This is a genomic window from Streptococcus sp. NCTC 11567, from assembly GCF_902141215.1.
Lineage (GTDB): Bacteria > Bacillota > Bacilli > Lactobacillales > Streptococcaceae > Streptococcus > Streptococcus dysgalactiae.
Genome location: NZ_LR595857.1, coordinates 57672 through 980417 on the forward strand (window position 1 = coordinate 57672; position 922746 = coordinate 980417).

At 39.7% G+C, this 922746-nt stretch carries 863 protein-coding genes, 24 tRNA genes, 9 rRNA genes, 2 other RNA genes, 38 pseudogenes and 4 riboswitches (2 of these 940 running past the window's edge); of the genes and pseudogenes, 750 read left to right on the forward strand and 186 right to left on the reverse strand.

What is annotated here, in order from left to right; all coding sequences use genetic code 11:
- The 11 genes from purB to FQT67_RS00395 form a co-directional block, all read left to right on the forward strand.
- Positions 1-800, forward strand: partial view of an adenylosuccinate lyase gene (gene purB, locus FQT67_RS00350; RefSeq protein WP_022554088.1) — the 3' portion only. 493 nt of this gene lie to the left of the window's left edge; 800 of the gene's 1293 nt are visible here — the last part of the coding sequence; its start codon lies beyond the left edge, outside the window; the stop codon is at positions 798-800.
- A gap of 141 nt (positions 801-941) precedes the next feature.
- The gene (locus FQT67_RS00355; RefSeq protein ID WP_012766420.1) at positions 942-1853 is read left to right on the forward strand and encodes an XRE family transcriptional regulator; all 912 of its coding nucleotides are present in this window, start codon (positions 942-944) and stop codon (positions 1851-1853) included.
- Positions 1854-1939: 86 nt separating this feature from the next.
- Positions 1940-2035 carry a quorum-sensing system DWW-type pheromone gene (locus FQT67_RS10855; protein ID WP_198455558.1) on the forward strand — a complete coding sequence of 32 codons (96 nt, stop codon included), beginning with the start codon at positions 1940-1942 and terminating at the stop codon, positions 2033-2035.
- Positions 2036-2086: 51 nt separating this feature from the next.
- The gene (gene ruvB, locus FQT67_RS00360; RefSeq protein WP_015057190.1) at positions 2087-3085 is read left to right on the forward strand and encodes a Holliday junction branch migration DNA helicase RuvB; all 999 of its coding nucleotides are present in this window, start codon (positions 2087-2089) and stop codon (positions 3083-3085) included.
- 134 nt (positions 3086-3219) lie between these two features.
- Positions 3220-3651: a low molecular weight protein-tyrosine-phosphatase gene (locus tag FQT67_RS00365; protein WP_003059365.1), complete on the forward strand. Its 432-nt coding sequence runs from the start codon at positions 3220-3222 to the stop codon at positions 3649-3651.
- Between the two features lie 28 nt (positions 3652-3679).
- Positions 3680-4081, forward strand: coding sequence for an MORN repeat-containing protein (locus tag FQT67_RS00370; protein ID WP_003049089.1), 402 nt, complete (start codon positions 3680-3682; stop codon positions 4079-4081).
- Entirely contained in the window at positions 4078-5853 is a 1776-nt protein-coding gene (locus FQT67_RS00375) for an acyltransferase family protein (RefSeq protein WP_003059359.1), read from the forward strand. Before FQT67_RS00370 ends, FQT67_RS00375 begins: the two co-directional genes overlap by 4 nt.
- A gap of 320 nt (positions 5854-6173) precedes the next feature.
- Positions 6174-8816, forward strand: a complete 2643-nt coding sequence (adhE, locus tag FQT67_RS00380; protein ID WP_046166147.1) for a bifunctional acetaldehyde-CoA/alcohol dehydrogenase — start codon at positions 6174-6176, stop codon at positions 8814-8816.
- 292 nt (positions 8817-9108) lie between these two features.
- Complete coding sequence (adhP, locus tag FQT67_RS00385; protein ID WP_003061206.1) at positions 9109-10125, forward strand: alcohol dehydrogenase AdhP; 1017 nt, start codon at positions 9109-9111, stop codon at positions 10123-10125.
- Positions 10126-10316: 191 nt separating this feature from the next.
- Positions 10317-11801: a threonine synthase gene (gene thrC / locus FQT67_RS00390; RefSeq protein ID WP_049519784.1), complete on the forward strand. Its 1485-nt coding sequence runs from the start codon at positions 10317-10319 to the stop codon at positions 11799-11801.
- A 39-nt stretch (positions 11802-11840) separates the two neighbouring features.
- On the forward strand, positions 11841-13130 hold the full coding sequence (locus tag FQT67_RS00395) for an MATE family efflux transporter (RefSeq protein WP_046177506.1): 1290 nt from the start codon (positions 11841-11843) through the stop codon (positions 13128-13130).
- Here FQT67_RS00395 and FQT67_RS00400 read toward each other — a convergent pair.
- Positions 13086-14108: an IS30-like element IS1239 family transposase gene (locus FQT67_RS00400; protein WP_143936355.1), complete on the reverse strand. Its 1023-nt coding sequence runs from the start codon at positions 14106-14108 to the stop codon at positions 13086-13088. The genes FQT67_RS00395 and FQT67_RS00400 overlap by 45 nt on opposite strands.
- A 202-nt stretch (positions 14109-14310) precedes the next feature.
- Here FQT67_RS00400 and FQT67_RS00405 point away from each other — a divergent pair, with 202 nt between their 5' ends.
- The 54 genes from FQT67_RS00405 to cydC all read left to right on the forward strand — a co-directional run bounded on the left by FQT67_RS00405 (position 14311) and on the right by cydC (position 47224).
- Positions 14311-15333, forward strand: a complete 1023-nt coding sequence (locus FQT67_RS00405; protein ID WP_172601554.1) for an IS30 family transposase — start codon at positions 14311-14313, stop codon at positions 15331-15333.
- A gap of 253 nt (positions 15334-15586) precedes the next feature.
- A complete protein-coding gene (gene rpsJ / locus FQT67_RS00410) occupies positions 15587-15895 on the forward strand; it encodes a 30S ribosomal protein S10 (protein WP_003046044.1) in 309 nt (102 codons plus the stop codon).
- A gap of 105 nt (positions 15896-16000) precedes the next feature.
- Positions 16001-16627: a 50S ribosomal protein L3 gene (gene rplC / locus FQT67_RS00415; protein WP_002986659.1), complete on the forward strand. Its 627-nt coding sequence runs from the start codon at positions 16001-16003 to the stop codon at positions 16625-16627.
- A gap of 23 nt (positions 16628-16650) precedes the next feature.
- Positions 16651-17274, forward strand: coding sequence for a 50S ribosomal protein L4 (gene rplD, locus FQT67_RS00420; protein ID WP_002986657.1), 624 nt, complete (start codon positions 16651-16653; stop codon positions 17272-17274).
- Complete coding sequence (locus FQT67_RS00425; protein ID WP_002986656.1) at positions 17274-17570, forward strand: 50S ribosomal protein L23; 297 nt, start codon at positions 17274-17276, stop codon at positions 17568-17570. The genes rplD and FQT67_RS00425 overlap by 1 nt, the downstream gene beginning before the upstream one ends.
- A gap of 17 nt (positions 17571-17587) precedes the next feature.
- A complete protein-coding gene (gene rplB / locus FQT67_RS00430) occupies positions 17588-18421 on the forward strand; it encodes a 50S ribosomal protein L2 (protein WP_002986654.1) in 834 nt (277 codons plus the stop codon).
- A 138-nt stretch (positions 18422-18559) separates the two neighbouring features.
- Positions 18560-18838, forward strand: coding sequence for a 30S ribosomal protein S19 (gene rpsS, locus FQT67_RS00435; protein ID WP_000533765.1), 279 nt, complete (start codon positions 18560-18562; stop codon positions 18836-18838).
- Positions 18839-18853: 15 nt separating this feature from the next.
- Positions 18854-19198 (forward strand): 50S ribosomal protein L22, encoded by a 345-nt coding sequence (rplV, locus tag FQT67_RS00440; RefSeq protein WP_002986651.1) that lies wholly within the window; start codon positions 18854-18856, stop codon positions 19196-19198.
- A gap of 12 nt (positions 19199-19210) precedes the next feature.
- The gene (gene rpsC / locus FQT67_RS00445; protein WP_003046050.1) at positions 19211-19864 is read left to right on the forward strand and encodes a 30S ribosomal protein S3; all 654 of its coding nucleotides are present in this window, start codon (positions 19211-19213) and stop codon (positions 19862-19864) included.
- 3 nt (positions 19865-19867) lie between these two features.
- Positions 19868-20281, forward strand: a complete 414-nt coding sequence (rplP, locus tag FQT67_RS00450; protein ID WP_003049114.1) for a 50S ribosomal protein L16 — start codon at positions 19868-19870, stop codon at positions 20279-20281.
- A 9-nt stretch (positions 20282-20290) separates the two neighbouring features.
- Complete coding sequence (gene rpmC / locus FQT67_RS00455; RefSeq protein ID WP_003046054.1) at positions 20291-20497, forward strand: 50S ribosomal protein L29; 207 nt, start codon at positions 20291-20293, stop codon at positions 20495-20497.
- Positions 20498-20521: 24 nt separating this feature from the next.
- The gene (gene rpsQ, locus FQT67_RS00460; protein WP_196771775.1) at positions 20522-20785 is read left to right on the forward strand and encodes a 30S ribosomal protein S17; all 264 of its coding nucleotides are present in this window, start codon (positions 20522-20524) and stop codon (positions 20783-20785) included.
- Positions 20786-20809: 24 nt separating this feature from the next.
- Positions 20810-21178, forward strand: coding sequence for a 50S ribosomal protein L14 (gene rplN / locus FQT67_RS00465; RefSeq protein ID WP_000615920.1), 369 nt, complete (start codon positions 20810-20812; stop codon positions 21176-21178).
- An 83-nt stretch (positions 21179-21261) separates the two neighbouring features.
- The gene (gene rplX, locus FQT67_RS00470; protein WP_003046059.1) at positions 21262-21567 is read left to right on the forward strand and encodes a 50S ribosomal protein L24; all 306 of its coding nucleotides are present in this window, start codon (positions 21262-21264) and stop codon (positions 21565-21567) included.
- A gap of 23 nt (positions 21568-21590) precedes the next feature.
- Positions 21591-22133 (forward strand): 50S ribosomal protein L5, encoded by a 543-nt coding sequence (gene rplE / locus FQT67_RS00475; protein WP_003046060.1) that lies wholly within the window; start codon positions 21591-21593, stop codon positions 22131-22133.
- 15 nt (positions 22134-22148) lie between these two features.
- Positions 22149-22334 (forward strand): type Z 30S ribosomal protein S14, encoded by a 186-nt coding sequence (locus FQT67_RS00480; protein ID WP_002987746.1) that lies wholly within the window; start codon positions 22149-22151, stop codon positions 22332-22334.
- A gap of 207 nt (positions 22335-22541) precedes the next feature.
- Complete coding sequence (rpsH, locus tag FQT67_RS00485; RefSeq protein ID WP_003049119.1) at positions 22542-22940, forward strand: 30S ribosomal protein S8; 399 nt, start codon at positions 22542-22544, stop codon at positions 22938-22940.
- A gap of 201 nt (positions 22941-23141) precedes the next feature.
- A complete protein-coding gene (gene rplF / locus FQT67_RS00490) occupies positions 23142-23678 on the forward strand; it encodes a 50S ribosomal protein L6 (protein WP_003049121.1) in 537 nt (178 codons plus the stop codon).
- A gap of 104 nt (positions 23679-23782) precedes the next feature.
- Positions 23783-24139: a 50S ribosomal protein L18 gene (rplR, locus tag FQT67_RS00495; protein WP_003046068.1), complete on the forward strand. Its 357-nt coding sequence runs from the start codon at positions 23783-23785 to the stop codon at positions 24137-24139.
- Between the two features lie 18 nt (positions 24140-24157).
- Positions 24158-24652, forward strand: a complete 495-nt coding sequence (gene rpsE, locus FQT67_RS00500; protein WP_003046070.1) for a 30S ribosomal protein S5 — start codon at positions 24158-24160, stop codon at positions 24650-24652.
- A 14-nt stretch (positions 24653-24666) separates the two neighbouring features.
- On the forward strand, positions 24667-24849 hold the full coding sequence (rpmD, locus tag FQT67_RS00505; RefSeq protein ID WP_046177519.1) for a 50S ribosomal protein L30: 183 nt from the start codon (positions 24667-24669) through the stop codon (positions 24847-24849).
- 214 nt (positions 24850-25063) lie between these two features.
- Positions 25064-25504 (forward strand): 50S ribosomal protein L15, encoded by a 441-nt coding sequence (gene rplO, locus FQT67_RS00510; protein ID WP_046177520.1) that lies wholly within the window; start codon positions 25064-25066, stop codon positions 25502-25504.
- A gap of 16 nt (positions 25505-25520) precedes the next feature.
- Positions 25521-26825 (forward strand): preprotein translocase subunit SecY, encoded by a 1305-nt coding sequence (secY, locus tag FQT67_RS00515; RefSeq protein ID WP_041788710.1) that lies wholly within the window; start codon positions 25521-25523, stop codon positions 26823-26825.
- Positions 26826-26971: 146 nt separating this feature from the next.
- Positions 26972-27613: an adenylate kinase gene (locus FQT67_RS00520; RefSeq protein ID WP_046177521.1), complete on the forward strand. Its 642-nt coding sequence runs from the start codon at positions 26972-26974 to the stop codon at positions 27611-27613.
- A 117-nt stretch (positions 27614-27730) separates the two neighbouring features.
- A complete protein-coding gene (infA, locus tag FQT67_RS00525; RefSeq protein WP_001040189.1) occupies positions 27731-27949 on the forward strand; it encodes a translation initiation factor IF-1 in 219 nt (72 codons plus the stop codon).
- Positions 27950-27974: 25 nt separating this feature from the next.
- Positions 27975-28091: a 50S ribosomal protein L36 gene (rpmJ, locus tag FQT67_RS00530; protein WP_000868345.1), complete on the forward strand. Its 117-nt coding sequence runs from the start codon at positions 27975-27977 to the stop codon at positions 28089-28091.
- Between the two features lie 17 nt (positions 28092-28108).
- Complete coding sequence (rpsM, locus tag FQT67_RS00535) at positions 28109-28474, forward strand: 30S ribosomal protein S13 (RefSeq protein ID WP_003046081.1); 366 nt, start codon at positions 28109-28111, stop codon at positions 28472-28474.
- A gap of 17 nt (positions 28475-28491) precedes the next feature.
- Positions 28492-28875, forward strand: a complete 384-nt coding sequence (gene rpsK / locus FQT67_RS00540; RefSeq protein ID WP_001118387.1) for a 30S ribosomal protein S11 — start codon at positions 28492-28494, stop codon at positions 28873-28875.
- A gap of 45 nt (positions 28876-28920) precedes the next feature.
- On the forward strand, positions 28921-29859 hold the full coding sequence (locus tag FQT67_RS00545; RefSeq protein ID WP_003049133.1) for a DNA-directed RNA polymerase subunit alpha: 939 nt from the start codon (positions 28921-28923) through the stop codon (positions 29857-29859).
- Between the two features lie 14 nt (positions 29860-29873).
- Entirely contained in the window at positions 29874-30260 is a 387-nt protein-coding gene (rplQ, locus tag FQT67_RS00550; RefSeq protein WP_002986602.1) for a 50S ribosomal protein L17, read from the forward strand.
- A gap of 615 nt (positions 30261-30875) precedes the next feature.
- Positions 30876-31856 (forward strand): IS30-like element IS1239 family transposase, encoded by a 981-nt coding sequence (locus tag FQT67_RS00555; RefSeq protein WP_143936357.1) that lies wholly within the window; start codon positions 30876-30878, stop codon positions 31854-31856.
- Positions 31857-32162: 306 nt separating this feature from the next.
- Positions 32163-33711 (forward strand): 16S ribosomal RNA (locus FQT67_RS00560).
- A gap of 53 nt (positions 33712-33764) precedes the next feature.
- Positions 33765-33837, forward strand: a tRNA-Ala gene (locus tag FQT67_RS00565).
- 161 nt (positions 33838-33998) lie between these two features.
- A 23S ribosomal RNA gene (locus FQT67_RS00570) occupies positions 33999-36901 on the forward strand.
- 93 nt (positions 36902-36994) lie between these two features.
- Positions 36995-37110: ribosomal RNA gene (gene rrf / locus FQT67_RS00575) — 5S ribosomal RNA — on the forward strand.
- The 16S, 23S and 5S rRNA genes sit together here with 13 tRNA genes alongside, the layout of an rRNA operon.
- 16 nt (positions 37111-37126) lie before the next feature.
- Positions 37127-37199 (forward strand) — tRNA-Val (locus FQT67_RS00580).
- Positions 37200-37204: 5 nt separating this feature from the next.
- A tRNA-Gly gene (locus tag FQT67_RS00585) sits at positions 37205-37275 on the forward strand.
- Between the two features lie 27 nt (positions 37276-37302).
- Positions 37303-37376 (forward strand) — tRNA-Ile (locus FQT67_RS00590).
- Positions 37377-37392: 16 nt separating this feature from the next.
- Positions 37393-37464 (forward strand) — tRNA-Glu (locus tag FQT67_RS00595).
- Positions 37465-37474: 10 nt separating this feature from the next.
- Positions 37475-37564: transfer RNA gene (locus tag FQT67_RS00600), tRNA-Ser, on the forward strand.
- 9 nt (positions 37565-37573) lie between these two features.
- Positions 37574-37647: transfer RNA gene (locus FQT67_RS00605), tRNA-Met, on the forward strand.
- A gap of 17 nt (positions 37648-37664) precedes the next feature.
- A tRNA-Phe gene (locus tag FQT67_RS00610) sits at positions 37665-37737 on the forward strand.
- 19 nt (positions 37738-37756) lie between these two features.
- A tRNA-Tyr gene (locus FQT67_RS00615) sits at positions 37757-37837 on the forward strand.
- A gap of 6 nt (positions 37838-37843) precedes the next feature.
- Positions 37844-37914: transfer RNA gene (locus FQT67_RS00620), tRNA-Trp, on the forward strand.
- A gap of 10 nt (positions 37915-37924) precedes the next feature.
- Positions 37925-37997, forward strand: a tRNA-His gene (locus tag FQT67_RS00625).
- A gap of 8 nt (positions 37998-38005) precedes the next feature.
- Positions 38006-38077 (forward strand) — tRNA-Gln (locus FQT67_RS00630).
- A 19-nt stretch (positions 38078-38096) separates the two neighbouring features.
- Positions 38097-38180, forward strand: a tRNA-Leu gene (locus FQT67_RS00635).
- Between the two features lie 233 nt (positions 38181-38413).
- Entirely contained in the window at positions 38414-38950 is a 537-nt protein-coding gene (locus FQT67_RS00640; RefSeq protein ID WP_003061850.1) for an NUDIX domain-containing protein, read from the forward strand.
- A gap of 134 nt (positions 38951-39084) precedes the next feature.
- Positions 39085-39984, forward strand: a complete 900-nt coding sequence (locus FQT67_RS00645; RefSeq protein WP_003058398.1) for a prenyltransferase — start codon at positions 39085-39087, stop codon at positions 39982-39984.
- 14 nt (positions 39985-39998) lie between these two features.
- Entirely contained in the window at positions 39999-41207 is a 1209-nt protein-coding gene (locus FQT67_RS00650; RefSeq protein WP_003060964.1) for an NAD(P)/FAD-dependent oxidoreductase, read from the forward strand.
- Positions 41208-41316: 109 nt separating this feature from the next.
- Positions 41317-42744 carry a cytochrome ubiquinol oxidase subunit I gene (locus tag FQT67_RS00655; RefSeq protein ID WP_046177408.1) on the forward strand — a complete coding sequence of 476 codons (1428 nt, stop codon included), beginning with the start codon at positions 41317-41319 and terminating at the stop codon, positions 42742-42744.
- Entirely contained in the window at positions 42745-43764 is a 1020-nt protein-coding gene (gene cydB, locus FQT67_RS00660; protein ID WP_003062239.1) for a cytochrome d ubiquinol oxidase subunit II, read from the forward strand. It begins immediately after the preceding gene.
- A complete protein-coding gene (gene cydD, locus FQT67_RS00665) occupies positions 43764-45479 on the forward strand; it encodes a thiol reductant ABC exporter subunit CydD (protein WP_046177409.1) in 1716 nt (571 codons plus the stop codon). Before cydB ends, cydD begins: the two co-directional genes overlap by 1 nt.
- On the forward strand, positions 45476-47224 hold the full coding sequence (gene cydC / locus FQT67_RS00670) for a thiol reductant ABC exporter subunit CydC (protein WP_046177410.1): 1749 nt from the start codon (positions 45476-45478) through the stop codon (positions 47222-47224). The genes cydD and cydC overlap by 4 nt, the downstream gene beginning before the upstream one ends.
- A 64-nt stretch (positions 47225-47288) precedes the next feature.
- Here cydC and FQT67_RS00675 read toward each other — a convergent pair whose 3' ends face one another.
- On the reverse strand, positions 47289-48269 hold the full coding sequence (locus FQT67_RS00675) for a polyprenyl synthetase family protein (protein ID WP_003055296.1): 981 nt from the start codon (positions 48267-48269) through the stop codon (positions 47289-47291).
- Between the two features lie 255 nt (positions 48270-48524).
- On the opposite strand from FQT67_RS00675, the gene ispE reads away from it, so the two are divergent.
- The 4 genes from ispE to FQT67_RS00695 all read left to right on the forward strand — a co-directional run bounded on the left by ispE (position 48525) and on the right by FQT67_RS00695 (position 51416).
- Positions 48525-49376 carry a 4-(cytidine 5'-diphospho)-2-C-methyl-D-erythritol kinase gene (ispE, locus tag FQT67_RS00680; protein WP_003061506.1) on the forward strand — a complete coding sequence of 284 codons (852 nt, stop codon included), beginning with the start codon at positions 48525-48527 and terminating at the stop codon, positions 49374-49376.
- Positions 49377-49444: 68 nt separating this feature from the next.
- Entirely contained in the window at positions 49445-49888 is a 444-nt protein-coding gene (locus FQT67_RS00685; RefSeq protein ID WP_012766439.1) for a zinc-dependent MarR family transcriptional regulator, read from the forward strand.
- A 3-nt stretch (positions 49889-49891) separates the two neighbouring features.
- The gene (locus FQT67_RS00690; RefSeq protein WP_003055271.1) at positions 49892-50611 is read left to right on the forward strand and encodes a metal ABC transporter ATP-binding protein; all 720 of its coding nucleotides are present in this window, start codon (positions 49892-49894) and stop codon (positions 50609-50611) included.
- Positions 50604-51416, forward strand: a complete 813-nt coding sequence (locus FQT67_RS00695; protein ID WP_003055293.1) for a metal ABC transporter permease — start codon at positions 50604-50606, stop codon at positions 51414-51416. The genes FQT67_RS00690 and FQT67_RS00695 overlap by 8 nt, the downstream gene beginning before the upstream one ends.
- 48 nt (positions 51417-51464) lie before the next feature.
- Here FQT67_RS00695 and tyrS read toward each other — a convergent pair whose 3' ends face one another.
- Positions 51465-52721 (reverse strand): tyrosine--tRNA ligase, encoded by a 1257-nt coding sequence (gene tyrS, locus FQT67_RS00700; protein ID WP_046177411.1) that lies wholly within the window; start codon positions 52719-52721, stop codon positions 51465-51467.
- Positions 52722-52824: 103 nt separating this feature from the next.
- Between tyrS and pbp1b the strand changes: the two genes are divergently transcribed.
- The 16 genes from pbp1b (at position 52825) to FQT67_RS00780 (ending at position 71022) form a co-directional block, all read left to right on the forward strand.
- Positions 52825-55125 carry a penicillin-binding protein PBP1B gene (gene pbp1b, locus FQT67_RS00705; RefSeq protein ID WP_046177412.1) on the forward strand — a complete coding sequence of 767 codons (2301 nt, stop codon included), beginning with the start codon at positions 52825-52827 and terminating at the stop codon, positions 55123-55125.
- Positions 55126-55388: 263 nt separating this feature from the next.
- A complete protein-coding gene (gene rpoB, locus FQT67_RS00710) occupies positions 55389-58955 on the forward strand; it encodes a DNA-directed RNA polymerase subunit beta (protein WP_046177413.1) in 3567 nt (1188 codons plus the stop codon).
- 90 nt (positions 58956-59045) lie between these two features.
- Positions 59046-62687, forward strand: coding sequence for a DNA-directed RNA polymerase subunit beta' (rpoC, locus tag FQT67_RS00715; RefSeq protein ID WP_046177414.1), 3642 nt, complete (start codon positions 59046-59048; stop codon positions 62685-62687).
- Between the two features lie 202 nt (positions 62688-62889).
- Positions 62890-63255: a DUF1033 family protein gene (locus FQT67_RS00720; RefSeq protein WP_003055257.1), complete on the forward strand. Its 366-nt coding sequence runs from the start codon at positions 62890-62892 to the stop codon at positions 63253-63255.
- Between the two features lie 80 nt (positions 63256-63335).
- Positions 63336-64277: a competence type IV pilus ATPase ComGA gene (gene comGA / locus FQT67_RS00725; protein ID WP_014611930.1), complete on the forward strand. Its 942-nt coding sequence runs from the start codon at positions 63336-63338 to the stop codon at positions 64275-64277.
- Positions 64213-65244 (forward strand): competence type IV pilus assembly protein ComGB, encoded by a 1032-nt coding sequence (gene comGB / locus FQT67_RS00730; protein ID WP_015057201.1) that lies wholly within the window; start codon positions 64213-64215, stop codon positions 65242-65244. The genes comGA and comGB overlap by 65 nt, the downstream gene beginning before the upstream one ends.
- Position 65245: 1 nt before the next feature.
- A complete protein-coding gene (gene comGC / locus FQT67_RS00735) occupies positions 65246-65572 on the forward strand; it encodes a competence type IV pilus major pilin ComGC (RefSeq protein ID WP_003055259.1) in 327 nt (108 codons plus the stop codon).
- Positions 65547-65975 (forward strand): competence type IV pilus minor pilin ComGD, encoded by a 429-nt coding sequence (gene comGD, locus FQT67_RS00740; RefSeq protein WP_046177415.1) that lies wholly within the window; start codon positions 65547-65549, stop codon positions 65973-65975. The genes comGC and comGD overlap by 26 nt, the downstream gene beginning before the upstream one ends.
- Positions 65976-65982: 7 nt before the next feature.
- Positions 65983-66228, forward strand: a complete 246-nt coding sequence (gene comGE, locus FQT67_RS00745; RefSeq protein WP_003058569.1) for a competence type IV pilus minor pilin ComGE — start codon at positions 65983-65985, stop codon at positions 66226-66228.
- Entirely contained in the window at positions 66209-66649 is a 441-nt protein-coding gene (gene comGF / locus FQT67_RS00750) for a competence type IV pilus minor pilin ComGF (RefSeq protein ID WP_003061780.1), read from the forward strand. The genes comGE and comGF overlap by 20 nt, the downstream gene beginning before the upstream one ends.
- A 28-nt stretch (positions 66650-66677) precedes the next feature.
- Complete coding sequence (gene comGG, locus FQT67_RS00755; protein ID WP_227985720.1) at positions 66678-67001, forward strand: competence type IV pilus minor pilin ComGG; 324 nt, start codon at positions 66678-66680, stop codon at positions 66999-67001.
- A 62-nt stretch (positions 67002-67063) separates the two neighbouring features.
- Positions 67064-68017, forward strand: a complete 954-nt coding sequence (locus tag FQT67_RS00760; RefSeq protein WP_003060701.1) for a class I SAM-dependent methyltransferase — start codon at positions 67064-67066, stop codon at positions 68015-68017.
- Between the two features lie 58 nt (positions 68018-68075).
- A complete protein-coding gene (locus FQT67_RS00765) occupies positions 68076-69272 on the forward strand; it encodes an acetate kinase (protein ID WP_015057203.1) in 1197 nt (398 codons plus the stop codon).
- Positions 69273-69577: 305 nt separating this feature from the next.
- Positions 69578-69784 (forward strand): helix-turn-helix transcriptional regulator, encoded by a 207-nt coding sequence (locus FQT67_RS00770; RefSeq protein WP_003058508.1) that lies wholly within the window; start codon positions 69578-69580, stop codon positions 69782-69784.
- 102 nt (positions 69785-69886) lie between these two features.
- Positions 69887-70567 (forward strand): type II CAAX endopeptidase family protein, encoded by a 681-nt coding sequence (locus FQT67_RS00775; RefSeq protein WP_012766451.1) that lies wholly within the window; start codon positions 69887-69889, stop codon positions 70565-70567.
- A 17-nt stretch (positions 70568-70584) separates the two neighbouring features.
- Positions 70585-71022 carry a hypothetical protein gene (locus tag FQT67_RS00780; RefSeq protein WP_012766452.1) on the forward strand — a complete coding sequence of 146 codons (438 nt, stop codon included), beginning with the start codon at positions 70585-70587 and terminating at the stop codon, positions 71020-71022.
- Positions 71023-71160: 138 nt separating this feature from the next.
- Here FQT67_RS00780 and proC read toward each other — a convergent pair whose 3' ends face one another.
- A complete protein-coding gene (gene proC / locus FQT67_RS00785) occupies positions 71161-71937 on the reverse strand; it encodes a pyrroline-5-carboxylate reductase (protein WP_046177417.1) in 777 nt (258 codons plus the stop codon).
- A 46-nt stretch (positions 71938-71983) separates the two neighbouring features.
- Positions 71984-73051, reverse strand: coding sequence for a glutamyl aminopeptidase (gene pepA, locus FQT67_RS00790; protein ID WP_046166119.1), 1068 nt, complete (start codon positions 73049-73051; stop codon positions 71984-71986).
- Between the two features lie 557 nt (positions 73052-73608).
- Between pepA and FQT67_RS00800 the strand changes: the two genes are divergently transcribed.
- From FQT67_RS00800 to FQT67_RS00815, 4 genes are all read left to right on the forward strand, one after another.
- Entirely contained in the window at positions 73609-73893 is a 285-nt protein-coding gene (locus FQT67_RS00800; RefSeq protein WP_003055815.1) for a DUF4651 domain-containing protein, read from the forward strand.
- Positions 73890-74207, forward strand: a complete 318-nt coding sequence (locus FQT67_RS00805; protein ID WP_003055817.1) for a thioredoxin family protein — start codon at positions 73890-73892, stop codon at positions 74205-74207. Before FQT67_RS00800 ends, FQT67_RS00805 begins: the two co-directional genes overlap by 4 nt.
- 17 nt (positions 74208-74224) lie before the next feature.
- On the forward strand, positions 74225-74851 hold the full coding sequence (ytpR, locus tag FQT67_RS00810) for a YtpR family tRNA-binding protein (RefSeq protein WP_046177418.1): 627 nt from the start codon (positions 74225-74227) through the stop codon (positions 74849-74851).
- A 150-nt stretch (positions 74852-75001) separates the two neighbouring features.
- Positions 75002-75397 carry a single-stranded DNA-binding protein gene (locus FQT67_RS00815; protein WP_046177419.1) on the forward strand — a complete coding sequence of 132 codons (396 nt, stop codon included), beginning with the start codon at positions 75002-75004 and terminating at the stop codon, positions 75395-75397.
- A 259-nt stretch (positions 75398-75656) separates the two neighbouring features.
- On the opposite strand, the gene FQT67_RS00820 is transcribed toward FQT67_RS00815, so the two are convergent.
- The 4 genes from FQT67_RS00820 to rofA all read right to left on the reverse strand — a co-directional run bounded on the left by FQT67_RS00820 (position 75657) and on the right by rofA (position 79794).
- Positions 75657-76298 (reverse strand): deoxynucleoside kinase, encoded by a 642-nt coding sequence (locus FQT67_RS00820; protein WP_046177420.1) that lies wholly within the window; start codon positions 76296-76298, stop codon positions 75657-75659.
- A gap of 19 nt (positions 76299-76317) precedes the next feature.
- Complete coding sequence (gene dusB, locus FQT67_RS00825) at positions 76318-77295, reverse strand: tRNA dihydrouridine synthase DusB (RefSeq protein ID WP_002986502.1); 978 nt, start codon at positions 77293-77295, stop codon at positions 76318-76320.
- Complete coding sequence (gene hslO, locus FQT67_RS00830; protein ID WP_003060359.1) at positions 77282-78154, reverse strand: Hsp33 family molecular chaperone HslO; 873 nt, start codon at positions 78152-78154, stop codon at positions 77282-77284. The genes dusB and hslO overlap by 14 nt, the downstream gene beginning before the upstream one ends.
- Positions 78155-78300: 146 nt before the next feature.
- Positions 78301-79794 (reverse strand): transcriptional regulator RofA, encoded by a 1494-nt coding sequence (gene rofA, locus FQT67_RS00835; protein ID WP_046177421.1) that lies wholly within the window; start codon positions 79792-79794, stop codon positions 78301-78303.
- A 267-nt stretch (positions 79795-80061) separates the two neighbouring features.
- Between rofA and prtF1 the strand changes: the two genes are divergently transcribed.
- The 8 genes and pseudogenes from prtF1 to FQT67_RS00880 all read left to right on the forward strand — a co-directional run bounded on the left by prtF1 (position 80062) and on the right by FQT67_RS00880 (position 92829).
- On the forward strand, positions 80062-81882 hold the full coding sequence (gene prtF1 / locus FQT67_RS00845; RefSeq protein WP_261308889.1) for a fibronectin-binding protein PrtF1/SfbI: 1821 nt from the start codon (positions 80062-80064) through the stop codon (positions 81880-81882).
- A gap of 672 nt (positions 81883-82554) precedes the next feature.
- Positions 82555-82695, forward strand: a pseudogene (locus FQT67_RS00850) (group II intron reverse transcriptase/maturase); the annotation flags it as partial.
- Positions 82696-83038: 343 nt separating this feature from the next.
- Positions 83039-87070, forward strand: a complete 4032-nt coding sequence (locus FQT67_RS00855; protein ID WP_232619984.1) for a SpaA isopeptide-forming pilin-related protein — start codon at positions 83039-83041, stop codon at positions 87068-87070.
- A 120-nt stretch (positions 87071-87190) separates the two neighbouring features.
- Complete coding sequence (locus FQT67_RS00860; protein WP_046177330.1) at positions 87191-89320, forward strand: pilin N-terminal domain-containing protein; 2130 nt, start codon at positions 87191-87193, stop codon at positions 89318-89320.
- Positions 89321-89347: 27 nt separating this feature from the next.
- Positions 89348-90178 (forward strand): prealbumin-like fold domain-containing protein, encoded by an 831-nt coding sequence (locus FQT67_RS00865; RefSeq protein ID WP_261308890.1) that lies wholly within the window; start codon positions 89348-89350, stop codon positions 90176-90178.
- Positions 90179-90259: 81 nt separating this feature from the next.
- On the forward strand, positions 90260-91132 hold the full coding sequence (locus FQT67_RS00870; protein ID WP_046177328.1) for a class C sortase: 873 nt from the start codon (positions 90260-90262) through the stop codon (positions 91130-91132).
- A complete protein-coding gene (locus FQT67_RS00875) occupies positions 91119-91952 on the forward strand; it encodes a class C sortase (protein ID WP_046177327.1) in 834 nt (277 codons plus the stop codon). Before FQT67_RS00870 ends, FQT67_RS00875 begins: the two co-directional genes overlap by 14 nt.
- 19 nt (positions 91953-91971) lie before the next feature.
- On the forward strand, positions 91972-92829 hold the full coding sequence (locus tag FQT67_RS00880; protein WP_172601555.1) for a class C sortase: 858 nt from the start codon (positions 91972-91974) through the stop codon (positions 92827-92829).
- Between the two features lie 298 nt (positions 92830-93127).
- Here the strand turns inward: FQT67_RS00880 and FQT67_RS00885 are convergent.
- Positions 93128-93712: pseudogene (locus tag FQT67_RS00885) on the reverse strand (hypothetical protein); the annotation flags it as partial.
- Between the two features lie 69 nt (positions 93713-93781).
- Here FQT67_RS00885 and FQT67_RS00890 point away from each other — a divergent pair.
- Together FQT67_RS00890 and FQT67_RS00895 are read left to right on the forward strand one after the other, a co-directional pair.
- Positions 93782-94477 (forward strand): annotated as a pseudogene (locus FQT67_RS00890) (integrase core domain-containing protein).
- 42 nt (positions 94478-94519) lie between these two features.
- Positions 94520-94714 (forward strand): annotated as a pseudogene (locus tag FQT67_RS00895) (succinyl-CoA--3-ketoacid-CoA transferase); the annotation flags it as partial.
- A 121-nt stretch (positions 94715-94835) separates the two neighbouring features.
- Here FQT67_RS00895 and FQT67_RS00900 read toward each other — a convergent pair.
- Positions 94836-95516, reverse strand: coding sequence for a PAS domain-containing protein (locus tag FQT67_RS00900; RefSeq protein WP_046177324.1), 681 nt, complete (start codon positions 95514-95516; stop codon positions 94836-94838).
- A 178-nt stretch (positions 95517-95694) separates the two neighbouring features.
- On the opposite strand from FQT67_RS00900, the gene FQT67_RS00905 reads away from it, so the two are divergent.
- Positions 95695-96054, forward strand: a complete 360-nt coding sequence (locus FQT67_RS00905; protein WP_042357815.1) for a RidA family protein — start codon at positions 95695-95697, stop codon at positions 96052-96054.
- A gap of 37 nt (positions 96055-96091) precedes the next feature.
- Complete coding sequence (locus tag FQT67_RS00910; RefSeq protein WP_003060913.1) at positions 96092-97111, forward strand: PTS fructose transporter subunit IIC; 1020 nt, start codon at positions 96092-96094, stop codon at positions 97109-97111.
- Between the two features lie 301 nt (positions 97112-97412).
- Here FQT67_RS00910 and FQT67_RS00915 read toward each other — a convergent pair whose 3' ends face one another.
- Positions 97413-98675, reverse strand: a complete 1263-nt coding sequence (locus FQT67_RS00915; RefSeq protein WP_046177323.1) for a toxic anion resistance protein — start codon at positions 98673-98675, stop codon at positions 97413-97415.
- 12 nt (positions 98676-98687) lie between these two features.
- Positions 98688-99569: a hypothetical protein gene (locus FQT67_RS00920; RefSeq protein WP_003055205.1), complete on the reverse strand. Its 882-nt coding sequence runs from the start codon at positions 99567-99569 to the stop codon at positions 98688-98690.
- Positions 99570-99996: 427 nt separating this feature from the next.
- Between FQT67_RS00920 and FQT67_RS00925 the strand changes: the two genes are divergently transcribed.
- Entirely contained in the window at positions 99997-101289 is a 1293-nt protein-coding gene (locus FQT67_RS00925; protein WP_046177322.1) for an adenylosuccinate synthase, read from the forward strand.
- 325 nt (positions 101290-101614) lie between these two features.
- On the forward strand, positions 101615-102658 hold the full coding sequence (locus FQT67_RS00930) for a BMP family protein (RefSeq protein WP_046177321.1): 1044 nt from the start codon (positions 101615-101617) through the stop codon (positions 102656-102658).
- Positions 102659-102861: 203 nt separating this feature from the next.
- Here FQT67_RS00930 and FQT67_RS00935 read toward each other — a convergent pair whose 3' ends face one another.
- Positions 102862-103635: a glycyl-radical enzyme activating protein gene (locus FQT67_RS00935; protein WP_046177320.1), complete on the reverse strand. Its 774-nt coding sequence runs from the start codon at positions 103633-103635 to the stop codon at positions 102862-102864.
- Positions 103636-103760: 125 nt separating this feature from the next.
- On the opposite strand from FQT67_RS00935, the gene FQT67_RS00940 reads away from it, so the two are divergent.
- The 9 genes from FQT67_RS00940 to FQT67_RS00980 all read left to right on the forward strand — a co-directional run bounded on the left by FQT67_RS00940 (position 103761) and on the right by FQT67_RS00980 (position 112692).
- Positions 103761-104507: a DeoR/GlpR family DNA-binding transcription regulator gene (locus tag FQT67_RS00940; RefSeq protein WP_003062567.1), complete on the forward strand. Its 747-nt coding sequence runs from the start codon at positions 103761-103763 to the stop codon at positions 104505-104507.
- Between the two features lie 15 nt (positions 104508-104522).
- Positions 104523-105503 carry a sugar-binding transcriptional regulator gene (locus FQT67_RS00945; RefSeq protein WP_022554147.1) on the forward strand — a complete coding sequence of 327 codons (981 nt, stop codon included), beginning with the start codon at positions 104523-104525 and terminating at the stop codon, positions 105501-105503.
- 278 nt (positions 105504-105781) lie between these two features.
- Entirely contained in the window at positions 105782-106102 is a 321-nt protein-coding gene (locus FQT67_RS00950) for a PTS lactose/cellobiose transporter subunit IIA (RefSeq protein ID WP_003059636.1), read from the forward strand.
- Between the two features lie 27 nt (positions 106103-106129).
- Positions 106130-106438 (forward strand): PTS sugar transporter subunit IIB, encoded by a 309-nt coding sequence (locus FQT67_RS00955; RefSeq protein WP_003060673.1) that lies wholly within the window; start codon positions 106130-106132, stop codon positions 106436-106438.
- Positions 106439-106447: 9 nt separating this feature from the next.
- Positions 106448-107752 carry a PTS sugar transporter subunit IIC gene (locus FQT67_RS00960; RefSeq protein ID WP_046177319.1) on the forward strand — a complete coding sequence of 435 codons (1305 nt, stop codon included), beginning with the start codon at positions 106448-106450 and terminating at the stop codon, positions 107750-107752.
- Between the two features lie 210 nt (positions 107753-107962).
- Positions 107963-110380, forward strand: a complete 2418-nt coding sequence (locus FQT67_RS00965) for a glycyl radical protein (RefSeq protein WP_015016575.1) — start codon at positions 107963-107965, stop codon at positions 110378-110380.
- A gap of 14 nt (positions 110381-110394) precedes the next feature.
- A complete protein-coding gene (locus FQT67_RS00970; protein ID WP_003059633.1) occupies positions 110395-111063 on the forward strand; it encodes a fructose-6-phosphate aldolase in 669 nt (222 codons plus the stop codon).
- A gap of 41 nt (positions 111064-111104) precedes the next feature.
- Positions 111105-112193, forward strand: a complete 1089-nt coding sequence (locus FQT67_RS00975; protein ID WP_015016577.1) for a glycerol dehydrogenase — start codon at positions 111105-111107, stop codon at positions 112191-112193.
- 199 nt (positions 112194-112392) lie between these two features.
- Entirely contained in the window at positions 112393-112692 is a 300-nt protein-coding gene (locus FQT67_RS00980) for a hypothetical protein (protein ID WP_014611946.1), read from the forward strand.
- Between the two features lie 72 nt (positions 112693-112764).
- Here FQT67_RS00980 and FQT67_RS00985 read toward each other — a convergent pair whose 3' ends face one another.
- Positions 112765-113274, reverse strand: a complete 510-nt coding sequence (locus FQT67_RS00985) for a phosphatidylglycerophosphatase A (RefSeq protein ID WP_003059612.1) — start codon at positions 113272-113274, stop codon at positions 112765-112767.
- Between the two features lie 173 nt (positions 113275-113447).
- Between FQT67_RS00985 and FQT67_RS00990 the strand changes: the two genes are divergently transcribed.
- A complete protein-coding gene (locus FQT67_RS00990; protein ID WP_022554151.1) occupies positions 113448-113999 on the forward strand; it encodes a hypothetical protein in 552 nt (183 codons plus the stop codon).
- Positions 114000-114105: 106 nt separating this feature from the next.
- Positions 114106-115131: a S66 peptidase family protein gene (locus tag FQT67_RS00995; RefSeq protein WP_012766475.1), complete on the forward strand. Its 1026-nt coding sequence runs from the start codon at positions 114106-114108 to the stop codon at positions 115129-115131.
- 139 nt (positions 115132-115270) lie between these two features.
- Here the strand turns inward: FQT67_RS00995 and FQT67_RS01000 are convergent, their stop codons facing one another.
- Positions 115271-116569, reverse strand: coding sequence for a hypothetical protein (locus FQT67_RS01000; RefSeq protein WP_046177318.1), 1299 nt, complete (start codon positions 116567-116569; stop codon positions 115271-115273).
- 196 nt (positions 116570-116765) lie between these two features.
- On the opposite strand from FQT67_RS01000, the gene FQT67_RS01005 reads away from it, so the two are divergent.
- The gene (locus tag FQT67_RS01005; protein WP_003059642.1) at positions 116766-117254 is read left to right on the forward strand and encodes a prolyl-tRNA synthetase associated domain-containing protein; all 489 of its coding nucleotides are present in this window, start codon (positions 116766-116768) and stop codon (positions 117252-117254) included.
- Positions 117255-117392: 138 nt separating this feature from the next.
- Here FQT67_RS01005 and FQT67_RS01010 read toward each other — a convergent pair whose 3' ends face one another.
- From FQT67_RS01010 to FQT67_RS01030, 5 genes are all read right to left on the reverse strand, one after another.
- Positions 117393-117620, reverse strand: coding sequence for a helix-turn-helix transcriptional regulator (locus FQT67_RS01010; RefSeq protein WP_003059606.1), 228 nt, complete (start codon positions 117618-117620; stop codon positions 117393-117395).
- A 1-nt stretch (position 117621) separates the two neighbouring features.
- A complete protein-coding gene (locus FQT67_RS01015; protein WP_014611948.1) occupies positions 117622-118140 on the reverse strand; it encodes a hypothetical protein in 519 nt (172 codons plus the stop codon).
- 107 nt (positions 118141-118247) lie between these two features.
- Complete coding sequence (locus FQT67_RS01020; RefSeq protein ID WP_065355292.1) at positions 118248-119702, reverse strand: FAD/NAD(P)-binding protein; 1455 nt, start codon at positions 119700-119702, stop codon at positions 118248-118250.
- Positions 119703-119817: 115 nt separating this feature from the next.
- On the reverse strand, positions 119818-121329 hold the full coding sequence (locus FQT67_RS01025) for an ATP-binding cassette domain-containing protein (RefSeq protein WP_046177316.1): 1512 nt from the start codon (positions 121327-121329) through the stop codon (positions 119818-119820).
- Positions 121330-121601: 272 nt separating this feature from the next.
- The gene (locus FQT67_RS01030) at positions 121602-122222 is read right to left on the reverse strand and encodes a cyclic nucleotide-binding domain-containing protein (protein ID WP_046177315.1); all 621 of its coding nucleotides are present in this window, start codon (positions 122220-122222) and stop codon (positions 121602-121604) included.
- Between the two features lie 76 nt (positions 122223-122298).
- On the opposite strand from FQT67_RS01030, the pseudogene FQT67_RS01035 reads away from it, so the two are divergent.
- Both FQT67_RS01035 and FQT67_RS01040 read left to right on the forward strand, forming a co-directional pair.
- Positions 122299-122890 (forward strand): annotated as a pseudogene (locus tag FQT67_RS01035) (hypothetical protein).
- Between the two features lie 9 nt (positions 122891-122899).
- Complete coding sequence (locus FQT67_RS01040; RefSeq protein ID WP_046177314.1) at positions 122900-123550, forward strand: Maf family protein; 651 nt, start codon at positions 122900-122902, stop codon at positions 123548-123550.
- A 128-nt stretch (positions 123551-123678) separates the two neighbouring features.
- Here FQT67_RS01040 and FQT67_RS01045 read toward each other — a convergent pair whose 3' ends face one another.
- On the reverse strand, positions 123679-123981 hold the full coding sequence (locus FQT67_RS01045) for a bacteriocin immunity protein (RefSeq protein WP_003059634.1): 303 nt from the start codon (positions 123979-123981) through the stop codon (positions 123679-123681).
- 321 nt (positions 123982-124302) lie between these two features.
- Between FQT67_RS01045 and FQT67_RS01050 the strand changes: the two genes are divergently transcribed.
- Positions 124303-124590, forward strand: a complete 288-nt coding sequence (locus tag FQT67_RS01050) for a hypothetical protein (RefSeq protein WP_014611951.1) — start codon at positions 124303-124305, stop codon at positions 124588-124590.
- A 72-nt stretch (positions 124591-124662) separates the two neighbouring features.
- Positions 124663-125235 (forward strand): annotated as a pseudogene (locus FQT67_RS01055) (histidine phosphatase family protein).
- 51 nt (positions 125236-125286) lie between these two features.
- Here FQT67_RS01055 and FQT67_RS01060 read toward each other — a convergent pair.
- Positions 125287-125793, reverse strand: a complete 507-nt coding sequence (locus tag FQT67_RS01060) for a DNA topology modulation protein (protein WP_046177313.1) — start codon at positions 125791-125793, stop codon at positions 125287-125289.
- A 54-nt stretch (positions 125794-125847) separates the two neighbouring features.
- Positions 125848-126288, reverse strand: coding sequence for a GNAT family N-acetyltransferase (locus tag FQT67_RS01065; protein WP_046177312.1), 441 nt, complete (start codon positions 126286-126288; stop codon positions 125848-125850).
- Positions 126289-126706: 418 nt separating this feature from the next.
- Here FQT67_RS01065 and FQT67_RS01070 point away from each other — a divergent pair, with 418 nt between their 5' ends.
- The 9 genes and pseudogenes from FQT67_RS01070 to FQT67_RS01110 form a co-directional block, all read left to right on the forward strand.
- Entirely contained in the window at positions 126707-127996 is a 1290-nt protein-coding gene (locus FQT67_RS01070) for a radical SAM protein (RefSeq protein ID WP_046177311.1), read from the forward strand.
- A 155-nt stretch (positions 127997-128151) separates the two neighbouring features.
- A complete protein-coding gene (locus FQT67_RS01075; RefSeq protein WP_003059862.1) occupies positions 128152-129729 on the forward strand; it encodes an ABC transporter ATP-binding protein in 1578 nt (525 codons plus the stop codon).
- A gap of 19 nt (positions 129730-129748) precedes the next feature.
- A pseudogene (locus FQT67_RS11035) lies at positions 129749-130088 on the forward strand (hypothetical protein).
- 104 nt (positions 130089-130192) lie between these two features.
- Entirely contained in the window at positions 130193-131047 is an 855-nt protein-coding gene (locus FQT67_RS01085; RefSeq protein WP_012766489.1) for an aminoglycoside 6-adenylyltransferase, read from the forward strand.
- 22 nt (positions 131048-131069) lie between these two features.
- Entirely contained in the window at positions 131070-131630 is a 561-nt protein-coding gene (locus FQT67_RS01090) for a histidine phosphatase family protein (RefSeq protein ID WP_003055053.1), read from the forward strand.
- Positions 131631-131647: 17 nt separating this feature from the next.
- Positions 131648-132259: a GNAT family N-acetyltransferase gene (locus FQT67_RS01095; RefSeq protein ID WP_015057233.1), complete on the forward strand. Its 612-nt coding sequence runs from the start codon at positions 131648-131650 to the stop codon at positions 132257-132259.
- A 473-nt stretch (positions 132260-132732) separates the two neighbouring features.
- Entirely contained in the window at positions 132733-133596 is an 864-nt protein-coding gene (locus tag FQT67_RS01100; RefSeq protein ID WP_046177583.1) for an IS982 family transposase, read from the forward strand.
- 55 nt (positions 133597-133651) lie between these two features.
- Complete coding sequence (locus FQT67_RS01105) at positions 133652-134380, forward strand: hypothetical protein (RefSeq protein WP_003060484.1); 729 nt, start codon at positions 133652-133654, stop codon at positions 134378-134380.
- Between the two features lie 310 nt (positions 134381-134690).
- Positions 134691-134909, forward strand: a pseudogene (locus tag FQT67_RS01110) (hypothetical protein); the annotation flags it as partial.
- 205 nt (positions 134910-135114) lie between these two features.
- Here FQT67_RS01110 and FQT67_RS11040 read toward each other — a convergent pair.
- The gene (locus tag FQT67_RS11040; RefSeq protein WP_080504454.1) at positions 135115-135261 is read right to left on the reverse strand and encodes a putative holin-like toxin; all 147 of its coding nucleotides are present in this window, start codon (positions 135259-135261) and stop codon (positions 135115-135117) included.
- A 139-nt stretch (positions 135262-135400) separates the two neighbouring features.
- Between FQT67_RS11040 and FQT67_RS01120 the strand changes: the two genes are divergently transcribed.
- The 5 genes from FQT67_RS01120 to FQT67_RS01140 all read left to right on the forward strand — a co-directional run bounded on the left by FQT67_RS01120 (position 135401) and on the right by FQT67_RS01140 (position 139555).
- Entirely contained in the window at positions 135401-136753 is a 1353-nt protein-coding gene (locus tag FQT67_RS01120; protein WP_046177227.1) for a phage tail tip lysozyme, read from the forward strand.
- On the forward strand, positions 136753-137307 hold the full coding sequence (locus tag FQT67_RS01125) for a hypothetical protein (RefSeq protein WP_046177226.1): 555 nt from the start codon (positions 136753-136755) through the stop codon (positions 137305-137307). Before FQT67_RS01120 ends, FQT67_RS01125 begins: the two co-directional genes overlap by 1 nt.
- Before the next feature lie 40 nt (positions 137308-137347).
- Positions 137348-138088 (forward strand): LPXTG cell wall anchor domain-containing protein, encoded by a 741-nt coding sequence (locus FQT67_RS01130; protein WP_046177223.1) that lies wholly within the window; start codon positions 137348-137350, stop codon positions 138086-138088.
- Between the two features lie 110 nt (positions 138089-138198).
- Positions 138199-138387 carry a DUF3173 family protein gene (locus tag FQT67_RS01135; protein WP_046177222.1) on the forward strand — a complete coding sequence of 63 codons (189 nt, stop codon included), beginning with the start codon at positions 138199-138201 and terminating at the stop codon, positions 138385-138387.
- Positions 138380-139555, forward strand: a complete 1176-nt coding sequence (locus FQT67_RS01140; protein WP_115256725.1) for a tyrosine-type recombinase/integrase — start codon at positions 138380-138382, stop codon at positions 139553-139555. The genes FQT67_RS01135 and FQT67_RS01140 overlap by 8 nt, the downstream gene beginning before the upstream one ends.
- Positions 139556-139607: 52 nt before the next feature.
- Here FQT67_RS01140 and FQT67_RS01145 read toward each other — a convergent pair.
- From FQT67_RS01145 to FQT67_RS01170, 6 genes are all read right to left on the reverse strand, one after another.
- Positions 139608-139680: transfer RNA gene (locus tag FQT67_RS01145), tRNA-Lys, on the reverse strand.
- A non-coding RNA gene (gene ssrS / locus FQT67_RS01150) (6S RNA) lies at positions 139681-139876 on the reverse strand.
- Positions 139877-139945: 69 nt separating this feature from the next.
- The gene (locus FQT67_RS01155; protein WP_046177221.1) at positions 139946-141235 is read right to left on the reverse strand and encodes a replication-associated recombination protein A; all 1290 of its coding nucleotides are present in this window, start codon (positions 141233-141235) and stop codon (positions 139946-139948) included.
- Between the two features lie 32 nt (positions 141236-141267).
- Complete coding sequence (locus FQT67_RS01160) at positions 141268-141834, reverse strand: aminodeoxychorismate/anthranilate synthase component II (protein ID WP_012766501.1); 567 nt, start codon at positions 141832-141834, stop codon at positions 141268-141270.
- Between the two features lie 32 nt (positions 141835-141866).
- A complete protein-coding gene (pabB, locus tag FQT67_RS01165) occupies positions 141867-143624 on the reverse strand; it encodes an aminodeoxychorismate synthase component I (protein WP_046177220.1) in 1758 nt (585 codons plus the stop codon).
- Positions 143625-143808: 184 nt separating this feature from the next.
- Positions 143809-145782, reverse strand: coding sequence for an amidase family protein (locus tag FQT67_RS01170; protein ID WP_046177219.1), 1974 nt, complete (start codon positions 145780-145782; stop codon positions 143809-143811).
- Between the two features lie 172 nt (positions 145783-145954).
- Here FQT67_RS01170 and FQT67_RS01175 point away from each other — a divergent pair, with 172 nt between their 5' ends.
- The 8 genes from FQT67_RS01175 to FQT67_RS01210 all read left to right on the forward strand — a co-directional run bounded on the left by FQT67_RS01175 (position 145955) and on the right by FQT67_RS01210 (position 153561).
- On the forward strand, positions 145955-146425 hold the full coding sequence (locus FQT67_RS01175; protein ID WP_003061920.1) for a DUF3013 family protein: 471 nt from the start codon (positions 145955-145957) through the stop codon (positions 146423-146425).
- Position 146426: 1 nt separating this feature from the next.
- Positions 146427-146771, forward strand: coding sequence for an ASCH domain-containing protein (locus tag FQT67_RS01180; protein WP_015057241.1), 345 nt, complete (start codon positions 146427-146429; stop codon positions 146769-146771).
- Positions 146772-146782: 11 nt separating this feature from the next.
- Entirely contained in the window at positions 146783-147223 is a 441-nt protein-coding gene (locus tag FQT67_RS01185) for an NUDIX hydrolase (protein WP_046177218.1), read from the forward strand.
- A 94-nt stretch (positions 147224-147317) separates the two neighbouring features.
- Positions 147318-148271: a 50S ribosomal protein L11 methyltransferase gene (prmA, locus tag FQT67_RS01190; RefSeq protein WP_046159561.1), complete on the forward strand. Its 954-nt coding sequence runs from the start codon at positions 147318-147320 to the stop codon at positions 148269-148271.
- Positions 148271-149029, forward strand: coding sequence for a 16S rRNA (uracil(1498)-N(3))-methyltransferase (locus FQT67_RS01195; RefSeq protein WP_003061170.1), 759 nt, complete (start codon positions 148271-148273; stop codon positions 149027-149029). Before prmA ends, FQT67_RS01195 begins: the two co-directional genes overlap by 1 nt.
- A 165-nt stretch (positions 149030-149194) precedes the next feature.
- Entirely contained in the window at positions 149195-150202 is a 1008-nt protein-coding gene (locus tag FQT67_RS01200) for a LacI family DNA-binding transcriptional regulator (RefSeq protein WP_046177217.1), read from the forward strand.
- Positions 150203-150471: 269 nt separating this feature from the next.
- Positions 150472-152658 (forward strand): PTS transporter subunit IIBC, encoded by a 2187-nt coding sequence (locus FQT67_RS01205; protein ID WP_014611967.1) that lies wholly within the window; start codon positions 150472-150474, stop codon positions 152656-152658.
- Positions 152659-152736: 78 nt separating this feature from the next.
- Positions 152737-153561, forward strand: a complete 825-nt coding sequence (locus FQT67_RS01210) for an endonuclease/exonuclease/phosphatase family protein (protein WP_046177216.1) — start codon at positions 152737-152739, stop codon at positions 153559-153561.
- 8 nt (positions 153562-153569) lie between these two features.
- Here FQT67_RS01210 and FQT67_RS01215 read toward each other — a convergent pair whose 3' ends face one another.
- The 5 genes from FQT67_RS01215 to nrdI (FQT67_RS01235) all read right to left on the reverse strand — a co-directional run bounded on the left by FQT67_RS01215 (position 153570) and on the right by nrdI (FQT67_RS01235) (position 157497).
- Positions 153570-154082 (reverse strand): kinase, encoded by a 513-nt coding sequence (locus tag FQT67_RS01215; RefSeq protein WP_015016595.1) that lies wholly within the window; start codon positions 154080-154082, stop codon positions 153570-153572.
- 23 nt (positions 154083-154105) lie between these two features.
- The gene (locus FQT67_RS01220) at positions 154106-155143 is read right to left on the reverse strand and encodes a M42 family metallopeptidase (RefSeq protein WP_046177215.1); all 1038 of its coding nucleotides are present in this window, start codon (positions 155141-155143) and stop codon (positions 154106-154108) included.
- 70 nt (positions 155144-155213) lie between these two features.
- Positions 155214-155765: an ECF transporter S component gene (locus FQT67_RS01225; RefSeq protein WP_046177214.1), complete on the reverse strand. Its 552-nt coding sequence runs from the start codon at positions 155763-155765 to the stop codon at positions 155214-155216.
- Positions 155766-155768: 3 nt separating this feature from the next.
- The gene (locus tag FQT67_RS01230) at positions 155769-156749 is read right to left on the reverse strand and encodes a nucleoside hydrolase (protein ID WP_046177213.1); all 981 of its coding nucleotides are present in this window, start codon (positions 156747-156749) and stop codon (positions 155769-155771) included.
- 181 nt (positions 156750-156930) lie between these two features.
- Positions 156931-156975: riboswitch (PreQ1 riboswitch) on the reverse strand.
- Between the two features lie 54 nt (positions 156976-157029).
- On the reverse strand, positions 157030-157497 hold the full coding sequence (gene nrdI, locus FQT67_RS01235) for a class Ib ribonucleoside-diphosphate reductase assembly flavoprotein NrdI (RefSeq protein ID WP_014611970.1): 468 nt from the start codon (positions 157495-157497) through the stop codon (positions 157030-157032).
- Between the two features lie 487 nt (positions 157498-157984).
- On the opposite strand from nrdI (FQT67_RS01235), the gene FQT67_RS01240 reads away from it, so the two are divergent.
- Both FQT67_RS01240 and FQT67_RS01245 read left to right on the forward strand, forming a co-directional pair.
- Positions 157985-159526: a helix-turn-helix domain-containing protein gene (locus FQT67_RS01240; protein ID WP_003062175.1), complete on the forward strand. Its 1542-nt coding sequence runs from the start codon at positions 157985-157987 to the stop codon at positions 159524-159526.
- Between the two features lie 269 nt (positions 159527-159795).
- Positions 159796-161211: a YSIRK signal domain/LPXTG anchor domain surface protein gene (locus FQT67_RS01245; protein WP_046177212.1), complete on the forward strand. Its 1416-nt coding sequence runs from the start codon at positions 159796-159798 to the stop codon at positions 161209-161211.
- 203 nt (positions 161212-161414) lie between these two features.
- Here FQT67_RS01245 and FQT67_RS01250 read toward each other — a convergent pair whose 3' ends face one another.
- The gene (locus FQT67_RS01250) at positions 161415-163793 is read right to left on the reverse strand and encodes a bifunctional 2',3'-cyclic-nucleotide 2'-phosphodiesterase/3'-nucleotidase (protein WP_046177225.1); all 2379 of its coding nucleotides are present in this window, start codon (positions 163791-163793) and stop codon (positions 161415-161417) included.
- A 255-nt stretch (positions 163794-164048) separates the two neighbouring features.
- On the opposite strand from FQT67_RS01250, the gene FQT67_RS01255 reads away from it, so the two are divergent.
- Both FQT67_RS01255 and dtd read left to right on the forward strand, forming a co-directional pair.
- Entirely contained in the window at positions 164049-166268 is a 2220-nt protein-coding gene (locus FQT67_RS01255) for a bifunctional (p)ppGpp synthetase/guanosine-3',5'-bis(diphosphate) 3'-pyrophosphohydrolase (protein ID WP_046177211.1), read from the forward strand.
- A 14-nt stretch (positions 166269-166282) separates the two neighbouring features.
- A complete protein-coding gene (gene dtd, locus FQT67_RS01260; protein WP_046177210.1) occupies positions 166283-166726 on the forward strand; it encodes a D-aminoacyl-tRNA deacylase in 444 nt (147 codons plus the stop codon).
- Positions 166727-166823: 97 nt separating this feature from the next.
- Here the strand turns inward: dtd and ska are convergent, their stop codons facing one another.
- Complete coding sequence (gene ska, locus FQT67_RS01265) at positions 166824-168146, reverse strand: streptokinase (RefSeq protein ID WP_046177209.1); 1323 nt, start codon at positions 168144-168146, stop codon at positions 166824-166826.
- 328 nt (positions 168147-168474) lie between these two features.
- On the opposite strand from ska, the gene FQT67_RS01270 reads away from it, so the two are divergent.
- The 4 genes from FQT67_RS01270 (at position 168475) to FQT67_RS01285 (ending at position 176238) form a co-directional block, all read left to right on the forward strand.
- Positions 168475-169323 (forward strand): PucR family transcriptional regulator, encoded by an 849-nt coding sequence (locus FQT67_RS01270; RefSeq protein WP_046177224.1) that lies wholly within the window; start codon positions 168475-168477, stop codon positions 169321-169323.
- 297 nt (positions 169324-169620) lie between these two features.
- Complete coding sequence (ugpC, locus tag FQT67_RS01275; protein ID WP_003057915.1) at positions 169621-170754, forward strand: sn-glycerol-3-phosphate ABC transporter ATP-binding protein UgpC; 1134 nt, start codon at positions 169621-169623, stop codon at positions 170752-170754.
- A gap of 81 nt (positions 170755-170835) precedes the next feature.
- The gene (locus tag FQT67_RS01280) at positions 170836-172449 is read left to right on the forward strand and encodes an alpha-glucosidase (protein WP_022554186.1); all 1614 of its coding nucleotides are present in this window, start codon (positions 170836-170838) and stop codon (positions 172447-172449) included.
- Between the two features lie 165 nt (positions 172450-172614).
- Positions 172615-176238: a pullulanase gene (locus tag FQT67_RS01285; protein ID WP_046177208.1), complete on the forward strand. Its 3624-nt coding sequence runs from the start codon at positions 172615-172617 to the stop codon at positions 176236-176238.
- A gap of 152 nt (positions 176239-176390) precedes the next feature.
- Here the strand turns inward: FQT67_RS01285 and FQT67_RS01290 are convergent, their stop codons facing one another.
- On the reverse strand, positions 176391-176681 hold the full coding sequence (locus FQT67_RS01290; RefSeq protein WP_012766514.1) for a hypothetical protein: 291 nt from the start codon (positions 176679-176681) through the stop codon (positions 176391-176393).
- Positions 176682-176699: 18 nt separating this feature from the next.
- Between FQT67_RS01290 and FQT67_RS10885 the strand changes: the two genes are divergently transcribed.
- The 11 genes from FQT67_RS10885 (at position 176700) to FQT67_RS01340 (ending at position 189196) form a co-directional block, all read left to right on the forward strand.
- Positions 176700-176834, forward strand: coding sequence for a hypothetical protein (locus FQT67_RS10885; RefSeq protein WP_261308892.1), 135 nt, complete (start codon positions 176700-176702; stop codon positions 176832-176834).
- Positions 176835-176836: 2 nt separating this feature from the next.
- The gene (locus FQT67_RS01295; protein WP_003057937.1) at positions 176837-177187 is read left to right on the forward strand and encodes a thioredoxin domain-containing protein; all 351 of its coding nucleotides are present in this window, start codon (positions 176837-176839) and stop codon (positions 177185-177187) included.
- Positions 177188-177293: 106 nt separating this feature from the next.
- A complete protein-coding gene (yajC, locus tag FQT67_RS01300) occupies positions 177294-177653 on the forward strand; it encodes a preprotein translocase subunit YajC (RefSeq protein ID WP_003061950.1) in 360 nt (119 codons plus the stop codon).
- Positions 177654-177880: 227 nt separating this feature from the next.
- Positions 177881-178630 carry an isoprenyl transferase gene (locus FQT67_RS01305; protein WP_003057878.1) on the forward strand — a complete coding sequence of 250 codons (750 nt, stop codon included), beginning with the start codon at positions 177881-177883 and terminating at the stop codon, positions 178628-178630.
- Positions 178631-178642: 12 nt separating this feature from the next.
- Entirely contained in the window at positions 178643-179437 is a 795-nt protein-coding gene (locus FQT67_RS01310; protein WP_046177207.1) for a phosphatidate cytidylyltransferase, read from the forward strand.
- Between the two features lie 97 nt (positions 179438-179534).
- Positions 179535-180794: an RIP metalloprotease RseP gene (gene rseP, locus FQT67_RS01315; protein WP_046177206.1), complete on the forward strand. Its 1260-nt coding sequence runs from the start codon at positions 179535-179537 to the stop codon at positions 180792-180794.
- A 190-nt stretch (positions 180795-180984) separates the two neighbouring features.
- Positions 180985-182841, forward strand: a complete 1857-nt coding sequence (locus FQT67_RS01320; protein WP_015016612.1) for a proline--tRNA ligase — start codon at positions 180985-180987, stop codon at positions 182839-182841.
- A 52-nt stretch (positions 182842-182893) separates the two neighbouring features.
- Positions 182894-183451 carry a nucleotidyltransferase family protein gene (locus tag FQT67_RS01325; protein WP_012766519.1) on the forward strand — a complete coding sequence of 186 codons (558 nt, stop codon included), beginning with the start codon at positions 182894-182896 and terminating at the stop codon, positions 183449-183451.
- Between the two features lie 116 nt (positions 183452-183567).
- Positions 183568-187965: a PolC-type DNA polymerase III gene (locus FQT67_RS01330; protein WP_046177205.1), complete on the forward strand. Its 4398-nt coding sequence runs from the start codon at positions 183568-183570 to the stop codon at positions 187963-187965.
- Between the two features lie 165 nt (positions 187966-188130).
- Positions 188131-188559 (forward strand): MarR family transcriptional regulator, encoded by a 429-nt coding sequence (locus FQT67_RS01335; protein WP_003057923.1) that lies wholly within the window; start codon positions 188131-188133, stop codon positions 188557-188559.
- 85 nt (positions 188560-188644) lie between these two features.
- A complete protein-coding gene (locus FQT67_RS01340) occupies positions 188645-189196 on the forward strand; it encodes an NADPH-dependent FMN reductase (RefSeq protein WP_003057874.1) in 552 nt (183 codons plus the stop codon).
- A 67-nt stretch (positions 189197-189263) separates the two neighbouring features.
- On the opposite strand, the gene def is transcribed toward FQT67_RS01340, so the two are convergent.
- A complete protein-coding gene (gene def / locus FQT67_RS01345; protein ID WP_003057870.1) occupies positions 189264-189878 on the reverse strand; it encodes a peptide deformylase in 615 nt (204 codons plus the stop codon).
- A 299-nt stretch (positions 189879-190177) separates the two neighbouring features.
- Positions 190178-190843, reverse strand: a complete 666-nt coding sequence (locus FQT67_RS01350; RefSeq protein WP_015016615.1) for a cyclic nucleotide-binding domain-containing protein — start codon at positions 190841-190843, stop codon at positions 190178-190180.
- Positions 190844-190933: 90 nt separating this feature from the next.
- On the opposite strand from FQT67_RS01350, the gene FQT67_RS01355 reads away from it, so the two are divergent.
- The 21 genes and pseudogenes from FQT67_RS01355 (at position 190934) to FQT67_RS01460 (ending at position 210178) form a co-directional block, all read left to right on the forward strand.
- Entirely contained in the window at positions 190934-192115 is a 1182-nt protein-coding gene (locus FQT67_RS01355) for an MFS transporter (RefSeq protein WP_042357826.1), read from the forward strand.
- A gap of 147 nt (positions 192116-192262) precedes the next feature.
- Positions 192263-192532, forward strand: a complete 270-nt coding sequence (gene rpsO, locus FQT67_RS01360) for a 30S ribosomal protein S15 (RefSeq protein ID WP_003046456.1) — start codon at positions 192263-192265, stop codon at positions 192530-192532.
- Positions 192533-192883: 351 nt separating this feature from the next.
- On the forward strand, positions 192884-194944 hold the full coding sequence (locus FQT67_RS01365) for a BglG family transcription antiterminator (RefSeq protein ID WP_046177204.1): 2061 nt from the start codon (positions 192884-192886) through the stop codon (positions 194942-194944).
- The gene (locus tag FQT67_RS01370) at positions 194937-195221 is read left to right on the forward strand and encodes a PTS sugar transporter subunit IIB (protein WP_002982644.1); all 285 of its coding nucleotides are present in this window, start codon (positions 194937-194939) and stop codon (positions 195219-195221) included. The genes FQT67_RS01365 and FQT67_RS01370 overlap by 8 nt, the downstream gene beginning before the upstream one ends.
- A gap of 26 nt (positions 195222-195247) precedes the next feature.
- Complete coding sequence (locus FQT67_RS01375; protein ID WP_002994557.1) at positions 195248-196627, forward strand: PTS ascorbate transporter subunit IIC; 1380 nt, start codon at positions 195248-195250, stop codon at positions 196625-196627.
- A 9-nt stretch (positions 196628-196636) separates the two neighbouring features.
- Positions 196637-197368: a transaldolase gene (locus FQT67_RS01380; RefSeq protein WP_143936359.1), complete on the forward strand. Its 732-nt coding sequence runs from the start codon at positions 196637-196639 to the stop codon at positions 197366-197368.
- 279 nt (positions 197369-197647) lie between these two features.
- Entirely contained in the window at positions 197648-199780 is a 2133-nt protein-coding gene (gene pnp, locus FQT67_RS01385) for a polyribonucleotide nucleotidyltransferase (protein ID WP_046177202.1), read from the forward strand.
- The gene (locus FQT67_RS01390; protein WP_046177201.1) at positions 199773-200525 is read left to right on the forward strand and encodes an SseB family protein; all 753 of its coding nucleotides are present in this window, start codon (positions 199773-199775) and stop codon (positions 200523-200525) included. The genes pnp and FQT67_RS01390 overlap by 8 nt, the downstream gene beginning before the upstream one ends.
- An 8-nt stretch (positions 200526-200533) precedes the next feature.
- On the forward strand, positions 200534-201118 hold the full coding sequence (gene cysE, locus FQT67_RS01395; protein ID WP_003061544.1) for a serine O-acetyltransferase: 585 nt from the start codon (positions 200534-200536) through the stop codon (positions 201116-201118).
- Between the two features lie 250 nt (positions 201119-201368).
- Positions 201369-201599, forward strand: coding sequence for a hypothetical protein (locus FQT67_RS01400; protein ID WP_003062212.1), 231 nt, complete (start codon positions 201369-201371; stop codon positions 201597-201599).
- A 27-nt stretch (positions 201600-201626) separates the two neighbouring features.
- The gene (gene cysS / locus FQT67_RS01405) at positions 201627-202970 is read left to right on the forward strand and encodes a cysteine--tRNA ligase (protein WP_046177200.1); all 1344 of its coding nucleotides are present in this window, start codon (positions 201627-201629) and stop codon (positions 202968-202970) included.
- A complete protein-coding gene (locus tag FQT67_RS01410) occupies positions 202963-203364 on the forward strand; it encodes a Mini-ribonuclease 3 (RefSeq protein WP_003061211.1) in 402 nt (133 codons plus the stop codon). Before cysS ends, FQT67_RS01410 begins: the two co-directional genes overlap by 8 nt.
- A gap of 116 nt (positions 203365-203480) precedes the next feature.
- Positions 203481-203807 carry a hypothetical protein gene (locus tag FQT67_RS01415; protein WP_022554199.1) on the forward strand — a complete coding sequence of 109 codons (327 nt, stop codon included), beginning with the start codon at positions 203481-203483 and terminating at the stop codon, positions 203805-203807.
- Positions 203807-204511, forward strand: a complete 705-nt coding sequence (locus FQT67_RS01420; RefSeq protein WP_046177199.1) for an FUSC family protein — start codon at positions 203807-203809, stop codon at positions 204509-204511. The genes FQT67_RS01415 and FQT67_RS01420 overlap by 1 nt, the downstream gene beginning before the upstream one ends.
- 410 nt (positions 204512-204921) lie before the next feature.
- On the forward strand, positions 204922-205707 hold the full coding sequence (locus tag FQT67_RS01430; RefSeq protein ID WP_046177198.1) for a hypothetical protein: 786 nt from the start codon (positions 204922-204924) through the stop codon (positions 205705-205707).
- A 47-nt stretch (positions 205708-205754) separates the two neighbouring features.
- Positions 205755-206501, forward strand: a complete 747-nt coding sequence (gene rlmB / locus FQT67_RS01435) for a 23S rRNA (guanosine(2251)-2'-O)-methyltransferase RlmB (protein ID WP_003059560.1) — start codon at positions 205755-205757, stop codon at positions 206499-206501.
- A 3-nt stretch (positions 206502-206504) separates the two neighbouring features.
- Entirely contained in the window at positions 206505-207023 is a 519-nt protein-coding gene (locus FQT67_RS01440; RefSeq protein ID WP_003049554.1) for an NYN domain-containing protein, read from the forward strand.
- A gap of 98 nt (positions 207024-207121) precedes the next feature.
- On the forward strand, positions 207122-207982 hold the full coding sequence (locus tag FQT67_RS01445; protein WP_003059562.1) for a DegV family protein: 861 nt from the start codon (positions 207122-207124) through the stop codon (positions 207980-207982).
- A 134-nt stretch (positions 207983-208116) separates the two neighbouring features.
- Positions 208117-208815, forward strand: a complete 699-nt coding sequence (locus FQT67_RS01450) for a hypothetical protein (protein WP_046177197.1) — start codon at positions 208117-208119, stop codon at positions 208813-208815.
- Entirely contained in the window at positions 208812-209018 is a 207-nt protein-coding gene (locus FQT67_RS01455) for a helix-turn-helix transcriptional regulator (RefSeq protein ID WP_003049560.1), read from the forward strand. The genes FQT67_RS01450 and FQT67_RS01455 overlap by 4 nt, the downstream gene beginning before the upstream one ends.
- Before the next feature lie 137 nt (positions 209019-209155).
- Positions 209156-210178, forward strand: a pseudogene (locus FQT67_RS01460) (IS30 family transposase).
- Between the two features lie 19 nt (positions 210179-210197).
- Here FQT67_RS01460 and FQT67_RS01465 read toward each other — a convergent pair.
- Positions 210198-211205, reverse strand: a complete 1008-nt coding sequence (locus tag FQT67_RS01465) for an IS30 family transposase (RefSeq protein ID WP_143936360.1) — start codon at positions 211203-211205, stop codon at positions 210198-210200.
- A gap of 292 nt (positions 211206-211497) precedes the next feature.
- Here FQT67_RS01465 and rplM point away from each other — a divergent pair, with 292 nt between their 5' ends.
- A complete protein-coding gene (gene rplM, locus FQT67_RS01470; protein WP_002982710.1) occupies positions 211498-211944 on the forward strand; it encodes a 50S ribosomal protein L13 in 447 nt (148 codons plus the stop codon).
- Positions 211945-211964: 20 nt separating this feature from the next.
- Positions 211965-212357, forward strand: a complete 393-nt coding sequence (rpsI, locus tag FQT67_RS01475) for a 30S ribosomal protein S9 (RefSeq protein ID WP_002982716.1) — start codon at positions 211965-211967, stop codon at positions 212355-212357.
- A 127-nt stretch (positions 212358-212484) separates the two neighbouring features.
- On the opposite strand, the gene FQT67_RS01485 is transcribed toward rpsI, so the two are convergent.
- Entirely contained in the window at positions 212485-213639 is a 1155-nt protein-coding gene (locus FQT67_RS01485; protein WP_046177568.1) for a tyrosine-type recombinase/integrase, read from the reverse strand.
- Between the two features lie 65 nt (positions 213640-213704).
- Positions 213705-214325, reverse strand: a complete 621-nt coding sequence (locus FQT67_RS01490; protein WP_001084319.1) for a helix-turn-helix domain-containing protein — start codon at positions 214323-214325, stop codon at positions 213705-213707.
- Between the two features lie 153 nt (positions 214326-214478).
- On the opposite strand from FQT67_RS01490, the gene FQT67_RS01495 reads away from it, so the two are divergent.
- From FQT67_RS01495 to FQT67_RS01540, 9 genes are all read left to right on the forward strand, one after another.
- Positions 214479-214784 carry a hypothetical protein gene (locus tag FQT67_RS01495; protein WP_046177567.1) on the forward strand — a complete coding sequence of 102 codons (306 nt, stop codon included), beginning with the start codon at positions 214479-214481 and terminating at the stop codon, positions 214782-214784.
- A 136-nt stretch (positions 214785-214920) separates the two neighbouring features.
- Complete coding sequence (locus FQT67_RS01500) at positions 214921-215199, forward strand: hypothetical protein (protein WP_000134670.1); 279 nt, start codon at positions 214921-214923, stop codon at positions 215197-215199.
- Between the two features lie 10 nt (positions 215200-215209).
- On the forward strand, positions 215210-215440 hold the full coding sequence (locus FQT67_RS01505; RefSeq protein ID WP_000360142.1) for a hypothetical protein: 231 nt from the start codon (positions 215210-215212) through the stop codon (positions 215438-215440).
- A gap of 12 nt (positions 215441-215452) precedes the next feature.
- Positions 215453-215779: a replication initiator protein A gene (locus FQT67_RS01510; protein ID WP_000384270.1), complete on the forward strand. Its 327-nt coding sequence runs from the start codon at positions 215453-215455 to the stop codon at positions 215777-215779.
- Positions 215780-215782: 3 nt separating this feature from the next.
- Entirely contained in the window at positions 215783-216412 is a 630-nt protein-coding gene (locus FQT67_RS01515; RefSeq protein ID WP_046177566.1) for a hypothetical protein, read from the forward strand.
- Positions 216413-216723: 311 nt separating this feature from the next.
- Positions 216724-217599 (forward strand): hypothetical protein, encoded by an 876-nt coding sequence (locus FQT67_RS01525; protein ID WP_000421240.1) that lies wholly within the window; start codon positions 216724-216726, stop codon positions 217597-217599.
- Between the two features lie 35 nt (positions 217600-217634).
- On the forward strand, positions 217635-218069 hold the full coding sequence (locus FQT67_RS01530) for a hypothetical protein (protein WP_001220479.1): 435 nt from the start codon (positions 217635-217637) through the stop codon (positions 218067-218069).
- Positions 218070-218384: 315 nt separating this feature from the next.
- Complete coding sequence (gene mobV, locus FQT67_RS01535; protein WP_143936361.1) at positions 218385-219641, forward strand: MobV family relaxase; 1257 nt, start codon at positions 218385-218387, stop codon at positions 219639-219641.
- A gap of 167 nt (positions 219642-219808) precedes the next feature.
- Positions 219809-220279, forward strand: coding sequence for a hypothetical protein (locus tag FQT67_RS01540; RefSeq protein WP_000130119.1), 471 nt, complete (start codon positions 219809-219811; stop codon positions 220277-220279).
- A gap of 304 nt (positions 220280-220583) precedes the next feature.
- On the opposite strand, the gene FQT67_RS01545 is transcribed toward FQT67_RS01540, so the two are convergent.
- The 3 genes and pseudogenes from FQT67_RS01545 to FQT67_RS01555 all read right to left on the reverse strand — a co-directional run.
- On the reverse strand, positions 220584-220919 hold the full coding sequence (locus FQT67_RS01545) for a type II toxin-antitoxin system RelE/ParE family toxin (RefSeq protein WP_000384859.1): 336 nt from the start codon (positions 220917-220919) through the stop codon (positions 220584-220586).
- A complete protein-coding gene (locus tag FQT67_RS01550; RefSeq protein ID WP_000259017.1) occupies positions 220909-221196 on the reverse strand; it encodes a hypothetical protein in 288 nt (95 codons plus the stop codon). The genes FQT67_RS01545 and FQT67_RS01550 overlap by 11 nt, the downstream gene beginning before the upstream one ends.
- Before the next feature lie 401 nt (positions 221197-221597).
- Positions 221598-221978: pseudogene (locus tag FQT67_RS01555) on the reverse strand (site-specific integrase); the annotation flags it as partial.
- A 92-nt stretch (positions 221979-222070) separates the two neighbouring features.
- Here FQT67_RS01555 and FQT67_RS01560 point away from each other — a divergent pair.
- From FQT67_RS01560 to FQT67_RS01635, 16 genes and pseudogenes are all read left to right on the forward strand, one after another.
- Entirely contained in the window at positions 222071-223792 is a 1722-nt protein-coding gene (locus tag FQT67_RS01560; RefSeq protein WP_046177550.1) for a PTS sugar transporter subunit IIA, read from the forward strand.
- Position 223793: 1 nt separating this feature from the next.
- A pseudogene (locus tag FQT67_RS01565) lies at positions 223794-224252 on the forward strand (PTS sugar transporter subunit IIA).
- 9 nt (positions 224253-224261) lie between these two features.
- Entirely contained in the window at positions 224262-225602 is a 1341-nt protein-coding gene (locus tag FQT67_RS01570) for a PTS transporter subunit IIC (RefSeq protein WP_046177549.1), read from the forward strand.
- Positions 225599-225883 (forward strand): PTS sugar transporter subunit IIB, encoded by a 285-nt coding sequence (locus tag FQT67_RS01575; protein WP_012766555.1) that lies wholly within the window; start codon positions 225599-225601, stop codon positions 225881-225883. Before FQT67_RS01570 ends, FQT67_RS01575 begins: the two co-directional genes overlap by 4 nt.
- A gap of 1 nt (position 225884) precedes the next feature.
- A complete protein-coding gene (locus tag FQT67_RS01580) occupies positions 225885-226724 on the forward strand; it encodes a class II fructose-bisphosphate aldolase (RefSeq protein ID WP_046177548.1) in 840 nt (279 codons plus the stop codon).
- Complete coding sequence (locus FQT67_RS01585; protein ID WP_003062167.1) at positions 226724-227401, forward strand: triose-phosphate isomerase; 678 nt, start codon at positions 226724-226726, stop codon at positions 227399-227401. The genes FQT67_RS01580 and FQT67_RS01585 overlap by 1 nt, the downstream gene beginning before the upstream one ends.
- A gap of 11 nt (positions 227402-227412) precedes the next feature.
- The gene (locus FQT67_RS01590; protein WP_046177547.1) at positions 227413-227934 is read left to right on the forward strand and encodes a YjbQ family protein; all 522 of its coding nucleotides are present in this window, start codon (positions 227413-227415) and stop codon (positions 227932-227934) included.
- 247 nt (positions 227935-228181) lie between these two features.
- Positions 228182-228997: a Cof-type HAD-IIB family hydrolase gene (locus FQT67_RS01595; RefSeq protein ID WP_046177546.1), complete on the forward strand. Its 816-nt coding sequence runs from the start codon at positions 228182-228184 to the stop codon at positions 228995-228997.
- Between the two features lie 90 nt (positions 228998-229087).
- Positions 229088-230110: pseudogene (locus FQT67_RS01600) on the forward strand (IS30 family transposase).
- Positions 230111-230502: 392 nt separating this feature from the next.
- Positions 230503-232051 (forward strand): 16S ribosomal RNA (locus tag FQT67_RS01605).
- 53 nt (positions 232052-232104) lie between these two features.
- Positions 232105-232177, forward strand: a tRNA-Ala gene (locus FQT67_RS01610).
- Positions 232178-232338: 161 nt separating this feature from the next.
- Positions 232339-235241, forward strand: a 23S ribosomal RNA gene (locus FQT67_RS01615).
- 93 nt (positions 235242-235334) lie between these two features.
- A 5S ribosomal RNA gene (gene rrf / locus FQT67_RS01620) occupies positions 235335-235450 on the forward strand.
- Positions 235451-235455: 5 nt separating this feature from the next.
- Positions 235456-235529 (forward strand) — tRNA-Asn (locus FQT67_RS01625).
- An 83-nt stretch (positions 235530-235612) separates the two neighbouring features.
- A tRNA-Arg gene (locus tag FQT67_RS01630) sits at positions 235613-235686 on the forward strand.
- 91 nt (positions 235687-235777) lie between these two features.
- A complete protein-coding gene (locus FQT67_RS01635; RefSeq protein ID WP_003057148.1) occupies positions 235778-236260 on the forward strand; it encodes a sigma-70 family RNA polymerase sigma factor in 483 nt (160 codons plus the stop codon).
- A 231-nt stretch (positions 236261-236491) separates the two neighbouring features.
- On the opposite strand, the gene FQT67_RS01640 is transcribed toward FQT67_RS01635, so the two are convergent.
- Positions 236492-237841 (reverse strand): aspartate kinase, encoded by a 1350-nt coding sequence (locus FQT67_RS01640; protein ID WP_003061640.1) that lies wholly within the window; start codon positions 237839-237841, stop codon positions 236492-236494.
- Between the two features lie 145 nt (positions 237842-237986).
- Here FQT67_RS01640 and truA point away from each other — a divergent pair, with 145 nt between their 5' ends.
- From truA to FQT67_RS01660, 4 genes are read left to right on the forward strand one after another with little or no spacing between them, the layout of a single operon-like run.
- A complete protein-coding gene (gene truA / locus FQT67_RS01645; protein WP_003054840.1) occupies positions 237987-238736 on the forward strand; it encodes a tRNA pseudouridine(38-40) synthase TruA in 750 nt (249 codons plus the stop codon).
- Positions 238726-239493 carry a bifunctional hydroxymethylpyrimidine kinase/phosphomethylpyrimidine kinase gene (locus FQT67_RS01650; protein WP_046177407.1) on the forward strand — a complete coding sequence of 256 codons (768 nt, stop codon included), beginning with the start codon at positions 238726-238728 and terminating at the stop codon, positions 239491-239493. Before truA ends, FQT67_RS01650 begins: the two co-directional genes overlap by 11 nt.
- On the forward strand, positions 239480-239953 hold the full coding sequence (locus FQT67_RS01655; RefSeq protein WP_003054849.1) for an ECF transporter S component: 474 nt from the start codon (positions 239480-239482) through the stop codon (positions 239951-239953). Before FQT67_RS01650 ends, FQT67_RS01655 begins: the two co-directional genes overlap by 14 nt.
- Positions 239954-239963: 10 nt before the next feature.
- The gene (locus tag FQT67_RS01660) at positions 239964-240527 is read left to right on the forward strand and encodes a TIGR01440 family protein (protein WP_022554238.1); all 564 of its coding nucleotides are present in this window, start codon (positions 239964-239966) and stop codon (positions 240525-240527) included.
- 62 nt (positions 240528-240589) lie between these two features.
- Here FQT67_RS01660 and FQT67_RS01665 read toward each other — a convergent pair whose 3' ends face one another.
- Positions 240590-241435, reverse strand: a complete 846-nt coding sequence (locus tag FQT67_RS01665; protein WP_046177406.1) for a mechanosensitive ion channel family protein — start codon at positions 241433-241435, stop codon at positions 240590-240592.
- A gap of 392 nt (positions 241436-241827) precedes the next feature.
- On the opposite strand from FQT67_RS01665, the gene FQT67_RS01670 reads away from it, so the two are divergent.
- The 16 genes from FQT67_RS01670 (at position 241828) to FQT67_RS01745 (ending at position 259250) form a co-directional block, all read left to right on the forward strand.
- The gene (locus FQT67_RS01670) at positions 241828-243231 is read left to right on the forward strand and encodes an alpha-amylase family glycosyl hydrolase (protein WP_046177405.1); all 1404 of its coding nucleotides are present in this window, start codon (positions 241828-241830) and stop codon (positions 243229-243231) included.
- 255 nt (positions 243232-243486) lie between these two features.
- Positions 243487-244860, forward strand: a complete 1374-nt coding sequence (locus FQT67_RS01675) for an alpha-amylase family glycosyl hydrolase (protein ID WP_003062553.1) — start codon at positions 243487-243489, stop codon at positions 244858-244860.
- Positions 244861-245067: 207 nt separating this feature from the next.
- Entirely contained in the window at positions 245068-246351 is a 1284-nt protein-coding gene (gene tig / locus FQT67_RS01680) for a trigger factor (RefSeq protein ID WP_003054863.1), read from the forward strand.
- Between the two features lie 213 nt (positions 246352-246564).
- Positions 246565-247143, forward strand: coding sequence for a DNA-directed RNA polymerase subunit delta (rpoE, locus tag FQT67_RS01685; protein WP_003054843.1), 579 nt, complete (start codon positions 246565-246567; stop codon positions 247141-247143).
- Positions 247144-247425: 282 nt separating this feature from the next.
- Complete coding sequence (locus FQT67_RS01690; RefSeq protein ID WP_003054816.1) at positions 247426-249030, forward strand: CTP synthase; 1605 nt, start codon at positions 247426-247428, stop codon at positions 249028-249030.
- A 75-nt stretch (positions 249031-249105) separates the two neighbouring features.
- Positions 249106-250866, forward strand: coding sequence for a sensor histidine kinase (locus FQT67_RS01695; RefSeq protein WP_046177404.1), 1761 nt, complete (start codon positions 249106-249108; stop codon positions 250864-250866).
- On the forward strand, positions 250863-251591 hold the full coding sequence (locus tag FQT67_RS01700; protein ID WP_003054874.1) for a LytTR family transcriptional regulator DNA-binding domain-containing protein: 729 nt from the start codon (positions 250863-250865) through the stop codon (positions 251589-251591). The genes FQT67_RS01695 and FQT67_RS01700 overlap by 4 nt, the downstream gene beginning before the upstream one ends.
- Before the next feature lie 131 nt (positions 251592-251722).
- The gene (gene lrgA / locus FQT67_RS01705) at positions 251723-252172 is read left to right on the forward strand and encodes an antiholin-like murein hydrolase modulator LrgA (RefSeq protein WP_046177403.1); all 450 of its coding nucleotides are present in this window, start codon (positions 251723-251725) and stop codon (positions 252170-252172) included.
- A gap of 17 nt (positions 252173-252189) precedes the next feature.
- Positions 252190-252897 (forward strand): antiholin-like protein LrgB, encoded by a 708-nt coding sequence (lrgB, locus tag FQT67_RS01710; RefSeq protein WP_003060147.1) that lies wholly within the window; start codon positions 252190-252192, stop codon positions 252895-252897.
- 159 nt (positions 252898-253056) lie between these two features.
- Positions 253057-253983, forward strand: coding sequence for an alpha/beta hydrolase (locus FQT67_RS01715; RefSeq protein ID WP_065355386.1), 927 nt, complete (start codon positions 253057-253059; stop codon positions 253981-253983).
- A gap of 53 nt (positions 253984-254036) precedes the next feature.
- Positions 254037-254122 (forward strand) — tRNA-Leu (locus FQT67_RS01720).
- 205 nt (positions 254123-254327) lie between these two features.
- Entirely contained in the window at positions 254328-255209 is an 882-nt protein-coding gene (locus FQT67_RS01725; protein ID WP_003046614.1) for a class II fructose-bisphosphate aldolase, read from the forward strand.
- A gap of 543 nt (positions 255210-255752) precedes the next feature.
- Positions 255753-255941 (forward strand): 50S ribosomal protein L28, encoded by a 189-nt coding sequence (gene rpmB, locus FQT67_RS01730; protein WP_002982870.1) that lies wholly within the window; start codon positions 255753-255755, stop codon positions 255939-255941.
- A 153-nt stretch (positions 255942-256094) separates the two neighbouring features.
- On the forward strand, positions 256095-256460 hold the full coding sequence (locus tag FQT67_RS01735) for an Asp23/Gls24 family envelope stress response protein (protein ID WP_003054896.1): 366 nt from the start codon (positions 256095-256097) through the stop codon (positions 256458-256460).
- Positions 256460-258124, forward strand: a complete 1665-nt coding sequence (locus tag FQT67_RS01740; RefSeq protein WP_046177402.1) for a DAK2 domain-containing protein — start codon at positions 256460-256462, stop codon at positions 258122-258124. The genes FQT67_RS01735 and FQT67_RS01740 overlap by 1 nt, the downstream gene beginning before the upstream one ends.
- A 235-nt stretch (positions 258125-258359) precedes the next feature.
- On the forward strand, positions 258360-259250 hold the full coding sequence (locus FQT67_RS01745) for an SPFH domain-containing protein (RefSeq protein WP_003054883.1): 891 nt from the start codon (positions 258360-258362) through the stop codon (positions 259248-259250).
- A gap of 136 nt (positions 259251-259386) precedes the next feature.
- Here FQT67_RS01745 and FQT67_RS01750 read toward each other — a convergent pair whose 3' ends face one another.
- The 3 genes from FQT67_RS01750 to FQT67_RS01760 form a co-directional block, all read right to left on the reverse strand.
- Positions 259387-259503: a putative metal homeostasis protein gene (locus FQT67_RS01750; protein ID WP_000818733.1), complete on the reverse strand. Its 117-nt coding sequence runs from the start codon at positions 259501-259503 to the stop codon at positions 259387-259389.
- Between the two features lie 141 nt (positions 259504-259644).
- A complete protein-coding gene (locus tag FQT67_RS01755; RefSeq protein ID WP_046177401.1) occupies positions 259645-260385 on the reverse strand; it encodes an amino acid ABC transporter ATP-binding protein in 741 nt (246 codons plus the stop codon).
- Positions 260378-261946, reverse strand: a complete 1569-nt coding sequence (locus tag FQT67_RS01760; protein WP_046177400.1) for an ABC transporter substrate-binding protein/permease — start codon at positions 261944-261946, stop codon at positions 260378-260380. The genes FQT67_RS01755 and FQT67_RS01760 overlap by 8 nt, the downstream gene beginning before the upstream one ends.
- Positions 261947-262144: 198 nt before the next feature.
- Here FQT67_RS01760 and FQT67_RS01765 point away from each other — a divergent pair, with 198 nt between their 5' ends.
- From FQT67_RS01765 to sufB, 9 genes are all read left to right on the forward strand, one after another.
- Positions 262145-264070 carry a DUF2207 domain-containing protein gene (locus tag FQT67_RS01765; RefSeq protein WP_046177399.1) on the forward strand — a complete coding sequence of 642 codons (1926 nt, stop codon included), beginning with the start codon at positions 262145-262147 and terminating at the stop codon, positions 264068-264070.
- 65 nt (positions 264071-264135) lie between these two features.
- The gene (locus tag FQT67_RS01770) at positions 264136-264975 is read left to right on the forward strand and encodes an undecaprenyl-diphosphate phosphatase (protein WP_012766572.1); all 840 of its coding nucleotides are present in this window, start codon (positions 264136-264138) and stop codon (positions 264973-264975) included.
- Between the two features lie 143 nt (positions 264976-265118).
- Positions 265119-265880, forward strand: coding sequence for an adaptor protein MecA (gene mecA, locus FQT67_RS01775; RefSeq protein WP_003059809.1), 762 nt, complete (start codon positions 265119-265121; stop codon positions 265878-265880).
- A gap of 6 nt (positions 265881-265886) precedes the next feature.
- Positions 265887-267056 carry an MraY family glycosyltransferase gene (locus tag FQT67_RS01780; protein WP_003054822.1) on the forward strand — a complete coding sequence of 390 codons (1170 nt, stop codon included), beginning with the start codon at positions 265887-265889 and terminating at the stop codon, positions 267054-267056.
- 113 nt (positions 267057-267169) lie between these two features.
- Positions 267170-267940 (forward strand): Fe-S cluster assembly ATPase SufC, encoded by a 771-nt coding sequence (gene sufC / locus FQT67_RS01785; RefSeq protein WP_046177398.1) that lies wholly within the window; start codon positions 267170-267172, stop codon positions 267938-267940.
- Positions 267941-268036: 96 nt separating this feature from the next.
- Complete coding sequence (gene sufD, locus FQT67_RS01790; RefSeq protein ID WP_003054871.1) at positions 268037-269299, forward strand: Fe-S cluster assembly protein SufD; 1263 nt, start codon at positions 268037-268039, stop codon at positions 269297-269299.
- A gap of 30 nt (positions 269300-269329) precedes the next feature.
- The gene (locus FQT67_RS01795; RefSeq protein WP_046177397.1) at positions 269330-270556 is read left to right on the forward strand and encodes a cysteine desulfurase; all 1227 of its coding nucleotides are present in this window, start codon (positions 269330-269332) and stop codon (positions 270554-270556) included.
- Positions 270543-271019 carry a Fe-S cluster assembly sulfur transfer protein SufU gene (gene sufU / locus FQT67_RS01800; RefSeq protein ID WP_046177396.1) on the forward strand — a complete coding sequence of 159 codons (477 nt, stop codon included), beginning with the start codon at positions 270543-270545 and terminating at the stop codon, positions 271017-271019. Before FQT67_RS01795 ends, sufU begins: the two co-directional genes overlap by 14 nt.
- Positions 271012-272430: a Fe-S cluster assembly protein SufB gene (sufB, locus tag FQT67_RS01805; RefSeq protein WP_046177395.1), complete on the forward strand. Its 1419-nt coding sequence runs from the start codon at positions 271012-271014 to the stop codon at positions 272428-272430. The genes sufU and sufB overlap by 8 nt, the downstream gene beginning before the upstream one ends.
- A 175-nt stretch (positions 272431-272605) precedes the next feature.
- Here sufB and FQT67_RS01810 read toward each other — a convergent pair whose 3' ends face one another.
- Together FQT67_RS01810 and pbp3 are read right to left on the reverse strand one after the other, a co-directional pair.
- Complete coding sequence (locus FQT67_RS01810) at positions 272606-273787, reverse strand: serine hydrolase (protein WP_046177394.1); 1182 nt, start codon at positions 273785-273787, stop codon at positions 272606-272608.
- Between the two features lie 143 nt (positions 273788-273930).
- The gene (gene pbp3 / locus FQT67_RS01815; RefSeq protein WP_046177393.1) at positions 273931-275169 is read right to left on the reverse strand and encodes a D-alanyl-D-alanine carboxypeptidase PBP3; all 1239 of its coding nucleotides are present in this window, start codon (positions 275167-275169) and stop codon (positions 273931-273933) included.
- 330 nt (positions 275170-275499) lie between these two features.
- Here pbp3 and FQT67_RS01820 point away from each other — a divergent pair, with 330 nt between their 5' ends.
- From FQT67_RS01820 to FQT67_RS01875, 12 genes are all read left to right on the forward strand, one after another.
- Positions 275500-277470, forward strand: a complete 1971-nt coding sequence (locus FQT67_RS01820) for a peptide ABC transporter substrate-binding protein (RefSeq protein WP_046177392.1) — start codon at positions 275500-275502, stop codon at positions 277468-277470.
- A 65-nt stretch (positions 277471-277535) separates the two neighbouring features.
- On the forward strand, positions 277536-279038 hold the full coding sequence (locus tag FQT67_RS01825; RefSeq protein ID WP_003057826.1) for an ABC transporter permease: 1503 nt from the start codon (positions 277536-277538) through the stop codon (positions 279036-279038).
- The gene (oppC, locus tag FQT67_RS01830; RefSeq protein ID WP_003049687.1) at positions 279038-279964 is read left to right on the forward strand and encodes an oligopeptide ABC transporter permease OppC; all 927 of its coding nucleotides are present in this window, start codon (positions 279038-279040) and stop codon (positions 279962-279964) included. Before FQT67_RS01825 ends, oppC begins: the two co-directional genes overlap by 1 nt.
- An 8-nt stretch (positions 279965-279972) precedes the next feature.
- Positions 279973-281043, forward strand: coding sequence for an ABC transporter ATP-binding protein (locus FQT67_RS01835; RefSeq protein WP_003060269.1), 1071 nt, complete (start codon positions 279973-279975; stop codon positions 281041-281043).
- The gene (locus FQT67_RS01840) at positions 281036-281959 is read left to right on the forward strand and encodes an ABC transporter ATP-binding protein (RefSeq protein ID WP_003057816.1); all 924 of its coding nucleotides are present in this window, start codon (positions 281036-281038) and stop codon (positions 281957-281959) included. The genes FQT67_RS01835 and FQT67_RS01840 overlap by 8 nt, the downstream gene beginning before the upstream one ends.
- 343 nt (positions 281960-282302) lie before the next feature.
- Positions 282303-283851: ribosomal RNA gene (locus tag FQT67_RS01845) — 16S ribosomal RNA — on the forward strand.
- Positions 283852-283904: 53 nt separating this feature from the next.
- A tRNA-Ala gene (locus FQT67_RS01850) sits at positions 283905-283977 on the forward strand.
- A 161-nt stretch (positions 283978-284138) separates the two neighbouring features.
- A 23S ribosomal RNA gene (locus tag FQT67_RS01855) occupies positions 284139-287041 on the forward strand.
- Between the two features lie 93 nt (positions 287042-287134).
- Positions 287135-287250, forward strand: a 5S ribosomal RNA gene (gene rrf / locus FQT67_RS01860).
- 5 nt (positions 287251-287255) lie between these two features.
- A tRNA-Asn gene (locus FQT67_RS01865) sits at positions 287256-287329 on the forward strand.
- 83 nt (positions 287330-287412) lie between these two features.
- A tRNA-Arg gene (locus FQT67_RS01870) sits at positions 287413-287486 on the forward strand.
- Positions 287487-287577: 91 nt separating this feature from the next.
- The gene (locus FQT67_RS01875; RefSeq protein WP_003057148.1) at positions 287578-288060 is read left to right on the forward strand and encodes a sigma-70 family RNA polymerase sigma factor; all 483 of its coding nucleotides are present in this window, start codon (positions 287578-287580) and stop codon (positions 288058-288060) included.
- On the opposite strand, the pseudogene FQT67_RS01880 reads toward FQT67_RS01875, so the two are convergent.
- From FQT67_RS01880 to FQT67_RS01890, 3 genes and pseudogenes are all read right to left on the reverse strand, one after another.
- Positions 287977-288327: pseudogene (locus FQT67_RS01880) on the reverse strand (IS30 family transposase); the annotation flags it as partial. The gene FQT67_RS01875 and the pseudogene FQT67_RS01880 overlap by 84 nt on opposite strands.
- A 25-nt stretch (positions 288328-288352) precedes the next feature.
- Positions 288353-289458 (reverse strand): IS3 family transposase gene (locus FQT67_RS01885; protein ID WP_115256753.1). Its coding sequence is split into 2 segments (ribosomal slippage): positions 288353-289182 and positions 289182-289458, totalling 1107 coding nucleotides; the frame shifts between segments, so codons are not numbered across the junction.
- A 69-nt stretch (positions 289459-289527) separates the two neighbouring features.
- A pseudogene (locus FQT67_RS01890) lies at positions 289528-290409 on the reverse strand (IS30 family transposase); the annotation flags it as partial.
- 201 nt (positions 290410-290610) lie between these two features.
- Between FQT67_RS01890 and FQT67_RS01895 the strand changes: the two are divergent.
- The 20 genes and pseudogenes from FQT67_RS01895 (at position 290611) to FQT67_RS01990 (ending at position 308527) form a co-directional block, all read left to right on the forward strand.
- Entirely contained in the window at positions 290611-291138 is a 528-nt protein-coding gene (locus FQT67_RS01895; protein WP_015057333.1) for a YqeG family HAD IIIA-type phosphatase, read from the forward strand.
- Positions 291138-292256 carry a ribosome biogenesis GTPase YqeH gene (yqeH, locus tag FQT67_RS01900; protein WP_002985994.1) on the forward strand — a complete coding sequence of 373 codons (1119 nt, stop codon included), beginning with the start codon at positions 291138-291140 and terminating at the stop codon, positions 292254-292256. Before FQT67_RS01895 ends, yqeH begins: the two co-directional genes overlap by 1 nt.
- A 25-nt stretch (positions 292257-292281) precedes the next feature.
- Positions 292282-292590, forward strand: a complete 309-nt coding sequence (gene yhbY / locus FQT67_RS01905) for a ribosome assembly RNA-binding protein YhbY (RefSeq protein ID WP_003059820.1) — start codon at positions 292282-292284, stop codon at positions 292588-292590.
- A gap of 68 nt (positions 292591-292658) precedes the next feature.
- Positions 292659-293291, forward strand: a complete 633-nt coding sequence (locus tag FQT67_RS01910; RefSeq protein ID WP_002991091.1) for a nicotinate-nucleotide adenylyltransferase — start codon at positions 292659-292661, stop codon at positions 293289-293291.
- Complete coding sequence (gene yqeK, locus FQT67_RS01915; protein ID WP_003061317.1) at positions 293288-293881, forward strand: bis(5'-nucleosyl)-tetraphosphatase (symmetrical) YqeK; 594 nt, start codon at positions 293288-293290, stop codon at positions 293879-293881. The genes FQT67_RS01910 and yqeK overlap by 4 nt, the downstream gene beginning before the upstream one ends.
- Complete coding sequence (locus FQT67_RS01920; RefSeq protein WP_011528257.1) at positions 293857-294117, forward strand: isochorismatase family protein; 261 nt, start codon at positions 293857-293859, stop codon at positions 294115-294117. The genes yqeK and FQT67_RS01920 overlap by 25 nt, the downstream gene beginning before the upstream one ends.
- Before the next feature lies 1 nt (position 294118).
- Positions 294119-294472 carry a ribosome silencing factor gene (gene rsfS / locus FQT67_RS01925; RefSeq protein WP_003049699.1) on the forward strand — a complete coding sequence of 118 codons (354 nt, stop codon included), beginning with the start codon at positions 294119-294121 and terminating at the stop codon, positions 294470-294472.
- Between the two features lie 47 nt (positions 294473-294519).
- Complete coding sequence (locus FQT67_RS01930) at positions 294520-295263, forward strand: class I SAM-dependent methyltransferase (RefSeq protein WP_046176997.1); 744 nt, start codon at positions 294520-294522, stop codon at positions 295261-295263.
- A gap of 74 nt (positions 295264-295337) precedes the next feature.
- On the forward strand, positions 295338-296435 hold the full coding sequence (locus FQT67_RS01935) for a nucleotidyltransferase (protein WP_003055741.1): 1098 nt from the start codon (positions 295338-295340) through the stop codon (positions 296433-296435).
- A 102-nt stretch (positions 296436-296537) separates the two neighbouring features.
- On the forward strand, positions 296538-297251 hold the full coding sequence (locus FQT67_RS01940) for a MerR family transcriptional regulator (RefSeq protein ID WP_046176996.1): 714 nt from the start codon (positions 296538-296540) through the stop codon (positions 297249-297251).
- 610 nt (positions 297252-297861) lie between these two features.
- Positions 297862-299283 (forward strand): pneumococcal-type histidine triad protein, encoded by a 1422-nt coding sequence (locus FQT67_RS01945; protein WP_046176995.1) that lies wholly within the window; start codon positions 297862-297864, stop codon positions 299281-299283.
- A 76-nt stretch (positions 299284-299359) separates the two neighbouring features.
- Positions 299360-300283, forward strand: coding sequence for a Muscle M-line assembly protein unc-89 (locus tag FQT67_RS01950; protein ID WP_172601557.1), 924 nt, complete (start codon positions 299360-299362; stop codon positions 300281-300283).
- A gap of 163 nt (positions 300284-300446) precedes the next feature.
- Positions 300447-301374, forward strand: a pseudogene (bioB, locus tag FQT67_RS01955) (biotin synthase BioB).
- Between the two features lie 158 nt (positions 301375-301532).
- Positions 301533-302249, forward strand: coding sequence for a YebC/PmpR family DNA-binding transcriptional regulator (locus tag FQT67_RS01960; protein ID WP_003049713.1), 717 nt, complete (start codon positions 301533-301535; stop codon positions 302247-302249).
- Between the two features lie 206 nt (positions 302250-302455).
- On the forward strand, positions 302456-303298 hold the full coding sequence (locus tag FQT67_RS01965) for an amino acid ABC transporter substrate-binding protein (RefSeq protein ID WP_003055743.1): 843 nt from the start codon (positions 302456-302458) through the stop codon (positions 303296-303298).
- A gap of 153 nt (positions 303299-303451) precedes the next feature.
- A pseudogene (locus FQT67_RS01970) lies at positions 303452-304306 on the forward strand (MetQ/NlpA family ABC transporter substrate-binding protein).
- Between the two features lie 177 nt (positions 304307-304483).
- Positions 304484-305329: a MetQ/NlpA family ABC transporter substrate-binding protein gene (locus FQT67_RS01975; protein WP_012766590.1), complete on the forward strand. Its 846-nt coding sequence runs from the start codon at positions 304484-304486 to the stop codon at positions 305327-305329.
- A gap of 74 nt (positions 305330-305403) precedes the next feature.
- The gene (locus tag FQT67_RS01980; RefSeq protein WP_046166073.1) at positions 305404-306777 is read left to right on the forward strand and encodes a M20/M25/M40 family metallo-hydrolase; all 1374 of its coding nucleotides are present in this window, start codon (positions 305404-305406) and stop codon (positions 306775-306777) included.
- Positions 306770-307834: a methionine ABC transporter ATP-binding protein gene (locus tag FQT67_RS01985; protein WP_014612035.1), complete on the forward strand. Its 1065-nt coding sequence runs from the start codon at positions 306770-306772 to the stop codon at positions 307832-307834. Before FQT67_RS01980 ends, FQT67_RS01985 begins: the two co-directional genes overlap by 8 nt.
- A complete protein-coding gene (locus FQT67_RS01990) occupies positions 307835-308527 on the forward strand; it encodes a methionine ABC transporter permease (protein WP_046159297.1) in 693 nt (230 codons plus the stop codon).
- A gap of 53 nt (positions 308528-308580) precedes the next feature.
- Here the strand turns inward: FQT67_RS01990 and brnQ (FQT67_RS01995) are convergent, their stop codons facing one another.
- On the reverse strand, positions 308581-309951 hold the full coding sequence (gene brnQ / locus FQT67_RS01995; protein WP_003058960.1) for a branched-chain amino acid transport system II carrier protein: 1371 nt from the start codon (positions 309949-309951) through the stop codon (positions 308581-308583).
- A 240-nt stretch (positions 309952-310191) separates the two neighbouring features.
- Here brnQ (FQT67_RS01995) and sstT point away from each other — a divergent pair, with 240 nt between their 5' ends.
- Positions 310192-311406, forward strand: coding sequence for a serine/threonine transporter SstT (sstT, locus tag FQT67_RS02000; protein ID WP_014612036.1), 1215 nt, complete (start codon positions 310192-310194; stop codon positions 311404-311406).
- Positions 311407-311463: 57 nt separating this feature from the next.
- On the opposite strand, the gene ktrA is transcribed toward sstT, so the two are convergent.
- The 3 genes from ktrA to rsmG form a co-directional block, all read right to left on the reverse strand.
- Positions 311464-312138, reverse strand: a complete 675-nt coding sequence (gene ktrA / locus FQT67_RS02005) for a potassium uptake transporter gating subunit KtrA (RefSeq protein WP_002991064.1) — start codon at positions 312136-312138, stop codon at positions 311464-311466.
- Positions 312139-312147: 9 nt separating this feature from the next.
- Positions 312148-313524 carry a potassium uptake transporter channel subunit KtrB gene (gene ktrB / locus FQT67_RS02010; RefSeq protein WP_012766594.1) on the reverse strand — a complete coding sequence of 459 codons (1377 nt, stop codon included), beginning with the start codon at positions 313522-313524 and terminating at the stop codon, positions 312148-312150.
- An 83-nt stretch (positions 313525-313607) separates the two neighbouring features.
- On the reverse strand, positions 313608-314321 hold the full coding sequence (gene rsmG / locus FQT67_RS02015) for a 16S rRNA (guanine(527)-N(7))-methyltransferase RsmG (RefSeq protein WP_003058986.1): 714 nt from the start codon (positions 314319-314321) through the stop codon (positions 313608-313610).
- 152 nt (positions 314322-314473) lie between these two features.
- Between rsmG and FQT67_RS02020 the strand changes: the two genes are divergently transcribed.
- From FQT67_RS02020 to greA, 15 genes are all read left to right on the forward strand, one after another.
- Positions 314474-315031 (forward strand): LemA family protein, encoded by a 558-nt coding sequence (locus FQT67_RS02020; protein ID WP_003058947.1) that lies wholly within the window; start codon positions 314474-314476, stop codon positions 315029-315031.
- Positions 315032-315077: 46 nt separating this feature from the next.
- A complete protein-coding gene (gene htpX, locus FQT67_RS02025; RefSeq protein WP_003059035.1) occupies positions 315078-315971 on the forward strand; it encodes a zinc metalloprotease HtpX in 894 nt (297 codons plus the stop codon).
- A gap of 266 nt (positions 315972-316237) precedes the next feature.
- Complete coding sequence (locus FQT67_RS02030) at positions 316238-316771, forward strand: DUF177 domain-containing protein (protein ID WP_014612038.1); 534 nt, start codon at positions 316238-316240, stop codon at positions 316769-316771.
- Between the two features lie 269 nt (positions 316772-317040).
- The gene (gene covR / locus FQT67_RS02035; protein ID WP_003049736.1) at positions 317041-317727 is read left to right on the forward strand and encodes a two-component system response regulator CovR; all 687 of its coding nucleotides are present in this window, start codon (positions 317041-317043) and stop codon (positions 317725-317727) included.
- Between the two features lie 5 nt (positions 317728-317732).
- Positions 317733-319232 carry a HAMP domain-containing histidine kinase gene (locus tag FQT67_RS02040; RefSeq protein WP_046176992.1) on the forward strand — a complete coding sequence of 500 codons (1500 nt, stop codon included), beginning with the start codon at positions 317733-317735 and terminating at the stop codon, positions 319230-319232.
- Positions 319233-319437: 205 nt separating this feature from the next.
- Positions 319438-319932, forward strand: coding sequence for a transcriptional regulator NrdR (nrdR, locus tag FQT67_RS02045; RefSeq protein WP_003049740.1), 495 nt, complete (start codon positions 319438-319440; stop codon positions 319930-319932).
- Positions 319916-321094 carry a DnaD domain protein gene (locus tag FQT67_RS02050; RefSeq protein ID WP_012766597.1) on the forward strand — a complete coding sequence of 393 codons (1179 nt, stop codon included), beginning with the start codon at positions 319916-319918 and terminating at the stop codon, positions 321092-321094. Before nrdR ends, FQT67_RS02050 begins: the two co-directional genes overlap by 17 nt.
- Complete coding sequence (gene dnaI / locus FQT67_RS02055; protein ID WP_003058998.1) at positions 321095-321997, forward strand: primosomal protein DnaI; 903 nt, start codon at positions 321095-321097, stop codon at positions 321995-321997.
- 62 nt (positions 321998-322059) lie between these two features.
- Positions 322060-323370, forward strand: a complete 1311-nt coding sequence (gene der / locus FQT67_RS02060) for a ribosome biogenesis GTPase Der (protein ID WP_003059001.1) — start codon at positions 322060-322062, stop codon at positions 323368-323370.
- Positions 323371-323592: 222 nt separating this feature from the next.
- Positions 323593-326685 (forward strand): DEAD/DEAH box helicase, encoded by a 3093-nt coding sequence (locus FQT67_RS02065; protein ID WP_046176991.1) that lies wholly within the window; start codon positions 323593-323595, stop codon positions 326683-326685.
- Positions 326686-326925: 240 nt separating this feature from the next.
- Complete coding sequence (locus FQT67_RS02070) at positions 326926-327531, forward strand: hypothetical protein (protein WP_003058983.1); 606 nt, start codon at positions 326926-326928, stop codon at positions 327529-327531.
- 43 nt (positions 327532-327574) lie between these two features.
- The gene (gene murC, locus FQT67_RS02075) at positions 327575-328906 is read left to right on the forward strand and encodes a UDP-N-acetylmuramate--L-alanine ligase (protein WP_022554275.1); all 1332 of its coding nucleotides are present in this window, start codon (positions 327575-327577) and stop codon (positions 328904-328906) included.
- Positions 328907-328952: 46 nt separating this feature from the next.
- Positions 328953-329435, forward strand: coding sequence for a GNAT family N-acetyltransferase (locus FQT67_RS02080; RefSeq protein WP_003058991.1), 483 nt, complete (start codon positions 328953-328955; stop codon positions 329433-329435).
- Between the two features lie 111 nt (positions 329436-329546).
- A complete protein-coding gene (mltG, locus tag FQT67_RS02085; RefSeq protein WP_143936363.1) occupies positions 329547-331154 on the forward strand; it encodes an endolytic transglycosylase MltG in 1608 nt (535 codons plus the stop codon).
- A 72-nt stretch (positions 331155-331226) separates the two neighbouring features.
- Positions 331227-331709, forward strand: a complete 483-nt coding sequence (gene greA, locus FQT67_RS02090; protein WP_003046783.1) for a transcription elongation factor GreA — start codon at positions 331227-331229, stop codon at positions 331707-331709.
- A gap of 209 nt (positions 331710-331918) precedes the next feature.
- On the opposite strand, the gene yidC is transcribed toward greA, so the two are convergent.
- Complete coding sequence (yidC, locus tag FQT67_RS02095) at positions 331919-332842, reverse strand: membrane protein insertase YidC (protein ID WP_003062080.1); 924 nt, start codon at positions 332840-332842, stop codon at positions 331919-331921.
- Between the two features lie 82 nt (positions 332843-332924).
- Positions 332925-333203, reverse strand: a complete 279-nt coding sequence (locus FQT67_RS02100; protein ID WP_003058999.1) for an acylphosphatase — start codon at positions 333201-333203, stop codon at positions 332925-332927.
- Between the two features lie 262 nt (positions 333204-333465).
- On the opposite strand from FQT67_RS02100, the gene FQT67_RS02105 reads away from it, so the two are divergent.
- The 22 genes from FQT67_RS02105 (at position 333466) to FQT67_RS02210 (ending at position 350539) form a co-directional block, all read left to right on the forward strand.
- Positions 333466-334203, forward strand: a complete 738-nt coding sequence (locus FQT67_RS02105; protein WP_046176989.1) for an RNA methyltransferase — start codon at positions 333466-333468, stop codon at positions 334201-334203.
- 38 nt (positions 334204-334241) lie between these two features.
- Positions 334242-334742: an HD domain-containing protein gene (locus tag FQT67_RS02110; RefSeq protein ID WP_003061143.1), complete on the forward strand. Its 501-nt coding sequence runs from the start codon at positions 334242-334244 to the stop codon at positions 334740-334742.
- Between the two features lie 14 nt (positions 334743-334756).
- Positions 334757-335446, forward strand: coding sequence for a Bax inhibitor-1/YccA family protein (locus tag FQT67_RS02115; protein ID WP_003059008.1), 690 nt, complete (start codon positions 334757-334759; stop codon positions 335444-335446).
- A 526-nt stretch (positions 335447-335972) separates the two neighbouring features.
- Positions 335973-336215, forward strand: a complete 243-nt coding sequence (locus tag FQT67_RS02120; protein ID WP_003049770.1) for a YneF family protein — start codon at positions 335973-335975, stop codon at positions 336213-336215.
- A gap of 179 nt (positions 336216-336394) precedes the next feature.
- The gene (gene racE, locus FQT67_RS02125; RefSeq protein ID WP_046176988.1) at positions 336395-337189 is read left to right on the forward strand and encodes a glutamate racemase; all 795 of its coding nucleotides are present in this window, start codon (positions 336395-336397) and stop codon (positions 337187-337189) included.
- Complete coding sequence (locus FQT67_RS02130) at positions 337186-338172, forward strand: nucleoside-triphosphate diphosphatase (RefSeq protein ID WP_046176987.1); 987 nt, start codon at positions 337186-337188, stop codon at positions 338170-338172. The genes racE and FQT67_RS02130 overlap by 4 nt, the downstream gene beginning before the upstream one ends.
- The gene (locus FQT67_RS02135; protein WP_003058964.1) at positions 338151-338672 is read left to right on the forward strand and encodes a metallophosphoesterase; all 522 of its coding nucleotides are present in this window, start codon (positions 338151-338153) and stop codon (positions 338670-338672) included. The genes FQT67_RS02130 and FQT67_RS02135 overlap by 22 nt, the downstream gene beginning before the upstream one ends.
- A complete protein-coding gene (gene cbpB / locus FQT67_RS02140) occupies positions 338669-339130 on the forward strand; it encodes a cyclic-di-AMP-binding protein CbpB (RefSeq protein WP_003061373.1) in 462 nt (153 codons plus the stop codon). Before FQT67_RS02135 ends, cbpB begins: the two co-directional genes overlap by 4 nt.
- Positions 339127-339873: a site-specific tyrosine recombinase XerD gene (gene xerD, locus FQT67_RS02145; protein WP_003059018.1), complete on the forward strand. Its 747-nt coding sequence runs from the start codon at positions 339127-339129 to the stop codon at positions 339871-339873. Before cbpB ends, xerD begins: the two co-directional genes overlap by 4 nt.
- Positions 339873-340580 (forward strand): segregation/condensation protein A, encoded by a 708-nt coding sequence (locus FQT67_RS02150; RefSeq protein WP_003059030.1) that lies wholly within the window; start codon positions 339873-339875, stop codon positions 340578-340580. The genes xerD and FQT67_RS02150 overlap by 1 nt, the downstream gene beginning before the upstream one ends.
- Positions 340577-341140, forward strand: coding sequence for an SMC-Scp complex subunit ScpB (gene scpB / locus FQT67_RS02155; protein WP_046176986.1), 564 nt, complete (start codon positions 340577-340579; stop codon positions 341138-341140). The genes FQT67_RS02150 and scpB overlap by 4 nt, the downstream gene beginning before the upstream one ends.
- 108 nt (positions 341141-341248) lie before the next feature.
- Entirely contained in the window at positions 341249-341971 is a 723-nt protein-coding gene (locus FQT67_RS02160) for a pseudouridine synthase (RefSeq protein WP_003058993.1), read from the forward strand.
- Entirely contained in the window at positions 341968-342219 is a 252-nt protein-coding gene (yidD, locus tag FQT67_RS02165; RefSeq protein ID WP_012766605.1) for a membrane protein insertion efficiency factor YidD, read from the forward strand. The genes FQT67_RS02160 and yidD overlap by 4 nt, the downstream gene beginning before the upstream one ends.
- A gap of 191 nt (positions 342220-342410) precedes the next feature.
- Positions 342411-342956, forward strand: coding sequence for a tRNA (cytidine(34)-2'-O)-methyltransferase (locus FQT67_RS02170; RefSeq protein WP_046176985.1), 546 nt, complete (start codon positions 342411-342413; stop codon positions 342954-342956).
- 351 nt (positions 342957-343307) lie between these two features.
- Positions 343308-343432, forward strand: a riboswitch (FMN riboswitch).
- A 78-nt stretch (positions 343433-343510) separates the two neighbouring features.
- A complete protein-coding gene (locus tag FQT67_RS02175) occupies positions 343511-344074 on the forward strand; it encodes an ECF transporter S component (RefSeq protein WP_012766607.1) in 564 nt (187 codons plus the stop codon).
- Between the two features lie 4 nt (positions 344075-344078).
- Positions 344079-344729, forward strand: coding sequence for a phosphatase PAP2 family protein (locus FQT67_RS02180; protein WP_003058958.1), 651 nt, complete (start codon positions 344079-344081; stop codon positions 344727-344729).
- A gap of 176 nt (positions 344730-344905) precedes the next feature.
- The gene (locus tag FQT67_RS02185; protein WP_046176984.1) at positions 344906-345847 is read left to right on the forward strand and encodes a TIGR01212 family radical SAM protein; all 942 of its coding nucleotides are present in this window, start codon (positions 344906-344908) and stop codon (positions 345845-345847) included.
- Between the two features lie 22 nt (positions 345848-345869).
- Positions 345870-346424 (forward strand): class I SAM-dependent methyltransferase, encoded by a 555-nt coding sequence (locus FQT67_RS02190; RefSeq protein ID WP_003059026.1) that lies wholly within the window; start codon positions 345870-345872, stop codon positions 346422-346424.
- Between the two features lie 118 nt (positions 346425-346542).
- The gene (locus FQT67_RS02195; protein ID WP_046176983.1) at positions 346543-347877 is read left to right on the forward strand and encodes a hemolysin family protein; all 1335 of its coding nucleotides are present in this window, start codon (positions 346543-346545) and stop codon (positions 347875-347877) included.
- A gap of 77 nt (positions 347878-347954) precedes the next feature.
- On the forward strand, positions 347955-348746 hold the full coding sequence (gene pflA / locus FQT67_RS02200; protein WP_003054166.1) for a pyruvate formate-lyase-activating protein: 792 nt from the start codon (positions 347955-347957) through the stop codon (positions 348744-348746).
- A gap of 129 nt (positions 348747-348875) precedes the next feature.
- On the forward strand, positions 348876-349811 hold the full coding sequence (locus FQT67_RS02205; RefSeq protein WP_003060977.1) for a manganese-dependent inorganic pyrophosphatase: 936 nt from the start codon (positions 348876-348878) through the stop codon (positions 349809-349811).
- Positions 349812-349885: 74 nt separating this feature from the next.
- Positions 349886-350539: a DUF1803 domain-containing protein gene (locus FQT67_RS02210; protein WP_003054159.1), complete on the forward strand. Its 654-nt coding sequence runs from the start codon at positions 349886-349888 to the stop codon at positions 350537-350539.
- Between the two features lie 44 nt (positions 350540-350583).
- Here FQT67_RS02210 and FQT67_RS02215 read toward each other — a convergent pair whose 3' ends face one another.
- The 5 genes from FQT67_RS02215 to FQT67_RS02235 all read right to left on the reverse strand — a co-directional run bounded on the left by FQT67_RS02215 (position 350584) and on the right by FQT67_RS02235 (position 356057).
- On the reverse strand, positions 350584-351585 hold the full coding sequence (locus tag FQT67_RS02215) for an iron ABC transporter permease (protein WP_003054170.1): 1002 nt from the start codon (positions 351583-351585) through the stop codon (positions 350584-350586).
- Positions 351582-352625 (reverse strand): iron ABC transporter permease, encoded by a 1044-nt coding sequence (locus FQT67_RS02220; RefSeq protein ID WP_015057352.1) that lies wholly within the window; start codon positions 352623-352625, stop codon positions 351582-351584. The genes FQT67_RS02215 and FQT67_RS02220 overlap by 4 nt, the downstream gene beginning before the upstream one ends.
- Entirely contained in the window at positions 352618-353556 is a 939-nt protein-coding gene (locus tag FQT67_RS02225) for an iron-hydroxamate ABC transporter substrate-binding protein (RefSeq protein WP_003061185.1), read from the reverse strand. The genes FQT67_RS02220 and FQT67_RS02225 overlap by 8 nt, the downstream gene beginning before the upstream one ends.
- Positions 353557-353580: 24 nt before the next feature.
- Positions 353581-354363, reverse strand: coding sequence for an ABC transporter ATP-binding protein (locus tag FQT67_RS02230; RefSeq protein WP_003054155.1), 783 nt, complete (start codon positions 354361-354363; stop codon positions 353581-353583).
- A gap of 248 nt (positions 354364-354611) precedes the next feature.
- Positions 354612-356057: a UDP-N-acetylmuramoyl-L-alanyl-D-glutamate--L-lysine ligase gene (locus FQT67_RS02235; protein ID WP_003054161.1), complete on the reverse strand. Its 1446-nt coding sequence runs from the start codon at positions 356055-356057 to the stop codon at positions 354612-354614.
- Between the two features lie 87 nt (positions 356058-356144).
- Between FQT67_RS02235 and FQT67_RS02240 the strand changes: the two genes are divergently transcribed.
- The 18 genes from FQT67_RS02240 (at position 356145) to FQT67_RS02330 (ending at position 370551) form a co-directional block, all read left to right on the forward strand.
- Positions 356145-357779, forward strand: a complete 1635-nt coding sequence (locus FQT67_RS02240; protein WP_015016717.1) for a polysaccharide biosynthesis protein — start codon at positions 356145-356147, stop codon at positions 357777-357779.
- 198 nt (positions 357780-357977) lie between these two features.
- Complete coding sequence (upp, locus tag FQT67_RS02250) at positions 357978-358607, forward strand: uracil phosphoribosyltransferase (protein WP_003058279.1); 630 nt, start codon at positions 357978-357980, stop codon at positions 358605-358607.
- A gap of 221 nt (positions 358608-358828) precedes the next feature.
- Positions 358829-359419 carry an ATP-dependent Clp protease proteolytic subunit gene (locus FQT67_RS02255; RefSeq protein ID WP_002985850.1) on the forward strand — a complete coding sequence of 197 codons (591 nt, stop codon included), beginning with the start codon at positions 358829-358831 and terminating at the stop codon, positions 359417-359419.
- A 396-nt stretch (positions 359420-359815) separates the two neighbouring features.
- Positions 359816-360112 (forward strand): DUF4298 domain-containing protein, encoded by a 297-nt coding sequence (locus FQT67_RS02260; protein ID WP_003058282.1) that lies wholly within the window; start codon positions 359816-359818, stop codon positions 360110-360112.
- Positions 360113-360186: 74 nt separating this feature from the next.
- Positions 360187-360657: a YlbF family regulator gene (locus tag FQT67_RS02265; protein WP_046176982.1), complete on the forward strand. Its 471-nt coding sequence runs from the start codon at positions 360187-360189 to the stop codon at positions 360655-360657.
- On the forward strand, positions 360633-360923 hold the full coding sequence (locus tag FQT67_RS02270) for a YlbG family protein (RefSeq protein WP_003060978.1): 291 nt from the start codon (positions 360633-360635) through the stop codon (positions 360921-360923). Before FQT67_RS02265 ends, FQT67_RS02270 begins: the two co-directional genes overlap by 25 nt.
- Before the next feature lie 248 nt (positions 360924-361171).
- Entirely contained in the window at positions 361172-362344 is a 1173-nt protein-coding gene (locus tag FQT67_RS02275; RefSeq protein ID WP_003058679.1) for an ABC transporter substrate-binding protein, read from the forward strand.
- Positions 362345-362532: 188 nt separating this feature from the next.
- The gene (locus FQT67_RS02280; RefSeq protein ID WP_046176981.1) at positions 362533-363402 is read left to right on the forward strand and encodes a branched-chain amino acid ABC transporter permease; all 870 of its coding nucleotides are present in this window, start codon (positions 362533-362535) and stop codon (positions 363400-363402) included.
- A 3-nt stretch (positions 363403-363405) separates the two neighbouring features.
- On the forward strand, positions 363406-364359 hold the full coding sequence (locus tag FQT67_RS02285) for a branched-chain amino acid ABC transporter permease (RefSeq protein WP_003062562.1): 954 nt from the start codon (positions 363406-363408) through the stop codon (positions 364357-364359).
- On the forward strand, positions 364360-365124 hold the full coding sequence (locus tag FQT67_RS02290) for an ABC transporter ATP-binding protein (protein WP_003058688.1): 765 nt from the start codon (positions 364360-364362) through the stop codon (positions 365122-365124).
- Between the two features lie 5 nt (positions 365125-365129).
- Positions 365130-365834, forward strand: a complete 705-nt coding sequence (locus FQT67_RS02295; protein WP_171841621.1) for an ABC transporter ATP-binding protein — start codon at positions 365130-365132, stop codon at positions 365832-365834.
- Between the two features lie 44 nt (positions 365835-365878).
- Complete coding sequence (locus FQT67_RS02300; RefSeq protein ID WP_003059946.1) at positions 365879-366541, forward strand: CBS domain-containing protein; 663 nt, start codon at positions 365879-365881, stop codon at positions 366539-366541.
- Positions 366542-366627: 86 nt separating this feature from the next.
- Entirely contained in the window at positions 366628-367263 is a 636-nt protein-coding gene (gene tmk, locus FQT67_RS02305; protein WP_003058667.1) for a dTMP kinase, read from the forward strand.
- A gap of 15 nt (positions 367264-367278) precedes the next feature.
- The gene (locus tag FQT67_RS02310; protein WP_003058651.1) at positions 367279-368151 is read left to right on the forward strand and encodes a DNA polymerase III subunit delta'; all 873 of its coding nucleotides are present in this window, start codon (positions 367279-367281) and stop codon (positions 368149-368151) included.
- Entirely contained in the window at positions 368148-368948 is an 801-nt protein-coding gene (ricT, locus tag FQT67_RS02315) for a regulatory iron-sulfur-containing complex subunit RicT (protein ID WP_046176980.1), read from the forward strand. The genes FQT67_RS02310 and ricT overlap by 4 nt, the downstream gene beginning before the upstream one ends.
- Complete coding sequence (yabA, locus tag FQT67_RS02320) at positions 368941-369264, forward strand: DNA replication initiation control protein YabA (protein ID WP_003058686.1); 324 nt, start codon at positions 368941-368943, stop codon at positions 369262-369264. The genes ricT and yabA overlap by 8 nt, the downstream gene beginning before the upstream one ends.
- A 4-nt stretch (positions 369265-369268) precedes the next feature.
- Positions 369269-370132, forward strand: coding sequence for a 16S rRNA (cytidine(1402)-2'-O)-methyltransferase (gene rsmI / locus FQT67_RS02325; RefSeq protein ID WP_046176979.1), 864 nt, complete (start codon positions 369269-369271; stop codon positions 370130-370132).
- A 26-nt stretch (positions 370133-370158) separates the two neighbouring features.
- Complete coding sequence (locus FQT67_RS02330; RefSeq protein WP_003062448.1) at positions 370159-370551, forward strand: DUF5684 domain-containing protein; 393 nt, start codon at positions 370159-370161, stop codon at positions 370549-370551.
- A 46-nt stretch (positions 370552-370597) separates the two neighbouring features.
- Here FQT67_RS02330 and FQT67_RS02335 read toward each other — a convergent pair whose 3' ends face one another.
- On the reverse strand, positions 370598-371227 hold the full coding sequence (locus FQT67_RS02335; RefSeq protein WP_046176978.1) for a copper homeostasis protein CutC: 630 nt from the start codon (positions 371225-371227) through the stop codon (positions 370598-370600).
- Positions 371228-371343: 116 nt separating this feature from the next.
- Here FQT67_RS02335 and serC point away from each other — a divergent pair, with 116 nt between their 5' ends.
- From serC to FQT67_RS02355, 4 genes are read left to right on the forward strand one after another with little or no spacing between them, the layout of a single operon-like run.
- The gene (serC, locus tag FQT67_RS02340) at positions 371344-372435 is read left to right on the forward strand and encodes a 3-phosphoserine/phosphohydroxythreonine transaminase (protein ID WP_003058674.1); all 1092 of its coding nucleotides are present in this window, start codon (positions 371344-371346) and stop codon (positions 372433-372435) included.
- Positions 372436-372460: 25 nt separating this feature from the next.
- Positions 372461-373012, forward strand: a complete 552-nt coding sequence (locus tag FQT67_RS02345) for a GNAT family N-acetyltransferase (protein ID WP_003061315.1) — start codon at positions 372461-372463, stop codon at positions 373010-373012.
- A 60-nt stretch (positions 373013-373072) separates the two neighbouring features.
- Positions 373073-373570, forward strand: coding sequence for a methylated-DNA--[protein]-cysteine S-methyltransferase (locus FQT67_RS02350; RefSeq protein WP_003058665.1), 498 nt, complete (start codon positions 373073-373075; stop codon positions 373568-373570).
- Positions 373567-373923, forward strand: coding sequence for an arsenate reductase family protein (locus FQT67_RS02355; protein WP_022554296.1), 357 nt, complete (start codon positions 373567-373569; stop codon positions 373921-373923). Before FQT67_RS02350 ends, FQT67_RS02355 begins: the two co-directional genes overlap by 4 nt.
- A 50-nt stretch (positions 373924-373973) precedes the next feature.
- On the opposite strand, the gene FQT67_RS02360 is transcribed toward FQT67_RS02355, so the two are convergent.
- The 3 genes from FQT67_RS02360 to FQT67_RS02370 all read right to left on the reverse strand — a co-directional run bounded on the left by FQT67_RS02360 (position 373974) and on the right by FQT67_RS02370 (position 375776).
- Positions 373974-374396, reverse strand: coding sequence for a VOC family protein (locus FQT67_RS02360; protein ID WP_046176977.1), 423 nt, complete (start codon positions 374394-374396; stop codon positions 373974-373976).
- 1 nt (position 374397) lies between these two features.
- A complete protein-coding gene (locus FQT67_RS02365) occupies positions 374398-374787 on the reverse strand; it encodes a VOC family protein (protein WP_046176976.1) in 390 nt (129 codons plus the stop codon).
- Positions 374788-374948: 161 nt separating this feature from the next.
- Entirely contained in the window at positions 374949-375776 is an 828-nt protein-coding gene (locus FQT67_RS02370) for an exodeoxyribonuclease III (RefSeq protein WP_046176975.1), read from the reverse strand.
- A 288-nt stretch (positions 375777-376064) separates the two neighbouring features.
- Between FQT67_RS02370 and FQT67_RS02375 the strand changes: the two genes are divergently transcribed.
- From FQT67_RS02375 to FQT67_RS02490, 22 genes and pseudogenes are all read left to right on the forward strand, one after another.
- Positions 376065-376697, forward strand: coding sequence for an SdpI family protein (locus tag FQT67_RS02375; protein WP_046176974.1), 633 nt, complete (start codon positions 376065-376067; stop codon positions 376695-376697).
- A gap of 307 nt (positions 376698-377004) precedes the next feature.
- Positions 377005-378525: an L-lactate permease gene (locus FQT67_RS02380; RefSeq protein WP_046176973.1), complete on the forward strand. Its 1521-nt coding sequence runs from the start codon at positions 377005-377007 to the stop codon at positions 378523-378525.
- 141 nt (positions 378526-378666) lie between these two features.
- Entirely contained in the window at positions 378667-379848 is a 1182-nt protein-coding gene (lctO, locus tag FQT67_RS02385; protein WP_003055631.1) for an L-lactate oxidase, read from the forward strand.
- Positions 379849-380100: 252 nt separating this feature from the next.
- Positions 380101-384851: pseudogene (locus FQT67_RS10710) on the forward strand (S8 family serine peptidase).
- A gap of 212 nt (positions 384852-385063) precedes the next feature.
- Complete coding sequence (locus FQT67_RS02405) at positions 385064-386731, forward strand: hypothetical protein (protein WP_014612063.1); 1668 nt, start codon at positions 385064-385066, stop codon at positions 386729-386731.
- Between the two features lie 281 nt (positions 386732-387012).
- Complete coding sequence (locus FQT67_RS02410) at positions 387013-387720, forward strand: YoaK family protein (protein WP_003061462.1); 708 nt, start codon at positions 387013-387015, stop codon at positions 387718-387720.
- Between the two features lie 267 nt (positions 387721-387987).
- Complete coding sequence (gene metG / locus FQT67_RS02415; RefSeq protein WP_046176972.1) at positions 387988-389985, forward strand: methionine--tRNA ligase; 1998 nt, start codon at positions 387988-387990, stop codon at positions 389983-389985.
- Between the two features lie 532 nt (positions 389986-390517).
- Positions 390518-391531 carry a class 1b ribonucleoside-diphosphate reductase subunit beta gene (nrdF, locus tag FQT67_RS02420; RefSeq protein WP_003055629.1) on the forward strand — a complete coding sequence of 338 codons (1014 nt, stop codon included), beginning with the start codon at positions 390518-390520 and terminating at the stop codon, positions 391529-391531.
- 3 nt (positions 391532-391534) lie between these two features.
- Positions 391535-392008: a class Ib ribonucleoside-diphosphate reductase assembly flavoprotein NrdI gene (gene nrdI / locus FQT67_RS02425; RefSeq protein ID WP_003055616.1), complete on the forward strand. Its 474-nt coding sequence runs from the start codon at positions 391535-391537 to the stop codon at positions 392006-392008.
- Positions 391992-394178, forward strand: coding sequence for a class 1b ribonucleoside-diphosphate reductase subunit alpha (nrdE, locus tag FQT67_RS02430; RefSeq protein WP_046176971.1), 2187 nt, complete (start codon positions 391992-391994; stop codon positions 394176-394178). Before nrdI (FQT67_RS02425) ends, nrdE (FQT67_RS02430) begins: the two co-directional genes overlap by 17 nt.
- A 297-nt stretch (positions 394179-394475) precedes the next feature.
- The gene (gene brnQ, locus FQT67_RS02435) at positions 394476-395810 is read left to right on the forward strand and encodes a branched-chain amino acid transport system II carrier protein (RefSeq protein ID WP_003055639.1); all 1335 of its coding nucleotides are present in this window, start codon (positions 394476-394478) and stop codon (positions 395808-395810) included.
- Between the two features lie 398 nt (positions 395811-396208).
- On the forward strand, positions 396209-396562 hold the full coding sequence (locus tag FQT67_RS02440; RefSeq protein WP_046176970.1) for a hypothetical protein: 354 nt from the start codon (positions 396209-396211) through the stop codon (positions 396560-396562).
- Between the two features lie 348 nt (positions 396563-396910).
- Positions 396911-397147, forward strand: a complete 237-nt coding sequence (locus FQT67_RS02445; protein WP_003054401.1) for a DUF2829 domain-containing protein — start codon at positions 396911-396913, stop codon at positions 397145-397147.
- Entirely contained in the window at positions 397140-397838 is a 699-nt protein-coding gene (locus FQT67_RS02450; protein WP_003054338.1) for a 3-oxoacyl-ACP reductase, read from the forward strand. The genes FQT67_RS02445 and FQT67_RS02450 overlap by 8 nt, the downstream gene beginning before the upstream one ends.
- Complete coding sequence (locus FQT67_RS02455; RefSeq protein WP_003049859.1) at positions 397835-398077, forward strand: DUF3977 family protein; 243 nt, start codon at positions 397835-397837, stop codon at positions 398075-398077. The genes FQT67_RS02450 and FQT67_RS02455 overlap by 4 nt, the downstream gene beginning before the upstream one ends.
- A gap of 17 nt (positions 398078-398094) precedes the next feature.
- Positions 398095-398544, forward strand: a complete 450-nt coding sequence (locus FQT67_RS02460; RefSeq protein WP_046176969.1) for an ASCH domain-containing protein — start codon at positions 398095-398097, stop codon at positions 398542-398544.
- A gap of 1 nt (position 398545) precedes the next feature.
- Complete coding sequence (locus FQT67_RS02465; protein ID WP_003054341.1) at positions 398546-399505, forward strand: Gfo/Idh/MocA family oxidoreductase; 960 nt, start codon at positions 398546-398548, stop codon at positions 399503-399505.
- 333 nt (positions 399506-399838) lie between these two features.
- Positions 399839-401176: an MFS transporter gene (locus FQT67_RS02470; RefSeq protein WP_046176968.1), complete on the forward strand. Its 1338-nt coding sequence runs from the start codon at positions 399839-399841 to the stop codon at positions 401174-401176.
- A gap of 171 nt (positions 401177-401347) precedes the next feature.
- A complete protein-coding gene (gene glmU / locus FQT67_RS02475) occupies positions 401348-402730 on the forward strand; it encodes a bifunctional UDP-N-acetylglucosamine diphosphorylase/glucosamine-1-phosphate N-acetyltransferase GlmU (RefSeq protein ID WP_003061627.1) in 1383 nt (460 codons plus the stop codon).
- Positions 402731-402760: 30 nt separating this feature from the next.
- Positions 402761-403315, forward strand: coding sequence for an NUDIX hydrolase (locus tag FQT67_RS02480; protein WP_003059987.1), 555 nt, complete (start codon positions 402761-402763; stop codon positions 403313-403315).
- The gene (gene macP, locus FQT67_RS02485; protein WP_003054365.1) at positions 403316-403567 is read left to right on the forward strand and encodes a cell wall synthase accessory phosphoprotein MacP; all 252 of its coding nucleotides are present in this window, start codon (positions 403316-403318) and stop codon (positions 403565-403567) included.
- Between the two features lie 17 nt (positions 403568-403584).
- A complete protein-coding gene (locus FQT67_RS02490) occupies positions 403585-404280 on the forward strand; it encodes a 5'-methylthioadenosine/adenosylhomocysteine nucleosidase (protein WP_003054376.1) in 696 nt (231 codons plus the stop codon).
- A gap of 72 nt (positions 404281-404352) precedes the next feature.
- Here FQT67_RS02490 and FQT67_RS02495 read toward each other — a convergent pair whose 3' ends face one another.
- Positions 404353-405000 carry a metal-dependent transcriptional regulator gene (locus FQT67_RS02495; protein WP_003059888.1) on the reverse strand — a complete coding sequence of 216 codons (648 nt, stop codon included), beginning with the start codon at positions 404998-405000 and terminating at the stop codon, positions 404353-404355.
- A gap of 145 nt (positions 405001-405145) precedes the next feature.
- Between FQT67_RS02495 and FQT67_RS02500 the strand changes: the two genes are divergently transcribed.
- The 3 genes from FQT67_RS02500 (at position 405146) to FQT67_RS02510 (ending at position 407717) form a co-directional block, all read left to right on the forward strand.
- Positions 405146-406078 (forward strand): metal ABC transporter substrate-binding protein, encoded by a 933-nt coding sequence (locus tag FQT67_RS02500; protein ID WP_003062287.1) that lies wholly within the window; start codon positions 405146-405148, stop codon positions 406076-406078.
- Between the two features lie 64 nt (positions 406079-406142).
- On the forward strand, positions 406143-406868 hold the full coding sequence (locus FQT67_RS02505) for a metal ABC transporter ATP-binding protein (RefSeq protein WP_003054363.1): 726 nt from the start codon (positions 406143-406145) through the stop codon (positions 406866-406868).
- Complete coding sequence (locus FQT67_RS02510; RefSeq protein ID WP_003054335.1) at positions 406869-407717, forward strand: metal ABC transporter permease; 849 nt, start codon at positions 406869-406871, stop codon at positions 407715-407717.
- A 130-nt stretch (positions 407718-407847) separates the two neighbouring features.
- On the opposite strand, the gene FQT67_RS02515 is transcribed toward FQT67_RS02510, so the two are convergent.
- Positions 407848-408654: a peptidylprolyl isomerase gene (locus tag FQT67_RS02515; RefSeq protein ID WP_003054349.1), complete on the reverse strand. Its 807-nt coding sequence runs from the start codon at positions 408652-408654 to the stop codon at positions 407848-407850.
- A gap of 217 nt (positions 408655-408871) precedes the next feature.
- On the opposite strand from FQT67_RS02515, the gene FQT67_RS02520 reads away from it, so the two are divergent.
- A complete protein-coding gene (locus tag FQT67_RS02520) occupies positions 408872-411280 on the forward strand; it encodes a DNA translocase FtsK (RefSeq protein WP_037590009.1) in 2409 nt (802 codons plus the stop codon).
- Positions 411281-411348: 68 nt separating this feature from the next.
- Here the strand turns inward: FQT67_RS02520 and FQT67_RS02525 are convergent, their stop codons facing one another.
- Entirely contained in the window at positions 411349-411702 is a 354-nt protein-coding gene (locus FQT67_RS02525; protein ID WP_012766635.1) for a DUF3397 domain-containing protein, read from the reverse strand.
- A gap of 242 nt (positions 411703-411944) precedes the next feature.
- Here FQT67_RS02525 and rplK point away from each other — a divergent pair, with 242 nt between their 5' ends.
- On the forward strand, positions 411945-412370 hold the full coding sequence (gene rplK, locus FQT67_RS02530) for a 50S ribosomal protein L11 (protein ID WP_003049875.1): 426 nt from the start codon (positions 411945-411947) through the stop codon (positions 412368-412370).
- Positions 412371-412475: 105 nt separating this feature from the next.
- The gene (gene rplA, locus FQT67_RS02535; RefSeq protein ID WP_003049876.1) at positions 412476-413165 is read left to right on the forward strand and encodes a 50S ribosomal protein L1; all 690 of its coding nucleotides are present in this window, start codon (positions 412476-412478) and stop codon (positions 413163-413165) included.
- Between the two features lie 274 nt (positions 413166-413439).
- On the opposite strand, the gene FQT67_RS10890 is transcribed toward rplA, so the two are convergent.
- Both FQT67_RS10890 and FQT67_RS10715 read right to left on the reverse strand, forming a co-directional pair.
- Complete coding sequence (locus FQT67_RS10890; protein WP_003054384.1) at positions 413440-413574, reverse strand: hypothetical protein; 135 nt, start codon at positions 413572-413574, stop codon at positions 413440-413442.
- 48 nt (positions 413575-413622) lie between these two features.
- On the reverse strand, positions 413623-413790 hold the full coding sequence (locus FQT67_RS10715; protein ID WP_003054374.1) for a hypothetical protein: 168 nt from the start codon (positions 413788-413790) through the stop codon (positions 413623-413625).
- Between the two features lie 281 nt (positions 413791-414071).
- On the opposite strand from FQT67_RS10715, the gene pyrH reads away from it, so the two are divergent.
- From pyrH to FQT67_RS10860, 13 genes and pseudogenes are all read left to right on the forward strand, one after another.
- On the forward strand, positions 414072-414800 hold the full coding sequence (gene pyrH, locus FQT67_RS02540; protein WP_003049878.1) for a UMP kinase: 729 nt from the start codon (positions 414072-414074) through the stop codon (positions 414798-414800).
- A 28-nt stretch (positions 414801-414828) separates the two neighbouring features.
- Complete coding sequence (frr, locus tag FQT67_RS02545; protein ID WP_003054381.1) at positions 414829-415386, forward strand: ribosome recycling factor; 558 nt, start codon at positions 414829-414831, stop codon at positions 415384-415386.
- Positions 415387-415494: 108 nt separating this feature from the next.
- Entirely contained in the window at positions 415495-416352 is an 858-nt protein-coding gene (cvfB, locus tag FQT67_RS02550; protein WP_046176967.1) for an RNA-binding virulence regulatory protein CvfB, read from the forward strand.
- Positions 416353-416424: 72 nt separating this feature from the next.
- A complete protein-coding gene (gene msrA, locus FQT67_RS02555; protein WP_015057369.1) occupies positions 416425-416934 on the forward strand; it encodes a peptide-methionine (S)-S-oxide reductase MsrA in 510 nt (169 codons plus the stop codon).
- Complete coding sequence (locus FQT67_RS02560) at positions 416931-417146, forward strand: YozE family protein (RefSeq protein WP_003060598.1); 216 nt, start codon at positions 416931-416933, stop codon at positions 417144-417146. Before msrA ends, FQT67_RS02560 begins: the two co-directional genes overlap by 4 nt.
- A gap of 138 nt (positions 417147-417284) precedes the next feature.
- Positions 417285-418505 carry a LysM domain-containing protein gene (locus tag FQT67_RS02565; RefSeq protein WP_046176966.1) on the forward strand — a complete coding sequence of 407 codons (1221 nt, stop codon included), beginning with the start codon at positions 417285-417287 and terminating at the stop codon, positions 418503-418505.
- Between the two features lie 310 nt (positions 418506-418815).
- Positions 418816-420588: an oleate hydratase gene (locus FQT67_RS02570; RefSeq protein WP_046176965.1), complete on the forward strand. Its 1773-nt coding sequence runs from the start codon at positions 418816-418818 to the stop codon at positions 420586-420588.
- A gap of 160 nt (positions 420589-420748) precedes the next feature.
- The gene (locus FQT67_RS02580) at positions 420749-421810 is read left to right on the forward strand and encodes a PhoH family protein (RefSeq protein WP_046159272.1); all 1062 of its coding nucleotides are present in this window, start codon (positions 420749-420751) and stop codon (positions 421808-421810) included.
- 46 nt (positions 421811-421856) lie between these two features.
- Positions 421857-422432 carry a uracil-DNA glycosylase family protein gene (locus tag FQT67_RS02585; protein ID WP_046176964.1) on the forward strand — a complete coding sequence of 192 codons (576 nt, stop codon included), beginning with the start codon at positions 421857-421859 and terminating at the stop codon, positions 422430-422432.
- Between the two features lie 158 nt (positions 422433-422590).
- Complete coding sequence (gene ybeY, locus FQT67_RS02590; protein ID WP_046176963.1) at positions 422591-423088, forward strand: rRNA maturation RNase YbeY; 498 nt, start codon at positions 422591-422593, stop codon at positions 423086-423088.
- Positions 423069-423476, forward strand: coding sequence for a diacylglycerol kinase (locus FQT67_RS02595; protein ID WP_003054389.1), 408 nt, complete (start codon positions 423069-423071; stop codon positions 423474-423476). Before ybeY ends, FQT67_RS02595 begins: the two co-directional genes overlap by 20 nt.
- 109 nt (positions 423477-423585) lie before the next feature.
- Positions 423586-424482: a GTPase Era gene (era, locus tag FQT67_RS02600; protein WP_003047080.1), complete on the forward strand. Its 897-nt coding sequence runs from the start codon at positions 423586-423588 to the stop codon at positions 424480-424482.
- 186 nt (positions 424483-424668) lie between these two features.
- Positions 424669-424974 (forward strand): annotated as a pseudogene (locus FQT67_RS10860) (NUDIX domain-containing protein); the annotation flags it as partial.
- Here the strand turns inward: FQT67_RS10860 and FQT67_RS10865 are convergent.
- Positions 424946-426774 (reverse strand): annotated as a pseudogene (locus FQT67_RS10865) (peptide cleavage/export ABC transporter); the annotation flags it as partial. The pseudogenes FQT67_RS10860 and FQT67_RS10865 sit on opposite strands and share 29 nt — an antisense overlap.
- Positions 426775-427054: 280 nt before the next feature.
- Between FQT67_RS10865 and FQT67_RS02610 the strand changes: the two are divergent.
- The 6 genes and pseudogenes from FQT67_RS02610 to FQT67_RS10895 form a co-directional block, all read left to right on the forward strand.
- On the forward strand, positions 427055-427279 hold the full coding sequence (locus FQT67_RS02610) for a Blp family class II bacteriocin (protein WP_030126106.1): 225 nt from the start codon (positions 427055-427057) through the stop codon (positions 427277-427279).
- Between the two features lie 76 nt (positions 427280-427355).
- Positions 427356-427574 carry a bacteriocin gene (locus FQT67_RS02615; protein ID WP_030126105.1) on the forward strand — a complete coding sequence of 73 codons (219 nt, stop codon included), beginning with the start codon at positions 427356-427358 and terminating at the stop codon, positions 427572-427574.
- Between the two features lie 49 nt (positions 427575-427623).
- A complete protein-coding gene (locus tag FQT67_RS02620) occupies positions 427624-427905 on the forward strand; it encodes a hypothetical protein (protein ID WP_046176962.1) in 282 nt (93 codons plus the stop codon).
- Between the two features lie 193 nt (positions 427906-428098).
- Positions 428099-428509, forward strand: a complete 411-nt coding sequence (locus FQT67_RS02625; RefSeq protein WP_046176961.1) for a hypothetical protein — start codon at positions 428099-428101, stop codon at positions 428507-428509.
- Between the two features lie 246 nt (positions 428510-428755).
- Positions 428756-429003: pseudogene (locus FQT67_RS10850) on the forward strand (hypothetical protein); the annotation flags it as partial.
- A pseudogene (locus FQT67_RS10895) lies at positions 428977-429171 on the forward strand (CPBP family intramembrane glutamic endopeptidase); the annotation flags it as partial. The pseudogenes FQT67_RS10850 and FQT67_RS10895, both read left to right, overlap by 27 nt.
- On the opposite strand, the gene FQT67_RS02635 reads toward FQT67_RS10895, so the two are convergent.
- On the reverse strand, positions 429091-430206 hold the full coding sequence (locus FQT67_RS02635; protein WP_261308893.1) for an IS30 family transposase: 1116 nt from the start codon (positions 430204-430206) through the stop codon (positions 429091-429093). The pseudogene FQT67_RS10895 and the gene FQT67_RS02635 overlap by 81 nt on opposite strands.
- Positions 430207-430424: 218 nt before the next feature.
- Between FQT67_RS02635 and rgg2 the strand changes: the two genes are divergently transcribed.
- The 13 genes from rgg2 to FQT67_RS02700 all read left to right on the forward strand — a co-directional run bounded on the left by rgg2 (position 430425) and on the right by FQT67_RS02700 (position 443956).
- On the forward strand, positions 430425-431279 hold the full coding sequence (gene rgg2, locus FQT67_RS02640; protein ID WP_012766658.1) for a quorum-sensing system transcriptional regulator Rgg2: 855 nt from the start codon (positions 430425-430427) through the stop codon (positions 431277-431279).
- Positions 431280-431460: 181 nt separating this feature from the next.
- A complete protein-coding gene (gene mutM / locus FQT67_RS02645; protein WP_003059995.1) occupies positions 431461-432288 on the forward strand; it encodes a DNA-formamidopyrimidine glycosylase in 828 nt (275 codons plus the stop codon).
- Entirely contained in the window at positions 432267-432878 is a 612-nt protein-coding gene (gene coaE, locus FQT67_RS02650; RefSeq protein ID WP_172449179.1) for a dephospho-CoA kinase, read from the forward strand. Before mutM ends, coaE begins: the two co-directional genes overlap by 22 nt.
- A gap of 461 nt (positions 432879-433339) precedes the next feature.
- Positions 433340-434041: an ABC transporter ATP-binding protein gene (locus FQT67_RS02655; protein ID WP_046177528.1), complete on the forward strand. Its 702-nt coding sequence runs from the start codon at positions 433340-433342 to the stop codon at positions 434039-434041.
- Complete coding sequence (locus FQT67_RS02660; protein WP_046177527.1) at positions 434031-435668, forward strand: hypothetical protein; 1638 nt, start codon at positions 434031-434033, stop codon at positions 435666-435668. The genes FQT67_RS02655 and FQT67_RS02660 overlap by 11 nt, the downstream gene beginning before the upstream one ends.
- A gap of 109 nt (positions 435669-435777) precedes the next feature.
- A complete protein-coding gene (locus FQT67_RS02665; protein WP_046177526.1) occupies positions 435778-437277 on the forward strand; it encodes a helicase HerA-like domain-containing protein in 1500 nt (499 codons plus the stop codon).
- Between the two features lie 163 nt (positions 437278-437440).
- Positions 437441-438658 (forward strand): multidrug efflux MFS transporter, encoded by a 1218-nt coding sequence (locus FQT67_RS02670; RefSeq protein ID WP_223846048.1) that lies wholly within the window; start codon positions 437441-437443, stop codon positions 438656-438658.
- Positions 438655-438801 carry a 50S ribosomal protein L33 gene (rpmG, locus tag FQT67_RS02675; RefSeq protein ID WP_003047126.1) on the forward strand — a complete coding sequence of 49 codons (147 nt, stop codon included), beginning with the start codon at positions 438655-438657 and terminating at the stop codon, positions 438799-438801. The genes FQT67_RS02670 and rpmG overlap by 4 nt, the downstream gene beginning before the upstream one ends.
- A 45-nt stretch (positions 438802-438846) precedes the next feature.
- Positions 438847-439083 (forward strand): preprotein translocase subunit SecG, encoded by a 237-nt coding sequence (secG, locus tag FQT67_RS02680; RefSeq protein ID WP_003047129.1) that lies wholly within the window; start codon positions 438847-438849, stop codon positions 439081-439083.
- A 96-nt stretch (positions 439084-439179) separates the two neighbouring features.
- Positions 439180-441510: a ribonuclease R gene (gene rnr, locus FQT67_RS02685; protein ID WP_046177525.1), complete on the forward strand. Its 2331-nt coding sequence runs from the start codon at positions 439180-439182 to the stop codon at positions 441508-441510.
- A 2-nt stretch (positions 441511-441512) separates the two neighbouring features.
- Entirely contained in the window at positions 441513-441980 is a 468-nt protein-coding gene (gene smpB / locus FQT67_RS02690) for an SsrA-binding protein SmpB (RefSeq protein WP_022554349.1), read from the forward strand.
- Between the two features lie 178 nt (positions 441981-442158).
- A complete protein-coding gene (locus FQT67_RS02695) occupies positions 442159-442515 on the forward strand; it encodes a hypothetical protein (protein WP_037589850.1) in 357 nt (118 codons plus the stop codon).
- 92 nt (positions 442516-442607) lie between these two features.
- Positions 442608-443956 (forward strand): IS3 family transposase gene (locus FQT67_RS02700; RefSeq protein WP_115256712.1). Its coding sequence is split into 2 segments (ribosomal slippage): positions 442608-443049 and positions 443049-443956, totalling 1350 coding nucleotides; the frame shifts between segments, so codons are not numbered across the junction.
- Between the two features lie 53 nt (positions 443957-444009).
- Here the strand turns inward: FQT67_RS02700 and FQT67_RS02705 are convergent.
- The 5 genes and pseudogenes from FQT67_RS02705 to FQT67_RS02725 all read right to left on the reverse strand — a co-directional run bounded on the left by FQT67_RS02705 (position 444010) and on the right by FQT67_RS02725 (position 448773).
- Positions 444010-444936, reverse strand: coding sequence for a glycosyltransferase family 2 protein (locus FQT67_RS02705; RefSeq protein ID WP_003053920.1), 927 nt, complete (start codon positions 444934-444936; stop codon positions 444010-444012).
- A 136-nt stretch (positions 444937-445072) separates the two neighbouring features.
- A pseudogene (locus FQT67_RS02710) lies at positions 445073-446257 on the reverse strand (DNA/RNA non-specific endonuclease).
- Between the two features lie 337 nt (positions 446258-446594).
- Complete coding sequence (locus tag FQT67_RS02715; protein ID WP_046177445.1) at positions 446595-446969, reverse strand: VOC family protein; 375 nt, start codon at positions 446967-446969, stop codon at positions 446595-446597.
- Positions 446970-446978: 9 nt separating this feature from the next.
- Positions 446979-447644: an NAD(P)H-dependent oxidoreductase gene (locus FQT67_RS02720; protein WP_003058626.1), complete on the reverse strand. Its 666-nt coding sequence runs from the start codon at positions 447642-447644 to the stop codon at positions 446979-446981.
- 43 nt (positions 447645-447687) lie between these two features.
- Positions 447688-448773 (reverse strand): Xaa-Pro peptidase family protein, encoded by a 1086-nt coding sequence (locus tag FQT67_RS02725; RefSeq protein ID WP_046177446.1) that lies wholly within the window; start codon positions 448771-448773, stop codon positions 447688-447690.
- A gap of 173 nt (positions 448774-448946) precedes the next feature.
- Here FQT67_RS02725 and ccpA point away from each other — a divergent pair, with 173 nt between their 5' ends.
- The 8 genes from ccpA (at position 448947) to FQT67_RS02765 (ending at position 459072) form a co-directional block, all read left to right on the forward strand.
- On the forward strand, positions 448947-449948 hold the full coding sequence (gene ccpA, locus FQT67_RS02730) for a catabolite control protein A (protein WP_003049927.1): 1002 nt from the start codon (positions 448947-448949) through the stop codon (positions 449946-449948).
- A 153-nt stretch (positions 449949-450101) separates the two neighbouring features.
- Positions 450102-451565 (forward strand): alpha-amylase, encoded by a 1464-nt coding sequence (locus tag FQT67_RS02735; protein ID WP_012766666.1) that lies wholly within the window; start codon positions 450102-450104, stop codon positions 451563-451565.
- Between the two features lie 76 nt (positions 451566-451641).
- Positions 451642-452640: a glycosyltransferase gene (locus FQT67_RS02740; RefSeq protein ID WP_046177444.1), complete on the forward strand. Its 999-nt coding sequence runs from the start codon at positions 451642-451644 to the stop codon at positions 452638-452640.
- A 1-nt stretch (position 452641) separates the two neighbouring features.
- Positions 452642-453976: a glycosyltransferase family 4 protein gene (locus tag FQT67_RS02745; protein WP_046177443.1), complete on the forward strand. Its 1335-nt coding sequence runs from the start codon at positions 452642-452644 to the stop codon at positions 453974-453976.
- A 423-nt stretch (positions 453977-454399) separates the two neighbouring features.
- Positions 454400-456343, forward strand: coding sequence for a threonine--tRNA ligase (gene thrS / locus FQT67_RS02750; RefSeq protein ID WP_003058629.1), 1944 nt, complete (start codon positions 454400-454402; stop codon positions 456341-456343).
- A gap of 129 nt (positions 456344-456472) precedes the next feature.
- Positions 456473-457465 carry an ATP-binding cassette domain-containing protein gene (locus FQT67_RS02755; RefSeq protein ID WP_003061856.1) on the forward strand — a complete coding sequence of 331 codons (993 nt, stop codon included), beginning with the start codon at positions 456473-456475 and terminating at the stop codon, positions 457463-457465.
- A 1-nt stretch (position 457466) separates the two neighbouring features.
- Positions 457467-458285, forward strand: coding sequence for an ABC-2 family transporter protein (locus tag FQT67_RS02760; protein ID WP_003057194.1), 819 nt, complete (start codon positions 457467-457469; stop codon positions 458283-458285).
- 1 nt (position 458286) lies between these two features.
- On the forward strand, positions 458287-459072 hold the full coding sequence (locus tag FQT67_RS02765) for an ABC transporter permease (protein ID WP_046177442.1): 786 nt from the start codon (positions 458287-458289) through the stop codon (positions 459070-459072).
- Positions 459073-459175: 103 nt separating this feature from the next.
- Here FQT67_RS02765 and dhaQ read toward each other — a convergent pair whose 3' ends face one another.
- Together dhaQ and dhaS are read right to left on the reverse strand one after the other, a co-directional pair.
- Positions 459176-460165 (reverse strand): DhaKLM operon coactivator DhaQ, encoded by a 990-nt coding sequence (gene dhaQ, locus FQT67_RS02770; protein WP_012766670.1) that lies wholly within the window; start codon positions 460163-460165, stop codon positions 459176-459178.
- A 14-nt stretch (positions 460166-460179) separates the two neighbouring features.
- Positions 460180-460716: a dihydroxyacetone kinase transcriptional activator DhaS gene (gene dhaS, locus FQT67_RS02775; protein ID WP_046177441.1), complete on the reverse strand. Its 537-nt coding sequence runs from the start codon at positions 460714-460716 to the stop codon at positions 460180-460182.
- A gap of 151 nt (positions 460717-460867) precedes the next feature.
- Here dhaS and dhaK point away from each other — a divergent pair, with 151 nt between their 5' ends.
- The 8 genes from dhaK to FQT67_RS02815 all read left to right on the forward strand — a co-directional run bounded on the left by dhaK (position 460868) and on the right by FQT67_RS02815 (position 467656).
- Complete coding sequence (gene dhaK / locus FQT67_RS02780; RefSeq protein WP_003057185.1) at positions 460868-461857, forward strand: dihydroxyacetone kinase subunit DhaK; 990 nt, start codon at positions 460868-460870, stop codon at positions 461855-461857.
- 10 nt (positions 461858-461867) lie between these two features.
- On the forward strand, positions 461868-462443 hold the full coding sequence (gene dhaL, locus FQT67_RS02785) for a dihydroxyacetone kinase subunit DhaL (protein ID WP_046177440.1): 576 nt from the start codon (positions 461868-461870) through the stop codon (positions 462441-462443).
- Complete coding sequence (gene dhaM, locus FQT67_RS02790; protein WP_046177439.1) at positions 462443-462817, forward strand: dihydroxyacetone kinase phosphoryl donor subunit DhaM; 375 nt, start codon at positions 462443-462445, stop codon at positions 462815-462817. The genes dhaL and dhaM overlap by 1 nt, the downstream gene beginning before the upstream one ends.
- 14 nt (positions 462818-462831) lie before the next feature.
- Positions 462832-463545: an MIP/aquaporin family protein gene (locus FQT67_RS02795; RefSeq protein WP_326845714.1), complete on the forward strand. Its 714-nt coding sequence runs from the start codon at positions 462832-462834 to the stop codon at positions 463543-463545.
- A 133-nt stretch (positions 463546-463678) separates the two neighbouring features.
- Positions 463679-464248 carry a hypothetical protein gene (locus FQT67_RS02800; RefSeq protein WP_046177437.1) on the forward strand — a complete coding sequence of 190 codons (570 nt, stop codon included), beginning with the start codon at positions 463679-463681 and terminating at the stop codon, positions 464246-464248.
- Entirely contained in the window at positions 464217-465332 is a 1116-nt protein-coding gene (locus FQT67_RS02805; RefSeq protein WP_042357863.1) for an acetyl-CoA C-acyltransferase, read from the forward strand. The genes FQT67_RS02800 and FQT67_RS02805 overlap by 32 nt, the downstream gene beginning before the upstream one ends.
- Positions 465322-466566 (forward strand): AMP-binding protein, encoded by a 1245-nt coding sequence (locus FQT67_RS02810; protein ID WP_015016778.1) that lies wholly within the window; start codon positions 465322-465324, stop codon positions 466564-466566. The genes FQT67_RS02805 and FQT67_RS02810 overlap by 11 nt, the downstream gene beginning before the upstream one ends.
- Before the next feature lie 94 nt (positions 466567-466660).
- Positions 466661-467656: a DUF3114 domain-containing protein gene (locus tag FQT67_RS02815; protein WP_042357864.1), complete on the forward strand. Its 996-nt coding sequence runs from the start codon at positions 466661-466663 to the stop codon at positions 467654-467656.
- 95 nt (positions 467657-467751) lie between these two features.
- Here the strand turns inward: FQT67_RS02815 and FQT67_RS02820 are convergent, their stop codons facing one another.
- Genes FQT67_RS02820 through FQT67_RS02835 form a run of 4 tightly spaced genes read right to left on the reverse strand, consistent with a single transcriptional unit; the run spans position 467752 to position 470723 of the window.
- The gene (locus FQT67_RS02820) at positions 467752-468399 is read right to left on the reverse strand and encodes an amino acid ABC transporter permease (RefSeq protein ID WP_046177436.1); all 648 of its coding nucleotides are present in this window, start codon (positions 468397-468399) and stop codon (positions 467752-467754) included.
- 14 nt (positions 468400-468413) lie between these two features.
- Positions 468414-469115, reverse strand: a complete 702-nt coding sequence (locus tag FQT67_RS02825) for an amino acid ABC transporter permease (RefSeq protein WP_003057191.1) — start codon at positions 469113-469115, stop codon at positions 468414-468416.
- A 13-nt stretch (positions 469116-469128) separates the two neighbouring features.
- On the reverse strand, positions 469129-469929 hold the full coding sequence (locus FQT67_RS02830; protein WP_003057243.1) for a transporter substrate-binding domain-containing protein: 801 nt from the start codon (positions 469927-469929) through the stop codon (positions 469129-469131).
- Positions 469929-470723 (reverse strand): amino acid ABC transporter ATP-binding protein, encoded by a 795-nt coding sequence (locus tag FQT67_RS02835; RefSeq protein WP_003057217.1) that lies wholly within the window; start codon positions 470721-470723, stop codon positions 469929-469931. Before FQT67_RS02835 ends, FQT67_RS02830 begins: the two co-directional genes overlap by 1 nt.
- Positions 470724-470981: 258 nt before the next feature.
- Between FQT67_RS02835 and yycF the strand changes: the two genes are divergently transcribed.
- The 3 genes from yycF to FQT67_RS02850 are packed head-to-tail and all read left to right on the forward strand — an operon-like array spanning position 470982 to position 473850.
- Complete coding sequence (yycF, locus tag FQT67_RS02840) at positions 470982-471692, forward strand: response regulator YycF (protein WP_003049952.1); 711 nt, start codon at positions 470982-470984, stop codon at positions 471690-471692.
- Positions 471685-473037, forward strand: a complete 1353-nt coding sequence (gene vicK / locus FQT67_RS02845; protein WP_003060939.1) for a cell wall metabolism sensor histidine kinase VicK — start codon at positions 471685-471687, stop codon at positions 473035-473037. The genes yycF and vicK overlap by 8 nt, the downstream gene beginning before the upstream one ends.
- Positions 473038-473040: 3 nt before the next feature.
- Entirely contained in the window at positions 473041-473850 is an 810-nt protein-coding gene (locus tag FQT67_RS02850) for an MBL fold metallo-hydrolase (protein ID WP_115256786.1), read from the forward strand.
- 80 nt (positions 473851-473930) lie between these two features.
- Here FQT67_RS02850 and FQT67_RS02855 read toward each other — a convergent pair whose 3' ends face one another.
- Both FQT67_RS02855 and FQT67_RS02865 read right to left on the reverse strand, forming a co-directional pair.
- Complete coding sequence (locus FQT67_RS02855; RefSeq protein WP_046177434.1) at positions 473931-474806, reverse strand: helix-turn-helix transcriptional regulator; 876 nt, start codon at positions 474804-474806, stop codon at positions 473931-473933.
- A gap of 684 nt (positions 474807-475490) precedes the next feature.
- Positions 475491-476507: an IS30 family transposase gene (locus FQT67_RS02865; protein WP_143936365.1), complete on the reverse strand. Its 1017-nt coding sequence runs from the start codon at positions 476505-476507 to the stop codon at positions 475491-475493.
- 208 nt (positions 476508-476715) lie between these two features.
- On the opposite strand from FQT67_RS02865, the gene rnc reads away from it, so the two are divergent.
- The 3 genes from rnc (at position 476716) to FQT67_RS02880 (ending at position 481824) form a co-directional block, all read left to right on the forward strand.
- A complete protein-coding gene (gene rnc, locus FQT67_RS02870) occupies positions 476716-477408 on the forward strand; it encodes a ribonuclease III (RefSeq protein ID WP_003057240.1) in 693 nt (230 codons plus the stop codon).
- The gene (gene smc, locus FQT67_RS02875) at positions 477409-480954 is read left to right on the forward strand and encodes a chromosome segregation protein SMC (RefSeq protein ID WP_046177372.1); all 3546 of its coding nucleotides are present in this window, start codon (positions 477409-477411) and stop codon (positions 480952-480954) included.
- Between the two features lie 339 nt (positions 480955-481293).
- The gene (locus FQT67_RS02880) at positions 481294-481824 is read left to right on the forward strand and encodes a YSIRK-type signal peptide-containing protein (protein ID WP_227986138.1); all 531 of its coding nucleotides are present in this window, start codon (positions 481294-481296) and stop codon (positions 481822-481824) included.
- A gap of 158 nt (positions 481825-481982) precedes the next feature.
- Here FQT67_RS02880 and FQT67_RS02885 read toward each other — a convergent pair.
- A pseudogene (locus tag FQT67_RS02885) lies at positions 481983-482171 on the reverse strand (IS3 family transposase); the annotation flags it as partial.
- A 5-nt stretch (positions 482172-482176) separates the two neighbouring features.
- Between FQT67_RS02885 and FQT67_RS02890 the strand changes: the two are divergent.
- The 4 genes from FQT67_RS02890 (at position 482177) to ftsY (ending at position 486434) form a co-directional block, all read left to right on the forward strand.
- Positions 482177-483019, forward strand: coding sequence for an FIVAR domain-containing protein (locus FQT67_RS02890; RefSeq protein WP_046177371.1), 843 nt, complete (start codon positions 482177-482179; stop codon positions 483017-483019).
- Between the two features lie 239 nt (positions 483020-483258).
- The gene (locus tag FQT67_RS02895) at positions 483259-484056 is read left to right on the forward strand and encodes a Cof-type HAD-IIB family hydrolase (RefSeq protein ID WP_003053992.1); all 798 of its coding nucleotides are present in this window, start codon (positions 483259-483261) and stop codon (positions 484054-484056) included.
- Between the two features lie 3 nt (positions 484057-484059).
- Positions 484060-484884: a Cof-type HAD-IIB family hydrolase gene (locus FQT67_RS02900; RefSeq protein WP_046177370.1), complete on the forward strand. Its 825-nt coding sequence runs from the start codon at positions 484060-484062 to the stop codon at positions 484882-484884.
- Positions 484884-486434 carry a signal recognition particle-docking protein FtsY gene (ftsY, locus tag FQT67_RS02905; RefSeq protein WP_046177369.1) on the forward strand — a complete coding sequence of 517 codons (1551 nt, stop codon included), beginning with the start codon at positions 484884-484886 and terminating at the stop codon, positions 486432-486434. Before FQT67_RS02900 ends, ftsY begins: the two co-directional genes overlap by 1 nt.
- A gap of 125 nt (positions 486435-486559) precedes the next feature.
- On the opposite strand, the gene FQT67_RS02910 is transcribed toward ftsY, so the two are convergent.
- The 3 genes from FQT67_RS02910 to FQT67_RS10740 form a co-directional block, all read right to left on the reverse strand.
- Positions 486560-487375, reverse strand: a complete 816-nt coding sequence (locus FQT67_RS02910) for a TIGR03943 family protein (protein ID WP_046177368.1) — start codon at positions 487373-487375, stop codon at positions 486560-486562.
- Positions 487375-488277, reverse strand: a complete 903-nt coding sequence (locus FQT67_RS02915; RefSeq protein WP_012766694.1) for a permease — start codon at positions 488275-488277, stop codon at positions 487375-487377. The genes FQT67_RS02910 and FQT67_RS02915 overlap by 1 nt, the downstream gene beginning before the upstream one ends.
- A gap of 146 nt (positions 488278-488423) precedes the next feature.
- Complete coding sequence (locus FQT67_RS10740; protein ID WP_012766695.1) at positions 488424-488579, reverse strand: SPJ_0845 family protein; 156 nt, start codon at positions 488577-488579, stop codon at positions 488424-488426.
- A gap of 174 nt (positions 488580-488753) precedes the next feature.
- On the opposite strand from FQT67_RS10740, the gene FQT67_RS02925 reads away from it, so the two are divergent.
- The 16 genes from FQT67_RS02925 (at position 488754) to FQT67_RS03000 (ending at position 502269) form a co-directional block, all read left to right on the forward strand.
- Complete coding sequence (locus tag FQT67_RS02925) at positions 488754-489236, forward strand: cupin domain-containing protein (protein WP_003055012.1); 483 nt, start codon at positions 488754-488756, stop codon at positions 489234-489236.
- An 86-nt stretch (positions 489237-489322) separates the two neighbouring features.
- On the forward strand, positions 489323-490030 hold the full coding sequence (locus FQT67_RS02930) for a response regulator transcription factor (protein ID WP_046177366.1): 708 nt from the start codon (positions 489323-489325) through the stop codon (positions 490028-490030).
- Positions 490031-491359 carry an ATP-binding protein gene (locus FQT67_RS02935; protein WP_046177365.1) on the forward strand — a complete coding sequence of 443 codons (1329 nt, stop codon included), beginning with the start codon at positions 490031-490033 and terminating at the stop codon, positions 491357-491359.
- Between the two features lie 166 nt (positions 491360-491525).
- Positions 491526-492401 carry a substrate-binding domain-containing protein gene (locus tag FQT67_RS02940; protein WP_003055008.1) on the forward strand — a complete coding sequence of 292 codons (876 nt, stop codon included), beginning with the start codon at positions 491526-491528 and terminating at the stop codon, positions 492399-492401.
- A gap of 117 nt (positions 492402-492518) precedes the next feature.
- Entirely contained in the window at positions 492519-493382 is an 864-nt protein-coding gene (pstC, locus tag FQT67_RS02945; RefSeq protein ID WP_012766699.1) for a phosphate ABC transporter permease subunit PstC, read from the forward strand.
- Positions 493375-494190, forward strand: a complete 816-nt coding sequence (gene pstA / locus FQT67_RS02950) for a phosphate ABC transporter permease PstA (protein ID WP_003055017.1) — start codon at positions 493375-493377, stop codon at positions 494188-494190. The genes pstC and pstA overlap by 8 nt, the downstream gene beginning before the upstream one ends.
- A gap of 1 nt (position 494191) precedes the next feature.
- Complete coding sequence (gene pstB / locus FQT67_RS02955; protein ID WP_003055005.1) at positions 494192-494944, forward strand: phosphate ABC transporter ATP-binding protein PstB; 753 nt, start codon at positions 494192-494194, stop codon at positions 494942-494944.
- A gap of 17 nt (positions 494945-494961) precedes the next feature.
- Positions 494962-495612 (forward strand): phosphate signaling complex protein PhoU, encoded by a 651-nt coding sequence (gene phoU / locus FQT67_RS02960; RefSeq protein WP_012766700.1) that lies wholly within the window; start codon positions 494962-494964, stop codon positions 495610-495612.
- Between the two features lie 206 nt (positions 495613-495818).
- The gene (locus FQT67_RS02965; protein WP_046177363.1) at positions 495819-496271 is read left to right on the forward strand and encodes a hypothetical protein; all 453 of its coding nucleotides are present in this window, start codon (positions 495819-495821) and stop codon (positions 496269-496271) included.
- Positions 496272-496528: 257 nt separating this feature from the next.
- Positions 496529-498661: a Tex family protein gene (locus FQT67_RS02970; protein WP_046177361.1), complete on the forward strand. Its 2133-nt coding sequence runs from the start codon at positions 496529-496531 to the stop codon at positions 498659-498661.
- A complete protein-coding gene (locus tag FQT67_RS02975; RefSeq protein ID WP_003059409.1) occupies positions 498648-499085 on the forward strand; it encodes a SprT family protein in 438 nt (145 codons plus the stop codon). Before FQT67_RS02970 ends, FQT67_RS02975 begins: the two co-directional genes overlap by 14 nt.
- Before the next feature lie 63 nt (positions 499086-499148).
- The gene (locus tag FQT67_RS02980; protein ID WP_003059402.1) at positions 499149-499421 is read left to right on the forward strand and encodes a PspC domain-containing protein; all 273 of its coding nucleotides are present in this window, start codon (positions 499149-499151) and stop codon (positions 499419-499421) included.
- 279 nt (positions 499422-499700) lie between these two features.
- Positions 499701-500633, forward strand: coding sequence for an HPr(Ser) kinase/phosphatase (gene hprK / locus FQT67_RS02985; protein ID WP_003049984.1), 933 nt, complete (start codon positions 499701-499703; stop codon positions 500631-500633).
- A complete protein-coding gene (gene lgt / locus FQT67_RS02990) occupies positions 500630-501409 on the forward strand; it encodes a prolipoprotein diacylglyceryl transferase (protein WP_046177360.1) in 780 nt (259 codons plus the stop codon). Before hprK ends, lgt begins: the two co-directional genes overlap by 4 nt.
- A 21-nt stretch (positions 501410-501430) precedes the next feature.
- Positions 501431-501835, forward strand: a complete 405-nt coding sequence (locus FQT67_RS02995) for a DUF948 domain-containing protein (RefSeq protein ID WP_003060968.1) — start codon at positions 501431-501433, stop codon at positions 501833-501835.
- Positions 501832-502269, forward strand: coding sequence for a YtxH domain-containing protein (locus FQT67_RS03000; RefSeq protein ID WP_046177359.1), 438 nt, complete (start codon positions 501832-501834; stop codon positions 502267-502269). Before FQT67_RS02995 ends, FQT67_RS03000 begins: the two co-directional genes overlap by 4 nt.
- A 163-nt stretch (positions 502270-502432) precedes the next feature.
- On the opposite strand, the gene FQT67_RS03005 is transcribed toward FQT67_RS03000, so the two are convergent.
- The gene (locus tag FQT67_RS03005) at positions 502433-502717 is read right to left on the reverse strand and encodes a DUF3270 domain-containing protein (protein WP_003049989.1); all 285 of its coding nucleotides are present in this window, start codon (positions 502715-502717) and stop codon (positions 502433-502435) included.
- Positions 502718-502915: 198 nt separating this feature from the next.
- Here FQT67_RS03005 and FQT67_RS03010 point away from each other — a divergent pair, with 198 nt between their 5' ends.
- The 3 genes from FQT67_RS03010 to FQT67_RS03020 all read left to right on the forward strand — a co-directional run bounded on the left by FQT67_RS03010 (position 502916) and on the right by FQT67_RS03020 (position 505647).
- Complete coding sequence (locus FQT67_RS03010; RefSeq protein ID WP_003061378.1) at positions 502916-503842, forward strand: peptidase U32 family protein; 927 nt, start codon at positions 502916-502918, stop codon at positions 503840-503842.
- A gap of 101 nt (positions 503843-503943) precedes the next feature.
- Positions 503944-505230 carry a U32 family peptidase gene (locus FQT67_RS03015; protein ID WP_046177358.1) on the forward strand — a complete coding sequence of 429 codons (1287 nt, stop codon included), beginning with the start codon at positions 503944-503946 and terminating at the stop codon, positions 505228-505230.
- A 204-nt stretch (positions 505231-505434) separates the two neighbouring features.
- Positions 505435-505647: a YdbC family protein gene (locus tag FQT67_RS03020; RefSeq protein ID WP_003049995.1), complete on the forward strand. Its 213-nt coding sequence runs from the start codon at positions 505435-505437 to the stop codon at positions 505645-505647.
- A gap of 102 nt (positions 505648-505749) precedes the next feature.
- Here the strand turns inward: FQT67_RS03020 and FQT67_RS10745 are convergent, their stop codons facing one another.
- Together FQT67_RS10745 and FQT67_RS03025 are read right to left on the reverse strand one after the other, a co-directional pair.
- Positions 505750-505890, reverse strand: a complete 141-nt coding sequence (locus tag FQT67_RS10745; protein ID WP_003049996.1) for a hypothetical protein — start codon at positions 505888-505890, stop codon at positions 505750-505752.
- A 51-nt stretch (positions 505891-505941) separates the two neighbouring features.
- Complete coding sequence (locus FQT67_RS03025) at positions 505942-507069, reverse strand: NAD(P)/FAD-dependent oxidoreductase (RefSeq protein ID WP_003055214.1); 1128 nt, start codon at positions 507067-507069, stop codon at positions 505942-505944.
- Positions 507070-507172: 103 nt separating this feature from the next.
- On the opposite strand from FQT67_RS03025, the gene FQT67_RS03030 reads away from it, so the two are divergent.
- Positions 507173-508210, forward strand: coding sequence for an ammonium transporter (locus FQT67_RS03030; protein WP_046177357.1), 1038 nt, complete (start codon positions 507173-507175; stop codon positions 508208-508210).
- 227 nt (positions 508211-508437) lie between these two features.
- Here the strand turns inward: FQT67_RS03030 and FQT67_RS03035 are convergent, their stop codons facing one another.
- The 20 genes and pseudogenes from FQT67_RS03035 to FQT67_RS03130 form a co-directional block, all read right to left on the reverse strand.
- Complete coding sequence (locus tag FQT67_RS03035; protein WP_014612120.1) at positions 508438-509682, reverse strand: tyrosine-type recombinase/integrase; 1245 nt, start codon at positions 509680-509682, stop codon at positions 508438-508440.
- A 10-nt stretch (positions 509683-509692) separates the two neighbouring features.
- Positions 509693-509890 carry an excisionase gene (locus FQT67_RS03040; RefSeq protein ID WP_003058094.1) on the reverse strand — a complete coding sequence of 66 codons (198 nt, stop codon included), beginning with the start codon at positions 509888-509890 and terminating at the stop codon, positions 509693-509695.
- A 19-nt stretch (positions 509891-509909) separates the two neighbouring features.
- A complete protein-coding gene (locus FQT67_RS03045) occupies positions 509910-511013 on the reverse strand; it encodes a CHAP domain-containing protein (RefSeq protein ID WP_046177356.1) in 1104 nt (367 codons plus the stop codon).
- Positions 511014-511015: 2 nt separating this feature from the next.
- On the reverse strand, positions 511016-512917 hold the full coding sequence (locus FQT67_RS03050) for a hypothetical protein (RefSeq protein WP_003058051.1): 1902 nt from the start codon (positions 512915-512917) through the stop codon (positions 511016-511018).
- Positions 512918-512974: 57 nt separating this feature from the next.
- Positions 512975-513316 (reverse strand): type II toxin-antitoxin system RelE/ParE family toxin, encoded by a 342-nt coding sequence (locus FQT67_RS03055; protein WP_003058081.1) that lies wholly within the window; start codon positions 513314-513316, stop codon positions 512975-512977.
- The gene (locus FQT67_RS03060; protein ID WP_003058067.1) at positions 513306-513593 is read right to left on the reverse strand and encodes a type II toxin-antitoxin system RelB/DinJ family antitoxin; all 288 of its coding nucleotides are present in this window, start codon (positions 513591-513593) and stop codon (positions 513306-513308) included. The genes FQT67_RS03055 and FQT67_RS03060 overlap by 11 nt, the downstream gene beginning before the upstream one ends.
- Before the next feature lie 70 nt (positions 513594-513663).
- Positions 513664-516162 carry an ATP-binding protein gene (locus tag FQT67_RS03065; RefSeq protein ID WP_003058044.1) on the reverse strand — a complete coding sequence of 833 codons (2499 nt, stop codon included), beginning with the start codon at positions 516160-516162 and terminating at the stop codon, positions 513664-513666.
- Positions 516146-516562 (reverse strand): conjugal transfer protein, encoded by a 417-nt coding sequence (locus tag FQT67_RS03070; protein WP_003058056.1) that lies wholly within the window; start codon positions 516560-516562, stop codon positions 516146-516148. Before FQT67_RS03070 ends, FQT67_RS03065 begins: the two co-directional genes overlap by 17 nt.
- An 8-nt stretch (positions 516563-516570) precedes the next feature.
- Complete coding sequence (locus tag FQT67_RS03075) at positions 516571-516789, reverse strand: TcpD family membrane protein (RefSeq protein ID WP_003058071.1); 219 nt, start codon at positions 516787-516789, stop codon at positions 516571-516573.
- Entirely contained in the window at positions 516786-517727 is a 942-nt protein-coding gene (locus tag FQT67_RS03080; RefSeq protein ID WP_003058075.1) for a conjugal transfer protein, read from the reverse strand. The genes FQT67_RS03075 and FQT67_RS03080 overlap by 4 nt, the downstream gene beginning before the upstream one ends.
- 12 nt (positions 517728-517739) lie before the next feature.
- A complete protein-coding gene (locus FQT67_RS03085) occupies positions 517740-518003 on the reverse strand; it encodes a hypothetical protein (protein WP_003058063.1) in 264 nt (87 codons plus the stop codon).
- A 9-nt stretch (positions 518004-518012) separates the two neighbouring features.
- A complete protein-coding gene (locus FQT67_RS03090) occupies positions 518013-518285 on the reverse strand; it encodes a hypothetical protein (RefSeq protein WP_046177355.1) in 273 nt (90 codons plus the stop codon).
- A 12-nt stretch (positions 518286-518297) separates the two neighbouring features.
- A complete protein-coding gene (locus tag FQT67_RS03095; RefSeq protein ID WP_014612123.1) occupies positions 518298-518777 on the reverse strand; it encodes a hypothetical protein in 480 nt (159 codons plus the stop codon).
- On the reverse strand, positions 518774-519010 hold the full coding sequence (locus FQT67_RS03100) for a hypothetical protein (RefSeq protein ID WP_003058102.1): 237 nt from the start codon (positions 519008-519010) through the stop codon (positions 518774-518776). Before FQT67_RS03100 ends, FQT67_RS03095 begins: the two co-directional genes overlap by 4 nt.
- An 11-nt stretch (positions 519011-519021) precedes the next feature.
- Positions 519022-519501: an antirestriction protein ArdA gene (locus FQT67_RS03105; protein WP_046177354.1), complete on the reverse strand. Its 480-nt coding sequence runs from the start codon at positions 519499-519501 to the stop codon at positions 519022-519024.
- Positions 519486-520761: pseudogene (locus FQT67_RS03110) on the reverse strand (replication initiation factor domain-containing protein). Before FQT67_RS03110 ends, FQT67_RS03105 begins: the two are co-directional and overlap by 16 nt.
- 239 nt (positions 520762-521000) lie before the next feature.
- On the reverse strand, positions 521001-522647 hold the full coding sequence (locus FQT67_RS03115; RefSeq protein ID WP_046177353.1) for an FtsK/SpoIIIE domain-containing protein: 1647 nt from the start codon (positions 522645-522647) through the stop codon (positions 521001-521003).
- Positions 522647-523093: a hypothetical protein gene (locus FQT67_RS03120; protein ID WP_046177352.1), complete on the reverse strand. Its 447-nt coding sequence runs from the start codon at positions 523091-523093 to the stop codon at positions 522647-522649. The genes FQT67_RS03115 and FQT67_RS03120 overlap by 1 nt, the downstream gene beginning before the upstream one ends.
- The gene (locus FQT67_RS03125; protein WP_046177351.1) at positions 523075-523416 is read right to left on the reverse strand and encodes a hypothetical protein; all 342 of its coding nucleotides are present in this window, start codon (positions 523414-523416) and stop codon (positions 523075-523077) included. Before FQT67_RS03125 ends, FQT67_RS03120 begins: the two co-directional genes overlap by 19 nt.
- Before the next feature lie 27 nt (positions 523417-523443).
- Positions 523444-523680: a hypothetical protein gene (locus FQT67_RS03130; RefSeq protein WP_003058096.1), complete on the reverse strand. Its 237-nt coding sequence runs from the start codon at positions 523678-523680 to the stop codon at positions 523444-523446.
- 616 nt (positions 523681-524296) lie between these two features.
- On the opposite strand from FQT67_RS03130, the gene FQT67_RS03135 reads away from it, so the two are divergent.
- From FQT67_RS03135 to FQT67_RS03170, 8 genes are all read left to right on the forward strand, one after another.
- A complete protein-coding gene (locus FQT67_RS03135; RefSeq protein WP_014612128.1) occupies positions 524297-524638 on the forward strand; it encodes a helix-turn-helix transcriptional regulator in 342 nt (113 codons plus the stop codon).
- Between the two features lie 175 nt (positions 524639-524813).
- Positions 524814-525395 (forward strand): hypothetical protein, encoded by a 582-nt coding sequence (locus FQT67_RS03140; RefSeq protein ID WP_065355268.1) that lies wholly within the window; start codon positions 524814-524816, stop codon positions 525393-525395.
- A gap of 248 nt (positions 525396-525643) precedes the next feature.
- Entirely contained in the window at positions 525644-526249 is a 606-nt protein-coding gene (locus tag FQT67_RS03145) for a hypothetical protein (RefSeq protein WP_115256792.1), read from the forward strand.
- Positions 526250-526638: 389 nt separating this feature from the next.
- Positions 526639-527196, forward strand: coding sequence for a hypothetical protein (locus FQT67_RS03150; protein ID WP_232619976.1), 558 nt, complete (start codon positions 526639-526641; stop codon positions 527194-527196).
- A gap of 2 nt (positions 527197-527198) precedes the next feature.
- Positions 527199-527882 carry an XRE family transcriptional regulator gene (locus tag FQT67_RS03155; protein ID WP_046177516.1) on the forward strand — a complete coding sequence of 228 codons (684 nt, stop codon included), beginning with the start codon at positions 527199-527201 and terminating at the stop codon, positions 527880-527882.
- 1 nt (position 527883) lies between these two features.
- Positions 527884-529299, forward strand: coding sequence for a Y-family DNA polymerase (locus tag FQT67_RS03160; RefSeq protein WP_046177515.1), 1416 nt, complete (start codon positions 527884-527886; stop codon positions 529297-529299).
- Positions 529296-529673 (forward strand): hypothetical protein, encoded by a 378-nt coding sequence (locus FQT67_RS03165; protein ID WP_046177514.1) that lies wholly within the window; start codon positions 529296-529298, stop codon positions 529671-529673. Before FQT67_RS03160 ends, FQT67_RS03165 begins: the two co-directional genes overlap by 4 nt.
- Entirely contained in the window at positions 529651-529953 is a 303-nt protein-coding gene (locus tag FQT67_RS03170) for a DUF5960 family protein (protein WP_046177513.1), read from the forward strand. Before FQT67_RS03165 ends, FQT67_RS03170 begins: the two co-directional genes overlap by 23 nt.
- A gap of 382 nt (positions 529954-530335) precedes the next feature.
- Here FQT67_RS03170 and FQT67_RS03175 read toward each other — a convergent pair whose 3' ends face one another.
- The 5 genes from FQT67_RS03175 to lysS form a co-directional block, all read right to left on the reverse strand.
- A complete protein-coding gene (locus FQT67_RS03175; protein ID WP_261308894.1) occupies positions 530336-532108 on the reverse strand; it encodes an N-6 DNA methylase in 1773 nt (590 codons plus the stop codon).
- Between the two features lie 7 nt (positions 532109-532115).
- Positions 532116-534197: an N-6 DNA methylase gene (locus FQT67_RS10900; protein WP_348639759.1), complete on the reverse strand. Its 2082-nt coding sequence runs from the start codon at positions 534195-534197 to the stop codon at positions 532116-532118.
- A 63-nt stretch (positions 534198-534260) separates the two neighbouring features.
- Positions 534261-535064 (reverse strand): hypothetical protein, encoded by an 804-nt coding sequence (locus tag FQT67_RS10905; RefSeq protein ID WP_261308895.1) that lies wholly within the window; start codon positions 535062-535064, stop codon positions 534261-534263.
- 573 nt (positions 535065-535637) lie between these two features.
- Complete coding sequence (locus FQT67_RS10750; protein WP_172601559.1) at positions 535638-535781, reverse strand: hypothetical protein; 144 nt, start codon at positions 535779-535781, stop codon at positions 535638-535640.
- 359 nt (positions 535782-536140) lie between these two features.
- Positions 536141-537631: a lysine--tRNA ligase gene (gene lysS / locus FQT67_RS03185; protein ID WP_003055423.1), complete on the reverse strand. Its 1491-nt coding sequence runs from the start codon at positions 537629-537631 to the stop codon at positions 536141-536143.
- A gap of 173 nt (positions 537632-537804) precedes the next feature.
- Here lysS and FQT67_RS03190 point away from each other — a divergent pair, with 173 nt between their 5' ends.
- On the forward strand, positions 537805-538707 hold the full coding sequence (locus FQT67_RS03190; protein ID WP_003055421.1) for an HAD family hydrolase: 903 nt from the start codon (positions 537805-537807) through the stop codon (positions 538705-538707).
- A 183-nt stretch (positions 538708-538890) separates the two neighbouring features.
- On the opposite strand, the gene FQT67_RS03195 is transcribed toward FQT67_RS03190, so the two are convergent.
- The 5 genes from FQT67_RS03195 to FQT67_RS03215 form a co-directional block, all read right to left on the reverse strand.
- Positions 538891-539511 (reverse strand): histidine phosphatase family protein, encoded by a 621-nt coding sequence (locus tag FQT67_RS03195; protein WP_003055428.1) that lies wholly within the window; start codon positions 539509-539511, stop codon positions 538891-538893.
- 12 nt (positions 539512-539523) lie between these two features.
- Positions 539524-539889 carry a YccF domain-containing protein gene (locus FQT67_RS03200; RefSeq protein ID WP_012766708.1) on the reverse strand — a complete coding sequence of 122 codons (366 nt, stop codon included), beginning with the start codon at positions 539887-539889 and terminating at the stop codon, positions 539524-539526.
- Positions 539886-540365, reverse strand: a complete 480-nt coding sequence (locus FQT67_RS03205; protein WP_115283372.1) for an aminoacyl-tRNA deacylase — start codon at positions 540363-540365, stop codon at positions 539886-539888. Before FQT67_RS03205 ends, FQT67_RS03200 begins: the two co-directional genes overlap by 4 nt.
- A gap of 91 nt (positions 540366-540456) precedes the next feature.
- Complete coding sequence (gene thiT, locus FQT67_RS03210; RefSeq protein WP_041788876.1) at positions 540457-541020, reverse strand: energy-coupled thiamine transporter ThiT; 564 nt, start codon at positions 541018-541020, stop codon at positions 540457-540459.
- Between the two features lie 47 nt (positions 541021-541067).
- Positions 541068-541164, reverse strand: a riboswitch (TPP riboswitch).
- Between the two features lie 137 nt (positions 541165-541301).
- Positions 541302-542144 carry a glycoside hydrolase family 25 protein gene (locus FQT67_RS03215; protein ID WP_003060216.1) on the reverse strand — a complete coding sequence of 281 codons (843 nt, stop codon included), beginning with the start codon at positions 542142-542144 and terminating at the stop codon, positions 541302-541304.
- 323 nt (positions 542145-542467) lie between these two features.
- On the opposite strand from FQT67_RS03215, the gene FQT67_RS03220 reads away from it, so the two are divergent.
- Both FQT67_RS03220 and FQT67_RS03225 read left to right on the forward strand, forming a co-directional pair.
- The gene (locus tag FQT67_RS03220; protein WP_003050014.1) at positions 542468-542971 is read left to right on the forward strand and encodes a membrane protein; all 504 of its coding nucleotides are present in this window, start codon (positions 542468-542470) and stop codon (positions 542969-542971) included.
- Positions 542955-543338 (forward strand): DUF4430 domain-containing protein, encoded by a 384-nt coding sequence (locus tag FQT67_RS03225; RefSeq protein WP_046177512.1) that lies wholly within the window; start codon positions 542955-542957, stop codon positions 543336-543338. Before FQT67_RS03220 ends, FQT67_RS03225 begins: the two co-directional genes overlap by 17 nt.
- A gap of 45 nt (positions 543339-543383) precedes the next feature.
- Here FQT67_RS03225 and FQT67_RS03230 read toward each other — a convergent pair whose 3' ends face one another.
- Complete coding sequence (locus tag FQT67_RS03230) at positions 543384-543863, reverse strand: glutathione peroxidase (RefSeq protein ID WP_015057427.1); 480 nt, start codon at positions 543861-543863, stop codon at positions 543384-543386.
- Entirely contained in the window at positions 543856-545655 is a 1800-nt protein-coding gene (pepF, locus tag FQT67_RS03235) for an oligoendopeptidase F (protein ID WP_046177511.1), read from the reverse strand. The genes FQT67_RS03230 and pepF (FQT67_RS03235) overlap by 8 nt, the downstream gene beginning before the upstream one ends.
- A gap of 196 nt (positions 545656-545851) precedes the next feature.
- Here pepF (FQT67_RS03235) and ppc point away from each other — a divergent pair, with 196 nt between their 5' ends.
- The 10 genes from ppc to tpiA all read left to right on the forward strand — a co-directional run bounded on the left by ppc (position 545852) and on the right by tpiA (position 556332).
- The gene (ppc, locus tag FQT67_RS03240) at positions 545852-548617 is read left to right on the forward strand and encodes a phosphoenolpyruvate carboxylase (protein ID WP_046177510.1); all 2766 of its coding nucleotides are present in this window, start codon (positions 545852-545854) and stop codon (positions 548615-548617) included.
- Positions 548618-548834: 217 nt separating this feature from the next.
- Positions 548835-550109, forward strand: a complete 1275-nt coding sequence (locus tag FQT67_RS03245) for an FtsW/RodA/SpoVE family cell cycle protein (RefSeq protein WP_015057430.1) — start codon at positions 548835-548837, stop codon at positions 550107-550109.
- A gap of 109 nt (positions 550110-550218) precedes the next feature.
- Positions 550219-550689 carry an RNA polymerase sigma factor gene (locus FQT67_RS03250; protein ID WP_003054231.1) on the forward strand — a complete coding sequence of 157 codons (471 nt, stop codon included), beginning with the start codon at positions 550219-550221 and terminating at the stop codon, positions 550687-550689.
- A complete protein-coding gene (locus FQT67_RS03255) occupies positions 550673-551752 on the forward strand; it encodes an anti sigma factor C-terminal domain-containing protein (protein WP_014612144.1) in 1080 nt (359 codons plus the stop codon). Before FQT67_RS03250 ends, FQT67_RS03255 begins: the two co-directional genes overlap by 17 nt.
- Before the next feature lie 125 nt (positions 551753-551877).
- Positions 551878-553074, forward strand: coding sequence for an elongation factor Tu (gene tuf, locus FQT67_RS03260; RefSeq protein ID WP_003054233.1), 1197 nt, complete (start codon positions 551878-551880; stop codon positions 553072-553074).
- A gap of 319 nt (positions 553075-553393) precedes the next feature.
- On the forward strand, positions 553394-553816 hold the full coding sequence (locus FQT67_RS03265) for a hypothetical protein (RefSeq protein ID WP_115256795.1): 423 nt from the start codon (positions 553394-553396) through the stop codon (positions 553814-553816).
- A gap of 4 nt (positions 553817-553820) precedes the next feature.
- Complete coding sequence (locus FQT67_RS10755; protein ID WP_014612146.1) at positions 553821-553961, forward strand: hypothetical protein; 141 nt, start codon at positions 553821-553823, stop codon at positions 553959-553961.
- 18 nt (positions 553962-553979) lie between these two features.
- Positions 553980-554207 carry a hypothetical protein gene (locus FQT67_RS03270; protein ID WP_003062388.1) on the forward strand — a complete coding sequence of 76 codons (228 nt, stop codon included), beginning with the start codon at positions 553980-553982 and terminating at the stop codon, positions 554205-554207.
- Entirely contained in the window at positions 554185-555408 is a 1224-nt protein-coding gene (locus FQT67_RS03275) for a glycosyltransferase family 2 protein (protein WP_046159623.1), read from the forward strand. The genes FQT67_RS03270 and FQT67_RS03275 overlap by 23 nt, the downstream gene beginning before the upstream one ends.
- 165 nt (positions 555409-555573) lie before the next feature.
- Positions 555574-556332, forward strand: coding sequence for a triose-phosphate isomerase (tpiA, locus tag FQT67_RS03280; protein WP_046177509.1), 759 nt, complete (start codon positions 555574-555576; stop codon positions 556330-556332).
- Positions 556333-556399: 67 nt separating this feature from the next.
- Here tpiA and FQT67_RS03285 read toward each other — a convergent pair.
- Positions 556400-557748 (reverse strand): IS3 family transposase gene (locus FQT67_RS03285; protein ID WP_115256712.1). Its coding sequence is split into 2 segments (ribosomal slippage): positions 556400-557307 and positions 557307-557748, totalling 1350 coding nucleotides; the frame shifts between segments, so codons are not numbered across the junction.
- A gap of 48 nt (positions 557749-557796) precedes the next feature.
- Between FQT67_RS03285 and FQT67_RS03290 the strand changes: the two are divergent.
- The 4 genes and pseudogenes from FQT67_RS03290 to FQT67_RS03305 all read left to right on the forward strand — a co-directional run.
- Positions 557797-558144 (forward strand): annotated as a pseudogene (locus FQT67_RS03290) (ABC transporter ATP-binding protein); the annotation flags it as partial.
- Between the two features lie 3 nt (positions 558145-558147).
- The gene (locus FQT67_RS03295) at positions 558148-558873 is read left to right on the forward strand and encodes an ABC transporter permease (protein ID WP_046177564.1); all 726 of its coding nucleotides are present in this window, start codon (positions 558148-558150) and stop codon (positions 558871-558873) included.
- Positions 558873-559979 carry a sensor histidine kinase gene (locus FQT67_RS03300; RefSeq protein WP_046177563.1) on the forward strand — a complete coding sequence of 369 codons (1107 nt, stop codon included), beginning with the start codon at positions 558873-558875 and terminating at the stop codon, positions 559977-559979. Before FQT67_RS03295 ends, FQT67_RS03300 begins: the two co-directional genes overlap by 1 nt.
- Positions 559960-560556, forward strand: coding sequence for a response regulator transcription factor (locus tag FQT67_RS03305; RefSeq protein WP_046177562.1), 597 nt, complete (start codon positions 559960-559962; stop codon positions 560554-560556). Before FQT67_RS03300 ends, FQT67_RS03305 begins: the two co-directional genes overlap by 20 nt.
- 42 nt (positions 560557-560598) lie before the next feature.
- On the opposite strand, the gene FQT67_RS03310 is transcribed toward FQT67_RS03305, so the two are convergent.
- Positions 560599-561234: a peptidase gene (locus FQT67_RS03310; protein WP_046177561.1), complete on the reverse strand. Its 636-nt coding sequence runs from the start codon at positions 561232-561234 to the stop codon at positions 560599-560601.
- Positions 561235-561452: 218 nt separating this feature from the next.
- Here FQT67_RS03310 and FQT67_RS03315 point away from each other — a divergent pair, with 218 nt between their 5' ends.
- The 6 genes from FQT67_RS03315 (at position 561453) to FQT67_RS03340 (ending at position 566080) form a co-directional block, all read left to right on the forward strand.
- On the forward strand, positions 561453-561980 hold the full coding sequence (locus FQT67_RS03315; RefSeq protein ID WP_003056105.1) for a Dps family protein: 528 nt from the start codon (positions 561453-561455) through the stop codon (positions 561978-561980).
- Positions 561981-562121: 141 nt separating this feature from the next.
- Positions 562122-562325, forward strand: a complete 204-nt coding sequence (locus tag FQT67_RS03320) for a YqgQ family protein (RefSeq protein WP_002983840.1) — start codon at positions 562122-562124, stop codon at positions 562323-562325.
- Positions 562326-562329: 4 nt separating this feature from the next.
- Positions 562330-563301, forward strand: a complete 972-nt coding sequence (locus FQT67_RS03325; protein ID WP_012767296.1) for an ROK family glucokinase — start codon at positions 562330-562332, stop codon at positions 563299-563301.
- 9 nt (positions 563302-563310) lie between these two features.
- Positions 563311-563700 (forward strand): rhodanese-like domain-containing protein, encoded by a 390-nt coding sequence (locus tag FQT67_RS03330; RefSeq protein ID WP_046177560.1) that lies wholly within the window; start codon positions 563311-563313, stop codon positions 563698-563700.
- Positions 563701-563882: 182 nt separating this feature from the next.
- Positions 563883-565724 (forward strand): translational GTPase TypA, encoded by a 1842-nt coding sequence (gene typA / locus FQT67_RS03335; RefSeq protein WP_003044381.1) that lies wholly within the window; start codon positions 563883-563885, stop codon positions 565722-565724.
- A gap of 104 nt (positions 565725-565828) precedes the next feature.
- Positions 565829-566080 carry a DUF3165 family protein gene (locus FQT67_RS03340; RefSeq protein ID WP_003054124.1) on the forward strand — a complete coding sequence of 84 codons (252 nt, stop codon included), beginning with the start codon at positions 565829-565831 and terminating at the stop codon, positions 566078-566080.
- Positions 566081-566214: 134 nt separating this feature from the next.
- Here FQT67_RS03340 and FQT67_RS03345 read toward each other — a convergent pair.
- Positions 566215-567563, reverse strand: a protein-coding gene (locus tag FQT67_RS03345) for an IS3 family transposase (RefSeq protein ID WP_115256712.1) whose coding sequence is annotated in 2 segments (ribosomal slippage) — positions 566215-567122 and positions 567122-567563 — 1350 coding nt in all. Because the reading frame shifts where the segments join, the coding sequence is not laid out codon by codon here.
- Positions 567564-567780: 217 nt separating this feature from the next.
- On the opposite strand from FQT67_RS03345, the gene FQT67_RS03350 reads away from it, so the two are divergent.
- The 12 genes from FQT67_RS03350 to ileS all read left to right on the forward strand — a co-directional run bounded on the left by FQT67_RS03350 (position 567781) and on the right by ileS (position 582400).
- Positions 567781-569418, forward strand: a complete 1638-nt coding sequence (locus FQT67_RS03350; protein ID WP_143936366.1) for a transglutaminase domain-containing protein — start codon at positions 567781-567783, stop codon at positions 569416-569418.
- A 245-nt stretch (positions 569419-569663) separates the two neighbouring features.
- A complete protein-coding gene (murD, locus tag FQT67_RS03355; protein WP_046176957.1) occupies positions 569664-571022 on the forward strand; it encodes a UDP-N-acetylmuramoyl-L-alanine--D-glutamate ligase in 1359 nt (452 codons plus the stop codon).
- The gene (locus FQT67_RS03360) at positions 571022-572104 is read left to right on the forward strand and encodes a UDP-N-acetylglucosamine--N-acetylmuramyl-(pentapeptide) pyrophosphoryl-undecaprenol N-acetylglucosamine transferase (RefSeq protein ID WP_046176956.1); all 1083 of its coding nucleotides are present in this window, start codon (positions 571022-571024) and stop codon (positions 572102-572104) included. The genes murD and FQT67_RS03360 overlap by 1 nt, the downstream gene beginning before the upstream one ends.
- Positions 572105-573253 carry a cell division protein FtsQ/DivIB gene (locus FQT67_RS03365; RefSeq protein ID WP_143936367.1) on the forward strand — a complete coding sequence of 383 codons (1149 nt, stop codon included), beginning with the start codon at positions 572105-572107 and terminating at the stop codon, positions 573251-573253.
- A gap of 210 nt (positions 573254-573463) precedes the next feature.
- Complete coding sequence (ftsA, locus tag FQT67_RS03370) at positions 573464-574828, forward strand: cell division protein FtsA (protein ID WP_003059854.1); 1365 nt, start codon at positions 573464-573466, stop codon at positions 574826-574828.
- Between the two features lie 23 nt (positions 574829-574851).
- Positions 574852-576171, forward strand: a complete 1320-nt coding sequence (gene ftsZ / locus FQT67_RS03375) for a cell division protein FtsZ (protein ID WP_003056737.1) — start codon at positions 574852-574854, stop codon at positions 576169-576171.
- A gap of 2 nt (positions 576172-576173) precedes the next feature.
- Positions 576174-576845, forward strand: coding sequence for a YggS family pyridoxal phosphate-dependent enzyme (locus FQT67_RS03380; protein WP_046176954.1), 672 nt, complete (start codon positions 576174-576176; stop codon positions 576843-576845).
- A 12-nt stretch (positions 576846-576857) separates the two neighbouring features.
- Positions 576858-577517: a cell division protein SepF gene (locus tag FQT67_RS03385; protein WP_046176953.1), complete on the forward strand. Its 660-nt coding sequence runs from the start codon at positions 576858-576860 to the stop codon at positions 577515-577517.
- Between the two features lie 5 nt (positions 577518-577522).
- Positions 577523-577777, forward strand: coding sequence for a YggT family protein (locus FQT67_RS03390; RefSeq protein WP_003051849.1), 255 nt, complete (start codon positions 577523-577525; stop codon positions 577775-577777).
- The gene (locus FQT67_RS03395) at positions 577777-578568 is read left to right on the forward strand and encodes an RNA-binding protein (RefSeq protein WP_046176952.1); all 792 of its coding nucleotides are present in this window, start codon (positions 577777-577779) and stop codon (positions 578566-578568) included. Before FQT67_RS03390 ends, FQT67_RS03395 begins: the two co-directional genes overlap by 1 nt.
- A gap of 9 nt (positions 578569-578577) precedes the next feature.
- Entirely contained in the window at positions 578578-579333 is a 756-nt protein-coding gene (locus tag FQT67_RS03400; RefSeq protein WP_012767283.1) for a DivIVA domain-containing protein, read from the forward strand.
- Positions 579334-579598: 265 nt separating this feature from the next.
- Complete coding sequence (ileS, locus tag FQT67_RS03405; RefSeq protein WP_046176951.1) at positions 579599-582400, forward strand: isoleucine--tRNA ligase; 2802 nt, start codon at positions 579599-579601, stop codon at positions 582398-582400.
- A gap of 402 nt (positions 582401-582802) precedes the next feature.
- Here ileS and FQT67_RS03410 read toward each other — a convergent pair whose 3' ends face one another.
- The 3 genes from FQT67_RS03410 to FQT67_RS03420 form a co-directional block, all read right to left on the reverse strand.
- Positions 582803-583105 carry a DUF1827 family protein gene (locus FQT67_RS03410; protein WP_046176950.1) on the reverse strand — a complete coding sequence of 101 codons (303 nt, stop codon included), beginning with the start codon at positions 583103-583105 and terminating at the stop codon, positions 582803-582805.
- 49 nt (positions 583106-583154) lie between these two features.
- Positions 583155-583610, reverse strand: coding sequence for an NUDIX hydrolase (locus tag FQT67_RS03415; RefSeq protein ID WP_046176949.1), 456 nt, complete (start codon positions 583608-583610; stop codon positions 583155-583157).
- 117 nt (positions 583611-583727) lie between these two features.
- Entirely contained in the window at positions 583728-586019 is a 2292-nt protein-coding gene (locus tag FQT67_RS03420; RefSeq protein WP_080148002.1) for an ATP-dependent Clp protease ATP-binding subunit, read from the reverse strand.
- Positions 586020-586316: 297 nt separating this feature from the next.
- Here FQT67_RS03420 and FQT67_RS03425 point away from each other — a divergent pair, with 297 nt between their 5' ends.
- From FQT67_RS03425 to FQT67_RS03525, 21 genes are all read left to right on the forward strand, one after another.
- The gene (locus tag FQT67_RS03425) at positions 586317-586547 is read left to right on the forward strand and encodes a DUF1797 family protein (RefSeq protein ID WP_003051836.1); all 231 of its coding nucleotides are present in this window, start codon (positions 586317-586319) and stop codon (positions 586545-586547) included.
- Between the two features lie 127 nt (positions 586548-586674).
- The gene (locus tag FQT67_RS03430) at positions 586675-587361 is read left to right on the forward strand and encodes an amino acid ABC transporter permease (RefSeq protein WP_003051835.1); all 687 of its coding nucleotides are present in this window, start codon (positions 586675-586677) and stop codon (positions 587359-587361) included.
- Positions 587361-588095 (forward strand): amino acid ABC transporter ATP-binding protein, encoded by a 735-nt coding sequence (locus FQT67_RS03435; protein ID WP_003061973.1) that lies wholly within the window; start codon positions 587361-587363, stop codon positions 588093-588095. Before FQT67_RS03430 ends, FQT67_RS03435 begins: the two co-directional genes overlap by 1 nt.
- A gap of 198 nt (positions 588096-588293) precedes the next feature.
- The gene (locus FQT67_RS03440; RefSeq protein WP_003056958.1) at positions 588294-588773 is read left to right on the forward strand and encodes a ferrous iron transport protein A; all 480 of its coding nucleotides are present in this window, start codon (positions 588294-588296) and stop codon (positions 588771-588773) included.
- Positions 588770-590929, forward strand: a complete 2160-nt coding sequence (feoB, locus tag FQT67_RS03445) for a ferrous iron transport protein B (protein ID WP_003056946.1) — start codon at positions 588770-588772, stop codon at positions 590927-590929. Before FQT67_RS03440 ends, feoB begins: the two co-directional genes overlap by 4 nt.
- Entirely contained in the window at positions 590929-591078 is a 150-nt protein-coding gene (locus FQT67_RS03450; protein WP_003056932.1) for a hypothetical protein, read from the forward strand. The genes feoB and FQT67_RS03450 overlap by 1 nt, the downstream gene beginning before the upstream one ends.
- Before the next feature lie 192 nt (positions 591079-591270).
- Complete coding sequence (locus tag FQT67_RS03455) at positions 591271-592695, forward strand: deoxyribodipyrimidine photo-lyase (RefSeq protein WP_046176948.1); 1425 nt, start codon at positions 591271-591273, stop codon at positions 592693-592695.
- 152 nt (positions 592696-592847) lie between these two features.
- Positions 592848-594542, forward strand: coding sequence for a phospho-sugar mutase (locus FQT67_RS03460; RefSeq protein ID WP_003056970.1), 1695 nt, complete (start codon positions 592848-592850; stop codon positions 594540-594542).
- A 172-nt stretch (positions 594543-594714) separates the two neighbouring features.
- The gene (locus FQT67_RS03465; protein ID WP_046176947.1) at positions 594715-595569 is read left to right on the forward strand and encodes a bifunctional methylenetetrahydrofolate dehydrogenase/methenyltetrahydrofolate cyclohydrolase; all 855 of its coding nucleotides are present in this window, start codon (positions 594715-594717) and stop codon (positions 595567-595569) included.
- On the forward strand, positions 595566-596411 hold the full coding sequence (locus FQT67_RS03470; RefSeq protein ID WP_046176946.1) for an NAD(P)H-hydrate dehydratase: 846 nt from the start codon (positions 595566-595568) through the stop codon (positions 596409-596411). Before FQT67_RS03465 ends, FQT67_RS03470 begins: the two co-directional genes overlap by 4 nt.
- Before the next feature lie 150 nt (positions 596412-596561).
- Positions 596562-597902, forward strand: coding sequence for an exodeoxyribonuclease VII large subunit (xseA, locus tag FQT67_RS03475; protein WP_046176945.1), 1341 nt, complete (start codon positions 596562-596564; stop codon positions 597900-597902).
- Positions 597880-598095, forward strand: a complete 216-nt coding sequence (locus FQT67_RS03480; RefSeq protein ID WP_002983901.1) for an exodeoxyribonuclease VII small subunit — start codon at positions 597880-597882, stop codon at positions 598093-598095. The genes xseA and FQT67_RS03480 overlap by 23 nt, the downstream gene beginning before the upstream one ends.
- Positions 598095-598967 (forward strand): polyprenyl synthetase family protein, encoded by an 873-nt coding sequence (locus FQT67_RS03485; protein WP_003056941.1) that lies wholly within the window; start codon positions 598095-598097, stop codon positions 598965-598967. Before FQT67_RS03480 ends, FQT67_RS03485 begins: the two co-directional genes overlap by 1 nt.
- Entirely contained in the window at positions 598960-599787 is an 828-nt protein-coding gene (locus FQT67_RS03490) for a TlyA family RNA methyltransferase (RefSeq protein WP_046176944.1), read from the forward strand. The genes FQT67_RS03485 and FQT67_RS03490 overlap by 8 nt, the downstream gene beginning before the upstream one ends.
- Complete coding sequence (locus FQT67_RS03495) at positions 599774-600244, forward strand: arginine repressor (protein WP_003056949.1); 471 nt, start codon at positions 599774-599776, stop codon at positions 600242-600244. The genes FQT67_RS03490 and FQT67_RS03495 overlap by 14 nt, the downstream gene beginning before the upstream one ends.
- Positions 600245-600262: 18 nt before the next feature.
- Positions 600263-601924 carry a DNA repair protein RecN gene (gene recN, locus FQT67_RS03500; protein ID WP_046176943.1) on the forward strand — a complete coding sequence of 554 codons (1662 nt, stop codon included), beginning with the start codon at positions 600263-600265 and terminating at the stop codon, positions 601922-601924.
- A 206-nt stretch (positions 601925-602130) separates the two neighbouring features.
- Entirely contained in the window at positions 602131-603027 is an 897-nt protein-coding gene (locus FQT67_RS03505; protein ID WP_046159320.1) for an LPXTG cell wall anchor domain-containing protein, read from the forward strand.
- 240 nt (positions 603028-603267) lie between these two features.
- Positions 603268-604107 carry a DegV family protein gene (locus FQT67_RS03510; RefSeq protein ID WP_046176960.1) on the forward strand — a complete coding sequence of 280 codons (840 nt, stop codon included), beginning with the start codon at positions 603268-603270 and terminating at the stop codon, positions 604105-604107.
- Positions 604100-604942, forward strand: coding sequence for an SGNH/GDSL hydrolase family protein (locus FQT67_RS03515; RefSeq protein ID WP_015057871.1), 843 nt, complete (start codon positions 604100-604102; stop codon positions 604940-604942). The genes FQT67_RS03510 and FQT67_RS03515 overlap by 8 nt, the downstream gene beginning before the upstream one ends.
- Entirely contained in the window at positions 604920-605507 is a 588-nt protein-coding gene (locus FQT67_RS03520; protein ID WP_003053329.1) for a YpmS family protein, read from the forward strand. The genes FQT67_RS03515 and FQT67_RS03520 overlap by 23 nt, the downstream gene beginning before the upstream one ends.
- Before the next feature lie 98 nt (positions 605508-605605).
- The gene (locus FQT67_RS03525) at positions 605606-605881 is read left to right on the forward strand and encodes an HU family DNA-binding protein (RefSeq protein WP_003044261.1); all 276 of its coding nucleotides are present in this window, start codon (positions 605606-605608) and stop codon (positions 605879-605881) included.
- A gap of 195 nt (positions 605882-606076) precedes the next feature.
- Here the strand turns inward: FQT67_RS03525 and FQT67_RS03530 are convergent, their stop codons facing one another.
- Both FQT67_RS03530 and FQT67_RS03535 read right to left on the reverse strand, forming a co-directional pair.
- A complete protein-coding gene (locus FQT67_RS03530) occupies positions 606077-607267 on the reverse strand; it encodes an MFS transporter (RefSeq protein ID WP_046176941.1) in 1191 nt (396 codons plus the stop codon).
- Positions 607268-607336: 69 nt separating this feature from the next.
- The gene (locus FQT67_RS03535; protein WP_012767272.1) at positions 607337-608209 is read right to left on the reverse strand and encodes an Rgg/GadR/MutR family transcriptional regulator; all 873 of its coding nucleotides are present in this window, start codon (positions 608207-608209) and stop codon (positions 607337-607339) included.
- 216 nt (positions 608210-608425) lie between these two features.
- On the opposite strand from FQT67_RS03535, the gene FQT67_RS03540 reads away from it, so the two are divergent.
- Both FQT67_RS03540 and FQT67_RS10760 read left to right on the forward strand, forming a co-directional pair.
- Complete coding sequence (locus tag FQT67_RS03540; protein ID WP_046176940.1) at positions 608426-610288, forward strand: heavy metal translocating P-type ATPase; 1863 nt, start codon at positions 608426-608428, stop codon at positions 610286-610288.
- A gap of 70 nt (positions 610289-610358) precedes the next feature.
- Complete coding sequence (locus FQT67_RS10760; RefSeq protein ID WP_014612444.1) at positions 610359-610532, forward strand: hypothetical protein; 174 nt, start codon at positions 610359-610361, stop codon at positions 610530-610532.
- A 57-nt stretch (positions 610533-610589) separates the two neighbouring features.
- Here the strand turns inward: FQT67_RS10760 and FQT67_RS03545 are convergent, their stop codons facing one another.
- On the reverse strand, positions 610590-611525 hold the full coding sequence (locus FQT67_RS03545; RefSeq protein ID WP_015057870.1) for a dihydroorotate oxidase: 936 nt from the start codon (positions 611523-611525) through the stop codon (positions 610590-610592).
- Positions 611526-611763: 238 nt separating this feature from the next.
- On the opposite strand from FQT67_RS03545, the gene FQT67_RS03550 reads away from it, so the two are divergent.
- From FQT67_RS03550 to FQT67_RS03630, 16 genes are all read left to right on the forward strand, one after another.
- Positions 611764-612459, forward strand: a complete 696-nt coding sequence (locus FQT67_RS03550; RefSeq protein WP_003051611.1) for a phosphoglycerate mutase — start codon at positions 611764-611766, stop codon at positions 612457-612459.
- 109 nt (positions 612460-612568) lie between these two features.
- Entirely contained in the window at positions 612569-613090 is a 522-nt protein-coding gene (locus FQT67_RS03555; RefSeq protein ID WP_012767268.1) for a transcription repressor NadR, read from the forward strand.
- A gap of 101 nt (positions 613091-613191) precedes the next feature.
- Positions 613192-613734 carry a hypothetical protein gene (locus FQT67_RS03560; protein ID WP_003053939.1) on the forward strand — a complete coding sequence of 181 codons (543 nt, stop codon included), beginning with the start codon at positions 613192-613194 and terminating at the stop codon, positions 613732-613734.
- Positions 613735-613860: 126 nt separating this feature from the next.
- The gene (locus FQT67_RS03565; protein ID WP_003051604.1) at positions 613861-614631 is read left to right on the forward strand and encodes a formate/nitrite transporter family protein; all 771 of its coding nucleotides are present in this window, start codon (positions 613861-613863) and stop codon (positions 614629-614631) included.
- 106 nt (positions 614632-614737) lie between these two features.
- Positions 614738-616792 carry a penicillin-binding protein PBP2B gene (gene pbp2b / locus FQT67_RS03570; RefSeq protein ID WP_046176938.1) on the forward strand — a complete coding sequence of 685 codons (2055 nt, stop codon included), beginning with the start codon at positions 614738-614740 and terminating at the stop codon, positions 616790-616792.
- A gap of 11 nt (positions 616793-616803) precedes the next feature.
- Positions 616804-617400 carry a recombination mediator RecR gene (gene recR / locus FQT67_RS03575; protein WP_003057983.1) on the forward strand — a complete coding sequence of 199 codons (597 nt, stop codon included), beginning with the start codon at positions 616804-616806 and terminating at the stop codon, positions 617398-617400.
- A gap of 171 nt (positions 617401-617571) precedes the next feature.
- On the forward strand, positions 617572-618618 hold the full coding sequence (locus tag FQT67_RS03580; RefSeq protein ID WP_046176937.1) for a D-alanine--D-alanine ligase: 1047 nt from the start codon (positions 617572-617574) through the stop codon (positions 618616-618618).
- Between the two features lie 205 nt (positions 618619-618823).
- A complete protein-coding gene (gene murF, locus FQT67_RS03585; RefSeq protein WP_012767265.1) occupies positions 618824-620191 on the forward strand; it encodes a UDP-N-acetylmuramoyl-tripeptide--D-alanyl-D-alanine ligase in 1368 nt (455 codons plus the stop codon).
- Between the two features lie 103 nt (positions 620192-620294).
- Positions 620295-620990 carry a TIGR02206 family membrane protein gene (locus FQT67_RS03590; protein ID WP_003057977.1) on the forward strand — a complete coding sequence of 232 codons (696 nt, stop codon included), beginning with the start codon at positions 620295-620297 and terminating at the stop codon, positions 620988-620990.
- Positions 620991-621237: 247 nt separating this feature from the next.
- A complete protein-coding gene (locus tag FQT67_RS03600) occupies positions 621238-622782 on the forward strand; it encodes a peptide chain release factor 3 (RefSeq protein WP_003061948.1) in 1545 nt (514 codons plus the stop codon).
- A 127-nt stretch (positions 622783-622909) separates the two neighbouring features.
- Positions 622910-623293, forward strand: coding sequence for a PH domain-containing protein (locus FQT67_RS03605; protein WP_003058003.1), 384 nt, complete (start codon positions 622910-622912; stop codon positions 623291-623293).
- 207 nt (positions 623294-623500) lie between these two features.
- Positions 623501-624235 (forward strand): ATP-binding cassette domain-containing protein, encoded by a 735-nt coding sequence (locus tag FQT67_RS03610; protein ID WP_003058001.1) that lies wholly within the window; start codon positions 623501-623503, stop codon positions 624233-624235.
- Positions 624228-624890: a methionine ABC transporter permease gene (locus FQT67_RS03615; RefSeq protein ID WP_003057982.1), complete on the forward strand. Its 663-nt coding sequence runs from the start codon at positions 624228-624230 to the stop codon at positions 624888-624890. The genes FQT67_RS03610 and FQT67_RS03615 overlap by 8 nt, the downstream gene beginning before the upstream one ends.
- A gap of 23 nt (positions 624891-624913) precedes the next feature.
- The gene (locus FQT67_RS03620) at positions 624914-625744 is read left to right on the forward strand and encodes a MetQ/NlpA family ABC transporter substrate-binding protein (protein WP_012767262.1); all 831 of its coding nucleotides are present in this window, start codon (positions 624914-624916) and stop codon (positions 625742-625744) included.
- A gap of 228 nt (positions 625745-625972) precedes the next feature.
- Positions 625973-627541 carry a DEAD/DEAH box helicase gene (locus FQT67_RS03625; RefSeq protein ID WP_046176934.1) on the forward strand — a complete coding sequence of 523 codons (1569 nt, stop codon included), beginning with the start codon at positions 625973-625975 and terminating at the stop codon, positions 627539-627541.
- A 126-nt stretch (positions 627542-627667) separates the two neighbouring features.
- The gene (locus FQT67_RS03630; RefSeq protein WP_046176933.1) at positions 627668-629668 is read left to right on the forward strand and encodes a potassium transporter Kup; all 2001 of its coding nucleotides are present in this window, start codon (positions 627668-627670) and stop codon (positions 629666-629668) included.
- Between the two features lie 23 nt (positions 629669-629691).
- Here FQT67_RS03630 and FQT67_RS03635 read toward each other — a convergent pair whose 3' ends face one another.
- Together FQT67_RS03635 and FQT67_RS03640 are read right to left on the reverse strand one after the other, a co-directional pair.
- Positions 629692-629970, reverse strand: a complete 279-nt coding sequence (locus FQT67_RS03635) for a GIY-YIG nuclease family protein (protein ID WP_046176932.1) — start codon at positions 629968-629970, stop codon at positions 629692-629694.
- Entirely contained in the window at positions 629960-630736 is a 777-nt protein-coding gene (locus FQT67_RS03640) for a tRNA1(Val) (adenine(37)-N6)-methyltransferase (protein ID WP_115257098.1), read from the reverse strand. The genes FQT67_RS03635 and FQT67_RS03640 overlap by 11 nt, the downstream gene beginning before the upstream one ends.
- Positions 630737-630853: 117 nt before the next feature.
- On the opposite strand from FQT67_RS03640, the gene FQT67_RS03645 reads away from it, so the two are divergent.
- The 6 genes from FQT67_RS03645 (at position 630854) to FQT67_RS03670 (ending at position 637928) form a co-directional block, all read left to right on the forward strand.
- Entirely contained in the window at positions 630854-631594 is a 741-nt protein-coding gene (locus tag FQT67_RS03645; RefSeq protein WP_022554937.1) for a 1-acyl-sn-glycerol-3-phosphate acyltransferase, read from the forward strand.
- A 396-nt stretch (positions 631595-631990) separates the two neighbouring features.
- Positions 631991-632653 carry a helix-hairpin-helix domain-containing protein gene (locus FQT67_RS03650; RefSeq protein WP_003057999.1) on the forward strand — a complete coding sequence of 221 codons (663 nt, stop codon included), beginning with the start codon at positions 631991-631993 and terminating at the stop codon, positions 632651-632653.
- Positions 632634-634877: a DNA internalization-related competence protein ComEC/Rec2 gene (locus FQT67_RS03655; protein ID WP_046176930.1), complete on the forward strand. Its 2244-nt coding sequence runs from the start codon at positions 632634-632636 to the stop codon at positions 634875-634877. The genes FQT67_RS03650 and FQT67_RS03655 overlap by 20 nt, the downstream gene beginning before the upstream one ends.
- Positions 634878-634957: 80 nt before the next feature.
- The gene (gene holA / locus FQT67_RS03660; protein WP_046176929.1) at positions 634958-635998 is read left to right on the forward strand and encodes a DNA polymerase III subunit delta; all 1041 of its coding nucleotides are present in this window, start codon (positions 634958-634960) and stop codon (positions 635996-635998) included.
- 96 nt (positions 635999-636094) lie between these two features.
- Positions 636095-636700, forward strand: a complete 606-nt coding sequence (gene sodA, locus FQT67_RS03665; protein WP_003054499.1) for a superoxide dismutase SodA — start codon at positions 636095-636097, stop codon at positions 636698-636700.
- Positions 636701-636866: 166 nt separating this feature from the next.
- On the forward strand, positions 636867-637928 hold the full coding sequence (locus tag FQT67_RS03670; protein WP_046176928.1) for a serine hydrolase: 1062 nt from the start codon (positions 636867-636869) through the stop codon (positions 637926-637928).
- A 120-nt stretch (positions 637929-638048) separates the two neighbouring features.
- Here FQT67_RS03670 and FQT67_RS03675 read toward each other — a convergent pair whose 3' ends face one another.
- Together FQT67_RS03675 and queA are read right to left on the reverse strand one after the other, a co-directional pair.
- Positions 638049-639269 (reverse strand): DUF3114 domain-containing protein, encoded by a 1221-nt coding sequence (locus FQT67_RS03675; protein ID WP_015017200.1) that lies wholly within the window; start codon positions 639267-639269, stop codon positions 638049-638051.
- Between the two features lie 4 nt (positions 639270-639273).
- Positions 639274-640302 (reverse strand): tRNA preQ1(34) S-adenosylmethionine ribosyltransferase-isomerase QueA, encoded by a 1029-nt coding sequence (queA, locus tag FQT67_RS03680; RefSeq protein WP_022554929.1) that lies wholly within the window; start codon positions 640300-640302, stop codon positions 639274-639276.
- 197 nt (positions 640303-640499) lie between these two features.
- Between queA and nagB the strand changes: the two genes are divergently transcribed.
- The 17 genes from nagB to FQT67_RS03765 all read left to right on the forward strand — a co-directional run bounded on the left by nagB (position 640500) and on the right by FQT67_RS03765 (position 657849).
- Positions 640500-641213, forward strand: a complete 714-nt coding sequence (nagB, locus tag FQT67_RS03685; RefSeq protein ID WP_003056370.1) for a glucosamine-6-phosphate deaminase — start codon at positions 640500-640502, stop codon at positions 641211-641213.
- A 103-nt stretch (positions 641214-641316) separates the two neighbouring features.
- On the forward strand, positions 641317-642033 hold the full coding sequence (locus FQT67_RS03690) for a pseudouridine synthase (RefSeq protein ID WP_003060776.1): 717 nt from the start codon (positions 641317-641319) through the stop codon (positions 642031-642033).
- A gap of 91 nt (positions 642034-642124) precedes the next feature.
- A complete protein-coding gene (locus tag FQT67_RS03695) occupies positions 642125-643285 on the forward strand; it encodes an MFS transporter (RefSeq protein WP_015017197.1) in 1161 nt (386 codons plus the stop codon).
- A 111-nt stretch (positions 643286-643396) separates the two neighbouring features.
- Positions 643397-644359 (forward strand): competence protein CoiA family protein, encoded by a 963-nt coding sequence (locus FQT67_RS03700; protein WP_003056374.1) that lies wholly within the window; start codon positions 643397-643399, stop codon positions 644357-644359.
- Between the two features lie 10 nt (positions 644360-644369).
- Entirely contained in the window at positions 644370-646172 is a 1803-nt protein-coding gene (pepF, locus tag FQT67_RS03705) for an oligoendopeptidase F (RefSeq protein ID WP_046176927.1), read from the forward strand.
- Positions 646173-646359: 187 nt separating this feature from the next.
- Positions 646360-646908 (forward strand): NADPH-dependent FMN reductase, encoded by a 549-nt coding sequence (locus tag FQT67_RS03710; RefSeq protein WP_046176926.1) that lies wholly within the window; start codon positions 646360-646362, stop codon positions 646906-646908.
- 129 nt (positions 646909-647037) lie between these two features.
- Positions 647038-647580: a GNAT family N-acetyltransferase gene (locus FQT67_RS03715; protein ID WP_046176925.1), complete on the forward strand. Its 543-nt coding sequence runs from the start codon at positions 647038-647040 to the stop codon at positions 647578-647580.
- Positions 647580-648203: an HAD-IA family hydrolase gene (locus tag FQT67_RS03720; protein ID WP_046176924.1), complete on the forward strand. Its 624-nt coding sequence runs from the start codon at positions 647580-647582 to the stop codon at positions 648201-648203. The genes FQT67_RS03715 and FQT67_RS03720 overlap by 1 nt, the downstream gene beginning before the upstream one ends.
- 333 nt (positions 648204-648536) lie before the next feature.
- Entirely contained in the window at positions 648537-649748 is a 1212-nt protein-coding gene (locus FQT67_RS03725) for an OFA family MFS transporter (RefSeq protein ID WP_046176923.1), read from the forward strand.
- Between the two features lie 51 nt (positions 649749-649799).
- Positions 649800-650507: an O-methyltransferase gene (locus tag FQT67_RS03730; RefSeq protein WP_015057801.1), complete on the forward strand. Its 708-nt coding sequence runs from the start codon at positions 649800-649802 to the stop codon at positions 650505-650507.
- Positions 650508-650569: 62 nt separating this feature from the next.
- Positions 650570-651637: a peptidylprolyl isomerase PrsA gene (prsA, locus tag FQT67_RS03735; protein WP_003060949.1), complete on the forward strand. Its 1068-nt coding sequence runs from the start codon at positions 650570-650572 to the stop codon at positions 651635-651637.
- Between the two features lie 237 nt (positions 651638-651874).
- Positions 651875-652363 (forward strand): LURP-one-related family protein, encoded by a 489-nt coding sequence (locus tag FQT67_RS03740; protein WP_046176922.1) that lies wholly within the window; start codon positions 651875-651877, stop codon positions 652361-652363.
- Positions 652364-652829: 466 nt separating this feature from the next.
- Complete coding sequence (alaS, locus tag FQT67_RS03745; protein ID WP_046176921.1) at positions 652830-655448, forward strand: alanine--tRNA ligase; 2619 nt, start codon at positions 652830-652832, stop codon at positions 655446-655448.
- A 159-nt stretch (positions 655449-655607) separates the two neighbouring features.
- Positions 655608-656162 carry a DUF3267 domain-containing protein gene (locus tag FQT67_RS03750; protein WP_046176920.1) on the forward strand — a complete coding sequence of 185 codons (555 nt, stop codon included), beginning with the start codon at positions 655608-655610 and terminating at the stop codon, positions 656160-656162.
- Entirely contained in the window at positions 656162-656377 is a 216-nt protein-coding gene (locus FQT67_RS03755) for a helix-turn-helix transcriptional regulator (protein WP_003054097.1), read from the forward strand. The genes FQT67_RS03750 and FQT67_RS03755 overlap by 1 nt, the downstream gene beginning before the upstream one ends.
- Positions 656374-657135, forward strand: a complete 762-nt coding sequence (locus tag FQT67_RS03760) for a DUF3169 family protein (protein ID WP_012767247.1) — start codon at positions 656374-656376, stop codon at positions 657133-657135. The genes FQT67_RS03755 and FQT67_RS03760 overlap by 4 nt, the downstream gene beginning before the upstream one ends.
- 18 nt (positions 657136-657153) lie before the next feature.
- The gene (locus tag FQT67_RS03765; RefSeq protein WP_022554917.1) at positions 657154-657849 is read left to right on the forward strand and encodes a type II CAAX endopeptidase family protein; all 696 of its coding nucleotides are present in this window, start codon (positions 657154-657156) and stop codon (positions 657847-657849) included.
- 34 nt (positions 657850-657883) lie between these two features.
- Here the strand turns inward: FQT67_RS03765 and FQT67_RS03770 are convergent, their stop codons facing one another.
- The 4 genes from FQT67_RS03770 to FQT67_RS03785 all read right to left on the reverse strand — a co-directional run bounded on the left by FQT67_RS03770 (position 657884) and on the right by FQT67_RS03785 (position 662735).
- A complete protein-coding gene (locus tag FQT67_RS03770; protein WP_046166131.1) occupies positions 657884-659242 on the reverse strand; it encodes a chloride channel protein in 1359 nt (452 codons plus the stop codon).
- Positions 659220-660179: a class 1b ribonucleoside-diphosphate reductase subunit beta gene (nrdF, locus tag FQT67_RS03775; protein WP_003054109.1), complete on the reverse strand. Its 960-nt coding sequence runs from the start codon at positions 660177-660179 to the stop codon at positions 659220-659222. Before nrdF (FQT67_RS03775) ends, FQT67_RS03770 begins: the two co-directional genes overlap by 23 nt.
- Before the next feature lie 158 nt (positions 660180-660337).
- Positions 660338-662497: a class 1b ribonucleoside-diphosphate reductase subunit alpha gene (nrdE, locus tag FQT67_RS03780; protein WP_003054091.1), complete on the reverse strand. Its 2160-nt coding sequence runs from the start codon at positions 662495-662497 to the stop codon at positions 660338-660340.
- Between the two features lie 19 nt (positions 662498-662516).
- On the reverse strand, positions 662517-662735 hold the full coding sequence (locus FQT67_RS03785; protein WP_003051493.1) for a redoxin NrdH: 219 nt from the start codon (positions 662733-662735) through the stop codon (positions 662517-662519).
- 384 nt (positions 662736-663119) lie between these two features.
- Here FQT67_RS03785 and FQT67_RS03790 point away from each other — a divergent pair, with 384 nt between their 5' ends.
- The 4 genes from FQT67_RS03790 to FQT67_RS03805 all read left to right on the forward strand — a co-directional run bounded on the left by FQT67_RS03790 (position 663120) and on the right by FQT67_RS03805 (position 668087).
- Complete coding sequence (locus FQT67_RS03790; RefSeq protein WP_002984031.1) at positions 663120-663383, forward strand: phosphocarrier protein HPr; 264 nt, start codon at positions 663120-663122, stop codon at positions 663381-663383.
- Between the two features lie 4 nt (positions 663384-663387).
- Complete coding sequence (gene ptsP, locus FQT67_RS03795; RefSeq protein WP_003051490.1) at positions 663388-665121, forward strand: phosphoenolpyruvate--protein phosphotransferase; 1734 nt, start codon at positions 663388-663390, stop codon at positions 665119-665121.
- A 166-nt stretch (positions 665122-665287) separates the two neighbouring features.
- Entirely contained in the window at positions 665288-666715 is a 1428-nt protein-coding gene (locus FQT67_RS03800) for an NADP-dependent glyceraldehyde-3-phosphate dehydrogenase (RefSeq protein WP_046176919.1), read from the forward strand.
- Between the two features lie 85 nt (positions 666716-666800).
- Entirely contained in the window at positions 666801-668087 is a 1287-nt protein-coding gene (locus FQT67_RS03805; RefSeq protein WP_046176918.1) for a polysaccharide deacetylase family protein, read from the forward strand.
- A 279-nt stretch (positions 668088-668366) separates the two neighbouring features.
- Here the strand turns inward: FQT67_RS03805 and FQT67_RS03810 are convergent, their stop codons facing one another.
- Positions 668367-669452: a DEAD/DEAH box helicase gene (locus FQT67_RS03810; RefSeq protein ID WP_046176917.1), complete on the reverse strand. Its 1086-nt coding sequence runs from the start codon at positions 669450-669452 to the stop codon at positions 668367-668369.
- A gap of 97 nt (positions 669453-669549) precedes the next feature.
- Here FQT67_RS03810 and udk point away from each other — a divergent pair, with 97 nt between their 5' ends.
- A complete protein-coding gene (gene udk / locus FQT67_RS03815; protein ID WP_003051479.1) occupies positions 669550-670176 on the forward strand; it encodes a uridine kinase in 627 nt (208 codons plus the stop codon).
- Between the two features lie 60 nt (positions 670177-670236).
- Positions 670237-670509 carry a DUF1294 domain-containing protein gene (locus tag FQT67_RS03820; RefSeq protein WP_003062044.1) on the forward strand — a complete coding sequence of 91 codons (273 nt, stop codon included), beginning with the start codon at positions 670237-670239 and terminating at the stop codon, positions 670507-670509.
- 44 nt (positions 670510-670553) lie between these two features.
- Here the strand turns inward: FQT67_RS03820 and FQT67_RS03825 are convergent, their stop codons facing one another.
- Complete coding sequence (locus tag FQT67_RS03825) at positions 670554-671369, reverse strand: PrsW family glutamic-type intramembrane protease (RefSeq protein WP_046176916.1); 816 nt, start codon at positions 671367-671369, stop codon at positions 670554-670556.
- 139 nt (positions 671370-671508) lie between these two features.
- On the opposite strand from FQT67_RS03825, the gene FQT67_RS03830 reads away from it, so the two are divergent.
- From FQT67_RS03830 to FQT67_RS03840, 3 genes are all read left to right on the forward strand, one after another.
- On the forward strand, positions 671509-672006 hold the full coding sequence (locus tag FQT67_RS03830; RefSeq protein WP_046176915.1) for a GAF domain-containing protein: 498 nt from the start codon (positions 671509-671511) through the stop codon (positions 672004-672006).
- A complete protein-coding gene (gene dnaX / locus FQT67_RS03835) occupies positions 672006-673685 on the forward strand; it encodes a DNA polymerase III subunit gamma/tau (protein WP_046176914.1) in 1680 nt (559 codons plus the stop codon). Before FQT67_RS03830 ends, dnaX begins: the two co-directional genes overlap by 1 nt.
- Positions 673686-673902: 217 nt before the next feature.
- Positions 673903-674106 (forward strand): DUF3272 family protein, encoded by a 204-nt coding sequence (locus FQT67_RS03840; RefSeq protein ID WP_080937719.1) that lies wholly within the window; start codon positions 673903-673905, stop codon positions 674104-674106.
- On the opposite strand, the gene birA is transcribed toward FQT67_RS03840, so the two are convergent.
- Entirely contained in the window at positions 674081-675022 is a 942-nt protein-coding gene (gene birA, locus FQT67_RS03845) for a bifunctional biotin--[acetyl-CoA-carboxylase] ligase/biotin operon repressor BirA (RefSeq protein ID WP_046176913.1), read from the reverse strand. The two genes, FQT67_RS03840 and birA, sit on opposite strands and share 26 nt — an antisense overlap.
- Before the next feature lie 175 nt (positions 675023-675197).
- Between birA and FQT67_RS03850 the strand changes: the two genes are divergently transcribed.
- The 25 genes and pseudogenes from FQT67_RS03850 to dcm form a co-directional block, all read left to right on the forward strand.
- Complete coding sequence (locus FQT67_RS03850) at positions 675198-677564, forward strand: leucine-rich repeat domain-containing protein (RefSeq protein ID WP_046176912.1); 2367 nt, start codon at positions 675198-675200, stop codon at positions 677562-677564.
- A 494-nt stretch (positions 677565-678058) separates the two neighbouring features.
- The gene (gene metK / locus FQT67_RS03855; RefSeq protein WP_046176911.1) at positions 678059-679255 is read left to right on the forward strand and encodes a methionine adenosyltransferase; all 1197 of its coding nucleotides are present in this window, start codon (positions 678059-678061) and stop codon (positions 679253-679255) included.
- Between the two features lie 188 nt (positions 679256-679443).
- Positions 679444-680703, forward strand: a complete 1260-nt coding sequence (locus FQT67_RS03860) for a UDP-N-acetylglucosamine 1-carboxyvinyltransferase (RefSeq protein WP_015057793.1) — start codon at positions 679444-679446, stop codon at positions 680701-680703.
- A 343-nt stretch (positions 680704-681046) separates the two neighbouring features.
- Positions 681047-682591, forward strand: coding sequence for an MFS transporter (locus tag FQT67_RS03865; protein ID WP_023079392.1), 1545 nt, complete (start codon positions 681047-681049; stop codon positions 682589-682591).
- A gap of 154 nt (positions 682592-682745) precedes the next feature.
- A pseudogene (locus tag FQT67_RS03870) lies at positions 682746-683773 on the forward strand (sugar kinase).
- 22 nt (positions 683774-683795) lie between these two features.
- Positions 683796-685586 (forward strand): beta-glucuronidase, encoded by a 1791-nt coding sequence (gene uidA, locus FQT67_RS03875; protein WP_143936369.1) that lies wholly within the window; start codon positions 683796-683798, stop codon positions 685584-685586.
- 41 nt (positions 685587-685627) lie between these two features.
- Positions 685628-686299, forward strand: coding sequence for a FadR/GntR family transcriptional regulator (locus tag FQT67_RS03880; protein WP_046176959.1), 672 nt, complete (start codon positions 685628-685630; stop codon positions 686297-686299).
- A 127-nt stretch (positions 686300-686426) separates the two neighbouring features.
- Positions 686427-687044, forward strand: coding sequence for a bifunctional 2-keto-4-hydroxyglutarate aldolase/2-keto-3-deoxy-6-phosphogluconate aldolase (locus FQT67_RS03885; RefSeq protein ID WP_012767198.1), 618 nt, complete (start codon positions 686427-686429; stop codon positions 687042-687044).
- A gap of 29 nt (positions 687045-687073) precedes the next feature.
- Positions 687074-688471: a glucuronate isomerase gene (gene uxaC, locus FQT67_RS03890; RefSeq protein WP_042357950.1), complete on the forward strand. Its 1398-nt coding sequence runs from the start codon at positions 687074-687076 to the stop codon at positions 688469-688471.
- Positions 688472-688565: 94 nt separating this feature from the next.
- A complete protein-coding gene (locus FQT67_RS03895) occupies positions 688566-689660 on the forward strand; it encodes a mannonate dehydratase (protein ID WP_041789044.1) in 1095 nt (364 codons plus the stop codon).
- 14 nt (positions 689661-689674) lie between these two features.
- On the forward strand, positions 689675-690514 hold the full coding sequence (locus tag FQT67_RS03900) for an SDR family oxidoreductase (RefSeq protein ID WP_012767194.1): 840 nt from the start codon (positions 689675-689677) through the stop codon (positions 690512-690514).
- Positions 690515-690781: 267 nt separating this feature from the next.
- On the forward strand, positions 690782-691585 hold the full coding sequence (locus FQT67_RS03905) for an HAD hydrolase-like protein (RefSeq protein WP_042357949.1): 804 nt from the start codon (positions 690782-690784) through the stop codon (positions 691583-691585).
- Positions 691586-691715: 130 nt separating this feature from the next.
- Positions 691716-693506 (forward strand): glycoside hydrolase family 3 N-terminal domain-containing protein, encoded by a 1791-nt coding sequence (locus tag FQT67_RS03910; RefSeq protein ID WP_042357948.1) that lies wholly within the window; start codon positions 691716-691718, stop codon positions 693504-693506.
- A gap of 474 nt (positions 693507-693980) precedes the next feature.
- Positions 693981-695327, forward strand: coding sequence for an albumin-binding GA domain-containing protein (locus FQT67_RS03915; protein WP_046176909.1), 1347 nt, complete (start codon positions 693981-693983; stop codon positions 695325-695327).
- A 248-nt stretch (positions 695328-695575) separates the two neighbouring features.
- Positions 695576-696130 (forward strand): GNAT family N-acetyltransferase, encoded by a 555-nt coding sequence (locus FQT67_RS03920; RefSeq protein WP_003054567.1) that lies wholly within the window; start codon positions 695576-695578, stop codon positions 696128-696130.
- The gene (gene spxR / locus FQT67_RS03925) at positions 696123-697406 is read left to right on the forward strand and encodes a CBS-HotDog domain-containing transcription factor SpxR (protein ID WP_003054575.1); all 1284 of its coding nucleotides are present in this window, start codon (positions 696123-696125) and stop codon (positions 697404-697406) included. The genes FQT67_RS03920 and spxR overlap by 8 nt, the downstream gene beginning before the upstream one ends.
- Positions 697407-697422: 16 nt before the next feature.
- Positions 697423-698283, forward strand: a complete 861-nt coding sequence (locus FQT67_RS03930) for a methionyl aminopeptidase (RefSeq protein WP_012767188.1) — start codon at positions 697423-697425, stop codon at positions 698281-698283.
- 1 nt (position 698284) lies between these two features.
- Positions 698285-699241: a YihY/virulence factor BrkB family protein gene (locus tag FQT67_RS03935; protein ID WP_003054565.1), complete on the forward strand. Its 957-nt coding sequence runs from the start codon at positions 698285-698287 to the stop codon at positions 699239-699241.
- 106 nt (positions 699242-699347) lie between these two features.
- Positions 699348-700631, forward strand: coding sequence for a 3-phosphoshikimate 1-carboxyvinyltransferase (aroA, locus tag FQT67_RS03940; protein ID WP_014612402.1), 1284 nt, complete (start codon positions 699348-699350; stop codon positions 700629-700631).
- Positions 700624-701115, forward strand: coding sequence for a shikimate kinase (locus FQT67_RS03945; protein WP_003054573.1), 492 nt, complete (start codon positions 700624-700626; stop codon positions 701113-701115). The genes aroA and FQT67_RS03945 overlap by 8 nt, the downstream gene beginning before the upstream one ends.
- Before the next feature lie 230 nt (positions 701116-701345).
- Positions 701346-702818: an LCP family protein gene (locus tag FQT67_RS03950; protein ID WP_015017165.1), complete on the forward strand. Its 1473-nt coding sequence runs from the start codon at positions 701346-701348 to the stop codon at positions 702816-702818.
- Positions 702819-702903: 85 nt separating this feature from the next.
- Positions 702904-704265: a 23S rRNA (uracil(1939)-C(5))-methyltransferase RlmD gene (rlmD, locus tag FQT67_RS03955; RefSeq protein WP_046176908.1), complete on the forward strand. Its 1362-nt coding sequence runs from the start codon at positions 702904-702906 to the stop codon at positions 704263-704265.
- Between the two features lie 211 nt (positions 704266-704476).
- Complete coding sequence (locus FQT67_RS03960; protein WP_003054571.1) at positions 704477-704650, forward strand: hypothetical protein; 174 nt, start codon at positions 704477-704479, stop codon at positions 704648-704650.
- Positions 704647-705471, forward strand: a complete 825-nt coding sequence (locus tag FQT67_RS03965) for a replication initiator protein A (RefSeq protein WP_046176907.1) — start codon at positions 704647-704649, stop codon at positions 705469-705471. The genes FQT67_RS03960 and FQT67_RS03965 overlap by 4 nt, the downstream gene beginning before the upstream one ends.
- A gap of 157 nt (positions 705472-705628) precedes the next feature.
- Positions 705629-705935, forward strand: a pseudogene (gene dcm, locus FQT67_RS03970) (DNA (cytosine-5-)-methyltransferase); the annotation flags it as partial.
- A 24-nt stretch (positions 705936-705959) separates the two neighbouring features.
- Here the strand turns inward: dcm and FQT67_RS03975 are convergent.
- A pseudogene (locus FQT67_RS03975) lies at positions 705960-707064 on the reverse strand (IS3 family transposase).
- A gap of 107 nt (positions 707065-707171) precedes the next feature.
- Positions 707172-707822, reverse strand: a pseudogene (locus tag FQT67_RS03980) (transposase).
- A gap of 1036 nt (positions 707823-708858) precedes the next feature.
- On the opposite strand from FQT67_RS03980, the gene FQT67_RS03985 reads away from it, so the two are divergent.
- From FQT67_RS03985 to fetB, 5 genes are all read left to right on the forward strand, one after another.
- The gene (locus tag FQT67_RS03985) at positions 708859-709698 is read left to right on the forward strand and encodes a MetQ/NlpA family ABC transporter substrate-binding protein (RefSeq protein ID WP_003056511.1); all 840 of its coding nucleotides are present in this window, start codon (positions 708859-708861) and stop codon (positions 709696-709698) included.
- 146 nt (positions 709699-709844) lie between these two features.
- Positions 709845-710639 carry a nucleoside phosphorylase gene (locus tag FQT67_RS03990; protein ID WP_003060407.1) on the forward strand — a complete coding sequence of 265 codons (795 nt, stop codon included), beginning with the start codon at positions 709845-709847 and terminating at the stop codon, positions 710637-710639.
- 81 nt (positions 710640-710720) lie between these two features.
- A complete protein-coding gene (locus FQT67_RS03995; RefSeq protein ID WP_003056505.1) occupies positions 710721-711113 on the forward strand; it encodes a PaaI family thioesterase in 393 nt (130 codons plus the stop codon).
- A gap of 202 nt (positions 711114-711315) precedes the next feature.
- Positions 711316-711972 (forward strand): ATP-binding cassette domain-containing protein, encoded by a 657-nt coding sequence (locus FQT67_RS04000; protein WP_046176905.1) that lies wholly within the window; start codon positions 711316-711318, stop codon positions 711970-711972.
- A complete protein-coding gene (gene fetB, locus FQT67_RS04005) occupies positions 711969-712739 on the forward strand; it encodes an iron export ABC transporter permease subunit FetB (RefSeq protein WP_003056508.1) in 771 nt (256 codons plus the stop codon). Before FQT67_RS04000 ends, fetB begins: the two co-directional genes overlap by 4 nt.
- Positions 712740-712815: 76 nt before the next feature.
- On the opposite strand, the gene FQT67_RS04010 is transcribed toward fetB, so the two are convergent.
- Positions 712816-714300, reverse strand: a complete 1485-nt coding sequence (locus FQT67_RS04010) for a DUF1846 domain-containing protein (protein ID WP_003056493.1) — start codon at positions 714298-714300, stop codon at positions 712816-712818.
- Positions 714301-714672: 372 nt separating this feature from the next.
- On the opposite strand from FQT67_RS04010, the gene FQT67_RS04015 reads away from it, so the two are divergent.
- Positions 714673-715893, forward strand: coding sequence for an MFS transporter (locus FQT67_RS04015; protein WP_046176904.1), 1221 nt, complete (start codon positions 714673-714675; stop codon positions 715891-715893).
- Positions 715894-715991: 98 nt separating this feature from the next.
- Here the strand turns inward: FQT67_RS04015 and FQT67_RS04020 are convergent, their stop codons facing one another.
- Positions 715992-716357 carry a thioesterase family protein gene (locus FQT67_RS04020; protein ID WP_003056514.1) on the reverse strand — a complete coding sequence of 122 codons (366 nt, stop codon included), beginning with the start codon at positions 716355-716357 and terminating at the stop codon, positions 715992-715994.
- A 115-nt stretch (positions 716358-716472) separates the two neighbouring features.
- Between FQT67_RS04020 and FQT67_RS04025 the strand changes: the two genes are divergently transcribed.
- Positions 716473-717204, forward strand: coding sequence for a pseudouridine synthase (locus FQT67_RS04025; RefSeq protein ID WP_046159763.1), 732 nt, complete (start codon positions 716473-716475; stop codon positions 717202-717204).
- A 50-nt stretch (positions 717205-717254) separates the two neighbouring features.
- On the opposite strand, the gene FQT67_RS04030 is transcribed toward FQT67_RS04025, so the two are convergent.
- Positions 717255-718172: a CorA family divalent cation transporter gene (locus FQT67_RS04030; protein ID WP_003062591.1), complete on the reverse strand. Its 918-nt coding sequence runs from the start codon at positions 718170-718172 to the stop codon at positions 717255-717257.
- Between the two features lie 60 nt (positions 718173-718232).
- On the reverse strand, positions 718233-719474 hold the full coding sequence (locus tag FQT67_RS04035) for an aminopeptidase (protein ID WP_046176903.1): 1242 nt from the start codon (positions 719472-719474) through the stop codon (positions 718233-718235).
- A gap of 176 nt (positions 719475-719650) precedes the next feature.
- Between FQT67_RS04035 and FQT67_RS04040 the strand changes: the two genes are divergently transcribed.
- The 3 genes from FQT67_RS04040 (at position 719651) to FQT67_RS04050 (ending at position 721374) form a co-directional block, all read left to right on the forward strand.
- Positions 719651-719779 (forward strand): DUF4044 domain-containing protein, encoded by a 129-nt coding sequence (locus FQT67_RS04040; protein ID WP_002989532.1) that lies wholly within the window; start codon positions 719651-719653, stop codon positions 719777-719779.
- 54 nt (positions 719780-719833) lie between these two features.
- The gene (gene obgE, locus FQT67_RS04045; protein WP_046176902.1) at positions 719834-721147 is read left to right on the forward strand and encodes a GTPase ObgE; all 1314 of its coding nucleotides are present in this window, start codon (positions 719834-719836) and stop codon (positions 721145-721147) included.
- Between the two features lie 68 nt (positions 721148-721215).
- Positions 721216-721374, forward strand: a complete 159-nt coding sequence (locus tag FQT67_RS04050) for a hypothetical protein (protein WP_002984154.1) — start codon at positions 721216-721218, stop codon at positions 721372-721374.
- Here FQT67_RS04050 and FQT67_RS04055 read toward each other — a convergent pair.
- Positions 721371-721923, reverse strand: a pseudogene (locus tag FQT67_RS04055) (nicotinamide mononucleotide transporter). The gene FQT67_RS04050 and the pseudogene FQT67_RS04055 sit on opposite strands and share 4 nt — an antisense overlap.
- A gap of 224 nt (positions 721924-722147) precedes the next feature.
- On the opposite strand from FQT67_RS04055, the gene FQT67_RS04060 reads away from it, so the two are divergent.
- The 8 genes from FQT67_RS04060 to FQT67_RS10765 all read left to right on the forward strand — a co-directional run bounded on the left by FQT67_RS04060 (position 722148) and on the right by FQT67_RS10765 (position 729574).
- The gene (locus tag FQT67_RS04060) at positions 722148-723548 is read left to right on the forward strand and encodes a glycoside hydrolase family 1 protein (RefSeq protein WP_011054614.1); all 1401 of its coding nucleotides are present in this window, start codon (positions 722148-722150) and stop codon (positions 723546-723548) included.
- Between the two features lie 8 nt (positions 723549-723556).
- Positions 723557-724651, forward strand: coding sequence for a DUF871 domain-containing protein (locus tag FQT67_RS04065; RefSeq protein WP_046176901.1), 1095 nt, complete (start codon positions 723557-723559; stop codon positions 724649-724651).
- Between the two features lie 104 nt (positions 724652-724755).
- Complete coding sequence (locus FQT67_RS04070) at positions 724756-726750, forward strand: BglG family transcription antiterminator (RefSeq protein WP_003053413.1); 1995 nt, start codon at positions 724756-724758, stop codon at positions 726748-726750.
- 22 nt (positions 726751-726772) lie between these two features.
- Positions 726773-727084 carry a PTS sugar transporter subunit IIB gene (locus FQT67_RS04075; protein ID WP_002984171.1) on the forward strand — a complete coding sequence of 104 codons (312 nt, stop codon included), beginning with the start codon at positions 726773-726775 and terminating at the stop codon, positions 727082-727084.
- A 2-nt stretch (positions 727085-727086) separates the two neighbouring features.
- Positions 727087-727422 carry a PTS lactose/cellobiose transporter subunit IIA gene (locus FQT67_RS04080; protein WP_002992853.1) on the forward strand — a complete coding sequence of 112 codons (336 nt, stop codon included), beginning with the start codon at positions 727087-727089 and terminating at the stop codon, positions 727420-727422.
- Positions 727419-727868 carry a DUF3284 domain-containing protein gene (locus FQT67_RS04085; protein ID WP_046176900.1) on the forward strand — a complete coding sequence of 150 codons (450 nt, stop codon included), beginning with the start codon at positions 727419-727421 and terminating at the stop codon, positions 727866-727868. The genes FQT67_RS04080 and FQT67_RS04085 overlap by 4 nt, the downstream gene beginning before the upstream one ends.
- A 177-nt stretch (positions 727869-728045) precedes the next feature.
- Entirely contained in the window at positions 728046-729425 is a 1380-nt protein-coding gene (locus FQT67_RS04090; protein ID WP_046176899.1) for a PTS transporter subunit EIIC, read from the forward strand.
- Positions 729422-729574, forward strand: coding sequence for a hypothetical protein (locus tag FQT67_RS10765; RefSeq protein WP_003062002.1), 153 nt, complete (start codon positions 729422-729424; stop codon positions 729572-729574). The genes FQT67_RS04090 and FQT67_RS10765 overlap by 4 nt, the downstream gene beginning before the upstream one ends.
- Before the next feature lie 147 nt (positions 729575-729721).
- Here FQT67_RS10765 and FQT67_RS04095 read toward each other — a convergent pair whose 3' ends face one another.
- Both FQT67_RS04095 and FQT67_RS04100 read right to left on the reverse strand, forming a co-directional pair.
- Entirely contained in the window at positions 729722-730462 is a 741-nt protein-coding gene (locus FQT67_RS04095; protein WP_022554860.1) for an amino acid ABC transporter ATP-binding protein, read from the reverse strand.
- On the reverse strand, positions 730462-732639 hold the full coding sequence (locus FQT67_RS04100) for an ABC transporter substrate-binding protein/permease (protein WP_046176898.1): 2178 nt from the start codon (positions 732637-732639) through the stop codon (positions 730462-730464). Before FQT67_RS04100 ends, FQT67_RS04095 begins: the two co-directional genes overlap by 1 nt.
- Before the next feature lie 186 nt (positions 732640-732825).
- Here FQT67_RS04100 and uvrB point away from each other — a divergent pair, with 186 nt between their 5' ends.
- The 12 genes and pseudogenes from uvrB (at position 732826) to FQT67_RS10870 (ending at position 747356) form a co-directional block, all read left to right on the forward strand.
- Entirely contained in the window at positions 732826-734817 is a 1992-nt protein-coding gene (gene uvrB, locus FQT67_RS04105) for an excinuclease ABC subunit UvrB (RefSeq protein ID WP_012767159.1), read from the forward strand.
- A 252-nt stretch (positions 734818-735069) separates the two neighbouring features.
- On the forward strand, positions 735070-735213 hold the full coding sequence (locus tag FQT67_RS04110; RefSeq protein ID WP_012767158.1) for a teichoic acid D-Ala incorporation-associated protein DltX: 144 nt from the start codon (positions 735070-735072) through the stop codon (positions 735211-735213).
- A gap of 11 nt (positions 735214-735224) precedes the next feature.
- Positions 735225-736763 (forward strand): D-alanine--poly(phosphoribitol) ligase subunit DltA, encoded by a 1539-nt coding sequence (gene dltA / locus FQT67_RS04115; RefSeq protein WP_012767157.1) that lies wholly within the window; start codon positions 735225-735227, stop codon positions 736761-736763.
- Positions 736760-738013, forward strand: a complete 1254-nt coding sequence (dltB, locus tag FQT67_RS04120; RefSeq protein WP_046176897.1) for a D-alanyl-lipoteichoic acid biosynthesis protein DltB — start codon at positions 736760-736762, stop codon at positions 738011-738013. The genes dltA and dltB overlap by 4 nt, the downstream gene beginning before the upstream one ends.
- A gap of 17 nt (positions 738014-738030) precedes the next feature.
- Entirely contained in the window at positions 738031-738270 is a 240-nt protein-coding gene (gene dltC, locus FQT67_RS04125) for a D-alanine--poly(phosphoribitol) ligase subunit DltC (protein WP_002984216.1), read from the forward strand.
- Positions 738263-739519, forward strand: a complete 1257-nt coding sequence (dltD, locus tag FQT67_RS04130; RefSeq protein ID WP_046176896.1) for a D-alanyl-lipoteichoic acid biosynthesis protein DltD — start codon at positions 738263-738265, stop codon at positions 739517-739519. Before dltC ends, dltD begins: the two co-directional genes overlap by 8 nt.
- Before the next feature lie 403 nt (positions 739520-739922).
- Entirely contained in the window at positions 739923-741176 is a 1254-nt protein-coding gene (locus tag FQT67_RS04135; RefSeq protein ID WP_012767155.1) for an extracellular solute-binding protein, read from the forward strand.
- A 164-nt stretch (positions 741177-741340) separates the two neighbouring features.
- Entirely contained in the window at positions 741341-743044 is a 1704-nt protein-coding gene (locus tag FQT67_RS04140; RefSeq protein WP_003062376.1) for a glycoside hydrolase family 13 protein, read from the forward strand.
- A gap of 122 nt (positions 743045-743166) precedes the next feature.
- Entirely contained in the window at positions 743167-744471 is a 1305-nt protein-coding gene (locus FQT67_RS04145) for a sugar ABC transporter permease (RefSeq protein ID WP_046176895.1), read from the forward strand.
- A 147-nt stretch (positions 744472-744618) separates the two neighbouring features.
- On the forward strand, positions 744619-745641 hold the full coding sequence (locus FQT67_RS04150; RefSeq protein WP_172601561.1) for an IS30 family transposase: 1023 nt from the start codon (positions 744619-744621) through the stop codon (positions 745639-745641).
- 63 nt (positions 745642-745704) lie between these two features.
- Positions 745705-746507 (forward strand): annotated as a pseudogene (locus FQT67_RS04155) (sugar ABC transporter permease).
- A 21-nt stretch (positions 746508-746528) separates the two neighbouring features.
- Complete coding sequence (locus FQT67_RS10870; protein WP_115256842.1) at positions 746529-747356, forward strand: DUF1189 domain-containing protein; 828 nt, start codon at positions 746529-746531, stop codon at positions 747354-747356.
- A gap of 72 nt (positions 747357-747428) precedes the next feature.
- On the opposite strand, the gene FQT67_RS04165 is transcribed toward FQT67_RS10870, so the two are convergent.
- The 4 genes from FQT67_RS04165 to FQT67_RS04180 form a co-directional block, all read right to left on the reverse strand.
- The gene (locus FQT67_RS04165; RefSeq protein ID WP_003057787.1) at positions 747429-748226 is read right to left on the reverse strand and encodes a LacI family DNA-binding transcriptional regulator; all 798 of its coding nucleotides are present in this window, start codon (positions 748224-748226) and stop codon (positions 747429-747431) included.
- Between the two features lie 172 nt (positions 748227-748398).
- On the reverse strand, positions 748399-749235 hold the full coding sequence (locus FQT67_RS04170) for a sugar ABC transporter permease (RefSeq protein ID WP_003051318.1): 837 nt from the start codon (positions 749233-749235) through the stop codon (positions 748399-748401).
- Positions 749235-750596, reverse strand: coding sequence for a sugar ABC transporter permease (locus tag FQT67_RS04175; protein ID WP_003057790.1), 1362 nt, complete (start codon positions 750594-750596; stop codon positions 749235-749237). The genes FQT67_RS04170 and FQT67_RS04175 overlap by 1 nt, the downstream gene beginning before the upstream one ends.
- 280 nt (positions 750597-750876) lie before the next feature.
- On the reverse strand, positions 750877-752130 hold the full coding sequence (locus FQT67_RS04180) for an extracellular solute-binding protein (RefSeq protein ID WP_003060926.1): 1254 nt from the start codon (positions 752128-752130) through the stop codon (positions 750877-750879).
- 188 nt (positions 752131-752318) lie between these two features.
- On the opposite strand from FQT67_RS04180, the gene FQT67_RS04185 reads away from it, so the two are divergent.
- The 5 genes from FQT67_RS04185 to FQT67_RS04205 all read left to right on the forward strand — a co-directional run bounded on the left by FQT67_RS04185 (position 752319) and on the right by FQT67_RS04205 (position 759272).
- A complete protein-coding gene (locus FQT67_RS04185; RefSeq protein WP_143936370.1) occupies positions 752319-753341 on the forward strand; it encodes an IS30 family transposase in 1023 nt (340 codons plus the stop codon).
- A 210-nt stretch (positions 753342-753551) separates the two neighbouring features.
- Positions 753552-754571 carry a LacI family DNA-binding transcriptional regulator gene (locus tag FQT67_RS04190; protein ID WP_003051308.1) on the forward strand — a complete coding sequence of 340 codons (1020 nt, stop codon included), beginning with the start codon at positions 753552-753554 and terminating at the stop codon, positions 754569-754571.
- A 118-nt stretch (positions 754572-754689) separates the two neighbouring features.
- A complete protein-coding gene (gene malQ, locus FQT67_RS04195) occupies positions 754690-756186 on the forward strand; it encodes a 4-alpha-glucanotransferase (protein WP_046177107.1) in 1497 nt (498 codons plus the stop codon).
- Between the two features lie 30 nt (positions 756187-756216).
- A complete protein-coding gene (gene glgP / locus FQT67_RS04200) occupies positions 756217-758481 on the forward strand; it encodes a glycogen/starch/alpha-glucan family phosphorylase (RefSeq protein WP_143936371.1) in 2265 nt (754 codons plus the stop codon).
- A gap of 236 nt (positions 758482-758717) precedes the next feature.
- Entirely contained in the window at positions 758718-759272 is a 555-nt protein-coding gene (locus FQT67_RS04205; RefSeq protein ID WP_003061082.1) for an NADPH-dependent FMN reductase, read from the forward strand.
- 64 nt (positions 759273-759336) lie between these two features.
- Here the strand turns inward: FQT67_RS04205 and FQT67_RS04210 are convergent, their stop codons facing one another.
- A complete protein-coding gene (locus FQT67_RS04210; protein WP_003057833.1) occupies positions 759337-759639 on the reverse strand; it encodes a hypothetical protein in 303 nt (100 codons plus the stop codon).
- A 194-nt stretch (positions 759640-759833) separates the two neighbouring features.
- Here FQT67_RS04210 and FQT67_RS04215 point away from each other — a divergent pair, with 194 nt between their 5' ends.
- The 4 genes from FQT67_RS04215 to FQT67_RS04230 all read left to right on the forward strand — a co-directional run bounded on the left by FQT67_RS04215 (position 759834) and on the right by FQT67_RS04230 (position 763312).
- Positions 759834-760820, forward strand: coding sequence for a rhodanese-related sulfurtransferase (locus tag FQT67_RS04215; RefSeq protein WP_003057845.1), 987 nt, complete (start codon positions 759834-759836; stop codon positions 760818-760820).
- A 75-nt stretch (positions 760821-760895) separates the two neighbouring features.
- Positions 760896-761525, forward strand: coding sequence for a phosphoribulokinase (locus FQT67_RS04220; protein ID WP_003060008.1), 630 nt, complete (start codon positions 760896-760898; stop codon positions 761523-761525).
- 78 nt (positions 761526-761603) lie between these two features.
- Entirely contained in the window at positions 761604-762212 is a 609-nt protein-coding gene (locus tag FQT67_RS04225; protein WP_046177106.1) for a glutathione S-transferase N-terminal domain-containing protein, read from the forward strand.
- Between the two features lie 182 nt (positions 762213-762394).
- On the forward strand, positions 762395-763312 hold the full coding sequence (locus tag FQT67_RS04230) for a TDT family transporter (RefSeq protein ID WP_046177105.1): 918 nt from the start codon (positions 762395-762397) through the stop codon (positions 763310-763312).
- Between the two features lie 104 nt (positions 763313-763416).
- Here the strand turns inward: FQT67_RS04230 and FQT67_RS04235 are convergent, their stop codons facing one another.
- Positions 763417-763593: a DUF3042 family protein gene (locus FQT67_RS04235; protein WP_003057835.1), complete on the reverse strand. Its 177-nt coding sequence runs from the start codon at positions 763591-763593 to the stop codon at positions 763417-763419.
- Between the two features lie 132 nt (positions 763594-763725).
- Between FQT67_RS04235 and miaA the strand changes: the two genes are divergently transcribed.
- The 18 genes from miaA to FQT67_RS04325 all read left to right on the forward strand — a co-directional run bounded on the left by miaA (position 763726) and on the right by FQT67_RS04325 (position 779889).
- Positions 763726-764610, forward strand: coding sequence for a tRNA (adenosine(37)-N6)-dimethylallyltransferase MiaA (gene miaA, locus FQT67_RS04240; RefSeq protein ID WP_046177104.1), 885 nt, complete (start codon positions 763726-763728; stop codon positions 764608-764610).
- Positions 764611-764697: 87 nt separating this feature from the next.
- Positions 764698-765936, forward strand: a complete 1239-nt coding sequence (gene hflX / locus FQT67_RS04245) for a GTPase HflX (protein ID WP_003057839.1) — start codon at positions 764698-764700, stop codon at positions 765934-765936.
- On the forward strand, positions 765929-766564 hold the full coding sequence (locus FQT67_RS04250) for a cystathionine beta-lyase (protein WP_046177103.1): 636 nt from the start codon (positions 765929-765931) through the stop codon (positions 766562-766564). The genes hflX and FQT67_RS04250 overlap by 8 nt, the downstream gene beginning before the upstream one ends.
- Positions 766565-766578: 14 nt before the next feature.
- Positions 766579-767508, forward strand: a complete 930-nt coding sequence (gene rnz, locus FQT67_RS04255; RefSeq protein ID WP_003054662.1) for a ribonuclease Z — start codon at positions 766579-766581, stop codon at positions 767506-767508.
- Positions 767508-768272 carry an SDR family oxidoreductase gene (locus tag FQT67_RS04260; protein ID WP_046177102.1) on the forward strand — a complete coding sequence of 255 codons (765 nt, stop codon included), beginning with the start codon at positions 767508-767510 and terminating at the stop codon, positions 768270-768272. The genes rnz and FQT67_RS04260 overlap by 1 nt, the downstream gene beginning before the upstream one ends.
- Complete coding sequence (gene recJ, locus FQT67_RS04265) at positions 768269-770476, forward strand: single-stranded-DNA-specific exonuclease RecJ (protein ID WP_046177101.1); 2208 nt, start codon at positions 768269-768271, stop codon at positions 770474-770476. The genes FQT67_RS04260 and recJ overlap by 4 nt, the downstream gene beginning before the upstream one ends.
- A 133-nt stretch (positions 770477-770609) precedes the next feature.
- Positions 770610-771128, forward strand: coding sequence for an adenine phosphoribosyltransferase (locus FQT67_RS04270; RefSeq protein WP_003054649.1), 519 nt, complete (start codon positions 770610-770612; stop codon positions 771126-771128).
- Between the two features lie 217 nt (positions 771129-771345).
- On the forward strand, positions 771346-772029 hold the full coding sequence (locus FQT67_RS04275) for a DnaD domain-containing protein (protein ID WP_022554834.1): 684 nt from the start codon (positions 771346-771348) through the stop codon (positions 772027-772029).
- Positions 772026-772682: an endonuclease III gene (gene nth, locus FQT67_RS04280; protein WP_003054655.1), complete on the forward strand. Its 657-nt coding sequence runs from the start codon at positions 772026-772028 to the stop codon at positions 772680-772682. The genes FQT67_RS04275 and nth overlap by 4 nt, the downstream gene beginning before the upstream one ends.
- An 80-nt stretch (positions 772683-772762) precedes the next feature.
- Positions 772763-773449, forward strand: coding sequence for a tRNA (adenine(22)-N(1))-methyltransferase TrmK (locus tag FQT67_RS04285; protein ID WP_012767134.1), 687 nt, complete (start codon positions 772763-772765; stop codon positions 773447-773449).
- Positions 773439-774227 carry a Nif3-like dinuclear metal center hexameric protein gene (locus tag FQT67_RS04290; RefSeq protein ID WP_046177100.1) on the forward strand — a complete coding sequence of 263 codons (789 nt, stop codon included), beginning with the start codon at positions 773439-773441 and terminating at the stop codon, positions 774225-774227. The genes FQT67_RS04285 and FQT67_RS04290 overlap by 11 nt, the downstream gene beginning before the upstream one ends.
- A gap of 17 nt (positions 774228-774244) precedes the next feature.
- A complete protein-coding gene (locus FQT67_RS04295) occupies positions 774245-775066 on the forward strand; it encodes a ZIP family metal transporter (protein ID WP_012767133.1) in 822 nt (273 codons plus the stop codon).
- Between the two features lie 24 nt (positions 775067-775090).
- Positions 775091-776197, forward strand: a complete 1107-nt coding sequence (locus tag FQT67_RS04300; RefSeq protein ID WP_046177099.1) for an FAD-dependent oxidoreductase — start codon at positions 775091-775093, stop codon at positions 776195-776197.
- Positions 776198-776254: 57 nt separating this feature from the next.
- Positions 776255-777124, forward strand: a complete 870-nt coding sequence (gene rfbA / locus FQT67_RS04305) for a glucose-1-phosphate thymidylyltransferase RfbA (RefSeq protein ID WP_046177098.1) — start codon at positions 776255-776257, stop codon at positions 777122-777124.
- On the forward strand, positions 777124-777717 hold the full coding sequence (locus FQT67_RS04310; protein WP_002990099.1) for a dTDP-4-dehydrorhamnose 3,5-epimerase family protein: 594 nt from the start codon (positions 777124-777126) through the stop codon (positions 777715-777717). Before rfbA ends, FQT67_RS04310 begins: the two co-directional genes overlap by 1 nt.
- Before the next feature lie 243 nt (positions 777718-777960).
- Complete coding sequence (gene rfbB, locus FQT67_RS04315; RefSeq protein WP_046177097.1) at positions 777961-779004, forward strand: dTDP-glucose 4,6-dehydratase; 1044 nt, start codon at positions 777961-777963, stop codon at positions 779002-779004.
- A 188-nt stretch (positions 779005-779192) separates the two neighbouring features.
- A complete protein-coding gene (locus FQT67_RS04320) occupies positions 779193-779558 on the forward strand; it encodes a hypothetical protein (protein ID WP_003060933.1) in 366 nt (121 codons plus the stop codon).
- The gene (locus FQT67_RS04325; RefSeq protein ID WP_227985721.1) at positions 779521-779889 is read left to right on the forward strand and encodes a CPBP family intramembrane glutamic endopeptidase; all 369 of its coding nucleotides are present in this window, start codon (positions 779521-779523) and stop codon (positions 779887-779889) included. The genes FQT67_RS04320 and FQT67_RS04325 overlap by 38 nt, the downstream gene beginning before the upstream one ends.
- Before the next feature lie 87 nt (positions 779890-779976).
- Here FQT67_RS04325 and FQT67_RS04330 read toward each other — a convergent pair whose 3' ends face one another.
- Complete coding sequence (locus FQT67_RS04330) at positions 779977-780168, reverse strand: hypothetical protein (RefSeq protein ID WP_003058922.1); 192 nt, start codon at positions 780166-780168, stop codon at positions 779977-779979.
- Positions 780169-780363: 195 nt separating this feature from the next.
- On the opposite strand from FQT67_RS04330, the gene FQT67_RS04335 reads away from it, so the two are divergent.
- From FQT67_RS04335 to FQT67_RS04345, 3 genes are read left to right on the forward strand one after another with little or no spacing between them, the layout of a single operon-like run.
- A complete protein-coding gene (locus FQT67_RS04335) occupies positions 780364-780843 on the forward strand; it encodes an 8-oxo-dGTP diphosphatase (RefSeq protein ID WP_115256847.1) in 480 nt (159 codons plus the stop codon).
- A 48-nt stretch (positions 780844-780891) separates the two neighbouring features.
- A complete protein-coding gene (locus tag FQT67_RS04340) occupies positions 780892-782073 on the forward strand; it encodes an AI-2E family transporter (protein ID WP_003059678.1) in 1182 nt (393 codons plus the stop codon).
- Positions 782063-783310 carry a CDC27 family protein gene (locus tag FQT67_RS04345; protein ID WP_046177096.1) on the forward strand — a complete coding sequence of 416 codons (1248 nt, stop codon included), beginning with the start codon at positions 782063-782065 and terminating at the stop codon, positions 783308-783310. The genes FQT67_RS04340 and FQT67_RS04345 overlap by 11 nt, the downstream gene beginning before the upstream one ends.
- Positions 783311-783372: 62 nt before the next feature.
- Here FQT67_RS04345 and FQT67_RS04350 read toward each other — a convergent pair whose 3' ends face one another.
- Entirely contained in the window at positions 783373-785025 is a 1653-nt protein-coding gene (locus FQT67_RS04350; protein WP_046177095.1) for an NFACT family protein, read from the reverse strand.
- 177 nt (positions 785026-785202) lie between these two features.
- Between FQT67_RS04350 and FQT67_RS04355 the strand changes: the two genes are divergently transcribed.
- Positions 785203-785544: a hypothetical protein gene (locus FQT67_RS04355; RefSeq protein WP_003054176.1), complete on the forward strand. Its 342-nt coding sequence runs from the start codon at positions 785203-785205 to the stop codon at positions 785542-785544.
- Positions 785545-786232: 688 nt separating this feature from the next.
- Here the strand turns inward: FQT67_RS04355 and FQT67_RS04360 are convergent.
- A protein-coding gene (locus tag FQT67_RS04360; RefSeq protein WP_143936372.1) for an IS3 family transposase occupies positions 786233-787338 on the reverse strand; the annotation gives its coding sequence in 2 pieces (ribosomal slippage) (positions 786233-787062 and positions 787062-787338; 1107 coding nt in all).
- Between the two features lie 65 nt (positions 787339-787403).
- Between FQT67_RS04360 and FQT67_RS04365 the strand changes: the two genes are divergently transcribed.
- On the forward strand, positions 787404-787730 hold the full coding sequence (locus tag FQT67_RS04365) for a helical hairpin domain-containing protein (RefSeq protein ID WP_324291847.1): 327 nt from the start codon (positions 787404-787406) through the stop codon (positions 787728-787730).
- Positions 787731-787849: 119 nt separating this feature from the next.
- Positions 787850-788587: an acid phosphatase AphA gene (gene aphA, locus FQT67_RS04370; RefSeq protein ID WP_003060074.1), complete on the forward strand. Its 738-nt coding sequence runs from the start codon at positions 787850-787852 to the stop codon at positions 788585-788587.
- Between the two features lie 613 nt (positions 788588-789200).
- On the opposite strand, the gene FQT67_RS04375 is transcribed toward aphA, so the two are convergent.
- A complete protein-coding gene (locus FQT67_RS04375) occupies positions 789201-789620 on the reverse strand; it encodes a hypothetical protein (protein ID WP_232619973.1) in 420 nt (139 codons plus the stop codon).
- Between the two features lie 110 nt (positions 789621-789730).
- Positions 789731-790405: a hypothetical protein gene (locus tag FQT67_RS04380; protein WP_046177091.1), complete on the reverse strand. Its 675-nt coding sequence runs from the start codon at positions 790403-790405 to the stop codon at positions 789731-789733.
- A gap of 196 nt (positions 790406-790601) precedes the next feature.
- On the opposite strand from FQT67_RS04380, the gene FQT67_RS04385 reads away from it, so the two are divergent.
- From FQT67_RS04385 to FQT67_RS04460, 15 genes are all read left to right on the forward strand, one after another.
- Positions 790602-791879, forward strand: coding sequence for an ISLre2 family transposase (locus FQT67_RS04385; RefSeq protein ID WP_012767122.1), 1278 nt, complete (start codon positions 790602-790604; stop codon positions 791877-791879).
- 462 nt (positions 791880-792341) lie between these two features.
- Entirely contained in the window at positions 792342-793337 is a 996-nt protein-coding gene (trpX, locus tag FQT67_RS04390; RefSeq protein ID WP_046177090.1) for a tryptophan ABC transporter substrate-binding protein, read from the forward strand.
- Positions 793338-793354: 17 nt separating this feature from the next.
- Entirely contained in the window at positions 793355-794224 is an 870-nt protein-coding gene (locus tag FQT67_RS04395; RefSeq protein WP_012767120.1) for an ABC transporter permease, read from the forward strand.
- Positions 794221-794979 carry an ABC transporter ATP-binding protein gene (locus tag FQT67_RS04400; protein ID WP_046177089.1) on the forward strand — a complete coding sequence of 253 codons (759 nt, stop codon included), beginning with the start codon at positions 794221-794223 and terminating at the stop codon, positions 794977-794979. The genes FQT67_RS04395 and FQT67_RS04400 overlap by 4 nt, the downstream gene beginning before the upstream one ends.
- Positions 794980-795190: 211 nt before the next feature.
- Positions 795191-796852, forward strand: coding sequence for a ribonuclease J (locus tag FQT67_RS04405; protein ID WP_003056218.1), 1662 nt, complete (start codon positions 795191-795193; stop codon positions 796850-796852).
- A 132-nt stretch (positions 796853-796984) separates the two neighbouring features.
- Positions 796985-797770: an alpha/beta hydrolase family protein gene (locus FQT67_RS04410; protein WP_014612346.1), complete on the forward strand. Its 786-nt coding sequence runs from the start codon at positions 796985-796987 to the stop codon at positions 797768-797770.
- A gap of 29 nt (positions 797771-797799) precedes the next feature.
- On the forward strand, positions 797800-798093 hold the full coding sequence (locus tag FQT67_RS04415) for a hypothetical protein (protein WP_003061728.1): 294 nt from the start codon (positions 797800-797802) through the stop codon (positions 798091-798093).
- A 78-nt stretch (positions 798094-798171) separates the two neighbouring features.
- A complete protein-coding gene (locus FQT67_RS04420) occupies positions 798172-800079 on the forward strand; it encodes an ABC-F family ATP-binding cassette domain-containing protein (protein WP_143936373.1) in 1908 nt (635 codons plus the stop codon).
- Between the two features lie 284 nt (positions 800080-800363).
- On the forward strand, positions 800364-801332 hold the full coding sequence (locus tag FQT67_RS04425; RefSeq protein WP_003061731.1) for a thiamine pyrophosphate-dependent dehydrogenase E1 component subunit alpha: 969 nt from the start codon (positions 800364-800366) through the stop codon (positions 801330-801332).
- Between the two features lie 58 nt (positions 801333-801390).
- Complete coding sequence (locus FQT67_RS04430) at positions 801391-802389, forward strand: alpha-ketoacid dehydrogenase subunit beta (protein ID WP_003051182.1); 999 nt, start codon at positions 801391-801393, stop codon at positions 802387-802389.
- 179 nt (positions 802390-802568) lie between these two features.
- Positions 802569-803978 carry a dihydrolipoamide acetyltransferase gene (locus FQT67_RS04435; protein WP_046177088.1) on the forward strand — a complete coding sequence of 470 codons (1410 nt, stop codon included), beginning with the start codon at positions 802569-802571 and terminating at the stop codon, positions 803976-803978.
- Between the two features lie 326 nt (positions 803979-804304).
- Positions 804305-806068, forward strand: a complete 1764-nt coding sequence (gene lpdA, locus FQT67_RS04445; RefSeq protein ID WP_115256851.1) for a dihydrolipoyl dehydrogenase — start codon at positions 804305-804307, stop codon at positions 806066-806068.
- A 230-nt stretch (positions 806069-806298) separates the two neighbouring features.
- Positions 806299-806613 (forward strand): PadR family transcriptional regulator, encoded by a 315-nt coding sequence (locus tag FQT67_RS04450; RefSeq protein WP_003051169.1) that lies wholly within the window; start codon positions 806299-806301, stop codon positions 806611-806613.
- Positions 806610-807722 carry a DUF4097 family beta strand repeat-containing protein gene (locus FQT67_RS04455; protein ID WP_046177087.1) on the forward strand — a complete coding sequence of 371 codons (1113 nt, stop codon included), beginning with the start codon at positions 806610-806612 and terminating at the stop codon, positions 807720-807722. The genes FQT67_RS04450 and FQT67_RS04455 overlap by 4 nt, the downstream gene beginning before the upstream one ends.
- Positions 807723-807804: 82 nt before the next feature.
- Positions 807805-808794, forward strand: coding sequence for a lipoate--protein ligase (locus FQT67_RS04460; protein WP_046177086.1), 990 nt, complete (start codon positions 807805-807807; stop codon positions 808792-808794).
- Positions 808795-808898: 104 nt separating this feature from the next.
- On the opposite strand, the gene gatD is transcribed toward FQT67_RS04460, so the two are convergent.
- On the reverse strand, positions 808899-809690 hold the full coding sequence (gene gatD, locus FQT67_RS04465; RefSeq protein WP_046177085.1) for a lipid II isoglutaminyl synthase subunit GatD: 792 nt from the start codon (positions 809688-809690) through the stop codon (positions 808899-808901).
- Positions 809690-811033: a lipid II isoglutaminyl synthase subunit MurT gene (gene murT, locus FQT67_RS04470; protein ID WP_046177084.1), complete on the reverse strand. Its 1344-nt coding sequence runs from the start codon at positions 811031-811033 to the stop codon at positions 809690-809692. The genes gatD and murT overlap by 1 nt, the downstream gene beginning before the upstream one ends.
- A 103-nt stretch (positions 811034-811136) precedes the next feature.
- Here murT and cdaA point away from each other — a divergent pair, with 103 nt between their 5' ends.
- From cdaA to uvrC, 36 genes and pseudogenes are all read left to right on the forward strand, one after another.
- Complete coding sequence (cdaA, locus tag FQT67_RS04475) at positions 811137-811988, forward strand: diadenylate cyclase CdaA (RefSeq protein ID WP_003056621.1); 852 nt, start codon at positions 811137-811139, stop codon at positions 811986-811988.
- The gene (locus tag FQT67_RS04480) at positions 811985-812941 is read left to right on the forward strand and encodes a YbbR-like domain-containing protein (RefSeq protein ID WP_003056616.1); all 957 of its coding nucleotides are present in this window, start codon (positions 811985-811987) and stop codon (positions 812939-812941) included. Before cdaA ends, FQT67_RS04480 begins: the two co-directional genes overlap by 4 nt.
- A gap of 53 nt (positions 812942-812994) precedes the next feature.
- Positions 812995-814350, forward strand: a complete 1356-nt coding sequence (gene glmM / locus FQT67_RS04485; protein ID WP_046177083.1) for a phosphoglucosamine mutase — start codon at positions 812995-812997, stop codon at positions 814348-814350.
- A 123-nt stretch (positions 814351-814473) separates the two neighbouring features.
- The gene (locus FQT67_RS04490) at positions 814474-815115 is read left to right on the forward strand and encodes a hypothetical protein (protein WP_046177082.1); all 642 of its coding nucleotides are present in this window, start codon (positions 814474-814476) and stop codon (positions 815113-815115) included.
- Positions 815116-815176: 61 nt separating this feature from the next.
- Positions 815177-816307 carry a radical SAM family heme chaperone HemW gene (hemW, locus tag FQT67_RS04495; protein WP_046177081.1) on the forward strand — a complete coding sequence of 377 codons (1131 nt, stop codon included), beginning with the start codon at positions 815177-815179 and terminating at the stop codon, positions 816305-816307.
- 9 nt (positions 816308-816316) lie between these two features.
- Positions 816317-817069, forward strand: coding sequence for an acyl-[acyl-carrier-protein] thioesterase (locus FQT67_RS04500; RefSeq protein ID WP_046177080.1), 753 nt, complete (start codon positions 816317-816319; stop codon positions 817067-817069).
- The gene (locus FQT67_RS04505; protein WP_003054515.1) at positions 817069-817833 is read left to right on the forward strand and encodes a TIGR01457 family HAD-type hydrolase; all 765 of its coding nucleotides are present in this window, start codon (positions 817069-817071) and stop codon (positions 817831-817833) included. The genes FQT67_RS04500 and FQT67_RS04505 overlap by 1 nt, the downstream gene beginning before the upstream one ends.
- Positions 817833-818462 carry a TIGR01906 family membrane protein gene (locus FQT67_RS04510; protein ID WP_041789030.1) on the forward strand — a complete coding sequence of 210 codons (630 nt, stop codon included), beginning with the start codon at positions 817833-817835 and terminating at the stop codon, positions 818460-818462. Before FQT67_RS04505 ends, FQT67_RS04510 begins: the two co-directional genes overlap by 1 nt.
- Positions 818463-818938: 476 nt before the next feature.
- Positions 818939-823054, forward strand: coding sequence for a type II CRISPR RNA-guided endonuclease Cas9 (gene cas9 / locus FQT67_RS04515; protein WP_143936374.1), 4116 nt, complete (start codon positions 818939-818941; stop codon positions 823052-823054).
- Positions 823054-823923, forward strand: coding sequence for a type II CRISPR-associated endonuclease Cas1 (cas1, locus tag FQT67_RS04520; protein WP_046177077.1), 870 nt, complete (start codon positions 823054-823056; stop codon positions 823921-823923). Before cas9 ends, cas1 begins: the two co-directional genes overlap by 1 nt.
- Positions 823920-824251: pseudogene (gene cas2 / locus FQT67_RS04525) on the forward strand (CRISPR-associated endonuclease Cas2). The gene cas1 and the pseudogene cas2 overlap by 4 nt, the downstream one beginning before the upstream one ends.
- Positions 824241-824903, forward strand: coding sequence for a type II-A CRISPR-associated protein Csn2 (csn2, locus tag FQT67_RS04530; protein WP_046177108.1), 663 nt, complete (start codon positions 824241-824243; stop codon positions 824901-824903). The pseudogene cas2 and the gene csn2 overlap by 11 nt, the downstream one beginning before the upstream one ends.
- A 319-nt stretch (positions 824904-825222) precedes the next feature.
- Positions 825223-825681 (forward strand): nucleoside-diphosphate kinase, encoded by a 459-nt coding sequence (ndk, locus tag FQT67_RS04535; RefSeq protein WP_003060137.1) that lies wholly within the window; start codon positions 825223-825225, stop codon positions 825679-825681.
- A gap of 69 nt (positions 825682-825750) precedes the next feature.
- Positions 825751-827583, forward strand: a complete 1833-nt coding sequence (gene lepA / locus FQT67_RS04540) for a translation elongation factor 4 (RefSeq protein ID WP_003058439.1) — start codon at positions 825751-825753, stop codon at positions 827581-827583.
- Between the two features lie 175 nt (positions 827584-827758).
- On the forward strand, positions 827759-828196 hold the full coding sequence (gene msrB / locus FQT67_RS04545; protein ID WP_003062486.1) for a peptide-methionine (R)-S-oxide reductase MsrB: 438 nt from the start codon (positions 827759-827761) through the stop codon (positions 828194-828196).
- 12 nt (positions 828197-828208) lie between these two features.
- A pseudogene (locus FQT67_RS04550) lies at positions 828209-828827 on the forward strand (HD domain-containing protein).
- Between the two features lie 207 nt (positions 828828-829034).
- Positions 829035-829265, forward strand: coding sequence for a leucocin A/sakacin P family class II bacteriocin (locus FQT67_RS04555; RefSeq protein ID WP_003058431.1), 231 nt, complete (start codon positions 829035-829037; stop codon positions 829263-829265).
- Positions 829265-829561 carry a bacteriocin immunity protein gene (locus FQT67_RS04560; protein WP_003058441.1) on the forward strand — a complete coding sequence of 99 codons (297 nt, stop codon included), beginning with the start codon at positions 829265-829267 and terminating at the stop codon, positions 829559-829561. Before FQT67_RS04555 ends, FQT67_RS04560 begins: the two co-directional genes overlap by 1 nt.
- Before the next feature lie 189 nt (positions 829562-829750).
- A complete protein-coding gene (locus FQT67_RS04565; RefSeq protein ID WP_015017090.1) occupies positions 829751-830920 on the forward strand; it encodes an Mbeg1-like protein in 1170 nt (389 codons plus the stop codon).
- Between the two features lie 110 nt (positions 830921-831030).
- Positions 831031-832050: a YeiH family protein gene (locus FQT67_RS04570; protein WP_046177076.1), complete on the forward strand. Its 1020-nt coding sequence runs from the start codon at positions 831031-831033 to the stop codon at positions 832048-832050.
- A gap of 206 nt (positions 832051-832256) precedes the next feature.
- The gene (locus FQT67_RS04575) at positions 832257-832682 is read left to right on the forward strand and encodes a PTS mannose transporter subunit IIA (protein ID WP_003058453.1); all 426 of its coding nucleotides are present in this window, start codon (positions 832257-832259) and stop codon (positions 832680-832682) included.
- A 19-nt stretch (positions 832683-832701) separates the two neighbouring features.
- Positions 832702-833193: a PTS system mannose/fructose/N-acetylgalactosamine-transporter subunit IIB gene (locus tag FQT67_RS04580; protein ID WP_003058434.1), complete on the forward strand. Its 492-nt coding sequence runs from the start codon at positions 832702-832704 to the stop codon at positions 833191-833193.
- 16 nt (positions 833194-833209) lie between these two features.
- On the forward strand, positions 833210-834019 hold the full coding sequence (locus FQT67_RS04585) for a PTS mannose/fructose/sorbose/N-acetylgalactosamine transporter subunit IIC (protein ID WP_046177075.1): 810 nt from the start codon (positions 833210-833212) through the stop codon (positions 834017-834019).
- Positions 834016-834843, forward strand: coding sequence for a PTS system mannose/fructose/sorbose family transporter subunit IID (locus FQT67_RS04590; RefSeq protein WP_046177074.1), 828 nt, complete (start codon positions 834016-834018; stop codon positions 834841-834843). Before FQT67_RS04585 ends, FQT67_RS04590 begins: the two co-directional genes overlap by 4 nt.
- 145 nt (positions 834844-834988) lie before the next feature.
- Positions 834989-836638 carry a sensor histidine kinase gene (locus FQT67_RS04595; protein WP_003062586.1) on the forward strand — a complete coding sequence of 550 codons (1650 nt, stop codon included), beginning with the start codon at positions 834989-834991 and terminating at the stop codon, positions 836636-836638.
- Positions 836639-836641: 3 nt separating this feature from the next.
- The gene (locus FQT67_RS04600; RefSeq protein WP_003061999.1) at positions 836642-837436 is read left to right on the forward strand and encodes an AraC family transcriptional regulator; all 795 of its coding nucleotides are present in this window, start codon (positions 836642-836644) and stop codon (positions 837434-837436) included.
- Positions 837423-838472 carry an extracellular solute-binding protein gene (locus FQT67_RS04605; RefSeq protein ID WP_046177073.1) on the forward strand — a complete coding sequence of 350 codons (1050 nt, stop codon included), beginning with the start codon at positions 837423-837425 and terminating at the stop codon, positions 838470-838472. The genes FQT67_RS04600 and FQT67_RS04605 overlap by 14 nt, the downstream gene beginning before the upstream one ends.
- 95 nt (positions 838473-838567) lie before the next feature.
- Positions 838568-839074: a YkgJ family cysteine cluster protein gene (locus tag FQT67_RS04610; protein WP_003058426.1), complete on the forward strand. Its 507-nt coding sequence runs from the start codon at positions 838568-838570 to the stop codon at positions 839072-839074.
- 69 nt (positions 839075-839143) lie between these two features.
- Entirely contained in the window at positions 839144-839644 is a 501-nt protein-coding gene (locus FQT67_RS04615; RefSeq protein ID WP_046177072.1) for an HAD family hydrolase, read from the forward strand.
- Between the two features lie 15 nt (positions 839645-839659).
- Positions 839660-840226, forward strand: coding sequence for a sugar O-acetyltransferase (locus FQT67_RS04620; RefSeq protein ID WP_046177071.1), 567 nt, complete (start codon positions 839660-839662; stop codon positions 840224-840226).
- A 217-nt stretch (positions 840227-840443) separates the two neighbouring features.
- Complete coding sequence (locus tag FQT67_RS10910) at positions 840444-840848, forward strand: hypothetical protein (protein WP_243408430.1); 405 nt, start codon at positions 840444-840446, stop codon at positions 840846-840848.
- The gene (locus tag FQT67_RS10915; RefSeq protein ID WP_232619972.1) at positions 840749-841114 is read left to right on the forward strand and encodes a DUF1524 domain-containing protein; all 366 of its coding nucleotides are present in this window, start codon (positions 840749-840751) and stop codon (positions 841112-841114) included. The genes FQT67_RS10910 and FQT67_RS10915 overlap by 100 nt, the downstream gene beginning before the upstream one ends.
- A 47-nt stretch (positions 841115-841161) precedes the next feature.
- A complete protein-coding gene (locus FQT67_RS04630) occupies positions 841162-841869 on the forward strand; it encodes a YjjG family noncanonical pyrimidine nucleotidase (RefSeq protein ID WP_015017084.1) in 708 nt (235 codons plus the stop codon).
- Between the two features lie 77 nt (positions 841870-841946).
- Positions 841947-843323, forward strand: coding sequence for an NAD-dependent succinate-semialdehyde dehydrogenase (locus FQT67_RS04635; RefSeq protein WP_046177070.1), 1377 nt, complete (start codon positions 841947-841949; stop codon positions 843321-843323).
- 55 nt (positions 843324-843378) lie between these two features.
- Positions 843379-843528, forward strand: coding sequence for an HAD hydrolase family protein (locus tag FQT67_RS04640; RefSeq protein WP_046177069.1), 150 nt, complete (start codon positions 843379-843381; stop codon positions 843526-843528).
- A 129-nt stretch (positions 843529-843657) separates the two neighbouring features.
- Positions 843658-845442 carry an excinuclease ABC subunit UvrC gene (gene uvrC / locus FQT67_RS04645; RefSeq protein WP_046177068.1) on the forward strand — a complete coding sequence of 595 codons (1785 nt, stop codon included), beginning with the start codon at positions 843658-843660 and terminating at the stop codon, positions 845440-845442.
- Positions 845443-845494: 52 nt separating this feature from the next.
- Here the strand turns inward: uvrC and FQT67_RS10920 are convergent.
- Positions 845495-847090, reverse strand: a pseudogene (locus FQT67_RS10920) (thiamine pyrophosphate-dependent enzyme).
- 312 nt (positions 847091-847402) lie between these two features.
- Between FQT67_RS10920 and FQT67_RS04670 the strand changes: the two are divergent.
- The 3 genes and pseudogenes from FQT67_RS04670 (at position 847403) to FQT67_RS04680 (ending at position 851206) form a co-directional block, all read left to right on the forward strand.
- On the forward strand, positions 847403-848005 hold the full coding sequence (locus FQT67_RS04670; RefSeq protein WP_003054310.1) for a nitroreductase family protein: 603 nt from the start codon (positions 847403-847405) through the stop codon (positions 848003-848005).
- A 177-nt stretch (positions 848006-848182) separates the two neighbouring features.
- On the forward strand, positions 848183-849592 hold the full coding sequence (gene pepV / locus FQT67_RS04675; RefSeq protein WP_046177065.1) for a dipeptidase PepV: 1410 nt from the start codon (positions 848183-848185) through the stop codon (positions 849590-849592).
- Between the two features lie 139 nt (positions 849593-849731).
- Positions 849732-851206, forward strand: a pseudogene (locus FQT67_RS04680) (IS1182 family transposase).
- 16 nt (positions 851207-851222) lie between these two features.
- Here the strand turns inward: FQT67_RS04680 and mnmE are convergent.
- Positions 851223-852599 carry a tRNA uridine-5-carboxymethylaminomethyl(34) synthesis GTPase MnmE gene (gene mnmE / locus FQT67_RS04685; protein ID WP_003053708.1) on the reverse strand — a complete coding sequence of 459 codons (1377 nt, stop codon included), beginning with the start codon at positions 852597-852599 and terminating at the stop codon, positions 851223-851225.
- A 141-nt stretch (positions 852600-852740) separates the two neighbouring features.
- On the opposite strand from mnmE, the gene rpiA reads away from it, so the two are divergent.
- The 6 genes from rpiA to FQT67_RS04715 all read left to right on the forward strand — a co-directional run bounded on the left by rpiA (position 852741) and on the right by FQT67_RS04715 (position 857994).
- Positions 852741-853424 (forward strand): ribose-5-phosphate isomerase RpiA, encoded by a 684-nt coding sequence (gene rpiA, locus FQT67_RS04690; protein WP_003060751.1) that lies wholly within the window; start codon positions 852741-852743, stop codon positions 853422-853424.
- 78 nt (positions 853425-853502) lie between these two features.
- Positions 853503-854714 carry a phosphopentomutase gene (locus FQT67_RS04695; protein WP_046177542.1) on the forward strand — a complete coding sequence of 404 codons (1212 nt, stop codon included), beginning with the start codon at positions 853503-853505 and terminating at the stop codon, positions 854712-854714.
- Between the two features lie 18 nt (positions 854715-854732).
- Positions 854733-855173: an arsenate reductase (glutaredoxin) gene (gene arsC / locus FQT67_RS04700; RefSeq protein ID WP_022554718.1), complete on the forward strand. Its 441-nt coding sequence runs from the start codon at positions 854733-854735 to the stop codon at positions 855171-855173.
- A complete protein-coding gene (locus FQT67_RS04705) occupies positions 855157-855966 on the forward strand; it encodes a purine-nucleoside phosphorylase (RefSeq protein ID WP_003053715.1) in 810 nt (269 codons plus the stop codon). The genes arsC and FQT67_RS04705 overlap by 17 nt, the downstream gene beginning before the upstream one ends.
- A 551-nt stretch (positions 855967-856517) precedes the next feature.
- The gene (gene deoD, locus FQT67_RS04710) at positions 856518-857231 is read left to right on the forward strand and encodes a purine-nucleoside phosphorylase (protein WP_003053699.1); all 714 of its coding nucleotides are present in this window, start codon (positions 856518-856520) and stop codon (positions 857229-857231) included.
- The gene (locus FQT67_RS04715) at positions 857224-857994 is read left to right on the forward strand and encodes a hypothetical protein (RefSeq protein WP_003053701.1); all 771 of its coding nucleotides are present in this window, start codon (positions 857224-857226) and stop codon (positions 857992-857994) included. Before deoD ends, FQT67_RS04715 begins: the two co-directional genes overlap by 8 nt.
- An 81-nt stretch (positions 857995-858075) precedes the next feature.
- Here the strand turns inward: FQT67_RS04715 and FQT67_RS04720 are convergent, their stop codons facing one another.
- Positions 858076-858993 (reverse strand): LysR family transcriptional regulator, encoded by a 918-nt coding sequence (locus FQT67_RS04720; RefSeq protein WP_003053703.1) that lies wholly within the window; start codon positions 858991-858993, stop codon positions 858076-858078.
- 224 nt (positions 858994-859217) lie between these two features.
- Here FQT67_RS04720 and FQT67_RS04725 point away from each other — a divergent pair, with 224 nt between their 5' ends.
- The 10 genes from FQT67_RS04725 to FQT67_RS04770 all read left to right on the forward strand — a co-directional run bounded on the left by FQT67_RS04725 (position 859218) and on the right by FQT67_RS04770 (position 869048).
- On the forward strand, positions 859218-859766 hold the full coding sequence (locus FQT67_RS04725; RefSeq protein ID WP_012767079.1) for a hypothetical protein: 549 nt from the start codon (positions 859218-859220) through the stop codon (positions 859764-859766).
- Positions 859767-859977: 211 nt separating this feature from the next.
- The gene (pyrF, locus tag FQT67_RS04730; RefSeq protein WP_003053723.1) at positions 859978-860670 is read left to right on the forward strand and encodes an orotidine-5'-phosphate decarboxylase; all 693 of its coding nucleotides are present in this window, start codon (positions 859978-859980) and stop codon (positions 860668-860670) included.
- A 60-nt stretch (positions 860671-860730) separates the two neighbouring features.
- Positions 860731-861360: an orotate phosphoribosyltransferase gene (pyrE, locus tag FQT67_RS04735; RefSeq protein WP_003060988.1), complete on the forward strand. Its 630-nt coding sequence runs from the start codon at positions 860731-860733 to the stop codon at positions 861358-861360.
- 40 nt (positions 861361-861400) lie between these two features.
- A complete protein-coding gene (locus tag FQT67_RS04740; RefSeq protein ID WP_046177541.1) occupies positions 861401-862147 on the forward strand; it encodes a GNAT family N-acetyltransferase in 747 nt (248 codons plus the stop codon).
- A gap of 69 nt (positions 862148-862216) precedes the next feature.
- Positions 862217-863565, forward strand: a protein-coding gene (locus tag FQT67_RS04745) for an IS3 family transposase (protein ID WP_115256712.1) whose coding sequence is annotated in 2 segments (ribosomal slippage) — positions 862217-862658 and positions 862658-863565 — 1350 coding nt in all. Because the reading frame shifts where the segments join, the coding sequence is not laid out codon by codon here.
- A gap of 178 nt (positions 863566-863743) precedes the next feature.
- Positions 863744-865198, forward strand: coding sequence for an amidase (locus FQT67_RS04750; protein ID WP_003060129.1), 1455 nt, complete (start codon positions 863744-863746; stop codon positions 865196-865198).
- Between the two features lie 118 nt (positions 865199-865316).
- A complete protein-coding gene (locus FQT67_RS04755; protein ID WP_046177536.1) occupies positions 865317-866180 on the forward strand; it encodes a transporter substrate-binding domain-containing protein in 864 nt (287 codons plus the stop codon).
- A gap of 28 nt (positions 866181-866208) precedes the next feature.
- Positions 866209-866859 carry an amino acid ABC transporter permease gene (locus tag FQT67_RS04760; protein WP_046177537.1) on the forward strand — a complete coding sequence of 217 codons (651 nt, stop codon included), beginning with the start codon at positions 866209-866211 and terminating at the stop codon, positions 866857-866859.
- A 132-nt stretch (positions 866860-866991) separates the two neighbouring features.
- Positions 866992-867645: a uracil-DNA glycosylase gene (locus FQT67_RS04765; protein WP_002994022.1), complete on the forward strand. Its 654-nt coding sequence runs from the start codon at positions 866992-866994 to the stop codon at positions 867643-867645.
- 131 nt (positions 867646-867776) lie between these two features.
- A complete protein-coding gene (locus FQT67_RS04770; RefSeq protein WP_046177538.1) occupies positions 867777-869048 on the forward strand; it encodes a dihydroorotase in 1272 nt (423 codons plus the stop codon).
- Between the two features lie 59 nt (positions 869049-869107).
- On the opposite strand, the gene plsY is transcribed toward FQT67_RS04770, so the two are convergent.
- Positions 869108-869749: a glycerol-3-phosphate 1-O-acyltransferase PlsY gene (plsY, locus tag FQT67_RS04775; RefSeq protein WP_015017071.1), complete on the reverse strand. Its 642-nt coding sequence runs from the start codon at positions 869747-869749 to the stop codon at positions 869108-869110.
- 134 nt (positions 869750-869883) lie between these two features.
- Here plsY and parE point away from each other — a divergent pair, with 134 nt between their 5' ends.
- The 3 genes from parE to parC all read left to right on the forward strand — a co-directional run bounded on the left by parE (position 869884) and on the right by parC (position 875374).
- On the forward strand, positions 869884-871833 hold the full coding sequence (gene parE / locus FQT67_RS04780) for a DNA topoisomerase IV subunit B (protein WP_046177540.1): 1950 nt from the start codon (positions 869884-869886) through the stop codon (positions 871831-871833).
- A 66-nt stretch (positions 871834-871899) separates the two neighbouring features.
- Complete coding sequence (locus tag FQT67_RS04785; RefSeq protein WP_003057638.1) at positions 871900-872718, forward strand: hypothetical protein; 819 nt, start codon at positions 871900-871902, stop codon at positions 872716-872718.
- A gap of 196 nt (positions 872719-872914) precedes the next feature.
- Complete coding sequence (gene parC / locus FQT67_RS04790) at positions 872915-875374, forward strand: DNA topoisomerase IV subunit A (RefSeq protein WP_046177539.1); 2460 nt, start codon at positions 872915-872917, stop codon at positions 875372-875374.
- 18 nt (positions 875375-875392) lie between these two features.
- Here parC and FQT67_RS04795 read toward each other — a convergent pair.
- Positions 875393-876837 (reverse strand): annotated as a pseudogene (locus FQT67_RS04795) (IS1182 family transposase).
- A 218-nt stretch (positions 876838-877055) separates the two neighbouring features.
- On the opposite strand from FQT67_RS04795, the gene FQT67_RS04800 reads away from it, so the two are divergent.
- The 7 genes and pseudogenes from FQT67_RS04800 (at position 877056) to FQT67_RS04830 (ending at position 881743) form a co-directional block, all read left to right on the forward strand.
- Positions 877056-878078, forward strand: coding sequence for a branched-chain amino acid aminotransferase (locus FQT67_RS04800; RefSeq protein WP_015057616.1), 1023 nt, complete (start codon positions 877056-877058; stop codon positions 878076-878078).
- 63 nt (positions 878079-878141) lie between these two features.
- Entirely contained in the window at positions 878142-878372 is a 231-nt protein-coding gene (locus FQT67_RS04805; protein WP_003057631.1) for a DUF2969 domain-containing protein, read from the forward strand.
- Between the two features lie 60 nt (positions 878373-878432).
- Positions 878433-878513: transfer RNA gene (locus FQT67_RS04810), tRNA-Tyr, on the forward strand.
- 49 nt (positions 878514-878562) lie between these two features.
- Positions 878563-878634, forward strand: a tRNA-Gln gene (locus FQT67_RS04815).
- Positions 878635-878760: 126 nt separating this feature from the next.
- The gene (gene rpsA, locus FQT67_RS04820) at positions 878761-879966 is read left to right on the forward strand and encodes a 30S ribosomal protein S1 (RefSeq protein ID WP_046177575.1); all 1206 of its coding nucleotides are present in this window, start codon (positions 878761-878763) and stop codon (positions 879964-879966) included.
- A 101-nt stretch (positions 879967-880067) separates the two neighbouring features.
- Positions 880068-880139 (forward strand) — tRNA-Arg (locus tag FQT67_RS04825).
- 132 nt (positions 880140-880271) lie between these two features.
- Positions 880272-881743, forward strand: a pseudogene (locus FQT67_RS04830) (IS1182 family transposase).
- Between the two features lie 81 nt (positions 881744-881824).
- Here the strand turns inward: FQT67_RS04830 and FQT67_RS04835 are convergent.
- Together FQT67_RS04835 and ssrA are read right to left on the reverse strand one after the other, a co-directional pair.
- Positions 881825-882445, reverse strand: a complete 621-nt coding sequence (locus tag FQT67_RS04835; RefSeq protein ID WP_046177558.1) for a DUF3862 domain-containing protein — start codon at positions 882443-882445, stop codon at positions 881825-881827.
- Positions 882446-882746: 301 nt separating this feature from the next.
- Positions 882747-883094, reverse strand: a transfer-messenger RNA (tmRNA) gene (gene ssrA / locus FQT67_RS04840).
- A gap of 91 nt (positions 883095-883185) precedes the next feature.
- On the opposite strand from ssrA, the gene FQT67_RS04845 reads away from it, so the two are divergent.
- Positions 883186-883800 carry a TVP38/TMEM64 family protein gene (locus FQT67_RS04845; RefSeq protein ID WP_003053567.1) on the forward strand — a complete coding sequence of 205 codons (615 nt, stop codon included), beginning with the start codon at positions 883186-883188 and terminating at the stop codon, positions 883798-883800.
- A gap of 135 nt (positions 883801-883935) precedes the next feature.
- Here FQT67_RS04845 and FQT67_RS04850 read toward each other — a convergent pair whose 3' ends face one another.
- The 3 genes from FQT67_RS04850 to FQT67_RS04860 are packed head-to-tail and all read right to left on the reverse strand — an operon-like array spanning position 883936 to position 885803.
- Complete coding sequence (locus FQT67_RS04850; protein ID WP_046177557.1) at positions 883936-884724, reverse strand: hypothetical protein; 789 nt, start codon at positions 884722-884724, stop codon at positions 883936-883938.
- 9 nt (positions 884725-884733) lie between these two features.
- On the reverse strand, positions 884734-885432 hold the full coding sequence (locus FQT67_RS04855; RefSeq protein WP_003053563.1) for an ABC transporter ATP-binding protein: 699 nt from the start codon (positions 885430-885432) through the stop codon (positions 884734-884736).
- Complete coding sequence (locus FQT67_RS04860) at positions 885432-885803, reverse strand: GntR family transcriptional regulator (protein WP_003053565.1); 372 nt, start codon at positions 885801-885803, stop codon at positions 885432-885434. Before FQT67_RS04860 ends, FQT67_RS04855 begins: the two co-directional genes overlap by 1 nt.
- Positions 885804-885989: 186 nt before the next feature.
- Here FQT67_RS04860 and FQT67_RS04865 point away from each other — a divergent pair, with 186 nt between their 5' ends.
- The 11 genes and pseudogenes from FQT67_RS04865 (at position 885990) to FQT67_RS04915 (ending at position 900269) form a co-directional block, all read left to right on the forward strand.
- Entirely contained in the window at positions 885990-889100 is a 3111-nt protein-coding gene (locus tag FQT67_RS04865) for a DNA polymerase III subunit alpha (protein ID WP_046177556.1), read from the forward strand.
- A gap of 79 nt (positions 889101-889179) precedes the next feature.
- A complete protein-coding gene (pfkA, locus tag FQT67_RS04870; RefSeq protein ID WP_003053569.1) occupies positions 889180-890193 on the forward strand; it encodes a 6-phosphofructokinase in 1014 nt (337 codons plus the stop codon).
- A 62-nt stretch (positions 890194-890255) separates the two neighbouring features.
- Positions 890256-891758, forward strand: a complete 1503-nt coding sequence (pyk, locus tag FQT67_RS04875; protein ID WP_003053551.1) for a pyruvate kinase — start codon at positions 890256-890258, stop codon at positions 891756-891758.
- Between the two features lie 200 nt (positions 891759-891958).
- Positions 891959-893092, forward strand: a complete 1134-nt coding sequence (locus FQT67_RS04880; RefSeq protein WP_115256893.1) for an ISAs1-like element IS1548 family transposase — start codon at positions 891959-891961, stop codon at positions 893090-893092.
- A gap of 157 nt (positions 893093-893249) precedes the next feature.
- Positions 893250-893807: a signal peptidase I gene (lepB, locus tag FQT67_RS04885; RefSeq protein WP_003053555.1), complete on the forward strand. Its 558-nt coding sequence runs from the start codon at positions 893250-893252 to the stop codon at positions 893805-893807.
- 183 nt (positions 893808-893990) lie between these two features.
- Positions 893991-895805, forward strand: a complete 1815-nt coding sequence (gene glmS, locus FQT67_RS04890) for a glutamine--fructose-6-phosphate transaminase (isomerizing) (protein ID WP_046177574.1) — start codon at positions 893991-893993, stop codon at positions 895803-895805.
- A 195-nt stretch (positions 895806-896000) separates the two neighbouring features.
- Positions 896001-896336, forward strand: coding sequence for a zinc ribbon domain-containing protein YjdM (locus tag FQT67_RS04895; protein WP_002989626.1), 336 nt, complete (start codon positions 896001-896003; stop codon positions 896334-896336).
- A 106-nt stretch (positions 896337-896442) separates the two neighbouring features.
- Entirely contained in the window at positions 896443-897084 is a 642-nt protein-coding gene (locus FQT67_RS04900) for an amino acid ABC transporter permease (RefSeq protein WP_002992417.1), read from the forward strand.
- 9 nt (positions 897085-897093) lie between these two features.
- The gene (locus tag FQT67_RS04905; RefSeq protein ID WP_014407625.1) at positions 897094-897723 is read left to right on the forward strand and encodes an amino acid ABC transporter ATP-binding protein; all 630 of its coding nucleotides are present in this window, start codon (positions 897094-897096) and stop codon (positions 897721-897723) included.
- Between the two features lie 12 nt (positions 897724-897735).
- Positions 897736-898578 (forward strand): amino acid ABC transporter substrate-binding protein, encoded by an 843-nt coding sequence (locus FQT67_RS04910; RefSeq protein WP_012767004.1) that lies wholly within the window; start codon positions 897736-897738, stop codon positions 898576-898578.
- Positions 898579-898809: 231 nt separating this feature from the next.
- Positions 898810-900269: pseudogene (locus FQT67_RS04915) on the forward strand (IS1182 family transposase).
- A 19-nt stretch (positions 900270-900288) separates the two neighbouring features.
- Here the strand turns inward: FQT67_RS04915 and FQT67_RS04920 are convergent.
- Positions 900289-901524 carry a cation diffusion facilitator family transporter gene (locus FQT67_RS04920; RefSeq protein WP_003057743.1) on the reverse strand — a complete coding sequence of 412 codons (1236 nt, stop codon included), beginning with the start codon at positions 901522-901524 and terminating at the stop codon, positions 900289-900291.
- A 105-nt stretch (positions 901525-901629) separates the two neighbouring features.
- Positions 901630-902967: a sodium:alanine symporter family protein gene (locus FQT67_RS04925; RefSeq protein ID WP_046177290.1), complete on the reverse strand. Its 1338-nt coding sequence runs from the start codon at positions 902965-902967 to the stop codon at positions 901630-901632.
- Positions 902968-903087: 120 nt separating this feature from the next.
- Positions 903088-903174: riboswitch (glycine riboswitch) on the reverse strand.
- Positions 903175-903487: 313 nt separating this feature from the next.
- Between FQT67_RS04925 and pcrA the strand changes: the two genes are divergently transcribed.
- The 8 genes from pcrA to FQT67_RS04965 all read left to right on the forward strand — a co-directional run bounded on the left by pcrA (position 903488) and on the right by FQT67_RS04965 (position 909383).
- The gene (gene pcrA, locus FQT67_RS04930) at positions 903488-905806 is read left to right on the forward strand and encodes a DNA helicase PcrA (RefSeq protein ID WP_046177289.1); all 2319 of its coding nucleotides are present in this window, start codon (positions 903488-903490) and stop codon (positions 905804-905806) included.
- A gap of 369 nt (positions 905807-906175) precedes the next feature.
- Complete coding sequence (locus FQT67_RS04935) at positions 906176-906424, forward strand: GlsB/YeaQ/YmgE family stress response membrane protein (protein ID WP_003050991.1); 249 nt, start codon at positions 906176-906178, stop codon at positions 906422-906424.
- A 60-nt stretch (positions 906425-906484) separates the two neighbouring features.
- Complete coding sequence (amaP, locus tag FQT67_RS04940; protein WP_046177288.1) at positions 906485-907066, forward strand: alkaline shock response membrane anchor protein AmaP; 582 nt, start codon at positions 906485-906487, stop codon at positions 907064-907066.
- A gap of 10 nt (positions 907067-907076) precedes the next feature.
- Complete coding sequence (locus tag FQT67_RS04945; protein ID WP_003050987.1) at positions 907077-907265, forward strand: DUF2273 domain-containing protein; 189 nt, start codon at positions 907077-907079, stop codon at positions 907263-907265.
- A gap of 23 nt (positions 907266-907288) precedes the next feature.
- The gene (locus FQT67_RS04950; RefSeq protein ID WP_003057774.1) at positions 907289-907828 is read left to right on the forward strand and encodes an Asp23/Gls24 family envelope stress response protein; all 540 of its coding nucleotides are present in this window, start codon (positions 907289-907291) and stop codon (positions 907826-907828) included.
- 40 nt (positions 907829-907868) lie between these two features.
- Positions 907869-908066, forward strand: coding sequence for a CsbD family protein (locus FQT67_RS04955; RefSeq protein ID WP_003050983.1), 198 nt, complete (start codon positions 907869-907871; stop codon positions 908064-908066).
- A gap of 27 nt (positions 908067-908093) precedes the next feature.
- Positions 908094-908582, forward strand: coding sequence for an Asp23/Gls24 family envelope stress response protein (locus FQT67_RS04960; RefSeq protein ID WP_003057762.1), 489 nt, complete (start codon positions 908094-908096; stop codon positions 908580-908582).
- A 159-nt stretch (positions 908583-908741) separates the two neighbouring features.
- Complete coding sequence (locus tag FQT67_RS04965; protein ID WP_003057737.1) at positions 908742-909383, forward strand: TrkA C-terminal domain-containing protein; 642 nt, start codon at positions 908742-908744, stop codon at positions 909381-909383.
- A 116-nt stretch (positions 909384-909499) separates the two neighbouring features.
- On the opposite strand, the gene FQT67_RS04970 is transcribed toward FQT67_RS04965, so the two are convergent.
- Positions 909500-910051, reverse strand: a complete 552-nt coding sequence (locus FQT67_RS04970; protein ID WP_003060276.1) for a TetR/AcrR family transcriptional regulator — start codon at positions 910049-910051, stop codon at positions 909500-909502.
- A gap of 119 nt (positions 910052-910170) precedes the next feature.
- Here FQT67_RS04970 and FQT67_RS04975 point away from each other — a divergent pair, with 119 nt between their 5' ends.
- From FQT67_RS04975 to FQT67_RS05035, 13 genes are all read left to right on the forward strand, one after another.
- Positions 910171-910872, forward strand: coding sequence for an ABC transporter ATP-binding protein (locus FQT67_RS04975; RefSeq protein ID WP_046177287.1), 702 nt, complete (start codon positions 910171-910173; stop codon positions 910870-910872).
- Between the two features lie 12 nt (positions 910873-910884).
- Positions 910885-913527, forward strand: coding sequence for an FtsX-like permease family protein (locus FQT67_RS04980; RefSeq protein ID WP_046177291.1), 2643 nt, complete (start codon positions 910885-910887; stop codon positions 913525-913527).
- A gap of 81 nt (positions 913528-913608) precedes the next feature.
- Positions 913609-914205: a restriction endonuclease subunit S gene (locus FQT67_RS04985; protein ID WP_003057769.1), complete on the forward strand. Its 597-nt coding sequence runs from the start codon at positions 913609-913611 to the stop codon at positions 914203-914205.
- A gap of 10 nt (positions 914206-914215) precedes the next feature.
- Entirely contained in the window at positions 914216-915172 is a 957-nt protein-coding gene (locus FQT67_RS04990; RefSeq protein ID WP_012766997.1) for an aromatic acid exporter family protein, read from the forward strand.
- Positions 915173-915277: 105 nt separating this feature from the next.
- A complete protein-coding gene (locus tag FQT67_RS04995; RefSeq protein WP_046177286.1) occupies positions 915278-916618 on the forward strand; it encodes a DUF2130 domain-containing protein in 1341 nt (446 codons plus the stop codon).
- A 115-nt stretch (positions 916619-916733) separates the two neighbouring features.
- Positions 916734-917618, forward strand: coding sequence for a tRNA pseudouridine(55) synthase TruB (gene truB / locus FQT67_RS05000; protein ID WP_014612307.1), 885 nt, complete (start codon positions 916734-916736; stop codon positions 917616-917618).
- A gap of 94 nt (positions 917619-917712) precedes the next feature.
- Entirely contained in the window at positions 917713-918576 is an 864-nt protein-coding gene (locus FQT67_RS05005; RefSeq protein WP_003060834.1) for an IS982 family transposase, read from the forward strand.
- A gap of 37 nt (positions 918577-918613) precedes the next feature.
- On the forward strand, positions 918614-919546 hold the full coding sequence (locus tag FQT67_RS05010; protein WP_046177285.1) for a bifunctional riboflavin kinase/FAD synthetase: 933 nt from the start codon (positions 918614-918616) through the stop codon (positions 919544-919546).
- A 42-nt stretch (positions 919547-919588) separates the two neighbouring features.
- Complete coding sequence (locus tag FQT67_RS05015) at positions 919589-919993, forward strand: Spx/MgsR family RNA polymerase-binding regulatory protein (protein WP_003050964.1); 405 nt, start codon at positions 919589-919591, stop codon at positions 919991-919993.
- Between the two features lies 1 nt (position 919994).
- Positions 919995-920273 carry a UPF0223 family protein gene (locus tag FQT67_RS05020; protein ID WP_046177284.1) on the forward strand — a complete coding sequence of 93 codons (279 nt, stop codon included), beginning with the start codon at positions 919995-919997 and terminating at the stop codon, positions 920271-920273.
- The gene (locus FQT67_RS05025) at positions 920263-921042 is read left to right on the forward strand and encodes an inositol monophosphatase family protein (protein ID WP_012766992.1); all 780 of its coding nucleotides are present in this window, start codon (positions 920263-920265) and stop codon (positions 921040-921042) included. Before FQT67_RS05020 ends, FQT67_RS05025 begins: the two co-directional genes overlap by 11 nt.
- An 18-nt stretch (positions 921043-921060) precedes the next feature.
- Entirely contained in the window at positions 921061-922368 is a 1308-nt protein-coding gene (locus FQT67_RS05030) for an RsmF rRNA methyltransferase first C-terminal domain-containing protein (RefSeq protein ID WP_280641385.1), read from the forward strand.
- Positions 922369-922507: 139 nt separating this feature from the next.
- Positions 922508-922746 carry the 5' portion of a phosphate ABC transporter substrate-binding protein PstS family protein gene (locus tag FQT67_RS05035; protein ID WP_012766990.1) on the forward strand. It continues 628 nt past the right edge of the window, so only the first 239 of its 867 coding nucleotides appear in the window; it begins with the start codon at positions 922508-922510; its stop codon lies off the right edge, out of view.

Here is a 922746-nt window from a genome sequence, read left to right on the forward strand (position 1 = left end):
AAGAGCGTTTCGAGCGCGCTGCTGCTGGGGTTGAGGCTGGTAAAATCTCTGGCGCGGTAGGCAATTTTGCCAATATCCCTCCATTTGTGGAAGAATATGTTTGCGGTAAGCTTGGCATCCGCCCCCAAGAAATTTCGACACAGGTCCTACCTCGTGATCTACATGCCGAATACTTTGCGGTTCTAGCAAGCATCGCAACTTCTATTGAACGCATGGCGACTGAAATCCGTGGTTTGCAAAAATCTGAACAACGTGAAGTGGAAGAGTTCTTTGCTAAAGGGCAAAAAGGTAGCTCAGCTATGCCACATAAACGTAACCCAATCGGTTCTGAAAACATGACTGGTTTGGCGCGTGTTATCCGTGGTCATATGATTACTGCTTATGAAAATGTTCCTTTATGGCATGAACGTGATATTTCTCATTCTTCCGCAGAACGGATTATTACTCCAGATACAACCATTCTGATTAACTACATGCTTAACCGCTTTGGCAATATCGTTAAAAACTTAACGGTCTTCCCTGAAAATATGATCCGCAACATGGGTTCTACCTTTGGTCTTATTTTCAGCCAACGCGTGATGCTTAAATTGATTGAAAAAGGTATGACCCGTGAAGGTGCCTATGACTTGGTTCAACCAAAAACAGCTTACTCATGGGATAACCAAGTGGACTTTAAACCACTTTTAGAAGCTGATGAAGAAGTGACTTCTCGTCTAACCCAAGAAGAAATTGACGAACTCTTCAACCCTGTTTATTACACACAACGTGTTGATGACATCTTTGAACGATTAGGACTTTAAAAAGAAAATATTAATGAAAGAAGGTCTAAGCCTTCTTTTTTTGTTTAAAAAGCGAACAAAAGTTGCAAAAAACTCATAAAAATTAGTTTTTTATTAAATGATGTGATATAATAAAGAAAATAGCTTTGGAAGAGAGAAAGCATGTTAGAGCATTTTGGTGAAAAAGTGAGAGGATTAAGACTTGAGAAAGGGATTAGTCGAGAGGAATTGTGTGGAGATGAGGCAGAATTGTCTGTTCGCCAGTTGGCGAGGATAGAGCTAGGTCAATCTATACCAAGTTTAGCGAAGGTTATTTTTATTGCGAAAGCCTTAGAGGTCAGTGTCGGTTATTTGACGGATGGCGCTAACCTAGAACTCCCTAAACGATATAAAGAGTTAAAATATCTCATTTTAAGGACTCCGACTTATATGGACGATCGCAAATTACAGGTCCGGGAGTCTCAGTTTGATGAGATATTTGAAAACTATTATGATCAATTGCCCGAGGAGGAACAATTGATTATAGAATGTTTACAGGCTACGCTAGACACTTTATTAAGTGAAAACATCAATTTTGGTGTCGAATTATTGCAGGAATATTTTAAACAAACCAAAGTTAAACTACGTTTTAAACAAAACGACTTGATACTTATTGAACTCTATCTGGCTTATCTCGATATTGAAGGGATGTATGGAGAATATTCTGATAAGGTTTTTTATGATTCTTTGTTAGATAACCTGTTAAAACAATTCGATGACTTTGAATTAGACGAACTGTTCATAGTTAATAAAATTATTATTGATATTTCTTCTTTAAGTATTAAAACTAATAAACTAGATAATCTAGAAAAGACGATTGCTATAAGTCAAAAAATCATGGCAAAAATCCAGGATTGGAATAGAATGCCTATACTAAAATTAATAGAATGGAAGTACTTTTTAATAAAACAAAAGAACAGAAAACAAGCAGAGGAATCATATACAAAGGCGTGTCTGTTTGCGCAAATAACAGGAGACAAGTATTTGGAAGAGCAATTAATCAAAGAATGGGAGAAAGATATTTGTGCTTATTAACAGGACATGAATGTCATTTTTCTAGAAATAGAAGTGAGTTATAATTCTTTCATAACCTAAAAAATTAATTGAAGGAGTTTTGACCTATGTTCAAAAGATATCACTACTATTTTATACTTACTGCTATGTTAGCATTTAAAGCAGCTCAGATGATAAGTCAAGTGGATTGGTGGCGTTTGTAAACCACAATTCTTCCTCACTCCCCCTCTCCTACTTTGTGTTATAATACTATTATGGCTAGAATTTTAGATAATGATGTAATGGGGGATGAAGAACTTGTTGAGCGAACGCTTCGTCCGCAGTATTTACGTGAGTACATTGGGCAAGATAAGGTTAAGGAACAATTAACCATTTTTATTGAAGCGGCTAAGCTCCGTGATGAATCTTTAGATCATGTGTTGTTGTTTGGCCCTCCAGGTTTAGGGAAAACCACAATGGCATTTGTGATTGCTAATGAATTAGGGGTTAACTTGAAGCAAACTTCAGGACCAGCGATTGAGAAGGCTGGTGATTTGGTAGCTATTTTGAATGATCTGGAACCAGGAGATGTGCTCTTTATTGATGAAATTCATCGTCTGCCTATGGCAGTCGAAGAAGTATTGTACAGTGCTATGGAAGATTTTTACATCGACATTATGATTGGTGCTGGGGACACTAGTCGAAGTGTTCATTTGGATTTGCCACCTTTTACATTGATTGGAGCTACAACACGAGCTGGGATGTTATCAAATCCTTTGCGAGCTCGATTTGGCATTACTGGACACATGGAGTATTATCAGGAAGCTGATTTGACTGAAATTGTCGAACGAACAGCCGATATTTTTGACATGGAAATTGTTCACGAAGCGGCTCAAGAGTTAGCTTGCCGTAGTCGGGGAACACCGCGTATTGCTAATAGATTGTTAAAGCGGGTACGTGATTATGCTCAGATTGTTGGAGATGGCGTCATCACGGCTCAGATTACAGACAAAGCCCTAACCATGCTTGATGTTGATCGAGAAGGTCTTGATTATGTAGATCAGAAGATTTTACGCACCATGATTGAAATGTATCAGGGTGGACCTGTTGGGTTAGGCACTTTATCAGTTAATATTGCAGAAGAACGTGATACAGTTGAAGACATGTACGAACCTTATCTGATTCAAAAAGGATTTCTAATGCGTACACGAACTGGTCGTGTGGCGACGGAAAAAGCCTATCGTCATCTTGGTTATCCATATCCGTCTAAGTAATCCGTTTGTATTAAGGAATCATCATCTGAACCTGTTCTTAGTGTTCAGATTTTTTGTGTGAAGGCCTAAAATTATTATCTCTATTTCTCCGATAGAGGTGAGAAATTTGATATAATAGTCCAAAGGAGTTTTTCATGAAAAAAGTATGTTTTGTTTGTCTTGGGAATATTTGTCGAAGCCCTATGGCTGAATTTGTCATGAAAAGTTTGGTGTCATCTGATACTGTTTTCGTGGAGAGTCGAGCGACCTCAAGTTGGGAGCAGGGCAATCCTATTCATCCGGGCACGCAATCCATTTTGAAGGCTTATCAGATTGACTATGACGTGGCAAAACGTGCTCAGCAAATCACAGTAGCTGATTTTGAGGCTTTTGATGTGATTATTGGTATGGATAGCCAAAATGTTAAAGATCTTAGGGATATGTCACACCATCAGTGGGATGCTAAAATTAAACTTTTTAGAGAGGGTGGCGTCCCTGATCCTTGGTACACAGGCGATTTTGAAGAAACCTATCGATTAGTAACCCAAGGTTGTCAGAAGTGGTTAAAGGAATTAGGGGTTGACTAGTAGTCAACTTAGAAAATGAGTAGTAGGAATGACAAATATACAAAGTATGATTAAAAAATGGAATATCACACGAGCCAAGCTTGAAATTTTCTCAGTCATTGTTATTTTGGTTTGTGCCCTTTCGGTTTTTGGAGTGAGGCTAACACATCAAACTAGTCTGACCTACGAACAGGGAAAAATGCGGTATACAGGTTATGTTGTCAACCATAAGATGAATGGCAAAGGTAAGTTGATTTATCCCAATGGGGATACTTATGTTGGGACCTTCAAAAATGGTGTTTTTGAGGGAGAGGGAACTTTTACAGCTAAAACAGGCTGGTCTTATAAAGGTCAGTTTCATAAAGGTCAAGCAGATGGTAAAGGTGTGCTAAAGGCAAAAAATGCGAAGGTTTATAAAGGAACCTTCAAACAGGGGATATTTCAAAAATGAGAATAAAATGGTTTTCGTTTGTTAGGGTAACAGGGCTTTTGCTGGTCTTACTCTATCACTTTTTTAAAAACACATTTCCAGGAGGCTTTATAGGAGTTGATATTTTCTTCACTTTTTCAGGCTATCTAATCACAGCTCTCTTGATAGATGAATACACCAAAAAAGAAAGCATAGATATTATTGGTTTCCTAAGAAGGCGGTTTTATCGTATTGTTCCTCCGCTCGTTTTAATGATTTTATTGACTATCCCTTTTACTTTTTTAGTTAAAAGCGATTTTATTGCTAATTTAGGAAGTCAGATTGCAGCTGTTCTAGGGTTCACAACTAATATTTATGAGATATTAACAGGAAGCAGTTACGAAAGTCAATTTATCCCTCATCTCTTTGTTCACACGTGGAGTTTAGCCATTGAAGTCCATTTTTATTTGATTTGGGGAGTGTTGATTTGGTTGTTAGCTAAGCGTCAGGATAGTCATAAGAAGCTGAGAGGCCTTCTCTTTTTAATATCATCAGGAGTTTTTACAGTCAGCTTTTTGAGCATGTTTATCAGAGCTTTTGTGACTTCTAATGTATCATTGATTTATTTTTCGAGCTTCTCACATAGTTTCCCTTTCTTTTTGGGAGCGATGTTTGCGACGATGACAGGTATCAAGGAAACGACCGTTCGTTTTCAAAAAAATGTTCGGTTGTGGTCGCGTCAGCAAGTGATTGCTGTGATGGTTGGTGCTTTTGCCCTTTTACTCTTATTGACCATTACCTTGAATTTTAATCATATTGTGACTTATTTATTTGGCTTTGCATTAGCTAGTTTATTTGCATCGGTTATGATTTACGCTGCGCGTGTGCTTCACGAACAGACGCCAGACTGGCAAGAGCCTAAAGTAGTAACGTATTTGGCTGATATCAGCTACGGTATTTACCTTTTCCACTGGCCATTTTATATTATTTTTACCCAATTGATGTCAAATGTCTTGGCGGTTATTCTGACCACTTTCTTTTCGGTCTTGTTTGCTACCATGTCTTATTATATTGTGGAACCTTTGATTCAAGGTAAGAAACCTAACTTGCTTGGTTTGGAAATTGATTTGTCTCCCTATTATAAGTGGATTTCAGGAGTATCATTGGCCTTAGCCTTCCTGGCTTTGGGCACCTGTGTTGCAGCTCCAAAAGTGGGCAAATTTGAACGTCAGCTATTGGTAAGTTCTTTGCAACAGGCACAAAATAATATTGAACGAACACATACACTAGCAGCAGGAGATGCAAATGCTTTAAGTGATGTGAGCATTATCGGTGACTCTGTTGCTCTTAGATCCAGTGCGGCTTTCTCAAAACTCATGCCACAGGCTCAGCTAGATGCCGCGGTAAGTCGTAATTTTTCGGAAGCATTTGAGTTATTTACTAATCAAATTAACTCTAACTCTTTATCTAAGACAGTTGTTTTAGCAGTTGGGGTCAATTCACTCGATAACTATGGTCAAGACGTTCAATCGTTTATTGAAGCTTTACCTAAGGGACATCGCTTGGTTTTAGTTTCTCCGTATAATGCTAAAAATGCAGCTCAAGTAGCTGAGGCCAGAGATTATGCTATTAAGCTCCCTAAAAAATATAAGTACGTGACGATAGCAGACTGGTACAAGGTTGCTACCGATAACCCAGATATCTGGTATGGCAGTGATGGTGTGCATTACAGTGAAGACAGTCAAGGGGCTGAGTTATACGTTTCTACTATCCAAAAAGCCATTGAACAAGCTGCTAAAAAAGCCGCTAAATAAAATGCTTGCAGATTATTTTACTAAGAAAAGCCGGAGTTGATTTGCTCTGGCTTTTTGTGAGAATGAAATATTTTTTTGATCTCATAGGGAAGTAGTAACTCAAAGTTGTGCAAGAAAACGCTTTCAGAAATTGTCGTCCTAATTGAGATTTTATTTCTGAAAAAAGCAAGTGTAAAAAAGCGCGCTATCAAAGGGTTTCAGAAAGACTTTGAAAAAAACTTCACAAAAATCTTGTGAAATGATTTACAAATTTTCAAAAAGTGTTATAATAATTTTGTAAATAAAATTGTGAAACTTTTAACAAGATAAAGGAGTCTCAAATGACTGAAGGACATAACACTGTTGAAACAACCTCTGTTTCTGCGACAATTGATACTCTTGTTCAAAAAGGTTTAGCTGCTCTTGAAGAGATGCGTAAGCTTGGCCAAGAACAAGTTGACTATATCGTAGCAAAAGCTTCTGTTGCTGCCTTGGATGCACACGGAGAACTTGCTAAACATGCTTACGAAGAAACAGGTCGTGGTGTCTTTGAAGATAAAGCAACAAAAAATCTATTTGCTTGTGAGCATGTGGTTAATAACATGCGCCATCAAAAAACAGTAGGGATTATTGAAGAAGATGACGTGACAGGTTTGACGTTGATTGCTGAGCCGGTGGGTGTTATCTGTGGGATTACGCCAACAACTAACCCGACTTCAACAGCTATCTTTAAATCTTTGATTTCGTTAAAAACACGTAATCCAATCATTTTTGCTTTCCACCCATCTGCTCAAGAATCATCAGCACATGCCGCTCGGATTGTTAGAGACGCTGCTATCGCCGCTGGTGCTCCTGAGAACTGTGTTCAGTGGGTTGAAACACCATCACTTGAAGCAACAAATGCTTTGATGAATCATGATGGCATTGCAACCATCCTTGCTACAGGTGGAAATGCTATGGTTAAAGCAGCTTACTCATGTGGAAAACCTGCTCTTGGGGTAGGTGCAGGTAATGTTCCAGCCTATGTGGAAAAATCTGCTAACATCCGCCAAGCAGCTCATGATATTGTTATGTCAAAATCATTTGACAACGGTATGGTCTGTGCATCTGAACAAGCTGTTATCGTGGACAAAGAAATCTATGACGATTTTGTTGCAGAGTTCAAATCTTACCATACTTATTTTGTAAATAAAAAAGAAAAAGCCCTTCTTGAAGAATTCTGTTTTGGTGCAAAAGCTAACAGTAAAAACTGTGCTGGCGCTAAATTGAATCCAAACATTGTTGGGAAACCAGCTACTTGGATTGCAGAACAAGCTGGATTTACTGTTCCAGAAGGAACCAATATTCTTGCTGCAGAATGTAAAGAAGTTTCAGAAAATGAACCTTTAACACGTGAAAAATTATCTCCAGTCATTGCTGTCTTGAAATCTGAATCACGTGAAGACGGTGTTGAAAAAGCTCGTCAAATGGTTGAATTTAATGGACTTGGTCACTCAGCTGCCATTCATACAGCAGATGCAGAGTTGGCAAAAGAATTTGGTACTAGAATTCGTGCTATCCGTGTCATCTGGAATTCACCTTCTACATTTGGTGGTATCGGTGATGTTTACAATGCTTTCTTACCATCATTGACCTTAGGATGTGGTTCTTATGGCCGCAACTCAGTTGGTGATAACGTTAGTGCTGTTAATCTCTTGAACATCAAAAAAGTAGGAAGACGTAGAAATAATATGCAATGGTTTAAAGTCCCTTCAAAAACATACTTCGAACGTGATTCAATTCAATACCTTCAAAAATGCCGTGACGTTGAACGCGTGATGATTGTTACTGACCATGCCATGGTTGAACTTGGCTTCTTGGATCGTATCATTGAACAATTGGACCTTCGTCGTAATAAAGTGGTTTACCAAATCTTTGCAGATGTTGAACCAGATCCAGATATTACAACAGTTATGAAAGGTACTGAATTAATGCGTACCTTCAAACCAGATACCATTATTGCCCTTGGGGGTGGTTCTCCAATGGATGCTGCCAAAGTAATGTGGTTATTCTACGAGCAACCAGAAGTTGATTTCCATGACCTTGTCCAAAAATTCATGGATATTCGTAAACGTGCTTTCAAATTCCCAGAACTTGGTAAGAAAACAAAATTCATTGCCATTCCAACTACATCTGGTACAGGTTCAGAGGTAACACCATTTGCTGTTATTTCAGACAAGGCTAACAACCGTAAGTACCCAATTGCTGACTACTCATTGACACCAACTGTGGCAATTGTTGACCCAGCTTTGGTATTGACAGTTCCAGGCTTTATTGCTGCAGATACTGGTATGGACGTTTTGACACACGCCACAGAAGCTTATGTATCTCAAATGGCTAACGACTTTACAGATGGTTTGGCGCTTCAAGCAATTAAGATTGTCTTTGAAACTCTTGAAAAATCTGTTAAAGAAGCTGACTTTGAGTCACGTGAAAAAATGCATAATGCTTCAACAATGGCAGGTATGGCATTTGCCAATGCTTTTCTAGGTATTTCTCACTCAATGGCACATAAGATTGGTGCACAATTCCACACTGTTCATGGTCGTACCAATGCAATCTTGCTTCCATACGTTATCCGTTACAACGGTACACGTCCAGCTAAGACTGCAACATGGCCTAAGTACAATTACTACCGTGCGGATGAAAAATACCAAGACATTGCGAAATTGTTAGGACTTCCAGCTTCAACACCAGAAGAAGCCGTTGAGTCTTATGCGAAAGCTGTTTATGACCTTGGTTGCCGTGTTGGCATTAAGATGAACTTCAAAGATCAAGGAATTGATGAGAACGAGTGGAAAGAACATTCACGTGCCTTGGCTTACCTTGCTTATGAAGACCAATGTTCGCCTGCTAACCCACGCTTACCAATGGTTGACCATATGCAAGAAATCATTGAAGATGCTTACTATGGTTACGCAGAGCGCCCAGGACGCCGTAAATAATCTCTTTTAAAGTGTTGTGATGCAACGACCTCTTATGACTAGAACCATAAGAGGTCGTTTTTTTCGTGTATTTCGTGTATTGAGTTGAATACAACATACCCAAAATCCCCTCTAAAAGGAAGAAAGGATTTTGCTTATAATAATCAAAGAGAGGTTTCAACAACTTAACTAGTTAACTTAATTTTCAGAAAACTTTCGAAAATGAGTTGACAATAATTGTGAAAAGATATACAATTTTAATTGTAAACGGTTACAGAAGTAACAATTAAACATTAAAATATGGAGGACTTATATGAAAGCCGTAGTTGTTAATGAAGCTAGTACAGGTGTTGAAGTTGTTGATCATGAAATGCCATCAATTGGGCACGGAGAAGCACTTGTTAAAGTCGAATACTGTGGTGTTTGCCATACAGATTTGCACGTAGCGCATGGCGATTTTGGACAAGTTCCTGGGCGTATTCTAGGCCATGAAGGCATTGGTATCGTCGAAGAAATTGGTGAAGGTGTAACCTCATTACAAGTTGGTGATCGTGTCTCTATTGCTTGGTTCTTTGAGGGTTGTGGCCATTGTGAATATTGTACGACTGGTCGTGAAACTCTCTGCCGTTCTGTTAAAAATGCAGGTTACAGCGTTGATGGAGGAATGAGCGAATATGCTGTCGTAACAGCTGATTACGCTGTAAAAGTCCCTGAAGGACTTGATCCTGCCCAAGCTTCATCAATCACATGTGCGGGTGTCACTACTTATAAAGCTATCAAAGAAGCGGGTGCTGCTCCAGGTCAATGGATTGTTATTTTTGGTGCTGGGGGTCTTGGAAACCTAGCTGTTCAATACGCTAAGAAAGTCTTTAATGCTCATGTTGTCGCAGTCGATATCAACAATGATAAACTAGAGTTGGCTAAAGAAGTCGGCGCTGATATTGTGGTTAATGGTAAAGAAATTGAAGATGTTCCAGGTTATATTCAGGAAAAAACAGGTGGAGCCCATGGTGTCGTTGTAACAGCTGTTTCCAAAGTTGCCTTTAACCAAGCGATTGATAGCGTCCGTGCAGGAGGAACTGTTGTAGCTGTAGGCCTTCCATCAGAATACATGGAACTGTCTATCGTAAAAACTGTTTTAGATGGTATCAAAGTGGTCGGATCACTTGTAGGGACACGTAAAGACTTGGAAGAAGCCTTTGCCTTTGGTGCAGAAGGTCTGGTTGTTCCGGTTGTCGAAAAAGTTCCAGTTGATACTGCTCCAGATGTCTTTGATGAAATGGAACGTGGCTTGATTCAAGGACGCAAAGTTTTGGATTTTACTCGCTAAGAGACTAAAATATGAAGTATTATCTAGCAATGGCTTCGTTTGCTGGAGTAATTCTTAAATTGTACCATGCAGTAGCATTCTTGAGTAAGAGAGCTTCTCTCTACTTGAGAATGCTTTTTTATTTTTTAGAAGTTTTAAAAATGGAGAATATATTATATAATGGAAAAAATAAAGATAGGTAGGGTAGAGCGATGCCGATGATGTACCAATCAACACGAGATCAAGAGAATAAAGTGACGGCAAGTCAAGCTATTTTGCAAGGTTTAGCTGCAGATGGAGGATTATTTACACCTGTTAGTTTTCCTAAGTTAGCATTGTCATTTAACAAGCTTAAAGATGAAAGTTATCAAGCCATTGCCAAGCTAGTGCTATCCGCTTTTTTTGATGATTTTACTGAAGATGAAATTGAGTACTGTATCAGCTCAGCTTATGGTGATAAATTTGACACCTCTCTTATTGCACCAGTAGTTTCTCTAACAGACTCTCATCACTTGGAATTGTTTCACGGAACAACGATTGCTTTCAAAGATATGGCTCTGTCTATTTTGCCTTATCTTTTGACCACTGCAGCTAAAAAGCAAGGCGTGGAACAGAAAATTGTGATTTTAACAGCTACTTCTGGAGATACAGGTAAAGCTGCTATGGCAGGTTTTGCAGATGTTCCTGGAACAGAAATTATTGTTTTTTATCCTCACGCAGGTGTTAGTAAGATTCAAGAATTACAAATGACAACTCAAGTTGGAGAAAATACTCACGTTGTTGCCATTGAGGGGAATTTTGATGATGCTCAAACAGATGTGAAACGTATGTTTAATGACCCTGACTTGGCTCAGAAATTAGCAGCTCGCGGGATGCAACTCTCATCTGCAAACTCCATGAATATTGGTCGTCTTATTCCACAAGTGGTTTATTATATTTATGCTTATGCTCAATTGGTTAAAGCTGGTCAGATTGAAGCAGGTCAAAACATTAATATTACGGTTCCTACTGGTAATTTTGGGAATATTTTAGCTGCTTATTATGCCAAGAAAATTGGTCTACCTGTAGCAACATTTATTTGTGCTTCTAATGAGAACAGGGTCTTAACGGATTTCTTTACCAGTGGTATCTATGATAAAAAACGGCCCTTCAAAATCACAACAAGTCCTTCTATGGATATTTTGGTATCATCTAATTTAGAACGTCTTGTTTTCCATTTAGTAGGGGATAATGCTGAAAAAACCAAATGTTTAATGGATGCTCTAACAAGAAATGGATCCTACGAATTACAAGATAGTGATGAGGCTATTTTTTCTCAGTTTGTTGCTGGTTTTGCCACAGAAGCAGAAACAGCGGCTGAAATTAAACGAGTATTTGAGTTAGACGATTATGTTATGGATCCTCATACCGCAGTTGCTTCGGCAGTTTATCAAAATTATCGTCACGAGACAGGGGATGACACACCGACACTCATTGCCTCAACAGCCAGTCCTTATAAATTTCCGGGTGTTGTAGTAGAAGCAATTACTGGAGAACCGGTCGCCGATGACTTTGAAGCAGTGAGTCAACTTAAGCAGCTTTCTCACGTGGTACAACCAAAAGCTGTGATAGGATTGCAAAACGCAAGGGTTCGGCACCGTCTGCTTGTGAAAACGGCAGATATGCAGACAGCTGTTGAAAATTATCTTGGTCTGTAAAACGGAGCCGACAAGGCTCCTTTAGTTTGGAAATGATAAATGACATATAATAGAAGAAAATTGCTTTCTTTGGCTTTGCCTTCAATGGCAGAAAATATTTTACAAATGGTAATGGGGATGGTTGATAACTACCTTGTCGCTCAAATTGGCTTAGTGGCAGTTTCAGGTGTTTCCATAGCCAATAATATTATTACTATTTATCAAGCTCTTTATATTGCTCTAGGAGCTGCTATATCTAGCTTGATTGCTCGAAGTATTGGAGAACACAATCAAAACAAACAGTTAAATGATATCGCTGATGCCCTCCGACTAACCTTAGGGGTATCTATCCTTCTTGGGCTTTTCTCAGTCCTTGGTCGCCGACAGATTTTAAAAGTGTTAGGAGCTGATGATAGCCTCACCCTAATTGGAAGCCAGTATTTAGCGATTGTTGGCGGTATGATTGTGAGTTTAGGGCTTTTGACAATTTTAGGAGCTATTGTTCGTGCTCAAGGAAAGCCTCGTATCCCTATGCAAGTTAGTTTTTTAATAAATCTGCTGAATGCTGTTTTCTCTGCTTTATCCATCTACGTTTGGGGCTTCGGACTTGCGGGGGTTGCCTGGGCAACTGTTCTATCTCGTTTAGTAGGTGTACTTTTGCTTTGTCGCTTTGTTCCTATAAAAAGCGTTGTGAGACGATTGGCGAGACCTATAGATAAAACGATTTTTAATCTCTCCTTACCTACTGCCGGTGAACGTTTGATGATGAGGGCAGGAGATGTTCTGATTACGATTATTATTGTACACTTTGGAACAACCGTTTTAGCAGGAAATGCAATTGGAGAAGCACTAACTCAGTTTAATTACATGCCTGGGCTTGCTATGTCAACGGCTACGGTCATTCTAGTCGCTGGTCAATTAGGAAGTGGAAAAGGAGCAGATATTAGATGTACGATTAGAGAATCGTTTCTTTTATCAACTCTGATGATGTTCACCATGGGAATTCTAACCTATTTGCTCGGTCCCCTCTTATTGAATATGTTCACTCAAAATCCTCATGCTCGTGACTCGGCCATGATTGTCCTTCTTTTTTCACTATTAGGAGCTCCTGCAACAGCGGGGACTTTAGTTTACACGGCTGCTTGGCAGGGGATTGGAAGACCTCAACTTCCTTTTTACGCAACCACTATAGGAATGTGGTTGATTCGTATTGTTCTTGGTTATCTTCTTGGAGTTGTCTGCCAAATGGGGTTGATGGGAGTTTGGGTAGCAACTGTTTTAGACAATTCTGCTAGATGGCTGATTTTATCGAGACAATTTAAGAAATACCAGCAGATTGCTTTTCACTAGAAAGGCGCTAAATTTCAAGTTGAAGTTAGCCAGTTTTAACATTTCTACTAGCGACTTGTAGTTGAAGAGTCGTTTAGGATAATGATTGATCCAATGTTCAATAGCAGCGACTTCTTTAGGGGTCGTTGTTTTGGTACCTTTAGGGAGCCATCTGCGAATCAGGCGATTATGGTTTTCGTTAGTGCCTCTCTCCCATGACGCATAGGGATGGGCATAGTAGATGTCACTTGCTGGAAAGACATCTGATAAGCGAGAAAATTCTGTCCCGTTGTCTGCTGTGATAGAGTTGACGGTGTAGTCTTTTAGAATCCCCGTAAGAGCTTTATTGACGGCTTGAGCAGACTTATCCGGTATTAATCGAATCAGCTGATGACGTGTTTTCCTGTCCGTTAGGGTGAGTAAGCATTGATTTTTAGCCCTCGTCAGAATGACTGTATCAATCTCATAATGCCCAGCTTCAAGACGTTGGTTAATGCTATCTGGGCGTTGTTCAATACTCTTTCCTGCGGGTTTAAAATAAGGACTGGCATGTTTTCTAGCCTGCTTAGCCTTTCTCGGATAAAGCATAGCCTCCTTACCAAGACTTAATTTCCCATGATGAATCCAGTAATAGATGGTAGATACAGGGACTTGAACTCCCTTAGCTTTAACTATCATCTCAGGGGAATAGTTCTGACGCATGTAGTGTTCAATAGCCTCCCTATCTTGCTTACGCTGTCTAATGGGTCTAACAGAACGCTTGCGATTTTCTTGATAGACCAACTGAGCATGTTGAGCAGAATAAACGGCTTCAAACTTTCCTTTACGAACCTGTTGCCTAACCAATCCTCGCTTGATTTCATTATGAATGGTCTGGGGAGCCTTACCTAGTAAGCGAGCAATTTCACGATTAGAGCGACCTTCCAGCTTCCAGCGTTGAATTTGCTGACGCTCATGGATTGTCAATTGTTTGCCTTTTGGTGTATAATAATCTTGCATCTTTTTGAGTTTCCTTGTGTTTGTGGTGAACTACAAGTATACCTCTTAGAGGTGCTTTTTTCATACCTAAAAAGTGGCTAAGTTCATTTTAGAAGTTTTCGAAAGAAAAAATAATCCCGCGTTGTAAAATGAAGTGCAACAAAAAAGACATGTTTGTCTGATATACTAGAATTCCCCAATTCAGTATGGAAAGCAGATGAACATGTCTAATATTAATTCTACCAGAAAATCCTCCTATTCTCATCTTTCAGCCACAGAACGGGGTGAAATTGCTGCTTATCCTAAAATGAGAGAGCAACCCGTTGATATTGCTCGACTCCTGGGTTGTCACTGTTCTACAATCTGCCGAGAAATAAAACGTTGTTCAGTAGAACAGGTAAAGGATAAGAATGGAAAACAAACCTTCTTCAACGCCTATTTTGCTGATAGTGGACAACGTGTCTATGAAACCAATCGTCAAAAGAGTTCTTACCTCAAATTGAATGGCTGCTCCACTAGGTTCATTGCACAATTAGAATCTGCCTTGACGGCTAACATTCGTCTCCATAGTGTGGATAGTTTTGTTCAGACTTACAAAGTAAACCATCCTGAAGAAGTCGTCCCCTATACCAAAACGATTTATCGTTATATCAAAGAGGGGTTGTTAGCTATTAAACCAATCGATTTGCCTAAGATGGTTAGTATCAGAAAACGTTCTAAGAAAGTCATGAAGACGAATAAGAAGACTTTAGGTAAATCTATCGAAGAACGTCCAGAATATATTAATGATCGTTCTGAATTTGGGCATTGGGAGATTGATTTGATTCTCGGCAAGAAAACCAAAGGTGAAGCTGTTATGTTGACTTTGGTAGAGCGCCAGACACGCTATGCACTAGGAGTTAAGCTAGAAGACAAGCAGTCCCAAACCATTAACCGCGCTGTCACGCATCTCATCAGTCAGTATCCTATTGCATCCATCACAGCGGATAATGGTTCTGAGTTTAGTTTACTCTCAACCTTAGAAGCTGTTGACGTTTACTTTGCACATCCCTATTCTTCACATGAGAGAGGAACAAACGAGAACTTCAATGGCCTCCTCAGAGAATATGTCCCTAAAGGAATCTCACTTAATCCACTAACCTCTGAAGAACTTGACAATTATCTTACAGTCATCAATGAGCGCCCAAGACGACTTCTTCAATATCAATCCTCAACATTCCTGTTTGAGCTAGCCCGAACAACTTAACCTCTGGAACTCTAGTTATCTATGAACTGGTTGCACTTGACTTGACAACTTGCGAAGGCAATCTTTTTTTAAAAAATATGCCTAAAAAGCTTGCATTGAATGAGTGATTCTGTTATTATATTATGGTGCTGTAAAAATACAGCTTTAGCTATGATACGAGAGGTTGCGACACACTCGGTTGCATTGCCACGCAACAGGTGTCGGTTTTCTCGAGGAGCTAGCCTATTATCGTAAATAGACGAGAGGAGAAAAGATGGCAAACAAAAAAATCCGTATCCGTTTGAAAGCGTACGAACACCGTACACTTGACACAGCGGCAGAAAAAATCGTTGAAACTGCAACACGTACAGGTGCTACTGTAGCTGGACCAGTTCCACTTCCAACAGAACGTAGTCTTTATACAATTATTCGTGCGACTCACAAATACAAAGATTCTCGCGAACAATTTGAAATGCGTACACACAAACGTCTTATCGACATCGTGAACCCAACTCAAAAGACTGTTGACGCTCTTATGAAATTGGATCTTCCAAGTGGTGTTAACGTAGAAATCAAACTTTAATTTGATTTCTGAGCACAAAAAACGCTCGTAAAAAACTTTTTTGAGCATGAAAAACGCTCATAAAAAACTTTTTGAAATATTATTAAGAAAAGGAAATATTTTCTCATGACAAAAGGAATCTTAGGGAAAAAAGTGGGAATGACTCAAATCTTCACTGAATCAGGCGAATTCATCCCTGTTACTGTCATTGAAGCAACTCCAAACGTTGTGCTTCAAGTTAAAACTGTTGAAACAGACGGTTACGAAGCAGTTCAGGTTGGTTTTGATGACAAACGTGAAGTCTTGAGTAACAAACCTGCCAAAGGCCATGTTGCAAAAGCAAACACAGCTCCTAAGCGCTTCATTCGTGAATTCAAAAACATTGAAGGCTTAGAAGTTGGTGCAGAATTATCTGTAGAACAATTTGAAGCTGGTGATGTTGTTGACGTCACAGGGACATCAAAAGGTAAAGGTTTCCAAGGTGTTATCAAACGCCATGGTCAATCACGTGGTCCTATGGCTCACGGTTCTCGTTACCATCGTCGCCCAGGTTCTATGGGACCTGTTGCGCCTAACCGCGTTTTCAAAAACAAACGCTTGGCAGGACGTATGGGTGGTAACCGTGTAACAGTTCAAAACCTTGAAATTGTACAAGTTATCCCAGAAAAGAACGTTATCCTTGTTAAAGGTAACGTACCAGGTGCTAAGAAATCTCTTATCACTATCAAGTCAGCAGTTAAAGCTGCTAAATAATAAGAAAGGAGAAAACAGTTAAAATGGCAAACGTAAAACTATTTGACCAAACTGGTAAAGAAGTTAGCTCAGTTGAATTAAACGACGCTATCTTCGGTATCGAACCAAACGAATCAGTTGTTTTTGATGTTGTAATTAGCCAACGCGCTAGCCTTCGCCAAGGTACTCATGCGGTTAAAAACCGTTCAGCAGTATCAGGTGGTGGACGTAAACCATGGCGTCAAAAAGGAACTGGGCGTGCTCGTCAAGGTTCTATCCGCTCACCACAATGGCGTGGTGGTGGTGTTGTCTTCGGACCAACTCCACGTTCATACGGATACAAACTTCCACAAAAAGTTCGTCGCCTTGCGTTGAAATCAGTTTACTCAGCAAAAGTTGCTGAAGATAAATTTGTAGCTGTAGAAGGCCTTTCATTTGCAGCACCAAAAACTGCTGAATTTGCAAAAGTGCTTTCAGCTCTTAGCATTGATACAAAAGTACTTGTTCTTGTTGAAGAAGGAAATGAATTTGCAGCACTTTCTGCACGTAACCTTCCAAACGTAACTGTTGCAACTGCAGCAACTGCAAGTGTTCTTGATATCGTGAACGCAGACAAACTTCTTGTTACTAAAGAAGCAATCTCTACAATTGAGGAGGTTCTTGCATAATGAATTTGTACGACGTAATCAAAAAACCAGTTATCACTGAGAAGTCAATGATTGCTCTTGAAGCAGGCAAATACACTTTCGAAGTTGATACTCGTGCACACAAACTTTTGATCAAACAAGCTGTTGAAGCTGCCTTTGACGGAGTTAAAGTTGCAAGTGTAAACACTGTTAACGTTAAACCAAAAGCAAAACGCGTTGGTCGTTACACAGGTTTCACTTCAAAAACTAAAAAAGCTATCATCACTCTTACAGCTGATTCTAAAGCAATCGAGTTGTTCGCAGCTGAAGCTGAATAATCTAAGGAGGAAATAACGTGGGTATTAAAGTTTATAAACCAACGACAAATGGCCGTCGTAACATGACTTCTTTGGATTTCGCAGAAATCACAACAAGCACGCCTGAGAAATCATTGCTTGTTTCTCTTAAGAGCAAAGCTGGTCGTAACAACAATGGTCGCATCACAGTTCGTCACCAAGGTGGTGGACACAAACGTCATTATCGTTTGATTGACTTCAAACGTAACAAAGACGGTGTTGAAGCAGTTGTTAAAACAATCGAATACGATCCAAACCGTACTGCAAACATCGCACTTGTACATTATACTGACGGTGTGAAAGCTTACATCATTGCACCTAAAGGTCTTGAAGTAGGTCAACGTATTGTTTCTGGTCCAGATGCGGATATCAAAGTTGGTAACGCACTTCCATTAGCAAACATTCCTGTCGGTACAGTTGTTCACAACATTGAATTGAAACCTGGTAAAGGTGGAGAACTTGTTCGTGCAGCTGGAGCTTCTGCTCAAGTACTTGGTCAAGAAGGTAAATACGTTCTTGTTCGTCTTCAATCAGGCGAAGTTCGTATGATTCTTGGTACATGCCGTGCAACTATCGGTACTGTTGGTAACGAACAACAATCACTTGTTAATATTGGTAAAGCAGGACGTAGCCGTTGGAAAGGTATCCGCCCAACAGTTCGTGGTTCTGTAATGAACCCTAACGATCACCCGCACGGTGGTGGTGAAGGTAAAGCACCAGTTGGACGTAAAGCGCCATCAACTCCATGGGGTAAACCAGCGCTTGGTCTTAAAACTCGTAACAAGAAAGCTAAATCAGACAAACTTATCGTTCGTCGTCGTAACGAAAAATAATTTTAGTAAGTCGCTTAAAACTTGCTGAAATAGCGTTACAATAGCTTTGCTATTCATTCCGCCAACTCGGTAGAGTTTAGAGTCTGGCTCTTGGACTCAAGCCGCTGTGGTACATTATTTAAAGGAGAAAACTACAAAATGGGACGTAGTCTTAAAAAAGGACCTTTCGTCGATGAGCATTTGATGAAAAAAGTTGAAGCTCAAGCAAACGACGAAAAGAAAAAAGTAATCAAAACTTGGTCACGTCGTTCAACGATTTTCCCAAGTTTCATCGGATATACAATCGCAGTTTATGATGGACGTAAACATGTACCTGTTTACATCCAAGAAGACATGGTAGGTCACAAGCTTGGTGAGTTTGCACCAACTCGTACTTACAAAGGTCACGCAGCTGACGACAAGAAAACACGTCGTTAATAGGAGGAGGACACAATGGCAGAAATTACTTCAGCTAAAGCAATGGCTCGTACAGTGCGTGTTTCACCTCGTAAAACACGTTTAGTACTTGATCTTATCCGCGGTAAGAAAGTTGCTGACGCAATCGCAATCTTAAAATTCACTCCAAACAAAGCAGCTCGTGTTATTGAGAAAACTCTTAACTCAGCAATTGCTAACGCAGAAAACAACTTTGGTTTGGAAAAAGCTAACTTGGTAGTATCTGAAACATTCGCTAACGAAGGACCAACAATGAAACGTTTCCGTCCACGTGCGAAAGGTTCAGCTTCACCAATCAACAAACGTACAACTCACGTAACAGTAGTTGTATCAGAAAAATAAGGAGGTAAAATCGTGGGTCAAAAAGTACATCCAATTGGTATGCGTGTCGGTATCATCCGTGACTGGGATGCGAAATGGTATGCTGAAAAAGAATACGCGGATTACCTTCATGAAGATCTTGCAATCCGTAAATTCATTAACAAAGAATTGGCAGAAGCTTCAGTTTCAACAATCGAAATTGAACGCGCTGTAAACAAAGTTATTGTTTCACTTCACACTGCAAAACCAGGTATGGTTATCGGTAAAGGTGGCGCAAACGTTGACGCACTTCGCGCTCAACTTAACAAATTAACTGGAAAACAAGTACACATCAACATCATCGAAATCAAACAACCTGATCTTGATGCTCACCTTGTTGGTGAAAACATTGCTCGTCAACTTGAGCAACGTGTTGCTTTCCGTCGTGCTCAAAAACAAGCAATCCAACGTACAATGCGTGCTGGAGCTAAAGGGATTAAAACTCAAGTTTCAGGTCGTTTGAACGGTGCTGATATCGCTCGTGCAGAAGGTTACTCAGAAGGAACTGTTCCTCTTCATACCCTTCGTGCGGATATCGATTACGCTTGGGAAGAAGCAGACACTACATACGGTAAACTTGGTGTTAAAGTTTGGATCTATCGTGGTGAAGTTCTTCCAGCTCGCAAAAACACTAAAGGAGGCAAATAACAAATGTTAGTACCTAAACGTGTTAAACACCGTCGTGAGTTCCGTGGGAAAATGCGTGGTGAAGCAAAAGGTGGAAAAACTGTAGATTTTGGTGAATATGGTCTACAAGCTGCAACTAGCTCATGGATCACTAACCGTCAAATCGAAGCTGCTCGTATCGCGATGACTCGTTACATGAAACGTGGCGGTAAAGTTTGGATTAAAATTTTCCCTCACAAATCTTACACAGCGAAAGCTATCGGGGTTCGTATGGGTTCTGGTAAAGGGGCACCTGAAGGTTGGGTAGCACCAGTTAAACGTGGTAAAGTAATGTTTGAAATCGCAGGTGTTTCTGAAGAAATCGCTCGCGAAGCACTTCGTCTTGCTAGCCACAAATTACCAGTTAAATGTAAATTCGTAAAACGTGAAGCAGAATAAGGAGAAGACATGAAACTTGAAGAAATCAAAAAGTTTGTTGCTGAGCTTCGTGGCTTGTCTCAAGAAGAGCTTGCTAAAAAAGAAAACGAACTCAAGAAAGAACTTTTCGACCTTCGTTTTCAAGCTGCAGCAGGTCAACTTGATCAAACTGCTCGTTTGAACGAAGTTAAAAAACAAATTGCACGTGTTAAAACTGTGCAATCTGAAATGAAATAATAGATTGGGAAAGGAGAAATTCTAATAATGGAACGTAATCAACGTAAAACCCTTGTTGGACGCGTAGTATCTGACAAGATGGACAAAACAATCACTGTTGTAGTTGAAACAAAACGTAACCACCCAGTCTATGGTAAACGTATCAACTATTCTAAAAAATACAAAGCACATGATGAAAAGAACCTTGCTAAAGAAGGCGATATCGTTCGTATCATGGAAACTCGTCCACTATCAGCTACAAAACGTTTCCGTCTTGTAGAAGTTGTGGAAGAAGCTGTTATTATCTAATCAAACTAAAAGGAGAAAATTGAAATGATTCAACAAGAAACTCGCTTGAAAGTTGCTGATAATAGCGGTGCTCGTGAGATCTTGACTATCAAAGTTCTTGGTGGTTCAGGACGTAAATTCGCTAACATCGGTGACGTAATCGTTGCTTCTGTCAAACAAGCTACTCCTGGTGGAGCGGTTAAAAAAGGTGACGTGGTTAAAGCTGTTATCGTTCGTACAAAAACTGGTGCTCGCCGTCCAGACGGTTCATACATCAAGTTTGACGACAACGCTGCTGTAATCATCCGTGATGACAAAACTCCTCGCGGAACTCGTATCTTCGGCCCTGTTGCACGTGAATTGCGTGAAGGTGGCTACATGAAGATTGTTTCACTTGCACCAGAAGTACTTTAATTTTTAAAATTAAACAAACTAAGTCCCCTAGGCTTACCTAGGGTGCCCATTAGGGCGTAAGAAATTAATAGGAGAAACCCAGAATGTTTGTAAAAAAAGGCGACAAAGTTCGCGTAATTGCTGGTAAGGATAAAGGCACTGAAGCCGTAGTTCTTAAAGCACTTCCAAAAGTTAACAAAGTTGTTGTTGAAGGTGTTGGAATGATCAAAAAACACCAAAAACCAAATACTGAAAACCCTCAAGGTGCTATCGTTGAAAAAGAAGCTCCAATCCATGTATCTAACGTTCAAGTTTTAGATAAAAACGGTGTGGCTGGACGTGTTGGTTATAAAGTTGTTGACGGCAAAAAAGTACGTTACAACAAAAAATCAGGCGAAGTGCTTGATTAATCACGAAGGAAAGGAGAAGCATAATGGCAAATCGTTTAAAAGAAAAATATACTAACGAAGTAATTCCTGCGTTGACAGAGAAATTCAATTACACATCAGTTATGGCTGTGCCAAAAGTTGAGAAAATCGTTCTTAACATGGGTGTTGGTGATGCTGTATCAAACGCAAAAAACCTTGAGAAAGCTGCTGCTGAATTAGCACTTATCTCTGGTCAAAAACCACTTATTACTAAAGCTAAGAAATCAATCGCTGGCTTCCGTCTTCGTGAAGGTGTTGCGATCGGTGCGAAGGTAACTCTTCGTGGCGAACGTATGTACGAGTTCCTAGACAAATTAGTTAGCGTTTCACTTCCTCGTGTTCGTGACTTCCACGGAGTTCCAACAAAATCATTTGACGGACGTGGTAACTACACTCTTGGTGTGAAAGAACAACTTATCTTCCCAGAAATCAACTTCGATGATGTTGATAAAGTGCGTGGTCTTGATATCGTAATCGTCACTACTGCAAATACTGACGAAGAATCACGTGAATTGCTTAAAGGCCTTGGAATGCCTTTTGCAAAATAATAGGGGGTAAATAAATTGGCTAAAAAATCTATGATTGCTAAGAACAAACGTCCTGCAAAACACTCTACACAAGCTTATACTCGCTGTGAAAAATGTGGACGTCCACATTCAGTTTACCGCAAGTTTAAACTTTGCCGTGTTTGCTTCCGTGAATTGGCCTACAAAGGTCAAATTCCAGGTGTTGTTAAAGCTTCTTGGTAAAAAAATGATACAAAGAGCATAGCATACAAAGTGAAAATAGAAAATCTAACAAAGACTGCTTGCATTCTAGGAAAGTTTATCTTTTTCACATAGGTTGCAGCTCGTGTCCAACTAAGCTATTCAGCCTAGTTGGACAACCCGCCCGGTCGGGCACGATTAACTAGCAAGTGATTGATTCAAACTACTAGTAAGAGGAGAAAAGATAAAATGGTTATGACTGACCCAATTGCAGACTTTTTAACACGTATCCGTAACGCTAACCAAGTGAAACACGAAGTGTTAGAAGTACCTGCTTCAAACATCAAAAAAGGGATTGCTGAAATCCTTAAACGTGAAGGTTTTGTAAAAAACGTTGAAGTTATCGAAGATGACAAACAAGGTATCATCCGTGTATTCCTTAAATATGGACAAAACGGTGAGCGCGTTATCACTAACTTGAAACGTGTATCAAAACCAGGTCTTCGTGTTTACGCAAAACGTGAAGATGTTCCTAAAGTTCTTAACGGACTTGGAATCGCAATTATTTCTACATCAGAAGGTCTTTTGACTGACAAAGAAGCTCGTCAAAAGAACGTTGGTGGAGAAGTTATCGCATACGTTTGGTAATTTAAGATACTAAGAGCGTCGTGGACAAAGTGAAAATAGGAAATCTGACGTAGAGTGTTTATACTCAAGGAAGATTTATCTTTTTCACACAGGCCACAGCTCGTGTTCAATTTTGAAATATAAATTGAAGTATATCATTCTATCAAAACCCCGTGAAAACTAGTCGCTTGGCGGCTTGATAATTTAACAGGAGAAAAAATAATGTCACGTATTGGTAATAAAGTTATTACTTTGCCAGCAGGTGTCGAAATCATTAACAATGACAACGTTGTTACTGTAAAAGGCCCTAAAGGTGAACTCACTCGTGAGTTTAACAAAAATATTGAAATCAAAGTTGAAGGAACTGAGATTACTCTTGCACGTCCTAATGACTCAAAAGAAATGAAAACAATCCATGGTACAACTCGTGCTAACTTGAATAACATGGTTGTAGGTGTTTCTGAAGGTTTCAAAAAAGATCTTGAAATGAAGGGTGTCGGTTACCGTGCTCAACTTCAAGGTACTAAACTTGTCCTTTCAGTAGGTAAATCTCACCAAGACGAAGTTGAAGCTCCAGAAGGAATTACCTTTACTGTTGCTAACCCAACTTCAATCTCAGTTGAAGGAATCAACAAAGAAGTTGTTGGTCAAACAGCTGCTTACATCCGTAGCTTGCGTTCACCAGAGCCTTATAAAGGTAAAGGGATCCGTTACGTTGGTGAATACGTACGCCTTAAAGAAGGTAAAACAGGTAAATAATGTTCTTAGTCGGGTATGGGAAGTATTGCATCTTACCATGCTTGATAAGTTCAATCGACAACTTGTCAGTGAGACAAATTGATTAAAATTAAGAGGTGAAAATTGTGATTTCGAAACCAGATAAAAACAAAATCCGCCAAAAACGCCATCGTCGCGTCCGCGGTAAACTCTCTGGAACTGCAGAACGCCCACGTTTGAACGTATTCCGTTCTAATACAGGCATCTACGCTCAAGTTATTGATGACGTAGCGGGTGTAACGCTCGCAAGTGCATCAACTCTTGATAAAGACGTTTCTAAAGGAACAAAAACAGAACAAGCCGTTGTAGTCGGCAAACTTGTTGCTGAACGTGCAGTGGCTAAAGGTATTTCTGAAGTGGTGTTTGACCGCGGTGGATATCTCTATCACGGACGTGTTAAAGCCTTGGCTGATGCAGCTCGTGAAAACGGATTGAAATTCTAATAGGGAGGACACAAAATAATGGCATTTAAAGATAATGCAGTTGAACTTGAAGAACGCGTTGTTGCGATTAACCGCGTTACAAAAGTTGTTAAAGGTGGACGTCGTCTTCGCTTTGCAGCTCTTGTAGTTGTTGGTGATGGAAATGGTCGTGTTGGATTTGGTACTGGTAAAGCTCAAGAAGTTCCAGAAGCTATCCGTAAAGCAGTTGAAGCTGCTAAGAAAAACATGATCGAAGTACCAATGGTTGGTACAACAATCCCTCACGAAGTTTACACTAACTTCGGTGGAGCTAAAGTATTGTTGAAACCAGCTGTAGAAGGTTCTGGAGTTGCTGCTGGTGGCGCAGTTCGTGCCGTCATCGAATTAGCAGGTATTGCTGATATTACTTCAAAATCTCTTGGTTCAAACACTCCAATCAACATTGTTCGTGCAACTGTTGAAGGATTGAAACAACTTAAACGTGCAGAAGAAGTTGCCGCACTTCGTGGCATTTCAGTTTCTGACTTAGCATAAGAAAGGGGATCATCATGGCTCAAATTAAAATTACTTTGGCTAAGTCTCCAATCGGACGTAAGCCAGAACAACGTAAAACTGTTGTTGCTCTTGGACTTGGTAAATTAAACTCCTCAGTAGTCAAAGAAGATAACGCTGCTATCCGTGGTATGGTGACAGCTATTTCTCACTTGGTTACCGTTGAAGACGTTAAATAAGTTATAACTGTGAAATCTCTGATTTCATAATTAAACACAAGCACAAAACCGACTCTTGTAGTTTGCTTTTTTGGCAACAAACAGTAGTCGGTTAGTGCGTATCTGTATTAAGTTATTTTGGATAACTTAATCATCATTAATGTATAGGCGAGTTTCTATGGGGAGTCCTTTCCCCTCATAGAGGCGCTAGCATTTTACAAAAAAAGGAGAAAAAATGAAGCTTCATGAATTAAAAGCTGCTGAAGGCTCACGTAAAGTACGTAACCGTGTTGGTCGCGGAACATCATCAGGTAATGGTAAAACATCTGGTCGCGGTCAAAAAGGTCAAAAAGCTCGTAGCGGTGGCGGCGTACGTTTAGGTTTTGAAGGTGGACAAACACCATTGTTCCGCCGTATTCCAAAACGTGGATTTACAAACATCAACGCTAAAGAATATGCACTTGTTAACCTTGATCAATTGAACGTTTTTGAAGATGGTACAGAAGTAACACCAGTTGTTCTTAAAGAAGCTGGACTCGTTCGTGCTGAAAAATCAGGCGTTAAAGTTCTTGGTAACGGCGAATTGACTAAAAAATTGACTGTAAAAGCAGCTAAATTCTCAAAATCTGCTGAAGCAGCGATTACTGCTAAAGGTGGTTCAATCGAAGTCATCTAATGAGGGGATACTCATTATGTTCTTAAAAATACTTAAAGACGCATTGAAGATAAAGACGGTAAGAAATAAAATTTTCTTTACTATCTTTATCATCCTTGTATTCCGAATAGGGACACACATTACTGTGCCAGGTGTAAATGCAAAAAGCTTAGAGCAACTGAGTGAACTTCCTTTCTTAAATATGTTGAATTTGGTCAGTGGGAATGCCATGAGAAATTTCTCGGTATTCTCTATGGGGGTTAGCCCTTATATCACAGCTTCGATTGTTGTTCAACTGTTACAAATGGATATTTTACCTAAGTTTGTTGAATGGGGTAAACAAGGAGAGGTGGGTCGCCGTAAATTAAATCAAGCGACACGCTATATTTCACTTGTTTTAGCTTTCGCTCAGTCAATTGGTATCACAGCAGGTTTTAACACGCTATCAAGTGTTGCTCTTGTGAAAACACCAGATGTTAAGACTTATTTGCTTATTGGAGCATTGCTCACAACAGGTAGTGTGATTGTGACCTGGCTTGGAGAACAAATCACCGATAAAGGATTTGGTAATGGAGTGTCAATGATTATCTTTGCCGGTATCATTTCCTCAATTCCCAATGCTATTGCAACTATCCGTGAAGATTATTTTGTAAATGTAAAGGCAAGTGATTTACAGTCATCTTATCTCATTGTTGGCATTTTAATCTTAGCTGTTCTTGCTATTGTTTTCTTTACGACTTACGTTCAACAAGCGGAATACAAAATTCCAATCCAATATACAAAATTGATGCAAGGTGCGCCTACAAGTTCATACCTTCCATTAAAAGTAAATCCAGCCGGCGTTATTCCCGTTATCTTTGCCAGCTCGATTACAACTATCCCAAGTACGATTATTCCTTTTGTTCAAAATGGTAGAGATATACCATGGCTAACCCGTTTACAGGAGATTTTCAATTACCAAACTCCAGTCGGAATGATGATTTATGCCGTGTTGATTATCTTGTTCTCATTCTTCTATACCTTTGTACAAGTAAATCCTGAGAAGACAGCAGAAAATCTTCAGAAGAATTCCTCATATATCCCAAGTGTTCGACCTGGACGTGAGACAGAACAATTTATGTCATCATTGCTTAAAAAATTAGCCACAGTAGGTGCTATTTTCCTAGCATTTATCTCTCTAGCTCCTATTGCAGCGCAACAAGCTCTCAACCTTTCTTCTAGTATTGCTCTAGGTGGGACAAGCTTGCTCATTTTGATTTCAACTGGTATCGAAGGCATGAAACAACTTGAAGGATACTTGCTCAAGAGAAAATATGTCGGATTTATGAATACAGCAGAATAGAATACAGGTTGACATTGTCAACCTTCTATTTTGTTTTTAAATGACAATAAGACTTCGTCGCAAAAACATTTCTTATTGCCATTTGAAAACAAAAAACCAAGGAAACTTATTTCCTGTTATCATTTATTTTAAAAGAGGAGAAAAAGATGAATCTTTTAATCATGGGCTTACCAGGAGCTGGTAAAGGAACTCAAGCTGCAAAGATTATTGAAGCCTTTGGACTTATCCATATTTCAACAGGCGATATGTTCCGTGCAGCTATAGCTAACCAAACTGAAATGGGTGTTCTCGCTAAGTCTTATATTGACAAAGGTGATTTGGTACCTGATGAAGTCACAAATGGAATCGTTAAAGAACGTCTGTCACAAGATGATGTTAACGAAAAGGGCTTCTTATTAGATGGTTATCCACGTACCATTGAACAAGCACATGCTTTGGATGCTACGTTAAAAGCATTAGGACTTACTTTGGATGGGGTCATTAATATTGATGTTGATCCTACTGCTCTTGTTGAAAGACTTAGTGGTCGTATCATTAACAAGAAAACGGGCGAAACTTTCCACAAAGTCTTTAACCCACCAGCAGGTGATTATGATGAAAATGATTTTTATCAACGTGAAGATGACAAACCTGAGACTGTTAAACGTCGTTTAGATGTTAACATTGCACAAGGTGAGCCAATTCTTAATCACTATCGTCAAGCAGGAATTGTTCATGATATTGACGGGAATAAAGACATTTCAGAAGTTTTTGTAGATATCGACGAAGTCATTAAGGGTCTAAAATAAATTCAAGAAAATAGCTTGCGCAAGTTGTTAACTCGTGATATAATAGGCTAGTCTGACTTATAATTGTTACCTCTGTGCTCAGAGGACATCAAATCGAAATTTAGGGGGTACTTTTGCGTGGCAAAAGAAGACGTGATTGAAATTGAAGGCAAAGTAGTAGAAACGATGCCAAATGCAATGTTTACTGTTGAATTGGAAAATGGACATCAAATTCTAGCAACTGTATCAGGAAAAATCCGCAAAAATTACATTCGTATTTTAGTGGGTGATCGTGTTACTGTAGAGATGAGTCCATACGACTTGACACGTGGACGTATCACATACCGCTTTAAATAATCGAAATAATTGGAGGGATTAAAACATGAAGGTAAGACCATCGGTTAAACCAATTTGCGAATACTGCAAAGTTATTCGTCGTAACGGTCGTGTTATGGTGATTTGTCCAACAAATCCAAAACACAAACAACGTCAAGGATAAAATAGAAAGGAGAAAAAATGGCTCGTATTGCTGGAGTTGATATTCCAAATGATAAACGCGTAGTAATTTCACTTACTTATGTTTACGGAATTGGTCTTGCAACATCTAAAAAAATCTTAGCAGCTGCTGGTATTTCAGAAGATATCCGTGTTAAAGATTTGACATCAGATCAAGAAGACGCTATCCGTCGTGAAGTAGATGCAATTAAAGTTGAAGGTGACCTTCGTCGTGAAGTTAACTTGAACATCAAACGTTTGATGGAAATCGGTTCATACCGTGGGATCCGTCACCGTCGTGGACTTCCTGTCCGTGGACAAAACACTAAAAACAATGCTCGCACTCGTAAAGGTAAAGCTGTTGCGATTGCAGGTAAGAAAAAATAAAATAGGAGGTAAAAAAATTGGCTAAACCAACACGTAAACGTCGTGTGAAAAAGAACATCGAATCTGGTGTTGCACATATTCACGCTACATTTAATAACACTATTGTTATGATTACAGATGTGCATGGTAATGCTCTTGCATGGTCATCAGCTGGTGCTCTTGGTTTCAAAGGTTCTCGTAAATCTACTCCATTTGCTGCTCAAATGGCTGCAGAAGCTGCTGCAAAATCTGCACAAGAACACGGACTAAAAACTGTTGAAGTTACTGTAAAAGGTCCTGGTTCAGGTCGTGAATCAGCTATTCGTGCCCTAGCAGCTGCTGGTCTAGAAGTAACTGCAATTCGTGATGTGACTCCTGTGCCACATAATGGTGCTCGTCCTCCAAAACGTCGTCGTGTATAATCATATAACAAATAGTACACAAGTTTCGTTTCGAGGGGTGAAAAAATGATTGAGTTTGAAAAACCAATAATAACAAAAATTGATGAAAATAAAGATTACGGTAGATTTGTAATCGAACCACTTGAACGTGGCTACGGAACAACTCTAGGTAATTCTCTTCGTCGTGTACTCTTGTCTTCACTTCCAGGTGCAGCAGTAACATCAATTAAAATTGATGGAGTACTACACGAATTTGATACAATCCCAGGTGTACGTGAAGATGTCATGCAAATTATTCTTAATGTTAAAGGACTTGCTGTGAAATCATACGTCGAAGACGAAAAGATTATCGAACTTGAAGTAGAAGGACCAGCAGAAGTAACAGCTGGTGATATCCTTACTGACAGTGATATCGAACTTGTTAACCCGGATCATTATCTTTTTACAATTGCTGAAGGACATTCTCTACGTGCGACAATGACTGTTGCTAAAAAACGTGGATATGTACCAGCAGAAGGCAACAAAAAAGATGATGCACCTGTGGGTACATTGGCCGTAGATTCAATCTATACGCCAGTTAAAAAAGTTAATTATCAAGTTGAGCCTGCCCGTGTAGGTAGCAATGATGGATTTGATAAATTAACGATTGAAATCATGACAAACGGAACAATTATTCCTGAAGATGCTTTAGGTCTATCTGCTCGAGTTTTAATCGAACACTTAAACTTGTTTACTGATTTAACAGATGTTGCAAAAGCAACTGAAGTAATGAAAGAAACTGAAAAAGTGAACGATGAAAAGGTACTTGACCGCACCATCGAGGAACTTGATTTATCCGTACGCTCATATAACTGTTTGAAACGCGCAGGCATTAACACTGTCTTCGATTTAACAGAAAAATCTGAGCCTGAAATGATGAAAGTCCGTAACCTTGGACGTAAGAGCCTTGAAGAAGTTAAGGTTAAACTTGCTGATTTAGGTCTCGGACTAAAAAACGATAAATAATATAGGAGGACAAAATGGCTTACCGTAAACTAGGACGCACTAGCTCACAACGTAAAGCAATGCTTCGTGATTTGACGACAGATCTTTTGATCAACGAATCAATTGTAACGACAGAAGCACGTGCAAAAGAAATCCGTAAAACAGTCGAAAAAATGATTACTCTTGGTAAACGTGGTGATCTTCATGCTCGTCGCCAAGCAGCTGCATACGTTCGTAACGAAATCGCATCAGAAAATTATGATGAAGCTACTGATAAATACACATCAACTACAGCTCTTCAAAAACTTTTCTCAGAAATTGCACCTCGTTATGCAGAACGTAACGGTGGATACACTCGTATTCTTAAAACAGAACCACGCCGTGGAGATGCTGCTCCAATGGCAATTATCGAATTAGTTTAATTTTTATCAATTTTGTTGAGTGTTATGATGATGGAATAACCATTAGGGATATTCTTAGTCTAGCTCTGGTCTACCGCTAGGATTTTTCCTAGCGGGAACACTCATCATATTGTTAATGTGTAACGCTTGTTTACGAAATGTCTCTAATGTAGTAGAAACTTTTCGTAAGCAGGCGTTTTGTCATTTTATGAATTATTCAACAACACAACTAAAATTTACCTAAAAGCGTCTGTAACATCCTGTGAGACCATTTAAGAGGCTTCTAAGCAATTAGAACAGAAAGCTCCTACAAAGAGTTTCTACGGCCAAATAAGTGCATCAATTAGCTCCTTGTATAAATCACAATCAAAAAACTTTTAAGAAAGTTTGGCTCAGCACTTGTAATAATAAAAATATATTAGTAGTTTCGGTTTAGTTAAGAGTGATACTTGATGCAAATATTTTTCATAATGAGAGAATTAAGCCTGTTTTTTAGCTTAAAAGTCGTTGATTTTAAGCTGTTTTCAATAAAAATGGAAAACTTCTAAAATGAACTTAGCCACTTTTTAGGTATGAAAAAAGCACCTCTAAGAGGTATACTTGTAGTTCACCACAAACACAAGGAAACTCAAAAAGATGCAAGATTATTATACACCAAAAGGCAAACAATTGACAATCCATGAGCGTCAGCAAATTCAACGCTGGAAGCTGGAAGGTCGCTCTAATCGTGAAATTGCTCGCTTACTAGGTAAGGCTCCCCAGACCATTCATAATGAAATCAAGCGAGGATTGGTTAGGCAACAGGTTCGTAAAGGAAAGTTTGAAGCCGTTTATTCTGCTCAACATGCTCAGTTGGTCTATCAAGAAAATCGCAAGCGTTCTGTTAGACCCATTAGACAGCGTAAGCAAGATAGGGAGGCTATTGAACACTACATGCGTCAGAACTATTCCCCTGAGATGATAGTTAAAGCTAAGGGAGTTCAAGTCCCTGTATCTACCATCTATTACTGGATTCATCATGGGAAATTAAGTCTTGGTAAGGAGGCTATGCTTTATCCGAGAAAGGCTAAGCAGGCTAGAAAACATGCCAGTCCTTATTTTAAACCCGCAGGAAAGAGTATTGAACAACGCCCAGATAGCATTAACCAACGTCTTGAAGCTGGGCATTATGAGATTGATACAGTCATTCTGACGAGGGCTAAAAATCAATGCTTACTCACCCTAACGGACAGGAAAACACGTCATCAGCTGATTCGATTAATACCGGATAAGTCTGCTCAAGCCGTCAATAAAGCTCTTACGGGGATTCTAAAAGACTACACCGTCAACTCTATCACAGCAGACAACGGGACAGAATTTTCTCGCTTATCAGATGTCTTTCCAGCAAGTGACATCTACTATGCCCATCCCTATGCGTCATGGGAGAGAGGCACTAACGAAAACCATAATCGCCTGATTCGCAGATGGCTCCCTAAAGGTACCAAAACAACGACCCCTAAAGAAGTCGCTGCTATTGAACATTGGATCAATCATTATCCTAAACGACTCTTCAACTACAAGTCGCCAGTAGAAATGTTAAAACTGGCTAACTTCAACTTGAAATTTAGCTTTCAATAAAAATGTAAAAAAAACGACATAAAAGTGCAAAAAAGAGTTGACATCAGGAGGTTAAATATCGTATACTAATAAAGCTGTCAGCTGAGCAGACGTTGGCGACTGAAGTATTCGAAAAAAAAGAGTAAAAAAGTTGTTGACAAAGTTAGTAAAAGTTGATAGAATAAAATAGTTGTCTCGAAAGAGGACAAGACCTTTGAGAACTGAATAAGACGAACCAAATGTGAGGGTGATATGGAGACATATTACCCGTCAAAAACGAGAAATAAATCTGTCAGCGACAGAAAGAACGAGTAAGTTCAAACACATCTTAATGAGAGTTTGATCCTGGCTCAGGACGAACGCTGGCGGCGTGCCTAATACATGCAAGTAGAACGCTGAGGACTGGTGCTTGCACCGGTCCAAGGAGTTGCGAACGGGTGAGTAACGCGTAGGTAACCTACCTCATAGCGGGGGATAACTATTGGAAACGATAGCTAATACCGCATAAAAGTGTTTAACCCATGTTAAACATTTAAAAGGTGCAACTGCATCACTATGAGATGGACCTGCGTTGTATTAGCTAGTTGGTGAGGTAACGGCTCACCAAGGCGACGATACATAGCCGACCTGAGAGGGTGATCGGCCACACTGGGACTGAGACACGGCCCAGACTCCTACGGGAGGCAGCAGTAGGGAATCTTCGGCAATGGACGGAAGTCTGACCGAGCAACGCCGCGTGAGTGAAGAAGGTTTTCGGATCGTAAAGCTCTGTTGTTAGAGAAGAATGATGGTGGGAGTGGAAAATCCACCATGTGACGGTAACTAACCAGAAAGGGACGGCTAACTACGTGCCAGCAGCCGCGGTAATACGTAGGTCCCGAGCGTTGTCCGGATTTATTGGGCGTAAAGCGAGCGCAGGCGGTTCTTTAAGTCTGAAGTTAAAGGCAGTGGCTCAACCATTGTACGCTTTGGAAACTGGAGAACTTGAGTGCAGAAGGGGAGAGTGGAATTCCATGTGTAGCGGTGAAATGCGTAGATATATGGAGGAACACCGGTGGCGAAAGCGGCTCTCTGGTCTGTAACTGACGCTGAGGCTCGAAAGCGTGGGGAGCAAACAGGATTAGATACCCTGGTAGTCCACGCCGTAAACGATGAGTGCTAGGTGTTAGGCCCTTTCCGGGGCTTAGTGCCGGAGCTAACGCATTAAGCACTCCGCCTGGGGAGTACGACCGCAAGGTTGAAACTCAAAGGAATTGACGGGGGCCCGCACAAGCGGTGGAGCATGTGGTTTAATTCGAAGCAACGCGAAGAACCTTACCAGGTCTTGACATCCTCCTGACCGGTCTAGAGATAGGCTTTCCCTTCGGGGCAGGAGTGACAGGTGGTGCATGGTTGTCGTCAGCTCGTGTCGTGAGATGTTGGGTTAAGTCCCGCAACGAGCGCAACCCCTATTGTTAGTTGCCATCATTAAGTTGGGCACTCTAGCGAGACTGCCGGTAATAAACCGGAGGAAGGTGGGGATGACGTCAAATCATCATGCCCCTTATGACCTGGGCTACACACGTGCTACAATGGTTGGTACAACGAGTCGCAAGCCGGTGACGGCAAGCTAATCTCTTAAAGCCAATCTCAGTTCGGATTGTAGGCTGCAACTCGCCTACATGAAGTCGGAATCGCTAGTAATCGCGGATCAGCACGCCGCGGTGAATACGTTCCCGGGCCTTGTACACACCGCCCGTCACACCACGAGAGTTTGTAACACCCGAAGTCGGTGAGGTAACCTATTAGGAGCCAGCCGCCTAAGGTGGGATAGATGATTGGGGTGAAGTCGTAACAAGGTAGCCGTATCGGAAGGTGCGGCTGGATCACCTCCTTTCTAAGGAAATGGAACACGTTAGGGTCGTCTTATTTAGTTTTGAGAGGTCTTGTGGGGCCTTAGCTCAGCTGGGAGAGCGCCTGCTTTGCACGCAGGAGGTCAGCGGTTCGATCCCGCTAGGCTCCATTAGGATAGAGATATCCTAGAAACTGTCCATTGAAAATTGAATATCTATATCAAATTCCACGATCAAGAAATTGATTGTACGAATAGTAACAAGAAAATAAACCGAAAACGCTGTGAATAATCAAGAGTTTTTCTAGTTAAGATATACTAGTAAAAGATAAGGTTAAGTTAATAAGGGCGCACGGTGGATGCCTTGGCACTAGAAGCCGAAGAAGGACGTGACTAACGACGAAATGCTTTGGGGAGCTGTAAGTAAGCGCTGATCCAGAGATGTCCGAATGGGGGAACCCACTAGCTACTGGCTAGTATCCATAACTGTTAAGGTTATGAGAAGGAAGACGCAGTGAACTGAAACATCTAAGTAGCTGCAGGAAGAGAAAGCAAACGCGATTGCCTTAGTAGCGGCGAGCGAAACGGCAGGAGGGCAAACCGAGAAGTTTACTTCTCGGGGTTGTAGGACTGCGACGTGGGACTTTAAAAGGATAGAAGAATTACCTGGGAAGGTAAGCCAAAGAGAGTAATAGCCTCGTATTTAAAATTCTTTTGAGCCCTAGCAGTATCCTGAGTACGGCGAGACACGCGAAATCTCGTTGGAATCTGGGAGGACCATCTCCCAACCCTAAATACTCTCTAGTGACCGATAGTGAACCAGTACCGTGAGGGAAAGGTGAAAAGCACCCCGTGAGGGGAGTGAAATAGAACCTGAAACCGTGTGCCTACAACAAGTTCGAGCCCGTTAATGGGTGAGAGCGTGCCTTTTGTAGAATGAACCGGCGAGTTACGATATGATGCGAGGTTAAGTTGAAGAGACGGAGCCGCAGGGAAACCGAGTCTTAATAGGGCGACTTAGTATCATGTTGTAGACCCGAAACCATGTGACCTACCCATGAGCAGGTTGAAGGTGCGGTAAGACGCACTGGAGGACCGAACCAGGGCACGTTGAAAAGTGCTTGGATGACTTGTGGGTAGCGGAGAAATTCCAAACGAACTTGGAGATAGCTGGTTCTCTCCGAAATAGCTTTAGGGCTAGCGTCGATGTTAAGTCTCTTGGAGGTAGAGCACTGTTTGGGTGAGGGGTCCATCTCGGATTACCAATCTCAGATAAACTCCGAATGCCAACGAGATATAATCGGCAGTCAGACTGCGAGTGCTAAGATCCGTAGTCGAAAGGGAAACAGCCCAGACCACCAGCTAAGGTCCCAAAATATATGTTAAGTGGAAAAGGATGTGGGGTTGCACAGACAACTAGGATGTTAGCTTAGAAGCAGCTATTCATTCAAAGAGTGCGTAATAGCTCACTAGTCGAGTGACCCTGCGCCGAAAATGTACCGGGGCTAAAACATATTACCGAAGCTGTGGATGACACGTTAGTGTCATGGTAGGAGAGCGTTCTATGTGTGAAGAAGGTGTACCGTGAGGAGCGCTGGAACGCATAGAAGTGAGAATGCCGGTATGAGTAGCGAAAGACAGGTGAGAATCCTGTCCACCGTAAGACTAAGGTTTCCAGGGGAAGGCTCGTCCGCCCTGGGTTAGTCGGGACCTAAGGAGAGACCGAAAGGTGTATCCGATGGCCAACAGGTTGATATTCCTGTACTAGAGTATAAAGTGATGGAGGGACGCAGTAGGCTAACTAAAGCAGGCGATTGGAAGAGCCTGTCTAAGCAGTGAGGTGTAAGATGAGTCAAATGCTTATCTTTATAACATTGAGCTGTGATGGGGAGCGAAGTTAAGTAGCGAAGTTAGTGACGTCACACTGCCAAGAAAAGCTTCTAGCGTTTAATTATACTCTACCCGTACCGCAAACCGACACAGGTAGTCGAGGCGAGTAGCCTCAGGTGATCGAGAGAACTCTCGTTAAGGAACTCGGCAAAATGACCCCGTAACTTCGGGAGAAGGGGTGCTGACTTAGGTCAGCCGCAGTGAATAGGCCCAAGCAACTGTTTATCAAAAACACAGCTCTCTGCTAAATCGTAAGATGATGTATAGGGGGTGACGCCTGCCCGGTGCTGGAAGGTTAAGAGGAGGGTTTAGCGTAAGCGAAGATCTGAATTGAAGCCCCAGTAAACGGCGGCCGTAACTATAACGGTCCTAAGGTAGCGAAATTCCTTGTCGGGTAAGTTCCGACCCGCACGAAAGGCGTAATGATTTGGGCACTGTCTCAACGAGAGACTCGGTGAAATTTTAGTACCTGTGAAGATGCAGGTTACCCGCGACAGGACGGAAAGACCCCATGGAGCTTTACTGCAGTTTGATATTGAGTATCTGTACCACATGTACAGGATAGGTAGGAGCCATTGAAGTCGGGACGCCAGTTTCGACGGAGGCGTTGTTGGGATACTACCCTTGTGTTATGGCTACTCTAACCCGGATAGGTTATCCCTATCGGAGACAGTGTCTGACGGGCAGTTTGACTGGGGCGGTCGCCTCCTAAAAGGTAACGGAGGCGCCCAAAGGTTCCCTCAGATTGGTTGGAAATCAATCGCAGAGTGTAAAGGTATAAGGGAGCTTGACTGCGAGAGCTACAACTCGAGCAGGGACGAAAGTCGGGCTTAGTGATCCGGTGGTTCCGTATGGAAGGGCCATCGCTCAACGGATAAAAGCTACCCTGGGGATAACAGGCTTATCTCCCCCAAGAGTTCACATCGACGGGGAGGTTTGGCACCTCGATGTCGGCTCGTCGCATCCTGGGGCTGTAGTCGGTCCCAAGGGTTGGGCTGTTCGCCCATTAAAGCGGCACGCGAGCTGGGTTCAGAACGTCGTGAGACAGTTCGGTCCCTATCCGTCGCGGGCGTAGGAAATTTGAGAGGATCTGCTCCTAGTACGAGAGGACCAGAGTGGACTTACCGCTGGTGTACCAGTTGTCTTGCCAAAGGCATCGCTGGGTAGCTATGTAGGGAAGGGATAAGCGCTGAAAGCATCTAAGTGCGAAGCCCCCCTCAAGATGAGATTTCCCATGATTTTATATCAGTAAGAGCCCTGAGAGATGATCAGGTAGATAGGTTAGAAGTGGAAGTGTAGTGATACATGAAGCGGACTAATACTAATAGCTCGAGGACTTATCCGAAGAAAGAGATTGACAAGCGTAGAAGGTTCTTGTTAGAATATAGGTATTCAATTTTGAGTGGACAGTCCTTATGAGAATAAGGAGGTTCAAAAGTTAAGTGACGATAGCCTAGGAGATACACCTGTACCCATGCCGAACACAGTAGTTAAGCCCTAGAACGCCTGAAGTAGTTGGGGGTTGCCCCCTGTTAGATACGGTAGTCGCTTAGCTTAGAGGCCACTCAATGGGAGTTTAGCTCAGCTGGGAGAGCATCTGCCTTACAAGCAGAGGGTCAGCGGTTCGATCCCGTTAACTCCCATTTTAGCGGGTGTAGTTTAGTGGTAAAACTACAGCCTTCCAAGCTGTTGTCGCGAGTTCGATTCTCGTCACCCGCTTTATAGTTTTTCCAAGCTTGTTAGCTTGGGCGCGTAGCTCAGGTGGTTAGAGCGCACGCCTGATAAGCGTGAGGTCGGTGGTTCGAGTCCACTCGTGCCCATTATCTATATTATTATGGTCCGTTGGTCAAGGGGTTAAGACACCGCCTTTTCACGGCGGTAACACGGGTTCGAATCCCGTACGGACTATATTATATTTGGAGGATTACCCAAGTCCGGCTGAAGGGAACGGTCTTGAAAACCGTCAGGCGTGTAAAAGCGTGCGTGGGTTCGAATCCCACATCCTCCTTATAACTATCGCGGGATGGAGCAGTTAGGTAGCTCGTCGGGCTCATAACCCGAAGGTCGTAGGTTCAAATCCTGCTCCCGCAATACATATAAATGTAGTTGGCTCGGTAGCTCAGTTGGTAGAGCAATGGATTGAAGCTCCATGTGTCGGCGGTTCGATTCCGTCTCGCGCCATTAAAATTTAATATTTTACGGAAAGATAGCGAAGAGGCTAAACGCGGCGGACTGTAAATCCGCTCCTTCGGGTTCGGGGGTTCGAATCCCTCTCTTTCCATCCTAAACGGGCATAGTTTAAAGGTAGAACTAAGGTCTCCAAAACCTTCAGTGTGGGTTCGATTCCTACTGCCCGTGTTAGAATATGGCGGGTGTGGTGAAGTGGTTAACACATCAGATTGTGGCTCTGACATTCGTGGGTTCGATTCCCATCACTCGCCTATTTTATTGGGGTATAGCCAAGCGGTAAGGCAAGGGACTTTGACTCCCTCATGCGTTGGTTCGAATCCAGCTACCCCAGTTTAAATATTATATTTAAAGCCGGCGTGGCGGAATTGGCAGACGCGCTGGACTCAAAATCCAGTGTCCTCACGGACGTGCCGGTTCGACCCCGGCCGCCGGTATATTTGAAAAGACAAGGTTTAATGACCTTGTTTTTTTGTTTTGTCTCAACTCTCACTTATGTATTATGCCTTATCCTACTGATAGGGCCTGTTTAATGATTTAGCTTTGTGGTATGATAACTATGCATAAGTATTTTTGGGTTGCTACTGCTGTGTGTTGTTACCTCTATTTGGATTGGAAAACTAGTTGTTAATTTGTTTAGGATATTTTGTGAGGTTTGTGGAGGCTTATGATGGGTGAATTTTGGGATATTTATACTGCTAATCGGGTGAAGACGGGCCGGGTGATGGAGCGTGGTTCTTTGTTTAAACAAGGGGATTATCATTTGGTGGTGCATATTTGTTTGTTCAACGATAGGGGTGAGATGCTGATTCAGCAACGCCAAGCAGAGAAAGCTGGATGGCCAGGACTTTGGGATGTAACTGTTGGTGGGAGTGCGCTTGCGGGTGAAACAGCACAACAAGCAGCTATGCGAGAGCTTAAGGAAGAATTGGGACTTTCTTTAGACTTGACTGGAGTGAGACCTCATTTCACTATTAATTTTGGCGAAGGATTTGATGATACGTTTTTAGTGACTGTTCCTTATCTTGTTGATTTGGAAAGTTTGGTTCTTCAGGAAGAAGAAGTTCAGGCAGTTCGTTGGGCTAATCGTCACGAAATTTTACGTATGATTGACGAAGGCTCATTTATCCCTTACCTGAAAGGCAAGATAGATTTGTGTTTTGATATGGTCGGTCAGTATGGGGCCCATCAGTCTCAAAGGAAATGATCCTTTCCATCTTTAATTAAATATTTTATTATTTTTCTATTATTGTGAAACAATTTAATTCAATTTATTTGCAATTGCTTTCTTTTCCTCTATAATAGTAATGTTAGAGATTTTGTGTGACATAGGGGGTTCTCATGACGATTCCTGTTTTCTTGGAATTAGTTGAAATCAAAGCAAAAACGGCTAGTATTCTTCCCTTCCTTATTGGTCTTTGTTTTAGTTACTACTATTACGGAACTATTCATCCTTGGTTGGTGTTCTTGTTTTTTAGTTCCATGCTGTTATTCAACATGTTTGTGGATGTTTGGGATAATTATAATGATTACTTGCATGCACATGATAGTCATTATCAACGAGAAACCAATATTATTGGTAGGGAGAAGCTTTCTTTGACGATTGTCAGGAGGCTGATGCTTGTTTTGTTTGTGGTTTCTGTTGTGATTGGTTTTGCACTAGCTTGGTTGGTGGGATGGCCTTTGCTACTGATGGGTGGTTTTTGCTATGCTGTAGGTATTTTGTATTCTGCAGGGCCAAGACCCCTGTCTAGTTTACCTTTAGGTGAGGTTTTTTCAGGCTTTACTATGGGCTTCATGATTACCTTAATCTGTGTTTATTTGAACACTTATCAACAATTTAGTTGGGATTGGCAGCGCTTAGCTAGTATTTTTTTGGTTTCTCTTCCTAATACTTTATGGATTGCTAACTTGATGTTGGCTAATAACCTCTGTGATAAGGAAGAGGATGAACGTAATCATCGCTTTACTTTAGTCCACTACACGGGAACTAGAGGGGGCTTAATATTATTTTCTCTAAGCAATATTTTGGCTCTTTGTGCGATTGTGTTAGAATTTCTTTTTGGACTTGCTCCAGCTACTATTTTATTGACCTTGTTATTGATTCCTTTTATCTATAAACAGACCAAGCTATTGTGGTTGAAACAAATTAAAAAAGAGACATTTAGCTGTGCGATTCGTATTTTGGCTTTGGGTTCTACTTTACAAGCCTTGACTTACGTTATCGGTATTATTTTATGAGGAGACATGTAACAATGCAAGAAGTTTTAGTTTTAGGCGCAGGCTATGCTGGCTTAAAAGCAGTACGACAATTACAAAAACAAAAAGATGATTTCCATATTACCTTGATTGATCGTAATAGTTATCATTATGAGGCGACAGAACTTCATGAGGTGGCGGCAGGATCCCATTCGAAGGAGAAAATTTCTTATCCGATTTTGGATGTTATTAATCCTGATAAGGTGACTTTTTTACAAGATGAAGTGGTTCAAGTTAATCGTGAGGCTCAGACGGTAACTATGAAGGAAAATGGAACCTTGACTTATGACTATTTGATTGTGTCATTGGGCTTTACATCAGAAACGTTTGGTATTCCTGGGGCACAAGAAAATGCGCTTCAGATGGTTAATATTGAGACGGCTGAAGCTGTTCATGAGCATATTTTAAAAACGATGGCTAGTTACCGTGAGACTAAAGATGAGACATCTCTTCGTCTGTTGATTTGCGGAGCTGGGTTTACAGGAATTGAATTGGCAGGTGCCTTTGTGGATGAACGCCAACGCTATGCAAAACTTGCTGGTGTTGCTCCTGAGCAGATTGAGATTATTTGTGTAGAAGCAGCTAATCGTATTCTACCAATGTTTGATGACGCTCTTGCTCAGCATGGTGTTAATTTATTAAAGAAACTCGGTGTGAAGTTGATGCTTGGCTGCACGATTAAAGAAATTCAACCCGGTCATGTCTTATATGCGGTTGATTCTGAAGATATGGCTTTACAGTCTCTTGCTGCCGGGACAATTGTTTGGACCACAGGTGTGAGTGGTAGTCCAGTAATGGGGCAGTCAGGGTTTAACCAGCGTCGCGGTCGTGTGGTTGTGGGAAATGATTTGCGTGATCCTGAACATGATAATGTTTATGTGATTGGAGATGTATCAGCCTTTATGGACACGTCTTGTAATCGTCCGTTCCCAACAACTGCACAAATTGCAACACGCATGGGAACACATGCAGCCAAAAATGTGCTTCACCAATTAAGAGGGGAAGCGACAGAAGACTTTAGCTATCAACCTTTGGGAACAGTGGCATCGGTAGGGAATACACGTGCCTTTGGTTTGGTCGGTAAATTGCCAGTTAAGTCTTATCCTGCTTCTGTTATCAAAAAGAGTATTATGAACAAATCCCTTTTAGATATTGGAGGCTTAAAGGAGCTATTGGCGAAGGGTCGTTTTGACTTGTATCATTAATAAGATAGTCTGCTCTGCGGCTAGCAATATCCATATGGGGTAGCAATGTAGGTAACAAATTATTAATAGGTTGTGTCGGTCTAAGCCGATTTGAAACTGGAGGAAATTTATGACTATTGAGGCGTTGGCACGTTTTCAATTTGCAATGACAACTATTTTTCACTTTTTCTTTGTTCCTTTTTCTATTGGAATGTGTTTAATTATTGCTATTTTAGAAACGTGTTATGTGGTCACTAAAAATGAAGACTACAAAAAGTTGACAAAATTTTGGGGTAACATGATGCTCTTGAGTTTTGCAGTTGGAGTTGTAACGGGGATTATTCAGGAATTTCAGTTTGGAATGAACTGGTCAGACTACTCACGTTTTGTGGGGGATATTTTTGGTGCTCCCCTTGCAGTCGAAGCGTTATTGGCTTTCTTTATGGAATCAACCTTCTTAGGGTTATGGATGTTTACTTGGGATAATCAAAAAGTCAGTAAGAAAGTCCATTTGAGTTTTATCTGGTTGGTTGTTTTTGGCTCTTTGATGTCTGCGATGTGGATTTTGATTGCTAATAGCTTTATGCAACATCCTGTTGGTTATACCATTGAAAATGGTCGTGCTCAAATGACAGACTTCTTTGCGTTGATTACCAATCCCCAGTTTTTCTATGAGTACAGCCATGTGATTACTGGTGCTATTACCATGGGTGGTATCTTGGTTGCAGGGATGTCAGCTTTCAAATTATTGAAAAAAGAGACGCTAAAAGAAACAACAGTTTCTCTTTACAAGAAATCTATTCGTATTGGGCTAGTTATTTCCCTTTTTGGCTCTTTGGCAGTTATGGGGGCAGGGGACTTGCAAATGAAAGCTTTACTCCATGAGCAACCCATGAAATTTGCTGCTATGGAAGGGGACTATGAAGATTCAGGTGATCCGGCTGCTTGGACAGTGGTTGCCTGGGCTAATGAAGCCGATAAAAAGCAAGTGTTTGGCATTAAAGTGCCTTACATGCTAAGTATTTTATCTTATGGCAAGCCATCAGGTGCAGTTCCTGGAATGAATACCGCTAATAAGGATTTGGTTAAGAAGTACGGGGAACGTAACTATTTCCCTATGGTTAATCTCTTGTTTTACAGCTTTCGATTGATGGCTGGTTTTGGGATGTTGATGCTTGGAGTATCTGTACTTGGTTTATTCTTGACACGAAAGAAAAAGCCAGTGCTTTATCAGCACAAGTGGCTGTTACGCATTATGGCACTGACGACATTTGCGCCATTTATTGCTAATACACTTGGTTGGATTATTACCGAGCAAGGGCGTTATCCTTGGACTGTTTATGGCTTGTTTACGATTAAAGATAGTGTGTCACCTAATGTTTCTGTGGCATCACTCTTAATATCAAATAGTGTTTATTTTGTCTTATTTAGTGGACTTGGTGCGATGATGGTAAGTTTAGTGATTCGAGAATTGCATAAAGGTCCTGAACACGAAGAGGCGCACTTATCCGTAGCCAGTCAATCTTCTATTGATCCATTTGAGAAGGGGGCATATTAAATGACGGCGTTACAATTCTTTTGGTTCTTTCTTATCGGCCTCTTGTTTGCAGGATTTTTCTTCTTAGAAGGTTTTGACTTTGGCGTTGGGATGGCTGTGCAAACCTTAGCCCATAATGAGCATGAAAAAGATCAGATTGTTGAAACTATCGGCCCTGTATGGGATGGTAATGAAGTCTGGTTGTTAACGGCAGGTGGTGCTATGTTTGCCTCATTCCCTTATTGGTATGCCTCATTATTTAGTGGCTATTACCTGGTTCTACTAACCATTTTGTGTGGTTTGATTATTCGCGGAGTTTCCTTTGAATTTAGACACAAGGTTCCAGCGGAGCAAAAAAACATTTGGAATTGGACCTTAACCATTGGGTCAGCCCTTGTTCCCTTCTTCTTTGGGGTTATGTTTATTAGTTTGATTCAGGGTGTACCTCTTGATGCTAAAGGAAATATGATGGCTCACTTTGGGGATTATATTAATCTCTTTTCCCTTGTTGGTGGGGTGGCTGTGTTACTCTTATCTTACTTGCATGGTTTGAATTACATCAGCTTAAAAACGACCGGTCCTGTTAGGGATCGGGCTCGTAATTATGCAGCCTTTTTATACTGGGTCTTGTACCTTGGCTTGCTTGTTTTTGCCCTTCTTTTGTTCCTCAAAACAGATTTCTTTAGCCAACATGCTTTAGGAACACTAGTTTTATTGGTCGTGATTGTGGCTTTGTCCCTTTTTGCGCATGCTAGTGTCTTTAAGCAACATGAAATGTCTGCTTTTATAGCAAGTGGGCTGACCTTTGTTGCTTTGGTCGCGCTCTTATTCCAAGGACTTTTCCCAAGGGTAATGATTAGCTCCATTAGTTCAAAATACGATTTGTTGATTCAAAATGCGTCATCGTCACCTTATACTCTAAAAATCATGTCTATTGTGGCGATTAGCTTAGTGCCATTTGTTTTGGCCTATACTGTTTGGGCTTACTACATTTTTAGAAAACGTATTAGCCTTCCAGTGATTGTGACAGGAGACAAATAATGCTAGATAAAGCGGTGATGCGCTTGTCAGGTATTCATAAGATTATGGGATTGCTTGTGGGGCTGGATGTTCTTCAGGCAATCTTTATTATCGGACAAGCTTATTTTTTAAGTCGTACCATTACGGGTTTGTGGCAGGGGGATACTTTGTCAGTTCAATGGCCTGCAGTTTGTCTATTCTTATTATCGTATATGGGAAGGCACGTCATTACTTATATTAAAGATAATCGTTTGGACCATTTTGCCAGACGAGAATCTAGTCAGTTAAGGAAACAGTTGCTCGGGAAATTATTTGAGCTTGGTCCTCGAATTGTTCAGGAAGAGGGTACTGGAAATGTGATTACTATGGCACTTGATGGTATTGGGTTAGTCGAAAACTACCTCCATCTAATTTTGAGTAAGATGATCAACATGAGTATCATTCCTTGGTTTATTTTGGCAGTTGTTTTTTATTTAGATTGGGAATCTGGCTTGGTCTTGTTGCTAGTCTTTCCTTTGATCATTATTTTTATGATTATTTTAGGATTTGCAGCGCAGGCAAAGGCTGATCGCCAGTATGCTTCTTATCAACGTTTGTCTAATCATTTTTTGGATTCGTTGCGAGGCATTGATACCTTGACATTTTTTGGTATTAGTAAGCGTTATGGCAAAAGCATTTATCGTAGCAGTGAAGCTTTTCGTAAGGCAACCATGAGTAGTTTACGGATTGGGATTTTATCTACTTTTGCCTTGGATTTTTTCTCAACCTTGTCGATTGCCATTGTTGCTGTCCTTTTGGGACTTCGTTTGATTAAAGGAGAAATCTTACTCTTTCCAGCCTTGACGGTGCTGATTTTGTCACCAGAATATTTTTTACCAGTGCGTGATTTTTCTAGTGATTACCATGCGACTTTAGATGGTAAAAATGCTTTTCAGGCTATTCAGAAGATTCTTAATCGTCCAAGTCATCGTAAGGCGCAACTAGAGCTTCCAAGATGGAGTGCCGACAGTCAATTGGTCTTAGATAATATTGCTATTCAGTATGGGGATAAAGGTTTACTTGCAGGAACTTATTTTGCTGTCAGTGGTTTTCAAAAGGTTGGCATTATTGGGATGAGCGGTTCAGGAAAAACGAGTCTGATTAATCTCTTGAGTGGTTTTTTAGAAACGAGTGCTGGTCAAATTCGTTTGGGAGACCAAGTGCTTGATAATCTAGATCAGGAGGCTTGGCGTCAGCAGTTATTGTATATTCCTCAAAATCCATATGTTTTTGAAACCAGTCTGAGAAACAACATAACCTTTTACACACCAGATGCCAGTGATCAGGAAGTCTGGGAAGCTATTCGTGTGGTTGGTTTGGAAGAATTGGTAACAGCATTGCCAGACGGTTTGGACACACGCATCGGAAATGGGGCAAGGCCTCTAAGTGGTGGTCAGGCACAACGGATTGCCCTAGCGCGTGCTTTTTTAGATAAGAATCGTCGCGTTATGATTTTTGATGAACCAACTGCCCACCTTGATATTGAGACAGAACTAGAACTGAAAGAAAAAATGATTCCTTTAATGGAAAATCGTTTAGTCTTTTTTGCAACACATCGGTTGCACTGGCTTAATCAGATGGATGTGATTTTAGTGCTTGAAGACGGTCGCTTGGTTGAAATGGGAGATTATAATAGCCTTATTGCTCAAAAAGGCAAATTGTATCAGTTGACAGCAGCTATGGGAGGTGATGTGTGATGAAAATTCCCTTACGAGATGCCCTGAAACATGATGACTGGGTAAAACCCTATTTGAAACAATACCGAATCCCACTGGTTTTAGCCCTGTTTTTAGGATTTTGTACTTTCTTTTCAGCTGCGGCTTTGATGTTTAACTCTGGCTTTTTAATTAGCAAATCGGCTTCTTTGCCGACTAATATTTTGTTGGTTTACATTCCCATTGTTTTGACCCGTGCCTTTGGAATAGGACGTCCTGTCTTCAGGTATTTGGAACGTTTGACAAGCCATAACTGGGTGTTAAAAATGACCTCTAATCTTCGTTTAAAGCTTTATGAAGCTATTGAACAGGATGCTGTTTTTATGAAGCGTGATTATCGCTTGGGAGATGTGATGGGGTTACTGGCTGAAGACATTAATCACCTTCAGAACCTCTACTTACGAACGATTTTTCCAACCATTATTGCTTGGTTGCTCTATTTTGCTATTATTATTGGACTTGGATTTTTCTCTCCTTTCTTTGCCATTATGATGGTGCTCTATTTTTTAATTATTTTAGTGCTATTTCCTTTGTGGTCTGTGGTGGTTAATGGAGCTAGGCAAAAGCGGGAAAAGGCTTTGAAGAATGCACTGTATACAGACCTAACTGATAATGTCATGGGGATTTCTGATTGGATTTTTAGCCAACGGGGACAGGATTATGTGCAGTTGCATGAGGCTTCTCAAGCAGACTTACAAGCCGTGCAGCAACAAATGCGTCATTTTCATCATGTACGAAGTTTGTTGTTTGAACTGGTATTTGGACTTCTAGTGGTCTTAACCATTATTTGGACCTCAATGACCTTCTCTGGGAATCATGGAGGCCAAGCCAATTGGATTGCGGCGTTTGTCTTATCTGTCTTTCCTTTGGTGGATGCCTTTGCTGGTTTATCGGTAGCAAGTCAAGAGACCAATGTCTACGCTGACTCAATTAGTCGTCTCAATGACCTACCTCACCCGAAAGAAAGCGAAACACAAGCTTTATCACCTCGGGTACCTCTTGATTTTCATATTGAGAATCTGACATTTCGTTATGGGTCAGAGGAGAAAAAAGTCTTGGATCACTTTAGTCTGGACATTAAGACTGGTGAGAAATTAGCTATTCTAGGTCGTAGCGGCTCTGGGAAAAGCACTTTAGCGACCCTTTTACGTGGTGATTTGCTTGCTGAAGAAGGCCAAATCTTGTTAGGAGGTGTTCCTGTGACCCAATTAGGTGATCAGGTTGCTGAATATATTGGTGTTATCCAACAGGCTCCTTATCTCTTCAACACAACACTGCTTAATAACTTGCGTTTGGGAAATGAAGATGCCAGCTTATCTCAGGTTTGGGAGGTTTTAGACCGTGTTGGCCTGCGTAAAATGGTAGAGCAGTTACCAGATGGCTTGAACACTATGGTTGATGAAGCAGGCTTGCGTTTTTCAGGCGGGGAAAGACACCGCTTGGCTTTGGCTCGTATTTTACTGCAAGAAAGCCCAGTTGTTATATTGGATGAACCAACTGTTGGGCTAGATTCCATTACGGAAAAAAACTTGTTAGCCACCTTTATGGAAGCTTTGGAAGGCAAGACCTTAATTTGGATTACCCATCATTTGAAAGGGATTGAACATGCTGATCGTGTGATTTTCTTAGAAGGTGGTAAACTTGAAATGGTAGGAACTCCAAAGCAACTCTATGCTACCAGTGACAGGTATCGTCGCCTGAAAGCCATTGATGATGGCAAGTGGTAATACAATAAAAAAGAAGCCTGAGACAGCGTGTTGTGCTGTTTCAGGCTTCTTTGGGTTTTAAAACTTAGATATGACGTTTAAGCAGGTGATCTGTTAATTGCAGCAGTTGCTTTTGAGCTTTGATTTTTGGTAATTGTTTGATGTCAATGATAGCTTTTTCGGTAAAGCGTCTTGCGAGTTGCCGAGAAGCTTCAATACCACCAAGGTCTATAACTTTTTGGGAGACTAACTGTCGCTCTGCTAGGGTGATTGCTTTGCCTTTGTCAAGGAGAGGTTTGAAACTTGTTGGTTCTTTTTGTAGCGTAAAAAGGAGAGGCAAACTATAAACACCTGTTGTTAGGTCTTCCAAGACAGGTTTGTTAAAGGTATTCTGATCTGCGGTATAGTCTAAAATATCGTCTAAAATCTGAAAGGCCATACCTATATTAAAGCCGATTCTGCCAGCTAAAGCGACAATTTTGCCATCTGCTCCTCCAAAATACGCTCCTTCTTTACTTGCTAGTCTAAAAAGCTCTGCTGTTTTACCAGAAATAGAATGGAGATAGCTACGGATGGTTTGTTCTTGATTAAATTGTAGATGCATTTGGTTAAGCTCACCCATTAAAATTTTCTTCATGGTTTTGGCATTTATCGTCATGTAAGGAGTATTTGCCATGCTTTCTAAAATTAACTCAAAAAAGACGGTGAATAGTAAGTCCCCAGTATAAACAGCGACATCTTTCCCAAATTGACTTTGAATGGTTTCTTGCCCTCGTCTGAGAGGCGAATCATCGATAATATCATCGTGGATGAGGGTTGCCATGTGTAGAATTTCAAGTGAAGTAGCAATTTTAAGCAGTTTGTCTTCATCCACAGATTCTTCTTGTCCAAATTCTGAGAAAAGATAGAAGAAAGCAGGACGGAGGTATTTTCCCCCTGCGGTGCTGAGGTCAACAACAGCAGTTTCGATAGCGGGGTTTCTAACTGCGACTCGTTTGTCAATTAAGGCACAGATTTGGTTAATTTTGGCCTGCATACGAGGGTTTTTGCTCCAAAACGAAGACATAGTGTACTCCTTGGTTACTTTATTTCTTTATTTTAACGTATTTAAGGCACTATTACTAGGATTAGAATTAAGAAATCTTCTGCTTTTTAGAGGGGATTAAGAGAAGTCTATTTTTAGAAGTGATTTTACGAATAGATAGATGAGATCATTTCAAAATACGAGAGGAGGCTTGCTTTAGAAAGAATACATTTATTTGAATTTTTCTCGAGGTTTGTGTATATTTGTTAGTGTAACGACAATAGAGTAAGGAGTATTATGGTGACAATCATTGAGAGAGCTCCTGCAAAAATCAATTTAGGGCTGGATATTCAGGGGAAACGCTCAGATGGGTATCATGATTTGTCCATGGTTATGGTTAGTATTGACTTATGCGACTATGTGACTGTTGATCATTTGGACGAGGACAGGATTGTTTTTTCATCCAATTGTCCTAAAATGCCTACTAATCACAACAATGATGTCTATAAGGCTGCTCAGTTAATGAAAGACCGCTTTCAGATTAAAACAGGAGTGTCACTTTTTTTAGAAAAACGCATTCCAGTTTGTGCTGGCATGGGTGGCGGATCGAGTGATGCAGCAGCAACCATCAGAGCCTTGAATCAATTATGGCACTTAGACCTCAGTCAGAAAGACATGATTGAAATAGGGATGCAGATTGGTAGTGATGTCCCTTATTGTTTAGTTGCAGGATGTGCCCAAGTGACAGGTAAAGGGGAAGTGGTCAGCCAACTTGCTGGTCAATTATCGTCTTGGGTGGTTTTGGTAAAACCAGAATTTGGCATTTCGACACGCACAGTATTTCCGGATATTAATTGTGACACCATTTCAAGAGTGTCTATTGCTAATTTGGTTGCTGCGATTGAAGCGGGTGACTATAATGGCATATTGGCTGAAATGGGCAATTCTCTGGAAGATATTTCCATTGCCAAGCGTCCCTTTATTCAAAAAATAAAGGACAAAATGATGCAATCTGGTGCTGACATTGCCTTGATGACAGGCAGTGGACCTACGGTTTTTGCCCTGTGTCAAACAGAAAAGCAGGCTAACCGAGTGGTCAATAGTTTAAAAGGGTTTTGTAAGGAAGTTTATAAGGTGAGAACTCTGTAAATCCGTGCTGGGTTTGCTTCTTTGGGGGCTTCATGTTATAATTAACTGGTTAATGAAAGAGGGTAGTTATGGGGACTTTAGAAAAAAAACTGGATAGTTTAGTAAACGCGATTTTGATGAAGGCTGAAAATCAGCATGAATTATTGTTTGGGGCCTGTCAAAGCGATGTCAAGCTTACCAATACACAAGAACATATTCTAATGTTGTTATCGCAAGAGCGTCTGACCAATACAGACTTGGCTAGAAAACTAAATATCAGTCAGGCAGCGGTTACCAAAGCTATTAAAAGTTTGGTGAAACAAGACATGTTAGCAGGGACTAAAGATACTGTAGATGCTAGGGTGACTTATTTTGAACTAACAGAATTAGCTAAACCGATTGCTAAAGAACATACCCACCATCATGACGAAACCTTAAATGTTTACAGCCGCTTGTTGAAGAAATTCTCCGCAGAAGAACAAGAGGTGGTTGACAAGTTTTTAACAGTTTTCGCGGAGGAATTAGAAGGGTAGTCCATGAGATACATATCAGTGGAAAATCTCTCCTTTCAATATGAGAGTGAGCCAGTTTTAGAAGGCATCACTTACCATTTAGATAGTGGAGAATTTGTCACCATGACTGGCGAAAATGGTGCCGCAAAGTCAACCTTGATTAAGGCGACCTTAGGCATTCTCAAGCCAAAAGTTGGTCAAGTTACCATTGCCAAGAAAAATAAAGATGGTAAAAAATTAAGAATTGCTTATTTGCCACAACAAGTGGCTAGTTTTAATGCTGGTTTTCCCTCTACCGTTTATGAGTTTGTCAAGTCAGGTCGCTACCCACGCAGTGGTTGGTTTAGACACTTAAACAAACATGACGAGGAACATGTTCAGGCAAGTCTTGAAGCTGTTGGCATGTGGGAAAGTCGCCATAAGAGAATTGGTAGTTTATCAGGTGGTCAAAAACAACGTGTGGTTATTGCTCGTATGTTTGCTTCTGACCCTGATATTTTTGTGCTAGATGAGCCAACGACAGGAATGGACAGTGGGACAACTGATACTTTCTATGAATTGATGCACCACAGTGCGCATAAACATGGCAAATCGGTATTGATGATCACTCATGATCCCGAAGAAGTAAAGTCCTATGCTGATCGCAATATTCATTTGATTAGGAATCAAAAGCTTCCTTGGCGTTGTTTCAACATTCATGATGTTGAAGCGGACGATGATAAAGGAGGTCATGCGCATGCTTGATATTTTGTCCTATGACTTTATGCAACGGGCGGTAATGGCTGTTGTGGCGATCAGTATTTTTGCTCCAATTTTAGGGATTTTTCTCATTTTACGTCGTCAGAGTTTAATGAGTGATACTCTTAGTCACGTTTCTCTAGCTGGGGTAGCTTTTGGGGTGGTTCTTGGGATTTCACCAACTATCACCACTATTATCGTGGTAGTTTTGGCTGCGATTTTACTAGAATACCTGCGTGTTGTTTACAAGCACTATATGGAAATTTCGACGGCTATTTTGATGTCCCTTGGTTTGGCCTTGTCCTTGATTATCATGAGTAAGTCTAACAGTTCTTCCAACATGAGTTTGGAACAGTATCTTTTTGGGTCTATTATCACAATTAGCATGGAGCAAGTCATTGCCTTATTTGCTATCGCGGTGATCATTTTGGTTTTGACCATTCTTTTCATTCGTCCAATGTATATTTTGACCTTTGATGAGGATACTGCTTTTGTAGATGGTCTGCCTGTTCGCTTGATGTCTGTTCTGTTTAATATTGTGACAGGGGTAGCCATCGCCCTGACTATTCCGGCAGCAGGAGCACTCTTAGTTTCAACGATTATGGTTTTGCCAGCAAGTATTGCCATGAGATTGGGTAAAAATTTCAAATCTGTTATCTTTATTGGTATTGCTATCGGTTTTGTTGGGATGCTTTGTGGCATTTTCCTTTCCTACTATTGGGAAACCCCAGCCAGTGCAACTATTACGATGATTTTCATTAGTATCTTCCTTGTGGTGAACCTTTTGGCGTTGATTCGTAAAAAACTATAAAAAATAAGAGCTTAGAACGACTGTTCTGAGCTCTTTAGTTATTGCTGTTTAGTAAGTTAAGACAGCGTATTTTTTCTTACCACGGCGAACCACAGTTAGTTGGTTGTCGATTTTATCGGTGTCAGACAAGGTATAATCCAACTCTTGAACACGCTCGCCATTAATATAGATGGCACCATTTTGCACATCTTCACGCGCTTGGCGTTTTGATGGGGAAATACCTGCGGTGACAAGCATGTCAACAAGGTTAAGGCTGTCTGCTGATTGAACGTGATAATTTGGTACATTGCTCAATCCTTGTTTTAATTCATTTGCAGAAAGATTTTTGATGTTTCCAGCAAATAATTGCTCGGTAATGTTAAGGGCTTGTTTATAAGCTTCTTCACCATGAACTAAGGTAACCACTTCACGGGCTAACGTTTTTTGAGCGAGACGTTCGTGACGGGCAGCGTTAAATTGACTTTCAATGTCTGCAATCTCATCTAAAGATAAGAAAGTGAAGATTTTCAAGAAACGCACCGCATCGTCATCCATGACATTTAACCAGAATTGGTACATTTCGTAAGGAGAAGTCTTATCGGCATCAAGCCAGACTGCATTACCCTCTGATTTCCCGAATTTTTTTCCAGTTGAATCGGTGATGAGTGGTACAGTCATGACATGACCGGTTTGATCAGCTTTTCTGCGCAGCAATTCTGTTCCTGCAGTCATATTGCCCCATTGGTCTGAGCCGCCAATTTGTAAGGTCACGTTATGTTTATTATTGAGTTCGTAAAAGTCGTAGCCTTGCATGATTTGGTAAGCAAACTCAGTGTAAGAAATGCCTGTTTCGATACGCTTTTTAACAGAGTCTTTACTCATCATGTAGTTAACGGTGAAGTATTTCCCAACGTCTCGTAAGAAGTCGATGAAGCTAATCTGAGAGAACCAGTCGTAGTTATTCACGAGCTCTGCTTTATTATCTCCATTTTCGAAATCAAGGAAAGTAGACAACTGCCCTTTAATCTTATCGCTCCATTCGAGGACAGTTTCTTTAGTTTGAAGGCTGCGCTCTGCATCTTTAAAGGAAGGGTCACCAATTAGCCCTGTTGCTCCACCAACCAATGCATAAGGTTTATGCCCGGCTAATTGCAAGCGACGAGATGTTAAGATAGCCACTAGATGGCCCAGATGAAGGCTGTCAGCGGTTGGATCATAACCGGTATAATAGGATACTTGCCCTTCTGTTAATGCTTTGACAAGGGCTTGTTCATCAGTCGTTTGAAAGACCAAGCCACGAGCTTTGAGTTCTTCAAAAATATTCATAGGCTTTCTCCATTTTCATTATAGTTTCGAATCATTATATCAAAAAACGCTACTGCTATGCAAGCTTTATCAAAGTTTGGTATAATAGAGATTGAGGTATTTTATGGTGAAATGGAACACAAAACGAAAAAGAAAAGGTGAGCAAGGGTTAGGTCTCTTAGATTTGGGACCTGTTCTTTTGCGTACCTTGAAACTGATGTCTAACTTTTTTTACATTATCATCTTTCTTTTTGGAATGATGGGAGCTGGTATAGCTTTGGGCTATTTGGCTAGTCAAATTGACTCTGTCAAGGTCCCAAGTAAAGCTAGTTTAGTCAAACAAGTTAAATCCTTAACCATGATTTCACAGATGAACTATTCTGATAATAGCGTGATTGCAACTCTAGATACAGATTTGCTCAGAACACCAGTAGCGAATGAGGCTATTTCAGATAATATTAAAAAGGCTATTGTCTCCACTGAGGATGAGAATTTCCAAGGACACCAGGGTGTTGTGCCAAAAGCTGTTTTTCGAGCAACGTTAGCTTCAGTGCTAGGGTTTGGTGAATCAAGTGGTGGTTCAACCTTGACACAGCAGTTGGTCAAACAGCAGGTATTGGGCGATGACCCAACCTTTAAACGGAAATCTAAGGAAATTATCTATGCACTTGCCTTGGAGCGTTATATGTCCAAGGATGATATTTTGTCTAACTATTTGAATGTTTCTCCTTTTGGGCGTAATAATAAGGGACAAAATATTGCTGGTGTGGAAGAAGCAGCGCGTGGCATTTTTGGAGTGTCAGCCAAGGACTTAACTGTTCCGCAGGCAGCTTTCCTAGCGGGACTTCCACAGAGTCCTATTGTTTATTCTCCTTACATGTCAACGGGTCAAATGAAATCAGAAGAGGACATGTCTTATGGCATCAAGCGTCAGCAAAACGTGTTATACAATATGTATCGGACTGGTGTCCTAACGAAAAAGGAATACGACGATTACAAAGCTTACCCAATTAGTAAGGACTTTATTCAGCCAGGAAGTGTTACCGTTACAAATCACGATTACCTCTATTACACGGTTTTGGCAGATGCTAAAAAGGCTATGTATAGCTATTTAATCAAACGAGACAAGGTCTCTAGTCGTGACTTGAAAAATGATGCAACCAAAGCAGCATATGAAGAAAGAGCATTGACAGAACTGCAACAAGGTGGCTACACGATTACCACAACTATTAATAAGCCGATTTACAATGCTATGCAGACAGCGGCAGCGCAATTTGGTGGCCTTTTAGATGATGGGACAGGCACTGTTCAAATGGGAAATGTCTTGACTGATAATGCAACCGGAGCTATCCTAGGTTTTATTGGTGGTAGAGACTATGCTCTTAACCAAAATAATCATGCATTTGATACGGTTCGTTCTCCAGGATCTAGCATTAAACCAGTTATATCTTACGGCCCTGCTATCGACCAGGGGTTAATGGGAAGCGCTAGCGTTCTATCTAACTACCCAACGACCTACTCGAGTGGCCAAAAGATTATGCACGCTGATAGTGAGGGGACAGCTATGATGCCTCTTCAAGAAGCGATTAACACCTCTTGGAATATTCCTGCCTTTTGGACACAGAAATTATTACGTGAAAAAGGCGTTGATGTTGAAGACTACATGACCAAGATGGGTTATAAGATTGCAGACTATTCTATTGAAAGTCTACCGCTTGGTGGAGGAATCGAAGTGTCTGTTGCTCAACAAACCAATGCCTATCAAATGATTTCAAATAATGGAATGTATCAAAAGCAATACCTTGTGGACAAGATTACTGCCAGTGATGGAACAGTGGTTTACCAGCATGAAAGCAAGCCAGTTCGTGTCTTTTCTGCACCAACAGCCACTATTTTGCAAGATTTATTGCGAGGCCCAGTCTCTTCAGGAGCTACGACAACCTTCAAGAGCCGTTTGGCAGCAATCAATCCTAGTTTGGCTAATGCTGATTGGATTGGTAAGACAGGAACAACCGAGAATTACACTGATGTGTGGCTCGTTCTGGCGACGCCAAGGGCTACTTTAGGAGGTTGGGCAGGCCACGATGATAATACCTCACTGGCACCGATGACAGGTTATAACAATCACTCTAATTACCTTGCTCATTTAGCTAATGCTATTAATCAGGCTGATCCTAATGTTCTTGGTGGCGGGCAACGCTTTGCACTTGATCCAGGAGTTGTCAAAGCTTCAGTCTTGAAGTCAACGGGTCTGCAGCCAGGAACAGTCACGGTCAATGGCCGAGCCTTCTCTGTCGGAGGAGAAATGACGACTAGCTTATGGGCTCAAAAGGGTCCGGGAGCGATGACTTACCGATTTGCTATCGGAGGAACAGATGCTGACTATCAAAAAGCTTGGGCAAGTTTTGGTGGTAAGAAAAATTAAGTTGCATTTTGTCGGAAAATAGTGTATAATATCTGTAACTATTTGTCGTCCAATCTAGCTGAAATATTGTCCAGCTAGGAAGAACAGCAGTTAAATCACACTGATAAAGTCAGATTTAGCTGCTCTTTTTGTGCCTATTTTTAAGAAAAATAGGGTTTGTAACCCATATTTAAAGATTCTAAAAATTCACACCGAGGACAAATAATCATTTAGTTGCGATTTGCTGAAACAGCAAAGCTTAAAAAGAAGAAGGAGCTAAAAACTTGGCAGGACATGAAGTTCGATACGGAAAACACCGTACACGTCGTAGCTTTTCAAGAATCAAAGAAGTTCTTGATTTACCAAATTTGATTGAAATTCAAACTGACTCATTCCAAGATTTCCTTGATTCAGGCTTGAAAGAAGTATTTGAAGATGTACTTCCTATTTCAAACTTTACGGATACTATGGAACTTGAATTTGTTGGTTACGAATTCAAAGAACCAAAATACACCCTTGAAGAGGCTCGTATCCACGATGCAAGTTACTCTGCACCAATCTTTGTTACCTTTCGCTTGGTCAATAAAGAAACTGGTGAAATCAAGACACAAGAAGTTTTCTTCGGTGACTTCCCTATCATGACGGAAATGGGTACTTTTATCATCAATGGTGGTGAACGTATTATCGTTTCTCAGTTGGTTCGTTCTCCTGGTGTTTATTTCAACGATAAGGTTGATAAAAATGGTAAGGTTGGTTACGGATCAACAGTGATTCCTAACCGTGGTGCTTGGTTGGAGTTGGAAACTGACTCAAAAGACATTGCCTATACTCGTATTGACCGTACGCGTAAGATTCCATTCACAACTTTGGTTCGTGCACTTGGATTCTCAGGTGATGATGAAATTGTTGATATTTTTGGAGAAAGTGACCTCGTTCGCAATACCATTGAAAAAGATATCCACAAAAACCCAAGCGATGCTCGTACAGATGAAGCCCTCAAAGAAATTTATGAGCGTCTTCGTCCAGGTGAGCCAAAAACTGCAGATAGCTCTCGTAGCCTATTGATTGCACGTTTCTTTGATGCTCGTCGTTACGATTTGGCTGCTGTTGGTCGCTATAAAGTGAACAAAAAACTTAATATCAAGACTCGTCTCTTGAACCAAATCATTGCTGAAAACCTTGTGGATGCTGAAACTGGCGAAATCTTGGTAGAAGCTGGAACTGAAATGACACGCAGCGTCATTGAATCTATCGAAGAACACCTTGATGGTGATTTGAACAAGTTTGTTTACACTCCGAATGATTATGCGGTGGTTACAGAACCTGTTGTTCTTCAAAAATTCAAGGTTGTGTCACCAATTGACCCTGACCGCGTGGTAACTATTGTTGGTAATGCCAATCCAGATGACAAGGTACGTGCCTTGACACCTGCTGATATTTTGGCAGAAATGTCTTACTTCTTGAACCTTGCTGAAGGTCTTGGAAAAGTTGACGATATTGACCACTTGGGTAACCGTCGTATCCGTGCCGTTGGTGAATTGCTTGCCAACCAGTTCCGCATCGGTCTTGCTCGTATGGAGCGTAACGTGCGTGAGCGTATGTCTGTTCAAGACAACGATGTGTTAACACCACAACAAATCATCAATATCCGTCCTGTCACAGCAGCTGTTAAAGAATTCTTCGGTTCTTCTCAGTTGTCACAGTTCATGGACCAACACAACCCATTGTCAGAGTTGTCTCACAAACGTCGTTTATCTGCCTTAGGACCTGGTGGTTTGACACGTGACCGTGCTGGTTATGAGGTTCGTGACGTGCATTACACGCATTATGGCCGTATGTGTCCGATTGAAACGCCTGAAGGACCAAACATTGGTTTGATTAACAACTTGTCTTCATTTGGACATCTTAATAAATATGGTTTCATCCAAACACCTTACCGTAAGGTTGACCGTGCGACTGGTAGGGTAACTAACGAAATTGTTTGGTTGACTGCTGATGAAGAAGACGAGTACACAGTTGCACAGGCCAATTCGAAATTAAACGAAGATGGCACTTTTGCTGAAGAAATCGTTATGGGTCGTCACCAAGGTAATAACCAAGAATTTTCTGCAAGTGTTGTTGATTTCGTTGACGTTTCTCCAAAACAGGTAGTTGCTGTTGCGACGGCATGTATTCCTTTCTTGGAAAACGATGACTCCAACCGTGCCCTCATGGGTGCCAACATGCAACGTCAGGCTGTGCCATTGATTGATCCAAAAGCACCATATGTTGGTACTGGTATGGAATATCAAGCTGCCCATGACTCTGGTGCTGCGGTTATCGCTCAGCATAATGGTAAAGTTGTCTTTTCTGATGCTGAAAAAGTTGAAGTTCGTCGTGAAGATGGCTCACTTGATGTTTACCACATTACCAAATTCCGTCGTTCAAACTCAGGAACAGCCTATAACCAACGCACCCTTGTTAAAGTAGGAGACATTGTTGAAAAAGGTGATTTCATCGCTGATGGACCTTCTATGGAAAATGGTGAAATGGCCCTTGGACAAAACCCAGTCGTTGCTTACATGACTTGGGAAGGTTACAACTTCGAGGACGCTGTTATCATGAGTGAACGTCTTGTGAAAGAAGATGTCTACACATCTGTTCACTTGGAAGAATTTGAGTCAGAAACACGTGATACAAAGCTTGGGCCTGAAGAAATCACTCGCGAAGTACCAAACGTTGGTGAAGAAGCCCTCAAAGACCTTGATGAAATGGGAATTATCCGTATCGGTGCTGAGGTTAAAGAAGGCGACATCTTAGTAGGTAAAGTCACACCTAAAGGTGAAAAAGACCTCTCTGCTGAAGAGCGTCTCTTGCATGCCATCTTTGGAGATAAATCACGTGAAGTTCGTGATACGTCTCTTCGTGTCCCTCACGGTGGTGATGGTATCGTTCGTGATGTGAAAATCTTTACACGCGCTAACGGCGATGAATTGCAATCGGGTGTTAACATGCTGGTTCGTGTTTACATTGCTCAAAAACGTAAGATTAAAGTCGGAGATAAAATGGCCGGTCGTCACGGAAACAAGGGTGTCGTTTCACGTATTGTACCAGTTGAAGACATGCCATACCTTCCAGATGGAACACCAGTTGATATCATGTTGAACCCTCTTGGGGTGCCATCACGGATGAACATTGGTCAGGTTATGGAGCTTCACCTTGGTATGGCTGCTCGTAACCTTGGTATTCACATTGCAACACCTGTCTTTGATGGGGCTTCATCAGAAGACCTTTGGGACACTGTTCGTGAAGCTGGTATGGATAGCGATGCTAAGACGGTCCTTTATGATGGACGTACTGGTGAACCATTTGACAATCGTGTATCCGTTGGTGTCATGTACATGATTAAACTCCACCACATGGTTGATGATAAACTTCATGCCCGTTCGGTAGGACCATACTCACTTGTTACCCAACAACCACTTGGAGGTAAAGCTCAATTTGGTGGACAACGTTTTGGTGAGATGGAGGTTTGGGCCCTTGAAGCTTACGGTGCATCAAATGTTCTTCAAGAAATCTTGACTTACAAGTCAGATGATGTGACTGGACGTTTGAAAGCTTATGAAGCCATTACTAAAGGTAAGCCAATTCCAAAACCAGGTGTACCAGAATCCTTCCGTGTTCTTGTAAAAGAATTGCAATCGCTTGGTCTTGATATGCGTGTGCTTGACGAGGATGATAATGAAGTGGAACTTCGTGATCTTGATGAAGGTGAAGACGATGATATTATGCATGTTGACGATCTCGAGAAGGCACGTGAAAAACAAGCTCAAGAAACCCAAGAAGTTTCTGAAACAACTGACGAAAAATAAGCAATCAATTCTTATTAAATAATTATTTACTGGTCTGGGGCAAAGGCCCCAGGAACTGGTAAAGTCATCAAAGGCAGAAAGGTAAAACTAGTGGTTGACGTAAATCGTTTTAAAAGTATGCAAATCACATTAGCCTCACCAAGTAAGGTCCGTTCATGGTCTTATGGTGAAGTTAAAAAACCTGAAACAATCAACTACCGTACACTGAAACCAGAACGTGAAGGACTCTTTGACGAAGTCATCTTTGGTCCAACAAAAGACTGGGAATGTGCGTGTGGGAAATACAAACGTATCCGTTATAAAGGAATCGTGTGTGACCGCTGTGGGGTTGAGGTAACTCGTGCTAAAGTACGTCGTGAACGTATGGGTCACATTGAGTTAAAAGCTCCTGTATCACACATCTGGTACTTCAAAGGGATTCCATCACGTATGGGATTGACTCTTGACATGAGCCCTCGTGCCCTTGAAGAAGTTATTTATTTTGCGGCTTATGTGGTCATTGACCCAATGGATACTCCGCTTGAACCAAAATCATTATTAACAGAACGCGAATACCGTGAAAAACTTCAGGAGTATGGACACGGATCATTCATTGCTAAGATGGGTGCTGAAGCCATTCAAGATCTCTTGAAACGTGTTGATTTGGCAGCTGAAATCGCTGAATTAAAAGAAGAATTGAAATCTGCTTCTGGTCAAAAACGGATTAAGGCAGTTCGTCGTTTGGACGTGCTTGATGCCTTCCACAAATCTGGAAATAAACCAGAATGGATGGTTATGAACATCTTGCCAGTTATTCCGCCAGATCTTCGTCCGATGGTTCAATTGGATGGTGGCCGTTTTGCGGCATCAGATTTGAATGACTTGTACCGTCGTGTCATTAACCGTAACAACCGTTTGGCACGTTTGTTAGAACTTAATGCCCCAGGTATTATTGTTCAAAATGAAAAGCGGATGCTTCAAGAGGCGGTAGATGCGCTGATTGATAACGGTCGTCGTGGTCGTCCAATTACTGGACCAGGTAGTCGTCCATTGAAATCATTGAGCCACATGCTTAAAGGTAAACAAGGGCGTTTCCGTCAAAACTTACTTGGTAAACGTGTAGACTTCTCTGGACGTTCCGTTATCGCTGTTGGTCCGACCCTTAAAATGTACCAATGTGGTGTCCCACGTGAAATGGCTATCGAACTCTTTAAACCATTTGTAATGCGCGAGATTGTTGCCAAAGAATATGCTGGTAACGTTAAAGCCGCTAAACGTATGGTTGAACGTGGAGACGAACGCATCTGGGATATCTTAGAAGAAGTTATCAAAGAACACCCAGTTCTTCTTAACCGTGCACCGACCCTCCACAGACTTGGTATTCAAGCTTTTGAACCCGTTCTGATTGACGGTAAGGCACTTCGTCTTCACCCACTTGTGTGTGAGGCCTACAATGCCGACTTCGATGGAGACCAAATGGCCATCCACGTGCCACTTTCAGAAGAAGCACAAGCTGAAGCTCGTCTTTTGATGCTTGCTGCAGAGCACATCTTGAACCCTAAAGATGGTAAACCAGTTGTTACCCCATCTCAGGATATGGTTCTTGGTAACTACTATCTTACGATGGAAGATGCTGGTCGCGAAGGCGAAGGTATGATTTTCAAGGATAAAGACGAAGCTGTGATGGCATATCGTAATGGTTATGCTCATCTTCATAGTCGTGTGGGTATCGCTGTTGACAGCATGCCAAACAAACCTTGGAAAGATAATCAAAGACATAAAATCATGGTGACAACTGTTGGTAAGATTCTCTTTAACGATATCATGCCAGAGGACCTTCCTTACCTCCAAGAGCCAAACAATGCCAACTTGACAGAAGGAACACCTGATAAATACTTCCTTGAACCTGGTCAAGACATCCAAGAAGTGATTGATCGCTTAGACATCAATGTGCCATTTAAGAAGAAAAACCTCGGTAACATCATTGCGGAAACCTTCAAACGTTTCCGTACAACAGAAACATCAGCCTTCCTTGACCGCTTGAAAGACCTTGGTTACTACCATTCAACCCTTGCTGGTTTGACAGTGGGTATCGCTGACATTCCTGTTATTGATAATAAAGCTGAAATCATTGATGCTGCTCACCATCGTGTTGAAGAAATTAACAAAGCCTTCCGTCGTGGTTTGATGACAGATGATGACCGTTATGTTGCCGTTACAACAACATGGCGTGAAGCTAAAGAAGCCCTTGAAAAACGTCTGATTGAAACACAAGATCCTAAGAACCCAATCGTTATGATGATGGACTCAGGAGCTCGTGGTAACATCTCAAACTTCTCACAGCTTGCTGGTATGCGTGGTTTGATGGCTGCTCCTAACGGACGCATCATGGAACTTCCTATCTTGTCAAACTTCCGTGAAGGTTTGAGCGTTTTGGAAATGTTCTTCTCAACCCACGGTGCACGTAAAGGGATGACCGATACGGCCCTTAAAACAGCCGACTCAGGTTACCTTACTCGTCGTTTGGTTGACGTTGCCCAAGATGTTATCATTCGTGAGGACGATTGTGGCACTGATCGTGGTCTTCTTATCCGTGCTATTACCGATGGTAAAGAAGTTACCGAAACGCTTGAAGAGCGTCTTCAAGGTCGTTACACACGTAAATCAGTCAAACACCCTGAAACTGGTGAAGTCTTGATTGGTGCTGACCAATTAATCACTGAAGACATGGCACGTAAGATTGTTGATGCGGGTGTTGAAGAAGTGACCATTCGTTCTGTCTTTACCTGTGCGACTCGTCATGGTGTCTGCCGTCACTGTTATGGTATCAACCTTGCAACTGGTGATGCTGTTGAAGTGGGTGAAGCAGTTGGTACCATCGCTGCCCAATCTATCGGTGAGCCTGGTACTCAGCTTACCATGCGTACCTTCCACACGGGTGGTGTAGCCTCAAATACCGATATCACACAGGGTCTTCCTCGTATTCAAGAAATCTTTGAAGCGCGTAACCCTAAAGGGGAAGCGGTCATTACTGAAGTGAAAGGTAATGTCGTCGAGATTGAAGAAGATGCGTCAACTCGTACCAAGAAAGTCTACGTTCAAGGTAAAACTGGTATGGGTGAATACGTCGTACCATTTACAGCACGTATGAAAGTTGAAGTTGGCGACGAAGTTAATCGCGGAGCTGCTCTTACAGAAGGGTCAATCCAACCGAAACGTCTCCTTGAAGTACGTGATACCTTGTCAGTTGAAACTTATCTTCTTGCAGAAGTGCAAAAAGTTTACCGTAGCCAAGGGGTAGAAATCGGGGATAAACACGTTGAGGTAATGGTTCGCCAAATGCTTCGTAAAGTTCGTGTCATGGATCCAGGTGATACAGACCTCCTTCCAGGAACATTGATGGATATTTCTGATTTCACAGATGCTAATAAAGATATTGTTATCTCTGGTGGTATTCCTGCGACATCTCGTCCAGTTCTTATGGGAATTACGAAAGCTTCCCTTGAAACCAATTCCTTCTTATCAGCTGCATCCTTCCAAGAAACAACTCGTGTTCTTACAGATGCTGCCATCCGTGGTAAAAAAGATCATCTTCTTGGTCTTAAAGAAAATGTTATCATTGGTAAAATCATTCCAGCTGGTACTGGTATGGCGCGCTACCGTAACATTGAACCACAAGCAATCAATGATGTTGAAGTTATTGACAAGCCAGAAGTTTCTGAAGAAACAGTTGCTGCAACTGAAACAGAATAATATTAAAAAGAGTCCTGAGGGGCTCTTTTTGTGATATTGAGAAGCAAGCGAGGAAGACCTGTTGTTATTGCGGTAACTATCACCATAATTGTCCCTCTAGTTATCATAACCCGATGACAAAGGAATAGAAGTCCCCCAATGAGCAGATATTTTTCAAAAACCTTTTAATTTAGCTATAATAAGCATAAGAGGAATAGGTATTATGTATCAAGTAATAAAAATGTATGGTGATTGGGAACCCTGGTGGTTCATCGATGGGTGGCAAGATGATATTTTAGAAGAAAAGAAGTTTGATGAGTGGACAGAAGCTTTTGCCTATTTTGAGGAAGAATGGCAGAACATGAGAAATCATTTTCCAAGTTACCACAGTCAAAAGAATCTCCTGGCCACATTTTGGGAGAAAAAAGATACGAGATGGTGTGAGGATTGTGGTGAAGATTTGCAGCAATATCATTCTATATTACTGTTGAAAAATAGGGATATTGTGCCTAATACACATTATATGCCTGGTTTTGAACAGAGAAATGATTCACCTCAAAATGCATCATTCTGTAAGCTAAATTTATAAACGCGCTCAAAACAGAAGAAAATGTCATTAGTTTGGCATTTTCTTTTTTTGTTTTACGAATAAATCAATGAGGGGGCGTTATGGTACAAGCATTAGCAAGATCTATTTTGAAAGAAGCTGAGCAGATTCAAGCTCAAGATATCTATATTTTGCCAAAGGAAAATCAGTATGAGCTATTGATAAGGGTAGGAGATGAAAGGAGATTGGTGGATGTTTATCGGGGCGATCGGATGGCTCATCTTATTAGTCACTTTAAGTTCGTTGCAGGAATGACCGTTGGTGAGAAACGACGCTGTCAAGTCGGTTCTTGTGATTATGATATCGGTGGAGACACACTTTTGTCTCTACGCCTGTCTAGTGTTGGAAATTACCGTGGACAAGAGAGCCTAGTGATTCGGTTATTACATCATCAACAAAGAAGTTTACATTACTGGTTTGACGGACTGAAAACAGTTGCACGTCAGATTGGAGGCCGAGGACTCTATCTTTTTGCAGGTCCAGTCGGATCAGGCAAAACGACTTTGATGCACCAATTGATTGCTGATTATTATCAAGGAGCACAGGTCATTAGCATAGAAGATCCGGTGGAAATTAAAAATCATCAAGCGCTCCAATTACAAGTTAATGATAGTATTGGTATGACTTACGACAACTTGATCAAACTATCTTTACGGCATCGCCCTGATATTTTAATCATTGGTGAAATTCGAGACAGCCAGACAGCTAGAGCGGTTATTAGAGCAAGTTTAACAGGTGTCTTAGTATTTTCAACAGTTCATGCCAAAAGCATTTCTGGTGTTTATGCCAGATTACTAGAACTAGGAGTGACAAGAGCAGAATTAGACAATTGTTTGGCTTTGGTTGCTTACCAACGATTGCTTAATGGAGGAGCATTGATTGACTCAACTCAAACAGAATTTGAACACTACTCACCAAACCAATGGAATCAGAAAATTGATGACCTTCTTGCAGCGGGACATCTCAGTCCGGAGCAAGCAAGGTTTGAAAAAATTATCCAGTAAGGAACAATACAAACTAATTCAGCTATTAGCTAACCTTTTGTTAACAGGATTTAACTTGGCTGAGATAATAGCTTTCTTAACAAAAAGTCATTTGATTCCCGAGCCCTATGTTCTCCGCATGGAAGAAGCACTCTTAAAAGGTCGAGGGCTGGCAGATATGTTAGCTGGGATAGGTTTTTCGGATGCTATTTTAACTCAAATTAGTTTAGCAGATGGTCACGGAAACATTGAGACGACGCTTGTTAATATTCAGGGCTATCTCAACCAAATGGCTAAACTTAAACGAAAAACCATTGAAGTCGTCACCTATCCGATTATTCTCCTGGTATTTCTTTTTGTGATGATATTAGGGTTAAGGCATTATGTTATGCCTCAATTAGAAGCTCAAAATCAGCTTACTATTTTTCTGACTCATTTTCCAGCTATTTTCTTTGGTATTATCCTTTTTATAGGTGTGCTGTTAGGGGGAATTTGGCTGCATTGGCGATCGCAAAGTCGCCTCAAGCTTTTTACTCACTTCAGTGCTTATCCTGTTTTAGGGAAACTCTTACAACAGTATCTGACGGCTTATTATGCTAGAGAATGGGGAACATTGATTGGACAGGGACTTGAATTACCAGTCATTCTGGATATTATGGCCATGGAGAAATCTTTATTCATGCAAGAATTGGCTGAAGATATTCGAGTTAGTTTATTGGCAGGACAAGCTTTTCATGATAAGGTAGCTACCTATCCTTTCTTTAAAAAAGAGTTAAGTTTGATGATTACTTATGGAGAGATTAAATCCAAGTTAGGAAGTGAACTAGAGATTTATGCTCAAGAGAGTTGGACTCAGTTTTTCAGCCAACTTCATCAAGCAACTCAGTTTATTCAACCGATTATCTTTTTAGTGATTGCTCTGACGATTGTCATGATTTATGCAGCAATTTTATTACCAATTTATCAAAATATGGGAGGCGTTTTATAAAATGAAAAACCAATGGAAACCATTACGGCAATACCAACTACAAGCTTTCACACTTCTAGAAATGTTACTGGTAATTTTAGTCATCAGTGTCTTAATGCTCTTATTTGTACCTAATTTAAGCAAACAAAAAGATAGGGTTACCGAAACAGGAAATGCTGCTGTTGTCAAATTAGTGGAGAATCAAGCAGAGTTGTACGAATTATCGCAAGGATCAAAACCAAGTTTAAGTCAATTAAAGACTGATGGCAGTATTACAGATAAGCAGGTAAAAGCTTACACAGACTATTATGGAAAACACAGAGATGAGACTCAAAAACTGCAACCTTAAAGCTTTCACAATGCTTGAAAGCTTATTAACGCTATCAGTAACAAGTTTTATTGTCTTGGGGTTATCTGTGCCTGTGACAAGTAGTTATCGAAGGGTTCAGGAACAGCTTTTTTTCACTCGTTTTGAGCACTTTTATCGTCACCAACAAAAGTTGGCTATTTTGGAACATGATCAACGGGTTTTGACAATTTCTTCGAAACAAATGCTAGCGGCAGAGGAGTCGTTAATAATACCTGACTTGATAAGGGTTAAGAATAGCCAGCAATTGGTTATTGATCAAATGGGAGGAAATCATTCTTTAGCAAAGATAATATTCGAGACGACTGATCAACGGGTAACTTATCAATTTTATCTAGGGAGTGGAAATTATCAAAAAACAAGTCAAAGCTTACATCGCTCTTGAGAGTGTCATGGCAACAGGACTCCTCGTAGCTATTGTCATACTGGTTCTAACAAGTTTGGAGCAAAGTCAGACAAGGTTGACATATTATCGCAGCCAACAAGAAAAGCTCAACCTAGCTCTGATGGCAGTACAAACTGGTCAAGCGTCTCTCAATATGAATGATTATCGTCTGACGGTTTTACGCACAGAAAAAACACTTATCGTTAGGGATCAGGAAGGAGAAGTTATTAGAATTGAAAAAAAGGACAGGTAGGGTCCAAGCATTTACTTTTTTAGAGGCTTTAATTGCCTTACTGGTGATATCAGGTTCTCTTCTAGTGTATCAAGGATTGACCAAAACACTCCTTAGCCACAGTCGCTACCTTACCAAAAATGATCAAGACCATTGGCTTTTGTTCTCCCAGCAGTTACGAGAAGAGTTAAGTGGAGCGCGATTTCACAAAGTAGAGAACAATAAATTATATATCGAAAAAGGCAAGAAAAAACTAGTTTTAGGACAATTTAAAAGCCATGACTTTCGAAAATCGGCAGGCAATGGACAAGGTTATCAACCCATGCTGTTTGGCCTGTCTCATAGTCATATACAAGCAGAGCAGTCTCGTATTCGTATTACCCTTCACTGGAAAAGTGGACTAGAAAGGACCTTCTACTATGCGTTTCAAGACCAACCTTAAAGCAGGGATACTGTTGTATAGCATGTTTATGGCTTGTGTTTTTATGTTGGTTTTGCAGGTCTATCTTTATCAAGTCTCTTATTGTCATAAAGAATACCAAGCTCAGACAGCCTATGTGAGAGCAAGGTTAATGGCAGAAATGGTTTATCAGACGCAAAATCAAGACCTTGAGCGGGTTGTCTTTGAAGAAGGAGTGGTTACGTCACGTTTTAATAAGCATCAACACGTAATGACTGTCACTCTTGGTCAGAAAAAGCACTACCAATTTTACTACCCGAGAAATACTAAACAGCCATCCAAGGAGAATGCAAGTCAAGCAATCTCGTTACCAGATGGGACTCTTTCTCCATAAACTTAGGGGATTTAAGATTGGGATTCCTTTTCATTTAAGGTGTAATCTGATATGATAGGTATATGAATTTTGAAAAAATTGAAGAAGCCTATCAGTTACTTTTAGAGAATAGTCAACTGATTGAAAATGATCTAAAAACACATATTTATGATGCCATCGTTGAGCAAAACTCTTTTTATTTAGGTGCTGAGGGAGCTAGTCCTCAAGTTGCCCAGAACATTAACAAACTGAAAGCCTTACACCTGACTAAAGAAGAATGGCGGAGAGCTTACCAGTTTATTTTTATTAAGGCAGCTCAGACTGAGCAGCTCCAAGCAAACCATCAGTTCACGCCAGATGCTATTGGTTTCATTCTGCTGTATCTTTTGGAACAATTGAGTGACAAAGATAGCCTAGAAGTCCTTGAAATTGGCAGTGGTACGGGAAATCTAGCACAAACTCTCCTCAATAATACGAGTAAGAAACTTGATTATGTAGGAATTGAACTTGACGACCTCTTAATTGATTTATCAGCAAGTATTGCTGAAGTAATGGACTCTTCAGCTCGTTTTATTCAAGAAGATGCGGTAAGACCGCAATTGTTAAAAGAAAGCGATGTTGTTATCAGTGACTTGCCAGTGGGTTATTATCCTAATGATGACATTGCTAAGCGCTATAAGGTAGCTAGTTCTGAGGAACACACCTATGCTCATCATTTACTCATGGAACAATCTTTAAAGTATTTGAAAAAAGATGGTTTTGCCATTTTCTTGGCACCTGTCAATTTGTTGACAAGCTCTCAGAGCCAATTGTTGAAAAATTGGTTAACTGGCTATGCCCAGGTAGTGGCCTTGATTACTCTACCAGATTCTATATTTGGTCATCCCTCTAATGCTAAGTCCATTATTGTCTTGCAAAAGCAGACAGACCATCCGATGGAAACCTTTGTTTATCCTATTCGAGACTTGAAACTTGCAGAGAATATTCATGACTTTATGCAAAATTTCAAAAAATGGAAACAGGATAATGTCAATTAACTGATTTTTTGTTATAATAAAATAGCATCATAGAAAACGATTTCAAGAGAGGTTAAAAATGTCCAAGACAATTGCAATTAATGCAGGTAGTTCTAGTTTAAAATGGCAACTTTATCAGATGCCAGAAGAAGAAGTGTTAGCACAAGGAATCATTGAGCGTATTGGTCTCAAAGACTCTATCTCAACTGTTAAGTACGATGGTAAAAAAGAAGAGCAAATTCTTGATATTCACGATCATGCCGAAGCCGTTAAAATCTTGTTGAACGATTTGATTCATTTTGGTATTATCGCTGCTTATGATGAAATTACAGGTGTCGGTCACCGCATCGTCGCAGGTGGTGAATACTTTAAAGAATCAGTTGTTGTCGACGATACTGTTGTCGAACAAGTTGAAGAATTATCAGCCTTAGCTCCACTTCACAATCCTGGAGCGGCGGCAGGGATTCGTGCCTTCCGTGATATTTTGCCAGATATTACCAGTGTTTGTGTGTTTGACACATCATTCCACACCAGCATGGCAAAACATACTTACCTTTACCCAATTCCTCAAAAATATTATACGGATTATAAAGTTCGTAAATATGGAGCTCATGGGACAAGTCATAAATATGTGGCAGAAGAAGCTGCAAAAATGCTTGGTCGTCCATTAGAAGAATTAAAATTAATTACTGCTCATATTGGAAATGGTGTCTCAATTACAGCTAATTACCACGGTAAATCAGTTGATACCTCAATGGGATTCACTCCATTAGCTGGTCCTATGATGGGAACACGTTCTGGTGACATTGACCCAGCTATCATTCCTTATTTAATTGAGCAAGACCCAGAGTTAAAAGACGCTACTGACGTTGTTAATATGTTAAACAAAAAATCAGGTCTTGGAGGAGTATCAGGTATTTCTAGCGATATGCGTGATATCGAGGCTGGCCTACAAGAAAACAATCCAGATGCTGTTTTAGCTTACAATATTTTCATTGATCGCATTAAAAAATTCATCGGTCAATACTTTGCTGTTTTGAATGGGGCAGATGCTTTAGTCTTTACAGCTGGTATGGGTGAGAATGCACCATTGATGCGTCAAGACGTTATTGGTGGCTTAACATGGTTCGGAATGGACATTGATCCTGAGAAAAATGTTTTTGGATACCGTGGCGACATTTCAACTCCTGAGTCAAAAGTGAAGGTGCTTGTTATCTCCACAGACGAAGAATTGTGTATTGCGCGTGACGTTGAACGTTTAAAAAATACAAAATAAAAGAGACTAAGTCTCAATAGATTAACCAAGTAAGGTAAAGTCATTGCTTTCCCTACTTGGTTTTTTTGATAGTCTTCAAACGATTTCCACCACTATTATCATCCTGTAAGCAGTGAATCAAAGTATCTAAAAGGGACATTGAGAAGGCAATCTGATAAAAAGAACGACGGTTCCAGACAATTAGAAGTTGATTTCAGTAACACTATTTTAGAATGACAAATAAGTGAGAAAAGTATTGACAAAAAATGTAAAGGAAACTATACTATAAATGTAAAGTTAACTTGACATAATTTTTGGAGGATGAGATGGATAATCGTATTCAGGAACTCCGTAAAGCTAGACATATTAGCCAAGCAGAACTAGCGGATGCTATGAATGTGACAAGGCAGACGATTATTTCCTTGGAAAAAGGAAGATATAATGCCTCTCTTGAGTTGGCTTATAAACTTGCTATTTTTTTTCAATTAAGCATTGAAGAAATTTTCTTGTTTGATCAAGAAGAGAGTGATTAGCGGTGGAACGAAACAACAAGGAGAGTTTGATTAGTTACTATTTTGGGGAGTATTCTCCAGTAGTCTAGCCATTTATTTTAGAAAATGCATAAGGAAATTAGGATGACAACGGGATATATTACTAAGTTAAAAGCAATATTTGCTAGGCTGAGATGGTTTTTGTTAGCTCTGATAGTGATAGTATTGGAACAGCTGCCAACTTTATGGATTAGGAAAGGACAGCCTTTTGGGCAGGTTCTCATCATCACAGGTATTTTGTTACTAATCACAACAGTTGTTTTTTATTTTGGGAAAAGACTTGGTTTGTTAGGCAATAAAAGGGTTCCTGAGGATGAGTATCGTTGGCTATGGATTGGGTTAGGACTTGTTTCCTTATTTGCTGTTCAGATTATCGGTAAAATGATTTTAGTCATTGAGAAAGGCCAACAGGCTGATACAGTGAATCAATCAGCGATTCTTGGGGTGGGAATGCATCCGATTCTTCTGGTAACTTTGGTAGGACTTGTGGCTCCTATTGTGGAGGAAATCGTTTTTCGTGGTCTACTATATGATAAATTATTTGGACCTAAGTCCTATATAGGACTGATGTTTAGCAGTTTCATGTTTGGTCTTATTCATGTGCCCACTGATTTTGGAAGCTGGATTATTTACGGCGGTATGGGGCTTATTTTGGGGCTTGTGTATCGAAAAACACAAAAATTAGAACACGTCATGCTGGTTCACTTTTTGAATAACGGCATAGCCCTGATATTGATTGCTTTTGCGACAAAGATGATTTCTTAAAATAAGGAGATTGAGGTATGAAAAAGGAACCTTCACTTAAACAAAAATGTCAGTACTGGGAAAAGGTCTATACTCGAATTGGCCATGTATTGGTTGCTTTAGGCTTTTTATCCGCGACTTGGGGTATTTGGTTAATGACACGTGGAAATATGAGACAGGGAACTCTGTTCTTTTTCCTTGCCCCCTTGTTTTTGATTGCTTCAACTTTTTTCTTTTATGTGTTTACAGAACCTACTGATTTAAAAAACTATTTGGTGGCTCTACATGATGAGCGTAATCGTGCCATTCGAAAACAGACACAGGTTTACTGCTTTTACGTGATCATTAATCTTTTTATTGTTTTATACTTTTTCTTCCCCCAATTAACTATTCGAGATCTTGTGTCGTATAAATTGCCTTTGATCCTAGCTTATCTTTATTTCTTCCTTAGACATTGGGTTTCTAAAAAAATGTAACCCCATCCTGAACATTTTAAAGACGCGAAAACACCCCTGTTTGAGACTGTTTCAACTTCCTTGTTAGCTGTACTGTCTAACAAGGAGATGAGTTGTCCTTGAACGGGGTGTTTTGCTAAGTGGGGTGCTTGGTAGCACCTATTTTTGTAAATGTTTCGCCTTATCAATGGTTTTGTCAATGGCAGAGCTGACAGTGGCTGTGAGGCCGAGGCGTTCTAATTCCATCAGCCCAGCAATAGTCGTTCCTCCAGGACTGCAGATGGCGTCAATAAACTCATTAGGACTTTGTTGACTGGCCAAAAGGTTATTGGCGCTTGCCAAAACAGTCTGGGTAATAATGTTAAGAGCTTTTAGTTTAGGAAGACCATTGTTAACCCCGGCTTTGGCCAAGGCCTCAATAAAGAGATAAATGTAAGCAGGGCTTGATCCTGCTAGAGCAGTAAAGGTATCAAAATCTTTTTCGTCAATGACAAAAGTGCTGCCAAAACTATCGGTTAGCTCTTGTACGCTTGCTTGTAATTCCTTGGAGACCAGAGCATTTCCAGTAATGGCAGTGCTGCTTTGGAGAATTTGAGCATTCATGTTTGGCATAATACGTAGTAAAGGGAGGTCTTCCCCTACTAAGGTTGCTAGGTCTTGGAGCGAAATGCCAGCGGCCATAGAGATAATAGGCTGTCTAAAATGGAGTGGGTGGAGAACAGCCTTAAATAGCTGAGGTTTAATGCCTAAAATAACGAGGTCCACTTGATCAATAAGCTCTTGATGAGATGAAGCGTAACTAAGTGATAACTGCTCTGCAATCTCTCTAGACCGTTCCAAGGAAGATCCAGAGATAATCAGTTCATGTGGTGTTTTTTTTAAGCCTGTAATCATAGCGCTAGCCATTTTGCCAACACCAATAATACCAATTTTCATGTTGCAACTCCTTGTGAATAGTTGTGATAAACCTGGTCTTCGACTGTTAATAACGTTTGATTAAGTCAACAGTTGAGCGATCAAGTTTTTTGACAATGGCTTGTAAGAAGGTTTGTGCTTCTACGAAATCATCCATAGCGTAGAGGGTTTGGTGAGAGTGAATGTAACGTGCACAGACCCCGATGGTAGTAGATGGAACGCCACTATTTTGAAGATGTGCAGCTCCTGCGTCGGTACCACCTTTACCACAATAGTATTGGAAACTTACACCGGCTTCCTCAGCCGTTGTGAGTAAGAAGTCACGCATATCCTTGAGCATGACATGGCCTGGGTCGTAAAAGCGCAATAAGGTACCATCTCCGATTGTTCCAGGATTGCCATAAATATCACCAGCAGGGGAGCAATCCACCGCAAAGAATAATTCAGGGTCGAACTTGGTGGTTGAGACGTGGGCTCCACGCAGACCAACTTCTTCCTGAACATTTGCTCCTGCAATGAGGGTATTGTTAAGGTCTTGCCCTTTTAGAGCTTCAAGCATTTCCGTTACCATGAGGACGCCATAGCGATTATCCCAAGCTTTTGAAATGATATTTTTTTGATTAGCTGTTAGGATAGTTTCAGATTGAGGGACGATGATATCTCCTGGTGTAATGCCAAAGCTTTCAGCTTCTGCCTTATCCGTAAAACCACCATCAAACACAATATCTTCGATGTTAGGGAGGCTAGCAGAACCATTTGCCCCACGTAAAAAATGAGGAGGTACTGATCCTGAGATTAGTGGGATAGCCTGTCCAGTACGGGTGTAGAGAGTGAACCGTTGTGAACTGACAACAAGTGGGTTCCAGCCACCGATACCAACCACGCGCAGTGTGCCGTCTGCTTTGATGTCACTTACCATAAATCCGACTTCATCCATATGAGCAGCCACTAAAATACGGGGGGCTTTTTCAGCTTTACTATCTCTAATACCAAAAATGCCCCCAAGTCCGTCTGTTTCAACACGGTCAACAAGCGGCGTTATTTTTGTACGGAGATAATCGCGGACACTGTGCTCATAGCCGGCAATGCCATCTAATTCTGTCACTTCTTTGATTTTTGAAAATAAGTCTGTCATCTGTTACTCCATTAATAAGGGTTTAGACAAGTTTATGCTTGTCGTCTATCTTATATTTTACCACTTTTTAGGTAAGAATGGATGATCATTTCAAGGATGAAGACTGGAGAAAAAATACTCAGAAAGCTCACAGTAAGGTGAAATGATGTTAACACTAAGCAAAAATCCTAGAGATTAAAACTCTCTAGGATTTCTATGAAGGGGAGATGCCTTTTTGCCATAAGCTGTTTTTTTAGGAAGCAAGGTGATTATCAAAATGATAAAGCAAAGGCTGGTCAGTAAGAATAGTAGGGCGCTTATGATGCGAAAAGACTCTCCACTGGCGAAAAGTAAGGATAATGGGGTCATAAAGGAACCTTCCATCTTCTATCAATTAATTTTTTGGTATAGTTAATAAATAAATAAACTATACCTAATCATTATAAATTAAGTTTAATTGCTTTTGTATTCTTTGTCAAGTCTTAAAGAGATAAAAACATTATTTTTCCTTGTAGCTTAGCCTCTCTTTTTGAATTTGGGCTAGCCCATTTAAACTATTTTGTGATAAAATGAAAAGTATGAACAAAAAGCAAACAGGTATCCTGTCAGGCCTCTTGGGGGCAGGGCTTGTCCTAGGTCTTGGATTAATGATAAATGACTATTATCAAGAAAAAGAACGTCAGCACATCACAAGGGACTTACGTGCCTTTTTTTCAGACTTGGGACACATTGACGTTTTATATGTAACTCCTAAATTGCCTAGAGTAGTCCAGGTTTCTGGTGGCGTGGTCATGGCAGATGGTAGACACTACACGTACACTTATGATAGAGGCCAGATTAGCATTGAGGAGGAGCGAATATGATTGTGCCAAGTACTTATGAGGAACTAGCAGGATTGATTGAAAATGAAGATAAACTGGTTTTGTTTTTCACAGCTGACTGGTGCCCAGATTGCCAATTTATCTATCCTGTGATGCCAGATATTGAGGCAGAACATACCAATATGACCTTTGTGCGCGTTAACCGAGATCAGTTTATTGAAGTGGCACAAAAGTGGGATATTTTTGGTATTCCTAGTTTTGTCGTGATTGAAAAAGGTCAGGAAGTAGGGCGTCTGGTTAACAAAATGAGAAAGACAAAAACTGAGATTATGCATTTTTTAGCTGCTTATCAATAAGAAAAGAGGAAGAATAAATGATTTTTGCATACAATAAAGAACAAGTTGGCGATGTCTTGATGGTTATCTTACAAGACACCAAAGATATCAAACGTCAAGTAGAACGAAAAGGAAAAGTAGCCCGTGTTTTTGCAGAGGAAAACGGCAAAACCCTTGCTTGGAATATCTTTGAAGCGTCGAGTTTAGTTACCCTTACTGGTAATGGGCAAGTCTTTTTGACTGATGAAGATGTGGCTACTTTAAATGATGAATTGGCTAAAGAAGGATTTTCAGAAAGACTTGAACCGACTGCGGGACCTGTTTTTGTCGTTGGTCAAATCGTGGAGATGGTGGCTCATCCAGATAGCGACCATTTGAATATTTGCCAAGTGGCTATTGGTGAGGATCAAACGGTTCAAATCGTAGCGGGCGCACCAAATGCTGCGCTTGGTTTAAAAACGATTGTTGCCTTACCAGGTGCTATAATGCCAAATGGTAGTCTGATTTTCCCAGGAAAATTGCGTGGTGAAGAAAGTTATGGTATGATGTGCTCTCCTCGTGAGTTAGCCTTGCCAAATGCACCGCAAAAACGTGGCATTATTGAACTTGATGAGTCAGCTGTGGTAGGAGAAGCTTTTGACCCAGCCAAACATTGGAAAGGTTAGAAAAACCAGCTTAAATAGGACTGTATTTAACTAAATGACCAGAAAAAAGGATTAGGAGCCCCTAGTCCTTTTTTCTTATGTTTTCAAAAACGTTTAAAATGAAACTTATTTTACCACAATTTTTACGAATAATAAGGTAAGGAGGTCAGTATGTATAATAAAGTGATAGCAATCGGTCGTTTGGTAGCTAAACCAGAATTGGTAAAAACAGCTACGGATAAGCATGTGGCACGTCTCTCTTTAGCTGTTAATCGAAGATTTAAAAATGCTTCTGGAGAGCGAGAAGCGGATTTTATCTCTGTTGTTGTTTGGGGAAAGTTAGCTGAAACCTTGGTTTCTTATGCTAGCAAAGGTAGTTTGATGTCTATTGATGGCGAACTTAGGACTCGCAAGTATAATAAAGATGGGCAAGTGCATTATGTGACAGAAGTTCTCTGCCAATCATTTCAACTGCTTGAAAGTCGTGCTCAGCGCGCTATGAGAGAAAATAATGTTACTAATGATCTAGTTGATTTAGTCTTAGAAGAAGATACTCTTCCCTTTTGATAGGGGATAATGCCTCTCATCACGGTTCAGCTGATTACTGAAATATATGATGAGGTGATACCCGAGCAACAAAAGTGTGACCAGATACTTCTGATAAAAATAAAAAAACACCTTACGAGTATGAACGAAGTTTCAAGTGCTAGATGTTGGAACTTTGTTCATCATAGGAATAGTAGGGTGTTTTTTAGTGTATTACTTCTTTTTGTTGCTAGTGTTAAGGTTTACTTGCTTACAAACGGTTATCAGGCCACTAGAATTCTTATAATAAATGGAGCTCTTTGAGTTTGGTGTCAATCATTTTTAAGACAGTCGCCAAATCTTGTGGTTTTTGAACGAAGTCAAGGGAATTGCCATCAATTTTCATTTTTGGAGAGACCTTGTAGTCTTCGTACCAGGTTGGGTATTCACCGTGGACTTGATGGTAATATTGCTCAAGACTAGGATTGCCGTCGACCTGCTCAAAACTTCGGCCACGTTTTTCAATGCGCTCAAGCATTTTGTCAAAAGACACATCAATGTAGATGAGAAGATCAGGGCGTTTTTTAGGCATGCCTTCTAGTTCTTCTAACATGTTGGCGAGAAGTTCCTGATAGATGTCAAGTTCTGTCTTAGTGACATTGCCATTTTTGTAGTTAAGTTTTAAAAAGAGTTCGTCTTCAAAAATAGAGCGGTCAAGAATGTTGTTATCGGCTTGATAAGCTTCTTTGATAGACTTAAACCGTTTATTCAAAAAATAAATTTGAAGTAAAAAGGCGTACTTTTTAGGGTCTTGGTAGTAGAGGTCTAGCACGGGGTTATTATCAACAGCTTCGTAAAAAACGTCAGTTCCTAAATGCTCTCCAAGTGCAGCAGCAAGCGAGCTCTTGCCAGCCCCAATTGTTCCAGCTAGTACAATCAACATGCGTCTCCTTCTAATATCATTAGCGTACTGTTTCGAAGATGGCTTCAACCTCAGCTAGAGTCTCAGCGCGTGAAACAGCACCACGAACTTTGGCAGCACCTGCTGTTCCACGAAGATAGTGTGGCGCTAAGCCCCGAAATTCCCGAACAGCAATGGTTTCACCTTTGAGGTTAATCAGGCGTTTGAGGTGGTCTTTGGCGATGTCTAATTTTTTGGCAAAGGGAAGATCTGGCAATTCTTGACCAGTTTCAAAGAAATGATTGATTTGGGTAAAAAGATAAGGATTGTTCATGGCTGCGCGGCCAATCATCACGGCATCTACACCGATTTCTTCAATCATAAATTTGGCGTCTTGCACCGAACGCACGTCCCCATTTCCAATAAAGGGAATCTTAGTGATGGCCTTAGAAACTCGGGCCAATGTCTCATGGTCGCAGGTTCCTGTATACATTTGCTCACGGGTACGGCCATGCATGGCAAGAGCAGATACACCTGCCGACTCAGCGGCAAGGGCATTTTCAACAGCAAGTGAACTATCCGCCCAACCTGTACGCATTTTGACAGTCAGTGGAATATCTAAAACAGACGTGACTTCCTTGACAATGTGGTAAATCTTATCAGGGTCACGGAGCCACTTGGCACCAGCCTCGTTTTTGACAACTTTATTAACAGGGCAGCCCATATTAATATCAACAATATCGGCCTTGGTATTGGTTTGAATGAAATCAGCTGCACGTTTCAACCCTTCTGCGTCACCACCAAATAATTGAATGGACATAGGGTGCTCATTTTCATCAATATGGAGCATGTGAAGGGTCTTTTCGTTGTTGTAGAGCAGCCCTTTTTCGGAAATCATTTCCATAACCACCAAACCAGCACCAAATTCTTTGGCGATGGTACGAAAGGCAGAGTTGGTCACGCCAGCCATGGGAGCAAGGACAGTGCGGTGGGGGATTTCCACATCACCAATCCTAAAGGAAGAATTAAGCTTTGTCATTGATGAGGGCCTCCAAATCACTTTCATTAAATTGGTACTTGGTACCACAAAATTGGCAAACAATCTCAGCACCCTTATCTTCGTCAATCATGGCCTGTAAATCTGCTTTTGGCAAGGTCATTAGGGCTGCTTCAAAACGTTCTCTAGAACAGTCACATTGGAAGCTTAGCGGTTCTTCAGAAAGACGCTTGTAAGGTTCATCTCCATAGATGGCCTCCAACAGAGCATCCACATGATTTTCAGAAGTTAGTAGTTGAGAAATGGCAGGCATTTCTTGTAGGCGTTTTTCATAGCGAGCAATCTCTTCTTCAGAAGCGCCTGGTAGCACCTGCACCATAAAGCCACCAGCAACCTTAACCTTATCATTTTCATCTAAAAGCACATTAAGTCCTATTGCAGATGGTGTTTGCTCTGATTCGGTTAAGTAGTAGGCAAAATCCTCACCAATTTCCCCAGTAATAAGAGGCGTTGTTGAGGTGTAAGGGTTACCTGTGCCATAATCAATAATCGTCACAAAATGACCATTCCCCATAAAAGGCCCAACAAGGACTTCACCTGTTGCGGTCTTTTTAATATCGACACCAGTATTTTGAATGTAACCTTTCACATGTCCTTTGGTATCTGCCACAGAGATAATGTGTCCAAAAGAAGAATCACCAATCACTTTGACGGTGATTTTACTATCGCCTTTTTGATTAGCCGCCAAAATCTGGTTGGCGATCAAGGTACGGCCAAGCGCAACAGTAGACGATGACAGCGTGTTGTGTTTTTCTTGAGCTAATGCAACCGTCTCAGTGCTATCAAGGACATAAGCCCTAAAAGCCCCTGATTGTGCTATTGATTTAATTATTTTATCCATAACTTAAATTATAGCATAAAGTGTAAAACTTGTATTGACAGGATTACTTGAAAAATCAATACAGATAGACAGTAAAAAATCCCAGAGAATGACTCGGGATTAAGTTAAGGTGTGGTCTAAAGTCGCGCAATGTGGTGACATGGCGCTTATGTTAATTGCTTGGTTAAATCAGCTTGGAATTTTTCCTCTTTAACTTGATATATCAATTCTTGGATAGACAGAATCGATTCATCAAAAGATATTTCAGCAACAGCAATTCCTTTTGTAAGCTCATGTTGAACAAAAGGAATCAGTTGACTGTGAGTGATGACCAAATCTGGCTTTAAATCAGGAATTTGATAAACATTATCTTGCAATAAATAATAGGAATGAAAATCAATGCTTTTATCCGAGAAATACCTTGGAAAAGAATCCGTTAGGAGATGAGCATTGATAAAATTACTGGCTACGAAAACAACAACTAAAGGAGGTTGGATATTTCTTAGAATTTGCTCGACATAGTGGCAAAAAAGATGAAAATGCTTATGGTTCAAGTAACGCTTACCAGGAAGTTTGGCCATCCACTCTTCGACAATTAACTTTAAGGACGTATAGAGTTTTTGGTTTCCTTTATAGTACGGAGAAACGAATAAGTTGGTCTCAGGAATAAAATGTTGCAGATTAAACAAGAATGATTTTGAAAAAAACATAAGAGCTTTTACTAAACTAGCCTTTTGCTCTTTTAGGTTAGGTAAAAGAGTGATGATAGGATTTAAAAGCAGGCGAAAAGTATCATTTTCTTCAAAAAGTTGACAACATTGTCTGATATGCTCAGGTGTCCATTGTAAGCTCGCAAAAGAATTATTAGCGGTGATATAAATTAAATAGAGGTAGTCCAAATCTCCTGCTGAAAAGTTTAGTTGGCAGTAAGTTTCGATAATATCACGGCTACTTTTTTTCAAAGAATCGTAGATAAAAAGTTTTTTTAATTGTTGAAAAATTCTGGTTTGGGGAATAGTTACCGAAAATTGATGCCGTTTCCACGATAAAGCCAGTAAAATGTCATAGAAAGAAAACGATTCCGATAACCAAGGAGAAGTTTTAAGGTGGGTGGAACTATGGGATAAAAAGCTATGAATAGTGTTTTTGTCTTGCTGCGTCAAGTCATAAACTTTAATGCCAAACTTACTATATAGCAGAGCGATGAGGTAACGGATGCGATATTCCTCACCGACAATCTTGTTCTTAGAGAGTTTTAATTCAAAGTTTCTTAATAAAGGAATCAGTGCTTCGCGCATCCGATAAGCTGAGGAGTTTGACAAAAAATGTTTTCTCGCAAAATCCGTAAGGGGACGAGAGTGTGAACCATTTTTTATTAAAAAAGCTAGTAATTGTAAGATATTAGATGATGCATAGAGTTGGTAAAGATAAGTTTCTTTAAAAGGATGTGTAAATTGGCAAGATATCATCCTTTTTTGGATAGTCATAGACAGACTACCAGGGAAAAAGGCATTCAGTTCCTCACAATAATGGTTTAGTTGTAAAAAGGTTAAGCCAGTTTTTTCTGCTACTTCAGTTATTGGCAAATAAGATGTCTTAAAAAACAAGACAATTAACTGACATTTTGATTCGATTGATGATTCCAAGTATTTTTCTATCAAGGAAAGGGGGCCTCTCTTCCTACACTTAGAAAGCCAAATAAGTCTTTGATAAGTGTATTCTCCTATTTCAATTCTATCTAAGCTAAAAATAGAAATCAAATCTAATGGTTTTTGGTGAAAAGTCGAAACCTTTTGAAATGGCTTTAAAGCAATATTTTCTCAAAAAATCATTTTCAAAAACACTAATTTGGTGAAATATACAATCAAAAAAATATCTTTCTTGACAATAACATGGTAAGCTCATATATGTTTTTGAGAGGAGAGAAAATGAATAACAAAATATTTTTGAACAAAGAAGCCAGTTTTTTGGCACACACAAAAAGAAAAAGGCGATTTGCTGTCACTTTAGTGGGAGTCTTTTTTATGCTTTTGGCATGCGCGGGTGCTATCGGTTTTGGTCAAGTAGCCTATGCTGCCGATGAGAAGACTGTGCCGAATTATAGTAGTCCAAATCCTGAGTTTCCTTGGTACGGTTATGATGCTTATAGCGGATGGAAACCCTGGTATCATGATCTTAAAGTCAATTTAAAAGGAAGTAAGGAATATCAAGTTTATTGCTTTAACCTAAATAAAAGTTTTCCTTATAGAGTAAATAGTAGTGTCAAAAAATGGTATAAAAGATTAGAGGGAACTGCTGAAACTTTTAAAGTTCATGCTATGGCTCCCAGAGTAGGGGGAGAGGAACTAACTAAAAAATTACGGAGCGTTATGTATAACGGCTACCCTAATGATGCAAATGATATTATGAAAGGGTTGGACACTTTAAATGCTATAAAAGTAACCCAAAGTGCTGTCTGGTATTATTCTGATACCTCAGAGTTTATAGTGGATGAACAGTGGAAGTCTGAATTAAGAGATGGAGAAATTAGCGAAAGTCAAGTAATGTTAATGCGTGATGCATTGAAAAAACTAATTGATCCCAATTTAGAAGCTACTGCAGTTAATAAAATCCCATCAGGCTATCGTTTAAATATCTTTGAGTCTGAAAATAAAGCTTATCAAAATCTTCTAAGTGCTGAGTTTGTACCAGAAAATCCCCCTAAACCTGGTGAAACCCCTGAACATGGACCCAAAACTCCCGAGTTGGATGGCACTCCAATTCCCGAAGGCCCACAACGTCCAAATGAGAGTTTAGAACCTACGCTTCCACCGGTGATGCTAGACGGACAAGAAGTCCCCGAAGTTCCAAGTGAGAGCTTAGAACCTGCGCTTCCCCCATTGATGCCAGAGTTAGATGGTCAAGAAGTCCCTGAAAAACCTAGTATTGACTTACCTATTGAAGTTCCTCGTTATGAGTTTAACAATAAAGACCAATCGCCTCTAGCGGGTGAGTCTGGTGAGACGGAGTATATTACCGAAGTCTATGGAAATCAACAGAACCCTGTTGATATTGATAAAAAACTTCCGAATGAAACAGGTTTTTCAGGAAATATGGTTGAGACAGAAGATACGAAAGAGCCAGAAGTGTTGATGGGAGGCCAAAGTGAGTCTGTTGAATTTACGAAAGACACTCAAACAGGCATGAGTGGCCAAACAACTCCTCAGGTTGAGACAGAAGACACGAAAGAGCCAGGAGTGTTGATGGGAGGTCAAAGTGAGTCTGTTGAATTTACGAAAGACACTCAAACAGGCATGAGTGGTCAAACAACTCCTCAGGTTGAGACAGAAGACACGAAAGAGCCAGGAGTGTTGATGGGAGGTCAAAGTGAGTCTGTTGAATTTACGAAAGATACTCAAACAGGCATGAGTGGTCAAACAACTCCTCAGGTTGAGACAGAAGACACGAAAGAGCCAGGAGTATTGATGGGAGGTCAAAGTGAGTCTGTTGAATTTACGAAAGACACTCAAACAGGCATGAGTGGTTTCAGTGAAACAGCGACTGTTGTTGAAGATACGCGTCCGAAGTTAGTGTTCCATTTTGACAATAATGAGCCCAAAGTGGAAGAGAATCGGGAAAAACCTACAAAAAATATAACACCTATCCTTCCTGCAACAGGAGATATTGAGAATGTTTTGGCCTTTCTTGGAATCCTTATTTTGTCAGTACTTCCTATTTTTAGTCTTTTAAAAAAACAAACAAAACAATAAAGTCTGACGTAGAAGTATTCTATATAGTAGACCTACAACCTACAGGAAATCAAGTTATTGTTAAACGTCGTAAAGCTTAACGCTTTCAAAAGTCGAAATCAATCGAGACTGTCTTTATGCAGTCTCGATTTTTAAGTACGACGGGCATGTCTTACATCTGAGGTGCAAATCCTTCGCGGACACCCGCTACCGGTGAATCCAATAGCGATGCCCAAGTCTGATTATCGTGAGTAGTGGGGAGAGGAAGGGAGAGTGAAATCATGGCTCTACAAACAGAAACGTGATATCAAGGCGTATATAGCAGACGAGGAGGCCTGAAACTCTAAAGTCCAAAAAGGTAGTGGTAACCTATAGGCGTAAATATGAGAGTAAACGAGGAAAGGTGTACACCTTATCCTTTGAGGTCTCATGAGCGTTCTAGACGTAGTAACAACGAATGCTGAGAAGTCAGCCGATGCCATAGTAGCGATGAAATTTCTGTAATGGAAGTAGAGCGAAGGGCTAAACAATTAACCGAAGTATACCTACTTCACTTGTGTCTGTAAAACTAGTGCTCTGATAGAACTGGGTGCGGTCACGTATTGACTAGAGGAAAGTTCACTAATATAAGATGTCCCTCAGACACCAAAATAAGAAAGGAATACGCAAAGAGGGGTGGAAAAGTCGTCCACATCAAGATGGGGCGACCATTATCAATTAGTAGCTCAAAAGTCAGTTCTAAAACAAGCTATATCAAAAACAGTCCTCGCAAAACGGGGACTGTTTTCTTACTTGGATGACTACTTAGAACGACATGCGTTAAAAGTTCATTGAACCGCCGTGTGCCGAACGGCACGCACGGTGGTGTGAGAGGGGCTAGAAATTAGCCCCTACTCGATTTCTATCTAAGCTAAAAATAGAAATCAAATTAAAAGACTAGAAAATAAATTTCAGAGTGCTTGGAAATATCTCCAAATAAACATTTTTCTCAAAAATGAGGTTTTCATATAAGAAATATGGAGAAAAAAATGAGCTTACAATAATCTAAGGTAAATGTAGTTATGATAAGGTAGATATATTAGAAACTGTATTTTTGTAAAGTTTAATGTACAGTAGATTGGAGAGAGAGTTAGTTATAGTGATAAACAGAAAAAAGAAATATAAACTAATTAGACTGATGGTTACCTTAAGTCTTATTTTTTCGCAGTTAGCACCACCTTTTGATGCTTTAATGTCCTTATCAGGACATTTAGGGACAAAAAGCCCTGTCACAGAAGTCAAAGCTGAGAGTGTGAGCACCTCAAAGACAGGAAGTTTTAAGCTCAAAAAATTTGATGAAGACGGAAGGACACCCATTAAGGATGTAAAGTTTCAGTTAACATCGGATACTAGTACATCAAGCTATCAAACTGAACAAACAACTAGTGGTACAGGTGATGCTAAATTTGCTAATATCCCTCCAGGAACTTACCTTTTAAAGGAAGTAGCACCACCAAGTGGCTATCAGGTGATGACTGATTATTATAAGATAACCGTCAGTCCAGACGGGTACACACAGTATACTTATGTCAAAGCAGGAACAACGACTAGTAGCCCAACATCCTCTCTTCCTTCGACAGGTGGCGGAGGAACAGGCGGGACTATCCTCAGGAGTCCAAAAACCTCTGGCGTAGTGACAGTAACTAGCTATAACTTTACAACTAAAAATAAAGCTTCAGGAAATACAGATTATACAAAATTATGGGCGACATCGGGAGAGTTTTTCGATATGTCCTTTAAATTGAAGGTCAACGAAGGGACACAAGCGGGTGATTCTTTTACCATAAAATTAAGCGACTACTTATCTCCAAATGGTATTCGTGAAAAATTCATCTCGGCACCTCCTTTGATGCTCGATCAGAAAGTGGTTGCCACAGGGATTTATGATGAGGCCAGCAATAGCTACATCTATACCTTTAATGATCTCATTAATCATAAACAAAACGCTGAAATAACAGTCAATTACACCTTCAGTCCAGAAGCTAAAAAAGTTGATCGAGACTGGTATGAAAAAAGCTATAGTATTAGCAATATCATTGACGGTCAGAAGCAAGATTCTGGTAACTTTACGATCGACTATGGTGAAGGCCAGTACATGGCTGGAACATTAAATAGAGGCTTAAGGTTAAGGAATAACATTACTTACCTTAATCGGACGACTGGCGAAGTTGAATATACTATTTACTTGAATAATGGAGCACCACCTAAAGATAGTAAATATACAGTATCCGATCCATTGGTGGCGTTACATTATGTAAATGTAGCAGAAAAATCGAGTGTTGTGTCATTCAATAAGGACGATATCACTGTTTATCGGATTCCCTTAAGTCAAAAAACGACTATGATGCCCTACAGTATGTCAGGAGAAACAGATGGTTTGACTACTATTCCTGTTAGCTATGATGGTCAAGGGTTCTCACTACCTAAGGGAAGCTTTCTTGATCCAGAAACTAATAAAAATACTGCGGGTATTTTAATCAAAATAAAAGCTAAGATTAATTCTTCGGCTAGAAATGCAGATGTCTCTTTAAATGCTATTTGGAAATACACACAAGCTGGAGGACAATCCAATGCCAAAGCCAGTGCTTTTGAGCTAGGAAACACATCATCTGGGGTAGCCAATAATATTGAGCCTACTGTAACGATTCGTAATTACAAAACAAAAAAAGGTTCAATCGTCTTTACAAAGCAAGATGTTGAAACTAAGAAAGCTTTGAGTGGCGTTGCCTTTAGATTAGAGAAAAAAGGAGAGACTGACTGGCAAGTTGTCGAGAAATACAAGGATGTCAAGACTGGAACAAATGGCAAGTTAACCCTATCAGACTTAGATGCTGGAGAATATCAGTTAATTGAAACAAAACCTTTAGAGGGTTACCTAGCGGTATCGGGGCCGGCAGCATCCTTTACGATAACAGACCAAGGATTAGAGGCTTCGATCAAGCCATCAGATAAAATCATCCAGAACACGAAGCCAGGCAAACAAAAGATTAAAGTCATCAAAAAAGATGAGCAAAGTACAGTACCATTAGCGGGAGCCAAATTTCAGCTTGAGTCTAATAAGGGTGTGGTACTAACTGGTGAGACAGATGGCAAGGGAGAGTATACTTTTACAAACTTACCATTTGGTGACTACATTTTGACAGAGATTGCCGCGCCAAAAGGATATGTTTTAGATAAAATACCTCGCACTATTACAATAGGAGATACAGCGGATAAAGAGCCGGAATCTACAGTTGCAGCATCCGCTACATCAAGGACCGTTCGATCAGTGAGTCTTTCAGCAACGGCAGTATCTGGCAAAGATGTGTCTAGCAATATTCTAGTCAAAAAAGTTGAGTTTGCTACAACAAATGGACAAGAACCCTTGCATGTTAATCCCAATCATGGTGAAAACCTGCTTGCTCGATCAGAGTTTGAAATTAAGGCAGGGGGGAATATTAATAAGGGAGATTATTTTGCGGTTAAACTCTCAGATAATATAGATCCCTTTGGGGCTTCAACAGGAGAAACAACAACCTTTAACATCATTGGTCCTTATGGCACCCTAGCTGTTGGTAAGTATGATAGCAAGAGCCGAAATATTATTTATACTTTTACAGACTATGTTGAAAAATATGATGTTTCAAATTTTTCAACGATCTTACCATACTTTATAGATCGTTATGCTGTTACTAGAGATGAGGATATTGAGATTTCAACAAGCGTTGGCAGTCAGACAAATACCGCCAAAGTTCGGGTGCTCTATACTCCTTATTACGGCTATACGGATAGCTATTCACCGGTCAATATTGGTTCCATGCTCACTAAGCTGGATTTGAAAAATGGAACCTTTACAAACTATGTCTATATTAACCCGAGGCATGAGAGTATTCGTAATGGCGAATTGTATTTCATGGGATACGGAGCTGCTGTTATCGATTCAACGACTCAGGTAACACTATATCGTTCCTATGAGGCTTCTGATATGCCACCAAGCTGGGGCGTAAGGGATGATACTTTAATAGAAGAAAGAGATATTCCTATTGTTAAGGAAGACGGACGCCTCTATATTAACTTTGAGAATGAACTTGAAAACAGGTCATCATTTGTCATGAAAGTTGTTGGAAGAATCGATTCTTCTTCTGAGGCACCACTCCAAACAAGAGCTCTACTTTCTCAAAATTATTATAATAATTATTGGTATTATACCCCAGAAGGGCGTTTGATACCACAAGGCCCATATTCAGAAGAGGTTACATATGATGCGGGGGTTATTTTAAAGTCGGGTGAAAGCAGTGCCGATGGTGGGATCAGAGTAACCGTGACTAACCGGAAAAATAAAGTTGAGTTTACGAAGACTAATGTTACGGGAGACCCATTAGAAGCGAGCTTTGAGTTACGCAAAGTGAAGCCAGATAAAACATTTACTAATCTAAAAACAGTAAAATCTGATAAAGATACGGGTAAATTTGCTTTTGAAGGTATGGAATCAGGTAACTACGAGGTCTGGGAAACACAAGTACCATCCGGTTATCTGAAGCCAGATAAAGCAGTAGCTACTTTCAAAGTTGATAAGGACGGTACAATTAAAGATTTGACACCTGATAACGGTAAGATTATTAATTATCCTAATACTGCTAAGATTATTTTTACAAAAATGTTGGCTTCTGAAAAAGGGGAATTGTCTCCTGCTACGAAAGAGAAGTCTGCAACGTTTAGTTTATGGCGACGTAAAGATAGTAATGGAAAAGAAATTGATACACCTACACAGGCTTATGATGAGCAATATTATGAACCTGTCTTGATGAATGGTGCTACTCGAACAGCAACTTCAGATGATAAGGGTAATGTCTTGTTTGACAACTTGTCCCCAGGTTTTTATGCCATCAAAGAGGAGTCAGCACCTGATGGTTATGTGAAGCAAAAAGGAATAGTTCGAATCTTCCAAGTAGATGCAACCGGAAAAGTCATTAAATATCGTCTTCTTAACGATAAAATAGTGACTGATAAGCTAGTAGAAATTAAAGAATCAGACGGAGACTTACAGAAAGAATTCAATGAAATCATTAATCACAAGTTTGTCTTCCCTATGACTGGTGGTCAAGGCATTACATTATTTATGGTGGTTGGTGGTGCTATTATGGGGATTGCTTATCTTGGTCATCGTAGAAAACAAAGATTAAATGATTGATGGTTGTTATTTGAATATTGTGGAGACCCTCCTTTTAGAGAGGGAGTTGCCAGTAATTTAACAATCAAAAGAGTCAAAAAAACATTTAGATAAATATTTTTTACAAATAGGAGAGAACAGTTGAAAACGAAGATATTTAGTAGATTGGCAGCAGTATTGCTGGTTTTGGGAAGCCTTTTACCGACAGTTGTAGCTGTGGCAGAAGCAGAATCATCACATAAAACCGATGTTGTTATTCATAAAATTAAAATGACAAGCTTAGTTGGCTGGCCTAAGGAAAAAAATCCGGATGGAACGTACACAGGAGATAATAATCAAAACTATAACGGTGAAAAGATTAATACAATAACAAGCTACTTTGGTGCTGGAGCTGAAGAGCTTGATGGTGTTAGCTTTACTTACTGGAAGGTAGGGAAAAAAGAAGATTATGAGAAGTTAACTAAAAATCCTCAAAACTACGATACAGTACTAAAAGTGCAAGCACTTTTAAAAAATGCGGGGGAGTCTTCGGGGACTACTACTGAAAAGACTGCTAATCAACAGGGTGTCAAAGTTGCGAATCTTACAGATGGTTACTATTGGTTTGTCGAAAACTCGGGTTCCAATATTGCTAATGGTGAGACCTTGTCTTCAGGAGCTGCGGTACCATTTGGCTTGGAGTTACCAGTTTATAAGGCTGATGGCTCAATAATTAAAGATCTGCATGTATATCCTAAAAACACCACAACAAAACCAAAAATTGACAAAAACTTTAGTAACGAGGAAAAAGATGCAAAGCTAGCAGGCGGAGCTAATTATGATCATTATCAAAAAGATAAAGGTCACGTATCGCGGACAATTGGCTCAGAAGTCACTTATCACATAAAAACAGAGATTCCAGCCGGTGCACAGTATCAAGCCCTTCGCTGGGAAGATACGATGACAAAAGGGTTAACTTATAAAAATGGAAGTTTGAATCTTGGAATTACTCATTCAGGTAATAATATCGATAATTTTAAGGTTGGAACAGATTATAGCCTAACTGAAAATCAAAGTGGATTTGTCTTGAAATTCACTGAATCAGGTCTAGAAAAAGTTAAAAAAGCTGTTCAAGCAACTAAGGACGCTAAGGGTCAAGTTACAGCTGATGGTCACCCAATGACAGTGGATATAAGCTATAAAGCGACTGTCAATAGCGATGCCGTCGTTGACCAACCAGACAAGAATACAGTTATCTTTGATTACAGCAACAATCCTAAAGAACATAAAGACCCAAGAGATAAGTCAACAAAGCCAAAAGATAAGTCTATTACAGTTAACAAAACATGGGCTAGCCAACCAGCGCCTTCAGGTGTTGAAGTGACCTACTACCTTTACCAAAAAGGCGCTATGTCAAGTGATGATAAGGTGGTGGATTCGGTCACATTGACTAAAGGGTATAGTCACACCTTTAAAAACTTAGATGATACTAAGGACTATTATATCAAAGAAGGTGTTATTGGTTACACACCAGAGTATACAGTTAGCGAGCAGGGAAAAATTTCTATTACGAATACCAAAGATGAAAAAAATCCAGATCCTCTTAAACCGACTAGTCCAGCAATTGTAACACATGGTAAAAAATTCGTTAAGACAAGTCAAGAAGATGAGCGTCTACAAGGTGCAGCCTTTGTTGTAACTAATCAAAAAACAGGTGGTAAGTATTTAGCCATTAAAGCTGATAATGAACAAAATGCTGAAGAGAAAGCTTATCAGGAGGCTGAGAAAAAGTACCAAGAAGAGATTAAGAAAGCTACTACAGACAAGCCTAATACATTAGAAATTGAAAAGGCTAAGAAAGCGCGTGACGATGCCTTCAAAAAAGCAAGAACTGCTTATGAATGGGTAAGTGATAAACAAAAAGCAATCAAATTCACGTCAAATAGTAAAGGACAGTTTGAGGTAACAGGGCTTGCAGCTGGAACCTATTACTTAGAAGAGGTAGCAGCTCCTACTGGCTTTGCAAAACTTCAAGAAAAGGTTGAGTTTACACTTGGTTTCAACTCTTACAATGGGCATAAAGATCAATCTGGTCAAAGTTTGGAAGGGCATACTCAATATGAAAAAGGAACACCTGATTTTGGTTACGGACAACGGGTGATTAACAAAAAAATCACCATTCCTCAAACTGGTGGTATTGGTACAGTTATCTTTACTGTGGTTGGTTTGGCAATCATGACCGTTACTGGATTGATGATGATCCGTCGTAATAAAAATGATAAATCGGAATAGTTTGTTAGAAAAATGGGAGGTACACAATTGAAAATAGGACGATTGATTCGCTTGATGCTATCGATTTGCGCTTGTTTGTACTTTTTGACGTCTCCTATTTTTGCTTTGCAGAAAACGTCATCCGTGACGATTCATTTTGAGAAGTCTGATAAGGATACACAACTAGCGTTGTGGCAATTGCCCGAGGGACAAACTTTGCCCGAACTGGAAACACTATTTGAGAAGACAGATGCTGAGTTAACCCATCAGTATCCTCAAGTATCAACTGTCACAGTACCAAAAGGTGAGACCAAGCTTGTATTATCAAATCTACCTGTAGGAGCGATTTACTACGTTAGAGAGGCAGAAGAACGCTTAGGTGTTCACTCGCTAGCGCCCTTTATCTTGAAGGTTGATACAGATGATGATCAGGCCGTTTATACAAAGAAAGCAAAGCCTCAAAAACGTGGTTCGTACCCTTTTGTTAAAGTTTCTGCTCAAGGTGGTAGTCTAGAAGGAGCAACTTTTGAGGTTTGGAAACAAACCCAAAAACAGCTACAACCTGTTATTAAAGGTGGCAGTCGGTATCTCCTAACGTCCTCGAAAGATGGTTCTTTTATGGCAAAAGATTTACCATTTGGGTCTTATGTTTTAAAAGAAATCACTGCTCCAAAAGGTTATCTTTTGTCAAAAAAAACTATATCATTTGAAGTAACAGATTATTCAGAAAAACAAGCCCCTGTGAAAGTCGTCAACCAGCCTAAGGTCCCTCCTAGAATTGAAATTCCCTATACAGGTAATGCGATTATGATTTTGGTGGTTTTACTTGGTTTTGCACTATTTACACTAGGTGTCTATCTGGTACGTAAGAACGGTTAATGAAGAGACAAGGCACTAAGATTACTAGAGGTCCCGTAAGGTGCCTCTAGTTTTTTAAATAAAAGGAATAAAGGTGATAGCATGAAACAGCAATCCAAGCGGCATCGCTTAAATCAAAATATTGCTCTGATAGTAGTGTTTTTGATAGGCTTGACTATTTTATTATACCCGCAAATTTCTAGGATATACTACACTATTGAATCAAACAATCAGTCTAAGCAATTTGACCGGGAGAAATCAACGTTGCATCAAGAAGATATTAGTCAGAGGATAGCTCTTGCAAAGGCATTTAATGCCAGTTTGCATGATGTAAACCTCAAAGATCCCTATTCCGATGATGAAAAAACAAAAGGTCGTGCGGAGTATGCACGGATGCTTGAACTTCATGAACAAATAGGACATGTGGAAATCCCTAAGATAAGGGTCGATTTGCCAATTTATGCTGGAACAAGTGATGAAATTATTTCTAAAGGGAGTGGGCATCTAGAGGGAACATCTTTGCCAGTTGGTGGGGAAAACACGCATACGGTGCTGACGTCACATTCAGGTTTGCCCTCTGCGAAACTCTTTTCAGATTTAGCGAAGCTTAGGAAGGGAAATATTTTTTATATCCATAACATTAAAGAAATTCTTGCTTACCAAATAGATCAGATTAAAATAATTGAACCAGATGATTTTTCAGATTTACTGATTGTTCCCGGTAAAGATTACGCTACGCTTCTAACGTGTACCCCAGTTGGGATTAATACGCATCGGTTGATTGTTCGTGGGCATCGTGTTCCATATGTTTCTAATGAGCACAAGAATAATAAACAAAAAGCGTCATCAGGCTACATGTGCTACCTGTTTGTACTTCTTGCTTTACTTGCACTACTTTTCGGTTATTGGTTTTACCGTCAGAAAAAAAAGAAGAGCCAGAAAGTTAAGAGAGAGGAGTTTCATGCTAAAGAATAAGCAATCATTATCGTTAAGGGAACGACTAATTCAAGTCATGTTCCCCTTGTTATTCCTTATGGGATGTCTTATAATGTTGTATCCCTTGGTGTCAAACTATTATTATCGTGTGAAGCAAAACCAAGCAGTAACGTCATTTGAATCAGCTAAAGTCATCGTTAATAAAGATGATATCAAACGACGTATGGCTCTAGCTAGAGCCTACAATGCCACTTTAGATCCAGGAAGGATTAATGATCCTTATACAGATATGGAAAAAAAGGGTGTTGCGGAGTACGCGAGAATGCTAGAACTTAATGAGCAAATTGGTTATGTTGAAGTGCCGCGTTTTGATATTAATCTCCCGATTTACGCTGGAACAAGTGACGACGTTCTCCAAAAAGCCGCAGGGCATCTAGAAGGAACCTCTTTACCAATTGGGGGCGATAGCACCCATACCGTTATTACAGCGCATACTGGACTACCTCAAGCTAAATTGTTCACGAATATTCACAAGATGAAAAAGGGAGATTTATTTTTTATTCATAATATTGACAAGACCCTTGCTTACAAAGTAGACCAGATTTTAGTTGTAGAACCCGATAATTTCACCCCAGTTTTAGTGAAAAATGGTTTTGATTATGCAACATTACTAACCTGTACACCATACGGAATCAATAGTCATCGATTATTAGTACGCGGCTACCGTGTTCCTTATCAAAAAGCGTTTGAAAAAGCTGATGCTCAAAGACCATGGTATACAAAAGCTATTTTTCTTGTAAGTTTTCTACTATTTGTTATACTAGTGATAATTCTTTTAATCAATTGGCATCGCAAGTAATACAGAAAGGAATAGTTTAGTGTCTAAACAAAAATGTGTTGGCTATGTTTTAATGATTTTGGGACTTGGTCTTCCCTTATTTTTCTTAACACTAATGTCCCTTAACCAATTTCAAGAGCAGGTTGCTTATCAAAAGTTTCAAACGGAGAATAGATCGTGGAAAAATTCACAAAAAGAATGGGTTAATCGTCACAATCAAGAACAAGCGTTAACCGACAGAGCCACAACAGACCCGTTTGTAGATGCACAAAACCAGTTGAAGCAGAGCCCTTTTGACGATAATATTATTGGTTATATTATCATTCCAAAGCTTCGCATGGCACAACCGATTCGTGTAGGTGCAAGTGAACGTCATCTTGAAAAGGGAGTAGCGCAGGTTACTGGAACTAGCCTACCCATCGGCGGATTAGGGACGCGATCGGTTATTGCAGGGCACCGTAGCTGGTATGATAATGAACGTTTTCTTAGGATAGCAGAATTATCTATTGGAGATCAGATTGTGATTGATTTAGGTGTTTATCAATTAGAGTATAGTGTTAAGAGTGTTGAGATTATTGATGCCAAAGATTGGCGCCAATTAACGGCTAAAAAAAGCCAAGATTTAATAACGTTACTGACCTGTAATCCTCTTTATCCCCCTTTTAATGAAAGGCTACTAGTAAATGCAGAGAGAGTATTGCCTAGCCTTTCTGATTTACCAACTAAAACGCGAAATAAGACGGATCAATCTCAACTAGAAAGTCCACTGGTGTCTCACAAGACTTCACTTGTCAAATTACCGCTAGTATTACCTTTTGGGATTTGGGTCTGTTTGGGCTGGTTGATAGAAAGTTATTTCATATACCGTCTATTTCGCCAATGCAAAGGTGATAGCTAATACTTCTGACGACGTTCCCTCCCCTCTCCTCTCATTAGTTTAGGTAATATTAGTTACTGCATTGTTTACGTTGAGTCATAACCTATTACAAGCAGATTAAAGGGGTGAAAATGAGTCTATGACAAAAGCTTAGCAGTTTGGTCATATCATTAACTACAAGAGACCAGAGCTGCTTGTTAAGTAGTTCAAAAAGGCAGAGCCTTAAAAGGTTTTCTGCCTTTTTAATCTTGTTGGGCACTTACGAAAGTATTTCGGCCACTTCAAGCATAATAAAAAGATGATGGACTGGCAGCTTCATTTACTCACCGAACTCCCCTTTATAACTTGGGAATGATGCTGCTAATGGGTTGTTTTGTTTAATACCTGCTATAAACGGTAATTTATCCCATTTATCTTTGTAACCTTCTTCAAGCTCAGTTTTAAACTTCCAAACCATTTTATGAGAAAAATAAGTGTGTGATTGACGGCCATAGGTGTCTACTAAAACGTGAGAAAATTTTCCGTCGTTTTTTAGTTTGTAAAATTTATCTAGAGAAGGACTCCAGCCAGTATAACCAGGGAATTTATCAAATTCTTGATTAAAATTTGTTTTTTGGCTTTTCCAATCATAATGCCATTGTGTATTTTGTACTGTTTTTGAATAAATTTTTCCATTTTGCCAATGATCTTGAACAGTTATTTGAGTAGGAGCTTTTACACCCTTAGGAAGAAATACTGAAAAATCAGGATAAGTCCAGTTTTCCAATGCTTTGTTAAAAGCTACTACCCATTCGATACTTTTACCATCATGAGATAAATTTTTAGTATAGTCGACATAGTTATCAACATAGTAATTTCCCTGCCAGTAAAGGTGCACTTTACCTTTCTCATCAATGTTATCATGTGAATCGGTTACACTAAACTAGACAGAATTTATAAAGTGTTCTACACTAAAGAAAACAGGAGAACAGATATGTCTAGAAAAATACGTCGCCACTTCACCGATGATTTTAAGCAACAAATTGTTGACCTCCACAATGCTGGAATGAAACGAAGTGAGCTTATCAAAGAATATGAGTTAACGCCCTCAACCTTCGATAAGTGGGTCAGACAAGCCAAACTAACGGGTTCCTTCAAGTCTGTTGATAATCTGACAGATGAACAGCGGGAGCTAATTGAACTCAGGAAACACAATAAAGAACTCGAAATGCAATTAGATATCCTAAAGCAAGCGGCAGTGATTATGGCACAAAAAGACAAGTAATCACTGCTAATAAGGATAAATACAGCATTTCAGCTATGTGTCGTTGGCTGGCACAAGACTGCGGAGCTCGTTAAACAAGCCATTCAAAGCATCCCTTATGCACTAACCAAGGTCAAGATGTTCCATTCTGATCGTGGCAAGGAGTTTGACAATCAGCTGATTGATGAGATGCTTGAAGCTTTTGGAATCACCCGTTCTCTCAGTCAGGCTGGTTGTCCCTATGACAATGTCGTCGCTGAGAGTACCTATCGTTCCTTCAAACTGGAGTTTATCAACCAAGAAACCTTTCAATCACTAGAAGAATTAGCCCTCAAAACGAAAGATTATGTCCACTGGTGGAACTATCATCGCATTCATGGTAGTCTTAACTACCAAACTCCCATGACCAAACGAATTATCGCTTAAAAAGCACTTTATAAAAATTGTTCAGAAAAGTGTTGCCTTTTCAAAGGAAAGCATAAGCTCCTAAAAGAATGTACCTTACCTTTAACAGCAAAAGGTGTGGTTGACCTTATTATCACAGAAATGGGTGTGTTTAAAGTAACGCCAGATGGTATCCAAGTAATTGAAATCAGTGAAGGGTTTACTTTTGATGAGGTTCAAGCTGCGACAGGTGTCCCTCTAAGCATAGCTGAAGGTTAATGACTAGTAGCCTTTTCTTGCCATAAAGGCATATTGAGTAAAAAAAACGTCAGTCATCAGTATATCAGAGATTGTGATGCTTATCTGAAATACTTTTAACTGGCGTTTTATGGTGATTTGGTTATTGATCGACTTCAATTTTTTTAAGGTAGCGGTAAACGCTTGGTTCAGAGATGCAAAGGATGTCAGCGACTTTTGAGACAGCTCCTTTTAATTGGAAAACGCCTTTTTCAGAAAGCTTGGTCACGATGTCTATTTTAACCTCTTGGCTAAGATGGACATTGTGTCTCAATAAAGAAGGATCAATAATTTCACTGATAATATCTTGAATGTTAGAGGTTAAAATCTCAACCGGTTCTTCTTGAAGGGTAACTGTTGATGTTGTTTCAGGAGCTGTAGGGATGAGTTGTCCTAAGTTAAGATTGGCGAGTTTTAACAAGTCACTAGCCACACCTTGATAAGCTGAGATATCTAAGTTGATGCACAGCATCCCCTCAAGGTTGCCCTCTTTATCTTTTATAAAGAAAGTAGATCCCCGGACCTCTTTGTGTAGAGGACTCACAATAGCTTTGTAATTAGTGACAAAATCTTTTTCCTGATAAACTTTTTGTGTGATGAGGTCAAGGGCAAATTTGGTGAGGGGAGAATTTTTAGAACGTCCACTGATGTGACTGTTCACTAGTTCTCCGATATAAATGTCGTTTTTGTCAATCACATGCAAAATAATTTCGTAGTTGTCTCCTAGGACATCGTGAAGAAATGTAATAACGGTTTTCCAGTAGTTTAGTGTTTCTTTATCCATATTAAATTTCCTGTATTTTCTTGTTTATCAATATAGTAATACATTTTAGCCTAAAAGACAATTGGCAATATTTGCAATTATTTCAATAATAATTTTTTATTAAAATGATAATTTATTATTGACCGTGAATGCGGTTTCCTGTAAAATTTAACTATATTATCAATGAGGAGGTTTGAATATGAACAGCTACCCACAACCGATGGGGCCTTATTCAACATACATGATTGAAGGAAATCTTCTCTACACTGCAGGCCAATTGCCCCTTGACCCAGTAAGTGGTCAGTTGCCGGATGGTTTTGAGGCCCAGTGTCGTCAAGTTTTTGCCAATTTACAAGCTATTTTAGCGGAGCAGAATAGGGAACTGACTCATATCTGCAAGTTAACGGTGTATTTATCAGACTTGGTTTATTTTGACACCTTAAATCAAGTTATGATGGAGTTGTTGGAAGAGCCTTATCCTATACGGACAGCGGTTCAGGTGGAGGCGCTTCCTCTACAAGCATTGGTTGAAATCGAAGCTGTGGCAAGAATAAACTAGTTACAGCACTTTATAATAAGATAGATTGGTGGAAAATATGGATATTCTTTTGGGAACAGGACTGTTGGTTCTTGTTTTAGCAATTTTTAGTTTGTTTAATTATAAGGCTCCTCACGGAGCTAAGGCGATGGGAGCTTTGGCTTCGGCAGCTTGTGCGTCTTTTTTGGTTGAAGCTTTTCAAGATTCGTTTTTTGGACAAGTTTTAGGTTTTCAATTTTTAAGTGAAGTTGGTGGTGCCAATGGAGCACTATCAGGAGTTGCAGCAGCTATTTTGGTAGCTATCGCGATTGGTGTGTCGCCAGGATATGCTGTGTTAATTGGATTGTCTGTTTCAGGAACAGGCATCATCCCAGGTTTTGTGGCAGGATACTTGGTATCCTTCCTAATCAAATGGATGGAGAAAAACATTCCTGGTGGCCTTGATCTGATTGCGATTATTATTGTTGGAGCACCTTTGACACGTTTCTTAGCACAGTTGATTACGCCTGTGATTAATGGCACTTTGTTAACCATTGGTGATATCTTAACATCAAGTGCTAATAGCAATCCGATTATTATGGGTATGATTTTAGGTGGGACTATTGTGGTTGTAGCGACAGCTCCCCTTTCATCAATGGCTTTGACAGCTATGCTTGGCTTGACTGGTATTCCGATGGCTATTGGGGCACTTTCTGTATTTGGTTCTTCTTTTATGAATGGTGTATTGTTCCACAAACTAAAATTAGGGGAACGAAAAGACAACATTGCTTTTGCTATTGAACCGTTGACTCAGGCAGATGTGACCTCTGCTAATCCAATCCCTATTTATCTTACTAACTTCGTGGGTGGTGCAGCTTGTGGCGTCTTAATCGCTTTAATGAAGTTAATCAATGATACCCCAGGAACAGCGACTCCAATTGCCGGTTTCGCCGTGATGTTTGCCTATAATTCTGTCACAAAAGTTTTGATGACAGCGGCTGGTTGTATCATTTTGAGTTTGATAGCTGGCTATATCGGAGGCTCTGTTTTCAAGAACTATCGTTTGGTGACTAAACAAGAATTGCAAGCAAGAAATTAAAAGCCGTTGTTGGTTGAGTTCGTGATAATTTACCCGTCAGTGATGGTTAAGAAAACATAACAATCTCTTAATATCCTTCGTCTATGACGATTGAAGCCCCAGCAGGTTAATCTGTTGGGGCTTTCTAAATGGCTTAGTGACAACATACGGAAATGCTTCTAAAAAGAATGAAAAAAAGTCTATTCAAGCAATGTTAGTAGAATATCTTGAATAAACTGATCTGAAATTATTGAGACGCTTGAAGCTTGTGGCAAGCTGTATTTCTAATGGATAAGTTTTCTGTAGTATTTAGGAAATAAGGCTAATCAGCGGTTTCCTTCTCCACAGTCCTTTGAGTTTCTTTGCCTTCATTTAGGAGGGCTTGGACAATTTTTTGATCACGCAATTTGACCGAATCATTAATGGTTTCAGCCGATTTGACAATGACGCTTTCTAATTGGACCCGTTCTTTTCGACCCTGATCAATCGCCGCAATGATCCCATTATTTTGTGCTACTAAACTTTCTGCCAGACTTGTCACAGATTTCATAGACAAAGTAGGCCTTTGTGCTGATTGTTCCAATGCTGGGATGGCTTCTTTACTTGTTTCTGCTAGCATCTGAAGGGCAGCATTATTAGCATTAATAATGGCATCAGCAGTCATTCCAGATTTAACCGATTGTTGCATCATGCCTAACTGAGCAATAGATAGTTTCATCGTTGGAATGGTATTGCGGCGTAACATGCCTAGTTTTTGACGCATATCCGAAGATACCTTAACTAAATTACGCATTTGAGGGGTTGTTGCCCAAGCAACATATAGACGGCTGAGGTACTCGGTGTGCTGTTGTTCTAGAGTGTTAATGACTTCAGTAGTTCTCGACAAAAGGTCTGTCTGGACTTGATATTCTGGTGTCGCACTATCCAAAGTTGCTAATTTTTGTTGTAAGGTCAGGGCACGTGTAGTAGCTTCCTTCTGACTAGCCTCGATAAAGGCGATGACACCAACCAAATTTTCAATGGATTTGGTATTGTCTTCAATTAATAGCTCTGCTGAGACAATATTGCGAGCTAAGGTGTCTTCTTGTTTGACTACAGCTGCAGCCATACCGTCCATTTTTTGCTCAATATTTTGGGAATCAAAATAAAATTCCTGCAAGGTATCCCGACTTTGTTTGAAAAGTTTCTGAATCAAATTGGGTTTCTTCTCCAAATCAGCAGGAGTAGCATCCTTGTACTTTGCAATAAAACCGTTGAGTTCACGATTGGTTGATTTTAAAAGATCATCCACTTGTGGAATCTGTAATTTTTTTTGCTCTGCCAAGATATGATTAACCGTTGCATTGACCCCTTCAACAGCAGACTGACCAAAATCAAGTAGCGCATTTTGATCTGCTAAAAAGGTATCTACCAATGCCGGGGCTTTGGCAGTAATAGCTGTCTGCTGGTCAGCACTTAGTTTCTCAAAAAAAGAAATCTGTCCAGTGGTGTTAGTTGGTAATTCGGAAATAATATCAGTGGTTTTGTCTGTTTTGACAATAGCGTTGTCAGCAATTTGGTCAATATCAAAATGAAATTCTGCCATGGGAAAACTCCTTTAGTCTTTTTCTTGAGAGGTTGTTGCACGTTTTTGAGCAGCTCCTTGCATCATGCGAAGGCTGATGTCAAAGTCTTTAAGGTCACTTTCGTTAAGCTGACGAAGGGTTTCATCAAGGTCTTCATCGAACTGTTGGATGGCTTGTCGAGCCTGTTCCAAGCGTACATCAGCATTGTAATAATTTTTAGGATTTTCCTTGATTTTTAAGTAGCCAGTCAAAATATCTTGGAAGCGTCGCATGTTAGATTCATGAAGAGCCATCAATTCTTCCTGATTGTCAGCCCCTTGAATTTTGGAGAGAATCGCTTGATGGTCAGTTTGGATATTATCGTAGTATACCTGAAGCTCTGGTGCTTTGTGGATAGGATTGGCAGTAGCTTCTTCTAAAGCTTGCGTTTTCAAACTTGTTGCGATTTGTATTTTTTCCAACTGTAGGCTAACATCGCTTTCTACAGTATTGGCTTTTTTAGTGATGCGACGATAAATAGTAGGGTCCATTTTTTCTTTTAAGGCAATGGCTTGTGCTTTTATCTCACTGAGTTGTGGTAATAATTGCTTGGCAAGAATGGTGTATTGGGCATCGTCCTTGTTCTCTAAATAGCTTTCTAGTAAGTTGACTTTGCGGTCAGCTAACTGAATATTAGCTTTTAAATCTTCTAGCTGTTTGGCAAGAGTAGCTTTTGCTAAACGCTTTTGACGTGATTTGAACCGGTAAATGCCGTAGGCAGCTCCTCCCAAGATGAGGGGAGGAAGAACGTTTTCAATAAACTCAATCAAAGGAGATCCACCCAGAAAACTGGCCATAATGACAAAAAGAATAAGAGGGCCAACCCACTTAAATGGCTTTTTTCGTTTGTCTATAACATCATACTTACTCATCATTCTATACTTCCTCTATACGCTTTTACAGTGGCTCTTTTAGCAAGAGTAACTTATCTCTATTTTACCTTAAATCACTTATTTCTTAAAGAAAAGACCTGATTTCACACCCACTATTTAGATTTTCTCATGAAGCGAGAACAAGCAATTCTATGAAGAAAAAGGAATCTTTATCTCACTAATGTTCGTTATTTCTAATTATTTTGATGATTAAAAAAACATTTTAACTTTTTTTCTGAATATTGACAGGGAAATCTGGCAGGGAAAAACATTTTTTGCTATAATAAAGTGTAAAACATATGCTTGCAGGTGAGATTCCTGCCCTATTCTCTTGGAAAATAAGGTAGCTGTATTCCTCTAAGGGATGATCGGTGAGATTGCCTTATCCAGCTTTTGAGAGAATAAGCGTTTTGGAAAGTTAGGACATGATATGACATCAGTAGTAGTCGTTGGTACCCAGTGGGGTGATGAAGGTAAAGGAAAAATCACTGACTTTTTATCTTCAGATGCAGAAGTGATTGCACGTTATCAAGGTGGTGATAATGCGGGACATACTATCGTTATTGATGGTAAGAAGTTCAAATTGCATTTAATCCCGTCAGGTATTTTCTTCCCAGAGAAAATTTCTGTGATTGGTAATGGTGTTGTGGTTAATCCCAAATCATTGGTAAAAGAGCTAGCATATCTCCATGACGAAGGAGTGACAACAGATAATCTTCGCATTTCAGACCGCGCTCATGTTATTTTGCCTTATCATATTCAGTTGGATCAGTTACAAGAAGAGGCTAAAGGCGACAATAAGATTGGAACAACCATCAAAGGGATTGGACCAGCTTATATGGACAAGGCAGCGCGTGTTGGTATCCGTATTGCAGACTTGTTAGACAAGGATATTTTTGCAGAGCGTTTACGCATTAACTTAGCGGAGAAAAATCGTCTCTTTGAAAAAATGTACGACAGCACACCGCTTGATTTTGATACTATTTTTGAAGAATACTATGCTTATGGTCAAGAAATCAAACAATATGTGACAGATACTTCTGTAATTTTAAATGATGCACTTGATGCTGGGAAACGTGTTCTTTTTGAGGGTGCACAAGGGGTTATGCTTGATATTGACCAAGGAACTTACCCATTTGTAACCTCATCTAACCCAGTTGCTGGTGGTGTCACTATTGGTTCTGGGGTTGGCCCAAGTAAAATCAACAAAGTTGTTGGTGTCTGCAAAGCCTACACTAGCCGTGTTGGTGATGGCCCATTCCCAACAGAGCTTTTTGATGAAGTGGGTGAACGTATCCGTGAAGTTGGTCATGAGTACGGTACGACAACAGGTCGTCCACGTCGTGTGGGTTGGTTTGACTCAGTTGTTATGCGCCATAGTCGTCGTGTATCAGGGATTACTAACCTTTCCCTCAATTCCATTGACGTTCTTTCAGGACTTGATACCGTTAAAATTTGTGTTGCTTACGACTTAGATGGTGAACGTATTGATCACTACCCAGCAAGTCTCGAGCAACTCAAACGTTGCAAACCTATCTACGAAGAATTGCCAGGCTGGCAAGAAGATATTACAGGTGTTCGTAGCCTTGATGAGCTTCCTGAAAATGCCCGCAACTACGTTCGTCGCGTGGGAGAATTGGTTGGCGTTCGCATTTCAACCTTCTCAGTTGGTCCAGGACGTGAACAGACTAACATTCTGGAATCTGTTTGGGCGTCTATTTAATCATTGTGAGTGAAGAGGAGTTGGACAAATTGTCCAGCTCCTTTTAGTATATTTGTATCCTGATATTGGCTTTTCGCTGTTAGCTGTTAGCTGTTTCTGTTGCTTGTGATTTTCAGCTTAAAGACAACATGGTGTTCCCTTGGTACGAGTATAGAGAATTTAATGTTCGGTTTTTGTTGTAAAATCAATATTTTTCGATAAAAATAATAGGATAAAACTGATTTTTTTGATATACTAGGTTTTCCGTTATTAAAAAAACTAAAGGACGTCAACAAAAGAAGCTTTATATTTTAGGAGATTAAACATTTAGGAGGTTCATTTTCACATGAACAAAAAGGTAATGTCGCTTGGACTTGTCTCAACAGCTCTTTTAACACTAGGAGCTTGTGGCAATCGCTCTGCCCAAAAAGAGGCTGATAATTCGTTAAAGGTTGCTATGATCACAAACCAGACTGGGATTGATGACAAATCATTCAACCAATCAGCTTGGGAAGGTTTGCAAGCCTGGGGAAAAGAGAATAAGCTTAGCAAAGGAAAAGGCTATGACTATTTCCAATCAGCAAACGAGTCAGAGTTTACAACGAACTTAGATTCAGCGGTATCAAGTGGCTATAGCCTAGTGTTTGGTATTGGTTTCCCATTGCATGATGCCGTAGAAAAAGCAGCGACAGACAATCCTGATAGCCAATTTGCTATTGTCGATGATGTCATCGAAGGTAAGAAAAATGTCGCCAGCATCACTTTTTCAGACCATGAAGCTGCTTATTTAGCAGGAGTTGCGGCAGCCAAAACCACAAAGACTAAACAAGTTGGTTTCGTTGGTGGCATGGAAGGTGTCGTGGTTAAACGCTTTGAAAAAGGTTTTGAAGCTGGGGTTAAATCTGTGGATGATACCATCAAGGTAAGAGTCTCTTATGCGGGTTCCTTTGCGGACGCGGCTAAAGGGAAAACGATTGCAGCTGCCCAATATGCTGAAGGTGCTGACGTTATTTATCAAGCAGCCGGTGGCACTGGAGCTGGTGTTTTCAATGAAGCCAAATCGCTCAATGAAAAAAGAGATGAAGCAGATAAAGTTTGGGTTATCGGTGTTGACCGCGACCAAAGTGAAGATGGCAAATACACCTCAAAAGATGGCAAATCATCTAATTTTGTTTTGACATCAAGTATTAAAGAAGTTGGTCAGGCACTTGCGAAAGTTGCTACAAAAACTGCTAAAGGCAAATTCCCAGGTGGTCAAGTGACGACATTTGGGTTACAAGAAGCTGGCGTGACGTTGACAACAGACGCTTTATCAGATGAGACGAAAGCTGCTGTTGAAGCGGCCAAAAAAGCTATCATTGAAGGGACCGTTACTGTTCCTGAAAAGTAACAGCCAGATAGCTTGTTTAGACAAAAAAGTCACTCACTTTTTAGCGAGTGGCTTTTTGAGTAAAGAAAAGCTGATAGTAATGCGTCTTTAAGGGGTATTCAAAAGCAGCGCAATAGGTTTTTACGTTGTCAGCTAGCCAGTAGAATGGGATTATTCGGTACGCTTTGAGCAATAGTGATGTCAAAAAGCTATAGGCCCTTCTCTCAGAAGTAACAATGAATATTGTGGTTGAGAAAGACAGCTTGATAGTCTTCCAAGTCCTCAGGGTGATAGGCCTTAACCTCAGCCATCTCATACTCCCTACCTAGAAGTTTGTACTTGTTTTCTCCAAATTGATGGAAAGGTAACAGTTGCACTTGGTCAATCTCAAGCTGATTAAAGAGCTCTGAGAAGGCTTTAGCATCGTCTAGGGAATCATTAAATTGGGGAATAACAGGGATGCGCAAGACGATTTCTTTTCCAGCTTGAAAGGCATAATGAATATTTTTGATAATCAAGTCATTACGAACCCCAGTCACTTTTTGGTGTCTGAGCTGATTATAATGTTTCAAATCGGTATAGATAAAGTCCACGTAGTCAATAAGGGTGACAAATTGCTCGTGTTTGGCAAAGGCGGTGGTTTCAATTGCGGTGTGAAGACCTGCTGCTTTGGCTGCTTTTAACAGGGCTAAGGCAAAGTCAAATTGGGCAAAGATTTCCCCCCCTGACAGGGTCATGCCCCCACCTGACTCTTCGTAGAAATCAAGGTCTTTAAGGACTTCTTCGATCACCTCGTCCACGGTTTTTTCCTCTCCAACTATTTTAGTATTAAGCCCATCACTTGTTAACATCTGCTCAGGTGCTTTTTGTTGGGATTCGGGATTGGCACACCATGGACATCTCAAGGGGCAACCTTTTAAAAAAACGGTTGTCCGAATACCAGGACCGTCATGAATACTAAAATGTTGAATGTTGAAAACAATACCGCGATCAGTCATAAGTGTGAATTCCTTTCGTTGTAAAACCATCATACCAGATAAACGTAAATAAATCAATTACGAATGAAAGTAAATATCCCTTTTCTTTTAAGAAAATAACTGGTACAATGAAAGGGAGGTGAATGATGAATCGATTAGAACGTATTATTCAACTGGTTTCCCAGAAGAAAAAAATAGATGTTAACAGTTTATCAGAACAATTAGACGTTTCGAAAGTAACCATTCGAAAAGACCTTGATAAGCTTGAAAGTAAGGGCTTGTTGCGACGTGAACATGGCTATGCGGTGCTAAACAGTGGCGATGACCTCAATGTACGCTTGTCCTACAATTACAACATTAAGCGACGGATTGCAGAAAAAGCAGCTGAATTGGTGCAAGACAACGATACCATTATGATTGAATCTGGCTCAACCTGTGCCCTTTTGGCAGAAGTGCTTTGCCAGAACAAACGAAATATTAAAATCATTACCAATTCGTGCTTCATTGCCAACTACATTCGTCAATATAGTAGCTGTCAAATCATTTTACTGGGCGGTTATTACCAGCCCAATTCAGAGGTGACTGTTGGTCCTTTATTGAAAGAAATGATATCCCTTTTTCATGTCAATCGTGTCTTTGTTGGAACAGACGGTTTCAACAAAGATCTTGGCTTTATGGGCAAGGACATGATGCGCTCAGAAGGGGTGCGTTACATGGCAGATGCTGCTGAGGAAGTGGTGATTTTGACCGATTCCAGCAAGTTTTCAAAAACCAGTCTGGTACACCAGTTGTCATTAGCTGATGTCAATCGCGTCATTACAGACCAGGCACTAGACAAGCAAACACAAGAGTTATTAAGTGCTAGTGGTCTTGTTCTTGATTTTGTTTCTTAGAAAATAGGTGGCTAGATGAAAGAAGAACGCAGACGGCTCCTTGCCAAGGTGGCTTACTTGCATTATGTTCAAGGCAAGAGCCAAACTGTGATTTCAAAGGAAATGAATATCTACCGAACAACGGTTTGTCGGATGTTAGCAAAAGCCAAGGAAGAAGGCATTGTTCGGATTGAAATTGCCGACTATGATGCTGATTTATTTGCTTTAGAAGAATACGTGCGAAAGCAGTACGGCTTGGAAAAACTAGACCTTGTGCCCAACCAGGTTGAAGATACCCCAATGGATACCTTGACAAATGTTGCTAAAACAGCAGCTGAGGTTTTTAGACATGTTGTTAAAGATGGCGATAAGATCGGTCTGTCCTGGGGAGCGACTCTTTCTTGCTTGATGGATGAGTTAAATCCAAAAGCGATGAAAGATGTGTTTATTTATCCTTTGGCAGGAGGACCTAGCCATATTAATGCCAAATATCATGTCAATACCCTGGTTTACCGCTTGGCTCGTATTTTTCATGGGAATAGTGCTTTTATCAATGCAATGGTGATTCAAGAAGATAAACAATTGACCAAGGGTATTATTCAATCTAAATATTTTGAGAGTATTTTGGCGAGTTGGGACCAGTTAGACCTCGCTTTAGTTGGCATTGGAGGAGAGCCCAACAGCCGTGAGGAAAGTCAGTGGCGTGACTTGTTAACCGATGCCGATTATGCACAACTCAAACAGGAAGAAGCTGTTGGAGAAGTTTGCTGCCGCTTTTTTGATCAAGCGGGTCATCCTGTTTACAAAGGTTTGCAAGATCGGACGATAGGTATTTCGCTGGAACAATTAGGTCGAGTGCGAAAGACCATTGCCGTTGCAACAGGTAAATATAAGGCTAAGGCAATATTGGCAGCCTTAAAAGCAGGTTTTATCAATTATCTAGTGACGGATAAAGAGACCATGCTAGCTGTTTTAGCGTTAGATGAAGATATTGACCTTAATAACGTTCTTCTTTAATCGAAACTCAAAGATACTATGACATTTTTAGAAGCTCGAGATCAAATGGTCAGGGCTTTTTTTGTTGTTTCGTTTATTGATAAAACAGAGATTGCTCAACTGTGCAACGAACATATTAGCACAAAAGTGCATTAATTAAAATATAGCACAAAATATATTGACCCTAGAAACAAACATGATAAAATGAAGTTATCAACAAAAAGAAAACGATTACAAACGTAATTGAATCGTTTTCGTAACAAAGCGATAGCATTTGATTAAGAGGAGAAGAGTTATTTATGGAACTGATTGTACCAGACCAAATCATTATGGGGTTAATTTTAAATGCTGGCGACGCTAAGCAGCATATTTACCAGGCCTTGAAATGTGCCAAGGCTGAAGACTATGACACGAGTGAAAAAGAAATGGCATTAGCAGATGATGCCTTGTTGGAAGCTCACAATTTACAGACCCAGTTTCTTGCCCAAGAAGCTAGTGGTAATAAGTCAGAGATTACAGCTCTTTTTATTCACTCACAGGATCACTTGATGACGACCATTACAGAAATTAATCTCATCAAAGAGATTATTGACCTTCGTAAAGAATTGGCAACCAAATAATATTTCATTCATAAAAAGGAGATTGATATGATTAAGATTGGATTGTTTTGCGCAGCAGGGTTCTCAACAGGCATGTTGGTGAATAATATGAAAGTAGCTGCTGAAAAGAAAGGCATTGACTGCCAGATTGATGCTTATTCCCAAGGAAAGTTGGCTGAGTATGCTCCATTGATTGATGTGGCACTTTTAGGTCCACAGGTTGCCTATACTCTGGATAAATCAGAAGCTATTTGTAAAGAGAATGGCATCCCGATTGCAGTTATCCCAATGGCTGATTATGGAATGTTAGACGGCAACAAGGTGCTTGATTTAGCCCTTAGTCTTGTTAAAGAATAGGAGTCAATCATGGCAAAAATGAATATGCAAAACATCATCATGCCAATCATGAAATTTGTGAATATGCGCGGTATCATCGCCTTAAAAGACGGGATGTTAGCCATTTTACCTTTGACCGTTGTGGGAAGTCTTTTCCTGATTGCTGGTCAGATTCCTTTTCAAGGGATTAATGATGCCATTGCCGGTGTGTTTGGTGCCGACTGGACAGAACCCTTTATGCAGGTTTACCATGGAACGTTTGCTATTATGGGCTTGATTTCCTGCTTTGCGATTGGTTATTCTTATGCTAAAAATTCAGGTGTTGAACCTCTCCCTTCAGGGGTTTTATCCTTATCAGCTTTCTTTATTCTATTGAGATCATCTTATGTTCCAGCAGAAGGCGAACCTATCGGTGATGCTATTAGCAAGGCTTGGTTTGGTGGTCAAGGGATTATTGGTGCTATTTTGATTGGTTTAACGGTAGGTGCTATTTATACAGCATTTATCCGTCGCCACATTGTCATCAAAATGCCAGAGCAAGTGCCACAAGCCATTGCCAAACAGTTTGAAGCTATGATTCCAGCCTTTGTGATTTTTACCTTGTCAATGCTTGTGTACATTATTGCCAAGTCAGTGACAGGTGGTGGCACCTTTATTGAAATGATTTATGATGTCATTCAGGTACCTCTGCAAGGGTTAACGGGTTCTCTTTATGGCGCACTAGGTATTGCCTTCTTTATTTCCTTTCTTTGGTGGTTTGGCGTGCATGGGCAATCTGTGGTCAATGGAATTGTCACTGCTCTTCTCTTATCAAATCTAGATGCCAATAAGGCCTTGATGGCAGCAGGTGAGTTATCCCTAGACAAGGGTGCCCATATTGTAACCCAACAATTTTTAGACTCTTTCTTGATTCTCTCAGGGTCAGGAATTACCTTTGGTTTAGTGGTAGCTATGATCTTTGCGGCTAAATCCAAACAATACAAGGCTTTGGGCAAGGTTGCAGCCTTCCCAGCCCTCTTTAATGTTAATGAACCAGTCGTCTTTGGTTTTCCAATTGTGATGAATCCAGTCATGTTCTTGCCATTTATCTTAGTTCCTGTCTTGGCAGCTCTCACAGTTTATGGCGCCATTGCTATTGGTTTCATGCAGCCCTTTGCAGGAGTGACCCTTCCGTGGTCAACACCAGCCATTATTTCAGGGTTCATGGTTGGTGGCTGGCAAGGAGCTATTGTGCAAATTCTTATACTCATCCTGTCAACGTTGGTGTACTTCCCATTCTTTAAAATCCAAGATAATATGGCTTATCAAAATGAACAAGCTAGTGAAGAGTCATGATTTAGCGTCCACACAAATTCTTGAGACCATCTCCAGTTAGAGGTGGTTTTTTAGAAAAAGGAGAGCGACTTATCAGGCCTATATTGCACAATAGTGCAAAATAAAGTGACTATCTTTTCTTATGGTTAAGGATACGCAAAAGTCTTAATATATGATAAAATAGTTACGAAAGAAACATTTATAATTTCGTAAGAAAGAAGGAGACCTCGCATGACTGAAACAAAAAGCCCTTATTTTGGACATTTAACAGACAGAATGACTCACTATCGTGAAGCTGTGTTAGACAAGAAACCTTATATTGATGCTGAGCGTGCTATTTTAGCCACTGAAGCCTATCAAAAACACCAAAATAAGCCAGCAAACCTCAAACGTGCTTACATGCTTCAAACTATTTTGGAAAACATGACCATCTATATTGAGGATGAAAGCCTCATTGCTGGTAACCAAGCCTCTTCAAACAAGGATGCACCGATTTTCCCTGAATATACTCTGGAATTTGTCCTCAACGAACTTGATCTTTTTGAAAAACGAGATGGGGATGTGTTCTACATTACCGAAGAAACCAAGCAACAGCTCCGAGATATTGCCCCATTCTGGGAAAACAATAACTTACGTGCTCGCTGCGGGGTCTTGCTACCAGAAGAAGTGCAAGTGTACATGGAAACAGGTTTCTTTGGCATGGAAGGCAAGATGAATTCGGGAGATGCCCATTTAGCGGTCAATTACCAAAAACTCTTGGAACACGGCTTGAAGGGATTTGAAGAGCGGGCACGAGCTGCCAAAGCTGCGCTTGATTTGACTATTCCTGAAAATATTGACAAATACCATTTTTACGATTCGGTTTTTATTGTCATTGATGCGGTCAAAACTTATGCTAAACGCTATGCCAAGTTGGCTAGAGAACTAGCAGAAACCGCTAGTCCAGAACGTCAAGCAGAATTGTTAGAAATCGCACGCATTTGTGACAAAGTACCTTATGAACCAGCAGCAACGTTTGCAGAAGCTGTGCAATCCGTCTGGTTCATTCAGTGTATCTTGCAAATTGAATCAAACGGGCATTCCCTATCTTATGGCCGCTTTGACCAGTACATGTATCCTTATGTCAAAGCTGATTTGGAGGCTGGCCGTGAAACAGAAGCCTCAATCGTTGAACGTTTGACCAACCTCTGGATTAAGACCCTGACCATTAACAAAGTGCGGAGCCAAGCCCACACCTTCTCATCAGCAGGTAGTCCACTTTACCAAAACGTGACTATTGGTGGTCAAACACGAGATAAAAAAGACGCGGTCAACCCACTGTCTTACCTTGTCCTAAGGAGTGTGGCTCAAACCAAATTGCCACAACCTAACTTGACTGTTCGTTACCACAAAGGCCTAGACAATACCTTTATGAACGAGTGTATCGAGGTCATGAAACTTGGTTTTGGTATGCCAGCCATGAACAACGATGAAATCATCATTCCATCTTTCATCAAAAAAGGTGTCTCAGAAGAAGACGCTTATGATTACTCAGCCATTGGCTGTGTGGAAACAGCAGTTCCAGGGAAATGGGGCTACCGTTGCACGGGGATGAGTTACATCAACTTCCCTAAAATCTTGCTGATTACCATGAATGACGGGATTGACCCAGCATCAGGGAAGCGCTTTGCCACAGGACACGGTCACTTCAAAGACATGACATCTTATGAAGAATTAAAAGCAGCATGGGATGCCACCCTGCGCGAAATTACCCGCATGAGCGTCATTGTTGAAAATGCCATTGACCTAGGTCTTGAACGTGAAGTACCAGATATTCTTTGCTCAGCCTTGACAGATGATTGTATCGGCAGAGGCAAGACCTTAAAAGAAGGCGGAGCTGTTTACGACTACATCTCAGGCCTTCAAGTCGGTATTGCCAACCTATCTGATTCCTTAGCAGCGCTGAAGAAATTAGTATTTGAAGAAGGTCGATTAACTCCAGAAGAACTCTGGCAGGCTCTTGAAAGTGACTTTGCTGGAGAACGCGGAGAAGACATCCGCCAAATGCTAATCAATGACGCGCCAAAATATGGTAACGATGATGACTACGCAGATAGTCTCGTGGTAGAAGCCTACGATACCTACATTGATGAAATTGCCAAATACCCAAATACCCGTTATGGCCGTGGCCCAATCGGAGGTATCCGCTATTCTGGGACATCATCAATCTCAGCCAATGTCGGACAAGGCAAAGGAACCTTGGCGACACCAGACGGTCGTCATGCAGGCACACCACTAGCAGAAGGTTGTTCACCAGAACACAGCATGGACAAAAAAGGCCCAACATCTGTCCTTAAATCTGTTGCTAAATTACCAACAGATGAGATTGTCGGAGGAGTACTACTCAACCAAAAAGTTAACCCACAAACCCTGGCCAAAGAAGAAGACAAACTGAAATTAATGGCCTTACTTCGTACCTTCTTTAATCGCCTACACGGTTATCATATCCAGTACAATGTCGTGTCACGCGAGACCTTGATTGATGCCCAAAACCATCCTGAAAAACACCGCGACCTCATTGTCCGTGTTGCTGGCTACTCTGCTTTCTTCAATGTCCTCTCAAAAGCAACCCAGGATGACATTATTGAACGTACGGAACACACGCTTTAGAAAGAAGAATACTTATGGAATATATGTTAGACACTCTAGACTTAGACGCTATTAAAAAATGGCATCGTATTTTGCCGCTGGCAGGTGTGACCTCAAACCCTTCTATTGCCAAAAAAGAAGGTGACATTGATTTCTTTGAACGGATTCGAGAAGTTCGTGCCATTATCGGTGATCAGGCTTCTATTCATGTTCAAGTGATTGCCCAAGATTACGAAGGCATCTTAAAAGATGCTGCTGAAATTCGTCAGCAATGTGGGGACAGTGTGTATGTAAAAGTGCCTGTAACCCCAGAAGGGCTAGCGGCCATTAAAACCTTGAAAGCTGAAGGCTATCATATTACCGCGACAGCTATTTACAGCACTTTCCAAGGGTTATTAGCCATTGAAGCTGGCGCTGATTATTTGGCTCCTTATTATAACCGTATGGAAAATCTTAATATTGATCCAGAGGCCGTGATTGGGCAATTGGCAGAAGCTATTGACCGTGAGTGTTCTGACAGTAAACTCTTAGCAGCGAGCTTTAAAAATGTGGCTCAGGTCAATAAATCCTTTGCCTTGGGAGCACAAGCCATTACTGCTGGTCCAGATGTTTTTGAAGCAGGATTTGCGATGCCCTCTATTCAAAAAGCGGTCGACGATTTTGGTAAGGATTGGGAAGCCATTCATCACCGTAAGAGTATTTAAGAAAGTTCGTCATTAGTAATCACAGATAAAGGAGTTCAACGATGAAAGTATTTGCAAGTCCATCTCGTTACATTCAAGGTAAAAATGCCTTGTTTAGCAATGCAGAAACCCTGAAACAACTAGGGGATAACCCCATTTTACTATGTGATGATGTGGTTTATGGTATTGTCGGAAAAACATTTGAAGCTTATTTGGCAGATAACGGCATGACCCCTGTTCACGTAGCCTTTAATGGGGAAGCCTCTGATAATGAAATCAACCGTGTGGTTGCCATTGCCAAAGATAATGGTAGCAATGTCATTATCGGTCTTGGTGGCGGAAAAACCATTGATAGTGCTAAAGCTATTGCGGATGTGTTGACTGTTCCAGTGATTATTGCGCCAACCATTGCCTCAACAGATGCCCCAACCTCAGCCTTATCGGTTATTTATACCGATGAAGGAGCCTTTGAAAAATACATTTTCTATTCAAAGAATCCAGATCTTGTATTGGTTGACACACAAGTAATCTGTCAGGCACCCAAACGATTATTGGCGTCTGGGATTGCAGATGGGTTAGCAACCTGGGTAGAAGCGCGTGCGGTTATGCAAAAAAATGGAGACACCATGGCAGGTGGCAATCAAACGCTGGCAGGAGTTGCCATTGCACAAGCCTGTGAACGAACCTTGTTTGCGGATGGCCTAAAAGCGATGGCTAGTTGTGACAGACAAGTCGTGACTCCAGCCTTGGAAAATGTCATTGAAGCCAATACCCTCCTTAGTGGGCTTGGTTTTGAAAGTGCGGGTCTGGCTGCTGCACACGCCATTCACAATGGCTTTACAGCGTTGACAGGTGATATTCACCATCTTACTCATGGTGAAAAAGTCGCCTATGGCACGTTGACACAACTCTTCTTGGAAAATCGTTCGCGTGAAGAAATTGACCGCTACATCGACTTTTACCAAGCCATTGGCATGCCAACAACCCTCAAAGAAATGCATTTAGACACTGCTAGTCAAGATGATTTCTTAAAAGTTGGCCGCCAAGCAACCATGGCAGGCGAAACCATCCATCAGATGCCATTTGTTATCAGCCCAGAAGATGTGGCTGCAGCTTTGGTTGCTGTTGATGCCTATGTCACTAGTCGATAAGGACGTGCTGCTTTAAAACGATTGCTAACTAGATTTTTCGAATCATCAAAAAAACCGCAAGACCAGTGAGTCCTTGCGGTTTTTACAGGTCAATCAGTCTCTTACTTTGATTGCACAAGAGCTTTTATTTTGCTACTATTTATTTATTAGATGATAAAGAATAGACATTCGGACTCTTAGATAGAAAGTGATTTATGACATGTTTAAAAGACAACAAAAGAGGGCAGAGTTTATGAGCTGTCTTCAATCATTGTATAATGAGAAAGAACTTAACTTAAGTCAATCTTTTAGGGAAAAGTTGATTTGGGCAGCTAAAGGGCTTGATTCTGGAGATAGGCTGAGTTACTTAGCTTACCAACTATATCCCTATCTTATGGAAGAAATGAAAAGAGAAGAGGCTAATCATAACCCTCAGTTCTTAAAAGCTAAAAAGTACCTCGAGAAGATCAGATGGCGATATAATGTGGGCTCTGTATGGGGTTGGCCTTTCTCTAGTTAAAGCTAGCAGTTATTTATAGGAGTTAAAAACCAGTCTAGGGATATATTCCTAGACTGGTTTTGATTATGGTGCTTACTGTTGGTTGGTAATAGCACTTTTAGCGGGGTCATTGTGGGCAATACGGCTGGCAGCTGCTGCCGCAATGGCGCTAACAATATCATCTAAAAAGGTATGGCAGGATTTGCCGTCTTTGTGGTTGAGTTTGTCAACAATCCCTGGTTTTGTCTTGTCCAGATAACCGTAATTGGTAAAGCCGATGGAACCATAGAGGTTAACAATGGATAAGGCCAAGATTTCATCAATCCCATACAGCCCTTGGTCGGTTTTTAAGATAGTAAGGAGCGGCTCAGACAGCTGGTCGGTTTCAGCCAATTTATCCAATTCAACCCCAGTGATAATGGCGTTTTGTACTTCTCGTTTTTCAAGAACCGCTTCAACACTCTCTAAACATTCTGCCATGGTCAAATTGGGGATATAATTATTTTGCAAAAAAAGCACCAGCTCTGCAATAGCTTCTAAAGAAACCCCTCGTTCAGCTAGTAATTGATAAGACACTTCTCGTAATTGATGGTCAGTTGTCATGTGAGACCTCCTTTTTCTTTATTGTAACATAAATGACCTACTAAGTAATCAAAAGGAAGGCTTGTCAGCAATTGAACTTGAGAACCACTTGTAAAACGATTATAATAGGGTTGTATAACGGTCCACAATAACTAGTTGTTTGTCCAAACTTAGGGACTAGAAAAGAGATTGATATGACAAAACGACAGCTCCGCTGGCTTCTTTTAGTGATTTTTGGGTTAATAGTGTTGGTATTCTGGTGGCATAGCAGAGCAGTCACCCCAGACAAGCCTCATCCATCAGCTCTTTCGGCTCATCAGACAATCGTTTTCCCAAAAGAAACGAACGGGTTGCCTGGTCAAGCCCAACTCAAATCAGGCCAATTAGTGGAAAAAGATGGAAAACAATATCGTACCTTGTCTGCGTCATTGCCTCAACAGTCTGGGAAGATTTATTTTTACTGTCAGGTATCAGAAATAGGAGATAAAAAGGGCATCAAAAAGCTTTTGGCGGCAGGTTATCAAGCTGGGAAGAACCATGTGTTTGATGGTCAGTTGCAGTTCTATTTACCTGAAGAGAATCGGATTCATTTCACGGTATCAGGAAGAGTTTTCAGCCAAACCAAGCTTAAGAAGGTAACAGCTCAGTCAAAACCAACTGATGAAGTAGGGGGTTACGAGATTCAAGTTGTCGCTAAAAATGCTTTAATAGATTCCTTGCTAGACCATCAAGATTTGGTCTATTAGTTGGGTAACTGCTAACACCACTTGTGAGAAATTTTGGTTGCTCATCTTCAGTAAAGGGCTTTTGTGTTATAATGAAGCAATCTATTGTGAACAAGGAGGGCTTGTAATGATTCAAAAAGTTGGTATTGTCAGTTTATCAAGTGGCATTTTAGGCGAGGAAATGGTCAAACATGAGTTAGACTTGGGCGTCAAACGGTTGAAAGCCTTAGGACTCGATCCTGTCTTTTTGCCAAATGCTTTAAAAGGTCTAGAGTATGTGAAAGACCATCCAGAAGCTAGGGCTGCTGATCTTCTTGAAGCTTTTGCAGACTCATCTATTGACATGATTTTATGTGCTATCGGCGGGGATGACACCCATCGTCTGTTGCCTTACCTTTTTAGTGATAGACAACTCGAAAAGGTTGCTCGGCAGAAGATCTTTCTTGGCTTTTCAGACACCACCATGAACCATCTCATGCTTCACAAGTTAGGACTTAAAACCTTTTACGGTCAATCTTTCCTGGCAGATATTTGTGAACTGGAAGAGGAGATGTTGCCCTATTCCTTAGCCTATTTTAAGGAATTAATCGAGACAGGCAGTATTGCAGCTATTAGACCAAGTGACGTGTGGTACGACGAGCGGACAGATTTTAGCCAAGCAGCCTTGGGGACTAAACGAGTGGTCCACTCCAATCAAGGATTTAAATTATTGCGAGGTCCAGCTCAATTTAGCGGAGAGATTTTAGGGGGCTGTTTAGAATCCCTTTATCAGCTATTTGATGGGTCACGGTATGCAGACAGTGTGACCCTGTGCCAGCAATATGCGTTATTCCCTTCTCTGGCGGACTGGGAGGGCAAAATTCTCTTACTTGAAACAAGTGAAGAAAAGCCAAGCCCAGAGCTTTATCGTCTTATGCTCGAAACCTTGAAAGAAACCGGCATTTTTGATGTCATTTCAGGTGTTCTGGTCGGTAAGCCTATGGACGAAACCTACGATGACGATTATCAAAACATTCTTTTAGAGGTCATCGATACCGATATTCCTATTTTGGCTAACCTTTCTATTGGGCATGCTACTCCAAGAGCTATTGTGCCATTTGGAGTGAAGGCTTTTGTGGATGCAGACCAGCAGGAGATTTACTTTGATAACTAGCTTATAGGAATATGGCGACATGACGAATGCCGAGGTTAGTATGAGAAGGCAAATTAACCACTCTTAGAGCTATTAAAAATCCCTAACTTGTTTTAACAGGTTAGGGGTTTTTGAACGTTAGAGCTGACTGGAAACAGATTTAACCTTTGAAGAGCGCCTTCGTTTGATCTGTATCAAAGGCTTGGGAGTCTTGACCGTTAGCTTCAATCTGACCAGTGACCTCAAGATGATGAATGAGAGCACCGTCTTCCATGGTCACAGTCGTTACCTTATCGCCATGGGAAATAATATTGCCAGTGACTGTCAAGGATTCTAGTTGGCCACCGTCTTTCATAGAGAGGGCATAAGCTGGCAAGTCAACATTAACCCCTTTGACAAGAGATTGACCTAAACCGCCTTGGGTAACAATGTCACCATCGACAACTAGTTTTCCAACCTTTTTGGAGATTTGAATACCAACAGCTCCATTATTAAAGGTTTGTATACCAGCAAAGTAACCTTCTTTGAGGGTACCATCGTATTGATTATAGGCTCGAGCGCCAGTACCATAGGTGGAAATAGCTTTATTGGCTTTAAAGTGGTTGACAGTACCAAAGTTGACAAAACCAACACCGGATTGACCATACGAGATAACGTCATCATTGACCACCCATTCATCGACCTGTCCCCAAGCATCGAGTACCATATCATTGACACCATAAGTAACTGTTTTGCCATTTTGGATCAAGTGGCTAATATGCGCGCCATAGACCACAAAGACAGCTCCCGTAATGAAATCTGCCACTCCCTGAGGAATAAGACCAGTTGAATAAACATCGCCAAGGGTCATTTGGTCGATGTCAACACGACCGCCTTGGTCGTTGAAACCAGAAATAAAGACACCAGAACCAATAGCAGGATGCCCTTCAGACCCAATAGATAAGTTATCAATAGACGCAGTGATTAGACTGTCTTTATTAGCGTTAAAATTGTAGAGTGTATAGGCCCCTTGAAGCACATTGACCCCATATTTTTGAGGTTGCTCTAAATAAGTTCTGGTATCTGAACTAGCGACGTGAACATTCTTAGTCACCACATGCGCTTTGAGGGTTGGTGTTCTGAAAATCAGAGATATTTGACCGTCAACCGTTAGATTTTCGAGGTGAAGCGTTCCAAATGATTCTGCTACCTGTTGGCTAGTCAGTTGAATAGCTTTCTTATCTTGTAGAGTAACAACTGATAAGTTCTGTAAACGACTGCTACCTGTAAGAATAAACCCATCAGAATGAGAGAAGAAGATGGTCGGTAACACGCCGTTTTCTTGTGGAATAGCAGACAGTTGGATACCGTTAGGCAAATAAATAGGATTGGCAAAGGCCATGCTGCGGGTTATGTCAATCACCGTTTCACCAGACGATAAGGCTTTTGTCATTTCAATAGGATTAGATACATAAACCATAGCATTTTACCTCGATTCCTTAAGTTGACTCCATTATATTACTATATAGTATTAAAATCAAGTATTTCCCATTAAAGTAGTTGATTATTATCTAACGGTTTTGGTGAGAGAGGGAGATTTATGGTATAATAAACTCAAAATGGTAATGGAATAGCTGGAAAACAGCAGCTAAATACACCTAGAAGCGAGGCTACAGATGGACCTGTACACACCAGTCATTGACAAACTGACAGACTTAGGGATTGCATTTGAGGTTGTTGAGCATGAACCTGCCTTGACCACAGAACAAGCAGACAGCTTTATCGAAGGTATTGACGGTGTTCGCACGAAGACCATGTTTTTGACCAATAAAAAGAAAACACAGTATTATTTACTGATTATGGATGATCAAAAACAACTGGATATGGACCGCTTCAAGGAGTTAGCTGGGGCAAATAGAATTCGGATGGCATCAGCAGATAGTCTCTATGATAAAATGCTTCTTCCACCAGGCGTGGTCTCACCGTTTGGACTGTTAAACAATAGAGATAAGGATATCTTGGTCTATATTGACCAAGACATTATGCCAGAAAAACGCATGAGTTTCCATCCAAATACCAATGAGAAAACCATCTTTGTAGAAACACCGGATTTGGTAAGGTTTATAGAGTCATTAGGATATGACGTGCATGTGATCAACTTGTAATAGATTAAGAAAAAAGAAAAGCCTATATCACTAAAATGGAACGTTAGTGATATGGGCTTTTTAGTCGTTTTTACGAGAATGGTGCATAGATTGGATGGTTAAAAACTTTCTTAAATTTAGAAGACTCTTTAACAGTTTTTATAGTGGCTTCTCATCAGTAGGTGGAGTGTATTCTAAAAGATCACCAGGTTGGCAGTCTAGTACTTTGCAAATTTTTGAGAGCGTTCCAAATCGAATTCCTTTAGCTTTTCCTGTTCTCAAAATAGATAAATTAGCTTCTGTAATTCCTATTTTCTCAGCTAATTCTTTTGAAGTTATTCCTTTAGCTTTTAAAAGGCTATCTAAGGTTACGTGGATATCATCCATATTAAATAATACTTTCTGAATCATCTTTTGACAGTTTGCCATTTTTAAAAATCAAATAACCAGAGAAGGCACAAATGGCAATAATAATATTAGTCAAGTAACTTCCATGTGAGAAGTCGAAAAGGCTACTCATATCGTTCAGGTTAAAATAAGTTTGAATAAGATTAATGCTGAGTTGTAGTAGGACGATAAAGATGTTAAAAAGGCAAATTTTTAAACTATTTTGACTATTACTGGTCGTAAAATAAGTATTCTGGCTAAGGTTGGTCATAATATATCGAAAATACTTTGCTGAAAAGCTATGGCATAATAAAATAAGGATGGCTACAACAAGGGTGTATATGGTAAAACCTAGGACTAGAGGCTGATTTAAATCAATTCCTATCTTAAGTTCCGTAATACTATCTTTGAAAGCAATCGTAAAGAAAATGCCTATGAATACAAAAAATGTACAGATAAGAAATAAATACTGTAAAAAAGTAGCACAGATAGCTAAAAAACGAAAGACAGTTTTTTCCATAAGGGCACCTCTATTATTGTTTTACGATAATTTATTTTTCCAAAATTATTATAAAACAATAATTTTTATTTGTAAAGAAGTTTTTAGACAATATATCTGTTTATTTTCTATCCCCTACCTTTAAAGGCACGCTCTGCCATGCGTTGGATTTTTATGGTGGAATTGTTCTGATAGATGACACCGTTTACCAAGGCACCGTGTGCATATAAGTTGGGCATGACGCCGTATTTTGGTGATAGGACTTGCGCTGTTTCTGGTAAAATGGTAAGTCCGCCCTGAGCATCTAGTTGACAAAGGCGCTGATTGATGAGTGATTGGAGAAGAGGTGTTGCTGATGAGAGATTAGCTGGTGTCAAGTGATAACCCGTTGCATTGATGATATGATTGACGAAAAACTTACCCGATTTAGTAATGATGGTAAATCCCTGATCAGTCGACGTGATATCTGAAACATCAGCAATCGTCTTTAGTTTATTTTGCTTGAAAGCTTCTAACAGTAATTTAGCAGAATCATCTGGCATGGGATTGCGTAAGTTGACAATGGCTTTTCCATAAGTGTCTTGATAAGCTTTGCGATCATCTAAGGACATGTAGGGCCACAAATCAGTCAACCAGACCGTTATTCTTGAGGCTAGTTGCTGTAAAAGATAAAGCTCTTTAGGATGTTCAAAGGCTAAAGCAATGCCCTCTTGACCTGGAGCTAAAACCTGTTTAGTTGCCTCTTTACAACTCTTAAAACCCAGTGCTTGTAACTCGCTTGACAACAAGTTGTCAAAGGTAGTCAAAGTAAAGGAATGCTCGGCTTGGTTGAGCAGTTGGTTGAGCGTTTCGTCTGTGAAAAACTGCCAATCAATGACAGGCCCTTCTAAAATACGCACTGTTGGAAAAACGTTTGACCGAGAAAAAGCTTGAATAGAAGCTTTTGTATCACTGACAAGCCATTTAATCACATCAATGGCAGCTAGGCCTGTCCCGATGACAGCAACCGTCTGCCCATCAAACTCATCTCTTGCAAATTGTTTTAGAGGGTAGGGATCAGCATGGTAGCCAAGAGCCCCCTCTAGTTCATAAGGGTCTAACACCGGTAAGGCCCCACAAGCAAGATGAATCTCGTCAAAAAAGACTGGCAAATCGTTAGGAGTTGCTCCTTCTTCCAGCTCTACTTGCCATTGTTGCTGCTGAGGGAAATAATGGATGTCCTCAACTCTAGACGTCACGACCCTAACAGGAAGTTGGTTTAACAGGGATTTTGCTCTCTCAGATAAATACTTTCCGTAAAGAGCTCTTGCGACATAAGATTGGTCAGTACTATAGCCATTTTCTCTTAACCATACCATGAAATCGCTCATGTTGCGATAATCAAACGAAATATCGTCAATAGGAGAATTTATCAAGGCTAAGGCCGCATCTTCTTGAAAAGGAATCCCTTTACCAAAATGATGAGAATCATCAAAACAGAAAATCTCCATAGTTGCTAAAACGTCTTCTGACTGATGAGAAAGGGCCAGCAAAACAGCCAAACCACTCACACCCATGCCTACAATCCCAATTGTTTTTTTCACCAAATCATCCTCCTTACTCTTATCATAGCACAAAAATAGAATTGCCAGCGGATAAAGCCTGATTTTTACTAAAAGTTGTCTCTGTTATCCTCGCTATTAGAAGTGACAAAGACCGTTAACGAATGCGCCTTAATCCATCTTTTTCAAGCTCAAACACCTTTTGACAGACCTCATCTATAAAACACTGGTCATGCGATACACTGATAATGGCACCGGGGTATTCTCTTAGTAGCTGTCGAATCAAAGGTTGACTTGTTGGTGAAAAGTGCCTTGTCGGTTCGTCTAATATCAGGATGGGATACTTGGCTAATACCATTTTGGCAAGGAAAAGTTTACCCTGTTGTCCACCGGATAAGTTTCCAATAGGATGCCCAATTTCCTGCCGCGTGAATTGTAAACTAGCTAGGAGTGTTCTGATTTCTGTCGAAGAAGATGAACTAGCGTGATCAGATAAAAACGTTAGTGCTGTTTGGTCGGGATTGAGATCCTCAGCATAGGTTTGAGGCATAAAGCCAACAGGATACTGACGAGATAAGTCATTTAGGATAATGCTTAGAAGATTACTTTTTCCAATGCCATTTGCTCCTGTGATGACTAGTTTGTCTTGTCCCCAAATCGTTAGGTCAATACTTTGGTGAGTAAAGGGAACAAGTTGTTCTTGCCACTTTAAAATCACTTTGTTTGAGGCGAGTGGGTGAATATCGGAAAAGAAAAGGTTAATATGGTCTGGGTTTTCAGGAATATCGTGAAATCCTTGTCTTTCTTTTTCATACCGTTTTTCCTGTGATAAGACATTTTTAAGTTTTTTAGCTAACAAGCGACCTGCCACATCGTTTTTAGTATGTCGGAGTTGATGCTCAACGCTTTGATGAATACGATGACTTTTTGCTAATTTAGCAGCATGCTCTGAACGTTCCTTGAGGGCTAACTGGGTTTGCCGTTCAAAGGTTTCCTGTCGCCAGGCTTTATAGCTGTCATAACTGCCTTTGAAATAAGTAGCGCGTGGTTTTTGCCGTTTTTTAAGCAATTCTAGATGAAGGATAGCAGTTGCGGTTTGACTGAGAAAATGTTCATCGTGGGAGATGAAAATAACCGTCTGTTGTGTTTTTGCGATAAACTGAGCTAACCAATTTAGCGAGTCCAAATCGAGATTGTTGGAAGGTTCATCTAAAAAGAGGCAGTCAGGTTGATTGGCTAAAAGAGTTAACAGGTAGAGTTTGAGCTGTTGACCGCCAGAGAGGTCCTTGAGATGTAAATTTTCTGTGAGCATAGGCTCAATTGCCAAATGAAACTGCTGGGCTAGCTGGTAAAAAATGTTAAAATCAACGGTATTATTATTAAGATCGGTGTAAATGAAGTCGGCAACCGTCATATCTAATTGGTGTTGTGGAATGACCTGTGGCAGATAAGCTACTCGGTCAAACTCTAACTGAACCTGACCAGACAGAGTGGCATAGTCGTTAATCAGTTCAGGATCAAGGAATGCCTGGAGTAAGGTAGACTTCCCTGTGCCTTCATCGCCGATAATGGCCATTTTATCCCCCGGCCGAACCGTAAACGTTACATCTTTGACCAAGTTCTTTAAATCTTTGTGGTGGGTTAAGGTTACCATTGTGGTTTTCAGCATAATTGCCTCGCTTTCTCTAACAAAAAATCTCCCTACCTTAACAAGTAGAGAGATAGAGAGTTTCTTTATTAGATGTCGCTAAAAAAGGATAATGAATCCTGTTTGTTTAAAAAAGAAGCACACTAAAAACACTAAACTTGATAAGGTTATCAATAGATGTGTTCTTAGTTGTTCATGGCTCCTTAACCTCCGTGTAATGATTACCTTCATTCTAGCACTTGTTAAAAAGGGTGTCAAACGATGACAAACAAGGCGTTTAGGAACTCGCCACTTTAGTGGATATAATAATCTTGTAATTTAGCCTTATTGAGACGATAGGTGGATTGGCCAATTTTTTCAATATAGTTTTCGTCCTGAAAATCCTTAAGGACTTGTAGGAGGTGACGGTAACTCGTTCCAAGATAATCAACCACATTAACGTGTTTCTCGGAGTAGACAGCCTTGTGTGACATGTCAATCATAAAAGTCGCCAGACGATATTTCAAATCATAGCTTTGATTCTTCACAAAATGATGCGTCCTATCCAATAATTTTTTTCCAATAAAACGGTTCAGTTCGATTAAAAACTGCTTATCTGAAAAGAGATGATTTTCCACAAGGTGTTTGGGAATAGCCAGAACACAGGTCTCACCAATAGAAATAACCTGTTTTGTTTCCTCCTCGATTCCTAAAAAGGTGAGTTCACCAATCCAATCATTCGCACTCAGGAAATGAATAAAAATGTCCTTACCATGTTCGGTAGAGTGATAAATTTTCGCGCGCCCATCAGGAATGTAATAAAGATGAGTGAGTGTTTGATTCGCCTTAATAATAGCAGTGTTATGCTGGAAAATCTGAACACAGCTTTTGGCAATAACCTCTTTTGAGACGAGGCTATAGATGGATTCAGTCATATTACCCTCCTAACTATGAGATATCTCATAGTTATTATACGAGAATTTGTCTAAAATAACAGAAAAGGAGGATGAGATGGTAAAAAAAGTTTTCTTATCACTAGGATGTTACCTGTTGATAGCATTTGGTATTAGCTTGACCATAAAAGCAGCTATTGGAGTTAGTAGTTTTAATGCCTTAAATGTTGCCTTGTCAGAATGGAGTCATCTAGAAGTAGGAACAGTGACAGGTTGTTTAAATAGTTTTTTTCTTGTTGTGAGTTATTTGTTGGATGATAAAAAGAGTAAAAAAGAGTACAGCCTGATAATCTTATCTGTCTGCTGCTTGAGTTATCAATCTTTTTGTCTATGGGATGTTACCCTATTTGAAGGTAACATCTTATGGGGTAAAACTCTGCCTTTTTCTCGTAGGGATTTGTCTAGCAGGATACGGCACAGGGAAAATACTCTATTATGGAGTGTTAACTTTTCCAATAGAAAAATGTTGTCAGCTATTGGAATACAGGCTGCAAAAGCCATTTTCTTATTTTAGGTATGGCATTGACATGATTTGTGTCACTTTGTCGCTGTTGATTTCATTGACCGCTCAATTACCCTTATTTGTGAGAGAAGGCACGATTATCAGTTTAGTGTTATTATCTTATGTGATAGGAAAAGCAAAAGAATAAGGAGACATTATGGAAACAGTAGTAACATATGAAAAGCAAGGAATGTTACCAAAGGTTGATAAGTATATTTTGTTATCAACATCACCTCGAAGAAAAGACTTATTAACCTTTTTAAACCCAGAGATCATGTCTGTTGATGTTGATGAAAGGGCCATTCAAGACCACTATATGAAGGTCTTTAACGATGAGCCATTTTTAATGAGAGCTGCGAAATCTTGCTGCGAATTAGCAAAAGCCAAATCACAAACAACCATCGCAAAAGGGACCCTTTACCTGTCAGCAGATACCATTATCGTTTCGGAAGACCGTGTATGTCATAAACCACAAACAACAGCAGAAGCAGTGTCTACCCTACGGTCCTATTTTGGAAAGAGTCATTATGCGGTGACAGGTGTCTGCTTAAAAGCAAAAGACTATCAGGAAGTGTTTTATACATTGGCTAAAATAGATTTTGTGGATTATTATGATGCTTTAGATGAAGCCATAATCACATACGTGTCTCTATATCAGCCCTTTGATAAGGCAGGTGCCTATAGTATCAGAGACATTGACCCTCGATTTATTAAAGGCATAACAGGCGATATGAATACCATCCTTGGTCTTCCGGTTGCAGAATTATCACAGAGACTTTTTGGGAAAACAGGAGAAACGATCAAATAGCAACAGCTAAAAATGCTAAGACCCTAGGGCCTTAGCGTTTGTCTTGGTAGCATACGACTTGGTAATGAGGGATAAAGTTTCAGTTAGCTGACTGATAAAGCGTCCGATCCCATCTTAAAGAAAAAATGTTATCTGTGGATGAGAGAGAGGGCTAGCGACTGTAAAAAGGCTAGTTTTCCTCTTTCTTTATGGGGTTCCTTGGCTATTTGCTGTGCAAAATCAATAACAGGTTGGGGTGCCTCGTACTTGTTCAGCACAAGATACCAAGAAATATCATTGCTTAACCTCGCGAGTGCATCTCGCTCCCCTTCTTCCATTGATGCTCTAGCTTTTAAAAAGATTTTTACTAGGGCATTATTATATCGTATATCATCAGTCGTTAAGATAGTGTCAATCTGTTTTACCCATTCAGTGACTTCCTTATTTTTCAATATAGCAAAGCTCCTCTCCAAAGTCTTTATAGTGGTGTCATCGTCTATCAATCGTTCAACTGTTCATGATTGGCTAGACCGTTTAATGCTATTATATCATAGCAGTAGGTGTAGGTGCTTTTAAGGACCAAAAGTGAGGTGTTTTGGTGACTGGGGTCACTCATTTTACGGCTAGTATGTCCAACCGCATTGTTGTTAACTGGCTTTGGAGAGGTGTTTAACATGATAAAAAAATCCTGGTTATCTCATATTGTTTCCCGAAAAAGATTGCTATATAATGATAGTGTACGATTACGTTTTCAAAACTTAAGGGGGTATCTTATGAAACAAATAAAGAGTATATCGTTACTAAGATTGGTTAAGTTATGTCAGTTAATGTTGCTTATATTAAGTGCATATCTTGCTGCAGCTCACTTTGGGATGTTAATAAGTAGTCTTCCGCTTATTCTGTGTTTCCTATTGGAATTGTTTGTTCCCAGTGATTATAAGTGGGGATTTGCTGGAAGAAAAAATGTTTTTCTAACGAACGTTAGTCCTCATATTGAAAATACTATTTTATTGGTGTTGGTAGTATTATTATCCGCACTTGCTGTTTCCTTTACTTTTTAAATGTGACCTTGTATAAGTCTTTTGAGATATAACAGTAAATTGGGAACCTATACTATCAAGAAGAGAAATGAGATGACAACACTACTTTATTTTATTCGCCATGCTGAGCCAAACTATGACAATCATGATGATGTCACTCGTGAGCTAACTGAGAAGGGCATAGTAGCCAGTTAAGCATTAATTGAAGCATTTGCGTCAATTCCAATTGATAAATGCTACAGTAGTCCTTATAAACGTTCTGTTGACACAATTCTTCCCTTGGCAAATAGTAGAAGCAAAAGTATTACGACACTGACAGATTTGCGAGAACGTAAACTTTCTGATGAATGGGTCAAAGATTTCAATGAAATAGCTCAAAAACAGTGGGAGGATTTCAACTTTAAACTACCAAATGGTGAAAGTTTAAAAGAAGTCCAAGAAAGAAATATTAAAACTCTCGATCATATTTTATCTGAATCCAAAAATCAAACGGTAGTCATTGGTACACATGGGACGGCATTGTCAACCATCATTAATGATTATAAACCAGAATTTAGGTATGAAGCCTTTAATGCTATTAAGCATGTTTTTCCATGGGTGGTGAGATTTGAATTTGAGGGGGAAGCATTAAGGAAATTAGGTATTAGTTTAGGAATAGGGAAATAGATATAAAAAATAGCCCGGGTTACCCGTGGCTATTTTAGTTTTTCACTCTAATTAGTTGATCGTATTCATATAGTGACTGAGCTGCTTTTGATTTGTCAAGACAATGGTTTTATGAGGGTATTTTTGGACAACGGATTGGTATTTTTTTAACTGGTTTCTTGAACGTCCGTCCAATAGAATCCATTTCACAAACGCAACGTCAAATTTTTCCTGACAGTTGTTGGCCATATCAGGACGCGTTTTTCCCCTATAGTTTAAATAGCGCTTAAATGCTCGATAGAGACAATGAAACCGACTGAAATTAACATAGATAATGTGATCAGCCTCACTCATGCGCTCTTCATAGAGACAATTGGCATAATTCCCCTCAATAATCCAATCTTGTTTGAGCAGGCATGTTGATAAATCAGCTATCATGTCATGATCTGACCGTTCTTGCCAGTTCGATGAGAAGTGTAGTTGGTCTAAATGGACCACCTCACAATGGTAATGTTGACCTAAAAATCGTGCTAAGGTTGACTTGCCAGAGCCACTATGTCCAATGATGGCAATTTTCAATGGATACCTCCTAAAAATGACGTATGATATGACTATAAAGGGTAGGAAATGTGTTTAGATTAGTTTCTTGATGAGATGTGTGTCATCATAAAATCGGTAACCATGTTTAGGATAAAACTGATAGGACTCAAACCATTGTTCTTTAGGTTGACCTAAGTGGATACGAACATGACTCTTACCGATTTTCCTTAGATAATCTTCTGCAAACGCCAGAAGTTGACTGCCAATGCCTTGATGTTTTAAGCTTGGTTTGATGAAGAGACGGTGCAAGAAGACCTCATTTGTTTTGGGAATAGAAGAATAAGCGATTGAGCCAATAACACGATTTTCGTCATTGACCGCTAGCCAAAAACAATCTTCTTTTTCCAAATAACTTGTTTCAATTGTCAAAAGATCCGGGTTAATGCTGGGAATTCTCCTTAAGGCATTTTTTGCTTCCAAGACCATAAAAATGAGGTCATCTCTGTAATTTCCTTTGTATTCAATTATTTTCATAACAGTCTCCACCTTAATCTTAAGCCCCTTAATTGGTATCATACCATAAAAAATTACTGCGGGGATAGATGATGGGGAAATTCATCTTTAAATAAGCAAAAAGGTTAGCATTATCAGGGAATTTATCAATTTTTGTTTTTAAAAATTAATATAGAAAGTATAGTATTCTAGAACAAATTTAGAACAAAAATGAAGTTATGAAAAAAGATATACTTCTTTTTTAGAATATTCAATCTATTTGATCATTGTAAAAAAGATGTATACATTTGGAACTCTAGTTATCTATGAACTGATTGCACTTGACTTGAGAACTTGCGAAATTAAATAATATTTCAAAAAATTAAAAATTATCTTGACACTAAAATGAAAGCGGATTATAATGTGGGTGTAATTATTGATGAGACAAAGAGGTGTTGCAATGAAGATGTCACCACGTATTATTAGCTATGATATTAGTGAAGGAACTGTATTTTTTAATACAAAAACCAATGACTCATTTTTAATAACTAATGAACTAATTAAAAAAGTAGATGAAGATGAAGAAACTGAAAAACAATATGAAAGTTATTTAGAACAACATAATTATTTTTTGGAAGAAGATGAAGTCGATAAATATTTAACTCAAATCTCGGAAGCAGATAAAGAAAGATTAGGACTAACAGTTTTAACTCATGGAGATTGTAATTTTAGATGTAAGTATTGCTATGAGCACTTTACCAATATTTCAATGTCTTTGGAAACAGAAAATGCCATTTTTTATTTTGTTGAAGAGAAAATTAAAACAGGACAATTCAAATATTTAACAGTAGCTTGGTTTGGTGGAGAGCCATTGCTAGGTTTTAAAACTATAGTTAGTTTGGGTAAAAGGTTAATTTCTTTATGTAATAAGTATAATGTTAATTATGATTCTTCACTTACGACAAATGGATTCTTGTTAGACAAAAAGAAATTTGTAACTCTAGTTACAGATTTAAGAGTTACTTCTTATCAGATTACTTTAGATGGAAATCAGGAAAGTCATGATCGTCAGAGGATTTCACGAACTGGAAAGGGGACATATGATAGAATTTTAAAAAATCTGATTGATATGAGACAGACGAAATTAGATTTTGAATGCATTATAAGATTCAATATAACTAAAGAAAATTATCCCAATATATGTAGTTTTTTGAAACACGATGGATTGATTTTTAAAGAAGATGAAAGATTTTTACTTTTTTACTGTAATGTAGGAGATTGGGGGAAAGGAGATAGGGTAGGGAATTCTTTGACTTTAGTAAATCGTAGTACTGCTTTTGAACTTTCAAAACGAGCAGTAAAGGAGGGTTACTCTTTATTTGCCTCTAGATATAATACTAGTCATTTTTTTAGTTGTTATGCCAATAAGAAAAATCATTACGCTTTTAATGTTAATGGGATAGTTCAATCTTGTACAGTTGCTTTATATGATAAAAAAAATATTTTTGGTAATATCAATACTGGTTTTGTTAATCAAAATAAGATAGATAAATGGGTTATTAATGTTGATGATTCATGTTCAGACTGTCCATACTTGTTAATATGTAAATCAGGTAATTGTCCGATGGTTAAGCGAATAAATGGTGTTTCTTTCAAGAGGATTTGTGAATCAATGAAAAATACCATATATGAAAATCTAGCACTATTCGCCTTAGACGGACAGTATAATGATATATTAGATGTTGAATGAAAAGAGGTGATAATATATGGTAGTTAAAGAAAACAAAAAGTCTCACTCTAAACGTGACAGAAGTGTAAATGCAAAATGTGAACAAAATAATATTGCATGTCATTAAGAAATTAGGGAGGAGTGCTAGCCTCCTTTTTTATGATTGCGAGGAAACAATGAAATCAATCTTTAACTATCTTGATAAGAAAACTAAATGGCTAGTGATTACAGGAAGTTTAGCTAATAGTTTTGCTGCCTTAGGTCAACCCTTTGTTCTTTCAAAAGCATTGGATTTAAAGGAAAAAATCTTTGATTTTAACGTGATTCTTCAGTTCACGATTTACGGATTTTCAGTCTATATGACCTTGTATGCTTTAATGCTCTTTGCCAATCATACCACAAATGTTTTTCGTAGGGAAATTCATAAAAATATGAGATTGGCGCTCTTTAAAAAGTTACTTGTTAACAAGCGCTTCACAGATGATGAGAAAATCTCTATATTGACTCAAGATATGGAATACCTAGGAGATAATTATCTGATTTGCTTTGTGACTATGCTTACTTGGGGTATTTTATGTTTGGTTACAGCTTCTTATATTATCTTACAAGATTATGTGCTGGGAAGTATGTTTGTCTTGTTTAGTATTATACGTCCAATTCCCCAATTTATTCTAAGCCATAAACTAACAGATAATGGTGAAAAAATGAATACAGATAGGGGGCATCTTTATACTGTGGTGAGCGATAATATTAGAGGAAGTCAGACAATTATTAATAATCAGGTCGTAGGTGAAGCAATAGGTCACTTTCATCAGACCCATACAACTTATCAAGAATCCCTTCAAAAATATGCCTTTACACACAATATTATTTATTTTTTCAATGGCTTTATGCTTTTTTTGAGTCAAGTTGTACCTTTGGCTTTAGGTTTTTACTTTACTCTTCAAGGAAATGTTGTCAGTGTTGCAAAATTAATTGCGATGTATATCGCTTCTAATCAGTTAGTTAATCCGATTCAAACCATTATGTACAATGTTGCATCGATCCAAGGCTCAAAACCATTAGCAGATAAGATATTTAGCATTCTAAATGAAGAAGAAATGGAAGGAACAGCTGTCTCTAAAGCTACCGTAGCTAATATTGAGCAACTTGTGGTAGCGGATGTGACTAAATCTTATGGTAGCAAAACGCTTTTCTCACAATTAAGCTTCACTTGCAAAATGGGTGATAAGGTATTAATTAGGGGAGCCAGTGGATCTGGCAAGTCAACCTTATTTAGAGTCATCTCTCAACTTGACAGTCCTGACAATGGAGAAATTTTTGTTAAGACAAGAGATGGCTTAACCTTTAATAATTTTAGAGGTAATATTAGTCATATTACTCAAAGTCCATTTTTGTTTAATGATACTATCCGCTATAACTTAGCCTTAGGTCAATCTTTCTCAGATGAGGAACTGCTAGAGGTCCTAGAAGCCGTTGGGTTAGTTGATGAAATGGATCATATCTTGGATGTTATGATTGTCGATAACGGGACTAACATTTCAGGTGGTCAGCGCGTTCGACTAGAGATTGCGAGATTTTTACTTAGGAAAAAAGATATCCTATTGGCAGATGAGGTTACAGCTTCTCTTGATGCTACTAATAGTCAAAAAGTCAGAGATATTCTGTTAAGCTTACCTATTTTAGTATTAGAAATTGCCCATTATGTGGATGATGATAGTCGTTACGACAAGACTATCTATTTAACTAAATAAGTTAGTAGGAATACTTTAAATGAATGATATTGAGATATATTCTATTTTAGTTTCTCGTATTGAATATTCTGATGGTACAGGTTTAAAGGTTCGTCCTGCTGTAGTAGTCAAATTTAATGATGAAGTAATAAAAGCTTTAAGATTAACTACTAAATATGAAAATGAGTCTGACTATATAAAAGGCCAGTATTTAGAAGTTATTGATTGGGCAAAAGCAAATTAAAAAAAAGCGTTCTTGGATTGATACAATTCAGTATTATGATTTAGAGGATAAGGGATTCAATATTAAAATTATTGGTAAGTTAAGTGATAGAGATATTGAAAGATTAAAAGATTTTCTTAGAGAAAGAGAAATTTAGGTATGAAAAGGAAATTGTGTTGCGTATATGAAATAAGACAGCACAAAATTATGTAACTGGTTTAAAATAAGAGGTAATATTAAGTAAAGTAGGAGATAGTCATTATGAGGGATGAGCAAGAAATATATAATTTGGTTTTAAACATAGCAAATCGAGATAAAAGAATCGAAGCTGTACTATTGAATGGTTCTCGGGCTAACCCAGATGTACCGAAAGATGATTTTCAAGATTATGATATTGTATTTGTTACTAGTTTTATAGAAGACATTATTTCTGACACTAATTATCATAAAAAATTCGGTGATATTCTTATAATGCAAAAACCAGATGAGGTTAGAAATAAGACGGAATACAATTGCTTTGCTTACTTAATGCAGTTTCAAGATATGACGAGGATTGATTTAAGGCTTATTAAACCAGAATTTTTGGAGGATTATTTAGATGATGCTTTTTCAAAAGTCCTTTTAGATAAAAAGAATAAATATCTTGATTATAGTTTTGAAAGAAGTTCACTGTACGAAACAAAGCAATTATCAGAAGATGAAATCAACAAAATTCTTAATGAAATATATTGGGTTAGTACTTATGTAGTCAAGGGGATAGCAAGAAATGATATTATTTATTCAGAGTTTATGATATCTAATCCTATTAAAAATGCTTTTATCAAACTTCTAAAACAAAAAATATTAATAGAAAGAGAGCTAGATTCATTATCTTTTGGAAAGCTCGACAAGGATATCTTACAATATATTACAGATAAAGATCAACTATTGAAAATTTTTTCAAATAAATCTTTAAAAGACATTGAGACTAACTTGCGATTTTTGTTAGATGAAACAAATCAAATGGCAAAATATATTTCTATTAATAGAAAACTTAATCTGAATCAAGGAGAATACCAATCAGCAATGAAATTCATGAATAACATCTTGTCAAATTCACATCAAGATTTCAACTAAGATTATTGTGTAAAGGAATAATATGAAAACCACATTTTATTTTATACGTCATGCTGAACCTAACTACAATAATCATGATGACGTTTTAAGAGAGTTAACTGAAAAAGGGATAGTTTCAAGCAAAAAATTAGTAAATCAGTTCTCATCAATAACTATAGACAAGTTTTATTCCAGTCCCTACAAACGTTCAATAGACACTATCAAACCATTAGCAGATAGTAAGAATAAACAAATCACAACAATTGAGGGATTAAGAGAGCGAAAACTTTCTGAAGGATGGATTGATAATTTTAATGAAGTGGCACGAAAACAATGGGAAGACTTTAATTATAAGTTGCCAAATGGTGAAAGTCTAAAAGAAGTTCAAGAAAGAAATATTCTTGCTGTAAATACCATTTTAGAAACTTCTAGAAATGAAACAGTTGTAATAGGGACACATGGAACAGCCTTATCAACAATAATTAATTATTATCAAGAAGACTTTAAGTATGAAATGTTTAATAAATATAAACATGAGTTTCCATGGATTGTCAAATTTGAGTTCAATGAGAGTCGAAAGAAAAATATAGAAATCATCATATAATAAAGAGAGGTGCTCAAATGTCAATAGAACTAGTCGAAGTGAATCTTCAATCTAATCAAGATATTATTGATTGTGCTTATGAACTGATAAAGAGCTTTTGGAAGATACATAGCAACTATATTCAAACTGATGAAGAGAGTAAGCAAGACTTCAAGGAATGGCAAAGTGAGGGTAATCTTTTCTATATAGTTAAATTTCAAAACCACTATATTGGTTTCGCAAGATTAGGAAATAGAGGTGCTAAAATTGATTGGTTAGAAGATTTATTTATAGATGAGCAATTTCAAAATAGAGGACTAGGAACACAAGTCATTAATATACTAGAAAATAAAGTAAAACAATATTCGGAATCTTTGTATCTAGAAGTGGCTTCAAGAAATTTGAAAGCAATGAAATTATATAGAGAGTTAGGCTTTGATTGTCTAAACTCAATTACTATTCGTAAAGATTTTCAAAAAGAAAATTTTGAAGTAATTGAACGTCAGAAAATTTCAGATTTTCAATTTGACATCAAAAAATATAATAAATTATTTCGGGGACAAATGGTGGGACAAATCCCCTCCAGACAAGCAAAAAAGCCTTTAATCAAAGGCTTTTTTATGTATAGTTGTATACCCCCTACAGGATAAAACTAAGGTAAGATAAAATGTGATAAGTGATGTTACCAGATATTTAAGGGTGTTCTAAGTCAATAATTAATGTTAAGTAAAGTCATAAAATAAAATTTTGGTGGGCAAAAGGTGGGCAAAATAATAAAAATTCGGGAACATAATTATTAGTAAATAATTGCTATTCTTGTATATTTATAGAGTTTAGATGCTAAAAGAAATTGTAATTAATGGCTTAATAATTCTATACTATTATCTAAATTTAGAATAGTTTTTTGAATAAAATAGGTTACTTAAGTTAAATTATTTTATTGTGAAAATTATGTAGGATTTTCAAACGAAGAGTATATGGAGCTATAAAGAAAGCGCTTCCTTTTAGAGGAGATATGGTGTATAATTATATTAAAACCCGTGGTGCTAGTTGATGTCAAAGTATACTAAAAAGCCCAAAAGAGCTATACTGTAAGTGACGAAACAGACAGGAGGTAGTTCTTTTGAGCCACTTACAGTATACTGCAAAATCCCATCATTTACAATGGAGTATAGCACAATTAACTCAAATATGTTCTCAATGTTATCGTGATTATTGTCCCAAATCAATAAAACATCGTAAAAAGGTTGGCTTATCTAAGGTTTCTGATGTGTCACTTCTTGTTTTATTGTTACTTCAAGCTGAGTTAGGAATAACCTCTCAACGCCGTTTCTATAGAATCTGTCACCTTTTCTTTTGTGGAAACTTACTGGAGAGAAGTCGCTTTAATAGACGGACACGACAGCTTATTGGGGTGGTTCAACTCATTCGTCAAGCGTTGAATAAGCCAATCTCATCAGATACCATTGTGATCATGGACAGTTTTCCTATGCCTTTGTGCCAACCTATTCGCAATCACAAAGCGAAGGTTTTTAAAGGTTTAGCTGATATTGGCTACAATGCCTCTAAACACTTATGGTTCTATGGGTTTAAAGTTCATATGCTGGTCACATTATCGGGTGTTATGTTGAACTATGTTGTGACACCAGCTTCTGTCCATGATATTAAAGTCGTTGATGAACTGCTAGAAGGCTGTAAACAAACTGTTGTCCTTGCGGACTTAGGATATCTCAGTCAAGAGCTAAAAGATAAGTTGGGACATAAAGGTTATCATTTGTGGACGCCCTTGCGTCAAAACATGGTCGGCGCAAAGCAACATAACAACAGGCAGTTGCTAGCATGGAGACGGACAATTGAAACTCGCTTTTCGGAACTTTGTTCTCTATTTGATATTGAGCAGACATTGGCTAGGGGACTATCTGGATTACAATTGAGACTTGAACAATTCATACTAGCTTATAATTTGAAGTATTTTGAAATCAACTAGCACCACGGGTATTAAAGTAATATTTTAATTTTTATTTTGGAGAAGGAGGATAATTATGAAAAAGACAAAAGTTATATTGGCTGCTTGTATAGTTGGGATGAGCTTCTTAGTTACAGAGAATTCAAGTATTCATTCAGTAAACGCTAATGAAGTGGTAAATTCTAACGATAGCTCTCAAACTTCAAATATAGTTATTTCATCCGAAAAAATATCTCCATATGTTATAGAGTTTGTCACTCAACAGGAAACGAATAACATTGCTTCCTATGCACGTTCTTTATCATCTCATAATGATGAAAATTATACTACGGTCAGATTTGACTTTTCGCAAGCAGAATTTTATGATGATAATGGAAATTTGCTTGATAAAGATACTATTATGGAAACTATAAGACCAGAGAAACTTCTTGCTAGATCTGCAGGTACAAGTGGTGGAACATGGTCTTCAGGATCTGGTTACAGTGTATGTAAAGGAATGCTTGTTTCAGGGAATGCAGGATTAGTAGGTTTACAAGCAACTTATTACGTAGATTTTCAGAAGGTTCAAGGTGGGTATGACAGGCTTGATAGAGTATATGGTGCCACAGTTAATGGAGCAGGAAGTTGGGCTTTTTTAGCTAATGGTGTATTTAGAGCTAGTGAGGCACCTGGAGCTTCAGCGTATGGTGGTATAAAAGGTCAATGGACTGTCTCTCCAGGATTAGGACTTCCTTCAGGAACTTCTACAAAACATCTGTATTTCAGAGTTGGTAATGATACTTTTTGGTTGGATACTAATTTTTAATTAGAGATTAGTCAGGAGGTTATTATGGCAGAGTTTATGCTATATTTAGGAATACTATTGAATTTGTTGTACTTAGGACTTGCTATTACGGCAGTAATTTGTCTTATAAAAATATATAAATTACTTGCAAAAAAATAATTAGATTAAAAGAGATTTACTTTTTAAATTAAAATATTACTTTCTGATTTAATGGGCTTGCATTTTCAAAATGCAAGCTTTTTTGTATGCAATCTTAAAATGATATTATTTGTGTTACTTATATAGTATTGGTGTTATAATAAAAATATAGGAAGATATTAGGAGAATTCAAATGAAAAGAAGAATTTTAGTTTCTCTATTACTAGCGCTATCAATTCTCTTTTTGGTAGCATGTTCAAATAATAGTTTAGATGGTGAATATTATTGGATTAATGATGCTAGGAATCAGCATATGGCTACAATTAAAGGTGATAAAGGTTATGTTGAATCAGAAGGTGGTTATTCAATAAAAATTGATTCAGAGTTAAAAATTATTGAAAGTAAATTTGGTTCTGAAAAAATATGGTTATAAAGAAGTAGGAAAAGAATAGTATTTTATTGTGACATTATCAAATAGTTGCTTAATTTGGAGATAAGGGTTATAATGAAAATAGAAAAGGGCAGTTGTTTGAAACAACTACCCAATGCAGAACCGTTTAAGACGGTGGCATGTTTATTGGTTAAGAATAACCGTCAACCGACCAAAGTTGAGACGGTTATTTTTTATTGCTTAGTTTTACGATAATAACAACTAAGCCAATGAGTGAGAGTAGAAAACTACCGAACCCAAGCATGAGTTGCATTGTCTCGTAAACCGACAACAACTCGCTCCTTTCCCTTTGGATTTTAGTACCTACATTCATAAGCACCACCACCTTTCAGAAATAAGAGCCACCGTCTTAACTTTTCTGCTTTTTTATTATAACATATCGTATCTCTGATTGACCAGTTTAAGAAGGAGGGAATGTTATCAAGAAGAAACTAGGCTGTCTAGGAGTGCTTATAAGCATTTCTTTTTTTATTGTTGTTATTATTACGACTATATTTAGTAGCAGTCAAGGTGATTGTCAAGTGACTCCTGAACTATCAACACAATTTGTTACATCAAGTGATTCCGCTTCACAAACCGATTGGACAAAGAAAGGTTCAATTGCAAATATAACGGCAGGTAAAGTCTTTGACGCTTGGGTGACAAAAGGACTTTCAGGAGCTTCTGCTGCAGGAATTGTAGGTTGGGTTAATTCCGAGGGTGGCTTTGCCATGATAGGTCGAGCAGAAGGACATTATGGCAATGATTTAAGAACGAATTCTATTGCTTTTGGCGTAAAACCAGTCGGTTTAAGTTACTATACGACAGAAGCAGGTGGTGGTATTTATCAATTTACCCCTTATACCAAATATGCCCCTTTAGGTGACCCTAAGTGGGAAGATGCAGATGCTATGAATGCTTTTGTTGCAAAAGCAATTTTAGTTGGTGATTGGAATGCTTCAATGGATTTGACAGGAGGTAATCATACGTTTAAGCAAATGGCCCAGATGACCGATCCGAAACAGGCTACGTTAGTTTGGCAGGCTTACGAACGTGGTAGTACAGCTCATATCAATCCTTTTCAAAAGCAAGCAGATGCCCAAAAAGCGTATGAATTATTTGATGGTGCTAAATATAGCTACAATGAGGCAACTTTTCATAAGTCTTTTGGTATTTCTGGTCCACTAAAGCCAGGAGAAGGAGAATCAAAAGAAACTGTTTTATCGTTGTGTGAATCAGGTTCTTACTCTAAGGGGGCTTTTGGTAAAGATCGTACAGGTAAAGTTAATTATACTTCGTACAATGCTTGGCGGCCAGAACAATTACCAGCAGATCTAAAGCCTTATGCGTTTGATCCTAGGTCGGTTGGTTTGAATTATCGACAAGCGACTGGTTGGTATGCGATTGCTTGGACAGGTGGGCAGTGTACCGATCTTTCTGCGAGTTTGATGTATGCTTTGTGGTCAAAAAATGGTAGCCATCCAACACAAAAGGCAGGTAATGGTAATATGGTTGTTGCTAATTGGGTTAGGACTTTTGGCGGTTCATCTGATAAATCACCAACTTCAGGAGCTGTATTTTCATCTTCAGGGACTAGTCCTGCTGGTCACACAGGTGTGGTTAGTCATGTTTTTGAAAATGGAGATATTCTAATTGTTGAACAGAATTATTCATCTTATTCAGGTGATGATGGTGGTTTTGGAAAATACTCTTGGAACTATCGCTATGTCACTACTACAGAATTAAAGAATGAAGGATATACTTTTTACAATCCTGCAAAAGTGGGTTATCAGATTACGAAATCAGTAGGAACGGTAGGTAAATGATGAAGGTAAGAAAAGTTCTTATTGTTATACTTGTAGCAGCTATTTCATTTGGATTTTATCGGTTTTATCATCATCAAAAGTCATCTAAGATGAAAGATAATCAAGAAATACTTGTACAACCAATTAAACCGAAGCAAAGTAAGACCAAGGTTAAGAGAAATGTTACTAAAGAAGCCAAGGCCACCTTAGAAGAGCCTGAGGAACGGGTTAACCAAAAAGAAGCTGAACAAGTGAAAGCAGCTATTGTGATACCGATTGATTATTTTGCTAGTGTGCCAAGTCAAGATGATATTAAGGTTACTTATGATAATAAGTTATCCATCACTAATCCAGCAATGGCAACAAGCATTAAAACGATGCTTTTAGCAGGATATCATTTTGATTTAGATAGCTTGTCGGTTTATCAGAGTCATTCTGATAATGTTTATCAATTTACGATCTTATTAGTGACTCATCAGCAAGATCAATTAAGTCTTGTTGGTAATTATGTTACTGGTACACGTCAATTTGAATTTGTGAGTTTACATGGCACTCCGAAAAATGTCATGTTTTAATTAAACGAAAAGAGGAAAAATAAGATGACAAAAGAAAAAAATGATGAGTTTTATGACGATTGCAAGCATTGCTTTGCTTGGCGGTGCAGTAGTTTATGCAAATGATGTAGCAGACCCAGTAGCAGGTACTACAGAATCAGTTGTGACACCAGTCGCACCTCAACCAACGACACCGAGTGAGCATACAGAAACAGATACTACCAATAAAATTGTTGACCCGACTAAGCCAAGTGAGGACAAGGTGGCAGATAGTACTGATCAGCTAATCCCTCCAGTTAAATCAGATTCAGAAACAAGCGAGGATAAAGTAGTAGATCCGACGGAGACTAAGCCAAGCAAAGATAAGAAGGAAGAGCCTGTTAAGCCCAATGGTTCAGAAGTGATTCCAGAACAACCTAAGTCAGAAGAGGTGGAAAAAGCTGAAGAAAATACAGGTGCTAGTACAACTGAAACTCCTAAACCTGTGACGAAACCTGTTATTGAGACACCAATTGTTACGAATACAGGCTACACGGTTTTGGGAACGCAAGATGGCAATGTCTGGGTTCAAACAGCAACAGGTAATGTATTAAAACCTGCGGCAGAAATTGGTGCTGTAAAGCAAAAAGATGGTACAGTTGCTTTAAAAACAAAAGATGGGAAGTTAGAAGTCTTACCATCAACTGGAGAGACTAAAACAATCTTAGCCATTTTGGGAGGTTTAGCTATTTTAGGAGCTATCTGGGTAGGTTGGAAAGACAATATCAAAAAATATTTATCTGTTTTTAAAAAAGAAAAATAACGAAGAAAGGGTCATAGTCTTATTAAGCTATGGCTCTATTTTTTTATTGTAATGGTAAGAATGTCTAAAAAGATAAAGCTCGTAAGTTTTATGAAGAGGAAGGAAAGGTAATGAGAGATACTGTAAATAAGCGTGATTTATTAAAGGAAATGAGTGCTTATAGGGCAAGCCAAGTTATTAAGTTAGCGAAAGAAAAGTTAATTGAAGATGGTTTTTTATTTTATGAGAAACGAAGAAGTGTAGAGATTCCTCAAGAGTACATTTATAAAGTTTTAGGAAGGAAAATTGAGAATGGCTAGAGTTAGGAAACGAGGAGGAACTTGGAGTTATGAAATTACTCGGAAAGGAAAGACGGTTGCTCATGGTAGTGGTTTTGCCAGAAAGAAGGATGCTGAAAAGGAGGCTAAAGAAGTAGAATTACTACTGGATAGTCAATTGGATTACCAAGTAGTACCAGAAATGTCTCTTGTGGAGTTATTTCAGAGTTGGTTGGATGTTGAAATTCTTCCTCAAAATTTACAAATTCAGACCAAAAAAAGATATTTGAAGAGAAAGGAAAAGCTAATCGAATTCTTTGGAGATACTAAGGTATCAGAAATTGTTAGATCAAGATACCAAGCCTTTTTAAATTGGTATGGAGAATCTTATGAGCTAAATGAATTAGGTAGGATGAACGCTAACATAAATAAAGCGGTTGAATTTGCAAAAGCAGATAAACTGATGATTGATGATCGCTTTTTGTTGAATATTAAACTACATTCACAAAAAGTACCAAAAGAAGCAGAACTTAAATTTCTTAAAAGTCGTTCGGATTATGATAAGGTTATCAACTACCTATTAACTTTCATGGATTATCGTCATTCTGTTGTTGATTTTGTTATTTACATACTATTTAAGATAGGACTTAGACCTGCAGAAGGTTTATCGCTTACTTGGAATAATGTAAATTTTGAGAAGCAGGAAATATTTACAAATACTCGGTGGAACTCTGTTCAACATAAGTTAGCACCACCTAAAAATGACCATTACTATCGCAAAATTAATCACCCCAATCCATCTGTCAGATTTGTACCTTTTGATAGAGAAGTTAAACAGGTTTTAAAAAAATTGAAAAAGCAACAGACTTTGACTTGTGAACTATTAGGTGTCAAAAATGATAATAATTTCGTCTTTTTTCAGGCAGGAACAAAATGGGAGTTACCAGATGAATCTACTGTGAATAAGAGGGTTAAGAAAATTATTGAAGAGCTACAAATAGAACCAGTCATTACAGCTTACGGTGCCAGACATACGTATGGTAGTGTTAAAGTACAAGATGGTGTGCCGCTTGAGGTACTTGCGAAATGGTTTGGTCATAAAGATACCAGCATGTTAAGATGTATATATATACATTTGCTAGATGAGACAAGAAATGAGTGGTTTGAAAAAGAAAAAATGTTGTCGGGCAAATGCTCGGGCAAAGCATAAAATGACAAGCAAAAAAGCCCTATATGAAAGGCTTTTTTTCATTTTTACACGATACCCCCTACAGGGCTCGAACCTGTGACCCATAGATTAAGAGTCTACTGCTCTACCAACTGAGCTAAGGAGGCAAGAATGCTGTATTGGCACCGGTGATCCACTTTTTGTATTGAGCCCGCGCAATATAAGCAGGTGGGTAACGCGCTCTTTCTTGGAAGTTGCGTCCGCGTGAAACGGCTTGCAGACTAGAAAGAGTCTTTGTTTCCCGAAAATACAAAGAAATAGTCGGTCAACACTTAGATGTGGATTCGTATGCCACAGCAATGTTTCTGTATGTTTATGATACCACTTTCTCAGATTTTTTCAAGTCCCAACCCTAAAAAATGTAACCGTTTGCTACTTTGGGATACCGGTTGAGTGACTAGAAAGCTTGTCAATACGCTCTTTGTTGGCACCCAGGGCGCGTTCATATTTTCCTGTTTCGTTTGGGGAAAAATACTGTTTACCGATTAATTTATCTGGCAGGTACTGTTGTTTGACCCATTTTTTAGGGTAAGCGTGGGGGTAAAGGTAATCTTTGGCATTCCCCAGTTCTTTACTGCCAGCATAATGCCCATCTCTCAAATGCCTTGGAATAGGAAGGTTTCCTGATGTTCTCAAATCGCTTAAGGCAGCATCCATGGCCAGATAAGCTGAGTTGGATTTTGGGGATAAGGCCAAATCAATGACCACGTTAGCAATTAGAATACGTGCTTCTGGAAAGCCGATTTTCTGAGCGGCATCAAGTGCGGTAACGGTATGGACTTGGGCGTCAGGATTAGCCAAACCAATATCTTCATAAGCAATCACAATCAACCGCCTAGCTAGGCTTGGTAAATCGCCTGCTTCCACTAATCGTGCCGCATAGTGAAGACTGGCATTGACATCGGAACCACGAATAGCTTTTTGGAGGGCAGATAGGACATCATAATGCCCGTCGCCATCTTTATCCATGGTAATATAGCTGCGCTGCAAGGAATTTTCAACAGTGTCTAAGGTGATGTGTCGCTTCCCATCGCTATCTGGCTTTGTAGACATGACTGCTAGATCCAAGGAGTGATAGGCTGAGCGTAAATCGCCATTGGTGGCTGTTGCGATAAAATCAAGAGCATTATCGTCAAGCATCACGTCAAAGGCAAAGCCTCTTTCTTTATCGGTAATGGCAGTTCGAAGGGCACGCTTGATATCCTCGTTGGAGAGAGGTTCCAGTTCAAAAATTTGGACCCTGCTTCTGATAGCTGGTGTCACTGAAAAGAAGGGATTCTCAGTGGTTGCGCCAATCATGATAATGGTACCATTTTCCAGTAAGGGGAGCAGGAAGTCTTGTTTGGTTTTGTCTAGCCGATGAATCTCGTCTAGTAGCAATACCAATCCTCCTGAAAATTTGGCCTCCTCAGCAATTTCTTGGAGATGTTTTTTGCTATCAACGGTGGCATTAAAGGTCCGAAAGGCATACTTGGTGGTACCTGCAATAGCGCTAGCAATGGAAGTTTTACCGATTCCTGGAGGACCATAGAGAATCATGGACGATAGCATATTGGCTTCCACCATGCGACGGATGATTTTACCTTCTCCAACAAGATGTTCTTGTCCGATGACCTCTGAAATGGTTTTGGGGCGCATGCGGAGCGCTAAATGATCGGGCATGTAACTGTCCTCCTTTCTTTTTGCGGATGGGATTAATGGGGAATGGCTGCGATGAAGTTAGCAATCATGGTCATGCCATCAGGGGTTCCGATGCTTTCTGGATGGAATTGTAGGCCAAAAAGTGGTAGGGAGCGATGTTCAAATGCCATGATTTCCTGATCGTCACAGTCTCTAGCGGTCACGATAAAGTCTTTGGGCAATTGATCCACAACGATGGAATGGTAGCGCATGACGGTAACCTGTTTTGGTAGGGAGCGAAAGAGGCTGACAGGGCCTTGTGTTTCAATGGTGCTTTGTCTGCCATGCATGACACGTTTAGCCAAGCGTAAGTTTCCCCCTAGGGTTTCAGCGATCGCTTGGTGTCCCAAACACACCCCTAAGATGGGTTTTGTTTGGTAAAAGTCTTGAATGAGTTTTGGCATTTGGTTAGCTTCTTTTGGCCAACCAGGGCCGGGTGAAAAGACTAGCGCGTCAGCCTTTTTGGCCATGTCATATAAGTGTGGATCTTGGTTATACAAGACAATAGTCTCGTCAAATTCACTTAGATATTGGGCGAGGTTGTAGGTAAATGAATCGTAATTATCAATTAAGAGTATCATAGGTTCCTTAATAACAAAAGATGAGTGTCAGTTTAGGCTTGATCGCTGGCTAAAAGGGCATTAAGATGAGTAAGCTCAAGGTTGAGAGGATAAAGGCCACGGACAGCATTTCCTCCAAAAATAGCGCTCGCCTCTTTTAAATCAGTTAGTGTTAACTCTTTTTCCTGAACCTGACCGCTAGCTAGCAGTTCTTGGCGGAACAGGCCTGGTAAAATACCTACCGCAACTGGTGGTGTGTAGAGGGTATGATTCAGCTGAACAAAGAGATTGCCAATGGAAGTTTCCAATAATTGCCCCGCTTGGTTATAGAACACCTGTTCATAAGATTTTTGCTCAATATGAGGGCGATAGCTGGTTTTAAAGTAGGTAAAAGGCGAAGCTGTCACGTCCTTGTCCTGTAAGGAGAGTTGAGCTGTCAGAAAATCGGCTGATAAAGGTTCCAAAGGTTGATCAGAGAGTCTCATCTTTCCATCTTTGGATAAACTAATCGTCAAGCGGTAGGCAGCATCGTCCTTGTCTTCCAAATAGGTTGCTAGTTGTTTCTGCAAAGCTTTCTCATCGTAAGGGTAGGCAAAATAAGTGGCTGCTTCTTTAAGCCGATTGAGGTGTTGCTCAAGGAAGGCTATTTTTTTCTGTTCTACCTTGGCGGTTGTTTTGAGGTCAAAAATTTGTTTGTGCCGATAGAGAAAGGCTGTTTTTTGATGTACTTCCTCGTATTCGTCTTCCCACTTGCTTTGCCAAGTGATGCCACCTCCGACACCATAGGTAGCTTGGTTATGACTGAGCTGGATGGTTCTAATGGGAACATTGAAGAGACGGCGACCGTCAGGCAGGCAAATGCCAACAGTTCCACAATAAATTCCCCTTGGGTTTGGCTCCAGGGATTTGATAATCGCCATGGTGGAGACTTTTGGTGCCCCTGTAATAGAGCCACAAGGAAAGAGAGCTGTGAGAATGTCTATCAGGTCACAGTCCGCTTTGAGGTCACCAATAATGGTTGAGGTCATTTGCCAGACGGTAGAGTATTGTTCCACCTCGCAGAGCTTATCAACACAAACACTGCCTGTTTGGCAAATTTTTCCCATGTCATTGCGGAGCAAATCAACAATCATCATGTTTTCAGAGCGATTTTTCCCGTCAGCTTGGAGCCAATCATGTTCTTGTTGATCCAGCCAGCTATTAACCCCACGCTTGGTGGTGCCTTTCATAGGCCTAGTAGTTAACCTGTTGCCCTCTTGTTTAAAGAACAACTCAGGACTAGCTGAAATAACGGCAAACTCATCATGGGCGATATAGGCATTGTAGCCAGCAGCCTGTTCAACGACGAGTTTATTGTAAATGGCTAAGCTGTCAGCTGCATTGAGTTCCTGAGTTAATTGAAGGGTGTAGTTAACCTGATAAGTATTGCCCTGTCGCATCTCATGGTGAATGGTTTCAATGGCTTTTTGATAAGCTTCTTTTTGAGTGGCGCTGACCCATTGGTTAGGGATAGTAATGCCGTCATAATCAAGAGGTAGTTCTTTTTTTTGACAGGTTTTGTGCACTGTAAAATAGGCAAGGTACTCGTTGCCTAGTCTGTCATTATGGGTTTGTAAGGCGTTGTCAAAAAAAGCAGCTGCTTCGTAACTGAGGTAACCCACCACGTAGTACCCCAGTTCTTGGTAGTGCTGAACCTGTTGAATGACTGGGCCGACCTGATCTAAGGACTTGGCTACCAACTCTAGTAAGGGTTTTTCAAACAAGAAGCGGTGCCCAAGCTCCTTGAAATCAATAATGGTTTTTCTATGCATACCCAAATTATATCATAAAAGCGTTTGCCAAGCCTAATGAGAACAGGCAACAACTGTCTTTTGACCACGTAAAAAGACTGAACTTTCTTAGTGAAAGTTCAGTCTTGATTGACTACAATATACTCTTATCGTAAGGCAAGCAGTAGTGAATGTTTGGGTAGGTTAAACCTCCGACGACAATAGCCTAGTCTTTTACCTTATTGCTCCAGAAGCTTCCTGCAAAGAAGAGTGTTCCAAGGAAAAGGCTGATGTAGCTAGTTAACAACACACCTTTTGACTGACCATCACCAGTTTGAGGGAGGGTTACTAAGCTGTTCTGGCCCTTGGTTGGTCCAGTAGTAAATCCCTTGGTTTGATAAGTCACTGGAATGGCAACGTCTTGCTTGTTTTCAGATTGAGTTGAGAGGTTATGCTCATGCGCAGGAGTTTCTGGTAATCCTTTTTTGCCAGCCGTCAGGATATGGAAACGATTTGCTTTTTCAAAGAGCTGTCCCAGTTGCAACAGGAGACTGTCGTTATGAGCTCCGCTATTCACCAAAATGCCAAGAGGTAGACCGGTTTTCGTCACGTGGGTTGGTAAGGACAAGGATGGTGTTCCCGTCAGGTTAGCAAGCTGGGTAAATGGTGTCAGCGTCCAAGCTGGTAGCCACTGGCGATAGATAAGGTCCAATTTTTCTTCTTTGCTCAAACCTGACATGTCACTGAGCTGTGCCACTAGGTCCTTAGGAATATGGTGGTAATCAGCAGCAGGGGCAGGATAGGCTGTTGTCGGTGTTAAGAAGATGGGGTATTTTTGGTAGAACTGGTTTAATTGCTCGGTCATGCCTGCGATACCCTCCCAGGCTTTGTTGACATCCTCTTTGGTCAAGTCTTTCCCAGTTTGGTAGAGCGCCCACGATAGGAGTTCGACATCCTCTTTTTGAAGGGGGCGTTTCAAGGTTTGTTGCGCCATAAAATTGATAGATGGCGCTGCAGAAGCAGCGATGGTGTAATAGTATTGCATCATGAGCTTACCATCCACAGGATAAGGAACTTCTACAGTTTGATAACCTTGTTCCTGTAAGAAAGTCACAGCTTCATTGACCGCAGCAATCGCTTCCTCACTAATTGGTGTTCCAGCTGGTGTCTGGGTGCTGTAAGCAATGGGGATACTTGTGTCTAAACGCTGTGGGTTTTGTTGCGCTTTAGCCTTGTCTTTTAAGAGGAATTGGAAGAGCTTTTCAGTGTCTTCCATGCTCTTAGTGAGGGCAAAATGACTAACATTGCTACGTTCAGAAGTCGGATTTCCTTCTAAAATACCACGTGTTGGGTGTAGGCCAATCAAGCCACTCCAAGAAGCTGGAATGCGGGTCGAGCCCCCACCATCAGAAGCACTGGCTAGACTGACTTGCCCTGAAGCCACAGCAGCTGCAGAGCCACCAGAAGATCCGCCAGGATTTTGGTCAAGCTGCCATGGGTTATGTGTATTTCCGTAAAGATTGGAATTCGTCACATTAATCCATCCCATTTCAGGGAAAGAGGACTGCCCTACCACGATAAAACCAGCCTTTTGGAGTTGTTTGACAAAGGCGCTGGTAGATGAGCTGGTTTTGTCTTTCAAAAAGGCAAGCCCGTTGGTGTTGCTGCTTCCAGCAACGGTGTGTCCTAACCCTTTAACCAGAATAGGAACCTTGTAAAAGGGTTGCCCTTCATCTGTCATTTGATTGCTCTCTTGTCGAGCCAATGGTTCACGCAGAGAAATGACATTATTGAGCTCAGGGTTAGTTTCTTTGATGGTTTCCAAGGCAAAATCTAGCAGCTGTTGGCCTGTGACCCGTTGCTGGCGAGCCCACTCAGCTAATTGGCTTGCACTGGCTGCCTTATAGTCTTCTAAGGTAATCGGATATTCTTGGGCGGCAGGAGTGGCCTCTGTTGTTAAAGGGTGTAAAGGAGACGAAGCCTCTTGCGTTGAGATTGGAGTGGTCTGGTCTGCAGGTGAAGTGACAGATTCCACGGCTGTCGGCTTACTAGCTTCCACTTGGGCCACTGGTGGTTGACGGTTGGCATTAGCTTCATCCGCATAAGTAGTCATAGCTCCAGCTTGTAGGCTGGCAGTCATTGATAACAAGGTAAGCAGTATCTGTCTTGTCTGAGAAGGGTAGCGTCTAGAATATCTCATTCTTTTTCTCCTAACATCATAATCGCTTATTAGTTTAACATAATGAGAGAAAAGTAAGGGATAAAACGCTTACTAAAATACAGAAGGCCTATCAGTCAGCATTTGCCAGTGAAAGTTAGCTCAAATTATGCTACAATGGAAGCAAATAATCGTTAGGAAAAAGGACAATTAGATGGCAAAATACGGCTTTTTATCAGCATTAGAAGAAGAAATGGACAAGCATTTTCAGTATGATTATGCCATGGATTGGGACAAGAAAAATCATGCGGTTGAAGTGACTTTTGTTTTAGAAGCTCAAAATAAAGAGGCTATAAAAACCATTGACGATAGTGGCGAAGTGACTCAAGATGATATTGTCTTTGAGGACTATGTGCTCTTTTACAACCCTGCCAAGTCTCAATTTGAGGCAGAAGATTATTTGGTTACCATTCCTTTTGACGCCAAAAAGGGCTTTTCTCGTGAATTCTTAGCTTACTTTGCGCAATTTCTCAACGATGTTGCTATTGAAGGGCACAGCGATTTGATGGATTTCTTAGCAGATGACAGCAAGGTTGATTTCGGTTTGGAATGGAACGCGCAAGCTTTTGAAGAAGGTCAACAAGGATTAGAAGAGGGAGAAAGTTACCCCTATCCAAGGTACTAAGATGATACATGAGATGATGCTAAGCCCTAAACCTTTTGAGATGATTGCCTCAGGTACAAAGACGATTGAATTGCGTCTGAATGACGAGAAGCGGCAAAAGGTTCAAGTTGATGATACCATCGTATTTGTTAGAACAGATGATAGTCGTCAGATGTTGTGGACAAAGGTGGTTGGGCTTTATTATTTTGACGACTTCGCTCAGCTTTACCAGTCGTTACCCTTAGATAACTGTGGCTATCGGAAAGAAGAACTGGAGATGGCTCGTCCAGAAGACATGGAACGCTATTATAGTCAGGAACAGCAAGCCCAGTATGGGGTAGTCGGCATTGAGTTATCAGTGCTGTAGAGGAGACGATTATGACATCATCGACACAGGCATGTGTTTTTTCTGGAGTGAAAATTGCTTTAATGCAAGATCAACACCTTGTGACCATTTTAAGAGATAATAAGTCTACCATTCCTTTTCCTGACACCTGGGATTTGCCTGGCGGGGGACGAGAAGGTTTAGAAACACCCTTTGAATGTGTGCAACGTGAAGTGATGGAAGAACTAGGAATAGCGATTTCGCAAGATATGGTCGTCTGGGAAAAAGCTTATCAAGGGGTTATGAATCCGAAGACTTACTCTATTTTCATGGTGGCCATGATCAGTAAGGATCTTGTTAAAGCCATTCATTTTGGAGAAGAAGGTCAGGCTTACAAGTTGGTACCGATGAAGGATTTTTTAGTGGATAAGAAGGCTGTGCCTCAATTACAAGAACGATTGGCAGCTTATCTAGCTGAGAAAAGTGACCAGTGAGATGAGTGTTGGTATTTCAGTGTTTAAGGATTGCTAGAAATGACACAAGTGTCAGAGGCTCAGAGAAATTGTTAAAAGGAGAAAGGACATAACTATGGAAACATGGCAAGAAGTGACGGTTCATGTGCATCGTGATGCGCAAGAGGCTGTTTCAAATTTGTTGATTGAGACAGGCAGTCAAGGGGTTGCTATCGCGGATAGCGCAGACTATATTGGGCAGGAGGACCGTTTTGGGGAGTTATACCCAGATGTGGAGCAGTCTGACATGATAGCTATCACAGCCTATTACCCAAGTAGCACTAATTTGGCGGATGTGACCGTGACCATTAATGAACAGTTAGCGGAGTTAGCTAGTTTTGGGTTACAGGTTGGTCAGGTTACTGTGGACAGTCAGGAATTGGCTGAGGAAGACTGGGCAGACAATTGGAAAAAATACTATGAACCAGCTCGCATCACGCATGATTTAACCATTGTCCCTAGTTGGACGGATTATGAAGCTTCTGCTGGGGAAAAGGTTATTAAATTAGATCCTGGAATGGCATTTGGGACAGGGACACATCCCACAACTAAAATGAGCCTTTTTGCCTTGGAACAAGTCCTTCGTGGTGGCGAGACAGTTATCGATGTAGGGACCGGATCAGGTGTCCTCTCGATTGCCAGTTCCTTGCTAGGTGCCAAAACCATCTATGCTTATGATTTAGATGATGTGGCTGTTCGAGTGGCTCAAGAAAACATTGATTTAAACCAAGGAACAGACAACATTCATGTGGCTGCCGGCGATCTCTTAAAAGGGGTTGGTCAAGAAGCGGATGTGATTGTGGCCAATATCTTGGCGGATATCTTAGTCTTATTGACTGATGATGCTTACCGTTTGGTCAAGGACCAAGGTTATCTCATTTTATCTGGTATCATTTCTGAGAAACTAGATATGGTTCTGGAAGCTGCGTTTAGCGCAGGATTCTTCCTTGAGACGCATATGGTTCAAGGCGAGTGGAACGCCTTAGTGTTCAAAAAAACAGATGATATCTCAGGAGTGATTGGCGGCTAATGCAACAGTATTTTATTAAAGGCAAAGCAGAAAAAGAGGTAACAATTACCGATAAAGATACCATCAAGCACATGTTTCAAGTGATGCGCTTGACTGACGAGGCAGAAGTTGTCTTGGTCTTTGATGACGGGATTAAGTATTTAGCCAAGGTGACCAATAGTATGGCTCATGAGTTAGAGATTATAGAGGCTTTGCCAGATCAGGTTGAGCTGCCTGTTAAAGTGACTATTGCTTCTGGATTTCCTAAAGGAGATAAGTTAGACACGATTGCCCAGAAAGTGACTGAATTGGGAGCCAGTGCGCTATGGGGTTACCCCGCAGACTGGTCAGTAGTCAAATGGGATGGCAAAAAATTAGCTAAAAAAGAAGACAAGTTGGCTAAAATCGTTTTAGGAGCTGCTGAGCAGAGCAAACGAAATGTGGTGCCAGAAGTGCATCTTTTTGAACAGAAAGCAGAGTTTCTAAAAAGTCTTTCTAGCTTTGATCATATCTTCATTGCTTATGAGGAAACAGCTAAGGCAGGTCAGCTAGCGACCTTGGCGCGTGAATTGAAAGAAGTTAAACCAGGAGCAAAACTCCTTTTTATCTTTGGACCAGAAGGGGGAATTTCCCCAGCTGAAATCACTCAGTTTGAGGCAGCAGGTGCCATTAAGGTGGGTTTGGGTCCTCGCATTATGCGAACAGAGACCGCTCCGCTATACGCCTTAAGTGCTATCAGTTATGCTTTGGAATTGCAGGTAACATCTGATGACAACTAAGCAAGTCCTTCGCTTGCTTAGTTTTTTTAGGGAAACGCTCCTTTAGGAAGCTTAAGTGTCCTCAAAAAAGGAAGGCAAATCAGCTGCTCCACAATGTGGAAAAACAGTTGACAGGGTTTAAGAAAATGACTATGCTAGTAAAAAAGATGATTGAGGGAGGAAGACTTGGTTACCATTAAAGATGTTGCAAAGCTAGCAGGGGTATCCGCATCGACGGCTTCGCGAGCCATTAATGACAATCACATGATTAGTCAGGCAACCAAAGAGCGCGTAAGAAAAGCGATGGAAACATTGGATTATTCCCCCAATTATTCTGCACAAAATCTGGTCAAGCGACAGTCCAATGCGGTTGGGATTATTTTGCCAGTGCGCGTGATCCAAGACTCTCTCGGTAACAATCCTTTTTTCATGCAGATTATTCAAGGCATCGCAGGTGTCTGCACAGATAATGGCTACATGGTCAGTCTGGCGACCGGTCGCAGTGATGACGAGTTATTGAAGAATGTTCAAAACATGATTCGCAGCGGACACATTGGCAAACTGATTTTTCTTTATTCCAAAACAGATGACAAGGTTTTTGACTTTGTCAAAAAACAAGCTGTGGATTGTGTGGTCGTAGGGCAGTCTTATGCGACGGATAACGGCAATGCTAAATTTGTGGATAATGATAACCGCCAAGCAGGTTACGATGCCGCAGCTTTTCTGCTTGAACGTGGGTTTAAGCAAATCACTTATGCCTATACTGACATGGACGAATTGGTGCAGGCCGAGCGCTTTATTGGATATGCCGAAAAAATGACGTCTCAAGGTTTGACCGCTCAAACCATTAACCTCTCCTCAGAAACGGAACAGGATATCGGTCAGAGGATCCAAAAGTTTTTAACCAACCATCCTCAGCCGGCCTTTGTAACCTGTGATGATATGCTAGCTATTCATCTGCAACGCCTGTTAAAGCAAAACCATCCCAACCCAAAAGTGCCTATGATTAGTTTTAACAACTCCATTTTAGCTGAATTGGCCACCCCGTCACTGACATCGGTAGAGATTTTTCCTTACCAATTGGGAGAAAAGGCTGCCACTTTAGTGTTAGCAACTGATCATATTCAAGATACCATTCATTTGATCTCTCATCAGATAGTTGAGAGAGAGTCCACCCAACCGATAACGCCATAAGTAAACGAAACCCTTTGCGATGTTCCATTGACAAGCGAAGGGTTTTTGTGTCCTCTTTTTAAGTTAAGGGAGACCGTTTTGTTAGAGGAGGTGACAAGCTCTCCTATTCTTTTTTAAGAAAACGCTTTACAAAATTCAGAAAGGCGAGTATAATGAATTTATCAATTAACGCAAACGTTTGCGTAAATCGTTTGCAACCCACTACCTCATGGCGTGATGTATGATAGCGATTACCTCATTTCTTGAGGATATTAAAAAGGAGAAGTAGAATGAAAACATCATTCAAGCAACTGTTTAGTTTCGAGTTTTGGCAAAAATTTGGGAAATGTCTTATGGTCGTTATTGCTGTTATGCCAGCGGCTGGTTTAATGATCAGTATCGGAAACTCCATTCCAATGATTAACCATAACTCAGCATTTTTGGCATCTCTAGGAAACATTATTGCTCAGATTGGTTGGGCTATCATTGTTAACCTTCACTTGCTATTTGCCTTGGCGATTGGTGGTAGTTGGGCTAAAGAACGTGCAGGAGGAGCCTTTGCCTCAGGTCTTGCTTTTGTCTTGATCAATCGAATTACAGGTGCTTTTTATGGAGTGTCTGGTGCTATGCTAGCTGATCCAGAAGCAAAAATCACAAGCCTCCTTGGCACTCAAATGATTGTTAAAGATTATTTCACCAGTGTCTTGGAATCTCCAGCCCTAAACACAGGGGTTTTTGTTGGGATTATCGCAGGGTTTGTAGGAGCAACGGCCTATAACAAATACTATAATTACCGTAAACTTCCTGAAGTTTTGACCTTCTTTAATGGGAAGCGTTTTGTACCTTTTGTGGTCATCTTGCGTTCTATCCTAGTAGCGCTTGTCTTGGTGGTTGTTTGGCCGGTTATCCAATCTGGAATCAATGGTTTTGGGATGTGGATTGCCTCTTCACAAGATTCAGCTCCAATCCTAGCCCCATTCCTATATGGTACCTTGGAACGTCTCTTGTTACCATTTGGTCTGCATCACATGTTAACCATTCCAATGAACTATACAGCTCTTGGGGGAACTTATGAAGTCATGACAGGTGCAGCAGCGGGGACAAAAGTATTTGGACAAGACCCTCTATGGTTAGCTTGGGTAACAGACCTTGTTCACCTTAAAGGCTCAGATGCTTCAGCTTATCACCAGTTAATGGACGGAGTCACTCCAGCTCGTTTCAAAGTAGGACAAATGATTGGTGCTACCGGAACATTGATGGGAGTTGCCTTAGCGATGTACCGTAATGTGGATGCCGATAAAAAACATAAATACAAAATGATGTTCATCTCAGCAGCGGCAGCGGTATTCTTGACAGGGGTAACTGAACCACTTGAATACATGTTTATGTTTGCAGCAATGCCACTTTACCTTGTTTATGCCCTTGTGCAGGGAGCTTCATTTGCCATGGCAGACCTTGTGAATCTCCGTGTTCACTCATTTGGGAACATTGAATTATTGACCCGTACCCCTATGGCCCTTAAAGCAGGTCTAGGCATGGATTTGATTAACTTTGTTTGGGTCTCTATCCTATTTGCAGTCATCATGTACTTTATCGCGGATATGATGATTAAGAAAATGCATCTCGCAACAGCTGGACGTTTAGGCAATTATGAAGCAGACATGCTTGATGACAACAAAGCTAAAAGCTCTGGTGCCCCTATGGCAGATAGCAACTCTCAAGTCGTGCAAATCGTTAATCTCCTTGGTGGGCGCGACAATATTGATGATGTCGATGCTTGTATGACCCGCTTACGAGTGACGGTCAAAGACCCCGCTAAAGTTGGTGCTGAGGACGATTGGAAAAAAGCAGGTGCTATGGGTCTCATTACCAAAGGTAGTGGTGTCCAAGCGGTTTATGGGCCTAAAGCAGATATTTTGAAATCAGATATTCAAGATTTGCTTGATTCAGGGGCTATTATTCCAGAAGTCAATATGTCAAAAGTAGCCGACAAACCAATGCCAGCCAAAGACTTTAGACACGTGACAGAAGAAGTGCTATCAGTGGCAGACGGAACCGTTTTACAAATCACAGGTGTGAAAGATCAGGTGTTTGCCGCTAAGATGATGGGCGATGGGTTTGCTGTGGAGCCCACTAATGGCAATATTTATGCACCAGTATCTGGCCTTGTGACCAGCGTTTTCCCAACCAAACATGCTTTTGGTTTACTGACAGACAGCGGCCTTGAAGTGTTGGTGCACGTAGGACTTGATACCGTAGCCCTAAATGGTGTTCCTTTCTCAGTAAAAGTCACCGAAGGGCAACGTATTGAAGCAGGAGATCTTTTAGTGGTAGCAGACCTTGCTGCCATTCAATCAGCAGAGCGTGAAACAACCATTGTGGTTGCTTTTACCAACACAGCAGAGATCCAAGATGTGACCTTGACATCTTTAGGAGCTCAGCCTGCAAAAACTCCAGTAGCAACCGTAGAACTTTAAGAGAATAGAGCAAGAGAGTGATAGGTCCTAGCAGCAGCTGGTGAGCTATGACTCTTCTTGTCTTATAAAGGAGAACTAATGACCAAGTTACTAACGCTGAATACCCACTCGTGGATGGAAGCCAATGCCCTTAAAAAGTTAGTTGATTTGGCTGAGCATATTTTAGCTGAAAAATACGATATCATTTGTTTGCAAGAAATCAACCAACTGATTGAAAGCGAATTGGCCATGGAATTACCGAGCTATCAACCTATTCCCGGGACCCCAACCATTCATAAAGATCATTTTGCTCTTCTCTTGATTCATTACCTCAAAAAGCGGGGACAGCACTATTATTGGTCTTGGGCTTACAACCATATTGGCTATGACATTTACCATGAAGGCGTGGCAATCTTATCAAAACAACCTATTCATGTTTCAGATATTCTCGTGTCGGCGATGGATGATGAAACAGACTACCATACTAGACGCTCGCTCGTTGCCAAAACCAAGTTAGATGGCAAAGAAGTCGCTGTTGTCAATGTACACCTATCTTGGTTTGACAAGGGGTTTTTAGGGGAGTGGGAGAAATTAGAAAAAGAGCTGCTCACACTAAAATGTCCCTTGCTACTTATGGGAGATTTTAACAATCCAACGAATCAAGAGGGTTATCAAGTGATTATGGGTAGCCCCCTAAACCTACAAGATAGCCATAAGGTTGCTGACCATGTTTTTGGTGATCACAGTATTGTGGCTGATATTGATGGCTGGGAAGATAATAAAGAAGCCTTCAAGGTGGACCATGTCTTTACCAGCAAGGATTTTGACATCAAGGCGTCTCACATTACCTTTGAAGGAGGAGATGCGCCAGTCGTCAGTGACCACTATGGTCTTGAAGTGACGTTGGATTGGGTTGAGAAATAAGAAAAAGGTTAGGAAGTTAATCCTGACCTTTTTGTGATGTCTTGTAATATGTAATTGAGTGCTTCTTGCAAGGTGACAGTTTTGTCAAAAGATGTTTCAGAGATTATTTTGATGTAATCTTTTTCATTCCACCACTTTCTCAGAGCTTCCTCGCCAAATTCCTCGACCTTACTTCTGCTTGAATGGCGCTTTAATGTTTCTTCAAAAGGAATATCATAATAATAAGCAAAGACTTGAAGACGGCTTTGTTGGCTAATAAAGTCCCAAACAGGGGCATACCAATCTGCTTTTAGAATACCTTCTAAGATAATATAGTCGCAATTCGCCATTCCAAAAGTAATCAAATGCTTCAATAATGGAATTGTCGGCGTATCAAAACCATCATGGGCTAGTAACATTTCGCGTCTTAATTTATCTTGAGAAAGAAGTAAGGTGTTTTCACCAAGTTGACTTTGGAGGGCATTCGCCAAGCTAGTTTTCCCGCTAGCAGCATTTCCTCTAATAAGAATTAATTTGGTCACATTTTTTTCCTCTCAACTTTAATTTAATCAATCATGGTGCTTTTCAAGTAGGCATCCACCAGTCGTTCAGTCGCTTCGATAGAGTCTGTATGAGTGCGTTCATAAGAGTGACTTGATTCAATACCAGCCCCAAGCAGTGCGTGACGCACCTCAGCTCCCGCCCGCATCGCAGCAGAAGCGTCACTACCGTAATAAGGGTAAATGTCTAGCTGATAAGGGATTTGATGGTCTTGGCAAAGGGCTACCAAATGTTGACGAAGCTCGTAATGATAAGGACCAGAGCCATCCTTGACACAGATGGAAACAGTGTATTCGTCCGTTGCTTGGTCGTCTCCCATAGCTCCCATGTCAACTGCCAAATACTCAACCACTTGCGCTGGTAGGCTTGAGTTAGCACCGTGTCCGACCTCTTCAAAGGCAGAGAAATAAAAATGGGTCGTGTATGGCAATTCCACTTGTTCTTCTTTGTAACATTTTAGGAGTTCCATAAGAATAGCTGCACTGACCTTGTCGTCAAGGTGACGAGACTTGATAAAGCCTGATTCGGTCACGATGACACGCGGATCAAAAGAGATGAAATCACCGACTTCGATGCCAAGTGCGCGTGTTTCGTCAGCCGTTGTGACTTTTTCGTCCAAGCGAACTTCCATATTAGCTTGATTGCGTTCCGCACTGCCCGCGTCTTTGTAAACATGAACAGATGTCTGGTGAAGTAAGATGGTTCCAGAAATTTCCTTTCCAGATTTGGCAAGATGTACGGTACAGTTCTCTCCCTCGATAGAATTATAGACAAAGCCACCTACCAAATCCATTTTCAAACGGCCGTCAGGTTTGATGGCACGAACCATAGCCCCCAAAGTATCTAAGTGAGCCGTCACCACACGGTGTTTGTCATCGTTTTTACCTTTGATAGACACCATAATGCCTCCCTTATGGGTACGGACAGGCTCATAGCCAAATTGGCTGAGTTCGTCATGCACATAGTCCATGATTTTCCGAGTAAAGCCGGTTGGAGAAGGGATGTTAGCAAGTTTAGTCAGGTATTCCACAGTTGTTTTCATAAGTACTCCATTCTTTGAAAAAATCCATATAGTTCTTCTATTATATCATTTTTCAAGACACAAGATCCTTCTAAATCTGGAAAAGATGAGGCAACTGTTTCCGTAAAGCCTTGCTAATCATGAGGACGAGGAGTAGACTAACCAAACGGTCTAAATAATCCGTACCTGCCTGAATGACAATAACACTGACCGTTAAGTCAAGTCCCAATCCATGTAATATCTGCACCAAGAGACTGGAGCCACTTGAGGTGATCCCTTTAAAGAGAATAACCGTAATGATAGAGGCCACTAGTGTGCCAGGAAAGGAAATACATAAAGCCTTCCAAATCAAGTCCTTAGCTCTGTTATGCTGACGCAGGAAAACCCCAGCAGTCAAAGCAGTAATGATAGCCACTGGAGCATAAAAGAGGGCAAAAATATCCGTTGTCATCCAAGAAAGAAGCGCGCTAACAATAGCAGTCACTGCGCCAAGCCAAGGGCCAAATAAAAGAGCGATTAGCAGTGTGCCTATCATGTCCAGATAAAGGGGCAATTTGAGAAAGAGGGCGATATTAGCTCCTAGATAGTTAAGAGCAATTGCAGCGGCGATAAAGGTTAAAACCTGTGTTTTTATTTTTGTCATGGCTTATCCTAACTGTAAATGGTCAAGGTCTCGAACGACCTGATGCAAAGGGACTTCTAAAATAGTAGCGATGAATTCGGACCAAAAAGCCTTGCTGTTCACCGTCGTCAAAATATGGCTGTTTGCCTTCTTATGATAAAAATCGTATTGATCGACAACCGTTTGACCAAGAGTAATCCCTTCTGTTGCCACATCCGTATAACTGTCAAAACCTTGGCAAATGGTAGGAGCCAAGAAATAGACCACGGCTAGAGGGTCATTGATGACGCAGCCAATCAGATGTTCGTATTCCCAGTGGAAATCAAAATAAAAATGGGTGATGCTTTCAATAAAGGCGGTTTCCTCAGGATTGAGTCGAGCCATGTAAGACAAGTGGTTTGGGGTCAAGACAATCTGTCTCGTCACATCTAGCCCCACCATTTCAAGTTTGCGGCCCAGCTGTTGAAAGGTTAGTCTGGCTGCATGAGGGTCACACCAATAATTGTACTCGGCCACCGGAGAGCAATTGCCATGAGCTTTGAAGGCGCCTCCCATGCTGACAAAACGTTGGCAATGTTTGCCCATATTTGGGTTTTGCCCCAAAGCTTCTGCCACATTGGTCAATGGACCAAGGGCGATAATAGCCGTCTCAGAGGGCTCAGCGAAATGCTGGGCTAAAAAATCGGCAGCGGGCAGGGCTTCAGCTTCTTTGATCACTGAAGGTTGGAGCAGGCTATCGCCGAGACCGTCTATGCCATGCGTATCTTGAGCAGAAACATAGTCCCTTTCTAGAGGAATGCCACGTCCTAGATAGATAGGAATGTCCAGGCGGTTCACCCGTTCTAAAAGAAGAATGGTATTTTGTAAGCCGATGGGAACAGGGACATTGCCTTGAACCAGTGTAATGGCGATGACCTCAAGTTTCGGGTGCTTCAGGGCATATAAAAGCGCTAAGCTATCATCAATACCAGGGTCGCAATCAATAATAATAGGTTGCTTAGTCATAAAAACCTTTCTAATGAGTAACAGAGTTCCTCTTGCCTTGAGGAAAAAATAGTTAACAACAACATCAGTCAAATCAAAAAAAGTCTGAGACAGGACGTCCCAGACTGGAAAAAACGGTAACAGGTGTTATATAGAAGACACCAAATAGCACCTGACAAGACGTTGCCAGGTTGTGAAAGCTTGTTACTTAGTTTTTTATTCTGGGAAGTTTTCGAACCAGTCCAGGAAATCCCTGATTTGTGTAACCTTAGTCTACTATGATTTGAGACACTTGTAAAGCTTAGCCTTCAGAGGAAGCCCTAAAGGCATCTCTTCTCTCTAATATAATCTTCGCTAAACGCTCGATATCATCATTTGTGCCCCGCAATTCAAAATCCCCAAGCATAGGAAAGCCAAAGCGCTTAGCATATTGTTTAGCAGTCAGGCAATATTGGTTGTTAAAATTCTTATTCCCCGAACCAATAATCCCCATGCAATGTTTGTAATTGTCATGAGCAGCAATGAAGTCTCCAAGAGGATTTGTCAAAATTTCCACTTCACCAGAGTCAATCCCATTTCCTCCTTCTAGATAAGTGGGCAGCATCGCTACAAAATCCTCCTCGACGGGAAAAGTCTCATGCTTCAGGTCTTTAATGTTAATCTGTTTGACATGGCACTCATGGTTTTCGGTTAAATAAAGGGAAAGGCGTTTCACAAAACTAAGGGTGTTGCCGCTAAGGCTGATAAAAACAATGGTTAAGTCTGACATAAAAACTCCTATCTAAATTATCAGTCATCACTACCAAGATTAGCACAAGTCCCGGCAACAAACAAGTTATAGCCTTTCAAAACTGTCTGAAATGTTTCCTATGAATAGGATAAAGAGGTATTTAGTTGGCACTGAAGTGAAGGTCTGGGTCACGTCTCTCACACTGCCACAAAACAAGTCAAACAAAAGTTGAAAGAGAAAAAACATGACCCGATATCAGATACCAAAACACATACTAATTGTCTAAAATCAAAGAAAAAGCTAAAATGAGTTAACTCGAAGCTTTTATTTGGTTCACTTTTTATGTTTTTACAGAAAAAGTGACTCTTTAAATAGTGTCTTCACAGTTTTGAGTGAGACTGTCAGTTGTTTTGATAAGTTTTCCAAGACTAAATATGTTATAATTTAGTCGTTTTGCAACAAAGTTAACGACTGCAACAGTCGCTCGATAATAATTGAAATCACTAAAGAAGGATATGGAACTGACATGACGCATGCTAGTAAACTTTTTACCAAGCAGCAATGGAGAGAGCTTGAGTTAATTGCCCACTTAACAGAACATTCAGGAAGAATGGGGTACAAGGATAGAGAACTGTGCAAAGTACTAGATAGTACAGTGTCAACCTTACAAGCCTGTATTGCTAATTTACAATTTATGGAATCCCTCGGCCGGATTACTTATGAAGATGGTTACCTAACTATTGACTATAATGACCATTGTGGCTTGCAAGAAGTCTATCAAAGGGCGCTGAGAGAATCCCAGTCCCTGCAGCTCTTATCCGCCCTATTTTTTAAGGAATTTGATTCTTTAGAGGACTTGGCGGACGCCTTGTTTATTAGCTTATCCACCTTAAAACGCTTGATTACCCGAACAAATGGCTACCTCAAAAAAGAATTTGGCATCAAGATTTCCACAAGACCAGTGATGGTAGTGGGTGACGAACACCATATCCGTCTCTTTTACCTCAAATATTTTTCGGAAGCCTATACCATTTCGGAATGGCCTTTTGCGGAGATTATTAACCAAAATAATCTAGAACGTTTGATTGCATTGATGGTGAAACAAACAGATGTTTCAGTCAACTTTGCCTTGTTCCAACACTTGAAGATACTAAGCGGGGTAAATTTGATTCGTTTCCAGAAAGGCTTTACCCTTAATCGCAAAGACAAAGGCTTAGAGCATCTCTTTATGAAGGTTCTGGAAGATTCTTTGGAAATGAAAGACCTCTCGGCTTTATTTGCCCTTAAATACAATCAGCCCTTGGACGCACGAGCACTCGCTGAGATTTTTTCCAACTACCTCAATCCTGCATTAGAACTTGGGAAATTACTTCAATCAGATGATAGCGCACGCGAACAGACGCTTTCGTCACACCAAATAGTGCCTTGGATTGCCTTGTTGGACAAGATTGAAAAAAGTTTGCAACTAAGTATTTCAAATAAATACGAACTAGCTAGGCATCTCCAAACAACAGTTATCTTGGCTGAAGAGGACATCAGTGCTAACTTTTTGATTTACGATTATAAAAAGGAATACCTCAAATTCTTTCACAAACATTATCGCGTGATTTATGATACTTTCCTTACTTATGTCGAAGACCTCTTTGCCCTAGATCATCAGGAGTTTAATGAGGGAATACGAAATCACCTTTTGTATTGCTTATTCATCACCTGGGAAAATCTCTTTTTGAAGATTAGTCAATCACGACGCAAACTCAAGTTATTGGTTATTGAAAGAAGTTACAGCAACGTTGGTAACTTCTTAAAGGAATATTTTGGGGAATTTTTTGAGATTATTAGCTTTGATGACTTAGGCAATCCTAAAATCGACCTGCTTCCCCTTGCCAAAGAGTATGATGTCATTGTGACAGATGTGATTCTGGAACAAAATAATCATTCGGAGATCCTCTTCTTCAATCAGATGATTCCTAGCGTGGTTGCTGATAAACTCACTGACTTTTTAAAAGTAAAGGTGGGAGAAGACAAACTGTTTGAAAGCGTTGCTCTTAACCAGATGAGCACCAGCTGATGTAAAAAAGCGAGACTTACACCGTAGTGTAGGTCTATTTTCATGAGTGCGTTACGGCTACCCTTAGGATTGGAACGTCATTAATTTTGTCCGTTTATAACATTAGATTATTCAAAATATTTTAATCGTAAAAATCTAACCAAAAATTAATAATCGCTACAAAAAGTGACCTTTCCTTTCAAAGGCCCATTCTCTATAATAGAATTAATAGGGAAGGCACAAGTCTGCCTTGTCTAAAAATCTAGACTTAAGAAAAATAAGGAGAAAAAATGGCTAGAAAAAACACAAATAAGCACTATTCGCTTAGAAAATTAAAAACAGGTACTGCATCAGTAGCAGTAGCTTTGACTGTTTTAGGGGCAGGACTAGCAAGCCAAACAGAAGTTAAGGCTGAGAATAATCATCCTACATATGATAAAGCTAGAGCAGACGCCTTGCGAGAACTTGGATATGTACCTAGTGACTTATGGCTTCAACAGTATGAAAAAAATGAGGAGTTAACTAAAAAAAATGAGGAGTTAACTAAAAAGTTGGATGAAGCTGAAAAAGAACTAGGTAAAAGTGATCAATCACTATCTGAAAATGCTAGTAAAATTCAAAAATTAGAGGCAGAGAAAGCTCAAGTTGAAGAGAAGTTAAAGGAAGCTCGACTTAATTATCAAGATCTTGCTGAAGTTCAAACTCATATCCGTGAGAAATTAAAAGCAGAGAAAGCTCAAGTTGAAGAGAAGCTAAAGGAAGCTCGACTTAACTATCAAGACCTTGCTGAAGTTCAAACTCATATCCGTGAGAAATTAGAAGCAGAGAAAGCTGCTTTAGAGACACGTAAGGCTGAGCTTGAAAAAGCATTAGAAGGCGCAATGAATTTTTCAACAGAGGATTCAGCTAAAATCAAGGCATTAGAAGAAGAAAAAGCTGCTTTGGAGGCAAAAAAAGCTGCTTTGGAGACAGAAAAAGCTGATCTTGAACATCAAAGTCAAGTTTTAAATGCCAATCGTCAAAGCCTTCGTCGTGACTTGGACGCATCACGTGAAGCTAAGAAGCAATTAGAAGCTGAGTACCAAAAACTTGAGGAACAAAACAAGATTTCAGAAGCAAGCCGTAAGGGTCTTCGCCGTGACTTGGACGCATCACGTGAAGCTAAGAAACAATTAGAAGCTGAACACCAAAAACTTGAAGAACAAAACAAGATTTCAGAAGCAAGCCGTAAAGGTCTTCGCCGTGATTTGGACGCATCACGTGAAGCTAAGAAACAAGTTGAAAAAGCTTTAGAAGAAGCAAACAGCAAATTAGCTGCTCTTGAAAAACTTAACAAAGAGCTTGAAGAAAGCAAGAAATTAACAGAAAAAGAAAAAGCTGAGCTACAAGCAAAACTTGAAGCAGAAGCAAAAGCACTCAAAGAAAAATTAGCAAAACAAGCTGAAGAACTTGCAAAACTAAGAGCTGGAAAAGCATCAGACTCACAAACTCCTGAAGCAACACCAGGAAACAAAGTTGTTCCAGGTAAAGGTCAAGCACCACAAGCAGGTACAAAACCTAACCAAAACAAAGAGCCAATGAAGGAAACTAAGAGACAGTTACCATCAACAGGTGAAGCAACTAACCCATTCTTCACAGCGGCAGCCCTTGCTGTTATGGCAACAGCTGGAGTAGCAGCAGTTGCAAAACGCAAAGAAGAAAACTAAAAAAACATTCCTATTCCCAAAATAAGACAAACTAGCTTTCATTAGCTAGTTTGTTTTTTTATGAAGCCAAGCAGAAAAGCAGTTGAGGAGAATAGACAACAAAACAAATGCCCTCTCCCTATCTTTAATAGATCAGAGAGAAGGCATCTGTGAGTAGTGTCTAAGGCAAGGTGCTAGAGGTCATCTTCTAGTGACAGAAAATCTTAGTTGCGCTCCTGTTTGCGACTAAAGACGGCAACTAATCCCATTAGGCTAATGCCAAAGAAGACGAGGCCTTTTGAGTCTGCACTACCTGTTGTAGGTAGTTGACTGTCTTTTCCGCTAGCTGCTTGGTGTGTTTCTTGGTACACACGGGCTGCTAGTTGATGGATGGCTTGACGATCTTGTTCCGTCAAGGTCTTGCCAGGAAGGGCTGGGGTTGTTGTCTCGGCTTGACGAGGTGCGACATAAGTAAAGCTGTAATCACCAAAGCCTTCCACAGATGAAGGACCAACATAGCTAATGTCCTTGTAGTTACCAATCAAGCCCTTAGCTTTGTCAGCGCTGAGGAAACGAAGGTTGAGGCCTTTGATGGTATCAGCGAAATACCAGTTGTTATCAGCACTTGGGTTGATGGTTTTTTCTGAAACGATGTAGTTGATAATAGCTTGACGGTTTTCAAGATTGAGCAGGCGGTTAAGGGTGGCGTTTTTCACACCAGGGAAATTACCACTCGCACGATAGTTATTGGTCACGACCATAAACTCTTGTTTCGGATCGATGTCCTTGCCCATGTATTTCAAGTTGCGGACACGACTAGCGTCTGGATTGACCAGATTACCTTTGCTGTCGTACTTATTCTTTTGAGTGACATCAAACTCATAGGTAAGCCCATCAATCACATCAAAGTTATAAGTGCGATAGGACGTATTAACCAAATCTTGAGGCTCTGATTTACTTGGGTCAATCGTGTTGAACTGTCCAGCAGACATTTCTAACCATTCTTTCAAATCAGCTCCAGTCACTTTTAAGATAGCAGTGACGTTGTCGTACAGGTAAAGGTCAGCGACATTTTTGATAGCGATTGGACCGGCAGGAATGTCGGTATAAGCTGACGCATCATTTCGTGTGCCTGCTTTGAATGGAGCAGCAGCTGACAATAATGGGAGATTGGCTTCAGGTGTGCCAGCCAATTCTTTCTCTGCGTACCAGCGTTGCGCATTGTTAACGATTTGAATGGATGGGTCGTCTTTGATCAAGGCAAAATAACTGTTGATTGGGGCTGTGGTTGTTCCAACTTGTTGGCGAACGTAGGCAACGGTGCCATCATGAGCTTCTTTGGCAAGCGCGACGATAGTAGGATCAACTTGGTTTGATTTGCTGTCAATTTGACGTGTTTCAGCACGGCTTTGGTCTTTATTGACCTTCCATTGACCATTGGTGTAAGTGAGGTTCAAATCGATTAAGCCGAGGTGGTCACCGTATTTGCCGCCCATGGTGACAGGAACGCCATTAATCAAGCCCTTTTTACCATCAACACCTTTGAGGTTATCGTAAAAACTGCCATCTGGTAAGGCTGGGAAATCAGCATGTGAATGGCCTGTGACCACTGCATCAACACCTTCAAGGCTAGCAATTTGGTAACCAACATTTTCTTCACCGACTTCATAGACGTCATCACCGATACCAGTGTGGGCAAGGACAAGGACAAGGTCTGCACCTGCAGCACGAATCGTAGGGATGACTTCTTTGACGGCTTCGACAGCATCCTTGACAGTGACTTTGCCTGTCAAATTGGCCTTGTCCCAACTCATGATTTGAGGAGGGACAACGCCTGTGATACCGATTTTCAAGGAAACAGTTTTGCCATCTTTATCGGTAAAGGTTTTGGTTATGATATCAAAGGGTTTAAATTTAGGCTTTCCAGTTTTGGCATCAAGGACATTGGCATTGACAATTGGTAGGCCGGCAGTTGCCATGACACGGTCTAAGTAGTCCAAGCCATAGTTAAATTCGTGGTTACCAAGAGTAGAGGCATCGAAGTTAAGGGCCTTCAAGGCAGCGTACATAGGGTGAACTTCATCGGCTTCAACAGGATCAACAATAGCTTTGTAAGTAGCTAATGGGGTTCCTTGGAGGATATCACCATTATCGACGAGCACAACGTTACTGTTTTCTTTTTTGGCTGCATCGATAAGCACCGCTGTTTTGGCTAAGCCAAGGGACTGGGCTTCCTTGTCTTGGTAATAGTCATAGTTGACCAAATTAGAGTGGAGGTCCGTTGTTGATAGAATACGCACGTCAACAGATTGCCCTTCCACAGGAGCCGTCACGGTAGCGTTGTCAGCTGATGCAGTTGCCATTTCAGAACTTGTAGAGTTTACAGGGCTTGGAACGGCTGTATCAGCAGTAGCTGTTGCTGGTGTAGTATCTGCTACTAGCGGAGCTGTTTCTGCAGGGACTGCAGTGCTGGTTGTGGTGTTAGCAGTCGTTGTCAGCGGTTCAACAGCAGTGGTTTCCTCTGCTTTGGTAAGCTGGGCAGAGCCAGCAGCAACTAACATGGCCAAAAAAATGGCACTTTTTGACATGTAACCTTTTGTCATCATAAAATCTCCTCTTTTTCCTAAAAATGATGTTACCTACTCATTATAGCTCATGAAAGCGATTGTATCAATTGAAAATGCGAACTATTTTTAGGTTTTATAAAGAAAATATTTGGTTCATCAAAAAAGAAATGACCTAGTCAAAAACTTTCGATGACGAATGCTTTCTCTAACCGCTTTCTTTAAGGATTCCTCCTTTTGATTTTGGGGTGAAAGTGTTAAAATAGGGAAAAGAAATCTTAGACGAGGAAATAAATGGCAAAAGAAATCAATTTAACAGGAGAAGAAGTTGTTGCCTTAGCAGCCAAATACATGAATGAGACCGATGCGGCCTTTGTGAAAAAAGCTTTGGATTATGCAACGGCTGCTCATTTTTATCAAGTGCGAAAGTCAGGAGAGCCTTACATTGTGCATCCGATTCAAGTGGCGGGGATTCTGGCAGATTTGCATTTGGATGCTGTGACGGTTGCCTGTGGTTTTTTGCATGACGTGGTAGAAGATACTGATATTACCCTAGATAACATTGAATTTGATTTTGGCAAAGATGTTCGTGATATTGTTGATGGGGTAACCAAGTTAGGTAAGGTAGAGTACAAATCGCACGAAGAACAGTTAGCTGAAAATCACCGTAAAATGTTGATGGCCATGTCCAAAGACATTCGAGTGATTTTGGTGAAATTGGCGGACCGTTTGCATAATATGCGGACCCTCAAGCATCTGCGCAAGGACAAGCAAGAGCGTATTTCACGCGAAACCATGGAAATTTATGCTCCCTTGGCGCACCGCTTGGGGATTAGTCGTATCAAATGGGAATTAGAAGATCTGGCTTTCCGTTACCTGAACGAAACGGAGTTTTATAAGATTTCCCATATGATGAATGAAAAACGTCGCGAGCGTGAAGCTTTGGTGGATGATATTGTTACCAAAATCAAGTCTTATACCACTGAGCAAGGCTTGTTTGGTGATGTTTATGGTCGACCAAAACACATTTATTCTATTTATCGGAAAATGCGGGACAAGAAAAAACGCTTTGATCAGATTTTTGATTTGATTGCTATCCGTTGTGTCATGGAAACGCAGAGCGATGTTTATGCTATGGTCGGTTACATTCACGAGTTGTGGCGTCCAATGCCAGGCCGCTTCAAGGATTATATTGCCGCGCCTAAAGCTAATGGTTACCAGTCTATTCATACCACCGTGTATGGCCCTAAAGGTCCGATTGAGATTCAAATCCGCACCAAGGAAATGCACCAAGTGGCTGAGTACGGGGTAGCTGCTCACTGGGCTTATAAAAAAGGCGTCCGCGGCAAGGTTAATCAGGCCGAACAAAAGGTTGGCATGAACTGGATCAAAGAGCTTGTGGAGTTACAAGATGCGTCAAATGGCGATGCAGTGGACTTTGTGGACTCGGTCAAAGAAGACATTTTCTCAGAACGTATTTACGTCTTTACACCGACAGGTGCTGTGCAGGAATTGCCAAAGGACTCGGGACCAATTGATTTTGCCTATGCCATCCACACGCAAGTGGGTGAAAAAGCGACAGGTGCCAAAGTTAATGGCCGTATGGTTCCCCTCACTGCCAAGTTAAAAACGGGAGATGTGGTGGAAATCGTCACCAACCCTAACTCTTTTGGGCCGAGCCGTGACTGGATTAAGTTGGTAAAAACCAATAAGGCTCGCAACAAGATTCGTCAGTTCTTTAAAAACCAAGACAAAGAGTTGTCAGTGAATAAAGGCCGTGACATGCTGGTTTCTTATTTCCAAGAGCAGGGCTATGTTGCCAATAAATACCTTGATAAAAAACGCATTGAAGCTATTCTTCCAAAAGTCAGTGTGAAGAGCGAAGAATCGCTCTACGCAGCGGTCGGTTTTGGCGACATTAGTCCTGTCAGTGTCTTTAATAAATTAACTGAAAAAGAACGCCGTGAAGAGGAAAGAGCCAAGGCTAAGGCAGAAGCAGAGGAATTGGTTAACGGTGGCGAAATCAAGCACGAAAACAAGGATGTTCTCAAGGTTCGCAGTGAAAATGGGGTTATTATCCAAGGGGCTTCAGGACTCTTGATGCGGATTGCTAAATGTTGCAATCCTGTACCTGGGGATCCCATTGAAGGCTATATTACCAAGGGGCGTGGCATTGCCATCCACCGTGCGGATTGTAATAACATCAAGAGTCAAGATGGCTACCAAGAGCGTCTCATCGAAGTGGAATGGGATTTGGATAACTCCAGCAAAGATTACCAAGCTGAAATTGATATTTATGGGCTCAATCGTAGTGGCCTTCTCAATGACGTCCTCCAGATTTTGTCTAATTCTACCAAGAGTATTTCCACCGTTAATGCCCAGCCAACCAAGGACATGAAGTTTGCGAATATTCACGTGAGCTTTGGCATTCCAAATCTGACGCATCTGACAACTGTTGTCGAAAAAATTAAGGCAGTTCCAGATGTTTATAGCGTGAAGCGGACCAATGGCTAAGAAAGGATAAAAACATGAAACTTGTCTTGCAACGGGTCAAAGAGGCCTCTGTTTCTATTGATGGGAAAATTGCTGGCGCTATCAATCAAGGGTTATTGTTGTTAGTAGGCGTAGGCCCAGATGATGCTGCAGAAGATTTGGCTTACGCTGTGCGAAAAATAGTCAACATGCGCATTTTTTCAGATGCTGATGGCAAGATGAATCAGTCTATCCAAGACATCAAGGGTAGTATCTTATCTGTGTCGCAATTTACCCTTTATGCTGACACCAAAAAGGGAAATCGCCCTGCCTTTACAGGAGCTGCAAAGCCTGATATGGCTAACCAGTTTTATAATCGCTTTAATGAACAATTGGCAGATTTTGTGCCAGTTGAGCGTGGCGTTTTTGGGGCAGATATGCAGGTTAGTCTCATCAATGATGGACCAGTTACGATTATTTTAGACACGAAATGTCACTAGTCTCTACAACTAAGAGGTTAGAAAAAAGCAAGCAACTGTTGATAGCATGTTGCTTGCTTTTTTTGTCAGTTAATCTCATCGTTTCAGAAGATCGTGGTTATTTGTCGTTAGGGTTATCAGGTATAGGTGTCCCTGTATAACGCAGGTAGCTGTAAACTTCTCGTTCTTCTTCGGTATAACGATCTTTATCATAGGCTAAATGATAGCTAGCATTCTCTCCTTCGGGTCGCTTGCCCATATAAACGGTTATGATACGGTTGGTGTCATCGTGATTATCCTCTACTTTTCCAGTTAAGGTATAGTCCATAATACCAAAAGCATCGAGATTGTTGTAGAGTAGTTTAGCCTTATCACGAGGATCGTATAAATCTCTGAAGTCTAAGTTACGTTCGCTAGCTGTTAAGAGCTGCTCGCTTTTTAGCAATTCGTTGGTGTTGACATCAACGTATTTGATGGTGAACAGTTTCAAGTGACTGCGATCAAAGGGATCATACGGCTTTTCCCCTTTTTTAAGGACGTAATATTTCTCAGAGATCAGGTCAGTGTTGTTTATTTCTTCATTCAGACCAGATTTTTTATTGATCCTATAAGCTTGTTCCCGATTTTTGACATGGTAAGTAAACTCTTGATCCATTGGTAAAATCGTACGGAAAATGTCATTGTCATGAGTGACGATTGAGGAGTCACGTTCATAAATCGTATAGCCTGGGTGGTTTTTGTTTAAAATGCTTTGTGCTTGAGCTAGTAATTCTTGAGATGTGACGGTGTCACCGATAGCTAGTGTTTTCAATAGCTTAGTATCTTTGAGAACTGGTTTGAAATCATCATCAGGGTTTAAAGGAGTAAACTGTACAGTATATTCCACATCAACAGATTTCGCTTGATTTTGTACTGGTTTTTCTTTATATGGTCTAACGCGCACATGTCCGCTTAGCAAAAATTCTTGGACAGGTTGGGTCGGCAAGGTTACCGAACCATCTTTGTCAGCAAAGTAGACCTTGCCGTTTCGATCAGTAATGGTTGCATCGCTTGCAAAATCAATGACCTCAAAGTAGTCGTCGTTACTGTGGACGTTAGCGATCAATTGTTCTTGAATAGCCTTTAGTAAGTCAGCTTTCTCAAGTTTATGTGACATCGCGCCACTATCAGTAGCAAATGGTTTTGATTTTGGACTTAAGCCCTGCTCTGTCTTTCCTCCGTGAGCAGGTTGTGATGTTAGATCGATTTCAAAAAATTTAAGACTAATGTCTTGATTCGTCCCCTCAACAGTACCAGCAACGCTAACAACTAATTGGCTGTTGTTGACAGATGGACGGTCTAGCAGCCACTCAGGTCCAGCAATAGCTTGGACAGAATTGACTGTTCCAAATGTTAGTGCAAACAGCAGTGCAAACATCCCCAAAGATAAGTAATTTTTCATAGAAACCTCCTAAAAGTTAAGTTTCAATCCCCATTATTAGAATAACATAATGGTTTTAAAGACACAAATAAAAACCTAATGATTTTTTTAAAATGATATTTTAATGACAATGAAAAAAAGGAAAATAATACCTTTTTAGCATAAACATAAATTAATCTTCCGATAAATAGCTATTTAATTGAATGTTCTTGCTAAAAATGAATAACCCTTATTTAGCTTTAATGATTAAAAAGTCAGAAAATACAAAATCGTGCTGACAACAAACTGAACTGTGTGATAAAGAGTCATGTGTTATAATGGTTTAAAGACCGTCATGAAAGGAATGGCTATGGAGCTAAAAGACTATTTTCCAGAGATGCAAGTAGGCCCTCATCCGTTAGGAGATAAAGAGTGGGTGAGTATCAAAGAAGGGGACCAATATGTGCATTTTCCCAAATCATGTTTATCCGAAAAAGAGCGCTTATTACTTGAGGTGGGGTTGGGTCAATATGAGGTCTTGCAGCCGCTAGGGTCACCTTGGCAGCGGTATTTGCTTGATCATCAGGGCAATCCCCCTCAGCTGTTTGAGACTTCTCAGTTTATTTACCTCAATCATCAGCAGGCTTTACCAGATGACTTAGTTGAGTTGCTCCAGCAGATGATTGCAGGGCTTGAGGTCATTTTGCCTATCAGTGCAACCCAAACGGCATTTTTATGTCGACAAGCAACTTCAATAAAGGTCTTGCGCTCGCTTGAAGGTCTCTTGCCAACGCTAGAAAGTGATTTTGGTTTGGCCTTAACCATGTTTGTTGGAAATGCCTGGTATCAGGTAGCTGCAGGCACATTGAGAGAATGTTTTGAGGAGGAATGTCAGCTACTCACGGCTTATTTAAAGCAAAAGTCTGGAGGAAAACTGTTAACCTTTGCAGAAGTGATGCTCTGGTCCATTTTGTCTCATCAATCTTTCCCAGCTTTAACGCGTCAGTTTCACCAATTCCTAAATCCTCAAAGTGATATGGCCGATGTGGTTCACGCGCTATGGTCAGAACACGGCAATCTGGTGCAGACAGCGCAGCGCCTCTACATTCATCGCAATTCGTTGCAGTATAAGCTTGATAAATTTGCTCAGCAATCTGGTCTTCATCTCAAGCAATTGGATGATTTGGCTTTTGCTTATCTTTTTCTGTTGAAATATTAGGAAAGCCACAGGGCTTTCTTTTTTTGATGCCTTGACTGAAGCTGATAAGGAGAACAATAGACAGTGAAGCTTGTTTTATTTCCTGTGAATGGGCTGTGTTTCGACATGATTTTCTTGTTTTATTATCCCTCACGACTGGACTAGCCCTACTATTGTGCAAGGTGCCCAAAGAAGTTTGGTCGCTTTGTCTCTGTTTTGAAAGCGCTGTTTTTGGTACAATAAAAGCATCAAAAAAATGTCAGCGGTGTCTAGCCTTGCAGTCAGCTAGAAAGCTTGCTGGCCCAATAGGAGTTACACATGGTTGAATTAAATCTAAATCACATCTATAAAAAATACCCAAACACAACGCATTATGCCGTTGAGGACTTTGACTTGGATATTAAAGACAAAGAATTTATCGTCTTTGTTGGGCCTTCAGGATGTGGTAAATCAACAACGCTTCGTATGATCGCTGGTCTTGAAGATATTTCTGAAGGGGAATTGAAAATTGATGGCGAAGTGGTGAATGACAAGTCTCCTAAAGACCGTGACATTGCCATGGTATTCCAAAACTACGCTCTTTACCCACACATGACCGTGTATGATAACATGGCTTTCGGTCTTAAACTACGTAAATATAAAAAAGATGACATTGACCGTCGTGTGAAAGAAGCTGCGGAAATTCTTGGGTTGACTGAATTCTTGGAACGTAAACCGGCTGACCTTTCTGGTGGACAACGCCAACGTGTTGCCATGGGGCGTGCTATTGTCCGTGATGCTAAAGTGTTCTTGATGGACGAGCCTTTGTCAAACTTGGATGCGAAGCTTCGTGTGTCCATGCGTGCTGAAATTGCTAAAATTCACCGTCGTATCGGCTCAACGACTATTTATGTTACCCACGACCAGACTGAAGCCATGACTTTGGCAGACCGTATCGTTATCATGAGTGCTACTAAAAACCCTCAAGGAAACGGAACCATCGGTAAAATTGAACAAGTGGGTTCACCACAAGAATTGTACAACCTTCCAGCTAATAAATTCGTTGCCGGCTTTATCGGAAGCCCTGCCATGAATTTCTTTGAAGTGGAAGTTAAAGACGGTCGTATTGTGAGTGAAGATGGCCTTGATATTGCTATTCCAGAAGGACAAGCTAAAATGCTTGAAACAGCTGGTTACAAAGGTAAAAAAGTCACTTTTGGTATTCGTCCAGAAGATATTTCAAGCAACCAAATCGTGCATGACACTTATCCAAATGCGAATGTGACTGCAGAAGTCTTGGTATCTGAGTTGCTTGGTTCTGAAACCATGCTTTACGTTAAACTTGGCCAAACAGAGTTCGCTTCTCGTGTAGATGCGCGTGATTTCCATAGCCCAGGTGAGCAAGTTAGCTTGACCTTCAATGTGGCAAAAGGTCATTTCTTTGACCTTGATACAGAACAAGCTATTCGTTAAATAGACCTCCTAGAATATAGCAAAATCCTCAAAGGTCTTTTGAGGATTTTGTGTTCTTACTGATTAGAAAAGAGAATGACAATGCAAAAACAATGGTGGCATAAGGCAACAATTTATCAAATTTACCCAAGATCGTTTAAAGACACTAGTGGCAATGGGATTGGCGATTTGAAAGGTATTACCAGTCAGTTGGATTACCTGCAAAAACTTGGCATTACAGCCATTTGGTTATCACCAGTTTACCAATCACCCATGGATGACAATGGCTACGACATCTCTGACTATGAAGCCATTGCAGAAGTTTTTGGGAACATGGACGACATGGATGACCTCTTAGCAGCAGCTAATGAGCGCGGCATTAAGATTATCATGGACTTGGTGGTCAACCACACCTCTGACGAGCATGCCTGGTTTGTTGAAGCTAGAGAAAATCCCAATAGTCCTGAGCGTGATTACTATATTTGGCGTGACGAGCCAAACAACCTCATGTCTATTTTTTCAGGCTCTGCTTGGGAATTAGACGAGGCATCAGGGCAGTATTACCTGCATTTGTTTAGCAAGAAACAGCCTGATTTGAACTGGGAAAATGCTCAGCTGCGCCAAAAAATTTACGACATGATGAATTTCTGGATTGCCAAGGGCATCGGTGGTTTCCGGATGGATGTGATTGACCTGATTGGCAAGATTCCAGATTCGGAAATCACGGGTAACGGGCCGCGCTTACACGATTACCTCAAAGAAATGAATCAAGCAACCTTTGGAAATCATGACGTGATGACTGTCGGTGAGACTTGGGGGGCAACGCCTGAAATTGCTCGCCAGTATTCTCGCCCTGAGAACAAAGAGTTATCCATGGTCTTCCAATTTGAGCATGTGGGCTTGCAACACAAACCAAACGCTCCTAAGTGGGATTATGCGGAAGAACTGGATGTTCCTGCTCTTAAAACCATTTTCAGCAAGTGGCAGACAGAATTAAAGTTGGGAGAAGGCTGGAATTCACTTTTTTGGAATAACCATGACTTGCCACGGGTTTTGTCTATTTGGGGCAATGACAGCATCTATCGTGAAAAGTCTGCTAAGGCTTTGGCTATTTTGCTTCATTTGATGCGAGGCACTCCTTACATTTACCAAGGGGAAGAGATTGGTATGACCAACTATCCTTTTAAAGACTTAACTGAGGTTGATGATATTGAGTCACTCAACTATGCTAAGGAAGCTATGGAGAATGGGGTACCAGCTGCGCGTGTGATGAGTAGTATTCGCAAGGTGGGACGAGACAATGCCAGAACGCCAATGCAGTGGTCTAAGGACACACATGCTGGCTTTTCTGAAGCCCAAGAGACTTGGCTGCCGGTCAATCCTAATTATCAGGAGATTAATGTGGCTGATGCCCTTGCTAACCAGGATTCCATTTTTTACACCTACCAACAACTAATCGCCTTGCGTAAGGATCAAGACTGGCTAGTTGAAGCGGATTATCACCTCTTGCCAACAGCTGACAAAGTGTTTGCCTACCAACGACAATTTGGAGAAGAGACATATGTGATTGTTGTCAATGTGTCTGATCAAGAGCAAGTCTTTGCCAAAGATTTAGCGGGTGCAGAAGTGGTCATCACCAATACAGATGTGGACAAAGTGTTAGAGACCAAGCACCTACAACCTTGGGATGCCTTTTGTGTGAAGCTATCAGTTTAACCTATTGTTGTGACATTAACAGCCAACCGGAGGAATTCCGGTTGGCTTTTTTGGTCTTCTAGGGTGTTTGCTTGATAGCAAGAAAGGCTTTTATTTGCTATTGCAAGCGTTTGCGTAATGTGTTAAGATAAGTTTGTTAGAATCTTTTACCAATAGGGAGGTCTTATGATAAAGAGAGTCACACAAGGGTCTAAACAGTACAAATATGCCATCAAAAAGTTGAGCATAGGTGTTGTATCCGTAGCAACTGGGGCTAGTATCTTACTTTACAGTCCACAAGTTATGGCACAAGAAAGTAGCCCAGAAACTGGGGTCACGCAGACTCAAGTAGAACATGAGAAGCAGGCAACAGAACAAGCTGATTCAGTTGTTAATGAAGCGGTTAATGCAAGCGCTGGCCTAACTCCAGAAAGTTCTGAGAAAAGGACGGAAGCGGTCGGCGATTCAAGTCAAGCGACCGAGCCTCAACTGTCAACCAATCAAGCAGATGCTTCCCAAGCTGACAAAATCAGTGAATCAGCTAAGCCTCTTGCGACTGATGCAGCAGCAAAAGCTCCAGCGATTTCGGATAATCATTTGCGGCTGCATTTAAAAGCATTGCCAAAAGACCAGTCGCTTGATAGTTTGGGCCTTTGGGTATGGGATGATGTGGACCAGCCTTCAAAAGATTGGCCAAATGGTGCCATTCCGCTAGCAACTGCTAAAAAAGATGATTATGGCTATTATCTTGATGTCAAATTAGCAGAGAAACAACGGAAGCAAATCTCTTACCTTATCAACAACAAGGCTGGGGAAAACCTTTCAAAAGACCAGCACTTCCAGTTGTTAACGCCAAAAATGAATGAAGTTTGGATAGACGAGAATTACCATGCGCACGCTTATCGACCTTTGAAAAAAGGTTACCTTCGAATCAACTACCACAATCAATCGGGACACTACGATAACTTAGCTGTCTGGACCTTTAAAGATGTCAAAACCCCAACGACCGACTGGCCAAATGGACTTGACTTGTCACATAAAGGGCCTTATGGTGTTTATGTGGATGTGCCTCTAAAAGAAGGTGCCAAGGAGATTGGTTTCCTAATCTTAGATAAGAGCAAGTCAGGCGATGCCATCAAAGTTCAACCTAAGGACTACCTTTTCAAAGATCTAGACAATCACACTCAGATTTTTGTCAAAGACACTGACCCAAAAGTCTACAACAATCCTTATTATATTGATCAGGTTAGTCTCAAAGGAGCTGAACAAACCACGCCAAATGAGATTAAAGCCATTTTTACGACCTTAGATGGGCTTGATGAAGATACGGTGAAACAAAACATCAAGATCACTGACAAAGCAGGGAAAGCTGTTGCAATTGATGAGTTGACACTTGACAAGGATAAGTCTGTAATGACATTAAAGGGTGATTTTAAGGCACAAGGTGCAGTCTATACTGTTACATTTGGAGAAGTTAGCCAAGTCGCTCGCCAATCCTGGCAATTAAAAGATAAACTCTATGCTTACGATGGTGAACTTGGAGCTACCCTAGCTAAGGATGGTTCAGTTGATTTAGCACTATGGTCTCCGAGTGCTGACAGTGTTAAGGTTGTCGTTTACGATAAACAAGATCAGACAAAGGTGGTTGGTCAAGCTGATTTGACCAAGTCGGACAAGGGTGTTTGGAGAACCCATCTGACTTCTGATAGTATCAAGGGCATTAGTGATTACACAGGCTACTATTACCTCTATGAAATCACGCGCGGTCAGGAAAAAGTCATGGTTTTGGACCCTTACGCCAAATCTCTAGCCGCTTGGAACAATGCGACCGCCAATGATCAGATTAAAACCGCTAAGGCTGCCTTTGTCAACCCAAGTCTCGCTGGCCCGAAAGACCTTGATTTTGCCAAAATTAACAACTTTAAAAAACGTGAAGACGCTATTATCTATGAAGCACATGTGCGAGATTTTACCTCAGACCCAAGTCTTGACGGTAAATTAAGGAATGAGTTTGGAACATTTGCTGCTTTTATAGAGAAACTCGATTACCTCAAAGAGTTAGGAGTTACCCATGTTCAGCTGCTTCCGGTTTTGAGTTATTTTTATGTCAATGAGCTGGACAAGAGCCGCTCAACAGCTTATACGTCTTCAGACAATAATTACAACTGGGGTTATGACCCACAACACTACTTTGCCCTTTCTGGCATGTATTCGGCAAATCCTAACGACCCTGCTTTACGTATCGCAGAGCTTAAACAGTTGGTAAATGAGATACACAAGCGTGGCATGGGTGTTATTTTTGATGTGGTTTATAACCACACGGCTAGAACTTATCTCTTTGAAGATTTGGAACCCAACTATTATCACTTTATGAATGCTGACGGCACAGCAAGAGAAAGCTTTGGTGGAGGTCGTCTAGGAACGACACATGCCATGAGCCGTCGTATCTTGGTGGATTCGATCACTTATTTAACCCGTGAATTCAGGGTGGATGGGTTCCGTTTTGACATGATGGGTGACCATGATGCGGCAGCCATTGAGCAAGCTTTCAAAGCAGCTAAGGCCATTAACCCTAATACCATTATGATTGGTGAAGGCTGGCGTACCTACCAAGGTGATGAAGGGAAAAAAGAAACAGCAGCCGACCAAGACTGGATGAAGGCAACTAATACGGTTGGGGTCTTCTCAGACGATATTCGAAACACCCTCAAATCAGGTTTTCCTAATGAAGGCACAGCGGCCTTTATTACCGGTGGCGCAAAAAATCTAGAAGGTTTATTCAAAACAATCAAAGCACAACCTGGTAATTTTGAAGCGGATGCCCCAGGAGATGTAGTGCAGTATATTGCAGCCCACGACAATCTGACCTTACATGATGTTATTGCTAAATCCATTAATAAGGATCCTAAAGTTGCCGAAGAAGAGATTCACAAGCGTATTCGTTTAGGAAATACCTTGATTTTAACCGCTCAAGGGACGGCCTTTATCCATTCTGGTCAGGAATATGGACGGACCAAACACCTTTTAAATCCTGACTACAAAACAAAGGTTGCTGATGACAAGGTGCCAAATAAGGCGACCCTGATTGATGCCGTAGCAGAATACCCTTATTTCATCCACGATTCTTATGATTCGTCTGATGCGGTCAATCATTTTGACTGGGCAAAGGCAACAGATGGTCAAGTGAATCCAATCAGCTACCAAACACAGGCTTACACCAAGGGCTTAATTGCCCTTCGTCGCTCAAGCGATGCTTTCAGAAAAGCAAGTATGGCAGATGTCAACCGTGATGTGACTTTAATTACCCAAGCTGGTCAAGGAGATATTCAAAAAGATGACTTGATTATTGGTTACCAAACCATTGCTTCCAATGGGGATCGCTACGCTGTTTTTGTCAATGCGGATAGCAAAGCGCGCACCGTGGTCTTACCAGACAGGTATCGTCATTTGTTAGGAGCACAGGTGCTTGTGGATGCTGAGCAAGCTGGTGTTACTGCCATAGCTAAGCCTAAGGGAGTCCAGTTTACCAAAGAAGGCTTGACTATCGATGGACTGACTGCTATTGTCTTGAAAGTGGCAGCAGGCGTAGTGGAGGCACCAAGCCAAACGCAGCAAGCAAGGTCTGAACAGTCAGTAAGGCCAGTGTCAACGGCTGTTTCTAAGGCCAGTCCTTTGATGACACCATACCAGAAACCTCAACAAGCTAGCCTTCCTCAAACAGGCGAAATGACCTCAAAAGGGTTATTGGCAACTGGGATGACGATGCTAATAGCAGTTTTTGGGCTCTTTACTAAGCGTCAAAAAGACTAACCATCGTCGCTAACAGAATCTGATAGACATCAGGTTCTGTTTTTTTGAGCATTTTAATAAAACGGCTGTGCTGTGATGATTTTTTGAGCGTCAAAAAAGAGCTGGGTCAACTTTCCTATGAGAGGAGTTGATCTAGCTCTAGCCTAATGATATTAATTGCCAAATACGGGCAAGATGCCAAAGAAAATAAAAAGATTGATCCAAAACGCACCACAAAAGAGTAAGCCAAATAGGATGAGCCCCCACCGCTTGCTGATAGCTCCCATCAAAATAGTCAGGATACCGAGGATGAGAAACCCTTTTTGCATCACTAAAAAGTAAAGGTTATAACCCAAAACCATTGTATCCCATCTAACAAAAAACATGGCCAGCCATAGCAGGCAAACTAAGACGAGGTAGGGTTTGGCATAGCGATTGATAAGGGGTCTAAACTGTGCTAACATTTGGCTAAGTTCCTTTCTATGAGGGCGCAAAGAGAGTCGTATTACCTTAGTTTTATTATAAAAGAAAATGGTAACCCTTTCAAGACGGAATTAGTTGAGAAAGCCACTCCTTTGGTGTATGATAAGGGACAAGACCAAGACAAAGGAGATTAGCAATGACTTTTGAAGAAACCATAGCTCAGTTTACAACGGTGGAAATCGGTGAGGTAAAACAAGCCATCGAGAATGGCAAAGATATGATTGTGTTTTTAGGGCGTTCAACCTGTCCTTTTTGCCGCCTTTTTGCTCCAAAACTGGCTCAAGTTGCTGAGGATCATCAGAAGAAGGTGTTCTTTGTTAATAGTGAAAATCCCATTGATGCCGAAGCCCTTCAAGCCTTTCGCCAAGAGTATCACTTAGCGACTGTCCCAGCCTTGTTGGTGATTCACAGTGGTCAAGTGAGAGCCGTTTGTGATTCCAGTTTGACAGAAAGTGAGATCCTGGATTTTTTAACGACGAGAGAGTAGGGTTCTGACCTGGCTTTCTCTGTCAGAAAATAAGGTCTTGCCTTGCTATACGCTTCTATTTTTGTTATAGTAAGACATGACTTTTATAGAATAAAAAGGAGACATTATGGGATTTCCAACAATTTTAATGTTTGTGGTGATGCTTGCCTTGATTTGGTTTATGCAACGCCAACAAAAGAAACAAGCACAAGAGCGCCAAAATCAATTGAATGCGATTGAAAAAGGTGATGAAGTTGTCACAATCGGTGGCATGTTTGCCATCGTTGACGAAGTTGATTCAGCGGCTAAAAAAATCGTTTTAGATGTGGATGGGGTTTTCCTAACCTTTGAATTGTCTGCTATCAAACGTATTGTCACCAAAGCAACTACCGACCTTACACCTGTTGAGGCAGATGAGGTAGTAGTGGTTGATGAGCCGGCAGTTGAAGCGACAGATGACACTGAAAGTGCTATTGAAAGAAACTAAAAAGACTAAAAGTTTGGAGGGAAATTTCCAAGCTTTTTCTTTTGCATCGCTTTTTTTGAGGAAACAGGATAGCTACCGTTATCATCTTTTTTGACAAAGGCATCAAAAAATGTCAGTTATTAGTCAGATGCTTGACAGGCAGATGACACCTAGTAATAAAAAGTGAGCCAAACGGGGCGAAATATGATAGAATATGAGATAAGTATGCTTATCAATAAGGAAAAAACATGTTTGGATTAAAAGCGAAATCAAAAAAAGTTGTTTTGGATAAAATCCCAAAACACATTGGAATTATTATGGATGGCAATGGGCGCTGGGCAAAAAAACGGTTAAAGCCTAGAGTCTTTGGTCATAAAGCGGGAATGGATGCCTTGCAGGACGTGACCATTGCCGCCTCAGACTTAGGTGTCAAGGTCTTGACAGTCTATGCCTTCTCGACAGAAAACTGGTCTCGTCCTCAGGATGAAGTCTCTTTTATTATGAATTTACCAGTAGAGTTTTTTGACAAATACGTGCCAACTTTACATAAAAATAATGTTAAGGTGCAAATGATTGGAGAAACTCATCGCCTGCCTGCAGACACCTTGACAGCGCTAAATGCTGCCATTGATAAAACCAAGCGTAATACTGGCTTGATTTTAAATTTTGCCCTCAATTATGGTGGTCGTGCAGAAATTACCAGTGCTGTTCGTTTGATTGCCCAAGACGTCTTGGACGCTAAGTTAAATCCTGGTGACATTACAGAAGATTTGATTGCTAATTACCTGATGACGGATCATTTGCCATATCTTTACCGTGATCCTGATTTGATTATTCGCACAAGTGGGGAGTTGCGCTTGAGCAATTTCTTGCCTTGGCAGTCAGCTTACAGTGAATTTTATTTCACACCAGTCTTGTGGCCGGATTTTAAAAAGGCAGAGCTACTAAAGGCCATTGCGGATTATAACCGCCGCCAACGTCGTTTTGGCAAGGTCTAAAAGGAGATAGTTATGAAAGAACGTGTTATCTGGGGAGGAGTAGCAGCAGCTATTTTTCTACCTTTTCTCATTATAGGAAACCTACCATTCCAATTATTTGTAGGCGTTTTGGCCATGATTGGGGTATCAGAATTACTGAAAATGAAAAGATTAGAAGTCTTTTCGTTTGAAGGGGTATTTGCCATGTTGGCAGCCTTTGTCTTGACGGTTCCAATGGATCATTACCTCACCTTTTTGCCGATTGACGCTAGTTTTGCAGGGTATGGGCTCTTAGTCTTTTTCCTTTTAGCAGGAACTGTCTTAAATAATAGAGCTTACTCTTTTGAAGATGCCACCTTCCCTATTGCAGCCAGTCTCTATGTTGGAATTGGTTTTCAAAATTTAGTCAATGCACGCATGTCGGGAATTGATAAAGACTTGTTAGCCTTATTTATCGTTTGGGCAACAGATATCGGTGCCTATATGATTGGTCGCCAGTTTGGTAAACGCAAACTATTGCCTAGTGTGTCGCCCAATAAAACAATTGAGGGGAGTTTAGGCGGAATTGCCTGCGCAGTCCTTGTTTCCTTTGTGTTTATGCTAGTTGACCGTGCTGTTTATGCGCCTCATCACTTTTTGGTCATGCTGGTTTTAGTGGCGCTCTTTTCGATTTTTGCCCAATTTGGAGATTTGGTTGAAAGTGCCATTAAACGACATTTTGGTGTGAAGGATTCTGGCAAACTAATCCCGGGGCATGGTGGTATTTTGGACCGCTTTGACTCCATGATTTTTGTTTTTCCCATCATGCATCTATTTGGACTGTTTTAAGCAATAGCCAACAGTGTTTTTGCACGTTTAAGGGTGACTTACGCAAAGCCTGAGAACAGCAAGAACTCAATAGAAATAATAGACTGAAAGGAACTCTATGTTAGGAATAATAACCTTTATTATTATTTTTGGGATTTTAGTCATTGTCCATGAATTTGGGCATTTCTATTTTGCCAAAAAATCTGGGATTCTTGTCAGAGAATTTGCCATTGGTATGGGCCCCAAAATCTTTTCGCATGTTGACCAAGAAGGAACTCTCTACACCTTGAGAATTTTGCCTTTGGGTGGTTACGTGCGTATGGCTGGTTGGGGAGATGACAAGACAGAAATCAAGACTGGGACACCAGCTAGCTTGACGCTAAATGAGCAAGGGTTGGTCAAGCGCATCAACTTGTCTCAAAGTAAGATTGATCCCACTAGCCTGCCCATGAATGTCACCTCCTATGATTTGGAAGATGACCTTAGTATCACCGGTTTGGTTTTGGATGAGACCAAGACTTATGCTGTTGACCATAATGCAACCATTGTTGAAGAAGACGGTACTGAGATTCGAATCGCTCCGCTTGATGTGCAATACCAAAATGCTAGCATTGGTGGCCGCTTAATCACTAACTTTGCTGGCCCTATGAATAACTTTATTCTAGGGATTGTGGTTTTTATCCTCCTTGTTTTTTTACAAGGTGGTATGCCAGATTTTAGTAGCAATCAGGTCCGTGTGCAAGAAAATGGTGCCGCTGCTAAAGCTGGTATCCGCGACAATGACCGGATTGTCACTATCAATGGTCATAAGGTCAAGGATTGGGCAGATTTGACCGAAGCTGTCCAAGCGTCTACTCGCAATCTAGGTGCTTCCGAAACGATTAAGGTGACTTACAAATCAGGTCAAACCCTAAAAACCGTCGCTATTAAGCCTCAAAAACAGGGCAATCAATATGCTCTAGGTGTGAAGGCAAGGTTGAAAACAGGTTTTGTTGATAAGCTTCTAGGCGGTTTAGAATTGGCTTGGAATGGTGCTTTTGCTATTTTGAACGCCTTGAAAGGTCTGATCACTGCCTTTAGTTTAAATAAGCTAGGTGGTCCAGTTGCCATGTACCAAATGTCTAATCAGGCTGCCCAAAATGGCTTAGATTCTGTCTTATCTCTCATGGCAATGCTCTCTATCAACTTGGGAATTTTCAACTTAATTCCAATCCCTGCCCTTGACGGTGGGAAAATCTTGATGAATATTATTGAAGCCATTCGTCGTAAACCTTTGAAACAAGAAACAGAAACCTATATCACTCTTGTTGGGGTTGCCATCATGGTTGTACTGATGATTGCCGTGACGTGGAATGATATTATGCGAGCTTTCTTCTAAAGAGACTCGCTTCAATAAAAGTAACCTGTTACAAGAAAATTCAAAGCCGACCGAAAATACGGCTTAATGACTTACCACAGAATGAAAGGAATACACATTCAATTCTCTATTGAATAGCCCGATTGGCAAGCAATCCCAAACTTTTGGGAATAGCAGTCGCCTCTGGCCTTGTATCAAAACGTACTAATTTATGAAACAAAGTAAAATGCTTATCCCAACCTTGCGCGAAATGCCAAGTGACGCTCAAGTAATTAGCCACGCGCTTATGGTGCGTGCAGGTTATGTGCGCCAAGTTTCCGCTGGTATCTATGCTTATTTACCACTGGCAAACCGTACCATTGAGAAATTCAAGACCATCATGCGCGAAGAATTTGAAAAAATTGGTGCCGTAGAAATGTTAGCACCAGCCCTTTTGACAGCTGACCTTTGGCGTGAGTCTGGTCGTTATGAGACCTACGGCGACGACCTTTACAAGCTTAAAAACCGTGACAAATCAGACTTTATCTTGGGTCCAACTCATGAAGAAACCTTTACAACCTTGGTGCGTGACGCGGTTAAATCTTACAAGCAATTACCACTAAACCTTTACCAAATCCAAGCCAAATATCGTGACGAAAAACGCCCTCGTAATGGCTTGCTTCGTACCCGTGAATTCATCATGAAAGACGGTTATAGTTTCCATCCAAATTACGACGACTTGGATGTGACTTATGAAGACTATCGTCAAGCTTATGAAGCTATTTTTACCAGAGCAGGTCTAGACTTCAAAGGGATTATTGGAGATGGTGGTGCTATGGGTGGTAAGGATTCTCAAGAATTCATGGCTATTACACCAGAACGTACAGACCTTGACCGTTGGGTGGTCTTGGACAAATCTATCCCAAGCCTCGCAGATATTCCAGAAGAGGTTCTAGAAGAGATTAAAGCAGAATTGACAGCTTGGATGATTTCTGGTGAGGATACTATCGCTTACTCTAGTGAATCAAGCTACGCTGCCAACCTCGAGATGGCAACTAATGAATACAAACCGTCATCAAAAGTCGCTGCTGAAGATGCCTTGACAGAAGTGGAAACACCAAATTGTAAGACCATTGATGAAGTGGCTGACTTCCTTTCAGTAGATGAAACGCAAACCATCAAAACCTTGCTCTTCATGGCCGACAATGAGCCTGTTGTTGCTTTGTTAGTTGGTAATGACCAAGTTAACGATGTTAAACTGAAAAATTACCTTGGAGCAGACTTCTTAGAGCCAGCTAGCGAAGATGACGCACGTGCCTTCTTTGGCGCAGGTTTTGGCTCACTTGGACCTGTCAACTTGGCAGAGGGTAGCCGCATCGTGGCTGACCGCAAAGTGCAAGACCTTGCTAATGCTGTGGCAGGAGCCAACAAGGACGGATTCCATTTGACAGGGATTAATCCAGGACGTGATTTCCAAGCTGAATACGTTGATATTCGTGAAGTCAAAGAAGGAGAAATGTCTCCAGATGGTCATGGTATTCTCCAGTTTGCGCGCGGTATCGAAGTGGGTCATATTTTCAAGTTGGGCACTCGCTACTCAGATAGCATGGGAGCAACTATTCTTGATGAGAATGGCAGAGCCGTTCCAATTGTCATGGGATGCTATGGTATCGGTGTTAGCCGTATCCTGTCTGCTGTCATTGAACAGCATGCCCGTCTCTTTGTGAACAAGACACCAAAAGGTGATTACCGTTATGCTTGGGGCATTAACTTCCCTAAAGAATTGGCACCGTTTGACGTGCATTTGATTACGGTTAATGTCAAAGACCAAGCAGCACAAGACCTAACGGCGACATTAGAAGCAGACTTGATGGCTAAAGGCTATGAGGTCTTGACAGATGACCGTAACGAACGTGTTGGTTCAAAATTCTCTGATAGTGATTTGATTGGCTTGCCAATTCGTGTCACTGTTGGCAAAAAAGCCGCTGATGGCATCGTGGAAATTAAAATCAAGGCAACTGGAGACAGCATCGAAGTCACTGCTGATAACCTTATTGAAACCCTTGAAATTTTGACAAAAGAACAATAAAAAATGAAGAGGTTGCCTGTTTAGAGTAGCCTCTTTTTGATATACTACACCTATGACAGATAATCGTTTCAAAGAATTAATAGCGGCAGACAAGGATATGATGACCATTTTAACCATTATTGCAAGTCTGCCTTTGAGGGATGCCTGGTTAGCAGCAGGAGCTATTCGGAATTTCATCTGGAACCAGTTGGCCTATGGTATTGGTTTTGATGCAGATACTGATATTGATGTGGTGTTTTTTGACCCTAGTTTGCCTTACGAAGCGAATCAAGTTGTCGAAGATTTCCTTAATAAAAAATTTCCAAATTATCGTTGGGAAGTTCGAAATCAAGCTTATATGCACAGCCATTGTCCTAATACCGAACCGTACTTATCAACGTGTGATGCCATTTCAAAGTACCCCGAGCGATGCACAGCTATTGCTCTTAGGCGGATTGATGACCAGCTGGAACTGTTTGCCCCTTATGGGTTAGCTGATGTCCTAGCTTTTGAATGCCACCCGACCCCTCATTTTCTATCAGATAAGGAGCGGCTTTTGCTTTATCAAAAGCGTTTAGTAGCGAAAAATTGGAAAGAGAAGTGGCCGAAACTCCGCTATTTTCTTGATTAGGTTAACAGAGAAGACAGGGGAGGAGACCAAGTTTCCTTCCTTTTCTTTCTCTTTTAAAACTCGAAAATAATCCTTAATTGTGATAAAATAGAGCTTAAGAAAATCGGGAGTAAACTATGTCAGACTTATTCGTTAAATTGATGGAACAGATAGAAATGCCGCTTGACATGAGACGTTCAAGTGCTTTTTCGTCTGCTGATATTATCGAGGTGAAGGTGCATTCGGTATCACGCTTGTGGGAATTTCATTTTGCTTTCGCGGAGATTTTACCGATTGCAACCTATCGTGAATTGCATGATCGTTTGATACGAACCTTTGAGGCGGCTGACATTAAGGTAACCTTTGATATTCAGGCTGCTCAGGTGGATTATTCAGATGATGTGCTTCAAGCTTATTACCAAGAAGCTTTTGAACATGCACCTTGTAATGGGGCTAGTTTTAAATCCTCTTTTGCAAAGCTCAAAGTGACTTATGAGAATGACAAACTCATTATTGCAGCGCCGCGTTTTGTTAATAATGACCATTTTAGAAAAAATCATTTGCCTAATTTGGTCAAACAATTTGAAGCTTTTGGCTTTGGCACCTTAACCATTGATATGGTGTCAGATCAGGAGATGACTGAGCATTTGACCAAGGATTTTGTTTCCAGTCGTCAGGCTCTTGTGGAAAAGGCTGTGCAGGATAATTTGGAAGCCCAAAAATCCCTTGAGGCCATGATGCCACCGGCTGAAGAAGCAACACCTGCTCCTAAATTTGATTATAAAGAGCGCGTGGCGCAGCGTCAGGCAGGATTTGAAAAAGCAGCCATCACACCAATGATAGAGATTGAGACCGAAGAAAACCGAATTGTCTTTGAGGGGATGGTTTTTGATGTGGAGCGCAAGACCACTAGGACAGGTCGCCATATCATCAACTTTAAAATGACAGATTATACCTCCTCGTTTGCTCTGCAAAAATGGGCCAAAGACGATGAGGAGCTCCGTAAATTTGATATGATTGCTAAGGGGGCTTGGTTACGGGTACAAGGGAATATTGAGACCAATCCTTTTACGAAGAGTCTCACCATGAATGTCCAGCAGGTCAAAGAAATTGTACATCATGAGCGCAAAGACCTGATGCCAGAAGGGCAAAAACGGGTTGAGTTTCATGCCCACACCAATATGTCTACCATGGATGCCTTACCGACAGTAGAAAGCTTGATTGATACGGCAGCCAAGTGGGGACACAAGGCGGTTGCTATTACCGACCATGCTAATGTGCAAAGTTTTCCTCATGGCTACCATAGGGCTCGCAAAGCTGGGATTAAGGCTATTTTTGGCCTAGAAGCCAATATTGTTGAGGACAAGGTGCCTATTTCTTATGATCCTGTTGATATGGATTTGCACGAAGCTATCTATGTGGTCTTTGACGTGGAAACCACAGGCCTATCTGCTATGAATAATGACCTGATTCAGATTGCGGCTTCCAAAATGTTTAAAGGAAATATTGTAGAGCAGTTTGATGAATTCATTGATCCTGGGCATCCTCTTTCTGCCTTTACCACCGAATTGACAGGGATTACCGATAAGCATTTGCAGGGCGCCAAGCCATTGGTTACCGTCCTAAAAGCTTTTCAGGACTTTTGCAAAGATAGTATCTTGGTTGCCCACAACGCCAGTTTTGACGTGGGCTTTATGAACGCCAATTATGAACGCCACAACTTGCCCAAAATCACACAGCCTGTGATTGATACCTTAGAATTTGCTAGAAACTTGTATCCTGAATACAAGCGTCACGGTTTGGGACCGCTCACCAAGCGTTTCCAAGTGAGTCTAGACCACCATCATATGGCCAATTACGACGCGGAAGCCACAGGACGTCTTTTGTTTATTTTTCTAAGAGATGCCAGAGAAAAGCATGGCATCAAAAACCTTTTACAACTCAATACAGATTTGGTGGCTGAGGATTCTTACAAAAAAGCGCGGATTAAGCATGCGACTATCTATGTGCAAAATCAGGTTGGTCTTAAAAATATGTTTAAGTTGGTCAGCCTTTCCAATATCAAATATTTTGAAGGGGTTCCTCGTATTCCAAGAACCGTCTTAGATGCTCACAGAGAGGGGTTGTTACTAGGAACAGCTTGTTCGGATGGGGAAGTTTTTGATGCCGTTCTGACTAAAGGAATTGATGCGGCGGTTGATTTAGCTAAGTATTATGATTTTATCGAAATCATGCCCCCAGCCATTTACCAGCCATTGGTTGTCCGTGAATTAATCAAAGACCAAGCAGGTATTGAGCAGGTGATTCGTGACCTTATTGAAGTAGGGAAACGAGCTAATAAGCCAGTTCTTGCTACTGGGAATGTGCATTATCTAGAGCCTGAAGAAGAGATTTACCGTGAAATTATTGTGCGTAGTCTCGGTCAGGGTGCCATGATTAATAGAACAATCGGCCGTGGGGAAGGGGCCCAACCTGCTCCCCTACCTAAAGCGCACTTTAGAACAACCAATGAAATGCTGGATGAGTTTGCCTTTCTTGGAAAAGACCTCGCTTATCAAGTGGTTGTGCAAAATACTCAGGATATGGCGGACCGCATTGAGGAAGTGGAAGTGGTTAAGGGAGACCTCTATACCCCGTATATCGACAAGGCTGAAGAGACGGTTGCCGAATTAACCTATCAAAAAGCGTTTGAAATTTATGGTAATCCTCTACCAGATATTATCGATTTGCGAATTGAAAAAGAGCTAACCTCTATCTTGGGGAACGGCTTTGCCGTGATTTACCTAGCGTCACAAATGCTTGTTAACCGGTCAAATGAGCGAGGCTATCTGGTTGGTTCTAGGGGATCTGTTGGGTCCAGTTTTGTGGCAACCATGATCGGGATTACCGAGGTTAATCCTATGCCGCCTCACTACGTTTGCCCGTCCTGCCAACATTCTGAATTTATCACAGATGGTTCAGTCGGATCGGGCTATGATTTACCTAATAAGCCTTGTCCAAAATGTGGCACCCCTTATCAAAAAGACGGCCAAGATATTCCCTTTGAGACCTTCCTTGGATTTGACGGGGATAAGGTACCCGATATTGATTTGAACTTCTCTGGTGATGATCAGCCGAGTGCCCATTTAGATGTTCGAGATATTTTTGGTGCTGAGTATGCTTTTCGTGCTGGAACCGTAGGTACCGTAGCAGAAAAAACAGCTTATGGATTTGTTAAAGGCTATGAACGCGACTATGGCAAGTTCTATCGTGATGCTGAGGTGGATCGTCTAGCAGCAGGAGCTGCCGGAGTAAAACGAACAACTGGGCAGCACCCTGGAGGAATTGTTGTTATTCCTAATTACATGGATGTTTATGATTTTACCCCCGTGCAATATCCAGCCGATGATGTAACGGCTTCTTGGCAGACAACTCACTTTAACTTCCACGATATTGATGAGAACGTCTTGAAACTTGATATCCTAGGGCATGATGATCCGACCATGATTCGTAAACTTCAGGATTTATCGGGCATTGATCCTATTACTATCCCTGCTGATGATCCAGGTGTTATGGCTCTCTTTTCTGGGACAGAGGTTTTAGGAGTCACTCCAGAACAAATTGGAACACCAACTGGCATGCTCGGCATTCCAGAATTTGGAACCAACTTTGTTCGCGGCATGGTTAACGAAACGCATCCAACCACTTTTGCAGAATTGTTGCAGTTGTCTGGACTATCTCATGGAACCGATGTTTGGCTTGGTAATGCACAAGATTTGATTAAAGAAGGCATTGCGACCCTAAAAACCGTTATCGGTTGTCGTGACGACATCATGGTTTACCTCATGCACGCTGGCTTGCAACCGAAAATGGCCTTTACCATTATGGAGCGTGTGCGTAAGGGCCTCTGGCTGAAAATTTCTGAGGAAGAACGTAATGGCTATATTGATGCCATGCGGGAAAATAATGTGCCCGACTGGTACATTGAATCGTGTGGAAAAATCAAGTACATGTTCCCTAAAGCCCATGCGGCAGCTTATGTTTTGATGGCCCTTCGGGTAGCTTACTTCAAGGTGCATCATCCTCTTATGTATTATTGTGCTTACTTCTCTATTCGTGCTAAAGCCTTTGAATTAAAAACCATGAGTGGTGGCTTAGAAGCCGTCAAGGCTCGGATGGAAGATATCAGTATCAAGCGTAAAAATAATGAAGCCACCAATGTGGAAAATGATCTCTTTACGACCTTGGAGATCGTGAATGAGATGCTGGAACGTGGTTTTAAATTTGGAAAACTAGACCTTTATAAGAGTAAAGCAACAGAGTTTCAAATCGAAGGGGACACGCTGATTCCACCATTTGTTGCCTTAGAAGGTTTGGGTGAAAACGTGGCGAAGCAAATCGTGAAAGCTCGTCAAGAAGGGGAATTCCTGTCTAAAATGGAACTGCGTAAACGAGGCGGTGCCTCGTCAACGCTCGTAGAAAAAATGGATGACATGGGTATTTTAGGCAATATGCCTGATGACAACCAATTAAGCCTATTTGATGATTTCTTCTAAACCTTTTCTTTTAGAAGATTCTGTGATAGAATAGGAAAAAATGTGTGAATAGGGGTTGGGATGCCAAACCAAGAGAGTTGACTTCTTGGATCATATCCCATTCCCTATTTTTATCAGAAATTGTTAATACTAATCAGTGACATATAACTGAGTGAGGAGTGAGAAATGAGTAACCTAGATAAGAATAGTGCCTTAAAAGCCATGGTGGTTTTTCGTAAGGCTCAGCGCACCTTAGATGCCTTTGGATCAGATGTGTTTAAGAATGCTAATTTGACCCCTACCCAGTTTAGTGTGTTAGAGGTTTTACATACCAAAGGGAGCATGCGCATTAATAACCTCATTGACTCCTTGTTGGCAACCTCAGGAAACATGACAGTGGTTTTGCGTAATATGGAACGAAATGGGTGGATTAGCCGTTGCAAAGATGACAAAGATAAAAGGGCTTATCTTGTGGAGTTGACAGATCAAGGCAGGGCCTTAATTGAAGACGCCCTTCCTAAACACATCAAGCGTGTGGAGCAAGCCTTCTCTGTTTTAACCGAAGCGGAACAGAAAGAATTAATCACTTTATTGAAAAAATTTAAAAACTTATAAACAAAGGGCTTTACAGTTTTTCCGTTTCACGTTATAATAACTACATAGTAATACTAGTCACTAACTAGTATAAAAGGAGAAACACATGTCTAAAAAAATTCTGTTTATCGTCGGATCATTACGCCAAAACTCATTTAACAAGCAAATGGCGCAAATCGCTGAAGAAATGATTGGCGATCGTGCAGAAGTTTCTTATCTGGATTATGCAGACCTTCCATTGTTTAACGAAGAATTGGAAGCTCAAGGTGTTCCAGCTATGGATCGTATTCGTAAAGAGCTTGAAGCAGCAGACCTTGTCTGGATCTTCTCACCTGTTTATAACTGGGCAATTCCTGGAACAGTGAAAAACTTATTGGACTGGGCAAGCCGTTCTCTTGATCCAAGCGATCATGCAGCAGCTTCATCAATCCACGATAAATTCTTTACAGTATCTTCCCTTGCAAATGGGGAATCACCAAAAGCTGTTTTCAAACATTACCGCGAATTGTTGCCATTTATTCGTACTAATGTTATTGGTGAATTTGCAGGTGGTCCAATTAACCCTGAAGCATGGGCAACTGGTAAAATTACCTTGTCAGAAAGCCTTCATGAAAAATTGGCTAACCAAGTTGAAGAAGTCCTCCAAGAGCTTCGTTAAGATCACTTATCCTCAATTCACAACTTAAAAGAGACTGGCCACAGAGCCAGTCTCTTTTAAGTTGGGTTTAGTCAAGAAGTAACAGGTTATCATCAGCTTTGAAAGGAGCTGTTGGATTGATACGATCGTAAAACATGACGCCGTTGATATGGTCGATTTCATGTTGAACGACAATAGCGTTATAACCTTTTAACTTGATTTTATGTTTTTCGCCAGTCTTGTCAAAATACTCTACGGTAACACGGGCGTGACGCACGACGTAACCTTCAACCACCCGGTCAACAGAGAGGCAACCTTCACCGTCAGCTAAAGCAGCATCTTGAACAGAGTGAGAAACAATTTTAGGATTGTAAAGAACTTCTTGCAAACTATAAGCTTCTTTTGGAGGGTTTCCTTCTTGATCAGGAAGGTTAGGAACTAGTACGGCGATGATACGTTTTGACACATCAATCTGAGGTGCGGCCAAACCAACACCCGCTCGAAGGCCTAGCTTCTCTCCCATGACAGGGTCTTGAGAATGCTTCAAGAACTGCATCATTTTTTCTCCTAGGAGAATATCCTCGTCACTTAGGGGCAGAGTCACTTCTTTAGCAACAGCCCTTAAGGTAGGATTCCCTTCACGAATAATGTCATCCATGGTAATGAGATGACTTGGTTTAATTATTTTATCTTGTGCAGACATGTCTACTCCTTTAATTTTTTTAACTGGATTTACTATATCACAAATTGATTCTTTTTAAAAGAAGCCACAAAAGGAAGTGGCAATGGTAGGGTTAAGCCGACAGGTGCTGAGAAATCAACCACCTATGTCAGTTTGAAAGAAACATGAGCAATTGGAGTTAAATCAGTTGCCATCTTGTGACTTTCCTTGTATAATCTCAATGATATCCAAACATGGAATCTTTAGAGAGAAAGATGACACTGTTTCTAAAAACCGGGAATCCCTAGTGGATTCCCTTTATTTTTGTCAGGAAAATGCAATCAGTCATTAGCGCTTAATTGAAGCAGGCCCTGCTGATCAATAATCCGATAGGTTTTGAAAGAGGTTCGTTCAATCATGCCTTGAAGGATGAGCTGATGAACCACTCGATGAAGGTGGCGATAGCTGGTCCCGAAACGGTCAGCCAGTAAGGTCAGGTTTAAATGAACTTTTTGCTGGTTCTCATGTGCAATGAGGTAAGAGGCTAGACGTTCTTTGACGGTATAGGTAATGTTGGTTGTAGAAGTGATATTTTGCTTGTAAAAGTTTTGAGCCAATCCTCGACCAATATGATAGAGGAAGTCTGCATCCGTCAGGAGGCTTTCTTTATGGGTGAGTGGCAGTTGAACAACATAAGCTTCATCAAGAACAATGACCGAAGTCACTGCTTTTTGATCGGTCATTAATTCAATATCGCCGATAAGAATGGGTCCGTTATGGGTTTCTAAAATGTGTTCTTTACCATTAAACAAGCGTCGTACAATTTTGATGTTGCCTTGCACCAAGTAATAAAGAGCCTTGAGTTCCTGGTCTTGTACACAAATGGCTTCTCCTTTTAGGTAGTGGGTTAGCTGCAGGTGTGGGTGGCTATTTTTTGGGAAAAATTCCTCCAGCCGATGCTTTGTTAAGTAGTATGCCAACAATTTGGTATCTGAAATCGTCTTCATGGGCTTTTTATGACCTAGGTCCTATTTTTATCGTTTTCTTTTGATTATACTGAAGGTAGCTAAAATATTCAAGGAAAGAGAGTCTCTTTGATGGTATCCCAAAAATCCCTTATTGAAAAAATAAGCCTCCTCAGTTTGTCCCTGATGATGGTTTCACCTTTTGCAGTGTCACCCGCCCTTCCTAAAATGATTGCTTATTATCAAGCGCAGGGCTATCAGGCGCAGTCTGTGGAAATCCTATTTTCCCTGTCCTCTTTTGCCATTTTAGGGGTTCTTCTCATTATGCCTTTCCTGAATCGTTTTTTGTCTGAACGTACAACAGTTGTAGTGGGGCTCCTTCTTTTGGCAGGTGGTGGAAGTTTTCCTGTTCTCAATCAAGCTTACCCACTTGTGTTTGGCTCACGGATTTTATTAGGGTTAGGTATTGGTCTGATTAATGCTCGCGCGATTAATATTATTAGTGAACGCTTTTCTGGTAAGGAAAGGATAACCATGTTAGGTTATCGAGGGTCAGCAGAAGTCTTAGGGTCAGCCTTCCTCACTTTTTTGGCGGGTTATCTGATTCCTTTTGGCTGGTCTTTGGCTTATTTGATCTATGGCTTTGGGTTTGTTATTTTAGCGCTTTACCTCCTTTTTGTACCTCCTATGATTTCTCATCAAGCTCCAGTAGCGCCACAAGAGCGTCAGAACTTATCACTAAAGCAATTGTGGCAGATTTTAGGGTTGGCTGGTTATGCTGGATTTGTCATTTTAGTCAATACTTCTAATACCTTGCGAATTCCTCAAGTGATTGATCAAGGTCAGATGGGGAGCGCCACACAAGCCAGTTTGATTTTAAGTTTGATGATGCTTATGGGCATTTTGGCTGGCATCAGTTTTGGTCCTCTTCTTATGTTACTAAAAGATAGGTTGATGGCTTGGGTTGCTTTTGTCTTGGGTTTGGGCATGTTAGTGTTATGGCAGGGAGACAATCTCTTTTTGGTAGCAATTGGTGCCCTATCAACTGGTTTTGTTTACAGTATCGGAGTAACCTATGTTTTTCATACTCTCTCGGAAAGAATTCCTAGTCATCAATTGACATCAGCCACGACTCTTGTCTTAATAGGGTGTAATCTGGGCGGCGGTGGTGCTGCTTTGGTTTTGCAGCTTCTATCCCACCTAAGTTCTGATTTAAAAGCCGCCTATCTAATATTTGCACTAGCAAGCCTTGGTTTAGCAACAGGACTTGCAGGTTATATCTGGTTTTTCAAGAAGCTTAATAAAACCACTTAGTGACTCGAGGGCGAAATAAACGAATAACAGTTGACCTAGCTTTTCGAATCTGCTAGAATAGAGTGGTCGAAAGACAAACCAACTTTTTCTTGGTTTTAGGAGTGCCAATCCTAGGACTCGGATTAAGCAAAAAAAGGAGACATTATTATGGCAATCTCAAAAGAGAAAAAAAATGAAATCATCGCACAATATGCACGTCATGAAGGCGATACTGGTTCAGTAGAAGTTCAAGTTGCAGTTCTTACATGGGAAATCAACCACTTGAACAACCACATCAAAGAACACAAAAAAGACCACGCTACTTACCGTGGATTGATGAAGAAAATCGGTCACCGTCGTAACTTGTTGGCATACCTACGTCGTACAGATGTTAACCGTTACCGTGAGTTGATCCAATCTCTTGGACTTCGTCGTTAATTTCAAGTTTAAAAAGTCCTCTGCTTATGCAGTGGGCTTTTTCATTTTTGACATGTTGTTTGTTAACTTACACATTTGGCTAGAATGGTCTAAGGCTGTTTTTTTAGCAGTTGATGATTTTATTTAACAACAAAAGGTATCTCAGTGATGAGGTATCTTTTGTTGTATCATGAAGAAAAAGGGAATCAATTCCCAGATTTGCCTATTTTTGGCCACCTTTTGAGGAACTTGTTACAATGATATCACCTGTTGAGTCCAATTGCAGTCAAAAATGACGTGAGACAATTGGACTCAATTTATCTTGAAAATGAAAACGCTTCATTTTATACTGACATTATAGGAGGAGATGACATGCTATCTCATGAGCTCATCAGAAACTATCAACTCTTTTCTAAATATAAAGGACATTCACTGGAGGCATTTGAATCCATATTAAAGACAAGCAAACGTCATATACTGGCAGATATTGCTAAAATCAATGACACGTTGTCACTCTATCAGTTACCCCTTATTGCTCTGGACAGGCAGCTGGTTTATCCGCCAGACCTTACTGAAAAGGACTTGTTGAATCGCATGCTACCTACCTTAGACGACTATCTCTTTCAAGATGAGCGTCTGGATATGATTATCATTTACATCATGATGGCTAAAGAATTTATCTCCATTAACCACTTGGAAAGCTTGTTACGGCTCAGCAGAAATTCCGTTATTGCTGATTTAAACTTGGTGCGTGATCGGGTACAAGCTTTTCAGGTAACTTTAGCTTACAATCGCCAGGATGGTTATTTTTTTGAAGGAGAACCCTTAGCCTTGCGGCGTCTCTTAGAATCAGCGGTCAGTTCTCTTTTGCAAGTCACATCAGGACCTTGGGTGTTCAGTTACTTATTGCATGAACTTGGTTTGCCCGACCAGACAAAAGTGATGGCAGCAACGTTGGAGGAACTGATCAGGGAGAACCACTTAACTTTTATTTCGGAGAAATTGAGGGATTTGATTTATTTTTTCTGCCTTCTCGCTCATCGACCATTTTCACGGAATGTAAGAGCTGAAGCAGTGGATACTTTTCCTTTAGCTTCGCCAGCTGTTAAAACGATGGTGGACCAGTTATTGGTCAACTTCCCCAGTCTAACCGAAGAAAAATATTTGGTTCAATCTAGGTTACTTGGTTGTATCCAAGGTGACTTAGAGTTAGTCTTTCAGCAGCCTATCTATGATATTATGGAGGAAATCATCAATTCGGTGGCGGTTAACACGGGATTGTCTATCACCGATACCCCAGAACTTCGTCAGAACCTATACAGTCACCTTTTGCCAGCTTATTACCGACTTTACTACGACATTAACTTGACCAATCCTTTGAAGGAACAAATCAAACAAGATTATGAATCTCTCTTTTACTTGGTCAAGCGCAGCCTTTCTCCTCTAGAAAAACAATTGGGGAAATCAGTTAATGAAGATGAGGTTGCTTATTTTACCATTCATTTTGGGAGATGGTTGCAGGCCCCTAAGAAGAGGCCAAGCAATCAGCTGGTAGCCTTATCTGTTTGCCCTAATGGCATTAGTTCGTCTCTGATGTTGGAGGCAACCTTGAAGGAACTTTTTCCACAGCTACAGTTTATTAGGATTCACCAGCTGGACAAAATAAAGTTGTTGGATCCAGCATCCTTTGATTTGATTTTTTCAACAGTAGCTTTTGACTGTGCTAAACCTGTTTATGTGACGCAAGCTTTGATGGGACCTGTTGAAAAAATGATGTTGAAAAAGATGGTCTGTGATGACTTTCATCTTCCCTTGTCAGAGCAATTCGCTTTGGATGATCTGTTGAGTATTATTCATAAACACACCACGATTACTAATAAAGAAGGACTTGTTAGTGATTTATCCCGTTACCTGATTGGTAACCATTTAACGCTTGAAAAAGGAGGTCTAGGACTATTGGACTTGTTAACAGCAGATTTTATTAGGCAGGCTGATGCTGTTTCGGATTGGCAAGAAGCGATTCGTTTGGCTGCTCAGCCTTTACTAGAACACCAGATGATTGAAACATCTTATATCGACGGCATGATTGATTCAGTCAATGAGCTTGGGGCCTATATTGTTTTAGCCCCTAAGGTGGCTGTTCCTCATGCGGCGCCTAAAAAAGGAACGCGGCAGTTAGGCATGTCTCTCTTACAACTAAAAGAACCTGTCAGCTTTGATTTGAAGCAAGAAGGTGATCCAGACAAGCAAGTGCAATTGATTTTTGTTTTGTCTGCTGTGGATTCTAGTTCACATTTGAAGGCTTTGCAGGAACTGTCGTTGATTTTAGATGATGATGAACATATTGAGCAATTAATTGAGGCTAAGAATACTGAGGAAATAATGAGTCTGATTAGCCATATGATTGAAAAAGGAGATGAATCACATGATTAAAATTGTAACGGTTTGTGGAAACGGTATTGGTAGTAGCTTGTTACTTCGCATGAAAGTAGAAGCTATCGCCTCTAGTTTGGGTATTGATGTGGATGCAGAATCCTGTGATTCTAATGCGGCTGTTGGAAAGGGTGCAGATTTATTTGTTACCGTTAAAGAATTTAAAGATATTTTTCCAGAGGATGCCAAGGTTTGTATCGTTAAAAGCTATACCAATCGTAAAAAAATTGAAGAAGATTTGGTTCCGGTTCTCAAGGAAATGAGTGGCAAGGAATAAGCCTTTAAAGGAGATAGGGAGATACTATGGAAGCATTATTATCATTTATTCGAGATATTTTAAAAGAACCTGCATTTTTAATGGGCTTGATTGCCTTTGCAGGGTTGGTGGCTTTGAAAACACCTGCTCATAAGGTGTTGACAGGAACCTTGGGGCCGATTTTGGGATACCTTATGCTTGCTGCAGGGGCGGGTGTTATTGTGACCAATTTGGACCCTCTTGCCAAACTCATTGAGCACGGTTTTAGCATCACTGGCGTAGTGCCAAATAATGAAGCCGTCACTTCTGTCGCTCAAAAGATTCTGGGTGTGGAAACTATGTCCATCTTGGTGGTTGGGTTATTGCTTAATTTGGCTTTTGCTCGTTTTACCCGCTTCAAATACATTTTCTTAACAGGACATCACAGCTTCTTTATGGCTTGTCTCTTGTCCGCCGTGCTTGGAGCTGTTGGTTTCAAAGGAAGTCTTTTGATTATCTTAGGTGGGTTCCTCTTGGGAGCTTGGTCAGCTATTTCGCCAGCCATTGGTCAACAGTATACTCTGAAAGTGACTGACGGAGATGAAATCGCCATGGGACACTTTGGTAGTTTGGGCTATTACCTTTCTGCCTGGGTTGGTAGCAAGGTTGGCAAAGACAGTAAAGATACCGAGGACCTTCAGATTTCTGAAAAATGGAGTTTCTTACGCAACACCACCATTTCAACAGGACTTATCATGGTGATTTTCTACTTGGTGGCAACAGTGGCTTCTGTTTTGAGGAATGCTTCAGTAACAGAAGAATTAGCAGCAGGTCAAAACCCATTTATCTTTGCTATTAAGAGTGGTCTTACCTTTGCAGTTGGTGTGGCAATTGTCTACGCCGGTGTTCGCATGATTTTGGCTGACTTGATTCCAGCCTTCCAAGGTATTGCTAACAAATTAATTCCAAATGCTATTCCAGCTGTAGACTGTGCGGTATTCTTCCCTTATGCGCCAACCGCTGTTATCATCGGTTTTGCGTCAAGTTTCGTTGGTGGCTTACTTGGGATGTTGATTTTAGGAGTTGCAGGTGGTGTCCTGATTATCCCAGGTATGGTGCCTCATTTCTTCTGCGGTGCAACAGCAGGGATTTTTGGAAATTCAACAGGGGGTCGTCGCGGTGCGATGATTGGTGCTTTCGCTAATGGGTTATTACTCGCCTTCTTGCCAGCCATGCTTCTACCTGTACTTGGTAAACTTGGTTTTTCAAACACGACCTTTGGAGATGTGGATTTCGGTGTTTTAGGGATTTTACTGGGCCGCTTAGGAACGTCGATTGGTCAAATCGGTATTTACTTGGTGGTTGCTGTGCTTGCTATTGTATTGGTGCTTCCAAACTTTCTGTCAAAATCTCAAGAGGCCATCAATAATGTTTCAGAAGAAATCTAAAAGGAGGATATGATGACAAAAAAACTAAACGTTAAAGTCTTTTCAGACGGTGCGGTCTTAGAGACCATGTTAAAGGATTTACAAACAGGTTTGGTCACAGGCTTTACAACCAATCCAAGTTTGATGAAAAAAGCAGGCATCAGTTCTTACATTGGCTTTGCCAAAGAAGTGCTTGCCAAAATTACAGACTACCCAGTGTCCTTTGAAGTCTTTGCGGATGATCTCGCAAGCATGGAAAAGGAAGCTGAGAAAATTGCCGGTCTAGGTGACAATGTCTATGTGAAAATTCCAGTCACCACTTCAACAGGAGAATCAACCTGCCCCCTCATTCAAAAGTTGTCAGCCAAAGGCATTAAGTTAAACGTCACAGCCATTTTTACAATTGAGCAGACTCAAGCTGTGGTTGATCATTTAACCGCTGGAGTGCCAGCTATTGTGTCTGTTTTTGCTGGTCGTATTGCAGATACCGGCGTTGACCCAATGCCAATCATGGAAGAAGCTCTACGCATTTGTCGTCAAAAAGAAGGGGTCGAATTGTTGTGGGCTAGTCCTCGTGAAACTTATAATATCTATCAAGCTGATCAGCTAGGCGTGGACATTATCACTTGTACCACTGATTTGATTGCCAAGTTGCCTCTTCAAGGAAAAGATTTAGAAGACTATTCCCTTGAAACCGTGCAAATGTTTCTGAAAGACAGTACCAGCCTTGGCTTTAAAATTTTAGAGGATGCCAATCAGTAACGTTAGAAGACAAAAGCAGGTAGAAAAGCCTGCTTTTTGACTTTTTTCAAAGGTAATGAGACCTGCTTCGGATTTTTTAAGGACATTTCAAGAGATTGTGATCTGACAGTGAAATTTCTGCTATTTTATGGTAAAATGTAGCAGATACGTCGTTTGATACAAAGAGGAGCGTGTGACAAGCGTGGCAGGTTGCTTTTTGTAGCAAAACAACGTATAACAATTGAATCTAAGCAGAGAACAGGTACCTCTTTACCCCTCTGAAAATTAAAAGGAGAATATATGTCAAAACAAACCTTTACAACAACATTTGCAGGGAAACCCCTTGTTGTTGAAGTTGGTCAAGTCGCTAAGCAAGCCAACGGGGCAACCGTTGTTCGTTACGGAGAATCAACCGTTCTGACCGCAGCTGTTATGTCTAAGAAAATGGCAACGGGTGATTTCTTCCCTCTTCAAGTTAATTACGAAGAAAAAATGTATGCCGCTGGTAAATTTCCAGGAGGTTTCATGAAGCGTGAGGGACGCCCTTCAACAGATGCGACCTTGACAGCTCGCTTGATTGACCGCCCGATTCGTCCCATGTTTGCCGAGGGTTTTCGTAACGAAGTACAAGTAATTAACACTGTCCTTTCTTATGATGAAAATGCTAGCGCTCCAATGGCAGCGATGTTTGGCTCATCTCTGGCCTTGTCCATCTCAGATATTCCATTTAATGGACCGATTGCAGGTGTTCAAGTTGGCTATATTGATGGCGAGTTCATTATTAACCCAGATAAAGAACAGATGGAAGCGTCACTCTTAGAATTAACCGTTGCTGGTAGCAAAGAAGCCATCAATATGGTTGAGTCTGGTGCCAAAGAATTATCAGAAGACATCATGCTTGAGGCTCTTTTAAAAGGTCACCAAGCCATTCAAGAATTAATTGCCTTCCAAGAACAAATCGTAGCAGTTGTTGGTAAAGAAAAAGCTGAGGTTGAACTGTTACAGGTTGATGCAGACTTACAAGCTGATATTGTGGCTAAGTACAATGCTCAACTGCAAAAAGCTGTTCAAGTTGAAGAGAAAAAAGCGCGTGAAGCAGCCACAGAAGCCGTTAAAGAAATGGTTAAGGCTGAATACGAAGAGCGTTACGCAGAAGACGAAAACCTAGCAACCATTATGCGTGACGTGGCAGAAATCCTTGAACAAATGGAGCATGCTGAGGTGCGCCGCCTCATTACAGAAGACAAGATTCGTCCTGATGGTCGTAAGATTGACGAAATTCGTCCGCTTGATGCTGAGGTTGACTTCTTGCCAAAAGTACATGGATCAGGTCTCTTTACACGTGGTCAAACTCAGGCGCTATCAGTTTTGACTTTGGCACCAATGGGAGAAACTCAAATCATTGATGGTCTGGCCCCAGAGTACAAAAAACGCTTTTTGCATCACTACAATTTCCCACAATATTCAGTTGGTGAAACTGGTCGTTACGGAGCTGCAGGTCGTCGTGAAATTGGACACGGTGCCTTAGGTGAACGCGCTCTCGAACAAGTCTTGCCAAGCTTAGAAGAATTTCCTTATGCCATTCGTTTAGTTGCCGAAGTTTTAGAATCTAACGGTTCGTCTTCTCAGGCTTCTATCTGTGCTGGTACCCTTGCCCTAATGGCTGGTGGTGTGCCGATTAAGGCGCCTGTGGCAGGGATTGCCATGGGTCTCATTTCCGATGGGACAAATTATACTGTCTTGACTGACATTCAGGGTCTGGAAGACCACTTTGGAGATATGGACTTTAAAGTGGCAGGAACTCGTGAAGGGATTACAGCCCTTCAAATGGATATTAAGATTGCAGGGATCACCCCTCAAATCCTAGAAGAAGCTCTTGCACAAGCTAAAAAAGCTCGCTTTGAAATCCTTGATGTGATTGAAGCAACTATCGCTGAACCACGTCCTGAGTTAGCCCCAACTGCACCGAAAATTGACACCATCAAGATTGACGTAGACAAAATCAAAGTGGTTATCGGTAAAGGTGGCGAAACCATTGATAAGATTATTGCCGAAACGGGTGTCAAAATTGATATTGACGACGAAGGAAATGTCTCTATCTACTCAAGTGACCAAGCTGCCATTAACCGCACTAAAGAAATCATCGCTGGCCTAGTACGTGAAGCTAAGGTAGGCGAAGTTTACCATGCCAAGGTTATCCGTATCGAGAAATTTGGTGCCTTTGTCAACCTCTTTGACAAAACAGATGCACTTGTTCACATTTCTGAAATTGCTTGGACGAGAACAGCTAACGTGTCAGATGTCCTTGAAGTGGGTGAAGACGTTGATGTTAAGGTCATTAAGATTGATGAGAAGGGTCGTGTGGATGCCTCAATGAAAGCTTTGATTCCACGCCCACCAAAACCAGAGAAAAAAGAAGAAAAACATGACTAAATCAAATGAATTAGATATTCGCTTAAGAGCTTTTATCAATGCACCTGATAATTTTTTGGATAGTGTTGCCCTTGTCAACGCTTTCCATAATTTTCCTGTCTGGGCTGCTAAAGAACCCTACGTCATAGAGGTAGAAGGTGTCAAGGTTACCCCTATTTTTACCGATAAGGAAGATATGTTCCTCTTTAAAGAGGAACAAAAGAGTGCTCAAAGTCAGTATTGGCTGGAGCGTTCAGCTCTTGCAGTGCTAGAAGAAGTCATTACATCTGGTGCAGCTGGATTGGCTTTTAACCTTAAGAAAAAGGGAGATTTTGGGAATTCTACCATTTTCAAAAGCAGTGACATGATTCAATTTATGAACCATTACACCACTGTGTTAAATACGCTTATGAGTGATGACAATGTGGCGGCAGATACGATGGAAAAGGTTTACCTTGTTCCCGCCTTTGTTTATCCTAAAGATGATAACCATTACGACCGCCTTTTTCCTACCATGTCAACGCCTGAAGGAAAAAGCTATGTTCCCGCCTTTTCAAATCTTCAAAGCTTTGCGAAATGGTACAACCAAGACGATTTTGGAGGCCTTTTCAGGAAAGCTGAAGGAGTGATTCTGACTTGGACGATTGATGATATTTATCAACCAAGAAATGGTGAAAACGAGCTTGATGAGACTTTCGGAGTTGCTATCAACCCCTTTGATGACCAGCAAATTCTTGTTGATTGGTCAGATTTAGATCAAGCATAGGAGTCGCTATGGGTTGGTGGAAAGAAAGTATTGCTATCGTTAAGGCTCTGGACCCGGCTGCTCGTAGCAGCCTTGAAGTCATCCTTACTTACCCAGGCATCAAAGCTTTGGCTGCCCACCGCCTATCACACTTTTTGTGGCAGCACCATTTTAAATTATTAGCCAGGATGCACAGTCAATTCTGGCGGTTTTGGACACAGATTGAAATTCATCCCGGGGCACAGATTGCCCCTGGTGTTTTCATTGACCATGGTGCAGGACTTGTCATTGGTGAGACAGCTATCGTTGAAAAAGGCGTGATGCTTTATCATGGGGTGACCCTAGGTGGAACCGGAAAAGACCGTGGGAAACGCCACCCGACTGTTCGCCAAGGAGCCTTAGTTTCGGCTCATGCCCAGGTTATTGGGCCTATTGAAATTGGAGCTAATGCTAAAGTTGGAGCAGCAGCTGTTGTGTTATCAGATGTTCCTGAAGACGTCACAGTTGTAGGTGTGCCAGCTAAAATTGTTCGTGTCCACGGTCAAAAAGATAGTCTCCAAATCCAGAGTTTACAAGAACAACGAGAAACCTCTTACTACTCGTCAAAGTTATAGGTCAATTAAAAAAGACAGCTGATGACTGATGTGAAGAAGAATTTTTTTAACTTGCTAATGCTCTTGGCATGCCTTAAAATTTTTGAGGACTCCTTGCTGAGTGAGAGTGGGATTTGGCTAATGCTATCAGTCTGAGGATTTATTATCACTGTCTGGGAACTTTACAAAAATAGCAAAGAAGTCCGTTAAGCTTAGTTAATTGGACTGACCTTCACAGCTTGTGAAGGTTTTTCGTTAATAAAGGAGCATCATGAAAAAAGTAACAGTTGGCATCTATGTTATCATTGGTTTATCTATACTTGTGGCTAGTATTACGCTAATAGCCGGACTTGTCTTTTTGTTGAGACAAGAAATGGTTAAAGCAGTTGTTTACTTTATTTTGACTTTGTTCTGGCTCATCGGTCTTGCCATTAATATGAAACTATTACAAAAGTGGAATACCATTTCAGAAAAAGACTCAAATTACCAAGATGAGGACTAACGACACACCATTGAATAAGGAGTTTACATGATCAAAATTTATGATACCATGACCCGTTCGCTCCGCGAGTTTGTGCCCTTGACTGAAAAGACAGTCAATATGTACGTTTGTGGACCAACCGTCTATAATTATATTCATATTGGAAATGCTAGATCAGCGGTCGCTTTTGACACCATTCGACGTTATTTTGAATACGCCGGTTATCGGGTCAATTACATTTCCAATTTTACGGATGTGGATGATAAAATCATCAAAGCAGCTGCACAAGCAGGTGTTTCTCCAAAAGAGTTGTCAGATCGCTTTATTGCAGCTTTTATGGAAGATACCAAGGCGCTTGGTGTTAAACCAGCTACGCAAAATCCGCGTGTTATGGATTATATGACTGAAATCATTTCATTTGTCCAAGTACTTATCGAAAAAGGCTTTGCTTACGAAGTAGCTGGTGATGTGTATTTTCGGGTAGAAAAATCAGAGCATTATGCCCAACTAGCTAATAAAACCCTCTCAGAACTGGAAGTTGGAGCAAGCGGTCGGACAGATGCTGAGACAAGTTTGAAAGAAAACCCATTAGATTTTGCCCTCTGGAAATCAGCTAAGACAGGTGAGGTTTCATGGGATAGCCCCTGGGGATCTGGTCGTCCAGGCTGGCATATTGAATGTTCTGTGATGGCTACTGAAATTCTTGGTGACACCATCGATATTCATGGTGGTGGCGCTGATTTGGAATTTCCTCATCATACCAATGAAATTGCTCAATCTGAGGCTAAAACAGGCAAGACTTTTGCTAACTATTGGATGCATAACGGGTTTGTCAATGTCGATAATGAAAAAATGTCCAAGTCACTAGGTAATTTTGTGACCGTTCATGACATGTTACAAACCGTTGATGGTCAGGTTTTACGTTTTTTCCTTGCCACACAACAGTACCGAAAACCAATTAATTTCACAGATAAGGCTATTCGTGATGCGGAAGTCAATCTCAAATACCTCAAAAACACTTTCCAACAGACTCTGACAGAAACGGCAGATGAGCAAGAGCTAAAACGCTTTGTCACAGCTTTCCAAGACGCTATGGACGATGATTTTAACACAGCAAATGGTATTACCGTAGTATTTGACATGGCTAAGTGGATTAATTCTGGTTCTTACACTGGAATGGTTAAAGAAGCGTTTGAAAAAATCTTAGCCGTATTTGGGATTGTTTTTGAGGAGGAAGTTCTGGATGCGGATATTGAAGCTTTGATAGCCAAGCGACAAGAAGCACGCACAAACCGTGATTTTGCCACAGCTGATGCTATCCGAGATCAGTTAGCAGCTCAAGGCATCAAGTTGCTAGATACCAAAGATGGTGTGAGGTGGACACGTGACTAATCCAGTTGATGTGAATTTGATCAATGGCATTGCCTTAGCCTTTGAAGGGGATGCGGTTTATTCCTACTATATTCGCCGCCATTTGATTTTTCAAGGCAAAACGAAACCTAGCCAGCTACACCATTTAGCAACGAGATACGTTTCTGCAAAGGCACAAGCTAATCTGATTCAGGCTATGTTAGAAGCGCAGCTATTGACCGAAAAAGAAGAAGACATTTACAGACGTGGTCGCAACACCAACAGTCACACCAAAGCTAAAAATGCGGACGTGGTGACTTATCGGATGTCAACAGGATTTGAGGCCGTCATGGGCTATCTTGATATGACTGACCAAAAGGCTCGTTTAGAAGAATTGATTACATGGTGTATCACCTATGTGGAAAAGAATGCATAACCATGCGCGAGAGTTCTCCTAGGAGGCTCTCTTTCATTGTTTCAAAATAATCGTGTATGCTATTTTTGCTAGTGGCATAGAACTAATGATGATGACATAATATTGAGGAGGATTTAATGCAAGCTAGCTATTTAAAACCAATAGGAGCAGCCCTGTCAACAGGAATTGTCATGATGATTGCTGTGCTGATACATAATTTAACGCTAGGGACATTAGGAGTACTGGGAGCTTTTGCTTTTTTAGCTTTTCAAGACCGCTCGGTTTACTATAATGTCAAAGCTATTTCCTTACATGGATTGGCTTTATTAGTAGCGTTTCTCTTAGGAGCAAGCACAGCTTATTCCCCATGGTTACTGCCTTTTGTCACAGCTAGTTTGTCGTTTGGGGCCTTTTTAATCACTAAACTTTACCAGATTCCTAAGCCAGACTATTTTTTGTGTTAATGGTTTTTGCTACGGGTTACAATTTTCAAAAACCTCTTTATGAGATTCTAACCTATCATGTTTGGGGACTTCTTCTGGGAGTAGTGGTTTCCGTTATAGTAGGTGTTAAAATTTCACGACTGTTAAACTTACCTTTTTCCTTGTGGTCTTACGTCCCAAAAAGACTAACGTTAAAGCAGCGCTACCAACTCATGTTAACCAAGGACCCCACAGTTTTAGTAAAAGCTAGTCATTTTTCCAGCATTTTATTTGTCACCAGTTATATTGCCTACCTGTTAATTGATAAAGGAGGTTATTGGGTCTTAATTTCTTCAGCAGCTGTCTTGTCTGGTGAGCATCTAGAACACATCAAGAAAAGAACAATCGGACGTGTTCTAGGAACGATAGTCGGTATTGTGATTGGACTAGGTATTATCCAGCTTCATGTCAGTGTTACTTATCTGATTTTGCTGCTAGTCCTCTTTAATTTTTTAACCGAATACTATATGCCCAGACAGTATACGATTGCTAATTTCTTTACCAATCCTCAAGTGATTATTTTAATGGCGCTGTCGAATTCTTTTAGACATTCTGTCTTAACCGTTCGCTTTTTAGGTGTGTTCATAGGCAGTTTACTGACGCTTTTTATTATTCTTATTTTGGAATACGCCCTTCAAAGCATGATTGACCATAAAGCAACCATTAAAGAATGGGTTGACGACTAAAGAGAAGCTCTTTAAAGGTGATTCAGACTGAAGAAAAAGTCTACTCTCTTCAAAGTTATTATTTTTTATGATACTTGACTTAGGTAGCACGGACGGTAGCAACGCCTTACTAAATTTTTAACCTAGGTCTTAAAATCTCCGAACGCCAGAAATGTCATGTTTCTGGCGTTTTTGATTGGGCGTAACGTATGAGTTTGGATCCGCTTATGCCTCATAGAATGCAAACAGTGATACTATTTTTTGAGGACATGATAGACAAATTCTCTTAGAGGAACTTGTTGACTTTTTAAAGAAATAATTGTAATATATTTGAAATATTTTTAACAAAAAAGACACAAAACTATTGCAAAAATTTTCGAATAGATTATAATGAAAGAGTAAAAAAACGAAACACAGAGGAGACCCCTGTTATGACATCTATAAAAAAATCACTTGGATTAATCTCAACCACTTTACTTATAGCTTCTGTTTTATCTGTAAGCTCACCTTATGCTGTCTATGCAGAGGACAGTCAACCAGACAAGGTGACCGCAGAAACCAAAACTAATCAGGTTAATGTAGACGCAAGTATGCGTGGAAATGAACCGTATATTGACGCAACTATTGCGACCGAGCAACCGGTTAGTCAATCTGCTCAAGCAACTGTTATGCTTCAAGATGCCAATGGCAATACCATTACCAGCTGGGTTTATACCATGACACCAGGACAACGTCGATTTACAGCCTGGTTTGATTTAACTGGTCTAAAAAGCAATGATTACCGTGTTGCGGTGAGTGTTCAGGACAAGGAAGCGGTGACTAGTGGTCAATCGACAGCTGTTCATTTTGATCAGACTAAAGCTAAAAAATCCCCAACAAGCAATGACAAAAAGACCACAACACCCAACCAAAACAACCAGTCTACTGCTAGCACTACAACTGATGGGCAGCAGTCAGACTTGGCTTCAGGGACAAATGGCAATGCTAACCAGCAAATAACAAGAACAACCCAAGGGAATACTTCTCAAAAAGCAGCATCTGCTAAGGTTACTTCAGGTACTCACGAAGATAAAAACCAAGGCACTAAAATGTTAGCAGATCGAGAAGAAGAGAAGACGGAACCTAAAAAAGGATTTCCTTGGCTTTTATCAGGTTTAGTGGCAGTCGTTGCTTTGAGCTTGTTTCTTGTTATCCAAAAAGTCGCTAAGCGAAAATAAATGAGCTGACACATCTATTTTGAGGCATCCGTGGTATAATAAGAACTATGAAAGATAAAGATACTATTGAAACAAACGACATCGTTTATGGTGTCCATGCTGTGACAGAAAGTCTCCATGCTAATACAGGAAACAAACTCTATATCCAAGAGGATTTAAGAGGAAAAAACGTTGATAACATCAAGCGTTTAGCCACTGAGAAGAAGGTGTCTATTTCCTGGACCCCTAAGAAAACCTTATCAGAAATGACAGAAGGAGCAGTTCATCAAGGTTTTGTCCTTAGGGTATCAGCCTTTGCTTATACCGAGTTGGATGTGATTTTAGAAAAAGCAGAGCAAGAAGACAACCCTTTGATTTTGATTTTAGATGGTTTGACAGACCCTCATAATTTAGGGTCTATTCTGCGAACAGCTGACGCGACCAATGTGTGTGGGGTGATTATACCTAAACATCGTGCCGTCGGAGTCACACCGGTTGTTTCAAAAACGTCAACAGGAGCTGTGGAGCATGTTCCGATTGCCCGTGTAACTAATCTCAGTCAAACGCTGGATAAGCTGAAAGCAAAAGGATTCTGGACATTTGGTACAGACATGAATGGAACACCCTCGCATCGTTGGAATACCAGCGGGAAGTTAGCCCTGATTATTGGAAATGAAGGGAAAGGGATTTCGGCTAACATTAAAAAACAGGTTGATGAGATGATTACGATTCCGATGAATGGTCATGTACAAAGCCTAAATGCTAGTGTCGCGGCAGCTATTTTGATGTATGAAGTTTTCCGTAATAGACTATAACTAATGAAAAAACGTATTTTGTTAGTTGATGGTTATAATATGATTGCTTTTTGGCAATCTACACGTCAACTATTTAAAACCAATCAGCTAGATCAGGCACGTAACATACTTTTAACAAAGCTTAACCATTATGCCCATTTTGAGAATATTAACATTATTTGTGTTTTTGATGCTCAATATGTGCCAGGATTGAGACAGCGTTACGACCAATACAAAATCTCCGTTGTGTTTACCGAAGAAGAAGAAACGGCAGATGCTTACATTGAACGCATGGCTGCAGAGTTAAACACTGCGATTCACTTAGTAGAAGTGGCAACCAGTGATTTGAATGAACAGTGGACCATTTTCTCCCAAGGTGCCCTGCGAGTAACTGCTAGAGAGTTAGAGCAGAGGGTTAATACTGTCAAAGCTGATTTAGATAAAATGGCTCAGGCAATTGACTTAAAAACACCCAAACTGAGACCATTTGATCAAAGTCAAATGAATCAATTAAAAGACTTCATGACGCATTTAGAGGATTGATAGTTTTATACTCGCCAAGTGCGAGTTTTTTTGATAGAATAAGGCGATAATAATTTGATGTTCAAACTAAATAAGAACATCTAATGAGGAGAGACGCCATGACTTTTACTTTAATGACAGATTCCACTGCGGATTTGTGCCCTTCTTGGGCGGACGACCATAATATAGTTCTTATGGGATTAACCATTACATGTGATGGTAAGGTGTATGAAACGGTAGGGCCAGATCGCCTTAGGAGTGATTCTCTCTTGGAAAAAATGAAAGCAGGCAGTCATCCTCAAACCAGTCAAATTAATGTGGGAGAGTTTGAGGCAGTTTTCAGAGAGCATGCGAAGCATCAAAAGCCTCTTTTGTATTTAGCTTTTTCATCAGTCCTTTCAGGAACCTATCACAGTGCTATGATGGCTCGTGATATGGTGTTAGACGATTATCCAGATGCCGTGATAGAAGTTGTTGACACTTTGGCTGCTTCAGGCGGTGAAGGTTATTTAACGATTCTAGCTGCGGAAGCTAGAGATAGTGGCAAAACGATTAGCGAAACCAAAGTGCTCATTGAAGATATCTTACCTCGACTACGCACTTATTTCTTGGTAGATGATCTCTTTCATTTGATGCGCGGTGGACGGTTATCAAAAAGTTCTGCTTTTCTAGGTAGCTTGGCCAGTATCAAGCCTCTTTTGTGGATTGATGCAGAAGGGAAATTAGTTCCTATCGCAAAGATTCGAGGCCGTCAAAAAGCTATCAAAGAAATGGTAGCGCAAGTGGAAAAAGATATTGCGGATTCGACGGTGATTGTGTCTTACACCAGTGATCAAGAGGGTGCTGAGAAGTTACGAGAGCAACTTCTAGCACGTGAGGCTATTAGAGACGTACTTATGATGCCACTTGGACCAGTTATCTCAGCTCACGTTGGGCCAAACACCTTGGCAGTTTTTGTTATTGGGCAGAATCCCCGTTAATCAGTTATAAGGATTGAAGAGAAATCTTCAATTCTTTTTTGATACTTAAATCAATCAAAATGTAAAATATAGTTGACAAAATATCCAAAAAATTTTATACTATGTCATATAAGAGGTCGAAGGAGAAATAAATCATGCTTGATAGCAAACAAAATCTCGTTAAGTCGCAATGGGGTTTCATTGTCATAACAGCAGTGATGGATCTAGTTGTGATAGTAGCAACATTGCTGGCTACAACCAGTTTTCAACGTTATTTATTTGGAGGTGCAGCCGTTATATTGACTAGCTTTCTCATATTGTTGGTATGGGGACTAAAGACAGCGAAAAAGCTCCAAACGGGACTAGACAGCAAGGAAGTACTAGATTCTAAGGTAAAGGAAGATCAGAAGCTGCCCAAATATGATGAACGCCAAAAACAGATTCTTCTCAAAGGATACACTATTGGTTTTTGGTTTATGATTGTGGTTGTCTGGCTGTCACTCTTTATTAGCCGATTCACAGAGGGAGTGGTATCTGCAAGCTTCCTCTTTACGTTGGCTTTATGGGGAGGGTTGGCAGTTCAAACGACATATTGTAACCTCAACGGTGCTTCCCCATTTGTGGATAGGCGCTTTGGAAAACAAGGAGTACTGATAGGGACGATAGCAACAGGAATGAGCTTAGTCGTTATAGGCTTGGCAGTAAGAGAGATGATGACAGGACCGTTTAAAATGGGAAGCTTTTTCAAGGCTGGCGACAGTGGGTATCTGATGGTGTTAGGAATAACGCTTCTTAGTATGGGAGCTAGTATTCTCTATCGTCATTATCTAGATGCTAAAGAGGCAGATGAATGAAGAACCTCAAATTAAAAGCAGCGCGTGCAGGCAAGGATTTGTCTCAACAAGCTCTAGCAGATTTAGTAGGCGTCTCCAGACAAACGATTGCCGCTGTTGAAAAAGGTGATTACAACCCAACGATTAATCTTTGCATTGCCATTTGTCGAGTGCTTGATAAGACCTTAGATGACCTTTTTTGGGAGGTTGATGATACCCATTAACATCAGCAGAGCAGCTATGCCATTCCCCAAAAACGAAAGAAAAAATAATCCCCTCGTTGTAAAATGAAGTGCAACAAAAAAGACATGTTTGTCTGATATACTAGAATTCCCCAATTCAGTATGGAAAGCAGATGAACATGTCTAATATTAATTCTACCAGAAAATCCTCCTATTCTCATCTTTCAGCCACAGAACGGGGTGAAATTGCTGCTTATCTTAAAATGAGAGAGCAACCCGTTGATATTGCTCGACTCCTGGGTTGTCACTGTTCTACAATCTGCCGAGAAATAAAACGTTGTTCAGTAGAACAGGTAAAGGATAAGAATGGAAAACAAACCTTCTTCAACGCCTATTTTGCTGATAGTGGATAACGTGTCTATGAAACCAATCGTCAAAAGAGTTCTTACCTCAAATTGAATGGCTGCTCCGCTAGGTTCATTGCACAATTAGAATCTGCCTTGACGGCTAACATTCGTCTCCATAGTGTGGATAGTTTTGTTCAGACTTACAAAGTAAACCATCCTGAAGAAGTCGTCCCCTATACCAAAACGATTTATCGTTATATCAAAGAGGGGTTGTTAGCTATTAAACCAATCGATTTGCCTAAGATGGTTAGTATCAGAAAACGTTCTAAGAAAGTCATGAAGACGAATAAGAAGACTTTAGGTAAATCTATCGAAGAACGTCCAGAATATATTAATGATCGTTCTGAATTTGGGCATTGGGAGATTGATTTGATTCTCGGCAAGAAAACCAAAGGTGAAGCTGTTATGTTGACTTTGGTAGAGCGCCAGACACGCTATGCACTAGGAGTTAAGCTAGAAGACAAGCAGTCCCAAACCATTAACCGCGCTGTCACGCATTTCATCAGTCAGTATCCTATTGCATCCATCACAGCGGATAATGGTTCTGAGTTTAGTTTACTCTCAAACCTAGAAGCTGTTGACGTTTACTTTGCACATCCCTATTCTTCACATGAGAGAGGAACAAACGAGAACTTCAATGGCCTCCTCAGAGAATATGTCCCTAAAGGAATCTCACTTAATCCACTAACCTCTGAAGAACTTGACAATTATCTTACAGCCATCAATGAGCGCCCAAGACGACTTCTTCAATATCAATCCTCAACATTCCTGTTTGAGCTAGCCCGAACAGCTTAACCTCTGGAACTCTAGTTATCTATGAACTGGTTGCACTTGACTTGACAACTTGCGTGCCAAATTTCAAGTTGAAGTTAGCCAGTTTTAACATTTCTACTGGCGACTTGTAGTTGAAGAGTCGTTTAGGATAATGATTGATCCAATGTTCAATAGCAGCGACTTCTTTAGGGGTCGTTGTTTTGGTACCTTTAGGGAGCCATCTGCGAATCAGGCGATTATGGTTTTCGTTAGTGCCTCTCTCCCATGACGCATAGGGATGGGCATAGTAGATGTCACTTGCTGGAAAGACATCTGATAAGCGAGAAAATTCTGTCCCGTTGTCTGCTGTGATAGAGTTGACGGTGTAGTCTTTTAGAATCCCCGTAAGAGCTTCATTGACGGCTTGAGCAGACTTATCCGGTATTAATCGAATCAGCTGATGACGTGTTTTCCTGTCCGTTAGGGTGAGTAAGCATTGATTTTTAGCCCTCGTCAGAATGACTGTATCAATCTCATAATGCCCAGCTTCAAGACGCTGGTTAATGCTATCTGGGCGTTGTTCAATACTCTTTCCTGCGGGTTTAAAATAAGGACTGGCATGTTTTCTAGCCTGCTTAGCCTTTCTCGGATAAAGCATAGCCTCCTTACCAAGACTTAATTTCCCATGATGAATCCAGTAATAGATGGTAGATACAGGGACTTGAACTCTCTTAGCTTTAACTATCATCTCAGGGGAATAGTTCTGACGCATGTAGTGTTCAATAGCCGCCCTATCTTGCTTACGCTGTCTAATGGGTCTAACAGAACGCTTGCGATTTTCTTGATAGACCAACTGAGCATGTTGAGCAGAATAAACGGCTTCAAACTTTCCTTTACGAACTTGTTGCCTAACCAATTCTCCCTTGATTTCATTATGAATGGTCTGGGGGGCCTTACCTAGTAAGCGAGCAATTTCACGATTAGAGCAACCTTCCAGCTTCCAGCGTTGAATTTGCCGACGCTCATGGATTGTCAATTGTTTGCCTTTTGGTGTATAATAATCTTGCATCTTTTTGAGTTTCCTTGTGTTTGTGGTGAACTACAAGTATACCTCTTAGAGGTGCTTTTTTCATACCTAAAAAGTGGCTAAGTTCATTTTAGAAGTTTTCGACAACTTGCGAAGAAAAAATAATCCAATAAAAATAGCTAAAGCACTTGACTAGAGCCTGTTAAGTTTGATATTATAGTAGGCGGTATTGTTTACCCCATTTGAAAGGCCCCGGAACCTTCCAAATACCTTCGATGGGACGGAACACCCATCACCCTGTAAACAAATATTACGAATTCGTATAGGAGAAATCATGAACAAAACAACTTTCATGGCTAAACCAGGCCAAGTTGAACGCAAATGGTACGTTGTTGACGCAACTGATGTGCCACTTGGACGTCTTTCTGCAGTAGTTGCTAGCGTACTTCGCGGAAAAAACAAACCAACTTTCACACCACACACTGATACAGGTGACTTCGTTATCGTTATCAACGCTGAAAAAGTTAAATTAACTGGTAAAAAAGCGACTGATAAAGTTTACTACACTCACTCAATGTACCCAGGTGGTTTGAAATCAATCACTGCTGGTGAACTTCGCTCTAAAAACGCAGTTCGCTTGATTGAAAAATCAGTTAAAGGCATGCTTCCACATAACACTCTTGGACGTGCACAAGGTATGAAATTGAAAGTCTTCGTTGGCGGTGAGCACACTCACGCAGCACAACAACCAGAAGTACTTGACATCTCAGGACTTATCTAAGAGGAAAGGAGCATTAAATAATGGCACAAGCACAATATGCAGGTACTGGCCGTCGTAAAAACGCTGTTGCACGCGTTCGTTTGGTTCCAGGTACTGGTAAAATCACTGTTAACAAAAAAGATGTAGAAGAATACATCCCACATGCTGACCTACGCTTGATCATCAACCAACCTTTTGCAGTTACATCAACTGAAGGTTCATACGACGTTTTCGTAAACGTTGTTGGTGGTGGTTACGGTGGACAATCAGGTGCGATCCGTCATGGTATCGCTCGTGCGCTTCTTCAAGTAGACCCAGACTTCCGCGATTCATTGAAACGCGCTGGCCTTCTTACACGTGACGCACGTATGGTTGAACGTAAAAAACCAGGTCTTAAGAAAGCACGTAAAGCTAGTCAGTTCTCAAAACGTTAAGAACGGCTTTACATCAACGTTCACAAGCATTTTGCAAGTCTCTTGCAAAGTGCTTTTTTTGTCGTTTTTTGTTTTTGATACCTTTTTTGATACCGTGTTGGAAAAACTTCTACATCTTTTTTGACTGTTATTTTGCTTTGAGATAGTCCGCAAATTGTTTGATGGACCTATCTTCTCCGTTATTTGTTGAATGGCTATAGGTGTCTAAAGTCATTTGACTACTTGCATGACCTAGCCTTTTTGCTGTATTTACTGGGTCAACTCCAATCTCAATCATCAGGGTTGCATGGGTATGCCTGAAACCGTGAGGACTGATTTTCCTTAAGCTATGTTTCCGGATAATTCGTGATAGAACATTGTTGATATAGTCTGCATGCAGTGGCTCTATTGAGCCTGTACGTGTGCAGTAAGTGAATATAAAATCTTGCTTGATAGAAAGGGGTGCAACTGCTAGTTGTGCCTTTTCTTTTTGATTTATGCTTTTCCATTCTTGCAGAATAGAGATAGTCTCGCTGTCTAGCTTAATCTTTCTTACTGAGAAATCATTTTTAGTGCTTTTTTCGATTGCCTGTCCGTCTAATCGTCCTAAGCTTTTATTGACGCTTAGTGTCTCACTCTGAAAATCTATATCAGCCCATTTAAGAGCGTATAGCTCGCCTTTCCTTAAGCCACTGTAGGCTAGTAGCCTGAACAGTGCATAATGCTTGTAAGGCTCTTCTTGAAGCACTATGGCTAAAAACTCTTGAAGTTCCTGAACTGTCCAATAGTTTTCTATCCGTGTCTTTTTCCGCTTTGGCATAATGATTTCTGTCATAGGGTTATGCTTAAGCAGTTTCATCTTGATTGCAAAATCAAAGACCTTCCTAGTATAAGACTTGATTTGCTTGATATTCTTGAATACCTTAGCTTTTTCTGTGATGAAGTTCTGGCAGTCTAGGGGGGAGATTTTGCTTATAGACAATTCTCCCATGACTGGCAGAATGTGAAGTCTAAACATATCAAGGGTGCGTGAAGCAGTTGTTGGCTCTACCGTATCTTGATAGGCTTGATACCATTTCTCGAACACCTCTTGATAAGACTTCTGAGAAGGCTTGATAAATTCTTCTAGTTTTCCTGAAGCCTTAAGATAAATGAGCCTAGCTTCGTAGTCTTTGGCTTCCTTTCGAGTACGAAAGCCACGCTTGATATGGTCTGCACGTTGACCGTCTTTTGTCATGTAGACCTTGACTAAATATAAATAGCCATTTTTGGCTTTTTTACTTGGGTATTTGTGAATGGACACTGTAATTTCTCTTTTATTTTTCTAAGGTTTCGGAGCTTATAAAATAAAGAAACTTGCTGTCTATTCTATTTCCAAGATTTAAATATAGGGATACCTTGCTCTTTCCATTTCTTCCTTGTCTGTTCCAATCGTTCTTTTCTTCTTGGTTCTTTTTCCCAAGCTTCCCATAGAAAATGGTACTCGCTATTTTTATCACTGCTTCTGTTTGCTAGTGCTGGAATATCATCAAAACGATTCTTGATAACATCTTTGATAAATTCAATGACTGCTGGAGGATATTTTCCTTCATACAGAAAGTCAATGTATGAGTCTAAAACCTTTTTATTAATAATATCATTCATGATGTCTACATTTTCTTCCAGATATGGAGTTGAGGTCAAAAGCATATCAAGTGTCTTTCGACCTTTAATTTTTTCAATGATACCTTTTGCAATCCCCTCTCCAGCAAAATCTAGTATCTGTCTATTGTCATCAAGCCCTAGCAAGTAAGGGACGGAGACATCAAAGTAGTCGGCAAGGATTTTAGCATTCTCTTTTTTGGGATGTCTGACTTGTCGCTTATATGCTGATAAAGTTTCGTAATTGATATTGGTCTCTCTGCTAATTTCTTTCAATGTTTTGTTGCTTGCATCAATCAGCTCTCCAATTCGATTTGGAAATTTTTGGAATGGATCTATACTGTTCATTAGTTACTCCTCGGGTATTTTTTAATATATTTTAACACTATTGTACAAATTTGTACATAAAACACTTGACTTAGTACAAAAATGTATGATAATATTGATTTACGTACAAATAAGTGCGTTTCGGAGCTTATAAAATAGAGAAAGGGGTCAGCTATGGCTTACACACTAGAAGAACGAGAAACGATTGTCCGTTATGATGAAATGGATAACTGTTGGTATTTTGAGAGTAATGTTAGGAAACACATTACTAAAATCATGAAAACTATCGATAGTTGTCAGATTTTAGGTCAAGAGAAAGAAGACGACCGCATTATATGGATTCATGCTAAATTGACAAATCTTGATGATTATATGGTTTCTCCATTTGTTCGAAAACGAGTTAAACGTGAAATGACTGAAGAACAAAGAGAGGAGGCAAGGAAAAGAATGGCAAGATTACATTCTAAGTCTGAAACGTGATTCTACAATCACAAATAACAGATTAAAAATCTTCTCTGGTATATTTACCCTAGGAAGATATTTAAATTCTGAAACGCTTATTGTAATCAAGTGTTTCAGAGCTTAAAAACGATTTTAACAAAAAGGAGAACTCAAAATGACAGAAGGATTTACCATTCAGCTCCCCAAAGTAACTGAAAAGAAGTTACTGGCTCGCTATGACACTATGGTTCAAAAAGCAATAGAAAAAGCCCTTGAGGACAAAGAGCTATATAAGCCTATGGTTCGTATGGCTGGCTTGTGCCGTTTTTTAGATGTCTCAACGACAACTATTGTCAAATGGCAAAAGGCAGGCATGCCACATATGGTTATTGACGGAGTGACTCTGTACGATAAGCGCAAGGTCGCTCAATGGCTACAACAATTTGAAAGATAGGAAATTTGGCATGGATAAAAATAATTTAGAAGACTTGACAGGAAAAAAGATACTTAGAAATGGTTTTGGTGGTCTTCGTTTGGAATATGGGACAATCTTTCTTGATGTTGGATTGTTCACTTATATTGTGCTGATACTATCAATATTTTTCTTTTTAGTTGAACGTTGGTTTTTGGGAGCTTTAACTTTTGTGTTGCATGTTCCCTTGCTTCTACTTGGGATATGGTGTGGAGAGAGATAGGAGGTAAGAACTATGGACTATGATAACGACAGCTATCTTATCCCGAAAGTTTTACTGCAAGATGATTTCTACAGTAGTCTATCTGCGAGAGATATTTTAGTCTATGCTGTCTTGAAAGATAGACAGATAGAAGCTCCTGAAAAAGGTTGGATAGATACTGATGGCAGTATATATCTAAATTTTAAACTGATTGAATTAGCTAAAATGTTTTCTTGCAGCAGAACGACAATGATAGATATTATGCAACGACTGGAAGAAGTTAATTTGATTGAACGAGAAAGAGTAGATGTTTTTTATGGCTACTCTTTACCCTACAAAACCTATATCAACGAGGTATAAGCAATGATAAAGATTTATTTTGGAAAAGATATAACACTTAACCAAGCTATTCAGTCGCGATTGGATAGCTATCAGATTGACTATCAAGCATTCTCAAGCAAAGATATAGATGCTAAAACACTGATGGAATGGCTATTCAGGTCGACCGATATATTTGAATTACTAAGCACTAAGATGTTGAAATACAAGCTGAATACACAAATTACCCTCAGTCAATTTGTTCGAAAGATTTTAAAAGATGTCAATAGCACCTTGAAGCTTCCCATTGTTGTGACAGATGAGGTTATTTATTCGAACATGTCCCTTGACTATGTGACGGTACTCTTGCCAAAAGAATATCGGAAAATTGAAAGAATTCAGCTGATGAGAAAGATGGAGCAGTTAGATGAGGGACGTCTATTCTGGAAAAACTTTGAATTGTTCCGTAAGCAATCAGAGCTACGTTGGTTTGAACTGAATGAGTTACTGTTTGCTGATGTGTCCGACGATTTAGGAGAAATCAAAAAAGCTAAAGACCGTTTCTTTAGCTACAAGAAAAATAAACAGGTACCTCCTAATGAGATTATCGAAAAAATCCTCAAAATATTTTTGGTTGACCGAGAAGACTTTTTCAAAAAATCTGTGTTGGATTGACAAAATTTCTAGTCAAAAATATTTATGAAAATAACTATGAAAATATTTTGAAAACAGAGATTTGAGGTCAGATTTATTGGGGTTCTGAAAAATTTATAACAGGGCGCCCTCTAACAGCCCGCTATGTGCACATTTGATGTGCATTTACTACACCCGTTTTTTGGCAAGTTTGGCTGGAGCAAAATGAAAATGGTTCGACTCCGAAGGGGTCGGCTCGGGGTTGCTCCCCCGAGAATGTCATTTTACGTAGGCCTTTACGCAGTCAAAAAAATTGGCGCCGATAGGCGACCAAGAAAAGAAAGGAGTCTTGTTTGGAATTAAAAGTCAGCTTAGACAATATTACGATAACAGCTTACATCAAATCATACAAGCTCCTAGGCTTAAAAAGATTGGTTGAAGGTCATACAGCTATTATTATTCAAACTGCTATGACTGATATGTTCAGAGCTTACACAAAGGATGGAGGTCAAGTTGTGCTCCACATGGAATATGACAAAATAAAAGGACAAGCCTTTAATGCTCGCCCTTTCCGTTTGGAGTTCAACCCTAATAAACTCCGTTCAGTAGATACTGAAATTATAGACACTATTATACCATATCTTGAAGATATTTCAATATCTCGTGCTGACTTAGCTTTTGATTTGTTTGAGGTTGATTGTAGTGAGTTTGTGCTAGAGAAAAAAGGGCGCCCCACTGCGACCAAAGAATTTCGTTCAGATACTGGAAAACTAGAAACGAAGTATTTAGGTGCTTCTCGCTCGGAAAAACAGGTTAGGCTGTATAACAAGAAAAAAGAGCAACTAGAAAATGGGACTGACAAAGAAAAGGAATTTGCAAGTCAATTTAAGCATTGGTGGCGATTGGAATTTCAGTTAAGAAGTCGTTCAGTTGAGGAGATATTCGAGGTTATCAATACTGTTGTTTTTAAACCATTCAAATTTGAAGGTTTACCTGTTGAAACTCAGATCTATCTTGTAGCTCTTACACGAGATAAAAATCTCTGGAAGCAACTACACAGAAACACACGAGCAAAATACAAAAAGATTTTAGAAACCTATCAAACATCAGATATTGATTATTTAGGTTTGCTGAAAGACTTGTTGAAGCATGAAAGACTAAGACTAGAAAATCAGCTCGCTTATTATGGGGGTAGGATAGACAAAAATAGCTTTCAACCCTTTTGTTGAAAATTCAGTATTATCAAGGAGTTACGAGGTCAAAAATGAGAATAAAAGATTATGCTGATAGTCTAGGAGTTAGTAGCCAATCTATCTATAAACGCATACGCTCTCCAAAATATAAAGAAAGGTTGAAAGGTCATTTATACCGAGACAACCAAAAGGTTGAAAATCTTGATTTGATAGGCATTAAGATACTTGAAGATTATCATTTTGAGAATGATGTCATTGAACTGGAAAAAACGCTGGGTGATATTCAAGAAGAATTCGAGCAAGAAAAGAAGGGAATGCAATATCGGATAGATAGACTAGCTGATAAGTTAACTCCTTTACTTGAGGATAACCAAAACTTGGTACAAAAAAATTATGAGTTACTCAACTATGTTCGGAGCTTGGAACGACAGAAGCTATTACTGATTATTGCTTTAGCTGTCATGGTAATCACTTTATTAGTGGCAATATGGCTTGCCATCTTTTGATGGCAATTGTCGGACAATGCGAAGCGTCCGACCAAGGGCACTGCTTAAGTGCCCTACTCGCTTCGGCGAGTATAATCGAAGCTCCTCTTGTGGCTCGAGAGGTGGTTCGAAGTCGCTCCTGTATTCGGAGCGAAGAGCTGTCTGCAAGACCCTTCGGAGAACGCACATTTACGTAGTAAAGTGTAGTGCGTTACACTTTACATGGAAGTTATGCCGATCCCCTAAGAAGAAATCCAGATAATAGGTTGCTTATTCATGGTGGCAATTACCGCCACCATCTCGGCGACCTTTTGAGCCGAGAAAGGAGAATTAAAAATGAGTTATGTTGTTGCTAGAATGGCTAAGTACAAGTCAGGTCAGTTGACGGCTATTTATAATCATAATGAACGGATTTTTAAAAATCACTCAAATAAAGAAATTGACGTTGAGAAATCTCACCTTAATTATGAACTGACAAATCGAGACCAGGCACAAAATTATCACAAACAAATAAAGGAGCACATCAATGAAAATCGCTTATCTACTCGTGGAGTCCGTAAAGATGCTATACTCTGTAACGAATGGATTATTACTTCAGATAAAACGTTTTTTGACTCGTTAGATGAGAAACAGACACGAGAGTTTTTTGAGACAGCTAAAGATTATTTTGCTGAAAAATATGGTGATGCTAATATTGCTTACGCTAGAGTTCACCTTGATGAAAGTACTCCGCATATGCATTTAGGTATCGTGCCAATGAAAAATGGTAAGTTAAGTTCAAAAGCACTGTTTGGAAATAAAGAGAAACTTGTAGCAATCCAAGATGAACTTCCCAAGTACCTTAATGAGCATGGCTTTAACCTACAACGTGGCGAAATAGGCAGTAAGAAAAAACATTTGGAAACTGCTGAATTTAAAGAAAAACAACGATTACTGGATAACGCTGATAGAAAACTAGCTGATAAACATGAAGAATTGAAAGCACTTGATGATAAGATTTCAAATGTTAACGATACAATAGCTGATAAAGAAAGTAGGCTTAAAGAATTGGAAGCGAAAGAATGGGATGCTGTTGGCGATTTGAAGCAGTATGAATTAGAGAAACAGTCACTAGCTGAAAGCATTGAAGACATAAAAGACATTGAACTATTACAACTTGATAGAATTCAAAAAGAAGATTTGGTAAAACAAAGCTTTGATGGCAAATTGAAGATGGATAAAGAAACCTATAATAGACTATTTCAAACTGCCTCGAAACATGCATCTAGTAATGCTGAGTTAAAAAGAGACTTGGTTAAAGCCCAGTCGCAGAACAATCACCTTTCTAGAGAATTACTCAATCACCGTAAGACAGCTGATAAAAATATCAAATTAAGTCAAGAAAACAGAAAATTAAAGGACAAAGTAAAAATGCTTGATGAACAAGTGAAAATTCTGAATAAAAGCCTCTCTGTTTGGAAAGAAAAAGCTAAAGAATTTATGCCTAAACAGGTTTATAGAGAAACATTATCAATCGTAAACTCTCTAAATCCTATTGGTTTAGCTAAAACAGCAATCAGACAAGTTAAGAAGATGGTTGATAGTAATAGTTAGCTATTTTTATGCCGTGAAAGTCTCTTGATAACAAGCTAGGCAAGTTTAGACTAGATGGGGTCGAGTCGTCAGGCTAAAGAACTGGCGACCGATCGCCATAGGCTAAAACAGTCTAGGTTACTTGTTGTCAAGAGAACCATGGAATAAATGAGCAAGGAGAAATTAAAATGACAGATAAAAAAATTGTTTATTACTTTGACCATGACTTATCAAAAAAAGATATGGGAGGAGTAGGACCTACCTACACCGGTAAAAATCTTTTATTCCTACTTTGGTGGACATATTCTTATGTGGCAGAAGACAATTTAGACATTGATACGTCATTGTTTGAAGTCCCAGAATTCAATGATTTTTACAATAATGGTCTAGAGCTTTATCGTATAAAAAATGAACTAGCTAATTACAATATCAGATTTGGATATGAGGTTAATCCAAAAGATAGTACAAAGATGCTGATAGGTATTTTGCCAACTGATGAAGAAGATTATGTTAAGGGATATAGAAATTTTATTGCTGATATTTCCAATCCGGACACACGTTACGCAATCTATCATCGACTAATTAAAACCATGGACACAATGCTACCGATTGAACAAATTAATGTTTATAAAAGCCTTGCAAAAGGTAATAAAAAGTGATAGAGTGGAAGAAAGTTGAGACTGAGTTTGAATTGGTAACAATTCATTCAAAAAATACTTATTGAAGATATTAGGTAGAGGTGTTGCCTCCTGAGTATACTTAGGTAAATTCCCGACTGGGTTCTCAGCTTTTACATTAGGAGAAGGTTGATTGACTGGTAACAGTTTTCTCAAAGGTGTTGTTTATCAATACAGGGTTGGCTCTGCCTTGTGGACTATCTACTAAACAGCCCAAACTAATTTTGCTCCTAGTTAATTTGTAATCTTCAAAAAGCCTTGGCATTACGCTAAGGCTTTTTGATTGCTATTTAAACAATTTCATATAGTCGCTTCGAGTAGGAAGCAAGTAATCAATAACAACCCTATTCTCTTCCTCTTCGATATGGTATAGGACAATATAATCTTTACTTAAGGTGTAACCTCTAGTACTGTGATAATTGCTGATTTCTGAACCGTATTTTTCATCGGCATCAAAACCAACTTCTGGGAAAACTTCAAGTTTTTCTATGTCATTAATGATTTGCTCCATTTTACGCTGACCTGATGTTGAGGAATAGTTTTGGGAAATATAATCACGAATTTCTTTTAGCTTCTCTAAAACATCAGGAGCATAGATAATCTGATATTTCTTATAGTCCAAGTTCAGCCCTCACTTCTTCAGAGGTATAAAACTTCCCTTGACGAACATCCTCAATATTTTTGCTGATTTCGGCTTGAAATTGCTTGAAAAGTTTTTCTTTCTCTAACTCCTCTTCCGTCAATAAGTCAACCTCGTTTGTGACAACGACATTTTGTAGGAATAATCTTAAAGCAGATGATAAGGTTAAATTTTTTTTGTTTAATACTGTCATTGCTTCGCTTACCAATTCTTTGTTAGCTTGGAATGTGACAGCTCTATTTTTTTCTACTGTAACCATATTATGTAACTCCTTTATGTAATTTATTTAATTATCTCATATACATAAAAAAAGTCAATAAAAAAATCCCAATTGATTGAGATAGCTTTCGTTTATTTTATAAGCTCCGAAACTACAGAAAATTGATACCTTTTTGATACCGTTTAGGTTTAAATATTTGTCTATAAATAAGAATTTCAGTGATTTTTTATTTTAGAAACGTTGATTTTAAAGGGATTTGACTTTAAATAATGGAGTGAACCAAAAACCAGGTCTTAAGAAAGCACGTAAAGCTAGTCAGTTCTCAAAACGTTAATTATCAGCGATATATCAACGTTTCTGGACATTCAAGATTTTTATCTTGGGTGTCTTTTTTTGCTTAAAATTCAAAAGTTTCTCTGAAAATTTCCCTGAGATTACCCTTATTGCTTTTTTAAGTTTCGATAGGCAGTTTCACCTGGCGTTTGTGCAACTGTATTTGTCGTATTGATATAGGTTTTAGTGATGGATTGGTCACTATGAGTAAGAACTTCTGAAATTTCTTCTAGAGAACGCCTAGATTTTTTAGCAAGAGTAGCTCCTGTATGTCTTAGTTTGTGAGGAGATACTGGTGCTAGTTCAGGATGTCTTCTATTAACTGATTTCATCTTATTATTTAAATAATCAGTATGAAGAGGACTATTTAAGTTTCCTTTGGTATCTATATAAGTAAAAACATATTGTTCTTTTGTTTGAAAAATTCGAAACTTACTGAGTTCTGATTTTTGTTGGTCTTGCCAAGATATAAGTAGTTCGTTTAATTCAAGAAGATATTAAAGTTAAGTTATTTGAAGTTTTTTACCTGCTTTGGGGGAGTTCATTTAGTGATAGCAAGTTTTCCTCCAATTGTCAGGCTTTGGACCATCAGGTTCAAGCGACGGATAAGGACCATTCATTTTGGGAGCGTGAGGATGTTTACCTTAAATCTCTCTTTTTGCTTGGGCATTCCCTCTCGATTTTGGATCTTTCGTTGGACTTATTTGTCAGTGAGACCTCTATTCGACGTGACCTTGAAAAGCTTGATATGCAGCTAGCAGATTATAACTGTCAGTTGATTAGGCACAATGGTTTCGTTTCTTTGGAAGGTGATGAGCTAGCCTGCCGTCATTTTTTCCGTAATCGGCTCATTGAGAAATATGCAGAGCAACTAAACAGCCATCAATCTGACGGCCTGTTGGCTTTCTTTTTTGACCAAGAAAACGTTGAAGGCATCATCAAAGCGGTGCAGGAAGCATCTGATTTATATGCTTATACAATTTCAGAGCAGTACCGGATTTACCTCATCTTGGACTTGTTAATTGCGACAAGAAGATATCAGCAGGGCTATTTGTTAAGGCCTCAGCCCTTACCAATTGGTCAAGATATGGCCTTGTTTGGCGTTTACCCTTTTGCTGGTGATTTGCTCAGCTATTCCCTCAATCGACCTGTGGATACATTATTACCGGAAGAAGTAAAGCAACTATCTTTAACGATTTTATCGGTGGGTTATGAGAGTTTTCCTTCGGAAAATCAGCAGTTTGTGCAATTGACTAAGCAACTGATTGAAAGAGTGGGACAGTTATCTGGCCTTGATTTGAGTCATGATACAGATTTGGTCAAGATGATTAGCAACTATTTGAGACCCATGATTTACCGCCTGAAAAATGGGATCAATATTGCCAATCAAACTACAGAAGAGATTAAAAAACGTTACTCGATTTTATTTCATGTGGTTTGGTTAGCCTCGAAAGTGTTGTCTGATCAGTACCAGTTAGAATTGTTGGATGCTGAAATTGCCTTTTTAACCATTTATTTTGAGATAGCGGTTGAAAAGTTAGAAACCCCCCTGACGATTGTCATTGTGTGTCCTCATGGTTTGGCAACGTCAGAATTAATCATTAGTTCCTTGAGGCGATTGATTTCGCATTATGATCATCTGGTGCCGGTCGATTTATCTGAATTGGACTCATCAGTGGCCAGGCAAGCAGACATCTTAATCAGCTCTATTCAGCTAAAAGACTTTCCACTGCCTTATGTCTTGGTTAGTCCTGTTCTAACCAATGACGAGTTGGATAATATCCAAAAGCTCTATTTAGATTTGACCAAGGGTAATCGCAAGGTATTGTCTATTGTTCATGATGATTACGATGCCAAACAAGCCTTGCTAAAGGATTTGATTCAACACGAGGTTTATTTACATCAAGCACTGACAAGCCAAGAAGACTGTTTACGTTTTTTAGCGCAGCATGCTTTTTCTGAAAATCGTGACAATCCTGGTTACCTCACGTCTATTCTCCAGAGAGAAAAGATGGGCAGCACCAGTGTTTATACTGGAATTGCTCTGCCACATGCAAATCCAGAAATGGTGGGACGTTCGCAGCTCTCGTTGCTAACCTTGAAAGAGCCAGTGATTTGGGGCAAGAATCGTGTCAAGGTGGTCATGTTGATTTCCATTAAAGAAGGTGAAGAGGAGTTATATAAAGAGGCTCTGGTGCACCTTTATAGCAAAATTGATAATGAAGCCTTCATTGACAGTTTAACTCAAACGGCAGATGAAAAAGCATTTATCGAATTATTACTAAAGAAAGAAGAGGACTAAGATGCAAGAAGAAGTGGTTTGTCTTCAAGTAGACAACATTAAGAATGCTGAGCAAGCCCTAGCTTATCTGGGCAATCAATTGGTCGCGACAGGGGCGGTCAAAGACAGTTATGTCAAAGCGGTGATAGATAGGGAAGCTATTTTCCCGACAGGACTTCAATTTGAAGATTATGGGGTGGCTATTCCGCATACGGATAGTGAGCATGTGAATCATACCTAGCTTGCCCTCATGACTTTGACTGAGCCAGTAAGTTTTACTCAGATGGCTACTAATGACCAGCCTGTCTCTGTTCGGTTAATCATCATGTTAGCCATCAAAGATCCGCATGAGCAGGTCGATATGTTACAAAAGCTAATTACGCTATTGCAAAATCCTGATGTGGTGCATGACCTATTAGCTTATGGACCAGATCAAAAAGAAAGTGTTTTACAGTTACTGTCACGTCATCATATCATATAGGAGGTTATTATGTTTGACTTGTTGCAACATTTTATTGACTTAGGTGCCATTGTGGTCTTGCCTATCTTGATTTTTATCTTCGGGATGCTCTTGGGGACCCCAGCACGCAAGGCTTTTAACGCTGATTTAACCGTCGGGGTTGGATTTGTTGGGTTGAATCTGGTTGTCGAGTTATTGTCGGGAAGTTTGGGAAAAGCAGCGCAAGCTATGGTAGAACGTTTTGGCTTGCAATTAACCACTCTAGATGTTGGCTGGCCGGCAGCAGCAGCCATTTCTTATGGAACGCTTCTAGGAAGCTTAGCTATTCCTATTGGAATTGCCATCAATATCTTCTTGCTGTTCATCGGGTGGACGAAAACATTAATGGTTGACATGTGGAATTTTTGGCACGCAGCCTTTGTGGCTTCCCTTGTTTACGCGGTGACACAACATTTTGCACTAGGGCTTTACGCTATGTTGGCCTACCAAGTGATGATTTATCTGCTGGCAGATATTATTGCACCGGCGATTAAGAAATTCTATGGTTTTCCTAACATCACGTTTCCTCATGGAACGTCAGCACCAGGATTTTTAGTAGCTATTCCTTTAAATTGGATTTTTGATCGCATTCCCGGTTTTAACAAAATTGAAGCGGATCCCGAAAGTATTCAAAAGAAATTTGGTATTTTTGGAGAAAGTACCGTTATGGGGCTAATCATTGGGATTGTTATCGGTATTTTAGCTGGCTATGATGTTCAAGGCATCTTGCAATTGGGTGTTAAGACAGCAGCAGTCATGCTTCTCATGCCACGTATGCTTTCTATTTTAATGGAAGGTTTAGCTCCTATCTCAGGAGCGGCCAACAGTTTTGTGCAAAAACATTTCCCAGGACGCAAGGTTAATATTGGTATGGATTCCGCTCTTTCAGTAGGGCATCCAGCTGTTTTATCAAGTTCTTTATTGCTTGTGCCTATTACGATTTTACTAGCTGTTATCTTACCAGGAAATACGAATTTGCCATTCGGAGATTTAGCAACTATTCCTTTTGTGGTCTGTCTGATGGCAGCTGTCTTTAGAGGAAATATTGTTCGGACGGTAATAGGCGGAGCCATTTACATGGTGTCAATCTTATACCTCACCTCTTGGGCAGCTCCTCTTGTCACAGCTTCGGCTAAGGCTGCCGAATTCAATTTGGATGGTCATTCAAGTATCACAGCTATGGCAGAAGGTGGCCTATGGCCAACAGGCCTCTTCATCTTTGCAGCCAATCATCTCCCCTGGTTGGTCATTACGTTAATCTTGGTAGTGTCGTTAGCAGGCCTCTTCTATGTCAATAAAGGGTCAAATTCGAAAAGTGAGGTAATCAAATGAAAAAATTATTAGTCATGTGTGGTTCAGGAATTGCCACATCAACAGTTGTTATGGGGAAAGTCAAAGCTTGGGTTGCTGAGAATGGCTACACTGATAAAGTCCAACTGTTCCAATCAAAAATCGCCGAAGAAATCAACCATATTGATGATTATGACGTGGTTATTTCCACAACCGTTGTTCCAGATAGCGTGAAAGACAAGGTCATTATGGGATTGCCGCTACTAACAGGTATTGGAACAGAACAGCTATGGGAAGAGGTTAAAAAAGAAATCGAGGCTTAAAATGAAAGCAGATATGTCTCAGGTATTGCAAGCAGCAAAAGCATGTCATTATGCTGTGCCTGCTATGAACTATATTGATTTTGCTAGTGCCAAAGCCTATGCCAGCGTGAGTGAAAAGCGCCAGCTCCCCTTGATTTTAGCTTTTGCCCAGTCGCATAGTCAGTGGTTATCCTTAAAAGAGGCAGCGCTCATTGGCCGTTATTTCCAACAAACCTTATCAACTCCAGTAGTTCTTCATTTGGACCACGGACAAGATAGTGCTTTTATTAAAAAAGCCATTGACTTAGGGTTTAATTCGGTCATGATAGATGCTTCATTGGATAGCTTTGATGAGAATGTCAAAAAGACCAGAGAGATTGTTGATTATGCCAGAGCGCGTGGTGTTGCCGTTGAAGCTGAAATAGGCTTTGTGGGTGCCAATGCTAATCAGGAAAACCATCGGGTGACAGACTCGATTTATACCAGCTTAGAAGATGCCAAACTTTTTTACGAACAAACACTGGTTGATGCCTTGGCGATCTCAATCGGAACGGCACACGGTATTTATCGAGGACAGCCCAAGCTCAACTTTGAGCGCTTGACAGAAATTGCAGCAGCTTTGCCCATTCCTTTAGTCTTACACGGTGGGTCATCATCAGGTGATGACAATTTAGCTAGATGTGCTCGAGAGGGTATCGCCAAAATTAATATTTTTTCAGATGTAATTGCAGCTGCCTACCAACATCGCCTTGACTCAAAGATTACTGATTATCCGAGTTTGATGTCTACCATGCAAGTTGCCATGGAAAAAGTTCTAGACCATTACTATGATGTTTTTGGAACAACAAGAGGAGGTAGTTAATGAAGGCAAATCTTAATCGTCATTTCTTTATTTTTAATCCCAAGTCCTACCTATATGGGGAACAGCTCTACCAATTAGCAGAGTTGGCCGATAGCTTAGTCACTGATGATATCAGTATCTTTATGACAGCGCCTTACGCCGAATTAGCAGAGCTTAGCAAACGCACTAAGCATATCATTGTAACTGCTCAACACATGGATCGCATATCGCCTGGCCGTGGTATGGGGAAGGTTTTGCCAGAATCTTTAGTGGTAAATGGTGTCAGAGCAGTTTTTTTAAACCATGCCGAAAATCCGATGACCTTGACAGAGTTAGTTCAAGCCCTTGAAAGGGCTAAGGCTTTGGAATTAATAACGATTGTTTGTGCAGATTCTGTTGCAGAAGCCAGAGCCATTGCCGTTTTAAACCCCAATATTATTTTATGCGAACCCACCGCGCTTATTGGCACTGGCCAAACTAGCGATTTATCCTATATTCAAGAGACCAATGCTGCCGTCAAAGCTATCAATCCAGATATTTTGATGATGCAGGCTGCAGGAGTAAGTCAAGCCGATGATGTTTACCAAGTGATCAAGGCAGGTGCAGATGGCACAGGCTGTACTAGTGGTATCGTGAAAGCAACATCACCCAAACAAATGTTTCAAGACATGATAGCAGCCTTACAAAAGGCTCTCTAAAAGGAGTTCCAATGACAGTTTATCAAAAAGAATTTTCAGTGGAGACAGTGGCTAATCGTGATAGTTATCATGACATCTCGGAAGTAGTCAAACAAGTCATTGCAGCTAGTTCTATTCAAACAGGAATTTGTGTGGTGACTACCCCACATACGACTTGTTCGGTTTTCTTTGAAGAATATACTCATGATAAAGATGATGAGGGAGATGACTTTCTCAATTTAGATTTATCAGAGCAATTAGAAAGAATTATTCCAAGGCATCTTGCTAAAGAGTCTTACCATTATCCAGGGCCAGCTCACTACCAGGCTGTTTTGGCTTGGAAAAACCCTGAGGATTGGCTACCAAACGGTGATAAAAGAGCTCTTTGGAATGCTGATGCCCACCTTAAAGCAAGTTTATTAGGATCTAGTCAAACCATTGCTGTTACCTCAGGCAAATGGAATGTGGGGAAAACGGGTTACCTTTACTTGGTTGATTTTGACAGAACAAGAGAGCGTAAGCGCCACTATCACATCACGGTTATAGGGGACTAGAAGTACGAAATACACTATTTCAGAGTTAAAATGCTTAAGGCAGACCTGCCTTAAGCATTTTTTAGACTGCTAGAGTTTAAAGAGCGTGCTATAATAAATAGAAAAGAAGGGGAATAATATAGGGAAGAAAGCATGAAAATTCTAGTAGCCATAGATTCTTTTTAAAGGTTCCGCAACTTCAGACGAATTCAATGTTATCGTCGCTCAAGCCCCATTCAACACGCGTGCCTAACAGAAAGGAGATAACATGTATCAGTTGATTGCTTTTGATATGGATGGAACTCTACTAACAAGCCAACAAACAATCTTGACAGTCAGTCTAAAAGCTATTAACCAGGCTATCCAGGCAAAAAAACAAGTAGTGTTAGCTACCGGACGTCCACTTTCAGAAATAAAACCCTACCGTCAAGACTTAGCTTCCTTACAATATGCTATTTTAGAAAGTGGAGCAGTGATTTATGATTTGCAAGAAGAAAGAATGATTTATCAGGTAAGTCTACCGCTAATTTTTTTGCAACAGTTACTCCAGAGTACAGAAGGATTAGATGTGATGGTAGTTGTGATGTCAGAAAGCCAAAGCTATATCCAAGAAAGTCACTTTCTTTCCATTGAAAACTATTATATGGATCAATATCAAATGTTGTATCAAGCAACTGCCGTTTTTGTAGATGATATCCATTCACTCTTAGCTGACAAAAAAGAAAAAATTGAAAAGGTCAACCTTTGTTTTAAAACAGTAAAGACAAGAGACCACTATCTTGAATCTATGGATTATCTCCAAGTGGCAGCGATTAAAGCAGAAAAAACCGGTATTGAAATCACAGCAAGGGGTGTCAATAAGGGTCAAGCTTTAATATTTCTAGTAAACTACCTTCAGTTGGAAATCGAACAGACCATTGCAGTAGGAGATAGTGATAATGATCGTCAAATGATAGCCGAAGCAGGTTTAGGCATTGCGATGGGAAATGCAAACACAACCATAAAAGCTTTAGCCAAAGCTGAAGTAGCTAGTAATGATAAGGATGGTTGTGCACAGGCTATCTATCAATTTTTATTAAAATAAATGCCCGCGTTGTAAAATGAAGTGCAACAAAAAAGACATGTTTGTCTGATATACTAGAATTCCCCAATTCAGTATGGAAAGCAGATGAACATGTCTAATATTAATTCTACCAGAAAATCCTCCTATTCTCATCTTTCAGCCACAGAACGGGGTGAAATTGCTGCTTATCTTAAAATGAGAGAGCAACCCGTTGATATTGCTCGACTCCTGGGTTGTCACTGTTCTACAATCTGCCGAGAAATAAAACGTTGTTCAGTAGAACAGGTAAAGGATAAGAATGGAAAACAAACCTTCTTCAACGCCTATTTTGCTGATAGTGGATAACGTGTCTATGAAACCAATCGTCAAAAGAGTTCTTACCTCAAATTGAATGGCTGCTCCGCTAGGTTCATTGCACAATTAGAATCTGCCTTGACGGCTAACATTCGTCTCCATAGTGTGGATAGTTTTGTTCAGACTTACAAAGTAAACCATCCTGAAGAAGTCGTCCCCTATACCAAAACGATTTATCGTTATATCAAAGAGGGGTTGTTAGCTATTAAACCAATCGATTTGCCTAAGATGGTTAGTATCAGAAAACGTTCTAAGAAAGTCATGAAGACGAATAAGAAGACTTTAGGTAAATCTATCGAAGAACGTCCAGAATATATTAATGATCGTTCTGAATTTGGGCATTGGGAGATTGATTTGGTTCTCGGCAAGAAAACCAAAGGTGAAGCTGTTATGTTGACTTTGGTAGAGCGCCAGACACGCTATGCACTAGGAGTTAAGCTAGAAGACAAGCAGTCCCAAACCATTAACCGCGCTGTCACGCATCTCATCAGTCAGTATCCTATTGCATCCATCACAGCGGATAATGGTTCTGAGTTTAGTTTACTCTCAAACCTAGAAGCTGTTGACGTTTACTTTGCACATCCCTATTCTTCACATGAGAGAGGAACAAACGAGAACTTCAATGGCCTCCTCAGAGAATATGTCCCTAAAGGAATCTCACTTAATCCACTAACCTCTGAAGAACTTGACAATTATCTTACAGCCATCAATGAGCGCCCAAGACGACTTCTTCAATATCAATCCTCAACATTCCTGTTTGAGCTATCCCGAACAACTTAACCTCTGGAACTCTAGTTATCTATGAACTGGTTGCACTTGACTTGACAACTTGCGTTCTATTTTTTTTGAAAAAAGAGAGAAAATATAGTTGACAAATAAGGATGACCTATCGTATACTATTCAAGTTGCCAGTAGAAATGTTAAAACTGGCTAACTTCAACTTGAAATTTGGCGACTTATCACTTGAAAGTATTTTTGAAAAAAAGAGTAAAAAAGTTGTTGACAAAGTTAGTAAAAGTTGATAGAATAAAATAGTTGTCTCGAAAGAGGGCAAGACCTTTGAGAACTGAATAAGACGAACCAAACGTGAGGGTGATATGGAGACATATTACCCGTCAAAAACGAGAAATAAATCTGTCAGCGACAGAAAGAACGAGTAAGTTCAAACACATCTTAATGAGAGTTTGATCCTGGCTCAGGACGAACGCTGGCGGCGTGCCTAATACATGCAAGTAGAACGCTGAGGACTGGTGCTTGCACCGGTCCAAGGAGTTGCGAACGGGTGAGTAACGCGTAGGTAACCTACCTCATAGCGGGGGATAACTATTGGAAACGATAGCTAATACCGCATAAAAGTGTTTAACCCATGTTAAACATTTAAAAGGTGCAACTGCATCACTATGAGATGGACCTGCGTTGTATTAGCTAGTTGGTGAGGTAACGGCTCACCAAGGCGACGATACATAGCCGACCTGAGAGGGTGATCGGCCACACTGGGACTGAGACACGGCCCAGACTCCTACGGGAGGCAGCAGTAGGGAATCTTCGGCAATGGACGGAAGTCTGACCGAGCAACGCCGCGTGAGTGAAGAAGGTTTTCGGATCGTAAAGCTCTGTTGTTAGAGAAGAATGATGGTGGGAGTGGAAAATCCACCATGTGACGGTAACTAACCAGAAAGGGACGGCTAACTACGTGCCAGCAGCCGCGGTAATACGTAGGTCCCGAGCGTTGTCCGGATTTATTGGGCGTAAAGCGAGCGCAGGCGGTTCTTTAAGTCTGAAGTTAAAGGCAGTGGCTCAACCATTGTACGCTTTGGAAACTGGAGAACTTGAGTGCAGAAGGGGAGAGTGGAATTCCATGTGTAGCGGTGAAATGCGTAGATATATGGAGGAACACCGGTGGCGAAAGCGGCTCTCTGGTCTGTAACTGACGCTGAGGCTCGAAAGCGTGGGGAGCAAACAGGATTAGATACCCTGGTAGTCCACGCCGTAAACGATGAGTGCTAGGTGTTAGGCCCTTTCCGGGGCTTAGTGCCGGAGCTAACGCATTAAGCACTCCGCCTGGGGAGTACGACCGCAAGGTTGAAACTCAAAGGAATTGACGGGGGCCCGCACAAGCGGTGGAGCATGTGGTTTAATTCGAAGCAACGCGAAGAACCTTACCAGGTCTTGACATCCTCCTGACCGGTCTAGAGATAGGCTTTCCCTTCGGGGCAGGAGTGACAGGTGGTGCATGGTTGTCGTCAGCTCGTGTCGTGAGATGTTGGGTTAAGTCCCGCAACGAGCGCAACCCCTATTGTTAGTTGCCATCATTAAGTTGGGCACTCTAGCGAGACTGCCGGTAATAAACCGGAGGAAGGTGGGGATGACGTCAAATCATCATGCCCCTTATGACCTGGGCTACACACGTGCTACAATGGTTGGTACAACGAGTCGCAAGCCGGTGACGGCAAGCTAATCTCTTAAAGCCAATCTCAGTTCGGATTGTAGGCTGCAACTCGCCTACATGAAGTCGGAATCGCTAGTAATCGCGGATCAGCACGCCGCGGTGAATACGTTCCCGGGCCTTGTACACACCGCCCGTCACACCACGAGAGTTTGTAACACCCGAAGTCGGTGAGGTAACCTATTAGGAGCCAGCCGCCTAAGGTGGGATAGATGATTGGGGTGAAGTCGTAACAAGGTAGCCGTATCGGAAGGTGCGGCTGGATCACCTCCTTTCTAAGGAAATGGAACACGTTAGGGTCGTCTTATTTAGTTTTGAGAGGTCTTGTGGGGCCTTAGCTCAGCTGGGAGAGCGCCTGCTTTGCACGCAGGAGGTCAGCGGTTCGATCCCGCTAGGCTCCATTAGGATAGAGATATCCTAGAAACTGTCCATTGAAAATTGAATATCTATATCAAATTCCACGATCAAGAAATTGATTGTACGAATAGTAACAAGAAAATAAACCGAAAACGCTGTGAATAATCAAGAGTTTTTCTAGTTAAGATATACTAGTAAAAGATAAGGTTAAGTTAATAAGGGCGCACGGTGGATGCCTTGGCACTAGAAGCCGAAGAAGGACGTGACTAACGACGAAATGCTTTGGGGAGCTGTAAGTAAGCGCTGATCCAGAGATGTCCGAATGGGGGAACCCACTAGCTACTGGCTAGTATCCATAACTGTTAAGGTTATGAGAAGGAAGACGCAGTGAACTGAAACATCTAAGTAGCTGCAGGAAGAGAAAGCAAACGCGATTGCCTTAGTAGCGGCGAGCGAAACGGCAGGAGGGCAAACCGAGAAGTTTACTTCTCGGGGTTGTAGGACTGCGACGTGGGACTTTAAAAGGATAGAAGAATTACCTGGGAAGGTAAGCCAAAGAGAGTAATAGCCTCGTATTTAAAATTCTTTTGAGCCCTAGCAGTATCCTGAGTACGGCGAGACACGCGAAATCTCGTTGGAATCTGGGAGGACCATCTCCCAACCCTAAATACTCTCTAGTGACCGATAGTGAACCAGTACCGTGAGGGAAAGGTGAAAAGCACCCCGTGAGGGGAGTGAAATAGAACCTGAAACCGTGTGCCTACAACAAGTTCGAGCCCGTTAATGGGTGAGAGCGTGCCTTTTGTAGAATGAACCGGCGAGTTACGATATGATGCGAGGTTAAGTTGAAGAGACGGAGCCGCAGGGAAACCGAGTCTTAATAGGGCGACTTAGTATCATGTTGTAGACCCGAAACCATGTGACCTACCCATGAGCAGGTTGAAGGTGCGGTAAGACGCACTGGAGGACCGAACCAGGGCACGTTGAAAAGTGCTTGGATGACTTGTGGGTAGCGGAGAAATTCCAAACGAACTTGGAGATAGCTGGTTCTCTCCGAAATAGCTTTAGGGCTAGCGTCGATGTTAAGTCTCTTGGAGGTAGAGCACTGTTTGGGTGAGGGGTCCATCTCGGATTACCAATCTCAGATAAACTCCGAATGCCAACGAGATATAATCGGCAGTCAGACTGCGAGTGCTAAGATCCGTAGTCGAAAGGGAAACAGCCCAGACCACCAGCTAAGGTCCCAAAATATATGTTAAGTGGAAAAGGATGTGGGGTTGCACAGACAACTAGGATGTTAGCTTAGAAGCAGCTATTCATTCAAAGAGTGCGTAATAGCTCACTAGTCGAGTGACCCTGCGCCGAAAATGTACCGGGGCTAAAACATATTACCGAAGCTGTGGATGACACGTTAGTGTCATGGTAGGAGAGCGTTCTATGTGTGAAGAAGGTGTACCGTGAGGAGCGCTGGAACGCATAGAAGTGAGAATGCCGGTATGAGTAGCGAAAGACAGGTGAGAATCCTGTCCACCGTAAGACTAAGGTTTCCAGGGGAAGGCTCGTCCGCCCTGGGTTAGTCGGGACCTAAGGAGAGACCGAAAGGTGTATCCGATGGCCAACAGGTTGATATTCCTGTACTAGAGTATAAAGTGATGGAGGGACGCAGTAGGCTAACTAAAGCAGGCGATTGGAAGAGCCTGTCTAAGCAGTGAGGTGTAAGATGAGTCAAATGCTTATCTTTATAACATTGAGCTGTGATGGGGAGCGAAGTTAAGTAGCGAAGTTAGTGACGTCACACTGCCAAGAAAAGCTTCTAGCGTTTAATTATACTCTACCCGTACCGCAAACCGACACAGGTAGTCGAGGCGAGTAGCCTCAGGTGATCGAGAGAACTCTCGTTAAGGAACTCGGCAAAATGACCCCGTAACTTCGGGAGAAGGGGTGCTGACTTAGGTCAGCCGCAGTGAATAGGCCCAAGCAACTGTTTATCAAAAACACAGCTCTCTGCTAAATCGTAAGATGATGTATAGGGGGTGACGCCTGCCCGGTGCTGGAAGGTTAAGAGGAGGGTTTAGCGTAAGCGAAGATCTGAATTGAAGCCCCAGTAAACGGCGGCCGTAACTATAACGGTCCTAAGGTAGCGAAATTCCTTGTCGGGTAAGTTCCGACCCGCACGAAAGGCGTAATGATTTGGGCACTGTCTCAACGAGAGACTCGGTGAAATTTTAGTACCTGTGAAGATGCAGGTTACCCGCGACAGGACGGAAAGACCCCATGGAGCTTTACTGCAGTTTGATATTGAGTATCTGTACCACATGTACAGGATAGGTAGGAGCCATTGAAGTCGGGACGCCAGTTTCGACGGAGGCGTTGTTGGGATACTACCCTTGTGTTATGGCTACTCTAACCCGGATAGGTTATCCCTATCGGAGACAGTGTCTGACGGGCAGTTTGACTGGGGCGGTCGCCTCCTAAAAGGTAACGGAGGCGCCCAAAGGTTCCCTCAGATTGGTTGGAAATCAATCGCAGAGTGTAAAGGTATAAGGGAGCTTGACTGCGAGAGCTACAACTCGAGCAGGGACGAAAGTCGGGCTTAGTGATCCGGTGGTTCCGTATGGAAGGGCCATCGCTCAACGGATAAAAGCTACCCTGGGGATAACAGGCTTATCTCCCCCAAGAGTTCACATCGACGGGGAGGTTTGGCACCTCGATGTCGGCTCGTCGCATCCTGGGGCTGTAGTCGGTCCCAAGGGTTGGGCTGTTCGCCCATTAAAGCGGCACGCGAGCTGGGTTCAGAACGTCGTGAGACAGTTCGGTCCCTATCCGTCGCGGGCGTAGGAAATTTGAGAGGATCTGCTCCTAGTACGAGAGGACCAGAGTGGACTTACCGCTGGTGTACCAGTTGTCTTGCCAAAGGCATCGCTGGGTAGCTATGTAGGGAAGGGATAAGCGCTGAAAGCATCTAAGTGCGAAGCCCCCCTCAAGATGAGATTTCCCATGATTTTATATCAGTAAGAGCCCTGAGAGATGATCAGGTAGATAGGTTAGAAGTGGAAGTGTAGTGATACATGAAGCGGACTAATACTAATAGCTCGAGGACTTATCCGAAGAAAGAGATTGACAAGCGTAGAAGGTTCTTGTTAGAATATAGGTATTCAATTTTGAGTGGACAGTCCTTATGAGAATAAGGAGGTTCAAAAGTTAAGTGACGATAGCCTAGGAGATACACCTGTACCCATGCCGAACACAGTAGTTAAGCCCTAGAACGCCTGAAGTAGTTGGGGGTTGCCCCCTGTTAGATACGGTAGTCGCTTAGCGTTTATCCGCCATAGCTCAGTTGGTAGTAGCGCATGACTGTTAATCATGATGTCGTAGGTTCGAGTCCTACTGGCGGAGTAGAGAGAGGTAGGAAGAGTCCTATCTTTTTTTGCATTTTAGAGAAGAGTGTGGTAAGATAGAGACAAGCAAGATATGCGTTGGCACCCTTAGCTCAACTGGATAGAGTACCTGACTACGAATCAGGCGGTTAGAGGTTCGACTCCTCTAGGGTGCATGATGAGAAAAACAATAGGACAAAAATGTCCTGTTGTTTTTTTGTGGTTCTCTTTATACTAGGGATAGTTTAAAAGAAAAGGAGAATCGGGATGTCGTTAGAGACAGGGGAGGTTTTTGAGAAGGTCAAACCTATTATTTTAAAGCTGAAGCGTCATTATTACTTACAGTTGTGGGAGACGGATGACTGGTTACAAGAGGGGCATTTGGTTTTAGTGAAGTTGTTGGAACGTCACCCAGAGTTAGTAGGAGATGAGGCTCGCTTGTATCGGTATTTTAAAACCAAGTTTTCGTCGTATTTGAAAGATGTCTTGCGTCGGCAAGAAAGTCAGAAACGCCAGTTTGACAAGATGGCTTATGAGGAGATAGGGGATGTGGCGCATGCGATTCCAGCTGGCGGGTTATGGTTGGATGATTATGTGGCCTATCGGGAGGTTTTAGTACAAGTGGAGGAGGCCTTAAGTGAAGCGGATCGGAAGCAGTTTCAGGCCTTAGTGAGAGGGGAACGGTTCAAGGGGCGTCAGGCTTTGCTTAGGAAGGTTCGTCCTTACTTTAGTGGGTTTGACCAAGGGTGAGGTTTTGGAGAGATTGGTTGTGGCTAGAGGGGATGCCTCTGGCCTTTTTCTCTGGATGTTGAGTGGGGGTGATAGTCTCAAACTTTTAGAGAAATGAGTAAGAGAGTAAGGGGGCCACAAAGAAAATGCTAAATACTTTTTAGCAATAGTTCACTCTTTGATGCCTTTTCGAGAACTTAAAATCCCTCACCTGATTTGAATTTAGTGGGGGATAGCGAAATAGTCTTCTGCTTAGAAAAAGGTATTGTACAGTGCTTTAATAGCTTTGTGTTCGTCTTGACTGTCGATAACAAACATGACAGAGACTTCGCTTGATCCTTGAGAAATCATAGCTAGGTTGATGTGACTATCAGATAGTGCCTTTGTTGCGGTAGCTGTTACCCCAATATGGCTCTTCATATTTTCACCTACGATCATGATAATGGATAGGTTTTTGGTAATACTTGCATGGTCTACTTCTAATTCATGGATAAGTCGGTGAAGAATTTCATCTTCTTTAATAGGCGTTAGCTCTCTTTGGCGAATGACGATTGAAAGGTCATCAATTCCGGTAGGCATATGTTCCCAACGGATATTAAGATCTTCTAAGATTTGGAGAACTTGACGTCCAAACCCTACTTCTCTGTTCATCAAATATTTTGACATGTTGATGCTGACAAATTGATCATCAGCAGAGATACCCACAACGACCGAAGGAGTATCAGTTTCATGTTTCAATACAATTTTGGTTCCAGGATGAGAAGGATTATTAGTATTTTTGATGACAATGGGAATTTTCGCTCTATAGGCTGGTAATAAGGCTTCGTCATGTAAAACTGAGAAACCTGCATAAGCTAGTTCTCGCATTTCTCTATAAGTGAGTTCTTTAATAGAATGAGGGTTATGAACGATCCCGGGATGAGCAGCGAATATACCGTCAACATCAGTGAAATTTTCGTACAATTCAGCTGCCATCCCTGCTGCGATAAGAGATCCTGTGATGTCAGAACCTCCCCGGGAGAATGTGCAGATTTGCCCGTCTTGAGTGACTCCAAAAAATCCCGGAATGACTAAAATCCCCTCTAATTGGTTAAGCTTTTCGATGTGATCATAGCTGACAGGTAATACTCTTGCGTTTTGGGGTTCCTGACTAACAAAAAGACCGACATCTTTTGGGTGGAGATAGGTAGCGGTTAAGCCACTAGCTTGAAAATAAGCTGCAATCAGTTTAGCATTGTTATCTTCTCCAGCAGCAAGGAATGTATCATATAAAAAAGGATTATGATCAATAGGAAGTTTTGCCAGCGCTTCTAGTGACTGTGTAATATCAGTACCGACTTGACTGTCTATCCCGAGGTCTTGGCAGATGGTTTGATAGCGTTGACTAATCCAATTAAGTGGCTCTTGAAAATCTTTTCCAGACTTGTATGCCTTATAGTAGGCAATCAAAGCATCCGTTACTTTGGTGTCATCAGGAGTACGTTTTCCAGGAGCTGAGACAACAACCACTTTTCGGTTTTTATCTTCCTTGACAATAGCTAAGACTTTTTTGAGTTGTTGGGCTGAAGCTAGGGAACTGCCTCCAAATTTGACTACTTTCATAAGAGAATCTCCATAATGTTTGAATATTAGAAAAATTATAACAGAAAAGAGAATGTTTGTCAGTAACTTTTGAAAACTAAACTGTACGGGGACAGTATAGCTAAAAATGGTTTCTCTTGTTTTTAAGAAATGATAGAATAGTAACATGACAAGATATAAAGCAACGATTTCCTATGATGGAACTCTTTTTTCAGGTTTTCAAAGACAAAGCCATGCGCGTACCGTACAAGAAGAAATTGAAAAGACTCTCCAGAAGTTAGCCAGTGGCCAACCAGTTCCTATTCACGGAGCAGGGCGCACAGATGCTGGTGTTCATGCTTATGGTCAGGTGATTCATTTTGATTTACCTCAAAAACGGGATTTGGAGAAATTACGTTTTGCCTTGGACACGCAAACGCCAGATGATATTGATGTAGTGGATTTAGCGATAGTTGCAGACGACTTTCACTGCCGTTATCAAAAGCATTCAAAAACCTATGAATTCTTAGTAGATAATGGTCGGCCTAAGAATCCCATGATGCGTCATTATGCAACGCACTATCCTTATCCTCTCGATATAAATAAGATGCAAGAGGCCATTAAGGATTTGGTCGGAACGCATGATTTCACAGGTTTTACAGCAGCGGGGACATCTGTCGAAAATAAAGTTAGAACAATTACAGAAGCAACCTTAGTTCAAGATGATAAAACGGGTTTTTTAGTCTTTACGTTTTCTGGCAATGGTTTTCTGTATAAACAAGTAAGGAATATGGTAGGAACTTTATTGAAAATTGGGAATGGTCGTATGCCAGTCGAACAGATTAAAGTGATTTTAGATTCAAAAAATCGTCAATTAGCAGGACCAACGCCAGCTGGTAATGGACTTTATTTAAAGGAGATTCGCTATGAAGACTAATTACGTTTTAGCTATGTCTGGGAATGATATTTTTAGTGGGGGTGGCTTATATGCCGATTTGGCAACTTATACCCGGCACGATTTACATGGTTTTGTGGCAGTAACTTGTTTGACAGCTATGACTGACAAGGGATTTGACGTTTTTCCGGCGTCTGCTGACCAATTTCGCTATCAGTTGAATAGTCTAAAGGATGTCCCTTTTGCTGCGATAAAAATCGGGCTATTACCTAATGAAGCTATTTGTCAGCTGGCATTAGATTTTATCAAGTCTCACCCCAATATTCCAGTGGTCTTAGATCCTGTACTTGTCTGTAAAGAAACCCATGATGTAGAGGTGGCTACTTTACGTGAAGAACTAGTGTCGTTTTTCCCTTACGTGACTATCATAACGCCAAATTTATTAGAAGCTCAGCTATTATCTCAAAAAACCATTAACTCATTGGAGGATATGAAAGAGGTCGCTAAGGATCTTTATCAATTGGGAGCAAAGCACGTGGTCATCAAAGGGGGGAATCGTTTTAGCCAAGAGAAGGCAATTGATCTTTTTTATGATGGTCAATCCTTTGAGATATTGGATAATCCTGTGCTTGAACAAAATAATGTTGGTGCGGGTTGTACATTCGCCTCAAGTATTGCGAGTCAACTAGTTGAGGGGCGAACAGCACTAGAGGCTGTGCAGGCTTCAAAAGAGTTTGTCTATCAAGCTATTTTAAAATCAGATAAATACGGAGTGAAACAAGGTGATGCAAAAAAGTAAAACAAGACAAATGAGTTTGTTGGCGGTATTGACAGCTTTAACGATTGTATTAGGGCGATTTGTGATGGTTCCGACACCGACAGGATTTTTAACTCTTTTGGATGCTGGTATTTATTTTACTAGCTTTTATTTGGGAGCTACTCAAGGAGCTATTGTTGGCGGGCTGTCAGGCTTTCTAATTGATTTAATAGCAGGATATCCTCAGTGGATGATTCATAGCTTGATTGCGCATGGTGCTCAAGGCTATTTTGCTGGTTGGACAGGTTATAAACGTTGGTTAGGTATCCTTTTAGGGTCTGTCATTATGGTTGTCTGGTATTTTCTTGGATCTTTGATGTTAGGTTATGGCTTAGCAGGTTCTTTAGCTGGCATTTGGGGAAATGTGATGCAAAATACTTTTGGACTTTTGGTAGGCTACCTTATTTTTAGAGCGATGATCGCTTTTCAGAAAAATAAGTAGGGAGAATGGGATGAATCTACAGGATTTAGAAGAACAAACTAGAGCGATTGTTAGTGATATCATTGAGCGCTCTGCGATTAAACCAGGACAGGTGTTTGTGCTAGGTCTCTCTTCAAGTGAAATTATTGGGGGGCGGATTGGCCAGCAATCTAGCCTAGAAGTAGGTCAAGTGGTCGTTAAGTCAGTTTTAGAAGAGTTACATAAGCGTGGTATTCATTTGGCAGTTCAAGGTTGTGAACATGTCAATCGTGCTTTAGTGGTAGAAAGCCAAGTAGCTGAAGAGAAACAGTTAGAAATTGTTAATGTGATTCCAAACCTCCACGCTGGCGGTAGTGGACAAGTGGCAGCCTTTCGTTACATGTCGGATCCTGTAGAGGTGGAAACTATTGTTGCCCATGCTGGGTTAGACATCGGGGATACCTCGATTGGGATGCATGTTAAGCGAGTTCAAGTCCCTTTAATTCCTTGTCAACGTGAACTAGGCGCTGCTCACGTAACGGCCTTAGCCAGCCGTCCTAAATTAATTGGAGGAGCGAGGGCTGATTATTATCAAGATCCCATTCGGAAACACTAAAACCCATTTCTCTAAGTGGAGCATAGCTCTTTCTTGGAGAAATGGGTTTTTAGTAACTGATGTTATGATTGCGGAGCGGTAGGATAGCTAATAGCGGTTGGTAAAGAAATGCCTTCTTTGATTAGGGCTTCTTGATACAATCGGTAGAAAGTGTGGTAAATCATAAATTGCTGCCCATTGTCTGTGAAAATAGTCACGCGAAACGTGAATTGCCCGTTAGGATTTGTTTGAGGCCCTAGGATATTAGGTTTGCCGACAATTTGAGGGTAATTGGGCAATTCTCTCTCGTTCACCGCTTTAATGATTTTAGTCACCTGACTCAAATCAACGGTGGAGTAGAGTGGAATTTCTATTAAAGCTCGCATGTTACCACGCGATTTATTGCTCACAACAGTGATGCTACGATTAGGAATATAATGTAGAGTGCCGTCAAATCCTCGAACTTGAGTGGTTCGGATACCAACACCAGAAATCGTCCCTTCGATACCGGAAATGGCGACATAATCTCCAACCTCAAATTGATTTTCAAAGAGGATAAAAAAACCATTCACAACATCAGACAAGAACCCCTGAGCTCCAAGACCTATGGCCACCCCAGCGATTCCAGCACCAGCGAGGAGGCTTGAAACGGGAATGCCAAACAGGCTGAGGAGCCAGTAAATGAGAAGGAAATACAACACATAATTTAAGATGTTGTGAGTTAACTTGGATAAGGTTTTTTGTCGCGCCTCACTTTGTCTAGAATAGGAAAATGATTTAGCGATAGTCTTCTCAAAAAGGTAGTTACTGACGCGTTTGAGAATAGCAAAAAAGACTAGCAGGAGGACAAGAGAAACTAGTTTTGAAAAAATAGCTAGGCTAATGTCCTCAATATGAAATTGCTCTAAGTAACGGAATATAACTGTCATGGGTCATCCTTTCTTCTAGATAGTTTACCAAAAATAAGGCAACATTGAAAAGCAATAAGTGATCACTCTACTAGAAAACAGCTTTTTAATTCTTGAAAATCGAGTCAGTTGCTCTGGATTAATGGAAACTGACTAACAAAAGGTACACCATATGATTTTGAAAAGTTACGAGCGTGAGGAACCTTGTTGCTCTCACTTCTTGAAAGGATAAAATGATTAACTAGGAAACCATTAAAAAATAATGTCATTTATAACAAAAAATGTGCTTTTTCAAAAAACTATGTTATACTTTTCTCATAGGATCTATTCTTGTTTGCAAACAGACGCAGTTAATTGCTCAAATTTTTTAAGCGTTTATGGAAGCGTTTGCGTAAATAGAACGGAGATACTCAATGGTAGCACAAAAGACAAAAGGGCTGTTTACTAAATTATCAATAGCAGGGTTAATCTTTGGTTTATCTAATACTAGTCTAGTTCCATTAATATCAACACAGGTTGTCAGCGCTGAATCAAACCAAATTGCCATGAAAGATGGCGCTATCCTTCATGCATGGTGTTGGTCCTTTAACACCATAAAACAAAACATGAAAGCTATCAAGGATGCTGACTATACAAGTATCCAAACGTCACCGATTAACGCAGTGATACCTGGGGATAACGGTGGCAAAGATTTGAAAAATTGGTATTTTCATTACCAACCCACTGATTACACAATTGGCAATTATCAGTTGGGAACCGAAGATGAGTTTAAAGCCATGGCAGCAGAAGCTGATAAATATGGTATTAATATTATTGTGGATGCGGTTTTAAATCATACAACTACAGATATCAATGCTGTGAGTGAAAAAATTAAGGCTATCCCAGATTGGACTCACGGGAATCAAGGAATAACTAATGACTACGACCGATATCAAGTGACTCAACATGCTTTATTGGGTCTTTATGATTTAAATACGCAGAATAAAGCTGTCCAAGAATACCTTCTTAATTATTTAAAACAAGCTGTAGCAGATGGGGCAGATGGTTTTAGGTTTGACGCAGCGAAGTATATTGAACTGCCGGGAGAGTTTAATAGTGATTTTTGGACTAATATCTTAGCTAACAGTGGCGCTAAATTCCAATATGGTGAGGTCTTGCAAGGAGCTGCCTCAAGAGAAAGCGACTATGGTAAGTTGATGGGAGTGACGGCTTCTCATTATGGTGAATTTATTCGGAAAGTTATAGGACAAGGTTATGTAAAAGATGGAGATTTAGTGAACTATCAAGTACCTGGGGTTTCGGAAGACAATTTGATTACCTGGGTAGAATCACATGATAATTACGCGAATGATAGTGAAGAATCAACAAAGTTGACTGACCAAGATATTATCTTAGGATGGAGTATTATTGGAGCTAGAAAAGAAGGCGCGCCACTCTTTTTCTCACGGCCAGTGGGTGGAGGTGGTCAATATGGACGCTTCCCAGGAACAACTAAAATTGGTGATGCTGGAAGCGATCTCTTTAAAGATCCAACGATTGTTGCGATCAATAAATTCCGCAATGCTATGAATGGTCAATCTGAATACATCGGAAATCCTAATATGGACCAAGGACTTGTGATGATTGAACGTGGTGGTAAAGGAGCTGTTATAACTAATTTAACCAGCGAAGAAAAAAGAATTCATTCCGAAACAACGTTAGCGGATGGTCAATACAAAGACACTATCACAGGTCATATTTTTGAAGTGTCTAATAAGCAGATAAGTGGTAAAATGGCACCTAGAACAGTTGCGGTTTTATATCCTATTACGCAATAAAATCACTCATTGTTTTAATCACATTAAAAAGTCTTATCTCAGGATAAGGCTTTTTAAAAAGGGTTACGATGTTAACATGAGTTGTTATCCTGTGATGAAAGAGGCGGGTTCGCTTTAGAAAAGTATTGTCAAATAAGGAAGGCTATATTATACTTTTTGATAAGGGCTTTGGTGTCGGTATAAGATAGAAGCTGTATCAAGGCTCATTTTTTATTAATTTTTATACAAACGTTCACATTCAAAGGAGAAGATAGTATGGTCAGCTCAAGACGAAAGAAAATAACAGTCGCCTCGCTAGTAACAGGGGTAATGTTGGGGACGGCTGGTTTAGGTTGGTTTTGGTCACAGCATACCCAAAAGGTTGAAATGAAAGATGGAGCCATTCTGCATGCATGGTGTTGGTCTTTTGATACCATTAAAGATAATTTACCAGCTATTAAGAAAGCTGGTTATACCAGCATTCAAACGTCTCCTATTAATCAAGTTGTTGAGGGGGAAAATGGTAGTAAGGCATTAACGAATTGGTATTATCATTATCAACCGACAGATTATACAATCGGCAACTATCAGTTGGGAACGGAAGCAGACTTTAAAGCTTTGACCAAAGAGGCTGATAAGTATGGTCTTCATATTATTGTGGATGCGGTGGTTAATCATACCACTTCAGATGTAGCAGCTGTTAGTCCTAAGATAAAAGCTTTAGGGAAATGGACTCATGGAAATGAAGGCATTAAAGATTTTGGTGATCGCTATCAACTGACTCAAAAGTCCCTGTTGGGACTATATGATCTTAATACTCAAAATAAAGCTGTTCAAGAATATCTTCTTGCTTATCTCAAACGTGCAGTAGCAGATGGTGCGGATGGATTTAGGTATGATGCAGCAAAACATATCGAATTGCCCAAAGAGTATGGCAGTGATTTTTGGTCAGTTATCTTGAACAATGGCGCTCAATTCCAGTATGGGGAAATTTTACAAGGCTCTACTTCTAAAGAAGCTGACTATGCTAAGTTAATGGGAGTTACAGCATCAGATTATGGTGAATTTATTCGAAACAGTTTACGGCAGGAAGAAGCCTACGCGGAAGACCTGATGGATTTTCAGGCACCAGGAGTTCCAGAAGACCGACTCGTCACATGGGTGGAAACACATGACACCTATGCCAATGATAATGGGGAATCAACTAATTTGACAGACCAAGACATCATTTTAGGCTGGAGTTTGATTGCCTCTCGAAAAGAGGGAGCACCTCTCTTTTATTCTCGTCCGGTAGGGGGTGGTGGTCAAAATGATCGTTTCCCAGGCCAATCTGAAATTGGAGATGCAGGCAGTGACCTATTTAAAAATAAAACCATTGTGGCCATCAATCATTTTAGAAATACGATGAATGGACGTGACGAATACCTTCATAATATTGGTGACGATCAAGGGCTTGTAATGGTAGAGAGAGGTGGTAAAGGAGCTATTATTACCAATTTAGCAAGTGAGAATAAGACCTTTTCAACGTCAACAAAATTGGCTGACGGTAGTTACAAAGATGCAGTAAGCGGAAAAATTTATAAGGTATCAGGAAAAATTCTCAAAGGCAAGCTGCCTAAAAAATCAGTCTTGGTGTTGCTTCCAGCATAAGTAAAGTCGGTGCTAAATCAGGTGTTCTAATGAAGAAGCAATTGGCAAATCTGTTAAAATCTGACGTTTCTTGGCTAATGAGCAGATTTTGTTTAGAAAAGTTTTTTAGAGACTACTGATGTGATTTCACGCATAAAAAACTTTAAAAACGCTTTAAATTATGATAGAATGAACTGTATCGAAATTATTTTAAGGAGAAATGACTTAATGTCTACATCATTTGAAAACAAAGCTACAAACCGTGGCGTGATTACATTTACAATTGGTCAAGATAAAATCAAACCAGCTCTTGATCAAGCTTTTAATAAAATCAAAAAAGACTTGAATGCACCAGGTTTCCGTAAAGGACATATGCCTCGTCCAGTCTTCAACCAAAAATTTGGTGAAGAAGTTCTTTATGAAGATGCTTTGAATATTGTATTGCCAGAAGCTTATGAAGCAGCTGTGACAGAACTTGGGCTTGATGTGGTTGCACAACCAAAAATCGATGTTGTGTCAATGGAAAAAGGTCAAGAATGGACACTTACTGCTGAAGTGGTAACTAAACCTGAAGTAAAACTTGGCGACTACAAAAACCTTGCTGTAGAAGTTGAGGCATCTAAAGAAGTAACTGACGAAGAAGTAGATGCAAAAGTTGAACGTGAGCGTGCTAACCTTGCTGAACTAGTGGTCAAAGAAGATGCGGCGGCTCTTGGAGATACTGTTGTGATTGACTTTGTTGGATCAGTTGACGGTGTTGAATTTGACGGTGGAAAAGGTGATAACTTCTCGCTAGAACTTGGTTCAGGACAGTTTATCCCAGGTTTTGAAGACCAATTAGTTGGTGCTAAAGCTGGCGATGAAGTAGAAGTTAATGTTACTTTCCCAGAAGCATACCAAGCAGAAGACCTTGCTGGTAAAGATGCTAAGTTTGTGACAACTGTTCATGAAGTTAAAACAAAAGAAGTTCCTGAACTTGACGATGAACTAGCTAAAGACATCGACGAAGAAGTTGAAACACTTGCTGATTTAAAAGCAAAATACCGTAAAGAACTTGAAGCAGCTAAAGAAATTGCTTACGATGATGCGGTTGAAGGTGCTGCAATCGAATTGGCAGTTGCTAATGCTGAAATCGTTGAATTACCAGAAGAAATGGTACATGACGAAGTGCATCGTTCAATGAACGAGTTCATGGGGAATATGCAACGTCAAGGTATCTCACCTGAAATGTACTTCCAGTTGACTGGTACAAGCCAAGAAGATCTTCACAACCAATACCAAGCAGATGCTGACAAACGTGTGAAAACAAACCTTGTTATCGAAGCGATTGCTAAAGCAGAAGGTTTTGAAGCAACAGAAGAAGAAATCGAGCAAGAAATTAATGACCTTGCTACTGAATACAACATGCCAGTTGAGCAAGTACGTTCTCTTCTTTCAGCTGATATGTTGAAACACGACATCACAATGAAAAAAGCGGTTGAAGCTATTACAAGCTCAGCAATTGTTAAATAATAGTGTGAGTTAATTATCATGACAAAAACAGATAGGAATAATACTCCTGTCTGTTTTTTCTCTCGTAAACACGAAGGCCTGAAAGTGGTAATTGGTACGGTTATCTAAAATGAAAAGAGTGCCGACAGGTTATCAAATAGAGTAATAAAAGCTTTGACGAATCCCTTTTTTTAGCGTAAAATAGTAAGGAATGATAGAATAAGGAGAACTGCCTTGAAATTAGACGTATTTGCAGGACAAGAAAAAAGCGAACTTTCCATGATTGAAGTGGCGCGTGCCATTTTGGAAGAGCGTGGTCGCGATCATGAGATGTACTTTAGCGACTTAGTGAATGAGATTCAAAACTACTTAGGAAAATCTGATGCAGATATTCGTCATGCATTGCCATTTTTCTACACTGACTTAAATACGGATGGCTCATTTATTCCTCTTGGCGATAACAAATGGGGCCTTCGCTCATGGTATGCCATTGATGAAATCGATGAGGAAATCATTACCTTGGAAGATGATGAAGACGGCGCACAGAAACGTAAGAAAAAACGAGTTAATGCCTTTATGGATGGGGACGAAGACGCTATTGATTATAGTGATGATGACCCAGAAGATGAAGATTTTACAGAAGAATCAGCTGATATTGAGTACGATGAAGAAGATCCTGATGATGAAAAATCAGAAGTGGAATCTTACGACTCAGAGTTAAACGAAATTATTCCAGAAGATGATTTTGAGGAAGTTGATATCAACGAAGAAGATGAGGAAGAAGAAGAGGATGAGGACGAAGACGAGGAATAAACGTCTACTCGTCCTATAAGTAGTTGTCAAAAAAGAAATATGATTTGACAAAGTGCTTATTATAGTTTATATTATTATTCGGGCACCTCTTTAAGAGGTCAGGTAAAGCTCCCTAGTTAATAGGGGGCTATTTTTGTTTTTCAATAATGATTAAAGCTTGAATGATAGCTTATTTGAGTCTAATGAACCAGAGTTGCCCCCTAGTTTATCATTTCAAGTGATCTAATGTTTAGTTAATTAAAGTGAGTGTCCTTGACTCACTTAAGATAATGAAGGAGTGTTATGACAAAATACATTTTTGTAACTGGTGGTGTGGTATCATCAATTGGTAAAGGGATTGTAGCAGCAAGCCTTGGCCGTTTGCTTAAAAATCGTGGGTTAAAGGTAACGATTCAAAAATTTGATCCCTATATTAATATTGACCCGGGAACAATGAGTCCTTATCAACACGGAGAAGTCTACGTGACCGATGATGGCGCTGAAACCGACTTGGACTTGGGTCACTATGAACGGTTTATTGATATCAACTTGAACAAGTATTCGAATGTCACAACTGGTAAAATCTACAGCGAGGTCCTTCGTAAAGAACGTAAAGGTGAATATCTTGGTGCGACTGTTCAGGTTATTCCTCATATCACAGATGCCCTTAAAGAAAAAATCAAACGCGCAGCTTCAACAACAGATTCTGATGTGATTATTACTGAGGTTGGGGGCACCGTTGGAGATATTGAAAGTTTGCCATTCTTAGAAGCTCTTCGTCAAATGAAAGCAGATGTTGGTTCTGAAAACGTCATGTATATTCATACAACCTTGTTGCCATACCTCAAAGCTGCAGGTGAAATGAAAACTAAACCAACGCAACATTCCGTTAAAGAATTACGTGGGCTTGGGATTCAACCTAATATGTTGGTTATTCGTACCGAGGAGCCAGTTGAGCAGGGCATAAAAAATAAATTGGCTCAATTCTGTGATGTGAATCCAGAAGCTGTTATCGAGTCACGTGATGTGGAACACCTTTACCAAATTCCTTTGAATTTGCAAGCTCAATCGATGGACCAGATTGTTTGTGATCATTTAAAATTAAATGTACCAAAAGCTGATATGACCGAGTGGTCAGCTATGGTCGACAAGGTGATGAATTTAAGAAAAACAACCAAAATTGCCTTGGTTGGTAAATATGTGGAATTGCCAGATGCTTACTTGTCTGTTGTGGAAGCGTTAAAACATTCTGGTTATGCCAATGATACCGCAATTGACCTAAAATGGGTCAATGCCAACGATGTAACGGCTGATAATGCAGCTGATCTGTTAGGAGATGTTGATGGGATTATTGTACCAGGTGGTTTTGGTCAACGTGGGACAGAAGGTAAGATTCAAGCGATTCGCTATGCCCGCGAAAATGATGTGCCAATGCTTGGTATCTGTCTTGGCATGCAGTTGACCTGTGTTGAATTTGCCCGTCATGTCCTCAATATGGAAGGTGCAAACTCTTTTGAATTAGAGCCAAGTACTAAATACCCAATCATTGATATCATGCGCGATCAAATTGATATTGAAGATATGGGAGGTACGCTTCGTCTTGGATTGTACCCATGTAAATTGAAGCCGGCTTCCAAAGCAGCAGCAGCTTACAATCACCAAGAAGTAGTGCAACGTCGTCATCGTCATCGTTATGAGTTCAACAACAAATTCCGTCCAGAATTTGAAGCAGCTGGTTTTGTTTTCTCAGGGGTATCACCTGACAACCGCTTAGTTGAAATTGTAGAATTGCCAGAGAAAAAATTCTTTGTGGCAGCCCAATACCACCCAGAATTACAAAGTCGTCCAAATCGTCCAGAAGAATTATACACGGCATTTGTGACAGCAGCTGTTCAAAACAGCAAATAATGGTTAAGATGGTTTGAGGAATTCTATTCGGATGACTGCTATGGTGCTCATGGCTGTCATTGAAAGAGGTCTAATATGATGTCATTGTTGTTGCCCTTACTTGAACGGGTAGGTTTGATTATTTTGCTGGCTAATCTATTGATGATTAGCCCTTTTTATAAACGATTGATGCATGACCGTCAATCCATCAAAGTGAGATGGATTCTGATTATGACGTTCAGTGTTTTTGCAATCATTAGTAATTTTACAGGTGTTCTGATTTCCCAACAAGTTGGGGTAGATAATGGTGGACTGGTTAATCTGTCTTCCCACAATTCGATCGCTAATACGAGAACATTGACGATTGGGATGTCAGGGTTAATTGGTGGTCCTTTTGTCGGTTTTTTTGTCGGTTTGATTTCAGGAGCTGTGCGTTGGCTTCAGGGTGGTAGCGCTCCGTATACCTATTTTATTTCATCCTTATTGATTGGTGGATTATCAGGATTAGTGGGGCGTGTGAGCTTGACACATAAACGTTATCCTCAAGTATGGCAAGGAAGCCTCTGTGGTGCTTTGATGGAAGTGATTCAGATGTTTTGCATCTTGATTTTCTTACCAGATAAGGAACAAGCTTGGACCTTGATTCAAACCATTGCACTCCCTATGGTTTTTGTGAATGCATTGGGGACAGGGATTTTTCTATCTATTATTCTTGGGACCTTACGTCAAGAAGAAAGCATGAAAGCTGTTCAAACGCACGATGTCTTGGAGTTGGCCAATAAAACCTTACCTTATTTTCGGCAAGGGTTAACTGAAGCTTCGGCTCAGAAGGCAGCTTTAGAAATTAAAAAGTTTATGCGCGTGTCAGCTGTGAGTGTTACTAATCGTCACGCTATCTTGGCCCACGTGGGAGCTGGCAGTGACCATCATATTCCGACTCGAGAAATCATTACTGATTTGTCTCGAGAAGCCATTGAGACGGGACGTATTCAGGTGGTTCGTCAAAAAGCCCAAATTGGTTGCAGTCACCCTGACTGTCCTTTGGAAGCAGCTGTGGTGGTTCCCCTTTTTGTCAAGAAAGGTGTCGTAGGCAGTTTTAAACTATACTTTACCGATGCTTCTAACTTAACCTATGTGGATGAACAACTTGCTAGCGGTTTAGGGCATATTTTTTCATCGCAATTAGAATTAGGACAAATGGCCTTAGAACAAGGGTTGCTTAAGGATGCTGAAATTAAGTCCTTGCAAGCACAAGCTAATCCGCATTTTCTTTTCAATGCGATTAACACAATCTCTGCCTTGATAAGGGTGGATAGTGAAAAGGCAAGGCATCTTCTGTTACAACTGGGCCATTATTTTAGAGCTAATCTTAATAGTACACGGCAGAATGTCATTTCCGTTGACTCTGAATTAAAACACTTGGAAGCTTATCTAACTATTGAACAGGCTAGGTTTCCTAACCGCTATGAGGTCATTATTGATATTCCTGAGGCCCTCAAAAGTGCAGCTATTCCTCCTTTTATGATTCAAATATTAGTTGAAAATGCTTTGAAGCATGCTTTTACAGGGCGTAAGAAGGATAATAAGGTTTGGGTGATGGCAAGGCAAAAGGCATCAGGTTATCTCAGGCTAACGGTCAAAGATAACGGTCAAGGAATTGCACCAGAAAAATTGGCTTTGCTAGGGAAAACGGTAGTTACCTCTGAAAAAGGAACAGGATCGGCCTTGGAAAATTTGAACAAGCGTTTAATGAGCTTATACGGTAATCAGGCTATATTCGAGGTAACCTCAGATCAGTCGGGGACCAGTTTTGTGTTACAAATCCCCTTTAATCAACTAAAGGAGACAACCACATGAAAGTTGTAATTATTGATGATGAACCATTGGCTAGAATGGAACTGGCTTATCTTGTTGAAGAAACTCAAATGGTTAGTGCTATTTATCAAGGGGAGTCCATCGAAGATGCCTTTCAACTGATATTAACACATCAGCCTGACTTATTATTTTTAGATATTCATTTAACAGATGAAAGCGGGCTAGATCTAGCTAAGCGTCTAAGCCAAATTCCAAATGCTCCCTTAATTATTTTTGCAACGGCCTATGATAATCACGCCGTAGAAGCTTTTGAAGTTAATGCGATTGATTATGTTTTGAAACCTTTTGAACAAGCGCGCATCCAAAAAGCTATTGCAAAGGCGAAAATGACATTAGACAGGCAGCAAACGAACCACTCTAAAGAAGCAGAAGTGCCACAAACCAAACGCCTAACCCTTGAAGTAGATGAGCGTATATACTTATTACCCTTTTCAGATATTCTCTATTGTGAAGTCCAAGGCAAGGAAACGACGGTCTATACAAAAACAGCCCACTATACCAGTCACACAAGCTTATCAGCTATTGAGAAAGTTTTAACCACAGAATTTTTTTTGAAAGTGCATCGCAGTTATCTCATTAATACACAAGCTATAAAAGAAATTCAGCCGTGGTTTAATCAAACCTACCAAGTGACCATGATCAATGGCGGAAAGGTTCCTGTGAGTAGATCATATTTGAAAACCTTCCGCCAGCGGTTAGGACTTTGACGCTGTATTTTGAGTCGCTCTCACTGCATTTGGTACCAAATAGAAAGCGTTTTATTCCGAAAAGAGCCTAACAGGCTCTTTTTTCGCTATACTAAATGTATCAAAAGCGAGAAAGCAAGGAGATGATTCACATGACTAAAACTTATTCTATGATTTATCAAAGCGTTGTGATTGGAACAATTGTTCTCATTTCAAAGGTATTGGAGACTCTATCCCCAATAAAATTACCAGCTTCTGTTATTGGACTTGTCTTATTATTTATAGCTTTAACGACTAAAGTGATTAGTCTTAGTCAAGTGGAAAAAGTAGCAGATCTTTTGGTTGGCAATATCGGTCTCTTCTTTGTTCCTGCCGGTATTTCAGTGATTAACTCTTTAGGGATCTTGAAAGAACATTTTATTTTAAACATGCTTCTGATTTTTAGTTCAACACTCTTGTTGCTTGTTGGAACTGGTTGGATGACACAATTATTAATGGGAGCAGATGTCAAGAAACCAGCTTTGGGAAAACCAGGTCTCTTGGTCAAAGGGTCATTTCAGGATGAGCGTCATCTGGTAGCTAGTAAAGTCTTGGCTAAGTAAGAAGAAAGGAGCTAGTTATGGCAGCATTTATCGATATTTTGCGGGTTTCTCCTATTTTCGGTGTTCTTTTATCTGTAGGGACCTTCTTTATTGGCCAGATTTTGTTTAAAAAATCAAAAGGTTTCTTCCTCTTTGCACCCCTCTTTGTTGCCATGATTCTTGGGATTGCTACCTTGAGCGCAACTGGTATTAGTTTTGCCGAGTACAATAAGGGTGGCCAAATCATTAGTTTCTTTTTGGAACCTGCTACCATTTGCTTTGCTATTCCCCTCTACCGTAAACGGGAGGTTTTGAAACAATATTGGCTTCAGATTATTGGTGGAATTACGTTAGGCAGTGTTGTCGCAGTCTATGGAATTTATCTCGTATCAAGTTTATTCCATCTTGGTAGAGTAGTGGTTGCGTCGATGTTACCTCAGGCGGCAACAACAGCCATTGCTATGCCGACATCAGTTGCCATGGGGGGATCAGCAGAATTAACTTCGCTAGCTTGTATTTTAAATGGTGTGATTATTTATGCCTTGGCAAAACCGTTGATTCAATTGTTTAAGATAAAAGATCCCATTGCACGTGGTTTGGCCTTAGGAACAGCAGGCCATGCACTTGGGGTTTCGGCAGCCAAAGATTTTGGTCAAGTCGAAGAGTCGATGGGTTCCATTGCCCTAGTTGTTGTTGGCATTATTGTTACTGTGGTGGTACCCATTATGGGAAGTGTCCTTCTTTAAAAATTGTTATCTCCTACCTCTAAGTCCTTCTAAAGAATCCTCTCGTCTTTAGGAGGATTTTTGGTGATAAGAACTCGTTTTTTAAAACTTGAGCAGGAAAACGATTTATTTGTAGAGTAAAGCTTTCTTTTTTTCTGATTTTCCTGTAGAATATTTGATATGAAAACCATTCGATTATCAAAGTATTTAGGAATCCTATTCCTATTAGTAACTCTTGCTAGCGTTGGCGCTAGTTTTTATTTCTTCCATGTTGCCCAAGTACGGGATGAGAAAACATTCATTAACAATAAAAAACGCAGTACGGATAACCCGCTATACCCAGCTGAGCAAGCTTTTGATGCTTTACCACGTGAAAAGCGTTACATAACCCATCGTGGGTTTAATCAAGTAGCATGGTATTTACCGGCTGCGAAAGAAACCCAAAAGATAGCTGTCGTGGTGCATGGTTTTGCTAACAATAAGTCAAACATGAAACCTTATGCCATGCTTTTTCACGATTTGGGTTATAATGTCCTAATGCCAGACAATGAGGCTCATGGAGAAAGCCAAGGAAACTTAATCGGCTATGGCTGGAATGATCGGTTGAATGTCATGGCTTGGACAGATCAGTTGATTAAGGAAAAACCAGACAGTCAAATCACCCTTTTTGGACTTTCTATGGGAGCTGCCACAGTCATGATGGCAAGTGGGGAAAAATTACCTGAGCAGGTTACCTCTATTATTGAAGATTGTGGTTATACTAGCGTTTGGGACGAATTGAAGTTTCAGGCTAAGGCTATGTACAACTTGCCTGCCTTCCCATTACTCTATGAAGTTTCTGCCTTATCTAAGATTCGAGCGGGTTTTAGTTACGCAGAGGCAAGTTCAGTGAAACAACTGGCTAAAAATAAGCGGCCCACTTTATTTATTCATGGGGATAAAGATGATTTTGTTCCTACAAAAATGGTTTACGACAATTACAAGGCTACTAAAGGTCCTAAGGAAATCTTGATTGTTAAAGGGGCCAAACATGCCAGATCTTTTGAAACAAACCCAGTACAATACCAGAAAAAAATCGCTGCATTTTTGGAAAAAATTGATAAATAAGTATTGACAGCCATCCTCATAGTTGCTATAATAATTTATGTTGCTGATGAGTAGCGGGGATGGCGGAATTGGCAGACGCGCAGGACTAAGGATCCTGTGACCGCTTTAGGTCGTGTGGGTTCAAGTCCCACTCTCCGCATAGTAAGAGATGAATCGTTGATTCATCTCTTTTCGTTTGCTTCAAATAAAGCTGAGTAGCTAGCATTGATTTCGAGAAAAGTTTGGATAATCTGCGTTGGGAAAACGCTTTAAGCTTGTGAAAGACTAGAAATTTATGGAAAATTGTGCTAGAATGAACAATGTAAACGGGGAGTTATCCCGAAAAATAAGAGGAGGCCTTACAAATGGCAATCGTTTCAGCAGAAAAATTTGTCCAAGCAGCTCGTGAAAACGGATATGCTGTTGGTGGATTCAACACAAACAACTTAGAGTGGACTCAAGCAATCTTGCGTGCAGCAGAAGCTAAACAAGCTCCAGTTCTTATCCAAACATCAATGGGTGCAGCAAAATACATGGGTGGTTACAAAGTATGTCAATCTCTTATCGCTAACCTTGTTGAATCAATGGGTATCACTGTTCCTGTTGCTATTCACCTTGACCATGGTCACTACGAAGATGCTCTTGAGTGTATCGAAGTAGGTTACACTTCTATCATGTTTGATGGTTCACACCTTCCAGTTGAAGAAAACCTTGCTAAAACTGCAGAAGTTGTTAAAATTGCACATGCTAAAGGCGTTTCAGTTGAAGCTGAAGTTGGTACAATCGGTGGTGAAGAAGACGGAATCATCGGTAAAGGTGAGCTTGCTCCAATCGAAGATGCTAAAGCAATGGTTGAAACTGGGATTGACTTCTTGGCAGCTGGTATCGGTAATATCCACGGTCCATACCCAGAAAACTGGGAAGGTCTTGCTCTTGACCACTTAGAAAAATTAACAGCAGCTGTACCAGGTTTCCCGATCGTATTGCACGGTGGTTCTGGTATTCCTGACGATCAAATCAAAGAAGCAATCCGTCTTGGTGTTGCTAAAGTTAACGTTAACACTGAAAGCCAAATTGCTTTCTCTAACGCAACTCGTGAATTTGCTCGTAACTACGAAGCTAACGAAGCAGAATACGATGGTAAAAAATTATTTGACCCACGTAAATTCTTGGCTCCAGGTATGAAAGCTGTTCAAGGCGCTGTTGAAGAACGTATCGACGTTTTCGGATCAGCGAACAAAGCATAATTTAGAGAATTACATTTACTAAAGCCCTCTTGAGGGCTTTTTTTAGGTACACTTGACATCCTAAAACGGCTACCAGTTTCTGTGAAACAATCTTTGATGGTAACAAATAAAGCATAATTCATAGAATGAGTTAAGTGGCCTGGAAATGGTGAGGGTCTATTTTTCTAATTGTGAAAAGTACATATCATATCGTTTTCTGTGAAATCATTTGTGATTGAGAACAATCAAGAGTTGCTATCTGAATCCCTTAGCTTTAAGCTTTAACAAGTTTTTAATTAACTATTTAGAGTGACTATATTTGCCACTCTGTCATCAGTCAAGAAGAAGTTTATATAGGGGGGATTGAAATGGATCTAATAAAAGTCGTTATATGAGATGGGTACAGGTAGTTCACACTTACAATTCTGAGTTCCTTCCATCACTGGAATACAAAAAAGAAAATCAAAAATAACTTGCCAAACAAAACCCCCTATGATAAAATAGATAAGTATGTGGTGCTAGCACATCCGTAAACATATTCTACGTAGGAGGAAACAGATCAAAATGGCTAAAGTATGTTATTTTACAGGACGTAAAACCGTTTCTGGAAACAACCGTTCACACGCGATGAACCAAACAAAACGTACAGTTAAACCAAATCTTCAAAAAGTAACTATCCTTGTTGATGGTAAACCTAAAAAAGTTTGGGCTTCTGCTCGTGCGCTTAAATCTGGTAAAGTAGAACGCATCTAATAGAAATAAGCCTTAGGGCTTTTTTTCTTAGTCTCTTTTCGGAAATGGGAAGAGTTGAAAAAGGGATATCCCTTATGATTCACCCTATCTCTTTTACATTAGCTGTAGATTATGGTAAAATAATATGAACAATAACTTTTTGAGGTAGTAAATATGACTGTAAAAATCAATACAAAAGATGGTCTAATCGAACTATCCGACGACGTTATCGCAACTGTCGTGGGTGGGTCAGCAACGGAAATTTTTGGCGTTGTTGGAATGGCTAGTAAAAGTGCAATCAAGGACAATTTCCAATCGCTACTTCGCAAAGAAAACTATGCAAAAGGTGTTGTAGTGAAATCAACAGATATGGGTATTTCTGTTGATGTGTACACTGTGATGAGTTATGGTGTGAAAATCAGTGAAGTCTCTAAAAATATCCAAGAACGCGTGAAATTTAACCTTGAGAGTCAGCTTGGCCTTACTGCTGATATGGTTAATGTTTACGTTCAAAATATTAAGGTTGTAGGAGAAAATTAGTGTCAAATATTACAACAAGCTTATTCCAAGAAATGGTCCAAGCGGCAGCGACTCGTCTTGGCAAACAAGCAGAATATGTTAATTCCTTAAACGTTTTCCCTGTCCCAGATGGAGACACAGGGACAAATATGAGCATGACGATGGACAACGGTGCCAAAGAAGTGGCGGATAAACCGGCTTCAACCGTTGGTGAAGTTGGTCAAATTTTGTCAAAAGGTCTTTTAATGGGAGCGCGTGGAAACTCTGGGGTTATCACCTCACAACTCTTCCGTGGTTTTGGACAAAGTGTAAAAGGAAAAGACGAGCTCACTGGTAAAGATTTGGCACAAGCCTTTCAAATGGGAGTAGAAGTTGCTTACAAGGCAGTGATGAAGCCTGTTGAAGGGACAATCTTGACAGTATCTCGTGGAGCAGCAACTGCAGCCTTGAAAAAAGCAGACCTTACAGATGATGCAGTGGAAGTTATGCAGGCTGCTTTAGATGGTGCAAAAGGTGCCCTTGCTAAGACTCCTGATTTACTTCCTGTTCTTAAAGAAGTTGGTGTGGTTGACTCAGGTGGTCAAGGGCTGGTCTTCATCTATGAAGGGTTCCTATCTGCTTTAAATGGTGACTATGTAGCTTCAGAAGATTTTAAAGCGACTCCTGCTAACATGTCTGAAATGATTAATGCAGAGCATCACAAATCTGTTGTCGGTCATGTGGCTACTGAAGATATTACTTACGGTTATTGTACTGAAATCATGGTTGCTCTTAAACAAGGACCAACTTATGTGAAAGAATTCAACTACGATGAATTTCAAGGGTACCTTAGCGGTCTAGGAGACTCATTATTAGTAGTGAACGATGACGAGATTGTTAAAGTTCACGTTCACACTGAAGATCCAGGACTCGTGATGCAAGAAGGTCTTAAATATGGTTCGCTTATTAAGATTAAAGTGGACAATATGCGTAATCAGCATGAAGCACAGGTTCAAAAGACTGATGCTGAAGAAAGCAAGGCTGAGGCAAAAGACTTTGGCTTGATTGCAGTGGTTGCTGGAGAAGGTTTATCTGCAATTTTCAAGGCGCAAGGTGTTGATTATGTGATTTCTGGTGGTCAAACCATGAACCCATCAACAGAAGATATTGTAAAAGCTATTGAAGCAGTTAATGCCAAACAAGTCATTATTTTACCAAATAATAAAAATATCTTTATGGCTGCTCAATCTGCGGCAGAAGTGGTTGATATTCCGGCTGCTGTTGTTGAAACACGTACTGTTCCGCAAGGATTTACTAGCCTGTTAGCCTTTGACCCTTCGAAATCTTTAGAAGACAATGTAGCAGATATGTCAGCTAGTCTTTCTGATGTAGTCAGCGGTAGCGTCACTTTGGCAGTCCGTGACACTACTATTGATGGTTTAGAAATCCATGAAAATGATTTCTTGGGGATGGTTGATGGGAAAATCGTCGTTTCCAATCCAGACATGGAAGCAACTCTAAAAGCTGCCTTTGAAAAAATGATTGACGAAGATAGCGAGATTGTTACCATCTTTGTTGGTGAAGAAGGTGATCAAGACTTGGCAGAAGAACTTGCTGAGTATTTAGAAGAGACTTATGAAGATGTAGAAGTTGAGATCCATCAAGGAGATCAGCCTGTTTACCCATATCTCATGAGTGTAGAATAATAGAATACAATAAAAAAAGAGGAGTTAGGCAAAGGTCTAACCCTTTTTGTCTATATTGATGCCGGAATGAGTGGTTTTAGTGATGGTAAACCCCTGAAAAATGAGGCAATCCATCAGAAAGCTAATGGTTACGATTTAATTTGACAAAACCTAGAAAAACATTATAATTGTCTTATAACAATAAGTCAAGAACTGAAAATGGTTCAGCTCTAAGACATGATAAGGAGGAGATTTTATGTTAGGACCATTTATCTTTATTGCTTTTGGGGTTATTATAATCCTAGCTATTGTTGCCAGCACCCTTTATGTGGTTCGCCAACAATCTGTTGCCATCGTGGAACGTTTTGGTAGGTACCAAAAAACAGCCACTAGTGGTATTCATATCCGACTTCCGTTTGGGATTGACAAAATTGCTGCGCGTGTGCAGCTGCGTCTTTTACAGTCAGAAATCATCGTTGAAACCAAAACCAAGGACAATGTGTTTGTGACCTTGAATGTTGCCACTCAGTACCGTGTTAACGAGCAAAATGTAACGGATGCTTACTATAAATTAATGAAACCTGAATCTCAAATCAAGTCTTATATTGAAGATGCCTTGCGGTCATCAGTGCCAAAGTTGACCTTGGACGAATTGTTTGAGAAAAAAGATGAAATTGCCTTGGAAGTACAACATCAAGTGGCAGAAGAAATGTCAACTTATGGTTATATCATTGTCAAAACCTTGATTACCAAGGTGGAGCCTGATGCTGAAGTGAAACAGTCAATGAATGAAATCAATGCGGCTCAACGCAAACGTGTAGCTGCCCAAGAGTTGGCAAACGCAGATAAAATTAAAATTGTGACAGCAGCAGAAGCAGAAGCTGAAAAAGATCGCTTGCACGGGGTAGGGATTGCCCAACAGCGTAAGGCCATTGTGGACGGTTTGGCCGAGTCTATTCAAGAGCTTAAAGAGGCGAATATTTCCTTAAACGAAGAACAAATCATGTCCATTTTGTTGACCAACCAATACCTAGATACTCTCAATACCTTTGCAGCAAAAGGAAACCAAACCCTTTTCCTACCAAATACACCAAATGGAGTAGATGATATCCGTACACAGGTTTTATCAGCTTTAAAAACCAAATAAACAATGAACAGATTGGTTATTCCAGTCTGTTTTTTTCGAAATTAGGAAAGAAAGCATCAAAAAACGACTAAGACGGAGGGAAGTGTCTTAGTCGTTTTTTTGTCTGACTTACATTTGGAGAGATAAAAATAGAATTCTATTTTTTACCGTAACGTTTGTACTCGTGAATAATTTTCAGAGCACGTTTTCTGGTTTTAATATTGGGACTTTTCAGTCTTCTGTAAGCTGACGATAAGTCAGTTTTTTCTGCCATATTATCCTCCTAAATATAAATTATTAACGTTAACAAAAATAAGTATAGCATAAAATAGTTAACTGGTAAAGTATTTTATGACAAATTCTTTTTGAATTGAAAAAAGACCCAACTGGCATAGAAATAGTTGGATCCTTTATCTTATTTTAAGAAGCGTTGTAAAAATTCTTTGGTACGATCTTGTGTAGGATTCTTGAAAATTTGTTGAGGACTTCCTTCTTCAGCAATCAAGCCCTTATCCATGAAGATGATACGGTCAGAAACATCACGAGCAAATTCCATTTCATGGGTAACAATAATCATGGTCAACCCTGATTTTGCCAAGTCTTGCATGGTTTTAAGGACCTCACCAACCATTTCAGGATCAAGAGCTGATGTTGGTTCATCAAAGAGCATGGCTTCTGGATTGACAGATAAGGCTCTGGCAATGGCAACCCGTTGTTTTTGCCCCCCTGATAATTGTTTTGGTTTGGCTTGCCAGTATTGTTCTGTCATACCAACCGCATTGAGGTTTTCTTTAGCGATTTGTTCGGCTTCTGTGCGATCTCTTTTGAGGACGGTAGTTTGAGCAACGATAGCATTTTCCAATACATTTAGGTTTTCAAACAAGTTAAAGGATTGGAAAACCATACCTAATTTTTCGCGATAGTGGGTTAAGTTATAGTGTTCAGCAAGGACATCTTCACCGTGAAAGAGGATTTGTCCTGCGCTTGGTTCCTCTAAAAGGTTGATTGAGCGTAGTAGGGTTGATTTTCCAGAACCAGAAGAACCGATGATGGAAATGACTTCTCCCTTGTTAACAGAAAGGGAAATATCCTTGAGTACTTCATTGCTGCCGTAAGATTTTTTGAGGTTTTTAATTTCAATAATTGGGTTAGACATTTGGGACCTCCGCAATCTGCATTTGGTTTGCTCCAGTGGTGTAAGTATCGGCATCGAAACGACGTTCAATATAACGAAGGATACGTGTCACCGTGAAGGTAAGGACAAAGTAGATGATGGCGATAATCGTAAAGGTTTGGAAATATTGGTAGGTTTGTGTAGCTACGGTATTACCTGAGAAGTAAAGTTCCACAACAGAGATAACATTCAAGACTGAAGTATCTTTGATGTTGATGACAAACTCGTTACCTGTTGCTGGCAAAATGTTGCGAACAACTTGTGGCAGCACAATTTTACGCATGGTTTGTCCGTGAGTAAAGCCAAGAGCAGTTGCTGCTTCGAACTGACCTTTATCGACAGCGAAAATACCACCGCGAACAATTTCACTCATATAGGCCCCCGTATTGATAGATACGATAAAAATAGCTGCTAGGGTACGGTCGATCGAAATACCAAAGGCTTGTGCTGTTCCGTAGTAGATAACCATAGATTGAACAATCATCGGTGTGCCACGGAAGATTTCGATATAAATAGTGAGTAACCAACCAAAGAGTTTTTGTCCCAAGACAGCTACTTTATGCTTAGCTTTAGGAGCTGTACGGAAAATACCGATTAATAATCCAATAAAGAGACCTGTAATGGTTCCGACCATGGAAATCAGAAGGGTCATTCCAGTTCCACGTAAGAATTGCTTCCAGTTACCTTTAAAAATAGCCCACATTTGGCCTAGAAATGATGCTTTAGCATCTTCGGCTTTCTTTTCCATAGGTCGCTTGGTAATCATATCATCCATCAGGGCCATACGATCAGTTTGAGAAAATCCTTCAAGCACTTGGTTGACAGTTGCAATGCGGTTGTCATTCTTTTTCATTCCGACAGCGATAGCGGCATCTGATTCAGAAACAGTAAACCCTTTTTTAAGAGTAATCATTTTGAAGTGGCTATCAGCAGCTTCAGCAGTCATGGCTTCAGGTCGTTCAGAAATATAAGCATCAATGACGCCTGAAGAAAGAGCTTGACGCATTTGAGAGAAATCCCCCATTGGAGTCTGCAATTTAGCATCTTTTAGCTGTGTTAAGAGGTTGACATGCCAAACGCCTTGTTGTGCAGTCACTTTGGCATTAGCAAAATCGTCAAGGCTAGTCGCACCAGCGTACTTACCATCTGCAGCTACAACCAAAACGGGTTCGCTAGTGTAGTAGCTATTTGAGAAGGTAATTTCCTTTCGACGTTCATCAGTTGGGCTCATGCCGGCTGCTATCATATCGATTTTTCCGGAAGTTAAAGCTGGAATCAAGCCTGTCCAAGAAGTTTTAACGACTAACAGTTCTTTGTTCATAGCCTTAGCGATTTTTTTAGCGACTTGGACATCGTAACCGTTGGCATATTGGCTAGTTCCTTCAATTGGAACAGCCCCATTTGAAGCATCATCTTGAGTCCAGTTAAAGGGAGCATAGGCTGCCTCCATTCCGACTCTTAAATATTGGTCTGCTTGAGCCTGGCTTATTCCTCCAAAAAGAAGGGCCAAGGCGACCAAACAGCTAAGGATTAGCTTTTTCATATAGGTCTCCTGTTTCAAAAATAGTATTCAGACCTATTTTACAGCAATTTGCATCCTATTTCAATATATTCTCAGAAAAATAGGGTAAAACATGAAAAAATATTCAAAAAAGTGAGTAAAAATAAGGTGAAAAGTTTGGCTTAGGTTTTGTCATCTCTCTAAAATATGGTAAAATGAGGGCAGAAAGAGGATGTTGCCATGAAAAAAATTCTGATGATGTTTGTGCTTTGCTTCAGTTTTTTAGGGATGCGAGTAACAGCGGCTGATGTAGACTATAGCATCACCAACTATGAAGGGCTGTTAGCCTTATCAAAGGAAAATACGGCTCGGTTTGAGCAGAAAGTTACCTATCAATTTGATACTTCTTATAACGGCCAGTATATTTCGCTGGGCCGAGCAGGTAATTTGCCAGATGGATTTGCTATTGACCAAAATCCTAAAGTTGAGGTATATCACAATGGTCAACAAGTACCCGTTAACCAAGAGTTTAGTGACCTTGGAGATGGCTACCGTTTAAAACTTTATAATGCTGGTCAAGCTGGAGATAAGGTTGACGTCAAGGTTATCTGGCAATTGCACCACCTTTTAACAGCTTATCAAGACGTGGCAGAGCTGAATTGGACACCGATCAGTGACTGGGACAAAACATTAGAAAAGGTGAGTTTGACCGTCACTACCCCAACTGATATTCAGGATTCTAATCTATGGGCTCACAGAGGATATTACCAAAAGAAACCTCAAGTGTTAAAAGAAGGTAACGGTCGCTATCAGATTAATGCCAAAAATGTCTCAGGGCAATTGGAATTGCATGCTTATTGGGATAAAAAAGCATTATTGGGAGAAGAGCCAGTTGATGTTTCAACGAGTAAAAAGAATAAAATTGTAGCGTTAGAAACTAAGATTTCCAGACGAAGGGCCTTGTTACAGCTGCTATTTGGCAAAGTCATTCCTCTGGTAGAGGTAGGTTTTCTTCTTTGGCAGTTAATACAGTTTATAAGATTAAAGAAACAATTCAATCGTTATCATTTGGCCAACCATACAGATCACAGTTACGAAGTCCCTGAAGATCTTTCGCCTCTTGTGTTGACACAAGCGATTTATGGACAGAGTTTTGCCTATTTATCCCCTACAGCATCAGAAAGCCAGAAATTATTGATCCCTAAAGGAGTGACCTTTGAGGCCCTTGTTCAAGCTACCTTGTTGGATCTGATCGACCAAAAGGTGCTTTTATTAACGAAAGAAGAAGGGAAAGCTTATCTTGAAATCAGTCAGTTAGATCGTGTGACAGATGAGGAAGCTGCCTTCTTAGATATGGCTTTTGGAAACAAGGTGACATTGCCGGTGGATCAATTGTTTAGTCAATACCATTATGATGCTGATACCATTAAACAATTAAAGAAAACGTACAAAGGTAAAAAGCTCGAGCAAGAAGTCCGTCAATCGTCTGAGCAGGTGATTAAGGCGATGAAAAAAGCGTCGGCAGCTATTACAAACAATGTCCTAGAAACTATCAAAAAGTTAAACTTACCAGATACTTATCGTCAAATGACCCCGGCAGAGAAACGAAAAAGTCATAGTGTCCAGGGGTTAGGCTGCTTGTTAGTTGTTCTGAATAGTAGTTTATTGATCTATCTGACTATGAAAGGAAGTGGGTTGGCCCTCATTTACCTTGCTTTACTTGGGTTGACCACGTGTCTCAGCTTTTACATTAACCTGCAATTAAGTCCATACCGTAAACTGGGCATTGAAACGCCCGAGGGAGCTGTTCGCTTGCACCAATGGCAGAGCTTTAAAAACATGATGCGAGACATTAATAAATTTGATGATGTGCCCATTGATGGTCTTGTGGTTTGGAATCGTATCTTGGTCTATGCGACCTTATTTGGTTATGCTAAGCAAATTGAACGCTATTTGAAGGTTCATCGCATTGCCTTACCTGAGGTTTACCAAGCCGTTCGACCAGGTGAGTTGTCAACGATAATGTATGCCACAACACCAGCCTTTGTGTCTAGTCTGTCTTCAGCTACTACTTCTTCAAATTTTTCGGTTTCTTCAGGAAGTGGTGTAAGCGGAGGCGGTGGCTTCTCTGGCGGAGGCGGAGGAGGCGGAGGAGGTGCCTTCTAAAAAAGTCGCTTGGCCTCAGTCTCAGTTTAGAAAATCACGATAAGAGTTGTTAATAAGGAGAAAACATGTTAATAATCGAATTGCTAAAAGCCATTTTCTTTGGCATCATTGAGGGGATTACCGAATGGCTCCCTGTTTCTAGCACAGGGCATCTCATTTTAGTTCAGGAATTTATCCGACTAAATCAGGATAAGGCTTTTATAGAAATGTTTAATATCGTTATTCAACTAGGGGCGATTATCGCTGTTATGTTGATTTATTTTGAACGTCTCAATCCCCTTCAACCTGGGAAAACAGCAAGAGAAGTACAGCTTACCTGGCAATTGTGGCTAAAAGTGGTGATTGCTTGTATTCCTTCTATTTTAATAGCCGTTCCTCTTGATAATTGGTTTGAAGCACACTTTTATTTTATGGTTCCGATTGCCATAGCTTTAATCGTCTACGGGATTGCCTTTATCTGGATTGAAAAACGAAATGCTCAACAAGAACCTGCCGTCACTGACTTAGCTAGAATGTCTTACAAAACAGCTTTCTTCATTGGGTGTTTTCAAGTGTTAAGTATTGTACCTGGTACTAGTCGATCAGGGGCTACAATCTTAGGAGCTATTATTTTAGGAACTAGTCGTACAGTAGCTGCTGACTTTACTTTCTTTTTAGCGATTCCGACGATGTTTGGCTACAGTGGGTTAAAAGCTGTTAAATTTTTCCTTGATGGCCATCACCTTGATTTTGCACAAGTCCTTATTCTCTTAGTTGCGAGCTTGACAGCCTTTGCTGTTAGTTTGTTGGCTATTAGATTCTTGACTGACTATGTGAAGAAGCACGACTTCACTATTTTTGGGAAATACCGTATTGTGTTGGGAAGTCTTTTGTTGATTTATAGTTTTTTTAAATTTGTTTTTTAACAGTAAGATTTTTTTAAAATGTGACAACAGACCTACTAGGTTTGTTGTTTTTTACTACTCTTTGAGGAGGGAAGCTAGTCATAAATTGCGAAAACATTGCATTTCTAGTATAATGAAATGACTACGCGTGCGAGGTATTGATAATGGAAATGAAACAAATTAGCGAGACAACGCTAAAAATAACAATTAGTATGGATGATTTAGAAGAAAGAGGGATGGAATTAAAAGATTTCCTCATTCCTCAAGAAAAAACGGAAGAGTTCTTCTACTCTGTCATGGATGAGTTGGACCTACCAGACAATTTCAAAGATAGTGGCATGCTTAGCTTTCGTGTGACCCCTAGAAAAGACCGTTTGGATGTCTTTGTAACCAAGTCTGAACTCAATAAGGACCTTAATCTTGAAGATTTAGCTGACTTGGGAGATATCTCTCAAATGACTCCTGAAGACTTTTTCAAGAGCTTGGAACAATCTATGCGAGAAAAAGGGGATGTTAATGCCCATGAGAAACTGGAAAAAATTGAAGAAATGATGGAAGATGTTGTCGAAGCCACTCTAGCTAGTCAAACGGAAGAGACCGCTGAGGAAGTGGGTCAAGAACCAGAGCTGTTAGATTACGTGCATTATGTTTTGGACTTTGCAACACTTTCAGAGGCCGTCGCTTTTTCTCAGACAATTGATTTTCCTGTTGAAGCTTCAGAATTGTACAAAGGTGACAGCCGTTATCATATGACGATTTTATTAGATGTTCAGCAGCAACCATCTTATTTTGCCAATGTGATGTATGCAAGACTGATTGAGCATGCTAGTCCTGGAACAAAAACCAGAGCTTACTTACAAGAGCATGGCGTACAATTGATTTTGGATGGGGCTGTTGAGCAATTACGAAAGATTGAGTTGGGATAAGGTATCATGTTTTCTTTTACAATAGATTATGTCCTCGTGCTAATTGGTGCTCTACTGATTTCCTTAGTGTTAACTCCTATTGTTCGCTTCCTAGCTTTTCGGGTAGGCGCTGTGGACAACCCTAATGCTAGAAGAGTTAATAAGGTGCCCATGCCTACAAGTGGGGGCCTTGCCATTTTTACTTCCTTCATGGTTGCCAGTCTCATATTTATGCCATTAGCTTCCAAAGGCGTCTTGCTTGGAGGTCAGAGCTATTTTGCTTATATTCTGCCTGTTGTGATAGGAGCTCTGATGATTACTCTGACAGGTTTTTTAGATGACTTGTATGAGTTAAGTCCTAAACTAAAAATGTTGGGAATTGTTGCAGGAGCTATTATTATCTGGGCTTTTACTGACTTTAAATTTGACAGCTTTAAAATCCCGTTTGGAGGCCCGCTTCTAGCATTTGGACCTTTCTTGACTTTCTTTTTGACAGTCTTGTGGATTATTTCAATTACCAATGCGATTAATCTGATTGATGGTTTGGATGGTTTGGTTAGCGGGGTCTCCATTATTAGCTTGGTGACGATGGCTATTGTGTCCTATTTCTTTTTACCTCAGACTGACTTCTTTTTAACCCTTACTATTTTGGTATTAATTGCTTCTATTGCAGGGTTCTTTCCCTATAATTACCATCCAGCGATTATTTATTTAGGCGATACAGGAGCTCTTTTTATTGGTTTTATGATAGGGGTCTTGTCTCTTCAGGGATTGAAAAATTCAACGGCAGTTGCTGTTGTGACACCTGTAATTATCCTTGGTGTACCAATTATGGATACTATTGTCGCCATTATTCGTCGTAGTTTATCTGGGAAAAAATTCTATGAACCTGATAAGATGCACCTTCACCATCGCCTGCTGTCTCTGGGCTTTACTCATCGTGGAGCGGTTTTGGTTGTCTACGGCATCGCCATGCTCTTTTCATTAATTTCCCTGCTATTAAATGTATCTAGCCGTATTGGAGGAATCTTATTGCTTTTGGGACTCTTATTTGGTTTAGAAGTCTTTATTGAAGGCTTAGAAATCTGGGGTGAAAAGCGAACTCCGCTTTTTAATGTCTTAAAATTTATTGGGAATAGTGACTATCGTCAAGCCACCCTTCTCAAGTGCAAGGAAAAAAATGATTTGAAACGCTAAAAAGCCTCGTAGGGCTTTTTTTTTGTTATAATAGACGTAATGGTTATTAAAGCGAGAGGTCATTATTCTATGCTGGAGATAGCCCTAAATGACAGAAAAATAAGAGGTATATCATGTCAGTTCTTGAAATTAACAATTTACATGTTTCGATAGAAGATAAAGAGATTTTAAAAGGGGTTAATTTAACCCTTAAGACAAGTGAGATTGCTGCCATTATGGGGCCTAATGGAACAGGGAAATCAACCCTTTCAGCCGCTATTATGGGAAATCCTAACTACGAAGTGACCCAAGGGGAAATCTTGTTAGACGGTGTCAACATTCTGGAGTTGGAAGTGGATGAGCGTGCTAGAATGGGACTTTTTCTCGCTATGCAATACCCATCAGAAATTCCAGGAATTACCAATGCTGAGTTTATGCGTGCAGCGATGAATGCTGGTAAAGCTGATGAAGATAAGATTTCCGTGCGAGATTTCATCACCAAACTTGATGATAAAATGGCTTTGTTAGGCATGAAAGAAGAGATGGCAGAGCGTTACCTCAATGAAGGTTTTTCTGGTGGGGAGAAAAAACGTAATGAGATTCTCCAACTGTTGATGTTGGAACCTAAATTTGCTCTACTAGATGAAATTGATTCTGGTCTTGATATTGATGCCCTAAAAGTAGTCTCTAAAGGGGTTAATGAGATGCGTGGGAAAGACTTTGGAGCTATGATTATCACCCACTATCAACGTTTGTTGAATTACATTACCCCAGACCTAGTTCATGTGATGATGGACGGTCGTATTGTCTTATCTGGTGATGCTGCTTTGGCGACCCGTCTCGAAAAAGAAGGTTATGCGGGTATCGCGCAAGAATTAGGTATCGAGTACAAAGAAGAAAATTAAGGATTTCTCAAGACAACTTGATCTAGCTTTCTACTAAAGAGCTAGATGATGTCCTATACCCAGCTAATGTAAAAACCAGAGACAAAGGATTAAGAGATGACAAAAGAAAAACTAGTGGCTTTTTCGCAAGCCCACGCTGAACCTGCATGGTTGCAAGAACGGCGTTTAGAGGCACTGAAAGCCATGCCAAATTTGGAATTACCAGCCATTGAAAGAGTTAAATTTCATCGTTGGAATCTAGGTGATGGAACCCTAACAGAAAATGACGAATTAGCCAATGTACCAGATTTTATGGCTATTGGAGATAACCCAACTCTTGTTCAGGTAGGAACGCAAACTGTTTTGGAACAGTTGCCAATGGAGTTGATTAATCAAGGGGTTGTATTTACCGATTTTTACACAGCGCTTGAAGAAATTCCAGAGGTGATTGCCGCTCATTTTGGACAAGCAGTCGCCTTTGATGAGGATAAATTAGCAGCTTACCACACCGCGTATTTTAATAGTGCAGCAGTCCTCTATGTTCCAGATCACTTAGAAATCACAGCACCTATTGAAGCCATTTTCTTACAAGATAGTGACAGTGATGTTCCTTTTAATAAGCACGTTCTTGTGATTGCTGGGAAAGAGAGTAAGTTTACTTATTTAGAACGTTTTGAGTCAATAGGGAACGGAAGTCAAAAAGCCAGCGCTAATATTAGCGTGGAAGTTATCGCCCAGGCGGGTAGTCAAATCAAATTTTCAGCTATCGATCGCTTAGGGTCATCAGTGACTACCTACATGAGCCGCCGAGGACGTTTAGATAAGGATGCCAGCATTGATTGGGCCTTGTCTATCATGAATGAAGGCAATGTGGTAGCGGATTTTGACAGTGATTTAGTTGGTCAAGGTTCACAAGCAGACTTGAAAGTAGTTGCTGTCTCCAGTGGTCGACAAGTGCAAGGTATTGACACGCGTGTGACCAACTACGGCCAGCATACTATCGGTCATATTTTACAACATGGTGTAATTTTAGAACGTGGTACATTAACGTTTAACGGAATCGGTCATATCTTAAAAGGTGCTAAAGGAGCAGATGCTCAACAAGAAAGTCGGGTCTTGATGTTGTCAGATCAGGCACGATCAGATGCTAATCCAATCTTGTTGATCGATGAAAATGAAGTGACTGCAGGCCATGCAGCGTCTATCGGTCAGGTTGATCCAGAAGATATGTATTACCTAATGAGTCGTGGCCTGGATCAGGATACTGCGGAACGTTTAGTTATTCGAGGCTTCTTAGGAGCAGTCATTGCTGAAATTCCTATTCCGTCTGTCCGCCAAGAAATTATCAAGGGTTTAGATGGGAAATTACGTAACCGTTAAGCCCATTGTGAAAAAAGAAAGAGGTTAGAATTGCTAGATGCAAATCACATCAAACAAGACTTTAACATTCTAGACCAACTGGTTAACGACGAGCCTCTTGTTTATTTGGATAATGCTGCCACCACACAGAAACCGACCGTTGTCCTAGAGGCTTTGCGTTCCTATTATGAAACAGATAATGCCAATGTTCACCGCGGGGTTCACACCTTAGCGGAACGTGCAACAAGTCAGTATGAGGCCAGTCGGCAACTTGTTGCAGATTTTATTAAGGCTAAGTCAAGCAAAGAAGTAATCTTCACTAGAGGCACAACAACCAGTCTCAACTGGGTGACTCGCTTTGCTGAACAGGTTTTAACGGCAGGAGATGAGGTTTTGGTTTCAGTCATGGAACACCATGCCAATATTATTCCTTGGCAGCAAGTTTGTCAAAAAACAGGTGCTAAACTGGTTTATGCTTATTTAAAACACGGGCAGCTTGATATGACCGACTTGGCGCAGAAGTTAACCCCTAAAACAAAATTTGTTAGCCTAGCACATGTCTCAAATGTCCTAGGATGTGTTAATCCGATTAAGGAAATTGCAGAATTGGTCCATGCTAATGGGGCCTACTTGGTAGTGGATGGTGCTCAGTCAATCCCTCATCTGCCAATTGACGTCCAAGAGCTGGATTGTGATTTCTTTGCTTTTTCAGCTCACAAAATGTACGGACCAACTGGCTTAGGTATTCTTTACGGCAAAGAAGAGCTTTTACATCAGATGGAGCCAATTGAATTTGGCGGCGAAATGATTGATTTTGTTTATGAGCAAAGTGCTACATGGAAAGGGTTGCCTTGGAAATTTGAAGCTGGCACTCCCCATATTGCAGGGGCAATTGGTCTAGCTGCAGCTGTCTCTTACTTACAAGACATTGGGATGACAGAAGTTCAGGCACATGAGGCAGACCTTGTCGCTTATATTTTACCTAAATTGCGCGCTATCGAAGGGCTCACGTTATATGGACCAGAACAACCTGAGAATAGGGCAGGCGTAATTGCTTTTAATTTAGATGGCTTACACCCGCATGATTTAGCAACAGCCTTGGATTATGAAGGTGTCGCGGTACGAGCTGGTCATCATTGTGCACAACCTTTACTGTCTTACCTAAATGTTTCAGCTACCGTGAGAGCTAGTTTCTCGCTTTATAATACCAGAGAAGATTGTGATCGCTTGGTTGATGCAATTCTAAAAGCAAAGGAGTTTTTCAATGGCACTCTCTAAATTGAACCATCTTTATATGGCTGTCGTAGCGGACCATTCTAAACACCCGCATCACTATGGCCAACTAGAAGGTGTGGAGGCTGTTCAACTGAATAATCCTACTTGTGGGGATGTGATTTCTTTAACGGTTACCTTTAACGGTGATAAGATTGAAGATATTGCTTTTGCAGGGAATGGATGCACCATTTCAACGGCATCGTCAAGCATGATGACCGATGCTGTTATTGGTAAAAGTAAGTCCGAAGCTCTAGCTTTAGCTGATATCTTCTCAGAAATGGTTCAGGGGAAAGAAGATCCCTCTCAAAAAGAGTTAGGAGAAGCAGAATTATTGGCAGGAGTTGCGAAATTTCCACAGCGAATCAAATGTTCAATCCTAGCTTGGAATGCGCTCAAAGAAGCTATTCAGCGTAGTGATGCCGAAAAAATCACTGATAAAAATATAAAGGAAGAGAAAGATGTCTGATATAAATGAAAAAGTAGAACCGCAGCCAATTGATCTAGGGGACTACCAATTTGGATTTCACGATGATGTTGAGCCTATTTACTCCACAGGAAAAGGTTTGAGTGAAGCAGTTGTCCGTGAGCTATCAGCTGCTAAAAACGAACCCGAATGGATGTTGGAATTTCGCTTAAAATCACTAGAAACCTTTAATAAAATGCCAATGCAAACATGGGGAGCAGATTTGTCAGATATTAATTTTGATGACATTATTTACTACCAAAAAGCATCTGATAAACCAGCTCGCTCATGGGATGATGTTCCTGATAAAATCAAAGAAACGTTCGAACGTATTGGTATTCCAGAAGCAGAACGTGCCTATCTTGCAGGAGCATCTGCCCAATACGAATCTGAAGTGGTTTATCACAACATGAAGGATGAATTTGAGAAGTTGGGGATTATCTTCACAGATACGGATTCTGCCCTTAAAGAATACCCGGATTTGTTTAAACAATACTTTGCCAAACTGGTTCCACCAACAGATAACAAATTAGCAGCCCTCAACTCAGCCGTTTGGTCTGGAGGGACCTTTATTTACGTTCCCAAAGGGATTAAAGTTGATATTCCTTTACAAACCTACTTCCGTATTAACAATGAAAACACAGGTCAGTTTGAACGAACCTTAATCATTGTTGATGAAGGGGCAAGTGTTCACTATGTCGAAGGCTGTACGGCGCCAACCTATTCTAGTAATAGTTTGCATGCGGCCATTGTGGAAATTTTTGCTCTTGATGGCGCTTATATGCGTTACACCACGATTCAAAACTGGTCAGACAATGTTTATAATCTTGTGACCAAACGCGCGCGTGCTCTGGCAGATGCCACGGTTGAATGGATTGATGGTAACCTAGGTGCCAAAACTACCATGAAATACCCATCTGTCTACCTTGATGGACCTGGAGCGCGTGGGACTATGCTATCAATTGCCTTTGCTAATGCCGGTCAGCATCAAGATACTGGGGCTAAGATGATTCATAACGCTCCGCATACATCTTCATCAATTGTGTCAAAATCAATTGCTAAAGGTGGAGGCAAAGTGGACTATCGTGGCCAGGTGACCTTTAATAAACAGTCCAAAAAATCAGTCTCTCATATTGAGTGTGACACGATTTTGATGGATGATATTTCCAAATCAGATACCATCCCATTCAATGAAATTCATAATTCACAAGTGGCCTTAGAGCACGAAGCTAAAGTGTCTAAGATTTCTGAAGAGCAACTGTATTATCTGATGAGTCGTGGCTTATCAGAAAGTGAAGCAACAGAGATGATCGTTATGGGATTCGTAGAACCCTTTACCAAAGAATTACCAATGGAATACGCAGTCGAGTTAAACCGTCTCATTTCTTATGAAATGGAAGGTTCAGTTGGTTAAATTTATTTTTCCCTATCCATTAGAGTTCCAAAACGTTTTGGATAGGCTTTCTTTCAATCGAAGTACTAACCCAGAGTGGTTAGTTTTTTTAGTTAGTATTAAGAAAAGTATTCGACAAATGACGGCAAAAAAGCCTTTGTTTATTGGGGTAAACAAAGGCTTTTGATATTAATTTTTATTGACGTCCCATTGTATAGGCGATGATAGCGAGTAAGAGGATAACAACCATAAAGATTCCTAAGCAAATGATGAAGAAAGTGTGGTTGTGATTGATAAACTGTTCGACCTTTTCTAGAGTCGAATAGTTTTTAGCTGGCTTAGTCCGATGTTGTTTGGGTAGATTCTCTTTCTTTTTTTGTGGTACTAATTTTTCCAATTTCTTGCGAGCGGCTTTAGTCAGAGATTTGCTATCGCTAAAGCCTTTTTCAGTTAAAGCATTCACAAAAGGATGACGATAAAACTCTCCATTTTGATCCGACCAGTCTCCTACTCCCATAACAATGGTAATGAGCCGAGTATTACCTCGCTTAGCTGTTACCATAGCATTGAAAGCAGCACTAGGACTAGACCCTGTTTTTAAACCATCAACGCCTTCCATACCAAATTGATTATTAGGGAGTGAATGGTTATAGGTGTGAAATTCTTCCTCGTAAGGTGTTCCTACCATCGTATGCACTACAGATTGATTGGTAAAGTCGATGATTTGTGGGTATTTCTTTAAAAAGGCATATAGTAATTTTGCTAAATCACGTGCAGTTGTGATATTAGCAGCTGACAAGTCATATTTAGTTGGATTATAGTAGCCCTGAAAAGCTTGAGCTGCAGCCCCACTCGCGTTTGAAAAATGCGTATTGGTCATGCCCAGTTTTTTAGCAGTAGCATTGATACGGTCAATAAAAGCAGAAGCATCATTATTTGATAGGTAGTTGGCGATCATCACAGTTGCAGCATTCGAAGAAGGAACGGCAGTCATGGTAATGAGGTCGCGGATAGGATAGGCTACTCCCGCAACGATATTGTTATTGCTAATTTCATAAATTTTAGCGATGGCTTGATTAGTTTCAGTAGCTGTTACCGTTGTGTCCATGGTAATTTTCCCTTTAGCAAGTTCTTCGAACAAGACATAGAGAGTAAACATCTTAGACATGCTGGCAGGATCTCTAGGAATATCAATGTTATCTTGCCAAAGAATATCAGAAGTATTTGCATCGACAACAATAGAAGCTTTGGGACGATTAACCTCACTAATGGTATAACCTGCTTGCCTTGTAATATCCATGATATCTTCCGCGTGACTGACAGGCATTATTAAAAAACACATCACTGTAAATATAACTAATGCAATTCTTTTGATCAATTTTCGGCTCCTTTAAACATAATATCATCTTATTATATCATTCCACTAATACAATGTGAAGTTTTTTTGAAAAATAGCTTATAAAAGAAAAAAGACTGAAGGAAACATGAAGCTTCAGTCGTAGTAACAATGATATCGGAAAGTTATAGGGAATTATTAACATAACGGACAAAATGATTCCACCAAACTCTTAAAAAGAAGCTTCGAGGAGTATCCTTTTGAGCAACAAGATTGACAGAGGGTGTTTCACCCAGATAGCCTTGTCCGATAAGGTGTTGGTCTTGAAGAGTAGCTTTTGCTAAGACTTGTCCTTTTTTAACAGGAGCGCTGATGATTGACGAATCTTTAGTGATATGAAGTGCCTTTTTGATTTTGCTATTAGCGGGTTTAATGAGGGATAAGTTTTTTTCTGCTACCAAAGGAACACTTTTATTAGGGCTATCTAAGATAGGAAAAGCTTTGACTTGACCACTTTTGGATTTATTAAGAACCTGAACTTTTTGGAAGTTGGTTAAAAGGTATTGGAGTAATTGGTTAGTCGCGCTAAAAACAGCAAACTCATCTTCTTGAGCTTGATCAGCGTTTAAGACAACAGTAATAACCCGCATGCGATTTTCCAAGCTAGTTGCTACAAAAGAAGCACCACCTTTTTCGGAATAACCAACAAAGAGTCCATCGACCCCATCGCGATAGTAAGGCATGTCTTTGAGCATATAGTTGTAGCTATAAATGGTTTGCCCTGCGAAATTAGCAGATGGCTTGCTGGTTATTTTTAAGACTTCTGGGAATTCTGTAAGGAGGTGTCTAGCGATAATGGCTAAATCTCTAGCACTAAAGAGGTTCTCATCCTCATCTTCTGTTTTAGGGTACTTATTTTCCCCTAAAAAGTGATTGGGTAGACCGGTTGCATTGACTAGTTTAGCATCAGAAATTCCCCACTCTTTCAATTGTTGTGACATCTTGTCGACAAATTTTGGTTCAGTACCTCCAATTTTTTCGGCTAAGGCGATAGCAGGACTATTGGCATTCGTCACGATTAAAGCATTTAGCAATTCTTTGACAGTATATTTTCGTGCATCGAGAGGAACATTGCTAATACTGTAATTTGTGGTCAATTCATATGGGTAATTAGAAATCGTTACGGAACTTCCCCACTCTAATTTACCATTGGCAATCTCTTTATAAACTAAATAAGTCGTTAACAGCTTGGTGATTGATGCCACAGGAACAGCTTTATCGGCCTCTTTTTCATATAAAATTTTGCCGCTATCAACTTCTACAGCAATAGCCTGTTTAGCAGCTACTGAAAAATCATCGCTGTTGACAGGAGTAGCTCCAAAAGCTAGGGTAATGAGCAGCACAACAAACAATCGTTTTATCATAGTAATCTATCCTTATTAAGTGTCATTTTTTTAATTATATCATATCTTTCTTCCAAGTCAGAGGAGACCATTGGAAGAAAAATGAAATAATAAAACGCTATCATGAGAGAGAAGTAGCTACATTAAAATAATCAACAATCCAATCTTAAAAAGGATTTAACAGAATTCCGTTTCTTAGAGTGAATAAAATAGAGAAAATTCTACGAAATATTCAGATAATTTTTCATCACATTATTTTCTTTAAGAAATTTTTATGATATAATGTTTTCAATTAACCAATTTCATTTATCAATTCTCACAAATGGAAAATAAAGTTTAGGGGTGACTTTTATGAAGAAAAGTAGATGGTTAGCAACTCTAGGTGTTGCGGTATTATCAGTATCCGTTTTAGCAGCTTGTGGTGGCAAAAATGCCTCAGGCGGTTCAGATGCAACTAAAGCTTACAAGTATGTGTTTGTTAACGATCCAAAATCGTTGGATTACATTTTAACAAATGGTGGCGGAACGACTGATGTGATAACACAAATGGTTGATGGTCTTTTGGAAAACGATGAGTATGGTAATTTAGTACCATCACTTGCTAAAGATTGGAAGGTTTCAAAAGACGGTCTGACATATACTTATACTCTTCGCGATGGTGTCTCTTGGTACACGGCTGATGGTGAAGAATACGCACCTGTAACAGCAGAAGATTTTGTGACTGGTTTGAAGCACGCGGTTGACGATAAATCAGATGCTCTTTACGTTGTTGAAGATTCAATAAGAAACTTAAAGGCTTACCAAAATGGTGAAGTAGATTTTAAAGAAGTTGGTGTCAAAGCCCTTGACGATAAAACTGTTCAGTATACTTTAAACAAGCCTGAAAGCTACTGGAATTCAAAAACAACTTATAGTGTGCTTTTCCCAGTTAATGCGAAATTTTTGAAGTCAAAAGGTAAAGATTTTGGTACAACCGATCCATCATCAATCCTTGTTAATGGTGCTTACTTCTTGAGCGCCTTCACCTCAAAATCATCTATGGAATTCCATAAAAATGAAAACTACTGGGATGCTAAGAATGTTGGGATAGAATCTGTTAAATTGACTTACTCAGATGGTTCAGACCCAGGTTCTTTCTACAAGAACTTTGACAAGGGTGAGTTCAGCGTTGCACGACTTTACCCAAATGACCCTACCTACAAATCAGCTAAGAAAAACTATGCTGATAACATTACTTACGGAATGTTGACTGGTGATATCCGTCATTTAACATGGAATTTGAACCGTACTTCTTTCAAAAATACTAAGAAAGACCCTGCACAACAAGATGCCGGTAAGAAAGCTCTTAACAACAAGGACTTCCGTCAAGCTATCCAGTTTGCTTTTGACCGTGCATCATTCCAAGCACAAACTGTAGGTCAGGATGCCAAAACAAAAGCCTTACGTAACATGCTTGTGCCACCAACTTTTGTGACCATCGGAGAAAATGACTTTGGTTCAGAAGTTGAAAAAGACCTTGCTACCATGGGTGATGAATGGAAAGATGTTAATTTAAAAGATGCTCAAGATGGATTTTATAATCCTGAAAAAGCAAAAGCTGAGTTTGCAAAAGCCAAAGAAGCTTTGACAGCTGAAGGTGTAACCTTCCCAGTTCAATTAGATTATCCTGTTGACCAAGCCAACGCAGCAACTGTTCAAGAGGCTCAATCCTTTAAACAATCTGTTGAAGCATCACTTGGTAAAGAAAATGTCATTGTCAATGTTCTTGAAACAGAAACATCAACTCACGAAGCCCAAGGCTTCTATGCTGAGACCCCAGAACAACAAGACTACGATATCATTTCATCATGGTGGGGACCAGACTACCAAGACCCACGTACCTACCTTGACATCATGAGTCCAGTAGGTGGTGGATCTGTTATCCAAAAACTTGGAATCAAAGCAGGTCAAAATCAGGATGTTGTGGCAGCTGCAGGCCTTGATACCTACCAAACTCTTCTTGATGAAGCAGCAGCAATTACAGACGATAACGATGCTCGTTACAAAGCTTATGCAAAAGCACAAGCCTACCTTACTGATAGTGCTGTAGATATTCCGGTTGTGGCCTTGGGTGGTACTCCTCGTGTTTCTAAAGCTATTCCATTTAGCGGCGGCTTCTCTTGGGCAGGTGCTAAAGGACCTCTAGCATATAAAGGAATGAAACTTCAAGACAAACCTGTCACAGCAAAACAATACGAAAAAGCAAAAGAAAAATGGTTGAAAGCAAAGGCTAAATCAAACGCAGAATATGCTGAGAAATTAGCTGATCACGTTGAAAAATAAAACGATGTTCAAACAGAACTTTCTCGTTTAATTGAGAAAGTTCTTTTGAACTGTTGAGGATAACTATGAAAAAATACATTTTAAACCGTATCTTACGATCGTTAGTATCGGTTGTTCTGGTAACGGCTTTAACATACACCATCGTATATACCCTCGTCCCTGTCGGTCTTATCTTTAAACAAGACCCTAACTACAATAAGATGACGACGACACCAGATAAAAAGGCTGCTTATGAAAGCTTAACCTTCCAACGTATGGGGTATATTAATTACTTTTCAAGTAAAGAATTAAAAGATAATGCTTCTAAAATAGATAGTAGTGTAACGACTGAAGCGACTAGTGCTAACAAGGTTATTTATGAGAAATATATTCATTCCCTCGGTAATGGCTGGCAGCTAAAACGTTTCCCGGTTAGCAAAAAATTCTATGCTACTCGTAAGATTCCTATTTACGAACGTGTTTGGAACTTCTTTTCAAACTTAGTTGTTATTGACCATCCTTGGAAAATTCAAGACAAGAATAACCCTAATCTAGCTAGATATGTTCGCCTTGAAAATGATAAATCTATTGGCTGGTCACTTGTTGGATCGGGGACACAACACAAATACCTTGTTTATGCCAATGGCAAGTTCCCTTACCTTCACCAAAACCTTGTTACCCTAAACTTAGGAACATCTTATCCAACATACAGCAATATTCCTGTTCTTCAGGTTATTTCACAAGGACAAGGACGAACAGCTCTTCAAGATGTTACTTTCCCATCAGGAGTGACTAAAAAATCATCAGTGGATATTTACAGTCGTACTTATAAAAATCCAAAATCAATGGATGATATTACCAAAGCAAACTATGGTAAGGGCGATTCATATACTAAGACCATTAATAACTATGTTGACCCATCAATGATTCACAATTCCTTTGTTATTGGGTTCTTTGGTGTCCTAATTGCTTATGTTATTGGACTACCTCTCGGTCTATTTATGGCACGCTTTAAAAATACCTATTTTGATCGTTTTTCAACAGCAACCATGACCTTCATGCTTGCCTTACCAAGTATTGCCGTTATCTATGTTGTTCGCTTCCTAGGAAGTATGGTTGGCTTGCCAGATAGTTTTCCTATGCTAGGAGCGTCTAGCCCTAAATCTTACGTATTGCCAGCTCTTATTTTGGGAATTTTAAGTATCCCAAGTACAGTTATCTGGTTCCGTCGCTATCTTGTTGACCTTCAGGCTAGTGATTGGGTACGGTTTGCTCGCTCAAAAGGGTTATCAGAATCTGAAATTTATAGAGACCACCTTTTCAAAAATGCTATGGTTCCGATTGTCTCAGGTATTCCGGCAAGTATTATTCTTGCGATTGGTGGAGCGACATTAACAGAGACGGTTTTTGCCTTCCCAGGTATGGGGAAAATGTTGATTGATTCTATCAAATCAGCTAACAACTCAATGATTGTTGGGTTAACCTTTATTTTCACTGTCTTGTCAATTGTATCTCTACTGTTAGGAGATATTGCTATGACAATTGTCGATCCACGTATTAAATTGTCAACTAAAAAAGGAGGTAAGTAATGGAAACGATTGATAAATCAAAATTTCGATTTGTTGAGCGCGATAGCAGAGCCTCCGAAGTGATTGATACCCCTGCTTATTCTTATTGGAAATCCGTATTCCGTCAATTTTTCTCTAAAAAGTCTACTATCTTCATGCTAATGATTTTAGTGACCATCTTATTGATGAGTTTTATTTACCCAATGTTTGCGAATTATGACTTTGGTGATGTGAGTAATATCAACGATTTCTCGAAACGTTATATTTGGCCCAACGCCGAATACTGGTTTGGAACAGATAAAAACGGACAATCTTTGTTTGATGGTGTTTGGTATGGAGCGCGTAATTCTATCTTAATTTCTGTTATAGCAACATTGATTAATGTGACTATCGGAGTTATTTTAGGAGCTATTTGGGGAGTTTCTAAAGCATTTGATAAAGTTATGATTGAGATTTATAATGTCATCTCAAACATTCCTTCAATGTTAATTATCATTGTTTTGACCTATTCATTAGGTGCTGGTTTTTGGAATTTGATTTTAGCTTTCTGTATCACTGGATGGATCGGTGTAGCTTACTCTATCCGTGTGCAAATCTTACGTTACCGTGATTTGGAGTACAACCTTGCTAGCCAAACCCTAGGAACACCAATGTACAAAATTGCCATTAAGAACCTCTTGCCTCAATTGGTTTCAGTTATCATGACCATGTTGTCACAAATGTTACCAGTGTACGTGTCTTCTGAGGCTTTCTTATCCTTCTTTGGGATTGGTTTACCAACCACGACTCCAAGCTTAGGGCGTTTGATTGCTAATTATTCTAGCAACTTAACAACAAATGCTTACCTCTTCTGGATTCCCTTAGTAACGTTGATTTTAGTATCATTACCATTGTATATTGTCGGACAAAACCTGGCAGATGCCAGCGACCCACGTTCACATAGATAGGAGTTAAAATGACAAAAGAAAATAATGTAATCTTAACTGCCAAAGATGTGGTGGTGGAATTCGACGTGCGCGACCGTGTTTTAACGGCTATTCGGAACGTTTCTTTAGAGCTTGTTGAAGGAGAGGTCCTTGCTTTTGTAGGAGAATCAGGTTCAGGTAAATCTGTTTTAACCAAGACCTTTACAGGGATGTTGGAGTCTAATGGACGTATTGCCAACGGCTCGATTGTCTACCGTGGTCAAGAATTAACAGAACTAAAAACGAATAAGGAATGGGCTAAGATTCGTGGTTCAAAAATTGCTACTATTTTCCAAGATCCAATGACCAGTCTTAGTCCTATCAAAACCATTGGTAGCCAGATTACAGAGGTCATTATCAAGCATCAAAAAGTTAGCCATTCTAAAGCCAAAGAATTGGCGCTTGATTATATGAATAAAGTTGGTATTCCAAATGCGACAAAGCGTTTTGATGACTATCCATTTGAATATTCAGGTGGTATGCGCCAACGTATTGTTATTGCCATTGCGTTAGCTTGCCGCCCAGATATCCTGATTTGTGATGAGCCCACAACAGCTCTCGACGTTACAATACAAGCCCAAATTATTGAATTGTTGAAATCACTTCAAAAAGAGTACCATTTTACGATTATTTTTATCACTCATGATTTAGGTGTTGTGGCAAGTATTGCTGACAAGGTTGCTGTCATGTATGCTGGTGAAATTGTCGAGTTTGGAACTGTTGAAGAAATTTTCTATGATCCACGTCATCCTTACACATGGAGTTTATTGTCAAGCTTACCGCAATTAGCCAATGAGTCAGGAGAACTTTACTCAATTCCAGGGACACCACCGTCACTTTATTCGCCAATCGTTGGAGATGCATTTGCGCTTCGCTCAGAATATGCTATGGTTTTGGATTTCGAAGAGACACCACCTGCTATTAGTGTGTCTGATACTCATTGGGCAAAAACATGGCTTTTGCACCCAGAGGCGCCAAAAGTTCAGAAACCGGCAGTTATTCAAGATTTACATCAAAAAATCTTGAAAAAAATGTCACGACAGGAGGAAGGAAATGTCTGAGAAATTAGTCGAAGTTAAAGACCTAGAAATTTCCTTCGGAGAGGGAAAGAAAAAATTTGTTGCGGTTAAAAATGCCAATTTCTTTATCAAAAAAGGTGAAACTTTCTCTTTAGTTGGAGAATCTGGAAGTGGTAAAACAACAATTGGTCGTGCTATTATTGGTTTGAATGATACCAGTTCTGGCGACATCCTTTATGATGGAAAAGTTATCAATCGAAGAAAGTCAAAATCAGAATCAAATGAGCTCATTCGTAAGATTCAAATGATTTTCCAAGATCCTGCAGCTAGTCTGAATGAACGTGCAACTGTTGACTATATCATTTCAGAAGGTCTTTATAATTTTAATCTGTTCAAAACAGAAGAAGAGCGTAAGGAAAAGATTAAGAACATGATGGCCGAAGTTGGTTTGTTATCAGAACATTTGACTCGCTATCCTCACGAATTTTCAGGGGGCCAACGCCAGCGGATCGGTATCGCTAGAGCCCTAGTGATGAATCCCGAATTTGTCATTGCTGACGAACCTATCTCCGCTCTAGACGTTTCTGTTCGAGCACAGGTCTTGAATCTTCTTAAAAGAATGCAAGCCGAAAAAGGACTTACATATCTTTTCATCGCCCACGACCTATCAGTTGTTCGTTTTATTTCAGATCGTATTGCGGTTATCCATAAAGGTGTTATTGTGGAGGTTGCTGAAACAGAAGAACTGTTCAATAATCCTATCCACCCGTATACAAAATCTCTTTTATCAGCTGTTCCGATTCCAGATCCAATATTGGAACGTCAAAAAGAGCTTATTGTCTATAACCCAGAGCAACATGACTATACAGAAGATAAACCAACGATGGTTGAAATTAAGCCAAATCACTTTGTGTGGGCTAATCAAGCAGAAGTTGAAAAGTATAAAGCAGAACAATAAAAAGAGGAATTTCCTCTTTTTTTCTTTTTATTTAAGCTCATCGGGAAAAACTTTGATAAAACCTCAAAAAGCTGTTGACATCAGGAGGTTAAATATCGTATACTAATAAAGCTGTCAGCTGAGCAGACGTTGGCGACTGAAGTATTCGAAAAAAAAGAGTAAAAAAGTTGTTGACAAAGTTAGTAAAAGTTGATAGAATAAAATAGTTGTCTCGAAAGAGGGCAAGACCTTTGAGAACTGAATAAGACGAACCAAACGTGAGGGTGATATGGAGACATATTACCCGTCAAAAACGAGAAATAAATCTGTCAGCGACAGAAAGAACGAGTAAGTTCAAACACATCTTAATGAGAGTTTGATCCTGGCTCAGGACGAACGCTGGCGGCGTGCCTAATACATGCAAGTAGAACGCTGAGGACTGGTGCTTGCACCGGTCCAAGGAGTTGCGAACGGGTGAGTAACGCGTAGGTAACCTACCTCATAGCGGGGGATAACTATTGGAAACGATAGCTAATACCGCATAAAAGTGTTTAACCCATGTTAAACATTTAAAAGGTGCAACTGCATCACTATGAGATGGACCTGCGTTGTATTAGCTAGTTGGTGAGGTAACGGCTCACCAAGGCGACGATACATAGCCGACCTGAGAGGGTGATCGGCCACACTGGGACTGAGACACGGCCCAGACTCCTACGGGAGGCAGCAGTAGGGAATCTTCGGCAATGGACGGAAGTCTGACCGAGCAACGCCGCGTGAGTGAAGAAGGTTTTCGGATCGTAAAGCTCTGTTGTTAGAGAAGAATGATGGTGGGAGTGGAAAATCCACCATGTGACGGTAACTAACCAGAAAGGGACGGCTAACTACGTGCCAGCAGCCGCGGTAATACGTAGGTCCCGAGCGTTGTCCGGATTTATTGGGCGTAAAGCGAGCGCAGGCGGTTCTTTAAGTCTGAAGTTAAAGGCAGTGGCTCAACCATTGTACGCTTTGGAAACTGGAGAACTTGAGTGCAGAAGGGGAGAGTGGAATTCCATGTGTAGCGGTGAAATGCGTAGATATATGGAGGAACACCGGTGGCGAAAGCGGCTCTCTGGTCTGTAACTGACGCTGAGGCTCGAAAGCGTGGGGAGCAAACAGGATTAGATACCCTGGTAGTCCACGCCGTAAACGATGAGTGCTAGGTGTTAGGCCCTTTCCGGGGCTTAGTGCCGGAGCTAACGCATTAAGCACTCCGCCTGGGGAGTACGACCGCAAGGTTGAAACTCAAAGGAATTGACGGGGGCCCGCACAAGCGGTGGAGCATGTGGTTTAATTCGAAGCAACGCGAAGAACCTTACCAGGTCTTGACATCCTCCTGACCGGTCTAGAGATAGGCTTTCCCTTCGGGGCAGGAGTGACAGGTGGTGCATGGTTGTCGTCAGCTCGTGTCGTGAGATGTTGGGTTAAGTCCCGCAACGAGCGCAACCCCTATTGTTAGTTGCCATCATTAAGTTGGGCACTCTAGCGAGACTGCCGGTAATAAACCGGAGGAAGGTGGGGATGACGTCAAATCATCATGCCCCTTATGACCTGGGCTACACACGTGCTACAATGGTTGGTACAACGAGTCGCAAGCCGGTGACGGCAAGCTAATCTCTTAAAGCCAATCTCAGTTCGGATTGTAGGCTGCAACTCGCCTACATGAAGTCGGAATCGCTAGTAATCGCGGATCAGCACGCCGCGGTGAATACGTTCCCGGGCCTTGTACACACCGCCCGTCACACCACGAGAGTTTGTAACACCCGAAGTCGGTGAGGTAACCTATTAGGAGCCAGCCGCCTAAGGTGGGATAGATGATTGGGGTGAAGTCGTAACAAGGTAGCCGTATCGGAAGGTGCGGCTGGATCACCTCCTTTCTAAGGAAATGGAACACGTTAGGGTCGTCTTATTTAGTTTTGAGAGGTCTTGTGGGGCCTTAGCTCAGCTGGGAGAGCGCCTGCTTTGCACGCAGGAGGTCAGCGGTTCGATCCCGCTAGGCTCCATTAGGATAGAGATATCCTAGAAACTGTCCATTGAAAATTGAATATCTATATCAAATTCCACGATCAAGAAATTGATTGTACGAATAGTAACAAGAAAATAAACCGAAAACGCTGTGAATAATCAAGAGTTTTTCTAGTTAAGATATACTAGTAAAAGATAAGGTTAAGTTAATAAGGGCGCACGGTGGATGCCTTGGCACTAGAAGCCGAAGAAGGACGTGACTAACGACGAAATGCTTTGGGGAGCTGTAAGTAAGCGCTGATCCAGAGATGTCCGAATGGGGGAACCCACTAGCTACTGGCTAGTATCCATAACTGTTAAGGTTATGAGAAGGAAGACGCAGTGAACTGAAACATCTAAGTAGCTGCAGGAAGAGAAAGCAAACGCGATTGCCTTAGTAGCGGCGAGCGAAACGGCAGGAGGGCAAACCGAGAAGTTTACTTCTCGGGGTTGTAGGACTGCGACGTGGGACTTTAAAAGGATAGAAGAATTACCTGGGAAGGTAAGCCAAAGAGAGTAATAGCCTCGTATTTAAAATTCTTTTGAGCCCTAGCAGTATCCTGAGTACGGCGAGACACGCGAAATCTCGTTGGAATCTGGGAGGACCATCTCCCAACCCTAAATACTCTCTAGTGACCGATAGTGAACCAGTACCGTGAGGGAAAGGTGAAAAGCACCCCGTGAGGGGAGTGAAATAGAACCTGAAACCGTGTGCCTACAACAAGTTCGAGCCCGTTAATGGGTGAGAGCGTGCCTTTTGTAGAATGAACCGGCGAGTTACGATATGATGCGAGGTTAAGTTGAAGAGACGGAGCCGCAGGGAAACCGAGTCTTAATAGGGCGACTTAGTATCATGTTGTAGACCCGAAACCATGTGACCTACCCATGAGCAGGTTGAAGGTGCGGTAAGACGCACTGGAGGACCGAACCAGGGCACGTTGAAAAGTGCTTGGATGACTTGTGGGTAGCGGAGAAATTCCAAACGAACTTGGAGATAGCTGGTTCTCTCCGAAATAGCTTTAGGGCTAGCGTCGATGTTAAGTCTCTTGGAGGTAGAGCACTGTTTGGGTGAGGGGTCCATCTCGGATTACCAATCTCAGATAAACTCCGAATGCCAACGAGATATAATCGGCAGTCAGACTGCGAGTGCTAAGATCCGTAGTCGAAAGGGAAACAGCCCAGACCACCAGCTAAGGTCCCAAAATATATGTTAAGTGGAAAAGGATGTGGGGTTGCACAGACAACTAGGATGTTAGCTTAGAAGCAGCTATTCATTCAAAGAGTGCGTAATAGCTCACTAGTCGAGTGACCCTGCGCCGAAAATGTACCGGGGCTAAAACATATTACCGAAGCTGTGGATGACACGTTAGTGTCATGGTAGGAGAGCGTTCTATGTGTGAAGAAGGTGTACCGTGAGGAGCGCTGGAACGCATAGAAGTGAGAATGCCGGTATGAGTAGCGAAAGACAGGTGAGAATCCTGTCCACCGTAAGACTAAGGTTTCCAGGGGAAGGCTCGTCCGCCCTGGGTTAGTCGGGACCTAAGGAGAGACCGAAAGGTGTATCCGATGGCCAACAGGTTGATATTCCTGTACTAGAGTATAAAGTGATGGAGGGACGCAGTAGGCTAACTAAAGCAGGCGATTGGAAGAGCCTGTCTAAGCAGTGAGGTGTAAGATGAGTCAAATGCTTATCTTTATAACATTGAGCTGTGATGGGGAGCGAAGTTAAGTAGCGAAGTTAGTGACGTCACACTGCCAAGAAAAGCTTCTAGCGTTTAATTATACTCTACCCGTACCGCAAACCGACACAGGTAGTCGAGGCGAGTAGCCTCAGGTGATCGAGAGAACTCTCGTTAAGGAACTCGGCAAAATGACCCCGTAACTTCGGGAGAAGGGGTGCTGACTTAGGTCAGCCGCAGTGAATAGGCCCAAGCAACTGTTTATCAAAAACACAGCTCTCTGCTAAATCGTAAGATGATGTATAGGGGGTGACGCCTGCCCGGTGCTGGAAGGTTAAGAGGAGGGTTTAGCGTAAGCGAAGATCTGAATTGAAGCCCCAGTAAACGGCGGCCGTAACTATAACGGTCCTAAGGTAGCGAAATTCCTTGTCGGGTAAGTTCCGACCCGCACGAAAGGCGTAATGATTTGGGCACTGTCTCAACGAGAGACTCGGTGAAATTTTAGTACCTGTGAAGATGCAGGTTACCCGCGACAGGACGGAAAGACCCCATGGAGCTTTACTGCAGTTTGATATTGAGTATCTGTACCACATGTACAGGATAGGTAGGAGCCATTGAAGTCGGGACGCCAGTTTCGACGGAGGCGTTGTTGGGATACTACCCTTGTGTTATGGCTACTCTAACCCGGATAGGTTATCCCTATCGGAGACAGTGTCTGACGGGCAGTTTGACTGGGGCGGTCGCCTCCTAAAAGGTAACGGAGGCGCCCAAAGGTTCCCTCAGATTGGTTGGAAATCAATCGCAGAGTGTAAAGGTATAAGGGAGCTTGACTGCGAGAGCTACAACTCGAGCAGGGACGAAAGTCGGGCTTAGTGATCCGGTGGTTCCGTATGGAAGGGCCATCGCTCAACGGATAAAAGCTACCCTGGGGATAACAGGCTTATCTCCCCCAAGAGTTCACATCGACGGGGAGGTTTGGCACCTCGATGTCGGCTCGTCGCATCCTGGGGCTGTAGTCGGTCCCAAGGGTTGGGCTGTTCGCCCATTAAAGCGGCACGCGAGCTGGGTTCAGAACGTCGTGAGACAGTTCGGTCCCTATCCGTCGCGGGCGTAGGAAATTTGAGAGGATCTGCTCCTAGTACGAGAGGACCAGAGTGGACTTACCGCTGGTGTACCAGTTGTCTTGCCAAAGGCATCGCTGGGTAGCTATGTAGGGAAGGGATAAGCGCTGAAAGCATCTAAGTGCGAAGCCCCCCTCAAGATGAGATTTCCCATGATTTTATATCAGTAAGAGCCCTGAGAGATGATCAGGTAGATAGGTTAGAAGTGGAAGTGTAGTGATACATGAAGCGGACTAATACTAATAGCTCGAGGACTTATCCGAAGAAAGAGATTGACAAGCGTAGAAGGTTCTTGTTAGAATATAGGTATTCAATTTTGAGTGGACAGTCCTTATGAGAATAAGGAGGTTCAAAAGTTAAGTGACGATAGCCTAGGAGATACACCTGTACCCATGCCGAACACAGTAGTTAAGCCCTAGAACGCCTGAAGTAGTTGGGGGTTGCCCCCTGTTAGATACGGTAGTCGCTTAGCGTTTATCCGCCATAGCTCAGTTGGTAGTAGCGCATGACTGTTAATCATGATGTCGTAGGTTCGAGTCCTACTGGCGGAGTAGAGAGAGGTAGGAAGAGTCCTATCTTTTTTTGCATTTTAGAGAAGAGTGTGGTAAGATAGAGACAAGCAAGATATGCGTTGGCACCCTTAGCTCAACTGGATAGAGTACCTGACTACGAATCAGGCGGTTAGAGGTTCGACTCCTCTAGGGTGCATGATGAGAAAAACAATAGGACAAAAATGTCCTGTTGTTTTTTTGTGGTTCTCTTTATACTAGGGATAGTTTAAAAGAAAAGGAGAATCGGGATGTCGTTAGAGACAGGGGAGGTTTTTGAGAAGGTCAAACCTATTATTTTAAAGCTGAAGCGTCATTATTACTTACAGTTGTGGGAGACGGATGACTGGTTACAAGAGGGGCATTTGGTTTTAGTGAAGTTGTTGGAACGTCACCCAGAGTTAGTAGGAGATGAGGCTCGCTTGTATCGGTATTTTAAAACCAAGTTTTCGTCGTATTTGAAAGATGTCTTGCGTCGGCAAGAAAGTCAGAAACGCCAGTTTGACAAGATGGCTTATGAGGAGATAGGGGATGTGGCGCATGCGATTCCAGCTGGCGGGTTATGGTTGGATGATTATGTGGCCTATCGGGAGGTTTTAGTACAAGTGGAGGAGGCCTTAAGTGAAGCGGATCGGAAGCAGTTTCAGGCCTTAGTGAGAGGGGAACGGTTCAAGGGGCGTCAGGCTTTGCTTAGGAAGGTTCGTCCTTACTTTAGTGGGTTTGACCAAGGGTGAGGTTTTGGAGAGATTGGTTGTGGCTAGAGGGGATGCCTCTGGCCTTTTTCTCTGGATGTTGAGTGGGGGTGATAGTCTCAAACTTTTAGAAAAACGAGTAAGTGGGAAAGCTGCTGAAAGAATTTTTAGATTAGTTGATAGTTTTTGAGAGCTTGAGCCAAATTTCAAGTTGAAGTTAGCCAGTTTTAACATTTCTACTGGCGACTTGTAGTTGAAGAGTCGTTTAGGATAATGATTGATCCAATGTTCTGAAAAGGCAACACTTTTCTGAACAATTTTTATAAAGTGCTTTTTAAGCGATAATTCGTTTGGTCATGGGAGTTTGGTAGTTAAGACTACCATGAATGCGATGATAGTTCCACCAGTGGACATAATCTTTCGTTTTGAGAGCTAATTCTTCTAGTGATTGAAAGGTTTCTTGGTTGATAAACTCCAGTTTGAAGGAACGATAGGTACTCTCAGCGACGGCATTGTCATAGGGACAACCAGCCTGACTGAGAGAACGGGTGATTCCAAAAGCTTCAAGCATCTCATCAATCAGCTGATTGTCAAACTCCTTGCCACGATCAGAATGGAACATCTTGACCTTGGTTAGTGCATAAGGGATGCTTTGAATGGCTTGTTTAACGAGCTCCGTAGTCTTGTGCCAGCCAACGGACAATCCTATGATTTGACGATTAAAGAGGTCAATGATGAGACAAACGTAAGCCCAGCGCCTATCCACACGGACGTAAGTCAAGTCGGTCACCAGGGCTTCTAGTGGTCTTTCTTGGTCGAATTGCCTGTCTAGGCGGTTTGGAATAGGAGCTTCGTTCTTCCCTTTAGAATGCGGTTTGAAGGCTGCTTTCTGATAAACGGATACCAAGTGGAGTCTCTCCATGATGCGACGAATCCGACGGCGAGAGAGTATGATGCCGTCCTTTTCTAAGCATTTCTTGATTTTTCTAGCCCCATATCTGGACTTGCTCTCAAAGAAAATATAGGTAATTTTATCCTCGAGATCAGCCTCTGACACAGGATCTACAGCTTGGTAGTAGTAACTTGAGCGCGGGATGTTCAGCCAACGACACATAGCTGAAATGCTGTATTTATCCTTGTTTGCAGTGATTACTTGTCTTTTCGTGCCATAATCACTGCCGCTTGCTTTAGGATATCTAATTGCATTTCGAGTTCTTTATTGCGTTTTCTGAGTTGAATCAGTTCCCGTTGTTCATCTGTCATATTATCAACAGACTTGAAGGAACCCGTTAGTTTGGCTTGTCTGCCCCACTTATCGAAGGTTGAGGGCGTTAACTCATATTCTTTGATAAGCTCACTTCGTTTCATTCCAGCATTGTGGAGGTCAACAATTTGTTGCTTAAAATCATCGGTGAAGTGGCGACGTATTTTTCTAGACATATCTGTTCTCCTGTTTTCTTTAGTGTAGAACACTTTATAAATTCTGTCTAGTTTAGTGTAACCGATTCATTCAATAGCAGCGACTTCTTTAGGGGTCGTTGTTTTGGTACCTTTAGGGAGCCATCTGCGAATCAGGCGATTATGGTTTTCGTTAGTGCCTCTCTCCCATGACGCATAGGGATGGGCATAGTAGATGTCACTTGCTGGAAAGACATCTGATAAGCGAGAAAATTCTGTCCCGTTGTCTGCTGTGATAGAGTTGACGGTGTAGTCTTTTAGAATCCCCGTAAGAGCTTCATTGACGGCTTGAGCAGACTTATCCGGTATTAATCGAATCAGCTGATGACGTGTTTTCCTGTCCGTTAGGGTGAGTAAGCATTGATTTTTAGCCCTCGTCAGAATGACTGTATCAATCTCATAATGCCCAGCTTCAAGACGCTGGTTAATGCTATCTGGGCGTTGTTCAATACTCTTTCCTGCGGGTTTAAAATAAGGACTGGCATGTTTTCTAGCCTGCTTAGCCTTTCTCGGATAAAGCATAGCCTCCTTACCAAGACTTAATTTCCCATGATGAATCCAGTAATAGATGGTAGATACAGGGACTTGAACTCTCTTAGCTTTAACTATCATCTCAGGGGAATAGTTCTGACGCATGTAGTGTTCAATAGCCGCCCTATCTTGCTTACGCTGTCTAATGGGTCTAACAGAACGCTTGCGATTTTCTTGATAGACCAACTGAGCATGTTGAGCAGAATAAACGGCTTCAAACTTTCCTTTACGAACTTGTTGCCTAACCAATTCTCCCTTGATTTCATTATGAATGGTCTGGGGGGCCTTACCTAGTAAGCGAGCAATTTCACGATTAGAGCAACCTTCCAGCTTCCAGCGTTGAATTTGCCGACGCTCATGGATTGTCAATTGTTTGCCTTTTGGTGTATAATAATCTTGCATCTTTTTGAGTTTCCTTGTGTTTGTGGTGAACTACAAGTATACCTCTTAGAGGTGCTTTTTTCATACCTAAAAAGTGGCTAAGTTCATTTTAGAAGTTTTCTTTGAGAGCTTGAGTTAGTTCCCATGATTTTAGTGCGATTTTGAATGCTATTTGAATTGAAATATGGTAAAATAGAAAGTACTAATTATTTTGGAGATGACATGAGTATCGATGATTATAGGCCGACCTATACGGTAGAGGCTGTTTATGATTTAAGGGCAAATGATTTGTTGCGTCAGGGAATTTCAGCTGTTTTAGTGGATTTGGATAATACTTTGATTGCTTGGAATAATCCGGATGGCACGCCAGAGGTTCGTGCTTGGCTGGATGAGATGACAATTGCTGACATTAGTGTTGTAGTAGTGTCAAATAATAATCATGCCCGAGTTGAGCGTGCCGTTTCGCGATTTGGTGTTGACTTTATTAGTCGTGCGATGAAGCCATTTGCTTATGGTATTGATAAGGCGATTGACCGTTATGGTTTTGATCGTGAAGAAGTGATTATGGTTGGTGATCAGTTGATGACTGATATCAGAGCTAGTCATAGAGCTGGAATAAAATCAGTTTTAGTCAAACCACTTGTTGCTTCTGATGCTTGGAATACTAAAATTAACCGCTGGCGTGAACGCCGTGTGATGGCAAAATTAGAAGAGAAATATGGTAAATTATCATATCAAAAAGGAATTTAATGGAAGAATTATTTTGTATAGGCTGTGGTATCCAGATTCAAACTGAAGACAAAGAAAAAGCTGGTTTTACGCCAGCTGCTGCTTTGAAAAAGGGTATGGAAACAGGAGAACTCTATTGTCAGCGCTGCTTTAGATTGAGGCATTATAATGAAATTACAGATGTCCATATTACCGATGATGAATTTTTAAGACTTCTTCACGAAGTGGGTGATAGTGATGCTCTTGTGGTTAATGTGATTGATATTTTTGACTTTAATGGTTCTATTATTCCAGGTCTATCTCGCTTTATTTCTGGTAATGATGTCTTACTGGTTGGGAATAAAAAAGATATTTTGCCAAAGTCTGTTAAGGATGGTAAAGTTACTCAATGGTTGACGGAACGTGCACACGAAGAAGGTCTTCGCCCTTTAGACGTTATGTTAACGAGCGCTCAAAATAAATATGCGATTAAAGACTTGATTGAGCGTATCAATGAGTTACGTAATGGTCGAGATGTTTATGTTGTGGGGGTCACTAATGTTGGTAAATCGACCTTAATTAATGCCATTATTCAAGAAATTACAGGGGATAAAGATGTGATTACGACGTCCCGCTTCCCTGGAACGACCCTTGATAAAATTGAAATCCCACTGGATGACGGTAGCTTCATATTTGATACGCCAGGTATTATTCATCGTCATCAAATGGCTCATTATTTATCCCCTAAAGAGCTAAAAATAGTGAGTCCTAAGAAGGAAATCAAGCCTAAGACGTATCAATTAAACCCAGAACAAACTCTCTTTTTAGGTGGTTTGTCTCGCTTTGACTTTATCAATGGGGAGCGTCAAGGGTTTACAGCTTTTTTTGACAATCAACTAGAATTACATCGTACAAAATTAGCTGGAGCAGATGCTTTTTATGATAAGCATGTTGGAACTTTGTTAACTCCGCCAGGTAAGAAAGAGTTGACAGCATTTCCTAAATTAGTTCGTCATGAATTTACAATTGATCAGAAAATGGATATTGTTTTTTCTGGTCTGGGATGGATTCGTGTTAATGGTCAAAAAGACTCAAAAGCAATAGTTGCTGCATGGGCTCCTGAAGGCGTCGCTGTCATTGTTCGTAAAGCGATTATTTAAAAATAAAAAAAGAAGTTGGAAAAAAATGCTTACAAGTAAACAAAGAGCTTTCTTAAAATCTGAGGCTCATAGCTTAAAACCGATTATACAAATTGGTAAAAATGGATTAAATGACCACATTAAGACTAGTATTCGTCAAGCTTTGGATGCTAGAGAATTGATAAAGGTCACTTTGTTGCAAAATACTGATGAAGATATTCATGAAGTTGCAGAGATTTTAGAAGAAGAAATTGGGTGTGATACGGTTTTGAAAATTGGTCGTATCTTGATTCTCTATAAGGTTTCTGCTAAGAAAGAAAACCGCAAGTTGTCCCCTAAAGTTAAAGCAATTTAGTCCTTTTATTTGTATAGGGGCTGGTCTTATGAGACGAGGACTATTGTCGCGAGAATTTTGGAGAAAGTATGGCATTAGAATTGTTGACGCCTTTTACGAAGGTGGAATTAGAGGAAGAAAAAAAAGAAAGCAACCGCAAACAGATTGGGATTTTAGGAGGGAATTTTAATCCTATTCACAATGCACACCTTGTGGTTGCAGATCAAGTTCGCCAGCAATTAGGATTAGATCAGGTGCTGTTGATGCCTGAATGTAAACCACCGCATGTGGATGCCAAAGAGACTATTGATGAGAAGCATCGTCTTCGCATGTTGGAATTGGCTATTGAAGATGTTGAAGGGCTAGCTATTGAAACCTGTGAACTTGAACGTCAGGGAATCAGCTATACCTATGATACGATGCTTTATTTGACTGAGCAGCATCCTGATGTTGATTTTTATTTTATCATCGGAGCTGATATGGTTGATTATTTGCCAAAGTGGCACCGTATTGATGAATTGGTCAAACTCGTTCAATTTGTTGGGGTTCAACGTCCAAAATATAAAGCTGGAACCTCTTACCCAGTCATTTGGGTAGATCTTCCTTTGATGGATATTTCTTCTAGTATGATTAGAGATTTTATTAAAAAAGGTCGTCAGCCCAATTATCTCTTACCTAAGCGGGTTTTAGACTACATTACTCAAGAAGGTTTGTATCAATGACATATGAAGATTATCTTCCTTATAGCAGGACCGAACTGTTAGCAAAAATTGCAGAGCAGATGAGTCCTAAACGGTTTAAACATGTACTTGGCGTGGAAAAGGCAGCCTTATCCTTGGCAGAGTGTTATGGCTGTAACCCAGACAAAGCAGGGTTAGCAGCTCTTTTACATGATTATGCCAAGGAATGCTCTGACCAGGTTTTTTTAGACTTGATTGACAAGTACCAATTATCTCCAGAATTAGCTAAATGGAATAATAATGTCTGGCATGGTATGGTTGGTATTTATAAGATTCAAGAAGACCTAGGGTTGCAAGATAAAGAGATTTTGCGAGCTATTGAAATTCACACAGTTGGTGCTGCTGAGATGACCTTGCTGGATAAGATCTTATACGTTGCTGATTATATTGAAGAAGGTCGCATCTTTCCTTTGGTTGATGACGCTAGAAAAATCGCGCAGCTTGATTTGGATAAGGCTGTTGCCTATGAAACAGTGAACACTGTCGCCTATTTAGCCTCAAAAGCGCAGCCTATCTTTCCACAGACCTTAGACACATATAATGCGTTTTGCAGTTATTTAAAGGAGAAGTAATTGAAAAAGGCATTGATAACTTGGTAATGATAGGAATGCTCACTAATTATTGTATGGATATGACAGTGAGGGTTGCTTTTGAACTGGGCTATGAGGTGTCAGTGATAGAACATGGTTCAACAACTTTTGACGATGAGGACATTCAGGCTTCACTCCTGATTGACTACCATGAGAGTTTGTGGGATGGTAATTTTGCTCGAGTAGAGCCTTTAGATGTGATTTTAAATGAGGAATAAAATGAAAAAAGAAGAATTATTAGAGATTGTGGTTAAGGCTGCAGATGAAAAGCGGGCTGAAGATATGTTAGCCCTCGATTTAGAAGGTTTAACCAGTTTGACTGATTATTTTGTGATTGCGAGTGCAACAAATAGTCGTCAATTAGAGGCTATTGCGGATAATATTCGGGAAAAGGTAAAAGAGGCTGGTGGAGATGCTAGCCATATTGAAGGTGATAGTCAAGCAGGCTGGGTCTTGCTTGATTTGACCGATGTGGTGGTACATATTTTTTCTGAGGATGAGCGTTACCACTATAATCTTGAAAAATTGTGGCATGAAGCGCCTGCTGTGGCTCTAGATGCCTATTTAGCTTAACGTTACAAAGAGACCTTGTCAATACGACAGGGTTTTTGAGGATGATAATGGAACATAATTATGAAAAATTTGCATCAGTTTATGATGCCGTGATGGACGACTCTTTATATGACTTGTGGACAGATTTTTCACTTCGACATTTACCAAAGTCTAAGGGTCGAAATCGTTTGTTAGAGTTGGCCTGTGGAACTGGTATTCAGTCAGTTCGTTTTGCTCAAGCAGGTTTTGACGTGACTGGTTTAGACTTAAGTCAAGACATGTTGACTATTGCTGAAAAACGGGCTCAGTCTGCTAAAAAGAAAATTGATTTTATTCAAGGCAATATGCTGGATTTATCACAGGTGGGGCAGTTTGATTTTGTCACTTGCTATTCGGATTCCATTTGTTATATGCAAGATGAGCCTGAGGTAGGTGATGTTTTTAAAGAAGTCTATGATGTTTTAGCGGATGATGGCATCTTTATTTTTGATGTACATTCAACCTATCAAACGGATGAGTGTTTCCCTGGTTATTCCTATCATGAGAATGCAGATGATTTTGCAATGGTTTGGGATACCTATGCTGACGAGGCTCCTCACTCTGTTGTTCACGAACTCACTTTCTTTATCCAAGAAGACGATGGACGTTTTTCTCGCTTTGATGAAGTGCATGAGGAACGAACGTATGAGTTATTGACTTATGATATTTTGTTGGAACAAGCAGGGTTCAAGTCATTTAAGGTCTATGCTGATTTTGAAGATAAGGAGCCGACTGAGACTAGCAAGCGTTGGTTTTTTGTGGCGCAAAAGTGAAGATAGACCTGTTTTCATAGACTGGTCATTGACAGGCTTTTAAATCGGTAAATAATCAAGAAGATGAGGATCTTATGACGGTTACAGGTATTATTGCGGAATTTAATCCTTTTCATAATGGGCACAAATACCTCTTGGAGCAAGCGCAGGGCTTAACGGTTGTTGCCATGTCTGGTAATTTTATGCAACGGGGAGAGCCAGCACTTGTGGATAAGTGGACAAGAGCTCAAATGGCATTAGCAAATGGAGCTGACCTAGTGGTTGAGCTCCCTTTTCTGGTTTCTGTGCAATCTGCCGATTATTTTGCTCAAGGGGCTGTGGCTATTTTGGAAAAACTAGGCATTGATCAGTTAATGTTTGGTACAGAAGACTATTTAGATTATCAAAGCTTGGCGACTATTTATGAGGCAAAAGCAGAGCAGATGGCAGCCTATGTGGCTGACTTACCAGAGTATCTGTCTTATCCACAAAAAACACAACATATGTGGCAGGCATTTGCAGACGTATCGTTTACGGGTGACAAACCTAATCATATTTTAGCCTTGGCTTATACGAAGGCTTGTGCAGGTAAAGGCATTGCTCTGACTCCAATTAAGCGTCAAGGTGCGGGTTATCATTCTAAAAATAAGTCACATCAGTTTGCTTCTGCCACAGCTATTCGTAAACACCTTTCGGACAAAGCATTTGTGGATAAGTCTGTTCCTGACGCTAGCTTATTATTAACTTCTCCACAGGTTTCTTGGGATAACTATTTCCAATTGTTGACTTATCAAATTCTTACTCATGCGGACTTAACACAAATTGTTCAGGTTAATGAAGAGTTGGCAAATAGAATCAGCGCAGCAATTCGGACTGTAGAGACAATAGACGAACTGATTGATCAAGTAGCGACCAAACGTTATACAAAGGCGCGTGTACGGCGCGTGCTGACTTATATTTTGGTCAATGCCATGGAAACTTCACTACCTGAAGCAGTACATGTTTTGGGATTCTCTGATAAGGGGCGTGTCCATCTGAAGTCACTCAAACAACGTGTCTCTATCGTTTCTCGGATTGGATCAGAGCCTTGGGATGCTTTAACCCAACAAGCGGATGCGATTTACCAGCTAGGCAATCCAGCTATGGCAGAACAAACTTGGGGACGCTGGCCAATAATGCGAACAGAAAAATAAAATCATTCTTGACCCTCACGTTAGGTCATAGCTTATACTGTTTGTTAAGGTGAGACTGAGAATACTAGTAACTCAGTATCACCTTGCTGAGGAGGAAGTGGTTTGAAGACGGTAAAAGAAGTTAGTCAGTTAGTTGGACTGAGTGTGCGTACCTTGCATTATTATGACGAGATTGATTTGTTAAAACCAACTTTAGTTGGGGATAATGGCTATCGCTTTTATGATGATTATGCGCTAGCACAGCTTCAAGATATTCTACTGTTTCGCGAATTGGACTTTCCTTTGAAGACCATAAAAACATTACTGTATAGTCCGGCTTATGTTCAAGGAGCAGCTCTTGCTGATCAGATTAGATTACTGGAAATGCGTCAACAGCATTTGCAAGAACTTATCCAGCATGCTAGGGCTTTACAAGAAGGAGGAGAACAAATGGGATTTAAGGCTTACGACCATTCTCATATTCAAGCCTTTGAAGAAGAGGTGAAGGAACGTTGGGGAAAAACAGATGCTTATGTGGCTTATGCGACTAAAACTGCTATGAGGCCAGAGCAATTATGGCAAGACATGCGAGAAATCTTTAGGGGCTTTGGAGATATCAAGGATCAAACTGTATCTAGTCAGGCAGCTCAAAAACAGGTAGCCAAATTACAAGACTGTATTAGCCAGAATCTTTATCCTTGTGAAATGGAGATATTAGAAAGTCTAGGGCTTATGTACGTTAGTGATCAGCGTTTCAAAGAGACAATAGATCAGATGGTAGGTATTGGGACAGCTACTTTTGTTAGTCGTGCCATTAGTCACTATTGTCAATCCTAAAAACTGGTTCTTTATTTGTTAGGCAAAATCTTGCTATGGATCATCATTACCAAAGGAGACATCTTAATACTCCTTTGGTTTTTTGTTTAGCCATAATGGGACTAATCATTGAAAAGAGGGTTTCTATGAACTCCTACGAACTTGAGGAAGCTCCCTAATGTAAGCAGGCAGTATTGTCGTCAAAATTAAGGAGGAAAGATGATACCGTTTGTTCTTATGTTTAATAGTAACAGGAATTAAGGTGAGAAAAAAGAAAGAAAAACTTGCTATTCCTGAGATTTACCTAATAAACTAGTGACAAGTCTTTGTTTTAGCGATATACTTAACTAGTAAAAAATTAACTAGTTAATAGTTTGAATATGATTTTTTAAAGGAGTATAATCATTAACAATGAAACCAAGAAAACGTTTATTATGTTTAATGGGCTTGTCTTGACCTGCCAGCTAAGTTTACCGCTTGTCAGTCACAGGTCAAAACAGATAAGGCAGCAGAACCTAAAAAGCATCACACTCATAAAAAGAGTAAGAAAACAAGTGCTGTTAGGAGTAAGAAAAATGATAAGAAAACCGGCGTTGCTGGGATTGATAAGCCAACAGATGATGGTTTTTTATTGACAGATGAATCACAAACTGAAAGTAAAACGGCAACAGGAATTATCGTGAAACATGATGGTCATAGCCATTTTTTCTTCTATTCTGATTTAAAAGGAAGTAAGTGGGATTATTTAATTCCTAAAGGCTATAAAGATACTTCGCGCCAAGAAACGACCTCAGCGGCAACATCAAAAGCAAGCACAACAGGTCATCACGGGGATGCACATGCTTCAGATGGTTATGTCTTTAATCCTAATGATATTGTGTCAGAAGATGTTAACGGCTATACGGTTCGTCATGGAGATCACTATCACTATATCTGGAAAAAGGATTTGGTAGTGACTGCTCGTCCAACAGTCCAGCAAGGACCTCAGCAATCACCATCAACAAATAGCTCTTCTGCTCATCATAAGGATAACAAGCAATCAAATGGTTCTGAGAATGGTAACCACCATGACAATATTGGTTCTCAGCATAACCATGTGGATCCATTAGGGGCCTATAGGGTTAATGCAGAAGGAAAGAAAGAATTTTCTGGAATTCACTATGCAACAAGTGATGATTTCTTATTTGATGGTAAGCACATTATCGGAAACACAGCGGATGGTCTGCTAGTGGCTCATAATGGTCGTAAAGAAGATGTTCATCTTGTTCCTTATGCACAATTAGTGGACAGCAAATGGGCACATTTGATTCCAGAAGACAAGCGTCAGCAGGCTGAAAAACATTATCATGGAGAAGCTGATGAAACTCCTAAAACATCTGAAAAAGGACAGGTGATGACAGGTGAAGATTTTGTCAATCAGGCCAAAGACCTTGATCCAAAGTTACAACGGATTATTTTAGACAAAATAGAACGTGTTTTCCGTACCAATGCTGGGCGCTCAAAAGAAGAATTGTTGCCATTAATCAAGATTGATTTGGAAAATAATCTTTTCACCTACCCGCACGATGATCATAGTCACATGGAACCCATTGATGCTTCTAAGCCATTCGGTAACGGGGATAAGATTTATGATTTTGTTGATTACAATCTTCCAGGTAAGCCAGAATTGGAAAAACACGATGTGATTGGACCAATTTTCACAAATACCAATAGTTCTCGTGATTTAGACAAGAAAAAACTCTTAGAAACTCACCCAGAATTAAAAGAGCAAATTCTAGATATTAATAGTTTTTACACCTTGAGTTTCTTAGCGCAAGATAGTGGTGGTCAAGAAGGTTACATCAAACAGCCAGGCTCTCTTCGTGTTGGAAGTCAAGAAACTCAAGCTGTTACCTATCTCATCAAAAAAGGGCAAACGATTAACAACTTGAAAATAGAGGTACCAACTCCTCTAGCTAAGGAGCAGTATTTCTTTAAAAAATGGTCCAGTCAGTTGCCAACAGATGGTAAACTAGAGAAAGATTTGGTTCTTACAGCAGCCCTTCCGTCATGATAAACATAAAAATACCCAGGCTTTCTTTACCGGAGACCCTAAAGATTTAGATGTGAATATTGGGGATTATTCCGTCGTGAATTTCACAACGCTAAATCATGGGAAATTAAACTATAAAGGTAACTCACTTGCAGGCTTTAGTTTCCGAGTCCGTAATGATTTAACATGGAAGAGTGTTCTAGATAGTGGTTTCATTTTCCCGACACCTGTTCCAAATGATGATAATATCGAATTTATTCGTTGGGGAGGATCAGTAGATTTTCCGGAAGGAGCAGCTGTCAATAATAAAGTCGAGGCAAGTATTTTCTTGGCTAAATTTGGTCTAAAACGTCCAATTATTGGGGCATATGTTCCAAGTGATGCTAAGAATCCGACTAAGACTGATGATCCAAAACGTTTGCACCCGAATAGTGTGACAGATCCTTATGATGAATCAAAATATATGACCATTGTGATCGATGCAGGTGAACACGCAACATTGCGGACACATTCTACGGAGAGTAGTCAATTAGCGTTTGTAGTGCGTCAAGGAACAACATGGGATGAATTTGCGAAAACTTTGGTAAATGTAGCAGTGATTCCTGAAAAAGGCTATGTTTATAAAGGACACGATTTAGCCCTTTCAAAAGGCTCTGACAAGGTTCAGCCTGGTGTTTATAAGGAAATAGTGGTTGAACAGGTGTCTGATAAGGACAAAAAACCATCTCAGGACAACTGGTTGGATGAATTCACAAAAGCTGAAGAGAAAGATACTCCAGAAAAAACAGATGGAGCTAAACCAGGGAAGGAAGCAGAGGCTGAAAAACCAGTAGGACCTAAATCAGAAACTAATAGTCCAGAAAAAGCTGATAAAGAACCTCAAAATGCAACTCCTATTAGTCCATCAACTGATCAGGAAAAACCTAACAAATGGCACTTAGGGGATGATGAGCCAGTATCTGGGGAACCTCCGCCATTACCTCCTGTATCTGAAGAAGACGGAGATGACTTATTGCCTTAACTCCTAAGAAATGGTTATGTTAACACATCTTTAAAAAGAAACCTATGCCAGAACATTAATCGTTCTGAGCGAGGTTTATTTTGTGTTTTTCCTTGAAAGTTCTTCCTTTTTAAAAAGTAAACCTATATAATAAACCTAGGTAACAATAAAAAGGAGACTAAAAGTGAATAAAACAGAAGCTTTAGCTATTTTGACAAGTGGAGCAGATTGGTGGCAATACTACGCCCAAGCTATCCTAGTAAAGCAGGAGAAGTCAGGTAATCGTATTAGGCTAAACACGCTTTTAAATGCCAAAAGTGGTCTTTGTTCAGAAGATTGTGGGTACTGTGCCCAATCAAAAGACAGCAAGGCGCCTATTAATCGCTATGGGCTTTTACCAAAAGATGAGATTATTCGTAAGGCTCTAATTGCTAAGAAAAAATAAATCAAGCATTTTTTGCATTGCTTTGAGTGGTACACGACCTATAACGAGAGAAATTGCCCTTTTATGTGATGCGATTCAAGAAATCAAACACGCTATGGATATGGAAATTTGTCTCTCTATTGGTCTGGTGACTAAAGAACAGATTCAACTCTTAAAAGAGGCTGGGGTTGACCGATTGAACCATAACATTAATACCCCTCGTGAGAATTATGATAAGATTACCACGACACATACCTATCAAGACCGCGTGGATACTCTTGAAATGCTTAATGAAATAGGGGTAGACACTTGTTCAGGTTTTATTTGTGGTATGGGTGAAACGGACCAGCAATTGGTAGATATGGCCTTTGAGCTAAAGGCTTTAGGACCTTATTCTGTTCCAGTTAATTTTTTACTGCCTATCGATGGGACAAAATTAGAGGGGCACCACCAACTAACACCAACAAAATGCCTAAAAATCCTAGTTATGCTCCGCTTATTATTTCCTGAAACAGAGTTACGAGTTAGTGCAGGTCGGGAATATCATCTGGGAGAACTCCAACAAATGGCCTTGTTAATTGTAGATTCGATCTTTTTAGGAAATTACCTGACTGAAAAGGGAGCAGACATTTCAGATGATCAAAAGATGATTGATCAGTTAGGTTTAGCTGTTGAGGGAGTTTGTTAGGTCTAGCAATTGACTTGTTAGTTACAACCTATTACGGTGTCTTGCCTGCCTTGGAATTCTTAATTTACTATCTTTTTTGAAAGTGCTATAATAAGAGAGTTAAGATTCCTTTCGACTGAAAAGAAGACTATTAAAATTGTTATTAAGAGGAGACTAAAATGGGACGTAAGTGGGCAAATATTGTTGCTAAGAAAACGGCTAAAGATGGAGCAACTTCAAAAGTTTATGCTAAGTTTGGTGTGGAAATTTATGTGGCTGCCAAACAAGGTGACCCAGATCCAGAGCTAAACACAGCCCTTAAATTTGTTATTGATCGTGCGAAACAGGCACAAGTTCCAAAACACGTTATCGATAAAGCTATTGACAAAGCAAAAGGTAATACAGATGAAACCTTCGTTGAAGGTCGCTACGAAGGCTTTGGACCAAATGGTTCAATGATCATTGTGGATACCCTAACGTCAAATGTTAACCGTACGGCTGCCAATGTCCGCACAGCTTATGGTAAAAACGGAGGTAACATGGGTGCTGCTGGTTCAGTATCTTACATGTTTGATAAAAAAGGGGTTATCGTTTTTGCAGGAGATGATGCTGACAGTATCTTTGAACTGTTACTAGAAGCAGATGTTGAAGTTGATGATGTTGAGGCAGAAGAAGGAACAATCACTGTTTACACTGCTCCAACAGATCTTCACAAGGCTATCTTGGCTCTTCGTGAATCAGGTATTGCTGAATTCCAAGTCACAGAGCTTGAAATGATTCCTCAATCAGAAGTAACGCTTGAAGGTGATGATCTTGCGACTTTTGAAAAATTAGTAGACGCTTTGGAATCTGACGATGATGTTCAAAAAGTTTACCATAACGTTGCAGATTTTTAATCTAAACAAGCAAAGGAAGAGCTGAAATGGATTTCGGCTCTTTTTGAAACGTTATCTAAGAAACTGTTGCTAAAAAGATGTTAGGTTGTTTGCTTTATTCATAAAAAAGGTAATAGCAAAAGTGTATCAGCTTGATAGGAATTAATTATTAGTTAACTCTAATTAAAAGTGGTAAACTAGACACAAGAACAAAAAGGAGAGATAGGATGATTAAAAAACAATATTTAGGAATGGCAACAATTACTCTAGCATCAACCCTTGTGCTAGCAGCTTGTGGGTCCTCAAAAACAGCTGAGTCAGGAAATCAGGGGAGTTCTAAAGAAGTCTTATTTGCAACGGTTGGAACAACAGCTCCCTTTTCTTATGAAAAAGGTGGTCAACTAACTGGTTACGATATTGAGGTGGCTAAAGCAGTCTTTAAAGGATCGGATGATTACAAGGTGTCCTTTAAGAAAACAGAATGGTCTTCTATCTTTACAGGTTTGGACTCAGGAAAATACCAGATGGGTGGTAACAACATTTCCTTTACCAAAGAGCGTTCAGCTAAGTACCTCTTTTCCTATCCAATCGGTGCAACACCGTCTGTTTTAGTTGTTCCAAAAGACAGTGATATCAAATCTTATGATGATATTGAGGGGCACTCTACTCAAGTCGTTCAAGGAACAACCAGTGTTACCCAGCTAGAAGCCTTTAATAAGGAACACAGTGACAAACCGGTTACTCTAAAATTCACCAATGAGAACATTACCCAAATGTTAACCAATTTGAGTGAAGGTAAGGCAGATTTCAAGATTTTTGATGCCCCAACCGTTAATGCCATTATTAAAAATCAAGGGTTAGATAATCTCAAAACAATTGAACTCACCTCAGCAGAGCAACCATTTATTTATTTTATCTTTAGTCAAGATCAAGAGAAATTGCAAAGCTTTGTTAACAAGCGTATTAAAGAGTTGACTGCTGACGGAACTCTTAGCAAGCTTGCCAAAGAGCACCTTGGCGGTGATTACGTGCCATCAGATAAAGAGTTGAAACTTCCTACAGCTAACTAAACCAGCTATTAACCAGTTATTCATCTAGAAGACTGGTTTTTTTGTCAATTGATCTATAGTTTTTAACTATAGATTTTCCTAAAAAATGCCAATTTGAAACTATAACAACTTGAGCTAAACTAAAACACATAGAAAGCAGAAAGGAATTAGGAAATGACAATAAAACGATTTGTAACCATTTTAGGAGTAACTGCCTGCGCTGGGTTAGTTTTGACAGCTTGTTCTGGTAAAAAAGAAGATGCTAAAACCGTCACTGTTGGTTTAATGACAAAAACAGCTTCAGATGAGGCACGTTGGGACAAAATTGAGGAGACCTTGAAGAAAGATGGGATCAAACTAGTCTATAAAGAATTCGCGGATTACTCGCAACCCAATAAGGCTGTCGCCTCTGGCGAAGTAGATATCAATGCCTTCCAAACTTATAATTAGCAAGATAACTGGAACAAAGAAAATAAGGGAAATCTGGTTACTATTGCTGAAACTTATATTAGTCCTCTTAACCTCTTTTCTGGAACAGATCAGGCTGGCAAAGCCAAATATCAGTCAGTAGATGATTTGCCAAAAGGAGCTCAAATTGCTATTCAAAATGATGCCACAAATGCTAGCCGTGCCCTCTTTGTGTTACAGGGTGCGGGGTTGATTACCTTAAATGTTTCCAGTGACAAGTTAGCCAGTCAAGCTAATATTGTGGAGAATAAAAAAGACATTACTATTAAAGAGTTAGATGCCAGTCAAACAGCGCGTGCACTTAAATCGGTTGATGCAGCTATTGTCAACAATAACTATGCCGTCCCTGCTAAATTAGACTATAAGTCATCACTATATAAAGAAAAGGCGGACGAAAATGCCAAGCAGTGGTTTAATATCTTAACAGGAAAGAAAGGTTGGGAAAAGTCACCTAAAGCTAAAGCCATTAAAGCCCTCGTCAAGGCATACCAAACCGATGAGGTCAAAAAGATTATTATCAAGACATCCAACGGCGTTGATTTGCCGGTTTGGGACAAGTAAGACTAAAGGAGCGTTTCTCAACCTCTAAAAAAGTCTAAGCTTTTTTAAAAGCTTGGGCTTTTTAAAACATCAATATATAGTTTTAAACTATATATAATCCTAGCTATTTCCAATTTGAAAACTATATCTGAATAAGATAGAATAGACACAGTTATTAAATGAATTGAGGATAGATGAATGACATTAAAAAAAGTTATTGGATTAGTTGGGATTGCTCTTGCATCAACAGTATTGGTGGCTTGTTCAGGACAACAAGATGATAAAAATACCTTAACGATTGGGGTCATGACAAAAACATCATCAGACCAAGCCAGATGGGACAAAGTCGAAGAACTGTTGAAAAAAGACAAGATTACCTTGAAGTACAAAGAATTCACAGATTATTCCCAACCTAACAAGGCTGTTGCCAATGGTGAGGTTGATATTAATGCCTTCCAACACTATAATTTCTTGAACAACTGGAACAAGGAAAATAAGGAACATTTGGTGGCTATTGCTGATACCTACATCAGTCCAATTAACCTTTTCTCTGGAACGAGTCAAGATGGGAAAGCTAAATACAAGTCAGTAGCTGATCTGCCAAATGGTGCTCAAATTGCAGTACCAAATGATGCGACCAATGAAAGCCGTGCTCTTTATGTGTTGCAATCAGCTGGTCTCATTAAATTGAATGTTTCTGGTGATCAATTAGCAACCATTGCTAATATTTCAGAAAACAAAAAGAAATTAGATATCAAAGAATTAGATGCTAGCCAAACTGCACGCGCCTTGGTATCAGCTGATGCGGCTATTGTCAATAATAGTTACGCTGTTCCTGCAAAAATTGACTACAAAACCTCTCTTTTCAAAGAAAAAGCAGATGACAATTCAAAACAGTGGATTAACATTATTGCAGGTCAAAAAGATTGGGAAAAGTCAGAGAAGGCTGATGCTATTAAAAAACTCATCAAGGCTTACCAAACTGATGACGTGAAGAAGGTAGTTGATAAGACTTCAAATGGTGTCGATGTGCCCGTATGGTAAAGCTTTAACAATTGTTATAACAGGAGGATAGAGGCGTGTCTAGCACGCCCTTTCTTGCATTAAGGAGGAAAAGTATGGAGATGTCCACAATAGAGGAACAGTTAAAAGATTGTTGGGAGCACCCTATAACCAAAGATTATCTAGTCGTGCTGCGTCAGTTAATTGCTCACCGCTCTATTTTTGCACAACAACTAGGGCTTGAAGAAACTGCTCAGTTTTTAAAAGAGATTTTTAGTGCTGCAGGAGCTCAAGTTATTGTGGATCAGTCCTATGCGGCTCCTTTTGTATTAGCTACCTTTAAGAGCCCTCGGCCAGATGCCAAGTCAGTCATTTTTTATCAGCACTATGACACGGTACCTGCTGATTCTGACCAAAAATGGTCTAGCGATCCCTTTACCTTAACAGAACGAGAAGGTCATTTGTATGCAAGAGGCGTAGATGATGATAAGGGGCATATTATTGCTAGGTTAACAGCTCTTGTGAAATACCTTTCTCAAGCACAGACTCTGCCTGTTACCATTGTGTTTATGATGGAAGGCGCAGAAGAATCTGCCTCAGTAGACTTAGAAAAATATCTGAAAAAGTATGCAAGGAACTTGCAGGAAGCAGACCTCTTGATTTGGGAACAAGGTATTCGCAATGAACAAGACCAATTGGAATTAACTGGCGGCAATAAAGGGATTTTAACCTTTGATATGACTGTTGAGAGTGCTAAGCTTGATATCCATTCTAAATACGGTGGGGTAATTGATTCAGCAACCTGGTATTTGCTAGAAGCTATCGCTTCTTTGCGAGATAGGAATGGCCGTCTTTTAGTGCCAGCCATTTATGAGCAGGTGCAAGAACCAACTAAGCGAGAACTAGATTTGATTGAGATCTATGCTATCGAACAGTTGGATGATTTAAAAAAACTTTACGGACTAGAGCTTCCTATGTTACAATCAGAACGGCGTGATTTTTTGAAAACCTATTATTACCAACCGTCCATAGGTATTCAAGGAATACAGTCGGGTTATCAGGGACAGGGCGTCAAAACCATTATTCCTTCACAGGCTTCCGCTAAGATGGAGGTTCGTCTAGTGCCTGGACTTGATCCCAAAATCGTGTTCGAGCAGATTCAAACTCATTTGTTGGACAAAGGTTTTGATAAGGTCAATGTGACCTATACGTTGGGAGAAAAAAGTTATCGTAGTGATTTGTCTGCGCCAGCTATTCAACAAGTGATAGATGTGGCGAAGCCCCTTTACCCCAAAGGATTATCCCTTTTACCAACGTCAGCTGGAACAGGGCCTATGCACACTGTCTTTGAAGCACTTGGAGTTCCAATTGTAGCATTTGGGTTGGGTCATGCTAATAGTCGGGATCATGCAGGCGATGAAAATATTGCTATCGCAGATTACTGTCGCCATATCGTACTAATAGAGGAGTTATTAAAATCTTATGAATGAAGCGATTATTCAATTAGATCATATTGATATTACTTTTCATCAAAAAAAACGGGTTATTGAGGCCGTTAAAGATGTCACGGTTCATATTAATCAGGGAGATATTTATGGCATTGTTGGGTATTCAGGTGCTGGGAAGTCAACCCTTGTGCGTGTGATTAATCTTCTACAAGCACCAACAAATGGGAAAATCACCGTAGATGGAGACGTAACCTTTGACCAAGGGAAAATTCAATTGTCAGCTGAGGCCCTTCGCCAAAAACGTCGTGATATTGGCATGATTTTTCAACATTTCAATTTAATGGCTCAAAAAACAGCCAAAGAGAATGTTGCCTTCGCTCTCCGCCATTCGTCGTTAAGTAAGACTGAGAAAGAACAGAAAGTTATCGAACTGCTAGAACTTGTGGGTTTATCAGAGAGAGCAGATAACTACCCTGCCCAGTTATCGGGTGGGCAAAAACAACGAGTGGCTATTGCGCGTGCTTTAGCCAATGATCCTAAAATTTTAATTTCAGATGAGGCCACATCAGCACTAGATCCAAAGACCACCAAACAAATCTTGGCGCTCTTGCAGGAATTAAACCGCAAACTTGGCCTAACCATTGTCATGATCACCCATGAAATGCAAATTGTTAAGGATATTTGTAATCGTGTTGCTGTTATGCAGAATGGTGTGTTAATTGAAGAAGGTTCTGTTCTCGATATCTTTTCAGATCCAAAAGAGGCATTGACACAGGAATTTATTACCACTGCAACGGGGATTGATGAGGCTTTAGAAAAAATTAACCAACAAGACATTGTTAAACACTTACCTGCAGATGCCCTTCTAGCTCAGTTGAAATATGCAGGAACGTCTACTGATGAGCCTTTGCTGAATAGTATTTACCGTCAATTTGAAGTGACAGCTAATATTTTGTATGGCAACATTGAAATTTTAGATCATGTCCCAGTTGGTGAAATGATTGTTGTACTGGAAGGTAATGCAGCGAATATTGCTGCGGCTGAAAAAGCTTTGCATGAAGCTGGTGTTGATGTTAGCATATTGAAGAGAGGAGCCTAGATGATACAGTTAATTCAAACCTATTTACCAAATGTTTATGAGCTTGGCTGGTCAGGTGACGCAGGTTGGGGACTAGCTATTTGGAACACTTTATACATGACCATCGTGCCTTTTATTGTTGGTGGGACCATTGGTCTGTTTGTGGGCTTATTACTTGTACTAATGGGGCCTGGTGGTGTGATTGAAAACAAGTTAGCTTGCTGGATTATTGATAAAATCACTTCTATTTTCCGTGCTATTCCCTTTATCATTTTAATTGCTATTTTAGCTAGCTTTACTTACCTGATTATGGGAACCATTTTGGGAGCAACTGCTGCCTTGGTACCATTGACCTTTGCAACTTTTCCTTTCTTTGCTCGTCAAGTACAGGTTGTTTTTTCAGAACTTGATAAAGGAGTAATCGAAGCAGCACAGGCTTCGGGAGCTACCTTCTGGGATATTGTCAAAGTGTATTTGAGCGAGGGTCTCCCTGACTTGATCCGTGTGTCAACTGTAACCTTGATTTCCTTGGTTGGTGAAACAGCGATGGCGGGAGCTATCGGAGCTGGAGGTCTAGGAAATGTGGCCATTTCTTACGGTTACAATCGTTTTAATAATGATGTGACCTGGGTTGCAACTATTATTATCCTTTTGATTATTTTTGCTATCCAATTTATTGGTGATAGCTTGACCAGACGGTTTAGTCATAAATAAACGAAACAACACCCTAAGTTTTTACTTAGGGTGTTGTTGTTTAGATGATGTCATTAGCTTTTCTTCGTTTTACTTAGAATGAGTCCGAGTAGGAATCCAATAATGGCAAAGATAATCCATCCCATTGAAAATTGTCCAAGTGGAACTGTTTTTTGGAAGAAAGTTGTCACTGGCTCTGGCAAGTTGAAGAGACCAGTCATTTGAGAAAGTGTGGATAAGGCATCAAAAATAGCAGGAATAATAGTGAGTCCAATAGTTGTTCGATAAACGATAGGATCATTGTTAAAGTATTTTTGTGCCAAGACAAGGAAAATTAAATCGACTGTTAATGGGTATAAAAGGAATAAAACAGGAGCCGACCAGTTGATGATAACAGATAAACCACCAAAGTAGAAGAAGGCAGAAACCAGAGTAAAAATAGTTGACCAGACAATATGAGATAGAGCAGGAACTAATTTATGGAAATATTCAGCACTTGAGGTGATTAATCCTGTGGAGGTGGTTAGGCAGGCCAAAAAAATGACAATAGCAAGAAATGCTTGCCCGATACTACCTAGATAGAAACGAGAGGCATGACTTAAGATTTGACCACCATTGACAGGACTACCATCAAGGGTAAAACTGCCATCAATAAAAGGGAACAGGGATTGTGAGGTCGCTCCAATACGGCCAACAAAGATATAGACAAAAGCTAATAAGAAAATAGCAATGGTTCCAGAGATAAGGGTGACTTTGGTAACTTCTTTGTCAGTTTTAGCTCCAAATTGTTTGGTCGCTTCAATGACGAGAATGGCAAAAACAAGTGATGCCAAGGCATCCATAGTCCCATACCCTTGAATCAGTCCTGCAATAAAAGGAAGGTCTTTGAAAGCATTGTTAACCCCAATCCCTGCGTTGAAGGCATTCCCATAATCACCTGCTGAGTGAACAAAAGAAGCAATGACCAAGATAGCAATCACAACTAACAAGGTTGGCGTCAAGAATTTACCGATGTTTTCAGCCAATTTACTAGGTCTAATGGCCAGAAAATAAGATAGCCCAAAGAAAAGAACAGCATAGATGGCTTTATTGGTAAAATTATCTCCTAAAATCGGTGCAATCCCTACTGAAAAGGAAGTAGCACCTGTTCTTGGGATGGCAAAGAAAGGCCCGATAGAGAGGTATAGAACAGAGGAATAAAAGATAGCGTACCATTTGGAAATAGGACGTGCTAAGCTTTCCACATCATCTGAACCAGACTTAGCGACAGCAATTACTCCTAAGAGGGGCAAGGAAACACCGGTTAAACAAAAACCAATAATGGACCATAAAATGTTATGACCTGAGTAGATGCCTAGAAATGCTGGATAAATGAGGTTGGCAGCTCCGAAAAAGAGGGCAAATAACATAAACCCGATAACAATATATACATTTTTCTGTTTCATTTATGAATAGTCTTTCTATTAATACTAATTTGAAGATTCTAACAATTTTAACGATATATATGTTAAAATGACAACAGAAGCTATTATATCGAAGATTAGTCTTCTCGTCAATAGAAGATCAGTGCAGAAGAAGCGTGCGACACTCTTTTCTTCTCTCCGACTCACCCGATTTGACGAATAGCTAGAATTATATTATTATAAAAAACATGTAACTTTATAACTTTAGTAAGGACGTGACGAATGAAAAAAGTATGTGAACTATGGATTAGGGTCAGCCTAATCAAAAAAATTGGTATTGGTGTGGTCATTGGTGTTATTTTAGGACTTCTTGTTCCTGATTTTACGGGATTAAGCATTCTAGGGAAATTATTTGTAGGTGGTCTAAAAGCTATTGCTCCTCTCCTTGTTTTTGCTTTAGTTTCTCAAGCTATTTCTCATCAGAAAAAAGGGAAAGAGACCAATATGACCCTAATCATTGTTCTCTATTTATTTGGGACTTTTGCAGCAGCTTTGGTAGCTGTTTTGACGACCTATTTATTCCCGCTGACCTTGATTTTAAATACGCCAGTCAATACTGAATTTTCAGCGCCTCAAGGGGTGGCCGAAGTCTTTCAAACGCTCTTACTAAAACTGGTTGATAATCCTATCAATGCCTTGGCGACAGCTAATTATATTGGTGTTTTATCATGGGCTTTAGTCTTTGGACTAGCCTTAAAAGCAGCAAGTACAGAAACAAAGCATCTTATCAAAACAGCAGCAGAAGTAACCTCACAAATTGTGGTTTGGATTATTAATTTGGCACCAATCGGAATCATGAGTCTAGTTTTTGCGACTATTTCAGAAAATGGCATTGGGATTTTATCTGACTATGCCTTGTTAATTCTTGTTTTAGTGGGCACTATGGCTTTTATTGCTCTAGTCATTAACCCTCTCATTGGGTTTGTGGTGATGAGACAAAATCCTTATCCCTTGGTGTTAAGATGTTTACGTGAATCAGGTATCACCGCTTTCTTCACAAGAAGTTCAGCAGCTAATATTCCAGTTAACATGCAACTTTGTGAAGATCTTGGGCTAAGTAAAGATACCTATTCGGTGTCAATCCCTCTTGGGGCAACCATCAATATGGGTGGTGCAGCCATTACGATTAATGTTTTGACACTTGCAGCGGTTCACACATTCGGTATTCAAATTGATTTTCTAACGGCTCTCTTATTGAGTGTTGTTGCAGCAGTATCTGCCTGTGGTGCTTCAGGTGTTGCAGGAGGATCCTTACTCCTTATCCCAGTAGCATGTAGTTTATTTGGTATCTCAAATGACCTTGCGATGCAGGTTGTTGGTGTTGGCTTTATTGTTGGGGTGATTCAAGACTCATGCGAAACAGCTCTCAATTCATCAACCGATGTCCTTTTCACAGCTATTGCTGAAAATGCCTTTTGGAAACGTAAGCAAGCCTAATGAAGGTAACAAAAATATCTAAAAACGATTCTTGGAGTTCTCCAAGAATCGTTTTTGTTATTTAAGATAGCCAAGATAATCAAATTTTTCAAACGTGTGGTCATTAGCGATGGCTACAATGATAGTATTGGGTTCTAAAGGTTCGAAAGGTTTGACATTGGTATCTAAGGTTTTAACTTCTTTTTGACGCATGCCAATCACATTTAGCTCATATTTACGACGAACATCTAGTTCGGAAAGAGATTGTCCTTCCCAGCTTTTAGGAATGACAAATTCAATCATCGAAATACCATGTTCCAAATAGATGATGCTTTCAATATGTCGTCTGAGAAGGTTTGAAGCAACACGTTTTCCGGAATCACGTTCAGGAGTGATGACTTTAGTTGCTCCGATACCATATAGAACTTCTTCAAAAATTTTATTTTTAGCTTTGGCAATAATGGTTGGAACACCCAATTTTTTACAGTGCATGACAGCAAGAACTGAGGATTCCAAGTTATTTCCTGAAGCGATAACTACGGTGTCACAATGTTCAATCCCGACAGCTAGTAAAAATTCTTTGTCAGTAATGTCTCCCACAGCAGCCTTAGTCACTAAATCAGCAACTTCTTTGACATGGCTTTCTCGAATATCAATGGCAATAACATCTTGATCGAAATTACTTAATTCTCTAGCAACAGTACGGCCAAAGATACCAAGACCAAGAACACCGACAGTTTTACGTTTTAACATGTTTTCTCCTTAACCCACTAGAATATCGGTAGTGGCATATTGAATGGTTTTTTCTTTTCGTTGAATTAAACTAATGAGGACAGTGATTGGACCAACACGGCCAACAAACATAAGGACAATAATAATCAGACGTCCTGCTGTTGATAGTTGTGGCGTTAAATCCATGGACACACCAACAGTGGCGATGGCTGAAATAGATTCGAATAAAAGGGGAATCGGAGCAATATTTGGCTCCACACTAAGCAAAAGGATATAGCCCGTCATCAAGACGGCAAAGAAGAAAATGAGCACTGTCATGGTCTGCTTAATAGTTTTATTAGCAATAATGCGATTTCGGAAGGTGACTTCTGATTGTCCAGATAGTTCTGCTTTGAAGAGTAAAAAGGTGATGGCAGCTGTTGTTACTTTGATACCACCCGCAGTCCCTCCAGGAGCACCTCCGATAACCATTTGAATCATATAAAGAATATTGGTGGGTGCCAGAGTATCGTTATAGGAAATTGTTGCAAAACCCGCAGTCCTCATGGTAACTGTTTGGAAGAAAGAAACCATGAATTGTTGAAATAGATTGTAATTGGCAATGGTTTTACTGTTGTCCTTTTCTAAAAACCAAGATAAGAAAGTTCCAAGAACCAGAATGACAGTAGTTGTTTGAATAACTAATCTAGATTGATTGGATAACTTACGAAAGGTTGCACCATAGCAGTGGGGTCGCTCGAAAAAGAATTTTTTGACAGCGAGTCCAAGATCTACCCAAACAGCAAACCCTAAACCTCCTGAAATAATTAAGAAGGTAACAATAAGATTGAGTGTGGGATTCAAAACAAAGTCCTTGAGACTAGAATTTCCCAAATTATCAAAGCCAGCATTACAAAAGGCAGAGATGGCTAAAAAGATACTGTTAAAAATGCCATTTTTCCATCCAAAACGAGGAATAAAGTCCGTCATAATGACAAGCGCAGCGATTGCTTCAAGCCCAAAGGTCACTTTATAAGCGAAGAAAAGATAGTGCTTTAAATCCTTACTATCCCCACGGTTCAAGGCTGATTGGAGCAAAGTTTGATCGCTCAGCCGCATTTTACGTTTCAAGGCAAAGGTACTCATAGCAATCAAAGTGACCAAACCAAGTCCGCCAATTTGCATGAGCATCATGGTAATGGTTTGTCCGATGCCATTATAGACCTCAGCAACGGGAACAACGGATAGTCCTGTCACACATACCATTGAAACCACATTAAAGAAATGGTCAAGATAGACAGTTTCAGGTCCGTTTTGATAATGGGTAAAAGGCATGGATAACAAGAGAGTCCCAATCAAAATCACAATCGCAAAACTAAAGGTTAAACGCTGTGTGACCGATAAGGATTTGATAAATGAGCGTTTCATGTTTCCTCCATAATAATATCTCATACTATGATAACAAAAATAAGCTAAAAAAGCTAAGTTTGCTCTTAGCTTTTAACTAGTCTTTATAAAGGTTTCTTGTTGGGTAATCCTGCTTTGCGAGGGTATTTATTTGGGGTTTCCTTTTTTTTCTCAACAACGGTGATATAGCGAGCATCCCCGTTTGGTAATTGATAATGATGGTTAGTCGTTACCTTACCAAAGAGAAGGGAGAGAGCTGTTTTGGCATCTTCTAATTCTTGGTCAGCGGCTTGTGCTTTTAAAGCAATCAGTCTTCCGCCAATTTTTAGAAAAGGAATCGTTAATTCAGCTAAAACTTGCATCCGGGCGACTGCTCTAGCGGTGACGACATCAAATTGTGCACGGAAGTCCTTGTCCTGCCCAAAGTCTTCTGCTCTACCATGGAAAAAATGCACCTTGTCTAATGCTAAGGATTCTGCCAAATGCGTTAGAAAAGCAATTCGTTTATTGAGAGAGTCGATGATAGTAACTTCGAGATTTGGAAAGAGAATCTTCATAGGTAGGCTAGGAAAGCCAGCTCCTGCCCCAATATCTAATAAACGAATCGGTTCATTGGCTAAAAAACCCTGTAAGATAGGAGCGATAGAGTCATAGAAATGTTTGAGATAAACGTCGTTTTCTTCCGTGATGGCGGTTAAATTAATCTTGTTGTTCCACTCCACTAGCAATTTGAAATAAGTATCAAATTGCTCTTTTTGTTTCATGGTTAAAGGAAAACCATCTTCCTCTAAGGTGTGGTAAAATTCTTGGGGTGTCATTTGTATCCTCTGTCTTTGATTATTGCTATTATTTTACCATAAAATACAGGAATAAAAAAATCTCATAAAAATCATTAGAAATAGGTCCTCAATACTTGCTATTGACTTGAAAATTGCTATAATTGAGATACAAAGATTAAAGGAGGCATACTATGCCAACAGTTTTGATTATCTTAGTCGTTTTAGGGTTGCTTGCTCTATGGTTGATGGTAAGTTACAATAGCCTAGTCAAATCTCGAATGCATACCAAAGAAGCTTGGAGTCAAATTGATGTGCAGTTGAAACGTCGTAATGACTTGATTCCAAATCTTATTGAGACTGTTAAAGGTTATGCTAATTACGAGCAAAAAACATTTGAAAAAATCACTGATTTGCGTGCGCGTGTTGCTAATGCCTCAACCCCTCAAGAAACCATGGCAGCTTCTAATGAATTGAGTAAACAGGTGACCCACTTATTCGCGGTCGCTGAGAATTACCCAGACTTAAAAGCCAATGAAAACTTTTTGAAATTGCAAGAAGAGTTGACTAATACGGAAAATAAAATCTCATATTCTCGTCAGCTATACAATTCAACAACTTCTAATTATAACTTGAAATTAGAATCTTTCCCAAGCAACATCGCAGGTAAACTATTCGGCTTTAAACCAAGTGAATTCTTGCAAACACCTGAAGCTGAAAAAGAAGTTCCAAAAGTTGAATTTAACTTTTAAATATGAAATTATCATCTAGTAGGCAATCATAAGAGAAAGGAGAATTATGCTTTATCAACAGATTTCACAAAATAAGCAACGAACAGTTGTTTTATTAGTTGTTTTCTTCGCTCTCTTAGCACTTATTGGAGCTTCCGCAGGTTACCTCCTGGTGGACAATTATGTGATAGGCGTGACTCTGGCTCTTATTATAGGTGCGATTTATGCGGTTAGCATGATTTTTCAGTCTACAACTCTTGTGATGAGCATGAATTCTGCTAGAGAAATTAGCGAGTCAGAAGCTCCAGATTTTTATCATATTGTAGAAGATATGGCCATGGTAGCACAGATTCCTATGCCAAGAGTCTTTATTATTGAAGACCCTTCTTTAAATGCTTTTGCCACAGGGTCTAGTCCTAAAAATGCAGCCGTAGCAGCAACCACAGGCTTACTTCAAGTGATGAATCGTGAGGAACTTGAAGGGGTTATTGGGCACGAAGTTAGTCATATCCGTAATTATGATATTCGTATTTCAACGATTGCGGTTGCCTTAGCCAGTGCGGTAACGCTCATTTCAAGTATTGGGGGGCGCGCACTTTGGTATGGGGGTGGTTCGCGTAAACGTAGTAACAATAATGATGGAGGCTTAGGCATCATCTTGTTGCTCCTGTCGTTGTTGTCTCTCGTTTTAGCGCCTTTAGTAGCGAGTTTGGTTCAGTTAGCGATTTCTCGCCAAAGAGAGTATTTGGCAGATGCGAGTTCAGTTGAACTGACTAGAAATCCCCAAGGGATGATAAGGGCTCTTGAAAAATTGAAACAATCTCAGCCGGTAAAATACCCTGTTGATGATGCTAGTGCGGCCTTGTACATTAACGAGCCCCGCAAAAAAGGTAGTTTCAGTTCATTATTTAGTACTCATCCTCCCATTGAAGAGAGGATTGAGCGATTACAACACATGTGAGGGCTTGAGGTTAGCTCAAGCCTCATTTTCTTTCGTTTTTGCTTTTTAATATTCAGATAAAAGATAGAAATTCTAAGAAAACAAGGCTCCTTTAACCTAATTTTGGTCTAAATGATTGCAGAAAAGCTTTAGAAGGAGAGGAGAATCCTTTGTTCTGAGGAGTATCAGACGATAAGGTTAAAAAATGTAAGAAAATTGTCATATAACTATTGACAAATACCTGATATAATAGTAAAAATAGATTAGAATTTTATTAGGAGAAAATGATGTTGATTCTTTCTGAAATCAGAAAACGTCCAGACGGTCTTCATTTTGACCAAGTGTGCGACGTTAAAGAAAAATTATTGGAACGCGACCCACAAATTCTGGATCTTAAAGACGTGAGGGTTGTGGGAGATGTGCACTATGATGCTGGTTTGTACTTGTTACATTATCAGCTAAGCTATGAGGTGACCTTGCCTTCAAGTCGATCGATGACTCCTGTCAGCTTAAAAGAAGTTCAAGACGTTCAGGAATTATTTATTGAAGCCACAGATGTAGCAGGTAAACAAGATATGGTTGATGATCAGTTAGTTTTGGTCTTAGAAGAAGACAACATCGATCTTGACGAAAGCATTGTGGACAATATCTTGCTCGCGATTCCTTTACAGGTATTGACTGAGGAAGAAAAACAATCTCAAGAATTACCAACAGGTCAGGACTGGACCGTTCTGACTGAGGATCAATATCAATCTTTAAAAGAGGAAAAACAAAAAGAAAATAATCCTTTTGCAAGCCTCCAAGGGTTGTTTGATGAATAAAACTGAATATTAAAGATGTCTGTAATTTTTATTTGAAAAAAGGATTATTCTTTGATATACTCTTTAGAGAATGTAGTTGCTCGTTTGTAAAGGCCTTTTATCGGCCGCACAGGAGTGAAGAAGGTGATATTATCAGAAACTTTCGTACTCATTAAGTGATAATAAGTAACCATTTGAGACTTGGCTCTCAAAGATGAAAAAATTAGATTGACCTCGTGGCCTTCTTTCTGGGAGAGAAAGAAAGTCTGAGAGGGTAAGGGTTGGTGTAAATGACAAAGAAAATTTTAATTATTGAAGATGAAAAGAACCTTGCACGGTTCGTTTCACTCGAATTGCAACATGAAGGTTATGAAGTAACTGTTGAAGTAAATGGTCGCGAAGGTTTGGAAACTGCCTTAGAAAAGGATTTTGACTTGATCCTCCTTGACCTAATGCTTCCTGAAATGGATGGTTTTGAAGTGACTCGTCGCTTACAAACTGAAAAAACAACTTACATCATGATGATGACTGCGCGTGATTCGATTATGGATGTGGTTGCGGGATTAGACCGTGGAGCGGATGATTACATTGTGAAGCCATTTGCTATTGAAGAGTTATTGGCTCGTATCCGTGCCATTTTCCGTCGCCAAGATATCGAATCTGAGAAGAAAACCCCTAGTCAAGGGATTTACCGTGATTTGGTCTTGAACCCACAAAACCGTTCAGTTAACAGAGGAGATGATGAAATCTCTTTGACGAAACGTGAATATGATTTGCTTAGCATTTTGATGACTAATATGAATCGTGTCATGACACGTGAAGAGTTATTGTCAAATGTTTGGAAATACGATGAAGCTGTTGAAACAAATGTAGTGGATGTTTATATTCGTTACCTTCGCGGCAAAATCGATATTCCAGGTAAGGAGTCTTATATCCAAACCGTTCGCGGTATGGGCTATGTTATTCGTGAGAAATAAGTAAGATGGTAAAGCAGAAACAGAAGAAATATAAAAAATCGTTACCAAAACGTTTATCGAATATCTTTTTTGTTCTCTTTTTCTGCATTTTCTCTATTTTTACACTGATTGCCTACAGTTCAACTAATTATTTCTTGTTGAAAAAGGAAAGGCAATCGGTTTTTCAAGCCGTAAATATTGTTAGAGTTCGTCTTTCTGAGGTGGACTCTAATTTTACATTAGAGAACTTAGCAGAAGTTTTGTATAAAAATGATAAGACACACCTTAGAATTGATGACCGAAATGGGAGTCGTGTGATTCGAAGTGAGCGAGATATTACCAATACCCTTGATGCCAATCAGGACATTTACGTCTATAATGTGGACAAGCAGATGATTTTTACCACAGACAATGAGGAAGCTTCTCCTGGTTTGAGAGGTCCTATCGGTAAAGTTTTTCATGATCACATTGAAGATCAGTATCGTGGCTTTTCCATGACACAAAAGGTTTATTCCAATCGAACAGGAAAATTTGTAGGGTATGTTCAAATTTTTCATGATTTGGGAAATTATTACGTGATTAGGGCACGCTTACTCTTTTGGCTGCTTGTGGTGGAACTATTTGGCACTAGTCTGGCTTATTTGATTATTTTAATTGCCACTCGACGTTTTTTGAAACCTTTGCATAATTTGCATGAAGTGATGCGCAATATTTCCGAAAATCCTAACAATTTAAACTTACGTTCTGACATTTCGTCAGGGGATGAAATTGAAGAACTGTCGGTTATTTTTGATAACATGCTGGATAAGGTCGAAACGCATACCAAGCTGCAATCTCGCTTTATTAGTGATGTTAGTCATGAGTTACGGACGCCGGTTGCTATTATTAAGGGGCACATTGGTCTCTTGCAACGCTGGGGCAAAGATGATAGTGATATTCTCGAAGAAAGTTTGACGGCTACTGCGCACGAGGCGGATCGGATGGCAATTATGATTAACGATATGCTGGATATGATTCGGGTGCAGGGGTCCTTTGAAGGGCATCAAAATGACACCACGGTTTTAGAAAATTCTATTGAGACAGTCATTGGAAACTTCCGTGTGTTGAGGGAAGATTTTGAATTTACATGGCACTCAGAGAATAACGAAACTGTGGCGCGTATTTATAAAAATCATTTTGAACAGGCTTTGGTAATTCTGATTGACAATGCGGTTAAATATTCTCGTCAAGATAAGAAAATCTCGATTGATCTTAAGGTGAACGATAAGCAAGAAGCTATTGTTAGAGTCCAAGATAAGGGAGAAGGGATTTCTAAAGAAGATATTAAACACATCTTTGAACGCTTTTATCGGACAGATAAATCTCGTAATCGAACCAGTACTCAGGCTGGTTTAGGGATAGGCTTGTCTATCCTCAAACAGATTGTGGATGGTTACCATTTACAGATGGAAGTTGAAAGTGAATTGAATCAGGGATCTGTCTTTATTTTACACATTCCACTAGCGGTTTCGAAAGATAACCAGTGAATTGATGATCAATTATAATGAAAAAAAGAATGGCAGTGGACGTTACCACAAGATGGTAGGTTCAAGTGCTGTTCTTTTTTCTGGATTTTGCTACCTCATTTGAAACAATTTCCCTTAGCTAGATTCCCTGACATATCCTTTTGTTATCCTTGAAAATATGATAGAATAGAGTACTAGATTAATTTGATAGAATTGGGGTGTTTGCGTGCGTTGTCCAAAATGTAATTATAATAAATCAAGTGTTGTCGATAGTAGACAAGCTGAAGATGGCAATACCATCCGCCGTCGACGAGAATGTGAAAAATGCCATACTCGTTTTACAACATTTGAACGTGTTGAAGAACTCCCTTTGTTAGTCATAAAAAAGGATGGCACAAGAGAGCAATTTTCACGAGATAAGATTTTGAATGGCGTTGTTCAAAGTGCCCAGAAACGCCCGGTCTCAAGCACGGATATCGAGAACTTAATTTCGCGTATCGAGCGAACCGTTCGTACAACTTATGAAAATGAAGTGTCAAGTACTATTATCGGTAATTTAGTGATGGATGAATTGGCAGAACTCGATGAAATCACTTATGTTCGTTTTGCCAGTGTCTATAAGAGCTTTAAAGATGTTGATGAAATTGAAGAATTATTGCAACAAATTACCACTCGTGTGCGAGGAAAAAAGAAAAGTAGTTTAAATGATGAAACCCATTGATACCTTTACCTATCTTAAACGCAACAAAGTTTCCTGTGATGCGACAAGCCTAATTCAGTTGTATTTCCCTATTATTGGAAGTGACGCAACTGCGGTTTACCAATATTTTCTTCATTTTTTTGATGATGGGGCTAGAGCCCACAAGTTTAGCGATGTTTTAAACCATTTACAGTTTGGTATGAAACGTTTCGAAGATGCTATGGTTATGCTAACAGCAATGGACTTGGTGGTTTTATATCAGCTTCCGGACGCCTATTTGGTCAAATTGCAGCAGCCCCTAGGGCATGAAGCATTTTTAAAAGAACCTGTCTACTCTCGTTTACTCGAACAAAAAATTGGAGAATCAGCAGTGTCTGAATTACAATTAGCTATTCCTAACCAGGCGAGAAATATTTCTAAGCGGTTTTCGGATGTTTTTGGCACTGATGGCCTATCTCCTAAAACCTCTCAAAGTGCTCGAAAAACGTTTGATTTAGATAGTTTCCAACAATTGATGACTAGGGATGGGCTCCAATTTGAAGATAGTCAAAAAGATGTGATTAGCCTTTATAGTATTTCAGAGCAATACGAAATGAATTGGTTTGATACCTACCAACTGGCTAAGGCGACTGCTGTTAATGGGAAAATTCAACCTAAGCGCTTGCTGGTCAAGAAACAACAGGCTGCTAAAGAGCCAAGTAATGATACTTTTTCTCAAGCAGAGCAGGTCATTTTACGGGAGGCCAAGCAAGACAGTTCGCTTATTTTCTTGGAGAAGATTAAAAAAGCGAGACGAGCAACAGTTACTAAAGATGAAAAAACCTTGTTGCAGACTTTGGCTAAAATGTCTTTTCTTGATGACGTGATTAATGTCATGGTCCTCTATACCTTTAATAAGACCAAGTCGGCTAACTTACAGAAAAGTTATCTGATGAAGATAGCCAATGATTTTTCGTACCAGCAGGTATCAACGGCCGAAGAGGCTATGTTAGCCTTACGAGCATTTACAGATCGTCAAGGCAGTCGGCAGGCAAAACCAAAAACAAGTCAACAAACAAATGTTCCTAAGTGGAGCAATCCTAATTATCAGGAAACGACAAGCCAAGAAGAACAAGCTAAACTAGATCAATTCAAGCAGGCAGCTTTGAAGCGACTAGAAAACCTTAGAAAGGGTGGTGACTAGATGGAAAAGATTGGAGATACCATGGCAAAATTGGGTCAAAACAGTCGTGTTAATAGCGATCAATTGATTCAGACCATTTTGGCAGATCCTGAAGTGGCTGATTTTATCAGTCGACACCATCTGTCACAAGAACAAATTAATCTGAGTTTGTCTAAATTTAATCAATTTTTGGTAGAACGTCAGAAATATCAGCTCAAGGATGATTCATATATTGCTAAGGGATACCAACCTATTCTAGCCATGAATGAAGGTTATGCTGATGTCTCTTATTTGGAAACCAAAGAATTGGTAGAGGCTCAAAAACAGGCCGCTATCTCAGAACGGATTCAACTGGTCAGTTTGCCAAAGTCTTATCGCCATATTCATTTGTCGGATATTGACGTTAATAACGCCAGTCGTATGGAAGCCTTCTCGGCTATTTTGGATTTTGTGGAACAATACCCATCAGTAGAGCAAAAAGGATTGTACCTATATGGGGACATGGGGATTGGCAAGTCTTACTTGTTGGCTGCTATGGCTCATGAATTGTCTGAGAAAAAAGGTGTCTCAACCACTCTTTTACATTTTCCGAGCTTTGCCATTGATGTTAAAAATGCCATTTCAAATGGCTCTGTTAAAGAAGAAATTGATGCGGTGAAGAATGTGCCAGTGCTCATTTTAGATGATATTGGTGCAGAGCAAGCCACTTCTTGGGTCCGTGATGAGGTGTTGCAGGTGATTTTGCAGTACCGCATGTTAGAAGATTTACCGACTTTCTTTACGTCCAATTATAGCTTTGCAGATTTGGAGCGTAAATGGGCGACTATTAAAGGAAACGACGAGACTTGGCAAGCTAAACGGGTGATGGAACGTGTCCGCTATTTGGCTAGGGAGTTTCATTTAGAAGGAGTTAATCGCCGTTAAGTTTGGGATAACAATCAAGAAGAATAGACAAGTGTACTAGTGAGAGAAAGAAAAGGAGAATCATGGTTTTACCTACCGTTGCCATTGTGGGCCGTCCAAATGTGGGCAAGTCCACCTTATTTAACCGAATTGCTGGAGAGCGTATTTCAATTGTGGAAGATGTCGAAGGCGTTACTCGAGATCGTATTTATGCTACTGGAGAATGGCTTAATCGCCAGTTCTCATTGATTGATACAGGTGGTATTGATGACGTTGATGCCCCGTTTATGGAACAAATCAAGCACCAGGCTCAAATTGCTATGGAGGAAGCGGACGTTATTGTCTTTGTCGTTTCTGGTAAAGAAGGGGTGACCGACGCTGACGAATATGTGTCTAAAATTCTGTATCGAACCAATACCCCAGTCATTTTAGCCGTTAATAAGGTTGATAATCCTGAAATGCGTAATGATATTTATGATTTTTATTCACTTGGTTTGGGTGATCCTTATCCAGTTTCTTCTGTTCACGGGATCGGAACAGGGGATGTCTTGGATGCCATCGTTGAAAACTTACCAGTAGAAGAAGTCGAAGAAAATGATGATATTATCCGCTTCAGTTTAATCGGTCGTCCTAATGTTGGGAAATCTAGCTTGATTAATGCTATTTTAGGTGAGGATCGCGTTATTGCTAGTCCTGTCGCAGGGACAACACGTGATGCCATTGACACGCATTTCACTGATGCTGACGGTCAAGAATTCACCATGATTGATACAGCTGGAATGCGCAAATCTGGCAAGATTTACGAAAATACAGAGAAATATTCTGTCATGCGAGCGATGCGTGCCATTGACCGCTCTGATGTGGTCTTGATGGTTATCAATGCTGAAGAGGGAATCCGTGAATACGATAAGCGAATTGCTGGTTTTGCACACGAAGCTGGTAAAGGAATGATTATTGTCGTTAACAAATGGGATACCATTGATAAAGATAACCACACGGTTGCTCAATGGGAAGCGGATATTCGTGACCAATTCCAATTCTTGGCTTATGCCCCAATCATTTTTGTGTCAGCTTTAACAAAGCAGCGCCTCAACAAATTACCTGAATTGATTAAGCGTATTAGTGACAGTCAGAATAAACGTATCCCATCTGCTGTCCTTAATGACGTTATTATGGACGCTATTGCTATTAACCCAACACCAACCGATAAAGGGAAACGCTTGAAGATTTTCTATGCGACACAAGTTGCGGTCAAGCCGCCAACATTTGTGATTTTTGTCAATGAGGAAGAATTGATGCACTTCTCTTACTTACGTTTCTTGGAAAATCAAATTCGTGCAGCCTTTACCTTCGAGGGAACACCGATTCATCTGATTGCACGCAAACGGAAATAAGGAACGGTCCTCTGTTAAAATAGTAATTTTAAAAAGACATTATCAGTCACTGATAAGGATTGTCTTCTGTATGTCACAGGAGGCAATCCTTTTTATGATGCTTTTTAGAGGTAGGGAGAGAGTCTTTAGCATCAAACAAAGAAAACAAGAAAAAGGATTTTTCCAAGAAATCTCATTTGATTTTTGTTATAATGAAAAGATAAGCAAAAAGGTGGGATGGATATGGCTAGATTAATTCCAGGACGGATACGGAATGAAGGTATAGAGCTCTATGAACAAGGTTTAGTCAGAATACTAGACGATCATGAGGGACTTCTACAAGCTGAAGTAGGGCCCTATCACGTTCAATATGGGGCTGATGATGAGGACGTAACTTGCCAATGTGATGTGTTTGAGGCGAGACAGTATTGTAAACATATTGCAGCAGTGGAGTACTTTTTAAAAAATGATGAGAAAGGCAAACGATTTTCAGAGCAACTGAGTGATCAAACCGAACATAAGGCAGAGACGCAAAAAATGACCTCTTTTGGAAGTCTCTTTTTGGATAGTCTAGCAATGAACGACGATGATACCATTAAATACCGCTTATCAACCTTAGGAAGTCGTAGTCCTTTTTCGTCAGATTACTGGTGGAGTTTGAAAATTAACCGTTTGCCAGATGACCGTTCTTATGTGATTCGAGACATCAAAGGCTTTTTGCAATTGGTCAAAAAGGAAGGGTTTTATCAGATTGGTAAAAACTATTTTGAACAGCTGTCTTGGTTACAATTTGATCAGCCAAGTCAAGAATTAATCGACTTTTTATGGCGGTTGTCTTCTGATACAGATAAAGGGGAGCAAGATAATGTCTTTCCTAATCATGGAAGACATTTACGCCTACCTAGTGGCTTTTTTGAGGAAGGTATCCACCTACTAACAGGTCTTTACGATTTCAGTTTTGAGGGTCCTTCTCAAACCTATCATCATCTGTTTGTTCGTCCTTTAGATGCAGAAGCAGGGCTTTACCATTTTAAGGTAGAAGTGCATCGACAATCGATTGAGTTGCAAATTACCGAAAAAAATGTGCAATATTTTTTCGACAATGCTTATCTGCTTTACCAAGATACTTTCTATCACCTATCTTTAAAACAAGCGAAAATGGTTCAAGCTATTCGTAGTCTACCAATTAATGCTGATTTGGCAAAACACATTCATTTTCACTTAGATGACCAGGCTAAACTGGCTGCTAGTTTATTAGAGTTTAAGCAAATTGGAAGTGTAGAGGCTCCTAAGAGTTTTACCATTCGTGATTTTGACGTGACTTTCCAGTTTGACTTAGTTGGACAGGATGAAATAAGTTGTCAACTGCTCTTCGACTACGGGCATTACCAGGTGACTGATAAGGCAACTTTGGATCAGCTTCCCTTTGCTAGTAATTACAAAAAAGAAGAGAAAATCAATCGTTCTTTGAGGGCCTTTGGCTTTTCCCCGCAGTTTTATTCTAAAAAACGGTTATCTAGTAAAGCAGAACTTTATGCCTTTTTCACGGAAATGGTTCCATATGTTGAACGTATAGGGACAGTAGTGTTAAGTTCATCATTAGAAGGATTAAGGTCTAAGGAAAGGCCTCAGATTGCTATTGAGCGCAAGGGAGGATTATTGGATATTTCCTTTGATTTTTCGACAATCGTGGAAGATGATATCGATGATGCCCTAACTGCCCTTTTTCAAAATAATTCTTATTTCGTGAGCCAATCGGGGCAGCTCGTTGTTTTTGATGAGGAGACGCAAAAGGTTAGTCACAGTTTACAAGAATTAAGAGCAAAACATCTCAAAAATGGGCATATGCAACTGGATGGCATTGCTGCCTTACAAGTGTCACAACTTTTTGAAGGGATGTCTTCAGTACACCTTTCGAAAGAGTTAGAAGAATTGGTGCATCATTTGCAACATCCGGAAACGTTTGCTATCAAACAGCTATCGGTACAAGCTCAGGTAAGAGATTACCAAAGACAAGGGATTCAGTGGTTATCGATGTTAGACCATTATGGATTTGGAGGCATCTTAGCCGATGATATGGGACTTGGAAAAACCTTACAAACCATAGCTTTCTTATCTAGTCAGCTGCAACCAGATAGTAAAGTATTGATTCTATCGCCTTCAAGCCTTATTTATAATTGGTTGGATGAATGCCAAAAATTCACTCCTCAGTTAGACGCTGTGGTTTCCTATGGCTTGAAGCAAGTCAGAGATCACCTTATTGAAGAAGGCCACCAGATTACGATTACAAGCTATTCTTCTTTTAGACAAGACTTTGAGACTTATCAAGCCTTCGAGTACGATTATTTGATTTTGGATGAAGCGCAAGTGATTAAGAATGCTCAGACAAAAATTGCGCAATGTTTGCGTGCTTTTAATGCCAAAAATTGCTTTGCTTTATCAGGGACACCGATTGAAAATAAATTGCTGGAAATTTGGTCCATTTTTCAAATTGTTTTACCAGGTCTTCTTCCTGCCAAAAAAGAGTTTTTAAAAATGACGGCCAAGCAGGTATCGCGATATATCAAGCCCTTTATTATGCGTCGTAAAAAAGAAGACGTCTTACCAGAATTACCTAACCTGATTGAAATGACTTATCCAAATGAAATGACGGATAGCCAAAAAGCAATCTACTTAGCACAGTTAAGGCAAATGCAGAATCAGATTCGAACTGCCAGCGATGCAGATATTAACCGTCGTAAAATTGAAATTTTGTCAGGGATTACGCGATTGAGGCAGATTTGTGATACTCCAAGTCTCTTTATGGACTACGATGGGGAAAGTGGTAAGTTAGAGAGTTTGCGAACTTTGTTACTACAAATCAAGGAAAACGGGCACCGCGCCTTGATTTTCTCTCAATTTAGGGGAATGTTGGACTTAGCTAAGCAGGAGATGGATGCTTTAGGTCTCACGGCCTACCAAATGACAGGATCAACCCCTGCTAATGAGCGCCAAGAAATGACAAGAGCCTTTAATAACGGTTCTAAAGATGCCTTTTTGATTTCTCTTAAAGCAGGAGGGGTTGGACTCAATTTAACAGGAGCAGACACAGTGGTGTTAATTGACCTATGGTGGAATCCTGCCGTTGAAATGCAAGCTATCAGTCGCGCACACCGGATTGGGCAAGAAGATAACGTAGAAGTCTATCGCCTAATCACTCGAGGTACTATTGAAGAAAAGATTTTAGAATTACAAGAAAGCAAACGCAATCTGGTAACAACTGTCTTGGATGGGAATGAAAGCCGTGCAAGTATGTCTATTGAAGAAATTAAAGAGATTCTAGGTTTAGAAATCTAGAGATGTTGGTCAGTTTCGTTAAAGAAACTGACTTTTTTGATGTCGAGAGTCAAAATTGATGGCAAGAACTACTTTCGCCTAGTGAAACTAGTAACAAGTAAGGGAAAAAGCACGCGATGTCGTCTCTTGACGTACAACCCAAGTGTTTTATTCAAGCAGAATTCTATAGGAATACTTTGAAAAATAAGAGTAATTACGCTATAATAGGGAATGCTACATGAAGGGAGAAGCAGAAAAAGGATGACAAATACTCAATTTCCTCTGGTTGCAGATGGTGTTCCGATTATTGATACAGCCAAGCAGATGGCTTTATACGAGAACGAAGACCTCATCACTAATATCCATGGCTATTATCAAGACAAGGATTATGATGATGTCACAAAAAATTACCAATTTGCAGACCAAGTCATGTCTCATCAAAGCTCTTCTTCTCATCAGCGTCTTCAAACCATCAACGAAGGTCGTAGCTATGCCAAAGAGGCACGCAAAAAGGCAAAACAAGATCTTAAGGAAAAAAGACAGGCTTATCTTGCCAAAGAGATGACTTATGTTCCTAAGCAAGTGCCAAAGACAAAACGTCCTGCTGAATCAGTTCTGCCTAAACAGAGGCCTGAAACTGAGATGAGTCGCTTTACCGAAAAACTGCATCAAGAAGATTATATTTTAGCAGAGCTTCCTCGGGAGTATAAAGAGCCTGACAATCCATCACATCAAGGTTCAGCAAAGAAGAATAATTACGATTTTTTGAAGCGTAGCCAAATTTATAATAACAAAGAAACTAGAGAACAACGTGAAAAGACAATTGCGCAAGAGCTTAACCTAAGCCGATTCGAAGACCTTGAATAAGGGGATTTTTATCAGGCGCAAGTAGGATTACAAAGGAGTTAAGATGTCAAAAACCTATCATTTTATTGGAATTAAGGGATCTGGAATGAGTGCCCTAGCTCTTATGTTGCATCAAATGGGACATAAGGTTCAAGGGAGTGATGTTGAAAAATATTATTTTACCCAGCGAGGCTTAGAACAAGCTGGAATCACGATTCTTCCTTTTAGCGAAGATAACATTACCGAAGATATGGAACTTATCGTGGGAAATGCCTTCCGTGAAGATAATAACAATGAAGTTGCCTATGCTATCCAACATGAGATTCCATTCAAACGCTATCATGAGTTTTTAGGAGACTTTATGAAGCAGTTTATTAGTTTTGGTGTGGCAGGTGCTCATGGGAAAACGTCAACCACAGGATTATTGTCCCATGTCTTAAAGAATATTACGGATACTTCCTACTTGATTGGAGATGGCACTGGCCGTGGTTCAGCCAATGCACAATATTTCGTTTTCGAATCAGATGAATATGAGCGTCATTTCATGCCTTATCATCCAGAATATTCCATCATTACCAATATTGATTTTGATCATCCTGACTATTTTACAGGGATTGATGATGTGCGAAGCGCCTTTAATGATTATGCCAAACAGGTTAAGAAAGCCTTGTTTGTCTACGGTGAAGATCAGGAATTAAAGAAAATCACAGCTAACGCTCCGATTTATTACTACGGTTTTGAAGAGGGGAATGACTTTGTGGCATCTGATATTGCTCGCACCACCCATGGCTCTGATTTTACAGTGAAACATGATGGTCAAATTATTGGTCGGTTCCATGTGCCGGCTTATGGTCGTCATAATATCTTGAATGCAACGGCAGTGATTGCTAATCTATTTGTTGCTGGTATCGATATGGAACTTGTGGCAGAACACCTGAAAACTTTCTCAGGGGTCAAACGTCGCTTTACTGAGAAATTAATTAATGAGACGATTATCATTGATGATTTTGCTCACCATCCGACAGAAATTGTTGCGACCATTGATGCTGCGAGACAAAAATATCCAAATAAAGAGATTGTAGCCATTTTTCAACCTCATACCTTTACGCGAACTATTGCTCTCTTGGATGACTTTGCCTTGGCCTTGAACGAAGCGGATAGCGTCTATTTAGCACAAATTTACGGCTCTGCTCGTGAAGTGGATAAAGGAGAGGTTAAGGTCGAAGATTTAGCTGCTAAGCTGACTAAGCCTGCTAAGATCGTTACTGTGGATAATGTATCGCCTCTTCTTGACCATGACAATGCGGTTTATGTCTTTATGGGAGCTGGAGATATCCAGTTGTATGAACGGTCTTTCGAAGAATTGTTGGCAAACTTAACCAAAAATAATCAATAAACAATTCCTGCCCTAGGCAGGTTTTATCGTCCTAAAGGAGGTTTTGATGCTTATTAGACAGGTCCAAGAAGCTGATTGGGAGACTATTGCTGCTATTGAACGTGATAATTTTTCACCACAAGAAGCGGCGACAAAAGAAGCTATTGGAGAACGGATTCGCCTTATTCCCGATACTTTTTTAGTGGCTCTTATTGATCAAAAAATTGTTGGTTACATCGAAGGACCAGTTATGGCTAAGCCTATTTTAGAAGATCATCTTTTTCATCATGTTAAAAGCAATCCTGTAAGTGGTGGCTATATTGCCATCACTAGCCTTTCGATTGATAAGGCTTTCCAACAACAAGGAATTGGGATCGCTCTTTTGGCAGCAATGAAAGATCTCGCAGTAGCTCAGCGTAGAGATGGTATTATTTTGACTTGTCATGATTACCTTATCCCTTACTACGAGATGAATGGGTTCCATAATCAAGGTCTCTCAGAATCAGAGCATGGTGGAGCTATTTGGTATCAAATGTTTTGGCACACTTAAAAGTCATATCATCATCGGTCATTATTTGTTAAGAATAAGTAACAAACGCGTGATTTAATTGCATTTATAAGGCTTTTAAGTTATAATGGCGGTTGATTATATTTAGGAGGATTGGCTTTGACCGATTTTAAGGATGATGAGTACAAAAACCAGCAACGAAGCTTTAAAGAGCAGATTCTTGCTGAGTTGGAAAAAGCAAATCAAATCAGAAAAGAAAAAGAAGAAGAGCTTTTTCAAAAAGAACAAGAGGCAAAAGAAGCTGCTCGGCGTACAGCCCAGCTTTATGCTGAGTATAAGAGACAGGATTATTTGAAAAAAGAGACAGCGACAGGGAATCCCCAATCAGATGATCAGTTAGCTGGCGATCCCTCTCTCTCATACCCTGAACATCAAAGTATACCAGAATCAACAGAGGCTAATAATGAAACTGTTGATAAGAATCTGGAAACAGAGAATCCACCTGCATCTGCAGCAGATATGGAAACAAGTCGAGAAGAAGTCGGTAGACAAGACGCTTTTTCTGATATGACTCAGGAGGAAGTAAGAACTGAGAAAGGCGAAGCAGTGAGACGAACAGTAAATAAACGCCAACAGACAGATCGCATGGCGAAAAAGATTTCAACTATTTTGATTAGTTCCATTATCATTGCTCTTTTAGCTGTCGGTTTAGCAGGAACGGTGTATGTTTATAGCGCCCTTAACCCTGTTGATAAAAACAGTAAGGAGTTTGTTCAAGTTGAGATTCCTTCAGGATCTGGTAATAAATTAATTGGTCAGATTCTCCAAAAAGAAGGCTTGATTAAAAATAGTACCGTCTTTAGTTTTTACACGAAATTCAAAAACTTTACCAATTTCCAAAGCGGTTATTATAATTTGCAAAAAAACATGAGTTTAGAAGAAATTGCTAAAGCTTTACAAGAAGGTGGAACAGCAGAGCCAACCAAACCCGCGCTAGGCAAAATCCTTATCCCAGAAGGATATACCATCAAGCAAATTGCCAAAGCTGTTGAACACAATAGCAAAGGAAAAGACCAAAAAGCTAAAACACCATTTCATGAAAAAGATTTCTTGAATTTAGTGGCAGATGAGACTTTTATTCAAAAAATGGTCAAGAAATACCCAAGATTATTGGGAAGTATTCCAACAAAGGAAGCAGCTGTTTACCGTTTGGAGGGATACCTTTTCCCTGCAACTTATAATTATTACGAAGAAACCACATTAGAGAGTCTTATTGATGACATGTTAGCAGCTACAGATGCTACTTTAGCACCTTATTACGATCAAATCGCTGCAAGTGGCAAGTCAGTTAATGATGTTTTAACCTTGGCTTCTTTAGTTGAAAAAGAAGGTTTCACCGACGATGATCGACGTCAAATTGCAAGTGTCTTTTACAATCGACTTAATAATGGGATGGCCTTGCAGTCAAATATTGCAATCTTATATGCTATGGGAAAACTTGGTCAAAAAACAACTTTAGCTGAAGACGCTGCTATTGACACAACCATCAATTCTCCTTATAATATTTATACCAATACAGGATTGATGCCTGGTCCGGTTGATAGCTCAGGTCTTTCTGCTATTGAAGCAACGATAAACCCCGCTTCAACGGATTATTTATACTTTGTGGCCAATGTCCATACTGGTGAAGTCTACTACGCAAAAACATTTGAAGAGCATTCCGCAAATGTTGAGAAATATGTAAATAGTCAAATTCAGTAAATACAAACATGATGCCTAGGCATCATGTTTGTATTTCTGATTAGTTAAAAAGAAAAAGAAAAGAGAACGATTATGGCTGAAAAAACCTATCCAATGACCCTCACTGAAAAAGAACAACTTGAAAAAGAATTAGAAGAATTAAAACTTGTTCGTCGCCCAGAAGTTGTGGAACGCATTAAAATTGCTCGTTCATATGGAGATCTTTCTGAAAACTCTGAGTATGATGCTGCTAAAGATGAACAAGCTTTTGTGGAAGGTCAAATTTCAACTTTGGAAACAAAAATCCGTTACGCTGAGATCATTGATAGTGATGCAGTAGCTAAAGATGAAGTTGCCATTGGTAAAACTGTTGTGGTTCAAGAAGTTGGTACGACAGACAAAGACACTTACCACATCGTTGGTGCTGCAGGAGCAGATATTTTCTCAGGTAAAATTTCCAATGAAAGTCCGATTGCACAAGCCTTAATTGGTAAAAAAACAGGTGACAAGGTTAGAATTGAATCACCAGCAGCTACTTATGATGTTGAAATCATCAGCGTTGAAAAAACAAATTAATCAGATGAAGTCATTATTTGCCTAACCACTAAGTGTTTTGGTTGCTAATGGCTTTTTTTGTACAGTCTTATGAGGTGGTCTGACAATGGGGTTAAGTAATAGCATTGATATCAGGTAAACTAGCGATTTGCTGATGTCTTTCTGGTATTAACGAATAGCAAATCAAAAGGCTAGGACCATTTAGGTCTAGCCTTTTTCAGTTATTCTAATTAACGTTTTCGTTGTTTTCCAGCGTTACGGTTTGATTTTGTTTTTTTAGGCAAAATAGCTTGTTCCATGTTTTGTGAAGGAGTAACATCCTTACGAGAAGAAGTTGATTGGTATGCCTTAGGCGGGTTTTTAGCGTATTCTTCTTCAATTTGTTTATGCAATCGAGGTTTCAAGATGTAAGTGGTGATTAACTGTTGAATGATACTAAAGAAACCACCAACTAGCCAGTAAAGACCAACACCTGCAGGAAGGGAGAAGGACATGACTATCATCATGATAGGCATGGTGTACATCATCGCCTTCATTTGCTCGCGTTGTTCTTCTGAAACGGCCATCATTGACAACCATGATTGGAAGAAGTAAAGAGCAGCGATAATTGCTGTTAACACTAAACTACGGCTACCAAGGTCAATGCCCATAAAGGTACTTGTCGATACCCCTTTAGTGTATTGAGCGGCAAAGTACATGGCAGAGAAGAATGGCATCTGGATGAGAAGAGGTAAACACCCGATACCTCCAAGAGGATTAATCCCATGGGCACGCTGAGCGGCCATTAATTCTGTTTGGGCAGCCATTTTTTCCTCTTGACTACTTGCCTGTTTGATACGCTTATTGATTGGTTCAAAAACGGGTTTCAAGAAGGCCATTTTCTCAGATTGATAACTTGCTTTCCAAGATTGGTAAAGTCCCAGAGGTAAGATAAGCGTTCTCACAACAATGGTAACAATGATAATAGCAAGTCCATAACCTAGTCCGGCATTGTTTGCAAAGTAATCAATAAAATATGACATGGGTTTTCCAAGAAATTCCCAAATCATACCTTTGGGATTTCCGTGAGCGTCTCTTCCCACACAGCCTGTCAAAGTGAATAGAATTGACAGAGCTAGTCCTGAAAAGAGAATGCGATTTAATTTTAGTTTCAATGTGTTTATCCTTTAATTTTTAATATACTTATCTATTTTACTGTTTTTTTCAGAAATTCACAATAGTTCTGAAGTCCGATTTTTAATTGCTTATTCGAAAGTCCTGAAAGTCTTCAAAATTAGCCATGGTAACATCTACATAAGTGACTTTTGCCCATTTGGATGGTCCTTTGCGGACTTCTTGAATAAATTTGGCTATTTTATCGGAATCTTTTGATTGGACCAGAATTTCAACGGTCCCATCGCTATTGTTCCAAACACGGCCATAAATATCTCCCATGTCTAGAGCTAAAGCATAGGTAGCGTATCGAAAACCAACACCTTGTACACGTCCAGAGACCAGTAAGCGAACTTTTTTCATCAGCAATCCCTCCTTGGCTTTATTATACCACATGCTTAACAGGAAATCCCTTCAGCCAATTGCCTACTTTCTGTTACTTTTACTAAAGACAAGAAGACATAAACGAGATAGTCGGCAGGGCTAACCGTAAATGAGATTGGCCTATATTTTAAACATCGTATCAGAAGATAGTCTTTTAGGTCTAAAACATTGAACTGACCAAAGCTTAATCATCTAAGAAGTTAGTGCTTTAAAATGTTGACGTGTATGGTATAATAGGCGCATGGTTATTACATCAAAAGCAAATCAACTGATTAAACAAACGAAAAAATTACTGCAGAAGAAGCATCGCCAGTACTCCTATTTAATTGAAGGATGGCACCTTTTTGAAGAAGCTCAACAATCTGGTCAAGGTTTTCGACATATTTTTGTTCTAGAAGAATTGGCTGAGCGTGTCGCTGATCAAGAAAAAGTGGTTCTTGTTAGTGCAGACGTATTAAAAGAATTAACAGACTCCCCCAGCCCTCAAGGGATTATCGCTGAGGTCGACATGCCCCAGTTAGCCTTTCCAACAGACTACCAAGGGAAATACTTGATTTTAGAAGATGTTCAGGACCCAGGTAATCTAGGTACCATCATTCGTACAGCAGACGCTGCTGGATTTGATGGGGTGTTTCTTTCAGAAAAATCAGCAGATGTTTACAATTCAAAGACTCTACGTTCTATGCAAGGAAGTCACTTTCATCTTCCCATTTGGCGGACAGATATCTACAAAATTTGTCGGGAAATGCAAGAACATAACACCCCGGTTTTAGCGACGACACTATCAAAAGTCTCTGTTGACTACAAAACAGTTCCACACCAAGAGAGTTTTGCATTGGTCATGGGGAATGAAGGACAGGGCATTAGTGCTGAAATGACAACCTTAGCTGATCAATTGGTTCACATCACAATGCCAGGTCAGGCAGAAAGTTTAAATGTTGCTGTAGCGGCAGGAATCCTCATTTTCAGCTTCATTTAAGCTAATATGCTATAATGGAGGTGTGAGGTGATTAAAATATGCATTATACAGAAGATAAAGAATACATGGAACATGTTGGTCATTTGATCGCTCATCCTCGCTTCCAAAAATTAGAAGGTATTGTTCAGCACCACCATTCGACACGTCTAGAACATTCTATAAACGTTTCTTATTCAAGTTATAAGTTGGCTAAACGATTTGGCTGGGATGCTAAAAGCACTGCCAGAGGAGGATTACTCCATGACTTCTTTTATTATGATTGGCGAGTGACCAAGTTCAACAAGAGTCATGCCTGGGTTCATCCGCGTATTGCTGTACGAAACGCAAAAAAATTGACAGAACTCAATAAAAAAGAAGAAGATATTATTTTAAAACACATGTGGGGAGCAACGGTCGCTTTTCCACGCTATAAAGAAAGCTATATTGTGACTCTGGTCGATAAATATTGGGCTGTTAAGGAGGCTGCAACCCCCTTGAGGCAAAAATGGACGAATCGACGGTTTTTACGTCGTAAGACACTTCAAAGTCACAATCGCTGAGTAAAGGAGATTTTATGAACGATCATGTCATTTACACGCAATCCGATGCGGGACTAAATCAATTTTTTGCAAAGATTTATAGTCTGGTAGGGATGGGAATTGGCCTGTCAGCCTTTGTTTCTTATTTGATGCTTTACCCTTTTAGAGACAACCTCGTATCTATCATTGCTAATCAACCCATGGTCTACTATGGGGCTGTGATTATTGAGTTAATTTTGGTTTTTGTGGCAAGTGGTGCTGCTCGTAAAAATACACCCGCTGCCTTGCCTCTTTTTCTCATTTATTCTGCCTTAAACGGTTTCACGCTTAGTTTTATTATTGCTATTTACACACAAACAACTGTATTTCAAGCCTTTGTTTCCTCTGCTGTTGTTTTCTTTGCAATGTCAGTGCTTGGTGTGAAAACCAAACGTGATATGACCGGTCTAAGGAAGGCTATGTTTGCTGCTTTGATTGGGATTATTGTAGCTAGTCTGATTAATCTCTTTATTGGTAGTGGGATGATGAGTTATGTCATTAGTATTATTTCCGTGCTAATTTTCTCAGGTCTCATCGCATCAGACAATCAAATGATTAAACGTGTTTATCAAGCGACAAATGGTCAGGTTGGAGATGGCTGGGCGGTAGCTATGGCCCTTAGTCTGTACCTAGACTTTATTAACTTATTTATTAGTCTTCTTCGTCTTTTTGGACGAAATGATTAAGGTTGAAAAAGAAAATGTTTAACACTCTCTTTTCAGACTGAAGAAAAAGTCTGCTTGCTTCAAAGTTATTATTTTTCATGATACTTGACTTAGATGGCACGGACGGTAGCAACTCCCTACGGGATTTCATACCTAGATGTTGAGCCTAGGTCTTAAAATCTCTGAACGCCAGAAACGTCATGTTTCTGGCGTTTTTGCTACGTCGTAAAGTATAGAGCTTGGACTCATTTCGCTTGCCTACGACTAATACAATGTAAAAAGTAATACTATTTTTTGATGACATGGTAAACAAATTCTCTTAGAGGTTCTTTTTCTACAACCTGAAGAGAGAGTTCAACGCTCCCTTCTTTCTACTTTCTATATGAGTCATCAGATAACAGGACTTCTATGAAAAAGGTTGTGTTAGTCGAGATGATGCTTGTAAAAAAGCAAGAGAAAGTCGTGAAAAGCCTATGTCTTAATTTGTAAACTCTTCCTTTTTTTGGTATACTATAAAAGATTAAAAACGAGGAGAATATAGATAGATATGTCAACAACTATTTGGATTTTATTACTTATTGTTGCCCTTGGGGTAGGTGTTTTTGGTGGGATTTTTATTGCCCGTAAACAGATTGAAAAAGAAATTGGTGAACACCCACGTTTAACACCAGAGGCTATTCGTGAAATGATGAGCCAGATGGGGCAAAAACCAAGTGAAGCAAAAATCCAACAAACTTACCGTAATATTGTGAAACAATCAAAAGCAGCCGTTGCTAAGGGTAAAAAATAAGAAATAGTTGCTATAAAGGAACCTTGTTAGTATCGTTAAGAGTGAACAGTCTTTGATTTTCAATGTTCGTTAGAACATGTCTTGTCAGTTAGGGTTGTCAACTGTTCAGGGTTTAAAAAGGAACTCAGTTGGCTATTACCAACTGAGTTTTTCATGTTGTCAATAAGAAAGTAGTAGTGATGGATACAAGACCAATTGGTTTTTTAGATTCTGGTGTGGGAGGTTTGACCGTAGTTCGTGAGTTGATGCGGCAACTTCCTCATGAAAAAGTGGTATATATTGGTGATTCAGCTAGGGCCCCTTATGGTCCAAGACCTGCTGAGCAAATTAGAGAATACACATGGGATCTTGTCCGTTTTTTGCTGACCAAAAATGTGAAAATGATTGTTTTTGCTTGTAATACAGCAACAGCAGTAGCTTGGGAAGAGGTCAAAGAAGCTCTGGACATCCCTGTTTTAGGTGTGATTTTACCTGGATCAAGTGCAGCAATAAAATCGACAACCAAAGGTCAGGTTGGTGTGATTGGAACACCGATGACAATAGCTTCGGACATTTACCGTCAAAAAATTCAATTACTAGCACCAACAGTAGAGGTGGCTAGCCTAGCTTGTCCTAAATTTGTCCCCATTGTCGAGTCTAATGAAATACGTTCTAGCGTCGCTAAAAAAGTCGTCTATGAAAGTTTGACGCCCTTGGTGGGTAAAATTGACACGCTCGTTCTAGGCTGTACGCATTACCCTCTGCTTCGTCCGATTATTCAAAACGTTATGGGGCCGTCGGTCAAGTTGATCGATAGCGGGGCAGAATGTGTTCGGGATATTTCTGTTCTTTTAAACTACTTTGAAATTAATGGTAGTCGCTGTCAAGAAAAGGTAAAACACCATTTTTACACAACGGCAAGTCCTGAAATCTTTCAAGAGATTGCCTCAGTATGCTTAAACCAAAAAATAGATGTGGAGCATGTGACCTTATGAGTGAGAAAATTTATGAATACAAAGACGAGACCAATTGGTTTATCGGAAAGATGACCGGTCATAATATGATTACGGGGTGGGGAATAGATTGTGAGAACATTAAAAGAATAGATGATCTTTTAGATGGTATTGCCGCAACGTTAGACTGGGAAAATCCTAAAGGTTATGATGTTTCAGTGGTGCGGTACCAGTCTCATTTGTCTCTCATCACCTTTATTATCGATATGATTAACCAAGAAACACGGCGTGAGATTAAGGTGATTCCCCATGCAGGTACGATTTTGTTAATGGAAAATGGGCAACTACTTGCTGTTTATCTCCCAGAGGGTGGTGTATCAACAGATGCGTTTTTTGCTTCCAGTACGGATGGTTTTGGGGACACTCTTTTAATTGCCACCAGAAATGAGGGGAAAACCAAAGAATTTCGTCGTTTGTTTGGAGACCTGGGGTATCGTGTAGAAAATCTCAACGATTATCCTAAATTGCCAGATGTGGCAGAAACGGGTGTCACTTTTGAAGAAAATGCCCGCTTGAAGGCGGAAACCATTTCACGCTTAACAGGGAAGATGGTTTTGGCAGATGATTCGGGATTAAAAGTAGATGCTTTGGGTGGCTTACCTGGGGTTTGGTCTGCGCGTTTCTCAGGACCAGATGCCACTGATGATAGCAACAATGCTAAATTATTACACGAGTTAGCAATGGTCTTTGATCAAAAGGACCGTTCAGCACAATTCCATACAACGTTGGTAGTAGCTGCTCCCGATAAAGATAGCTTGGTTGTTGAAGCTGAATGGCCAGGCTACATTGCTACACAACCTAAGGGAGACAACGGCTTTGGCTATGATCCTCTCTTTATTGTAGGAGAGACAGGACGTCATGCAGCAGAATTAGAGGCTGATGAAAAGAATCACCTGTCTCATCGAGGTCAAGCTGTTCGAAAATTAATGGAGGTCTTTCCAATATGGCAAGCAAAACAATCATAGTAATGAGTGATTCTCACGGCGATCGAGACATCGTTCAAGCCATTAAAGATAAGTATCTTGGTCAAGTTGATGCTATTTTCCATAATGGGGATTCTGAATTGAAAAGTTCGGACCCTATTTGGGATGGGATTTATGTGGTTGGAGGAAACTGTGATTACGACGCTGGTTACCCAGATGATCTCGTCACACAACTAGATAATCTTACCATTGCTCAGACACACGGACATTTGTACCACATTAATTTTACGTGGGATAAATTGGACTATTTTGCTCAAGAAGCAGAGGCAGACCTCTGCATATATGGTCACCTACACCGTCCAGCAGCCTGGCAAGTTGAGAAAACGATTTTTGTTAACCCTGGATCTGTTTCACAACCTCGTGGTGAGGTCAATGAAAAACTCTATGCCCGTATTGACGTGACAGATACTACTATTAGGGTCAACTATTTTACCCGACAACATGAGCTTTACCCATTACTATCTAAGGAATTTAAACGATGATCGCAAAAGAATTTGAAACGTTTTTAATGAGTCATTTGGATAGCTACCTCATTCCAGCGGAAGATTTAGCCATTTTTATTAACACGCATAATGCAGACCATGTGATGCTACTCTTAGTTAGCAACGGGTTTTCAAGAGTTCCGGTGATTACGCGGGAGAAAAAATATGTGGGCACCATTAGCATCTCTGATATCATGACTTATCAAGCTCAAGGACAGTTGACTGACTGGGAGATGCGTCAAACGGATATCGGAGAGATGGTTAATACCAAAATCGAAACCATTAGTATTACTTCTAGTTTAACAGAAATCATGCATAAGTTAGTTGATTATCCTTTCTTGCCAGTTGTGGATCAAGAAGAGCGCTTTGTCGGTATTATCACTCGAAAATCGATTTTAAAAGCAGTCAACAGCCTTCTGCATGATTTTACAGACGATTATACCATTACTAAAAAATGATAACCTATATTGAAGCTTTTATTGCGAGTAAAACCTTATCTTTAAATAGTCAAAAGGCTTACCAATACGATTTGCAGCAGTTTTCTCAAGTTGTTGGGGAACGTATTAGTCAGGACAAATTGTCCCTTTATCAAAACAGTTTATCGGCAATTAGCCCATCCGCTAAAAAACGAAAGATATCTACGGTTAATCAGTTTTTGTATTACTTGTATCAGGAAAATCATTTGAGCTATTATTTTAGAATAACGGACCGAACAAAGATTCCGACAGCTAACAAACAAGACCTTGCTCTAATTGATCGGGACTGTTTTTACCAAGATACTCCTTTGGCGGCGGGCCAGTTAATCGCTTTGTTGATGCTAGAACTAGGATTGACGCCGAGTGATTTAGCCTGTATTGAGGTGGCGAATCTCGATTTAACCTTCCAAGTGTTGAGGTTACAGACAGCAAAAGGTGTTCGTGTATTGCCGTTATCTCACCAGCTTATCCCGTTCTTAGAAAGACAACGAAATGGTAAAAAGAGATACCTCTTTGAACACCAAGGTCAAGCTTTTTCAAGGCAGTGGTTTTTTAACCAACTAAAAGGATTTCTCGAAAGCATAGGGTATAAGGAATTAACCGCACAAAAATTACGGGAGCAGTTTATTTTGAAGGAAAAGTCGAGAGGAAAATCAATCATGGAGCTTAGTCAGTTTCTAGGATTGAAAAGCCCAGCGACTTTAGAAAAATATTACAAATCATAATGGATATAAAAGTTAAAGATTTTGAAGGACCTCTAGATTTACTGCTGCATTTGGTGTCCAAGTACAAGGTTGATATTTACGAGGTACCGATTGTAGAAGTCATTGAACAGTACCTTGCCTACGTTGAAACCTTGCAGGCTATGAAATTAGAGGTTGCTGGCGAATACATGCTGATGGCAAGCCAATTAATGCTCATTAAAAGCAGACGTCTTCTTCCCAAAATTGTCGAAGAACCTCAAGACGATGACAATCTAGAGCAAGACTTGCTGGATAAAATTGAAGAATATAGTCGTTTTAAAGCTCTTAGCCAGGAATTAGCTGAGCAGCACAATCGTCGGGCCAAATATTATTCAAAGCCCAAGCAAGAATTGATTTTTGAAGATGCTGTTTTGCAAGAAGACAAAACCGTGATGGATTTATTTCTTGCTTTTTCCAAAATCATGACGGCTAAACGAGAAGCCTTTAAAAATAACCATACGGTGATTGAACGTGATGATTATCGAATTGAGGACATGATGGTGTCGATTGAAAAACGGCTGGAGAAGGATAAGGTGGTTAGCCTATCTGCTATCTTTGACGATTGCCAGTCCTTAAACGAAGTGATTACCTTATTTCTAGCCAGCTTGGAATTAATCAAGATGCACTTAGTTATTGTAGAACAAGCCACAAATTTTGGTCAGATTATTTTGAGAAAGGAGATGCCATGAAGAGCTATTTGTCACAGATAGAAGCATTGCTATTTGTTGCAGGTGAAGAAGGATTGAGCCTAAGGCAGTTAGCAACCATGCTCTCTTTACCTCCAACAGCTTTACAACAACAATTGGAAAAGCTCTCTCAAAAATATGAATCTGATTTAGACTCTAGCCTTTGCTTAATGGAATCATCAAATACTTATAAATTGGTGACCAAGGAAATTTTTGCTGATATTTTACGAGATTATGCTAAGGCTCCTATCAATCAAAGTTTATCTCGTGCCAGTTTAGAAGTATTATCTATCATTGCTTACAAGCAACCTATTACTCGGATAGAAATTGATGATATTCGAGGGGTCAATTCAAGTGGTGCCTTAACCAAGTTATTAGCTTTTGAACTCATAAAAGAAGCTGGAAAGAAAGAAGTGATTGGCCGTCCTCGCTTGTATGCCACGACAGATTATTTTCTTGATTATATGGGAATTAATCATCTGGATCAGTTAGTGGATGTGTCAGCTATCGAATTAGCCGATGAAGAAAGTGCTCTTTTCAAACAGGAGACTGAGAATGACTAGGTCTCACTCGAGTTCCTTGGCATTTAAAAAGAGGGATATGACTTTGGCTTACCCAAGTTGACTGGTAATATCGTGACGACCAGTTGCCCAAAAGAAAGAAGAAAAAGAATGAGAATTAATAAATACATTGCCCATGCGGGTGTTGCCAGTCGTCGTAAGGCTGAAGAACTGATTAAGCAAGGCCTAGTCACCTTAAATGGTCAGATTATTACGGATTTAGCAACCACTGTTAAATCGGGAGACGTGGTTGAAATAGAAGGAAGTCCTATTTACAACGAGGAAAAGGTTTACTATTTGCTTAATAAGCCACGCGGTGTTATTTCCAGTGTGTCAGATGACAAAGGCCGTAAAACGGTACTGGATTTACTGCCTCAGGTTAAAGAACGGATTTACCCTGTTGGACGTTTAGACTGGGATACATCAGGTGTTCTTATTCTAACCAATGATGGTGATTTTACTGATACCATGATTCACCCAAGAAATGAGATTGATAAGGTTTATTTAGCGCGTGTCAAAGGGATTGCAACGAAAGAGAATCTTCGTCCGCTAACGCGAGGAGTGGTGATTGATGGGAAGAAAACGAAGCCGGCTCGTTATAATATTATCCGTGTAGAAGCTGATAAGAATCGTTCCATTGTCGAACTGACAATTCATGAGGGACGAAATCATCAGGTTAAAAAAATGTTTGAATCTGTGGGGCTATTGGTAGATAAATTGTCCCGTACACGTTTTGGAACTCTTGAGTTGACTGGTTTAAGACCAGGTGAATCAAGACGATTAAATAAGAAAGAAATTAGCCAACTGCATAATTTGGCCAATACCAAAAAATGATCACAACATTATTAGTAGCACCTGTTAAAGCTTATCAACGTTACATTTCCCCTTTATTTCCGCCAACATGTCGTTACCGACCAACGTGTTCAGCTTATATGATCACTGCTATTGAAAAGCATGGAGCTAAAGGGGTATTAATGGGATTAGCAAGAATATTGAGGTGCCATCCCTTTGTTGCTGGTGGTGACGACTCTGTTCCTGATCATTTCAGTTTAAAAAGAAATAATAAGGCTCTGAAAAAATGAAAAAAAGACGGGACTTTGGCAAAAATAGATTGACATTCATTGTTAAAGTGTTATAATAACAAATAAGTATTCGTTGGTTTAAATCAAACCTGTTATGATTTAAGTTAGCGAGTCACCATCAACCACATTGTTTGCTGAGCATGACTCCGGGCAGTGTGGTTTTTTTAATGAAAAGAATAAGTGAGATTGTCATGAGAAAAGAAATCCTTAACCCAACCTATAAAGAAGAAAATAGTCGTAACCATGTTGTCTTGTTTCGACCACAAATTCCACAAAATACTGGTAATATTGCTAGAACATGTGCTGCAACTAATGCACCTTTACACATTATTAAACCCATGGGATTTCCTATTGATGACCGTAAAATGAAACGGGCTGGTCTGGATTACTGGGATAAGCTAGATGTGCGTTTTTATGATAGCTTAGAAGATTTTGTTGCTCAATGTCAGGGGAAACTACATCTGATTAGCAAGTTTGCAGACAAGATTTATTCTGAGGAAACCTATGCTGATGATCAGCCTCATTATTTCTTGTTTGGCCGTGAAGACACGGGTTTGCCGGAAGCATTTATGCGAGAACATGCAGAGAAGGCATTGCGTATTCCTATGAATGATGACCACGTTCGTAGTTTGAATGTCTCCAATACGGTTTGCATGGTTGTTTATGAAGCATTGAGACAACAGGAATTCAAAGGCCTTGACTTGACCCATACTTATCAGCATGATAAGTTAAAATAGAGCAGATTGCGGTGTGAAAAATAAGTTAATTCTAGAGAAAACGGTTTTTGGGAGAAGGCTTTACCAGCCAGTAGAAATAGTGTCGCATCGTCTCATGTAGACGGCATTGTCATGTCTGTTAGTCTGTAAATCGGTTATGGCGTGACTTCTTGACGAGTTGTTGGTACCATAGCTCACCTCGTCATATCTTTATTGTTACCACCTCATAAAGATGACGGAATATTAGCATGGTAAGACGGTCACATATCCGAAAATACTGAAACACAAAGAGAGTAGGTTAAGAAACTGCTCTTTTTTTGTTTAAAAAATAGTCAAACCTATTGCTATCTAGTGATAAATTTGCTATGCTATAAGTGTCTTCAGGGCAGGGTGTGATTCCCGACCGGCGGTAACTAGGTAACTAGAAGTCCGCGAGCGCAAGCTGATGTGGTGCGATTCCACAACCGACAGTATAGTCTGGATGAGAGAAGACCGGGTTTTTTGCGTAGGCTTTTTTGGGCTACACAATTACGAAGGAACTTCTTTCAATTTGAAAAAATTGGAGGAATTTTTTAATGTCAAAGACACATAAAATGGTTATGGTTGCCATCCTTTCAGCCATCTCGTTTGTTCTGATGCTATTTAGCTTTGCCATCATTCCTGGCGCTGAGTTCCTAAAGATTGAGTTTAGTGTCATACCAGTGTTACTTGGCTTGGTTTTAATGGATTTAAAGAGTGCTTACTTGATTTTGTTATTGAGGTCCTTGTTGAAACTCTTTTTGAACAATCGTGGGGTTAATGATTTTATTGGTCTCCCAATGAATATTATCGCTATCGCTTTATTTGTGACGGCTTTTGCCTTAGTTTGGAACCGTCAAAAAACGCTTAGTCAATATGTATTTGCTAGCTTACTAGGCACAGGTTTATTAACGTTTGGCATGGTTGTTCTCAATTATATTTTTGCGATTCCCCTCTATGCTAAATTTGCTAATTTTGATATTGGTGCCTATATTGGGATTGCTAAGTATATGGTGGCTATGGTGATTCCATTTAACCTTGTTGAGGGGTTGATATTTGCAATTGCTTTCTATTTCGTGTATATTGCAAGTAAGTCTATTTTAGAAAGATATCAACACTAATATTATGAAAAACAAACAAAACCACTTTTTAATAGCTTCTTTTGCCCTACTGATTTTTGTCATGATTGGCTATACGGTTAAATTTTTCCCTGAGAGTTTGACGTCGCTTGATAGCAGTATTCAGACTGCTATAAGGGGGACGCTTCCTCAGAGCGTGACCCGTTTTTTTAGGATCATCACAGTATTTGGAAATGTAACGACACAACTTCTTGTAGTGACTGTATCAGTTATTGCTTTCCTCTTCATAAAGTGGAAAATGGAAGCCTTTTTGGTTTTGTCAAACGGTTTTGTGGCTGCTTTATTGATTTCAAGTTTTAAATTATTGTATCAACGACCAAGGCCAAGCATTGAACACCTGGTTTATGCTGGTGGTTTCTCTTTCCCAAGTGGTCATGCTATGGGGAGTATGTTGATTTTCGGAAGTCTGTTAATTGTTTGCCATCAGCGCATCAAATCAAGACCACTACAAGTAGCAGTAGATGCTTTGTTTGTGACCCTGATCTTATTGATAGGCCTGTCTCGTGTTTATTTGGGTGTCCATTATCCAAGCGATGTCTTAGCAGGATTTATTTTAGGGTTTGGGATTCTTCATTTCCTCTATCCTTGTTATGATCAAAAACGCTTTGAATGGCGATTCCTCTTGAAACAGGACTAGGGAACTTAGAAAACAGAAAAGATATTCGTCTGGAGATATCATTATTAAGAATGTGTCTGGTAGTCAAAAGGGTAAGCTTTTGAATGCTAGTCATATTCTTTTTTTGATACCGTCTTAGCAGTTTTTTCTGCAAGATGGTAATCTTGCTGCTTGTCTTTTATGCTACAATAGGAGTTATGAAGAAACGATACCAGACTTTGAACGATTACTATCGCACCCTTTTCGGGGCAAAAATTTTTAAAGTACCAATTGCTGCGGGCTTTGATTGCCCTAACCGTGATGGAACGGTGGCTCATGGTGGTTGTACTTTTTGCACAGTTTCAGGTTCTGGAGATGCTATTGTAGCACCAGATGCCCCGATTCGGGAACAATTTTACAAAGAAATTGACTTTATGCACCGTAAATGGCCAGAAGTTAAGCAGTACTTGGTTTACTTCCAAAATTTTACGAATACCCATGATAAAGTTGAGGTGATTCGAGAACGTTACGAGCAAGCCATCAATGAACCGGGAGTCGTTGGTATTAACATTGGGACAAGGCCTGACTGTCTACCCGATGAGACCATTGCTTACTTGGCAGAAGTGGCAGAGCGCATGCACGTGACGGTGGAATTGGGCTTACAAACGACCTATGAAAAGACATCTGAAATGATTAACAGAGCTCATTCCTACGACCTCTACAAAGAGACGGTGAAGCGGTTAAGGCAATACCCTAAGATTGAAATTGTGTCGCATTTGATTAATGGATTGCCAGGTGAGACACATGAGATGATGCTAGAAAACGTCAGACGCTGTGTGACAGATAATGATATTCAGGGAATCAAACTTCATTTGTTACACTTGATGACCAATACTAGAATGCAAAGGGATTACCATGAAGGACGCTTGCAGTTGTTGAGTCAAGAGGACTATGTTTCAATTATTTGTGACCAATTAGAAATTATTCCTAAGCATATTGTGATTCATCGTATCACAGGGGATGCCCCACGTGACATGTTGATTGGCCCTATGTGGAGCCTAAATAAGTGGGAAGTGCTGAATGCCATTGACAAAGAAATGGAGAGACGTGGCAGTTGGCAGGGCTGTAAGGCTGACCGACAGCTATATGCCCAAGGATGACAGATTTGGATAGGAGAAGAAAATGATAAAACGCCCTATTCACCTCTCGCATGACTTTTTAGCAGAGGTTATGGATAAGTCTAGTGTGGTTGTGGATGCCACGATGGGCAATGGGAATGATACTGCCTTTTTGGCACAATCAGCGAAAAAAGTTTATGCTTTTGATGTGCAAGAACAAGCTATTAGAAAAACAAGTGAGCGGTTAGCGCAGCTAGGATTATCAAATGCTGAGCTGATTTTAGCGGGTCATGAAGCGGTTGATCAGTATGTGACAGAGCCGGTGCGCGCAGCTATTTTCAATCTTGGTTATTTACCTAGTGCGGATAAGTCTGTGATTACCTTGCCAGCTACCACACTATTAGCTTTATCAAAAATCCTAAAGCTTTTGGAAGTTGGTGGTCGGGTTGCTATCATGGTTTATTATGGGCATGAGGGTGGCGATATGGAAAAAGACGCCTTGCTTGATTTTGTGCGGCAGTTGGATCAGCGTTTGGTTTCTGCCATGCTCTACCAGCCTCTCAATCAAGTCAATACACCACCTTTTTTAGTGATGTTAGAGAAATTAGCAGATTTCTAGTTTTAAAACAGCTTGGAAACCAGGGGATTATTTGTGTGGAAAAGAAGAAATCCCTAGGCTTTGCCCATAAATGTGATATAATGAAGTCACTATATTATTTTCTAGGAGTTATATTAACATGGAAGACCCTGTGAGTCAGCCTTTAGTCATTCAATTTTTAGTATTATTTATTTTAACCTTGTTGAATGCCTTCTTCTCAGCTAGCGAGATGGCATTAGTCTCTTTGAACCGCTCTCGTGTAGAGCAAAAAGCTGCTGATGGTGATAAGAAATACGCTCGTTTATTACGAGTATTAGAAGAACCTAACCACTTTTTGTCAACCATCCAGGTTGGCATTACCTTTATTAGTCTCTTATCAGGGGCTAGTTTATCAGCTTCCCTTGGAAAGGTGATTTCAGGTTGGTTAGGAGGTTCAGCGACTGCCCAAACAGCAGGTGGAATCATCTCTTTGATTTTCTTAACTTACGTTTCGATTGTTTTGGGAGAATTGTATCCAAAACGGATTGCCATGAACCTTAAAGACAAGCTGGCAATTGTCTCAGCTCCTATCATCATTGGACTAGGTAAGGTGGTAAGCCCCTTTGTTTGGCTCTTGTCAGCATCAACGAACTTGTTGAGTCGTATCACCCCAATGACCTTCGATGATGCGGATGAGCAGATGACGCGTGACGAAATTGAATACATGTTATCAAACAGTGAGGCGACTCTAGATGCTGAGGAAATCGAAATGTTACAGGGGATTTTCTCGTTAGATGAAATGATGGCGCGTGAAGTCATGGTTCCAAGAACAGATGCCTTCATGATTGACATTAATGATGCCCCGCTTGAGAATATTCAAGAAATTTTAAAACAAAGTTTTTCGCGTATTCCTGTCTATGATGTGGACAAGGACAAGATTATTGGCTTGATTCACACCAAGCGCTTGTTAGAATCAGGTTTCCGTCAGGGCTTTGAAAACATTAACATGCGAAAGATTTTACAGGAACCTCTGTTTGTTCCTGAGACGATTTTTGTGGATGACCTTTTACGTCAGCTGCGCAATACCCAAAATCAAATGGCCATCTTGCTGGATGAATATGGCGGTGTGGCTGGTTTAGTGACCTTAGAAGACCTGCTTGAAGAAATTGTTGGTGAAATTGATGATGAAACCGACAAGGCTGAGCAATTTGTGCATGAAATTGGGGAAAACACCTATATTGTCGTTGGTACCATGACGCTAAATGAATTCAATGAGTATTTTGATACGGAATTGGAGTCAGATGATGTGGATACCATCGCTGGTTTTTATTTGACTGGTACCGGAACCATTCCAAGCCAGGAACAAAAAGAAGCCTACGAAATAGATAGCCAAGACAAACACTTGGTCCTTATCAATGACAAGGTCAAAGATGGGCGTATCACGAAATTAAAATTAGTCCTGTCTAATATAGAACAGATTATTGAGGAAGACTAGGCTTCATGCCTAGTCTTTTTTATGAAAAGTGTTATAATGAAAATGTAAAAACGTTTACAAGAAATGAAGGAGATGCAATGACTGAGATAGATTATGGACAAGTAACAGGAATGGTGCATTCGACAGAAAGCTTTGGTTCTGTGGATGGCCCAGGAATCCGTTTTATCATTTTCTTGCAAGGCTGTAAAATGCGTTGCCAGTATTGCCATAATCCGGACACTTGGGAGATGGAAACCAATAATTCAAAACTTAGAACGGTTAATGACGTTTTAAAAGAAGCCCTTCAGTATAAACATTTTTGGGGGAAAAAAGGTGGTATTACAGTTTCAGGTGGTGAAGCTATGCTCCAAATTGACTTTATCACTGCCTTGTTCACTGAGGCGAAAAAACTAGGCATCCATACCACACTGGATACCTGTGGTTTTGCTTATAGACCTACACCTGAATACCATGAGGTTCTGGACAAATTACTGGCAGTGACAGATTTAATCCTATTAGACCTGAAAGAAATTGATGAAGAACAACATAAGATCGTGACGCGCCAGCCTAATCAAAATATTTTAGAATTTGCTAGGTATTTATCCGACAAGCAGATTCCTGTCTGGATTCGACATGTTTTAGTGCCGGGATTGACCGATATTGACGACCATTTGGTACGACTGGGTGAGTTTGTAAAGACCTTGAAAAATGTCGATAAATTTGAAGTTTTGCCTTACCATACTATGGGAGAATTCAAATGGCGTGAACTAGGCATTCCTTACCAGCTGGAAGGGGTTAAACCACCGACCAAGGAAAGGGTTCAAAATGCCAAAAACTTGATGCAAACCGAGTCTTATACAGAATACATGAATCGGATTCATCAGTCATAAGCTTTTCTTGAAGTTGGGAAATATCCCAGCTTTTTGTGTTTACAAGGTGAGTGCTCGGCAATCCCCCTTTGATTTTAGGGGGCAATTTTGCTAAAATAAGATGAATAAAGAGAATGAGGTAGAATTATTATGTCAAAAATTTTAGTTTTTGGTCACCAAAATCCTGATACGGATGCTATCGCATCGTCATATGGCTTTGATTATTTGTCACAAAAAGCCTTCGGCTTGGATACTGAAGTGGTAGCTTTGGGAACTCCTAACGAAGAAACAGCTTTTGCCCTTGATTATTTTGGTGTTGAAGCACCGCGTGTGGTTGAATCTGCTAAAGCAGAAGGGGCTGAACAAGTGATTTTGACAGACCACAATGAGTTTCAACAATCTATTGCAGATATCCGTGAGGTTGAGGTCTATGGTGTGGTAGATCATCACCGTGTGGCAAACTTTGAGACTGCTAATCCATTGTATATGCGAGTGGAACCTGTCGGTTCTGCCTCATCTATCGTTTACCGTATGTTTAAAGAAAATGGTATTGATGTCCCTAAAGCGATTGCTGGAATGCTCTTGTCTGGTTTGATTTCAGATACCTTGTTATTGAAATCTCCAACAACTCATGTGTCTGACCATCGTGTCGCTGAAGAATTGGCAGAGCTAGCAGAAGTCAACTTGGAAACTTACGGCATGTCTCTTCTAAAAGCTGGTACAAACCTTGCAAGCAAATCAGAAGCAGAATTGATTGATATTGATGCTAAAACCTTTGAATTAAATGGGAATGCTGTACGCGTGGCACAAGTGAACACTGTTGACATTTCAGAAGTTTTAGAACGTCAAGAAGCTATTGAAGCTGCGATTAAAGATGCTATGGCTGCAGAAGGTTATTCAGATTTTGTCTTAATGGTAACTGATATTGTTAACTCAAACTCTGAAATCTTAGCTATTGGTGCTAATATGGATAAGGTGGAAGCAGCCTTTAACTTCACTCTTGAAAACAATCATGCCTTCTTAGCAGGTGCCGTTTCTCGTAAGAAACAAGTGGTTCCACAATTGACAGAAAGTTTTGGAGCTTAATGAAAAGACGCTTTAAAAGGGCTTGGTTTTTTGACCAAGCCCTTTTTTCACTCTTCTATGCTATAATAGAAGGTATGATAACAGTATTTCATTCAGATAAGCTCACCAGACAATCTTTTTTTCAAGACCTTATCAATTATCTCGACCAGCATGATCACGTTATTTTACGAGATATCAAAAAAGCCTTTCCTAATATCACAGGTATCGACAAGGCTATTGAAAGTTACGTTCAAGCTGGCTATATTCGCCGTGAAAATAAGCGTTACGGCATCAATCTTCCCATAGTGACTTCTGATCAGCAACTAGTCTTAGACACCATGCTTTTTGTGGACACCTGTTCAGTTAAGTATGAGGATTTTTTAGCGGTCACCTTTGAGACTCAGTTAGCTAACCAGACCAATCAAGTGATCATCAAGGAAAAGACCAACATCACGAGAAATCAGTTGACTCTAGCTAATTATTTTTATCGTCTCAAAAGAGGTGAAAAACCATCAGCTGAGCAGATGGATTTGTACAAACTCTTGGGAGATGTGAATCAGGAATACGCCCTTAAATACATGACCACCTTTTTACTTAAATTCACGCGTAAAGAACTTGTGATGCAAAAACGGCCGGATATTTTTGTGGAAGCCTTAGTCAGGCTTGGGTATTTGGTACAGGTGGAGCCTACAAAATACCAGCTGCTAATGACCTTGGATAAAGAAAGTTTAACCTTTACAGCACCATAGAAAAACGCTAAGAATATGCTTTGTTCTTAGCGTTTTGATTATCTTTATTTTGTTTTTGCCATTAAGTAAAGGAAGTATGGTGCTCCAATTAGCGATACTATGATGCCTGTTTGGATATTACTACCAACGAGATATACTCGTCCTATTGTATCTGCAATCAGAAGGATTAGCATACCGATGAATAAGCTAGTAGGTATGGTTAAGCGGTGGTCGTTTCCAACAAGACGTTTGCTGGTATGGCCTGCCATTAGGCCGATAAAACTAATATTACCAACCAAAAGCACGCTCAAGGCGGCAAGAGCAGTAGCTAATGCCAATGTTACTAATCGTTGAGCATTTAAGGCTAGACCAAGTCCAATAGCGGTATCGTCGGATAAGGTCATGATGTTAAGGTGGTGTGCTTGATAAAAACCCACTAGCCAAAGCAAAATGAGCAGTGGAGCAATGAGTGTCAGGGTTGGCCAATCGTCGCCCGTAATTTGACCACTCAACCAGTTAATCACCAAATCAACTTTGTAGCGGTTGACATTGCCAACAAGGGCGACCATTAAACTGGACAACATAGTGGTGACCCCGACACCCGTAATCATCAAGCGGGTAGGGTTGATTTTTCCTTGCTTGGTTAGTGAGAGCTGGTAGACACTGAAAATCGTTAGGCTAGCGCCAAGCATGGCAAATAAAGGGAGGAACTGACTAAGGATAGTCTGATTAAGAGAAGAAAAAGAGACAAAGATAGCAAGTGTTACCCCTGCTCCCGTATTAATTCCTAAAATACCAGAATCAGCTAGAGGATTTCGTGTCAAGCTTTGTAGCAAAAGTCCTGATAGAGCAAGTGAGCCCCCTCCAACACAAGCTGCTAAAATTCTTGGTAGACGAATCTTAGTGATGATTAAGGTCATGGCACTGTTGGATTCTCCTAGTAAAACCTTGATTACACTAAGGAGAGACATGTTGGACTCTCCTATAGACAAGGACATCAAGATAAGTCCTAAAAGAAGAAGAAACAATCCCAAGTAAAAAGGGGCTACTTGTTTAAACGATTTCAATGAGTACCTCCTTTTCTAAGCAACCATAAGAAACATGGAAAACCAACCAGACTAACGAGGGCAGATAGGGTTGTTTCATAAGGAGGATTGAGATTTCGGCATGCAAAATCAACCCATAGCATGAAACTAGCTCCTAATAAGGCAGATAGTGGGATAATCTGGCGATAATTTTTGGCAGCAAAGACCTTGATGAGATGAGGGACCATCAAACCAACAAAGGAAATACTTCCAGCGATAGCCACAGCTGCCGAGGATAATAGAAGAACCAAGAGCATAAAGATAACACTCATCAACGTGGTCCTTTGGCCGAGAGCCTTTGCCTGATAGTCGCTCAAACTAAGAATAGTGAGGTGATAAGATAAGAGCTGTGCAAGGACAAGGCCGGCCACGACAAGAGGTGCTATGTAGGCCACCATCTGCCAGTTAACGCCGACTAATCCTCCTGCTTGCCAACCGATAATGGCATTAGCCAGATGATAGTAATTGGTGACACCTTGACCTAGTGCTGATAGCAGTATGGAAACCATAGCTCCTGCCAGAACAAGGCGAAGCTGATGATAGCCTTTTCTAGTTTGGTAAGAAAGTCCAAATACTAAAGCAGCTGTAAGGCAAGAACCCAACAACGACAGCAGAATAATGAGAGAGTAGTGCAGATGAGGCACAAAAGCGTACGCCAAAACCAAGGCTAATCCAGCGCCAGAATTAATACCCAAGAGGCCAGGCTCAGCAATAGGGTTGCGCGTAATGCCCTGCATAATTGCACCAGAAACAGCGAGGGCAGCCCCAACTAAAGCAGCAGCCATTAGTCGAGGGATACGAATATCAAGAAGGACATTGGCCTTATGGCCTCCTTGCTTTCCGAGAAAAATATGGCTGATATCCTGATGAGATAGATGAATGGCTCCGAAGCGAAGATTGCAATAGATGGCAAGGACTAAGCTTAGGCTGATAAGAGCAAAAAGAAGCCAAAAAGTCTGTGACTTAGTGACTCTTTTAGTTTTTTGAGTAGGTAAATAGATGTAATCAGGTGATTTATGCATTGCTTTCACTTGAGAGAATTGCCTTTCGCAAGGTCTTCAATTGGTATTCCAAAGACAGTGGGTCTGTAAAATAAAAGACATTAGCATTGACTTTAATGACGTGATTTTTCTGAACGGCTGGAAGAGATTTCCAAAGATCGCTTTCATATAAGGCGGAGCCAGTCTTGTCGTCTTCAGCAGCAACCACTACATAATCTCCAATGTAGTCGGGAAGGACTTCTTGGGATAGAGACAGGTAGCCTTGTTTAAAAACATCCTGTTTGACTTTTTCAGGAGCATCATAGTGGAAAGCTTGGTGGATAATCTCCCCACCGCGTCCCCAGTCTTTACCGAAGAGGTAAATCTCTTTTTCGTAAAGTCCCATAATGGTAAATGTCGCTTTGTCACCTGTAACGGCCTTGACTTCTTTTTCATAAGCTGCTGTTTTTGTTTCCCAGTCTTTTAGCCATTTGGCTGTTTCTTTTTCTTTGTTAAAGACACGTCCAAAGTCCGAGAAGACTTGGAGATAATCCCGTTTACGGTATTCAATCGAAATAACGGGAGCGATTTCTGCCAATTGTTTGATATTTTCTTCTGTAGAGCCCACCACAATAACATCAGGTTCTAATGCAGTGATAGCTTCTAAATCAGTCGCAGCCACTTGTTTAGCTTTTTTAATCGTCTTAGCAAGGACAGGGTTTTTCTTGTCGTAAGAAGTGACACCAACTAAGTTTAAATCTAATTTTTTGAGGTAACCAGTGTATGTGGAAGCCAGACTGACCACTCGCTTTGGTTGGCTAGGAATATCTCCATAGTAGGTCATGCCAGCAATTTTTGGCATACTTGATAGGTTATTTGAACTGGGATTTGGCTTACTGTTTGTTTGATTACCACAGGCAACTAAGGTAATGGTTGTCAAACAAAGTGTTAATAGTAGGGCTAATTTTTTCATGTATTCTATTCTCCTAGAATAAATTTATTGGAGCTGATAGGTCAGCAATATTGGACAGTTGTGGATAGGATCATCAATAAGTTGTGCCTTGATGTGGAAAAGATCTTGGATAACGGCTGGCGTCATCACTTCTCTGACAGAGCCAACGTATTTGATTTGACCCTCTTTCATAGCAATCAGATGATTAGAGTAACGTGCTGAAAGATTAAGGTCGTGAAGGACCATCACCATCGTCTTACCTGATGTTTGATTCAAGCTTTTGAGTAAGTCTAAGATTTCTAGTTGATGGTTCATGTCTAGATAGGTTGTTGGCTCATCTAAAAAAATGGTATCAGTATCTTGAGCCAATGCCATAGCAATCCAGACTCGTTGTCGTTGTCCACCAGATAGGGTATCGACAGGTTGGTTAGCATAGGCTGTTATCTTAGTAGCCTCCATGGCCCAATGAATGGTATCTTTATCAGTTTGGCTGAGTTTTCCGAGGTAGGATTGGTGAGGAAATCGACCGTAGGAGACCAGTTCGTAAACCGTTGTGCCATCAGTTGTCTCTTGGACTTGAGGAAGTAGAGCAATCTTTTTAGCCACTTCTTTGGTCGCAAGCTTCGCAATACTTTGTCCATCTAAATAAACGGCCCCTTTGTTGAGTGGCAATAGTCTGGTTAATCCTTTTAGCAAAGTTGATTTACCAGAACCATTGGCACCAATAATAGTTGTTATTTCTCCTTGAGGAATGCGAAGGGACAAATCGTCTATAATAGTCATCTTATCATAAGCAATGGCAATTGCTTCAGCACTGATTTGTGTCATAGGTTACCTCCTTTCTAAACATCATAAAAATGATCGATTAAGATGTCAAGAGAACTCATCTTACCGACTCTTTTGGAATCATCTGAGAAAAATAATGTTTTCTCAAAATCTCCATCATTATAGCATAGAAAAAAGGCCTAAAAAAGCCTTTTCCTTATGTGAGATTTGATTTTACTAAAAAAGTTTTCCTCATTAGAATGGTTAAAAAGAGTAGTAATAATCATTCTTGTTAAGTCCATTTGGGCTTATTAAAGATAACGTTGGGCAACAGCCAAATCACCTGCATAGGGTGCTTTTTCCCCTTTGACAATCTGGTAGGCATCCGCCCCTTTACCAGCAATAATGACAGCATCTTCTGGCCCTTGGCAAAGAGACATGGCTTTTTGAATGGCTTGCTCACGGTCACTAACAATGTCAATTGGTCGTGTGATATGGCTAGCAATTTCCTGCGAAATATATTCTGGATCTTCGAAATTAGGATCATCAGCAGTGAGAATAACGGTGAGATTAGGATGCTGGTTAATCACTGCTCCAAAATCTGCTCGTCGGCTTTCTCCTTTATTTCCTGGGGCTCCTAAGATTAATACCAGGTTACCAGTTTGATGTTCCTCCACGACGCTGAGTAATTTTTCTAAGCTGTCACCATTATGGGCGTAATCGACGAAAACTTTGGCATGATTAGTCATGGTAAGAACTTCCATGCGGCCTGGCACACGAGTCTTAGCGATACCCTTTTGAATATCAGCTAAGCTAGCCCCTAAGCGAAGACAAGCCAACCCAGCAGCCATAGCATTTTCTTGATTGAAGTGCCCGATTAATTGGATATCATAGTGCCCAGCCAATTGTCCATTGGCCTCAAATGAAAAGGCTTGGCTAGTGGTGATCTGGTTGTCAGATAAGGCACCATAGAAAGCGTGTTCTTGATTAGCTACCTGATTAGCTAGAAATGGGAAATGATCCATACCGCTATTGATCACAACAGCTCTGCTATTCTCCATTAAAAGACGTTTGTGGTAAAAATAGTCTTCAAACGTTGGGTGCTCAATAGGACCAATGTGGTCAGGACTGATGTTGAGGAATACTCCGACATCAAATGTAAGCCCATAGACGCGGCCAACAAGATAAGCCTGACTGGATACTTCCATAATCAAGTGGGTCATGCCATTTTTAACACACTCGGCCATCATAGCAAAAAGGTCTAGACTTTCAGGAGTTGTCAATTGTGATTTGAAGAAAGTTTGACCGTCCAAGGTAGTGTTCATCGTAGACAACAAGGCAGGTTTATAAGATTCTTTCAAAATATGGTAGGCAAAATAAGCAGCTGTTGTTTTGCCTTTTGTTCCAGTAAACCCTAAGAGTTTGAGCTGATCCTGAGGATTATCATAGAAAGCCATAGCGATTAAACTCATGGCCTTTTTAATATCAGTGACCAAAACAACGGGAATATCAAGCTTATAATCTACTTCTGAGACATAAAGAGGAAGTCCCTTAGCGATTGCTTCTTTAAGGTATTCAGCCTTGAATGTAGCTCCCTTAGCAAAAAAAAGGGTCTTGCCATCTACTTGACGGCTATCGTAACTCAAGCGCTCAAAACTTAAGCCTTGATAATGGTAGTGGTATCCGTCGGCATCAAGAACCTCACGAAAATTATGGTCTTTTTTTAAAATGTTTAATACGTGTTCAATGCTTATCATACCCTTATTTTATCTTTAAAGTTCCTGTTTTACAAGTCACAAGCAAAAGTTTATAATAAAGCTAATAGAAACTAGGAAAGAATAGATATGTCGACAGAAAAAAAACAACTGACACAAGAAGAATTGATGGTTCAGGGAGCAGCCTGGTCCACAGCTGGTAATTTTATTAGCCGACTTTTAGGAGTGTTATACATTATTCCCTGGTACATTTGGATGGGGCAATACGCGATTCAAGCCAATGCTCTTTTCAATATGGGGTATAATGTTTATGCTTATTTTTTATTGATTTCAACCACAGGACTTAATGTTGCGATTGCTAAGCAAGTCGCCAAATACAATTCTATGGGGCAGACGGAGCATAGCTACCAATTGATTCGGAGCACGTTAAAACTCATGCTTGGTTTGGGTGTTGTGTTTTCGGCAATTATGTATCTAGGTTCTCCCTTATTTACCAGTTTATCTGGTGGGGATGCTAAGCTTATTCCAATTATGCATAGTCTTTCCTTGGCTGTCCTTGTCTTTCCAGTCATGAGTGTCATTCGAGGCATTTTTCAAGGGCACAATAACATTAAGCCCTATGCCATTAGTCAGATTGCTGAGCAATTGATTCGAGTCATTTGGATGCTTCTGACCACCTTCCTTATCATGAAATTAGGTTCTGGTGATTACGCTTCAGCAGTGACTCAGTCAACTTTTGCAGCCTTTATCGGGATGGTGGCTAGTATGGGTGTTCTGGGTTACTATCTTTGGAAACAGGGACTTCTAGCAGCTATTTTTAGTAAGCCAGATCATACCGTTTCTATTGATATCAAGGGCTTGTTGCTTGAAACCTTAAAAGAATCCATCCCCTTTATCGTGACAGGAAGCGCTATTCAAGCCTTTCAGTTGATTGACCAGTGGTCCTTTGTGAATACCATGAGTCTGTTTACAGATTATAGCCGCTCTCAATTATTGGTTTTATTTGGTTATTTTAACGCTAATCCTGCTAAAATTACCATGGTTTTAATCGCTGTAGCAGCTTCTATCGGAGGGGTTGGTATTGCTTTGTTGACAGAAAATTATGTCAAAAAAGACATGAGAGCAGCGGCACGCCTGATTATCAATAATATTGAAATGTTAATGATGTTCTTATTGCCAGCTTTGACAGGGGCCATTATTCTAGCTAGACCACTTTATTCTGTTTTTTATGGAGCTAGTGAAGACCGTGCCATTCATCTTTTTGTGGCTGTCTTATTCCAAACCTTGCTACTAGCTCTTTATACCCTTTTTTCACCCATGCTTCAGGCTCTTTTTGAAAATCGCAAAGCTATTTATTATTTTGCTTATGGGATTCTCATCAAGCTCGTCTTACAAGTACCGTTAATTTACCTTATGCATGCCTACGGGCCACTGTTAGCAACAACCATTGCTCTTTTAGTCCCTATTTACCTCATGTATCGTCGCTTGCATCAGGTTACTCGATTTAATCGTAAACTGTTACAAAAACGTCTCTTATTGACCCTGATTGAAACGATAATCATGGGCTTGGTTGTTTTTATTGCTAATTGGCTTTTGGGCTATGCCTTTAAACCAACAGGTCGTCTAACCAGTCTTCTTTACCTCTTGATTATTGGAGGTTTGGGAATGGCAGTTTACACGGCTCTCACCTTGCTGACACATCAACTTGACAAGTTAATCGGTAGCAAGGCTAGTCGTCTTCGTCAGAAATTAGGTTGGCACTAAAGAGTTATCAAGAGAAACGATTTCATGATGAACTGATTGTGGAGTGGTTTCTTTTTTGCCATTTATCGGTAAGGAGATCAGGAGTATAAAGAAAAGGAGGAAAGATAATCAATAAAAATCAGTATTTCCCGAGCAAAGTGACCAGTTTTTTGGTATAATGGTAAAAGTGTAAAAAAATATAGAAGGAAGTATATCAACATGGGAAAATGTCAAGTTATTTCGCATCCGCTCATTCAGCATAAACTCTCAATCTTACGTCGTCAAACAACATCGACAAAGGATTTCCGTGAATTGGTTAATGAAATTGCCATGCTTATGGGATACGAAGTGTCTCGTGACCTTCCATTGGAAGATGTGGAAATTCAGACACCAGTTTCTAAGACTGTGCAAAAACAACTAGCTGGTAAAAAACTTGCTATCGTTCCTATTCTCCGTGCCGGTATTGGAATGGTTGATGGTTTCTTGAGCCTTGTACCAGCAGCAAAAGTTGGGCATATCGGTATGTACCGCGATGAAGAGACCTTAGAACCTGTTGAGTACTTGGTGAAATTACCAGAAGACATTGACCAACGTCAAATTTTCCTTGTTGACCCAATGTTGGCAACAGGAGGTTCGGCTATCTTAGCAGTTGATTCGTTGAAAAAACGTGGAGCAACCAACATCAAGTTTGTCTGCTTGGTAGCAGCCCCAGAAGGGGTTAAAAAACTTCAAGAGGCTCATCCAGATGTTGATATTTTCACTGCTGCCCTTGATGAGCGTCTCAATGAACATGGTTACATTGTTCCAGGTTTGGGAGATGCTGGCGATCGTCTTTTCGGGACTAAATAGTCAACTAGAAGCTCACTAAACTAAGGATATGGGGTGGAAACCTGATTTGATTTCCTAGAAATCAGAGAGGGTCCCCCTCTTTTTTAAAAGTAAGTTTATCATTTGACCTTTCTTGACCAAAAGATTATAATAGGGTCAATCATTATAAAAGAGGGCATTTATAGTAGGACTCCCTCTAGGTTAGGGACTACTTTGGAACCTTTGTAGATTGGAGATTTTTTATGATTCCTGTTGTTATTGAACAAACTAGTCGTGGTGAACGTTCTTATGATATTTACTCACGCTTATTAAAAGACCGTATTATCATGTTGACAGGCCCTGTTGAGGACAACATGGCAAACTCTGTCATTGCGCAGCTTTTATTCCTTGATGCTCAGGACAATACGAAAGACATTTATTTGTATGTCAACACACCTGGTGGTTCTGTTTCAGCGGGTTTGGCTATTGTCGACACCATGAACTTTATCAAAGCTGATGTCCAAACCATTGTTATGGGGATGGCCGCTTCTATGGGGACTGTCATTGCTTCATCAGGTACTAAGGGCAAACGCTTCATGTTACCAAATGCAGAATACATGATTCACCAACCAATGGGTGGTACAGGTGGTGGTACACAACAAACAGATATGGCCATTGCTGCAGAGCACCTCTTAAAAACTCGTCACCGTTTAGAAAAAATCTTAGCACAAAATGCTGGAAAGACCATTAAACAAATTCACAAAGATGCTGAACGTGATTATTGGATGAGTGCTGAAGAAACCTTGGCTTACGGTTTCATTGATGAAATCATGGAAAATAACGAATTAAAATAAAAGGTTTTCCTGAACAAACGCTTTAAATGACCAGTTTCTTCTGACTAGAGGACTGGTCATTTTGCTTTTCTTGGAAGGGGAATGAGTCCTGTGAGCTGTTGTGAGGCTAAGGAGAAAAAAATTTTACTTATCTGATGGGTTTTTGATGAGCCCTTCCTATGGTTAAGAGTTCCTTAGTTATTTGCTAGTGAACGGTAATCCTATCAGCGTGAGAAAACAGGAAAAAATCATTTCATGATGATTATGAGACCGTTAAGGATTTGAGTGACGATGTAGCCTTGACTATGTTATCCTAAAGTGATGGTATTGCCATATAATAAAATGAATTTATTGTGCTGACTTTCCCATCCTGTTTGGACTTATCTCACCCATTTTATAGTGAAAAGGAGATTATTGATGACACCACATGATGTTCAAAAACTTCAAGAACTTGAAGAAAAATATGAGGCTTTTTTTCCTAAATTAGAGGAATTAATTATCAGTTTTGCTCAAGTTGAGGCAGCTTATGACGATTATAGGGCCTTGAGGGCCTTTTATGGTAGCGAGGACTGGTTTCACTTCAGAACCCAAGAAACTGAGGGACTCAAAGCAGGTATCCTCAGTGAAGATCAACTCTATGAGCTCATTTGTGAGCATAATGACTTGCTAGGAAGGTTGTTGCGCTTTTCGTCAACCATGTACCGACATCTGTAAGCTATTGTGCTGACATTTTTCGCTCCTTATCACTTCCCCCTTACCTTTTGATTAAAGTATGGTATAATCAAGTTATGTTAGTCATAAGTGAAGAATTCATTGCCATGGAAGAAGCTATTGATCAGCTTGTGGCATGTCTAAAAAAAGTGCCTCAATATCAGGCTTATGCTGAGGCTAAAGCAGCTGTTGAAGCAGATGGCAACTTGCAAGTTGAGATGAGCCGGTTTCAAGATATCAAAAAACGTTATGACGCAAGTAAAGCCTTACAGGAGTTTAGACCCGAAGTAAGACAGTTGCGTCGGGAAATGTTACTGCAAAAGCGTACCTTGGATTGTCATCCTTTGGTCGTTTCCATGCGCTTGGCCCAAATGGATTTGCAAGAAATTTTGGCTAACATTTCTGAAGAAATTGCTGGTGCGGTGTCTGACAGTATTTTTGTAGATACAGGACTTCCTTTGGCACCAAAACGGCCGAAACACCCATCAGGACCATACCAAAATATTAAAGAAAAGGGCTTATCATGTTTCAAAAACAAGAACGTATAGGGCTTGTGATTTACCTTTATTATAATCGCGATGCTAGAAAATTATTAAAGTTTGGGGACTTGTATTACCATTCCAAACGCTCACGTTATTTAGTCATTTACATTAATAAAAATGATTTGGAAACGAAAGTAGACGAAATCAGTCGTTTAAAATTTGTCAAAGAAGTAAAACCATCAGCTTTTGATGATATTGATCGTCAGTTTGTGGGTAACCTTCATCGGGAGGAAAACACTATGACATTGACCGAAGGAGCAAGTCAAGCCTAGAGATGCCTTTTGTCGGACTGATCAACCAGTATGATTAGTTTTATTCAAGCATCCAAAAAAGAGATGCCACTCACCAGAAATACTGGCTGAGTGGCACCTCTTTTTTATAGATTAACGTCGTTTTTTGGATTCAATTTTTGTTATTTTGCCATTTTTCAAAATATTTCAAAAATAAGTATTGACAATTTTCTGATAATTCTGTATTCTTGTTTACATATTATTTTTTAAGGATTAAATAAGGAGTAGTTATGAAAAAGAAATTATTATTTTCAGGTTTAGTATTATTATCAACGACAAGCCTCGCAGCTTGTAGTGCAGCACCAGGTGCTAGCTCTCAAGCTGCTAGTGGAACTGAGATTGGCAAGACACTTAAAATTGGATTGAATTTGGAGTTAACCGGAAACGTTTCTGCTTATGGTAGCGCTGAAGAAAAAGGTGCTAAATTAGCTGTTGATGAGATTAATAAGGCTGGCGGAGTTGATGGTAAAACGATAGAAGTCATCACTAAAGATAATAAGTCAGATAACTCTGAAGCTGCGACGGTAACGACTAATTTAGCAACTGAGAGCAAAGTCAATGTCGTGGTCGGACCGGCAACTTCTGGAGCAACGGCAGCTGCTTCACCAAATGCTAGCAAAGCAGCAGTACCTTTGATTACTCCATCTGGGACAACAGATAATTTAACTCTTACCAGTGACGGTAAAACCAATCCTTATGTTTTTAGAACAACCTTTGTGGATAGTTACCAGGGGGATGTGTTAGCCAAATACGCTAGTGATCATTTGAAAGCTAAACAAGTGGTACTCTTCTATGACAATTCCAGTGACTATTCTAAAGGGATTGCGAAACGTTTCAAGAAAGTATACACAGATACCATTGTAGCAGAAGCTACTTTCCAATCAGGGGATACCGATTTTCAATCAGCTTTGACCAAGCTAAAAGATAAGGAATATGATGCCATCGTCATGCCAGGGTATTACCAAGAAACAGGGACCATTATCAAGCAGGCGCGTGAAATGGGAATTGCCAGTCCAATCCTTGGTCCTGACGGGTTTGCGGATGATAAGTTAGTTGAATTGGCAGGGGCTTCAAACGTTAATAAGGTTTATTACATTTCGGGCTTCTCTGCTTCTACTTCAGACAAGGCGGTTCAGTTTGTCAAGGCCTACCAAGCCAAATACGGTACTAGCCCATCTATGTTTGCTGCGCTAGCCTATGATTCTATTTACATGGCGGCCGATGCTGCTAAAGATAGCAAGACATCTGTTGACCTTGCTAAACGTCTAGCGAAATTAAAAGATTTTGAAGGGGTAACAGGCACCATGACCATCGACAAACAGCACAACCCTATCAAGCCTGTTTCGGTTGTTGAACTGACTAACGGGAAGGAATCGTCAGCAACAACAGTAACTGCTGATTAAACACATGTAGGTAGGAAGTTGAGGAACAGTTACTTTCCTCAATTTCTTTTAGGTTAAGGAGAAGAGTAGTGTGGTTGCAGAATCATTATAGACAATTTTTTGTCAACGATTGAGAGCTTTCAGGTTATTATCTGTTGCTATTCTCTTACCTTATTTTTGATGACTCTTATTAGAAAGTTTGGTATCTTATGCTCCAACAACTTGTTAATGGACTTATTCTAGGAAGCGTTTATGCTTTACTGGCTTTAGGTTATACCATGGTGTACGGTATTATTAAGTTAATCAATTTTGCCCATGGGGACCTTTACATGATGGGAGCCTTTATCGGTTATTACTTGATTAATGCTCTGCAGTTGAACTTTTTCTTAGCCTTGATATTGACCATGGTTTTCACAGCTTGTCTTGGTGTTTTGATTGAGTTCTTGGCTTATCGCCCTTTACGGCAATCGACAAGAATCGCTGCGCTGATTACAGCGATTGGAGTGTCTTTTTTACTGGAATACGGCATGGTCTATTTTGTCGGAGCAGAAGCACGCGCTTTTCCGCAAGCTCTAAAAGTTGTGAAATATCACTTGGGACCTATCAGTGTCACTAATGTCCAATTGATCATTTTACTGGTCTCCTTGACCTTGATGTTAGCCCTGCAATTTATCGTCAAACAAACCAAAATGGGGAAGGCCATGCGGGCCGTTTTGGTGGATAGTGATGCCGCTCAGCTTATGGGGATTAACGTTAACTCAACCATTAGTTTTACCTTTGCCTTAGGCTCTGCGCTTGCGGGAGCAGCAGGAGTGTTAATTGGACTTTACTACAATTCGATTAATCCTCTGATGGGAATGACGCCGGGTTTGAAAGCCTTTGTAGCTGCTGTTCTAGGAGGCATTGGGATTATTCCTGGGGCAGCCTTTGGTGGGTTTATTATTGGTCTTCTTGAAACCTTCTCGACAGCTATTGGGCTATCTAGTTACCGTGATGCGGTGGTTTATGTTGTTTTGATTATGATTTTATTGGTCAGACCAGCTGGTCTTTTAGGAAAAAATGTAAAGGAGAAGGTGTAGGTCATGAAAAAAGAACACAAAGCACTGTTGGCTTGGATCTTTATCCTTGCTCTTGTTTATCTCATATTGACCCTACTGATTGGCACAGATATCTTAGGTCCTTACTATGTTCAAATTTTGATGGGGATTGGCATTGCTATTATCATGGCTATGGGGACCAATTTGGTACTAGGCTTTTCAGGGCAATTTCCTCTAGGTCAGGCCGGTTTTATGGCAGTTGGTGCCTATGCCACAGCGATTTTGACCAAATATATGCCAACCTATCTGGGATTTTACTTATCTATGCTGGTAGGCGTTTTGGTAGCTGGTTTGATAGCGGTAATTGTTGGTTTTCCTACACTTCGTTTAAAAGGAGACTATCTGGCTATTGCAACCTTGGGTGTTGCTGAAATTATTCGGATTGCTATTATCAATGGTGGTGAGCTGACGAATGGCGCAGCTGGTTTAACAGGGGTCTTACAATATACCTCTTGGCCAGTTGTTTATGCTTTTGTGGTCGTTATCGCGATTGTCATGTTAAATTTTATTCGAAGCGCTACGGGGCGACAAGTGATTGCGGTGCGGGAAGACGAGATTGCTGCCGAATCCATGGGGGTTAATACGACGAAAATTAAGGTTATCACCTTTGCTTTAGCAGCTATGACTGCTAGTATGGCAGGGTCCTTATATGTTGGTTATATTGGAACGGTTGTTCCTAAAGATTTTACCATTATGCGTTCTATTGATTACCTTATCATTGCGGTCTTGGGTGGTCTCGGTTCGATGACGGGAACCATTGTCGCCGCTATTGTGTTAGGCCTATTGAACATGTATCTTCAAAATTTCTCTGATGTGCGCATGATTATTTATTCCTTGGCCTTGATTTTAGTAATGGTTTTTAGACCAGGTGGTCTACTAGGCACTAGAGAATTCCGCCTGTCAACTCTATTGTCAAAAAAGGAAAAAGGAGGCAACTAGATGGCATTACTTGAAGTTAAACAGCTGAGTAAACACTTTGGTGGCCTAACGGCTGTTGGAGATGTCACCATGGCTTTGGAAATGGGTGAATTAGTAGGGCTGATTGGACCTAATGGAGCTGGAAAAACCACCCTCTTTAATCTCTTGACTGGGGTGTATGAACCTACCGAGGGAACGATTGCCCTAAATGGTCAACTGTTGAATGGCAAGTCTCCTGATAAGATTGCCTCACTAGGCCTATCACGAACCTTTCAAAATATCCGCTTGTTTAAAAACATGACCGTTTTGGAAAATGTTTTGATTGGTTTGGCCAACCAGGGCAAATCCCATTTCTGGTCCAGCCTCCTGCGTTTGCCTAAATTTTATCAGACAGAAGCAGCCTTAAAGGAAGAAGCGCTATCCTTATTGGCTAGATTTCAGTTAGAGGGAGAGGCAGAAACCTTGGCTAAAAACTTACCCTATGGGCAACAACGTCGTCTGGAAATTGTGCGCGCTTTGGCAACCAAACCTAAAATCCTCTTTTTAGATGAGCCAGCTGCAGGCATGAATCCTCAAGAAACGGCTGAATTGACGGCTCTTATTCGCCAGTTGAAAACAGATTTTGGTATAACCATTATTTTGATCGAACATGATATGAGTCTGGTTATGGAAGTGACCGAACGAATTTATGTGTTAGAGTATGGTCGCTTGATTGCCCACGGTAGTCCACAAGACATCAAAAACAATCCACGTGTTATTGAAGCGTATTTAGGAGGTGACCTCTGATGGCCATGTTATCAGTGAAACAGTTATCGGTGAATTATGGAGCCATTGAGGCTGTTAAAGATGTTTCTTTTGAGGTTCACGAGGGAGAAGTTGTCACCTTAATAGGGGCTAATGGAGCCGGAAAAACCTCCATTTTAAGAACCATTTCAGGTTTGGTTAAGCCAAAATCAGGTAGTATTTCCTTTTTAGGACAAGACCTCTTAAAGCAACCAGCCCGCAAAATTGTAGCTGCTGGGCTCTCACAAGTTCCTGAAGGCCGTCACGTCTTTGCTGGTTTGACTGTTATGGAAAATCTAGAAATGGGGGCTTTTCTTAGTCGGAATCGTGAGCAAAATCAGAAGAACCTCCGCCTTATTTTTGATCGTTTTCCAAGACTAGAAGAACGCAAGCATCAAGATGCGGCGACCTTGTCAGGTGGTGAGCAACAAATGCTAGCGATGGGACGAGCTTTAATGAGTCAACCCAAGTTGCTTTTACTAGATGAGCCATCTATGGGTCTTGCCCCCTTATTTATCAAGGAAATCTTTGATATTATTCAGGCGATTCAAAGGCAAGGGACAACGGTGCTACTCATTGAGCAAAATGCTAACAAGGCCTTAGCCATTGCGAATCGTGCCTATGTGTTAGAAACTGGTCAACTCGTTCTTTCAGGGACTGGTCAGGAATTATTAACTTCTGAAGCAGTTAAAAAAGCTTATCTTGGTGGTTAAACCACTTACTCAGGACATTTGAAATCAAAGAAAAAGGAGAAGTCATGTCAGTTAAAGATTATATGACGAAGGAAGTCATCAGCATTTCACCCGAGGAAAGTGTTGCCCATGCAGCTGATCTGATGCGCGACAAGGGATTGAGACGCTTGCCTGTTATCGAAAAGGGGCAGCTAGTTGGTCTTGTGACCGAGGGGACTATGGCAGATGCAAGCCCGTCAAAGGCAACCAGTTTATCTATCTATGAGATGAATTATTTGCTTAATAAGACTAAAATCCGAGACATCATGATTCGTCAGGTCGTAACCGTAGAACCAGACGCTAGCTTGGAAGATGCCATTTATGAAATGATGACCTACAAAGTAGGTGTCTTACCTGTTGTCCAAAACAATCAAGTGGTTGGTATTATTACAGATCGTGATGTCTTTAAAGCTTTTTTAGAGGTCTCTGGATATGGAGTGGAAGGCATTCGTGTGGTTTTGTTAGCGGATAATGCCGTTGGCGTTCTGGCTAAAATTGCGGACTGCTTGTCACAAGAAAACCTGAACATCCGGCGTACCGTTGTTGCCAATCGTTCCAATGGCAAAACAGTTATTGAGATGCAATTAGATGGAACGACAGCTTCACAATGGTTATCTGAACGGTTAGCAGCAGCAGGAATTACCGTGGAATCTGTTCTTAAAACACTTGCTAAGCCTGATCTATCCTAAAAATTGAGCGCTGCCAAGAGAATTGGCAGTGTTTTTTTGAGCAATTTTTTGGTAAAATAGAACTAATATAGAACGAAGGAAGTCAAATGATTACAGGAAAACTTATCACAGTCGAAGGGCCAGATGGCGCAGGAAAAACTACTGTTTTGGAACAAGTCGTTCCTTTGTTAAAAGAGCGCCTTAGCCAAGAGATTGTGACCACAAGAGAACCGGGTGGTGTTGCCATTTCAGAGCACATTCGGGAGCTTATTTTGGATGTCAATCACACGACGATGGATCCCAAAACCGAACTCTTACTTTACATTGCAGCTCGCCGGCAGCATTTGGTGGAAAAGGTGCTACCAGCTCTTGAAGCAGGCCAGTTGGTTTTTATTGATCGTTTCATTGATAGTTCGGTAGCTTATCAAGGTGCGGGACGAGGGTTGTCAAAGACTGACATTCAATGGCTCAACAGATTTGCGACAGATGGTCTAGAACCTAATTTGACCCTTTATTTTGATGTGCCTTCCGAAATTGGTTTGGCTCGTATTGCTGCCAATAAAAATCGTGAAGTGAATCGTTTGGACCTTGAAGCGGTTGATATGCATCAGCGGGTACGCGAAGGGTATTTGGCTTTGGCTCAAGAACAACCTAATCGCATTGTAACCATTGATGCCTCAAAACCTTTAGAAGATGTCGTTGATGTTGCTTTAGCACATATTTTGGCTCTCATGGAAGCCTAGAAAAGGAGGGTGGGAATGGATTTAGCACAGAAGGCCCCTAAAGTCTATCAAGCATTTCAGGATATTTTAAAGAAGGACCGTCTAAACCATGCCTATCTTTTTTCTGGTGATTTTGCCAATGCCGAGATGGCTCTTTTTTTAGCTAAGGTCATCTTTTGTGAACAAAAAAAGGATCAGACACCCTGCGGGCACTGTCGATCTTGTCAATTGATTGAACAGGGAGATTTTGCTGATGTGACGGTATTGGAACCAACAGGGCAAGTGATTAAAACGGATGTGGTCAAAGAAATGATGGCTAACTTTTCACAGACAGGATATGAAGGAAAACGACAAGTTTTTATTATCAAAGATTGTGAAAAAATGCATGTCAATGCCGCTAATAGCTTGCTAAAATACATTGAGGAACCTCAAGGGCAAGCTTACATGTTTTTGCTGACCAATGATGATAACAAAGTGCTTCCGACCATTAAAAGTCGAACACAGGTGTTTCAATTTCCGAAAAATGAAGCCTATCTCTTCCAGTTAGCCCAAGAGCGAGGTTTATTAAGAAGTCAAGCTGATTTAGTGGCCAAACTGGCTAAAAATGTTGACCAATTAGAAGATTTGGCACAAAATAGTCATTTTTTAGAAGTGATGGCTCAGACTGAACGTTTTGTTTCAATCTGGTTAAAAGATCAGCTGCAAGCTTATTTAGCCTTGAATCACCTGGTACTGTTGGCAACCGAAAAAGAGGAGCAAGAGTTAATTTTGACCCTTTTGACACTACTCTTGGCAAGAGAGCAATCACAAACGCCCTTTAAACAATTGGAGGCTGTCTATCAGGCTAGGCTCATGTGGCAGAGCAATGTCAATTTTCAAAACACATTAGAATATATGGTGATGTCATGATAAGTGCAATTGGAATTCGTTATGGGGAAACGGAGCTTGTCAAATACGCTCAGACAGATCAGGAGTTTCCTAAAGGGACTTTATTAGTGGTCAAAGATGATAAGGGAAGCCATCTGGCAAAGGTCTGCCAAGTGAAAAAGGCTTTTTCTGAGAGTAGTCTCCCAAAGGGATTGCCAACCGTTGTAAGACTTGCTACGGCAATGGATAAAAAGGCTTTTGAGGATAATGCCAAGTTTGCAGCAGCATCAAAGGCAGAAGTAGTGGCTTTGATTGCCAAAAATGGGCTAGACATGAAACTTATCGATATTGTCTTTCCTTTAGATCGGCATTATGTCCTAATTACCTTTTCAGCAGAAGAGCGCGTGGATTTTCGGCAACTGTTAAAAGATTTAGTGGCTTATTTTAAGACTAGAATCGAACTGCACCAGATTAACAGTCGAGAAGAAGCCAAGATTTATGGAGGCTTAGGACCTTGTGGACGTCCTCTATGCTGCTCGAGTTTTTTAGGAGAATTTCCAGCTGTCTCTATCAAGATGTTGAAAAATCAAGGTTTGTCTTTGAATTCTGGTAAGTCAACGGGCTATTGTGGACGTTTACTCTGTTGTCTCCAGTATGAAGAAAGCTTTTATCAGGAAAGCAAGAAAAAATTCCCTGATTATGGTACCATAGTAGAGACAAGTGATGGTCCTGCGACGGTAGCGGCTATTGATATTTTTACAGATACCGTTAAGGTACGGTTGAAAGACCAGTTGACCTTGGTCACTTATGCTTTAGAGGAGGTTAAAGTAAGTGAATAAAAAAGAATTATTCGATGCTTTTGATGGGTTTTCACAAAATTTAATGGTTACTTTAGCTGAAATTGAAGCCATGAAAAAACAAGTGCAATCACTAGTAGAAGAAAACACTATTCTTCGCCTTGAAAATACAAAACTACGAGAACGTTTGAGCCAGTTGGAACATGAAACGGTAGCTAAAAATCCTTCCAAACAAGGAAAGGACCATTTAGAAGGTATTTACGAAGAAGGGTTTCATATCTGTAATTTTTTCTACGGTCAGCGTCGTGAAAATGATGAAGAATGTATGTTTTGTAGGGAATTATTAGATAGAAAGTAAGGGCATGCAGGTTCAAAAAAGTTTTAAAGACAAAAAAACAAGCGGAACCTTGTATTTGGTTCCAACCCCAATTGGCAATCTGCAGGACATGACCTTTAGAGCAGTGGCAACGTTAAAAGAGGTTGATTTTATTTGTGCAGAAGACACAAGAAACACAGGTCTTTTGCTAAAATACTTTGACATTGCTACCAAGCAAATCAGCTTTCATGAGCACAATGCCTATGAGAAGATTCCTGATTTAATTGATTTATTAATATCAGGACGGTCACTAGCTCAGGTGTCTGATGCAGGAATGCCATCTATTTCTGATCCTGGGCATGATTTGGTCAAGGCCGCTATTGATAACGATATCGCAGTGGTCGCTTTACCGGGAGCATCAGCAGGGATTACAGCCTTGATAGCTAGTGGGCTTGCTCCTCAACCTCATATTTTTTATGGGTTTTTACCTCGAAAAGCGGGGCAACAAAAATCTTTTTTCGAGAGTAAGTCACTTTACCCAGAAACACAAATTTTTTATGAATCGCCATATCGTGTCAAGGATACCCTGGCCAATATGTTGACTTGCTACGGGGACCGTCAAGTAGTGCTTGTCAGAGAATTAACCAAGTTATTTGAGGAATACCAACGGGGGTCTATTTCAGAAATCTTATCCTACCTTGAGGAAACACCACTCAAAGGGGAATGTCTGCTAATTGTGTCTGGATTCCAAGTAGACAGTGAGGTTGAGTTGACAGCTGAAGTTGACTTAGTTTCTCTAGTGCAAAAAGAAATCCAAGCAGGTGCCAAACCAAACCAGGCTATCAAAATAGTTGCTAAAGCTTATCAGGTTAATCGCCAAGAGCTTTACCAACAATTTCATGACTTATAAGTCATCATATAATAGGAGAAAAACTAATGACAGAAGATCAAACAGCAGTTCTTATTTTAGGGACATACGGAATCATATTGGCTATATTTTTATTATCAGCCTTACTATGCCTTATCGCGAACTGGCGACTCTTTAAAAGAGCGGGTTACAAAGGATGGTACAGCCTTATTCCTTTCTATGCAGGTTTTGTTAAACACAAAATCACTTTTGGAGAAGATAATAAATGGTTTTACTTTATTGGTTGGGTGATTGCTATTTATTATTATTATGTTCACTTTTGTTATGTTCGTGCTTTTGGTGGATCAAAGGGGCTAGCAGTATTTGGCTTGTTTTTCCCAGGCATTGCTACCTTGATTATCGCTTTTGGAAAAGCTTATACCGCAGAAGAATACCACCCTGTGCCACATCTTTTAAACTAAGAGAGAAAAGACCATCAATTGGATTTATTGATGGTCTTTTAGGTGTTTAGATGATTTTTGTGCCGTGAACAATGGCTGTTCCAGTGAGTTGACTCAAGCTTTGGCAATTCTCAGCAGTGACGCCTCCTCCAATCATGATTTCAATGCGTTTATTGGCATACGTAACAAGGTCTTTTAGTTGTTCCACATTGTCTGTAATAGGAGTAGCTTCAGGTGAGCCATGAGTTAGTACACGCACAAAGCCATAATCAATCAGTTGATCAAGCGCTTGGTGCTGGTGGTCAGTCGGAATCCGGTCAAAGGCCATATGAAAGACCAAAGGAAGTCCTTGTGTTGCAGGTAGTAACTGCTCGATAGCATCCGTATCGAGTTGATTTTCCGAAGTCAGCAGGCCTAACACAAGCGCATCAGAGCCAGCCTCAATGGCTTTGAGAATGTCTTCTTCCATAGCCTTTAGTTCGAGGTCGTTATAGACAAAATCACCACCACGGGGACGAATCATGGTTGCTACACTGATGTTTTTATCGTGTAAAAGTTGGTAGGCTTCTTTGATGACACCGTAAGATGGCGTGGTCCCTCCGACAGCTAGGTTATCACAGAGTTCCACACGGGTAACTTGACCAGCATCAAGGGTTGGAAGTAGCGTTAGGTTCTCAGCACAAAATTCTTTAATCATTTTTAAATCTCCTTTATCACTAGTATTATAGCACGAAATAAGCTAGTCATCAGGAAACATTTTTGTCAAATCAAGGACAATATGCTATACTCACTAGTATTATAGGGAGGTACTCTATGAGCCAGTATTATTTTTCTGCCGGTCCAGCAGTGTTGCCAAGATCTGTCTTGAAACAAGCACAAGCAAGCTTGTTGGATATTGATGGAAGAGGGACGAACATACTAGAATTGTCTCATCGGTCCCAGAGGTTTGAAGATATTATCCAAACAGCAGAAGAGTTGCTGAGAGAACTGATGGCTATTCCGGATAATTACCGGGTACTCTTCTTACAAGGTGGGGCTTCTACCCAGTTTAGCATGCTACCTTTAAATGTAGCAAGAGGAAAAACGGCTTACTACCAGGTGGCAGGCCACTGGGGGAAAAAAGCTTATTTAGAAGCCTTAACTTTAGCTAGAGAGATTGAGGTTAAGCCTATTTTACTGGCCAGTTCGGAAGCTGACGCTTTTGAGTATATCCCGACCTTTGACCCTAAAATTCTCGATGCTGAAGCTGCCTATGTGCATATTACCACCAATAATACCATTGAAGGCACAGCCCTTTACGACTTGCCTCAAACAAATGGCATTCCCTTAGTGGCGGACATGTCCTCAAATATTTTGACCTATCCTTACCAGGTAGAAGACTTTGCTATGATTTATGCTAGCGCCCAGAAAAATATGGGTCCAGCAGGGGTGACAGTGGTTATTATTGATGAAGATTTTTTGAATCAGGAACCCACCTTATCAAGCATGTGGGACTACCGTGTTCAAGCAGAAGCACATTCTCTTTACAATACCCCACCAACCTTTAGCATTTACGTTCTTTCCTTGGTTCTTGACTGGCTGAAAGGGATGGGAGGTGTGGCAAAAATGGCAAAGCGTAACCAGGAAAAAGCACAGCTTCTTTATGACTACCTAGATCAGTCAAGGTTTTACCATAACCCTGTTCGCTATGCCGATCAACGCTCCATGGTTAACGTCCCCTTTACTTGCCCAAATCCGGCTTTGGATGCCTTGTTTATTCAAGAAGCGGAGGCACGGGGTCTCTATGGGTTACAGGGGCATAGCAGTGTGGGAGGCATGCGAGCGAGTCTGTACAACGCTTTTTCCAAAGAAGGTGTACTAGCCTTGATTGAGATGATGGCAGCATTTGAAGCGAAATATCAGTAACCAAATCATGAAAAGAGGAGTAACAATGGAAATTAGACTAGCCTTTCCAAATGAAGTGGCTCAAGTGATGACCGTAATTGAAGATGCTAAGGCGGTGATTGCTGCTTATGGGAGTGACCAGTGGCAAAATGGCTACCCCAATGAAGAGGTGATGATTGATGATATTTTAAAAGGTCACGCTTATGTAGCTCTAAATGATGAGGGGACGATTGTAGCCTACGCAGCAGCCATTTATGGTAATGAAGAAGCTTACAATGCTATTTACGATGGCCAGTGGAGAACGCCAAATCAAGATTATGTGACCTTTCATCGCATTGCGGTATTGAAAGACCATCAAGGTCAAGGTGTTGCCCAAACTTTTTTACAGGGCTTAATCGAACGCTTTGACCAAAAGGATTTTCGTTGTGATACCCATGAAAAGAACAATGTCATGCAGCACCTCTTGACCAAATTAGGCTATGTCTATTGTGGTAAAGTGCCCTTGGACGGGGTTCGCTTGGCCTATCAAAAAATTAAAGAGAGTCACGAACAAGCTGACTATCAGGAGATAGACGAAGACAGCCGCTATGGCTTATAATGCCCTAATTTGTCTTCTCTCTTTGCCAGTCATTATAGAATAAGAAAGCATACTTAACCCATGACCTTAACAGAATCTTATTATGATAGTCCATTAGGAAAGATATCTTTAGTGGCAACAGACCACGCTTTGTTGGGGGCTTGGTTTTTAGGACAGGCTTATTTCCAAGCGGGTCTTGACCGCCTCCCTCAAAGAGGAACCAACGCTATCTTGCAAGCGGCTGCCAGTTGGTTAGATACTTATTTTGAAGGAAATCCAACTGCTATCTCCATTAATCTAGTTCCTAAAGGGACCCCTTTTCAACAGAACGTTTGGGAAACCTTACGCCAGATTCCCTATGGAGAAACGATCACCTATGGACAACTCGCAACACAAGTTGCCTGTCAATCAGCCCAAGCTGTTGGCGCAGCTATTGGTCGTAATCCCCTAAGTCTCTTTATTCCCTGCCATCGTGTGATAGCAGCAGATGGACAGCTTAGAGGTTATGCCGGCGGCCTAGATAAAAAAGCTTGGTTACTCAAGCATGAAAGATTACTGATAACAAAGGAGAAAAAATGATTACCATCTACCAATACCCAAAATGTAGTACCTGTCAAAGAGCCATGGCTGAACTAAAGCAACTGGTTAGTGACTTTGAAGTCATTGATATCAAAGCTAATCCACCCAAAGCTCAGGACCTCAAACATTGGATGGAAACATCTGGCTATACCATCAAGAATTTCTTTAATACCAGTGGTAACAGCTATCGTGACTTGGGACTTAAAGATAAGATAGACCATCTTAGCCTTGACGAAGCTGCTGAACTTTTAGCCACAGATGGTATGTTGATTAAACGGCCTATTCTGATTAAGGACGGTAACGTCTTACAAGTTGGCTATCGCAAGCCATATCAAAACTTGAACCTCTCCTAAAACGAGTATAAAAAAGAGACACCTCTTAAAGAAGGAGGATTGTCTCTTTTTTAATGTTCTGCTTTTAATTCGGTATTTAATTGCCACATCATTCCAAATTGGTCGGTAATATTAGCATAGGCAGGGCTCCAGAAAGTTTCTTGGAGGGGAAGGTTGATTGCCTTAGCATTGGTGATTAACTTGTCGTAAATACGCTGGGCTTCTTCGATGCTATCTACCATAATAGAAGCTGTCATATTGACACCAGCTTGATAACCAACATCAGGATTTTCATCTGAGAGATCCAAACGAATACCATCAATATCTAGTTGAGCGTTGAGGATAAGATGTTCATGAGTTTTCGGGCAATCAGGAACACCATCTTTCCACAAGAATAGATTAACTACTTTTGCTTGAAAAACCTCTTGGTAGAATGCGACAGCCTCTTGACCGTTACCATCAGTAACGAGATAAACATTAATGGCAGTAACCATACTAAGCTCCTTTAGGTGATGTTGATTGACGAACAGCGATGTAGTGACCTTCATTATCAGAGAAGGTGAAATGAATCATGCCTTGGCATTCCATAATAGGATTGGTTGCGACACCAGCGGCCGTTAGACGTTCGTATTCTGCCTGAAGATGATCCGTTTCAAATAAAAGAGATGGAAAACCTAGATCCATACCAGGATTAGCAGCAGTCACGATTTCCTTGTTGTGTAGGCCAAAGCTTATAGCTGATTCCTTATTTGGGGCAATCTCATAGGAGGAAGTCCTTTCTTGTTGCGCTTGGTCAACTAAGACAAAGCCCACTTGCTCAGACCAAAATTGTAGAGCGGCCTCTGTATCTGCGACATAAAGCATTGTTGTTGATTTTGTAATCATTTCTCTCTCCATTATTAATATTTAGTGATAAATAATTATACCTTTCCTATTGTTAAAGAGCAATTTAAAAGTATTCGAAATGGGATGTATATGCTATTGAGACATAAAAAAAGAAGGGTTCCCTTCTTTTTCTTTAGTCGAGTTGTCAGGCTACTTGGACATTATAAGTCAATATCCAAGAGGATTGGCGTATGGTCTTGGCGTTCCCCAGAAGAAATCATCTCAGAGCGGTTAATCTTATCCACAAGTCGGTTTGACGTTAACCAATAGTCAATTCTCCAACCGGTATTGTTGATTTTGCTGGTTTTGCTACGTTGTGCCCACCAGGTATAAACATTAGGAATATCTCCGTGCAAGTGACGGAAGGTATCTGTAAAGCCTCTTGCCAATAGGTTAGTAAAGCCTTGACGCTCTTCGTCGGTAAAACCTGGTGAACGACGATTGCTGCCTGGATTTGCCAAATCAATTTCTTTGTGGGCAACGTTGTAATCTCCCGTAGCCAAAACAGGCTTTTGAGCATCAAGTTCAACCAAGTAATCAGCGTATTTTTGGTCCCAAATTTGACGGTCTTCTAAACGTCTAAGGCCATCGCCGGCATTAGGAGTGTAAACCTGTGTGACAAAAAAGTCTTCAAATTCTAGAGTAATCATACGGCCTTCGGCATCCATTGTGGTTGGGGCACCAATTTCTGGAAAAGTAATAACAGGGTTTAGCGTGTTTTTGTAAAGGAACATAGTTCCTGCGTAGCCTTTTCGAGCAGGCTCTACTGAAGAACGCCAAACATGCAAATAGTCGGGAAAATAACTAAGCAGGGTCTCAACATGTTTCTTGGTAGGGCCCTTAGCAGATAATTTGGTTTCTTGAATGGCAATAATATCCGCATCTTGAGCGACTAAAGTGTCTAAAACAGCGCGTGATAGAAGGGCACGAGGAGATTCTCCTGTGAGGGCAGCATTTAAGGAATCGATGTTCCATGAGATAAGTTTCATTAGGTTTCTCTTTCTAACAGATAATCTTACTTTTATTGTAACAAAAAAATAAGCGAGCAGCGACCTTTGGAGCCTGGATCATTATTTTCAAAAAATGAAAATAGTGTTTCCTTAGGGTTGAAAGTGCTATGATAAAAGGAAATAGCAAAGACTATTGTGCTCTATTCTAGGAGAAATTCAGCTGTCATTAAAGAAGGTGTTTTTGTATCCAAAAGTGCTATAATAGTGATAAGTTGAAAAAGAAGAAGTAGAGGATGTTGCTCCCATGTTCAAGGAGGTTTGAGAATAATGTTATCAAAAAAACTAACAGTGCTAAGCAGTCTTGTCACGCTAAGTCCCATTATTCTTGGTCTAATACTGTGGCAGTACCTTCCTGAGAAAATCCCAACTCACTTTGACCTAACAGGGCAGGCAGATGGCTTTTCAAGTAAGTTGGAAGGTATTATGGCTTTACCGCTTATCATACTAGGAATCCATCTCATCACCTTATTTATTGGAACTAAGAAACCCATAATTACCCAGAAAGGTGCTGCTTTATACCTCATCTATTGGCTGTTGCCTAGTTTGTGTCTGGTGGTTCAGACAGGTATTCTATTAACCTCGGCTGGTTTTATCAACCGTAATCTATTCAATCCAATAGCAGGACTTGCCTGTCTTTTGATAGTATTGGGGTTTCTCCTACTCTATCTTAAGCAAAATCCTATCATGGGTATTCGCCTTCCTTGGACCTTAGCAGATGAGGATAACTGGGCCAAAACCCATCGCTTTGCTGGACGTATATGGCTTGTTGGTGGTAGCTTTCTCTTTGCTCTCAGCTATTTCAAGGCTGATGTTCAGAGTGCTGTTATGGTAGTCTTAGGTGCTATGCTGGTCGTTCCTATTGTTTATTCTTACTTATTGAACCGAGCTGAGAAAAAGTAGTTCTCTAACGGTAAATATGTGACCAACAAGTAAAAGACACACACGTTAGTCATAACTAGCGTGTTTTTATGTCGGAAAAGAAAAAGAGTCGAGTGATTCTAAAATTGTGAAAAAAATAATTTGAAAGCTAAGAATCTGATAACAGCAGGGTTAGAGGAATATCTCACTTTGAAATCACTAAATGGTGTGAGCATTAGAGTTGACGGAAAGACTAAGGTTTATTAAAATAAAAGAGAATTTGTAAGCGCTAACAAATTACGATAACATTACTTTTATATTTTAGTTATAGAGAGGTCCTTTGATAACCATGATTCAAACATTATTTGCAATCATTCCTATTGCTTGGCTGATTCTGTCCCTGGCCGTTTTTCGGATTCGCGGCGATTTGGCCTGTTTGATAGGACTAGTGATTACCATTGTAACCAGTATCTTTGCTTTTGATTTTAAGGTCACTGATAGTCTGACTGCTGCATTAGAAGGCGCCATGATGGGATTTTGGCCGATTGTCTATATTATTGTAGCAGCGGTCTTTACCTACAATCTCACAACGGCTTCAGGTGGTATGTCCGTGATCAAGCAATTACTGACAAGTATTTCAAACGATAGGCGCATCTTAGTGCTTATCCTTGCTTGGGGATTTGGAGGATTTCTTGAAGCCATTGCAGGCTTTGGTACAGCAGTTGCCATTCCGGCTAGTATTTTAGTGGCCTTAGGCATGAAACCTTTAAGAGCAGCCTTGATTTGTTTAATCGCAAATACAACACCAACAGCTTTTGGAGCTATTGGATTGCCTGTAACGACCTTAGCTCAAGTAACAGGGCTAGAAGTTAAACAACTCTCTGTTATTGTTTCTATCCAGCTATTTCTGTTAATCGTTGCTATTCCTTTTGTCCTTGTTTCTCTAGCAGGAGAGGGAGATCGTTCGTTTAAAGGAATTTTTGGGTTAACCTTAGCTTCTGGACTTTCCTTTGCCTTACCACAAATCGTTATTTCTCACTATTTGGGAGCTGAGTTACCATCTATTATTGGATCACTCCTTTGTATTTTGGTAACTGTTTTATTTGTTAAACTCAAAGAAAAAGGAAATGTTAGCTCAGAAACTGCTGAGCCAGTATCCTTAAAAGAGGGTGCTATGGCATCCCTACCTTTTCTTCTTGTTTTCATCTTTATCATGTTGACCTCGTCTTTATTCCCTGCTATTAATCAATTATTGTCAAAAGTATCGACTACTTTTTCCATTTATACAGGCGATCATGCTAAGCCCTATACGATTAATTGGCTAACCTCACCGGGAACCATGATTATCTTAGCGACTGTTTTGGCAGGATTAGGTCAAGGCATGAGTATTGGTCAAATTGGTCAGATTCTCGCGAAAAGCATCAAACAACTGACTAAAACGATGGTAACGGTGGCTTCCATTGTTGCCCTTTCTAAGGTGATGAGTTATAGTGGAATGATTGGAACAATCGCTGTTAGTTTAGTAGCAGTGACAGGTGGTTTTTATCCTTTTATCGCACCAATCATTGGTTCATTGGGAACATTCATCACAGGAAGTGATACGTCTGCCAATGTCTTATTTGGAGAATTACAAGTCAAAGCAGCAAGTAATCTTAACATGAATCCTTACTGGTTAGCAGCGGCTAATATGTCCGGTGCTACCGCTGGTAAAATGATTTCACCACAAAGTATCGCGGTTGCTGCGGTCGCAATTGGGTTAGAGGGTCAAGAAGGACGCTTGTTGAAAGAGGTCATGAAATTCTGTTTCCTCTACATCCTACTCACTTGCTTGGTTGTCTTTATTATGGGTAAAGCATTAGGTTATCTATAGATAGAAAAGATAGAACTGAAGAAGACATTAAAAAATAAAAGATGTGTGAGCATATACTTTGACAGCTACAAATCAATCTAATATAATTTAGGTATAATTTGTAAGCGCTCACAAATAATTTAACAACACAGGAGAATATAAATGGTACAAAAAACAGTCGTTACAGAAGAAACTACTGACTTCGTTATGGATTTTAAAACGAGTAGCGCTGAAGGAAACGTTGATTTTATTAATGTTTTCGATTTAGAAAAGATGGCTCAGCAGGTCATCCCTAAAGGAGCCTTTGGATATATTGCAAGTGGTGCTGGTGATACCTTTACCCTCCACGAAAATATTCGTTCTTTTAACCACAAATTAATTGTCCCTCATGGTTTGAAAGGTGTGGATAACCCAAGCACGGAAATTACATTTGATGGTGACCGTTTAAGTTCTCCAATTATTATGGCACCAGTAGCTGCTCATAAATTAGCTAATGAACAAGGAGAGGTAGCTTCAGCTAAAGGTGTGAGTGAGTTTGGAACGATTTATACAACCAGTTCATACTCAACCACTGATTTGCCTGAAATCACAACTGCTCTAAACGGAGCGCCTCATTGGTTCCAATTCTATTATAGTAAAGACGACGGCATTAACCGCCACATTATGGATCGTCTAAAAGAACAAGGGGTTAAATCAATTGTTTTAACGGTGGATGCGACAGTTGGAGGAAACCGAGAAGTTGATAAACGTAATGGTTTTGTCTTCCCAGTTGGTATGCCGATTGTTCAAGAATACCTTCCTGATGGAGCTGGTAAGACGATGGACTATGTTTACAAATCAGCTAAACAAGCCCTCTCTCCAAAAGATGTGGAATACATTGCCCAATATTCAGGGTTACCAGTGTATGTGAAAGGTCCTCAATGTGCCGAAGATACCTTGCGTGCCTTGGATGCTGGAGCTTCTGGTATTTGGGTAACTAACCATGGTGGCCGACAGTTAGATGGTGGACCAGCTGCCTTTGACTCTTTACAAGAAGTAGCAGAAACTGTTGATAAGCGTGTTCCAATTGTCTTTGACTCTGGTGTTCGTCGTGGTCAACATATCTTTAAAGCGATTGCTTCAGGAGCAGATCTTGTCGCTCTTGGTCGTCCAGTTATCTATGGTTTAGCAATGGGTGGAAGCATCGGCACACGCCAAGTCTTCGAAAAATTAAATGATGAATTGAAGATGGTTATGCAGCTTGCTGGAACTCAAACTGTTGAAGATATCAGAAACTTCACTTTACGTCACAATCCATACGATTCTTCTATTCCGTTCGATCAGAATGCCCTTCGCTTAGACTAAGCAATAGATTAGCAAAAAAGGAATAACCTTTGTTACCCTGAAATAGGGGGGCAAAGGTTTTTTGTGTTTGACTTATCGCTGTGACTTTTCTTTGTATTAAAATATTAAAAAGCAAAACTTCTTACATTATTACTATTTGGGATTGATTTTATTGGAAAAATATGGTTAAATACTCAAATGTTATTAATATAAAATGAGTTATTAATTAATTTAAAAATAGCTTCATTTTAGTCCAATTTAGGAGTAAATTAAGTGGAGAAGAAACAACGTTTTTCCCTTCGAAAATACAAATTAGGGACGGTTTCAGTTTTAATTGGAAGTCTGTTATTCCTTGCAACAAGTAGCGTATCAGCAGAGGAGGTAGCAACTACCAGCCTAACGGCTAACGGAAGTGTCACTCAGTTGCCAGCGCAAGAGCATCAGGCTAAAGAGTCTCCGGTTTTACCCGTGCCTACAATAAAGGATTCAGACATGGCAGGGGAGGTTGGAGTTGAAGTTGGTAAAGGTGCTCAACCACCAATAGAATTAGCTGCCCAAGAAGGTACTGAAACCGATAAGGGTGGTGAGGCAACAGACCCTCATCAGACCTCGGAGTTGCCTCCAGTCAATAGGGATGTTCATGACTGGGTTAAGACAAAAGGAGCCTGGGATAGAGGATTCAAAGGTCAAGGCAAGGTGATCGCGATTATTGATACTGGCATTGATGCTAATCATCAAGCTATGCGCTTAACCGATGTGTCCACGGCAAAAGTAACTTCCAAAGCAGCTATGGAAGAGCGTAAAAAAGCAGCTGGCATCCAGTATGGGGTGTGGTTAACTGATAAAGTGATCTTTGCTCATAATTATGTGGAAAATAATGACAAGGTCAAAGAAGTTAAGTTTGATTTGTTTGGAGAGGAAGAGTTGGAAGGCCTTGATATAAAGGTCGATGTTCAAAAGGTTAAGTCATCCAAACATTATCGTCCACAAGCGGTTGAGCCTCCAAAAGAAACGGTTATTAAGATAGAGGATATTCAGGGATCACTTGAGATTGACTGGCCAGAAATAGATGATGACACCAAATACGAATCACATGGCATGCACGTTACGGGGATTGCCGCAGGAAATGGCATCGAAGCAGCAGCTACTGGAGAGCGCTTTTTAGGAATTGCTCCAGAAGCACAGGTTATGTTCATGCGTGTTTTTGCAAATGATGTCATGGGAACAGGGGACTCTCTCTTTATTAAGGCCATTGAAGACGCAGTGGCTTTAGGAGCTGACGCCATTAACCTTAGCCTAGGATCTGCCAATGGTTCCCAACTTAGTGGTAACCGAGCTCTTATGGAGGCTCTTGAAAAGGCAAAACAAGCAGGCGTATCTGTGGTAGTTGCGGCAGGAAATGAGCGCGTGTTTGGTTCTGATCACGATGATCCGTTTGTGACTAATCCTGATTATGGCTTAGTGGGCTCACCGTCGACAGGTCGTCCGCCAATGTCTGTAGCGGCCATTAATAACAAATGGGTCATTGAACGCTTAATGACCGTTGAAGGGTTACAGGATCGTGCTAATCTTAACAATGGTAAAGCGATTTATGCAGAATCTGTTGATTTTAAAGATATCAAAAAACAGCCTTGGTTATGACTTGTCCTATCCGTTTGTGTATATTGAGCAATTAACAGAAGCGGGTTACACAGCTAAGGATATTAAAGATAAAATCGTTTTAATTGAACGTGATCCAGAGAAAACCTATGATGACATGATTGCACAAGCCAAAGCCCATGGCGCCGTAGGTGTTGTCATGTTTAACAATGTCCCAGGTCAGGCTAATCGTTTGATACGTTTAAATCCTCATGGGATGGTGCTTCCACTTGCCTTTATATCTCATGAATTTGGTAAGGCTATGTCAACCCTAAATGGGAATGGGACAGGAAGTTTAATGTTTGATAGCAGCCTATCAAAAGCTCCTAGTCAAAAGGGCAATGAGATGAACCATTTTTCAAATTGGGGACTGACTTTGGATGGCTATTTGAAACCTGATGTAACAGCACCCGGTGGGGATATTTACTCATCTTACAATGATAATCACTATGGTAGCCAAACGGGAACCAGTATGGCTGCTCCTCAAATTGCAGGAGCTAGCCTATTGATTAAACAATATCTTGAGCAAATTAAGCCTGATCTGCCAAAAGACCAAGTAGCAGATTTGGTTAAAAACATCATGATGAGTAATGCTCAGGTCCATGTGAATCCAGTGACAAATGTCACAACATCCCCACGTCAGCAAGGAGCTGGCTTACTGAATCTTGAGGCGGCGGTAAGCAGTGGCCTTTATGTAACAGGAAAAGACAACTACGGCAGCATCTCTTTGGGGAATGTCACAGATAATTTTTCATTTGAGGTAACTGTTCATAATTTATCTCAAGAAGCTAAAAGCTTGCGCTATGAGACAGAGTTGTTAACAGATAAAGTCAATCCTGAAGAAGGGCGATTTACCCTGACCTCTCGCTTGCTAAAAACCTATCTGGGTGAAATCATTGAAGTTCCTGCCAATGGTCAAAAAACAATCACTATCACTCTGGATGCGTCAGCTTTCACAGAAGAGCTAAGTCAGCAAATGCCAAACGGTTATTATTTAGAAGGATTTGTGCGTTTTGTGGATAGTAACAATCAACAAAACAACCGGGTTACGATTCCTTTTGTAGGATTTAAAGGCGAGTTTGAAAACCTTGCGGTCGTCGAAGAATCAATTTACCAGCTAAAAGCTAAAGGAGAAAAAGGCTTTTATTTTGATGAGTCAGGTCCTAAAGATGATATTTATGTTGGTAAACATTTCACCGGCTTAGTGACATTAGGAACAGATACTAATGTCTCGACAGCGACTATCTCAGATAATGGCTTGCATACTCTTGGGACATTTAGAAATCAAGATGGTAAATTCATCTTAGGTCGAAACAATCAAGGACAGCCTGTCTTAGCGATTTCACCAAACAGAATTTTCTGGCAAATCTTCAACAGGTGCTGATTTACCGGATGGTCATTACCATTATGTGGTATCTTATTACCCAGATGTGGTCGGTGCCAAACGTCAGGAAATGACGTTTGAGTTAATTTTAGATCGTCAAAAACCTCTTTTAAATCAGGTAACATTTGATCCAAGAACCAATCAATTCAGTCCAGCGGCCATAGAAGATCTTGGTCCGTCTGGTGTTCTAAGAGATAGTGTCTTTTACTTGGAAACTAAAGATAACAAACCTTACACTATTAGCATTAACAATGGTTACAAATATGTTTCTGTAGCAGACAATAAACAATTTGTGGCTCATCAAGCAGATAGTGGTTTCATCTAGCCGCTTGATAAGGCAGAACTAGGTAACTTTTATTATATGGTGGAAGACTTTGCAGGTAACATTGCCATTGCTAAATTAGGGGACCATTTACCAAAAACTATCGGCAATGACTTGGTGCATCTGACACTGACAGATGGCAATTATCAGAAAAAAGTTGGTTACGAGGATAATCTTGACATGGTAGCAACTGATACCGGATTGGTTACCAACCAAGCTCAGCTAGCCGTCAGCCACCGCAATCGTCCTCACAGTCAATTGGTGACACTAGATCAAGACTTCTTTATTTCACCAAATGACGATGCTAATAAAGACTTTGTAGCTTTCAAAGGATTGCCAAACAAGACCTATAATAACTTACAGGTCACGGTTTTTGCTGCAGAAGATCAACAACGTTTAACGCCTATTTGGTTCAGTCAACCAGGTGCAGACCTATCAGATATTGAAAGTACTGCTTGGCGTGGGATCACTGCTGGAGGTGAGAAAGTTCTATCTGGCAGTTACCAATACGTTATCACCTATCATGATGCCAATAATCACGCGCAGGAGAAGGTCTTCAAAGTATCAGTGAATCATAACAAACCAATCCTGACGCAAGGGAGTTTCCGTAAGGATGATGACGTTGAGTTCTTCACTCCAGGGCAGCCACAGGCGATTAGTAGCTCAGGGATTGCTCGTGTCGAGGTGTTTTATCTCACTAAGAAAAATGGTCGACTATTTGATGTCGTCGAGTCCCAACATTCTGTTTCCGTTACTGATAACAAGGTTCTGATTCCTCAAAATGAAGACGGCTCTTACACCATTCCAACAGTAGAGGGCGTGTCTCCAGGAGATTATTATTACCTTGTGGAAGATAAGGCTGGTAATGTTGCCTTTACGACATTACCCAACCTAAGAGCGGTGGGTCAAGAAAGAGGAGTCTTAAGTTTGGCGCTAGATGTGAATGTTCTAGAAGGAAAACACCCAATTAGCTTTACCTATCTTGTCCGCGATGCAACTGGTAAACCGATTGAGACTTTGGATTATTTCAACCACTCATCTAACAGCCTGATATTACCATTTGGACAATATACGGTTGAACTGTTGACTTATGACACTAATCTTATTGAGCTGCAATCTGACAAGGTAGTTAGCTTTACCTTAACGGAACATAACCCTTTCCAACACATTGCCTTTGCGATGGCAAAAATGGATTCTTCTCAAGTGACGGTTCATTTTGATCGCTTGTTACCAGAAGGCAGTCAGGTTAGTCTTAAAACGCTTCAAGGCCACTTGATTCCTCTCAACCAATCTCTATATGTTCCAAAGGCTTATGGAAAAACAGTTAGAGATGGCAGTTATCAACTTGTGGTAACCCTGCCAAAAGGCTATCGTATTGAGGGAGAGACAAGGGTGCAGGCTAAACAAAATGAAGTTCATGAGTTAGCCTTACGCCTAGTGAAGGATGCAAGTGAGCAGTTGCTTGTCTCAGATAATCATCAACAGGGACTTACCTCAGTTGAGACGAACACAGAGAGTTCTGCGGTACCGACGGTGGTAAGCACTTCACAAAATCAGAAAAAGTCAGAAGCGGCAGTTCAATTACCAACAACAGGTGATAAGGCACTGGTGAAATGGAGTATACTTGGCTTCTTACTGATTAGCTTAGCCGCTCTATTTAGCCGTAAAAAAATGGATTAACATTTCTGAAGGTTTAAAACTAAAAAAACTAGTACTTTTGTTTAAATTGAAGGCAAGTATCTAACAGACGAAGAAAAGTTGAAGAGGGAGTGGTAAAAGGCCATTCCCTCTTTGATTTTTAAGGTTTCTTAACATTTTTTAAGGTGAAATATGATAAAATACAATAAAGAAAAGCTTTTAGATTAAGAGTTTCATTTGGTTAGGAGATTATTATGATGAAAAAAAGGCTATCGCTGATATTATTTGGGCTAGACTTCCTCTTGCTAGCAGCATGTTACTGGATTTACTTGCCAGCTTTAAATATATGGAGTTTAGCTTTCTGGTCTTTTGTGATTTTTGGTCTGATTCTATTATTAATCACTTTGGTTATCCTATCAGCCTTTGACATGACAACGACGGTAACCCGTTCCTTTAAACAAGGGCTTGGTCGTAAAGATGTCACGGGCAGTTTTTCCAAGCATTCCTTAACGGGTTTGGTGAAGTGGCTGACCTTAGTCATTGTAACGCTTGTAGGGATTCTCTCATTGATTACAGTGGTTAACACAAAACTCTTTCGTGCCAAGTCTTATGCCCAGGTTATTGAGGTTAAAAACGCCGACTTCAACAAGGATTTTCCAGAAACGGATTTATCAGCGCTAGCTTTATTGGACCGTGATTCTGCCGAAAAAATTGGCGATACTTATTTAGGAACCATTGATAAAGTTTCTCAGTTTGGTATTTCAGACGAATACCGTCAGATCACTATCGGTAAGCGCCCTTACCGCGTCTCACCTCTGGAATACAAGTCTTTTTGGAAATGGGTGACCAACCGTCAAGAGGGAATTGATTACTATGTCAAGGTTAATCAGACTACAGGTAAAGCAGAGCTAGTCAAATTAAACAAGGCCATGAAGTATTCTCATTCAGAATATCTCTTGCGTGACACCATGAGGCATTTGCGTTTCCAATACCCAATGACCATTTTTGCTGATCCATCTTTTGAGGTAGACGATAACGGCAATCCTTATTATGTCGCAACAACTTATGCACCAAAATTTGGCTTATCCTCACAAGACCCAACAGGAGTCATCTTATTGGATGCTGTTAGTGGGAAATCTAAATACTATAACTTGAAATCAGTACCTAGATGGGTAGACCGTGTTTACTCTTCTGAGAATGTGTTGGAAAGGGTTAATGACCATTACACCTATCAAAATGGCTACTGGAATACCGTCTTTAGTCAAACAGGCGTCAAACAAACGACTGATAGTTACAATTACATCACCATTGGTTCTGACATTTACCTCTACACAGGTATTACATCAGCAACGGCCGATTCGTCAAATCTTGGCTTTATCTTGGTTAATATGCGGACAAGAGAAATTACCAATTACAAGTTGGCCTCGGCCACTGAACGCTCTGCCATGAAATCTGCAGAAGGAGAAGTGCAAGAGAAAAACTATTCGGCAACTGCACCGACGCTTGTTAAACTGAATGACAAAGCCTATTATTTGATTTCATTAAAAGACGCAGCAGGTCTCGTTAAGTCCTATGCCCTTGTAGATGCTGAAGATTACCAGCAAGTTACCGTCAATAATAACATTCAGACCCTCATCGCTCAGTTTACGGATCGTGATACCAGTTCCTTGTCCTCAGCCACTGTTTCTCATAAAAAAGCTAAGATGGTTTCGGGACAGGTTGAACAATTAGCCAGCCAAATCATTTCAGGAACAACCGTTTATTACCTTGCTTCTGATGGCAATGTGTATAAAGTCAAAGCAAGTAGTGAGACGACAGATCTTTTACCCTTCTTAAAAGTTGGCGATCACTTCGAAGCAGAATTGATAGATGATCATTTTCTTAAAGGATTTACCATAGTGGAACCAAATGACCAGCAATAATAGGAGAGACAATCAAAAAAGCAAGTGACAAACTTGCTTTTTTGATGTCAGAATAGGGAAGTAAAGCTGCTGAGGAAGTAGCTGAGAGGATTGATTTAACAGGCTTTATGTGCTATACTAAGCCTATCATTTGGAGGGTCATCACCTTTGTTAAGAATTGACTACTAGTGATGTGCTTACCGAGAAAGGTAGTAAACTCTCCTTAAAGCGAGCAAAATACTGTTCTTCAGTATTTTTTCTTTTGCAATGTGAGGTTAGAAAAGGGGATTAAAAGGGTAATTATGTCGAGAAAGAAACGAAAAAAATATCAAGTTTATGAGGGGTTGCGATGTGCCATGATGCTCTGTTTTATCAGTGGCTATGTCAATGCCTTCACCTATATGACCCAAGGCAAACGCTTTGCCGGTGTGCAAACAGGGAATCTGTTATCTTTTGCTATCCGTTTGTCAGAAAAGCAACTGGAAGAGGCACTACAATTTTTACTTCCCATGCTCGTTTTTATGCTTGGACAGTCTTTTACCTACTTCATGCACCGCTGGGCAAAGCAAAAAGGACTGCACTGGTACTTATTATCAAGCTTTATCTTAACAGGGATTGCTTTTGGAACAGCCTTATTCACGCCTTTTCTCCCTTCCAATTTTACGGTGGCAGCCTTGGCTTTTTTTGCTTCTATTCAAGTGGACACCTTTAAGACCTTACGAGGGGCTAGCTATGCTAATGTCATGATGACAGGAAACATCAAAAATGCCGCCTATTTATTAACCAAGGGACTTTATGAAAAGAATCAAGAGATTACCCATATTGGCCGCAACACCTTGATTGTGATTTTAGCCTTTGCCTGCGGAGTGGTTTGCTCCACCATCTTGTCCTTAACTTATGATGAATATGCTCTCACACCTATCTTGATTCCGCTGCTGTATGTCAATTATTTATTGGCTCAGGAATTCTACCATATTCAAACGAAAATCAAACCCATTAAAAGAGCTTAAGCCGAAGTCACATCAATTGATTTAAAGCCTCTATCTTTGAAGAGATAACAGTTTTTCCTTAGAAAGGTAGGTTTTGCTCATCTCTAAAATATGGTATAATAAACCATTAATGGCTGTTTGTTTTCAGCTAACCTTTTCTTAACAGGAGACTGATAAAGAAGGTTTCATTTGCCTTGATAAACGGTGTTTCAACAGAAAACCACGAGGTCTGATACGATATATCTCAATCCTACTTTCATTTGAGTATGATTTTGAAAGGAAACTATGATGAAAAAACCATTTTACATTACGACACCCATCTACTACCCATCTGGTAAACTACACATCGGTTCTGCCTATACCACCATTGCCTGTGATGTTTTGGCACGCTACAAGCGCCTGATGGGACATGAAGTCTTCTATCTCACAGGACTTGATGAACATGGGCAAAAGATTCAAACCAAGGCAGCAGAAGCAGGTATTAGCCCTCAAACTTATGTTGATAACATGGCAAAGGATGTCAAAGACCTTTGGCAATTGCTAGATATTTCTTATGATAAATTTATCCGGACAACTGACGATTACCACGAAGAAGTCGTTGCTGCTGTTTTTGAAAAATTACTGGCGCAAGATGACATTTACCTTGGTGAATACTCTGGTTGGTATTCTGTCTCTGATGAAGAATTCTTCACTGAAAGCCAACTAGAAGAAGTTTTTAGAGATGAAGACGGTAAGGTTATTGGAGGGATTGCTCCTTCTGGTCACCAAGTAGAGTGGGTATCAGAAGAATCTTACTTCCTACGCCTTAGCAAGTACGCTGACCGTCTCGTAGCTTTCTTTAAAGAGCAACCTGACTTTATCCAACCAGATGGTCGTATGAATGAAATGTTGAAAAACTTTATTGAGCCAGGTCTAGAAGATCTAGCAGTCAGTCGCACTACCTTCACTTGGGGTGTACCTGTTCCATCAAATCCAAAACACGTGGTTTATGTGTGGATTGATGCCCTCCTAAACTATACGACAGCCCTTGGTTATGGTCAAACGGACCATGCTAACTTTGACAAATTCTGGAATGGAACGGTTTTCCACATGGTTGGAAAAGATATCTTGCGCTTCCACAGTATCTACTGGCCAATCTTGTTGATGATGCTTGATCTACCGATGCCCGAACGCTTAATTGCCCATGGTTGGTTTGTTATGAAAGACGGTAAAATGTCTAAATCAAAAGGCAATGTGGTTTACCCAGAAATGTTAGTTGAGCGATTTGGACTTGATCCTCTTCGTTATTACCTCATGCGTTCCTTGCCGGTTGGTTCAGACGGTACCTTTACCCCTGAAGATTATGTGGGTCGTATTAACTATGAATTGGCCAACGATCTTGGTAATTTATTGAATCGTACCGTTGCGATGATCAACAAGTATTTTGATGGCACGGTGCCAGCTTACGTTGACAACGGGACTGCCTTTGATACTGAGTTAAGTCAGTTGATCGATGCTCAGTTGGCCGACTATCATAAGTACATGGAAGCGGTGGATTACCCACGCGCCTTAGAAGCCATTTGGACTATCATTGCTCGTACCAACAAATACATTGATGAGACAGCTCCTTGGGTGCTAGCTAAAGAAGATGGAGACAAAGCTCAATTGGCCAGTGTCATGGCACACTTGGCAGCCAGCTTGCGTGTGGTTGCTCATTTGATTCAACCATTTATGATTGAAACATCAGCTGCTATCATGGCACAACTTGGTTTGGAACCTGTTTCTGATTTGTCAGTTCTTGCTTTAGCAGATTTCCCTGACAATACAAAGGTTGTTGCCAAAGGGACACCGATTTTCCCACGTCTTGACATGGAAGCTGAAATCGACTATATCAAAGCTCAAATGGGTAGTAGCTCAGCTATTTCCCAAGAAAAAGAATGGATACCTGAAGATGTCGAGCTCAAATCTGAAAAAGACGACATCACATTTGAAACCTTCGATGCTGTGGAAATTCGTGTGGCAGAAGTCAAGGAAGTATCAAAAGTGGAAGGTTCCGATAAATTGCTTCGTTTTAGATTAGATGCAGGGGATGGGGAAGACCGTCAAATCTTGTCAGGTATTGCCAAATTCTATCCCAACGAACAAGAATTAGTTGGCAAAAAACTACAAATTGTTGCTAATCTCAAACCTCGTAAAATGATGAAAAAATACATCAGTCAAGGGATGATTCTATCAGCAGAGCATGGGGATCAGCTAACGGTTTTAACCGTTGATCCATCTGTCGCAAATGGAAGTGTGATTGGTTAAATTCCAGAAGTTGCTAACTGAAACTATTTTAAGCATTACAAAACATGAAAAAGGTCGTGGACAATTGTCCCGGCCTTTTTGTCTTGCATACATACAGACATATAAAAACCTTCGTTTTGTCACTCTAGAATTACCTTTTGTCCCTTAAAAAATGATTCTGTTCGTTTGTTTGTTATTTTTTGCATAAGCTTTACAACTACAGTATGACGGTGTTGGAGAAGTTGTGCTACTATATATTGTCACAAAAATATTGCAAAGCACTATATCTTGTGGTATCATGGTTTTATAAAAAAATTAAGTATACTTAATTTTCGAGAAAAAACGAACAGTGATGGTTGTTCAATAAGACAGTTGATAACATTCTAAATAGGAATGTTCAAGCACCTAACATTTACCAATAGAAAAGCGCTGCTTAACTGCAAGTCTTTTTGTGCTACTTAAAACTCAGTGACGTTCTTTCTCTCATCTAGTGACATCTTAGGCTTAATGGCACTAGTTACTCTTGTGAAAATATAAGCCTTGAAGGAGACGAATGACTCAACATTACTATGAGCGATCTCAATCGCCAATTGATTACGCCTTATCTAAGACCAAAAAGCAGTTGCGTTCGGTTAACTGGAATCACCTCAATGACGACAAGGATTTGGAGGTTTGGAACCGTGTCACCCAGAATTTTTGGTTACCTGAAAAAGTCCCTGTTTCTAATGACCTAACCTCTTGGCGGTCTCTAGGTGAGGACTGGCAGCAATTAATCACCAGAACTTATACTGGCTTAACGCTGCTAGATACGGTGCAAGCAACTGTTGGAGATGTGGCACAAATTCAGCATTCACAAACAGACCATGAGCAAGTCATCTACACGAATTTTGCCTTTATGGTTGCCATTCACGCACGGTCTTACGGGACAATTTTTTCGACTCTTTGCAGCAGCGAACAAATTGAAGAAGCTCATGAATGGGTGGTTTCCACTCAAAGTCTACAAGAACGAGCGCGTGTCTTAATCCCCTACTATACTGGCAATGATCCGTTGAAGTCAAAAGTGGCAGCAGCTATGATGCCAGGTTTCTTATTGTACGGCGGCTTTTACCTTCCTTTTTACTTATCAGCTCGCGGGAAAATGTCAAACACCTCTGATATCATTCGCCTCATTTTGCGGGATAAGGTGATTCACAATTATTACAGTGGCTATAAATACCAACAAAAAGTAGCAGGTCTTAGTCCAGAAAAACAGGCTGAGATGAAGACCTTTGTGTTTGACTTGCTCTATGAGTTGATTGATCTTGAAAAAGCTTATTTAAAAGAATTGTACGATGGTTTTGACTTGGCAGAAGACGCTATTCGTTTCAGCCTCTATAACGCTGGAAAGTTTCTTCAAAATTTGGGATACGAGTCGCCATTTACAGAAGAAGAAACACGCGTTTCACCAGAAGTTTTTGCCCAGCTATCCGCGCGTGCAGATGAAAATCATGACTTTTTCTCAGGGAATGGTTCTTCTTATGTCATGGGCATAACAGAAGAAACCACCGATGACGATTGGGAGTTTTAAGGGATGGCAGAGCTGATTATTGTTTATTTTTCATCTAAGTCCAATAACACCCATCGCTTCGTGCAAAAATTAGGGTTGCCCGCCCAACGTATCTCGATAGATGATAGCCCAGTTGAGGTAGGTGTTGACTACCTACTGATTGTACCAACCTATGCTGCGGGCGGTTCAGATGCTAAAGGAGCAGTGCCTAAACAGGTCATTCATTTTCTCAATAACCCTACTAATCGTAAGCATTGTAAGGGAGTGATTTCTTCTGGAAATACCAATTTTGGAGATACCTTTGCCATTGCAGGACCTATCATTTCTCAAAAATTACAGGTGCCTCTTTTACACCAATTTGAGCTATTAGGGACCACTACAGATGTCAAAAAGGTACAGGCGATCTTTGCCCGCTATCGACATCAGAAACACCCGAAACTTAAAAACAGACCGATGAATACAATACAGAAAGGACAACCTCATGTCACACCCCAATGAGTCATACCTCTCATTCAATGCCTTAACCCGCTTTAAAAAAACAGACGGAAGCTACCATTTTGATAGCGATGCCATTGCTGTTGAGCGCTACCTAGACGAACAGATTTCTCCCAATCTAATGATGTTTCCATCTTTAGAAGAGAAACTAGCTTATCTCATTAAGGAAGGTTATTATGAGCAAGCTATCTTTGATCTCTATCCTGATGACGTTATCAAGGAAGCCTTTCAATATGCCTACCAACAAGACTATCGTTTTTTAAACTTGATGGGAGCCATGAAATTTTACCAATCTTATGCCTTAAAAACTTTAGATGGCAAGTATTATCTAGAAACAGTTGAAGACCGTGTGGTCATGAATGCTCTCTTTTTAGCAAATGGGGATCAAACGTTACTATTTAACTTGATAAAGGACATGTTACACAGGCGATTTCAACCAGCAACACCAACTTTTTTAAATGCTGGTAAAAAACGACGGGGAGAATATATCTCTTGCTATCTGCTGCGTATTGAAGATAATATGGAATCCATTTCACGGGCAATAGGGACCAGTCTTCAACTGTCTAAGAGAGGAGGAGGGGTGGCCTTATGCTTGACCAACCTTCGAGAAATTGGGGCACCAATAAAAGGAATTGAAAATCAGGCAACGGGTATCGTTCCTGTCATGAAATTATTAGAAGATTCCTTTTCCTACGCCAACCAATTAGGACAGCGTCAAGGTGCAGGTGCCGTTTACCTACATGCCCATCACCCAGAAGTTCTTACCTTTTTGGATACTAAAAGAGAAAATGCCGATGAGAAAATTCGTATCAAGTCACTAGCCTTAGGGTTAGTTATTCCAGATATTACCTTTCAATTGGCAAAAGAAAACAAAGCAATGGCCCTCTTTTCGCCATACGATATTAAACGCGTTTATGGTAAGGACATGTCAGACATTTCCATCACAGAGGAATATAACAAACTGCTAGCCAATCCAGCCATTAAAAAGACCTATATCAGCGCTAGAAAACTTTTCCAATTGATTGCAGAATTGCATTTTGAGTCTGGATACCCTTACCTCTTGTTTGATGATACAGTCAATCAGCGTAATCCTCATGCTCAAAAAGGACGGATTGTCATGTCAAACTTATGTTCTGAAATTGCTCAAGTGAGTACAGAAAGTACCTACAACGATGATCTGAGCTTCAAAGACATTGGAGAAGACATTTGTTGTAATCTGGGGTCAATCAATATCGCTGAAGCCATGACTGATGCCAAACATTTTAGCCAGCTAATCACGACAAGTATCAGAGCTTTAGATCAAGTATCAAGAGCTTCTGATTTGTCTTGCGCCCCTTCTATTGAAAAAGGCAATGCAGCTAATCACGCTGTTGGTCTAGGAGCAATGAATTTACATGGCTTTTTGGCAACTAATCATCTTTACTATGATTCAGAAGAAGCTGTTGACTTTACAGATTTGTTTTTCCATACTATGGCCTATCACGCTTTTAAAGCCTCTTGTCAATTGGCTAAAGAAAAGGGGGCTTTTGCAGATTTTGAACGGTCGACCTATGCCGATGGTTCTTACTTTAAGCAGTATGTGATAGAAGATGCCAAACCTAAAACAAAACGGATTGCTGCCTTGTTAAAAAGTTATGGCTTCCAATTACCAACTGTTGCTGATTGGAAGGCATTGGTAAGGGATATTCAAACCTATGGCTTAGCCAATGCACATTTATTGGCCGTCGCTCCGACAGGGTCAATCAGTTACTTATCTTCTTGCACTCCAAGTTTACAGCCAGTTGTTGCTCCTGTTGAAGTGCGTAAAGAGGGGAATTTAGGTAGAATTTATGTCCCGGCTTATCAGATTAATCAAGAAAATTATGCTTATTATGAACGTGGGGCCTATGAAATGGGTCCAGAACCCATTATTAAGATTGTAGCAGCAGCTCAAAAACATGTGGATCAAGCTATTTCATTGACTTTATTTATGACTGATCAGGCTACCACACGTGATCTTAACCGTTCTTATATTCAAGCTTTTAAACTAAAATGCGCTTCGATTTACTATGTTCGAGTGAGACAAGAAGTTTTAGCAGGCAGTGAACAATACGACGAGGATAGCCAGTTGGATAGTGTAGATAAAAATGGACTTACAGACACAATCAATGAGTGTCAAAGTTGCATGATTTAGAGGAGTTGCATTGAAAAGTAAGTAAAGGAGTTTGAGAGCGATCTCAGCTCCTTTTAGCCTTTTTAAAATCGCATTAGAACAGAAGTTATTCTCACTGATTATCCTTAAACGAACAACTGTCGAAATAGTTAGAAAATTTTGAAAAACTATGGTATTTCTTCTAAATTTTGTTATAATAAAAACCAACTATTCAAATGAAGAGCGTTAATACCTGGTCATTAGGATTGCTACACTCATTTGAAAGGGTATAATTTATGGAAAGGATGCTAGTCAGGGGATTAGCATAAGTGGTCGCCTATGGTAAAAAAAGGCTTTTTAACAGGATTACTCTTATTTGGTATTTTTTTCGGAGCAGGGAATCTCATTTTTCCACCAGCTTTGGGAGTGGCATCAGGTCAAGACTTTTGGCCAGCTATTCTAGGATTTTGTTTATCAGGTGTTGGCTTAGCTATTTTGACCTTGCTTTTAGGTACCGTGACGAATGGTGGCTACAAGACAGAAATGGCTCAAAAGTTTAGTCCCTGGTTTTCGCTCACATTCCTTGTTATCCTTTATTTAACTATCGGCCCCTTGTTTGCTATTCCGAGAACGGCAACTGTTTCTTTTGAAGTTGGTTTGAGCCCAATTGTGGGGCACAGTCCTATCGCTTTATTGCTCTTTTCCGCTTGTTTTTTTGTGGCCGCCTATTTGCTTGCTATTCGACCAAATGGTATTTTAGATAGTGTAGGTAAACTCTTGACACCAGCATTTGCCCTGCTCATTTTATTACTTGTCCTAGTAGGAGCTGTTGTTTATGGCCATAACGATAGTGCTAAAACAAGTGTTGAGTATGCAGGGAAAGCTTTTGGTACTGGTATTCTTGCTGGTTATAATACTCTCGATGCCCTGGCGGCTGTTGCCTTTTGTTTGGTGGCCACAGAAACCCTCAAGAAATTTGGATTTCAAAGTAAAAAAGAATACCTCTCGACTATTTGGGTAGTAGGCATTGTCACCAGCGTCGCTTTTAGTATCTTGTATATCGGTCTGGGCTTTTTGGGAAATAAGTTTCCTGTCCCAGCAGATGTCTTGGCTGATCCTAATATTAATAAGGGAGCTTACGTGCTGTCACAAGCTTCTTACCATTTATTTGGTTCCTTTGGCCGCTTCTTCTTAAGTGTTATGGTCACTCTGACTTGCTTTACCACAACGGTTGGATTGATTGTGTCAGTCTCTGAATTTTTTGCTAAAAGCTTCCGTTTTGGTAGCTACACGTTTTTTGCTAGTGTTTTTACCTTTGTTGGCTTTTTGATTGCTAATTTAGGTTTGAATGCTGTAATTACCTTTTCTATTCCAGTGCTGACTCTCCTTTACCCAATTGTTATCGTGATGATACTGATTATTTTGATGAACAAATGGGTTCCCTTATCTAAAAAAGGAATGTCTCTGACCATTGGTTTAGTGACCTTAGTCTCCTTTATTGAGGTCTTAGCTAGCCAAGTTCACCAAGACGCCTTAACACATTTAGTGGAACTACTGCCTTTTCACGCGGTTTCAATGGGATGGTTGTTACCAACGCTTCTTGGCTTAGTCGTCGCCTTGCTATTACCAGATAAACAAAAGGGCACATCATTTGATTTAAGCCAATTCGATTAACCAGATAAGGAACTAAACAATCTAAATGATAAACATCAGCACCCTGAACGCTAGAGTTAACATCTAACGTTCAGGGTGCTTTTATCATGTTTGACGGTTGTCAAGTGTTAAGCAGATTGTCAGAAATTGGGAGATTAAAGATAAAGGATAGGATTATAATGGTTAGGCATTGTTGGATTTATCTTATGGACAAGGTATTTATTAAAGTAGGAGAAAAAATGAGTAGGACAATCGTTGAAGGTCTTTATGAGAACTTATGATGAGCATAAAATGATATTATGTAATATAAAAATGAGCTTTATATTATTTTTTTATAAAAAATATCTATTTTATTAAAACTATTTGCTATAATAAAAGCGTACTCGACAGTACAACGATATAGGAGAGTGGTATACATCATGTCAAAATACAAGATTGCTGGATTAACAGCGATTACTACAATGTTTTTCATCACTGGCGGTGCCGTAAGCGCTGATAACGTTACTTTACAGTTTGAAGGACCAACTCCTCACAAAGTTTCAGAACCATGTGAGGTTACGTCTGAAACTGTTAAAGCAACTTTTGAAGGGCCAACTCATCGAACTTCAGCCCCTTGTCTTACCGAAAAAGAGATTCTTTCAGTGAATGAAAAGAATTTTATCAACTATGCAGGACCAGGTGATCGAGGAACAGAAGGAAACTTTTCTCCAGAGTGGCACGAGAAACTCGCAAAGCTTAAACTCCCTTACTTCTTCCAATTTAATAACCGTTGATCTTCTAATAGTTGATAAGGCTGAGAATGGATAAGACAAAGACCAAGTGAACAAAATTGGTCTTTTTTGATGATCGCCATTTCTTTCAGTTGGGTCATCTTTTGCCTCAGTTGGATAGCTTAACAGCTGGTTTTAGGTCATCTCGAAGCATACTTGTTTCAAGTGGACATTCTCGGACAAATGGGCTTCTCTCCAATGGTAAAAAAGAGAGCCTTATGCTATAATTGTCGCAATACCCCCTCTTTTTTGGCGTAATGTCCTAAAAGAAGTCAAGCAGTTTCCTATGACAATTGGGACTGACAAGAAGACAACACCTCACAATCGTTAACAGAGACAAAGGAGAAAACCATGACATTTGAAGAGATTTTACCAGGCCTCAAAGCAAAGAGAAAATATGTTCGGACAGGCTGGGGAGGTGCTGAAAACTATGTCCAACTCTTTGATAGCATCGAACAAAATGGCCAAGCACTTGAAGTAACGCCTTACTTCTTGATTAATGTGTCTGGCGAGGGAGAGGGCTTCTCCATGTGGGCACCAACCCCATGTGATGTGCTAGCCACCGATTGGGTAGAAGTTCATGACTAAACGCGTCCTCATCACAGGAGTATCATCAGGCATCGGCTTAGCGCAGGCTCGTCTTTTTTTGGAGAATGGCTACGCAGTCTATGGCGTTGACAAGTCGGCTAAGCCTGACTTGCCCGGTAACTTTCAGTTTTTACAACTGGACCTTAGCGGCGATTTAGCTGCGCTTCACGACTTTGCACCACATGTGGACATCATATGCCATACCGCAGGAATCCTCGACGACTATAAGCCCTTACTTGATATTAGTGATGCCGATATTGACAAAATTTTTCAGGTCAACCTTTTTGCTACTATCCGAATCACTCGCCATTACTTACCCCAAATGGTTGCTAATGGTTCTGGCATTATCATCAACATGTGTTCTATTGCTAGTTTTTTAGCAGGAGGTGGCGGAGTAGCTTATACAGCTAGCAAGCACGCCTTGGCAGGTTTTACCCGTCAGTTAGCTCTTGATTATGCCAAGTCTGGTATTCAGGTTTTTGGCATTGCACCAGGCGCCGTTAAAACGGCCATGACACAAGCGGATTTTGAACCTGGAGGCTTGGCTCAATGGGTGGCCGATGAAACTCCGATTGGGCGCTGGTTAGATCCAGCAGAAATTGCTGAGCTTACCCTCTACTTAGCTTCAGGAAAAGCAGGAGCGATGCAGGGAGAAATCCTTAAAGTTGATGGTGGCTGGAGTTTGAAGTGACCAAGTATATTGAGATTGGCTTGGGCAATTCTTGGTTGGTTCGTACAGAATACGAAAAAGATGATGGAACGGAAGTTGAGGTTAGAGGTATTTCAGGAGCTGTTCATCCGAGGTCTATTTATCTTAGAATTTGGCTGGGTTATACCGTTTGGATTTTGGATTTCAAAGAAGGGTTTAAACAGCAAACCAAGTCTCGTAAGTCCTTCAAATGTGTTGTTGGCATTGTATCAGAGCTTTGATAAATAAAGGAGAAAAAATGACAGCAGAAGAATTATGGCAGGCCTATCGAAAGATTAATCCTAGTATTGGTGATGAGATTGACGCTTGGGCCTTTGGGGTTCAACCGGATTTATTGGCACAGCTCGTCCTAAAAGGAATTAAAACAGCAACGGCTTCTGCTTATGATTTGTATGAATTGGATCAGGAACCTCTGCCACAGGTCGGAACTTATGATGTGGTGTTAGATGGACAAGGACAGGCAGTTTGTATTGTTCACATTACTAAGGTTGAGGTGCTTCCTTTTGAACAGGTATCAGCAGAACATGCTTACAAAGAAGGAGAAGGGGATAGGAGTTTGGCTTGGTGGCGACAGGCTCATCAGGACTTTTTTCAACCTTATTTTGAAGAGGCAGGGCTTGTTTTTTCTGAACAAAGTCCCATTGTTTTAGAAGAATTTCAAGTGGTTTACCCACAGTTAGGAGATTAAGATGAAATTAGCCATTTTAGGGACCGGTATGATTGTCAAAGATCTTTTACCTGTCCTACAAGAAATTAAGGGTATTGACCTTAACGCTATTGTTTCCACGCCTCGTAGTGTAGATGTGGCTAGAGAATTAGCAAAAAGCTTTGCTATTCCAACAGCTACAAGTGATTTTGACAGTGTTCTTGCCTCAGAAGATGTGGACACCGTTTATATCGCAACCCCTAATCATTTGCATTATGAGGGGGCGAAAAAGGCTCTTCTAGCCGGCAAACATGTCATCTGTGAAAAACCTTTTACCCTGACAGCAGGGGAATTAGATGAACTAGTGGTGATCGCTAAAGAACGAAAGCTCATTTTGTTAGAAGCGATTACTAATCAGTATCTGAGCAACATGACCTTTATTAAAGAGCACCTTGACCAACTCGGTGATATTAAAATTGTAGAGTGCAACTATTCTCAGTATTCGTCTCGTTATGATGCCTTTAAACAAGGTGACATAGCACCAGCCTTTGACCCTCAAAAAGGTGGCGGAGCCTTACGCGATTTAAATATCTATAATATTCATTTTGTGGTAGGCCTATTTGGCAGTCCCAAAAAGGTTCAATATTTAGCCAATATGGACAAGGGCATTGATACGTCAGGTATGCTTGTCATGGACTATGAGCAGTTTAAAGTGGTTTGTATTGGGGCGAAGGATTGCACGGCAGAAATCAAGTCCACTATTCAAGGTAACAAAGGCTCACTTGCAGTGCTTGGAGCAACGAATACCCTCCCTCAAGTTCAGTTAAGTCTACACGGTCACGAAGCAGAAGTGGCTAATCTTAACAAACATGAACACCGCATGTATGAAGAATTCCTTGCTTTTAGGGATATGATTGACCAAAGAGACTTTGAGAAAGTGAATCAGGCTTTGGAACATAGCAGAGCAGTTATGGCTGTGTTGGAGCGAGCTGTTCATTCGTGATGGTAATCTGGTAGCCATTGCCTTTTGTGCAGGTGCTATGGTAATGGTTGAAAGACGTGTTTTCACGAGGGTTAACCCCCTCGTGCTTTTTTGGCAAAAATAACTTGTTCAGGATTTGGGCTTTCTTTGTGAGATGAGAGATGCCTGACGAATTGATTTGATTAAAATAATGATAAAGCAAAACGATTTAAGAAATGACCGTTCGGAAATTCTGCCCCCAAAAGGTCTCTAGAAGCAGTGAAACTAAATTTGTAAGCGTTGACACTGCTGCATAACTCTGTTACACTAAAAGAATGTCATGACAAAAATTACAGTGTAGGAGTTTAATTGTTTATGGAAGAGGATTATAACAAAAGAGAACCTGAGAAGTTTACGCAATTTCTGCGCCGTCAAAAGGTCGTCTTTTTTGTCGCATTTTTTGGTTATGTGTGTGCCTACTTGGTACGCAACAATTTCAAACTAATGTCAAACACTATTATGGTCCAAAACGGTTGGGACAAGGCTCAAATTGCGACCTTGTTATCGTGTTTGACCGTTTCTTATGGTTTAGCAAAATTCTATATGGGGGCCTTAGGGGATCGTGTTAGCTTGAGGAAGCTCTTTTCAATCAGCTTGGGTGCAAGCGCTTTGATTTGTATTTTAATCGGTTTTTTCAATAGTTCAATGGTGGTATTAGGAATACTGCTAGTCTTGTGTGGTGTCGTACAAGGTGCCTTGGCACCTGCCTCACAAGCCATGATTGCCAATTATTTTCCAAATAAAACACGCGGCGGAGCTATCGCTGGATGGAACATTTCTCAAAACATGGGATCAGCCCTCTTGCCATTAACCATCGCCTTGCTCACCAGTATGGGCTTGGTGATACCAGCTAATGGCAATATTTTACTTGCCTTTTTAATCCCTGGTATTTTAGTGCTCTTGTTTGCTTTGTGCTGCTGGAAACTTGGCGGTGATAACCCTGAGTCTGAGGGCCTTGACTCTCTTCGAACGATGTATGGTGATGCGGGCGAATCAGCTGTTGCCAGTGAAGAAGAAAAGCATAATCTGTCTTATTGGCAACTCATCTGGAAATACGTTTTTTGTAACCCGTCGCTCTTACTTGTTGCTGCTGTCAATGTGGCCCTTTATTTTGTTCGTTTTGGGATTGAAGACTGGATGCCGATCTACTTGTCACAAGTAGCCAATATGTCAGAGGCCCATATTCATTTTGCGATTTCAATGTTAGAGTGGGTAGCTATTCCAGGCTCGCTGGTATTTGCGTGGTTAGCGGTTCGTTATCCTAATAAAATGGCCAAGATTGGGGCTATTGGGCTTTTTGTGTTAGCGGCTATTGTGTTTGTCTATGAACGCTTGACTGCCACAGGTTCTCCAAACTATTTCTTGTTGCTTGTTATTGCAGGTATTTTAGGGTCATTGATTTATGGCCCACAGTTGATCGTGAATATTTTAACAATTAACTTTGTTCCTTTAAATGTTGCAGGAACAGCGATTGGTTTTGTAGGAGTCACAGCTTATCTCATCGGCAATATGGGAGCAAACTGGCTGATGCCGATTTTGGCAGATGGTTTTGGCTGGTTTTGGTCATATATTGTCGTTGCAGCCTTATCTGCTTTTTCAGCGGTTGGTTATTTGATTTTAGCCAAACGCGAAGAAGAAATCATCAAAGATTAGCTAGGCAAATGCCTAAAAAAGACAGACTTATTGCTGAAGTCCTGTCTTTTTTAGTCATAACAAGCCTCAAGTGACACTATAAAAGATAAGAGAATGCTAGGATGTTTCAGGAAAAAATGAGAAAATATGCTATAATGGGAAGGTATTTATCACATTATTAAGGAAAAACGTATGACAAATTATGCAATTATTCTAGCTGCGGGTAAGGGCACCCGCATGAAATCAGACCTCCCTAAAGTGCTTCACCATGTTTCTGGCTTAACCATGTTAGAACACGTTTTTCGCAGCGTAGCAGCGATTGAACCTGAGCAAAATGTGACCGTTATTGGCCACAAAGCAGATATGGTACGTGCCGTATTAGCAGACCAATCCGAGTTTGTGTTACAAACAGAACAGCTAGGCACAGGACATGCTGTTATGATGGCCGAAGAAAAGTTAGCAGGACTAGAAGGTCATACCTTGGTGATTGCAGGCGACACCCCTTTAATCACCGGTCAAAGCCTCAAGAGTCTGATTGATTTTCACGTTAACCATAAAAATGTTGCTACGATCTTGACTGCCACAGCGCAGGATCCCTTTGGCTATGGTCGTATTATCCGTAACAAGGATGGTGAAGTGATTAAAATTGTTGAGCAAAAAGATGCCAGCGATTTTGAACAACAAATCAAAGAGATTAACACAGGAACTTATGTCTTTGACAATAAGCGTTTGTTTGAAGCCCTTAAAAACATTACAACAAACAATGCCCAAGGGGAATATTACCTAACAGATGTGATTTCCATTTTTAGAGATCATAAAGAAAAAGTCGGCGCCTACACCCTCAGAGATTTCAATGAAAGTCTTGGTGTTAATGATCGTGTGGCTTTAGCAACTGCTGAAGCAGTGATGCGCCAGCGCATCACCAAAAAACATATGGTCAATGGGGTGACTTTCCAAAATCCTGAAACAGTCTATATCGAAAGCGATGTTGAGATTGCACCGGATGTTTTAATTGAAGGAAATGTGACCTTAAAAGGGAAAACACGCATCGCAGCCGAATGTGTCTTGACGAATGGTACTTATATTGTGGATTCTGAAATTGGTCAAGGAAGTATCATCACCAACTCAATGATTGAATCTTCAACTTTAGCTTCAGGCGTCACTGTTGGGCCTTACGCCCATATTCGCCCAGGAACAAGCTTGGCTAAAGATGTGCATATCGGTAATTTTGTAGAAGTAAAAGGATCCCATATCGGAGAAAAAACCAAAGCGGGACACCTGACCTATATCGGAAATGCTCAAGTAGGTTCTAAAGTGAATGTTGGAGCAGGCACTATTACCGTCAACTACGATGGTCAAAATAAATACCAGACAGTTATTGGAGATTACGCTTTTATCGGCAGCAATTCAACCCTCATTGCTCCTTTGGAAGTTGGAGATAATGCTTTAACTGCAGCTGGCTCAACTATTTCTAAGACAGTACCAGCTGATAGCATTGCTATTGGGCGCAGCCGCCAAGTGACCAAGGAAGATTACGCTAAGCGTCTTCCTCATCACCCAAGTCGAAGCAAATAATTCAAGATCTATTTAGTAAGGAGGCCAGGCATGGAATTTGAAGAAAAAACGCTGAAAAGACAAGTCATTTTTGATGGTCATATTTTTAAAGTTGTTGTGGATGATGTTGAACTTCCCAACAATCTGGGGCAATCCAAACGAGAATTGATTTTTCATCGTGGTGCCGTTGCTGTTTTGGCGGTTACTCCTGATAAGAAAATTGTGATTGTCAAACAATACCGTAAAGCTATTGAAGCCGTTTCTTATGAAATTCCAGCCGGTAAGTTGGAAGTGGGTGAATCGGGATCAGAGCTGGAAGCTGCTGCACGGGAATTAGAAGAAGAGACAGCTTATACTGGTCATTTATCCCTTCTATATGAGTTTTACACAGCCATTGGTTTTTGTAATGAAAAAATCAAACTTTATTTAGCAACTGATCTTGAAAAGGTACCCAATCCTAAACCTCAAGATGAGGATGAAGTGATTGAGGTATTAGAATTGACTTATGAAGACTGTATGGAGCTCGTTTCCCAAGGGAAATTAGCAGATGCTAAAACCTTGATAGCTTTGCAATATTATGCCTTACAGTTTGGAGGTGATCGGTAAATGGGGAAGCCGTTATTAACTGATGAGGTGATTGAAAAAGCTAAACGTGGAGAGTCGTTTGAAGCTGATGAGTATGCGGATTTTGACACCAAAATCATGCCCTTGCCAGACCATGAGGAATCAGAACGTATCTATAAGAGTCGGCGCATCGAAAATGCTAGACGGAGTCAATTGCAATCCAAATTGAACTTGATTCTTATTGCAGTGATTATTCTTATCGCTCTTTTAGTCTATGCTGTCTTTTACCTATAACTAGATAAGGAACTATTATGAAAATCGGAATTATCGCTGCTATGGAGGAAGAATTACGCCTCCTTTTGGAAAATGTGTTGGATTGTCAAGTTCATCAAGTGCTATCCAACACTTACTATACGGGTCGATTGGGCCAGCATGACTTAGTGTTAGTGCAGTCGGGTATTGGTAAGGTCATGTCTGCGATGACAGTTGCTATCTTGGTAGATCATTTTGATGTGGATGCCATTATCAACACTGGGTCAGCAGGAGCGGTAGCACCAGGTCTAGCCATTGGTGATGTGGTGGTTGCTGATCAGTTGGTTTATCATGATGTTGATGTGACTGCTTTTGGCTATGCTTATGGTCAAATGGCAGCGCAGCCTTTGTATTTTAACTGTGACCCCCAATTTGTGAATACTTTTAAAGAAGTTTTAGCTCAGTCATCAACAGGTAGTCGAGTTGGTTTGATTGCAACTGGAGATAGTTTTATTGCGGGACAAGATAAGATTGATAACATTAAAACGGTCTTTCCTACAGTTCTAGCAGTAGAAATGGAAGGAGCGGCAATTGCACAAGCTGCCCATGCCACAGGTAAACCATTTATCGTGGTAAGAGCTATGAGTGATACCGCAGCCCATGACGCCAATATTACCTTTGACCAATTTATCATTGAAGCTGGCAAAAAATCTGCCCAAACATTGATGGCATTTTTAGAAAAGTTAGCTGTCTAAAGACATTTCTCAAAAAACAAAACCCTCAACTTATGATTAAATAATCGGAAGTTGAGGGTTTTGTTTTATCATTTAAAGAGCTGTCACATATAACTGCTTGGCAATATTCTCAGGAATAATCAATTCTTTGTCCAAATACTGAATAGTATAGGTTTTTGCAAACGTGTCAATTTGAGTTAGCTCCAACTCAGTGTTGATTTTAAGTCCATGGGCTTCTAAATATTGAATTAAATCAAATTGGTCATGGATGCGACTCAGGCGGAAGCGTCCCAGATCTGTAATAGTGTTAAGGGTTGTATGGTTTATTTCCACAAGAGGCTGTCCGTTTCGCGGGATAGTGCCACCATGAGGACAGAAAGTTGGAAAACCAAGGGTTTCATCCAAACGATCAATAAACGTATCTGAAACAGTGTGTTCCAAGACCTCAGCTTCTTGGTGAACTTCTTGCGCATTGTATCCCAATTGGTGGATGAGAAAAACCTCGATCAAACGGTGTTTACGATAAAGATTAGCAACAAGCACCTGTCCTTTGTCAGTTAACAGATAGCCTTTTGCCTTTTCTTTGACAATCCACCCTTGTGAAATCATTTTTTTAATCATCTCAGAAACAGCTGGCGCAGAAACCTGCATTTTTTCAGCCACCATCTTGTTTGAAATTTTAGATTCTTGTTCCCCAATTTCGTAAATACATTTCAAGTAATCTTCTTTGTTAGGCGTCATAGCAATATGCCTTTCTCTTATTTATAATCATTATTATATCAGATTTTTAGGAAAAAATCTTGACAAAAAACCAACAATAATATATCCTTATATTATATTTAACTATACTTAATTAAATAAATAATATATCCTAAGGAGATGTGTGATGAAAAAGAAAATTAGCCTCATTTTGAGTGCCTTTTTAGCTGCTTTTCTGTTAGTAGCCTGTTCCTCATCAGGAAGCCAAGCTGATAAGAGTGATAAACTTAAAGTGGTGGTAACCAATTCTATTCTTGCAGACATGACAAAAACGATTGCAGGAGATAAGATTGATTTGCACAGTATCGTGCCAATCGGGCAAGATCCGCATGAGTATGAGCCATTACCAGAGGATGTCGAAAAAACGAATAATGCAGACGTGATTTTCTACAACGGTATTAATCTTGAAGATGGTGGACAAGCCTGGTTTACAAAACTTGTTAAAAACGCTCAAAAGAAAAAGAACAAAGATTACTTTGCTGCTTCAGATGGCGTTGATGTGATTTACCTAGAAGGTGAAAGTGAGAAGGGCAAAGAAGACCCTCACGCTTGGTTAAATTTAGAAAATGGTATTATTTATTCTAAAAACATTGCCAAACAATTGATGGCCAAAGATCCTAAAAACAAAGACACTTACGAAAAAAATCTTAAGGCTTATGTTGCTAAGTTAGAAAAACTTGATAAAGAAGCCAAATCAAAATTTGACGCTATTCCAGCTAACAAAAAACTGATTGTGACAAGTGAAGGATGCTTCAAGTACTTCTCAAAAGCCTATGGTGTACCATCAGCTTACATTTGGGAGATTAACACCGAAGAAGAAGGAACTCCTGACCAAATGTCATCATTGATTGAGAAATTGAAAGTGGTCAAACCAGCTGCTCTTTTTGTAGAATCAAGTGTTGACAGACGTCCAATGGAAACTGTTTCTAAAGATAGTGGTATTCCAATCTATGCTGAAATCTTTACCGATTCTGTGGCCAAAAAAGGCGAGGATGGCGATAGCTACTATGCGATGATGAAATGGAACCTTGATAAAATTTCTGAAGGTCTAGCAAAATAAGATAAGAATAAAGCACAGCGTCTTCAGTGTTGTGCTTTGTTTTATTTCTAAGAAGGAGAGCAATATGATTACAACTACTAATCTTTCTGTCAGCTATGATGGAGATAGCAATGCCCTAGATAATATCAGTTTAACCATTGAAGGCCCTGCGATTGTTGGGATTATTGGTCCAAACGGAGCAGGTAAGTCAACCTTTATGAAGTCTGTCCTCAATTTGATTGATTATAGGGGTCAAGTGAGGGTTGATGACAAGGATGGTCGTAAACTTGGGCATACGGTCGCGTATGTTGAACAACGAAGCATGATTGATTATCATTTTCCCATTACAGTAAAGGAGTGTGTTGCACTCGGAACCTATCGTAAATTGGGGCTTTTTCGTCGTGTTGGCAAAAAAGAATTCGACCAGGTTGAACGCTTCTTGGAGCAGGTTGGCTTAGCAGGTTTTGGCAATCGCCCTATAAAATCCTTATCCGGCGGACAATTTCAACGTATGCTAGTGGCCCGCTGCTTGATTCAAGAATCTGATTATATCTTTTTGGATGAGCCATTTGTTGGCATCGATTCGGTCAGCGAAAAAATCATTGTAGATCTTCTCAAAGAACTAAAAGCAGCTGGGAAAACCATCTTAATTGTACACCATGATTTAAGCAAGGTTGAACATTATTTTGACAAACTCTTGATTTTAAACAAAACCTTGGTGGCCTATGGTAAAGTTGACGATGTTTTTACCGTCGATACCTTGTCAAAAGCCTATGGTAATCATTTGATTTTAGGAAAGGAGATGGTGTAAATGTCTCTGAAATTTTTTGAAGGCTTGATGTCTTATCACTTTTTACAGAATGCTTTGGTAACAGCCATTGTCATTGGTGTAGTCTCTGGTGCCGTAGGATGCTTCATCATTTTAAGATCCATGTCTCTCATGGGAGATGCAATCTCGCATGCTGTTTTGCCAGGTGTTGCTCTTTCTTTTATCTTAGGCATTAACTTCTTTATTGGGGCTATTGTTTTTGGCTTATTAGCCTCTGTTATTATTACTTACATCAAGGAAAATTCTGTTATCAAAGGAGATACTGCTATTGGTATAACCTTTAGTTCATTTTTAGCTTTGGGAATTATTCTAATCGGTGTGGCTAATAGTTCGACTGACCTGTTTCATATCTTATTTGGTAATATCTTAGCAGTGCAAGATAGTGATAAATGGATTACTATCGGGGTGTCTGTTTTTGTGTTAGGCGTCATTATTCTCTTCTTTAAAGAGTTGTTAATCACGTCCTTTGACCCAATATTAGCCAAATCAATGGGTATGAATGTCAATGCTTATCATTACATGCTGATGATATTATTGACCTTGGTGTCAGTGACAGCAATGCAAAGTGTTGGTACCATTCTGATTGTGGCACTCCTTATCACACCAGCCGCGACAGCTTATCTTTATGCTAATAGTTTAAAAGTCATGCTAGTGATGTCATCTGCTATCGGAGCTTTGAGTTCTGTATTAGGGCTCTATCTAGGATACACCTTCAATGTTGCCGCAGGGTCAAGTATTGTGTTGACATCAGCAGCCATTTTCCTAATTAGTTTTTTTATCTCACCTAAGCAAGGTTATATCAAGAAAGTGATGATGACAAAATCAAAATAGACGAATAAGTCATTCTTACTTCCAACACCTCACGTGATATACTGACTCTGATCAGAATATCATCGAGGTGCTTTTTTAACGACAAAAGAACCATCGAATCACTCGATGGTTCTTGAAAAGTAGTTGTCTGTTATTTGTTAAAGCGGTAGTCTTTAATGACCTCAATGGAATGAATGGTAATGTCATCCACCGGTTTATCGTTTTGACCAACAGCAACCGCAGCAATGTTATCAACAATATCCATGCCTTCGATGACCTGGCCAAAAACAGTATAGCCTCCGTCTAAACTTGGATTTCCTCCCTGCTCATAGGCTGAAATGATAGGTTTTGGATAGTTAGCGCTAGACAATGACTTACTTTGGTTTTTCTTATTTTGGTTAATGAAGAATTGGCTACCGTTAGTATCAGCGCCAGCATTTGCCATGGCCAGAGCACCTCGGATATTATATAAAAATGGAGAAATTTCATTAGCAAAACCATTGCCAGCATCTTTTTTGGCATCTTTGCCTTTCCAAATGGACTCGCCGCCAGTACCATTTCCTTTAGGATCGCCTGCTTGAATCATGAAATCGTTAATCACACGATGGAAGGTTACCTTATCATAATAACCGTTTTTAGCATGCGTGAGGAAGTTTTCTACGGCTAGTGGAGCATATTTAGGGAACAGTTTCAGCGTGATATCACCCTGACTAGTTTTCATGACTACTTTGGCTTCATCTTTACCAACTTCTTTGTTTAATTGAGGGAATTGGCTAGCGTCGGCTTTAAGAGCTTTTTGAATATTTTCTTCATAGGCTTTTGAAGCTGCTTCACTTTCTTCCTTCGCAATTTTTCCATCCACGTACTTATCACCTTTTATGGCTCTGTCGACGGATTCGCAAGCACTTAAACTAAGTAAACTAACAGCTAATAGGCTGAGGGATAGTAATTTTTTCATGTCTACTCCTAGGAAATATTTTCTTTAATTTTACCATAAATGAAAAGGAAAACAGCAGTTAAGGAATTAAAAAGAAGCGTTTCCCACCTCATCATCTGACATTCCTAAAAAGGATGTTATGACAGTTATTATAGCACAAGATAAGGAGTATACCCTTAAAATAGCCAGCTTTTTTAGGTTCTATTTCCTAATGTCCAAAAAATGGTATAATGACATTATGGCTAAAAGAACACAAAGGAAAAAAAGCGCACCTAAAAAGCGCTTAACAAAGGCAGAAATTGAAAGACAACGTGCTATTAAAAGGATGGTTTCATCTATTTTAATTGCTCTCTTGCTTGTTTTTGCGATGATTCGACTAGGCGTTTTTGGGATTACCGCTTATAATATCATTCGTTTTATGGTAGGTAGCCTAGCTTATCCGTTTATGCTAGCAATTTTGGTGTACCTCTTTTTCTTTAAGTGGTTACGCCAGAGAGATGGTGTTATTGCTGGGTTTATCATTGTTTTTATAGGGTTATTAATTGAATGGCATGCCTACCTGTTTGCCATGCCCAAAATGATTAACCAGGATGTTTTTAGAGGGACTGCTAGTCTTATCACTAGAGATTTAATGGCTTTTCGTGTGACGGAATTTGTAGGTGGCGGGATGTTTGGTGCCCTTCTCTACAAACCAGTGGCTTTTCTTTTTTCAAACATTGGTTCTTACTTTATTGGCTTCCTGTTTATTCTACTAGGTCTATTTTTAATGACACCCTGGGATATTTATGATGTGAGTCATTTTGTGAAAGAGGCTGTTAACAAACTAGCAATGGCTTATCAGGAAAATAAAGAAAAGCGGTTTATCAAGCGAGAAGAGCGCCGGTTACTAGCTGAACAAGAGGCTTTAGAGAAGCAAGCACAAGAGGAAGAAAAACGTCTGGCAGAATTGACGGTTGATTCTGAGACGGGAGAGATTGTTGAGGATAGTCAGTCTCAAGCCAGCTATGATTTGGCTGATGATATGATAACAGAGCCAGAAATTCTTTCTTATGATAGTCATTTTAAAGACGATGAGACAAGCTTGTTTGATCAAGAAGACTTGGCTTATGCTGAGGAGGAAATTGGGGCTGAGGACAACCAGTTATCTGCTTTAGGATTTTCTGAAGATGAGATGGATATGGATGAACCTGTTGAAGTTGATTTCACACCAAAAACCAATCTTCTTTATAAGCTCCCAACGATTGATTTATTTGCGGCGGATAAACCAAAAAACCAGTCCAAAGAGAAAAACTTAGTCCGCAAAAACATCAAAGTGCTTGAAGATACCTTCCAAAGTTTTGGGATTGATGTCAAGGTAGAGCGAGCAGAAATCGGGCCTTCCGTCACCAAATATGAAATCAAGCCAGCTGTCGGGGTCCGAGTTAATCGTATTTCAAATCTTGCTGATGATTTGGCGCTTGCTCTGGCTGCTAAAGATGTTCGTATTGAAGCCCCTATTCCTGGGAAGTCTCTCGTTGGGATTGAGGTGCCAAATTCCGAAATTGCCACCGTTTCTTTCCGTGAGCTCTGGGAACAGTCCAACACGTCAGACGATAAACTTTTAGAAGTTCCTCTAGGAAAAGCTGTTAATGGCAGTGCTAGAAGTTTTGATTTGACACGCATGCCGCATCTACTCGTAGCTGGTTCTACGGGCTCTGGTAAATCGGTTGCTGTTAATGGCATTATTTCAAGTATTCTGATGAAGGCTAGACCAGACCAAGTGAAATTTTTGATGGTCGACCCTAAGATGGTTGAGTTGTCTGTTTATAATGATATTCCCCATTTGCTGATTCCAGTAGTGACCAATCCTCGTAAAGCCAGCAAGGCGTTGCAAAAAGTGGTTGATGAGATGGAAAATCGCTATGAACTCTTTAGTAAAGTCGGGGTTCGAAATATTGCTGGTTACAATGCAAAAGTTGAGGATTACAATAGGCAATCTGAGCAAAAGCAAATGCCTTTACCATTGATTGTGGTTATTGTGGATGAGTTAGCTGATTTGATGATGGTGGCTAGTAAAGAAGTAGAAGACGCTATCATCCGTCTGGGACAAAAGGCGCGTGCGGCAGGTATTCACATGATTCTTGCAACCCAAAGACCATCTGTGGATGTTATTTCTGGACTGATTAAGGCCAATGTGCCATCCCGTATTGCATTTGCCGTATCTTCAGGAACAGATAGTCGAACGATTCTGGATGAAAATGGCGCTGAAAAGCTCTTAGGACGTGGAGATATGCTCTTTAAGCCGATTGATGAAAATCACCCTGTTCGTCTGCAAGGGTCTTTCATCTCAGATGATGATGTGGAACGAATTGTAAACTTTATCAAAGACCAAGCTGAAGCTGATTATGACGATAGTTTTGATCCTGGTGAAGTTAGCGACAATGATCCTGGTTTTTCTGGAAATGGCGGAGCTGCTGAAGGCGATCCTCTTTTTGAAGAAGCAAAAGCTTTAGTGTTAGAGACACAAAAGGCCAGTGCCTCAATGATTCAAAGGCGTTTGTCGGTCGGATTCAATCGTGCTACGCGCTTGATGGATGAACTGGAAGAAGCAGGTGTTATCGGTCCAGCAGAAGGAACTAAACCTCGTAAAGTATTGCAAACAAACTAAAAGAACCTGACGTCTCATCATGAGATGTCAGGTTCTCTTTTGTGATGTCAGCTCAGTTGATGAGATGCCTAAGCTAGTGTAAAAATAAAGATAACTAAAATAAGGTAGAAAATAAAGGTGACTAAAAAGCCAACTCGCCAAAATAACTTCATGAAGCGATGGTAAGAGAACGACTGAGTTCGAACGACCAACAATAGTGAAATGACGATGGCTAGCAGGGACATGATAATAAGATAATAAGGCAGTAAATTATGGGTAAAAAATTTTCCTGAGACAAGTACAATTTCTATTGCAAAGAGAAAAAGTGCAACATCTGGAAATTTAAGTCCCTTTTTATTAAGTCTCAAAAGAGAGGTTACAATCATGGCAAAAAGAGGCGTCAATATCAGGAAAGCTAAGGCAGTCAATTTATAGATCATCATAGGTCTATTTTATACTCAAATGGCTCTCTTGTAAACTGATACTTGCCTGTTGTGATAGAAAATCCTCTCTGAGGGGAGAAGAGCCTGCTCCAATTTAAAAATGGAAAGAGACGTCAGATATTTTGAAGAAAAGACTTGATTTATTTTGACAATAAGCTATAATAGTGAGGTATGCAATTTGCATATCTGTGGGAGGTAAAAATCTTAATTACCGCCAAAACCACAACAGGAGGATTTTTAAAATGGCTAAAAAAGTCGAAAAACTTGTAAAACTTCAAATCCCTGCTGGTAAAGCTACACCAGCTCCACCAGTTGGACCAGCTCTTGGTCAAGCAGGTATCAACATCATGGGCTTCACTAAAGAATTTAATGCTCGTACAGCTGATCAAGCTGGCATGATCATCCCAGTTGTTATCTCAGTTTACGAAGACAAATCATTTGATTTCATCACTAAAACACCACCAGCTGCTGTTCTTTTGAAAAAAGCTGCAGGTGTTGAAAAAGGATCAGGTACACCTAACAAAACTAAAGTTGCGACAGTTACTCGTGCACAAGTACAAGAAATTGCTGAAACTAAGATGCCAGATTTAAACGCTGCAAACATTGAAGCTGCAATGCGTATGATCGAAGGTACTGCTCGTTCTATGGGATTCACTGTTACTGACTAGTCAGTCAAGAACCCCTATTACCCGCACGACTTCATCATAAGAGATGAGTGACGTGGGAGATTTTAAATCAAATCGATATGACCACATTACAAGGAGAATTTTAAAATGGCTAAAAAAAGCAAACAAATGCGTGCTGCACTTGAAAAAGTAGATAGCACAAAAGCGTACAGTGTAGAAGAAGCTGTAGCATTAGTAAAAGAAACGAACTTCGCAAAATTTGATGCGTCTGTTGAAGTTGCTTACAACTTGAACATTGACGTTCGTAAAGCAGACCAACAAATCCGTGGCGCAATGGTATTGCCAAACGGAACTGGTAAAACACAACGTGTTCTTGTTTTTGCACGTGGTGCAAAAGCTGAAGAAGCAAAAGCAGCTGGTGCAGACTTCGTAGGTGAAGATGACCTTGTTGCAAAAATCAATGGTGGATGGCTTGACTTTGACGTTGTTATCGCAACGCCAGACATGATGGCTATCGTAGGTCGCCTTGGACGTGTCCTTGGACCTCGTAACTTGATGCCAAACCCTAAAACTGGTACAGTAACAATGGATGTTGCAAAAGCAGTTGAAGAGTCTAAAGGTGGTAAAATCACTTACCGTGCTGACAAAGCAGGTAACGTACAAGCTCTTATTGGTAAAGTATCATTTGATGCAGACAAATTGGTTGAAAACTTCAAAGCGTTCCACGATGTTATGGCTAAAGCTAAACCAGCAACAGCTAAAGGAACTTACATGACAAACGTATCAATCACATCAACACAAGGTGTTGGTATCAAGGTTGATCCTAATTCACTTTAAGAGATGATGAAAACTAGGACTTGTCCTAGTTTTTTTGATGAGTACAGCCACCGTATGCGTAAATAGAGCCTATTCGTTCTGTCTTAGTAAGAGGGAAAGACAAACAGATGAGTAGAACCTTAGTCAATAATATTAAGGTGATGAAAAAGAGAGGGAGAAAATAGCTAACCTAGCATCCTATCAGAGTTTCTGTAGTTGAGGACAGTGACATAACAATATTAAAAAACTGACCTTAAGCTCTTAAGGTCAGTAAATCGTATTTGGAAGTAGATTTCTAAGGAAGGCTAGGGTCTTCATTTTGGGCATCTTTACCTGGTACGGCCCAAAGGCTAGGGTCTTCATTTTGAGTATCTTTACCCGGTACAGCCCATAAGCTAGGGTCTTCGTTTTGGGCATCTTTGTCTGGCACAGCCCAAAGGCTAGGGTCTTCATTTTGAGCATCTTTACCCGGTACAGCTCATAAGCTAGGGTCTTCATTTTGCGCGTTTTTGCCCGGCGTAACTTCTTGAAGTTGAGAGGTTAGCGATTGCCAGGTATCTGCGTGGACGCTAGTTGATGATAAATTTCCTAGAGCCAAGGTAGAAGCGCTTAAACATCCAAGAATAAAAAGACGATTGAGTTTCATAAGGTGACCTCCTAATAGGTTAAAAGTTAGGTAAAGATTCTGACATTTTAAGTATAACATTTTAGGCATGGTAGTCAAATTAAAGGTTGTAAACGCTTCTTTTTGGTAAAACACTGACGAGGTCTATGATGATGACTAAGGACTGTTCCTATTCTTCACTCTTTGTTATCGGTTAGAGACAAGTCATCGTAATAAAAATTCTTTTTCTGAACTGGCCTTGCCCTATCAAAAATGGAGTGTTTATGGTAGAATAGTAAGGACAAACTAAGGAGATAATAATAGTGGAACCTAAATATCAACGCATTTTAATTAAACTATCTGGCGAAGCCTTAGCTGGTGACAAGGGAGTTGGCATTGACATCCCAACTGTTCAATCCATAGCAAAAGAAATTGCTGAAGTTCATGCTTCGGGTGTGGAGATTGCTCTTGTCATTGGTGGTGGTAACCTTTGGCGTGGGGAACCTGCGGCAGAAGCTGGAATGGACCGTGTTCAAGCAGACTATACTGGAATGCTTGGAACCGTGATGAATGCTTTGGTAATGGCTGATAGTCTTCAACATTATGGGGTTGATACTCGTGTTCAGACAGCTATTCCAATGCAAAATGTAGCTGAGCCCTACATTCGTGGCCGTGCCCTACGTCATTTAGAAAAAGGGCGTATCGTTGTATTTGGAGCTGGTATTGGCTCACCTTATTTTTCAACGGATACAACAGCTGCTCTTCGTGCTGCAGAAATCGAAGCGGATGCTATTTTAATGGCTAAAAATGGTGTTGATGGGGTTTACAATGCTGATCCGAGAAAAGATGCTAACGCTGTCAAGTTTGACGAATTGACTCACGGTGAAGTGATTAAGCGCGGACTCAAAATCATGGATGCTACAGCATCAACCTTATCAATGGATAATGACATTGACCTAGTTGTTTTCAACATGAACGAAGCTGGCAACATTAAACGTGTTGTTTTTGGAGAGCATATTGGGACAACCGTATCAAATAAAGCCTGTGAGTAACAGTAAAAAAGAAAGAGAGTAAAAAAACATGGCAAATGCAATCATTGAAACTGCAAAAGAACGTTTTGCACAGTCTCACCATTCCCTATCACGCGAGTATGCTAGCATTCGTGCTGGTCGTGCCAACGCTAGTCTTTTGGATCGTATCCAAGTTGACTATTATGGGGCACCCACTCCGTTGAATCAATTAGCCTCAATCACAGTGCCAGAAGCGCGTGTCTTATTGATCTCGCCTTTTGATAAATCTTCTATCAAAGATATCGAGCGCGCTCTTAACGCATCAGATTTAGGGATTACACCTGCTAACGATGGCTCTGTCATTCGTTTGGTTATTCCAGCTTTGACCGAAGAAACACGTAAAGAATTAGCTAAAGAAGTGAAAAAAGTTGGTGAAAATGCTAAAATTGCAATCCGTAATATCCGCCGTGATGCTATGGATGATGCTAAAAAGCAAGAAAAAGCAAAAGAAATCACTGAAGATGAGTTAAAAACACTTGAGAAAGATATCCAAAAAGCAACCGATGATGCTATCAAAGAAATTGACCGCATGACGGCTGAAAAAGAAAAAGAATTGCTCTCAGTGTAACAGGATTTCTACGAAAAATAGACGACTATAGACACAAAAAGATAGGTGACCATTTCAGAAGCGTTTGGTTTTGATTTGTCCCTATTTTTTTAAAGAAAGAAAAAAGATATGAATGATTTACTAGCAACAGTCATTACTGGGCTTATTAAAGAAGAAAACGCTAATGACTATTTTATCCAAAAAGAAGGACTAACTTTTGCCTTGTCTAAAGGAGAAGGAGAACGCCAGATTGGTGATATGGTCACAGGCTTTGCCTATACAGACATGAAGCAAAAGGCACGTCTCACAACCAAAGAGATCCGTTCAACACGGACAAGTTATGGCTGGGGGGAAGTGACAGAGGTTCGTCGTGACCTAGGCGTTTTTGTCGATACAGGAATTCCAAACAAAGAAATTGTGGTTTCTTTGGACGTGTTGCCTGAAATGAAAGAACTATGGCCTAAAAAAGGGGATAAACTTTACATTCGCTTAGAAGTGGATAAAAAAGACCGTATTTGGGGACTTCCAGCAGAGCCTGAGATCTTTCAAAAGATGGCTAGCCCTGCTTACAATAACATGCAAAATCAACATTGGCCAGCAATTGTTTACCGCCTAAAATTAACAGGAACTTTTGTTTACCTGCCTGAAAACAACATGTTGGGCTTTATTCACCCAAGTGAACGCTACGCAGAACCGCGCTTAGGTCAGGTTTTAGATGCCCGTGTGATTGGGTTTAGAGAGGTCGATCGTACCTTAAACTTGTCGTTGAAACCACGTTCTTTTGAGATGTTGGAGAATGACGCTCAGATGATTGTTACTTATCTGGAAGCCAATGGTGGTTTCATGACCTTAAATGACAAATCAAGTCCAGAAGAGATTAAAGCAACCTTTGGTATTTCAAAAGGCCAGTTTAAAAAAGCCTTGGGTGGATTGATGAAAGCTAAACGTATCAAACAAGATGCCACAGGAACTGAATTAATAGGATAAAAATGCTTTGCCACTGGCAAAGTTTTTTGTTACAATGAAGACCATTAAGTGAAGAAAAAGGGGATATAGAGAATGGAAAGAGCCATTTTTGCAGGAGGTTGTTTTTGGTGTATGGTGCAACCTTTTGAGGAGCAAGCAGGTATTTTGTCAGTCAGAAGTGGCTACACAGGTGGGCATCTCCCAAATCCTAGTTATGAACAAGTTTGTGCCAAAACAACAGGCCACACAGAGGCAGTTGAAATTATTTTTGACCCTGAAGAGATCAGCTATGAGGAATTAGTTGAATTGTATTGGGCCCAGACGGACCCAACAGATGCCTTTGGACAATTTGAAGATCGAGGGCACAACTACCGTCCTGTCATTTACTATACAACGAAAAGACAAAAAGGAATTGCAGAGCAATCAAAAGCAAACTTGCAAGCTTCAGGACGTTTTGACCAACCAATTGTTACCACTATTGAACCAGCTGAGCCATTTTACTTAGCTGAAGAGTACCATCAAGGTTTCTATAAGAAGAATCCTCAGCGATATGCACAAAGCAGTGCTATTCGTCATCAGTTTTTAGAGGAGAACTGGTCATGAGAAAATCATTTTACAGTTGGTTGATGACACAACGTAACCCTAAATCAAATGAACCGTTAGCGATTTTAGCAGATTTGGTGTTTGACGACACCACTTTTCCCAAGCATACAAACGATTTTGAAACTATTAGTCGCTACCTAGAAGATCAAGCTGGCTTTTCCTTTAATTTAGGAGAATTTGACCATATTTGGGAAGATTATTTGGCTCACTAATGGTTGCCGTAATAGCAGGATAAAAAAGAAATGTTACAAAATGACATCACTTTCTTTCAAAAAAATGACAAGCTACTTTTTTTCTTAAAAATATGCTATGATGTAAGGTAGAAAAAAAGAAAAGGGAAGTCTACCTAGATGATTATTAATAAAAAAAGCTTATTTGTGACAACCGTAGCTTTGTCCTTGGTGCCTTTTGCAACGACTGAAGCGCAAGAGTGGACACCACGTTCTGTTGCAGAGATTAAGTCAGAACTTATTTTGACAGACAATGTGCTGACATATACTGTAAAATATGGAGATACATTAAGCACTATTGCTGAAGCAATGAACATTGATGTTAACGTTCTAGGAAGAATCAATAATATTGCTAATATTGATTTAATCTTCCCAGATACTATTCTAACAGCAACTTACAATTACCAAAATCAAGCGACTACCTTAACTGTTCAAGCTCCATCAAGCCAAGCATATCTTGGGGATGCCAACGCGAACTTGGCGACAGACCAAGTAACCGTTCAAGATCAAACCACTGGTGCAACAGCTTCTGTAACAGCTCCTTCAGCAATGACAGGTGCAGCGGCAGCAACTCCAGTAGTTCCAACACTTCCGTCAACACCAGCACCAGCAGCACCTACGGTAGTGGCTCCAGCAGCTGAAGCGCCAGTGGAAACTGCTCCTGAAGTGCCAGCGACAGTTCCAACAGAAGTCATCACTGATGCGCCAGTTGCTCCGGCAGTGCCAGAAGTTCAACCAGCAGAAGTTGTTGCTGAGCCTGTAACTGAAGAGCCTGCAGTTGTAACAAATCCAGAAGTAACAGTTGAAGAGGAAGTCCCAGCTACTCCTGAGACAGTTGTTCCTGAAACAGTTGTTGAGCCTGTAACACCAGTTGTTCCTGTTGAAGAAACACCAGCAGCAGAAGTAGCTGCTCCAGCTGAACCTGTAGCTGACCCAACAACTATTGCGACTTCAAATGGCCTTTCATATGCACCAAATCATGCTTACAATCCAATGAATGCAGGTCTTCAACCAAAGACAGCTGCCTTCAAAGAAGAAGTTGCCTCAGCTTATGGAATCACATCATTTAGTGGTTACCGTCCAGGTGATCCAGGGGATCATGGTAAAGGACTAGCCATTGACTTTATGGTACCTGAAAGCTCTACGCTTGGTGATCAAGTTGCTCAATATGCCATTGACCATATGGCAGAGCGTGGTATTTCATACGTTATTTGGAAACAGCGATTCTATGCGCCATTTGCAAGTATTTACGGACCGGCCTACACATGGAACCCCATGCCAGACCGTGGTAGCGTGACAGAAAATCACTATGACCATGTCCACGTTTCTTTTAGCGGTTAAAAAGACATTCCTGAAACCTTACGTCTAGACGTGAGGTTTTCTTTTGTAGAAAATAATAGCCTGAGTTGTTTCTTTTAACATGTGAAAAGATTTTTATATCCGTTTTCTTTTTTTAGACAGTTTTCTGATAGTGTCCAAATGCCCACCTTTTTATTAGCAGAAGTTGTTAATAAGGAGTACAATAAACATTATTAATCCTATATGACGATAAAAGTAAGGAAAAATGAGCAAGTTGGTAACAAGGCGACAGGTTTTTTCTAACTGTTCGAGAATTCATATATGTCTATTTGAGATAAAAGGAGGTCTTGAAATGTATTATACTAGTGGTAATTATGAAGCTTTTGCGACACCTCGAAAACCGAAAGATGTGGATCAGAAGTCGGCTTATATTGTTGGTACTGGCTTAGCTGGTTTAGCAGCAGCTGTTTTTCTTATTCGCGATGGGCATATGGCTGGGGAACGCATTCATCTTTTTGAGGAATTGCCGTTAGCAGGTGGATCGCTAGACGGTATAGAAAAACCTCACCTTGGTTTTGTGACCCGTGGTGGTCGTGAGATGGAAAATCATTTTGAGTGTATGTGGGATATGTATCGGTCTATTCCCTCACTGGAAATTCCTGGTGCTTCCTACTTAGATGAATTTTATTGGCTGGATAAGGATGATCCTAACTCATCCAATTGTCGCCTCATTCATAAGAGAGGTAATCGTGTGGATGATGACGGCCAGTATACGCTCGGTAAGCAGTCGAAAGAATTAATCCATTTAATCATGAAGACAGAAGAATCTCTAGGAGACCAAACCATTGAAGAGTTCTTCTCAGAAGATTTCTTTAAGAGTCATTTTTGGGTGTATTGGGCAACCATGTTTGCTTTTGAAAAATGGCACTCTGTTGTAGAAATGCGGCGCTATGCGATGAGGTTTATCCACCATATTGATGGTTTGCCAGATTTTACCTCTCTCAAGTTCAACAAATATAACCAATATGATTCTATGGTCAAACCGATTATTGCTTACCTAGAATCACACGATGTTGACATCCAATTTGATACTAAAGTTACCGATATTCAGGTGGAACAAACAGCTGGTAAAAAGGTAGCAAAAACCATTCATATGACGGTGTCTGGGGAGGCTAAGGCGATTGAGCTAACACCTGATGATTTGGTTTTTGTGACCAATGGTTCTATTACTGAAAGTAGCACATACGGTAGTCATCACGAAGTGGCTAAGCCAACCAAAGCGTTAGGTGGTTCTTGGAATTTATGGGAAAATCTAGCTGCTCAATCAGATGATTTTGGTCATCCTAAAGTGTTTTACCAGGACTTGCCTGCTGAAAGCTGGTTTGTGTCTGCCACAGCAACCATAAAACACCCAGCTATCGAGCCTTATATTGAACGTTTGACCCACCGTGACTTGCACGATGGCAAAGTGAACACTGGCGGCATCATCACTATTACAGATTCTAACTGGATGATGAGCTTTGCCATTCACCGTCAACCTCATTTTAAAGAACAAAAAGAAAATGAGACCACTGTCTGGATTTACGGTCTTTATTCCAATAGTAAGGGCAATTACGTCCACAAGAAAATTGAGGACTGTACGGGTCAGGAAATTACAGAGGAATGGTTGTATCATCTTGGGGTACCTGTCGATAAAATCAAGGATTTAGCTAGTCAGGATTATATCAATACAGTTCCTGTTTACATGCCTTATATTACGAGTTACTTTATGCCTCGTGTTAAGGGAGATCGCCCGAAAGTTATCCCAGATGGTTCAGTCAACTTGGCCTTTATTGGGAACTTTGCAGAATCTCCATCTCGAGATACCGTCTTTACGACTGAGTATTCTATTCGGACTGCCATGGAAGCAGTGTACAGCCTCTTGAATGTGGAACGTGGGGTTCCAGAAGTCTTTAATTCAGCCTATGATATTCGTGAATTGCTCAAAGCTTTCTATTACCTTAACGATAAAAAAGCAATCAAGGACATGGATTTACCAATTCCAGGATTGATTGAAAAAATCGGTCGTAAGAAACTTAAAGGCACTTTTATCGAAGAATTGCTTCAAGAGGCTCATCTGATGTAAGAATGACCACTACCTCAACAGCTGATAAGGGAATCTTATCAGCTGTTTTTTTGATGGGGAGTTTAGAAGTTGACAAGGAGAAATCTATTTTAAAACCAACATTGATCCCTAAAATTTGTTATAATGTAAGCAATAAAGACGAAAGAAAGAGGGACTCTATTTGCAAGAGTATTCTGTTGATATTACGTTAACGCATCCTGATGATGTTTTGGCGTTATTTGGGAGTAATGAACGCCATTTGAAATTGATTGAAGATCACTTGGGTGTTATTATTCATGCCAGAACTGAGCGCATCCAAATCATTAGCGATGATGAGGAGGCTGTAGCATTAGCTCAGCTAACCATTCAAGCCTTATTAATCTTAGTTGCGCGTGGTATGGTGGTTAACACGTCAGATGTTGTGACAGCTTTGTCTATGGCGGAATCAGATAAAATTGACCAATTTGTGGCCTTATATGAAGAAGAAATCATTAAAGATAACTACGGTAAGCCAATACGAGTTAAAACATTAGGACAAAAAGCCTATGTGGATAGTGTTAAACGTCATGATGTGGTTTTTGGTGTAGGGCCAGCAGGAACAGGAAAAACCTTCCTAGCTGTTACGCTAGCAGTCACTGCTCTGAAAAGAGGGCAAGTCAAACGAATTATTTTGACACGACCAGCGGTAGAAGCTGGTGAAAGTCTAGGTTTTTTACCAGGAGACTTGAAAGAGAAAGTAGATCCTTATCTTAGACCTGTTTACGATGCTCTTTACCAAATTTTAGGCAAGGAACAAACCACACGCTTAATGGAACGAGAAGTGATTGAGATTGCTCCGTTAGCTTATATGCGGGGTCGTACTCTGGATGATGCATTTGTTATCCTAGATGAAGCTCAAAACACGACTATTATGCAAATGAAGATGTTTTTGACCCGTCTTGGTTTTAATTCAAAAATGATTGTCAATGGTGACACGAGTCAGATTGACCTCCCTCGGAATGTCAAGTCTGGCTTGATTGATGCCACACAGAAATTACAAGGCATTAAACAGATTGATTTTGTCTATTTCTCTGCTAAAGATGTTGTACGTCACCCTGTTGTCGCTGATATTATCAAAGCTTATGAAACATCTTCAGAGGAAACGAAGGACTTAGCAGAGCCTAAGGCTAACAATATCGATGATGACCATCAGTCAGGTCTGACTCAGTATCCAGTGATTGGACAAAATCCGAACGATAATTAAAGAGGATACAACACGTTTATTTTGGTATATTCCCGGGGAGGACTCTATGGATGATCTCACAACAGCCATTATGGCAGATGAGGACAATCGTTACTACACTGAAAGAAGCATTGAACCTTTGTACGCTGCTCCTAAAACGGCCAGAATTATTATTGTTGGTCAGGCTCCAGGAATAGTGGCACAAGAAACCAAGCTGTATTGGAATGATCGTAGTGGCATACGCTTACGAGACTGGCTAGGCGTAGACAATGATACCTTTTATCGTTCAGGATTATTTGGCATTATCCCTATGGATTTTTATTATCCTGGGAAAGGAAAATCAGGTGATTTACCACCAAGGAATGGTTTTGCAGCTAAGTGGCATCCACCGTTGAGAGAATTGATGCCAGAAGTTGAATTGACGATTTTGGTTGGTCGCTATGCTCAGGACTTTTACCTTGATAACAAGGCTTACAAAACCTTAACTGAAACAGTCCGTCACTTTGCGGATTACTTGCCAGACTATTTTCCACTTGTTCATCCTTCCCCAAGAAACCAATTATGGTTAGCTAAGAATCCCTGGTTTGAGCAGGACTTATTACCTATCTTGCAAAAACGTGTGGAGACAATTCTAGCCAAATAAGCCTTGATTAACCTAGCATTCCCATTTTAAGAAGGCTTGTGGTATAATGGGTAAATAACAAATGCTGATTGAAAGGATAAGGGAATTTATCTGTCAGATAATAATGGGTGCCCATAATATCAAGTGAGGTGGGTAGCCTTCCCCTAACAATTAACCTTATGTATATCGAGATGATTGACGAAACGGGACAAGTTTCTCAAGAGATTATGGAGCAAACAATTGATTTGCTCAATTTTGCTGCTCAAAAGACTGGTAAAGAAGAAAAGGAAATGTCTGTCACTTTCGTGACCAACGCCAGAAGTCATGAGCTAAATTTGGAGTATCGAGATACTGATCGTCCAACAGATGTGATTTCTCTAGAGTACAAGCCAGAGACACCTATCTTATTTAGTCAAGATGATTTTGCTGCTGACCCTAGTTTGGCTGAGATGATGGCAGAATTTGATGCTTATATTGGCGAATTGTTTATTTCTATTGACAAGGCGCGTGAGCAAGCTGAAGACTATGGCCACTCTTTTGAGCGTGAAATGGGCTTCTTGGCTGTTCACGGTTTCTTACATATTAATGGGTATGACCATTACACCCCTGAAGAAGAAAAAGAAATGTTTACCTTACAGGAAGAGATTTTGACTGCTTATGGCCTTACACGACAATAACACCACCAAACGGAAATGGAAAAACAGAACCATTACCTCAAGCTTGGAGTTTGCCTTGACAGGAGTCTTCACGGCTTTTAAAGAAGAACGCAATCTCAGGAGTCATCTGTTTTCAGCTTTTTTAGCTTGTGTCGCCGGTTTGGTGTTTAGCATTTCAGCCATCGAATGGCTCTTCTTGCTCCTAGCTATTTTTTTGGTTATTACTTTAGAAATTGTCAATTCTGCTATTGAGAACGTTGTTGATTTAGCTAGTGATTATCACTTTTCCATGTTGGCTAAAAACGCCAAGGACATGGCAGCAGGTGCTGTCTTGATGATTTCTGGTTATGCTGTCTTGACAGGACTTATTATCTTTATTCCTAAACTCTGGAATATTCTTGTTCATTAATTAAAGGAAAGGAATGGGCTATCCTCTGTAATGATGCGATAGAGGCAAAGTGCTAGACCACACTGGTCAGTTTGGTCTAGCTATCTATTGTTGATGCCCGTAATTATCTATGTTTAAATCAGGCTTTGTAGCCATTCTTGGTCGTCCAAATGTTGGCAAATCCACCTTTTTAAATCACGTCATGGGGCAAAAAATTGCCATCATGAGTGACAAGGCTCAGACCACCCGTAATAAAATTATGGGCATTTACACCACAGAAACAGAACAAATTGTCTTTATTGACACCCCAGGCATCCATAAGCCGAAAACGGCTTTGGGAGATTTCATGGTTGAATCTGCTTACAGTACCCTTCGTGAAGTGGAAACCGTTCTCTTCATGGTACCAGCAGATGAAAAACGTGGTAAGGGTGACGACATGATTATCGAGCGCCTAAAAGCAGCTAAGATTCCCGTTATCTTGGTCATCAATAAAATTGACAAGGTGCACCCTGACCAACTTTTGGCACAAATCGATGATTTCCGTAGTCAAATGGAGTTCAAAGAAGTAGTACCAATTTCTGCCCTAGAAGGTAATAATGTGCCAACTTTGATCAAGTTATTAACTGATAATCTTGAAGAAGGTTTTCAATATTTCCCAGAAGATCAGATTACCGATCACCCAGAACGTTTTCTTGTGTCAGAAATGATCCGTGAAAAAGTGTTACACCTCACCCAGCAAGAGGTTCCACATTCCGTAGCGGTTGTGGTCGAATCCATGAAGCGAGATGAGGAAACCGACAAAGTGCATATTCGTGCAACCATTATGGTGGAACGCGATAGCCAAAAAGGTATTATCATCGGTAAACAAGGAGCCATGCTCAAAAAAATCGGAAAAATGGCACGTCGTGATATTGAACTCATGTTAGGTGACAAGGTCTACTTAGAAACGTGGGTCAAAGTCAAGAAAAACTGGCGGGACAAAAAGCTTGACCTTGCTGACTTTGGCTATAATGAAAAAGAGTATTAATAAGTTTAGTTTTGAACCCGTAAGTTCATGGAGACTAGTTAGACAAGTTCACTGTACGACTTGACTTGCCCAGTGAAAGCAACTCGCGGGGACAAAACCAGCTAGTCATCACTTTCTGATTAGATTAACAAATCAATTGAAGGAGCCAAACATGCCTGTTGGTTCCTTTTTAATAAAGGAGAACCCATGACTCAAGATTATGTTTCCTATATCCGCTCCAAAGTGGGGCATGCGACTATCATCATGACTTTCACGGGTGGTATCTTAGCTGACGAAGAAGGGCGCGTGCTCTTACAATTACGGGGGGATAAAAAAACCTGGGCCATCCCAGGAGGTGCCCAAGAACTTTACGAATCAACCTATGAGACCTGCCGTCGGGAATTCTTGGAAGAAACAGGAGTTGCTGTGACACCTGTACGACTGTTAAATACCTACACGAATTTTCAAGAAACTTACCCCAACGGCGACCAAGTGCAGACCGTTGCTTTTGTCCTCCAGAAAGTCCAGCACCATCAGAAAGTTCCGTATGATAGCTCATAGGCATCTGTTCAATGTCTTTTCTAATCTGTGCGATTTCACAGGCTTTCATAATGTCCTCTTGACTAGTGGAATGATTGGCACCTAGGGTTAAGTTTTCTAAGATAGATCCACTAAAGATATAAGCTTGTTGGGGGAGATAGTTGATATGCTGACGAAGTACTTTTTTATCAATCATTTTAAGATTTTGATGATTAATAGAAATCTGTCCCTTGTAAGGTTCAAAGAAATTAACAATCATTTTAGCTAATGTTGTCTTGCCAGAACCACTAATACCAACTATACTGACTTTTTCACCCTCCTTAATGGTCAAACTGATATCAGATAAGGTATCACGACCAAAGCCGTATTTATAAGACAAGTCTGCAAATTGGATATCTCCATATAGACAATAGGTATCTGTTAATGCCTGTTCTTTTTGGAACTCAGATTTAACCAGGTAAACTTCATTGAGACGATTATTAGCTACCTTAGCGGATTGCAGTTTAGTTTGAAGATTAATGATATTTTACCATTCATAACTAGTCGTGCACCCACCCATAAGATAGTAACGTTTAAAATGAGTTGTGCTCCTTGCTTTAGACTACTTTGTAGAATACTTACTTAACTTAAAAGATTTATCCAAATAGTCTACAAATTCACTATCGATTTTCTGATAACGAATTTCCTCGCTAGTCAATGATTTGATTGTTTCAATACCATTAATATCTTCGATAATAGCAGAGCTGGCCATGGAATTACTCTGCATGACATTGTTATTCATCTTTTCAAAAGGTTTCATAAAAGTAAAAATGATGATAATGTAGATTGGGATAGAAATTAATGATAGAAGAAATAGGTTAGTGTTTTGTACGAGTAACACACCACCTACAATACTTAAAATAGAGACATCTAAAAATAGAGATAGAATTGTAGAAGCAAGTGTATCAATAATAGCATTAGCATCTGTAAAACGTGAGATGATTTCTCCTGTCCGACGTGTTACAAAGAAAGACATGGGAAGCTCAAAAATATGACGAATATAGGATAAAATAACATCAATGCTTAATCGCTGACTCAGTACAGTCAGGAGATAATCTCGCGAAAAACTCATCATCTGTTGGAGGATATAGGTAATGATAAGACCAATTGAAATAATGCCGAGTGTTGATTTCAGTTGATTTGGAATATAGTCATCTAATATACCTTGTAGGTAATAAGAACCTACAATATTAATCAGAGTAACGAGTAGGCTAGCTAATATGATATAGAAAATCAGAGATCGCTGTTTAAAAATGAGAGGTAAAAAGCTTATTAGACCGTTCTTTTTGTCCTTATGAGGCTTGTAGCTGGGCTCGGGTGCTAGAAAAATAGCGACACCCGTCCATTCAGAAGTAAATCGCTCCTTTGTCATCTTAGTGACTTTTACTGTCGGGTCAGGGTCGCCGATTATCAGATAATTTTTTTGTTTTGATAGACGACATAGTAGTGTTGGAATTTACCTTCTTTATTAACATGAACAATAAAAGGATAAGGGACATCTTCTATATCAAAGAGGGTCATGTCTGCTTGAATAGCTCTTGTTTCAAATCCCATTAATTTGGCAGCTTTGACGATGCCAAGCGCTGTTGTTCCCTCTTTATTTGTTTTAGCTAACTCTCTTAAATGAGCTAAAGAGTAGTCTGAACCGTAATATTTAGCGATGGAAGCAAGAGCAGCCACACCACAGTCTCTAGCATCAATCTGAGCAACAAATGTTTTTCGATAGGATATCATTTGTAAAAGACCTTTCTATTAAATACTAAGCTATTATGACATATATATAGGGAGTTTTTATCAAAAATCTTAAAAGGTATTTATAAAAGCATGAATGGTATCATTTAAACTTCTTAATTAATTAACTATTGTCACAGCGTAAGTGTAGAGAGGATAAAAAGACATTTCATGATGAAAAAACGGCCTTTTAAGATTTTGAAGCCATGATACTGTTCTTTATGATATTCTGTACTAGTCGAGGTTGCAACAAGACAAAATCCTAATTTTAGAAGGTGCTATAATGAATACAACAAAAAAACAATTTGAAGTTATAGATGACATTAAACTCTCTCTTATGGGAGGTGGGAGCAAAATAAGTGTTGGAGAAGTGGGACAAGCGTTAGCAGTCTGTACTTTAGCGGGTGCAACAATCGGTAGTGTTTTTCCTATTGCTGGTACTTTAGGCGGAGCAGTTTTAGGTGCACAGTATTGTACAGGAGCTTGGGCTATTATACGAGCACATTAAGATATCATAAAACTTGATATTTCATTGACTTAGATATTAACCCTAACTTTTTAAAATACAAAGGAGTAAAATTAAAATGAAAAAAAATATTGAAGATACAGAAGTACTGAAAGAGCATGTTTTGGCTAGCATAAATGGAGGCGGAAAAGACGGAGCAAATATCTTTTTGACAGGGATGGCAGGTGCTGCGCAGGGAGTGACAGTTTGTGCTCAGACAGGCGTATTTATCCCTTGGCAAGGTTATATTTTGTGTGGAGCAGCTGGTGCTGCTACAAATATTATCTGGCCTCACTAAATATATAAATGACTATCTATCACTGATGTATAAGTAGTAGAGGAGTGGTATGAAAATTTTAGATATTATTTTTAACCTATCTGATAGAAAGATGATATTTCTAGAAAATGTTGAAAAGCTGGGGGGTTACATTGTCCCTTTTACCCTTATCATCTTGAGTGTAGCCTACAACTTTAGGCACCCTTATCCTATTTGGGCTGCTATACTAGGAGGTATATCCCTTATTGTGATCTTTATTTATTTTATACTTATTGTTTATCTATATTTGCGTTATAGATACTTGGTATGGAAAAAAATACCAGAAATTAAGATTAATTCTACTGAGCTATAATGCAATCACATTTAAGGGGAAAATGGATTACTTATACAATATCAGTACTTATGATATTTAACTTTAGAGACTAAAGAGTTAAAAGCAAAATGCGTATTGAAAATTGGTTAAAAAAGTTATAACTATCTCTGATAACAGGAATAACAATTTGTTCGGTTATATTTGCTACCGATAGAGTAGAGGAGGTGAAGATATGCGTAATATATTAAGATTTTTAGGCATTGTTATTATTTCTGCAGTGATTCTATTTAGTATAGGTAGTTTCTACGATTTACCATTAATGAAAAATATACAACTTATCTGTTGGAGTTTTATCCTTGATTTATTCGTTTTTATCTACAAACAAAGACAAACGACAGAAGTGCTCACATGGTATCAAGTTGTTAAGCAATTTTGGTTATTTATTAAGTGTACTATTCTTATTCCTACCTTAATTGCTTTTATTATAATAATAGGATGTTTGACGAGTATATCAGAGGTATCAATTTACTTTTATTTACACCTTATTGTTGTTTGCTATACAATAGGAATGATTTTATCATTAGGTCGTCTTATTTCTCCTAATCACTCTATATTTAATAAACTTAAAAAGCGAAAGGAATAATATTTAAAGTTTGTTTTTAAATAATGGGACTAGTTTAGTGTAACCGATTCAATTAAAGAATAGTTCGTGACAAGAAGATACCTTTGAAGCTTCAGAAATAATCTGTTTTCTATCCTACTATACTCATCTTTGCCAAAGTTGCAACAACACAATAATAACAATTGCCTGGGCATTGGGTGATTAGTTTACTATCAATAGGGTTAGAGTGGAGATGGAGTATATGGATTGGTATTAATCTTATAGTTAGTGTTGTTTCTGTTGAGTTATGTGCTAACAAAAACTGAGCCAATCAGTAACTAGCAAGGATAACCATCTAAGCTCAAAAATGCCTATTTGCAATCGGTGCCTTTATCGTTTTATTTTGTTGGGCCCTGCTAGTCAAAACATTTTTCCCAATAACGCAGAACCAGTAGTGATTGATAACTGATATGAATCAGGTCAATCACTACTTTCGAGTGGTTTTACTATTGACTATCTGTCTTTTTGCCCCAATTTACGAAGAGATAACGTTCAGGTTGTTTGTCATGAGAACATTTGGGAACTCGCTGAGTGGTCTCTTGGTTGTGATCTTATCTTCTATACTATTTAGCTGGTCTCACTTGCATGGTTTGTCCATCATTGACTTTGTTGTCTATTTTGGTATAGGTTTGATTTTCGCTAGTTTGTACCACTATACAAAATCCATTTATTATTCGATTGGCGTGCATATTGTTTGGAATAGTTTGGCCAAATTTCAAGTTGAAGTTAGCCAGTTTTAACATTTCTACTGGCGACTTGTAGTTGAAGAGTCGTTTAGGATAATGATTGATCCAATGTTCAATAGCAGCGACTTCTTTAGGGGTCGTTGTTTTGGTACCTTTAGGGAGCCATCTGCGAATCAGGCGATTATGGTTTTCGTTAGTGCCTCTCTCCCATGACGCATAGGGATGGGCATAGTAGATGTCACTTGCTGGAAAGACATCTGATAAGCGAGAAAATTCTGTCCCGTTGTCTGCTGTGATAGAGTTGACGGTGTAGTCTTTTAGAATCCCCGTAAGAGCTTCATTGACGGCTTGAGCAGACTTATCCGGTATTAATCGAATCAGCTGATGACGTGTTTTCCTGTCCGTTAGGGTGAGTAAGCATTGATTTTTAGCCCTCGTCAGAATGACTGTATCAATCTCATAATGCCCAGCTTCAAGACGTTGGTTAATGCTATCTGGGCGTTGTTCAATACTCTTTCCTGCGGGTTTAAAATAAGGACTGGCATGTTTTCTAGCCTGCTTAGCCTTTCTCGGATAAAGCATAGCCTCCTTACCAAGACTTAATTTCCCATGATGAATCCAGTAGTAGATGGTAGATACAGGGACTTGAACTCCCTTAGCTTTAACTATCATCTCAGGGGAATAGTTCTGACGCATGTAGTGTTCAATAGCCGCCCTATCTTGCTTACGCTGTCTAATGGGTCTAACAGAACGCTTGCGATTTTCTTGATAGACCAACTGAGTATGTTGAGCAGAATAAACGGCTTCAAACTTTCCTTTACGAACCTGTTGCCTAACCAATCCTCGCTTGATTTCATTATGAATGGTCTGGGGGGCCTTACCTAGTAAGCGAGCAATTTCACGATTAGAGCGACCTTCCAGCTTCCAGCGTTGAATTTGCCGACGCTCATGGATTGTCAATTGTTTGCCTTTTGGTGTATAATAATCTTGCATCTTTTTGAGTTTCCTTGTGTTTGTGGTGAACTACAAGTATACCTCTTAGAGGTGCTTTTTTCATACCTAAAAAGTGGCTAAGTTCATTTTAGAAGTTTTCAACAATAATGCTTTATTAATTTTTTTCATGACAGCTTCCTTTCTGATTTTCTATTTTGTACTTGTATTATATAATGGATTTGACGGATTTGAATTTTTTTGTTGTGAAAGTGGGAAAAATGGAAAAAGAACTCGGTAAAACCTTAAGGCGACTACGCCAAGGAAAACAAGTTAGTATTTCATCTTTAGCAGATGAACACTTATCTAAGTCACAAATTTCACGTTTTGAACGTGGAGAGTCAGAAATCAGCTGTAGTCGTTTACTTAATCTTCTTGATAAACTCAATATTACCATTGATGAATTTGTCTCAACACATTCGAAGACCCATACCCATTTTTTTACACTGCTAAGTCGGGTAAGGAAATATTATGCTGAGAAAAATGTAGCCAAATTACTCAAGTTACTTGAAGACTACGCGCACAAAGATTATGAGAGTACCATGATCAAAGCCATTTTATCCTCAATTGAGCCGACCGTAGAGCCAAGCGAAGAGGAAGTGACTCGCTTGACAGATTATTTGTTTAGTGTCGAACAGTGGGGGTATTACGAAATTATTTTGTTAGGCAATTGCTCGCGCTTTATTAATTACAACACCTTATTTTTATTAACAAAAGAAATGGTAACATCGTTTGCTTATTCAGAGCAAAATAAGACCAACAAAACATTAGTAACTCAGTTATCGATTAATTGCCTGATTATCAGTATTGATTATTCCTATTTTGATCATAGTGATTATTTAATTGAAAAAATTGAGTTTTTGTTGCGAGATGAGCTTAACTTTTATGAAAAGACTGTCTTTTTATATGTGCATGGTTACTACAAGCTAAAACAGGGGCAGGTTTCAGGAAAAGATGATATGCGTCAAGCCCTGCAGATTTTCAAATATCTTGGAGAAGACGCTCTTTACTACAGCTATAAGGAACATTACCGTAAGGAAGTCCTTGGAGATGAAGAAGATAAGAAAGAAGGTTAAAGGATAATCAGTTGATTTCCGCTATTTTTCCTCGTACAATAACAGTGAGAAAGGAAAAGGACATTGTGCTGATGAGCACAATTGATAGGCTAGGCATCAGCGATTTGGACGATTCTCTGTTAGGAGTGATGACCATTGTCAAGCTGGATGAGAAATCTAGTTGTCCTTGAAGGAAACAATTATGCCAGAATTACCAGAAGTTGAAACGGTTCGACGAGGACTCGAGTCTTTAGTGCTAGGTCAGGAAATTGTTGCTGTCAAGGTAGAAGTGCCTAAGATGGTCAAGTCGGATTTGAGGATTTTTCTTCAGACATTACCTGGCCAAACCATTCAAACCATTGGTCGGCGGGGTAAATATTTAGTGTTTGATTTCGGTCAGACGGTCCTTGTGTCACATCTACGCATGGAAGGTAAGTATTTGCTTTTTCCAGATGAGGTGCCTGAACAGAAACATTTTCATGTTTTCTTTACCTTAAAAAATGGATCGACCTTAGTGTATCAAGACGTGCGTAAATTTGGGACCTTTGATCTTATTCCTAAATCCCAATTGTCAGATTTTTTTGCCCAACGAAAACTTGGTCCAGAACCAAAGAAAGAGACCTTTAAACTTAAACCGTTTGAAGTTGCTCTGCAATCTTCCAAAAAACTAATCAAGCCCTATCTTTTGGATCAGACGCTTGTTGCTGGTTTAGGAAATATTTATGTTGATGAAGTACTCTGGGCAGCTAAAGTTCACCCTGAGCGTCTCTCTTTTAGTTTAAAAAAGGCGGAGATAAAACGGCTACATGATGAAACCATTCGTATCTTGCAGCTAGGGATTGAAAAAGGTGGTTCAACTGTTCGGACCTATCGAAATGCTTTAGGAGCGGATGGGACGATGCAGCATTATTTGCAGGTGTATGGCCAAGCAGGAAAACCTTGCCCACGTTGTGGTCAGGCTATTAGTAAACTAAAAGTTGGAGGAAGGGGGACACACATTTGTCCGAAATGTCAGAAAAAAAGGTCCTAATGATTGGTATCACCGGAGGAATTGCCTCAGGAAAATCAACAGTAGTGGCCATGATTAAAGAAGCTGGCTATCAGGTGATTGATGCGGATCAAGTGGTTCACCAGTTACAAGAAAAAGGCGGCCGCTTATACGAGGCTCTGAAGCAGGCTTTTGGGAATGAGATTTTAAAAGAAGATGGTGAGTTAAATAGGAAAAAGCTGTCAGAAATGGTTTTTTCAAATCCGTCTCACATGGCAACCTCATCCGCTATTCAAAATCAAATCATCAAAGAAGAGCTAGCTGCTGAGCGTGATCAGTTGGCTCAAAGCCAAACGGTCATTTTTATGGATATTCCTTTGTTAATTGAATTGGGCTACCAAGACTGGTTTGATGCGATTTGGTTGGTTTATGTAGATGCCCAAACCCAATTGCGGCGTTTAATGGCTAGAAATCATTTGAGGGAAGTTGACGCCAAAAAACGCTTATCCAGTCAGTTATCAATAGAGGAAAAAAGACCTTATGCCAGTCTAGTGATTGATAATAGTGGAGACATGGAAACGTTAAGAAAGCAAGTTCACAAAGCTTTAGAACAGTTATCTAAGCCATACTGATCAGATTGTTTGAGTTAAGACATTAAGGAAGCAAAGCCTTCTATTAGAAGGTCTTGCTCAAACTGAAGAGAAAGTCTCCTTTCTTCAAAATTATTATTTTTTAGGATACTTGACTTAGGTAGCAGGGACGGTAGCAACTCCCTGCGGGATTTCATACCTAGATGTTGAGCCTAGGTCTCAAAATCTTCGAACGCCAGAAACGCCATGTTTCTGGCGTTTTTGCTACGGCGTAAAGTATCGAGTTTGAGTTCGCGTCGCTCGTCTATGACCAATACAATGCAAAAGTGAGACAATTTTTTGATGACATTATAAACAAATTCTCTTAGAGGTACTTTATCCACAACCTGGTGTTTCTATTAGAAGGTCTTGCTTTTTATTCTTATCTTTTTTTTAAGCATTCTTGTTATTTGCGTTGCTTTTGGATACAATGAAAGAAAAGGTTTTCAGAGAAGGAGAAGGCAATGGAGTTGGTTATTAGAAATATCCGGAAAAATTTTCAGGAAAAAGAGGTGTTAAAAGGAGCTTCTTATACTTTTCGTGAAGGGGAGATTACGGGTCTTCTTGGTCGAAATGGTGCAGGTAAAACCACTCTTTTTAACATTTTATATGGAGAACATCAGGCCGATCAAGGAGAGATTTTTCTGGTAGAAAATGGGGTAGAACGCCCATTAGAGTTAGAAGAGATTGGCATGGTTTTCTCGGAAAACTACCTACCTGAGTTTTTAACGGGCTATGAATTTATTAAATTTTATCTCGACCTACATCCAGGCAAGGACCAGTTAGCAATTGATGACTATCTTGATTTCATGGAGATTAATGAGGTTGATCGCCACACAATCATCAAAGGTTACTCAGATGGAACGAAAAGCAAATTATCTCTAATCTGTATTTTAATCAGCAAGCCTAAAGTTATTTTGTTAGATGAACCTCTGACTGCAGTTGATCTAGTGTCCAGTATTGCTATCAAACGGTTGCTCCTGACTTTAAGAGACAAACATATCTTGATCTTATCGACCCATATCTTAGCCTTAGCAGAAGATTTATGTGATCATGTTGTGATTTTACATAATGGCACTTTAGAAACCATGCCTTTATCAACGACAGATGAAACTTTTGAAGCTAAGCTCTTGGAAATCTTACAAGGAGAAAGCCATGACAACTAAGGATTTGTTGCGTATTCTCTGGCAGATAGATGGGGTAACTCGTTACAATACCTTGATTTATTGGTTACAGAAATTGCCTCTTATTGGGAGAAGGATACCGCAAGCTTGCTATCGCCTAAAAGAAGGAAAAGTGTTTTTAACCGTGATTCATGGTCTAATATTTCCCTTTTCTATTCTAGCGCAAAAGGCTCTATATGTGGGTATTTGCTTTACTTTGGCTCATGTTGTGAGGGCTTGGTTTAGTGAGTATACTTGGTATGCTAGTCCGAAGCCGTTTACCTTAAGTTTGCTTTGGTTGGTTATTTTTTCTCTCTTGCTCATGACCACTTTAGATATTAAACTCGTGACACGTGATGATATGGACTTGGCCAAGGCCATTCGTCAATTTCATTTGCTTCCAAGAGATTACTTGAAAGCCAAGCAACTCATGCGGTTAGGTCGTGAACTGCTCTTTCATGTCTTGGCATTAGGGATTTACTTTACACTCAATCACTTTACTTTTTGGCATGCCATTAGCTTTACCTTGCTGGTGTCGGGCGTGAGGCTTTTCCTAAAGGTCATTTTTGTACCCCTTTACGATAGGAAAGGAGACGATAAGGAAAAATACCTTAACAGGCTCCTGTTCAGTCTTTTTGGGATAGCTTTTCTGGTGAGCGGCGGATTATTAGTTTTAGGAAATCGCTTCGCACCGCAAATCTTTTTCTCCATTCCTGCGGGGTGCTTGGGCTTTGTCTTGTGGGGTTATGGGTTTTACCGTTTGATAAGTGATGCTGAGTTAGATACCCTTACCCGTAGTGTGGTAACGCATGAGACCATGAAGGAACGAGTGGCTGTGATGGAGAATGTGCACACGGTAGAAGTTGCTGTCAAAGAAAAGGATATTGACTTATCTCCTCAAAAGAAGCATCGCTTGCAAGGACTAACGGGGATAGCTTATCTGAACGCTATCTTTTTACAACGGATGGGAAAACGTCTTCGAAAAGGTGTGACCATACGTTTGCTTATTGTAGGCTTAGCCATTGTGGCTGAACTGATTGGTCTCTATTATTTTAGGCATCAGTTGGGACAAGTGAAACACCAGGAATTTGTCCGAATCTTATATGTGTCGTTAGTATCGGGGTATTTGATTTATGTAGGAGAATCATATATTAAGTTTTGTTTTTACCATTTGGACCGGCCCTTATTAAAATTTAACGATTATAGACAACGCGAAGTGATTTTAGCGACCTTGAAGACCCGTTTTTGGTCTATTATTAAGCATAATATTCCTATTTTTGTAGCGGCTAATCTCTTTGTCTTGATCTTATATGTGGCTTTGTTTCCTCTCGTTTGGACAGAAATGGTTCTTATTGTCATGGTGCAATTCTTGTCTATGAGTTTCTTTTCACTTTATTTTTTATATTTGTATTTTCTTTTGCAACCTTTCACAGAAGGGTTGAAGTCTAAAAATGTGCTTTATAATGTACTGACCTTTATTGTTTATTATTTAGGTTATCAGTTATTTCGATTTACCACCGATATGACCATGCCTATTTTCTTGATTATCCTCTTTGGAATGATCCTTATCTTGGGAGTGGGGTATTTAGCTGTTTATTACCTGGCACCTAAAACCTTTAGACTCAAATAAGGGAAAGCTTGTGCTATAATATCATTAAGGGTGAGGAAGCTATGCTAGGCATTCAGGTTGCTCACAAAAGCGTTTTCATAAGCTGTTTATCAGGAAAAAGAGGAATTTTATGACTACAATAACAATTGCAAAAGGCGACCAACTTGTAGCATTACAATTAGGGATGCTAAACCGTCATGGTTTAATAGCTGGAGCGACGGGAACAGGAAAAACGGTGACCCTAAAAGTTCTGGCAGAGCAATTAAGTTTGGCAGGTGTACCAGTCTTTTTGGCAGATATCAAAGGTGACCTTTCCAATCTCGCTAAGGCGGGGGAAGTGACAGAAAAACTAGCTACTCGTCTAGCTAAAATGGGAATAACAGATTACCAACCTCAAGCTTTTCCAGTTAGGCTCTGGGATGTTTTTGGACAGACTGGGCAGCCTTTACGGACAACGATTTCTGAGATGGGTCCTATGATGTTGTCACGTTTATTAGGACTGAATGATACTCAAACGGGAGTTATGACCATTGTCTTTAAAATCGCCGACGAGAAAGGCTGGCTCTTGATTGATTTGAAAGACTTGCAGGCCATTCTAAAAGAAGTTGGTGACCATGCCTCAGACTATTCCAGTCATTACGGTAATGTGACCAAACAATCTGTCGGAGCTATCCAAAGAAGTCTCTTGACTTTGGAACAAGAAGGAGCCGAACAATTTTTTGGAGAGCCTGCTTTAGAGGTGGCTGATTTAATCCAACGAGATGTGGTTTCGGGTCAGGGAGTCATTAACATTTTGTCAGCGACTAAGCTTTTCCAATCACCCACACTTTACACGACCTTCTTACTTTGGTTATTATCAGAGCTGTACGAATTATTACCAGAAGTTGGGGATTTGGACAAACCTAAGATGGTTTTCTTCTTTGATGAAGCTCACTTATTGTTCAAGGACGCTCCTAAGGTCTTTTTGGAAAAAGTTGAACAGATTGTGCGGCTTATTCGGTCAAAGGGAGTTGGAATTTTCTTTGTGACTCAAAACCCGCTTGATTTGCCAGAAACGGTTTTGGCTCAACTGGGAAATAGAATTCAGCATGCCTTGCGCGCTTATACACCGAAAGAACAAAAGGCGGTTCGTGTCGCTGCGGATACTTTCCGACAAAATCCTGACTTAGATGTGGCAAGGGTGATTACAGAACTAGAAGTCGGCGAAGCTTTGATTTCTGTTTTGAATGATAAGGGACAACCATCCATCGTTGAACGTGCCTATATCATGCCGCCTAAGAGTAGCTTTGCTGTTCTGTCAGAGACAGAGAGTCAGCAGATTGTCCAGTCTTCTCCGTTTGCCACTAAATATAGCCAAGCCATAGATCGTGACTCCGCTTATGAAAAATTAGCTGCTAAGGTTTTAGAAGATCAACGACTGGCTGAAGAAGCACTTGCGGCTGCACAACGGGAAAAAGAGGCTAAGGAAGCCATCAAGGCACAAGCTGCTGAAAAGGCTAGCCGCCGTTCGGTTGGACGTCCCCGCAAAACAGTTGTGGAAAAAGCAACAGATGCCTTTATTAGTACGACAGTTCGAACCATTGGTAGGGAGCTTGTTAGGGGGCTTCTTGGCAGTCTACGTAAGCGCTAATCACACAGCAAAATGACGTAAAAGCTTTCTGAGGGGTCTTGTCCTGTTGGGCCTGAGGAAAGCTTTTCTCTTTCTGCTCAGTTTAGTTAGCCTGCTTTTTGCTTGCCTGTGAGAGAATTGTGGTATAATAGTCAGAGGTATTTTGGAAAGAAGATGATGACCTATTAGCGAAGAAGCGATAACAACTGTCAATTGGAAACAAAATTTAAAAGTAGCTTGGCTTGGTAACTTCTTTACTGGGGCAAGCTTTTCACTTGTCATGCCATTCATGGCCCTGTATGTTGAAGAACTAGGAGCCCCTAAGGCATTGGTGGAGTGGTATGCCGGTTTGGCAGTTGCCATTACGGCACTAGCGTCAGCTATATTTGCGCCACTTTGGGGAAAACTTGCTGATCGTTATGGTCGAAAACCGATGATGCTTCGAGCAAGCTTTGTCATGACCTTTACCATGGGAGGGTTAGCGGTTATTCCTAATGTGTTTTGGCTGCTTGTTTTGAGGCTGTTAACGGGGATTTTTTCAGGCTATATCCCCAATTCAACGGCTTTGATTGCCAGCCAAGTTCCTCAAGAAAAATCCGGCTATGCCCTAGGGACTTTGGCAACGGGAGTGACAGCTGGTGCCTTAATTGGCCCTCTTATTGGAGGAGTTTTAGCAGAACTATTAGGTATTCGTCAGGTCTTTTTATTGGTAGGGATAATCTTATTGCTCTGCTCCTTAATGACAGTTTTTTATGTCAAAGAAGATTTTGAGCCTATTGAGAAGTCTCAAATGGTACCTACCAAAGATATTTTAAAGCAAGTAAAGAGTCGAAAAATCATGCTCGGCCTATTTGTAACCAGTATGATTATTCAGGTTTCTGCTCAATCGGTTGCCCCTATTCTGTCCCTATATATTCGACATCTTGGGCAAACGCAAAACCTCATGTTTGTGTCAGGTCTGGTGGTCTCAGCTATGGGTTTTTCCAGTCTTTTGAGCAGCTCTTACCTCGGTAAATTAGGTGACCGTTTTGGTAACCATCGTTTACTTTTGGTAGCTTTACTCTACAGTTTTATCATGTATGTCATGAGTGCTCTAGCACAAACCAGTCTTCAGTTGGGCTTGTTACGCTTTGCCTATGGGTTTGGAGTAGGAGCGTTGATGCCAAGCATTAATTCTCTGCTGACTAAATTGACACCAAAAGCAGGTATTTCCAGAGTTTTCTCTTATAATCAAATGTTTAGTAATATTGGACAGGTTTTGGGCCCTTTTATTGGGTCAAATGTTGCGGTTGGCTTAGGTTATCGATCTGTTTTTTATGTGACCAGTATGATTGTCTTTGTCAATTTGGTTTGGAGTTTGATTATATTTAAAAAGTACATCAAGGTTAAGGATATCGTGTGAGAATAAAAATTAATTTAGAATGCAGCCAGTGTGGCAGCAAGAATTATTTGACCAGTAAAAATAAGAGCAGTCACCCGGAAAAGATTAAGGTTCCTAAGTACTGCCCTAAGGAGAGAAAAGTGACCCTACATGTTGAATCTTGATAAGATTTGTGTTAGAATGGTCAAGACAATAGTGGAGGAAATAACATGTACAACTTACTACTTACAATATTGCTCGTGTTATCGGTTTTACTTGTGATTGCTATCTTCATGCAACCTCAAAAAAACCCAAGTAGCAATGTTTTTGATAGCAGCGGTTCAGAAGCCTTGTTTGAACGTACTAAAGCTCGTGGCTTTGAAGCATTCATGCAACGGTTTACAGCAGTTCTAGTATTTTTCTGGCTAGCAATTGCTCTTGCGCTTGCCATTTTATCAAGTAAATAAGGAGTGAGCTTGACAGAGTTAGTCTAGCTCATTTTTTTATCAGTGAGCTAGATTGATGATGTAAAACAATTAAAACAGAAATAGAAATTAGGTATTATGAAAGAAAGAATTATGACTTACCTCAAGGAGCATGGCAAGTCCAACGTGAACGACTTGGCTGCTGCCTTAGAGATGGCTGGAGCTAAACACTTTCCCAGTCTCATTAAAACCATTTCCAAAATGGAAAGTCAAGGGCTTTTACGGTTTTCAAATGATGGTAGCTTAGCACTTAGAAAAGAGCGAGAAAAGAAGAAAGAGGCTACTGTTCAGGGGATTTTCCGTGCTAACAAAGCAGGTTTTGGTTTCTTGTCCGTGGATGAGAATGAAGACGATATGTTTATCGGCCGTAATGACGTTGGTTACGCCATTGATGGCGATATCGTAGAAGCAACTATTAAAAAACCAGCAGACCGTCTCAAAGGGACTGCGGCTGAAGCTAAAGTGGTAGCTATTGTAGAACGCTCATTAAAAACGGCTGTTGGAACTTTTATTTTAGATGATGACAAACCAAAATATGCTGGTTATATCAGGTCCAAAAACCAAAAAATTCAACAAAAAATCTACATTAAGAAAGAACCTGTTGTGCTTAAAGGCACTGAAATCATCAAGGTTGATATTGATAAATACCCCACAAGGGGACACGATTATTTTGTAGCCAGTGTGCGTGATATCGTAGGCCATCAAGGAGACGTTGGAATTGATGTCCTAGAAGTCCTTGAATCGATGGATATCGTGTCAGAGTTCCCAGCAGAAGTTTTAGCCGAGGCCAATGCTATTTCAGAAGCACCAACTGCTAAAGATTTAATAGGCCGTGTGGATTTGCGTCAAGAAACCACCATTACTATTGATGGTGCGGACGCCAAAGACTTAGATGATGCTATCCATATTAAGCTATTGGATAACGGGAATTATGAACTTGGGGTACATATTGCGGATGTCTCATATTATGTGACAGAAGGATCTGCCCTTGATAAGGAAGCTGTTAGGCGTGGTACCTCTGTCTATGTCACCGATCGTGTGGTTCCGATGTTACCAGAGCGTTTGTCAAATGGCATCTGCTCTTTGAACCCTAACGTTGATCGTTTGACCCAGTCAGCCTTGATGGAAATTAATTCTCAAGGGCATGTGGTCAATTATCAAATCTGTCAATCAGTGATTAAGACAACTTACCGAATGACGTATAGTACGGTCAATGACATGATTGCAGGAGATGAAGAAGCGCTCCAAGAGTTTGCTAGTATTGCTGATGATGTGACCCTCATGGTGGCTTTGCATAGGATTTTGGAAGCTATGCGGTCAAAACGAGGCGCCTTGAATTTTGATACGCAAGAAGCAAAAATTATTGTCAATGATAAAGGAATGCCGGTTGATGTGGTGCTTCGTCAAAGGGGCATTGCGGAGCGGATGATTGAATCCTTTATGCTAGCAGCCAATGAGTGTGTTGCGGAGCATTTTGCAACAGCTAAGTTACCATTTATCTACCGTATTCACGAAGAACCAAAGGCCGAAAAACTTCAAAAATTTATGGATTACGCTAGCATATTCGGTATTCAAATTCAAGGAACAGCCAACAAGATTTCTCAGGAAGCCTTGCAAGCCTTTATGGCAAGAGTCGAAGGTCAACCAGGAGCAGAAGTGCTTAACATGATGCTCTTACGCTCTATGCAACAGGCAAGATATTCTGAAAATAATCATGGGCATTACGGTTTGGCCGCAGAATATTACACCCACTTCACCAGTCCGATCCGTCGCTATCCTGACTTATTGGTGCATCGCATGATTCGTGAGTACAATCAGCCTAGTCAAGAAAAACGTGATCATTTTGCTCAGATCATTCCAGAATTAGCAACATCTTCTTCACAGTTAGAGCGTCGTGCTATTGATGCTGAACGCGTGGTTGAAGCCATGAAAAAAGCTGAGTATATGGCAGAGTATGTGGGTGAAGAATTTGACGGTATCGTGGCAAGCGTAGTTAAATTTGGTCTCTTTGTAGAGCTACCAAATACGATTGAAGGTTTGGTTCACATCACTAGCTTACCGGAATACTATCACTTTAACGAGAGAACGCTAAGTCTTCAAGGTGAAAAATCAGGTAAAGTCTTTAAAGTTGGTCAACCTATTCGTGTGAAATTGGTTAAGGCTGACAAGGAAACTGGCGACATTGACTTTGAGTATTTACCGAGCGACTTTGATGTGGTTGAAAAAATCAAGAAGTCGGATAAAGCTAGTCGACGAGATCGCCGTAAATCCTCAAAATCATCTAAAGGGACAAAGAAAAAAGAACCTAAAGAAGTAGCTAAGGCAAAAACCAAGGGTAAAACTAAAAAAGGGTCTAAAAAACCATTTTACAAAGAACAAGCAAAAAAGAAGAGTCGTAAAAGGAGTTAACTATGGCAAAAGGGGAAGGTCAGTTACTGGCGCAAAATAAAAAGGCTAGACATGATTATCACATTGTTGAAACCGTTGAAGCAGGGATTGTCTTAACGGGAACTGAGATTAAAAGTGTTCGTGCAGCCCGTATTCAACTGAAAGATGGCTTTGCCCAAATTAAGAATGGGGAAGCGTGGTTGATCAACGTTCATATTGCTCCTTTTGAACAAGGTAATATTTGGAACGCTGATCCTGAACGGACCCGCAAACTGCTGCTCAAAAAACGTGAGATTACACATCTGGCAAATGAACTCAAAGGAACTGGAATGACCTTAGTTCCTTTAAAGGTTTACTTGAAAGATGGCTTTGCTAAAGTTCTCATTGGTTTGGCTAAAGGGAAACACGATTATGACAAACGCGAAACCATTAAACGCCGTGAGCAGGATCGTGATATCAAACGCGTGATGAAAAGTGTGAATCATCGCTAATCGTTTTAAGCCTGCTGAGTGATGACAGACAGGAGTTGAGGATGAGAAGACTGAGGTTTAGAAGCTGGCTCAGGTCTTATCGTTAGTGGGTTTAGCGTAGACGATCTTGATTGATTTTGAAATAGTTGTGACCACTGGTCATAAAGAGTGTCTATGAATGAGCAAAGGAAATTGATTGATGACAAAATCGTTGGTTATCTTAAGAGAAGCAATAGCTAGACTTTTGGTAGTATTCTTAGCGCTTTTGATAACATGCTTAATCAAGGGAGAGCCGATTAGGTTACATTACATGGGACTGATGATGATATTTATTCCCATGTTTATCTTCTCATTGTCAATGACTAGGAAGAAAAAGTGTTTGAACCTTGGACTAGCCTTTGTTGCTGTTTATGGGTCAGGGAAGTTGGTGGAGGCACTAACAGGACAGTTTGATTGGTCTGTGGTTACCCCTTTGCCAGTTTTGGTGGGAATAGTGGTGGTTTTGTTTCTGATTTGGCTCTTTTTGAAAAGCTTACCAATAAAACCAACCGAGTAAGATTTAGCAGTAGGTAGTTAACGAAAAAGAAGAGGGCATTGAACTGCACCCCAAAAGTTAGACAACAAATCTAACTTTTGGGGTGTTTTTCTATGAAATTAAGTTATGAAGATAAAATTGAAATCTATCGCTTACGACAATCTGGTTGGACATGGCCTAAAATCAGTCAAACATTTAATATGAGTAAGTATAACCTTCAATACATGGTCCGCCTTATTGATATACACGGATTGGAAAGTGTTTGTAAAAGGAAAAATAGGTATTATTCTCCTGAACTAAAGCAGGAAATCATAAACGAAGTTCTGATGAAAGGTAGGTCTCAGCTAGAGGTTTCTCTAGATTATGGATTACCAAATAAGGGAATGCTTCCTAATTGGATAGCGCAATACAAGAAAAACGGGTATACTATTCTTGAGAAATCAAGAGGGAGACCTGTAAAGATGGGACGCAAACCAAAGAAAAAACTTGAAGAAATGACTGAATTAGAGCGTCTTCAATATGAAAATGAGTACCTTAGAGCGGAGAATGCCGTACTAAAAAAGTTGAGAGAACTCCGCTTGAGGGACGAAGCAAGGCTCAAAGAGCAACAGAAATCATTCAAGGACTAATCAATGTATTTGATTTAAGAATCCTACTTAATATTTTGAAGCTGTCTCGATCAACCTACTATTATCAGGTTAAACGTCTAACTCAGGGAGATAAAAACAAAGAATTAAAAGAAGCTATTCAAGATATTTATTCTGAGAACAAAGGGAGATATGGTTACCGTAGAATTCACCTCGAACTTAAAAATCGAGGCTATAAAGTTAACCATAAGAAAGTTCAACGTCTGATGACAGAACTTGGGTTGAAAGCTAGAATCCGTGCGAAACGTCGCTATAACTCTTATAAAGGTGAGGTGGGCAAGAAAGCTGATAATCTCATTAAGCGTCAATTTAAAGCTGCCCAACCACTTAAGAAGTGTTATACCGATGTCACAGAGTTTTCAATTCCTGCTAGTGATCAAAAATTGTATCTATCACCAGTTCTTGATGGCTTTAACAGTGAGATTATTGCATATCATTTATCTACCTCGCCAAACTTACAACAACTTAAAACGATGCTTTCCGAGGCTTTTCCTGAACAAACTTATCAGGGCACTATTTTACATAGTGACCAAGGATGGCAATATCAACACACTTACTACCATCATTTTCTTGAGGAGCATGGAATGAGACCGTCCATGTCGCGTAAAGGAAATAGCTTAGATAACGGCATGATGGAATCTTTTTTTGGAACATTGAAGACAGAAATGTTTTATGGGTTTGAGAAGGAATTTACTTCCCTCGAAACATTAAAAACAGCTATTTCAGAATATATCAACTACTACAACACTAAACGAATCAAACTGACATTAAAAGGACTAAGTCCTGTGCAATACAGAACTCAATCCTTAACTTAAAATATAATGTCCAACTTTTGGGGGTCACTTCAATGCCCTCTTCTTTTTGACTATTAATGCTTTTCTTTGATGATATAGACAGGTCTTTTTTTGGTTTCAAGGAATATTTTTGAGATGTATTTCCCAATAATGCCCATGCAAAAGAGTTGAATACCTCCCATAAATAAAATGATTGAGACAGTGCTGGCCCAGCCGGAAACAGGGTCACCAAAGAGTAATTTTCGAATCACAATAAATAAGATAGCAAGAATGGAAATTAAGAAACTAAAGGTTCCTGTCCAAGTTGCAATGGTCAGAGGCATTTCTGAAAAATTAACAAAGCCGTCTAGGGAATAGCGAAACAGGCCCCAAAAACTCCAATGGCTTTTCCCATGCTGACGCTTGCGGTTGTCGAAGCTGATGTAGGTCGTCCGGTAACCGACCCATGAAAATATACCTTTTGAAAATCGATTGACTTCGCCTAGTTCAAGGATGCTGTCCACAACCTGCCTGGTCATTAATCGGTAATCGCGAACCCCGCTAACAATTTCAGTATCGGATAAGTTTTGAATAAGGCTATAAAATAAATGAGACAAAGCAGATCGCAACCAAGGTTCTCCTTGTCTATTGTGACGTCTCGTGACAACCACATCATAACCTTCGGTTATTTTGGCAAACATGAGTGGGAGAAGTTCAGGTGGGTCTTGTAAATCCACATCCATTACAGTAATGTAGTTGCCTTTGGCTTCTTCTAATCCAGCTAATAGCCCTGCTTCTTTGCCGAAATGGCGCGAAAAGGACAGATAATGAACGTTTGGAAAGCGAGTAGCTAAATCACGTAAGATGTTCAGAGTCTGGTCTTTAGAACCATCATCAATAAAAATATATTCAAAGGCGAGTTGACTAGTCATTGACAGTTCCAACTGACGCATCTCTTCAAAATAAGGAAGAATAGCTTTTTCTTCATTAAAACAGGGAATAATTACAGATAAAAGCGTCATAGGGGTGTCCCTTTCTAGTCTTTTGACAAATTGTATCACAAAAGCCAAGATATTTCAAAAAACTGTCAAATGACAGAGATTTCCCAAAAATAAAAAAACTGCTGAGGTAACGTCGCCGCACCTCAAGCAGTTTTCATTAATGAGTTGGTTCTGTACTAGAATGCTTTTTGCCTCTGCTTAAAGCATCTTGTTCTGTCATTTCAACGAGCCTATCTAAGTTGACGCCAGCTGGAAGGTTTTCTTTATGGTACCAATAGACAGGAGAGTTTCCGTTACTTGCAACATACACAATCCTTTGACTGTCTACGTCAGTAGCGGTATCCTCTGTAGCTGCATCTGGGCTGATCTGATCAGTGCCTTCTTCATCTGTAGTAGGTTCTTTGGTATCTTCTGTGAGAGTGTCATCACTATCAGTCGTTGTTTCTTCTTCAAGCGTTACATCAGATAGAAGACCTCCATTTTGGTAATCGATGGTAAAGCCATTGGCGGTGTTGAAAACACGCACCTTTTCATCGATGACACCGTCAGAAGATAAAGCTGAAACAACCACGTAACGAGGAACTAGCTCTGTTCCCACATAGACGGGTTCTGCTTTGTAGTAAACATGTACACTAGGATTTTGATTGATGTAGGTTAAGACTTTATTTTCAATGTATTGCATACCGCCTTTACGGTCATTATTGCCTACATTTTGAGTGCGGGTTCCAGTAATCAAATTGTTACGGTATGGGCGTCCACCTAAGCTGTCTGCAATGAGATGGCTACGGTCAAAGAGGTAGCCGTGACGAACTTTACCATTACTTAAAACAATACTGACTTCCTGATTATTTGGGATGCGTTTTACCTGTCTTGGGCTATGCTTATAATCATTCTCAGTAGCAGCTCGACCGTCTGCTTTAAATTGATAGGAGAACCAGCCACTTGGGTTGTAGTCATTTCCCATTTTTCACGAGAGCCTGCTGACATGTCAATCATATCTTTAGTGATAATGCCATAAACTACTCCAGAACGATTGTAACCATCTAGATCAGCATATTGAAGGTCCGAAACAGTGACACGTTTTGTGCTACGACCACTTTTTTTTATAGACCTTCTCAGTCGTTGTTTTCAATTGAGGAAAGTCCTCTTTTTGAATAGCCGATTTTCCTTCAATGACATAATAGTCTGGGTATTGAGCCAACGTCCAGTCTTGCGTGACAGCTGTTTCTTGAGCATAGGTAACATTATCGTGAGGTTGAGCATTAGGAACGAATCCTAACGATAAGGTCATTGCTAAGGCTACAAGAGAATGGGAAAGCCATTTCCTTCTGAGTTTAGACATGAGAAGTCCTCCTTTTTTATTTACTAGTTAAGTATATCGTTATTAAGGTTAAAATGTATGAATTTAATAAAAATATTTTTTAAGTAATGTAATGTTGTAAAAATGAATGAAAGATAATAGAGAATAATCAAAAAAATGAGTTTTTTGATATGAATGAAACAAGAAAATAACTTGTTTATTTGATGATTCAAAGGATTTTAGGCTATTTTAAGGTAATCTTTAGATATTATTTTCTCTTTTTTACAGAAAAGGATTGTGATAGATGGTTTCTTATTTGATTTAAAAAACCTAAAAGAGTGACAACATCATAAAAAAACAGAGGGATTTTCCTCTGTTTTTAATTTAAGTCAATGACTTCAATTTTATAGCCATCGGGATCTTGAATAAAGTAGTAGCGGGCTGATTTGTCAGTTAACCCTTTAATATCTGTGACAGGGAATCCTGCTTGACGATGTTTTTCGTGGTCTTCCTCGAAATTGTCAGAGCCAAGGGCAATATGGCCATAACCATCTCCTAAGTCATAGTCACCGTGATCATAATTATAGGTCAACTCTAGCTCATAACTTTCTCCTTCAAGCGCTAAATACACGAGAGTGAATTGGCTGTCTGGAAAATCTCTTCGACGGGTTTCCTTAAAAGGAAAGGCCTTGGTGTAAAAGTCCACTGATTTGTCGAGATCTTTGACGCGGATACAGGTGTGTAATGCTTTCATATATTCTCCTTATTTCACTACTGAAATCACTTCTTCACGAGGTTTGCGAACTTGAGGATGTCTGGGATCTCTGAGACGGTAGCCCAAGGACAACATGCTGGCAATACCTTCTTTGTCTTTATTAATAATACCATGAGTTGCTAAAATAGTGTCAACTTTTGCATAGTTGAACCCTTCAATAGGACAAGAATCTATTCCTAACAGGGCAGCTGTCATCATCATATTGCCAAGAGCGATATAGGTCTGTTTTGCAGTCCAATCAAAGAGCGCTCTAGGGTCATCTGCCATGTCCATGTCCTCTTTTTGGAAGGCCTCGTAAAGTTTTAAACGACTCTCAAGTCCCTCTCCCTCTTCTATTCCTCTTCTTAGGAGACTATTTTTAATAACGGGGCTATCGTACCTAGCATTTCTTTCAGCAATTAACAGTACAAAATGGCTAGCTGTTTCGAGTTGATATTGGGCACCCCAGGCAAAGGGTTTGATTTCCTCTTTTATTTGCTTATTATCTAGGACTACAAAGCGCCAGCCTTCTAAGCCAACAGAAGAAGGGCTTAGCCAAGCAGCATCTAAAATAAGGTTCAAGTCTTCCTCGGAAATCGTTTCATCTTTATAAACACGAACGGCTGTCCTAAAGTGTAGTGCTTGTTGTAATTGGTGATGAATGGACTGGTTCATAAGAATAACCTTCCTTTCGTTAGGAGTGATATCTGGGTAAGGATTAACCTTCAAAGTAAAGCAATTCTTTTGGGGTATGAGTAAAGACTTCAAAGCCGTCTTTAGTGACATAACCACAATCTTCAATGCGGACACCAACTTTACCTGGAATGTAAATGCCTGGTTCCACAGAGAAGCACATGCCTTCTTCAATCACAAGCTCATTCCCAGCCATAATAGATGGAAATTCATGCACATCCATACCGATACCATGCCCCAGGCGGTGGTTGAAGTACTCTCCATAGCCAGCTTTTTCGATGACTTGGCGGGCAGCGGCATCTACTTGAGCTGCTGTAACACCTGGTTTAATAAAGTCAATAGCTGCTTGATGTGCTTCAAGGCAAAGATTATACATGTCGATTTGGAATTGGTTGGGCTTACCGACAGCAACTGTTCGTGTCATATCACTAGTGTAGCCTAAGGTTTTAACTCCTAAGTCAAAGAGAAGAAGAGCATTGTTTTCAATCTTGTTGGTACCCGGAATCCCATGAGGATTGGCAGCGTTGTTACCCGTTAAGACCATAGTGTCAAAGCTCATTTTGTTAATGCCTTGTTTTTTCATTTCAAATTCAATTTGAGCGATGATGTCTGTTTCGGTAACATCCAAGGAGATGTTATCAAAACCAACTTGAACGGCCTTGTCAGCGAACTGACCAGCAATCATCATTTTCTCAATTTCATCAGCTGATTTGATGAGGCGCATGCCTTGAACAAACGGGGTTAGATTAGCAAATTGTCCTGAAAAGACTGTCTGCAACCCATGGAATTTACTGACGTTAAGGTGGTCAAATTCGGCATAAATGGTTTTGGCCGCTGTATTTGGTAAAACGGCTTTGATTTTTTCCCAAGGATTTTCAGAATCCACATAGCCAAAGACTGGGAAGTCAACTTCTTGGCTAGCTCTGGCCACCTCAAGGGCAGGTACAAAAAGCACAGGAGCTAAATCATGGTAGACAAACAAAAATAGTTGTCTCTCATGCGGGTCACAGAAGAATCCAGTCAAATAATTAATGGTAACAGGATCTGAAAAAATAGCCAGTTCAGCTCCTTTTTGCTCAAGATGCAAACGTATTTGGTCTAATTTTGTCATAGGAAAACCTTCTTTCTGCCTACTATTTTTCCAAAAAAAGCTTAAAAAATCAAGCTTTGGGTCAATCTTTGAAAACTTTTTCAAAAATTAACCTTTAATACTTGAAAGTGGTTACAAAACATGCTAAAATATTTTTTGAAAGCGTAATTTTCAAATAGAAAGGAAGACAAAAAATGAATACAGATGATACCATCACGATTTATGACGTTGCCCGTGAAGCTGGTGTTTCTATGGCAACTGTTAGTCGTGTTGTTAATGGCAATAAAAACGTTAAGGAAAACACGCGTAAGAAAGTTTTAGAAGTCATTGACCGCCTAGATTATCGTCCAAATGCTGTCGCACGTGGTCTCGCCAGCAAAAAAACAACAACCGTCGGGGTTGTGATTCCGAATATTGCAAACAGTTATTTTTCTATTTTAGCCAAAGGTATTGATGATATCGCCGCTATGTATAAATATAATATTGTACTTGCCTCTAGTGATGAGGATGATGACAAGGAGGTTAACGTTGTTAATACCCTCTTTGCTAAGCAAGTTGACGGTATTATCTTTATGGGGCACCACTTGACTGAAAAAATCCGTGCGGAATTTTCACGCTCACGCACCCCGATTGTTTTAGCAGGGACAGTTGACCTTGATCATCAATTACCAAGTGTTAATATTGACTATAAGGCAGCTGTGTCTAATGTGGTTGATATTTTGGCAGAAAACCATCAGAGCATTGCCTTTGTGTCAGGACCACTTATTGATGACATCAATGGTAAAGTACGTTTGGCGGGTTACAAAGAAGGCTTGAAGCACAACAAACTTGACTTCAAAGAAGGACTTGTTTTTGAAGCTAACTATTCTTATAAAGAAGGTTTTGAATTGGCACAACGTGTGATTAACTCAGGAGCAACAGCAGCTTATGTGGCTGAAGATGAGTTAGCAGCGGGTCTTTTAAATGGTTTGTTTGAAGCAGGCAAACGCGTTCCAGAAGATTTTGAAATCATCACAAGCAATGATTCACCAGTTGTTCAATATACCCGTCCAAACTTGAGTTCTATCAGCCAACCCGTTTACGACTTGGGAGCTGTCAGCATGCGGATGTTGACTAAAATCATGAACAAAGAAGAGTTGGAAGAAAAAGAAATTCTTTTGAATCATGGTATTAAAAAACGCGGAACCACTAAATAGGTTACTGTAGGGTATTATTTGTTAAAAAACGAAATACTAAAAGATAGTACTTTGTGTTGTCCCTAAAAAGAGGCTCAATTTCTTTTATTGGTATAAGTAAGACAGATAGAGGCTGGGGAAACTGATATCCCAGCCTTTTTTAGGAGAGAAGTAATGACAAATCAACTAATCATGCAGGCTTTTGAGTGGTATCTTCCTGCAGATGGTAACCACTGGAAAACAGTGAAAGCAAGTATTCCACAATTACAGCATTTAGGAGTGACTGAGCTCTGGCTTCCTCCTGCTTTTAAAGGAACTGGTATTAATGATGTGGGATATGGTGTTTATGATTTATTTGACCTAGGGGAATTTGATCAAAATGGCACAGTCATTACCAAATACGGTAGTAAACAAGAATATCTCGACCTTATTACAGCTTTGAAAGAAGCTGCCATCAAACCAATCGCAGATATTGTTCTTAACCATAAAGCCAATGGAGATCATAAGGAACGTTTTTTTGTCATCAAAATGAATCCTGAAAATCGCCAGGAAGCTCTGACAGAACCTTATGAGATTGAAGGCTGGACTGGTTTTGACTTTCCTGGTCGAAATGGTTGCTATAATGATTTTAAATGGCATTGGTATCATTTCACAGGGCTTGATTATGATGCCAAGAACAATGAAACTGGCATTTACATGATTACAGGTGACAATAAGGGCTGGGCCAACAATGACTTGATTGATGACGAACATGGTAATTTTGATTACCTCATGTACAATGATTTGGACTTCAAACACCCAGAGGTTATTCAAAACTTGCAGGATTGGGCTAAGTGGTTTATTGAGACAACAGGAATCGAAGGTTTTCGTCTAGATGCCGTCAAACACATTGATTCTTATTTTATCCAAACCTTTGTCAATGATATTCGCACTCAAATCAAACCAGATTTAGAAGTTTTTGGTGAGTATTGGAAGTCAGACCAAGACTCCATGGAAGACTACTTGGAAGCCACCAATGAACAGTTTGCTTTAGTAGATGTCGGTCTTCACATGTCTTTCTTTAACGCCAGTCATCAAGGAAAGGATTTTGATTTAACACATATCTTTGAAGGAAGTTTAGTGGCTAGCAGGCCTGACTTGGCTATTACTTTTGTTGAAAATCATGACACGCAACGTGGTCAAGCTTTGGAGTCCACAGTGGAAGATTGGTTTAAACCTCTGGCCTACGGCTTAATTCTCTTGCGCCAAGAAGGCAAACCTTGTCTGTTCTATGGCGATTACTATGGTATTTCCGGAGACTTTGCTCAAGCTAGTTTTAAAGAAGTGCTTGACAAGTTGACGCTGTTGCGTAAAGAGGCTGTTTACGGGGAACAAGTCGATTATTTTGATCACGCTAATTGCATTGCCTGGACTTGTTTAGGCGATGAAGAACATCCCCATCCGCTGGCAGTTATCCTATCAAATGGTGATGAAGGTTGGAAGCATGTGGAAATCGGTCAAGACTTTGTCGGGCAGACCTTTGTCGATTACTTAGGCCATTGTTCAGAAAAGGTAGTGGTGGCTGAAGATGGTTGGCTTGATATTAAGGTGGAGACAGGCTCTATTTCAGCCTGGGTACCTGAAGAAAGAAGCTTTTAAAATGGGAAATCAGTCTTTGGGCTGATTTTTCGTTATCCTAGTGAAAATTCCTATAAAATGAGCTATAATAGAGGTTATGAAAGTTCTATTATATTTAGAAGCAGAAAATTATTTAAAAAAATCAGGAATTGGACGGGCTATCAAGCATCAGGCAAAAGCCTTGTCTTTGGTGGGTCAGGATTTCACCACTGATCCCAATGACGATTATGATTTGGTTCATCTCAATACCTATGGTTTAAAAAGTTGGCTCTTGATGGCTAAAGCGCAAAAAGCAGGCAAAAAGGTCATCATGCATGGGCACTCTACAGAGGAGGACTTTAGAAATTCCTTTATTTTTTCAAACCTCTTATCATCTTTGTTTAAGAAATACCTCTGTCAATTTTACAATAAGGCTGATGCTATTATTACCCCTACCTTGTATTCCAAGTCTTTAATTGAGCAGTATGGTGTGAAAACACCTATTTTTGCGGTGTCCAACGGTATTGATTTGGAACAGTATGGAGCAGATTCTGAAAAAGAAGCTGCTTTTCGTCAGTATTTTGACATTAAAGAGGGCGAAAAAGTAGTGATGGGAGCAGGATTGTTTTTCCTTAGAAAAGGGATTGATGACTTTGTCAAAGTTGCTCAAGCTATGCCAGATGTAAGGTTTATCTGGTTTGGAGAGACTAATAAATGGGTAATTCCCGCTCAAGTTCGTCGCCTCGTAAATGGTAAGCATCCTAAAAATCTCATTTTTCCAGGCTACATTAAAGGTGGGGTTTATGAGGGTGCTATGACTGGTGCCGATGCCTTTTTCTTCCCAAGTCGCGAAGAAACAGAAGGCATTGTGGTTTTAGAAGCCTTAGCGAGTCGTCAGCACCTTGTTTTACGTGATATCCCAGTTTACGATGGTTGGGTTGATCAAAATAGTGCTGAATTAGCAACTGATATCCCAGGTTTTATCCAAGCTTTGACCAAAATTTTAGCTGGTGACAGCAACAAAATGGACGCTGGTTACAAGGTTGCCCAAAGTCGTCGCCTAGAAACAGTTGGTCAAGCATTAGTAGATGTCTATAAAAAAGTAATGGAGTTATAAGATGCGTGTAGGTTTATTTACAGATACCTATTTTCCACAAGTTTCTGGAGTTGCCACGAGCATTCGTACCTTAAAAGAAGAACTTGAAAAAGAAGGCCACGAGGTCTATATTTTCACCACCACTGATAGAGATGTCAAACGCTTTGAAGATCCAACGATTATTAGGCTGCCAAGCGTTCCTTTTGTGTCTTTTACGGATAGGCGCGTGGTTTATCGTGGCTTGATTTCTTCTTATAAAATTGCTAAGCAGTATGACCTTGATCTTATCCATACCCAGACAGAATTTAGCCTTGGGTTATTAGGAAAGATGGTGGGCAAAGCCTTACGAATTCCTGTTGTTCATACTTACCATACCCAGTATGAAGACTATGTTAGCTATATTGCTAACGGTAAAATTATTCGCCCAAGCATGGTTAAGCCTCTTCTCAGAGGCTATTTGAAAGACTTGGACGGTGTGATTTGTCCAAGTCGAATTGTCCTCAACCTACTGGAAGGTTACGAAGTCACTATCCCTAAGCGTGTGATCCCAACAGGCATTCCTTTAGAAAAATACATTCGTGATGATATTAAAGCAGAAGATGTTGCCAGTTTAAAAGAGGGATTGGGCATTGCTGCTGATGAGACCATGTTGCTAAGCTTGTCACGGATTTCTTATGAAAAAAATATTCAGGCTATTATTAATCAGATGCCAACGGTCTTAGCCAAACATTCAAAAATTAAACTGATTGTTGTTGGAGATGGTCCTTACTTAGAAACCTTAAAAGACTTGGCGATGCAATTAAAGGTCGAGCAGCATGTGACCTTTACAGGCATGGTTCCTCATGACAGAGTCGCTTTGTACTATAAAGCTTGTAATTTCTTCGTCTCAGCATCAACTAGTGAAACACAGGGCTTGACCTATATTGAAAGTCTGGCCAGTGGTAAGCCTATTATCGCGCAGAGTAACCCGTACTTGGATGATGTGATTACAGACAAGATGTTTGGGACGCTTTACCATGCTGAAGAAGACCTAAGTGATGCCATCATTGATGCTATCGTAGAGACACCGGTTATGGATCAGCAATTACTAGAAGAAAAACGTTACGAGATTTCAGCTGAGCATTTTGGAAAATCTATTTACACCTTTTATTTAGACACTCTGATTGCAAGAAATAATAAGGAACCACAAAAATTAAGCCTTTATCTCAACCATTCTGGTAAGAATAGTTCTCTTAAACTGGTGCAAGGGGCTATCCATTTGCCTAAACGAGCTGTTAAGGCGACAGCTCTGACTTCTGTCAAAGTGGTCAAGGCTCCTATCAAGTTGGTCAATGCGATCAAAGATTTTCTGGATTAAGGCTTGTAAATTTTTGAAAACTTGCTATAATAATCTTGAAGACAAGTTAGATTGCACAAAATCTTTTAAGCGAGTGCTGGTTGGTGGAAAGAGCACAAAGGTGGATAATCTAATACTCCTTCCTGGTTTTTATGTAAACATAAAAGGGTGGCTCCCTTATCGCCAATAGAGGTGCACGGCATGCTTTTTTGTCCTGCATAAATTAAGGTGGAACCACGCTGATTGCGTCCTTTGGGATGCAATCAGCTTTTTTGTTTTTGACGTCTCACCATACCTTTATTGAAAGAGAAGGAAGAATTCTTATCTCAAAGCTCTAAAGCCTAGTGTCGCTGGACTTAGGATGACATGCCGACCTCTTGTTTCTGACTTGTTTTACTATCCATGTTTAAGTGGAAATCTTAACTGACTTAAAGGAGAAAGCAAATGATTAAGATTACTTTTCCAGATGGCGCCGTTCGTGAATTTGAATCTGGCGTAACAACGTTTGAGATTGCTGAGTCCATCAGTAAATCGTTAGCTAAAAAAGCTTTGGCTGGTAAATTCAATGGCCAACTGATTGACACAACCCGTGCCATTGAAGAAGATGGCAGTATTGAAATTGTGACACCTGATCACGAGGATGCTTATGATGTGCTTCGTCACTCTGCAGCCCACTTATTTGCCCAAGCTGCAAAACGTTTGTTCCCAAATCTTCATTTGGGTGTTGGCCCTGCCATTGCAGAAGGTTTTTACTACGATACAGATAACGCTGACGGCCAAATTTCAAACGAAGATCTGCCACGTATCGAAGCTGAAATGCAAAAAATCGTGAAAGAAAACTACCCATGTATTCGTGAGGAAGTGACTAAAGAAGAAGCTTTGGAATTGTTCAAAGACGATCCTTATAAGGTAGAGTTGATTAATGAGCATGCCGGTGCTGGTTTGACTGTTTACCGTCAAGGTGAATTTGTGGACCTTTGCCGTGGCCCTCACGTGCCATCAACAGGTCGCATCCAAGTCTTCCACTTGCTCAACGTGGCGGGTGCTTACTGGCGTGGTAACAGTGATAACAACATGATGCAACGTGTCTATGGAACAGCGTGGTTTGATAAAAAAGACCTTAAAGCTTACTTGACTCGTCTTGAAGAAGCCAAAGAGCGTGATCACCGTAAACTTGGTAAAGAACTTGACTTGTTCATGATTAGCCAAGAAGTTGGTCAAGGTTTGCCATTCTGGTTACCAGATGGAGCAACTATTCGTCGTACTCTTGAACGCTATATCACAGACAAGGAATTAGCTTCAGGCTACCAACACGTTTACACACCACCTCTTGCTTCTGTGGAATTGTACAAGACATCAGGTCACTGGGAGCACTACCAAGAAGACATGTTCCCTGTGATGGACATGGGAGATGGGGAAGAATTTGTCCTTCGTCCAATGAACTGCCCACACCACATTCAAGTGTATAAAAACCATGTGCATTCTTACCGTGAATTGCCTATCCGTATTGCCGAACTAGGGATGATGCACCGTTATGAAAAATCAGGTGCCCTATCTGGCTTGCAACGGGTACGTGAGATGACCTTGAATGATGGCCATATCTTCGTGACACCAGAACAAATTCGTGATGAATTTAAACGTACCCTTCAATTGATTATTGACGTTTACGAAGATTTCAACTTGACCGATTACCGTTTCCGTTTGTCCTACCGTGACCCAGAAGATACTCATAAATATTATGACAATGACGAAATGTGGGAAAATGCGCAAGCCATGCTAAAAGGTGCCATGGATGACATGGGTGTAGACTACTTTGAAGCAGAAGGTGAAGCAGCCTTCTATGGGCCAAAATTAGATATTCAAGTGAAAACAGCTCTTGGTAATGAAGAAACCCTATCAACCATTCAGTTGGATTTCTTGTTGCCAGAACGCTTTGACCTCAAATACATTGGTGCTGATGGCGAGGAACATCGTCCAGTCATGATTCACCGTGGGGTTATTTCAACGATGGAACGCTTCACTGCGATTTTAATCGAGACTTACAAGGGTGCTTTTCCAACTTGGTTGGCACCTCACCAAGTAACGGTGATTCCAATTTCAAATGAAGCCCACATTGACTATGCTTGGGAAGTAGCCAAAACACTTCGTGACCGTGGAGTTCGTGCAGATGTGGATGACCGCAATGAAAAAATGCAATACAAGATTCGTGCGTCACAAACCAGCAAAATCCCTTACCAATTGATTGTTGGGGATAAAGAAATGGAAGAGAAATCAGTTAACGTGCGCCGCTATGGTAGCAAGGCGACTCACACCGAATCTGTGGAAGACTTTGTGGAAAATATCTTGGTAGATATTGCTCGCAAATCACGCCCAGATGCACAAGCTTAATCAATGATGAAAGGAAGTTCAAAGGACTTCTTTTTCTTTTTTAAAACCTCGAGCAAGCGGTTGCGCTTGCTTTCTCATAGTGTTATAATGAGTTACTTACTAACTGATAAAAGAAATGAGGGTTAGCAGATGGCAATGATAGAAGTATCTCATCTTCACAAACAGTTTACTAAAACCATTAAAGAGCCTGGGTTAAAAGGGGTGATGAAATCGTTTGTTAACCCGCAAAAAGAGGTATTTGAGGCTGTTAAAGACTTGTCTTTTGAAGTGCCTAAGGGGCAAATTTTAGGATTTATTGGCGCCAATGGTGCAGGAAAATCAACAACAATTAAGATGTTAACAGGAATTTTAAAGCCAACATCTGGGTATTGTCGCATTAACGGGAAGATTCCGCAAGATAATCGTCAAGATTATGTCAAAGATATTGGCGTTGTTTTTGGGCAACGGACCCAACTGTGGTGGGATTTGGCTTTGCAGGAAACCTATGCTGTGTTAAAAGAAATTTACGATGTGCCTGAAAAAGACTTTCGCAAGCGTATGGATTTTTTAAATGAGGTCTTAGAACTTAACGAGTTTATTAAGGATCCTGTTCGAACGTTGTCCCTAGGACAACGCATGCGAGCTGACATCGCAGCCTCTTTATTGCATAATCCGAAAGTGCTTTTTTTAGACGAACCAACGATTGGCTTGGATGTTTCTGTCAAAGACAATATTCGACGTGCCATCACTCAGATTAATCAAGAAGAAGAGACAACCATTCTGTTGACAACTCATGATTTGAGTGATATTGAACAACTGTGTGATCGGATTATCATGATTGATAAGGGCCAAGAAATCTTTGATGGCACGGTGACTCAACTCAAACAAACATTTGGGAAGATGAAAAGCTTATCTTTTGAATTGGAAGCGGGACAGGAAGAAGTTGTTTCTCAGTTTCTTGGTTTGCCTGATATAACTGTGGAACGACACGAATTAACTTTGGAAATTCAATATGACAGTTCCCGTTACCAAACAGCAGATGTTATTCAACGAACCATGGCTGATTTTGTGGTGAGAGACCTGAAAATGACAGATGCTGATATTGAAGATATCATCCGTCGTTTTTACCGAAAGGAGCTGTGACATGCAATCATTCTGGAAACGCTATAAGCCCTTTATCAGTGCAGGAATTCAAGAATTAATGACTTATCGGGTCAATTTCTTTCTCTATCGACTAGGGGATGTTATGGGAGCTTTTGTGGCTTTTTATCTTTGGAAGGCTGTGTTTGATTCCTCCAAACAGTCCTTGATTAATGGTTTTACTCTGTCAGATATGACCTTTTATATTATCATGAGTTTTGTGACGGCTTTGTTAACGAAATCGGATAGCTCCTTTATGATTGGTGAGGAAGTGAAAGATGGGTCTATTATCATGCGGTTGCTTCGGCCAGTTCACTTTGCGGCTTCTTACCTTTTTATGGAGATAGGCTTTCGGTGGATTGTTCTCATCAGTGTTGGCTTTCCGTTTTTGGTGGTGATTTTCGGAATCAAACTAATGGCGGGAATGTCGTTCTGGCAACTTCTAGCTACTGTGTTTCTCTACCTGCTTAGTCTTTTATTGGCCTTCTTGATTAATTTTTATTTCAATATCTGTTTTGGCTTTTCTGCCTTTGTTTTCAAAAACCTTTGGGGTTCTAACTTATTAAAGAATGCCTTGGTTGCCTTTATGTCAGGCAGTTTGATTCCATTGGCTTTTTTTCCTAAAGTGGTTTCTATAGTGCTTAGTTTTCTACCGTTTTCCTCTTTGGTTTACACGCCAGTTATGATTGTCATTGGGAAATACAGCCTTAGTCAGATAATGGTGGCCCTAAGTTTGCAAATCTTTTGGTTACTGGTGATGGTAGTCTTATCGCAAGTCATCTGGAAAAAGGTTCAGTACCATTTAACGATTCAAGGAGGGTGAGATGGCAAAATTGAGACGTATGCACGCTATTTTTATCAAACAATACCTCAAACAAATTATGGAATACAAGGTTGATTTTGTGGTGGGAGTGCTAGGTGTTTTTCTCACTCAGGGACTTAATCTGCTCTTTTTATCGGTACTTTTCCAACATATCCCTTCTTTAGAAGGCTGGACGTTTGAACAAATTGCCTTTATTTATGGCTTTTCTTTGATTCCAAAGGGAATTGATCACCTCTTTTTTGACAATCTTTGGGCTTTAGGGCAACGGTTTGTCCGCAAAGGAGAATTTGACAAGTACCTCACCAGACCAATTAGTCCTTTATTTCATGTTTTGGTTGAGACATTTCAAGTGGATGCCTTGGGTGAATTATTGGTTGGGGTTATCTTATTAGTGACCACGGCTGGTAGTATCGTATGGACTCTTCCTAAGGTGCTTTTGTTTATTCTGGTTATTCCTTTTGCGACCTTGATTTACACCTCTTTAAAAATTGCGACCGCCAGCATTTCTTTTTGGACCAAGCAGTCTGGGGCAGTTATCTATATTTTTTACATGTTTAATGACTTTTCCAAGTACCCTATGTCCATTTACCATTCCTTTTTGCGGTGGTTAATCAGTTTTGTCATTCCCTTTGCTTTTACAGCTTATTACCCTGCTTCTTATTTTTTAACAGGTCAGCACCTGCTCTTTAATATTGGAGGCTTGGTAGTGGTGTCGTTACTGGTTTTGGCGTTGTCGCTTAAGCTTTGGAAATGGGGACTAGGTGCTTATGAAAGTGCTGGTTCCTAGAGAGACTCTTAAACAAATTGAAAATCGTTTAGGTCAGAATATGAAAACCTAGTTAATGAAGAAAGGCAGCTGTTGTAAAAACGGCTGCCTTTTTTGTGATGGTTTACCAAGCGTAGGCATTGGTTGGAGCTTGTAAGTAGTCTAGCCACTGTCTATCTTTAAGACGGCAAAGGGTAACAGAGATACCAGTCATGTCAAGGCTAGTCATGAATTTTCCATTTTTGATAAAAGGAAGATGAAGCCCTTCAAGATCTAAAAGTTGATGGATATCATTCAGAAAAATGCCTTGTTCCAAGTCGGTTGCTGTTCCTAAATTATTGACTAGAAGAATAAAATGTTCGTCTTCTTGCCAATGGAATTTAATTTGAAGCTTATTAACAATTTCCACAGCAAGATGCTCTGATGACATAAATGGGACCGTGCGATAGCCTTCTTCACCATGAATACCAATCCCATATGAAATCTGATGATCAGGCAAGTCAAAAAGAGGTAGTGCCGCATTGGGTAGGCTAGCAGATTTGGTTGCAAATCCGATGGTAGCAATCTCTGTGGCAAGGTCAAAAGCTAGGTGTTCAAGGTCATCCAAACTTGCCCCACTTTGTGCAGCTGCTCCTAAGATTTTGTGAAGCAATACAGTTCCAGCGAGTCCTCGGTGACGCATTTGGAATTGCTTTTTAGGTTCAACCGAGATATCGTCGTGGGAAATAATATATTTGATGTTACGACCTTCTTGTCGTGCTAGATGAATGGCTTGGCTAAATTCACGAATGTCGGCTTCAAAGTTTTTGATAATGACAAAGACCCCCTTACCTTTATCTAGAAATCGCAGGGCTTCTAAGATGTCTGTGGCAGTTGGGGGAGTAAAAATATCGCCATAGATAGCAGCTGACAGCATACCATCACCAACGAAGCCGGAATGAGCAGGTTCGTGTCCGGATCCTCCTCCGGATAGAATTGGGATAAGTTGATCATCGAGATGCCTATTATAAATAATAGGCAAATCCTGTAATTGGGCTAGGTGGGGATGGGCTGCTAATACACTTGCTATATATTGGGAAATAAGTGTTTGTGTTTGATTTAATATGGTTACCATGACGTTTTCCTCGTTTAATGAATGCTGGTTAAGATAAGCTGCTTGAGATAGGTAAGACAAGGTTTAGGCTCACTCTGACTAACATAACCTTTAATCATATCTGCTAATGCCCTAGCGTGATAATGGGTTAAAAAAGCAAGATAATCAGCAGCATCAGATTGGCTCATTTCTTGACTTTGGTATTCAGAAATGATTTTAGCCATTAAGACCTGACAGTAGTCCACAAAGTAGCTGTAAAAATCATTTTGCCCTTTGATATCAAATAGTTGGGCATAAAACGTTTTGTTGCGTTCAAAATAAAAGAGCAACTCTTCTAACAGTTGAAAGCCACTGATGTAATTGAGATTGTGTGTGACCTGTTCCTGAAGTTCAGTCTCAAAAATCCAGTCTAACAGTTCATACTTATCTAGAAAATGATTGTAGAAGGTTTGCCGCCTGATTTGGGCCTGATCCATAATATCAACGACAGAAATTTTTTCAAAGCTTTTCACTGCTAGTTGCTTTTTAAAAGCTTTGGCAATTTTTTTCTTGGTGATGAGAGAAGTTGCCATAAGTAATCCTTTAATATGAAATATCTTCTGCCATTATACCTTATCAAAGGCATTTTAGAAAGAAAAGGGACAAATCTGAGGATTTGTCCCTTACGTTTTGGGAGGGGCTATTTTATAATGAAAGCGTAAACAAAAAATCGGAGGAAGATCCATGAAAAAAATTATGAATGATGCCACTCAGATTGTGGACGATATGTTGCAAGGTTTAGCTTATATGCATGATGACTTAGTGGAACGCCTAGATGGTTATGATGTGATTGTTCGTAAAGCAGAGAAGACGGGAAAAGTAGCCCTTATTTCAGGTGGTGGTTCTGGACATGAGCCATCTCATGCTGGTTTTGTTGGTGAAGGCATGTTGTCAGCAGCTATCTGTGGTGCAGTCTTTACTTCCCCAACTCCAGATCAAATTTTAGAAGCTATCAAAGCAGCTGATGAAGGTGCTGGTGTCTTCATGGTCATCAAAAATTATTCAGGTGACATTATGAACTTTGAAATGGCCCAAGAATTAGCAGAAATGGAAGGCATTGATGTTGCCAGTGTTGTCGTTGATGATGATATTGCGGTTGAGAATAGCCTCTACACTCAAGGTCGTCGTGGCGTTGCGGGAACCATTCTTGTTCACAAGATTTTGGGACATGCTGCGCGTGAGGGCAAATCATTAGCGGATATTAAAGCTCTTGCTGATGAATTGGTCCTAAATATTAAAACTATTGGTCTAGCTCTTTCTGGAGCAACTGTTCCTGAAGTTGGCAAACCTGGTTTTGTGCTTGAAGATGATGAGTTTGAATACGGTGTTGGTATTCACGGTGAACCAGGCTACAAAAAAGAAAAATTACAATCATCATCAGTATTAGCTCAAGAGTTGGTAACTAAATTGGCAGATAGCTTTGACATGAGCGCAGGACAACATTATGGCGTCTTGGTCAATGGTTTGGGAGCTACACCATTAATGGAACAATACGTTTTTGCGAATGATGTGGCAAAACTCTTAGCAGAAAAAGATGTCACAGTCAGCTTCAAGAAAATTGGTGACTACATGACGTCTATTGATATGGCTGGTTTGTCTTTGACCTTGATCAAACTTGACAAGGATGAATGGACAGAAGCTCTTCAATCAGATGTTATCACACCAGCTTGGTAAGGAGGAAATCATGCAAGCACAAGATGCAATCAAATGGATGACCTTATTTAATGATAAAATTCAAGTGAATAAGGATTATTTAAGTCAATTGGATACGCCTATCGGAGATGGTGACCACGGTGGCAATATGGCGCGCGGGATGTCTGCTGTGACGGAAAATCTTGACGGTAAAGAATTTGCGAGCGCAGCGGATGTCTTTAAGGTCGTTGCTATGCAGTTGCTAGGCAAAGTTGGTGGAGCTTCAGGCCCATTGTATGGTTCTGCCTTTATGGGGCTTTCAAAAGCTAGTGAGGATAGCAGTTTGGCAGATGCTTTGCAGGCTGGATTGGACATGATTCAAAAACGTGGTAAGGCAGAAAAAGGTGAGAAAACCATGGTGGATGTTTGGATTCCTGTGATTGAAGCCTTGAAAAATGACGGGTTAACCAAGGATGTGGTTGAAGAGGCTGTTTTAGCTACCAAAGACATCCAGGCAACTAAAGGACGCGCTTCTTATGTAGGAGAACGCTCAGTGGGTCATATTGATCCAGGTTCCTTCTCATCAGGACTCTTATTTGAAGCCATGTTGGAAGCAGAGGTGGTTTAATGTCAGATTTGGGAATTATTATTGTATCGCATTCTAAAAATATTGCTCAAGGAGTTGTCGACCTGATTTCAGAGGTGGCGACAGATGTTGCCATCACCTATGTCGGAGGTACAGAAGATGGTGGTATTGGCACCAGTTTTGATCAAGTGCAGGCTATCGTTGACGCCAATCCTAAGGATGACTTATTGGCTTTCTTTGATCTTGGATCTGCCCGCATGAATATCGAAATGGTTTCAGATTTTTCTGACAAGACCATTACCTTGAATGTGGTTCCCATTGTCGAAGGGGCTTACACAGCAGCAGCTCTTATTCAGGCTGGCGCGGGCATGGATGCTATTTTAAGTCAGTTAGAAGAGTTAGCTATCAATAAATAAATAGCAAGGAGATTATCATGAATTTTACCGGTGAACTGTTAGGAACGTTTATTTTGGTTTTATTAGGAGACGGTGTGGTTTCTGCTTGTATCTTGAATAAAACCAAAGCTCAAAATAGTGGCTGGATTGCTATTGTTTTGGGCTGGGGAATTGCTGTAACCGTTGCGGTTTATATTAGTGGTTTCATGAGTGGTGCCCACTTAAACCCAGCCGTGACACTCGCTATGGCAGCCATTGGCTCATTGCCATGGTCTCAGGTAGTGACTTATCTTGTGGCTCAATTTCTTGGAGCAATGCTTGGAGCCTTAGTTCTCTACTTGCATTACTACCCACATTGGAAGGAAACCAAAGATGCTGGTACGATTTTAGCTTGTTTCTCAACTGGGCCAGCTATTCGCCACGCTTGGTCAAACCTTTTGGGCGAAGCTTTAGGAACAGCTGTTTTAGTGATTACGGTAATGGCCATTGGTCCTAATAAAGTAGCTGCTGGTTTTGGTCCGATTATTGTTGGTTTTGTGGTTATGGCAGTTGGTTTTTCACTTGGAGCAACCACTGGTTATGCCATCAACCCAGCGCGTGACCTTGGGCCACGTATCATGCATGCCTTACTTCCAATCCCAAATAAAGGAGATTCTGACTGGTCATACGCTTGGATTCCAGTTTTAGGTCCAATCCTTGGTGGGGTCGCAGGTGCCTTGATTTATCAAGTGATTTTAAATATGATGTAATGAACCGAAAAAGTTGGGTCTAGGACTCAACTTTTTTTGGTGGCTAAGAAGTGTTCTTTTACAGGTTTTCCCTTTTCTTGGACCGGAGCTTTCAGTATAATAAAGTTAACGTGATTGAAAAATGAGGGTGACAATGAGAAGGCTACTAAGTACCATGATTAAGTGCAACCAAGATTTACCAAAGAACAGCCTGGTGGTTGACATGACCTTAGAAAAAGCTGCGCAATTATATGAAAATCAAGTGCTCACGGATACCCAACATTTCCGGAAAATAAGGTTGAGTGAATCAGGGCTGACGCTTGAGGTCCGATTCTTGAAGAAGCAGCCAGTTCAGTGGCTATCAGAATCCACCAATAGTAATCAATTAGAAGAAAAGGCTAATAAGTTTTTAGCAAATGATGATCAGACAATAAATATCAGTCAAGCTGCCTTTGCTCAATTTCTAGAGGATACCGGGGATCAAAATCCTATTCACCGAGAAGCACCTTATGTTTTACCCGGAGCATTCTTACTCGAGCAGGTGAGTGATAGGCTAGCTATCGATTATCGTCGATTACATTTGCGCTTTTATGCACCAGCGGTTTTAGATAGAACTATCCAATTGATGGTGAAAGGCAGAGCCATTGGCCTGTTTCAAGCTGGTAAATTAGTAGCTAAAGGAGATTATGACCATGACGGATATTTATATTGCTGCAGGCCTTAGAACCCCTATCGGTTTAGTAGGGAAACAATTTGCTAAAGAACAACCAGAAATCCTTGGAGCAAAGCTCATCAATGCTTTACAAAATAAGTATCCAGCTCCTATTGACCAAGTAATTTGTGGCAATGCCGTCGGAACTGGTGGTAATATTGGGCGCTTGATGACCCTGTATTCTCATTTAGGAGAATCTGTCCCTGCTTTGACGGTTGATATGCAATGTGCTTCGGCTGGTGCAGCTCTTTCCGTGGGTTATGCTAAAATCAAGGCAGGTATGGCAAGCAACCTTTTAGTGGGAGGGATTGAAAGCAGCTCCTTACAACCTGAATCGGTATATGCTTCAGCTGATTGGCGCCAAGGCCCTTACAAAGTTGCCCAGTTTTCTCCGGACACCAACAGTCCATTTGCGATGATTGAGGGGGCAGAACGAGTGGCAAGAGAACATGGCTTTACAAAGGAGTATTTGAATCACTGGACATTGAAGAGTCATCAAAAGGCTAGTTATTGCCAGGAGCAAGCCCTGTTAGCTGATCTTATTCTAGACCTGCCAGGTGCTAGTGATCAAGGTATTCGACCGCGCTTGTCAAGTAAGGTGTTGTCAAAGGTACCCCCTATCTTAGGAGAGGGTCACGTGATTAGTGCAGCCAATGCCTGCCTCACCCATGATGCTGCTGCCTTTTTACAGCTAAGTAGTCAGCCTTCAGCTTTTAAACTTATTGATGTGGTAGAAGTAGCAGGAGACCCACAGCGTAGCCCCTTAATGGTGGTTACAGCTAGTCAAGTCCTTTTGGCAAAACATGGCCTAGGGATGGCAGATATGACAGCGATTGAATGGAACGAAGCCTTTGCCGTTATTGATGGTTTATTTGAAACCCATTACCCAGATTTATTGGACCGCTATAATATATTTGGAGGAGCTTTGGCCTACGGGCATCCTTTTGGAGCTTCGGCAGCTATTATTCTCTTACATTTAATGAAGGCTTTAGAAATTAAGGAAGGGCGGTATGGATTGGCAGCTATTCCAGCAGCGGGAGGGCAGGGAATTGCCTTCTTGGTAGAATACAATCAGGAGTGGTGCAATGCTAACTAGACTGAATCAGTGGGCGAAGGAATGTCCTGATAAGAGAGCTGTTGTGACGGATCAACAAACCTTGACCTATTATGAATTATGGCAAGCTATTATCACTGATAAGAAGTTGCCGCTAGAAGAGCGTCCACAGGTTATTCACGAACAACATTACCTCAAGCAGTTGATTGCCTTTTTACAAGGGTTACGGCAAAATAATCGCCCTCTTATTGCCCATCCCAATATGCCTGATGGCTACCAACAGCGGATTAGGCAGGATAATCAAAAGCCACCGACCCAGGCTGACTTTGCAGTCTTGAGTTCGGGTTCCACAGGTCAAGCTAAATTATTTTGGCGGTCATTGTCTTCGTGGACTGAGATGTTTGACTATCAAAATCAGGTTTTTGGCCTGAATGCAGATACAAGTCTTTTTTTGCATGGGAGTTTTAGTTTTACCGGTAATTTAAATTTAGCCTTGGCACAGCTTTGGGCAGGTGGTTGTATTGTTTGGACACAAAAACCATCTTTTAAGACCTGGCTTATGTTATGGCAAAAAGAGCAAGTTAGTCATCTTTATCTGTTGCCGACTTATCTCAATCGTATATTACCCTACCTCACTAAGGCCAATATGACAGCTACCCACCTCTTAACTTCTTCGCAACTGATGTCACCTGACTTACTCCAGCGTTATTATCAGACATTTCCTCAGCTCGAAGTTATTATTTTCTATGGAACTAGTGAATTGTCGTTCATCACTTGGTGTAATGGCAAAGACACTTTAGAAACAGCAGGTTTGGTGGGTCAACCTTTTCCAGGTGTCAACATCAGTCTTGTGGATAAACAAATTTTTGTGGAAACCCCTTATGCCATTGAAGGCATTAAACAGCCCTATAGTGTGTCAGATTTTGGAGAAATGTGCTCCGCTGGTTTAATATTGAAAGGACGACGAGATGACTGGGTCAACCAACAAGGCGTCAAATGCCATCTTCCTAGCCTTGTGGAATTGGTCGCACAAGCTTCAGGTGTAAAGGAAGCCACCGCGCTCAAAGTGGGGAGTGGTTTAAACCAAGCTGTCCTGTTGGTCTTAGTCTTGACTGAGAATCAGAAGTTGGCAGCGATTAAAGACTTTTTAGTCTCTCACCTTAGCCCTTGGCAATTGCCTAAATATTATCTTCTTGTAGACCAGCTTCCGCTCAACGATAGCGGTAAAATTGATCGAGCAGCTCTGCTGGCTTTATTACCATCTAAAGGGACATAGGTTTGGTAGTTGCAGCTTACTTTTAGAGGTTATCAACTGACCCGAAATGTTGAATATGGTATAATAAGGTCCAACAATGAAGGGGGGAAAGGCAATGACACAGGCTATTCTAGATCGTTACCAAGCTTTGAAAGAGTATCAAAGAGCTGGTTTATCGAATCAATCCTTTCGAGCGTTAGCGGAAGAAGCAGTCATTGATAGTCGTCTTGGGTCCCCTAGTTTCTGGATGATTTGGCCAATTGAAAAAAAGGCGAAAACAATCAAAGCATTACTGACATTTTTACTTGATTTGGTAGAAATGCCTGTCGAGTTAAGCGGTCAGCTAGAGGATACCAAGGCCTTGCTCGCTAACTTTTCTCCTGACTTATCACCAGACCATCCTTTTTGGAAAGAGATGGCTAGCTTAGTTGACCAAGCTTTTCCGGCTAGAACTTTAGGAGAAGTGGGTGACTTGGAAAGACGTTTGCATCAATTTCGTTATGTGATTTCCAGTCAGCAGGCTCAATATATTCGGAACTATTACAAACAAGAAGAAATGACCGATGGCCAGGCTTTGGCTATTTTTCTGAGAGCTAAAAAAGGACCTGCTTTATGGCGGCGTTCCCCTGATTATACTTTGCTGGATTCAGCTAGACTACATAACAAACTAAAAATTGAGGGAGAAAAAGTCATGTTTCCCGATCAAGAGCTTTCTTATAACATTAAAGTTTTGCTTTGGTTTCATACCGAATTCATCCTTGACAATAAGGGATTTTTCCTGAATGAAATCGATGGAGAGGTGGTGACCGAAAAAGGAATTGTGAATGGTGCCTCCTTTAACTATGGTACAGATGGTCCTAGGCATTGGGATTTGGATGTTGATCCCATAAGGCATCATGATCCCAATTTTAGACGTGAGGTGGCTAAAGGTTTCCAATCCCCGTCGCGAGTTTTTCGCAAATGGTTTAAGCAAAATAGAAATGATTTTGCCTTTTCTTACTTTAATGCTAAGGGGATTTATAGTTCAGACCATAAGAGTAGCTTTTCTATGGTCAAACAAGAGGCCAAAAAGTTTAAACGACTTATCAAGTATGGAATCTCCAAGAAATAATGGCGATAAAAAAGAAGAGTTTTTGACGTGACCCCAAAAGTTAGATTTGTTGTCAAACTTTTGGGGTGCAGTTCATTATCTCTTCTTTTTTATATTTAGTTGGCTTGAGCCCATTTTTTAGCCAGGGTTCTAGAGAACTGGGAAATGGACATATTAATTAGAAAATAAAGCCCGGCTACTATGCCATAGAGAAGAAAAACGTCCTTTGGTTCAAAATAGCGGCCCATTAAAATTTGACTATTGCCAAAGAGCTCTTGAATAGCAAGAACAGAGTAGAGCAAGGAAGTGTCTTTAATAACAGTGACAAACTGGGAAATAATCGCTGGGAGCATTTTCCGGAAAGCTTGGGGAAAAATAATTAAGCAGAACACCTGAAAATGGGTAAATCCTTGAGATAAACCAGCTTCCGTCTGCCCATGATTAACGGCATTTAACCCACCTCGAATGATTTCAGCTAGGGCAGCAGACGTAAAGACTGTAAAGGCAGTGATTCCCGCAGTGATGGATTCCATTTTAAACACTAAAAAAATGATAAAAATCCACAACAAATTGGGCACATTTCTGACAAATTCAATATAAATGCTAGCAATCAGACCAAGTGGCTTGGAGTGGCTATTACGCATCACCGCTAGAAGTGTTCCAAACAAGGTTGATAAGATAATAACGGCTAGAGAAATAAAGAGAGTTAGGCCCAACCCTCCTAGCAAGAAAAGGAGATTGGAGTAAGTTAATAAGGGTGACATACATGGTCTCCTTTCTAAAGAGAATAAGTTTCTTTGTTACGCTCTTCTTGTCGACGTCCAAAGATGGCGATAGGAAAGCAGAGAATAAAGTATAAAAAGGCAGCTCCTGCAAACGCGGGCACATAATAAGTCGTGTCATAAGCCCATACTTTAGCAGTAAACATAAGGTCTGCTCCTGAGATAATAGCAACGATAGAAGTGTTTTTGATTAGGTTAACGACTTGGTTTGTTAAAGGCGGTAAAATGGTTCTCACCGCCTGAGGGATGATAATCAGAGACATGGTTTGTAGACGCGTAAACCCTTGAGATAAGGCAGCTTCGGTTTGTCCTTTAGGAACAGCTTCGATACCAGAGCGGATGACTTCTGCAATGTAAGCCGCGTGATAAAGGCCTACACAACAGACGGTAGTCAGAAAAGCAGATGGCATGATGAAGCTTTTAGAGATGATAGCAAGACCATAATACATAAAGACGACTTGAACCAATAAGGGTGTGTTTTGATAAAATTCCACGTATACTCTTGCGATGACACGGTTTCCTTTTTGCTTAGCAGTGGAAAGACCACCTATTATCACACCGAGCACCATGGCTAACAAAAGCGCTGCTAAAGAAACGCCTAGTGTATAAAGGAATGCCTTAAGAAATAGTGGAAAGTTGTTAAAAAAAGCTGTCCACTGAGGTAAGGCAACTGAACTCGTAGTTGTTAATAAAGTCATGGCTTCTCCTTTCTTAGGGTTTTCTTGTGGCAGGTGTCAATCCATGCTTACGATAAATCTTAGCAAGGCTTCCATCTTTTTGCCATTGCTCAAGCAATTTATTGATATGGGTAATCAAGGCTTTGTTTGATTTTGTCGTAGCAACTCCGTAGGCTTGTTGATTAAACCCTTCGGTTAAGATAGTTGTTTTTTGATTGGTGTAACCTGATAAAATGGATTTATCCACACTAAAACTAGCGATGCGATTGGCGTACAGTGAGATGGCGAGTTCAGGATAAGAACCCAACTGGACAAATGAAAAGGATAAGTCGTGAGCTTTACCATATTCTTCAATAGCATTTTTAGTGGTTGATCCTTGGGCCACTCCAATTGTTTTTTGATCGAGCTCCTTAATGGATGTGATTGCATCGGATTTTTTGACTAAGAAACCAATTTCATCTAAATAATAAGGGTTAGAGAAGGCATATTGCTTTTGGCGTTCAGGTGTAATAGTATAAGTGGCAATAATCATATCTAACTGTTGATTATCTAGTAAGGCTTCTCGAGTTTGAGCAGTTACAGCAGTAAACTGAGGTTTAACGTTCAAAGCTTTAGCAATTTTTTTGGCAATATCAATTTCCATTCCTTCAAACTGACGGTGCTTAGGATGATAATACCCGAAATTAGGGACGTCTTGTTTGACACCGATACGGAGTTGACCTTTCTTAGTAATTTGTTTTAAGACGTTAGGGGTTGTCAACTCGCTTGCCTGGCTTAAACTAGGGCAAATCAGTGTCAGCAAAAAACAGATAACTAACAGAGAGTACTTTTTCATTAGCAAGCTCCTTTACCGTGTTTTTTCTGTTTTGTGGTGACTACAGAATCACTTGTATGGTTAATCATTTTGCTCAAAAATTGTTGGGCACGAGGTTCCTTAGGATGATTGAAAAAGCCTTCGACATCGGTAGTATCTTCTAATATTTCGCCGTCTGCCATGAAGATGATGCGATCGGCGACTTCTTTTGCAAATCCCATTTCGTGGGTTACCACAATCATGTTCATTCCTTCGGCAGCAAGGTTTTGCATGACTGCTAACACATCACCAATGGTTTCAGGATCAAGAGCAGAAGTAGGTTCATCGAAAAGGAGTAAATCAGGATTCATGGCCAATCCTCTGGCGATAGCAATCCGCTGTTTTTGCCCTCCTGAGAGCATTGACGGATAAGCATCTTTGCGATCCCACATGTTTACAAAGGTAAGGTATTTTTCCGCTGTTTTTTCCGCTTCCTCACGAGATACGTTTAAGACTTTCATCGGTGCTAATGTTATATTTTCTAACACCGTTTTGTGAGGATAGAGATTAAAATGTTGGAAAACCATCCCGACTTTTTGTCGAAGCGCTACCAATTCTTTCGAACCAGCATTGGCAACTTCAATGTTATTGACAACAAGGCTTCCAGTCTCAATGCTTTCAAGAGCATTTATGGTTCTAATTAAAGTCGATTTTCCAGATCCAGAGGGACCCAGTAGAACAACAACTTGTCCTCGTTCGATGGTGAGGTTAATATTTTTCAACGCATGGTATTCCCCATAGTATTTTTCCACAGACGTAAATGTAACAAGTGTCATGGCAATCTCCTTTGTGTTAAGTTTTCTTACATAAAAGTAAAAATAGTTTATCACAGCTTTCCTTAACTGTCAACATAATTAGAAAATGGAAAGGTCAGTAGGGAGATTTGAGAGAAAAGGGGTTGCCGTTGTCAATTAGATAGAATTTTTGATATAATCAGATAGAAATAGAGAGAGGAAGATAAGCTTGGAGGCCTCTGCTAAGGTTTAGAGACCTCCAACTGTAATGACGATTACAAAACTTTCTGAGGTATAAACATGAAAAAAATACTGATTGTGGATGATGAAAAACCGATTTCTGACATTATTAAGTTTAACTTGACAAAAGAAGGTTATGACATTGTGACCGCTTTTGATGGCCGTGAAGCTGTTACCGTGTTTGAAGACGAAAAACCGGATTTAATTATTCTTGATTTGATGTTACCGGAATTGGACGGTCTTGAAGTGGCCAAAGAAATCCGTAAAACCAGTCATGTGCCGATTATTATGCTGTCGGCTAAGGATAGTGAGTTTGACAAGGTCATTGGCCTTGAAATTGGGGCAGATGATTATGTTACCAAACCTTTTTCAAATCGTGAACTATTAGCGCGTGTCAAGGCTCATTTACGTCGAACAGAAACGATCGAAACAGCCGTAGCAGAGGAAAATGCTTCTTCAGGTTCACAAGAGTTAACCATTGGTAATTTACAAATTTTACCAGATGCTTTTGTGGCTAAAAAACATGGCAAAGAAGTGGAATTAACCCATCGTGAATTTGAATTATTACACCACCTGGCCAATCATATGGGTCAAGTGATGACACGAGAGCACTTGCTTGAGACGGTTTGGGGCTATGATTACTTTGGCGATGTCCGTACTGTTGACGTGACGGTTCGTCGTCTGCGTGAAAAAATTGAAGACACACCAAGCCGTCCCGAATATATTTTAACGAGACGCGGTGTTGGGTACTACATGAAATCTTATGACTAGAGATATCATTGGAAACTTATCCGCTTTTGAATTAGCGATTCTCTTATTACTTGTTTTTGTTGCCTTTTATTTTATTCACTTAGCGGTGCGTGATTACCGAAATGCCCGTATTATTCGAATGATGAGCCATAAAATCAGAGACCTGATTAATGGCCGTTATACCGACATGATTAACGAAAAGGCTGACATTGAATTGATGGAACTGGCAGATCAGTTAAACGATCTCTCAGACGTGTTTCGCTTAACCCATGAGAATCTTGCCCAGGAAAAAAATCGCTTGGCCAGCATTCTGGCCTATATGTCAGATGGCGTACTTGCCACAGACCGTTCTGGGAAAATCATCATGATTAACGAGACTGCCCGCAAGCAGCTCAATTTGACCAAGGAGCAGGCCCTTGAAAAGAACATTACCGATTTGTTGGAGGGAGATACCCCCTATACCTATCGTGAATTGGTTTCCAAAACGCCTGTTGTGACGGTCAATAGTCGCAATGACATGGGTGAGTTTGTGACATTACGTTTACGCTTCGCCTTAAACAGACGAGAAAGTGGTTTTATTTCTGGTTTGGTTGTGGTGCTCCATGACACTACAGAACAGGAAAAGGAAGAACGTGAACGCCGGTTGTTTGTTTCTAATGTGAGTCATGAGTTGAGAACACCTTTGACATCGGTGAAATCCTACTTGGAGGCTCTTGACGAAGGTGCCATCAAGGAAGATATTGCCCCAAGTTTTATCAAGGTTTCTCTTGATGAAACCAATCGGATGATGCGTATGATTTCCGATCTTTTAAACTTGTCTCGCATTGATAACCAAGTAACTCAGTTATCTGTCGAGATGACCAATTTTACAGCTTTTATGACATCTATCCTGAACCGATTTGACCTAGTTAAAAACCAGCACACCGGTACTGGCAAGGTTTATGAAATTGTGAGAGACTATCCGATTACCTCTGTTTGGCTGGAAATTGATAATGATAAGATGACGCAGGTTATTGAAAATATCCTAAACAACGCGATTAAATACTCTCCTGATGGTGGGAAAATCACTGTTCGCATGAAAACAACCGACACGCAATTGATTATTTCCATCTCAGACCAAGGCTTAGGCATTCCGAAGAAGGATCTGCCCCTTATTTTTGACCGTTTTTACCGTGTGGACAAGGCAAGAAGCCGTGCTCAAGGTGGAACTGGTCTAGGGCTTGCCATTGCCAAAGAAATTATTAAGCAGCATCACGGGTTTATTTGGGCGAAGAGTGATTATGGCAAAGGATCAACCTTTACCATCGTCTTGCCATATGAAAAAGATGCTGCCATTTACGAAGAGTGGGAGGATGACATAGATTAATTAATGATTGAAAGTGGTTTTAAATACAGTATTTTAGCATCCGGATCCACAGGCAATTGTTTTTATTTAGAAACACCTAAAAAGCGATTATTAATTGACGCGGGGTTGACTGGTAAGAAAATCACCAGTCTCCTTGCTGAAATTGACCGCAAGCCTGAAGATTTAGATGCTATTTTGATTACACATGAACATTCAGATCATATCAAAGGAGTGGGAGTGATGGCTCGCAAGTACCATTTGGATGTTTATGCCAACGAAAAAACATGGCAGTTGATGGATGAGCGTAATATGCTCGGGAAGCTTGATGCCTCCCAAAAACATATTTTCCAAAGAGATAAGATGTTGACCTTTGGAGATGTTGACATTGAAAGTTTTGGCGTTAGTCACGATGCGGTTGATCCTCAGTTTTACCGCATTATGAAGGACAACAAATCGTTTGTGATGCTGACTGATACAGGTTATGTCAGTGACCGAATGACAGGTATTATTGAAAATGCAGATGGCTACTTGATTGAGTCCAATCATGACATTGAAATTTTACGGTCGGGTTCTTACCCTTGGAGTTTAAAACAACGCATTTTGTCAGACATGGGCCATTTGTCAAATGAAGATGGCGCTGGAGCTATGATTAGAAGTTTAGGGCATAAGACCAAAAAAATCTATTTGGGCCATTTGAGTAAAGAAAATAACATCAAAGAGTTGGCTCACATGACCATGGTGAACCAATTAGCCATGGCAGATTTAGCGGTAGGTACAGACTTTACTGTTCATGACACTTGCCCAGACACAGCTTGTCCTTTGACGGATATTTAAGAAAAAATGCTAAAATAAAAAAGAATACGAAAAGTAGCCCTGATTGGTAATATACCAGTCAGGGCTACTTTTTTGATGACTTAAAGAGTATTGTTTTTAGAATTTAACTCTTTGATATAGTTTTCTATTTGAAGGTAGGTCAATTCGTTCCCGTAGACTCTACATAAATCGCGAGCTTCCAAGTAATATTCCATCACTTTATCAGTGTCTAAAAAGGATTGGCTCCCGTTTCCAACTAAAATAAGGAGGGCTGCTAACTGGTAGCTCGTTTTATGAGTTTTACAACAGTCAATAGTTTCCATAGCAATTTGAATGGCTTCAAGGTTTTGGTTTTTCGATAATAAATGATGCGCATAGTTATAACGTGTTCGAATGTATCCAAAGAGAATTTCCTGAGAATCAAAGTCTTTGGTAGCATACAGCTGAATAAGTTTTTGATAGTTTATGGCATAGTTATCATCTTGCCCCACTAATGAGTAAAAGTTAGCCAATGTATTGAGGGTTTTTAAATAAATCGAATGCTTTTTATTGATGGTAGTGATGCTGTCTTCTAATAAAGCAATAGCTTTTTGGGAGTCATTATCATTATAAAATGAAATAAGTGATTGAATCCAAGTTAAGTAAGACATGTCATCCACTGTTAAAAAGGAGTGTTTTTCTTTTTCAAGATTGTAGAGGTACTCTAAATCTTTATAATTTCGATCTTCAAGTAACTTAGAGGATAAAGAAATGAACTCCTTTAAATTAGAAGTTGCATCTACCTCGTCATCAAAGAAATAGTCCATTGTAACCTTGAGCCTATCCGCCAGTTGATGTAAGAGAAGAGCAGTTGGCATCAAAGAGCCTCTTTCTATTTTACTAATTTGACTTTGTTCACAAATGCCGTCAGCGAGTTCAGATTGCGACATACCGTATTCTTTTCGTTTGCTTTTCAATTTATCTGCAATAGTAATCATAACTGTAATACCTTTCAAAGCAAGTTAAATTACTCATGATTGAGTATATATTATCTATTATACAGCTTATTAAATGATATTGACAACATCTAAAAAGTCATATCATAATAAAAATAATAAAAAAGTATAAAATGACTATATTGTATTGACTTATTAATAGTTAAGTTTTAAAATGATGTAAAAGAAAGTTATGTTCTAATCAAATGTTTATTATATTAGATTACTGTTTTTATGAGTATTTTTGGGTTTAGGATTCATTTATCGAGTTTAAGCCCAACATGAAAATTCGAGAAATTATTGCGACTGAAATCGGAATAAGGTAATTGATACAATAGAATACGAAGAAAGCCTTGGAATAAGCTTGTTTTAGAGAAATTGAAGTTTTATTGATAAGTCATGTAATTTATGAATTTTTAAAATTTAGTATAATGTTAATATAATTGGTAATCGTTAAAATATACAAAATCGTTAGTGTATATTTGTAAATTGATGTTTTAAATCAATTGAGTAAGAATGGAGGAGGCAAATAATGTCCAGAAAATCTTTTGATGAATGCTACTGTACCTCAATGAATGATATTGCAACTCTGGATTATATAGTTGATTTTGTAGAAAGTCATGATGGTAAGTTAGGTAATTATGAGGGTTCAATGTTCTGTCCAGAGTGTAGATCTGCAGAACTAAGTTATGTACATAAAACTTCTAAAAAAAGAGCGTTTTTAAGAAGAAAGCTAAATTTCAAGTTGAAGTTAGCCAGTTTTAACATTTCTACTGGCGACTTGTAGTTGAAGAGTCGTTTAGGATAATGATTGATCCAATGTTCAATAGCAGCGACTTCTTTAGGGATCGTTGTTTTGGTGCCTTTAGGGAGCCATCTGCGAATCAGGCGATTATGGTTTTCGTTAGTGCCTCTCTCCCATGACGCATAGGGATGGGCATAGTAGATGTCACTTGCTGGAAAGACATCTGATAAGCGAGAAAATTCTGTCCCGTTGTCTGCTGTGATAGAGTTGACGGTGTAGTCTTTTAGAATCCCCGTAAGAGCTTCATTGACGGCTTGAGCAGACTTATCCGGTATTAATCGAATCAGCTGATGACGTGTTTTCCTGTCCGTTAGGGTGAGTAAGCATTGATTTTTAGCCCTCGTCAGAATGACTGTATCAATCTCATAATGCCCAGCTTCAAGACGCTGGTTAATGCTATCTGGGCGTTGTTCAATACTCTTTCCTGCGGGTTTAAAATAAGGACTGGCATGTTTTCTAGCCTGCTTAGCCTTTCTCGGATAAAGCATAGCCTCCTTACCAAGACTTAATTTCCCATGATGAATCCAGTAATAGATGGTAGATACAGGGACTTGAACTCTCTTAGCTTTAACTATCATCTCAGGGGAATAGTTCTGACGCATGTAGTGTTCAATAGCCGCCCTATCTTGCTTACGCTGTCTAATGGGTCTAACAGAACGCTTGCGATTTTCTTGATAGACCAACTGAGCATGTTGAGCAGAATAAACGGCTTCAAACTTTCCTTTACGAACCTGTTGCCTAACCAATCCTCGCTTGATTTCATTATGAATGGTCTGGGGGGCCTTACCTAGTAAGCGAGCAATTTCACGATTAGAGCGACCTTCCAGCTTCCAGCGTTGAATTTGCCGACGCTCATGGATTGTCAATTGTTTGCCTTTTGGTGTATAATAATCTTGCATCTTTTTGAGTTTCCTTGTGTTTGTGGTGAACTACAAGTATACCTCTTAGAGGTGCTTTTTTCATACCTAAAAAGTGGCTAAGTTCATTTTAGAAGTTTTCGGGTATTTAAGATTTTTAATAAATTACGAAAAATCCATTTAGAACCAGTTTTCTAGGTGGATTTTTGGTATACTAATAAGGTCTATGACAAAATGAAAGGGGTTTTTTATGAAAAAGCTTGAAGAGTTACTAGCAGCGTCTTTTGACATTTGTTTTGAAGACCACACCTTATTAGAAACGGCCTTTACCCATACATCCTATGCCAATGAGCATCGCCTCCTAAACATTTCACATAATGAACGTTTGGAATTTTTAGGAGACGCTGTTCTGCAATTAATCATCTCAGAATATTTATTTGCCAAATACCCTAAAAAAACAGAAGGTGACATGTCTAAACTACGTTCTATGATTGTTCGTGAGGAGAGTTTGGCTGGTTTTTCACGTTTTTGTTCCTTTGATACCTATATCAAACTTGGGAAAGGCGAGGAGAAATCTGGTGGCCGCAATCGTGATACTATTTTGGGAGACTTATTTGAAGCTTTTTTAGGCGCTCTTCTCCTAGATAAAGGGGTTGATGAAGTTCGTCGTTTCTTGCAGCAGGTCATGATTCCACAAGTTGAGAAAGGGAATTTTGAAAAGGTCAAAGACTATAAGACCTGCCTTCAAGAACTCCTGCAGTCAAAGGGAGACATTGCTATAGATTACCAAGTAATCAGTGAGAAAGGCCCTGCCCATGCTAAACAGTTTGAAGTGGCTGTCTTTGTCAATGAAGAGGTTCTTAGTAAGGGGTTGGGCAAGTCTAAAAAAATGGCAGAGCAAGATGCTGCTAAAAATGCCCTAGTCCAACTGAGTGAGGTCTAAATGTTTTTAAAAGAAATTGAAATGCAAGGCTTTAAGTCCTTTGCAGACAAGACTAAAATTGAGTTTGATAAGGGAGTGACCGCGGTGGTTGGTCCAAATGGATCAGGCAAAAGCAATATCACAGAAAGCCTACGTTGGGCCTTAGGTGAATCAAGTGCTAAAAGTCTCCGTGGTGGCAAAATGCCTGATGTTATCTTTGCAGGGACTGAAAATCGGAGCCCCTTAAACTATGCTCAGGTAGCAGTGGTTCTTGATAACTCTGACCACTTCATTAAAGAGGCCAAAGAAGTGATTCGGATTGAAAGGCATATCTACCGTAATGGGGATAGTGATTACTTGATTGATGGTCGTAAAGTACGACTTCGTGATATCCATGATTTGTTTATGGATACAGGGCTTGGTCGTGATTCTTTCTCTATTATTTCCCAAGGGCGTGTTGAGGAAATTTTTAACAGTAAGCCAGAAGAAAGACGAGCTATTTTTGAAGAGGCAGCGGGCGTTCTAAAATACAAGACCCGCAAAAAAGAAACACAAAGCAAACTGAACCAAACACAGGATAATCTGGACCGTCTTGATGATATTATTTACGAGTTAGACAACCAGCTCGTTCCTCTGGAAAAGCAAGCCAAGGTGGCTCAGAAGTTCCTTGATTTAGATGCTAGCCGAAAACAATTGCAACTTGATATCTTAGTAACAGATATTGCGCTTGATCAAGCGAAGCAAAGTGACGACAGAGCTGCTTTAGAAAGCGTGAAGCAAGATTTAGCTACTTATTATGCCAATCGTCAGAGCATGGAAGCAGATTATCAACAGCTCAAGCAAAAGCGTCAATCGCTTAGTCATGAGTCTGATCAAACTCAAACGAATTTGTTAGAATTGACCAAGTTGATTTCTGATTTGGAAAAACAAATTGAATTGATCAAGCTAGAAAGTAGCCAAAAAGCAGAAAAAAAGGCAGAAGCCAAGCAGCGGCTGGATCAGTTACAAGACCAGCTACAAGGTTTTAAAGCGGAAGAAAGCCAACGTGCTGAGCATTTGAAAGCCCTCGATCAGCAACTGGAAGATGTGGCTGACCATTTAGTGAGCTTGACTCAAGAATTGGACCGCTTTTCAAGTGATCCAGATCAATTGATTGAACAATTGCGTGAAGAATTTGTAGGCTTGATGCAACAAGAAGCAGAACTTTCCAATCAACTAACAGCCTTAAAAGCACAACTGGAAAAAGAAAATCAAGATCGCCAAAATCAGGCTCAAGAATATCAAGACCTTATCGCCAAGACTGATAGTCTCACTCAGGCTTGTCAAGAAGCAGAAGAAGGTTACAAGGCCCAAAGTGAGCAGGTCAAAACGCTACTTCAAAGTTATCAAACCAGTGAGCAAGACATTAACCATTTGGAAGGCCGATATCGAGCAGAACAGAGCCGGCTATTTGATTTACTAGATCAGAAAAAAGCTAAGGAAGCCAGACAAGCCAGTCTGGAAGCTATTCAGAGGAGTCATAGCCAATTTTATGCCGGTGTTAGAGCTGTGCTTCAAGCTGCCAAACAACTTGGTGGGATTTTAGGGGCAGTTAGTGAGCACCTTTCCTTTGATACAGACTATCAAACGGCTCTTGAGGTTGCTCTTGGAGCTAGCAGCCAACACATTATTGTGGCAGATGAAGCTGCTGCCAAAAGAGCTATTGCCTACTTGAAAAAGAATCGACAGGGCCGAGCGACCTTCTTACCATTGACCACTATTAAGGCACGTTCCTTATCAGAAAATCACCAACGCCAATTGGCCACTTGTGACGGTTATTTAGGCACTGCTGAGTCCCTTGTACGCTACGATGTCAAGCTGTCAGCAATTGTTCAAAACTTATTAGCCAGCACCGCTATTTTTGAAACCATCGATCAAGCCAATCATGCCGCACGTCTACTTGGTTATAAGGTGAGAATTGTTACCCTAGATGGCACAGAATTGCGTCCGGGTGGGTCTTTTTCTGGCGGTGCTAATCGACAGAATAACACCACCTTTATCAAGCCAGAGTTAGAACAAGTTAGCAGGGATTTAGCGCAACTGAACGAACAACTCAGAGCGGCTGAGAAAGATGTCGCTGCTTTACAGAGTGATGTAGCGGTCAAAAAAGAAGAATTAGCTCAACTAAAACTGTCTGGCGAGCAAGCACGCTTAGCTGAACAAAAAGCTCAGATGGCTTACCAGCAGCTAAAAGAAAAACAAGATGATTCGCAGGCCTTGTTGCAGGCGCTTAGTGAACGTCAGGAAAATACTTCGGATCATGCTTTGATAGCAGAGCAAAGCCGTATCGAAGATGCTCTGGTTAGGATTACCAAGAAGAAGGCTGATTTGACCCATGATATTAGTGATATCAAGGAAAACAAGGACTTAATCAAGCAAAAGACGGACCAGCTTAGCCAAGCCCTGTCTCAGCGCCGTTTGGAGGAAAGAGATCTGCTCAATGAGAAGAAATTTGAGCAGACCAATCAATCTCGTCTAAAAGCACAATTACAGCAATGTCAGCAAGACATCACCAATCTTGAGAGTATCTTGAGCAGTCATGTTAGCCAAGATAGCATCCAACAATTGCCGCAGTGGGAAGAACAATTACAGGATGCTTTACAGCATAAGACGGCATCGCAAGAGCGCTTAGTCCAATTACGATTTGAAATAGAGGACTATGAGGCTCGATTAGAAGAATTGGCAGAGCAGATGACCAAAGAAGGTGAGAAGAACGAGGCCTTTATTCGTCGTCAAACTCAATTAGAAGCTAGCCTAGAACAGGTTGCAAATCGATTGCGTACCTATGCTAAAAGTCTATCAGAAGATTTTCAAATGTCTTTGGAAGAAGCAAAGCTGGCTGCCAACAGTATCGAACAATTGCCAGCTGCCAGAGAAGAACTTCAGAGCTTACAAAAAGCTATACGCGCATTAGGACCCATTAATAGTGAAGCCATTGCCCAGTATGAAGAAGTGCATGAGCGCTTGACTTTCCTAAATGGTCAAAAAGCTGACCTTATGAAGGCTAAAAATCTCTTGTTGGAAACAATTGGCAGCATGGATAGTGAAGTAAAAGCACGCTTCAAAGTCACCTTTGAAGCTATTCGAGATAGTTTTAAGGAAACTTTTACCCAGATGTTTGGTGGGGGTTCTGCAGATTTGGTCTTAACGGAAACAGACCTCTTATCTGCTGGTGTGGAGATCTCTGTCCAACCACCTGGTAAGAAAATCCAATCTCTTAATCTAATGTCGGGTGGGGAAAAAGCCTTGTCTGCACTTGCCTTGTTATTTGCCATTATCCGTGTTAAAACCATTCCTTTTGTCATTCTGGACGAGGTAGAAGCTGCACTAGATGAAGCCAATGTTAAACGCTTTGGTGATTACTTGAATCGCTTTGACAAGGACAGTCAGTTTATTGTCGTGACCCATCGTAAAGGAACAATGGCTGCAGCTGATAGTATTTATGGGATTACTATGCAGGAGTCGGGGGTATCTAAGGTCGTTTCTGTGAAACTGAAAGATTCTCAAAACCTGACTTACTTGTCATAACAATGATTACCTTAAGTTAATAGTACCCAGCTAAGAGGGCTAGGCACCATCATTTTAAAAGAAAGATACCTTTGAGCGAACTAGGAAATTGCTCAAAGGTATCTTTTTTCTTAGTTTAAGAGTGAAGAATAGAGTAGGTTATGAGTGAGGATAGTTTCTTGTGATATTGAGAAGGTTTCTCTTTAGGAATTTTAGGGACGTCATATCTTATTAGTTAAGGTTAATAATGCTATCCTTTTTTAGAACAGAATGATTTTTAGGAATTAATTTTCAGAAAATTGCATAAAGTTTTTATTTTTTTATGTTTTAATAAGTTTATTACAACTAAAGGAGTTTTTTATGAACACAAAACAACGTTTTTCTCTCCGTAAATATAAAATAGGCGCTGTGTCTGTTTTGTTGGGAACCCTACTTTTCATGGGTGGCGTTACAACTACCTCAGCAGATGCCGTTACAAACGACAGTTCAGTCGCAAGCCTTGTTCAGTCAGCTTCTGCCCAAGAAGCCCCCTCCTCTCCCATTGCAGCAATTGTTAAAGAAGAAGCCTCCGTTGCAACCGTTCAAGCTATGCCTTCTAGCACTGATACAGACGCTCAGGGAGGGGTGACGTCTACCACTAGTAACATGGCAGAAACTCCTAGCTCCAGTGAGCCTTTGGCAGAAGAAGTAAATCGTCTGGCCGTTGGTGAAAAAGAGGCTACTCCTCAAAACATCGACAGTAATGAGATTATTAGCATTCCTCACGTTTGGGATAGTGGTTATAAAGGTCAAGGAACTGTTGTGGCTGTGATTGATTCAGGGCTTGATAGTCAGCATGACGTGCTTCAATTGTCGTTAGTCAAGCAAAGTATCACTCTCAAGAAGAATTAGAAGCAGCTAAGCAAAAAGCAGGGATTACTTATGGCCAATGGTATAACAATAAGGTTATTTTTGGGTATAACTACGTGGATGTCAATACAGACCTAAAAGAAGCTGTGGACTAATGTCAAATAAGTAGACAGAAAACCGTGTTATTTTATTGCGTTAAACTAATTTTCTTCTTTCTGATTAGGGGTTAGTCCTAGATTAGCCGTATGTGGGTTGTAATTGTTATAAAAATTCTCAATGTATTCAAAGCAGTCTAATTGAACCTGTTTGATATTTTGATACTTTTTTCGGTTGATTTGTCTATGCTTTAAATACTTGAAAAATGCTTCCGTTACGGCATTATCATAAGGATTGGATGTCTACTTTTATAGTATACATCCAGGTCATTGATCAAGCTGTTGCGACGTTAGTAAAAGCTCGTCAAGCCCTAAATGGCAAAGTAACAAATCTAACTGCCTTGAGTAATGAAATTCTTGAAGAAGCTAATGTGATAGCCAGCCAATCCTTTACAAATGCTAATCCATTGAACAGGGAAACCTATCAAAACCAACTGGCAGTTGCTAAAGCATTACTTCAAAAAGCCAAGGTGAGTCAGGAAGAAGTGGAGCAGGCTCTGGCAGCTCTGCTCACTGCCAAAGAGCATGTGTTAGGGCATCAGACAGATTACACTGCTCTCCGTCAAATGGTGACCAAAGCATCGGTTCTCAAACAAACCGCAGCCAAGTATCAAATGGCAAGCCAGTCTAGCAAAGAAGCTTACGACAACTTGTTGACAGCTGCTCAAAACCTCTTGGAAACTCAAGGAGCTACTCAAGCAGAAGTGGATGCCCTTCTGGCTCAAATTAAGGCAGCAGAGAAAGCTTTAGATGGGCAAGGAAATCTGTCTTCTCAAGAAAACACTCATTCCCCACAAGAACAGCTGTTACCAGAAGAATCACAAGAAGCCCCACCTCATTCTATGTTGCTGGGTCAAAAAGACTTACGAGAAAGCGAGGTTGCTCAGAAGCGTGCCCAAAGGGTCTTTGCCTTGCTCAACGAGCCTCAAACGCCACTCGCTCGAGCTGTGGCAAATAGCAACAAGAAGCTAGAACACTTACCACAGACAGGTGATAAATCTCCTCAATTATTACTGATTAGTTTAGGTTTTGCCAGCCTGTTAATGGTTATCCCACTAGCTTACATACGCTCTAAGAACTAATACAAACGCTTGGTTTATCTCAGTTAAGTCACTTAAAAAGCATGGCTTCGTTTTCCGTTGAGGAAAGCGAACTCATGCTTTTTTGAGTTAGTTCTGGTTACTCTTTTCGACAAGATGGTAGCTCAGACAATATCAAAAAAGAAGTGGTTTAAGGCCTGTCTTAGCCCCTAGTTGCCCTATTTTTGGTCTTCTATGTTATAATAAAAGGACATGACTCAAAAGAAATAGTAGGAAATAACATGATTAAATTAATAGCAACAGATATGGATGGTACCTTCTTAGCTGAAGATGGGACATACGATCAAGCGAGATTAGCTGCGCTATTACCAAAACTAACAGAAAAAGGAATAGTCTTTACCGTTTCGAGTGGCCGCTCGCTCTTGGCCATTGATCAGCTGTTTGAACCTTTTTTGGATCAGATTGCTGTGATAGCTGAAAATGGCTCTGTTGTTCAGTACCAAGGCGAGGTGCTCTTTGCAGATGTGATGACCCAAGAGCAGTATGCAGAAGTTGCAGAAAAGATTTTGGCTAATCCACATTATCTTGAAACAGGTATGGTCTTTTCTGGGCAGAAGGCAGCCTATGTTTTAAAGGGAGCAAGCCAAGAGTACATTCAAAAAACTAAACACTACTACGCCAATGTTAAAGTTGTTGATGGCTTTGAAGATATGGAAAATGATACCATTTTTAAAGTTTCTACCAACTTTACAGGCGATACGGTCTTGGAAGGTAGTGATTGGTTAAATCAGGCCTTGCCTTATGCTACTGCAGTGACAACAGGCTTTGATTCTATTGATATCATCTTAAAAGAGGTTAATAAAGGTTTCGGAATGGATCACCTTTGCCTAGCTTTAGGGATTGAGCCTTCAGAAACCATTGCTTTTGGAGATAATTTTAACGATTATCAAATGTTGGAATTTGCTGGTAAAGCTATTGCTACGGAGAATGCAAGACCCGAAATTAAAGCGATTTCAGATCAAGTCATTGGACACTGCAATGACGGAGCAGTATTAACGTATTTAGAAGGATTAGTGTAAAGCATGGATATTAAGATTTTGGCGCTTGATTTAGATGGCACTCTATACAACACGGAAAAAATTGTGACGGATGCTAATAAAGAAGCACTTGCCGCTGCTAGAGAAAAAGGGGTTAAGGTAGTTATTACAACAGGTCGTCCCCTTAGGGCCATTGGTAATCTTTTAGAAGAATTAAATCTCCTAGATGAAGAGGATTACAGTATCACCTTTAATGGTGGACTGATTCAGCGTAACACAGGGGAAATTTTGAATAAACGTTCTCTTAATTTTGATCAGATTTACCAGATTCAAAAGGCTCTGGAGGCGGTTGGATTACCAACCGATATTATCAGTGATGGAGATGTGTATAGCATTCCTAGTAAAGATGGTCGGCATTCTCAATACTGCTTAGCTAATCCTATGTTAAATTTTATTGAGGTAAGTTCTGTTGACGACTTGCCAACAGATATTTTTTATAATAAGATTGTAACAGTAACAGATTCAGACTTTTTGGATCAGCAGATTGCCAAATTGTCACCACGTTTATTTGAAGATTTTGAAGCTTTTAAATCACGAGATATTATTTTTGAAATCATGCCAAACGGTATTGACAAGGCATTTGGATTAAAGTTGCTTTGTGAACATCTCGGACTTGACGCTAAACATGTTATGGCCATGGGAGATGAAGCGAATGATTTTAGCATGTTGGAATGGGCAGGCCTTGGAGTGGCTATGGCCAACGGCGTTTCAGGAGCTAAAGCAGCTGCTGATGCGGTGACAACCTTGACCAATGATGAGTCTGGTGTCGCAGAAGCTGTCAAAAGATTTATTTTAGATGAGGAGAACTAATGGGATTATTTGATCGTTTATTTGGGAAAAAAGAAACCCAACAAGTGACCGAAACCAAACCAGAAGAAGAACTTTTGGAAACATCAGCTAAAGAAGAGGCTGTTTCGACAACCAGTGAGCAAGATCAGCCAGACCTCACGCTGTCACAAGACGACGCTCCGGCAGTTTTTACTCTAGAAGAACAAGCTTCCAAAGACAGTTTAGAAGCATCGCAACAGCGTGAAGAAAAACTTGTTGAAAGCACAGCAGTTTCTCCAGCAGATTCTGCTAGCATGGTCGGTGACAAAGATGCCCTTACGTCAAGTCCATTCGGTCAAGCTACTGTATCAGATACAGAAGAAATCAAGGAACAGCCGATTGTAGACCAATTTCCAGTGGAACAAACTCAAGATGCTGATTCAGCTAATTTCACGGAAGAGGATGAAACAAGTGTTTCAGAAGAACCAACCAGTAGCCAACAATTTATGGAGGACTATTACCGTCGTAAGGCTGCTCTTGAAAAAAGCCTTCAAGAAAAAGCAGCGGCAACGGTTCCAGTGATGCCAGAAGAAGTTCCACAAGAAAATCAGGTCTCTACCTCAGCAGAAGCTTCTCAAAACAAGGCAACCTACGATACCATTCCTGAGACAGATCAAGAAAAATACAAGCGTAGCTTGAAAAAAACGCGGACTGGCTTCTCAGCTCGTCTGAACAGTTTCTTTGCCAATTTCAGGCGAGTGGATGAAGAATTCTTTGAAGACTTGGAAGAAATGCTAATTTTATCAGATGTCGGTGTACATGTGGCGACAACTTTGACAGAGGAGTTGCGTTATGAAGCCAAACTGGAAAATGCGAAAAAACCAGATGCCTTGAAACGCGTGATTGTGGAAAAATTGGTGGACATCTATGAGAAAGATGGACAATATAATGAAGCTATTAATTATCAAGATGGCCTGACCGTCATGTTGTTTGTAGGGGTTAACGGGGTTGGTAAAACGACTTCAATCGGGAAGCTGGCTTACCGTTACAAACAAGAAGGTAAAAAAGTCATGTTGGTGGCAGCAGATACCTTCCGAGCAGGGGCTGTGGCTCAGCTAGTCGAATGGGGACGCCGAGTAGATGTGCCAGTCATTACTGGCCCTGAAAAGGCTGATCCAGCGTCTGTTGTTTTTGACGGGATGGAAAAAGCTGTGGCAGAAGGTGCAGATATTCTTCTGATTGACACGGCTGGTCGTTTGCAAAACAAAGAAAATCTCATGGCAGAGCTGGAAAAAATGGGTCGTATCATTAAGCGCGTGATACCAGATGCCCCTCATGAAACGCTCTTGGCCTTAGATGCTTCAACAGGTCAAAATGCGCTTAGCCAAGCCAAGGAATTTTCAAAAATAACACCTTTAACAGGTTTGATTCTAACGAAAATTGATGGAACTGCCAAAGGTGGGGTGGTCTTAGCCATCCGTCAAGAATTGGATATTCCAGTGAAGTTTATCGGTTTTGGTGAAAAAATGGATGATATTGGAGAATTCCATTCAGAAGACTTTATGAAAGGGCTTTTGGAAGGGATCATATAACAGCAAAAGGTCAGTCTAGACATAGCTAGGCTGACCTTTTTAAGTTGTTTGAGATATAGAGACTGATTGACCATTGATTAGAATACCAAAAACCGATCTTTTTAGGTAGCATATTCTATATGATTCTAAAAAATACGATAAACATAAGGGTTGTCAGGTTCCTGAACTTGGTGAACTTCAGACAGTTCAAGAACAGGTAGATTTTGTTCCAAGTTTTTATCATATTCCATATGAAGGCGACCTTTAACCGTTAGCCATGTGTTGTTAGGGTAGCTGGTTTGATTACCTGTGGTCAAAAGTCCGTACACTCCTGAGTCGGCAATACAGTGAATAATGCCGAAGCGGAAAAGGAATTGGTAGTTGTCATGGCCCGGTTCGTTATAAACAAAGCCAGTGTATTGGATGTCACGATCAAGAAACTCATCTGGGTAGAGATAGATCAATTCCATCACTTCCATATAATTTTCAGTGGTAATGGTGACCGGTTTCTTGCCTTTATATTTATGGAGTTCTTGACGCATCTCTTTTTGATAGGCAGATTTTGTAAAGTAAAGGCTAGTATCAGGCTTGAGGTATTGGATGGTGGTTCCGTCATCACTGACTCCTGTTTTAGAGGCTCCCGCAGCCAATGGGAAAGTGTAGCCTTTAGCAGAAACCGTGGTGGAATCTAAGGTCACGGTTGGCACAAGGAGACCGACCAAGACAGGAAAGACCAAGATAAAAGGACTCGTCAGCTTTGCGATTCTTCCGGTTAAATGGCTATGTACCTTAATGTTTTTCATCCAGGTATAGAGTTGAACAAGAGCTAAAATGAAAGATAAAACCATGGAAATATAAGCAAGGTAAGAATACCGAACATTGATGTACTGATCCAGTTTGCCAGACAGCTGGAGATACATGGTTAGTTCAAAATAGCCAGATAAAATTAAAAAGCGAATCATTAGAGCACCCCCACAAGTAAACAATAAACGGCAATCATAAGAACGGATACGCCGATAAATTGGACAATGAAGCGTCCTTTAAAAGCCTTTACCATCATCATAAGGTTTTTAATATCCACCATAGGACCAATTAAAAGAAAGGCAAGAACTGGAGCCACTCCAAAGGTGGATAATAAGGAAGCTCCGATAAAGGCATCGGCTTCACTACATAATGATAGAATGAAAGCCATCAGCATCATGATCAAAATGGCTGTCAAGGGATTGTGCCCAATCGTTGTCAACACACGGGTTGGGACATATATTTGCATGGCAGAGGCAATCAAGGTTCCAAATACGAGATACCTACCGGTGTCGAAGAATTCATCAATAGCATGTACCAGTGCTAGATAAATGCGTTTTGGCAAGCTTTCATGAAAATAATCATGAAAATGCACGGGTTGGGCATTTTCCTTAAGAATATCCTCATCGACCAGGAATGCCAACATCATGCCAAGCGCGATAGCCACTAAGATGGCACCAAAGAGACGAAGCATGAGGAAGCGAAGAGAATTCCCAAAAGCGGAATAGGTTGCAAACAAAACAATAGGATTAATAATAGGCGCTGTTGCCAGAAAAGGGACGGCCGTATAACTAGGCACCTTTTTTTCCAAAAAGCGGTTGATGATGGGAATAATCCCGCATTCACAAGAAGGAAAAACAAATCCAACAAAGGTTCCAAACAGAATGCGCAAGAACTTTTGCTTAGGTAGGTATTTTTGAACTAAGTCTGGCGTAACAAAGACTTCAATGCAGCCAGAGAGAATCGTTCCTAAAAGAACAAAGGGCAGCGCCTCAATGATAATAGATAAAAAAATCGCAAACCATTGTAGGACACTGGGAGGAAGAGTTGAAAACAGTGACATGCACCATATCCTTTCTAAATGACAAAAGAGAAGGCTGGAGCATTACTGCTCAGCCTAAATCAATAACCTTTATTAGCGGTATCACAACTAGCAATCACGCTCACCTTCAGAGATTAAAGAAGCAGTGAAGACAGCGGACAGGAACGTTAGGATTGACTTGGTTTAGTAGGGTTATTGGGTTTGTTATTAGTCACTAATTTACCATCAGTAGAAACGTCAAGGGGAGCATCAAAATGAGGCAATGAAGCAAAACCTGCCATCATTTTCTCAAGTTCATCATTTTTTTTATGGGTAATTGCCATGGGTATGACCTTCTTTCATTCAAGATAAGTCTATTATACTATCATTTAGAAACAATGCCAAAGCCAAAGTGTTTTTCGAAGCAAATGGCAGATGATATGGCTATGAGTTTAGCTATTAAGAGCTGTGAGTTTGCTTTTGTGATAAAATAAAACAAAATAAAGAGGAGGAAAATGATGATGATGACAAAAGAAGATTGGGTGAGAAGGTTAGGATTAGAACCACATGTGGAAGGGGGCTATTTTAAACAAACGGAAAAAGCTTCAGAGCGTTTAGATTTTTCTGGTAAGGAGCGAGCGCTTTACACTAGTATTTATTTCTTATTAGAAGAAACTAATCCTTCTCATTTTCACCGATTAACGGCTGATGAAATTTGGTATTTCCATGCAGGAGAGGCCTTGACAGTCCATATGATTACACCAGATGGTCATTATGAAGCAGTCACTTTAGGTTTGGACTTGTCCAAAGGGCAACGGCTTCATTACTGTGTCCCTAAAGGAACTATTTTTGGCTCAACGGTCGAGAAAGATTATGCCCTAGTATCTTGCCTTGTGGTGCCAGGATTTGAATTTGATGATTTTGAATTGTTTAAAAGAGCAGATTTACTGGCTGCTTATCCAGAACATCAGGCTATCATTGAGCGCTTAACAAGAGATTAGACGTTTTTGAGACAACCTATGGGTCAGAGCAACAGTATTAGAATTTCTGATAAGTATGTTATAATGTGACCAATAGGAGATAATAGATGACAAAACAAATCTTATTAGTGGATGATGAAGAACACATTTTGAGGCTACTGGATTATCATCTCGGTAAAGAAGGGTTTTCCACACAATTGGTAACAGATGGCCGAAAAGCATTGACATTGGCAGAAACAGAGCCTTTTGACTTTATCCTACTGGATATTATGTTGCCTCAGTTAGACGGCATAGAAGTGTGTAAGCGACTGAGAGCTAAAGGAATAAAAACTCCGATTATGATGGTTTCTGCTAAAAGTGATGAATTTGATAAGGTTTTGGCCTTGGAATTAGGAGCTGATGACTACCTGACTAAGCCTTTTAGCCCTAGAGAATTGCTGGCGCGTGTCAAGGCTATTTTACGTCGAACCAGTAAAGAGCAGCAAGAAGATGACACAGATGATTTCAGGGATGATTATCTGGTATTTGGGGCCCTGACCGTCTATCCAGACCGGCATGAGGTTTATAAGGCAGATCATTTATTGAGCCTTACCCCAAAGGAATTTGAACTCTTGCTCTATCTTATGAAACATCCCAACATGACATTAACTAGGGAACGTTTACTTGAACGGATTTGGGGATATGATTTTGGACAAGAAACCCGTTTAGTGGATGTTCATATTGGCAAATTGAGAGATAAGATAGAGGATAATCCTAAAGCCCCTCAATTTATTCAAACGATTAGAGGCTATGGGTATAAGTTTAAGGAGTTATAGATGAAACGCTATCTTCAGTTTTTACTGGTTAGTTTTGGTCTTTCTTTTTTCATTCTGTTAGGAATGGCAGTCGCTTGGCTGAGTAAAGGAGTAGGTCTCTTTTTGCTAGCCTTGTTGCTAGGAAGCAGTGCTTATTGGCTCTGTCGACTATGGAGGTGGGAGCAGGCCTTTGAAACCCTCCATCAGCCCCTCTTAACCAGTAATGACCACTTTTTAGAAAAAGGACAGGAGGACCTCACGTTTCTTGCCAAATATATGACGGATTTAAAAACAGATTTGGTACAACAAGAACATCACTACAAAGATTTATCTGAGAAAATGGAGACCTTACTCTCTCATTTAACAATGGGAATGTTTTTGGTCTCTTCAAAAGGACAACTATTATTATCCAGTAAGTCACTACCTCATTATTTTCCTGATATGACTGAGGAAATGACGTCGATCGAAGACCTCAAACGGATGGATATTCGTAACCTCATTCATCAAGCTTTCGATCAACAACTCAACGTCAAAAAGGAAGTAGCAGGTTTTCATGAGGGTGATTTGGTATTAGAAGTGACCGCAGTTCCTATTATCAATGACGCAAAATCTGTGTCAGCTGTTTTAGTCTTGCTTTACGATTTGACCACAATCAGAACCTATGAAAAAATGAATTTGGATTTTGTGTCAAATGCCTCACATGAATTAAGAACACCGGTAACGTCTATCAAAGGATTTGCTGAGACGATTAAGGCTATGCCGCCAGAGGAAGAGGCATTGAAAGGTGATTTTTTAGAGATTATCTATAAAGAAAGTTTACGGTTGGAGCATATTGTCGAGCATCTTCTGACCTTGTCTAAACTGCAACAAATGACCCTGCAGTTAACAGAGATAGAGTTGGCTGTTTTTGTCGAAGAATTAAAGCAAAGCTTGCAACCTCAACTAGGAAAAAAAGACTTGCAGTTAAACCTGCAAGTACCAGATGACTTAATGCTTGTATCAGACCGTCAATTACTGTCACAAATCTTGCTCAACCTGTTGTCCAATGCCATTCGTTATACGGAAGAAGGTGGCCACATTAGTGTCGAGGCTAAGAAAGTAACCGATGGGTTAGCGGTTTCTGTCACAGATACAGGAATCGGGATGAGCCAATTGGAATTGAGCCGTATTTTTGAACGCTTTTACCGAGTAAATAAGGGACGAAGTAGGCAAAATGGTGGAACAGGTCTTGGCCTAGCCATTGTCAAAGAACTCAGTCAACTATTGGGAGGGCAGGTTACAGTCACCAGTCAGCTCGGCAAGGGCAGTCGTTTTACCCTTTTATTGCCAGAACAAATCTCACTTGATTAGTGATGTTTATGGAAAGCTATGTTAGCGCAGTTAATTGCCTAAGGTAGCTTTTTTTGATTCTTTACATAATCTTTACATGAATCACGGATAAACCTTTACAAAGGCTTGATACACTATAAGTGTAGTAATCCTACACAAAAAATAGTTAGAAATAAAGGTGATTGTTATGAAAGTCAAAAAAATGCTTGCTCTTGCAGCGATTAGTTTAACAGGATTTGGACTTGTCGCCTGTGGTAACACAAATTCTGGTAACGGTCAGTCCGCTTCAGGTAAAATTGAAGTGATTTCACGAGAAAATGGATCAGGGACACGTGGTGCTTTCACAGAAATCACAGGTATTCTCAAAAAAGATGGTGACAAAGAAACGGACAATACTACTAAGACAGCTGTGATTCAAAATAGCACAGAAGGGGTTCTCTCAGCAGTTCAAGGCAATGCGAATGCTATTGGTTACATTTCCTTAGGATCCTTGACCAAATCCGTCAAAGCCTTAGCAATTGATGGGGTAAAAGCTAGCCGTGAGACAGTCTTAGATGGGGAATATCCTCTCCAACGCCCTTTTAATATTGTATGGTCTTCTGATTTATCCCAAGTAGGACAAGATTTTATTAAGTTTATTCACTCTAAACAAGGACAACAAGTCGTCACAGAAAATAAATTTATTGAAGCTAAAACTGAAACCGCAGAGTATACTAGTCGAAACTTATCAGGCAAGTTGTCTGTTGTAGGTTCGACTTCGGTGTCTCCTTTAATGGAAAAATTAGCAGAAGCTTACAAAAAAGAAAATCCAGAAGTGACAATTGACATTACTTCTAATGGGTCTTCTGCAGGGATTACAGCTGCTAAAGAAAAGACAGCGGATATTGGCATGGTTTCTCGGGAATTAAGTCCCGAAGAAGGTAAGAGCCTAACGCATGATGCCATTGCTTTAGATGGTATTGCGGTTGTGGTTAACAATGACAACAAGGCGAGCCAAATCAGTATGGCTCAACTGGCAGATGTTTTTAGCGGTCAATTGACCACATGGGACAAGTTGAAATAAGTGATGTGCTGCTGTTAGCTCCACATTATTTCTCAAAAAATCATTTATCACAAGATAAGGAAGGTTAATAGGGAGATACGGTATCTCCCTTACTTTCTTCACTAGAAAGGATAACATGTGACAAAACAATCCTTCAAAGAAGCTATTTTCAAAGCCATTTTCTTTATGAGTGCAGCAGTAGCCGTTGTGGCTATTTTACTCATTTGTTATTTTATTTTTAGGAATGGCTTACCTTTTATGGCGGATTATGGCTTTTCACGTTTTTTGTTAGGCAGTGACTGGTCCCCAACCAACAATCCAGCTAGTTATGGCATTTTACCGATGATTATTGGGTCCTTGCTGGTTACGTTTGGAGCAATTCTTATCGGGGTCCCAACAGGTGTTCTAACTGCCGTCTTCATGGTTTATTATTGCCCTAAACCCATATACGGTTTTTTAAAATCAGCCATCAACTTAATGGCAGCCATCCCTTCCATTGTGTACGGATTTTTTGGGCTACAATTATTAGTGCCTTGGGTTAGGACCTTTTCAGGTAACGGCATGAATGTTTTCACAGCTTCTGTATTACTAGGAATAATGATTCTTCCGACAATTATCAGTTTGTCAGAATCAGCCATAAGAACAGTTCCAAAAACCTACTATTCTGGTAGCTTGGCCTTGGGCGCTAGTCATGAACGTAGTATTTTCAGCGTCATCTTACCAGCAGCTAGATCAGGGATTTTATCAGCAATTATTTTAGGAATTGGTCGAGCTATTGGAGAGACCATGGCAGTCATCTTGGTTGCGGGAAATCAACCGGTGATTCCAAGTGGTATCTTTGAAGGGACTAGAACACTAACCACCAATATTGTTTTGGAAATGGCTTACGCATCAGGTCAGCATAGGGATGCTCTTATTGCGACATCAGCAGTTCTCTTTTTCTTTATTCTTCTGATTAATGCGGGCTTTGCTTATTTGAAAGGAAAATCGTCTTATGAGTAAATACGTGTTAAAAACTCTCGTTTACTTTTTCGCAGCCTTAACCTTTGTGTCCCTCTTTGTGATTATCGGCTTTATTCTGATTAAAGGATTGCCACATCTCAATATGTCTTTATTTTCTTGGACCTATACTTCTGAGAACATTTCCCTAATGCCTGCCATTATTTCCACTGTTATATTGGTTTTTGGTTCTCTTCTTCTAGCTTTGCCAATAGGCATTTTTGCGGGGTTTTATCTCGTGGAGTACGCTAAAAAAGATTCTCTTTGGGTGAAGATGATGCGGCTAGCTTCAGACACTTTATCTGGGATTCCTTCCATTGTGTTTGGTTTATTCGGCATGCTCTTCTTTGTCGTTTTTCTGGGATTCCAATATTCTCTTTTATCAGGAATATTGACGTCGGTTATTATGGTTTTGCCAGTCATCATTCGTTCAACAGAAGAAGCGCTTTTATCCGTTAGTGATAGCATGCGTCAAGCTAGCCTTGGACTTGGAGCAGGGAAGATAAGAACGATTTTTCGGATTGTTTTGCCAGTTGCCATGCCAGGAATTTTAGCAGGCGTAATATTAGCTATTGGTCGTATCATTGGTGAAACAGCTGCTTTGATGTATACCTTAGGAACATCGACGAATACGCCAACTAGTCTCATGTCTTCAGGCCGTTCTTTAGCTTTGCACATGTATATGCTGTCGAGCGAAGGACTGCATGTCAATGAGGCTTATGCAACCGGTGTCATTTTGATTATTACGGTCTTAATCATTAATACCCTATCAAGCTTATTATCTCGGAAACTTGTGAAAGGAGCTTCCTAGTATGGGAACATTTTCAATTAGACAGTTAGATTTATTTTATGGTGAGTTTCAGGCTCTAAAAGATATTTCTATTGACTTACCCGAAAAACAAATAACAGCTCTTATTGGGCCGTCTGGATGTGGGAAATCAACCTTTTTAAAAACCCTCAATCGGATGAATGATTTAGTACCATCTTGCCGTATTGAAGGAGAAGTGCTGCTAGACAATCAAGACATTTACAGTAGCAAATTCAACCTTAATCAGTTACGCAAGCGTGTTGGAATGGTTTTTCAACAACCAAATCCTTTTGCCATGTCTATCTATGACAATGTCGCTTATGGACCAAGAACACATGGGATTCGCGACAAGAAAGAACTAGACGCTTTGGTTGAGAAATCGCTAAAAGGAGCTGCCATCTGGGATGAAGTCAAAGATAACTTGAAAAAAAGTGCCATGTCTTTATCAGGTGGTCAGCAACAACGCCTTTGCATTGCTAGGGCATTAGCAGTAGAACCTGATATTTTGCTAATGGATGAACCTACCTCAGCTCTAGATCCTATTTCCACGTTAAAGATTGAAGATTTGATTCAAGACCTGAAAAAGGACTATACGATTATTATTGTCACTCATAACATGCAACAAGCGTCTCGTATTTCCGATAAAACCGCTTTTTTCTTAACAGGAGAAATTTGTGAATTCGGTAATACGGTGGATATCTTTACGAATCCAAAGGATCAGCGCACAGAAGATTATATTTCAGGACGTTTTGGCTGAGGAAAGGAAACAACCTTATGAGAGACCAATTTGAATTAGAACTACAAGAACTAGAACATTCTTTTCTAGAGTTAGGGCAGCTTGTCCTTGAAACGGGTTCAAAAACGTTATTGGCACTGGTGTCGAAGGACAAGGATATGGCAGAGCAGATTATTGCTCGAGATCAGAAGATTAACCAAAGGCAAAGTGCCATCGAATTGGCATGTGCCAGAATGTTGGCCCTACAGCAACCCCAAGTATCTGACCTTCGCTTCGTGATTAGCATTATGTCTTCTTGTTCGGACCTTGAACGAATGGGGGACCATATGACAGGTATTGCTAAGGCTATTTTACAATTAAAAGAAGACCAACTAGCCCCCAGCGAAGACCAATTACATCTGATGGGGCAATCAGCACTTCGCATGTTAGCTGATTTATTAGAAACCTTTCCTTTGCATCAGGCATCAAAAGCAGTTTCTATTGCACAAACAGATGAACAGATTGATCAGCACTATTATGCCTTATCAAAAGAAATTATAAGCCTTATGAAAGACCAGGAAACCTCCATTCCAAATGGTACTCAGTATCTCTATATTATAGGGCATTTGGAACGCTTTGCGGATTACATTGCTAATATCTGCGAGCGTGTGGTTTATTTGGAAACAGGAGAATTAATTGACTTGAATTAGATTTGAGGTCATAGAGCAACTTATTCTAATCCTAAAAACGAGCACCTATAAGTGCTTGTTTTTAATTGCTTAAGGAAATAATATATAAATTAAAATTAAATATAAAAAATAATATCTTTATTGCTTTTTTATGAGTTTATTGATGTACTGGTTTAGTAACTTTTAATAAAATGAAAAAGTGAAGGAGATATTAACATGAAAAAGTTATGTTAGCAATAATGGCTACCCTTACCTTAGCGGGGCTTTTAAGTAGTACAACAGTAAGTGCGAATAGCTATAGTAATTGGAATTTGACGCCTGAACAAAGAAAACAGATGTTTAAGGAACGAAAAGATTATCGAGAAAAAGCTCGATCTTTGATCATAATATTTGAACGTCAACGAAAAGAGATGATTGAAAATTTAAAAGCTTTTTCTGATTTAACAGAAAAGGAAAAGTCGGAATTTATTACCAGGGTGGTTAGATCTTCTAGCTTGGAAGAAATTAATATAATACATACAGAAGCGGTAGATAGAGTGAATGATAAGTCCCATCTCTATAATGAATATAGACAAAAATTGAGAAGTGGCTATAGAGATAGTGTAACTATCGATAAAAGTGAACTACGATTGTACGATTATCAAAATCTTAAAGAAATTGTGGAACACTTAACTAAATAGATTTAACTGATTTTACGATATGTTTATTTATCTTTGAATTTTCATTTATAGGAGACTGAAGAAAATAATGTTTTGAATATAGTTCAAAACAAACTGTACTCTTGACATTGTTATTAAAATATTGAAACTCAAAAGATATAAAAACAACCTCCCATACCTGAGAAATTCCCCGCATATCATAGGATATGCGGGGAATTTCTTCTCTTTTACTCGGTGTTATCTTGAAATGGTGACTTTATGCTATAATAGATACTATTATGGAAAATAAAACGAATCAAACAATTGCAGAGGCTTTGTCTGTTACCCTTAACCAAATTGAACAGGTACTGGCTCTAACAGCAGAAGGCAACACCATTCCCTTTATTGCGCGTTACCGCAAGGAAGTGACAGGGAATTTAGATGAGGTAGTGATTAAAGCCATTATTGATATGGACAAATCGCTTACCGCCCTCAATGAGCGGAAAGCGACTATTCTCGCTAAAATTGAGGAACAGGGAAAACTGACAGATCAGTTACGAACGAGTATTGAAGCAACCGAAAAACTCGCTGATTTGGAAGAGTTGTACCTGCCTTATAAGGAAAAACGCCGTACAAAAGCGACGATTGCGCGTGAAGCAGGCTTGTTCCCATTAGCACGTTTGATTTTACAAAATGCGCAAAACCTTGAAACAGCAGCAGAACCCTTTGTCACAGAAGGTTTTACTAGCCCAGAGGCTGCTCTTGCAGGAGCTGTGGACATCCTTGTGGAGGCCATGTCAGAAGATGCTAAATTACGCTCTTGGACCTACAATGAGATTTGGCAGTATAGTCGCTTAGTATCAACGCTTAAAGATGAGCAGTTGGATGAGAAAAAGGTTTTCCAAATCTATTACGATTTTTCTGACCAAGTGTCCAACATGCAAGGGTATCGTACTTTAGCCTTGAATCGTGGTGAAAAATTAGGCATCTTAAAAGTATCTTTTGAACATAATTTCGAGAAAATGCAACGCTTTTTCAGTGTGCGTTTCAAAGAAACGAACCCTTATATTGAAGACGTCATCAATCAGACCATCAAAAAGAAAATTGTTCCGGCCATGGAAAGACGGGTCCGTTCAGAGCTAAGTGACGCCGCAGAAGATGGGGCTATCCACCTCTTTTCCGAAAATCTCCGTCACCTTTTGTTGGTATCCCCATTAAAAGGGAAAATGGTTCTTGGGTTTGATCCCGCCTTTCGAACAGGTGCAAAATTGGCTATCGTTGATCAGACAGGTAAACTCTTAGCGACACAAGTCATTTATCCAGTAGCACCTGCTAGCCAAACGAAGATTCAAGCAGCCAAAGAGACACTGGCTCAACTCATTGAGACTTACCAAATTGATATTATTGCTATTGGAAATGGAACGGCTAGTCGGGAGAGCGAAGCCTTTGTGGCAGACGTTTTGAAAGATTTCCCAAATACTTCCTATGTCATTGTTAATGAAAGCGGAGCTTCGGTTTATTCAGCGTCAGAGTTAGCGCGTCATGAGTTTCCAGACCTAACAGTGGAGAAGCGCTCTGCTATTTCTATTGCTCGCCGTTTACAAGACCCACTCGCAGAATTGGTTAAAATTGATCCTAAATCTATCGGAGTTGGTCAGTATCAGCATGATGTGAGTCAGAAAAAGTTGAGTGAGAACCTTAACTTTGTTGTAGATACCGTGGTCAATCAAGTCGGAGTTAACGTAAATACTGCTAGCCCATCGCTTTTAGCCCATGTGTCTGGCTTAAACAAAACAATCTCAGAAAATATTGTTAAATACCGCGAAGAAAATGGGGCACTGACATCGCGCGCTGACATCAAAAAAGTGCCTCGATTAGGTGCCAAAGCCTTTGAACAGGCTGCGGGCTTCCTACGTATTCCAGGAGCCAAAAATATTTTAGACAATACCGGTGTCCATCCAGAATCTTATCCAGCAGTCAAGGAACTTTTTAAGGTGCTTGAGATTCATGATTTGGATGAGGATGCTAAGGCAAAACTTGCTGCCGTAACAATTCCTCAAATGGCAGAAACTTTAGGCATTGGCCTAGAAACGCTTAACGACATTATTACTGACCTCCTCAAACCAGGTCGTGACTTGCGTGATGATTTTGAAGCACCAATCTTGCGTCAAGATATTCTTGACTTGAAAGATTTAGCTATTGGTCAAAAACTAGAAGGAACCGTGAGAAATGTGGTTGACTTTGGTGCTTTTGTAGACATCGGTGTTCATGAAGATGGGCTTGTTCACATTTCTGAAATGAGTAAGACCTTTGTTAATCATCCAAGTCAAGTTGTTTCAGTGGGGGACTTGGTAACTGTTTGGGTCTCTAAGATTGACTTGGACCGCCACAAGGTCAATCTCAGCCTATTGCCACCGCGTGACACTCACTAATTATGTCCAAGAAGTTTCCCTGGCTGATTTTGGCAAGCCGTTTCGACATCAGGCTTATTGGAACAAGCGTCTAAAAACAACTGGCGGTCGCTTCTTTCCAAAAGATGGTCATTTGGACTTTAATCCTAGAGTGCTTGAGGAACATGGAGGATTTGTTTTTCGACAAATTGTCCGTCACGAACTTTGTCATTACCACCTCTATTTTGAAGGGAGAGGGTATCACCATAAGGATAGGGATTTCAAAGATCTGCTAGCCCAAGTAGATGGGCTTCGTTATGTCCCAACTAGCTTTAATCCAAAGGCTAATCATCATTATAGTTGCCAAACATGTGGGCAGGTTTATCAACGAAAAAGGCGTATCAATCTGGCTAAATATGTTTGTGGAAATTGCCGTGGAAAACTTATTGAAAAAAATCAGTCGTAAGGCTGATTTTCTTTTGCGAAAAATCAAGTAAACTATTATTATAGAATGAGGAGGTAAGGAACCGTGGAAACTAAATTTTATAAACAACGAAAAAATCGATTAGTGGCTGGTGTCGTTGCCGGATTAGCAGACAAGTATGGCTGGGACCTTACTTTAGCCCGTGTCTTGGCAGCTCTTCTCATCTATGGCACTGGTTTTGGACTATTGCTTTATATTCTGTTAGCCCTCTTCCTGCCCTACAAAGAAGATTTACTTGAAGAACGCTATGGTCGCGGTCCCCGTCGTCGTAAAGATGCGGATGTCTTAAATGAAGACGAAGACGGTTGGTTTTGGTAAACAAATGAGAAGCCTTTGAGAATTAACAGGAACTTGAAGGTTTTCTCAGTTATGGAATATGTTGTAATCTCCTAACATACAACTATGCTAAAGGCCTTTATCTGTTAAGATAGGGCTTTTTTGGTAGTTCTAAGACAGGTATTTTCTCATAATAGCAAAAGAAAACCTCACCCTGGAAAGTATTTTTAACCTTATTTTCTTTAGTTTGGTAGTACAAAGTTGAGTATTTGTAAGGGCTTAGATAGTGATTTGTGTTATAATATTGAAAAAGGAGAAAATATGACAGTTACTGTAAAGATGTTAGTCAAAAAAGTCAAATTGGACGTGGTATATGCTACAGATGAGTTGTTAGAAAAAGAAATCACAACATCAGATATCTCACGTCCTGGACTTGAAATGACTGGTTATTTTGATTACTATGCTCCAGAAAGGTTGCAGCTATTTGGCATGAAAGAGTGGTCTTACCTTACTCAAATGACCTCTCATAATCGCTATTCTGTTTTAAAAGAAATGTTTAAAAAGGATACCCCGGCTGTCATTGTCTCTAGAGCCTTAGCAATTCCTGATGAAATGATCCAGGCAGCAAAAGAAGAAGGGATTTCCCTTTTGAGCAGCCGGGTTTCAACCAGTCGTCTGGCTGGGGAAATGTCCTATTTCCTCGATGCTTCTTTGGCAGAACGTACAAGTGTTCATGGTGTATTAATGGACATCTATGGTATGGGGGTACTTATTCAAGGAGATTCTGGTATTGGTAAAAGTGAGACTGGATTAGAGCTGGTCAAACGAGGCCACCGCTTGGTTGCCGATGACCGCGTGGATGTTTACGCCAAAGACGAAGAAACACTCTGGGGAGAACCAGCAGAAATCTTGCGCCACTTGCTTGAAATTCGTGGAGTTGGGATTATTGATGTTATGTCTCTGTACGGGGCTAGTGCCGTTAAAGATTCTTCCCAAGTGCAATTGGCCATTTACCTTGAAAATTTCGAGGCCGGTAAAGTCTTTGACCGCCTCGGAAATGGGAATGAGGAGATTACCTTCTCAGGTGTCAGCGTTCCTCGTATCCGTATCCCAGTTAAAACAGGTCGTAACGTTTCGGTGGTTATTGAAGCTGCTGCTATGAACCATCGTGCTAAAGAGATGGGATTTGATGCTACCCAGACTTTTGAAGATCGCCTGACCCAGTTAATCACTAAAAATGAGGCAAGCCGATGATTAATCCCATTGCCTTACAACTTGGTCCCCTGGCCATTCATTGGTATGCTTTATGTATCTTATCAGGCCTTATTTTGGCGGTTTACTTGGCATCAAAAGAAGCCCCCAGAAAAGACATGACCTCTGATGATATCTTAGATTTTATTCTCATTGCCTTTCCCCTAGCTCTCATTGGAGCAAGACTCTATTACGTCATGTTTGAGTGGTCTTATTATGCACATCATTTAGATGAAATTATTGCTATTTGGAATGGTGGTATTGCTATCTATGGTGGTCTCATTACAGGTGCTCTAGTTCTTTTGGTTTATTGTTATTATAAAGTGCTAGATCCTATTCATTTTTTAGACATCGCTGCACCAGGAGTTATGATTGCCCAAGCTATTGGGCGTTGGGGAAATTTCGTCAACCAAGAAGCTTATGGTAAAGCTGTCAGTCATTTGAACTACCTGCCGAGCTTTATTCAAAAACAGATGTTTATTGAAGGAAGTTATCGTATCCCGACCTTTCTTTATGAATCCCTTTGGAATTTTTTAGGGTTTATTATCATCATGATTTGGCGTCGCAAGCCTAAAAGCCTTCTCGATGGCGAAATTTTTGCGTTTTATCTGATTTGGTATGGGTGCGGACGTCTAGTCATTGAAGGGATGCGAACAGATAGTCTGATGTTCTTAGGCTTCCGTGTTTCCCAATATGTTTCTGTATTATTAATTATCATTGGTCTGGTCTTCGTCTTTAAAAGACGTCGTCAAAAGGGAATTCCTTATTATCAAAAATAGGGATAGAAAGAGGAGGAATTTATGGATTTGGTTGGAATTGCACTTATTATTATTGCGCTAGCATTTGTTGCTTTGGTTGTTTTTTTAATTCTTGTTTTGAAAAAAGTTTCTGAAACAGTTGACGAAGCGAAAAAAACCATCTCAATTTTAACTAGCGATGTGAACGTTACTCTCTATCAAACTAACGAAATTTTGGCGAAAGCAAATGTTCTTGTTGAGGATGTCAACGGTAAAGTTGCCACAATTGATCCTTTATTCGTGGCTATTGCGGATTTGTCAGAAAGTGTATCTGACTTAAATTTTCAAGCGAGACATTTTGGTCAAAAAGCAAGTAGTGCGACAAATAATGTCACAAAAGCTGGCAAAGTTGCTCTCGTTGGTAAGATGGCATCAAAAGTATTTGGTAAAAAAGGGGAAAAAGCATGAGTAAATTCTTTAAAACATTAGTAGTGGGTGCTGCATCTGGAGCAGCAGCAGCTTACTTCTTATCAACAGAAAAAGGTAAGGCTTTGAAAAATCGTGCTGAAAAAGCTTACCAATCCTACAAAGAAAATCCAGATGATTACCACCAACTTGCTAAAGAAAAAGGTAGTGAATACAGTCATTTAGCACGTGAGACTTTCTATGATGTGAAAGATAAGTTGGCTACTGGAGAGGTGACAAAAGAGGAGATTCTTGAGTTGCTCAAAGATAAAACAACAGCTTTCGTGCAAAAAACAAAAGAAACCCTTGCCGAAGTTGAAGCGAAAGAAAATCAAGACGATGTTATCATTGATTTAAATGAAGACGACATTATCATTGACTATACTGAACAAGATGAGCATCTTAGTAACGCTGACACTTCACAAGATAAATACTAAATAAGACAACCTAAAAAACAAAAAAAGAAAAGATTGAAGGCTTTGCTCACCAGTCCCCACAGTTAGTTTTCGGCTAACTGAAGAAGGGAGGTGGTTATTGTGGCTTCAATCTTTTTTTGTTTTTGGCAAAAGAAAAAGAGTCACACAAAATGGACTCTGAAAGTTACATTAGTAATGATTTGATACCCTTAGCTAGTAAGGAAGTGATCCCTAAGCTGATGATGCTGGCGAATAAGAAAGCCAAAACCGGTGCTAAGTTCATCACGAGTAGGACAAATGCAAATAAAACAGTAATAAGGCTAAAGCAAGCAATCCGAGCGAAGAATACTAACTCTTTTAGTTTAGCACTCTGACCATTGAACTCTTGAAAATCTTGGAATTTACCCTGGGATTCTTGATAGGAATCATCGTGTTCAAATGCGTCATGCTTCTTTAACGGTGTTGGCATAGTCCTCTCCTTTCCTTCAGATACTAAGCTATTCTACCACAAAAGTCCCATTTTGTCATCTTTTTTTAAAAAAATTGAAAAAATTCAATAACCTTGACGAAGTTAGCTGCGACAGGAAAAAATTACCGAATCGGACGTTGACAGATTTTGCAAGAAATATGCTTGATGCTTAGAATTTTTTGGTATAATAAAGGTTATATGAAAAAAATAATTATTACAGCCACAGCGGAAAGTATAGAACAAGTCAAGGCTTTATTAGCTGCTGGTGTCGATCGTATTTATGTTGGTGAAGCGAATTATGGGTTACGTCTCCCCCATAATTTTTCTTATGACGAATTGAGACAAATTGCCAAACTAGTCCACGAGGCTGGAAAAGAATTAACAGTAGCTTGCAACGCTTTGATGCATCAAGATATGATGGATCACATCAAACCCTTTTTAGACTTAATGGCAGAGATTGCTGTTGACTATCTTGTGGTTGGTGATGCAGGTGTGTTTTATGTCACTAAAAGGGATGGCTATAACTTTAAATTGATTTATGACACATCTGTTTTTGTGACGTCTAGTCGCCAGGTAAATTTCTGGGGGCAACATGGTGCTGTTGAAAGTGTTTTGGCAAGGGAAATCCCATCAGCAGAATTATTCACCTTAGCTGAAAATTTGGAATTTCCAGCAGAAGTGCTTGTCTATGGTGCTTCAGTCATTCATCATTCGAAACGTCCCTTGCTAGAAAATTATTACCATTTTACCAAGATCGATGATGAGGTTAGTCGTGAACGCGGTCTTTTCTTGGCAGAGCCAGGAGATGCTAACAGTCATTATTCCATTTATGAGGACAATCATGGCACTCATATTTTCATTAATAATGATATTGATATGATGTCTAAATTGGGTGAGCTTTATGAGCATGGTTTAACTCATTGGAAGCTAGATGGCATTTACTGTCCAGGTGATGATTTTGTCGCTATTACTAAATTGTTTATTCAGGCTAAAACCTTATTAGAAGCTGGGCAATTTATCCAAGAAGAAGCTGAAAAGCTTGATCAAGCAGTGCATGCCCATCATCCAGCTGGCCGTGGATTAGATACTGGCTTTTATGAGTTCGATCCAAAAACCGTTAAATAAGTAATCCTTGTCTTGAGTGAGTTTACTATTTCAGGGCAAGACAGGGTTATGACACCATTACACAGGTAATCTACCTATCTTGAAAATAGAAAGAATATCACATGTCACATATGAAAAAACGTCCCGAGGTCTTATCACCTGCTGGAACACTTGAAAAATTAAAAGTTGCGATTGACTATGGCGCAGATGCTGTTTTTGTCGGAGGACAGGCCTATGGCCTAAGAAGCCGCGCTGGTAACTTCTCTATGGAAGAATTGCAAGAAGGCATTGATTATGCACATGCGCGTGGAGCTAAGGTCTATGTTGCTGCCAACATGGTTACCCACGAGGGAAACGAAATTGGTGCGGGTGACTGGTTCCGCCAACTGCGTGATATGGGACTTGATGCGGTCATCGTTTCAGACCCAGCCTTGATTGTCATTTGCTCAACAGAAGCTCCAGGTTTGGAAATTCATTTATCAACTCAAGCCTCATCTACCAATTACGAAACCTTTGAATTTTGGAAAGCGATGGGGTTGACGCGTGTTGTATTAGCCCGTGAGGTCAATATGGCTGAATTAGCAGAAATCCGTAAGCGGACAGATGTGGAAATTGAAGCCTTTGTCCATGGAGCCATGTGTATCTCTTATTCAGGCCGCTGCGTCTTATCCAACCACATGAGTCACCGTGATGCTAACCGAGGTGGTTGTTCACAGTCTTGTCGCTGGAAATATGATCTCTATGATATGCCATTTGGGGTTGAACGTCGTTCTCTAAAAGGAGAAGTTCCTGAAGACTACTCCATGTCTTCTGTTGACATGTGTATGATTGAGCATATTCCTGACCTGATTGAAAATGGGGTTGATAGCCTAAAAATCGAAGGACGGATGAAATCCATTCATTACGTCTCAACCGTAACCAACTGTTACAAGGCGGCTGTAGATGCTTATATGGAAAGTCCGGAGGCCTTCTATGCGATTAAAGATGAATTGATTGACGAACTATGGAAGGTGGCTCAGCGTGAATTGGCAACAGGTTTTTATTATGGCACTCCAAGCGAGAATGAACAGTTGTTTGGCGCTCGCCGTAAAATTCCACAATACAAATTTGTCGGAGAAGTAGTTGCCTTTGACTCAGCTAGCATGACAGCGACCATTCGTCAGCGTAATGTCATCATGGAAGGCGATCGGATTGAATGTTATGGACCAGGTTTCCGTCATTTTGAAACGGTTGTTAAGGATCTACATGATGCGGATGGCCAAAAGATTGACCGTGCCCCAAATCCAATGGAACTCTTAACCATCTCTTTACCGAGAGAAGTTAAGCCAGGGGATATGATTAGGGCTTGCAAGGAAGGTCTGGTTAACCTCTATCAAAAAGACGGTACAAGTAAAACGGTCAGAGCTTAATTGAAATAAATATGAAAGGCCCTTTTTCCCTAGTGGCGTAAAAGCTGCGTTTGGGATAAAAGAGCCTGTTTTTTGAAAATTAGATACCACGATAGCTTATTTTCAAAAAACTTGATAAAATAAGGTCATCATAACTAAAAAGTTGAAAAAAAGATTACTTTTGTCAATTTATTTTCGAATAGTATAAGTAAGGAGGAAAAAATAATGGCAGAATTTACGTTTAAAATTGAAGAACACTTACTCACCTTGTCAGAAAATGATAAAGGTTGGACGAAAGAATTGAACCGCGTCAGCTTTAATGGCGCAGAAGCCAAATGGGACATCCGCACGTGGAGTCCAGACCATACGAAAATGGGGAAAGGCATTACTCTTACCAATGAAGAATTTAAAACCATCTTAGATGCTTTTCGTAAGTAAAACCTCTCTATGGTTGTAAAAAATAACCCTTCTAGTCAACTGCACCTTGACATCTTGGCCATTTTAAGGCTGGTAATCGGGTGCAGTTGACACGGAGAAGGGTTATTTTTTAGATTGAAGACGGTCAGCAAGGCCTACAAAAACTAAGATTAGACCTAAGCCTATAAAAATCCACTTCGCAGCTAGAAGACCATAAAGGACAAAAATAGCAGCACTAATATAAGAGATATATTCTTTTGTCATCACGTTTTCATTACTTTCTTTAGGATACCCTCTATTATAGCATAAAAGCCATTAACAATCACAAGTGACTTCGCAGCAGTCTAGGCGATCAAGGTGCATTTGGTTAGCTCTGTAAAATTCCAGAATATCAGGGTCAAGCTGCCAACCTTCTCGGCTAGCAATTTCAGTGATAAGTGGCGAGAAGCGTTGACGGAATTTATAAATATAGCAGAAAATGGTATTTTTTTGTCTCAAACTAGGACCAATCAAGAAACAGTTTGGGTTTAGGGTGGATTCGTCATTCTCTGTTACTAGGGGAATGCCATCTTGATTGTAGTCAAAAATGGCTTCTCCGCCAATAAGGTGGCAGGTGTTTAAAAAGCCAGTGGCTAAGATAGGTTTGTGATGACTATAAGCAGTACTGCCATCTTGAAAAATGACTTGATAACCTTTTTCGGTTTGATGGATTTCTTGGGCATGTTTTCCTTCTGTGATGTGAATGTGATAGTTGGGGTTGTCTTGAATATGTTTGAGTCTCTCTTGGGTAATCGGTGATAAGGAAATACTAGGATCGGCAGCTGTTTTTCTTTTTCCAAAACTATCGGTAAATAAATGAACCTCATTACCAAGATAGGCTAAATGAGTGAGGGCATCACAGGCACTCTCATTTCCCCCAATAATAATAAAAGGATCTTCAGATTTGACATTAAAGGAGTCAACTTGACCATAGTGCATCCCTAACTCGGCCCCCTTGATTCCTTGATTATTTGGCAGTTGAAATTCTCCAGTTGCCATAATGAGGTAACGGCAGCTAAAATCGCCTTGGCTAGTTTTTACTTGGTAGCCTTTAGGATGGCGTTGGATCGTTAGTACCTGAGTATTCGTTTGAATCGGTAAGTTGTCATTTTTAGCAACTAAGGACAAGTAATGAGCATATTCAGGTCCAGATAGGTGCTCCTTATTGAAGCTAAAAGCGGGTGATGTATTAGGAACAACAGCATTAATATCTGGAAAACCAAAACCATTTGTAGTAAAGGAAGGCGTAATAAATTGTGTAGTTCTTGGCCATTTCAAAAAGCTATCTCCAACAGTTCCCTGCTCAAGAATCAAAAAATCGTTAATGTCGTATCTTTTTAAAGCGGCACCGAATCCAATGCCGGCAGCTCCTGCCCCAATGATAATAATCTGATAATGTTTCATATGATTCTCCTTGACAAGTGAATAAGCATGCGCTAAAATACTTAACTAGTTAACTATTTTACAGTTTAACAAAACTTAGAAACTTTGTAAAGAAAGGAAAATCATGTTTCTATTAATATGCATTTTAGTGATGTGGGTGATGATCTTTGGAGTTGCCTGCTTTTATTTTGGAAGCTTAGATAAACAGCTTACTCCGCAAGTGATTTATCGTTTTACCTTAGCCATTCTGATGGCAACTCTTATTTGGATTTTAGGCGCTTATTTTTTTGCTTTTGAAAGGAAAATGCAAACCTTAATGACAGTAAAATCAGTTTCTTTAGAAAGAGCCTTGGACTTGTTATTCCAATTATGTTTTTGCTTGTATGCAGTGGTTATGCTTATTGGTGCCATCATTGATCGGGTCAAAACCAGTCATCTCCTCTTGTTAGTTGGAGTATGGATTAGTTTAGTCTATACCCCTTTAGCCTACTTGATGTGGAATACAGAGGGTCTATTAGCCAACTTAGGTGCTAGAGATTTTTCGGGAAGTATGGTGGTTCATTTATCGGCTGGACTGTCAACTTATATTTTGGCTCATTTTGCTGGGAAAACTCCTCACCAGCATGAAAAGATTCGCCAAGAATGGTTATATCTGGGTATGATTTTGGTGACCTTTGGTTGGTTTGGCTTTAATGTTGGACCTGTTGGACAATTGAATGCTCTGGCGGGTCAAGTTTTGCTTAATACCCTTTTAGCCATTGTTTGTGGTGGCTTTTCTTGGAGTCTAGTAACCTTTTTAAGGCATAAGGAAGAATCAACCGTTGCTTTGCTCAATGGCATGATTGTTGGCCTAGTGACCAGTACGGCAGGCGTAGGGTATCTTAACACAGGAGAGATTAGTCTTTTGACCTTTGTAGCAAGTGGTTTGACTTGTCTTCTGACGGATTATCTTAGTCATCAATTGCCTGTTGATGATGTTGTGGATTCATTTGCCATGAATGGTATAGGAGGTTTTTTAGGAAGCTTAGGGTTTGTGCTATTGAGACCTCAGCTTCTATTGCCGCAAATACTTGCCATCTTTGTAACGATTTTTCTTTCTACTCTAGTCTCTTTTGTTCTTGGGAAAGCTCTCTTACAACATAAGACCAAGAAAGTTGAATAAATAAGACAAGAAGCAATATAAAAAAGGTAATCCACTTGAAGTAGGACTACCTTTTTATTGTCATAAGTTTTTTATATTAAGGTTTCATGGTTGGGAAAAGAAACCTCTAATTTTATAAAAAATCATAAAGCTATAAACCTTATTAAATCAAGGTTTTTAGTTTTTTGGAATTGGAAGATGATGCTTATAACTTATTAAAAATTTGTTAAAAAATTGGTAAGTTTTTGTTAAGCTTTGCGTATTTTTTGAAGGTTATTTTCTATTTTATTTCCGAAATTTTCCATTTCAATTTCTTTTAAATCTTTGGAAGCCTCTGCGTATATATTCATTGTAGTTGATATATCAGAATGTCCTAATATGTCTTGCATAGCTTTTAAATTAGTACCTGCTTCAACCATCCTAGTGGTAAAAGTGTGACGTAAAGAATGGTTGCTAAAATTTGGTAATGTTACTTCACTATTAATTTTACCATCAAGTACTGAGAAATTGCAATCACGAATTATTCTTTTTAATGCTTTATTCAATGTTCCTTGATGGTATAGATCCCCAAATCTATTTAGAAAAATAAAATTAGTGAATCCATTTATCACCACTCTACATGATATTTCAAGTTCAGTTTGACGTTGTTTTTCCATCTTAAGTGCTTCTTTTACTTTTGGTAAAAGTGGCACTGTTCTTTCACCAGCCTTCGTTTTAGGTGTATTAACAGTAAAATCACAACCTCGTTCGGTTCTGGTTTGATAATAAACTAATGTATGATTGACACTAATAGTATTATTATTAAAATCTATATCATCCCATCTTAAGCCTGTAACTTCCCCAACACGTAGTCCTGTCCAAAGCATAGTGATGAAAATAGGATACCATCCTTTGTATTTGTTATTTGTTCTCAAGAAATCTTCAAAAAGATTTTGTTCTGCCAATGTTAGTGCTTTACGACTTTTTTTACCATTTGTTCTAGATTGTTTCAGTTCTTTCAATGCATTATCAGAAGGATTTTTCAATATATAGTCATCATCCACTGCTAAATCTAAAACCTGGTGAAGAACTGTATGAATGTTATCAATAGTATTTACTTTTACATTACGCTCTTCTGCTAAGTAATTGTAAAATGAACGGATATCACTTTTTTTAAGATTTTTAATTAGAACATTACCTAAATTATCATCCACAAAGTATTCATAGAGATACTGATAATTTTTGAATGTGTTATCTTTCAATCCTTGCTTTAGAACTTTCCATTTCTTATACAAATCCCTCACTGTAATATTTTTTGATATTTTAATACCTGATAGAGTATCCTTTAATATCAAGTTTTTCTTTTCTCTTAATTCAGCAAGGGACTTTGCATAAATCGTGTGATTCCTTCTGCATTTATCTCGCCATCGATATTCATAAGTTCCATTTGGTCGCTGGTATTCACCGTCCTTTAAGACCCTGTTTTTATTATCTTTTCTTTTTTTGTTTGCCAATTTTGTCTCCTTATATAGAATATTGCTTATCTAAATATTTTTCTAGTTTTACTCTTTTTATTAGTCGCTTGCTGCCACACCATAGAACAAAGTCACAATCTTCATCGTCACTTAATTCTCTAAGTTTGTTCATGCCAATGCTGAAGTATGAAGCAGCTTCGTCGATTGTTAGGTTAGATTTTTCCCAAAATGGTATTTCTTTTTTCATTTGGATTTCCTCCTTTTATTTATTTCCCAATCACATAAGTGAATTGTTTAGCTGTTTGTGCATCAAATACTCGATACGAGATAACCCCCAGACCTTGAGCATTTGATTCAGAGATTAATATTGAACCGTCAGGCTTGACTTGCTCCACAAAGGCGATGTGTCCATAATACGGATGAGAACCGCCTTCACCAGGTGAAAAGCAGATTGCTGAATGCTCGGTTGGTGTTCTAGTGGTCTGATAACCTGGTTTGTATTTCCAATCCCCACCGTTTCCCATGTATGGATCAAAAGTAATTCCGAGTTCTCGTCCTCGATTCCAAACAAACCAAGTGCATTGCCCCCAAGGGTATGAACTCGTGATATAGGATGAACTATCAATCGCTTTAGTAAGACTATAACCAGCAGGGATATCACCAGAAGTTACTCCACCTCCAGTTCTTGAACCAGAGGTTTTAGGTGGTTCTGGAGTTCCACCATGTTCATCTATCCATTTATCTAATTTTTCCATCACCTCAGCACGTCTTTTTCCAGAACCAGAGGTATCCGTAAAATAAACCCCTCCGTCTTTAGCGACGTTCAAAGTGCCTTTAGCATTTTTTTGTGCTTTCTCATCTTGAATTTTAAAGGTTTCATTACGATTATTAATAATGGATACTCTTGTTAATGCGACAACCGCTGTTTCGTCATTATAGTTTGAAGCATTGTCAGGGTTTGAGTCAAAGGCTCCATATCCAAACATATTTGCTCCAGGTTTAGTTGCTACACCAGCAGTCCCAAATGAACTTTCCATCTGAGCGATAGCAACTATAGCCCGAACATCTAGACCTGATTTATTCGACCACTCTAAAAGTTTTTTACCGTTGATACGGGTTTTGTCATAGGCAATTCCAGTTGAATCTAGAAATCCATCAAGTTGTTCGGCAGTAATACCATATCGATGCATTAAGATGTTGTGAGTATAGGCATCACCATTTGACCAATGGTCTACATACTGAACTCCATCCAGGGTGGTAGCTGACCCACTGTTAGAAGTTGAACCAGCACCTATAAAAAGAAAAAGCACCATTAAAATTGGTGCTAGTAATAGTGTAAGACAGCCAAAACGTTTAACAAACCACTTCATAATTAAACCTCCTGCGTTCTAAAGCTTCTAGGTTTTATCTGAGCGAGTTGTTCCTTGATGGCGGACTCTTTTTCAAGATAGGTTTTAAATTGGCTCTGAGGTCTATTCTGTCTGTTTAGACGCTGTGCTTGAAGCCTTTCTTTAGACTTCTGATTATAAGCAGATTGTCTCAATTGAGAGACTCTCTCTCGTTTAATTTGAATCGCTTGACCTAACTCATCTGAACGGTTTTTAGCTTCACTTGCTTTCACTTTATCACGATTATCGCCTGTTGAAATGGACTTGGCATAGTAGATACCATGCTCTGCATTTTTAAGGCCTTTTTTGACATTTAGGACTGCACTTGAAACTTGTTCAGATCTGTGAGCTTGTTTCGCTTTTTCTTCTTTAAAGGTAACCGCATAGCTTTCCCCTAAGGATTCAGCACGTCTAGCTTTAGAATGTGCCAGAGAGTCTGAAATGGCTTTAGAAGAGGATTGATACGCAGTACCAGCAACTTGTCTTGATTTCGTTTTGATTGCTTGTTTAGCAAGTGTGGTAGAACCAGCTAGAACGCTACCTGCAACTGCTAATTTGGCTTGTGAGTTCTTCTGGACTCTTCCTAAGGTATTCTCTTGTATCTTTCGTCCAGCTTGATCAACACGCTGAGTGAAACGATTTGAGATATGTCGAATACGATCTGCTGTTAAAATAGAGAGGAAGTAATTTCGCTTTTTCCAAAGGATAACCAAGACAATAGCTTTTAAAACATAACCAACAATCATATTGTCAAAGCCAATAGCTGTTGTGATAGCTGTAAGGACACTATTGAAATAAAGAGCAATGGTTGCAATAAATGTCATTAATCCACTTAGGACGATTGTTCCTCCAAGCTTTTTAATGATATTGAAGAGAATGTTTTCAAAGGTTGGAATCATTGAAAAGATTAAGGTAAATGGTGTAAAGACTAATAGTATCAGAATAGCGATATTCAGAATAAATTGCATAATCGCAAAGAAAACTAAGATAAGTCCCATTAATAAAGCTTCTAAAACCGCTACAAAGGCGTATGAGAACATAGCACCCCAATTGGATTTTAACATGTTATTCTTAGGTTCTTTTTCACTGCCTGCAATCTCAGAAATTTTAGTTTCTTCAGATCCATCACTGACTTTAAAATCATCATCGCCATCGTTATATGCGACTAAGCTTTTAAGTTGCTCTTCGGACAATTTAAACTTTCCGTCAGTTCCTGAAGTATCTGAATTCATGTAGGTATATGGTACCCAAATAGCAGACTTTGCGTATTCAGTTAGTGCACCATCTGTATTAGGTGCATCTATGGCTGTCCCATTTAAACTTTTAGTAACTGTAGATGATAAGTTCGTCGTGATAGAAGCTGTATTCGTGTAAAAGCGAGAAACAACATAAGATCCATCACTATATTTTGAGAAGAAGAGTATACCACAAGAGAAGACTAACAAGAGTCGAATCAACGTTTTAAAGAAAGAACCGTGTTTAACAAAATAAACATAGGCTAGATAAAGTGCCATACTTGCACCAATAAACGGTAACATCGCTCCTTGTAAACTTGAAAAAATAGAAGCCGTTGCTGTGATGATATCTGATACGAAAGATGCAAAGAGTTCAGGAGAGTCAACCAATTTTTCATAGATAGACGAAAAGATGGTGAAGAAGAATTTAGCTAGCCAAAAGACTGATTGGACCAGTTTGTTAATAAGGTATAGCATTGTCGTGTCTAAACCGAACCAAGAATCTTTGAACCAGACTTTACTGGTGATTTGTGAGAGATTCTCTTTGACATACTGGTAATCAATTTCAGATGCAAATACACTGATTCCAGTGACAAGCGTGGTTAAGATAGTCGATAGAAAAATAATAGGTTTTATTCTTTTTGGATTCATTGTACTCCTTTCTAGTGATAATAAAAAAGCACCTTAGATTAGGTGCTAGATTTGAGATTAAAGGTTTAGATTTTTAAAGAGATTTTCTAAATTATTGAGATAATCTGTTCTAGAATGAATAATTCTTAAAACATCTACCCTTTCTTCACGGATAAGATAAAAAATAAGGTATTGCTTTGAAGGAATCATTCTTAGATTACCTTGTGGATAAATTTTTCGATTGATTTTAGAATCGAAGTCGGTGTAGCCAAGTGGTGAAACATAAAGAAAGCTGATAGCATCTTGAAGGCTTTTGATAACTTTCAAAGCACTTTGTTCAGAAAATTCATCTAGATAGAACTGATAGATACTGTCTAGATCTCTCTCGGCACTTTTGGTAATTTGTACATTATAGGCCATATTTTGCAAAAACCTCATTAGCTGGTTTTGTATTTCCTTTTAGAACATCTTGATAGCCTTCATCAAGTTCTGAAATTAATTCATTTAAGAAAGATTCAGCTTGAACTTGCTCAGGTGTTTTGATAGGGAGGTCTTTAGTGACAACCACTTGCTCTACAAATAAATTAAGAGCATCAGGTAGAGACATATGTTTTTCCTCCAAAATTTCCTTAGCCTGATTTAGCATATCCGCATTGACACGGAAATTATATTGGCGATCTCTTGCTAGTGTATTCATAGCGCTCTCCTTGTTACTCTTATGTATAACATAATCATAGCATATTGATAACATAGAATCAAGTGCCATTTTATACAGCCTTCAACTTTGTTTCGACAGTATCAAAGAGTTGGGTAATTTCAGGGAACATGCCATCAACCGTAATTCGTTCTTTTCGACCAAAGGTATCTAGATAAATACATTGAGCCATGGTCATATTGCCTAGCCATTCAGATGTTGTAGTGTTTTTCGGTATCTTTAGATACTCTAACACTGCATCAATTTCGGTATCTTCCAAGAAAGCAAAGACAGATCCAAAACCAGTGCCATCTTCTTCACTGGATAAGTCATGGACGGATTGAGTAATAAACACAAGGAAGTTGTTTTCAGATCGACCAACACGTTTCATGCGTTTTAGAATTTGTTTCCCAACTGTAGTCGAATTGAAAAACCAAGCTTCATCGAAAAACTCAATCGTTTCGACTGTTCGATCTTGCTTTCCAAATTTAGTGCAGTAATAGCCCAAGGCATACATAATTGTTAGGCTTTTCTTCTCATCAGGCGTTAGATCAATATTAGATTTGTCATTGGGTAGGTTAAGTCCATTGATTTCTAAGATTGTAATTTTTGAATCCACTGAAATAGCTTCATTTTGACCATCTGAAAATCCAAGTGCTAAAATAGATTGATTGACAGCTGTTAAGAGGAAATCCCCAGCCTCTTGGACAGATTTGTCATCATGTTTCATTAAGTCCTTAAAGACATGAATCATACCAACCTTTTCGCCACGTTCCCGTTTGGCAAGGTATTTATCCAAACTCTTTAAATAAGCGTTGCGAATCCGTAAGCTATTGTCTTTGCCTAGTAGGGTATCAATCATAGAGTCTGCTAGGTCACGGGCCTCTTGGCCTTTTAGAAAGACAATTGGATCCAAGACACCGTGGTTCTTTTCATAGCGAGCATCCAAAGTAATAAAGTTAATCGATTTGATGTAATTCTGAAGTTCTTCAAAATCGCCTGATTCCTCATGTTCTTTTAGAACTTTTTCATATTGTTTCCGCATTTCTGCTTTGGGATCAATGTAGAGGATTTTTGTTTTTAGAAATGAATGGTAAGTGAACAGTAACTTGGTTAAGAAGGACTTACCTGTACCTGTTTCACCGATAATGGCAACATGTGGATTGTTTGTAGACTTATCTTTGACTCCTAATTTATTGGCTTGAAGAAGGTTCGTAAAAACAGGTATTGAAGAGGCTTCAATAGCTTTCTTGTAATCTCCTTGCCAGGAATCGATTTGGTTGTCAATACGCCCAATAGAAAATCCAATATCTGTACCTACCTTCTTTGTCATAAAGAAAAGATTTTCGCAAAAAGCTTCCAAGGACATCGCCTGGAGGAAGTTTCTATCTTCACTGGATAAGGTTTCAGTCATCCGGTTCTTATAAAACAGATAGACTTGGTCTGCATTTGCACGAACAACTTCAACAGAAAGTTGGTTTAACGTCGCATAGAGAAGGTCGTATTTGGCTCTCAACTCATCTAAAGTAGAAGCCGTGATAGTTAGAGTATGGAGATAAGTTACTAATGGTTCGTTTTTATCGAATTTTCCTTGTAGGTCTTCTAAGAGGAATTTACTCTTAATGACAGATCCTTTTTGAACGTCCTCAACTTCCTCTGCTTCTGAGATAGTGTTTTTTAGTCGTTGTCTTGCTCGTTTTGCCTTTCCTAACAATGAGAAGACACCTTTGGGTAAAGAGAATTGGATTTTAAAATCCGACTCAACAGGAAAGCGGAGTGCTTGTAATTCTTCTTGAAGGTGCAAGTAGGACATGTTCTCAGGTAGACTATTGATTGGTAAGAAAGCAACATAAGAACTGTCTCCTAAGTTGTTTAACTTGAGGATGTTGATGTGTTCAAACTCAATATTGGTCTCATCAAGATTTTCCATAGAGTTAGTAACACGCATTATTTCAGTATCTTTCTGATAAAGCTGACCTCTTAAATATTGGTGACGTTGGATGAAGATGTTTTCGTTAGTGGAGAGTGGGCGAGCATTTAGAAGGGATAGATTGTTCTCAAGGATTTCTTTTTGACCTTGATAAGATTCTTTCCAATTACTTGGTATGGTCTCGCCAATGCCGAGAGTATTTAGTACTAGGTTTCTGGAAGAACGATAACCTTCGTAAACCACTGATTTGAGATCCATTGAAACAGTCAAAGATTTTAAAGGCACCAAAAGAAAATATTGATATTCATAAAGTTGGCCAATATCTGTTTCCAGATGGTCAATCGTTTTGTTTAAGACATAATCGGCTAAATCTCCAACTTGTGATTCCCAATCAATATCAAGTGCTAGTTTTTGATAACGACTGTAAAGGTCTAAATCCATTGGAATCATCCGAATCTCAAAATCATGATAACTTCTTAAATGGCTAAGGGCTGTGTAGATTAAATCTTTATGTTTTTCTTTGGTTTTACCATCTACAGAATTAATCACTTTAGAAGGTATCTGATAAATAGCAAATACAGAACCATCCTTTCGAAGAATGAGATTGTCTTTAATATCCCAGATATTATTTTGATAATTCATTGGTCTCCTTTCGTTTTGTTATATTTTGGGGACGCTTATAAAGCAATCCTTTATTGAGGTAGACAGTATCGTATCTCATGCCATACTGGAAGTAGTATTTCAAATAGTCCCAAAGATAAACGATAAAGGTTTTTCCATCAATAATAAGATTAGCTAGTGTCTCAGATAATCCCCAGGCAATGAGAGCTGATACTGTTAGTCTCAGTCCCATCGGAAGAAAGGGTAGTACCTTTTCTGATGGGAAAAATAGGAGACTAAAAATAGTTACAGTATAGACAATGCGAGAAAATTTTATTGGTGATTGCAGTGAGAAATCATCGTTTATTTTTTGAATCCAGTAGGGTTGACTGAGAGCTTGTTTATAGGAATAGAGCTGTTTATCCTTTAATTGGTCACTCATATTACCTCCTATCCAAAGATCTGAGCCATGATGTCTGAAACGCTATTAAGGACGGTTGTTGGGTTATTGAGAAAGTATACAGTAGCTCCTCCAATACCAATTGCCATGATGGCCCGTCCAATACGTTGATCACGAACAGCCTCGATAAATTTCCAACCTGCGAAACCTGCAACAATCCAGATTCCGATGTTAGTTACGAACCATTGAAAAAGATTTTGTAATGTCATTTAGTATCTCCTTTAGTAGTGTTGATTTTTGTATAGTTTTTAGGAATAGTGTGTTTTAAAGATTGAACAAAGTAGGAATCATCTTTTGGCTGAAGCGATAAAGTGAAGTTTTCACTGTGGGTGTTCCCAGCAATTTCAAAAGTGACTTGTGCAAAGGCCATTACTTTTTTGCCATCGCTTTTGTAGTAGGAATAGTCTAGACTTTTGTACGTTGTGTTTTCTAGTGCTGAGATGTCTTTAGCTAACAAGTCTAGATTTTCTTGATTAGTTGTATAGTTAGTGAAGAAGAGGTTTAGAAAGCTATCTAAATCCTCTTTTTTCTCACTATCTGTTTCTGTATCATCAATTAATTTCAATTTTTCTTGAGTAGCAAAACCTGTGGCTTGTTGTTCGGTGAGAGGGATAAACCAGGGCAAGCCAGAAATATAGTATTGATTTTCTTTGACCCCAAAAGGAATCGCAAAACCAGTTGTAATTTTTTTAGCATCATCTCCCGTTCCTACAGAGTATGTTACTTGATAGGTAGCGGTATTATCTTTAATACTTAATAGACGAGCACTGACAAGGGATGAAGGTGATTTGGTATGTCCTTGGTTTCTTGTTTCAGGAATACTATCATAGAAGCTATTGAGCTTTTCAATTTCATCTAGCTGAGTTGCATTGTCCTCAGACACATTGAAGTACGTTTTAACATAATCGTTAAGGTAGTATTGAAGGTGGTAGTCAGTTGTTGTCGTATCTTTTGAAACTTCCTGAATGATTGTTCGGGGCTTGTTAGAGCGAGTTAGGCTTACAATAATAGAAAGTGTTGCAAGCAGTATAATGGCCATTAAGCCTCCTAGAAATAATCGATTCATCCATTTTTGATCAACCTGTTTCATTTCAATTTTTTGTTTTGGTTTTCGTCGTTTTAGGAAAGTTGGATTTATGTTTTTCATTGAACTCCTTTCTTAAATTAATATCTTAGCTGTCATTGCACCATTAACAATGACTTCTAGAGTTGATTTCTTAATCAAACCACCTTTTCGGAAGATAAAGGTCATATCATAGTATTGAGCTTCCTGTTCAATGGTGATTTCCTTTCTTTTTTGGAAGACTTCACCTTTGACCATTTTGTCTATTTGGGTGGCATTTTCTGTTAAGAACTCTTTGACAAAATAAGACAGGCGAGCTCTAAACTCACCTGTATCTTGTCTCAGCATTTCTATTTCCATTAGACCTCCTTACTGTTTAGAAAGTTCTAAGAGTTTATGTCCCTTAGCAACCAAACCTTTATGTAAGCTATTAATCTCATTATTTGTGGCATAATAACCTTTTAGTTCGGTTCGGATACTATCCAGTTGATCTGCTGGGAGTTGGATAACTTCTTCAGACTTCAATAGACCGTTAAGCCGTCCAGCAACAGTCCAAGCTTCATCAAATTTATAACTGGTTAGTAGTGTTGAAAATTCAGCTATCGCTGATAAAATATCTTTTTCTAGTTTTCCTTGTGTCATCATGACCTCCTGTTAGTTTGGTAAGATTCGCTTGTAGAACCCTTTGGGTGTATTGAGCAATTCACCAGAAGAGAGATACTTCTGTATATAATTGACCCAATTGTTGTTTTGATAGAAGAGGTGAATAACCTCGTTATTGTCATAGTCTTTTAAGAGTTCGCACAGGGCTTCTACCTCATTTTGACTTGCAAAGCGGTAATAAACCGTCACGATGTCTTTCACTTTCCAGTGACGCTTTAAGAGGTAAACAATGATGTATTCGTCATTATCGTATAACCCTTCGAGACAGAGCTTTAGTAATTCAATTTCCTGAAAAGTTAAAGTTGTAGTTACTCCCCAATCAACAATTTCAGTGATAACTAATTGACTATCATAAGAATAGCCTTTTTCTACCAAGCGTTGTCTGATAGCCTCCTCATTAAAGCGAATAAGATCTACCTGAGCTAGCTCTTTAGACTGTCCGTTTTGTAGGATTCGAATGGTTCCAATCATCCATACATCAGTCCTTCCACAAACTCGTCATAAGCGAGCCAATCATTTGAGAGATCAAAGGCTTGTTCTTTTGTGAGAATTCCTTCGTCCACAAATTTGTCTAGTTCTCGTCGTATTAGTCTAAAAACTTCGCTGAGTTGGAGATCCGTATGAATTTCTTCTTCATCGTTACGGTACCAAACCCAGGTAACGCCTTCTTGACGATAGCGAGAACGAGCAGTATATATTTCCATAAGTTTCCTTTCTATTGCCAAGCATAGTATTGATCTGAGATGACACAGTTTAGTTCAAGGCGTGCATCACGACCATAAACTTCATAATCAAAATACGGTTGGATATTATCAGGGATTTTAATGGCGCTCAATTCTTCAATAAGATAGGCTCCAAAATCTTCATCCCTACTAACTTCAGCAACCGTCCAATTATTGATATCAAACTCTTCAATAAAGTTATCGATAGAATTATAGTGAATAACCCAATCATTTATCAGAGAGCTGTAATTATCAGGGATTTCTTGTAATTTCTCAGAAAAACGATTAAGAGACCGAATAGAGGTATATTCGTTGATGATGCTGTTGAAATCATCCCAATCCACGATCAGGTACTCATCGTGATCTGATATACCTAAACTTTTCCGAATGGTTTGTTCTGATTCTGGGAATTCAAACCATTTATATAGATTAGTTTGTATATTTTGAATACAGATTTTTAAGTTACTTGCCACTCTTTACCTCCTTTCACAAATTCATCATGATTAGGAACATAACTTTCTTTTAAATACTTTAGTTCGGTCTCCATCCGATCTGTTAGTTTTCCGGTATTTTGAATCATTTCTAGGTATTGGGTGTTCATGATTTTATCTGCCTCTTCCACAAAAGATAGCGAATTTGAAACTTGGTAGAGCAACCAGCGAACCGTTCGATCAATCGAATAAGGTTCTGGTTGGACAGATAATTTTAGTGGATCAGCAGAGCCAAACATATCTTGCCATTTAGGATCAGGGACGTAGGCACCGTATTTCCCAACACCTTCAAATACCTCCATTTCTTGATTAATCAATCCACGGGCTAAGTTTCCTAAATCTTGACCTAGCACGTAGTGCTCAACTAACTTTTGAGCTTTTGCTTGGGACAGACGAATTTCATATCGATTCCAGACGCCAAATATTTCTAGAGCCTCTTCAACACTTATTCCTTCCTTTTGAGCGAATTCATATCGTTTCTCATAAAAGTTAAAAAACATATTGGATTTACGTGATCCAAAGTAAAGCGATATTCCTTGTCTATCCTCATTCTCAGAATAACTGTTTAGATTTCCACCACCGATATGACTCCAAGTTCTAAGGCGGTCAAATGTAACAAGGTGTTGGTAAACTTTGTTAATCATATCCGAGAGATGAAAGTGTGTTTCTTCTTGATCATAGCCACGGTAGAGTTCATCTAAAGCTAAGTCTATCCGAGTAACTTTCATGTCAGAACGTTCATAAAGCATTTTTTCCAAGAAATCCCTCCAAGAGATCCCTCCAAGAGATCCCTTCTCTTTCAAGAATCAGTTCCATCTGCCTGCACCCTTGACCTGAGAGTTGTAATGTGATTTGGTAATTGCTCCGTTCTTCTTTATCAAAATAGTCAAATATCCAAATATCGCCACGCTTGTAGAGGTGGTTGTATGTCATCATCGTTGTTTCTTGTGATGTAAATTCATTAAAACTTACATAAAGATAGGATTCAACAAATTCTTTTAGTTGGCGAACATTTTTAAAAGTGATTCGCAGATAGTCAATCATAAGACGCAGAGGATGAGGGCTGTCTGAGAAGGAGTATCCCATATTTGTCTTGATTTCCTTGAATTTTTCGAGAGTAAATTCTCGTCTTCCTGTTTCATAGGACTTTAGACTTGATAAGCTTAGTCCAGCAACTTCCGCAAATTCCTTTTGTTTTAGTCCAAGACTAGCTCTAAATTTTCTTAGTTGTTTGCCATCAATAATAGTCACTCCTTTCTATTTTTGAGAGTAGGTGTACAGTTTTTGGCAAAAAAGTGTACAGTTGTTTAATTATCTAATCCCTTGACCCACAAGGCTTATGGAGGTTTCACTACGTGATTTTTTCAAATCTCTACCCCCATATTATAATCTGGGGGTTGTGAACACGATTGAAGTGAGTTCTCGCCTTACCCACCCTGCTCTGTTCGCTTCGCCTTCGGCTCGCTCACAGGGGTGGGGCGTTAACTCACCTCAACCGTTGTTTCTTTTTGAGACTGATAATAGGCCTCAACTGCCTCTTTGTAGGTCATGCTGGTGTCATCAATAGAATTAAAAATAACCCCTAGTGTATAGAGGTCATCTTTATCAAATAGCATTTTTCCATCTTCTTTAGTGAAAGTAGAATAGCCTCCTTTCTCTATGAGATTAACCAGTTTTTTCACCTGATCGTAGGTTTTATCGAGTTTAGTTTTCATTTCAGAAATAGTGAACTGTTCAGGTTCAAAATCTACAAATGATTCTACGGTTTCGTTATCTGTAGAGATAATCACGGAATCTTGGTGAGATGTCAACTTGAGAAATGCATCCTTGAAAGAGAATCCTTTGTCAAAAGGGACATTGGGAGAAAAAAACTCACGGGCAATCTCACCAGCATTGGCAATATACCCCCGTCCGACAACTTTTTTTCCATCAATTTCATCAATGTATTTGAACTCTTTGTTTCTATTTGCATCTCCGTACATCATGGTATAGCCAGTATCTTCTAAGTGTCCTACTGAGAGGCGCTTCATAAACTGATCTCGCAGACTTGTTTTGATATATTCTCCATCAGGCCGTTGCATGGCCATAATGACAAAGATACCAGCTTGTCTAGCCTCTAGAATCAATTGCGTGAGGTATTGATTAACCTGTTGTTGGAGTTGGTAATTGCCATCAAGTTTTGCCATGAGAGCAGCCCACTCATCAAAGAAGACGAATTTAGGCCGTAGTCCAAACTTTGAGAAGTTCATACCTGCTACAAAATCAGGATGGCTTTTCATGATGCGGTAGCGTTCTTCCATTTCTTCTACGTTGTCTTTTAGGCAATTGACAATCTCCTCTTTCGTGATAAAGACGTGTCCTTGAAAAATCGGGACTTCAGCAAACGAGGAAAGATCGGACTGCTTAGGATCACAGATATCAATATCAGAAATAGGTGCTAGACCATAAAGTAAAATCATGAGAAGAACAGTTTTTCCACCACCAGTACCACCCCCAATAAGTAAGTGAGGCTGTTTCACAAAGTCCCAGTAAACGTCTTTCATCAATCGTAGGCCTTGTTTTGTAACTGTAACCTCTTCTAGATTTAATCGTCCTGCAAACTGATCTATGGCGATTTCATAAGTAACAAAACCTTTGGTGAATTTCTTACCAGTAAAGTCTCCATCGTGTTGGATTTCAAGTGTATTTCCGAGATTAAGAAAACGATCTTGAAATTTATTTCCTTGAAGAATGAATGAGACTTTCAGTCCGTACTTACTTTGCTTGAGGTAAACTTTAGGGAGAATGATTTTCTCTTTGACCTGTTTATCTCGTTTGATTTTCTTTGTAGTATAATAGCCGTTTTCTAAGAGAAAGTTTGCCATGATTCTCAGATTATTCCATTTTGAGAATACCAACAGATTTCGATAGCCTAGTTGATTCAGGATAAAGACCAGCCCTAAGCCGATGACTAAAACAGTTCCTGTTGTCACACTGTAATATACAGGCTCTAGGAGCAAATTATCTTTTTCCATCCAAAGAAAAAAGCCACTTCCAAGGAGAAATGGCATGTAAAGTATTAGCAAGGTAATCCCTTTAATGTGTTTATGGTATTTTCGAACTCTTCGGCCACGCTTTTTCCAAAGCATTAGTCTTTAGCCTTTGCTTGTTCAGGTTTTGGAGCAGGAGTTCCTTTCTTTGAAATGGTTTGGGCAAAGAGCTTGTAAACACCACCAGATATACTTGAGTAGGTTACGATAATACCAGAAAGTTCCACTTCATCACCAAATTTAAGACCAAGGCTTTCTACCTCACTTGGTAGCATGCCAATAATTGAGAACTCTTCTGTACCATGTTGGTTAGCTGATTTAATAGCCACCTTAGTAGCAAGAATTTCACCTGTTGGGATTTGAGGATAAGAACCGTCCATGTTTCGTGGTTGAGTGGTATCATCTTCATATTTTTGTTCCACTTCATTAATTCCTCGCCAAGTCAATTTACCAAAGACTTCTGGAATGTTAAGAGCTGATGTGATATCCAAATAACGCTTATCTGTAATTTCTACTTTATCAAATTTTAATCCAACTTTTGCCATAATATATTTTCCTCTTTTCTTTCTGTTCTTATTTTTTTTACAATGAGTTTGTCAGCATAGACGTTTAGAGCAGGTGCCATATCCCGACCATTAATGGCATCTGGATAGAAAATTGGGTTAACCAATTCCACCTCGGCATCCTCTTCAAAAACTTCAGCAGTAGCGGGAGTAATCACATAAAACTGAAGATGCTTTTCATTGACTACTTCATGACGTTGAAATTGTCCTTGTTTCCCAAAGACCGTACGGGGAGCTGTTCCTAGTTTTTCATAGATAGCTGTTCCAATAAAGTTAGGGTTCATTTTAAGTGTTTCTTTAATCATAATAGTTCCTTTCAGGGTATAAAAAAATCAAGCCATAGCTTGAGAGTAGTAATATCTTGTAATAAGGCGACGGTAATGGGTTCCGTATAGAATAATCTCGCCATAGGGATAGTTTGCTTCACGTAACTTTTGAAGCTTTTCAGCTAATAATGTCATTGTTTGTTTATAGAGTAAATCCAGTAAGTTTTGATCATAACGATAGACACCCACTGAAAACATAAAGTTTTGATAGATTTGATTTAAGATTTGTTCACAATGAGTCATAGTTTTCTTTCTAATAAAATAAAAGCTACCGATTTAAGAGGGAAAACCAGTAGCTTTTGTGCTAAGAGATGAGACTTGCTAGAAGATTTCCAGTCTTGTCCTGGCAGGTCTTCATCAATGGTTATTTGGTTGAGAACAGATACTCTCCATTCTCGCGGTGGCAACGTTTAGCAAGGTGCATTGCATCAATTACCATCGCTCTCCCGGCCAATCTTTCAGGTAGTCATTATCATACCTGTTAGATTCTCTTACGCCTTTTGGCGAAGCCAGTTCACTTTACTATTCGGAAAAGTGCGAAAGTCCGATATGCGTGTAATAGACTTTACTGGGGAAAGGGTTAAAGCCTATAAACTCCAACCATCGACGGACTTGACTTATATGACAAATATGATACAATAAAAGTGCTAAGAATATTGTGTGTTTGTCGGTCAGTCCTCTGGTTGTCAGACGCACATTTTTATTAAGTTATCAATGAGCTATATTAGACCTTAAAAATAAGGCTATTATTTTTAAAAACCATAACAACTATTAGTTGTTGACTATATTATACAACCGTAGGTTGTAAATGTCAACTGTTTTTTAAAAATAATTTAAAAAAACTTTTGAAGGACAAAAAATGAAATTTACAGAACGTCTAAAATTATTAAGAACTCAGGCAAAATTAACTCAGAGTCAAATTGCAAAAAAACTAGGTGTCTCTCAGCAAGCGTATGGTGATTGGGAGAGAGGCGTCAAAAAACCTACTCAAGACAATCTTGTAAAACTATCAAATATCTTCAATGTTTCAGTGGATAGTTTGTTAGTGGGCGAAGAAAATGATGTTGATTTATCTGAAGTCGAGATTTTGTTTAGAAATACATCTAAAGGGATGACTAAAGAAGAAAAGTTAATATTTAAAAACGAATTAATGGAATTCATGAAAGAACGGAAAAAAATTTTAAAAAGTGATTGTGATTGAGGGTTTTGTATGGAATTAATTTATTTTAGAATTGAAAAAAGTAGGATCGGAATTAATAAACAAGAAATAAACTTTTCTTCAAAATTCCAAGTATATATGCTTATCATATAGTAAAAAGATAAAAAGAACAAATAGAACACTAATTTACTATGTGTTCATTATACAAGGAGAAAAAATGTTTATATTAGAATTATGCCAAGATGGAATGAGCACAGAGCTAGGACTATTTGACACCATAGAAGAAGGAAGAAAATTTGTATCTCAACTTAAAGGATACAAATTTGAAGAGATAGACGGATTTGAATACGAAACTATAAAGCTAGATTCCATCTCAGAATACATGGAACTAGAAATAAACGGCAACATAGTACCACTAACTAAGTTTATGTTTACAGAAGATGGCGATGTAGAAGTATATTGGAAAGAAATTCCAAACTTATCTAAAAAAGGAACAGGAATCGTAGAAGGTGCAACTAGAGTGGATGCCTACACAGTAGCGAATTCAGATTTAAGAGAACATATCGAAGCGAGAGAAAATAATTATTTAGAAGTAAAGAAAAATCTAGAAAAGGAAGGCTACCAAGTAGAAAGAGCCTACTTCGGATCAGAAGACGGAGAAGCAATCCTATTTAGAAAAAAAGATTCAGAAGATTGGCACTTCTTAACCCATATGGATCCAGAATTCACAGAAGAATTTGATTTAGATGAATGTTTAGAAATGGTAGAAGAAGATATTTCTTTTATCAGCTATAGCTGATAAATAGTTTTGAGAAATATCATTGAAGTCCATCTGCTTAGGAAGTTCGTGTCGTCTTAATAAGCCGTTAGAATACTTAATGAAAGGGTGATAATCACTGATCTAATTAGTGAATAAGAATTTTGCGTATTCAGTTTGTTTCATTAATGAATTGTTGATTCCCATCTAATATTAGAACTGAATTAGCAGAATGCATAAATTTAATTACTTGTCCATATTGCAATGCTAATCCTTTAGATCTATTGAAAATGGATTTGGGTACAAATGAGAAACAGTTAACCGCAAGGTGTGAACTAGATCATGTAAATTCTCAAGCTCAATATCCATTGTATCAATCTTCTATATGGAATTTAGTACCAGTTTGTCATGATTGTAATCGTTCAAAGCTTGATCAGGTGATAAGTTTTAATAGTTGGACAATCGACATTAAAAATGAACCTTTTCAAATAGAATTATCATTTACTCCTGAAATGGAAGTAGGTACCTATTTGAAAATTCCAAAATATAAAAACATATCGGAATTAAAAATAAACATTTCATCTCAAGATGATTTAGGTAACAGTGATTTAGTTACACTAAGGCTTAATGAACTTTACAAGAGCCGATTAGAGTGTAAATTATTAGATTTCATACTAGGACATATATTTGATGGCATTAGATCTTCTACTAAATTTAAACTTGAAGAACTTAAGAAAAATACATCACGTGATACGGGAAAAGAAGTTTTCAGTTATTATTTCGCAATATCAATAGATATCTTTGAATCAAAACATTATTCTAAAATGTTATACAGTAAACTGATTTCAGAATTTATTCGACAATATATCTCGGTTGACTATTTTCTTGACAAATAAAAGTGGACAATCGTCCACTTTTTTTATATAATTTAGTCAACTATTCAGTTGACTTTTGTGTAAGTTAAGGAGGTGACTATTTGAGAGAAATATATTCAAAGGTAACACGTATTGCCAAAAAAGAACTATATCAATTCATGAAAGACTATCGAGTTTCTACATTGAATTACCATTATAGTTATTATTTTGAAGATTGTTTAAGGAAGCATAAGATTCAACTACTTGAGCATCACTTTTCAAATCGTCATATAGAAGGATTGACCTTAATAGATGTCGATGGGATCTCATTTTCTTACGAAAAAGAAAACCCATTAGTCAAGCAGAACTTTACAAAGTGTCATGAGTTGGGCCACTTTATTCTAGGTCACTAAGGTTCCATTTTTACAGAAATGAAGAATGCCAGTGATTCTCTGCAAGAGACAGAGGCTAATTTATTTTCTGCTTTTATTCTTATGCCTGATGTTGTTCTATTGTCAAAAATTTATTTTAGGAGAGATTCTTTTCAAATGCTTTTGAAAGATTTAACCGTTTCAGCTGAAGCTTTAGAGTATAGACTGAGGGATTTATTTAGGTATCATTTGTCATTATCGAATCAAGAAGTTAATAATGCGATTAATTCCTATCGTAGGAACGACAACAGTATGATTCTAAACTATTTTGAACTAATTAAAGATCAAATTGTTGAAGAATTTAAGAGTATTAAAGCAAATGAATTAATACTTGTTTTAAATTATCTAAAAAACAATTCCTTTGTTGCTAGTAATAAATATTTTAGACTGCTAGAAAATAATTTTCGAAAGGAAATCGAAGAAAAAGCTTCAAATATAAAAACATGGGTGGAATATGACTTTGGTCAAACAATAGCTTATGCGTGGCGGGAAGATCTACTAAATTCCAAACAAGCAAAATCAAGAGCCAAAACGATCCTACTCCTAGAAAAGAGGTAAATATGTATCAACCAGAAAAACTGAAGCTAAAACGAACTGAACATGGTTTTAGTCAATTAAGTATAGCTGAAAGAATCGGGGTTTCTAAACAAGCCTATTCCAAATGGGAAAAAGGAATTTCTCAGCCTACAAATGAAAATCTGATAAAATTAGAAAATCTGTTTAAAGTCCCAGCAGGATACTTCAATGAGGAAGAAATTTTAAACCTTTACCACCAGTTGAATAGTCCTAATCAGAGTAAAGCCATTACATATGTCCGTAGTCTTGTTTCATCTCAAAATAAAGTTTCACACTTAATTCAAGAAACATTATACGAGTATAAAGTATTCAAGAAGATGTCAGCTGGTATTGGTTCATCAATCTATGATGATGGTGAATATGATACAGTCTATTTCAATGAAGAACTTGCTCATGATTTTGCTTCATGGATAGATGGTGATTCAATGGAACCAACCTATCATAATCATGATGTGGCTTTGATACGAGAGTCAGGCTTTGACTACGATGGAGCAATTTATGCAGTTGTTTGGAACGGCCAAACATACATTAAGAAAGTCTATCGAGATGAGGATGGATTACGTTTGGTCTCCATCAATAAGGACTATGCTGATAAGTTTGCACCTTATGATGAAAATCCACGGATTGTGGGAAAAATTGTAGGTAGCTTTACTCCTATGGAGGCATAAGATGGGCTACTTTGATTATTCACGAGAACCTAAGTCAGATATAGCTTTTGTGGATATGAAGTCTTTTTATGCAAGTGTCGAATGTGTTGAAAGAGGGTTGCATCCACTTATGACTAGCCTTTGTGTCATGAGTAGAGCTGATAACTCTAATGGTTTAATCCTCGCTTCGTCGCCAAAGTTTAAAGAAGTTTTTGGAAAATCAAATGTTGGACGGTCTTATGATCTTCCTTTTGATATTCATACACGGAAATTTTCTTATTACAACGCAGAACGCCAAGGGTTACCAACAACACCAGAATATGTTAGATTTATCGAAGAATGGGCTAAAAATACGTTTATCGTACCGCCTAGAATGGACTTATACATTGAGAAGAACATAGAGATCCAACATATCTTTCAAGATTACGCTAGCCCTGCTGATATTCTTCCATACTCTATTGATGAAGGATTTATTGATCTCACTTCCTCATTAAATTATTTCATTAGTGATAAGAATATAAGTCGAAAAGAGAAATTAGACATTATATCTGCTAGTATACAAAAAGATATTTTCCGGAAGACAGGTATTTACTCAACAATTGGAATGTCTAATGCCAACCCACTGTTAGCCAAACTTGCATTAGATAATGAAGCAAAAAAGACCGTTACCATGCGATCAAATTGGTCTTATGAAGATGTTGAGACGAAAGTTTGGGCAATACCTAATATGACGGATTTTTGGGGAATAGGCCGACGTATAGAAAAAAGACTAAACAAGTTAGGAATCTTTTCTATTCGGGAATTAGCAAATGCCAATTCAGATATCTTGAAAAAAGAGTTCGGTGTTATTGGAGTAGATTTATTCTTTCATGCCAATGGCATTGATGAGAGCAACGTTCATAAACCCTATAAAGCAAAATCCAAGGGACTAGGAAATTCTCAGGTATTACCAAGAGATTATGATAGACAAGCAGAAATTGAATTGGTTTTAAGAGAGATGGCTGAACAAGTAGCGATTCGTTTAAGAAGAGCTCATAAGAAAACTACAAATGTTTCTATCTTTGTAGGTTATTCGAGGAAAGAAGAAAAACGCCCGATTCAAGTTCAGATGAAAGTTGAACCAACGAATAACACAAAAGTACTGATTAATCATGTTCTTACCCTGTTTCATAAAAAGTATGAAAGTGGCTCGGTGCGTAGTGTAGGCGTTAATTATTCAGGATTTGTAGATGAATCATTTGGATTAATCTCATTATTTGATGATATAGAAAAAATAGAAAAGGAAGAAAGGCTTCAGTCAGCGATTGATAGTATTCGCAATCAATTTGGTTTTACTACGCTTCAAAAGGCTAATTCATTGCAAGAAGCCTCTCGCAGTATTGCTAGGAGTAAATTGGTTGGAGGTCACTCGGCTGGAGGATTAGATGGACTAAAATGATCGATAGAACTTATTTACCCTTCCAATCGGCTAGGGAACACCAAGATAGAGGAATGTTGAAATGGATGGGATTCTTTCTATCTGAACACACTACCTCGTTAAACGACGATAAAACTAAAGAAGATGTGAGTTCAGAGCTGACACTAATTAATAAATTAAAACTCATTAGCCAATTATATGCAGGGCAGTTAGCAGGACTATTCACAATAAAAGTAAACAACAGAAGACGCTTTAAAATTGGGACGATAACAGAAATTAGCCCAAAAGAAATTACAATAAAAACAACTGACGGTTATCAGTTGCTTCAGGTTGCAGATATTCTAAATATTAATTTATGGGAAGGTGATCTGTTTGATAAAGAAAGACGTTTATGAGAATAAGCTTCAGATAGACTATTTTTCAGATTCTTATTATCAGTTTGAAGAAGATTTCTACAAGTATTCTACTCTTGATATTCCGCTTCCATTCCTAACAGACGCTATTTTGAGAGAAATGGCAATGACGCATAAACGCTACTTTAAGCTTAATAAAGAAAATGCGAAGGACTGTCGAGATCACTACTTTTATTTTAAAATAAGTACACAGCCAGAGAATAAATTAGTTCGTATCTTTCAATATCAGAAGCATTCTTCTAAATTGGTAGAGAAGAAATGATTATTAATTTCAGTTAATAATTGATAAGTTGGAGTATCTCCACCTGCTGTCCATCCCAGAATAAGTCCAGACTGTCTGTAGACTGTAACATAACCAGTTCGTTCTATGAGATTGTTGTGGATATCAGAAAAGAATTTTGAAATTAGATTATCGTAATAAATTTTATTCATAAAAAATACCTCTCATTAATCTATTCGTAAAAGAGAGGTATTTTTTCATAATTTTTTTACTTTCCGTCATAATAGAAAGATTGGGAAATTGCTGTTTTAAAGGAAAGATATTTTTCCTGAAAAGACATATTTTTTGGAAAGTTTTCTACAAGGCCATGAGTGAACACCGCCTTATATGTTATTTAAAAATTTAGAGAGCAAAAATTATGATTTTAAAAGCTTCGTTCGATATAAGAAACTTCTTCCTGTGTCAAGTTATACAATTCATAGAGTTTATCATCTGTTAATTTTTTAACATCCAAATTTGATATTTCTTTAATATCAGGGATTGATAAATTTTTAATCATATTTTTAGCAGTTGAGAAATAACCGCTAGAATAAGGTTTTGAAACTTTACTAATATAAAATGAAAATAATTTTGATTCAAGAATTTTAGAAATAGTTGAAAGTAAAAGTAAATTAGAGGAGAAAATGGCATAACCAGCCGCAAATACCTCATCATTTGATGTAGATAGAGAAGTTGTTACCCGATTAGCCATATACGGTATATATAAACGTGGCCCATATTGCTTAAGACCTTGACTACGACCGTATAAATACCAATACTTCATATTCTTGTCAGATTTTCTCATATTCAATTCATCTTTAAATGTCTTAAGGTATTCTAGACAAAATGGGTAATTGTTTAGCATCTCTTCAGGGGTAATCGGAACAATATCTGAATTATTCTCATATTGATAAGGAAAAATTATCCTTAGCGAATCATCCCTATTGCTTTTATTTGGTAGAACAAATGGTCGTGTGATATATTTTTCAACTTGAAATTTCTTCGAATCATTCTCAAAATAATAAAAATCCTCGTCTTCATGCAATACTTTGAACATAAAAATATTATTTCTTTGAGTAGCCACTCCATTTTGAAATTTTAAATTATTAAGAGTTGTTTCTGAAAGATTTTCTAGTTTTGTAATGATACTCTTTTCAATCAAATTAAGTGTATGCCAAGAGTCAATCGGATTCATTTGCATCCAATTGAAGTCTTTTACCGTAATATTATTATGGTAATTATCAAGGAAATACATACGATTTTGTTGCTGATCATTACTTTTTTTTATGAAAAAATTTATCGCAGAGTAGTGTGAGATATCGTCAAAAACCAAGTCAGAGTTGAAGTTAATAAGTTTTATAACTTCAGTCTTATCTCTTAAATATGCTCTTAATTTTTTTCCGTTCTGACTTCTAAAATAAGAGTTGGGTGTAATAAATGCACCAATACCTGAGGGCTTTAATAATTTTAATCCCAATTCAAAAAATGGAATATATAAGTCCGGATTTCCATAAACTGTGTTTGGATAATGCTTGAAATATATTTTTGTATCATCAGAGATTTGTTCTCCGCTGACATAAGGAGGATTAGAAATAACAATATCAAAATGTTCTATTGAAAATAAAGATTTTACACTTTTTTCAGTGAGCGATAGACTATCTAGTTGTACAAGGTTAAATTTTTTAGGTAAGCTTCTTTTTAATTCGTAAGACAAGGTACCTAATAAAATTTTAGAAAGAATTACATTTTCCTTTACTATATCTACACCAAATAGGTGATTTTCGATTATTTTTATTATGTCGACATTAGAAGATTTTACTAATTCCTTTGCAATAGTTAAAAGAAAAATACCGCTCCCAATAGCTGGGTCAAATATATTAGGTATATCAATTGTATTCTTTATATGTAAAGAATAACATCCCATTAGATTAGCAATTTTTTTGGGGGTAAAATATATTCCATTTTTTTTTCGATCATTGTCAGAATAAATACTATCTAATTGATAAGCCAAATCTTCAATTTCAGTGAATTGTCCTGAATCGGTAATCTGATTAAACGAGGATAATTCTGTAGTATTTGTATCTAAGAAATCTAAAAATTCCCTAGACGGTGAAATATTTTTCTTTAAGAGATACTCTATAATTATTTTTTTTAACAACTATAATTTACTTCCTTTCAGATAGTTGTTCTATACTTTGTATCTCAGCATCAGAGAAATTGTATAGAGATTTTACTTTGCTATTAGCTTTATTAATAATAGCTAACAATTTATTTTTATAAGCAGTTTGCTTTGCTCCGGATGAGTTTGAAATATAATTTCTTAACTTAGAAATTTCTTCGTAGAAGTTAACTAGAATATTTTGAGAATCAGTTGATAAAATAGGAACTGGAACTAATTTTAAGAACTGTTTATTCAGCTTCCTGTATCCGTTACTAGCCTCACCAGATAATATGATTGCAAGATCGTTAAATAACTTAGAATTAAAAACAATACACATTGCCTTTAAAAAAATAATGTCATCATATTTATCAAGTATTGAGTTCATATTGGAATTGTCCCCAAACATATTCTTTTCAATAAACGATGCTTTTACATTTTTTATTGTCATTGGAATAAAAATTTTAGGTCTTTGAAATGAGTTTAACTTTGTTTCACGAGTGTATCTATAGAATTCATCCTCGTTGTCAACTTTTTCAGTGGTACTATGTTGATTCATGTAACTTAAGTAATCATAGCCATTTGGAAATGATTTTTGGATATCCAATAAACTTATTAAAGTCCCATCTTCATTATATGGAAAAATGAGATAATCTTTAGTTTCCCGAACAACATTATATTCTTCAGGAAAATCATTCCTTAATACAGGACGAACTAGATCCTGTTCAATTATAACTTTCTCATTTCGACGATTAAAAGCTTGTATTGTACCATCACTCATTTTAACTACATCATGTAGAAAATAAAATCGACTATCTAATACTTGTGGTCCAACGCCAATATTTAATCTTTCTATATCATCTAAAACAACTAAATCCGGAGAATGTAATAATTTTTGTTCTAGAAAGTGAGTAAAAGTAAGTGATTCATACGACCAATTTCGATTGATAAATAGGCTACTCTCTATTAATGCAGACCTGGTTTCCGTCATTATAACCTCGTTTAAATTAGTACGGGTACTATTTAATTTACCTTCGTGTTTCGCATAACGAATTTGAGATAATTCAAGTTTTTTGGAGGTTTTAGAACTACCACCAAACAGGCAGGCAATATATGTTGTTTTGTCTTTGAAAAGATAGTTGCTTTCAAAGTCATGAATTGTATGAAGTACTCCCTGAGTGGTTAGGTAGTTTCTTACTTTCCTTCCGTATTCAGTATTAAAGAACCGTTTCTGAATCACTAATCCATATTTTCCATCACTCTTTAATAAGTCGTTTATGCGCAATACAAAAAACATTGAGATATCTACTTTATCGCTTAAATTATATTTATTTTTTAAATATCTATGAGTTAAAGGCCACTTTCTTTTAAAATGTTTAGGCTCTACATATGGAGGATTGGTAACTACATAGTCAAAACCACCTTCTTTAAATATAATTGGAAATAATTCTTCAAATTTAGTCGGAAATTGTTCAAATTCTTCAGAAGCTAACATGAGGGCATCTTCTTGTACAATTGTATTGCCATATTTAAAGTTATTATCAATTGCACTAAGGATTTTACTAAATGGTTCAGGTAAAATGAAATTTGACATTACAATCTTTAAAGATAAAGTCATCTTTAGGACTTCAAGGGCAGTAGGGTCAATATCAACACCATATAAGCAGTTTTTTATTATAGCTTTTACATCAGATAGTGCTATTCTTTCTGAGTTAGTGATGGTTTTATACTTTTCCACCAGTAGTTCAAGCGTAGCCAGTAAAAAACTACCACTTCCTACACAGGGGTCGAGTATTTTTAATTTTAACAAGTCATTTATATTCGAAATGTGATCTAATTGAATGGTCTGTTTACAAATGTATGAAGACATTTCGTACGGAGTTGGTACAGCGCCATCAGGAGAAAGGGGCTTGTTGGAGATTTGAAGTTTATTATCATATACAAATAATTGTCGACCTAAAAATTGATCGTAAATTTCTGCAATAAATGATGGTTTTATTACATCAAAACGATAAGGAGAATTGCCTGTAATACTGGATACAAAGTCTACAAATACATCATTAGTTAGTGCAAGATTTGGTAAATCTATATCAAAAAGAGCACCGTCATACTTTAATTTAAATTCGGATACTGTCTTTCTGACAAAACTTTCTCAAAAATTTTGTGTATTTAAATAGCTTTGAAGTGTTCCATTGGTTTCTATATTTAAATCTTCTAAAAATCGAATAAATAGAACTCTGTTTATTATCACTTGAGTGTAATAGTTTAAGCTATCTTGATTAATCTTGGGAATATTTTCCAAGATAGCTTGTCCGAGTCGTACTCTAAAATTTTCTAAGATTTCAAAAAAAGCAATATCTAGAGTTTTACTTTTTTCATTGTGCAATTTTATATCTAATCCGTCACTAATATCCCAATCATGTTTTTGAATTTTATCCTTATAAAAGAAAGTAGAGTATTTATCAAAGTCCTGAATTAAATCATCAATTGTAAAAAAGATAGCTTTAAACTGAGGATCTTGATTTTGATCAGGTATAAATGTTGTATCATATACACCAAATTCATGGAAATTTGACATCATAGCAAGTGGTAGATTCATAGACCAAGAATAAGAACGAATTTGGAAAGCATTTGACTTTGAATTTTTAAAATCTTCAGTTATGTTCTTCGCATCACACACCATTTTATACACACCATTTTCGCAAAATATATAATCAGGTTTTTTGTGACCACTACTAATTGAAATTAGATTTTTTTTTGCTTCACCTTCAAGATGTTTCTCCTCAATAACTTCAGTGATATCTGAAAGATTCCACCCAAAAAGTTCAAATAGTTTATTTAAAAAACCACTACGGATTTTTTCTTCAGAAACTGAGGAACGAGAAGTACTAAGTGTATTTTCGAAATCAGCTTTTAGTTTCCTTAAATTAGCTAAAATAATATATTTGTTATTCATTGCTTCTCCTTAAATATCATAACTATTATAACATTTATCATTAGATAAATTACAACGGGAATTTAAGTAATATAATCTAAATAACTTTTCGAATCTAAATATAAACAAAATTAATGAAATATTGTATAGATGTCGTAGGTAAATTTTTCAATAATATGATATTGTAAAGATTACATAGAAATAAAATATTACTTGCAGATTTAAGTAGTATTTATTCTAAACAGATTAAAAATTTTTAACTTTTTGGTAGATAATAGGATTAGTAATAGAGGCAAAGATAGAAACAAGAAAATTTGATTTTGATACAAAAACAAGAATTGATCTCACAGATATCTACACCGAAAATAAAAGTCGTTTTGATAATATAGCACAAAAGACAGGAAACACTTATGAAATTGTTTATGGATGTATCAAATGATTTACATCACCGCCTTCACCGGCTCAATCCAAATCTGGTAAAACTCCTCAATCCTAGAGTACAGATATTCTCTTGACCGAGGTGGAGTTTCTTCTAAGAGCTCCTGATAAGAACTCAGAGAGGTAATATCTGAAATTTTGAAATCGAAGTCTGTTTTATATATACATAGAAGTAATATCATTTCCTAAACTAAAAACGGAAAACTTCTGTTCTCCGTTAAAGATATTTCTAGTAATTTGACTTTGAAGAAGTCTAATAGCATTGTAAAGATTGTCGATATGGTTATCTAAATTAATCATGATTTTCTCCTTAATTAATGTTATAGGCATAAAAAAAGTTCACCTTATTCAAGTGAAGTTGTTTGAAATTAGTTGAATAATTGATAAAGATCAATGACTAGAATACCTGAAAATATAGGTTATTTACACCAGTTCAAAATAGAAACGGTGAAACCAGGTCTTACAAAAGTTATAGATTGCATAAAAAAAACGAACACATACTTAGAATTAAATTTCTAGGTTTAGCTTAGTTCGTTTTTTTTTGATTTAAAATCTTTTAATTTTGGTTTATCAAGTCTTTAATAATTTTTGTTAAATTTTTGTTAAGTTATGCAATTCTATCTCCAGAAACCTTATGATATCATGGTTTTTAAGCGAGATTACTTCATTGTTGGGAAAAGTAGTACATCTCGGATAGTTGTTGTGTTTGTTAATAACATGCAGAGACGGTCAATACCAATTCCGAGTCCACCGGTTGGCGGCATACCATATTCAAGAGCTTCAACGAAGTCGTAGTCAATGCCAGTTGCTTCGTCATCACCAAGTTCTTTGGCTTGTGCTTGTGCTTCAAAACGAGATAATTGGTCAATGGGATCATTTAACTCTGTGAAAGCATTGGCGTATTCTTTGGTCATGATGAAAAGTTCGAAGCGGTCGGTGAAGCGGGTATCTTCTGGATTCTTCTTAGCCAAAGGCGATACTTCAACAGGATGACCAAAGACAAAGGTTGGTTGGACCAAGGTTTCTTCAACAAATTCCTCGAAGAAAGCATTGATGATATGTCCGACACTTGTGAAGTGTTTTTCGAGTGGGACCTGTTTTTCTTTGGCAAGTGCAATAGCTTCTTCGACAGTCATTTCAGGCCAGAAATCAACACCTGTCACTTCCTTGATAGCATCTACCATGTGAACACGTTTGAAAGGTTCATTGATACGGATTTCGGTTCCTTGATAATCAATAGGGCCATCACCTTTAACAGCTTTAGCAGCATGTTGGATAATGCCTTCTGTCAGGTTCATGATATCAAGATAGTCTGCATAGGCTTGGTAAACCTCAATAGAAGTGAACTCAGGATTATGAGTAGCATCCATTCCCTCGTTACGGAAGATACGACCAATTTCATAGACACGTTCCATACCACCAACAATCAAACGTTTCAAATGAAGTTCTGTTGCGATACGAAGTACCATGTCAATGTTTTGAGCATTATGGTGAGTAACGAAAGGACGAGCAGCAGCACCACCAGCTTCGTTATGAAGCACAGGCGTTTCTACTTCTAGGAAATCAAGTCCGTCTAAATAACGACGGATTTCTGAAATCATTTTGGAACGGGTCACGAAGCGGTCAAAGCTTTCACGATTTGAAATTAAATCAAGGTGACGCTTACGGTAAATGGTTTCAATATCAGTTAATCCGTGGAATTTTTCAGGAAGAGGACGAAGTGATTTAGAAAGGTGAGTCAACTTGGTTGCCTTGATTGACAACTCGCCCATGTCTGTACGCATGACTTCGCCTTCAACGCCGATAAAGTCGCCTAAATCGGCTTTTTTGAAGATTTCATAGTTGTCTTCGCCAACAGAGTCCTTGCGAACATAAAGTTGGATTTGGCCTTCACGGTCTTGAAGATGAGCAAAACCAACCTTACCTTTGCCACGTTTTGTCATCAAGCGGCCAGCAACAATAGCTGTTTCGTTTAACTCATGTAATTCTTCTTTTGTTTTATCAGCATACTTTTCTTTTAATTCAGCAGAATTGGCTGTGCGGTCAAAGCGTTTACCGAAAGGATCAATTCCTTGTTCAGCCAGAGCCATCATCTTTTCACGACGGACAATCTGTTGGTCATTTAATTCTTCGATGTGTTGATTAGACATATTTTCCTCCAATACGATTTCCTTTCCATTGTATCATAAAAGAGGCTAGAATACACCTATATTTCGTTGGAAAATGCGACTGCAGCGGGGCACTTTTTTGAAAATAAAATTGAAAAGCCTAATGGAAAATAGTATAATGATTGGGATATTAAACTAGAAAAGAAGAGAGACTCATGATTACTGCTATTGTTTTTGATGTGGATGACACAATTTACGACCAGCAAGCGCCTTATCGAATCGCCATGGAAAAGTGCTTCCCAGATTTTGATATGTCAGTAATGAATCAAGCTTATATTCGCTTTCGTCATTATTCAGATGTTGGATTCCCAAGAGTAATGGCAGGGGAGTGGACGACCGAATATTTCCGATTCTGGCGTTGCAAGGAAACACTGCTTGAGTTTGGCTATCGAGAAATCGACGAAGCTGCGGGAGTACATTTTCAAGAAGTCTATGAGCACGAACTTGAGAACATTACCATGCTAGACGAGATGCGCATGACCCTGGATTTTTTAAAATCAAAGAATGTTCCAATGGGGATTATTACTAATGGGCCAACAGAACATCAGCTGAAAAAAGTTCGTAAATTAGGGCTTTATGATTATATTGATCCTAAGCGTGTCATTGTGAGCCAAGCAACAGGGTTTCAAAAACCAGAAAAAGAAATTTTTAACCTGGCGGCAGAACAGTTTGACATGAACCCACAAACCACACTATATGTTGGGGATTCTTATGACAATGATATCATGGGGGCTTTTAACGGTGGATGGCATTCGATGTGGTTTAACCATAGAGGACGTCAGTTAAAGCCAAGAACTAAGCCTGTTTATGATGTGGCGATTGATAACTTTGAACAACTCTTTGGTGCTGTTAAAGTACTCTTTGATTTACCTGATAATAAATTTATTTTTGATGTCAATGACAAGAAAAATCCAATTTTACAGATGGGTATCAACAATGGTTTGATGATGGCAGCAGAGCGTTTGCTTGAAAGCAACATGAGCATTGACAAAGTGGTTATCTTGCTTCGATTAACCAAGCAGCAAGAAAAGGTTTTGCGCTTAAAATATGCCAGATAAAGAGTATCAGAGCCGTTTCTTTCGCTAAAGACTAAGTAATAAGGAGGTTAGCAAGTCACGTTTTCCTTGAGAGAAGAGGCCGCCTACTTGTTGGCTTTTTTAGAAAACGACTGGAAAGATTATAACTCATTGGCACTCATAGATTTAAAAAAACGTCCTAACACTAATTTAGGACGGTTTTTGTTATTCTGTAAAGGATTTATCGTTCCATTTTAAACACTGAAAGTCTTGACCATTCTTAGTTTCAAGTATGGTTAAACTAGCATTGTCCAATCCACCTTTGGCCAGCAGTAAAGCGGGTTCGAAACCTAAGAGTGACCGAATGCTAGCAGTTAAATTGGCTCCATGTCCCACAATAAGGACATTATGGTAGTTTTTGTCACCAAATGATTCAATCAGTTGCCTCACGCGCTGGGTGGTCTGGTAGATGGATTCTGCTTCAAAGTGATGCGGTTTAAATTGGGCTAAATTATGACGAAAAGCTGACATCTGTTGAGGATAAATAGCTGCCATAGTGGCTATCTTTGCCCCTTCCAATTTGCCTAATCGCCACTCCCGAAGTTGATCAGTATGGTAAAGGCTAGGTTCTTGGTCAAAAGAGTCCAAAATAATGGCTGCCGTAGCCATCGCTCTAGGAAGGTCACTGGTATAGACAGCATCAAAGGAAATTTTTGATAGCGACTTTCCTAATAAGCGAATCTCGTCTTTGGATTCTTCAAGTAGGGGTGAATCACCGCCAGCTCCCTGAAAACGCCCTTCCAAATTCCAGAGGGTTTTACCATGTCTTACAAAATATAATTTCATGAAAAGATCCCTTTAAAGGTAAGTGATTCGAGCACCAAAAGGAAAGAGACTGATGAGAGCTAACTTGAGACACTGACCTGCAAAAGGAATTCCGATAATGGAAATACAGAGTAAAAGAGCAGAGGTAAGGTGCATCACCGCTAGGCTCCAACCACAGATTAACATCCAGAGGAGATTTAAGATGAGGCTATCAGTTCCTGTACCGGTGTCGATAGTTTTACCGAAAGGAAATAACCCAAAGTTGCCGATTTTAAAGCATTGAAGGCCAAAAGGGATACCAATAATCGTTAAGCACAGCAAAATACCGATAAAAGACCAGGCCAACCAAGCCCAAAAACCAGAAAAGATAAACCAAATCATATTTGCAATAGTTCTCATTTTTTCTCCTTTAAATCAGCAAAGCTTGCCCCAACGAAATCGGCTAAGGTGTGACTGTCGATTTGAATAGAACGTCCAATCTCACCAGCAGAGACAATCATCTGTCCCTTCTCGAGGGCCGTTTCATCAATAAAAATAGGAAAGGAATGCTTTTGACGAATCCCAACAGGATTGTTTGCCCCGTGAACGTAGCCAGTTGTCTTTTGCAAGTCTTTTTGAGGAATCATGGAGACCTTCTTATTACCAGAGACTTTTGCCAGTTGCTTTTCAGACAAGTGTTCTGTCAAAGGGATAATCCCAATTAGAGGTCCCGTTTTATCCCCGATGAGGGCGAGGGTTTTATAAATATCAGAAGCTTGAATGCCTGAGGGCAAATCACCTTCTAAAGCATTAAGACTCAGTCTCTGATGAGCGATGTGAGCCTTATCTAATATTTGTTCCACTAAGGTTTTTTTGCGTTTTGTTTTTTTAGCCATGATCAAGTCCTTATCATTGTCTTAAACATAAAAAATGGTATAACACTAACATTATACCATTTTTTAAAGTTTTCTTTCAAATTGTTAAAGCTTAGTCTCTTGGATCAAAAAATTGAGGTTGGGTTGGCAAGATAAGCAAGAGGGCCAAAAGCGTGACTAATAAAGTAAGCAATCCAGCAGTTCCATTGACAGTAAAGGAATACCAGATGGCAGACATCCCTTTTGGAGCATAGCTTCCCCAGAAAATAACACCTGCAATAAAGTGCCAGAGGTAGCGTACCCCAACGGCTACGATAGTAGCCATTAAGGCGATAAGCAAGGCAAAAGGTTTTTTTTGTTGTCTTAAGGTTTTGACAAGACTATCAGAGAAGATTCCTGCTAATCCCATTGAAATAAAGGCTAAAATATACTCAATAAAGACTTGGGACATGCTGAGATAGTAAACTTTTCCAAGTGCAAAATGTAATAGTCCCCAAATAAGTCCCGCAAGCAATCCATATTTCAACCCACGTCTCAAAGAGAAGATAACCAGAGGAATAGCACCATATGAAGGGCTAAACCATCCTGCAAAATCTGGAATGAAGGAAAGTGCCATTGCTAGGGCAGCAAAAATAGCAGCTTCGATAAGGTATTTGACATTTGTGTTTTTTGACATAAAAAACTCCTTTTCAGAGACAAAAAAGAGCATTGTTTTCCCAACTATTATCGTTTGGTCACAATCCCTACGCTTGTACTAGCAAGATCAGGTCCTCAGGATTTCGCAATTGCGATCTCAGCCAAAGCACTCCTTTGTGAATCATTATATTTTTTTCTATATTATATGATGCCGTGAAAGCCCTGTCAAGAAAATTGGCTTACCATCTAAACTTTAGAATACCAAGACGAACAGAAACAGGAGTTATCAAACGTAAAAAAGCCAGTTTCTAAACTGGTCTTTTAGTTCTTAATCTTTCCAAAGAGTTTTTCAAACGTTTTTTTAGTGTCCTTGGTTACAGCAATTTGATTCAAATCCAAGGGATGGTTAAAACCGTTGATGTAGCCTTGTGAAGTGTATTGGTGCAAGTCGTAATCTAGAGTTGTATTAGGAGCGGCCTCGTAATAGCCCGAATCGCTACCATAAGTGGGAATCCAAATGGCATCAAAACCTTTTGTTGAGATTTCTTGTTCAGCCATAAAGTAGGTCCCGATATACAAACCGATATTTTCAGCCCCTAGTTTTTTAAGTTCTTCTCTAAATGCTTTAACACCTTTGTTCATATCTTTCATCGTCACTTCTTCGACATCAATCCAATAATAAGTTGGATTAAAAGGAGCGGCATTTTTGTAGAAGGCTCTTGCTTCTTCTCGCATTTCTTTGGCACTGCGTCCAAGGGCATAGCTGTAAACAGCTACGGGGACATCACGCTTTTGGAATTCCTTGATGTGTTTTTTAAAAGATTTGTCAATTCCGGTGGTAAAAGCCGCATTATTATGGGCTGTGATTTGTGACCCTCCATAGACACGAACAATTGCCCCAGAGATGTTATGTGATAAAGTGTCATAATCAATTTCTTCTGGGAGTTGCCAACCGGAAACATCAATAATAGGATTTAAAACAAAGTCTTCAGTCTCACTTGTGCTTGTTTTAGTTGAACTACTGGTTGCAATAGGAATATTAGCCTTTGCTTGCTCAAGCTCTTTTTGTTTCACTTGATTAGCGTGTAACTTTCCAATGATTAATACCATTGCCAGTAGCGCAAAGAAGACGAGCACAACAATAGGTTTTATTCTTCTTCTCATTATTGCTATTGTACCTTAATTACTGGGAAAAATCAAAATATCCTAACTATTTCCTTATATTATCTTGCATTTTAAGGAGTTCATGCTAAAAGGGTCAAGAATCGAGTGAGAGCCTATGTAAGAAATCATTCCTCAAGTTAGTATATAGCTATGACCTATATCAGTGAACAGAATAAGCTAGTCTTTAACTATATCGTAGAAGAGTAGGGTCACTTCTTTATTAAGTTATCCTCATTTTATGTTAGTTTGATAAGAAATGAGCCCAAAACTGGCTAAGTGCTTTAAAATCTGTCATAATAAAGAAAAAACAAGAAAGAGAAATTATGTCAACTAAGGTTGTTAGTCGAATCGCTGTGATGTCAGCTCTTTGTGTAGTACTTCGCATTGCTTTTAGTAGTCTTCCTAATGTCCAGCCTGTGACGGCTATTTTTTTAGGATATCTTCTTTATTTTGGGTTAGCAGAAGCTAGTTTAGTCATGATGTTATGCTTATTGTCCTCATCTTTTTTACTTGGCTTTGGTCCCTGGGTTTTCTGGCAGATTACGTGTTTTGCTTTCATTCTCTTGCTTTGGCGGTATATCTTTTATCCCCTAACGCTGAGAGTAAAACGCCACCAAATTATCTATCAGGCTGTTTTTGCTGGCTTTGGGGGATTTCTTTATGGGGTGCTGATAGATACTTGTTTTGCGTATTTGTATAGTATGCCTTGGTGGAGCTATGTTTTAGCAGGGATGCCCTTTAATATAGCGCATGCTTTATCAACTCTCGTCTTTTTTCCAGTTATTATGATGTTATTTAGGAGGTTAATCGGTGAACAAAGGATTTAAAACAGGATTTTTAGTACTTGTTGCTATGCTACTAGTGGCTTGCTCGCAAGGAACAAAACAAACACAGACTCCAAGCGTTCCCAAATCAGACCATCACGTTCGCTTAGTTGTTAAAGAAGACACCAATACTGTTGACGAAAAAGTTTCTTTTGAGGAAGGAGACACAGTGCTTGAGGTCCTCAAAGATAATTATGAGGTCAAAGAAAAAGATGGCTTTATCACTTCTATTGATGGTATTGAACAAGATATGAAAGCTAACAAATACTGGCTTTTTAAGGTGAATGGAAAGATGGCAGATAAGGGTGCCGATCAAATTACCGTTAAAGATGGTGATAGCATTGAATTTTATCAAGAAGTTTTTAATTAGTAACTATAATATAAAATAGACTTGGCACACCAAGTCTATTTTATATTAACCAAGAAGTGCTTTAAGGTCTTCTTCAATTAGTTTAGGATCTGTCTTTGAGGAATAGCGTTTAATGACTTGACCATTTTGGTCAATGAGAAATTTAGCGAAGTTCCATTCGATGCGTTTCCCGAGGGGCCCACTTTTTTCTTCTTTTAACCAGGTGAACAAAGGATCAGCGTCTTTACCATTCACTTTGATTTTTGCAAAGCGAGGGAAAGTAGTGTGATAGGTCAGACTGCAAAAGTGATTAATCTCCTCAGCATCTCCTGGAGCTTGATTTAAAAATTGGTTGCAAGGAAAATCTAAGACCTCAAATCCCTTGTCATGGTATGTGTCATATAGTGCTTGCAAGGCCTGGTATTGTGGGGTTAGCCCACATTTGGTAGCTGTATTCACGACCAAAACCACTTTTTCTTTGTAGTTAACTAGTGAGATGTCACTGCCGTCCTGAGCCTTAACCGTAAAATCATAGAGATTAGGCATGTGACATATCCTCGGTGTAACTGATAATTTGGTCAACGGTATCACTCAAGAATTGAATGGTATCCCGAAGAGGTTTTTCAGTGGCAATGTCTGCCCCAATGAGCATTGCAGTATCAAGAGGTGTACGGCTGCCACCTGATTTTAGGAAGTCAAGCCACTCCTTGGCACCATTTGGATTATGTTTAAGGTTGAGGTAACCAGCTGTTGACATAACAAGCCCAGCAGAATAGGTATAACTATATAAGCCCATGTAGTAATGCGCTTGGCGCATCCAGGTAAGAGCTGCGTCATCGTCAATGTCAACGGCATCTCCCCAGAAGTCTGTTAAGACCTCTTTCATCATCGCATTTAATTGGTCAGCTCCAAAGGTACCGCCTTCTTCAATAAGGGTGTAAACCTTACGTTGGAAAGCCGCTTCCAATAGGTGAGTGATAAAGTTATGGAAGTAGGTGTCTGTTAAACGGTGAGCAAGGGCAAAACGTTTTTGACGAGGGTCATCAAACTGATGTTCCAAGTAATCACTAAGCATCAATTCATTAAAGGTCGATGGCGCTTCGACGTAATAAGTTGACATATGGGTGTTGAAGTAACTTTGGTGATTATCAGAGAAAATAAATTGGCCAGAGTGTCCGATTTCATGAATAAGGGTATAAACATCAGACATTCTTCCAGTCCAACTCATTAAGACATACGGATGAACCTTGTAGGGATCAGCAGCATAACCACCAGAATCCTTATTGGCGTTAGCAGCAAAGTCAACCCAGCGTTCTGTCTGATAACGTTCGATTTCTTTCGTGTATTCTTGTCCTAATGGGGCTAGAGATTTCATCACGAGGTCATAGGCACCATCAATGCTGACTTCTGGATTGAGATCATTGTCAATATCTAGCTTCCAGTCAGCAAAAGTCATTTTCTCAAGACCATTGACTTGGGCGACGTGTTTTAAGAATTTCTGAGCAACCGGTCCAAATTCAGTCATGATGAGGTCAATTTGGCGGTCGAACAAGCTACGATCCACTTCCTGTTCAGCTAGGAGGTAATCAAAGACAGAAGCGTAGCCTTTCATATCCGCTAACAGTTTTTCAGATTTAACCTTGGCTAAGTAAGCCGCTGCAGCTGTATTTTGGTGTTTACGGAGACCTTTTGAGAAGGAACGGAAAGCTTTGTCACGAATTTCAGCATTTTCGTGATTTTGATAGAAATTTTCGTAAGAAACAAAGCTATTTTTATAGGTTTTACCATCCACCTCAAAATCATCCATGTCAAAGTCACCAGCCCGCATTTTGGTGTAAATATCATAGGGCGCATTGATAACCTCGCGTAAGTTAGCCAAAGCCTTTTCCACATCAGGACTTAAGAGGTGTTCTTTTTGGATTTTTGCCATGCGAATAGCTGCGCTGAAATAAGGGTTCTTTTCTAATGTATCTAACACGTCAAGGTCGGCATTGGCTAAGGCGGTGTCAAAGAAGCTAAGGGCAACGCTAGCTTTAGTCATGAAATCATCGCCAGCCTGAGCAATTTGAGCAAAACTTTCATCTGAAAAGTCAGTGGTTTGAGGCATAAAGGCATAAGTGCCAATATGACTCATTTGAATATAAATATGCTCAATTTCTATTAAGGCCTGAGTGAAATCATCCACCGATGTTAAGCGGCCTTCATAATTGCGCTTAAATAGGTCAATATCTTGTAAGGCTTTTTCAATAGCGAGTAAAAAATCTTGGCGGTCTTTGTAGAGCGCTGTTAAATCCCAAAGTTCATTTTCAGGAAATTCTGAACGTTTTTTTAATTCCATAATGGTCTCCTTAACTTATGATTACCACTAGTATAACAGAATTTGGCTAGGATATAACAGAAAAATTGTTCCATACATTAAAGACGATAAAACGCTTACTTTCGATAAAAAGCAAACATTCCACTTTAGAGTGCTTTCATTTCTAGTAAAAAGTGGTATGATAAAAAGAGAAGCTAACAGAGAAGGAGTCAATAGTTTGTCACTTAAAAAGCTAGAGAGTAGTAACAACCAAGCTATTATTGCTGAGGAAGTTGCTATTTTAAAAGATATGTTGGAAAAAATCACCCGTCGAATGATTGGAGATGAGGCGTTCGCAACGATTGAAACCATTGTTGCTTTATCTGAAAAGCAAGATTACGTTGGGTTAGAAACGATTATCGCAAGCATTTCTAATCAAGATATGGATGTGATTTCAAGATACTTTTCAATCTTGCCTCTGTTAATTAACATTTCAGAAGATGTGGATTTGGCTTATGAAATCAATTATCAAAATAATGCCAACAAGGATTATTTAGGCAAACTTGCCTTAACTATTGATGCCGTCGCAGAAAAAGAGAATGCCAAAGACATCTTAGAGCAGGTTAATGTGGTACCTGTTTTGACAGCCCATCCGACACAAGTGCAGCGCAAGACCATTTTGGAGTTGACAACGCATATCCATGATCTCCTTCGTAAGTATCGTGATGTCAAAGCTGGTGTCGTTAACCAAGAGAAGTGGCATAATGAACTCTATCGGTACATAGAAATCATTATGCAGACAGATATTATCCGCGAGAAAAAACTCAAGGTCAAAAATGAGATTACTAACGTCATGCAGTATTACAATGGTTCTCTCATTCAAGCAGTGACCAAATTAACAACTGAGTATAAAAACTTGGCTCAGAAACGTGGCTTAGACTTGGTCAATCCTAACCCCATAACCATGGGCATGTGGATTGGAGGAGATAGGGATGGGAATCCTTTTGTCACAGCTGAAACCCTAAGGTTATCTGCTACTGTTCAGAGCGAAGTCATCCTGAATTATTATATTGAAAAATTAGCAGCTCTTTACCGAACCTTTTCTTTGTCGTCTACCTTAATTCAACCGAGTGCAGAAGTAGAGCGTCTGGCTAGCTTATCCCAAGACCAGTCTATTTACCGTGAAAATGAACCTTACCGTAGGGCTTTTCATTATGTGAAGTCCCGCCTTGTCCAAACACGCACTCAATTGACAGGGGACCAAGATACCACTGGACAGTCGCTCACAGCGGATCGCCTTACTCGTCAGTTAGCAATGCAAGATCAGTTAGAAGGACCTATTGCTGCCTACGTTTCGCCGGAAGACTTTAAAGCTGATTTGATGGCCATTGAGCAATCTCTTTTAAGCAATGGTGATGTTGCACTGGTTGATGGCGACTTACGCGAAGTGATGCAAGCTGTTGATATTTTTGGCTTCTTCCTAGCAAGTATTGACATGAGGCAAGACTCTAGTGTGCAAGAAGCATGTGTGGCAGAGTTATTAAAAGGAGCTAATATCGTTGAGGATTATAGCTCACTTTCAGAAACTGAAAAATGTGATCTTCTTGTGAAACAACTGACAGAGGATCCAAGAACACTATCTTCAGCAGCAGTTGCTAAGTCAGATTTGCTCGAAAAAGAATTAGCGATTTACGCAGCTGCACGTGAGTTGAAGGATAAGCTAGGTGATGAGGTCATTAAGCAGCACATCATTTCGCACACAGAAAGTGTTTCTGATATGTTTGAATTGGCCATCATGCTCAAAGAAGTTGGTCTGATTGACCAACACAAAGCTCGTGTGCAAATTGTGCCACTTTTTGAAACTATTGAAGACTTAGACAATGCTCGTGACATTATGACAACTTACTTGAGTTATGATATGGTTAAATCATGGATTGCAGCTAATCATAACTATCAAGAAATTATGTTAGGTTATTCTGACAGTAATAAAGATGGTGGTTATCTTGCTTCAGGTTGGACCCTCTATAAAGCTCAAAATGAATTAACAGCCATTGGAGAGGAAAATGGCGTGAAAATCACTTTCTTCCATGGTCGTGGAGGAACAGTTGGACGAGGCGGTGGCCCTTCTTACGATGCCATCACCTCACAACCTTTTGGTTCTATTAAAGATCGCATTCGCCTCACTGAACAAGGGGAGATTATTGAAAATAAATATGGTAATAAAGATGTCGCTTATTACCATTTAGAAATGCTCATTTCAGCTTCTATTAATCGTATGGTCACACAAATGCTTACCAACCCTAATGAAATTGACGGATTCAGAGAAGTCATGGATGGTATTGTTGCGGACAGTAATAAGATTTACCACCAGCTAGTATTTGATAATCCTCATTTTTACGATTATTTCTTTGAAGCAAGTCCTATCAAGGAAGTTTCTAGCCTTAACATAGGGTCAAGACCGGCAGCCCGTAAAACGATTACGGAAATCACAGGCTTGCGGGCTATTCCTTGGGTCTTTTCGTGGTCACAAAATCGTATCATGTTCCCCGGATGGTATGGGGTAGGATCGGCCTTTAAACATTATATTGACCAAGCAGAAGGCAATCTTGAGCGTCTCCAACACATGTACCAGACTTGGCCCTTCTTCCATTCCTTATTATCGAATGTGGATATGGTGCTATCGAAATCAAATATGAACATCGCTTTTCAATATGCTCAGTTGGCAGACAGCCAAGAGGTTAGGGATGTTTTTCATGTGATTTTGGACGAATGGCAGTTGACAAAAAATGTGATTCTTGCCATCGAAGGACATGAGGAGTTACTAGAAGATAACCCATCTTTGAAACAAAGTTTAGCTTTTCGTCTCCCTTATTTCAATGTGTTGAACTATATTCAAATTGAATTGATTAAGCGCCTGCGCAATCATCAGTTAAGAGAAGAGGATGAAAAATTAATTCACACAACGATTAATGGAATTGCGACTGGGTTACGTAATTCAGGCTAAATCCTTGAAAAGTCCTCTACCTACTATTAAATCAAGGCAGCAGACGCTTTAGGTTATCACTAAATCGTCTATCCCAAAAAGTCTCCTTTGTTTCGTCTGATGTCCTCGTCAGGCTTACTTGGAGGCTTCTTTTTGCAGGAGGTTGACTTTCACTTTTGTTTGTTCTTGAAAGATGGTATAATGCTAAATGATTATCTCAAGAAATATAGGGGAAACTATGAAAATTGATAAAAGGCACCTCTTAAATTACTCCATACTATTGCCTTACTTAATTTTATCGGTTATTGGTTTAATCGTGGTCTATTCCACGACAAGTGTTAGCTTGATTCAAGCACATGCTAACCCGTTTAAATCCGTGATTAATCAAGGGGCATTTTGGACGTTAAGTCTTATTGCTATTGTTTTCATTTATAAGTTAAAATTAAACTTTTTAACCAATACCAAAGTATTAACCTTAGTGATGTTAATTGAAATGACGCTCTTGGTTATTGCTCGCTTCTTTACGACGGCTATCAAAGGAGCACATGGTTGGATTGTCATTGGTCCCATCAGCTTTCAACCTGCTGAATATTTGAAAATTATAATGGTCTGGTATCTGGCTCTGACCTTTGCCAAAATTCAGGAAAAAGTCAGTCTTTATGACTATCAAGCCTTGACGCGTCGTAAATGGTGGCCGACGGAATGGGGAGACTTACGAGACTGGCGAGTCTATTCCCTTTTTATGATACTTTTGGTTGCTGCTCAACCTGATTTGGGAAATGCTTCCATTATCGTATTGACAGCTATTATCATGTTCTCTATTAGTGGGATTGGCTACCGTTGGTTTTCAGCCATCCTTGTCTTGATTACTAGCTTATCAACCCTGTTTTTGGGAACAATTGCCCTCATTGGGGTGGAAAAAGTTGCTAAAGTTCCTGTTTTTGGTTATGTCGCCAAACGTTTCAGTGCCTTTTTTAATCCCTTCCATGATTTGACAGATTCAGGGCATCAGCTGGCCAATTCTTATTACGCTATGAGTAATGGTGGCTGGTTTGGGAGAGGCCTGGGTAATTCCATTGAAAAACGGGGTTATTTGCCAGAAGCACAGACAGACTTTGTCTTTTCCGTTGTTATTGAAGAGTTAGGTTTGATAGGAGCGGGACTCATCTTGGCGCTTGTTTTCTTCCTTATCTTACGGATTATGAATGTGGGTATTAAGGCTAAAAATCCTTTTAATGCTATGATGGCCTTAGGAGTTGGTGGCATGATGCTGATGCAGGTATTTGTTAATATCGGTGGGATTTCTGGTTTGATTCCTTCAACCGGAGTAACTTTCCCTTTCTTATCTCAAGGGGGAAATAGCTTACTTGTTTTATCGGTGGCTGTCGGGTTTGTGCTTAATATTGATGCCAATGAAAAGCGTGAAGACATTTTAAAAGAAGCAGAGCTAACTTATCGGAAAGATGCTCGAAAAGAAAATAGTAACATCATTAACATCAACCAATTTCAATAAAAATCTCCTTTGAGGGGATTTTTTTGTAACCAAAATAAAGGATGATACGTTATATAAGTGTAGAAAGGGGGTGAGCCCCATCAAGTTAGAACCATATGAACAGGAACTAGTGGTTTATTCAAAAGATATTATCGCTTATTTAAAAGCATCGGGTGTGCCGGACCAGTTGGCGCGTGACATTAGTCAGGATGTTTTCCTAAAAATGTTAGAGAGTAATATCATTCTCCCACCTGAAAAGATACGTGCGTGGATGTATCGCGTTGCTGTCAGAAAATACATTGATCATTACCGAAGAGACAAGACCTATCTGGAGATTCTTCAAAGAGATTTTTTCCATCAAGAAACGGTTGTCGAATTTGAACAACCTAACTATACCCCTTTGTACGAGACCATTAGTGCCTTACCAGAAAAGTACCGCATGGTTTTATCGCTTTATTATTTTGATGGCTTGTCGGTAAAAGAAATCGCAAGTATTTTGCGCAAGTCCTTAAGCAGTGTCAAAATTAACTTGATGCGGGGACGAGCCTTATTAAAAGAAAAATTGAAGAAAGCAGGATATACATATGATGATTTCAACTGATTTTGAAAAGCTTGCCAAGCGACATAAACGCCGAAATATTTTTAGAACGGTAACCATTAGTGTAGTCTTAAGCCTGTTTCTTATGGTGTTAGGATTTATAGGACTCAATAGACTGACTAGCAAGAACGGTCAAAACATTCAACAGTATTATACGGTCATTTCTGAAATAGCCTACCCTAATATTAGTTATAGCAGTTGGGGCTACGATGCCACTTCCCAATTCACAGGTAATTTTGTCTCTCACCGTTTTAAAGATATTGATGGTATATCCGTTCCTTTTGAGAAATATGAACATTATTACTCCCTTATCTTAAACCAGAAATCATCAGCAAACAATAATTCATTGATGTCTGATGATAATGGTCGCTCGATGTACACAAGAGCATCTCATTATAAGGTTCCCATGTTTTTTAACAAGGGGAAAAAAGTGCAACTTGGGTCGATAAAACCCACTCAAGATATTCCTCTCATCCGTCAAATGTCAGGACAAGCTGTAGAAGTAGCAATCACTTTTGATAAAGGCTACACATTAAAAGAAATGGAACAGTTCATTCCTAAAAATTTAAAACTCAATTGGATTTGGAGCGGGGTTCAGCTTGAATATTTGGAAAGTCAATTTGGTTTTACCCCCTACTTTAATTTGGGTTTGACAGCTGAGCAACAGAAAAAGATGAACGCTGAGATTGCTAAGGCTTACCAAACCAAAAAGAATCCGGATTTGAACCCTATTTATCAAAAATATAGTCATAAAAGTGCTGTTTCTCCTGTTGAAGGGATGGAAAATAGTTATACTGCATTCCAAGATAGACTAGAACAATACTTCAAAATGGAGGAGAGTAGCCTCCAAACGGTAACGACTGAAGATGGGGAAGTTTATTCCTCTAAAGCTATGCTAAAAGAGTATTTAAGGCAAAACAAGAATCCAAAGACAGCTAAATTTGAAGGTGTCATCCTAACAGGACGCGCTGAGAATTTTGACCAATTACAAAATGCTGATTGGATTTATGCTTCAAATATTGGGCAATCCATTCAAATCCAACCCTACCATCACTTGGAAAAATAAAGAAAAAGCAAAAGGCATAAAATACTTGCATTTTCCTTAGAATTTGCTACAATAGTAAGGTAAAGTTAGACTGTATTGCCTACCGTCTATCTATAAAATATATTTTATTGGAGGCTTTTCCTAAAATGGCAAAAGAAAAATACGATCGTAGTAAACCCCACGTTAACATTGGTACAATTGGACACGTTGACCATGGTAAAACAACTTTAACAGCTGCAATTACAACAGTACTTGCCCGTCGTTTACCAACTTCAGTTAACCAACCAAAAGATTATGCTTCTATCGATGCTGCTCCAGAAGAGCGCGAACGCGGAATCACAATCAACACTGCACACGTTGAGTATGAAACTGAAACTCGTCACTATGCTCACATCGACGCACCAGGACACGCGGACTATGTTAAAAACATGATCACTGGTGCTGCCCAAATGGACGGAGCTATCCTTGTAGTTGCTTCAACTGATGGACCAATGCCACAAACGCGTGAGCACATCCTTCTTTCACGTCAAGTTGGTGTTAAACATCTTATCGTCTTCATGAACAAAGTTGACCTTGTTGATGACGAAGAGTTGCTCGAATTAGTTGAGATGGAAATTCGTGACCTTCTTTCAGAATACGATTTCCCAGGTGATGACCTTCCAGTTATCCAAGGTTCAGCTCTTAAAGCTCTTGAAGGTGACTCAAAATACGAAGATATCATCATGGAGTTGATGAGTACTGTTGATGAGTACATCCCAGAACCAGAACGCGACACTGACAAACCATTACTTCTTCCAGTCGAAGATGTATTCTCAATCACAGGTCGTGGTACAGTTGCTTCAGGACGTATCGACCGTGGTACTGTTCGTGTCAACGACGAAATCGAAATCGTTGGTATCAAAGAAGAAACTAAAAAAGCTGTTGTTACTGGTGTTGAAATGTTCCGTAAACAACTTGACGAAGGTCTTGCAGGAGACAACGTAGGTATCCTTCTTCGTGGTGTTCAACGTGACGAAATCGAACGTGGTCAAGTTATTGCTAAACCAGGTTCAATCAACCCACACACTAAATTCAAAGGTGAAGTATATATCCTTTCTAAAGACGAAGGTGGACGTCACACTCCATTCTTCAACAACTACCGTCCACAATTCTACTTCCGTACAACTGACGTAACAGGTTCAATCGAACTTCCAGCAGGTACAGAAATGGTTATGCCTGGTGATAACGTGACAATCAACGTTGAGTTGATCCACCCAATCGCCGTAGAACAAGGTACTACTTTCTCAATCCGTGAAGGTGGACGTACTGTTGGTTCAGGTATCGTTTCAGAAATCGAAGCTTAATTTTAATTAAGTTCCCAGAATAACAATTAAAGTCGGACAACTTAAATTGTAAAAGCTCCCTTAGGGGAGCTTTTTTTGTGTTTTTTACAGGTCCATTAAAGCTAATCTAGATGTTAAAAAGACACAGGATAATATATTTAAAGAGCTATTAATCAGATGATTTCTCATTATTAAAAATGAAAAGTACTTCTTTCCAAAAAATGTTGGTAAGATGATTCTTCCTTCTTATGATAGTCTTTTTTTGGTCTTAACATTATAAACAGTTAACTATAGCACGTTACCCCCTCGAAAAGACTCAGAACAGTTCGATTTGGTGACAATGGTTTTACGAAATACAACGATTGTCGAAGATATTGAAAAAGCTAGAGCCAAAAAGAAATACCTGCCAAGTTTTCCTACAGGAATCTTGCGCAAAGGGATAAATCAAGATGGTATCACTCAGCTTGATTCTCAGACGGACGTTGTCTTTGGGGAAAAATTGATTGAGGTAAGGATTCCTTGGCAACTGTTGAATTTTTCTAATCTAGCCGCTAAGAAAATTCATGATGACTACATGAAGCACTATGGTGTCAAAGAAGTAGATGCTGACATGATTGCTCTGGGATGGGGACCCGCGCAATCACACGAGATGATTCCTATGGAAGACTATCCTTTACCTAGTTGGGAGAGGCCTAATGTTCGTCCATTTCTAAAAGCATCCTACTCTATTATTAAAAAAGAGTGGACTAAAAAAGGAGAGTAATCAGATGATACATCATGTTTTGTACTTTTATATTATGGTTTGTTTAGCAGTGACTATTTTTAATCTCAGTTACATTGTTAAGCAACGGGTGACACAATGGCACAAGCCGCATCTATTTGACCAATGGAAAAAAGAGTCCAAATAGGAGAAGGGGCAAGGTCGTATGCAACTATTCTTTACCTTTTTACAACTCTCCCAGCTGATTTTCTTATTACTTTTGATTGCTTATGCCAGTTTTTTAGTGATTTCTTTAGTTATTGGAGGTGTCCATCTCTATGAAAAACGAGAACATCGATCTCGTTTAGCGACTCATGCTGATGATGTGGGGGTTTCTGTTATCGTCCCGGCCTATAATGAAGCTTTGACGATTGTTAATACTGACGATTGTTAATACTATTGATTCCTTACTTCATTTGGATTATGATCATTACGAAATCATTGTTGTAGATGATGGCTCTAGTGATCAGACATCAATGGTGTTGATGAACCATTTTCCTCTCATACTTCATCAGGAACCGATTAACCAACATATTGTAACTAAGCCTTATAAAGCTATTTATAAAGCTGATGTGGAAGGTGTTGTTTTGACCTTAATTGTCAAAGAAAATGGCGGAAAAGGGGATGCATTAAACATGGGAATTAATGCGTCTTGTCATGATTATTTCTTGTGTTTAGATGCAGATTCGATGTTGCAAAAAGATTCATTAAAACACATTGTGACATCGGTAAGGTTAGACAAAACGGTTATTGCTGTTGGAGGTCTTGTCCAGGTTGCCCAGGGGGTTAAGATAGAAGAAGGGGGCGTGGTTTCTTATCACCTTCCTTGGCGGATGATTCCTTGCGCTCAGGCCATTGAATATGACTCTTCTTTTTTAGGGGCGCGTATTTTCTTGGATTACTTAAAAGCTAATTTGATTATTTCAGGAGCTTTTGGTCTCTTTAAGAAAGACATCGTGAAAGCCGTTGGTGGTTACGACACAGAGACTTTGGGAGAAGATATGGAATTGGTTATGAAATTACATTTTTTTTGCCGCAATAATCAGGTTCCTTATCGAATTTGTTATGAAACTGACGCAGTCTGTTGGAGTCAAGCACCAACGAGTCTAGGAGACTTGAGAAAACAGAGACGACGATGGTTCTTAGGACTATATCAATGTTTGAAAAAGTACAGAAGTGTTTTTGCCAATTACCGCTTTGGGGCAGTTGGGTTTGTTTCTTATATATACTATATCTTTTTTGAGTTAATATCTCCCTTTCTTGAACTTTTTGGAGCAGGAGTTGTTTTTTTGGCTCTGATTTTTCATCAGTTAAATATTCCTTTCTTCTTTTCACTTATTTTTCTCTATACTCTTTATTGTATTCTAATTACCCTTACTTCTTTCTTGCATCGGATCTACTCTCAAAAATTAATGATTGGGGTAACAGATATTATCAAGGGAATATATATAGCTGTTTTTCGATACCTTGTCTTGCATCCTGTTTTAACCCTTGTCAAGACGAGTAGTATAATTGGCTACCGCGAGAAAAAGAATATCTGGGGGCAGCTTAAGCGCGAGATTCAGATGCAGGAATACGATAATCTCCTTTCTTGAGGATTATCTGATAAGAAACATACATCCTATAGAAAATAGTGAAAAGTTTTCAGAAAAGCCCTCTTCCTTTGTGAAAATATTCCTAAAATATAGCCGTTTTCTTTTAATAGCCAGTAAAATATGCTAAAATAGGAGATGTAAATAAAAAAAGAAGAGGTATGTGATATGTCACGTAAACCAATTATTGCCGGTAACTGGAAAATGAACAAAACCCCTCAAGAAGCAAAAGCATTCGTTGAGGCTGTAGCAAGCAAATTACCTTCAAACGATCTTGTAGATGTTGCAGTAGCAGCGCCAGCTGTTGATTTGGTAACAACTATAGAAGCTGCTAAAGATTCAGTTCTTAAAGTTGCTGCGCAAAACTGCTATTTTGAAAATGCAGGAGCCTTTACTGGTGAAACATCACCAAAAGTGCTTGCTGAAATGGGAGCTGACTACGTTGTTATTGGTCACTCAGAACGCCGTGATTACTTCCATGAAACAGATGAAGACATTAACAAAAAAGCAAAAGCTATTTTTGCGAATGGGTTAACTCCAATCCTATGTTGTGGGGAATCTCTTGAAACTTACGAAGCAGGTAAAGCTGTTGAGTTTGTTGGTGCTCAGGTTTCTGCGGCTCTTGCAGGTCTTTCTGAAGAGCAAGTGGCTTCACTTGTTTTAGCTTACGAGCCAATCTGGGCAATCGGTACTGGTAAATCAGCTACTCAAGATGATGCTCAAAAAATGTGTAAAGCTGTACGTGGCGTGGTTGCAGCAGACTTTGGGCAAGAAGTTGCTGATAAAGTTCGCGTTCAATACGGTGGTTCTGTAAAACCTGAAAACGTTAAAGATTACATGGCTTGTCCAGATGTTGATGGTGCCCTTGTTGGTGGTGCATCATTAGAAGCTGATAGCTTCCTCGCTTTGCTTGATTTTCTTAACTAAAACTATCAGATGAAACTATAAAAAGAAGAGGGCATTGAAGTGACCCCCAAAAGTTGGACATTATATTTTAAGTTAAGGATTGAGTTCTGTATTGCACAGGACTTAGTCCTTTTAATGTCAGTTTGATTCGTTTAGTGTTGTAGTAGTTGATATATTCTGAAATAGCTGTTTTTAATGTTTCGAGGGAAGTAAATTCCTTCTCAAACCCATAAAACATTTCTGTCTTCAATGTTCCAAAAAAAGATTCCATCATGCCGTTATCTAAGCTATTTCCTTTACGCGACATGGACGGTCTCATTCCATGCTCCTCAAGAAAATGATGGTAGTAAGTGTGTTGATATTGCCATCCTTGGTCACTATGTAAAATAGTGCCCTGATAAGTTTGTTCAGGAAAAGCCTCGGAAAGCATCGTTTTAAGTTGTTGTAAGTTTGGCGAGGTAGATAAATGATATGCAATAATCTCACTGTTAAAGCCATCAAGAACTGGTGATAGATACAATTTTTGATCACTAGCAGGAATTGAAAACTCTGTGACATCGGTATAACACTTCTTAAGTGGTTGGGCAGCTTTAAATTGACGCTTAATGAGATTATCAGCTTTCTTGCCCACCTCACCTTTATAAGAGTTATAGCGACGTTTCGCACGGATTCTAGCTTTCAACCCAAGTTCTGTCATCAGACGTTGAACTTTCTTATGGTTAACTTTATAGCCTCGATTTTTAAGTTCGAGGTGAATTCTACGGTAACCATATCTCCCTTTGTTCTCAGAATAAATATCTTGAATAGCTTCTTTTAATTCTTTGTTTTTATCTCCCTGAGTTAGACGTTTAACCTGATAATAGTAGGTTGATCGAGACAGCTTCAAAATATTAAGTAGGATTCTTAAATCAAATACATTGATTAGTCCTTGAATGATTTCTGTTGCTCTTTGAGCCTTGCTTCGTCCCTCAAGCGGAGTTCTCTCAACTTTTTTAGTACGGCATTCTCCGCTCTAAGGTACTCATTTTCATATTGAAGACGCTCTAATTCAGTCATTTCTTCAAGTTTTTTCTTTGGTTTGCGTCCCATCTTTACAGGTCTCCCTCTTGATTTCTCAAGAATAGTATACCCGTTTTTCTTGTATTGCGCTATCCAATTAGGAAGCATTCCCTTATTTGGTAATCCATAATCTAGAGAAACCTCTAGCTGAGACCTACCTTTCATCAGAACTTCGTTTATGATTTCCTGCTTTAGTTCAGGAGAATAATACCTATTTTTCCTTTTACAAACACTTTCCAATCCGTGTATATCAATAAGGCGGACCATGTATTGAAGGTTATACTTACTCATATTAAATGTTTGACTGATTTTAGGCCATGTCCAACCAGATTGCCGTAAGCGATAGATTTCAATTTTATCTTCATAACTTAATTTCATAGAAAAACACCCCAAAAGTTAGATTTGTTGTCTAACTTTTGGGGTGCAGTTCATATCTTGTATTCTTCTCATTATATCGAAGAGGTTGAACATACTGCTGATCGTGTTTTGGTCTTAAGTCAAGGTAAATTAATTCGAGACACCACTCCTTATGCCATGTCAGCAGAAGAGCAGGAGAAGATCATGACGATACCTTTTAGTTATCGGTCCTTGATATTATCGAATCCCCAATTGAATGTAGAGGAAGTTGTTGAGAAAAGGGATAGCATCACTTTTGTTACAAAGAACCCCAAAGCTATTTGGGAGTGTTTAGAAGCTGCTGCCTGTCCTATCGACAGTATAGAAATGACAAATCGTACCTTGCTGGATCGTGTGTTTGCTACAACGAAAGGATAAGTTATGAAAACCTTTAAAGCCTTATTGCGAACAGAATATTTATTAACTATTCGTTCTCTGTCATCTCTTGTGTTATCAATTGGAATGCCTGTTTTTTTCTTTCTTTTTTACTCTTCTTTTGTTTCAGATTCACAAACTATTTTAAAGCTTATGATGTTTAATATGACAGCTTTTTCAAGTATTGGCTTTGCCCTATTTACCTTACCATTTGCTTTACAAGAGGATCGCAGAAGTAACCGCTTGAAATCTATTCGATATTCATCGGTACCGCTTTGGCAATATTACGTCGCTAAAGTGATCAGGATTATCGGTTACTATCTGTTATCGTGTGGTATTGTTTTTGTTATCGGTTATTTTATGAGGAATATTAGAATGACTGTGGGGGATTGGTTAATCACAGTGGCTTTACTTGTTTTTGGAGCGGTAGCCTTTATTAGCCTTGGTTTACTGTTATCCCAAATCAAATCGTCAAAAGTCCTGTCGGCTTTAGCTAATATCTTATATATTGGTTTAGCTATTATAGGAGGACTTTGGATGCCAGTTAGTAGTTTTCCCAAGTGGTTACAGGCTATTTCATACTGGACACCGACCTATCATTTTGGAAATTTATTTGAGCATTATCTGATTCATGGTACAATAAGTTTAACATCCGTATTTTATCTTATTGGCTTCTGGATGCTGTGTTTATTTGTTACTTATTTTATGACAAAATTTCTTGAGGTTCATTAATGTTTAGACCTTTTTACGCGTCCGATATTCCTTACTATATTGGACTTGTCTTTCTTGCCTTTCCTTATATGGGGGCTTTTTATTACGACTATCCTAAGTGGACTTTAATCATCACGACACTTTTTATAGTAGCTTACCTTGTTTTAATTCATCTGAGAGATAAATATCAAAAGACTATTAATTTATTATGGCTCTATCTTTTGTTCTACGTCGCTTACATGACCTGTTTGAGTGATGGGAATATGATTTGGTTCTTTTTCTTCCACGCTAATTTATTAATTTGGCGTTTTGACAATGATATCCAATCTTTTCGAGGGCTGACTTTTTTATTGGTATTTTTTGGAACTTTTATCTATCTGTGGTCACACTCGCAATCGCTTAGTTCTCGTGTTATGTTAGTAGCTATAGCACTCTTTATAGTGGGGCTTACCTATATGAATATGTGGCTGCAAAGAGAAGATAACATGAAGGCTGCTATATCCAAACAAAACCAAGAGATTAACTTCTTAATGGCAGAAAATGAGAGAAATCGTATTGGACGTGATTTGCATGATACTCTAGGCCATACCTTTGCTTTGATGACGATAAAAACAGAATTGGCAATAAAACAATTACAACATGGTCGATTACAAGCAGTGGAAAAAGAGTTAACAGAACTTCATCAAATTAGTCGGAGATCTATGGAAGATGTGCGCCAATTGGTGAATAACGTGACTTTTCGTAGTTTATCGGAAGAAATGGTTGTTACTTCTGATTTGTTTGATTTATCAGGAATCCAATTTACCTTTGAAAAGAAAATCAGCGATGATCAATTAAGTCCGCTCCTTCAATCGACACTAGTAATGTTGGTTAGGGAATTAGCAACAAATGTTATTAAGCATGCCAAAGCTAGTCATTGCCAGTTAAGCCTTTATCGACAGGACACTCATATCATTTTACAAATGGAAGATGATGGTATTGGTTTTAAAGATGTGGAGGTACCACATTCTATCAATGAAAGGCTTTTACTAGTTAAAGGAAAAGTTGAACTTAGCTCTTTAAAAAAACCTACAATAATTACAATTTATCTAAACGAAGGAATGTGTCATGAAATTATTAATTGCTGAAGACCAAGTGATGTTGAGAGATGCTTTAAAGCAATTATTACTAATGGAAGAATCAGTTGAATCTGTCGAGGCTGTGGGAAATGGGAAAGAAGCCCAAGCTCTTTTGCAAAAGAAAGCAGTTGATGTGGTCATCTTAGATGTAGAAATGCCAGAAATGAATGGATTAGAAGTTTTGGAATGGTTTAAAAGGAGAAGTAATACTAAAGTTATCATTGTTACTACCTTTAAACGTATTGGCTACTTTCAAAGAGCGGTTAAGGCTGGGGTAGATGCCTATGTTTTAAAAGAGCGCTCTATTTCTGAATTAATGAAGACTATTCACACTGTTTTGGAGGGAGGTAAAGAGTACTCCCCAGAATTGATGGAAAATCTTTTTGTAAATCCAAATCCTCTAACTCAACAGGAAATGACCATTCTTCGATTAATTAACCAAGGAAAAACCAGTAAAGAAATAAGTCAATTACTTTTCTTATCTAGTGGAACTATTCGAAATTATAGTTCATCAATCTTTGATAAACTGGGTGTGTCTAACCGCATTGAAGCTATTCGGCTAGCTAATAAAAATGGTTGGCTATAAATAATCAAAAGTTAACCCTAGTCACCAAAGTGGCTAGGGTTTTTAGTAGATTAAGTATTTTTCAAGAAAGATAATACAAAGTAACCCAAAAGTTAAGTAAGGGATAAAGGGAATGTGTTTTGTACGTAGCAATAAGCAAGCAGCAATACCTGCTAAAGAGGCCAGTTGGACTAGCCAGATAAGAGACATTAAGTCAAACACTAACGCCAAACTCGCGAGATACAGAAAATCCCCTGCGCCAATTGAAAAAGGTCGGAGATAGGCTAACAGTCCTAACAACAGTAATAAAAGCGAGGTGTGGTTAATGGAATAAAAAGGGAGCAAACTAACAAAAGTCACTAGCCATAAAAGGAAAGGGTATTCTTGTGATTGCCAATCAAAGAGACTGAGTAATAAAGAAAATAGCAGCAAATAGCAGTGCTTCACGTCCATCCAGCCTACCAAGGTTGCCATAAAGATTGCAAATAAACTAATTTCTAAAGCAAAGTAAGCGTGATAGCTGACGAGGACATGCTTAGTCAATGATAGCTGACAGTGCTGTAATTTTTCCTTGAGAGGGATTGATTCATTGGCAGTATTAGCTATTTCTTCTTGGCTCGCGTTTGTAAAAAAATGGAGTAAGTAGCGAAACAGTAGGCTTAAAAAGAAAGCAAGACAGAAACTAAAAAAGATATTCATACTTACTTATTCGAAAATAAATCAAATACTTGCAATCTTTTCCTAATCGTTGTAAAATAAAGGTATGAAACGAGAATGATTCTAAATAAGGCGCTTCACCTATTAGTTCAGTCCGTTATTGTCGAATAGGATTAGGCGACAACGATTCCTTCTTGATGAGTAATCGTTGCTCACCCTCCATTCTTGCCCTTTAAGCCGAAAAGTAAGGAGACGTTATTATGACAAACACACTCGTTGACAATATTTATGCTTCAGTAACTCACAATATTTCTAAAAAAGAAGCATCAAAAAATGAAAAAACTAAAGCTGTTTTAAACCAAGCTGTCGCTGACTTATCTGTGGCTGCATCTATTGTGCACCAAGTACACTGGTATATGCGTGGTCCAGGTTTCTTGTACCTTCACCCAAAAATGGATGAATTACTGGATAGCTTAAATGCTACCTTAGATGAAATGAGCGAACGCTTGATTACCATCGGTGGTGCACCTTATTCTACTCTAGCTGAATTTTCACAACACTCTAAGTTGGATGAAACAAAAGGTAGCTATGATAAAACAGTTGCCCAACATTTGGCAAGATTGGTAGAAGTTTACCTTTATCTAAGTAGCCTTTTCCAAGTTGGTTTGGATATTACCGATGAAGAAGGCGATGCTGGAACAAATGATTTGTTTACAGCAGCTAAGACAGAGGCTGAAAAAACTATTTGGATGTTCCAAGCAGAGCGTGGACAAGGCCCAGCACTCTAATTGATTATGCCTTAGGATAAGAGAAGTCAATGATAAAATTGGCTTCTTTTTTATGGAATCATCGATTCATTTTCAGAAACATAGAAAGCGATTCCATAATTGTCTTGAAATCTGCCGTAGAATTTGCTAAAATCTACTTATATGAAAACACTATATGATGTGCAACAATTGCTAAAAAACTTTGGCATTTTTGTTTACCTTGGCAAACGTCTTTATGATATTGAAATGATGAAGATTGAACTTCAGCGTCTCTATGATAGCGGCTTATTGGATAAGAGGGATTACTTAAATGCGGAGTTAATTTTGCGACGTGAGCATAGATTAGAATTGGAAAAAGAAGGATAGGCAAATGAGTCAAAAGTTACTGGGGATTGATTTAGGTGGAACCACTGTTAAATTTGGTATTTTAACAGCAGCAGGAGAAGTCCAAGAAAAATGGGCGATTGAGACTAATATTTTAGAAGGGGGCAAGCACATTGTCCCTGATATCATCGCTTCCATCAAACACCGCTTGGAATTATATGGTCTAAGCAGTGCAGATTTTATTGGTATCGGTATGGGGTCACCAGGGGCTGTTGACCGTATTGCTAATACAGTGACCGGAGCATTCAACCTTAACTGGAAAGAAACTCAGGAAGTCGGTTCCATTATTGAAAAAGAATTAGGTATTCCTTTTGCCATTGATAATGATGCCAATGTGGCTGCTCTTGGTGAGCGTTGGGTTGGAGCTGGCGAAAACAATCCTGATGTTGTTTTCATGACACTAGGAACTGGTGTCGGTGGGGGGATTATCGCCGATGGTAACCTGATTCATGGTGTTGCAGGAGCAGGTGGTGAAATCGGCCACATGATTGTTGAACCGGAAAATGGCTTTGCTTGTACTTGTGGCTCACACGGCTGTTTGGAAACAGTAGCCTCAGCAACAGGTGTTGTCAAGGTAGCACGTTTATTGGCAGAAGCTTATGAAGGAGATTCTACTATTAAAGCCGCCATTGATAATGGGGACAATGTCACCAGCAAAGATATTTTCATGGCCGCTGAAGCAGGAGATTCCTTTGCAGATTCTGTTGTGGAAAAGGTTGGTTACTACCTTGGTCTTGCGTCAGCAAATATCTCAAATATCTTGAATCCAGATTCAGTGGTTATTGGTGGAGGCGTGTCGGCAGCAGGAGAATTCTTACGTTCACGCATTGAAAAATATTTTGTGACCTTCACCTTCCCACAAGTGAGGTATTCAACTAAAATTAAGATTGCAGAGCTTGGCAATGATGCTGGAATTATCGGTGCAGCTAGCCTTGCTCGACAATTTATCACAGAGTAGGAGGGGGATATGTCTCCAATCACACTTATCTTATGGTTACTCCTTTTAGGAATTATTGGCTATTACGCATGGAACTATTTCTCTTTTCGAAAAATGGCAAAGCAGGTTGATAACGAGACTTTTAAAGACGTGATGCGTCAAGGTCAATTGATTGATTTACGAGAGCCAGCGGCTTTTAGAGCTAAGCATATTTTAGGAGCTCGAAATTTTCCAGCGCAACAATTTGATGCTGCTATCAAAGGTCTTCGCAAGGACAAACCTGTTCTTATTTACGAAAATATGCGTCCCCAGTACCGTGTGCCTGCGGTCAAAAAACTTAAAAAAGCTGGCTTTGAAGACGTTTATGTCTTAAAAGACGGTATTGATTATTGGGATGGCAAAGTTAAACAAACAACCTAGTTAAGAGTAACGTGGAGTTAAGGGGAATAAAGGCAGTCACTGTCTCAAAAACCTTAATTCCTTTTTTTGCTGTATCCAGACTTGCTGAAAGTCTGAAAACATTTACAATTGATTAAAACCAGTTTTTTAAAACATTTTGTGTTATACTTGTCTAGTTAAAATATATTTACTTAGAGGAACAAATGACTAACTTAAGAAACGATATCCGTAACGTAGCGATTATTGCCCACGTTGACCACGGAAAAACAACACTTGTAGATGAATTATTAAAACAATCCCATACTCTTGATGAGCGTAAAGAGCTTCAAGAGCGTGCCATGGATTCCAATGACCTTGAAAAAGAACGTGGGATTACGATCCTTGCGAAAAATACGGCAGTAGCCTACAACGATGTTCGTATTAACATCATGGATACCCCAGGACACGCGGACTTCGGTGGTGAAGTTGAACGTATCATGAAAATGGTTGACGGGGTTGTTCTTGTTGTGGATGCCTACGAAGGAACAATGCCTCAGACTCGTTTCGTATTGAAAAAAGCACTTGAACAAAATCTTATCCCAATCGTTGTGGTGAACAAGATTGACAAACCTTCAGCTCGTCCAGCAGAAGTTGTAGATGAAGTGCTTGAATTATTCATCGAACTTGGTGCCGATGATGAGCAATTGGAATTCCCAGTTGTTTACGCATCAGCTATCAATGGCACATCATCATTATCAGATGATCCTGCTGACCAAGAGCATACTATGGCCCCGATCTTTGATACGATCATTGATCATATTCCAGCGCCAGTTGATAATTCAGATGAGCCTTTGCAATTCCAAGTGTCACTTTTGGACTACAACGATTTCGTAGGTCGTATCGGTATCGGTCGTGTTTTCCGTGGTACTGTTAAAGTGGGTGACCAAGTGACTCTTTCAAAACTTGATGGTACCACTAAAAACTTCCGTGTTACAAAACTGTTTGGTTTCTTCGGTTTGGAACGTCGTGAAATTCAAGAAGCTAAAGCAGGTGACTTGATTGCTGTTTCAGGTATGGAAGATATCTTTGTTGGAGAAACCATTACACCAACTGACTGTGTGGAAGCTCTGCCAATTCTTCGTATTGATGAGCCAACGCTTCAGATGACTTTCTTGGTCAATAACTCTCCTTTTGCAGGTCGTGAAGGTAAATGGATCACGTCACGTAAGGTTGAAGAACGTCTTTTAGCAGAATTGCAAACAGACGTGTCACTTCGTGTTGACCCAACAGATTCGCCAGATAAATGGACGGTTTCAGGGCGTGGAGAATTACATTTATCTATCCTCATTGAAACAATGCGTCGTGAGGGATATGAACTTCAAGTATCACGTCCAGAAGTTATCATCAAAGAAATTGATGGTGTCAAATGTGAACCCTTCGAACGCGTTCAAATTGACACGCCAGAAGAATACCAAGGTGCAATCATCCAGTCTCTTTCAGAACGTAAAGGGGACATGCTTGATATGCAAATGGTTGGTAATGGTCAAACGCGTTTGATTTTCTTGATTCCTGCTCGTGGTTTGATTGGTTACTCAACAGAGTTCCTTTCAATGACACGTGGTTACGGGATTATGAACCATACTTTTGACCAATACATGCCTGTTGTTGCTGGTGAAATTGGTGGCCGTCATCGTGGAGCACTTGTTTCTATCGATAATGGTAAGGCAACCACTTATTCAATCATGCGTATTGAAGAACGTGGAACTATCTTTGTTAATCCGGGAACAGAAGTCTACGAAGGAATGATTGTCGGTGAAAATTCACGTGACAATGACCTTGGGGTTAACATTACAACGGCTAAACAAATGACAAACGTTCGTTCAGCCACTAAGGACCAAACAGCTGTGATTAAAACACCTCGTATTCTGACGCTTGAAGAATCATTAGAGTTCTTGAATGATGACGAGTACATGGAAGTAACACCAGAATCTATCCGCTTGCGTAAACAAATTTTGAATAAAGCTGCGCGTGATAAAGCTAATAAAAAGAAAAAATCAGCTGAATAAGCCATAAAAAATGAATAACAAAAAGATGTTTAGGAAAGAGACTTTTCTAAAGGTCTTTTTGCGTCTAAGGGTTACCTACTTTATTAGAATCAAAGGAGATGAGGATGTTCTATCTTATTATTGCCGCCTTAATTATTTCCTATTATCTGTTTATGGCACCTAAAAGTGTGCGTAATACGCTTGGTATGATTGGACTTGTGGGTTTAGTTGCCCTCCTCATTGTTTTAGCAGGATTGAGTTTCATCAAAATCATGCAGACACCTCCTGAGATAGTTGTAGGACTCGGGATGATAGTATTGGGATACTATGCTTTGAAAGACTTACTCAAAATGCCAAAAAAATCAAAAGTGAAATAACTAGCCTTGATAAGGTTCATCATTTCTCTTCGGAATTCATAAGAAATAATGTCTTTACTGGAATGATGGCTTAGTTTATCAGTTATCAAAAGGACTGTGTTCTGAAGTGACCCCCAAAAGTTGGACATTATATTTTAAGTTAAGGATTGAGTTCTGTATTGCACAGGACTTAGTCCTTTTAATGTCAGTTTGATTCGTTTAGTGTTGTAGTAGTTGATATATTCTGAAATAGCTGTTTTTAATGTTTCGAGGGAAGTAAATTCCTTCTCAAACCCATAAAACATTTCTGTCTTCAATGTTCCAAAAAAAGATTCCATCATGCCGTTATCTAAGCTATTTCCTTTACGCGACATGGACGGTCTCATTCCATGCTCCTCAAGAAAATGATGGTAGTAAGTGTGTTGATATTGCCATCCTTGGTCACTATGTAAAATAGTGCCCTGATAAGTTTGTTCAGGAAAAGCCTCGGAAAGCATCGTTTTAAGTTGTTGTAAGTTTGGCGAGGTAGATAAATGATATGCAATAATCTCACTGTTAAAGCCATCAAGAACTGGTGATAGATACAATTTTTGATCACTAGCAGGAATTGAAAACTCTGTGACATCGGTATAACACTTCTTAAGTGGTTGGGCAGCTTTAAATTGACGCTTAATGAGATTATCAGCTTTCTTGCCCACCTCACCTTTATAAGAGTTATAGCGACGTTTCGCACGGATTCTAGCTTTCAACCCAAGTTCTGTCATCAGACGTTGAACTTTCTTATGGTTAACTTTATAGCCTCGATTTTTAAGTTCGAGGTGAATTCTACGGTAACCATATCTCCCTTTGTTCTCAGAATAAATATCTTGAATAGCTTCTTTTAATTCTTTGTTTTTATCTCCCTGAGTTAGACGTTTAACCTGATAATAGTAGGTTGATCGAGACAGCTTCAAAATATTAAGTAGGATTCTTAAATCAAATACATTGATTAGTCCTTGAATGATTTCTGTTGCTCTTTGAGCCTTGCTTCGTCCCTCAAGCGGAGTTCTCTCAACTTTTTTAGTACGGCATTCTCCGCTCTAAGGTACTCATTTTCATATTGAAGACGCTCTAATTCAGTCATTTCTTCAAGTTTTTTCTTTGGTTTGCGTCCCATCTTTACAGGTCTCCCTCTTGATTTCTCAAGAATAGTATACCCGTTTTTCTTGTATTGTGCTATCCAATTAGGAAGCATTCCCTTATTTGGTAATCCATAATCTAGAGAAACCTCTAGCTGAGACCTACCTTTCATCAGAACTTCGTTTATGATTTCCTGCTTTAGTTCAGGAGAATAATACCTATTTTTCCTTTTACAAACACTTTCCAATCCGTGTATATCAATAAGGCGGACCATGTATTGAAGGTTATACTTACTCATATTAAATGTTTGACTGATTTTAGGCCATGTCCAACCAGATTGCCGTAAGCGATAGATTTCAATTTTATCTTCATAACTTAATTTCATAGAAAAACACCCCAAAAGTTAGATTTGTTGTCTAACTTTTGGGGTGCAGTTCATTCGTTCGACACAGTCCTTTTTGCTATGCTAATCGGCACAGTTAATAATTTTAAACAATTTTAATGTTTTGTTTATTGAAAAAATAATTATTAAAAATTTTACATTTTATAAAAAAGTAATATAATCCTATTGGGGATGGATGATATAAAAAGGAGGACTAGCTATGAAAAAAATGCTAGGTCAATTAGGAGTAGTGGCCCTGTCAACTTGTTTTTTGGTAGCACCACTATATGTTAAAGCTGATACTAACCAATCAAGTATGGTATCTCGCGAATTGGATCGGAAAGATCATCTTTCGCAAACAGACCATCTTGAAAAAGTAAGTGCCGGCACGGCGCAAGTTGTTGAAGGAGTTATTCAAGAAAGGGGCGGAGACAGACTGACAGCTTTAAATGCCTATGTCCTAGGGACAGATGAGCATTTCCGAGTTTGGCCGTTCGAAATGGAACGAAACCTAACGGATCAGTTAGGTTCAGATTATGGTTCACAATACGACTTTGTCAAAATCAATCATAAGTGGGTTAATGGGGGAGATTCACTTTTATTGATAAAGAAAACAGGCTATGTTCTTAATAGCATAGAAGAGTATAATGCGTTAGTTCGCAAAACTATTCAGGATTTTGATTTGACAGATAAATTAGTGGTTGCTAGTTTTAATTTAAATGAGAGTATTCCTTTAAAATTATTATTAGCCAACGCTGGATTATCTATTGGTCAACAATCACATGATGTCACTATTGGCTCTCAAAGACTTTATTCAAGAAATATTCGCATGATGAATTATGTTGAAGGTGTTGGCAGTGGGGCTATTGGAGGCTATGAAAACTCAAATGCTAGCCTGAAACGTTACCTTGCGAACGATGAGAAAATCAAAGCCTTGATTGAAAAGTCGGGAGCAATGAAAGAGACGACTGAAAAAGAAAGGCTACGTAAATGGTGTCTTTATGTCACAAATACCTTTGATTACGATTTAGAAGGTAGTAGCATTGATAACAAGCAAGCCTATTACAGAGCTTCAGATATCTTTTCAGTGACCGAACGTCAAAAAGCGGTATGTGTCGGCTATAGCGCCATCACAGCAAGGGCCCTTAACCTAATGGGAATTAAAGCTTATGTCGTTGGTGGTGTCAATGATAGTGGCATTCCTCACCAGGTAACCAGAGTTCATTATGATGGGGCATGGTATTATCTCGACACAACGAGTGGCAATCGTCCAGGTAAAAAAGTAGAAATCACTCATTTTGGAAGAAACTATACGCCTGTGGAAATGTCAGTTCGTGAGGCCAATGGTCTTAGGGAAATGGAATACAGTAAAGCTTTTGAAGACTGGATGATGCGAAGCAACCCTAGTGAATGGTTGGTTTATGGTCGTAACCTTCAGGGAGAAAAAGCAAGTGCCACAACCTATTTAGATAACCAAGCTTTTGCGGAACTGTTTAAGAACCAATCAACGAAGATGACGTATTCACCAAAAGCAAGTAATGATAATAATCAGCCAGTTGAAGAAGCGTATGCTGAGGAAGTGACAACTTCCAGTCATAGCAGTTCAGCTACTTTTGGCACTGATGTTATAAGAAATAGTAGAGACATTAATCCTAAAAATGTGGTTAGCCAAGGAACATGGTATCATAATAAGCAAGGACAATATCGCTATGCTGTAAATGGTCAATTTGTTCAAAATCAATGGGTAAAAGATAACAATTACTATTACTACTGCGGCAGCGATTGTAATGTGGTGACAGGGAGTTATCAGATTGAAGGAAAATGGTACGTTTTTGACCAATTCGGACGTTTAACTTAAGGTATTGGGAGATTCTTGAGTGATAGCATCCTTAACGTCAGGCTGGGAGACTTGATGTAGTTAGTAGAAAAGGCAAATATCCCTGCGGATGTTTGTCTTTTTTGATGCCGAAAAAGAAAACAAAGGCAACTCTTTTTGGAAACGGATTCTAATCTAGAAAGCATCAGGTCCTTTTTTAAAATCTTGAAAAAGCTTTTAAATAAAGGTAAAATAGAAACCAAATAGAATGGATAGTGTGGGCTCAGATGAAAAAAATCAGAGAATTTCAAAATAAAAAAGTATTAATATTAGGCTTAGCTAGATCGGGCGAAGCAGCTGCAAGACTCTTAACCAAACTAGGTGCTCTTGTCACCGTTAATGATGGCAAACCTTTTGAAGAAAACCCAGCAGCACAAGCCTTGTTGGAAGAAGGTATTAAGGTTGTTTGTGGCAGTCATCCCCTAGAATTATTTGATGAAGACTTTGAATATATGGTCAAAAATCCAGGAATTCCTTACGATAACCCTATGGTTACACGTGCGCTTGAAAAACAAATTCCTGTCTTGACCGAAGTTGAGTTGGCTTATTTGGTATCTGAATCCCCTATTGTTGGGATTACAGGATCAAATGGAAAAACAACGACTACAACAATGATTGCCGATGTCTTAAATGCAGGTGGTCAATCTGCTTTATTATCAGGAAATATTGGTTATCCTGCCTCCGAAGTCGTTCAAAAAGCTAGCGCTAATGACACGCTAGTAATGGAATTATCCTCTTTCCAATTAATGGGGGTTGACGCGTTTAAGCCCCATATCGCTGTTATCACAAACCTGATGCCCACTCATCTCGATTATCATGGGAGTTTTGAGGATTATGTGGCGGCCAAATGGAGGATTCAGGCTGAAATGACAGCTGACGACTATCTCATTTTAAATGCTAATCAAGAAATCTCAGCGGCCTTAGCTAAAACAACTAAGGCAACGGTCATTCCTTTTTCAACTCAAGAAGTGGTGGACGGAACTTATCTGGAAGACGGCATGCTTTATTTTAAAGGACATCCTATAATGCCTGCGGCTAACTTGGGTGTTCCGGGTAGTCATAATATTGAGAATGCTTTAGCAGCAATTGCCGTGGCTAAATTGTCTGGCATTGCTGACGATGTTATTGTGGAAGTTCTTTCCCATTTTGGAGGAGTTAAACATCGCCTGCAACTTGTCGGGAAAATTAAAGATATAACCTTTTATAATGACAGTAAATCAACCAATATCTTAGCGACTCAGAAAGCTTTATCTGGCTTTGACAACAAGAAATTGATATTGATTGCAGGTGGTCTAGATCGGGGAAATGAATTTGACGATTTAGTACCAGACCTTAGAGGTTTGAAACAAATGATTATCTTGGGAGAATCAGCGGAGCGAATGAAGCGAGCAGCGGAAATGGCAAATGTTCCTTACCTTGAAGCAGCTGATGTTGCTGCTGCGACTGAATTAGCTTTCCAAGAAGCGCAGGCAGGAGATACAATCTTGCTTAGCCCAGCCAATGCTAGTTGGGACATGTATCCTAACTTTGAGGTCCGCGGGGATGAATTTTTGGCAACCTTTGCAAAATTAAAAGGAGATGCCTAATGTCTAAGAAGATTGTATTGACAGGTGGCGGAACTGTGGGCCATGTGACCTTAAATTTAATTCTTATTCCAAAGTTTATCAGCGACGGCTGGGAAGTACATTACATTGGAGACAAGAACGGCATTGAGTACCAGGAAATCAAAAAATCAGGACTTGATGTGACTTTTCATGCCATTGCCACTGGAAAGCTGCGCCGCTATTTTTCATGGCAAAATGTAGTGGATATCTTTAAGGTTGCGCTAGGCTTGTTGCAGTCACTGGTGGTTATCGCTAAGATTCGACCGCAAGCGCTCTTTTCTAAAGGTGGTTTTGTTTCCGTTCCACCTGTCATGGCTGCTAAATTGCTGGGGAAACCAGTGTTTATTCACGAATCTGATCGATCAATGGGGCTTGCTAATAAAATTGCCTATAAATTCGCGACCACCATGTATACCACTTTTGAGCAGGACCACCTCTTGCCTAGAACCAAGCATCTTGGTGCGGTAACAAAGGTTTCAGCAACTGCCCAAGAGGTGTCGGGGACCACTCAACTTGATGCCATTAAGTCTTATTTTAATAGTGACTTAAAAACCCTTTTATTTATTGGAGGTTCGGCAGGGGCTCAAGTCTTTAATCAGTTTGTTAGCGACCATCCGGAGTTAAGGCAGACTTATAATATTATTAATGTGACGGGAGATCCTAATCTTAATGAACTGAGTCCTAATCTCTATCGTGTAGATTATGTCACGGATTTATATCAGCCCTTAATGGGGATGGCGGATCTTGTTATCACTCGAGGAGGCTCGAATACCCTCTTTGAATTATTGGCAATGGCTAAGCTACATCTCATTGTACCTCTGGGAAGAGAAGCTAGCCGTGGTGATCAATTGGAGAATGCCGCTTATTTTGAAGCAAAGGGCTATGCCAAGCAGTTGTTGGAACCCGAATTAACTTTGGATAATCTTAAAAAGGCAATAGGAGAATTGTTCGATCACCAAGCGCATTATGAGGCAACGATGTTAGCCACAAAGGACATTCAGTCGTTGGACTTGATTTATGACCTTTTGAGAGCCGATATTAGCTCCGCGATTAAGGAGAAGTAAATGGCAAAAGATAAAGAGAAAAAAAATGACGATAAACTCATTTTGACAGAATGGCAAAAACGCAATATCGAATTTTTGAAGAAAAAGAAACAGCAAGCTGAGGAAGAAAAAAAACTCAAAGAGAAACTGTTGACTGAGAAAAAAGCACAACTTCAATCGACTTCAGAAGAAGATAAACCAGTTGAGCCCAAAGATGAGACGAAAAGCCCAAGCGCGGATGAACCACCTGTTCCTAAGAAGAAAAAAAAGATCAAGAAAGTAAAAGAGAAAAGTTTAAGTCAAATTGCCTTTCAAAAATCCTTACCTGTTATATTAGTATCGCTATTACTCATGGCAGCATCTATTTTCATGATTACCCCTTACAGTAAGGTTAAAGATTTTTCGATAAAAGGTAATCATCAAACGAATTTAGAAGAATTAGTAAAAGCAAGTAAGGTGAAAGCTTCAGATTACTGGCTCACCTTAGTGACATCCCCAGGTCCTTATGAACAAGCCATTGTTGACGCTAACCCCTGGGTTAAGTCTGTTAAGATGTCTTATCAGTTCCCTAATCATTTCCAGTTTAATGTGACCGAATTTGAGGTCATTGCCTACGCACAAGTTGAAGGAGGTTTTCAACCTATCTTGGAAAATGGTAAGCGAGTTGATAAGGTTAAGGCTTCAGAATTGCCAAAATCTTTTTTGATTATTAATTTAGAAGATGAAAAAGCTATCCAAGAATTGGTCAAACAACTAACAACCTTGCCTAAATCTTTAGTCAAAAACATAAAATCAGTTTCTTTGGCTGGTTCTAAAACCACATCAGATTTATTGGTTATTGACATGCATGATGGCAATCTGATCAGGGTTCCGCAATCACAACTTACCTTAAAACTACCTTACTATCAAAAATTGAAAAAAAATCTTGAAAGTGATAGTATAGTTGACATGGAAGTGGGAATCTATACCACAACAGCTGACATTGAAAATCAAGTAGAAGTACCAGTAGCAACAGAACAAAATACGTCTAACAAAGAAGGCGAAAGTGCTGATAGCAATCCGTCTCAAGACCAGTCAGGGAATCAACATGCTACTGATACAGGACAAGGTCAAGCGTCTGAGGAAACAGAGGTTACTAATCCAGATCAGGCAAGTCTATCGAACACCTAATTTTGGTATCAAAAATGCTTGTAAAAAGCCTTTTAAAACCAGATATAATCATGTTTGATTAAATTGACTAGAAAAAGTTAAGTTTATATAACAAAATGCGTAAAATGATAACATTTTACGTTTTTTTATGTTATAATATTCTCTGAATAATTCTGTTTTTTAGCAGTTTTTAGAATAGTAAAAGTTTGGAAAGTAAGTGAGGTCAAGTGAATGGCTAGAAATGGCTTTTTTACTGGTTTGGACATTGGAACAAGCTCAATAAAAGTTTTAGTTGCAGAATTTATTTCTGGTGAGATGAACGTCATTGGTGTGAGTAATGTTCCAAGTGCCGGCGTAAAAGATGGCATAATAATTGATATTGAGGCAGCAGCGACTGCCATCAAAACTGCAGTAGAACAAGCAGAAGAAAAAGCAGGAATGACAATTGAAAAGGTGAATGTTGGGTTACCAGCAAATCTGCTTCAAATTGAGCCAACACAGGGGATGATTCCTGTTCCAAGTGAATCAAAAGAAATCAAAGATGAAGATGTTGACAGTGTGGTAAAATCAGCCCTCACAAAAAGCATTACACCCGAACGTGAAGTGATTTCATTGGTTCCAGAAGAGTTTATTGTTGATGGTTTCCAGGGTATTCGTGATCCACGTGGTATGATGGGGATTAGGTTAGAAATGCGTGGCTTGATTTACACTGGCCCAAGTACCATCTTACACAATTTACGTAAAACAGTGGAGCGTGCAGGCATCAAGGTTGAAAATATTATTATTTCACCATTAGCAATGGCTAAGACTGTTTTAAATGAAGGTGAACGTGAGTTTGGTGCTACTGTTATTGATATGGGCGGTGGGCAAACAACAGTTGCCTCAATGAGAGCTCAAGAATTACAGTACACTAATATTTATGCAGAGGGTGGTGAGTATATCACCAAAGATATCTCTAAAGTATTGAAAACCTCTTTGTCTATTGCTGAAGCCTTGAAATATAATTTTGGTCAAGCTAACATAGATGAAGCAAGCCTGACAGAGACGGTTAAAGTAGATGTAGTTGGTAGCGAAGAACCAGTTGAAGTGACTGAACGTTACTTGTCTGAAATTATTTCAGCCCGTATCCGCCACATTTTAGATCGTGTGAAACAAGATTTGGAAAGAGGACGCTTGCTTGATTTACCAGGTGGTATTGTTCTCATTGGTGGTGGTGCTATTATGCCAGGTGTGGTTGAAGTTGCCCAAGATATTTTTGGAACAACTGTAAAACTTCACGTTCCAAACCAAGTTGGTATTCGAAACCCAATGTTTGCGAATGTGATTAGCTTGGTAGAATACGTGGGCATGATGTCAGAAGTAGATGTTCTTGCTCAAAATGCGGTTTCAGGTGAGGAATTCTTGAGACGTAAGCCAATTGACTTTACTGGTCAGGAGTCTTACTTGCCGGACTACAATGAGGCAAGAAGATCCGAAACACCTGTTCGCTATGAACAACAAGTACCACAAGCAACCTATGAGCCACAAGCACCTGCTGAACCTAAGCAAAAGATTTCAGAACGCGTTCGTGGTATCTTTGGAAGCATGTTTGACTAAAAGTAATAAAGTGAGGAAATAAAATGGCATTTTCATTCGATACGGCATCAATTCAAGGTGCAATCATTAAAGTAATCGGTGTTGGTGGAGGTGGCGGAAACGCCATCAATCGCATGATTGATGAAGGTGTTGCAGGTGTTGAGTTTATCGCTGCAAACACTGATATTCAAGCATTGAGTTCATCAAAGGCTGAAACAGTTATCCAGCTTGGACCAAAATTAACGCGTGGTCTAGGTGCTGGAGGCCAACCGGAAGTTGGTCGTAAAGCTGCTGAAGAAAGTGAAGAAGTTTTGTCAGAAGCTCTTACAGGTGCAGACATGGTCTTCATCACTGCTGGTATGGGTGGTGGATCTGGTACAGGAGCTGCACCAGTAATCGCACGTATTGCTAAAAGTCTAGGAGCCTTGACCGTAGCTGTTGTTACTCGTCCATTTGGATTTGAAGGAAATAAACGTGGTAACTTTGCAATTGAAGGTATCCAAGAATTGCGCGAGCAAGTTGACACGTTATTGATTATTTCAAATAATAACCTTCTTGAAATCGTTGATAAAAAAACACCATTGCTTGAAGCACTTAGCGAAGCTGACAACGTCCTACGCCAAGGTGTTCAAGGTATTACTGATTTGATTACAAGCCCAGGCCTTATTAACCTTGATTTTGCCGACGTGAAGACTGTTATGGCAAATAAAGGAAATGCCCTTATGGGTATCGGAATTGGTTCTGGAGAAGAACGTATCGTTGAAGCAGCTCGTAAAGCCATTTATTCACCACTTCTTGAAACAACCATTGATGGCGCAGAAGACGTTATCGTTAACGTGACAGGTGGACTTGACATGACCCTTACAGAAGCAGAGGAAGCTTCTGAAATCGTTGGTCAAGCAGCTGGTCAAGGAGTTAACATTTGGCTAGGAACATCTATTGATGATACGATGAAGGATGAAATTCGTGTCACAGTTGTTGCGACTGGTGTGCGACAAGATAAGGCTGAACAAGTATCTGGCTTCCGTCAACCACGTACATTTACTCAAGCGAATGCTCAACAAGCAGCTGGTGCTCAATATGCTTCAGAACAAGTGAAGCAACCTGTTCAACCAGGTTTTGACCGTCGTTCAAGTTTCGATTTTGATATGGGTGAAACACGCGAGATGCCGAATTCACAAACGTCTGCCCCAAGTCATAACCAGAACCAAGGGTCAGCATTTGGTAACTGGGATTTGAGACGTGATAATATTGCTCGCCCAACAGAAGGTGAACTGGATAACCAATTAAACATGTCAACTTTCTCAGCAAATGATGACATTGACGATGAATTAGAAACACCACCATTTTTTAAAAACCGTTAATAATGGATTTACAAAAAAATAAAAGGATTGTTTTTGACAATGTCCGCTTAGCTACTGAAGCAGCTCATAGACCTGAACATAGTGTTTCGGTCATAGCTGTGACAAAATATGTGGACAGTACAATTGCAGGTCAGCTTATTGATACCGGAATCGAGCATATCGCTGAAAACCGCGTGGATAAATTTCTTGATAAATATGAAGCATTAAAAGATAAATCGGTGACATGGCATCTCATTGGAACCTTACAACGTCGTAAAGTAAAGGATGTTATCAATTTTGTTGATTATTTCCATGCTTTGGATTCTGTAAAGTTAGCTTCAGAAATTGAAAAGAGAGCTGATCATCCTGTAAAGTGTTTTCTACAAGTTAATATTTCTGAAGAAGATAGCAAGCATGGCTTTAAAGTCTCTGAGATTGAAGCAGCAATTGAGGAGATTGGTAAGATGGAAAATATCCAGCTTGTCGGTCTCATGACGATGGCGCCAGCAGATGCTAGTCAAGAAAGAATTGCCTCTATCTTCCGAGAAGCTAATCAATTGAGAAAAAACTTGCAGTCAAAAAAAAGAAAGAACATGCCTTTTACAGAATTGAGTATGGGTATGAGTGGCGATTATTCAATTGCTATTCAGGAAGGCTCAACTTTCGTTCGTATTGGAACGTCTTTCTTTCACTAAATGGAGAATAAGATGGCAATTAAAGACACATTTAATAAGATGATTTCTTATTTTGATACTGATGGTGTTAATGAGGTGGAAGAAGAAGCAACAGATGCAACTGAAGAAGTTGCTTCAAGACCACAGCAGTCAGTGAGACCAAGTAGTCAGCCACAACAGGCACCGAGAGTCAGCCAATCACAACAAAGTCAACAAGTAAGACATCAAGCGCAGCCTCAGTCAAGATCTCAAACACAACCAAGACCAAGTGCATCTGAACGTCATTATCAGACGCAAGCAAGAAGTTCGCAAGAATCTATTGAGAGAAGGGGAAATCCAACCGTTCAAACTGCTGCTAGTCGTCGTGAGCAATATCAGCATGCTAGTCAACCTGATCAAACAACAATTGCCTTGAAATATCCTCGTAAATATGAGGATGCTCAAGAAATTGTTGATCTTCTGATTGTCAATGAGTGTGTCTTGATTGATTTTCAATACATGCTAGATGCTCAAGCTAGACGCTGTTTAGATTTTATTGATGGTGCAAGTAAGGTTCTTTATGGAACCTTGCAGAAGGTTGGGTCTTCTATGTATTTGTTGACCCCATCAAATGTATCTGTTAATATTGAAGATATGAATATCCCAAATAACGGCCAAGATATTGGTTTTGACTTTGATATGAAGAGACGGTAACTTATATGATATTGATATTATCTATCCTCCTTCGCTTAATCAGAGTTTACAGCTACTTGTTAATAGCTTATGCCCTATTATCATGGTTCCCAGGAGCTTATAACTCTTGGATTGGTCGTTTACTTAGCGGTATTGTTGAACCAGTCTTGAAGCCCTTTAGAGCATTGAACTTACAATTTGCGGGCCTTGATTTTACTATTTTTGTTATTATCATTGGTTTAAATTTCTTAGCTCAAATTTTGGTTAGAGTGTTTATTTAATGGTTAATCACAAACAACTTTATCAGCATTTTCATCCTGAGGAATATCCTTTTATTGAGAAAATGTCTGATATGATTAACAGGGTGGATAGTCACTATCTTTTAGAAGTCACTGATTTTTTAAATCCTAGAGAGATAACGATTCTAAAAAGTCTGGTTGCTCCAACGGATTTAAAGGTTTTTTCCTCAACAGATTATTATCCAAGTGAATATGGTCGTGTGATTGTTGCACCGGATTATTATGATTTGGATGAAGCTGATTTTCAGATAGCTTTGGTAGAAATAACCTATCAAGCAAAGTTTAATCAGTTAACGCATGGTCAAATTTTAGGCACTTTGATCAATGAACTGGGGATTAAACGAAGTCTACTTGGGGATATCTTTGTGGAAACAGGATATGCGCAACTCATGATTAATCGCCAGCTATTAGGTTATGTGTTAACAACCATTTCTAAAATAGCCAGAGCGAGTGTTTCGTTGAAGGAAATTCCTTTGAATCAACTGATCAAATCTTCTAATGATGCGCAACTTGTGGAGATCATGGTTTCGAGCCTTCGGTTAGATCGCTTGGTTGCGACGGTGTTGAAAAAATCTCGAGCACAAGCCATGACATTGATTGAAACTGACAAAGTGAAAGTTAACTACCGGCAGGTTCATAAGGTAGCTGATCATTTAGCCATAGGGGATATGGTGAGCATTAGAGGTTATGGTCGGTTTACCCTTCTAACGGATAATGGATTGACCAAAAATGGGAAATACAAATTGACGCTTAGTAAAATGATGCATAAATAAGGAGACATAATGGCACTTACAGCACTAGAAATTAAAGATAAAACGTTTAAAACCAAATTCCGTGGATATAGTGAAGAGGAAGTTAACGAATTCCTTGACATTGTTGTTGACGACTATGAGGCTTTAGTTCGTAAAAATCGTGACAACGAAGCGCGTATTAAAGACCTTGAGGAAAAATTATCTTATTTTGATGAAATGAAAGAGTCACTTAGCCAGTCTGTAATCTTAGCTCAAGAAACAGCTGAAAAAGTGAAAGCAACGGCTAATGCGGAAGCAACAAACTTGGTTAGCAAAGCGACTTATGATGCTCAGCACTTGCTGGATGCATCAAAAGCAAAAGCAAATCAAATGTTACGTGATGCAACTGACGAAGCGAAGCGTGTGGCGATTGAGACAGAAGAATTGAAACGTCAAACTCGTGTTTTCCATCAACGTTTGATTTCATCAATTGAGTCACAATTGAGTTTATCAAATTCACCTGAATGGGATGAGTTGTTACAGCCAACCGCAATTTACCTTCAAAATTCGGATGCAGCGTTCAAAGAAGTTGTAAAGACTGTTCTTAATGAAGATATTCCGGATTCTGATGACAGTGCTTCTTTTGATGCTACACGTCAGTTTACTCCGGAAGAACTAGAGGAATTGCAACGTCGTGTTGATGAAAGTAACAAAGAATTAGAAGCTCACCAACAAGAGCAGCAGAATGAGGTAGAAGCTGAACCTGTAAATCTTAGTGAGACACAAACGTTTAAATTGAATATTTAAGATATAGAAAAACAAGGTGGTTTGCTTACAATCACAGCAAGCGGGAGACGATGAGAGTCCTGCATTCCCTGAGCATTCACATTATCATTTTCTTATATTTTCGCTGAATGACAGTAGGCGAAGAGGTTGGCTCACCTTACGAGCAAAGAGGGAATAGTTATTTTGTAGCTATTCTGAACTAAGGTGGTACCACGAGCTTTCGTCCTTTTTTGAGACGAGGCTTTTTTTATATAGTTTCAAGATTGTTTAGAAGGAGTTTGATACAATGAAATTAAAAGAAACACTTAATCTTGGGAAAACAGCATTTCCAATGCGGGCTGGTCTTCCTAATAAAGAACCACAATGGCAAGCAGCTTGGGAAGAAGCAGATTTGTACACAAAGCGCCAAGAACTTAATGCTGGCAAACCAGCTTTCCATCTTCATGATGGTCCTCCATATGCCAATGGAAATATTCACGTTGGGCATGCTCTTAATAAAATTTCAAAAGATATTATTGTTCGCTCTAAGTCTATGTCAGGCTTCCATGCACCTTATGTTCCAGGTTGGGATACACATGGTCTTCCAATCGAACAAGTCTTGGCTAAACAAGGTGTGAAGCGTAAGGAAATGGATTTGGCTGACTATCTTGATATGTGCCGTCAATACGCTTTAAGCCAAGTGGATAAACAACGTGATGACTTCAAACGTCTGGGTGTGTCAGCGGACTGGGAGAACCCTTACGTGACTTTGGACCCACAATTTGAAGCTGATCAAATCCGTGTCTTTGGAGCGATGGCTGATAAAGGATACATCTATCGTGGCGCTAAACCAGTTTATTGGTCTTGGTCTTCAGAATCGGCCTTGGCAGAAGCTGAAATTGAATACCATGATATTGATTCAACCTCTTTATACTACGCCAATAAAGTTAAAGATGGTAAAGGCATCCTTGATACTAATACGTATATCGTTGTTTGGACAACAACACCATTTACCGTTACAGCATCACGCGGTTTGACTGTTGGTCCTGATATGGATTATCTTGTGGTGAAACCTGCTGGTTCAGACCGTCAATATGTTGTGGCAGAAGGTCTTTTGAATAGCCTTGCTGGAAAATTTGGCTGGGAATCTTTTGAAACTTTAGCCAGCCATAAAGGAGCTGATTTAGAGTACATTGTGACAGAACACCCATGGGATACTGACGTAGAAGAATTGGTTATCCTTGGTGACCATGTTACCCTTGAGTCAGGGACAGGGATTGTCCACACAGCACCAGGTTTTGGTGAAGATGACTACAATGTTGGTACAAAATATAAACTGGAAGTTGCTGTGACAGTTGATGAACGTGGTCTCATGATGGAAAATGCAGGTCCAGATTTCCACGGACAATTTTATAACAAGGTAACGCCGATTGTCATTGATAAACTTGGTGACCTCTTATTAGCACAAGAAGTGATCAATCACTCCTACCCATTTGACTGGCGGACGAAAAAACCAATCATCTGGCGTGCTGTACCGCAATGGTTTGCTTCTGTTTCTGACTTCCGTCAGGATATTTTAGATGAAATTGAAAAAACAACTTTCCATCCTTCTTGGGGTAAAACACGTCTTTATAATATGATTCGTGATCGTGGTGATTGGGTTATTTCTCGTCAACGTGCTTGGGGTGTTCCACTTCCAATCTTCTATGCGGAAGATGGCACAGCTATTATGACTAAGGAAGTGACAGATCATGTGGCCAATTTATTCCAAGAAAATGGCTCAATCATTTGGTGGCAAAAAGAAGCTAAAGACCTATTGCCAGAAGGCTTCACTCATCCAGGGTCACCAAATGGTGAGTTTACAAAAGAGACTGATATCATGGATGTTTGGTTTGACTCTGGTTCTTCTTGGAATGGTGTTATGAATGCTAGGGACAACCTATCTTATCCAGCTGACCTATACCTAGAAGGTTCTGACCAGTATCGTGGTTGGTTCAATTCATCCTTAATCACTTCTGTGGCTGTTAACGGTCATGCTCCTTATAAGGCTATCTTATCGCAAGGCTTTGTTCTTGATGGTAAGGGAGAAAAAATGTCTAAATCAAAAGGCAATATCATTTCTCCAAATGATGTGGCTAAACAATATGGTGCAGATATTCTCCGTCTCTGGGTAGCTTCTGTGGATACCGATAATGATGTCCGTGTTTCTATGGAGATTCTTGGTCAAGTCTCTGAAACCTACCGTAAAATCCGTAACACCCTTCGCTTCTTGATTGCTAATACATCTGATTTCAACCCTGCTACGGATACAGTAGCTTATGCAGACTTAGGAGCTGTTGATAAGTACATGACAATTGTCTTTAATCAGTTGGTAGCAACGATTAATGACGCTTATGAGCGTTATGACTTTATGACTATTTACAAAGCAGTGGTGAACTTTGTTACGGTTGATTTATCAGCCTTCTATCTTGATTTTGCTAAAGACGTTGTCTATATTGAAGCTGCCAACAGCTTAGAACGTCGTCGCATGCAGACAGTCTTCTATGATATCTTGGTTAAGATTACGAAGTTATTGACGCCAATATTGCCTCACACTACTGAAGAAATCTGGTCTTATCTAGAGCATGAGTCAGAAGCATTTGTTCAATTGGCAGAGATGCCTGTGGCAGAAACCTTCTCAGCTCAAGAGGATATTTTAGAAGCTTGGTCAGCTTTCATGACTTTGCGTACCCAAGCTCAAAAAGCTTTGGAAGAAGCGCGAAATGCCAAGGTTATTGGGAAATCATTGGAAGCTCATTTAACTATCTACGCTAGCGAAGAAGTGAAAACCTTGTTGATAGCGTTGGATAGCGATATTGCTTTACTTTTGATCGTGTCTCAATTAACCATCGCTGACTTGGCAGATGCTCCTGCTGATGCCGTAGCATTTGAAGGTGTTGCCTTTACAGTTGAACATGCAGTGGGAGAAGTTTGTGAGCGTTCACGCCGTATTGACCCAACTACTCGCATGCGTTCTTACAATGCATTTGTCTGCGACCATAGCGCTAAGATCATTGAAGAAAATTTCCCAGAAGCTGTTGCTGAAGGGTTTGAAGACAGTGGTAAATAATTCTATACTTTACTTAGGTAGTACGGATGGTAGCAACTTCCTACGGGATTTTATACCTAGATGTTGAGCCTAAGTCTCAAAATCTCCAAACGCCAGAAACATCATGTTTCTGGCGTTTTTGTTCTGGCGTAAAGTACCCAGTTTGGGTCGCCTCTGACGAACACAATGCAAACAGTGATACTACTTTTGATAATATTGTAAACAAATTCTCTTAGAGCTACATTGCCTACAACCTGATGATTTTTTAGTATGATGACATAAGCTCATTTAGCCTATGTTAACTGCTGTTACTGCATTTTAAAGTAAGGATGATATGACATATAATAAGATCTCATCATGATGACTAAAAAAACTTAGGCCCTTTAAAAAGGACCTAAGTTAGAGTAATGTCGCTAACTGCTTCTAGACAATTGTTTGGAATGAAATTTCAATCAAGTTATTCGTATGTAGGGTCTTGGATTGCCCAGGAATAACGATAGCAGGGTCAATTTTACGTTTCATGAAAAATTCACGAATCACTTCAAGTTCATCTTCCTTGATGGCACGGTATTTATTTGAAATTAGTAGTTCGTAATGCTTTGGTGCTTGGGTAAAAATGACATCTGTATTTCCTGCTGAATAAACCTCAACTAAACGAGCATCTGTATTCTGCAGCTGATTTCTGACGAGTTCTGGGTGACTACTAGTCGTGTTGATGAGTCTCATAAATGTCCTCCTGAATATCCTATACCTATTATAGCACTATTTAAAAGAGTTAGTTAGTAGAATGATGCTTTTTTTGCCATTGCTCAACACCCCATTTATGACTTCCGCGTTTTAATTTAGAGATAGCTTCTTCAGTAGAAAACCAAGCCAAAGTGTTGAAATCTTCTAAGGGTTGAGAAACTTCTTGAAACGCAGTCACTTCATAAAGATAGGCTGGATGATAGAAATGGGTATCACGATGGCGAGAGTAGAAGTATTCATCAGCTTGACCATAGTAAGCACCAATATGAGCAGTAAATCCTAGTTCTTCCAATAACTCACGTTCTAAGGCCTGAGCATGATTTTCACCAGCCTCAATTTCACCACCAGGTAAAAACCAAGCGCCATTAGGAGCTTGCACGAGAATCACTTTGGTCCGTTCTTGATTAGGAATGATGGCATAAACACCATACCGTGCCACATAGTTTTCATGTTCACTATAGTTACCGAATGTTGGAATTGTCATCGTATCCCTCCTTTTTCTTATTATACTAAATTTTGAGCCATTATTCTTATAAAAATGTTTTCTTTTGACTAGTTCACGAAAAAAAGAGAGTTTCAATGAGAAAACTCTCTTTTAGGTTTAGTTCTCGTCGGTCTTATCTTGTTTAGCTGTTACCGTTTCATCTTTTTTGGCAGCTTTAATCATGATATTACTGTTACTTGTCATTATGGCACGCAAGTCCTTTTCAGTGGGGTGTTCCAAATAGTAGTCCGTAATCGCATCTTCGATATAATCTTGGATGGTACGACGGAGTGGTCGAGCACCCATTTTAGGATCATAGCCTAAATCTACTAATTTTTCTTTGACTTTTTGTGTCACATCAAGGTGAATCTCATTATAGCTTAAGCGCTTATTAACATCTTCCAGCATTAAATCAACGATATGCAAGAGGTTATCTTTGCTCAAGGCCTTAAATTCAATAATACCATCGAAACGGTTCATGAACTCTGGGCTGAAGAAGTTACTTAATTCACCAAGGACAGAGCTTGTTCGTCCTTCTCTAGCTGCACCAAATCCAACAGAAGCTTCGCTTTTACCTGTTCCAGCATTAGAGGTCATGATAATAATAGTATCCTTGAAGCTGACTGTCCGTCCTTGACCATCTGTTAAACGGCCATCATCAAGAACTTGTAAAAACATGTGCATGACGTCAGGATGAGCCTTTTCCACCTCATCTAAGAGAATAAGTGAATATGGGTTGCGGCGAACTTGTTCCGTTAACTGGCCAGCTTCTTCATAGCCCACATAACCAGGAGGAGCCCCGACTAATTTAGCAACGGCATGTTTTTCCATGTATTCGGACATATCAAAGCGAATCATATTGTCAGCAGAGCCAAAGAGTTCAATAGCTAGTTGCTTAGACAACTCTGTTTTACCAACACCTGTTGGCCCAACGAATAGGAAAGAACCAATAGGACGATTTGGAGTTCCCAATCCCACACGGTTCCGGCGAATGGCCTTGGCAATTTTGTCAACGGCATCATCTTGGCCAATCACGTGAGCTTTCAAATCATTAGCCAAATTAACGAGTTGAGATTGTTCTTTTTCTTTCAAGTCGCCAACTGGAATATTGGTTTTTTGTTCAATGATGGCTTCAATGGTTTTTTCAGTAATGATAGGAATATCCTGTTCGTCGACTTTTTGAGCTTGCATTTCCTTGAATTTCGCAATTTGATCACGGAAATAGGCTGCTCGTTCGTAATCTTCGTCACGAGTTGCTTGAGCTTTGAGGTTTTCTGCTTCAATCAGACGTTTGTCAATCTCTTTAGGGTCAACAAAATTAAGAGTTAAATTCATTTTTGAACCAGCTTCATCCAGAAGGTCAATGGCCTTATCAGGGAGGAATCGGTCTTGGATGTAGCGATTGGATAAGTGTGCAGCAGCCTCGATAGCTGCTGGGCTATATTTGACATGATGATAGTCTTCATATTTGGGTTGGATACCTTTTAAGATGGTAATGGTTTCTTCTACAGAAGGTTCGTCAACTTTCACCGGCTGCATCCGCCGCTCCAAGGCAGCATCTTTTTCAATAATACGGTATTCATTTAAGGTAGTAGCACCAACGAGTTGCAACTCACCACGGGCCAAGGCTGGTTTTAAAATATTGCCAGCATCCATATTGCCATCTCCAGCAGAACCAGCACCTACAATTTCATGAATTTCATCAATAAAGAGAATCACATCTTTGCGTTGACGAATTTCTTCCATTAATTTTTGCATGCGTTCTTCGAATTGACCACGGATACCTGTGCCTTGAACAAGACTAACCACATCTAGACGGATCACTTGCTTACCTTGCAATTTGTGAGGTACTGTGCCATCTACAATTTTTTGGGCTAGACCTTCTACAACAGCTGTTTTACCAACTCCTGGTTCCCCAATAAGCACAGGGTTATTTTTAGTCCGACGGTTAAGGATTTCGATGACACGTGTAATCTCGTCATCTCGACCGATGACAGGGTCAATATCACCATGTCTTGCAATATCGGTCACATTAATGCCAAATTCTTCTAGTAAGCCTTTTGCTTGCTGATTTGGTGTTTGTGGCTGAGTGGGACGTTGTCCATTGAAATGACCACCATGGCGTCCCCCACCATTTCCATTTTGCCCTGCCTGAGTAGGTGGGGTATTTGGAAGGTTGCCAAAGGCTCTAAAATTATTTAAGTCCCCAAAAAAGTCATCAAAGAAGGGGTTGGATGAGCGTTCTTGGGCTCTTTGACCTCCATTTAGGCCACCTAAAATAGGATTAGTAGGGTCAGTCTTCATGATTTGATAACAGTTTTGACAAAGGTCAACTTGTTTTTGTTTTCCATTAACATTCGTGTAGAGGTGAATGGTTGATTCGTTTAAATTACAATTTTGACAAAGCATAATATACCTCCAAGGGTTTATCTAAAAGTCAAAGTCATTTAGTCAAAAATGGTCAAACTTTATACTCATATTATAGCACCACTGTTTTGGAAATCAAGTAAAAAGCTTATGATGTTAGCACTGTCAGGGATAGAGTGATAACTGATCTTGTCAGCCCTGCTATTTTCAAAAGATTAAGAAGTAGGAGGCACAAAAGGCTAAAAATGAGAAAATCTGAAGAAAAATGCTACTTTTCTTGTTTGTTTGGCGCGAATTGTGTTAAAATAATAGGGATAAAAAACGAATAGGAGAAACGAAATGGAATCACATTTGGTGAGAATCATCAATCGTTTGGAATTGATGGTAACAGATGGCGGTAATCTCAAGCGAAATTTTGAACGTGATGGTGTTGTTGTAGCAGAAGTTGCCTTTTCAAATGACCCTGAAAACGGACCAGTTTTCACATTGCGCGATATCGAAGCGCGTGAGTCATATTCCTTTGATAGTATTGACTTGATTGCAATGGAAATCTACGATTTATTATATTAAGCTGAATATCATAAAGAGACTTGCCTGAGGCAGGTCTTTTTATTGCCAAAAAAGTATTGTATTAATATTCATTGAATGGTATAATTATCTTTATTGTTGTGACCTTAGGACTTATAAGGAGATATAGATGGATTTATCATTTTTGCCCAAATACTGGGCCTACTTTAACTATGGTGTTCTTGTCACCATTATGATTTCGGCTAGTGTCGTCTTTTTTGGAACCATTATTGGGGTTTTGGTAACACTAATCAAACGTACTCAAATAAAGCCTTTGACTTGGCTAGTCAATACTTATGTGTGGATTTTTCGTGGGACACCAATGGTCGTTCAAATTATGATTGCCTTTGCTTGGATGCATTTTAATCAAATGCCAACTATCGGTTTTGGCGTTTTGAATTTAGATTTTTCAAGATTACTTCCTGGTATTATTATCATTTCGTTGAATAGCGGTGCTTACATTTCAGAAATTGTTAGAGCTGGTATCGAAGCTGTTCCAAAAGGGCAACTTGAAGCAGCCTATTCACTAGGTATCCGCCCTAGAAATGCCATGCGCTATGTGATTTTGCCTCAAGCCTTTAAGAATATTCTTCCTGCTTTAGGCAATGAATTTATCACGATCATTAAAGATAGTGCTCTCTTGCAAACTATTGGTGTTATGGAACTTTGGAATGGAGCTCAGTCAGTAGCAACAGCTACCTATTCTCCAATTGCTCCTTTACTAGTTGCTGCTTTTTACTATTTAATGGTCACGACAGTGCTATCACAATTATTGGCAGTCTTAGAGCGTCGCATGGCACAAGGAGGTAATCATTAATGACAGAACCTATTATTGCAATAAAAGCGTTACACAAATATTATGGGCAAAACGAGGTGCTTAAAGGAATTGATTTAAACATTATGTCAGGAGAAGTCGTGGTGATTATTGGCCCTTCTGGTTCTGGAAAATCAACTTTACTTCGTACCATGAACCTTCTTGAGGTTCCTACGAAAGGTCAGATAACGTTTGAAGGCATTGACATTACAGATAAAAGAAATGACATTTTTACAATGCGTGAAAAAATGGGAATGGTATTTCAACAATTTAATCTTTTCCCTAATATGACCGTTTTAGACAATATTACCTTGTCACCTATTAAAACGAAAGGCATTTCTAAAGTAGAAGCTGACAAAACAGCTTTGGCACTGTTAGATAAAGTTGGATTGTCAGAAAAAGCCAATGCTTACCCATCTAGTCTATCTGGGGGACAGCAGCAGCGAATTGCGATTGCGCGTGGCCTAGCTATGGATCCAGACGTCTTACTATTTGACGAGCCTACTTCAGCCTTGGATCCCGAAATGGTGGGTGAGGTTTTGGCTGTTATGCAGGATTTGGCTAAATCTGGGATGACGATGGTCATTGTCACCCATGAAATGGGCTTTGCTAAAGAAGTCGCAGACCGTGTGATTTTTATGGATGGCGGCGTTATTGTGGAAGAAGGAAGTCCGGACCAACTTTTTGATCTGACTAAAGAAGAACGTACAAAAGATTTTTTAAGCAAAGTGCTCTAACAATCAAATTATCTCTTGTTAAACTTGAGTCTATGCAGACTCAAGTTTTTTTTGATGACAACTCCTAAGGGGGTGCTATTGCCATTTCTTTTTTAGAATCATTATTATATGAGATTGAAAAGACAAAAAACTTAAAGCACCTTGTAGTGAGAAGAGCAGAGTATGTTATAATGGACACTGTAATTAAAAGGAGAGCTTATGATGAAATTATCTCAGGTAAGAAGTGGCATCGCCTATCAGGTACTTAGCATAGCATTACCTCAAGACCATCAGAGGCATCTAGCTCATCTTGGCATCAAGAAAGGAAGCCAAGTCAAGGTCATGTCGCAGACGAAGCAAAATGCAATTTTGATGATTAAAACAAGTCGTCTGGCCTTTGACAAGAATCTTTTAGATGCTATTGAGGTCAGTGAGGTTGATGAAGGAGGGCAAACACTTCCTTTATCAGAATTAGAAATCATGGAAGTGGCTATTGTCGAAGCTATTTATGCGAGCAAGGAAACGAAGCGGCGCTTAATGGATATGGGACTAACGAGGGGAACTCGTTTTCAGTTACGTAAGCGAGCGCCTTTAGGTGACCCTCTAGAAATTAGTTTGAGGGGGTATGAGCTAAGTTTACGTCAGTCGGAAGCTCAATTAATTGCTGTACGGCAGCTAGAAGATGAGGACATGTCATGACAAAAATGGCCTTGATTGGTAATCCTAACAGTGGAAAAACGAGTCTTTTTAACCTCTTAACAGGAACTAATCAGCGGGTAGGAAATTGGCCTGGTGTTACGGTTGATCGTAAAAGTGGTTTGTTAAAGTCAGATAAGACAATTGAGATTCAAGATCTCCCTGGTGTTTACTCAATGTCACCCTATAGTCCAGAAGAACAGGTTGCAAGAGACTACCTGCTTAGCCAAGATGCTCAAGCTATTATTAACGTGGTAGACGGTACTCATTTGGAGCGGAACCTCTACTTGACCACACAACTGATGGAAATGGGCATGCCTTTAGTTATGGCGCTCAACATGTCTGATGTGTTAGAAGCTAGTCAAAAACAGATTAATCTGGATAAGCTAAGTTACCAACTGGGTTTTCCCATTGTAGCAACCAGTGCTTTAAAAAACACAGGGCTTAACCAGCTAATTAGCAGTTGCCAAAAGGAAATAGCATATCCTAAGGAAACACCTTATTTTCCGATTTATGATAATCGATTGGAAGCGGCACTAGCTCAAATCATGGAAGTGTTGCAGGGAGTTGATTTAGGAATGGCCTGGCGATATTATAGTCTTAAATTATTTGAACGAGACCCTTTAGTTCAGCAAGTCTTAGCTTTGGAGGATGCTCTTGCCAAAGAAATTGAAATGATTATTAAGATCACTGAAGATGTTTTTGGGGAGGATGCTGAATCTATTGTTATTAATGAGCGCTATGCATATATTGAACAAGTTTGTCACATGGCTCAGATTGAAACTAATGATTTGGAATGGCGACGTTCAGACCAAATTGATCGCATTGTCACCAATCGATTTTTAGCACTCCCCATTTTTGCTTTAGCCATGTTTTTGGTCTATTTTTTAGCTATTCAAACGGTGGGAACCATGGGAACGGATTGGGTCAATGATGTTTTATTTGGCGACTATGTTCCGAATGCAGCCAGCACAGCCTTAGACTATCTAAGGGTTGAAGCCTGGTTACAATCTCTCATTATTGATGGGATTCTTGCAGGGATTGGTGCTGTTATAGGATTTGTTCCTCAAATTTTTGTTCTTTTTATCTGCCTAGGCATTTTAGAAGATATTGGCTATATGAGTCGGATTGCTTTTGTTATGGACCGTATTTTTAGACGATTTGGGCTTTCTGGCAAATCTTTTATTCCTATGCTTATTGCGACAGGTTGTGGTGTTCCGGCTATTATGGCCAGCCGCACTATTGAAAATGAGCGAGACCGGAAAATTACAATCATGACAGCTACTTTTATGCCTTGTTCTGCCAAGCTAGCGATTATTGCGCTAATTTCTGGAGCTTTTTTCCCTAATAATCCTTTCATTGCTCCGAGTGCTTACTTTGTGGGAATTGCTTCTATTATTTTATCTGGAATTGCTCTTAAAAAGACCAAGTTATTAGGCGGACAGGCTAGTCCCTTTATTATGGAATTGCCAGCCTATCATTTACCTAATATGTTAACGGTGACGCATTATGCCTTTGGGAAGGCATGGAGTTTTGTCAAACGAGCCGGCACCATTATTTTTGCATTGACGATTTTAATCTGGTTTTTGTCAACTTATAATGGCCATTTGCAGGTTGTTGAAACAGACCACAGTCTGCTAGCTGACTTTGGTCGCCTCTTTGCTTGGCTTTTTAAACCGTTAGGATTTGGCAATTGGAAAGCAACCGTGGCAGCTCTTACTGGTTTATTGGCCAAAGAAACCGTAGTGGCTACCTTCGGTATCTTATATCATCAGGCAGACGCGACGGAAACCAGCAGGGCCCTCTGGGCTAGCCTTCAAATGGATTATACTGCCTTAGCTGCTTATTCATTTTTGCTGTTTAATTTGTTGTGTGCGCCTTGTTTTGCGGCCATCGGTGCTATCAAACGTGAAATGAATAGCGTCAGGTGGTCACTATTAGCCATCGGTTTTCAGACAGGGCTAGCTTATCTTCTCAGTTTTATCCTTTATCAGGTGGGGTTGGTCTTTATGGGGCAAGAAGTCACTTTCTGGACGATTTTGGCAGGAATCGGGATAGTTGCTCTCTTATATGCTATTTTGAGAAAACCAGCATTTGCGTCTGATCAAGTTATTACCATGAGCAACCTTGAGCGTATTAGTCAGGAGGAAAAAAACTAATGTCAACTCTTATTTTAGCAGCTGTGATCGGTATTCTTGTTGTCCTAGCCCTTACCCATTATTATAAACAAAAGGGCTCTTGTGGGGACTGTCAGTGTTCTTGTCCTATCAAGGAAGATATGGAAAAAACTCAACAAATAAAAAAATAACGCTTTAGAAAAGTCATGTTTTAGTGGCTCACCTCATCATCCTTGTTAAAAGCCTTTGGTTCATACGGACTGAAGGCTTTTCGATATGCAGCTATTAAGGTTTTTGAGAGGCGCTTGCTTTCGTTTTCTGTTACAATAAGAAAAAGTGACAGTGCACGTGAGACCTAACAAAGAACGAGAAAGGAATAAGATATGGTTTCCGTAATGTGGTTTCGTAGAGACTTAAGAGTAGAGGACCAAAAAGCTTTGGCTCGTGCTATTGCCAGTCAGTCTCCAACTTTATGTGTGTTTCAATTTAATCAAGAGCAACTCAATCAGCCTCCAAGTCGAAATCAGTCAGCTGTTGTAGCAAGTGTTTTGGCATTTAAAGAGGAGTTGAAAGAAAAAGGGATTGATCTCTATGTGATGCATGGTGATTTAATCACTTGTTTTGAGCAGTTAGCCCAACAGTTAGACCAGTGGACGGACGTGTATTTCAATTATGATGAGTCAGGGTTTGGTCGCAGGCGAGACCAACAAGCAGCGCAATGGTTTAGAGCAAAAAAGATTAATATTCATGCTTACCAGGATCATTATTTGCATGGTAGTCAAGAAATAAAGAATCAGTCAGGGCAGTATTATAAGGTCTTTACACCATACTATCGCGTCTGGCAATGCCTTCCTAAAGAAACGCCAGTTGTTGTTGATTTATCTCGGGGAAATTGGTTAAGTCTAAAAATACCTCAAGCAACTTTGGAGTTGATTGAAACGTTAAAAGATACGACTTTTAATGATGTGATGACTGTTAAAGAAGCCAAGGAAAAGCTAAATTATTTTGTGGACAACCAACTAGCTGACTATGATACAACGAGAGATTTTCCATCCCGGTGTGGGACAAGCTTCTTATCGCCTTATTTAAGATTAGGAATGGTTAGTATACGGACAGTCTATCAAGCTATTAGCCAAGCACCTGCTAGTTCAGGACAAGCAGTTTTCCTTAAAGAATTAGCTTGGCGTGATTTTTACCATATGGTTTATGTGGCCAACCCCAATCAGAAAAAGCTAGCCATACAAGAAGCTTTTCGTCATTTAGAATGGGACGAAAACCCAGCAGCTTTCAAGGCATGGAAAGAAGGACAAACAGGATATCCTATTATTGATGCAGCTATGAAACAATTACTAGCGACGGGGTGGATGCATAATCGCTTACGCATGGTAGTAGCCTCCTTTTTAACCAAGGATCTGCAGATTGATTGGCGTTTGGGGGAAGCTTATTTTCAAGAACAGTTGATTGATTATGATGCTGCAAGTAATATTGGTGGTTGGCAGTGGGCTGCCTCCGTCGGAACGGATGCGGTTCCTTATTTTAGGATTTTTAACCCGGTCACTCAAGGCAAACGATTTGATCCAGATGGTGAGTTCATAAGGTCTTACCTGCCTAGCTTGGTTAGCGTTCCTCAAAAGTACCTTTATGAGCCTTGGAAAATGCCAGAGGCTCTACAAGAAAGTATTGCTTGTATTATTGGGAAAGATTATCCTCATCCTCTAGTGGATCATGCAGAGCAACGCAAACGAGCGATTGCTAGGTATGAATGGGCGAAGGAAAAAGCGCAAATGCAAGAGGAGAGGCTTCATTAAAATGGCTGCACTTGCGTTTGTTAATGTGGATTAATTAAAAAAATAAGTTGACTTAATCGTTGTTATTTGTTACTATTCAGATAGTTTCTTTAAAGGATATTCCTGACGATGGAACAACTTTTATTATGTGATCTTAGAATAGGAAATGTCATATGACTTACAAAGAGGTTTATCAAGAGTGGTTAACAAATGATGCGCTCAGTGAAGACATCAAGAAAGATTTAGTAGCAATTCAAGATAATGAGACTGAGATTCAAGATCGGTTTTACAAGACACTTGAATTTGGGACAGCAGGGCTAAGAGGCAAGCTTGGTGCAGGAACCAATCGTATGAATACTTATATGGTTGGAAAAGCTGCCCAAGCTTTAGCCAATACTATCATTGATCATGGTGCTGAGGCAGTTGCAAGAGGGATTGCTGTTAGCTATGATGTGCGTTATCAGTCTCAAGAATTTGCAGAGTTAACGTGCTCTATTATGGCGGCGAATGGTATCAAGGCTTATATTTATAAGGGCATTAGACCAACACCCATGTGTTCCTATGCTATTCGTGCCTTGGGTTGTGTCTCAGGGGTCATGATTACCGCTAGTCATAATCCACAAGCCTATAACGGTTACAAGGCTTATTGGCAAGAAGGGTCTCAAATTCTAGATGATATTGCAGACCAGATTGCAGGCCATATGGCTGAGTTGACTGATTATCAATCCATTAAGCAAATGCCTTTCAAGGAAGCCTTAGCGAGCGGTCTTGTTAGCTATATTGATGATAGCGTTGAAGAAGCATACAAGCAAGAAGTCCTTGGTTTAGCCATTAACGATATGTCTATTGATAAGTCCGTTCGTGTGGTTTATACGCCCCTTAACGGCGTTGGGAATTTACCAGTGCGTGAAATCTTGAAACGTCGTGGTTTTGGCAATGTTTATGTGGTTCCTGAACAAGAACTACCCGATCCTGACTTTACAACAGTTGGTTACCCTAACCCAGAAGTCCCTAAAGCCTTTGCCTATTCCGAAAAATTAGGCAAGGAAGTTGATGCCGATATTCTGATTGCGACTGACCCAGACTGTGATCGTGTGGCTTTAGAAGTGAAAAATTCAGCAGGAGAGTATGTCTTTTTAAATGGCAATAAAATCGGTGCGCTCTTGTCTTATTACATTTTTTCACAGCGTTCAGCCTTAGACAATTTGCCAGAGCATCCTGTTTTGGTCAAGTCTATTGTGACAGGTGATTTGTCACGGGCTATTGCGAGCCATTATGGAGTTGAAACCGTTGAAACCTTGACTGGTTTTAAGAACATTTGTGGCAAGGCAAATGAATACGAAGTGACCAAGGCTAAAAGCTATCTCTTTGGTTACGAGGAGAGTATTGGTTTTTGCTACGGAACCTTTGTTCGGGACAAAGACGCTGTTAGTGCCTCGATGATGGTTGTGGAGATGGCTGCCTATTATAAGGAAAGAGGCCAAACCTTACTGGATGTTTTAGAAAACATCTACACTACTTTTGGCTATTATAACGAACGACAGATTGCCTTGGAATTAGAGGGGGTTGAAGGTCAAGAACGTATTGCTAGAATCATGAATGATTTTCGTCAACGTCCTCTAAAAGCAGTGGCAGACATGACTTTACAAACGACGATTGACTTCAAAGAAGGTTATCAAGAATTTCCCAAACAAAACTGCCTCAAGTATTATTTTGATGAAGAGTCTTGGTATGCTCTTAGGCCATCTGGAACAGAACCAAAAATCAAACTTTATCTCTACACCATTGGGCAAACACAAGCTGATAGTCTTGCTAAATTAGATGCTATTGAAGCAGCTTGTCGCAAGAAAATAGAACAGGTTCAGTGATAATCATGTCAACAAAAGAGGCTTTCAGAAAGCTTCTTTTTTGAATTAGGAGGCCATTTCGATAGGCTTTATGCTATGATAAATAGACATGGAACCGGCCAAGATGATAAATAAGAGAACGCACCACTAATTTTCTGCTATAATAGAGAGATGAAAATGAAAGGGGAATTGGATGACTGAAATAATGGATGGGAAAGCCCTAGCCCAAAAAATGCAAAGCGAATTAACTATTAAGGTGCAGCAATTAAAACAGGAGAAGGGTATTGTACCAGGTTTAGTAGTTATCTTGGTTGGGGATAATCCTGCCAGTCAAGTGTATGTTCGCAACAAAGAACGAGCTGCACTTGCTGCTGGCTTCAAAAGCGAAACCGTTAGGCTGTCAGAATCTATTTGCCAGGAAGAATTGATTGCTATCATTGAACGCTATAATGAAGATGATACGATTCATGGCATCTTGGTCCAATTGCCCTTGCCAAATCACATTAATGATAAGAAAATTATCCTTGCTATTGATCCTAAAAAAGATGTGGATGGTTTCCACCCCATGAATACAGGTCACCTTTGGTCAGGTCGTCCCTTGATGGTTCCTTGCACACCAGCAGGCATTGTGGAAATATTACGCGAATACGAGGTGGATCTTGAAGGTAAGCATGCGGTGATTATCGGAAGATCTAACATTGTAGGCAAACCAATGGCTCAACTCTTGTTAGATAAGAATGCAACGGTAACGTTGACGCATTCTAGGACACGACATTTAGAAGACGTCTGCCGCCATGCGGATGTTTTAATTGTGGCCATTGGACAAGGTCATTTCGTGACGAAAGACTTTGTTAAAGAAGGGGCCGTTGTTATTGATGTTGGCATGAACCGTGATGATAATGGTAAACTTATTGGAGATGTGGCTTTTGATGAAGTTTCTCAAGTTGCCTCTAAAATTACCCCTGTTCCTGGGGGAGTCGGTCCGATGACGATTACCATGTTATTAGAACAAACTTACCAAGCAGCTTTACGGAGTGTGAGTCGATGATTAGTGACCATGATCTTGCGAGAAAAGTGATTTTTCCAAGGCAAAAAGAAACTCATAAAGGCAATTACGGGCGCTTGCTTCTGATAGGGGGCTTAGCACCTTATGGTGGTGCTATTATTATGGCAGCTCTGGCAGCTTTAAACAGTGGAGCAGGTTTAATCACTGTTGCGACTGATCAATCAAATATCTCAGCCTTGCATAGCCATTTACCAGAAGCAATGGCATTTTCAGTGGATGACAGGGACTTGTTGCTAAGACAACTTGAAGTGGCAGATTTAGTCCTTATTGGTCCAGGGCTTTCTGAAAATAGCAAAGCACAAAGATTATTTGAATGGGTCGTGTCTCATATCAAAGGTCATCAACTTTTGTTAGTTGATGGCTCTGCTTTAACGATTGCTGCTCAAAAAAACTATTTCTTTCAAAATTTGACGTTACCAATTATCCTTACTCCCCACCAGAAAGAGTGGGAACGCCTTTCTGGATTAGCCATTGACCAACAGACGGTGCCCAACACTCAAAAAGTCTTGCAGCAATTTCCTCAAGGTACGATTTTGGTGGCTAAAAGTTCAGCAACTAAACTCTATCAAGATGATAAGATTTATGAGCTAACTGTTGGAGGGCCATATCAAGCAACTGGTGGTATGGGGGATACTTTGGCAGGTATGATTGCGGCAATGGCTGTTCAGTTTAAGCAGGTTGATTTGTTTGATAGGGTAGCTTGTGCGGCCTATCTTCACTCAGCCATTGCTGATGCATTAGCCCAAGAAGCTTATGTGGTCTTACCAACAGCTATTAGCCAGGAAATTCCAAAATGGATGAAGACTATCAGTGAAGCTAACTAATCGGCTGCAACAAAATAAGATGAGATTAAAAGAGGAGCTAGAACAGCTCCTTTTTCTGGTTTTCTGCTCACTATTTATTCAGAAAAATGGTATAATTGCATTAGTATGCAAAGGGACTATGTCAGGTCCAACTAAGTGAAAGGTGGCTTGATGGCAGATTATTTAACCGTCACTCATTTGACGAAATATTTAAAATTAAAATTTGACCGTGACCCTTATTTGGAACGGGTTTATCTGACTGGTCAAGTGTCCAATTTTCGAAAACGACCGACTCATCAATATTTTTCCTTAAAAGATGAAAGTGCTGTGATTCAAGCCACCATGTGGGCAGGAGTCTATAAAAAACTAGGATTCGACCTAGAAGAAGGCATGAAAATTAATGTGATTGGGCGAGTCCAACTTTATGAACCGAGTGGTTCCTATTCTATCGTGATTGAAAAGGCAGAGCCAGACGGCATAGGTGCCTTGGCTTTGCAGTTTGAACAATTAAATAAAAAATTAACTGCAGAAGGTTATTTTGAGCAAAAACACAAGCAGCTCTTACCACAGTTTGTGTCAAAAATTGGGGTCATTACAAGTCCAAGTGGCGCTGTGATTCGAGATATTATCACAACTGTTTCACGGCGTTTTCCAGGGGTTGAGATTTTATTATTCCCAACTAAAGTACAAGGTGATGGAGCCGCCCAAGAAGTAGTGGCGAATATTCGAAGAGCCAACCAAAGAGAGGATTTGGACTTGCTCATTGTTGGCCGTGGAGGTGGCTCGATAGAAGACCTTTGGGCTTTCAACGAGGAAATAGTAGTTCAGGCTATCTTTGAATCGAAACTTCCAGTGATTTCGAGTGTGGGTCATGAAACTGATACAACCCTGGCAGATTTTGTGGCAGATCGCAGAGCAGCCACACCAACAGCAGCAGCAGAGTTAGCAACGCCTATTACAAAAACAGATCTTATGTCTTGGATAGTAGAGCGGCAAAATCGTTCTTATCAGGCCTGCTTGAGGCGGATTAAGCAACGGCAAGAGTGGGTGAATAAACTATCACAATCTGTTATTTTTAGGCAACCAGAACGATTATATGATGCCTACTTGCAAAAAATTGATCGCCTTAGCATGACCCTGATGAATACGATGAAAGATCGTCTGAGTTCCGCCAAAGAAAACAAGGTTCAGTTGGACCATGCCTTGGCCAATAGTCAATTACAGACAAAAATCGAGCGATACCAAGACCGTGTTGCTACCGCTAAGCGTTTACTGATGGCTAATATGACAAATCAGTACGATAGCCAGCTGGCCCGATTTGAAAAAGCCCAAGATGCTTTGCTATCACTGGACACTGGCCGAATTATCGCCCGTGGTTATGCAATGATTGAAAAAAATCAAGCACTGGTAGCCTCTGTAAGTCAGATAACAAAGGGTGATCAGTTAACCATTAAGATGCGTGATGGACAATTAGATGTAGAGGTAAAAGATGTCAAAAACGAAAACATTTGAAGAAAATTTACAAGATTTAGAGACTATTGTGAACAAACTTGAAAATGGGGATGTCCCTTTGGAAGAAGCTATTTCAGAATTTCAAAAAGGAATGCTTCTCTCAAAAGAACTTCAAAAGACCTTACAAGCGGCAGAAAAAACACTCGTCAAAGTGATGCAAGCTGATGGCACAGAAGTAGATATGGATGATTAATGGACAAATTAGCTAGAATTGACGAAGCCATTCGTCGCTACTATAAGACGACTAGTAACGGTGTATCTGAAGAGTTGATTGATGCTATCTTGTATTCTGTTGACAGTGGTGGCAAGCGCATTCGCCCACTTATCTTATTAGAGATGATTGAGGGATTTGGGGTATCGTTACAGAATGCTCATTTTGATTTGGCTGCAGCCCTTGAAATGATTCATACAGGAAGTCTGATTCACGATGATTTGCCAGCCATGGATAATGATGATTACCGACGTGGCAGACTGACCAATCACAAACAATTTGGAGAAGCCACGGCCATTTTGGCGGGAGACAGCTTATTTTTAGACCCCTTTGGGTTAATAGCTCAAGCTGAATTAAATAGTGAGGTTAAAGTAGCCTTAATCCAAGAACTTTCCCTAGCTTCAGGAACTTTTGGCATGGTTGGTGGTCAGATGTTAGATATGAAAGGGGAAAATCAAGCATTAAGTCTTCCTCAGTTGTCACTGATTCACCTCAATAAAACCGGAAAATTATTAGCTTTTCCTTTTAAAGCAGCAGCTCTTATAACAGAACAGGCTATGACTGTTCGTCAACAACTAGAGCAGGCGGGAATGCTCATCGGGCACGCCTTTCAGATTAGGGATGATATTTTAGACGTGACAGCTAGCTTTGAAGATCTTGGAAAAACGCCTAAAAAGGACTTATTCGCAGAAAAAGCTACTTATCCAAGTTTACTGGGGTTAGAAGCCTCTTACCAACTGCTGACAGAGAGTTTAGATCAGGCTTTGACGATTTTTCAGACACTAGAAAGCGATGTAGGCTTTAAGCCTCAAATAATTACAAAACTGATAGAAGGGTTACGACTTAATGCCTAAAGAAAGAGTAGATGTGTTAGCCTATAAGCAAGGATTATTTGAGACCAGAGAGCAAGCTAAACGTGGTGTCATGGCAGGCTTAGTGGTCTCTGTGATTAATGGCCAACGCTATGACAAGCCAGGTGACAAAATTGACGATGGGACTGAGTTAAAACTTAAAGGTGAAAAACTCAAATACGTCAGTCGTGGTGGATTAAAACTGGAAAAGGGGCTGCATGTTTTTGGTGTATCGGTTGCTAATCAAATTGGGATTGATATTGGCGCTTCAACAGGTGGTTTTACCGATGTTATGTTACAAGATGGGGCCAAACTAGTCTATGCCGTCGACGTTGGGACTAACCAGTTGGTATGGAAACTCAGACAAGATCCACGAGTGAGAAGTATGGAACAGTATAACTTTCGTTATGCTCAGCCAGAGGACTTTGATGAGGGACAGCCTGTATTTGCCAGTATTGATGTGTCCTTTATTTCTCTCAGCTTGATTTTGCCAGCCCTGCATAACGTTTTGTCAGATCAGGGACAGGTTATTGCTCTCATTAAACCGCAATTTGAAGCTGGGCGCGAGCAGATTGGTAAAAAAGGCATCGTCAAAGACAAACAGATTCATGAAAAAGTGATTCAAAAGGTCATGGATTTTGCCTCAGGTTACGGATTTACAGTTAAGGGACTTGATTTTTCCCCTATTCAGGGTGGTCATGGCAATATCGAATTTTTAGCTCATCTTGCTAAGTCACAGACACCTGAAACGTTAGCCCCGCATTTGATTCAGAAAGTTGTTGCCAAGGCACATAAGGAGTTTGAGAAACATGAAAAAGAGTGAACGACTTGAATTAATCAAAAAAATGGTTTTGACGCATCCAATTGAGACGCAACATGATCTCTTAAGATTATTGGCAGAGCATGGGTTAGAATTAACCCAGGCTACTATTTCAAGAGACATGAATGAAATTGGTATAGTAAAGATTCCTTCTGGCAGTGGACGTTACATCTATGGTCTTTCTCAAGATAGTCGTAAAAAGATTATTCAAGGACCACGTTCTATTAAAAGTACCATTTTGGCTATTTCGGACCCGACAGCAGGACTTGAGCAACATCTTTATTTAAAAGTAGTTCCTGGAAATAGCAAACTCATAAAACGTTACTTGTTAACTGATTTTCCAGAAGCTATTTTTAGTCTTATTGCAGATGATGACAGTTTACTTTTGATTGCTAAATCAGCAGCAGATGCCGATAAGATTCGTCAGGAAGTCTTGCTCTGGATGCAGGGGCAAACTTAGAAGAACAGGGAGAAAGTGATGCTATTAGAAATTTCCATTAAAAATTTTGCCATTATTGAGGAAATCTCTCTGAATTTTGAAAATGGCATGACAGTTTTGACAGGTGAAACAGGAGCTGGAAAGTCCATTATTATTGATGCCATGAATATGATGCTTGGTGCGCGTGCTAGTACAGAAGTGATTCGTCGTGGAGCTAATAAAGCAGAAATTGAGGGGTTCTTTTCGGTAGATGCTACCCCAGAACTGGTTGCGTGTCTGGAATCATCAGGTATTGCTATGGAAGAAGAACTGATTATTCGCCGGGATATCTTTGCCAATGGCAGAAGCGTGAGCCGCATTAATGGTCAGATGGTTAACCTAGCCACCTTAAAACAGGTCGGACAGTTTTTGGTAGATATTCATGGGCAACATGACCAAGAAGAATTAATGCGACCACAGCTCCACCAGCAAATTTTGGACGCTTTTGGTGATAAGGCTTTTGAGCAATTGAAAGAGAACTATCAGCTTATTTTTGATCGTTATAAAAGCTTGCGTCGCCAGGTTATTGATAAACAAAAAAATGAAAAAGAACACAAAGATCGTATTGATATGTTGGCCTTTCAGATAGCAGAAATTGAAGTTGCTGCCTTGAGTCGAGGTGAGGACGACCGGTTAAATCAAGAACGTGATCGCTTAATGAACCACAAACAAATTGCTGATACCCTGACCAATGCCTACGTCATGCTAGATAATGACGATTTTTCAAGTCTATCCAATATTCGCTCTAGCATGAATGACTTACTATCAATTGAGCAGTTTGATTCAGAATACAAAGGGATGTCGACTTCGATTTCTGAAGCCTATTATATTCTTGAAGAAGTGAGCAAGCAATTATCAGATACCATTGACCAACTGGATTTTGATGGTGGGCGATTACAGGAAGTTGAATTTCGCTTGGATACACTCAATAGCTTAACCCGTAAATACGGTGGTAATGTGAATGATGTGCTTGACTACTACGATAATATCGTCAAAGAATACCAGCTATTAACAGGCGATGAGTTGTCTTCAGGGGATCTAGAGGCAGAATTGAAAGCCTTAGAAAAACAATTGGTTGCTGCTGCTTCGGAGTTAAGTGTCTCTCGCCATCAATTGGCGGAGCAATTAGAAGCTGAGATTAAAGCTGAACTTAAGGAACTTTATATGGAAAAAGCAGATTTCAAAGTTCACTTTACCACATCAAAATTCAATCGTGATGGTAATGAAAGCTTGGAATTTTACATCTCTACTAATCCAGGCGAAGGATTCAAGCCCCTTGTCAAGGTGGCTTCTGGAGGAGAGTTATCACGCTTGATGTTGGCTATCAAAGCAGCTATCTCTAAAAAAGAAGATAAAACGAGTATTGTTTTTGATGAAGTAGATACAGGTGTTTCTGGTCGAGTTGCTCAAGCCATTGCCCAAAAGATTTATAAAATTGGGCGACATGGGCAAGTTCTCGCTATTTCACACTTACCTCAAGTTATTGCTATTGCTGATTATCAGTATTTTATTTCTAAAGAAAGTAAAGAAGAGTCCACCGTTTCTAAGGTAAGGTTATTAACTCCTGAAGAACGTGTGGAAGAAATTGCCAGAATGCTTGCTGGTGCAGACATGACAGAAGCTGCTCTCACTCAGGCTCGTGAATTACTGGCCAAACATTAATAAACAGAAAAAACTGTGACTATTCAATAGAATAGTCTTTTGATAAGAAAGAGAAACCGTCGGATTAGCCTGTTGTTAGATTCTGGAGCCTTAGCGCTCCGATGCCATCTAGCAGGACGTTTGGCGGTTTCTTTTTGCTCAACTGTCTTGACAAACCCCTGATAAATAGTAGAATATATAAGAGAATTTTAAGCTAGGAGACATACATGTCTAATAAAAAAATATATTTCGCAAGCATTATGGTATTGGCGGTCCTAAGTTGCAGTTTTTCAACAGTGAGAGCAACTCAACAGTCAAGTAAGGATGTGAAAGTAGACCATCAAATAACTACTGACCAAGACACATCAACCTCTGCGAAATCCGTGCCTCAAGAGCAGTCCGAAGCAAAACAGGAAATACCAGATTTTCCTTTAGCAGATGATTTTGAGGATGATCTTGAAGAGGATGAGGGTCACTATTTTGAAAGAGAGGGTGAGCCATCCGCTGAAGATGAAGGGTTAGATAAGCCTAGTTTAGCAGAAACCTCTGCTGGTGAAGCTGATACGCCTATGTTGATGAACGCTATCTCTGTTAGTCTTCCGGTTCTTGATGATCAGGAAAATAGTGATAAACCGACACCACACGTGAGAACAGCCCCAAGCCCAGCTCTGCGTTATATGGTAGCAAAGCGTCAATTGCTTGAAAAAATGGAAGCTTTGAATGCAGCGACTACAAAATTAGCGTCTTTAGTGTCTAAAAAGTCTGATTTAACAACTCAGGTGTATTCTCATGGTGAAGTGTTTGGCGAAGTTTTAGCAGCCCACTATGAAAAGAAAAAGGTCGAACAAACTATTGATAGGAAAAGAGGAACTAGTCACCAAACGAATCAACCAAGCGTTATTATTGATGAGTTAGGACGCATTATTTCTTATATTGGGGATAACAGAAAAGATGTTCCCGTGCCCTATAACCGAAAAATTAGCTTCCTAGTGCGCAAGGAGAAGAAAGATTTACCAGTAACAGGAGATCAATCGTGGACCACTCTGCCTTGGTTCGGGATGACTTGCCTAGGTTTTGCAACTCTTCTGGTGATTAAAAAAACTGAGCCCTCATCAATTGACTGATAAGGCAGGTCTGAGAAGATAAGACATGGATAACACAACACAGGAGCCAGATCATTTAGATGAGGCTCCTGTTTTATATTGGTTTAAAACTCATGGCGTCATCATACTTTAAAAACAAAACAGCTGGTTTGTTAACTTCTCAGTTAATAAATACTCAGAAGATGCGTGACTAATTTTGATTTATTTGCCAAGGAGTGATAAAATAAGGAGATGAGAAACTAGTCTAGAATGGAAAAATACATGGGAACTATTAAAATTGTTGCAGATTCATCAATGACCATTGAACCAGAATTAGTTAAGGCCTTGGACATTACCGTAGTGCCTCTATCCGTTATGATTGATAGTAAATTATATTCTGATAATGACTTGAAAGAAGAAGGTTACTTTTTGAGCCTAATGAAGGCTAGCAAGTCTCTTCCCAAAACGAGTCAACCTCCAGTTGGTCTTTTTGCTGAAACTTATGAGAAGCTTGTTAAAGAAGGAGCAACCGACATTGTTGCTATCCACCTGTCCCCAGCTTTATCAGGAACTATCGAAGCATCACGCCAAGGAGCAGAAATTGCTGAAGCGCCAGTAACGGTTTTAGATTCTGGATTCACAGACCAAGCCTTGAAATTCCAAGTTGTTGCAGCAGCAAAGTTGGCACAAGTGGGTGCAAGTCTAGAAGATATTTTGGCTGCGGTTCAAGATATTAAGTCAAAAACAGAACTCTATATTGGGGTTTCAACGTTAGAAAACCTTGTCAAAGGGGGCCGAATCGGCCGTGTAACGGGAGTTCTTAGCTCACTTCTAAATGTTAGGGTGTTGATGGAACTTAAAAATGATGAACTCAGAACTCTTGTCAAAGGGAGAGGAAATAAAACCTTTACCAAATGGTTAGATGGCTATCTGGCTGATAACAGCCACCGTCCGATTGCTGAAGTAGCCATTTCTTATGCTGGAGAAGCTGATCTTGCTTTAATGCTAAAAGAAAAAATTGCAGCTCACTACACAGGACTTATTACGGTTTTAGAAACTGGCTCTATTATCCAGACGCATACGGGTGAGGGAGCCTTTGCGGTTATGGTTCGTTATGAATAATCGTCGATTTCTTAACGGTCTCCTTTTCTTTCTGGTCAGTTTAGGCCTGGCGTTCGTAATGCTCAATTTTCTCATCCCTAAGTCAGATTCACGATTGAAAAAAAGTGATTTTCTAAAAAATGAGCAAGTGGATATCCATTACGTTGCCATAGGCGATTCCTTGACTGAAGGCGTGGGAGACTTGACCAACCAAGGTGGTTTTGTTCCCTTATTAGCAAGTGATATGGGAGATTATCTAAAAGCTAACGTGAGCCCTCAAAATTATGGCGTATCTGGGAACACCAGCCAGCAAATCCTTGATCGAATGACCCAAGAAAAAGACATTCGAAAAGCTTTAAAAAAAGCTGATGTGATGACTTTAACAGTTGGTGGTAACGATGTTATGGCCGTTATTCGAAACAATTTAGCTGACTTACAAGTGTCCAGTTTTAAGAAACCAGCTCGTCAGTATCAAGAGCGGTTGCGGAAGATTATTGATTTAGCAAGAAAAGATAATAAGGAACTACCCATTTTTGTTTTGGGGATTTATAATCCTTTCTACTTGAATTTTCCAGAATTAACCGATATGCAAAAGGTTATTGACGATTGGAACGATAAAACTAAGGACGTTCTTGGTGATTACAAGCATGTTTATTTTGTTCCTATCAATGACCTCTTATATAAGGGGGTTAATGGCCAAGAGGGGATTGTTCAATCGTCAGGAGACCAAACCACAATTGTTAACGATGCCTTGTTTACGGGAGATCATTTTCACCCCAATAATACTGGTTATCAAATCATGTCAGACGCAGTAATGGAGAAAATCAGAAAACATGGAAAAGAAATTACCCCTTAACTGGTGGAAATGGGGCTTCTTGCTTTTGTTGGCTTTCAATGTCGCCTTTTTCTTAGTTATTGGAAGTCGTCTTATTCAAGTGAGAGAGCCTGAGTCAGATTTAATTGCTCAAAAAGCCACTAAAAATGTTAAAGTCGGTACGTTCACCACAAGCAGAGAACAACTGAATGAAACGGTGGCCAGCTACCTCAAGGACTATCAGTCTGAAAAGATGCATTACAAATTCTACGCCACCTCTTCTTCCATTTTATTCGAAGGAACCTACCAACTTCTAGGATATGAAGTCCCTTTATACATCTACTTTCAACCTCATCGTTTAGATAATGGAGCTGTTCAGCTACAGGTGATTTCTTTTTCAGTAGGAACCTTGCCTCTACCTGAAAAAGATGTTCTGCAATATTTGAAGTCAAGCTACAAGTTGCCGAAGTTTGTGAAAGTGATGCCACAACAATCAGCTATTGTGGTCAATTTGCAAGAGGTTAAAAACGATGCGAGAGTCTATTTGAAGGCCAAGAAAATTGATTTGTTTAAGGATGAAATCAGCTTCGATATTTACAAGAAATAAGGCCAAATAACGTTAAATACTTGACCTAATCGCTTTTTTTAGATATGATAATATCTGTTAAAGCATTAAGCTTACTAATTATTTGGAGGATTTGTTAAATGGCTAACAAACAAGATTTAATCGCAAAAGTTGCAGAAGCAACTGAACTTACAAAAAAAGATTCAGCAGCAGCAGTTGATGCCGTATTTTCTGCAATCGAAGCTTTTCTTGCTGAAGGTGAAAAAGTACAATTAATCGGTTTTGGTAACTTCGAAGTACGCGAACGTGCAGCTCGTAAAGGTCGTAACCCACAAACTGGTGCAGAAATCGAAATCGCAGCTTCAAAAGTTCCAGCCTTCAAAGCTGGTAAAGCTCTTAAAGACGCTGTTAAATAATTGCATAGATAAAAACCCATTGTACAAGCGTTATAGCCTGTGCAGTGGGCTTTTTTGTATGTTTGGCTATGAAATTAGTAGTGTTTCATGGTGTCAGCTATCGTTACGCTTCTTTCTATGGTCATGTGAATAACAGCTTAAAAAGGTTCTGCGCATCACCTGAATTGTTATAGTAAAAAATTTTTGATAGTAGTGTTACATGAAGTGTTGACGGGCGTAGACATAGGCTAACAGGGAAGAGAGGCTTATGCCAAATCCGATTAGGGAAAAACTAAGAGGATTAACAGACATTGGCAAGGCTGTCATGAGGATGGTAGCTAAGGGCATCAGTAAAACAGCAAGGGTAAAAATAGAACTAAAGACACGTCCTAATAAGGCTTTTGGGACCTTTTTTTGAACCATGGAAAAGAAGTGAATGTTAAAAATGGTTAGAAAACATTCAAACCAAAGGTTACCAGAGGCTAAGACTAAGGTAGAAACCTTAGCAAGATGTAATGGAGTAAGCATCGCAAGTCCCAAGCCACTAATTCCTAAAGCAATTAAGAGACTTTGGTAATTATTTTTGAAGTATTTGTTAGCAAAAAGTGCTCCTAAAATGGCTCCCACAGCTCCAAGTGACAGCATGGTAGCGTAACTAGAGGAACGATTAAACAACTGATTGGAGAAGGGGAGAAGGTAATTAAAGGCAGCAATAAAAAAATTAACCAAGGTTGCGATTGTGAGGAGAAAGAAAATCTCTTTTTCTCGGTGAATAAAGTCTAAGCCTTCTTTTATGTCTGTCAGTAAATGCCTAATATCGATTTGACCAGATTTGGGCTGAAGATGAGTTTCTTTGGTGGTGATTGACCATAGGCAGACGAAGGAAAGGGCAAAACTGATACTATCTAGCAGCAAGGCGGGTCTCAATCCGAGACGATCAACGACCCAAAAAGCCAGCAAAGGAGACGAAATACTAATGATTTGGGAAATAATTTCCAAATGTGCATTAAAGTCCACTAACCTTTCTTCCTTAACAAGGGTGACAACATAGGCACGAAAAGAGGTACCAGAAAAGGCATGTGAGATGGCTAAAATGGCATTGACAGTAATAAGACCAAACAGCATGCCTTGCTTGCTAGGCATGAAAGTTAATAAGCCACAGGCTATGGCTCCGATTGCATCAGTCCATAACAGAATCTGTCGACGTTTATAACGATCAGCGATAGCACCACCAATTGGGTTTAAAAAGAGAGCAATCAGGCTATCAACTAACTGGTAATAACCGAGGTATTTTTGCCCTACTACACCTAGACCAGCAATCCAACTGCTATTGCCATAATCGTAAATCACATTGCCAATCTTGTTAACAGCACGACTTGTTAAGAGTCGGTATTCATTTTTTGTCATTAAAAAACCTCCGCAGTAAAGTGATGTTATTATAAATCACTTTTAGGAGGTTTTTGATTTTTTTGCAAATTAGGTAAGAGATTTAACAAATCGTTCAAAGTCTGAGCGGTAATTATGAGCCATATGAGGACAATCCAATGCTTCGAAAATATCAATAGCTTTTGTCATTTTTTGAATACCAGCTAGGCAGTCCCCAGTTAAATAGTCCTGTAGACCTTGTAAAAACAAGAAGATGGTTTTTTCATATAACTTGGTCTCATTTGTCAATAAAGGTTTTAGCTGGTCTTGGTAATAAGTGGCATAGGATAGAGCCTGTCGGTGCAGACACGTCTCCCAGATATTTAAGAGGGTAATGGTTACTAAATGCTTATGACTGGAAATATCTTGATAGTAATGATGATTGTTAAGAATCTCTCGTCCCATTCTGTCGAGCAGTGGTATATCGATAAAGAGATAAAGATTGCCAATCAAAATGAGTTCGTAAATCCGCCACTGCTCAGTGCTAAAGAGATAATCAGTAACGTCATCAAGATAAGCTTTGGGAAAAGGAATTGTTGGGTCACACTTACAAATAAATCCTTGTAGTAAAATAACGTTTAAATAATACCTTTTCCAATCAGGCTGCTCTTGGTATTTCCGTTTTTCTTCCTCCTGCAAAGCTTTAAATCCCTCCACATCACGGGCATATTCAAGCGGAATTAAATGTGACATAAAACGAATCTGCTCAGTTTTTTTGAAGTCAGAAGCGACATCCATAAATTCTTTTACTTCAACATGCATCCTATCTAAGGCAACTAAAAATTTATTGAGGGAAATATCTGACTGTCCCCTTTCAAAACGTGATAATTGTGACAGTGAGACAGAGTCTCCTGCAATTTGTTGTAAGGAAAGGTTTCGATTTAGCCTTAACTCACGAAATGTTTCTCCTAACGGTTTTGCCATGCGGTCAATCCTCCTCCTATCAGTATAACATTTCCTTAGTTTGGAATAGGATTTTCTCGTATTTGCAAATGGTAGCTATGAGATTTTTCAAAGAGATGATTATCTAAAAAAACTTTATTTAGAATTGTTCTAAATTACTTGACTTATCTATTTAGAATTATTATAATTAATATATCTTAAAGATTGAGAGAATTTTTAATTGTGAGGGAAACTAAAATGACAATCAAAGCATGGATCATAGACCATCTTCATCTTATGGAGACTTTAGCCTGTCTGGTATTAATCATTATTGGCTTAGCCTTTCTTGGACCATTGCCACATGTTGCCTCTGCCATTTTTATTTTGGCTTTCTTAATTGGAGGTTACGAATCTGCAAAAGCTGGCTTATTGGATTTGGTGCAACATAACCATTTGTCAGTAGATGTCCTGATGATTTTAGCTGCTATCGGTGCTGGAATCATTGGCTACTGGTTGGAAGGCGCTCTGCTGATTTTTATCTTTTCTTTATCTAATACCCTTGAAGAAATGGCCATGGAAAAAAGTAAAGATGCTATTTCTGCCTTAATGTCTTTAACGCCAGATACAGCACGTCGTTATCAAGAAGATGGTAGTATTGTAGACGTTGAGACCAAGCTTTTGACTATTGGAGATCGTTTGCAGGTTCGTAAAGGCGAAGCTGTTCCAATTGACGGGGAACTCTTGAGTACTTTTGGTCAATTTGACGAGTCTATGGTTACTGGTGAGCCGATTACTGTTGATAAGACAAAAGGTCAAGAACTTATTGGAGGAACCATTAACCAAGGGCAAACGATCGATATGTTGGTTACTGTTGAAAATGACAATACCCTTTTTGCTAAGATTGTAAGTTTGGTAGAATCTGCCCAAGGTCAAAAGAGTAAAACAGCCACCTTTATTGAGAGTTTAGAAGATAGCTATGTTAAATTTGTCCTTGTTCTTGTCCCTGCCTTTATTCTCTTTAGTCATTTTGTTCTTGCTTGGACCTGGTTGGATGCTTTTTATCGAGGGATGATTCTATTGACAGTAGCTTCACCATGTGCCCTAATTGCCAGTTCCACACCTGCTAGCTTGGCTGCTATTTCTCGTGCAGCCAGAAAGGGATTGATTATCAAAGGAGGGGATATTGTCGATAACATGGGAGATATTCAGGCTGTCGTGATGGATAAAACAGGAACCCTAACTCAAGGCAAACCATCTGTCGTAGCTGCGCATTATTTAACAGATGAATTACTTGTGAATAGACTGGTAAAAGGAGCCGAATCTGCCAGTACCCATCCTATTTCTAAAGCCCTTCTTGAACACACTGAAGCAGTAGAAGCACTGAATTTTGACCAATTAGAAGAGATTTCCGGGAAAGGATTCCAAGGGTTCTATCAAGGTCAAGAATGGCGCATTGGGAAGAAATCCTTTATTTTAGAGATGGTGCCAGATCTTTCAGCTTTTGAAGAAACGATTCAGGTAGAAGAAAGTCAAGGGAAAACTCTTATCTTTGTTTCTCGCCACAACCAACTAGTAGCCTACTATGCTTTGTTAGATGACATCAAATTAGAGTCAAAACGTGCCATTGAAGCTCTTCATGCTATGGGAATCAAGACGGTCATGTTAACAGGGGACCAAGAACGAACTGCTAATTATGTTGCCCAAAAGCTTGGTATTGACGAAGTTGTTGCTAATTGTATGCCTCAAGATAAGGTCGCAAAACTAACAGAACTCAAAGCAAAATATGGCTTTGTGGCCATGGTAGGAGATGGCATCAATGATGCTCCTGCCCTTGCTCAGGCGGATGTTTCTTATGCTATTGGATCAGGAACAGATATCGCTATGGAAAGTGCAGACAGTGTGATTATGGATGACTTGACTCGTATTCCTTTTTCGATTCAGCTGTCACGCAAAATGAAAACCATTGTCAAACAAAATATTGTGTTTGCTTTGTCTGTTATTACTCTATTGATTTTAGCTAATGTTTTTCAAGTGGTAAACTTACCTCTTGGGGTAGTTGGGCATGAAGGATCAACAATCTTAGTAATTTTGAATAGCTTGCGCTTACTTTCTTATAAGTAACAGGAAACTTGCTTGAAGACGTGAAAGTGTTTATAATAATAGTGAGATTGAGGAAAGAGAAAACCATTCTATGTTTACTATTATTACTATTGGCTTAGCTGTATTTTCAATAATCAAAATCATCTTGTTTTTCTATTCATATCAACGATTTGAGCGCAAGCAAAAAAGGAAAGTTGAATCCACTGACCAGCAAAAACAGGCCCAAGAAAATGATGCCGTCCCTTCAAAAAAATTTCCATTTTAAAAAGAAGCTTGGAAAGTGTACAAAGTACCACTCTCCAAGCTTCTTTGACTATTAAGATTAATCTCTGTAGCGTAATTTCCCACGAAAATCTGCTAAACGTTGGTAGCCTTTTTCTGCCATAATCGTTTTTAATTCCTTGGTCACCCGCTCAAAGATAGCCGGTCCTTCTTGATGAAGAGCCGTACCAATTTGAACCATACTGGCGCCACAAAGAATATGTTCAAAGGCATCGCGTCCTGTTTTAACTCCCCCTGTACCAATAATGTGGATAGAAGGTTTTAAGCGTTTGTAAAACGCATGGACATTGGCTAGAGCAGTAGGTTTAATATAATCTCCACCAATGCCACCAAAGCCATTTTTAGGCTTGATGAGGACTTGCTCATCCTCAAGTACTAGACCATTTCCGATAGAATTGACACAGTTAACAAAGGAAAGGGGATATTTATTGAAAATAGCAGCCGCTTGATCAAAATGCACAATGTCAAAATAAGGAGGTAATTTGATACCAAGAGGTTTAGTGTAATAGGTAAAGATGTTCTCTAGAAGTTGATCAGTGGTTTCAAAATCGTAAGCAATCTGTGGTTTTCCTGGAACGTTAGGGCAAGAAAGGTTTAGTTCCACTAGACCCTCATAATCTGAAGCCATGATGGCTTTTAAAATGGTTTCGGTTTCAGTAGGAGATAGCCCGACAACGGAGAGAAAATGAGGTTTATGTTGCCCGGTTTTGGCAAGATCACTGACAAAGTCTAAGTAGTAGCGAAAACCATTATTAGGGAGTCCCATTGAATTGATAGAACCAAGACGAGTATCTGCGTAGCGAGGTTCTGGATTACCTGGACGAACTTCAAGCGTCCCTGTTTTGGTGACAAAGGAAGCGGCTTGAGACTTTTCAACCTCCATAAGCTCTTCTTTTGTCATGCAATAAACACCAGCAGCATTCATCAAACAGTTATCAAAAGAGAAATGACCAATTTGTGTAGCAGTAGAAACCATTATTTCCTCCATATTTTAGACAAATTTTTTCTATTCTACCACTAGGCATGAATAATAGCAAGCTATTTTTACAAAAATGTAAATATATTACTGTTATTGACGAACATTTGAAATTTTCATGATAGTCACATTATGATTTTCAATAAAGTCAGAATAGACTAGCTTTTTTGCTATATTTTTTGTAAAATAGGAATTGTAAAAAGGTAGCAACCTTTAAATTAAAAGGAGATATTAACTCATGGTAAAATTGGTTTTCGCTCGCCACGGTGAGTCAGAATGGAACAAAGCTAACCTCTTCACTGGTTGGGCAGATGTTGATCTTTCAGAAAAAGGAACACAACAAGCAATTGATGCTGGTAAATTGATCAAAGAAGCAGGCATCGAATTTGACCTGGCATTCACTTCTGTATTAACACGTGCAATTAAAACAACTAACCTTGCTCTTGAAAATGCTGGTCAATTGTGGGTACCAACTGAAAAATCATGGCGTTTGAACGAGCGTCACTATGGTGCTTTAACTGGTAAAAACAAAGCAGAAGCTGCTGAACAATTTGGTGATGAGCAAGTTCACATTTGGCGTCGTTCATACGATGTTTTACCACCAGCTATGGATAAAAATGACGAGTATTCAGCACACAATGATCGTCGTTATGCTGATCTTGATCCAGCTCTTATCCCAGATGCTGAAAACTTAAAAGTAACTCTTGAACGCGCAATGCCTTACTGGGAAGAAAAAATTGCTCCAGCTCTTCTTGACGGTAAAAACGTCTTTGTTGGCGCACACGGTAACTCAATCCGCGCTCTTGTTAAACACATTAAAGGTCTTTCAGATGACGAAATCATGGATGTGGAAATTCCAAACTTCCCACCACTTGTTTTCGAATTGGATGAAAAACTTAACATTGTTAAAGAATACTACCTCGGTGGTGAATAATTGTGAAACCAGACTTTGGTCTGGTTTTTTCTTGTCTTACTTATGAGAGACAGGAGTTTCTTCTGAAAAATGTGGTATGATAGAACTAACTTGAAAAAAAGGATAGATTATGAAAGCAGAAGAACGTCGTCAAAAAATTATTGAGTACTTAACTGGCGAACATGAGGCCCTGTCCGCTACTTATTTGGCTAAGTTGCTGGGTGTTAGTCGCCAAGTCATTGTTGGAGATGTTGCCTTACTTCGTGCCCAACAAATTGATATCATTTCAACTCCTAAAGGCTATATCATGTCAACAGCTCTGTTTAGTCACCAATTTTGTGCCCGCATTGTCTGTCAACACGGTTTGGCAGAGACAGAAAAAGAATTGCAAATCATTTTAGCGCATCAGGGAATTATTACTACTGTTGAAGTAGAACATCCTATTTATGGCATGATTACAGCCCCCTTGAATATAAAAAGTCAGTCTGATGTGACTAACTTTATGAAAAAACTAAACTACTCTAATGCTGAATTACTATCATCTTTGACAGAAGGGTTGCACAGCCATTTGATTTCCTGTCCGAGTCAAGAAGCTTTTGAAGCAATGTCCCAAGATTTAGAAGCAGCGGGCATTCTATATACTGGTCGGTAGAGAGTCCAAAGAATAAATAGGAATCGGAACAGCGCATTGTTTTATAGGTGTCTTGACACTTGTAAAACAATGCGTTATACTATCTCTTAAAAGGAGATATAATGACTAAAAAACCAACACAATTAATTGCCTATGTTTCGATCTTAGTTGCTTTTGCTATTTTAATTCCAATGATTATGCCTCTTAAGCTGATTATCGGCCCAGCCTCTTTCACACTGGCTAGTCATGTTCCCTTATTTCTAGCTGTTTTCATATCTGTTCCTGTGGCTCTTTTTGTAGCCCTTGGAACGGGGCTAGGTTTTTTATTGGCTGGCTTTCCCCTTATTATTGTCTTGAGAGCTTTTTCGCACCTTTTGTTTGCTGTCTTGGCAGCTTGGTGGTTGAGCAAATCCCCTCAAACGATTAAATCTCCACTCAAAACCTTTTGGTTTGCCTTTTTAGTCAATGTTCTTCATGGATTGACTGAATTTGTGGTTGTCTATGCTATGACAGCAACAACTGCAACTTCTTTATCCTATTTTTGGTCAATGTTTGGCCTGATTGGTGTGGGGTCTCTGATTCATGGCATGGTAGATTTTTATCTTGCTTTAGCTCTCTGGAGATTTTTAGCTGCTGAATTAGACTTATCCATTGCAAAACTTTAGCTAGGTAGTCTTGATGGCTACTCCATCTATAAAACTGGCCCTTTCACTATGGAAGGGCTTGCATTTTTTAAAAAAATTGATATACTAAAAAGTGCATTTGTGAATACGATAACAAAAGGAGATGTCATGAAAACACCAGAACAGATTTTAGCATCAACGATTCATATTGGAGAGCATAAGATTAGTAAGCCATTTCTTGCCAAGTCTATTTTAGGCTTTATTGGAGGCGCAATGATTAGTTTAGGCTACTTGCTCTACGTTAGGATTGCTGCTAGTGGTTTAGAGACATTTGGAGCTTTCTCGAGTGTTCTGGGGGCCTGTGCATTTCCAATTGGATTGATTATTATCTTGATGGCTGGTGGAGAATTAATTACAGGAAACATGATGGCTGTTTCAGCGGCTTTTTTCGCCAAAAAGATTAAAGCCAAGGACTTAATAAACAACTGGCTCATCATTACCTTATTTAATGTTATTGGTGCGGTATTTGTAGCCTTTGTTTTTGGGCATTTTCTAGGATTGACCTCGGCAGGAATTTTTAAAGAAGAAGTGATAGAAGTGGCTCATGCTAAGATAGCCGCAACACCTTTACAAGCCGTTGTATCAGGGATTGGTTGCAACTGGTTTGTGGGTCTTGCTTTATGGTTGTGTTATGGCGCAAGTGATGCTACGGGTAAACTCCTTGGTACTTGGTTCCCTGTCATGACCTTTGTAGCACTTGGTTTTCAGCATAGTGTGGCAAACGCTTTTGTCATTCCAGCAGCAATTTTTGAAGGTGGAGCAACTTGGTTGGACTTTATCCTTAACTTTACCTTTGTCTATGCCGGTAATATTATTGGCGGAGCTATTTTTGTGAGTCTCTTTTATTTCAAAGCTTACTATCATCCTGAGAAAGCATAAGTTCAGATAAAATTTTTAGACTGGGAAGACTTTATTCCCGGTCTTCTTTTTATAATTTGTGATAAAATAAGAAGCGAAGTTTAAAAAGGAGGAGCAGAAGAACACAATGGCATCACTCATTACTAAAAATAAAGCAAGTATTCCGAGACGACTTCATCTCCTTTTTTTGATTATTGTCTTATTATTTGTCGGACTGATTTTACGGTTGGCCTACATGCAAATTTACACGACCTCTTTTTACGTGAGTAAGCTAAAATCTTCTACCGTTTATAAGGTTAAAGTGGCTCAACCTCGTGGAAAAATTTTTGATTTTAGTGGCAAACCCCTTGTCTCAAATGCCATAAAAGATGTGGTTACTTACACCAGAAGTCCAAAAGCCAGTGCTAACGAACTGAAAGTTCTAGCTAAGCATCTGGCAAGTTATGTTTCGTACCCAGAAGCTAGCGTGACAAGCCGAGCTAAAAAAGATTTTTATTTGGCTGATCCAGATGTGTATGCCAACATTGTTAAGAGACTTCCTAAAAAGGCTGTTCTAGACCGGTTTGGCAATCGCTTAACGGAAGCGACGATTTATGCCAATGCTGTTGCTTCTGTAAAAGAAAGCGACCTTCATTATTCAGATGAGGACTTGAAAACCATTGCCATTTTTAATCAAATGAATGGAGCGGCTGTTTTTACAACGGTTAATTTAAGAACCAACCCCTTAAATGAAGAAATTATTAAAAATATTCGGGCTAATCAAACAACATTACCAGGTATTGCTATTGGGACCGATTGGGAACGACAGGTTGCCAATACAAGCTTAACAGCCCTTATAGGAAAAGTATCTAGTGAGGAAGCAGGTCTTCCTAAAGAAGAAGTTAATCAGTACCTCAAAAAAGGGTATGCTATGAATGATCGTGTGGGGACTTCCTACCTTGAAAAACAATACGAATCCGTTCTTCAAGGGAACCACGTGATTAAAGAAATAAAGACTAATAAGACAGGCAAAATCCTCTCTGAACAGCAACTTGATAAGGGAGAGCCGGGTAAAAATATCAAATTAACGATTCCTTTGGACTATCAGCAAGGCGTAGATGACATCATAAGGCGATATTATGAGGCTGAAGTGGCCAGTGGTCAAGCGGATTATTCTGAAGGAATCTATGCTGTTGCGCTGAATCCAAAAACAGGAGCAGTTTTAGCTATGTCAGGCTTATCTCATAACAAGGAGACAGGTCAAGTGGATAGTGATGCTTTGGGAACTATTACCGACGTGTTTACCCCTGGTTCTGTTGTTAAAGGAGCTACTCTGGCAGCAGGTTGGCAGGCAGGAGCCATTGAGGGAAATGAGCTTCTTACGGACCAATCGATTCAATTTGGAGATTCTAAACCTATTAATTCTTGGTTTACAGCTGGACAGTTGCCAATCACTGCTAGCCAAGCTTTAGAATATTCTTCAAATACCTACATGGTAAAGTTGACCCTGAAAATGATGGGTCAAGAGTATTATCCGGGCATGTCTTTAACAAGTTCTGGAATGTCAGAAACCATGTCAGCGTTGCGAAAGGCCTACGCGGAATTTGGCATGGGTGTGCCAACAGGAATTGATTTGCCGGGAGAATCTAGAGGCTATTTAACGGACAATTACACCATTTCAAATGTTCTAAGCGAATCTTTTGGTCAGTTTGATAACTACACGACAATGCAGTTAGCGCAATATGTAGCCACTATTGCTAATGGTGGTAATCGGGTTGCCCCACATATTGTTGAGGGTATTTACCAAGATGATGGCAGCCAAGGACCAGGGCAGTTAAGTCAGGCAATTGAAACTAGCTTGCTGAACAAAGTTCATTTATCAGGAGACCAATTGGCGATTATTCAAGATGGTTTTTATCAGGTGGTGAATAGTGGCAGTGGTTATGCCACAGGTCGAGAATTATCAGGTGGACCAATTAGTATCAGCGCTAAAACAGGAACAGCTGAAACCTATGTTAAGGATAAAACAGGGCAACCTTTAGCAACTTACAATTTAAATGTTGTAGCCTATGGACCAAGTGATGACGCTGACATCGCTGTTGCAGTAATGTATCCACATGCGACCAATTCACTGGCTAAGGCACAGCAATTAATTGCTAAAGAAATGATAACACTATATATGACAATGTACAGAAAACCATAAAGGAGAATTGAGTGTTTTACCCAACCCCTATTGCAAAATTAATCGAAAGTTATTCCAAGCTCCCAGGAATTGGGGTAAAAACGGCAACTAGACTTGCCTTTTACACAATTGGAATGTCTGACGAGGATGTCAATGACTTTGCTAAAAATTTATTGGCAGCTAAAAGAGAATTAACCTATTGTTCCATTTGTGGCAACCTGACAGATGATGATCCTTGTTCTATCTGCACAGATACAAGTCGTGACCAGACAACGATTCTTGTGGTGGAAGATGCTAAAGATGTTTCTGCTATGGAAAAAATTCAAGAGTATCATGGTTATTACCATGTGCTGCATGGTTTAATTTCACCGATGAATGGTGTTGGTCCGGATGATATCAATCTAAAAAGTTTAATTACTCGTTTAATGGACGGTAAAGTGACTGAAGTTATCGTAGCGACCAATGCCACAGCTGATGGCGAAGCAACATCTATGTATATCTCACGGGTCTTGAAACCAGCAGGAATCAAAGTTACCCGCTTAGCAAGAGGGCTCGCAGTGGGGTCAGATATTGAATACGCAGATGAAGTCACCTTGTTAAGAGCTATTGAAAACCGCACAGAACTTTAAGTGCTGGCAGAAAAAGGCATTTTTGCTTCGTAAAAGCCTCAAGAGGTCAAGAGGTTTTAAAGATTACCTCAAGTAACTTCAGCAGAGATAACTATTATCAGAAGATTTTGAAAAGCCTCCTCCTTTTTGCTATAATAAGGAGACATTTAATTCAGTTAGGAAAGGTTAGCTATGTCTAAACAAACGTTAGTTCTATTATATGGAGGCCGATCAGCAGAACGTGAAGTCTCAGTGCTTTCAGCAGAGAGCGTGATGCGAGCAGTTAACTATGATAAGTTTTTGGTGAAAACTTATTTTATCAGTCAGACAGGTCAATTCATCAAAACCCAAGAATTTTCAGAAAAGCCAGCAGCCACAGAACGCTTGATGACCAATAGTACGATTCAGTATGAGCAGCAGATCAAGCCAAGCGATATCTATGAAGAAGATGCCGTTGTTTTTCCAGTTTTACATGGACCTATGGGAGAAGACGGCTCTATTCAAGGTTTTTTGGAAGTGTTACGAATGCCTTATGTAGGGACTAACATCCTTTCATCCAGTGTGGCTATGGATAAAATCACCACAAAACGTGTCTTAGAGTCGGCAGGTATTCCTCAGGTGGCTTATACTGTTTATATTGATGGGCAGGACTTAGAAGCTTGTTTGACAGAGACGCTAGCTACCTTAGCCTTTCCTATTTTTGTGAAGCCAGCTAATATGGGCTCTTCAGTAGGTATTTCTAAAGCCCAAACAAAAGAGGAATTAAAAGAGGCTATTCAATTAGCACTGACCTATGATAGCCGTGTCTTGATTGAACAAGGTGTGGTTGCAAGAGAAATCGAAGTTGGTCTTCTTGGCAATACAGAGGTCAGGTCGACCTTACCTGGCGAAGTCGTTAAGGATGTTGAGTTTTACGACTATAAGGCTAAATACATCGATAACAAAATTACCATGGCTATTCCTGCCGAAATTGATCAGGATACGATGACTAAGATGCGCACTTATGCGGAGTCTGCCTTTAAAGCTTTGGGAGGCTGTGGTTTGTCTCGTTGTGACTTTTTCTTAAGTCAAGATGGACAGATTTACCTCAACGAACTAAACACTATGCCAGGCTTTACTCAATGGTCTATGTATCCCCTTTTATGGGAAAATATGGGATTGGCTTATTCTGATTTGATAGAGGAACTGGTCACATTAGCGCAAGAAATGTTTGATCAGCGCGAAAGTCACCTTATTTAAGGTTTATACATTACTGAACTGACTTGCTTATTAGGATGGGACGTGGAACATCGCCAAGATGTTTTCCGCACCCCATCCTTTTTGAGGTTTTTAGAAAGAATGGCAGGGCGGTAAAAGGACTTGGACATTTTAGAAAATTTTCTAATATTTTATGCTATAATAGAAAGGAAATTGTAAAAACAAGTGTTCTTAGAAGGAAAACAAGATGAAACTAACCTTACATGAAGTGGCTAAAATTGTTGATGCCCAAAATAATGTATCTGATCTGGACGACGTCCCTCTGAATCAGATTGAGTTTGATAGCCGTAAGATTACAGAAGGAGATCTTTTTTTACCCCTTAAAGGCGAGAGAGATGGACATGATTTTATTGATTTAGCTTTCGAAAATGGAGCAGTTGCTACTTTCTCAGAAAAAGAATTGCCAGGTAAACCCCATCTTCTTGTTAACGATTGCCTAAAAGCTTTTCAAACGTTAGCCCAGTATTACATCGATAAGATGCGCGTGGATGTGATAGCCGTGACAGGTTCAAATGGGAAAACCTCTACCAAAGATATGATCAGCGCAGTCCTATCAACAACCTATAAAACTTATAAAACGCAGGGAAATTACAATAATGAGATCGGATTACCCTACACCGTTCTCCACATGCCTGAAGATACCGAAAAAATTGTTCTTGAGATGGGACAAGACCACATGGGAGATATTCATCTTCTCTCTGAAATTGCAAGACCCCGTATTGCTGTTTTAACTCTGGTAGGCGAAGCCCATTTAGAATATTTTGGGTCACGTGACAAGATTGCTCAAGGGAAAATGCAAATTGTTGATGGAATGGATTCAAATGGCATTTTAATTGCCCCAGGTGATTCGATTATCGATCCTTATCTTCCAGAAAACCAGATGGTCATTCGATTTGGCGACTACCAAGAATTGAATGTTACTGATATTCGAGAAGAAAAAGATAGCTTAACGTTTACAACAAATGTGTTAGCAACACCTGTGTCCCTACCTCTACCAGGAAAATACAACGCGACCAATGCTATGGTAGCAGCCTATGTTGGCAAATTGTTGGCAGTAGCAGATGAGGATATTATCGAGGCGTTAGAGTCTGTTCAACTCACTGCTAATCGTACAGAATGGAAAAAAGCTGCTAATGGTGCTGACATCTTATCAGATGTTTACAATGCCAATCCGACAGCCATGCGCCTGATTTTAGAAACCTTTGCTAACATAGCAAAGAACCCCGGTGGAAAAAAGATTGCAGTGCTAGCTGACATGAAAGAATTAGGACCAGATTCTGTTGCCCTACATTCGCAGTTAATCAAACAATTGTCACCTGATCGCATTGACCAACTTGTTTTTTATGGTGATGATATTCAAGAGTTAGCCCAATTAGCACATGAGTTTTATCCTGAAGGACATGTTCAGTTCTTCCAAAAAAATCAGCAAGAAGATCAGTTTGAAGACATGGGAAGACAGGTGCAACAATTACTTGCTCCCTCTGACCAAATTCTTTTAAAAGGGAGTAACTCAATGGGGCTGGCTAAATTGGTCAATCATTTAGTTGAAAATTAAAGTGAAGACTTACCTTAGCCTTACTTTTTAGAAAAAGCACAGAGAAGGGCTTGTTCTCTCATAAAGATTAAGGTATAATGAAAAAACGTAGAAAGGGATGGTTATGGATTTTTTTGCAATTGACCCGATTGGGTTACCTCACACCTCACTTATTTTTTATGTGTCATCACTTTTGATAGCACCATTGCTTGTCTTTTTGACACTTCAAGCTTATCAATCAAAACCTTATCGCTATTTTTTCTTGGGATTACAGTTATCACAGCTGATTGGTTTATACACTTGGTATGTCTTAAGAGGTTTTCCTTTAAATGAAGCCTTGCCTTTGTATCATTGCCGTATTGCCATGCTGGCAGTCTTTTTCCTACCGGATCGTAACAGTTTTAAACAATTGTTTATGATTTTGGGGATAGGCGGGACTTTCTTGGCACTTTTATCACCAGACCTCTATCCTTTCAAGCTATGGCACGTGGCGAATGTGGCATTCTACTTAGGTCATTATGCTCTCTTGGTTAATGGGTTGATTTATCTCTTGCGTTTTTATAATCCAAGCCAATTAAAGCCCGTTCTAGTATTACGCTATTTTGCAACTGTTAATTTCCTCCTCCTTATTGTCAGTCTCCTGACTAAGGGCAATTATGGCTTTGTAACAGATATTCCTGTTATCCATACCCGTCATTTGTTGCTAAACTTTGTGATTGTGACTGGAGGGTTGACTGGGATGGTTAAATTGATAGAATGGTCCTATGTGAAATTTGGAGAATCACAGCAACTAGAATTTGCCTATTCTAAGGAAAAGTAAGCCGTTGAAAAAGCACTTAAAATCAGCTATAATAAGAAGAGTCTGGGATTATTTCCAGGCTCGATTTTTTTAGAAAAGATACTCATTGATAGCCTAAGATAAGTTATAATACCAGTTTTGAAAAACTTTAGAGGCTAATCGTATATGGAGAAGACCAATGTAGCCTAAATCTTTTGATAAACGAGTAATACCTAACGAAAATAACTCAGAGAAAAGCTCTGCCATTTTAACACACAAGGAAAAAAGAATGTCACTTACAGAAGAAATTAAAAAGCGCCGTACCTTCGCTATTATCAGTCACCCGGATGCAGGGAAGACAACAATCACTGAACAATTGCTCTATTTTGGGGGTGAGATCCGCGAGGCGGGGACTGTAAAAGGAAAAAAATCAGGTCAGTTTGCTAAGTCAGACTGGATGGATATTGAAAAACAACGTGGAATTTCCGTAACCTCATCAGTAATGCAATTTGATTATGCTGGCAAACGGGTTAACATCCTTGACACCCCAGGACACGAAGACTTTTCTGAAGATACTTACCGTACCTTAATGGCGGTAGATGCAGCTGTCATGGTTGTTGACTCAGCAAAAGGTATTGAGGCGCAAACGAAAAAATTATTTGAGGTTGTCAAACACCGTAATATTCCTGTCTTCACCTTTATTAACAAATTAGACCGTGACGGTCGTGAGCCTTTAGAACTCTTGGAAGAATTAGAAGAGGTCTTAGGGATTGCTTCCTATCCAATGAATTGGCCTATTGGTATGGGACGTGCCTTTGAGGGCTTGTATGATTTGCACAACAAGCGTTTAGAACTCTACAAAGGAGATCAACGATTTGCTGATTTTGAAGAAGGGGCAACTCTTTTTGCGAAAAACCCTTTCTATGAACAAGTTTTAGAAGATATTGAATTGTTACAGGAAGCCGGTAATGATTTTTCGGAACAAGCTGTTTTAGATGGGAAACTTACCCCTGTTTTCTTTGGCTCAGCGCTGACAAACTTTGGTGTGCAGACCTTCTTAGATACTTTCTTGGAATTTGCTCCAGAACCTCATGGTCACAAAACGACTGAAGATGTCATGATTGACCCTCTGGATAAAGAGTTTTCAGGCTTTGTCTTTAAAATTCAAGCCAATATGGACCCTAAACACCGTGACCGTATCGCTTTTGTGCGTATTGTGTCAGGTGAATTTCAAAAGGGGATGGCTGTTAACTTAACCCGAACTGGCAAAGGTGCAAAGTTGTCTAACGTCACCCAGTTTATGGCAGAATCGCGCGAGAATGTCCAAAATGCGGTAGCAGGAGATATTATTGGGGTTTATGACACGGGAACCTACCAAGTTGGGGATACCTTGACCGTTGGTAAACGTAAGTTTGAATTTGAACCACTGCCAACCTTTACCCCAGAAATTTTTATGAAAGTTTCTCCTAAAAATGTCATGAAGCAAAAATCATTCCATAAGGGAATGGAACAGTTGGTGCAAGAAGGAGCTGTTCAACTTTATAAAAACTATCAAACAGGTGAATACATGTTAGGTGCTGTAGGGCAGTTGCAGTTTGAAGTCTTTAAACACAGGATGGAAGGTGAATACAACGCTGAAGTTGTGATGACACCGATGGGTAAAAAGACTGTTCGCTGGATTTCAGAAGATGATTTGGATCAACGCATGTCGTCAAGCCGAAACATTTTAGCTAAGGATCGTTTTGATCAGCCTGTCTTCCTATTCGAAAACGAATTTGCCCTTCGCTGGTTTGCAGATAAATACCCAGACGTCACATTGGAAGAAAAAATGTAATTCTGACGGAGACTGGCATCACGAGGTCTAGTTTTTTTCTGCCTAGATTCCGTTGTCTAGTCTCTTTTCGTTTGGTGTGACTATCATTAACAATTGTGGTATAGTTACTAAAAAAGGAGGATATCCTATGGGATTATTATCAGGATTATTAGGCAATGCGTCACAGCAAGACAATCAAAAAATTCAAGCTCAACTAGTAGATGTTTTAGTCACTGGAGAGCAAGTAGAACTAGCTTTTTCATTGGTTAGGGATTTAATTGTTTTTACTGAAAAACGCTTAATTCTAGTGGATAAACAAGGAATGACAGGCAAGAAAGTATCTTACAAGTCTATTCCTTATCGCTCTATTTCTCGTTTTACAGTCGAAACATCAGGGCATTTTGATTTGGATGCTGAATTAAAAATATGGGTCTCCTCTGCTATGGAACCTGCTGAAACCTTACAGTTTAAGAGCGATCAAAGTGTTATTGCGATTCAACAGGCTTTAGCAGCAGCTGTTTTGGGAGAATAATATCTCATTATTAAGATAAAACATGACCACTGGTCTCAGAAGAGGAAGGTCATGTTTTTTTGTTGCCTAAAAAAGTGACCAAAAAAGAATAGATTTAAAACGCGTAGGAGGATATCGAAATCCGGATGAGTGACTTTGATTTCTAGGCAAATTTTTTGAAAACGCTACATTTTTTTGATAAGATAAGTTTTCGAGGAGCATTAAATAATGATAATAGCATTAAAAGAAGTTGGTAAAATATTTCCAAAAGCTCAGTTTAAATTAGAGCACATTTCGTTTAACATTCAAGAAGGCGAGATAGTAGGGCTCATTGGTTCCAACGGGACTGGGAAGAGTACTATTTTAAAAATGATAAATGGTTTAATGTCCTATGATCAGGGTCATATTTATTATCAAGGACAAGAATTAAAGGAATTATCGGCCAGCCAATTACGGCAAATGCGTAAAGATATTGCCTATATTTTTCAGCACCATAACCTTTTACCTGGAGAAACGGTTTTCTATCATTTATCCCTAGTTTATAAGCTGAATCATCAAAAAGTTGATCATGAAGCTATTGATGATATTTTAGACTTTCTTGGCCTAACGAGGGTTAAGCAAGTCAAGTGTCACAGTTTAAGTGGTGGCCAGCAACAAAAAGTAGCAATTGCCATGGCTATCTTGCAAAAACCAAGGTTGATTTTATGTGATGAAATTAGTTCTGCCTTGGATACCAATAGTGAAAAAGAGATTTTTGATTTATTGGCTAGCCTGCGTGACCAGTATGGCATTTCCGTTTTAATGATTGCCCATCATCTCTCTGTTTTAAAACAATATTGTGACCGCGTGATGATTCTAAATCACCAGACGATTGCAGAAACAGTAGTTCCTGTAAAAACAGCATCCCATCAACTGGAGACAGATTATGTGAGCCAGGTAAAGGAGTTCTTATTACATGACTGATATTTTAGCAAAACATGGGGAAGCCATTCTAAATTCATTTTGGGAGACCAATCTAATGCTAGGGCTTACCTTGGCTTTGTGTTTTCTAATTGCTTTTCCCACAGGTATTTTACTCTTTTCGTTGAAAAAGTCATACCTAATCAGGCATCCTTTGGCCTATCAATGTTTAAACTTGTTCCTTGGAACCTTACGTAGTGTGCCCTTTTTAATCTTTATTTTTATCTTGATTCCCCTTAATCGATTAATTTTTGGAACATCATTTGGGACGATAGCAGCTATTTTGCCGCTAACGCTTGTCTCAGTGAGTTTGTATGCGCGTTACGTTGAACAGGCTTTGTTGAATGTTCCACAGGTAGTCATCGATAGAGCTTTGAGTTTGGGTGCCAGTAAAGGACAGTTGATACGCTATTTTTTGATCCCATCCATTAAGATGGATTTGATTTTGTCCTTTACAGCAACGGCGATTAGTGTTCTAGGGTATTCAACAGTGATGGGGGTTATTGGCGCGGGAGGCTTAGGTGAATATGCCTATCGCTTTGGTTATCAGGAATATGATTATTCGGTCATGTATCTGATTGTTTTCTTATTTATTATGTATGTGTTTATCTTGCAAAGCTTAGGCTATTTTTTAGCCAATCGCTATGCAAAGAAATAGAAAAACAAATGAAAAGAGGAGTTATGAAAAAAGTACTTTCCCTAATATGTCTTGTTATGGCATCTGTTTTTTTACTGGCTTGCGCTAAAAAAGAATCAAGTCAGTCTAAAGATACGACTAAGGCTAAAGAAGATCGTGTGATCACGGTGGCAACATATACTAAACCATCATCCACCTTTTTAGAATTGGTTGAAGATAATGTTAAAGAAAAAGGATACACCTTAAAAATTGAGACGGTCTCTGATTATATTCAAGCAAATATTGCCTTGGAAAATAAAGAACATGATGCTAATCTTTTACAACATGAATTTTTCATGGACATTTTTAATAAAGAAAATAAAGGACATCTCGTTTCGATAACACCTATCTACCATTCATTGGCCGGTTTTTATGGTAAAGGCTTAAAAAGCATTGATGACTTAAAAGATGGTTCACGGGTAGCTATCCCTTCAGATCCTTCAAATATGACTAGAGCTTTGCTATTGTTACAAGAAAAAAATCTGATTAAACTTAAGAAAACAGACAAACCAACAAAAGCTATTGAAGATATTACCGACAATCCGAAACAGTTAGCTATTGAACCGGTGGCACTTCTTAACCTTAACCAGGCTTACTTTGAGTATGACCTTGTCTTTAACTTTCCAGCTTACGTCGCTAAAATTAACTTGACCCCTCAAAAAGACCGCTTGCTTTATGAGAAAAAACCAGACGTTCACTTTGCAGGTGCCCTAGTAGCTCGTCAGGATAATAAAAACAGTGCTAAAATTAAAGTGCTCAAAGAGGTGTTAACTAGTGATGAAATTCGAGATTACATCACTAATGAACTTCCAAGTGAAGCAGAGGTTGCCTTTTAAAAATCAATATTGAGAAGCTTCTTTTCTTAGAAAAGGAGCTTCCTTAGCTGTTTTGGAGGAGTGTTACAAGAATCGTTTATTTATGAAAACGTGTTATTAATGAGATTAACCTTATTTCCTATCTTTTTGATTCTAATTGTGTTACACTAGTTAGGTTGTTAATCAAACGACGAAAATTAAAAGGTTTATAAGGCAGCTTCGCACTGCCTTTTTAGAAAAGAGAAACAATTGAAATTTACAGAATTTAACTTATCAGAAGACATCCAATCAGCTGTCGTTACCGCTGGTTTTGAGAAAGCATCTCCTATCCAGGAAATGACGATTCCTCTCGCACTAGAAGGGAAGGATGTTATTGGTCAGGCACAAACAGGAACTGGTAAAACAGCAGCGTTTGGTCTACCAACCTTGAATAAGATTCGTACTAACGAAAATATCATCCAAGCATTGGTCATTGCACCAACGCGTGAATTGGCTGTACAAAGTCAGGAAGAATTGTTCCGTTTTGGACGTGAAAAAGGGGTTAAGGTTCGCTCTGTTTACGGTGGATCAAGTATTGAAAAACAAATCAAAGCCCTTAAATCAGGTGCACACATTGTCGTGGGAACACCAGGCCGCTTGTTAGATTTGATTAAGCGCAAGGCTCTTATTTTAGATCATGTGGAAACCTTAATCCTTGATGAAGCAGATGAGATGCTTAACATGGGATTCTTGGAAGACATTGAAGCTATTATTAGTCGTGTCCCAGCAGACCGTCAAACCTTGCTCTTCTCCGCAACGATGCCAGCACCTATTAAACAAATTGGGGTAAAATTCATGAAAGACCCTGAGCATGTTCAAATTAAGAACAAAGAATTAACCAACGTGAATGTTGATCAATACTATGTCCGTGTGAAGGAACAAGAAAAATTTGATACCATGACACGTTTGATGGATGTTAACCAACCTGAATTATCTATTGTTTTTGGTCGGACTAAACGTCGTGTTGATGAGATTACACGTGGTCTAAAATTACGTGGTTTCCGTGCCGAAGGAATCCATGGTGATCTAGACCAAAATAAACGCTTACGCGTTATCCGTGATTTCAAAAACGATCAAATTGATATTCTTGTAGCCACTGATGTGGCAGCACGTGGTCTTGATATTTCAGGAGTTACCCACGTTTATAACTACGATATTACCCAAGATCCAGAAAGTTATGTTCACCGTATTGGCCGTACTGGTCGTGCGGGTAAATCAGGTGAGTCAATCACTTTTGTCTCACCAAATGAGATGGGCTACCTCTCAATGATTGAGAACTTAACGAAAAAACAGATGAAACCTCTCCGCCCAGCAACTGCAGAAGAGGCTTTCCAAGCCAAGAAAAAAGTAGCCCTTAAAAAAATTGAACGTGATTTTGCGGATGATGCTATTCGTTCTAACTTTGACAAATTCAAAGGAGATGCTATCCAATTAGCAGCTGAATTCACTCCAGAAGAGTTGGCATTGTATATTTTGAGCTTAACGGTTCAAGATCCGGATAGCTTACCAGAAGTGGAAATTGCGCGTGAAAAACCATTACCATTCAAGTATGTGGGTGGTGGCCATGGCAATAAAAATGGCAAAGGTGGTCGTGGACGTGACAACCGTAACCGCGGAGACCGCCGTCGTCAAAAACGTGATAAACGTGACGGTCATGATGGCAGTGGCAATCGTGATTTCAAACGTAAACCAAAACGTAATGCTAAAGATTTTTTCAATAAAGAAAAGAAATCAAGCCCTAAAAACACTGGATTTGTGATTCGTCACAAAGGTGAATAGGATTAAAGAGAGTCGATGGGAATCGACTCTCTTTAATTTTCTGAAAAAGTTGCTTTTACGTTCGAATCTGTTATAATGGTTTCAGTCATTTTATGGCACTTTTTAACTATTAGGAGGAAGATTGGGATGTCTGATGCCCATCATACTGCCTTTGATAAAGCATCAAAAGCAGGTTTTATTATTGCTCTAGGTATTGTTTATGGAGATATTGGAACAAGTCCTCTCTACACGATGCAATCTTTGGTGGAAAATCAAGGAGGTATCGCTCAGGTTTCTGAACCCTTTATTCTAGGAGCCGTGTCCTTGATTATCTGGACCTTAACGTTAATCACAACAATCAAATATGTTTTGATTGCTCTAAAAGCGGATAACCATCATGAGGGTGGGATTTTTTCTTTATTCACCTTGGTTCGCAAAATGTCACCATGGCTCATTATTCCGGCTATGATTGGAGGTGCAACGCTTTTGTCTGATGGGGCTCTTACGCCTGCGGTAACGGTGACCTCAGCCATTGAAGGATTGAAAGCTGTTTTTGGTCTCAGTCAGATTTATCAAAATCAAACCAATGTGATTATCACAACCCTGATTATTTTGATGATTCTATTTGGGATTCAACGGTTTGGGACAGGGTTTATCGGAAAAATATTTGGACCTGTGATGCTCCTTTGGTTTAGTTTTTTGGGAATTAGTGGTTTACTGAACACATTAGGGCACTTAGAAATTTTCAAGGCTATCAATCCTTACTATGCCCTGCATTTGCTTTTTAGTCCAGAAAATCATCGAGGGATTTTTATCTTGGGGTCCATTTTCCTTGCGACAACAGGAGCTGAGGCTCTCTACTCGGATTTAGGCCATGTCGGCCGAGGTAATATTTATGTGAGTTGGCCTTTTGTCAAGCTATGCATTGTCTTATCCTATTGTGGTCAAGCAGCATGGATTCTATCCCATAAAGATTCAGGCATTGAACTTAATCCTTTCTTTGCTAGTGTACCTTCCCAATTAACGGTGTATGTGGTTATTCTTGCCACCTTAGCAGCCATCATTGCCTCACAAGCCTTAATTTCAGGTTCTTTTACCTTGGTTTCAGAAGCCATGCGCTTGAAAATATTCCCTCTATTTCGAGTGACTTATCCTGGTGCTAATTTGGGGCAATTGTATATTCCGGTGATTAACTGGATTCTCTTTGCAGTCACGTCCTGTACGGTTTTGTATTTTAGAACCTCTGCTCATATGGAAGCAGCCTATGGCCTGGCCATTACCATTACCATGTTAATGACCACTATATTATTGAATTACTATTTGATTAAAGAAGGTGTAAAACCTTTCCTAGCTCATTTAGTGATGACTTTCTTTGCCCTTGTAGAATTCATTTTCTTCTGGGCCTCCGCTGTCAAATTCATGCACGGTGGCTATGTAGTGGTTATTTTAGCGCTAGCAATTGTCTTTGTCATGTTTATGTGGCATGCGGGCACACGCATTGTTTTCAAGTATGTGAAATCTCTCAATTTGAATGATTACAAGGAGCAGATTAAGCAACTTCGTGACGACGTTCGTTTTGACCTTTACCAAACCAATGTGGTTTATCTCTCCAATCGCATGCAGGATCACATGATTGACCGTTCTATTTTGTATTCCATTTTAGATAAGCGGCCCAAGCGCGCTCAAGTTTATTGGTTTGTGAATGTTCAGGTAACTGATGAGCCTTATACAGCCAAGTATAAGGTGGATATGATGGGAACAGATTATATGGTTCGAGTCGAACTTTATCTCGGTTTTAGAATGCCACAGGCTGTGCCACGCTATTTGCGTACGATTGTTCATGACTTGATGGAAAGTGGTCGTTTGCCAAAACAAGAACAAGAATATACTATCACACCTGGCCGTGATGTTGGTGATTTTCGCTTTGTTTTAATAGAAGAGCGGGTCTCCAATGCACGTCAACTCACTAATGTTGAACGCTTTATTATGCAGACTAAGGCGAGCATCAAACATGTCACTGCCAGTCCAATGCGGTGGTTTGGTCTTCAATATTCCGAAGTAACACTTGAAGTGGTTCCTTTAATTTTATCAGATGTCTTGAAGTTACCAATCAAAGAATTGGTGCCTGTGGAAGACAGTGAAGCATAAAAAAATCATTGAGATGATAAGTCTCAATGATTTTTCTTTTCTTTTTGATGAGTAGCAATATAGGCCAATTTCTGGCTTCTTGTTTTTCGTTTCTTAAAGAGTGCCTCAGCGCTCATCGCAGCCTCTTTGCTATCAAACACTTCGTAATAAAGTAAAGAAACAGGTAACCGGTAGCGAGTATATTTAGCCCCCTTTCCTGCATTATGTGTGGCTAAGCGTTTTTGCAAATCAGTTGTATAACCAGTGTAGAGGGTTTTATCTGCACACTCTAACACATACATATAAGCTTTTTTAGTGGTCATGATCAGGTTTTCCTTTGGAAGCAGTACCAAAATAAATCTCAAAAATATGATCAGTGTATTCTCCATTTTCCTTATGGACAATTAAAGGAGGTAAAATAGTCATCCCTTCAATAGAACCGTCTTTGATTGCTTCAATAAGTAACATATTAGCTGCTTTACCTAATTTAGGATAGACAAATTGTACCCGTTTGGGAGCAAGACCATTAGCTCTAAGGCTATCTATAATTTCCAAGAATCGATCTGGTCGATGAACCATTGCCAGACGGCCATTTGATTTAAGGGCATGACGGGCTACCTGACAAATCTCTTCTAAATTAGTGGTCACTTCATGACGAGCCAGTAAATAATGTTCAGAGACGTTCTTCTTAGAACTTTCGTGACTTTTAAAGTAAGGGGGATTGCAGAGCATCAAATCAACTCCTGAACGTGGCATATGGTTTAGGAGGTTTTTTAAATCATCACAAATCATGGTTACTTGGTCTTCCAGTTGATTGAGCTGGATAGAGCGTTGTCCCATATCAGCAAGCCGTTCTTGTAATTCGACTTCAACGATGGCTGCCTTGGTTCTGGTACTAGCAAATAAGCCGACTGCCCCATTTCCTGAGCACAAATCCACAATTAACCCTTTGGAAGGCATTTTAGGGAAGCGGGATAAGAGGACGCTATCAATAGAGTAACTAAAGACATCCTTGTTTTGAATAATGCGAACATCACTTGAAAAGAGTTGATCAATACGTTCGCCTTCTTTTAAGATTGCTTTTATCATACCTGTTATTTTAACATAAAATAGGCTTGAGGTGAATGTTCGAAGAGGGATTTTGACTTTCGAAAAGTCAGCTTTCATGGTACAATAAGTAAGATTATTCTATTAAAGGAGAAGCCTGTGTTTTACGCTTACTTACGTGGTTTAGTAGTCTTTTTATTATGGGTTGTCAATGGCAATGCCCACTACCATCATGAAGAAAATATGTTAGATGCTTCTGAGAATTATATTCTGGTAGCACCTCATCGAACCTTTTGGGATCCAGTTTACATGGCATTTGCAGCACGTCCTAAGCAGTTTGTTTTTATGGCTAAAAAAGAGTTGTTTACGAATCGTCTCTTTGCTTGGTGGATTAAAATGTGTGGTGCTTTTCCTATCGATCGTGATAAACCGAGTCCAGATGCTATTCGTTACCCTGTTAATATGCTCAAAAAGAGCAATCGTTCTCTTCTTATGTTTCCAAGTGGAAGTAGGCATTCGCAAGAGGTCAAAGGAGGGGTCGCTGTGATTGCTAAAATGGCTAAGGTCAAGATTATGCCAGCAGCCTATCAGGGGCCTATGTCGGTCAAGGGATTACTAGCGGGAGAACGGGTTGACATGACTTTTGGGAATCCCATTGACGTCTCAGATATTAAACGCATGAATGATGAAGGGATTGCTGAGGTGGCAAACCGTATTCAGGCAGAGTTTGATCGGATGGATGACGAGTTGGCACCTTTCCAACCAGGCAAAGCAAGGAACCCTTTAACTTATCTCTACCGTTTACCATTAGGATTGGTTTTGGTGGTGGTATTATTATTAACCATGTTATTTTCCTATATTGCTAGTTTTGTTTGGAATCCAGATAAACATCGCCATTAAAAAACAAAAATAAGAAGAACATCTTTGTTTCAAAAAAGAGCTAAGCTTTAGTATTTCTGCGTAACAGACTTACTAAAGCTTAGCTTTTTTATTTGGTGACAGAGAAATCAGAAGAAGGCGATCGACTAAATATTGGCAGGTTTATCGATTGCCTGCTTAATTTTTGGTTGACAAATAGGGCGATGTGGCAAAAACCATACGTACCTAATAGGAAAGATAGGTTTCAATAGCCTATTATCTTCTTTGATTTAATTGGTAACCACATTATATAGAAAAGTCCGTTTCGCGCTCAAGCAAGCGTTGGTTGCTAGGGGGTTCCATTTGCACTTTCTTCAAAAAATTTCATGAGAATTATTTTTTAACATTCATTTACGAATAAAAAGATGAGGTGAAAAAATGATAGATGACTTGTTAACTAAAGGAACAAATAGCTTGAAAAAGGTTTATTCTCTGCCACGCTTGATTGGTGTTGTGCTAGCCATTTTTCTGATACTAACCCTAAGTTTTGTTATCTGGGGAAAAGAGCAGAGCCAAACAAAACTTCCTATTGTATCAACTTCTTCTTCCATACAACAGCCAGCTAGTGAGGAAAAAAAGTATTCTTCAGAAGAGAGTAATATTTTAGTGGATTTAAAAGGAGCCGTACAACAGGAGGGAGTTTATAAGCTCAGGGCTAATAGCCGTGTGCGCGATGTCATTGAATTAGCTGGGGGACTTACTCAGGAAGCTGATAGACATGCTGTTAATTTTGCAGAAAAACTGGTGGATGAGCAGGTTGTGTATGTGGCTAAGCAGGGTGAAGACATTTCTGTCTTGCCAAATGCCTCCTCAGCAGGTAAAGCTAACGCAGAAATGTCTAACTCAACAAAGGTGAATATCAATAAGGCAAATTTAGAGGAGTTACAACGTATTTCGGGCATTGGTGTAAAAAGGGCTCAGGATATTCTTGAGACGAGAGACAGTCTAGGTGGCTTTAAAACGTTAGATGATCTTAGACAGGTATCTGGAATTGGTGAAAAAACACTTGAGAAATTGAAACATGAACTATCGTTGGACTAAGTGGTCTCCCTTGCCTCCCATTCAACTAGCCTTTTTGGTAATGGCTCTTTATTATCAGATCTATTGTCCTAGCTGGTTGACTTGCTTACTTAGCAGTTGTTTAGGAATGTTACTATTGAAGCAGTTTCCTCAGAAGACCCTCTGTAAGGTTGTTATGATTCTGGCCTTATTTGCTGCTGTCTTTGTTTATTGGAAACATCAGTTGAGACAGCAATTGGAAACACAACCTTTACAAGTGTCTCAGGTAGCATTGGTTCCGGATAGTATTCGAATTAATGGAGATCAATTAGCTGTTATTGGGCGTCACGGTAATCATTCTTATCAGTTGTTTTATCATTTTAAACATCAAACGGAAGCCCGATTTTTCCAAAAAGAGTACCGTTGGATAGTGATGCATGCCAAAATAGTATTGGACAAGGCTGAGACTTCCCGAAATTTTAGAGGATTTAATTACCAATCTTTTTTAGCCTATCAGGGAATTTACAGGATAGGAAAAGTGGAACAAGTAGAGCAGCTTGAAGTGGTTTCACCAAAGTCAGTAGGAGATTATTTATCTTCTTTGAGGCGACAGGCTATTGTCCATTGCCAACAATCCTTTCCAAAGCCCATGTCTCATTATTTGACGGGACTCCTTTTCGGCTATTTGGATAAGTCCTTTGGTGAGATGACAGATTATTATAGTCAGCTTGGTATCATTCATCTTTTTGCCCTATCAGGGATGCAGGTTGGCTTCTTTTTAACCTGTTTTAGAAGAGGTTTGACGCTATTAGCTATTCCTCTCGAATGGATTAAATGGATAGAGCTTCCCTTTGCCTGTCTATATGCTGCGCTGACAGGTTACAGTATTTCTGTTATTCGAAGCCTTCTGCAGGCCCAATTAGGTCATCTAGGCATAAAAGGCTTAGATAATCTGGCTTGCGCTTTCTTACTTGTTCTTTTATGGGATGCTCATGCTTTGATGACTGTTGGTGGAGTACTAACATTTAGCTATGCGTTTATGTTAACTGTTATCACTTTTGAGGAGTTATCGGGAGTTAAAAAGCATTTCGTCCAGGTCATTACTGTTTCTTTAGGGATGTTACCTTTCTTGCTCTTTTATTTTGCTAGTTTTAACCCCATGTCAATGGTATTGACAGAGCTTTTGTCTTATCTCTTCGATGTTTTGATTTTGCCTCTTCTTTGCTTGGTTTTCTGTTTGTCTCCTTTGATAACTCTCTCAGGATGTAATTATCTCTTTCTTTTCTTAGAAAAAGTCATTCAATTTCTTGGGAATACCCTCAATGCCTCCCTTGTTTTTGGAAGTCCGACCAGTTGGCAATTGCTTATCCTGGTGATTAGCTTCGCTATTCTTTATGACCATCGGAAGATACGACAAAGAGTTATCACTTGCGGCTTGGTCATAGGCCTGACACTTTTATCTGTTAAATATCCTTTGACCAATGAAGTGACCTTTATCGACATTGGCCAGGGCGATAGTATTTTAGTGAGGGATTGGACAGGAAAAAATCTCTTAATAGATGTAGGTGGGCGCCTTTCCTTTTCTTCAAAAGAGCAGTGGCGACAGGGGCACCAGACATCGAATGCTCAGAAAACCTTAATTCCTTACTTAAAAAGTAGAGGCATTCACACCATTGACCAATTACTAGTGACTCATGCGGATACTGATCATATGGGGGATATAGAGGTGGTTGCCAAAGCTATTCGGATAAAGGAGATTTTGACTAGCCAAGGTAGTTTAAGCCAGCCAAGCTTTGTTAGGCGGTTAAGGGGTTTAAAATGTCACGTTAGGGTTTTAGCAGCTGGAGACCAATTGCCTATTATGGGAAGTGTCTTACAGGTACTCTATCCTTGGCAGTTAGGGAACGGGAAAAATAATGATTCTCTGGTTCTTTATGGTAGGCTCCTCAATCAAACTTTTCTATTTACAGGTGATTTGGAAAAAGAGGGAGAAAACGAGATCATAGAACGTTATCCTCAACTAAGAGTAGATTATTTAAAAGCAGGTCACCATGGATCAAATACCTCTTCTAGTGCAGCTTTTTTAGACCATATTCAGCCTAAAGTGGCCTTTATTTCTGCTGGAAAAAATAACCGTTATCAGCATCCTCACAGAGAAACCCTAACCCGTTTAGAGGATAGGGAAATTTCTTATTATCGCACGGATATTCAAGGAGCTGTTCGGTTGACAGGATGGCTAAATTGGCATATTGAGACTGTTCGTTGAGCAGGGGAAAGTGCATTAATTTCTTAACACCTTGATGTCAGGTCGGTAGCTTTTCTTTTGAAAGATGATATAATAAAAGCATGATTGCGATAGAAAAGATAGAGAAACTGAATAAACAAAATTTAGGCCTCATTACCTTGGTAACTGGAGAAGATATTGGTCAATATAGCCAATTAAAATCGCGTTTAATGACGCAAATTGCTTTTGATAAGGATGATTTAACCTATTCTTATTTTGACATGTCCGAGACGGCTTATCAGGATGCAGAAATGGATTTGTTGAGTTTGCCTTTTTTTGCTGAGCAGAAGGTGGTCATTTTTGATCATTTGTTAGATATCACGACCAATAAAAAAAGTTTCTTAAAAGAAAAAGACCTAAAGGCCTTTGAAGCCTATTTAGAAAATCCCTTAGAAACTACTCGACTAATTATCTTTGCACCAGGGAAGTTGGATAGTAAACGACGCTTGGTCAAACTCTTAAAACGAGATGCTCTTATTTTGGAAGCAAGTCCGTTGAAAGAAGCGGAGCTGAGAACTTATTTTCAAAAATACAGTCATCAACTGGGTTTAGGTTTCGAGAGTGGTGCCTTTGACCAATTGCTTTTGAAATCAAACGATGATTTTAGTCAAATCATGAAAAACATGGCTTTTTTAAAAGCTTATAAAAAATCGGGGACTGTCAGTCTAGCAGATATTGAACAGGCCATTCCTAAAAGTTTGCAAGACAATATTTTTGACTTAACCAGACTCGTTCTACGAGGAAAAATCGATGCAGCTAGAGATTTGATTCATGATTTACGCTTATCAGGGGAAGATGATATTAAATTAATTGCTATTATGTTGGGGCAATTTCGCTTATTTTTGCAGCTGACTATTCTTGCTAAAGACGTAAAAAACGAGCAACAACTAGTGATTAGTTTATCAGATATTCTTGGGCGGCGGGTTAATCCTTACCAGGTCAAGTATGCGTTAAAGGATTCTAGGACCTTATCTCTTGCCTTTCTAACAGGAGCGGTGAAAACCTTGATTGAGACAGATTACCAGATAAAAACAGGACTTTATGAGAAGAGTTATCTAGTTGATATTGCTCTCTTAAAAATCATGACTCACTCTCAAAAATAGGCGTTGGACCGCTTTCCAAGAGATAATCAAATTAGTTGAAAGCTCTTATTTTTTGCGATAAGATAGACGTATCATAAAGGAAAAGAGGACAGGAAAATGGCTATTATTTTACCAAAACTTCCATACGCGTATGATGCTCTTGAACCGCAGTTTGATGTGGAGACAATGACTCTTCATCATGATAAACACCATGCCACTTATGTCGCTAATACCAATGCGGCTTTAGAAAAACACCCAGAGATCGGAGAAAATCTGGAGGAACTATTGGCAGATGTCACTAAGATTCCAGAAGATATTCGTCAAGCCTTAATTAATAATGGTGGTGGACACCTAAACCATGCGCTTTTCTGGGAACTATTATCACCTGAAAAACAAGACGTCACTCCTGATGTTGCACAAGCCATTGATGATGCTTTTGGGTCATTTGACGCCTTTAAAGAACAATTTACAGCAGCTGCTACTGGACGTTTTGGTTCAGGTTGGGCATGGTTAGTTGTTAATAAAGAAGGACAACTCGAAATCACATCAACCGCTAACCAAGATACTCCAATTTCAGAAGGCAAAAAACCAATTCTAGCGCTTGATGTGTGGGAGCATGCTTACTACTTGAATTATCGTAATGTACGTCCAAATTATATCAAAGCTTTCTTTGAAATCATTAATTGGAAAAAAGTATCCGAACTTTACCAGGCGGCTAAATAAAGAAACAGGTACCAATCTCGGGAGGAGATTGGTTTTTTAGATGGTTTGATGACTTAATAGGAAAACAGTCTGTGACTATGATAAGATAAAAATGGTTTGTCTTTTTAATATAATGCCTTGATTTTTAATCAGATTTAGCTAGAATAGAATGTATAGGAGATTTTAGGTGTTAAGAGAGAAAAGACGTAATATTTTGTGGGGTACTTTAACCATAGTGGCTTTAGCTATGTTAGTTGGTTGCTTAGCGATTAAAAAGAAAACAGCTTCCAAGAAAATGGGAGAGCATCAACAGCAAATAGCCTATTTAAAAAAGAAAAATAAGAAAAAAACAGTTAAACCTAAGCCATTCCCAGAAAAATCCAAAGAAGCTAAGCAAGCTACTATGGATGCAGATTTTGCACAGATGAATGCCTTAGGCCTTTATTATGACTACCATACGTTGAGTTTGGTGGACACGGTGAAAGCTTATCTGGAAGAGTTTGGTATTGATGAGTCTCAGATTGCTTTTTCCTACAAAGACCTTCGTTCAGGTAAGACAGTGACCATGAATGAACACCAGCCCATGACGGCAGGAAGTACTTATAAGTTACCGCTAAACATGTTGGTGGTTGATGAGGTGAAAAAGGGCAAGCTGACGTTAACAGAGCGTTTTGACATTACTGGAACGGATTATGAATACGAACAAGAACATAATGCCTATGTGGCTCAATTTAGTGGGGCCATGTCAATTCCAGATATGCAGGAGTATTCCCTTGTTTATTCAGAAAATACACCTGCATACGCTTTGGCAGAACGTTTGGGTGGCATGAATAAAGCTTATCAACTATTCGATCGGTATGGAAAAGCATCTGGTCCCATACCAACTATTGATCGCAAGGGAAACAAGACAACCACTGCGTACTACTTGCAGGTTCTTGATTATTTGTGGAAGCATCAGGATAAATATGAAGATATCTTATATTTTATCGGAGAGTCGTTTCCTGATTTGTATTACAAGGCTTACTTGCCAAATATCACCATCTATCAAAAACCTGGGTATGTCAGAGAAGCTTTAAATATAGGTGCGATTGTTTGTGAAGAATCTCCATACCTTATTGCTCTTTATTCAGCAGGTCTTGGTGGTGCTACAGAAGAGTCAGAAGAAGTTAACGGACTTGGCTACGTGCAGTTAATTAATTTAACCTATGTGATCAATGAATGGCATCGGGTTAATCACAATATGACTTAGCCGATTGATGAAATCTTTGGGGAGTGAGGCGTTTTAAATACTCATATGACTACCGGTAGAGGCTGTGCTTTTATAGAAATAAAAAAAGGTTTGACAATTAGCTTTGTCAAACCTTTTCCTTTAATATTGTTTGTGAGATGTTTGCGTTTTAGTTATGGTACTTTGATAATGGTGCAACAACTTTTTAAATTTTTTGATAGCTGCGCGCGTGAGTTGTTTGGAGGATTTCCCATTTCTACTATAAATAGGGTTATGTTTGTCACCTTGTTGTTCCAAATCAGGAACGAGGAAAGTGGCTTCTGGACTATGGGTTGCCTCTTCGATAAATGCAGGGTCAAAGAGCAAAATAGGATCAATATCAAGGAGACGGTGTAAGTCATCGTTTTGATTCCCGTAGTTGAAGGAGGAACCATTGACAATACTATTACGTGTCAGGTTTTCCGGATCTAATGCGACTAAAAATTGTCCAGATTCTGACAAAATAAATTCTGAATGAAAATGAATCAAAATCTTATAGTTAGACTGGGGAATATTATCAGTGTAGACAGCCTGGTGATTGCCACTGGCATCTAATATACTGGCGACTTTATTGTGATACCGAGACGATTCATATAGATTGTAGTCGTCATCTTCGAGAGTAGCCAGATACTTGGCTAAAGCATCCGCATCAGTTTCCCCCTTTTTTCCATACTGAGAACGAACCCACTCGATTTGTTGAGTAGATAAGAGGTAGCGTAGCTGATGGATTTGCCGGTTAAAACTGCTGTAAGGGATGTGCTCCAGATTGATATAGCAAGCTTGGATGAGGGCAGATAATTGATCCCAGAAGGGATCTGTGGGAGTTAAATTGGGGCTAAAATGCGCCAAAATTTGCTGAGTTTGGTGAACCTGTCCAGTCAATTCTTCTGGCATGTTTAAATAGGTCAAGAGGAGTTCTAGCCGTTTTTGAGCTTCTTGAGGTGTCTGTGTCATCTCTTCTTGTTGCCAGAGCTTTTGAAAGTCAGGTGAGCCTATCAGGCGAATGCGACTATAACGTTGTTCGAAATGATAAGAGTTTCCTCCAACGGTAAGGTGTTCAAGGTAGCCTTTTTGAATGGCCTTATAGGACCATCCGTCCCTATTGAGTTTTCGAACATAATCAAGCAAGTCGTGGCGTAATTTAATAGCTTCTGAAAGCTGGAGTTCTTGTAGTTTAGGATGGTTTTGGTAAAAAGGCGCCACTAAGTCCTGATAAGATTTGTGCTCTTTTTCAAAGGTTAGGCGACGATAGTCTTTTTGCCAAAAGCTAATGCAGAAGGTTAAAAAAATCAAGAAGCGCAGCCATTTTCCAAGTGTTTTCATGGTTTTATTTCACAAACATGGCATCGCCAAAACTGAAGAAGCGATACTTTTCATCGACAGCATGCTTATAGGCATCAAGGACAAAGTCACGCCCTGCAAAGGCGGAAACAAGCATGACAAGAGTTGATTTTGGAAGATGGAAATTAGTCGAGAAGGCATCAACAACCTTAAATTGGTAGCCTGGTTTAATAAAAATATTGGTCCAACCAGAATCAGCTTGGATGTCCCCTTGGAACTTACTTCCGATGGTTTCCAATGTACGAATAGATGTGGTTCCAACAGCGACAACGCGGCCTCCAGCTTTTTTGACGTCGCGCAGTGTTTGTGCTGCTTCTTCTGAAAGGGAATAGAATTCAGAGTGCATGTCGTGGTCATCAAGATTATCCACGGAAACAGGGCGGAAAGTCCCCAAGCCCACATGTAGAGTTAGGTAAACCAAATGGACACCCTTAGCTTCGATTTTTGAGAGTAAGTCTGTTGTGAAGTGCAAACCAGCAGTTGGGGCAGCAGCAGAGCCATTTTCCTTAGCATATACGGTTTGGTAACGTTCAGCATCATCTAATTTCTCATGGATGTAAGGAGGTAGAGGCATTTCGCCAAGACTTTCTAAAACTTCTAGAAAAATCCCCTCGTAGTTAAATTCCACAATGCGGCCACCGTGTTCTAATTCTTCAACAATGGTTGCTGTTAATCGACCATCTCCAAAACTGACTTGGCTACCAACTTTGAGGCGTTTAGCAGGTTTGGCAAGGACTTCCCACTGATCTCCGTGGGTATTTTTTAATAAGAGCAATTCCACATGACCATGGGTGTCAGGTTTTTCCCCATAGAGTCTGGCAGGTAAGACACGAGTATTGTTCATGACAAGCGCATCACCTGGATTTAGTTGATCGATGATGTGATCAAAATGGCTATCAATCATTGTCTTCTGCTCGTGGTCAATAATCAAAAGTTTTGAACTATCTCTTTTTTCAAGTGGTGTTTGGGCAATCAGTTCTTCGGGCAAATCAAAATCAAAATCGTTAGTATTCATTAGGTCTCCTTTGAGTTACTAGAGCACCTCTGGGTAGTCGCTCTCTGATAAGATAAATCTTTTCTATTATATCACTTGTTGTCTAACCCGTCATCTTTAATCTTTCATCAGAAAAGAAAGGACAGGCTTGACAAAAATTGGTATATACCATATAATGAAATTATAAAAGGTCTATACCAATAAAGGAGGAGAATGACATGAAAATTATTCGGGTCCAAGATCAGATTGAAGGTGGGAAAATCGCTTTTACCTTATTGAAAGATAGCTTAGCTAAGGGAGCTAAAACGTTAGGATTAGCAACAGGAAGTTCACCAATTAGTTTTTACCAAGAAATGGTCAAAAGTCCTTTGGATTTTTCGGACTTAACAAGTATTAACTTGGATGAATATGTCGGTCTTCCAGTAGAGAGCGATCAGAGTTATGATTATTTTATGCGTCAAAACCTTTTTAATGCGAAGTCTTTTAAAAAGAATTACTTGCCCAATGGTTTAGCAACCGATGTCGAAGCAGAAGCTAAACGATATGACCAAATCATTGCAGAGCATCCGATTGATTTTCAAGTGCTTGGGATTGGACGTAATGGGCACATTGGTTTTAACGAACCTGGGACTTCTTTTGAAGAAGAAACGCATGTGGTGGATCTTCAAGAATCAACCATTGAAGCCAATAGTCGTTTCTTTACAAGTATTGATGATGTCCCAAAACAAGCTATTTCTATGGGCATTGCTTCTATCATGAAGTCCAAAATGATTGTTCTTCTCGCTTTTGGAGAAGAAAAAGCAGATGCTATTAAAGGAATGGTATCTGGTCCTATCACAGAAGATCTTCCAGCTAGTATTCTCCAACAACATGAGAATGTGATTGTGATTGTGGATGAAGCTGCAGCATCTAAATTAAATGAAGTTGACTAATCATTAATAATTTTATAAGAAGGAAGAGGAAGAAGAGTTCTTGAGGTGAAGTCTTTTTCCTTCTTTTTCTTTTGTTGCTATCAATTTATGTTACACTACTAATATGCGTTTAGATAAATTATTAGAGGTAGTTACAGATGGGTCACGGCGGCAAGTGAAACAGTTGATCAAGGGACAAGACGTGAGAATTGATCACGAGATTGCTTGGAGTGGGCGACAAAATGTAGACCCCGGGCTACAACTGATTGAGATTTCCGGAAAACGGATAAGTCATCCCAAACATTCCTATTTTATCCTTAATAAACCAGCAGGGGTTGTCTCGGCAAGAAGCGATATTAACCATGTAACAGTGTTGGATCAACTTTCGGAGAAAGACAGACACCCAGACTTGTATCCAGTTGGCAGATTGGACAGAGATACCGAAGGTTTGGTTTTACTCACTGATAATGGGCCTTTAGGTTTTCGAATGTTACATCCTAGTCATCATGTTGCAAAGACCTATATGGTAACAGTCAATGGCTTCTTAGATGCGGATGCTCCAGATTTTTTCGCAGCAGGAATTAAGTTTCCAACAGGAGAGCAGTGCCGACCAGCTCAGTTAACAATCCTTCAGGCGAGTCAGGAGAAATCACAAGCACGTTTGGTCATTTCAGAAGGTAAATTTCATCAAGTGAAAAAAATGTTTTTGACCTATGGCTTGAAAGTGATTTCTCTTAAACGAACTAGTTTTGCCGGACTGGAACTTGGGGAACTAGCGAGTGGAGCCTACCGTTCCTTGACTGATGCTGAAACGTTAGTGATTAAAGCTTATTTAGATTGATAAAAACTTACTGATCACTAATACGCTATTCTTGCTTAAACAGCAAACTGTCTATATACTGAAACAGTATCTTAGTTAAAGGAGATTTTTCATGAAAACGAAACTGCCAACTAAATTGGCAATGTTGTCCATCTCACTCTTTTTAATGTCGCATTTAGCGATTGCACCTGCCATTCCTAAACTTTATGCCCTCTATCATGGGCAAAATCCTCATATTGGCTTGGCTTCTGTGGAGAGTCTCGTGACTATTCCAGCCATGATGATTACCATTTTTGTCATGCTAAGTCACCTTGTCGTCGCAACATTAGGAAAGAAAAAAACGATCCAACTGGGATTGGTATTGATTCTAATATCAGGTCTGGTATCTTTTTTCACCAAGCAATTTGTAGTGGCTTTAATGTGTCGTCTGTTATTGGGAGTAGGTATTGGCCTTTACAATTCCCTTTCTATCAGTATTATCAGCGATTACTATGAGGGTGACGAGCGTGCCAGCATGATTGGCTTTCGAACGGCAACGCTTAATATTGGAAAGGCCTTAACGACTTTTATCGTTGGTCTAGCTTTGTTAGTTGGTGTTAATTATACCTACCTTGTGTATTTGTTGGTTATTCCTGTTTACATTTTATTTAGCAAATACGTTCCTGAAATTGATACAAGTCATTTAACACTTAAGAAAACAACTTATATTAATCAGGCTGTTGGTTACCTGATGTTAATCACCTTCTTTGTGGGAATTTCTTACATTGGAGCAACCATTAAAATCCCCTCTCTTCTTGTCAATAAATACCATTATTCCAGTTTCTATGCGAGTAACATGCTGACTATTTTAGCTATTAGCGGTATTTTGATTGGTCTGGTCTTTGGACAGCTAACCAAGTATCTCAACGATAGCATCATGGCTGTGATGATTCTCCTCATGGGTCTGGGGAATCTTATCTTTACCTTTGCTACTCATAGTGCCCTTTTCATCTTAGGAGCCCTTTTAATCGGAGCAAGTTTTGTGGGCGCCATGTCTGCTGTTTTTGATTATATTGCTAAACATTTTAAAAGGGAACATAATCATTTTGTAACCAGTTTGGCAATTACCGCAGGGAATATTGGTGTTATTCTAACGCCAGTTTTATTAACCAAACTACCCGCACTCTGGCATTGGGAAATGTTTGTGACTCCTTTTTACATGACGAGTGGTTTTATGTTGGTCAATCTTATCTTGTATGGGCTGCTGAAAAAAAGCTCATCTCAAAGAAGCTAGGCAGATTTGCCTGCTTTTTTTGTATCTCAATTGAGTTTTTTTGACAAAAGACTAAATTGAGGTAAGAATGGTTTCTTTTTACGAATAATAAGGTAGAGGGACTAAGAGGAGGTGTTGAGAGTATTAACAGCTTTAACCAATGAGAATCAGGTGATTTCTTTGCTAGTACAGCCTAATCCTCAGAAGCAACCATTTCGTTGTCCAGCTTGCGGATCTCCTGTTCGCTTGCGTCAGGGAAAAATTATACGCCCTCATTTTGCACACATCACATTAGCTAATTGTCATTTTCAAACAGAAAATGAGTCCCAAGAACATTTGCATTTGAAAGCAAAAATATACACAAGTCTGATAAAAACAGAAAAGGTTTGTGTGGAAAAGTATCTTCCCGAGTTACAACAATTTCCAGATCTTTGGGTGAATGATAAGTTAGCCTTAGAAATTCAGTGCAGCCCTATACCAATTGAGCGTTTGGTGGCACGTACACAAGCCTATCAGAAACATGGTTACGAGGTTCGTTGGCTGTTGGGAAAGAAACTCTGGCTTAAAAATCGTTTAACGGCCTTCCAAAAACAATGTCTTTACTTTTCGTCTCGTTTAGGCTTTCATTTGTGGGAGTTGGATACAGCTGCACATCTGTTGCGTCTAAAATACTTAATTCATGAAGATTTATTTGACAAAGTGAGTTACCTAACCAAAACCATTTCTTTGGATAACAATATCATGGAAAGTTTGCGGATTCCTTATCACCAAAGCAAGCTCTGTTCTTACCAAAAACCTATGGCCAAGTCTCTTTCGATACCCATTCAAAGGGCTTTATTAGCGAAGCACCCTAAATGGTTACGTCGTCAGGAAAGAGCCTATTTAGCTGGCTATAATTTACTCATGTTGCCAGTAGAGGCCTTCTATCCTCAATGGCGTCCCGTACAGTCGGCTACTGGTTTTTGTCAAATCAAAGAGAATCTCCATGATTATAATAAGAGTTTTAAAGCTTATTACAAAAAAGAAGGGAATAAGAAGGTGCAAACGCTTTTTTCACCTCAATATTATGTTAAAATAGTTAGTAATAGAAAATGAGGAGGATATTATGACAGATAATCGTAGTCATTTAGAAGAAAAGTACACTTGGGATTTGAGCACTATTTTTGCAACAGATAAGGATTGGGAAGCTGAAGTCAGTGGCTTAGCTAGTGAAATTGACGCGGCTAAGGATTTTTCAGGTCATTTACTAGATTCTAGCGCTAATCTGTTGACAATTACAGATACTTATTTAGAGTTAGCTCGTCGTGTTGAGAAAGTCTATGTCTATGCTCATATGAAAAATGATCAAGACACGACTGTTGCTAAATATCAAGAATATCAGGCTAAGGCTTCTGGCTTGTATGCTAAATTTAGCGAAGTGTTTTCATTCTATGACCCAGAAGTTATGGCATTGAGTCAGGAAGATTACCAAGCTTTTCTTGCGGAAACTCCTGATTTAAAAAGGTATCATCATTTCTTTGACAAATTGTTCCAGACACGTGACCATGTGCTTAGCCAGGCTGAAGAGGAATTATTAGCAGGAGCCCAAGAAATTTTCAATGGCGCTGAAGAAACCTTTAGCATTCTGGATAACGCTGATATTGTCTTTCCAGTAGTTAAAAATGATAAGGGGGAAGATGTTGAATTAACCCATGGTAACTTCATCAGTTTAATGGAATCTAAAGATCGTAGCGTTCGCCAAGCTGCTTACGAGGCAATGTATAGCACTTATGAACAGTTCCAACACACTTATGCTAAAACCTTACAAACAAATGTTAAGGTTCAAAATTACAAGGCGCGTGTTCATAAATACGATTCAGCACGTCAAGCTGCCATGGCTGCTAACTTTATTCCAGAAGCTGTTTACGACACTTTATTAGAAACGGTTAACAAACATTTACCACTTTTACACCGTTACTTGAAACTTCGCCAAGATGTTCTTGGTCTAGATGAGTTGAAGATGTATGATGTTTACACACCATTATCTGAAACAGACCTAGCCATTGGTTATGATGAGGCTTTGGAAAAAGCTGAGAAGGTTTTGGCTGTTTTTGGTAAGGATTATGCAGACCGAGTGCATCGTGCCTTTACAGAACGTTGGATTGATGTTCATGTCAATAAAGGGAAGCGCTCTGGAGCTTATTCGGGTGGTTCCTACGACACCAATGCCTTTATGCTATTAAACTGGCAAGATACCTTAGACAATCTATACACTTTAGTTCATGAAACTGGGCACAGTTTGCATTCTACTTTCACTCGTGAAACACAGCCTTATGTGTATGGAGATTACAGTATTTTCCTAGCAGAAATTGCATCCACAACTAATGAAAACATCATGACAGAAGCTCTCTTAAATGAGGTGCAAGATGAGAAAGAACGCTTTGCCATTTTAAACCATTACCTTGACGGTTTCCGTGGCACCGTTTTCCGTCAAACCCAATTTGCTGAGTTTGAACACGCGATCCATCAAGCTGATCAAAAAGGAGAAGTGTTAACGAGCGAATACCTCAACCAATTGTATGCTGAATTGAATGAAAAGTATTATGGGTTGAGTAAAGACGATAATCATTTTATTCAGTATGAATGGGCACGTATTCCTCACTTCTATTACAATTATTATGTTTATCAGTATGCTACAGGCTTTGCAGCAGCAAGTTATTTAGCCGATAAGATTGTTCACGGAACGCAAGACGATATTGATCATTACTTGACCTACCTCAAGTCAGGAAATTCTGACTACCCACTTGAGGTCATCGCTAAAGCGGGTGTTGATATGGCAAAAGGTGACTATCTTGAAGCAGCCTTTAAAGTCTTCGAAGAACGTCTAACAGAACTTGAAGCCCTTGTTGCAAAAGGAGTTCATCACTAATACCATTGACAAGAGATTGCTTTGAGCATATCTCTTGTTTTTTCACTTTTTTTATTTTATTATTAATTAGTAATAAATAGTGATATATTCACAAAGTTGCAGTGGCCTGCACTCGGTAAAGTTGAGTAGCATCGCTTGAGACTAAGATTGTTAGATTAGTCGATAATGTATTAAAGGAGACATGATTATGGTTAAACGTATTGGTTTTATTCTTGGTAGCTTACGTCAAGAGTCAAATTCTCAAAAAGTAGCAGCAGCTGTTAAAGCCCTATTTCCAGAAGAAGTGGTAATCACTGAAATTCCTATTGGAGATCTTCCTCTTTATAATCCAGATCTTGATGAAGGAAATGTTCCTGAAAGCTATACTCGTTTCCGTCAAGCTGTCAAAGAACAAGATGGTATCGTATTTATCACTCCTGAATACAATCGTGGTCTGCCGGCGGCCATTAAAAATGCTATTGACGTTGGTTCTCGTCCAATCGGTCAAGGGGTATTTGATGGCAAGCCAAGTCTTATCGTTTCGCACTCTACCGAGAATGTTTCTGGCTTTGGTGCCAATCACCAATTGCGTCAAAGTTTAGTTTTCTTAAACGTTCCTGTCTGGGCACAGCCAGAAGCTTACTTGGCACAAGCTGATCAATTATTCGATGAACAGGGGCAATTGTCAAATGAAGGCACAAAAGGATTCTTGCAAACGGTGGTTGATGCTTATCTTGGTTTTGCCAAACGTTTTTGAGAATTAATCTCAGGTAACCAATCAATAATAAAGCTCATTTCATTAGTAGTGATGGTTTGGATTGACTCATAGGTCCATTCGGTCACTGCTTTTTTGTGTTATAATGGGAGCAATTAAGGAGAGGATGTCATGGAAATACGCCAAATCAGCTGGAGCGATCAAGCAGCTTTTGAAAAATTCCAAGCGCTTTTATTGGTAGAAAAAGCTGCTGGAAATTCTTTTGTTGAAACTAAAAAGGTCGTTGATTTTCCAGCTTTTGTTGCTAAATCTAAACGGTTTGAAACGCAAACAGATCATCCGGATTGGTCTACTAGTACGAATTATTATTATTTTCTAGATGATGAGTTGGTGGCTCGTATTGGTTGCCGCTGGCAGTTGGAAAAGGGAGATTTGGAAAGGTTTGGAGGACATATTGGTTACGTGACACGACCAGATTACCGTAGACAAGGAATTATGACAGAGTTACTACTCTTTGCATTAGAATGTTATCGGAAAAGAGGGATCTTGCGAGTCCTTATCACGGCAAACCGTTATAATATTGCTAGTCGGCGAACCATTGAAAAAGTAGGAGGTATCTTAGAAGATATTCTTCAGGTACCTATGGATTACAACGTATCATCAATGGTAGGTCAAGAGCTTGCCAGTTATTGGATTAATTTAGGAGAAAAGTAGTGACTGTTCATTTTATTTGGGATTTTGATGGAACTTTAGTGGAGTCTAGTCAAGCGATTAGAGAAGTGTTAGCTTTGCTTTATCAGACCTATCATTTGCCTCTTGATGAGGATTGGGTCATGACCTTCATTATCCAAGAATCAATTGGTGTGTTATTGCAACAATTAGCTAGAGAAGAAGAATTGTCTTTTGAGGAATTATTGACCTTTTTCAATCAGGAACAAGAGGCGCGTGATCACATGATAAATGCGATGCCAGGTGCAAAAGAAGTCTTGGAAAAAACGGCTCAAAAAGGTGTCAAGCATTATATTCTGACGCATAAAGGCGCTACGACGCATCCTGTTTTGGAGCGATTAGGCATGGCATCTTATTTTGAAGAAGTGGTAACAGCCGCTAATGGCTTTAAACGTAAACCAGATCCAGAAGCTCTAACCTACCTGATTAACAAATACCAAATGGACAAAAAGAGGACCTATTATATCGGTGACAGATCCTTAGATCAGCAAGCTGCAGAAAAATCAGGGATTCAATCCTTGAATTTAACTTGTCCAAGTAGTTCTAACAATCAGCACATTAACGATTTGATGGCGATTCTAGACCTCTTGCCAGAAATTCTTGATTAGCAAACCAGGCTTAATCATTTAGGAAGAATTCACATCAAATACTAGCAATAACATTAGTGTTGGCAGGTTGGTATTGTTTGCGAGTACACTTCAAAGATGGCTTTTGGAAGGAAGTGGAGTAGAATGAGGAGGTATCATCTCTAAGGCTATCAGTTTTTCATAAGGTTTGTGTTCACTGTAAAAAAGTCTTATATTAGGTTGATAAATGAAATCGTAAGGGAATGTTTCTATTGAGCAGCATTTTTGACATTGGATGTGAGATATAATAAACTAAAAACCCAACATTGTTTCGACGAACTGTTTTAATGTTCGCTAAATAGAAAGGGGTTTTTTGTGAAAAAAACAAATCGTTATGTGGTAGCAATGGCTGGGGTTCTCCTTCATCTGATGCTAGGATCGACTTATGCCTGGAGTGTTTATCGAAACCCTATCATGCAGCAAACTGGTTGGGATCCAGCAACTGTTGCCTTTGCCTTTTCATTAGCTATTTTTTGCTTGGGATTGTCAGCAGCTTTTATGGGAACTTTGGTTGAAAAATGTGGTCCTCGTGTTACTGGGAGCATATCTGCTGTCCTGTATGCGGCAGGAAATATAATGACTGGCCTAGCTATTGATCGTCAAGAGATTTGGTTATTATATCTAGGGTATGGTATTATCGGTGGACTAGGGCTTGGAGCTGGTTACATTACCCCAGTATCTACTATTATCAAATGGTTTCCAGATAAGAGAGGCTTAGCAACTGGTCTGGCTATTATGGGGTTCGGCCTTGCCTCTTTGCTGACAAGTCCTGTTGCCCAGTGGTTGATTTCTACTAAGGGATTGGTTGCTACGTTCTACTTATTAGGTCTGGTTTATTTAGTGGTGATGTTACTAGCTTCTCAGTTCATTAAAAAACCAACTAGTCATGAATTAGCAAGCTTGATGGAACGAAGTACTGGCCAACATAATGATTTGACCAAAGGCATGACAGCTAAAGAAGCCCTTAAAACCAAATCTTTTTACCTCCTTTGGATGATACTGTTTTTAAATATTGCTTGTGGGTTAGGCCTCATTTCAGTTGTTGCACCAATGGCTCAAGACCTTGCTGGTTTAACCCCAGAGGCTGCAGCGATTGTTGTTGGCTTGATGGGAATATTCAATGGATTTGGTCGTCTTTTATGGGCCGGTCTATCGGATTATATCGGTCGTCCTTTGACTGTGATGCTATTGTTTTTGGTTAATATAGCTATGACAAGTAGTCTTATTTTTGTTCATCAACCTTTCTTTTTTGTAGCTGCTATGGCTATTCTCATGACATGTTACGGCGCTGGTTTTTCTTTAATACCTCCGTATTTAAGTGACCTTTTCGGAGCTAAAGAATTAGCTATGCTTCATGGCTACATCTTAACAGCTTGGGCAATGGCTGCATTGGTTGGTCCCATGTTATTATCGTTTACCTTTGAGTGGACACAAAGTTATCTTTTCACCTTACAAGTTTTCATTTGTTTGTATAGTTTAGCTTTGGTATTAACCTGGTGCTTGAAAAAGTCAGCTACTAATCGATAATGTGAACATAAACTCTAGCAATGCCTAGAGTTTTTTTATATAATTAATGTCATGGTTAAATCATATAGTAAAAATGCAAATCACAATATGCGTCGTCCTGTGGTCAAAGAAGATATTGTTCACTACATGCGGACGAAGCAAAAGCAAAACACAGGTTTTTTGGCAGAACTAGAACAGTTCGCAAGGCAAGAAAATATCCCTATTATTCAACATGAAGTGGTTGCTTATTTTAGGTTCTTATTGCAGACCTTGCAGCCAAAGAAGATCCTCGAAATTGGTACAGCCATTGGCTTTTCTGCTCTTTTGATGGCAGAGAACGCTCCAGACGCTACGATTGTAACGATTGATCGTAATCCTGAAATGATTGGCTTTGCTAAGGATAATTTCGCCAAATATGATCGTCGCCAGCAAATTAGATTGTTAGAAGGCGATGCGGCTGATATTTTAGCGACTCTTGAAGGCTCTTTTGATTTTGTTTTTATGGATTCTGCTAAATCAAAATACATTGTTTTTCTTCCAGAAATTTTAAAGCGCTTGACTGTTGGCGGTGTGATTATCTTAGATGATATTTTTCAAGGTGGTGACATTGCTAAACCTATTGAAGAGGTTCGTCGTGGACAGCGTACCATTTATCGTGGGCTGCAAGCCTTGTTTGATGCCACCTTAAATCATCCGGGTCTAACAGCAAGCCTTGTTCCACTTAGTGATGGGTTGCTGATGATTCGTAAGAATCAGGAAGATATTACCTTACCAGATTAAGTTACGTTTAAGAAATTGTGATATAATATATTAGTTAATGATAAAAAGGAGCTCAGAAGTAAATGAAAAAATCAAACAAACTCATTGCTGGGATTGTCACACTAGCATCTGTTATGACTTTGACAGCTTGTCAATCAACTAATGACAATACCAAAGTTATCTCAATGAAGGGTGATACCATCAGTGTCAGCGACTTCTATAACGAAACCAAACACACAGAAGTTTCTCAAAAGGCTATGCTAAACCTTGTGGTTAGCCGTGTTTTTGAAGCTCAGTATGGTGATAAAGTATCTAACAAGGAAGTCGAAAAAGCTTACAATAAAACTGCTGATCAGTATGGTGCCTCATTCTCAGCAGCCTTGGCACAGTCAAGCTTGACACCAGAGACTTACAAAAAACAAATTCGCTCATCTAAATTGGTGGAGTATGCTGTCAGAGAAACTGCTAAAAAAGAGTTAACAACTGAAGCATACAAAAAGGCTTATGAAACTTATACTCCAACAATGGCAGCACAAGTGATTGCTCTTGATAGTGAGGAAACAGCTAAGTCTGTCTTGGAAGAATTAAAAGCTGAAGGCGCAGATTTTGCTGCTATTGCCAAAGAAAAAACAACAGCAGCAGATAAGAAAATTGCTTATAAATTTGATTCAGGTGCAACAAGTTTACCAGCAGATGTTGTTAAGGCAGCATCAGGCTTGAAAGAAGGAGACATGTCAGAAGTGATTTCGGTATTGGATCCAGCCACTTATCAAAATAAATTCTACATTGTCAAAGTCACTAAAAAAGCTGAAAAGAAAGCTGACTGGAAAGTTTATAAAAAACGTTTGAAAGCTATTATTCTAGCTGAAAAAACAAGAGACATGAACTTCCAAAACAAAATCATCGCTAAAGCTTTAGACAAAGCTAATGTTAAAATTAAGGACAAAGCCTTTGCTAACATCTTAGTGCAATATGCTAACCTTGATAAAAAATCAAAAGCAACAAGTTCCAATTCAGCAACTCCAAAAACATCAGAAGAAAAACCAGCTTCAGAATCAACAGAAGCTAGTCAGCCACAAGAAGAACAATCTGAGGCAACACCAGCTGAAGGAACTGCTGATACTCAAACAGGTGAGGCTGCTGCTCAATAATAAGTTTTCATTGACTAATCAGTTAAAAAAACTTATAATAATTTAGTTAAGAATTGTTTATCAAGGATTAGATACAGAAAAGTGACGGTTGCTGCGAGTCATGGATAATCAGATAGACATGCTACTTAGCTTTATAATAATTGATATAACAAAATAAGAATGACAAGTCATTGAATGAAGGTGGTACCGCGGTTCTTCGCCCTTCGTTTGATTTCTTGTTATTTTTTTGAGGTGATTATGAAACAATTTCTAGTGAAACAACGGTTTACGTTTGGCGGTGAAAAATTTAATATCCAAGATAATTTTGAACAATTGGCCTATCAAGTTAAAGGAAGTTTTTTAGAAATTCCGAAACGCTTTACTGTCACCAATGACCAAGGTATTGAAATTTGTCAGATTACGAAAAAAGTATTTTCTTTCCTCCCTCAGTTTACAATTGATATGGCTAATGGCCATTCTTTCTATTTACAAAAGAAATTAACATTTTTTAAAGACCGGTATACGGTCGAAAATTTAGGTTTGCTTTTAGAAGGCAATATTTGGGACCTTGATTTTCGTTTGAGGACTCCGGATGGTCAACTAGTTGCTGAAATTTCCAAAGAACTTTTTCATTTAACTTCCCATTATTCTGTAACGATTGTAGATGATGGTTATGCTGATTTAGTTATTTCTTTAGTAGTTGCCATTGACTATGTGGAAATGATGGAAGCTGCATCTAGTTCTTAATAGTTTATCACTGAAAGTTTTTCTAAAAATAAGCAATCTATTGGTGTTGGTTCCTGTTTCCTGGAACCATATGTGTTTTGAAAACAAATTGAAATTTTTAACAAAGGAATGGTTTGGTTAGGTTATTTTCGAATAAAAGCCAAGCTAAAAACAAATGAAAGGAAACGTTCAGTTCAGCTAGTTAGTTAAATTGAACCCGCCCGGAAGGGTTGCTTCTTTCAATTGCTGACTTCTCAAAATATCTAAATGAAAGGAAAGGGTATCGAGTTTATTCTGAAATGAACTCGGGCTACGGACTTTCACCTCAATTATTACTATATGAAAGGAAAAGTTCAATTTAGATAATTTTCTGAATTGAACCCGAGCTAAAAGCGTCGAGAAAAAAGATAGACCGCCTAGTGCGCTGGCGCACAGCGTTGGTCTCCTATTTTCTTCTCGCTTTCTTAACGCTCTTGGTATCTTAATTATGCATCAATTATCTTCTGCTCAAATCCGTCAAATGTGGTTGGATTTCTGGAAATCTAAGGGTCACGCGGTTGAGCCTTCTGCAAATCTTGTTCCGGTGAATGATCCGACTTTGCTTTGGATTAACTCTGGTGTGGCAACTCTTAAAAAGTATTTTGATGGTTCTGTGATTCCCGATAACCCACGTATCACTAACGCTCAAAAATCAATTCGTACCAACGATATCGAAAATGTTGGTAAAACTGCTCGTCACCATACCATGTTTGAAATGCTTGGGAATTTCTCTATTGGAGATTATTTCCGTGATGAAGCAATTGAATGGGGTTTTGAATTGCTAACTAGCCCGAAATGGTTTGGTTTCCCTAAAGAAAAATTGTACATGACATATTATCCAGACGATAAAGATTCATATAATCGTTGGATTTCACTTGGTGTGGAACCAAGTCACTTGATTCCACTGGAAGACAATTTCTGGGAAATTGGTGCTGGCCCTTCTGGTCCAGATACAGAAATCTTCTTTGACCGTGGTACTGAATTTGACCCTGAGAATATCGGTGTTCGTCTTTTGGAAGAAGATATTGAAAACGACCGTTACATCGAGATTTGGAATATTGTACTTTCACAATTTAACGCTGATCCAGCAGTTCCTCGTTCAGAATATAAAGAATTACCAAATAAAAACATTGATACGGGCGCTGGTTTAGAACGTCTGGTAGCGGTGATGCAAGGGGCTAAAACAAACTTTGAAACTGATTTGTTCATGCCAATCATCAAGGAAGTCGAAAAATTGTCTGGTCAAACTTACGATCAAGACGGAGACAACATGAGCTTTAAGGTCATTGCAGACCATATTCGTGCTCTATCATTTGCGATCGGTGACGGCGCTCTTCCAGGTAATGAAGGTCGCGGCTATGTGCTTCGCCGTTTGCTTCGTCGTGCGGTCATGCATGGACGTAAACTTGGTATCAAAGAAACCTTCCTTTACAAACTGGTTCAGACTGTAGGGGAAATCATGGCTTCCTACTATCCAGAAATCCTTGAAAAACGTGACTTCATCGAGAAAATTGTTAAACGCGAAGAAGAGACTTTTGCTCGGACCATTGATGCTGGTTCAGGTCATTTGGATCAATTGCTGGCGCAGTTAAAAGAAGCTGGTAAAGATACCCTAGAAGGTAAAAATATCTTCAAATTGTATGATACCTATGGTTTCCCAGTTGAATTGACTGAGGAAATGGCAGAAGAAGCTGGTTACAAAATTGATCATGATGGTTTCAAGGCTGCCATGAAAGAACAGCAGGACCGTGCCCGTGCAGCTGTTGTTAAAGGCGGATCAATGGGGATGCAAAATGAAACCCTTGCTGGTATTACCGAATCATCAACCTTCTTATATGAAACGGAAACTGTTGATGCTCGTTTAGCTGTTATTATTGTCGATAACGAACGTAGTGAAGTCGTGTCAGAAGGTCAAGCCCTACTTGTTTTTGATCAAACGCCATTCTATGCTGAAATGGGTGGACAAGTGGCTGACCGCGGGGTCATTAAAAATGCTAATGGAGACATTGTTGCCCGTGTAATAGATGTTCAAAAGGCACCAAATGGTCAAGCCTTACATACGGTAGATGTCTTAGCTAGTTTAGCCCTCGACACTGTTTACACTCTTGACATTGATCACAAGCGCCGTTATGCTGTTGAGAAAAATCATACAGCAACTCACTTGTTGCATGCAGCCCTTCACAACATTATCGGTGAGCATGCTACCCAAGCGGGATCTTTAAACGAGGAAGAATTCTTACGTTTTGACTTCACCCATTTTGAAGCTGTAACAGTAGATGAGCTTCGTCGCATTGAAGAAGAGGTTAACCAACAAATCTGGAAGGCCCTTGCTATCACAACAACTGAAACTGATGTAGAAACCGCTAAATCAATGGGAGCTATGGCACTCTTTGGTGAGAAATATGGTAAAACTGTTCGTGTGGTTCAAATCGGTGATTATTCTGTTGAGCTTTGTGGAGGAACTCATTTAAACAATACTTCGGAAATTGGCCTTTTCAAGATTCTTAAGGAAGAAGGTATTGGTTCAGGAACACGGCGTATTTTAGCTGTTACGGGTCAACAAGCTTTTGAAAGCTTCCGCAAGCAAGAAGATGCGTTGAAAGAGATCGCTCACACATTGAAAGCTCCACAAATGGATCAAGTTCCTGCTAAGGTTGTGAGTCTAAGTGAACAGCTCCGCGATTTGCAAAAAGAAAATGCAGAGCTTAAAGAAAAAGCTGCAGCAGCCCAAGCTGGTGATGTCTTTAAAGAGGTCAAGGAAGTAAATGGCTTGCGCTATATTGCTAGTCAAGTGTCTGTATCTGATGCAGGCGCCCTACGTACCTTTGCTGATAATTGGAAACAAAAAGACTACTCAGAGGTGCTAGTTCTAGTAGCAGCGATTGGTGAGAAAGTTAATGTCCTTGTAGCAAGCAAGTCTAAAGAAGTGCATGCAGGTAATATGATTAAAGTGTTGGCACCTATTGTGTCAGGCCGTGGTGGTGGAAAACCAGATATGGCGATGGCCGGTGGATCAGATGCTTCTAAGATTTCTGACTTAATGGCAGCAGTTCCAGAGCAATTTTAATCAAATAACGTCAAAACCAAGTTCCTAGGGGCTTGGTTTTTTGACTATCTTCATAGGAAATTTGACAACAATCATAATTTTTTTGACTATTATCGTTGTCAATAAGTAAAGGATGTGTTACAATATCTTCAAAGGAAACAAAATAAAAGGAGGTCTGTTATGAGACTACTGAAGGAAATCGATATTTTGCACAATAAAATGACCATCATTCTTCTCAATATTTTAGTTTTACCACTCTTCTTTTTATTTTTGATGTTCTTTGTTCATTTTGCAAGTTCTTCAAAGGGACTAGTATTAGGAGTAAGTGATTTTTTTTATTCTTTATTATTGAGTGTTTTGCTACTCGTGATTCACGAAGGAATTCATGGTATTTTCTTTAAACAATTTTGTCCCCAAAATCCTGTCAAGTTTGGCATAAATTGGAAAAGCTTGATGGCTTATGCAACCAGTCCAGGTTCTCTCTATTCCCGAAAGCAGATGGTTATTATTAGTCTATCACCATTTGTAGTTATTACCCTTATGTTGAGCATCTTTTTCATGCTAGGTTGGTTACCAGCAGGTCTATATGTTTTTGTTGTCAGTCTTCATGCTGCAGGCTGTATTGGTGATTTTTATTATGGCTATCTCTTGCTTTGGAGATTTCGCAAGGAAGCTATCTTGGTAGAGGACACAGAAATTGGTCTAAAAATTTACCTCGATGAAGGAGCCAACTAATGGACATTATGCTTAAAAATCGGCTCAAAGAATTACGAGCCAGAGATGGTATTAATCAAACGGAAATGGCAAAACTTGCAGGTGTATCGAGACAGACCATCAGTCTCATTGAGCGTAACGAATATACCCCATCAATTGTAATTGCCATGAAAATTGCTAAGGTGTTTCAGGAACCAGTTGAAGATGTGTTTCGTCTAGTGGAGGTCGAGGAATGAAAAAGAAGAAGAATAGTTTTTTACGCTTGTTAAAAATGTTATTACTATCAAGTTTGGCGGGAGGGATTATAGGTGGCATGGTTGGAGCCTTTTTAGGTTACCATGGAGGGAGATTAGATCATCTCACGTTCCTAAAAGAAGATGTGATTAACCTGATTATCTTATTAAATCGTCTGGTAGTTGTCACAGGACTCACACTCTCTTTTGTTTTTTTAACGCAACTGAAAAAAGAGACAGCTGTTTATAACACAGTTGAAGAGGATGATTATTCTGAAAAAGGTTACCGTCAGCTGAATAAAAAGCATGCTTATACCATGTTATTGATTGCCGTAGCTTCTATTTTATCCATGTGCAATGTGCTACTTGGTCTGACCTTAACCAATGATTCACAGCATGCCATGTTGGCCATTCCGCTTCTGGATATCCTTTTATTACTAATGACCATTCCTTTTCAAGCTTTAGCCATGAAACGTTACAATGCCATTCGGGGAACCAATGTTCCTTATTTTCCAAATTTGAAAGAATTAAAACATAATATTATGGCTCTAGATGAGGCAGAATTACAAGCCTATTACAAGACATCGTTTGAAAGTGTGTTGTCCCTAAATGGTTCCATTATCCCTTCCTTGTATGTGATTTTATTTTTTATCTATCTATTCACTGGTCAAGTGGAATTAACAGCTATCCTAGTTTTGGTGTTAATTCAGCTTTATTTACTCGTTAAGAGTGCAACAATGACCAGACAATTTTATCGTTAGCCTAAAAGGAGACTACTTATGAAAGTATTCATTAATTGTTTAAAAATAGCAGCGCTTATTATTCTCGCTTTGGTTTTCAATGCCCTTCCGATGATTTTATTGCAAAAGCAACATGATATTCCTATGAGGGTTAATTGGGGAATTGGAATAACCTACTTAGTTATTGTAGGGATTACTCTTGTCTGTTTATGGCGTCTTTATCAAAATAAGGAGGAGGCCTCTATTAAACAGCAAAAAATGAGACTAGTTGACTGGGGCTATCTGGCTTTATTTTGGTTAATAGGACGTGTGATTGCCATTGTAGGAACACTCCTAAATCAAGCCTGGTCTGGACAAGAAATTAGTACCAATGATGCTGCGATACATACCTTAGCTGGATTTATCAAAGGTGGTTTTCCCCTCTATACCGCTTTATTTGTTTTGGTGATTGCTTTAATAGCACCAATTATGGAAGAGTTGGCATTTAGAGGGTTTCCAATGACTGATCTCTTTAGAGGAAAATCACTTAAAGTAGCAGGTTTAGTGACCTCTCTCGTTTTTGCCTTACCGCATGCTACTAATATTGTTGAATTTGTCATGTATACCTGTATGGGAATCCTCCTTTTCGTTGCCTATCAAAGACGAGGGAATTTAAGAGATTCCATTTTACTTCATATTTTCAATAATTTATTCCCAGCTATTACGTTACTACTAATGGGATTAGGAATCCTATAAGAAAAAACGCTTCGATATCATTATCGAGGCGTTTTTAAAAATGAGGGTCGTTTACTGATTTGGTTGTCTGCGCTTGAGCAAGTCTTTTTTTGATGACGTGATAGGAATGATAAGTAATATAAGCTCCCAGACTGGCGACAGCTAAGGGAACAATGATCGTCAAGGATTGCCCGGTGATTTCAAGTAGGAAAAGTGGTGCGGTCAAGGGCATCTTATTAATGATACCTAAAAAGAGTGAGGCACCAATGATAATGGCTAAGGTAGGTGATAGAGGTAAGGAGAAAAAGTGTTGACTAAAACTCGCCAAGAGTAAACTACTAGCACTTCCAAGCATCATAGAAGGAGCAATTTTCCCCCCTTTTGCTCCAGAAGCAAAAACTAAATAGATAGCGACAGCTTTGGCAACTAGTAGACAGCTAATATAGCTCAGATGTGGTTCTTCATGGAGAAAAAAGAGTAATCCAGCTTTGCCATTTCCTAAAATCTCTGGGAAGAAAATACTGAGTCCTGCGATAAGGCTAAAAGCGATGAGGACTTTCGGAATAAACCAAAGACTTTTGGCATCAGCCTTAGGAAGGTGTTCCAAAAGATGTTTGTAAGCGTGAGCAAAGAGGGAAAGGATAAGACCAGCCATGACTGACCAAATAAGGGTTCCTAGCGTCCAATGTTGCTGAGGCATTAGGTATTGAATCTCATGTCGGCCTTGTAATAAAGCAACTGTTTCCACAGCCACATAGCTCGTTAGGCAGGCAGCGTATATATTTTTAAGGGACCAACGGTTAAGAATAGCTTCCAAGATAAATAAAATAGTGGCTAAGGGAGCATTGTAGACAGCACCAAGGGCAGCGCCAGAAGCACAGGCCAATAAAAGCTTTTGCTCGGATTTGGACAAGTTACATCTCTGGCTCCAAAAGGAGGTCACAGCCACAGCAACTTCACGTGATGCCCCTTCTCTACCAACCGGTGCCCCCATTGAAACGGTGCTTAATTGTAGCCAGCCGTGCCAAAATTGTGTCCAGGGGCTAAATTGCGTGTCATCATCAAGGGTTTTCTGAATGGATTGAATGGCTGTTCCTTTTTTGGCTAGTAGATGCCATCCAAGTCCTGCAAGAAGTCCAGCCATGAGTAAGGACAGAACGCGCCGTTCTGGGGGAACACTTGCAATCATAGTGCTAAAAGAGCCCTGACTGAATCCAAAGCTCAGAGTTTGAATCAGATGGATTGCCTCTGTCAACAAAAAAGCAACAAGACCAGCTGTCAAACCTGTTACAATAAGGTAACCACTCCAAAGTAAAAAATGTCGTTTCATAAGATTATTATAGCAAAAGATAAGAAAAGAGGCTGATTTGATATCAACCTCGTCAGAATGCTTAGAGCCCGTAATTATAGTCATCGTCAGACATAGCTTCTACAGAACCAAGAAGATAGCCATTCCCTACCTGTGAGAAAAAGTCATGGTTTGATGTTCCTGTTGAAATACCATTCATAACGATAGGGTTAACATCATTAGCAGTATCTGGAAAGAGAGGGTCTTGGCCTAGGTTCATTAAAGCCTTATTGGCATTATAGCGAAGAAAAGTCATGACTTCTTCGGTCCAGCCCACACCATCATAGAGACTCTTTGTATAATCTTCTTCGTTCTCATATAATTGGTAAAGGAGATCGTACATCCACTCGCGGAAGGTTTCTTGCTCAGCTTCTGGCAATTCATTGAAGCCAAGTTGGAATTTATAACCGATATAGGTTCCGTGAACGGATTCATCACGGATAATCAATTTAATGATTTCAGCAACGTTGGCTAATTTGTTGTTACCAAGATAGTATAGAGGAGTGAAGAAGCCTGAATAAAAAAGGAAGGTTTCAAGATAAGTGGAGGCAACTTTCTTTTGCAACGCATCACCATGCTCATAAATCTCATTGATGATTTGAGCTTTCTTTTGTAAAAATTCGTTATTGTTGGTCCATTCAAAAATCTCTTCAATTTCTTTTTTGGTGTTTAAGGTTGAAAAGATGGACGAGTATGATTTAGCGTGAACTGATTCCATAAATTGAATATTGTTCAAAACAGCCTCTTCATGAGGTGTGCGAACATCTTGACGAATAGCTTCAACTCCTGATTCAGACTGCATGGTGTCAAGCAGGGTCAGGCCACCAAAAACCTTACCAACCAAATCCTTTTCAATGTCGGAGAGCTTACGCCAATCATCTAAATCATTTGATAAGGGAATACGCGTATCGAGCCAAAATTGTTCGGTCAACTTTTCCCAAGTTGATTTGTCAATGACGTCTTCGATTTCATTCCAGTTAATTGCTTCATAATATGTTGTCATTTCTAAAGTTCTCCTAAAGAGTAGTCGATATGAAAAATCATATCATAAGCCAGTAACCCATTCTTGAGTGGCTTACTGGCGTTTTTTATTATCAAATTCTGATACTGATGATTTAGTGCCTAACCAGTGGACGTGTATCAATTAAGTATTTTTCCCGATTAAATAACACAAGACTCACATTGGTTTGCACCAACTTCTTCCCCGTCATCCGTAAAGGTGCGGATATAGTAGATAGATTTGATACCTTTATTGAAAGCGTAATTTCGTAAAATAGAAAGATCACGAGTGGTTTGCTTACTTTCTGTTTTCCACTCATAAAGCTCCATAGGCAACTCACTACGAAGGAATAAGGTTAAAGACAAACCTTGATCCACATGTTCGGTCGCAGCGGCATAGACATCGATAACCTTACGCATGTCCATATCGTACGCAGACGTGTAATAAGGGATAGTATCCGTTGACAAGCCATTTGCTGGGTAGTAAATCTTACCAATTTTCTTTTCTTGACGCTCTTCGATGCGTTGTGTGATGGGGTGAATAGAAGCAGAGCAGTCATTGATATAAGAAATAGAGCCATTTGGAGCAACTGCAAGACGGTTTTGATGATAAAGACCATCTTTTTGAACGGCGTCGCGAAGAGCCTCCCAATCTGAAGCTTGCGGAATAAAATGGTCCTTGAACAGGTCTTTCACCAGATCAGATTTTGGAACAAATTGACCTGTGACATATTTGTCAAAGTAGGTTCCATCAGCATATTTTGACTTGTCAAAACCAACAAAGGTGGTTTGGCGTTCACGAGCGATGTTATTGGATTCGACGAGAGTCCAATAGTTCATGAGCATGAAATAAATATCAGTGAATTCGACGGATTCTGGGCTACCATATTCAATATGATGTTGAGCTAAGTAAGAATGAAGTCCCATTGCCCCAAGACCGAAAGTATGAGCTTGGCTATTGCCATGTTTAATGGTTGGGACAGCTTCGATGCTTGATGAGTCGGTCACGAAGGTTAAGGCACGTGTCATGGCTTTAATAGAACGTCCAAAATCTGGAGACGTCATCATGTTAAGGATATTAGTTGAGCCGAGGTTACATGAGATATCAGTTCCCATTTGTAAGAACTCTTGCGCATCATTGATAAGGCTAGGTGTCTGAACTTGTAAAATTTCAGAACACAAGTTGCTCATGATGATTTTTCCATCGATAGGATTAGCTTTATTAGCAGTATCAATATTGATAATGTAAGGGTAGCCAGATTCTTGTTGCAGTTTTGAAATCTCTGTTTCAAGATCCCGAGCTTTGATTTTAGTCTTAGTAATTTTAGGATTAGCCACTAACTCATCGTACATGTTGGTGATGTCGAGATAGTTAAAGGGAATGCCATATTCTTTTTCAACATTATAAGGACTAAAGAGATACATGTCCTCATTTTTACGAGCTAATTCGTAGAATTTATCAGGAACGGTAATCCCCAATGACAAGGTTTTCACACGCACCTTTTCATCAGCATTTTCTTTTTTAGTAGATAAGAAAGCGATAATATCCGGATGGAAAACATTTAGGTAAACAACACCAGCTCCTTGACGTTGCCCAAGTTGATTTGAATAAGAAAAACTATCTTCAAACAGTTTCATAACAGGAACAACCCCTGAAGCTGCACCAGCATAGCCTTTAATTGGTGCCCCAGCTTCACGCAGGTTAGAAAGGGTAATACCAACTCCTCCACCGATACGAGATAATTGCAAGGCAGAGTTAATGGAACGTCCGATAGAGTTCATGTCATCTGTCACTTGAATCAAGAAACAAGACACTAATTCACCACGACGGCTTCGACCAGCATTTAAAAAAGAAGGAGTTGCCGGTTGGTAGCGCTGGTTGATCATTTCAATGGCTAAGTCTTTAGCAAGGGCTTCGTTACCATCTGCAAAATACAGAGCATTAAACATAACACGGTCTTCAAGGCTTTCTAAATAATAGTCTCCATCATTTGTTTTTAAGGCATACTGCTGATAAAATTTATAAGCTGCCATGAACGATTTGAATTGGAAATTTTCTGCCTTGATGACGTCAGCTAATTCAGTAATAAATTCAGGACGGTATTTCTGAATAAAAGCTGATTCAATGTAATCATTTGAGATTAAATATTCAATTTTTTCCGTAACGGAGGCAAAAGACATGGTGTTTGGAAGCACATTTTCAGTGAAAAAAGCTTCTAAAGCTTCTTTGTCTTTATGGAGTGGAATTTTACCGCCAACAGGACGGTTAATTTCATTATTTAGGCGGAAATAAGAAATATCGCCAAGATCTTTGAGACTCATATTATTTTTCCTTGTCTTATTAAATCAGTTCTTTTAATTTTGCAGGTTGGAAGCCAGAAAATACGAGGTTATCCGCTTCGATAACAGGAGCAGACGTGAACCCGAGACTTTTCACATACTCAACTTTTTCAGGATGTTCATCGATATTAATTTCCTGAAAGTTAGCCCCATGTTGTTCTAAAAACTTCTTGGTCATTTTGCACTGCATGCAATTATTTTTTGAATATACTGTAATCATGTCTTGCCCCTCTTATAGTGATGAGTATTCCATTTTTTTAAATAGAATTACTATAATAGCATATAAAAAAACATTCCAAAAAGCAAGATTTTGGGCTAAAAAAGCACTATATCTTGTGTCTAATGTTTAGAAAGCCTTCTAAATATTGTGGTTAAGGTCTTCTGGAAAAGAAATACTAAATCGTCAGTGTTAGTTGTATGAAAAAATTTAACACAAAAAGAAAACGAATAAAAACAACGTGAGAATATCATGAAAACAAACGCAGATTTTTCCTGTCTCAGATATTTAATCTTGAAAATAAAATAGCAATATGCTATAATGTGGTATTGTAAGGGTTATCATATGATGGCTCAAAAATACACAACTTAAAAGGAGAACCATAATATGGCTTCAAAAGACTTTCACATTGTTGCAGAAACAGGTATTCATGCACGTCCAGCTACTTTGCTTGTTCAAACAGCTAGCAAATTTGCTTCAGACATCACTCTTGACTACAAAGGTAAAGCAGTAAATCTAAAATCAATCATGGGTGTTATGAGTCTTGGTGTTGGTCAAGGTGCAGATGTTACTATCTCAGCTGAAGGTGCTGACGCTGAAGATGCAATCGCAGCAATCGAAGAAACAATGACTAAAGAAGGATTGGCATAAGACTATGACAGAAATGCTTAAAGGAATCGCAGCCTCTGATGGTGTTGCCGTTGCTAAAGCATATCTACTAGTTCAGCCGGATTTGTCATTTGAGACTGTTACAGTCGAAGATACAAATGCAGAAGAAGCTCGCCTTGATGTTGCACTCCAAGCTTCACAAGACGAGCTTTCTGTTATCCGTGAAAAGGCAGTAGAAAGCTTAGGCGAAGAAGCGGCAGCCGTTTTTGATGCACATTTGATGGTTCTTGCTGACCCAGAAATGATCAGCCAAATTAAAGAAACTATTCGCGCAAAACAAACGAATGCAGAAACAGGTCTTAAAGAAGTGACTGACATGTTCATCACTATCTTTGAAGGCATGGAAGATAACCCATACATGCAAGAACGTGCAGCGGACATCCGCGACGTTGCAAAACGTGTGTTGGCTCACCTTTTAGGTGTGAAACTTCCAAACCCAGCTACAATCAATGAAGAATCAATCGTTATTGCACACGATTTGACACCCTCAGATACTGCTCAGCTTAACAAACAATTTGTAAAAGCATTTGTTACAAATATCGGTGGTCGTACAAGTCACTCTGCTATCATGGCACGTACACTTGAGATCGCTGCGGTACTTGGAACAAATGATATTACAAAACGTGTTAAAGATGGCGACATGATTGCTGTTAACGGTATCACTGGTGAAGTCATTATTGATCCAAGTGAAGATCAAATCCTCGCTTTCAAAGAAGCTGGTGCTGCTTATGCCAAACAAAAAGCAGAGTGGGCCCTCCTTAAAGATGCGCATACTGAAACAGCTGACGGCAAACACTTTGAATTGGCTGCTAACATCGGAACTCCAAAAGACGTTGAAGGTGTTAATGACAATGGTGCTGAAGCTGTTGGTCTTTACCGTACTGAGTTCTTGTACATGGATTCTCAAGACTTCCCAACTGAAGACGAACAATACGAAGCTTACAAAGCAGTGCTTGAAGGCATGAATGGCAAACCTGTTGTGGTTCGTACAATGGATATTGGTGGAGATAAGGAACTTCCTTACTTTGACCTTCCAAAAGAAATGAACCCATTCCTCGGTTTCCGTGCTCTTCGTATCTCAATCTCTGAAACTGGAGATGCTATGTTCCGTACACAAATGCGTGCTCTTCTTCGCGCCTCTGTTCACGGACAACTTCGTATCATGTTCCCAATGGTAGCACTTCTTAAAGAATTCCGTGCTGCAAAAGCAGTCTTTGACGAAGAAAAAGCAAACTTGCTTGCAGAAGGCGTTGCAGTAGCGGATGACATCCAAGTTGGTATCATGATTGAAATTCCTGCGGCTGCTATGCTTGCAGACCAATTTGCTAAAGAAGTTGATTTCTTCTCAATTGGAACAAACGATTTAATCCAATACACTATGGCAGCAGACCGTATGAACGAACAAGTATCATACCTTTACCAACCATACAACCCATCAATCCTACGTTTGATCAACAATGTAATCAAAGCAGCGCATGCTGAAGGTAAATGGGCAGGTATGTGTGGTGAAATGGCAGGTGATCAACAAGCTGTTCCGCTTCTTGTCGGAATGGGACTTGATGAGTTCTCTATGTCAGCAACATCTGTTCTTCGTACACGTAGCTTAATGAAGAAACTTGATTCTGCTAAAATGGAAGAATATGCAAATCGTGCTCTTACAGAATGTTCAACAGCAGAAGAAGTTCTTGAACTTTCTAAAGAATACGTTTCTGAAGATTAATAGCAAAAGAGTTGGAACTTTCCAGCTCTTTTTATTATTCTTTCAGTAAAATAATTTGAAACCTCAAATAATTTGTCGAAATTTTCTGATACTTTACATATCCAACTGTTGAAATATCAGAGAAAAGTGATAGAATAGGATTACTATCGTAAAAGGAGATAAAACGTTGACAACACAATATAAAAATTTAGTGAACGGTGATTGGAAACTTTCAGAAAGTGATATTAAGATTTACGCCCCAGCAACAGGCGAAGAGTTGGGATCAGTTCCAGCGATGACGCAGGCAGAGGTAGATGCTGTTTACGCTTCAGCTAAAAAGGCTCTCCCAGCTTGGCGTGCCCTATCTTATGTAGAACGTGCAGCTTATTTGCATAAGGCTGCTGATATCTTGGTGCGTGATGCTGAGAAGATTGGTGCTGTTCTATCAAAAGAAGTCGCAAAAGGCCACAAGGCAGCAGTGAGTGAAGTTATTCGTACTGCTGAAATCATTAATTATGCAGCAGAAGAAGGCCTTCGTATGGAAGGTGAAGTTCTGGAAGGTGGTAGCTTCGAAGCCGCAAGTAAGAAGAAGATTGCTATTGTTCGTCGTGAACCAGTTGGTTTAGTTCTTGCTATTTCTCCATTTAACTACCCTGTTAATTTGGCAGGTTCTAAAATTGCTCCAGCTCTTATTGCAGGAAATGTTGTTGCTCTTAAACCACCAACACAAGGCTCTATTTCTGGTTTATTACTAGCAGAAGCTTTTGCAGAAGCTGGTATTCCAGCAGGTGTCTTTAATACTATTACAGGGCGAGGTTCTGTTATCGGTGATTACATCGTTGAGCACGAAGCGGTTAACTTTATCAACTTTACAGGTTCTACTCCAATTGGAGAAGGAATCGGTAAATTAGCGGGTATGCGACCAATTATGCTTGAGCTTGGTGGTAAGGATTCTGCTATCGTTTTGGAAGATGCAGATCTTGCTTTAGCAGCGAAAAATATTGTAGCAGGTGCTTTTGGTTACTCAGGACAACGTTGTACAGCAGTTAAACGCGTTCTTGTGATGGACAAGGTGGCTGATCAATTGGCGGCGGAGATTAAAACACTTGTTGAAAAACTGAGTGTCGGAATGCCTGAAGACGATGCTGATATCACACCATTAATTGATACAAAAGCAGCTGATTTTGTTGAGGGGTTGATTAAAGATGCTGCATATAAGGGAGCAACTGCTTTGACAACCTTTAATCGTGAGGGCAATCTTATTTCACCCGTTCTCTTTGATCATGTGACAACTGACATGCGTTTGGCATGGGAAGAACCATTCGGTCCAGTATTACCAATTATTCGTGTCACTTCTGTGGAAGAAGCTGTTAAGATTTCCAACGCTTCTGAATATGGTTTACAGGCGTCCATCTTTACGAATAACTTCCCTAAAGCTTTTGGAATTGCTGAGCAATTAGAAGTCGGAACTGTTCACCTCAACAATAAAACACAACGTGGAACAGATAATTTCCCATTCTTAGGCGCTAAAAAATCAGGTGCAGGTGTTCAAGGAGTTAAATACTCTATTGAAGCCATGACTACGGTAAAATCTGTTATTTTTGATATTCAATAAATGAGAAAGTTAGGGTGACCTAACTTTTTTTCATTTATTTTTTACTTTTATTGTGTTAAAATGGTGATACAATAGGAGGCAACACGTGAAAAAAATTAATCTTATTCTCGTTAGTTTATTAAGTATAGTACTGTTGGGTTTGATTTTCATTTCTGTTAACCAGTGGGAAATCAAAAAAGAGAGTCATCAGTTGGTTTTAGCTGAAAAGAAGAAGTCATCACAGGTAACCATTAAATCTGTTAAGAAAATCAAAGTGGATCAAAAGGATTATTATTATTTTTCACCTCTAACCAATGCAGACGACTTTTTTGTCAACAATTTACCGGTTTCCATGTATAAGGGTGAGCCAGTTGACAAAGCAGTTATTTTATTGAAACCTGAATGGCATCCATCACAATTAAAAGGCATTCATAAAATGACAATTTCAAAGAAAGTTTATCAGAAAAAATGGTTTCATTTGAAAAAAGTATCAGAAAAAGTTGTTAGTTCTTATCATGTGACAGATGATTTTCAACGGTTTGCGTTGAAAGACTTGGTGTCAGGACGTCTTGAAAGAATTAGTCAAGAGATAGAAAAAAGGTACCCTGATAAAGCTTTTCATGTAACAGCTGATGATCAGTTGAGTGAAAGTAACCATCTAGTCACTGACCACTTTGATGTGAGTGCAGGTCACTTGGTTTTAGGAGAGGGACTTAGTATTCCTTTATCACGTTTATTTGACGTGATTAATCCAGACTTTCTGGATACTGCAGATAAGGTAGCTTATGATGAGTATATAGCTCAGAAAAAAGCAGAGGAAGAAGCTAAACACCCTCAAAAATTAGTGGCTTTAACCTTTGATGACGGTCCTGATCCACGCACAACGCCTCAAGTACTAGATATTTTGGCCAAGTATCAAGCTAAGGGGACTTTCTTTATGATGGGGTCTAAGGTTGCTGGTAATGAAGCTCTAGTCAAACGGGTGAGTGAAGCAGGGCATGAGATTGGGAACCATTCTTGGGATCATCCTAACTTGACTAAATTGACAGTGGATCAGATTCAATATCAGGTGAACGCTACTAATCAAGCCATTAGCAAGGCTTGTGGAAAGAAACCCTTGTATCTAAGGCCTCCTTATGGTGCAACTAATGACACCGTGCAGCGGGCTTCAGGTTTGGCACAAATGTTGTGGACCGTTGATACAAGGGATTGGGAAAACCACAGTACGGCAGGAATTATGGACAATATTAAAAAGCAGTTACAACCTGGCGGCGTTGTTTTAATGCATGATATTCATCAGACGACAGTGAATGCTCTTCCCACTGTTATGGAATACCTTAAGGCTGAAGGGTATCAATGTGTGACTGTTTCAGACCTTTATAACCAGCATTAAGAATTAAGGGAATCGGTGTTTCTTCATTTGACGTTAATCAAAAAATCCCCTAACTTTTCACTGATAAAGTTGGGGGATTTTTGTAGATTTTGGCTTGGATTCTGGAGGATACAGCTAGTTCAATGCTTCACTTTCCCACACAGTTGGCGTTTAAGTCATTGGTATTTTGGAAATGGTTGTGTTACCTTCCCCCGAGAGAGCTAAGAAGAGTAGAATCTTATGGCTTTATCCCTCAGCGTCTATCGATGGTATTTTAATAGAGTATGTTAGGAGTAGTCATTATTTTTTGGGGAGAAGTTGTTGGTTTCTGAGTTGAATTTCAGATACTTTGGCGAATTTTTTTAACTTTTTGATGTCCTCAGGGTGGCTAACAAAGGTAATAACGATGCCAGATTTTCCCATACGGCCGGTTCGTCCAGCTCTGTGAGTATAATTTTCCTTATCCCGAGCAACATCAAAATGAATAACATACTCAAGATTATCAATATCAATGCCCCGAGCAACAAGGTCCGTAGCTAGCAATAAAGAAAGTTGGTGGGATTTGAATTTTTCGAGAATGGTTTTACGGAATTTGACATTAATGTCACTCGCTAAGGAAACCGCAGCAGCTCCATTATATTGGAGGCGTTCCTCCGTAGCACCCAAATCAGATAAACTATTGAAAAAAACCAAAGCCCTAAAGTCAGGGATATTAGCAAATTTTCGCAATAAATCTGTACGTTCGCGTTTATCCGTCATCAAGTAAAAATGCTGAATAGCATCGTTGGTTTGCTCGGAAAGATCTATTAATAAAGTATTCTCTTCTAAGGAAGTTTGATCGACCTTGTTGGTAGCGCTCATGTATACTATTTGATGGTCACGAGGAACATAGCGGCTAATTCTTTGGACAAAATCATACTGAGAGTCGCTCAATAATTCATCGTATTCGTCTAGTATAATGGTATTGACTGACATCATTTTGATTTTTTTCAATTTAATGAGTTCAAAAATACGGCCAGGTGTTCCAATCAGAATTTCTGACCCTTTTTTGAGACGTTCGATTTGGCGTTTTTGACTGGTCCCAGAAATAAAGAGTTGTGCGGTTAAGCCTAATGGCTCTGCCCATTCCTTTGCGACCTCAAAAATTTGGCCGGCTAATTCGGTGTTAGGGGCTAAGATAAGAAGTTGTTGTGATTTTTTAGGAGTCAGGGTTAAAAGAGTGGGGAAAAGATAAGCTAAGGTTTTACCTGTTCCAGTTGGACTGACGCCAAGGAGGTTTTTGCCATCAAAAATAGGCTGGAAAGCCTGTTCTTGGATTGGCGTTAAATGGGTAAATGCAACTTGGTCAAGTTTTTCTTGCCATTGAGGGGGAAATTTAGTGATCATGCGTCTTCCTTTTACTATTGTTTCTATATTCATTATAGCATTATAGTCTCAATTTTGGTAAAATAGTGAGAAAGACTTTTTAGATTTGGAGTTTAAAATGCTTAAAAAACCGATTATTATTGGTGTAACTGGTGGTTCAGGTGGCGGTAAAACAAGTGTGTCACGTGCTATTTTGGACAGTTTTCCAAATGCTCGTATTGCAATGATTCAACACGATTCTTACTATAAAGATCAGTCTCACATGAGTTTTGAAGAAAGGGTCAAGACCAATTATGACCATCCTCTAGCTTTTGATACAGATTTTATGATTCAACAATTAAAAGAATTATTAGCTGGTCGACCAGTGGATATTCCAATTTATGATTACAAAAAGCATACCCGTAGTGACAAGACCTTCCGTCAAGATCCTCAAGATGTTATTATTGTTGAAGGGATCTTGGTTTTGGAGGATGAGCGTCTTCGTGAGTTAATGGATATCAAGCTCTTTGTAGACACAGATGACGATATTCGTATTATTCGTCGTATTAAGCGTGACATGATGGAACGTGGCAGAAGCTTAGAAAGTATTATTGATCAGTACACAAGCGTGGTAAAGCCTATGTATCATCAGTTTATTGAGCCAAGTAAACGCTATGCTGATATTGTTATTCCTGAAGGGGTCAGCAATGTCGTTGCTATTGATCTCATTAACACTAAGATTGCTAGTATCCTTGGTGAAGTCTAATTCATAACTGAGCGGATTACTTCAATCTGCTTTTTTTAGTATCAGGGAAAGGAGGAAAGGATGTTACAGATCTGGTTAATAGGTGCTCTTGTATGGAATAGCATAGTTTTCATCTTATATGTCTTAGATAAGAGAAGGGCAGTTAGAGGACAGTGGCGCATTAGTGAAAAAACTTTATTACTGGTAACCCTTGCTTGTGGAGGTTTTGGGGCCTGGTTAGCGGCTAACTATTGTCATCACAAAACACGAAAATGGTATTTCGTCTTAACCTGGTATTTGGGAATGTTGCTTGGCTTGTTAGTTACCTATATGATTAGCACAGCTAATTATTAAAAACTTCTTAACCATCTCTGTCATGGTTAAGGAGTTTTGTTTGTCTATAAACGCTTATTGGAGTCCAAAGCATCGATTTTTTGAAAAAGGTTGATAAAGATTAGTAGCGTCAATGTTCCCAAGATAATCGTAAGACCACTGAAATTGGTAAGAGGAGAGTCCCAAATAAAGTGCAAGACTAGTGGGCTTAGCAGCCAGAAAAGCTTCTGACGTCTAGAAAAGGTCGTAGAGCCTTTGAGAAGCAGGTAAAGTCCCATAGTAAAGATGGCAGTATAGACCCAGTGTGAGGTGGCAGCACCACTGATGCGCTCAAGAGCAGTCGGTAAAAGGCTGTCTAGAGATTTGCTAGCTGCTTGGCTAAGGTAGCTGATGTCTTCTGTTAATTGGAAGCCCATACCTGCTAGTAAGGCGACAACAAACTTTTCTTTAAGAGAAATAGTTGGAAAGAGAGAGATGACTAAAATAGCTGCAAAGGCTTTAATAGGTTCTTCAACAATAGGAGCCGTTAAGGCATCGTTCCAATGACTTACAAAAGATGTTGAAGGGATAACATGAGACCCCAATTGCCCCACCCATTGGTTACCATATGAGGCTAGAAATCCTGAGATATAAGTTCCCCCTAGGGAGGCAACAGCGATAAGAAATCCAGACATTTGGTAGCGTTTGGCGAGATAGCAAATGCCCACGGAAAAAGGAATCAGGTAAAGGCCAAAGAGACTAGTAGCCAAAATAAGAGCAGAGGCCGCTTGATAAGTTGGGACATCGGATAAGAGTCCTAAAAGTTCAAATTCAATGCCGTTGAGAACAAGGGCAATAAAGAGACTCGGTAAGAGCCATTTGGAATGTATCAGTCGTTTCACAGAGACCTCCTAAATCTTGTATGGTGTGTTTAATACTAAAAAGTATACCACAAGTCATCTTGAAAAACTAGAGATTATAAAGTCGAATAAGCACTGAAAAAAATACTTGAAACGACCTAGGTGTGTTATAATATTTAGTATGAATAAGAGCAAAAAAATTGAACAATACCAACTATTATTAGCACAGGCACAGGGGCTGTTTGCTAATGAGACTAATGCCCTGGCGAACTTGTCAAATGCGAGTGCCCTTTTGAAAATGGCCCTTCCCAACTCTGTTTTTGCGGGCTTTTATCTTTTTGATGGGCAGGAGTTAATTTTGGGGCCTTTTCAGGGCGGTGTTTCATGTGTCCACATTAATCTCGGTAAAGGGGTTTGTGGTGAATCGGCTCAGTCTCGTCGTACCATTATTGTAGATGATGTGAAGCAGCATGCCAACTATATTTCCTGTGATGCAGCAGCTATGAGTGAGATTGTTGTCCCAATGGTAAAAGATGACTGTCTGGTGGGAGTCTTGGATTTGGATTCTAGCCTAGTGGCGGACTATGATGCTATTGATCAAAAATACCTGGAAGCCTTTGTGGCAATACTTCTCGAGAAAACCACCTTTGCTTTTGACATGTTTGGAGTTGAAAACTAATGTATCAAGCCCTTTACCGGAAATACCGGAGTCAAACGTTTGACGAAATGGTAGGACAATCTGTTATTTCCACCACCTTAAAGCAGGCTGTTGAATCGGGGAAGATCAGCCATGCTTATCTCTTTTCAGGCCCTCGAGGGACTGGTAAAACGAGTGCTGCAAAGATTTTTGCTAAAGCTATGAATTGCCCTAATCAAGTCAATGGGGAGCCATGTAATCAGTGTGACATTTGCCGAGATATCACGAATGGTAGCTTGGAAGATGTGATTGAAATTGATGCAGCTTCTAACAATGGTGTTGATGAAATTCGCGATATTCGAGATAAATCAACCTACGCACCAAGTCGTGCGACGTACAAGGTTTATATTATTGATGAGGTTCACATGCTATCAACAGGGGCCTTTAATGCCCTGTTAAAAACCTTGGAAGAGCCAACGGAAAATGTCGTTTTTATCCTAGCAACAACGGAATTGCATAAAATTCCGGCTACTATTTTATCGCGTGTGCAACGTTTTGAATTTAAAGCGATTAAGCAAAGGGCAATTCGTGAGCATCTGGCAAGTATTCTAGATAAAGAAGGTCTAACTTATGAAGTGGACGCCTTGAATCTCATTGCTAGGCGGGCAGAAGGGGGAATGCGAGATGCCTTATCTATTCTAGATCAGGCTTTGAGCTTGTCACCAGATGACCAGGTAACTATGGCGATTGCAGAAGAAATTACAGGTTCTATTTCTATGGTGGCATTAGATGACTACGTTCAGCATCTGATGGAAAATCAAGCAACTCAAGCACTCCAAGCTTTAGAGACTATTTATGATAGTGGCAAAAGCATGAGCCGTTTTGCAACGGACTTGTTAACTTATCTGCGGGATTTACTGGTAGTGAAGGCTGGTGGTGACAATCAGCGACAATCAGCTCTTTTTGATACCAATTTGTCGTTGCCAATGGAGCGTATCTTTCAAATGATAGCGGTAGTGACCAACCATTTGCCAGAAATCAAAAAAGGAACTCACCCACGTATTTATGTTGAAATGATGACTATTCAGCTAGCTAAAGAAGAAGGAGTAGCGTTACCATCAGGTTTGTCATCAGATGTGACGACTGAAATTGAGGGACTTAAACGTGAACTTGATCAGCTTAAGCAAGCCTTGGCACAATTGCAAGCCAGTCCCTCACATGCTCCTGCAAAACCAGCACAGGCTAAACCGAAACTAACCACTTACAAGATTGATCGGGTGAAAATACTGAAAATCATGGAAGAAACGGTTCAAGATAGTCAGCAATCACGCCAATACTTGGATGCCCTAAAAACAGCTTGGAATGAAATTTTAGACAGTATCTCAGCTCAAGATAGAGCCTTACTAATGGGATCAGAGCCTGTTCTGGCCAATAGTGAGAATGCTATTTTAGCTTTTGAAGCTGCTTTTAATGCTGAGCAAGCAATGAAGCGTACTGATTTGAATGCGATGTTCGGCAACATTATGAGCAAGGCAGCAGGTTTCTCACCTAATATTTTGGCAGTCCCTAAAGCTGACTTTCATCACATTCGTTCTGAGTTTGCCTTACAATTGAAAACTCAAAAGGATTCTGACCCTACAGAAGAGACGATAGAAGAAACCCTTGAGATTCCAGAAGGCTTTGATTTTCTAGTTGATAAAATTAATGCCGTTGAGGATTAAACATTATTAGCTGTTAATGAATCAGTAACGCTAAAGGTAAGCCTATTGGGCTTATCTTTAGCGTTTTTTTTATCTAATATACCAAGATCGTTTTTCTAGCCAATCCTCTAATAGTAGAAGTGAAACCAAAAAAGATTGATGCTTTCTTGGGTATCCAAGTCAGCATCAATCTGTGTGGATTCTTCATAGAATCATTTTTTTCTGTTATAATAGGGTTATGAGTATTCGACAATTTCTTTTTATGGCCTTTGTATGTGCCTTTGAAACCTATTTTTTTAATGACCTGTTGCTCTCTGGAAATTATCTCTTCGCTTTATTTTGGGGCTTGTTGCTCTTTAGGGATTTAAGACGAGTGCATGCCATTAACCAATTGACTAAAACCATTTTAAAAGCGGCTAATTCTCCCAAGAAGAAAGACTGATTTCACCGCTTCGAAGGGTTTGGAGGTCACCATTTTCAAACTGTACAATGAGGTGTCCTTGATCTGTCAGATCAATAGCAGTCGCACGTTTTTCCTGATTATTTTCCACAAAGGTCACTTGTTTATTGAGAACAAGTGATTTTTCTTTGTAGACTTTAACATGGTCTTTGACAGGGATGGATAAGAAAAGTTTCCAAATGTCGATGATTAGGTCGTTGCGTGTGATGCTTGGTTTTTGGGTAAAGAGGGAACCTGCCTTTTGAGCAATGGCTTCTGGGAAGTTGGTGACAAAAAAGTTGAGGCCAACACCAATAATCACATCAGTGATCAACCCGGTTTCAACAGATGTGATGGCTTCTGTTAAAATACCTGCGATTTTATGTTTACCCAGATAAATATCATTGACCCATTTGATTTCGGTATCGATACCCGTTAATCTCGAGATGGCCTTGACGATGCTAGAAGCGACCATCATCGTATAAGGCGGCATATCGGCATAGGGAATATTTGGTCTCAAGTGTAGCGACATGTAGATACCGCCATTTTTAGCAGCAAAGAACTGACGTTCCAAGCGTCCCTTGGCTGATTGTTGGCTAGGAGCTAAATAAAGTCTGGGAGCGCTGTTATGAGCTTCGATTCCTTGTTTGGCATCTAATTGGGTAGATTGGCTGTGAGGGGTATAGGTGACTGGCATCCCAAGTCCTTGGCTAATGGTTTTGGGTAATAAAATATCACCTTGCACCATGCGGTAGCCCTTGTGTTTTAAAGAATCAATTTGAATCCCCTGGTTTTCGAGACTTTTAATAGACTTCCAGACAGATGTGCGAGAAAGGTTGAGTTGCTCAGCTAGGTATTCGCCACTGATAAAGTCATCAGTTTGAGACAGTAGTTGGTAAATTTTTTCAGATGTTTTCATATTTCTAGTATAGTATAAAGGCGTTAGATTTCAAGTGAAAAAGAGAGAAAGCTGACTTTTTAGTTAATTTTAATAAAGTCACTTAAATCTAAAAAAAAGATTGCAAAACTATTTTTTTCTGTTATAATTAACTAGTTAACCTTATGATTAACTGGTTAACTTATGGAGGAATAACGTGAAATCTAAAAAAATAATGGCCATAGCAGGCTTATTCTTAACATGTCAATTATGCTTAGCGGCTTGTCAATCTCAGTCGAGTCATCAGTCTGATCAACCTAAAACCAAACAAACTAGCAAAAAAGTGATGTCAAAGAAGGCAAAATCAGTTAAAAAGGCTAGAGAAGGTAAAAAAGAACGTAAAGGGGTTGCCGGCGTTGATTTCCCAACAGATGATGGGTTTCTCTTAACAAAAGATTCTAAAATCTTATCAAAAACGGATCAGGGAATCATTGTGGACCATGATGGCCATTCGCATTTTGTTTTCTATGCTGATTTAAAAGGTAGTCCATTTGAATACCTCATTCCTAAAGGGGCAAACGTGACTAAACCAGCCGGTGCTCAGCAATCACATGCGCAAGTAAATGGGAAAGCCTCAGGTGCTCATCATCATTATGAATTTAACCCGGCTGATATTGTTGCTGAAGATGCCCTGGGTTACACGGTTCGTCACGGGGATCATTTTCATTATATTTTGAAGTCAAGTTTGCCAGGCCATGTGCAAACACAAGCAAAAGAGGTTGCCAATCGTTTGCCACAGACCACAGGACCTGTTTCTACCACTACCGCCAAGGGGATTCCAGGATTACATTTCCCGACATCGGATGGCTTTAAGTTTAATGGTCAAGGTATTGTTGGGGTTACTAAAGACAGTATCCTTGTTGATCATGATGGCCACTTGCACCCTATTTCTTTTGCTGACCTTCGTCAAGGTGGTTGGGCACATGTTGCAGATCAATACGATCCTGCTAAAAAAGCAGATAAACTAACAGAACCTAATCAGACACAAGAACAAGCAAATCGTGAAAAAGAATATCAAGAAAAATTAGCTTATCTGGCAGAAAAATTGGGCATTGATCCATCAACTATTAAACGTGTGGAAACACAAGACGGTAAACTTGGTTTGGAATACCCTCACCATGACCACGCACACGTATTGATGTTATCTGATATTGAAATCGGAAAAGACATTCCAGATCCACATGCTATTGAGCATGCCCGTGAATTGGAAAAACATAAGGTTGGAATGAATACCTTGCGTGCCTTAGGGTTTGATGAAGAAGTGATTTTGGATATCGTTCGCACTCACGATGCTCCAACCCCATTCCCATCAAATGAAAAAGATCCGAATAAGATGAAAGAATGGTTAGCAACGGTTATCAAACTTGACTTGGGCAGCCGTAAAGATCCTTTGCAACGTAAAGGACTTTCACTGTTACCCAACTTAGAAACTTTAGGAATTGGCTTTACACCAATCAAAGATATCTCACCTGTTTTGCAATTTAAAAAATTGAAACAGTTGTTAATGACAAAAACAGGGGTGACTGATTATAGATTTTTGGATAATATGCCACAGTTAGAAGGCATTGATATTTCACAAAACAATCTCAAAGATATTAGTTTCTTGAGCAAATATAAAAACTTAACTCTAGTAGCGGCTGCTGATAATGGTATTGAAGATATTAGGCCGCTTGGTCAATTACCAAATCTCAAATTCCTCGTATTGAGTAATAATAAGATTTCTGATTTAAGCCCACTGGCATCGTTACATCAATTGCAAGAATTGCACATTGATAATAATCAGATTACAGATTTAAGCCCTGTTTCTCATAAAGAATCATTGACGGTTGTTGATTTATCAAGAAATGCTGATGTTGACTTAGCAACACTTCAAGCACCCAAATTAGAAACGTTAATGGTCAATGATACCAAGGTTTCTCATTTGGATTTCTTGAAAAATAATCCTAATCTATCTAGCTTATCTATTAACCGTGCGCAATTGCAATCTCTTGAAGGTATTGAAGCAAGTAGCGTCATTGTGAGAGTAGAAGCAGAAGGAAATCAAATCAAGTCGCTTGTGCTCAAAGATAAACAAGGCTCATTAACTTTCTTGGATGTGACAGGAAACCAATTGACTTCACTAGAAGGTGTTAATGACTTTACAGCACTTGATATTTTAAGCGTGTCTAAAAACCAATTAACAAATGTCAACTTGTCTGAACCAAATAAAACGATTACCAATATTGACATTAGTCATAATCAGATTCCTTTGTCAGATCTTAAATTGAATGAGCAGCATATTCCAGAAGCGATTGCTAAAAATTTCCCTGCGGTTCAAGAAGGGTCTATGGTAGGTAACGGTACGGCTGACGAAAAAGCAGCTATGCCTGCTCCAGCAGAAGAAAGTGCTCAAGATTCGCATGATCATCATCACGGTCATGATCACGACGAAGATCACGCAAACGAGCATGAAGACCATCATGACCAGGAGCATGCGCATGAAGGTGAGGAAAAAACTGAGGAAGCGCACCATCACGCTCATTAAGCTTCCTTAAAATATAGTCATTATAAGGCAATGATGAAGTACTTCGTTTACTTATTTAAGAACCCCTCAAGCTATTCTTGAGGGGTTTTACAAATAAATAGAAGAATATGTGAAATGAATAGCACGTAAAATACTAAAACATGTTATAATAGATTGTTATTGAGTCCCGATAAGACAACCTATCTGGCTATTGTATTAGTGTTAGTCATTCCGAAACAACTGATATTATCGGTGTAGGAGCGTTGATCACTAGTTTGATTGCAAGAGGCATGGGAAACCATGCTGGTTGGATTCTTTGTAACTCGCTACACCTATTGATGACCAAGGTCAGGTAATAGGCATGGTAGACGCGTCAATTGGTCTACCTAAAATGACTTGTTGGTTTGATGGATGACTTCTATACTATGTCATAATATCGGTGTCATCTAAACCTTTATGGAACGAACAGTCATCATCTCTTTTTGAGACAATACATTTATAGGGGGGACATTTTTATGTCAGAACGTAAACTTTTCACGTCTGAATCCGTATCTGAGGGGCATCCAGATAAGATTGCAGACCAAATTTCAGATGCTATTTTAGATGCCATTTTAGCAGAAGATCCAGAAGCCCATGTAGCAGCAGAAACCTGTGTTTATACTGGTTCTGTTCATGTTTTTGGAGAAATCTCAACAACTGCTTATGTTGATATTAACCGTGTGGTTCGTGACACCATTGCAGAAATTGGTTACACCGAAGCAGAATACGGCTTTTCAGCAGAATCAGTTGGAGTTCATCCATCTCTTGTGGAACAATCAGGAGATATTGCTCAAGGGGTTAACGAAGCTCTTGAAAGCAGAGAAGGTGATACTGATGACCTTAGCCATATTGGTGCAGGTGACCAAGGGCTCATGTTTGGTTTTGCCATCAATGAAACACCAGAATTGATGCCGTTACCAATTTCCTTATCCCACCAATTGGTGCGTCGCTTGGCGGAGTTACGCAAGTCAGGTGAGATTAGTTATCTACGTCCAGATGCTAAATCTCAAGTGACAGTTGAGTACGATGAACACGATAAACCTGTCCGTGTAGATACTGTGGTCATCTCAACACAACACAATCCAGAGGCAACCAATGACCAGATTCGTCAGGATGTGATTGAAAAAGTAATCAAGGCTGTTATCCCAGCCAACTATTTAGATGACGACACAAAACTCTTCATTAACCCAACAGGTCGTTTTGTTATTGGAGGTCCGCAAGGAGACTCTGGGTTGACCGGTCGTAAGATTATTGTGGATACTTATGGTGGTTACTCTCGTCACGGTGGTGGAGCTTTTTCAGGTAAGGATGCGACAAAAGTAGACCGTTCGGCTTCTTACGCAGCACGCTATATTGCTAAGAACCTTGTTGCAGCAGGTCTTGCGACGAAAGCTGAAGTCCAACTAGCTTATGCGATTGGAGTTGCTCAGCCTGTTTCTGTCCGTGTGGATACGTTTGGAACATCTACAGTTTCAGAAGGAATTTTAGAAGCTGCTGTTCGTCAGATCTTTGATTTGCGCCCAGCGGGTATTATTCAGATGCTAGATTTAAAACGTCCGATTTACAAACAAACGGCTGCCTATGGTCATATGGGAAGAACTGATATTGATTTGCCATGGGAACGTTTAGATAAAGTTGAAGCGTTAACAGAGGTTGTTAAAACCTTATCTTAATTGTTGATAGAAGTTGAAAAGCAGGGGTAGCTATCATTAGTTATTCCTGTTTTTTTGTGGTTCAAAAGGGGGATTTTAAGGACTCTTTCTAAGAAAAGATTAAAAATTTAGACGTCGATATTTGTCAGGTGACATGATTTGTGATAAAATAAAAAGGTTGAATTCTAGTATAAGAAAGTTTTGGATGTATGCGTAAAATTGTTATTAATGGCGGAAAAGCCTTGTCCGGGGAAGTGGCTGTCTCAGGAGCAAAAAATAGTGTTGTTGCCCTTATCCCTGCCATTATCTTGGCAGATGATATTGTAACCTTGGACGGTGTTCCTGCTATTAGTGATGTTGATAGTTTGATTGAAATCATGGAACTAATGGGTGCTAAGGTTAACTACCATGGTGACACCTTAGAAATCGATCCTAGAGGGGTACAAGATATTCCAATGCCTTATGGCAAAATCAATAGCCTTCGAGCATCGTATTATTTTTATGGTAGTCTGTTGGGACGTTTTGGACAAGCTGTTGTTGGCTTGCCAGGTGGCTGTGATTTGGGTCCAAGACCGATTGATCTTCATTTAAAGGCTTTTGAAGCAATGGGAGCTACGGTTTCTTATGAAGGTCAAAACATGAATTTGTCTACAAATGGTCATAAGATTCATGGGGCTCATATTTATATGGATACGGTTAGTGTTGGTGCAACCATTAACACAATGATTGCAGCTGCAAAAGCGGATGGTAAAACAGTCATCGAAAATGCTGCGCGTGAACCTGAGATCATTGATGTGGCAACTCTTTTGAATAATATGGGGGCTCATATTCGTGGTGCAGGGACAGATATCATTACTATTGAAGGGGTAGACAAACTTCACGGAACGAGACATCAAGTCATTCCAGATCGTATTGAAGCAGGAACTTATATTGCCTTAGCAGCAGCTATTGGAGAAGGTGTCAAGGTAACGAATGTTCTCTATGAGCACTTGGAAAGTTTTATTGCCAAGTTAGAAGAGATGGGTGTTAGAATGACTGTGGAAGAAGATGCTATCTTTGTTGAAAAACAAGATTATCTTAAAGCGGTTACCCTTAAAACATCCCCTTATCCAGGTTTTGCTACAGATTTGCAACAACCTTTGACTCCGCTATTGTTAAAAACCCAAGGGCGCGGCAGTATTATTGATACCATTTACGAAAAACGAATCAATCATGTCCCAGAATTAGCGCGTATGGGAGCTGATATTTCTGTTCTTGGTGGCAAAATTGTCTATCAAGGGCCAGCTCAATTGACAGGAACTCAAGTCAAGGCAACTGATTTACGAGCAGGAGCTGCTCTTGTAACAGCTGGTTTGATGGCTGAAGGCAAGACAGAGATCACAAATATTGAGTTTATCTTGAGAGGTTACGCTAATATTATTGCGAAATTGACAGCATTAGGAGCGGACATCCAATTAATCGAAGACTAAGAGAAGCTAGTGGCTTCTCTTTTTTTGATGAAACAACTTATATTGAGAGGTCTGAAAGTTAAGGAATAGTCCCTTATTGAGGGTTAAATTGCCACTTATTAGTCTTTTTCACATCAGGAATCATTTTCTTGAAGGCTGCTCAATTGTCTGATGACTCTATTTGATTAGTGATTAATTATCAGATGAATTTTACTTTAAATCTTGAAATATAGCTTATTTTCAAAAAAAGGACGAAAAATAACTAAAATTGTGTTGACAAATCATCAGATGAATAGTAAGATAAACATGTAGAAAAATAAAAACGCTTTCAGTGAAGTGTTAGGATATAAGGGGGATTTCTCTGATGGAGAAAACGATTGATCAAAGGGTTGAGGAAGTTACCTATAACCGAGCTAAAGTTTGGCAACTGGTATTATTTGCCTTGAATAATACATCTACCAACATTTACCTATTTGCTTTCATGTTTATCACCTATTTTTCAACAGGTGTTCTTGGGCTAGCAGCTATCTTTGTTAGCCAAATCATGGGTTATATTCGTATCTTTGATGGTTTTATTGACCCAGCTATCGGTATCATGATTGATAAAACAGATACTAAGTTTGGGAAATACCGCCCAATTTTAATTGCTGGTAATATTATTACGGCTCTATCGCTTATTCTATTACTTGCTTTAAATAATGTTAGCGAAGGGATGCGCTTCCCACTCTTTATTTTGGTATTGATTGTTCACAAAATTGGTTATTCCATGCAACAAACCATCACAAAAGCAGGTCAAACTGCCTTGACGAATGATCCAAAACAACGTCCCATTTTCAACATTGTGGATGCTGTCATGTTAACAACCTTGATGACTGGTGGACAGTTTGTGGTTTCAGGATTTTTGGTTCCTAAATTTGGTAACTTCACGTTGGAATTCTTCAATGTGCTTATCTATGGAACAATCGTTATTTCAGCTATTTTAGGATTATTGGCTGTTATCGGTATCTGGTCTAAAGACAACAAAGAATACTTCGGTCTTGGTGAAAATACTCAAAAAACAGAATTAAAAGACTACATGAAAGTCATTAAAGGCAATAAACCTCTTCAAGTCTTGTCAATTGCAGCAGCACTCGTTAAGTTTAGCGTGCAATTCTTTGGAGACTCAGTTGTCATGGTTATGCTTTACGGTATCGTGTTTGGTAACTATGCCTTGTCAGGTCAATTCTCACTACTTTTTGTGATTCCAGGTGTTTTGATTAACATTTTGATTTCAAATATTGCTCGTAAAAAAGGTCTTCGTTTCTCATATGTGGCGTCACTTCAATTTGGTTTGATCGCCTTAGCTGCCTTTGGGGTTGTCCTTTACTTTGGTAAAGTTGGTGATTTGAGTTTAAGTAACATTAACCTTTACACTATCTGCTTTATCATTACTTACATGTTGGCTCGTTACATTACTCAAGCGCCGGCTGGTTTGGTGTTAACAATGGGGGCAGATATTTCAGACTATGAAACATCTGAATCAGGTCGTTATGTGTCAGGGATGATTGGAACAATCTTCTCATTGACAGACTCTATCGCCTCTTCATTTGCACCGATGGTTGTTGGAGCTGTTCTTGCAACAATTGGTTTTGCCAAAGCTTTCCCAACAATGGAAACACCTTTAACACCAGAACTTAAAATGGCAACCATTATTCTTTTAGTTGGTATTCCGTTTGTCGCCTTGTCAGTCGCCTTGTTCTTGATGAGATTCTACAAACTGGATAAAGAAGAAATGGTTCGTATCCAAGAGAAAATTCAAGTCATGAAAGCTGCAAGTTCAAAAGAACGCGTGAAGGATATCGCTCGCAATGTGCCATTGTCAGATATGGACTACGTTGATGTAACGAAATATCCAGTTGATAAAGATTAGTCGTTTGGAAGGAGTTGAGCAAGATGTGCTCAACTCTTTTTATTTCTTGAGGCGAGAGGTTTCTAATGACGATGAAATGACCTCTTCTAAGTTTTTAAAAAAAGACTCATATCATGTATAATGTTACTATCACGACCAGTAGAGGAGGTTTTGAGTGAAAACAGTTGTTTCTTTAGGCGAAATTTTGTTACGATTATCACCGTCGCAGTACCAGACCCTAACTCAGGCAACCAGTCTGGAATGTCGATTTGGTGGGTCAGAATTAAATGTTTTGTCAACGTTGGTGCAGTTAGGGCATAAGGTCTCTCTTATCTCAGCAATACTAGCCAATGATTTGGGACGAATGACAAAGACCTTTCTTTTTTCTCGTCAAATCAGTCAAGATTATATTATTGAAAAAGGTCAACGTTTGGGATTTATTACTATCAAAAAGGGTTTTCCTTACGGGCTAGTCGCGTGACCTATGACAGAAAATATTCTGCTTTTTGGGAATCGCAGTTAGCTGATTATGAGTTAGAAGATGTTTTTGCGGGGGCTGATTGGTTTCATGTGTCTGGTATTACCCCGGCTTTGACCGATAAGCTTTATCACTTGACCCATTATCTGATGACAAAGGCTAAAACAGAAGGATTAAAGGTTTCCTTTGATTTAAACTTTAGGGCCAGCCTTTGGGACTCTTTCCAAGAGGCTAGAGAATTATTGTCCCCTTTAGTTACTTTGGCAGATGTTTGTATTGGAATTGAACCCTTGGTTTTAGCAGGCGATGGGGAAAAAGATTTGAAAGACCAATTGGGATTGAGTCGACCGTATGAAGATCAAGCATTATTGGAAAACGTTCTTTCTAAGTTGGCAAAAACTTACGGTGTGACTAGCTTTGCTTTTACCCAAAGGGAAATGGGGCATACCAATGAATACCTCTTGAAGGGTTATTTATATCAAGATGGTAATCTTTACCAGACAGACAAGTCTGGCATTCAGGTGTTGGACCGTGTTGGTACTGGAGATGCTTTCACTGCTGGCTTGATTCATGGCATGCTACAAAATGAAGCGCCTGACAAGGCCTTAGCTATTGCAATGGCGAGTTTTAAATTCAAGCATACGATTGAGGGCGACAGCAATATTATTACCCCAGCAGATATTGATTATTTAATAACTGATGCATCGTATGAGATTAAACGTTAACAATGAGAAAAAGGAGAAAAAGATGCTATACCCAACTTTAACCAAAATAAGAAGTTTATATGACCTTAGTGGTTTGTGGCAATTCAAATTAGGAGACCATAACCCAGAAGACTGTTTGTCAACAGAAGACGTTATGGTTGTGCCGACTTCTTTTAATGATGTGGTGGTCGATAAGGATAAACGCAATTATATCGGTGATTTTTGGTATGAGCGTTTGGTTGATCTTCCAAAGTTAGCTAAAGATGATGAATTGGTCTTACGTTTTGGCTCAGTGACTCACAATGCTACCGTGTATGTTAATGGGCGTGAGCTGGCTTCTCATAAGGGAGGATTTACTCCTTTTGAAGTCGTGGTGCCAGAGGAACTTTACCAGGACCATCAGATTAGAATTGCTGTCCGTGCCAATAATATTTTAGATTACAGTACACTTCCTGTGGGTAATTATAGCGAAGAACGTCAAGAAGATGGCAGCATGAAAAAAGTGGTCAAAGAAAACTTCGATTTCTTTAACTATGCGGGCATTCATCGTCCAGTCAAATTAGTGGTGCGTCCTAAAACCCACATTTCAGATATCACCATTACCAGTGATTTATCAGATGATTTGAAAACAGCAGACCTTTCCATTGCTGTTGAAACGTCAGCGGCTGTTGATGCGATTCAGGTGACTATCCTTGATGAAGAAGGTCAAGTCGTTGGTCAAACGAACGACGGCCATGTCAAACTTGATTGCGTGCATCTCTGGGAAGTCCTGGATGCTTACCTTTACACAGCTCGTATTGAAATTAGTGTAGATGGTAAAATTGTTGATACTTATGACGAACCTTTCGGAGTGCGTAGTGTACATGTAGCGGATGGTCAGTTCTTTGTCAATCATAAACCTGTTTACTTTAAAGGTTTTGGCAAACACGAAGATACCTTTATCAATGGTCGTGGCCTCAATGAGGCGGCTAACTTGATGGATATGAACTTGTTGAAAGAGATTGGCGCTAATTCGTTCCGTACCTCACATTACCCTTACTCTGAAGAAATGATGCGCCTTGCAGACCGTATGGGGATTTTGGTGATTGACGAAATTCCAGCGGTTGGTTTATTCCAAAATTTCACGGCTTCCCTTGATTTAACACCTAAAGATATGGGAACTTGGACTGTGATGGAAACAAAAAAAGCACACGAACAGGCTATCCAAGAATTGATGAAACGCGATAAAAATCACCCATCTGTTGTCATGTGGGTCGTGGCCAATGAACCTGCAAGCCATGAAGCGGGAGCGCATGGCTATTTTGAACCTCTGGTGGCTCTCTACAAAGAATTGGACCCACAAAAACGTCCAGTGACATTGGTCAACATTTTAATGGCAACACCAGACCGAGATGAAGTTATGGATTTGGTGGATGTGATTTGTTTGAACCGTTATTACGCTTGGTATGTGGATCACGGTGATCTGGCTAAGGGAGAAGCTGGCCTACGCAAGGAATTGTTAGAATGGCAGAGCAAGTTCCCAGACAAACCCATTTTGATGACTGAGTATGGGGCAGATACCTTGCCTGGCTTGCATTCGATGTGGGATATTCCATATACGGAAGAATTCCAATGTGATTTTTATGCGATGACGCATGGAGTTTTTGATGAGATTCCTAACCTTGTTGGTGAACAAGTTTGGAATTTTGCAGACTTTGAGACCAATTTAATGATTTTCCGTGTGCAAGGTAACCATAAAGGACTCTTCTCGCGGAACCGTCAGCCTAAACAAGTGGTCAGAGAATTTAAAAAACGTTGGACAGCTATTCCTAACTATAATTACAAGAAAAAATAGTGTAAAATAGGAGACAGTAGAAACAGGAAGAGGACGATATGATGGCTAGACCATTAGTTGAAAAAACAGCAGAACGTTTATTACAGCTTATTTTAGAACGTGGATATGACGTAGGGGCTAAGCTCCCTAATGAATACGAATTAGCTCAAGACTTGGATGTAGGACGTAGCACTATCCGAGAGGCTGTCAGAAGTTTAGCAACCCGCAATGTCTTAGAAGTGAGACAGGGTTCTGGAACCTATGTGAGCTCTAAAAAAGGGGTATCAGAAGACCCGCTTGGTTTTTCATTGGTGAAAGACACAGTAAAATTAACAGCAGATTTGTTTGAATTACGGTTGTTACTAGAACCCCGGATTGCTGCCTTAGCTGCTCAGCATGCGACACCGAAAGAGATTAAAGAGCTTGAAAAGATTGTCGTAGAGATTGAAGAAGCTGTAACAGTGGGTGATCCTAAGCATTTACAGTTAGATGTGACCTTCCATTCGATGATGGCCAAATTTAGTGGTAATATTGCGATGGACAGTTTATTGCCTGTCATTAACAAGTCAATTCATCTGATAAATGCTAACTACACAAATCGTCAGATGAAAGAAGATTCCCTACAAGCCCATCGCGACATTTTGACAGCTATTAAGGAGAGAAACCCTATCGCAGCGCATGATGCTATGTTTTTACATATTATGACCGTAAAACGAACGGCTTTCTTGCCTTAATGAAATATCGGCGAAGAACAAACAGCAATTGTGAGAATTGCTGTTTTTTAGACTTTTTTCTTGACAAGTCATCAGATGATTTGTATAATAATAACAAGATAACGGTTTCATAGAGGAGGAAAAACGGATGTTAACCCAATTAAAAGAGAATTACTTTTTCGCTGTTGTGCGTGGAAAAACCGCAGAAGATGCGATTGAAATCGCTAAACATGCGGTTTTAGGTGGAATTCGTAATATTGAAATTACTTACTCCACTCCAAATGCTTCTGAGGTCATTACCAAATTATCAGATGACTTTAAAGATGACACAAGTGTTGTCATTGGAGCTGGTACGGTAATGACTACTGAACTCGCAAAAGAAGCGATTGCAGCAGGTGCCAAATTCTTAGTAAGTCCGCATTTTTCCAAAGAAATTGCTGACATTGCTAACCAAAAAGGCAATCTTTACTTCCCAGGTTGCGCTACAGCAACTGAAATTGTGTCTGCCATGAATGCTTCTTGTCCTATTATTAAGGTTTTCCCAGGAGGGGTTGTTGGCCCAGGTTTTATTAAAGATATTCACGGTCCAATCCCTGAGGTTGATTTGATGCCTTCTGGAGGGGTTTCAGTTGATAACGTGAAAGAGTGGAAAAATGCTGGAGCAGTCGCTGTAGGTGTTGGTTCCGCCCTTGCTAGCAAGGTGGCGACAGAGGGTTATGACAGTGTCACTCGGATTGCGCAATCATTTGTATCAGCCCTTGACTAAGTGTGGAAGTTATCACAGAGGAGACGAACATGACATTTAACGATGCGAACTTTATGTTAAAAAATGAAGCTGCTAAAAAACTGTATCAACAGATTCAAGATCAACCGATTTTTGACTATCACTGTCATCTAGACCCAAAAGAAATTTTTGAAGATAAGGTCTATGACAATATTGTTGACTTATGGTTAGGCGGGGATCACTACAAGTGGCGATTGATGCGTGCTAATGGCATCTCAGAAGAAGAAATCACTGGTTCAGCGTCTAAACTTGATAAATTTAAAGCTTTTGCAAGAACCTTAGAACGTTCCTACGGCAACCCTGTTTATCATTGGTCAGCTATGGAGTTGAAAAATGTTTTTGGTGTGGAAGAGCTGTTGACACAGGACAATGCGGAAGAGATTTACCATCGCTTGAATGCTTATCTGGTTGACCATAAGATTAGCCCGCGCAAATTAATTGCAGACAGCAAGGTGACTTTTATTGGAACTACTGATCACCCTCTTGATGACCTCGAATGGCATCAACAACTTGCGGACGATAGCACTTTCGAGACAGTTGTAGCACCAACCTTTAGACCAGATGAGGCTTTTGTAGAGCACCGCAATTTTGCACAGTTTGTGGAGCGTTTAGGAACTTCAACTGGCAGCCGCATTACAGACTTTACGACGTTTATGGCAGCCATGGAGAAACGCATTGCTTACTTTGCTGAAAAAGGCTGCAAGGCAAGTGATATCAGCTTTACAGAAATTGTTTTTGAAAAGGCTACACCAGAAGCTTTAAATCAGATTATGGCCAAGGTGCTAGCGGGTGATACACCAAGCCAGCTTGACATCAACCAATGGCAGACTGCTGTTTTTGCAGACCTTTGTCGATTGTACAAGCAATATGGTTTTGTAACCCAAGTTCATTTTGGTGCTCTGCGCAACAACCATTCTGGTATTTTCAAACGTTTAGGAGCAGATGTAGGGGTGGATTCTCTAGGAGACCAAACAGCTTTAACGATTAATATGAACCGCTTGTTGGATAACTTGGTGCAGTTGGATAGTCTACCAAAAATGATTTGGTATAACTTAAACCCAAGTTACAATATTGCAGTAGCTAACACTTTGGCTAATTTCCAAGCCAATGAAGCCGGTGTCGCAAGTTACCTTCAATTTGGAGCAGGCTGGTGGTTTGCAGATACCAAACTTGGAATGATTAGCCAGATGAATGCTCTTGCTGAACAAGGAATGCTTGCTAATTTTGTAGGCATGTTAACGGATTCTCGTTCCTTCTTGTCTTATCAACGTCACGATTATTTCAGACGTATTCTGTCAACTTATCTTGGAGAATGGATTGAAGAAGGGGAAGTCCCAGAAGATTATCAAGCCATTGGTCAGATGGCTAAAGACATCGCTTACGACAACGCTGTTCGCTATTTTAATTAAAACTGTATCAATATAGAAGTGAAGTCTTCTCAATAAATGAAAATCGTGTGGAAATGAAAGGAAAAAGGAGCCTATCAGCTCTAGGTAATTGTATATGAAAATGTCATTTCGCTGGTATGGTAAACAGGACCCAGTCAGCTTAGAAGAAATCAAAGCCATCCCAGGCATGCAGGGAATTGTTACGGCGATTTACGATGTGCCGGTTGGTCAAGCTTGGCCACTTGAGAATATTCTCGCCTTGAAGAAAATGGTCGAAGATGCTGGCTTAGAGATTTCAGTTATTGAATCTATCCCAGTTCATGAAGACATCAAACAAGGCAAGCCAACGCGTGATGCATTGATTGAAAACTATAAAACCTCTATTATCAACGTTGGTAAAGCAGGTATTCCGGTGGTTTGTTACAACTTTATGCCAGTTTTTGACTGGACACGTTCAGACCTTAACCATCCACTACCGGACGGATCCACATCGCTTGCTTTCTTAAAAGCTGATTTAGAGGGTGTTGATCCAGTAGCTGACGATTTGAATCTACCAGGTTGGGATTCTTCTTATTCTAAGGAAGAAATGAAAGCCATCATCGAGAATTACCGCAACAATATCTCTGAAGAAGATTTATGGGCAAACTTAGACTACTTCATCAAAGCTATTATGCCAACCGCAGAAGCAGCTGGTGTGAAAATGGCGATCCACCCTGATGACCCACCATATGGTATCTTTGGTTTGCCACGTATTATAACAGGTCAAGATGCAGTTGAGCGCTTCTTGAATCTCTATGATTCTCCAAACAATGGGATTACCATGTGTGTAGGGTCGTATGCTTCTGATCCTAAAAATGATGTGATTGCCATGACTGAGTACGCTCTTAAACGTAACCGTATCAATTTTATGCACACGCGTAACGTGACAGCCGGCGCTTGGGGCTTCCAAGAAACAGCACACCTGTCACAAGCTGGTGATATTGATATGAATGCTGTTGTCAAATTATTGGTTGACTATGATTGGAAAGGGGCTCTTCGTCCAGACCATGGTCGTCGTATCTGGGGAGATCAAACCAAAACACCTGGTTATGGCCTATATGATCGTGCTTTGGGAGCTACTTACTTTAATGGTCTTTATGAGGCCAATATGTGTGCTGCTGGTAAGACACCAGACTTTGGCATTACTGTCAAAACAGTTGGCGACAAATAAGAAAGAGGAATAACATGACTAGAGTAATTGATTTTAAAGATAAGGTTGTGATTGTAACAGGTGCTGGTGGCGTGCTTTGTGGCTACATGGCCAAAGAGTTTGCTAAAGCAGGTGCCAAGGTAGCTCTTTTAGATTTGAACCAAGAAGCAGCACAAGCTTTTGTCACTGAGATTGAAGCAGAAGGTGGTGTGGCTAAAGCTTACAAAGCAAATGTCCTCTCAAAAGAGAATTTAGAAGAGGTACGTCAGGCTGTTTTAGCTGATTTTGGTCCAGCAGACATTTTGGTCAATGGAGCTGGTGGAAACAGTCCAAAAGCGACTACTGATAATGAATTTCATGAGGTTGGTTTGCCTGAAGAGACCAAAACTTTCTTTGATTTAGATAAAGCGGGAATTAGTTTTGTCTTTAACTTGAACTACCTAGGAACATTGCTTCCTACGCAAGTTTTCGCTCAAGACATGGTTGGGCGAAAAGGGGCTAACATCATTAACATTTCATCAATGAATGCTTTCACACCATTGACAAAAATCCCAGCTTATTCAGGAGCTAAGGCAGCTATTTCCAACTTTACGCAATGGTTAGCTGTTCACTTCTCAAAAGTGGGAATCCGTTGTAATGCTATCGCCCCAGGCTTCTTGGTGACTAACCAAAATCGAGGTCTTTTGTTCACTGAAGAGGGGCAACCAACAGCACGTGCTGAAAAAATCCTTAACAATACGCCAATGGGACGTTTCGGAGAAGCAGAAGAACTGATTGGTGGTCTCTTCTTCCTAGCTGATGAACAATCAGCAAGCTTCGTTAACGGCGTTGTTCTCCCGATTGATGGAGGCTTTGCAGCTTACTCTGGCGTTTAATCCTTAGTAACTAACTCACTCAAGAAAATGTGATGCCTTGGGTGAGTTTTTGTTTAGAGGCTAGTTGCTATCATCATAAGTGATATGATGACTTGGTGAACGTTAGAATGATCGTTAAGAGAGAATAATTTGGCAACAACTTGGATATTCATCTTAAAATAAAGGATAACAAGAAAATGAACCTAATGTTAGTTTTCTAATTGACAGCGTTTTCTGGCTATGTTACAATAAAGTCATCAGATGAATTATAATTAATTGGAGGAAAACATGACGACTAAAAAGGAAGCCTTTGTCTTCTGCGTAGACTCAGATGGCTGTGCGATGGATACGATGACCTATAAGCATCAGCTATTCTTTGGTCCGATTGCTGCAGAGGTCTTTGGGGTGACAAATACAGAAGTATTTTTAAAAGAATGGGACCGTGTTAACCTGTACTCACGCACGCGTGGGGTTAATCGTTTTGTTGGGCTTGTCATGGGACTTGACTATGCAGGATTGAAAGGCATTGACCGTTTGAAAGATTGGGTTGCCAACACCAAATCTCTCTCCAATGCTTCACTGGAAGCAGAGCTTGCTAAAGAAGCTAGTGATGACCTTCAAAAAGCTTTGGAATGGTCTAATGAAGTGAACCGTCAAATCAAAGCTTATGAAGGTGAGGCGTTGGCTTTTCCAGGAGCTATATCAGGTCTTGAGAAATTGCATCAGCTAGGGAAAGTATTCGTTGTGAGTTCAGCCAATAAAGAAGCTGTCGAAGAAGAGTGGCACGATCAAGGACTAATGGCACATGTTGATGACTTGTATTGCCAAGACCGTGGTAAAAAAGAGGATGTTATCGCAGAGCTTCTTCAAAAAGGGTATCAAAAAGAACGCCTCATGATGGTTGGCGATTCTCCAGGAGATTTGGCCGCAGCAGAGCAAAATCAAGTGGCTTTCTTCCCTATATTAGTCGGCAAAGAGGCGCAATCTTGGGCTGACTTAAAAGAAGCTGTGGCAGATGCCTTTGTCGCAGGAGAACTGTCTGACCTAGATTTTAATAGCTTGAAAGAAACCTTCTGGCATAACTTAGATTAGATCAATAGCAGAGCTACTAATTAGATTGACTAGTCCAACTTGACTAGTCCAAAAGGATGAGAAAAGAAGTAAGTAGAGGGATTTGGTAAGAAGGTATTAAAAAACCGAGACCCTCTTGAAAGGAAAAGAAATGACACATTTAGTAGATTTACGCAAAAAACCTTATCATCTTGATGACCAAGCCATCGCTTGGGTAGAAGAAACCATTGCCTCCATGTCCTTGGAGGAGAAAATTGGGCAGTTATTTGTTAACATGGGAGCTAGTCGTACCGAAGAGTATTTGACCCAAGTGCTTAATGATTATAAAATTGCGGCGGTTCGCTACAATAAAGGCATGGCCGACGAAGTTTGGGAACAAAACTACATCTTACAAACCAAATCAAAAATTCCACTCTTAATTGCTGCTAACACCGAAGCAGGTGGCGATGGCGCAGTTAATGATGGCACAAAGGTTGGGGACGAGATTAAGGTTGCCGCAACAAATGATCCAAAGTACGCTTACGAAATGGGGCGCATTGCAGGGATTGAAGCAGCAGCGGTTGGCTGTAACGCTTCCTTTGCTCCTATTGTTGACCTGACACGCAACTGGCGCAACCCAATTATCGCTAGCCGTAACTGGGGTTCAAATGTGGACCAAATCATTACCTTGTCTAAAGAGTACATGAGAGGGATTATGGAGCATGGCATTATGCCATTTGCCAAACATTTCCCAGGGGACGGGATTGATGAACGTGACCATCACCTCTCTTTTGCATCAAACCCGATGACAAAAGACGAGTGGATGTCTACCTTCGGTCGTATTTATGGTGAACTAGCTGAAGCTGGTCTTCCTGGTATTATGGCAGGTCATATCCATTTGCCAAATGTTGAGAAAGAGTTGCATCCTGAACGTGAGTTGGATGACATGCTACCAGCTTCACTCAACAAAACGTTGTTGGATGAATTGCTGCGCGGGGAGCTTGGTTACAATGGGGCTATTGTGACAGATGCTTCTCACATGGTTGCCATGACAGCTTCTATGCCACGTCGTTTGATGCTGCCAACGGCTGTGGAAGCGGGATGTGACCTCTTCTTATTCTTTAATGATCCAGATGAAGACTTGCAATGGATGAAAGAAGGCTATGAGGCTGGTATTTTGACAGAAGAACGACTCCATGATGCCCTTCGCCGTACGCTTGGCTTGAAAGCACGTCTAGGACTTCATTTATATGAAGGTCGTCGTGAAGAGATTATGCTACCAAAAGAAGAAGCGATGACACTGATTAATACCAAAGAAGCGCAAGCCATTGCTGACGAGGTAGCTGACAAAGCCATTACTCTTGTTAAAGATAAGCAAAAGGATATTTTCCCAGTCACGCCTGAACGCTACAAACGCATTTTGATTGTCAATGTAGAAGGTCTCAAAGGTGGTTTTGGTGCGATGATTGCAGGGCAGAAAAAACGAGCATCCGATGTGGTCAAAGAATTGCTAGAAGCGCGTGGTCATGACGTCACGGTGTGGGAGTCAACGGAAGAACGTATCATGCAATTGCCGGAAAGCGAACGTGCAGCAGCCATTGCTAATGTTTATGCCCAAAAACAACCCATTTCCAATTTGACAGACCATTACGATTTAATCCTTAACCTTGTTGATGTCAACTCTGGTGGAACAGTTCAGCGTATTGTCTGGCCAGCAGCCAAGGGGACACCGGATCAGCCATTTTATGTGCATGAAATCCCAACAATTGTGGTATCAGTTCAACATGCCTTTGCCCTAGCAGACATGCCACAAGTAGGGACTTATATCAATGCTTACGACGGTAAGGACAATACCATGAAAGCTTTGGTGGAGAAATTGGCTGGCGAATCCAACTTCACCGGTGTTTCACCAGTAGATGCTTTCTGTGGCCTTATTGACACGCATTTGTGGCGAGAGTACTAACAGTCACAGCGACGTTAACCTTATTTTCCTTATGAGAGGTTAAGAAAAACCGTTATTAAATAGCAGAAAAGAATATTATGACTGACGTTAGGAGTTTTCTCCTAACGTTTTTTTTTAGTACAAAAAGAGAATTCTCTATTATAAATAAAATAAATAGTACTATAGATAGAAAATCTCATTTTTAAAAAGTCTTGTTTTCTTAAAGAAGAAAATAATTGTTGAAAAATTATAGAAAATCATTTTTATACTAATGAGATAGACATAAGGCTAAATTGGTGAGGTTATGATAGGAGATTTATTTGTAAGGATTCCTTAATTTTATTAATTCAACAAAAATTGATAGAAAAATTAAATGAAATCCTTGATTTAATTTTATTAAGTTGTATAATAAAAAGTGAAATTATTAAATCGTAGTTTCAAATTTGTCGGCTTTTTAATATGTGCTGGCATATTAAAATTAAAAAAGGAGAAAAAATGGAAAAAGAAAAAAAGGTAAAATACTTTTTACGTAAATCAGCTTTTGGGTTAGCATCCGTATCAGCTGCATTTTTAGTGGGATCAACGGTATTCGCTGTTGACTCACCAATCGAAGATACCCCAATTATTCGTAATGGTGGTGAATTAACTAATCTTCTGGGGAATTCAGAGACAACACTGGCTTTGCGTAATGAAGAGAGTGCTACAGCTGATTTGACAGCAGCAGCGGTAGCCGATACTGTGGCAGCAGCGGCAGCTGAAAATGCTGGGGCAGCAGCTTGGGAAGCAGCGGCAGCAGCAGATGCCCTAGCAAAAGCCAAAGCAGATGCCCTTAAAGAATTCAACAAATATGGAGTAAGTGACTATTACAAGAATCTAATCAACAATGCCAAAACTGTTGAAGGTGTAAAAGACCTTCAAGCACAAGTTGTTGAATCAGCGAAGAAAGCGCGTATTTCAGAAGCAACAGATGGCTTATCTGATTTCTTGAAATCACAAACACCTGCTGAAGATACTGTTAAATCAATTGAATTAGCTGAAGCCAAAGTCTTAGCTAACAGAGAACTTGACAAATATGGAGTAAGTGACTATTACAAGAACCTAATCAACAATGCCAAAACTGTTGAAGGTGTAAAAGCACTGATAGATGAAATTTTAGCTGCATTACCTAAGACTGACACTTACAAATTAATCCTTAATGGTAAAACATTGAAAGGCCAAACAACTACTGAAGCTGTTGATGCTGCTACTGCAGAAAAAGTCTTCAAACAATACGCTAACGACAACGGTGTTGACGGTGAATGGACTTACGACGATGCGACTAAGACCTTTACAGTTACTGAAAAACCAGAAGTGATCGATGCGCCTGAATTAACACCAGCCGTGACAACTTACAAACTTGTTATTAATGGTAAAACATTGAAAGGCGAAACAACTACTAAAGCAGTAGACGCAGAAACTGCAGAAAAAGCCTTCAAACAATACGCTAACGACAACGGTGTTGATGGTGTTTGGACTTATGATGATGCGACTAAGACCTTTACGGTAACTGAAATGGTTACAGAGGTTCCTGGTGATGCACCAACTGAACCAGAAAAACCAGAAGCAAGTATCCCTCTTGTTCCGTTAACTCCTGCAACTCCAATTGCTAAAGATGACGCTAAGAAAGACGATACTAAGAAAGAAGATGCTAAAAAACCAGAAGCTAAGAAAGAAGACGCTAAGAAAGCTGAAACTCTTCCTACAACTGGTGAAGGAAGCAACCCATTCTTCACAGCAGCTGCGCTTGCAGTAATGGCTGGTGCGGGTGCTTTGGCGGTCGCTTCAAAACGTAAAGAAGACTAATTGTCATTATTTTTGACAAAAAGCTTTTTAAGAGGAACACTAGGGTTCCTCTTTTTTTGTATTTTTAAAAACACAAGTAATACAGTTGACAGCTATTTCTCTAAGGATGGTGGAAAGGATAGGACATCTAAGTCCTGAAAATAGTAGTTTTTGCAAAAAAAGCTCACAGAAAGCTAAAAACTGTTATAGAATATTTCTACGATATTTGTTATAATAAAACTAATACAGGAAAAGTGGAAAGGGCATCAATGGATATTTGGACACAGTTGGCAGCATTTGCTTTTTTGGACACTCCAAAGGTTGCATTGAGGCCTTTTCAATATGCCGATCACGCGGCTTTTTACGCTATGGTTAATGATAATGAGCACTTATCTTATGTCTTTCCAGAAAAAAGGACTAAAGGGGAAAGCGACTACCTTTTAGTTCATGAGTTTATGGTATCTCCTTTAGGGATTTGGGCCATTGAGGACAAGCTGACACACCAACTGATAGGCTGTATCCGGCTGGAACAGTATAATGCTAAAGTAGCCAGTGCTGAAGTTGGTTATTTTTTACATCATGCTTACTGGGGGCAAGGTATCATGACAGAAGTTCTCAAGACACTGAGTTTTTTAGCCTTTCAAACATTTGGGCTCAGAACATTGGAGTTGCTCATCCATCTGGAAAATGAAGCCAGTCAACGTGTGGCTGAAAAAGCAGGATTTCGCTGTTACAAACGATTTAGAGGCAGTGATCGCCATACCCATAAGATTCGCGATTATAAAGCGTACCAATTAAGAATAGGTGATGATCATCATGAGTAAACATCAAGACATTTTGGATTATCTGGAAAAGCTCGCTATCGGGAAACGGGTGAGTGTTAGAAGTATTTCTAATCATTTAAAGGTTAGTGATGGCACGGCTTACCGCGCTATCAAAGAAGCTGAAAATCGAGGCATTGTCGAAACCAAACCAAGAAGTGGCACGGTTCGTATTGAGAAAAAAGGACGGGTTCGCATTGACCGTCTGACCTATGCCGAAATTGCTCGTATTAGTGATTCGGAAGTGTTAGCGGGGCATGCTGGTCTGGGGCATGAATTTAGCAAGTTTTCAATCGGAGCTATGACTCAGCAAAATATTCGCCGCTACCTCGTTAAAGGAGGGCTTTTGATTGTCGGTGACCGCGAAAATATCCAATTGCTGGCTTTGGAAAATCATAATGCCATCTTAGTGACTGGCGGTTTCCCAGTCTCTAAACGGGTTATTGAAACAGCGGATAGCCAAGGTATTCCTGTCATGGTAACCAATTATGACACCTTTACAGTCGCGACCATGATTAATCATGCCCTGTCTAATATTCGCATCAAAACAGACCTCAAAACCGTCGAGCAGGTCATGATTCCTGTTAAGGAGTATGGCTGTCTTTATGAGGACAATACGATTGAAGAATTTAACGCCCTCATTAAAAATACACGAGAGGTAAGATTCCCTGTTCTGGATCACAAATCCAAAGTAATCGGAGTGGTCAGTATGCGAGATGTAGTGGATCAATTACCGACCACTAAAGTGACTAAAATCATGTCTCGAAACCCCATCACAGCGAAGCCTAACACCAGTCTTGCGAACATCAGTCAAAAAATGATTTTTGAAGATTTAAACATGCTTCCTGTTGTTGATGAAGACCATGTCTTACTAGGGATGATTACCCGTAGACAAGCAATGGAGAATCTTCCGACTAACCAGCCAAGTAACCTCTACACCTATAGTGAACAGATGCTTTCCAGCCTTGAAGAGACCCTTGACTATTATCAGGTTTTGGTTGAACCGACCATGATTGATAGTGCTGGTAACATGTCAAATGGGGTCATTTCAGAATTTCTCAAGGAAATCAGTGTTCGTGTCCTAACGAAAAAGCATCAAAAAAATATCATTATTGAACAAATGATGATATACTTTTTACATGCTGTTCAAATTGATGATCAATTGAAACTATACCCTAAAATCATTACTGAAAATAGACGAAGCAGCACCATTGATATCGAAGTTTTTGTCGATGATCAAGTGATTGCTAAAGCAATAATAACAACCAAGATTAATTAGAGGAGAAAGATAAAACATGATAACATTAAAATCTGCACGCGAAATAGAAGCTATGGATAGAGCTGGAGATTTTCTAGCTGGTATCCATATTGGGCTAAGAGATATTATCAAGCCTGGTGCGGACATGTGGGAAGTTGAAGCCTACGTTCGTCGTCGTTGTAAAGAAGACAATGTGCTTCCCTTGCAAATTGGAGTGGATGGTCATGTCATGGATTACCCGTATGCTACCTGCTGCGGGTTGAATGACGAAGTGGCTCATGCCTTTCCACGCCACTACATTCTTAAAGAAGGGGATTTGCTTAAGGTTGACATGGTTTTAAGCGAGCCTTTGGACAAATCAGTTGTGGATGTCTCAGCCCTAGATTTTGATAATGTTTCTGAGATGAAAAAATGGACAGAGTCTTATTCTGGTGGCTTGGCGGATTCGTGTTGGGCTTATGCTGTAGGAACGCCATCTGACGAAGTGAAACAATTAATGGATGTCACTAAAGAAGCGATGTACCGCGGGATTGAGCAAGCTGTGATTGGTAACCGTATCGGTGATATCGGAGCAGCTGTCCAAGAGTACGCTGAAAGCTTTGGTTATGGGGTGGTACGTGACCTTGTTGGTCATGGTGTCGGACCTACCATGCATGAAGAACCAATGGTACCAAACTACGGAACAGCTGGTCGAGGCCTTCGTCTGAAAGAAGGAATGGTCTTGACAGTGGAACCGATGATCAACACAGGAACTTGGGAAATTGACACGGATATGAAAACAGGTTGGGCGCATAAGACTTTGGATGGTGGCCTGTCTTGTCAATATGAACATCAATTTGTCATTACTAAAGACGGCCCTGTTATTTTAACGAGCCAAGGAGAAGAAAGAACTTACTAAAATGGCAGAAAAAAAATTCTTTGATAGAGTCATGTCAAAGTGGCAGTATGAACCCATTCAAGTTTTTATGCGACATTTTCAAAGTGCCGAAATGGATTTGTCTTCAATTGCTGTGGCTTACTATCTTATTTTGACAGCTTTTCCATTGATTATTATTGCAGCCAATATTTTTCCTTACCTTAATATTGACATTGCTGATTTGCTACGGTTAATGAAGCAAAATCTGCCTAAGGATATTTTCAAACCAGCCTCTTCGATTGTGGTTAATATTTTTTCAAAACCTTCAGGAAGTGTGCTTGGGGTTGCGACCTTGACTGGTTTTTGGACCATGTCTCGAAGTTTAACGTCCTTGCAAAAAGCCATCAATAAAGCTTACGGAGCCTCACAACATCGTGATTTCTTTATCGGTCACTTGGTTGGACTTTTGACCAGTCTCATTATTTTATTTCTTTTGACCTTTGCCTTGATCTTTTCGACCTTTTCAAAGGCAGCTATCCAGGTGTTAGATAACCACTATAACCTAAGTGACAATATCACGACGGCATTCTTGCTCTTAATCCAGCCTATTACGGTCTTGATTATATTTGTTGGCCTGATGTTATTGTATTTCCTCTTGCCAAATGTCAAGATTAAAAAGATTCGCTATATTTTGCCAGGTACGATTTTCACGTCATTTGTCATGACTTTTTTGAGTAACTTGGTTGGTAATTATGTGGTACATAATGTTGAGAAAATGGTAGATATCAAAACCTTTGGTTCCGTGATGATTTTCATTATCATGTTATGGTTTATTTTCTTGGCTAGAATTTTGATTTTAGGGGCCATTTTTAATGCCACTTATCAAGAAATGTCTGTAGGAAAACTAGAAAGTCGCAGCGGAGATGTGGTATCCATTTTCAAAAAAACCTTAGGGAATGACACAGATCAATCGCCATCTTCCTCTGTTGATGAAGAGTAAAAAACTGACAAACGAGATGAAGTAGGAAGGGTCTTTCTTGCTTCATTTTTTATGAGGATGAATAGAAAATCATTGATCTTAGCAAGTAGAAAGGCAAATGAAACGGATGAAATTGCGAACAAATGTGGGGCGGTTACAGGGAACTATTTGTGTTCCAGGAGACAAGTCCATTAGTCACCGGGCAGTCATATTAGGGGCCATTGCTAAAGGGGAAACACGCGTCAAAGGACTTTTAAAAGGAGAAGATGTGCTTTCCACGATTCAAGCCTTTAGGAATTTAGGCGTCCGTATCGAAGAAAAGGATGATCAGCTTGTGATAGAGGGGCAAGGCTTTGAAGGATTGACTGCTCCTCATCAGACACTTGATATGGGCAATTCTGGAACTTCTATGCGTCTCATTGCTGGCCTCTTGGCTGGACAATCATTTGATGTTACCATGTCAGGAGATGATAGTTTGTCTAAGCGTCCTATGGATCGTATTGTCCTGCCTTTACGCCAAATGGGGGCTGACATCACAGGAGAAGGTTCTAGACATCTCCCCCCTCTCAAACTCAAGGGAAGTCGAGAGTTAAATCCAATAACCTATGCGCTTCCAGTCGCTTCTGCCCAAGTCAAGTCAGCGATTTTATTAGCTGCCTTACAGGCAAATGGCACGACAGAGGTCATTGAAAAGGAAATAACCCGTAATCATACGGAAGACATGATTCAACAATTTGGAGGGCAGCTACGTGTTGACGGTAAAAAGATTTGGTTAACAGGTCCTCAGACACTCATCGGTCAAGAGGTCACTGTTCCAGGGGATATTTCCAGTGCAGCATTTTGGTTGGTGGCAGGCCTTATTGTTCCTGGCTCGGCTATTCTTTTAGAAAATGTCGGTATCAATCCGACAAGAACAGGCATTTTAGAAGTAATTGAACAAATGGGCGGGCAGGTCACTTATGAGGCTGTCAATCCTCAGACACAATCAGCTAATCTTGGAGTCGCTTATTCTCAACTCAAAGGAACAACGATTTCTGGTCAATTGATTCCACGCTTAATTGATGAGTTGCCTATTATTGCTTTACTAGCAACCCAAGCACAAGGGGTCACCCACATTAAAGATGCTCAGGAACTACGGGTCAAAGAGACGGACCGTATTCAGGTGGTTACTGATATCTTAAAAAGCATGGGGGCTACTATTGAAGCAACAGCAGATGGGATGATTATTGAAGGGCCGACAGCGCTCCACGCGGCCCAAACTAGTACGTTTGGTGATCATCGGATTGGTATGATGACAGCTATTGCAGCCTTACTCGTGAAACAAGGGGAGGTCCATCTGGATAGAGAAGAAGCCATCATGACGTCTTACCCGACGTTTTTCAAGGATTTAGAGAGGCTGTGTCATGACTAAAGTTTTATTGGGATTTATGGGAGTGGGCAAAAGCACTGTCTCAAAGGAGTTAGATCAGAACTATAGAGATATGGATGCTATTATTGAGGAGCGCGTAGGCATGCCTATTGCTAGCTTTTTTGATCAGTATGGTGAAACAGCTTTTCGAAACATTGAGAGTCAAGTTTTGGCAGACTTGCTATCTGAACCAGATGATCTTGTGATTGCTACGGGCGGTGGTGTGGTGCTTTCAAAAGAAAATCGCCGCTTATTGGCAGCCAATCGACACCAGAATATTTTGTTAGTCGCCTCTTTTGAAGTCCTATACCAACGGTTACAAGAGGATACTGAAACTCAAAGACCTCTTTTTAGCAAGCATTCCAAAGAAGCTTTCTATCACCTTTATCAAAAGCGTATGGCTCTCTATGAAGGTTTATCAGACTTGGTGATTAGCGTTGATCATCGCACACCAGCAGAAATAGCAGAGATAATCAAAGCTCATTAAATGTCATCCAAAAATTAAACAACTGATGCCTACTTGTCAGTTGTTTTTTGATTCAAAAAGGTATTGGAATACCAAAAACCTCTCTTTCTTTTTATTAAAGAAACAGCAAATATGCCTTCTAAGCCTGCTTGTATTAAAATTGGGGGAGGACAATATAACCTTTATAGGTTATAATAGAAGTGTTAGTTAAAAAGAATAGATTGTATTGTAATACTAAGAGATGACTTGATATGACAAAATACCAAAACGGTGGCCTTAGTCACCACGAAGAATTACGTTATTTTTATCTCCTAAGGAACCTTAGTTACCTTAGCGAGAATGAAAAAAGAGAATTCGCATTTTTAAAATCGAAAATGGAAGCTGGGCGTGCTTACGCGACACCGTCAGCGACGCGCCCTGTCAGACAGCCAGACCCCTACCTTTCCCCAAAAAACTACTATGAGGAAGATTCTTACGCCACTTACTTAGAAGAGGATCCTTCCTTAACGCCAAATGGTCTCCCTCTTTATCCGAAAGAGGAAAAGAAACGGTCTAAACGGCAGTCCAGAGCCGCAGCTCGTAAGACCTTGGTTCCCCCGCAGCCAGTTTATGGACAAGCCTACGAAGAAGACCCTGCTTATGGTGACTACGGTTATGCAGAAGAATACCCTGTGGCGCAACCTCTTCCTAAAGCTAAAAAACGACGTCGCCATAAAAAAGGTCGCATTAAGCGTTTCTTTAAACTACTCACCTTCTTACTGCTATTGATGATTTTGGCAGTTGGTTTCATGTTTCTCAAAGGAATCTTTGATGTTTCGAGCAATAAGGCAACTTATAAGCCAGCAGTCTCGCAGGCCTTTAACGGCAAAGATACAAAGGATGGCACCAATATTCTCGTCTTGGGGTCTGACCAAAGGGTCACACAAGGCTCTACCGAAGCACGGACAGACACCATTATGGTGGTGAATGTTGGTAATAAAGACAAGAAAATCAAAATGGTGTCCTTTATGCGAGACACCTTGGTTAATATCCCAGGTTATAGCTATAATGACAGTGATTCCTATGATCTCAAACTCAATACATCCTTTAACCTAGGAGAACAAGAGGATCATCACGGAGCAGAATTTGTTCGTCAGACGCTTAAACACAATTTTGATATCGATATTAAATATTACGTCATGGTGGATTTTGAAACTTTTGCGGAAGCCATTGATACTCTGTTCCCAAATGGGGTTAAGATTGATGCCAAATTTGCTACGGTAGACGGTGTTGCTGTTGACTCCGTGGAAGTTCCAGATGATTTACGAATGAAAGATGGTGTGGTCCCTAATCAGACCATTGAAGTCGGAGAACAACGCATGGATGGCAGAACCTTGCTCAACTATGCTCGTTTCCGTAAAGATGATGAGGGAGACTTTGGTAGGACTGTGAGACAGCAGCAAGTCATGTCCGAAGTCATGTCTCAAATCAAAGACCCAACCAAACTCTTCACTGGCTCTGCAGCCATTGGTAAAATTTATGCCCTTACCTCCACCAATGTGTCCTTCCCCTTTGTTCTCAAAAATGGGGTATCGGCTCTAGGAAGTGGTAAAAACGGTATTGAACACGTGACTATCCCAGAAAATGGGGATTGGGTGGATGAATATGACATGTATGGTGGGCAAGCCCTTTACATTGATTTTGACAAATACCAGAAAACATTATCTCAATTGGGATTGCGTTAAAATGTGTTATAATGGAGAGTAACTAAAGTTGCTCTTCTTTTTTTGAGCAAGCAGCATTCCCTAGAAAAGGAAAAAATAAAACACAATGTTGAAAAAAAACGATGTCATTACAGTTGCCATTTCAGACTTAAGCCATGAGGGAGCAGGTGTCGCTAAACACGACGGTTTTGTTTTCTTTGTGGATAATGCCCTACCTGGAGAAATCATAGACATGCGTGTCTTGAAGGTGAATAAAAACAGTGGCTTTGGTAAGGTGGAAGCCTATCAGAAACTATCACCTGCGAGAAACCAAGCTATCGACGTTACTTACTTACGGACAGGTATTGCAGATTTTGGTCATTTAGCTTATGAAGACCAATTGAGATTCAAACAAAAGCAAGTGCAAGATAATCTGTATAAAATTGCTGGTATCAATGATGTAACGGTAAACCAAACCATTGGTATGGATAATCCTCTGGCTTATCGAAATAAAGCCCAAGTTCCGGTTAGACGTGTTAATGGCCAGCTTGAAACTGGCTTCTTCCGAAAACATTCTCATGACTTAGTTCCTATTTCAGATTATTATATTCAGGATAAAGAGATTGATCGTCTCATTAATTTTACCCGTGAGTTATTACGTCGCTTTGATGTCAAACCGTATGACGAAAAAGAACAAACAGGTCTTATTCGCCATATCGTTGTGCGCCGTGGTCATTATTCTGGGGAAATGATGCTGGTTTTAGTGACTACCAGACCAAAAGTTTTCCGTGTGGATCAAGTTATTTCAAAAATTGTTGAATCTTTCCCAGCAGTAGTGTCCATTATTCAAAATATTAACGATAAAAATACCAATGCAATCTTTGGTAAAGACTTCAAAACGCTTTACGGCAAGGATACTATTACTGACAGTATGCTTGGAAATGACTTTGCCATTTCTGCCCAGTCTTTCTATCAAGTAAATACAGTTATGGCAGAAAAACTTTACCAAACGGCGATAGCCTTTTCAGATCTTTCTGAAGATGATGTCGTCATTGACGCTTACTCAGGTATTGGAACCATTGGCTTGTCATTTGCTAAAACAGTTAAAGCTGTTTATGGTGTTGAAGTGATTGAAGCAGCTGTCAAAGATGCTCAACAGAATGCTGCTCGTAATGGCATCACCAATGTCCACTTTGTCGCAGATACAGCAGAAAATGCCATGGCAACATGGGCTAAAGAAGACATCAAACCAAGTGTTATTCTGGTAGACCCACCACGAAAAGGCCTAACAGAAAGTTTTATCCAGGCCAGCGTGGCAATGGGACCACAAAAAATCACCTACGTGTCTTGTAACCCAGCCACTATGGCGCGTGATATCAAACGCTACCAAGACTTGGGTTACAAATTAACCAAAGTGCAGCCAGTGGATTTGTTTCCACAGACGCATCACGTGGAGTGCGTAGTGTTGCTACAACGAAGCAAAGGGTAAAAATCCTTTATTTTAAGCACTTTTTCAAGCATTTTGTCTTTATTGAAAAGAGTGATTTTGACATAAAAAAGGTACAAAAAAAGTACATTGATGTGAACGTCTGTTTGGATGTCGACTGCGTAGATAAAAAATAGATACGTCAGCAATAAATTAATCCAGCGAGAACATTTTAATAAGTGTTCTCGCTTTTTTTATTTTCAGGAGGAAAATCATGCAAAAGAATGAACAGTCATCACGACAAATTGTGATGTGTCATCTCATGGCTATCATGCGAATCGATATTGAGAAAGCGACATGGATAGTTGGTGAGATGGAAGAATCTGGCTTAATCCAGTTTGATGACAGGGGGAATGTTGGTCTGTTAGTGTTGGAGGGACAATCATGAAACGTATCACCGCAAATCACTATCAAACGTCAGAGCGTTACTATAAGCTCCCAAAACTCTTGTTTGAGAGTGAACGCTACAAGGACATGAAACTTGAGGTTAAGGTTGCTTATGCTGTTCTCAAAGATCGCTTGGAATTGTCATTAAGTAGAGGGTGGATAGATGAAGATGGAGCTATTTATTTGGTCTATTCCAACTCCAAACTCATGGCACTACTTGGCTGTTCCAAGTCAAAATTATTGACGATTAAGAAAACCTTACGAGAGTATGGCTTGATTGATGAAGTCCAACAATCTTCCAGTGAAAAAGGACGCTTGGCGAAAAAAATTTACTTAGGAGAGTTGGAACATGAACCTACCCCATTCTCAAATTCAAACGGGGGTAGTGTTCAAAAAACACTAGGGGGGTGTCAAAATCAGCCGGGGCCGGTCTTAGATTCAGCCACTAGTGAGACTGAAGTTAGTGAGACTGATATGAGTGAAACTAAAGAGAGTGAGTCAGTCATTGAGGACGAGGAGGAGAAAGAAAGTCTAACAAGTAAGAAAAATGACAATGACAATTTTCAACGTAAAGTAGACCGAGTCACAAGATACGACAAAGATTATATTTGGGGTTTGGTTCATGACCAGTTGAGACAAGTTGGTCTTTCACAGGCTGCTAGCGATTATGCCATGATTTATTTTGATCATCGTTATCAGTACGCTTTAGAGAATATGAGGTTTGCGGACAGAACAGAAACGATAGCGGAATACGTCTTTAATGGTGTCTTATCCGAATGGACTAAGGTCCAACGCTTAAAAGAACTAAAAGGGGGTGAGTAATATGTTTTGGTGGATATTATTAGGTATTTGGGGATTAGGAATGATTTGGTTCATTTTTGAACTTATCACTGCCCCAGAAATGGAAGATCATTGTTAAGCAAGGACGTTACGCAAGAAGTAAGGTCCTTTTTAGTTTTGTCAGAAAGGAATGAGAGACATGAAGTTTTTAGATTTGTTTGCAGGAATTGGAGGCTTTAGACTGGGGTTAACCCGTCAGGGCCATGAGTGTATTGGCTTTTGTGAGATTGACAAGTTTGCGAGGAAATCTTACAAGGTCATCTATGAGACCGAAGGAGAAATAGAATTTCATGATATTAGACAAGTCACAGACCAAGACTTTAGACAACTTAGAGGGCAAGTGGACATCATCTGTGGGGGATTCCCTTGCCAGGCATTTTCACTCGCAGGCAGACGATTGGGATTTGAGGATACTAGGGGAACTTTGTGAAAAGGCAACACTTTTCTAAACAAATATTATAAAGTGCTTTTTAAGCGATAATTCGTTTGGTCATGGGAGTTTGGTAGTTAAGACTACCATGAATGCGATGATAGTTCCACCAGTGGACATAATCTTTCGTTTTGAGGGCTAATTCTTCTAGTGATTGAAAGGTTTCTTGGTTGACAAACTCCAATTTGAAGGAACATAGGTACTTTCAGCGACAGCATTGTCATAGGGAAAACCAGCCTGACTGAGAGAACGGGTGATTCCAAAAGCTTCAAGCATCTCATCAATCAGCTGATTGTCAAACTCCTTGCCACGATCAGAATGGAACATCTTGACCTTGGTTAGTGCATAAGGGATGCTTTGAATAGCTTGTTTAACGAGCTCCGCAGTCTTGTGCCAGCCAACGGACAATCCTATGATTTCACGATTAAAGAAGTCAATGATGAGACAAACATAAGCCCAGCGCCTATCCACACGGACGTAAGTCAAGTCGGTCACCAGGGCTTCCAGTGGTCTTTCTTGGTCGAATTGCCTGTCTAGGCGGTTTGGAATAGGAGCTTCGTTCTTCCCTTTAGAATGCGGTTTGAAGGCTGCTTTCTGATAAACGGATACCAAGTGGAGTCTCTCCATGATGCGACGAATCCGACGGCGAGAGAGTATGATGCCGTCCTTTTCTAAGCATTTCTTGATTTTTCTAGCCCCATATCTGGACTTGCTCTCAAAGAAAATATAGGTAATTTTATCCTCGAGATCAGCCTCTGACACAGGAACTACAGCTTGGTAGTAGTAACTTGAGCGTGGGATGTTCAGCCAGCGACACATAGCTGAAATGCTGTATTTATCCTTGTTTGCAGTGATTACTTGTCTTTTCGTGCCATAATCACTGCCGCTTGCTTTAGGATATCTAATTGCATTTCGAGTTCTTTATTGCGTTTTCTGAGTTGAATCAGTTCCCGTTGTTCATCTGTCATATTATCAACAGACTTGAAGGAACCCGTTAGTTTGGCTTGTCTGACCCACTTATCGAAGGTTGAGGGCGTTAACTCATATTCTTTGATAAGCTCACTTCGTTTCATTCCAGCATTGTGGAGGTCAACAATTTGTTGCTTAAAATCATCGGTGAAGTGGCGACGTATTTTTCTAGACATATCTGTTCTCCTGTTTTCTTTAGTGTAGAACACTTTATAAATTCTGTCTAGTTTAGTGTAACCGATTCAGCTTGGACTAATGTCAAATAAGTAGACAGAAAACCGTGTTATTTTATTGCGTTAAAATAATTTTCTTCTTTCTGATTAGGAGTTAGTCCTAGATTAGCCGTATGTGGGTTGTAATTGTTATAAAAATTCTCAATGTATTCAAAGCAGTCTAATTGAACCTGTTTGATATTTTGATACTTTTTTCGGTTGATTTGTCTATGCTTTAAATACTTGAAAAATGCTTCCGTTACGGCATTATCATAAGGATATCCAGGTTTAGAAAAAGAATTTGTTTTCTATAAATTTGATTATCCAATTCTCTTTTTGAGGGCTTATGTTTTAGAAATTTATAGTAAGTGGAGCGATTGACACGTAAAACACGACACAAGGTTGTTGTGACGTGTTCAAAGCGTAACCGATAGACAGCAAGGAGTCTTACTTTAAGTTTTGCATGAATATGGCACTTGCTTTTTTAGGATAAGGTTCTCCTCTTCAAGCTGCGCATTACGTTTTTGTAGCTCTTGTATTTGCTTGGCAGTAAGTACAGAATTATCTTCGAGTTTGACTTGAGAATACTGTTTGATCCATTTTGCAAGCGCAGAAGCGGATACCCCATAGTCTTTACAGAGTTCAGACTGAGTTTTTCCAGTTTGATAAAGGTTGACAAGAGATTGTTTAAATTCTTCATCGTAGCGTTTAACTGTTGACATAGGTTGTCCTTTCGTTTTTGTGTCTTTTAAAACAGATTGTAACACACAAAGTTTTGTCTACTTTTATAGTATACATCCAATTTAGCTGCTAGATATGCCAGTGTACTAAGACCAAATGAGAGTATCATTTTAGAAGTTGAATCAGAAGTAATGCGACAAACAATCCGTAATTTAATCGGCGAAAAAAAGCTGAACAAACTCTATTTTTTCATTGTTGATAGTACTAATCGTAGACATTTCACAGAGATTTTTGTGGAAGACATCATGGAAGACGTTTAATTTTTAAGATTTGGTTGAGTAAAAAACAGCAAATGAAACCAATCCATATGAGCGTTCAGCCTCTTTGCTAATTGTAGTGCCTGGATAAAAATCTAATGTTTTGAAGAGAGGATTATTCTCGTTTATTCTTTTTTGAAAGATAGGATTGATGATGCCTATCTCTTCTTCCATCACATGGTGGAGTTTGAAGTAACAAGATAAATGTTATTAATATAAGGCAGGACTTTGCTTTTACTAGCTAAAAAGTAAAGGATACCTCAGGAATTATGCCTTAGTTATTGTGTAGGGCTATTTGGTATACGAGGTATCGTTACTGATTAACCGAAAAATCTGGATAATTGTTTTTTTAACCACTTTAACGGATTAGGTTTTTTTAATCAACTAAGCTTCTCAGACAGCTAACGAGTAAGGCGGAACCTATTCTAACTACTTTGATGACATCAAAAGTGGTACAGTCGTATATTCTTTGATAACTGTATCAGTTAATATTTAACATTTCAAGAAAGCGCTAAACAATATGGTTTAATGCTTTTTTGTTTTTTATGAGTCACATGGTTTGATTTTCTTGAGGGTGTTCTGTTACAATGAGATTGTCTTTCTGAGAGAACTGTTATAGGCGCCTGAGGTTTCTTTGAAATGAAAAAATGATTAGCGTGATTACTAATGTTTTTCTGGTTTAGAAGTCATTGGTCAGGCTAGGAAGTTGTCGTTGTTGTCAGTTTTGTAACTGATTGATTGAGAAAAGGAGATTCTTCTAATGAAAAAACTGTTGTCACTAGTTCTGACGCTTTTAGCTGGTTTTAGTTTGGTGGCTTGTGGGTCACAAGCAAAGCAAGGTGATTCTGAAACATCATCATCTACGAAAGTAAAGGATATGACCGTTGTTAAAGTAGCTGCTCACACAAGCCCTATGACGGATATGCTTGAAGCAGTAAAAGATAATTTAGCTAAAGAAGGCTATAAGCTTGAAGTGGTCACTGTTACTGATAATATTCAGGCTAATGTCGCTTTAAAAAATAAAGAAGTTGATGCTAATTTCTTCCAGCATAAGCCATTCATGGAAATGTTCAATAAAGGAAATGACGCCAATCTTGTTCAAGTACAGCCAATCTACGATGCAATTGTGGCTTTCTATGGGAAAGACCTTAAAGACATCAAGGACCTTAAAGAAGGAGCGGATGTTGCCATTCCAAATGATCCAACCAATATGACTCGTGCCCTCCGCTTATTAGCAGAGCATAAGGTGATTAGCCTGCGTGATCCAAAGAGTATGTCAGTAACTGTTGAAGACATTACGGAAAATCCAAAAAATCTCATTTTTTCACCAGTGTCATTACTTAATCTCAATGAAGCATACAAGGAAAAAGACATGATTTTTAACTACCCAACTTATATTGCCAAGCTCAATTTAACACCAGAAAAAGATGGTGTATTAGTTGAAGAAGGTAAGGATCATTTCTTTGCCGTGTCACTTGTTGCGCGTGAAGACAACAAAGATAGCAAAGCTGTTAAAGCCGTTCAACAAGCATTGACAAGCGAGGAAATTAAAACCTTTATCGAGGATAAGTTAAACGGTCATGCCAAGGTTGCTTTCTAAATCATACCAATAAACTGTCAAAAACTCTTCCAGCCATGTGTTAGAAGAGTTTTTGTGATAGAAAGTCCTTGCTTTTTGAAGGTAAGCTGTTACAATAAAAAGAACTAGCCGTATGCCTAGAACATGATAACAGTAAGGAGAGCCGTATGCCTATTACCAAACACGAGATTCCTCTTTTAGAATTTGACAGTGATCCATCAGCCGTCATTATGCCTACCCATGAAGGACTAGATATTCAGCTTCCACCTAAGTGTGTTTATGCTTTCTTGGAAGACGAGATTGAAGCCTTTGCGTTAGATCATCAAGGGAAAAAAATCGCAGAATTCGTTTCAGCTACTAAGGTTTACCCTGTTTATCTGTTAACTTATAAAGAACAAGATATCTGTTTAGCTCAGGCTCCTGTTGGATCGGCTCCTGCCGCGCAATTCATGGACTGGCTAATTGGTTATGGGGTCAAAGAAATCATGAGTACAGGAACCTGTGGTGTTTTGGTGCCTATCGAGGAAAATCGTTTTTTAGTACCAACTAAGGCTTTACGAGAGGAAGGAACAAGTTATCATTATGTGGCACCATCGCGTTATATAGCCATCAATCCTATTATGCTCCGTCTGATTGAGCAAACTCTTTTAGCAAATGGACTAGCCTACCAAGAGGTCATCACCTGGTCAACGGACGGTTTTTACCGGGAGACAAAAGAGAAAGTGGCTTATCGCCGGGAAGAAGGTTGTTCGGTTGTTGAGATGGAATGTTCTGCCCTAGCAGCAGTAGCTCAGCTCAGGAAGGTTCTCTGGGGGCAACTCTTATTTACAGCAGATACACTAGCAGATATCGAAGCATACGATCAACGCAACTGGGGAGCAGATTCCTTTACCTTTGCCCTCAATTTATGTTTAGAGGTGCTTCATACACTAGACAAGGCCGAACAACCTACTGATTTTTAAACAGGAGCTCTGCCTTCTTTTCACATTTGTAGTATAATGAAACTTGTATTGATTTTAGACTAAGAGGAAAAGAGATAGAAAATGCCTAAATTACCAAAAGAGATTGACTTACAGGTCATTAGTATTTTTGAAAACTACAGTGTTGAGCATTTTGAAAATGGTCATGTGATTTTAAAAACAGAAGTGACAGATTCTGCTCTTAACTACTATGGGAATGCCCATGGCGGCTATTTGTTTACCCTTTGTGATCAAGTTGGTGGGTTAGTTGCTAGATCAACTGGTCAAGATGCGGTTACCCTCCAAGCTAACGCTAATTATTTAAAAGCAGGTCATAAAGGAGATCTTCTAACAATTGAAGGGAAGCTGGTTCATGGTGGGCGTTCGACACAACTAATCGAAGTAGTGGTTTACAATCAAAAAGAACAAGTGCTTACCAAAGTTGGCCTTACTATGTTTGTGGTGAAAAAATCCTAATACCATCAACAGCTGTATTAGCATCTATCTGAGAATCATTAAAGCAAAACCTTTAGCGTTGTTGATAGCTAGAGGTTTTGTTTATTTTTCGGTTAAAAAGACAGATTTTTAAAGTAAAACGTGGTAAACTAAACCTAGATATTATTAATTAGAATTATTCTTAAAAAGAATTATCCAAAAAGGCTTAGGAGGGGGAAGACCGATGGCTATTTTAGCATTTAATCAGGTCACTTTTACAGACAAGGACCATACGATTTTAAAAGAGATTAGTTTTAGCATTGAACAAGGGGGGGTTGTAACGATTGTAGGTCCTTCAGGTGGAGGAAAATCGACCTTGTTAAAATTAGCGAGTTATCTCATTAGCCCAAGTTCGGGAACGATTCATTTTCAAGGAAAACCACTAGATACGTTTAACCCAATTACGTTGCGGCAAGAGATTTCCTACTGTTTTCAAACGCCTTATCTTTTTGGAAAAACGGTTGAGGACAATCTGCTCTTCCCTTTTTCATTGCGAAAGAAAGCCCTCGATAAGTCTTTGGTAGAACAGTGGTTAGAGCGTTTTCAGATGGATGCCTCGTATATCAATAAGGACATCACCAAGCTATCAGGTGGAGAGAAGCAGCGTTTAGCGCTTATTCGGCAACTGCTATTTGAACCTAAGGTACTGTTGCTAGATGAGGTCACATCAGCCCTTGATGCCCAAAATGCCGCATTAGTTGAAGAGGTCATTCGCTCTTTAAATCAAGAGGGCATGACTATCCTTTGGGTGACTCATAATGACGAGCAAAGTAAGCGTGATGCTACTAAGAGATTAACGATTGTGGAAGGGCAACTCAAATCTTTGGAGGTGTTAAAATGAATACTGTTAACGATATCAGTGTCGTCTCTTTATTATTGGCGTCATCATTGGTCGTCATGACTCTCTTTTTTTCCTATTGGCAAAAACTTGGTTTAGGGAAAGAGATTATTGTAGGTGCGGTACGTGCGGTTATCCAGCTTCTCATTGTGGGATTTGTTTTAGATTATATTTTTGGCTATCAAAGCGCTCTCTTCACAGCTGGACTCCTCCTGTTTATGATGTTGAATGCCTCTTATAATGCTGCCAAACGAGGAAAGGGAATTAGACATAGTGCAGTGATTTCATTTGTCGCCATCTTATCTGGGACCTTAATCACCTTAGCAGTCTTGTTGTTATCTGGGATTCTTAGATTTGTTCCCAACCAAATCATTCCAGTGGGAGGGATGATTATTAGCAATTCCATGGTTGCTATTGGTCTGTGTTACAAACAACTCAATGCAGATTTTTCAACCAAACAAGCAGAAGTGGAAACCAAGTTGGCTCTCGGTGCAGATGTATTACCGGCTTCCATTGATATTATCCGAGAAGTGATCAAAACAGGTATGGTACCGACCATTGATTCTGCCAAGACTTTGGGGATTGTGACCTTACCTGGTATGATGACAGGATTGATTTTAGCTGGCACCGCGCCTATTCAGGCTGTTAAGTACCAGATGATGGTGACGTTTATGTTGCTATCGACAACCTCTATTGCCTCTTTTATAGCAACTTATTTAGCTTATAGGAGTTTCTTTAACAATAAGAAACAATTAGTATTGCCATCCTAAACAAATAGCCTACGACCATGGATCGTAGGCTATTTTTTAAAATGATAGGGAATAACGAAAATATTCCAGACTCTCCTTATTTTCGGTAGAGTTTATGATTTTGATAAATAGGGTCAAATGTAACGTTAACCCCAAGCTTTCTGAGAACATTTTTATCTTCGTCAGTTAGGATGACGGTAGAATGGGCTTCGCTGCCTTTCAAGTTACCAAGTTCTTTCATGGCAAGGTTAGCCTCGTCATTGGTCATAGCAGTGATGGCTAGCGCAATGAGGATTTCATTGGAATGTAGGCGAGGGTTTTGGCTACCTAAATGGTTTACCTTGAGGCCTTGGATGGGTTTCACATACTCTGGTTCAATCAAATGAGTGGCTTTGTCAATTTTCGCTAATGTTTTAATGGCATTGATGATTACAGCAGCAGTTGGTCCGAAAAGTTCAGATGTTTTTCCGGTGACAATCTGTCCATTTGGTAGTTGCAGAGCAAGGGCCGGCTGTCCTGTCTGTGCTGCTTTTTGGCGAGCAGCCACAGTAACTTGACGGTCTTCAGGTGTAACCCCAATATCATTCATCAAGAGTTCAATCTTTTTAACAGCAGCCTCTGAAACACGCTCTGCCTTAAAATCGACGAGGGTTTGGTAATAACGGCGAATGATTTCCTGTTTGGATGCTTCAATAGCAGCTTCTTCATTGACAATGGAGAAACCAACCATATTAACCCCCATATCTGTTGGTGATGCGTAGGGTGATTTGCTCAAAATACGTTCAAACGTACGATTTAGCACTGGAAAGACTTCGATGTCACGATTATAATTGACAGCTGTTTTACCGTAAGTTTCTAGATGGAAAGGATCAATCATGTTGACATCATCTAAGTCTGCAGTAGCAGCTTCATAAGCTAAATTAACAGGATGATGAAGAGGAAGATTCCAGACAGGGAAGGTTTCAAATTTGGCATAGCCCGACTTAATGCCATTGATTTGATCATGATACATTTGGGACATGCAAGTGGCTAGTTTTCCTGAACCAGGCCCTGGCGCTGTCACAACAATAAGGTTACGGCTGGTTTTGATGTAATCATTTTTCCCCATCCCCTCAGGTGAGATAATGTGGTTGATGTCGGTTGGATAGCCCTTGATAGGGTAGTGTAGGTAAGAAGCGATGCCATTTTTTTCGAGTTGTTTACGAAAGGCATCTGCAGCTGGTTGATTGTTATATTGAGTAATCACGACTGAACCGACATAAATGTCTAATGTGTTGAACTTGTCGATGAGACGGAAAACTTCTTGGTCATATGAAATGCCTAGATCGCCACGCGCCTTGGAGTGCTCAATATTATTAGCATTAATGGCAATCACAATTTCGACTTGCTCTTTGAGTTCTTTGAGCAATTTAATCTTATTGTCAGGTTCATAACCTGGAAGTACACGGGCAGCATGGTAGTCTTCTAACATTTTCCCACCAAATTCCATGTAAAGCTTACCATCAAACTGGCTAATACGTTCTAAAATATGATCCCTTTGTAAGTTTAAATACTTATTAGAGTCAAAAGCAATAGTCTTCATTTTTTTCACCTCTGTAAAGCATTATAACAAAGAAACGAAGAGAAGCAAAAGATTTTTTATGGAGATAGCAGAATTTATCACTATTAGAATTAGATTTGGTGAGCCTATTACAGCAGAAAGCTAAAAGGTTCTGTAGGAATCACTTGACAAGTAGAAGAGGCTTTATTATACTATTAACAATTAAATACCGCTTTAAACATGTTCCGTGAAGCATGAAAGCATTAAGATCAAAGAAAGTTTAGACTAATCTTTTGTTTTTTGGTGACCTTTAGCAGACTTGCGGACGTGTTCCCAAGTCTTTTTTGCTGCTTGGAAAGAAGGTATGTAATTAATTAAGGTAGTCAGTGAGCTACTATTAAAAAGGAGACAAGTATGTCAAAACAATCTTTGGATACCACCAACAAACGGGCCTTAGTGGCCGCTATTGTCGCTTCAGGTACGGATGACCTGAATGTGATGTTTCTGGCTTTCTCGATGTCCTCTATTATTACCGAATTAGGAATTAGTGGCACACAGGGAGGTTGGATTGCGACGATTACGAATTTAGGGATGTTAGCTGGAGGCCTTATTTTTGGCTTACTGGCAGATAGGTATCATAAGTTTAAGGTCTTTAAATGGACAATCGTCTTGTTCTCAGTCGCTACAGGATTAATTTATTTTACTCCGTCTCTGTCTTATTTATACTGGATGCGTTTTATTGCTGGAATAGGGGTTGGTGGAGAGTACGGCGTGGCTATCGCCATTATGGCGGGAATTGTTCCACCTGAAAAAATGGGGCGCATTTCTTCTTTGAACGGAATTGCCGGACAATTAGGATCGATTAGCTCAGCTCTCCTAGCAGGTTGGCTAGCACCAAGTTTAGGCTGGCGAGGACTTTTTCTCTTCGGACTCCTTCCGATAGTATTAGTTATCTGGATGATCTTAGCTATAGATGATCGTAAGGTTTGGGATTATCATGGTCAAAAAGAAGAAACTCATCATCAGCCGGTAAGTGTTGCTGAGCTCTTCAAAACAAAAGAATTGACTGCTCAAACCCTCGCTTTGATGGTCATGACAACCGTTCAGATTGCAGGGTACTTCGGGATGATGAACTGGTTACCAACCCTTATTCAAACAAGTCTGAATCTCTCCGTAAAAAGTTCTTCGTTGTGGATGGTAGCGACCATTTTGGGGATGTGTTTAGGCATGTTGACGTTTGGTCAGCTGTTAGACCGATTTGGACCGCGTCTGGTCTATGGAATCTTTCTGCTTGCCTCTTCGCTGTGTGTTTACCTCTTCCAATTTGCTCATTCCATGAGCACTATGCTTATTGGAGGTGCCATTGTCGGATTTTTTGTCAATGGGATGTTTGCAGGATATGGTGCGATGATTACCAGACTTTATCCACATCATATCCGTTCAACAGCTAATAATGTGATCTTAAATGTCGGCCGTGCTTTGGGTGGTTTTTCATCGGTTATTATCGGAAGCATCTTAGATGTTTCAGGAGTTTCAATGGTCATGATGTTCCTATCCTGTCTCTACCTCATTAGTTTTGCTGCCATGTGGACGATTGGCCAACTAAAGGCAGAGGCCTATCAGCAATTGACATAGATAAGGAAATAGCTCTATCAAAGTCGCTTGTGAAGGATATCGTTCACTTTTAGACATGATAAAAGGTAAGCAATTGTTCATTGCTTACCTTTAACGTTTTAGTTTGTTACTTTTTCCATGAAATCTCGACTATCTACCCTCACTCTGGTATGACAGGCTTTTCCAATCAGTTGGTCTCCCACAAAAGCCTCTATGCGGAAATCGTATTTTCGGGCTTCCTCTTTGAGAGCAGTGATGACAATGGTTACTGCTTGGCCAATGGCAGAAGCAGCTAAATGTTGAATAGCCATTTCACTGCCAACAGTGGTCAATCCTGTTTCTAGTGATTCTTGGGCAAATAAGTAAGAAGCATTTTCCATAAAAGCCACTAAAGCAGGAGTGGCCAATACGTCAAGTGTTCCAGAACCCATAGCTTTCGCAGAATGCTGGTTGTCAGTTTCGTAAGTATGAGAGTAAATAGTCATAAGTTAATCTCCTTGTTTCTATACTATATATTATAATACATTAAGCGCTTTCAGTCTCGGGATAACTGTTTTTTGTGTTATACTTAGTTAAAGAATTCTTCTTGAAAGGGTGACAATGCGTTTAGATAAATTTTTAGTAGAAACAGGAGTTGGGAGTAGAAGCCAAGTCAAGAGCCTTTTGAAAAAGAAAGCTATCTTGGTTAATCAAGAGGTGGAAACATCTCCCAAGGTTCAAATAAATGAACATAAAGACGTGGTGACTTACCTTGGAAAACCTTTGACTTATGAAGCCTTTGTTTACTATATCTTGAATAAGCCAGCGGGCTTTTTGTCAGCGACAAAGGACAGAGCGCAAGCAACCGTTATAGACTTATTAGATGAAACTGCCAGACAAAAAGACGTTTTTCCTGTTGGCAGATTAGATAAGGATACTCGAGGGCTGTTGCTCTTGACCAATAATGGTCAGCTAGCTCATGACCTTTTATCCCCTAAAAAACACGTTACCAAAGAGTATTTAGCGAAAGTAGCAGGCATCATGACTGATGCTGACAAAGATGATTTTGCCAAAGGTATTTCTTTAAAGGATCACCAGTGTCTTCCTGCTAAATTGGAAGTGCTTGATAAGGATTTAAGCCAAGAGACTTGTGTGGTTAGCATTACCATTCAAGAAGGTAAATTTCATCAGGTGAAACGCATGGTAGCAGCTTGTGGCAAGGAAGTACTGGAATTGCAACGGCTTAGCATGGGACCTTTGCGATTAGACCCTGGTCTCGCAGAAGGTGACTTTAGACGCTTGACATCCGACGAATTGCAGAGTCTAGAAGCCTATTGTCAGAGCCTATTATAAAAGAAAAAAGAATCCTTCTCTATTTGACTGAGAAGGATTTTACCTTATTCTTACAACCATTTTTTGTATTTGAAAAAGGCAATAGCAGACACAAAAATTAAAATAGCAAAGCCAATCACTGCAGGGTAACCTAAGGGGCTAGAGAGTTCAGGCATGTACTTAAAATTCATGCCGTACCACCCTACTAAAATGGTCAAAGGCATGCAGCAGGTGGTAACGATGGTTAAGACGCTCATGATTTTATTTTGTTTCGTTTCCAACTGTGATTGGGCCAATTCGCGAATCTGAATAAGAGTCTCACGTAAAGTCACAACTGTCGTCTGAAGTCTTGTTACTCGTGAAGAGAAGAGGTGAAAGAAGCGCAGATTTTCCTCGGCGAAGAAATTGTTCTCGTTCTCGTAAAATTCCTGTGCCAAATCAATCAATTGCCCATAGTGGAGATTTAACTTGGTGAGTTGTCGTCTGATGAGATTCAGCTGAACTTGGCTAATCATACCTTTATCTGTTAATATCGTTTCTTCTAGTTTATCTAGTTGGTTATCGAAATCTTCTAGAAGGGTTAAATCACCATGAATAATGGTTTCTAAAAAATCGTAGAGAAAACGTTCTAGGCTTGGCGTTTTCCATTTTTTACTAGACTGAATCTGTGCTAACCAATCAGCAACATGACGATGCTCATCGATAAAGACAACCCCTCTTTCATCAAGAGCGAAGGAAAAATCCATGGCTTGACCAAGCAAATCTCTTCGATCGGGAATTTTAAAAGTCCCTGTTAAAGAATCACTATTCACTTCTGCCTTGGTTGAATTGGCCACATCAATGTTAAACTCCATATCAATATCCATATCAAAAAGGTCGTGGTGACGCCGCCATTCCTCTGGCGTTAAGATAGCTACATAAGGATGCTTGTTGTTAAGACAGTCTGTCAGGGAGACAGGCGTTAATTTTTCTAAAATTAAGTAATACATACTGACATTATAGGCTTATCCAACAAAAAAAGCCAGCACAAGACTGACTTTTTCGTTAGTTTAGATTGTCCATTCGCCACCGCGGAAGATAGGAACAATTTGCCCATCTTTCGTGATGCCATCAATATCCATATGTTCTGAACCAATCATAAAGTCTACATGGGCGGTTGAGCGGTTTAAACCAGCTGCTTTTAATTCTTCATTGGTCATTTCAGTGCCACCTTTAATACTGAAAGCATAAGCAGCACCGATGGCAAGGTGGTTAGACGCATTTTCGTCAAAAAGAGTATTAAAGAAAGTTAAACCAGAAAGTGAAATTGGAGTTTTATGGGGAACTAGGGCTACTTCACCAAGGGCACGAGCACCATCATTTTCCTCGACCAATCGCTTAATGGTTTCTTCCCCTTTTTTAGCCGTTACCTCAACAATCTGGCCATCTTTGAAAGTAAAGGTCATGTCTTCAATAACAACACCGGCATAAGAAAGTGGTTTAGTAGATGAGACATACCCGTCAGCTCGACGATAGTCTGGTGCGGTGAAGACTTCTTCAGTTGGCATATTGGCGATGAATTCTTCCCCTTGAGCGTTGACGCTACCTGCCGCTTCCCAGACATGATTTTCAGGCATACCGAGGGTTAAATCAGTCCCAGGTGCCATGTAATGGAGGGCATCAAATTGATAGTCATTGAGGAGGTTAGCTTTGGAAACAAGGCGTGCTTGATGGTCATCCCAGGCTTTAATAGGATCTTCCTCATAAATGCGATTCATTTTGAAGATAGCATCCCAAAGAGCATCAACTTGTTCTTCCTCACTGGCCAAATCTGGGAAAACCCTGGCTGCCCATTCAGGACTTGCTGCTGCTACTAAATTCCAACTCACTTTATTAGCTTGAGTAGCTGCACGTTGTTTTTCAAGAGCAATTGAAGTCGCACGAGTAGAACCAGACAAGCGGTCTGAGTCAATGCCCGCAAAGACATTTGGATCAGATGAACGAACCACTAATCGACTCGCTTTTTTACCAAGTAAGTAATGAGACTTTTCAACAACATAGTCGGGTACATTTAGTAGACGGTCCTCATCAGCTTTCAAGAGTTTTTCGCGCGTGATTTGATCATCAGTATAGTCTACAATAACCTCTGCAGCACCAGCTTCGTAAGCTTTCTTTGTCAGAAGACGAGCGAAGCGATAGTGTTCAGCAGCAATAGTAATCAAAAGGGTATGCCCTTTTTGAACATTGATACCTTTTTTGATAAGCAAATTAGCGTATTTTTCAAGATTGTGTTCGAAATGAGGTAAAACCATGGGAATCTCCTAAATATTATTTTGTAAATTCTAATGTATCATATTCAACGGAAATGTACAAGACATTGTGAAAAAGAATGCCTTTATAGAGAGAAATCCTTAGCTGATATTTGCTTAAAAGCCGCTTTCATGTTAAGATATAAGAAGAAAAATCAATAATAGATGAGGTATTTAACGTGGCATTTGGAGAAAATGGACCTCGCAAAAAAACAACCTTTGAAAAAGTAACAATGTTTGTTGTTATCCTAATGGTTCTTGTAACTGTTGGCGGGCTTATTGCGAGTGCCCTATCAGTATTGATGTAAGGAAACGCTGAAAGGCGTTTTTTTAAAGTAAAAGAAAGTTAGAGAAGAAAAAGTATGAGTATGTTTTTAGATACGGCAAAAATTAGTGTCCAAGCGGGTCGCGGTGGCGATGGCATGGTGGCCTTTCGTCGTGAAAAGTACGTCCCAAATGGCGGTCCTTGGGGAGGAGATGGCGGTAAGGGTGGCTCAGTCATCTTTAGAGTTGACGAAGGTTTGCGTACCTTAATGGATTTCCGCTATAATCGTAAATTCAAGGCGAAATCTGGTGAAAAAGGCATGACTAAGGGAATGCATGGTCGTGGCTCAGAAGATTTGATTATCGCTGTCCCTCAAGGAACAACTGTACGTGATGCTGAAACTGGAAAAGTGATTACAGACTTAGTAGAACATGGCCAAGAAGTGGTGATTGCTAAGGGTGGCCGTGGTGGTCGTGGTAATATTCGTTTTGCAACTCCTCGTAATCCTGCGCCGGAAATTGCTGAAAATGGTGAACCAGGTGAGGAACGTCAGTTAGAACTAGAACTCAAAATTTTAGCTGATGTTGGTTTGGTCGGATTCCCATCTGTTGGGAAATCAACCTTGTTAAGTGTTGTGTCATCAGCTAAACCGAAAATTGGTGCCTATCATTTTACCACTATTGTACCTAATCTAGGAATGGTTCGTACCAAGTCAGGTGATAGCTTTGCTATGGCAGATCTACCAGGTTTGATTGAAGGTGCTAGCCAAGGGGTTGGTTTGGGAACTCAGTTCCTCCGTCATATCGAGCGGACACGGGTTATTCTTCATGTGATTGACATGTCTGCTAGTGAGGGCCGTGATCCTTACGAAGATTATGTTTCCATTAATAACGAGTTAGAAACCTATAATTTGCGATTGATGGAGCGCCCACAGATTATTGTGGCTAATAAAATGGACATGCCAGAGGCTCAAGAAAACTTGAAAGCCTTCAAGGAAAAATTGGCTGCCCAATATGACGAGTTTGATGACCTACCAATGATTTTCCCTATTTCAAGCCTAGCACATCAAGGCTTAGAGAACTTGTTAGAAGCAACGGCAGAATTACTTGCTAAGACGGATGAATTCTTATTATATGATGAAGCTGATCTGGTGGATGAAGAAGCTTACTATGGCTTTGCAGAAACTGAAAAAGACTTTGAGATTACCCGAGATGATGATGCTACTTGGGTCTTGTCTGGTGAGAAATTGGAACGTCTCTTTGTCATGACCAATATGGAACGTGACGAATCCATCATGAAATTTGCCCGTCAATTGCGCGGTATGGGGGTTGACGAAGCCCTTCGTGAACGTGGAGCAAAAGACGGGGATCTTGTTCGTATTGGCAAATTTGAATTTGAATTTGTGGATTAATGTGGTCTTTAGAAATGGCATTGCCATAGCAACCTTGTGTGTTATCTTTAAGATGGAGGTTTCTGATTATGGGTGATAAACCAATATCCTTTAAGGATAAGGATGGGAATTTTGTATCGGCAGCAGATGTTTGGAATGCTGAGAAATTAGAAGAATTGTTTAATCTTTTAAATCCCAATAGACGTTTGCGTTTAGAACGTGAAAAATTGAAAAAGGATGAGGCTTAGGCCTTCATCCTTTTTTGACCTTTTTTTTCTTGGTAACGTTGGAGCATTAGCCAACTATAAAAAGTGTAACTATCATTAATAAGAAAGGTGGCAAAGCAGATGACTACTGCATATTGGCTAGAATCTGTTTGAGCAGCATGCATCCATAAGAGAATGAGGACTAGATCATTGAGCCCGTATGCTAAAGCAAAATAAGGGCTACGCTTATAACTGAGATAAACGGCTGAAAAAGAAGTAGCAATGGATAAGGTGGAAACAAGTAAGTAGGCCGTTTTAAGGCTGGCTAAAACTCCATAAAACACAAGGGTAACTACTAACGTAAACATGATGAGGCGTCGACTATCAGCGCTTTCTAAACGAGAAATAGTGACTTGAGACTTGTTCCCCTCAAAAGGATGATTTAACCAAGCAAAGAGCGAAAAAATAGCCATTGGTAGGGTCATAAAAAGATAGGTCATTAACTCTCCATAGTAACTGTTTCGTAATGGCCAAGACAGAGCTTAACCAAAGTGCCCACTCGGTTTTTGTAAAGTAGTTTAAATAAGCCATACCCCTATTCAAACATAGGCTAAGGCATCTGTCAATAGGGGCTTGGTTTTGATAAGAAGTAGCAGGGCAGGTTAGATAGGCTCTTTAAGATAATAAAATATGTCAAGCTTTAAATCACTTATTTTCCGTGATGATAAGGAAAAAACAGATTTTTTAAAGCGTTTACATCACCTGTTTTTCTTCTTATAATAAAAAGAGAAGTGAGCAAAGAAAGGACAAAGGATATGAAACAAAGAAAACACCGTTATCAATTTCCAGATGGCTTTTTATGGGGAAGTTCTACATCTGGGCCTCAAAGCGAAGGAACGGTTCCTGGAGATGGCAAAGGACCTAGCAACTGGGATTACTGGTTTAGTATTGAGTCAGCTAAGTTTCATCACCAAATTGGTCCAGAAAAAACCTCAACCTTTTATGAAAACTATAAGGGTGACATTGCCCTTTTGAAAGAAACAGGCCACACGATTTTTCGGACCTCAATCCAGTGGTCTCGATTGATTCCAGAAGGAGTCGGGGAGGTTAATCCAAAGGCGGTGACATTTTACCGAGAAGTATTTCAAGACATTATTGCTCAAGGTATTAAATTGATTGTTAACCTCTATCATTTTGACCTCCCCTATGCCTTGCAAGAAAAAGGTGGCTGGGAAAACAAAGCTACTGTCTGGGCTTATGAAACCTACGCAAAAACCTGTTTTGAGCTTTTTGGTGATTTAGTAAACACTTGGATTACCTTTAATGAACCGATTGTTCCAGTCGAATGTGGCTATTTAGGTTATTATCACTACCCTTGTAAAGTAGATGCCAAGGCAGCAGTTCAAGTGGCTTACAACACACAACTGGCCAGTTCACTGGCGGTCAAAGCTTGTCATAAGCTTCATCCCGACCACAAGATTAGTATTGTGCTTAACATGACACCTGCTTATCCTCGGAGTGATGCTCCTGAAGATGTCAAGGCTGCTAGAATCGCAGAGCTTTTCCAAACCAAATCCTTTCTAGATCCATCAGTTTTGGGTGTTTACCCAGCAGAGTTAGTTTCCATTTTAGAGGAAGCTGATTTATTACCTCAATATAGTGCTGATGAATTAGAGATTATCAAAAACAATACTGTTGATTTTTTGGGAGTTAATTATTATCAGCCTTTGCGGGTTCAGGCACCTAGTAAGTCACAGCAAGAGGGGGACCCCCTTATCTTAGATATTTATTTTGAACCTTATGATATGCCTGGTAAAAAAGTCAATCCTCACCGGGGTTGGGAAATTTATGAACCAGGACTTTATGATATTGCCCTTAATTTAAAAGAACACTATGGTAACATCGAATGGCTAGTCACGGAAAATGGTATGGGTGTCGAAGGTGAAGAAGCTTTTTTAGCAGATGGCCAGATACAAGATGACTACCGCATCACCTTTATCGAGGATCATCTTATCCAGCTTCATAAGGCTTTGGGAGAAGGAGCCAACTGCAAAGGCTACCTCTTGTGGACTTTTATTGATTGCTGGTCTTGGTTAAATGCTTATAAAAACCGATATGGTTTGGTAGCTTTGGATTTAGAGAGTCAAAAGCGAACCATAAAAAAATCAGGTTACTGGTTTAAGGCGTTGAGCGAGTCAAATGGTTTTGATAAATAGGAGGCAATATGGTTGATTTAGGATTTTCTCTATACCCTGAGCGGTATGATGTTACCAAGAGTAAAGCTTATATTGACTTATGTCATAGCTATGGAGCCAAGCGCTTGTTTATGAGTCTCTTACAGCTGGCACCAGCTGATCACCAGATGTTTCATTGCTACGCAGAGCTCATTGCTTATGCAAATCAATTAGGCATTCGAGTGATTGCTGACGTTAGTCCAAGCTTTATTAGCCAAGCTGGTTGGTCAGATCAGCTTATTGAACGAGCTCATGCCTTCGGGTTAGCGGGCTTACGCTTAGACGAGGCTCTCCCTCTAGCAGAGATTGTAACTTTAACAAGAAATCCCTTTGGGCTTAAAATTGAACTTAATATGAGCACTGATAAACAATTATTGATGTCATTGCTAGCGACAGATGCAGAACGGAGCAATATTATTGGTTGCCATAATTTTTATCCACATGAATTTACTGGTTTGTCATGGCAACATTTTAAGGATATGTCACGTTTTTATCATGAGCATGATATTGAAACGGCTGCTTTTATTAGCGCTCAGTCAGCATCTGAAAGCCCTTGGCTACTGGCAGAAGGCTTGCCGACAGTGGAAGACCATAGGCACTTGCCCATTGGCCTGCAAGTAGAATTAATGAAAGCGATAGGAACCATTGATAATATCCTCATATCTAACCAATTCATTTCGGAAGAAGAATTGGCAGCATGTACTCAGGCTTTAGCAAGACCAGTCACAACGATCAAGGTTAGGCCTATCATCGATTTGACAGAAGTTGAGGAGCAAATCATTGGCTATCCGCATTGTTATCGTGGCGATGTATCTGATTATGTGATTCGATCAACCATGCCACGTCTAGTCTATGCTCAGGAATCGATTGCTCCAAGAGACCAATCTAAGGAGGTCAAACGAGGTAACATTATTATTGACAATGACCGCTATCATCGATATAAGGGAGAACTGCAAATTGCTTTGAAAAATTTTACGGTTAGTTCAAAAGCTAATGTGGTTGCTGAGGTCAGAAAGGACTATCTTAGTTTGTTAGATGATTTGCGACCTTGGCAGGAATTTTGTTTGGAGATTGACCCATCATAGATTCTTTCACAATCAATACGGAAAATGATGGTCACCTTTTTCAGGAAATATTTGGTACACTAAAAGAGGGTAGAAAGCGTTTTCTAAAGTAGTAAGGAGGACTAATGTTATCAAAAAAAGAACTGGCCATCATAACATTTCTAATCCATCACAAAGAGCAGTTTGTCTCTAGTGCAACTCTGGCTGAGGTTATTGGTATGAGTGACCGTACGGTTAGGAAATACCTCAAAGAACTGATTAGTAGCCTTCCTGAACACGGAGCTCACATCATTTCTAAACAAGGTCGAGGTTACTGCTTAGAAATTGACCATTCTATGGCATTTGACATCTTTTGGCAAGAAAGTGTGACGTCTAAAAAACGTTTGGCAGATGTGACTCAAGTGGAAGGATCGGTTGATCGAGAAGATTATGTGCTTCATAAATTCTTTTTTGAAGATGCCGTTCAGGATTTTGAAGAGCTTTGTCAAGAATTGTATATTAGTCGGACAACTTTAAAACATGTTTTAGCAGGCATTAAGGAGCGCATAATACCTTACCAGTTAGAGCTTGAAATAACTCACCAACATATTCAAATAAGAGGTAAAGAAGAGGACATTAGGCATTTTATCATGGACTATTTTTTTCTTACTAGTTTTGATAATACCTTGTCCACCATGGTAGGTAATACCTTTCTTGAAGGTATTAATTTTGCAGAAATCATGATTATTGTCTTGGATGAATGTCGGGATGCTAAGTTGAAACTTTCTGATTTTGTCATGAATAATCTAGTCTTGCATATTGCCCTAATGGTTCAGCGTATTCGATCGGGGTGTCCATTAGAACTGTTTTCCATTCCAATAGCTATTCGTCAGTCTGATGAGTATCAAGTAGCTCTGCGCATTTTGTATCGAGTGGAAGAAGTGATGGGGATACGTTTTCCTAAAGAGGAGGCTAATTATATTGCACTGCATCTAAAGGTCAAACATTCTGTTGGTAAGCATTGGCAAGATGATAATACCGATGAAAAGTTGCAGGACCATTTAAAAGCATGTATTGCCAAGATTAGTCAATTGACAGGCATGACTTTAGAAACAGATACCAATTTATTTCAAGGTTTATTAGCCCACATGATGCCCTTGACCACACGTCTTGAAAACCATATTCAGCTGACTAATCCTTTAACTGAGGAAATTAAAAGCCAGTATCCTGAAATATTTACCCTTACCAAGCAGACCTTTTCGGATTTGCTTGTATGTCAAAAGAATGATGTCTCAGATGATGAATGGGCTTATATTAGTTTGCATTTAATGGCGGCCATTGAGCGTTATTCAAACCGTCATAAATTGAGGGTTCTAGTAGTTTGTGCCACAGGTTATGGTAGTGCCATGATGTTGAAAAATCGCTTGGAAAAGGAATTTGAAGGACGTTTGCGTATTGTCGATGTTATCAGTTACTATGAAATAACCGAAGAGCGACTGAAAACCGTTGATTTGATTATTTCCTCTATCAGCCTTGCCAATCTGATGTTTTTAACACCAGTGATTACTGTCAGTGTTTTTTTGTCAAATCAGGATATTGAAACTATTCGACAATTTATTGGAGAACAAGAAGGTATCAAGAAAGAGGTCAGTTTACCGTCACAGATGAGTTTAGCAAAAGCAGAGCAGCTTCTAACAGGTGTTTTTAGCCCTAATCGTTTTCTTTATTTAGACGAGAAAATCTCAAAGGAAGACTTGCTTTTACGGATGATTGCTTGTCTTGACGAGGCGGGAACAGAAACGTTTGTAGAGGACTTCTATCATCAAATGGTACTGAGGGAAAATTACAGCCCAGTCATCTATGGAGAAGTGCTTGCCTTTCCGCATCCTGCTAATCCCATGACTTATTCTGAACAGGTAGTAGTGGCTATTTGCCGAGAGCCTCTTGAGTGGGACAAGGCGCATCAAGCTGTTCATTTTGTCTTTCTATTATCCCCGTCTAAAGGGCATAATCATAGGTTAAAATATGTATCACCAGGTTTGGCATCTTTTGTCAATCAGGTGGAGCTTCAGCAAGCGTTACTAGAAGAACCAAATTATTCCAAATTCATGACAGTGTTTACCCCACTTATTCATGATTAAAACGATTAAAAGGAGAAACCTTATGAAATCTATTATGTTAGTTTGTAATGCCGGTATGTCAACTAGTATGTTGGTGACTAAGATGCAAAAAGCAGCCCAAGCGCGTGACCTTGAAGTTTCTATTTGGGCAGTTCCTGTGAGTGAAGCTGACAACGAAGTGGCTGCTAATAGCATTGACGTTCTCTTGTTAGGTCCACAAGTCAAATTCTTACTAAAGGATTTTAAAGATAAGTTTGAACCAGATATTAAAGTAGATGCCATTAACATGGCTGATTATGGTCTTATGAACGGTGAAAAAGTCCTTGAAACAGCCCTAGCGATGATGGAGGAGTAGGCATGACGGAACCATCCAACTTAGAAGCTATTATGGGCTTAATCATGTATGGAGGCGAAGCCAAGGGCAAGGCCGTAGAGGCTATTCATGCAGCACGAGATGGGCAGTTTGAGGAGGCTCAGCACTTACTTCAAGAAGCGACAAACTCGTTAAATATTGCCCATAAATCGCAGACACATTTGCTGTCCCAAGAAGCAGCTGGTGATGCGGTTGAATTGTCTTTATTGATGGTGCATGGGCAAGATCACATGATGACTGCCTTAGCCTTTATTGATTTAGCCAAGGAATTGGTTACCGTTTACGACAAAATGTCAGCAATACAGAGGGGTGAGTCATGATCATTTCAGCAGAAGGAGATGTTTCCGTTCATCATTGTTTTGAAGCCATGCTGATATCGCTCCAAGAAGATTATCGACAAAATACCTTGAGACGGTTGTCAAGAGATGATATCAAAGCGGGTATAAACTATGTTAAACATTATGGTAAATACAAAGAGCGTACAGTGAGGGTGCTTATTACGGCCCTAGAAGCTCCGCAATTATATACTGCTTGTTTTAGTTCTAATCATGGGATAAAGGAATTGGCTTATCGATTAGAGGCTCTGGGGGAGAATCGGACTAGAATTACCTATTCTTATGACTATCATCCTCTAAATATTTTTCAAAAAGCAAATCATTTTATTGTTGGCAAACTGTTCAAAAAAAGCCTAGAACGCCAATCTCAAGCTCAGTTAGCAGCCCTTATCCAATATGCTAAACAGTTGCAGCAACCATCGTCTTTGTGAAGATTATTCACAGACCTTGGATGAGAGAGAAGGGTTCATTTGGATAAGAGTCGATTACCGGTTATCTCTAAGCATCACGTTTAACAAGGATGATTTTGAGATAATTGTGTTAGGCAGACACCGCTGCTTTTAAGGTTACCTTTGTTACATTAAAAAAATAAAAAGAGGAGAAGATTTATGTCGCATTTTTCTGATAAGTTTATGGATATTTCAGGAAAAATTGGGTCACAACGGCATTTAGTAGCTATTCGTGATTCCTTTATTTCAATGATGCCTATTACCATGGCAGGTTCAGTTGCTGTCTTATTGAACGTTTTTTTACGCGATATTCCAAACAATATGGGATGGACAGGGTTTGCAAAAGCTATGCAACCTGTTATCGACATCAATGGCTATGTTTATTTTGGGACAATTGGTATCATGGCGCTCTTTTTTGCCTTTGCTTTCGGTTACAATTTAGCTGTTATGCATAAGATTAATCCATTGGCAGGAGGATTGATTTCTTTTGGCTCATTTATTGCCACCCTACCTCAGACTTTAACCATTTCGACACCACTTGAAAATGCCTCTGCTAACCTAATTAGCAATTTGAAAGAAATGGGGCTTTCAGTCGTTACTGCGGGTGGAGGTTCAAGTATTGAAACTAGTCAATGGGGAGCAATAGCTCTAAAGTATGTCGGTGCTACAGGCTTGTTCACAGCTTTAATTATTGGCTTTTTATCAAGTTTTGTGTATGCGGCTTTGACCAAACGTAATATTACCATTACCTTACCAGATAATGTACCACCTGCGGTTAATAAAGCCTTTGCTGCCATTATTCCAGGAACAGTTGCGATTTACGCTTCGGCAATTTTCGCCTACCTCATCTTTGCATTAACAGGTTCTTCCCTAAGTGATGTCATTTCAACCTATATCCAATTACCATTACTAGGCTTATCACAGGGTATTGGTTCAGTTATCTTGTTAACCTTCTTAGTTCAACTGCTCTGGTTCTTCGGCTTGCATGGTCATAATGTCTTAGCCCCAGTGATGGATGGTATTTATATGGTAGCTTTAACAGAAAATACAGCTGCTTACAATACAGCGCATAGCGCTTCTAATTTACCATACCTTTGGACACGCGGGTCCTTTGATGCTTATGCTCAAATGGGTGGTTCAGGAGTAACCTTGGCATTGATTATTGCTATCTTCATATTCTCAAAACGAGAAGAGCATAAAACCATTGCCAAATTGTCCGCACCAATGGGTGTTTTCAATATCAACGAACCAATTACATTTGGGATGCCAATTGTTTTGAATCCAACCTTTGTGATTCCATGGCTAATTGTGCCACCAATTTGTGCTAGCATAGCTTATTTTGCTACTGCAATAGGTTTGATTCCACCGGTATTCTTATCAGTACCTTGGATTACCCCTGTTGGACTTTATGCTTACCTAGCTACTGGAGGTAATATTATGGCAGGTTTGGTTTCACTGTTTAACCTCTTTGTTGCCTTCCTTATCTGGGCACCATTTGTCATTTTGGCCAATAAAGAAAAAGCGAGTGACCTTGCATGACAGAAAAAAATGGAGCAACTTTTTTAATGGCTGTTGGCTTTTTTCTCATTGCCATTAGTCCGATGGTTGGTAACAAATACTTACACATAGTGACGGGACTAGCTCTTACGGGATTAGGTTATTACCTCACTAAACATAAACGCCCATAAAAAAGCATAGGGGACACTCTTATGAAGGAGAGAGTCATAAGAGTATCCCTATTTTGCTGGTTTGAATAATAACAGTAACCAAAAAAGGCAAGGAAACCTGTTTCCTTGCCTTATTATTTTTTGGAAGTTAGTATGGTGTCTGCTCTATTAGACGTTTAAGACCTTGTCTAAAAATTCAATGAGACGAGGGTGCTTAGGATGATCAAAAATCTCTTCAGGAGTACCATCCTCCAAGAATTGACCACCGTCTGTAAAGATAACACGGTTAGCTACTTGGCGAGCAAATCCCATTTCGTGAGTAACAATTAACATGGTCATGCCTTGTTCTGCCAAGTCTTTCATAACGTTCAAAACGTCCCCAACCATTTCGGGGTCAAGAGCAGAAGTTGGTTCATCAAAGAGCATAATATCTGGGTTCATTGCTAAACTTCTGGCGATGGCGACACGCTGTTTTTGCCCGCCGGATAAACTTCCTGGGAAGGCGTCGGCCTTATCAGAAAGTCCGACTTTTTCTAGAAGTGCCATGCCATGCTTTTTAGCAGCTTCTTTAGACTCTTTACCTAATTCAACAGGAGCAAAGATAATATTCTCAAGAACAGTCATGTGAGGGAAAAGGTTGAAGTGTTGGAATACCATCCCGATATTTTCACGTGCCTTGTCAATATTAGTCTTAGGATCTGATAATTCAAAACCGTCCACCATGACCTTCCCACTGGTAATCGTCTCTAGAAGGTTGAGGGTACGTAGAAAGGTTGATTTCCCAGAACCAGAAGGACCAATGATACAAACGACATCACCTTCGTAGAATTTGGCATCAATTCCTTTTAAGACTTCATTTTGACCATAAGATTTGTGTAAACCTTGAACATCAATTTTTAATTCTGTCATTAGTTAAGCCTCTTTTCTAAACGTTTTGCAAGTCTTGTTAAGAGTGTAATCATGATAAGGTAAATAATTGCTAAAATAGCATACATACGGAACGACTGGTAATTTCTAGCAATAATGATTTTACCTGTTTGGAAGAGTTCCACTAAACCAATTGCTGAGACGATTGTAGTATCTTTTAGGGAGATAACAAATTGGTTAATAAAGTTAGGCAACATCAACTTCACGGCCTGTGGAAGAATCACTTTACGCATCGTTGTTGCATAAGGCAACCCAAGACTACGACTAGCTTCCATTTGTCCTGCTGGAACAGCTTCAATACCACCACGAACAATTTCAGCAATATAGGCTCCGCCATTAAGTGACAGTGCAATTGTAGCAGCTAAGAAATCGTTAATTGGTGATTGGTGACCAGTCATGCTTTCAATAAGGTTCGGCACACCCCAGAAAATGAAGGCAGCCACAATCATTAACGGAATACCACGGACCACATCGACAAAAATGGTTGAGATGAGGCGGAGAGATTTGGTTGGTGAGACAGCCATCATCCCAAAAATAATCCCGATAATCATAGCGATAGCAAATGAAATAAGGGTTAGGCTGAGGGTTGTTCCAAGACCAGCCCATAATTGTTTGTAGTTATTAGAGAGGAGTCCTGCAATCGTTGACTCATCGACATTTTTTCCAGAAGGTTTAGCAGCTTTTTTAGAATCTAGATAGCTATCGATGATAGCGTCATATTTACCAGATTGTTTTAAGGCAGCTAAGCCATTGTTAAACATTTCAATTAATTCGGGATTGGTTCCTTTTTTAACGGCAAAACCAACTTCACCTGTGGAAATACCATCAAGCGGGGTTTCAAAGCGACGTCCTTGTGAAATAGCATATTTTAGGACGGCTTCATCATCCATGATGGCTTCAACAGAACCTGAATTTAAACTATCGTACATGGTTGAACCATCATCGAAAGCTTTAACGCTATAGCCATATTTAGCTGCATTTTCTTTCAACCAAGAATAAGAAGAAGTTCCGTTTTTAGCGCCAACAGTTTTACCATTTAAATCATCATAACGGTTGATCGCTTTTCCTTTTTTGACCGCTAAAATCACATTTGAGGTATAGTAAGAATCAGAGAAGTCAAAAATGGCTTTACGAGCGTCAGTAATGGTTGCACCAGCGATAACACCGTCAGCTTGACTAGATTGTACCGCATTTAAAGCCGCATCAAAACCTGGATTGGCAATTTCAATTTTAAAGCCTTGCTGTTTGGCGATAGCTTTAATTAGCTCCATGTCGATACCGACATATTTGCCTTTGTCATTTTGAAATTCAAAAGGAGCAAAAGAGGAATCTGAAACAATTTTATAGCTTGCTTTCACAGGTGTTGCTTTGGCAGTTGGATCACCGGTTGCCTGGCCTCTTGTTGCTTTGTCGTCAGTTCCTAACCATTTTGCCATAATAGCTTGGTAAGTCCCGTCAGCTTTCATATCAGCAAGAGCAGTGTTGAAATCATCAATCAAATAGTCATAGCCACTGCCTTTTTTAACCGCAAAACCAAAACTACCGATTGCCTCACCTTTCATGTTGATGGCAAGGTCTTGGTTTTGGCTAATCGCATATTGGATAACTGGCTCATCATCCATGACAGCTGCAACCGATCCGGTAGATAAACTGTTGTACATGAGGTCGCCCGTGTCAAATGTTTTAACAGTATAGCCATACTTTTTCTTGTATTTATCCAAGAAGGATTGAGCTGCCGTACCATTTTTGACACCAACGGTCTTTCCTTTTAGGTCACTATACTTTTTGACAGGGTTTGCCTTACGTGTCGCAATAACGATTTTAGTGTCGTAGTATGGGTCTGAGAAATGAAAGACCTTTTTACGAGCTTCAGTAATCGTCGTACCAGCCATCAGAGCATCAGCTTGACCAGATTGAATGGCATTAACAGCCGCATCAAATCCAGGAAAGGTCATGTTATAGTCCCAAGCTTGGCGTTTTGCTACCTCATTGATAATATCAACGTCAATTCCTTTATAAACTTGATCTGAATCTTTAAATTCAAATGGGGCGTAAGCTGTATCCGAAACAATATCAATTGTTTCAGTGCTTGCAATACCACCTGTCATGAAAATGATGGATACTATTGCAAGCAATAATGCTTTTAATTTGTAGGTCATACTAATCTCCTTATAAAAATAAAAAATATGACTCATTATAGCAAATTTTTTAAAAGAAGGCAATAAGTCTAGCTTCGCATGTCATAAAACCTAACATCGGTATGGGAGGTTTGGGAAGTTTTTATCAGACGTTTCTTTCTGGGATATGATAAAATGGAAGGAAGAGAGACAATCGAGGATAATGAAATGATTGATAAACGTGATGACAAACCTTTTCATTTGGTTTCAAAATATGAGCCATCTGGCGACCAACCCCAAGCTATTGAGACCTTAGTAGACAATATTGAAGGTGGAGAAAAAGCTCAGATTCTTTTGGGAGCTACTGGGACGGGAAAGACCTATACCATGAGTCAGGTCATTAACAAAGTTAATAAACCGACCTTAGTGATTGCTCACAATAAAACCTTAGCGGGACAGCTTTATGGAGAGTTCAAGGAATTTTTCCCTGATAATGCTGTGGAATATTTTGTTTCCTATTATGATTACTACCAACCTGAAGCCTATGTGCCATCAAGCGACACCTATATCGAAAAAGACAGCTCTGTCAATGATGAGATTGATAAACTTCGTCATTCCGCAACCTCAGCCTTATTAGAGCGTAATGATGTTATTGTAGTGGCTTCGGTCTCATGTATTTACGGACTGGGTTCTCCAAAAGAGTATGCTGATTCAGCAGTGAGCCTCAGACCTGGACAAGAAATTTCTAGGGATCAACTGCTTAACCAGCTGGTGGATATTCAGTTTGAGCGTAACGATATTGATTTTCAACGTGGTCGTTTTCGAGTTCGCGGGGATGTGGTTGAAGTTTTTCCCGCTTCAAGAGATGAACATGCCTTTCGGATAGAATTTTTTGGAGATGAGATTGATCGTATTCGAGAGATCGAAAGTTTGACTGGTAAGACCATAGGAGAAGTAGATCATTTGATTCTGTTTCCTGCTACTCACTTTGTTACTAATGATGAACACATGGAACAATCCATTGCTAAGATTCAAGCTGAACTAGAAGAACAGTTGAAGGTTTTTGAAGCTGAAGGCAAATTATTGGAAGCGCAGCGATTACGCCAAAGAACTGAGTATGACATTGAAATGTTAAGGGAGATGGGTTACACTAACGGGGTTGAAAACTATTCTCGCCATATGGATGGTCGAGCAGCAGGAGAACCCCCCTATACGTTATTAGACTTCTTCCCAGAAGATTTTTTGATTATGATTGATGAAAGTCATATGACAATGGGGCAGATTAAAGGCATGTATAATGGTGACCAAGCTAGAAAGCAAATGCTAGTTGATTATGGGTTTAGGTTGCCCTCTGCTTTGGATAATCGTCCTTTAAGACGGGAAGAGTTTGAAAGCCATGTACACCAAATCGTGTATGTTTCTGCTACTCCAGGTGACTATGAAATGGAGCAGACAGATACAATTGTGGAACAAATCATTCGTCCAACGGGCTTGCTTGATCCTGAAATCGATGTGCGACCAAGTATGGGGCAAATGGATGACCTATTGGGAGAAATCAATCAGCGTGTTGAACGTGGTGAGCGGACCTTTATCACAACACTGACGAAAAAAATGGCAGAAGACCTGACAGACTATCTAAAAGAAATGGGTGTCAAGGTCAAATATATGCATAGCGACATAAAGACCTTAGAACGGACAGAAATTATCCGTGACTTGAGGTTAGGTGTCTTTGATGTCCTTATAGGAATCAACTTACTGCGCGAGGGAATTGATGTACCAGAAGTTAGTCTTGTCGCCATTTTGGATGCGGATAAGGAGGGCTTCCTCCGTAACGAGCGTGGTTTGATTCAGACTATTGGACGAGCAGCCCGGAATGCAGATGGACATGTGATTATGTATGCTGATAAGGTCACGGAATCGATGCAACGGGCTATCGATGAAACGGCTCGTCGTCGTGAGATTCAAATGGCTTATAATGAAGCACATGGGATTATCCCGCAAACCATCAAAAAGGATATCAGAGATCTTATCAGTATCAGCAAAGCAGCGGAGTCTGATGTCGCAGAAACTGCAGTGGACTATGAAACCATGTCTCGTTCTGAGCGAAAAGAAGCTATTAAAACCTTACAGAAGCAGATGCAAGAAGCAGCTGAATTACTTGATTTTGAATTGGCTGCTCAAATTCGTGACATGATATTAGAGTTGAAACTAATGGATTAGACCTTTTTAAACGTTCCAAAACCAGCCAAATACGAGCTGGTTTTAATGTTTCCGTTTTGTTAAGAAAATTTTAAGCTAAAGGTGTAAAATGACAGTTAGGAGACTGATTGACAAGTCATTTAGATTAAGAGTTGAGAAGGTTTTTTATTAAATAAATTTTCTTTTTAATAATTTAAGTTTTAGCTTGTCAACTGAGACTTTTTCGAGTAGAATTTTTTAGTACATTATTTCACTAATACAAGAAGGTAAAGTATGAGAAAAAATAAATCAAGAATGAGGGAAGTCGCCGTTTTTATCGGTAAAATAGCCTTATTCTATCTGATTTTTATGTTGCTGGTCTATTTCTTTGGTTACCTAGGACATGGTCAAAGTAACTTTATTTATAATGAATTTTAGGAGATGGACTGATGATTAAGGATATGATTGACAGCATTGAATATTTTGCTCAAACACAAGCTGATTTTCCAGTTTATGATTGCTTGGGGGAACGTTGCACCTATGGGCAACTGAAAAAGGATTCTGACAGCATTGCTGCCTATATAGATGGTCTAGGATTACCAGAAAAGTCGCCTGTTTTAGTTTTTGGGGCACAAACCTATGACATGTTAGCTACTTTTGTTGCTTTGACCAAGTCAGGTCATGCTTATATTCCGGTAGATGTACACTCTGCACCAGAACGGATTTTGTCTATTGTTGAGATTGCTAAACCAAGTTTAGTCATTGCTATTGAAGACTTACCCATCACTGTTGAGAAGGTCGCATTGATTTCATTAGGAGATATCCAATCGGCAAAAGCAACAGAAACACCTTACCAACTAACACATCCAGTTAAAGGGGATGATAATTATTATATTATTTTTACTTCTGGGACGACTGGTCAACCAAAGGGAGTGCAAATTTCTCACGACAATCTCTTAAGTTTTACCAACTGGATGATTGAAGATGAAGCATTTGATGTTCCTAAGCAACCACAAATGCTAGCGCAGCCACCGTATTCATTCGACCTTTCAGTCATGTATTGGGCGCCAACCTTAGCTTTAGGCGGTACCTTATTTGCCCTTCCAAAAGAATTGGTATCAGATTTTAAACAACTCTTTACAACGATTGCTCAATTGCCAGTTGGTATTTGGACTTCAACGCCATCTTTTGCAGATATGGCGATGCTTAGCGATGAGTTTTGTCAAGAAAAGATGCCAAATTTGACACATTTTTACTTTGATGGTGAGGAGTTAACGGTATCGACCGCTCGAAAACTCTTTGAGCGCTTCCCAAATGCTAAGATTATTAACGCCTATGGACCAACCGAAGCGACTGTGGCTTTGTCGGCTATTGAAATTACTAAAGAAATGGTTGCAACTTCTACACGTTTGCCAATTGGTTACCCAAAACCAGATTCTCCAACTTTTATCATTGATGAAGAGGGGAACGAACTGCCTTTAGGGGAACAAGGGGAAATTATTGTAACAGGACCTGCTGTATCAAAAGGTTATCTCAATAATCCTGATAAAACAGCAGAAGCCTTCTTTACTTTTAAAGGACAGCCTGCATATCATACAGGGGATCTTGGTTCCTTAACAGAAGATAATATCTTACTCTATGGTGGACGTTTAGACTTTCAGATTAAATATGCTGGCTATCGCATCGAGCTGGAAGACGTGTCGCAACAGTTGAACCAATCCCCAATGGTTGCCTCAGCAGTAGCTGTTCCAAGATATAATAAGGAACACAAAGTTCAAAATCTCTTAGCCTATATCGTTGTCAAAGATGGGGTTAAAGAGCGTTTTGACAGAGAGTTAGAGTTAACCAAAGCTATCAAAGCCTCTGTTAAGGATCATATGATGAGTTATATGATGCCTTCTAAGTTTATTTACCGAGACAGTCTCCCATTAACCCCAAATGGTAAGATAGATATTAAAGCTTTGATTAATGAGGTCAATAACCGATGATGATCTTTGACCATATTCCCTATATGGAACCTTACGGAAATCCCATTTACTTTGTTTATCTTATTTTGGCATTCTTGCCAGTGATTATTGGGATTTTTAGACAGAAACGCCTGACGGTCTATGAAACCCTTGTTAGTTTGGTCTTTATCTTGTTTATGTTTGGGGGAGATCATTACCAACAGTTAGTTGCTTTTCTCTTCTATCTCGCTTGGCAAATCGTTAGTGTTTTTTCTTACAAAAAATACCGTGAAAATGCCAATAGTACAGCAGTCTTCTATCTGGCTATTGTAATGGCTCTGTTTCCGCTTATCTGTGTTAAGGTGGCACCTTTAACCCTATCTTCTAACCAAACCCTCTTTAGTTTTTTGGGGATTTCTTACCTGACCTTTAAGAGTGTGGGAATGATTATTGAGATGCGTGATGGAACCCTTAAAGAAGTTAGTTTGCCAGATTTTATTCGCTTTATGATTTTTTTCCCTACCTTTTCCAGTGGGCCAATTGATCGCTTCAGACGCTTTCAAGAAGATTATCATAAGCTTCCTGATCGTGATGACTACTTAAGCATGCTAAACAAGGCAGTCATGTACCTCATGCTTGGTTTTCTCTATAAACATATCATTTCGTATTGTTTAGGTGGTATTTTACTTCCAATTATTGAAAACAAAGCACTGATGGCTGGAGGCTATTTTAACAAGGAAACAATTCTTGTCATGTATGTCTATGGTTTCAATCTCTTCTTTGATTTTGCGGGTTATTCTATGTTTGCGATTGGGATGTCCTACATGCTAGGCATTAGGACACCGGAAAACTTTAACATGCCTTTCTTATCTGCAAGTTTAAAAGATTTTTGGAATAGATGGCACATGAGCTTATCCTTCTGGTTTAGAGACTATGTGTTTATGCGATTGGTTCACTTGTTAATCAAGCATAAAACCTTTAAGAATCGTAACGTCACCTCAGGTGTTGCCTATCTGGTTAATATGTTAGTGATGGGATTTTGGCACGGTCTGACTTGGTATTATATTGCCTATGGGCTTTTCCATGGTGTAGGACTTATTATTAATGATGCCTGGATTCGCAAGAAAAAAGAAATCAACCGTCACCGTAAGAAAAAAGGCTTATCACCCCTCTTTCAAAACAGGGCATTCCATGTCTTATGTATCGTGGTAACTTTCCACGTTGTCATGTTTTCACTTCTGTTATTCTCTGGTTTTTTAAATGACCTTTGGTTTAACAGACCACTACATTAATAAAAGGAAGTATAAAAATGTCTATTGAAGAAACTGTAATTGAATTGTTTGACCGTTTGTTTATGGAAGATGTTTCAGAGATGATGGACGAAGACTTGTTTGATGCAGGTGTGTTGGATAGTCTTGGGACAGTCGAATTGATTGTTGAGTTAGAGTCAACGTTCAATATTAAAGTACCTATTTCAGAATTTGGTCGTGATGATTGGAACACAGTAACTAAGATTGTTCAAGGTGTAGAGGAATTGCAACATGCTTAAGAGACTCTGGTTAATTCTAGGTCCTCTTCTTATTGCCTTTGTTTTAGTAGTGATTACTATTTTTAGTTTTCCTACACAACTTGATCATTCCATAGCTCAGGAAAAAGCAAATGCCGTTGCGATCACAGATAGTTCTTTTAAAAATGGTTTGATTAAAAGACAAGCTTTATCAGATGAGACTTGTCGTTTTGTGCCTTTTTTTGGTTCTAGCGAATGGAGTCGTATGGACGGTATGCATCCCTCGGTTCTTGCGGAACGTTACAATCGAACCTATAGGCCTTTCTTAATTGGAAAAAGAGGTTCTGCGTCCTTATCTCATTACTATGGCATGCAACAAATTTCAAAGGAAATGCAAGGACAAAAAGCGGTTTTTGTGGTTTCTCCTCAATGGTTCACACCGCAGGGAATTAATCCAGGAGCAGCTCAAATGTACTTGTCAAATACACAAGTTATTGAGTTCTTGTTAAACGCTAAATCTGATAAAGAATCACGATTTGCTGCTAAGCGTTTACTTGAGGTTAATCCTGGTGTATCCAAATCCGATTTATTGAAGAAAATCAGTAAAGGTCAATCTCTTAGTAAGTGGGATAGGGATATCCTGAGATGGCAGCACCAGGTGGCACTGAGAGAGGAATCTCTCTTTAGTTTCTTAGGTAAATCAGATAATTACGATAGGAAGATTCTCCCACGGGTTAAAGGCTTGCCAAAAGCATTTTCATATCAGCGATTAAATGAACTAGCCACTAAACGTGGGCAATTGGCAACGACCAATAACCGCTTTGGGATCAAGAATGCTTTTTATAGTAAGCGCATTGCCCCTCAATACAATCTCTATAAAAATTTCCAGGTCAATTATAGTTACCTGGCTTCGCCGGAATATAATGATTTTCAATTATTATTATCAGAATTTGCCAAACAAAAAACAGATGTTCTCTTTGTGATTACTCCTGTCAATAAAGCTTGGGCAGAATATACAGGGCTCAACCAAGATAAGTATCAAGAAGCTGTTCGTAAGATTAAGTATCAGCTAAAAGCCCAAGGGTTTCATCGCATTGCTGACTTCTCAAAAGATGGTGGTGAGTCCTACTTTATGCAAGATACTATCCATCTCGGTTGGAATGGCTGGTTAGCTTTTGATAAGGAAGTGCAACCTTTCTTGGAAAACAATCAGTCAAGTCCACATTATAAGCTTAATCTTTATTTTTATAGTAAGGAATGGGCTAATAAGCGGTTAGTCGCCCAAGACTAAGCTTAACAATAAGACCAAAACAAGATATTTCTCTTCATAATATCAAATCGCAGTTATGCTGGTGAAGAGGTTATTCTTGTTTGGTCTTTTTTTATTTTGCTAAAAACATTTTTAAATAACCTGTCCTTTAGAAAGTTGAGAAGATTCACGACAATTGTTAAGCGGTAGACAACTAGTTAAAAGAAGATCGTCACTGACAGTTTTTTTAAGAAAGGGCATTGATATTTGTAAGCGATTACGATAAAATGCAATCAACTTAAACGTTTAAATTAAGTTTGATCAAACTCAACTTGAGTCGTTTGACGTTACCTTCCTATCTTGTCGCTTAACTTAAATAGAAGTTAAGTTGATAAGCCATTTTATTTGTCATTAAAAAACCATTTTTGGAGGAACATGTTATGTCATGGAATTGGAAAAAGCATCTGTGATTGGAACCTTATCATTGGCTTCAGTGCTAACCCTAACTGCTTGCGCAAGTGGTGGTAGTAAAGACGCTAAGGAAACAGACGGGAAGACTATTGTAGTCTCTGTTGATGAGGGATATGCTGATTACATTAAGAGCATTAAGGGTGAGTTTGAAAAAGAGAATAAAGTCACCGTTAAAGTCAATAAAGAAGGTATGATGGATACTCTTGATAAGTTATCAACAGATGGTCCAACTGGCGCTTCACCAGATGTCTTTTTAGCACCTTATGATCGTGTGGGAGGTTTAGGCTCTGAAGGTCAAATCGCTGAGGTTACTTTAGGAAACAGCAAAGAGTTTGACGATACGGTTAAGAAATTAGTAACCATTGACGGTAAAACTTATGGTGCACCAGACGTTATTGAAACTTTGGTAACTTATTACAATAAAGATTTAGTAGCAGATGCTCCTAAAACCTTTACTGAATTAGAAGCATTACAAAAAGATCCTAAGTTTGCTTTTGCCTCTGAACCAGGAAAATCTGTAGGTTTCTTGGCGAAATGGACAGACTTCTATTATGGTTATGGCTTGATTGCTGGTTATGGTGGTTATGTCTTTGGTGATAGAGGAACCAAACCAAGTGATTTAGGCTTAGGTAATGACGGAACTGTTGAAGGGTTAAACTACGCGAAACAGTGGTATGGCACTTGGCCTCAAGGAATGCAAGACACTAAAAAAGCTGGTGATTTTATCACTGAACAATTTATTTCTAAAAAAGCTGGTGTCATCATTGATGGTCCATGGGCAGCGAGCTCATTTAAAGATGCTGGTGTTAACTTTGGGGTCATGGAAATTCCTACTTTGACAAATGGTAAAAAATACCAACCGTTTGCAGGTGGTAAAGCTTGGGTTATTTCAAACTATTCTAAAGGAAAAACGACTGCTCAAAAATTCCTTGATTATGTGACCAACGCTGAAAACCAAAAACGTTTCTATGATAAAACACAAGAAATTCCAGCTAACTTAACAGCACGTGATTATACTTCTAAAGAGGGTAATGAGTTAACGAAAGCTGTGATTAGTCAGTTTGAGAGCGCACAACCAATGCCAAATATTCCAGAAATGGCTGAAGTTTGGGAACCAGGTGCAAATATGTCCTTTAACGTGGCTTCTGGTAAGGAAGAAGCTTCTAAAGCTGCTAAAGAAGCAGCAAAAACTATTAAGGAAGCTTTTGAACAAAAATATGCTGAATAAGACAGAAAGGGAGGCTGGGACAAAGAAGTACGCCCAGCCTCTATTTCTTTTAGTTTGATGAAGATGAAACAGATACTAAAAATGTAGAAGTATGAGTCGTTCTGCTATTTTTTCGTTTTAAAGAAAAAGAAGTAGCCGTCAATACTTTATTAATGGAGGTAGAAATGAATATTGCCGGAATGTTACATATTCCAGATTCGAGGTATTGCTTTGCCTTATCTCAAAAGGAACTTGTCATCCGATTACGTGTGGCCAAAGAAGATAAAGATATTACTGTTAATTTGGTCCACGGGCCTAAATATGGTTATCATGAATTCCAAGAAGAATTGGAAATGTCAGTTGCCTATACAGACCATACGCATGCCTATTATGAAACCACTTTAACATTAGACGATGTGAGATTGGCTTATATTTTTAAAATTGAAGAAGAAGGTCAAACCTATTATTTTAGTGAAGATGGGTTAACCACTAGTTACGATTTTTCAAATGGGTTTTATAATTTCTTCCAAATGCCTTATATCAATGCTGTTGATGTTCATCAGGTCATCCCTTGGACAGAAGACGCGGTTTTTTATCAAATCTTTGTTGATCGCTTTAACCGTGGGGATTGGGAAAAAGATGACAGTTATGTCAACATGGGTTGGTTAGAAAAACCGACTCCTAAAAGTTTTGCTGGTGGAGATTTAAAGGGGATTACAGAAAAATTAGATTACCTCAAAGATTTAGGGATTAATGTCATCTATTTAACGCCAATTTTTCAATCCATTAGTAATCACAAATATGATATTAGTGATTACTACGCTATTGATCCACAATTTGGAACTAAATATGATTTGCAAGAATTGATTGATTTAGCTCACCAAATGGGAATCAAGATTATCTTAGATGCTGTCTTTAACCATGCCAGCAGTGATGCCGTGGAATTTCAGGATGTCTTGAGATACGGTAAAGAGTCTAAGTTTTTTGATTGGTTTATGACTCATGATGAACACCCATCTATGGAACTGGTCAATTATGAGACATTTGCTGGATGTAACTATATGCCTAAATGGAATACCTCAAATAGAGATGTTCAAGACTATCTGATTGAGATTGGGCGATACTGGATTAAAGAATTTGGTATCGATGGTTGGCGCCTAGATGTTTCTGATGAAGTATCTCATGATTTTTGGCGACGTTTCCGTCAGGCGGTTAAAGCTGAAAAAGCAAATGCTATTTTAATTGGGGAGAACTGGCATGATGCCTATCCTTATTTGGCAGGGGATCAATATGACGGTATTATGAATTATGCTTTCACCAAAGCCTGTTTGGATTACTTTGCTTTTGAAACCATGACATCAAAACAATTGGCTGAGAAATTAAGCAACATTTTGATGCGAAACACTTGGCAAGTCAATCGCATGAACTTGAATCTTTTGGATTCTCATGATACGCATCGTTTCTTCACTCAAGTTAAGGGTTCCAAAGATAAATTGTTAGCTGCTTTAGCATTGCTCTTTACCTTTATGGGCATTCCTTGCTTGTATTATGGGACAGAAGTGGCAATGAAAGGGGGCTACGACCCTGATTCTCGTCGCGGTTTTCCTTGGGATGATGCTGAGCGGGACAAGGATTTCTTTAGCAAAGTAAAAGCGATTATTGCTCTTCGCCAACAGCCAGCTCTTCAAGAAGGAGCTATTAGCATTGATCATGACGGAGATTGCTTCATTCTGAAACGCAGCTTAGGTGAGCAAAGCATTACACTTGTTCTTAACAATGGAGAGAGTGCTTATCCTATTAAGGATAAGGGACAAGTGTTAACCGGTAATGGGGTAGATAGAGAGAATGCCCAATTGCTTCAAGGTGGCTATGTCGTGATGTCTAACTAAGAGTCCCATTTTAAATGGAAAACATGATTATATTGTGACATAAGTGGTTAGGTGCTCACCTGAAAAAGCAGGCCATTGAGTAAGAGGAGTCACTTAATTGTTTATGAAAAGAGGAATAAAAAATGGTAGATAACCAAAGACAACAGAAGCCTAATAAAGCCATGTGGCTATCTGTTATCCCAGGCTTGGGACAACTATACAATAAACAAATCGTTAAAGGGGGAATCTTATTAGTTGTTTTCTTGCTAGAACTACTAGAAATTGTAGTTCTAGGAATTCCTGCTTTAACAGGTCTTTACAGTCTTGGAAGTGTTCCAATGCAAGATCACTCCTTATTTATGTTAATTAAGGGGGCCATGCAATTAATTATCCTAGCCTTATTTGTTATTTTTCATTTGGTTGCTATGAGAGATGCTAAATTAGTTGCTCGTCAAATGAATGAAGGCAAGAAGGTTCCGGTGACGGCTAAAGAGACCCTTGAAACGATTTATGAAAAAGGATTTCCTTACTTGCTCATCATTCCGGCTTATTTAGCAATGGCTTTCGCTATTATTTTTCCAGTTTTAGTGACCTTGCTGATTGCTTTTACCAATTACGATTTTAGGCACATTCCTCCGTATCGTTTATTGGATTGGGTAGGATTGAAGAACTTTCTTAATATCTTAGAATTAAGCACCTTCAAAACAGCATTTACGTCTGTTTTGTCATGGACGCTAATCTGGACATTAGCAGCGACAAGTCTTCAAATTGTTATTGGAATTGCAACGGCTGTTATTGCTAATCAATCCTTTATCAGAGGAAAACGTCTCTTTGGTGTGATATTCTTGTTACCATGGGCTGTTCCAGCCTTTATCTCTATTATGAGTTTTGGTAATTTCTTTAATGATTCCATTGGGGCCATGAATGTTCAGGTTCTTCCTTTCATCGAGAAATTCCTTCCTTTCGTTGACTTCGGAATTGTGCCTTGGAAGACAGACCCCTTCTGGACAAAAGTGGCTGTTATTATGGTTCAAGGTTGGCTAGGATTTCCCTATATCTATATTTTGGTATCAGGTATTTTACAGGCAATTCCAGCTGATTTATACGAAGCAGCAACCGTTGATGGTGTGACAGTCTTGCAGAAATTCCGTCATATCACCATGCCAATGATTTTTGCGGTTGCAGCACCGACGCTGATTGCACAGTACACTTTTAACTTCAATAATTTCTCTATTATTTATCTGTTTAATAATGGGGGGCCTGGTACTGTTGGGGGCGGAGCTGGGACAACTGATATCCTCATTTCCTGGATTTACAAGTTAACCACACAAACCTCACCTCAGTTTTCGATGGCGTCGGCAGTAACCTTAATCATCTCTGTAATAGTGATTTCGGTATCCTTGATTACCTTTAAGATATTTAAAGCTTTTGATATGGAGGAGAGATAATGAGAAAGACCTATGTTTCAACATCCATGAAACGCAAACGTTTCTTCACCCAATTATTGACCCGCGTTGTAAAATGAAGTGCAACAAAAAAGACATGTTTGTCTGATATACTAGAATTCCCCAATTCAGTATGGAAAGCAGATGAACATGTCTAATATTAATTCTACCAGAAAATCCTCCTATTCTCATCTTTCAGCCACAGAACGGGGTGAAATTGCTGCTTATCTTAAAATGAGAGAGCAACCCGTTGATATTGCTCGACTCCTGGGTTGTCACTGTTCTACAATCTGCCGAGAAATAAAACGTTGTTCAGTAGAACAGGTAAAGGATAAGAATGGAAAACAAACCTTCTTCAACGCCTATTTTGCTGATAGTGGACAACGTGTCTATGAAACCAATCGTCAAAAGAGTTCTTACCTCAAATTGAATGGCTGCTCCGCTAGGTTCATTGCACAATTAGAATCTGCCTTGACGGCTAACATTCGTCTCCATAGTGTGGATAGTTTTGTTCAGACTTACAAAGTAAACCATCCTGAAGAAGTCGTCCCTTCTACCAAAACGATTTATCGTTATATCAAAGAGGGGTTGTTAGCTATTAAACCAATCGATTTGCCTAAGATGGTTAGTATCAGAAAACGTTCTAAGAAAGTCATGAAAACGAATAAGAAGACTTTAGGTAAATCTATCGAAGAACGTCCAGAATATATTAATGATCGTTCTGAATTTGGGCATTGGGAGATTGATTTGATTCTCGGCAAGAAAACCAAAGGTGAAGCTGTTATGTTGACTTTGGTAGAGCGCCAGACACGCTATGCACTAGGAGTTAAGCTAGAAGACAAGCAGTCCCAAACCATTAACCGCGCTGTCACGCATCTCATCAGTCAGTATCCTATTGCATCCATCACAGCAGATAATGGTTCTGAGTTTAGTTTACTCTCAAACCTAGAAGCTGTTGACGTTTACTTTGCACATCCCTATTCTTCACATGAGAGAGGAACAAACGAGAACTTCAATGGCCTCCTCAGAGAATATGTCCCTAAAGGAATCTCACTTAATCCACTAACCTCTGAAGAACTTGACAATTATCTTACAGCCATCAATGAGCGCCCAAGACGACTTCTTCAATATCAATCCTCAACATTCCTGTTTGAGCTAGCCCGAACAACTTAACCTCTGGAACTCTAGTTATCTATGAACTGGTTGCACTTGACTTGACAACTTGCGACCCAATTATTGACCTATCTCTATCTAATCTCCTTAGCGATCGTGATTTTATTCCCGATACTAGTGACGGTCAGTTCAGCTTTTAGACCAGGAAATACCACAGCCTTTAGTTTTCATTTTGATGGGCCATGGACTTTGTTTAACTTTAAAACACTCTTTCAAGATACCTTATACTTAAGATGGTATTGGAATACCTTAATCGTGGCATTCTTCACCATGCTCATACAAGTAACAGTCATCACTTTGACAGGTTATGCATATAGCCGTTACAATTTCTTTGGACGCAAAAAAGTTTAATCTTTTTCCTAGTCGTACAGATGGTTCCTACCATGGCGGCTTTAACGGCTTACTTTGTTATGGCTTGGCTCTTTAATGCCTTAAACCAATACTGGTTCTTGATTTTGATTTACGTCGGTGGTGGTATTCCAATGAATGCCTAGTTGATGAAGGGTTATTTTGACACGGTACCTTATGACTTGAACGAATCTGCTAAGTTAGATGGTTCTGGACACTTTAGGACCTTCTACCAAATTGTCCTTCCACTTGTGCGACCAATGATTGCAGTACAATCCTTATGGGCTTTTATGGGTCCTTTTGGAGACTTCATGTTGACTAAATTCCTTTTACGGGAGCAAGAAAATTATACGGTAGCAGTTGGTCTTCAATCGTTTATTACGAATGATGCTAGAAATCCTAAGGTAACCTTATTTGCTGCGGGAGCTATTCTGATTGCAGTGCCTATTTCAGTTCTCTTTTTCTTCCTACAGAAAAATTTCGTTTCAGGTTTAACAAGTGGTGGTACCAAAGGGTAACCTGACAAGGAGTAATGTTTAATGCCAGATAAAAAACAATTTCCTATTTCTTACATTTCACATTGCCTTTCTCCTAGGGCAATGTTTGCCAGCCGAGCTCAGTTTACTTGGTGGCAAAACCTTCTTATTATTGTTTTTTTGAACGCCTTAATAATGATTCCAGTTACGTTACACTATGCTAACATGACAACGTATCCCTTGGAACGGATTGTAACTAAGAGTTTGTCGCCTATCACAGACAAAACCTATCACGCATTGACCCAAGGAAAGGTTGAGGAAAATACCTTTCAGGGTCAATCTCTGATTCGACGAGATGGTGAATTGTTTTTGGCTGTCTTACCGACAAAGGTCGATTTAGAGAAATTGGCATCAGAATCAACCAGGCAAATTATTGTGACAAAAAAAGAATGGCGTTTTGTTACCCCTGAAGGCAAGGAACTCCGTGCTCACGTTAGAGGCCAGCAGCAGTCGCTCGCCGACCTCACAACAGTTAAAGCAGTGAAGGACTTTGTCAATCAGCAATGGTATGACAGTAATAAAGCCAGTGTACTTGGTTTTCTTCTGTTGACGTTTGTTCTCATGGTGTATGTGGGCACCCTTATTGTGATTGGTCTAGGCGCTTTCTTTTTGACCTTGACCAAACGATCACGGCTGTTTATGATTCGAAATTTTTCAGAAGGTCTTGGTTTGATGGTCAATTGTTTGGCCTGGCCAAGTCTATTGGCAATTGCTCTTAGTTTCTTTATTCAGGATCCCGTATTGATTATGAATTGCCAAGTATTTGGTACCTTATTAATGCTGACCTGGGTGTTCTACAAAACACAGTTTAGAGATTCGTTACCATCCTAAGAGAACTCTGACACCGATGTCATATCAAAACCCCTTGCACTTCAGTTGAAGTGCAAGGGGTTTTGTGTGCTATTAGACGAGAAGATTATGATTTTTGTTGAGTTGTCGTTGTTTGGCCCACTCGATGGCCTCTAAGATAACTTGCCCTTTTTTTGGGGAAAAACGTGGGCAGTAGAGTTTTTGCGAAGAGTTCACAAAGAATTGGTCCAAGCTCTCATCAATGAGTAAAAGATTTTCCTTTTCAAAGCGAGGCAACTCCCTCATGTCGTCAACCACATGTAGGCTTGGAAAAAGGGTGGAGATAGCCTCATACCGTTCTTGATTGTTGATAGGGAGAGTCAGCAGGGTATAAGGTTCATCCTTAAAAAACTGATCTGCTTGGTCTTTTAGGTTTGCGTAATCTGTGTTAATTTGGAAGAAGAGAGGGTCATTAACAAAGCTATCAATAGCAATTAAGGGCTTGAAATTAAGTTTCCCGATTTTGTAAAAGGTATCATTTTCAATATCTAAGGTCAGAATGAGGTCAGCCCAGTCAAATTTTCCAATACTATCTTCATTAAGGCAAACGAGCTGATAGTCCTGTTCATGCAACAATCGTGATAAGCAGCTAATGGTATGTAGTTGCTCTGCTCTGGTCAGGATAGAGTCAGTGTATTTGTAATAAAGAACAACACTGTTGGACTGACGAGTCACCAGAGAACGGGCTGCTTGATTTGGGGTATAGTTCAGGAGGTTAGTGATGTGTAATACTTTATTGCGAGTTTCTTCGCTAATCTTCTGATCGTTTCGTTGATTTAACACGTAAGAAACAGTGGCTACAGAAACACCAGCTTCTCGTGCAATATCTTTAATGGTAACTTTAGATGTCATAGTCTTGTTATATCCGAATTAAGGATAAAAGTCAAGGAAAGGCTCAAGGTCTTGGTGATAAGATGGGCATTTCTATAACTTTTTGTAAAAGTGAGTAACAGGTCAGCTATCAGCTTGTTTGTTAAAAACCTTCTAAGGAACTGGCCCCTAGAAGGTTTGGTATGTTGGTAAGTTATTTAACAGAACCGCCTGTAATTCCTTCAACATAGTATTTTTGCATAAACATGAAGAGGAGAGTGATTGGGACGGCAATTAAGACAGAACCAGCAGTGAAGGCCATAAACCAGTTGTTAATGGTATCTGGCTGAAGCATTGAAAAGAGACCGATAGCAACGGTGTATTTGCTTGTAGCATCTCCTAAGATAACTTGGGCAAAGATAAAGTCAATCCAAGGTCCCATGAAAGCTAGAAGAGCAGTATAAACAATAATAGGTTTTGACAAAGGTAGGGTAATCTTGAAGAAAATATCCATCCGGGTAGCTCCATCGATCATAGCTGATTCATCGAGCGAGTAAGGAATAGTATCAAAGAATCCTTTAGCAATGTAGAAGCCTAGAGCAGCACCTGCTGAATACACCAGAACAAGAGCTGTCAAGGTTTGTGTAAGCCCCAAAGCTTTCAAGATGTAGTAGATAGCAATCATGCTCATGAAACCAGGGAACATATTTAAAATAAGGGCCAGCTTCAAGAAGCGATTGCGGAATTTAAACTTGATACGGCTGAGTGAATAGGCCATAGCAACAGTGATAAAGGTTGAAATGATACAAGTAAAGGTCGCTACTACAAAGGTGTTCAAGAACCATCTGCCAAATGGGAAAGTCTCATTGGTAAAAAGCTTGATGTAGTGATCTAATGTGAAAGTTTTTGGAATGAAATAATTCACATAGGCTGTCCCTTCACCACGGAAACTTGTCAGAAGGACCCAAGCAATTGGGAAGAGCCAAATGATTGAGAGAATGATTAAAGTGGCATAAACGAGGCCAAGTTGAAATCGACGTTTGTTTTTCATTATTTAGCTGCTCCTTCCTTGTATGATGCTGTTCGAGTATAGGCAAGTAAGCTAAAGATAGCTGAGACCGTAAAGATTAAGATACCGATAACTGACGCTAAATTATAGTCAGCAGCAGTAACAGTTAATTTATAGAGCCAGGTCACGAGGAGGTCTGTAGTTCCTGCTTGATAGTATTCTGAATTCGTTGGACCACCACCAGTAAGGAGGTAAATGACGTTAAAGTTATTGATATTTCCGATAAATTGTTGAATCAAGTTTGGTGTCATGATCAAGAGAATTTGAGGGAACGTGATAGACTTGAAGACTTGGAATTTGCTAGCGCCATCAATTTCAGCAGCCTCAATTTGTTCGCTTGGTAGGTTCATGATGATCCCAGTCGCAATCAACATGGTGAAAGGGATACCAATCCACATGTTAACGAAAATAATAGAAAATTTTGCCCAAAGAGGATCAGATAAAAATGGAAGTGGATCGTGAATCAAGCCGATTTTATTAAGAAGGGCATTGAGTGGACCTTCATCGTTGAGTAAGTTCCGCATAATCAATAATGAGATAAACTGAGGAACAGCAATGGTAATCACAAAGATTGTACGCCACATTTTTTTCCATTTTAGACCCTTGGTATTGATTAATAGGGCTAAGACAATACCAAAGAAGAAGTTGGTCACTGTCGCAAAAACAGCCCAAATCAAAGTCCATGAGAAGACAGGGAAGAAAGTTCCTGCCATACGGCCACTTAAAATATTACCAAAGTTAGCTAAACCAACCCAATCAAATAAAGATTTTGGAGGCAAGTGATTATGATCAAAATTGGTAAAGGCCAAACAGATCATGTAAATCAAAGGAAGAATGGTGAATAAAAGCACACCAATCAGTGGGATAGCCATTAAAGTCATATGGAAACGACCATTGGCAAGTGTCACAAAATCTTCCTTGAAACTTGGGATTTTCTGACCCTCTTGTTTGAGAAGGTAGAGGTTACGAGCGCTTTTGAGGTTACACCAGTAAATGTAAGCAAAAACGAGGCAGAAGATGAGTGATGCTAATCCAAAAATAAGCATTAGCATGGAGTTATCTCCATCAACGGCAACTTGGATTTTGATGCCATCAATAGTCTTAGTGGTCATGCCTTGGGTTTGGGTCCCAAGAGTGAAGAGGCCTCCAATAGCAGGAATGATTTGAGAAACAAAAGCGATTAGGAATACCAATTCGCTAAGCAAAAATAGTGTCCCTTTGACAAATTGCTTGTTGGCGAGATTAGCAAATCCCATGATAATAGCAGAGAGCTTAATATCCCAACTTCCTTTTTTTAGGGCTTCTGCCACAGATACTTGTGGTGTCAAGCTTGACTGAGTCATATAGATTCTCCTTTATTTTAGGATACCAGAGTCGGTAAATCAGGTTATATCTCTTGTTAAAAACAAATAGCTAAGTGTTACGTAAACCTTTAAGTGGTTAAAAATTTAAGTAGCACTAGGCTACTTACATAACATCAAAAACAAGTAGGAGTGGGACTAAACCCCAACAAAACGTGATGGAGCTCAGTTCCACTCCCAAAAGATGAGTAGACCAGATGGCATCTAGAAGTTACTCACCTCTGTGCTTGTTTTCATATGGTATTAGTAAAACGAGATAAGATTATTTTGTTGCAGCGATGTCTTTGTCAAATTGTTGCAATTTAGCAAGGTAATCGCCTTCTTTGATTTTACCATTGAAGGTGTCGCTAAGGATAGCTGCGCTTTCAGTCCAGAAAGTTCCCATTTGGCTAAGTTTTGGCATTACGACAGTGTATTCTGAAGAAGAACCCATTGTGATAACAGTTTTAGCAAGTTCGTTTGATTGAACAGCTTCTGAAGATTGAACTTCTTTGTTAGCTGGAACAATGTTACGAGTCTTGAATTGGTTTTCTTGGCTTTCAGCATTTGTTAAATATGAAGCAAGTTTGTAGCTAGCAGCGATACGTTTTGTATCTCCTTTAGCTGGTGCTTGGTTAACTGCGTAAAGTTTAACACCCAAGAATGCTTTTTGTTGAACAGTTTCGCCACCGATGGTTACTTTTGGATAAGCAGCGATACCTAGGTTTTCTTTACCGATAGCTTTTTGAGCAGCTTCGTAATCCCATGGTCCTGATTCAAATGATGCGACTGAGCCGTCACCAAACTTAGACATGACATTGTTAGCATCTAAGTTAACAAAACCTTTATTTGATGCTTGGTCTGCAATCCATTTAAGAACAGCAACACCTTTTTCGTTACCCCAGTTAGTGCCTTTAACATCTTCACCGTTTTCACCGAACAAAGTGTTACCAACAGACATGAACAATGGACCAGTAGCATAAGCATTTGCTTGTTTGAAGGTACCACCAAAGGTTGCTTTTGTTGTAATAGTATCATATGAAGCAACATCTTCAGCAGCTAATTTTGATTTATTGTAGAAAAGAACTTGTGATTCAATACCAAATGGGAAAGCATACGTTTTTCCTTTGTATTGAGCACCGACAATCGCTTGGTCAGTAGCAGTTGCAGCGATTTCTTTAGTGTATTCTTCTGGAACTTCTTGGATAGTACCAGATTCTACAAGTTGACCAAGTTGGTCATGAGGAAGTGAGAAGACATCGGCAGCAGTAGAAGCATCTTTTTTGATTTTTTCTTGTGCTTTTGGATCTTCTGATTCAACCACTTTAACAGTGTAACCAGAATCTTTTTCAAATTTAGCAACGATATCTGCGTATGATTTTTTCGCTCCAGTTGGAACCCAAAGTTTGATGGTTTTTGAATCAGAGCTTGACGCTGAATCCATTTTATCTTTTGAAGCAGATCCGCATCCCACTAATAAGGTACTTGCAAGTGTCAAACTTGCACCGCCGACGATAACTTTTTGCCATGATTTCATAGCTGTTTCCTCCTAAGATATATTTCTTACACTTATTATTATGCAACCGCTTGCAGAAAAAGTCAAGCCTTTTTTTAAAAAAAGTTGAAATTTTTTAAAAACCCGCGTTGTAAAATGAAGTGCAACAAAAAAGACATGTTTGTCTGATATACTAGAATTCCCCAATTCAGTATGGAAAGCAGATGAACATGTCTAATATTAATTCTACCAGAAAATCCTCCTATTCTCATCTTTCAGCCACAGAACGGGGTGAAATTGCTGCTTATCTCAAAATGGGAAAGAAACCCGTTGAGATTGCTCGACTCCTGGGTCGTCACCGTTCTACAATCTGCCGAGAAATAAAACGTGGTTCAGTAGATCAGGTAAAGGATAAGAATGGAAAACAAACCTTCTTCAACGCCTATTTTGCTGATAGTGGACAACGTGTCTATGAAACCAATCGTCAAAAGAGTTCTTACCTCAAATTGAATGGCTGCTCCGCTAGGTTCATTGCACAATTAGAATCTGCCTTGACGGCTAACATTCGTCTCCATAGTGTGGATAGTTTTGTTCAGACTTACAAAGTAAACCATCCTGAAGAAGTCGTCCCCTCTACCAAAACGATTTATCGTTATATCAAAGAGGGGTTGTTAGCTATTAAACCAATCGATTTGCCTAAGATGGTTAGTATCAGAAAACGTTCTAAGAAAGTCATGAAAACGAATAAGAAGACTTTAGGTAAATCTATCGAAGAACGTCCAGAATATATTAATGATCGTTCTGAATTTGGGCATTGGGAGATTGATTTGATTCTCGGCAAGAAAACCAAAGGTGAAGCTGTTATGTTGACTTTGGTAGAGCGCCAGACACGCTATGCACTAGGAGTTAAGCTAGAAGACAAGCAGTCCCAAACCATTAACCGCGCTGTCACGCATCTCATCAGTCAGTATCCTATTGCATCCATCACAGCAGATAATGGTTCTGAGTTTAGTTTACTCTCAAACCTAGAAGCTGTTGACGTTTACTTTGCACATCCCTATTCTTCACATGAGAGAGGAACAAACGAGAACTTCAATGGCCTCCTCAGAGAATATGTCCCTAAAGGAATCTCACTTAATCCACTAACCTCTGAAGAACTTGACAATTATCTTACAGCCATCAATGAGCGCCCAAGACGACTTCTTCAATATCAATCCTCAACATTCCTGTTTGAGCTAGCCCGAACAACTTAACCTCTGGAACTCTAGTTATCTATGAACTGGTTGCACTTGACTTGACAACTTGCGAATTTTTTAAAAAGAATTAGGAATACATCTTGGAACTTGAAAAAAGCTTCAAATGGAAGTTGATTTTTTAAAAGATAACTGTATAATGGAAACAAAACACTAGAGAAAAGGCCTGAGGTATGGATTATCTTGGGAACATACAACAACGAGGTTAATATGGTAACAATTAAAGATGTCGCCCAAAAAGCGGGTGTTAATCCCTCAACCGTGAGTAGGGTATTAAAAGATAATCGTTCTATTTCTCAAAAAACCAAGGAGAAAGTTCGAAAAGCGATGGCTGATTTGGGCTATGTTCCGAATGTTGCTGCGCAAATGCTTGCCAGTGGGTTAACGCATAATATTGGATTGGTTTTTCCACCTATTACGACCAGTGACCGATTGAGTGAGCCCTTCTTCATGGAAATTTTATCCACCATTACTAATGAAGCCAAAAAGCAACACTTTACGGTTTCTATTGCAACAGGGATGTCTTTAGAGGATTTGCTGGGGCAAGTAAAGTTGATGCATCTGCAAAAGCGGGTTGATGGGTTTATTATTCTTTATTCTGATCAAGAAGACCCGGTCAGAAACTATTTGATGACCAATAAAATTCCTTTTGTTATTGTGGGAGCTCCAGAAGGAGATGCCAATAAAATTACCTATATTGATAATGATAATCAATTAATGGCTAAAACCGCAGTAGATCACCTCTATCAAAAAGGGCATCGTCAGATTTTGTTTATCACAGATGATCTTGTCTCCGAGGTTGCATCAGAACGTTACATCGGTTATTTAAAAGGTTGCTTAAAATTGTCATTAGAGACTAAACCCATGCTGTTATTTGACCGAAAAGATCCCGTTAGTGTGCAAAATGTTATCGAGGGTATTCGTGACTTTAAGGCGACAGCTTTAGTTGTTATCGGAGATGTCTTATCAGTGCGCATGGTTCAATTACTTTCTTTTTATGGCATTAAGGTACCCGATGATGTTTCTATCATTACCTTTAATAATTCAAGCTATGCCAAGTTGATTCACCCTTATTTAACTACCTTTGATATCAATGTTGACAATCTTGGTAAAACTTCCTTTAAACAGCTGCTAGATATCATCAATTCGAAAGAGCAGAGCCTTAGCCAAAAAATCTTTGTTCCTTTTACCTTGAAAAAGCGTGAGAGTGTCCGTAATATTAATGAATAAGGTATAAACGACCAGTAGCATTTCTTAGAAATGCTACTTTTTTTGCGAAAGAGGTTGACTTACGCAAACGGTTGCGTTATAATTTCATCATAACTAGATTTCATGAGGAGAAAAATGAATGAATAAACGTGCAAGCGGTATCTTAATGCATATTAGTTCCCTTCCTGGTAAGACCGGAATTGGAACTTTCGGGAAGGCAGCTTTTGACTTTGTTGATTTCCTAAAAGAAACCAAACAAACTTATTGGCAGATTCTACCTTTAACAACGACAAGTTATGGGGATTCACCTTACCAATCATTTTCAGCTATTGCAGGTAATACTCATTTTATCGATCTTGAATTACTTGTTGCAGACGGCTACTTGCAGGAAGCTGATCTCGTTGGCGTTGATTTTGGTTCTGACCTTGAGGTGGTTGACTATGCTCAGATTTTTCAGGCAAGACGCCCCTTATTAGAAAAAGCGGTCCAAGCCTTTCTTGCAACTAAAGAAGCCGTCAAAGAATTGGCAGCTTTTGAAGCAGAAGCGAGTTGGTTGGGTGACTTTGCCGAGTTCATGTCATTGAAAGAACACTTTCAAAATAAGGCCCTACAAGAATGGGATGACAGTGCAATTGTGAAACGCGAAGAAGCAGCCTTGCATCATTACCGTGAGTTACTTGCTGAAAGTATTCACTACCATAAAGTCTGTCAATATTTCTTCTACCAACAATGGTTGGCCTTAAAAGCGTATGCCAATGATAATGGCATTGAGATTATTGGTGATATGCCAATCTATGTTTCTGCAGATAGTGTGGAAGTTTGGACAATGCCAGACTTGTTTAAAGTGGACGAGGATAAAAACCCACTCTTTATCGCTGGAGTTCCTGCAGATGGCTTTAGTGAAGATGGTCAACTTTGGGGGAATCCGATTTACAATTGGGCAGCCCATGAAGCATCCAACTTTGCTTGGTGGATTTACCGTATTCAAGAAAGTTTCAAATTATATGACTATTTGAGAATTGATCACTTTAAAGGCTTTTCAGATTTCTGGGAAATTCCTGGTGGCGACACAACTGCTCGAAATGGACATTGGGAATCAGCTCCGGGACTTGCTTTGTTTGCGGCAGTTCGTGAGGCTTTAGGAGAACTGCCTATCATCGCAGAAAACCTTGGTTATATTGATGAAAAGGCAGAGCAGCTATTAGCCTCAACAGCCTTTCCAGGAATGAAGATTTTAGAATTTGGCCTTTTTGACATTACCAGCCAAAGCAGTGATTTACCACATCATTATGATCGTAACTGTGTGGTTTATACTGGTACGCATGATAACGAAGTGGTTAATGGTTGGTATGCAAACCTTACGGAAGAACAAGTTACTTTTGTGAATGACTACCTCCACAAAGGTGCAGATGAAAGTATTACACAAGCCATGTTGCGCACGATTTTTGCAACAGTTAGTGATACGGCTATCTTGTGCATGCAAGACTTGCTTGATAAGGGGGCAGAAAGCCGCATGAACATGCCAAATACCGTGGGTGGCAATTGGCAATGGCGGATGCTTGAAGGAGATATCACCGAAGAGCACAAAGCCTACTTGACACATTTGACAGAATTATACGATCGCGTCAATCATTAATGATAAGAGAACAATAGAAAAGAGGAAGACATGACACGCTTTACAGAATATGCTGAAACTAAATTAGGAAAATCGCTTACGCAGGCCAGCAATGAAGAGATTTATCTATCATTATTAAACTTTGTCAAAGAAGAAGCTAGCCACAAGGCTAAAAATTCTGCTAAACGCAAAGTTTACTATATCTCAGCAGAGTTTTTGATTGGTAAATTACTATCAAACAACCTGATTAACCTAGGAATTTACAAAGACATCAAAGAAGAATTGGCAGCTGCTGGCAAATCTATCGCAGAAGTCGAAGATGTTGAATTAGAACCATCACTAGGTAATGGTGGTTTAGGACGCCTTGCTTCATGTTTTATTGACTCTATTTCATCTCTTGGTATTAATGGTGAAGGGGTTGGCTTGAATTATCATTGTGGGTTGTTCAAACAAGTTTTCAAACACAATGAACAAGAAGCAGAGCCAAACTTCTGGATTGAAGATGACTCATGGTTGGTTCCAACAGGCATTTCTTACGATGTGCCTTTTAAGAACTTCACCCTGAAATCTCGTCTTGATCGTATTGATGTTTTAGGTTACAAACGCGACACTAAAAACTACCTTAACTTGTTTGATATCGAGGGCGTTGATTACGGGTTAATCAAAGACGGTATTTCATTTGATAAAACTGAAATTGCTAAAAACTTGACCTTGTTCCTTTACCCAGATGACTCTGATAAAAACGGAGAATTGCTCCGTATTTACCAACAGTACTTTATGGTGTCAAATGCAGCTCAACTGTTGATTGACGAAGCTATTGAACGTGGTTCTAACCTTCATGATCTTGCAGACTACGCTTACGTGCAAATCAATGACACGCATCCATCAATGGTTATTCCTGAATTGATCCGTCTGTTGACAGAAAAACATGGCTTTGACTTTGATGAAGCGGTAGCTGTTGTGAAAAATATGGTTGGTTACACTAACCACACTATTCTTGCAGAAGCCCTTGAAAAATGGCCAACAGATTACTTAAACGAAGTAGTGCCACACTTGGTAACCATCATTGAAAAATTGGATGCTCTTGTTCGTTCAGAAGTGTCTGACCCAGCTATTCAAATTATTGATGAAACTGGTCGTGTGCACATGGCCCATATGGATATTCATTTTGCAACAAGTGTCAATGGGGTAGCTGCGTTGCATACAGAAATCTTGAAAAACAGTGAATTAAAAGCTTTCTATGACCTTTACCCAGAAAAATTCAACAATAAAACCAACGGGATTACTTTCCGTCGTTGGCTAGAATTTGCTAACCAAGACTTGGCTGATTACATTAAAGAACTTATTGGCGATGAGTACTTGACTGACGCAACAAAATTAGAAAAATTGATGGCCTTTGCAGATGATAAAGCTGTTCATGCTAAATTGGCTGAAATCAAATTCAACAACAAATTAGCTCTTAAACGTTACCTTAAAGACAATAAAGACATTGAGCTTGATGAACATTCTATTATTGATACCCAAATCAAACGTTTCCACGAGTACAAACGTCAACAGATGAATGCTCTTTACGTGATTCACAAATATTTGGAAATTAAAAAAGGCAACCTTCCAAAACGTAAAATCACTGTTATCTTTGGAGGTAAAGCAGCGCCTGCTTACATCATTGCTCAAGACATCATTCACTTGATTCTTTGTTTGTCTGAATTGATTAACAATGACCCTGAAGTAAGCCCATACCTTAATGTGCATCTAGTTGAAAATTACAACGTGACAGTAGCAGAGCACTTGATTCCTGCAACCGATATTTCTGAACAAATTTCACTAGCATCTAAAGAAGCTTCTGGAACTGGTAATATGAAATTCATGCTTAACGGTGCTTTAACGCTTGGTACAATGGACGGTGCTAACGTAGAAATCGCTGAGCTTGCAGGCATGGAAAATATCTACACCTTTGGTAAAGATTCTGACACCATCATCAACCTTTATGCAACTGCTTCTTATGTAGCAAAAGATTACTATGATAACCACCCTGCTATTAAAGCAGCAGTGAACTTTATTATCAGTCCAGAATTGCTAGCATTTGGTAATGAAGAACGTCTTGACCGTCTTTATAAAGAATTGATTTCAAAAGACTGGTTCATGACCTTGATTGACCTTGAAGAGTACATTGAAGTGAAAGAAAAAATGTTGGCAGACTACGAAGACCAAGATTTGTGGATGACAAAAGTGGTCCACAACATTGCAAAAGCTGGATTCTTCTCATCTGACCGTACCATTGAGCAGTATAACGAAGATATTTGGCATTCAAACTAAACACCAAAAAAAGCGGATTTTCCGCTTTTTTTGGTGTTTTCAAAAGGAGAAATAGATGATTAGCAAACGTGGTTAAGAGACTTTTGAAGGTGTTTAGGTAATAGTAGTTAAGATATAGTTTTAAACTATATTTGAAGTGCGATAATTTATTCGAGCAAAATATTACTAATTATTGCTAAAAAGCGGTATGATAATAAAGTATCCTTAATAACACAAAACTTGAGAAGGAGGTAATAATGAGGAAATTAGGTATAATTTTAGGAAGTATCAAAGAGAAGTCATCTTCTAAATCTTTGGCTAAGGCAATGTTGCCGCTTTTTCCTGAAAGTGTTGAGGTATCCTTCATCCGTATCGAAGATCTTCCATTGTTTAACCCAGATATTGATAAAGAAGGACGTAGACCTGATTCTTACGAACGCTTTAGACAGACTATTAGAGAACAAGATGCCCTTTTATTTATTACACCAGAATACAATCGCACCATACCAGCAGCTTTGAAAAATGCCATTGAAATTGGTTCCAGACCCTATCAACAGGTAGCTTTTAGTGGTAAACCTGCAATGATTATTTCACAATCTAATGGGAGTTTGGCAGGATTTGGTGCAAACCATCATTTGAGACAGAGTTTGGTCTTTTTGAATGTTCCTGTCATGCCACAACCAGAAATTTATTTAGCACACATTCATACCATTGTGGATGCACAGGGGAACTTCATAGATTCCACTGCCGCGCAATTTTTAACAGACTCAGTCCAAGACTTTATTGATTTTGCCAAGCGATTTGAATCTTAAGCAGCGCTTGATGTTACTCAAAAAGCCAGAAACTTTTGTTTCTAGCGTTTTGTTTTTATCAGGATTAGAGGAGGAATTTTTCAATAACGATAGGATAATCCTTATACTTCGTTTCCAAAATAGTAATCACTTCATCGTAGAGTTCCCGAATCTGAGCCCTCTTTTCTGGCATGTTAAAACCAATGTAGTGAAATTGCGACTCAATGGTTGCAAATAAGTCATGAAAAAGCTGATTCATGATGTCAAGTTTATTAAGAAGCACCTGATCATCTTGGATAAATTCTGGTGGATTTTGATCCTCTCCTAAAGCAGCATCCACAAGAGACAGTGGATAAGTTCCATATTCTAAACAAAGTTCGTAAGTCATTACTCATAACCTCCTTGCTCCTATCTTAGCACTTTCTATCGAAAGCTTCTAATCATTTGTTTAACCTTCATGACGGGATAAAAAACTTAGATAGTTAAGTTTTTTGTGACAAAAGAGACAAGCAAATGGTTTGCTTAGACCTTTTTTGACAAGTTATAATGGAGAGTAATTGAAATGATAACGAAGGAGAACACATGTCAGATAAGATTCGAGTTTTACTCTACTATAAATATGTCCCTATTGAAAATGCTAAAGCCTATGCTGCTGAGCATCTCGCTTTTTGTAAGTCGATTGGTCTTAAAGGTCGTATCTTGATTGCGGACGAAGGCATCAATGGTACGGTTTCAGGTGACTATGAAACAACTCAAAAATACATGGATTGGGTGCATAGCGATGAGCGCTTTGCAGACCTTTGGTTTAAAATGGATGAAGAAGATGAGCAAGCTTTCAAGAAAATGTTTGTCCGTTACAAAAAAGAAATTGTTCATCTTGGTTTGGAAGATAATGATTTTGATAACGACATTAACCCGCTTGAAACAACAGGTGCTTACTTATCACCCAAGGAATTTAAAGAAGCACTGCTTGATGAAGATACAGTGGTTTTAGATACGCGTAATGACTATGAATACGACCTTGGTCATTTCCGCGGAGCTATTCGCCCAGATATCCGTAATTTCCGTGAATTACCACAATGGGTACGCGATAACAAAGATAAGTTTATGGAAAAACGTGTTGTTGTTTACTGTACTGGTGGGGTTCGTTGTGAGAAATTCTCTGGTTGGATGGTGCGTGAAGGCTTTAAAGACGTTGGTCAACTTCATGGCGGTATTGCAACCTATGGTAAAGACCCTGAAGTTCAAGGAGAGCTTTGGGATGGAGCTATGTACGTCTTTGATGAACGTATTTCCGTGCCAATCAACCATGTCGATCCAACCGTAATCGGACGTGACCATTTCGATGGCACACCATGTGAACGTTACGTTAATTGTGCCAATCCATTCTGTAACAAACAAATCTTCACTTCTGAAGAAAACGAAGACAAATATGTCCGTGGGTGTTGTGCAGAATGCCGTGCCCATGATCGTAACCGTTATGTTGCAGAAAGTGGTTTGAGCCGTCAAGAATGGGCAGCTCGCCTTGAAGCAATTGGCGAAACCTTACCAGAATTTGTAGGTGCCTAATATCTCAAAGCAAATCAGGTAACTGGTTTGTTTTTTGTTATACTAATGCTATCAACAATAGAGAAGAGGTGGCATATGGAAAGAGTTATTCAAGCAATTTTGGATAGTATTGAGGAGCAAGAGAAAACAGTTATTCGTATTTGTGGGCATGGGGCCTCTGGGAAAACGACCTTAGCCAAACGATTGTATCAAGTTTTACCAAAAGACAGCACATATTTATTGGAAACAGATGCCTATATTATAAGTAACAGTTCAGGTGTTCAAGTGACCTATGATTTAAAAGGTGTAGAAGGCTGTTATCAGATGCCTGCCTGCCATCCTGCTAGGCATGAGTTAGCCAGTCTCAAAAGAGATATCCTTATGTTTCGAAAAGGAATGGATTTGTTAACGATTGATACGTCATGGTCACCTAGTCAAATTATTTCAGGGCAAGGTAAACTGTTGATTGTTGAGGGGATGTCATCTACCTTCTTGGAAAAAGAATTGTTTGATCTTTCTATTTTTTGCTATACAGATAATGAGACTGAATTGCAGAGACGTTTGCAACGAGATACTAGTGAACGTGGACGCCAAGCTCATTTTGTCATGCAGAGCCATCAACACCGAAGACGTCAATACCAACTCTACTTAGAACCTGTTCAAAAGAATGGTGAGTTTCTGTTGAACCAGTCTCAAAATAAGTGCCTCTTAGAAAGAAAAACATGAGACAAGGATACTTTATCCCTGAAAAGGTTTTCAAAAAGTGTTATACTTAACTTAATACTAATTAGGGAGGAAATTGCGATGAAACTTTATTATGCTCCTGGAACCTGTGCCTTAGCTTGCTGGATAGCTATGGAATGGGCACAATTGGATTACGAGGTAGAGAAGGTAAAACTGGGTTCTGAAGAATACCTTAACATCAATCCTTTGGGGATGGTGCCAGCTTTACAGCTTGATGATGGTCAAATTATCACACAGGCAGGTACCATCTTGACCTTTATAGCGAAACAAGCTCCGAGAGCTCAGCTCATTCCCCAAGACAATATTTTGGCAGAAAGTCGATTCAACGAAATCATGGACTTCTTAACAGGTGATTTTCACCCTGCTTTTTGGCCAATGTTTAGCCCTCATCGCTACACTATTTCTCAAGAGAATCAAGCGCTTGAAGAAGTCAAACAAGCTTCTTACAAACGGATTGATATTGCTATGACGCATTTAGATGGTCTTATTGGAGATAGTGGGCATGTTTATCACGATCAGAGAACTATTGCAGATGCTTATGCTTATGTCATGGCCTTATGGTCGCAAAAAACACCTAAATCATATGAAAATTACCCACATTTAGCTGCTTTTATGGCAAAAATGGCAGAGGATGCAGCTGTTAAGAAAGTGACTGCTGCGGCTCACTAATAAAACGATATAGGAGTAGGAATTGGATTCTTACTCCTTTTTGTGGTCTTTAACAGTGAAAACTCTCTCTGAGATAGTGGAGCATTTATAGATTCTGGATGTTAAAAGTAACTCTGATATGTTAGAATAGACAAGATGAAATTACTCACAAAGACTTATTGATAGACAAGAAAAGGACTATTATGACACCTTGGAAGAATCCTCCTTTAGTAATGTCGGGATTGGCATTAGGAACCCTTTCCTTAGGCAATCTCTTGGCCACTTATTTCCCCCTATTTGGTTATCTGGGCCTCTCAGCCTCCCTATTTATCTATGGTATCTTGCTGGCTGGTATAATCAGAAACCCTCACGAGACGAAAATGCAGTTACGACAACCTCTAATTGCTTCTGTTTTTCCAACGTTTTTTATGACAGGGATGTTGTTGGCATCTCTCTATCTAAAGGCAACGGGTGGGCAGTGTTTAGGTTATCTGGCTTGGTGGTTATTCTTTTTAGGGAATCTTGTTCTGATTGTCTATTATCAGTACCGGTTTGTTTTCCCTTTTTCGTGGGATAATGTCTTTCCTTCATGGTCAGTTCTCTTTGTAGGAATTGCTATGGCAGCACTGACGTCTCCTGCTAGCAAGCAGTTTCTGTTAGGACAAGTGGTTTTTTGGGTATGCCTGTCTTTAACAGGTGTGATTTTACCCTTTATGGCAACAAAGGCTTATAGAATTGGTCTGGCTGACGCGGCAATGCCCAATATTTCAACGTTCTGTGCTCCTTTGTCCTTGCTGTCAGCTTCTTACTTAGCAGCCTTTTCCAAGCCGCAAGAAGGAATGGTTCTCTTTCTTCTCATCAGTTCACAGGTATTATATGCTTTTGTGGTTTTGCAACTGCCTCGTTTACTCAATCGTCCCTTTAATCCCGGCTTTTCAGCTTTCACCTTTCCATTTGTGATTAGCGCTACTTCCTTGAAAATGGCTTTAACTTTTTTAGGATGGACTGATTGGATATGGCAAGGGCTCTTGTTTGCTGAAGTCGTGTTGGCAACAGCCTTAGTCAGTTATGTTTACGGAGCTTACTTGAACTTCTTATTTGGCTGCAAGAAAAATAGATGACAGAAGTGCTGTAACATATGTAAGTTATTTCTTAAAAGCTCATTAAGATAAAGAAAAAGGCTAGCGCAGTGATAGGCTAGCTTTTTTGATTATTGTCAATCTGATTAACGAGCAACACGACGACGCGCTGCTTTTTTGCGGTTTTCTTCAACGAAAGCCGCTTTTTCTTCTTCAGGATCAATAATTGTTTTTTTAACAGCAAAGACAGCACCAGCAACGGTAGCAGCAGTTGCTAAAACACCAGTCGCAAGACCCTTAACAAATTGATATTTCTTAACCATGATTATTCTCCATTTCTAGTGAAGGACCTCAGTGGTCCTTAATCTTATGTTATAATATATGGTAGCGAAAAATAAGCTATTTTTCAAGTAAAAGGCGTTTTTTGGACGCTTTTCTAATAGAAAGACAAGGAAATGACAAAAATAAAAGTAGTTGTGATTGTTGGTCCGACAGCAGTGGGGAAAACAGCACTTGGGATTGCCTTAGCTCAGGAGTTTAATGGTGAGATTATTTCAGGAGATAGCCAACAAGTTTATCGACAGTTGGATATTGGAACAGCCAAGGCAACTCGAGAAGAGCAGGAGGAAGCAGTTCATCACTTAATTGATATTCGTGAGGTGACTGAGTCTTATTCGGCTTACGATTTTGTTCAAGATGCTCAAAAAGCTATTTCAGACATTGTTAGTCGTGGGAAATTACCGATTATTGTGGGGGGAACTGGTCTCTACCTTCAAAGTTTACTAGAAGGTTACCACTTAGGAGGAACAGTAGACCAAGAGGCTGTAAAAGCCTATCGGAATGAGTTGGAGCAACTAGACGATCACGACTTGTATGAACGCTTGCAAGTCAATAATATTAGCATTGATCAGGTGAATCGCAGGCGGGTGATCCGAGCCCTTGAATTGGCTCAGTTTGCTGATGAATTAGAGAATGCCGAGACGGCTTATGAGCCGCTTATTATCGGCTTGAATGATGACCGTCAAGTGATCTATGACCGTATCAATCAGCGCGTGGATCGTATGCTTGAAAACGGCTTGTTGGAAGAAGCAAAATGGTTATATGAGCATTACCCGACTGTTCAGGCTAGTCGTGGCATAGGTTATAAGGAATTATTTCCCTATTTTGCAGGTGAAATGACTTTAGCAGAAGCTAGTGATCAGTTAAAACAAAACACCAGACGCTTTGCTAAGCGCCAATTAACCTGGTTCCGTAATCGAATGTTTGTCCATTTTGAGACGATAACTGCCTCTGATTACCCAAAAGTCGTCTATGACAAGGTCAAACATTTCCTTGAGTAAGGATAAAACCTCTAGAGTAAGATTAGCAGAAACTAGTGAAGGTGTGTTATAATAAAGTTTACGGAATTTGGAGGATTGGTAAAGGTAATGATTGAGACAAAACGTCAGCAGGAGAGAGTGATTCTTTTAGGAGTCGAACTGCAAACAACAGAACATTTTGACATGTCCATGACTGAGTTAGCTAATCTGGCCAAGACCGCCGGGGCAGAAGTTATTGGAAGTTTTACCCAAAAGCGGGAGCGTTACGATAGCAAAACTTTTATCGGTTCAGGAAAATTGGATGAGATTAAGGCGATTGTGGAAGCAGATGAGATTGATACAGTCATTGTCAACAATCGTTTGACTGCTAGACAAAATGCTAATCTAGAAACTGTTTTAGAGGTTAAAGTTATTGATCGTATGCAGTTAATCTTAGATATTTTTGCCATGCGTGCCAGAAGCCATGAGGGCAAATTACAAGTACACCTTGCCCAATTGAAGTATATGTTACCTCGCTTGGTTGGACAGGGCATCATGCTAAGCCGTCAAGCAGGTGGTATTGGGAGCCGTGGACCAGGTGAAAGCCAATTAGAATTAAATCGTCGTTCGATTCGTCATCAGATTGCTGATATTGAACGCCAATTAACTCAGGTAGCGAAAAACCGTCAAACAATTAGAGATCGTCGGGTGGGATCAGACACCTTTAAAATTGGCTTGATTGGCTACACCAATGCTGGAAAATCAACCATTATGAACTTGTTGACAGATGATAGTCATTATGAAGCCAATGAATTGTTTGCTACCTTGGATGCGACCACAAAGCAACTCTACTTAGAAAATCAATTTCAAGCAACCTTAACGGACACCGTAGGGTTTATCCAAGATTTGCCAACAGAATTGGTGGCTGCCTTTAAATCAACCTTGGAAGAAAGCAAACATGTGGATTTGCTCTTACATGTGATTGATGCGAGTGATCCCAATCATAGCGAGCAAGAAAAGGTAGTTTTAGATCTCCTCAAAGAGTTGGACATGCTAGATATTCCACGCTTAGCTGTTTACAACAAAATGGATATGGCAGAGCAGTTAAGAGCTACCGTATTTCCAAATGTTAGGGTTTCAGCGCGTTCAAAAGACAGTAAACTTCTCTTGAGACGCTTAATCATTGACCAAATTCGAGATCAGTTTATTCCTTTTACTATCAAAGTGCATCAAGACAAGGCTTATAAACTGTACGACTTGAATCGGGTAGCCCTTTTAGACCACTACACGTTTGACCAAGAAACCGAAGAGATATCTGGCTATATTTCCAAAAAACAGCAATGGAGACTTGACGATTTTTATGAATAATTATATTGATTTAGCAAAAAACTATGGTGGATTTACTAGTCTGGATACCAACTACCTAAACCATCTGTTAGCCAATTTGACAGACCAGCAAAAACTAGCTTTTATTACCCCACCACCCAGTGTTATCAATGCTTACTTTGCTGAAATATATCAAAAACAGTCGCCGCAGGCTGCGACTGATTATTATTTTACGCTTTCTAAGGCTCTGGGGCTCTTTACTGACCACCCTTCCTTTGAGGAAATCAAGCCTTTTGTACGCCTCAATTTGTCTGGAAAAGCTTATGGTTTTGCTTACCAAAATGACCAAGAAGTTGCATTGGTATTTTCTGAAAAAGCAGAGCCTAAGGATCCCAACATCCTTTTTGAATTAACACAAATTTTCCCACAATACATGGTTTATGAAGATAAAGGCCAACTTAAAATGCAGGCCAAGCAGTTTGACCAAGGACAATCTGAAGACATTACGCCTGATGACGCACTCTTGACGAAGATTTACCGTCTAAAAAATGATGTTGTCTTGCTTAAAGGCTTTAATGTAGATGAACTCTGTACCCTTAGTCAAGCTTTTACTGGTCAACGTTATTATGACTTTGCCCAACGAGAATTTATGATTTACATTACCCAATAGAAAGAATAGACTGAATGGAATTACAATTTTTAGGAACCGGAGCCGGTCAACCTGCCAAACAGCGCAATGTGTCAAGTCTAGTATTGAAACTCTTAGACGAAATCAATGAAGTTTGGATGTTTGATTGTGGTGAAGGAACCCAAAGACAAATTTTAGAAACGACCATCAAACCTCGCAAAATTAAAAAGATTTTTATCACCCACTTGCATGGCGATCATATTTTTGGCTTACCAGGATTTTTGTCCAGCCGTGCGTTTCAGGCTAGTGAAGAGCAAACGGATCTTGATATTTACGGCCCTGTGGGTATCAAAACATATGTCCTGACTAGTTTGAAAATGTCAGGGTCTCGTCTTCCCTACACCATACACTTTCATGAATTTGATGACAAATCATTAGGTAAAATAATGGAAACAGATAAGTTTGTGGTCTATGCAGAGCGTCTGGCGCATACCATTTTTTGCATGGGTTATCGAGTAGTTCAAAAAGACTTAGAAGGAACCCTAGACGCAGAAGCCTTAAAAGCAGCGGGTGTTCCCTTTGGACCACTCTTTGGCAAAATTAAAAATGGTCAAGACGTTGAGTTGGAAGACGGCCGCCTGATTTGTGCCAAAGATTATATTTCTGCCCCTAAAAAAGGCAAAATCATCACCATTATCGGCGATACGCGCAAAACGTCTGCCAGTGTTAAACTCGCTAAAGATGCAGATGTTTTGGTTCATGAATCCACCTATGGTAAGGGTGACGAGCGGATTGCGAGAAATCACGGGCATTCTACCAACATGCAGGCAGCACAAATCGCTCATGAAGCAGGCGCAAAACGTCTCTTGCTCAATCATGTATCAGCTCGCTTTTTAGGGCGTGATTGTCGCCAGATGGAAAAAGATGCCGCCACTATATTTGAAAATGTTAAAATGGTACAAGATTTAGAGGAAGTGATTATTTAATGGCACAAAGAATCATTGTTATCACGGGAGCTTCTGGAGGACTGGCTCAGGCAATTGTTAAGCAGTTACCCAAGGAAGACAGCTTGATTTTATTAGGGCGTAGCAAAGAGCGCTTAGAACATTGTTACAGGCATATTGACAACAAAGAATGCCTTGAAGTGGACATTACCGATTCAGAAGCCATTGAGGAGATGGTTGCCCAGATTTACCAGCGTTATGGCCGTGTGGATGTTTTGATTAATAACGCTGGCTATGGAGCTTTCAAAGGTTTTGAAGAGTTTTCCGCCCAAGAAATAGCTGATATGTTTCAGGTTAACACCCTAGCAAGTATTCACTTTGCTCGCTTGATTGGTCAGCAAATGGCAGAGCAGGGGCAAGGCCATCTTATTAACATTGTGTCCATGGCAGGCTTGATTGCATCCGCTAAATCGAGTATTTATTCGGCGACTAAATTTGCCCTTATCGGATTTTCTAATGCCCTTCGCTTAGAATTAGCGGATAAAGGTGTTTACGTGACCACCGTGAATCCAGGTCCCATTGCCACCAAGTTTTTTGAACAAGCGGATCCGTCAGGACACTATTTGGAAAGCGTTGGTAAATTTACCCTCCAACCAAATCAAGTGGCTAAGCGCTTGATTTCCATTATCGGGAAAAATAAACGAGAATTGAATTTGCCCTTTAGTTTAGCGGTGACCCATCAATTTTACACCCTTTTCCCTAAATTATCTGATTATCTTGCAAGAAAGGTATTTAATTATAAATGATTAAATCCAAATATAGCTGGAAAATAAAAGACAAGAAGCCAGATGATGGCTTCTTTAAGCTAGCAAAGACAAAAGGTCTAACCCAGACCGCCGCTCAGTTGATTTATGATCGAGGGATAAGGACTGAAGAAGCCTTAGATGAGTTTTTAACAGCGGACTTGTCTCAACTGCATGATCCTTACTTGCTACATGACATGGCAAAAGCTGTGCCAAGAATTCGTCAAGCTATTGAAGAGGGCGAACGAATTCTCATTTACGGCGACTATGATGCTGATGGCATGACGTCGGCTTCTATTGTCAAAGAAACCCTAGACATGATGGGAGCAGAGCCTTTGGTTTATCTTCCCAACCGCTTTACAGATGGCTATGGCCCCAACCAGAGCGTCTATAAATATTTTATTGAGCAGGAAGCTGTGTCCCTAATTATCACGGTTGATAATGGCGTAGCCGGACATGAAGCGATTAGATATGCTCAAGAACAGGAAGTTGATGTCATTGTAACTGACCATCATAGCCTGCCTGAAGAATTGCCAGAAGCCTTTGCCATCATTCACCCTGAGCATCCTGATGCTGATTATCCCTTTAAACACTTAGCTGGCTGTGGCGTTGCCTTTAAATTGGCAACAGCTTTGCTAGAAAGTTTACCAACAGACTGTCTAGACTTGGTAGCTATTGGAACCATTGCTGATATGGTAAGCTTGACAGGTGAAAACCGTGTCTTGGTCAAAAATGGCTTGACCATGCTAAAACACACTGAAAGAGTGGGGTTGCAGGAACTGATGTCCTTGTCTTCTATTGATTTGGACCAATTTACGGAAGATGCTGTTGGGTTTCAGATTGCTCCCCAGTTGAATGCCTTAGGTCGTTTAGATGATCCTAATCCAGCTATTGAGCTACTGACGGGCTTTGATGATCAAGAAGCCCAAGCGATTGCCTTGATGATTAAGGAAAAAAATGAAGAGCGTAAGGCTTTGGTCCAAGACATTTTTGATCAAGCGATGGCTATGGTTGATCCTCAAAAACCAGTTCAAGTCTTAGCTCAAGCTGGTTGGCATCCAGGTGTGCTAGGTATTGTAGCGGGTCGCATTATGGAAGCCATTGGACAGACGGTCATTGTCTTAGCTATTGATAACGGTTTTGCGAAAGGCTCGGCCAGAAGTTTAGAGGCCATTAACATATTTGAAGCCTTAAGTGGGAATCGTGTTCTTTTTACAGCTTTCGGTGGACATGCTGGTGCAGCTGGGATGACTTTGCCCGTGGATAATTTAGAAGCTTTATCGGACTTGCTTTGTCAGTTTGTGATAGAACGTGGCTTAGATCAGACTGCTAAAAATACGTTAACTATTGATGAAAGACTGTCTTTGGAGGATCTTAGTCTTGATACTTTAAAGAGTTTGGACAAACTAGCCCCCTATGGGATGGATCATCCTAAGCCAATCTTTTATGTTAAGGATATTAAAGTTAGTCAAGCGCGTACCATGGGTCAAGACCAGAGTCATCTTAAATTCAAAGTCAGCCAGGGTAAGACCTCCTTTGATGTTCTGGCTTTTGGTCAAGGAAGCCAACTACAAGACTTTCAACAAGCTACTGGTTTAGAGTTAGCGGTAACTTTATCCGTCAACCACTGGAACGGCAATACCAGCCTCCAACTAATGTTGGTTGACGCTCGTGTTGAAGGGGTGCAGTTGCTTGATTTACGGTCAAAAACAGCTAAACTACCCGAAGGTATTCCGACGATTGAGGAAGATCCCAATGCAACAGTTATTGTTATTAAAGAGCTTCCAGAGTCTTTTAAAGACTGGCGTCATCAGTTCGCTGATAGAACCTTCGATGCCATTTATTTTAAAAATCAGATTAAACACCCCTATTACCTAACAGGTTTTGGAAGTCGTGAACAGTTTGCTAAACTCTATAAAACCATTTACCAATTTCCAGAATTTGATGTGCGTCATAAATTGACTGACTTGAGTCGCTACTTAAACATTGACAAACTTTTATTGATTAAGCTCATTCAGATTTTTGAAGAGCTAGCTTTTGTGACGATTGAAGATGGCCTGATGACAGTTAACCCACAAGCGCAAAAGCGAGATATTTCTGAGAGTCGTATCTACCAAGAGCTAAAAGAACTCGTGAAGTTCCAAGAAATCATGGCCTTGGCCAGTCCTCAAGAAATGTATGATTATTTGGTCAATTCGAAACCATAATCATACCTGCCTTCAGAAAACGGTTAACGCTTAATAAAGTAATAGGTAAAAGTCTTATTTTACGAAAAAAAGTTTTCGTGATATAATGAAGAGTATTTTATTTTTGGCAGCTTGCCACTAGAAAGAATTAATTATGGATTTAACAAATTACATTGCATCAATTGAAAACTACCCTAAAGAGGGTATCACTTTCCGTGACATTTCCCCTTTGATGGCGGATGGTAAGGCATATAGCTACGCTATTCGTGAAATTGCTCAGTACGCTTGCGACAAAGACATTGACATGATTGTCGGCCCAGAAGCGCGTGGCTTTATCATCGGTTGCCCTGTAGCAGTAGAACTTGGTATCGGTTTTGCACCTGTTCGTAAGCCAGGTAAATTGCCAAGAGATGTGGTGTCCGCTGATTATGAAAAAGAATATGGTCTTGATACCTTAACCATGCACTCAGATGCTATCAAACCAGGTCAACGTGTGATGATTGTTGATGATTTATTAGCAACTGGTGGAACGGTAAAAGCCACTATCGACATGATTGAACAACTTGGTGGTGTAGTTGCAGGTTGTGCCTTCCTTATTGAGTTGGATGGTTTAAACGGCCGTGATGCGATTGGCGACTATGATTGCAAAGTCTTAATGCAATTTCCTGGATAATAAAAAAACACGACTCAAAAAGTACTAGAAGAGAGCATGTGGTAAAGGGATATGAAAAGTGACAACTTCGAAAGTTTCTTGCTGCAAGATAAGCGTATTGGCTTTGCTCTTTTCAAGTAGAGTATAATAGATTAGTCAACTGAACGAGTTTAGGTTTCTGAAATCAGTGAAGTAGCAAACGATACAGAGATTATCCTAGTCTCTTGATAGAGGAATTATGAGTTTTTTAGAACATTATAAGTCAGGTAACTTGGTCCTTCCAAGTGCCTTGCTTTTTCATTACAAAGATATTTTTAAGAGCTCAGATGATTTTTTGGTCTGGCAATTTTTCTATTTGCAAAATACGACAAAGCGTGATGATTTAGCGCCTAGTCAGATTGCTAATGCCCTTGGTAAATCGGTTGCAGACATTAACAAGGTCATTTCATCTTTGACGAGTCAAGAACTCTTGGATATGAAAACCATTGAGTTGGCTGGTGAGATTGAGATTATTTTTGACGCTAGTCCAGTCTTGGCAAAACTAGATCAACTATTGGCTAGTCAAGCTTCTACCAATTCTGAACATCAAACAGAACCTAATCATTTCAAACAGTTAGTTGATGAGTTTGAACGAGAATTAGGGCGTTTTTTGAGTCCTTTCGAGTTAGAAGATTTGGAAAAATCCCTTCGTGAGGATAAAACAGATCCAGACTTGATTCGAGAGGCCCTCAAAGAAGCTGTTTTCAATGGTAAAACCAATTGGAAATACATTCAAGCTATCTTACGTAATTGGCGAAAAGAAGGCATTGTTAACCTTAGACAAGTAGAAGAGCGTAAACGGGCAAGAGAAGATCAGAATGCTTCTCAAGTCAACGTATCTGATGATTTTCTGGCAGCCATGAACCTTTGGAGCGACTCATGAGAATAGGAAAAGAACGCTTACGTAAAGTTTTAGCCTTAATTGCTGAGATGTTCCCTGAAGCTAAAGGGGAGTTAGACTGGGAAACTCCATTTCAACTTTTAATTGCTGTGATTTTATCAGCACAGACCACTGACAAAGCAGTTAATAAAGTCACACCAGCCCTTTGGGCTAAATATCCTGAAATAGAAGATCTAGCCTCTGCAAATGTGACTGATGTTGAAAATTGTCTGCGAACCATAGGCCTCTACAAAAATAAAGCTAAAAATATCATCAAGACAGCTCAAGCTATGTTAACCGATTTTGGTGGACAAGTGCCAAAAACACACAAAGAACTAGAATCTTTGCCAGGAGTTGGCCGTAAAACTGCTAATGTTGTCTTGGCAGAAGTATATGCTGTGCCAGCAATTGCAGTAGACACTCATGTCTCAAGGGTTGCCAAACGATTGAATGTGTCAGCTCCTGATGCAGATGTGACTGAGATTGAGCAAGATTTGATGGCTAAAATCCCTAAAAAAGATTGGATTATCACGCATCATCGTTTGATTTTCTTTGGTCGCTATCATTGCTTGGCTAAAAATCCAAAATGTGCGATTTGTCCCGTCCAAACTTATTGCAAATACTATAAGGATACTTACGGGAAAAAGAAAGCCTAGAAAGCCTAATCTTAGGCTTTCTTTTGTTATGATGAGAATTTTGCTATAATAAAAGCATTACAATTTAGAAAGAAGTCAAGATGGAAAGTCATTTATCAAACCGTTTAGCCCAAGTTGCAGCATATGTTCCTAAAGGGGCCAAGCTTTTAGATGTTGGCAGCGACCATGCCTACCTTCCTATATTTTTAGTGGAGAGCAATCAGATTTCTGCAGCTATCGCGGGTGAAGTGGTCAAAGGACCATATGAGTCTGCTCTTAAAAATGTTAGTCAGTCAGGTCTTTGCGATCAGGTTGAGGTACGTTTAGCTAATGGATTAGCAGCTTTTGAAGAGGTTGACCACGTAACAGCCATTAGCATTTGTGGTATGGGAGGGCGTTTAATTGCTGATATTTTAGAAGCAGGTAAGGAAAAATTGCAGGGCATTGAACGCCTGATTTTGCAACCTAATAACAGAGAGGATGATTTACGGACCTGGTTATCAGCTAACGCTTTTAGGATAGTTGCCGAAACGATTATGACTGAAAATGACAAATATTATGAAATTATCGTAGCTGAGCCTGGCAGCCAGAAACTATCAGCCAAAGACTTACGATTCGGACCCTTCTTAAGTCGTGAACAGTCGGCTGTTTTTATTGGAAAATGGCAGCGAGAGCTGGAGAAGTTAGCTTACGCCTTGTCCTGTGTTCCAGAAACTAATCGGGATGACCGCGCAGCTATTCAACAAAAAATCAACCAAATAGAAGAGGTGATCAATCATGAAAGCTAGAACCCTAATTGATGCCTACGAAGTCTTTTGTCCCTTAAATCTCTCGATGGAAGGGGATGTGCGTGGGTTACAAATTGGTAGTCTTGATAAGGACATCCACAAAGTTATGGTTACCTTAGATATCCGTGAACAAACCGTATCTGAGGCTATTGCCAAAGGTGTCGATTTAATCATTACCAAGCATGCTCCGATTTACAAAGGGGTTAAAGACCTTGTCTCTTCCCCTCAGCGTGATATTCTTCTAGATTTGGCTAAGCATGATATTGCTGTGTATGTCAGCCATACCAACATTGATATTGTACCAGGTGGGCTAAACGATTGGTTTTGTGATCTGCTAGAAATCAAGGAGACGACTTATCTATCTGAAACAAAAGAGGGGACTGGCATCGGTCGTATCGGAACTGTTGAGCAGCAATCGTTAGAAGAATTGGCAAGTAAAGTCAAACGAATCTTTAACTTAGATGCGGTGCGGCTCGTGCGCTACGATAAAGCAAATCCTTTGGTGTCAAAGGTTGCCATTTGTGGTGGAAGTGGTGATGATTTTTATCCTGCTGCCTTACAAAAAGGTGCGGATGTTTACATTACAGGGGATATTTATTACCATACAGCACAGGAGATGCTGACAGAAGGGTTAATGGGAATTGACCCGGGGCATCACATTGAAGTGCTGTTTACGGAGAAAATAAGTGAGAAACTCCAAGGCTGGAAAGAAGAGAACGATTGGGATGTCAGCATTATTTCAAGTGAAGCTTCAACCAATCCGTTTAGCCATTTGTAGGAGATTGAGGAATTAAGATGGATTGGCTATTGTCGCAAAATCTAGTATTATTAGCATTTTTAGCAGGACTTTTTACTTGGGGTTGTACTATTTTAGGAGCAGCTATTGTCTTCTTTTTCAGGAACATTAGTCGTAAATTATTAGATATTATGATGGGCTTTGCGGCTGGTGTCATGATTGCGGCATCTTTTTGGTCGCTTTTAGAACCATCTATTGCCTATGCAAAGGCTGACGGTAGTGTTTGGTCTTGGTTTCCAGCGGCTTTTGGTTTTTTACTTGGTGGTCTTTTTATTAGATTTATAGACGCCATTGTACCGCATTTGCATCTCGACAAAGAGGTCTCAGATGTGGAAGGTTTGCAGCCTCCTAAAAAATTGTCTAAGACAGCTCTGTTGTTTTTAGCCATTACGATTCACAATATTCCAGAAGGTTTGGCAGTTGGGGTGACTTTTGGAGCTTTGGCTTATGGTAACGTCTCAACATCAGCCTTGTTAGGCGCTTTAGGACTAGCGATTGGTATTGGGTTGCAGAACATCCCAGAAGGTGCAGCTTTATCTATTCCTATTCGTGCTGATGGCAAGTCACGTTTAAAAGCTTTTTATTGGGGTGCCATGTCAGCTATTGTGGAGCCAATTGGTGCTGTTGTAGGAGCAGCCTTGGTCTTGTTGATGCTTCCGGTCTTGCCTTATGCCTTATCTTTTGCAGCAGGAGCTATGATTTTTGTGGTGGTGGAAGAATTGATTCCAGAATCGCAGACCAACGGTAACACAGACGTGGCAACCCTAGGGTTAATGCTAGGATTCGTGATTATGATGGTGATGGATGTCGCATTAGGATAGGATAAACAAGGATAGGATAAACAGATGAAAATAGCCATTATTGGGGCGGGGATTGTAGGATCAACCGCCGCTTATTATTTACAACAAAGTGGTCAAAAAGAAGTTACTCTTTTTGACCATGGTCAAGGACAAGCTACTAAGGCTGCTGCTGGTATTATTAGTCCTTGGTTTTCAAAGCGTCGCAATAAAGTTTGGTATCGCATGGCTCGTTTAGGAGCCGATTTTTATCAACAGTTAGTCAGCGATTTACAGACTGATGGCTTTGCAACGGATTTTTACCAGCAAAATGGGATTTACTTATTAAAAAAGCAAGAGGAGAAGTTAAAAGATCTTTATCAATTAGCTTTAAGTCGACAAGAAGAATCCCCTTTAATCGGTCATTTGGAAGTAAAAAAATGTGAGGAGATACAAGAGGTATTTCCAGGCTTAGTTGGTTTTGACAGTTGTCTGTACGCTTCAGGAGCTGCTAGGGTTGAAGGGGCTACTTTATGTGAGACGTTACTCAAGGCTAGTGGTTACCCTGTTATTCGGCAGAAAATCACTCTGAAACAGCAAGGAAGTGGTTATGAGATTGCTGGTCATTATTTTGATCAGGTCATTCTGGCAGCAGGAGCATGGTTACCTGACTTATTGATGCCTTTAGGTTATCAGGTTGATGTACGACCACAAAAGGGACAACTCTTGGATTATGGCGTTCATCATGTCATCAGCGACAATTATCCCGTTGTTATGCCAGAAGGTGAAATAGACCTTATTCCTTTCAATCAAGGTAAGATTTCTGTTGGTGCGAGCCATGAAAATGATAAAGGTTATGATTTGGAGCCTGATTGGCAGGTCTTAGAAAAACTTGAAATGCAAGCTCTCAATTATTTGCCGTTATTAAAAGAAGCTAATCAAAAATCATGTCGTGTAGGGATAAGAGCTTATACCAGTGATTATTCTCCTTTTTATGGTCAGGTTCCAGGATTGAAGAACCTTTATACAGCTAGTGGTTTAGGGTCATCGGGATTAACAGTTGGACCTTTGATTGGCTATGAATTAGCTCAGTTATTGCTAGGATGCGAAGGACTTTTAATGGCTAGCGACTATTCCCCTGAGCCTTACCTTTCGATGTCTACTGGTAAAGCGTGACACTGCTTTCAAAAAATGATAGAATGATAGGGTATATAGAAGAATAGGAGCACTACTATGAAAGGTATTATTCTTGCAGGAGGTTCAGGGACACGCTTGTATCCACTGACCCGTGCCGCATCTAAACAGTTGATGCCCATTTATGACAAACCAATGATTTATTACCCATTGTCAACCTTGATGTTGGCAGGGATTAAAGATATTTTAATCATTTCAACTCCCCAAGATCTTCCTCGTTTCGAAGAATTGCTAGGAGATGGGTCAGAATTTGGCATTAGCTTATCCTATAAGGAACAGCCAAGTCCAGATGGTTTAGCACAAGCTTTCATTATTGGAGAGGAATTTATTGGTGATGACCGTGTTGCTCTTATTTTAGGAGATAATATTTACCACGGTAATGGCCTCACTAAAATGCTTCAAAAGGCAGCTGCCAAAGAAAAAGGGGCCACCGTTTTTGGTTATCAAGTGAAAGACCCTGAGCGCTTTGGAGTGGTGGAATTTGATGACAACATGAATGCTATCTCTATCGAAGAAAAACCAGAAGTGCCTAAGTCCCACTTTGCAGTGACTGGACTTTATTTCTATGACAATGACGTGGTAGAGATTGCTAAAAACATTAAACCAAGCGCGCGTGGTGAGTTGGAAATTACAGACGTCAACAAGGCTTACTTGGAACGTGGTGACCTCTCCGTTGAATTGATGGGGCGTGGTTTTGCATGGCTAGACACTGGAACGCATGAAAGTCTACTTGAAGCGGCTCAATATATTGAAACAGTTCAGCGCTTGCAAAACGCTCAAGTGGCAAATCTGGAAGAAATTGCCTATCGCATGGGTTATATCAGTAAAGAAGATGTCCATAAATTGGCGCAATCTTTAAAGAAAAACGAATACGGGCAATACTTGCTTCGTTTGATTGGAGAAGCTTAATGACAGAAACTTTTTTTGACAAACCATTGGCTTGCCGAGAAATCAAAGAAATCCCAGGCTTACTAGAGTTTGATATTCCTGTTCGTGGGGATAATCGTGGCTGGTTTAAAGAAAATTTCCAAAAAGAAAAAATGTTGCCAATTGGCTTTCCAGAACGTTTTTTTGAGGAAGGAAAACTACAAAACAATGTTTCTTTTTCACGTCAGCATGTGCTGCGTGGACTTCATGCTGAACCTTGGGATAAATACATCTCAGTTGCTGATGATGGCAAGGTTTTAGGAGCTTGGGTTGATCTTCGTGAGGGAGAGACTTTTGGAAACGTCTACCAGACAGTGATTGATGCTTCAAAAGGAATGTTTGTTCCTAGAGGGGTTGCTAATGGCTTTCAAGTTCTTTCAGAGACTGTCTCTTACAGTTATCTTGTCAATGACTACTGGGCTCTTGACTTGAAACCTAAGTATGCTTTTGTAAACTATGCTGACCCAAGTCTTGGGATTACTTGGGAAAATCTAGCAGCTGCAGAAGTTTCCGAAGCAGATAAAAACCATCCTCTTCTTAGTGATGTCAAACCACTGAAACCAAAAGACCTATAGGGGAACAACATACTCAGATGATTGAGATTAATCATTTGAGGTGGATATGAGGGGAAGTTAGTCTTCTCTATTTCAGGCAACAAGCCACAACTAAAAATGATGAAAGGAAAGTTCAGTTTCTCTCTTTGAGCTGAACATGGGACTCAAATCTTAGAAAGAGATACCTTTTTAGGAGTAACATCTCCCTTAGAGTTATTTACTTTTAATAGATTTTTTCGGAAACGAAAGGTCCCTTTGTATCTTATGTATAAAAATATTATCGTAACCGGTGGGGCAGGTTTCATCGGTTCTAACTTTGTACACTATGTCTACAACAACCATCCAGAGGTGCATGTGACGGTCCTTGACAAATTAACATACGCTGGGAATAGAGCTAATATTGAAGAAATTTTAGGGGATCGCGTTGAGTTAGTAGTTGGAGATATTGCCGATGCAGAATTGGTTAATGAATTAGCCGCAAAAGCGGATGCGATTGTGCATTACGCGGCTGAAAGCCACAATGACAATTCTCTCAACGATCCAAGTCCCTTTATTCACACGAATTTTATTGGCACTTATACCTTGTTAGAGGCTGCACGTCACTATAATATTCGTTTCCACCATGTATCAACAGATGAAGTTTATGGAGATCTTCCTTTGCGCGAAGACCTCCCAGGACATGGTGAAGGACCAGGTGAAAAATTTACAGCGGATACGAACTACAATCCAAGCTCACCTTATTCTTCAACCAAGGCTGCTTCAGACCTTATTGTTAAAGCTTGGGTGCGTTCTTTCGGTGTGAAAGCAACTATTTCAAATTGTTCCAATAACTACGGACCTTACCAGCACATTGAGAAATTTATTCCTCGCCAAATCACCAATATTTTATCAGGCATCAAGCCAAAACTATACGGTGAAGGGAAAAATGTCCGTGACTGGATTCATACTAATGATCATTCTACAGGAGTATGGGCTATTTTGACTAAGGGTCGTATCGGTGAAACATACCTTATTGGTGCCGACGGCGAGAAAAACAACAAGGAAGTTCTTGAGCTTATCCTTGAGAAAATGGGTCAACCAAAAGATGCTTATGATCACGTAACTGACCGTGCTGGTCACGATCTTCGTTACGCTATTGATTCTACAAAATTGCGTGAAGAACTCGGCTGGGAACCACAATTTACAAACTTTTCAGAAGGTTTGGAAGATACTATCAAATGGTATACAGATCACCAAGATTGGTGGAAAGCTGATAAGGAAGCTGTTGAGGCCAATTATGCCAAGACTCAAACAGTTATCCAAAAATAAGGTTTAGAGAGAACATACCCCTTAGTGATGTGGGAAGCCCTATCGCTAAGGGGTTTTGCTATTTTGTTTTCCATAGCTCAAATAGTCTTTCTCAATCGTAAAAAGGGAAGAGTAGTAGTTTATTGCTATTGTAGTAGTAATATGATACAATAGAGTTCTAGAAGTGAGGAAAATGCGAAGGAGAGAGTATGTTCAAACACCTTTTAAAACAAGATTTAAGTTGGCAAGGAGGAAAAGATTCTCCAATCAAATGGTATTTTGGATTAGGATTACTTATTTTTTACCATATTGGGACGATTATTGTTGATCAGTTAGCAGTGGCTCTTATACCGATAGTCTATCAAAATGTGGAACCTGGCACGGTGCCCTACCAAGAATTCTTAAACACAACCCCGCTGCCTCTTATTATAGGGCAGGTATTGTGGGCAATCATCGTTTACGGAATTTTTTATGCCTGTGGCATGCGTTTTTTCCTGGGTGCTATTAGCAGGACTTGTCGCCAACCAAGTTATTCAAATGGTGTCAGAATGGTTACCAATTGGAGAAACTGCTAATCAAGTCCTCTTAAATCAAAGTCTTTTTCAAACTTCCTGGCCCAAACTGATTCTTGTATATGTTATCTTAAATCCATTTTTGGAAGAACTTGTCATGCGTGGGTTAGTGATGCGATATATCTTGCCTAAGTACCCATATGTAGCAATAATAGTTTCCGCTTGGCTTTTTGCAGGCATGCATTACACCACGAGTTGGATACATAGCTTTTTATATATGGCAAGTGGCCTTGTTTATGCTTATTCTTACTACAAAACCAATCGTTTAATAGTCCCTATCAGTATACATGCGGTCACCAACCTTATTAGCCTTTTATTCATTGCGAATAGTTAAATAAAGATATCAAAAAAGAGGCAAGAACAGCTTTCAAAAACTAGAGATTTTTGAGGCCGTTCTTGCCTCTTTTTTGAATAAGATTTCTTATTTGCCAAATAGACCTTTTACTTTCTTGAGAGCATCATTGACCATATCATTACCTTCCAGCATTGTTTTGGCTTTGTCAAAGTAGTCTCCTAACTCTTCTTTATGGTCCTCGAGAAAGGTTTTAGCAGCTGCAAAATCTTTTTTAGCGATTAACTCCTTGATGTGCTCAAATAATTCTTGTGGGTTCATTTCTTTTCCTCTCTTTCTTAAGTTGCTTTCATTTAATCATAAGACTCTTTTTTTAGCAAGTGTTTGCGTTGAAAGAGTGAGAGGCATCATCTCTTTGTTACCTTACTTGATTCAACGCTTGTTCCAATCATAAAATAATAGCATATTTTTCAGAGATTGGTATAATAGAAACAAAGATGGAAAGGAAAGAGACAGATGACCCAATTGGCAACTATTTGTTATATTGATAATGGCGAGTCCTTGCTATTATTACACCGCAATAAAAAAGAAAATGATGTCCACGAAGGGAAGTGGATTTCAGTTGGAGGCAAGCTTGAAGCGGGAGAGACCCCAGATGAGTGTGCCCGTCGTGAGATTCTAGAGGAAACCCATTTGACCGTTACAGAGATAGCTTTTAAAGGAATCATTACTTTTCCAGAATTCACACCAGGTCATGATTGGTATACCTATGTTTTTAAAGTAACAGGATTTGAAGGAGACCTCATTTCCGATGAGGAGTCACGTGAAGGCACCCTGGAATGGGTACCATATAATCAGGTATTGGAAAAACCGACATGGGAAGGGGATTATGACATTTTTAAATGGATTTTAGAAGACCGCCCCTTTTTTTCTGCCAAATTTACCTACAATGAAACTAACCAACTTATTGAGAAATCCGTCACCTTTTATGACTGAGTACCATTTACTTACCCTTTAGTTTTCAACAGAAAGGAACATATCTTAATGCCCTTAACACCCAATACCTCTAAAACAGACAGTTTGTTTTACAAGTGGATTTTAAATAATCAAGCAGTGATGGCTCTTGTAATCACCCTTTTAGTTTTTCTAACGATTTTTGTCTTTACGAAAATTTCGTTTTTGTTTACTCCAGTGATTTCCTTTTTTGCGGTCATCATGTTACCCTTGGTCATTTCAACCATTCTTTATTATTTAACCAAGCCCCTCGTTGACTTGATCAATCATTTGGGGCCTAGTCGGACAACCTCTATTTTTATTGTATTTGGCTTAATCATTTTACTCTTTGTCTGGGCGATTTCAGGTTTTGTGCCAATGGTACAGACCCAACTCACCAGCTTTATTGAGGACTTACCTAAATATGTTGGTAAGGTTAATGAAGAAGCCAACAAGCTACTTGAAAATGAATGGCTAGTCAGCTATAAGCCTCAGTTACAGGATATGCTTGCGAATACCAGCCAAAAAGCTCTTGATTATGCGCAAAGCTTTTCAAAAAATGCCATTGACTGGGCTGGTAATTTTGCAGGTGCCATTGCTCGGATTACCGTTGCCATCATTATTTCACCTTTTATTCTCTTTTATTTCTTACGAGATAGTGGCAAGATGAAAAATGGTTTGGTCAATGTTTTACCAATTAAATTACGTATGCCTATGGCCCGGGTATTGGGGGATATTAACAAGCAATTATCAGGCTATGTTCAAGGACAAGTAACGGTGGCTATTGTTGTCGGCTTTATGTTTTCTATCATGTTTAGTCTTGTAGGTCTTAAATATTCCATTACGTTCGGGATCATCGCAGGCTTTCTCAATATGATTCCCTACTTAGGGAGTTTTCTAGCCATGATTCCTGTCATCATTATGGCTATGGTGCAGGGGCCGTTGATGTTAGTCAAAGTTCTTGTGATTTTTATGATTGAGCAAACCATCGAAGGCCGTTTTGTGGCACCGCTTGTTCTTGGAAATAAGCTGAGCATTCATCCGATTACGATCATGTTCTTATTGTTGACTGCAGGATCAATGTTTGGCGTTTGGGGTGTCTTCTTAGTCATTCCGATTTATGCTTCTGTCAAGGTTGTGGTGAAAGAATTGTTTGACTGGTATCAAAAAGTTAGTGGCCTGTATGATGAAGAAGTCCTAGTGGTTGAGGAGGTTATTGACCATGTTGAGTAGTGAAAAAATGATTGCTTCCTTGGACCAGCAAGACTTAGCACATGCGGAGAAATATTTTCAAAAGGCTTTGAAAGAAGATGATGCGGAAACCTTGATTGCCCTCGGAGAATATTTAGAAAGTATTGGTTTCTTGCCACATGCCAAACGTCTTTACCTACAATTGGCTGATGACTACCCTGAACTTAATATTAACTTGGCACAAATCGCTGCTGAAGATGATGCTATGGAAGAAGCTTTTCTCTACTTGGACAAAATTCCAAAAGACAGTCCCGATTATTTGTCAGCTCTTTTAGTCATGGCTGACCTCTATGATATGGAAGGGTTGACAGATGTGGCGCGTGAGAAATTACTTCAAGCAGTAGCAATCAGCCCAGAGCCATTGGTTATTTTTGGTTTGGCAGAAATTGACATGTCCTTACAGTATTTTAAGGAAGCTATTGATTACTATGCACAGTTAGATAATCGTCATATTCTTGAATTGACAGGCATTTCTACTTACCAGCGCATTGGACGAGCCTATGCCAGTTTAGGTAAATTTGAGGCAGCCATCGAATTTTTAGAAAAAGCAGTAGCGATTGAGTATGAAGATGAAGCTGTTTTTGAACTGGCTACTCTTTTATTTGATCAAGAGAATTACCAAAAAGCTAACTTATATTTCAAACAGTTGGAGACCATTAACCCTGATTTTCCTGGTTATGAATATGGTTATGCCTTGAGCCTTCATGAGGAACATAAAACACAAGAGGCCTTGCGTTTGGCCCAGCAAGGACTTCGCAAAAATGCATTTGACAGTCACTTATTATTGTTAGCGTCACAATTATCTTATGAGTTACATGATAGCCAAAATGCTGAAAGTTATCTTCTTCAAGCTAAAGAAGTAGCAGATGATGATGAAGAGATTCTGATGCGACTGGCCACGCTTTATTTTGAAGCGGATCGTTTTGAGGACGTTGTTGCGCTTGACAATAATACTATTGACAATGTTTTGACTAAATGGACGATTGCTAAAGCTTATCATGCCTTGGAGCAAGAAGAAAAAACCTTGTCTCTCTATAAGGAAATTGCGGGAGATTTAGCAGAAAATCCAGAATTTTTACAAGACTATGCTTATCTATTGAGAGAATTCGGTGAGCTGACTAAGGCAGTTAAGGTGACTACCAATTATCTCAATCAAGTGCCTGATGATGTCAATATGCAAGCATTTTTAGACCATCTAAATGATCAATTATCAGAATAACAAAACAGTCCTCTATCTGGGAGTCATTTCCCATCGGAGGACTGTTTTTAGTCTGTTAAGCCTTATGGTAATTTCATGGAGAGGATTTTATCCTCGTCAGGTGTTACGCGCAAGGTTCTTTGCCCGGTATAAGTCACAAATCCTGGTTGTGCGCCACTTGGTTTGTGAAGTTTTTTGGCTTCAATCATATCGACCTGAACGAGGTTTGATAATCTGGCTTTAGAGTAATAGGCTGCTAATTCGGCAGCGTCCGTTTTAACCTCGTCACTTGGATCAAGGTTGTCCTTAATAAGGACATGACTTCCAGGGATATCCTTGGCATGGAACCAGAGTTCCCCTTTTTTAGCCATCTTAAAGGTCAGCTTCTCATTTTGAAGGTTGTTACGTCCAACGATGAGAATGGTTTTCCCGTCTGTAGCTAGGTATTGCTCAGGCTTTTTGCGTTTGTGTCGTTTATCACGGTGGCGACTCTTCAAAAAGCCAGCCTGATATAACTCTTCCCGAATATCTTCAATATCTTCGATACTTGCTTGGGATAAATTGTAGTCCACGCTCTCAAAGTAAGCAATACTTTGCTTGGTATCGGCAATCAAGCCAGATAAGTGTTTGACAGCTTCTTTTAGCTTTTGGTATTTTTTAAAATAACGTTGAGCATTTTGATTAGGTGTTAGTGCCTTGTCTAGGGCAATCTCAAGCTTTTCGCCCGTGTAATAATTGTCTAATACCACGGAGTCTTGGTTATTAGGAACCATACTCATGTAAGTGGTTAACAGCTCTCCTTTTTGACGGAACAACTCAGCGTTTTCCGTAGCCAAAAGTTCAGCTTCTTGTTTACTTAGTTTGTTGCGATTTTTGTCTAGTTCATTTTGCACACGGTGAATCAAGTCACTCGCTTGCTGATTGATACGGTCACGCTCAGCCTTATCTTGATAAAAGTGATCAAGCATCTCAGATAAAGTCTCAAACGTCACTTGGCTCTCTGAGAAAAGAACTGGTGCAAAAGAGGTATTGGTTAAACTTGCTTGAGTAGGTCTAGCAAAAAACTCACGGAACCGTTTTAATTTGTCTGTTGTCAGAAGCTCGGTCAATTCTTTTGCGGTGTCTCGCCCTAAGCCTTGAAAATGGTGTTGTAAGCTTTTAACAGATAGGTCTTGTGTTTGAAGAATTTCAAATAAAGGCACATCAGAAATTGTAAAAGGATTGACAGCACCTGTTTTAGGAGGCTCAATATAGGTAGAGCCTGGTAAAATGGTGCGGTAAGAGTTTTGTGAAAAGCCAACATGTTTAATGGATTCGATGATTTTATTTTCCGAACGGTCCACCAAGATAATATTACTGTGTTTCCCCATGATTTCAATAATTAACGTGGCTTGAATAGCATCGCCAATTTCATTTTTGTTGGACACTTTAAGCTCAATAATACGGTCATTTTCAATCTGTTCTAACTGCTCAATGACAGCACCCTGAAGGTACTTGCGCATAATCATGGTAAAGGTATTTGGGACTTGGGGGTTTTGAAAGTCTGCTTGGGTGATTTGTACCCTTCCAAAAACGGGGTGAGCAGACAATAACAATTTATAATTTTGGCGGTGGTTACGAATGGTTAAAACCAGTTCGCGTTCAAAGGGTTGATTGACCTTTTGAATACGCCCGTAAAGCAAGCTCTCTTTTAATTCTTTGGTTAAATGGTGTAAGAAAAAGCCGTCAAAAGACATGGTTTCTCCTTTCTGAATTCTAATCTCTTCATTATACCACAAATGCTTGACTAAAAATATGGACGGGTAAGTGTCTAGAGTTTCGGGAAACGTAAAATTGAATACCTTATAGCTTAAGAGAACGAAAAATTCGTTCTCTTTTTTCGTTTCCTAAAACTAGTGAAAGGACACAAACAGATGTCAAATAATTTAGAAATAGTTATGGATATTGATACTCTAGATATCTTTGATGTTATTGATTTAGATGAAACGAATCATTTTAAGACAGGTATTGATGAGGATTTACCTGAAGAAAAGGAAATAAGTTCATACGATGATTTGAATAAAACTTGGCTTGGAAATCGTTATCACTATAAACTTTCTGGTCTTCTTTGGGAGATTATTGAAAATGATATTATTCACGATTTAAGTCCTAGAAACAAACATGGTACCTATCCCTACCAACATTCACGAGATGGAACCTGGGGCCATGTCAAGCAACTCACACAAGAAGAAGCTTTATGGCTTACTTTGAACTAGAACTCAGAGTTAACGAGTTATGTATAGGAGTATAAAATGATGAGCTTTGCTGAAACAAGCCAATATGCTGGCCAATTGCTATTGTTACTAAATTTAATATGGGGCTTTATTCTTTATAGAGATCTCAATGTAGATAGGGACAGGGCATCCATTGTTTTATTCTTATCGGTGATAACTTTCATTCTGTATCAATTTGGTCTAGTGATACCTTTAATCCGTTTTTTTAAGTAATGGTAAACCCATTTGAGAAATGGAAATATTAGAAGTGATGCTATATAGATGATAAAAATCATAGCAGACCCTGCAATAATAAGAAACATTGCTTTCATTTTTTGTTCCACTGAATAAGATGTCATAACCCAAAATATAAAACATAGGTAGAACGCGAAAAATAAAAGAAATCCAACTATAGGGAATAGTTGTTTTGGATGTAACCTATAGAAAGCATGTTCTGCTGTCGTTAAATGGTATAAACGCTTTTTATAGTGATATTCATTCGTTTCTATTTTAAGATTTTTTCGGACTGCCCAAGATAGTTTGAAATAGTCATTTGAACTAATGTCAAATAAGTAGACAGAAAACCGTGTTATTTTATTGCGTTAAACTAATTTTCTTCTTTCTGATTAGGGGTTAGTTGAATTTGCTGAAAAGGCAACACTTTTCTGTACAACATTTATAAAGTGTTTTTCTAGGCAATTAATCTTTTAGTCATTGGTGTTTGGTAGTTGAGACTACCATGAATGCGGTGGTAATTCCACCAATGAACATAGTCTTTAGTCTTAAGAGCTAGTTCTTCCAGCGATTGAAAGGTTTCTTGATAAACAAATTCAATTTTGAAAGCACGATACGTACTTTCAGCTACGGCATTGTCATAAGGACAACCAGCCTGACTAAGCGAACGTGTGATTCCAAAGGCTTCCAATATTTCATCAATTAACTGATTATCAAACTCTTTGCCACGATCTGAATGGAACAACTTGACTTTGGTCAGGGCGTAAGGGATGCTTTGTATGGCTTGCTTAACGAGTTCAGCGGTCTTGTGCCAACCAAGAGACAGGCCGATGATTTCACGGTTGTATAGGTCAATGATGAGGCAAACATAAGCCCAACGATTGCCTACACGAACATAGGTTAAGTCAGTGACTAAGGCTTGTAGTGGTCTTTCTTGCTTAAATTGCCTGTCTAAGTGGTTGGGAATAGGGGCTTCATTCTTGTCTCTGGAATGTGGTTTGAAGGTGGTTTTCTGATAAACAGAAACCAAATTGAGTCGCTTCATAATGCGTCGAATCCGACGACGTGAACGTGTGATACCTTCGTTATTCAAGCATATTTTGATTTTTCTGAATCCGTATCTGGACTCGCTCTCGAGAAAAATAGCTTTGATATTTTCTTCAAGTTCCGCTTCAGATACTGGTTCTACAGCTTTGTAATAATAGCTAGAACGAGGAATGCTCAACCAACGACACATGGCTGAAATGCTATAGTTATCCTTATTAGCAGTGATTATTTCCCTTTTTGTGCCATAATCACCGCCGCTTGCTTTAGGATATCTAATTGCATTTCGAGTTCTTTATTGCGTTTCCTGAGTTCAATCAGCTCCCGCTGTTCATCTGTCAGATTATCAACAGACTTGAATGAACCTGTTGTTTTGGCTTGTCTAATCCACTTATCGAAGGTGGAAGGGGTTAGCTCATATTCCTTGATGAGACTGCTACGCTTTCTACCAGCATTGTAAAGGTCAACAATTTGTTGCTTAAAATCATCGGTGAAGTGACGACGTACTTTTCTAGACATGGTTTTTCTCCCCTTTTTCTTTAGTGTAGAACACTTTATAAATTCTGTCTAGTTTAGTGTAACCTATTCAAGAGACTAATCAAGAACTTCAAACCTTAGATGAACGCCTGGCTTACTATCATAAAGTTGAGGGGGCTCTACTAGCCATTGAACAAACACCAGAAAATAGTTTGCCTGCCATTCAGTTATTAGATGAACTAGGACTTCCAAAAGATATATCCATTGCAGATATTCGTCAAACCATTCAACAATTTGAAATAGAAAAGGATGCCTTGCAAGAATTCTTTGACGATACCTTGAAGACTTATACAACCTACCAAGAAATGAAAGATTATATTAAATCTCGTGAAGCGAACACTCCTAAGCAAGAGACAGAAGAAAAATCACTTTGAAGACTGTAGATTTAACGTAAGTAAAAAGCAACCATTTATATGATATCGCTTTCATTCTTATGTTTTTTGTGATAAACTAATTAAAGAAATAATTTTTATACTTTATTATGGAGGTTCTTATGAAGAAAGTGTTAGTGAGTAGTCTTTTGGTTTTAGGGATTACGATAACGTTACAAACAGTAGTTGAGGCTAAGGGGCCAAAAGTAGCTTATACACAAGAGGGAATGACTGCTCTTTCGGACTCAAATAAAGATAAAGTCACTACTATTTCTATTGACGAGATTCAAAAAAGCTTAGAAGGTAAGAAGCCGATTACTGTTAGTTTTGATATTGATGATACACTCCTTTTCAGTAGTCAATATTTTCAGTATGGTAAAGAATATGTAACTCCTGGATCGTTTGATTTTCTTCATAAACAAAAATTCTGGGATCTTGTTGCAAAACGAGGAGATCAAGATTCCATTCCCAAAGAATATGCTAAAAAATTAATTGCTATGCATCAAAAACGAGGAGATAAAATTGTTTTTATAACAGGTAGGACAAGAGGGTCAATGTACAAGGAAGGCGAGGTTGATAAAACAGCTAAAGCCTTAGCTAAAGATTTTAAATTAGACAAACCAATTGCTGTAAATTATACAGGCGATAAACCTAAAAAGCCATACAAATATGATAAATCATATTATATTAAGAAATATGGTTCAGACATTCATTATGGGGATAGTGATGACGATATTCATGCAGCTAGGGAGGCCGGTGCTAGACCAATTAGAATTTTAAGAGCACCTAATTCTACAAATCTACCTTTACCACAAGCTGGAGGCTACGGTGAAGAGGTTCTCGAAAATTCAGCTTACTAGTATCTTTATTAGTTAACATAGTATTATCTATCAATTTTTAGATTTGTGATAAGAAGTGCTAAAAAAGTAGCAAATCAATGATATGCTAGTAAGGAAAGTTGGGAATAATCATAGTCTATGGAGAGACTATTAAACCCCATTAACTCAAACAGATACATTTTACCTCTACTTTTTGGGTGGAGGTTTTTTAGTTGACGAGGTTGTAGGATTGAGGTAAGATAAAAATGTACCTATGAAAGTTCGCTTTCTCCATATTCCCCTGTCACTGAGATAGGGGAATATTATTGACATTGGTGATGGCATAGGTACAATAAGAGGCCTCCTCGGAGTATTCCTAAAAATCTATTTTTTCAGCCCTTTGCGGCTGTTTTTTTGTTTATTAGTGATAAAAAAATCGCCACGCTAGGAGTGGCGATGATGTTGAGAGGGAAAATTAATGGATGTTTTTGAATGCTAATGTCTAATAATAAAGAACGTTGACCTCTTAACACTAGTAGTATACCATAGATTGGCTTAAGGATTCTATTTTTTTATATGACTGTTATGATTATATCTTGCAGTAAGGTAGTTTTTAAAATCCTTTTGTTGTAACAATAGCAGAGAAGAATTACTATTAATAAACCAATGTGCTACTTGATGGGGCGACCTTAGAATAATCGATAATTTGATTATCAAAGTTCATTAATAATTTTTTAGCTGCTCCGACAGTTATAGGGTCATCATCCCTGTCAATGACTTTTCCATCTGCTAAATTTATTTTTTCAATGCCAAATTTAGTTCGCATATCATAACTATAATCTGTTCCTCCACCATGATAAATGACCCATACTGTATCTGGATGTCCAAGAAAAGCGTTAATCAAGTAAGGGTCTTTTTTAGCTTTTTTCTTTAAATTTTTAATGGATCGATTATTAGGATCAACTTTATAGATATCTTTGACTGTCATTTTTTTCGTTAAGGGGGTTTCAAAGCTTCTTATAAGTGTCCCTTCTTTTGGATGTTCTTTTTCCAGTGTTGCGCGCTGTTGTGACACTTGTTGCTCAGTTGAGGCGAAAGCCTGTTGGGAAATAAATAGCCAGAGGACATAATAGTAATCCTATCCCTAAGGCTAAAGAAATCTTATTTTTCATAATATATGTATCCTTATTTATTTGTGACCCTATACCAAGATCCATTAACTGGATTATGAGTATAGAAGAATAGCCAAGAACCTTCACCGTTAACATATTTTCCTTGACCGTTTCCAATGACTGCTCTAGAAACAGTTTTTTTAGATTCATAAGTACGGTAAGCTTCATATTCATTTCCAACTAAACCGCTGTCTCCAACGGATTCCCAAAATAACCAAGTTCCAGTTCCTTGTACAGCCTCAAATTTAAGTTCTGAAAAACGCCAACCTGACCCTGAGAAGGCTTGAGAACGATAGCTTTGTCCTAAAGGAAGAATCTTAGGATTATTGGTAGCCCTATAAGGAGAGGCAGACCTGACTAAAATTGGAGGGTTTATATAGTCAACCATGCCTTTATTAGGAATTTCTGTATCTTTGTACTGCTTATAAGACATTAGCTTCCCTTGATTATTTGAAACAATAGTAGAATCAAATGTCGAGCTTCCATTGAGATTGTAAATAAATCCGCCCTCTGGTAAAGCTTCCACAATTTGATTATCATTGATAACTGGAGATAATAAATCTGGAGTGGTTGACTGATATTCAGCTGCAGAGACAGTGGCGCAGGCTCCTAATAGGTGAAAAGTGATGTAATTGATAAGATAAGGGATTTTGGTTTCATGGAGTTTCTCCTTTTTATAATAGCTCACCTTATTAACGCTTAGCCCCCTTTCTTACTAATTAGGTGATTAGTTGCTAATTTTATTATATAATAATTTAAAATAACAGCGCATACATGGCAAATTGCTAACTTTATTATATAACGATTTGAAAAAATAGTATATATGTAATCGCTTATTTTTTATTTGAAGTGTCAAAATGTTTGATTTAAGTTAAAATAGACTTATGAGATTTGATGAGAAAATTTTTGTGATTGAAATGGCTAAATTACGTGAGAAGAAGTTTTTGAAACGGATTAGAGATTATGACGAACAAATAGCTACGACAATGCGCCAACACGGCTATAAACGAGTGGATAGTAGCGAGCGAACAGTTCTCTTTACTTTTGGAGAAGTGACGATTTCAAGAAGCCGCTGGAGAAAAGGAAGAAAGACACGCTACCCAGTAGATGAGTGGTTAGGACTAAAACCTTATATGCGCTACTCTCCTGAACTCATGCTTCATATGGCGGAACACGCTTCTAAATTATCTTATCGGGAAGTTTGTCGTACAATTGAAACAGCTTATGGCTTATCAGTGACAAAAGATGCCGTCTTAAAAGCTGTCAAACTAGCAGAAAGACTCTTTTCAGAGAAAGAGCACTATCGTTTCTTACAGCACGTAGAACACCCACAAAAAATCCAAGCAGAAAGAATCTACTTGGAAGGGGATGGAGTCATGGTCAAAACAACATCAGGAGGAGATGAACGTCATAATACAGATTTGGCTCATTTTTTAATCCATACGGGATCAAGAAAGATTGGTAAAAATCGCTATATTTTACAAAATAAGCATGAAATTATTAACGCTAACTATGATCAAGCAAGAGAGGAGCTATTAGACTATCTCTACAATCACTTTGAGATAACTGATAAGACCATCCTCATTACGAATTCAGATAATGGTAAAGGCTATACCAAACGTGTCTTTCAAGAGGTTAAGAAAGCACTTGGCATTAAGTATCATGAGCATTTTTGGGACAGCTATCATCTCAATAAGCAGTTGAAAGATTTTTTCAAGCCTTATCCGTATGTACAGGATTTAGTTTTTAAAGCTATTCAAACTCATAAAAAGTCATTATTAGAAACTGTCTTTGATACAGTAGAAACACTGATAGAAACTGAGGAAGACTATATTAACTATTATGCTTTTAGGCAAAAACTCTTTAGAAATTTTAGGGATACTAGGCCATCACAATTACGAGGGCTAACCTCTCGTGGTATAGGTGCCATGGAAAGCCAGCATCGCAAAGTGACTTACCGTATGAAACATCGTGGGATGTATTGGTCAGTAACAGGTGCTTGTACCATGGCTAAAATTATCTTATTGGAACGGATAAATAAACTAGATGACCTCTTCTTTGGCGACTGGCGAAAGCAGTACCAGAAGTATCGAGGAAGAGGCTTAGGTGCTGGCCATTTGGTTAACCATTATCCTCATGATGCAGTGGTGATCAGGCGATGACTACAAAAAATCTATCTTATAGCAACCGCTAAAACATTAAATTTTAGAGGCTTTTTTGGTGTGTTTATGCCCCGAAACCCTTTGTTTCAGTCTTTTTTGGAATAAAAGAACCTAGAGTTTTCTTAGGTTATAAGGGTTAGTTGGACTTTCCCGAAAATTCAGACACATACATGGACGAAAGTGCTTGCAATTTCCTCAATTTAGGTTATAATGTTAAAAAAACAAGAAAGGAAGTCCTGCAATGGCCCAAACACAACATCTAACTAATTGGCAAAGCTGGCATAGATAAGTTGTGTTTATGGATTGGCATAGATACGACTTTTAGAGTACTTCTCAAAAGGTATCTATGCGCTAAGATTGGATTTCACAAGAGCGCCTAGTAGTCATTACTAAGTGCTTTTTCTTTTGAAAAGTATTCTCATCAACCTGTTAACGATATGAAAATGAAATGTGAGGAACAAGATGAAAAACAAGAGTTTAATAGCGACGCTAATCTTGCTGACGGTTATGGGGATAGGCTCTCTATTATCAAAAGGCGTGGTAAAAGAAAAAGATGATTTGGCCAGTCAAAAAGACATTAAGATCGGCATCTTACAACTGGTTACCCATGAAGCTCTAGACGACATTGAGCGAGGCATTGAAGATCAACTGCGCAAGCAAACGCCTAAAGGCAAACACGTGACCATTAGACTCATGAATGCCGAAGGAGATCAAAGCAAAATTCAAACCATGAGTCGCCAATTAACGCAATCAGGAAATGATTTGGTTATTGGGATTGCCACGCCAGCTGCTCAAGGATTAGCCGCTGCAACTAAGGATATTCCAGTTGTCATGTCGGCCATTTCTGACCCTATTGGTGCAAAGTTAGTAAAGCACTTGGAGAGACCCGAAGGTAATGTGACAGGCTTGTCTAATAAAGTTCCCATCAAGCAAACTGTTGATCTGATTAATGAGCTATCACCCGAAGTGAAGCGAATTGGAGTTTTGTATGCTAGCAATGAGGACAATTCTTTGTCTCAAGTGAAAGCCTTCCGCCAGTTAGCTCAGAAAAAAGGTTACCAGGTCGTTCCTTACGCGGTGCCTTCCACCAATGAGGTACCGGCGACCATGTCTGTCATGTTGCGTAAGGTAGATGCTATATTTATTCCGCAAGATAACACGATTGCTAGTGCCTTTTCATCTGTCGTTGCTGCCAGTAAAGCCGCAAAGGTTCCAGTCTACTCTAGCGTGGACACGATGGTAGAAGAAGGAAGCGTAGCCTCTATTTCTCAAAGTCAATATCAATTAGGGGTTGAGACAGCTAATCAAGTACTTCAGCTCCTGAAAGGAAAAGCAGTGTCTGATATCCCTGTTAAAGTCGTTGATGATGGAAAACCATTGATTAATCGAAAAGTAGCAGAAGAACTAGGCATAACGATATCACCTAGACTGTTGAATACAGCCACTGTTATAGAATAAATGAAGAGAGGAATCCTATGATTATTTCATCAGTTTCACAAGGTCTCTTTTGGGGGATTTTGGGATTAGGTATTTACCTAACGTTTAGAATTTTAAATTTTCCAGACATGACTACCGAAGGTTCCTTTCCTTTAGGAGGTACTGTTACCGTTACCGCAATAAGTTTAGGGTGGAATCCTTTGGTAGCAACTGTCCTTGGAATGGCTGCGGGAGCTCTGGCGGGTTTATTGACAGGCCTCTTATACACTAAGGGGAAAATCCCAACGATTTTGGCTGGAATCTTAGTCATGACCTCTTGCAACTCTATTATGTTAATGGTGATGGGGAGGGCTAATTTGGGCTTACATGAGAGCAGACGTATCCAAGACTACCTGCCTTTTTCAGCAGACGTTAATAGCCTGCTCACAGGTCTAATTGCAGTTGTTGTGGTGATTAGCCTCTTGATTTATTTCCTATATACTAATCTTGGACAAGCCTATATTGCCACAGGAGACAATAGGGACATGGCTAAGAGTTTTGGGATTAAGACCGACCGTATGGAAGTGATGGGATTAGTGGTGTCTAATGCTTTAATTGCTTTATCAGGTGCCTTGGTCAGTCAACAAGATGGCTATGCGGACGTGTCAAAAGGGATTGGGGTTATTGTTATTGGTTTAGCCAGCATTATTGTTGGAGAAGTCCTTTATTCCACAAGTTTAACACTATTGGAACGCTTGATTGCTATTGTCGTAGGATCAATTCTTTATCAATTTTTGATTTCAGCGGTTATTGCTTTAGGTTTTAACACTAATTATCTAAAACTGTTTAGTGCTCTTGTCTTAGCTCTATGTCTGATGGTTCCAGTGTTGAAGCAACGCTTTTTTAAAGGGATGAGGTTATCACGATGACAGCAATTATTGAATTAATCCATGCGACAGTGGAAGTGAATAACGGTTTTGATGATATTAAAACCATTTTAGACGATGTCTCATTGACGATTTATGAACATGATTTTTTAACGATCTTAGGTGGGAATGGGGCAGGCAAGTCCACTCTCTTTAATGTCATTGCGGGGACTCTCATGTTAACGAGGGGGCAAATCAAGATTCTAGGGCAAGATGTGACGACCTGGCCCGCTGAAAAAAGAGCTCTTTATTTATCACGTGTTTTCCAAGACCCTAAAATGGGAACAGCTCCTCGAATGACTGTGGCTGAAAATCTCTTAATTGCTCGACAAAGAGGTGAAAAACGCTCTTTAGTTTCTCGGAAAATAACAGAGCACTTAGCTAGTTTTGAAGACTTGGTTAAACGAACAGGGAACGGCTTAGAAAAGCATTTGGAAATACCAACCGGTCTCCTATCAGGAGGTCAAAGGCAGGCTTTAAGTTTATTAATGGCAACCCTGAAAAAACCAGAATTATTGTTGCTAGATGAGCATACCGCTGCTCTAGATCCTAAAACAAGTCAGTCCTTGATGCGCTTAACCGATGAATTTGTGACAAGGGATCGTTTAACAGCTCTGATGATTACCCATCATATGGAAGATGCCTTAACTTATGGCAACCGCCTCATTGTGATGAAAAATGGGAAAATCATCAAAGATCTCAATCAAGCTGATAAGGCCCAACTAACTATTGCCGATTATTACCAGCTTTTTGATTAATCTTTTCAAACGTGACCATTGGAGAACCTTCATCCAATGGTTTTTTGGATGCTTGTCATGAAAATAATCTGAAAGTACCAAGACTATTTAGCGAAAAACTGCCTGAAATATGATATACTATAAAGGATAGTAGCTTAGCTACATAACAGTAATTCGACTTACTTCGTAAGGACCGTTTGTAATAAAAAATATTAAATATTAGAGGAGTATCATGACTGATATCAAATTGATTGCCTTAGGAGGGGTCCGTGAATACGGAAAGAACTTCTATTTGGTAGAAATTAACGATTCCATGTTTATTTTGGATGCTGGGCTTAAATACCCAGAAAATGAACAACTTGGGGTTGATTTAGTTATCCCCAATTTAGACTATGTGATTGAAAACAAAGACAAGGTCCAAGGGATTTTCTTGAGCCATGGGCATGCAGATGCCATTGGTGCCTTACCGTATTTATTGTCAGAAGTATCGGCTCCTGTCTTTGGATCTGAATTGACCATCGAGCTGGCAAAATTATTTGTCAAAGGCAATAATAACACTAAGAAATTTAACAATTTCCATGTGGTGGATAGTGAAACAGAAATCGAATTTAAAGATGGCTTGGTGTCCTTCTTTAAAACAACACACTCTATTCCAGAAAGCATGGGAGTAGTGATTGGCACAGACAAAGGAAATATTGTTTATACCGGTGACTTCAAGTTTGACCAGGCGGCCCGTGAAGGTTACCAGACGGATTTACTACGTCTAGCTGAGATTGGGAAAGAAGGAGTCTTAGCTCTTTTGTCTGATTCTGCAAATGCCACTAGCAATGATCAGATTGCTAGTGAATCTGAAGTTGGGGAAGAAATGGACAGTGTTATTGCAGACGCTGATGGCCGTGTGATTGTGGCGGCAGTGGCGTCTAACCTTGTCCGTATCCAGCAGGTCTTTGATTCAGCTGTTGCCTATGGCCGTCGTGTGGTCTTAACGGGAACAGACGTTGAAAATATTGTACGAACAGCTCTACGATTGAAAAAATTGATGATTACAGACGAACGTTTGCTGATCAAACCAAAAGACATGTCTAAGTTCGAAGACCACGAACTTATTATTCTTGAAGCTGGTCGCATGGGTGAGCCTATCAACAGTTTGCAAAAAATGGCAGCGGGACGTCATCGTTATGTTCAGATTAAAGAAGGCGACCTTGTTTACATCGTGACAACGCCAAGTACTGCAAAAGAAGCTATGGTGGCGCGTGTTGAAAACTTGATTTACAAGGCTGGTGGTTCTGTCAAACTAATTACCCAAAACTTACGTGTCTCAGGGCATGCGAATGGACGTGATTTGCAACTGTTGATCAATTTAACGAAGCCTCAGTATCTCTTCCCAGTTCAGGGAGAGTACCGTGATCTAGCTGCCCATGCTAAGTTAGCTGAAGAGGTCGGTATTTTCCCTGAAAATATTCATATTATGAAACGGGGCGATATCATGGTTCTTAATGAGGAAGGTTTCCTCCATGAAGGAGGTGTGCCTGCCAGCGATGTCATGATTGATGGGAATGCTATCGGTGATGTTGGTAATATTGTATTAAGAGACCGTAAAGTCTTGTCAGAAGATGGTATCTTTATTGTTGCTATTACAGTTTCCAAAAAAGAAAAACGCATTATTTCAAAAGCCAAGGTGAACACTCGCGGATTTGTCTATGTTAAGAAAAGTCGTGATATTTTAAGAGAGAGTGCTGAATTGGTCAATAAAACGGTTGAAGCCTATCTCCAAAAAGATACCTTTGATTGGGGAGAATTAAAAGGGAATGTCAGAGATGATTTGTCTAAATTCTTATTTGAACAAACCAAAAGGCGCCCAGCGATTCTGCCGGTTGTGATGGAAGTTCGTTAGTGAAAATAGGAAGGTTAGGCAAAAACTGCCTACCTTCTTTGATTTTAACAACTGGTAAACCAGGAAACTGTTCACCCAAAAATACAGTAGATTTACGTGATAGGATTATTTTGGTATAAAGGAGTGTAATGAATGGCAAGTATTGCAATTGAATACCATTCGGTAGTTTTAGGAATGGAGCGTAAGGTAAATGTGATTTATCCTGACCAGTCTGAAATCCCTAAAAAAGATCAAGGGGATAAGGATATTCCTGTTTTATATTTGTTACATGGTATGGGAGGCAATGAGAACTCTTGGCAAAAACGAACAGCTATTGAACGCTTGTTGCGGCATACCAATTTGATAGTCGTTATGCCTTCGACAGACCTAGGTTGGTATACAGACACGGCTTATGGGCTTAACTATTATCAGGCGTTGTCACAAGAGTTACCACAGGTCTTAGCTTCTTTCTTTCCTAATATGACCCAGAAACGTGAAAAAACGTTCGTTGCTGGTCTGTCAATGGGAGGTTATGGAGCCTTTAAGTGGGCACTCAAAAGCAATCGGTTTTCTTATGCGGCCTCGTTTTCAGGGGCTTTGGATTTTTCTCCGGAGACCTTACTTGAGGGACAACTAGGAGAACCAGCCTATTGGCAAGGTGTTTTTGGAGCCTTTGACGACCCTAATCTTGAAAGGCATTACCTTAAAACGATGGTAAGCGAGAGTGATCGCAAGACTAAGTTCTATGCTTGGTGTGGTTATGAGGATTTCCTTTTTGCCGCTAATGAAAAAGCTATTGCTGATTTTCGAGCTCAAGGTCTTGACATTGACTATCATAAAGGTCATGGTAAACATGAGTGGTACTATTGGAACCAACAATTAGAAGTTCTGTTAGAGTGGTTACCGATAAACTACCAAAAAGAAGAAAGGTTATCTTAACCATTTCCTAGTACAACATGAGGTGACGAATGAAACAATTACTGGCGATCATTTTGTGGCTTCCTAAGCTAATAGTGAAACTGTTTTGGCATCTTATCAAAGGATTTTTACAAACTGTCTTATTAGTAACGATTATTATTATAGGGCTGATTTATTATTCTAATCACAGTGATTCCGTTTTAGCCAATAAAATCTCGACAGTTACTGAGCAAGTGGTGCAAATTTTTGATACCTTAACACAAAAGCCATCTGCAAAGATGCATCATCAAAGTGATAAAAGGCATCCAACTTTCCTTGCTAGTGCTCAAGAAGATCATCGATGACTTAAAAAGAGTTAGATTTCTTTTGGAAACTAGATTGAAAATGTCCTCAAAAGGGCATTTTTTTGTTAGAATGAAAGTATGATTATTTTACAAGGAAACAAGTTAGAACGCTCTTTCTCAGGAGATGTTCTTTTTCAAAACATATCACTGCAAGTTGATGAACGTGACCGCATTGCCTTGGTTGGTCCTAATGGAGCTGGCAAGTCCACTTTACTAAAATTATTGGTCGGTGAAGAAACGCCAACGAGCGGAGAAGTTAATACTAAAAAAGACCTAACCTTGTCTTATCTGGCTCAAAATAGTCGTTTTGAATCAGACAAAACGATATATGAGGAAATGCTCAAGGTTTTCGAAGCATTACGCCAAGATGAAAAGCGTCTCCGTCAGATGGAAATGGATATGGCAACCGTTTCAGGTCAAGACTTAACACGGCTGATGATGGATTATGATCTTTTAGCAGAACGTTTTCGTCAGCAAGGTGGCTTTACATATGAAGCTGAGATTAAAGCCATTTTAAATGGCTTTAAATTTGATGAAAGCATGTGGCAGATGACTATCGCTGAGTTGTCTGGCGGACAAAATACCCGTTTAGCCTTGGCTAAGATGTTGTTAGAAAAGCCAGAACTATTGGTCCTTGATGAGCCAACAAACCACTTAGATATTGAAACCATTGCCTGGTTAGAGAACTACTTGGCCAACTATCAAGGAGCTCTAATCATTGTGAGTCACGACCGTTATTTTCTGGACAAAGTGGCGACCGTGACTTTAGATTTGACGCCTAGCGGCTTAGATCGGTATAGTGGTAACTATTCTCGTTTTATGGCCTTAAAAGCTGAAAAACTAGTAGCCGAAGAAAAACAGTTCGATAAACAACAAAAAGAAATTGCCAAGCTAGAAGATTTTGTTCAAAAAAACATTGTCAGGGCCTCTACCACAAAAAGGGCTCAGGCTAGGCGTAAGCAATTGGAAAAAATAGAGCGTTTGGACAAACCTACAAGTGGGCGTAAATCTGCTCATATGACATTTCATGCAGAAAAACCATCAGGAAATGTTGTGCTAAGAGTTGAGGAAGCAGCGATCGGTTATGGAGACCAAGCTTTGTCCGAACCTATTAATGTAGATATCAATAAGTTGGATGCTATTGCCGTTGTAGGGCCAAATGGTATTGGTAAATCAACCTTGATCAAGTCGATTATTGGACAATTGCCTTTGCTCAAAGGACAACTCAAGTATGGTGCCAATGTCGAAACAGGTTATTATGACCAAACCCAATCGCATTTGACGCCAAGCAATACGGTTTTGGAAGAATTATGGCAGGACTTTTCAACCACGCCAGAAGTCGATATCAGAAACCGATTAGGAGCCTTTCTCTTCTCTGGAGATGATGTCAAAAAATCGGTGTCCATGCTATCAGGTGGAGAAAAAGCCCGTCTTCTTCTTGCGAAGTTATCTATGGAAAACAATAATTTTCTTGTTCTGGACGAGCCGACTAACCATTTGGATATTGATAGCAAGGAAGTGCTCGAAAATGCTCTGATAGATTTTGATGGCACGTTACTTTTTGTCAGTCATGACCGCTATTTTATTAATCGTTTAGCGACCAAAGTGTTAGAAATTACTGAAAAAGGTTCAACACTTTACTTAGGTGACTATGATTATTACCTTGAGAAAAAGGCAGAGCTAGAAGAATTAGCCCGCCTAGCAGCAGGAGAGGACGTTGAGGAAATAGTAGAAGCCTCTGCCACTGATTATCAGCTACAAAAAGCTAATCAAAAAGAGCGTCGTCGCTTGGCTCGCCGATATGAGGAGATTGAAGCAAGATTGGAAACCATTGAAGAGCGTATTGTTGCTATTCAAGAAGACATGCATGCTTGCAATGATACAATTCAGTTAATGACATGGCAAGAAGAGTGGGACCAATTAGATCAAGAACAACAGCTTCTCATGGAAGAATGGGAAAGCATCGCTGAACAAATAGAATCATAAAAACAAGCTTTAGCATTTTTGCTAGGCTTATTTTTATTGCTTTGAAACTTGTTTGAAGCGGTAAAAGAGGTTTTAAAATGACACATTTTTTGAAGCAAGATTGGTGAAAACGAAAACTGTTATATATTATTTTGTAATTTATTAGTACAGATTTGTTTGTGACTTCACAAACTATTACAATTCCATAAAATCAGACAAGATAAGGAAGAAAGCGATTTAATTATTTGCAAATTGTGAAAAAAAGTTTTATCATAGGAAAGTAATATGATAATATGGAGGCCAAAATGGTAACAGTTTCTAAAGAACAATATTTGGATATGTTCCTTAAAATGGAACGTATTCGTGAATTTGATTCACGTATTAACAAACTCGTCCGTCGTGGATTTGTACAAGGGATGACTCACTTCTCTGTTGGTGAAGAAGCAGCTAACGTTGGTGCAGTGGCTCACTTGACTTACGATGATATTATTTTTTCAAATCACCGTGGACATGGTCAATCAATCGCAAAAGATATGGACCTTAACAAAATGATGGCTGAACTTGCAGGTAAAGCAACTGGTGTTTCTAAAGGACGCGGTGGCTCAATGCACTTGGCTGACTTTGAAAAAGGAAACTATGGTACCAATGGTATCGTTGGTGGTGGTTACGCTCTTGCAGTAGGTGCAGCGCTTACCCAACAATATAAAGGAACTAATAACATTGCTGTTGCTTTCTCAGGCGATGGTGCTACTAACGAAGGATCATTCCACGAGTCTGTCAATATGGCTGCAACATGGAAACTTCCTGTTATTTTCTTTATCATTAATAACCGTTATGGAATCTCCATGAGCATTAACAATGCGACAAACACACCGCATTTATACACACGTGCAGAAGCTTACGGAATTCCTGGTTTCTACTGTGAAGATGGCAATGACGTGATGGCTGTCTATGAAACAATGGGCAAAGCTGTTGAGCATGTTCGTGGCGGAAACGGCCCAGCTATTGTTGAGGTAGAATCATACCGTTGGTTTGGTCACTCAACTGCAGATGCTGGTAAATACCGTACTAAAGAAGAAGTTGATGAGTGGAAAGAAAAAGATCCAATGATCAAATATCGTACTTATCTGACAAGCGAAGGCATTGCCACTGATGACGAATTGGATGCCATTCAAGCACAAGTCAAAAAAGAAGTTGACGATGCTTATGAATTTGCACAAAATAGTCCAGATCCAGAACTTTCAGTAGCCTTCGAAGACGTTTGGGTTGACTAATATCACCTTGTCAGTAAGAAGCAATCGTATTTGAATAATAAATGGAGAAATAAAAATGATGTCAGAAACAAAATTAATGGCTTTGCGTGAAGCAGTCAACCTTGCTATGACTGAGGAAATGCGCAAGGATGAAAACATTTTCCTTATGGGTGAAGACGTAGGGGTATACGGAGGAGACTTTGGTACTTCTGTTGGAATGATTGAAGAATTTGGTCCTAAACGTGTTAAAGACACACCAATTTCAGAAGCAGCTATCTCTGGTGCAGCTATTGGTGCAGCGATTACAGGACTTCGTCCAATTGTTGACGTTACCTTTATGGATTTCCTTACCATCATGATGGACGCTATCGTGAATAACGGTGCTAAAAACAACTATATGTTTGGTGGTGGCCTTATTACCCCTGTAACATTCCGTGTAGCATCAGGTTCTGGTATTGGTTCCGCTGCGCAACACTCACAATCTCTTGAAGCATGGTTAACTCATATTCCAGGGATTAAAGTTGTCGCTCCAGGTAATGCGAATGAAGCAAAAGGATTATTGAAATCAGCTATCCGTGATAATAACATTGTTCTTTTCATGGAACCTAAAGCCCTTTATGGTAAAAAAGAAGAAGTTAATCAAGATCCTGACTTCTATATCCCACTTGGTAAAGGTGACATCAAACGCGAAGGTACTGACTTGACAATCGTTTCTTACGGTCGTATGTTGGAGCGTGTTCTTCAAGCGGCTGAAGAAGTTGCAGCAGATGGTATCAATGTTGAAGTTGTTGACCCACGCACCCTCATCCCACTTGATAAAGAATTGATCATTGAATCTGTTAAGAAAACAGGTAAATTAATGCTTGTCAATGATGCTTACAAAACAGGTGGATTCATTGGGGAAATTGCAACCATGATTACTGAAAGTGAAGCCTTTGATTACCTTGATCACCCAATCGTTCGTCTTGCAAGTGAAGATGTTCCAGTACCTTATGCACGTGTACTTGAACAAGCGATCTTACCAGATGTTGAGAAAATCAAAGCTGCTATTGTGAAAATGGCAAACAAAGGCAACTAGGCGATAAGACATATGGTCTAGGACAGACCTTATCCCTTAGTCATTTCTTAGATAGATAAGACCTATTGTAAGAAAGGCTACATCGTCTTATCCCTTGTCACAACAGCTTCGTCACTCTTACTTTAGGTAACAAGACGGAGCTGTTGATGGCGCTTATAAAATCGTGAAAGGATGTAGAAATGGCATTTGAAATTATTATGCCAAAGCTCGGCGTTGACATGCAAGAGGGCGAGATCATCGAGTGGAAAAAACAAGAAGGTGATACCGTCAATGAAGGTGATGTCCTTCTTGAAATCATGTCAGACAAAACCAATATGGAACTTGAGGCAGAAGACTCAGGTGTTCTATTGAAAATTGTTCGTCCAGCTGGTGATACTGTACCTGTAACTGAAGTTATCGGTTACATTGGTGCAGAAGGTGAATCAGTAGATACTATTGCTTCAAGTGAAAAAACAACAGAAATTCCAGTTCCTGCTTCAGCAGATGCAGGACCAACAGTAGCTCCAAAAGAAGATGTGGCCAGTCCAGCTCCTCAGGTAGCAGCGACAGCTATTCTGCAAGGAAATGGTGGAAAAGTTCGTGCTACTCCAGCTGCACGTAAGGTTGCAGCAGAAATGGGCATTGACCTTGGTCAAGTTCCAGGAACAGGACCAAAAGGGCGTGTCCATAAAGAAGATGTTGAGAACTTTAAAGGTGCTCAACCGAAAGCTTCACCACTTGCTCGTAAAATCGCTGCTGATAAAGGTATCGACTTGGCGACTGTTTCAGGTACTGGCTTTAACGGTAAGGTCATGAAAGAAGACATCATGGCTATTCTTGAAGCTGCTAAACCAGCTGAAGCAAAAGCACCAGCAGCTAAAGAAGAAAAAGTTGTTGAGCTTCCAGAGGGTGTGGAACACAAGCCAATGTCAGCTATGCGTAAGGCAATCTCTAAAGGTATGACAAACTCTTACCTTACTGCGCCTACCTTTACGCTTAACTACGATATTGATATGACAGAAATGATCGCCCTTCGTAAGAAGTTAATTGACCCAATCATGGCTAAAACAGGCCTTAAAGTCAGCTTCACAGACTTGATTGGTATGGCAGTGGTTAAAACGTTGATGAAACCTGAGCATGAGTACATGAATGCTTCCCTCATCAATAACGCTAATGATATTGAATTGCACCGCTTTGTGAACCTGGGTATTGCCGTAGGTCTTGATGATGGTCTTATTGTTCCAGTTATCCATGGTGCAGATAAGATGAGCTTGTCAGATTTCGTGCTTGCTTCAAAAGATGTGATTAAAAAAGCGCAAACTGGTAAGTTGAAAGCAGCTGAAATGTCTGGATCAACCTTCTCAATCACAAACTTGGGAATGTTTGGTACGAAGACATTTAACCCAATTATTAACCAACCAAACTCAGCAATTCTTGGTGTTGGAGCAACTATCCCAACTCCAACGGTTGTGGGTGGTGAGATTGTTGCCCGTCCAATTATGGCGATGTGCTTAACCATCGACCATCGCTTGGTAGACGGTATGAACGGTGCAAAATTCATGGTTGACCTCAAGAAATTGATGGAAAATCCATTTGAATTGTTAATCTGATCAATCAGTTTTAAACAAGAAAAGCATTGAATAATAAAAGGGATTTTACTAAGTTTAGGCTTGGTGCCCTTTTCTCAAAAATATAGAAAGGATGTAGAACGAGGAGATCTCATGCAAATGAGTGATAAGCAATTGAACCCGAGCGGAAAGCTCGGATAAAAGTGGTAAGAGTTGGCTAATCTTAGCGTCGTAGACGTCTGAACTTTCCTCAATTTTTGTTTCGGAAAGTCCTAGTTGTCCTGACGTGGGTGCGTCAACGAAATCAAAGATTTCTGACTTACCGCAAAAATTCAATCGCATTCTCCTCGCTCTTGGTATCTTAAATTATGGCTGTTGAAATTATTATGCCGAAACTCGGTGTTGACATGGCAGAAGGTGAAATCATCGAGTGGAAAAAACAAGAAGGTGATACTGTCAATGAAGGCGATATTCTTCTTGAAATCATGTCAGATAAAACCAATATGGAACTTGAAGCAGAAGACTCAGGTGTTCTTCTCAAAATTACACGTCAAGCCGGTGAAACAGTACCTGTAACAGAAGTTATCGGTTACATCGGTGCTGAAGGTGAATCTGTTGAGGTTTCTAGCCCAGCTGCTTCAGATGTGAATGTTGCTCGTACAACAGAAGATTTAGAAGCTGCTGGACTTGAAGTGCCAAAAGCACCAGCTCAAGCTGCTTCAGCTGCACCAAAAGCTGCACTTGCTGATGATGAGTATGACATCATCGTTGTCGGTGGTGGACCTGCAGGTTATTATGCAGCTATTCGTGGTGCTCAACTTGGTGGTAAAATTGCAATCGTTGAGAAATCTGAATTTGGTGGAACTTGCTTGAACGTAGGATGTATTCCAACCAAAACTTACCTTAAAAATGCTGAAATTCTTGATGGTATCAAGATTGCAGCAGGACGTGGGATTAACCTTGCTTCAACTAACTACACCATTGACATGGATAAAACAGTTGACTTCAAGAACACTGTTGTTAAAACATTAACAGGCGGCGTTCAAGGTCTTCTAAAGGCTAACAAAGTCACTATCTTTAACGGGCTTGCTCAAGTAAACCCTGATAAGACAGTTACTATTGGGTCACAAACCATTAAGGGTCGCAACGTTATCCTTGCTACAGGTTCTAAAGTATCACGTATCAATATCCCAGGTATTGACTCTAAACTTGTTTTAACGTCTGACGATATCCTTGACCTCCGTGAAATGCCAAAATCACTAGCAGTTATGGGCGGTGGTGTTGTTGGTATCGAGCTTGGACTTGTTTGGGCATCTTACGGTGTGGATGTTACCGTTATTGAAATGGCTGACCGTATTATCCCAGCTATGGATAAAGAAGTCTCTCTTGAACTTCAAAAAATCCTTTCTAAGAAAGGCATGAAGATCAAAACATCTGTTGGTGTCTCTGAAATTGTTGAAGCAAATAACCAATTGACTTTGAAACTTAACAATGGTGAAGAAGTTGTCGCTGAAAAAGCCTTGCTTTCTATCGGACGTGTACCACAAATGAACGGTCTTGAAAACCTTAACCTTGAAATGGATCGTAACCGTATCAAAGTTAATGACTACCAAGAGACATCAATTCCAGGTATCTATGCGCCAGGTGACGTTAACGGAACGAAAATGCTTGCTCACGCTGCTTACCGTATGGGTGAAGTGGCTGCAGAAAATGCGATACATGGCAACACAACTCGTAAAGCTAACCTTAAATACACTCCAGCAGCCGTTTACACACACCCTGAAGTGGCAATGGTTGGTTTAACTGAAGAACAAGCGCGTGAACAATATGGTGATGTGCTTATTGGTAAAAACAGCTTTACTGGTAATGGACGTGCGATTGCTTCAAATGAAGCCCATGGTTTTGTTAAAGTTATTGCTGATGCCAAATACCACGAAATCTTAGGTGTTCATATTATTGGTCCAGCTGCAGCTGAGATGATTAACGAAGCAGCTACTATTATGGAATCTGAATTAACCGTTGATGAATTGTTATTATCAATTCATGGACACCCAACCTTCTCTGAAGTGATGTACGAAGCCTTTGCAGATGTGCTTGGCGAAGCTATCCATAACCCACCAAAACGCAAATAATTGTCGTCAAATCTTACATCAGAATAAATAAAATAGCTGTAGACCCATGGGTCTACAGCTATTTGTTATGGAGAAGACGATGTCATCCAATACTCTCTAAAGCCTTTCCAGCACTAAGAACTCAATTAAGTTAGAGAGCTTGTTTTAGCTTGACAAAATCTCATGATAGAGTTATATTTTATATATATTTAAATTAAGCATATAAATAAAATAAATCTTTGGAGGTGACCATGTATTATCCAGTACCATCCCCTGTGATTGAGTTCTTAGTATTGGGAATGGTAGGGCAAAAAGCTTCTTATGGCTATGATATCTGTCAGCAGTTGCGGCAATTAACCCCTATCAAGGAATCTACTCTTTATCCTATTTTAAAGAAAATGGAGTTAAATGGGTGGCTATCGACATACACGGAAGCTCATCAGGGGAGACAACGGAAGTATTACCAACCAACTGAGAAAGGGTATGAACAGTTGCTATTTTTGGAGAAGGAATGGCTGCGTTATTCGGCAGCTATCCTAGCATTGGCAAAAGGAGAAACAAAATGATGAGGCAAGATTTTTTACAGGTATTAGAGCATGACCTAAGCAGTTTACCTGTTCAGGCTAGAGAAGAAGCGTTAGCCTTTTTCACAGAGTATCTGGCAGAAGTAGGAGAGTCCAGTGATGCTCTTGCTGAACTTGGTGATCCCCACCAAGTTGCTCAAGACCTGTTATCAGAGATGAAGGCACAAGGCATTCCCATGGAGATGAGAGAAGTCATGGTGCTTGAAGATAGCAAGGTTGTAGTGACCAAAAAAGTTTCCGTTTTCTTAGAGGATATTGACCTCATGATCAGAGAAGCTGACGTTACTCAGCTAACTTTAGATTATCCTTCTAACCTCTCGACCTTTCTTCAGATAGAACAAGGGGATGAGCAATTTAGTATTAAACAAGTAAAGCCTAGACCAAAACAAAACTTCAGTTTTTTGAACCTAGTAACTAACAAGGTTCCTGATTTTCTATTACATAAACTTACCTTATTAGTTCCCAAAGGACTGACTCTTACAGATCTTACTATTCATCTGGTATCGTCTGATGCCAGCCTAGAAGGTCTTGAGGTCAAAACGTGTCAGCTTACCCTAACCAATGGTGATCTTAGGGCAAGAGCTCTTTTTGCTGAGCAATTATCAGGTTTTTTAGCCAATGGGGATATTAGTTTCTTAAATTGTCATTTCCAAGACCTAAAGCTGGAATTAACTAATGGTGATATGAGCTGGCAAGAAAGCCAGAGTGCTAACACTCACCTTATCTGTTATAATGGCGACATTGGACTGACTAACGGGACTTACTCAAATCAACTCATCATTGATAATCAGAATGGGGATACGCATATCCATCAGAGTCAATTATGCCAAGTCGAAATGAGACTAGCTAATGGGGATGTGGCACTTGAAAATAGTACTTTTGAACGCATGCTTTTAGAAATGGCTTGTGGTAATGCTGATGTTAGACTTTTACCTCGAGATCAGACAGAAGTAACTATTGATGTGACAACAGATTTTGGAAATTGTCATATTTTTGGTCAACAATCTACAAGTTGCCATTACTATCATGAAGGGACCCATCCTCGTCAATTACTCATCACCAATGCTTTTGGGAACATTACCCTCAGTTAGTTGGTCTAGAAAGCTTGTCATTTAGGCTTGTTTTCATTATACTAGAGAGGTAGATTACATTTTTGAAAGGATTTTTTCTCCTATGAAATACATCGTTAACAAAAGTCACAATCCTGCCTTTAACATTGCTCTGGAAGCTTATGCTTTTAGAGAACTAGTGGAAGAAGATGAATTGTTTATCCTTTGGATCAATGAGCCAGCTATTATTATTGGCAAACATCAAAATACCATTCAAGAAATCAATAAAGAATACATTGATGAACATGGTATTCATGTTGTGCGACGTTTATCTGGTGGTGGTGCGGTTTACCATGATTTGAATAATTTGAACTACACCATTATTTCTAACAAAACAGCTGAAGGGGCTTTTGATTTCAAAACTTTCTCACAACCTGTGATTGCGACTTTAGCTGATTTAGGTGTGACAGCTAATTTTACAGGTCGTAATGATATTGAGATTGATGGCAAAAAAATCTGTGGTAATGCTCAAGCCTATTACAAGGGTCGCATGATGCACCATGGTTGCCTTTTGTTTGATGTGGATATGACCGTTCTTGGCGATGCTCTTAAAGTAAGTAAGGACAAGATTGAGTCTAAAGGAGTGAAGTCTGTTCGTGCTCGCGTGACCAATATTTTAAATGAATTACCAGAAAAAATTACCGTTGAGGAATTTTCAGATAAAATCTTGGCCAAGATGAAAGAAACGTACCCAGACATGACAGAATATGTCTTGTCGGAGGATGAGTTGGCTAAGATTGAACAATCTGCCAAAGAGCAATTTGGTAGCTGGGATTGGACCTACGGCAAAGCGCCAGAATATACGATTGAACGCAATGTTCGTTACCCTGCAGGTAAAATTTCAACCTTTGCAAATGTTGAAAATTCTATTATTATAAACCTTAAAATCTATGGTGATTTCTTTGGAATCAAAGATGTTCAAGATATTGAGAACCTATTAATTGGTTGTAAATATGAGTACCGTGATGTTTTTGAACGTTTAAAAACGATTGATACGACCCAGTACTTCTCACGCATGACCGTTGAAGAAGTTGCTAAAGCTATTGTTGCTTAATGGTTTTAAGCACTGAGAAACTTTGTAAGAAGGAAAAACAATAAAACTCCTAAGCGGAATATGTCCTGCTTAGGAGTTTTCGTTTGATGATATGAAAGAAGAACTTAAGCTTTATCAAAGGCAGCTTTACGTTTAATGTCGGCATATTCTTCAGCGACTTCTTGTTTCAGTATATCATCATAGCTAGGTAGTGTAATAGCTGATCCGTACTTTTCTTTGAGAGCTGTTGTTACGAGACGGTAAGCAAGGTTCACGTTGCGTGATAAGATAGGACCATGGAAATAACTGCCGTAGACGTTTTTATAGTGAACACCTTCAGTTTGGTCTTCCTTATTATTACCATTGCCATAAACCACTCGTCCAAGTGGCTTCTCATCATCGGATAAGAAGGTACGACCTTGATGATTTTCAAAGCCATAATAGGTTTCGTTAAATTCGTTATTATGAATTTTAATATCTCCAATAAAGCGATTTTGGTGCTGATTAAGGGTGTAGTGTCCCATAATTCCAAGTCCATCAATTTTAACCCCATTAGCTTGGACATAGTATTGCCCTAGTAATTGGAAGCCACCACAGATGGCAAGCACCACTTTATTCTTAGCGATATAATCCGCTAAAGCAGCTTTTTTGCTAGGCAAATCCTTAGCAACGATGGTTTGCTCATAGTCTTGTCCACCACCAAAAAAAACAAGGTCGTAGTAATCTTGGTCAAAGGCATCATTGAGGGAAACAATATCAACGGTAACTCTAGCTCCAAGTTTTTCAGCGACATACTTGAGCATCAAGACATTCCCATTGTCACCGTAGGTATTCATCAGGTTTCCGTAGAGATGAGCAATGTTTAGGTCATAGAGGTAGTCAGTCTTTTCTGGAGATTTTAGTGAAGTGTAAGTCATTAGTTCATCTCCTTTTCAACAACATGGCGGTCGGCTAGCAAGCTACGGAATTCTAACATTGCAGTATAGGTTGCTAAAATATAAGCATGTTTGCTTTCTTGTTTTTCAATAGCTTCCATGATTTGCTCGAGCTTTTCAGCTTGTTTTATCTTAGTGTCGTCAAATCCTGTGACTCTAAGTCTTCTGGCAATTTCAGAGTGACGGACACCACCAGCATTAATCTCAGTAATTGGCATGTGTGTAATGAGTTCGAAATTAGCATCCCAAATCCAGCTGGTATCAATGCCATCAGCGTAATTGGCATTTAATAAAACTGATAAGCTAAATGGATAATCTGCCAATTGAATCATTTCCAGTGCCTGACTGGCTCCAACAGGATTCTTGATAAGGATAAGGGTGCAGGATTTATTTCCAATCTTAAAGGTTTCTTGGCGACCGAAAACGGCCTTGCTTTTGTTAAATCCAGCCTTAATTTTCTCGGGAGAAACACCGAAAAATTCAGCAACAGAAACGGCAGCAAGCGCATTGTAAATATTATAAAGACCACCAACATTTATCTTGTAGTTTTGTCCATCAATAACAAATTCAGAACTTTGGTGAGTAATAGCGGTGAGCTCAGTTAATTGATAATCTAACGTTGGTCTTTGGAACTGACAGTTTAAGCAAATAAAGTCTCCAAGATTGGCATAGGTATTGAGGTGGTATTGTAGGATGTGTTCGCATTTAGGGCATAGGATGCCTTCAGTATTGTAATGAGCCAATTGTGGGGCATGCTTAGCAGTATCAAAACCATAATACTTAATCGGATTAACTAAGTCTTTTGAAGAGAAAATAGGGCTGTCACCGTTGGCTAAGATAGTTGCTTGAGGTGCCTTGTTTGCTCCATCGACAATCATTTGATAAGTGGTATAAATCTCCCCATAGCGGTCCATTTGATCTCTAAAAATATTGGTGTAGACAAAGAGACTTGGTTTGAGGTAATTAGTAATCTTTGGAAGACTTGCTTCATCAATTTCCAAGACAGCAATGTGTTTACCAGATTTTCCTTTTTTAGCTGATAAAAAAGCCGCGGTAATCCCCGTAATCATATTAGCACCGCTCGGGTTGGTAAGTACGTCGCCAAATGCTTCTTTCAAGATGCCTACGGTTAAAGCTGTTGTTAATGTTTTCCCATTGGTACCTGTGATGACAACAATCTCATAATCTTTTGAGAGGCTATCTAAAATATCTTTATCGAAGGCTAGTGCTAAACGGCCGGGATAAGTAGAACCGCGCCCTAGTTTCTTTAATATCAATTGAGCTGTTTTGCCGGCACTGAGACCGAGTAATGTCTTCATTTTCATGTTTATATTTTAGCATAAGTTTCTCAATTTTAGATAAAGAAAAACGTCACGAATCATGATATAATGTTAATGATATCTATTTTTACATAGAAATGAGAGTTGTATGAGTAATTTATCTAGTATTGACACCAAGTTTTTATTGAGTTTATTTTCTGATCCCTGGATGCTAGCGGTGCATCTCTTGGATATTTTGATTGTGGCCTACCTGATTTATCGTTTTATTAAGGCTTTGACAGGTACCAAAATCATGTCCTTGGTGCAAGGGGTTATTTTCTTTTTGATTATTCGGTTTATAGCGGAATGGATTGGTTTCACCACTATTACCTATTTGATGAACCAGGTTATTACGTATGGAGTTATCGCTGGGGTTGTGATTTTCGCGCCAGAAATCCGTGCAGGACTTGAAAAATTTGGCCGCTCTACACAGGTCTTTTTACAAAAGCAAACGGTTAGCAGTGAAGAAGCCTTAGTAGACGCATTAATCAAGTCTGTCGCTTATATGGGTCCTCGAAAAATCGGTGCTTTGATTGCTATTGAGCAGACTCAAACATTACAAGAATACATTGCCACAGGAATCCCTTTAAATGCAGATATTTCCAGCCAACTCTTAATCAATATTTTTATTCCTAACACTCCACTGCATGATGGTGCAGTCATTGTTGGCCATAATAAAATAGTAGCAGCTAGTGCTTACCTACCTTTGTCAGAATCCATGACAATTTCTAAAGAATTTGGGACAAGGCACCGAGCAGCAATTGGCCTATCTGAAAACTCAGATGCCTTAACTATTATTGTTTCAGAAGAAACAGGAGCCACCTCGGTTGCCCGTAAAGGACAATTTTTACACGATCTGACTGCAGACGAATTTGAGACTGTTTTGCGAACTTATTTAATCAGTGAACCAACGGTGACTTTACCATGGTACAAGAAAATTCTAGGAGGAAAAGGCAAATGAAACGATTTTTAAATAGCCGCCCTTGGTTAGGGCTAGTTTCGGTCTTTTTTGCCATTCTGTTATTTTTGACAGCTGCGTCTAGTAACCATAATAATTCTGGTTCGCAAACCTATAGTCCGATTGAAACCTATACGCATAGTCTCAAAGATGTTCCTATTGACATGAAATATGACAGTGAAAAATACTTTATCAGTGGCTACTCTTATGGCACTGAAGTTTATCTGACATCGACTAATCGTGTTAAATTGGATTCTGAAGTAAATAGTGATACTCGCAGTTTTAAAATCGTTGCGGATTTAACAAAGAGTCATCCAGGCACTGCCACAGTAGACCTGAAAGTGGAGAATTTACCTTCTGGGGTAACCGCTACGGTATCACCGGATAAGATTTCAGTGATTATTGGTAAAAAAGAATCCAAAATGTTTCCAGTTCGAGGAGCAGTTGATGCTAAACAGATTGCCAATGGTTATGAAATCAATAAAATTGAAACAGGGATTGATAAGGTTGAAGTAACCAGTGATGAATCAACCATTGCTTTGATTGATCATGTTGTGGCAAAATTACCAGATGATCAGGTCTTGGATGCTAATTACAGTAGTCGGGTAACGCTTCAAGCTGTTTCTGCTGATGGAACGATATTGGCTAGTGCTATAGATCCAGCAAAAGCTAACTTGTCTGTCGGAGTTAAGCGGATCACTAAGTCTGTACCGATTAGGGTTGAAGCGGTTGGTGTAATGGATGACCGGTTATCAGATATTCAATATAAATTGTCAAAACAGACTGCTCTTATTTCAGGAAGTCGAGAGGCCCTAGAAGCCATTGACGAAATTGTAGCAGAAGTTAACATTTCTGATGTCACTAAAAATACTAGTAAGACCGTGAGTTTGTCTTCTAGTCAGGTGTCAATTGAGCCGTCAGTAGTGACCGTTCAGTTGACAACCACCAAAAAATAATGGATAATAACTAGGAAAATTGAATGGAGGAAGCCATTAGGCTTATATAAATTATGGGAAAATATTTTGGAACAGATGGTGTTCGTGGCGAAGCAAATGTTGAGCTGACACCTGAGTTAGCTTTTAAACTGGGCCGCTTCGGTGGTTATGTTTTGAGTCAACATGAGACCGAAAGACCTAAAGTTTTTGTGGCGCGTGATACCCGTATTTCAGGAGAAATGTTGGAGTCAGCCTTGATTGCTGGTCTACTATCTGTTGGTATTGAAGTTTATAAACTTGGTGTTTTAGCGACACCTGGTGTCTCTTATTTAGTTAGAACTGAAAAAGCAAGTGCTGGTGTGATGATTTCTGCGAGTCATAACCCTGCGCTTGACAATGGCATCAAATTCTTTGGGAATGATGGGTTTAAGTTAGCTGATGACCAAGAATTGGAAATTGAAGCTCTCTTAGATGCTCCGAAGGACACGCTTCCTCGCCCGAGTGCAGAAGGACTTGGAACCTTGGTAGATTATCCAGAAGGACTTCGTAAATATGAAAAGTTCTTGGTAACAACAGGTACTGACTTAAGCGGTATGACAGTTGCCTTAGACACTGCTAATGGAGCTGCTTCAGTGTCAGCACGTGATGTCTTTTTAGATTTAAATGCAGAAATTGCTGTCATTGGCGAAAAACCAAATGGTCTTAATATTAATGACGGTATTGGTTCAACGCATCCAGAACAGCTTCAAGAGTTAGTTAAGGAAACAGGAGCAGATCTTGGTTTAGCCTTTGATGGCGATAGCGACCGTCTGATTGCCGTGGACGAAACTGGCGAGATTGTTGACGGTGATCGTATTATGTTTATCATTGGTAAATACTTGTCAGAAAAAGGACTTCTTGCTCACAATACCATTGTCACAACAGTGATGTCTAACCTCGGTTTTCATAAGGCTTTAGATAAACAAGGTATTAATAAAGCAATTACAGCAGTTGGAGACCGCTATGTGGTTGAAGAAATGCGTCACTCAGGATACAATCTCGGTGGTGAACAATCAGGCCATGTCATTATCATGGACTACAATACCACTGGAGATGGTCAGTTGACAGCTATCCAATTAACCAAGGTGATGAAGGAAACTGGAAAATCACTTTCAGAATTAGCTGCTGAAGTAACCATTTACCCTCAAAAACTGGTTAATATTCGTGTGGAAAACAGCATGAAAGAACGTGCTATGGAAGTTCCAGCTATTGCGAACATCATTGCAAAAATGGAGGATGAAATGGCTGGTAATGGTCGTATTCTCGTGAGACCAAGTGGTACAGAACCTCTTCTTCGTGTCATGGCAGAGGCGCCAACAGATGCCGAAGTTGATTATTATGTCGATACTATTGCTGATGTCGTCCGTACAGAAATCGGATGCGATAACTAACGAGTTGAGTACAAACAAGAAACCTTATTTCTAAGGCTTCTGTCAACAATTGGAAAGAGGCTTGGGGCGTTTAGCCCAAGTCTCTTTTTATAAATTGCTAAAGTAGAAGAGAAAGGATATCGGATGACAAAACAGCAAATCGAAAAACTAGCGGACTTACTGCCTCCTTTTGCAGCCAAACTTTACTTAGACATGATTCCTGAATTTCAGGAAGGCTATGCTTCATATGTTTATCAAACCCAAAAAGAAGATACTCAAAAGCGCCGCATCAAGCAGTTAACTAAAAGTTTTGCACGCTTTCTAGACACGCCTTCGTTTTATGTTATGCCCCTTTCCGTACAAGTAGGTAAACAGCTATTAAGGAATGAAGAAATAGCTTGTCACTCTTTATCCAGCGTAGAGGCTATTCAGGCTTTTGAAGCTGCAGTTGAGGATGAAAAAGAAGTTTTGCAGTTACTTCGTAATGGCTCTAGACTAGCCTTGCTTGTGTTAGAAGAAGCAAATGAAACCGTTCATATGGATTTAGGCATACTGACCAAGGTAGAGCAAAAGGTCATATCACCAGCTATGTTAACTGCTATTGAGGAGTATCTTTTGGCAACTACCGAGGGAAACGCTTTACAGCTAACCGTTACAGTTGAGCAAGGAGCAGCACGCACCTTTTACCAAGCTCATGGCTTTCACCAGAAGGCTGATGATTTGGTTTTTAAACCCACTGATGGTAAGTTGATTTGCCAAATGGTTAAAGACCTCTTTAAAGCATGAGTAAAGCGTAGAAAGTTATTCTTAGTGAGGCATTTGGTCTCTAAAGTGGTATAATAAGAACATGTCAAAAAAACCTACCTCAGCTTATGTGCATATTCCTTTTTGCACACAAATTTGTTACTATTGTGACTTTTCTAAAGTCTTTATCCAAAATCAACCTGTTGATGCCTACTTGGAAGCGCTGATTCAAGAATTCGAATCCTATGACATTCATGACTTAAAGACTCTTTATATTGGAGGGGGAACGCCAACGGCGATTACTGCAGCTCAACTGGAATATTTATTAAGTCATCTTGAACGAAACCTCAATTTAGGCTATCTTGAAGAGTTCACTATTGAGGCCAATCCTGGTGATTTAACCCCAGATAAAATTGAAGTGCTTAAACACTCAGCTGTCAATCGGATTTCGCTTGGGGTACAAACCTTTAATAATAAACAATTAAAGCAGATTGGCCGAAGCCATAACGAAGAACAAATTTATAGCACCATCGCTAATTTAAAAACTGCAGGCTTTCACAATATTTCCATTGATTTAATTTATGCCTTGCCAGGTCAAACCTTAGCTCAAGTCAAGGAAAATGTTGCTAAAGCTCTGGCACTTGATATTCCCCACCTTAGTCTTTATAGCCTTATTTTGGAACATCACACCGTTTTTATGAACAAAATGCGACGTGGTAAACTTAACTTACCAACGGAAGACTTGGAAGCGGAAATGTTTGAGTATATTATTTCAGAAATGGAAGCTAATGGTTTTGAGCATTATGAAATTTCCAATTTTACCAAACCTGGTTTTGAAAGTCGTCATAACTTGATGTATTGGGATAATGTGGAATATTTTGGATGTGGTGCAGGGGCTTCGGGTTACCTTAATGGCATTCGCTATCAAAATAGGGTACCGATTCAGCACTACCTTAAGGCAGTTGAAGCAGGGAATGCTAGACTAAATGAAGAAGTGCTGCGCAAAGAGGAAATGATGGAAGAGGAACTCTTTTTAGGATTACGTAAAAAGACAGGAGTCTCCATCCAGCGGTTCCAAGAAAAATTTGGTATTTCTTTTGAGGAGTGTTATGGAAATATTGTTAGGGAGCTTCAAAACCAAGGACTGCTTGTCAAAGATGACGCCTTTGTCAGAATGACTAAAAAGGGTCTTTTCTTAGGTGATTCTGTTGCTGAGCGGTTTATATTAGATTAGGAGAGTATTATGGGATTAAGTTATCGCGAGGACATCAAACTTCCTTTTGAGTTGTGTGATGTTAAATCAGATATTAAGTTTCCGCTTCTCTTGGACTATTGTTTAACGGTCTCTGGGAGACAATCTGCCCAATTAGGACGAAGTAATGACTACCTTTTAGAGCAGTACGGCTTAATCTGGATTGTGACGGATTATGAAGCAACTATTCATCGCTTGCCACATTTTCAAGAAACCATCACCATTGAAACAAAAGCCCTTTCCTATAATAAATTTTTTTGTTATCGCCAATTTTATATCTATGATCAAGAGGGGTGCCTTTTAGTGGATATCTTAGCCTATTTTGCTTTGTTAAACCCAGATACGCGAAAAGTGGCAACTATTCCAGAAGATTTAGTAGCGCCATTTGAGACTGATTTTGTTAAAAAGCTACACCGTGTTCCTAAAATGCCTCTTTTAGAACAATCAATTGATCGTGATTATTATGTGCGTTATTTTGATATTGATATGAATGGTCATGTCAACAACAGTAAATATTTAGATTGGATGTATGATGTGTTGGGGTATGAGTTTCTAAAGGCTCATGAGCCTTTACGTATGACTTTAAAATACGTCAAAGAAGTCTCACCAGGCGGTCAAATTACTTCCAGTTACCATTTGGACCAATTAACTTCTTACCATCAAATCACCTCAGATGGGCAGCTGAATGCCCAAGCCATGATTGAATGGCGAGCGATTAAACAAACAGAAAGCGAGATAGACTAGTGCCTTATAAGGGTTATTTAATTGATTTAGACGGAACGATTTACCAAGGGAAAAACCGTATTCCAGCAGGGGAACGGTTTATCAAACGCCTACAAGAAAAAGGTCTTCCCTATTTATTGGTGACTAATAATACAACACGCACACCTGAAATGGTCCAAGACATGTTGTCTAAACAGTTTAATGTTGAGACAGGCATTGAGACTATCTACACAGCTACTATGGCGACCGTCGATTACATGAATGACATGAACCGTGGTAAAACAGCTTACGTTATTGGAGAAACAGGTCTCAAATCAGCTATTGCAGCCGCAGGCTACGTAGAAGAACTTGAGAATCCCGCTTACGTAGTGGTTGGGTTAGACAGTCAAGTAACCTATGACATGCTAGCTACCGCTACCTTAGCCATTCAAAAGGGAGCCCTCTTTATTGGGACAAATCCTGATTTAAACATTCCAACCGAACGTGGTTTGATGCCAGGAGCAGGTGCATTGAATGCCTTACTAGAAGCTGCCACACGTGTAAAACCTGTTTTTATTGGCAAGCCCAACGCTATCATTATGAATAAATCACTAGAGGTATTGGGCATTCAGCGCTCTGAGGCTGTCATGGTTGGCGATAATTACTTGACTGATATCATGGCAGGTATTCAAAATGATATTGCAACGATCCTCGTGACAACAGGCTTTACTAGACCTGAAGAGGTACCAACCTTACCAATTCAGCCAGATCATGTCCTATCTAGTCTTGATGAGTGGAGGTTGTGATGGTAGAAAACACTAAATTACTATGTAGCTGGCTATGGTTATTAGCGTTAGCTATTCTCATGACAATCTATTCAGCTTGGCTATGGTATCCTCTTGAGGTGGACCATCTAAAATTAGAACAAGTTGTTTTTATGAGCAAGGATGCTATCTTGCATAACTATAACGGACTGCTCAATTACCTCACTAATCCCTTTGAGACAAGTTTGACGTTTGCTAGTTTTAGATCGTCGACAGATGGGCTCAAGCATTTTGCAGACGTCAAGTGGCTTTTTCACCTAACTCAAGTTGTTTTTCTTGGCCTCCTTTACCCAACGGTTAAGGATTTTAAGCAAAGATTCAAAACTAAAAGTTTCTGGTCCATTCAAAGGCCTTTAATGATAGCAGCTTTGTTTCCTCTTATGATTGGGTTGATGGCTAGTGTTATTGGATTTGAAAACTTTTTTACTCTTTTTCATAAGGTGCTTTTTGTAGGAGATAGTAATTGGCTCTTTGACCCCTTGAAAGATCCTGTGATCTGGATCCTTCCAGAAGTCTTTTTCTTGCACTGTTTCCTTTTCTTTATGACCGTTTACGAAATCATCTTGTGGAGCTTAGTAGGTTTAGCAAGATGGCAGCGACCAAAGATATAGTAACAACTAAAAGTTAAGAATTCATTTTTCAAAAAATAAAAAACAAGCGCTTTGAAAACGCTTGTTTTTAGTTTATCGACAAGGTAAAATAAAGATACAAAAAGCACCGACTCGGTGCCACTTTTTCAAGTTGATAACGGACTAGCCTTATTTTAACTTGCTACATTGTTTTGAATGGTTCCAACAAGATTATTTTATAACTTTTATAACAAATAATCAAGTAGAAATTCAAAGAAATTTACCAGCTATAAAACAATACTTAATACTATAGAATGATAACAAAATAAACTACTTTTTAAAAGAATTTTGTGTTATAATCAATTTATTATTAAGTATTGGGTGGTTTTTTTGAAGAGATATTTTGAAAAAGAAAAATTAAAGCATATTAAACTAATTTCGGAGGTCATTAAAACTATTAGTGAAATCATCAAACTCATTATGGATTTAATTTAAACTTTTTATTTTAGGAGGAAAAAATGGATAAGAAATACTCAATAGGCTTAGATATCGGCACAAATAGCGTCGGATGGGCGGTGATCACTGATGATTATAAGGTTCCGTCTAAAAAGTTCAAGGTTCTGGGAAATACAGACCGCCACAGTATCAAAAAAAATCTTATAGGGGCTCTTTTATTTGACAGTGGAGAGACAGCGGAAGCGACTCGTCTCAAACGGACAGCTCGTAGAAGATATACGCGCCGAAAGAATCGTATTCGTTATTTGCAGGAAATCTTTAGCAGTGAGATGTCCAAAGTAGATGATAGTTTCTTTCATCGACTTGAAGAGTCTTTTTTGGTGGAAGAAGACAAGAAGCATGAACGTCATCCTATTTTTGGAAATATAGTAGATGAAGTTGCTTATCATGAGAAATATCCAACTATCTATCATCTGCGAAAAGAATTGGCAGATTCTACTGATAAAGCGGATTTGCGCTTAATCTATTTGGCCTTAGCGCATATGATTAAGTTTCGTGGTCATTTTTTGATTGAGGGAGATTTAAATCCTGATAATAGTGATGTGGACAAACTATTTATCCAGTTGGTACAAACCTACAATCAATTATTTGAAGAAAACCCTATTAACGCAAGTAGAGTAGATGCTAAAGCGATTCTTTCTGCACGATTGAGTAAATCAAGACGATTAGAAAATCTCATTGCTCAGCTCCCCGGTGAGAAGAGAAATGGCTTGTTTGGGAATCTCATTGCTTTGTCATTGGGATTGACCCCTAATTTTAAATCAAATTTTGATTTGGCAGAAGATGCTAAATTACAGCTTTCAAAAGATACTTACGATGATGATTTAGATAATTTATTGGCGCAAATTGGAGATCAATATGCTGATTTGTTTTTGGCAGCTAAGAATTTATCAGATGCTATTTTACTTTCAGATATCCTAAGAGTAAATAGTGAAATAACTAAGGCTCCCCTATCAGCTTCAATGATTAAACGCTACGATGAACATCATCAAGACTTGACTCTTTTAAAAGCTTTAGTTCGACAACAACTTCCAGAAAAGTATAAAGAAATCTTTTTTGATCAATCAAAAAACGGATATGCAGGTTATATTGATGGGGGAGCTAGCCAAGAAGAATTTTATAAATTTATCAAACCAATTTTAGAAAAAATGGATGGTACTGAGGAATTATTGGCGAAACTAAATCGTGAAGACTTGCTGCGCAAGCAACGGACCTTTGACAACGGCTCTATTCCCCATCAAATTCACTTGGGTGAGCTGCATGCTATTCTGAGAAGACAAGAAGACTTTTATCCATTTTTAAAAGACAATCGTGAGAAGATTGAAAAAATCTTGACCTTTCGAATTCCATATTATGTTGGCCCATTGGCGCGTGGAAATAGTCGCTTTGCATGGATGACTCGGAAGTCTGAAGAAACGATTACTCCATGGAATTTTGAAGAAGTTGTCGATAAAGGTGCTTCAGCTCAATCATTTATTGAACGCATGACAAACTTTGATAAAAATCTTCCAAATGAAAAAGTACTACCAAAACATAGTTTGCTTTATGAGTATTTTACGGTTTATAACGAATTGACAAAGGTCAAATATGTTACTGAGGGAATGCGAAAACCAGCATTTCTTTCAGGTGAACAGAAGAAAGCCATTGTTGATTTACTCTTCAAAACAAATCGAAAAGTAACCGTTAAGCAATTAAAAGAAGATTATTTCAAAAAAATAGAATGTTTTGATAGTGTTGAAATTTCAGGCATTGAAGATCGGTTTAATGCGTCATTAGGTACCTACCATGATTTGCTAAAAATTATTAAAGATAAAGATTTTTTGGATAATGAAGAAAATGAAGATATCTTAGAGGATATTGTTTTAACATTGACTTTATTTGAAGATAAGGAAATGATTGAGGAACGACTTAAAACATATGCTCACCTCTTTGATGATAAGGTGATGAAACAACTTAAACGTCGCCATTATACTGGCTGGGGGCGTTTGTCTCGAAAATTGATTAATGGTATTAGGGATAAGCAATCTGGTAAAACAATATTAGATTTTTTGAAATCAGATGGTTTTGCCAATCGCAATTTTATACAGCTGATTCATGATGATAGTTTAACATTCAAGGAAGCTATTCAAAAAGCACAGGTGTCTGGACAAGGCCATAGTTTACATGAACAGATTGCTAACTTAGCTGGCAGTCCTGCTATTAAAAAAGGTATTTTACAGTCTGTAAAAGTTGTTGATGAACTGGTCAAAGTAATGGGGCATAAGCCAGAAAATATCGTTATTGAAATGGCACGTGAAAATCAGACAACTCAAAAGGGCCAGAAAAATTCGCGAGAGCGTATGAAACGAATCGAAGAAGGTATCAAAGAATTAGGAAGTCAGATTCTTAAAGAGCATCCTGTTGAAAATACTCAATTGCAAAATGAAAAGCTCTATCTCTATTATCTACAAAATGGAAGAGACATGTATGTGGACCAAGAATTAGATATTAATCGTTTAAGTGATTATGATGTCGATCACATTGTTCCACAAAGTTTCATTAAAGACGATTCAATAGACAATAAGGTCTTAACGCGTTCTGATAAAAATCGTGGTAAATCTGATGACGTTCCAAGTGAAGAAGTAGTCAAAAAGATGAAAAACTATTGGAGACAACTTCTAAACGCTAAGTTAATCACTCAACGTAAGTTTGATAATTTAACGAAAGCTGAACGTGGAGGTTTGAGTGAACTTGATAAAGCTGGTTTTATCAAACGCCAATTGGTTGAAACTCGCCAAATCACTAAGCATGTGGCACAAATTTTGGATAGTCGCATGAATACTAAATACGATGAAAATGATAAACTTATTCGAGAGGTTAAAGTGATTACCTTAAAATCTAAATTAGTTTCTGACTTCCGAAAAGATTTCCAATTCTATAAAGTACGTGAGATTAACAATTACCATCATGCCCATGATGCGTATCTGAATGCCGTCGTTGGAACTGCTTTGATTAAGAAATATCCAAAACTAGAATCGGAGTTTGTCTATGGTGATTATAAAGTTTATGATGTTCGTAAAATGATTGCTAAGTCTGAGCAGGAAATAGGCAAAGCAACCGCAAAACGTTTCTTTTATTCTAATATCATGAACTTTTTCAAAACAGAAATTACACTTGCAAATGGAGAGATTCGCAAACGCCCTCTAATCGAAACTAATGAGGAAACCGGAGAAATTGTCTGGGATAAAGGGCGAGATTTTGCCACAGTGCGCAAAGTATTGTCCATGCCACAAGTCAATATTGTCAAGAAAACAGAAGTACAGACAGGTGCACTGACTAATGAATCAATTTATGCTAGAGGAAGTTTTGATAAATTAATCAGTCGTAAACATCGTTTTGAGTCCTCTAAATATGGAGGATTTGGCAGCCCGACTGTTACTTATAGTGTGTTAGTAGTTGCGAAATCCAAAGTTCAAGATGGAAAAGTAAAAAAAATAAAAACTGGAAAAGAATTAATTGGGATTACATTATTAGATAAACTAGTTTTTGAAAAAAATCCATTAAAATTTATTGAAGATAAGGGATACGGAAATGTTCAAATTGATAAGTGCATTAAGTTACCTAAATATAGCCTCTTTGAATTTGAAAATGGCACTCGAAGAATGCTTGCTAGTGTTATGACGAATAATAATAGCAGGGGAGATTTGCAAAAAGCAAATGAAATGTTTTTACCGGCGAAGTTGGTAACACTGCTATACCATGCACACAAAATTGAGAGTTCTAAAGAATTGGAGCATGAAGCATACATTTTGGACCACTATAATGATTTATATCAATTGCTGAGCTATATAGAACGATTTGCTTCATTATACGTGGATGTTGAAAAGAACATTTCTAAAGTAAAAGAACTTTTCAGCAACATTGAAAGCTATTCTATTTCTGAAATTTGTTCCTCCGTTATTAATTTATTAACACTTACAGCATCCGGTGCTCCTGCAGATTTTAAATTCTTAGGCACAACAATTCCACGAAAACGTTATGGTTCTCCCCAGTCTATTCTCAGTTCTACCCTTATCCATCAATCCATCACTGGTCTCTATGAGACCCGTATTGATTTGAGTCAATTAGGAGGCGACTGATGGCTGGTTGGCGTACTGTTGTGGTAAATACCCACTCGAAATTATCTTATAAGAATAATCACCTCATTTTTAAGGATGCCTATAAAACAGAGTTGATCCATTTATCAGAAATTGATATTTTGTTATTAGAAACGACCGATATTGTCTTGTCCACTATGTTGGTAAAACGACTGGTGGATGAGAATGTCCTTGTCATATTCTGTGATGATAAACGCTTGCCGACTGCTATGTTGATGCCTTTTTATGGCCGTCATGATTCGAGTTTACAGCTAGGAAAACAAATGTCCTGGTCAGAAGAGGTCAAATCGGAGGTTTGGACAACCATTATTGCTCAAAAGATTTTGAATCAATCCTGCTATCTAGGAGCATGCTCCTATTTTGAAAAATCCCAATCCATTATGGACTTATATCATGGATTGGAACTATTTGATCCAAGCAATCGCGAAGGGCACGCAGCAAGGATTTATTTCAATACTTTATTTGGAAATGATTTTTCACGTGAACAGGATAATGCAATCAATGTGGGGCTTGATTATGGCTATACCTTATTATTGAGTATGTTCGCACGTGAAGTGGTTGTGTCTGGATGTATGACTCAGTTTGGGCTCAAGCATGCCAATCAATTTAATCAGTTTAACTTTGCTAGTGATATTATGGAGCCTTTTAGACCCTTAGTAGATAAGATTATTTTTGAAAATCGAAATCAACCATTTCCAAAAATAAAGAGAGAGTTATTCACTTTATTTTCTGATACTTTTTTATACAACGGTAAAGAGATGTATCTTACCAATATTGTTAGTGATTATACCAAAAAAGTAGTGAAAGCTCTCAATAATGAAGGGAAAGGAGTTCCTGAATTTAGGATATGAGCTACCGATATATGAGAATGATACTTATGTTTGATATGCCGACGGACACTGCTGAGGAAAGAAAAGTCTATCGAAAATTTCGGAAATTTTTACTTAGTGAAGGGTTTATCATGCATCAATTTTCTATTTATAGTAAGTTGCTGTTGAATAATACAGCTAACAACGCCATGATTGGTCGGCTGAGGGAGAATAATCCTCATAAAGGAAATATTACATTACTAACAGTCACAGAAAAACAGTTTGCGCGTTACATGGTGAAAGAAATAATTGTATTGCAAACTCCGATGAGAGACTTGTATTTCTTGGGGAGGCTTTTGATGAATCTTAATTTTCCCTTACTAGATGAACCGATTCCATTAAGAGGCGGTACAATTCTTGTGCTCGAAGATGTCTGTGTATTTTCAAAAATAGTGCAATATTGTTACCAATATGAGGAAGATTCTGAACTTAAATTTTTTGATCACAAGATGAAAACCATCAAAGAATCAGAAATCATGCTTGTAACAGATATTTTAGGATTTGATGTTAACTCCTCAACCATTTTAAAATTGATTCATGCAGATTTAGAATCTCAATTTAATGAGAAACCCGAAGTGAAATCGATGATTGACAAATTGGTTGCTACGATTACAGAACTGATTGTCTTTGAATGCTTAGAAAATGAATTAGATTTAGAGTATGATGAAATCACAATCCTGGAATTGATTAAGTCCTTAGGAGTGAAAGTAGAAACGCAAAGTGATACTATTTTTGAAAAATGTCTAGAGATACTTCAAATTTTCAAATATCTCACTAAGAAAAAGTTGCTTATTTTTGTCAATAGCGGAGCTTTTCTAACAAAGGATGAAGTGGCTAGTTTACAAGAGTATATATCATTGACAAATTTAACAGTTCTCTTTTTAGAACCACGTAAACTATATGATTTTCCGCAGTATATTTTAGATAAAGACTATTTCTTAATAACTAAAAATATGGTATAATATTCTTAGTAAATGCAGTAATACAGGGGCTTTTCAAGACTGAAGTCTAGCTGAGACAAATGGCGCGATTACGAAATTTTTTAGACAAAAATAGTCTACGAGGTTTTAGAGCTATGTTGTTTTGAATGGTCCCAAAACTTGCTCTTATCTTTTATCCGTTTTTAGATAGTTTTAGAGCTATGTTGTTTTGAATGGTCCCAATTCAATATCGTCAATATGACTTGAGAGAGGGATAAATACAATATCCTTATGCCTTCCCATTCTTTCTATTAAAACGTTTTCATGTTATAATAGTCAAAAGGAGAAGGAGGGTGGAGCGATGGAACAAACATTTTTTATGATTAAGCCGGATGGGGTTGAGCGAGGGTTAGTTGGAGAGGTTTTGCGGCGGATTGAGCGTCGAGGGTTTACATTTGAACGCTTGGAGTTGCGGCAAGCTAGTCCGGAACTCTTGGCTAAGCACTACGAAGCCTTGGTAACTAAACCATTTTATCCTGAGCTTGAAGCTTACATGACAAGTGGTCCTGTTTTAATTGGGGTGCTGTCGGGAAATCGGGTGATTTCCTCTTGGCGAACCATGATGGGGGTAACTAATCCTAAGGATGCTCTTCCCGGGACCATTCGTGGTGATTTTGCCCAAGCTCCTGGTGATGATGGAGGTATTTTTAACGTGGTGCATGGGTCTGATTCAAGAGACTCTGCTAGGCGTGAGATTGCCCTTTGGTTTAATCAAGCTGAACTTGATAGCTCTGCTATTTTTCCGAAAGATAATCAGTAAGAAAAGATAGGCAAAGGCCTGTCTTTTTTGTTATAATAGAGGGAAAGACTAAATGTATAGGAAAATAGAATGAACAGTCAAGATTTAAAGAAACGTCAGGAGAAGATTCGTAATTTCTCCATTATTGCACATATTGACCATGGCAAATCTACTCTCGCTGATCGCATTTTGGAAAAGACAGAGACCGTTTCCTCTCGCGAAATGCAGGCCCAGTTACTGGACTCCATGGATTTGGAGCGTGAGCGTGGGATTACCATCAAGTTAAACGCTATTGAGCTTAATTATACGGCTAAGGATGGGGAAACGTACATTTTCCACCTTATTGATACCCCAGGGCATGTGGACTTTACTTATGAAGTATCTCGTTCGTTGGCAGCCTGCGAGGGGGCCATTCTAGTTGTTGATGCAGCGCAGGGAATTGAAGCGCAGACATTGGCTAATGTTTACCTAGCCCTCGACAATGATTTGGAAATTTTACCTGTTATCAATAAAATTGACTTGCCGGCTGCTGATCCTGAACGGGTTCGTCATGAAGTGGAAGATGTAATTGGGCTTGATGCTTCTGAGGCTGTTCTGGCGTCAGCCAAGGCTGGTATCGGGATTGAAGAGATTCTTGAACAAATTGTTGAGAAGGTTCCTGCTCCTACGGGTGATGTGGATGCGCCTTTACAAGCCTTGATTTTTGACTCTGTTTACGATGCTTATCGAGGCGTTATTCTGCAGGTTCGGATTGTGAATGGTATTGTCAAACCTGGCGATAAAATTCAAATGATGTCGAATGGAAAAACCTTTGATGTCACAGAAGTTGGGATTTTCACTCCTAAGGCAGTTGGACGAGATTTCCTTGCGACGGGAGATGTTGGTTATGTTGCGGCTTCTATCAAAACGGTAGCAGATACCCGTGTGGGGGATACGGTGACTTTAGCTAATAACCCTGCTAAGGAAGCCTTGCATGGCTACAAGCAGATGAACCCGATGGTCTTTGCAGGGATTTATCCGATTGAATCAAATAAATACAATGACTTGCGTGAAGCGCTTGAAAAATTACAACTGAATGATGCCAGTTTACAGTTTGAACCAGAAACGTCACAAGCTCTTGGCTTTGGTTTCCGTTGTGGATTTTTAGGTTTGCTTCATATGGACGTGATTCAAGAACGTTTAGAGCGTGAGTTTAACATTGATTTGATCATGACAGCACCGTCCGTGGTGTATCACGTTCACACAACTGATGGGGATATGATTGAAGTGTCTAACCCCTCAGAATTTCCTGATCCAACGCGGGTGGCTTCTATTGAAGAGCCTTATGTTAAAGCGCAAATCATGGTGCCACAAGAGTTCGTTGGGGCTGTTATGGAATTGTCGCAGCGCAAGCGTGGTGATTTTGTAACCATGGATTACATTGATGATAATCGTGTCAATGTGATTTACCAAATCCCGCTGGCTGAAATTGTCTTTGATTTCTTTGATAAATTGAAATCCTCAACGCGAGGCTATGCGAGTTTTGATTATGAAATTTCTGAATACCGCAAGTCACAACTGGTGAAAATGGATATTCTGCTGAATGGGGATAAGGTTGATGCGCTCAGCTTTATTGTCCATAAAGAATTTGCTTATGAACGTGGGAAAATTATTGTTGAGAAATTGAAAAAAATCATTCCACGTCAACAATTTGAAGTGCCTATTCAAGCGGCTATCGGTCAAAAAATTGTTTCTCGTTCAGACATCAAGGCCCTTCGTAAAAACGTTTTGGCTAAGTGTTATGGTGGTGACGTGTCTCGTAAACGTAAATTGCTCGAAAAACAAAAAGCCGGTAAAAAACGAATGAAATCGATTGGTTCGGTAGAAGTCCCTCAAGAAGCTTTCTTGAGTGTTCTCTCAATGGATGAGGATGCCAAAAAATAATGATTTTTGAAAAAGTCAGATTACTTATCTGGCTTTTTTGGTCAATTGGAATCTCTTAGAGACGTAAGAATTGGCTAATCAAGAGCAGTTTAGAACAGATTCTAAACAAATGGTTCAAAAGATTGTCGTTTTTTTGGTAGAATGAAAGCATTAACACACCTGAAAGGAGTTTCTCATGGAGACAAAAGATGACTTGAAAAAACGGATTGGCGACCTTTCTTACGAGGTTACCCAACATGCGGCGACAGAACGTCCTTTTACAGGGAAATATGATGATTTTTTTGAGAAGGGGATCTATGTCGATATTGTTAGTGGAGAGGTCTTGTTTTCATCACTGGATAAATTTAATTCTGGCTGTGGTTGGCCTGCCTTCTCAAAACCTATTGAAAATCGCATGGTCACGAACCACGATGACTCTTCTTATGGAATGAGACGGGTTGAAGTCAAAAGTCGGGAAGCGGGATCGCATTTGGGGCATGTCTTTAGTGACGGCCCTCAAGAAGCTGGAGGCTTGCGTTACTGTATCAATTCAGCAGCTCTTAAATTCATTCCTTATGACCAGATGGAAAAAGAAGGCTATGCCCAATGGCTCACATTGTTTGATGAGAAATAATAGGGTTTCAAAATGACTGAAAAAGAAGCGCAGCTATTAGCCCAAGCAGAAGCCTGGGTCAAGGAAAAACTGGCAGCGGATGCTAGTGGTCATGATTTTTGGCATGTGATTCGTGTTTGTCGCTTGGCTAAGATTATCGCCCAAGAGGAAGAGGGAGATGTTTTCATCTGTCAGTTGGCAGCTCTCTTGCATGATATGGCTGATGACAAACTCAATGCTGATCCAAAGAAAGCTCGCCAAGATATTCTGGCTTGGTTAGCTGGTCATGACGATTATTGATACGATCTCTTTTAAAGGCGGTCACGGGAAACCATTGACGAATTTGGAGGCTAAGATTGTTCAAGATGCTGATCGACTCGATGCTATTGGTGCCATTGGCATTGCCCGTTGTATGGTTTACTCAGGTCACACCGGTCGACTGATTCATGATCCTGATAGACTACCGCGAGAGACCATGACTGTTGAGGAATATCGTAAGGATGGTACAGCCATCATGCATTTTTATGAGAAATTACTGACCTTGAAAGAGCGCATGAATACCGCTTACGGTCGTCAGCTTGCGGAGCATCGGCATCAGGTTTTGGTATCTTATTTAGATGAATTTTATACTGAATGGGATGGCTTGCGTTAAGAAATCAACTGGTATATTTTAAAAGACACGTATGGGTTATATCGAGTTATTCTGAGGTGTGTCATAGAATTAGTTTGAATAATCAAAACAGTTCATGACCATAAAAAGACCGTTGATGATTTGGACATCAAAATGAGTTAAAAAAAAGGTAGTATAGGATTGTCGAGTTGCAACAGACAAAACAAACAGATACAGGAGATATTCAACATGAATACAAAGATTTTTGAAAAATTTGATTTTATGGATAATGAAAAGCTTGCATATATTGATGGTGGTGCAGGCAGTGGTAAGACGGTTTATCAAGGTAATGGATTATATTGTAATAAAGTGAAGTGCTGGGTGAATTGGGCTGAAACGTGGACTACTATTGCAAATAATTCAGTAATGAATGTCCTCACTGGCGGAAATGCTGGTTGGCATTCTGGAGGAGCGCTTTAATGTCTGGACTAAACTGGTTCTCAGGAGGAAATGAGCGCCAACAGCAAGCTTCGCTACTCATCAAAGATTTAGTGGCAGATTTGAAGCAAAGTGGTGGAAAAGAACCACTACAAAAAGTACTGCTCTCTTTTGATGAGGAGTTAAAGAGAGGAGAGTCCTCTATCCCTTTTATTTTAAGTCGTATGACAGTGGCAGTTTCAACAGTTTTAAAGGAACATCAGATCACCTTATCAGCGAAAGAATCAGATCAATTGGATGATTTATATGCCTTACTGCAAATTCGATATGGTTATTAAGGGACCATTTAGTGACAGATGATTCTTTGATAAAATCAATTTGTTTATCGAAAGCCTAAAACAGGTTATGGTTTTAGGTTTTTTGACTGTCTTCGCAGTAGATAGTAGATGCTTGTCATGGGGAGTTTGAAGTTACTTGACGCTTGATGAAAAGATAGGTAAACTAAAGCTAAGAAAGCTGGTGAGAAAATGGCAACCCTCTTGGATTATATAAAGACTAATGGACACCGTGACTATCATAGTTTAGCCTTAAATGAATTAGATGTTGCGGTGATTAATGAAATTGGTTACCTGACTTTTGATGAGTTAGTGGCTGATGATAATCACCTAGAGGCGACAATTAAACTAAGTCAGTTGCCTTTACTGCAGACTAGAGAAATCAAGGGGACTCCCTATGATTTTTTAAACACCAAAGAACGGTTGGATCTCTTTCAAATGATGTGTCAGTCAAAGCGGTTTTCAGAACTGACCTTATCGCACTATATCAATGACATCAATACTGAGTTCGAAAAGCAGTTTGCAGCTATGGTGTTTCGTCTTCCTTCGATTGATTATACTCAACTGGTTTTTCGAGGGACCGATGACAGTTTGATTGGATGGAAAGAGGATTTCAAGCTTACTTATATGCGGGAAATTCCAGCTCATCGCTCTGCTATAGACTACCTTAAAACCTATCACACCTATTACCCTAATCAAAAATTAGTCTTGAGTGGGCATTCTAAAGGAGGAAACCTAGCCTTGTATGCCGCTAGTTTTGTGCCAAAGAATGTGCAAGCCTCTCTCAAGGACATTTATCTTTTTGACTCGCCTGGTCTCATCAAAGAATTTCTTACTCATCCAGGTTACCAAGCCATTCGCCGTCGACTGGTTGTGATAAAGCCACAAGATGCTATTATAGGTGTTATGCTTTATTGTGATGTACCTGAAAAAATTGTTCAGAGCCAGTCTTATGGGCTGTTACAACATCAAATGGTCAATTGGCAAATCACGCCGAATGCTCAATTTAAAAGGGCACCTAAGCGCAGCGCACTTAGTTATGATTTAGAAGAAACGTTTAAAGACTGGACCAATCAGTTATCAAAACAAGACCTGAAACTATTGTGTGATACTTTTTTTGATTGTTTGGCTTCTAGTGGGATCACTAGTCTAAATGCCTTTAGTCTTGACGATAAGGCGTTTTTAACCTTGATGCGTGTAATCAGTTCATTACAGTCTATTGATCATGAGAAAAAGAAGGTGATGGTAAAATCCCTTCACCAATTGATGGTAACCTATGGTAGTTATCGTCGTCGAGATATTTCTGAAAATATCCATAATCGTCTGCAACAGTTGTTAACGCTCACAAAGGGAATCAAATAACACAATGGTTGACTCACTAAGGCTAAATGACAGAAGTGTTGAGGAATGAGGGTCAATTTTACAAGCCTTTGTAAAAGGTCTATAATAGGGAATGAAAAAAGGAGGTTAGTATGTCAACTTATTTAAGAAAACTTCCAGGCTTGTTACTTTGTCTGCTTTTAGCTCTTCCAGCCTGGTATTTAGGGCGCTTATTTCCCATTATTGGAGCACCTGTTTTTGCTATTCTTTTAGGAATGTTGTTAGCCTTGTTTTATCACCATCGTGACAAGACTAAAGAGGGAATTAGTTTTACATCCAAGTATATTTTGCAAACAGCAGTTGTTTTGCTTGGTTTTGGATTAAACTTAACCCAAATTATGGCAGTGGGCATGCAATCTTTACCGATTATCGTTTCAACCGTTGCCACCGCGCTGTTAGTTGCCTATGGCCTGCAAAAGTGGTTAGGCTTGGATGTGAATACGGCTACTTTGGTGGGTGTAGGTTCTTCCATTTGTGGGGGATCAGCGATTGCAGCGACAGCTCCTGTCATTAAGGCAAAGGATGATGAGATTGCCAAAGCTATTTCAGTCATTTTTCTCTTTAATATTTTAGCAGCTTTACTATTTCCAAGTTTAGGACAATTATTAGGCTTATCTAATGAAGGTTTTGCTATTTTTGCTGGGACAGCTGTTAACGACACCTCTTCCGTGACTGCAACGGCCACGGCCTGGGATGCCATTCACCATTCCAATACACTAGATGGCGCAACCATTGTCAAGTTGACTCGCACCTTGGCTATTCTTCCAATTACTTTAGGTTTATCCCTTTACCGAGCGAAAAAAGAGCACGACATCGTTACAGAAGAAGGCTTCAGCCTTAGGAAGTCATTCCCTCGTTTCATCCTCTTCTTTTTATTAGCTTCTCTCATCACAACATTGATGACCAACTTTGGTGTTTCTGCCGATGTTTTCCATTCCCTCAAAGAATTATCCAAATTCTTTATTGTGATGGCTATGGCAGCGATTGGTTTAAATACAAACCTGGTTAAATTAATCAAGACGGGCGGTCAAGCTATCCTTTTAGGGGCTATTTGCTGGGTAGCCATTACTCTTGTCAGTCTAGGCATGCAATTCGCTTTGGGCATTTGGTAATCAGACACGAGAAATCAGTTTGACTGATTTCTTTTTTTGTACCTTATTTGTGTAGAATTGTCTACATTTTAAAGAGAATAATGCATTTTTAAAACGTTTTCATTTGATAAAATAAACCTATCGTTAAACCAGTTCAGTAAAGACAACTGGTTGAGATAAGCAATTATCGTTTACTCAGCGGTTTTTGTTAACAGAGGAGGATAGGAATGAAACGAAAATTTCTCATTGGGAGTCACGGTAGACTAGCCAGTGGTTTGCAAAGTTCCATTGACATTTTAGCAGGGATGGGTCAGTCACTTGAAATCATTGATGCTTATGTTGATGATAGTGATTATACTAGCCAGATTGATGACTTTATCGCTGGAGTAGCAGCAGATGAACAGGGCCTCATTTTTACTGATTTATTAGGTGGTAGTGTGAATCAGAAAATGGTAACGGCTGTGATGGCCAGTGGTAAAGATAATATTTTTTTAATCACAAATAGTAATCTAGCGACCTTGCTATCAGTGATGTTTTTGAACCCTGATGAGGCGCTTACTAAAGATAAAATTGTAACCGTTATCAATGAGTCGCAGGTCCAGTTGGTTGACTTGAGCCCTGCTACGGATTCAGAAGATGACTTTTTTGATTAATATCTAGGAGGAAGACAAAATGATTACCCAAATTCGTGTTGATGATCGCTTGATTCATGGTCAAGTTGCAGTTGTCTGGACCAAAGAGTTGAATGCTCCACTCTTAGTTGTGGCCAACGATGAAGCTGCTAAAAACGAGATCACTCAAATGACCCTAAAAATGGCTGTACCAAATGGCATGAAATTGCTTATCCGTTCTGTTGAAGAATCTATTAAGCTCTTTAATGACCCACGCGCCAAAGACAAGCGTATCTTTGTTATTGTGAATTCTGTCAAAGATGCCTGCGCCATCGCTAAAGAAGTTCCAGACTTAGAAGCTGTTAATGTGGCTAATGTGGGGCGCTTTGACAAATCAGACCCAGCAAGCAAAGTCAAAGTGACACCAAGTCTTTTACTTAACCCAGAAGAAATGGCAGCCGCAAAGGAATTAGTCAGTTTGCCAGAACTTGATGTTTTTAACCAAGTCTTACCATCAAATACCAAGGTCCATTTGAGCCAATTAGTCAACTAAAGAGAGGTAAAAAAGTATGTTAGTACCAGCAACAATGGCAGCTTTAGCTGTATTGATTTGTTTTGGGGGAAATTATTTAACCGGTCAAAGCATGATGGAAAGACCCCTAGTAGTTGGACTGGTCACAGGTCTTCTTTTAGGAGATATGAAGGTCGGTATTTTAATGGGAGCTTCTCTAGAAGCCCTCTTCCTAGGAAATGTGAATATTGGGGGTGTTATTGCAGCTGAGCCTGTAACAGCGACTGCCATGGCAACAACCTTTACCATTATTTCACATATTGACCAAAAAGCAGCTATGACTCTAGCTGTTCCAATTGGAATGTTGGCAGCTTTTGTCGTCATGTTCTTAAAAAATGTCTTCATGAATATCTTTGCTCCAATGGTTGATAAAGCAGCTGAAGCTAACCATCAAGGTAAACTAGTGATGCTCCACTATGGCACTTGGATTATCTATTACTTAATCATTGCTTCTATTTCTTTTATTGGTATTTTAGTAGGAAGTGGTCCGGTGAATGCCTTCGTGGAACACATTCCTCAAAACCTCATGAATGGGCTAAGTGCCGCAGGTGGCCTCTTGCCAGCCGTCGGTTTTGCCATGCTGATGAAATTATTGTGGACCAACAAATTAGCTGTTTTTTACCTATTGGGCTTTGTCTTAACAGCTTATTTGAAATTACCAGCGGTTGCAGTTGCTGCCCTAGGAGCAGTTATTTGCGTCATTAGTTCCCAACGTGATTTGGAATTGGATGCTATCACTAAGGGAGCCTTTAGCAATCAGACAAACTTTGACTCAAAAGAATCAGAAGAGGAGGATTTCTTCGCATGACATCACAAGATAATTTGACCAGAGAAGAACGCAAAATGTTGCGCTCAGTCTTCTGGCGCTCATGGACGATGAATGCCAGCCGTACAGGTGCAACCCAGTATCATGCTGTTGGTGTGATTTACACCCTTTTACCTGTTATTAATCATTTTTACAAAACAGATAAAGATAAGGCAGATGCGCTGGTTAGACATACAACATGGTTCAATGCCACCATGCACATCAATAACTTTATCATGGGTCTTGTGGCATCGATGGAAAAGAAAAACAGTGAAGATCCTGATTTTGATGCTAGTGCTATCACCGCTGTTAAGGCTTCGTTGATGGGACCTATATCTGGAGTTGGAGATTCCTTCTTCTGGGGAATTTTAAGGGTTATTGCGGCAGGTATCGGGATTTCCTTGGCAAGTGCAGGCTCAGCCATGGGAGCTGTTGTCTTCTTACTCTTGTACAATATTCCTGCTTTTATTATTCACTACTATAGCCTTTATGGTGGTTATTCTGTAGGTGCAGGATTTATCAAAAAACTTTACGAATCTGGTGGTATAAAAATCGTCACTAAAACTTCAAGTATGCTTGGGTTAATGATGGTAGGCTCAATGACGGCTTCAAATGTAAAATTTAAAACGATTCTTACAGTTGCTGCGAAAGGTGCCAAAGAAGCAGCTTCTATTCAAGATTACCTTGACCAATTGTTTATTGGTATTGTACCATTAATGGTAACACTAGCAGCTTTTTGGCTTCTACGAAAGAAAGTGAATATCAACTTGATTATGTTTGGTATCATGTTCCTTGGCATTATCCTTGGACTTTTAGGTATTTGCTAATAATCTCCTAGCAATAAAGGTAAGTAAGACAAGTTTTCTTGTCTTACTTATCTTTTTTCATTAATGGCAAAACGTGATGCGATGCAGTATTTCTGGAAAAAACCTGTTAGCGGTTAAGAATCTGCTATAATGTAAGGAGACAAAAATGCGAGGTAACCAGGTGGAAGAAAAGTTTAAACAACGACTGCAAAAGGACATTTCACGGCATTTTTCTTACCAATCACTCATGTTATCAGTGCTTTTGATTGGTCTTTTTGTCATTTTCTCTTTAGCCCCACAGCAAATTGGCTTGTACCGCGATGTCAATACGATTGCGGACCGTTACCACCGTTTCGTGACTAAGCAAGAGAACTTGTTAGAAGACTTAGGAAAAACGAGTGTTGAGCCTTTTCTAAATGGAGGCATTAGCGCTGAAGAGTTGAGCAAACACTATTTTCATCTCCGGCAAACAAGTCAACTGTCAACTGATCTTTTTATCTTTTCCCCAAACCAAACCCTTTTGTTTGCTAGCAATCCCCATCTGGGTTCTTTTCTGAGCAAATCGGTTTATATCCAGGAAGTTTTGGCAGGAGCAAAGTCCAAAAAGCCTTTCTTTAGAATAACCATGGATAATGAAGAAGGTCATTATCTGATGGTGATTAAGCCAATAATCAGCCAAGAAAAAGTTAAAGGGCATGTCTTTTTAGTCATGAATGGTAAAGATTTTCTCCATCCAAGTAAGACCTTGACCTCTGATTTGGTCATTGCAGATCGACTAGATAATACTTTTACCTTTACCAACCGTGATTTTATCGCTTCCAGTTTGGATAAGGTTAATAGTTCCTTGTTGCAAGATTACTTTGTTTTCCAAAATCATCGTGCCTTTGTCGTGAGAAAAGTAGCACTGCAAGGAAATCTCTGGTTATACATGTACCGTCCGCTGATTCCAATTACGTCAGTTGTCTTGTTCTCACTCATTTCTTCTCTTATTATTTTTGTGATTTTACAGCGCAAATCGAGTGGCTTGGCCGATCGTATTGCTGCTAAAAATTCGATAGCCATCAATCAAATGGTTCAAGAGATGGGAGCTATTTCTCGCCAGGAAAAAAGCCGGATTGACTTGGACAGCCAAGACGAGTTTCAATATTTATCTGGTCAGATTAATCACATGGTGGAACAATTACAGGAACTACATGACAAGACCTTGGCCTTGGAAATGCAAAAATTAGTGTTTGAAAAACGGATGTTGGAAGCTCAGTTTAACCCTCATTTTCTCTACAATACTTTAGAAACCATTTTAATCACTAGCCATTACGATCCAGTTTTAACTGAAAAAATTGTTATTCAGCTCACCACATTACTGCGGTATAGTCTGACAGATTCCACCAAACCTGTCCTACTCAAAGATGATTTAAGTGTGATTGATTCTTACTTGGTCATCAATCAGGTGCGTTTTGAAGAATTACAATACTGTTTTCACCTCTCGCTAGACCTTGAAAACCTCGCTGTGCCAAAGTTGTTTTTACTCCCTTTGATTGAAAATGCTATAAAATATGGATTAAAAGAACGTCACGATGTCCGGATTGAGATAGCTTGTTATCGCAAAGACAATCACATTGTCTTTGCGGTGAGTGACAACGGCTCAGGAATATCACCTCAAAAGCAATTAACCATTCGAGAACAACTGGAAGCGGCAGAATCTCATCATGGACTGGTTAATTCTTACCGTCGTCTCAAACATCATTTTTCAGAAGTGTCATTGGAGTTTACCCAAGAAGACGACCGGTTCACCGTCAGCTATTATGTGAAGGAGTAGTCAATGTACAAATTAGTGATTATTGAAGATGAACATATTATCCGAAAATGGCTGCGCTACGCCGTTGACTATGAGTCTTTAGGAATTGTCGTTGTAGGCGAGGCCAAAGATGGTAAAGCAGGCGCTGCTTTAATCCGAGAGTGTCAGCCACATATTGTCCTGACAGACATCAACATGCCCATCATGACCGCATTCGAGATGTTTGAAGAGACCAGGGAACAGACCTATGCCAAAATTATCTTATCAGGCTATGCCGATTTTCCTAATGCACAATCAGCCATTCATTATGGTGTTCTGGAATTTTTAACCAAACCGATCGAAAAAGCTGCTCTTTGGGATTGTCTTCAAAGCATCGTTGATCAGATAGAAAGTCAAAAGAAAGCAGGCAGACAGGAAAGTTCCTCTCTCTACCTTCCTTTACCGCAGGTGAATGATCAGTTTCCTGACATTGTCAAAGCTATTCTGGATTGGGTACATGAGCATTTTCAAGATAAAATTACCACAGGTCAATTGGCTCATGAGTTGGGATATAGTGAAAGTTACCTTTATCAAATCGTAAAAAAACACCTTCAAATGACTTTGAATGAGTACATCAACCAATACCGTATTAACCAGGCCATTCAACTAATGGAAAAAGAGCCGGACTTAATGGTATACCAAATAGCAGAAGCAGTTGGGATTTATGATTATCGTTATTTTGACAGAGTATTTAAAAAATACCTTGGCCAGACAGTCAAAGCTTTTAAAGAACATCATTTTCTGAAAACACACGAAGGAGCATGTCATGAAAAAACCTAATTGGAATTGGAGGATTAGCCTGGTTCTTTTGGTTCTTTTTCTTCTTCTTGGCATTTGCACCCTTGCCAATTCATCACCTTCTAGAACATTACCATCAAAAGAACTCGTGATTTTGAGTCCGAATAGCCAAACGATTTTGACTGGAACCATTCCTGCTTTTGAGGAAAAATATGGGATTAAGGTTAAGATTATCCAAGGAGGGACTGGCCAGCTCATTGATCGCTTGCGTCAGAAGAGAAGTTCTTTGAAAGCTGACATCTTCTTTGGAGGCAATTACACGCAATTTGAAAGTCATAAACACTTATTTGAATCTTACCTGTCTCCTGAGGTAGCGACAGTCCTTCCAGATTACCAATTGCCTAGTGACAGAGCCACTCCCTACACCATTAATGGCAGTGTCTTAATTGTGAATAATGAATTGGCACAAGGACTTAGCATCACAAGTTATGAAGATCTCCTTCAACCAGCTTTAAAAGGAAAGATAGCTTTTGCTGATCCGAATAAGTCTTCCAGTGCTTTTTCGCAGTTAACAAATATATTACTTGCTAAGGGTGGCTATACTCATTCAGAAGCTTGGGATTATGTGAAGCAATTGCTCATCAATACCAATTCAAGGAGGGCTGCTAGTTCGTCGGATGTCTACCAATCTGTCGCTGAAGGAAAGATGATTGTTGGGTTAACCTATGAAGACCCTTGCATTAATCTTCAAAAGAGTGGCGCCAACGTTTCGATTGTCTATCCTAGAGAAGGGACAGTGTTTGTCCCTTCATCTGTGGCCATTGTCAGAAATGCTCCAGCGATGGAAGAAGCCAAGTTGTTCATTAATTTTATGCTTTCTCGAGATGTGCAACATGCGTTTGGTCAGTCAACCAGTAACAGACCCGTTCGTCAAGACGCTCAGACAAGTCATGACATGAAACCACTTGAGGAGATTACTACTCTAAAAGAAGATTATGCCTATGTGACCAAGCATAAGAAAAAGATATTAAACACCTACAACCAATTGGAGAAAGATCTGGAGGATATTAAAGAATGACTGGACGGAGAACTGTTTCAGTCTTGGAAAAGAGGCTTTAAAGCCTTTTTTCTATGGTATAATAAAAAGGAAGTTCCCTTAAGAAAGTCAGGATTATGTCACCAAAAACCATTGATATTGAAAAATACCATCAACTTGCTTTGCAACGGCAGGCTGAACACCAAAAGTTTTTAGCAGCCTTAAAGAAAAAACCACCTAAACATCTCGATAAGATCGTCCAAGACATTCATCAAGAGGTTTTTCAAGAGATTGATTGCACGTCCTGTGCTAACTGTTGTAAAGATTTAGGGCCTGACTTGACAGAGGCTGATATTGTCAAAATTGCCAAGCTCTTTCGGATGAAGTTGGCAACCTTTGAAAAAACTTATTTGCGCGTGGATGAGGATGGTGATAAGGTTTTCCAGTCCATGCCTTGCCCGTTTTTAGGCGGGGACAATCTTTGTAGCATTTATGATGTGAGACCCAAAGCCTGCCGAGAATTTCCTCACACAGACCGCAAAAAAATCTACCAGATTAATCATCTCACGCTCAAGAATACCTTGATTTGTCCAGCAGCTTACGAGTTTGTGGAACGGCTACGCAAATGTTTGGCAAATACTTAGCCTTAGCCCGACAAAAGTGTAGCTTAGGCTTCAACCTTGGTGTTGATTGCCCTAGTCTTGTTCAGCTGGATGACAATGGGTCTAATCCAACTCGGAAAATGTTTTACAGGTGATCTATTAGAACAAGACATCATTTCGCAGGGAATAGCACTAAAAAGAGGAGCTAGGCAGCTCTTAACGTTTCTCAAATCTAAAGGCTATTTGTTAGCCTTAGCGACCTCGAGTGCTCCAGATAGAGCTGTTAAGATCTTATCCCAACATGATTTACTTAACTTCTTCGATGAGATGGTTTTTGGAACAGAGGTTGAGAGAGGGAAACCTCATCCAGACATATTCTTAACTGCCTGTCATCGTTTGGGAGTAGTACCAAAAGAAGTCTTGATTTTTGAAGATAGTGAAGCTGGTCTTCAAAGCGCTTATGCGGCAGGAGCTGCCGCCATTTGTATCCCAGACATGAAAGTACCTGCTCCAGAAATCTTGGAACTTGCAAGTGCTGTTTATTCAGATTTGGAGGAAGCCCTAGACTATTTTCAATCAGAAATAAATATTAAACCAAGTCACCTGCAATAGAAAGGAAGTTTTTTTATGACAACCGAATTTGAGAAAATGAATCGTGGCGAATGGTATGATGCTAATCTTGATGCTGAGCTCATTCAAAAACGCATGGAAGCACAAGATCTATGTTTTGATTTAAACCAATTAAAACCTAGTCGAGAAGAGGAACGTTCTGCTATTCTAAAACAACTCATGGGGCAGGCCTTTGATGGTTTAGTCCTGCTTAGTCCTTTTATGTGTGATTATGGCACAAATATCACTTTTGGGAAGAATTGCTTTGTGAATAGTAATTGTTACTTCATGGATGGTGCAAAGATTACCTTGGGAGACAATGTCTTTGTTGGTCCTTCGACAGGCTTTTATACGGCCAATCATCCTTTAGACTATAAACGCCGCAATGAGGGTCTGGAAAAGGCCTTACTAATTACCATAGGTGATAATGTCTGGTTTGGTGCGAATGTCAATGTCATGCCTGGTGTCACCATCGGCAGTGGCTGTGTGATTGCATCAGGATCAGTCGTCACCCATGATATTCCAGCTAATTCCCTCGCAGCAGGTGTCCCTTGCCAAGTTGTCAGAGAAATCGAACAGGAGTAGAAATTGAGGGTATTAGAGGAACTTGCTAAATGTAATCAGGCTTTTGACTAGATTTAAGTAATTATTGGGGTAGTACCAAATAATTCAATAGTATGGTTAAAGAAAGAATGAATGTAGGGAGAGAAATTTATCAACGAAAAGTGGTGGATGGCTTATTAGGATTAGCCTACCATTAACAATAGATTGATTTATAATACTGTGATATACTGAACCTGTTATGGATATTACAGTAGAAAAATTTAAAACTAGATTTATTGCAGTTTTTGGAGAGAAAGTTTGGGAAAAATTTAATAAAAAATTTCGAAATAAGCACCAGATAGAAAATGACTTTCAAACAATAGATGAGATTGAAATGCATTTAAAGAAATACATAGAACATATTGATAAGGTGAAAAACTTTTTTAATACCGATAATAAGCACTTTTTACGTTTTATATTAATATGCATCGAAAAAGTAAATCGGATTGAAAGTAGAAAATATCATTTTTCGTTACCTTTAAATCAAGATGGAGGAAATGAAAAATGTGGGAGATTGAGCATATTATTCCTTGCAAAAGCTTTGAAAAACAGATTAGTGATGCTAAATTTGCCTCTGAACATAAGCACCATCTCTCCAATCTAACCCTTATTTCAAGAAGTCTAAACGGAAAGGAAAATTACAAGACGGCTTCATTTAACAAGAAAAAAGAGTTAATTCAGAGTTATGATGAAGGAAATCTATATATAAATTTAATTTTTCGTGAGGAAGTGGAGTCTGAGGAGGACCTTAGGGCTCTTTTTGAGAAACGTGGAGAAAGCTTAAAAGAAGACTTTCACAATATATTTTTTAATAATAATAAATGGAACCTTACAATATTTTATGAAATTATTTTAGCAGATTCTGAATAAATTCGTTTTTTATATTTCTACACCCCCTAGAAAGGAATCCCCTAAAAGTGCGTTACAAATTTCTTTTTTTCGATCTGGACCATACCTTACTTGATTTTGATGCGGCAGAAGAGGTTGCCTTGACCAAGTTGTTAGAAGAATATCAAGTTACTGATATTAAGGCCTATAAGGACTACTATAAACCGATGAACCAAAACCTGTGGAAACGATTGGAACATGGGGAGATTAGCAAAGTAGATTTGATTAATTCTCGTTTTGCTCTGCTATTTGCTCATTTTGGAGTGACGGTTGATGGGAGGCAGTTAGCAGAAGCTTATCAAAAGCATTTAAAGCATCAAGGGCAAGTTTATGTTGGTACTAAGGAACTGTTAGAAAAACTAGTCGCCAAAGGCTACAACCTATATGCGGCAACCAATGGCATCGCAACAATCCAACAAGGTCGATTGGAAGCGTCTGGTTTGGTGCCTTACTTCAAAGCCATTTTTATTTCGGAACAGTCGGGTAGTCAAAAACCTAACAAAGCTTTCTACGATTGGATGACCCAGCAGGTGCCTCATTACCAACCTGACCAGGCTTTGATGATTGGGGACAGTTTATCGGCTGATATTCAAGGGGGAATTAATGCTGGCATGGATACCTTATGGTACAACCCGAAGCACCTCCTGAATAACAGCCCTGTTCATCCGACTTATGAGGTGTCAGATTATCAAGCCCTGCTGACCTCTATTGTGGGAACAACTGACAACAGCCTTTAAAAATAGCGTAGCCATTTTTTGAAATCGATTTCAATTTCTGATAGACTAAAGGTATTAAGAAAAGGAGGCTATATGTGATGGCTTATCAAACAATTTACCCTTATACAAATGAAGTCCTTCATACATTCGATAACATGACCAACCAAGGTGTGGCAGATGTTCTTGAAAGAGCTCACCTTCTCTATAAAAAATGGCGTCAGGAAGATCATCTAGAAGAACGTAAAGCCCAGCTTCATCAAGTGGCTAATATTCTTCGCCGTGACCGCGATAAATACGCTGAAATCATGACCAAAGATATGGGAAAACTGTTCACAGAAGCCCAAGATGAAGTAGATCTTTGTGCCGATATTGCTGATTACTATGCTGATAAGGCAGATGAATTTTTGATGTCTACGCCACTAGAAACAGATTCTGGTCAGGCTTACTATTTGAAACAATCAACAGGTGTTATCCTAGCTGTTGAGCCTTGGAATTTTCCTTACTATCAAATCATGCGGGTCTTTGCGCCAAACTTTATTGTTGGGAACCCAATGGTTTTAAAACATGCGTCCACTTGCCCACGCTCTGCCCAATCTTTCGAAGAATTAGTTCTTGAAGCTGGTGCTGAAGCAGGTAGTTTTACCAATTTGTTTATTTCTTATGACCAAGTATCACAAGTGATTGCTGATAAACGTGTGGTTGGTGTCTGCTTGACAGGTTCCGAACGTGGAGGAGCTAGCATTGCAGAAGAAGCTGGTAAAAACTTGAAAAAAACAACCCTTGAATTGGGTGGTGATGATGCCTTTATTATCCTTGATGACGCGGATTGGGATCAATTAGAGAAGGTTCTTTACTTCTCTCGTCTCTACAATGCAGGACAAGTATGTACCTCATCGAAACGTTTTATCGTGCTTGACAAAGACTATGACCGTTTCAAAGACTTGTTAACGAAGGTCTTCAAAACAGCTAAATGGGGTGACCCAATGGATCCCGAAACGACGTTGGCACCATTATCATCAGCTCAAGCTAAAGAAGATGTTCTTACTCAAATTAAATTAGCTTTGGACAACGGTGCTGAATTAGTGTACGGTGGTGAAGCGATTGATCATCCAGGTAATTTCGTCATGCCAACCATTATTGCTGGCCTCACAAAAGACAACCCTGTTTACTACCAAGAAATCTTTGGACCAGTTGGTGAAATCTACAAAGTATCTTCTGAAGAAGAAGCGATTGAAGTGGCTAATGACTCTAACTATGGTCTTGGAGGTACTATCTTTAGTAGCAATCAAGAGCATGCCGAAGCAGTGGCTGCTAAGATTGAAACTGGTATGTCCTTTATCAACTCAGGATGGACTAGTCTTCCAGAACTCCCATTTGGTGGGATTAAAAATTCAGGCTATGGCCGTGAATTGAGTGAGCTTGGCTTTACCTCCTTTGTAAATGAACACCTTATCTACACCCCAAATCAACAGTAATTTTACAACCCCTAAGGACATAGTACTTGTTTTTAGGGGTTCTTTTGGAGATATTATGGACATCAATGTTTTTGCAACAGATATGGATGGCACTTTTTTAACAGATGCTAATGATTATGACCGTCAGCGCTTTGTCCATGTTTTTGAGGCTTTACAGGCACAGGGGAAACGCTTTGTTGCCATCAGTGGCAATCAATTCTACTAAATCAAAGGATTTTTCAAAGACTACGCTCACCAGATAACGATAGTCAGTAAAAATGGTGTCTACATCAATCAAGGAGCCCTAGGGCTCTTTTTTGAGGTCAAAAACCCAAATTTTTGATAAACTAGTAGCATGAATGAACTGATTAAACACAAGCTAGAACTCTTGCCAGATAGTCCTGGTTGCTACTTGCATAAGGACAAAGAGGGAACTATTATCTATGTAGGTAAAGCTAAGAATTTGAAGAACCGAGTGCGGTCTTATTTTCGTGGTAGCCATGATACCAAAACAGAATTATTGGTCTCTGAGATTGCTGATTTTGAATTTATTGTGACCGAATCAAATACTGAGGCACTCTTGCTTGAAATCAACTTGATTCAAGAAAACATGCCCAAATATAATATCAAGCTCAAAGATGATAAGTCTTATCCTTTTATCAAAATCACCAATGAGACCTTTCCTCGCTTGCTTATTACGAGACAGATTAAGAAAAATGACGGTCTATATTTCGGGCCCTATCCAGATTCGTACACCGCTAACGAAGTGAAAAAATTGCTGGATCGCATTTTTCCCTTTAAGAAATGTAAAAACCCTGTCAATAAGGTCTGTTTTTATTACCATTTAGGACAGTGTTGTGCTCATACTATCTGCCATACAGATAAGGCTTATTGGGATGGTCTGGTAGAGGATGTCAAACACTTTTTGAATGGTAAGGATGACAAGATTATTGAGGGGCTGCGGGCAAAAATGTTAGCAGCTTCTGAAGAAATGGCATTTGAACGTGCTGCTGAATATCGAGATTTGATTTCAGGTATTGCCATCATGCGCACCAAGCAGCGGGTGATGAGTAAGGACTTGCAAGACAGAGATATTTTTGGCTACTTTGTTGACAAGGGCTGGATGTGCGTACAGGTTTTCTTTGTCCGTCAAGGGAAATTAATTCAGCGGGATGTTAACCTTTTTCCTTACTATAACGAGGCAGAAGAAGATTTTTTAACCTATATGGGGCAGTTTTATCAAGATAAACAGCATTTTATCCCCAAAGAAGTCTTTATTCCAGAAGCTATTGACGAAGAACTAGTAGCCGCTATTGTGCCAACAAAAATCATCAAACCAAAACGGGGTGAGAAAAAACAATTGGTGGCTTTGGCGACCAAGAATGCACGTGTCAGCCTTCAGCAGAAATTTGATTTGTTGGAAAAAGATATTAAGAAAATTAGCGGTGCCATTGACAATCTAGGCTACTTGTTAGGAATTGACAAGCCAGTCCGGATTGAGGCTTTTGATAATTCCAATATTCAAGGGACAAGCCCCGTAGCGGCTATGGTTGTTTTTGTTGACGGGAAACCTAGTAAGAAAGATTATCGTAAATTTAAGATTAAAACAGTGATGGGCCCAGATGATTATGCCAGCATGAGGGAAGTGATTTTTCGAAGGTATAGCCGCGTTAAACATGAAGGACTGGTAGCTCCTGATTTAATCATCATTGATGGTGGGCTAGGGCAGGTCAATGCGGCCAGAGAAGTGATTGAAGACCGACTAGGTTTAACGATTCCTATTGCGGGTTTGCAAAAAAATGATAAGCACCAGACCCATGAATTGCTCTTTGGAAAGCCACTCGAGGTAGTCCCCTTACCCCGTAATTCAGAAGAATTTTTCCTCTTGCATCGCATCCAAGATGAGGTGCACCGCTTTGCGATTACTTTCCACCGACAGGTTCGCAGTAAAAATTCATTCTCTTCGAAATTGGATAAGATTCCAGGACTAGGTCCGAAGCGCAAGCAGATACTGCTTAAACATTTTAAAACCATGACAGCCATTGCGGCAGCTAGTCCAGATGAGATTCATTCGTTAGGGATTCCTAGGGCAGTGGCATCAGCTGTCCATCAGCATCTGACAGACAGTCAGCAAAGTTAATCACAATTAAAAACGCCTGAAACATTTCCGTTCAGACGTTTTTCTTTTTATCTTAGTGACTTTGAACGTTTTTCAATAGCTGACTAAATGATAACAATCCTTGGGTTTCGTAAGTTTCTGTGAACTGACGCACGAGATCAGCATCGTATGTTTCTGAATCCAAACGTAACTGTTCCACAGGAAGAGAACGATCGTTAGCGATTTTAACATCAATTACCACAGGACCAGTAGCCCCTTGAGCTTCTTGGAAAGCCGCTTTGAGTTCTGCTAAATTATGAACCGTAAAGCCCTTAGCGTCCATGGAACTAGCAGCTTTACCAAAATCAATATCCATGAGGTCAATGCCAGAATGGGGTTGTGGCATATCGTCTTGCTCTGCTTCAATAAAACCTAGGCTCTCATTGGTCAAAATCACGTTGATGATTGGCATGCGGTATTTGACAGCCGTTGCAATATCTTGCATGTTCATGGTCCAACCACCATCTCCTGAAATGGACTAAACCTGACGGTTGGGGTAGGCTGCTTGAGATCCAATAGCTGCTGGAAGGGCATAATCCATGGTAGCATACCAACCGCTAGTCGTAAAGGCTTGTTGATCATTCATTTTGAGGAAGCGAACGGCGTCAATGGTAACATTACCTACATCAATTTGGAAGATAGCATCTTTAGTGGCCATGTTATTAATAGCTTCTTCTTATTGGCCAAAGCAACACGGTACCAATCTGTTTCAGGTAATTCTCTGCCTTTTTCAAGCAAGGCCTTGATGGTTTGTTTGGCATCGGCAAGAATAGCTAAGTCAACGTGATGTCTGCGACCAAATTTGGTACCGTCAATATCCACTTGAATATATGTCGTGTCATCTTGAATAAAGTGTCCTTGGAAAGGCATTTCTGTTCCAAATGTAATAATGGTGTCAGCTTGCTGTAGCATCTCAACACCTTTAGCAGGCGCTGAGCTTAAAATTGGCGCTTTTAGTTGTTTTGCCAAGGCCATAATATCTTCTCTCGCCCCACGAGTACCAAGCCCAATATAAATAAGAGGGCGATTGGCAGCTTGTAAGAGAGCTAGCGCTTGATCAATGTGTTCAGGATTTGGAACTGGCAACAAAGGTTTTTGATAATGCACTGCGGTTGAGACATAAGTGTCTTCGATATCTTGCCATCCTAAATCTTTTGGAATGGTTACCACAGCAACCCCTTTGTGGGCATAGGCTTGTCGGATCGCCTCATCCACGACATAAGGCAATTGCTCGGCTGTCATAACAGTACGGTTGTAAATGGCAACATCCTCAAACATGGGGGTTTCATTTAATTCTTGGAAATAAGATGAAGGTTGGTACTTGACCAATGAGGGCAAGTAGAGGCACGCCATCGTGTTTAGCATCATATAATCCATTGAGCAAATGAACAGCCCCAGGTCCAGTAGAGCCAAAGGTGACACCAATACGACCAGTGACCTTAGCTTCTCCGACTGCAGCAAGAGCCCCAGCTTCTTCGTGGCGCACTTGAATGTACTGAATACTGTTTTGGCGATTGTATAGAGCATTCATGGTGGAATCAAAGGATCCGCCAGGAAGTCCATAAATGGTTTTAACGCCCCAAGCCTCAATAACTTTTATCATCGCATCAGATGCTTTTATCTTACTCATACGAATGTCCTCCTTTAGCTAATGACAAAACACGACCTTGAAGGAAAGTCGTGTTGCAATTCAGATAGCTGGATACCCTGTAGAGATATTTCCCTAACTGAGGTGAATTGTAGCAGACTTTCCTGTTGGTCAGTCTTAATATTATTCTGATATAGCTATCTTACTGCTCAAAAAGAAATAAATCAAGATACTTGCACTAATTAGTAATAAAAACAGAAATGTCGTGAAATTGTGATTTTCAGAAGGCTTTAAACACTTTTTATGGTAAAATGAAAGGGTATTAAAAATCAGAATTAGATAGGAAGTTTTGAGATGAAATTTCTAGAATTGAACAAAAAACGTCATGCCATTAAGACCTTTAATGACAAGTCAGTTGACTATAATGACTTGCGAACGGCGATTGAAATTGCGACTCTAGCACCTAGTGCTAACAATATTCAACCATGGAAATTTGTAGTGGTTCAAGAGAAAAAAGATGAGCTTGCTAAAGGCTTACCGCTAGCAAATAAACTTCAGGTAGAACAGGCTCAATATGTAATTGCCTTATTTTCAGACACTGATTTGGCCTTGCGTTCTCGTAAAATTGCTCGTATTGGTGTCAAATCATTGCCAGACGACTTAATTGGTTATTACATGGAAACATTGCCACCACGATTTGCTTCGTTTAACGAGGTTCAAACAGGTGAGTATTTAGCTATTAATGCTGGTATTGTGGCTATGAATTTGGTGTTAGCTTTGACGGATCAAAAAATAGCATCTAATATTATTCTTGGTTTTGATAAGTCAACGACCAATGAGATTTTAGACATTGATCCGCGTTTCCGTCCAGAATTGCTGATTACAGTTGGCTACAGTGATGAAAAACCAGAACCTAGTTATCGTCTACCCGTTGACGAAGTGATTGAAAGAAGGTAATTATTATCTACATCGTCTCACGCTGTTAGTGTCAGCTGATAAATACCTCTTGATGGTTTTGCCTTATCTGACAGCTAAAGCAAGATGCTCTTTTATTCCTCGTTGTATAGACTAGGAAATCTAGGACTTTTAATAATGATGCCCTTTTTAAGGAAAGAAGTATAAGAAGGAGAAAAAATGACAAGTATCGATTTTAAAGCAGAAGTTGACAAACGTAAAGAAGCCATGTTAGCAGATTTAGTTGACCTGTTACGCATCAATTCAGAACGCGATGACACATTAGCTGATGACAAACATCCCTTTGGACCAGGACCAGTTAAGGCCTTAGAGCATTTCCTCGCAATGGCTGAGCGTGATGGCTACAAAACACGTAATATTGATAACTATGCAGGTGACTTTGAATTTGGTCAAGGTGATGAAGTACTAGGAATCTTTGGTCACCTTGATGTTGTGCCAGCTGGTAGCGGTTGGGATACAGACCCTTATGAGCCAGTGATTAAAGACGATCGCATCTATGCGCGTGGGTCTTCGGATGATAAGGGACCAACCATGGCGTGCTACTACGCTCTGAAAATCATTAAAGAATTGGGTCTTCCTGTGTCTAAAAAAGTTCGTTTCATTGTTGGTACCGATGAAGAATCTGGCTGGGGGGATATGGATTATTACTTTGCCCATAACGGTTTGAAAAATCCAGACTTTGGTTTCTCACCAGATGCTGAATTTCCAATTATCAATGGTGAAAAAGGAAATATCACCGAATACCTCCATTTCGCTGGTGACAACAATGGTGCTTTTGTGCTTCATCGCTTCCAAGGTGGGTTGCGTGAAAACATGGTACCAGAATCTGCAACAGCTGTCATCACGTCACCGCATGACCTTGATGTGCTAGAAGCAGCTTTGGAGCAATTTTTATCAGAACATGGTGTTAAAGGTTCTATGAAGGCTACTGATGGTAAAATTGAAGTAACTATTATTGGTAAGTCTGCTCACGGGTCGACTCCAGAAGCGGGTGTTAATGGTGCCACCTTGTTGGCTAAATTCCTGAATCAATTTACCTTTGAAGGGGCTGCTAAGGATTATTTATATGTGGCAGGTGAGGTGCTTCATGAAGACTTTGCGGCAGAAAAACTAGGCCTTGCTTATACCGATGACCGTATGGGAGCCCTGAGCATGAACGCAGGTGTTTTCACCTTTGATAGTCAATCAGCTGACAATACCATCGCCTTGAATTTCCGCTATCCAAAAGGAACTGATGCGGCAACCCTAAAAGCAGGCTTGGAAAAGTTATCAGGAGTAATTAAGGTAAGCCTTTCTGAGCATGAACATACACCTCATTATGTGCCAATGGATGATGAATTAGTAGCTACCTTACTTGCTGTTTACGAAAAACAAACAGGTCTTAAAAGCTACGAACAAGTTATCGGCGGAGGAACCTTTGGGCGCTTGCTAGAACGTGGTGTGGCCTTTGGAGCAATGTTCCCAGGTGATGAAAACACTATGCACCAAGCTAATGAATATATGCCTTTAGAAAATATTTATCGCTCAGCAGCTATTTATGCTGAAGCAATCTACGAATTAATTAAATAAGATGCTTATGACAGCAAAAAGAGCTGGAACACTGTTCCAGCTCTCAGACTGAAGACAAAGTCCTTAGAATCACTTTTCTAGGGGCTTTTCATGATATTTAGGAGTATAATATAAGAAAAAGGACTTGTGAGGTTCTCCTATGTTACACAAAGAAAAACCTGATTATAACCGCAATCAGTACGGTTTCTATACCCTTGACCAGTTAGTGCCTGATGAACATTTCCTGCGCCAAGTGGAAGCTGTGATTGACTTCGACTTCATCTATGACCTAGTAGAAGACACCTATTCGTCTGATAATGGTCGCCCTAGCCTTGATCCTGTCATATTGGTTAAAATCCCTCTGATTCAGTGCTTTTATGGCATTCGTTCCATGCGTCAGACCATCAAGGATATTGAAGTGAATACTGCCTATCGCTGGTTTTTAGGTTTGACTTTGGATGACAAGGTGCCACATGTCACAACCTATGGCAAAAATTATTCCCGTCGCTTTCAAGAAAAAGGCTTGATTGAGTCCATTTTTACGCATATTCTTGGGCTATGTATCAATACAGGCCTGATTGACCCGACGGAGATTTTCATAGATGGGACTCATATGAAGGCTGCGGCTAATACTCGCAAGTTCATCAACCGAGAGGTGGAAAAACAAGCCAAGTTCATGAGTGAACAGCTAGAAATCGAAATCAATCGGGATAGGGAGAAGCATGGAAAAAAGCCGCTAGGGCCCGCCAAAGAGCTAGAGCCCGTCGCTAAGAAAATCTCCACAACCGATCCAGAAAGTGGCTGGTTTCACAAAGGCGATCATAAGGAAGTCTTCGCTTATTCTGCTCAGGTGGCTTGTGACAAGTATGGATGGGCGCTTGCTTATAGTGTTGAGGCTGGCAATATCCATGATAGTCAGGCTTTTCCTGCACTTTTTGCCAAGCTTGAACCCTTGAAACCACAGTTTATTATTGCGGATTCCGGCTATAACATTCCTAGCATTGCCAAGTTTCTGATTGATAAGGAGATCACTCCTGTCCTTCCTTACACACGACCAAGAGGAAAGAAAGACCTTCTACGTCCGAAAGAATTGATTTATGATGAGCACTTTGATTGTGTCATCTGCCCTGAACATCAAGCCTTGACCTACCGCACTACGACCAGAGAAGGCTACCGAGAATACAAAAGTGACCCTGCAATTTGTGCCAATTGTCCCCTGTTATCTGTATGTACGACCAATAAGAACCACCAAAAAGTTGTCACACGGCATATTTGGAAAGACTATTTGGAACAGTGCGAGGACATTCGTCATCAAAGGGGGATGAAGGAGCTCTACCAGCATCGGAAAGAGACGATTGAACGACTGTTTGGCACAGCCAAGGAATACCACAATCTCCGCTATACGAGAGAGAAAGGCAAGTCCAAAATGGAAGATAAGGTTGGACTGACTTTGGCATGCTTAAATCTCAAAAAACTGGTCAAAAGGATGGCGGGAGAGCCTTTTTATTTTGTTCAGATGAGGTGGTTTAAGCACGGAAACAGCCATTTTGATCTAAAAACACTAAAAAAGACAAACACCAAATCGATGTTTGTCTTCAATCTGAGAGCCGGAACACTGTTCCAGCTCTTTTGTGATGATTAGAGACTGTTGTTATTTACCAAGACAAAATTGGCTAAAGAGTTGGGTAATGAGTTCATCAGGAGCAGCATCCCCAGTGATTTCTCCGAGAATTTCCCAAGTTCTGGTTAAATCAACCTGTAGTAAATCAACTGGCATGCCAAGCGCCAAGCCGTCATTGACAGCTTCTAAACTCTGGACTGCCTTTTCAATCAAAGAAATGTGGCGGGCATTTGACAGGTAAGTGGCATCTTGTTCTACTAGTCCAGCATTATCAAAGAAGAGCTGGTTGATACGATCTTCGATCAGATTAATGTTCTGGTTGGTTAAAACGGAAATGGGAATGTAGTCATCTGGTAATTGCTCTAATTCAATCTTTTGTTCCAAATCCGTTTTATTCAACAATATAATACGGTTACTGTCCTGACTGAGATTTAACAAAGCCCGGTCTTGGTCGGTCAGTTTTTCAGAAGCATTCAGCACAAGAAGAACAAGGTCAGCTTCTTGAAGAGCTTTTTTAGACCGTTCAACTCCGATTTGTTCGACCAGATCATCTGTCTCACGGATACCAGCCGTATCGACAAGCTTGAGAGGAACTCCTTTGATGTTAACGTATTCTTCAATGACATCTCGGGTGGTTCCTGCAATATCAGTCACAATAGCCTTGTCTTCTCGCAACAAATTATTAAGTAAGCTTGACTTACCGACGTTTGGACGACCAATAATAGCTGTTGATAAGCCCTCACGCAGAATTTTACCGCGTTTAGCTGTTCGAAGGAGATTTTCCAAAAGGCTTTGGAATTCTTGTGTTTTCTCACGTAGCAGAGCAGTGGTCATTTCTTCCACATCGTCGTATTCAGGGTAGTCAATATTGACTTCAACCTGGGCTAAGGTATTGAGAATTTCTTGCCGCGTGTCATTGATTAACTGAGAAAGGGAGCCATCTAGTTGCTTGACCGCAATCGTCATAGCCTTGTCTGTTTTAGCACGAATAATATCCATGACGGCCTCAGCTTGAGTCAAATCAACACGACCATTTAAGAAGGCGCGTTTGGTGAATTCACCGGGCTCTGCCATTCTAGCGCCTTGGCGAATCAATAGTTGCAAGATTTCATTTGTCACAGCAATACCACCGTGCGTATTGATTTCAACCACATTTTCACGGGTAAAGGTTTTGGGGGCTAGCATGACTGACACCATAACTTCATCGATAATAGTTCCTGTCTTAGGATCAATGATATGGCCATAGTTAATGGTGTGTGAGGCGACTTGCTCTAAGTTCTTTCCCTTAAAAACAGATTGTGCAATGGCAAGCGCATCTGTCCCTGATAAACGAACAATGCCAATAGCTCCTTCACCAAGAGGGGTTGAAATGGCGGTAATTGTATCAAATTCTTTAGTTATACTCATGCCATCTATTTTAAATCAAGTCCTGTCAGAAAGCAAGGTCTTGCTATGACAAGAGGAGAAAATCAGATATTTTCATTAACAAGCGGGCGCTTTCATGGTATAATAAAGTGCTAGGACGCAATTCTAATATAAGGGGGAATCATGGAAGCACTCAAAAAAATTGCTGGGGTTACTGCTGCCCAATATGTCACAGATGGTATGACCATTGGATTGGGAACAGGATCAACCGCTTATTATTTTGTTGAAGAAATTGGCCGTCGTGTAAAGGAAGAAGGACTGCAAGTGGTCGGGGTTACGACATCAAGTGTAACCAGTAAACAAGCAGAAAGTCTAGGTATTCCTTTAAAATCAGTAGATGACATTGATAGCATCGACCTCACCGTCGATGGTGCTGATGAAGTTGATAAAGACTTCAACGGTATCAAGGGAGGTGGTGCAGCGTTATTGATGGAGAAGATTGTTGCCACACCAACAAAAGAATATATCTGGGTTGTTGATGATTCTAAAATGGTAGAGCATTTGGGTGCCTTTAAATTACCAGTCGAAGTGGTTCAATATGGTGCTGACCGATTGCTCCGTGTCTTTGAAAAAGCTGGTTACAAACCTTCTTTCCGGATGAAGGGTGACAGTCGTTTGGTGACCGATATGCAAAACTATATTATTGACCTTGATATGGGTTGCATTGAGGATCCCCTTGCCTTTGGTCACTTGTTAGATGGGACAGTTGGTGTTGTGGAACACGGTCTCTTTAATGGTATGGTCGATAAGGTGATTGTCGCGAGCAAATCGGGCGTTACTGTTTTAGAAGCGCCTAAAGTAGGTTAGTCTTAGCATAGTAACTGTGTTAAAAATATTTTATAGGTTTTAGGGAGCCAACCGTAACCTCCCTTAGATTGGAGACTTATGTCAAAATTTAATCGTATTCACTTAGTTGTTTTAGACTCTGTTGGTATTGGTGCAGCGCCTGATTCTGACAAATTCTTTAATGCAGGTGTAGCTGATACAGATTCTGACACCCTCGGCCATATCTCAGAGACAGCAGGCTTAACTGTTCCAAATATGGCAAAAATTGGACTTGGTAATATTCCTCGCCCAGTGGCACTAAAAACCGTTCCAGCAGAAGACAATCCTACTGGTTACGTGACCAAATTGGAAGAAGTATCTCTTGGAAAAGATACCATGACAGGCCACTGGGAAATTATGGGCTTGAACATTACGGAACCTTTTGACACTTTCTGGAATGGTTTCCCAGAAGAGATTTTAACTAAGATTGAGGAGTTTTCTGGTCGCAAAATCATTCGCGAGGCCAACAAACCTTATTCAGGAACTGCGGTTATTGATGATTTTGGCCCACGTCAAATGGAAACAGGTGAGTTGATTGTTTACACGTCAGCCGACCCAGTACTTCAAATTGCAGCTCATGAAGACATTATTCCTGTGGAAGAGCTTTACAAGATTTGTGAGTACGCTCGCTCCATCACGCTTGAACGCCCTGCCCTTTTAGGCCGTATTATTGCGCGTCCTTATGTAGGCGAACCAGGAAACTTTACACGTACGGCTAACCGTCATGACTATGCAGTGTCTCCTTTCCAAAATACCGTTTTGAACAAACTGGCTGACGCAGGTGTCCCAACTTATGCCGTTGGTAAGATTAATGACATCTTTAATGGTTCAGGTATTACAAACGACATGGGACACAATAAGTCGAACAGCCATGGTATTGACACGCTTATTAAGACTCTTCAATTACCTGAGTTTACTAAGGGATTCTCCTTTACTAACCTCGTTGATTTTGATGCCAACTTTGGTCATCGTCGTGACCCAGAGGGTTATCGTGACTGCTTGCATGAATTTGACAATCGCCTACCTGAAATCATCGCAAATATGAAAGAAGACGATTTGCTTCTCATCACTGCTGACCATGGTAATGACCCAACCTATGCAGGCACCGACCACACTCGTGAATATATTCCATTGCTTGCCTACTCTGCATCTTTTACTGGAAATGGTCTTATTCCACAAGGGCATTTTGCGGATATTTCAGCAACTGTTGCAGAAAATTTTGGAGTTGATACAGCCATGATTGGTGAATCATTCCTCGGTCACTTAAAATAAGAAAGTTAGTAATTGATAATGGAAGAAATCACGATTTATCATAATCCAAACTGTGGCACTTCACGTAATGTTCTTGCCATGATTCGCCATGCAGGTATTGAGCCTACTATTATTGAGTATTTGCAGACGCCACCTAATCGGGAGACTTTAATTGAGCTCTTACAATCGATGAGAATCTCTGCGCGAGAACTCTTGCGAACCAATGTTCCTGAATTTGAAGCTCATGGATTAGCAAATCAAGCAGTAGCTGAGAAAGACATTATTAATGCCATGTTGGCGGATCCAATTTTGATCAATCGTCCTATTGTTGTGACTCGCAAAGGAGTAAAACTTTGCCGTCCTTCTGAGACTTTACTGGATATTCTTCCTGTTCCCCTGCCTAGTCCTTATATTAAAGAGGATGGCGAGATTGTGAACCCTATTGAGGTAAAAGGAGAAAAAGATGTCATTGATGACTAAAATTAACGAAACAAAAGACTTTTTAGTTGCTAAAGGAATTGAAGCTCCAGAATTTGGATTAATTCTGGGTTCAGGACTTGGTGAACTTGCTGAAGAAGTAGAGAATCCTGTTGTTATTGATTATGCAGATATTCCAAACTGGGGCAAATCAACAGTTGTTGGCCATGCTGGAAAATTAGTCTACGGTGATTTAGCTGGTCGTAAAGTACTTGCCCTACAAGGTCGTTTCCATTTTTACGAAGGAAACCCGCTTGAAGTGGTGACTTTCCCTGTTCGTGTCATGAAAGCTCTGGGATGTGAAGGCGTTCTTGTCACAAATGCAGCTGGAGGTATTGGCTACGGCCCAGGTACCTTGATGGCAATCACAGATCATATTAACATGACTGGAAATAACCCACTAATTGGTGAAAACTTGGACGAGTTTGGTCCACGCTTCCCTGATATGTCTGATGCCTATACTAAGGTTTATCGCAATAAGGCACATGAAGTGGCTGAAAAAATGAACATCAAGCTAGAAGATGGTGTTTATATGGGCTTAACTGGTCCAACTTATGAGACACCAGCAGAAATCCGTGCTTTCAAAGTATTAGGAGCAGATGCTGTCGGCATGTCAACTGTGCCAGAAGTTATTGTGGCTGCTCATTCTGGACTTAAAGTACTTGGCATTTCAGCCATCACTAATTTTGCAGCTGGTTTCCAATCAGAATTGAACCACGAAGAAGTTGTTGAAGTGACTGAACATATCAAAGAAGATTTCAAAGGTCTTGTTAAAGCTATTTTAGCTGAGTTGTAGGAAAAAAAGAGAGTACTCACTGGATCTATCTTTTTAGTGGACTCGCTATAGAATATACAATTTAGCATCTGACAATGAAATATTAGCTATCATATTTTTAGGTACGGGGTTACCCTTCATGCCACTTGCTTTTTCAGAAGAAGAAAAATAGGAAAATATGATAAGTAGGTATCATATTAAACTAAGAAAATATTATTTGTTTCATGTGTTTTTCTCAGTTTAATTGGTATTGTGTTTGCCATTAAAGGTCTCGTAAAATGTGCTCTTTCCTTTATTATTATAGGATTAGCATGCAATTTTCTGGGATTATTAATTAACAAAAAATAATAAATGAATAAATGTGCGATGGATTCCATATTCTATATAACGGAATGTGGGCATCTTTCCCATCCACTTAATTTAAAAATAAGAAAGGAAAGAGAGTTAGTTCTTTCTGATTTGAACTCAAGCGAAAAACTCGGAAAAAAAGGAGACACTGCCTAAGAAAATGGTGTTTCTTGTCAGTCTTCTATTTTTCAGTCATTTTCTGGTCGCTCTCTGTATCATAACTGATGTCTATTCATATTTCTGCCAAACAAGGCGATATTGCTGATAAAATTCTTCTACCTGGAGACCCTCTACGTGCGAAATTTATCGCGGAAAACTTCCTTGAAGATGCTGTTTGCTTCAATGAGGTCCGTAACATGTTTGGCTACACAGGAACTTACAAAGGCCACCGTGTCTCTGTTATGGGAACGGGGATGGGAATGCCTTCCATTTCCATCTATGCTCGTGAGTTAATTGTTGACTACGGCGTGAAAACATTGATTCGTGTTGGTACTGCTGGTGCCATCGACCCTGATGTTCATGTGCGTGAACTGGTACTTGCTCAAGCAGCCGCGACCAACTCAAACATTATTCGTAACGATTTCCCAGAATTTGATTTCCCGCAAATTGCTGATTTTGGCTTGCTTGATAAGGCTTACCATATTGCCAAAGAAATGGGTGTGACAACTCACGTTGGGAATGTACTCTCTTCTGATGTTTTTTACTCTAACATGCCTGAACGCAACATGGCTCTTGGTAAATTGGGTGTTAAAGCCATTGAAATGGAAGCAGCAGCTCTTTATTACTTAGCGGCTCAACACCAGGTTAAAGCCCTTGGAATCATGACGATCTCAGATAACTTGAATGATCCAACCGAAGATACTACAGCTGAAGAGCGTCAAACCACTTTCACTGATATGATGAAAGTTGGTTTGGAAACTTTAATTGCCAATGATTAATACTCAAACAATAGACATCCTTTTGGATGTCTATGCTTATAATCACGCCTTTAAGATTGCACAAACATTATCGGATTTTCCAAAACCCGCTCTCTATTTATTAGAAATGCTCAAAGAACGGCGAGAATTAAACCTCAATTTCTTGTCAGAGCATCAAGCAGAGAATCAGACTATTGAAAAAAACTATGGTCTGTCAGTATGGCTAAACCAAACACTTGAAGAAGAACAAATTGCCAACTATATTTTAGATTTGGAAGTTAAGGTGAAGAATGGTGCTATCATTGACTTTGTCAGGTCTGTATCACCTATTCTTTATCGGCTTTTTCTCAGATTAATAGAGGCAGAAATTCCAAATATTAAACGTTATATTTTTGACACAAAGAATGACCAATATGATACTTGGCATTTTCAGGCCATGTTGGAATCTGAACACGAGGTTTTCAAAACTTATTTATCTCAAAGACAATCCCGTAACGTCACTACCAAAAGTTTGGCCGATTTATTAGCTTTGACCCATTTACCTCAAGAAATCAAGGATCTTGTTCTTTCTTTGAGAACCTTTGAAAAATCGGTTCGTAATCCCTTAGCACATTTGATTAAGCCCTTTGATGAAGAAGAATTACATCGGACAACTCATTTTTCTTCTCAGGCTTTTCTGGAAAATATTATCGCCTTAGCGACTTTTTCAGGTGTGAATTATCAAAGTGAACCATTTTACTTTGATCAAATGAATGCCATTATTAAAACGGAACTGGGTCTTTAAAGGTAGCTTAGACTTCATGGCTAACAAAAGCACGGTAACTCAACCCTAAAAGGTTTTGCTACCGTGTTTTTTTGTGATCTATTAGAAAGGCGGCTGACTAAAAGAGACTTCCTCAATTAGGTATTTAATAAACCGTTCCCCCATTTTAGAAAGATTAGCTTTTTCGTGTTTGATAAAGATAATATCAATAACATCAGGGACATCTAGTGGAATAGCCACAATCTGATCTCCATTGAGGTTACTATTTAAGATACCACTAGCAACTGTGTAACCATCTAAACCAATCATGAGATTAAAGAGAGTAGCACGGTCGCTGACCACGATGGATTTACGATGAGGCATTTGAGCCATCATCTCCTCTGAAAAGTAAAAGGAATTGTGAATGCCTTGATCATAACTCAGATAAGGAAAATCGCTCAAATCATCCAAGCTTAAAAGACTTTTCTTAGCTAAAGGGTTTGACTTGCTGACAAAAATATGAGGATGAGCCTTGAAGAGAGAGGTTACCGTCAAGTGATTATCATCAAAGAGTTTCGTCAAAACATCCCTGTTATAATCATTGATAAAGAGAACCCCGATTTCAGAACGAAAGTTTTTAACGTCATCAATAATCTCCCAGGTCCTCGTCTCACGCAAAAATAGCTCGTATTGGGTCATGTCTGTTCGCTTGAGGAGCGACACAAAAGCATTAACAACAAAGGCATAGTGTTGAGAAGAGACACTGAATAATTCTCGGCTGGTGTTCTGATTTTTATAGCGGTCTTCTAAAAGCGAGGTTTGCTCAATGATTTGACGCGCATAAGATAAAAATTCCACCCCGTCTTTTGTTAAGGTAATCCCTTTCGGATTTCTGATAAAAATAGTAATCCCCATTTCAGTTTCCAAGTCCTTGACCGCGTTGGAAAGGCTTGGCTGTGTAATAAATAATTGTTTGGCCGCCTCGTTCATAGAGCCGCATTCGACAATTTTGATAATGTAATGTAATTGTTGGATTCTCATAGATACAGTCTATCTCAAAAAAAATAAAGACGCAAGCACAAATGTTTCGAAAGTATGCCTTAACTGGTGTTGGCTATTTAGTGAGTTTCCCAGCAAATTAGGACTTTAATGTCCCAAGATTTTAAAAATCACTTTCAGCAATTTCGTTGCCCTTTTATTTTTCTTGTGTTATATTAATAGTATTAACAAATCAGTTTTTTTTCTAATCAAAGGGTGGTGATCGTGTGAATATGACTCAACAAACTAGTCATCAAAACTTAATCCAAAAATTATTAGTCAGTATCCACTATTTGACCCTTTTTCGTGATGAATTGAAGCTTGTTGAGCGAACACCGTCCATACTTGGAGGTGAATTTCCAACTCATTTGGTTCAATCTGAATTGGGGGACATTGTTGCTGCCATCGATACTTTAGACAAGCAACAACGCTTAATTGAATCGACCTTTTGGTATGAGGAATCAGCGTTTAAATTAATGAATAAAACGCTGGATATTGTTGACAATTGGATCAAGGGGGTAGACCACCTCATTGATTTGTGTCAATCAAAGGAAGTTTTTCAAGCTATTATTGGTGATAAGCGTATTCGAGTTTTTGGTGTATTGATTGATGTCTTCTCATCCTTAAAAATTATTGCCATGTCCCTCAAAGAAGAGCCTATTCCAGAGGTGCTTTATGACCACATTAAATTGGTCAACTTAGAAGAAGAAGCCTTTATCAAACATTATCAAAGCCCTAAAGTGGCTGTTGCAGAACATCATCAAGCAATGGATTAAAGCTGATAGCGACAGTTGACTTCTGTGACTAAAAAAGATACAATAACTAAAATAATATAAAAACCTTTAAATGACGTCCAGAGAGGCGAACAAGGAATACAGGAGAAAAAGAGGGTGAACTTTCCCTCTTACTTTGGTGTAACCTCGCTTCTTTGGAAGCGAGGTTTTTTGCTAGTCTAACCCTGTTAAGTGCACTTAGAAAGGATGAGTTATGCGAGAAGAACGACCGATTATTGCCCTAGATTTTGCAACAGTTGAGGAGGTGACAGCATTTCTTTCACTTTTTCCAAAAGAAGAAAAACTCTATGTGAAGATTGGTATGGAGTTATATTACGCTCAAGGACCAGAGATTGTTCGATATGTCAAAAGTTTAGGACATAGTGTGTTCTTGGACTTGAAATTACATGATATTCCCAATACCGTGTATTCTGCAATGAAAGTCTTGAAACAATTGGAAATTGATATGGCAACTGTTCAAGCAGCAGGGGGTGTTGAGATGCTAAAAGCAGCTAGAGAAGGTTTAGGAGAAGGTCCAATCTTGCTAGCAGTAACTCAGTTAACCTCTACCACTGAGCAACAAATGCGAGACGACCAAAACATTCAGTCTAGTCTTTTGGAATCCGTTTTACATTATGCCAAGGGAGCAGCTAAAGCTCAACTTGATGGCGTGGTTTGTTCAGCTCATGAAGTAGAAGGCATCAAAGCTGAAACCCCTAACGGATTTGTGTGTTTAACCCCTGGAATTCGACCAAAAGGTAGTGCTGTTGGGGATCAAAAACGCGTCATGACTCCCGCTCAAGCAAGAATTATTGGAAGTGACTATATTGTGGTTGGGCGTCCTATTACTCAGGCAGAAGACCCCGTGGCTGCTTACCAAGCCATAAAAGCTGAATGGACAAGTTAAGCCAACACATAATGATGAGTTGACATGGAAAAAACGAACGCATAACAAGGAGATGAAAAGATGACATTAGCAAGCCAAATTGCAGCCGATTTACTTGATATTCAAGCTGTTTATTTAAAACCCGAGAATCCTTTTACTTGGGCCTCTGGGATCAAATCCCCTATTTACACTGATAATCGCATCACCTTATCTTATCCTGAGACACGCAACCTTATTGAAAATAGTTTTGTGGACACTATTAAGGACCATTTTCCAGAAGTTGAGGTCATCGCTGGTACAGCCACAGCAGGGATTCCCCACGGAGCTATTATTGCTGATAAGATGTCACTTCCTTTTGCTTACATCCGCAGCAAACCTAAAGATCATGGTGCTGGGAACCAGATTGAAGGGCGAGTCTTGAAAGGTCAAAAAATGGTTATTATTGAAGATTTGATTTCAACAGGTGGGTCGGTACTAGATGCAGCCGCAGCTGCTAAACGTGAGGGAGCAGACGTTTTGGGAGTGGTTGCAATTTTCACTTATGAGTTACCAAAAGCTAGTCAAAATTTTGAAGAAGCAGGGGTGCAACTGATTACCTTGTCAACTTACAGTGACTTAATCCAAGTAGCAAAAGAAAAAGGCTACATTACAGCTGATGGCCTGCAGTTACTTCAAAAATTCAAAGAAGACCAGGAAAATTGGCAAGGGTAAACTATCGTTAATCTCCCTGCTTTACAGAAAGGAATGCACTATGTCCTATAAAGCTCTACTGGAAGCGGGAGAACCTGTTTATCAGAAAACAGAACGCTTCCACCATTATAAAAATCCCACTACCTCAGAACGTTATTTTTCGAATTACCTTAGTTACTATCGTATGCCCACTGTTGTAGAATTAAAAAAGGATTTAGCTTATTTAGCCAAGGAACAGGAAGATTATGACAGTGACTATGCTTTTGTCTTTTTTGCAGAAAATCAGGAACTGCCTGCTGACCTAAAAGCATTTTTAGAAGAAAAAGGCTTTGACTTTGAGAAACACCTCATCTTTACTAATAGACGTGATCATTTAAATCTAACTTGGCATGATAGTGATTCTATTAGCATTGAGCCACTCTCAGAGGCCACTTTCTCAGATTATCTGGCTTATAAATATGAGGGATACCTTGACTATGGCGAAACCTATGCTAATCAAATGCAAGTTTACAATGAAAGTTACCTAAGGGCTGAGGGCTCTGCTATTTACCTTGCTCTTGATAGAGGTAGTATTGTAGGGGACATCACAGCTTGGGAATGTGGCGATTATATTGAAATGGATGACTTTTATGTGAAAGAAACCTATCGAGGACGCGGTATTGGAACAAATCTGCAGTACCGAGCTAGTCAGGATTATCAGAAAGTGATTTTGATTTCCGAAGAAGAAAATCGTGCCATGTATGAACATCAAGGTTACCAAGAGGTGGCCTACTATTGGACCGTTTTAAAATCGCCTCGAGAAAGATAGTCAAAAAGGAGGGCATTGAACTGCACCTCAAAAGTTAGACAACAAATCTAACTTTTGGGGTGTTTTTCTATGAAATTAAGTTATGAAGATAAAATTGAAATCTATCGCTTACGGCAATCTGGTTGGACATGGCCTAAAATCAGTCAAACATTTAATATGAGTAAGTATAACCTTCAATACATGGTCCGCCTTATTGATATACACGGATTGGAAAGTGTTTGTAAAAGGAAAAATAGGTATTATTCTCCTGAACTAAAGCAGGAAATCATAAACGAAGTTCTGATGAAAGGTAGGTCTCAGCTAGAGGTTTCTCTAGATTATGGATTACCAAATAAGGGAATGCTTCCTAATTGGATAGCGCAATACAAGAAAAACGGGTATACTATTCTTGAGAAATCAAGAGGGAGACCTGTAAAGATGGGACGCAAACCAAAGAAAAAACTTGAAGAAATGACTGAATTAGAGCGTCTTCAATATGAAAATGAGTACCTTAGAGCGGAGAATGCCGTACTAAAAAAGTTGAGAGAACTCCGCTTGAGGGACGAAGCAAGGCTCAAAGAGCAACAGAAATCATTCAAGGACTAATCAATGTATTTGATTTAAGAATCCTACTTAATATTTTGAAGCTGTCTCGATCAACCTACTATTATCAGGTTAAACGTCTAACTCAGGGAGATAAAAACAAAGAATTAAAAGAAGCTATTCAAGATATTTATTCTGAGAACAAAGGGAGATATGGTTACCGTAGAATTCACCTCGAACTTAAAAATCGAGGCTATAAAGTTAACCATAAGAAAGTTCAACGTCTGATGACAGAACTTGGGTTGAAAGCTAGAATCCGTGCGAAACGTCGCTATAACTCTTATAAAGGTGAGGTGGGCAAGAAAGCTGATAATCTCATTAAGCGTCAATTTAAAGCTGCCCAACCACTTAAGAAGTGTTATACCGATGTCACAGAGTTTTCAATTCCTGCTAGTGATCAAAAATTGTATCTATCACCAGTTCTTGATGGCTTTAACAGTGAGATTATTGCATATCATTTATCTACCTCGCCAAACTTACAACAACTTAAAACGATGCTTTCCGAGGCTTTTCCTGAACAAACTTATCAGGGCACTATTTTACATAGTGACCAAGGATGGCAATATCAACACACTTACTACCATCATTTTCTTGAGGAGCATGGAATGAGACCGTCCATGTCGCGTAAAGGAAATAGCTTAGATAACGGCATGATGGAATCTTTTTTTGGAACATTGAAGACAGAAATGTTTTATGGGTTTGAGAAGGAATTTACTTCCCTCGAAACATTAAAAACAGCTATTTCAGAATATATCAACTACTACAACACTAAACGAATCAAACTGACATTAAAAGGACTAAGTCCTGTGCAATACAGAACTCAATCCTTAACTTAAAATATAATGTCCAACTTTTGGGGGTCACTTCATATGGCAGTCCTTTTTGAGTTGTAATGATTTAGCTGATATCAGGTAAGAAAGACTGCTCCTAGCCTTTTAATGGTGGTTTGATGAGATTTGTGTTTTAATAAAAAAGGATGTTTTTATAAGACAATGTTAGAAAGGAAGAGTTACCATGACTTATCATGATGCAACGGCTATGGCTATGGCAGTTCAAACTGGGGAAATCACCCCTCTAGAGCTGGTCAGTCAAGCCATTCACAAAGCAAAAGAATTAAATCCTACCTTAAATGCTATTACCTCAGAACGCTTTGAAGCAGCTCTAGAAGAGGCCAAACAAAGGGATTTTTCAGGTAAGCCTTTTGCAGGAGTTCCCATTTTTTTGAAAGATTTGGGCCAAGAATTGAAGGGAGACTTATCAACATCAGGTTCTAAGCTATTCAAGAATCATCATGCAACTAAAACGGATTTATTCGTGAAAAGGTTAGAAGACTTGGGATTTATTATTTTAGGGCGTTCTAACACACCTGAATTTGGCTTTAAAAATATTAGTGATAGTCAGCTCCATGGCCCGGTTTCATTACCTCATGATAAAACACGCAATGCTGGTGGCTCGTCAGGTGGTGCGGCAGCTTTGGTGTCATCTGGAATTAGTGCACTAGCACCAGCTAGTGATGGGGGTGGCTCTATTCGGATTCCAGCTTCGTTTAATGGCTTAATTGGGCTCAAACCTAGTCGTGGACGCATACCTGTTGGACCTGGCTCTTATAGAGGCTGGCAAGGAGCCTCAGTTCATTTTGCCTTGACCAAATCAGTTAGAGATACACGACGCTTGCTTTACCATTTACAGATGGAACAAATGGAAAGTCCATTTCCTCTTGCAAAGTTAGCCAAAGAAACGATTGAGGAGCCGCTAAAGCGTCCTTTAAAAATTGCGTTTTACCAACGGCTAATTGACGGTAGGCCCGTATCAGCAGATACTTCCGAGGCTTTAAGACAAGCTGTAGCTTGGCTAACTGAACAAGGACATCAGCTAGTTGAATTGGAAGAGTTTCCTGTAAACATGACAGAAGTGATTCGTCATTATTACATTATGAATAGTGTGGAAACGGCTGCTATGTTTGCTGGTATAGAAACTACTTTTGGACGCCCGATGACCAAAGACGATATGGAAACCATGACCTGGGCTATTTATCAATCAGGTAAAGACATCCCTGCTTGGCGTTACTCACAGGTCCTTCAAAAATGGGACGCTTATAGTGCAACCATGGCAACCTTTCATGAGACCTACGACCTATTGCTGACCTTCACCACCAATACACCAGCCCCTAAACACGGGGAACTTGTGCCAGATTCGCAACTCATGGCTAGATTGGCTCAAGCTGAAACCTTCAGTAGTGAAGAGCAATTCAATTTTGTAGAAACCATGTTTGAGAAGAGTTTGGCCATTAACCCCTACACAGCTCTCCCTAATTTAACGGGTCAGCCAGCTATTAGTTTACCTACTTACGAAACAAAAGAAGGGCTCCCAATGGGTATTCAAATGGTTGCTGCTAAAGGTAGAGAAGACCTATTATTAGGAATTGCAGAGCAGTTTGAGGTGGCGGGTATATTGAAGACTCCTCAATAATAATCTTATAAAACAGTTGACCTATTATAGAGTACTTTTTGTAACCTTGTGAGCGTTACCAATAACTATCAAATAGTTTGAGTGTTATACTATAGTTTATCTTACTAAAGGAGTTATTATGAAGAAATCAGTTACCTTATTGTCTATCGGACTTGCCAGCCTTTTATTGACTGCCTGTGCGTCACATCAATCTCAAGAATCAAGTTGGGACGCTATCAAAGAAAAAGGTGTGCTCAAAGTAGCCACTCCCGGAACCTATCAACCTACTTCTTTTTATAATGACGACAATGAATTAGTGGGTTATGAAGTAGATATGGTCAAAGAAATAGGTAAACGACTTGATATTAAAGTTAAGTTTGTTGAAACTGGTTTTGATCAAGCCTTTACCTCAGTTGATAGTGGCCGCGTGGATATTTCCCTTAATAACTTTGACATTACCCCAAAACGCCAGAAAAAATATAATATTTCGACGCCGTATAAATATGGAGTAGGAGGCATGATTGTGCGTGCTGATGGCAGCTCAAATATGTCTAAAAAAGATCTTAGCGACTGGAAAGGTAAAAAAGCAGCTGGTGCTTCTGGAACAGAATACATGAAAGTAGCGCAAAAGCAGGGAGCCAAACTCGTAACCTATGATAATGTTACAGGAGATGTTTACCTCAACGATGTGGCCAATGGTCGAACAGATTTCATTCCAAATGACTACCCAGCTCAAAAACTATTTGTAGATTATATGCTCTCTCAAAATCCAAACTTAAACGTCAAAATGAGCGATGTTCAGTACAACCCAACCGAACAAGGAATTGTTATGAACAAAAAAGACGATAGCCTCAAGAAAAAAATAGATGCTGTTATTAAAGACATGATAAAAGATGGTAGCTTGAAGAAAATCTCTGAAACCTACTATGCTGGTCAAGATTTGACAAAACCTTTTGGCAAAGACAAAAAAATTCCCGTCATTGATACGAAAGACGTTAACTAATACTTGATGTTAAAGGAGTCCTAACCACATGATTAATATCCCATTAATGAAAGATAGTTTAGGATTTGTGTTATCGGGATTACCTTATACCCTTGGTATTTCGTTGCTCAGTTTTTTTACGGGTCTGTTTTTAGGTTTAGGCCTAGCCCTTCTGGGAAGGTCACGTCAGCCGTTGATTCATTATCTTGTTAGAGCGTACGTCTCTATTATGCGAGGTGTGCCGATGATCGTGGTGCTCTTTGTTCTTTATTTCGGGTTGCCTTATTATGGTTTAGAATTGCCAGCTTTACTTTGCGCTTATCTTGGTTTTTCTATGGTTAGCGCTGCCTATATTTCTGAAGTTTTTCGCTCTTCTATAGAAGCTATTGATAAGGGACAATGGGAAGCAGCTAAGGCTTTAGGGTTGCCATATGCTCTTATGGTTAAGAAAATTATTCTTCCTCAAGCCTTTCGAATTGCAGTTCCTCCTCTAGGCAATGTCATTATTGATATGGTTAAAAGTTCGTCGCTAGCTGCCATGATTACCGTACCAGATATTTTTCAAAATGCCAAAATTATCGGTGGTAGGGAGTGGGACTACATGTCCATGTACATTTTAGTAGCCTTTATCTATTGGATTATTGCTTTTTTGTTAGAACGTTACCAAGAATTCTTAGAAAATAAGCTAGCACTTGTTTAATATCCTGTAAAAAACGAATATTAACCCTGGAAATATCATATTTTCAGGGTCTTTCTATTTAAAATGTGGTAAACTAGATAGAAAAGGACATCGTATTTAACTTAGAAACTGACGTGATTAGAAAGGAATCTTATGGCTCATTCAATTTGGCATGAGAAAATCAAATCATTTTTGCCGGAGCATTACTACGGTCGCATCAATCACTTTTTAGATGAAGCCTATGCTTCCGGTCTTGTCTACCCCCAACGAGAAAATGTCTTTAAAGCCTTACAAGTCACTCCTTTGGAAGAAACCAAAGTGTTGATTTTAGGACAAGACCCTTATCATGGCCCCAAACAGGCCCAGGGCTTATCATTTTCAGTTCCAGAAGAGATTTCTGCTCCGCCATCCCTTATTAATATTTTAAAAGAATTAGCAGATGACATTGGTCCTCGTGACCATCATGATTTAAGCACTTGGGCTAGTCAAGGGGTTCTGCTTTTGAATGCTTGCTTAACAGTGCCAGCAGGCCAGGCTAATGGGCATGCAGGCTTAATATGGGAGCCATTTACAGACGCTGTTATTAAAGTGCTGAATGAGAAAGACAGCCCTGTAGTTTTCATTTTGTGGGGAGCCTATGCAAGGAAGAAAAAAGCCTTCATTACTAATCCAAAGCACCACATCATCGAGAGCCCTCATCCAAGCCCTTTGTCATCTTATCGTGGCTTTTTTGGCAGCAAACCCTTTTCAAGAACCAACGCTATTTTAGAAAAAGAGGGCATGACTGGCGTAGATTGGCTAAAATAAGCCAGCCATTTCAACTAAATAGCTTAAGCTAGACATTTTGATACCTTTAATAAGTGAAATGAGTGCAGTAGATTTTTCCTATTAAAGAACGTAAGGTCTTATGGCTAAAACAGATAAATAAAGGAGAAAACATGATACTCATCAAAAATGGACGCGTTATGGACCCGAAATCGCAGAGAGATCAAGTGGCAGATGTCTTAATTGATGGTAAACAGATTGTAAAGATAGCTTCAGCTATTGAATGCCAAGAAGCTCAAGTGATTGATGCTAGTGGTCTTATTGTTGCTCCGGGTTTGGTCGATATTCATGTGCATTTTAGAGAACCCGGTCAAACGCACAAAGAAGATATTCACACGGGAGCCTTGGCAGCAGCAGCAGGTGGTGTGACTACGGTTGTCATGATGGCTAATACCAATCCTGTCATTTCAGATGTCGAAACTTTACAGGAAGTGCTAGCTAGCGCAGCTAAAGAAAAGATTCATATTTACACCAATGCCAGTGTCACCCAAGCCTTTAATGGAAAAGACGTGACTGATTTTAAAGCTTTGTTGGAAGCAGGAGCAGTAAGCTTTTCAGATGATGGTATTCCCTTAGAAAGTTCTAAAGTTTTAAAAGAAGCCTTTGATTTGGCTAATGCCAACCAAACTTTCATTTCTTTGCATGAGGAAGATCCTCAGTTAAATGGGGTTCTTGGTTTTAATGAAGGTATTGCTGAGGAGCATTTTCATTTTTGTGGGGCAACTGGTGTAGCAGAATATAGTATGATTGCAAGAGATGTCATGATTGCTTATGACAGGCAAGCTCATGTTCATATTCAACATTTATCTAAAGCAGAATCGGTTCAAGTAGTGGCTTTTGCTCAGCAGTTGGGGGTTAAGGTAACTGCTGAAGTGTCCCCACAACATTTTTCAACAACTGAAGATCTCTTATTGATCGCAGGTACCAGCGCCAAGATGAATCCTCCCCTACGTACAGAAAGAGATCGTTTAGCCGTCATAGAAGGTTTGAAATCCGGTGTTATCACCGTCATTGCTACTGATCATGCTCCTCATCACAAGGATGAAAAAGCCGTTGAGGACATGACTAAAGCGCCATCTGGTATGACAGGACTTGAAACCTCTTTGTCATTAGGTTTGACACATTTGGTTGAACCAGGTCACCTGTCCCTCATGTCTCTATTGGAAAAAATGACTATAAATCCTGCTTCTCTCTATGAGTTTGAAGCAGGCTATTTAGCTGAAAATGGCCCAGCTGATGTGATAATTTTCTCAGACAAGGAAGAACGTGTCATTACAGACCAATTTGCTTCTAAAGCCAGTAACTCTCCTTTTATTGGCAATCAGCTCAAAGGAGTTGTGAAGTACACCATTGCAAGTGGAGAGATTGTTTATCAAAACAATTAGTAGACAAAGACAGAAAAAAAGCCTGACTTTTTCAAGTTAGGCTTTTTAGTTGCTCTTAATCATTTTCTAGGCACTTGTCTGCTTAAATTCAATCCCCAAGGGACTAGGTTTTCAGTACGACGTTTAATACGGCGCATATTATCCTGATGTCGGATAATGATAATAGCTGCTAATAGTATTACAATAAATGTCAAAAACCAATCGTATTGGGGCAGAAGGAAATGAAGGGCTGGAAAAATCAAAACAGTTAGGACAGCTACAACCGCAGAAGTGATGCTAGCCAAAGAAATCATACTAAATAAATAAAGCACTAGTAAGAAAACAAAAGCTAAAAAGACCAGATACCAAGGTGCAAAACCTAGCAGTACACCAGCACTTGTCGCGACAGCCTTCCCGCCTTTGAATTTGGCAAAAATAGGAAAAGTATGCCCTAAAACTGCAAAAAAACCGATGACAATAGGTGATACCGTGGTCAAGCCAAAGAGAACTGGTAGGATGGTTGCCACCGTTCCTTTCAAAATATCAATCGCCAATGTCGTTAAACCAGCCTTGATACCTAAGATACGAAAAGTATTGGTAGTACCAGTATTTCCAGACCCATGTTTCCGAAGATTAATATGATAGAACCGTTGACCAATCCACAAACCCGTTGGAATCGAACCAAGTAAATAAGCTATTAAAATAAAAATTATCAATTTCATACTCCATATTATACCATATTCAGTGATTGAAGAACTAGCGTCTCAAAAGAATTCAGAAAAAATTAGCAAATTACTTTGCAAAATTGGTAAAAAACTTGTAAGATAAAAAAGATGAAAATGTCTGGAGGTCAGTGTTGACTAAGAAAGAAATAACAATTAATAACTATAATGACGATGCTATCCAAGTCTTAGAAGGGTTAGATGCCGTTCGTAAACGTCCAGGGATGTATATCGGCTCAACAGATGCTACGGGATTGCACCATTTAATTTGGGAAATCGTTGATAATGCTGTCGATGAGGCCTTGTCTGGTTTTGGAGATGACATTCGAGTTGTCATTAATAAAGATGGGTCAGTTAGCGTGGCAGACAGTGGACGCGGGATGCCAACTGGTCAACATGCTATGGGGATTCCGACGGTTCAAGTTATTTTTACAATTCTCCACGCAGGTGGTAAATTTGGTCAGGGTGGCTACAAAACGTCAGGTGGTTTGCACGGTGTTGGCTCCTCTGTTGTCAATGCTTTGTCTGCCTGGTTAGAAGTTGAAATCACAAGAGACGGGGCAGTGTACCGTCAACGCTTTGAAAATGGTGGGAAACCTGTCACTACCCTTAAAAAGGTTGGTACAGCTCCTAAGTCTAAATCAGGAACTGTCGTCACCTTTATGCCTGATGATAAGATTTTTTCAACCATTGACTTTAAGTTCAATACCATTGCAGAAAGGCTTAAAGAATCTGCTTTTCTTTTGAAAAACGTTAAGATGAGCTTGACAGATCTTCGTGGAGACGAACCGATTGTTGAAGAGTTTCATTATGAAAATGGGGTTCAAGATTTCGTCGAATACCTCAATGAAGATAAGGAAACCTTGACACCTGTTATTTACATGGAAGGTCAAGACCACGACTTTCAAGTGGAAGTTGCTTTGCAGTATAACGATGGTTTCTCCGACAATATCTTATCCTTTGTAAACAATGTGCGCACCAAAGATGGTGGAAGCCATGAAACGGGACTGAAGTCAGCTATTACCAAAGCGATGAATGACTATGCTCGTAAAACCAATCTCTTAAAAGAAAAGGATAAAAATCTAGAGGGCTCAGATTATCGAGAAGGGCTCTCAGCAGTATTATCTATCTTAGTTCCTGAGCAGCACTTGCAATTTGAAGGACAGACCAAAGACAAATTGGGAAGTCCCTTAGCGAGACCGATTGTCGATAGTATCGTTTCTGAAAAATTAACCTTCTTTTTACTCGAAAATGGAGAGTTGGCCTCTAACTTAGTGCGTAAGGCCATTAAGGCAAGGGATGCGCGTGAGGCTGCTCGAAAAGCTCGCGATGACTCACGTAATGGTAAGAAAAATAAAAAAGACAAGGGCCTACTATCCGGGAAATTGACTCCTGCCCAGTCCAAAAATGCCAAGAAAAATGAATTGTATCTGGTCGAAGGAGATTCGGCGGGAGGATCAGCAAAACAAGGCAGAGATCGTAAATTCCAAGCTATTTTGCCATTGCGAGGCAAGGTGTTAAATACTGAAAAAGCTAAGATGGCTGACATCTTGAAAAATGAAGAAATTAACACTATGGTTTATACCATTGGAGCTGGAGTGGGATCTGACTTTAACCTCGAGGATATCAACTATGATAAGATTATTATCATGACCGATGCTGATACCGACGGGGCTCATATTCAGACTCTTTTGCTGACTTTCTTTTACCGTTATATGCGACCGTTGGTGGAAGCAGGTCACGTTTATATTGCGCTTCCCCCGCTTTATAAAATGTCAAAAGGTAAAGGTAAAACAGAGAAAGTATCCTACGCTTGGACAGATGGTGAATTAGAAGATTTACGTAAGAAATTTGGTAAAGGAGCCATTCTTCAACGCTATAAAGGGCTAGGTGAAATGAACGCCAACCAATTGTGGGAAACCACCATGGATCCTGAAACCAGAACCCTTATTCGTGTTACTATTGATGATTTAGCAAGAGCAGAACGACGCGTTTCTGTTTTAATGGGTGACAAAGCCGCTCCACGCCGTCAGTGGATCGAGGACAACGTCAAGTTTACCTTAGAAGAAAATACGGTGTTTTAGTCGTTTTGTCTCTGAGAATCTCGATGTGAAACTAGTAATCATGTCCTTGTGAAAAGGGGGCCTTTTATGAAATTGGTGATTTGGCAAAACACATACAGTCTTCAGTGGGATGGGACCTATCATTTTGCTTTGGAATCTTACCCGATGATCCAGGATTGGGAATTAGAAAAAATAGCTGCTTTTTGTCATTATGAGAGGATGAATCACCGGCAACCTCAGATCATTTGTAAAGATCAAGTGATAGTAACAAAAATTAATCAGTATTTAAAACATAATAATAGAAAGCCGCCATTTACTCCAAGCCATAAGAAGGTTGCCTCAACCTATGATGTTTCTGGAAAAGCTGTCTATGGTGACTGGCTTAGTCATACGTGTACGGTGGAAACGGCAATAGCAGTCTTTAAGTCAGGAAAACTCCTATCAGCAGTTAAGGCTTTTAACCGTCCGGCTGAGGAATTAGTGAAAGATAGTAGAAATGCTGCAGGAGATCCCGCGGACTACTTTAACTATGTGATGTTGGGGTGGTCAAATACTACCTCAGGTTATCGTTTGGCTATGGAAAGGCTCATTGGCCATTTACCAAATGATAGGGAATTAAATGAGTTATTTATCCCTGGTGTTAGTTTCCATTTTTCTTATGAGGAGGTCTTGGCACAAGATCATTATTTATTTGATGGTTATCACCCTGCCAAAGTTAAAAATCACCTATCACTGGATGCTCTAAAGGCGTGTATTATTCCTCTAGATCAAGCTTCTTTGTTTGAAGCTATTATTCCAGAGGTACTTAAAGCACGATGTTTTTATTTACCTTACCATCAGGAAGGATTGATAGAGTGGACTGATTCTGTTTATCGCTTTTTAGTAAACCTTGAGATGGCCGACTAGTTTTCCCGATGGCTTACGTTATCGAAGACATCTCTTTTTCCTAAAATCTTGGTTTTCGAGTGATTTTCACGTTCCTCTTGCTTCAACTTTTAAGAAAGGATTTGAACTCAGGTTAACATAATAAAAGACATCAGCGGTTAAGTTGTTTTTGAACGATCGTAGTTGTCCTTCTTGATAGCCTGTGCATCATGAACTTATGTCAAACATTCAGAATATGTCCCTTGAGGACATTATGGGGGAGCGTTTTGGACGTTACTCCAAGTACATTATTCAAGAACGGGCGCTTCCAGATATTAGAGATGGATTAAAACCTGTTCAGCGCCGCATTCTTTATTCAATGAATAAGGATGGTAATACTTTTGAAAAAGGTTACCGTAAATCAGCCAAATCAGTTGGTAATATTATGGGGAATTTCCACCCACATGGGGATTCCTCTATTTATGATGCCATGGTACGGATGAGTCAAAATTGGAAAAACCGTGAAATTCTTGTGGAAATGCACGGAAATAATGGTTCAATGGATGGTGATCCGCCTGCGGCTATGCGTTATACAGAAGCTCGCTTGTCTGAAATTGCGGGTTATCTTCTTCAAGACATTGAAAAAAATACGGTTCCCTTTGCTTGGAACTTTGATGACACAGAAAAAGAACCGACGGTTTTACCAGCAGCTTTTCCTAACTTACTTGTCAATGGGTCTTCTGGTATTTCCGCAGGTTATGCGACAGATATTCCACCACACAATTTGTCTGAAGTGATTGATGCCGTTGTTTACATGATTGACCATCCCAAGGCTAGCTTAGAGAAATTAATGGAGTTTTTGCCAGGACCAGATTTCCCAACAGGAGGTATTATCCAAGGAGCTGACGAAATCAAAAAAGCTTACGAAACAGGTAAAGGACGTGTCGTCGTTCGCTCTCGGACGGAAATTGAGGAACTTAAAGGTGGTAAACAACAAATTATTGTCACTGAGATTCCTTATGAAGTTAACAAAGCAGTCTTGGTCAAAAAGATTGACGATGTTCGTGTTAACAATAAAGTCCCAGGCATCGTAGAAGTACGTGATGAATCTGATCGCACAGGTCTTCGCATAGCTATTGAGTTGAAAAAAGATGCAGATAGCCAAACCATTCTAAATTATTTGTTGAAATACACAGACCTTCAAGTTAATTATAATTTTAATATGGTTGCCATTGATCACTTCACACCACGTCAAGTAGGGCTTCAAAAAATACTATCAAGCTATATCAGTCACCGTAAAGATATTATTATCGAACGCTCCAAATTTGATAAAGCCAAAGCTGAAAAACGCCTCCACATTGTTGAAGGATTGATTCGTGTCTTGTCCATCTTAGATGAGATTATCGCTCTAATTAGAGCGTCTGACAATAAGGCTGATGCTAAAGAAAATCTGAAAGTCAGCTATGATTTCTCTGAGGAACAAGCAGAAGCGATTGTAACCTTGCAGCTTTATCGTTTAACTAATACCGATATTGTTACTCTCCAAAATGAAGAAAATGATTTAAGAGACTTAATCACGACCCTTTCCGCTATTATCGGTGACGAAGCAACCATGTATAACGTCATGAAACGTGAATTAAGAGAAGTGAAAAAGAAATTCGCCAATCCTCGTTTATCAGAGTTACAAGCAGAAAGTCAAATCATTGAGATTGATACTGCCAGCTTGATTGCAGAGGAAGAAACTTTTGTTAGTGTGACACGGGGCGGATACCTCAAAAGAACCAGCCCACGATCCTTCAATGCGTCTAGTTTGGAAGAAGTTGGCAAGAGAGATGATGACGAACTCATCTTCGTTAAACAGGCCAAAACAACAGAACACCTTTTGTTGTTTACAACTTTAGGCAATGTCATTTACCGGCCAATCCATGAATTGACCGATTTACGTTGGAAGGATATCGGTGAACATTTATCACAAACCATTTCAAACTTCGCGACAGAAGAAGAGATTCTCTACGCAGATATTGTGACTTCCTTTGACCAAGGTCTATACCTTGCTGTCACACAAAATGGTTTTACCAAGCGTTTTGAACGTCAAGAATTGACGCCTTGGCGGACCTATAAATCTAAATCAACCAAGTATGTGAAATTAAAAGATGCTAAAGATCGTGTAGTGACCTTGACACCGATTGTTATGGAAGACCTTTTATTAGTCACCTATCATGGTTATGCTTTGCGATTCTCTAGTCAAGACGTTCCAATTCAAGGATTGAAATCATCTGGTGTTAAAGGGATTAACTTGAAAAATGAGGATAAACTTGTTTCCGCTTTTTCGGTGACAAGTAACTCTTTCTTTGTCTTAACTCAGAGGGGGTCCCTCAAACGTATGGCTGTAGATGATATTCCTCAGACAAGTCGTGCTAATCGTGGGCTATTAGTTCTACGAGAGCTAAAAGCAAAACCTCATAGAGTTTTTCTGGCCGGAGGCGTTCAATCAGATACTTCAGCTGAGCAGTTTGATTTGTTCACTGATATACCTGAAGAAGAAACTAATCAACAAATGCTTGAAGTCATTAGTAAGACTGGTCAAACCTACGAGATTGCTTTAGAAACGCTTTCGTTATCGGAAAGAACCAGCAATGGCTCCTTTATTTCAGATACTATTTCGGATCAAGAAGTACTGGTAGCTAGAACACGTTAAAAAGAGTGAAAACTCTTTTCAGATTGAAGACAAACATCGATTGGTGTTTGTCTTTTTTAGTGTTTTTAGATAAAAATGGCTGTTTCCGTGCTTAAACCACCTCATCTGAACAAAATAAAAAGGCTCTCCCGCCATCCTTTTGACCAGTTTTTTGAGATTTAAGCATGCCAAAGTCAGTCCAACCTTATCTTCCATTTTGGACTTGCCTTTCTCTCTCGTATAGCGGAGATTGTGGTATTCCTTGGCTGTGCCAAACAGTCGTTCAATCGTCTCTTTCCGATGCTGGTAGAGCTCCTTCATCCCCCTTTGATGACGAATGTCCTCGCACTGTTCCAAATAGTCTTTCCAAATATGCCGTGTGACAACTTTTTGGTGGTTCTTACTGGTCGTACATACAGATAACAGGGGACAATTGGCACAAATTGCAGGGTCACTTTTGTATTCTCGGTAGCCTTCTCTGGTCGTAGTGCGGTAGGTCAAGGCTTGATGTTCAGGGCAGATGACACAATCAAAGTGCTCATCATAAATCAATTCTTTCGGACGTAGAAGGTCTTTCTTTCCTCTTGGTCGTGTGTAAGGAAGGACAGGAGTGATCTCCTTATCAATCAGAAACTTGGCAATGCTAGGAATTTTATAGCCGGAATCCGCAATAATAAACTGTGGTTTCAAGGGTTCAAGCTTGGCAAAAAGTGCAGGAAAAGCCTGACTATCATGGATATTGCCAGCCTCAACACTATAAGCAAGCGCCCATCCATACTTGTCACAAGCCACCTGAGCAGAATAAGCGAAGACTTCCTTATGATCCCCTTTGTGAAACCAGCCACTTTCTGGATCGGTTGTGGAGATTTTCTTAGCGACGGGCTCTAGCTCTTTGGCGGGCCCTAGCGGCTTTTTTTTCCATGCTTCTCCCTATCCCGATTGATTTCGATTTCTAGCTGTTCACTCATGAACTTGGCTTGTTTTTCCACCTCTCGGTTGATGAACTTGCGAGTATTAGCCGCAGCCTTAATATGAGTCCCATCTATGAAAATCTCCGTCGGGTCAATCAGGTCTGTATTGATACATAGCCCAAGAATATGCGTAAAAATGGACTCAATCAAGCCTTTTTCTTGAAAGCGACGGGAATAATTTTTGCCATAGGTTGTGACATGTGGCACCTTGTCATCCAAAGTCAAACCTAAAAACCAGCGATAGGCAGTATTCACTTCAATATCCTTGATGGTCTGACGCATGGAACGAATGCCATAAAAGCACTGAATCAGAGGGATTTTAACCAACATGACAGGATCAAGGCTAGGGCGACCATTATCAGACGAATAGGTGTCTTCTACTAGGTCATAGATGAAGTCGAAGTCAATCACAGCTTCCACTTGGCGCAGGAAATGTTCATCAGGCACTAACTGGTCAAGGGTATAGAAACCGTACTGATTGCGGTTATAATCAGGTTTTTCTTTGTGTAACATAGGAGAACCTCACAAGTCCTTTTTCTTATATTATACTCCTAAATATCATGAAAAGCCCCTAGAAAAGTGATTCTAAGGACTTTGTCTTCAGTCTGAAAAGAGTGAAAACTCTTTTTAATTTTATGGTAAATTAAGAACATTAAAGCAAAAGAATAAAATAGACTTGAAAATTATTGAAAAAAAGTTACAATAGAAAAAAGTAGAAAAGAGGTACGATGATGACAATAGCAATTGATTGGGACAACCTAGGATTTGAATATCATAAGTTGCCGTTCCGTTACATTTCTTATTACAAAAATGGTCAATGGGACAAAGGTCAATTAACAGAAGATGCCACCTTACATATCTCAGAAAGCGCTCCAGCACTTCACTATGGACAACAAGCATTTGAAGGTTTAAAAGCTTATCGAACTAAAGACGGTTCAATCCAATTGTTCCGTCCAGACCGTAATGCAGCCCGTTTGCAAGCGACAGCAGATCGTCTCTTGATGCCCCAAGTATCAACCGAGCAATTTATCGATGCTGCTAAGCAAGTAGTTAAAGCCAATGAAGACTTTGTACCACCTTATGGAACTGGTGCAACCCTTTATCTCAGACCGCTATTGATTGGGGTTGGAGATATTATTGGGGTTAAACCTGCGGAAGAATATATTTTCACTATTTTTGCCATGCCAGTAGGAAACTATTTCAAGGGAGGACTTGCTCCTACAAACTTTATTGTTTCTGAAGAATTTGACCGTGCTGCTCCTTACGGAACAGGTGCTGCTAAGGTGGGAGGAAACTATGCAGGAAGTTTGTTACCAGGTAAAGCTGCTAAAACAGCTGGCTTCTCTGATGTGATTTACCTAGATCCAGCGACTCATACCAAAATTGAAGAAGTAGGGGCAGCAAACTTTTTTGGTATTACCGCAAATAATGAGTTTATTACGCCACTTAGCCCATCCATCTTGCCATCTATTACGAAGTACTCACTCTTACAATTAGCTGAAGAAAGACTTGGTATGACAGCAATTGAGGGAGATGTTCCAATCGCAGAATTGGATAAATTTGTGGAAGCCGGTGCCTGTGGGACAGCAGCGGTCATTTCTCCAATTGGTGGTATCCAGTACAAGGATCAATTGCATGTCTTTTACAGTGAAACAGAAGTTGGACCAGTAACGCGCCGTTTGTATGACGAGTTAGTTGGTATCCAATTTGGTGACATTGAAGCCCCAGAAGGTTGGATTGTAAAAGTTGATTAAAATAAAGCTTGCTCTTGCAAGCTTTTTTGATTTTGTGTAAAATAGACAAAGTGAGGTAAAGTGATGAGTAAAAAAGATAAAAAGATTGAAATTCAATTAATTGATCATAAAGTAATGGTCAATCAAACTAAAATTGACGGTTATCAGTTGCAGATTGGAAAACGTGTTGTTGGAGAAATTGCAGAGCTTGATGAGAAATTTGCGGTAATAAAAAATGACACTGTGGATAGCTTCTTTAAAACCCTTGAGCAAGCGGTTGAAAATATCATTGAAAACTACAATTTGAATCATTAAAAGTAGGTAAAAACACTTGCCAGCTTACAAAAACTATGATAGAATAGTTTTTGTTGTTACGGAAAGATAGCGAAGAGGCTAAACGCGGCGGACTGTAAATCCGCTCCTTCGGGTTCGGGGGTTCGAATCCCTCTCTTTCCATCTCAGAAAGATGATTTATTAAAAGATTAGATTTCTGTGAAAGACATTTTGGGGTATAGCCAAGCGGTAAGGCAAGGGACTTTGACTCCCTCATGCGTTGGTTCGAATCCAGCTACCCCAGTCAGAGGTATCAGATGTTGTCTGAGACCGTCAAAGATAAGAGTTGTTGTCGTTGCGGGTTACCTTGAGAAAATATATTGTTATCAAAAGCTAGCATTGGCTAGCTTTTGTTGGAGGATTTTTTAGAATGAATGAATTTGAAGATTTGCTAAACAGTGTTAGCGAAGTGAACCCTGGTGATGTTGTCACTGCGGAAGTTTTAACTGTTGATAACGGTCAAGCAAACGTTGTTATCGAAGGAACAGGTGTTGAAGGTGTCTTGACACTTCGTGAATTGACTAACGACCGCGATGCTGATATTAACGACTTTGTTAAAGCTGGCGACACAGTTGAAGTACTTGTTCTTCGTCAAGTAGTAGGTAAAGATACTGATACAGTTACTTTCCTAGTATCTAAAAAACGTTTGGAAGCTCGTAAAGCCTGGGACAAACTTGTTGGTCGTGAAGGCGAAGTTGTCACTGTTAAAGGTACTCGTGCTGTTAAAGGTGGCCTTTCAGTTGAATTTGAAGGACTTCGTGGATTTATCCCTGCTTCAATGATTGACACTCGTTTTGTTCGCAACACAGAAAAATTTGTTGGTCAAGAATTTGATGCTAAAATCAAAGAAGTTGATGCAGCAGAAAACCGTTTCATCCTATCACGTCGTGAAGTGATTGAAGAAGCAGCTAAAGAAGCTCGTACTGAAGTATTTTCTAAACTTTCAGAAGGTGCAGTTGTTACTGGTACAGTTGCGCGTTTGACAAGCTTTGGTGCTTTCATTGACCTTGGTGGTGTTGACGGACTTGTTCACGTGACTGAATTGTCTCACGAACGTAACGTGTTACCTAAATCAGTTGTTTCTGTTGGTGAAGAAGTTGAAGTTAAAGTTCTTTCAATCGATGAAGAAGCTGGTCGTGTATCACTTTCACTTAAAGCAACAACACCTGGACCATGGGATGGTGTTGAACAAAAACTTGCTCAAGGTGATGTTGTTGAAGGTAAAGTTAAACGCTTGACTGACTTCGGTGCTTTTGTTGAAGTATTACCAGGTATCGATGGACTTGTTCACATTTCACAAATTTCACACAAACGTGTTGAAAATCCAAAAGATGTTCTTTCAGTAGGACAAGAAGTGACTGTTAAAGTCCTTGAAGTGAATGCTGCTGATGAGCGTGTATCACTTTCAATCAAAGCTCTTGAAGAACGTCCAGCTCAAGCTGAAGGCGAAAATAAAGAAGAAAAACGTCAATCACGTCCACGTCGTCCAAAACGTGAAGCAAAACGTGACTACGAACTTCCAGAAACTCAAACTGGATTCTCAATGGCTGATCTTTTCGGTGATATTGAATTATAATAAATCTAAAATGTTGAGGGAAACCTCAACTTTTTTACATATTCTCGTCAGAAAAGTCATTCCCCATTTCATAAATTTATGATATACTATAAAGGTATTGACCACCTTTAGTGTAATGGATATCACGTAAGATTCCGGTTCTTGAGATGGGGGTTCGATTCCCTCAAGGTGGAGTAAAACATATAAAAAAGCCTATTACAATAGGCTTTTCAGACTGAAGACAAAGTCCTTAGAATCACTTTTCTAGGGGCTTTTCATGATATTTAGGAGTATAATATAAGAAAAAGGACTTGTGAGGTTCTCCTATGTTACACAAAGAAAAACCTGATTATAACCGCAATCAGTACGGTTTCTATACCCTTGACCAGTTAGTGCCTGATGAACATTTCCTGCGCCAAGTGGAAGCTGTGATTGACTTCGACTTCATCTATGACCTAGTAGAAGACACCTATTCGTCTGATAATGGTCGCCCTAGCCTTGATCCTGTCATATTGGTTAAAATCCCTCTGATTCAGTGCTTTTATGGCATTCGTTCCATGCGTCAGACCATCAAGGATATTGAAGTGAATACTGCCTATCGCTGGTTTTTAGGTTTGACTTTGGATGACAAGGTGCCACATGTCACAACCTATGGCAAAAATTATTCCCGTCGCTTTCAAGAAAAAGGCTTGATTGAGTCCATTTTTACGCATATTCTTGGGCTATGTATCAATACAGACCTGATTGACCCGACGGAGATTTTCATAGATGGGACTCATATTAAGGCTGCGGCTAATACTCGCAAGTTCATCAACCGAGAGGTGGAAAAACAAGCCAAGTTCATGAGTGAACAGCTAGAAATCGAAATCAATCGGGATAGGGAGAAGCATGGAAAAAAGCCGCTAGGGCCCGCCAAAGAGCTAGAGCCCGTCGCTAAGAAAATCTCCACAACCGATCCAGAAAGTGGCTGGTTTCACAAAGGTGATCATAAGGAAGTCTTCGCTTATTCTGCTCAGGTGGCTTGTGACAAGTATGGATGGGCGCTTGCTTATAGTGTTGAGGCTGGCAATATCCATGATAGTCAGGCTTTTCCTGAACTTTTTGCCAAGCTTGAACCCTTGAAACCACAGTTTATTATTGCGGATTCCGGCTATAACATTCCTAGCATTGCCAAGTTTCTGATTGATAAGGAGATCACTCCTGTCCTTCCTTACACACGGCCAAGAGGAAAGAAAGACCTTCTACGTCCGAAAGAATTGATTTATGATGAGCACTTTGATTGTGTCATCTGCCCTGAACATCAAGCCTTGACCTACCGCACTACGACCAGAGAAGGCTACCGAGAATACAAAAGTGACCCTGCAATTTGTGCCAATTGTCCCCTGTTATCTGTATGTACGACCAGTAAGAACCACCAAAAAGTTGTCACACGGCATATTTGGAAAGACTATTTGGAACAGTGCGAGGACATTCGTCATCAAAGGGGGATGAAGGAGCTCTACCAGCATCGGAAAGAGACGATTGAACGACTGTTTGGCACAGCCAAGGAATACCACAATCTCCGCTATACGAGAGAGAAAGGCAAGTCCAAAATGGAAGATAAGGTTGGACTGACTTTGGCATGCTTAAATCTCAAAAAACTGGTCAAAAGGATGGCGGGAGAGCCTTTTTATTTTGTTCAGATGAGGTGGTTTAAGCACGGAAACAGCCATTTTTATCTAAAAACACTAAAAAAGACAAACACCAAATCGATGTTTGTCTTCAATCTGAAGCCTATTACAATAGGCTTTTTTGTTAGATGTCCAAAATGATTGAGAAGGGTTGACGAACTTTTCAGAATTTCTCTTTCTCTAACTTTGGTAAAGTCGAGTCTGTTTGTTTAAGGTTCAAGACCTGTCTGAGACATTTCTGTCAGTTGGTTGTTTTCAAAGACAAGAGAAATATTGGCACCATTTGTTTCGGTTTTTAAGCCGCTAATCCAAATGGCCTGTAAACTTTGATTGTCACTCGAAGAAGCTTGGCTGTAATTATCTGGTTCAGTCAGGATTTGTTTGACTGCTTCATAGGACATACCTTTTTTTAATTTTTGATAATCTTTTTGTGAAAGGTTTAAGTCCCTCACAAAAGCAAAGTTTGATATCGTTTTAACGATACTACTATTATCATAGAGATTAACATTCAGCGTCACTTGGTCAAATTTCCAAGTATAGGAATCAAGTGTCACACTTCCTGCGGGCCGTTTTTCATTTTGAGTAGGTTGTCCAAAAAGTGCTATGAGCTCTTCAAGACTGGTACCACCCTTAAATTCAGCAGCAGCAGTAGCTAGTTTTATTTTTTCAACATTAGCGCGAACATCTTGATGATCTGCCTTTTGGACCTCTGCTGTAGTGGTTGTTTTACTGCTTGGAGGAGTGGTTTTGTCTTTACTGGTGGAACAAGCTGATAAAGATGCCACAAGTAAAGGAAGCATCAAGAAACTAAGCACGGTGTGTTTTTTCATAATCATTTCCTAACTCTTTTCTTTTAACCCATTATAACATATTTTAAACCGAAAAAGAGGAGTTTGGGGAGAAATGGAAACCTCTTTCAAAAAGACTTTGCTTAAAGTATAACCTGATAGGAGGCCTCGAAAATGATATCTCAGTTAGATGATAACAGTAACAAAAAGTCTTTAAAGGATGTCAGGTATTCCTTTTTGTTCTCCCTTTTATAGAAAGTTACGGTAACTTATGAACAAGACAAAAAGAAAAAACCTTGATATAACAAGGTTTTAATAAGTTATGGTTACTTACGGTAAGTATTGATGGAGCTGGTGGGAGTCGAACCCACGTCCAAACACCTGTCAACATATTTATCTACGTCCATAGGTTATGTCTTCATTTAACAAACTAAGGACACATAACTCAAGCCATTAGTTTGCGAGTCTATTAATCTCTTGTTACGAAACTAGACAATTTCGTAACCGTAGCTTGCTATTTTGAGACTTCTAACAGGACACAAGCAATCTTGTAGAAGTCACGCTAGCTGGTTTTTAGGCAGCTAAAGCGTAAGAGTTTGTATTTTTTGCAGTTATATTTAACTGGCAATTTACATCTGCCGATGGGACGCAAAACATGCCTCATAATGCCTGTCGAATCCGTAACAACCCCTAATATAAGGTTTAGTAATAACTTACTTTATTTATTATATCAAAACTCTTTAGAAATAGCAAAAAATCATAGCTTATGGTATGATGAAGTTATGAAGAATCGACAAAGAAAAGCCTATGAGACTTGGCAAAAAATCATTAAACTTTTAGGAATCCTCGCTTTAATTGGATCCTTTGTCCTTGCCTTTTGGCTTTACAAGTTAGGTATTTTAAATGATAGTAATGCACTAAAAGATTTAGTCCAACAGTATAAGGTATGGGGACCACTTATTTTTATTGTGGTTCAGATTATTCAAATCGTTTTTCCTGTCATCCCCGGGGGACTTACAACTGTAGCAGGCTTTTTGATTTTTGGCCCAATAGCAGGTTTTATTTACAATTATGTTGGTATTATAATTGGCAGTGTGATTCTCTTTTTGTTAGTAAAAACGTACGGCCGCAAGTTTATTTTGCTTTTTATGGATGAAAAGACTTTTTATAAGTACGAGCGTCGTTTAGAAACGCCTGGTTATGAAAAGTTATTTATTGCTTGTATGGCTTCGCCAATTTCTCCAGCGGATATTATGGTGATGATTACAGGCCTAACAGATATGTCTTTAAAGCGGTTCACAACCATTATCTTGGTCACTAAACCTATTTCCATTATTGGTTATAGCTATCTCTTTATCTTTGGTAAAGATTTGGTGTCATGGCTACTACATCGTTAATAAATGTTGTCTCAGTGCTAAACTACCTCGCTTCATGATGGGGTAGTTTTTTAATAGCTTCGACTGAAGTTAGGCATTAATAGCAAATACAAAACCTTCCCTTTAAGTAGCTATTTAAAGGGAAGGTTTGAGTGATTATTGAATATTGAGTTTGTTCTTAATAATAAAATGAGTGCCTAGGTAGCAAATCAGCATCTCAACAAATTCTTCTACAATGATAACATAAAGGTATACATGTTCTTTGTAGGGGAGGACTTCTGAAGTTGATTCAAAGCCAAAAACTTTTAAGTTGAGATAAGTGGTTGCTACGCTAAAGAGGATCATCAAGGTAAAGTAAGCGATAAAAGCCATTAATCCACGACGATTAGAGAAAAGTTGTCCAATTGAAATAGCGAAGTAAAGAAGTAGGATACTTGCTAGAGATGAGACAAGTAGATAACTTAAAATGAAAGCATTATCGAGAATATATTCGGCCTTGATAACTTTTGATAGAGTTTCCACAACATCCTTAAAATCAACCATTGGCACGATCAAGATGGCAATTCCAAAAATCAAAATGATCAGATTAAAAAGGCTACAGATGAAAGAAGCCACCAATTTTGAAAGAATAATCTGGTGAGAAGTCACAGGTAGTGTTAAGGTTAAATACCCTTCACGACCAAAAATATTTTTACTAAAGCGATTAATGATAATCAGTAAGGTCGACAAGAGGGAACCTGTAATTAAAGCACCAAAAGTTAATGATAAGGTCAATGGGAGCATTTTATCAATGACTGTTCCAAATACACCAGCATTATCAGCCTGTTGTGTAAATTGTTTAATGGTAAATGATAAAATGGCAGCAATAGCAATAACAGCTGCGTTGAGAGCAAAGTACCATTTACCGATAGATTTGAATTCGTATTTTAATAATTTTCCAAACATGCTAACCTCCTAGACCTTGTAAGTTTCCCTAAAGAGAGAGTCAATAGACTGCTGATGTTCTTGTCTTAAATTATCAGCGTTTCCACATAGGCAAAGTTTTCCTTTTTTCAAGAAAATCACTTCGTCAAGGATAGGTTCAATGTCTGAAATCAAATGGGTTGAAATAATAACCGATGCGTCTTCAGAGTAGTTATTAATAATGGTTTTAAGGATATAGTCTCTAGCAGCAGGATCAACACCACCGATAGGCTCATCTAGAATATAAAGTTTTGCTTTACGGCTCATGACAAGAATCAATTGAGCTTTTTCTTTATTTCCTTTTGAAAGATTTTTAAATCGGTCTTCAGGGTCCAATTCCAAATCCCTTAAAAGGCTAGTGGCTTTGGCTTTATCAAAATCCTTGTAAAAATCACTAAAGAAATCTAACATGTCCTTGATTTTCATGTTTTCATTCAGGTAAGTGGTATCAGGTAAGTAAGAGATAATTTCTTTGGTATTGACAGATGGGCGATAACCATCAATGACGATATCACCTTTGTTTGGTTGTAAAAGACCATTTATTAGTTTGATAAGGGTTGTTTTGCCGCTTCCATTTGGTCCCAATAAGCCAATGATTTTACCGCTTGGAATCGTAACAGTCAAATCGTCAATCGCTTTTTTTCCTCGGTAAGATTTTGAGACATGGTGCAGTTGCAATAGTTGTGCCATTATTCTGAAGCCTCCTCTAAAAAGGTTGTTAAAACTGGAATAATTTCGGTGCGATCAAATCCCATTTTAGTCATGTTATTGACAAATGATTCTAACTCACTAATTGCTAATTCGCGTCTTTTATGGGCAATTAGCTCTTGGTCGTCAGTTACAAAACGGCCAGCAGTACGTTGCGAATAAACCATTCCTTCACGTTCAAGCTCAGTAAATGCCCTTTGCATGGTATTAGGATTGACACCAGCAATTTCAGCATATTCACGAACAGTTGGGAGTTGGTCTCCACTCTTGATTTCTTGGCTGATAATTTGCATCATCACGTGCTGAGCTATCTGCGCATAAATAGGAGATTTTTCATCAAATTTCCAAGACATGTGGTCTCCTCTCTAAATATTATAGATAATTGTACTAAATAAATGGTACAGAAAAAACGCTAAAATGTCAAGTTTTATGCTGTTTTCTTCATATATAATAGTAAGTTAATAGACATAAAGGAAAATAGAAGCAGTAAAAGCTTTTTCATAGTATAATAGGTAATATGACAAGTAAAGGAGAAGTTCATGTTTGCTCAATTAGATACCAAAACCGTTTATTCATTTATGGATAGTTTGATTGATTTAAGTCACTATTTTGAACAAGCAAAACAACTTGGCTACCAAACTATAGGAATTATGGATAGGGATAATCTTTACGGAGCTTATCATTTTATTAGAGGTTGCCAAAAACATGGACTTCGACCTGTTTTAGGTTTGGAAGTAGAGGTTGTCTATCAAGAGCAGCAGGTGCTCCTTAATTTAATTGCCAAGAATACACAAGGCTATCATCAGCTTTTGAAGATTTCCACGGCAAAAATGTCGGGCAAGCTTCAGATGGACTATCTCTGCCAACATTTGGAAGGATTAGCGGTTATTATTCCTAATAGGGTCTGGACCGATACATTAGCGGTTCCCTTTGACTATTATATCGGTGTTGACCAGTATACTGATTTTTCTCATATGGATTCTAAGAAGCAGTTTATTCCCCTAAGGACAGTTCGTTATTTTGCACAAGATGATATGGAAACCCTGCACATGCTGCATGCCATTCGAGATAACCTCAGTCTGGCGGAAACCCCTGTGGTAGAAAGTGATCAAGAGTTAGGAGATTGTCAACAATTAACTGCCTGCTATCAAGCACACTGCCCCCAAGCTTTACAGAATTTAGAAGACTTAGTGTCAGGAATCCACTATGACTTTGATACAGACTTAAAATTGCCTCGTTTTAATCGTGATAAGTCTGCTAAACAAGAACTGCAAGAACTGACTCAAGCAGGTTTAGTGGCTAAAGGCTTATGGCAAGAGCCTTATCAGACACGGTTAGCTCATGAATTAACTGTTATTTCTGACATGGGCTTTGATGATTATTTCCTTATTGTGTGGGATTTACTTCGTTTTGGACGCAGTAAGGGCTATTATATGGGAATGGGGCGTGGCTCAGCCGCAGGAAGTTTAGTTGCCTATGCTCTGGACATTACAGGGATTGATCCGATACGACATGATTTGCTTTTTGAACGCTTTTTAAATAAAGAACGTTATAGCATGCCTGATATTGATATTGACCTCCCTGATATCTACCGTTCAGAATTTCTTCGCTATGTGCGTAATCGGTATGGCAGTGATCATTCTGCCCAGATTGTCACCTTTTCGACCTTCGGTCCTAAACAAGCGATTCGTGATGTTTTTAAGCGGTTTGGCGTTCCAGAATATGAATTAACTAATCTCACTAAAAAGATTGGTTTTAAAGATAGTTTAGCCACAGTGTATGAAAAGAATATTTCCTTTAGACAAACCATTAATAGTCGAGTTGAATTTCAAAAGGCTTTTACTATAGCTCAACGGATTGAGGGGAATCCAAGACAGACCTCTATTCATGCGGCTGGTATTGTGATGAGTGATGATAACCTAACAAATCATATCCCGCTAAAAGCAGGTGATGAGATGATGGTTACCCAGTATGATGCTAATGCTGTTGAAGCAAATGGTCTTTTAAAAATGGATTTCTTGGGGCTTAGAAATTTAACGTTTGTTCAAAAAATGCAAGAGAAGGTTGCTAAAGAGTATGGTCAACACATTGACATTGCAGCAATTGACTTAGAAGATCCCAAAACATTAGCCCTGTTTGCTAAAGGAGATACCAGAGGTATTTTCCAATTCGAACAAAATGGGGCTATCAATCTTTTAAAACGCATTAAACCTCAACGTTTTGAAGAAATTGTGGCGACAACCAGTTTAAATAGACCGGGCGCCAGTGATTACACTGTGAATTTTATTAAGCGACGCCAGGGACAAGAAAAGATAGATTTAATTGATCCTGTTATTGCGCCTATTTTAGAGTCTACTTATGGGATTATGCTCTATCAAGAACAGGTCATGCAGATTGCTCAGGCCTATGCAGGTTTTACGCTTGGAAAAGCCGACTTGTTACGCCGTGCTATGTCTAAGAAAAATCTCCTTGAAATGCAGAAAATGGAAGAGGCTTTTGTTGCAGGTGCTAAGCAATTAGGGAGGTCCGAAGAAACAGCTAAGTTACTTTTTAAACGGATGGAAAAATTTGCGGGTTATGGCTTTAACCGTAGTCATGCCTTTGCTTACTCAGCCTTAGCTTTTCAATTAGCATATTTTAAGGCTCACTACCCTGCGGTTTTTTACGATATCATGATGAATTACTCTAGCAGCGATTACATTACAGACGCTCTAGAATCGAACTTTCAAGTGGCACAAGTTACTATTAATAGTATCCCATACACTGATAAAATTGAGTCTAATAGTATCTACATGGGACTAAAAAACATCAAGGGATTACCAAGAGATTTTGCTTATTGGATTATTGAACAGAGACCCTTTAGCAGTGTAGAAGATTTCTTGACCCGAGTACCTGAAAAGTACCAAAAGATAGCCTTTTTGGAACCCTTAATTAAAATAGGATTATTTGACTGCTTTGACCCTAATCGAAAAAAGATTTTAGAAAATTTAGAGGGGTTATTAGTGTTTGTCAATGAACTGGGGTCTTTATTTGCGGACTCTTCCTTTAACTGGGGTGACACAGAAGATTACTCAACAACTGAAAAATATTCTTTTGAACAGGAACTCATTGGGGTTGGTATGAGTAAGCATCCCTTAATTGACATTGCGGAGAAAAGTACTCAAGCTTTTACTCCCATTTCACAGTTAGTCAAGGATAAGGAAGCAACCATACTGGTTCAAGTAGATAGCATCAGAACGATTAGGACAAAAACAAGCGGGCAGCAAATGGCGTTCCTATCAGTTAATGACACTAAGAAAAAGCTTGATGTCACCCTTTTTCCAGAAGAGTATGCTATTTATAAAGACCAGCTGAAAGAAGGAGAACTCTATTACCTAAAAGGTAGAATTAAAGAAAGAAATCACCGGCTGCAGATGGTGTGTCAGCAAGTGCAAATGGCTATTAGCCAAAAATATTGGTTATTAGTTGAAAACCATCAGTTTGATTCACAGATTTCACAAGTTTTGGCAGCTTTCCCCGGAAAAACTCCGGTTGTCATTCACTATCAAGAAAATAAGGAAACAATTGAATTAACTAATCTCCAAGTTCAACTGAACCCTACCTTGGAAGAAAAACTTCATAGCTACGTTTTGAAAACGGTTTTTCGATAAAAATAGTCGAATAGTGAAGTAATTTGCAAACGAATGTGCTATAATAAAAACGTTAAATTAATTAAAGGAGTACCAAAAAATGAAACGTATTGCTGTTTTAACCAGTGGCGGTGACGCTCCTGGTATGAATGCTGCTATTCGTGCAGTCGTTCGTAAAGCAATCTCAGAAGGAATGGAAGTTTATGGTATTAACCGTGGCTACGCAGGCATGGTTGACGGTGATATTTTCCCATTAGGTTCAAAAGAAGTGGGAGATAAAATTTCACGTGGTGGGACTTTCTTATACTCAGCTCGTTATCCAGAGTTTGCTCAACTTGAAGGTCAATTGGCTGGTATTGAGCAACTTAAAAAACATGGTATTGAAGGTGTTGTTGTTATCGGTGGAGATGGTTCTTATCATGGCGCTATGCGCTTGACAGAGCACGGCTTCCCAGCGGTAGGTATCCCAGGAACAATCGATAACGATATTGCGGGAACTGACTACACTATCGGATTTGATACAGCAGTTAACACAGCAGTTGAAGCTATTGATAAACTTCGTGACACCTCATCAAGCCACGGACGTACTTTTGTGGTTGAAGTGATGGGTCGCAATGCGGGTGATATTGCTCTTTGGGCAGGTATTGCTAGTGGTGCTGATCAAATCATTGTTCCAGAAGAAGAGTTTGATATTGAAAAAGTGGTATCAACAATCCAATATGATTTTGAACACAAAGGTAAAAATCACCACATCATCGTCTTAGCTGAAGGTGTTATGAGTGGTGAAGCTTTTGCTCAAAAACTTAAAGAAGCTGGCGATAAGAGTGACCTTCGTGTGACAAATCTTGGCCACATTCTTCGTGGGGGTTCACCAACTGCTCGTGACCGTGTCATTGCTTCTTGGATGGGTTCACATGCTGTTGAGCTACTTAAAGAAGGCAAAGGTGGCTTGGCTGTTGGTATTCATAATGAAGAACTTGTTGAAAGCCCAATCCTTGGTACTGCAGAAGAAGGTGCTTTGTTCAGCTTGACTGAAGAAGGCAAGATTATTGTTAATAATCCACACAAAGCTCGTTTAGACTTTGCAGCTTTGAACCGTTCATTGTCACAATAAGTTTAGTTAAAATTGTTAAATTGTCAATTATTGACAAAAAAATAAGGGAGTTTCAGAGTAAAATGAATAAACGCGTAAAAATCGTTGCAACACTTGGTCCTGCGGTTGAAATCCGTGGTGGTAAAAAATACGGAGAAGATGGCTACTGGGCTGGTCAACTTGATGTTGAAGAATCAGCAAAAAAAATCGCTGAATTAATTGAAGCTGGTGCGAATGTTTTCCGTTTCAATTTCTCACACGGTGACCACAAAGAACAAGGTGACCGTATGGCAACTGTCCGCCTTGCAGAAGAAATTGCTCGTCAAAAAGTTGGTTTCCTTTTGGATACTAAAGGTCCTGAAATGCGTACTGAATTATTTGCAGACGATGCTAAAGAGTTCAGCTATGTTACTGGAGAAAAAATCCGTGTAGCGACTACACAAGGTATTCAATCAACTCGCGATGTTATTGCTTTGAACGTTGCTGGTAGCCTTGACATCTACGATGAAGTAGAAGTAGGTCATACTATTCTTATCGATGATGGTAAGCTTGGTTTGAAAGTGATCGACAAAGATATCGCAACACGTCAATTTATTGTTGAAGTAGAAAACGACGGTATTATTGCTAAACAAAAAGGTGTTAATATCCCTAACACTAAAATTCCTTTCCCAGCACTTGCGGAACGCGACAATGCTGATATCCGTTTTGGTCTTGAACAAGGACTTAACTTTATTGCAATCTCATTTGTTCGTACAGCCAAAGACGTTGAGGAAGTTCGTGAAATCTGTCGCGAAACTGGTAACGACCATGTTCAATTATTTGCTAAGATTGAAAACCAACAAGGTATCGATAATCTTGATGAAATCATCGAAGCTGCTGATGGTATCATGATTGCACGTGGCGACATGGGTATCGAAGTACCATTTGAAATGGTTCCAGTTTTCCAAAAAATGATTATCACTAAAGTGAATGCAGCTGGTAAAGCAGTTATCACAGCAACAAACATGCTTGAAACAATGACTGAAAAACCACGTGCGACACGCTCTGAAGTATCTGACGTCTTCAATGCTGTTATCGATGGTACTGATGCAACAATGCTTTCAGGAGAGTCAGCTAATGGTAAATACCCAGTTGAATCTGTTCGTACAATGGCGACTATTGATCGTAATGCACAAACTCTTCTTAACGAATATGGTCGTTTAGATTCATCTGCATTCCCACGTACAAACAAAACTGATGTAATTGCTTCAGCGGTTAAAGATGCAACTCATTCAATGGACATCAAACTTGTGGTTACAATTACCGAAACTGGTAATACTGCACGTGCGATTTCTAAATTCCGTCCAGATGCGGACATCTTAGCTGTAACATTTGATGAAAAAGTACAACGTGCATTGATGATTAACTGGGGTGTTATTCCAGTTCTTGCTGAAAAACCTGCATCTACTGATGACATGTTTGAAGTAGCAGAACGTGTGGCTCTTGAAACTGGTTTGGTTCAATCTGGTGATAACATTGTTATCGTTGCAGGTGTTCCAGTTGGTACTGGTGGAACAAACACAATGCGTGTTCGTACTGTAAAATAAGTTTATTAAAGTAACTGATCGAGGATTAGAAGAGTTTTCTTCTAACCTCTTTTTTATTGGAAGAGAAATGTTACCCTAACAATGCATACTCTTTTATCTTAGAAACACGCCAAACGCATGAAGAAACTTTTGTTTTCAGAAAACTAGATTCATAATGACAAAATCAATCAAAGTAGTACACTATAGATGAGGTGACTACGATGATTGATTTTATTATTTCTATTGATGATTGCGCAGTTGAATTGGATAGTCGTCAATCTTGGAAAATTCGCTACCCCTTATCAACCATTCTATTTCTTGTCTTCGTTTGTCAGTTAGCTGGCATTGAAACCTGGAAGGAGATGGAAGATTTTATTGAAATGAATGAACCATTGTTTGCGACCTACGTTGATTTGAGTGAAGGTTGTCCGTCTCATGATACCTTAGAGCGTGTGATTAGTCTTGTTAATTCAGACCGTTTAAAAGAGCTTAAAGTTCAATTTGAGCAATCATTGACAAGCTTAGATGCCGTTCATCAACTGATTTCAGTGGACGGTAAAACGATTCGAGGCAATCGAGGTAACAATCAGAAGCCTGTTCATATTGTAACGGCTTATGATGGGGGTCATCATCTTAGTTTGGGACAGGTAGCGGTTGAGGAGAAAAGTAATGAAATTGTTGCCATTCCTCAGTTATTGCGGACGATTGATATCCGTAAAAGCATTGTAACGATAGATGCAATGGGCACGCAGACGGCTATCGTTGATACGATTATTAAAGGTAAAGCAGACTATTGCTTAGCCGTCAAAGGAAATCAAGAAACACTTTATGATGATATTGCTCTTTATTTTAGTGATGTCAACTTATTGGAAGAACTCCAAGAAAATGGACAGTATTATCAGACTGTTGAAAAATCTAGGGGACAGATTGAAGTTAGAGAATACTGGGTGTCTTCCGAGATCAAATGGTTGTGTCAAAATCATCCCAAATGGCATAAGTTACGTGGTATTGGGATGACTCGTAACACGATTGATAAGGATGGTCAGCTGAGTCAAGAGAATCGTTATTTTATCTTTAGCTTTAAGCCGGATGTCCTCACATTTGCCAATTGTGTACGAGGTCATTGGCAGATAGAGAGTATGCACTGGTTATTGGACGTTGTTTATCATGAAGATCATCATCAGACATTGGATAAAAGAGCCGCATTTAACCTAAATCTTATCCGAAAAATGTGCTTATATTTTCTCAAAGTGATGGTATTTCCTAAAAAAGACCTCAGTTATCGTCGCAAACAACGGTATATTTCTGTCCATTTGGAAGATTATTTAGTCCAATTATTTGGAGAAAGAGGCTAAGCAGATCATTGATTTAAAAAGGAATCTTTTCAAAATTGATGTCCGGGCACAAAAGGATGAAGAGAAAGTTTTCATGCGTACGGCGTGATCTTAGAAATTGTCTGCTTTTTTTCTGGTCTATAACATGGTATAATAAGGGAATAGACTAGGAGTTAATATGGTAAAGCGAGATTTTATAAGAAATATATTATTGTTATTAATTGTGATTATTGGCGTCATTTTGTTGAGAATTTTTGTTTTCTCAACCTTTAAAGTGACCCCAGCAACGGCCAATGCTTATTTGAAGAATGGTGATTTAATCACTATTAAGAAAAACATTCAACCTAAATACAAAGATTTTGTGGTTTACAGGGTTGATAAAAAGGATTATGTGAGCCGTGTTGTTGCTGTCGAGGGAGATAGTGTCACCTATATGGATGATATTTTTTACCTCAATAATATGGTGGAATCACAAGCCTATCTTGAAAAGATGAAGACACGTTACTTGAATAACGCTCCTCTTGGAACTTTATACACTGAAGATTTTACAATTTCAACTATTACTGGTGATAAGTATCAAAAGGTTCCTAAAGGAAAATATCTTCTTCTAAATGATAACCGGAAAAATACGAATGACAGTCGTCGCTTTGGGTTAATAGATGCCTCGCAGATTAAAGGCTTAGTGACCTTTAGAGTTTTGCCTCTCAGCGATTTTGGATTTGTAGAAGTAGAGTAGTTAACTAACTGCTCTCTTTTTTTAGTCCATAATCTGTCGATTAGACTATACCAATTTTGTGTTTGACAAGTAGTTGGTGATGTTATATACTGTAAACATAATATTTTTATTGGTATCTAAGGACTATACCAATTAATTGAATTTTGAAAGAAAGTAGTAAGGGAACTTACTAAGGTAACTAGAATGTGTGGAATTGTTGGAGTTGTTGGGAACCGTAACGCAACAGATATTTTAATGCAAGGTCTTGAGAAGCTTGAATACCGTGGCTACGATTCAGCAGGTATTTTTGTGGCTAATGACAATCAAACAAACTTAATTAAATCAGTTGGGCGCATCGCGGATTTGCGTGCTAAGATTGGCATAGATGTTGCTGGTTCAACAGGGATTGGTCACACACGTTGGGCAACTCATGGTCAATCAACAGAAGACAATGCCCATCCTCACACGTCACAAACAGGACGTTTTGTCCTTGTTCACAATGGTGTGATCGAAAATTATCTCCACATCAAAACAACGTACTTGGCTGGCCATGATTTCAAGGGTCAAACAGATACTGAGATTGCGGTACATCTAATCGGAAAGTTTGTAGAAGAAGAGCAATTATCAGTGTTAGAAGCCTTTAAAAAAGCTCTAGGAATTATCGAAGGTTCCTATGCCTTTGCCTTAATGGATAGCCAGAATACAGATACTATCTACGTGGCTAAAAACAAGTCTCCATTGTTGATTGGTCTTGGTGAAGGTTACAATATGGTTTGTTCAGATGCTATGGCCATGATTCGTGAAACCAGTGAATTTATGGAAATTCATGATAAGGAGCTGGTTATTTTAACCAAAGATAAGGTAACTGTTACAGACTACGATGGTAAAGAGCTGGCACGAGATTCGTACACTGCTGAATTAGACTTATCTGATATTGGTAAAGGGACTTATCCCTTCTATATGCTAAAAGAAATTGATGAGCAACCAACTGTAATGCGTAAATTAATTTCAACTTATGCAGATGAAATGGGTAACGTGCAAGTTGATCCAGCTATCATTGCCTCTATCCAAGAGGCTGACCGCCTTTATATTTTAGCTGCAGGGACTTCATACCATGCCGGTTTTGCAACTAAAATGATGCTTGAGCAATTGACAGATACGCCAGTTGAGTTAGGAGTGGCTTCTGAATGGGGTTATCACATGCCTCTACTGAGCGAGAAACCAATGTTTATCCTACTAAGCCAATCAGGAGAAACCGCAGATAGTCGTCAAGTTTTAGTAAAGGCAAATGCTATGGGTATTCCGAGTTTGACAGTAACTAACGTTCCAGGATCAACCTTATCACGTGAATCAACATACACCATGTTGATTCATGCTGGACCTGAAATTGCTGTTGCGTCTACAAAAGCTTACACTGCACAAATTGCTGCCCTTGCCTTTTTGGCTAAGGCAGTTGGTGAGGCAAATGGTAAGCAAGAAGCTCTTGACTTTAACTTGGTACATGAGTTGTCATTGGTTGCCCAATCTATCGAGGCGACTTTGTCTGAAAAAGATCTCGTGGCAGAAAAGGTTCAAGCTTTGCTAACTACTACTCGTAATGCTTTTTACATCGGGCGTGGCAATGATTATTACGTTGCGATGGAAGCTGCTTTGAAATTAAAAGAGATTTCTTATATTCAATGCGAAGGCTTTGCGGCTGGTGAATTGAAACATGGAACCATTTCATTAATTGAGGAGGACACGCCAGTAATCGCTTTAATATCGTCTAGTCAGTTGGTTGCCTCTCATACGCGTGGTAATATTCAAGAAGTTGCTGCCCGTGGGGCTCATGTTTTAACAGTTGTGGAAGAAGGGCTTGACCGTGAGGGAGATGACATTATTGTCAATAAGGTTCATCCTTTCCTAGCCCCGATTGCTATGGTCATTCCAACTCAACTGATTGCTTACTACGCTTCATTACAACGTGGACTTGATGTTGATAAGCCACGTAATTTGGCTAAAGCTGTAACAGTAGAATAAATGATTATAATGGATAAGGCAACCATCTGTTAGGTGGTTGCTTTTTGTTTTTAGGAGAATAGCAGAGCTTAGAAAATGGCCTTGAGAAAAGCTATACAAGAAGAATAGTCATCTTCTGATGAGAACGTATTCATCTTGTCAAATCATTGATTCTAAAGTAAAATGGTAACATTAAGAAATGTTTAGGAGTGTAAGATGTCATTACCAAATTGTTTGCAATGCCAGTCTGAATATGTTTACGAAGATGGTCTTTTATTAATCTGTCCAATGTGTGCTTTTGAATGGACACCAGGCGAAGAAGCGACTGAAGAAGAAGGACTTGTTGTTTTAGATAGCAATGGTGTCCGACTGTCTGATGGTGATACCATTACTGTGGTTAAAGATTTGAAAGTAAAAGGCGCTCCAAAAGACCTGAAACAAGGGACTCGTGTTAAAAATATTCGCCTGGTGGAAGGTGATCATAACATTGATTGTAAGATTGATGGGTTTGGCGCGATGAAATTGAAATCAGAATTTGTCAAGAAAATCTAATAATAATACGCAACCAGCTGATCTGGTTGTATTTTTATAAAAAAACCTCTCCCCAAATACGTTCAAATTTGGTATAATAGTAAAATATTCAGTTTTAGGAGGCAACATGACCTATATTCAGCAAGTTTTACCCAGCTTATTAGATGGTGCCTTGGTGACCTTACAAGTATTCTTTATTGTTATCATTCTTTCTATACCCTTAGGGGCTATTTTAGCTTTCTTGATGAAGATTCCCTTTAAACCGCTACAGTGGTTTTTGACCCTATACGTGTGGATGATGCGAGGGACACCATTACTACTTCAATTGATTTTTTTCTATTATGTTTTGCCAAGTGTGGGGATTAGTTTTGATCGAATGCCAGCTGCTATTTTGGCGTTTACTTTGAATTATGCTGCCTACTTTGCTGAAATTTTTAGAGGTGGGATTGAGGCTATTCCAAAAGGTCAATATGAAGCAGCTAAAGTATTAAAGTTAAAACCTCTTCAAACCATTCGTTATATTATTTTGCCTCAAGTGTTTAAAATTGTGTTACCAAGTGTTTTCAATGAAGTCATTAATTTGGTCAAAGATTCTTCCCTTGTCTATGTACTCGGTGTAGGAGATCTTTTATTAGCAAGTAAGACGGCAGCCAATAGGGATGCGACCTTAGCCCCTATGTTTATCGCTGGTCTTATCTATTTGCTTTTAATTGGACTGGTCACGATTATTTCAAAACAAGTTGAAAAACGGTTTAATTATTATCAGTAAGGAGGCTTCATGTTAGAACTCAAAAATATTTCCAAACAGTTTGGTCAAAAAACCATTTTTGATGGCTTTAATCTAACCGTTCAAGACGGAGAAGTGCTCTCTTTGGTAGGCCCATCAGGTGGCGGTAAGACAACACTCTTACGGATGTTGGCTGGTCTTGAATCTATTGATTCAGGTCAAGTCTTTTACAATGGCGAAGATGTTGGTATTGATCATTTGGAAAATCGTAACTTGCTTGGATTTGTTTTCCAAGATTTTCAATTGTTTCCTCATTTTACCGTTTTAGACAACCTAACGCTGTCTCCAACAATTACAATGGGCAAGCAAAAGGCTGACGCTAAAGAAAAGGCTTTGGATTTACTGGCACGTTTAGGATTAAAAGAACATGCCCAAGTTTATCCCTATTCGTTATCTGGAGGTCAAAAACAACGGGTTGCTTTGGCAAGAGCCATGATGATTGCCCCTCAAATTATCGGTTACGATGAACCGACCAGTGCTCTAGATCCTGAATTACGTCAGACGGTAGAAGCCTTGATTGTTCAAAACCGTGAAATGGGAATAACTCAAATTGTAGTCACTCACGATCTTGTTTTTGCCGAAGCCATCTCAGATCGTATTATTAGGGTTAATCCTAAATAGAAGAGGAGCGATATGATGACCATGAGAAGAAGTATAAGAATCGTTTTCTTAGCAGCTATTAGTTTACTGTTAGTAGCTTGCGGAACAGCTAATAAAACCGCAAAATCAGGAGATGCTTGGAAAACATACCAAAAAGAAAAAACCATTACTTTAGGTTTCGACAATACCTTTGTTCCGATGGGGTATAAAGATGAGAGTGGAGACAATAAGGGGTTTGATATCGATTTAGCTAAGGCAGTTTTTAAGCAATATGGCATTACCGTTAATTTTCAAGCTATTAATTGGGATTTGAAAGAAGCCGAGTTAAAAAATGGTAAAATCGATATGATTTGGAATGGCTATTCTATGACGAAGGAACGTCAGGCTAAAGTAGCTTTTACTATTCCTTATATGAAAAATGAGCAAGTGATTGTAGTTAAAAAATCATCTGGAATTACTGACACTTCTGATATGAAAAATAAGGTTCTAGGAGCCCAATCCGGATCGTCTGGTTATGATGCCTTGACAAGACATCATAAAGTCTTAAAAGACTTGGTTAAAGACCAAGATGCGACTCAGTATGAAACGTTTACGCAAGCTTTTATTGATCTGAAAACGAATCGTATTGATGGTTTACTTATTGATAAAGTTTACGCTAACTACTACCTAAAGCAAGAAAATCAGTTAGATGATTACCAACTGGTCTCGACCGGATTTGACAATGAACAGTTTGCTGTAGGGCTTAGAAAAGAAGACAAGACCTTGCAGAAGAAAATTAATGAAGCCTTGAAAAAAATGTATCAAGATGGTGAGTTCCAAGCCATTTCTCAAAAATGGTTTGGAGAAGATGTTGCTACAACTCAAATCCAAAACTAAAAGAGATGATAGTCTCTTTTTGTGTTCCTACAAATGGTCGATTAGAAACTATATGATTGCTTTCTTTGTCAGTCGTATTAGCAAGAAGCCATAAAAGGCAACTGACAAAAACCACTAATCTGGTGATTAGTGGTTTCAGACTGAAGACAAAGTCCTTAGAATCACTTTTCTAGGGGCTTTTCATGATATTTAGGAGTATAATATAAGAAAAAGGACTTGTGAGGTTCTCCTATGTTACACAAAGAAAAACCTGATTATAACCGCAATCAGTACGGTTTCTATACCCTTGACCAGTTAGTGCCTGATGAACATTTCCTGCGCCAAGTGGAAGCTGTGATTGACTTCGACTTCATCTATGACCTAGTAGAAGACACCTATTCGTCTGATAATGGTCGCCCTAGCCTTGATCCTGTCATATTGGTTAAAATCCCTCTGATTCAGTGCTTTTATGGCATTCGTTCCATGCGTCAGACCATCAAGGATATTGAAGTGAATACTGCCTATCGCTGGTTTTTAGGTTTGACTTTGGATGACAAGGTGCCACATGTCACAACCTATGGCAAAAATTATTCCCGTCGCTTTCAAGAAAAAGGCTTGATTGAGTCCATTTTTACGCATATTCTTGGGCTATGTATCAATACAGACCTGATTGACCCGACGGAGATTTTCATAGATGGGACTCATATTAAGGCTGCGGCTAATACTCGCAAGTTCATCAACCGAGAGGTGGAAAAACAAGCCAAGTTCATGAGTGAACAGCTAGAAATCGAAATCAATCGGGATAGGGAGAAGCATGGAAAAAAGCCGCTAGGGCCCGCCAAAGAGCTAGAGCCCGTCGCTAAGAAAATCTCCACAACCGATCCAGAAAGTGGCTGGTTTCACAAAGGTGATCATAAGGAAGTCTTCGCTTATTCTGCTCAGGTGGCTTGTGACAAGTATGGATGGGCGCTTGCTTATAGTGTTGAGGCTGGCAATATCCATGATAGTCAGGCTTTTCCTGAACTTTTTGCCAAGCTTGAACCCTTGAAACCACAGTTTATTATTGCGGATTCCGGCTATAACATTCCTAGCATTGCCAAGTTTCTGATTGATAAGGAGATCACTCCTGTCCTTCCTTACACACGGCCAAGAGGAAAGAAAGACCTTCTACGTCCGAAAGAATTGATTTATGATGAGCACTTTGATTGTGTCATCTGCCCTGAACATCAAGCCTTGACCTACCGCACTACGACCAGAGAAGGCTACCGAGAATACAAAAGTGACCCTGCAATTTGTGCCAATTGTCCCCTGTTATCTGTATGTACGACCAGTAAGAACCACCAAAAAGTTGTCACACGGCATATTTGGAAAGACTATTTGGAACAGTGCGAGGACATTCGTCATCAAAGGGGGATGAAGGAGCTCTACCAGCATCGGAAAGAGACGATTGAACGACTGTTTGGCACAGCCAAGGAATACCACAATCTCCGCTATACGAGAGAGAAAGGCAAGTCCAAAATGGAAGATAAGGTTGGACTGACTTTGGCATGCTTAAATCTCAAAAAACTGGTCAAAAGGATGGCGGGAGAGCCTTTTTATTTTGTTCAGATGAGGTGGTTTAAGCACGGAAACAGCCATTTTTATCTAAAAACACTAAAAAAGACAAACACCAAATCGATGTTTGTCTTCAATCTGAACCACTAATCTGGTGATTAGTGGTTTTTTATCTGTTTATCCTTTTACAATTCGATAATGACGTTTTAGGCGCTGCTCTTGTTGAATAGGAGTGATTTGATGGAAGAGTAGACACCAAACTTCATGACGTCTCCAGATGCTAGTATGGCAATTGCCATTTAACTGGTAGGTCACCAACATCGTTTTTTGACTAATGGATTCAATCTGAAAATGCTTGAAGTTACTTGGATAATAAATTTCTTGGTTCAAAAATTGTTCATAGTTAACTGTTTGGCCATTCGCATCAATCAGTTGGAAAGACTTAGCAATGTAGTGGTCATAGTCAGGAACCTTACTCAAAATTAATTTTTCGTAGCGGTAGAGCTTTTTGGCGACATTATCAAAAATCTCGTCTTCGGGAATCATGGCTGGTTCCACATGGATATCAATATCATAGATAGCGAATTGATCACTGAGTAATTGCTCAACCTGTTCGGTGATGGCGTGACTTTCGTAAACAGAAAGGTCAGGATTCATTTCAAGAACAATGTCAAGGTAAACATTGCTCCCATAGGTTCTACCGCGTTGTGATTTTACAGCAACAATTTTAGGAATTTCTAGAATAGCTTTTTCGTATTTCTTTAAATGACGGCTGTCAAAGCCATCAGATAGGCTAAAAGCATTTTCCATGAAAATATCAAAAGCGGTTTTAAGAATGAAAAAAGTAATAATCAAAGCAGCCAGGCGATCAATAATAGGAAGTTTTAATGAAGCTGCTACAATGGCAACAGAAGTTCCAAGAGAAGTCACTGCATCAGACAGATTGTCTTTGGAGGCAGCAACAAGGGCGCTTGATTTAACACGCTTGGAAAGCCGTTTATTGAAAGTATATACCCCAAGCATAATGAGAGCAGAGAGGATACCAACAATAGCACCGATAGGATCAATCGGTGTCTGCTCACCACTGAAAATACTTTGTATGGTTTGGATAAGGACTTGAAAACCAACAATAAACATAATGAAAGAGGTGATAAGGCTTGAGAGATCCTCAATTTTCCAGTGGCCAAATTTGTGATTGGCATCAGCAGGCTGACTAGCTAGGTGAAGCCCGATGAGAAGAGCTATATTTCCTACAATATCTGATAAATTATTAAAGCCATCAGCAATCAGCGAGCTAGCGTTGAGCAGATAGCCCGCTAATAACTTAGCAATGCTTAGCAACAGATAGGCCATAATGCTGACAATTGGACCTCTTTTGGCCAATTTTAAGTTTTCAATGGGATCTTGTGTCATGGTTACTCCTTTGATATCAATACCGTATTATACCATAAAAACTAGCTGAACTAAAAAGCCTAGCCTCTTTGAAATAGATGAAAGAAGGCTAGGCAGGTTTGGGTGTTACTGATTGAATTGATGCTTGAGAAAGTAATGTTTTGTTTCATGGATGACTACAGGAGATAAGGCTAAAAGGGCGATAAGATTAGGGAGCGCCATTAAACCATTCACGATATCAGCTAAAATCCAAATAAGCTCTAATTTGAGGAATCCACCAAGACCTACCATTAACACAAAAGCAATACGGAAGTAAGTTAGGTGAGTAATACCAAAGAGAAATTCAAAGCAGCGTTCACCATAGTAGCTCCAACCTAAGATTGTTGTAAAAGCAAAAAGAACAAGGGAAAAGGTCAGTCCAAAAGTTCCTAAATTTCCAAAAACTGAAGCAAAGGCAGATTGCGTTAAAGGTGCTCCCTCTAAAGGACCGGTCCATTGCCCAGTGACTAGGATTGACAATCCTGTTAAAGTGCAAATAATAATGGTATCGATAAAGGTTCCTGTCATCGAAATTAATCCTTGTTCAACTGGTTCGTTGGTTTTAGCTGCCGCTGCTGCAATAGGAGCAGAGCCTAGTCCAGATTCATTTGAAAAAACCCCGCGTGCAATCCCTTTTTGGATAGCATCTTTAACCATACTACCTGCAAATCCTCCAATAGCAGCAGTTGGTGTAAAGGCGGATTGGAGCACTAAACGAATAACGGGAACAATGTGCTGATAATGTATGAAAATAACAGCCAAACTTGAAAGAATATAGAAAATAGCCATGAAAGGAACGACTTTTTCAGCCACTTTGGAGATAGAATGGATACCTCCGAAAATAATGGTAGCAACAAATATAGCCAAGATAATACTAACAACCTGTGGTGATAAGCCAAAGCTGTGCCCTAGAGAGGAAGTAATGGAATTGACTTGAGCAAAGGTACCAATGCCAAAGAGGGCTACCAGAATACCTGACCCAGCAAAAAGAATAGCTAACGGTTTCCATTTTTGTCCCATACCGTTAACGATATAGTACATAGGTCCACCAGAAATATGGCCATTGGCATCTCTTGTACGATATTTGATAGCTAATACTCCTTCGGCATATTTAGTCGCCATTCCAAAAAAAGCAGCTACCCACATCCAAAAGAGCGCTCCAGGGCCGCCTGATTTGATAGCAGTGGCGACTCCGACAATATTTCCTGTACCAACGGTAGCGGCAAGTGCGGTTGCAAGGGCAGCAAAGGATGAAATATCTCCGTGACCATCATCATCTGAAAAAATAAGATTAAAAGCTCTTGGTAGTTTTAAGATTTGGATGAGGCCTAAACGACTCGTAAGGTAAATACCAGTACCAACCAGTAAGATTAACAAGGGCGGTCCCCAGACAAAATCATCCATTAGTTTAGCGATTGTAATCATTTGTTTCTCCTAAATTATCGAAGTTGGCAAAAGAAAAAAGCTATCTCTGAGAGACAACTTCTGAAGCAATGATAATATAGCAAACGCAAAAAGACTAAGTGGTGACTTAATGGTTTTTCTATCTTATCTTCTGTCCTTTTGCCTGAGAGATTGAGCAGTTTGCCTTGCCCCTTCGGCGCCTAATAAGGTCTCTCCAGAAGTCCGTCCATCAAACAGTCCCGTCCAATAGGTGGACACCTGAGAGTATAACTCCTTCGGCGAAATAACTTTCTTCTCCTGCATGACATCATTCGGTTTATTAAATTATGTCTATCATACCGGAAAATACGAATGAAGTCAATCAAAATAGAGGAATAATAAGGAATTTTTTGAGAAACCGTTATCATTATGAGCTGCTTATCGCTAAAAAGGGACAAATCTTCTCAGAGGTGTTTGAGATCTCCTTTGCTATTTTACAAAGAAACATGATATAATTTTAGGGTTACTAAAAGAGATGTTAAGGAAAAATTGAGGAGAAAACATGAATCCTTTATTAAATGGAATGAATGATCGACAGGCTCAGGCGGTTCAAACGACCGAAGGTCCTTTACTCATTATGGCAGGAGCGGGATCCGGTAAGACACGGGTTTTAACCCACAGAATGGCTTACCTCATTGATGAAAAATTCGTGAACCCATGGAATATATTAGCCATAACCTTTACCAATAAAGCTGCGCGCGAAATGAAAGAAAGGGCCTTGGCTTTAAATCCAGCTACTAAGGATACGTTGATTGCAACTTTCCACTCCATGTGTGTGAGAATTCTGCGTCGTGAGGCTGATCATATTGGTTACAATCGAAACTTCACAATCGTGGATCCAGGTGAGCAACGAACCTTGATGAAACGCATTTTGAAGCAACTTAATCTGGACCCTAAAAAGTGGAATGAACGTTCTATTTTAGGAACTATTTCAAATGCTAAAAATGATTTACTTGATGAGAAGGGATACGAGGCGCAGGCTGCTGATATGTATAGTCAAATAGTAGCGAGATGTTACAAAGCTTATCAGGAAGAATTACGTCGTAGTGAAGCATTGGACTTTGATGATTTAATCATGATGACTCTACGCCTTTTTGATAGTAATCCTGACGTATTAGCTTATTACCAGCAGCGCTACCAATACATTCACGTGGACGAGTATCAAGATACCAACCATGCCCAATATCAATTAGTCAAGTTGCTAGCCTCTCGCTTTAAAAACATTTGCGTTGTTGGAGATGCTGATCAGTCTATCTATGGTTGGCGGGGAGCTGACATGCAAAATATTCTTGATTTTGAAAAAGATTACCCAGATGCTAAGGTAGTGCTTTTAGAAGAAAACTATCGCTCTACCAAGAAAATTCTGCAAGCAGCTAACGACGTGATTAACAATAACCGTAATCGCCGTCCTAAGAAACTTTGGACACAAAATGCAGACGGGGAACAACTGGTTTATTATAGGGCAAATGATGAGCGAGATGAGGCAGTATTTGTCGCTTCTACCATTAGCAACATGGCTCATGAAATCGGGAAAAATTTCAAAGATTTCGCTGTTTTATATCGTACCAATGCCCAATCCCGTACGATTGAAGAAGCGCTCTTAAAATCCAACATTCCTTACACCATGGTTGGCGGAACTAAGTTCTATAGCCGTAAAGAAATTCGCGACTTAATTGCCTACTTAACGATTGTCGCTAACCCAGCTGATAATATTTCCTTTGAGCGGATTGTGAATGAGCCTAAACGAGGTGTTGGTCCAGGAACGCTTGATAAACTGCGTCAGTTTGCCTATGAGAGTGACCAGTCTTTATTAGAAGCAGCTTCAAATCTATTGATGTCCCCCTTGAAAGGTAAAGCAGCACAAGCTATCATGGACTTGGCCAATATTCTCGGTCAGCTACGTCAAGACCTAGATCAGATGAGTATCACCGACTTAGCAGAAGCTTTGTTAGAAAAAACAGGCTATTTAGATAGCTTACGCCTGCAAAATACATTGGAAAGCCAAGCCCGTATCGAAAATATCGAAGAATTCTTATCTGTTACCAAAAATTTTGACGAGTCAAGTGCCTCTCAAGAAGAAGACGAAACCGGTGTTGATTGCTTGGGACGTTTTTTAAATGATTTAGCACTGATTGCTGATACAGATGATTCCCAAACAGAAGCTGCTGAAGTAACCTTAATGACCCTACATGCTGCCAAAGGTTTGGAGTTCCCTGTTGTTTTCTTAATTGGTATGGAAGAAGGTGTCTTCCCCTTATCACGGGCTTCGGAAGATCCTGATGAATTAGAGGAAGAAAGACGCTTGGCCTATGTGGGGATAACAAGGGCAGAAGAAGTTCTCATTATGACTAATGCAAATACCAGAACTCTCTTTGGTAAAAGTAGTTATAACCGTCCAACACGGTTCTTAAACGAAATTTCAGAAGAATTACTCTCTTATCAAGGATTGGCAAGACCAGCACAATCTTCATTTGGCGTGCGTTTCTCTACTGACAAACACACACAGTTTGGACAGGGGATGAGTCTATCAGAAGCCCTGCAAGCTCGAAAGGCTCAGGCTCAAGTAAGACAATCACCACAGCCAACGCAGGCGCGTACGATATCATCAGCTTCAACTACCTCAGGTTTACCGTTTGGTTCTAATCGCTCTTTAGAAGAGGTCACTTGGCAGATAGGCGATATCGCTCACCATAAAAAATGGGGAGATGGGACTGTGCTGGAGGTTTCAGGATCTGGAAAAACGATGGAATTGAAAATCAAATTCCCAGAAGTTGGGTTAAAGAAATTACTAGCAAGTGTTGCTCCTATTGAGAAAAAATAAGAAAATGAGTTTCCTACTATATAAGTGCGTAGGGAGCTTGTTTTTTTATTTTCTTTATAAGAGACGTTCTCAAATAAAAGTTAAAAAAAATTTAAGTTTCAGGAGCATATCAGTTGCATTTCACATCTAAAGGTGTATAATAACAATATAAATTAAATAACGAGTGGTCACTTTACAAAAACTATGTTATAAAGGATTTGTATTTGTTTTATAAGTATCTTTATTCTGACGAATAAAAGAACTAACACTTCATAATTTGGTTTATATAGTCACTTGAAAAGTGATTATTGTTGACAATCACTCGAAGCATGATTACGGTCATGTTTCATTGGACAATAGATACGGGAGTATCTGAAAAGGAGAATTATTATGGGACTTATTTGGACATTACTCGTTGGTGCACTTATTGGTGTTATTGCTGGAGCTCTTACTAAAAGAGGTGGATCAATGGGCTGGATTGCTAACATTGCAGCTGGTTTAATTGGTTCTTACGTTGGTCAAGCCCTACTTGGTACATGGGGACCTTCATTAGCTGGTATGGCTTTGATTCCATCTATCATTGGTGCAGTTATCGTCGTGATTATCACTTCTTTTGTACTAAGTAAAACTAACAACTAGTTCCTCTACTTTACTTGTAAATAATGACAATAAAGTCGATTAAGTAGGAAAGAGGTTCGTATGTCAAAATTTTTAAAAATAACATATAGTCTCATCGGCCTCGTCCTATTATCCATCCTCGGATGGGTAATAGGGACGACCGGAGATTATGTTAGCTTACCTTATAGCTATCGCTGGTTAAGTTGGGACATTGATAGACTTCCCAATTTCCTAGATCCAGCTTTATACTATTATTATTTCTGGGCGGCGATTGTGATGTTTGTGCTCGTCTTAATCATCCTTTTAGCCGTTATTTTTTACCCTCGTACTTATACTGAAATTCAATTGCGTAACAAGAATGGAAAACTCTTGTTGAAAAAATCTGCTATTGAAAATTATGTTGCAACTGCTATTAAAGTAGCGGGGCTCATGCCTAATCCTAACGTTAATGCTAAACTCTATAAGCGTAAATTTAAAATTGATGTTAGCGGGCAATTAGCGTCACGAGTAGGCGTAACTGACCAAGTTAACGGGATTAAAGAAGGTATTGAGACAGGTTTGAAAGAATTCTTTGGACTTGATCGCTCGGTCAATTTCAAGGTTTATGTGAAAGAAATTGCTGATTCTGACCGCAAGCGTGTTGCAAGGAAACGTGTAGAATAGGAGATGTCTGATGGAATTTTATGAAAGATTCAAGTATCCCATTATTGGGGGGCTGGTAGGGTTAATCATTGCCATATTGCTCATGTCTTTTGGCCTATTTAAAACACTGCTAGCAATCATTTTTATTCTCTTAGGAGTATATGGCGGCCTGTATGCCAAGAAAACGGGAATCATCGATCAATTTCTTGGTCGTAAGTAAATAATCAACAAAGGAGATATATCATGACTGAAACATATATTAAGAATACAACTAAAGATTTAGCACCGTCTATTCGTGGTGAATTGACTTATGAAGACAAAGTAATTGAAAAAATTGTCGGTTTGGCTCTTGAAAACGTTGATGGTTTACTAGGTGTTAACGGTGGCTTCTTAGCTAATTTAAAAGATAAATTGGTTAATACAGAATCTGTTCGTGACGGCGTGAATGTTGAAGTTGGTAAAAAACAAGTTGCCGTTGATTTGGATATTGTGGCAGAGTACCAAAAACATGTTCCAACTATTTATGACGCTATTAAATCTATCGTTGAAAAAGAAGTTAAGAAAATGACAGATTTGGACGTTATTGAAGTTAACGTCAAGGTAGTTGATATTAAAACAAAAGCACAATTTGATGCTGAAAAAGTAAGTTTACAGGATAAAGTGACTGATATGGCACGTTCAACCTCTGAATTTACAAGTCACCAAGTTGAAAATGTGAAAACATCAGTTGGGGCAGGAGTTGAAAAACTTCAAGATCAACAAGCTGAACCACGTGTTCAGTAATAGTAATACTTGAACGAAATACTTTGAAGGAGGATTTGCTATGTCAGATGAAAAATGGAATGCAAAATTGGACCAAGCTGGTGGTAAACTAAAAGAAGGTCTTGGTAAAGTTTCTGGAGATAAATCTTTGGAGACCGAGGGCAAGGTTGACCAGGTAGCTGGAAAAGTGAAAGAAGTCGCGGCAGATGCCAAAGATTCCTTGAAAGGGCTCAAGAAGGGCTTAGACGATAACAAATAGACAACAAATAACAATAAAGGAGACACGATGGAAACAAATCAGATTAAAAGTACACTTACCTATGACGACAAAGTGATTGAAAAAATTGTCGGCCATGCCTTAGAAAATGTCGGCGGTTTGCTGGCTGTGACAGGTGGATTTTTCTCAAATATCAAAAATAATTTGGTGAATTCTGATTCTGTTACAGACGGTGTTTCGGTTGAGGTTGGAACTAAGGAAGTTGCCGTAGATCTCGCCATTGTCGTAGAATATGGCAAAGACATCCCAGCTATTGTTGAATCTATCAAAGCTATTGTTGCCCAAAACGTAGCTAGCATGACACATCTTAAGGTTATTGAAGTAAATGTGAATGTTGTTGATATTCGTACCAAAGCTGAGCATGAGGAAGCTAGTGTTACCGTTCAAGATCGTGTGACTAGTGCCGCTTCGTCGACCTCACAATTTGTATCAGAACAAGCTGGGAAACTAAAAGATACTGTTTCTAATACTGTTAATAGTGATGAAGCAGCTAAATAAGTAAAAACTTGCATAGTAAAATTGCTAAGTGTTGACGTTATGGGGCTGGTTATCGACCAGCTCTTTTTGTCACGATAGTAAAATGATGATTGTTTTATAAGGAGAAATGTGTTTTAATTAATAGGAACATGAAAGAATGTTAAGTTAAGGAGTATAACGATGCCAAACCGTAAAAAGGAGATAAAAAGCTCAAAGTATCAAAAAATTGCTATTTCAGTAGCTGAACGTATCGCAAATGGAGAATATGAAGTAGGAGAAAAATTAAAGTCAAGAACGACAATAGCATCGACTTTTAATGTATCTCCGGAAACGGCTCGCAAAGGGCTAAATATCTTAGCAGACTTAAAGATTCTTACCTTAAAGCATGGGAGTGGAGCTATTGTCTTATCAAAAGAAAAAGCTATTGATTTTATTAATCAGTATGAGTCAACACATTCCATCGCTATGATCAAAGAGAAGATTCGAGACACTATTCGTGAGCAAGAGAGAGCTATGGAACAAATGGCTATCTTGGTTAATGATTTCTTAATGCAAAGTCAATCCATTAGTAAGCAGTATCCGCTAGCGCCTTATGAGATTATTTGTAACAATGACTCAGAACACTTTGGAAAATCCATTGGTGCCCTCAATATTTGGCATCAGACAGGTGCAACTATTGTTGCTATTGAACACAATGGTACTTTTGTTATTTCACCTGGCCCTTATTCAGTTATCGAAAAAGGGGATCATATTTATTTTGTAGGAGATGAGTCAGTGATTTCACGAATGAAGACCTTCTTCAATTTACGAAAAGGCTTATGAGTTTGAGGATATCCTCAAACTTTTTTGGTTTTTAGACATGAAAAAAGCATCATCTATCTTACTCAAACTTGTGATGTCACACATACATGAGGAAAGAAAAGATTCGGATGCTTTTTTTAGGATGGTAGTGAATCAAGAGCAACTGTTTTGAGAATAATATCAGTAACATCTTGAGGAGATTCCTGATAGCCGTTATTAATCCAGTAGGTAATAATGCTTTCAATACTTGCTAAATAAACTTCTAAGGCATAAGGGTAAGGAATATGATATTGATTCACAACAATGGTCTGGAACTCCTCGATAGTGGTCAAAAATTGATAACAGAAATCTTTAATCAATTGAGGAAAATTTAAATAAGACGTTGTTGCTAGTGCAGTTACAAACTCTCGATGCAAGAGAAGGTAAGATAAAGTCTGTATCAGAACGGCTCTTGTATCGGTATAAATGGCTGTTTGGTTTAACAGACAATACAAGTCATCTAAGGTCTCGTTTTTCAACTGATTCATCATGTCAAATTTATCTTTGTAATGAAGGTAAAAAGTGCCACGGTTAATACCAGCCTTTTGAGTAAGGTCAGAAACCGTGATGTCTTCGAAATGTTTTTCAGCTAGTAAAGCCGTGAGTGCAGCTTTTAAATAAGTTTTGGTTTCAGTTTTTCTTTGTGTCATATAGAAGAGCTCCTTAAATCAACAGTTGCTTAGGATTTGTCCTTGTTAAATAGTTGAGGCCATTATATAATAAGTTTGTACTTAAATCAACACTATGTTCATATAAAGGAGAGAACCTCATGGCATTCATTGAAATGAAAAAAGTGTCAAAATCCTATAGGGTTGGAGAATCCCTTGTACATGCTAATCGTGACGTTTCTTTTGATATTAACCAAGGGGAATTAGTGGTCATCCTAGGAGCATCTGGTGCAGGTAAGTCCACAGTGTTAAACATCTTAGGAGGAATGGATACTGCAGATGCTGGTCATGTTTTCATCGATGGTAAGGACATTGTAAGTTATAACTCTCGTGCCTTGACAGATTATCGCCGTAATGATATTGGTTTTGTTTTTCAATTTTACAATTTGGTCCCTAATTTAACAGCCAAAGAAAATGTAGAGTTGGCTGTTGATATTGTATCGGATGCTTTAGATCCTGTAACGATGTTAAAGGAAGTTGGACTTGGTCATCGCCTAAATCATTTTCCAGCACAGTTATCAGGAGGAGAGCAGCAGCGCGTTTCTATTGCGCGAGCTCTAGCCAAAAATCCTAAGTTGTTACTTTGTGATGAACCAACAGGTGCCTTGGATTATCAGACTGGAAAACAAATTCTAAACCTTTTGCAACAGATGGCACATAATAAGGGAACTACTGTTCTTATTGTCACTCATAATGCTGCGATTTCTCCCATTGCTAATCGTGTAATCCATCTTCATGATGCACAGGTTACTAAGATCACTGTCAATGAAGTACCTGCTAGCATTGACACGATTGATTATTAAGAGGCTTTTATGATGATAACGAAAACTTTATGGAAAGATATGATAAGAGCTATTAAAAAGAGTAAGGGACGTTTCTTTTCCTTAATGTGTTTAATGGCTTTAGGGTCTTTTGCTCTGGTTGGGCTGAAAGTTACAGGTCCAGATATGGAACGTACAGCTAGTCATTATCTTGAAAAGCAACAGGTTATGGATATGGCAGTCCTAGCTTCTCATCAATTTTCTCAAGAAGATCGCAAAGAACTGAATAGCCTAAAGGATGTGGTTTTAGAATACGGTCACCTCATAGATCTTAATATAACAAAAAACCAGCAAGCTCTTAGGTTATACAGTCTTCCAAATAAGCTGTCAAAACCACTTTTGGTTGAGGGGCATTGGCCAAAGCAAGACACAGAAATTGTCTTATCTACCACGCTTGAAAAAAGCTATCAGCTAGGAGACACGATAAGGGTAACACCGCCTAGTAAAGGGCTACTGACTTCAGAGCGGTTTCGAGTTGTCGGCTTTGCCCATTCTTCTGAACTTTGGTCCAAAAGCAATTTAGGGGGGGCTTCGGCAGGTGATGGTAGCCTCTATGCTTATGCTTTTAGTCGACCCAACGTTTTTAAAGGGGATGCCAATATTCTACGTCTCCGATTTAATAATCTTCGTTTTGCGAACGCCTTTTCTAAACAATACCGTCAAACTGTAACTCAAAACCAGACGACCTTGGATCAGCTACTCCAAGACAATAGCCAATGCCGTTACGAGGAACTACAAGGTCAATATAAACTTGCTTTAACGAATGGCAAAGCAAAACTACAGTCTGAGCAAGCAACCTTAGCGGCTAGAGAACAGGAATTAGCTTTTCTTGAGGGTAGTGCTTTGCAAGAAGCTAAGAACCAACTAGAACAAGCTCATAAGGTATTGGAACAGGAAAAAAGTCGTTTAAGACAGGTTGAACTGTCTCAAAGTAAGCTAGAAAGACCACATTATACTACCTACAATCGATCAACACTACCAGGAGCAGAAGGTTATCGCACTTATGCGACTTCCATAAGTTCTATTTCAAATGTGGGAAATATTTTTCCCTTAGTTCTCTATTTAGTAGCTGCGCTCGTGTCCTTTACGACCATGACGCGTTATGTGGATGAAGAAAGAACAACCTCAGGTCTTTTAAAGGCTCTCGGTTATTCTAATAGGGGGATTAGTTTAAAATTTTTAGGTTATGGTCTAATAGCTAGTTTTTTAGGAACCAGCTTAGGGATTCTTGGAGGGACCTATGTTTTACCAGCCTTGATTTCAGACATTTTGACGGCACCTCTGACTATCGGAAAAACCCACCTTTATTTTTATGATGCTTATAGCGCCTTAGCCTATTCACTGGCCCTCTTGTCGACTGTCTTACCAGCTTACCTTGTTGTGAAGAAAGAGTTATTCCTCAATGCGGCTCAGTTGTTACTTCCTAAGCCTCCAAGCAAAGGCGCTAACATATGGTTAGAACATATCACTATTATTTGGAAACGTCTCTCGTTTAGTCATAAAGTTACTATTCGCCATATATTTCGCTATAAACAAAGGATGCTAATGACTATTATTGGTGTTGCAGGCTCGGTTGCTCTCCTGTTTGCAGGATTAGGCATTCAATCGTCTTTAGCAAAGGTTATTGACCACCAATTTGGAGAATTAACGACCTATGATATTTTAGCAGTAGGTGCAAGCAAGTTAACACTAGCAGAAGAGGCTTCTTTACAAAAGGTTCTCACCGGAAAGGAAATAGCAAGACAAAAAAAGATTTCTTATGCTCAGCTAACTCTTCCTATAAAAGGTATTACTGATAAGCAAACGATTTCTATTCTCTCAACCCCAGCTAAAACACTCACTCCCTATGTTAATTTGTTAGATAGTCAAAAGCAAAAGGCCGTTGCTATTCCAAAGTCTGGGGTCTTGATTTCTGAGAAATTAGCCTCTTATTACCATGTAAAAGCAGGGGATGAGCTGTGGCTGCAGGATAATGGTCTCGAAAACGATAAGATAAAGCTTAAGGTTAAGCAGGTTATTGATATGACTGTTGGGCATTATCTGATCATGTCGGATACTTATTATGCTAAACAGTTTAATAATTTAGAGACTAGCCCTGCTTATTTTATTAATCTAAAAGACTCATCCCACAAGAAGGTCAAACAGCTTGCTAGTAAAATGCTGAGCTTAAAAGCCATTACAGTGGTGTCACAAAATGCTAACCAGATCCAAGCAGTTCAGCTGATGGTTGCTTCTTTGGACCAGGTTATGTCTCTCCTGGTTATCGTGTCTGTTTTATTAGCTATTGTTATTCTTTACAATTTAACCAGTATTAATATTGCTGAGCGTATTAGAGAATTATCAACCGTTAAGGTGCTTGGTTTTTATGATAAAGAGGTGACCTTCTACATTTACCGGGAAACCATTTCCTTATCGCTGATAGGTATTTTGATAGGAATTCTTCTAGGGAAAGCACTACATACCTATATCATGAGAATGATTTCTACAGGGGATATTCAGTTCGGTGATAAGGTTGATAGCTATGTCTACTTGGTTCCTATTGTCATTATTTTGAGTTTATTGCTAGTATTAGGGATTTGGGTCCATCAGCATCTTAAGAAGGTGGACATGTTAGAAGCTTTAAAATCAATTGACTAGGTGGTTAAAAAATAGCTCTTGAAATGTAGGATAGAATATGATAGTATCTAAATACTATATTGTAATAGAAAGATACTAAGCATGAACAATAACATTGAGGCCTACTTAACAAATGGCAAAGAAAAGGTAGCATTAGGCGAGGCTGTAGACTGCTTTAAAGGAAAAGCAGTGTCGAGTAAGGCAGAGCCCGGTGATGTGGGATTGATTAATTTATCGGATATGGGAACCTTAGGGATTCAATATCACCAATTAAGAACTTTCCAGATGGATCGTAGGCAGCTCTTGCGTTACCTTTTGGAAGACGGAGATGTCTTAATCGCCTCTAAGGGAACCCTAAAAAAAGTCTGTGTTTTTCATAAGCAAAATCGAGATGTGGTGGCGTCATCAAATATCACTGTCTTACGTCCTCAAAAACTATTAAGGGGCTACTATATCAAGTTCTTTTTGGACTCACCTATTGGTCAAGCACTCTTGGACGCAGCGGACCATGGCAAAGATGTGATCAATCTTTCAACGAAAGAATTGTTGGATATTCCAATTCCCGTTATTCCCTTAGTGAAACAGGATTACTTGATTAATCACTACTTGAGAGGATTAACAGATTATCATCGTAAACTCAAGCGAGCAGAACAGGAATGGGAATATATTCAGAATGAAATCCAAAAAGGATTAGGTTAGGAGTCTTGTCATGGGTTCAGTTGAACGTACATTAAAAATGACCTTGGCTACCGTTGTTGCTATTTTAATTGCCTACCAACTTCATTTGGATTATGCGATTTCAGCGGGGATCATTGCCTTGTTAAGTGTTTTAGATACCCGTAAGTCCAGTTTGGTAGTCGCTAGGAATCGCTTGCTTTCTTTTTTCCTGGCTTTCGGGATTGCGATGATTTGCTTTAGCCTTTTTGGCTACACAACGCTAGCCTTAGCTCTCTATCTAGTGGTTACTATCCCCTTACTCTATCGTTTTGGAATTGAAGCAGGACTGGTTCCTATTACTGTTCTAGTCACTCACTTAATTGCTGAGAAAAGTATTCAGTTGCCAGTCTTATGGAATGAATGTTTACTTTTCTTTATAGGAACTGGAGTTGCCCTACTTTTCAATACTTACATGAGTTCTCAGGATAAAGAGATTCGACGTTACCATCAAATAGTTGAGGATGATTTAAAGGCCATCTTGTATCGTTTTGAAGAGTTTTTATTGGAAGGACAAGGGCAAAATGATGGGGTGATGGTTAAGGGACTAGATAAGACTTTAGAGGAAGCACTTCAGTTAGTTTATCGTGAGCGTCACAACAGACTGTTCCATCAAACAAACTATCAAGTGCATTATTTTGAAATGCGACGACAACAAAATAGACTATTGGGACAAATGGCTATCAACGTAAGCACGTTAATGAGACAAAGTAAGGAAAGTATTCTTTTGTCACATCTTTTTCACGAAACTGCTTGTCAGCTAAGCGAACAAAATCCGGCTTTAACCTTGATTGATGACATCGAACAATTGCTTGAAACCTTTCGTCATGGTGATCTTCCTCAAACTCGGGAGGAATTTGAGCGACGTGCGGTTTTATTTCAGCTCTTACAAGACTTAGAGCGTTTTATATTATTAAAGGTAGAGTTTTATCAGGATTATCAAAATGAGTAAATCTCTCTATATATAGATTGGACACCTCTATCTATGACGGCTTGGGACTTAACTTCCTGAGCTTTTTTGCTATAATAAAAAGAAGAATCTCAGAATGGAGACAAGATGAACGAAATTAAATGCCCTCATTGTCATACCCTATTTACTATCAATGAGTCAGAGTATAGTCAATTATTGGAACAAGTCAGAGGACAAGCCTTTGATGAAGAATTGCAAAAACGGTTAATCAATGAGATAGCCTTGCTGGAAGAAAAAGCGAAACATCAATTGCATGAAGTTGTCGCAAAAAAAGAAACAGCTATTACCAGCTTGACAAACCAATTAGAGCAAATTGAAAAAGAACAAGCCTACCTCAGACAAGAAGAACTGGCTAAAAAAGACCAGCTTATTGCTTCTTTAGAAGCGAAACTTGATAAATTAGCCTCACAAAATGCTTTGGAACTGGCCAATCAATTAGCTGAGAAGGACAAAGAAGTGGTTAGTTTGACCAATCAGCTGGACAAATTAGCACTTGAAAAAGATGCCACGTTCCAGTCAAAGCTTGCTACAATCGAAAAAGAACGCGATGGAATCAAAAACCAATTGGCGCTTCAAGCTAAAGAAAGTGAATTGTCGTTGGCTTCGGTGCGCAGCGACTACGAAGCACAGTTAAAAGCGGCTAACGAGCAAGTTGAATTTTATAAAAATTTCAAAGCGCAGCAATCTACCAAAGCAATCGGAGAGAGTCTAGAACTCTATGCTGAAACAGAGTTTAACAAAGTAAGAAGCTATGCTTTTCCCAATGCTAGCTTTGTCAAAGATAACCAATTGTCTAGTCGTGGGTCAAAAGGGGACTATATTTACCGAGAGGTTGATACCAATGGTGTAGAAATCCTCTCTATCATGTTTGAGATGAAGAACGAGGCAGACACCACCAAAACAAAACATAAAAATAGTGATTTTTTCAAGGAGTTAGATAAAGACCGTCGCGAAAAAGATTGTGAGTACGCTGTTTTGGTAAGCATGTTAGAAGCTGATAATGATTACTACAATACAGGGATTGTTGATGTCAGTCATGAGTATCAAAAGATGTATGTGGTTCGTCCTCAACTCTTTATTCAGTTGATAGGGATTCTGCGAAATGCAGCCCTGAATAGTTTACATTATAAGCAAGAGTTGGCCTTGATTAAGGAACAAAATATTGACATCACTCACTTCGAAGAGGATTTAGATCAATTTAAGAATGCCTTTGCTAAGAACTATCAGTCTGCCAGCAACAACTTTAAAAAGGCTATTGACGAGATTGATAAATCGATTAAACGCATGGAGGAAGTGAAACGCTTTTTAACCACTAGTGAAAATCAGTTACGCTTAGCTAATAATAAATTAGAGGATGTTTCAGTTAAAAAACTGACCCGCCAAAACTCAACCATGCGAGAGAAATTTGAAGCCCTCAAGGACCAGTAAGCCTGAAAGTGAGTCTTTCCTTGCTAAAATTGGTTAAGCGTTTATTTTGGCAAAACTGATGATAAAGCGGTAGAATAGAATCAGTAACAATTACTAATTAGAGAGAAAAATAGACATGATAAATGGAATCATTAATTTAAAAAAAGAAGCCGGTATGACCTCTCATGACGCAGTTTTTAAATTACGGAAGTTATTACAAGAAAAAAAGATTGGACATGGGGGGACCTTAGATCCTGATGTGGTCGGTGTTCTACCAATTGCAGTTGGTAAGGCTACTCGTGTGATCGAATACATGACAGAAGCTGGCAAAGTTTATGAAGGGCAAGTGACTCTCGGTTACTCAACAACGACTGAGGATGCTAGTGGAGAGGTAGTTGCGAGATCCTCTTTGCCAGCTGTGCTAACAGAAGAACTCGTTGATCAAACGATGACGACTTTCCTTGGGAAAATCACACAGACCCCACCTATGTATTCAGCCGTAAAGGTTAATGGCCGTAAATTATACGAGTATGCGCGTGCTGGTGAAAGTGTGGAACGTCCTAGAAGAGAAGTGACCATTTCCCAATTTGAACGCACCAGCCCTTTGAATTTTACTGAAGACGATCTCTGCCGATTCTCTTTTAAAGTTGCTTGTAGCAAGGGAACTTATGTGCGGACCTTAGCAGTTGATTTAGGTCGAGCTCTAGGGGTAGAGAGTCATATGTCCTTCTTGCAGCGATCAGCTTCAGCAGGATTAACCCTGGAGACTGCCTATACTTTGGGAGAAATTGCTGATATGGTTTCTAAACAAGAGATGTCTTTTTTGTTACCGATCGAGTATGGCGTTGCTGATCTTCCTAAAATGGTTATTGATGATACTGAATTGACTGAAATTTCATTTGGTCGCCGTCTTAGTCTCCCTAGTCAAGAGCCACTATTAGCTGCTTTTCATGGCGAAAAATTAATTGCCATTTTAGAAAAACGCGATTCAGATTATAAACCACGAAAAGTTCTCATTTAAAACTATCACCCGTGGTGCTAGTTGATGTCAAAGTATACTAAAAAGCCCAAAAGAGCTATACTGTAAGTGACGAAACAGACAGGAGGTAGTTCTTTTGAGCCACTTACAGTATACTGCAAAATCCCATCATTTACAATGGAGTATAGCACAATTAACTCAAATATGTTCTCAATGTTATCGTGATTATTGTCCCAAATCAATAAAACATCGTAAAAATGTTGGCTTATCTAAGGTTTCTGATGTGTCACTTCTTGTTTTATTGTTACTTCAAGCTGAGTTAGGAATAACCTCTCAACGCCGTTTCTATAGAATCTGTCACCTTTTCTTTTGTGGAAACTTACTGGAGAGAAGTCGCTTTAATAGACGGACACGACAGCTTATTGGGGTGGTTCAACTCATTCGTCAAGCGTTGAATAAGCCAATCTCATCAGATACCATTGTGATCATGGACAGTTTTCCTATGCCTTTGTGCCAACCTATTCGCAATCACAAAGCGAAGGTTTTTAAAGGTTTAGCTGATATTGGCTACAATGCCTCTAAACACTTATGGTTCTATGGGTTTAAAGTTCATATGCTGGTCACATTATCGGGTGTTATGTTGAACTATATTGTGACACCAGCTTCTGTCCATGATATTAAAGTCGTTGATGAACTGCTAGAAGGCTGTAAACAAACTGTTGTCCTTGCGGACTTAGGATATCTCAGTCAAGAGCTAAAAGATAAGTTGGGACATAAAGGTTATCATTTGTGGACGCCCTTGCGTCAAAACATGGTCGGCGCAAAGCAACATAACAACAGGCAGTTACTAGCATGGAGACGAACAATTGAAACTCGCTTTTCGGAACTTTGTTCTCTATTTGATATTGAGCAGACATTGGCTAGGGGACTATCTGGATTACAATTGAGACTTGAACAATTCATACTAGCTTATAATTTGAAGTATTTTGAAATCAACTAGCACCACGGGTAACTATCAATATGTAGAATGGAAAATTATGGACATTGAATATATTAAAGGCTATCAGGATATTCATCAAGAAGAAGACACCGTATTAGTGTTGGGGTACTTTGATGGCTTACATCGAGGGCATAAGGCCTTATTTGATAAAGCTCAAGAAATTGCAAGAGCGGAAAACTTAGCAGTCGTGACCTTAACGTTTAACGAATCTCCTAGACTAACGTTTTCTCGATTTTTACCTGATTTGCTACTTCATATTACTTATCCAGAAAAACGGCATGAAAAATTTGCAGAGTACGGTGTTGATCGGTTGTATCTGATTGATTTCACGTCTGCCTTTTCAATGTTATCTTCGGATGATTTTATCGCCCATTATATCAAACGTCTCAAAGCTAAACATATAGTTGTTGGGTTTGATTATAAATTTGGTCATAATCGTACGGATAGTGATTATTTAGCGCGAAACTTTGATGGTAATGTTTACACGATTCCAGAAGTCACCGAGGATCAGGAAAAGATTTCCTCAACACGTATTAGGAAATTAATCTTAGAAGGTGAAGTGGCAAAAGCGAATCAATTGTTAGGTTATGAGCTATCTACTCGGGGAATGGTTGTACACGGTGACGCGCGCGGTCGAACCATTGGTTTTCCAACAGCTAATTTGGCTCCTATTGATAGGACCTACTTACCAGCTGATGGTGTTTATGTAACAGACGTACTTGTTAATGGGAAAAAACACCGTTCCATGACGAGTATTGGGAAAAATGTTACTTTTGGCGGAAAGGAGTTGCGTTTAGAAGCTAATATTTTCGGTTTTGAAGGAGATATTTACGGCGAATCCATCGAGATTATTTGGTTAGACAAGATCAGGGACATGGCTAAATTTGATGGCATTAAAGATTTAGTAGAGCGGTTAGAACTTGATAAAGAAACTGCACTAAATTGGAAAAAAGATAGCCAACTGATTTAATTTTTTGTATAATAAGGTAAGTAAATTTGACAGAGGAAAAATATGGTTACCTTATTTTTATCACCCAGTTGCACGAGTTGCCGCAAAGCAAGAGCGTGGCTAGTAAAACACGAAGTTGACTTTCAAGAACATAATATTATCACAAGCCCATTGAGCCGTGACGAACTCATGTCCATTCTTTCTTTTACAGAAAACGGGACGGAAGATATTATTTCCACGCGTTCAAAAGTCTTTCAAAAACTTGATATTGATGTGGAAGAACTGTCGATTTCAGATTTAATCGACTTAATTGCTAAAAACCCAAGCCTTCTTCGCCGTCCTATCATTATGGATAAAAAACGCATGCAAATCGGATTTAACGAAGACGAAATTAGAGCCTTTTTACCAAGAGATTACCGTAAACAGGAATTACGTCAAGCGACTATAAAAGCAGAGATTGAGGGATAATATGTCAGGTAATTATCATTATCCACTTGACTTGAGTTGGAGCACTGAAGAAATTTCCTCAGTGCTTCATTTTTTGACCAGAGTGGAATTAGCTTACGAGGACAAGGTCAAGGCAGAAGACCTTTTAGAGAGTTACAAAGCCTATAAAGAGATTGTCAGAAGCAAAGCGCAAGAAAAACAAATCGACCGTGATTTCCAAAAAGCAAGTGGTTATTTTACTTATCAAGCGGTTAAAAAAGCAAGGGCTATAGAGAAAGGATTCTTTTCACTTGGAAACTAAATACGCATTTGCCAAGCAAATCATTAGAGAAGCTGGGCAATTTATCAAAAGTAAGATGACGCAACAGTTAGACATACAAGTGAAAACGCAATCTGATGATTTGGTGACAAATGTGGATCAAGACACTCAACAATTCTTGATTGACCGTATCAAGTCGTCTTATCCTGATGATGCTATTTTAGCTGAAGAAAATGATGTCCGTCATCCAATTAATCAAGGAAATGTTTGGGTGATTGATCCCATTGATGGCACCGTTAATTTTATCGTACAAGGGTCACAGTTTGCTATCATGATTGCCTATTATGAAGAAGGTCAAGGCCAATTTGGTCTCATTTATGATGTCATGGCAGGTCAATTGCTAGCTGGTGGAGGTCACTTTGATGTCACTTTAAACGGTGATAAGTTGCCTGTCTACCAAGAAAAGCCTTTAGAGCGTAGTTTAATTGGCTGCAATGCAGGGATGTTTGCTAGGAATGATAACAACCTTGCCAATCTGATTTCCCACACTCTAGGAGTAAGGGTCTATGGCGGAGCAGGTATTTGCATGGTCAAGGTGATGAAGCAGGAATTATTAGCCTATTTTTCAACCATTCAACCATGGGACTACGCAGCCGCAAAAGTGTTGGGTGAAAAGTTGGGGTATGTTCTTTTAACTTTGAACGGTCAGGAACCTGACTTTAAATCACGCCAAAAAATAATGTTTGTTCCAAAATGTCAGCTCACTAAGATTGAGTCTTTTTTAAAAACTGACTCATCTATCACAGAATAATAAATAGTAGTAAAAATGATGCCATTACCAAAAGAATTTATTGATACTTATCACTCTATCTTAGGCCATGAAACTCAAGCCTTTTTGGCTAGTTTTCAACAAGAAGCGGTAAATGCTTTTCGGGTTAATCCTTTAAAAAAACAGTCCAAATTCTTTGAAGATCCCATCCCCAATACACTATGGGGATATTATGGAAAAGTCTCTGGCAAGTCACCGGAACATGTTTCTGGTTTAGTTTATTCGCAAGAACCGGCTGCTCAAATGGTAGCCCAAGTAGCGGCTCCCAAAAAGGGTAGCCGTGTTTTAGACTTGGCAGCTGCACCAGGAGGAAAATCAACTCACTTACTTTCTTATTTAGATAACACCGGACTTCTTGTCAGCAATGAAATTTCTAAGAAGCGCAGTAAGATTTTGGTTGAGAATATTGAACGCTTTGGGGCACGAAATGTCATTGTAATGAACGAATCCGCAAATCGTCTTGCAAAGGTCTTTACGCAATACTTTGATATGATTGTTTTTGATGGTCCATGTTCTGGTGAGGGAATGTTTCGTAAAGATCCAGATGCTATTCAATATTGGCATCAAGATTACCCTGCAGAGTGTGCTGCCCTTCAAAAGTCCATCTTAGAAGACACCTTATCAATGTTGAAACCTGGCGGAGAGTTAATCTATGCCACCTGTACCTGGTCTCTTGAAGAAAACGAAGGGGTAGTCAAATGGTTATTAGAGACTTATGACTTTTTAGAATTGGTCGACATTCCCAAAGTAAATGGTATGGTAGAAGGAATTGGTTTTTCAGAACTTGCGAGAATGTATCCGCATCGCTATAAAGGAGAAGGGCAATTTGTTGCCAAGTTCAAGGATAAACGTCCATCTGAGCCTGTACCAAAGCGTAAAGCGCCGAAAAGCAACTTGAACAAGGAACAATTGCAACTTTGGAAAACTTTCGAAAAAGACCATTTAAATCTAGTGTTGTCAGGAACTCTACAAACCTTTGGTGATTACTTATATCTCCTACCAGATGGGCTTCCGGCTTTAGAGGGCCTAAAAATTGCTCGAAATGGTTTAGAATTGGGAGTCTTCAAAAAGAAACGGTTTGAACCTTCCTATGCTTTAGGATTGGCCCTGCATTCTAACGACGTGAAATCCTCCATTACGTTAACAGAGGATGATTTTAAGCGCTATGTCTCTGGTCATACCATCAGCTTACCTCAATCTTATCCAACAGGATGGTACCAGTTACTTATCGATGGCAATGGGTTAGGTTTTGCTAAAGTTGTCGATAAGACCGTTAAAAATCATTTCCCGAAAGGGCTTCGTTTTTAGCGCAAAAAATGAGATTAAAATGTTACAAATTTAAATAAAAAATTCTTTTAAAGCATAGGTAGATATGTTACTATAAAGAATATGTGGAATTTAGTTTCTACATATATACCCTTTATTTTTACGAATAGGAAATACAATAATGAAAATGAAAAAGAAATTCTTTTTGTTAAGTCTTTTGGCCCTATCAACTCTCTTTTTATCTGCATGTTCTAGCTGGATTGATAAAGGTGAGTCGATAACTGCCGTAGGATCAACAGCGCTACAACCCTTAGTGGAAGCAGCAGCTGATGAATTTGGAAGCAGTAACCTAGGGAAATCAGTTAATGTGCAAGGAGGTGGCTCAGGTACAGGATTATCTCAAGTCCAATCAGGAGCTGT

What these genes read in the sequence shown, in the direction of transcription:
- FQT67_RS10755 (WP_014612146.1), top strand. Translation starts at nt 553,821, where the DNA reads ATGATACATCATGTTTTGTACTTTTATATTATGGTTTGTTTAGCAGTG.
- rnr (WP_046177525.1), top strand. Translation starts at nt 439,180, where the DNA reads ATGAAAGAAAGAATTATGACTTACCTCAAGGAGCATGGCAAGTCCAAC.
- murD (WP_046176957.1), top strand. Translation starts at nt 569,664, where the DNA reads ATGAAAAAAATCAGAGAATTTCAAAATAAAAAAGTATTAATATTAGGC.
- FQT67_RS04575 (WP_003058453.1), top strand. Translation starts at nt 832,257, where the DNA reads ATGAAACGAAAATTTCTCATTGGGAGTCACGGTAGACTAGCCAGTGGT.
- FQT67_RS04295 (WP_012767133.1), top strand. Translation starts at nt 774,245, where the DNA reads ATGGATTGGCTATTGTCGCAAAATCTAGTATTATTAGCATTTTTAGCA.
- FQT67_RS01415 (WP_022554199.1), top strand. Translation starts at nt 203,481, where the DNA reads ATGCAAGCTAGCTATTTAAAACCAATAGGAGCAGCCCTGTCAACAGGA.
- FQT67_RS01430 (WP_046177198.1), top strand. Translation starts at nt 204,922, where the DNA reads ATGACATCTATAAAAAAATCACTTGGATTAATCTCAACCACTTTACTT.
- pyrF (WP_003053723.1), top strand. Translation starts at nt 859,978, where the DNA reads ATGCGAGAAGAACGACCGATTATTGCCCTAGATTTTGCAACAGTTGAG.
- FQT67_RS02110 (WP_003061143.1), top strand. Translation starts at nt 334,242, where the DNA reads ATGCATTATACAGAAGATAAAGAATACATGGAACATGTTGGTCATTTG.
- FQT67_RS02910 (WP_046177368.1), bottom strand. Translation starts at nt 487,375, where the DNA reads ATGATTCGCTTTTTAATTTTATCTGGCTATTTTGAACTAACCATGTAT.
- FQT67_RS03650 (WP_003057999.1), top strand. Translation starts at nt 631,991, where the DNA reads ATGATAGATGACTTGTTAACTAAAGGAACAAATAGCTTGAAAAAGGTT.
- FQT67_RS03135 (WP_014612128.1), top strand. Translation starts at nt 524,297, where the DNA reads ATGAAATTTACAGAACGTCTAAAATTATTAAGAACTCAGGCAAAATTA.
- FQT67_RS03010 (WP_003061378.1), top strand. Translation starts at nt 502,916, where the DNA reads ATGAAAAAAATAATTATTACAGCCACAGCGGAAAGTATAGAACAAGTC.
- FQT67_RS03555 (WP_012767268.1), top strand. Translation starts at nt 612,569, where the DNA reads ATGAAAGCAGAAGAACGTCGTCAAAAAATTATTGAGTACTTAACTGGC.
- FQT67_RS02355 (WP_022554296.1), top strand. Translation starts at nt 373,567, where the DNA reads ATGATTACCATCTACCAATACCCAAAATGTAGTACCTGTCAAAGAGCC.
- FQT67_RS03265 (WP_115256795.1), top strand. Translation starts at nt 553,394, where the DNA reads ATGGTTTTACGAAATACAACGATTGTCGAAGATATTGAAAAAGCTAGA.
- FQT67_RS02740 (WP_046177444.1), top strand. Translation starts at nt 451,642, where the DNA reads ATGAAAGTTCTATTATATTTAGAAGCAGAAAATTATTTAAAAAAATCA.
- FQT67_RS04080 (WP_002992853.1), top strand. Translation starts at nt 727,087, where the DNA reads ATGACGGAACCATCCAACTTAGAAGCTATTATGGGCTTAATCATGTAT.
- FQT67_RS04670 (WP_003054310.1), top strand. Translation starts at nt 847,403, where the DNA reads ATGAAATTTCTAGAATTGAACAAAAAACGTCATGCCATTAAGACCTTT.
- FQT67_RS01450 (WP_046177197.1), top strand. Translation starts at nt 208,117, where the DNA reads ATGCTTGATAGCAAACAAAATCTCGTTAAGTCGCAATGGGGTTTCATT.
- FQT67_RS02350 (WP_003058665.1), top strand. Translation starts at nt 373,073, where the DNA reads ATGACCTTAACAGAATCTTATTATGATAGTCCATTAGGAAAGATATCT.
- FQT67_RS01015 (WP_014611948.1), bottom strand. Translation starts at nt 118,140, where the DNA reads ATGGAAAAAACTGTCTTTCGTTTTTTAGCTATCTGTGCTACTTTTTTA.
- racE (WP_046176988.1), top strand. Translation starts at nt 336,395, where the DNA reads ATGGATACAAGACCAATTGGTTTTTTAGATTCTGGTGTGGGAGGTTTG.
- smc (WP_046177372.1), top strand. Translation starts at nt 477,409, where the DNA reads ATGTTTTTAAAAGAAATTGAAATGCAAGGCTTTAAGTCCTTTGCAGAC.
- FQT67_RS04270 (WP_003054649.1), top strand. Translation starts at nt 770,610, where the DNA reads ATGGATTTAACAAATTACATTGCATCAATTGAAAACTACCCTAAAGAG.
- FQT67_RS03545 (WP_015057870.1), bottom strand. Translation starts at nt 611,525, where the DNA reads ATGGTTTCTACTGCTACACAAATTGGTCATTTCTCTTTTGATAACTGT.
- FQT67_RS03020 (WP_003049995.1), top strand. Translation starts at nt 505,435, where the DNA reads ATGGCAGAATTTACGTTTAAAATTGAAGAACACTTACTCACCTTGTCA.
- FQT67_RS02270 (WP_003060978.1), top strand. Translation starts at nt 360,633, where the DNA reads ATGTTTCAAAAACAAGAACGTATAGGGCTTGTGATTTACCTTTATTAT.
- FQT67_RS02570 (WP_046176965.1), top strand. Translation starts at nt 418,816, where the DNA reads ATGTATTATACTAGTGGTAATTATGAAGCTTTTGCGACACCTCGAAAA.
- FQT67_RS01230 (WP_046177213.1), bottom strand. Translation starts at nt 156,749, where the DNA reads ATGACTAAGCAACCTATTATTATTGATTGCGACCCTGGTATTGATGAT.
- nagB (WP_003056370.1), top strand. Translation starts at nt 640,500, where the DNA reads ATGAAAATTATTCGGGTCCAAGATCAGATTGAAGGTGGGAAAATCGCT.
- FQT67_RS00555 (WP_143936357.1), top strand. Translation starts at nt 30,876, where the DNA reads ATGCAAGATTATTATACACCAAAAGGCAAACAATTGACAATCCATGAG.
- FQT67_RS02370 (WP_046176975.1), bottom strand. Translation starts at nt 375,776, where the DNA reads ATGAAACTTATCTCATGGAACATCGATTCCTTAAATGCTGCCCTCACA.
- parC (WP_046177539.1), top strand. Translation starts at nt 872,915, where the DNA reads ATGTCAAACATTCAGAATATGTCCCTTGAGGACATTATGGGGGAGCGT.
- FQT67_RS04985 (WP_003057769.1), top strand. Translation starts at nt 913,609, where the DNA reads ATGAACAATAACATTGAGGCCTACTTAACAAATGGCAAAGAAAAGGTA.
- FQT67_RS02965 (WP_046177363.1), top strand. Translation starts at nt 495,819, where the DNA reads ATGTTAGCAATAATGGCTACCCTTACCTTAGCGGGGCTTTTAAGTAGT.
- FQT67_RS02865 (WP_143936365.1), bottom strand. Translation starts at nt 476,507, where the DNA reads ATGCAAGATTATTATACACCAAAAGGCAAACAATTGACAATCCATGAG.
- FQT67_RS01910 (WP_002991091.1), top strand. Translation starts at nt 292,659, where the DNA reads ATGGCATTAGAATTGTTGACGCCTTTTACGAAGGTGGAATTAGAGGAA.
- FQT67_RS01280 (WP_022554186.1), top strand. Translation starts at nt 170,836, where the DNA reads ATGCAAAAACAATGGTGGCATAAGGCAACAATTTATCAAATTTACCCA.
- FQT67_RS03515 (WP_015057871.1), top strand. Translation starts at nt 604,100, where the DNA reads ATGAATAATCGTCGATTTCTTAACGGTCTCCTTTTCTTTCTGGTCAGT.
- FQT67_RS03900 (WP_012767194.1), top strand. Translation starts at nt 689,675, where the DNA reads ATGACTAGAGTAATTGATTTTAAAGATAAGGTTGTGATTGTAACAGGT.
- FQT67_RS03990 (WP_003060407.1), top strand. Translation starts at nt 709,845, where the DNA reads ATGCCTATTACCAAACACGAGATTCCTCTTTTAGAATTTGACAGTGAT.
- FQT67_RS00760 (WP_003060701.1), top strand. Translation starts at nt 67,064, where the DNA reads ATGAATTTTGAAAAAATTGAAGAAGCCTATCAGTTACTTTTAGAGAAT.
- FQT67_RS03640 (WP_115257098.1), bottom strand. Translation starts at nt 630,736, where the DNA reads ATGATAAAAGCAATCTTAAAAGAAGGCGAACGTATTGATCAACTCTTT.
- FQT67_RS00970 (WP_003059633.1), top strand. Translation starts at nt 110,395, where the DNA reads ATGGAATATATGTTAGACACTCTAGACTTAGACGCTATTAAAAAATGG.
- brnQ (WP_003055639.1), top strand. Translation starts at nt 394,476, where the DNA reads ATGGTAAAAAAAGGCTTTTTAACAGGATTACTCTTATTTGGTATTTTT.
- FQT67_RS00655 (WP_046177408.1), top strand. Translation starts at nt 41,317, where the DNA reads ATGACTATTGAGGCGTTGGCACGTTTTCAATTTGCAATGACAACTATT.
- FQT67_RS04600 (WP_003061999.1), top strand. Translation starts at nt 836,642, where the DNA reads ATGTACAAATTAGTGATTATTGAAGATGAACATATTATCCGAAAATGG.
- FQT67_RS04110 (WP_012767158.1), top strand. Translation starts at nt 735,070, where the DNA reads ATGAGAAAAAATAAATCAAGAATGAGGGAAGTCGCCGTTTTTATCGGT.
- FQT67_RS03310 (WP_046177561.1), bottom strand. Translation starts at nt 561,234, where the DNA reads ATGAATATCTTTTTTAGTTTCTGTCTTGCTTTCTTTTTAAGCCTACTG.
- htpX (WP_003059035.1), top strand. Translation starts at nt 315,078, where the DNA reads ATGCTTTATCAACAGATTTCACAAAATAAGCAACGAACAGTTGTTTTA.
- FQT67_RS04090 (WP_046176899.1), top strand. Translation starts at nt 728,046, where the DNA reads ATGTCGCATTTTTCTGATAAGTTTATGGATATTTCAGGAAAAATTGGG.
- FQT67_RS03160 (WP_046177515.1), top strand. Translation starts at nt 527,884, where the DNA reads ATGGGCTACTTTGATTATTCACGAGAACCTAAGTCAGATATAGCTTTT.
- FQT67_RS00400 (WP_143936355.1), bottom strand. Translation starts at nt 14,108, where the DNA reads ATGCAAGATTATTATACACCAAAAGGCAAACAATTGACAATCCATGAG.
- FQT67_RS04180 (WP_003060926.1), bottom strand. Translation starts at nt 752,130, where the DNA reads ATGAAATCATGGCAAAAAGTTATCGTCGGCGGTGCAAGTTTGACACTT.
- recN (WP_046176943.1), top strand. Translation starts at nt 600,263, where the DNA reads ATGCTATTAGAAATTTCCATTAAAAATTTTGCCATTATTGAGGAAATC.
- FQT67_RS03305 (WP_046177562.1), top strand. Translation starts at nt 559,960, where the DNA reads ATGAAATTATTAATTGCTGAAGACCAAGTGATGTTGAGAGATGCTTTA.
- FQT67_RS04385 (WP_012767122.1), top strand. Translation starts at nt 790,602, where the DNA reads ATGAGATTTGATGAGAAAATTTTTGTGATTGAAATGGCTAAATTACGT.
- lysS (WP_003055423.1), bottom strand. Translation starts at nt 537,631, where the DNA reads ATGTCTAATCAACACATCGAAGAATTAAATGACCAACAGATTGTCCGT.
- cas1 (WP_046177077.1), top strand. Translation starts at nt 823,054, where the DNA reads ATGGCTGGTTGGCGTACTGTTGTGGTAAATACCCACTCGAAATTATCT.
- pbp1b (WP_046177412.1), top strand. Translation starts at nt 52,825, where the DNA reads ATGGTGAAATGGAACACAAAACGAAAAAGAAAAGGTGAGCAAGGGTTA.
- FQT67_RS04455 (WP_046177087.1), top strand. Translation starts at nt 806,610, where the DNA reads ATGATGAGGCAAGATTTTTTACAGGTATTAGAGCATGACCTAAGCAGT.
- FQT67_RS01770 (WP_012766572.1), top strand. Translation starts at nt 264,136, where the DNA reads ATGTTAATAATCGAATTGCTAAAAGCCATTTTCTTTGGCATCATTGAG.
- mobV (WP_143936361.1), top strand. Translation starts at nt 218,385, where the DNA reads ATGAGTTATGTTGTTGCTAGAATGGCTAAGTACAAGTCAGGTCAGTTG.
- sufB (WP_046177395.1), top strand. Translation starts at nt 271,012, where the DNA reads ATGTCTGATATAAATGAAAAAGTAGAACCGCAGCCAATTGATCTAGGG.
- FQT67_RS03085 (WP_003058063.1), bottom strand. Translation starts at nt 518,003, where the DNA reads ATGGAAATAGAAATGCTGAGACAAGATACAGGTGAGTTTAGAGCTCGC.
- FQT67_RS02190 (WP_003059026.1), top strand. Translation starts at nt 345,870, where the DNA reads ATGATAAAACGCCCTATTCACCTCTCGCATGACTTTTTAGCAGAGGTT.
- FQT67_RS04310 (WP_002990099.1), top strand. Translation starts at nt 777,124, where the DNA reads ATGACAGAAACTTTTTTTGACAAACCATTGGCTTGCCGAGAAATCAAA.
- rplX (WP_003046059.1), top strand. Translation starts at nt 21,262, where the DNA reads ATGTTTGTAAAAAAAGGCGACAAAGTTCGCGTAATTGCTGGTAAGGAT.
- FQT67_RS10885 (WP_261308892.1), top strand. Translation starts at nt 176,700, where the DNA reads ATGAGGGCGCAAAGAGAGTCGTATTACCTTAGTTTTATTATAAAAGAA.
- FQT67_RS03080 (WP_003058075.1), bottom strand. Translation starts at nt 517,727, where the DNA reads ATGAAAAACATAAATCCAACTTTCCTAAAACGACGAAAACCAAAACAA.
- FQT67_RS02525 (WP_012766635.1), bottom strand. Translation starts at nt 411,702, where the DNA reads ATGATGATCTATAAATTGACTGCCTTAGCTTTCCTGATATTGACGCCT.
- csn2 (WP_046177108.1), top strand. Translation starts at nt 824,241, where the DNA reads ATGAATCTTAATTTTCCCTTACTAGATGAACCGATTCCATTAAGAGGC.
- FQT67_RS04030 (WP_003062591.1), bottom strand. Translation starts at nt 718,172, where the DNA reads ATGTATTACTTAATTTTAGAAAAATTAACGCCTGTCTCCCTGACAGAC.
- dhaL (WP_046177440.1), top strand. Translation starts at nt 461,868, where the DNA reads ATGCAAGCACAAGATGCAATCAAATGGATGACCTTATTTAATGATAAA.
- FQT67_RS10750 (WP_172601559.1), bottom strand. Translation starts at nt 535,781, where the DNA reads ATGATTAATTTAGATAACCATATCGACAATCTTTACAATGCTATTAGA.
- FQT67_RS03820 (WP_003062044.1), top strand. Translation starts at nt 670,237, where the DNA reads ATGTTACAGATCTGGTTAATAGGTGCTCTTGTATGGAATAGCATAGTT.
- rpsO (WP_003046456.1), top strand. Translation starts at nt 192,263, where the DNA reads ATGGCAATCTCAAAAGAGAAAAAAAATGAAATCATCGCACAATATGCA.
- FQT67_RS01975 (WP_012766590.1), top strand. Translation starts at nt 304,484, where the DNA reads ATGACATTAAAAAAAGTTATTGGATTAGTTGGGATTGCTCTTGCATCA.
- FQT67_RS00925 (WP_046177322.1), top strand. Translation starts at nt 99,997, where the DNA reads ATGACATCAGTAGTAGTCGTTGGTACCCAGTGGGGTGATGAAGGTAAA.
- FQT67_RS04580 (WP_003058434.1), top strand. Translation starts at nt 832,702, where the DNA reads ATGATTACCCAAATTCGTGTTGATGATCGCTTGATTCATGGTCAAGTT.
- FQT67_RS03415 (WP_046176949.1), bottom strand. Translation starts at nt 583,610, where the DNA reads ATGACAATTCCAACATTCGGTAACTATAGTGAACATGAAAACTATGTG.
- FQT67_RS01125 (WP_046177226.1), top strand. Translation starts at nt 136,753, where the DNA reads ATGAAGGTAAGAAAAGTTCTTATTGTTATACTTGTAGCAGCTATTTCA.
- mecA (WP_003059809.1), top strand. Translation starts at nt 265,119, where the DNA reads ATGGAAATGAAACAAATTAGCGAGACAACGCTAAAAATAACAATTAGT.
- FQT67_RS01655 (WP_003054849.1), top strand. Translation starts at nt 239,480, where the DNA reads ATGCAAAAAAGTAAAACAAGACAAATGAGTTTGTTGGCGGTATTGACA.
- FQT67_RS04300 (WP_046177099.1), top strand. Translation starts at nt 775,091, where the DNA reads ATGAAAATAGCCATTATTGGGGCGGGGATTGTAGGATCAACCGCCGCT.
- FQT67_RS04285 (WP_012767134.1), top strand. Translation starts at nt 772,763, where the DNA reads ATGGAAAGTCATTTATCAAACCGTTTAGCCCAAGTTGCAGCATATGTT.
- def (WP_003057870.1), bottom strand. Translation starts at nt 189,878, where the DNA reads ATGTCTGCACAAGATAAAATAATTAAACCAAGTCATCTCATTACCATG.
- FQT67_RS00950 (WP_003059636.1), top strand. Translation starts at nt 105,782, where the DNA reads ATGGAACTGATTGTACCAGACCAAATCATTATGGGGTTAATTTTAAAT.
- FQT67_RS01675 (WP_003062553.1), top strand. Translation starts at nt 243,487, where the DNA reads ATGGTCAGCTCAAGACGAAAGAAAATAACAGTCGCCTCGCTAGTAACA.
- FQT67_RS02825 (WP_003057191.1), bottom strand. Translation starts at nt 469,115, where the DNA reads ATGACTTTATTAACAACTACGAGTTCAGTTGCCTTACCTCAGTGGACA.
- FQT67_RS04615 (WP_046177072.1), top strand. Translation starts at nt 839,144, where the DNA reads ATGACAATGGGTCTAATCCAACTCGGAAAATGTTTTACAGGTGATCTA.
- FQT67_RS01140 (WP_115256725.1), top strand. Translation starts at nt 138,380, where the DNA reads ATGGCTAGAGTTAGGAAACGAGGAGGAACTTGGAGTTATGAAATTACT.
- FQT67_RS03790 (WP_002984031.1), top strand. Translation starts at nt 663,120, where the DNA reads ATGGCTTCAAAAGACTTTCACATTGTTGCAGAAACAGGTATTCATGCA.
- FQT67_RS02930 (WP_046177366.1), top strand. Translation starts at nt 489,323, where the DNA reads ATGACAAAACAAATCTTATTAGTGGATGATGAAGAACACATTTTGAGG.
- dltB (WP_046176897.1), top strand. Translation starts at nt 736,760, where the DNA reads ATGATGATCTTTGACCATATTCCCTATATGGAACCTTACGGAAATCCC.
- FQT67_RS03090 (WP_046177355.1), bottom strand. Translation starts at nt 518,285, where the DNA reads ATGACACAAGGAAAACTAGAAAAAGATATTTTATCAGCGATAGCTGAA.
- FQT67_RS01835 (WP_003060269.1), top strand. Translation starts at nt 279,973, where the DNA reads ATGACAAAAGAAAATAATGTAATCTTAACTGCCAAAGATGTGGTGGTG.
- FQT67_RS04855 (WP_003053563.1), bottom strand. Translation starts at nt 885,432, where the DNA reads ATGGCACAACTATTGCAACTGCACCATGTCTCAAAATCTTACCGAGGA.
- FQT67_RS00870 (WP_046177328.1), top strand. Translation starts at nt 90,260, where the DNA reads ATGAAACAGCAATCCAAGCGGCATCGCTTAAATCAAAATATTGCTCTG.
- FQT67_RS01875 (WP_003057148.1), top strand. Translation starts at nt 287,578, where the DNA reads ATGTCGTTAGAGACAGGGGAGGTTTTTGAGAAGGTCAAACCTATTATT.
- FQT67_RS03055 (WP_003058081.1), bottom strand. Translation starts at nt 513,316, where the DNA reads ATGGCCTATAATGTACAAATTACCAAAAGTGCCGAGAGAGATCTAGAC.
- mutM (WP_003059995.1), top strand. Translation starts at nt 431,461, where the DNA reads ATGCCAGAATTACCAGAAGTTGAAACGGTTCGACGAGGACTCGAGTCT.
- FQT67_RS01390 (WP_046177201.1), top strand. Translation starts at nt 199,773, where the DNA reads ATGACTAAATCAAATGAATTAGATATTCGCTTAAGAGCTTTTATCAAT.
- FQT67_RS03510 (WP_046176960.1), top strand. Translation starts at nt 603,268, where the DNA reads ATGGGAACTATTAAAATTGTTGCAGATTCATCAATGACCATTGAACCA.
- ispE (WP_003061506.1), top strand. Translation starts at nt 48,525, where the DNA reads ATGGTGACAATCATTGAGAGAGCTCCTGCAAAAATCAATTTAGGGCTG.
- FQT67_RS04335 (WP_115256847.1), top strand. Translation starts at nt 780,364, where the DNA reads ATGACCCAATTGGCAACTATTTGTTATATTGATAATGGCGAGTCCTTG.
- FQT67_RS02360 (WP_046176977.1), bottom strand. Translation starts at nt 374,396, where the DNA reads ATGGTTACTGCCATTAATGTTTATCTCGTTACTGATGGTAACGGTCAA.
- nrdF (WP_003054109.1), bottom strand. Translation starts at nt 660,179, where the DNA reads ATGACAACATATTATGAAGCAATTAACTGGAATGAAATCGAAGACGTC.
- plsY (WP_015017071.1), bottom strand. Translation starts at nt 869,749, where the DNA reads ATGAAATTGATAATTTTTATTTTAATAGCTTATTTACTTGGTTCGATT.
- FQT67_RS02610 (WP_030126106.1), top strand. Translation starts at nt 427,055, where the DNA reads ATGAATACAACAAAAAAACAATTTGAAGTTATAGATGACATTAAACTC.
- dltA (WP_012767157.1), top strand. Translation starts at nt 735,225, where the DNA reads ATGATTAAGGATATGATTGACAGCATTGAATATTTTGCTCAAACACAA.
- glmU (WP_003061627.1), top strand. Translation starts at nt 401,348, where the DNA reads ATGACAAATTATGCAATTATTCTAGCTGCGGGTAAGGGCACCCGCATG.
- FQT67_RS03245 (WP_015057430.1), top strand. Translation starts at nt 548,835, where the DNA reads ATGAAAATTGATAAAAGGCACCTCTTAAATTACTCCATACTATTGCCT.
- sufD (WP_003054871.1), top strand. Translation starts at nt 268,037, where the DNA reads ATGACAAAAGAAAAACTAGTGGCTTTTTCGCAAGCCCACGCTGAACCT.
- FQT67_RS03455 (WP_046176948.1), top strand. Translation starts at nt 591,271, where the DNA reads ATGGTTTCCGTAATGTGGTTTCGTAGAGACTTAAGAGTAGAGGACCAA.
- FQT67_RS03015 (WP_046177358.1), top strand. Translation starts at nt 503,944, where the DNA reads ATGTCACATATGAAAAAACGTCCCGAGGTCTTATCACCTGCTGGAACA.
- FQT67_RS03340 (WP_003054124.1), top strand. Translation starts at nt 565,829, where the DNA reads ATGTTCTATCTTATTATTGCCGCCTTAATTATTTCCTATTATCTGTTT.
- FQT67_RS04095 (WP_022554860.1), bottom strand. Translation starts at nt 730,462, where the DNA reads ATGACAGAATTAAAAATTGATGTTCAAGGTTTACACAAATCTTATGGT.
- tuf (WP_003054233.1), top strand. Translation starts at nt 551,878, where the DNA reads ATGGCAAAAGAAAAATACGATCGTAGTAAACCCCACGTTAACATTGGT.
- FQT67_RS10855 (WP_198455558.1), top strand. Translation starts at nt 1,940, where the DNA reads ATGTTCAAAAGATATCACTACTATTTTATACTTACTGCTATGTTAGCA.
- uidA (WP_143936369.1), top strand. Translation starts at nt 683,796, where the DNA reads ATGCTATACCCAACTTTAACCAAAATAAGAAGTTTATATGACCTTAGT.
- vicK (WP_003060939.1), top strand. Translation starts at nt 471,685, where the DNA reads ATGACTAGAGATATCATTGGAAACTTATCCGCTTTTGAATTAGCGATT.
- FQT67_RS03610 (WP_003058001.1), top strand. Translation starts at nt 623,501, where the DNA reads ATGATAATAGCATTAAAAGAAGTTGGTAAAATATTTCCAAAAGCTCAG.
- FQT67_RS01550 (WP_000259017.1), bottom strand. Translation starts at nt 221,196, where the DNA reads ATGGTTACAGTAGAAAAAAATAGAGCTGTCACATTCCAAGCTAACAAA.
- FQT67_RS01575 (WP_012766555.1), top strand. Translation starts at nt 225,599, where the DNA reads ATGAAAAAATTATTAGTCATGTGTGGTTCAGGAATTGCCACATCAACA.
- FQT67_RS02365 (WP_046176976.1), bottom strand. Translation starts at nt 374,787, where the DNA reads ATGATTACAAAATCAACAACAATGCTTTATGTCGCAGATACAGAGGCC.
- rplA (WP_003049876.1), top strand. Translation starts at nt 412,476, where the DNA reads ATGGCTAAAAAAAGCAAACAAATGCGTGCTGCACTTGAAAAAGTAGAT.
- FQT67_RS04215 (WP_003057845.1), top strand. Translation starts at nt 759,834, where the DNA reads ATGTCAGATAAGATTCGAGTTTTACTCTACTATAAATATGTCCCTATT.
- FQT67_RS00945 (WP_022554147.1), top strand. Translation starts at nt 104,523, where the DNA reads ATGAAAGAAGAACGCAGACGGCTCCTTGCCAAGGTGGCTTACTTGCAT.
- FQT67_RS00395 (WP_046177506.1), top strand. Translation starts at nt 11,841, where the DNA reads ATGACATATAATAGAAGAAAATTGCTTTCTTTGGCTTTGCCTTCAATG.
- FQT67_RS02265 (WP_046176982.1), top strand. Translation starts at nt 360,187, where the DNA reads ATGTTAGTCATAAGTGAAGAATTCATTGCCATGGAAGAAGCTATTGAT.
- FQT67_RS02160 (WP_003058993.1), top strand. Translation starts at nt 341,249, where the DNA reads ATGAGAATTAATAAATACATTGCCCATGCGGGTGTTGCCAGTCGTCGT.
- FQT67_RS04965 (WP_003057737.1), top strand. Translation starts at nt 908,742, where the DNA reads ATGCCAAACCGTAAAAAGGAGATAAAAAGCTCAAAGTATCAAAAAATT.
- FQT67_RS02805 (WP_042357863.1), top strand. Translation starts at nt 464,217, where the DNA reads ATGACGGATATTTATATTGCTGCAGGCCTTAGAACCCCTATCGGTTTA.
- pepA (WP_046166119.1), bottom strand. Translation starts at nt 73,051, where the DNA reads ATGACAGACTTATTTTCAAAAATCAAAGAAGTGACAGAATTAGATGGC.
- FQT67_RS01440 (WP_003049554.1), top strand. Translation starts at nt 206,505, where the DNA reads ATGAAAAAACGTATTTTGTTAGTTGATGGTTATAATATGATTGCTTTT.
- FQT67_RS00800 (WP_003055815.1), top strand. Translation starts at nt 73,609, where the DNA reads ATGAACAAAAAGCAAACAGGTATCCTGTCAGGCCTCTTGGGGGCAGGG.
- FQT67_RS01210 (WP_046177216.1), top strand. Translation starts at nt 152,737, where the DNA reads ATGACCAAGTTACTAACGCTGAATACCCACTCGTGGATGGAAGCCAAT.
- FQT67_RS03190 (WP_003055421.1), top strand. Translation starts at nt 537,805, where the DNA reads ATGATTACTGCTATTGTTTTTGATGTGGATGACACAATTTACGACCAG.
- FQT67_RS03410 (WP_046176950.1), bottom strand. Translation starts at nt 583,105, where the DNA reads ATGAGACTCATCAACACGACTAGTAGTCACCCAGAACTCGTCAGAAAT.
- hprK (WP_003049984.1), top strand. Translation starts at nt 499,701, where the DNA reads ATGACAGTTACTGTAAAGATGTTAGTCAAAAAAGTCAAATTGGACGTG.
- FQT67_RS04635 (WP_046177070.1), top strand. Translation starts at nt 841,947, where the DNA reads ATGGCTTATCAAACAATTTACCCTTATACAAATGAAGTCCTTCATACA.
- FQT67_RS03590 (WP_003057977.1), top strand. Translation starts at nt 620,295, where the DNA reads ATGGATTTTTTTGCAATTGACCCGATTGGGTTACCTCACACCTCACTT.
- FQT67_RS03120 (WP_046177352.1), bottom strand. Translation starts at nt 523,093, where the DNA reads ATGGCAAAAGTTGGATTAAAATTTGATAAAGTAGAAATTACAGATAAG.
- FQT67_RS00370 (WP_003049089.1), top strand. Translation starts at nt 3,680, where the DNA reads ATGACAAATATACAAAGTATGATTAAAAAATGGAATATCACACGAGCC.
- FQT67_RS04340 (WP_003059678.1), top strand. Translation starts at nt 780,892, where the DNA reads ATGCCCTTAACACCCAATACCTCTAAAACAGACAGTTTGTTTTACAAG.
- FQT67_RS03580 (WP_046176937.1), top strand. Translation starts at nt 617,572, where the DNA reads ATGTCTAAACAAACGTTAGTTCTATTATATGGAGGCCGATCAGCAGAA.
- FQT67_RS02180 (WP_003058958.1), top strand. Translation starts at nt 344,079, where the DNA reads ATGAAAAACAAACAAAACCACTTTTTAATAGCTTCTTTTGCCCTACTG.
- FQT67_RS03400 (WP_012767283.1), top strand. Translation starts at nt 578,578, where the DNA reads ATGGCACTTACAGCACTAGAAATTAAAGATAAAACGTTTAAAACCAAA.
- rplD (WP_002986657.1), top strand. Translation starts at nt 16,651, where the DNA reads ATGGCAAACGTAAAACTATTTGACCAAACTGGTAAAGAAGTTAGCTCA.
- lctO (WP_003055631.1), top strand. Translation starts at nt 378,667, where the DNA reads ATGGTACAAAAAACAGTCGTTACAGAAGAAACTACTGACTTCGTTATG.
- FQT67_RS04490 (WP_046177082.1), top strand. Translation starts at nt 814,474, where the DNA reads ATGACAAAACAGCAAATCGAAAAACTAGCGGACTTACTGCCTCCTTTT.
- FQT67_RS04350 (WP_046177095.1), bottom strand. Translation starts at nt 785,025, where the DNA reads ATGTCTTTTGACGGCTTTTTCTTACACCATTTAACCAAAGAATTAAAA.
- murC (WP_022554275.1), top strand. Translation starts at nt 327,575, where the DNA reads ATGTCAAAAACCTATCATTTTATTGGAATTAAGGGATCTGGAATGAGT.
- FQT67_RS03950 (WP_015017165.1), top strand. Translation starts at nt 701,346, where the DNA reads ATGACAAAATACCAAAACGGTGGCCTTAGTCACCACGAAGAATTACGT.
- FQT67_RS01350 (WP_015016615.1), bottom strand. Translation starts at nt 190,843, where the DNA reads ATGAAGACGATTTCAGATACCAAATTGTTGGCATACTACTTAACAAAG.
- FQT67_RS03830 (WP_046176915.1), top strand. Translation starts at nt 671,509, where the DNA reads ATGAATAAGAGCAAAAAAATTGAACAATACCAACTATTATTAGCACAG.
- FQT67_RS00720 (WP_003055257.1), top strand. Translation starts at nt 62,890, where the DNA reads ATGTATCAAGTAATAAAAATGTATGGTGATTGGGAACCCTGGTGGTTC.
- FQT67_RS01585 (WP_003062167.1), top strand. Translation starts at nt 226,724, where the DNA reads ATGAAGGCAAATCTTAATCGTCATTTCTTTATTTTTAATCCCAAGTCC.
- ftsY (WP_046177369.1), top strand. Translation starts at nt 484,884, where the DNA reads ATGGGATTATTTGATCGTTTATTTGGGAAAAAAGAAACCCAACAAGTG.
- FQT67_RS00985 (WP_003059612.1), bottom strand. Translation starts at nt 113,274, where the DNA reads ATGACAACTGACCATCAATTACGAGAAGTGTCTTATCAATTACTAGCT.
- FQT67_RS02665 (WP_046177526.1), top strand. Translation starts at nt 435,778, where the DNA reads ATGACTACAATAACAATTGCAAAAGGCGACCAACTTGTAGCATTACAA.
- FQT67_RS04400 (WP_046177089.1), top strand. Translation starts at nt 794,221, where the DNA reads ATGACAGCAATTATTGAATTAATCCATGCGACAGTGGAAGTGAATAAC.
- FQT67_RS04935 (WP_003050991.1), top strand. Translation starts at nt 906,176, where the DNA reads ATGGGACTTATTTGGACATTACTCGTTGGTGCACTTATTGGTGTTATT.
- lpdA (WP_115256851.1), top strand. Translation starts at nt 804,305, where the DNA reads ATGGCTGTTGAAATTATTATGCCGAAACTCGGTGTTGACATGGCAGAA.
- FQT67_RS03480 (WP_002983901.1), top strand. Translation starts at nt 597,880, where the DNA reads ATGTCAAAAACGAAAACATTTGAAGAAAATTTACAAGATTTAGAGACT.
- cdaA (WP_003056621.1), top strand. Translation starts at nt 811,137, where the DNA reads ATGAGTAATTTATCTAGTATTGACACCAAGTTTTTATTGAGTTTATTT.
- FQT67_RS00965 (WP_015016575.1), top strand. Translation starts at nt 107,963, where the DNA reads ATGACTGAAACAAAAAGCCCTTATTTTGGACATTTAACAGACAGAATG.
- scpB (WP_046176986.1), top strand. Translation starts at nt 340,577, where the DNA reads ATGAAGAGCTATTTGTCACAGATAGAAGCATTGCTATTTGTTGCAGGT.
- FQT67_RS01665 (WP_046177406.1), bottom strand. Translation starts at nt 241,435, where the DNA reads ATGACAGTTATATTCCGTTACTTAGAGCAATTTCATATTGAGGACATT.
- FQT67_RS03360 (WP_046176956.1), top strand. Translation starts at nt 571,022, where the DNA reads ATGTCTAAGAAGATTGTATTGACAGGTGGCGGAACTGTGGGCCATGTG.
- FQT67_RS03525 (WP_003044261.1), top strand. Translation starts at nt 605,606, where the DNA reads ATGGCTAACAAACAAGATTTAATCGCAAAAGTTGCAGAAGCAACTGAA.
- FQT67_RS02130 (WP_046176987.1), top strand. Translation starts at nt 337,186, where the DNA reads ATGAGTGAGAAAATTTATGAATACAAAGACGAGACCAATTGGTTTATC.
- FQT67_RS04560 (WP_003058441.1), top strand. Translation starts at nt 829,265, where the DNA reads ATGTCTGGACTAAACTGGTTCTCAGGAGGAAATGAGCGCCAACAGCAA.
- FQT67_RS01065 (WP_046177312.1), bottom strand. Translation starts at nt 126,288, where the DNA reads ATGAAAATAATTGAATACAAAGGAAATTACAGAGATGACCTCATTTTT.
- uxaC (WP_042357950.1), top strand. Translation starts at nt 687,074, where the DNA reads ATGACATTTAACGATGCGAACTTTATGTTAAAAAATGAAGCTGCTAAA.
- spxR (WP_003054575.1), top strand. Translation starts at nt 696,123, where the DNA reads ATGAGTAAACATCAAGACATTTTGGATTATCTGGAAAAGCTCGCTATC.
- yidD (WP_012766605.1), top strand. Translation starts at nt 341,968, where the DNA reads ATGATCACAACATTATTAGTAGCACCTGTTAAAGCTTATCAACGTTAC.
- FQT67_RS04145 (WP_046176895.1), top strand. Translation starts at nt 743,167, where the DNA reads ATGGTAGATAACCAAAGACAACAGAAGCCTAATAAAGCCATGTGGCTA.
- FQT67_RS04590 (WP_046177074.1), top strand. Translation starts at nt 834,016, where the DNA reads ATGACATCACAAGATAATTTGACCAGAGAAGAACGCAAAATGTTGCGC.
- nrdE (WP_003054091.1), bottom strand. Translation starts at nt 662,497, where the DNA reads ATGAGTCTCAAAGATCTTGGCGATATTTCTTATTTCCGCCTAAATAAT.
- FQT67_RS02375 (WP_046176974.1), top strand. Translation starts at nt 376,065, where the DNA reads ATGTTATCAAAAAAACTAACAGTGCTAAGCAGTCTTGTCACGCTAAGT.
- rpsJ (WP_003046044.1), top strand. Translation starts at nt 15,587, where the DNA reads ATGGCAAACAAAAAAATCCGTATCCGTTTGAAAGCGTACGAACACCGT.
- rpsA (WP_046177575.1), top strand. Translation starts at nt 878,761, where the DNA reads ATGAATGAATTTGAAGATTTGCTAAACAGTGTTAGCGAAGTGAACCCT.
- FQT67_RS01840 (WP_003057816.1), top strand. Translation starts at nt 281,036, where the DNA reads ATGTCTGAGAAATTAGTCGAAGTTAAAGACCTAGAAATTTCCTTCGGA.
- FQT67_RS02240 (WP_015016717.1), top strand. Translation starts at nt 356,145, where the DNA reads ATGTCGACAGAAAAAAAACAACTGACACAAGAAGAATTGATGGTTCAG.
- FQT67_RS01375 (WP_002994557.1), top strand. Translation starts at nt 195,248, where the DNA reads ATGGAAGCATTATTATCATTTATTCGAGATATTTTAAAAGAACCTGCA.
- FQT67_RS02755 (WP_003061856.1), top strand. Translation starts at nt 456,473, where the DNA reads ATGGCAATGATAGAAGTATCTCATCTTCACAAACAGTTTACTAAAACC.
- FQT67_RS02030 (WP_014612038.1), top strand. Translation starts at nt 316,238, where the DNA reads ATGTTGATTCTTTCTGAAATCAGAAAACGTCCAGACGGTCTTCATTTT.
- FQT67_RS02285 (WP_003062562.1), top strand. Translation starts at nt 363,406, where the DNA reads ATGAAAAAAGAACACAAAGCACTGTTGGCTTGGATCTTTATCCTTGCT.
- FQT67_RS03560 (WP_003053939.1), top strand. Translation starts at nt 613,192, where the DNA reads ATGACTAAAAAACCAACACAATTAATTGCCTATGTTTCGATCTTAGTT.
- FQT67_RS10740 (WP_012766695.1), bottom strand. Translation starts at nt 488,579, where the DNA reads ATGGCAATTACCCATAAAAAAAATGATGAACTTGAGAAAATGATGGCA.
- FQT67_RS00685 (WP_012766439.1), top strand. Translation starts at nt 49,445, where the DNA reads ATGGGGACTTTAGAAAAAAAACTGGATAGTTTAGTAAACGCGATTTTG.
- FQT67_RS03530 (WP_046176941.1), bottom strand. Translation starts at nt 607,267, where the DNA reads ATGACAAAAAATGAATACCGACTCTTAACAAGTCGTGCTGTTAACAAG.
- FQT67_RS01515 (WP_046177566.1), top strand. Translation starts at nt 215,783, where the DNA reads ATGATAAAGATTTATTTTGGAAAAGATATAACACTTAACCAAGCTATT.
- secG (WP_003047129.1), top strand. Translation starts at nt 438,847, where the DNA reads ATGTACAACTTACTACTTACAATATTGCTCGTGTTATCGGTTTTACTT.
- FQT67_RS01340 (WP_003057874.1), top strand. Translation starts at nt 188,645, where the DNA reads ATGTCTAAAAAAATTCTGTTTATCGTCGGATCATTACGCCAAAACTCA.
- nrdF (WP_003055629.1), top strand. Translation starts at nt 390,518, where the DNA reads ATGACTCAACATTACTATGAGCGATCTCAATCGCCAATTGATTACGCC.
- FQT67_RS01085 (WP_012766489.1), top strand. Translation starts at nt 130,193, where the DNA reads ATGAGGGATGAGCAAGAAATATATAATTTGGTTTTAAACATAGCAAAT.
- FQT67_RS04425 (WP_003061731.1), top strand. Translation starts at nt 800,364, where the DNA reads ATGGTAACAGTTTCTAAAGAACAATATTTGGATATGTTCCTTAAAATG.
- FQT67_RS04430 (WP_003051182.1), top strand. Translation starts at nt 801,391, where the DNA reads ATGTCAGAAACAAAATTAATGGCTTTGCGTGAAGCAGTCAACCTTGCT.
- FQT67_RS03945 (WP_003054573.1), top strand. Translation starts at nt 700,624, where the DNA reads ATGACTAAAGTTTTATTGGGATTTATGGGAGTGGGCAAAAGCACTGTC.
- FQT67_RS02615 (WP_030126105.1), top strand. Translation starts at nt 427,356, where the DNA reads ATGAAAAAAAATATTGAAGATACAGAAGTACTGAAAGAGCATGTTTTG.
- FQT67_RS00930 (WP_046177321.1), top strand. Translation starts at nt 101,615, where the DNA reads ATGAACAAAAAGGTAATGTCGCTTGGACTTGTCTCAACAGCTCTTTTA.
- FQT67_RS01895 (WP_015057333.1), top strand. Translation starts at nt 290,611, where the DNA reads ATGAGTATCGATGATTATAGGCCGACCTATACGGTAGAGGCTGTTTAT.
- FQT67_RS04065 (WP_046176901.1), top strand. Translation starts at nt 723,557, where the DNA reads ATGGTTGATTTAGGATTTTCTCTATACCCTGAGCGGTATGATGTTACC.
- FQT67_RS03205 (WP_115283372.1), bottom strand. Translation starts at nt 540,365, where the DNA reads ATGGCTAAAAAAACAAAACGCAAAAAAACCTTAGTGGAACAAATATTA.
- FQT67_RS04190 (WP_003051308.1), top strand. Translation starts at nt 753,552, where the DNA reads ATGGTAACAATTAAAGATGTCGCCCAAAAAGCGGGTGTTAATCCCTCA.
- murT (WP_046177084.1), bottom strand. Translation starts at nt 811,033, where the DNA reads ATGAAAATGAAGACATTACTCGGTCTCAGTGCCGGCAAAACAGCTCAA.
- FQT67_RS04345 (WP_046177096.1), top strand. Translation starts at nt 782,063, where the DNA reads ATGTTGAGTAGTGAAAAAATGATTGCTTCCTTGGACCAGCAAGACTTA.
- FQT67_RS03365 (WP_143936367.1), top strand. Translation starts at nt 572,105, where the DNA reads ATGGCAAAAGATAAAGAGAAAAAAAATGACGATAAACTCATTTTGACA.
- FQT67_RS02705 (WP_003053920.1), bottom strand. Translation starts at nt 444,936, where the DNA reads ATGACGCTTTTATCTGTAATTATTCCCTGTTTTAATGAAGAAAAAGCT.
- FQT67_RS01505 (WP_000360142.1), top strand. Translation starts at nt 215,210, where the DNA reads ATGGATAAAAATAATTTAGAAGACTTGACAGGAAAAAAGATACTTAGA.
- FQT67_RS02065 (WP_046176991.1), top strand. Translation starts at nt 323,593, where the DNA reads ATGGCTAGATTAATTCCAGGACGGATACGGAATGAAGGTATAGAGCTC.
- FQT67_RS03760 (WP_012767247.1), top strand. Translation starts at nt 656,374, where the DNA reads ATGAAAAAGAAGAAGAATAGTTTTTTACGCTTGTTAAAAATGTTATTA.
- FQT67_RS04585 (WP_046177075.1), top strand. Translation starts at nt 833,210, where the DNA reads ATGTTAGTACCAGCAACAATGGCAGCTTTAGCTGTATTGATTTGTTTT.
- FQT67_RS01370 (WP_002982644.1), top strand. Translation starts at nt 194,937, where the DNA reads ATGATTAAAATTGTAACGGTTTGTGGAAACGGTATTGGTAGTAGCTTG.
- FQT67_RS03710 (WP_046176926.1), top strand. Translation starts at nt 646,360, where the DNA reads ATGGTTAAACGTATTGGTTTTATTCTTGGTAGCTTACGTCAAGAGTCA.
- FQT67_RS04975 (WP_046177287.1), top strand. Translation starts at nt 910,171, where the DNA reads ATGGCATTCATTGAAATGAAAAAAGTGTCAAAATCCTATAGGGTTGGA.
- FQT67_RS03765 (WP_022554917.1), top strand. Translation starts at nt 657,154, where the DNA reads ATGAAAGTATTCATTAATTGTTTAAAAATAGCAGCGCTTATTATTCTC.
- FQT67_RS02440 (WP_046176970.1), top strand. Translation starts at nt 396,209, where the DNA reads ATGTCAAAATACAAGATTGCTGGATTAACAGCGATTACTACAATGTTT.
- dnaI (WP_003058998.1), top strand. Translation starts at nt 321,095, where the DNA reads ATGGAAAAGATTGGAGATACCATGGCAAAATTGGGTCAAAACAGTCGT.
- FQT67_RS03000 (WP_046177359.1), top strand. Translation starts at nt 501,832, where the DNA reads ATGAGTAAATTCTTTAAAACATTAGTAGTGGGTGCTGCATCTGGAGCA.
- FQT67_RS00815 (WP_046177419.1), top strand. Translation starts at nt 75,002, where the DNA reads ATGTATAATAAAGTGATAGCAATCGGTCGTTTGGTAGCTAAACCAGAA.
- FQT67_RS00695 (WP_003055293.1), top strand. Translation starts at nt 50,604, where the DNA reads ATGCTTGATATTTTGTCCTATGACTTTATGCAACGGGCGGTAATGGCT.
- proC (WP_046177417.1), bottom strand. Translation starts at nt 71,937, where the DNA reads ATGAAAATTGGTATTATTGGTGTTGGCAAAATGGCTAGCGCTATGATT.
- FQT67_RS02185 (WP_046176984.1), top strand. Translation starts at nt 344,906, where the DNA reads ATGAAGAAACGATACCAGACTTTGAACGATTACTATCGCACCCTTTTC.
- rpsE (WP_003046070.1), top strand. Translation starts at nt 24,158, where the DNA reads ATGGCATTTAAAGATAATGCAGTTGAACTTGAAGAACGCGTTGTTGCG.
- rfbA (WP_046177098.1), top strand. Translation starts at nt 776,255, where the DNA reads ATGAAAGGTATTATTCTTGCAGGAGGTTCAGGGACACGCTTGTATCCA.
- tpiA (WP_046177509.1), top strand. Translation starts at nt 555,574, where the DNA reads ATGTCACGTAAACCAATTATTGCCGGTAACTGGAAAATGAACAAAACC.
- FQT67_RS04330 (WP_003058922.1), bottom strand. Translation starts at nt 780,168, where the DNA reads ATGAACCCACAAGAATTATTTGAGCACATCAAGGAGTTAATCGCTAAA.
- birA (WP_046176913.1), bottom strand. Translation starts at nt 675,022, where the DNA reads ATGAAAACATCTGAAAAAATTTACCAACTACTGTCTCAAACTGATGAC.
- FQT67_RS03025 (WP_003055214.1), bottom strand. Translation starts at nt 507,069, where the DNA reads ATGAAACATTATCAGATTATTATCATTGGGGCAGGAGCTGCCGGCATT.
- sodA (WP_003054499.1), top strand. Translation starts at nt 636,095, where the DNA reads ATGGCTATTATTTTACCAAAACTTCCATACGCGTATGATGCTCTTGAA.
- FQT67_RS03995 (WP_003056505.1), top strand. Translation starts at nt 710,721, where the DNA reads ATGCCTAAATTACCAAAAGAGATTGACTTACAGGTCATTAGTATTTTT.
- FQT67_RS03425 (WP_003051836.1), top strand. Translation starts at nt 586,317, where the DNA reads ATGGAATCACATTTGGTGAGAATCATCAATCGTTTGGAATTGATGGTA.
- FQT67_RS04845 (WP_003053567.1), top strand. Translation starts at nt 883,186, where the DNA reads ATGAAGAATCGACAAAGAAAAGCCTATGAGACTTGGCAAAAAATCATT.
- FQT67_RS01745 (WP_003054883.1), top strand. Translation starts at nt 258,360, where the DNA reads ATGTTAGGACCATTTATCTTTATTGCTTTTGGGGTTATTATAATCCTA.
- FQT67_RS04565 (WP_015017090.1), top strand. Translation starts at nt 829,751, where the DNA reads ATGGCAACCCTCTTGGATTATATAAAGACTAATGGACACCGTGACTAT.
- FQT67_RS03220 (WP_003050014.1), top strand. Translation starts at nt 542,468, where the DNA reads ATGTCAACTAAGGTTGTTAGTCGAATCGCTGTGATGTCAGCTCTTTGT.
- FQT67_RS03350 (WP_143936366.1), top strand. Translation starts at nt 567,781, where the DNA reads ATGAAAAAAATGCTAGGTCAATTAGGAGTAGTGGCCCTGTCAACTTGT.
- FQT67_RS02225 (WP_003061185.1), bottom strand. Translation starts at nt 353,556, where the DNA reads ATGAAAAAATTAGCCCTACTATTAACACTTTGTTTGACAACCATTACC.
- FQT67_RS04950 (WP_003057774.1), top strand. Translation starts at nt 907,289, where the DNA reads ATGACTGAAACATATATTAAGAATACAACTAAAGATTTAGCACCGTCT.
- FQT67_RS00995 (WP_012766475.1), top strand. Translation starts at nt 114,106, where the DNA reads ATGATTCAAAAAGTTGGTATTGTCAGTTTATCAAGTGGCATTTTAGGC.
- udk (WP_003051479.1), top strand. Translation starts at nt 669,550, where the DNA reads ATGCTTAAAAAACCGATTATTATTGGTGTAACTGGTGGTTCAGGTGGC.
- FQT67_RS04150 (WP_172601561.1), top strand. Translation starts at nt 744,619, where the DNA reads ATGTCTAATATTAATTCTACCAGAAAATCCTCCTATTCTCATCTTTCA.
- thrS (WP_003058629.1), top strand. Translation starts at nt 454,400, where the DNA reads ATGATTAAGATTACTTTTCCAGATGGCGCCGTTCGTGAATTTGAATCT.
- rpsH (WP_003049119.1), top strand. Translation starts at nt 22,542, where the DNA reads ATGGTTATGACTGACCCAATTGCAGACTTTTTAACACGTATCCGTAAC.
- FQT67_RS01580 (WP_046177548.1), top strand. Translation starts at nt 225,885, where the DNA reads ATGAAAGCAGATATGTCTCAGGTATTGCAAGCAGCAAAAGCATGTCAT.
- FQT67_RS01025 (WP_046177316.1), bottom strand. Translation starts at nt 121,329, where the DNA reads ATGCTGAAAACCACAATGGTAACCTTAACCCACCACAAAGATTTAAAG.
- FQT67_RS00690 (WP_003055271.1), top strand. Translation starts at nt 49,892, where the DNA reads ATGAGATACATATCAGTGGAAAATCTCTCCTTTCAATATGAGAGTGAG.
- alaS (WP_046176921.1), top strand. Translation starts at nt 652,830, where the DNA reads ATGCATCAATTATCTTCTGCTCAAATCCGTCAAATGTGGTTGGATTTC.
- recJ (WP_046177101.1), top strand. Translation starts at nt 768,269, where the DNA reads ATGATTAAATCCAAATATAGCTGGAAAATAAAAGACAAGAAGCCAGAT.
- FQT67_RS04070 (WP_003053413.1), top strand. Translation starts at nt 724,756, where the DNA reads ATGTTATCAAAAAAAGAACTGGCCATCATAACATTTCTAATCCATCAC.
- FQT67_RS01765 (WP_046177399.1), top strand. Translation starts at nt 262,145, where the DNA reads ATGAAAAAAATTCTGATGATGTTTGTGCTTTGCTTCAGTTTTTTAGGG.
- FQT67_RS10760 (WP_014612444.1), top strand. Translation starts at nt 610,359, where the DNA reads ATGTTTACTATTATTACTATTGGCTTAGCTGTATTTTCAATAATCAAA.
- FQT67_RS01010 (WP_003059606.1), bottom strand. Translation starts at nt 117,620, where the DNA reads ATGGATGATATCCACGTAACCTTAGATAGCCTTTTAAAAGCTAAAGGA.
- FQT67_RS01825 (WP_003057826.1), top strand. Translation starts at nt 277,536, where the DNA reads ATGAAAAAATACATTTTAAACCGTATCTTACGATCGTTAGTATCGGTT.
- FQT67_RS04135 (WP_012767155.1), top strand. Translation starts at nt 739,923, where the DNA reads ATGGAATTGGAAAAAGCATCTGTGATTGGAACCTTATCATTGGCTTCA.
- FQT67_RS03755 (WP_003054097.1), top strand. Translation starts at nt 656,162, where the DNA reads ATGGACATTATGCTTAAAAATCGGCTCAAAGAATTACGAGCCAGAGAT.
- FQT67_RS02460 (WP_046176969.1), top strand. Translation starts at nt 398,095, where the DNA reads ATGACAGCAGAAGAATTATGGCAGGCCTATCGAAAGATTAATCCTAGT.
- FQT67_RS02820 (WP_046177436.1), bottom strand. Translation starts at nt 468,399, where the DNA reads ATGTCACCCTTATTAACTTACTCCAATCTCCTTTTCTTGCTAGGAGGG.
- rplF (WP_003049121.1), top strand. Translation starts at nt 23,142, where the DNA reads ATGTCACGTATTGGTAATAAAGTTATTACTTTGCCAGCAGGTGTCGAA.
- FQT67_RS03770 (WP_046166131.1), bottom strand. Translation starts at nt 659,242, where the DNA reads ATGACTATAATTACGGGCTCTAAGCATTCTGACGAGGTTGATATCAAA.
- FQT67_RS04865 (WP_046177556.1), top strand. Translation starts at nt 885,990, where the DNA reads ATGTTTGCTCAATTAGATACCAAAACCGTTTATTCATTTATGGATAGT.
- der (WP_003059001.1), top strand. Translation starts at nt 322,060, where the DNA reads ATGGTTTTACCTACCGTTGCCATTGTGGGCCGTCCAAATGTGGGCAAG.
- FQT67_RS04720 (WP_003053703.1), bottom strand. Translation starts at nt 858,993, where the DNA reads ATGAGAATCCAACAATTACATTACATTATCAAAATTGTCGAATGCGGC.
- lepB (WP_003053555.1), top strand. Translation starts at nt 893,250, where the DNA reads ATGGTAAAGCGAGATTTTATAAGAAATATATTATTGTTATTAATTGTG.
- FQT67_RS02290 (WP_003058688.1), top strand. Translation starts at nt 364,360, where the DNA reads ATGGCATTACTTGAAGTTAAACAGCTGAGTAAACACTTTGGTGGCCTA.
- ftsA (WP_003059854.1), top strand. Translation starts at nt 573,464, where the DNA reads ATGGCTAGAAATGGCTTTTTTACTGGTTTGGACATTGGAACAAGCTCA.
- FQT67_RS04925 (WP_046177290.1), bottom strand. Translation starts at nt 902,967, where the DNA reads ATGATTACAATCGCTAAACTAATGGATGATTTTGTCTGGGGACCGCCC.
- FQT67_RS03865 (WP_023079392.1), top strand. Translation starts at nt 681,047, where the DNA reads ATGGAGAAAACGATTGATCAAAGGGTTGAGGAAGTTACCTATAACCGA.
- FQT67_RS01305 (WP_003057878.1), top strand. Translation starts at nt 177,881, where the DNA reads ATGTTTGGATTAAAAGCGAAATCAAAAAAAGTTGTTTTGGATAAAATC.
- FQT67_RS02445 (WP_003054401.1), top strand. Translation starts at nt 396,911, where the DNA reads ATGACATTTGAAGAGATTTTACCAGGCCTCAAAGCAAAGAGAAAATAT.
- FQT67_RS04250 (WP_046177103.1), top strand. Translation starts at nt 765,929, where the DNA reads ATGAATAATTATATTGATTTAGCAAAAAACTATGGTGGATTTACTAGT.
- FQT67_RS01180 (WP_015057241.1), top strand. Translation starts at nt 146,427, where the DNA reads ATGATACATGAGATGATGCTAAGCCCTAAACCTTTTGAGATGATTGCC.
- uvrB (WP_012767159.1), top strand. Translation starts at nt 732,826, where the DNA reads ATGATTGATAAACGTGATGACAAACCTTTTCATTTGGTTTCAAAATAT.
- FQT67_RS02220 (WP_015057352.1), bottom strand. Translation starts at nt 352,625, where the DNA reads ATGCATAAATCACCTGATTACATCTATTTACCTACTCAAAAAACTAAA.
- msrB (WP_003062486.1), top strand. Translation starts at nt 827,759, where the DNA reads ATGGAGACAAAAGATGACTTGAAAAAACGGATTGGCGACCTTTCTTAC.
- FQT67_RS02080 (WP_003058991.1), top strand. Translation starts at nt 328,953, where the DNA reads ATGCTTATTAGACAGGTCCAAGAAGCTGATTGGGAGACTATTGCTGCT.
- cbpB (WP_003061373.1), top strand. Translation starts at nt 338,669, where the DNA reads ATGATCGCAAAAGAATTTGAAACGTTTTTAATGAGTCATTTGGATAGC.
- FQT67_RS04570 (WP_046177076.1), top strand. Translation starts at nt 831,031, where the DNA reads ATGTCAACTTATTTAAGAAAACTTCCAGGCTTGTTACTTTGTCTGCTT.
- FQT67_RS02765 (WP_046177442.1), top strand. Translation starts at nt 458,287, where the DNA reads ATGGCAAAATTGAGACGTATGCACGCTATTTTTATCAAACAATACCTC.
- FQT67_RS02800 (WP_046177437.1), top strand. Translation starts at nt 463,679, where the DNA reads ATGAGAAGGCTACTAAGTACCATGATTAAGTGCAACCAAGATTTACCA.
- FQT67_RS04015 (WP_046176904.1), top strand. Translation starts at nt 714,673, where the DNA reads ATGTCAAAACAATCTTTGGATACCACCAACAAACGGGCCTTAGTGGCC.
- FQT67_RS04705 (WP_003053715.1), top strand. Translation starts at nt 855,157, where the DNA reads ATGTCATTGATGACTAAAATTAACGAAACAAAAGACTTTTTAGTTGCT.
- pcrA (WP_046177289.1), top strand. Translation starts at nt 903,488, where the DNA reads ATGAATCCTTTATTAAATGGAATGAATGATCGACAGGCTCAGGCGGTT.
- FQT67_RS04415 (WP_003061728.1), top strand. Translation starts at nt 797,800, where the DNA reads ATGAAACAATTACTGGCGATCATTTTGTGGCTTCCTAAGCTAATAGTG.
- holA (WP_046176929.1), top strand. Translation starts at nt 634,958, where the DNA reads ATGATTGCGATAGAAAAGATAGAGAAACTGAATAAACAAAATTTAGGC.
- FQT67_RS00990 (WP_022554151.1), top strand. Translation starts at nt 113,448, where the DNA reads ATGACAAAACGACAGCTCCGCTGGCTTCTTTTAGTGATTTTTGGGTTA.
- FQT67_RS05015 (WP_003050964.1), top strand. Translation starts at nt 919,589, where the DNA reads ATGGTTACCTTATTTTTATCACCCAGTTGCACGAGTTGCCGCAAAGCA.
- FQT67_RS03915 (WP_046176909.1), top strand. Translation starts at nt 693,981, where the DNA reads ATGGAAAAAGAAAAAAAGGTAAAATACTTTTTACGTAAATCAGCTTTT.
- FQT67_RS02850 (WP_115256786.1), top strand. Translation starts at nt 473,041, where the DNA reads ATGATTGAAAGTGGTTTTAAATACAGTATTTTAGCATCCGGATCCACA.
- FQT67_RS03895 (WP_041789044.1), top strand. Translation starts at nt 688,566, where the DNA reads ATGAAAATGTCATTTCGCTGGTATGGTAAACAGGACCCAGTCAGCTTA.
- pflA (WP_003054166.1), top strand. Translation starts at nt 347,955, where the DNA reads ATGACTGAGATAGATTATGGACAAGTAACAGGAATGGTGCATTCGACA.
- cysE (WP_003061544.1), top strand. Translation starts at nt 200,534, where the DNA reads ATGGGTTGGTGGAAAGAAAGTATTGCTATCGTTAAGGCTCTGGACCCG.
- FQT67_RS03125 (WP_046177351.1), bottom strand. Translation starts at nt 523,416, where the DNA reads ATGATTAAAGAAACACTTAAAATGAACCCTAACTTTATTGGAACAGCT.
- FQT67_RS04620 (WP_046177071.1), top strand. Translation starts at nt 839,660, where the DNA reads ATGACAACCGAATTTGAGAAAATGAATCGTGGCGAATGGTATGATGCT.
- FQT67_RS02815 (WP_042357864.1), top strand. Translation starts at nt 466,661, where the DNA reads ATGACACAGGCTATTCTAGATCGTTACCAAGCTTTGAAAGAGTATCAA.
- FQT67_RS03330 (WP_046177560.1), top strand. Translation starts at nt 563,311, where the DNA reads ATGTCTCCAATCACACTTATCTTATGGTTACTCCTTTTAGGAATTATT.
- obgE (WP_046176902.1), top strand. Translation starts at nt 719,834, where the DNA reads ATGAGTATGTTTTTAGATACGGCAAAAATTAGTGTCCAAGCGGGTCGC.
- FQT67_RS03960 (WP_003054571.1), top strand. Translation starts at nt 704,477, where the DNA reads ATGCAAAAGAATGAACAGTCATCACGACAAATTGTGATGTGTCATCTC.
- ytpR (WP_046177418.1), top strand. Translation starts at nt 74,225, where the DNA reads ATGATTTTTGCATACAATAAAGAACAAGTTGGCGATGTCTTGATGGTT.
- FQT67_RS02935 (WP_046177365.1), top strand. Translation starts at nt 490,031, where the DNA reads ATGAAACGCTATCTTCAGTTTTTACTGGTTAGTTTTGGTCTTTCTTTT.
- FQT67_RS03635 (WP_046176932.1), bottom strand. Translation starts at nt 629,970, where the DNA reads ATGACCACTAAAAAAGCTTATATGTATGTGTTAGAGTGTGCAGATAAA.
- yqeH (WP_002985994.1), top strand. Translation starts at nt 291,138, where the DNA reads ATGGAAGAATTATTTTGTATAGGCTGTGGTATCCAGATTCAAACTGAA.
- lgt (WP_046177360.1), top strand. Translation starts at nt 500,630, where the DNA reads ATGATTAATCCCATTGCCTTACAACTTGGTCCCCTGGCCATTCATTGG.
- FQT67_RS03885 (WP_012767198.1), top strand. Translation starts at nt 686,427, where the DNA reads ATGTTAACCCAATTAAAAGAGAATTACTTTTTCGCTGTTGTGCGTGGA.
- FQT67_RS04555 (WP_003058431.1), top strand. Translation starts at nt 829,035, where the DNA reads ATGAATACAAAGATTTTTGAAAAATTTGATTTTATGGATAATGAAAAG.
- sufC (WP_046177398.1), top strand. Translation starts at nt 267,170, where the DNA reads ATGTCAGTTCTTGAAATTAACAATTTACATGTTTCGATAGAAGATAAA.
- rpmJ (WP_000868345.1), top strand. Translation starts at nt 27,975, where the DNA reads ATGAAGGTAAGACCATCGGTTAAACCAATTTGCGAATACTGCAAAGTT.
- FQT67_RS02635 (WP_261308893.1), bottom strand. Translation starts at nt 430,206, where the DNA reads ATGCAAGATTATTATACACCAAAAGGCAAACAATTGACAATCCATGAG.
- FQT67_RS03145 (WP_115256792.1), top strand. Translation starts at nt 525,644, where the DNA reads ATGGATTTGGGTACAAATGAGAAACAGTTAACCGCAAGGTGTGAACTA.
- murF (WP_012767265.1), top strand. Translation starts at nt 618,824, where the DNA reads ATGAAACTAACCTTACATGAAGTGGCTAAAATTGTTGATGCCCAAAAT.
- FQT67_RS01330 (WP_046177205.1), top strand. Translation starts at nt 183,568, where the DNA reads ATGTCAGACTTATTCGTTAAATTGATGGAACAGATAGAAATGCCGCTT.
- FQT67_RS03395 (WP_046176952.1), top strand. Translation starts at nt 577,777, where the DNA reads ATGGTTAATCACAAACAACTTTATCAGCATTTTCATCCTGAGGAATAT.
- glgP (WP_143936371.1), top strand. Translation starts at nt 756,217, where the DNA reads ATGACACGCTTTACAGAATATGCTGAAACTAAATTAGGAAAATCGCTT.
- FQT67_RS00520 (WP_046177521.1), top strand. Translation starts at nt 26,972, where the DNA reads ATGAATCTTTTAATCATGGGCTTACCAGGAGCTGGTAAAGGAACTCAA.
- comGB (WP_015057201.1), top strand. Translation starts at nt 64,213, where the DNA reads ATGACCTTCTTGCAGCGGGACATCTCAGTCCGGAGCAAGCAAGGTTTG.
- FQT67_RS02205 (WP_003060977.1), top strand. Translation starts at nt 348,876, where the DNA reads ATGTCAAAAATTTTAGTTTTTGGTCACCAAAATCCTGATACGGATGCT.
- FQT67_RS02925 (WP_003055012.1), top strand. Translation starts at nt 488,754, where the DNA reads ATGATGATGACAAAAGAAGATTGGGTGAGAAGGTTAGGATTAGAACCA.
- smpB (WP_022554349.1), top strand. Translation starts at nt 441,513, where the DNA reads ATGGCAAAAGGGGAAGGTCAGTTACTGGCGCAAAATAAAAAGGCTAGA.
- pyk (WP_003053551.1), top strand. Translation starts at nt 890,256, where the DNA reads ATGAATAAACGCGTAAAAATCGTTGCAACACTTGGTCCTGCGGTTGAA.
- FQT67_RS03470 (WP_046176946.1), top strand. Translation starts at nt 595,566, where the DNA reads ATGATTAGTGACCATGATCTTGCGAGAAAAGTGATTTTTCCAAGGCAA.
- FQT67_RS04990 (WP_012766997.1), top strand. Translation starts at nt 914,216, where the DNA reads ATGGGTTCAGTTGAACGTACATTAAAAATGACCTTGGCTACCGTTGTT.
- pabB (WP_046177220.1), bottom strand. Translation starts at nt 143,624, where the DNA reads ATGCATAGAAAAACCATTATTGATTTCAAGGAGCTTGGGCACCGCTTC.
- FQT67_RS00365 (WP_003059365.1), top strand. Translation starts at nt 3,220, where the DNA reads ATGAAAAAAGTATGTTTTGTTTGTCTTGGGAATATTTGTCGAAGCCCT.
- FQT67_RS02895 (WP_003053992.1), top strand. Translation starts at nt 483,259, where the DNA reads ATGATTAAATTAATAGCAACAGATATGGATGGTACCTTCTTAGCTGAA.
- FQT67_RS02745 (WP_046177443.1), top strand. Translation starts at nt 452,642, where the DNA reads ATGCGTGTAGGTTTATTTACAGATACCTATTTTCCACAAGTTTCTGGA.
- comGA (WP_014611930.1), top strand. Translation starts at nt 63,336, where the DNA reads ATGGTACAAGCATTAGCAAGATCTATTTTGAAAGAAGCTGAGCAGATT.
- FQT67_RS02120 (WP_003049770.1), top strand. Translation starts at nt 335,973, where the DNA reads ATGTCAACAACTATTTGGATTTTATTACTTATTGTTGCCCTTGGGGTA.
- hflX (WP_003057839.1), top strand. Translation starts at nt 764,698, where the DNA reads ATGATTGAGACAAAACGTCAGCAGGAGAGAGTGATTCTTTTAGGAGTC.
- FQT67_RS02585 (WP_046176964.1), top strand. Translation starts at nt 421,857, where the DNA reads ATGGATGATCTCACAACAGCCATTATGGCAGATGAGGACAATCGTTAC.
- FQT67_RS01755 (WP_046177401.1), bottom strand. Translation starts at nt 260,385, where the DNA reads ATGTCTAACCCAATTATTGAAATTAAAAACCTCAAAAAATCTTACGGC.
- FQT67_RS04050 (WP_002984154.1), top strand. Translation starts at nt 721,216, where the DNA reads ATGGGTGATAAACCAATATCCTTTAAGGATAAGGATGGGAATTTTGTA.
- FQT67_RS01760 (WP_046177400.1), bottom strand. Translation starts at nt 261,946, where the DNA reads ATGAAAAAGCTAATCCTTAGCTGTTTGGTCGCCTTGGCCCTTCTTTTT.
- FQT67_RS03045 (WP_046177356.1), bottom strand. Translation starts at nt 511,013, where the DNA reads ATGAAGTGGTTTGTTAAACGTTTTGGCTGTCTTACACTATTACTAGCA.
- mnmE (WP_003053708.1), bottom strand. Translation starts at nt 852,599, where the DNA reads ATGAGTATAACTAAAGAATTTGATACAATTACCGCCATTTCAACCCCT.
- rgg2 (WP_012766658.1), top strand. Translation starts at nt 430,425, where the DNA reads ATGGAAAAAGAACTCGGTAAAACCTTAAGGCGACTACGCCAAGGAAAA.
- FQT67_RS01930 (WP_046176997.1), top strand. Translation starts at nt 294,520, where the DNA reads ATGGAACATAATTATGAAAAATTTGCATCAGTTTATGATGCCGTGATG.
- FQT67_RS03230 (WP_015057427.1), bottom strand. Translation starts at nt 543,863, where the DNA reads ATGCCTAATCTCTATGATTTTACGGTTAAGGCTCAGGACGGCAGTGAC.
- FQT67_RS04740 (WP_046177541.1), top strand. Translation starts at nt 861,401, where the DNA reads ATGTCCTATAAAGCTCTACTGGAAGCGGGAGAACCTGTTTATCAGAAA.
- FQT67_RS01935 (WP_003055741.1), top strand. Translation starts at nt 295,338, where the DNA reads ATGACGGTTACAGGTATTATTGCGGAATTTAATCCTTTTCATAATGGG.
- rpmC (WP_003046054.1), top strand. Translation starts at nt 20,291, where the DNA reads ATGAAACTTGAAGAAATCAAAAAGTTTGTTGCTGAGCTTCGTGGCTTG.
- FQT67_RS02735 (WP_012766666.1), top strand. Translation starts at nt 450,102, where the DNA reads ATGACAAATCAACTAATCATGCAGGCTTTTGAGTGGTATCTTCCTGCA.
- ruvB (WP_015057190.1), top strand. Translation starts at nt 2,087, where the DNA reads ATGGCTAGAATTTTAGATAATGATGTAATGGGGGATGAAGAACTTGTT.
- FQT67_RS01135 (WP_046177222.1), top strand. Translation starts at nt 138,199, where the DNA reads ATGAGAGATACTGTAAATAAGCGTGATTTATTAAAGGAAATGAGTGCT.
- FQT67_RS00355 (WP_012766420.1), top strand. Translation starts at nt 942, where the DNA reads ATGTTAGAGCATTTTGGTGAAAAAGTGAGAGGATTAAGACTTGAGAAA.
- FQT67_RS04755 (WP_046177536.1), top strand. Translation starts at nt 865,317, where the DNA reads ATGAAGAAATCAGTTACCTTATTGTCTATCGGACTTGCCAGCCTTTTA.
- tig (WP_003054863.1), top strand. Translation starts at nt 245,068, where the DNA reads ATGTCTACATCATTTGAAAACAAAGCTACAAACCGTGGCGTGATTACA.
- FQT67_RS04210 (WP_003057833.1), bottom strand. Translation starts at nt 759,639, where the DNA reads ATGACTTACGAACTTTGTTTAGAATATGGAACTTATCCACTGTCTCTT.
- pbp3 (WP_046177393.1), bottom strand. Translation starts at nt 275,169, where the DNA reads ATGATAAAACGATTGTTTGTTGTGCTGCTCATTACCCTAGCTTTTGGA.
- lrgA (WP_046177403.1), top strand. Translation starts at nt 251,723, where the DNA reads ATGACTAAAACTTATTCTATGATTTATCAAAGCGTTGTGATTGGAACA.
- FQT67_RS04010 (WP_003056493.1), bottom strand. Translation starts at nt 714,300, where the DNA reads ATGAAGACTATTGCTTTTGACTCTAATAAGTATTTAAACTTACAAAGG.
- FQT67_RS01095 (WP_015057233.1), top strand. Translation starts at nt 131,648, where the DNA reads ATGTCAATAGAACTAGTCGAAGTGAATCTTCAATCTAATCAAGATATT.
- FQT67_RS03495 (WP_003056949.1), top strand. Translation starts at nt 599,774, where the DNA reads ATGAAAAAGAGTGAACGACTTGAATTAATCAAAAAAATGGTTTTGACG.
- fetB (WP_003056508.1), top strand. Translation starts at nt 711,969, where the DNA reads ATGAATACTGTTAACGATATCAGTGTCGTCTCTTTATTATTGGCGTCA.
- FQT67_RS01420 (WP_046177199.1), top strand. Translation starts at nt 203,807, where the DNA reads ATGGTTTTTGCTACGGGTTACAATTTTCAAAAACCTCTTTATGAGATT.
- FQT67_RS04320 (WP_003060933.1), top strand. Translation starts at nt 779,193, where the DNA reads ATGTTCAAACACCTTTTAAAACAAGATTTAAGTTGGCAAGGAGGAAAA.
- FQT67_RS02560 (WP_003060598.1), top strand. Translation starts at nt 416,931, where the DNA reads ATGAGAAAATCATTTTACAGTTGGTTGATGACACAACGTAACCCTAAA.
- FQT67_RS04900 (WP_002992417.1), top strand. Translation starts at nt 896,443, where the DNA reads ATGACCTATATTCAGCAAGTTTTACCCAGCTTATTAGATGGTGCCTTG.
- rplN (WP_000615920.1), top strand. Translation starts at nt 20,810, where the DNA reads ATGATTCAACAAGAAACTCGCTTGAAAGTTGCTGATAATAGCGGTGCT.
- cvfB (WP_046176967.1), top strand. Translation starts at nt 415,495, where the DNA reads ATGAATGATTTACTAGCAACAGTCATTACTGGGCTTATTAAAGAAGAA.
- FQT67_RS03030 (WP_046177357.1), top strand. Translation starts at nt 507,173, where the DNA reads ATGTTTCTATTAATATGCATTTTAGTGATGTGGGTGATGATCTTTGGA.
- coaE (WP_172449179.1), top strand. Translation starts at nt 432,267, where the DNA reads ATGTCAGAAAAAAAGGTCCTAATGATTGGTATCACCGGAGGAATTGCC.
- dnaX (WP_046176914.1), top strand. Translation starts at nt 672,006, where the DNA reads ATGTATCAAGCCCTTTACCGGAAATACCGGAGTCAAACGTTTGACGAA.
- FQT67_RS04100 (WP_046176898.1), bottom strand. Translation starts at nt 732,639, where the DNA reads ATGACCTACAAATTAAAAGCATTATTGCTTGCAATAGTATCCATCATT.
- metK (WP_046176911.1), top strand. Translation starts at nt 678,059, where the DNA reads ATGTCAGAACGTAAACTTTTCACGTCTGAATCCGTATCTGAGGGGCAT.
- nrdE (WP_046176971.1), top strand. Translation starts at nt 391,992, where the DNA reads ATGTCACACCCCAATGAGTCATACCTCTCATTCAATGCCTTAACCCGC.
- typA (WP_003044381.1), top strand. Translation starts at nt 563,883, where the DNA reads ATGACTAACTTAAGAAACGATATCCGTAACGTAGCGATTATTGCCCAC.
- deoD (WP_003053699.1), top strand. Translation starts at nt 856,518, where the DNA reads ATGTCTATTCATATTTCTGCCAAACAAGGCGATATTGCTGATAAAATT.
- FQT67_RS03930 (WP_012767188.1), top strand. Translation starts at nt 697,423, where the DNA reads ATGATAACATTAAAATCTGCACGCGAAATAGAAGCTATGGATAGAGCT.
- FQT67_RS03050 (WP_003058051.1), bottom strand. Translation starts at nt 512,917, where the DNA reads ATGAATCCAAAAAGAATAAAACCTATTATTTTTCTATCGACTATCTTA.
- FQT67_RS02210 (WP_003054159.1), top strand. Translation starts at nt 349,886, where the DNA reads ATGATAACAGTATTTCATTCAGATAAGCTCACCAGACAATCTTTTTTT.
- FQT67_RS01750 (WP_000818733.1), bottom strand. Translation starts at nt 259,503, where the DNA reads ATGGCAGAAAAAACTGACTTATCGTCAGCTTACAGAAGACTGAAAAGT.
- FQT67_RS00775 (WP_012766451.1), top strand. Translation starts at nt 69,887, where the DNA reads ATGACAACGGGATATATTACTAAGTTAAAAGCAATATTTGCTAGGCTG.
- FQT67_RS01985 (WP_014612035.1), top strand. Translation starts at nt 306,770, where the DNA reads ATGAATGAAGCGATTATTCAATTAGATCATATTGATATTACTTTTCAT.
- FQT67_RS00920 (WP_003055205.1), bottom strand. Translation starts at nt 99,569, where the DNA reads ATGATGAGTAAGTATGATGTTATAGACAAACGAAAAAAGCCATTTAAG.
- lrgB (WP_003060147.1), top strand. Translation starts at nt 252,190, where the DNA reads ATGGCAGCATTTATCGATATTTTGCGGGTTTCTCCTATTTTCGGTGTT.
- yycF (WP_003049952.1), top strand. Translation starts at nt 470,982, where the DNA reads ATGAAAAAAATACTGATTGTGGATGATGAAAAACCGATTTCTGACATT.
- FQT67_RS03325 (WP_012767296.1), top strand. Translation starts at nt 562,330, where the DNA reads ATGAGTCAAAAGTTACTGGGGATTGATTTAGGTGGAACCACTGTTAAA.
- FQT67_RS03785 (WP_003051493.1), bottom strand. Translation starts at nt 662,735, where the DNA reads ATGATTACAGTATATTCAAAAAATAATTGCATGCAGTGCAAAATGACC.
- FQT67_RS03715 (WP_046176925.1), top strand. Translation starts at nt 647,038, where the DNA reads ATGGAAATACGCCAAATCAGCTGGAGCGATCAAGCAGCTTTTGAAAAA.
- FQT67_RS02195 (WP_046176983.1), top strand. Translation starts at nt 346,543, where the DNA reads ATGGAAGACCCTGTGAGTCAGCCTTTAGTCATTCAATTTTTAGTATTA.
- FQT67_RS01320 (WP_015016612.1), top strand. Translation starts at nt 180,985, where the DNA reads ATGAAACAAAGTAAAATGCTTATCCCAACCTTGCGCGAAATGCCAAGT.
- hemW (WP_046177081.1), top strand. Translation starts at nt 815,177, where the DNA reads ATGTCAAAAAAACCTACCTCAGCTTATGTGCATATTCCTTTTTGCACA.
- FQT67_RS03905 (WP_042357949.1), top strand. Translation starts at nt 690,782, where the DNA reads ATGACGACTAAAAAGGAAGCCTTTGTCTTCTGCGTAGACTCAGATGGC.
- FQT67_RS05020 (WP_046177284.1), top strand. Translation starts at nt 919,995, where the DNA reads ATGTCAGGTAATTATCATTATCCACTTGACTTGAGTTGGAGCACTGAA.
- rsmI (WP_046176979.1), top strand. Translation starts at nt 369,269, where the DNA reads ATGCAGGTTCAAAAAAGTTTTAAAGACAAAAAAACAAGCGGAACCTTG.
- thrC (WP_049519784.1), top strand. Translation starts at nt 10,317, where the DNA reads ATGCCGATGATGTACCAATCAACACGAGATCAAGAGAATAAAGTGACG.
- FQT67_RS04715 (WP_003053701.1), top strand. Translation starts at nt 857,224, where the DNA reads ATGATTAATACTCAAACAATAGACATCCTTTTGGATGTCTATGCTTAT.
- FQT67_RS04035 (WP_046176903.1), bottom strand. Translation starts at nt 719,474, where the DNA reads ATGGTTTTACCTCATTTCGAACACAATCTTGAAAAATACGCTAATTTG.
- FQT67_RS01530 (WP_001220479.1), top strand. Translation starts at nt 217,635, where the DNA reads ATGAGAATAAAAGATTATGCTGATAGTCTAGGAGTTAGTAGCCAATCT.
- rnc (WP_003057240.1), top strand. Translation starts at nt 476,716, where the DNA reads ATGAAAAAGCTTGAAGAGTTACTAGCAGCGTCTTTTGACATTTGTTTT.
- FQT67_RS03320 (WP_002983840.1), top strand. Translation starts at nt 562,122, where the DNA reads ATGAAAACACTATATGATGTGCAACAATTGCTAAAAAACTTTGGCATT.
- FQT67_RS03600 (WP_003061948.1), top strand. Translation starts at nt 621,238, where the DNA reads ATGTCACTTACAGAAGAAATTAAAAAGCGCCGTACCTTCGCTATTATC.
- FQT67_RS00375 (WP_003059359.1), top strand. Translation starts at nt 4,078, where the DNA reads ATGAGAATAAAATGGTTTTCGTTTGTTAGGGTAACAGGGCTTTTGCTG.
- FQT67_RS03440 (WP_003056958.1), top strand. Translation starts at nt 588,294, where the DNA reads ATGATGAAATTATCTCAGGTAAGAAGTGGCATCGCCTATCAGGTACTT.
- FQT67_RS01445 (WP_003059562.1), top strand. Translation starts at nt 207,122, where the DNA reads ATGACTTTTACTTTAATGACAGATTCCACTGCGGATTTGTGCCCTTCT.
- rnz (WP_003054662.1), top strand. Translation starts at nt 766,579, where the DNA reads ATGGAATTACAATTTTTAGGAACCGGAGCCGGTCAACCTGCCAAACAG.
- FQT67_RS03630 (WP_046176933.1), top strand. Translation starts at nt 627,668, where the DNA reads ATGTCTGATGCCCATCATACTGCCTTTGATAAAGCATCAAAAGCAGGT.
- FQT67_RS01105 (WP_003060484.1), top strand. Translation starts at nt 133,652, where the DNA reads ATGAAAAAGACAAAAGTTATATTGGCTGCTTGTATAGTTGGGATGAGC.
- FQT67_RS04785 (WP_003057638.1), top strand. Translation starts at nt 871,900, where the DNA reads ATGAAATTGGTGATTTGGCAAAACACATACAGTCTTCAGTGGGATGGG.
- FQT67_RS04060 (WP_011054614.1), top strand. Translation starts at nt 722,148, where the DNA reads ATGAAACAAAGAAAACACCGTTATCAATTTCCAGATGGCTTTTTATGG.
- FQT67_RS04605 (WP_046177073.1), top strand. Translation starts at nt 837,423, where the DNA reads ATGAAAAAACCTAATTGGAATTGGAGGATTAGCCTGGTTCTTTTGGTT.
- rplP (WP_003049114.1), top strand. Translation starts at nt 19,868, where the DNA reads ATGTTAGTACCTAAACGTGTTAAACACCGTCGTGAGTTCCGTGGGAAA.
- ptsP (WP_003051490.1), top strand. Translation starts at nt 663,388, where the DNA reads ATGACAGAAATGCTTAAAGGAATCGCAGCCTCTGATGGTGTTGCCGTT.
- FQT67_RS04435 (WP_046177088.1), top strand. Translation starts at nt 802,569, where the DNA reads ATGGCATTTGAAATTATTATGCCAAAGCTCGGCGTTGACATGCAAGAG.
- FQT67_RS03620 (WP_012767262.1), top strand. Translation starts at nt 624,914, where the DNA reads ATGAAAAAAGTACTTTCCCTAATATGTCTTGTTATGGCATCTGTTTTT.
- FQT67_RS10910 (WP_243408430.1), top strand. Translation starts at nt 840,444, where the DNA reads ATGGATATTACAGTAGAAAAATTTAAAACTAGATTTATTGCAGTTTTT.
- FQT67_RS02230 (WP_003054155.1), bottom strand. Translation starts at nt 354,363, where the DNA reads ATGACACAAATCAGTGCTGAAGCAATTGCCATTGCTTATGATAAGATG.
- FQT67_RS01990 (WP_046159297.1), top strand. Translation starts at nt 307,835, where the DNA reads ATGATACAGTTAATTCAAACCTATTTACCAAATGTTTATGAGCTTGGC.
- FQT67_RS00820 (WP_046177420.1), bottom strand. Translation starts at nt 76,298, where the DNA reads ATGTTGATTGTACTAGCTGGAACAATTGGGGCTGGCAAGAGCTCGCTT.
- rsmG (WP_003058986.1), bottom strand. Translation starts at nt 314,321, where the DNA reads ATGACACCCCAAGAATTTTACCACACCTTAGAGGAAGATGGTTTTCCT.
- rpsS (WP_000533765.1), top strand. Translation starts at nt 18,560, where the DNA reads ATGGGACGTAGTCTTAAAAAAGGACCTTTCGTCGATGAGCATTTGATG.
- FQT67_RS01670 (WP_046177405.1), top strand. Translation starts at nt 241,828, where the DNA reads ATGGTAGCACAAAAGACAAAAGGGCTGTTTACTAAATTATCAATAGCA.
- FQT67_RS02255 (WP_002985850.1), top strand. Translation starts at nt 358,829, where the DNA reads ATGATTCCTGTTGTTATTGAACAAACTAGTCGTGGTGAACGTTCTTAT.
- FQT67_RS05030 (WP_280641385.1), top strand. Translation starts at nt 921,061, where the DNA reads ATGCCATTACCAAAAGAATTTATTGATACTTATCACTCTATCTTAGGC.
- FQT67_RS04405 (WP_003056218.1), top strand. Translation starts at nt 795,191, where the DNA reads ATGACTGATATCAAATTGATTGCCTTAGGAGGGGTCCGTGAATACGGA.
- FQT67_RS02470 (WP_046176968.1), top strand. Translation starts at nt 399,839, where the DNA reads ATGGAAGAGGATTATAACAAAAGAGAACCTGAGAAGTTTACGCAATTT.
- FQT67_RS04500 (WP_046177080.1), top strand. Translation starts at nt 816,317, where the DNA reads ATGGGATTAAGTTATCGCGAGGACATCAAACTTCCTTTTGAGTTGTGT.
- FQT67_RS02275 (WP_003058679.1), top strand. Translation starts at nt 361,172, where the DNA reads ATGAAAAAGAAATTATTATTTTCAGGTTTAGTATTATTATCAACGACA.
- FQT67_RS02450 (WP_003054338.1), top strand. Translation starts at nt 397,140, where the DNA reads ATGACTAAACGCGTCCTCATCACAGGAGTATCATCAGGCATCGGCTTA.
- FQT67_RS04205 (WP_003061082.1), top strand. Translation starts at nt 758,718, where the DNA reads ATGAGGAAATTAGGTATAATTTTAGGAAGTATCAAAGAGAAGTCATCT.
- pepV (WP_046177065.1), top strand. Translation starts at nt 848,183, where the DNA reads ATGACAAGTATCGATTTTAAAGCAGAAGTTGACAAACGTAAAGAAGCC.
- rplK (WP_003049875.1), top strand. Translation starts at nt 411,945, where the DNA reads ATGGCTAAAAAAGTCGAAAAACTTGTAAAACTTCAAATCCCTGCTGGT.
- prtF1 (WP_261308889.1), top strand. Translation starts at nt 80,062, where the DNA reads ATGAATAACAAAATATTTTTGAACAAAGAAGCCAGTTTTTTGGCACAC.
- nrdI (WP_014611970.1), bottom strand. Translation starts at nt 157,497, where the DNA reads ATGTCAGACTTAACCATTGTTTTTATCAGCCTTAGCGGCAACACCCTT.
- comGG (WP_227985720.1), top strand. Translation starts at nt 66,678, where the DNA reads ATGGCTTGTGTTTTTATGTTGGTTTTGCAGGTCTATCTTTATCAAGTC.
- FQT67_RS02465 (WP_003054341.1), top strand. Translation starts at nt 398,546, where the DNA reads ATGAAATTAGCCATTTTAGGGACCGGTATGATTGTCAAAGATCTTTTA.
- rplV (WP_002986651.1), top strand. Translation starts at nt 18,854, where the DNA reads ATGGCAGAAATTACTTCAGCTAAAGCAATGGCTCGTACAGTGCGTGTT.
- rlmB (WP_003059560.1), top strand. Translation starts at nt 205,755, where the DNA reads ATGAAAGATAAAGATACTATTGAAACAAACGACATCGTTTATGGTGTC.
- dhaM (WP_046177439.1), top strand. Translation starts at nt 462,443, where the DNA reads ATGTCAGATTTGGGAATTATTATTGTATCGCATTCTAAAAATATTGCT.
- FQT67_RS03390 (WP_003051849.1), top strand. Translation starts at nt 577,523, where the DNA reads ATGATATTGATATTATCTATCCTCCTTCGCTTAATCAGAGTTTACAGC.
- FQT67_RS00935 (WP_046177320.1), bottom strand. Translation starts at nt 103,635, where the DNA reads ATGACTGATCGCGGTATTGTTTTCAACATTCAACATTTTAGTATTCAT.
- FQT67_RS01635 (WP_003057148.1), top strand. Translation starts at nt 235,778, where the DNA reads ATGTCGTTAGAGACAGGGGAGGTTTTTGAGAAGGTCAAACCTATTATT.
- rpiA (WP_003060751.1), top strand. Translation starts at nt 852,741, where the DNA reads ATGGAAGCACTCAAAAAAATTGCTGGGGTTACTGCTGCCCAATATGTC.
- FQT67_RS01965 (WP_003055743.1), top strand. Translation starts at nt 302,456, where the DNA reads ATGATTAAAAAACAATATTTAGGAATGGCAACAATTACTCTAGCATCA.
- FQT67_RS00900 (WP_046177324.1), bottom strand. Translation starts at nt 95,516, where the DNA reads ATGGATAAAGAAACACTAAACTACTGGAAAACCGTTATTACATTTCTT.
- ccpA (WP_003049927.1), top strand. Translation starts at nt 448,947, where the DNA reads ATGAATACAGATGATACCATCACGATTTATGACGTTGCCCGTGAAGCT.
- FQT67_RS03420 (WP_080148002.1), bottom strand. Translation starts at nt 586,019, where the DNA reads ATGCTTTGTCAAAATTGTAATTTAAACGAATCAACCATTCACCTCTAC.
- FQT67_RS04980 (WP_046177291.1), top strand. Translation starts at nt 910,885, where the DNA reads ATGATAACGAAAACTTTATGGAAAGATATGATAAGAGCTATTAAAAAG.
- FQT67_RS02565 (WP_046176966.1), top strand. Translation starts at nt 417,285, where the DNA reads ATGATTATTAATAAAAAAAGCTTATTTGTGACAACCGTAGCTTTGTCC.
- FQT67_RS03430 (WP_003051835.1), top strand. Translation starts at nt 586,675, where the DNA reads ATGGATTTATCATTTTTGCCCAAATACTGGGCCTACTTTAACTATGGT.
- FQT67_RS02295 (WP_171841621.1), top strand. Translation starts at nt 365,130, where the DNA reads ATGTTATCAGTGAAACAGTTATCGGTGAATTATGGAGCCATTGAGGCT.
- FQT67_RS01780 (WP_003054822.1), top strand. Translation starts at nt 265,887, where the DNA reads ATGTTTTCTTTTACAATAGATTATGTCCTCGTGCTAATTGGTGCTCTA.
- ftsZ (WP_003056737.1), top strand. Translation starts at nt 574,852, where the DNA reads ATGGCATTTTCATTCGATACGGCATCAATTCAAGGTGCAATCATTAAA.
- FQT67_RS04020 (WP_003056514.1), bottom strand. Translation starts at nt 716,357, where the DNA reads ATGACTATTTACTCTCATACTTACGAAACTGACAACCAGCATTCTGCG.
- FQT67_RS00915 (WP_046177323.1), bottom strand. Translation starts at nt 98,675, where the DNA reads ATGGCAGAATTTCATTTTGATATTGACCAAATTGCTGACAACGCTATT.
- dltC (WP_002984216.1), top strand. Translation starts at nt 738,031, where the DNA reads ATGTCTATTGAAGAAACTGTAATTGAATTGTTTGACCGTTTGTTTATG.
- FQT67_RS02050 (WP_012766597.1), top strand. Translation starts at nt 319,916, where the DNA reads ATGATGAAACCCATTGATACCTTTACCTATCTTAAACGCAACAAAGTT.
- FQT67_RS04640 (WP_046177069.1), top strand. Translation starts at nt 843,379, where the DNA reads ATGGACATCAATGTTTTTGCAACAGATATGGATGGCACTTTTTTAACA.
- FQT67_RS04000 (WP_046176905.1), top strand. Translation starts at nt 711,316, where the DNA reads ATGGCTATTTTAGCATTTAATCAGGTCACTTTTACAGACAAGGACCAT.
- FQT67_RS01980 (WP_046166073.1), top strand. Translation starts at nt 305,404, where the DNA reads ATGGAGATGTCCACAATAGAGGAACAGTTAAAAGATTGTTGGGAGCAC.
- malQ (WP_046177107.1), top strand. Translation starts at nt 754,690, where the DNA reads ATGAATAAACGTGCAAGCGGTATCTTAATGCATATTAGTTCCCTTCCT.
- FQT67_RS10765 (WP_003062002.1), top strand. Translation starts at nt 729,422, where the DNA reads ATGACAGAAAAAAATGGAGCAACTTTTTTAATGGCTGTTGGCTTTTTT.
- FQT67_RS03485 (WP_003056941.1), top strand. Translation starts at nt 598,095, where the DNA reads ATGGACAAATTAGCTAGAATTGACGAAGCCATTCGTCGCTACTATAAG.
- FQT67_RS04165 (WP_003057787.1), bottom strand. Translation starts at nt 748,226, where the DNA reads ATGACATCTAAAGTTACCATTAAAGATATTGCACGAGAAGCTGGTGTT.
- FQT67_RS03965 (WP_046176907.1), top strand. Translation starts at nt 704,647, where the DNA reads ATGAAACGTATCACCGCAAATCACTATCAAACGTCAGAGCGTTACTAT.
- comGE (WP_003058569.1), top strand. Translation starts at nt 65,983, where the DNA reads ATGGCAACAGGACTCCTCGTAGCTATTGTCATACTGGTTCTAACAAGT.
- ndk (WP_003060137.1), top strand. Translation starts at nt 825,223, where the DNA reads ATGGAACAAACATTTTTTATGATTAAGCCGGATGGGGTTGAGCGAGGG.
- FQT67_RS04290 (WP_046177100.1), top strand. Translation starts at nt 773,439, where the DNA reads ATGAAAGCTAGAACCCTAATTGATGCCTACGAAGTCTTTTGTCCCTTA.
- miaA (WP_046177104.1), top strand. Translation starts at nt 763,726, where the DNA reads ATGACAAAAATAAAAGTAGTTGTGATTGTTGGTCCGACAGCAGTGGGG.
- rplM (WP_002982710.1), top strand. Translation starts at nt 211,498, where the DNA reads ATGAACAAAACAACTTTCATGGCTAAACCAGGCCAAGTTGAACGCAAA.
- FQT67_RS03520 (WP_003053329.1), top strand. Translation starts at nt 604,920, where the DNA reads ATGGAAAAGAAATTACCCCTTAACTGGTGGAAATGGGGCTTCTTGCTT.
- FQT67_RS02405 (WP_014612063.1), top strand. Translation starts at nt 385,064, where the DNA reads ATGATGAAAAAAAGGCTATCGCTGATATTATTTGGGCTAGACTTCCTC.
- FQT67_RS02105 (WP_046176989.1), top strand. Translation starts at nt 333,466, where the DNA reads ATGGTTATTACATCAAAAGCAAATCAACTGATTAAACAAACGAAAAAA.
- FQT67_RS03810 (WP_046176917.1), bottom strand. Translation starts at nt 669,452, where the DNA reads ATGATCACTAAATTTCCCCCTCAATGGCAAGAAAAACTTGACCAAGTT.
- FQT67_RS01400 (WP_003062212.1), top strand. Translation starts at nt 201,369, where the DNA reads ATGAAAAAAGTAACAGTTGGCATCTATGTTATCATTGGTTTATCTATA.
- FQT67_RS00405 (WP_172601554.1), top strand. Translation starts at nt 14,311, where the DNA reads ATGTCTAATATTAATTCTACCAGAAAATCCTCCTATTCTCATCTTTCA.
- FQT67_RS01490 (WP_001084319.1), bottom strand. Translation starts at nt 214,325, where the DNA reads ATGAACAGTATAGATCCATTCCAAAAATTTCCAAATCGAATTGGAGAG.
- FQT67_RS00960 (WP_046177319.1), top strand. Translation starts at nt 106,448, where the DNA reads ATGGCAAAAATGAATATGCAAAACATCATCATGCCAATCATGAAATTT.
- FQT67_RS01160 (WP_012766501.1), bottom strand. Translation starts at nt 141,834, where the DNA reads ATGATACTCTTAATTGATAATTACGATTCATTTACCTACAACCTCGCC.
- FQT67_RS03270 (WP_003062388.1), top strand. Translation starts at nt 553,980, where the DNA reads ATGCAACTATTCTTTACCTTTTTACAACTCTCCCAGCTGATTTTCTTA.
- dtd (WP_046177210.1), top strand. Translation starts at nt 166,283, where the DNA reads ATGAAACTTGTCTTGCAACGGGTCAAAGAGGCCTCTGTTTCTATTGAT.
- rpmB (WP_002982870.1), top strand. Translation starts at nt 255,753, where the DNA reads ATGGCTAAAGTATGTTATTTTACAGGACGTAAAACCGTTTCTGGAAAC.
- FQT67_RS04960 (WP_003057762.1), top strand. Translation starts at nt 908,094, where the DNA reads ATGGAAACAAATCAGATTAAAAGTACACTTACCTATGACGACAAAGTG.
- cydD (WP_046177409.1), top strand. Translation starts at nt 43,764, where the DNA reads ATGCTAGATAAAGCGGTGATGCGCTTGTCAGGTATTCATAAGATTATG.
- ybeY (WP_046176963.1), top strand. Translation starts at nt 422,591, where the DNA reads ATGTATATCGAGATGATTGACGAAACGGGACAAGTTTCTCAAGAGATT.
- oppC (WP_003049687.1), top strand. Translation starts at nt 279,038, where the DNA reads ATGGAAACGATTGATAAATCAAAATTTCGATTTGTTGAGCGCGATAGC.
- pyrE (WP_003060988.1), top strand. Translation starts at nt 860,731, where the DNA reads ATGACATTAGCAAGCCAAATTGCAGCCGATTTACTTGATATTCAAGCT.
- FQT67_RS00875 (WP_046177327.1), top strand. Translation starts at nt 91,119, where the DNA reads ATGCTAAAGAATAAGCAATCATTATCGTTAAGGGAACGACTAATTCAA.
- FQT67_RS02595 (WP_003054389.1), top strand. Translation starts at nt 423,069, where the DNA reads ATGGCCTTACACGACAATAACACCACCAAACGGAAATGGAAAAACAGA.
- FQT67_RS00675 (WP_003055296.1), bottom strand. Translation starts at nt 48,269, where the DNA reads ATGTCTTCGTTTTGGAGCAAAAACCCTCGTATGCAGGCCAAAATTAAC.
- FQT67_RS02890 (WP_046177371.1), top strand. Translation starts at nt 482,177, where the DNA reads ATGTCTACTTTTATAGTATACATCCAGGTCATTGATCAAGCTGTTGCG.
- FQT67_RS01365 (WP_046177204.1), top strand. Translation starts at nt 192,884, where the DNA reads ATGCTATCTCATGAGCTCATCAGAAACTATCAACTCTTTTCTAAATAT.
- hslO (WP_003060359.1), bottom strand. Translation starts at nt 78,154, where the DNA reads ATGGATAAAATAATTAAATCAATAGCACAATCAGGGGCTTTTAGGGCT.
- FQT67_RS03435 (WP_003061973.1), top strand. Translation starts at nt 587,361, where the DNA reads ATGACAGAACCTATTATTGCAATAAAAGCGTTACACAAATATTATGGG.
- ktrA (WP_002991064.1), bottom strand. Translation starts at nt 312,138, where the DNA reads ATGTTAAAACGTAAAACTGTCGGTGTTCTTGGTCTTGGTATCTTTGGC.
- FQT67_RS00645 (WP_003058398.1), top strand. Translation starts at nt 39,085, where the DNA reads ATGACGATTCCTGTTTTCTTGGAATTAGTTGAAATCAAAGCAAAAACG.
- FQT67_RS01285 (WP_046177208.1), top strand. Translation starts at nt 172,615, where the DNA reads ATGATAAAGAGAGTCACACAAGGGTCTAAACAGTACAAATATGCCATC.
- FQT67_RS02070 (WP_003058983.1), top strand. Translation starts at nt 326,926, where the DNA reads ATGACAAATACTCAATTTCCTCTGGTTGCAGATGGTGTTCCGATTATT.
- sstT (WP_014612036.1), top strand. Translation starts at nt 310,192, where the DNA reads ATGAAAAAAGTATGTGAACTATGGATTAGGGTCAGCCTAATCAAAAAA.
- FQT67_RS03935 (WP_003054565.1), top strand. Translation starts at nt 698,285, where the DNA reads ATGGCAGAAAAAAAATTCTTTGATAGAGTCATGTCAAAGTGGCAGTAT.
- FQT67_RS01270 (WP_046177224.1), top strand. Translation starts at nt 168,475, where the DNA reads ATGGAGCTAAAAGACTATTTTCCAGAGATGCAAGTAGGCCCTCATCCG.
- FQT67_RS01250 (WP_046177225.1), bottom strand. Translation starts at nt 163,793, where the DNA reads ATGACAAAAGGTTACATGTCAAAAAGTGCCATTTTTTTGGCCATGTTA.
- FQT67_RS03920 (WP_003054567.1), top strand. Translation starts at nt 695,576, where the DNA reads ATGGATATTTGGACACAGTTGGCAGCATTTGCTTTTTTGGACACTCCA.
- nth (WP_003054655.1), top strand. Translation starts at nt 772,026, where the DNA reads ATGAGAATAGGAAAAGAACGCTTACGTAAAGTTTTAGCCTTAATTGCT.
- prmA (WP_046159561.1), top strand. Translation starts at nt 147,318, where the DNA reads ATGGAAACATGGCAAGAAGTGACGGTTCATGTGCATCGTGATGCGCAA.
- serC (WP_003058674.1), top strand. Translation starts at nt 371,344, where the DNA reads ATGAGCCAGTATTATTTTTCTGCCGGTCCAGCAGTGTTGCCAAGATCT.
- FQT67_RS01570 (WP_046177549.1), top strand. Translation starts at nt 224,262, where the DNA reads ATGTTTGACTTGTTGCAACATTTTATTGACTTAGGTGCCATTGTGGTC.
- FQT67_RS04800 (WP_015057616.1), top strand. Translation starts at nt 877,056, where the DNA reads ATGACAATAGCAATTGATTGGGACAACCTAGGATTTGAATATCATAAG.
- FQT67_RS01040 (WP_046177314.1), top strand. Translation starts at nt 122,900, where the DNA reads ATGGAAACAGTAGTAACATATGAAAAGCAAGGAATGTTACCAAAGGTT.
- FQT67_RS03615 (WP_003057982.1), top strand. Translation starts at nt 624,228, where the DNA reads ATGACTGATATTTTAGCAAAACATGGGGAAGCCATTCTAAATTCATTT.
- rpmD (WP_046177519.1), top strand. Translation starts at nt 24,667, where the DNA reads ATGGCTCAAATTAAAATTACTTTGGCTAAGTCTCCAATCGGACGTAAG.
- tmk (WP_003058667.1), top strand. Translation starts at nt 366,628, where the DNA reads ATGATTACAGGAAAACTTATCACAGTCGAAGGGCCAGATGGCGCAGGA.
- FQT67_RS04805 (WP_003057631.1), top strand. Translation starts at nt 878,142, where the DNA reads ATGAGTAAAAAAGATAAAAAGATTGAAATTCAATTAATTGATCATAAA.
- FQT67_RS02810 (WP_015016778.1), top strand. Translation starts at nt 465,322, where the DNA reads ATGCTAACTAGACTGAATCAGTGGGCGAAGGAATGTCCTGATAAGAGA.
- rseP (WP_046177206.1), top strand. Translation starts at nt 179,535, where the DNA reads ATGTTAGGAATAATAACCTTTATTATTATTTTTGGGATTTTAGTCATT.
- FQT67_RS03675 (WP_015017200.1), bottom strand. Translation starts at nt 639,269, where the DNA reads ATGAAAACACTTGGAAAATGGCTGCGCTTCTTGATTTTTTTAACCTTC.
- FQT67_RS03130 (WP_003058096.1), bottom strand. Translation starts at nt 523,680, where the DNA reads ATGACTCATTGTGAACAAATCTTAAATCAAATCTATCAAAACTTTATG.
- FQT67_RS04480 (WP_003056616.1), top strand. Translation starts at nt 811,985, where the DNA reads ATGAAACGATTTTTAAATAGCCGCCCTTGGTTAGGGCTAGTTTCGGTC.
- FQT67_RS04225 (WP_046177106.1), top strand. Translation starts at nt 761,604, where the DNA reads ATGAAACTTTATTATGCTCCTGGAACCTGTGCCTTAGCTTGCTGGATA.
- FQT67_RS04260 (WP_046177102.1), top strand. Translation starts at nt 767,508, where the DNA reads ATGGCACAAAGAATCATTGTTATCACGGGAGCTTCTGGAGGACTGGCT.
- FQT67_RS04770 (WP_046177538.1), top strand. Translation starts at nt 867,777, where the DNA reads ATGATACTCATCAAAAATGGACGCGTTATGGACCCGAAATCGCAGAGA.
- FQT67_RS03065 (WP_003058044.1), bottom strand. Translation starts at nt 516,162, where the DNA reads ATGAATTATCAAAATAATATCTGGGATATTAAAGACAATCTCATTCTT.
- FQT67_RS00770 (WP_003058508.1), top strand. Translation starts at nt 69,578, where the DNA reads ATGGATAATCGTATTCAGGAACTCCGTAAAGCTAGACATATTAGCCAA.
- FQT67_RS03730 (WP_015057801.1), top strand. Translation starts at nt 649,800, where the DNA reads ATGGTTAAATCATATAGTAAAAATGCAAATCACAATATGCGTCGTCCT.
- FQT67_RS04920 (WP_003057743.1), bottom strand. Translation starts at nt 901,524, where the DNA reads ATGACACAAGATCCCATTGAAAACTTAAAATTGGCCAAAAGAGGTCCA.
- FQT67_RS04075 (WP_002984171.1), top strand. Translation starts at nt 726,773, where the DNA reads ATGAAATCTATTATGTTAGTTTGTAATGCCGGTATGTCAACTAGTATG.
- FQT67_RS00765 (WP_015057203.1), top strand. Translation starts at nt 68,076, where the DNA reads ATGTCCAAGACAATTGCAATTAATGCAGGTAGTTCTAGTTTAAAATGG.
- FQT67_RS02490 (WP_003054376.1), top strand. Translation starts at nt 403,585, where the DNA reads ATGAAAATCGGAATTATCGCTGCTATGGAGGAAGAATTACGCCTCCTT.
- FQT67_RS04325 (WP_227985721.1), top strand. Translation starts at nt 779,521, where the DNA reads ATGGTGTCAGAATGGTTACCAATTGGAGAAACTGCTAATCAAGTCCTC.
- FQT67_RS05010 (WP_046177285.1), top strand. Translation starts at nt 918,614, where the DNA reads ATGGACATTGAATATATTAAAGGCTATCAGGATATTCATCAAGAAGAA.
- glmS (WP_046177574.1), top strand. Translation starts at nt 893,991, where the DNA reads ATGTGTGGAATTGTTGGAGTTGTTGGGAACCGTAACGCAACAGATATT.
- pnp (WP_046177202.1), top strand. Translation starts at nt 197,648, where the DNA reads ATGTCAAAACAAACCTTTACAACAACATTTGCAGGGAAACCCCTTGTT.
- FQT67_RS00425 (WP_002986656.1), top strand. Translation starts at nt 17,274, where the DNA reads ATGAATTTGTACGACGTAATCAAAAAACCAGTTATCACTGAGAAGTCA.
- FQT67_RS04460 (WP_046177086.1), top strand. Translation starts at nt 807,805, where the DNA reads ATGAAATACATCGTTAACAAAAGTCACAATCCTGCCTTTAACATTGCT.
- FQT67_RS03840 (WP_080937719.1), top strand. Translation starts at nt 673,903, where the DNA reads ATGAGTATTCGACAATTTCTTTTTATGGCCTTTGTATGTGCCTTTGAA.
- FQT67_RS04355 (WP_003054176.1), top strand. Translation starts at nt 785,203, where the DNA reads ATGTCAAATAATTTAGAAATAGTTATGGATATTGATACTCTAGATATC.
- pstB (WP_003055005.1), top strand. Translation starts at nt 494,192, where the DNA reads ATGGGAACATTTTCAATTAGACAGTTAGATTTATTTTATGGTGAGTTT.
- FQT67_RS04880 (WP_115256893.1), top strand. Translation starts at nt 891,959, where the DNA reads ATGATTGATTTTATTATTTCTATTGATGATTGCGCAGTTGAATTGGAT.
- truA (WP_003054840.1), top strand. Translation starts at nt 237,987, where the DNA reads ATGACAAGATATAAAGCAACGATTTCCTATGATGGAACTCTTTTTTCA.
- FQT67_RS03880 (WP_046176959.1), top strand. Translation starts at nt 685,628, where the DNA reads ATGGCTAGACCATTAGTTGAAAAAACAGCAGAACGTTTATTACAGCTT.
- FQT67_RS01050 (WP_014611951.1), top strand. Translation starts at nt 124,303, where the DNA reads ATGAAACAAATAAAGAGTATATCGTTACTAAGATTGGTTAAGTTATGT.
- cas9 (WP_143936374.1), top strand. Translation starts at nt 818,939, where the DNA reads ATGGATAAGAAATACTCAATAGGCTTAGATATCGGCACAAATAGCGTC.
- FQT67_RS03255 (WP_014612144.1), top strand. Translation starts at nt 550,673, where the DNA reads ATGATGATTTCAACTGATTTTGAAAAGCTTGCCAAGCGACATAAACGC.
- FQT67_RS03605 (WP_003058003.1), top strand. Translation starts at nt 622,910, where the DNA reads ATGGGATTATTATCAGGATTATTAGGCAATGCGTCACAGCAAGACAAT.
- xerD (WP_003059018.1), top strand. Translation starts at nt 339,127, where the DNA reads ATGATAACCTATATTGAAGCTTTTATTGCGAGTAAAACCTTATCTTTA.
- lepA (WP_003058439.1), top strand. Translation starts at nt 825,751, where the DNA reads ATGAACAGTCAAGATTTAAAGAAACGTCAGGAGAAGATTCGTAATTTC.
- FQT67_RS01325 (WP_012766519.1), top strand. Translation starts at nt 182,894, where the DNA reads ATGACAGATAATCGTTTCAAAGAATTAATAGCGGCAGACAAGGATATG.
- FQT67_RS02505 (WP_003054363.1), top strand. Translation starts at nt 406,143, where the DNA reads ATGATTACAACTACTAATCTTTCTGTCAGCTATGATGGAGATAGCAAT.
- FQT67_RS01310 (WP_046177207.1), top strand. Translation starts at nt 178,643, where the DNA reads ATGAAAGAACGTGTTATCTGGGGAGGAGTAGCAGCAGCTATTTTTCTA.
- FQT67_RS01640 (WP_003061640.1), bottom strand. Translation starts at nt 237,841, where the DNA reads ATGAAAGTAGTCAAATTTGGAGGCAGTTCCCTAGCTTCAGCCCAACAA.
- FQT67_RS01130 (WP_046177223.1), top strand. Translation starts at nt 137,348, where the DNA reads ATGATGAGTTTTATGACGATTGCAAGCATTGCTTTGCTTGGCGGTGCA.
- FQT67_RS01245 (WP_046177212.1), top strand. Translation starts at nt 159,796, where the DNA reads ATGGCTAGAAAAAACACAAATAAGCACTATTCGCTTAGAAAATTAAAA.
- FQT67_RS01595 (WP_046177546.1), top strand. Translation starts at nt 228,182, where the DNA reads ATGTATCAGTTGATTGCTTTTGATATGGATGGAACTCTACTAACAAGC.
- FQT67_RS00650 (WP_003060964.1), top strand. Translation starts at nt 39,999, where the DNA reads ATGCAAGAAGTTTTAGTTTTAGGCGCAGGCTATGCTGGCTTAAAAGCA.
- FQT67_RS03075 (WP_003058071.1), bottom strand. Translation starts at nt 516,789, where the DNA reads ATGACATTACAAAATCTTTTTCAATGGTTCGTAACTAACATCGGAATC.
- queA (WP_022554929.1), bottom strand. Translation starts at nt 640,302, where the DNA reads ATGAATACTAACGATTTTGATTTTGATTTGCCCGAAGAACTGATTGCC.
- yhbY (WP_003059820.1), top strand. Translation starts at nt 292,282, where the DNA reads ATGCTTACAAGTAAACAAAGAGCTTTCTTAAAATCTGAGGCTCATAGC.
- FQT67_RS03690 (WP_003060776.1), top strand. Translation starts at nt 641,317, where the DNA reads ATGCGTTTAGATAAATTATTAGAGGTAGTTACAGATGGGTCACGGCGG.
- FQT67_RS04850 (WP_046177557.1), bottom strand. Translation starts at nt 884,724, where the DNA reads ATGTTTGGAAAATTATTAAAATACGAATTCAAATCTATCGGTAAATGG.
- FQT67_RS01170 (WP_046177219.1), bottom strand. Translation starts at nt 145,782, where the DNA reads ATGAGATATTCTAGACGCTACCCTTCTCAGACAAGACAGATACTGCTT.
- FQT67_RS02695 (WP_037589850.1), top strand. Translation starts at nt 442,159, where the DNA reads ATGACAAAATCGTTGGTTATCTTAAGAGAAGCAATAGCTAGACTTTTG.
- FQT67_RS01205 (WP_014611967.1), top strand. Translation starts at nt 150,472, where the DNA reads ATGAAAACATCATTCAAGCAACTGTTTAGTTTCGAGTTTTGGCAAAAA.
- FQT67_RS02880 (WP_227986138.1), top strand. Translation starts at nt 481,294, where the DNA reads ATGAACACAAAACAACGTTTTTCTCTCCGTAAATATAAAATAGGCGCT.
- FQT67_RS04860 (WP_003053565.1), bottom strand. Translation starts at nt 885,803, where the DNA reads ATGTCTTGGAAATTTGATGAAAAATCTCCTATTTATGCGCAGATAGCT.
- FQT67_RS00955 (WP_003060673.1), top strand. Translation starts at nt 106,130, where the DNA reads ATGATTAAGATTGGATTGTTTTGCGCAGCAGGGTTCTCAACAGGCATG.
- FQT67_RS02915 (WP_012766694.1), bottom strand. Translation starts at nt 488,277, where the DNA reads ATGTCACTGTTTTCAACTCTTCCTCCCAGTGTCCTACAATGGTTTGCG.
- FQT67_RS00910 (WP_003060913.1), top strand. Translation starts at nt 96,092, where the DNA reads ATGGATATTCTTTTGGGAACAGGACTGTTGGTTCTTGTTTTAGCAATT.
- FQT67_RS04955 (WP_003050983.1), top strand. Translation starts at nt 907,869, where the DNA reads ATGTCAGATGAAAAATGGAATGCAAAATTGGACCAAGCTGGTGGTAAA.
- ska (WP_046177209.1), bottom strand. Translation starts at nt 168,146, where the DNA reads ATGAAAAATTACTTATCTTTGGGGATGTTTGCACTGCTGTTTGCACTA.
- FQT67_RS02310 (WP_003058651.1), top strand. Translation starts at nt 367,279, where the DNA reads ATGGATTTAGCACAGAAGGCCCCTAAAGTCTATCAAGCATTTCAGGAT.
- FQT67_RS04185 (WP_143936370.1), top strand. Translation starts at nt 752,319, where the DNA reads ATGTCTAATATTAATTCTACCAGAAAATCCTCCTATTCTCATCTTTCA.
- covR (WP_003049736.1), top strand. Translation starts at nt 317,041, where the DNA reads ATGACAAAGAAAATTTTAATTATTGAAGATGAAAAGAACCTTGCACGG.
- FQT67_RS04610 (WP_003058426.1), top strand. Translation starts at nt 838,568, where the DNA reads ATGTCACCAAAAACCATTGATATTGAAAAATACCATCAACTTGCTTTG.
- FQT67_RS04420 (WP_143936373.1), top strand. Translation starts at nt 798,172, where the DNA reads ATGATTATTTTACAAGGAAACAAGTTAGAACGCTCTTTCTCAGGAGAT.
- comGD (WP_046177415.1), top strand. Translation starts at nt 65,547, where the DNA reads ATGAGACTCAAAAACTGCAACCTTAAAGCTTTCACAATGCTTGAAAGC.
- FQT67_RS01090 (WP_003055053.1), top strand. Translation starts at nt 131,070, where the DNA reads ATGAAAACCACATTTTATTTTATACGTCATGCTGAACCTAACTACAAT.
- prsA (WP_003060949.1), top strand. Translation starts at nt 650,570, where the DNA reads ATGAAAAAATCAAACAAACTCATTGCTGGGATTGTCACACTAGCATCT.
- dusB (WP_002986502.1), bottom strand. Translation starts at nt 77,295, where the DNA reads ATGACAAAGCTTAATTCTTCCTTTAGGATTGGTGATGTGGAAATCCCC.
- FQT67_RS02625 (WP_046176961.1), top strand. Translation starts at nt 428,099, where the DNA reads ATGCGTAATATATTAAGATTTTTAGGCATTGTTATTATTTCTGCAGTG.
- FQT67_RS01735 (WP_003054896.1), top strand. Translation starts at nt 256,095, where the DNA reads ATGACTGTAAAAATCAATACAAAAGATGGTCTAATCGAACTATCCGAC.
- FQT67_RS04220 (WP_003060008.1), top strand. Translation starts at nt 760,896, where the DNA reads ATGGAAAGAGTTATTCAAGCAATTTTGGATAGTATTGAGGAGCAAGAG.
- FQT67_RS01240 (WP_003062175.1), top strand. Translation starts at nt 157,985, where the DNA reads ATGACGCATGCTAGTAAACTTTTTACCAAGCAGCAATGGAGAGAGCTT.
- FQT67_RS01335 (WP_003057923.1), top strand. Translation starts at nt 188,131, where the DNA reads ATGAGTAACCTAGATAAGAATAGTGCCTTAAAAGCCATGGTGGTTTTT.
- FQT67_RS01715 (WP_065355386.1), top strand. Translation starts at nt 253,057, where the DNA reads ATGAAAACCATTCGATTATCAAAGTATTTAGGAATCCTATTCCTATTA.
- FQT67_RS04175 (WP_003057790.1), bottom strand. Translation starts at nt 750,596, where the DNA reads ATGACTCAGTCAAGCTTGACACCACAAGTATCTGTGGCAGAAGCCCTA.
- amaP (WP_046177288.1), top strand. Translation starts at nt 906,485, where the DNA reads ATGTCAAAATTTTTAAAAATAACATATAGTCTCATCGGCCTCGTCCTA.
- FQT67_RS01690 (WP_003054816.1), top strand. Translation starts at nt 247,426, where the DNA reads ATGACAAAATACATTTTTGTAACTGGTGGTGTGGTATCATCAATTGGT.
- FQT67_RS03070 (WP_003058056.1), bottom strand. Translation starts at nt 516,562, where the DNA reads ATGAGTGACCAATTAAAGGATAAACAGCTCTATTCCTATAAACAAGCT.
- FQT67_RS01510 (WP_000384270.1), top strand. Translation starts at nt 215,453, where the DNA reads ATGGACTATGATAACGACAGCTATCTTATCCCGAAAGTTTTACTGCAA.
- ktrB (WP_012766594.1), bottom strand. Translation starts at nt 313,524, where the DNA reads ATGAAACGCTCATTTATCAAATCCTTATCGGTCACACAGCGTTTAACC.
- pfkA (WP_003053569.1), top strand. Translation starts at nt 889,180, where the DNA reads ATGAAACGTATTGCTGTTTTAACCAGTGGCGGTGACGCTCCTGGTATG.
- FQT67_RS01660 (WP_022554238.1), top strand. Translation starts at nt 239,964, where the DNA reads ATGAATCTACAGGATTTAGAAGAACAAACTAGAGCGATTGTTAGTGAT.
- brnQ (WP_003058960.1), bottom strand. Translation starts at nt 309,951, where the DNA reads ATGAAACAGAAAAATGTATATATTGTTATCGGGTTTATGTTATTTGCC.
- FQT67_RS02410 (WP_003061462.1), top strand. Translation starts at nt 387,013, where the DNA reads ATGTCGAGAAAGAAACGAAAAAAATATCAAGTTTATGAGGGGTTGCGA.
- FQT67_RS00855 (WP_232619984.1), top strand. Translation starts at nt 83,039, where the DNA reads ATGGTTACCTTAAGTCTTATTTTTTCGCAGTTAGCACCACCTTTTGAT.
- FQT67_RS03155 (WP_046177516.1), top strand. Translation starts at nt 527,199, where the DNA reads ATGTATCAACCAGAAAAACTGAAGCTAAAACGAACTGAACATGGTTTT.
- FQT67_RS04895 (WP_002989626.1), top strand. Translation starts at nt 896,001, where the DNA reads ATGTCATTACCAAATTGTTTGCAATGCCAGTCTGAATATGTTTACGAA.
- FQT67_RS04170 (WP_003051318.1), bottom strand. Translation starts at nt 749,235, where the DNA reads ATGAAAAACAAACGTCGATTTCAACTTGGCCTCGTTTATGCCACTTTA.
- FQT67_RS02150 (WP_003059030.1), top strand. Translation starts at nt 339,873, where the DNA reads ATGGATATAAAAGTTAAAGATTTTGAAGGACCTCTAGATTTACTGCTG.
- FQT67_RS03380 (WP_046176954.1), top strand. Translation starts at nt 576,174, where the DNA reads ATGGATTTACAAAAAAATAAAAGGATTGTTTTTGACAATGTCCGCTTA.
- rpsI (WP_002982716.1), top strand. Translation starts at nt 211,965, where the DNA reads ATGGCACAAGCACAATATGCAGGTACTGGCCGTCGTAAAAACGCTGTT.
- FQT67_RS03385 (WP_046176953.1), top strand. Translation starts at nt 576,858, where the DNA reads ATGGCAATTAAAGACACATTTAATAAGATGATTTCTTATTTTGATACT.
- FQT67_RS01590 (WP_046177547.1), top strand. Translation starts at nt 227,413, where the DNA reads ATGACAGTTTATCAAAAAGAATTTTCAGTGGAGACAGTGGCTAATCGT.
- FQT67_RS03655 (WP_046176930.1), top strand. Translation starts at nt 632,634, where the DNA reads ATGAACTATCGTTGGACTAAGTGGTCTCCCTTGCCTCCCATTCAACTA.
- FQT67_RS04140 (WP_003062376.1), top strand. Translation starts at nt 741,341, where the DNA reads ATGAATATTGCCGGAATGTTACATATTCCAGATTCGAGGTATTGCTTT.
- FQT67_RS02835 (WP_003057217.1), bottom strand. Translation starts at nt 470,723, where the DNA reads ATGACACTTGTTACATTTACGTCTGTGGAAAAATACTATGGGGAATAC.
- FQT67_RS03100 (WP_003058102.1), bottom strand. Translation starts at nt 519,010, where the DNA reads ATGGAAATATATACTGCTCGTTCTCGCTATCGTCAAGAAGGCGTTACC.
- FQT67_RS11040 (WP_080504454.1), bottom strand. Translation starts at nt 135,261, where the DNA reads ATGAATGTAGGTACTAAAATCCAAAGGGAAAGGAGCGAGTTGTTGTCG.
- FQT67_RS00545 (WP_003049133.1), top strand. Translation starts at nt 28,921, where the DNA reads ATGATTGAGTTTGAAAAACCAATAATAACAAAAATTGATGAAAATAAA.
- FQT67_RS03165 (WP_046177514.1), top strand. Translation starts at nt 529,296, where the DNA reads ATGATCGATAGAACTTATTTACCCTTCCAATCGGCTAGGGAACACCAA.
- FQT67_RS10745 (WP_003049996.1), bottom strand. Translation starts at nt 505,890, where the DNA reads ATGACAAAAGAATATATCTCTTATATTAGTGCTGCTATTTTTGTCCTT.
- FQT67_RS02495 (WP_003059888.1), bottom strand. Translation starts at nt 405,000, where the DNA reads ATGACGCCTAACAAAGAAGATTACTTGAAATGTATTTACGAAATTGGG.
- FQT67_RS03140 (WP_065355268.1), top strand. Translation starts at nt 524,814, where the DNA reads ATGTTTATATTAGAATTATGCCAAGATGGAATGAGCACAGAGCTAGGA.
- FQT67_RS04750 (WP_003060129.1), top strand. Translation starts at nt 863,744, where the DNA reads ATGACTTATCATGATGCAACGGCTATGGCTATGGCAGTTCAAACTGGG.
- FQT67_RS03910 (WP_042357948.1), top strand. Translation starts at nt 691,716, where the DNA reads ATGACACATTTAGTAGATTTACGCAAAAAACCTTATCATCTTGATGAC.
- FQT67_RS02900 (WP_046177370.1), top strand. Translation starts at nt 484,060, where the DNA reads ATGGATATTAAGATTTTGGCGCTTGATTTAGATGGCACTCTATACAAC.
- FQT67_RS02720 (WP_003058626.1), bottom strand. Translation starts at nt 447,644, where the DNA reads ATGAACCAGTCCATTCATCACCAATTACAACAAGCACTACACTTTAGG.
- FQT67_RS04025 (WP_046159763.1), top strand. Translation starts at nt 716,473, where the DNA reads ATGCGTTTAGATAAATTTTTAGTAGAAACAGGAGTTGGGAGTAGAAGC.
- yqeK (WP_003061317.1), top strand. Translation starts at nt 293,288, where the DNA reads ATGACATATGAAGATTATCTTCCTTATAGCAGGACCGAACTGTTAGCA.
- rlmD (WP_046176908.1), top strand. Translation starts at nt 702,904, where the DNA reads ATGTTGAAAAAAAACGATGTCATTACAGTTGCCATTTCAGACTTAAGC.
- FQT67_RS04450 (WP_003051169.1), top strand. Translation starts at nt 806,299, where the DNA reads ATGTATTATCCAGTACCATCCCCTGTGATTGAGTTCTTAGTATTGGGA.
- FQT67_RS03195 (WP_003055428.1), bottom strand. Translation starts at nt 539,511, where the DNA reads ATGAAATTATATTTTGTAAGACATGGTAAAACCCTCTGGAATTTGGAA.
- FQT67_RS02830 (WP_003057243.1), bottom strand. Translation starts at nt 469,929, where the DNA reads ATGAAAAAGTACTCTCTGTTAGTTATCTGTTTTTTGCTGACACTGATT.
- FQT67_RS02655 (WP_046177528.1), top strand. Translation starts at nt 433,340, where the DNA reads ATGGAGTTGGTTATTAGAAATATCCGGAAAAATTTTCAGGAAAAAGAG.
- FQT67_RS01380 (WP_143936359.1), top strand. Translation starts at nt 196,637, where the DNA reads ATGATGACAAAAAAACTAAACGTTAAAGTCTTTTCAGACGGTGCGGTC.
- pstA (WP_003055017.1), top strand. Translation starts at nt 493,375, where the DNA reads ATGAGTAAATACGTGTTAAAAACTCTCGTTTACTTTTTCGCAGCCTTA.
- ricT (WP_046176980.1), top strand. Translation starts at nt 368,148, where the DNA reads ATGATAAGTGCAATTGGAATTCGTTATGGGGAAACGGAGCTTGTCAAA.
- FQT67_RS04995 (WP_046177286.1), top strand. Translation starts at nt 915,278, where the DNA reads ATGAACGAAATTAAATGCCCTCATTGTCATACCCTATTTACTATCAAT.
- FQT67_RS02970 (WP_046177361.1), top strand. Translation starts at nt 496,529, where the DNA reads ATGGAAAATAAAACGAATCAAACAATTGCAGAGGCTTTGTCTGTTACC.
- FQT67_RS04765 (WP_002994022.1), top strand. Translation starts at nt 866,992, where the DNA reads ATGGCTCATTCAATTTGGCATGAGAAAATCAAATCATTTTTGCCGGAG.
- FQT67_RS02135 (WP_003058964.1), top strand. Translation starts at nt 338,151, where the DNA reads ATGGCAAGCAAAACAATCATAGTAATGAGTGATTCTCACGGCGATCGA.
- FQT67_RS04760 (WP_046177537.1), top strand. Translation starts at nt 866,209, where the DNA reads ATGATTAATATCCCATTAATGAAAGATAGTTTAGGATTTGTGTTATCG.
- FQT67_RS03860 (WP_015057793.1), top strand. Translation starts at nt 679,444, where the DNA reads ATGCGTAAAATTGTTATTAATGGCGGAAAAGCCTTGTCCGGGGAAGTG.
- FQT67_RS02020 (WP_003058947.1), top strand. Translation starts at nt 314,474, where the DNA reads ATGCCAACAGTTTTGATTATCTTAGTCGTTTTAGGGTTGCTTGCTCTA.
- cysS (WP_046177200.1), top strand. Translation starts at nt 201,627, where the DNA reads ATGATCAAAATTTATGATACCATGACCCGTTCGCTCCGCGAGTTTGTG.
- FQT67_RS01700 (WP_003054874.1), top strand. Translation starts at nt 250,863, where the DNA reads ATGAAAGTTGTAATTATTGATGATGAACCATTGGCTAGAATGGAACTG.
- FQT67_RS01455 (WP_003049560.1), top strand. Translation starts at nt 208,812, where the DNA reads ATGAAGAACCTCAAATTAAAAGCAGCGCGTGCAGGCAAGGATTTGTCT.
- FQT67_RS03465 (WP_046176947.1), top strand. Translation starts at nt 594,715, where the DNA reads ATGACTGAAATAATGGATGGGAAAGCCCTAGCCCAAAAAATGCAAAGC.
- FQT67_RS03550 (WP_003051611.1), top strand. Translation starts at nt 611,764, where the DNA reads ATGGTAAAATTGGTTTTCGCTCGCCACGGTGAGTCAGAATGGAACAAA.
- FQT67_RS02995 (WP_003060968.1), top strand. Translation starts at nt 501,431, where the DNA reads ATGGATTTGGTTGGAATTGCACTTATTATTATTGCGCTAGCATTTGTT.
- xseA (WP_046176945.1), top strand. Translation starts at nt 596,562, where the DNA reads ATGGCAGATTATTTAACCGTCACTCATTTGACGAAATATTTAAAATTA.
- FQT67_RS04510 (WP_041789030.1), top strand. Translation starts at nt 817,833, where the DNA reads ATGGTAGAAAACACTAAATTACTATGTAGCTGGCTATGGTTATTAGCG.
- greA (WP_003046783.1), top strand. Translation starts at nt 331,227, where the DNA reads ATGGCTGAAAAAACCTATCCAATGACCCTCACTGAAAAAGAACAACTT.
- ugpC (WP_003057915.1), top strand. Translation starts at nt 169,621, where the DNA reads ATGGTTGAATTAAATCTAAATCACATCTATAAAAAATACCCAAACACA.
- FQT67_RS03740 (WP_046176922.1), top strand. Translation starts at nt 651,875, where the DNA reads ATGAAACAATTTCTAGTGAAACAACGGTTTACGTTTGGCGGTGAAAAA.
- FQT67_RS04835 (WP_046177558.1), bottom strand. Translation starts at nt 882,445, where the DNA reads ATGAAAAAACACACCGTGCTTAGTTTCTTGATGCTTCCTTTACTTGTG.
- FQT67_RS00980 (WP_014611946.1), top strand. Translation starts at nt 112,393, where the DNA reads ATGTTTAAAAGACAACAAAAGAGGGCAGAGTTTATGAGCTGTCTTCAA.
- FQT67_RS01820 (WP_046177392.1), top strand. Translation starts at nt 275,500, where the DNA reads ATGAAGAAAAGTAGATGGTTAGCAACTCTAGGTGTTGCGGTATTATCA.
- FQT67_RS02500 (WP_003062287.1), top strand. Translation starts at nt 405,146, where the DNA reads ATGAAAAAGAAAATTAGCCTCATTTTGAGTGCCTTTTTAGCTGCTTTT.
- dltD (WP_046176896.1), top strand. Translation starts at nt 738,263, where the DNA reads ATGCTTAAGAGACTCTGGTTAATTCTAGGTCCTCTTCTTATTGCCTTT.
- pbp2b (WP_046176938.1), top strand. Translation starts at nt 614,738, where the DNA reads ATGGCATCACTCATTACTAAAAATAAAGCAAGTATTCCGAGACGACTT.
- era (WP_003047080.1), top strand. Translation starts at nt 423,586, where the DNA reads ATGTTTAAATCAGGCTTTGTAGCCATTCTTGGTCGTCCAAATGTTGGC.
- pepF (WP_046176927.1), top strand. Translation starts at nt 644,370, where the DNA reads ATGACAGATAATCGTAGTCATTTAGAAGAAAAGTACACTTGGGATTTG.
- FQT67_RS00940 (WP_003062567.1), top strand. Translation starts at nt 103,761, where the DNA reads ATGAATCGATTAGAACGTATTATTCAACTGGTTTCCCAGAAGAAAAAA.
- FQT67_RS00780 (WP_012766452.1), top strand. Translation starts at nt 70,585, where the DNA reads ATGAAAAAGGAACCTTCACTTAAACAAAAATGTCAGTACTGGGAAAAG.
- cydB (WP_003062239.1), top strand. Translation starts at nt 42,745, where the DNA reads ATGACGGCGTTACAATTCTTTTGGTTCTTTCTTATCGGCCTCTTGTTT.
- FQT67_RS01155 (WP_046177221.1), bottom strand. Translation starts at nt 141,235, where the DNA reads ATGCCCGATCATTTAGCGCTCCGCATGCGCCCCAAAACCATTTCAGAG.
- adhE (WP_046166147.1), top strand. Translation starts at nt 6,174, where the DNA reads ATGACTGAAGGACATAACACTGTTGAAACAACCTCTGTTTCTGCGACA.
- FQT67_RS00975 (WP_015016577.1), top strand. Translation starts at nt 111,105, where the DNA reads ATGAAAGTATTTGCAAGTCCATCTCGTTACATTCAAGGTAAAAATGCC.
- FQT67_RS01295 (WP_003057937.1), top strand. Translation starts at nt 176,837, where the DNA reads ATGACTTTTGAAGAAACCATAGCTCAGTTTACAACGGTGGAAATCGGT.
- FQT67_RS02515 (WP_003054349.1), bottom strand. Translation starts at nt 408,654, where the DNA reads ATGAAAAAATTACTATCCCTCAGCCTATTAGCTGTTAGTTTACTTAGT.
- FQT67_RS03215 (WP_003060216.1), bottom strand. Translation starts at nt 542,144, where the DNA reads ATGAGAAGAAGAATAAAACCTATTGTTGTGCTCGTCTTCTTTGCGCTA.
- FQT67_RS01695 (WP_046177404.1), top strand. Translation starts at nt 249,106, where the DNA reads ATGATGTCATTGTTGTTGCCCTTACTTGAACGGGTAGGTTTGATTATT.
- FQT67_RS03450 (WP_003056932.1), top strand. Translation starts at nt 590,929, where the DNA reads ATGTCAACTCTTATTTTAGCAGCTGTGATCGGTATTCTTGTTGTCCTA.
- FQT67_RS03505 (WP_046159320.1), top strand. Translation starts at nt 602,131, where the DNA reads ATGTCTAATAAAAAAATATATTTCGCAAGCATTATGGTATTGGCGGTC.
- FQT67_RS02235 (WP_003054161.1), bottom strand. Translation starts at nt 356,057, where the DNA reads ATGATAAGCATTGAACACGTATTAAACATTTTAAAAAAAGACCATAAT.
- rplO (WP_046177520.1), top strand. Translation starts at nt 25,064, where the DNA reads ATGAAGCTTCATGAATTAAAAGCTGCTGAAGGCTCACGTAAAGTACGT.
- FQT67_RS01355 (WP_042357826.1), top strand. Translation starts at nt 190,934, where the DNA reads ATGGTATCCCAAAAATCCCTTATTGAAAAAATAAGCCTCCTCAGTTTG.
- ileS (WP_046176951.1), top strand. Translation starts at nt 579,599, where the DNA reads ATGAAATTAAAAGAAACACTTAATCTTGGGAAAACAGCATTTCCAATG.
- FQT67_RS04395 (WP_012767120.1), top strand. Translation starts at nt 793,355, where the DNA reads ATGATTATTTCATCAGTTTCACAAGGTCTCTTTTGGGGGATTTTGGGA.
- truB (WP_014612307.1), top strand. Translation starts at nt 916,734, where the DNA reads ATGATAAATGGAATCATTAATTTAAAAAAAGAAGCCGGTATGACCTCT.
- FQT67_RS02170 (WP_046176985.1), top strand. Translation starts at nt 342,411, where the DNA reads ATGAGAAAAGAAATCCTTAACCCAACCTATAAAGAAGAAAATAGTCGT.
- FQT67_RS04905 (WP_014407625.1), top strand. Translation starts at nt 897,094, where the DNA reads ATGTTAGAACTCAAAAATATTTCCAAACAGTTTGGTCAAAAAACCATT.
- FQT67_RS04945 (WP_003050987.1), top strand. Translation starts at nt 907,077, where the DNA reads ATGGAATTTTATGAAAGATTCAAGTATCCCATTATTGGGGGGCTGGTA.
- FQT67_RS01185 (WP_046177218.1), top strand. Translation starts at nt 146,783, where the DNA reads ATGACATCATCGACACAGGCATGTGTTTTTTCTGGAGTGAAAATTGCT.
- dhaS (WP_046177441.1), bottom strand. Translation starts at nt 460,716, where the DNA reads ATGGCAACTTCTCTCATCACCAAGAAAAAAATTGCCAAAGCTTTTAAA.
- FQT67_RS03540 (WP_046176940.1), top strand. Translation starts at nt 608,426, where the DNA reads ATGACAATCAAAGCATGGATCATAGACCATCTTCATCTTATGGAGACT.
- FQT67_RS01255 (WP_046177211.1), top strand. Translation starts at nt 164,049, where the DNA reads ATGGCAAAAGAAATCAATTTAACAGGAGAAGAAGTTGTTGCCTTAGCA.
- frr (WP_003054381.1), top strand. Translation starts at nt 414,829, where the DNA reads ATGGCAAATGCAATCATTGAAACTGCAAAAGAACGTTTTGCACAGTCT.
- feoB (WP_003056946.1), top strand. Translation starts at nt 588,770, where the DNA reads ATGACAAAAATGGCCTTGATTGGTAATCCTAACAGTGGAAAAACGAGT.
- FQT67_RS02175 (WP_012766607.1), top strand. Translation starts at nt 343,511, where the DNA reads ATGTCAAAGACACATAAAATGGTTATGGTTGCCATCCTTTCAGCCATC.
- FQT67_RS03490 (WP_046176944.1), top strand. Translation starts at nt 598,960, where the DNA reads ATGCCTAAAGAAAGAGTAGATGTGTTAGCCTATAAGCAAGGATTATTT.
- glmM (WP_046177083.1), top strand. Translation starts at nt 812,995, where the DNA reads ATGGGAAAATATTTTGGAACAGATGGTGTTCGTGGCGAAGCAAATGTT.
- FQT67_RS02330 (WP_003062448.1), top strand. Translation starts at nt 370,159, where the DNA reads ATGACAGAAGATCAAACAGCAGTTCTTATTTTAGGGACATACGGAATC.
- aroA (WP_014612402.1), top strand. Translation starts at nt 699,348, where the DNA reads ATGAAATTGCGAACAAATGTGGGGCGGTTACAGGGAACTATTTGTGTT.
- FQT67_RS02300 (WP_003059946.1), top strand. Translation starts at nt 365,879, where the DNA reads ATGTCAGTTAAAGATTATATGACGAAGGAAGTCATCAGCATTTCACCC.
- FQT67_RS01725 (WP_003046614.1), top strand. Translation starts at nt 254,328, where the DNA reads ATGGCAATCGTTTCAGCAGAAAAATTTGTCCAAGCAGCTCGTGAAAAC.
- aphA (WP_003060074.1), top strand. Translation starts at nt 787,850, where the DNA reads ATGAAGAAAGTGTTAGTGAGTAGTCTTTTGGTTTTAGGGATTACGATA.
- FQT67_RS00805 (WP_003055817.1), top strand. Translation starts at nt 73,890, where the DNA reads ATGATTGTGCCAAGTACTTATGAGGAACTAGCAGGATTGATTGAAAAT.
- rplQ (WP_002986602.1), top strand. Translation starts at nt 29,874, where the DNA reads ATGGCTTACCGTAAACTAGGACGCACTAGCTCACAACGTAAAGCAATG.
- FQT67_RS03095 (WP_014612123.1), bottom strand. Translation starts at nt 518,777, where the DNA reads ATGATTGGAACCATTCGAATCCTACAAAACGGACAGTCTAAAGAGCTA.
- FQT67_RS02660 (WP_046177527.1), top strand. Translation starts at nt 434,031, where the DNA reads ATGACAACTAAGGATTTGTTGCGTATTCTCTGGCAGATAGATGGGGTA.
- FQT67_RS02345 (WP_003061315.1), top strand. Translation starts at nt 372,461, where the DNA reads ATGGAAATTAGACTAGCCTTTCCAAATGAAGTGGCTCAAGTGATGACC.
- FQT67_RS03750 (WP_046176920.1), top strand. Translation starts at nt 655,608, where the DNA reads ATGAGACTACTGAAGGAAATCGATATTTTGCACAATAAAATGACCATC.
- FQT67_RS01075 (WP_003059862.1), top strand. Translation starts at nt 128,152, where the DNA reads ATGAAATCAATCTTTAACTATCTTGATAAGAAAACTAAATGGCTAGTG.
- FQT67_RS02715 (WP_046177445.1), bottom strand. Translation starts at nt 446,969, where the DNA reads ATGAAAGCATTACACACCTGTATCCGCGTCAAAGATCTCGACAAATCA.
- FQT67_RS03200 (WP_012766708.1), bottom strand. Translation starts at nt 539,889, where the DNA reads ATGAGAACTATTGCAAATATGATTTGGTTTATCTTTTCTGGTTTTTGG.
- FQT67_RS01070 (WP_046177311.1), top strand. Translation starts at nt 126,707, where the DNA reads ATGAAGATGTCACCACGTATTATTAGCTATGATATTAGTGAAGGAACT.
- FQT67_RS03040 (WP_003058094.1), bottom strand. Translation starts at nt 509,890, where the DNA reads ATGAAAAAAGAAATACCATTTTGGGAAAAATCTAACCTAACAATCGAC.
- FQT67_RS02725 (WP_046177446.1), bottom strand. Translation starts at nt 448,773, where the DNA reads ATGACAAAATTAGACCAAATACGTTTGCATCTTGAGCAAAAAGGAGCT.
- FQT67_RS10905 (WP_261308895.1), bottom strand. Translation starts at nt 535,064, where the DNA reads ATGAATAACAAATATATTATTTTAGCTAATTTAAGGAAACTAAAAGCT.
- FQT67_RS01225 (WP_046177214.1), bottom strand. Translation starts at nt 155,765, where the DNA reads ATGACAAAAATAAAAACACAGGTTTTAACCTTTATCGCCGCTGCAATT.
- FQT67_RS02620 (WP_046176962.1), top strand. Translation starts at nt 427,624, where the DNA reads ATGAAAATTTTAGATATTATTTTTAACCTATCTGATAGAAAGATGATA.
- FQT67_RS01465 (WP_143936360.1), bottom strand. Translation starts at nt 211,205, where the DNA reads ATGCAAGATTATTATACACCAAAAGGCAAACAATTGACAATCCATGAG.
- dhaQ (WP_012766670.1), bottom strand. Translation starts at nt 460,165, where the DNA reads ATGGTAACCATATTAAATCAAACACAAACACTTATTTCCCAATATATA.
- secY (WP_041788710.1), top strand. Translation starts at nt 25,521, where the DNA reads ATGTTCTTAAAAATACTTAAAGACGCATTGAAGATAAAGACGGTAAGA.
- FQT67_RS03985 (WP_003056511.1), top strand. Translation starts at nt 708,859, where the DNA reads ATGAAAAAACTGTTGTCACTAGTTCTGACGCTTTTAGCTGGTTTTAGT.
- adhP (WP_003061206.1), top strand. Translation starts at nt 9,109, where the DNA reads ATGAAAGCCGTAGTTGTTAATGAAGCTAGTACAGGTGTTGAAGTTGTT.
- uvrC (WP_046177068.1), top strand. Translation starts at nt 843,658, where the DNA reads ATGAATGAACTGATTAAACACAAGCTAGAACTCTTGCCAGATAGTCCT.
- FQT67_RS04085 (WP_046176900.1), top strand. Translation starts at nt 727,419, where the DNA reads ATGATCATTTCAGCAGAAGGAGATGTTTCCGTTCATCATTGTTTTGAA.
- FQT67_RS03565 (WP_003051604.1), top strand. Translation starts at nt 613,861, where the DNA reads ATGAAAACACCAGAACAGATTTTAGCATCAACGATTCATATTGGAGAG.
- rplC (WP_002986659.1), top strand. Translation starts at nt 16,001, where the DNA reads ATGACAAAAGGAATCTTAGGGAAAAAAGTGGGAATGACTCAAATCTTC.
- gatD (WP_046177085.1), bottom strand. Translation starts at nt 809,690, where the DNA reads ATGACTTACACTTCACTAAAATCTCCAGAAAAGACTGACTACCTCTAT.
- FQT67_RS01290 (WP_012766514.1), bottom strand. Translation starts at nt 176,681, where the DNA reads ATGTTAGCACAGTTTAGACCCCTTATCAATCGCTATGCCAAACCCTAC.
- FQT67_RS03150 (WP_232619976.1), top strand. Translation starts at nt 526,639, where the DNA reads ATGAAGAATGCCAGTGATTCTCTGCAAGAGACAGAGGCTAATTTATTT.
- FQT67_RS01195 (WP_003061170.1), top strand. Translation starts at nt 148,271, where the DNA reads ATGCAACAGTATTTTATTAAAGGCAAAGCAGAAAAAGAGGTAACAATT.
- metG (WP_046176972.1), top strand. Translation starts at nt 387,988, where the DNA reads ATGAAAAAACCATTTTACATTACGACACCCATCTACTACCCATCTGGT.
- FQT67_RS02940 (WP_003055008.1), top strand. Translation starts at nt 491,526, where the DNA reads ATGAAAGTCAAAAAAATGCTTGCTCTTGCAGCGATTAGTTTAACAGGA.
- FQT67_RS01030 (WP_046177315.1), bottom strand. Translation starts at nt 122,222, where the DNA reads ATGACTGAATCCATCTATAGCCTCGTCTCAAAAGAGGTTATTGCCAAA.
- FQT67_RS10715 (WP_003054374.1), bottom strand. Translation starts at nt 413,790, where the DNA reads ATGAAACTCAATCGTCTTTTTATTCTTGGATGTTTAAGCGCTTCTACC.
- macP (WP_003054365.1), top strand. Translation starts at nt 403,316, where the DNA reads ATGGGGAAGCCGTTATTAACTGATGAGGTGATTGAAAAAGCTAAACGT.
- nrdI (WP_003055616.1), top strand. Translation starts at nt 391,535, where the DNA reads ATGGCAGAGCTGATTATTGTTTATTTTTCATCTAAGTCCAATAACACC.
- FQT67_RS03300 (WP_046177563.1), top strand. Translation starts at nt 558,873, where the DNA reads ATGTTTAGACCTTTTTACGCGTCCGATATTCCTTACTATATTGGACTT.
- upp (WP_003058279.1), top strand. Translation starts at nt 357,978, where the DNA reads ATGGGAAAATGTCAAGTTATTTCGCATCCGCTCATTCAGCATAAACTC.
- FQT67_RS02520 (WP_037590009.1), top strand. Translation starts at nt 408,872, where the DNA reads ATGGCTAAAAGAACACAAAGGAAAAAAAGCGCACCTAAAAAGCGCTTA.
- FQT67_RS04695 (WP_046177542.1), top strand. Translation starts at nt 853,503, where the DNA reads ATGTCAAAATTTAATCGTATTCACTTAGTTGTTTTAGACTCTGTTGGT.
- FQT67_RS01500 (WP_000134670.1), top strand. Translation starts at nt 214,921, where the DNA reads ATGACAGAAGGATTTACCATTCAGCTCCCCAAAGTAACTGAAAAGAAG.
- FQT67_RS02510 (WP_003054335.1), top strand. Translation starts at nt 406,869, where the DNA reads ATGTCTCTGAAATTTTTTGAAGGCTTGATGTCTTATCACTTTTTACAG.
- FQT67_RS01220 (WP_046177215.1), bottom strand. Translation starts at nt 155,143, where the DNA reads ATGAAAACAACTGTGGAATACCTGACTAAACTTGCTAACATCCCTTCT.
- FQT67_RS02115 (WP_003059008.1), top strand. Translation starts at nt 334,757, where the DNA reads ATGAACGATCATGTCATTTACACGCAATCCGATGCGGGACTAAATCAA.
- FQT67_RS03695 (WP_015017197.1), top strand. Translation starts at nt 642,125, where the DNA reads ATGAAAACGAAACTGCCAACTAAATTGGCAATGTTGTCCATCTCACTC.
- FQT67_RS03060 (WP_003058067.1), bottom strand. Translation starts at nt 513,593, where the DNA reads ATGAATACACTAGCAAGAGATCGCCAATATAATTTCCGTGTCAATGCG.
- FQT67_RS02760 (WP_003057194.1), top strand. Translation starts at nt 457,467, where the DNA reads ATGCAATCATTCTGGAAACGCTATAAGCCCTTTATCAGTGCAGGAATT.
- rpsM (WP_003046081.1), top strand. Translation starts at nt 28,109, where the DNA reads ATGGCTCGTATTGCTGGAGTTGATATTCCAAATGATAAACGCGTAGTA.
- FQT67_RS03460 (WP_003056970.1), top strand. Translation starts at nt 592,848, where the DNA reads ATGACTTACAAAGAGGTTTATCAAGAGTGGTTAACAAATGATGCGCTC.
- trpX (WP_046177090.1), top strand. Translation starts at nt 792,342, where the DNA reads ATGAAAAACAAGAGTTTAATAGCGACGCTAATCTTGCTGACGGTTATG.
- FQT67_RS04970 (WP_003060276.1), bottom strand. Translation starts at nt 910,051, where the DNA reads ATGACACAAAGAAAAACTGAAACCAAAACTTATTTAAAAGCTGCACTC.
- FQT67_RS01960 (WP_003049713.1), top strand. Translation starts at nt 301,533, where the DNA reads ATGGGACGTAAGTGGGCAAATATTGTTGCTAAGAAAACGGCTAAAGAT.
- FQT67_RS01540 (WP_000130119.1), top strand. Translation starts at nt 219,809, where the DNA reads ATGACAGATAAAAAAATTGTTTATTACTTTGACCATGACTTATCAAAA.
- dhaK (WP_003057185.1), top strand. Translation starts at nt 460,868, where the DNA reads ATGAAAAAAATTATGAATGATGCCACTCAGATTGTGGACGATATGTTG.
- pepF (WP_046177511.1), bottom strand. Translation starts at nt 545,655, where the DNA reads ATGGAATTAAAAAAACGTTCAGAATTTCCTGAAAATGAACTTTGGGAT.
- FQT67_RS03115 (WP_046177353.1), bottom strand. Translation starts at nt 522,647, where the DNA reads ATGCTTTGGAAAAAGCGTGGCCGAAGAGTTCGAAAATACCATAAACAC.
- sufU (WP_046177396.1), top strand. Translation starts at nt 270,543, where the DNA reads ATGGCACTCTCTAAATTGAACCATCTTTATATGGCTGTCGTAGCGGAC.
- FQT67_RS02335 (WP_046176978.1), bottom strand. Translation starts at nt 371,227, where the DNA reads ATGATTAAAGAATTTTGTGCTGAGAACCTAACGCTACTTCCAACCCTT.
- FQT67_RS02040 (WP_046176992.1), top strand. Translation starts at nt 317,733, where the DNA reads ATGGTAAAGCAGAAACAGAAGAAATATAAAAAATCGTTACCAAAACGT.
- rsfS (WP_003049699.1), top strand. Translation starts at nt 294,119, where the DNA reads ATGAAAAAAGAAGAATTATTAGAGATTGTGGTTAAGGCTGCAGATGAA.
- tyrS (WP_046177411.1), bottom strand. Translation starts at nt 52,721, where the DNA reads ATGAATATTTTTGAAGAACTCAAAGCTCGTGGCTTGGTCTTTCAAACG.
- FQT67_RS02280 (WP_046176981.1), top strand. Translation starts at nt 362,533, where the DNA reads ATGCTCCAACAACTTGTTAATGGACTTATTCTAGGAAGCGTTTATGCT.
- FQT67_RS01005 (WP_003059642.1), top strand. Translation starts at nt 116,766, where the DNA reads ATGGACCTGTACACACCAGTCATTGACAAACTGACAGACTTAGGGATT.
- FQT67_RS02855 (WP_046177434.1), bottom strand. Translation starts at nt 474,806, where the DNA reads ATGATTACTATTGCAGATAAATTGAAAAGCAAACGAAAAGAATACGGT.
- msrA (WP_015057369.1), top strand. Translation starts at nt 416,425, where the DNA reads ATGGAAAGAGCCATTTTTGCAGGAGGTTGTTTTTGGTGTATGGTGCAA.
- FQT67_RS04230 (WP_046177105.1), top strand. Translation starts at nt 762,395, where the DNA reads ATGACACCTTGGAAGAATCCTCCTTTAGTAATGTCGGGATTGGCATTA.
- FQT67_RS02260 (WP_003058282.1), top strand. Translation starts at nt 359,816, where the DNA reads ATGACACCACATGATGTTCAAAAACTTCAAGAACTTGAAGAAAAATAT.
- FQT67_RS04410 (WP_014612346.1), top strand. Translation starts at nt 796,985, where the DNA reads ATGGCAAGTATTGCAATTGAATACCATTCGGTAGTTTTAGGAATGGAG.
- arsC (WP_022554718.1), top strand. Translation starts at nt 854,733, where the DNA reads ATGGAAGAAATCACGATTTATCATAATCCAAACTGTGGCACTTCACGT.
- FQT67_RS04235 (WP_003057835.1), bottom strand. Translation starts at nt 763,593, where the DNA reads ATGGTTAAGAAATATCAATTTGTTAAGGGTCTTGCGACTGGTGTTTTA.
- thiT (WP_041788876.1), bottom strand. Translation starts at nt 541,020, where the DNA reads ATGTCAAAAAACACAAATGTCAAATACCTTATCGAAGCTGCTATTTTT.
- FQT67_RS04275 (WP_022554834.1), top strand. Translation starts at nt 771,346, where the DNA reads ATGAGTTTTTTAGAACATTATAAGTCAGGTAACTTGGTCCTTCCAAGT.
- FQT67_RS02100 (WP_003058999.1), bottom strand. Translation starts at nt 333,203, where the DNA reads ATGAAAAAAGTTCGCTTACTGGTCTCTGGACGTGTACAAGGTGTTGGT.
- FQT67_RS10915 (WP_232619972.1), top strand. Translation starts at nt 840,749, where the DNA reads ATGTGGGAGATTGAGCATATTATTCCTTGCAAAAGCTTTGAAAAACAG.
- rplE (WP_003046060.1), top strand. Translation starts at nt 21,591, where the DNA reads ATGGCAAATCGTTTAAAAGAAAAATATACTAACGAAGTAATTCCTGCG.
- FQT67_RS01495 (WP_046177567.1), top strand. Translation starts at nt 214,479, where the DNA reads ATGGCTTACACACTAGAAGAACGAGAAACGATTGTCCGTTATGATGAA.
- yajC (WP_003061950.1), top strand. Translation starts at nt 177,294, where the DNA reads ATGGGATTTCCAACAATTTTAATGTTTGTGGTGATGCTTGCCTTGATT.
- phoU (WP_012766700.1), top strand. Translation starts at nt 494,962, where the DNA reads ATGAGAGACCAATTTGAATTAGAACTACAAGAACTAGAACATTCTTTT.
- comGC (WP_003055259.1), top strand. Translation starts at nt 65,246, where the DNA reads ATGAAAAACCAATGGAAACCATTACGGCAATACCAACTACAAGCTTTC.
- FQT67_RS00640 (WP_003061850.1), top strand. Translation starts at nt 38,414, where the DNA reads ATGGGTGAATTTTGGGATATTTATACTGCTAATCGGGTGAAGACGGGC.
- FQT67_RS01000 (WP_046177318.1), bottom strand. Translation starts at nt 116,569, where the DNA reads ATGGTTTATGTATCTAATCCTATTGAAATGACAAAAGCCTTATCGTCT.
- FQT67_RS03535 (WP_012767272.1), bottom strand. Translation starts at nt 608,209, where the DNA reads ATGGCAAAACCGTTAGGAGAAACATTTCGTGAGTTAAGGCTAAATCGA.
- FQT67_RS02480 (WP_003059987.1), top strand. Translation starts at nt 402,761, where the DNA reads ATGGAATTTGAAGAAAAAACGCTGAAAAGACAAGTCATTTTTGATGGT.
- FQT67_RS01650 (WP_046177407.1), top strand. Translation starts at nt 238,726, where the DNA reads ATGAAGACTAATTACGTTTTAGCTATGTCTGGGAATGATATTTTTAGT.
- rfbB (WP_046177097.1), top strand. Translation starts at nt 777,961, where the DNA reads ATGTATAAAAATATTATCGTAACCGGTGGGGCAGGTTTCATCGGTTCT.
- FQT67_RS03005 (WP_003049989.1), bottom strand. Translation starts at nt 502,717, where the DNA reads ATGCCAACACCGTTAAAGAAGCATGACGCATTTGAACACGATGATTCC.
- FQT67_RS03295 (WP_046177564.1), top strand. Translation starts at nt 558,148, where the DNA reads ATGAAAACCTTTAAAGCCTTATTGCGAACAGAATATTTATTAACTATT.
- FQT67_RS10870 (WP_115256842.1), top strand. Translation starts at nt 746,529, where the DNA reads ATGCCAGATAAAAAACAATTTCCTATTTCTTACATTTCACATTGCCTT.
- FQT67_RS04595 (WP_003062586.1), top strand. Translation starts at nt 834,989, where the DNA reads ATGCGAGGTAACCAGGTGGAAGAAAAGTTTAAACAACGACTGCAAAAG.
- FQT67_RS01175 (WP_003061920.1), top strand. Translation starts at nt 145,955, where the DNA reads ATGGCAAAATACGGCTTTTTATCAGCATTAGAAGAAGAAATGGACAAG.
- FQT67_RS00905 (WP_042357815.1), top strand. Translation starts at nt 95,695, where the DNA reads ATGAACAGCTACCCACAACCGATGGGGCCTTATTCAACATACATGATT.
- FQT67_RS02380 (WP_046176973.1), top strand. Translation starts at nt 377,005, where the DNA reads ATGATTCAAACATTATTTGCAATCATTCCTATTGCTTGGCTGATTCTG.
- FQT67_RS03315 (WP_003056105.1), top strand. Translation starts at nt 561,453, where the DNA reads ATGACAAACACACTCGTTGACAATATTTATGCTTCAGTAACTCACAAT.
- FQT67_RS04910 (WP_012767004.1), top strand. Translation starts at nt 897,736, where the DNA reads ATGATGACCATGAGAAGAAGTATAAGAATCGTTTTCTTAGCAGCTATT.